This is a genomic window from Photobacterium sp. J15, assembly GCF_963870815.1.
Taxonomy (GTDB): domain Bacteria; phylum Pseudomonadota; class Gammaproteobacteria; order Enterobacterales; family Vibrionaceae; genus Photobacterium; species Photobacterium marinum.
The window spans coordinates 863,189-1,785,934 of record NZ_CAWMUI010000001.1 but is presented as its reverse complement, the minus strand read 5'-3'; the positions used below and the strand labels follow the sequence as shown (position 1 = coordinate 1,785,934).

Genomic DNA, 922,746 nt, shown 5'->3' with positions numbered 1-922,746 from the left:
ATTCATTACTTGCGTTCGATCTCATTTGCTCTCAGATTGAATAAATATTTACCGGAGGCTTTTCCGCAAACAGCTCGGATTATCACCAAAACCTCAGCACATACCGAACAAAAGCTAATACTGTACAAAAACTGGACGATCGACAGTGCTGATCTATACTGATTAATGGAAAGCGTATCTTTCTGCCAATAGGTCTTATGGAGATGAGGGGAAAGAGTAGCAACCACGTGAGTTTCTGGGCTTGCAGCGTGGTCAACGAGAGAGAAGCAGAACCCTGTAAGAGCTAACTCTCGACGCGCTTTTCAATCTCCAGTTTTCTTATCCGTAATTCTGAAACCCGCCTGTGTCGCGGGTTTCTTTCTGTCTAAAAACCGGTATTTGTCCAATCACCTACTTAGCAACTCTACACTTCCCAGTCGGTGCCGCCTTCTGTCGGCTTCATATTTTCCAGCTTTTCATCAACCCAACTGATAGCAGCCATCACACACGGAAAACCTAATGTACTGGTCAGCAAAAGCAAAGCATGGCGGATCTCATCGGCACTTGCGCCGGCTTCAAACGCCCTTCTGGCATGGCTGTGAACAGCACCTTCAGAACGAATCGCTGTTGCGGCTGCCAGCTGAATCAGTTGCGCTGTTTTTTCATCAACGGGCCCTTCTTGCCTCACGGCTTTACCGAGAGTTTCTACAGCATCAATAAAATCCGGGTGCTTCTGCTTCATCTTTAGATACTGTTTGGACGGCTTGGCAATCATAATTCACTCCTGATAACAAACATGTTTATGAGTATAGACAGGCAGAAAGCTATCTCTGTTTAATCCTTCCACCGAGCTTTAATAACGCTTGCAATAGCCTCTCCCCAGCACTGATAAACAGCTTCTCCGGGATGAAAACCATCAATCGCCATGTGGTGAGGTTCTAATTTATGATTAAGATCTATCAGATCACAGTCATGCTCTTTATTGACCCAATAAGTCAGTCGCTGGTTAAATGATTTTGCTTTATTGCCCATATACCAGCGTAAAGGGGACGGCAGAGCCGGAAACCTTTCTATCGGAGGAATTTTGGTAAGGATTATCTGTTTGCAGGAAAAGCGATGACGAAGCTGATTAACCAACATCTTCTGTTGTTCTACCCATTTCATCGAACTGATTGGCTGGGCAATATCATTCACTCCTAGTGATAACACAACAATGTCATAAGGCTCTCGTGGATGGTAGACAAGTTGCTGGCTCATAGCTCTGGTTGTCATTCCGGATTTAGCAACCAGATGCCATTTCAGCCGAAAGTAATCAGACAGCTCATTAGCTAAATGCCCGGATAGCGCCTGAGACTGGTACTGGACCCCGACACCCGCGGCAGCAGAGTCACCAAGCAGCAAGAGCCGCAATCTTTTTCCCTTTCCGCAAGTGCCGCTTCTGGGGCCCATGGCTTCTTCTAACTTAGGTGTACTCCGCTTTACGTACTCGCCCTGTGCAACAAATACCGGAGCCATCAAGAGCAAAGCCAACTGGTGAATCATACCTATCTCCTACCTTAAGCATTTCATTCAGGCAATAATGCAAAACTGCACAGACTGATTGCTTAAGCATAGGATCATATTCTGATGTGAGGTGTTTGATATTAAAGACTGTTTAATCAATTACCAAGCTGCCATCAGGGTTAAACTGCCAACAGTCTGCATAAGCGACCTCCCACAGATAGCCATCTGGATCTGAAAAATAGCCACTATAACCGCCCCAGAAAACATCCTGAGCTGGCTTTTCGATCACTCCTCCAGCAGTTTCAGCCCGACGAAGAATGTCATCAACCTCTTCTTTCTTCTTGGTGTTATGCGCCATTGTGATCCCGGTAAAACGACTTTTTGCCACAGGCATGTCGGGAGATACATCTTTCGCTAATTCTTCTAACGGATATAGCGCCAAACATACGCCGCTGGTTTGGAAAAAAATAATGCCGGACTCAGGCTTTCGCGTTGTCGGAAAACCCAAGGACTGGTAGAAGTGAAATGATCTTTCTAAGTCACTAACACCCAGAGTGATGATACTAATCCGTGGTTCCATTTTTATGCCCCTATAACTGGTTAGCTTCGGTTTCATACTAAATCAGGGTCAGTTTTGTGACGGCAACTGGTCTGTTTTGTTGTGATGCGAATGGCAAAATGTCGCGGCATAGCAACAAATTTGCTATTGTCGCGGCCTAAAAATATAACAACACAATCACAATAATAAACTAGAGAAAATAAATGGTTATTATCACACTTCTTCTTTTGCTCACCATTGCAACAGCATTTACTGCTATCAAATGGCGCCGTACAGGCATGAGCCTGTTTGCGCTTTCCGGGTTTATCTTCCTGGCAGCAGGCTGTGGTTTTGTCCCTGCCCACCTTTTGGATGATCTTCAATCTACTTATGACACTAAGCCTGTAATTCGATGGGGAGAAAACAATGCCATTGTGCTACTTGGCGCTGGCACAGAAAAGATTGCGAATACTAATGCAATTGAACCCGGCATGTTTTCCTTTGGCCGACTATTTGAATCAGCCATGTTATATAAAGACTGCAAGGAAACCGGAGCGAAGTGTAAAATCATCGTCAGTGGCGGTGATGCCCGACACAACGGCGAAGATGAAGCAACGGTTTATCTAAAAAGTCTGGTTCAACTTGGTATCAGTAAAGCTGATATTATCCCGGAAACGAACAGTATGAATACCTGGCAAAATGCACAATTCACCAGTGCCATTCTGAATGAAAAAGAAGCCGATCAGGTGGTACTAGTTTCTTCCGGCATCCACCTGCGCCGCAGCTTGATTTACTTCCGTCACTTTGGTGTAGTACCTGTTCCCATACGTGCCGATTACCTGGATGCCATTCCATCGACGCTGCCGCTTTCATACAACCTGGCTATTACGGATTTTGCACTACACGAATATATCGGTGTCGTCCGTTACCATGTGTACAATGCAATGGGCTGGAACCCGAAACGAACCAAACCGGGACAGGCATAAACAAAACAGGCTGAGTAATTGTAATTACTCAGCCTTGCTCCAGGTTCACCTGATTTCAGCTAAATTTTATGGATCTCATTAATAACTGGTTTAGCATTAATCAGTTCACTGATAGTGACCATAACCGCGTATTCTGTGCCCTCGCGATCAGCCACTTTAGCATTACATAAGAAGTGATAATTGACGCCAGCAACAATCTGAGTTGATACAGCGAAAGGTTCATAACTAACACCCAGCAAACCTTCCATCGCCTGATCGAATACATGCCGCATTTCGTCATCAATATGTGTAGAATATGGCGTCCAGCCACCAGCGATATTATTCATAATTATCATCCTTTGATCTGACATTAACTGCCAAAACCAATTGTAGTATGAATAATGCTACTAACTGTTCCTGAACAATAATTCGTTTAAATTTATCACCTCTGTTCCATTTAAAAACTGATAACCTCCCGTTTTCATAACGGTTCAGTGATCAAAGTGTAATTTTCTGAGTTTCTTAATCTGAAGCTACTGGTGACGCTTCTCATTTAATGCCTTGGAACTCCAGACATAAACGTAATGACCGCCACTGATAAAGGCCAGTAAAACCACCAGCCATAGCCCGGCTTGCATCACAAAATCCGGGAAAACCGGTGTCACCTGCTGAGTCAATACCATCAATGCGAACACTATCTGCAAACCGGTACTGCTCTTACCCCATATGCTAGGTTCCATTTCATAGCCCCCAACAACGAAGAAATAAGCAATGGCACCACTAACTATCACTAAGTCTCTGAGCACAATGATCCCGGCAACCCACCATGGGAGCAGGCCAACAATCGCAAGGCAGACATAAGTACCAACCAGCATGATTTTATCTGAGACCGGATCAGCCACGGCACCATATACACTCGGAGCATCAAGCTTTCGTGCCAGCCAACCATCAAGGCCGTCGCTGACCCCGGCGATAAAAGCAAGTATCAACACAATACCGTAGCTTTGTTCCAGAATTAACCAGCAGATAGGTATCGCCAGAAACATCCTCGATGTTGTCAGAATATTCGGGATCAGCTTAATACCAGTATTTGCCATGAGTTCACCCCATAACCAGTGACTAAGAGCACTTCATATCTACTTTGAGTGTAAACCCAAATGTCATTGATTACTTAGATTCTGTAAACCAAATACCGGTAAATAAGTTTTAATTTCAAACAGATATTTATAGCTAAAGTTAAAGCGTGAGTAAAAATCAAACAGAAGTTAGGAGGTTATAGAGTCAAAAAAAAACCATAGAATACGGGGTTCATTCATGTCAAAACGATGATTTAAATGGTGATGTTAATTACTGACAAGGAACAATTTCAACACTGTAAGTCTCACTTACCTGAGTCGGATCTATATAGCGAAGATAGCAGCTATTATTTACCAATTTTGGCGGTTCGCTGGTGTAATCAAGATTTGATGTATCCGTGATAACAAGTACATTGTCTTCACCTGTTATCTTAGTAATACCCCAATCTTTATCTTGTCGGTAATGTTTATTAATGCCATCAACCAGAGTGGTGATCGTATAAAAATTTGCTTCCGGATAACCGAAGCGAAAAATACACCTATCAGTCCCCTCTTTTTCACAGCCTGTAATCGGGATCATTTCCGCAACATACTTGTTATCGTCAGTGCTTTTATTCGTGATGTAAGGAACGCTATCTAAACCAGCCATGGTCATCTTGCCGTACCCCACTTCTAAGCCCGATATAACAGCACCTTTTAGTCCTTCCAATGCCGAATTTCGAGCGTCACTTTGCAGATTCAAAAATCGTGGCGCGGCAGTAACAGCCAGAATTCCCAACACAACAGTTACGACAACAAGCTCTATTAATGTAAATCCGTTCTTTTTCATCAGGCACTTTACTTAATCAAAAATCGAATTGAGTAATAACTCTAATAAGCGTCAATTTAATGGCGATTAATAGATGAGTCAACTGTGTTGGGCAAATAATCATCAAAGTGCGACTCAGCCCCCTCCTTCTTATAACCCCGATTACTTTGTAGTAATCTGGCATCCCCCCAGCGTTTATGAACTACAAAAAAAGCGCAGCCAATTGGCTGCGCTTTACTATTAGAAATGAACTCTCACTTGGCTCAAATCTTCTGAACCCCCATGTTATACAGTGTGAAGCTGTATATATCGGCATATTGCTCAATGATCTTACTTGTCGGAGTTCCTGCTCCGTGACCGGCATTCGTTTCAATACGTATCAAGGTCGGATTAATGCCAGCCTGCTTCGATTGCAGCTCTGCCACAAACTTGTAAGAGTGAGCTGGTACAACGCGGTCATCATGATCGCCAGTGGTTACCAGTGTTGCCGGATATTGAGTTCCTGCATGCACATTATGAACCGGAGAGTATCCTTTCAGGTAATCAAACATTTCCTTACTTTGGTTAGCTGTACCATAATCGTATGCCCAGCCGGCTCCGGCAGTGAAGGTATGGTAACGAAGCATGTCCAACACTCCGACTGAAGGGATAGCGACCTTAAATAAATCCGGCCGCTGCGTCATCGCCGCTCCCACCAGCAGGCCACCGTTAGAACCACCATTGATCGCCAGTTTCTCACTTGAGGTATAGCCTTCCGCAGTCAAATACTCAGCGGCGGCAATGAAGTCATCAAAAACATTCTGCTTATGTAGCTGAGTACCGGCTTTGTGCCATTCTTTACCGTATTCACCACCACCACGAATATTGGCAACTGCATAGATACCGCCCATTTCCAGCCATGCCGCCCGTGTCGGACTGAACCATGGTGTCAAACTGACATTAAAACCACCATAGCCATAAAGGATTGTCGGTGTAGTGCCGTCCAGATGCGTACCTTTCTTGTAGGTAATTGTCATCGGTACTTTCGTACCGTCTTTGGAGGTATAAAACACCTGCTGCGACTGGTAATCGTCAGCATTAAACGGCGCGGCTGACTTATGATAGACCTTGCTTTCACCACTATTTACATCAAAACTGTAAGTTGTTCCCGGAGTCTTGAAGTTAGTGAAGGTGTAGTAAATCTCTTTATCTTCTTTCTCACCATAAAAGCCACTGGCAGTACCCATATCCGGCAACTGAATCTCGCGGATCAGCTTACCGTCCATATCATACTGCTTCACTTTTGAAACGGCATCGACTTCATACAAAGCAAAGAAATAACCACCACCGGTAGAGACGTTCAACACACTATCGGACTCAGGGATAACATCCTTCCAGTTATCCGGCGTCGGATTAGAAGCATCAACACTGACAAGCCGTTTATAAGGCGCATCAAGGTTGGTAACCAAATACAGTTTTGAACCCTGATTTTCAACTACATAAGTATCAGATTTCGTGTCGTCCAACACAGTAATAAGTTCACTGTCCGGTTTAGTCAGATCTTTAAGATACAGCTTGTTACCGGAGGTCGAGACGCTGGCAGAAATTGCCAAATAGCGATCGTCGTCACTGGTGTAACCCTGAACATAACGGTGCTTCTGCTCATCAGTACCACCAAAGATCAAGCTATCTTCACTCTGCCGAGTACCTAGCTTGTGATAATAAAGCTTGTGTTGATCTGTCTTCGCAGATAACTCACTGCCCTGTGGTTTGTCATAGCTGGAGTAATAGAATCCTTCATTACCAAGCCAGGAAAGCTCACTGAATTTAACATCAACCAGCACTTCACCGACCTGCTTTTTCGTTTCAGTATCAAGCACAATGACTTTTCGCCAGTCACTACCACCTTCCGATATCTGATAAGCCATCAGAGAACCATCTTTAGAGAAACTGGTTCCGGCCAGTGATGTCGTCCCGTCTTCACTAAAAGTATTCGGGTCGAGGAAAACCTCCTCTCTACCATCACCAAGCTGACGATAGAGGACATACTGGTTTTGCAATCCATCATTCTTATAGAAATAAGTGTACTTACCTTCTTTAAATGGCTGACCAACCTTTTCATAATCCATCAGCTTAGTCAGACGCGCTTCAATCTGCTCGCGATAAGGAATGTGTGACAGATAATCAAAAGTTACTTTGTTTTGTGACTTCACCCATTTCGCTGTTTCCTGGCTCATGTCATCTTCAAGCCAACGATACGGATCCACAACTTTAGTACCGAAATACTCGTCAACGACATCCACTTTTCTAGTTTCCGGGTATTTAACAACCTGTTCAGTACTTTCCAGAACAGGTTGTTCCTGAACATTGCTATTTGTATTTTTAAGATCCGCAGGTGTATCACAACCTGCAAGTGCAACCATAACAGCCAACGTTAACGCCTTCTTATACATTTCATCCTTCTTATTTTTTCAATGAGCCTTTCTGTAGTACGGCTCAATCGTCCCAGTAAGATATTCAGAATCAATAACATAACATCTGAACAAGAAAAACAAAGCAACGTTTTGCTTCTTATTTTGGCTTTCTGTTTTACTTTTTATTTATGGGTATTCAGGAATCCTGAAGCCAGCCTTTTTTAACTGCTTCATCAATTTCCTGTTTCATCCATTCATAGAGTTCAGGCGCTATTTCTTCAATACAACGATTAATACCCAACACCTGGCTGCGGGCAATGCCCTGCTCCTGCCAGCGTTTACCTTCCGTTGCAATATTCAAAATGAAAGGCAGTAAGCGATCAACGACTTTAACCCACCGGCTTTCCTCTGTGAGCTGCTCTTCGTACTCATACCACATTGCAGACGCTTCTTTACCAAAGGTGTCGTGGCGCTCAGCAAAAGCCTGCATGAATTCAGCCTCTTCTTTTGCTTTCTCACCGCGCTTAGGATCATAAACAGAAATATCCCCGGCACCGATTTCACAAACATCATGCAGCAAGGCCATCTTAATTGCATGATCAATATCGACAGTCTCAGGGATAAGATCTCTCAATGCCATCAAGGCAACGGCAAGATGCCAGCTATGCTCTGCAGAATTTTCAGTACGGGAGATATCCGAAAGATAAGTCATCCGGTAAACCGACTTCAGCTTATCCAGCTCAACGAGCAAGCTTCTTATTTTTTGCATGGGAATTCTCGATTACGACAAATAAAAGATATCAGCAAAGTGTAATACGATCCTCCTCCTTATTCAGTGATATTTAAGCCAATTAATATCAATCAATAATGCCTCGAGAAAATAGCATGCAGACTTAATTAGTTACCATATCTTCAGCCAGTGAATGAGCAATTTGCCTGAAGGCAGCCACCGCATAATCCATACTTTCGTAGTTGTTTTCCATGAAACGACGATCGGCACTGTTTTTTACAATCACAACATCGGCTTTGCGATTGATATAGATATACTGGCCATAAATACCGATAGCCATGAACTCTTCATCGGCATTTTCAGGGATCCACCATTGATAGCCATAGCCAAAGTGAGTTTTCGCGCTGTCCCGCGGGCCGGGCATCAAATGAGGTTCATCCGGAGTTATGCTCGTCTCGATCCATTGTTCGGGAATAATCTGCTCTCCGTCCAGACGACCATTATCACGGTACAACTTACCCAGCCGCAGATAGTCACGAGTGATCAGATTCAGCCCACCCAGCACCATAGGTTCCCCCATACTGTCGGTAATAAAAATGGCGTCACCCTCGGTCTTCAGCTTTGACCATAATTTTTCATGAAAGTAGTCAATGAACTCACGTCCGGTTGCTGCCCGTAAAACCATTCCAAGTACATGCGTATCCATACTGACATAATGCATGTATGTCCCTTGATCCCGATATCGGGTCAGCGTTGAAGCAAACTCATCGAAGCTGCCACCAAGCGCAAGAATTCGTCCCATTCGATTAATGTCACTGAAGAAGTCACTATAATCTTCATTAAAATAGATACCACTCGACATCTGTAAGATGTTCTTAATACTGACACCCTCGTAGCCGGAGCCGACAAGATCCGGGACATAATCTGTAACAGGATCGTTAAGGTCTGCTATGAGCCCCTCCTCCACAGCAACCCCAAAAACCGCACTCAAAAAGGATTTTGCGACCGACCATGAAATCCGGTAATCAAATTCGCCCGTCCCCAAAAAGTATTCTTCATAACTGATATCGTTACCTTTTAGTACGATCATCGCCGTTGTGTTCGTCTCTTTCAGCCAGCGGTCTGTATCAACATATCTGTCGTTATAAGCAAAATAAGTCGGTAATAAACGTTGATGCTCACCAAACCGATAAACTTCACCTGAGCGCCTGACGATTTTAGTAGGAGCCATTTGCTTCATGTTAGAAAAATTACTAACAATCACATCTTCATCAAAAAGGCGCACGGTATGATAAAGTTGCGTCAGTTCCGTTTTGAACCATGCTCCACAACCTGTTACCAGAATGACAAGAAAAATCAGAACACGAGTAACTTGTTTCATTTTGGCCCCCTGAAAGCAACTATCTAAACTATAGCTTTTATTTTATTCAAAATAATAATAAACAAAGTTAAAACCATATATATCATTCTTGTCAGAGATCACGTATTTAAATACAATCGTGACCAACTGCTTTCATTTCATTAATAACAATAAAAATACCGGCCACGTTATTTCATAATGAAAACCGTTATATACCTTCCAGAAATATAGCCAGAAAATTAAACGTTTCTATAATGCTTTGAAATGGCTCGCAGAGATTCCCTTTAATTCTCAACTATCAAATCGGTTTTTCATTCTGGATTTATAAATTCAACGCCTTTGTTGAGAACTTAAAATCCAATAACTTTAAATTAATGGTTTTTTATTTTACCCAAAATACATATTACAGATAATTATCTATAAAAAATAACCATTGAGTCAGCCTTGACGGTCATTTTATATTCAATTTGCTGCGCTGGTTTTTGTTAGACAGTTTCGCTGACAACAATAGCTATTGTGCAAATACGGCGGTTTTTCCCGGTTCAGAAATCACAGACCAACAGGGATACGTCTTACTCCTTCGTATATCACTGCCTCTAGCGGCTTTCTCATGTTGGCATTGTACTGTCAAAGCGTGGGACATCTTAAGCCTGGCTTATTTGCCAGGTCCCTCAAAATTACAAGGAGTTTCTCACATGTTTAAGCTAGGAGTTCTGACAACACTGATAGGATGCACTTTAGCTGCCAACAGCTTTGCAATGAACCCTCAACCAGATCCTCAAAACCCAACCGGATACGTAGTTTTACGTGCCGATGTTGAAGCGGCTGAAAAAGCGAAAACCGCTGATCCTATGTACGCAATCTGGGCTAAAGCACTGGCAACCCAACCAAACACTGTTGTTGAAGCCATTGAACCAGGCCTTGCCAGCAATCCCGATAACGTTAAACGCGCAGAGCGTGTTTTCTCTCAGTCTGAATGGGACTTCCTGACCCAAATGGCTGCGCCCGAATACACCTATACCCGTTTCCTTCGTGCTATCGGTAAGTTCCCGGCATTTTGTGGCGAGTACACCGATGGTAGGGACTCTGATGCTATCTGTAAGAAATCCATCGTCACGGCATTTGCTCACTTCGCACAAGAAACCGGTGGTCATATTTCCAAAGATAATGTGTGGGATAACCCACTTGGACTTGAAGAGTGGCAACAAGCACTAGTACACGTACGTGAAATGGGCTGGTCTGAAGGTCAAGTCGGCTATACAACCGGTTGTGGTCAGAATGACTGGCAAAATAAGCGCTGGCCATGTGCGGCTGGTCAGGGTTATTTTGGTCGTGGAGCAAAACAGCTCTCCTATCACTTCAATTATGGACCTTTCTCTGAAGTGATGTTTAACGGCGATGCCTCTGTGTTACTAAATGATCCGGGCCGCGTTGCTGACTCATGGCTTAACCTTGCCTCTGCTATCTGGTTCTTCCTGACACCTCAGGCGCCGAAACCTGCCATGCTGCATGTCATTGACCGCACCTGGAAACCATCACAACGTGAAATTGATGCCGGTATTGGCTATGGCTTCGGTACTACTATCAACATCATTAACGGTGGTATCGAATGTGGTGAACATAATAAAAATAAAGGTCAGCCAGTTAACCGAATTCGTTACTGGGAAGGCTTAGCCGCTCACTACCAAATCCCTATTGAAGCTGACGAAAAGAACACTTGCTGGCAACAGACTCCATACGGCAGCCTGAACCTTGAAGGAGCCACTGATGTGCTCTATACCAACTGGGATGGAGACTGGAGCTATCACGCAGATCGCCCTGAAGGAAAGTCTTTCGAATGTAAACTGGTTGCCTACCAGACCGCCTACTCTGCCCTTGTACCGGGTGACTATGAAAAATGTATAACGAACGTGTACGAATCTCACCCAGGATGGCCTGAAGTTCGAGTTGTAGATAAAGTTGAACCAACACCTGGACCAAATCCCAATCCAAACCCAAATCCTGACCCAAACGGCTGGGATGCAAACACCCCCTACGATAAAGGTGATCGTGTTGTAGTAAACGGAGTGACCTATGAAGCAAAATACTGGACGAAGGGTGACGACCCTGAGAAATCCGGTGAATGGGGCCCATGGATGAAAGTCGCTTAATACTTACAAGCTAAAATTTAACCACGAAAGTAAAACCGCCTTCTACAAGGCGGTTTTTTTCCACTCATCCCTGCTAATTTTATACAGGCAGTGACGTTGTAACGGATGACCTTCAGGCACAGAAGGATGAAAAAACCTCGTGTTTGTATCAGTCATTCCTATTTTCTCCATTACCTTACGTGAGGGTGTATTTTGCAACGCAGTAAAAGCATAAACCTTTGGCAACCTAAGCACCTCAAATGCGAACTTCAAAGATGCCAGTGCAGCTTCAGTAGCGTAACCAGCTCCCCAGTGCTCAGAAGACAAACGCCAGCCAACTTCAACAAACGGCGCTTCAGGAATATCTTTGTCCTGATAGTGCAACCCGATGGTCCCTATAAATTCAGCCGTTTCTTTTAGCTCAACCGCCCAGAACCCCCAACCTTTTTGTTCCATCAGTGAATCAATTTTATTTGCCAGTTGATCACTTTCTTCTCTGGATAGAACAGATGGAAAGTACCTCATTACAGCCGGGTCTGCTGACATCTCGGCAAATAGTGCGTAATCAGGCTGTTTCCATCGCCTCAAGATCAGCCTTTCGGTTTTAAGCTCAGTGACCATAGCCAATTCCTTTATTAAGTATGTCATTAACTTCAAAGCATCCATTAATTAGCGAGTTATTATTTATGTACTAACTACAAGGAACACTTTTCAATAATCACTAATAACACATTGTAATAATAACAACATTGATAATAATTCCATGCCATTTGAAATCATAGAATTACATGCTTATTTCATTGTTTTTTTGAAGTGCTTTGCCTTTCGTGTTTTTAAGTATGAAAGTCAACATTAACATCTTGGAATCAATAACCTATATGCTTATTCTTATTAGTAACAACTGATTTCAAATGGACTTCTATTCGGGAGGATTTATGTTTGAAACTCTGACTTATTTACTGTCTGCGTATGCTGTTATTGGCATTTTTGTTACTTTATATGTTATTGCCCTCTATTTCATTACCGGAAAAACAATCTTCGAAAGTGATCAAAATGAGGTTATGCCATTTCGATATAAAGTCAGCTATGTTTTTATCATGTTTCTAATGTTCCCATACTTTTACATTGCATTCATTCAAGAAATAAAATCTCTTCGTGACAATCACAGGCTAAAAGAAAAATCCGCATAATAACGTCAGGATGATGGTATTCAGTTTTCTCACACTTCAATACCATCATCTTTTTTATTTCTTTATCTCAAAAGGTTCACATATCGTTCCCTGATGATACTTCATCTGCCATTGTTCCCCACTTAAAACCCAAACAGATGAACGTTTCGCAAAATAATCAAAAGTACCTGTACCATCAATAAATGCTGACTTTAGAGCAGCAGCATCACGTTATGTGATAGTTCGATACATTCATAATCCTGGGAGTGAATGCGCAGAGATGATGGTTTTTCCTCTTCCATCATCGCCATAATGCTCTTATGGTCAAAGCTCATTCCTGAGATACCGACTTCACGAAAATCCGGATGCAACAGCCTTTCAGCTTCAGTCTTGTTCGTTCTTACTTCATGCTGATGTAACGCGATTTCCTGCTCAATAAGTATTTCCACAAAACCTCCTTTTTAACCTTCGTGTATCACTTTCATGGTACTTACCAGCTTTTGAAAATTATCTGATTAACGTTTTCTTCGTCCTTTCAGATATTGAAAAGCAAAAGTAATGAAAGCAAAAAGCAACAAGAGCAAAAACAACGGAATTAAAGCAAAAGGCTCAACTAAGATGCCATTTTCATCAATGTAAGAACCAGTAATTTGAAATGCTACGTAGCACACCATGCTTAAAAACAGCAAGACAATGGATAAACGATATTTTTTCATACTCCTGCCCCAACAATCGCTTGATAACAACACACTTCACGTCTCACACCATCAATCAGATCAAAGCGGTTTTCAATATATGACAGCCCAAGGTTTTGTATCACAGAGCGAGACTGATCGTTCTCCACTAAATGCAATGCCGTCACTTTACTTATACCCAAATAAGATACGGCGAAATTAATTAAAGCAGTCGCGGCCTCTGGCATATAGCCATTACCCCAATATTCAACACCCAGCCAATAGCCAATCACGGCCTCATTATCATCCCATAACGGAAAGCTAACGGCACCGATAAGTTCATCACTTCTTTTATCCACAATGGCATAAACAAGCGCGATTCTTTCCTTGAATGCATCCTGGTGAAGACTAATCCACTCCACAGCCATCTGAGGCGAATACGGGTAAGGAATATTGGCCGTCATATCCGAGATACATTTTTCACGGAGCAACACGGCAACACGATCAGCATCGTTTAATTCAAAAGGTCGAAGTATTAGCCGCTCTGTTTCAATTCTTTCTTGCTTCATCACTTACACCATTGAAAAAGTAAAACAAACCTTGGGTCTCATATGCCAGACGACACCACTTTTAATGCAGTTTTAAAAGTACTGAACAAGTTATCACATTAATGTAATTGTAAATCAACAGGTTATTATAAGTGGATTAAGAAAGTGATATTTTACTGAGGTTACATGGAGGGGGAAGCGACTTCAGTCAGTCAAAAAGAACTAAAGTCGCATTTAAAGTTATTTAATCCGCTTTCTTTTTACGAAATAACTTTTTGAAAAAAGCACCGATACCCAACACAATAAACATCCCGAATTTCTTCAGAAATAGAATTGCTGCGGCAAGGAAGCCTGTCTTTGCTGCTACTTTACCAGCCACCAGCGCACCCAAACCATATGCAGCCATTTTATCTGTACTTGAATTGAAATCAGTATATTTATAACCCTGCTCAAATTCAGCCAGTGCCAAAACTGAATCAAGCTTTGACTCAATAAGATCTTTTTGATCCATATTAGCGATAAAGTTCAGCACCAACACGCCTTTGCGGCCCAGAACACGAATATTATAGTTCAAGGTGTTAATATCATCTTCACCAAATTTAAGCTCTTTCGCCCAATGTAACTTATGAGTTTTTACATCATAATATGGTGCAGCGGCCCAGCCAACCAACTCGATAGCCTCATACCCCTGACTGACACGATCCTTATTTTCCTCTTTGGTATCAGATTTCATCTGCTCCAAAAGCTCAGAATAATTAATATCGTTCGCGTCTTCGTCAGAAACATAGCCATCTTCTTCATATCTGATAGTTACTGCCCATGAATCACTATCAAAAGGCGTCATACCAGCAGGAAAGATCATACCCAAGGTGTTTTGACCCGGAGGATTTCCCCATACATCAACCAAAACGGTTTCTGCATCAGTAGATGAAAGGTAGTAGAAATCTTCCGGGATGTTCAGTGTCGCACTGGCAGCAGGCAACTTAATTTCACCGGTCTGACGCTCAAGAGAATTCCATACGCTTGTTGCCCACTCATAGTAATCATCAACTTCAGAGGTATCACTTGTCGACTCAGCCAAAACCAACTGTGGCAAGATCAAAAAGCATAATGACAATAGGAATGCCTTAAATTTCATTTTTACTCCATTTGTAACGAATGACGCAGTAACAACTAATTTTGTTGTAAGTTATTTTTATAAACGCAGCTGTATTGCATTAAGTCCAGAAGAAGAACGCTCAGTTACCGCCCCCTTCATCAGTTAAGCCCCAGATATCGAACTTTACGATTGTTGAACAAATGCGCCCACAATGATATCAACCCCATGAATAATAAAATGGATTGATATCAATTTTATTATTCATATCTAGCTGTTTTTTGTCACTGAAGTATTAAAGGCAAGGAAATGATACTTTCTCCGTCACAGCAGAGAGTTTTCTTGAAAGGTAAAAAACTGGGCTTAAAGCAGCCCTATCAAAACAGTAAAGTAAATGTCATCTTTCTAAGACTAAGAGCAATTCTCTGAACGACTCTTCTGGTGTTTTTCCGGCAGTATCAATTCGAACGATATCATCATTCCACGGGTGATATTCTCTGTTCTGAATCTGCTTCCAGGTAGGCAACGTTAAATTTGTCACGGTTGTATTGCGCTGCTCGGCACGGTTTTTATGCTCTTCTGAGTCCGAACAATAGATCTCAATATCAACATATCTGGCATTAGAAGACTTCGCAACATCACGCCACTCATCACGGGTGAGTGTTATCGGATTACAAGAGTCCGCAATGACACAATTACCAAGGTTCAGGTTATCAGCAGCTAAACGATAACTTAACCTATATCCTTCCCCTTCAACTTTAAAATCACATAAGTCCCTTAATGCCTGCTCTACTGTATCAATCCTCAGATAAACAGCACCTAGTTGTTGCGCCAGGGCTTGGCCTAATGTCGACTTCCCCGATGCAGGCAGGCCAGAGAAAATGTATAGCGTTGGTGTTGTCATTCTTGATGAGATTCCTGTTTCTATAGCGTTTTACTTGTAAACTTTCTCCGTAACAGAGGATCAAATTCATGCAAATAATATCCGCCAAGCATGGAGGTTGGAACTCGTATCTTCTTATTTTCAAGGATGATCACGTAGACTTTGCCATTATCGCCGCCATAGACCTTTTCTTTTACTGATAAAACATCAGAAAACTCACAACAATTAGGCTTTCTCAGTGCACTTATGATAACCAGTCGATGATCATTGAAGTACACTCTATAAGTTAGATGTTCTATAGCAATACTGAGAATAGCAGCGATCAACAGAAGAAAAAGAAAAGCGGAGTAAGTGGCTTCCGGCGGCGTAATTATCAGTTGGGAGAGTAAAATTGAACTCACCAAAACTGAAAACCACACAATGATCCGGCCAAAGTAGCTCAGCGATAAACACTTCATACCTGAGTACTGTTCATCAAACTCTTTTCGCTTACGATCAATAAATAAAAATGTTAAAAGTGCAATAAAAGGGACTAAAGCCCTTGAGTATTCAACCAATTCCATTATTCAATACGACTCAATTTCCCGACAGGTACACAAATTACTCGTTATGGCTCATAACTGGCAAAACTTCGGCAATGTCATTGTCAAGGTAGTCCAATACGCCTTCATAACCATATTTAGGTTGCCAGCCCAATTCATTCTGCGCCAGGGCAGAATCGTAAACGCGATCAAGTGACTGTGGTAATCGCCATCCCCTATTTGCGAACTCTTCAGCCAGTTCAGGAGCAAATTGCTGTATCGCTTCTTCTGCATTCTGATAAAGCTGCTCACAACAAGATTTATTGAAGGGTGTTCGTCCTGAAATGATGTAACGCTTAAATCCTGACGGACGTTTTTCAATTGCACAGGCATGAGCACTGGCAACATCTCGGGCATCTACGCCACGCGTTAAGCGATATACTGCCATCATATCTGCCGGCTCAGGAAAACAGCGTGACATTTGTAGTACAGTCACAGGCAGATTGAATAAATGAGAGATGCGCTCTAATGTTTTTTCTGCCTGTATTTTTGATCTGTGGTAAATCGTTTTCGGCTGCGGGGTAACAGTCTCATTGACCCAACCGGCAACCCCTTCAGGCGTAGAAGCATAACCATAAAGCGCTGTGGTGCTAGTCAGAACAAAATGTTTCACACCTTTTTTAAGCCCCTGTAAAGCCAGATGCTCGGTAGCTGTAACATTGATTTGCTCAAACTCATCATCAGAAAACAAGCCTACATGAGGAGCATGCAACGCTGCGGTATGAACAATAACCTCAACGCCTTCCAAGGCTTTGTCCAGTAACTCTGTATCACGAATATCACCAACATAATCCGCAGTCGAACATGGTGTTTTATCAATACCGACAACCTGGTGTTTTTTCATCAGGTTAATATAGATTGCACGCCCTACTCGCCCAGCTGTCCCTGTGACTAAAATTTTCAATATTAATTACCTACTTCTTAAACGGCTTTTACGACAAAGAGAAGCTCAACTTGCGTTTTAGTTGCTTTCATACGACGCATCATATCAGTAATTTAACTTGTAAGTGATATGACTCAGACCAGACTCGATAACTTTATATCTCAATTGTTTTTCCGGTTGGCAAATATTCAAGCTGTTCACCAAGAACACCCTTGAGAATTTCATAAGCCTTAAGGCCAGTACAATGACATGTATAAAACTTATCAACCGGGTAACACATCAGCCGTTTGCCAAGCTCTTCTATGTCTTCTTTGGTACCGCCTATTGTGTTGAACATTGGCAAACCCACAAGATGAAAGCCACCGACAACCGCTTTTATATGTGTATCAGGAAACTGTTCTGCCGCGGTATCAATCATATTTAGCACACCGTTATGTGCACAACCGGTAAAAATCACCAGGCCATCATCTTCTTTCACTATCATCATCAGTTCATGATCAAAAGAATCTAGCTGGTAGCCGGAAGCACCTTTAGTATACAGGTATTTATTACCCTGCGGCTGCGGATGCTTGCTCGCCAAATCTGTAACGATAAAGATGTTGGGATAAATCTCAGTCTGTTTTGAAACAAGCTCGACACGCTTCTCTGCCCCATCAAACATCTCGAAATTAATACCAACATCAAACTTCAGGCCTAAAAACTTAAACGCATAACCAACATTGTCAGCCTGACGCATATAAACTTTGGCTTTGCTGTTCTGCTTCAGGAAGTAGCCCATGCCGCCACCATGATCGTGATGCCAGTGAGAGACAACCGCCGCATCGACATCAGAAATGCTGACATCCAGTCGATCTGCATTATCACAGAACTTGTGATCATTACCGGCATCAAACAGTATTTGCCTGTCCATTGTGCTCACATGAAAAGACAAGCCTTTCTCAACAGCAAGATCAGGACGGCTTTTAAGCCGGGTATTTTCAACAAGAGCGGTAATTTTCATAGCATCCTCTTAATGACCTGATTTACCTTTTCCGAGAAATTTGATGATCTCAAGTTCTCCAAGAGTTGTCGAGATTACACTTCCTACTGCGTTCGTTATATCCACTGAAAGTCCTTAGCTTTATATTGCCTGATGAACGTAAGAATAACGGGCCATATTATCTGGATTTGAAATCACATCATGTGATTAAGCGAGAGGTATTGGTCAAAGGCCTAATTTGCTTTAATCAAACTCCGTATATTCAGGACATACCATGCGACCTTATTGAAGGCGCATGGTAACTGGCAGCAATGCCATGAGGAAAGTTGTGTTAGTCGTTAAAAACGCAATGAGACTTGCAAAGCGGTTAGTTTTTACTCTGGTCGTAACATGTAAATATAAGCTTCAGTCATATTACCATCGCTAAGCTTTACAGGAACAAGTACTCGCTCGTAGGCTTCACCTTCAAACTGATCAAGCTCTTCCCAGTGAGCAGACAGGTTCTCTGAGCTAAAAACAAAGCCATTAATCTCATCACCATTTTCGTCGAGATCGATACCCGGATAACCCATCTCTGCCCCCCAACCAGCTTCACGCAATTTTCCGTTAACTGTAGCGTCTGCCCATGTTCCACCTATCGCTTCCATCACATGCGCATTTGGGCGGCCAGGCCCCAGAGTTCCGTATACGAAGAGTTTTTCCATTGTCCTACCTCAACAAAATCAGCACTTATTTCGTTACAAATCACGCATAAGTGCAAAACATAACGTTTTACACCTTAACGGTTAGACGTTGTCGATGCCATATGAAGCATATTGATAGGACATGTCATGTTCAGAAAACCTCTATGACAAGGTCAAGATAATACAAAACAACAACCATACAAAAACTCTTATCAGGGCGTATTTTTCGTTGACTATAATGATCTAAGTATCATTAACCCAACAGTGGAAGGTGATGATTATATGGCAACTGAACTAGACGCGTTACTGCCTGAACTAAAAGAGTTTTCGATTCCGGACGTTCCGTTCAAAGTCGTAGACCCGGTAGAACTACCAAACCAGACACGTAAAGCCTTCGATGAGTTCATGACAGATGCATCAACTCCTGCGGCTTTTTGTGTATACAGCCACGACTATTCTCGTTTTTGCCACATGGTTCGCAATGGTGAGATCACAATAGAATAGATGTCACAAAGGCTGCCATAAATAAGCAAAAGGCCGCAATTGCGGCCTTTTTAATGAGAATTCATTTATACTTCTGAATAAATTTACAACATTAGATAGCAATACCCGGTTGATCCAGGCTTATACCACGAGCTTCTACACTATCAGCAAGCCCTTTGTTATAAGCGGCAAGGCGTTCTAGAGTCTTTTGCTCTTTCAGCTTTTGGGTTTCACGTTGCACAACTTTCATTAAGCTACTCGGGGATTGCTTGCCCGAATCATAGTAATGTTCAATAGCATTACCAACTGTGAAGTAATAAATCGAAACTTCTGTAAGTAGCTTTGGTTCAATCTCAAACATCGATTCTGAGTTTTTCGATGCCTGAAATACATAATCATTAAGCTTAATGCCGGCAAGATGTTCATTGTAGACATAACGTTCATTCTTCACGCGCTCAATGTATTTGTCCATATTGTGAACATTAAAATCCAGCTCTTTATACATTGATTCGGCGACAAAATAGGTGCTTCTGTCTGCTTTAACAAGATCAAGTTTCAATGCAGCGTCAAAGCCAACCACTGCTGCGTAATAAACACCGATAATAGTTGCAGCAATAGTAAAAAAGTGCCCGACCCAATATGCCGGCGAACGTAGTTCATCCATTAATAAATCTCTTAAATTACATCAAATATTCTGAATGTAGATGCTACCGATACTAAACCAAAGTAACGGTAGCAGTATGCTTTTACTGATTAAGACTTAAACTCGGCATCCAGCACATCCTGAGCAGGTTTACTGCCCTGTGCCGCTGCTTTTTCAAGCCATTTTTTAGACAGCTTAAGATTCTGTGATACACCTTGCTGCTGCAGATACATGATACCCAGCATGTATTGAGAATTCATGTGGTTATCTTTAGCCGCCTTTTCAAAGTGATTAAAGGCTCTGTAGTAATCTTTAGCTTTAAAGTACTCAACACCTTTGGCGTACAGCTCTCGGTTATCCAGGTTAGGAACATAGTAACGCGGAGCCTTCGCAAGACCTTCATCATAAAGGAACTGCAATTCAGTGGCAGCCTGCTCGCTACCGTTTGAATAAGCTTTTAGCAGCCACTGGTGTGCTTTTTTAATGTCCTGCTTAACCGCACCATTGCCATAACGATAATACAAACCAATCACGAACTGAGAGTTTGAGTCCGGTTTACGTCCACCTTGTGCTTTTACATATAGCTTAAAGAACTCTCTCAGTTCTTTTTTGCTTGCATCATCTTTTGCTGTATCAATCCACGGCGTAACATGGTTCAACTTACACTCAAAAGCGTTCGTAGCCAGTTGCTCAGCAGATTTTGCAGTATAGGTATTATAAGCTCGTACCTCGTTCAACTTACAATAAGCTTTGAAGTTACCTTGCTTATCTGCTTTTTTGTACCAATATTTCGCGGTAGTCGGATAACGAGATTCAAGACGATAAGCCAACTTAAACTGAGACTCAGCATCTCCTTTTTCAGCAGCGAGTTTACCGTCAATATCACGTTTATAGTTTCTCAGGTAACGAATAGCTGATTTATACCCTTTGTCAGAAAGCGCCTGGAGTACCTCATAAGCGTCAGAGTATTTATAAAATTCATTCTTAGGCTTATACAGTTGATCATCAGCATATTTCTCTGATTTAAATACAACAACAGCCCTATCGTACAATTCCTTATCTGTTCGCTCAGCTGCACTCGCAGAGAAACAGAAAAATAATAAAAAAAGTGATAAATATTTCATTATTAATGCTCAATTATTAATTCAAGAGAAGTTCAAGTTCTTCATCACCACATGAGTATTTATTGCTAAAGTCGATAGCATCACTACTGTACATATAGTTAATGGCTTTACTGTAAGAGTCTGTTTGCTTCAGCTCTTGGAACAACATTTTTGATGCCTCACAAACATCGCCAAAATCAACACGCTTCTTGTAAACGGCAAAACGTGCTTTCGGCTGTATCAGCAGATTGGCAACAAACGAAGATTCGTTCTCTGCAATTTTCTGATTAAGCTCATCAAGGGAATGAACGGACTTATCAATGTAGTAACTGTACAGTTCTTCTTCATTCATCGTGTTCTGTTTCGCCAATTTTAAGAAATCTTTGGCGACATCCCTCCCCTCATCTAGAAGAAGATAACCATGAATAAGAGCCATCAAGGAATAATTGGCATTTTCATCTGTTTTAGCACATGAATCCAACGCATAACCGACACCTCTCGGATCCTTGATCTTTTCGCCGGTAATACCAACCGTCTTATAAGGCGCATCAGCCGCACTCGTCATAACGATTTTCATCTGACCAGCATTTATATTACGTAAAGAAGGATCCAGGTTATACAAGCTAGTTTGATAGTCAGTAATCAAATCAAAAACATAACGAGGAAATTCACCATCACCACACTGGATATTGCTGTCATTGCGTCTTAACCTACCGTAAACAGCATCGCGGGCAGAAGAATAGTCATGCTGCATGTTGCTTCGCTCCATAGAGAAAAGACCCAAACGTATTTTCGCCAGCATGGTGTCTACAGAATCTGTAGGCATCTTCTCATCAATGTAACGTTGTAAGCGTTTAATGTAGGCTGCATCTTTTTTCTTGGCCGATTGTTGCTCAAGGCTTAGCACACCTTCAAATTTGAAATATGGTGATTCCATATTTTCAATAACGGCTTTCGCCATATCTCGCTGGCCAATAGAAACCAATGGAGAAATCAATTGTGTCGCGTAGTAATCACGCTGCCACTGACTAACATAACGACGAGCACTACTGGTACAGGAGCGATAAGCATCCATAGCCAACTCGCCGTATACAGAATCTTTCTCCTGACCGAGGAAAAGCTGAATAGCATTAAGAATAGAATCATGCCCCTGATTCAATTGAGGCACACTTCGCGCTGTTTCACACTGCTCAACGCCGGTTTTCAAGGAAACAAAGCCCAAACAAGATAGTGTTGGTGTGGTTTCACACACTTTATCGTAATACGAACTTAGCTCGTTAATATAATTCTTGCGAACTACCGCTGGATTAAAATTACCAATTGATTGATTTGATAATAACTTTATTGCATATTCGGAATCCGAATACTCTGCATAGATTTCATTTAAATTTTTAAAAATATCCTCGTATTTATCTAACCTCTGCTTCGTCGATAAATTGTCACCAATTTTATTAAAGTCTTGCAACATTTCAGACATCAACTCATCAGCACCGCTGGCCTGAGTCTGAGCTGAGCACAAAAATGTTCCGCACATAATTAATATTTTACATATTGTCTTATTCATTGCCTAAACCACTGCGTTAAATGGATGTGCATGCGGATATAATTCCACGCATGGAATATCTATAATCAATCAGTAAAATACCAACAAATTGAATAGAAACTTTGACATCAATTCAATTAAACGTGCAGTCAAACAGATATAAGTCAGCAAAAACCATTATTGTTGTATACTTTTCAAACAACAGTTTACTGGTGATAATTCCCTATAATATCAACCAGATCTAACCAAACATCACCGCTACTGATATAATCCATTCCCATGATTCTGTGAGCTTTTCTGTTTGATGACCCTTCACAATGCGGTTTCAATTCTCTATCTCGCAGACAGACATTTTACTCTGACCAAACGTATAATCTGAAAACAACAGGTACTGACTTATGAAAACAGCCGAAGAATTCATTGAGCTGCTGGAACTAGAACAGCATGTTGAAGGCGGCTACTACCGCTCGTCTTTTAAGTCTGAAAGTGATTTCGACGAAAAGCGCTCACTGTGGACCAGCATCTATTTTCTACTTAAAACAGGTGAAGTGTCGCACTTCCACCGTTTAACTGCTGATGAAATGTGGTACTTCCATGCAGGTGAATCGCTGACTATTTATATGATCTCTGAAGACGGTGAATTGACAACAGCGCAGCTCGGCCTTGATATTGCTAACGGCGAACGCCCTCAGGTTCTTGTACCTAAAGGCTGTATTTTCGGTTCTGCAATGAACAAACCGGGATACTCTCTGGTCGGTTGTATGGTATCACCGGGCTTTAATTTTGAAGACTTCGAATTGTTTAGTCAGGAAACGCTATTGGCTGACTACCCTCAGCACGAAGAAATCATTCGTCGCTTAAGCCGTAGTGAAAACAAATAAAGCGCGATATTAATTCAACAAAGCTGTATTAATTAAAAAACAGCTTCATGTTAAAGGACAGACACTGAGGTGAGGTTACCAAATAACTGTGCCTGTCCTTTCCTCATAGAATGCAATATTACTTAAGGTACCCCGCCACAAGCTCTGCAGTATTTTTAAATAACAAAAATTCTTCCGGTTTTCTTCCCCTTGCTATAGGAATCCACTGATCACCACTTTCATCTGTAGCTCTGATTTCGGCGCAAAGCTCGTATTTCTTCATGGTAAAAACAGCAATGAGAGCTCCAACCAGCATCAAAATCGGCCCTGTTATTGGCAGAATAATCCAACCAAACACTGACAAAGCCAGTGAAATAGACAATATCCGAATCAGTTGATCTTTCAGCCTTAGTTCTTTGGCTCGGATGTTAAGCATTCTTGAAAGCCTGTATTCTTCCTTATTAACAACCAGAACACTGCCTTTCAGGTACATATTCGATTTTTTATACATCGATTTCTCTCTTCATTAAATGACTTACAAAAACTTCAATTCAAACTAAATCAGTGCGATTTAACGAAGACAGACAAACAATACAACAAACAAGCCTATGATAACTATGACTTCTAGCTCAATTCATAACATTTATCATACTTATGATTCCCTACACACCAAAAAGCATCTGTGATTAAATACAACAAAGCGGTGCACCCCATTACAAGTTGCACCCCCTAATCTATAAAACGTTCTATTGAAGAGATGATTTCCAGCTCAGGACACCGTCATACTCTGTACAATTAAGCACAGCATCAGGTGCATTAATAATATAAACCTGTTGTTTTGCCGAAACAGGATATGTCAGATACTCAGAACATTTAGCACTCTGTCCGTTTCCAACTACAATTTTGGTGTCCGGCTTTAAGGTACAACTAACCATTTTGTCCAACGGCGACCACTGATAACAGATTTCGTAATCTTCTCGGTATTGTGCAACACTGCCATCTGGCTTATTGAACGCCCACCACTTTCCATACCGGCTATTGGGGTTAGTGCTATTCCATGCGCGATAGATTTTGACTTCTGAATCAGACTTACTGACATAAACCTTACCCTGACATAACATACCCTTCTCCGGCTCACCTAAAGCCTCATTGAGCAACTGTTCATCCTGCACTGGCTCAAACTGCACTGCAAGTACCGAAGGTAAATCTGAACTGCCTTCACAAACCTGACTGGTAACAAAATCACTTTCTTCCTGATAACTTGCACAACCCTGTAATAGAAGTAACAAACCGCCAAGCAAAATCCTTTTCATATCCTATTCCCTTCTCGTTTCAACAATTACTGCCAAACACTCAGGAATACCGCAAAACTTCCCTTAAGAACCTATGATTAAACTCTTCACTATCTCTGTCTTTCCTCAAGGCAACAAAATATAGAGGAACATAGTGATAATAAAACTGTACAAGAGTAGCGAAGAAAGCGACTCCGACTGGATCACAATGTATAAGCAAAATCGGGGTTCTATTTGAAAACGAGCACATAAAAAAAGAGCCCCTTATGAAAGAAGCTCTTTATTTAAAACAATACAATTATGACTTGGTATATTACGCGATAATCGCTTTAATCATTTCACTTAGATTTTTCGTAGGACGACCAATTAAACCGCTTAATTCGCTACTATCGTCAAATAATCCCCCTAGCGAAGCACCAGCATCAGAATTTGCAAGTAATGCCGCAAATGGCTCTGGTAGCCCAGCTCCTATAAGCGCCTCTTTAAATTCATTTTGAGGCAGATTCACATAAGGAATTTGCTTGCCTGTTTCACGGCTAATTACCGCAGCTAGATCTGCAAGTGTGTATGACTCATCACCAGCAAGCTCATAAACTTTGCCAGCTTGAGGCTCTTCCGATGTCAAAACCACAGCAGCCGCTTCTGCATAATCATTTCGAGATGCAGAGCTAATTTGACCTTCACCCGCACTACCAATAAATGCTCCATGCTCGATGGAAGGCGCAACACTTGCCAGGTAATTTTCCGTGTACCAACCATTACGAAGTAACACAAATGGTACTTTGTTTTCCTTCAAATACTTTTCTGTTTCAATGTGCTCTGTAGCTAATCCTAGAGGTGAAATATCTGCATGCAGTAAGCTCGTGTAGGCAATAAGAGATACACCTTCGTTTTTCGCTGCATCAATCACATTTCTATGTTGCTGTGTTCTTTGGCCTACCTCACTTGATGAGATCAACAGTACTTTTTCTGCACCTTCGAATGCCTTTTTTAGAGTTTCCGGCTTTGAATAGTCTGCTTCACGAACTTGTACTCCCAGGGCAGCTAAGTCACTTGCCTTTTCAGGCGTACGTACCGCCGCTACAATTTCTGAAGCATCTACTTTACTGATTAAGTGTTTGATAACCAGACGACCAAGTTGACCATTAGCACCTGTTACAACAATCATTTTCTAACTCCATACATGTCTTTTCTGTCTGGCGATAACTATATCGTTTCGAATTTGATTGATAATTACCATTCAAATAAACTAATAGTTAACTCTTACTAAACTATGTATAAGAAATGATTTCACTAGATGACATGATGGTGTTTACCCGGGTTGTCGAAACTCAATCTTTTACCAAAGCAGCCGATCAGTTAGGAATTGGTAAAGCGCGCGTTTCTCAAATAGTTACCAAGCTGGAAAAAGAATTAAACACTCGCCTGCTTCACCGGACAACACGCTCTCTGTCACTAACTGACACTGGATTAGGTTACTACGAAAAGTGTCAAATGATTCAAGAGCTGGCAACCCAAGCCAACACTGAAGCGCAGAAATTCAGTAGTGAGCCTAGTGGTCTGATACGAATTTCAACGCCGATAGGCAATGCAACTTACACCAATATCTTCAGTAAGTTTCTCAACCAATACCCACAGGTTCAGCTTGATTTGTTGGAAAGTGATAGTTATAGCGACTTAATCGAATCTCGCTGTGATATTGCAATCCGCGCTTCTTCAGCTCTTGAGGATTCCAGCCTGTATGCCACAAGAATTGGTGAATTTAATGATATTCTTTGTGCATCACCGGATTACATAAAGCGTTTTCATGAACTAAAGTCAGCACAAGACTTGCTAAAACTCGACTGGATTAGTCACCATATTGTCCACGGTGATAAGCAACTGCTCTTAAAATCGTCACAAGGCGAAGTCGTTAAACTGAACATGAAACCCAAAGTGCAGGTACGCACCACTAACACCTTGAAAGACTTCCTGATCAATCATATAGGATTTGGTGTTTTGCCAGACTTTGCGGTTAAAAAAGAACTGGCAAGTGGTGAACTAGTCAGAATCCTCCCAAACATTCACGATGTTACGATTCCTTTATATGCCGTCTATCAAAACAAAGCATTAATGCCGTTAAAAACACGCACCTTGATTGATTTTCTGAAAAAAGAAGGCGAAGCATTAAAAAAGGACGTGGTTCATAAACAATAGTGAAAAGTTAATAAGCTATCACCTACTCGTACAATGCAAATTGTTTGACTACAAGGGATAAGTAAGGACTCAATTTACAGCTTTAATTCAGCCCCAATACACGCACCGATATAAACACTGATGCATATATCACACTTCTCGCTAAAGTTGATGTTCTCTCGGAATTATTAACTAAAATTCTATGTGATTTTAGTTACCTATCCAAAGGAGAAACACGGATGTCATGTTCTAAAACTCATTCTCATCCCGAACATGTGCACGGACCTGATTGTGGGCACACCGCAATACGTCATGGTGGTCATGTTGACTACATAGTCGATGGCATATTGCATCACCCTCACGGAGATCACTGTGACGAGCACGTCATCGATGTCAGTGAAAGCAATCCCAATGAATGTAATTCCGCTTATTCTTGTGAAGAGCATATGCATGGGCCTGGATGTGGTCATGAAGCCGTCAAACATGGGGATCATATTGACTATATTGTTGATGGTCGCTTGCACCACCAACATGGTGATCATTGTGATGATCATGGGCCAGTAGAAATTGTTTCTGACCAAGCATAAGTATTAGTATTTCCAAATATCTCGCTACGATATTTCGATGAATAACTAATAATGCAGACAGAGTTCTCGTAGCTAAACTTAGTGTAAATTCTGCAAACAATACTGACTGGTAGTTTCTGCCAGTCAGCTTTTTTGTAACTCATTCACGAATTGGGGCATTTTCGGTTAAAGGATATTCGTAAAACACCACCAGCCCATCATCAGACTGCTCAACAAAACCGAGTTTCAACAACAAACTCGAAGAAGCTTTATTACTTTTATCGGCACCACCCACTAACTTAACCCACTTTTTCTCTTCGCTCGCCTTATTAATAAAGCCACTTAGAAGTTCACTCGCATACCCTTTCCCCCAATAAGACTCGCCGAGGAGGTAACCAATATGCGCATCGAGGTCGTGTTCAACATAAGCAAATAAGAAACCAATTATTGTGTCCAGACCATTGTGTTTTACCACGAATAACCGACTCTCAGATACCATTCGCTCAAACCATCGCTGAGCATCAGACGGTGAGGTAACACCATGAAAATAAGGTGGAAGGTTCTTCACTACTGATGGTGTAAGTAATTCCGTTACACGGTCGAAAAGCTCTGTTAGCTCAAGCTGAGCAATATCATCCGATATTTCAGATACCGTCAATCTGGATGTTGTATATTCCATAATCATTTTATTCGCCAAACTCAGTGATGATAATTACATTATGGTATCAACAAAGGACAGATGACTCTGATTGACAGGATAAATATAGCTACCATCATCAGCCAGACCATCGGTTAAATGAATACTGCCGCTTTTCGAAATAACGACAGCTTCAATATTATCCTGCTTATTTAAATAACAAATACTGTCTGTCACTGTTGATAGAAAACCTGCTGTACTCCATATTTCACCATCAACAGAGTGTGGTGAAACAATAGTAATGCTGGCTATATCCGTTGAAATCGGCATGCCTGTTTGGGAATCAAGAAGATGGTGATATAGCTGCCCGTTGGTATGGAAAAAACGTTCATTAATCCCGGACGTAACGATGGACGCACCTTTTAGTGATATAGCACGTATGATAGTGCCACGGTCTGCTAAAGGATTCTGGATACCAACTGTCCATGCCTGATGAGGGTTATCCGGTGAATGCCCGATGGTCAGCACATTGCCACCTAAATTGATAAAACCACTTTCAACCCCGTTGTTAATCAACCTTTTCTTGATTTCATCGGCAAAGTAACCTTTAGCAATAGCCCCTAAATCAATTTCCATTCCTGGCTGACTCAAGTAAACCGACTGCTTTTGATCATCTAATATGATGTTTTCAGGTTCAACCAAGGATAACTTTTTCGAAATATCTTCCTGAGCGGGGACCCTTGCATCTTTGAAACCGATGCGCCAGGTTTTCACCAGTGGGCCAATAGCGATATTGAACGGATTCACTCTATCTTCACTAATCGTTTTAGCCATTTTTATTAATTGAAAAAGATCATGCTCAACTGGCACTGGAGCAATGCCCGCGTTTTTGTTGACCGTCATCAGCTCAGATCCTGGCTGATTTACAGTGAAACGCTCGGAATATTTATTAAGCTGATGATAGGTATCTTTAATTAGCTTTTCACCATCACGATGGTAAATAAGTAAATCAATAAAGGTACCCATCATCTGAAATCTTGACTGAAACTTAACCATCTTAATTACACTTAATATACACGTTATAAATAGTAAAAAGGGAAGCAGAATGTATCTATGCTTCCCTTTTGGTTTTATTGATATTAAATCAAATCAGCGGCACTCTCTCCGGCAATTCGTCCATAAGTGAAGATATCAATCAGGGCATTACCTCCCAGGCGGTTCCCGGCATGTATCCCACCAGCAACTTCTCCTGCGGCGTATAAGCCAGGAATGATGTCACCTTGTTTATCGATAACTCGTGCACTGGTATCGATTTTTAATCCCCCCATCGTATGATGAACGGATGGCTTGCGTGGGGTTGCATAGAAAGGTGCCTGCTCTACTTTCAGGCCGAAAGCGCTTTTATGGAATTCCGGATCGCTTCCCTGGTCCACAAACTCATTGTATTTTTTAATTGTCTCTTGCAACTCGGCTGCCGGGACACCAATTTTTTCAGCCAAAGCTTCAAGCGTATCGGCCTGAAAGATAATTCCTTCTTCGATTTCTCTTTCGATAGTTTCATCAGAAGTATTCGCCGCTGTCTGACGAATCCGCTGATCGGCAATCATATAGATTAAACCGCCATTATCGAGAAATGCGTTAGACAAAACATCACGACTTTCACATTCGTCAATAAAGCGTTTGCCCTGCTTATTAACAAAAACGAAGTTCTCAGGCGGTACAATCAGTCCGGTCAGCAAGGCACCAGATTTGGGGTCACCAACAGGCATTAGCTGTGTGAATCCCATACCAACCAGCTCGGCGTTAACCTTTTCACCAATTTCAATACCATCCCCCACTAACGCCGGCGAGTTAGTGGTTTTAATATCATCAGCAATGTCATTCCAGTACGTATTGTACTTTTTAATCATCTTCGTATTAGCACCGAAACCACCAGAGGCAAGTACCACACCATGATTAACATTGAAGATTAACTTTTTGCCATCAGCCTGCTGAGCTTCAATACCTACGACTTTATTATTCTTGACGATCAGATCGGTCGCCCGCGTATCAACCATGATACGTCCGGATTTTTCTAAAACTCGTTTTTGCAGTTTATCGATAAACTCAACGCCTTTAGGACGCTTAGGTTTATGAGCTCGACGCCAGAGTGCACCAACAGGAATTTCAACCACACTGCGGTCAAAATCAATACCCGCTTCACTCAGCCAGTGTATGGATTCCATCGAACGATCGGTTAGTGTCTTGACCAAATCATAATCGCCATAAATGGTCTGACCGTTCAGATCCGTTCTTTTACCGCCGAGATAGCTCTGAATACGGTGCAACTCCACAGAATCGAAAAGGTAATGCTTTCCACTTTCTGTCGCTTTGAGATATTCAGCAATCTGCTGTTTCAATCTCTTAAAATCTGTAAGGTATTCGGCTGTGAATTCTGATTCCGGAGTTTTAGCAAGCGCAATCAGGTTTTCTTTCTCACCCGGTAGCGGCGGAAATTCACTCTGCCATTCTGGTTCAGCAGCATTCACCCACCCGCCGGTACGGACAGTATTGCCACCAATCGCAGGGAACTTCTCCAGCAAAATAACAGACTTGCCTTTATCGAGCGCAGACAGCGTAGCACTCAAACCTGCACCTCCACCACCGACAACAACGATATCAACTGTCTCTTCAACCACTTCTGAAGACCACTCAACCGCTGCTTGTGCCTTACAACGCAGTGCTTCTGAATTTCCTCCGGCCAGATCAACAGCATTGGCAACACCATCCAGTACCGCCTGGCTGCTGACCGTTGCGCCAGAAATAACATCAATATTCAGCGTTTGCCCGTTGATGATCTGCTGAGGTATACGTTCAAATGCAGGGTTCGCGATTCCATCAGACTCTTTTGAAGAATCAACAGAAATATTTAGGATTTCGTCTTCCGAAAACGAAACTGTAATCGGTAAATCACCGTTATGCCCACGACCATGCGCGGTATACTCGCCAGGATTAAAATGGATTTTGACGTTTTGTAATTCTTTGATACGTTGATGCTTCAGGGCTTCAGCTTTGCTATCAACGATCATGTAATCCATGATTTGCCATAAAGGGGTCGGGATTTTAAGCTCTTCCTGCTGTGCAATATCAGCAAATTGCGCACACTGTTCTGAGTTGAGAGCCTTCGTTGCCCATTCTGGTTCAACCAAATAACCTTTACCAACGCTAACCATATCGTAGCCCTGTGCGAGTGCTTTTTCTGCATCTTCTCGTTGAGCGATATTACCAACGCCAATCACCGGCACTTTAGCGACATTTTCTGACTGCAATTTACGGTATTTAGTAATTAGCAACTCTTTATCGTCAGGCTCTACAATGGAATTTCTAGCCCAGCTGCCCATAGAAAAGTGGAAATAATCCAGGCCATGAGCGGCTAATTTATCCAGGAGGTACATTGAATCGGAGAAGCGAATACCTGGCTCTTCAATTTCCTCTGGTGAAAAACGATAGCCGACAATGAATCCCTCTTTCTTATGCGATTTTACGATCTGCTTTGTCTTTTCCAGAATCGCTAAAGGGAACGTGGTTCGTTTTTCAATATTCCCGCCCCACATGTCGTTTCTACGATTTGAATGAGGAGAGAAAAATTGCTGAATAAGGTAGGTATTTGCACCATGGATTTCGACACCATCAAAATTGGCTAAGATGGCTCGGTTCACTGCATCACCAAATTTCTCAATCATTAATTCGATCTGTTCTTTGGTCATTTCCAGTGGTGTTTCTGCATTATCCCTAAGCGCGGCAACAGGACTGGCAGAAATAGGCTGATGTCCCCCATTATATTCAGGGTTAGCCATACGACCTGCATGATAAATCTGTAGGATAGCTTTTGAGCCTTTCGCTTTAATCGCTTCGGCTAGTTTTTTTAAACCCGGAATTTTGTCATCGCTATCAATACCTAGAGCGCCAGGAAACGCTCTACCGTAATTTTCAACAAATGCGCTTTCAACAATAACTGCGCCAGCGTCACCAGAGCGCATTGCATAATACTCGATCATTTCCTGAGTAACACTGCCATCAAAAAAAGCAGACTGAATCGTCATTGGTGCCATAACAATACGATTCTTTAGCTTTCCACCAGACTGAAATAACATTTCACCGACTAGCTGGTCCATTAATTCGCTCCATTCCTACAGATTGATCTTGACATGAAAGAGAGCATCTCCCTCACATCCTAATCCTGCGAATCTTATAGACTTATCATTATGAGTAAAATGAATGTTTGTCATATTTCAAATGACTTTTGCGCATTTATTATTTTTACGCCCAAGAATATGTGTAATTAAACAATTGGGAAAATAGCCATCTACGCCACCACTGATAGGGTCGAAAGCAATTACAAATGCAGCAATATTGGAGCTTTAATTCTTAGGCATATAGCCATCCGCTCAAGCTATGCAAAAGCGCTCTGGAATGTCACGCCATGCTATTCCCGAACACAATACCCAAAAGGTATCATTGAACATTTTTCGAATGCTCATCCCACCGCAGCCCTTGCATACCAATATTTTATCAACAGTGCGAAGTTGTTATTAAAGGAAGGTCCTAGACTAACAATGATTGTTAGGACAGTTCATAGGGAGTGAGTCATGAAGCCAATAGCGGCGATAGTAATAACATTATTTGTCTCATCAGGACTAATTGCTGGAGAACCTAAACCAGCAACCGAAACAACGATTACTGCGAACAATAAAGTTAAGCAAACTTTACCTTTTAACGACAAACAAGATTTTAAAGATGCACAGCGTGGTTTCATCGCCAAGCAAGACGTTGTCACCATAAAAAATGCCAATGGCGATATTGTTTGGGATCTAGAGGCTTATAAGAAATACATCACCTTAGAGACACCTTCGCCAGACAGTGTGAATCCAAGTTTATGGCGAAACGCCCAGTTAAACATGATTAACGGGCTATTTGAGGTGACTGATGGCATCTATCAAATTCGTGGTTATGACCTATCAAATATCACATTTGTAAAAGCCGATACTGGTTGGATTGTATTCGATCCTTTGATATCTCAAGAAACTGCTAAGGCCGCTCTAGCTTTTATAAACAGTGAGTTAGGAGAAAGGCCCGTCGTTGCCGTTATATACAGCCACAGCCACATCGACCATTTTGGTGGTGTACGTGGGATTGTCGATGAGAAAGATGTATTGGCCGGTAAAGTCGATATTATCGCTTCCTATGGTTTTACTGAGCATGCCGTATCAGAAAATGTAATTGCAGGTAATGCGATGGGTCGCCGCGCAGTTTATATGTACGGGGCATTATTGCCTCGAAATGTACAAGGGGGAGTCAATGGCGGTTTGGGACAAACAACATCCACAGGTCTGGCAACCCTTATAAAACCGACAGATATCATCAAGAAAACAGGTGAAGAGCGCACAATTGATGGCGTGAAAATGGTGTTTCAGTATACACCAGGCACAGAGGCTCCTACCGAAATCAATACTTACTTCCCTGACAAAAAAGCATTATGGATGGCTGAGAATTCTACCAATACGATGCACAACATTCTGACTTTACGCGGAGCTCAGGTACGTGATGCGCTTAAGTGGTCGAGCTATTTGCAGGAAACTATAGAAATGTGGGGGGATGAAGTTGAAGTGAAATTTCAAAGTCATCACTGGCCTATGTGGGGACAATCAAAGATTGTCGACTACTTTAAGAAACAGCGTGACATGTATAAATACACTCACGATCAAACTGTTCGTTTGATGAACCAAGGCTACATTGGTTCAGAAATTTCAGAAATCATTCAGTTTCCTGATGAGATAGAAAACAATTGGAGCACACGTGGTTACTATGGAACATTACGCCATAATAGCCGTGCGGTATATCAACGTTATATGGGATGGTACAGCGGTAATCCATCTGATCTTAACAACCTACCACCTACAGATGCTGCAGTTAACTATGTAGCGTATATGGGGGGAGAACAAGAGATCATCAAGAAAGCAAAAACGGATTATGAAGCGGGAAAATATCGCTGGGTAGCAGAAGTATTAAAACATGTTGTGTTTGCCAATCCGCAAAGTGAACAAGGTAAAAAGTTACTGGCTGATACATACGAGCAGTTGGGATATCAAGCTGAATCGGGCCCATGGCGCTCTGTATATTTACAAGGTGCTTATGAGCTTAGAAATGGCACCCCATCGGCAGGAGGAACAAACACCGCCTCTCCCGATATTATAAAGAATATGCCACCAGAGATGTTATTCGACTACCTTGCAGTGCGCATACTGCCAGATAAAGCCGCAGGTAAAAGCTTTGCAATCAATCTAAACTTCACCGATCTGGATGAGAAATACACGCTTTATATCGAAAACTCCGTATTAAACCATACAAAGAAGCAAGCAGATAAACCGGATGTAACATTGACATTAACAAAATTAGCATTGGATGATGTTCAACTGGGAAACGTTACATTAGAGCAAGCCATCGCCAATGGCGATATTGCGCTTGATGGCGATAAAGATGTCTTTAAAGACTTTGTCGGTATGCTTGATACGTTTAAATTCTGGTTTAATATCGTTACCCCATAAACGAGGAGTGCAGTATGAAGAAAAGCACGTTGTTGCTGTCTACTGCTCTTATCACATCAACAAGCCCACTTAGCTGGGCTTGTTCTTATGATGGGCAATTTAATAACCCTTTTTCTGAAAGTTATCCTGGCTCGTTAGATATTGCTATTGCTACTCAACAAGCGATAAGAACACAATCTATAGAACGCCCACAAAGCCTAGAAGGTCAGAAAGGGTTGCGTCGAGCCAGTTGGTGGCTGAATTTGATGGTTGACCTCTACCCTGAACTACCTTCAGATACCTACATTTATTTGGTCGATAGCAAGCTATGGTCGAAGTATCACTTAGACAAGAAATTGTCAGTACACGTTGATGCTCCCGATGCAGGAGCTCAGATATTACTAATATCTGAAGCAGCACTTCATAACTTGGTAATCAAAAAAATCACGTTCAATACAGCAATAGAGTTGGGATTGATTATTCAGTCTTAAACAACAAGACATTGTAGTTTACCGCTACAGTTATCAGGTAGCGGCACGAAGAGATAGCCAGTTAGCTCATTCTTATACTCAAGGTTAATCTGGGCGTTTAGCAATAAATTCAAAGCTGTATTGATTGAGTTTGAAGTAGTTCACGCTGTACTCGAAGATCGTTCCATCATCAAACTCCCCCACAGAGATCACTTTGAGTAGTGGAGAGCCATCTTCTACGCCTAGCTGCTTATTAATTTTTTTATCTGCGATTTCAGGCATTACCGTTTGCTTGCTTTGCGCTATTTTCATCCCTTTGGCTTCAATATATTCATACTTCGAACCCTGCATGGCATCTACGCTTAAGTCCGAAAATAATGATAAAGGCAGATATGTGCGTTCGAGCATTTCAGGCTCACCATCAATCAACCTTAATCGCTCGATATGGTAAACCTTATCGTGTTCATCAATCTCTAGCTTGGATGCAACCAAAGCATCCGGCTCAAGCACTTCAAAAGTAATGACTTCCGTTGTTGGCGTCTTACCCTGAGCCTTTACTTCTTGATAAAAGCCGCTGAGGAAAAAAGCATCATGAATAGCTGACTTTTGCTTCTTAACGAAAGTACCCCGCCCTTTTACCCGATAAAGCAAATCCTGCTCAACCAATAAAGCCAGAGCCTTTCTCATTGTCATACGACTGACGCCATACGTTTCTAGCAACAAATTTTCCGGCGGCAGCATGTCACCTTCACTGTAAGTGCCTGTTTTAATTTTATTTACTAGGTCATCGACAATTTTTAAATATACCGGCTTCATAACGTCTCAACACTTATATGTATACATAGAGTATACATTAACTAGACATTAATCGCCTCTCCCTTATTGACATGTATAGTATATGTATACATGATATATACATATGGTGTACATAACTACAGAAGAGGTTCCATTATGAAACGACAAAACTTAACCATTATTGGCGGTGGATCGACTTACACTTTGGGCATGATGATGAGTCTGATTGCCGAAAAAGAAAACCTGCCACTTAAAACCGTCCGTTTTTATGACATTGATGGCGAACGCCAAAAGCTCAATGCAGAAGCAACGAAAATCCTACTGAAAGAAAAATACCCAGAAGTTGAAGAGTTTGTTTACACAACGAATCGCGAAGAAGCGTTTAAAGATACAGACGTCTTCTTCATCCAAATTCGTACTGGCGGCCTTGCCATGCGTGAGCGCGATGAACAAATTTCTTTATCTCATGGCTGTGTAGGTCAAGAAACTTGCGGTGCCGGCGGCATGGCATATGGCCTTCGATCTATCGGTGATATGATCGACTTGATAAAAGATATTCGTAAATTCAGCCCTGATGCATGGGTACTTAACTATACAAACCCGGCAGCTATCGTTGCAGAAGCACTAAACCGCATTTACCCAGACGACAAAAAAATTCTCAATATCTGTGATATGCCATGTGTAATCATGGAAAGTTACGCAAAAATGCTGGGATGTGAGCTTTGGGACTTGGTACCAGAATACTACGGCCTGAATCATTATGGTTGGTTTACAAAGGTTCGTAACCGCCAGGGCGACGACCTGACACAAAAGATCAAAGACATCATCTTAGAAAAAGGATTGGAAGCCAGTGCGGTTGATATTGCCCATGATCAGTCATGGCAAGCAACCTTCAAAAACATGCAGATGATGTTATCTGATAATCCAGAGTATCTGCCAAGCACATACCTACAGTACTACCTGTATCCTGAGAAGATGGTAGCAAAAGAAGACATCAACAATACCCGTGCTCGTCAGGTAATTAATGGCCGAGAGAAAAATGTCTTTGCAATGTGCCGCCGGATTATTGAAAACCAAACCACCGAGCAAGAAAACATGCACGCAGACGTTCATGGTATCTACATGGTTCGTGTGGCAGCATCAGTGCTATTCAATAAAGGTGATAAGTACCTCGTTATTGTCCCTAACGAAGGCATTATCAGCAATCTGCAAGACGATGCGATGGTGGAAGTCCCAGCAGCATTGATGAATCATGGCGTAGAGCCATACGCTATTGGTGAAATCCCGACGTTCCAGAAAGCAATGATTGAAACTCAACTTGGTTTTGAAAAGCTCGTGGTTGATGCGTGGTTCACCGGTTCACGTCAGAAGCTAATTAATGCCCTGACACTTAACCGAACAGTAATAAACCTACCAACAGCGAAGAAACTCGTTGATGATATCTTGGCTGAAAACCAAACCTACCTTCCTCAATTCTTTAAATGATAAAGAGTAAATCAAGTAGCTAATGACAAAGGCCCTCCTCTTACAGGGCCTTTTTTTCACACATGCTCTTACCAAATCCAAGCTTGAAACAGCACTAGCTTTAAAACCATTTATACCTACCCTGGCTTACTACTTGGGTCTATTCGTTTCCACGATGATGGACTAAAGCACAGCTATCAAGCCCTCACCTTTTCAAAAATTGTGATTTATATCAATTAGTAATATCACTCTTCGTTTGTGATACATATTGTTTTATCAATTAGGTAGGCGTAGTCTTTTACGTTCAAAATTGGCACCAGATACATCTGCGGTGCTTTCCCCATGCTTCAGTTCCAACAAAAAGGTGATTTTATGCGACTCAAATCTGGTTTTCTCCGGTTGCTTGTTTGTGGCATGTGCTTTATTCCGGCTATCAGTCAGGCATCTGATCTAGACAATTTCAAGGGACTTTCTGGAACGCTCAATATCGCAGGGGGAACAGCACATATCCCGGTCATGAAACAAGCCGCCAAAGCTGTTATGAAATCCAATAGTGAAATTCGTATCACAATCGCGGGAGGTGGATCTGGTGTAGGTGCCCAACAAGTGGCCAAAGGCCTGGTTGAGATCGGAAACACTGGCCGACAATTAAAACCGGGTGAAGCAAAACACGGGCTGATCTCGTTCCCATTCGCTATCGACGGCGTAGCGGTCATCATCAATCCGTCAAACCCAGTTCAAGCATTAACCCAACAAGAAGTAGCCGATATCTTTGCAGGTAAGATAACCAACTGGCAGTCTCTAGGCGGAAATGATCGCCCTATCAACATTTTTACCCGAGATGAGGCCAGTGGAACCCGTGCCGTTTTTGTAAAAAAATTGCTTCACAACTCACCGATGGTCAATCACGCCAATGTTGTACCGTCTAATGGCGCAATGAAAACAGCCATCGCACGTGATCCTGGTGCCATAGGCTACAGTAGCGTCGGCTATATAGACAGCATGGTTAAAGCGCCAACTCTAGATAATGTCCAACCTACCAATGAAGCCTGTGCATCCGGCGAATACCCTATTGTGCGCAAACTATACATGAACACAAAAGGTGAACCTAAAGGACTGGTGCGAGAATTTATTAATTTTATCTACAGCCCACAGGGGGCTGAATATATTCGCGCGTCTGGATATATTCCAGTCAGCAATAAATAACCCATGACATCCCCTATCACGACAGAGCGAATACTGTTGGCACTTGTTACCACTGTATTTGTTCTGATGCTGTTGTTGTTCGGCTTTCTGTTCTGGTTTGCCCTGCCCGTTTTCATTAATACTGAAACACCGGTTTTATCGCTGATCTGGATGCCTGAGCAAGGGCAATATGGCATTTTATCTATGATCGTCGGTTCCGGACTGATCGGTTTAATCGCTCTAACACTGGCTTTTCCCATTGCCGTTGGCATCGCTGGTTTTTGCCTGTTGAATCGCTATCAAAAAATGGCCGTTTGGATCCGTCGAGTAATCCGGCTGATGGCTGGGATCCCGACGGTAGTTTATGGTATTGCCGCTGTTTTTTTACTAGTTCCTCTACTACGTGAAACCTTTCGGGGTGGTTCAGGTTTTTGCCTGCTCGCCGCTGCAGTGATGGTCGTACTATTGATTTTACCCGTTATGGTAATGATGTTAGACACTCACTGCCGACCACTGGCAAACCAGATCCGACTAGCATCTGCATCCATGGGGTTCACCGATACACAGACAGTTTTATACCTGGTCCTACCTAACGCGACCAAAGCGATGGCCTCTGCTGCGTTACTGGGCTTTAGCCGAGCTATTGGTGATACCCTTCTCCCACTAATGTTGGCCGGTAATGCCCCTCAGCTGGCCGACAGCGTATTTGACTCAGTTCGCACCTTAACAGCCCATATTGGCTTGGTTCTCGCAACTGAAAACGGCAGCGCAGCATATAACTCTCTGTTTGCTGCCGGCCTGTTGTTACTTGCGATAAGTGTGACTGTTACTTTGCTAATCAGAAAAATGGAACACGCACAGTGTGATGCACGCAAAGGTGACGCAGAATGAAGGCTCGATTATTTCACCTCTGGTGCCTGGGCTGCACGATCGGACTCTTGGTATGCCTAAGCTTTTTCATCGGTTTTATAATAAATCGTGGTGCGCCCGCTCTCAGTCTTTCGCTATTTTTCGGCGATACCGACCCCATCAAAGGATTACTTGGCCTCGAGCCCATTTGGGACGGAATATGGCCAGCCTGCGCCGGTACGATTACGGTTGTGGTCAGTGCCTTGTCTTTAGCCCTTTTACCTGGGCTGGCAACAGGGATATGGCTGGCAACCAGTGCGGACTCACGCTTCAAAACCATCCTTGCGCTAGGCATTGATATCCTTGCAGGTATCCCTTCAATTTTAATGGGGCTATTCGGATTTACCTTAATCCTATTTCTGCGCAACTGGTTACTCCCATCAGCCAATACGTGCTTACTTTTATCGGCGTTAAGCCTCGCAATGTTAATCATTCCCTATTTAGCCGTCGCAACCCGAACTGCCTTGCAAGCCTTGCCCCCTTCGCTTGAGATAACGGCGCTATCGCTCGGTATGACACACTGGCAAACTTTGCGTACGGTACTGCTACCACAAGCAGCTAAAGGAATTATCGGGGGTATTATGTTGGCGATGGGCAGAGCAGCCGAAGATACCGCAGTTATTATGTTGACGGGCGCAGTTGCCAACGCAGGCATGCCCAGCGGTGTATTTGAACGCTATGAAGCACTGCCATTTACTATTTTCTATTACAGTGCCCAGTACCAAAGTGATTCAGAGCTCCAAATGGCCTTTGGTGCTGCGCTAACCCTTCTGTGCCTCACTGCCGCTATTTTTTCTGTGGCCGGATTATTGCCACGAACACGACAGTCATGGAGAACCTAGTATGACATTCAAACGTCCGCCAGAATTTGCCGGTAAGGTTTCCAATCTCACGATTTCTTTTGGCTCCCAGAAGGTTGTATCTGACGTGAGTGTGGACTTTTATAAAAATCAAATCCACGTATTTACCGGCCTATCCGGCTCAGGCAAAACGACTTTTCTGCGAGCACTCAATCGCCTTAATGATTGTTTCGAGAACTGCCAAACACACGGAAAAATAGAGCTGTTACTTGACGGAACTATGCAGTCTGTTCACGCCATTAAAACCCAACAACTACCAGAATTACGCCGAAAGGTAGGCATGGTATTTCAACACCCACAATTGTTGCCCGGCACAATAAAAGAAAACTTACTCCTACCTCTTAAAGTTGTTCGTGGCCTGAAGGGTAAGGACGCACAACAAAAGCTTTATACCGCCTTCAATCAGGCCGCACTCTGGGATGAAGTCAAAGACCGCCTTAACATGCCAGCCCATTCTCTTTCTGGCGGGCAACAGCAGCGCCTTTGTCTGGCCCGAACACTGGCACTTGAACCTGAAATTTTGCTGCTTGATGAACCTACGGCTTCATTGGATCCTGAAACAACCGCTCAAATTGAAGAGCTTATTATCCAACTCGCTACACGGTATACCATAGTGATGGTTTCCCATTCAGATCAGCAAACAAGAAAGCTAGCTAATCACATCAGTTGTTTTGAGCATGGAAGGATTGTTTGATCAATATAAACACTCCCAACAAAATCTAAAAATTGCGCAATAAATTCTGACTAAATCAGTTCTTCTACTTATGTGAGAGGAGAGATGATATGGACAAAACACCTTCAATTTTGATGATTGGACTGGGAATGCTCGTGGTTTCAGGAGAAGCTTATTCTCAGGAAAGATTTAAAAACATTAGTTTCGTTGGAGCAGGAGTTACTGTCGGAGAGTCCGTGTTTTCTGACAACGGCACCCGATTAGGCGCTGAAGCGAATCTGTTCCATCATAGCAAATACGGCTTCATTGACGGCACCCTAGCAAACTATGCCCTTCTACCTTGGTTTGGAATATCTGGTAACTTACGTATTTCAGAAGTATCTGATGATTTTAATGACATTCCAAATGGTATACAAAATCGGGACAGCAATGGTGAGATCGGGGTTACCTTTGGTACTTTAGGTGCGCGACTAACTTACCTGCATGATGTCACCAACAAACATAATGGTTATGAAGTACAACTCCACTTGGGACGTGTTTTTGATACACCTTTCGAAAAAATGTCATTGTCCCCTTACGTTCAAATAAATTATCGCGATGACAAACTCTCTGACCACCTATACAGTATTTCTCAGAGTGAATCGAACGCATCAGGCTTGTTATCATTCAATGCTGATGACACTTGGGTTTATCAGAGCGGAATTATCACTTTGTACGATTTTAACGACAACATATTAGGTATATCCAAACTGGAAATTGAGCATCATGACACTGATAGTCCGTTGATTCAAAATGACTTAGGATGGAAATTTAGTATAGGTGCCGCTTATAAATTTTGACTTAATATTAAGTAGAAAGGTTTGAAAATTGATGGAGCGCGTTATCGATTTTAGCACTTTATTCATGTTAGAACTTAAAGTGAATAATTATGATACCCGCTCCGTCATGTTCTATATTACTCAACTTCTTTATGACTACTCACCGCCCTTGAACTGCGGAGGTTTATGGCGAGATTGCTAAACACCCCCCCTTCGATATCATTGAGTAATTAGAGAGCAATTTCAAATTATCAAATATTGCATTGATACTTTAAATCACAGTTTTCAGTCGTTAAATAAAATAGTTACTCGCACCTACACTCCTGCTAATAATATTGCTATGTGCAAACGCACCAGATAAAGAGATTGCCATAACCGCAGGTAAAACCTATTAAATATCACATATTTAGCCATTTAAATGAAAAAAGTAAGGTAAAGCTCAAATTGGAAAAAAACCAAACTTGACCACGATAAACCTGGGTGTAAGTTAATCAGGCAATCAGTATGCAATGTTGATAAATATCTGAGTTTTAGAACGCTTACTGATAGTCAATACAGATTATTTTTATAGGTAAAATCTGGTAGGCAAGAAAGCTTTTAAAGTCATATTCTATATGATGTCTTTAAAACATTTATGCAGCTTCTTTAATTTACATTCGAAAGCAAAAAGTGGTAAAAACATGAAGTTCAATAAAACAAGGCAGAAGTTATTTTTATCTGCAGCAATAATGATCACCTCATTAAATATTGTTGGGTGTTCCAATGAAAAAGCTGTAACAGAATCAAAAGAAAGTATTAAAAACAAATCCATTCATATACAAGAGGCATTAGTAACTAAAGAGTACATATATTCAAGCATAAAAAATGATAATTTTATTCTAATCGACACTAGGTCCGATGAGGAGTTCAATGGCTGGGCTATAGATAAAAACATAAAAGGGGGGCATATTCCAGGGGCAATTAATTTATCCTTTAATCTATTGAAAGGGTTAAATGAGGATGAGGTGAGAAAACTATTCATAAAAAATGGATTATCACCAGAAAAAAACATTGTAGTTTACTCTAACTACGGAAAAGAAAGTCTGAACCTTTATAATGTGTTAAAAAAAATCGGATATAAATATGTAGCCAACTACCAGGGTGGGATGGAAGAATGGAGTAAGGACAACTCCCTGAAGGTAGAAAAGTTAAAAAATTATGAAAAGTTGGTCTATCCTCAGTGGGTTAAAGATTTAACAGAAGGAAACGAGGTGAAAAACTATGATGGAAGGGAATACATCATAGTAAACGTAAACTATCAAAAAAAAGAAGAATATAAGAAACGACATATAAAAGGTGCTATCTATATCGATACAAACGATTTAGAAAGCCTTCCTCTTTGGAATGTAGTATCAGATGAAAAAGTAAAAAAACTATTGAATGACACAGGTATAACTAAGGATAAGATGGTCATAGTCTACAGTGATGAACCTATGGCATCAGGTAGATTAGCGCATATTCTTATGTATGCCGGGGTTGAAGATGTAAGAATAATAAATTCCAACATAAAAGGATTGATTGATGCTGGATTAACTCTGGAACAGGGTGAAAATAAATGGATTCCAAATGATGACTTTGGTGGGCAGATACCAATGCACCCGGAATATACTAAGAGTTTAGAACAAGCAAAAGAGCTAATTAAAGATCCTAATGGAAGACTAGTGGCGGTCGTTTCATGGGAAGAGTATGCAGGGGTAAACAACGGTGGATATTCTTACTTCACTGAAAAAGGCCGTATACCGGGATCTGTATTCGGACATGGCGGTTCAGATGGGTATCATTCGGAAGATTTTGTCGATTCTGATGGAACAATGAGGGATTACACCCAAATACAAAAAATGTGGAATGAATGGGACATCAAAGCTGAAAATGAATCTTCTTTTTTTTGTGCCACTGGTTGGAGAGGGGCATTAGCCTTTTTTGATGCATACTTGATGGGATGGGAAAATGTAAGTGTCTATGACGGAGGATTCTATGAATGGATACAGGATTCTACAAACCCTATCGCTACAGGAGATCCGAGAATAAATTAAAAAGACACTGATTATTACCACCGAACCTCAGCTAGCTTAAATAGGCGCTGAGGCATCGGTGCTGTTTGAATACTTCAATAGATCAATTGTTCAAGCATCTTTTCTAGATCAAACTCAAGTATTGCTCGAGCCGATCACATTGGCTAAGTCAATTAATCTGTGCAATGAGTACAGTAGTAATTTGACTAATTGAATGCACAAGCAATAGGATACGAAGCACGTGACAATAACGTTCTGTTTTACGCTGTCAACTAAACGAATACACCTTGATTAGTAAGAGTTATCCAAATGTCTAATGTAGTTCAATTTTCTATGTTCAGTGGTAGTAAGAAGGTCAACACTACCCCATCAAACAAACCACTTAGCCCTAAAGCTTTAAGAGAACAGGCAGCATTGAAACAAGACAGCCGCTGTTACTTTTGTGGTAAGCAAAAAGAACCGAAAGAGCTTAACTGGCTTGATAAGACTGGTTTTAAGGCAAAGACTCATGTTGTCTGCGGTACTTGCAGTTCTGTTGCTAAGTCACGTTCGATGGATGAACTACGGATAATCCTTGCACTGAAAGCCATGGATTTCAGAACGGTTAAGATTCAGCAGTACCTCGAGCTGAGAGAAAAAGGTGTCCAGATAGATGGTGTACGTGAATACAAGTTTTACTTCGAAACTGTTGAGTGATTAAAGCTATGAGTTAAATACAAGCCGATGAGTGAAACTAAATAGCTATCGACTTCATAGACACCAAAACAAATAGGCCAAATGGCGCTTAGTTCAGCTGATACTTCAATAATTCATAAGAAACTATGGGGCTAACCGTTCCAGCCCCACCAATTACCCTCCGCTAGATACAGTTGTTGTCCCATTCGGCGTCCGACATCCTCTACATACCAGGCCAATGTAGCCACATTGAAACCATCGAAACCAAGCCTTCCACTCAGTCTTGTCGCGTGAAGTAGTTCAAACTTCAAGGCTCTCATTTTCTGGTTGTATGAAGCGCAAAGTTGGACAACTCATTTCACCTAAAATCCCCACCACTCTTAAATTATCTTTATAAACAATGATATAGAACAAAACCAGAATCCCATTTAGCCGGACAAAATCCCAAATGAGACTAGAACTGACAGCCTCTCACAAGAGCGGATCAAAACATACTTCTACGTGACCGGCATTTTCGTTTTAATATGGTTTACGACGATACCGCTATGGCAGGGATTTATTCAGAACATGATGGGCATCAAAGACTATGAGAAGGTCTTCAACCTGGCATTGCTGATGCTCGGTTTCTATATCGTCTTTGCATTTAACAACATCATTGATAGCTACTTTTGGTATTGGGCGTACAGACCTGATGCTGTATCAATCACTCATTGTTAATACCTTTTACTATGGGGGAGCATTCATCCTGTATCAAAATGGCTGGTTTGTTCCTAACCTCAACTCGATAGCAGTAATGTTTGGTGTTGGTATTACTATCGATGCAGCTATCACCTTCCTTCTTTACAGCCTGCATAGAAAGAAGGAAAGACAGCCAGATATCCAGGAAACAACGCTTCTTCAGGCATAACAACTCATAACACTACTCAACGAGCCACTCTCTATGCGTGAGTAATAAAGAGTGGCTTTAAATCGAGCTAACTACATTGAGTAACGATCGCGTCAGGAAGCTTATACCGGTTAAAGTTTGGTCGACTTTTTACCTTATTGCACAAAGCAATAAGCATTGCTTCATCTTCTTTATCATTATCCCAAAAAAGACCACCAGCAGTTCGTACAGCGCCCCACATCATACTGGCCTTCAGATAATTAACACCATTATCACGTAACAGACGATAGAAGATATCATCCGACTGTTCTTGCTCAACCTGATGATTGTAATACAACCAATCATGAATCATGGAGGGAAGCATTACATCTGGGTGAAATGGTGAATATGTGGCTTGCCAGGCTAATGCGGGAATACTCGCGCCATCATATCGAAAGAACTTAGGTACAACGATTTCCACCCCTTCGACAAGGATTTCGTAGTCCCTAACTAACTCGTACTTATTCTCGTTTGCATGAGGCGTTAAACTTGGTTGTTTAAGCATACTGAACTCCTTATAAAGCAGTCTTAACCATACAAGGTCAAGAATAGTAGTCATTGGTGATAATAAAATCTGACATATTGGATTTTGCTTACCATCACTCAAATTTCATGAAGGCGTTTGATACTAAATGCTATAACGGAAAATACGATAGTGATGCCAATTTGTTGAACTGTGGGAAAGAAGGCATTAAGCCGGAAATGCACAAAGAAGACCGGAAGGACTTCTAGATGTCCACACAATCCCCAAAGGAAATAATGTATTTATAATCAGAAGCTTATGTAGATAAAAATCTGACAACTCATCAATATACCAAAAAGGCTTTTTCAAAATACGGCAATTTATACCGTGTGGATAACAATTGTTAAAAATGAGAGATATGGCATTGTTACGCGGTCACTAAGAGATGTGGCTTACAAACGCAAGACTGAACCATTGAACCAAAAACATTAACTCAGGGTCTGATAGTTGTCGTTAGCTCAGTTTTGGACAGAAGTTTGCCAGTGCTTTTTCTAAATTAGTAATTGATAAATTAGTGTAAGTATCGCAAAACCTAAACGACTACCGCTTCTAGTGATAGTCGCCTTGAACGGAAATGGAAAGTTCCGTGCAAGCCCTGTTTAGCTGCCAGAGCTTGCCTTGCGGTGAAATCAATCAGACAGGACTGCGCAGATGTCCGTTATTTTGCCGCTTTCTTTCACTAAGGTGAAAGTCCCGTCTACATCAACCGTAAACACTACACGCCCCACATACAACCGTGTCCATGGCCCCGGTGGTTCATCCGTAGGGAAGAAAATCAGCACATTGTGACCAGTAAGTGCAACAGTACTTGTGCCATCGGGATTAACTTTAGTGTGTGCGACTGAACCGTTAGCCATCAGCGATAACTCGGTACCGCTGTACATATTTGTGAACGTCAGGTCTGCGCCCTTGCCAGCTGAAAGCAAACGCACTACGTTTCCATTTTTATCTGTAAACTCTTTTTCGACACGGTGGTCGCTGGGGGTGATATCTATTCCTAGCCCGAAATCGGGACATGCTATCCCTGCTGGCAGCTCTATGTCAAATGTGCTTGCTTGAGCGGTAGCGCACAAGGAGAGTGCTACCAAGGAGGTGCTGAATACGGAATTTTTCATATTTTTATTCTCCTAACTTATCTCATAAAGGGAAAATCTCGGAGGTAATCTTCCTTTGTCATGAACGATTTATACAGATAACTGTATTTCGCTGTCAGACTTTCATGTACAACAAAGGCTATATGAAAATAGATTCTTTATGCGTATCAGTATTGTCTCTATATTGAGAAAAACCACATAAAGCTTATTGTCATTCAGACCAGCTTTACTTGTATGGAACTTCAATATTAAAGACTTTGGTTATTTCCGAGCACCACAGGTTAGCTTGTCGAGATGAGAATATGTATCGCAAACTCGGTGGCGTGATTTACCACTGAGCAATTACGTTAACTCGAAAAGGGGGCACAAACGTGCTAGCGGTGATCACGCTAGCACACCTCTAGACAACGTGTTAGAAACTTTGCTAAATTAGCAAAACATGGATTAATTCCGGTATTACAAAGCCTTCTAATCACGATATTTTACCTGTCACCTTGCCTTTAAAATCAGATATTGTCTTATGTATGTATCAATCAGCTTATTAAGTTCTGTGTTAGCGGCATCATGTTTTTGTGGGCTTCTTAATTTTGACAAGTGCTTAGTTATGTATTTTTCTGATAACTTTATTGCTACTTTTTTTCCATTGTTGAAGTATAGTTCTTGCGCCCAGTCAAGCTCTTTACCTTTTTGTAAATTATTATCATCGGATCTTGTAATGAAAAAACCAAGTCGACCATGGTCATTTACAAGATACGTGTTCATTTGTCGGTATTCATCTGCACTTAAATTATCATAGTTTTTAATTTCGAAAACAATTTGCCTTGCGCTATAATCCTCTAGTATTCGTTTCCAAACTGGATTTACAGCCATATTTGTTGCAATGATATCTCTTTGTTGTCTTCCATTTTTATTTGGATGTATTTCAATATTAGTTAAAGAACCAGCAAATATTACTCTTAAAGCTGTAACGCACCACTCTTCAAAATCTAAACATCCTGACCTTCCATGTTCTATAGATTTAATTTCCTCCATTAATTGACCTATTCTAGTTTTTCGTTGTTCATCGGTTATTGAGCTTATTTCTATGTCATACTCATCATAAATATCATCCGCCATATGCTTGTCTATATTTTTTTCATGAATATTTAACGCAAGCCAATAACATGGATGTACGAGAAAAGTAGAATTATCACTGGTTTCTTTTACAGGGTCTCTACCATCATGACAAAAAACATAAGATGAATTATTTGGATCTTTTATACCCAAAAAACCAATACCATATAACCTTTGTAAGACTTGGTCTGGGTTATCAAATATCGCAATATCTCTTTGTATGCTTATTTCATGGTCATCTCTGCTTATGATTGGTTTTATCAAGTTCCTAGCAGATTCAATTGAAATTTCAGCTGATATTGAAGAAAAAGAAGATGTAAACAACCTTAGTGCAGGAAATATTACATCATATTCTTTTATTAGATCTTGAAGTCTATTGTCTGAAATTGATTTGGCTGAAAGATCAATATCATCTGGTATTATTTCTTCTCTGCCTTGTGATAATGAATTAAGAAAAGCATTGTTTAACAGGACGAGTATATCTCTGGGTCTGTATAGTGTTAATCGTAGAGCTAGTCTAAAACCCTCTCTACCTTTAAGTTCTCTAGCTGTATATTTATTCCATAATTTAGTATTGTTTTCTAAGTTTGAACTCTTTGCTATTCTTATTCGATTGCATACCATATTGAATAAGCCATACTCATCCCAATGAAGACGTAACACTTGTCCTTCAATATTCCTTGTAAAGTCTGGATCTAATATCGAGATAGAACGATACATATTATCCCTGAGAAAAACTAGACCTCTGATATATTTTTTATACTTTGCATTCAAGTCGATGTTTGCTTGAACAAATCCATCTGATAAAGCCACGCCCAAGCTATCAGGAGTGTAGCCTTCATCTAACCTGTCAATTAAAAGTATTATTTCTGTATCTGATTTTTTAAGGACTTCAAATAGCTTTATTTCTATATCATCTAGTCCAAGGTTGAAAGATAAGTCAGCAATATTTTCTTCAGGACTTACTTCTTTGTCAATCACACTATTTAACCTAGCTCTTAGTTTTGTCGCTAAGTTTATGTTTTTATGTCCCCATTCATTAATTGCTTTATTTAACCCAGAGCTTTCTATATGCTTTCTTAATTTATAGTGATTATACATATGAGATGCAATTTCCATATAGAGAGCATAGCGCCAAGATATTTTTGATGCGGCTTTTAAATGAACAAAGTTATCTCCAAACTTACTAAACAGCGCTCTTAGCCCAATAATTTGGTCTTCTTCTGGAGCAAGACTTATAACAAATTTTCTTTTTTGTGATCTCCAGTAAGAACCTAGTTTATGTACTAATGCGCTTTTCCCTGTACCACGTCTGCCGACGATAACGCATCTATCGTTTGATTCCACAAGAGATTTATAGTCAGGCGTTTCATAAAATGCTTGGCTTAACATATCTTCATCGTGTTCAGCTACGATGTCACCCAAAATATTACTCTTCATTAGACTCTAAATCCTTGAATATACGCGTGAACTCAAACCACTTGGTCGTCAGTTTCTTCAATCATAATTATCAGATAACAATTCCATATTCAATTGGTTACTTAACAGTATTTGGAGGTACTAGGATTTTATTGGCGGTTTATGAGGCATTGATTATGCCTAATGTCATAGCCTGAAATATCAACGCACCAGAAATGTAAGTCATCGCTAACGCAGGGCTTAACTAAACTTGAAGCACTGCCATGATCAATTAGTTTTGTTAGGGGAAAAACTAAAGGTAAGGTTGGTAACTTCAGCACCTTATAACAAGGAATGGGGCACAAACTGCTAGCAGTGATCGTGCTGGCACGTCTCTGGACAAAACCTTGCCAGTGAATACGCTAATTTAGTAACGGATGAATTAGTTCAGGTACGGGAAAGTTACTTAACTTTGTTTTTTGTTCAGTTTTAGTAGTACAAAACAACGATCATTTCTGTTGTATTTGAGTCATTTTATTAACTAACTTTTTCCATAACAAAATTGGTTAATAGCAGCCCATTCACTTCCATTTGCTGCTCTTTAACTACGCGGAATCCATAGCGCTCATAGAATGGTCGAGCAGTTAGACTAACTACGGAGTAATAGCGTGATACACCATTTGATCTCCCAGTAGAGAATATATACTCCATCAATGCTCTACCAACGCCAATACCTTGGTAATCTGCATGACAGAAAAAGTGGTCAATATAGCCATCTTGTTGTAAATCGGCGAAACCGACGACTTGACCATTTATTTCGGCAATAAATGGCTTTATGTCATCGACCCGTTTTAGCCAAACATCCATATCAAAGTTAGCGGGAGCCCATGCTGCAACTTGTTCTGATGAGTAGTCACGGATGTTGATATTTCGAATGGTTTGAAACTTTAGATCCCATGTTACATGTGCATCTTTTCTTTCGTAGTTTCGTATTTTTATCATGGTGTTAGCTACTAGTTACCCCTTGAGAATAGCAATCTTACCCGTTAACCATATTAGTGTATAGCAACTTCATATTTAGCGTGTGTTTCTAGAATACCTATGCAATAAGAACATCAGCACCGACTAATTGTGACACACATACAATCAGGAGTTTCTGAGCACCGTAATTCAGTCGCTGATATTGGAAAATGTCTTGTAAAACTCATAACAATAATCTGCGCTGAGTATTTATATTAACTGATGTATGCAGCAAATTAGTGTGCCAGAGTATGCGTCTGGCACGAAGCTGGACAAAAGCTCCTTAGGGTAAATCATCCAGAATACAGCCATCAGATAACTTCTCGTATCCCAAACAACAGAGCGGTGCCACTTCATGGCGTGCCGTTTTTGCTAAGTTCTGGACAATATCTTTCATCAAGCAAGCGATCCAAATGATCGCTAAACTGCATAATAGCACTACTGGTAAGTATTATTATGTAAATTAACTTTAACAACGTATTGTGGTGCTTGACAGAAACAACCGACACTGTTTATATAAACAGTATTGAATAGCTTTTGGCATTTTCACCAGTGTATTTATTATGAAGCATTATTATATTGAAGAAATCGGGGCACGCCTTTGCTATCAAGACCTTTCTGGAGACAATACTCCAATTGTCTTTATTCATGGATTAGGGTGTGCTTCTTCATTTGATTACCCTGCTGTAGCGACTATCGGTCAACTGAACAACCATAGAAGGATATTGGTCGATCTCATCGGTTCAGGATTTAGCGATAAACCACGATCGTTCAGCTATGAAATAAGTGCACACGTAGAGTATTTGCAAGAATTCCTAACTAACCTAGGATTAGGTGAGTTCTATCTCTATGCCCACAGCATGGGAGGAGCTATTGCCCTAGAGCTTGCAAACTTTATGCAACCAGCTATTAAAGGGATAATCTTATCTGAATCAAATTTAGACAGTGGCGGCGGAATGTTTAGTCAAAAAATCGCAGCTATGACTGAAGATGATTATGTGAGTTTTGGACACAATAGCCTTATATCACAAAACAATGCAGAAAGTGGTACTTCAGAAATTTGTTGGGCATTGAGTTTGAATATAAGCCTTCCTCAAGCCATTTATCGTGAATCTGTTTCTTTAATCAATGGAAGTAATCCAAGTTGGCGAGAGATTTTATATTCACTCGATGTTCCAAAAACTTACCTTTTTGGGAGTGACTCCCTACCTGACAGTGATTTTGAAAAATTGCCTTGTAATGGAGTTCGAGTTGAAGTAGTTCCTCATGCTGGACATTCAATGGCATGGGAAAACCCCGAAGGGCTAGCATCTGCTATAGCTAGCGCTATAGATTCTCTGCAAGTGTTATGAGTACTAATGCTAACTTATGGGAAGTTTTGCTCATGGCTTCTATGTAACATGTCATGAGCAAAAATATAGCATTCCGAAATCTTAGTTCGTTTCTCTTCAATATGGCCCTGCCTTAATCAGCTAAGCGTTCAGCCAATACCTCCTTGACAACGAACATACCGTTTAACGCCGCGGGAAAACCTGCATAAACTGACATCTGAAGAACCACCTCTTTTATTTCCTCTTCGGTACAGCCAACATTAAGAGCGGCGTGAAGATGAACTTTTAGTTGTGGCTGGCAATTTCCCAAAGCGGTTAATGCGGCAACCGTTGCGATCTCTCTGGATTTCAAATCTAATCCATTTCGACTGTAGATATCACCAAATGGATATTCAATCGTGTATTTTGCCAGATCTGGGCAAACGTCTTTAAGACTATCAACTACCTTATGTCCAGCTTCCCCATCAATCTTACTCAGTTGCTCGAAACCAATTTCGTATCTTATATTGCTCATTTCCTAGCCCTCTGTATGGTTTAATAGCAGCAGGCTACTAGTTAGAGCTAACTCTAAGTCAAGAAGAAATTTTTTCTTCGTAGAAAGCAATTTTGCCGTCAAGAGCTTTAAGGTGCGCTAGTTGAAATTCGATGTCGGATTTCAATTTAGAACGGTGCTGCTCCAGAAGTTGTTTCCTTTGTTGCAAAGTACCATCACCTACCTCTCGTAAATCGGCATATTGCTTAATTCCCTCTAGCTCCATTCCTGTATCTTTTAGGCGAACAATAAACCTGACCCATTCAATATCACTCTGTGTATAGAACCTATGACCACTGGCGTCACGTTTAATATTTCTGAGTAGCCCGACTTTTTCGTAATAGCGGAGTGTATACGCCGACACTCCGACTAATTCAGAAAACCTTTTTATATTCATTGTCTATAACCTAGCAAGACTTGACTCACTTTCATTCTACAGACAAAAGAATCCAGCGTTTATCTATTTTGAACTGATATGCACTTTAAGACCTAACGTGAAACGTTGCGTCATGAAAGGTTCTGGGACGAAATCATCAAGGGGCAAGCAAGCCCTTGAAGAAGTGGTATATCATTATTGAAGCACTTTCTTGGTTATCGTCTGTGCCAGAGGTGAAATAAAGAAAGAGATTACTCCTGCTGCTGGCCACGCCAATAAAAAAGCATGCCCCCATAAATTTAAAAACTCTGATGTACTCCCTAAGTTTATGTACGTAACCCATAAAGTCATTAGTGACGATAAAAAGAAAGACATGATTACGGTAAACAAAATACGATGTTTCATATGCTAGCCTCTTAAGTTGCTTGACTGTTTACAAAAAACTATAGTGATAAGCATAAATGATTTCTATGGTTCAAAATGAGCCTTTAAAACCCAAATATGGTTCTTTAGTATGCATGACAATATCTCACTGTTTGTCGCGGTTATAGAAGCGGGAAGTTTCAAATCAGCAAGTAAACAACTTAATATCCCATCATCTACAATAGGCAGACGAATCAGAAACCTAGAAGATGAATTTAGTTGTAAGCTATTGAGCAGAAATAGCCACACTTTTGAAATGACCAGAGAAGGCAGAAAGCTATACGAGAACGCCCGTTTTCATGTTAACTCTCTCGACTCCATAGCAAATGAGCTGAGAGACGATGTTTCTGGTGATAAAGGTCATATCAAACTGTTAGCACCCACCAATTTGGTTGCAAGCTGTATACATGAACCCCTATCTAACTATCTGAAAGAAAATCCTAAAATTGAATTAGAGCTGGAATTAAGTAATGCGCTTACCAGTTTTTATTCGTCAAATGCTGATATGGCTATTCGTGTTGGAAAGCAGGAAGATTCCAATTTAACACAACTTAAAATTGGAACCATCAAAACGGTACTTGTGGCAAGTCCTGTCTATCTACAATCTGTTGATAAACTTGAAGAGCCAAAAGATCTTGAAAAGGTGAAAGTTATTGTTGTTGAACCCTTAACTACATGGGAGCTTTATCACAACTCCCACCTATCAGAGAATATCTGTTACAAACCTGTTTCTCGTCGTGTGCTGATCAATGATCTTAATGTTGCTAAGCAGTTTGCTGTTAATGGCCTCGGCATAACATTAATTCCTCTAACAGAAGTAAAAGATGAGCTTGAATCAGGCAAATTGATCAGAGTTCTACCTAATTGGCATGGCAAAAATCGTGATGTTTATGCCATCTGGTACAGGCGCCAACTTCTTAGTACAAGGGCTTCAAGACTCATAGATTACTTGAAGAACAATACCATCTTTTAAAGCATATCAAACTTAGCAAATATTCATCGATAAACAATATGTCATATCGTCCAAGTTAGTAAGGAATAAATTTGCAAATTTGAACTTCACGTAGCCCAAAATGAAAGGAATTGGGAGAAATCAAGCATATGTAATCTCTCAAAAGTCCTGACACTTACCTTGAATTAACGACAGCACGCTGACACAATGTAAGCTCGTTGTCATTATTGAGATGTACGTTATGAAAGATGTTGTTTACTTAGCTATATATGATGGTATCTCTGACTGGGAGTATGGATATGTTTTAGCCCATATAAACTCACCAGAATTTCAAATAACCCCTGAGAGATTTGAGGTAAAGACTGTAGGCCGAACCAAGGAATCAATCAAAACGAAAGGCGGATTAACCGTAGTACCAGATTTGACACTTCAGGAACTGAGCACCTCTGAAGGTAAAATGCTTATTCTTTGTGGCTCAGATAATGCTGCGACAGGAGGTATCGATGATTTTGTAGAAGCTGCTAAGTGCTTTATTGATAATCGTATCTGCGTAGCTGCTATATGCGGTGCTACCGCTGCACTGGCTCGGAGAGGTCTCCTTGATAAGGTGCTGCATACGAGTAACGCGAAAGAGTTTCTGAAAATGACGGGGTATGTAGGAAGCCAGAACTATGTTCAAAAGCCAGTTGTTTCGACAGACTATCTCATTACAGCAAGTGGTATTGAACCTATTGCTTTTGCAGCAGAAATATTTAAGAAGCTAGAGATCTATTCTAAAGATACGCTAAATTCTTGGGTAAAATTGTTTGAGCAGCGGGATATAACTGGATTTTACGATCTAATGGAGAAAGCCTCCAAATGAGTGACCCAAAGCAAGATCTTAGTACCTTAGCTCTGACGGTTTTTTCTTTAAATGGTCAGTTTTTGTCAATAGCTGAGAATATTGCTTCTCAGGCCGGTCTCACCGCAACTCGCTGGCAAGTGTTGGGCGCTCTTGTGAATAACCCTCTCACACAAGCTGAAGTCGCACGTCAAATGGGGATCACACGTCAAAGTGTTCAGAGAACCAGCAAACAGCTTATCGAAGAAGGTATGTTAGAAACATTAGCAAACCCATCTCATCAAAAGGCTATGCTACTTCGGCTAACACCTAAAGGTCATAATGCTCTGTCAAAAATCAGACCATTTCATACAGCATATGCGGAGCAACTAATTGATACGGTTGGGAAGGAAAAAGTAGCTGAAATGGTCAAAGCCATAACTGAACTATCAACCGCAATGAAAAGCCTTTAATCGGTATGAGCTATAGTCAACGGTCGGCTCAAGAATAACTATGCAATAGTTAGACTGACGAGTTTTTTTGCGCATCGCTCATTATTGGGAGTTTTCAATCACCGATACTGAGCCGCCAGTCATGAGAAAATGTACTGTGATTTCAGTGGCACTATTTGCCACTGAGTAATCACACTAATGCGGAATGGGGCAAAAACACGCTATGCTGGCTCAATGTAAAGCACCGAAAACCGTCAACTTCTCGAACTAGCTATCTCACTCAGCGAACTTTTGAAATGGCATACAGTAAGTGATGCGTTTTTTTGTCTTCATGCATCGGTAAAGACGATTTGACCATACGGTCACTTTGCAAAATACCAGCAAGCTCTTTCCATGTTTCAGACTCATTGTTCCAGTTTTCACTCTTACGCCACCAGTCCTCGTAGTCAGAGTTTTCCGTTATCGCTAACATTAAAACAAAATGCGGTAAACTGTCGTGTTTGTGGCAGTATTCAATAGACTGTGCTCGCGTATAATCTGAAATTATTTCTTTGCCCTTCTCCGAAGAATAAAATTTCTTCGATTCGACGGTTAGCATGAACTGCCCTGGACATATCACATGTAAGTCGACTCTGATCGGATTATGGGTATTGGTATTTTGCTTAATATTGCTGGTCTCAGGATAAACCAGCCAGCCATTTTTCAAACACTGGTGAGCAAACTGCAAGGTCAGATTCGCCTCTGGAACCCCATTCTTATCACGGTTCATTACAGGGTTGTAGATGCATAAATGCTTTTCTAAGAGGGATGCGGTATCAATAAGCGCCGTAATTATTGGTTTTATGTTATACATGGTAGTTATCGCCTTTCTATAGTCAGTTTGTTCAAGCGTTTTTTGTAGTTGCCATCATTCGCTCACTTATTAAGATGCTTCTCTTTCTGGGTTTAAGTGAACCATGGTAAGACCCCACGTCATTAAACACATTACAGGTATTAGGAAAGCTGGGCTTGGTTCATAAGGGGGCTCAATAGCAGCTAGCACGAAAAAGGGCAAAAGTCAGTTAGTACTTATTCATAGGTTACCGTTCCTCTTAAAGTATTTACATAATCAATACAAATACACCCGGTAAAGGTAATACTTGTAGGGATTTTCTACAGTCATTATTCACTTCCGAGTTCTAATGCACATCATTTGCAAATACCATCGGATATTGAACTAAACCGTTTGAGTCTTTAAGTGCACTTAACTGTTCAACCACAGTGCCTGGTGAAAAATGAAGTTGTGGGTTACACATAATACTCTGAAGCATTCGATCACCGTTTAAGCCCACAAAACCTTGAGCATAAGGCAACAGTACATATATTGAACCTGATGTCTGTGGCCATACGAAACAGCCATCATCTCTTTTAATCATTTCGTCCAGATTATCAGCTCCCGATGACATACGACATCGATCTTGAAGACCAATATTTCCGCGCCACGATACAAAAAGCCGATATGATACCTCCCCCTTTTGAGTGAGCCGTAATATAATCCAGGCATCAGGCTTATGACCCCTCGATTCAGGGTCTGGTGTAATAACGTTCATAGCTACCTACCTCATCTAAGATCTCAACAGGATTGGTAACCAATCCATCCTCGCTAATCCTCAATTTCAGCAAAGAAATCTCTATTCCAAGAGGCGCCATTTCAAAAGAATTTCTTGTCCGTTGGAGAATAACTGTTCCGTAAGCATTGTAACGCTGATACCCAGCTCGCTGAGGTGGTACGTAGAACCGCTCAACTGCTCTGATACAAACAAGCCGATGGTTGCATCATATATCAGATTAAAATCTTCAGTGCCAGATGAAAGGCGCCATTGAGATACCCGCCACTCCACGTACCCAACACTTTATAGGTATGAGCACCATTGTTGTTAATATGGAAGATCGTCCATCCATCTGGTGTGTAAACACGCCCGTCAGGTTTAATCATAATACGCCCCGCACCAATGCTTTCTAAGTAATAAAAACAGTACTCAGTTGGTACTCTTTTATATCTCCACCTTCTTTATACCCTCCAGGCATTTCACCTGCTTCAACAGCTCTATCCAAAAGTTATAGATTGTTTCTCGTGCATCATCGTCATCAACAAATGAATACGAAATCTGGACTCGAGAAGGCTGAAACCCACCACTGCAGGTCTGGTGTACACACAATTGAAATGAAAATTGAAGATCAAATAAATCAGATTGCTTGGGTAATGAGTACATAAACCTTCGAGTCTCGCCCTGTCGGGAAAAGGCTATTGTCAGAGCTAACAATCGAAAATCATACCAATTCGTTACGAGCTGACTTTGGCTGACGTAAAGGCCATATTCATGCAACACAAGTGTTAATTCAAAACCGCTAGGCACAGAGAGCGTATGTTCAAGATTCAACACATTTGGTATGTCCATACTGACTGCCTCCAATTGCGATTCTTCAATCTATGAACCTATGCTGTATATAAGCACAGTATAGAGTAAATTCTGAGGTTGCACAGAAATGGCTAGATATCACAACCTGAAAATCAAACTGACTCCTCGCTACATTGAAGCCCTCCATGAACTGATGGAAGCTGAGCTAGAAATGATGAAAGATCAAGATAAAGGGTATGCCGAATGTTGGTCTTGGGGAGTTTGTACGGTAAGAAATTTTTCCAAGCCGAATCATCTTCACTTTGAATTTGGTGATGAAGAGTCCAGGCCAAAGGGAATGAGCTGGAATACATGTGTCCGGGAAAAGTGTTAGCAACACTCGTCAATGGTGGATCTAGATCGTCCGGCTCCACACTTGTCCATAAAATTAATAAGTTAGCCATAATTAAGCGAGGCCCTCACATGAAACATATCGTTCTAAAGCGGAACACAACACCAGACAGCACAATTTTGATTAGCAGACATCGACACGACTATGTCACTCACATTAATGCAAACGGCGAAACCTACATGGTCGATGGAGGAACTGACTATCTACGACGCAACGTTAATACCGAACCATTTGAAGAGCAATCGATCTACACTGATGCACTGGTTTAACTCAGCCAGTGAGAAGAAGCTGTGGTGACGCAGGCGTGCCAGATCCAGCGTTCGACGACTTGCACACCTACTTCAGCCTTGGCTTTATCCTTGGGCTTATAAGGGCGAGCAGGCATGACGGCGATTTGGTAGTGTTCAGCAAGCTGCTGATAACTCGGGTTGAGTTCCGGATCATAACGACATGCCTTGCTGACGCCACTGCGCAGGTTGTCGGGGATCAACATCTCCGGTGTACCACCGAAGAACTCGAATGCCTGAACATGGCTTTGCAGCCAGTCCGGTAATGACTGGGACTCTGTGGCTTCCGCATAAGTATAGTTGGATGCGCCAAGAACCGCAACGAACACCTGGGCATGCCGGACTTCACCGGTGCTCTGGCAGATAATGGGAACCGTCTGGCCGCAGTAGTCGATAAAGCACTTTTCCCCGGCCTTATGCAGCTGTTTCATGGAGCGTCTTTGCTGCTTATTCCAATGAAGGTAACGGTCACAGAACTGCGAGTAGCTGTAACAGCGGTTGGGGTATTGCTGAGTATATTCTTCCCACAACAGTTGCTTGGTGATCCCCTTGCGTTTCAGCTCTTGATGGACAGCAGCCCAGTCGGGAACCTGATATCGGCTCGAGGCCCGCGTATCGGCTTCGGGGTAAAACAGTTGGGCCAGTTGCTCATCTGTCAGTGAATCAGGAAGCGCCAAGTCAAATTCAGTGCTTGTGCTTTCTGGAGCAGTTTCTGGATAGCACCAACGCTGACTTTTGTGCTTGCGCTGATTTGCCGAATCGACAACCTGGCATCCAGTTTCAGCCTGAGTACGTCTCGAATTTTACGCATTGCAATCCTCTTTGCTGGCATAGTCCTGCTCCAAATAGGAAACAGGTTACCAAATAAGTTGAAGATCAATACGTTGAAAGGGATTCCGGCGGAACGTGAACAGTGATTCCGGAAATGTGAGCAAAAGTGTTCACATTGAGTCCGGAATGGGTGTTCACGTTAAACCAGAATAGGTGTTCACATTGAACCGGAATGAGTGTTCAGCATGGGCCGGAATACGCAGTGGTACAACGAAGAACATCGCCACAGTCGAATAGGCTTCGTGACTCCAGGGCAACGTCATCGTAACGAGGATGCTGAAATCTTGGCAAAAAGAAAGACAGTCTTCGAGCAAGCGAAGACAAGAAACCCAGAGCGTTGGTCAGGTGAAATAAGGAAATGCGAACCTGCTGGGCCGGTTATGCTTAACCCGGAGAAACCAGATACCAACGAGCAGCTGGAACAAGCTGCTTAAACATGATTAGGCGACAACTACCTTGAAAAACGCCGAAACTATAGGTACAACAAGTTTACCTTTAATTAATCGCCTTTAATATTACAACAGAAGAATAATTACTGAAAAGGACTTAAGAAGGTGTTTTTCATAGCTGAAGTTAAAAAAGTCGGCGGACACAAAAGTTCACTTTCAGATTAGCTCTATGATCAATTAGGCGAAAATTTTGAAGTAACTAATGCTAAATTTTAAACTTGCATTTGAACAGCGTAGCATTACTGCTTTAACACACTAATTAGTATACTATTTATAAAGCAATGAATACTACTTTCACTGTAACTCTCTAATCAAACTTGATGCTTCAGCAATTTCATGCTGAGGCATCACTCTATCCACTCGACTAGCAGATAACAGCAAGCGATAGAATCAATTGCAGGTGCCACATAGAGTTAAATGATTTCGCCTAATTATCACGAAGTGATGAAAAATCAAAAATTTAGGCCGAATATAAAAGTCAGGTAGTTCAAAAAAGACTACAAATTATACTTTGTAAAAACCTCTTCACTTTTATCATCAACAAGAAACTTAAATTTCTGAAAATCGCTCTCCGTAAGATTTTCCATATCCAGATCCAAAACAGCTCCATTCAAAAACTTACGCATTTCTGCAACCATCTTTCCTGTAAAGCTACCAGCTATCTCTTGTAGATTTTGAATTGCATTTAAGCTAATGATTCTAATTTTTTCATCATTATAAAAGTACTTACCCATAACCTACCCTCATTCAAACCAACATTTAGTCTAATAAGAACCAATTTAACAAAAAGACTTGACATCAAAAAGAAAACTTAAATTCCTACACCTTTAATTCAAATGTTTTTTTGAAGATTTAGCGCGTGATAATAATCTTCCTTCGCACCTTGAAAATCTATTACTAATGAAGGCGTAATCGCCCCCCCCCTACACTTGGCATAGTTCTGAACTTTGTTATTGCTGCCCTATCAATGAACAAAGACGGTCACCCGATACAAATACGTTTTACCGCTGTTGATGGATTTAAGAAAGCAAAACTTACTCGTTGTGCTAAAGCTCACTTACTGTCTACATCACTAATTATTTCTGATGGGCTAGCCTGTTTTCGTGGTATCGGAGATGCAAAAAGCTTTCACCGTACAATTGTAACTGGCGGTGGAGCCGATTGCATAGAATCATCCGATTTCAAGTGGGTTAACACAATAATTAGCAATGTAAAAATCCACCCGCGAAGCGGGTGGCTTTGAAACTGCCCCTAAAAGGGGGCTACTGTTAATTTTCTAATCCTAGTTGCATCTGACGCTCGGCCTCTTCCTTTGCCACACGATCTTGGTGTCTTACATATCTTCGAATTATCGCTTCGTTCGCTCCGACCGAATCTGCAAAATAGTCTCTCTGCCAAAAGTGATTTCCCCATAACTTATTTTTTCTGAGGTATGGAAATTTCGCGAACAAGCGAATTGCAGTCCGACCTTTAACAAAGCCGACCAGTTCTGAAACGCTGATTGTGGGTGGTGTTCTAACTACTAAGTGAACATGGTCTATTTGAACATTTAACTCAACAACCTTACATTTTTTCATGCTGCAATAGACGTAGATTGACCTATAGACTTCCTTGGCTAAAAATCTTGAATCTATATTTTGGTGTCCAAACTATGTGATACTGACACCTGTAGAACGAATGCGAACTTGAATCATATCTGCTAATGTTATCTATCTCCTTGATTTGCTGGTTGCAAACTTGGATATTTTTAACATGAGCGCCTTAACGGCATAGCCCTAGGAACGATCACCACCTCCATAGGAGGTGGTTTTAGAATGCCAATAAAAACTCATTGCATGGAACTTATCATTCAATCAACAAAAAGCACTTTCCGCGTTATATTGCTGAGTTCTCCTTTAAGTTTAATCGCTAGTTTAATTTAGAGAATATGCTTGAACAGCTAATATACAAGCATTCAAACTGCACCGATGCCTCAGTGCCTTCTTAAGCTAGCTGAGGTTCGGTAGTAATCAAATAAGGTTAAGCAATTAATATTGAATATATATTCCAACCTAAAAAGTTTGTTGTTGCCAAAGTTTACCATAAACCCCTTTTTGGTTGACAAGCTCATGGTGTACCCCCGTCTCTATAACCCTTCCATCATCAACAACTAAAATCCTGTCTGCATTTTTTATAGTATTAAGTCTGTGCGCTATGCTTACCACCGTTCGTTGCTTAGTAATGTTATCTAAATTAGCCATGATCGCCGCTTCGGACTCGTAATCCAATGCACTCGTCGCTTCATCTAAAATTAGAATGCGAGGATTCACGATTAAAGCTCTGGCTAAAGCAATACGCTGCCTTTGACCACCTGAAAGCATTGACCCCTTTTCACCTACTAGTGTTGCAAAACCTTTAGGCAGGGCTTCGATAAAATCATAAGCTCCAGCTAAACGGGCGGCTTCCCATACTTCCTCATTAGTAGCACTTGGCTTACAAATGCGAATATTTTCTTCAACGGTTCCTGCAAACAACACACTTTCTTGTAATACAATACTCATGTTCTGTCTCAATGTCACCGGATCAGCAATAGCTAAGTCCATACCATCAATAAGTACTTGTCCATGTTGTGGAGTATGAAGCCGTTGTAATAGTCGTGTAATGGTGCTTTTACCTGAACCCGATGGGCCTGTAATACCAATAAATTCCCCAGCATTGGCTTTAAAAGAAAGATCAGATAACACTTCTGGAGTATCGGGAGAATAGCGGAAACGCACATGATTAAATTCGATACTCCCTGACAGTTCAGGGACAGAGGCTAAACCATCAGAGCTTTGCTCTTGAGGCTCATCCAAAATGTCACCAATTCGTCTCAATGCAATCAGGGTATGCTGAAAATCTTGCCACACCTGAGCAAGCCTTAAAATGGGTTGAGTCACATGACCCGACAGCATGTTAAACGCCACCAATCCTCCGATTGAAAGCTCACCTTTAAGAACGGCATGAACTCCAAACCATAAGATAATCGCTGCCGTAAGCTTTTGAACCAAAGATATACCTTGACTCGCCAATAGCCCCATTTTAGTGGCGGAAAATGATTTGGTAATCTGTGAGGCCAGTATTTTTTGCCAAGATTGAACTGATCTATTCTCTGTGGCTGTAGTCTTAATGGTTTCAATACCTGTTAACGCTTCAGTTAGAAAGCTGGTTGCGTCTGCATCAGCTTCGTACTGCTTGACCACTTTTGAGCGGATCATTGGGCCTACGGTCAACCAAAAGACAAAGTAAATCACCAAAGAGCCAATCACAATCCAAGTCAGTGTTGTGGCATAGTGAAACATCACGGCAAGAAACACCACAACAAAAATCAAATCGAGCACCAGCATAATGGCAGAGCCAGTTAAAAACTGCCGAATCTGCGCCATTTCCCGAACTCTAGCGATAATTTGCCCCGTTTGCCTTTGTTTAAAATAGTTTAAAGGTAAAGACGTTAAATGCTGATAAAGCTTTGAAGAGATTTCAGCATTCACTTTACTGGAAAGGTGCCCATAGGCACAGGCTCTAATGTAGGAGTAAAGTGGCTCTGCAATCGCAAGCCCAAACATAGCTAAGGCTAATACATGTAAGCTCGATATACCTCGGCTTACTAACACCTTATCAATTAAATTTGAAAATAGCATCGGGCTAACTAGGGCTATAAGCTGGATGACTACCGCAACCAAAAACACATCTCTAAGTTGGTGTTTATTTTTAACCACAGACGGAATAAACCACTTTAATCCGAATTTTACATCTGCCTTTATTACGCTATTTTCCACTAAAAATATAAAAGGTAATATTTCTAATTGACTTGCCTCTGGCAGGGGTTTAGTCACCGTTGAATCCGTCTGGGCATCATAAACTTTCCATTGGCCATCTTCTACAGTTTCTATGGTAAACCATCTACCTTTAATTTGAACCAAAGCTGGCAAAGGGACATAAGATATATCTCCGCCTGCACCAATGCGGTATTTTCCTTTTAAATTTAACTGACAAGCCGCTTGACGTATATGTAGCTCGGATAAACACAAGTCATCCACACCGAGCTGATGTTTCATTAGCTCTGGCGATGCACTTTGTCCATAGGATTTAGCAGCATAAATCAAAGACTCCAATGCATAGTTAGTCTGCGCATCAGACAGTACAGGAGAAAACGGAACAGTCATCCTCATTATTACTTCTCCCGCATCGCTTCAGATTGGTATTCACGAATGGGTGCAAGAATATAGTCAATGACTTGTCGCTTGCCTGTTTTTATTTCGGCAACCACAGACATCCCAGGCGATAACGTGACGTTTTTACCTCCGACTATAATATGGTTCTCTTTTAATTCAATGTACGCAGGAAATACCGACCCTAATCTTTCATCTTCCATGGAATCACGGGAAATATGTTTGACTTTTGCATCAATGGTGCCGTATCGAGTATAAGGATAAGAGTCCACTTTAATGGTGACATCTTGATTAGGCACAATAAAGCCCGAGTCTTTATTGAGCACTTTGACTTCAGCAAGCTGTACATTATCATCGGGAACAATCAGCATTAGCCCCTGAGCAGGCTGAACTACACCACCAATGGTATGAATCGCAAGTTGCTGTACTGTACCATCAAGCGGTGCGTAAATGGTTTTTAGTTCATCCCGATCCTGTGCTTTGAATAACTCCTGTCTCGTGGTTGCTAAAGCCATGTCGGCATCATTGTATTTATCAAACCATTCACGTTTCATTTGAGCTTTATAGGCGGTCAACTGTTCTTTTAAGGTCTGGTACTGACTTTGAAAAATCGCCAATTCTGATTGTCGCTGATTTAGCTCTCGTTCAGACGTCAGTTGCTCTTTCTGCTGCTCTAACAATTCAATAGAACCGATGACACTTTTTTTATACAGTTTATCCTTCGCATCGACACGTAATGAAATGTTTTTTATCATCTTTTTTAATTCTATGATGTCTTTCTCAATCCCCTTCTGATTGGTACGGTTAACCGCCATTTCATTCTTAATATTGCGAGTATAGGACTCATATTCCCATACTGCTATCTTAAGGTGTTCATATGTAAGCTGCTTTTGTGCCTCAGACATACCCTCCAGGTATTGGATGGAATCTAATGGGGTCGGACTTAGCAAAGCTTGATAACGAACTAACTCTCTTTGCTGATATAAGAGCTGGGTTTGCAAGCGTTGTACATCCTGCTCAACGCCAATGGTATTGAGAACCAGTAAAGGTTCTCCAGTATTAACCCATTGACCATCTTCAACGTAAATATTAACAACTCGGCCTTGCTCGTAGGCTTGAATAGTTTGAGTGCGACTCGATACAATCAGCTTTCCTATTGCTGTGGCATTAATATCCAATTCGCCAACATATGCCCAAATAAACGTAATAATTACTCCCAATGTAATAGTAATTGCTGTAATACGAGCGAAAGCAGAAGGTGGCCGCTCTTCTAACGCTAAATGCGCTGGAGCAAAATCATAATAGTCACGGTGCTTTTGTTTAGAGGAATAGCTTTTTTCCTTTCTTAAAAACTTCATACTGCTTCTTTCTTTAACTCTTGTTGTAATACCCATAAACGTGTGTACTGACCTTGCATTGTTAGTAACTGCTCATGAGTTCCTTGTTCTACGTTTTTTCCCTTGTTCATCACAATAATGCGGTCACAATTCCTGATAGTTGATAAACGGTGGGCAATGGTGATCACGGTTCTTCCCTTAGAAAGTTCCTTCATGTTTTCTTGGATCAAAGCTTGGGATTCGTCATCTAAGGCGCTAGTAGCTTCATCGAGGATCAATACATCTGGCTGAGTTAGTAACGTTCGAGCAATAGCGATACGTTGTTTTTGTCCACCTGACAACGATGCACCACCTTCTGCAAGTTCCGTGTCATACCCCATGGGAAGTTTTAAAATAAAATCATGCGCACCAGCCAACTTAGCAGCATGAACTACCTCTTCTAAGGATGCACTTGGCTTAGACTGGGCAATGTTTTCCTTTACGGTTTTGTTGAACAAAAAGCTCTCTTGTAAAACCACCCCCACCTTTTGCCTTAAATAATGAATATCAATAGCATTTAAGGGGTGTCGATTTAAGGTAATTTTGCCTTGCTCTGGCTGATATAGACGTAATAGAAGGCGTGCTAAAGTGCTTTTCCCTGAACCCGATGTACCAACAATACCCAAAGTTTGTCCCTGAGGGAGCACGAGGGTCAGATTTTCAATAATCGGGGCATGTTCAGCCTGATAACGAAAGGTCACATTGTGGAAAATAATATCTCCTCTTATCTCTGGTGTGGAGGCCCCTGATGCCTGCTCTACAGGTAAATTCAACATTTCACCTAGCTTTTCAACCCCAATACGAGCTTGGATATATTGTCTCCAAAGCTCCACAATTCGAGCCAAAGGCTGGGAAATATGATTCGCCATCATATTAAAGGCGATCAGCTGTCCGATAGTCATACGCAGATCTAACACATGCGTAGCCCCTATATATAGGATACCAATGCTGATTACCTTCTGAAAAAGCTGAACCAAATGACTCGATTTGTTGTTTAGTAATTGGGTTTGAAAGCTTGCCTCGACCATATCTTCTGTTTGGCTATCCCAACGTCTTTGTAGGCGAGACTCTACCGCTAAACTTTTAACTGTTTCTGCGCCAGATACAGATTCTGTAAGAAAAGAAGTATTAATAGCTGAGTAGGTAAATTGCTCCTCTACTCGTTTTTGTAAGCGTGGCGTTAACCACCAGGTTAAAACGACATAACAAGGAATAGATAGACAAAACACCCCCGTTAATGTAGGAGATAGAGTGTACATGACATATAAAAACACTCCCATAAACAGAACATCAACCAATAGTGTAAACATAGAGCCAGTCAGAAACTCACGAATAGTATTTAATTCGCGAACTCGCATGACAATAGCTCCAACTTGCCGACTTTTAAAATAGAGCAGAGGAAGTCCTAAGACATGCCGAACCAACTTAAGTCCTAACTGGATATCTATTCGATTTACAGTGTGAGCATAAAGATATTCTCTAAGCCCCTTTAATAACACCTCACAAATACCAGTCACCACTAAACCAAATACCAATACATCTAAGGTTTCCCATGCATGATGCACCAATACCTTATCCATAACCACTTGGAAGAAAAGCGGCGAGACTAGGGCTAGAATTTGCAAAGCAAAAGAGAAAGACAGAATTTCGCCGAGGATCCGTTTGTGTTCAAGAAACGCTGGAACAAACCAACGAATATTAAATCGATTTTGTTTTTTCTTTAAGATATAAACTTTGCCTTGATAAGAATTTTTTAATGTATCGAGAGATATCACTTCAGGCCGATTAGACGATGGCCGTTGTATTAGATAATCCTCTTTTTTTATACCTGCCAAGATAAAAGCTTCATCTTGAGATTCGATAATACAAGGTAGAGGTAATCTATCCAGTTGATGAAAGCCTACTTTCTTACTTTTTAATTTTACATCTTCGTGTTGTTTCAAATCACTGAGATATTCAGTGAAGGATTTATTTTTGAAATTAACAAGACTTCGTACACCATGGACTTTTAATAGCAACTGAGTCGCCAAAATTAACGACTGCTCTTTATTACTCATAATCACGTTCAATTTTATAAAGAAAAAAGCCACACCGCATCAACAGTGTGGCTTTATGAACTAGAAGTTATCTAACAATATCGCTACCAGCAACCAATAGCGGCGCTTCTTGCATATTGTTGGTTGGTGTATCTAACCCATTTGTTACGGTTTCAGAGACACCAAAGGTACTCATTGCTTGAATTAATGCTAGACCATCAATTTCCTGAGGTTCTGGTGTATATTCAGGAAGTGTTTTTGGATCGAAGCTGCTGCCATCTGCAAGCACGACCTCTTCAATGCGATAACGGCCATCCGTATACGCATTCTCTATCGTGATCGAGTCTCCTGAGTCCGCTCCACCTATCAACAGCACCATATGGTTGCCCTCTCGACGGATACCCAGCTCTTCTTTGCTAATGCCCTCACCCAGCACTATCTTGTCAGTCTTACCCCAGCCCGCGTTGCTGCTATAGACGTTATGGTCATAGTCATTAATCGTGTCTTGCCCGTCTCCCCGGTTAAACACATACGTTTCGGCACCTACACTGCCCTCCAAACGGTCATTGCCCGCTCCGCCTCTCAAGGTATTACTTGCATTACGTGCCACATCTCTCTGGTAGGAGTAGTTTGTACTGCGATTTACCTTCAGCGTGTCATCACCCGCACCACCTTCTAACGTGTTTGAGCCGCGACCATTCACCGTCAACGTGTCGTCGCCTTCTCCTCCGCGTAACGTGTCGTTGCCGTCTTGGCCATGCAGCACATCAGCCCCGAGGCCACCATCAACCACATCATTGCCTGAGCCAGCGTCAACCGTATCGTTGCCTGCGCCTGAGTCAATCACATCGTCTCCGCCCTCTGAACGGATTTTGTCATTACCTGAGCCGACGACTATCGTTTCCGCAAAACCACCACCTTGGATATCGTTATCACCTTCAACTGTATATAGCGGAACTTCATGTGTCGGGAAGCTGCTGCCATCTGCAAGCACGACCTCTTCAATGCGATAACGGCCATCCGTATACGCATTCTCTATCGTGATCGAGTCTCCTGAGTCCGCTCCGCCTATCAACAGCACCATATGGTTGCCCTCTCGACGGATACCCAGCTCTTCTTTGCTAATGCCCTCACCCAGCACTATCTTGTCAGTCTTACCCCAGCCCGCGTTGCTGCTATAGACGTTATGGTCATAGTCATTAATCGTGTCTTGCCCGTCTCCCCGGTTAAACACATACGTTTCGGCACCTACACTGCCCTCCAAACGGTCATTGCCCGCTCCGCCTCTCAAGGTATTACTTGCATTACGTGCCACATCTCTCTGGTAGGAGTAGTTTGTACTGCGATTTACCTTCAGCGTGTCATCACCCGCACCACCTTCTAACGTGTTTGAGCCACGACCATTCACCGTCAACGTGTCGTCGCCTTCTCCTCCGCGTAACGTGTCGTTGCCGTCTTGGCCATGCAGCACATCAGCCCCGAGGCCACCATCAACCACATCATTGCCTGAGCCAGCGTCAACCGTATCGTTGCCTGCGCCTGAGTCAATCACATCGTCTCCGCCCTCTGAACGGATTTTGTCATTACCTGAGCCGACGACTATCGTTTCCGCAAAACCACCACCTTGGATATCGTTATCACCTTCAACTGTATATAGCGGAACTTCATGTGTCGGGAGGCTGCTGCCATCTGCAAGCACGACCTCTTCAATGCGATAACGGCCATCCGTATACGCATTCTCTATCGTGATCGAGTCTCCTGAGTCCGCTCCACCTATCAACAGCACCATATGGTTGCCCTCTCGACGGATACCCAGCTCTTCTTTGCTAATGCCCTCACCCAGCACTATCTTGTCAGTCTTACCCCAGCCCGCGTTGCTGCTATAGACGTTATGGTCATAGTCATTAATCGTGTCTTGCCCGTCTCCCCGGTTAAACACATACGTTTCGGCACCTACACTGCCCTCCAAACGGTCATTGCCCGCTCCGCCTCTCAAGGTATTACTTGCATTACGTGCCACATCTCTCTGGTAGGAGTAGTTTGTACTGCGATTTACCTTCAGCGTGTCATCACCCGCACCACCTTCTAACGTGTTTGAGCCGCGACCATTCACCGTCAACGTGTCGTCGCCTTCTCCTCCGCGTAACGTGTCGTTGCCGTCTTGGCCATGCAGCACATCAGCCCCGAGGCCACCATCAACCACATCATTGCCTGAGCCAGCGTCAACCGTATCGTTGCCTGCGCCTGAGTCAATCACATCGTCTCCGCCCTCTGAACGGATTTTGTCATTACCTGAGCCGACGACTATCGTTTCCGCAAAACCACCACCTTGGATATCGTTATCACCTTCAACTGTATATAGCGGAACTTCATGTGTCGGGAAGCTGCTGCCATCTGCAAGCACGACCTCTTCAATGCGATAACGGCCATCCGTATACGCATTCTCTATCGTGATCGAGTCTCCTGAGTCCGCTCCGCCTATCAACAGCACCATATGGTTGCCCTCTCGACGGATACCCAGCTCTTCTTTGCTAATGCCCTCACCCAGCACTATCTTGTCAGTCTTACCCCAGCCCGCGTTGCTGCTATAGACGTTATGGTCATAGTCATTAATCGTGTCTTGCCCGTCTCCCCGGTTAAACACATACGTTTCGGCACCTACACTGCCCTCCAAACGGTCATTGCCCGCTCCGCCTCTCAAGGTATTACTTGCATTACGTGCCACATCTCTCTGGTAGGAGTAGTTTGTACTGCGATTTACCTTCAGCGTGTCATCACCCGCACCACCTTCTAACGTGTTTGAGCCACGACCATTCACCGTCAACGTGTCGTCGCCTTCTCCTCCGCGTAACGTGTCGTTGCCGTCTTGGCCATGCAGCACATCAGCCCCGAGGCCACCATCAACCACATCATTGCCTGAGCCAGCGTCAACCGTATCGTTGCCTGCGCCTGAGTCAATCACATCGTCTCCGCCCTCTGAACGGATTTTGTCATTACCTGAGCCGACGACTATCGTTTCCGCAAAACCACCACCTTGGATATCGTTATCACCTTCAACTGTATATAGCGGAACTTCATGTGTCGGGAGGCTGCTGCCATCTGCAAGCACGACCTCTTCAATGCGATAACGGCCATCCGTATACGCATTCTCTATCGTGATCGAGTCTCCTGAGTCCGCTCCGCCTATCAACAGCACCATATGGTTGCCCTCTCGACGGATACCCAGCTCTTCTTTGCTAATGCCCTCACCCAGCACTATCTTGTCAGTCTTACCCCAGCCCGCGTTGCTGCTATAGACGTTATGGTCATAGTCATTAATCGTGTCTTGCCCGTCTCCCCGGTTAAACACATACGTTTCGGCACCTACACTGCCCTCCAAACGGTCATTGCCCGCTCCGCCTCTCAAGGTATTACTTGCATTACGTGCCACATCTCTCTGGTAGGAGTAGTTTGTACTGCGATTTACCTTCAGCGTGTCATCACCCGCACCACCTTCTAACGTGTTTGAGCCACGACCATTCACCGTCAACGTGTCGTCGCCTTCTCCTCCGCGTAACGTGTCGTTGCCGTCTTGGCCATGCAGCACATCAGCCCCGAGGCCACCATCAACCACATCATTGCCTGAGCCAGCGTCAACCGTATCGTTGCCTGCGCCTGAGTCAATCACATCGTCTCCGCCCTCTGAACGGATTTTGTCATTACCTGAGCCGACGACTATCGTTTCCGCAAAACCACCACCTTGGATATCGTTATCACCTTCAACTGTATGTAGCGGAACTTCATGTGTCGGGAAGCTGCTGCCATCTGCAAGCACGACCTCTTCAATGCGATAACGGCCATCCGTATACGCATTCTCTATCGTGATCGAGTCTCCTGAGTCCGCTCCGCCTATCAACAGCACCATATGGTTGCCCTCTCGACGGATACCCAGCTCTTCTTTGCTAATGCCCTCACCCAGCACTATCTTGTCAGTCTTACCCCAGCCCGCGTTGCTGCTATAGACGTTATGGTCATAGTCATTAATCGTGTCTTGCCCGTCTCCCCGGTTAAACACATACGTTTCGGCACCTACACTGCCCTCCAAACGGTCATTGCCCGCTCCGCCTCTCAAGGTATTACTTGCATTACGTGCCACATCTCTCTGGTAGGAGTAGTTTGTACTGCGATTTACCTTCAGCGTGTCATCACCCGCACCACCTTCTAACGTGTTTGAGCCGCGACCATTCACCGTCAACGTGTCGTCGCCTTCTCCTCCGCGTAACGTGTCGTTGCCGTCTTGGCCATGCAGCACATCAGCCCCGAGGCCACCATCAACCACATCATTGCCTGAGCCAGCGTCAACCGTATCGTTGCCTGCGCCTGAGTCAATCACATCGTCTCCGCCCTCTGAACGGATTTTGTCATTACCTGAGCCGACGACTATCGTTTCCGCAAAACCACCACCTTGGATATCGTTATCACCTTCAACTGTATATAGCGGAACTTCATGTGTCGGGAAGCTGCTGCCATCTGCAAGCACGACCTCTTCAATGCGATAACGGCCATCCGTATACGCATTCTCTATCGTGATCGAGTCTCCTGAGTCCGCTCCACCTATCAACAGCACCATATGGTTGCCCTCTCGACGGATACCCAGCTCTTCTTTGCTAATGCCCTCACCCAGCACTATCTTGTCAGTCTTACCCCAGCCCGCGTTGCTGCTATAGACGTTATGGTCATAGTCATTAATCGTGTCTTGCCCGTCTCCCCGGTTAAACACATACGTTTCGGCACCTACACTGCCCTCCAAACGGTCATTGCCCGCTCCGCCTCTCAAGGTATTACTTGCATTACGTGCCACATCTCTCTGGTAGGAGTAGTTTGTACTGCGATTTACCTTCAGCGTGTCATCACCCGCACCACCTTCTAACGTGTTTGAGCCACGACCATTCACCGTCAACGTGTCGTCGCCTTCTCCTCCGCGTAACGTGTCGTTGCCGTCTTGGCCATGCAGCACATCAGCCCCGAGGCCACCATCAACCACATCATTGCCTGAGCCAGCGTCAACCGTATCGTTGCCTGCGCCTGAGTCAATCACATCGTCTCCGCCCTCTGAACGGATTTTGTCATTACCTGAGCCGACGACTATCGTTTCCGCAAAACCACCACCTTGGATATCGTTATCACCTTCAACTGTATATAGCGGAACTTCATGTGTCGGGAAGCTGCTGCCATCTGCAAGCACGACCTCTTCAATGCGATAACGGCCATCCGTATACGCATTCTCTATCGTGATCGAGTCTCCTGAGTCCGCTCCGCCTATCAACAGCACCATATGGTTGCCCTCTCGACGGATACCCAGCTCTTCTTTGCTAATGCCCTCACCCAGCACTATCTTGTCAGTCTTACCCCAGCCCGCGTTGCTGCTATAGACGTTATGGTCATAGTCATTAATCGTGTCTTGCCCGTCTCCCCGGTTAAACACATACGTTTCGGCACCTACACTGCCCTCCAAACGGTCATTGCCCGCTCCGCCTCTCAAGGTATTACTTGCATTACGTGCCACATCTCTCTGGTAGGAGTAGTTTGTACTGCGATTTACCTTCAGCGTGTCATCACCCGCACCACCTTCTAACGTGTTTGAGCCGCGACCATTCACCGTCAACGTGTCGTCGCCTTCTCCTCCGCGTAACGTGTCGTTGCCGTCTTGGCCATGCAGCACATCAGCCCCGAGGCCACCATCAACCACATCATTGCCTGAGCCAGCGTCAACCGTATCGTTGCCTGCGCCTGAGTCAATCACATCGTCTCCGCCCTCTGAACGGATTTTGTCATTACCTGAGCCGACGACTATCGTTTCCGCAAAACCACCACCTTGGATATCGTTATCACCTTCAACTGTATATAGCGGAACTTCATGTGTCGGGAAGCTGCTGCCATCTGCAAGCACGACCTCTTCAATGCGATAACGGCCATCCGTATACGCATTCTCTATCGTGATCGAGTCTCCTGAGTCCGCTCCACCTATCAACAGCACCATATGGTTGCCCTCTCGACGGATACCCAGCTCTTCTTTGCTAATGCCCTCACCCAGCACTATCTTGTCAGTCTTACCCCAGCCCGCGTTGCTGCTATAGACGTTATGGTCATAGTCATTAATCGTGTCTTGCCCGTCTCCCCGGTTAAACACATACGTTTCGGCACCTACACTGCCCTCCAAACGGTCATTGCCCGCTCCGCCTCTCAAGGTATTACTTGCATTACGTGCCACATCTCTCTGGTAGGAGTAGTTTGTACTGCGATTTACCTTCAGCGTGTCATCACCCGCACCACCTTCTAACGTGTTTGAGCCGCGACCATTCACCGTCAACGTGTCGTCGCCTTCTCCTCCGCGTAACGTGTCGTTGCCGTCTTGGCCATGCAGCACATCAGCCCCGAGGCCACCATCAACCACATCATTGCCTGAGCCAGCGTCAACCGTATCGTTGCCTGCGCCTGAGTCAATCACATCGTCTCCGCCCTCTGAACGGATTTTGTCATTACCTGAGCCGACGACTATCGTTTCCGCAAAACCACCACCTTGGATATCGTTATCACCTTCAACTGTATATAGCGGAACTTCATGTGTCGGGAGGCTGCTGCCATCTGCAAGCACGACCTCTTCAATGCGATAACGGCCATCCGTATACGCATTCTCTATCGTGATCGAGTCTCCTGAGTCCGCTCCGCCTATCAACAGCACCATATGGTTGCCCTCTCGACGGATACCCAGCTCTTCTTTGCTAATGCCCTCACCCAGCACTATCTTGTCAGTCTTACCCCAGCCCGCGTTGCTGCTATAGACGTTATGGTCATAGTCATTAATCGTGTCTTGCCCGTCTCCCCGGTTAAACACATACGTTTCGGCACCTACACTGCCCTCCAAACGGTCATTGCCCGCTCCGCCTCTCAAGGTATTACTTGCATTACGTGCCACATCTCTCTGGTAGGAGTAGTTTGTACTGCGATTTACCTTCAGCGTGTCATCACCCGCACCACCTTCTAACGTGTTTGAGCCGCGACCATTCACCGTCAACGTGTCGTCGCCTTCTCCTCCGCGTAACGTGTCATTGCCGTCTTGGCCATGCAGCACATCAGCCCCGAGGCCACCATAAATCACATCTATTGAATCTGTGCCAATAACTTTAGCCCCCTCATTCGACAGAAAAACTTTATTTATCGAAGGTGAGTAACTACTATCTACCTTGCTCAAATCGACTACATCATTAGAAAACACCCAATATTTATTACTGTTGCCAAGTGCTAACTTAAGCACGTCACTTTCAGCAAAGTAGTTAACTCCATCACCATCAAGTATTTCGTTTAATGTAGCTTCATCCGCTCCCGAAGCCTGATAAGACTTAATTTTATCTGAAACCAGATACGCTAAAGGGTAACCAAGTGCATGAAAGATAGTTGAACCATTCTTGAACAAGTCCAACAATTCTTCGATTGTTCCAGAAGGGTTATCCTCAAAGTTTTCATCAACTTCAGACACAAAGCCATCGAAAGAAATATCAGGTTTACCATCTATTTCTACAGTGGTTAGATGCTTTAAATATTTCTTAGCAACAGACTCAGAGTATATTTTATCAAAAGCCCTATTAATAAAATGTTCATAAGCATCATCAATCCCAGATTTGATCTGCTCTGAACTTACACCCTGATAGCTTCCTTTTAGAAACCAATCCCCACCCGATATCGTTTCCAATAAACGAACTTTATCTTTCATTTCTTCACTAAGTAACAACTCGGCGCCATTTACATTAAAATGATATTCTTTATTTAACACATCAGTATTAGACAATTCGACCAACTCATTAAAAATAAGCTTAAGCTTACCTTTAAATTCAGCCTTATCATTAGTAGCACTTAGTGATAACAATAACTGTTTAAAATCTTCACTTATTTGTGATGCACTATGAAAATCTCTAAGATAACCACTACCATAAAATTGGACTGCTCCATTTTTTATATCATCATCAATAACAACATCTTTATATTTCGTATTAACATTTGAAACGTCAAATATTAAGCTTTCAGTTTCTCTCTTTACATTATCAGTCCGTGTATATGTTGATTTTAAATTGTTTGAGTCAAGAGATATCTCTTTAACTTCAGATTGAGATAAAGTTAATAACTCATCCCTTTCAGTTTCACCACTTCCATTTTTATCAACCCAAACCTGCAATGAATTAAATATTTCATCTTGTTTGTTAATTACCCCATCATTATTGCTATCAAAATCTTTTAATGCATCAAAACCATCAGCAGCGACTTCCCCATTTAGCTTTTTTGTTTGATCGCCAAATAATTCATTACCATCATCAACCCTGCCATTATTGTTCTTATCAAGAACTAAGAAACCATCACTATTGTCTATCCAATCAGTTTTATTTTTTATTCCATCGCCATCAAAATCAAAGTAAGCCCACTCTTTTTTTACATTAATTCCATCCCCATTTAGGTCTAAAATGAGAGGGTCTCTTCTCGGTGGAGGGGCCTCAGCATTGCGTACTTTATCTAACGATTCTCCGCATATATCTTGTTCATAATCATTATTCCCAAGACCAGCTTTATTCAACATATCATTGAGGTCTTGATTATGTTCTATTGCTTTATCAACAAGACTCTTACTTTTATCAATTGCATCACCTGCTAATGCACCACGAACATCATCCAGTAGACCAGTTATTAACCCTGTAGAACCTAAACTATCTTTAGCAATGGATTTCTCTATATCTCTAATTCGTTTTGCATTTTCACTAGTAGGGTTGTCCTTATAAATTTCACATGCTTCTTTTAGGTCATCTGTACCTTGAATTGCGCTAATTAATGAACTTCCATCATCTATAATGCCAATTCCCGTATTAATATTATCATGTGTGTTTTTTATTTTAATTATATTATCGCTTATCATTACTACCTCCATTAAGTTCAATGTATTCAATAGCGTATATACTTCCAGCACTTGCAGCTTTTTCCATTAGCTTCCAGCCCAAGCGAGGGTTTTTATCTACAAATTTCCCTTCAATATAAAATACAGCTAGAACAGCCATTGATGCCACATCGCCACCTTCTGATGATAAATTCAAATAATGAAGTGCTTTATGAATGTCTTGATTAACAATAACACCATCAAAATAAATTCGTGACAATAATGCGAGAGAATTTAAATTACCCTTTACTGAAGCACCTTCTAGGTAATCAATCACCAAATAGTATTTACTGACATCTGCACTTTCCATTATTATTTTTGCTGCATTATACATTGATTTTGCGTGACCAGAATTAGCAGACCTAACAAACCAAAATAAAGCGGCATCAAGATCTTTTTTGAGTCCATATCCATTGAGATAACCAAGCCCAACAATAAATTGAGCTAGCACAACATTACCATTAGCTGCTTTTAGATAGTAATAATTTGCTTTATCTATATTTTTACTAACATAAATACCAAACTCAAACATCATTCCCAATTTAAAATTTGCAGTTTCATTTCCTAGTGTTGATTGGTTTAAAAGCTCTTCGAATAGCTGATTTTGTTGAGTTGAATTGAATAGTTCGTTACAAGGTTTATATCCTAGAAACCTTCCTGTACACTCAGCAAGTGAGTTATTACTATATAACCCAATAATAAATACACTAATGAGAAACAATCTACTGATTTTCATTTTTATTTTTTACATTCCTTATTACATTCAATATAGTTCAGTCAGAGTCATATTTTTATGCTGTTATTAATTTTAAATAAAGAGCCAACAGTACACATATCAAGGCATAAATGCCTAGTTTATAATGCGCCAACAATTATTACTCCAAAAAAATCACGCTGTCAACAATTTGACACAAGCATAAATTTACCGTGTGAGATCGCAAACGCCCCCTGTGTCAGGATAGTTGTCGCCTAATCTAAATCCGTAGATTAGGCAGGGGGGGGTAAGCAGAAAATATGTCCCGCTATCCAGAAGAACGAAAAAACGCCATCCTTAAGAAGTTGTTACCGCCGATGAGTATGTCAGTACCAAAACTGGCTAAACAAGAAGGCATTAGCGAAGCAACCCTGTACAATTGGCGCAATCAAATCAGAGAAACAGGAAGTCCAGTGCCTAACAGTGGTCAATCTCCGGAACAATGGTCACCGGAAGTCAAATTTGCCGTAGTGGTTGAAACCGCCAGCTTATCCGAAATCGAACTGGGTGAGTATTGTCGCTCTAAAGGCTTATATCCGGAACAAGTTGTCCAATGGCGTGAAGCCTGTATCAATGGTACTGCTTCTGCTAAATCCAGTGATAAGGAAGCGCAAGCTAAGTTAAAAGCTGAGCGTCGCAAGACCAAGCAGCTTGAGAAAGAACTTCGGCGGAAAGATAAAGCGTTAGCAGAGACCACTGCATTGCTGGTATTAAGAAAAAAGTTCGACGCCCTTTGGGAGGACGACGAGGTCGATTAACGCCTCTAACTGAGCGAAAACAAATAGCCACATGGGTCGAAGAAGCTGTAGCCTCAGGAGCACGCAAAACAATGGCTTGTAAGACCATTGAGCTGCCAATCCGTACGCTACAACGCTGGTTAAATAAAGGGATAGTCGGAGATGACAGACGGTTAACAGCAAAGCGTCCGATACCGGCAAATAAGCTGTCTGACGACGATGTGGCCCGGATCCTTGAGATCTGTAATCGTGAAGAATATGCCAGTCTTCCGCCATCTCAGATCGTTCCCAGGTTAGCAGATGACAACATATATCTGGCATCAGAGTCGACCTTTTATCGAGTACTGAAAGCGCATAACCAGCTTCATCATCGTGGCCGCTCACAAGCTCCGCGAAAAGTGAAAGCACCAACGAGTTATACAGCGGAGAAACCCAACCAAGTTTGGTCTTGGGACATTACCTATTTAAGCAGTATTGTTCGAGGACAGTACTTCTACCTTTATATGGTCGAAGACATTTACAGCCGTAAAATTGTCGGCTGGGAAGTCTATGAAAGCGAGTCCGGAGAGCAAGCTGCGGCGTTGATGCTCATTATGAGTCCATTGCGTCTGTTATTATTTCAACTACTATAGGTCTTAACACGGAAAACTGCATGTACATGCTCGTTCACAGCTTTGGTATGCTTTGACTAAGATTCTTTCTATCCAATTCGGCTCCAATCTTTATTAATGCATTAACTGCAATGATTCGGTTTAGTGTCAACGGCCCATCTATTAGGTATGATCAGTAAGCCTTTTTTGATACTCCATCCTCTCCAATCATCACTTAATGGTTCTAATTCAAGGCCTCATCATAAGATTAATCTAGTCAAATAAGCCTCTGTTTTTTTACAATCAAAAGCCCGCGCCCCATAACCCTCACAAAGTAGTTCATCAGGTAAGTACTCGTCATATTTTTCAATATGCTTTTCATCAACCATTTTAGCCAAACCTGCTTCTGTTGGTAATCCAGTTTGAAACGCACTTTTGAGGCATTGGACTACATCATCAATGGAAGCCTTCTCTACCTCAACAACGCCAGCAAATGCTCCTGCTTTGAAACCATTTTGCAAGAGAATTGCCGATATCGTATTGACAACCTTATCACCCATCCAGGTAAAAATATAAACGTATTGTCCCTGTTGAATAATTGATTTTGACTCTAGCTTACTATCCTTAAAGAAGCATACACCTTCCTTAAAAAGGCTCTTCGCTGCTGCGTCTATGTAATCTACCTTTCCATGACCAACTGGTATGCGGTAATCACCCTCGCAATAAATTTGGAACATCTCTTGACGAACAACATCATGAATAGACATTCCTTCTCCACCGAAAGAAGGAGGCTTGCCGCCTTTAGTAGCTTCAACATGAATAACTTTCTTATCACTATCTACATCGAGCACTTTCCAGCGGCGACCACCAAAAATAATGTGCTGTCCCTGGATGACAACCGAGTCTATTGGTAATGTACCAAGGTTTTTATTGCCGACCACGACACGAAACTCTTCTGGTGTTTTGAACACTGCGTAGAAAGTATATTGGTTTACTAACCGCTCTCCCTGAATACCAAGCACAAGTTCGCCACTCGATAGCTGAGTCAATAGTTCACAAGAGCCCATATGGGATAGCAACAGCTTAAAATGTTGGATCGTTGTCTTTTGGAAAGGGCCTTTCGTACAGAGTAATGTATAAAGCTGATCTGCTCGTATCCCTCCCCACTGGGCGGTTACTGCTAGCACTTGGTGCAATAACGTCGAAAAGTGCATTTGGCTTGTATCAGCAGGTTCAAACCATTTACTGGCAATCAGCAATCGAATCATAGCCAGCGATTGAACCAACTCCATTCGAAGTTTATCGATAATACTAGAGCTTTTAGTAAGTTCATCTTCAGAGATAAGCATGCGAAGAATTGCCGGAGAATTTCTTCTACCGGAACGCCCCATTCGTTGTCGAAGACTAGATACAGAATGAGGAGCAGTGACCTGAACAACCGAATTAACTTTACCTATATCGATACCTAATTCAAGCGTCATGGTACACACAGCAGTCGTTGGTAGCATTTCCTTTTGCAACCGAGCTTCCAGCTCTTCCCGAAGCTCTTTAGACAGCGAGCCGTGATGCGGAAAGAACTCATTGGGAACGATATTTTGCTCGCATAAATCACTCAGTTGAGCGGCAATACTTTCAGTTCGATTGCGACTATTTGCAAATACCAAATGAGAGCCACCACGACATAATCTATATAACTCCTCGCAAATCTGATCTTCAGCCGAAGATCGTAAATCGTCGGGTTGTAATTCCAAGGGCTCTATATAACCACGAACCTGAATTTTAAGTGTTGCTTGGCTTTTGCTACTAGTTATGGTTTCACATGACATGCTCTGATTCGGTCTCAACGATAAAGGAACTTTATCTAATTCACCGAGTGTTGCACTTAATGCGACTCGTGGAATCGGATCTGAGTACCTGTTCAGCAAATGCTCTAACCTATTCAATAATGAAAGCAAATGCTGGCCACGATCTGAACCAATAAATACATGAAACTCATCAATGACAATGTATTTAAGAAAACCAAAAGCTTGTTGCACCCAGCCAGCGTCTCTTACAAGTAACGACTCCAATGATTCAGGTGTTATAAGCAAAATACCAGAGGGGGCTTTCTTGGCCTTTTTCTTTTTCGACTGTGCACTATCACCGTGCCAAGGTATAACCGACATATCTAGCACTTCACAGAGACTTTCTAATCGACGGTACTGATCATTAATAAGCGCTTTAAGAGGGCTGATATAGAGAATGCCAAAACCTTCCTCTATATCAGCAATTGCACTACAGGCGGGAAGAAAGAATGCCTCAGTCTTACCCGCAGCAGTAGATGCACTAATCAACACATCTCGATCACCAGATAAAATCGGCTCAATGGCTCGCTTTTGGATTTCTCTTAAGTCAGGCCAACCTTGCTTAAACACCCACCGTTGAACTCGGGTGTCGAGAAGTTGATATTCATCCATCATAATTTGAAGTCTACTAACCCCTCAGAATCACAGTTTTCCTCCCCAATAACGTCAAGTTCAACATCACTAGGACGATCCACTTCAACAATTGATGCTTCAATCAGTTGTGACCATTCTACTGAAGGGTTTTGTTCTAATACTGCGAGCACATCCAAAAACGCCTTAATGGTATTCCTTGGCGTACGAAAGTACGCATCACCAATAGTTTTGTTACAGTGATGTAGAAATGATTTCAATGCCTCATCGGGAACTAAATACTTCGACGTATCTCCGCTTGCAAATACATGACGAAGATTCTTCAACAAAATGTAAAGTTCCTCTGGTGTAAGGCTAGCTAGATGCAATGCTGGCGATGAATAATCAATAACACCAGCTCTTTGGGCAAATCTATTTTCTGCTAATCGTGACTGCAAGGCTTCATAACTATATAACCCTTTTCTCGGGTCAAGTAAAAACTCGGGGGTTCCCCCCAACAAAAAGCCAAGGTGCTCTGTTGTACCTTGCAGGCAATCATTCAAAATTCTAAGAATCTGTTCATAGTTCGAAGTACGAGCCTGAGTGCTGTTTAACTTATACAGATTTACCATTTCATCAAGGTTAACCAAAAGGCCTTCGTAACCAGCCTGTCGAACAAATAAACTCATCAATTTCAAAGCATCATAAAATGAAGAGTCTGAAATTATTGTACGAACCCCCAAATCTTTCTTCGCGTCGGTTTTTGTTGAATATTCTGCACGTAACCAACGAATAGCATTTGCTCTCATGGTTTCATTATCTTGCTCATGTCCAATCCAATAAGATTCAATAACTTTTGCAAAATCGTAACCACCAACAAGTTCTGAGAGCGAAGCCAGTTTTTCGTGGATTACAGAAGACACATTGGCTTCTTTTGCCTCTGCTTCTTTTCTAGCCTCCGTCACAAACCGCTCAACAACACTGGTGAGAGCATTACCGTCAGGCTTATTCCGAGTTGCCAAATTGCGCATAAGCTCTGAATACAGATTACGTGCTTGACCTGATGATGCGTGAATACGTCTATCAGGTGCAAGATCAGCGTTTACAGTTACCAACTTCTTTTCTAATGCAATGGAACGAATAACACTTAAGAAGAATGTTTTACCTGAGCCGTATTCTCCAATTATGAGACGAAATGCGGAACCACCTTCAGTGATCCGTTCTATATCCTGATACAACGCTTTAAGCTCATTTGATCGACCAACCTGAATATGTTGGATACCTATCTTAGGAGTAACACCAGATTTTAAAGATTGAATAATCGCGTCTCGTTCTTTGAGACGAATACGTTTTTCTGCCATGCTTAACCTTCCAATTCTTCAACTACTTCTAAGTCGACATAGATGTCATCGTCATCATCCAGAACCGGGGCATCTACCATGTCAAAAGACCAATCGTTAATAGTTTCAATTGCACCATCTATCATCAAATCAAGCTTCTGACAGAGTTCAGCAACTTCTTTGCGTGCCCATTTTTCTTTCGAGATAAGACTCTGATAAAGCTCATGGTGCGAAGCTTCTAATCCACCAGCGCTTTGTCCCGATGAGGATTTCACTTGTTTCTCATTCTGCGGTTCAGGCTCTTCATCAACAAAGATGGCTCCTAGCATAGTTTGAACATCATTTGTCTCCGATTCATGTAGAGCCAAGATATTCTCATCCAATTCAAAGCTAGGCTTATCTTGATCCTGCACTGTGGACTTGACCGGAGAGGTTGATATTGGAGAGACTTGAGTGCTAGTTTTGCTAGAAGAGAACCTATGGATATCACTTGTTACTAGAGATTTATCAAGACCGAGTGCTGTGTAAAGTTTCTCAAGCTGTTTGATTTCTGTTGGATCAATTTTTCCATCGGCTAAGGAAACACCTATGAGGATATGACTGACTGCAGCTTTCTCCTTATCACCAAGCTTTTCCAACCGTGCTTTTAAGCCAATCATATTGGCAGGAGTATTTAATCGCCAAGTTAGATAAGCATTTAATGAACTCTTTTCAGTTGGTGAAAGCTTAGTATTGTGAGCTATTAACTGATGAAGCACATTTAATTCTGATTCATCAACGTCGGAGTCAATATTCGCAACCATAGATCCAAGTCGCAGCGCCATACCCACTTCATTGAATGCTTTTGATGGTTCAAAAAAGTCACCATGGCCTCCAATGAACAACACTACCTTTCCGTCTAAGGTAAGTTTTGCATTATGATATCGTGAGTCAGGTGCAATTCCGAAACCTGCTTTCTGAGCAAGACTTTGAATAAGCTCAGTTTCTTTCTTGTTGATTTTAGCAGGGAGAGGAGTTCCAGTATGTGCCCAAAAGTCGGCAACTGTTACTAACCCTTTGTTAGCAGAAATACTCTTGTCAGCCCAATCTTTAAATCCTCCAATAACAGATGATGATTCCGCATTGGCCAATTCATCAGGTAACAGCATCACTGCGGCAACGTCGTTTTTCGAAGTACCCTTCTTACCAAGATACCGACTATATGCATCAAGCTCACTTGTACAGCTGTCTGCTATCGTAATAAGCTTTTTCACTGGAGTCTTCAATACACTTGGATCAGGCAAGTCCTGCTGCTCAATCTTTACACCCCGGATTGAACTACTGGCTGGCCAGTATTCAAGCTTCAACCGAGTCTTATTAGGTTTGACGACTAAACCTTCTCCAAATGTTTCCGTGTATTTCGACTTAAATAGCTTCGCGAACTCGACATCACAGCGTCTTGCCGGAGTTCTGAGATTATATTCTGGATAGAACTTAACCCAAGCCAATGCCATTTCTGCGGGGATTGGTTCTTCGTCATGGACGGTTGTAGCCAAATGATACTTAAATAAGAGGGAATCACTGCCTGGTGAAAACTCATCCTCTTGAAGAGATACAATATCAGGCTGAGTAAGGCACATCAGTTCAAGTAAACGGGTTGAGTAGTTAAAGAAAGAACGATTATGCGAATATATCGCTCTCAGTCGCTGCAGCTCATCAAATAATGAAATGTATTCAAAGTCTTCAACATTTCCCTGAGCAGCATCAACAACTACACGTCTTTCTAGCCCATAAAAATAAATGAATATATAACCAATTGGCATGTCTGGCTTACTTCTATCACTCGCAAGCCAATCAAGGTAGACACCACGGCACCTAGCTGATAGTGATATATATTTAGGCCAGTACCCTAAGGAGTCATCCTCAAGTGTATGTGAGTCCAATGTTGATATACTTGATACCTGTAATGAGTCGTCAATGAGAGAGGCTTCAGTACCATATCCATCTAATGAGCTAAGCTGTCCCCCAAAATAGAAGTTACCATTAGTAATTTTTCGACCATGAACAACTACCGATTCACCAGGGCTTATCCAACGACCTAATGTTTTATTTTTGCTTACCTCCTCTTCATAGCCATAGGAGATAGTAAATGTTGCAAGATCATCATCTAGCTCTTCATTAGTACTTTGTTCATTTTGAGACCTGCTTCTCTGAGATGAAGCTTCAACCTTAAAATTACCCCACTCATCTTTCACTTTTTGTGGATAATTTGACATGGGTTTCGAGTTCTTTTGTTGTTTAAAAAACAAAACATAAACAATGTAACAGCCACCTAAAAATAGCAAAAATTCCATGACGTATTCCGAAGCGTAGTAAGCCCTTGATGATATTAAGGCAGTTTAGCCCCATATGAAACATTTAGATGTTACATCGATAGCACACTTATACCCCGTATACGGATTGATTTCAGATAAACACCCTAAATTCGTCTGTAAAGTAACTTCCGAGAAAGAGCTTCCCCCATAAAAGCTAGATTTAAGGCATCTCTATTAGGATTTCACGGCGGCTGATTGTACCCAATCAAAGTTCTGGGTGGCGTTATATCGTCACGCCCTAGTTCAGTACCGCGAAGGTTAACGACATTGAAATCTATGAGAGTAATAAGGCTGTACAGGAAGGAAAATTACGCTCTAACCACCAACAGTGGCAAATCCTCACGTAATACTGACCATTCACTATATACAGTCCACACAGCAGACGTGAAGTAACTCAAGTTTCTCAACACCCACTTTCCCGTGATTTCTATGCTTAACCGGAAAAGTGATTTTCATAAAATCACCGTTAAAACAAAATAACATTAACAAACAACAAGATAACATCTATCCTTCAGTCCCATTTGCCCGGAAAGAATTTCATATGAGACCGGAAAGGACAACAAAAAAAAGCTTGCAAACTGACCTTATCATCACTACTGTATAGACATACAGTATGTATATATAACCACTATTAAGGATGGCGAGCTATGGCAGTACTATTTGACAACCTACAATCTGTCTCTGTTTCTCAGGCATACAAATCTACTTTTGCTACTGATACTGCTTCGCCGTCTGTCCTTCAGCCTGTTAAATGTCCGATTGAGGTTTGCTTCTCTGATGAGCATCAGGCACAGCTGGCTTATTTCTTACGTATTCTTAAACAGGCCAGTGAACAGAACCGCTGGATTATGTTTATTGGTGAAGAAGCTCTGGTTGATAAGAAACTACTAGAAAGTGCCGGAATTGATATCAATAAAGTGCTTGTACTGAATAATAAGAAGCAGATTTCTGATCCACGTTTAATGGAGATGGCGCTGGAATCTGGCAATTGCAGTGCGGTGATTGCTTGTGGTGATATTGAGCATTTTACCAACGATAACATCCGCCAGGCCGCAGAATACGGGGCTTCGTACGCTTTCGTGATAAATCATGAAGCAAAGCGGAAAATTACTTTTCACTGATATCTGTTAACTGAGTAGCAAATTTCACTAAATCATTGCCATCAAAAAGAATTTTGGTGGCTTTTTTGATCACAACCACAGAACAGTTGATTTAACCACCTTTTCTTCATAATACCTCACATTTTCTATGCAATTTTGATTGCAACTACCATAAAATACCTCAGAACAAAGCATCACTAGATACAAAAACCGGAAAATGAACATGGAAAAGAAACTGGGATTAGGCTCGTTGACTGCACTAGTTATCGGTTCAATGATAGGTGCTGGTGTCTTCAGCCTTCCCCAAAATATGGCCTCGGTCGCCAGCCCAGCGGCCGTCATGATCGGTTGGACCATCACGGGCATCGGGATGATTTTTCTTGCTCTCGCCTTTCAGCATCTATCCCGACTAAAACCTGAAATCGAAAGTGGCGTTTTCGGTTACGCACAGGCAGGCTTCGGTGACTTTGTTGGATTCTGCTCCGCTTGGGGCTACTGGCTAAGCGCAATGCTGGCCAATGTTTCCTACCTTGTTATTGTGTTCAGTACATTAGGAATGTTTGTCGACCAGCCCGATATGATCATTTTCGGTGCCGGTAATACCTGGTATGCCATTGCCGGTGCATCTGTTCTCCTCTGGATGGTACACTCGCTGGTACGAAGAGGTGTTCAAACGGCTGCAGTAATCAATATGATCACCACCATCGCTAAACTCATTCCCCTCGTCCTCTTCATCCTCTGCTCTCTTATCGCTTTCCGCTGGGATACCTTTGTATTCGACTTCACCGGTTTACACTTCGGTGACGGCCATGATCTACTCTCTCAGGTTAAAAGCACCATGCTGATCACTGTGTGGGTGTTTATCGGTATCGAGGGTGCGGTCGTTGTTTCAGGACGAGCAAAGAGCCGCAAGGATATCGGTCGTGCAACCATTCTTGGCCTGCTGACTGCTCTGACTATTTATATCCTGGTAACCCTGCTTTCTATGGGTGTAGTAAGCACAGAAAAGCTGGCTACATTCCAGAACCCGTCTATGGCAAGAGTACTGACTGAAATTCTTGGCCCATGGGGTTCAGTGATCATCGGTGGTGGCCTGCTTATCTCTGTTTGCGGTGCATTCCTGAGCTGGACTGTACTGGCATCCGAAGCCCCTTATCTTGCAGCTAAAGATAAGATGTTCCCGGAAAGTTTTTCGAAGCAAAATGAAGCTGGCAGCCCGGTGAAAGCACTAACACTGACTAACATCTGTGTGCAGGTTTCTCTGGTATTCGTTGTGTTTGCAGGCAGTACGTATGACACACTACTGGCAATCGCATCTGAAATGATCCTGGTTCCTTACTTCCTGGTTGGCGCATATACGCTGAAGCTTGCTATTGACACTAAAAACCGCGGATCATTGCTGATGGTAGGTACAGGTGCAAGCTTATACGGCCTGTGGCTGTTGTATGCATCAGGATTGAATTACCTGCTGCTGTCTGCCCTGCTCTACCTTCCAGGCCTCTACTTCTATGTTCAGGCTAAGCGCGAGCAAAACACTCAGGCGTTTATCGGCAGTGAAAAAGCCGCAGCCAGTATGCTGACTGCAGCAGCATTTTTGGCAGCTGGAATGCTATGGAAAGGAATGCTCTAAGAGCCACTAAATAAACACAAAAAAGCCAGCAATGCTGGCTTTTTCTTTATCGTTCACGATCAATGCGGTTCAATCATATGAACTCTTAGGATTTCACCGCTCTCTTCCGCAAGCGTAATCCTGCATTCTGCTTTCTCTTCAATCTGCTCAAGTTGTTCATCATCCAATGAGTACGGCAAGGTGATGACCAACTCGGGAATACTCTCGGCCCGTGCAAGGCGAAGCAAACGAATCAGGTTACTGGAATCACTCACATTGGTCGAAAGTACTTTCAGTGCCTGCATCTGTAGTTTTTCAGATTCAGATAACCCTGCCGGTAATGAAGACGTCCATGAAACTTCAAAAGCAGGAAGCAGTGCTTTCAGCGCATCCAGAAACGTCCATCGGTGATGGCAAGACGCAGAAAGGAACGATGTGTAATCGAATACAACGTTACTGTTGTTAGTGCTATCAACTGATGTTTCCATAATCATCCTTAAAAGAAACATTACAACTGTTGGTTAGAAGCAGTATACCGATTGCATATACATCAAGTGTTCCCTCACTATACGATTAACTTGCCTCTGAGGAATTCTCAATTGTGCAAATTTTGCACTCGATCCTGCTTTTTGAGCCAAAAAACCAAAGTGAAAATATTGGGTACACATTTGATTAACATCAAAAGCACCTTAAAAATACAAGCGTTACTTTGTGGAAATATTGCACAATTTGATGTACTGAAACATTCAAAAAACCATTATGGATCATATGTTTCACAGATTAAAAACATAAGCGCCGCTTGCTTAGCGGCGCTTTGATAACGGACATCAACTATTAATTCATTAGCTATGGAATAAGTCTTACATTCCATATAAGCATGATGATAAATGAATTATTTATTTCAACGTTCAATTAAACTGATGTGATGATGAGATAACAACCACACCATTATCTGAAATATGAAAACGCTCAGCATCTTTCTTTTTATCAACGCCGATAACCGTTCCCGGTGGTATCTCGACATGTTTATCTACAACGCAGTTTTCAAGATGCGCCCCCTCCCCCAGCTTTACTCCTTCAAAAAGAATGCTGTTAATTACCACAGCAGCGTTCCCTATGGATACTCTCGGAAACAGAACTGAATTTTGAGCAGAGCCTCCGGCGATCACCACACCACTTGAAATGATTGAGTTGATGAAGATCCCTTCATTTCCTTGTGCCGATGACACCGTTCTTGCCGGTGGTAACTGAGGCTCATAAGTTCTTATCGGCCAGTCCTGTTGATATAAATCCACCGGGGATTCAGCTAAGAGCAAATCCATATTAGCCTGATAAAACGCATCTATGGTCCCGACATCACGCCAATAAGCATCCTGAGTTACCCGCCCGGCTTCACCACCAAACCGATATGCGTAAACATGTGCCCTGTCGATCATTGCCGGGATAATGTCTTTACCAAAATCATGGCTGGAGCCTTTATTTATCGCATCTTGCTGTAATACCTTTTCCAGTACATCGAGAGAAAAAATATAAATCCCCATTGATGCCAGGCAAACATCAGGGTTGTCTGGCAACGTAGCCGGATTTGCCGGCTTCTCCTCAAATGCAATAACACGATGGTCAACATCGGCCTGCATCACACCAAAGGCTGTCGCTTCTTTTTTTGTTACATTCATGCAGGCAACCGTCAGTTCCGCATCGGTTTCAATGTGCTGGCGAAGCATGGGCGCATAATCCATGCGGTAGATATGATCCCCGGAAAGGACAACAACATACTTTGCATTGCTGCGCTGGAGTAAATAAAGGTTCTGGTAAATGGCATCCGCAGTGCCCTGATACCAGCTGTCTCCGGTACGCATTTGAGGCGGCACGGCTGTGATATATTCTCCGAGCTCAGGATTGAAAATCGCCCAGCCATCCCTAAGGTGTTTTTGCAATGAGTGGGATTTGTACTGCGTAAGCACCAGAATTTTGCGTAACCCTGAATGAAGGCAGTTCGCAAGGGTGAAATCAATGATGCGATATTTACCGCCGAACGGCACAGCCGGTTTAGCACGATTATCCGTTAAAGGGGTAAGACGTTTTCCTTCTCCACCAGCCAAAATGACGGTTATGGTTTCATCAATCATCGGGCTTCCTCTGCTTAATAGTTGATAGCGGTTCAAGACATACTGTCAGCACACTTCTGTTGATTTATCTGTAACTATTTCCATTAACAAGCTTTTCAACTATCACTTAGCAACTATCAAGCCACCTGAACTAAGTATGTAGAACCAGCATATTTCGTCAATTGCCCCAAATTTTTTGCTCAGGATTCACCAAAATGAACACCTGACTGCCCTATATGAGTGAAGTCGTTAATGCGATGCACCAAAATGTAGCAGCACATCATTTCATGGTGAAACAAACATGGTGGTAATGAAACAAATATAGAAAAAGAAGCAATGGCCTAGACCATCGCTTCTTTGTAAGTTTTGACTGATTCAAATAACTACCTAATGTTCTTCAACATACATCAGGCTCTCATCATTTTGACTCTTGTGGGTCACAATCTGTTGCTGTTCCCATCTGGCATCTAACAATGCCAGTTCTTTTTTCATTTCTGATAATTCGCGTTCCATATAAGCAATGTTCCGTATTAGCATTTTTCTTTCCATGTTTTTATCCTTAAACACTAATCACACCAACTCAAAAAGATACTATCAGAACCACCCTTTCTAAAATGCCTCTTTCATTTCAAAATCTTTTTTTGCTTTTTATATTAATTTTCTGTTCAACCTGCGTTAAGGATTGACTTTTTTTGATGGCAAACTTTTACTTTAATCATTAGTCAATCAGGCTTGTATGAGATTTCTTCCATGTTTGTATTAAATAGTTTACTTATTCAATTTGCCACTCCAACCGGATAAATAAAGCCAAGATTAAGAAAAACAAGCCAATATAACCAAAATATGAAACAACACACACCAAGCGTTATCCAACCGCTTTAATTAAGCAAATTATTAAAAACAACGTTTGAGCTTTATTTACAAAAGAAATAAAATCGAAATAAATAATCGTCACACGAGTATTACTCTTCAGGTGACAAAATATGCAATACAGTGAACAAGAAAGAGATGCTCAAACTTCCAGACTCTAAGATACTGTTTATATTAGGTATTATTCTCTCTCCTAGCGCATGGTCAGCTCAGAAGAGTGAGTTATCGTATTGCATCGACCCCAACTGGTATCCTCTTAGTTATACCGACAATGGTACCCATAAAGGCCTTAGTGCCGACCTTATTAAAAGAATTCAAAATCATTCCGGCCTTAGTTTTGTATTACATAATACGAATTCATGGTCAGAATCATATTCAGAGATTCTTAACGGCGGCTGTGATGTTATTTTTGATATTCAATCGACAGAAAAGCGCAGAAAGCATTTAGTTTTTTCTGATGTTATCTATAAAAGCGAACTGGTTTTCGTCACCAATAAGCAGGAACGCTATATTACCGATCCCAAAGCTTTTGTAAGAAACAGTCGACTTGGTCTGGTTGATGAGTACGGACCTTCAGATTCACTGAATATACAAAGCGCCAGCTATTATCGTAGCCTCAAATCCGGCCTGATTGCTTTATTCAACAATGAAATTGATGCAATGGTCGACTCATCAGAAGTGATGCAATACATTCTGATGGAAGAGTTTCCCGGTTTTAGCATCAATTCTGGTACCGGCGTATATTGGGAGCTTCGTGCCGCAGTCAAAAAAGAAAATGCTAGTATTATCAAGAAAATAAATCCAGCTATCGCTGCAATCAGTACTGATGAGCTCAACCAGTTAAGGCAAAAATGGTTCTGGTATAAGGAACCCAAACCCGAATTTCAGTGGCTATACCAAATCTCTCCGGTATTGCTCTTACTGTGCTTTGCCATTTATTACTTCTATTCCCAAGGCGTAAGATTAAAAGCACTGTCCGTTAAAGATGAGCTGACTTCTCAGCTAAACAGACGAGGGATTAATAAAAGCTTAAGGCTGGCTTATTCCCTGTTCCTCAGAGCAAATATTAATTTCTCTATCATTATCATTGATATAGACCACTTTAAAGTCATCAATGACAAGCACGGCCACCTCGAAGGCGACAATGTTCTGAAATCACTATCGCAGCTTTTACAACATCAGTTACGTAACTCGGATACGTTAGGTCGCTGGGGTGGCGAAGAGTTCATGATCATCTGCTTTAACACCGAGCTAAATGATGCCGTGGCAATAGCAGAGCGATTAAGAGCCACCATTGAAAAAGATATGAAAGTTGATGGTAAAAGCCTTACAGCCAGTTTTGGTATTGCTGATATTGAAAGCTCACCCGGTGCCGGCATTGATAATCTGATCAGAGTGGCAGATGAGCGTCTTTATCAGGCAAAAATGTCCGGCAGGAACCGCTGTATTCCAGATCTCGCTTCCTGTGAGGCTTAACCTAAAACAATCCCCACCGAGTTGGTGGTATGTTCGAGATAAGAATAAAAAAGCTCACATCCTGCTTAAGACGCTGATGTGAGCTTTTTAGTCTGGAACGTTAACTACCTTCTGAAACTGTTACACTCTGAAACTGTTCATCGCCAATTGCAGCTCTTTATTATTACTATTCAGCTGCTGAGTTTCAGACACAGCGGCTGTCATCTGTGTGCCGGTTTCATCCGCCATCTCATTTACCCGATTCACGTTTCGTCCAATCTCCTGCACGACTTCTGTCTGCTCCGCTGTTGCACAGGCAATTTGCTCTGTCTGAGCCTGGATCTCGGAAATAGCATGCATGATCTTGTTTAACGCGTCACCGACATGGCTGGCTTCATCCATCGTCTGTTCGGCCTGTCGTCGGTTATTACCCATCACAGAAGTCACATTATGAGTATTCGATTGCAGCTGTTCGATAATCCGCTGAATGTTAACAGTTGATTCCTGTGTTTTACTGGCCAAGCTTCTGACTTCATCAGCTACCACGGCAAAACCTCGTCCGTATTCACCGGCCCGCGCCGCTTCAATCGCTGCGTTCAGAGCTAACAAATTGGTTTGTTCAGCAATATCACTTATCACTCCCAACACCTGACCGATCTGCTCAGCATCCTGACGAAGATTCAACACCAACTCTTCCGCACTGAAAATCTCATGTGTCAGTAACTCTACATTTTTGATAGCTGACTGCACGGTGTCATTACTGGTTGAAACCAGTGATTCAGCCTGCTGGGTCATCATTCGGGTCTGCTCTGCATTGGTCGATATTTCATTCACTGCATGACCCATTTCCGTTGCAGCAGTAGCAATTTGGTCCAGTTCGCCCTTCTGAACTTGTACGGCTTTATTAGTCGCAACGATTGTCTGCTCCATCCCCTGACTATTCACTTCAACCTTTCCGGCCAGTTTACGGCTTTGAATGATCAGCCCCTGAATTTTGCCGGCAAAGTCATTGAACGCCATTGCAACCTGGCCAATTTCATCTTTTCTGTCGAAGGTTAAACGCTGTGTCAGATCACCATCTCCATGAGCAATATCACGCATTGCTGCCGCGGCCTCATGAAGTGGCGCAAGTGCTTTCATACAGAAGAGGCCAAGAGCGGTCGCCATCACAACCGTTCCCAGTAAAGCCAGCAGCATCGCTCTGTGGCTGGCTTCTTCTACCGGCTTATCAACCATTGACATTGGCACCATCAGAGCCAGCTTCCAGTTAAGTTTCGGTGACTCCAGCACAATGTCATGCATTGCCACTAACTGGCTGTTGCCCTGCCAGGTTACTTCAGCAAATGAGATCTCGCCTTGCAAACTGGCTTTTCTCAGGTTGGCAAATCCTGGATTATTGTAATCGAGTTTATCCAGTGTTAAGCCGCTCATGTCATCAGGTGTCATACCTGAAAATAAAATCACTTCACCTTTATCGTTAAACAGAAAAGCCGTGCCTTCTCCCATATAACGGGTTTCGTCTAATAAGGCTTGCTGAAGTGCTGTTATTTTCACATCAGCCCCACCAATATATTCAAGCCTCCCTGCGTTATCATAAACAGGAATATATAAGGCGCCATTAAGATTGCCATTTCTTACATCGATGGCAGTTGTGAACCATGCTTTTCTTTCTGACAGTGTTGTTCTCCACCACGGACGTTGTTTCAAGTCTACTGACGAATCATAATAACGACCTGAAGCATCATAATATTCACCTGTATTTTCCAAGGCAAAAAATAAACTAAACAGATTTTCATCCGTTTTATTCATTCTGTGGATATAAGAAAGTACATTTTCATATCTTTCTTTTGGTATTTCGTCACTTAACTCACCTCGTTCTTCTACAAAGGAGCGAACATCTGAACTCATCAGAAAAGTTGTGGCAAGCGATTGATATTTAGAGACATAACCTTTTGCAAACTCGGCTTTCTCACTAACTTGTGTCGCCAGACCGCTTCTGACATTTGTAAGTGTTAAGTCAGAAATCCGTCTTACAGCAAGCCAGGTGCCGACAGAAGCAATAAGAAGAACTAAAAGTGAAACACCCGTAATTATCTTTTTTACGAGAGATACTTTTGCCATTACTAACCCCTAATATATGATTAATTATAATAACGATGAATGTTTAATAACATTTTCCACTATGGGTTAATGAATATTATTCATCGGCTGCACGACATTATGTAAATTCAATATTAATCACGAGAGTGATAACACTGAACAAGTCATTGGTTTTTACAATACATCGGGCGGTATCATATTATCAGCGATCGAAACCCATCCCAATTACGGTCATCTCTCTTATTTAAATAAATTCCATGTTTATTTTGATCTTTATCACGAGTCGGGAAATAACTTATTTCCAAGGGTTTTACATTGAAACTTCCAGTCCGGCTTAAGTTCAGACTGAGCATCAATCATCCATTCTGATTAACAGAATAAATTTTTTTCATTGGCATTCTTCTTCTATCAGCATTAAGATCAGGTTCGTTTGGGGAGTAGTCACTAATTGTTCGCCTGTCGTCATCCCGAAGCCTCATGCTTCCGGCAGTCGAGGATGGATTTGTCATCAACATCTCACATGACACCATTCTGACAAGACCAACGCCATTATTCATGCACTCCGGTGTAGTTGTAGTAATGCGTGGAAGGTCGTAGCACACCCTGTCTGTTCCTCCTTTCGCGTATCATAGAAAGGAGAAAATCATGAGCCTTTTGAGTTATGAAGGGTTCGCAGTTCTGACTGTTATCATGCTGGCGCTGGATTTATACCAAACCCGTGGCGGTGTTATCACGATAAAGAAAGCTGCGTTATGGAGTTTGTTCTGGGTATTCCTTGCCCTGCTCTTTAACGGATTTATTTATCTTTACTGGCAGCAGATGGCACCGGAGAGCAGTTATACAAATAGTGAAGCTGCAACGGCTTTTCTGACAGGTTACCTGTTGGAAAAATCATTAAGTGTCGACAACCTGTTTGTATTTGCGCTGATCTTCGGTCAGTTTGCCGTACCGGAATCATTACGCCCGCGCGTATTGATGCTCGGTGTAGTGGGAGCCCTGCTGCTGCGCGGCTTGATGATCGCCATTGGTGCTGAATTACTGACTCAGTTCCATTGGGTACTGTATGTGTTTGCAGCCTTCCTGCTTTATACCGGCTTTAAGCTGTGGCAGGAGGACGATGAACAACCAGAAGACTTTTCCAAATCATTGCCGGTCAGGCTGGTGAAGAAATGCTTCCGTGTTAGTGAATCTTACCAGGGACACAAGGTGCTATATAAAGACCGCATCGGCTGGATTGCAACACCGATGATGATTGTCATTGCTGTGATTGCACTTACTGACGTGATGTTTGCACTGGATTCAATCCCGGCAATCTTTGCCGTAACTAAAGAGCCATTCCTGGTATTCACCGCTAACGTGTTTGCCCTGCTCGGATTGCGCTCTTTGTACTTTGTTCTGGAAGGTATGCTGACCCGCTTCTGTTATCTGCGGCCGGCACTGGCATTCATTCTGAGTTTTATTGGCGTGAAAATGCTATTGATGGAAACCACTTGGGCAATTCCAACCCCAGTATCCCTGGCCGTGATTGTCGTGACTATTTCAACTGCAATCATCGGGTCTTTGTGGAAAACCAAAGCCGCAGCGGTATCTTCCTGAGTAAGTTGACTGTGAGCTAAACGAAAAAAAACCTAACCACTGCGGATGGCTGTGGTTAGGTTATTCACTCCACGATTTATTCAAGAGCACTTATTGCAAAAGCGCCTGTTTCAACCAACATCAATTTCTTAACGACCCACTTCAGAAGTACCAGCTTCAGTACCTGAAATCTTTAAGGGTCACAAATTCTGGGTCGACCGGATGAGAACCGGGCCTGTCATACCCATAAATGTCTTCTCGTAACTGCAGCCTGTCGTTTTCATCTAACCAGGCTGTCATATACATAAACTCAACATCAAGACGACGAGCCAGGCTGACGGTATCGGAGTCTTCATCCCTGACCATCTGAGCAAAAGGCGCGATTCCAGAGCGACGCTGATAATCAAGAATGAACTGTGCAAGCTCTTCTGCCTTTTCTACCCGTACACAACCTGAACTCAAATTTCGCTTGTTGCGATTAAACAAACTGCGAGCCGGTGTATCGTGAAGGAATATCGCATAGTCATTCGGCATCAGAAACTTAACGCGACCAAGCGCATTAGTCGGTCCGGGTCCTTGCTGAAACTCATAGGGGAATGTTTCCGGATCGACCATACTCCACTCAATCTGATCCGGCAGGATTTCACTGCGATCAATCCAGCTTTTCACGATTTTCATATTCTTATTCGTCAAATATTCTCGTGACTTCTTTACTTTGGGAATCACATCTTTTTGCTTAATCGTCATCGGGACATTCCAGGTCGGATTGACAACCATTGTATTCAGAGACGATGAAAACAGGTTTGTCGGCCTGCTGGCACGCCCGACAATCACCTTAGATTCAAATAACAACTGCTCCTGATTAGTAACCCTGAGGCTGTAATCCGGAATATTCACTTTAATTACCGGTCGCTTACTGCCATCTGCGCCAAAACGGCTGCGTTGCTGGTTCAGTGCAATCACCCTGGCTACTTCTTTATATGGCAGCGCAAGTTGTCGTTTGGTTGATGGACCTATAACCCCATCCACGGACAAACCATTTCGACGCTGAAAAGCCTTGATTGCATCATTTACCGGTCCGGCATTTTCAATCACAGGCTGCTGCCTGAGCCACTGATAATCAGAAAATGCAAGATCGCCGTAGCGATACAGCACTTCAAGCATCGCATGGCCGTTAATAATTTCCTGACCACGACGGATTACCCGAGGGCCCTTGTTTGCTACATAGTTATGCGAGGGCAATCGTATGAACTCTTCCGCAACCTCAATGGCATTTTCCAGCCGCTTCACATTCGGCTTTAGCTGCTGCAATTCTTCAGAAAGGTATTTGGGAGAAATTGAAAGGATCGTACCCAGATATGTTTGTCGCGGAATACGTAACTTATGCCCTTTGAATAAATATCGCGGTTTTTGCTGAACCTGCAGAACAATAGATTTATAAGCCAGTAATGTGTCGGTTGCTAATAAGTCAAAACCACGCAGGTCACTGTTTTCAGATAGCTTTTCAAGCTCCTTAAGTCGCAAGTCCATTCCGGGAACAAGTTCTGCGTACACAAGAGATTTTAACTGCAGTAATAATTCACTCTGGAATGACTCATCAAGCCACAAAGGATAGTAATTATTTTCCCTATATATTTTTTCTAATGCGTTTGTAAAACAAACTGTGTTATCACTGTCGGGGCAAAGTTGCTTCTGGCTGTCAAGCTGGTTGCCATCAAGGAACTGCCAGCCCAGCAGTTCCTGTCCATACGCAAACACAGGAAACACGAAGAGTAAAAAAAGTAATCTACAACAATATCTACATACAATCCGAACAGTATTAATCATTATCCAACGATCCTGAACTAAGGTTGGTTTTAGTTATTGCTGTCAATCCATGATTGCTTACTAATAGAAACAATTCAGCCTTTATCTTTACTGATCAGGCTCTTTTAATATGTAGTCAATAAATTAACATTATGACAAGCCAGTACAAAAAACAGTTTTCTACAATCTTTTTTAACTCAATGTTTCATGTACTTAATTACCGTCTGACATTAATCATTTATTGCTGTTTCTATCATTATTTAAAGAAATATGGATCTGACTAAAGCGGTTGGCAGAATAGCATTCAGCCTTCAAAATAAATATATTTCGAAAGATTAATTAAGTGAACCATCACCCAAGTTATGATGAAATTTTTATGTGAACGATGTGAATATTATTTCTTCAGTAGCTCTGAGTCATTGTGATGCGGAATGTCGGATTTCCATTTGAGAAAATGACACTTTCAACGATTTCACTTCTAGAAATACCGCATAAAGGATAAGGTTAAATCCACATAAGTTTAGCGGGTATTAAATCATGGCCTTGCAAGAAAAATTCCATCAAATCATTACTGATCCTACGCTTTCGCCAAAGCAAAAATCGAACTTCCTTGCATTGGAAGCGGATGCCAGTGTTCCCTACCTCACTGTTTCTGAAGCAGTAAAAGAAGCTATGGAGCACGGGATTATCTGCGACATGTTTGAAGGCAACGCACCATTCAAGCCACGTTATGTACTGCCTGATTACGGAAAATTCCTCAAGCAAGGTTCAGAGTACCTTGAGCTTGAACCCGCGCAGGATCTTGATGAAGCCATTAATGCCCTGACAATCCTCTATCACCATGTCCCTTCGGTTACCAATATTCCGGTTTACTTAGGTCAGCTTGATGAAATTATGCTGCCGTTTGCTGAAGGACTGGATGAAGACACAATTTACCGTAAGCTGAAACTATTCTGGATCATGCTGGATCGCACCCTGCCGGATGCTTTCATGCATGCCAATATCGGCCCGTCGGATAATATTATCTGCCGCAGCATTTTGCACATTGATGCAGAACTCAAGCAGGTAGCCCCTAACCTGACCTTTATGTATGACCCGGCTATTACACCTGATGACCTACTCCGTTTAGCAGCGAAAAACATCTGTGAAACCAGCAAGCCCCACATCGCCAACTATCCGCTCCATGCGAATGCTTTTGACAATAAAGGCTTTGGCATTGTCAGTTGCTACAACTCACTGCCACTGGCTGGAGGTGCCAACACCCTGGTTCGCATGAACCTTAAACAAGCTGCACTTAAAGCAGAAAACCGGGTAGATTTCCTCAATCATGTTCTGCCGCATTACAGCGACCTTATGTATGAACTGATTGAAGCGCGTTCTGCATTCCTTCATCAGGATTCGCATTTCTTCAACAGCTTCCTTGTTGAAGAAGGGTTAATCGATGAATCTCGCTTTGCGCCTATGTTCGGCATTTACGGTATGGCAGAAGCAGTCGATATTCTGCTGGAAAAAGAAGGGATTCAGGCTAATTATGGTCATGATGACGGTGCAAACCAGCTCGGTTATCAAATCTCAGCAGCACTGGACAGTATTGTTAAATCGACGCCTGTCACTTATGGCTACAATGGCCGTGCATTGCTTCATGCTCAGGGTGGTATCAGCCTGGATAAAGACGTAACACCAGGTGTGCGTATTCCATATGGCACAGAACCGGATCCGGTCAGCCATATTCAGGCACTGGCTGAGCACCACCAGTATTACACGTCCGGCATCAGTGACATCCTTACCATTGATGAAACGGTTAAAGGTAACCCTGAAGCTATGTACCAGCTTTGCAAAGGTGCACTGGCGCTGGGAATGCGTGAATTTACCGCCAATGTGGATTCAAATGACCTGATCCGTGTTACCGGCTACATGATCAAGCTGTCTGACATTGAAAAATTCAATCAAGAGGGTTCCCGTACCAATACCACATGGCTTGGCAATGAAGCTGCCGCCAACACTGGAATCCTGAACCGCAAGCCGAGAGTGATCAGTCATGAACAAACGCCTTATTACGGTAACAACAGTGGCAACGGTCAGTAAAATTCTCAACTTCTCTTGCGTCGACGGGCCTGGCAACAGGCTCGTCATTTTCCTGCAAGGATGCAACTACCGATGCAAGAACTGCCATAACCCGCACACAATCGGCGTTTGTGATCATTGCGGCGACTGCGTTAGCCACTGCCCTGCCAATGCGCTTTCAATAAGGCAAAACGGCTCAGGAAAATCTCAGGTTATCTGGGAACAGGCGCTATGTACGCACTGTGATACCTGTTTAAACGTTTGTCCGAAACAATCGAATCCGAAAACACAGCGCTATACGGTGGAGGAAATGCTTGCTGTTGTTAGAAAAAACAGTCTGTTTATTACCGGCGTGACAGTTACCGGCGGAGAAGCGACACTCCAGCTGAATTTCATCACAGAGCTGTTTACACAGATCAAAGCCGATCCTGCGCTCAATCACCTGACCTGTATGATCGACAGTAACGGCAGTCTGAACGAAACCGGATGGTTGAAAGTCATGCCTGTATTGGACGGCGCAATGATCGATCTGAAAGCCTGGCAGGAAGAAACGCACCTGTGGATCACCGGGCGCGACAATCACAGAGTATTTAAAACATTAAACTTATTAGCTGAACAGCAAAAATTACACGAAGTCCGTTTACTGCACATACCGTCTGTAACTGATTTTCAGGCTGAAATTGACGATTTGGCTGATTACCTGTCGCAACTGCCAATCAGTACTCAGGTAAGGCTGAATGCCTTCCAGCACCACGGGGTAACCGGAGAGGCATTAGAGTGGCCGGTATGTACGAAAGAAGAAATTGAAACCCTTGCACAACAACTGGAAAAACGAGGCGTGAAAAATGTTGTGCGCCCAGCAGTTGTGTTCAGTTAGGTTTTTCTGTCCTTTCTGTATTAAAGGAACAAATATCAGGAACCGAGACTTAAGCTTCTATACTCGGTTCTTGCAACTTCCCCTTCACTTCATCAACCAATTCTTCCCTGCACACTTCAACAATCTGCTCATAGAGCCAACGGTGAGCCGGATCATTCATACTCGGTTGGTGCCAAACTAGGCTGTAAGAGACTTCACCATAATTAAACGGTAACGGTTTGGTGATCAGCCCTTTTGCCTGCATAGCCGTCTGAGCCCACTTTTTCGAGCACGTGAAGAGCAAATCACTGTTATGACACATCAGTGCGGCACCACCGAAGTCGGCAACAGAAATTGCGATCCGTCGCTTGCGGTGCTGCTGAGCCAGCTCCATTTCAAAAAAAGGCACACTTAAATCCTGATCCATAATGCCAATATGGCCATAGCTCAGGTAGTCATCCAGTGCCAACTCCTTCTCAGCCAAAGGATGACCTGCATTCATCAGGCAGACCATTTCATCATCCAATAAGGTTTCCCAAACCAGATTATTCTGGCATGACGGCGGTTGGCTCCGGTCATGAGGAAGCAAGATAAAGTCCAGCTGACCTTTACTTAGGCCATCAAAGCCCATGCTGTCACGAGACCAGATTTCTAGCCTTAGGTGCGGAGCCTGCTCTAACACTCTTGCGCTCAGCTTGGTGGCTAACAGCTCGAAGGTGCTTTCCCGCATCGCCAGAGAGAACCGTCCTTCATAACTCGCCGGATCAAACGCTTCCTGAGTCAGCATCTGATTCATTTCATTGATCATCTGATGCACTGTCGGACCTAGGCGCCTTGCCAGCGGCGTTGCAACCAACTGGTTACCGTGACGGTAGAACAGCTCGTCATTCAGATTTTCACGCAACTGAGTCAGGGTTTTACTGACCGAAGACGGACTCTGACACAGACGCTCGGCACAGACTGTCACGCTGAGTGTATCCAGCATGACATGAAGCGTAACCAGGTGCTTCATACTGACCCGGGATAGTTTTATCAAATCCATAGATAACCCGTAAAAACAAAAAAGCCAGCTGGCGTAACCAACTAGCTTTTAAAGTCAATCACTTACAACAAACTACACCTGCGATTAGCGCAAGCCGTTTAAAAACTCCGCACGGGTAGCCGGGTTACGTTTGAAGATCCCGCCCAATGCTGTCGTCGTTGTAGAACTTGTCGCATCCATTACACCACGCGCTTTCACGCAGTAGTGAGTCGCATCCATCGTAATAGCGACATCTTCACTTTCAAGAAGCGTTTGCAGCGCAACTAGAATCTGCTGCGTCATACGTTCCTGCACCTGAGGACGCTGGGCAAAAAAGCGAACGATACGGTTAATTTTCGACAAACCGATAATCTTGCCACGCGGGATATATGCCACAGTTGCTTTACCATCAATGGTAACTAGGTGGTGTTCACAAGTACTGGTAAGCGTAATGTCTTTAACTCGAACCATCTCATCACAGTTCATTTTGTTTTCAATAACTGTGATTTTCGGGAAATTAGCATAATCAAGCCCGGAGAAAACTTCGTCCACATACATCTTCGCAATACGATGCGGCGTTTCTACCAGACTGTCATCGGTCAAATCCAATGAAAGCAGCTCAAGTACTTCACGCATGTGGTACTCGATTCGTTCTTTTTTCTCGTCACGACTCATCACCTTATCTGTCATCGGTGTTTCAAGGCCGCGTTCTTGCAGTGCGTTACGCACTTTTAATGCAGATTCACTTAATGCTGTCATTCTTTCCCTCCAACTGGCACGGGCGCAATGCGAAAATGCCCTATTTCACTCTGCCAGCGATAATGTAGACCGAAGGATACCTGTAATTGGCAAGAATACCAAATTGAATAGTTACAGCTCTCATTAACTAAGGCATTAGTTATAGCCTGATTTTTTTGTCATAATGATCTCTTATACCAATCATAATAAGCGAACGACTTGTAACGGATACCAATTATGGGATGTTGTGACGCACCGGGCCTGATGCCTGTAGAAACTGCTCTGGCCAAAATCCTGGCTGAAGTTAAGCCATTGGAAACAGTAAATACCGTTTCCCTGTCTGAAGCGATGGGACTGGTCATCGCCGAAGATGTTCTCTCTCCAATTAACGTACCGCCTTTTGCTAACTCAGCAATGGACGGTTATGCCCTTCGCCGCGAAGATCTGGTAAACACTGACACCCTAATCATGGCGGGTAAGTCTTTTGCCGGGATCCCATTCGACGGTCAATGTGAACAAGGCCAGTGTATCCGCATCATGACAGGTGCCCAGTTGCCGGAAGGTGCAGACACTATCGTTATGCAAGAAGAAACTGAAGCAGACGGTGACAACATCCGCTTCCTGACCAAACCACCAGCCGGTGACCACGTTCGCCCAATCGGCGATGATGTTCGCCTTGGTGATGTTGTGGTTGCCAAAGGCACGCGCATTACAGCCCGAGAAATGCCACTGCTGGCGTCACTGGGTGTGGCAACAGTGAAAACTTACCGTCGCCCTATCGTCGCATTTTTCTCTACCGGTGATGAACTGCGTTCTGTCGGTGAGCCACTTGAAGCCGGTCAGATCTATGACAGCAACCGCTACGGTATTCGCGCCCTGCTGGAAAAATTCGGCTGTGACGTTATGGATCTGGGTATTATCCCGGATAACCCGGAAAAACTGCGCAAGGCATTCGATGAAGCGACCAAAGCTGACGTTCTGATCACCTCTGGCGGTGTGAGCGTAGGTGAAGCCGACTACACCAAAGATATTCTTGATGAGCAAGGCGAGATTGGTTTCTGGAAAATCGCTATGAAACCAGGCAAACCTTTTGCGTTCGGCACCATCAAAAGCACTTGGTTCTGCGGCCTGCCGGGTAACCCGGTTTCTGCAATGCTGACCCTGTACCAGCTGGTACAGCCAATGCTGGCTAAACTGGCCGGTCACAGCCAGTACCAACCACCGCAGCGCGTGAAGGCAAAAGCTACGACTGTATTTAAGAAACGCCCTGGTCGTACTGACTTCCAGCGTGGTATCTACCAAATCAATGCCAACGGTCAGGTTGAAGTAGCGACTACCGGTAACCAAGGCTCCGGCGCATTCAGCTCTATGCACCAGGCTAACTGCTTTGTCGTACTGGAGAAAGATCGCGGTCGCGTCATGCCGGGCGAAGAAGTCACTATCGAACTGTTCAATCATACGCTGTACTGAGGATCCATTGTGGCAGAACTGACTGATGCAGAAATGCTGCGCTATAACCGTCAAATCATCCTGAAACAATTCGATTTTGACGGCCAGGAAGCGCTAAAAGATTCCTCAATGCTGATCCTTGGTGCCGGTGGTCTGGGTTGTGCCTCAACCCAGTATCTGGCAGCCGCTGGTGCTGGCAAACTGACGCTGATCGATGATGACAAAGTTGAAGTCTCCAACCTGCAGCGCCAGGTGCTTCACAATGACAGCACCGTCGGTATGCTGAAAGTAGAATCAGCAAAGCAAGCGCTGACAGCCATCAACCCAAACACCCAGGTTGACACTATCGCCAAGCGCCTGACTGACGAAGAGCTGTTACCTCTTATTGAGCAACACACTGTGGTGCTTGACTGCAGTGATAACGTCGACACCCGTAACCAGCTTAACCGTCTGTGCTACCAGACTAAAACTCCGCTGATTTCCGGTGCGGCTATTCGCATGGAAGGTCAAATCAGTGTTTACAGCTATCAGGATGATGAGCCTTGCTATCAGTGCCTGAGCGCACTGTTCGGCCAGCAAGCGCTAACCTGTGTGGAAGCCGGGATCATGTCCCCTGTTGTCGGCATTGTCGGTGCGGTTCAAGCGATGGAAGCAATCAAAGTTGTTGCCAATATGGGGCAGCCGCTGACTGGTAAAATCCTGATGCTTGATGCCATGAGTATGAGCTGGCGTGAAATGAAGCTCGGCAAGCAGCCATCCTGTACTGTTTGCGGTTAATTTCAAACATCCAAAAGAGAAGAAGGAAGCCGAAGCTTCCTTTTTCCCTTTCCCTCTACACGCCTTAACCCGTGAACAATTCAAAGTCTGGCGTAATACGAACTTCAATCCGGCGGTTTTCACGGCGTCCGGCAGCTGTATCGTTATCTGTTATTGGGATCATTTCACCAAATCCGAATGTCCCAATTCTTTCTGAATCAACGCCCTGTGAAATCATAAACTGCGAGACAGATAAAGCCCGCTTTTCAGACAACGATTTGTTATATTTCTCTGCTCCGACACTATCAGTATGCCCGGCAATAAATATCTTCGACTGCGGATGATCTTTCAGTAATGTAGATAAACGTCGAAGTACATAGTGAGTCTCTCTACGCACGATCGCACTGTCATGCTTGAAGCTCTGATCACCACGTAAAACCACTATCACCTGATCACCTATACGATTGACTGTACCGTCTTCAGAATCAATAAACTTCTGAGCCTCATCATAGGTATAGTTCAGAAATACATCGACTTTTTTTCTCGAGAAATTTTCGCCAGAAGAGTCAGAAGCACAGCCGAACAAAAGTGCCGACATCAACATTAAAATGGTAATTTTCGCCTTGTGCATAGAATTCGCCTTATTAACCTGTTTCGTCGATAACTCTATCAAATCAATAAGTTGCGTTGTGACCTGAAATAACTATTATGGAGATAGTTCGCAATAGTTATTTCCCGTTCACATCAGTTACATAAAAAACCAAATATCAGAGCAAAAAAAAGCCGAGTACGAATACTCAGCTCTATCATTGTGTTGCCTTTGGAAAAGGCCGCTACCAATAGCGCCCCCACCAATGCTAATTAATGTTTCTCGATATACAGATCTTTCGTAAAGCGCGCTTCTGCTGCATTGGTAACAGAGTAGCCGCCAACATACTTCTGCTTAAGCACAGAGCGAGTGTAGTGATAAAGAGGAATTGCTGGCATCTCTTGTGCAAACACCAACTCAGCCTGCTGGTAATAATGATTTCGCTTTGCATTATCCGCAGCCTTGATTGCGCTCTCCATTGCCTCATCATACGCAGCGTTGCTCCACTTCGAATAGTTCATCCCCGTCGTTTCAAAATAAGACAGGAAGGTGGACGCTTCATTGTAGTCGCCGTTCCAGGCATAACGGGCAACCGTAAAGTCCTTCTGGCTTAGCTTCTGCAGGAACGTCTTCCATTCCTGGTTCGCCAGTTCAACTTTAACCCCAAGGTTTTTCTTCCACATCGATGCCATCACAATCGCCAGCTTCTTGTGCGACTCCATGGTGTTATAAATCAGCTCAAACTCTAGCGGGTTTGATTTACTGTAACCGGCAGCTTCAAGTAATTCCTTCGCTTTGGCATTACGTTCTTTCTGGCTCATCTCCGCCCAGGCCAGTTCCGGTGCTTTAAAGCCAGATACTGATGGCGGAGTCACGCCGTAGGCAGGAAGCTGTCCCTGTCCCAGAATTACTTTAGTGACAACATCACGATCGATAGCATAAGCCAGTGCTTTACGTACACGAGCATCATCAAACGGCTTCTTATCAATGTTAAACAGGTAGTAATAAGTGCCGAGTGACGGCATCGTCAGCAACTCATCAGGACGCTGCTTCTTAATAGCGTTGTACTGCTCAAGCGGGAAAGATGAAGTGATATCAATTTCACCAGTACGGAAGCGGTTGTATTCAGAGGTCATATCCTGGATCGGTAAGTAAGTAACCTTGTTGATCACCGTTTTCGCGTCATCCCAGTAAGCCGGATTACGCTCCAGAACAATACGCTCGTTGATCACCCATTTAGATAACTTGTATGCACTGTTAGTAACAATGTGTTCCGGTTTCGTCCATGCGTCTCCGTATTTCTCGACCACTTTACGATAAACCGGGAACATGGAAGGATGTGCCAGCATCTTTTCAAAATATGGTACAGGCTTATCCAACATAATTTGCAGCGTCAGATCATCCAGTGCTTTTACACCCAGTTCATCTTTTGGCATCTTACTTTCACTGATCGAATCAGCATTCAGAATATGAGCCATTGTGTAATACCAGGCATAATTTGAACCTGTCGCCGGATCGATAACACGCTTGAAGCTGTATTCAAAATCATGGGCAGTTACCGGCTCACCATTTGACCATTTCGCCCCTTTACGGAGTGAAAAAGTATAGACTTTGGCATCGTCTGACTTTTTCCAGCCAGTAGCCAGAGCTGGAATGATATTCCCGTCACCATCCTGACTGACCAAACCTTCAAACATATCCTGAATTACACGAGAGCTTGAAGTATCAGAAGAGAAGGCAGGATCCAGCGTCGGGACTTCATCACCGTTACCGCGAACAATCTCCTGAATATCAGAAAGAGTTACGTTTGTCGGTACTTCCGCAGCCATAACCGGGGCTGCAACCATCAGAGCCACCAAAGCAGCCAGCTTTGATATTTTACTTCCTTGCATACAATTTCCTTGCTGTTTCCTTGATTAAGGGAATATTTTCGCAAGTAACATACACTTATATGCATAAAGTTGGTAGAGCTATGCTCACAAAAAAAGCCGATGAAAATCATCGGCTTCTTATTGAGTTTTAGCTTATTAGCTTAAAAAGGCACTGATTAGTTATCGTTCAGTCTGATACCTTCACGCTCAATCACAATCAGGCCTTTCTTATACAGGCCACCGATCGTTTTCTTAAACGTTGCTTTACTTGTTCGGAATTCTTTGAAGATCGCTTCCGGTGAAGACTTATCACTCAGTGGTACAAAACCGCCTTTACGTGCCAGCGTTGTCATGATTTTATCTGCCAGGTCATCAACTTTCGCGCGACCTGCTTTTTGCAGCGACAAAGTAATTTTACCGTCCGGACGAATTTCCTGAACGAATGCTTTCAGCTTCTTACCCGGGAACAGTTTACCGAATGCTTCAGTTTTAAAGATCAGGCCCCAGTGCGCTTCTTCAATCACCGCCTTGTAACCAAGTTCAGTAACTTCAGCAATCTGCACCTGTACTTCATCACCGATTTTATATTTCGCCGGAGTTTTATCCAGGAAGCGGTTAAATTTAGTTGTACCTACGATACGGCCTGATGCCTTATCGCTGTACACGCGAACCATAATGTCCTGGCCTTCTTCTAGGCGACGACGCTGCTCACTGAACGGGATAAGCAAGTCTTTATCCAGCCCCCAGTCAACAAACGCACCGACACCACAAATGCCGACAACGCGTAGCAAAGCGAAATCGCCAACCTGAGCCAGTGGCTCTTTAGTGGTTGCGATGATTTCATCTTGAGAATCAAAATATAGGAAGACTTCAATTTCATCTCCCAGCTTAGTGCCAGCCGGAACAGAGGATTTCGGCAACAGGATATTGCCAAAGTCTTCACCACCATCAAGGAATACGCCAAAATCAACCAGCTTGACGACCTCTAATGTGTTGTATTGTCCAATTTTAATCATTTACTTGACACTCTCTGGGTAAATAAAAACAACCACCGCACATCTGTCTTTTATAAGACCACAAACAAGGTACGAAAGTTGCCATCTTCTTATAGTTCAGGTCGCGCATTATACGTGATGTTAAGCTGATGCGCCTGACCTATATTCATTTATTTGGCTGTTTTTTATTCTTTTAATGCAGTCAGGAGCGATTCTGCCCTCTCATGGAAAATTCATTCAGTGAAATTCAGCATTCTTGCTAACATTTCTATTAAAAGTAAGTGATAATCACTGCTGTTATTTTTCTTAGCCAGTTCAATCATTTTCAAGCGAGGTTTAAAGACATAGTGATCACTGTTGAAAAGAAAGATGGGCATAAAATAAAGATATCCCATGTTATTCAGGAAACCACTAATCGACAGCTTGACCTCTATGTTTTCGTGCCCGGTGAATTAGGACTCAACCCCAATATCATTTCTGAAGACGAGTTCTACCATAACGCTATTCTAGGTAAGCGAACTTACTACAGTGACGTCATTCACCTGCCATTGGTGCACAGTCGTCTAGCCAGTCGCGGCGGTCTTTCTACTGAACAGTACCGACTGAGCTTGAGCCTTTATGCGTATCAATATTCTCTGGCGCTGGAAAAAACGACCCACCAGCTTCATGAGGGCAATGAGGAAAGAACAATTGAAGAAGTTGACGAGGTTGCTCAACTTGCCGTTCGCATCCTGAAAAGGTTACGCCGTAATGTGCCAACCGATAAAAAACTGCTGAAATACTACCAGAATATTGATAATTACCTGTCGTGGTATACCGAGCAGCGATTGTTGTCGCTGGTGGCACACCTACCACGTAATGCCGACTACCCGGAAATTAAAAGCCTGTTGCTTGAAATCTGCGAAAAAGAGTCACAGCATCGTCTCGACAACGACTATAACTCCACCAAAGCAATTCAAGATCCGACACGGATGTCAAATAAGATGCGCCTGTTGCGCCGTTTGATTGAATATCCGGTCACCATGAAGGAAAAAACAACTGCACTTGGTAAGAACACCAAAAAGTTTATCGCCGGTTTTGCGGCAGGCTTTGTGATGATTTTCGTCTCCATTCTGATGATTAAAGCGCGTGGTGTGCTGGGTGATATTACCGCGTCTTTCCTTCTGGTGTTGTCGTTTATCTATGCCGCCCGTGAAGTGTTCAAAGATGACTTGAAATCCATGATGTGGCGCTGGATGCGTAAAGGAAAGCCAAAGTGGCGCAAACAGTTTTTCGACGCCAACTCAAGTAAGCTAATTGGCCGTCAGCTTGAGTGGCTCGAATACATCAGCTATCGCAAAATTGATGGTGAAATCAAAAAGGTCCGTAAACACAAAGTATCACAGCGTGAAGAAACTATTCTTCACTACAAAAGCACAACTCGGATGTCACCGACCAAGTTCCTGACCGGTTATGAACAGACACTGGAATCTTTGACCCTTGATTTACGTGTATTGTCAAAGCTCATGGGGAAAGGTTCTCAACGTTTCTATCAGCTTAAAGACGGGCAGGTATCAAAAGAGTCGGTTGAAAAACGCCATCTGATCAACCTGATCACCCGAGAAACAGATGAAGATAAAACCGTGCGGATCCAACGCTGGAAAGTAATTATCAACCGTTCAAAAATCGTCGACATTGAACCTATTGCCTAAGTAACCACTTCCCCTGCCCCGAAAAATGAAATCCCGACACATGTCGGGATTTATTACCCCATCCTCATTAAATATCAAGCTCATACACACGGTATTTTTAGGAAGTACTGGGAGCTAATTCACGGTTCATAATATCGGCATAGTTTTATAGTCATGAAACTGATCCAGTCGACTTTACAAAGTCTGCCTCACTGATATTTTCGGCAGTATTTGTGTTTTGTGGTCATTTATTCTATGAAAAACAGCCGGATAACCAGTTTAGATCTGGGACGTTTCCTTGCCATTATCGCTGTGATCATCATTCATTGTGCCCCACTTCAGGTTGGACCGTTAATCGGAGACCAACCTTGGTTAGGCATGCTTCTTAATCAACTGTCACGATTCGCGGTCCCTCTTTTCTTTATTATCTCTGGCTATTTCCTGATGCCAAAACTGGTCGGCGAGCCTTTAGAAACGCTAAAAAAGTATAGCGCACCTTTACTTAAAATCTGGTTGGCATGGAGTGTGATTTATCTGGTTATCCCGTTTAATCTGGGAACCGTTGTTGAAGAAAGCTACCTGGCCGAGCGAATGGGATACTGGGATTATCTGCTGTCAGCTCCGCTCAACACATTGTTTGAAGGCGGCATGGTGCATCTGTGGTTCATTCCCGGTTTAATCTGCGGCACAGCCATCATTGCGATGCTCTGTCATTACAAACAAACACATATCGTTTTACCACTGGCCGTTATCCTTTATGTTTACGGATTAATGGCCGGAAGTTATCACCCTGTTTTTGGCCTTGAAGCACCGATATTCACTCGCAATGGTCCTTTCTTCAGCACATTGATGATCGCAATAGGCTTTGAGGTCAGATTTAGGAACATCAGTGTTTCGACAGCTAAAGCTGCGTATATGTTGCTAGCGGGTATGCTCTTTCACCTTTATGAAGCCTATTATCTTGTGAGTTACGACATGTTCTTTGTTGAACACGACTTTCTCGTCGGAACACCACTTTGGGCAACAGGTATCTTTTTCTTACTACTGAACAAGCCGCAACTGGGTAACACCCCGCGATTGACAAGGTTGAGCAAAGATATTTTAGGGATCTATCTCTGCCACCTAATGATCTTTATTTACCTCGCCAATATTTTTGCCATTTTGGAACTTGAAGGGATCCTCATTGACATCATATCCGTACCGCTGACTTTTATTATCTCGTTGTTGCTAACTCGACTTATAAACAAAACACCACTAAAACACGTACTGCTAAGGTAACGACGCACAAAAAGAAACCGGCATTGGTTGCCGGTTTCTTTATATTTGAACTTTCAATTTACTTACTGACTAACCACAGTTTTTATGCCCAAATCCTGCAACCACTTCTGTAGCTTAGGTGCCTGTCGGATATAGTGGCTGACGACATCACAAGGCTTGTTGCTGGCTTCAGCCGCACTCAGAGCCTGTTTGAGCAAAAGTTGTATTGCCTCATTCTGGTCATCATGCAAGTAGTTCAGCGTCGAATGATCCTGGTCCAGCCCCAATGCGAACTGGCCCAGTTGATCAATATCGATAACCATGCCGTCAAAATACGGCAGGAACTTCTCGGCTAACAGTGCATTGGCTGGTAATTCGCACAACAGATTGACCTTCAAACCATTCATACCACGACAAAGCCCCTGCTCAGCCAGCAAGTCTATAACGGTTGCCGCTTCACTGCAGGTACGGACAAACGGAACCACCAGCTCAATATTAGTCATACCTTCAGCATTACGAGCGCGCTTAATCACTTCACATTCAAGCTCAAAAGCTTTGCGGTGACTCCGATCTGCAAAACGGGAAACACCACGAAGACCAATTAACGGATTGACTTCATCTGCTTCCAGCTCACTTCCGAGTAAAGATTTTCGGCTGTATGAGTCAGCACCAGACAGTTTCACTTTCAACGGCTGCCCTTCGCACTTCTTCGCCGCCTTAATCAATAAGCCCGTTAGCGTTGTAACATACCATTCTGCAGGCGCATCCTGTTCTCCCACTCGCGCAATAACAGTTTCCTGCTTTGATTCGTCCAATTTTGCCGTTTCAGCAATCGCGTAAGGGTGAATACCAATCTCATGATGAATAAGATCATCCATTGATACTAAACCCACTTCAAAGTCCGGTGCTTCAAGTTGCTCAGCTTTCTTTAACATCCCCGTTATATGCAATCCGGCTTGCACTTTATTTGCCATACTTCCCTCAGTTTTTCGCTTTCAAATTGTTTTTTATTCGTAACGTTTGCTTATCAATACAGCAGCTATGCTTAACAAAGCATGGATTTCTACATAAAAACCTAAGACATATCACAAGTTTGGTTTATTCCTGCGGTCATTTGGGCTATCTTTACGCGTCGTAATTTTTTGATATACCGAGATAGGCAAACGTATTATGCCAATGAAAACAGATGAACTCCGCACAGTGAGCCTTGGGGCGATGCCAACGCCAGCAGATGTTGAAGCTGCTTACCCAATCACTGATGAAATTGCAGAGCATGTTGCAAACTCTCGCCGACAGGTTGAAGCGATTTTAACGGGACAAGACTCCCGGCTTCTGGTTATCGTTGGCCCTTGCTCGGTACATGATCCTGAAGCTGCACTTGATTATGCAAAGCGCATTCAAGAAATTCAGGACAAATACAAAGACCAACTTTGTATTGTTATGCGCACCTACTTCGAAAAGCCTCGTACCGTTGTTGGCTGGAAAGGTCTGGTTTCTGACCCTCACCTTGATGGCAGCCTTGATCTGGTTTCCGGCTTGCACACTGCCCGCAAACTTCTGGTTGATATCAACAAACTTGGAGTGGCGACAGCGACTGAGTTTCTGGATATGATCACTGGCCAATACCTGGCAGATCTGATTTCCTGGGGGGCTATCGGTGCCCGTACTACGGAATCACAAATTCACCGTGAAATGGCTTCAGCACTGTCCTGCCCTGTTGGCTTCAAAAACGGCACTGATGGCAATATTAAGATTGCTATCGATGCTATCCGCGCAACCCGTGAGCCTCATGTGTTCTGCTCTCCGTCTAAACACGGCGAAATGACCATCTACCGTACCTCGGGCAACCCTCACGGTCACATCATCCTGCGTGGCGGCAAAATGCCGAACTACCATCAGGAAGATATCGAAGCAGCATGCGATACTCTGAAGTCCTTCGAACTGCCTGAACGCCTGATTGTCGATTTCAGCCACGGCAACTGCCAGAAACAACACAAACTTCAGTTAGATGTTGCTGCTGATATCTGTCAGCAGATCAAAAATGGCAGCCATTTCATTGCCGGCATTATGGCCGAGAGCTTTATCGAGGAAGGTAACCAGAGCGTCGATGCAGCAAACCTTGCTCAGCTTACTTATGGCCAATCTATCACCGATCCGTGCATCAACTGGGGTGATACTGAAACCATGCTGACGATGCTGGCTGATGCGGTAAAAGCACGTAAATAAGCTATAAATAGAAACGCAGGTTTCTTAGGCAGCCAAACGAAATCTGACGGCGCAAAACTGTTCGCCGTCATGCTGATTTAAGCCACTTGCTAATGGAACAAACCAACTATTAGGATCTTGCAAATGCCATCTTTTGATATTGTTTCTGAAGTTGATAACGTTGAACTGAAGAACGCTGTAGACAACGCTAACCGCGAACTCGCAACACGTTTCGACTTCCGCGGTGTTGAAGCTAGCTTTGAACTGAACAAAGAAGTTGTGAAAGTCGTTGCCGAAGCTGATTTCCAAATCCAGCAGATGATGGATATTTTCCGCGGTAACCTGGCAAAGCGTGGCGTTGATGCAAGAGCGATGGAACTTAAGGACATTGTCCATTCAGGTAAAACCTTTTACCAGGAAGTCCTGTTCAAGCAAGGTATCGACAGCCTGACAGCAAAGAAAGTTGTTAAGGCAATTAAAGAATCTAAGATCAAAGTGCAGGCTTCTATTCAGGGCGAGAAAGTTCGTGTAACTGGTAAAAAACGCGATGACCTGCAAGCAACTATGACACTGGTTCGCGAAGCAGAATTAGGTCAGCCATTCCAGTTTGATAATTTCCGTGATTAATATTTATCTTATTTGATTTCAAATTAGTCATATTAATTTTAAAGGAAGGCATTATGCCTTCCTTTTTTATTACATCTATATATTCACCGCCCTGATAAAATAGCGCCATCAGATAATTTTATTGGTTATGCCTAAGCTGAATATTTAAAACCAAGTATTAACAAGTCACAATCTTTTGACGTAATTTTTCATAACTATCCTTTTGTGGTATTGATACATATGCCTGTTATTTGCACAAACAATCTCAATAAAAACCGAAATCATTAGTTGTGAAACAAATAATCCCCTATACTCCCTTCCGTCCTTTAGGGTTCCATTTGTATTTATAAGGTTTTATTTAATTAACGATTATAAAGCAGACATTTTATCAGCAGCTTAATGCCGCATGGATAGCACTTCAGACTCAGGACCCGTCTTATGAATTAATACCAGATATAATCTAGTATTAAATTCAACTCACCATTAGCTTCTTTCTCTGTTCAAATGAACATAAGTACTATTTAAGTACTGAGATCTGCTTATATTCCTTCGCTACTGAGCGAAGCACGGAAGGTATGCTACCAGAACCCTTTAAAGGCTATAACAATATACCTATAAAGGAGATGTCCATAATGGACACAACACAAAACAATACTGTTAATACTTCTTCAACCAACACAACCAAACTTGGTTGGAGCAAAAGCGATACGGTTTGGGTCCTTGGCCTTTACGGTACTGCTGTAGGTGCAGGTACACTATTCCTGCCAATTAACGCAGGTGTAGGTGGTCTTATCCCTCTATTGGTTATGGCCCTGCTGGCCCTGCCAATGACTTTCTTCGCACACCGCGGCATGACTCGTTTTGTTCTGTCCAGCTCTAATCCTGGTGCTGACATTACAGAAGTTGTTGAAGAACACTTCGGTGTAGGCATGGGTAAAGTTATCACCCTGCTGTACTTCTTCGCTATTTACCCAATCCTGCTTGTTTACAGTGTGGCACTGACTAACACTGTTGAAAGCTTCATGGAGCATCAGTTGGGCATCCAGCCACCAGAACGCGCTATTCTGGCACTGCTACTGATTGTTGCTCTTATGGCGATTGTACGTCTGGGCGAACAGCTGATCGTTAAAGCGATGAGCGTACTTGTATTCCCGTTTGTTGCTGTACTGCTGATGCTGGCACTGTACCTGGTTCCTTACTGGAACGGTACGATTTTCAACGAAATCGTTCCTGCAGACGGTGGGTTCAGCACAATTCTGATGGCAGTTTGGCTGATCCTTCCGGTTATGGTTTTCTCATTCAACCACTCTCCGGTGATCTCTTCTTTCGCTGTTGCCAAGCAGAAAGAATACGGCGCAAATGCAGAGAAACAGTGTTCTCGCATTCTGGCTCGCAGCCACATCATGATGGTTGTAACTGTAATGTTCTTCGTATTCAGCTGTGTTCTGAGCCTGTCTCCGGCTAACCTTGCCGAAGCGAAGGCACAAAACGTTTCTATCCTGACTTATCTGGCGAACCACTTTAATACGCCGGCGATCGCTTATGCAGCACCAATCGTTGCAATTATTGCGATTACTAAGTCTTTCCTTGGTCACTACCTAGGTGCAAGCGAAGGCCTTAATGGTATCGTAATCAAAATGGCACGCAGCCGTGGCAAACAAGTTGGTCCGAAAGCACTGAATACGTTCACTGCGCTATTCATGCTGGTAACAACTTGGGCAGTTGCAACTATTAACCCAAGTATTCTGGGTATGATTGAAAGCCTGGGTGGCCCGGTTATCGCAATGCTGCTATTTATCATGCCAATGTACGCAATTAAGAAAGTGCCATCAATGCGCCAATACTCTGGTGCTCTGAGTAACATTTTCATTGTTGTTATTGGCCTGGTTTCAATTTCGGCAATCTTCTATTCACTGGCTCAGTAATTAACCACCAGTAATAAAGAAAAATATCCACAAGGCCAATCATTCGATTGGCCTTTTTATTATTCCTTTAAGTTATATATTGATTGGTATTATTTTCTGCCTCTGCTAAAGTCTCTTTATATTTGAGATTTTTAGGAACCTCCTGCCAATGGAATTGGAGCGCTATTCAGAGTATGACAACCCGCTGATCTGGCCAATTATTTCGATATTGAAAGAAAAACCATCAGGCTGGATGATTCATACCCTTTCCGAAGCCCTGAAACAAAAAGACCTGCTAACAACTCTGGATGAGGATCCCGAAAAAGATCTTTTCAAACGCAATTTCCTATTAATGAATGCACTTTATCAACTGCAGGAAATGCTGTTACCGGATCAATGGCTACAAGCTCAGGCGATGGACATTTGCTTGTCTGATAACCTTTCCGGCGACCATAACCAGATCGATATTGATGATCCACTGAGAAGTTATTACCTCGACTGGCAGAACTACAACACAGACACGGATGTAATTAAGTCTCTGCTGTCTTCATTCTGGAAGCGCTACCAAAGTTATATCGGCACTGGCACTATTCAAAGCGTCACAGCTCAACCGGAAGATTATGCCTTGCTGGAGCTGTCGACAGACGCAAGCCCGGCTCAGGTACGTCGTCAATGGCGCAAACTGGCCCTGCGCTGGCATCCGGATCGTCCTAATGGTGATGCTGAACAATTCCGTAAGATCTGTGAAGCCTGGCAAAGATTGAATTCTCAAATCTAAGATGTCATGCCCTTCTCTGCCAAATCCAGTCATTCAATTTTTTCTAACAAGCCGGCCAACTTTGCCATCTGTTAACCAATACGTGCCGACTCTAAACTTATAACAAACAGGTTATTAAGTTTAGGGTCGAGGGGCTATTCGGAGGTCTTATGGCTATCAGACGCATTAAACAAATTATTCAATCTCATGCTTCTTCGGATGGTGACGGTGTTAAAATTCAACGCACTCACGGGTTCAACAATGCTCAGTTTTCACCGTTTCTGATGATAGATGAACTCAAATCAGAAAACCCGGACGACTACATTGGTGGTTTTCCACCGCACCCCCACCGCGGTATCGAAACACTGACTTACATGCTCAAAGGTCATTTTCAGCATAAAGACCATATGGGGAATATCGGAGAACTACGCGATGGCGGTGCACAATGGATGTCTGCCGGTCGCGGTGTGATCCACAGCGAAATGCCAATGGTGACTGACGGCAACCTGCACGGTTTCCAGATTTGGTTAAACCTGCCCGCTAGCAAGAAAATGTCAGAAGCTCAGTATCATGATTTTCAACCAGAAGTGATTACGGAAAAACTGTTATCCGATCATAGTCTGGTACGAGTGATCGCCGGCGATCTGACAATTAGAGGTGAAACTCTGACAGGACCGTTACAACAAACAGGAGTCCCGACCACCATCGCCGACTGGCAAGCAAGTAAGGGCGAACGTTTCTCCAGTTGCCTCAATCCGGATTATCAGGCCCTGTTGTATGTCTATCAGGGACATATAGAGATTGAAGGAGTTACAGCTAAAGCCGGACAACTTGTTATTCTGGATCAGGGAGAAGGTTTATCAATTTCTGCAAACGATGATTCAGGTGTCCTACTGCTGTCCGGCATCCCTATTGATGAACCAGTTGTTCATTACGGGCCGTTTGTCATGAATACAATGGAAGAGATTGAACTGGCCATCAGTGATTATCAAGAAGGCCGACTGGTTGACTAGGAAGCTTGCTTTTTATCATGCGAGATACAAAGACGACAAAAAAGGCAGCCATTCGGCTGCCTTAGCTTTATAAATGCTGTTTTATTCCTGATTAACTCTTTTCGGGTCAATCATTAGCATGCCATTATGCGGTGCTGGCCATTCAAAGAAATCTTTATTATCGGCCTGATGAATAATAACCGGTGAATAAAGATCGATAAGTTCTTTCTCTGCACCATTATTCAGCATGTAACTATACAAATCATCAAACTGATAGTAACCATCTTTAGGTTTATCATTGATAAACATCTTGAACGGTTCTCTAAATGAAGCGAACTCATGGCATGAATAAAGATAATTAGCCTGCATTACCTGATTCATCACCATATTTTGTCTTGAGTATTCATATGCCTTTCTCATGATATCAATACGGTTTTTTAATACTTCACTAAGTTCTTTATATTGACTGAAAAAGTTATGGTATTGATACTCTGGAGTTGTTTCTTGTGATTTTTCAAACGTCCAGTCATCAAACTGATATCCGCCATTATTCAGGTCTGATGCAATATAGTAACGTGCAAAGTCACAGAAATTATCTAGATCTGAAAAACCACCTTTAGTACATGGTCCCCCCATGTCGACAACGCCAAGTTTTCTTCCCAAAGAGTTAGTCCATGTCTTCAGGAAATCAGTCACATCCGAGTAATCAAGCAGCGCTTCAAACAAGCGTCCCCCCGGTGTTCCATGACCACTGTACATCAGGTGCTGATCAGAATCCGGGTATTTCCCTGCCAGATAAACAGCAAACTGGGAGAAAGCATTTTTAAGAAATTCACTCCGGCTCGTATACTCTTCAGCTGGTGGCATGTTGTTGAAAGTCATTACAGCGAACTGTTCACGGTAAGCGATTTTATCCTCGTCAGAGACACCAGGCTGCGAACCATAAAATGCGTCATAATCATTTGGGAACGCGTATAGATGGACAGAAGCCGTTTCTTCCCAAATCGCCACTTCGTAAAACTTCAGGTGTTCACTCTCTTTAACCCTGACCGCCTGCGTCCAGCCATCTAATGACGAAAATGGCATCCACTCTCTTGTCACCCTCACGGCCCGCATAATGACATTATGATTTTGGTCTTTGTTGGAGACATTAATCACAACAGTGTCATCACTCTTTTCACCGCTTTCATCCGTTACTGTCAGATGAAAAATGAAAGGCATACTTTCCATCACATCCGGGATCGTTACAGTGGCGCTGCTTGAGTCATAGCCAGTAATGGATACCATCGGAGTGCCATTTTCAACTTGTTGCCAACTATAGCTTGCAATATTCCCTTCAGATTTAACGGCAGATAAAGTCACAGTGGTCATATCATCAACCGACTTATCAACTCCGGCATTGGCTTTCAAAGGTAGATTTTGAGTCTGGGTCTGGGTCTGGGTCTGGGTCTGGGTCTGGGTCTGGGTCTGGGTCTGGGTCTGGGTCTGGGAAGAAGTATTACCGGTTACAGTCAAACTACCGTCACATGCAGCCAGAAGTGGAAACAAAGCACCTATTATTGACATGCGTTTTCGCCAATATAAACGGCTGCTCATCCGTATTCCAAAAAACATCTAATAATCCTTATAGTGAAAATCTTCTACACGTCGAAAATTAAACGCTTAATATTGAAAGCTATTGTTATTAAGAATATGAAGCCTTCATTGCGTCTTTAAAAATGAAAAATATAATTTATTTTTTTAGTTATAAGCCTCTTCTACGCGGCAATAACCAAACGCAGAAGATAATATCAAATCAGATACCAACAAAGATTATTTCGCATTATAAAAACATAATGGCATTTTATTGGTCTGATTGTGAATTTTTGTGATTAACTAAATAAGAAATAAAAAAGGCAGCCATTTGGCTGCCTCTGTGATGTTTATTGATTTCAACTTAGTACAGTGAAGGTTCGCCCTCAGGACGGGTTTTGAAGCGACGATGCAGCCACATATACTGCTCAGGCGCTTCCATAATTGAACGTTCAATGGCTTTGTTAATGTAAGCAGCCGCTGCATCCGGATTGTTATGCGGAAACTCTTCCAGTGGCGGGAAGATTTTCAAAGTATAACTTCCGGAATTAGTTTTCCGTACCATAGAAAACGGCACTACAGCACAGTCTGTCGCATCTACCAGCAAGCTTGTACCTGTTGTTGTACACGCTTTTTCAACTGCAAACAAAGGCGCAAAAGATGAACGACGCAATCCATAATCGTGATCGGGTGCATACCAAACACGCTCACCATTACGCAGGGCTTTCAACATTCCCTTCACGTCTTTGCGGTCAATCATGTATTTATTAGAACGTACGCGACCTTGGAACTGGAAAAAATCAAAGCAAGGATTTTTATTCGGACGATAAACACCAACACCTGGAGCTTTCAGGCCAAAAGCTCGCGCTCCAAGCTCAAGGTTCAGAGAATGGATAGCAATCAGCAATACCCCTTTACCCTCTTCTTCCAGCTTACGAACATGCTCAAGGCCTTCGATTTCAACATGGCGTTCAACCCGCAGATCCGGCCAGAACCAAGCCATGCAGGTTTCAAACAAAGCTAAGCCCGTATTATCAATATTCTTTTTAATCAGTTCCTGGCGTTCTTCTTCTGGCATATCCGGGAAACATAACTCAAGGTTTCGTTGAATCGTGTGACGGCGTTTTTTAATAAAACGCATTGCCAGTCGACCAATAAGCTGCCCTAGACGAAACTGGATAAAGTAAGGGAGCCAGCTCATCAGATACATAACGCCGATCATCAACAGCGTTGACCAATACCGAGGATGCAGAAACGCTTTTTTAAACGTCGGTACTGTAAATTTACTCATATTACATATGTTCCCATGGTTATTATTATGACTTCATCATGGTCAAAGAAAACAAAGCGCAGAAACGTTCAGAAAGCGCATTCTATTCCCGGGCAATTAGCCTTGCAAGAAAAGACCAACACCTTTTGTCCTTTCGTACAGGCCTGATTAAGTAAGCCGCGGAAGATCCATAGTCTTGAATCCAAACTGCTTTTATTCTAACACCTTATAAACGCTGATTACCAAGATCAGCCCCGAATGACAACAAAGCCCACGTCTGTGGGCTTAAATATACGTCACAATTTCCATTAAACAGATCGGAACACAAGGATTTAAGTCAGAATCCTTCTACTCCCTGCATGTCCGGCAATTTATGAGCAATGCCTTTATGGCAATCAATACAAGTGCGGCTACCATCAGCCAAAGCGGTGGAATGCTGTGCTGATGCTCTTAGTGATTGTTGAGTAAAATCCATATAGACAAACTCGTGACAATTCCTGCATTCAAGCGAATCATTTTTTTTCATTCGAGTCCACTCACGCTCAGCCATGTGTAATCGTCTGGCTTCAAATTTTTCAGGGGTTGATATAGCTCCTGTGATCCAGGCAAAAACTTCTTTAGATGCCTGCATCTTTCTCGCCATTTTATCGGTCCAGTCATGAGGTACATGACAATCGGAGCAAATCGCCCGGACTCCGGTCCGGTTCGTAAAATGGATGGTTCCCTGGATTTCCTGATAGACATTATCTTCATGACAGCTTACACAAAAGACTTCAGAATTCGTAAACTCCATCCCGGTATTGAAAGCTCCCCAGAAAATAATCCCGGCAATAAATCCTCCTAACGTCAGAAAACCAAGGCTGAAATGCTTAGGTGGCGTCCTGATCAGCTTCCACCACTTTTTTATCCAGTTCCACATCCCGGCTTCCTCCTCACTTCTCCTGACCAATTATGGAGTCAAGATCGGTGAAATTATTATCCACCAGCGGTTTGGCATCGGTCTGAACAACATGGCACTGCTGACAAAAATAACGTCGCGGAGACAGTTCTGCCAGGAAGTTACCATCACGATCCATATAGTGAGTCACGCTGATCATTCTTGCCTGAGTTTCCTCCACCCTACTACGGGCATGACAAGACATACATTTGTTCACTTTAAGATCGACCTGATAGTTATCTATCTTGTGAGGGATCAGCGGCGGCTGCATTGGATAGTTACGGCTTGGAATACGATCTGTATTGAGTGTTTTACTCATCATTGGCGGTTGAGGCTGCTCATCCAGTGCAAAATGACGCAATGTTGCCAAATCTTGATCACTGACGGGATTTGCAGCCCAAACAAAGAATGATAAAAACAAAGTTGTTAGTGTTATTAACCATTTCATTGTGCTGGCTCCTATGCTTTCACAAGTTTTACAGCACATTTCTTAAAGTCAGTCTGCTTTGACAGTGGATCGGTTGCATCCAATGTCACTTTATTTATCAGCTGACTTGCATCGAACCACGGAACAAAAATCAGACCTTTCGGCGGTCTGTTACGACCACGAGTTTCAACCCTGGTAATTATTTCCCCCCGACGCGATATGACTTTAACCGCATCACCCCGCCTTAGCCCTCTGGCTCTGGCGTCATCAGGATGAATGAATACCTGAGCATTTGGGTAGGATTTATAAAGTTCAGGAACCCGCTGTGTCATAGAGCCTGAATGCCAGTGCTCAAGCACCCGACCGGTAACCAACCACAAGTCGTATTCTTTATCCGGGCTCTCGGCCGGCGGCTCATATGGCAAGGCAAAAATAATCGCTCTGCCATCAGGTTTTCCGTAAAATTCAAATCCGGCCCCTTTTTTGACATAAGGATCCGAACCTTCCCGATAACGCCATAGCGTTTCTTTTCCATCTACAACAGGCCAACGCAGCCCACGGCTTTCGTGGTACATCTCAAATGGCGCCAGATCGTGACCATGCCCACGCCCGAACTCAGCGTATTCTTCAAACAGACCTTTCTGTACATAAAAACCGTAATCGGTTGATTCATCATTACTTTGACCTTCAGCCAAATCCGTTAACGGGAACTTATCTACCTGACCATTGAGGAAAAGCACATCAAACAAGGTTTTGTTTTTATAAACCGGATTTTTATCAAGCAACTCTTTCGGCCAAACGTCTTCAGTTTTAAAGCGTTTAGAAAACTCCATCAACTGCCAGAGATCAGATTTAGATTCTCCCGGCGCTTTCACCATTTGATGCCAGAGCTGTGTCCGCCTTTCAGCATTACCGTAAGCACCTTCTTTTTCCACCCACATTGCTGTAGGAAGAATAAGATCTGCAGCCTGCGCAGTAACCGTCGGATAAGCCTCTGATACAACGATAAAGTTATCTGGGTTACGATAGCCAGGTAGGGTTTCTTCATTGATATTAGCTGCAGCTTGCAGGTTATTGTTTACCTGAATCCAGTAAGCGTTGATCTTGCCGTCACGTAACAAACGATTTTGTAAAACCGCATGAGCACCGACTTTCCCAGGAATCGTACCGTCAGGTAACTTCCAGATTTTCTCAGCTGTTTTACGATGCTCCGGATTAGCTACTACCAAATCGGCAGGTAGACGATGGGCAAATGTCCCCACTTCTCTTGCTGTACCACAAGCAGATGGCTGCCCGGTTAATGAAAACGGACTGTTACCCGGAGTGGAGATTTTTCCCGTCAGCAGATGAATGTTATAAACCAGATTGTTACACCACACACCACGAGTATGCTGATTGAATCCCATTGTCCAGAAAGAGACAACTTTCGTGTCCGGGTTCGCATAAAGCTCAGCGAGTTCAATCAGTTTCTCCGGTTTAACACCGGACATCTCGCTGACTTTTTCAACGGTATAGTCAGAAACAAACGCTTTGAACTCATCAAATGTCATCGGGTCTGAACTACCGCTATCAGGATTCTTGGCCTTTTTCTGCAAAGGATGCTCTGGGCGCAAACCATAACCGATATCCGTCGCCCCACGTCGGAAGTTCACGTGCTTATTAACAAATTCATGGTTCACTTTGTCATTGGAGATAATGTAGTTAGCGATAAAATTGAGAATCGCTAAATCTGTCTGAGGTGTGAACACGATTGGAATATCAGCCAACTCGTAACAGCGGTGTTCAAAGGTAGAAAGAACCGACACTTTAACGTCTGTTTTGGACAACCGACGATCCGTTACCCTGGTCCACAAGATGGGATGCATTTCCGCCATATTTGAGCCCCAGAGGACAAAAGCATCAGCCGCTTCGATATCGTCATAGCACCCCATCGGCTCATCAATACCAAAGGTGCGAATAAAGCCGACAACTGCGGATGCCATACAATGGCGTGCATTCGGCTCAATATTATTGGAACGGAATCCGGCCTTCATCAATTTGGAAGCAGCATAACCTTCATACACAGTCCATTGACCGGAACCGAACATTCCGATAGCTTCCGGCCCTTTATCTGTCAGGGTTTTCTTCCATTTTTCGGCCATGATGTCAAATGCCTCATCCCAGGATATAGGGCTGAAATCACCATTCTTGTTATACTTCCCATCTTTCATCCTAAGCATTGGCTGAGTGAGGCGATCCTTGCCGTACATGATCTTCGAGAGGAAATAGCCTTTTACACAGTTAAGACCGCGGTTTACCGGTGATTTGATATCACCATGTGTTGCAACAACGGTATCGCCTTTAACACCCACGTTCACCGAACACCCAGTACCACAGAAACGACAAGGCGCTTTTTGCCATTTAAGTTTGGTTTGTGAAGCGTCGGTGATAACGTTACTGGCCTTAACCGGTATCGTCAGTCCAACAGCAGCCGCAGCTGACGCAGCAGCCTGGGCCTTTATAAATGCACGACGTGAAAACTTCATTGCGACCTCTCTACACACTCAGTTCGGTTAATTAACCGGTAAGCACCTGTAGAAACCACACCAGAAAACCATAACCGCCAACGACGGCAACAGCGAGGATCGGGAAAAGAATTATAGTGATAAAAAGAAACGCTTTGAGCTCAGCTTTACGCTGATTTTCACTATCCATTTGCCGACTCCAAAACAGGCAAGTTAACTATAAATCTAGCCAGCATCTGGAAAATTGATAACTCGATAGCCTCCCTCTTTAGTGTTACTCTGAAAACCTAAGGGGATAAATAGTTGAAGGATTAACTACGTATATGCCAATAAGCAAAACAAAAACAAGCTTTTATCGCAGGCTCTATATTGCCCACCTGATCGATCATGGCATCGCAACTGTGCCCGGTATTCTTGAATATACTGGTATGCCAAGGCGTACAGCCCAAGACACAATTAAGAGTCTGGCCGATCTCGATATTGTCTGTAATTTCATTCAGGCAAAAGGAAAGCGAAACAGAACTGGTCACTATGAAATCAGTGACTGGGGAGCAATTAATAAGAAGTGGATTGATGATAACCTAACAGAAATTAAGTCTGTGTTGGATTACCCATAATCAGACTGGTGGGAATCTGCTTTATAGTCCTTTATTTACAACCAGTATTTACGCTGGCCATGAAGTACAAACCTGACGTTATCGAAGAAAATAGAATAGAAAACATAAACAGTGGTTCCACACCTGAAAAAAGCTTAGAACCACTGCTATAGGTTTATTTATTTTTCTTATCCATCATCGCCTTTAAGTCGGCAAATGGATTAAAAGTCGCAGGCTCGTGATCGTCCTCACCGGCTTTTACAACACTGCCCATCTGCTGCTCATGTTCCGTATACTTTTCATGCTCATGGTCATGGCAGAAAAGACACAGCAATTCCCAGTTACTCCCATCTTCCGGGTTGTTTGTATGGTCATGATCAACATGATGAACGGTTAATTCACGCAGATTTGAGTAAACAAACTCGCGAGAACAACGCCCGCAAACCCATGGAAACAGTTTAAGAGCCTTCTCTCGGTAACCCTGTTCTTTGCGAGCATAAGCGGCACTGGTGCCGTAGTAATCTGATGACATAGTCTTGCCTGATATCTCTTCATTGCTAAGTATATTCCACCAATCCATTGCTCTCTTCCAGTAAAACAATGCAGTGGGGGCTCAAGCTTTCATAGCTTGTATTTTTGAGCTGTCAGTCTACCCAAAACCAACACCAATAACCTGATCAATCACACATTGTGCTTAATTGATAGAAATATCCTTTAGAAATTTTGAAACAAAATTTAGTCATTTTGTTTCAGTCAAAGGGGTAAAAACATGAACAAAGAGTGACAAGGTCGTGAAAAACAGACAAAAAATGGAAGGAAGCAATCAAAGTTTTCATAAAATACTTTATGGACGCAATAGAATATCACAGTGGCTGGACTACAATGACAGAGTTATGTCAAACCCTTGATTGGTTGCAAATTAATCTAAGGCACCAATTCTTAGCTGATTTAAGGCAAAAAAGCCCCCCGCCTTAGATGTATTGCAGCATGAGTATGTTAGTATTCAGCCCAAATTGTTCATAGTGAATGAGTTTTTCACTGTAAAGAGAAGACGGATATGGCTTTTGATTTTTCTAATATGACTGTGGATCTTTCGGCAGTGCCGACAACTATTGATATGGGTCATGCCTGGTTAGGCGGACTGGTATTGGTACTACTAGTTTTGTACATCGCTAAAAAAGGCAAACCGGTAGAAGTTGAAAAGGTTGTCGAAAAAGAAGTCGAAGTAGAGAAAATCGTCGAGGTTGAAAAACCAGTAGAGAAGATCGTAGAAGTTGAAAAGATTGTAGAAAAAATTGTTGAAGTAGAACCAAAGCTGAAAACCGCAACGCCAGACGCTGCGCTTCAGCTGCTTTCATTACTTCAGCAAGAAGCCCGCTTTATTGATTTCATGCAAGAAGACCTGAAAGGTTTTGCTGATGCTGAAATCGGTGCTGCTGCACGTGTTATCCACGAAGGCGGCCAAAAAGTACTAAACGAATACTTTAGCTTCGCGCCGGTTCGTACCGAAGAAGAAGAAACTCGCATTACCCTGCCACAAGGTTTCAATGCCTCTGAGGTGCGCCTGACAGGTAATGTGATTGGCGAAGCTCCTTTCACCGGAACCCTTGTCCACCGCGGCTGGAAAGTGACTGAAGTTAAACTGCCTAAACTGGCAGAAGGTCACGATGCACACATCGTTGCCGCCGCTGAGGTAGAACTGTAATGCAAGAAACACAAGAACAACGTTTTAGTGTAGGTATCGACCTGGGTACTACACACTGCGTATTATCCTATGTTGATCTGCATGACGAAGACGCATCAGTTAACGTTATGCCTATGGCTCAGCTTACCAACCCAGGTAATGTTGAAGAAAAAGATCAGCTGCCATCTTTCATGTACCAGGCTCACGAATCTGAGCTTGCTGAAGGCGACACAGCTCTTCCATGGAACGCTAAGCCGAATGCTATCGTAGGTAGCATGGCGCGCTCTCTGGGAAGCAAAACCCCTATCCGCCTGGTCGCCAGTGCAAAAAGCTGGTTGTGCCACGGTGGTGTAAACCGTCGTGATGCCTTTCTGCCGCTAAACAGCCCTGAAGAGGTTACTAAGGTTTCTCCACTTGAAGCGACCCGTAACTATCTTGAGCACATGGCTGAAGCCTGGAACAACAAACACCCTGAAACACCGCTGTTTGATCAGGATGTAACCATTACTGTTCCTGCATCATTTGATCCGGCAGCCCGTGACCTGACAGCAGAAGCGGCCCGCAGTGTCGGCTTCAAACACATGACGCTGCTGGAAGAGCCTCAGGCAGCAGTATACAGCTGGCTGAAGAACAATGATGAAAGCTGGCGTGACCAGGTTTCTGTCGGTGATGTGGTACTGGTTGTTGATATCGGTGGTGGTACTACCGACCTTTCACTGGTTGCTGTAACTGAAGAAGAAGGCAACCTGGTACTTAACCGCGTTGCGGTTGGTGACCACATCCTGCTGGGTGGTGACAACATGGACCTGGCTCTGGCCTACCGCCTGAAAATGAAACTGGCGCAGGAAGGCAAGCAGCTTCAACCATGGCAGATCCAGGCAATCACACATGCCTGCCGTGATGCAAAAGAAGCCCTGCTGAGCGACTCTGAGCTTCAGGCTGTGCCAATCGTAGTACCTAGCCGTGGCTCTAAGCTGCTGGGCGGAACTCTGCAAACGGAATTGACTCAGGAAGAAGTGCAGCAAACTCTGGTTGAAGGTTTCTTCCCTCGCAACAGCGTTGAAGAGCATCCGGTTGAAATGCAGCGCGGCGCTCTGACTCAAATGGGTCTGCCTTATGCTCAGGACGCAGCAGTGTCCCGTCATGTTGCCGGCTTCCTGAGCCGCCAGTCTTCTGCTGTTGACGAGCTGTTTGAAAAGTACGAGCAAGTTCATGACGGTTTCATCCGCCCGACAGCGATTCTGTTTAACGGTGGTGTACTGAAGTCTCAGCTGCTCTCTGAGCGTCTGCTGTCTATCATCAACAGCTGGCTGACTACAGCCGGTAGCCCTGAAGCTAAGCGACTAACAGGCGTTGACCTGGATCTTGCAGTCGCGAGCGGTGCGTCATATTACGGCTCAGTTCGTAAAGGTAAAGGCGTTCGTATCCGTGGTGGTATCGCAAGCAGCTACTACGTAGGTATCGAAAGCTCTATGCCTGCGATTCCAGGTATGGAACCGCCTCTGGAAGCCCTGTGTGTGGCACCATTCGGTATGGAAGAAGGCACACACGCCGACGTACCAAGCCGTGAGTTCGGCCTGATTATCGGTCAGCCGGTTCAATTCAAGTTCTTCGGCTCAACAGTTCGTCGTGATGACCCTGCTGGTACTCACCTCGACTGGTGGCAGCCAGAAGAGCTGGAAGAACTACCGGCGATTCAGGTAACTCTGCCTGTTTCTGAAGGCCGCACTGCCGGTGAAGTTGTCCCGGTTCGCCTTGCGTCCCGCGTGACTGAACTAGGAACGCTTTGCCTTGAAGCTATTCCTACAGATGGCGGCGAAAAATGGCAGGTTGAGTTCGACGTTCGCGAAAAATAACCCCTACCTCATTACGGCGCATCCACGATGCGCCGTAATTTTTTTGGAGTAACAGATGTCTTCCCCTCGTTATCTTGTCGGTATCGATCTAGGTACAACGCACACTGTTGTCGCATTCACACCAATTACCGACGATCTCGAATCAAGCCCTATTGAAATCTTTGAAATCGATCAGCTAATCGCACCGGGCGAAGTGGCAAGAAAACCGCTATTGCCTTCATTCCGTTATCATCCGACTGAAGGTGAAATCAATCCTTCTGAATTAGTACTACCTTGGGATGTCGAACCGGTTCCGGGTGATATCGATAATGCGATTATTGGTGAGTTCGCTCGTGAACTCGGCGCTAAAGTTGAAGGCCGCCAGGTTGTCAGTGCCAAAAGCTGGCTGTCTCACACCGGTGTAGACCGCAGTGAGCCTATCTTGCCATGGTCTTCAAATAGCAATGTAGCCAAAGTCTCGCCAGTTATCGCTAGTGCCAGTTACCTCTACCACGTTCGTCAGGCATGGGATTACCATCATCCGAATGCAAAGCTGAAACACCAGGAAGTGGTTATCACAGTTCCTGCCTCATTCGACGAATCAGCTCGAGCCTTAACTCTAGAAGCTGCCGCTATGGCTGGCTTACCAAATATCTTGCTGCTTGAAGAGCCTCAGGCCGTTTGCTACGACTGGTATGCCCAGAATAAAGCGGAAGCCGAAGAACTGCTTAAAGACATCCCTCTGCTGATGGTGTGCGATGTTGGCGGTGGTACAACAGATTTAAGCCTGATCAAAGTCGGGACAGAAGATGACAAGCTCACGCTGGATCGCATCGGTGTCGGCGATCACCTGATGCTTGGTGGTGATAACCTGGATCTTGCCCTGGCACATAAAGCAGAACAGCGCCTGCATAGCGGTTCTAAAAAACTCAGTGCAGCGGGTTTGTCCAAACTGATCCAGCAAACCCGGAAGGTAAAAGAACAGCTGCTGTCCGGTAACGCGCCGGAGACAGCCAAAGTCACCTTACTAGGCAGCGGCTCTAAACTGATTGGCGGTTCAAAAAGTATTGAGCTGACCCGAGAAGAAGTTCACAGCATCGCCTTGGACGGTTTTTTCCCGAAAACAGAATATAAAGATCAGCCGGGCCAGCGCCAGGCAGCAGTTGTTGAATTCGGCCTGCCCTATGCTGCGGATCCAGCTATCAGTAAACACCTTGCTCAGTTCATTGATTTGCATGACAAGGTATGTCGTGAAGCATTAACAGCCAATGACATTAGCATTGGTGACGACCAACCAGCCATTCCTGCGGCGGTACTGCTTAACGGCGGTGTATTCAACAGCCCGATTCTATCAAACCGTGTGCTGGATACTTTCTCGCACTGGCGAGGTGACACCGTCACAGAATTAAAAAACCCGCATCCGGACCTCTCTGTCGCCTACGGTGCAGTAGCCTATGCGAAAGCTCGCCACGGTGCTCAGCTAAAAATTGGTGGTGGTTCAGCCCGCTCTTTCTTCCTTGTCCTGGAAGGTAAGAAAAAAGCCAAACAAGGTATTTGTATACTGCCTAAAGGGATTGATGAAGGTACAGAGATCAGATTTAAAGATCGTAAGTTTGCCCTAACCCTTGGCGAGCCAGTTCGTTTCAACCTTGTTTCATCAACAGATGATGAATACATCCAGGCAGGCAAGTTATTTGACATCGATAACGAAAGTTTTGTGTCTTTACCGCCATTTATCGCAACATTAGACAGCGAACGGGACCGTGCTGAACTGGCTGCCAACCAGAAAGATCGTGAAGAAGTCACCCTCGCCTGCCAATTGACCGAAGTCGGAACCCTTCAGATCGAATGCGTCAATGTGAACGATGAAAGCAAACGCTGGAAAGTAGAGTTTGCCATTCGAAAAGATCTGGCAAAACTCCAGCGAGGCCATGAAGGTTCAACTCTGGCTGAGTCCGCATTGCCTGCCCGTATCGACGATGCCATCAGTGCTATCAAACAAGTCTATGGTGGCAGTACCAAAAACGTCGATAATAAAGCGATTAAAACGCTGCGTAACGACCTGGAAAAAATGCTGGGTAAACGCGATAACTGGGAGACACCAAGCCTGCGTGAACTGGCCAATGCCCTGCTCGACAGTAAAAAGCGCCGCCGCCGCTCTGACATTCACGAAAGAAACTGGCTGAAGCTTACAGGGTTTACGATGCGTCCGGGATTCGGGTATCCGTCTGACGAATGGCGCATGGATCAGTTATGGGCACTGTATCAGCATAGTGTTCAGTTCGACAGCAACACTCAAACCTGGAGCGACTGGTGGAACCTCTGGCGCCGGGTAGCTGGCGGACTGTCTCAGGAACAGCAATTGGTGATCTTTAAAGATATAGCCAAGTACATTAACCCAAGTGCCCTACGTAACGGCAAGCTCAGTAAGGAAATGAATGAGCGCAGCTACGAGGACATGGTTCGCTTGGCCGCATCACTGGAAAACTTACCGTTTGATAAAAAGCTGCAGCTTATCGAGTGGCTGTTTGGCCGCTTACAAAAAACTCAGCATGCACAGGCTCACTGGTGGGCAATCGGCCGTATAGCAACTCGTAGTCCGTTTTATGGCAGTGCGCATAACCTGCTAACACCACAGCACATCGCTTACTGTTTACCTGAGCTAATGGAGTTTGACTGGCGCAAAGAGCCTTATATCGCTTTTGCCGCGGTGATGATGTGCCGTATGACAGGTGACCGCGCGCTTGATGTTGATGAACAAAACCGTGCTGAAGTCATTGCTAAGCTTAAGAAAAGCAAAGCTCCAGAAAGTTGGATCAACATGATTTCGGAAGTGAAGGTACTGACAGAAGCAGAAACCAAGCGAGTATTCGGTGATGCATTACCTTCAGGATTACGCTTGCTCGATTAAGGTTCTGTTAGGGTTCGGGTGTTAATCTCAAAGCATAAAATTTCGTGTATTCCTTGCGCCGATATTCTTGCAGGGATTTTTATGTGTTTAGTGAGTATTAGCATGAACCGTTCCCAATATCAGATAATCGCTCAGCGTATTTTCAAATCCGAAAAACAGCGCGTTGCTGTTGAGGCAGTGGTCTTTGAGGGCTTATCCAGCTATGAAGCTGAGAAGCGTTTTGAGGTACCAAAAGGTACTCTCTCTCGTAACGTACGAAAGTACAAAAACGAAGTTGAATACCTTAAAACTGTCGTTGCTGCTTAATTCAATACAGCACTCACAAATAACAAAACGGAGAGCAAATGCTCTCCGTTTTTACAGGTTACTCATGAAGAAAATCACCGGCAGCTCTCAGTCTGCAACACATATAAAACATACCGCCACTCATAAAGATAAGCCCAGCCTGAGCAAGCCAGCCTAAACTTAGATACGCAACCAACGGTGAATCACTTTTCAGAATCATTAACGGCAACGAGTAAACACCAGTAATAAAATCTCCGATTACCGAACTGCCAAAAACGATATAAGTAGTCAGCTTAACAGCCAGTACCGCAACTATCGCAGTGATCAGCGGATGATTTGTCAACTGAGACAGCACAAGTAACACGCAGGCAATCGGTAACAAAGAAAGGCTGATAACAGCGAGACGCCCGACAAAACTGCTCCAGTGCCACACCATTGCCGGTAGAGTAATTGAAAAACTCGCACTCACCTGTTCTGTCAACAGCCAATGCGTCAACACCCAGACAATAACATCAGAAACTAATAGTAATAACGACGTAATCAAAGGAATAACTACCAGAGCAAAAATCAATTTAGCTCCAATCGCCATGTAATCTGAAACCGGCATAGAACGCCAGAACATCAGGCTACCTTCCTGACGCTCCTTACGTAATGTCTTCGGCACATACACCATAAAAAGAACAAGAAAGATTAATCCTGAGATCATCTCATTAAGCTTTCCTATCATCCCGGCAAATACCGTTGAGACAGAATCAAAACCAAAATCACCTAATCCGGACGAATGAAAAGAAAAGCTGAAATTGTCACTGCTAACCACCAGCACAAAATTAAAGACTGCAAATAATGCAATAATCAACGGCAACCGAAGCACTATACGATGCTCTGTCAGCTCTTTTTCAAGCAATGTAAGCAAAGTATTCATTCTCCAACCTCCAACTGCTTTGCAATAAAAATATCTGACAACCCTGTGTTGACAATCTGCCCTAAGGGGTGGAGTTGTTCTTCACTTACATCTTTGAACAACAGAATATGATCTTTATTTTGCGCTCTGTGATACACAGGTTTCAACGCCATAGCTTCATTCAAGTTATCTGATGTAGTACATAAAGTTGAAAAGCGATTTTTTAATTCCGCAATGCTGCCTTGTAATACCGCTTTTCCCTTTTTCAATACCAGAATATCGGTAAGCATATGTTCAATTTCAGCAACCTCATGACTTGCAATGATAAGAGCCCGCTCTCCTTTTCTGAACCAAGACATTAAACTCTGGTAAAACTTCTCGCGATACATTAAATCCAGCCCGAGTGTTGGCTCATCAAGGATCAATACTCGTACATCAGTAGCCATCACCAACGCTAGGTGTAGCTGCATCTTCATCCCTTTTGACAGCTGATGAACACATTTCCCAGGACGGATATCTGTTTCTTCAAGCAATTGATACGCTTTTTGTCGATCAAATGAAGGGTGAACACCTGACATGTATTTAATTAACTGCTCAACCTTCATCCAACCCGGCAAAACTGCAACATCAGAAATACATGCCAGATCTCTCATGATCTTTACGCGATCTTTATCAGGATGAAAACCAAATACAGATAACTCACCATCGAAACGCTGTGCGCCAAGAATAGACTTTATTAAAGTCGATTTACCAGCGCCATTATGTCCCAGCAAACCCAGTACCTGTCCTGTACTTAACTCAAAACTGACACTCGACAACACTTCATCATGTCGATGAGTCTTACCGAGTCGATCGGCTTTTATCAATAATTCCACAAGTTGTTTCTCTATTCTTAATATATCTGATACCAAGCTGATGTCTTCAGAACGAAATCATCTGGTTATCACGCTAAAGGGATAGTAACAAAGAGAAGAAGAATTAATAAGGGCTGATCATGATCAGCGCCTTATGCTGAAATTTCATAGAGATTGGCTAATCAAAGGATGACCAAATCGGAAGGAAAAATATTGAAGGATTATACCTCTATCAACACACCAAAGCTCACTGCAGCGATTAAACTCAGTGATTGGTTATAACCAAAGAATGACGAAAACAGCACAAATCCACGATTAAAGTCCTTCTGCCTGTAAGCTATCTTCAAATAGATATACATCAGGCATATACAACTTCAGAACCTTAGATGATGTTCTGTTATGAATACTATCTGGTCAGTTTACGTTGCGTCAGCTCAAATATAAAAGAAATATAAGCCCTATTGCCCTTAGAGCAACATATAAAATAGGAAGTTCTCTCGAATGAAGCTTAGAAGTCAGTGTCTAAAAAGAAACACAGCCCCCACCTGACGTAACATGAAATTTATGCATCAGGCGTAATAACAACTATATTAGTTATGCAATTACTCTTCGTTATCAACCAGATCTTCTGGGTGAACACCATCTTTTTCCATCATAGCCAGAATTTCAGTCATACGAACCTGGCGTGCTTCTTCTTTAAATTCATAAAGAACAGCAATCAAGTCATTGATTTTCTGTAATGGAATACGCTTGATAACAGCCTTTTGACGGCCTGGAACTTCATCAGCGAAATCAATTAGCATTTTACGGTAATCAGCACGTTCTTCTTTAATCGTACCAGTAGTTGCATCAACATTTTTCAACATTGCAGTCAGAGCTTTTTCTGCCGCAGCAAAAGTATCCATGAAATATACCTCTAGAATCATAAATCAGCGTGTTATTGCCAAGGTAATAAAAGGTTTAATGATTTTATTAAATGACCTTGAGGCAATAGCCACGCATTTGAAGCATTACGTTCAGCTTTGAAATAAAGACAGCCTCAATAAGAACTCGAAGCTGATGACGGTCTGTCAATTAACATTAGACTGAAATGATTTCTGCTCACACTCTAATTATAATGGAATATTGTGGCCACCATGCCACCAGACTGTCTAACGCGCCGATAATACCTCTAGACGACTATCTTGTGAACTCATATTTAGTGAATTTCATCAATTACACAAGCAAAATTGTGTTCGTTAAGACACTATTCAGACTTGTTATAAAATATTTTGGTTCAAATGAAACAGATTGGCAACACCCAACATAGCAAAAATTCACACTTTTTAGCCATGCTTCCATTAATTTCAGGACATCGTTCTCAATATGCCACACGGGCAAAGCTTTACTAATTTGTTAAATTAACCTCTAAAGCTTTCATGCACCACTCTCGCTTACATTCCCTTACCTGTGAAATCAGTACTCCCTGAGACAAACATCAGCTTCATCACTAATAGAAACTATTTTTACTATCCAATAAATAATTAAATCGGCCATATAATTCACACAAAAAATCAGATTTGATTAATTTTATGATCAAGAAAAGACTCATTTCCTCTCTTTGTGTCCGAGCAGTACAGCCATCTACTAAGATGCATGCCACTCTTTCAACATTCATTGCGATGATGATTTATAAAGCCCTGAGACCTTTTGTGATACATGCCTCGCAGTTAAAACTTTGATTTTGCCTCTGTTCAATATTGCTGTTAACCTTTTCATGTCAACAACTTAGTTACAACAGGCCTTATGGCGGACATTAGCGCAGTCTGGTAGCGCACTACTCTGGGGGAGTAGGGGTCGCTGGTTCGAATCCAGTATGTCCGACCATAAGGCCTTTTTTTTAGACATAACCTGTATACCACCTCTACTTAACATACCCCACCCGCTTCTTCACCCTTTTGTACAAAAGAAACAAAACACACCACATTCAGATAGTGCATTTAGTCGTATCAAACCGCATCTCACATTTAACGCCAACATTCACACAGGTTCCAACATTCTGTTTCATAACACATGAGATTAATTGAGACAGCATTAAGTCAAATAAGATACAGACGTTTTTAATTATGTTGTTTCTTACTAGCGCTAGTTGTAGGCAGTTTGGTGTTTTTTTCGTGTCAGAAGAAAATGTTTAAATCTGTATTTGTGGGCATATGTGTATAGACATTAGATTATTTTAGCTCTGTAAGCATATTGAAGCATTTTATAACAAGGTCCCTAAAAGTTTCGCCACCATTCCCCAACCTAGAATGACGAAGCTATTGTGAATAACTTTATTTCGATACCTTTGACTATTCACAAAACATATTACTAATGTAGTAAATCAGCACCACTTCGGGTTCTCACCAAGTGAGAAAGTGTTCAAATAACAATCACATGATAATTCCATGTGAATAAAAAACACCAATTCACCAGTTTAATTTTTGTTAATTTACGTAAAAACTAGGTTAAATCACTGATTTTTATTAAGTGAACGGTGTTCGCGATGTTAAGTAAATCCAACAGCGGACGATACACTAACACGCTGATATAAAAGGGATAATTTTACAGGACAATATACTCATTACATTTATTGCAGAAATTCCATAGCGTTAATGTGATCTTGATCACGCTGGGTTATTGGGATTTCGTGCTAACTTTCAACGCCTTAGATAGACGAAGCATCTGATTCTATGTTTCACAAATGTGAATGCAACCAGTATCTGATAGCGGTTCATTCATTCTTTCAAAAATAACAATACAAGAATCATCTTACGAACTGTCACATAAACGGACGTTCCGGTTCTCTCAGTCAGGTTCTCTTAATTAAGAGTGAACTGGCTGAGCTTCATTTACAGGAAAATTGTATGAGTGTATCAAACGAAACTTGGCTAACATCGCTGAATGACGGACTTATGTCTGCCATCGGCGCCGTTAATGGTTTGCTTTGGGGCCAACTGCTTGTTTACCTGCTCGTTGCAGTAGGTGTTTACTTCACTTTACGTCTCGGCTTCATTCAAATCCGCCAATTCAAACACGCTGTAACTGTGCTTAAAAGTGGTACAGATGTAGACAGCGGTATCAGTTCTTATCAGGTATTCTGTACCTCTATGGCAGCCCGTGTCGGCACAGGTAATATGGCCGGTGTTGCGGTTGCACTAAGTGTTGGTGGCCCTGGCGCTATCTTCTGGATGTGGGTTATTGCTGTCTTCGGTATGTCGACTGCTTTCATTGAATCTACGCTGGCTCAGATCTATAAAACCAAAGATGTTGATGGCCAGTACCGTGGTGGGCCGGCTTACTATATGGAAAAAGGCCTAGGTATGCGCTGGATGGGGACACTATTCTCTGTGTGCCTGATCATTGCATTCGGCCTGGTATTCAATGCTGTTCAAGCAAATACCATTACTGACGCACTGAACCACTCTTTCGGTATTGATGAAACCTTCATGGGTGTGCTGATTGTAGCCACCTCAGCATTTTTCATCATGGGTGGCCTGCGTAAGGTAGCATCAGCTTCTGCGCGTATCGTTCCTGTAATGGCTGTTGGCTACCTGGCAATTGCCCTTGTTATCGTAGTAATGAACATTTCTGAACTGCCTGCAGCAATCGCTCTGATTGTTAAGAGTGCTTTCGGCTGGCAGGAAGCTGCTGCCGGTGGTGTTGCTTACACAATCTCGCAGGCGATGCAAAGTGGTATTGCTCGTGGTCTGTTCTCGAACGAAGCCGGTATGGGTTCTGCCGCTAACGTAGCAGCAAGTGCAACGCCAAACCCTAACCACCCTGCTTCACAGGGCTTTGTTCAGATGCTGGGCGTTTTTGCTGATACTTTGGTTATCTGTACAGCATCAGCCGCAATGATTATGCTTTCAGGCGTAATGGATCAGCCTGACGCGGCTTCCGGTATTGGACTGCTACAACAGGCTCTGACTAGTGAGCTGGGTGGCTGGACAACTTACTTCATGGCTGCGGCTATCCTGTTGTTCTGCTTCTCATCCATTATCGCAAACTACACTTACGCTGAAACGAACATCATGTTCCTGAATGGCAACACCAAGAAAGGCCTGTTTGTTTTCCGTCTGATTGTTCTGGCAATGGTTATGTTTGGCTCTGTAGCTTCTCTGCCTGTTGTATGGAACCTTGCAGACGCATCAATGGGTCTGATGGCTCTGGTTAACATCGTAGCTCTTGTGATGCTGTCGAAGCTGGCAATCAAAGTTATCAAAGACTATGAAACTCAGCTTAAAGCCGGTAAAACACCTGAGTTTGACCGTTCTAAGTTCCCAGAACTGGACGAGCTGGACGGTGCATGGCATCCGGAAGGTACAGATCCTGTGGCGATCAGCAAATAACAGTGCTGACTCACTAAGACTCTGACGATAAAAAAACACCCCGCTACAACGCGGGGTGTTTTTACATCGGTTACAAAGAAACCACTATTCTCGCGAACCTAACAAGCTCTCTAAAGGCCTGAGCATTATCATTCGACAGGTTATATGGCCTTATGTTTACGCATCAAAAAAGCAGCCTGTAGGCTGCCTTTAGTCATACTCGAATCAATCTGTCGTCAGGCGATCAAACGCTCTGGCCACTAATTGCACTGTCAAACAAGTTCTTAACCAGCCCAATATAATCTTCAAGGAACGCAATCTGCTCATTTGTCGGGCAACGTTGCCATGCTCCGGCCAGAACTTCAGACAAATCTTCAACGACAGCATCAGCTTCCTGCATCAACTTAAAGCGAAAATCTGCATCCAGATCAGGATTCTGTGAAAAAACAGCCATCAGATTGGTTGCTATCATATCCGTAACAACATCTTCGACTGTTTCACTACCGCCATCTGTGCTCGCATTCTCAAACAGAGACAGATGCTCAGTGAAATATTCTATCAACGCATGATAGCCTTCAGACTCAACAACCATAAAAATTCTTTGGGTTAGTAATAATTTGTCTCAATTCTAAGAAGAATGAGCGGAATTACAATACTCTAAATCGATGTTCTTGCTCTTGATCAAAATGATAAAAAAACTGTCACATGCAAGTTGCTGTTAAATATTGACAGTTTTCAAAAACGAATTCTCATTCTTACATTCCTCACGCAAATAAATAGTGGTTTGATTACGACCATTTTTTTTGGAGCTGTACAACGCAGAATCAGAAAGTGACAACCACTGTTCGTAGTTTTTCATCCATGGAGCCCACTCACAAACACCAAGGCTAATTGTGACCCTGATATTCCTGACATCCACAGAAACCGTGGCTTCTTCTACCCTGTTGCGTAACCTTTCTGTAAAGTAAAGCCCATGCTCAGCCGTTGTGCCCGGTAAAATCACCCCAAACTCTTCTCCGCCATATCTCCCAGCTATATCGTTCTGGCGTTTGCTTCCTCGCAGTAAACTCGACACAGTGCGAATGACAGCATCACCAATGATATGTCCGAAGGTATCATTCACTCTTTTAAAATGATCGATATCCAACATGATCAGAGTCGACGGTAAACCGGTTTGCTGACAACGTTCAAATTCCTCGGCAAGACAAACTTCCCAGTGTCCACGGTTGTATAGCTGTGTTAGGCGATCAGTCATACTCAGGTGAGTCAGCTGCGCATTAGATTCACGCAGATGGGTTTTATTTCGGGCTATGTCCGATACATCTGTGATTGTCAGGCAGATATGGGATATCTCACCATCAAGGGACTTCAATGGTGTCAGCGTCATATTCTGGTACATAAACGATGAGCCACCGGTAACCGGACTGAAATTTGAAAAGTTAAAAATCCGGGGTCTGTCCTCCCAGCAGCTGAAAGAACGCATCCTGAGCTTAAGTGTCGACGCTATTTTATTCTTAAGCCATTCAACCGGCAGATCTTCCACAACCTCAAATAAGTTCTTCCGAAGAACCTGATCCGAGCCGATACCACTGTATGCCTCCATAAATGCATTCCAGGCATAAACGGTATAATTCTTATCGATAATCACAACACCGGCATCAATGTTGTCCATGACCTGCATCGTGAGATGAAAATCCGCAAGCGTTAACTGATTCAATGTAATGCCCCCATCATTTTCTTAATCACTTGCGTCGAGCTGTTATCCATCATCATAAGTACATCACATTCCAGATCCATGGATTCAGCCTGATAAGTGTATTCAACTGTGAAAAACTGGTGGTTCACACTCTCGTTATTATCCAGTGTCATGTAATCTTCAAGCACTATTGGCTGACGTACTGAAAACCTTACTTTTATCTGTTCAGATAGTGAAACGAGAAAAGATGACACCATGAGATTGGCGATATCAATGACAATCTCATTCTTATGCTCATCCATCTGGCTAAAGCCCATCTTCCTACCAAATGCCGCAATATCCTTACCGCGCAGACATACTAATGCTTCGCCGTGAATCCTGCCGCCGACAAAACGCTGTACAACCGCTACTGATTTATTCCGCATTCGAATATCATGGATAGCCATGGCCAATTCACCGGATGTCAACCGTGCTACATTTGGCAATGGCATCTTAATAAACTCACCAAAGTGATCCGAAATAATTGCAGCACCCCGCCCTAAAGCAATATTGGCAATATCTTTAAAAGCGAGGAAAGAATCATCATGATCCAAAAGCTGTGATTGTGTTTCAGGAAGAAAAAGCTTAACACCAACATTTCGCAGGAAGGATGCCAACTGTTCGGGTCTGAAAGGTTTTGGAAAAAAATGCGAGGCACCAAGCTCAATACAACGCTCCATTGCCTGCTTTTGGACATCAGCCGACAGTACAACTACCCTCGTATCATGCTTGCTCACAGGCAAAGATTTCAGAACCTCAAAACCGTCCATGACTGGCATACTTAAGTCCAGAAACATAATATCAATGTCATGACGTTGCAGGCACGACAGCGCTTCTTTGCCATTTTCAGCAAAAAAAAGCATGACGCCTTCCTGCCCAGATAAAACTCCGGATACAGCCCGATGCACAATTGGTGAATCATCACATACCAATATGCTCTGTATTTCCACCACGACAGTTATATTCCTTAAGTGAATTTATCACGGCTTTATAATAATCAATCCAGCCTAAATTTATATGCAATAACTATGATATTTATTGAATAAGTGAGCTGGATCGCCCTTCTCCTCTTTTACTTTGTGGTTATTAATTTTCAGCAGCTGTAATACAATCTCATATCCAAATGATAACGATAAGGACAAGTCTTCAATGAAAGTTATTCGATGGGTTCTCGGGCGAATTATTCTGCTGCTCAACAGTGCATTTTCACCAAAGTCACTGAAACGTAACGATGAAGAGCAGAACAAGATAGACGAAGCCATGCGTCAACTTCAGCTTTACCAATTTGATGCCTGCCCCTTCTGTGTCAAAGTTCGCCGAGCTGCAAAGCGTCTTAATCTTCCGCTGAAAACAAGGGATGCAAAACAATCGCAGTGGGAACAAGAGCTGATCAATGGCGGCGGCAAGCGGAAAGTGCCATGTCTACGCATAGAAAATAAGAATGGTGACATTGAATGGATGTATGAATCTGACGATATCATCCGCTATCTGGAGCAACGCTTCAGCTAAAAATCGCGCCTGTTTAGTGACGAATTTCTGACTTTATTGCCTGCATAAAAATGTCAGATTTTAGTAAATCAGTTTTCAGGACGCTATTAACTTTAATAGCTATTCATAAACAGTGAGCCACATCAATTAGCTTTCTGAATGATTGTGCATTTAATGGCATTTTCGCTTATTTAATGACACACTGCGTTAATTGCAATACAGACACCCGAGCATTCAATGAAGAAAACGAAAACCATCACTACTGACGACATTCTGCTAAAGCTTTGTCAGTCAATCGGTAACGTATTAACCACAGCAACGGATAGCCAAGTTGGTTACTCAGCTATGGTTCAGAAAATCAATAAAACCAGCCTGAAGCCAGATATTGGCTGCTTTGTTCTTTTTGACGGCGGTTTTACCGGCCTGGTTGTTACCAACTTCTCCCAACAGGCTGCACTAGAACTGTACCAGAACTACATGCTAAAAATGGGCATGTCTCAGGATGACCTTGCGATTCATCACACTGCGGATGAAGTAGCTGATGTTCTGGGTGAACTGATGAACCAGGTAGTTGGTGACTTTACCGGTAAGATCCGTCGCGAGCTTCGTATTTCCATCACTCAGAACCAGCCTAAAATGCTGGCGCTAAACAAGCAGGTTCTGCTTTCTGTTGATACTAACCTGGATCGTCCTCAGGCGCGCCGTGTGAGCTTCACAACAGAAAACAACAACATCTTCTACCTTGAACTGGCAATGGATAAAACTGAGTTTATTCAGCTTGAAGAATTTGAGCAGATGGACGAAGTAGATCCTGATGAAATCATTGAGAGTGCGAAGAAGGCTCAGTCTAAGAAGACACAAAATGACACTGTAGATGTTGACTTGGATCTGCTTGACGAACTTGGCATTTAATATCAAAACTACCAACTAATTCCTCTAACCTGGTCTGTATTCTCAGAGACCTCGCCAGTATCGCTATAGATCAGGTTAGTTATTACTTCTTTTACACTCTCCCTCTCAGTGCTTTGCTAGACTTTGAAGCGTCTTTGACGCAACAGGGTCTGATTTATGCTAAGTCTGCGTGACATCTTTTTTGCCGTCTCCGGTTTTACGTTTTGCTTTTTTACCCCCTATGCATCTGCAGCCAAAACAACTTATGCAGACTTGAAAAGCGGTGATGTTATTACTGTCACGCTCGATCAGTTGTTACCGACCCAGGCCGTACTGAGTTATGACCGTGAATATGCCAACCTTGCCCGTTATAGCGAAAACCTTAAACAGATGTATAACGACCTTTGCATAGCCAATGGCGGAAAAGGGGTAAAAAAGTGGAGTGATGATTCAAAGCCGACGGATCCGGAATCTTATCAGTGCCGCAATAAACCCGGCACACACACTGACGCTCTAAATACCGTTGTTGTCGGCCCTGAAGAAGGAATGCTATTTCTGACCCAAGGGCACCATGTTTTTTCAACCTTCTGGGATATGCCAAACGGGGGAACCAGTGTGCCTGTGACGGTAAAAGTCACACATAACCTGATAGGCTCGGCTGAAGATTTTTGGGCCGAGATGAATAATGATCGTGAAGTCTGGTTACGTAATTCAAAGGGGCAGAAAATTAAGGCGGATGACCTGCCCGAATATATAGGGCAAAAACAGCTCAAACATGACCGCTACCTTTCGCTGATTTTCCTGCTTGAGGGGATTAGTTATTCCCACCCGAAAACCAAAGACAAGAAAACAATTCCCTTCTTTGAGCTTAACTGGGCATTGGCATTAAGAAAGCATATGAAGATTTCAGAGTATGATCTCAATGTACCTGATGAATATGCGACCGCCCTGACTGAAGCTGCAACAATAATGGTGGACTTGTCTGACGATGAAGTCATTGGAAAATCTGAAAAAACAGCCAAAGAAATGGGAAAATTCAAGACGGTTGACAGTAAGGCACTTGAAAAGCTAATCACTGATAAAAAGTCTGATTTCAATTACGCGATGGCTTATCGAATGGCCAAGAAAGAGAAATCAACGCCTAAGCGGCTACTAGAACAAGAAGCCGCAGAGAAAGAAAAGAAGAAAAAGAGCAAAGAAGCTGAGCCGAACAACAAAGACGAAAAGTCAGAGTAGTTAAAACTTGCGCTTACTTACGAAAGTTCTTCGCCAGAAAGCTGTCCAGCTTGTTGGCAAAGTTCTGACGATCGGCTTGGCTCAACGGCGCAGGCCCTCCTGTCTGAATACCACTGCTACGCATCGTTTCCATAAAGTCACGCATTTGCAAACGCTGCTTAATGGTATCTTTGGTATACATCTCCCCTCTTGGGTTAAGTGCATGCCCCTCTTTGGTGATCACCTCATCAGCCAATGGAATGTCCGCAGTAATCACTAAATCTCGAGGTTCAACCATCTGAACGATATAGTTATCAGCAACATCGAAGCCGGATTCAACCTGCACCGATTTAATATGAGGTGACGGCGGAACACGAATAAACTGGTTAGCAACAAGAGTAACTGGTACTCCTACTCGGTCTGCGGCACGAAACAGAATGTCTTTGATGACATTCGGGCAAGCATCAGCATCAACCCAAATTTTCATAATTCTCTCTCTGATAAACGAAAGCCGCCCATAGGCGGCTTTCTCATAGTCAATTGGCGAAAATTAACCTTCAAGGCCTTTCTTCGCAAGGTATTCATCGTAAGTGCCGTGGAAATCTTCCACGCCATCCTTGGTAATTTCGATAATACGCGTTGCAATCGATGATACAAACTGACGGTCATGAGAAACAAACATCAGTGTGCCTTTGTAGTTTTCTAGAGCAAGGTTCAGCGACTCGATGGATTCCATATCCATGTGGTTAGTTGGTTCGTCCATAAGCAGGATGTTTGGTTTTTGCATAATCAGCTTACCAAACAGCATACGCCCCTGCTCACCACCAGAAATTACGCGTACAGACTTCTTGATGTCATTCTGCGAGAACAGCATACGTCCAAGAATACCGCGGACAACCTGATCGTCCTCACCTTCGTTCTTCCACTGGCTCATCCACTCCATCAGGTTCATGTCCGTATCAAAATCATCACTGTGATCCTGAGCATAGAAACCGATGTTGTTGTTTTCAGACCACTTGATCATACCGTCCATCGGTTCCATCGCACCGGCCAGAGTATTCAGGAAGGTAGACTTACCGATACCATTCTCACCGATAATCGCGATACGTTCACCCACTTCCACCAGCAGGTTTACACCGTTGATCAGGATATTGTTACCATAGCCCTGCTTCAGACCTTCCACTTCCAGCGCGTTACGGAACAGTTCTTTTTCCTGCTCAAAACGGATGAACGGGTTCTGACGGCTTGATGCTTTCACTTCTTCCAGCTGGATCTTGTCGATCTGCTTCAGGCGAGAAGTCGCCTGCTTCGCTTTCGATGCGTTTGCAGAGAAACGGCTAACGAAAGTATTCAGTTCAGCAATCTGAGCTTTCTTCTTAGCGTTGTCAGCCAGAAGGCGCTCACGAGCTTGTGTAGCTGCAACCATGTACTCATCGTAGTTACCAGGGAACAGGCGCAGATCACCGTAATCCAGATCAGCCATGTGCGTACAAACACTGTTCAGGAAATGACGGTCGTGCGAGATGATTATCATGGTGCAGTTACGCTCAAGAAGAACGCGTTCCAGCCATGAGATGGTGTGAATATCCAGGTTGTTCGTCGGTTCGTCAAGCAGCATGATATCTGGGTCAGCAAAAAGAACCTGAGCCAGTAGCACTCGAACTTTCAGGCCAGGCGCAACAGCACTCATCAGGCCAAAGTGCAGCTCCTCAGGAATACCAAGACCAAGCAGCAGTTCACCAGCACGAGCTTCAGCAGAGTAACCGTCCATTTCAGCGAACTGAACTTCCAGGTCGGCAACGCGCATACCATCTTCTTCTGACATTTCTGCCATAGAGTAAATGCGGTCACGCTCTGCTTTGACTTCCCAAAGCTCTTTGTGACCCATGATCACAGTATCAACAACTGTGTATTCTTCGAATGCAAACTGATCCTGACCCAACTTAGCCATACGCTCGTTAGGATCTTTTGAAACAGTACCCGCGGATTGCTCTAGTTCGCCACCCAGGATTTTCATGAAGGTTGACTTACCGCAACCGTTCGCCCCAATTAGGCCGTAACGGTTACCTTCACCAAACTTAACGGAAATATTCTCAAACAGCGGCTTATCGCCGAACTGCATTGTAATGTTAGCTGTTGAAATCAATGTACTGTTCCAATCGTGATTAGTCTGTCAGGCATGAAAAAAGTCGCCAGCATCGGCGACTTTTCTTTAACTTTTCTATAAATAGGCGGTGAGTATATCAGATTACGTGAGCCACATCACTCACCAGCTGTTCATTTAACAAATCTCGTAGATAATATTCAAAAGCATAAAAAAAGCGAGCTGATGAGCTCGCTTTTCATTCAGTTACCTATGAAGGTTGGATTATTCCCAGTCCAGAATAACCTTACCTGACATACCAGAACGCATTACATCAAAGCCTTTCTGGAAATCATCAATCTTATAGTGGTGAGTGATGATTGGGTTCAGGTTCAGACCAGATTGGATCAGGCTTGCCATCTTGTACCAGGTTTCAAACATCTCACGGCCGTAAATACCTTTGATGATCAAACCTTTGAAGATAACCTGATTCCAGTCGATACCCATATCTGACGGTGGAATACCCAGCAAGGCAATCTTACCGCCGTGGTTCATACTGGTAAGCATGCTGTTGAATGCAGATGGGTTACCGGACATTTCAAGACCCACATCGAAGCCTTCTGTCATGCCCAGTTCAGCCATTACATCTTCCAGCTTCTCGTTAGCAACGTTCACAGCACGGGTTACGCCCATTTCACGGGCAAGATCCAAACGGTAGTCGTTCACATCAGTGATAACAACGTGACGAGCACCTACGTGCTTAGCAACAGCTGCTGCCATGATACCGATTGGGCCAGCACCAGTGATCAGTACGTCTTCACCAACAAGGTCGAAAGACAATGCTGTGTGTACAGCGTTACCGAACGGGTCAAAAATTGAAGCCAAATCATCAGAAATGCCTTCAGGGATTTTGAATGCGTTGAAAGCAGGAATAACCAGATATTCTGCAAATGCACCTTCACGGTTTACACCAACACCGATCGTGTTGCGGCAAAGATGTGTACGACCGCCGCGACAGTTACGGCAGTGACCGCAAGTGATATGACCTTCACCAGAAACACGGTCACCAACCTTGAAGCCACGGACTTCCTGACCGATGCCGACCACTTCACCTACGTATTCGTGGCCGACAACCATTGGAACCGGAATGGTTTTCTGAGACCACTCATCCCAGTTATAGATGTGAACATCAGTACCGCAGATTGCCGTTTTCTTGATTCGGATAAGCAGATCGTTATGACCCAGCTCTGGCTTATCCACTTCTGTCATCCAAATGCCTTCTTCAGGCTTTAGTTTAGATAGAGCTTTAATTTTCATGGCTTTTATCTCAACAACTGTATTGCATTGAAGATATCAGGAACGAGCTACAACTCTTTTGATTGGTGTACATTCTTCCCGTCCCTGTCTTAAGAATGTTCATTCAAGCGTTGTCGCTTAAATGATGCCCATGTCTTTACCGACTTCGATGAAGGCATCAATTGCCTTGTCCAACTGCTCGCGGGTATGTGCAGCTGACATCTGAGTACGGATACGGGCCTGTCCTTTCGGCACTACAGGGAAAGAGAAGCCAATGACGTAGATACCTTTCGCCAACGAACGCTCTGCAAATTCCGCTGCTACCTTCGCATCACCCAGCATAATTGGAATGATGGCATGATCAGCACCAGCTAATGTGAAGCCAGCCTCTGTCATACGGCTGCGGAAGTGAGTCGCATTGTCCCATAGCTGATCACGCAGTGAATCACTAGCTTCAAGCAGGTCAAGTACACGCAGTGATGCAGAGACAATGCCCGGGGCTACTGAATTAGAGAACAGGTATGGACGTGAACGCTGACGCAACCAGTCAATCACTTCTTTTTTACCAGCAGTATAACCACCTGAAGCACCACCCATCGCTTTACCCAGCGTACCAGTGATGATGTCTACGCGATCCATCACATTGTGGTACTCATGTGTACCGCGACCATGCGCGCCCATGAAACCAACAGCGTGAGAATCATCCACCATTACCAGAGCGTCGTACTTCTCAGCCAGGTCACAGATAGCAGGTAGGTTGGCTACCACACCGTCCATCGAGAACACGCCGTCAGTCACAATCAGCTTGTGACGAACACCAGCTTCGTTAGCAGCGATTAGCTGCTCTTCAAGCTCTTGCATATTGTTGTTTGAGTAACGGAAGCGTTTCGCTTTACACAAACGAACACCATCAATGATTGATGCGTGGTTCAAAGCGTCAGAGATGATGGCATCTTCTGCGCCAAGAATGGTTTCAAACAAACCGGCATTAGCGTCAAAGCAAGATGTGTACAGGATGGTATCTTCCATACCAAGGAAGTTTGACAGCTTACGCTCAAGTTCCTTGTGGATGTCCTGCGTACCACAAATGAAGCGGACAGACGCCATACCGAAGCCATGTTTGTCCATGCCGTCTTTTGCCGCCTGAATCAGATCAGGGTGGTTAGCAAGGCCCAGGTAGTTATTGGCACAGAAGTTTAATACTTCTTCACCTGATTGAATAGCAACAGATGCTTTTTGTGCGGAAGTGATGACACGTTCGGATTTGTATAAACCTTCAGCTTTAACTTGTTCAAGTTGCTGATTGATTTGGTCGTAGAATGCAGCTGACATGATGTTCCTCTCAAGCATAACTTATGTTCATGCAACTTAAGGTCACATTCACAAAGTTAATTCCATATAGTCAGGTTAGGTTATTTGCCTGAAAAAATGTACATTTTTCAGGATCTTTGTTCTGAGTCCATTCTAATTCAAGCGTAATCAGACTATTATCCCCCCAACGGGAAAAGGACTCTTGAGCTACGGACACAAATGGACACAAATAAACTGATTGCCCTTATGCCAGAACTGGCTGTTTTTAAGATTGTGGTTGATGAAGGAAGCTTCACCGGTGCAGCCAGAAAGCTCGGAGTCACTCCTTCTGCGCTGAGCAAACAGATTTCCCACCTCGAACGCGAGCTATCTGCCAAACTACTCGAACGAACCACCCGTAAGCTGGTAATAACCGAGTCAGGAAAAGGCATTTACGAGCAGTGCAGCACCATACTGGAAGCCGCCAAGCAAGCTGTTGAGTACACCAGCTCGGAGCACACCACTCCTTCAGGTACGCTAACAGTTGCCGCGCCAAAAGCATTTCTTAGCATCATATTACAGCCGATGGTCACTCCTTTTCTGACCAAATACCCTGATATCGAACTGAAGCTAAAAGCGCGAGACGGTGAAATCGACCTGATTTCAGAAGGCATTGACGTAGTATTCCGTCTAACAGAAAAACCTTCTGAAGGGCTGGTGCTTAAACAGATGGGTAAAGTCAGTCTTTCCCTCTGCGCCAGCCCTGATTACCTTGAACGTCGCGGTATACCTGAACACCCTACTGAATTGCTTAACCATGACTGTATTTACCTTGGTGAAACAGCCACAGACCATATCTGGGATTTTGTAAAAGATGATGAGTTCCACAGCATCCCAGTGAAAGGACGCTACGCAGTAAACCACTCCCAAATGCGCCTAAAAGGGGTAACGGATGGTCTCGGGATTGGAATTTTTCCTGATTTCGTCATTAAAAATGCTCTGAAGGAAGGCAAGGTTAAGCAAGTACTTACTGACTGGACTCTGAAAGGCAACTATCAGGGTGATATTGCGCTGCAATTTGCCCAGACAAAATTCATGCCGGCCCGTTTGCGGGCATTCATAGACTATGTCTCTGAGCACCTATATCAGTACACTGCACACTGATTGTCGCTTAACTGAGACCAGCTCTCACTACAGCACAAAATCATCCTGATTTGGCAAATACGCAATAGACTATACTGATTCTTACAGACTCAGTTGGTATCAACGGCGACATATAAACAAAAGCTGATTGATCCTAATCGCTATGTTCGCCGTTTTTTACCAATAAGACCCTGTGGATTTGCAAAGCGCTCTCTTTTACAAATGTAGTTATCTCAAAGCTATCGTCCACCGGGTATGAAGGACTCATTTCAGGAGGACAGCAATGAAAGTATTACGTTGTTGTTTATACTCAATTCTTAGTCTTATTTTCAGCACCACAACCTTCTCCTACCCGATGGACTCCATCCACTGGAATCATCGCAGCATCGTGTTTTTTGCCCCAGAGAAAGATGAACACGTAAAAGCTTTCATGATGCAAACTCTGATGAATGATTGCCTGCTGCAAGAACGGGACATCAGAACTCTGGTAATCACTAAAGACGGCTTCAATAAACCGGCTAACCTGTTTAGCCCAGAAGATATCCGACATCTGAGGAAAAAATACAAAATCAAAGGCAACGATCACACCACTATTTTGATCGGCAAAGATGGCCTGGAAAAACACCGCTGGGGAGAGACTACTAACTGGATTTTCATTACAGAACTCATCGATAAAATGCCTTTACGAAAAGTGGAAATGACCTCTCGCCCAAGTCGCTGTTCAGCCTGATCTACGCCCAGGTGTCTACTCCGTCTAATTTTTCACCAGGGAGGATTTTATTTTGTGCCAGAAGACGTATCTTGATATCACAGAAAGATAACTAACTATTAATAAAAATGATGAAAGCACCTTACTTATATCACGGACAAGATCTGTTCTGGGCTACCCCAACCCAGGACACAATGAAGCTGACAATAGTCAGCGAGGCAAGTACATTAATATCAACGATTTTCATTCGCTGCGAACCCGATAATGAAGAAAAACTGGTAGATATGGAGCGAGGTGAAACTCGTGGGCGTCTCCAGTACTGGCATGGTGAAATACCTCTTAACGCCGACAAACCTGTCACACACTATTGCTTTAAAGTGATGCAAAACAGTCGTCAGTGGTGGCTGCACGGCAATGGCATCTCACCTCGTGTGCCTGGCAAAGAGGCGCACTTCAAATACAATCGGCAAGATCAGCCACCAGCATGGGTGAAAGAACAGGTTTTCTACCAGATTTTCCCCGATCGTTTCGCGAACGGCGATCCATCAATTAGCGTTCTGGATAACGAATACAGCCTTAATGGCGATGATCGCCCGGCTATAGCTAAAGAGTGGGGAGCCCCTGTCAGCAGCCATGGTGAAAATGGCCCCAATGAATTCTTCGGTGGTGACCTGAAAGGGATCCACGGTAAATTAGATTACCTGCAAAATCTTGGTATTACTGCACTGTATCTGAACCCGATCTTCTCAGCACCAAGCAACCACAAATACGATACAACTGATTATTTACGAATCGATCCACACCTGGGTACCAATGAGCAGTTTGCCGATATGGTCAGCGACCTGCACGCTCGTGGAATGAAAATCACCTTAGACGCCGTATTCAATCATACATCGACGGATCATCCGTGGTTTGATAAACACGGACGTAACCCTGATGAGCCCGGCGCTTACGGCAACCCAGATTCAAAATACCGTAACCACTACCAGTTTGACGGTAACAGTAACGACTATATCGGCTGGAATGGTATTTCAAGCCTGCCAAAACTCAACTTCTCCAACCCGGAAGTCCGTGATTATATTTACAGCGGTGAAGATGCGGTTATCAAACACTGGCTGCGACCTCCGTACAATATCGATGGCTGGCGATTTGACGTTATTCATATGCTGGGCGAAGGTGCCGGAGCCAAAAACAATCCACATTATGTGCGCCAATTCCGGGAAGCCGCCAAGTCAGTCAATAACGATTGTTACATCCTGGGCGAGCACTTTTTCGAGGCCAGCAATTGGCTTCAGGGGGATCAGGAAGACGGCGCCATGAACTACTATGGTTTCGCCCACCCTCTTCGCGCCTTTTTTGCACAAAAGGATATTGCCTATCACAACTGCCAGATTGATGCTGAAGAGCTAGTTGACTGGCTGAATGAATCCCGCAGTAAAATGCCGTGGCAAAACCAGTTAGCCCAGCTTAATCAGCTTGACAGCCATGACACCATGCGGTTCCTGACAATGCTGGAAAACGACGATGAAACTATGCAGCTGGCACTGCTGATGCTGTTTGCTTACGTGGGAGCACCATGTATTTACTACGGCACAGAAGTGGGTATGGAAGGCGGCCAGGATCCAGATAACCGGCGCTGTTTCCCATGGGACCGTGCCGAAGCTCAGCATCCGACATTTGATTATGTACAAAAGCTTATTGAGCTTCGCAAACAAGCAAAATGTCTGCAAGAAGGGAGCCTGCAATGGCTGATGGCCGAACATAAACAACTGGCATTTGCCCGAATGCTGGATGATGAAGCTTATGTCTGTCTAATCAATAACAGTGAAAATGCCAAGCTTGTCGAAGTACCTCTCTGGCAGCTAGGTATGGAACAAGCAGTCCTGAAAGACCTGCTGACTGAAGATGAGTGGCAAGTAAAAGACGGCATACTTTCGATGACACTCGCGGGTAAGGAAGGCCTCCTGCTTACCAAAGCGTGATCGGCTTTACACGTAAGTAATACCAATCAGATTCTTATTCAGTTTGGTTAAATGGCTGGCTCATTGCCGGCCATTTTCTTTTGGAGGCAACAAAGGCTTCACAGAAATTGCGTTGCCGGGAATCTAGCTAAGATGTACAGTGAATCACTCATACCAATCGGAATAATTAACTATTTGTTAATTACTTATGCTGATTGATTTTAGCCGGAGGAGAGACGATGAGCGCAGAACGTTACATAGGCATAATGTCAGGAACCAGTATGGACGGTGTCGATACTGTACTGGTCGAAATTGACGATAACCGCGTTAGCTTACTCTGTGAACACGCCTTCCCGATGGGGAAAAACCTTAAGCAATCCCTACTGGATATCTGTCTTGGCCAGCCAACAAGCCTGCAGGCTATAGGCGAACTAGATCACCGTCTGGGTCATCTGTTTGCAGATGCTGTGCTGGCTCTGCTGGAAAAAGCTAACATTGACTCCTCATCTGTAAAAGCAATTGGCAATCATGGTCAGACAGTATTTCACTCCCCGACTACCGAACATCCCTTTACCATGCAGTTAGGTGATGCCAATATTATTTCAGCAAAAACTGGTATTACTACCGTGGCTGATTTCAGGCGTAAAGACATGGCATTCGGTGGCCAGGGTGCACCTCTTGTACCTGCATTCCACCAGCAACTTTTCAGTCAGCCGGATCTGACCCGAGTTATTCTGAATATTGGCGGTATCGCTAACATCACCATTTTAGATCCTGCCAAACCTGTCACAGGCTTTGATACTGGCCCCGGCAACATGTTAATGGACGCCTGGATCACCAAACACCTCGGAAAACGCTTTGATGCTAATGCCGAGTGGGCTTTAACCGGTAACGTAAATAACGATCTGCTTAACAGCCTGATGTGTGACCCCTACTTTGCTCTACAACCACCAAAGAGTACGGGTCGAGAGCTCTTCAATCTCCACTGGCTTGAGAATCATCTGGAACAATCCACTCTGTCAGCAGAAGATGTTCAGCGTACATTAGCTGAATTTACCGCAGTTAGTATCAGTAACGATGTCACGAAAGAAACACCGGGAGAATTACTGGTGTGTGGCGGAGGCGCGCATAATCCGCTAATCATGCAACGCCTAACAGAACTCTTACCCCAATGGCAGGTAATGACAACGGCCGATCGCGGTGTAGACATAGATAATATGGAAGCCATGGCCTTTGCATGGCTTGCTTATCGTACTCTTCATAAGTTACCCGGTAACCTGCCAGAGGTAACAGGAGCCACACAGCTCACCCCTCTTGGCGCTATTTATCCTTAGATAGTATGAAATGACCAACCAACAGCCCGCTGATATACTCATCGGGCTGTATGTATTTAAAGGTTCTTTAAGAGTTCTATACTAGTTCTTCATTTTATAAGTATTCAAACTGCTGAAAGATACGCTTAAGACTAACGTATAATTTAGTGCGCTAATTCCCTAGAACCCAATAATAAATCCCCCTACCTTTCAGTAGGCAAGTTCTTTGCTGACCAATCCAGCCATGACCCATCATAATGAGCAACATCAAAGCCAGAACGCTTTAGCAAGTAATAACTTAAAGTTGATGCTTTACCTTTATTACAGTAGGTAATGTTCTTTTTACTCTTATCAAAGTCACTCAATACCAGTGCAATCTCTGATTGCGACTTCAACACTTTAACGCCACCTACAGAGGCCGTAAAAAAGTCACCTATAGAAAGATGACGCGCTCGGGGAATATGACCATATACGTGAGTAACTGATCTGTTACCTTCGTATTCAGGCAAGGTCCTGGAATCATATAATTGATAATCGGGACTATAAGTTGCCACTTTGGCAACCAGCGTACTGGCGTAGGCCGCTGAGTTAAAAATGGGAATATAACTTGTTTTATCAGGGAAGGTTATCTCTGTGCTAACAGGATACTCCTGAAGCCATAGGCTGTAGCCAGTTTCCAAAATTGCAAGGTTACGATGCCCGTATAGCTCCAAAACCCAAAACAGTCGCGATGAATCGAGATAATTACCGTTATCGTAAATAATGACGAGTTTGTTTTTGTCTAAACCTTTTTTCCTCAACAAAGGCGTTATATTTTCTTTGTTTTTCACATAATACACATCATTGTTAACATGATAGGTATCATTAACTGGAAAGCTGACTGCGCCCGGGATATGGCCATTAAGATATTCTCGTTCTGGCCTGGCATCGTAAATGATAACGTCATCACGCCCAAGACGTTCGATTAACCAATCAGCACTGACAAAGTATTTTGCTTCAGTAGCAGTTGCATTAGCCCCTAAAAATGACAATGCGACGATTAACAGAAGCCTTATCCAGGTTGCAACAAAACAATAGGTAAATTGCATAACACCTCCCTAGTCCAGCACCAATTGCTATTAATACATGATGGTTGCTATAGAGAAGCAAATTTCTTACCACTTCAATTTACGTCTATTTTTATATTTGTTGTCGTCCTTATCACAACGTAGGCGTCTTAAAACAAGCAGTTAAATCGAACAGTTTCATTCTACCCTACAAATCCCAAACCGTGTTTTTGCATCCTGCAACGCGAATTCATATATGGGTTATTGCTCACTAAACAACATTACCGCTCAAAAAGTTAATACCCCGTTAAAATTAAGTGCGAGTATTCTTCTTCCGATCACATTTCCATACATACAGAGCGTGACCCATATCACTAATTTCTTTCGACAAAGATCACACTAATAAGTTATTAATTTTACTAGGACAATAACGACGCAAACGTTACACTCCCCGCCATAAAAACTACAAAGTCTCACAGGAGAATATCCTGTTTTTCTTCCCCAACGTGAAAGGTCCTAAGTAAAGATGAGTCCGGAAAAATACCTTCTAGACTGGCAAACAAGCCAAACTAACGCAGAATCCATCTCACCACTTCTTGGCCAGCTATACCGACAGAAAGGCGTTGAAACCCTTCTGTTCGGACGCCAAATCGTCAATGCTTCTATTATTGATATCATCAAGGCACACCGTGTAGCCCGTCGTTACACGGGGTTTGAACTGTCTCCCGCACAAACCCTGCCATTGGTTCAGGCTCTTACCCGACTTGAACTATCACCTTGCAAAGTCGATGTCGGACAACTTGCCCATAAGTTCTGGAAAGATCATGATGATGAGGATGATCTCAACGACTTTTTGCAGACGGCGTTGACAGAGTCACTCAATAGCACCCAGTCCGTCGAGCCTCGCGATGTTGTATTGTATGGCTTTGGTCGTATCGGACGCCTACTCGCCCGTTTATTGATTGATAAAAGCGGCCCCGGCTACCCGTTGCGCCTTCGTGCTATTGTAGTTCGAGGCGGCAAACAGGGAGATTTAGAGAAGCGTGCCAGCCTGCTGCGACGCGACTCTGTCCATGGTCAGTTCAATGGCAGCATCACCATAGACGAAGAGCGCAAAGCCATTATTGCTAATGGCAACTACATTCAGATGATTTACGCAAACAGCCCGGCAGAAGTCGATTACAGTGTTTATGATATTGATAATGCGCTTATTGTTGATAACACGGGTATCTGGCGCGATACCGATGGGCTAAGCCAGCACCTGAACTGTACTGGAGCATCGAAAGTTCTGCTTACCGCACCGGGTAAAGGTGATATTAAAAATGTCGTATTTGGCGTTAACGAATCAGAAATTCAGGATGATGACTCAATCATCTCAGCGGCAAGTTGTACGACCAATGCCATTACGCCAATTCTGAAAGCAGTTAATGATAAATACGGCATTAAATCCGGTCATATCGAGACTGTTCACTCATTTACCAATGATCAGAACCTGATTGATAACTTCCACAAAGGAGAGCGTCGTGGACGTTCTGCCGCTCTGAACATGGTACTGACCTCAACAGGTGCAGCCAAAGCTGTTGCCAAAGCCTTGCCTGAACTAACAGGTAAACTGACAGGTAATGCCATCCGAGTTCCGACTCCGAACGTGTCGATGGCCATTGCCAACCTGAACCTTGGCTCTGAAGTCACTGCTGAAGCACTGAACGAATACCTGCGTCAAATGGCTTTGAATTCGCCACTATCCGGCCAGATCGATTTCACTCAATCGACTGAAATTGTCTCTACCGATATCGTCGGTTCACGCCATGCCGGTGTTGTAGATGGCGCAGCCACTATTGCCCAGGACAAGCGTTGCGTACTTTATATCTGGTATGACAATGAGTTCGGCTATAGCTGCCAGGTTGTTCACTGTATGGAGCAGATGATGGGTGTTCACTACAAGACCTACCCTGAAGCCAAGTAACTGAAAGACATCCTACTCCAAAATAATAACAACGATTTAGCCTCTTGCTCTTATTCGCCGCCCACTCCACCGGGCGGCTTTTTTGATTTAACGTTTCGACTCGAGGTTTTTGATAGGAAACTAAGTCGGAACCAGGGTTATAACAGCAAGTCTTTTACAAGCTCACAGCGCCCGCCATTCATGGCTTTATCCCAGTCATTTATAGTGCTGAATCCACGCCCGTCAATCATTACAGCGTTATCTAACCCAGGCAGCATTTCTTTATTTTCAAATGTTTGAGGATCAAACCACTTCCGAGACATTAAACTCATCAGTTCGCGATCACTCTTCGTCGGATAGATCTTTTGTGAAACGTAATCAACAGGCTTATTAAAGACAAACGGTAGCTCCGCGGCATGACAAGCTTTGGAGGTTCCGTCTTTATTCATGCAGCTTAACGACGTCAGTGGCGACACACTCATCGGCCAGAAATTAAAACCGGGATCATAATTGAAATGATACATTGCCGTCAGGTTTGAGCCGTTCGGGTTATCAATCTGATTTTGTATCACCTTTCTGGCTGCGCAAGTAAACAGCATATCATTGGCAAGCATTCGGAATTTAGCCACGTTGTTGCCCGAACCTTCAAGTGTGCTGTCATCTTCAGGGGCATAACTGTCCATTCCAAGCAACTTATTAGCCTTAAGCACCCCATTGAAACCATAGAAAGCACGAACAGACAAATCGTACATATTATTGTTTCTGGCAATTTCAGGTATTGCCGGATGATCAATAATGTAATTGCCATCTTTGTCCTCGATGTTTACAAAGAGCAGAGCTTCAAGCATAGAGGTGAAAATATTCGCTTCATCGGTGTTAAAGCCAATTACAGTTGGAACAATAAACTGAGTATCAACCGGCTGTTCAGTTAGATGATAGCCCTCAACAACTACCTGTCCCCATATGTTTTTCTTTTGTTCAATATAGGGAGCAAACGGCAGCATGCCTGATGTTGCAGGTGCCGACCCCAACAACGAATCAACAAGTACCAGCCCAGATTTGGCATAACCTTGCACCTTTTTAAGCTGTTCCAAATCAAGCTCTTCAAGAGATTGACCACCGAACTCCGGCGTTTCTGCAACATATTGCCTCAGTGTCTTTTGCAGCTTTTCTGCCGAGTCATAATTCTTGTACGCGATACCATAAGGGTTACTCTGCATAATGGCCCGCTGATAATATTTACCCGCAACGTTTTCCTCTTTGTTCGCGGTTTCTTGCTGAAGAATACCAATCGACATCGCCCCGGCACTTTCACCAAAAACCGTCACATTTTCAGGATCACCACCAAAATCAGCAATGTACTGATGAACCCATTCAAGCGCTCGCTTCTGATCACCGATTCCATAATTACCGCCTTTTAGATCATCAGTCCACATACTACCCAACAGACCTACACGGTAGTTTACGGAGACAGAAATAAACGGATTACCACTGTCAGCCCCTTGGGCAACAATTGTATCCCCGTGGTTAACCAGCGACGAACCCGAACCACTTTCAAATGATCCGCCATGAATAAAAACATAAACAGGTAAGTCGCCCCCAATATCTACGCCTTTGGGGCGCCAGATATTCAGATACAAACAATCCTCTGACTGAACTTCTTCAGTATTATTCAGCTGTGGACATATCGCTCCAAACTGTGTGGCGTCTAGATTCCCGTCAAGAGGCTTCAGTGTGCTATGTACAAACCGCTTGCTGCTGCCATATTGAATGCCTTTAAAGGATTCGACTTTTCCACCACTTTCAACCAAACCAGTCACTGTCGCACCATTATTAGCGTTAACAGTAACGAATTTCAGTTCACTTATTTTTCCATCACTTGTGCTTGTATCTTCGCCACAACCAATCAGAAAAAATGAAATTACGAGCCCAATGGCTTTTATTTTTTTATTTTTCATTGCTAATAATTAAATCCATTTTGTGTAGAAGGCAAATAGAATAATCAACCTAACTTTCCAATTAGTTTAATTATCTACCCATTGGTAAGAATCGATTAAAACAAAGGAAGTATATTAAAAGCCGAAGCAAAATAAACTCAATTCAATCTGGTCGGACGTTTTGGAAAAGAGCTAACAATGAAACAGACTTATTAAAAGCATTTACAACCAACATCCCTTAAAGGTAAGAATAAGAAAATAGAATGTTTCGCAATAAACAGCCGCAAGAAAACCAATAATTAAAAATGTAGTCAACCTCACTATATTCAACATTTCAAAATAGGTAAAAGCATAGATATATAACAAGAACCAATGCAAACCAAACACAACAAAAGCCTAATATATCATACACTTAATAACCACAACCAAATATCACAGTTAAGCCCCCAGAACTTAGAGAGTACAATCTAAAAATCCAATAGTGTTATCAAAAACTCATCACTTAAGTACAAAAAATAATTTCAACCATTGAAGAAACAAATTTAATTAACCAATTAAAAACACATTTAAAAAACTCGACTTCACACAAAACCCCAGCCATCTGGTCCGATTTGTCCAATTAAATTAAAACCCTAGACTCAATTCGGATAAACACCAACTAAATACATTTATATATAATCCTAATAAATAAGTTGATAACTATGTTCAAGAAGCGTCTGTTATACACTGCTGTTATTTCAGCTATTATATTTCCATCAGTCTCTACTCAAGCCGCAGGTTTTCAATTAAACAGCCAGTCAGCAACAGGTCTTGGTCGTGCTTTCGCAGGCGATGCAGTTATTGCCGATAATGCTTCAGTAGCAGCTCGTAATCCGGCAGCCATGGCTCTTTTCAAAGAAAACAGCCTTTCTCTTGGCTTTAATGTCATTTCAACTGACGTCAGTATTAAAGAAGGAACCTATAATCAACCACGGGTACTCACCAACGGTAGTGAAATACTTGCAATAGAAACCAACCAGTTTGATATTTCAGGCACCGATGATATCGGCGGTTCATCTTTTGTCCCTAACCTTCATGTGATCGTGCCACTGAATGAGCAATGGGCATGGGGTCTTTCAGCTTACTCAAACTTCGGCACAGAAACTGAGTTTGAAGATGATTTCCCAGCCTCCATCTTTGGTGGTAAAACCAGTGTAAAAAGCATGAACTTAGGTACCAGCCTTTCATACCGACTCAACCAGAACCTTAGCTTTGGTGCCGGTATCGACCTTATATACGGTGTTGGTAATCTGAAACGAGATTTTGACAGTGAAGCCTGTATGACAATAGGTGGAAAACCCGCTTTATGTCGTGACATTCAAATGAATGTTATTGATGTCGATGCATCGGGATTTGCTCTGGGCTGGAACACCGGCATCGTCTATGAAGTCAATGAGAATCACCGCTTTGGACTCAGTTACCGCTACAGCCCGACTGTAGAAGCAAAAGGTGATGTCAAAGCAGGTACCAATGAGGCAGACTCAATGGATCTCCCTCTTCCTGATATGGCTGAATTTTCCGGTTATCACCGCCTGACAAACCAGTTTGCTGTTCACTACAGTCTGCAATGGGTTGAATGGAGTGCCTTTGATACATTGCACATAGCCGGACTCGACAAAGAATATCAATGGAAAGATGCCGGCCATATTTCTGTCGGGGGAACTTATTATCTGAACAATGACTGGACCCTTCGCGCAGGCTATATGTATGACATCTCAGCCACAGACGAGTTGAAGTCTATTTCAATCCCCGATTCAAACCGCCACTGGTTCTCTACCGGATTCACCTATCATCTCAACAAAAAAGAAAATATCGATTTTGGCTTCACTTACCTGATGGGTGAAAGCGTTACCTTTGATGAACAACTTAACGAGAGCCTGCCCGTACCTTCAATTACAGGAGCCACGACAAGAGCTGATGCCATTCTTGTTGGCCTTCAATACAGCCGTACTTTCTAATCCATCACTGGATGTTCCTAAATAAAGAGGTTTACCTCTTACTCTTGTTTGCCGCCCACTCCACCGGGCGGCTTTTTTGAACTGGTTCCAAATTAGTAACCTAGATAACTGAATAACGAAAACAACCATCCAAAACAGTTCCCAATTAATAAAGTTTAAAACCAACTATCAATCCGACTTTCATAAACTAACGGCACCTCCTTACCAGCAATCATTCATACACAGGAAAACTATCGGTGCTGTTTGATAACCCTATTGACGAAGCTAAGTTCATGCGAACTCGGATCATAGATGCTACTGGTCGTTGTTTTATCGTTGTTCCCTCATACAAAGCGATCAACGGCGACAGGCTAAGTGCACTGATTCAATACCAAAATAGCGAATACTGGGCGAAATACCTGTTGCGCAGTCACTGCGACATGTGGGGCTATAATTTCGATTTCCTGACCTTATACCATCAACTGTGTCCTTCACCGTTAATGAGACACAAATCGTTGAACGAGATGATTGATGAAATAGGAAAAAAGATTTCCTGTGGAGAGTTTCTTGTTTATCAGGTGGACTGTTTTATTCCGCCGGCACCAGTCGAGAATGCAAACTAGCCGTTTTCTGACCATTAGGTGATAGCTCACCACAACTCAGATAAACGCCTAATAGATAACGTAAATGCCCGTAACCGAACAAAAAACAGACAAATTAAACATATAAAAGTGTGTCAACTATTAACTAGTTGATAAAAAACATGAACCAGCTTCAAAAAATGTTAAAAGGAAAAAGCTTATTAAGAGCGGTATTTATTCACTATTAGTATAATAACTCTACGATAACTCAATAGATATAATGTATGAAAATCAGTGACCTCAACCAACGATGTGTAGAGTTTGAGCTAAACCAATCGAAAGATATCATCCAGGGATTACTGGATGGTGAAGACATAAATCCAGAGTTATTAAAGTTTATCTTAAAGAAAATGGAATCCTTGCTCGCTCAAGTGGAAGACTGATCAGCCTGAGAAGCATATTGAAAATCAGCTCATGTTATTTTCAACAGAAGATTCTGTCATTCGCCTGCCCGCTTCAGATATCAATAACTCATAAAGCTTCCTTGCCGCAGGCCCGGTCTTTGGTCCCTTGGGTAATGTGATATGAACAGGGACCTGATAACGGTTAGCACCTTCAATAGAGAGCCGGACAAGATTATTGCTGTGCATCGCATCCAGCATATGTTCCGGCAGACGACAAAAACCCAGCCCGGCCCTGACCGCCCTCCATGCATGGTCAAAATTATCGACAGTTAATCGCTGCTGGGATTTCAGCCAACCAGCATTCGCTTCATCGTCGGTGACCTGTGAGCCTAAATCACGAATCACAATTTGAGTCTCTGAGATCAAGTCCGCCAAACATAAATTGTCTTTACCAGCTAATGGATGATGCTCTGCAACCACAGGAACCATAGTCACAACACCGAAAGCCTCTGCCGGATAGTTGGTGATGGGAAAATTAATAATTGCGATATCAGATTTTTCCGATAACACAGCATCAGTAGTACCAGAAAGAGACGTCTCGACAACCTGGACCGACGTGCTTTTATTCTCGCTAAAAAATTCAGCTAACGGACCATACACCCACTCGCGACAACATAAATGGTCTACCGATACGGTAATTTCTGATTCAATACCTTTTGATAACTGCGCACTCAACACTTCCAACTCCTGAGCCTGTTCCAGCATCGAACTGGCTCTGCGAAGCAACGACTTGCCGTCATCGGTCAGTACAGCTCTGCGTCCTTTTACCTCAACTAACGACACATCCAGCTGTTCTTCCAACTTCTTAATGGCATATATCAGTGTGGTATGGCTTTTGTTCAGCCGCGTTGCCGCTGCCTGAATACTCCCGGAGCGATCAACTTCTTGCAGTGTAAGCCATTGGTCCAGCGTTGTTCTCAGTCTCATTGGTCGATTTTTTCCACATTAAATCAATAAATATTGAACTTTTATGTTCATTTTTTACAGATATGATTATTACACATACCGCAGATGAGGAACCAGTCAGAAAACATTCCTTTGCAGTTTATGACGGTTTCAGGTTAGCGGGTATACAACCTCAAAAGTGGAGTAATCAAAATGCGTAAGTTATTACAGGTCGATTTTACCTACCAGGGTCCATTTGGTTCAGAAATGGCATCACAGCTGAAAGAGTTGGCAGAGTCTATTAACCATGAGCCCGGAATGATTTGGAAGATCTGGACCGAAAGTGCAAAAGACCAGTTGGGTGGCGGTATCTATCTTTTTGAAAATGAAGAAACTGCGCAGGCTTATCTGAAAATGCACAGCGAGCGTTTACAAAAAATGGGCATCACCAATATCCGTGGCATCGTATTTGATTTTAATGAAAGCCTGTCTTTGATTAATAAAGGTCCGGTTAACCAGTAACAGCATCCAAACAGTATTTACTAGGAACAACGATATGCAGAACAGAACTTTTTTAGTCGTCCACGGTGCAATCTACAGCGTGTTTGCCGTAGCACTGTTTTTTATTCCAAGTCTGATGTGGCCAATGTACGGCGTACAGGTTAATGATCAATACGCTTATTTCCTGTCCCAACATAACAGCATCTTCCTTGGAGGTATTGCGGCACTAAGCTTTCTGTTCCGCGATATCGAGAAAGGTGAGCTTTCAGCCAAGTTGTTTCAGGGTTTGATGATCACCAATATCCTTGGCTTGATTATCACTCTGTATGCTTGCTTCAAAGGTATTTTTGTTGGCTTCGGTTGGAGTGACCCAGCGTTTTTTGCCCTACTTACTGCTCTGAGCTTCATTCAGTACAAAAAGCAGCTTCAGAAATAACCATCTGAACAGCAAACAAAAAGCCCGCAACTGAAATCAGTGCGGGCTTTGCTTATCTTTCTTTAAACTCAATCAGCGATAGTATAGCCAGTATTGAACAGCATTAATTACTGCCTTTTGAGCCCAAATGCAACCAAGTTTCAACTACAGTGTCGGGGTTCAGAGATACAGAATCAATGCCCTGCTCCATCAGCCAGTCTGCAAGATCTTCATGATCTGAAGGTCCCTGACCACAAATGCCGACATACTTACCAGCCTTGTTGGCAGCCTTAATTGCCATCGACAACATCGCCTTAACCGCCGGGTTACGCTCATCAAACATGTGGGCGATATCACCGGAGTCACGGTCAAGCCCCAGAGTCAGCTGAGTCATATCGTTCGAACCGATTGAGAATCCATCGAAATACTTGAGGAATTCATCTGCCAATACTGCATTGGATGGTAGCTCACACATCATGATGACTTTCAGGCCATTCTCACCACGGCGAAGGTCGAACTTAGCCAGCAAGTCGATAACTGACGCCGCTTCACTGACGGTACGAACAAACGGGATCATGATTTCGACATTCTTCAGGCCCATACGCTCACGAACACGTTTAATTGCTTCACACTCGAGGGCGAAACAGTCCTGGAACTGAGGCGAGATATAACGGGATGCACCACGGAAACCAAGCATCGGGTTTTCTTCTGTCGGCTCGAAATGAACGCCGCCAATCAGATTACGGTATTCATTTGACTTAAAGTCTGACATACGAACGATGACACGCTTTGGCCAGAAAGCTGAAGCCAGCGTTGAAATCCCTTCAGTCAGTTTCTGAATGTAGAATTCCACTGGATCGTTATAGCCAATGATACGGGCATCAATTTCCGCTTTCAGCTCATCAGACTGCTCGCTGTAGTTTAGCAACGCCTTAGGGTGAATACCTATCATCTTGTTGATGATGAATTCCAGTCGGGCCAGACCCACACCTTCATTCGGAATGCAGGCAAAATCGAAAGCACGGTCCGGGTTACCCACGTTCATCATAACTTTCAACGGTAGAGTCGGTAGATCATTGACTGCTGAACGACGAACTTCAAAATCAAGTTCACCTTCATAGATATATCCGGTTTCGCCCTGAGCACAGGATACGGTTACTTGCTGGCCATCTTTCAACAACTCAGTGGCATGAGCACAACCGACTACCGCAGGAATACCCAGCTCACGGGCAATAATCGCAGCATGACAGGTACGGCCGCCACGATTGGTAACAATCGCTGCCGCTTTCTTCATAACAGGTTCCCAATCCGGGTCTGTCATATCAGCCACCAGCACATCACCCGGCTGAACCTGATCCATCTGGCTCAGATCTGTCACAACTCGAACCACGCCGGTACCTATACGCTGGCCGATTGCACGGCCTTCAATCAATGCCTTTCCTGCACCGCTCAAGTGAAAACGCTCCATCACCTGAGCATCATCGCGAGAGCGAACAGTTTCCGGACGTGCCTGAACAATGAATAGTTCGCCTGTGAAACCATCTTTGGCCCACTCGATATCCATCGGACGGCCATAGTGTTTTTCGATGATCATCGCCTGCTTCGCCAGCGATTCAGTTTCTTCATCAGTCAGAGAGAACTGTTTACGCTCTTCGGCTGTTGTATCAAGCACTTCTACCTGAGTACCCAGTTCCTTACCGTCGGCATACACCATCTTAATCAGCTTCGAACCAATGGTACGACGAACCACAGCCGGGTTTCCGGCTTCAAGCATTGGCTTGTGTACATAGAATTCATCCGGGTTCACAGCCCCCTGAACCACCATCTCACCAAGGCCCCAGGATGAAGTGATAAATACCACCTGATCAAAGCCGGATTCAGTGTCCAGGGTGAACATAACCCCTGAAGCTGCCTTGTCTGAACGAACCATGCGCTGAACACCAGCAGACAGAGCAACCCCTCGGTGATCAAAGCCCTGATGAACTCGATAGGAAATCGCACGGTCGTTAAACAGAGAAGCAAAAACATGCTTCACAGCTTCAATAACCGCGTCGATACCGCGTACGTTAAGGAAAGTTTCCTGCTGGCCTGCAAACGAGGCGTCAGGTAAGTCTTCCGCAGTTGCAGACGAGCGAACAGCGACAGAAAGCATCTCATCGCCTTCACCCAGTTGGCTATAGCATTCCCGGATATCCTTTTCCAGTTCGGCTGGAAGCGGCGCTTCATAAACCCAATTTCGGATAGTTTCTCCGGCCTGCTGCAACGCATTCACATCATCAACATCCAGTTCATCAAGCAGATCATGGATTCGATCATTCAGGCTGTTTGCTTCAAGAAACTGATTGAATGCATGGGCCGTTGTCGCATAACCATTAGGTACCTTTACGCCGGCATTAGCCAGGTTAGAAACCATTTCGCCCAGTGACGCATTCTTTCCTCCGACTTTATCAACATCGTTCATTGACAAGCCATCATACCAAACAACGTTCTGTTGCACGGCAATTCTCCTTTATTGGATTCAACAGTTTATGTGGACAACCTCTCAACGAAAACGATTGCGCTAGCAGTTAAAAAAAAGCTGAGCCACAATACGGTTTCGCTAAGCATTCCTTCATTACCTTGGGGGATGTAATAAAAGCATAGATGCCCTGTAAGGTTATTGTTATATCTATTAATGAGCTCTACGTTACAGGTATTTTTGAAGGATTCAACTTTTTATGCAGCGCAAATCCAATTTTCGTGATGTGTTTTACGTTTCTGATGGTACAGCTATTACATCGGAGACACTCGGTCATGCCGTCCTCGCACAATTTCCGGTTGAAATCCGGCAACATACCCGACCATTTATCGAATCGGTTGAGCGGGCTTTGAGTGTGCAGAAACAAATCAACCACACCTATGAACAAACCGGCGTAAAACCACTGGTTTTCTATTCCATCGTGCTTCCGGAAGTCAAAGAAATCATTGAACAAAGCCAGGCAAACCTCTATGACGTACTCAATGCTCTTGTCGAACCGCTTAAGCAGGATCTGCAACTGGAGCCAATGCCTAAACTGCAGCGTTCACACAGTATTGAACGGGATGCGGCGAGTTATAACGACCGTATCGCCGCTATTGAATATACCCTCGCACACGATGACGGTATTTCACTGAACAATCTCGAACAGGCCGATGTTATCCTGCTTGGTGTTTCACGTTGTGGTAAAACGCCAACCAGTCTGTATTTAGCGATGCAGTTTGGTATCCGAGCTGTCAACTACCCTTTCATCGCTGAAGATATGCAAAGCCTGAAACTACCTCAGGCAATCGAACCTTATCGTTATAAAACCTACGGTTTAACCATAGATACCGAGCGCCTGGTCGAGATCCGTAACGGCCGTTATGCCAACAGTGACTATTCAAGTCAGCGGCAATGTGAAAATGAAGTCCATAGAGTTGAGGCAATGTTCCGTCGAGAGGCCATTCCTTATCTGAACACCACCTCACTTTCTGTCGAGGAAATCTCAACCAGGTTACTTGATATCAGCGGCCTCAGGCGGCGTATGTGTTAAAGCACGCACCAGCGTTGAACATATTAATGTTTTAAAATTAACCCGATATCTCAGGCCCATTTTCCGGAAAGTGGGCCTTTCATTTTTATGTTAACTGTTTACCTGTTTTGCTCTTTATATAAAGCATTTTTACAGTTTTGATATTCACAATCTCTGATGTTGTGCTGTGACTCAAATAGGATAAATCACGCCTACAAGAACTGTTCCATCCTTCGTCTCAGCATAATTTCTCATTCTTGAGAGCTCTTTTTAGAGATATAAATCAGCTATTTATAAAATACTCAATTTTCTCCCTGCGATTCATCAAAAAATCACTACTTCTTGCAATATGCTTACTTTGAGCTTCATAAATAATTACAAATAAGGTTCGTCACATGATTAGGTCAGCGCTAACAATTTTGTTTTCATTTTGTGTTGCATCATGCGGTGGAGGAAGTTCATCTTCTGATACGGACACATCTCAGGATGCATCAACCCGTCAGGTCGATATTGAATTTATTAATACAGCGGGCAAGTCCATCGACTATTTTGTTGCCGATGCCAATGGCGAAGAGTTACTTTACGAAGAAAGCAATAAGGCCACATCCTGCAATAATACAGAGATCAATAAAAAGTCTTTCAGCTGGGATACACCAACACCATTAAGCCTTAAAGTAGGAGCTCGAGATACCAATACACAAACACAATCCAGCGATATTTCTGAGCTAATGCTAAACAATTCAGAGAATGCCTGGGCAATAGCCTGGATGGATAGTGATACGCTGATGCTCTCAACTGCAAACCAGCAATCTTCAGATTTACCCAACCATTATCGCATCCGGGTATTTAGTCATCAGGACACCAGAGTGCAGATCATTTCCAGTATGGTTTCATCCTATGAAGTTAAAAAAGGTCAGCTCAGTCCATATATGACTTTGGAAAATTGCAGCGGGGAACTTTTCTTTGCCACAGAGGCAATCAGCCTATGTGACTTAGACGCAGGGAAGTCGTACTTACTGATTACCAACGGGGAAGACCTCCTGGTAGCAGCAGAAGAAAAATAACAATATAAAAATAACTTGGGATAAAAACTATAAACAAAATAATAGTTGCGCTATTTCAGTGGAAACACTGCTTCAAATCGCAAGGAATGCCTACAGCTAATAACAGATGCGGTTGTAAAATTATAAGCTCTTGTTGCGCTTCAGTACCCTGTACGGGCGATGGGGATGAGCTAAGTCAGCACTCAGACTGACAACAATCGTAATGAATCCGTAGGCAGCGGTGGCAAAAGCCCCGGCATTATTTAATGCCGGGGCTTTCTTTTTTTTATCAGAAGCTAATTAATCCAAAGCTTCATCGCTTCCCTGTTACGGCTCACCATTACTATTTGGCTGTCGCTGTAACCAGTTGCTCTTGATCCGCTTTTTTCAGGAAGGCGTACGTCACACCAGTAACCAACGTACCGGCAGCAATGGCAACCAGGTACATCAGTACAGGCGTAATGGCATTCGGAATGAACAGCACAAACAGACCACCGTGAGGTGCCATCAGCTTCGCACCGAACAACATTGAAAGCGCACCAGTCAGAGCACCACCCGCCATACAACTTGGGATAACTCGCATTGGATCACGTGCCGCAAACGGAATTGCACCTTCAGAGATAAAACACAAACCGAGCACAAATGATGCCTTACCTGCTTCATTTTCACTTTCAGTGAACTTACGCTTGGCAAGGAATGTCGCCAGTCCCATACCCAGCGCAGGAACCATACCCGCCGCCATTACAGCAGCCATTGGCGCATAAGTCTGAGATGCCAGCAAACCAACACCAAAGGTATATGCCGCTTTGTTTACCGGACCACCCAGGTCGAAACACATCATGCTACCCAGAATCACACCCAGTAATACTGCATTGGCTGAACCCATGTTATTCAGGAACTCTGTCAGACCTGTCATTGCCGCAGATACCGGACCACCAACCACATAAATCATGATAAGACCGGTGATCAGGCTAGATGCCAGAGGAATAATCAGAATTGGCTTCAGCGCTTCCATGGACTGAGGTAACTTCACATTATCAGCAACCATTTTGGCACTGTAACCAGCCAGGAAGCCCGCCACGATACCACCTAGGAAACCGGCACCGGTTGAACTCGCCAGCATACCGCCGATCAGACCCGGAGCCAGACCAGGACGATCTGCAATCGAGAATGCAATAAAACCAGCCAGAACTGGTACCATCAAGGCAAATGCCGAACCACCACCGATTGTCATCAGCGCCGCAGCCAGTGTGCCCTCTTCTTTAAAGGCTTCGATACCGAAGACAAAAGACAGAGCAATTGCCAGACCACCCGCAACAACAAGCGGCAGCATGTGAGACACACCCGTCATCAGGTGCTTGTATGCACCAGTCTTTTCTTTCTTCTGATCTTCAGCACTAGAAGACGCACCTCCCTGATGCTGATAAACCGTTGCTGTTGCAAACGCTTTCTCCAGTTCCTGGCTTGTTTTCTTCAATGCCAAACCGGTGCTGGTTTTATACAGTTTCTTACCGTCAAAGCGAGATAAATCCACTTCAATATCAGCAGCAATCACAACCAGATCTGCCGCTGCAATTTCCTCAGCTGTCAGCTGGTTTTTCGCCCCTACAGATCCGCGGGTTTCAACCTTGATTTCATGTCCCTGACGCTTGCCTTCATCTTCTAGCGCTTCAGCAGCCATGAAAGTGTGAGCGACGCCGGTAGGACAGGCAGTAATAGCAACAATTTTCTTGGTGCCGGTAGCAGTTACAGAAGTGACTTCTTTAACTTCGCTCAACAGAGTCGCTTCAACAACAGCCTTTTCCAGAAATGCTCTCGGATCAGTCAGGCATGCATCAATCGACGACTGATAAACCATCTTTCCTTTAAAACGACTGGTGTCGACGTCAGTGTTTGCCGCAATAACGATGTAATCAGCATCGTTGATCTGAGCCGACGTCAGAGCCTTAACCGGCATTACCGTTGACTGGCACTCGATGTCTGCCGTCCATTTCAATTCCGCTGCGGCTTTTTCCATTAAGCCGGCAGCAATAACACTATTTGCAATACCGCTAGGGCAAGCTGTTACAACTGCGATTTTCATCTTGATACCCTCTGATCCGAGTTAACTCTTCACACTTTGATTTGAGATTAGGACACTTTCTTTTACGGTCAGTACTGCATCGATATCCTCAACGCCGACCCCCACCTGACTTACAGCTAACGCCGAAAGTGCAGTGGCAAAACTGAGTGTCTCTTGTTTGGTCCAGTTCTTGAGTTTCCCCCAGCACATCCCGGCAACCAAAGTGTCACCTGCACCAACGGTACTCACCACATTCATTTTTGGCGGGCGTGAACCCAGCCAGCCTTCACTGTCGAGCCACATCACACCTTCTGCGCCCAATGACACCACAACGTTCGCGATGCCTTTGTCGGCCAGCTGTTCCGCCGCTTCGATCAATTCCTGTTCTGTTTCTAACTTACGACCAGCCCAGTCTGACAATTCCTCATCATTCGGCTTAACCAGCCACGGCGCCGCATTCAGGCCTGCAGCCAATGCCGCCTTGCTGCTGTCAAAAAAGACAAACTTGCCTTGCTGCTGCAACCGCGCCACCCAGCCTGCGCACTGCTCAGGGGAGATCCCGGCAGGCAGGCTGCCTGCGATAACAAACACATCATGACTTTCTGCCAGTTCAAACAGAATCTGCTCAAAGTTAGCGACATCCTGCTCAGATACAGTCACACCTGGGAAGTTGATATCGCTGACCTGACCGCTGGCTTCCACCAGCTTGACATTAATTCGGCTGGCCCCACGCACACGAACAAATTTATCGGTTACACCAAGCTCTTCGAATAACTGGCAGAATGGCTCCTGATTATCTGCCCCCAGTAAACCAGTTACCGTTACATCTGCGCCAAGCTCTGCCAGTACCTTGGCAACATTCACCCCTTTACCGGCCGGGTGCAGGCTACCTTTTTCCACCAGGTTTACGGTGCCTGCTGTTAAGGCATTCAAGTTCCCGGTCAGATCCAGTGCCGGATTTAAGGTAACAGTGACAACTTTTGGCATTTCGTTTTTACTCATTACTTACCCTCACCCAAGCCATCTGCGATAGCCTGTCCGATGGCCTGTAGTGCCTGATCTGCATCCGCACCATTTGCTGTAAATTCCAGTTCGTGCCCCTGTTTAACACCCAAAGCAATCACCTTCATCAGGCTCTTGGCATTTACGGCTTTACCGTCACCGTTAAGATTGGCAACCAGAATGTTTGATTCGAACTTCTTAGCCACACTCACTAGCATTGCGCCCGGACGCGCATGAAGACCATGAGGGTTGCGGATTTTGAAGATTTCGGAATTACCCTCAACCAGCTCCTGGGTCAGCAAAGTCACAACCTTGTCAGCATCTGCCGCAAAGAGCTTGTCTGCCTGCTGCTTATACAACAGCTGAGTCAAGTAATTGATGTTGTTAATATGGGAGCCGTTACACGCTGCAACCATCAGCAAACCTTTTACCGGGTTGCCCTGTTCAACAAACGGCACTTGTGCGGTAACAAAAGAAAGGCTCGTCCTGGTTACATCTTTGTCGGTTTTTGCCAGCCATAGTCCCTGACCTAGATACGTAGCTCCGGATGCAATCGCATCAGCAACGCTAGCATTACCCGCAGCTTCACGGTTTTTGATCAGACCGGCTGCAACAGCAATCAGCTGAACCAAATCGGTTGCAGGAAAGTCCTGCTGAACCAGAGTCGGATCAAAATCTGCTTCTAGCTGTGATTCACCGTTCAGAATCTTAATCAGTTCATCAGCACTATTGCTCTGCTGAAGTTTCACTTCAACGCCGTCACTTGAAAGCACTTTGGTCAGCTGCTTGAGGATGCCAAGGTGCTCATCGGATTTAGCCGCAATACCGATTGCCAGATAAGCGGTTTTACCATCCCCCCAATCTACCCCTTGCGGAAAATGATGAACACGGACACCCGTCTGCTTTACCAGACCCCGGGTATCTGTCGTCCCGTGCGGAATGGCGATACCGTTACCCAGAAAAGTGGAATTCTGATTTTCACGAGCCAGCATTCCATTAACGTAGCCGGTCTCAACAAGCCCCTGCTGTTCCAACCCTGTCGCCAGAGCCTTAATCGCTTCTTGTTTGTCAGCTGCTGACTGCCTCAGCTGAATATCATTGGTTGATAGTGACAACATACCCACTCCAGTATCCGGTTGATGCGGCAAAAGCACTTTCGTTTTGTCTTTTACCTATCCCTACACATCTAAAATTAGTTTAAATCAGCCTTACTGAATCGATTCAGCAAAAACTGAAAATAAAAGCTCCAGCAAAACTCATTCGGTTTTATCTGCTTTGCTGAAACCTTTCAGCTGACATGCTGAATGGTTTCAGCTAACATTGCAATTGTTCCGTATCAGATCATTTGCCAATATATGATCCGCCGCACAATTCTGTTGGGATCGAGAAAAAACCAGAATGAAGTTAGATGAAATTGCAAAACTGGCCGGGGTGTCGAGAACGACCGCCAGCTACGTTATTAACGGCAAGGCCGCTAAATACCGAATCAGTGAAAAGACACAACAAAAAGTCATGGCTGTCGTTAATGAGTTTAACTTTCGGCCTGATCATGCCGCGACATCCCTTCGTGCAGGCAGCAGCCGTTCTTTCGGCCTGATCATTCCTGATCTCGAAAACAGCAGTTATGCCAAGCTGGCCAAGTTGCTGGAGCGGGATGCCCGCAAAGCTGGCTATCAGCTCATTATCTCCTGCTCGGACGATAATGCCGAAACCGAGATGAAAGTAGCTGATACTTTACTCAGCCGCCGAATTGATGCCCTGCTGGTTGCGAGTGCCCTGCCGCCGGATCACCCTTTTTACAAAAAGATCCAGGCTGGTGGCGTTCCCGTTATCGCTCTCGACCGTGCAATGGATGATGAGGTCTTTGCCAGTGTGATCAGTGAAGATTTGGATGGCGCTTTCGAACTGACCCAAAGCCTGATCAATAAAGGTATTAACAGCATCGGCCTGGTTGGTGCTGTACCTGAGCTGGGCGTATCAAAAGAACGAGAACAGGGATTCCTCGCCGCGATTCAGGCCAAACAGCCAGAGATCAGCACACTGGTGTCCTATGGTGAACACTTCAGTCAAGCCCAGGGACAAGAAATGGTTCAGCAATGGATTAACGAAGGCACGATGCCGGATGCTATTCTGGCAACATCCTATACCCTGTTTGAAGGCGTGCTGGATTGCTTGCTTGCCAACCCAGAACTAATGCAAAAAACGCAACTGGCAACCTTCGGTGACAACCGCCTGCTGGACTTTCTGCCAATCCGAATTCAGTCACTGCCACAGCAGTTTGAATTAATTGCCGAAAATGCTCTCGAACTGGCACTCAACGCAACAGCCGGACGCTACAGAACCGGTGTGGAAGTCGTTCCGCGGAAAATAAAACATCGCTAACACCAGATGCCCTGAGATGAATACGCTTTAATAGGATTGGTCAGGGCTCAATCTGTCAATTCCAAAAGCACGATGTAATCGTATCTGAAGGTTGCTCTAAGTCGCCTTTGCCCCAAAGCTTGTTACTGAGTCTTAATTGACTAGTTTACCAATTCATTATTTGACTTACTTTTCCTTATAACCGTTAAGTATGAAAGAGTTGAGTTAAAAACATAGCTTTTAGTAAAATCACAGGGCGCTGTTTGATAACGGTAGTAGTAATAAGTTAATGATAGAGATGGAAAATGCCGAAGATTGATTTCACTACAGGTAATCTTGACGCGAAGAAACAAGGCGAGCTGACAGCAGGTTTTGAATCCCATAGTCAGACACAAGCGGCTCCATCTTACGACAAGGAACGTTTAAATTGGATTGTTCAAGATGAACAAGGCAATCTCATTGCAACACTAACAGCCGATTTGTTGTGGGAATGGCTGTATATCGATGAGCTTTGGGTTGATGAAAGCTGTCGTGGGACAGGAATGGGCAAGCAACTAATTGAGAGAGCCGAAGAGTATGCAAAGACTCATGAACTGTCAGGTTTATGGTTGTGGACTCAGAGCTGGCAGGCACCGGTGTTTTATCAGCGTTTAGGCTTTGAGGAGTTTACTCGCTTTGAGAATTTTCCTACGGGACATAGTAGAATTGGTTTAAGAAAATCTCTCTCTAAAAACTAGAAGAAAGTCAGTTTCTATTTGGTTTGCGTATCCAGTAACATGATAATCCACCTTGTTTTGTCTCGTGGCGTATCAGCTCAACCTTGGCTGATACGAATCTGCCCCAAAATGAGTTGCGATTGACATCATAGTGAATAGTAGTGTTCTGATTTTAGAATACATTAACTAATGTAAGGCAAAAGGAAGGACAGCCCCCCTATAGTTCTTCTCCAGCTAATATTCTGTTTAGTTCATTATAGCTAACATCTTCGCGGCAATTAGCATAAGATACACGGCCTTTACCTAGCACTGAGCCACTCATCGTAATGACGGATAACACACAGCAAGTGACATTTGCCGATCTTGGTTTGATTCCAACCTTAGTCGAGCGACTAGAATCCTTGGAATATAGCCAACCGACTCCAATTCAATCTCATACCATTCCTCACGTACTTGAAGGGCGAGATATTGTTGGTGGTGCCAATACCGGTTCTGGTAAAACCGCTGCTTTTGCGTTGCCAATTCTGCAAAAGATCTACCAGCAAGATACATCACCTAATCGTCGTGGCAACTTCGTGTCTCATCTGATTTTGGTTCCAACTCGTGAGTTGGCATCACAGGTGGCTTACAACATTAAATCCTACTCGTACCATCTTAGAGATAAGATCAAAACGGTTGCGGTATTTGGTGGCGTATCGGTGAACCCTCAAATGCTGGCTCTTCGTGGTGGTAGTGACGTTATTGTCGCAACTCCGGGCCGCCTACTGGATCTAGTATCTAGTAACGCCATCAAGTTGGACCAAGTAAAAACACTCGTCCTCGATGAAGCCGACCGTATGTTGAGCCTCGGATTTACCGACGAACTCAATAAGATTCTTGCACTACTTCCTGAGAAGAAGCAGACACTGCTGTTTTCTGCCACCTTCCCTGAAAAAGTTACGAGCTTGGCTAAGGACTTGCTGCACGATCCCGTTGAAGTCCAATTACAGAGTGCGGAAGCCAGTACGTTGGTACAGCGTGTGTTTAGTGTCAACAAAGGTCAAAAGACCGCAGTACTTGCGCACCTAATCAAACACCACCAGTGGCGACAGATTTTGATTTTTGTTAATGCTAAGAATGCCTGCAACCACCTAGCTCAAAAACTGTCAAAACGCGGCATCACTGCGGAGGTCTTCCATGGTGACAAGGGGCAAGGTGCTCGTACTCGCGTGCTTGAAGGGTTTAAGTCTGGTGAGATTCAAGTACTTATTGCTACCGATATCGCGGCTCGTGGTCTTGATATAGAAAAACTACCCGTGGTTATTAACTTTGACCTTCCACGTAGCCCTGCTGATTATATGCATCGAATCGGGCGTAGTGGTCGTGCGGGCGAAGTCGGCCTTGGGTTATCACTTATTGATTACGATGACTATCACCACTTTAAAGTGATAGAGAAGAAAAATAAGTTCCAGCTTGAGCGTGAGCAGGTTGAGGGCTTTGAAGTGGAAGACGATCAAAGCGAAGCCTACTTTGCACCGATGAAACCACGTGCAAAGCCTGCAGGTTCGGGTAAAAAGAAGAAAAAGCGCAATCAGTAGAATGTAGTTGGTGGGAGAGAGAGCTAGCGAGTTTGCTTTCTCACTTTAATCGCGTCTTTTATAGTAGTGTAGAGCCTTACTTGAAACGTCAAGTAAGGCTCTTTTGTCTTTCAAGAGTCGATTACGCGCTATCGTACTACCGACGCGTCGAACATCCGCGAGATGAGCGTTTCTTAAATGCAGATGCCGCTTTAGCCTGCGACTTCAGAATAGAATCAACGGTGAGCGGCATCGGCTCTTTCGGTTCAAGACCATGAGGGAAAGTACGTGCTCTCGGTGGTAAGTTATATTCTTCCGCGCTCGCTCGTGGCATGCGCTTAAAGCGATACAGGTAAAAGTTCTCCAGCTTTTCTCTCGCCCATTCGGTTTTCTTTAAATACTTAACGCTACTCGCAATTGAGGGCTTGGTGTTAAAGCAGTTAAAGCGCATTGCGGTATCTAGAATGTCCCAGCCATAAAAATCCACCAACTCTTGCAACATAATTTCTAGCTTTAGCCCGTGCAGTGGGTTATTGCGTTGCAGTTCGATTCTTTCTTCGTCAGTCATCATTTTAGGGGTCTCACTCATTAAAGGGCGGAGTTTAGCAAAGTATGCAGTGCAGAGATATCTAAAGTCACGATGCGATGATTTGAAAAAGTATGGGGACAGGTTTTGTCTATTGCCTGTCTAGGTTTCCCATACTTCAGTTAATTTAGTTTTTGCTAATATTGTAAGGTCGATAGCAAACTTTTGTCCAAAATCGAGTTGGGTGGTATCGCAGAACTGTAAGATTAATTAATGCTTAAGCTGTTTATATCTCTTTCTGAAACTCTTTGAATGCGCGCTCGACCAACCGATATAACCTTGTGATCTGATCACCGATCGCTGCACTCTTATGCTCTATCCGACGACGGTTTAACTGCGTATTTGCCCCATCAGGATAGTTCTCCAGTAAAAATTCGACAATGTGTTCAATGTTGTAATCCGGTTGCCCTTCAAGCACGGCAACCGCCATGATCTCATCCGGAATTAATTGCTGACGGTTATATTCCAAAGCTGCGCGAATCACCTCTGCTTTAGCTGAATTCGGCTGAACGATATCATACGGCGGGGTCCACTCTTCTGTCGGTTTTAATCTGTCAACCTGGTTCACCAGAGCCAGAATCATCGGCCTTTTTAGCTTTATGTGTTTTTCATCCTGATAGAAAGCATCCAGCTGTTTTCGTAACTCAACATCCAGCTTTCTAGCTGGCTGGTTTGCTTTAACAACCCAAAAGATCAAATCACTGTTAGTCATTTGATCTATGAGTAACTCTGCGGTTTTCAGGTTTCCGTCAATGCCGGGCAAATCAACCAAATGTACCAGATCGATCCCATCAACTTCGCAACGATGCACTGTTACCTCATCAGTCGAAGGCAACACATGCACTTCTGCCACCATATTTCCCGAAATAGCGTTTATCAGTGATGACTTACCGGCACTGACCTGCCCTACCACCGCAATCCGCAGCGGCTCAATTTCAGCCGCAAACCTTGATTGATCATCAGCTGAAACCTGACTTTGACCGAGTTCACTCTCTCTTGCAGCAAAGCGTCCGCTGTAAAGATCGATAGCTACAGCCACCACTTCCTGTAGCAGTACCCGTTTTAGCTGCCCCTGAACCTCTTCACTTACATCCTCAAAAATCCGCCCGAGGATCTGGCCGCGGGCTTCAGCAATTAATCCGGCAGGCGTCATCGCTCTGAACACCCGATAGATATCGTAAGCCTGTTTCGCAACACCTATCTTGTCTTTTTGCTCATAGCCCTTAACCAGCGTCCGTAGCCGGACTTTCTCAGCGAAAGGCACATGATCTAACAGAAACTGACGGTAACGCTGGCTCACCTCTTCCACCATCAATAAAAATTCAGGAGCAGTAAAAGCCAGCTCTTTATCGGCTTTATCAGGAAAATAATAACCGGCGGCATCAGCAACAAGCTGAAAGGCATGGGGGCGCATCATCCCCCACTCAGAATTTAACGCCAGAAGAGTCTCAACACGCAGGTTCAGCTCGTCCCACACCTTGTTGTCGAAGTCACTCCATTGCCCTGATGGTTTCACCTGATAACCAGGCAAAGCTTCAAGTGCCAGCTTTTCTGCTTTTCTCTGCCTGACCAGATAAAAATAAGGAATGGCTACAATGAGTGAAGAGAGTGCCAACAGCAGCGCAAACCACAACCATCCACCCAGCTGCACTAAGGTCACCGCGCCTACAATTGCCAATATCAGAGTTGGTATCACCAGCAAAGCAAGAAACAAAGGTACAATGCCGCCGGACAGCTCAGTAAGAAAATTAATCCCGCCGCGTGCTTTTTTCATGTCGGTCCTTTGTATGAGTGAAAGCCTGCTCAAACGCCTGCCTGATATCCTGACTCGACACTGGCTCCCCTTTATTCAGGTGATACAAATACATACATGCAGCCCGACCAACTCCATAAGTTGAACCAAAACTGATGGCAACCGCTGAAGCACTTCCGATAGTCTGGCCATATACAGGAATGATCTTTACCAACTGTCGCAATCCCAGTTTAGAGACGTATTGAAAGGCAAAACTGGAACCGAGTAATCCGGCAAATTCACTGAAACGTTGCCAGTTCCATTCAATCCCGTAATGGCTTGCTAAGCTATGAAGCATCTTGCCCTGAATTGCAGGCACAGACACCAACCCGACAACCGGTATCGCATCCGAAGCTCCCGCGATACCTGCATACCAGATCACTTCCCGTTTCAACTTGCTAAAATTCGCTTCTTCGCGATTGTGATGCTCTTCTTCTTCCATCAGCAAAAACAAAATCGGCAGCATCTCCCCCAGCGATGATTTAAGAACATCCAATCCAGCCAGTTCCGGCGTATGAGCAAAATCAACCGCTACTGACGCCAACTCCCCTTTCCAGGCTCTCTCAACCTGAGACTGGTTGTAAGCAATGGCATTTTTCCTTTCATCAGCATTAGCAATCGACATCACACCGGTATGAACAACCAGTACCTGCTTTATCTGGCCTGTATCGCGAATTTGCTCCAGCGCCTTAATGATATCGATCTGCTCAGGCTCTTCGGCTTTCATAACAACCAATAAGGCATGACTTCGATTCTGACAGGCTGCAATATCTTCCCGGGGATCATAGTCAGCTTCAGAAAGTCCCCGGGTATCAAGGAAACAAAGCAAAGGGTTGGATTGAGGATAAATGTAGCTCATGGCGGTAGGAGTACAGGGCTGAAAACCATTACCGATTTCAATAGCCGTATTACCGGTTAACGACTGAATCAGTGATGATTTCCCCGCGCCGGTTTTCCCCAAGAGCCATAGCGTTGGCAAATTAGCCTGCCATTGAGAAACTGCAGGCTCAATATCCGGAATTTCCGGTGGACTGATGTACTGATATACCGTCTTGATAAATTGCTGCATTACCAGTGGCCCCTTTTGCTCCTGTGCACCAATATACCCGCAACTCTTTGAACCTCAGGTGAAGCAACTGACAATATCACTCTGAATATAAGAGCTGGAATATTAAAGCTGCTCCCTACCTGCTGGCCTTATCGCTAGTGATCAATTAAGTTCAAAGTTAACCGCTGTTGCCATCAGTTTAACCGTTCAGGAACAAATCACGCTGCAAGCTAGAACCCGGCTGACACGCATAATGAGAGAAATCCGTCATCCCCTGATGCTTTAGTACCTCTTCGTCAATAAAGAAGTTGCCGCTGCATTCTCTGGCGTCCCGGGTAATAATTTCATAACAGGCATCAGCCATGATTTCGGGGTGACGAGAATGATCTTTCAACCATTTCCCTTCTTTCATATTTAGGATCGCAGATGTCGCGATCGCAGTTTTCGGCCACAAGGCATTGGCAGCAATATTGTAAGTTTTAAACTCTTCCGAAAAGGTCAGCGCCAGCATCGACATGGCGTATTTTGACGTTGTATACGCCCCGTAGTTTTTGAACCACTCGGGTTTAAGGTTGATTGGCGGAGAAAGAGTAAGAATATGCGGATTATCGGACTTTCTCAGGTAAGGCAGACAAGCCTGGGTTAATAAGTAAGTACCACGCACATTAATAGAAAAAATCAGATCGAATTTTTTAGCCGGGGTATTTTCGGTGTTTTGCAAATTAATACAGCTGGCATTATTGATCACAACATCAATTCTTCCCGTCTGCTGACAGACTTCATCGACAGCTTGTTTTATCGCCTCCTCATCACGAATATCCAATACAACAGGAATTGCTTTGCCTTTGCCCATAGCATTAATTTCATCGGCTGCGGTATAAATAGTGCCGGGGAGCTTAGGATGAGGTTCTGTCGTTTTCGCCGCAATGATGACTGTTGCTCCCGCTTCAGCACAACGCTTGGCAATAGCAAAGCCGATCCCTCTGGAGCCTCCACTGATAAAAACGGTTTTGTTCTCAAGTACGCTGTGTTTATCCGTTAGCGGTGGGCTGTTATTCGGTTCATCCGGTTTTACTTTCGACAACTTAAACGTACCGGTGATCACTTCTAACCGATTAATCAACCTTCTTGCCTTATCAAAGATGGTTTCCATTGCGGCTTTACTCCCTTTGGCCTGAATATCCATTTTTGTAACGTCAGCCATTTAACGTCAATCACTTAACGTCACTCCTTCGATTCAGTATAGAGCAAATATTCAGATATCTATTATCCAAGCCAACTACCCGCACTAAGCGCACTAGCTAAGCGAATAACAAAAGCCAGCCGCAACAAAAAAGACCGGGCAATACCCGGCCTGATCTCTATTACGCCGAGTGTATTATTTCGATGAAACTTCAGTCTGAGCTTTATCTCCAGCAGGTACCTCTTCTGGTCCAAACTGTTCCAGCTTCAGCCAGGTATTAAACAGTTCATACCAAATCGCCAGAATGACAGCACCGAGGAACAAGCCAATAATTCCGGCGGTAATCATCCCACCAATTGCACCAAACAAAATCACAGGCATAGGTATTGAAACTCCCCGCCCCATCAACATAGGTTTCAGCACATTATCGGACAAACCAGCCACAAGTACCCATATGGTAAAAATGGTCGCCGGAGTCGTATCCTGAACAGAAAAAACATAAGCAATGACGGGTAATCCCACCAGAGTTGCCGGTAACTGAGCAATACCAAAGATAAACACAAGCAAGGTTAGCAACCCGGCGGCAGGCACTCCAAAAATAAAAAATGCAGAGCCGACAAGTAAAGACTGAATAAACGCCACACCCACTACCCCGAGCAAAACACTACGAACAGTGGCAGCAATTAAATTTGCCCACTCTTCACCATGCTTGCCAACAATACGGACTGATACATTCTGTACTGCCTTTGACATCGCTTCGGCATGAGCCATAAATCCGGCTGCAATTAATAGCGAAATAATGAACATCACCAGCGAAGCTAAGCTGCTACCCAGCAAGCCAGCAAAAGCACTGACAGCCCCTTTAATCTCAGGCAGATATTTCTGCATCGCACTTTCTAGATTCAACGAAAACAACGCCCAGACGTCATAGAGCTTGTCACCAATCAAAGGAATTTCAGCCACACGAGGAGTCGGCCCCGGAAGTTTGACATTGCCTTCCTGCAACACCTCTGTCATTCGTGCAACAGCCTCGTATATTGAGCCGGATACAATCACGAAGGGTGCCACCAGCAAAGTAATTCCCAGCAAAGCCAGAATGGTGGCCGCCAGCCCTCGCTTTCCATTAAGCGCCCGTTCCAGCTTCATCGTCAGCGGCATCAAAGCTACGGCAATAATTGCGCCCCACAGAACGGGAATAATAAATGGCTTGATAATGTCGTAAGTCCAGACAACCAACACAAACAATAAGCCAATCCGAATCGAGGATTCGACCATATTGTTAACAAAGATCTTGCTTTGATGCTTTTCAAGTTTGTTATCCATTGTCCTTATCCTGATTACTTTGGCTTGCGCCAACCAGACTGGCCACAACAATGGCCATATAGAACACACCCACGATGGCTTCTAAATACACAACCACCTGAGCAACCGGTGAAACAGGGCTGATGTCGCCATACCCTAATGTGGTCAGGGTGACAAAACTAAAATAGGCGGCATTGGAGAAATTGTCGCCCCAAGGCAACTGAGTCATGCCGGTAAAGGCGTCGGAGGAAAATTCAAGAATCAACAGGTAAAGGATCGCCCACATCAATCCGAGCAACAAAAACAGCGCCAGGGAGCCGATGACTTTATTGGTATCAATACTGCCCGTCATCAGAATTTGCCGGAAAATCGAAGCAAAAGTGCCAAGGAAAAAAGTAAAGGTAAGCAGCAGCATCACTACATCTATCTGCTTTATGCCCATCAGTTGCCTGCCTACGGCCACAACCAGCCAGCAGACAAACAAGGCAATCAGAAATCGATACCACTTTTTGTCAAATCGCAGACTCACCAGACAGACAATAAAATTCAGTACGGTGACAAACTGCAAAAGCAGATCGAGCAAACCGCTAGTCAGTACCTGCTGAAAAGAAGAACTGATCAGCAAAATGATCAATGCCAGGGTCAGGTAATAGAAGTTATTCTTTTCACTGATTTTATTGCCCATAATGCATCTTCAGCCTCACTCATGGTTCTGAGTCTCATCCGGCATCACCATAATGGATGCCGTCAGCCCAAATCTCAGATCAATGCCGTCCGGCAGATCTTTCAGTGATATCCGTACCGGGATCCGCTGCGCCAGTCGAATCCACTGAAAAACCGGATTCACGTTTGGCAGCAGGTTATAGCCAACCGTCCCATCTTTAGGTGCGATTCCCCAACCCAGTGAATCAACGACCGCCTCAATTGGCTGTTCCGGATAAGCCATCAGCGTTACCTTTGCCGCATCACCGATGCTGATGTTTTCCAACTGACTTTCACGAAAATAGCCAAACACCCAAAAACTGTTTACATCAACCAAAGCCAACAGAGGCTGATTCGCCACCGCCTGCGTGCCTTCTTTGATATCCAGATTTGAGACATATCCATCTACTGAGGCATAAACCCGTGTAAACGCCATATTTAGTTTTGCGGCATTCAACTGCTGCTCGGAAACTTTTATCTGAATCAGTGACTCTTCATACGCAATTTGCCGCCGGGTTAGATCTTTGAGCGACACTGCGCCTTTATCGCGTGCTCTGATATCCAGCAGCCGTTCATACTCAATTTTCTTTCCGCGGGAGCTAACGACGGCCCTTTCCAGTGAAGCTTCGGCCTGTGACAGTGCGACCTCGTATGTGCTGTCATCAATCTGAAACAGAAGGTCCCCTTTGCGCACAAACTGGTTGTCATTCACCGCCACATAAACCACTGGCCCGGAAACCCTTGGGGCAACCTTGATAACATTAGCCCTGACCTGTCCGTTTCGCGTCCATGGGTTATTGAAATACTCGTTGAATTTCTGATAACCCAGCCATACCGCCCCGCCAATAATCAGGACATTAAGCGCGATAACGAATAGCTTTTTTATCTTCTTCATCTTCACACCTAAAACCGCAGGAAAAAGGCATCAATAGCCACCACATAAAACATGGTGATGGCCAGAAACGTCAGCGACGGAAAGGCAATCAGTCGAGACAGCCGGATTTTATTCAGAATCACAACGGTCACCCAGGTCGCAATCACCGCATAAATCACCACCAGCAACAACGGCGAAAAATACACATCTCCTATGGCCAGCTCATGAGGCATATCCATCATGGTTCTCCCTGCTCAGCCGAAGGTTCTGATCCGTCATCCTTTTCCGCCTCTTCGGTCGAAGCTGCCTTAGGTTTGCCGAAAACCCATGGGGCTGTCTCGACGTTATTCGGAGACAATGACGGCAATACCGGATCATCCAGCATGTTTTCCCAGTCTGTTCTGGCTTTCATTTGCTCTGCGACATCTTCCCGTACAAACGGCTTCCCCGTGTTGGCTTCCCACCCACCGCCTAGGGACTTATAAAGTGCAATCACCTGATTGGCGACATTACCTTTAACCTGAGCGTAAGTATCTTCACTACGGGTCATCTTCTCGACCGAACTGAGCAAGCGTTCGAACGTGATTTGACCGTTTTCATACTGAGTCAGGGAGATGTTAAATGCCCGGACAGAAGCACTGACTGAGCTGAAAGCCAGCTCCTTTTGCAAACTGTTTAGCTGGTAAGCTTCAAGCGCATTGCTGACTTCCTGAACAGCAAGTAACACCCGTTTGTTATAGTTAGTCAGGGTTTCCTGGAAGCGGGCATCCTCAAAACGTACGTTGTTTTCAACCCGACCGTACTGAAACACATTCCAGGAAAAAGCGGGACCTAATGACAAAGTTAACGAATCACTAAAACTGAACTCACTACCAGCAGGCACCGTGCTGTTGATCCCTATGGCTCCGAACAGTGAAAACCGCGGGTAAAATTCTGCCTCAGCGATACCAATCTGCGCACTTTGAGCATGAGCCTGAAGTTCTGCCAGCTGTAAATCCGGCCTTCTTAATACCAGTGAGGCATCGACAGTAGTACTGACCAGTGGCGGGCGAGGAATAAGAGAGTGGCGCTCGTACACATCAAACAACTGCTTCACCTGATTACGATCATACTTCTGATCAAAGGCTTTGATTTTGGCATTAATCTGTGTTGAAGCCAGCATCGGCTCGATCTCGTCTGGCAAGGAGCCCAGAAGTACAGCCAGAGCATTTCTTGACTGCATCATCCCAATCCTCAAAGACGGAAGCGCAGATTTGGTGCTATAAAGCTGTGTTTTCGCCTGCTGCACATCCAGCTCGGTGACGTTTCCGGAAGCAAGTTGTGCTTCGGTGATCTCCACCACCCGCTCCTGAATTTCAATATTACGCTCAGATAGCAGCACTCTTTCCTGAAAAGTCCGGTAGTTCACATAATTTCTGGCCACTTCTGCCGTAATGCTCACCATAATGTCGTGATAAGACGCGATGGAGGCATAAAGACCGGCTTCAGCCGATTCAACACCACGAGCAAATTTTCCCCATGCATCCAGCTCCCACCCGGCATCAAAATTCAGCGTGGCATTGTCGAATGTATTTTCATTCTGATAGATTTTGGCCAAGTTTCCGGAGAAGGTTTGTGCCTGAGGATAATTAAATGAATCGGCAATACCTAAAGCTGCCCTCGCCTGCAAAATTCTCAGACCGGCAGATTCCAGATCCAGGTTTTGTTCCGAAGCCACCTCAACCAGACGGTTTAGAGCCGGGTCCTGAAACTGAAACCACCAGCGAGCGGTTTTCCAACTGGTGTCAGTTTCTGTGTCTTTATTCCAGCCATTCGGTAATTCGACAGGTTCCACACCCTCAAAATCAGGTCCCAGCACCGAGCATCCGGTCATCAAGAATAAAGAGAACAACGCAACAAAAGGCGACCTCACTTTTTGTACTGCTCCCCCTAAAAACGATTCTGACTCAATTGCTGCCAATAAATAGCTTCACTGGTAACTTTGCATTGAATCAGCGACTGAAAAATATTTTTTTTCAAGTTTAGGTAGATATAGAAACCGGCTATGTCTGATTTTGAATAATCCGACCATTCAATATGTTCAAAAAAACTATCCAGTTGATTTTCCAACAGACTATAACTATTTTTTTCGTCCGCTATATATTGCTCAACATCGTCGTTACTCGAATCTGAGACACGGTGATTAGTCAGCCCGAATGCGATTTCAGGAATGACTTTATCCTGATATTGTTCTCGGGCTGTGGAGACCAACCGGTTTTTACTCAAACGAGGCTCAGCCGCAGACAAAATAAATAAATGGTGGCTAAGTACTTCACACTGATGGCAAAAATCTTTGAGCTGCTGCGCAGTTACCGACTCACAATAGTCAACATTGACCTTGCCCGACCATAACGCCAGCTTTTTAACCGTCGCCTTCATTGTTATCAGGTGCCATCTTAATAGCCACTGTTGCCACCAGCTTTTTTCCCTAATTTGAAACCCGACAATGGATCGGTAAACATGTCGGAAATAACGCTCCTTCATTACCAGCAAAAGATGTTCCGGCCTTGAAGAAAAAGGAAAGTAGTAGGAGAAAATAACCATGAATACGGTAAGGTAAAATAACATCACTATGGTGAGGGTTATACCGAAGTGATAAACCATATTGTTATCGATTCCTAACGTAAACATGCCTATCAGAAAAAAAATGGTGATCGGCCCTTTTAATAAATAAAAGCCGACAAAGGTATAGGTAAAAATAAACACGGCCAGCTCTGAACCAAGTGTTAATTGTGGCAACAGAAAAACATAAGCTGGCACGGAAAAAATGAACCCGAGAGTAAACAATATAAACAGCATCACCGGGTGAAGCGGCATAAATGAAAGAATTGAAGCAAACAGAGTACTAAATACCACCAGGTTATAACCACCGGGCGGGTTAAATAAAATCCAGATCACTCCCGTCAGCCAATAGATAAAAAACGCTTTAACAGCAGATTGGGCGTTTTCGGCATCCCACCAGTTAAACCTGGCGTCTTTACCCGCCAACTCTTCGTGATACTGCATCCGACCAGTTACTGAATCAATGCAACAGACACTGCTGTAGAGTCGCTCCAGCTTTTCGCGGATATTTTCCAGCAAATATCCCATCGTAATAGCAGCACCCCGCTCCAGGTGTGTGGCCACTTCAAGTTTTGTCGTCGAGTACGCAACCGGAGGAACTTCTTGTTCACTATCTGGTGAGCTGCTCTCCCATCCCTGCGGTATCTGTTGATATAAGCGAGTTATTTCATCAACTTGTAGCTGATAGTTCTCTATAAACGCAGAAGATTGCTCAGCGAGTTGCCAATGTTCACGAGCAGCAAAAACCAACAACTCGGTCAGCTTTCGATAGTAGTGCAACACATGATCCCATTCTGTTTTATACGATGAGATATCGCTGCATTCAGCACTAATACTTTTGTAACGGGCTTCCAGTGCTTCCTGCGCGGCATACATTTTTCCAACCAGAGCTGGAATATCGGCTTTCGCATCTTTATCGCTTTCAGGTTCACTTTGAGCCGAAGTGCTTTCTTCCGATTGAGACGACTCATCTCCTTCCGATGATTCACTTTCCTGATCTGAAGCATCCGCACAAGGCCGCGTGATCTGTAAAAACAATTGACTCTGGATTTCGCCGAGGCTATCGGCAAGCTGGCGGAGGTTTTGTTCGACCTGTGGCGGGAAGATAAATATGCCGACAAGGGTATAAACCACCACGCCGAATACCGTCATATAAGTACGATCAAGACCATAAATGAAAGCCCCTTCCGGATCACCGCCGTTGAACATCATCAGGATCATCACCCCGGTGAGCATGAACAGGGTCGGATCTGCCAGGTAAGCATTACGGATATAGAAAACGGCAGTCACAGCCAGCGAGACTGCCAGCATGTAAAGCAATCGGTCCTGAGCAAAGGCCCCGACCAATACAAGACCGATAATCGCACCAACAATGGTTCCCATTACCCGGAGAGTCCCTTTAGCAAGGGACTCTCTGCGACTGCCCGTTGAAGCAATCAGCATCACTGTTGTGGCCGCAGTTGAAGCCTGCGGCCAACCTAAGGCCATAGGTATTAAAAAAGCCAGAGTTAAGCTAATAGCGACTCGGCAGGCAAACTTGAACTTTTCGCTCAGGCAAAACGGAACCAACCACTTTCCGGGATGAAGTGAAGAAAAGTCTCGTGCCAATTGCGGCAAAGACTGCGCTTTATTATCGGCCATTAGCTTCTCAGACTAACTACGAATTAAATAATTAGACTAGGTGAAGATATTGGGTAATAAGGTGAGAAAGTGTCTTAGTTGTAATGAAGCAAAGGGTTTTAAAAGAAAAAGCCTGTCGGAAGCATCAGATAAAATGCGCTCCGGCAGGCTTATTAGCGACTAATCAACGGTAATGATTAAACCACTATCTGTTAACGACATCTTCCTGTGGAATCGTCGAGTGAATCTGAGTGATCGCGTTAATGAACAGCTTTACAGCTGGCAGCATTCGGCTTTCATCAATATCAAAATCGCCGTTATGGTGACCAGCGGTCAGGTTAGAGCCAACCAGACAGTAAATTGCTTTACCGCCTTTCTGCTGTACCCTGTCGACAAGGTAACCGGCATCTTCACTGGCTCCGAAATCCTTCTCACGAAGTACATGAGAGAAACCACTGTGAAGACCGATGGTTTCGAGTAATTCGACCATCTCAAGATCGTTGTGCAAACCAATAGCTTCACCCTGTGCTTTGATCTCCACTTTCACTCCGTGAATAGCCGCTGAAGCCTCAGCTATACGTTCAACCTGCTGATACATATAGTCGTTAAGCTCACGGTTTTCGCCGCGGGTCTCCCCCATCAGCACAGCATTAGCCGGAATAACATTTCGGCCGTCACCGGCATGCATCTGACCGACGTTAATACGAGTCATCCCATCGCGATGGCGAGGAATAGCCAGCATCTGAGACACTGCGGTACAGGCAGCAGCCAGCGCATTACGTCCTGCATTCGGCTCAATACCGGCATGAGCTGGTTTGCCCGTAAAATGAAGATCGAACTTGGAACTGCACAGGAAATGCTGCGGATCACAAACCAGTGTGCCACTTGGTACATTCATGCCGATATGGGCTGCTAAGAAATAGTCGACATCATCAAGCCAGCCACTTTCAGCAATCGCTTTACCAGCCCGGCACCCCTCTTCTGCCGGCTGGAAGATCAGCTTAATCTTGCCACACAATGCATCTTTGTGTTCGGCAAGCACTTCCGCAATACCGAGGCCAATAGATGCATGTGCATCATGCCCGCAGGCATGGGCAACCCCCGGAGCCAGAGATGCAAATCCCAGAAAGCGCGGACGATGAGAATCCTCCTGGCTTTCCATTACATCAACGGCATCAATATCAAATCGCAATGCAATCACAGGACCGGGACGCCCCGTATCTAAAATTGCTCCGACGCCGGTAATACCGTCCATCTGAGCCAGAAATTCGAAATCAGCACCCCAACTGATTGCGCGCTCCTGAGCTTTGGCGACGCTTGATTCGTCGCGCCCCATTACGGTTTCTCGTGCAATAATCTCATCCGAGAAACAAAGCTCATACCCTAAGAGCTTAAGGTGTGCCGCAATACGGCTCGTCGTAAAAAATTCACACCACGCCGATTCAGGATAACGATGAAACTCTCGGCGATAATTCATTAATCGCTGGGAAAGTGCCTGTTCATCAATAGTTAAATAATTTACCAATTTACTCCGCCCTTTCGTTTTATGGCATTGCCGACCGCATTAAACCTAGTAGCCGGTTAGCTCCATAAATCCTTGTCCCGAGTGACTACCACTAACCTTAATCGGACCTTCCCAATAGGAAAATACGAACGGCAACCACTGCTCCTTGCGGACAACATCCACTTCTAGTTGTATCTGCTGTGTAGGTATATCAATTCGCCAGTTAATCGGAGTATCTTTGCCGCCTTGTGCCACATACGACACCGGCGTCAGTCTGATATCCTCTGGCTGTAATAGTATTGTTTTGCCATCAGGCCAGCTCAGCGAGCCAAAATAATACGGTTGAGACTCTTTTTCCCTGATCTGGTATACCATCAGGGCCCTTCCGTCGTCTAAATGAACAGAAAACCAGTCCCAACCCTCTTGCTTTTCGGTTAACCCTTCGCTGCTCCATTCACGATCGTACCAGCCGTCGCCTTTCACTCGATAGGATTTACCGTCAAGCATTAGTGTGCCGTTTAATTTCAGAAACGGCGCACTGTAATAGTATGAAGCAATATCTGCGGTAGGATGCTTCTTGCTGTAGCCATTGTCACCCTGAAATACCAAGGCGCCCGTATTTCGGATGGCTAAATCGGCCGCCATGTCATCGTCGGCAAATTGAAGACGTCCCGGAAACGGAGAATCGCCATAAGATCGCCATGACCAATTATCCAACCATGCGCGATAAGGATTCTGCGTAACGCCGGCCTGTCCGATCCCTCCTCGGGCAAACCGCTCGGCATGCCAGATTTTGTCTTTGGTGGTGACAACCGTATGAGCCATAAACATATGCGGGCTGTTCCAGCCGGTTCCTTCGCGGGCATCGTTAGCAAAGCGGAATAATGTCCACTGTACACCAAAAGTTTCCCCTTCTTCCGACTCAAGGTTGGCAGTCAGGTACCACCATTCGGTACGAAACTCAGGGTGGCTTAAATGGTCCTGCGGGAACTTCCACTCTTTTCCGGGAACCACCTGCGCAAACTGGTTCGCTTTGTCCTGACGCAGAATTTCAGCGGTATTCGCACTTTGATCGGCCTGCTCACAACCGGTCAGTGCCAACACACTCAAACCCGTCACGCCCAGGCACAAAGCTTTCAGTGCACAACGCACTTTAGCAGTTATCATCAGAATGCCTCCCGTAGCGACATAATGGCTGAGCGTTTAACCAGACGCCACACCGGCCATGCCCCTGCAACCAAAAGAACAACTAATGCCGACCCCAGTGAAATCAGGTATTCAAACGGGAAGTACTGAACAGGCATGGTCCAACCGAACGAGTATTTCAGTACAACATCAATCAGCAACTGAGCCAGAACCAGACCTAACGGCAAAGCGATAACCGCAGTCATCAAACCTATCAGCAATAACTGACCACCACCCAGCGCGGCTAGTTCACGTCCGGTCATCCCCATACAACGCAGCAAAGCAAACTGACGCTGACGCGAGACTTCCCCCGCTACAGTGGCAAAAAACAGTCCGCACACCGCAATAAATAAAGTCAGCCTGCCAAGTGTTGAGGTAACAACAAAGGTACGATCGAATACCCGCATTGCCTGCTCCATCAGCTCGACATTATTGCGCACCCGCTCCGGTGACAGACGGAATCGGTCACCCAGCCTGCTAATTAATGCCTGACCGTCAGCGCCGGGCTTAAGAAGAACGCCCAGACCAACCTGCCCTTTATAGAGCCAGAATTTCTGCCAGCGTTTCTGCGACAACATGATCTGACCGTAAGGGTTACCATAATCGTAATAGACCCCGGCAATCAGCCAGTTACTTCCCATAGGTGCAGGCAGGTCAATTTCCTGCCCCGGATACCAACCATTTTTCAGCGCCAGAGACTCACTGACTAACACTGCCCGCTTATGGTGGAAGCGCTGCCAGTATTCAGGTATTGCCACTTTAATAGAAAGCGCCTGCTGCTCGCCCTGACTGATACCTATGCTGACCACCTGCAAAGTACCGGTTTCTGTCGGCAACTCTTTACGTAGCTGCCACCAAACCTGACCCACTTCATCCTGACCTTCCAGCCAGTAAGCAATGCGCGGTGCAACATTGAGCGAAGGGCGAACATATATATCGGCCGCCAGACGCTGATCCAACCAGGTTTCGGTAGTATTCCGGAAGCTGCCTACCATAGTTTCCATACCAATGTTGGAAGCCAGGGCAAGCATGAAGGCCATCGCAGCAACGCCACGGTAACTCAGGCTGGCCGCGGCATCACTGAAGAACCATCTCAGACGAGCTGAACGGACAATCAGGCCAAGGACCTGGAACAGTTTCCACAACAGGAATGGCATACACAACGCACTGGCTATCAACACCAGTCCAATCAGAACAAAACCGGCTGTCTGTCCATGTGGCAACTGATATACCGCCACAGCGGCACCAATGAACATACAAGAGAACAGTGCCTGCCAGGCAAATTCACGACCACTGAAACGAACCAGTGACATATGTGTAGACAGGCGTGCAGGCTGAGTTCTGATCAGGCGAACCAGTGGCCAGCCACATGCCAGCAGGCTACCGCCAACAGCAATAGCCAGAGACGCCAGTCCCCACTGCCAGTGCCAACTGACAGACAGACTGACATTGGCACCGTAGAGATCACTCAACGTTTCTGCCACAGAAGGCAGCAATTGCTGAGCCAGTACCAAGCCAAGCAGGTTACCACCCACCATGCCCAGAGCAATCCATACCATTAACTCCACAATCAAAGCCCTGGCCAACTGGGGCGCAGACACCCCGGCCTGACGTAACAGACCGACCAAAGGCTGACGCTGAGAAAAAGACAGTGACATCGCCTGATAGAAAATGAACAAGCCAACAATGAACGCCAGCATACCCATCGCAAACAGATTTAAGTGGAACGCATCCGTCAGCGGCTCAAGTGTCGCACTCTGATGACGGTCCAGCTTCAATGCCGGAGGTAATTGTTCTTCCAGTGCCACCAGCTGATGCGGTGACATTTTCCCACACAGAATAGATGTCAGCCCGGATCCCGGATACAGATTTCGAACCACAGACATATCAGCAACCATTCGGGTTCCGCGGATACGCTCTTCCTGCACCACTTTCAGCGGGCCGATCTCTTTGCCGTTTTCAAGTTTAAGATACTGGCCGTCAGTAACGTCCATATAACGGGCCAGCTGCTCACCGAGTACAATCGGGAACGGCGGGCGCATCAGCTCCATCATCTGAGACTGCTGAGGCGTGGTTACTTTATTGCGGAAATTAGAAAACATCGCGATGGGATCAATCCCCACGATTTCAAAATCACGGCTGTCTTCGGTAACAATTCGGTGTTGATCCATCGGCACACACTGGTTAAAACCAGCGCGGCGAAGCTGAATGTAGAATCCCTGTGGTACTTTGATAGCAGGCTGGCTGTGGCGAATACGGTAAGGAAAAGGATTAGAAAAAAGTTGCTCACCCTGCCGATAGCTTTCCCGCGCCTGCTGGTTAACGCCCATTACACCAACCAGCAACGCAATACCAAGAGTCAGGCCTAACCATACCAATACAATCTGGAATGGGTGGCGCTTATAGTGCCCCCAGAGCGCTTTAGCTACGGGGTTTGACATGAAGCTGCCCTCCCTGAAGTCGAATACAGCCACTCATGTGTTCGGCAACTTTCTTACTGTGAGTCACCAACAGCAAAGTACAGTCTAGCTGGCTGGTCAGATTGACCAACAAACGAATTACCGCTCCGGCGTTACGCTCGTCCAGGCTTCCGGTCGGTTCATCCGCCAACAGAATATCCGGCTCCATATAAAGTGCACGGGCAATCGCTGCACGCTGTTGCTGACCGCCGGACATCTCTTCCGGATAACGTCCCAGCAACGGCATAAGATCAAGTGCAGAAATGATTTGTCGCCACAGTTTTGGCTTTTCCTCCAACCCTTTAAGCTGGCGGCAAAAGCGAATATTGTCGGCAGTAGTCAAAGTAGGCAGCAAGTTGAATTGCTGAAAGACGAGACCAATATTGTTACGACGAAACGCGGTACGTTCACGTTCAGAAATCGCATGAATTGGTGTATCTCCTAACCAAATCTCACCGGAGTCTGCTGTGTCCAGGCCTGCGATAAGGTTCAACAAGGTACTTTTCCCCGAGCCGCTTTCTCCCATTAAGGCCAGCTGCTCACCTTGTTTTAGCTCCAGCTCAGCTCCCTGCAGGACAGAGTGATATTCACCGCCGTCCTGGTAGCCTTTGCAGAGCCCTACCAGTCGTAACATCCTAATCCCCAAAAAATTCAAGGTATTTTCCGGGAGAGAAATTTACCGCAAACCCCGGATTCGAGAAAGTATTTTAAAACACTGACCGAGAAATAAAATGCAAAGGGATACAAACCATCCACAATTTGTACAAAACACATACAAGTAAACTGCAACTAACTGATATGTAAATATGGTTTCCCTTTGCTTTTTTATTGTTCAAATTGCTAATAATGCAGTAATAAAAAACAATTTATTCAGTCTGTTTGCGTATTGTATCAGTGTGTACCTGCGACCAGGTTATTCATCCAAGCGCGGGTCTTAATCCTGATTGTTGAGCCGACTACTTTCACCAACTCTTCCAGCATCAACATGGCATAAATCCACTCTAACGGTAATTTTAAAACAAGCGCGGCAAAAGCAGTAACCGGGATACCGATAAACCATTGCGCAGCAATATCCTGATAGAAACAGAACCGAATATCTCCCCCGGCCCTCAGCACCCCGACAATCATGGTCATCGGCAAACTTTTCACAATAATGGTGAGAGCAAACACCAAAAAGAAATGGCCAGCCAGTTCACGAGTATCTCCGGACAGAGCTGAGAACAAATCCAGAACCGTGTCTTTCATCAACAGCATGGTTAACGCAACCATCACGCCACAGAAAAGGTTGAAGAAAGAAACCGCCCAGGCCTGATAATACGCTTCTTCCATCCGGTTAGCACCAAGCTGGTTACCAATCATCACCGCAGAAGCATTGGAGATACCGATAATTAACGCCAGTGAGAATGACTCAATCGGCGTCATAACAGACAACGCGGCCAGCCCCTGAACACCTGCCTGACCAATAATTGCATGGTAAACAAAAATACCAGCCGACCATGCCAGATGGTTAAACGTGGTTGGCAGCGACAACGACAGGAACCGTTTGATTTTGACCCAGTCAAACACTTCCAGCAAAACACTGAATCCGAACGCCAACAGGTGTCGGCGTGAGTACAGGTAACTATAAAGCAAAGATACTTCGACCAGCCCACTGACCAAGGTCGCCACTGCCGCGCCGACGATGCCCATTGCAGGCGCACCAAACTGACCGAATATCAGCACCCAGTTCAGGAACATATTCAAACCGATACCGATAGCACTAAAGAAGGTACTGATCCCCGGCTGGTGCATCGCACGCAGGCCAACCGCCATACTGCTACCCCATGCCACCGCAAACAAACTCATTGAGGTGATTCTCAGGTAATCAGCACCCAGCTCAATCACCGCTTCCGATTGAGTTGCAAGGCCAATCACCTGCTCCGGGAAGAATAAGAAAATACCGCCGGCAATCATCGCAGTGATAGTAGTCATCACCACGGTCAGAGCAGTACTTTGTTTTACCCCCAGCTTGTTTTGAGCCCCCCAGTATTGCGCTGTCAGCAATGCCCCGCCAGTGGTCACCCCGAACAGCATAATAGTGGCAACAAACAGTGCTTTACCGGCGATACCAATCGCCGCCACATCCAGCTCACCCAGTTGCCCCAACATCAGAATATCGACAAGGCTACGGCTCGAAAACAGCATTGTCTGCAATGCGATAGGAAAAGCAATCAGCATCAGGCGACGGAAAAAGTCACCTTTGAAATGGAGCAGAACAGGATGAGACATGGAGGTATCCAAACATAATACAAGAAGACAGCTCGAATTTTATCCACTACATTTTTATTGACAACTCTTTTTACGGGGAAAAATCAATCGCCTATTCGATTTATCCTGAAAAGCGCATTACAGCAGGGAGCATGTAATCAATGATAAGGACAATTTTGGTTGTTGGTGCCTCCGGTTATGTAGGCAGCCATTTAGTTCCCGAGCTGGCTAACAGCGGCTACAAAGTCAAAGCCACAGGCCGAAACCTGAAGCTGTTAAAGAAAAGGGGCTGGGAAGAACTTCCCGATGTAGAACTGGTTGAACTGGATCTCAATCAGCCAGACAATCTCGATGATATTCTCTCTGACGTCGATGCCGTATTCTTTCTTGTTCATGGTATGAATCACGGCCATGATTTTATTGATTATGAGGTTAAGGCCGCCAGCAACTTCAGTCAGGCACTGAAAAAAAGCAACGTGCAACGCGTTATTTATCTGGGAGCTCTCCAACCGCTGCACGGTAATACAAAACATCTGGCAGCAAGAAAAGCGACCGGAGAAATTCTCCGCGACAGCGGTATCCCCATTACTGAACTACGCGCCGGGATCATCGTCGGCCCTGGCTCTGCTGCTTTTGAAGTGATGAGGGATTTCGTCTATCACCTACCCATTATCATTGCCCCCAAATGGGTGAAATCCCGCAACTCCCCTATTGCCCTTCGCAATTTGCTTCACTACCTGTTAGAGCTGTTGCATTTCACGCCTTGCCGCCACCAAATCCTTGATGTCGCAGGACCGGAAAACCTTAGTTACGCAGAGCAGATGCGTAAAATCGGCAACCATATTGGCAAAAAGGTTCGCATTCTGCCGATCCCATTTCTTACGCCCTCCTTTGCCGCGCTCTGGCTTAGGTTTATCACATCAGTACCCACCAATATTGCCCGTGCACTTGTTGGTGGACTCAGACACGATTTACCTGCTGACGGCAGCGCGATTCAGTCACTAATCCCGCAACACCTCCTCAATTATGATGAATCCGTTGAAGAATGCCTCAGCCATGAAAACGAAGTTGTTCGTAACGAAATCTGGGGCTATGACCCTGATGCTCTGGCACGATGGCAATCCGGTTATGGCTATTACCCAAAACAGGCGGGGTATACCCTTCGCACCGATGCCACCAGCGAGCAGCTATGGCAACAGGTACAACTGGTGGGAGGTAAAGAAGGTTACTTCTATGCCAATTACCTATGGCGAATACGCGAGTGGATGGATCACCTGATTGGCGGCGATGCCCTGACCCGTTACCGCCGTGATCCTGACAAACTGGAATTGGGCGATAAAGTCGATTCGTGGAAAGTTATCCATATCGAGCCAAACCGTTTCCTGTCGCTGTTGTTTGGAATGAAGGCTCCGGGATTGGGAAGACTGGAGTTCACCATTGAAGATAAAGGTGAGTACAGAGAAATCGACATTCGAGCCTGGTGGCACCCGGCTGGTTTTTCCGGCTTACTTTACTGGTTCGCCATGATGCCGGCGCATTTGTTCATTTTCAGAGGCATGACTCATGCTCTGGTCAAACGTTGTAAAGCCAAAGCTCAGGAAGGGAAATCGGTAACGGAATAGTAAGGTGCGAAAGTTGAGATGATATGTTTGAAGAAATCAGGTTCAGAAAAAGCTAAAAATAGAAAAGCGAGTTGCAAGGAACAAACCTCGCAACTCGCTTCTTAATTTAGCATTTATACTGTTGGCAGTTCCGGCAGGCACATACCTGCATTTACCGGATAAACCATGTATTCGCCGTGGTATTTCACAATCGACTTGTAGTCAGTAACTTTATACATCAGCAAACCTTGCTCGTATGCCGCATCCACAAATTCACGAACATCACCACGAATATAGAAAGACAATGGCTTAACCACTTCACCCTGCTCAGATACCGATTCTTTGTACTGTTTGGCACAAACAACCAGTGACGCCTGACCATCAGTATGATGCGTCACCTTACGGTTAACCTCATACTCAGTTGCCACAACCCAGTCTGCCTGCTCCAGTTTTTCGTACAGTGAATGAATCTGGGCAGCCGTAGTCGGTTTCGCTTCATCATTTTCTTCACGCGGAATACCGGCCAGTGTCTGGCGGATATGATCAAACTGCTGTTTCAGTTGGGCATTTTTACCCATACTGCGGGCCTGCTGCTGCCATCCCAGCAAGGTTTTAGCCACACAGTGATGATAACGCTGCTGTTTGATCACTTTCGTTACCCACAGGTTCAGAAAGTTAGTTTCACTTACCGGGTTGCCGGGCGTTTTACCGGACTGCACCGATTCCGCCAGTTCATTCAGTCCGTCCGAGACCAGTTTGTAGATTTCTTGATAAAAGTTAGCCATAGAATTCCTTACGCGTCACGGGACATAAACCAATAGAATCCCGCCGACAGTACTGCGCATGATGCCATAGTCAGAGCCATTGGCCACACTGTTGCATCCGGCATCATTGCCACCATACCACCGACAACGGTTCCCGTGCCAAAGCGCATTGTACCTGCCAGCGACGAAGCTGTCCCCGCCATATGAGGATACTTAGCCAGCAGGCAAGCCATTGTGTTACTGCCAATGATAGAAATGGTTCCGACGAAGAGCATGACAGGGATAACCACGCCCCACAAGCCAAGCTCAAACAACTGACCACAAACCAACCCGATACCGGCGATTAGCTGAACAGTCAGACCAAATCGCAACATCCAGTGTGAACCCATTTTCTTAACCATACGGCCATTAATACTGGTCATCAGGATAAGGCAGACAACATTCAGACCGAACAGCAAACCAAAGTGCTGTGTGCTGACATGGTAGTAATCAATGTATACAAATGAGCCAACAGTGAGGAAAGTAAACATACCGGCAAAAGAGAAGCCACTGCTGAAAATCAAACCAACCGCAACCGGCGTTGTCATCATTCTGGCGTAGTTTCTCAGTGTCGCCCCCAGGTGGAACGGAAGACGCTTCTCTTTCGGCAGGGTTTCCGGAATTTTGCCAAGAACAGCAACAATAATAATGACAGCGAACAGCGCCAGTACCCAGAAAATGGCACGCCAACCAAACCAGATTGACAGGTAACCACCAATCATTGGTGCTGCCAGTGGCGCAACTGTCATTACCAGCGTAATAAACGACATGGTTCGGGCAAACTCCTCACGCTCAAACATGTCCCGCACCAGTGCCTGGATAATCACAGCCGCAGCCGCTCCGGAAAAACCTTGTGCCGCACGAACCCAGGTCAACGCTTCAATACCCTGGCTCATGGCACTCACACAAGCGGCAAAGGCAAACAGAAAAACACCGATAATCAGAATCGGTTTACGACCATAACTGTCCGCTAACGGGCCATGCAAAAGCTGTCCGATGGCAAAGCCGGCGGTATAGGCTGTCAGCGTTGTCTGTACAGCACTTGGTGATACAGCCAAATCCCTTGCAATACTTGGCATGGCAGGAAGATACATATCAATTGCCAAAGGAGTCAGGGCGGCGATCGCGCCGAGGATCAGGATTAATTGCAAGCTTAATTTGGGGCTGTCTTGTGTGGTCATAGATTCTCTGTTACGTCGGTGTTTCGGAGGGAAAAGATTTTTATTGTACGATGAAAATATCAATATGATTCATTCCTGTCAGGAAATGATCTATTTCTACTTTAGGCAACTAATTTAGCCTGCAAATCAATGCAACAATACCTATTAATGCTGGCTTGCAACAATAAAAAAGGCGGTTGTAAAAACCGCCTTAGTCATAATCAATTGCTAATTTAATTTGTTGTTACTTCAGGAACGAAGCTATTTCTTCTTCGCTCAACGGACGGTATTCGCCCGGCTCCAGATCTTCATCCAGCTCTACGCTGCCAATTTGCTCACGATGAAGAGCAACAACCTTATTACCCACAGCCGCAAACATACGCTTAACCTGGTGGTACTTGCCTTCAGAGATCGTAATCAGCGCTTCGCGTTCACCCAAAATCTCCAGCTTCGCCGGACGAGTCAGATCTTTCTCACCACGCAGCTGTACACCTTCTGCAAAAGCAGTTGCGACATCTTCTGTCACAGGATCAGCAAGCTCAACGTAATATACTTTTTCACAAACATGACGCGGTGAGGTAATACGGTGTGACCACTGACCGTCATCAGTCAGCAGAACCAGACCGGTCGTATCGCCATCCAGGCGACCCGCAACGTGAAGTTTCTCCGGGCTAACCTCATCCAGCAACACGAAAACAGTCGGGTTGTAATCATCAACATGGGAACAAACAAAACCCTGTGGCTTGTTCAGCATAAAGTACCTTGGTCCCATAAAGCTCAGCGTGCGACCGTTAAATTCAACGTCACAATCATCTGTCACTTTCAGCGAACCATTTTTTACAATCTCACCGTTAACTTCAATTGCTTTATTTTTTAATAGCTTACCGGCTTCTTTTCGGGTAATCCCTAAAGTGGTACTTAAGAATTTATCAAGCCTCATTACTGGCTCCGCATGGTACAAAAACGCATATCATACCAAGTTTAGTGTTGAGTACCTAGAACCTGAGTCTGCGATAATATTTTTGTAACTGAATTCAACAACTGGGATAAAAATTGCAGCATTATCTACTGAGGAGAACTAAGCTCATTCCCATAGAACATTTCAGACTTTTTGCGGTCTCTAATAATAGACATTTTACAGATTGACTACGTATATACGTGTACAAGCATAGGGTTTCTTCATCCACAAGGATGAAGCTACTAACAACAAAGGTCGTACTATGAAAATCTCTCTTGTTGCGCCAAATTTGTCATCCGTTGACATGCTGCTCAAACTGGTTGAGGAGCTATTTGAATACGAAGTTCTACCCAAGAAAGTTGAACAGACCAACAGCGCTATCCAGCAGCTCATCAATAACCCGGAACTCGGCCAGGCCTGGCTGATTGAAGTAGAACAGGACGATGAAAAAATCATCGCCGGCCATATCATCATCAGTTACAGCTTCAGTCTTGAACATGGTGGCCGTATCGGCTTGATTGATCAGTTCTATCTCAAGCCAGAATGGCGCCAACAAGGTATCGGCACTGAACTGGTGCCTCAAATTGAGTACCAGGTTACCAAGGCAGGTGTCCGTGCCCTTTCGCTTGAAGTTAATATCGGCAACGCCGGAGCCAGAAACTTTTATGAAAAACACGGCTTCATCCCGCGCCGTCAGTTCTGCATGATGACTAAAACCATTCAACAGGAAGAAGTGCCGTTGAACATCGCATCCTGAACCACGACTTCCTGTCTCCACATACCGCTACTTTTGCATATAACTATTTTGCTACGGCCCGCAACCTGCGGGTCTGGCGGAATAACTCAAACAGCAGTACTCAGTGACGGCTATCGCCTTTCGCCGTCACTTTCGGTTAAACTCTTTCCCGGCTATTCACTCAACAGCGTCAATAAATCAATAACTCATGTATACCCTTCGCCCTTACCAGCAAGACAGCGTTAACGCGACCATTCATTATTTCCGCAAACACAGCACACCTGCTGTGCTCACCCTGCCAACTGGTGCCGGTAAAAGCCTGGTCATTGCTGAACTGGCAAGAATTGCCCGTGGCCGGGTTTTAGTGCTTACCCATGTCAAAGAGCTGGTGGAGCAAAACCATCAAAAGTATGAGAGCTATGGTTTAAAAGCATCGATATTTTCAGCCGGGCTGGGTCGTAAAGAAACCGATCAGAAAGTAGTCTTTGCTTCGGTACAATCAATGGTGAACAGCCTTGATCAATTTGCCAATGAGTTCTCACTCTTGGTTATTGATGAGTGCCACCGTGTACCTGATGATGAGAACAGCGCCTACCGCCGGGTGATCAAACATGTGCAGGAAGTGAATTCAGGGATCAAAATCCTTGGCCTGACAGCAACCCCATACCGACTGGGCATGGGCTGGATCTACAAATACCACACCCGCGGACAGGTAAGGACCGAGCAGGACCGTTTTTTCCGTGACTGCATCTTCGAGTTACCTATTCGTTACCTGCTGGATGAAAACTTCCTGACCGAACCCAAAATCATGGATATGGCGGTCATTGGCTATAACTTTTCCAGCCTGAAACCAGCCTCGAATGGCCGATACCGGGAAGCTGATTTAGACAGTGTGATAGAAAAATCCGGCCGTGCTACCCCTATGATCATCGACCAGGTTATTGACTATGCAAAAGATCGCCGGGGGGTAATGATCTTTGCATCGACCGTTAATCATGCTCAGGAAATAATGGGTTACCTTGAGGGAGAGAAAGCGGCTTTAGTCGTCGGCGATACCCCTCTGGATGAACGTGATCGCATCATTGAAGCTTTCAAACGACAAGAAATAAAATACCTGGTCAACGTTTCGGTGCTGACAACTGGCTTCGATGCCCCGCACGTTGATTTAATTGCGATTTTGCGCCCAACAGAATCCATCAGTCTGTATCAACAGATTGTCGGCCGCGGCCTGCGTCTGTATGACGACAAAGAAGACTGCCTGATTCTCGAGTATGCCGGAAACTGTTACGACCTGTACCAACCGGAAGTCGGCGATCCCAAACCCGACAGCGACAGTGAAGTCATCATGGTTCCCTGCCCTGCCTGCGGATTTAAAAACAGCTTCTGGGGCAAACTGGATCCCGCCGGATTCCTGATTGAACACTATGGTCGCCGCTGTCAGGGCTATTTTGAGGATGATGACGGCGAACGAGAAGAATGCGGCTATCGCTTCCGGGCTAAATACTGTGAAGAGTGTGGAGCCGATAATGACATTGCCGCCCGACGCTGCCACATCTGTGATGCCGTAATGGTGGATCCGGACAAAAAGCTACGTGATGCGTTGAAGCTCAAAGACGCAATGATCATGAAGTGTACCGACCTACGTCTGGAGCCGGGAAAAAACAAATTTGGCAAACCACAACTGAAAGTCATCTATATTAGTGATGAAGATTCGGAAATCAGCGAGATCTGGCCGCTATCCACCAAAACCCAGAAAGATAACTTCCTCAAAAAGTTTATTAACCCGCATCTAGTTGATCGCCACCGGCCATTTACAGATACAGCACCAACCAAAGTTGCTAACAATGAACATCGGCTACGTCCGCCAGAAATCATTATTGCCCGCAAGAGCGGTCGTTTCTGGGCTATCAGGGATAAACTGTTCGATCTTGAACAATACAAAAAAGATTGAGCCAACAGAGCAACAATTAAACAACAAGAGGAAATAACAGCTCAATTGCCGGGAATATAAGTACTTAAAGCATTTTGTTATGAATTTACCTTGCCGGAACAGTAATTGGGTGTTAGTATCCGCGCTCGATTTAAGACATTGAGTAAGGTCGCATTACTTAATGTCTCGTTAAACTAACTTAAAGAGTATTTAAGATGAAATTCGAAGCAGTAGTACGTACTGACCTAGGTAAAGGTGCGAGCCGCCGTCTACGTCACGCAAACAAGTTCCCAGCAATCATCTACGGTGGTGAAGAAGCTCCAGTAGCTATCGAACTAAACCACGATGACGTGATCAACCAGATGGACAAGCCTGAGTTCTACGAAGCAATCACTCTAGTGGTTGACGGTAAAGAAGTTAAGGTTAAGCCGCAAGACATCCAGCGTCACGCGTACAAGCCAAAAGTTGACCACATGGACTTCAAACGCATCTAATTGCGAGTTCATAGTCTTCAAAAAAGCGCCCTTGTGGCGCTTTTTTTATATCTGAACAAACTGCTTTCTAAATCCGACTATATCAATCAAAAAGTGACTGCTGACCTATCACATCCTGCTCGTCTTGTGCGGCTGACTGAGAGTCCTGTTGTGATCTCCGCTTCATCCTGAGATAACGCTGACGGCATAAACGGATAATATTTCTCTGTTGGTCTGGCGTCATCTTCTGCCAGTTAAAACGCTCTTCCCTGCTCCGCATACAGCCTTTACAGTAACCACGCTCATTAACCTGACAAACACCAACACACGGGCTCGGAATCGAGAAAAACTCAAGTTGTTCCATACACTCCTCCCGTTATGTTCTATTTAAATAATAATATCAAAGCTCCGGCAGATCCGGTTACGTAACCAAATATAGCGATTTAGTCACTGTTTACTTCTTCTAACTGTTTGATTAACAAACGATATCAATGATTGATTATTCAACCATCTTGCACATCAATGCAGATTTTGATACCGTTTTTCGGCTATCTGGAGTGATAGCTTGAATATTTATCTGCGTTTATTTCCATAAGTGCTTTAAGAAATAACGCTTCACAGGAGGGAACCATGGATTTTTTCGTCCCATCGGCATCAAGTTCTGCGCAAGCTGAATCTGTATTCTCATCAATTGCCAACCACGTCTCTGCTCCATCCCAGTGTCAACGTGTTTATAAACTAGAATGGCAACATGAAGGCCAGACTTGCTATTGCGAGGTGGGTAAAACACTACCAAGCGTTTTCCGCACCGATGAAACAGTGCTGGCAATCTTTGATTGTGGTGATGTCTATAAAGTCTGTACACCTAACCGCGGCGCTATTAAGTTTGATCCGATCCACGCGATCAAATCCGCAGTGACAAATGTCGAGTATTTCGACTGATCAGCATAGATCTCAGGGATCAAAAAAACGCGCACGATAATTTCGTGCGCGTTTTTATTTATCCGTTTCAATGCTAGTTACTAAAACAGCCCCAGCTGAGGAGCCGTGATTTCATCGAAATTTTTGCCGATGAAAGGCAAGATGCCATCAGCGACAGGCTTTAGCTGCTTATCAACATAATGTCCGTAATCAACAGGGCTCTGCAATGCTTCTTTTGGTTCAGGACCATTAAGTGTGATCAAATACTCTATCCAACCACCATTCTGATACTGCAGCGGCCTGCCCAACTTCTGATTTATTTCATCAGCCATTCGTGCGGCACGAACATGTGGCGGTACGTTCTTTTGATACTCAGATAAGTTACGACGTAACCTTTTGCGATAAACGAGTTTATCATCAAACTCACCGGCATTTGCTTTCTCGACATACTGGCGAACATACTCTTCCACATCCTGATCGTGAAAGACTTTATAATACAGCGTCTTCTGGAATTCCTGCGCCAATTGAGTCCAATCAGTTCGTACGGTCTCAAGGCCTTTAAACACGATCTCCTCATTGTCACCGCGTTTCACCAGCCCCGCATAACGCTTCTTACTGCCTGTCTCCTGCCCACGGATCGTCGGCATCAGGAACTTGTGATAGTGAGTTTCGTATTCAAGCTCAAGAGCTGATTCAAGGTTATATTCCTCTTTCAGGTGATCGGTCCACCATTGATTGATATAGGCAGCCAAATCCTGACCTATTTTATCGGCCTCTTTTGAAGAAAAAGCAGCATTCAATGATACAAATGTTGAGTCCGTATCACCGTATATCACCTCATACCCCTTGCTTTCTATCAACTCTCGAGTAGTTTTCATGATTTCATGTCCTCGCATCGTGATTGATGAAGCAAGACGATGATCGAAGAAACGGCAACCAGACGATCCAAGCACGCCATAAAACGAGTTCATGATGATCTTAATCGCCTGAGAGAAGGCTTTTTCACCGTCGCGTTTCGCCTGATCACGAGCAGCCCACAGTTCCTCGATCATTTGGGGTAGAAAATGCTTACTACGATGGAAACGACCGCCACGGAAACCGGCAATCGCCTCTCCATCACCCTTTCCTTCCTGTAGTAACAGCCCTTCCACCAGGCCCATAGGGTCAATACGAAATGAGCGAATAATCGAAGGGTAAAGCGACTTAAAATCCAGAACCAACACTGAGTCATACAAGCCGGGTTTCGAGTCCATGACGTAACCACCTGGACTGGCAATCCAATTTTCGCTGTCGAGGCTTGGGGCCACATAACCGGCACGATGAAGCTGAGGTAGATACAAATTAGTAAATGCGGCGACTGAGCCGCCAACGCGGTCAAGCTCTACCCCGGTCAAGCGACTGCGTTCAATGGCAAAATCAAGCAAGTGGGTGTGAGCAAAAATCCGGGTAACCAGTTTACAATCCTGCAGGTTATAGCGCGCTAGAGAAAGCTTGTCTTTGCGGAACATCTGGTTGATTTCGTCCATTCTGTCATGAACGTTATGGATTTCCTTGCCTTCTCCGAGTAACTCTTGCGATACCGATTCCAGCGACCAGGAACGAAAGTTATAAGTCGCAGTCTTCAGGGTATCAATACCATCAAGCACCACTCGGCCAGGAATGGATATGAAGCCCTGATTCGGATTCTGCGCAGACTGACGCCAGTGCGGCGTCTGCTTACCGCGCCCAATCCGTAATCCCAGCGAGTTCCATTCCGCACGCTTTAATAGCAGACGAAAATCGAAATCGATAACATTCCAGCCAATAATGATGTCAGGATCAAAGCTGATGAACCACGCCTCCAATGCCAGTAGCAAATCTTTTTCTGACGCCACCCACTGGATCCATGTTTCCTGCTCTTCTCCGGCTTTTGGCTCACCAACCATAATGACACGGCTGTCCATATCGCTGTGTAAGCCGACCGAATAAAGCACACCTTTTTCTGAGCACTCAATATCCAATGAGACCACGGACAGCTTAGGAAGGAATTCCGCAGATTTAGCTTTTACCTGTGTAAACTCGCTGTAACCCGCTTTTGGGTGAATGTTACCGTTAAAGGCAATCCCGCCGCGAATAAAGCGCTCCATTAAATAGCGGTCAGCAAGTCGGATATCCGCTTCAAACGCTTCAATCCCCTCTCCACGCAACAACGTTGTCAATTGCAAGCTGTCACGAACTGTCTGACAGTAACAGCCATACATTGGCTTATGTTGAAAATTTTTCAACGTCAGCTGACGCCAAGTAACCGGGATATTTGCTTGTTGCAAGATCTGCACTGCATTTGGGTAGTCACTTTCCGCAACAAAACATACAGGCTTATCTCCCTGCACAACTAAACGGCATGGTCCTTGTTCTGTTTTTACCCAAAGTACAATCTCGGTCTGGCCCCGGACATCCCGGCTTTGTCTGGTCAGGACAAATCCTGTTGACTGTGTCTGCAAAAAAACCTCTGCTTATGTTATCGAGACAAGGCAGCAAATAGCCGCCTAATTAAGTAGCTTAAAAAAGATTAACCAATCTTTCGGTCAATCCTCTCAAATTCAGACACAATCCAACCGCCAAACGACTCAATCATAAACAGAGAGGCTTTTTTCGGCACCTGAGTACGACTGACCAAAATGAACAAGCGCTCGATTTCCTGTTCCCTGTCCGGGTAATATTTCAGAAAGATATCTGCACACTCTTCAATAGACAGTGCCAGCGTCTGTTCACGGTGCATTACCAGTGAAAAACAGCTCCAGAGCATTTTCCTAGCAATATACTCACAGTAATCCAGGTAATTTTTCACCACCTTGGTAGCCATGATTTTCTTTTTGTAATCATCAAGCTCAGTCTTAATATCACCGTTCAGCGCTTTAGCGATATCCCAGCTGGCTTCAAAACAACCAAAGCGTGTTGAAAGGTCATCACCGAAAAGGCGCAGACAACAATGCTTAAGCCAAAAACCCCAGGTAAAAATCGACTCCAGCGACAAAACATCGTCAATCACAGCACTCTTGATTTCCACTGCCGTCACAAACGGGTACCGGGAACTAATGCGCCAACGAATCGAATTCAACACTGACTGCTCTGAGGTATTCAGCGGGCGGTTTAAAATAACGGTCAGATTCAGATCTGACTTACCAGGCTTTGCCTGCCTGCGGGCAACACTGCCTTGAACATAAATACTGTGCAATGTTTTACCCAGCCCGGCTCTGAGCTGCTTTACAGCGTCCAGCAATACGGGCAGGTAGTCTTGTTGAAAAGGCGTTCCACCATCAAGTACGGGCAATGCTCTCGCCACACGTTCTTCCTTCAACTGGTTGTTACATAATCTGTTAATGGCAGGAATTTCCTGCGTTGTCTATTCTAACAACCCTTCCATCACAGAGCTAACTTCATCAGTGATTCAATGAAATTGATTACACGAATCGGATGTTCAAATTTTAAAGACGAAATATATTAATTACTCACTTTTAAAGCCATTATTTCGTCACCCACAAAACAATTAACGCCAATAAAATGACTTGAAAGCTGTTTTATTATTATTTTTTAAATATTTATGTAAATACGGAACAAACTGATATATCCTCTGCACCTTATTTACTATAGCGGTCTTTTTTTGTTCATAATGAAGCATTCTCATACTGCAAAAATTCTACTATTTACTCTTATCCTTGGTCTCATCATCGATATTGCCTGGGTTAAACAAGTAGCCAATAAGAATACGGATAACTCCATCTCTTATTTGGTTGAAAGTATTGAATTCACGCTTGAACAAGTAGAGGCTCAATTAACGCAATTAGATCGTCACAGCTCGCCATGCAGTACTGAAAACAGGCAGAAGCTTGAAGATATTATCTTTAATTCCAGTGTTATTCAGGAAATTACCTATATTGAAAATGATCGCTTTATTTGTAGCGATAGAGACCGCAACAACCAGCAAGTAATTGATAATAAACACCTAAAATTCACTGACAACTCGAGTAATTACATCATTTACCGTGCTACTAGTGAACGCAGAAATGTAGAAGGTATCTTTTTCATGCTGCCTGCAAATAATGGCTGGTACCAAGTACTATTTAATGCTCGCTACATGGATTTCTGGATTGATGAATTAGCAGACCATCATCAGGTTTTTGCTTGTTTTAAAAGTAATAACGATAATACTTTATATAACTGCGATAATAAAAAAGCAGAACATATTGTTTATTCTGCTTCTAAACAATCAACAAAGTACCCTTTCCATGCAGTTGGCGGTTATACCAATCAAATATTCTTTAAAATATGGTTTGAGCAATTCCCATACGCCGCACTTATTATTATCAGCCTTTCATGTATCGTTACTTTAACCGTACATGCGTACTTTAATTGGCGTCATTCGCTTTTAAATGATATTCAGCGTGGAATAGATAGAAAAGAGTTTATTGCTTATTATCAGCCTATCGTCGATGCCAACACCAACCATTGGCATGGTGCAGAGCTGCTGGTCAGGTGGAATCATCCAAAATCGGGGATAATTACACCGGCAGAGTTTATTCCGGCAGCAGAACAGTCAGGTCAGATCAACCAAATCACACTGCAATTGTTAGAGCGTGCGGCTTATGAAAAATCGACGATCAATGAACTTGCGCCCAACAGCTATATTTCCGTCAATGTAACAGCCTCAATGATTACCAATACTGACTATGTGGCATCGTTGATAAACCTGATACAGCAATATCCGGTACTTCAGAATAATGTCGTTTTGGAGTTCACCGAGCGCGAAACCTTTGCCACTGCGGAACTGGGCTTACTGCTATCCGGCATGGAGAGGTTGAGGGAAGTTGGCGTCCGCTGGGCACTGGATGACTTCGGCACTGGCTATGCGGGGCTTTCAACCCTGCAAACCCTGAGTTTCGACATTTTGAAAATCGACCGAACCTTTGTCGCATCATCTGTCACCGATGCGATTACCCACTCGATTCTTGGCAACATCGCTGAAATGGGTCTTGAATTGAACTGTACACTGGTTGCGGAAGGTGTGGAAACAGCCGAAGAAGCTGAGCATGTTGCTCAATTAGGAATCCAGCGATGCCAGGGTTTCTACTACGCACAACCTATGCCCTACACGGATTACTTTGCTGCGTTAAAAAAACGTATAAAAACAAGCAATACCCGTTTATCAGAACTTAATGAAAATCTTGGTATTCCACTATAACCATGATAATTTCTCGTTTTCTTTTATTTCGAATAAGAGCGTGATTTATGCCTAAAGCAAGTGAGATTAAAAAAGGCGCAGCTGTCGAATACAACGGCAAGCTACTTCTTGTAAAAGATATTGACGTACAGAGCCCTAGCGCCCGTGGTGCATCAACGCTGTACAAAATGCGCTTTACTGACGTGGCAACCGGCCTGAAAGTTGAAGAACGCTTTAAAGGCGACGACATTCTGACCGCAGTTGACCTATCACGCCGCCCTTCTACTTTCTCTTATATTGATGGCGACGAATACATCTTCATGGACAGTGAAGATTACACTCAGTACAGCTTCAACAAGAGCGACATCGAAGATGAGCTGCTTTTCATTACTGAAGATATTCAGGGTTTACTTGTACTGACTGCTGACGAAAAAGCTATCGGCCTGGAACTTCCTGCTTCTGTTGAAATGGTTATCGAAGAAACTGATCCGTCAATCAAAGGTGCTTCAGCTTCTGCCCGTACCAAACCGGCTCGCTTTGCAACCGGCCTGACTGTTCAGGTACCTGAGTACATCTCAACCGGCGAAAAAGTGAAGATCAACGTTCAGGAACGCCGCTTTATGAGCCGCGCAGACTAATCGTCAGATTTGCCGAAGAAGGGATACATTTCTTTGTATCCCTTTTTAATATCCCCCATTAATTCCGTACCCCCCCCCCCCTCATTCCAATCATTACCAATTTTCCCCTTCGCTGGTTATAATACCCCTTCACTCAACATCAGAGATTTAAGCTATACATGGAAACATCAAACCTGATTTCTTACGATGACGTTATTGACGCGGCATACGACATTTTTCTGGAAATGGCACAAGACAGCCTGGAGCCTGCAGACGTCATTATTTTTACTGCACAATTTGAAGATCGCGGCGCAGCAGAAATTGTCGAGACAAAAGACGACTGGGCTGGTCATGTAGGTTTTGATGTAGACAAAGAAGTTTATGCCGAAGTACGCATCGGTCTTGTTAATGAAGAAAATGATGAACTGGATGATGTGTTTGCCCGCATGCTGGTGAGCCGCGATCCAGAACACAAATTCTGCCACATTCTGTGGAAGCGCGACTAAGCCCGCCCATATAAGTGGCTTTAAACGCAAAAAGGCGGAGCAAAATGCTCCGCCTTTCTGTATCCAGCTCTAACGCAATCTATACCAGAACCGGTGTATCCTGACGCTGGCTTCTGCGAACCCACAGCAGGCTCAATACAACCAGAATAGCCATTACTGTCATCACCACACCAAGACTGTACTGATCTTCTGCTCGCATCAGCGATGCTGCCAAAGTTGCCAGACCTGCACCTAGGTTCTGGAGACCACCAAGAACAGCTCCGGCAGTTCCTGCATGCTGCGGGAATGGTTGAATCGCAGCTGTTGTTGCCGCCGGGAATAGAATACCAGCACCAATGAAGTAGATAAAAGCACCGCCAATCAATGAGCTGACAGTCACTTCACCGGCTAACCCCGGGATAAAAATGGTCAGCGCACCTACAGTCAGAGCCAGTACACCCAGAAACAGCACACGACCATTACCCCACTGCTTAACCAGTGCTGAAGACAACCATGAACCCGCCAGATACCCCGGTAGCGGCAAAATAAACAACCAGCTTACGGTTGTAGGATCAAGTGCCAGAACACTGCCCAACAGCACGCCTGCGGCAGCTTCAAATACTGCAATTCCGGCAAATGTCGCAATCAGGCAAAGAACATATCCCTGAAAACGGCGGTTACCCAGCACATAGGCGTAACTTACCCATACGCGCTCATAGCGACGGCGCTCAACTGGCAGCGTTTCTGTAAACATCAGCATCATGGCGACAGTCACTAACGCTCCGAATACCAACAGGAACAGATAGCTTGCGTGCCAATTAAACGTAGCCGACAAGTATCCGCCCATTACAGGAGCAAGCAACGGTGAAAAAATCACGCCCATGCTGACCAAGCTGTTTGCACGGTGAAGTTCTGCACCATCATAGCAATCGCGTGTCACTGTTCGACACATAGCACCGCTGCAGCCTGTTCCCAGCCCCTGCACAAAACTGGCTACCAGAAACCACTCAAACGACGGTGCAAGTAAAGCAGCTACTGTACCCAGCAGGAAGATCACCATACCAATCATGATTACCGGACGACGACCAATGCGATCAGACACCGGGCCATAAACAAACTGTGATAATCCATACGGGATCAGGTAAGCCGCCATTACCGCCTGCAGGTAAGAAGACTTAACTGCAAAATACTCCGACATAACCGGAATTGATGGCACATACATCGTCTGCGTCATTTGCCCAACCGCAGCAAGAATGATTACTAAAAATAACAGCTTTGCCATACCAGCAGTAGAAGATTGCTTAATCACAACCTACTCCTTAATCACAGAATAAAATAATGAAAACTTACCATATATTGAGAATAAATACCCAGACACAGAACATTCCTCTAAGCCAGAGAGATGTCATGATGTTATGTAAGGGTATTATAAGAAAATCAGGTTCAACCACTATGTGGTGTGCGGAGATAGTAATCTTGAAGATATGCTTAAGCAAGAAATGAATGTGATTGTAAGCACGAATTTTTGTCATGATTTGCATTAGTTAATCTAATGCATTTTTGTTTATTATCAATTAACCGCAAGGCATACCAAATATGTCGTTAAGTCACCACTACAGACGGTGACGATAACCGGGATTCAATCGCCTCAATGCAAAGCCTGACCAGCAACGGCGTCGAATGATTAAAGGCATGTGTCGCATAAACAGGATTCGGTGACAAATAGCTCCCCGGAATGACTTCTGTTAAGGCCCCGGCTTCCTCCCGCTGGTGAAAGATGAATTCCGGAACTATCCCTAATCCAGCGCCAGTCTCAATCAAAGCCACTGTCGTTGGCAGTGAATCAGCAAAACGAGTCGGATGCAGCATAAGTGTTACCGGATCATTCTGAGTCGAATAATGGAGATGGTGGATAACATATTTCCCCTGCCAGGCATTCGCCACATAATCACAAACACTGAGATCTTCCGACAGATTTTCAGAAAAAGAAAACTCATCCTCAAATTGACTCAGGTATTCCGGTGCTGCACACAGCACATCCCTGAACTGCCCGATGCGTCGCTGCCGATAACTGCTGGATACAGAGTCACCGACACGAATCGCCAGGTCTATACCATGTTCAATAATGTCTAGCCGCCCATCTTCGGCAACAAGATGAGGAATGATCGCAGGATAAACAGAAACCAATTCGCCGATAGCCGGAGCAACAATACTGCCCATCAAAGCATGAGGGGCGGTAATGGTGACAGAACCGGTCGGTGTAAGCTGGCTTTCTCTCGCGCCTTCCCATGCTTCCTGAGCCAGCTGATTCATTTGCTGACATTTTTCATAAAATGCCGCTCCAGCCGGAGTCAGAGTTTGCCTCCTGGTTGTCCGGTTCAGAAGCATAATCCCCAGCTCCTGTTCAAGCACTTTCAAGTGTTGGCTGATCACAGACTTTGACAAGCTCAGTTCTTCTGCGGCAGCACTGATAGAGCCCTGCTCGACAACTTTAGCAAACACAGCCATATGACGGAGATAATTCATCGCATTGTTCGATTTTGTTAAACAGTATTTACATAATAATCTGTTTTTCACGACTAATGTGTTTTTTATCCTTACACCATCCCAAGCAATCGCATACTTCAAAAGGATGGATACAATGACAACTCAAATACCAGAATCATTCAAAAACGGCATCAACCAATGGAAAAAAGCCTTTAATCAACAGGATGCGGCTGGTTGCGCCGAACAATATAAAGAAAATGCAGTAATGCATGCACGGCCTTTTGGAACCTTTCGGGGAACAGAAGAAATCCGCGCATTCTGGCAGCAAATTATCGATTCAGGCTACCAGGACGTTGAATATCAAGATACAAGTTGGGAACAAATAGACGGGAACTGTTTTATTCTTCGCTCAGCATGGACGATGAACAAAGCATTTGGTGTCGTTCATGAAGAACACTGGGAACGTCAACCTGATGGCTCTGTAAAGTTAACTTATGATGACTTTGAAGTGCTGGGTGAACGTTAAATCTAATATTCATAAAAAACCCCGCGAATGCGGGGTCTTGTAATGATTGTTCGAAGATTAATCGAAGTTAAATCTGTGCTTACCGTGGCTAGCTTTGGTTCTCAGGTAACTTTCATTACCATCTTTGATATAAGCCTTAGTACCCACAACTTCAGCAATGGTGATCCCCAGAGCTTCCAGCTCATTGATCTTCTTCGGATTGTTCGTGATCAGGCGGATCTCTTTCAGGCCAAGTGCTTTTAGCATCAAAGCAGCTTCGGTGAAATCACGTAAATCGTCACCAAATCCAAGGTGATTATTGGCTTCATACGTATTCATGCCCTGGCTTTGCAGCTCATAAGCATCAATTTTATTGTACAGACCGATACCTCGCCCTTCCTGACGAAGGTAAAGCAAGACACCGCCCTGCGCGCCCATGCGGTTAATCGTCTCATCCAACTGCTCACCACAGTCGCAACGGGATGAATGGAATACATCCCCAGTCAGACACTCTGAATGCATTCGAACCAGTGGCGGCTCTGAATTTTTGTCTGCGCCTTTAAAAACCAGAGCGACATGCTCTTTGCCAGATTCAAGGCCGTTAAATGAAAGTAACTCGGCTGGTATATCGCTATTTAAGCCAACTTTAAAAGGCACTCTCGCCCTTACATTTACCATGATGTTCCTAAGTATTTCTTCATTACTCGTATGGGAGTCAATCAGCACTCTTACCTGGTTTCAAACCAGAGATTGTTCAGCTTTTCAGCCACATTCCCATAAAAGCAAATTTACTCCACATAACACCCAACCATCATAAGACTTTGATTTTAAAGAATTTGATTGAGAATTGAGCATTCCTCTTTTATTGCTTAGATGATATCTAAAATTATTACACTAAAACAGCACAACATCACTTAACACTGATTTTGAGTTCAACACTACAATGCAGATTCGTTTTAGCCAGCAATATAATTGTTATATTATAACAATTATACCTTTTTCACATTATGCACTCTGTCACATTATCTAAGTGACTGGTTTACCGAGTAATAACGTTCAAGTTTGGGGTGGAGAAAACAACAGGCAGACAGCAGGGTGAAAATAATAACACCGCCCATTATCAGAGCCATTCGCATCCAGTCATCCCCCATCATCAAGCGCATCTCCAACATCTGATATGTGATTTGCATCCAGGTGACGGCAATGACTCCCAAACAAAACTGAACGAACCGGACAATCAACAACCGACGTAACAACAGAATCGAAGGGGAAACAAGCAACAATAGGAAAACAGTCATATTGCCGAACCTCAGATAATGCGCCCCCAGCAACCAAAAGCTCAGCACCACCGGCAACAGCAAAACAAGGTTGGGTAAATATCCTTTGTCTGTATTCATATATCGCCCTGCTAAAGGTTATAAGTTGCACTATATATACAACTTATAAAGAACAAAAGCCAGAACAGGTTATCCCTGCACTGGCTTTTGAAAAGCTACCTGCCAGCAAGGTTAATGCTGACGCACTTGGTTTTCACTATATACGGAAGAAAGCAATAACTTTGTTCAGAGCTTCAGTCTGTTCCAGCTGATTATTAATCTGAGTCTGGATTTTGCTCAGGCCCGCAGCATTCTCATCAGCAATTGCCTTGATTTGAAGAATGTTCGTGTTGATGTTTTCAGCAACAACAGACTGCTCCTTGGCACCAACTGACACTTGAGTGTTCATATCAGTAATAACCGAAATCGCATCAACAATATTTTTGTAAGCATCGCCCGAACGGCGGGACAACACCTGAACTTTATCGCTTTGTTCTGTTGACGTGTTCACAACCTCTACGACATCAGAAGCACCTGCCTGAATGGCCTCGATAATGACAGTGATGTCTTCGATAGAATCCTGTGTTTTTTGTGCAAGGCTTCGTACTTCATCTGCAACAACCGCAAATCCACGTCCTTGCTCCCCAGCACGTGCCGCTTCAATCGCCGCATTCAACGCCAGCAAGTTGGTTTGATCAGCAATACCACGAATAACGCCAAGGATATTGCCAATATTATTGGTATCTTCATTCAGTTTATTAACGACATTTGAAGCCCTGAGCATGGCATCGGACAAGGCATTCATTGCATCACTGGTATTTTGAACAACTTCATTACCAGTGCTTGCTGCATCAGTTGCATGATCACTCTGCTCGGACGCCTGATCTGCATTAGCTGAAATTTGCGTTGCAGCTACAGTCATTTCATTAATTGCAGTAGCAATATTCTCTGTTTCAGTCTGCTGCAATTGCACCGACTGAGTTGACCCGGTTACGGAGCCCTCAATTGCATTGCTTGAATCAGCCAAAACAGCTGAAAGATTCTTAACCTGTCCAATAATGTCACGTAGTGAGTCTGATGACTGATTTAACGCCTGATTCAAAGTGGTAAATTCATCATTGCCTTTAAGATCAATATGATGTGTCAGATTGCCCTGAGCAATCTGCTGAGCAAAACCAACCGACTGAGACAATGGCTGCATGATTGAACGCACAAGCCAGATACTCAAACCAGCACTAAGCACTACAGAAAACATAATTGCAGCATAAGTCATCATTTCCAGACGAGACTGTACTGATTTTGCCACGCTCAGTTCATTTTTAACTAACGCGTAAACCTGTTCTGAGGCTCTGTTTGCATTATCCAGAATATGCTGGCTGGTTGCTTTTATCGTTGTTACATCATTCACCGTTGCAGAAAAGAGCATACGATATGTATCAAACTGACTATCAAGCACCTTTAAATATTGTTGTGTTTCAGCGGACAACATTATTTTCTGAAGTTCAAGAATATGCGACTGAAGGTTATCAATTTTATTATTTATTTCTTCAGCTTTTGTTTTTGTCGGATGTTCGTTATACATCCAAATATCAACACGAAGTTCATTAAACTTATCTTTTAATGACTTCGCTTCACGATACCGACCAAATTCCGCAAAATCACTCTGGTTAGCCGTATAATACGTTTCTATCGACAACAAAACATTATCAATCGTATTAGAGAAGTTTGTTGCCGCAATCAGGAAATCATTTCGAACCTTAATTGTATTGTCTTTTGCTTTTACAAAGTTGGTAAAACTATTATTAAACAATTGAATTGAATCAATAATACCATCTACCTTATGGCGATTTTCTTCAACCTCCATCATCTGCTTGGTTTCTTCAAGGGCTTCAAGCGCAGACTGAACCGAACGGCTTACATTGTCTCGAAACTCCAGCTTTTCCTGCACCATATAGTCAGCCTGAGCCAAACGAGCCAGAAACAGCTTAGTATCAGCCTCCTTCAACCCCAGAACAATGGTGGTTTGCAGTTCCTGTTTTTCCATATTCCGGTTCGAAATCAAACCAAGAAATAAAATGACCACGGCTAAAGAAATTAGCGCACCATATAACTTTTGTTTCACTGTAAAGTTGAGCATAAATAAATTTACTTTGCTTTATTAATGAATCCAACAACTCAATAAGCTAATGCAACTGTTTTAAAACAAATGAATTCAAACGCAAAATAGATAATAAAAGGTGGGTTCTGCACAGATAATCAGGCAGCGCGTTGATTCAAAGAAATATAAAACGACACACTCAAACAACTTGAGTCACATAAATCATATCCACATAATTGCAAGCAGCTATTTATAGAAAGGACATGTATAGGGGTAGTCTAACGACCTTAATAATGTTTCCTAAAGCATATCTACGCTTTTTTTCGCTAATAAATTAAAAAAGTCCTGAAATCGTAATTTATTATTAGTAATTAATAAGACTATTTCTTAGTTTTGGGTATTCGTACAGGTTTTGATAAATCATTAAGGGCGGCTTCTCGCCATCTAGTCGCTAATCTTTCTCGATCAGGCAAAAGTACAGGTTTCCCACCAATCTCCCCTAACGAGACAAGTCTTGCACGCTGAGTTAGCTTCCCAATGCCTATGTTCAACTCAGATAGCAACCAGATCGGGTGCGGATTTAAGCAACCACACCTTTTTTACTCAACTTCATTTGTTATTTCTAAAAAAAACTCTAAAATTGCACGGTTTACTATTTCTGGCCTGATCGTGAGCAAAGGTCTCAGGGCGGATTTTTTGATAAGTCATACAGCATAAATCGCTGTGGTTGGCAGTTAAAGGATACAAGATGATTCAAGTAGTAGGGCACAAAAACCCTGATAGTGATAGCATTTGCGCAGCACTTGTTTGTGCTGAACTTCTAAAAGCACGTGGCCTGGAAGCAAAGGCTGTACGTCAAGGTGAACTAAACCGTGAAACTCAGCACATCCTGGCTCAGGCTGATGTTGAACAACCAGAAATGTGCACTGGCGTTGCTGGTCAAAACATCTGGCTGGTAGATTTCTCTGATCTGGCTCAGGGTCCTGATGACATCGCTGATGCTGAAATCGCAGGTATTGTTGACCACCACCGTCTGGGTGACGTAACCACTACTAACCCGCTTGAAGCATGGATCTGGCCTGTAGGTTGTACTTGTACAATCCTGTTCAACCTGTTCAAGATGGAAAATGCAGAAATCACTCGCCCTCTTGCGATTCTGATGATGTCTGCAATCCTGAGTGACACTGTTGGTTTCGCATCACCAACTTGCACACAGAAAGATAAAGACGCAGTAGCAGAGCTGGCTAAGATTGCTGACGTTCAGGATCTGGATGCATTCATCAAAGATCTGCTGATCGCTAAAACTGACATCGCTGGCCTGAGCGCTTCTGAGCTGGTTGAAAAAGACCTAAAAGCATACCCATTCAACGACCGTAACGTTGTTGTTGGTCAGATCGAACTTGCTACTCTGGAGCAGGTTGACGGTATGATCGAAGATCTAAACGCTGATCTTCAACGTCGTTGTGACGAAGAAGGCCTGGCAATGGCTGCACTGATGCTAACTGACATCACAACAAGCACTACCCGCCTGCTTTACAAAGGTGAGTGGAACGCAACGCTTGATCAGCACGCAGACAACGGCGTACTGATGATGGAAAACACGCTAAGCCGTAAGAAACAAGGCTGGCCGTGGCTACAGAAGGTACTTGCGTAATTTATTCACGCTAAGTTACTCAAAAAAACGCCAGCTTCTTAGCTGGCGTTTTTTATATCTCCGACAATTCAAATTCTTCGTCGCAGTTGTTTCAGCGCGGTAATTTCATTCAATGTTTCAGAAAAATGCTCCACGAAATGTCGTCCCACCAGCTTACCTTCGCGATAATCAACCTCTAGGTCGTCCTTATCACTCAATAGCGCCCTACTCTTCAATGGTCGCTCCGGCGTTATCTGAATCACTTTGAGCCCTTCAGGCGGATCCAGCAGGAACTGGCTCATTTCATCGTAGGTTTTATAGTAACGATTGAGCATCTCAAGTATTTCAGCACTCTTACCTTTCCCAGCTATGGACAAGAAACGTTCAATATTATCAGCAGACAGTAAACGCCAGTTACTACCTCTAGACTGCTCAATAGTTTTGGCAATACTATCCGCCTTATCGTCCAGTGGTTCCGTTTTGACTTTCTGCTCCTGACGAACCAGCTTCCACTGTTCAAAACGCTGTGTTAAATCATCACGAATAGACTTCACCTTATCAAGCGACTGATTCAGGCTAAGCCGATCGATATAATCAGGAAGTGCCGTTTCTATTTTTTCACGCCAATCATTAAAAACGCTGCTTTCATCTGTCAGGCCAGTGACAGGCTCTGTTCTGACCACCACCACTAAATCAGCACCACGAAGCCAAGCCTCCCTGACCGGAACAGCTGCGCTCACACCACCGTCAACCCACTCAAGATCACGCAAATTAACCGGCTGGTTATAAATCACTGGAATAGCGCAAGATGCACGAAGTACATCACGCCAGTCACTTTGGTACATTGGCAGATAAATGTCCTGAAGGTTATCTTTTCGGGTTGCGCAGGCAAGCGCGGTTCTGTGCTGTAAAACTGTCTTTGCCGTAGAAATATCGAGAGGTAAGGAGCCACCGGACGCAACACATTCCAACGCCCAGTCAAGGTTCATTGGTTTCTGTTTGCTAAGGTACTTGTAGAGATTAAAAAACTCATTCTCTGTAGTGTAATTGACAATGAAGTTGTATCCGAACTGATGTTGCCGGCTAATAAAGGATGAGAGGTTCAGCGCACCGGCTGAAGTACCGATATAAAGTTCAAACGGGTCGAACCCCGCTTCAAGAAAAGCGTCGAAAACGCCAGCAGTAAATATCCCGCGCTGTCCCCCACCCTGTACAACCAAAGCGATCCTCAGCTTGTTTGCACCCAACAAACGTGTTGAGAATGCGTTAACATGCTGTAAATCCAATTCATTTAAACTAAACGGCAGATGATTCTGCATATTCTACTCGCAACAAAGAATCCGAAAATTCACTGTCGACAGCATACCATCCTTAGCCTGCACATATCAGAACGAAAACTGAATAAACATCAAAAAGCTTTTAATTTAATAACTTATGCTGTCACTGAAATAACAGCAAAGGTCATTATTACAGTCAAAGTTATAACGGCGGTAAATACAGCTAGTTTGAAATCACGATCCATGATGAAATCCCCCACTCACTATGTTGATTTAACATATTATTAACCTCTTTTTGTGGTCACATCAAGTTTCTAATTATTAAAAAAGCACTATATTCAGATAGCTGTCACAATTAAATTTATGTTGAATCAACGGAATAGAGGCCAGCAATGAAGCTACCATTAGTTGCAACACTCCTGTGCACTACCCTGACTGCCTTCGTTTCACCTCAAGTCCAGTCGGACAACACGCTTTACTTTACGCCTTATGTTGGATACACCTTTACCAGCAACATCACCGATGAAAACGGCAACGCGATACGCATCGAAGATGATCCTCATATTGCATTCAGCCTGGATACCGATATGGGAGGCGGGAGAGTCGGCCTGTTTGTCAGCCATCAACCGAATGAAGCCGAAAATATCCAAGGGGATGGTTCATTCACTTATTTCCAGTTCCAGAGCTCACTCCGTTTTGATATTAATCCATCATTTGACTCTTTTTTTGGTGCCAGTGTAGGTACAACAATCTCAGAGTCAGACTGGACCAGTAATGATCTGCTTTTCTCTGGCGGCTTCTTTGGCGGAGCAGAATACAAAATCAACAGTAATACTAAACTGGTTTTAGAAGCTCGCTGGTTAGCAAACCTTATAGATAGCAATACAAACGCAATCTGTACCCTTCCTACCGGGGATGAAACGTGTCGGATAAAAATTGAATCCGACTGGATCAGTCAGCTGCAAACTAATATCGGCATTAGCTTTTCGTTTTAAGTTATTACTCTAAAGGCCAGATTATCTGGCCTTTCTACTTTCGAGTAAGCAAAACAGCCATCTTTTGGCGTATTTTTAGCCTCTTTTACCCTCAAATAAAAATAAAATTTCCACCTATCAGTTCACATAAAACCAACATTTATATCTGGTTATACGATTTTACTGCTCACTTTTGTCTCATCGGAAAGGGAAAAATACAAAAGTTAACACCACAAAAGCAAAGCGTTAACAAAGTTACAGTCTATTGCTTTACATTTTTACTCTGGCTAATCTCAACTCATTAACGTGGCATTTCAATCCAGATCTCACGTTGCCGGAAGATTAAAAACAGAAGAAATAACTTAGAACTCTTTGTTTCATAGAGAATTGCAGTACATAAGGAGATGTTTATGAAACGCGAACAATGGGGCTCTCGCGCCGGGTTTATCCTGGCTGCCGTAGGGTCTGCGATTGGACTGGGAAATATTTGGCGTTTCCCGTATATGGCATATGAAAACGGCGGTGGCGCATTTTTTATTCCTTACCTTTTTGCCATGTTGACCGCCGGTATCCCATTTATGCTGATGGAATTCAGCTTGGGTCATAAGCTCCGTGGTGCTGCACCCCGTACCTTCTCTAAAATTGGTGTGAAGCTAGAATGGCTTGGCTGGTTCCAGGTGTTTATCGCTGCCATTATCGCTGTTTACTATGTTGCCGTTATCGGTTGGGCAATTTCTTATTTCAGCTATTCGTTTACGCAGTCCTGGGGCAGCGATACGAACGGCTTCTTCTTCAGCGAATACCTGAAGCTGGGTGAGAACTCCCCAACGAAGCTTGGCAGCTTACAGTTACATATTGCTATTCCAATGGTTCTGGCGTGGGGCATCACCTTTGCCGCAATCTTTGGTGGTGTTAAAGGCGGTATTGAACGAGCCAACAAAATCCTGATGCCACTGCTGTTTATTATGGTAATGGGTCTTATCACCCGTATCGTGTTCTTACCTGGTGCCCTTGACGGCCTTAATTACCTGTTCCAGCCTGATTTCAGCAAAATCATGGATGCAAAAGTCTGGTCTGCTGCATATGGTCAAATCTTCTTCACCCTGAGTGTCGGCTTTGCCATCATGATTGCGTACTCCAGCTATCTGCCTGAAAAATCAGATATCAACAACAATGCATTCATGACCGTTCTGATCAACTGTGGCTTCTCTATTACTGCCGGTGTGCTGATCTTCGGTGTGCTTGGTTACATGGCACAAGAGCAAGCCAAGCCAATAACAGAAGTGGTTTCTGCGGGTGTCGGTCTGGCATTTGTAACTATTCCGGCGGCAATTAACCTGTTACCTGCCCCATATATTCTGGGCCCACTGTTCTTCCTGGCACTGGTTGTTGCCGGTTTGAGCTCGCACATTTCCATCATTGAAGCGGTAACATCAGCTCTGATCGATAAAATGAACTGGTCGCGCAAAAAAGCAGCATCGATAGTGTGTGGTGTCGGTTTTATTGTGTCACTGGCATTTGCAACAAACGGTGGCTTACTACTGCTGGATCTGATCGACTACTTCATTAACAACGTTGCTTTGCTGACCAGCTGCCTGATTGAATTGCTGGTAATCGGCTGGCTGTTTAAAGCTGCGGATGTTCGCAGCTATGCGAACAACATTTCGGAATTCAGTGTCGGCAAGTGGTTTGAGATCTGTATTCGCTTCCTGAGCCCGATTATGTTGGCAGTGATTCTGAGCACTAACCTGATCAATACCTTCAAAGAAGGTTATGGCGGCTATGCCATGTCTGATCTGCTACTGCTTGGCTGGGGTCTGGTTGCAGCAATGTTTGTTGTGGCTGTGATTATCAACCTGGCATCTAAACCTCAAACTCATCAGGAGGCATAACTATGACATTCGGCGCAATTATCATGATGGTGTTTGGTTTCGGCATTACCTGGGGCGGCGCAGCATATTGCATCTCGCTGGCAATGAAACAACAAAACCGTTAAGCATAATAAGTTAACTATCACCAACAAGGGGCTCATAAGAGCCCTTTGTTTTTCCACTGTTATCAAAAACTTTGCTAGCCACCAACCATTCCTGCAAAGAATTGTTTTCCACTATGCAATCTCGCCATTACAATTGACCAATAAAACCTACAAGAATAACAACCAAGGAAAGTCAATGAAGTTACCTGTTATCTTACTCTCTCTGGCATTACTGCCAGCATCGGTATCAGCAGCCACCAACTGTCAGAGTGACAAATATCATCAGTATGTCGATGCATCACTTTCCTGGTATGAGAGCCTTGTCGAACTGGCTGTAGAAAAAGATGAAAATCTAAAAGATGTAGGCCAGTGGTTCCTTGACGGACGCAAACATCACTTCGAGCTGAACCGCTCGGCATTCGACTGGTATTTAGAAAACGATAAGGACAAACTGGATTTCTCTCAGCCCGTTGAATCATGGCTGAAGCTCAGCCAACAGGATGTCAAAGCCCTTTCTAAGCAAGACAGTGAACTGGGAAAGACTGCCAAAACCGTGTTTGATGATCGCCAACGCAAGCCCCACGCTAAAAACTATGAACTGCGTAGTGCCTTTGCTGATCTGCTTACACACCCAGGAAATATCGATAAACCGCTCAATGCTTACAATGAAAAAATGGCAGCCATTGCCGACATCGAATGTAAGTAATCAAGTCCCCCCCTATCCGGCCGGGGAAGCTCCTCTTTTCCGGCTGTTTTATTGACGTAAGTTACGTATAACCCACCTAACCATTTCATATGAATATAGGTTGATATTTTTACGATTTACTGACATTTTATTGCCCGTGATGGAATATAAATTTGCCTTCAAAAGCAATATTATACCTTTCACCCATATAGCTAGTGCCTAACTAAACAAAAACCTGGAGCAATAATGAAGCACTGTAAACTCTGCCTACTTACCGGCATTATTTCTACTTCTGCCCTGGCGGCCCCCGGCCCATCATGGCAGCCGGGTTTTGGCGCAGATCTCTCTTTCCTTACCGGCTATACCCGCGAGACATCCCAGTTCAATACCGATAATAAAGTCACCAACACTCTCGACAACAACGGTGATACTCAAAGCGATGCCCTGTTCGCCCCGCTTGGTACTATCAGTTACACCATGGAGTCGGCTGACAAGCAAGTATACTTTGGTACCAGCCGTTCAGATGTAGCATTGGGCCGATTTCATGTTGAATTAGGATACCGCCAGCATATTCCTGAAAATGGAATGGTAAGCATCAGTTATGTACCGGGACTGGTTGAAACATCAACCTGGGAAGACCCGTATATTACGGGTGAAGCTCGCAAAGAAACAGACAGCAAAATCCGGGGCTTTCGTCTTCAATATGATCGAATTCTGGGTTCGAACTTCTCGGCTGAGATCGCTGGCGGCAAGCAAGAATTAGATAGCGAAAAAAGCGGCCACCGCAGTTTAACCACGCCTGAGCAGGCTTTATTACAACGTGAAGCCGACATTCTCTTCACCCAACTGAGCTATTTCAAATCAGTTAACCAACGCTTGTTGCTCCGCGGTGCAGTAAATTACAGCCGTATCAATGCCGACGGTGATGCCATGGCCAATGATATCTACGGAGCAGAAATCGGTTTCATCCAGTTCCTGCCAAGCTCCAGCCTGGCGCTAACATTCAGCTATGATCGTGCAGAATTTGATGCAGCTAACCCGGTTTTCGACCAAAAACAAAAAGATAATCGTTGGGGTGTCTTCCTTGCCTATGAGTATCAAGAACCTTTCGGGTGGGAGAATTGGGGGGTAGTTTCACTGGCCGGTTATAATCAAAGTAACTCCAACATCAACTTCTATGATGAAGACTCGTTACTTCTGTCAGCTGGTCTGAATTACCGCTTCTAGTAGTGATAAAATCGACAATAATCAGTCATTTCTTTCATTTGTTGCAGTGTAAACTGTTAAATAGAACAGTGATCTGCAATCAATTTTTTCGGGACAAGCCGTTCAAATTGCATTAAATTAGCAACAATTTGCCAACTTTCATCAAAGTATCAACTAAATATGGCAGTCGATAATAGAAAAGCCGATGCTTCAGTTGACTCGCTGCATCGCATTTTTACGGTGCCGGAAGCACCCAATTCGACTTTGGGTCGGATTGAAAAAGAAATCTCAGAAAATCTTAACGCCTTTTTGCAAACGCACATTGCGGCAAGGGAAAAGCCACTGACTGAGATAGAGAAGGATTTTTCATCTGCTGATATTCCGGAAAATCCTTCATTTGTCTCCGATCACACTGCGTTCTTGCTGGATAAACTGGTTGCACAATCTGTGCACACCTCCGCGCCAAGCTTCATTGGCCATATGACGTCAGCACTACCGTACTTTTTGATGCCACTGTCAAAAATCATGATCGGCCTGAACCAGAATCTGGTAAAGATCGAGACGTCCAAAGCCTTTACCCCACTTGAACGTCAGGTTCTGGGTATGCTTCACAACCTTATTTTCCATGAGGACAAAGCGTTCTACGACCAGTGGATGCACAGTGCAGACCACTCTCTGGGAGCGTTTTGTTCGGGCGGTACTGTTGCCAATATTACTGCCCTTTGGGTTGCGCGAAACAACGCACTCAAGCCTGATGGAGAATTCCGCGGTGTCGCACAGGAAGGCCTGTTCCGGGCAATGAAACACTACGGTTATGATGATCTTGCCGTTCTGGTTTCTGAACGTGGTCACTACTCGCTGAAAAAAGCTGCCGATGTACTGGGTATCGGGCGTGATTGTCTTGTTCCAATTAAGACAGACGGCAATAACCGGGTATGCATTGATGATCTCAAATCAACGCTGTTCTCGCTGAAAGAACGCAACATCAAACCATTCGCCATTGTTGGCGTTGCCGGTACCACAGAAACCGGCAACATCGACCCACTGGAAGAGTTGGCAGATATTGCCGAAGAACACGATTGCCACTTCCACGTAGACGCAGCCTGGGGCGGCGCGACACTGATGTCGAACAAGTACCGTACCCTGCTCAAAGGTATTGAGCGGGCAGACTCTGTGACCATTGATGCCCACAAACAGCTTTATGTACCGATGGGCGCAGGTATGGTGATCTTCAAGAACCCAACGTCGGCTGCAGCTATCGAGCACCATGCTGAATACATACTACGTGAAGGTTCGAAAGACCTGGGCAGTCATACGCTGGAAGGTTCGCGAAGTGGTATGGCGATGCTACTGTTTGCCAGCCTGAACATTATCAGCCGACCAGGTTATGAGCTGCTCATCAACAGCAGTATTGAGAAAGCGCGATACTTTGCAGAACAGATCGATGCACATCCTGACTTTGAGCTGGTCAGTGAACCGGAGCTGTGTTTGTTGACCTATCGTTATGTACCTGAGGCAACTCAGCGAGCACTGGCTATTGCCACACCAGAACAAAAAGCTGAACTGCTTGCATCATTGAATGACCTTACACAATTCATTCAGAAGAGACAGCGTGAATCCGGTAAGTCGTTTGTATCCCGTACCCGAATCAACCCGGAAAAATGGGACCGTTACCTGACAACTGTTTTCCGAGTGGTACTGGCCAACCCGCTGACCACAAATCAAATCCTACAGGACGTTCTGTCGGAGCAGCAGCTATTAGCACTGCAAAGCGAGATAAGTTATCCGAAAATCATGGCGCTGACAGAAGAAATTCTCAGCCATTAATTGACGGTTCAACTCTGCTCTTACAGTTACAAGCTTCAGATAACAAAACAGCCAGTCTATAAAACTGGCTGTTTTTGTATTCAAATTAAGACAAATTCAATCACATTAAATGAGAATGAATATCAAACAATCCAAAATAAGAAAAACAAACGAATACTTTTTGAGCATGAAATTTAAATTAACTAAAAATAGTCACTAACCAGAATCCATTTATTGTGAAAATAAGCGAAAATTTGGTCTTATTTTCCACCTGAAACAGAAATATTTTTTTTAAAATATCCCGCCTCTTCATATTAGCATTGATGATATCGTTTAAATAATCATCAACCACAAAAATAGGAATGCTGTTTTATTCGCCTTTCGATTATTAATAGCAGTTAACATCATTTGATTCAGGACAATAAAACGTTGTTTTCGCCAGATACAAAAAAGCCGATATACTAAATATACCGGCTTATTTATTTCAAATTGTTTCAATCTGAATTATTTATTGTCAGGATTAATTATTCACTACTGAGTGCAAAATTAATCACCAGCAAACATATAACCTTCACCATGAACCGTTACAAAAATTTGCGGGTTCTTAGGATCTGCTTCCATCTTAGAACGCATGCGACGAATCAATACATCAATAGTACGATCGTTTGGTGCTTCTACACGATGGCTCAACATATTCAGAATACGCTCACGGCTCAAAACAACATTCGGGTGAGATGAAAACGCAACAAGCAGCTCATATTCAGCCTTTGTTAGTTTCACCGGCACACCATTATGAGTCAGCGCGCGTTTGTTGATATCAAACTGCCAGTCACCGAATCGAATGATGCTGTCTTCCTGCATTTCAACCATAGTTTCATCGCGAGCTTTTTCTACTAAAGTCATGCGCCACAACAGGTTTTTCACGCGTACAAGCAATTCACGCAACTCAAATGGTTTTGTTACGTAGTCGTCTGCGCCCATCTCCAAACCAACGATTCGGTCGATGCTGTCAGTACGTCCTGTAACCAAAATAATACCCACGTCAGAGCGGCTGCGAAGCTCACGAGTAAGCATCAAACCATCTTCGCCCGGCAAATTAATATCAAGCATAACCAGGTCGATTTTTTCACTAGCCATGATCTCACGCATTTGATCACCGCTATCGGCCTGGCTCACCTTATAACCTTCATTTTCAAAATACCCGACAAGCTTAGTTCGGGTAACAATCTCATCTTCTACAACAAGTACGTGATGACTCATGTTTATCTCTTTATTTGTTTCGGCTGTCTCTTAAAAACGGTAGCACACGAAGCGGTTATTCACAATTTGTCACAACGGCGACCAAGCTGTTAATTACCGCCCATATCCTTATTCACATCGTGGAATTAAGATTAAACCATAAAAAACCATACGTCACCGTGCTTTACGGAGACATTAAATCTTTAATGGAATCTTCCACTATGAAAAAACTTTGGCAAACGTTGACTAAGCCAAGTAGCAAGTATTCTATTCTTGCTCTTGTTTTGGTCGGTATTGTTATCACACTGGCAGGAACAGTTGTCGTTCACAAAAGTTTCGAATTCGCCTCTCGAACTGAGTTCTGTACTTCTTGCCACACCATGCAGCAGAACTACGAAGAATACAAACAACGCATTCACTACAAGAATGCTTCTGGTGTACGTGCAGAGTGTGTTGACTGTCACCAGCCAAAAGATCTTCCAGGCAAAGTTATGCGTAAGCTGGGTGCTTGGAAAGACGTATACAACCATTTCATCACCAAGAAAATTGACACTCCAGAGAAACTGGAAGAGCACCGTCTAGAGCTTGCTGAAATGGTTTGGGCGCGTATGAAGAGCCAGAATTCTAAGACGTGTAAGAGCTGTCACTCATACGATGCAATGGATCACTCTAAACAGTCTGCTAAAGCTGCGATGGAAATGAACAAAGCCGCTGCTGCTGACATGAACTGTATCGAGTGTCACAAAGGTATTGCCCACGAACTGCCAAACATGGCTGGTGGTTTCCAGAAAGATTTCCAAGAGCTGCAAGCAACTGCTAACGCTCAAGCCGCTGACGCTAAAGTACTTTACTCTCTTGGTGAAAAAGATCTGTTCGCATCTGCTGACGCAGGCGCTAAAGCTGAAGGTAAGCTGCTTCCTGCTTCTGAAGTAACTGTTCTTGAGCGTAAAGACAACATGCTGAAGATCAAAGTTGACGGCTGGCTGGAAAAAGCGGGTAAAGGTCGCGTAATGACTGAGTACATGGGTAAACGTGTATTCAAGGCAACTATCCGTGGTGACGTTAAAGCAACAGAACAGCTAATCGAAGAGAAGACTGACCCTGCAACTGACATCGTTTGGCAGCACGTTTCTGTTGAAGCTTGGATCACAGCTGAAGACATGATCGACAACATCCAGCCAATCTGGAACTACGCAGAAGGCATGTTCGGCGCTACTTGCAACGCATGTCATGCAGCACCAGACCCTGCGCATTTTACTGCAAACGGTTGGATCTCAGGCCTGAACGCGATGAGCGCGTACTACCGCCTGACCAAGACCGAAGAGCGTACTCTGCTGAAATACCTGCAGAACCACGGTAAAGACACTGGCGGCGCTGGTAAACACTAATTCCTGATCTGCGGTGGGCTATTTCCCCCCACCGCTCTTCAAAAAAGAATTTTAAAATTTAAGGATTTCTAAATGGCGACTCAAATTCTAAATAAAGGCGTTTCACGCCGTCGCTTCCTTTCAGGTATGGTTGCTGCGAGTGCAGCATCTGTAGTTGGTACCAGCCTGCTTGCTCCTCGCAAAGCGATGGCAGCATCACACGAAAAAGTAAACTTCACCGGTGAAGTACTTTCTGGTTCTCACTGGGGTGCTTTCCGTGCAAAAGTTGAAAACGGCGTTTGGGTAGACACGGTTCCTTTCGAGAAGGACAAGCACCCTACTTCAATGATCAACGGTGTACGTGAAGTTGTTTACAACCCTGCTCGTGTTAAGTACCCAATGGTACGTATCGACTGGCTGAAGCACGGCTACAAGTCTGATACAACTCAGCGTGGTGACAACCGTTTCGTACGTGTGCCATGGTCTCAGGCTCTGGACTTCTTCTACCACGAAATGGAGCGTATCCAGAACAACTTCGGCCCAAGTGCACTGTACGCTGGTCACACTGGCTGGCAGTCAGTAGGTAAACTGCACTCTGCAGGTACCATGATGATGCGTGCTATCGGCCTTCACGGTACTTTCCTTGCTAAAGCAGGTGACTACTCTACCGGTGCAGCTCAGGTTATCCTGCCTTACGTTGCCGGTGCGATGGAGGTTTACGAGCAGCAGACTTCATGGCCGCTGGTTCTTGAGCACTCTGACACTATCGTTGTTTGGGGTTCTGACCCAATCAAGAACCTTCAGGTTGGCTGGCTAGTACCAGACCACAGCCCATACGCTTACTACGAGCAGCTGGCTGAGAAAGTGAAGAACAAAGAGATCAAAGTACTCTACATCGATCCAGTTGTTTCAGATACTCAGAAGTTCGTTGGCGGCGAGCAGGTTCCGGTTAACCCGCAGACTGACGTGCCACTAATGCTGGCTATCGCTCACACACTGTACAAAGAAAACCTGTACAACAAAGACTTCATCGCTGACTACACTACAGGCTTCGACAAGTTCGTTCCTTACCTGACAGGTGAGAAAGACGGCGTTGAGAAAACCCCTGAGTGGGCTGAAAAGATCTGTGGCATCGAAGCTGACAAGATCCGTGAGCTGGCTCGTACTATGGCTTCTGGCCGTACTCAGATCATCGGCGGCTGGTGTCTACAGCGTATGCAGCACGGTGAGCAGTACGCGTGGATGCTGGTTGTTGTTGCAGCAATGCTTGGTCAGATCGGTCTGCCAGGTGGTGGTTTCGGCTTCGGCTGGCACTACAACGATGCAGGTTCTATCACCTCTAACGGCCCGCTAATGTCTGGCTTCAGTGGTGTAACTGGCGTTGACCCTATCCACAACGGTTCTTACAAAGGCTACTCAACTTACATTCCGGTAGCTCGTTTCGTTGATTGTATCGAAAACCCAGGTAAGAAAATCCAGTGGAACGGCCACGACATCACATTCCCAGAAATGAAGATGGCTGTGTTCTGTGGTAACAACCCGTTCAACCACCACCAGGATCGTAACAAGATGATCAAGGCGTGGCGTAAACTGGAAACGGTTGTAACTATCGAACACCAGTGGACTGCGACTTGTCGTTTCTCTGACATCGTTCTTCCTGCAACAACTACGCACGAACGTAACGATATCGAACAGTACGGTAACCACTCTAACGCGGGTATCATTGCCCTGCCGAAAGTTGTTGAGCCAATGTTCGAATCTCGCGATGACTTCGATATCTTCCGTGACCTGTGTCGCCGTTTCGACCGTGAAGAAGCATTCACAGGCGGTAAGACTCAGATGCAGTGGATCGAAGAAATCTACAACGGTGCACGTCTTCAGGGCCGTGGTCTGGGCGTACGTCTGCCTAACTTCAAGAAGTTCTGGGAAGGCGAAGGCTTCGTTGATTTCCCTGCTGGTAAAGAGTGGGTTCGTCACGAATCATTCCGTAAAGAACCGGATCTGGAGCCACTAGGTACAGCTACTGGTCTGATCGAGATCTACTGTAAGACAATCGCTGACATGGGTTACGACGACTGTCAGGGTCACCCAATGTGGTTCGAGAAGAAAGAACGTAGCCACGGTGGTCCTCGTTCTGATCGCTTCCCGATCAACCTGCAGAGTACGCACCCTAAACACCGTCTGCACTCACAGCTGTGTTCTTCAACTGAGCACCGCGCAACATACGCTGTAGCAGATCGTGAGCCGATCTACATCAGCACTGAAGATGCGAAAGCGCGTGGCATCAAGTCTGGTGACATCGTTCGCGTATTCAACGACCGTGGTGAACTTCTGGCTGGTGCTGTAGTTACTGACGACTACAAGCCAGGCGTATGTCGTATCCACGAAGGTGCATGGTACAGCCCGCTTGAAGGCGGTAAGCCAGGTACACTATGTACTTACGGTGATCCAAACGTTCTGACTCAGGACATCGGTTCATCTAAACTTGCTCAGGCGACTTCAGCTGCTTCAGCTGTTGTTCAGATTGAGAAGTACAAAGGTAAAGTACCAGCTGTAACTGGTTTCCACGGCCCAACAGAAGTGACTGACATCGATCCTCTGTTCCCGGCAATGGATCTGAAGTCTTCTTGTCGTTAATTGATAATGCCGGAGAGTCTCTCTCCGGCAACTCATGACACAAGAGTTGCGAATTAAAAAAAAGGTAATGGCCTGTTCCATTACCTTTTAAATGGTTTTATTACCGTCATAAAACCTATTCACATATAATCACGGAACAGTCGAGATTTTATCTGAATATGTTTTGTACAGTCCGGCAAGATAACAACTTAACAAGCTGAGACTGCTTTATACTGGAGTGCCCATGCAAGAGTTTATTGCTTTCAACGAACAACGTGCAGAAATTTACTGGTGGATGTCATCACTGATGGCCCGTGAGCTGACAGCAGAAGATCTGGAACAGTATCACGGTGGTGATATGTACACTTTCCTGTCCGGCCTGGGCATGACAGAAGAATTGAAACAGCCGGTTGAAAACTTCCGTGAAGCGATCAATCGTCTTAAAACTCGTGAAGACGCTCAACTGGAACTGGCAGCTGATTTCTGCGGCCTGTTCCTGAGCACACCAAAATCCGGTGCCCTTCCTTATGCATCTATGTATGTCGGCGACAGCGGTTTGCTTAACGACAAGCCAGCACAAGAAATGCATGACTGGATGGAAAAGTACGATATCGCCCAGCGCAAAGAATTCAACGAACCGGCAGATCACCTTGCTGTCGAGCTGGACTTCATGGGGAACCTGATCATCATGGCAAACCAGCAGCAAGACGAAGCGAAAGCTGAAGAAATCATGCAAGCTCAGCACTCATTCATTTCAACTATGCTGATGAACTGGCTGCCGGCCTTTGCCAAAGATTGTAACGAACGCGACAAGTTCGGCTTTTATGCCGCAGCCGTTAACCTGTTGCTGGCGTTCTGTAAATTAGATACCGCATTCCTTGCGGCTGAAGAACAATAACCCTATCGGTCAGTAAAGACTGAAATCACTATCTCTCGTTGCCGGCAGATGGATTGCCGGCCTTTTTCTATTTATCCCCCACTCCCTCGAATACAATCTCACCTACAAGCTCAATTTTGCCCTGTTCAGCCTACGCACAGGATTCATGACACATCGCTGACATTCGCTGTAACCCACTCTTATAGATTGAACTCTATCGCGATAAGTACGATTAAGACGATTACTAAGAGGTTTCAGCCATGAACAATATCAGTACTCAAACCCTGCATCAGTCAGCATCAAAGCACTGGTTTATCAAAATGTCTTTACCGCTGCTTTTCATCACCGCTATGGTACTAGCACCATTTGCCAATGCCAGCGCGATATCGGCAGATGCCAGCCGTGAGCAGCGGGATACCGTCAACCGAATCAACGCCATTCAGCGCGACCTGACCAGCATTCGTCAGCAAACATTGCAGGCAAACCCAGAACTGATCACCCAGTCAAAAGAGCTGGAAGCTAAGTTCGAACAAAAAGCCAAAGAAGTAGGCTATGAACCGGATGAGTTCATCAACAAAGCCCAGGAAATCCAGGAGCTGGTTAAGGACTCATCCCTGACAGAAAAAGAGCGTAGTGAGCTTATTAAAGAGTTTACAGCAGCCAAGCAAAAAATGGCGGAGCAACGTCAGGCCATTATTGCCGACAAAGAGCTGATGACCATGCAGGAACAACTGCAACAAGACATGATGATGGCAATGCAGGAACAGGATCCAAACACTGAAAAACTGGTTGATGAACTGAACAGACTCATCAGAACCATTCAGTAACTGTAAAGCCACCACAAGTTCATCTTGCGAACTCAAGCCATCCTAATCAATGTTATGATCGGTTGGCATAGAGTTGACAAAAAATAGCCACAATAGTGTGGCTATTTTGTTTTTATACCATCATCAACATTACGACTTTATCGCTAGCATAGCCCCAAACGAACATAGCCCTACTCCGCACATTTGATTCAGTTTTTTCTTCATTTTAAGCAAACGAGCCTGAAGCACTTCAGAGGTAAATAGTACTGCAACAATGCTAAACCAGACGCCATGTAGCACTATCATATAAACGCCATACATAAGAGCAGTATGGCTCTCACTTGTGTCAGGTGTAATGACTTGACTGAAAATGCTAAGGAAGAAAAGCATTGTTTTGGGGTTCAGAACATTACACAAGAACCCTTGTGCTAAATATTGAGAAACCTTTATGTGGTTTTCCGTGACTTTTTCTATTTCTGCGCAATTGTCAGCAGAAATGATCCCCTTAATACCCAAGTAGATCAAATATGCAGAACCAGCGTATCTTACTACATTGAACAACATCTGGTTTTGTGAGATTAAGTAACTTATTCCCAGCATCGAATAACCGATATGAACACATATTGCCAAACTGACACCTATCGCTGTCCAAATGCCAGCTTTTCTACCCTGGTTAATACTGTTTTTAAGGACTAAAACAAAATCAGCCCCCGGACTGATTACAATAAGCACTCCGAGAATCGCTAAACTTATAAGCTCCATATGCACTCCAAATATCATTTATGATGTCTTATGGGTCTTATTGTATGTACTTTTGAAGCTGACTATAATCGAAACAATCTCAATCATTATGTGAGAAAAAATCACACATGAGACATCTTAAAGCATTCCATGTTTTCCACACTGCGGCCACTTCCTCAAGTTACAGCGAAGCAGCAGCTAAGTTAAACATCACTCATGGTGCAGTGAGCAAACAGATTAAAGTTCTTGAAAATTACCTCTCCCACCCTTTGTTTTACAAACAGGGGAGAAATGTGCGCTTAACACAAGAGGGGGAATTGTTAAAAAGCTACACAGAACAAGCATTTCAAACACTAGAGGCTGGTGTTAGTAAACTATTTCAAGTGAAAAATCAGTGCTTAGAAGTCTCTTGTGAACCGACGCTAACGATGCGTTGGTTAATGCCGAGGCTATCTGATTTTCATCATAACTCTGGTGCAGATGTACGACTTTCGACAGCTGGCGGGCCTGTAACATTAGGCTCAAGTGGATTATCGCTGGCAATACGTCGCGATGATTTTGAATTGCTTCACGATTATAAAAAAACGAAGTTAGTTGACGAGTGGGTTGGGCCTGTTTTTTCGCCTGAATACTGGCATCAGATCAATAAAGATTTAAGCAAAGTTAAACTACTTCATAGCCAAACAAGGCCACAAGCATGGGAAGACTGGTCATCAAATTACGGTAATACGATTCTATCCGATAATACTCATCAAACATTTGCTCATTTTTACTTTTGCTTTCAAGCTGCTGTAGACGGTTTAGGTGCTGCAATAGGTTCTTATCCCCTTGTTGCTGATGATTTAAAAAGAGGTAACCTCATCGCACCATTCGGTTTTATCTTGTCGGGACATAGTTACATCTTACTCAGTCAGGAAAGAGCACCTGACGATCTTGAGCAGCAATTCACCGTTTGGTTACAACAAAGCTTATCGCAATGTGTACCAACACCGACTGAAAGAATCGCGTTTTTCAATCAGGAATAACACGTAACATAAATCAACGAATACTCTCACTGATCATCTTCATAATCGCTCAAGCTGATGCCCATCTCGTCAGCCAGTTCAGCCCAATAAGGCTCAGCTTCACAGACGCAGCAATCGCACCAAGGCGCGATACCCTCATGCATGCTCATGCCTTTACGCTTTTGAGAGCGCCCTAAGGGGGGCATATCCTGAGCTTTACATTCTTTCATTTGTTCGGCCCTGATACCGGGTTTCTCTCTTGCCATCGCCAGATTCTCCGGACAGTCACACACTCTGAGTGTAGATAGACAAACACAGGGCCGACATTAATTGTTAATAAAAGAAACGTAGCTGATGCTAATTAGCTTGCAACGGCTTCTTTTGCTTCATCCTTCGTTTTCGGCTCATCGAAAGACATATTGCGGGTAACATATACAGCCAGCAACAGAGCAGAAACACCACCGACCAACTTACCTGCTACAACCGCAGAAATCATATCGCTGTTCACAGCGGCGGTGAATCCGAGGTGGTCACCGAATACAAACGAACCACACACGGCAAACGCTACGTTAATAACCTTTCCGCGATTGTCCATATCTTTGAAAATATTAAACATCGCGATATTGTTAGCCATGGTTGCGACAAGACCGGCAGCAGCAGTCTCCCCCATACCTAAAGACCCGCCCAATTTAACCAGCGGCTTTTTAAGATGTTGAGTGATGAAGTGAACCATAGGGAATGCACCGGCCAACACAATCGCAATAGCACCGACAATTTCGATACCATCTGAGATTGGAGCCATACCCGGAATAATAACCAGGCCAGTCAGGGTTTCAACCACAATGGCAGCCAATGCCAAAGTGATAACTGCGATAACACCCTTACCGAAAACTTCAAAGCCACGGATCATAGCATCAGGTTTCAACCACAAACCGACTGCAATCAATGCTGCAACAATCACGATTGGTACCAAGTTACCCAAAATCATTGCCATATCGAAACCAGCAACCAAACCACCGACAAAACAACCGACAGGAATGGTTGTGAGGCCAATCAACACACCGCGCGCGAGGTATTGAGTGTCTTCTTTTTCAATAATGCCAAGAGCAACAGGAATGGTGAATACCAGTGTCGGCCCCATCATGGCACCAAGGATCAAACCAGAAAATACACCAGCGGCTTCAGTTTCAGCCATACTTTGCGCCAGCGGGTAACCACCCATATCATTAGCCAGCAAAGTACCGGCAAACATAGCAGGGTCAGCACCCAGCGCGGTATATACAGGAACAACAACCGGACTCAAAAGGTTTGCAAGCACAGGTGCCAGACTCACTACCCCGACCATTGCAAGCGCCAATGCACCCATTGCCATAAAGCCTTCTTCGAACTGCTCTCCGTAGCCCCAGCGGTTACCCAGCACCTTGTCTATCGCGCCGAGCACCATAAAGCCCACCATAATATAAAGAATAATGTCATTCATGATGTTTCTACCTTCCTGATAATTCATCAACAATCGCCAGTTCAGAGAAAAGTCCTTTTTTCAGAATGAACGAACCCTGCCCTGTGCGATCACACATGGCTTAACTCAACTTCAAAATCACACAAACTGTTGAACGCGGATCGTAATGATCCGTAATGTTTCTTGCCTTTCTTGATATGACGCCGGAAAGCAATGTCCTCCGGCAATAAATTCTTTTCTTCTTTTGACTACACCTTTCCTTCCAGGATCTCTTTTCTCGGCTGGGCTATAACAACCTTATCAACCAGAACACCTTTATCGCGGATACGCTCGGCCGCAGCATCAACCGCAGCCTGAACCGCCGCAACATCACCGGTCAGGGTAACGAACCCCTTACCACCGATGGCCATTGCCATATGCACTTCAAGCAGCTCAATATTGGCCGCCTTAACTGCCGCATCTGCCGCCTCAACAATGGCGGCCACGGAGAAGGTTTCAACAATCCCCAGTGCGGCGGTATGTTCGACAACACGGGTGCCCGCAATCGCCGGGAAAACATCAGGGTGAACATTGGCTATAATCAACTCATCAATAACTTCAGCGCCACCAATTCGCAGACCGGCTTCTACCGACGCATTCACTGCAGCCACATCACCACCGACCATCACCATAAACTTGCCCGGGCAAATCGTCCGGTTAAATAAAATCTCGACGCTCGCAGCTTTGAGCATGGCATCTGCCACCAAATAACCCCGGGCAATCGAATTCAGTTCAATACAACCAATTGCGTTTAACATTTTTTGCTCTTTATGATTCTATTCTTGATATTCAAATCGGTGATGATACGTTAAGCACTGCAGGTTGCTTTTCAATCACAATTTCGCTTCCGACAGCGACAACAACACCATTGATGCTGGCATGTACCGCAACACTTAATGCATCCGAAGCAGGCTGACCGATCATTTGCCCTTTCTTGACCTGCTCACCCACCTGAACGATGGCCTGAGCTGGCTTGCCGATATGTTGTGACAATGGAATGACTACCCGCTCAGTACGTATTTCATCATCTAGAAATGCTGCTTTCCGCATCGCATAGTCCGTCAGCTCAAGCCTTCTGATCAAACGTTTGGTCGGCACTCCCCGGTATTCACGTAGGGGATGAACATCGGTTGTACTGGCCTGAAGTTGAGCCGGTGTCTGCAAAAGCTGTTCGTCCCGTAATGCTCGCTTAGTGGTTGCGCATACCCGGCTCGGATCCAATCCCTCCGGACATGACCACATTGTGCACAAGTTACATTCGCAACAGGCCTGTGCAGCCAGCGCGTAACTAAGGTTATTCGAGCCGGATACCTGCAAGGAGCGCATAGCCAGATGCGGCTTAACGGGGTATCCCAACAAACCGCGCGGGCACATAGATGAGCATTGGCTACATTGATCACAAGATGCTTTGCCGATCCTGCGCACATCCTCATCACTGCGCGTTTTGATCCGCGCGATCCTTGAGCTGCGCGGCAATACCAGCAATCCACTGGAAACCTTGGTGATCGGCTTATCGAGATCATCAGTTACCGGCCCCATCATCGGACCACCTTCCACCACAATAAATTCAGCGCAAGTCGTTCCCCCGGCCAGTTCAATTGCCTCACGGTAGCTCATACCGATAGGTAACCATGCCGTATAAGGTTCGTGAACTTCACCATGAACACTCACCATGGTATCCGTTACTGGGATCCCCTGTGCAGCGCGAAAAACATTAATGAAGGACTCAACGTTATTGACCATCACACCAATGTCTTTCGGTAGCCCTCCTGCAGGAATACGCTTACCCGTCGCCTGAAATACAAGTTCAACTTCATCCCCGGCCGGGTAAACATCATTCATCAGCATCAGCTCAATACCCGGCGGTAACTGTTCCTGCAGGCAAGCGATGGTGTCAGTATTCTTTTTCTTAATACCAATGACACCACGGTGGGCACCGACCTGCTTCATGGCAATCAGCATCCCACCACAAAGCTCTCGGGCCCAGCGCTGCATCAAGACCTGATCCTTGTACAGCAAAGGCTCACATTCCGCACCATTAGCCAGAACCAGTTCGACCTGGCAGTCGAGCTTGACGTAGGTGGGGAACCCTGCCCCACCAGCACCAATCACACCGCCCTGCTGAACCTGTTGTAATAACGGATTCACAACAGTTCTCCCGGCTAATTAGCTAATGGATTGCGGGCAACATCCAGCACCGCCGCCTGGAACGCTTCACAAGCCGCTCGACATGCCGCTTGAGAACCTGTCAGGTGTCCACCACCGAAGTTAGTTTCTGACGGTGGCGCAAAAAGGTTCACCAATTTCACATCGGCAGCTTTCAATGCCGCGTCCAGTGCATACATGGCTTCCAATGGTGGTGCAATCAGATAAGCCAACGCTTCGCCCTGCTCAACTCCTGCTTCTTCGGAAAGATAAGTACCTGTTGATGAAACCAGGTGGGCGAAGAAAGCAATATCACCACTTTCATCTGCGCACTGGAATGCCGCTTCATCTTCAATAAACGCTTTTGCCCGATCCAGACCGGCAATAACATCCGCTGGACAGGCTCCGGCTAAAATACCGATCACCTCACCGGATGTCGGCCCGGATGAATGAGCTGCACCGGCGTAAAAAGAACGGGCGTAAACCACATCAACATTCGCCGCCTTAGTGGCTTCATCCAGCGCACAGTAAGTGACGTCATCACAATCAGCGGTGATCATGCCAACACTGTTATGATGAGGTTGCAGCCCCATTTTCTCTTTATAAACCGGATCGACAGAGGCAATCACTCGCGTCGCCAATACCGCTGGTTGGATTTTGTCTAAAATTGCCATGCTCACTTCCTATATCAGCGCTTTAAGTTGATACCACTGGCTTTCTGCGCCAGCATAGTTTTCGCCAGGTCAACAATCACTGCCGCGGCTTCGACCGGCGGTGTACCACCAGCATGAATGTTCGAAATTACAGTACGATCCGACTCTACGGTTTCTGTTGTCGGCTTATAAATTGCGTAACAGCTGAGTGACTCAGACTGGCCCAACCCCGGACGCTCACCGATCAGCAACAGGTTAACTTCAGCATTAAGCAACATACCGATTTCATCCTGAGCTTTAACTCGACCATAGCGAAGGAAGAATGGAGTACCGACATCCAGACCGGCATTCTTAAGGCCGTTCAACAAAGGTGGCAGAATCTCATCGTGGTTTACCGTTACCGCATCCAAACTCAAGCCATCGGACAACACCACCTGAACCTGTGGTGTCTGCTTACAGTTTTCCTGAATAAGCTTTTTCGCATCTTCATTGAGCTTGCGGCCCAAATCAGGACGGGTCAGGTATTCATCTTTATCAGATGCGCAAGACTGCACTTCCATCAGATTACGTTCCTGTAACCAGGACGATTCGACATTCTTAATAACGGTATCTTTTGAGCGGGAATGGTCAGCAAGGAAGCGCAGCAATGCCGTCGTGCGCGGGCGCGGGCCAGTTCGGCCAGTACCAACACGCGCATCCGTCTGCGACATCAGGTCTTCGACTACTTTGTTATCTGCCGCATTTTCAATACCGTTCCATTTCTTGAAACACTTCTCACCGAGATCCGGCAACGACTCACCGCTCACAACCTCTGAGCCACCTGTTGAAACTGCAGTATCAACAACCTTTGTCACTGCTGCCGGCGTAACGTTGGTCTCGCCAAGCTGGGCGAGTACTGTTGCGACGATGTCCTGAATTTTTTGCTCGTTCATCATTTCCACACCCTTACTTGAAGAAGATTGAAGGATCGCCGGCCTTGCGGGTCAGGCGTCCGTTTTCCATCAGTCCCATTGTTTCCATCCAAGCCTCAAATTCAGGGGCCGGACGAAGCTTCAGTAACTGACGAACAGTTGCAGTGTCGTGGAATGACGTAGTCTGGTAGTTCAGCATGATGTCATCACCCATAGGCATACCAATAACGAAGTTAACCCCCGCAGCTGCCAGCAAAGTGATCAGGTTTTCATTGGAGTTCTGATCGGTATCGGCGTGGTTGGTGTAACAAGCATCACAACCCATCGGCATACCGGAAAGTTTGCCCATAAAGTGGTCTTCCAGACCGGCACGAATAATTTGCTGATGGTTGTAGAGATATTCGGGACCGATAAAGCCAACAACGGTATTAACAATGTGCGGGTTATAACGTTGTGCCAGTGCATAACAACGAGCTTCCATTGTCATCTGATCCGCGCTGTGGTGGGCATCGGCAGAAAGCTCCGAGCCCTGACCGGTTTCAAAATACATCACGTTTTCACCAGCCAGGCTGCAGTACTGCTTACCGATTTCATAAGCCTCATCCAACATGTCGACACTGACACCGAATTCAGCCAGACCTTTCTCAGAACCGGCGATACTCTGGAATAACAGGCCGCCTGGTGCACCGCGACGTACTGCTTCCATCTGAGTTGAAATATGTGCCAACACACAAGGCTGGGTAGGAATATTCCACTTATCGATCACATCCTGAATCGCATTCAGCATCTGAGTCGTATTTTCGACACTGTCCGTTACCGGGTTAATCCCGATGACGGCATCACCACAGCCGTAAGTCAGCCCCTCATAAGTCTGGGCCAAGATTGAGTTCACATTATCTCGAGTATCATTTGGTTGCAGACGACAGCTAAAATGACCAGGCAAACCGACCGTTGCATTGGCTTTGGTGATGACAGGCATCTTGCTGGCGCCGTACATTAAATCAGAGTTTGAACACAGCTTACCGACAGCAGACACTATCTCAGCTGTCAGCCCCTTGCGCAGACGCTGCATGTCTTCGTTGCTCATGTCATCTGACATGACATATTCACGCAACTCGCTGACCGTCCAGTTCTGGATTTTTTCGAACATGGCACGATTCAGGCTGTCCTGATTAATCCGGGTAATAATGTCGTCTTCATAGCTGACAACCGGATTTTCACGCAGATCTTTCAGCGTCATTTCAGAAAGAACATGCTTGGCCGCAACCCGTTCCTGCGCTGTTTCCGCAGCAACTCCGGCCAGAATATCTCCGGAACGTAGATCAGAGGCTTTTGCCAATACTTCTTTTACATCCCTGAATTGGTATGTCTGACCAAACAGGTGGGTTTTCAACTTCATGTATAAACTCCTATTAAGACGGGAAGGCGAGTGATTTAACTGTCAGAGGGACGATCTCCCCGCCGAAGTAACTGTTGCCAATGTCGATGTAATCCCCTTCATGGGTGATCACTTCATCAATGACACTGACCGGCTGCGGATGCAGCCTTGGTTGAAGCTCCATACCAAGTGCTTTACCGATATCGTTATGAACAATGACAAATGCCGGATCCTGGTGGTTGCCGTGTTCGCAATAAAAGTCCGCCAGTTCACAAGCAACATGCTGAACGGCTGCATATTTCGCAGGCATCCCACCATCGATGGCAATGGCATAACGGTCACACCCAAGCACTAAATCCATTCGCTCTGCAGCAATAACGATTTCTTTGCAAATTGATGGCTTATCCAGCTGCCAGTCGACAGCCGGATGAACAACCGGAATATTTTTAAGAGGCAGTTCGTCAGAATTAAGCCAGATAGTTGAACCGGACAAGGTCAGTGAATACGCACCAGCTCCGATAACCGTGGCCCGCACCGTCTGATTCGGCTTTTTCACCGGCCGGCTGGCCATTTCTTTATGACGCAATAACGCATTGGCAAGGCGCGGGCCGATATCACCAAATTCGAGCTCTGCCTGCTGTGGCTGGTAATAACACTCACCAACACCACCGCTAAGGAAAACAGCATCGATATCTGAGACTGACGACAGAGCCGGTGTCTGTAACAGTTGAACGGCTAAAGAGGACAACTGACCTGTCATCACTTCAAGAATCAGTTCTGCCATACGATCAACAATACGATTCAGGTGATCTGTTGTGATCTGGCGCGGATTGGTATTGTCACCAAACAGTTCCTTCATCACAGCAATTGCTGGCTTATGGACATAGGCGATTTCACCCTGACCATTAAGCTCAACCAGACGCCCGCCAATGTTCAGACAAGCCGTCTCGACGACGCGACCACAATCAAACACCACATAGTTCGATGTTCCGCCGCCGATATCGATGTTCATCACCTTAAGGTGATTTTTCTGGGAAAGCTCTTGTGCACCGCTCCCCCGCCCAGCAATAACAGATTCAAGGTTCGGACCTGCGGTTGCCACCACGAAATCTCCCAGTTGCTGGGACAAATCCATAATGGCATCACGGGCGTTATGCGCTTTAGCGGTTTCACCGGTAATGATGATTGCACCTGTTTCGACACCTTGTGCCGCAAAACCGGCTTGCCCGATTTGTTGCTCAATAAACTGACGTAGCCTATCTGCATCAATCGTGCCCTGATGATTAATCGGCGTGAATGAAACCGGACTCTGGTAAGAAATCTCCCGGTCAACAAACTCGTAAACAGGCACCTGCGAAGCCGGTGCACGATTGACCACTGTGAGGTTAGAAAAAATCACCTGAGTAGTTGTCGTACCGATATCAATACCGACGCTATGGACGATTTTCCTTTCCATCAGCAATAGCCCTCCGGTAATTGCCCGCCCATCACCTGTTTCAGCAAGGCTATGATTTGCGACGACGTCACCTGACGCGGATTTCCCTGCAAACAGATATCCTTCATTGCCTGCTCTGCCAGTTGAGGAAAATCACTTTCGGTCATACCGACACCGGTAAGCGACGTCGGCAAACCCAGATCCATTACCAACTGACGTACAGCCAGAATTGCCGCCCGGCATTTTTCACGACTGGTCATTCCCTCGCGGGATACACCAAGGGCATTGGCAACTTCGGCATATCCTGCTTCACAGCTCAGAGCATTAAACGCCATGACATATGGCAACAAAATGGCATTAGCGACACCATGAGCTAGGTGATAACGGGCACCAACCTGATGAGCAATTGCATGGGTCAGTCCCAGTCCGGCGTTACTGAATGCCAGCCCGGCTTTATATGCCGCTACTGCCATGTCATAACGTTTATCCATATCATGGCCATAGCCAACCGCAATCGGCAGCGCTTTGATAAGAGTTTCGATCGAGTGATAGGCATAAGCCTTAGACAACGGATTCGACAGCCGGGAAACATAGGATTCAATGGCATGAGTTAACGTATCGATCCCGGTTGCAGCTGTGATCCCTGCCGGGACATTCAGCATCAAAGCAGGGTCAAGCAAAGCCAGGTCAGGAACCAGTGCCGGTCCTTTTACCGGCACCTTGATATCCAGTGTGATATCTTTGATCACCGTAATATCAGTCACTTCTGATCCTGTTCCGGCTGTTGTCGGGATAGCGCCCAAACCAACCCGGCGGCTGGCGATACCGCCAACCTTCAACTGGGTAAGCGGACCTCGATAATCACCGATCACCGCGATTGCTTTAGCTGCATCAAGCGCTGAACCACCACCGATACCCAGCACAAAATCTGCATTGCTTTGTTCAAGGCAAGTCTGCCCATGAGCAATTAATGTACTGTCCGGTTCACCGTCAACATCACTGAACACTGTCAGCCCAAGTCCGGCAAGAGTGATTGCCGTTTCGCAACCTTTTGTCAGACCCAACTGATGTACAACCTTGTCAGCGACCAGTAGAACATGAGTTGCACCCAGTTCATTAAGCACCTCACCCAACTGATTGACACAGTGCCCGCCTGTCACCGTGATTGACGGCGAGCGAAAGGTAAATCCACGATAAGGCTGGTATTGCTGCAAGGTTTGCTGAACAATGCTGGCAATTTCATTGCTTGATACAGTCATCCCCTACTCCTCGCCCCTGATAGCCAAGCCATAGCTGGCAATCGCCAACGGTGTCAGGTACAGCGCCCGTGAAAGTTCAACCACATCCAGCTCTGGAAAGGTCTTACGGAAGATCCCAGCAAACCCAGCGATCAATGTACCGCCACCGGTGAGGTAAATACTTCCCGGTTGATGGTCGGAAATATGCTCTGCCACAATATCTGACATTTTCTCAATCACTGGTTTTGCCATAGCCGCTACTAACGGGTCTTCGTGGCTACGGCGCTTCTGGATCTCCGCCTGTTCCAGTTCGATCGCCATACCTCCGGCAATAGCAAGAGACACATGTCGGCCTCCCGAGGGCTCATCCAATGATGTCACCAACTCACCGCTCTCGATAATGGCTGTACCTGTCGTACCACCACCGACATCAACCACGGCACCATTTTCGATATGAAGCAAGGCTGCGACACTGGATGGCTCGTCGATAACATGGCTGACAACAATCCCTGCCGATTCAACTACATTGATTGAGATCCGAGGATCTGTTCCCGGCGGATAAGAGGTAATGGCTTCTTCAACCTGAACACCAAGTTTATGCTGTACCTTTTCCAGATGATCCCGAACGATGCGGCAGGCACCAACATAGTCCACTACCACACCATCACGAACCACATCCGCCCAGTCGAGAAACGCCGCAATCGGCGTTCCGTTTCCGTCAATGACAACGGTTTGGATATCTGCCGTACCCAAGTCGATACCGACATACCAATCAGTCGGTGTATCAATCGCAGTCTCATCGTTGACTATCTCGTCGATAATCAACAAATTCCGATTAGCTTGTTCGAGATACTGATTCGTCATCGTTATACAATCCTGAAGGCATCAACCGCAGTACAACGACGCTTACGGGTAAAGGTCAGAGCGTTAGTTACCCCTTCGCCTGTCGGTGTCGAAATGGTCATTGTTGTCCAACCTTCACCACCAGCACCAATTGCGGCAATCGCCGGACCGTTTTTCGCCAGAAGGCTGCAGTCCATTTCAAATGCCATGCGCGTCAGCACATCAATATTCTTGGAGTGAATCGCTGCGGTATGACGGTTGCCTTTTTCCAGCTCAACAGCCCAATCAATAGCCTGATCAGCATTAGCTGCACGGATCAGTGGAATGATTGGCATCATCTGCTCGGTAACAGCAAAGACATGGGATTTATCAGCATCGAATACCAACAGGCGGGTTTCAGCCGGAACATCAATTCCGGCGGCAGCAGCAATTTTTGCTGCGTCACGACCGACCCACTGCGGATTAGCCGCAGGCTGATCTCCCGGATAGCCTTTCAGTACCACGCGTGCAATAGCCTCGGCTTGCTCCGGTGTCACTTCAAACGCGCCGTTTCGACACATACGTGCTTTCAGCTCGTCAGCAACCGAAGCCACTGCGATGATTTCTTTTTCCGTTGCGCAGACAATGTTGTTGTCATAAGACGCGCCCTGAACAATCGAAATGGCGGCACGTTCAAGGTCGGCCGTCTCATCGACAACAACAGGCGGGTTACCCGGCCCGGCTGCGATCAGACGCTTGTCAGTCACTTTACGGGCAGCATCAACTACCGCGTCACCACCGGTTACCACCAGTAAGCCAATCCCCGGATAAGTGAACAGCGCCTGAGCATTTTCAAGCGAAGGTGTAGCAACCGTAGTACAAATATTTGCCGGGCCACCGACACTATCCGAAGCTTTATTCACTAACTGAATTGCGTACTGAGAGACTTTTTTAGCCGCCGGATGCGGCGCAAAGACAACCGCATTGCCTGCAGCAATCATGCTGATGGCATTGTTAATCACAGTACAGGATGGATTGGTACTCGGAGTAACTGAGGCAATCACACCCCACGGCGCATTCTCCATCAGACTCATACCGGCGTCACCAGAGACCGCCTGTGGCGCCAGAATTTCAGTTCCCGGAGTGCGGTGAGCTATCAGTAAATGCTTAGCAATTTTGTCTTCAACCCGGCCAAAACCGGTTTCTTCCACTGCCATCTCCGACAGTTCGCGGGCATGCTTTTTAGCCATGCGGCGAATAGCCAGAATAATGTCGTCACGCAGGGCAATAGTGCGGATTCCGCGCTGGGCTTCTTCGGCGGCTGCCACCGCTCCGTCCAGCGACGGGTAAATTCCGTAATCCCCTTGCTCGCTCACAGAAGCCGTGCCTGCAGCGCTACCGTTCAGTTGCATGACGACACGTCTGACAATCTCTTCTATTTGCTGCTGATCCATAAGGAATCTTCTCCAGGCAACTAACCGTGCTTGTTGTACAACTGCTCGCTAGCTGCCGTTACTTCATCAATAATTCCGACCACACAAAGGTCAACCGGAGACTCGTCTCCTGCACTGCCATAAGCGGCACGAGCCGAACTGCCTGCCACAACCATCACCCATTCACCTTCACCAGCCCCAAGCTGATCCATTGCGATGTGAATGTCTCCCGTTGCCTCGCCGTGCCTGTCAACAAATTCAACCAGGCAAAGCTTGTCCATCCGCATGTTCTGACTACGTACTGTGGCAATTACATGACCTATCACGCGTGCAATTCGCATACGAGTTCCTACCTTTCAACACCCCCTGGTTTTAATGCCAAGGGAAAGCCTGATTATTTGGCTTTAATGGGAAATACTTTTTCCAGATCGCCGTGCGGACGAGGGATAACATGCACCGCCACCAATTCGCCAAGACGTTGGGCAACCACTGAGCCGGCATCGGTAGCAGCCTTGCAAGACGCCACGTCACCACGGATCAGTGCGGTCACGTAACCAGAACCAATCTGCTGATAACCAACAAGTTCGACACGAGCCGCCTTCACCATTGCGTCAGAGGCTTCGATCAGGGCTGTCAGCCCTTTTGTTTCAAGAATTCCTAATGCGTCCATTAACTTATCCTTATTCAGACTTATTTGGTTGTAGTGCGGGTTTTAGGAGCAGGTTTCGCTTCCTCTTCCTCCGCTGTAATTGGGAAGATTGCTTCCAGATCACCGTGTGGACGAGGGATAACGTGTACAGCAACCACTTCACCTAAACGTTGGGCAGCAGCAGCCCCTGCATCAGTTGCCGCTTTACATGCAGCCACATCGCCACGCACCATGGCAGAAACGATTCCTGAGCCGATTTGCTTGTAGCCAACCAGTTGAACACGGGCTGCTTTGACCATGGCATCAGATGCTTCAATCAGTGCCGTCAGTCCTTTTGTTTCAATAATGCCTAGCGCTTCCATTGTTAAATCCTCAAAACTAGCTGTTGGTTAAATGGGTTATTTACACAAGCTGGATGCCAACACTGAGATATCGACGATATCTGTCGCACTACAGCCGCGGGATAAATCGTGCACCGGTGCCGCCAAACCTTGCAGCATGGGACCCAGAGCTATGTATCCTCCCAGACGCTGAGCCACTTTATAGGCAATGTTGCCCGCATTCAGAGAGGGGAAAATAAAGACATTGGCCTGACCGCCAAGCGGACTGTCAGGCATTTTTTGGGCCGCCACCGCCGGAACAATCGCAGCATCGAACTGCACTTCACCGTCGATGATCAAATTCGGCTGGCGCTGGCGGACAAGTTCGGTGGCTTCCGATATCTTGCTCACAGTCGGGTGATCAGCACTTCCCTTGGTTGAAAAAGAAAGCATGGCCACACGTGGTTCATTGCCAGTGAGCATCTGGTAGTTATATGCAGTATCAATGGCAATATCAGCCAACTGCTGTGCCGTCGGAACGGGAATAACTCCGGCATCGGAAAAGGCATGAACCTGTTCACCGTCTGGTGACAACATCAGGAAGAAGCTGGAAACAGTTTTAGAGCCCGGCGCAACACCGATGCCACGGATAGCCGCGCGGATCACATCTCCGGTTGTAGATACGTTGCCGCCAATGCAAATATCTGCATAGCCCTGATCAACCATCATCATGGCAAAATCCAACGGACGCTTGAGCCTGGAAACGGCTTCTTCCTTCGTCACCGGCTTACGCTGCTTGGAGATATAGCTTGCCACCATCTCGTCAAAACAACCTGCCGATTCCGGAGAAAGCAAAGTAAGGCATGGAACAGCAATACCACTACGATGTGCCAGGTCCCGAAGCAGAAACGGATTGCCAAGCAAGATAGGCTCAGCCAACCCCGCCAGCTTCATTTCATTTGCGGCATGTAACAGACGAACATCATTAGCATCAGGAAAAACGATACGTTTAGGATGTTTAAAACACTGGCTACGGCACTGCTCAAGCAATTTCATTGCCCAGCCCTCCTAATAGCGCATGATTGCCATGCTGGCATTGCAGCACCAGAATCATCACAACGTATATCGCACTGGATAGCCGGTTCAGACCTGCCACAATATCGTTACGAGTCAGCTTCATGCTATGGTCCATATACACTTGGCTTGCCACTAGCTCCAGCTCACGTACCTGTGCTCGAAGGTAGTTAAGTTGCGCAACTAAAGCTCCGTAACTCACATCAGGCAGGATATGGTCATGACCCAAATAACGCAGCGGATTATGGGACCAGCGATGGACAATATCTGCGCTGAATTCGCCTAATTCAGGCTCAGGTAAGGACTGTTCAGTCACTTCACATTGCATCACCTGACCAAGATACGAACGGATGTCAGCCACAAAGCCCTGCAACATTTCCGGCATTGAATCCATTGCACACTGTACAGTCACACAATAACTGATACAGCTATCGAGCTTGCCTCTAAGCAAAATACGCGGATGGGTCTTAGGCACCAGCATCTGGTCATTGAGATGGGTCATTAACGCTGGTTTACTGGCAACATCAGAACCGCATAACATGCAGGCATTTTCCGGCCTGACATTATTATTTTTCAGCGGATGCACCTTTTCCAGCTGTGCGCCCTGCGTAGACGCACTTTCAACAAACACCTGCCCTTTTTCATCACGCCAGCGCACAGTGATCTGTTTGTCATTCAGTAACTGCTGTGCGGCCGGAGTGAAACGTGTACCCGGCGGCAGGTGAATTTCCCCGCCATGCCGCATACCGACATGCTGGCGCAGGTAATCTTCAGTGATAAACGAAGGTGTTGTTGTCTTGTCCATACCTACGCCCATTCAGCCGGATAGGTAATGTAGACATAGCGAACATGCGTCGGTGTACCAAACTCCACCGTGCTGCCCTTAGGAATGAAGATCACATCGCCAGGCTTTCCGATAGTTGTGCCGGAGGCTGTCTTAACATGAAACTCACCTTCCAGTACTACGTTGACTTCGTCGTAGCATAGAGTCCATGGGAAGAAGGCGTTCTCCCACCCCATGTAACCAACCCCCATGTTACTATTGTCCTGAGCACCGATAACGTCTGTCAGACCTATGTTCTTTCCTGGCGCTCCATCGAACTCACCAAGCTGAACCGCATTACCACGAACAAGTACAATACCGTCATCATTTATTTGACGAGCAGAAGCCGGAGCCTGTTGGTTAAAATCAGCCAATGCCTTAGCAACTAAAGCCTGGATTAATGCGCTCTTTTCACCGTCAACATCCGGCAGTTTTGATTCAATCTCAGCCTGAATTTCCCGAGCGACTGACAATTCAGCAGACGTTACCGGTTGTGAAATAGCAACAGGTTCTGCTATAGCTGTCGGCTGAGTGATCTGAGGCTGCGGGGCAACCGGAGCCTCTTCTAAAAGCTCAATTCCTTCCACACTGGCAACATCTCGCGCTTCCGGCGTCACAATAAAATCCTTCACAGGGACAACAAGGTACGGTCGTTTTTCTGACTTCGCCTTGCGAACATCCGCTGCAGAAATTAATTTCTTCATTACTGCAATCCTTGGTAGTTAGACACAGTTCAATCCAGCGCAACGGGCTGGAGCGAAAGTAAATGGTGGTAAAGCCGATCAACTGATGCCTGATCAAAAATTGAGGTTTCGAAATACGGCCCAGCTATTCCGTTTTGTTTCAGCAAAGCCGCAGCTCTCTCGCAATCAGCGCCCTCTGCGTCAATTTTGCTGATCACCCCAACAACATTTTTATTTGGATATACACGCAGCAGACCGCTTGGCGCTGTTATTCGTTTTGCCGTTGCCGGCTGCAAAATGACAATCGTTTTTACGGTAGAGATCGTGGAAAGTAATGCACCGTTCCATGAGCGGTTATCAACAAACTCTCCCGGAGTATCAATTACCCGACCTTTATAAAAAATGGGGGATTGGGTTTTACCAATATTGGCTTCCTGAACAATTAACTTATCGATCAACGCTGATTTACCAGCATCAACTTCACCAACAAAAGCGACATTGCCTATCTGATCCGTAGTCATAATTTACGTTCTTGTCATATCGCAAGTGTTATAAGACAAGGTATCGCTTAAAACACTTATTACGGTTTTTAAAGATTCTTCAACGGCAGAAACACTTCCGGTAATAACTAAAGCACCAGAAAAACGGTCCAGAAACCCAATACTGACATTGGCTGCCTTAGTCGCAATATCACCGGCAATAATTGAAGTTTCACCGGGGGTTAGAGTCAGAATACCAATAGCACCCAGGCTTTCTACGCCAACACGTTCACAAAGCTCTTCGGTTGGATTTGCAACAAGATGCGCAAGTGTAACCTGCTTACCTGGCACAAACTCCTGAATAATTCGTTCTTTTCCAGCATCAATATCTATCATCAGATCACTTAACAGGACAAAACATGCTCATATAATCTACACATGATTCTAGAGCTATTACTCAACCCAAGTCACAGTTCTTATGCAAATAGTAATCAAGTGTCATATTAATTACTTAATTTTTGAACCCAGTCACCATATTCCCCATAAGTATTTAAATGCTAGTTTTTTACAAAAAATATAATTTTCATTCAGGAATAAAATTTAAATCAGAGATGAAATTAAGCAGGAAAATAATTTAAAAAATGCGTATAACTATAAAAACCGAAGAAGATTAAATTGAAAGAATCAATAAATTAAATATAAAAAGTCATTGATTAATACATTTAACACCGTCTATAGAAGCTTTAAATTCACTCTAATTCAGGCATAAAAAAACCGAAGCCATAGGGCTTCGGTTATATATTAGTTATGATTCGCTTCGATTTTTACAACTCGATTGCCTTATTCTGGCTCAGTAGCTTCATACCTTTAATATGCTGGAAAAACCACTTCAGAATGGCAAGCGCTGCTATGATTAAACCTGCAACCGGAATTGCCTGCAACAACTTGTCCAGCAGCGAGCTGTGTACCCAGTAACCGGCACCGGCCACCATCCCACTCATGGTCGCGGCTGTTACGCCCAACACAACAAAGAAGGTAAAAAACAAAAAGAAAGTACGAATAATTGTGTAGTAGTGGCTGTAACTCAGCTCATCTGTACCTTTATTCATTTGGTACGCGGAATAAAGCACTGCAAAAATACCAGAAATCATTAACGTAAACGGGGTCAGGAAGCTGGCAACGTAGGCAAAACGTACACCTTTCGTATTCTTATTGGACATAAATTAAATCCGATATTGTTATCAATATGACAATTATCACACGAAATTTTCCCCCTTCAAGAAAGCCTTCTGCTTACGATGATCCGGATCAAGCGATTCCGCGATTGTCCGTTATAACGACCTAAACGAACAAAGGCCTGATATTCATTCAGGCCTTAAATCACTATTTACGTTGCAACTTACATTAAGATACGAACTGCTGTTACAGCTTTTCTGATGGTGTTGTCACTTCGCTTCCATCTACAATACGCTTATGTCCTTCCTGCAAATGAACAAAGTCCACCAGATCATCACCGCTAACCTGAAATGCCTGACCGAAACCTTTAACAAACAATCCCTGAATCGGCTCCAGGCGGAATAGAGAAAAATCAGCCAGACCGCTTAGCCCTTCAACAATTTCACCAAAACGCTCTTGCAATGCAGCAATACCTTCCTGCCAACGTTCGGTTTCACGATCAACCACAAAGACATTCGCTTCAAATGTCAGCCGTTTACGGGCATAAATCGTTTTCGACGTACCTTCATCTTCAATCATCATCAAAGACACTTGCGGATTCTCGAGCAAATTACGCGCATGTTTAGCAATCTGGCTGATCAGCACATAATAACCATCATCCAGCAAGGCAAAGGGCGCGTAACTCACGTTAGGTTTGCCTTCTGCATCAACAGTAGCGAGCTGAAGGGTCTGGCACGACTCTCGAAATTCGGCAATTTCAGGGCCAAGCCGGTTTTGAAGGCGTACCTGCTTTACCTGTTTCATTAACTTGTATTTCTCCGGGATATTGTTGTTTTCATGCTTTAAGACGGCATTAGTGAATAGACGTTTTTTCTAACCTCTACTCCCATTTTTACCCATATCAATATAATAGCCCCGGATTTCCGCTTCTCTTGAAGAGAGAGCAGTCAGGTATCCCACCTCATTCCGCATTGCCAAGACAGATGTCACAAAAGCACATGTTTTATAACCAAAAGTTATCAGCACTATCAAATAGCTCAAACAAATAACGCATCATATGCACCTTAACACCCTTAAAGTGCATTAACTTTGTTGATATCTATCAAGATTTAAGATCTTGGAATACAGAAACGTTGCACTGTGCGCTACACTCAGTAGAATGTGAACGCAAGCGATTAACAATGTAACGTCAGTTAAAGACGCGAGAAGCAAGGCCGCTCGTTGCAGCGGCTTTTTGGCGTTTTTGTACATGATGATTTGTTCATAAAACAGACAGTAACAAACAGCAAAATTGCCTGAACAACCAAATACAAAGACAATTTTGCTGTCTGTTACTATCAATTTAAATGAATATGAAACGGTCGGGACCTCTGACCTGAAATTATTAGAAGAATAAGTATGGCAACGATTAAAGATGTTGCACGTTTAGCTGGAGTCTCAACGACAACAGTCTCACACGTGATCAACAAAACCCGTTTTGTAGCAGAAGCTACACAAAAAAAGGTATTAGAGGCTGTTGAAGAACTGAACTACGCGCCAAGTGCCGTCGCGCGAAGCCTTAAGTGTAATACCACACGTACCATCGGAATGCTGGTAACCAAATCAACCAACCCGTTTTTTGCCGAAGTCGTTCACGGTGTTGAAGAGTACTGCTATAGCCAAGGGTACACACTGATTCTTTGTAACACAGAAGGTAATCTTTCCAAGCAACGAGATTACCTACGCATGTTGGCAGAAAAACGTGTCGATGGCCTGCTTGTCATGTGCTCAGATCTTGACGAAAAGCTACTTGAGCTTCTTGAACGTCAAAAAGATCTGCCAATGGTGATTATGGATTGGGGTCCGGAAAGCCCGCACACGGATAAAATTCAGGACAACGCAGAACTTGGCGGCTATGTTGCAACCAAGTACTTCATCGAACAAGGTCACACAAAGATTGGCTGTCTGAGCGGTCACACAGACAAACTCACATGTCAGGAACGTCTGAAAGGTTTCCACAAAGCCATGAAGGAAGCTGAGCTGGACGTAAATGAAGACTGGCTGCTTGAAGGGGACTTCGAATGTGAGTCTGCTGTTGTTGCGGCGAAGCGCTTTATTGAAATGAAAGATCGCCCTACCGCCATCTTCTGTTTTAACGACATCATGGCAATGGGCTTGATCAGTACGTTTGAACAGGCTGGTATCCGTGTTCCTGATGATATTTCTATCATCGGGTACGATAACATCGATTTGGCGCCTTACTTCTCGCCCCCTCTGACTACAATTCACCAGCCAAAGCGCAGATTGGGTCAAACGGCGATCGAGATCTTACTTGCACGTGTTAAAGACAAAAAACACGAGCATCAGATTTTTGAAATGGCACCTGAACTGGTGGTTCGCAATTCTGTTAAGAATCTTAATGCATAAATCGTAATTGCAATCTGCGTCGACATTGACACATAAAACCGGTGAGGCAACTCGCCGGTTTTTTTTTCATCCGTGAAAAAAATAGTATTCAATATGAACAATCGATATGAAAAATGCGTCGAGAGCCCAAAAAACGAACTAATTTATTGGACCAAGATCACACTTTTAAAAATGGGAGCAAGGTCAAAAATCATAACTTAAGATATATTAATAGCGTCACGAACAAGGCAAACCATTCGAAAGATTGGGACGCAAAGCTTCCGGCCTAAAAGTGTTTAGTTTTATGAACTATGTCACTTATGGTAGCGGGGTTGCCGATGGATGTAGCAAATGGCTATGTCAGACTTTAACTTATCGCTGACATAGTCTTTTTGTAAATTTTGCTATTCTGAATCCTCGCTCTTGTTTTAGGTGACTCGAAGATATTTCACAATATTTATCACCGAGAAGACGCATGGACAAACCAGTACTTAAAGAATCATTAAGATTATTTAATTGTTTCGAGAATATTAAATCTCGTTCAATGTTTGGCGGTTTTGGCATATTTTCAGGCGAAACAATGTTTGCGCTTGTAGTAAATGACAAATTGCATTTACGTGCTAATGCCGACAACGAAGAAGAATATAAGAAAGCAGGTCTGGAACCTTACGTTTATAAAAAACGTGGCTTCCCTGTTGTAACTAAGCAATATGCTATTCCTGAAGAATGGTGGAATGAGCCTCAAAGAATTGTCAGCAAAGCTGAACGAGCTCTGGAGGCGGCCAAACAGGATAAGGAAACCAAAAGCAAAAGCGGACCGAACCGTATTAAAGATCTGCCAAACCTTCGCCTTGCCAACGAGCGAATGCTTAAGAAAGCTGGCATAAGCACAGTTGAAGAACTGTATGAAGCGGGCTCCCTAAATGCTTACAGAGCATTGCAGGAGACACACAAAGATACAGTTAATATCGAGCTTCTGTGGGCATTAGAAGGTGCTGTAAGTGGTACGCACTGGTCTGTAATTCCACAACAGCGACGTACAGAGCTTCTGTCACAACTGAATTAAATTCAGATAAGCAAAATATAATAAGAGGTGCATGTCACCTCTTATTTTTTATGCTTATACCCAACCTGATTAATTAATACTTGTAGCATATAAAAATAATTGCTTAATTAAATTATTTAGTCGTTAATTGACAATTTTTTGTCAATACGAGTGAAAAATTGACACTTCTCACAAAGCTGTTCATAAAATCATCAACACTCTTTTTTTAACTCCTCCGATTAGTAAAATTGAACCGTCATATAAACCGGAGGTTGTTATGTACTATTCAAAGCCATTTCCCGGACAAGCTGAACAAATGTTTAAAGACAAGTTTTGTATATGGCCCAGGTTAATGCGTGGTCTTGTATTTGTCAGTTTACTTCCGTCTGCAATAGTGACACTTTTAGTACTTCAGCAACATGCCTCTCTTGAAGCTCTTGAGAGTGCACTAATTATTACTGCAGCCTTTAACCTACTGCTGCTTTGCTGGGGTGTCTTTTTAAAAGTTCGCTCAAAGAAATACTGGTATCGCAACTATCACATTGGCAAGACCATGGTGATTGCTTCACTACCTTTAGTTGCCTGCTTTTATCTCTTCGTCGCAAATCCTGATACAGCAGATATTGCCAAACAACAAAGGTCACAAGTAGTACAAATTTCAGTCAACTAAGCACTTTTATCAAAATTATCTTAATTTTCTGAAATTTAATTGCCCCATTAACGGTCTGTGTCTCACAACAATCTAGTAATATAGCCGACCATTAGTCCAACTAGATTGATATACTAAAAGTAGCATATTGCTACAGTGATACAGACATATAAGGGGCTCATGTGCGTATACCAGCCAAAAAACAGTATTCCATCTTCATTAAACCACTTCTTTGGCTTCAAAAACGCCATTACGGTAACGTTCTGAATCCTGCTCTTTTGTGGGGTCGACGCCCTGCTTTATTCTGGCTGGTGGCCGGTTTCTTTGGATACTTAGATCGTAAGTCCTCCCCTATCACCCCGGTTATTCGTTCACTTGTCTGCGTTCGTGTTTCTCAGCTTAATGATTGTGCTTTTTGCGTTGATGCCAACGGTATGAAACTGGCAGAGCGCTGCGATTGTGTTGAGAAAATCAAAGCCCTTGCTAACTGGCAGCACAGTGAGCACTTCGATGAGCAAGAGCGCGCGATTCTTACTTACGTAGAGGCAATGACCATCACCGGTCAAAAAGTTACTGAAACGATGCTCAGCGATATTCAGAAATGGTATGACGCTGATGCACTGGTTGAACTTACTGCTCTGGTTTCTTTCCAGAACCTGTCGGCGAAATTTAACACCGCACTTGATGTACCTGAACAAGGTTTTTGTTCAATTCCAATCCAGCCGGGTGATGAAGAAGCACCGACTGCGGAATCTTCAGATAAATGATTGAAAGGTGAAGTCATGGATAGAAAAAAACTGCTACTCCTCGGGACAATAATCAGCCTTATCGGTCTTTGGTTTGCACTGGATCTTGGCCAGTACTTCACTCTGGAGCAAGCCAAGGCTCAGCAAATTGCCCTGCAAGATACTATTGCAGCGAAGCCTTTTTTATCCAGCCTGATCTACTTTGTCATCTATGTGGTCGTCACAGCGTTGTCGCTGCCAGGCGCTGCCATCATGACATTGCTGGGTGCTGCACTGTTCGGATTCTGGTGGAGCCTGCTGCTGGTGTCTTTCGCCAGCACCATAGGAGCTACACTCGCGTTTCTGTTCAGCCGCTACATCCTGAGAGACTGGGTACAAAATAAATTCGGCAATCGTCTTGAACCAATTAATGCAGGAATCGCGAAAGACGGGCCGTTTTACCTCTTTACTCTGCGTCTGATTCCTATTTTCCCATTCTTTATCGTGAACCTGGTTATGGGCCTGACACCAATCAGTACCCGTATGTTCTACCTGGTGAGCCAGGTCGGGATGCTCGCCGGTACCATGGTATATATCAACGCCGGTACTCAGTTAGGTGAGATTGAATCCCTCAACGGCATCATTTCTGCTCCTGTTTTGATCTCTCTTGCCCTGCTAGGCCTGTTCCCGCTTATTGCGAAGATGGTAATGAACATCATCAACCAACGCCGTGTATACGGCGACTGGCAACGGCCGGAACACTTCGATCAGAACATGGTTGTGATCGGCGCCGGTGCCGGTGGCTTGGTCAGTTCTTATATTGCTGCGGCAGTGAAAGCCAAAGTAACTCTTATCGAGCGTCATAAAATGGGAGGAGATTGCCTTAACACCGGATGTGTACCGTCTAAAGCAATTATCCGGGCCGCTCACACCATGGCCGAAATTTCCCGTGCACAGGACTTCGGAATTACAACCGAGAAGCCTCAGGTCAATTTTGGGCAGGTGATGGCTCGCATCCATAAGGTGATAGAAAAAATAGAGCCTCACGACTCAGTAGAACGCTATACAAAGCTTGGTGTTAATTGTATTGAGGGCGATGCAAAAATCCTCTCTCCATGGGAAGTAGAAGTTAACGGTGAGCGCATTACAACCCGTAATATTGTTATCGCAACGGGAGCACGTCCTCTTGTACCAAATATTCCAGGGCTTGAAACTGTCAACTACCTGACCTCAGATTCAATCTGGTCACTGAAAGAACAACCCGAACGTCTGTTAGTGCTCGGTGGTGGCCCAATCGGATGTGAACTGGCACAAAGCTTCAGCCGTCTCGGCAGTAAAGTCACTTTGGTAGAAATGGCGGAACAACTGTTAATCCGCGAAGACAATGACGCATCTGAACTGGTGAGAAACGGGCTTGAAAAAGATAGCGTTGACATCAAACTCGGCCATAAAGCAGTGCGTTTTGAATCAACCATTGCTGAAGATGGCCGTCAGGTCCAGCGCGTTTATCTTCACCGTAACAACTTCGACCAAAACACTGATAACGAGGTAGTCGTTGAATTTGATGCGGTAATGCTGGCACTTGGTCGTGTAGCAAACGTTCAGGGCTTTGGCTTGGAGGAGCTTGGCATCACAACAACAGAGCGTGGCACTGTCGATGTGAATGAGTACCTGCAAACCAAGTACCCGAACATTTACGCAGTAGGCGATGTTGCTGGCCCGTTCCAGTTAACCCATGCAGCTGCTCACCAGGCATGGTATGCAGCAGTAAACGGACTTTTCGGACATTTCAAGAAATTCAAAGCCGATTACTCCGTATTACCGGCGGCAACCTATACTTCACCGGAAGTTGCTCGAGTGGGTATTAACGAAAAAGAAGCCCAAATGCAGGGTATCGACTTTGAAGTGGTCACTTATGGGATCGATGACCTTGACCGTGCGATTACAGATGGCGAAGATCACGGCTTCATTAAAGTAATTACTCCAAAAGGCAAAGATAAGATCCTTGGTGCCACTGTTGTCGGCAGTAATGCCGGTGAACTGTTAGCGGAGTTCACCCTCGCCATGAGACATGGGTTGGGGTTGAATAAGATCCTTGGCACTGTTCACCCCTACCCGACAATGAGCGAAGCTGCCAAATATACCGCCGGAGTCTGGAAGCAGGCCAACGCCCCTCAGGCTTTACTTGCCTGGGTCGAGCAATATCACCGTTGGATGCGTAAAGAGAATAATAAGCATGCGGGCAATAAAGCACCGTCAGAAACTGTATTGAATGAAAATAGGGATATTTAACTAAAATGAAGAAACTCTTTTTAGGATTAGCCATTTCACTTGCTGCTGGCCTGGGCCATGCTCAGGCGGCATCAAATTCCACAGCAACTTCTGCCGTCACACAGAATTGGGAGCAAACAGTAGAAAAAGCCCGCGGGCAGACTGTTTACTTTAATGCATGGGGTGGTAGCCAGGAAATCAATGATTACCTTCGCTGGGCAGGTCGTCAGCTACAGGCTGAGTATGGCGTTACTCTAAAGCATGTAAAAGTAGCCGACATAGCAGAAACCACTCAGCGCCTGCTGGCAGAAAAGACAGCCGGGAAAAACACCGGCGGCAGCGTCGATATGGTCTGGATTAACGGTGAAAACTTCCGTTCTATGAAGGACAGCAGTTTACTGTACGGACCAATAACCGAACAGCTGCCAAACTGGCGGTATGTGGATAAATCACTACCGGTTTACGAAGACTTTACCGAGCCGACTGAAGGGTTAGAAGCCCCATGGGGAGTTGGCCAGCTGGTGTTTATTCATGACAAAATGACACTGAACAACCCGCCGCAGAACTTCAGTGAATTATTAAGTCTGGCTAAGGCCTTCCCCGGCAAAGTCAGCTATCCGCAACCACCGGAATTTCATGGCAGCAGCTTCCTGAAAGCCGCGCTTATCGAGCTGACTAAAGAAAGGAACGCACTGTACCAGCCAATCGATATCAAAACGGACAAAAAGAAGTTCGAGCAAGTTACCGCGCCGCTGTGGCAATATCTGGATCAGCTTCATCCAGTCTCCTGGCAGCAAGGGAAACGCTTTCCGTCAGGTACCAGTGAAACTATCCAGTTATTAGACGATCAGCAGCTGTTGCTGGCGATTACTTTCAATCCGAATGCAGCCAATGTAGCTATCGAGCGTGGTAATCTGGTTGAAACAGCTCAGACTTATGCTTTCCAGCAGGGAGCACTTTCAAATATTCACTTCCTGGCCGTTCCTTGGAATGCCACCGCGAAGGAAGGGGCCCTGGTTGCCATTAACTTCCTGCTGAGTCCGGAAGCACAGGCACGCAAAGCCGACAGTACTATCTGGGGCGATCCATCAGTATTGAAAGCAGAAGCACTTGCCAAAGGCGGAACTCAGGGCTTTTCACTGTTCAAATCCATTCCTGAGCCTCATCCAAGCTGGCTGACAGCAATAGAGCTGGAATGGCAGAAGCGCTACGGTAGTTAATCTTATGTTCGGGCATTCATGCTTCTCTTGAATGCCCGTTAACCAGGCTTATTATGATTCATTTGTTGTTCCTGCTCACCCTACTACTTTGCGTCCTGCCGTTAATCCCCGGATTACTGGGAATTGTGATACCTGCTTTCTCATGGCTTCCCCAACTCGGATTATCAGAGCCAGGGGTATCCGCGTTCGTAGCTGTCGCCCAATGGCCAGGGCTGACCGAATCAATGCTGCTTACCCTGCTGAGTGCTTTCGGCAGTACATCACTGGCAACCCTGTTTTGCTTTCTGGTATTACGCCGATATTGGAACAAGCCCGGCTGGCAACGTATCGAGCACAGCTTATCCCCCATGCTGGCAATGCCACATGTTGCTTTTGCAATTGGCTTTGCTTTCACGTTTGCTCCTACCGGATGGTTCTTCCGAGTGTTGGAAAACATTGGGTTAAATACCAGTGGCTGGTTCAACCTGACACAGGATCAGTTTGGTATCGGCTTGCTTATGGCATTGGCGATAAAAGAAACGCCATTTATGTTGCTGATGAGTATTTCAGTACTTCAGCAAATCAAAGTCACGCGCTTGCAGGCCATTGCCAGCGGATTAGGTTACAGCGAAAAAGAAAGCTGGCTCAAAATCATTTTGCCGCAATGGCTGCCAAAAATGCGGTTACCTATTTTTGCCGTGCTAGCTTACGGTATTTCTGTGGTTGATGTTGCGTTGATCCTCGGCCCATCGCGCCCGCCAACACTCTCGGTTCTGGTTTGGCAATGGTTCAATGAACCGGAGCTTACCCTGTTACCCCGTGCCGCTGTCGGTGCGATTCTTTTACTGACCATTGCATTGCTGGCCCTCGGTTTTATCCGATTTGTGGAATGGTTCTCTTTGTCATATTGTCGCCAATGGCAGATCAGTGGTCCGAAATTGACTTCTGCTGAGACTTCTCTGCATACAAATAATAAACGCTGGCACTTTCCCGGCTATGCCACTTTCGTCGCAGTGCCTTTGATAGTGCTGCCGGTGCTGGGACTATGGTCTTTTGCTCACCGCTGGCGTTTTCCGGATCTGCTTCCGAGCCGCTACAGCTTGCGGTTCTGGCAACAGGAATCCTATTCACTGATTGAACTGACAACAAACAGTGTGACTCTGGCTCTAATCAGCAGTCTGCTGGCTTTGATTCTGGCTGTTGCCTGCCTTGAATACCGACAAAAATACCAGCGCAGCTTGCCCGGCTGGCTTATCGCAATTCCTATGGTATTGCCTCAACTGTCCATCTTGTTTGGTATTCAGATCAGCACCTATTTTGTGCCGGGGCAATGGTACTGGCTGTGGGTTGCCTGGAGCCACCTGTTCTTTGTCTTCCCGTATATGTACTTGTCATTAGACGGACCGTGGCGCAGCTATGACATCCGCTTGGATCAATCTGCCCGCAGCCTGGGCCTTAACGGCTGGCAAACCCTGTGGCGAGTAAAACGGCCGATTATGTTGTCGTCGGTTTGGCTGGCCCTTGCTGTCGGCATCAGTGTCAGCCTGGCGCAATACCTGCCAACCCAAATACTGGGCGCAGGCCGGATTTCAACCGTAACCACAGAAGCTGTCGCACTTGCCAGCGGACAAGATCGTCGAGTCAGTGCCGTTTATGGCCTGCTCCAAGGCATGCTGCCATTTATCTTTTTCATCCTGGCGTTAACGGCGAGCCGTTACTCATCCCGTTTTAACCGTCAGGAAAAGCAACAACGGAGACACAACACGGATGACATTATCTGTGGAAAACCTCACCTTAACTAACGATGAGAACGCATTATTTGAACCAATCAGTTTCAAGGTGAAGGCGGGCAATGTCCTCACTCTGATGGGACCGAGCGGTTGTGGTAAATCCACCCTGCTCAGCGCCATAGCCGGTCACCTGAGTCCGGCGTTTGAGCTGAGTGGTGAAATACGCCTGAATGAGATAGCCATGAACGGATTAGTACCAAATCAGCGCCGAATCGGGATTCTGTTTCAGGATGATCTGCTGTTTCCGCATCTGAATATTTGGGAAAACCTGGCTTTCGGATTACCTAAATCAGTCAACAAAAAAGTACGTAAAGAAACTGCGATGGCGACACTTTCCAAAATTGGATTAACCGAGCTTGCCAATAAAATGCCACCGGAGATCTCCGGCGGGCAACGCGCACGTATAAGCTTAATGCGAATGCTTCTGTCTGAACCTCACGCGGTTCTGCTGGATGAACCATTCAGTAAACTCGATAAAGCATTGCGCAGTGAATTTCGGACGTTTGTATTCCAGCAGATTCAGTCAAAAAGTATTCCCGCGCTAATGGTGACACACGATGAAGATGATATTCCGGCAGACGGAAGCGTTCTTCACTGGCCCTGGCAATCCAGCCTGAATAATCCAAGAGGTGTGTGATGTTAGATCAGTACGCAATTAAAGTTATCCGTAGGCCTTTAACCACCGCAGCAACCCTGCCTGATCGGTTCGGTATTACTGCTAACCAAATTACCCTTGCCGGCTTTGCTATCGGCTTACTGGCTCTGCCTGCGCTGGTTCTCCAGCAATATCAATTGGCACTCGGGTTTATCGTCTTGAACCGCATTTTCGATGGTCTCGACGGTGCTGTTGCACGACGACAGGGAATATCCGACTGCGGCGGCTTTTTGGATATTACCTTAGATTTCCTTTTCTACTCGCTGATACCCTTTGGTTTTGTTCTTGCCGACCCACAAACCAACGCTGTCGCAGGAGCATTCCTGATTTTTTCATTTATCGGCACCGGTTCCAGCTTTCTGGCTTTTGCTATCATGGCAAGCAAACGTAATATTGAAAGTCCTGTATACCAACACAAGTCGCTGTATTACATTGGCGGCCTGACTGAAGGCACTGAAACTATTGCCTGTTTCGTCTTGTTCTGCCTGTTACCTCAGCACTTCTCTGCCATTGCATGGATTTTCGGTAGCCTTTGCTGGATAACCACACTCTCGCGGATCTGGGCCGGGTATCACACCTTAAAAGCGGCATAACAAGCAAATTTTTAAACTTGTCATCGCCCGTATTACCGTTACAATCTGCGGCTGATTTATTCGAATGAACCAGAAAACCGGAACAAAATGAACCGTAAGAAAAAAGTAAAAGAAACGCTGCTGAAGAAGCATAAAAAGATGAATTCAAAAATTCACCGCAGCAACAAGCCTCGCTACATCTCCAAAGCTGAGCGAGCCAAGATGGAAGCAGAAGCGGCGGCAGAAAATCAGCAAGTACCTGAAGAGACTGCAACGAAAGAGCAGTCTGAGAATTCAGCAGAATCTGACGAGTAAATTCCTTCGGAATCCCTTTCAAAATGTGGGCACTTCCTGCCCACATTTTCGCTGCTTCTTAACACTGTCTCAGGCCATCTCAACTCTATCTCATCCATTCACGGTGCAGCTGTTCACTGTCCCCCAGATATTCCAGCAACCATTCAATCGCCGGATTCTGACTTTCCTTATTCCATGCCAGGCAACACGGACTCGCTGCAGGCTTGGTTGCTAGCTTTTTCTCCACCAACTCACCAGAATCAATTCTCGGTTGTGCCATATGCTCAGGAACAACACCAATCCCCAACCCAGCCTTAAGACACTGCAATGCACTGTGCCAGTTTGGCACCATAATCCGACGCTGGTTATCCATTAGCCAGGTCACCCGCTTAGGTAATACTCGCGAAGTATCTTCAATACAAATTGACGAATACTGCATCAGCTCTTCAGGCTCTAACGGATAGTCAGCATTAGCTAAAGGATGATCCGGTGCAACTACAAACTTCCAGTAAAGAGTCCCCATATCCCGGTAGTCAAAAGAACCGCTCACCGGAACTGCAGCTGTTGCCCCGATAGCAATATCTGCGCGACCGTCAGCCAATGCATCCCAAACCCCATTGAACACTTCCATAGACAAATGAAGTTCAACATCAGGAAACTGTCGGTAGAAATCACGGACCAGCGTATTCACCCTGCTCTCTCTCACCACCGTATCCAGGGCAACATAAACACTCTGTGACCAGCCATTAGCTACCCGCTGGGTCTGATATTTGATCTGATCCATTTGCTTAATCAGCTTTCTTGCTTCTTCAACAAAATATTCACCGGCAGGAGTCAACTTAACCTTACGGTGCAACCTGACAAATAAATCGACAGCTAATCGCTCTTCAATTAACCGAACCGTGTAACTTATTGCACTTGGAACCTTATGCAACTCTTCCGCCGCACCGGAAAAACTGCCCCTGCGGGCAACAACATCAATAACTTGCAGATCATTGTACGAAAACATATCAAATCAAATTTTTTGAAAGCAATGTTGAAATATTACCGTTTCACAGCATCGCGTTGCAACATTAAACTGGCCGCAAAAGTAATACAAAAAGATCCCTCTTTTATGAACAAACAACCTTCTAAAATCACTCTTCTTTGGTTTGCATGTCTAAGTATGCTTGGTTACCTTGCTACTGACATGTACTTGCCTGCTTTTGAATCAATGCGTTCAGATTTTGATACATCACAATCACTTATCGGATTGTCTCTAAGTATTTTTCTGTTAGGCATGGCATTGGGTCAGTTGATCTATGGTCCGCTGTCAGATCGTATCGGCCGTATCAAAGTTCTAATGGGCGGCATGCTGCTTTTCAGCATCGCATCTATTGGTTGTACCTTTGCACCGAACATCGAAATCATGCTTATTTCACGTTTAGCTCAGGCGTTAGGTGCTTGTAGTGCAACGGTTATTTGGCAAGCAGTAGTCGTTGATCGCTATGAAGGTAAGGTATCTGAGCGAGTATTTGCTACAATTATGCCATTGGTTGCTCTGTCACCGGCACTGGCCCCACTTGCTGGAGCCATGCTTGAAGGTCATTTCGGCTGGCGAAGCATCTTTGTAGCCCTTGTTGCTTTTGGTGCAGTTATGTCCGTTATGACGCTAAAAGAGCCTGAAAGCGCTAATTTAGGCAAAAAGCAAGAAAAGATCACAGTTCAGTTACGTCATGATTACAAGCAGATCCTAAGTTCAAAAAAATTCATTGGTAACATGATGATTTTTGCTGCCTGTTCTGCTGCTTTCTTCGCCTACTTGACTGGCTCACCATTTGTTATGTCAGCAATGGGTTACTCTGGTGCCGATATCGGTCTGAGCTATGCACCACAAACAGTGGCTTTCATCATCGGTGGTTACGGTTGCCGTACGCTGCTTGCGAAATATGACAGCCAGCGCATCCTGCCATGGATCCTGAAACTGTTCCTGACCAGCGTGACTGTAATGTTCCTGATTTCAATGAACACAGAACCTAAGACAATCTGGCCAATCCTGGTACCGTTCTGTCTGCTGGCTGTTGCGAACGGTGCAATCTATCCAATCATCATCAGCAAAGCACTGGAAGACTTCAAGAGCTGTAGTGCGACAGCTGCCGGCCTGCTTAACTTCCTGCAAACCATGGTATGTTTTGCCGCCAGCGGCATTGTATCTGCATTCGCAGCACATGGCCTGATGACAGTAACAATCGCGATGTTCTCAACCGGCTTTATCGCTTTGATCGGTTATTCACTGGTTGTTAAAGCGCACCGCCAGTCTATTGAGCACGCACAAACCGCGTAAAATTTTCGCCTCAGCGAATAATTAACAAAGGCTGCCTCTTGGCAGCTTTTTTATTGCCTCTTATACAATTCAAATTCTTCCCACTCAAAGTGACTAATTACCCACACCAGCTTTTCACTCTCTCAAACCAGACATTCATTTCTGCCAAGAATGCGCTGAAAACAAAAGCAATAAACAGCTAACCGACCTTCTAGTAGCACAAAAAACATTGCCTCAAGGATTATTTATACATTTATCTTGCATAAGAAATCACTTTGAGTAATATAGACCTCAGTGACGATTAATGCAGTATGTCAGCATGAGTATTCAGTTAAGCAATATCAATAAATTCTACGGTCCGGCACAGGTGCTCCATGATGTGAGCTTCAGCTGTAATAAAGGAGATACCCTTGTGCTTCTTGGCCCAAGTGGTGCAGGTAAGAGTTCCCTCCTAAGGGTTCTGAACCTGCTTGAAACCGCAAGCAACGGTCAACTGGCCATTGCCAATGAAAGTTTCGATTTCAGCAATTCTATTCAGGAGCAGGAAGGACTGCGCCTGCGCCGTAAAGTCGGAATGGTTTTTCAGCAATACAACTTATGGCCACACTTAACTGTCCTGGAAAATCTAATTGAAGCGCCAGTCAAAGTTGCAGGCAAAGACAAAACTGACGCTAAAAAAGAAGCGCTGGAGATCCTTGAAACTCTTCAGCTTGCAGATAAAGCCGATGCGTGGCCAATGCAACTCTCCGGTGGTCAGCAACAACGTGTCGCTATCGCCCGCGCGCTGATGATGAAGCCGGATGTATTACTGTTTGATGAGCCGACAGCCGCATTGGATCCGGAGATCACCAATCAGGTCGTCAAGATTATTAACCAACTGAGCGAAACCGGAATCACCCAGGTTGTTGTAACTCATGAAGTCGACTTCGCGAGAAAAATTGCCAGCCATGTTCTCTACCTTGAAAAAGGTCGAATCGTTGAGCACGGCACGCGAGACGCTTTTGTTAATCCGGCAACAGCTCAGTTCGCAGAATACCTGACGCACTAGTCAACAAATCACTTTCTTTCTATTTAAACCTATTAATCCTGCATCACGACATTATGGGATGCAGAGAACAGTTACGCATGGAGTATCGCAATGAAAAAGATCTTACTGGCTTCCCTTATTGGTTTGGTTTCAGCCCAGGCAGCCGCGCAGGACGAAATTAAATTTGCAATGGAAGCCACCTATGCCCCATTTGAATACATGGATCAAAATAACCAAATCCAAGGTTTCGATGTGGATTTGGCAAATGCGCTGTGTGAGGAGATCAATGCAAAATGTACTTTCCATAACCAACCTTTTGACAGCTTGATCCCTGCACTTAAATTCCGTCGTTACGATGCAGCTATTTCAGGTATTGATATTACCGAGCAACGTAAGCAGCAAGTGAACTTTACCAACGCGTACTACGACAATGCGGCAGCTTTTGTTGCAATTAGCGGGAAAGTGGCCAGCCAGGATGCGCTGAAAGGTAAGCGTATCGGTGTTCAGAACGGCTCGACTCACCAGAGCTACCTGATTGACCAAATGCCTGGTGTTACCGCTGTGCCATATGCCAGCTATCAGGATGCTTTCCTTGATATGCAGAATGGTCGTATTGATTCTGTATTCGGCGATACAGCTGTAGTTGCTGAATGGTTTAAGAAAAACGACAAACTGACTTATGTCGGAAAGCAAATCACCAACGCCCAATACTTCGGTAACGGCTTTGGTATTGCAGTAAATAAAAATAATCAGGAACTGGTCAACAAGCTAAACGCGGCACTGAAAACCGTAAAGGCTAACGGTGAGTACCAGGCAATTTTTGATAAATATTTCGGTAAGTAATATGGCGTTATCTGGTTATGCGCTAACTTTGGCTGAAGCTGGCTGCCTGACTTTGCAGCTGGCTTTTGCCAGCCTGTTAGCCGGATTGGTATTAGCAGTTGCATTCGCTGGCGGTGAAATGTCTCGCTACAAATTCATTGCCTGGCCGACCACGGCATTAGTCACCGTTCTGCGCGGCCTTCCTGAACTGCTGGTTGTACTGTTTATTTTCTTTGGCTCAACTCAGGTACTGTTTATTCTGACCGGCGATTTTGTGGAAGTCAGTCCATTCCTGTCCGGCGTTATTGCCCTGTCGCTGATTTTTGCAGCTTATGCTGCGCAGACGCTAAGAGGTGCGTTAAAAGCCGTACCCAATGGCCAGCGTGAAGCAGCCAGCGCACTGGGCATCAGCAAATCCTGGGCTTTCTTCCGTATTGTGCTGCCACAGGCGGTACGCCATGCCCTGCCGGGACTAACCAACCAATGGCTGGTTCTGCTTAAAGACACTGCGCTGGTATCTCTGATCGGTGTTACCGACCTGCTTAAGCAAGCGCAGCTGACAGCAGCAGCCACTCATGAAAGTTTTACCTGGTACGCCAGTGCTGCCCTGATTTATCTGGTTATCACTTTGATCACTCAAAAAGTAGTCAAACTGCTGGACCATAAATTTTCGGCACAAGGTTTTAATCAAACGCAAGGAGCCACCGCATGAACGAACAGCATATCTGGCAACTCCTTGAAGGCCTGACAACCAGTATTGAACTTACCATGGTTTCATTGCTGGTCGGCTGTACACTAGCATTGTGTATGACCGTCTCTCTGATCCTACGAACACCTGTCGTTCACTGGGTAAGTCGCGGCCTAATCACCCTCTTTACCGGTACTCCACTGCTAGTACAAATATTTTTGATTTACTACGGTCCGGGACAGTTTGAAGCCGTCCGTGACAGTATCTTATGGCAATGGTTAAGCCAGCCATGGTTTTGCGCCATGCTCGCTTTAGCTCTCAATACCGCAGCTTACAGTTCCCAACTTTTTCAGGGTGCATTTAAAGCCATTCCTTCCGGTCAATGGCAGGCTTGTCAAGCACTGGGAATGAATACCAAAACGACTTTGGGTGTATTACTCCCTTACGCAATTCGTCGTGCGATTCCGGCTTATTCCAATGAAGTCATCCTGGTTTTCAAAGGGACTTCACTTGCCAGCACGATTACTATCATGGACATCATGGGCTATGCGCAACGGATTAACGCTCAGACTTATGACACGCTCGTTGTATTCAGTGTTGCAGGTGCTTTTTACCTGGGAATTAACGGTTTTTTAACCTTGCTATTCAGAAATGTAGAAAAAAGAGCACTGGCATTCGAGTCGGCCCACTGAACACAACTCACCCACACTGCTTAAACCACCACCAATCCAAGCCAGTCATTTTGTGACTGGCTTTCTATTTCGTCGCATTTGCGTTCTCTTTAATGATAATGATTAAGCACTTCGATTAATATTTTTAAATGCCAACCGTTCTTATTTAAGCAAAAATGAACAAAAACATATGCACACCATCACCTATTAACAACCAGTCACATCCATTACCACTTTATGGTAATTGGCAATAAAAAAATACACTGTAATATCTGTTATGCATAATAAGAACATTATAAACAGTGTTCGCAAACCACTCACAGCAACACACCAGTCACAAGTCACTTACAAACAAAACAATTAAAACACATTCCAGCGGCTATTTTTCCCTCAAAACATCATTAACATTTATTAATATATAAATATAAAGAGTCACAATAATATTATTCCCATTCATCTTTCCGTTGAAGATCAAAAAACCCAACGATTAAAGAAATTAATAGCCTCAAGCTAATTGAATCGCTGCAAAAATATCTCTTATGATCTTTCTAAAAATAAAATTGTTAATTTTCTTTGTTGATATTTATTGAATCAAATTAGCGAATGCAGGTAGCACTATGAACAATGGGATTTCTACTACAAGCCAGGATAAGCGAAAGCTTGAATGGCGAACTTTCTTTTTAATTACTGTCGTGCTCTTTCCGGTTCTGAGCGTGATGTTTGTTGGCGGTTACGGCTTCATCGTATGGATGATGCAAGTGCTGTTCTTTGGGCCTCCTGGCCACTAAGACGTGTGCAGACCTCACAACAATAATCAAAATCAACAACAAGAGTACACAGTATGAAATCAAGTTTAATTAAGATCTGGCGAACGTTGTCTCGCCCGAGTGTTCATATCAGTTTGGGTGTTTTAACGCTTGGCGGTTTCCTTGCCGGTGTTATTTTCTGGGGTGGTTTTAATACCGCATTGGAAGCTACGAACACAGAAGAATTCTGTATTAGCTGCCATACCATGGAAAATAATGTTTATCAGGAGCTGCAAGAAACAGTTCACTGGAAAAATACTTCAGGTGTTCGTGCTACCTGTCCTGACTGTCACGTTCCGCATGACTGGACGGATAAAATTGCCCGTAAAATGCAAGCAAGCAAAGAAGTGTTCGCCCAACTTTTTGGTGATCTAGACACCCGTGAAAAATTCGAAGAACGCCGTATTGTCCTTGCTCAGCACGAATGGGATCGTTTCTCTGCAAACAAATCCCTGGAATGTAAAAACTGTCACGACTACGACAGCATGGATTTCGACAACATGCGCCCTACCGCTCGTATCCAGATGAAGCAAGCAGCCGAGCGTGATCAGAGCTGTCTTGACTGTCACAAGGGTATTGCCCACAACCTGCCTCATAACATGGACAGTACCGGTGGCATGATCAGCCAGCTGGAACAACTGGCATCTAACACCAAGTTCGAAGTTGGCAGCGAATACATCAGTGTCCGTCATCTACCTCTTTACGAAGAGAAAGCCCTGAGCACTGAAGCTGGTCTGCTGAACCCTGCCTCAGCAATTAAAGTTGTCGACCAGACTAAAGATGCTATCCAGGTTGAAGTATCTGGCTGGCGTAAAGACAAAGGCTTCGGCCGTGTAATCCAGGAAGACTTCGGTATGAACATCGCCGTTGCCTCCCTACTGAAAGAAGCATCAACCAACGATCAGCTTATTGAGAAGTTTGAGCGCAAGGAAGATGAGCTGACAGGTCTGCCATGGCAGCGTGTAACAGCGAAGCTGTGGATGAAGAAAGAAGCCCTGCTTGACGACGTTCAGCCAATCTGGGAACAGGCTAAACAGTCTTACCAGACTAACTGTTCAGTTTGTCACACCCAGCCTGACGAAGCTCACTTTGATGCCAACACCTGGCCTGGCATGTTCAACGGCATGATGGCATTCGTTAACTTCGATACCGACAGCAAGGCGCTGGTACTGAAGTATCTGCAGAAGCACTCATCAGATTTTTCTGAAGGCCACCACTAAGCGATTGATGGAGTAATTAAACAATGTCTGTTACCCGAAGAAGTTTTCTAAAAGGCCTTGCTACCACGAGTGCCGTATCCGTTATCGGTCCTGGCCTGCTGACCTCCACAAAAGCGCTGGCCGCTGAAACTACTGGCAGCTGGAAAGTATCAGGTTCACACTGGGGTGCGTTCCGTGCCCACGTATACGCTGGTAAAGTTCAGGAAATCAAACCACTGGAAATGGATAAATACCCGACTGATATGATCAATGGTATCAAGGGTATTATCTACAGCCCGTCGCGTGTCCGTTACCCTATGGTTCGCCTGGACTGGCTGAAAAAGCACAAGTACAGCGCAGATACCCGCGGCAATAACCGTTTCGTACGCGTAACCTGGGATGAAGCACTGGATCTGTTCTACCGTGAACTGGAACTAGTTCAGAAAGAATACGGTCCATGGGCTCTGCACGCAGGTCAAACTGGCTGGCGCCAGACTGGTCAGTTCCACAGCTGTACCAGCCACATGCAGCGTGCTGTAGGTATGCACGGTAACTTCATCACTAAAGTTGGTGACTACTCTACCGGTGCTGGCCAGACTATTCTTCCTTACGTTCTGGGCTCAACGGAAGTTTATGCTCAGGGTACTTCATGGTCTGAAATCCTGAAGAACAGTGACAACATCGTTCTGTGGGCGACTGACCCTGTGAAAAACCTGCAGGTTGGCTGGAACTGTGAAACTCACGAATCGTACGCATATCTTGAGCAACTGAAAGAGAAAGTTGCCAAGGGCGAAGTGAACGTTCTGTCTGTTGACCCGGTGAAAAACAAAACCCAGCGCTACCTGGGCAACGATCACCTGTACATCAACCCGCAGACCGACGTAGCCTTCATGCTAGCGGTAGCGCATACCCTGTACACTGAAGATCTGTACGACAAGAAATTCATCAGAACTTACTGTCTGGGCTTCGACGAGTTTGTTCCTTACCTGATGGGTAAGTCAAAAGACAACATCGAGAAAACCCCTGAGTGGGCAGCAGAGATCTGTGGTGTTGATGCTGACAAGATCCGCGAATTTGCCCGCATGCTGGTTAACGGCCGTACTCAGATCCTGTTCGGTTGGTGTATCCAGCGTCAGGAGCACGGTGAACAACCATACTGGATGGGTGCAGTTATCGCTGCAATGGTTGGTCAGATTGGTCTGCCTGGCGGTGGTGTTTCTTACGGCCACCACTACAGTTCAATCGGTGTACCTTCAACCGGTTTTGCGGCTCCGGGCGGTTTCCCGCGTAACCTTGACCAGGGCAAAAAGCCTAAGTGGGACAACAACGATTTCAACGGCTACAGCCGTACAATCCCGGTAGCCCGCTGGATTGACTGTCTGCTGGAACCTGGTAAGAAAATTAAGTACAACGGTTCAACCGTTACCCTGCCTGACTACAAGATGATGGTGATCAGCGGTAACAACCCGTGGCACCACCACCAGGATCGCAACCGTATGAAGAAGGCATTCCGCAAGCTTCAGACAGTTGTAACCGTAGACTTTGCATGGACGGCTACCTGTCGCTTCTCTGACATCGTACTGCCGGCCTGTACTCAGTTCGAACGTAACGATATCGACGTATACGGCTCATACAGTGGCCGCGGCCTGCTGGCGATGCACAAACTGGTTGACCCGCTGTACCAATCGAAAACTGACTTCGAAATCTTTACTGAGCTGACCCGTCGTTTCGGCCGCCACAAAGAATACACTCGTGGTATGGACGAGATGGAATGGGTTCGTCAACTGTACTCTGATTGCCGTGATGCAAACAAGGGTAAGTTTGACATGCCTGAGTTTGATGAGTTCTGGGAGAAAGGCGTACTGGACTTCGGTGAAGGTAAACCTTGGGTTCGTCATGCTGACTTCCGTGAAGATCCGGAAATCAATGCACTGGGTACCCCATCAGGCTTCATTGAAATCAGCAGCCGCAAGATTGGCCGCTTCGGTTACGAACACTGTCAAAGCCACCCTATGTGGTTCGAGAAGAGTGAACGTTCTCACGGTGGTCCGGGTTCTGAAAAGCACCCATTCTGGATGCAGTCATGTCACCCGGACAAACGTCTTCACTCACAGATGTGTGAATCTGAAGAGTTCCGTGCGACTTACGCTGTTAAAGGTCGTGAGCCGGTTTACATTAACCCTCAGGATGCCGCAGAGAAAGGCATTAAAGACGGCGACCTGGTGCGCGTTTTCAATGACCGTGGCCAGCTACTGGCCGGTGCAGTACTGACTGACAGCTATGCTCGTGGTGTTATCCGTATTGAGGAAGGTGCATGGTACGGCCCGCTTAACGAAAAAGACGGTGCTATCGATACCTACGGTGACCCGAACACCCTGACTCAGGATATTCCGTCATCAGAGCTTGCACAGGCGACCAGTGCGAACACTTGTCTGGTTAACTTCGAGAAGTTCACTGGCAAAGTACCACCAGTAACCTCATTCGGTGGTCCGATTGAAGTAAGCTAATCCGACAGGATACAAGCAGATAACAAAGCCCCGGCACAGAGCATTCTGGCCGGGGCTTTTCTGTTAACTGTGTAAATTGACCAGAATGATCGTGAAACTATCCTCAGGCTGTTTAAGAACCGCCCTAAAACAACGTCAGAAAACATTAATACATCCGAAACTCGACATCAGCAGGAGCCTACATTGGCTCACCACCGCGTAAATACTGATTAAAGAAACCGCTGCGAACCATCCCCCACTTCAAACTCCGTAACACCAACTTTATGCGGACCATCAGGTTGCGGCATTTCCGGCGGTGGAATGAGCATTAGCCCGACCATCAGCAATAACATTAAACATACGATTCCTATACCCGTCCTAACCACCTATTTCATCGCCTTTCCCTTATTTTTCAGTTAACTGCGGGCAGTTCACAATGGTCAATAAACAAGCACAAGTTTGCTGGTTGAGTTATTAAAAAATACATTCAGTTGCAGATAAAACTTCGTCTCACTTCACAGCACAAGTTCTCATCGATAACTGGAAGCATTACATCGAATACCGGACTATTTTTCTATTCACAGTGATTCTTACTACGCTTATGTCTGAGGTGTGTCCCTTTTACTGACAATATCCGGCGCGGAGGTATGTTAAACATGGCAAAGGCATTAATTGTAGTGACCAGCCACGCACGACTTGGCGACAGCAATCAAACCACTGGTCTTTGGTTCTCAGAGCTCACCCACCCTTACTATGCAATTGCCAAGCATGGAATCGATGTCGATATTGTCTCAATTCAAGGCGGTGAAATTCCCATTGATCCCAAAAGTTTTGATGAAGAAGACAGAAACAATGCCCTGTTTTTAGCAACGCCTGAACTGGCAGAAAATCTGAAAAACAGCCGCTCACTTGATGACATCAATGCCTCAGAATATCAGGCCATTATTTTCGCCGGAGGTCACGGCACTATGTGGGATTTTCCCGATGATCCCGACGTTCAGGACAAAGCAAACGAAATCTATGAAGAAGGTGGAATTGTGGCAGCCATCTGTCATGGTCCGGCAGCACTAATCAATATCCAGCTTTCTGATGATAGTTATTTGATTGACGATAAACGAGTTACCGGCTTCAGCAATACAGAAGAAAAAGCCGTTGAACTGGATAACGTTGTGCCCTTTTCTCTCCAGGACGAGCTGATGATCCGCGGTGCACACTTTGTCGAAAAGCCAGCATGGACCGCGAATGTTGTCATCGACGGACGACTGGTTACAGGCCAAAACCCCCAATCAGCAGTTGGTGTAGGTGAAGCCGTCAGCGATTTGCTACTGGAATGGTTTAACTAAAAGGAAAAAACAGAATGGAATATCTGCATACCATGGTTCGCGTCAGAGATCTGGATGAATCGCTGGACTTTTATTGTACCAAGCTCGGGCTACAGGAAATTCACCGTATCGATAATCACAAAGGGCGCTTCTCTCTGGTCTTCCTCGCTGCCCGTGATGATGTTACTCGTGCCGGAGCCCATAACACACCTTTGATTGAGCTGACTTATAACTGGGACCCGGAGATTTATACTGGTGGCCGGAACTTTGGTCACCTGGCTTTTCGTGTCGATAACATTTACGAACTCTGCTCTCACCTCCAGGAACAAGGCGTCACGATAAGCCGTCCTCCTCGTGATGGCCATATGGCATTTATCCGCTCACCTGACGGTATATCTATTGAGTTATTACAAAAAGGAGAACCACTGGCACCAAGAGAACCATGGGTATCAATGGATAATATTGGCGAGTGGTAATTTCAAAGGGCAATATAACTGAACAGTAACCATACAGATGTAAGTCAATTAGCTTATTAATTGCTTTACATCTGCCAATATTTCCCTCGTTAAATTCCTAACATATAAGAATATCGTGAATATTTCATTCATATTTATTCATCAATAAATAACATGTCGTATGGTAACTATAAATATATTACCTCGTTATTTAAGCTATCTCTTTTTATTACCCATAATAAATTTGAGACAATTTAATATCAGTTAAACTTTTTACCTCTCATTTTATTGACCTGCATTCAAAACCGGATTTTATAAATCCCTGACAACATTGACAGTGAATGTTGAAAATGACAGTATTTTTCAACACAGCAACGCAAAAACGCGCTTTCACTCTAGTTGCCTTTATTCACCCTTCCTAAAATAAAGCCGCAACACTTCTATACCCAGAATAAAGTGTGAATAAAGGAAAATACAATGAATAAATTACCGTGCGCGTTTATCGGCATGAGCTTTTTATTACCTTTCAGTTCATTAAACCATGCAGCCATCCTTAATCAGACAGATGTATTAGCAGATATAATCCAGTCTTCCACCCCTTACTTTCAGCAAGAATGTCATCTGTCTGGTAACGAACAAACCTTACCTCAAGATTGTAATTACTATGTACTGAACCTGACAGAGTTATCACCAGCACAAAGAAGCAGTTTTACCAACCATATCCTTGGCTTAGGTGTCAGCACTAACTATGTACTTATCACCAAGCCAAATAAGATCTCTGAAAGACAAATCTATTTATTAGATAGTCCGGATACTGAATACGTAGCGACAAACCTGACAAACGATTTAAACAAACGCAGCCGAACACGTCGCTCACTAAGCTCAAGCAGTAATCCTAAAGTCATGGAATTTGTTCTTCACCGTCGATTTAACGTAGAGCGTGAGAACAAAGGTAACGCAACACTAAAATATAAAGTTCGTTATTACAGAAAATCACCTTATTACTCCCGTTCCGGTGATAAAGATAAATTTGTTGAGATCGTCCTTGCAGAAGGAACAGGTATCGACATGGGAATGGAAAATGCGTGGTCTGATATTTACCGCCGCTGGCAGCATAACAGCAGCGTCAGTTATGTTTACAAGGAATACCTAGATTCAGTCAGCGTCGATGTGAAAGTAAATGACAAAGCCAAACTTGCAAATGGTGATATCTATCTCAACGATTTATATCCTCGTATGCAAGATCAAGTTGAGTCAAAAGTAGAGAAAGAAACCAGCTCAAGCATCAAAGTCGGCCTTGGTTTTTCACCTAAAATTCCGATTAAAGATATTGAATATAAATTTACTGACAAATATACCATCACCAACAAAAAAGAGTTTGGCCTTATTACCCAAACTAACCGCGACGGTTATCAAATTAAATACATCAACAACAAATATGGCTCCCAAATCAATCCGGAAAATGGTTTCTGTAACCTTGGTACGGCTGATGGTTGGTGCTGGGACTATGATGACTTCCGCGGCAACCCATGGAATTTCGACAAGATCCGCTCGAATAACCCACTGGCTCTGAGTGGCCTGCGTCCGGATTTCGTAGCCAAAATAGCGGCTAAAGAAGATGTCTCTGGCAGCTCAACCATTAATGTCACTACCAAGGTAAACAGCCTTGCTCTGTTTGGCCACAACCGCTGGATTATCGGCCGCCGTTACGCATCAGGCAGCCAGTTATGGACAGGAAAAACTGACTGGAACCGTAATTGGCAGGAAGACAGAAATTTTGAAAAGCTGACCTATACCGACAGCTTCCCAATCACCATTGACTGGAACAGCCCATGGTTCCTTGGAAGTGATGCTGTAACAATCAAATCAACCTACCTTAGTCAGGAAAAAGCACAGTGTCTGACGGTGGTTAATGGCCGTGAACTGACATTCAAGGATTGTGTTGAAGGCAGCAAATCTCAGTCGTTTATCTACGATCAGGAAAAACGCTACCGCAGTGTCGCTAATCTGAATCAATGTCTGGACTCAGAAGGCGGGAAACTCTCTCTGAGCACCCACTGTAATGATGACTACGCACCAAATACTCAGGTCTGGTCATGGCAGGAACCTAATCAGTTCTCAAATGATGTGCTGTTTACCACTAACTATGACAGAACCATCAATGCCATTGATGCATCAACAGCTGTACCTAGCATTTTGCGCATTGAAGATATTCAAGACAAGCCAGACAGCGTGCTTTATACCAGCCGCTTTACTGACTTCAGCACCGTAACCCCTTAATCACTCATCAGGAATGAGTGGTTCACTTTGTCGCTATGTTGGCGACTCAACAACAATAATTATTATTGGACTAAAAATGAAAAAAACATTACTTGCCATTTCAATATTGCTTCCTTTCTGCGGCGTTGCGTCTGCCACAGAAATGGTTCGCGCAGAAGATATCACAGCAGAAGCCGTTCGCAGCGTTCAGTCTGATACGACTTATACCTATGCCCGCTGCTGGTACCGTCCTCATCACAACCACAATGATCCGGCAACAGAGTGGGAATGGGCTCTAAATGATGACGGTAGTTACTACAAAGTCCACGGATACTGGTATTCATCCATTTCGTTCATGAACATGTTCTATACCGATACTCCGCAAGACGAGATCATGGAACGCTGCCAGAAGACACTGGGTGTAGATCATGAAACGGCTGACATCACTTACTTCGCTTCAGATAACCGTTTCTCTTACAACCACTCATTCTGGACAAATGAAAACAGCTACCAGCCAGAGAAGATCAATAAGATCATTGCCTTTGGTGACAGCATTTCAGATACCGGTAACCTGTTCAACGCATTCCAGTGGCGCTTCCCTAACCCGAACTCATGGTTCCTGGGTCACTTCAGCAATGGTTTTGTCTGGGTTGAATACATTGCCCAAGACAAGCACCTGCCACTATATAACTGGTCTGTAGGCGGTGCAGCCGGTGATACTCAATACCTGCTACTTTCCGGTATTCATGATCAGGTAGATTCCTACCTGACTTACATGAAAATGGCGAAGAACTACAACCCAGAAAACAGCCTGTTCACAATTGAATTTGGCCTGAACGACTTCGTCAACTACGACCGCTCAGTAAAAGACGTAAGTGACGACTTCGCCCGCGCCCTTAAGCGCCTGACAGATAACGGTGCGCAGAACATTCTGGCGCTGACTCTGCCAGACGCAACAATTGCGCCTCAGTTCAAATACTCTGAACCACAAAAAGCAGTAGAAGTTCGCCGCAAGATTGAAGAATTCAACGAATTCATCAAACAGGAAGTACTTAAATACCAGCTTCAGGGCGTGAATATCTCACTTTACGATACCAGTGGCCTGTTTAAGGATATTTCAACAAATCCTGCGAAATACGGTTTCCACAATGTGACAGATGCATGTCTGAACATTGACCGTAACTCAGCGAAAGACTACCTGATGAGCCACTCGCTAACTAACGAATGTGCCACATACGGTTCTGATAGCTATATGTTCTGGGGCGTTACACACCCAACAACCAAGACCCACAAAGTATTGGCAGAACAGATCAGCAAGTCAGCTCTTGATCAATTTAAGTTCTGATTAATCATATAGTTAATAACAACAAGACGGGGTAGCCACACTACCCCGTTTTTTTATTCTTTTTTCGCAACTTATCTTGTTGCTGATAGTGAACTGCCTAGCAAAACAAACAGCAACATTACAACTTTGTGTGCATTCTGCTTCCACCGTACTCTATACTAATTCTTGATAAGCATCAGATTGCATCATGGACGTGTTAATGAGAGCTGCGTTATTCCGATTCATCGCCTTATTATTTCCCCTTCTTGCCATTACAGCGGGAAGTGCTTTCTATATTTACCATCAGGATGTCAAACAGCTGGAACAACGCATCATGGAAAGAGAGCGTAACATCCAGCAATCCACACTGCATATCACGCGGTTACATTTTGCGCCTATCATTGATGACCTTCGTTACCTGACACAAAAAATTCAGGAAGTGAGCAATAACTTACACAACCCCGCCGAGAAAAAAGACATTGTCGCCAATGCCTTTAAAAGAATGATCCTTACACGTTCTTTCTACGATCAGGTAAGACTGATAAACGATCAGGGTAAAGAAGTTATCCGAATCAACATGACTGACGGAAAAGCCGTTCAAGTTGATGACAATATGCTTCAGGATAAAAGCCATCGTCCTTATGTAAGTAATGCGTTGAAAATTGAACCCGGCACTTTCTACACTTCCGAGTTTGATCTGAACATGGAGAACGGGCAAATAGAAGAGCCGGCAAAACCTATGCTTCGTTTTGTCAGTCATTTTGTTGTTAATGGGCGCAGTTGGTTAATTGCCCTTAACTACCTTGGCTATACCTATCTCGAAGAACTCAATAACCTCTATCAATGGACTCACGGACAAAACTGGTTGATAAATAAAGAAGGGCAATGGCTGTTAGGGCCAGAGGCTCACACTTCCTGGCAGTTTATGCCGGGACCTAATGGCAATCTCAACAATGATTTCTTTGATAACTACCCTGATCTATGGAACAAAATTCAAACCGAAGAAAGAGGCCAGATGATTGAGGGGGATTTTCTCTTCACTTATACCCGCTTCTTCTCCGGTGATAAATTTCAGGGAGACGAATTATTTACCCTCCCCTTCGATGGCAGCGACCTCCCCTGGACGGTGATATCAAAAATTGATATGAGTCAGGCAGTAATGGAGCTGGCCTTTACCCGGGAAAGGATAATAAGAGTCTCACTACTCGCTACTTTAGTTCTTTCCCTCTGCTCCGGTTGTGCTGTACTGTCGTGGCATCTACTGCACTTGCTTCGTCACGAACAAAAGCTCAAACAGGAAAATCAGGATGTCGCACTGCAATACTCAACAGTTCTAAAGCATGTGCCAGATGGTCTTCTGACGATTGACCGTGACATGACTATCAATACCATTAACAAAGCCGCTGGCCGAATCCTGAATATCAATGATGATTCCGCACCAGGTAAAAACCTGCTTAAACTCATATCAGGCGATAAGAATCGCCAGCAAATCAAAGAGCTCGTCGAGCAAGTTCACAATTCAGATATTGAAGCCAATGACAAACCTATAAAAGTCAGGATCAAGCTCAGCCAGCTCAAAACCCGGTACATTGAATTTATCGCGACAGAAACACACTACAGTAGCCGAAGTGAAATCCTGCTGAATTTCCGAGATGTCACTTACTGGATTGAACGCGAAGAAAAACTGAAAAGCATGAGCAGAGCCCTGGAGCAAAGTAATGACTCAATCATTATCACAAATAACCAGGGTATCGTTGAATATGTCAATCAGGCATTTGAAAAATTCAATGGCATCAAATCAAGAGATATCCTTGGAGCCCAATCTTCAGCATTACTAAAAGAAACTTTAGATAATGACAAAGAAGTTCGTGCGGTACAGGATGAATTGAAAGAAGGTAAAACAATCAACCGAGTGATTGCCCGCAGGCAGGCTGATGACTCCATCATTTATGAAGAGAGAACCATCTCGCCGATCCGGAACAACCGTGGCAGAATCAGTCATTATATTTCCACCGGTAAAGACATTACTGAACGGATCCTATTTGAAAACAAACTTCACAAACTGGCCCATTATGACCTGCTTACCGAATTGCCGAATCGAACCATGCTCCTTCAATACATCGAAAGTGCAATGATTCAGGCAAGGAAGGAATTCAAGAGCATTGCCTTACTAACCATAGATCTTGACCACTTTAAACAGATCAATGATTCATTCAGTCACGATATCGGCGATAAGGTTTTAACGGCTATAGCCCAGCGTATCGAACATACCCTTAGGGAGGGGGATTTACTTGCAAGACTCGGTGGGGATGAGTTTGCCATTGTCATTAAATCAGATATTTCACCAGAGAATATAGCCAACCTAGCAGACAGAATCATCAATCACATCCGCGAGCCTCTTTGTGTTGAGAATAAAGAGCTACTTATTACTGCCAGTATGGGGATCAGCCTGTTCCCTGATGACAGTAATAATGTCGACAGTTTGTTCAAAAATGCAGATATCGCCCTTTATCGCGCAAAGGAGAAAAATCGCAACCAATTCTGTTTCTTCACCCGACAGATGGGCCTCGACAATATTAAACGCATTCAACTTGAGTCAGAGCTAAGAAAAAGCATTGGTACGGACAGATATGAACTTTACTACCAGCCGAAGATTAATGCAGCGACTCGTAAAATCTGTGGTGTTGAAGCCCTACTACGTTGGAAAGATGAAAAAGGACAGATCCGCTCCCCTGTCGAATTCATTCCGGTGTTAGAAAATTCAGGCCTAATCATTGAAGTGGGTGAGTACCTGATCCACCAGGCTTGCCACCAGCTACAACAATGGCATCAGAAGGGATTTAACATCAGATTTGCTCTTAATATCTCAGCACGACAGTTACTCAACTCAAATCTTGTCAGAACTGTCCGGAGCGCTCTGAGCGAATCAGGATGTGACCCGCACTCACTTGAACTGGAAATCACTGAAAGTGTCATCATGTGTGATGTAACTACTGCACTGGATAAACTCGTAAATCTGGAAGAATTAGGTGTAAAGATCTCGATTGACGACTTCGGTACCGGTTACTCGTCTCTGGCTTATTTAAGTCGCTTCCCAATTCATATTCTGAAAATCGATCGTGAGTTCATTAAAGATCTACCCGAAAACAAAGACAATATATCCATTACGCGGTCCATCGTTGAACTGGCTCACAACCTGAAAATGCAAGTTGTCGCAGAAGGTGTTGAAACCAAAGCTCAACAGGAATTTCTGGACACCTTGGGTGTTGAAGAGTTTCAGGGCTTTTACTTCGGTTCACCTATGCCACTAAGTGAATTTGAGCGTCTTTATATTGAGGCCAATGAATCTGCAATAATTCAATAAGTACGGTGAAATAACGCGGCGATCAAGGAAAGCATTTGTCCCTTTGCATATTCAACCATATAATTTTCATCAAAGACCTGTCACTTAAACGCCCCTGAGGTACCGTTATGAGCTTTAGTGATTATTTAGATGACTTTATCAAGCAGCGAGATCAACAGTCTAAAACAGCTGCTCCAGGTAAGCGTACCTTTCAGCGCCAACCTGTAATTCAAGATGCAACCAGCCAGAGTGTAGCCCGTGAAGCGATTGCTAAAGCTCAGGAAGAAGCTTCTGAGCGAGCCAGCTTTGAAACCAAAGCGGCTCATACCCGAGTAAATGGCAGATGTGTCCTGGAAAGTGAGGCTCATAATGCAGATCAACTAAAGCCTCAGGCTAAACCTGCTGACCCGGACAGAGTTCGCTACATTCAACAACTCAGAAAAGATCTGAAATTAAAAAAGCGACAGTCCTAACAACCCCCTCCTCACCTGTTTGTTTTTCACTCAATCCAAGTTATTTCCTTTTATTGCTGGCTGGTTCTGGTTTTTAACGGACACCAGCCAACATAAAAAACATCATTTCTTTCGAGAAATGTGACTTCAAAGAAGTTTTATCTCTCCAGCTTCGTATAGAAAGCACGCTGTAAATTCTCAATGGATGGGAATTTTGTTCTGAATTAATAATTTTTTGAAATTATTTTTCTAAAAAAACAGAGCAAAAATAAACCATAATGGCGATTAATTACCCACACCCTGGCATTTGCTTGTTTTATAGACAAAACCAACGCGGCGCAACATTAGATTCACACAAATATATATGCCATAAATTCTATGAAAACCTTATCACCAGCAATGACAGCCAACATAAGTCACTGATTAAGAAGAGATTAGATATAAAGGGTTAACTATGGCATTTGTTAACTTTAAAGAAGACACACGAAATAGATAATTTTTTCGCCAAATACAAGGGAACTGAATTTATACATAATACAAATATTATGACCACAATTAGTTCTCGAAAAAGAACCTACGCTTAATTCCCGCTACATTTAACCCTTTTTATTTCCCTGCGCTCTACACCATTAGTTGGCATAAAGCAATATAGGCACAAGGGTTTTTAGTAGTTAAAATTGCCGTATGAAAAAAGTATGTAAGACAACATCATGAACTCAACAATTCAAATTAACGAGCTGGAATCCATGCTCATTGCGATTGTCGTGCTTTTTCTTGGCTACTTTATTAATAGCAAAGTAAAGGTTCTGCGAAAGTATAATATCCCAGAACCGATTGTCGGTGGCCTTATCGTAGCTGTTATCATTACAGTTCTTCACCAGCATGGCACAGACATCACATTTAAACTAAGCCTTAAGAACACGTTAATGCAGATGTTCTTTGCGACAGTCGGGTTAGCAGCAAGCTTCAAGTTGCTGGCTAAAGGTGGTTCACGCGTATTCCTTTTCCTTGGCGTAGCTACTTTATATATCGTGATCCAAAACGCAGTAGGTGTAAGCCTGAGTACTATGCTAGGCCTTGACCCTCTACTTGGACTGATCGTTGGCTCAATCACCCTTTCCGGTGGCCACGGTACAGGTGCAGCATGGTCACAAACTTTTGCAAGCGACTTCGGCCTTCAGACCCTTGAGCTTTCTATGGCGGCAGCCACATTTGGCTTGATCATGGGCGGTATCATTGGCGGTCCAGTCGCACAGCGCCTGATCAATAAGTTCGAATTAAAGTCGGAGTTTGGTGGTGGTGAGCATCATCACGCGTCACATCCGGATCTGGTTACGTACAGTGATCACGAAGAAGACCGAATCACAGCCAAAAACACCATTGAAGTACTCTTCATTTTGTTGGTCTGCGTTGCTGGTGCTTCTCACGTCAAAGAGCTTGTGGATAGCTTAGGTATCAACTGGCTGCGTATCCCAGACTTTGTCTATGCCTTATTCATTGGTGTATTCATCACTAATGTGTGTGAAACAACCAAAGTTTACAAAGTTAATACTGAAACAGTCGATGCACTGGGTACTATCTCTTTGTCCCTGTTCCTGGCTATGGCACTGATGAGCCTTCAATTATGGGAGCTAATGGAGTTGGCTTTGCCTATGCTGGTTATTCTGGCTGTGCAAACCATTACGCTGGCGATATTTGCTTACTTCGTAACTTTCCGCCTTATGGGTAAGAGCTATGATGCAGCAGTCATTTCAGGTGGCCACTGTGGATTCGGTATGGGCGCAACACCTACAGCTGTAATGAACATGGGATCACTAGTGTCTCGCAATGGTCCTTCACCACAGGCGTTCATGGTTGTACCGATTGTAGGCGCTTTCTTCATTGATATTGCGAACTTAGTCGTACTTCAGACATATATCAGCTTTATTCAATAAAGATTTTTGTGCTCAAAAAAGGGCTGAGTGACGTTGTCACTCAGCCCTTTTTTATTATTCACATACCTTCATTAACGTTTTTCGTTCTATTATTAATACAGATAAATGAAGCTCCGAACGACGAAAACGCAAAATAATACCAATATGATTCTTCTACTCTAAGGTTGCGTAATCGGATCTTATTCAATTCACCGACTCAGGTGAGCTGATTGTTATAAAAACGGCGATGAGAAAAAGCAGTGCATTATCATTAAAATCAAACGTATGGAGTATTAAGATGCTAGGTGAAAATCACGCACTCTTCCTTGAGTTCCCTGAAATGCAAGACAAAATTCAGGAGTTGAAAATGACTGATGAAAACTTCAAAACTTTATCAGACAGATACCATCAACTCGACCATACGATAAGAGGGTTAGAATCAAATAACGTTCCTACAGAAGATTCACATTTCACCCAGCTCAAACTAGAGCGGCTTCAACTTAAAGATAAAATTTTCAGCATTTTAACGAACTAAAATCGTTCTAACATGTTTACCATTCCCTCGACTTCTTAACCGATGCCAGGGGGAATGGTCAAACACCATAAGATATCCCCCCTCAATAATCACTGCCCTTCCCCCCCTTTTTTTCACAATTATTAACTACTATTCGCAATATCCTAACTTAATACGCTCGTTCTAATTTATTAAACACAATCTTAGTTCCCCAAAACACAATTATCCTCATGAGATTCTCACACTAACAAAATCATAATAATACTTTGTCTTATTTCATGCCCTGGCTCCAAAAATAATAATCGAAACTAACAATGAAAATAAAAACTGCATCAATTCATTAAATTGAAAAACGCCATACAAACAAAAAAATAAATCAATAATTATCAAATACTTAAGCGCTTTATATGCATTTACCATCATTGAGAAAATTATCGCTAGGCAATTTTGCTAAATTCAATCAGTCAATTCATCCCTACAGTTCGAAAGGAATATTTAAGGTGTGGTGTTAGCCACCGTCAGTAACCAGGAGTGAGTAATGAATAATGAATTAATAAGGAAAAAAGTGATAATGAATCCTTACAAGGCTGCCATCGGATTAACTTTATCTATTGGGTTTATTCCCTTCAGTGTAAGCGCAGCTGATAATAATCTAACGTACATAGAAGAAATGGGAAAGCGCCTATTCTTCGAAGAAATATCGTTGAACAATAACATGTCTTGTTCTTCTTGCCATTCAGGCGGAACAGGTGGTACTAACGGTGACTCAACAACAAACCTTGGTGAAGTTGCTGTCAGGGGATCAGATCCCAGCAAAGTTGGCACTCTTAAACCACCAACAAATAAATATGCGCAGTTTCTGGATGGCGAAGGAAAAGTTATCGGGATTAAAAACTTTGATCCTGCTTGCCAAGCATTTGGCGGAACGGCTCCATGTGGTGGTGCCTTCTGGAATGGCCGAGCTGAAGGTGACTTAATCGAATCTTTTCATCAGATTAATGTATTCGAGGGCTTGGGTAACGAATACAAAACTATATATGAAAAATATATAGGTACAGTTTCAGACCAAGCGCACGCAAGCCCATATACAAATCCTGTCGAGCAAGCATTGCCTGATAAAAAGTCAGTCTGTATTCAAGTTGATAGCACTGCCTGGGGTAAAGAGCTGTATAAATATGCCTGGGGAACAGAGCTTACCTGTAATGATGAAAACATCGACAAAGAGTTTGCAAGATTTGCCGTATCTCTATCAGCATGGCAAATGTCCAGTGACAATAACCGCTTTGATTCTAAGCGTGACGTAGCCTTAAGAGGTGATGCTGATGGAAAATTCCCGTTAGACCTGTTTACTGAGCAGGAAAATCACGGTCATGACTTATTCTATGGTGTTGGCCCTGGTACAGGTGCTCGATGCTTCTTCTGCCATCAGAGCGAAAACAATGAGGGTGTCGGAAAATTTGAAAGGTATACCAATGATCGCTATTTCAACCTTGGTGTACCGTATAATCATGAAATACCAAACGCAGCAGAGCCTAATAAAGGGCTATTTGATGTAACATCAAATGGCGCCCACCTCGGTCAACATAAAGTGCCGACATTACGTAATGTAGATAAACGTCCAGACCGCCGATTTATGAAAGCTTATACACATAACGGTTGGTTTAAATCCTTAGAACAACTCATTCATTTCTATAATACAGCGGCAGTTCCGACTACAGATGAAGAATTGGCCGAGTGTGCCGCAGCGACAACTGACGAAGAAAAACTTGCCGTTTCTACCGCTTGCTTCTTTGGCAAGACACGTTGTGAAGCAGGTGAATGGGAAATTGAAGCTGCAATGGAAGCGAATTGCTGGCCAGAGCCTGAAATAAAAGACAATGTTGCTATATCAACGTCAAACTTTGGACCTGTCGGTAACCTTAAAATGACCAAAGAAGATGAAGCAGCGGTCGTTGCGTATCTGAAGACATTAAGTGACAAAAGCAGTGCCACACCACCAAGATCATATGAGTCACGGCCATATGACGAACGACGCCTAAAATAAGATTTAAAAGTCTTAAAAACCACAAACGAAAAAGCCCTTGTCTTTCGTCGGGAACGCCGAGTTAAGGGCTTTAATCAGTGACGGAACGGCCGGGTGGCGCGCCACTGGGGTTGCACGACGGGCAGGCCACCCTGCGGGCCTCTTCGAGAACTCATTCGTCCAAAGGGCGAACACAAATTCAATGCATACAAAAAAGGCCTAGTCTTTCGACTAGGCCTTCAATGTAGTGGCGGAGCGGACGGGACTCGAACCCGCGACCCCCGGCGTGACAGGCCGGTATTCTAACCAACTGAACTACCGCTCCAATTCTGTGTGAAGCCCGACTTTCGCCCAACCTCTAGAATGTGGCGGAGAGATAGGGATTTGAACCCTAGATACGCTACAAACGTATGCCGGTTTTCAAGACCGGTGCTTTCAACCACTCAGCCATCTCTCCGTAAGTGCGGTGCATAATACGTTTTTCATTTTTTACTGTAAAGCACTTTTTGACAAAAAGATGACGACTGCACAAAGCAGCCTCAACCGGGTGTTTTATTAGTCTTTACATATATATAAGCGGTATGTGGAAACCATCAAACCTACCGTTTGACCATATGCCTCCAGGGTAATACTGATACTCAATAATTTTTGCGCGAGGCCTCAAATTCAACATAAATAATCATAGATTTATATACTTATGTTTGATGTTTCACTTTTTTGTGACACCTTTTATGTTCTGGTATACCAGCGTAAGCATTTTCACCGAGTTTAAAGCACAATGATCTGTCCAAAAAACAAACAGCGCCTTTGGGGTTTGCTATCTGTTATAGCAATGCTCAGCTCATCCAATGCCATTGCATCAGAGCAGTATACAGCACAGTGCCAGATTGAACGCACCGACTCGGGATGGCAGTTTCTCAATCCACAATGTGACATTGGTAAAGGCCTCTGGGGTAGAAAGCCAGATGAAAGAGAAAGCAGCTTTTGGCTTCAATGCAACTATAGTAAATCACTCCCGAGTAAAAACCTGACCAAAGCAATCAATCGGCTTTTCCCTCACAATAGTTATCTGGTTCCAGACGGTGATAAATATCGCTGCCTCATCGGCCCGTTCGACGATCAACGACTGGCAGAAGAAGCACAAAATCAGTTAACACGCTTCAATTTTGATAAGGCTTTTATCCGTCAAACAGCCAATAAAATTACTGTTACCGGAAAAGCAGGGCTGATTACACCACTACCGGCTAAAATCCTAAAACCTCGCCAACCAGAAGTTATTGCGAAAGCCGAGCCCAAAAAGCAAGCAGAACCGCCTATTCAAAAAACGCAACCTAAGGCAAACCCCACAGCTCAAACACCCAAACCTGTTAAACAGGAAGCCGAAACTGATAAGCGCAGTGTATTGGTGGAGAACAGAGTCATACTCAACTCATCAATCTACTCATTCACTTTCAACAACTTAAAATATCATCTCCCGATGACTATCAACTCGACTGAAGAAATGCCGCCGATGTTTGTTCGGGAACAAAACATCTACTGGTCAAAAGTTAACTTCACGACAGCCGAGAGTTGGTGCAAACGTTTCGGCCTGAGGTTACCGACCATTGCTGAGCTACAGTATCTCCACACCCATGGCCAGCACTACCTGCTGCGACATCGCTGGCCGATTAAAGCCAACTACTGGAGCAATACCCTGAACACGTATTCAGGTGAAATAAGGACCTTGAACATTCGCAGTGGCCGCCCCGATGACTATCGTCCGCTTGCCCTGCTCTATGCAACCTGTGTTGTCGAAGCAAGTTAAGCCATTAGCCTCTGAGTTACTCCAGAATCATAGCCGGCCTCATTCGAGTCCGGCTTTTATTTACCCAAGTTTTCACTCAAAGCACATCTCTCCTCATCTCGCCGATTACTAGAAGAATTCCGAACTATTCCTATACTGAATATTAATCAGAATTACAGACAGTTGTTGCAATCAATGCCCTACATGAGAGTTAAGCCTACACAGGTTTCTCTCCATAAATACAAAAATGACAGGACGTAACTATGAATCAAACGATCAGGTTTATTTTCGCTATTTCGACCATGGCATTTTTACTCTCCGGCTGTGACAACGGCGGTGCTGAAGACAAAGCCGTAATAAAATCCCTTGAAAGCAAAATTCAACAATTGGAGCAACAGCTGGAGCAATCAGAGCAGGCATCTGCAGAAGCAAGTAAAAGCTCAAGCACCAGTGCTGATAATATAAAAGCCCTTGAAAAGAAAATTGCCACCCTAGAAAAACAACTGGCAGAAGCTCCAAAAGTCGAAACCAAATCATCAACATCCGGTGGCACATTAGACAAAGTATTAAAGCAAGGTTATGTAAAATGTGGTGTAAGTAACGGGCTGCCAGGTTTTTCTAACCCAAATGACAAAGGTGAATGGGAAGGGCTCGATGTTGAATTTTGTCAGGCTGTTGCTGCGGCAACTTTAGGCGATAAAAGCAAGGTTAAATATATTCCGCTTACGACTAAAGAACGTTTCACCGCACTACAGTCCGGCGAAGTCGATCTGTTAGCCCGTAATACAACCTGGTCTCTTCACCGAGATTCTGCCCTCGGTGTAAATTTCGCGGGTGTGAACTATTACGACGGTCAGGGCTTTATGGTTAAGAAAAGCCTTGGGGTTTACAGTGCTACTGAGCTTGATGGAGCAAGTATTTGTGTTCAGGCTGGAACGACTACTGAACTGAATCTCGCCGACTATTTCCATTTCCGCGAAATGAAATACACACCGATTATTTTTGATACCGAAGCCAAAACGGTTAAAGGCTTTGAAGCCGGACGCTGTGACGTCATGACAACAGATCAGTCAGCGCTGTATGCCCTGCGCCTGAATTTGCCAGATCCGAAAAAAGTCATCGTCCTGCCGGAAATAATCTCTAAGGAACCATTAGGCCCTGTTGTCCGCCAGGGCGATTCTCAATGGTTCAACATTGTGAAGTGGACTCTGTATGCGATGCTCAACGCGGAAGAGCTGGGTATTTCATCAGTAAGCGTGGACGATATGAAAAACTCCAATGATCCCAACATCCGTCGCCTAATTGGCTTAGATGGTCCGAAAGGGAAAGGGCTAGGGCTTAAAGATGACTGGAGTTATCAGGTTATCAAACAAGTCGGGAATTACAGTGAAAGCTTTGAACGCACAGTTGGTATGAGCTCCCCTCTTGAAGTAAAGCGTGGCGTTAATGCTCTCTGGCGCGATGGCGGAATCATGTACGCTCCTCCATTCCGATAATTACATATTGTCACCGTTTGAATGCAAAAATGAACACGAGGAGTTTGCCGACCGGCGCTCCTCGTTTTGTTATTGGTAATTTATTCACCATATAAAAGCGCAACCAGCTGAAAAAAGTACGAATAGATTATTTTTTTGTGAGCCATACTCGAATTGAAACATTCATTTACAACTTTTAGATCTAAGCTAAGGATTTGTTAAGTATCATCTTTGTCAAATACTTAACCTGGGCATATGAGCGTACATTAATCACCCAAGTGCGTATTGGTGACTTGCATTTATATGTGAATACCCCAATATATGTCTTAACTGCAATTACCATAACTAACCCTGAGGGGAGAATTTATGAACGATCGTATTGTGAGTCGTAACACCGGTTACGAAAGCGTACTTTCAACCAATAAGAACCTGCGTAACGATTGACGCAAATTATAAGTACTTGTTATAATTGTAAAAAAACAACAATAACAGGTGATTGCATGACCGAAAGAAACATAGTTGTTCCATATGAACGATTCAGTTCAAAACAACAGGCTGAGGGCGATTCCTTACGTAGACAGTCGGATGCAATTAAAGGATTCATAGACAAAAACGGGTATATACTTGATGATCTGGGTTTCGTTGATAAAGGCTTATCAGGTTATACAGGGAAAAACATCAAAGGCGGCGCACTTGGTGAAATCCTTCAGATGCTCAAGGACGGTACGTTTCCAGCCCCTCACAAACGTATCTTGCTTGTTGAAAAATTCGACCGTTTAAGCCGCCTCCCAACAACAGATGCAATAACAGACATTATCAAGCCGATCCTGCGCACAGGTTTAGCTATTGCAACGGTAAAAGAAGGTAAAATCCTTACAAACGATAACATAGATGATATGGGTGTTTTTTTACCTATCATCCTTTTGCTGAATGAAGCAAATGCATATGTTGAAACGCTGACTTACCACGTTACAAAAGCCTATGACGACAAATTTGAGCGATTGGTGAACGAAGGTACGATCATGGGGCATGGTCTGCCAGCATGGTTAAAGTATAACCAAGACAAAACAGAGATCCTGCCCATTCCTAACAAAGTAAAACTTTTGCAAACTATGTTTAGCCTTGCAGCTGTTGGCTACTCAAGTAACAAAATTGCAAATTACCTTAAAGAACATCACGAAGATGAATTTCTTACAGAAAAACAAACTTCATGGAATGTTCAATCAGTACTTCGGTATATGAAAAACAGATCGGTAACAGGTCGCTATACATCAAAAACAAAGAATCGACCAACCGTTATCAGAGAAAATTACTTTCCAGTGGTTATTAGCACTCAAGATTTTGAAAAAGTTCAAGCAATTATAAATTCGCGAACTCAAAGTAAAATCAACAAAGGTCTAAAAACAACGGGTAAAGATGGAAAAACAAAAAACCTTTTTACTGGATTGCTAAAATGTAGTGAGTGCGGAATGGGATTAGGTTTTAGATCGTCGGGTGATGGTCGTGGGACTAAATCAAAATATTCACTTGCTTGTAATGGACGCTTAAACAAGACAGGTTGTAAACACGCTACTATTCAATACATGATGTTTGAACGTGCAATAATGGAACACATTAGGCAGATTAATTTACATGCTGTTTTGAATAATAAATCTAGTGTAAATATGATCGATACATATCGTTCAGAGTTAGCATTAAAAAAGCAACAACATGATATGATCATGAAACAGTTACAAGGTGCACTTGATGAGGATGATATGTTAGATTTCATGATTCTAAAGCGCACCTACAAAAAACAAATGAAAGAGATTGAACAAAAAATCCAAGAGGAAATGATTAAATGTGTTGCTGTTCCAAATTTTGAAAATGTGGAATTAGATTCATTCCTTATGGATTGCGAACTTGATGGTAACACACCAGATTGGAACCAACGTCAAAAGGTTCAGGCTAACCTTAGAATGATTATTAAAAAAATTGTTGTGGATGATGAGAAAATCAAAGGAGTGCCGCGAATGCACCAAATTCACTTTAAAAATGGTGCGGTTGAAATGGTCACAACAAGCAGAAATAAATCAGGTTCAATTTACATTGAAGACAAAAACAAGACTGAACTAAGTAACGACCAGTCAAAATCAGATTATGATTATCTTCATATGTTATAAAATCTATAAACGCGGATTACTCCCCGTCTACTACTCTATCGCATCAAGCTTAAAATTTAAGTCGATTTTTACAAAAATGACGAAAAGATGTAATTATTCTAATTAATAAAACGAAGTGACAGCTCAACATTTGAACCGTCACTTTAGTTAGTATGCTCTCATTCTGAGTGTTGAGGCTTTGATTTGAGAAGACTATTTTTGAGAGTCTGCTATCTGTTTCTGTAAATTTTGAATTAGCTGATTTTGTAAATCAATCACTGTCTGATTTGAGTTAACACGTTGTTCATATGATTCAATTACTGGTTTAAGTTGACTTAAAGCCACATTATAACCAAGTGCTTGTTGTTTATGATCTTGTTGAACTCTCCCACCAGCTAATTTGTCGCGATAACTCATTGCTGATGCACCAGCAATTTTGTTTCCAGTTTCGTGATGGTATATTGGTTTGGTATAGCCTGCTTCATATTCAGGTGATGGATTTTTCTTACTCACTGCACAGTCTCCTTTTGCACGGTTCCGAATTTTAAAGATAGCGGTGGTAAGCTGTAAGTGCCAATCGATTTGATAAACAAATAGGTTTGAGGCATGTCACATTAGTAATAAACGCAAACTATTCATGTTTGCGTGATGCAAAGTTGATGAAACACACTTTGGGGCAAGAGTGAATTTAAAAAAGATCAACCTATAAGAGTAACCTGTCAGTTCTGATGATGTCTTGATTTGATAACTGACAGATTAAGCCCTAACTAATCTATATAAAAAGGCGGTATATCCCCTTATTTTTGAATATGCCAATTTGGACTTTTAGCTGATTGATTACTTAAACCACTCTTAGACGCCCTCAGACGCTCTCTAATCGCACCTGTTTTTCGATCATGCGGAGATACTACCGCTGTACGGTACACCCGAAATACACCTACTACACCAGCAATAACCGTTAATAATACGACTATATTGAACAGCAGCAACGATTACGAAATGTATTCACGACTATTTTATTTGTACAATATTCCTATGTAAATGCACTTATCTGTGAAATGAAAAATTATACGCCATTTTTCAAATAGTGGTTTAAAATTACTTGTCATTTTGAATCTGATTTCATTTTCTCCTGATGTTAAATTCTTTACGGTTATGCGACTTTGTCGTGATGATTTCCAAAGTTTGCAAGTTTTTCTCCTCCTATTGTTTCTTTTTTTGCAAATTTACTTGTTCCATAATAATCTAACTTTACAGCTGTATATCTGATATCACTTTCAATAATTTTTCTAACTGCAGAATCAAGAATGTTATTCCGTACAGGGAACCATAGCTGCCGTTCTATTTCACGTTCAAGATAATCGCCTTTCCATGCGTATGACGGATTTATGACCACTTTAATCATTCCTTTTTGATGTAATCCGGTTGATTGATACCTTAGACAATTTTTATCTCTTAGTGCATTTAAAATACGAGTTAACTTAACCTGCTTATTAGAAAATCTCTTTTCAACTCTCTCTTTCTCCATAATGAAAACATTCTTGCGCTGTATCAATTCACAAAGTATTTTTAGATTTTTTGATTCTGTAGGCGTGATCGATTTATTTATACAGAGATCATCAATTAACTTTCTGCTTACTTCTATGTTTGAGCGATGATTATCAAAATTACCACTACATATTTTTTTCAGTTCTTCTTCGCTGGTTGATTCATCGTATTTTTTGAATTGTGTATTATGCGAATTTGCAAATTTCCTTTTTTTTTGTCTTGTTCTTTTTTTAAACTTATTGAAATCCAAGATTACATTACCTGTAGTTATATCAATTAGGCAATCATCATTAACCGCAAAACTTCTATCAAGATCATATTTCCATTCAGACAAATCAAATGGTTCGGTATATCGTATACCTTTTTTGTAATCAATGATTAATTCACCTGTACCTATATCAATTAGGCAATCATCAAAAAATTTGTAACGTTCATATAGCTCAATGAGAAGTTTGTCTTTGTGCAACTCCTTAGACCTTGCAGCAAAATGGGCTAAATTTATTGCATTGGTGAATTTATTGTATTTTTCTTTTTCAAAAATCGCACCCATAATAGTTCCTTTAACAATTTCAATTTCTGGTTCAAGCCGTTCACTTAAATATGCCAACTTACATTTTTGATGTGTAGCGACTCAATAAGAAACTTCGACAGTTTCATAAATGTGTTTATAATTTTGTGATTTTCAGTTAGTCGCTACGCTCCTAACAACGGCTTACGCCGTTAATTACTTTGTTTTTAATTCTGTTAGAAAACAATAATTCGCGAAGCAGTTACGAACGAAGTGAGTAACTAACATTTATCAATTTACCTATATTTCAGTTAGTCGCTACGCCCCTAACAACGGCTTACGCCGTTAATTACTTTGTTTTTCTCTTTTTAGTATTAATTCTATTAAATGTCTTTATTTAACAAGGAGATCAATAAAAACCATACAAATCAATCACTTAAAGACAAAAATGGGACAGCGTTGTCCAAAAAACGAAAGTAAGACAACTTCTAGTAATGAATGACATTAGACGCCCCTGAAATACATTCTTTCTCTTCATTTTGACAGTTGCTGTGAAATTGCTCCCTGTGCTACACCCCACATTTTTGCAATGTTATGTCATTGTATAGTAACCAGTCGCATACATTTCACGTAATAATTGTAAATTTGCATTATTTGTAAATAGAAGTTTGTAAAAAGTCTTACGGCTATAAAATGCGTTGTGCATTTCATCAAAAGCCTTCATTATCAACCTATTAAATTTAATTAGTTAATGGATAAACTAAAATATAAACCTGATGTTACAGAACAATGAAGAAATCGAAAGTAAGGCGTCTAGAATGGATAAGGAAAGGATATGTGTCAATCTGGCTAGTGTTATAGTCAAATGTGTTAAATGCGCGGAAAATGGCGCATATTTGCTATGCTGACTCCTTATTAGTGATGCTACATTTTCTGATTTAAATCCCACCATTAATTTTAATTGCAAGAATACAACAAATTCGATTACATGTTAGAGAATACACTCTCTCAAATTGTAAATTATTAATATTCACAAAACATGTAGCTATTATATTGACCATACAGTTATCAAGTCAACCTTACTTACCCATATTTATTCGCTTTTATTTTAATAGTGAAGAATATCTGATTTAGTTATTAAATGTTATAGGGGCAATAACTGAAAGTTGTAATTTTCAAAGTTTGCAAAAAATAAAACCTCGTTCGTACATTTACAAACGAGGCTCATTTATATCTGAATTTTGCAAATTATCACTTCAAATAAACAGACTCATATCTGATATTGGATGAACCACCAAAATCAAGCAACTTTAACCCAAAATGAGCTGTCATCTCTATCAAGTCTTTGGACAATTTTGAGTTGGAGTAATTTGCTTGACTTCACTCACTCGCACAAATAAATGTATCTCAAAGTCCCAACGATTGTTAGTTGCGCTGCAATTTTTCCGTGCCCCACTGGACTGCCCAGACTTTTCCTAACAGACACATAGTAAACCTATGATTAACAAGCCTATTTTGATAAATAGTGACGGGGAGAATGGGACGAGTATAGTCACTTGGAAATCAATGCCTTAAAGAACAAGCTAGATTAACCTCACACATATATTGACTATCTCAAAAAGACTACAGAGGATTCAATTTCAATGAAGTAGGAGCACCTCAGCACTCCTACTTCACAATCTTCTATGAAGTAGACAATCTACTATCTAATACCCACTTTTTAGGTTCACCGAAGTATAGACGCGGTTTACTTGCAGATTCTTCATCATTACACAAGTAACATACAATCAAGTTTTTGATTGCTCTTGAAAGGGAAACATAGAGTAGATTTCTTCTGCTTCGGTATTCTTCATTATCAGTGTCATCAAAGAATGCAGAAATGTAATCTGACTTTCTCTCAAACCGCTCTTCTAGAAAAACAACAACATTCTTATATTCTAGACCTTTTGAGTTATGACAAGTCATAAAGACCTCATTGCTTTTGATATCTTTATCTAAGTATTCATACCATTTTATAAACTCTTCTAAGTTTAAGCTGAGAACTTCAAGAATTATTTCATTTACTTCGTCAATATCCTTAAACAAGTACTCGGAAACTTCTTTCACAGAGTTATTAATGAATTGGTCTAAATTATACTCACCGTTACAGGTAGAAAACAAATCCTCAATATTCTCTTGTAATAATCTAGAGTAGGAGCTGTAGCTTGACAGGACATCGTTTATTACCTTTGACAAGCTTACATCTCGCTCTAGTTTTATGCTCCTAATTTCTTTGATATAGTTTAGACTTTCTTTAAGAGTAATATTTCTAGAAGTATTTCCCATAAAATATCTAAGTGACTTGTTTGTAATCTCACTTTTATATAAAAAGTTGATTATGTTATATACACATCTTACAAAATGGTCTAAGTTGTTAATATTGTTGCTAATTATAAGTTTAGATGCATCTTCATGATAAAAAAGTCTGCTAAAAGATCTATAAAGATTCGGAAATCCTACCAGTTCAGATATTGTGGAATTTTTTAATACTAAGCAACATATTTTATCATCTTCACCTAACTCTAGGTTATCTTTAATTTCAGGTAGAAATTCTTTAACTAAATCAGATGTCTTATCACCGGACTCTAATTTACAAGAGTAGTATTCGAATGAACCTCCTTCACAATCATCATAAATAGAGAATTGAGATAGATCATCTGTCCTGAATTTATCAAACACTTCTATTACTTCTTTGAAAGACCTTCGGTTGTGTCGCTTGTTTATAGTGTAAAGTCCGTTGTGAATGCCATGAACTTTACTACCAATTCCTTTTCTGTATATTGCCTGCATTGGATCACCAAAGTACCCAATACACATATCCCGTGTTCGCTCTTTGGCTCTAGTTGAAATCTTACTTAGAAGACTAATGACTGTCGGACTGGTATCTTGAAACTCATCAACGAATATGTATGGATACTTATCTATTATAATATCAAGCATAGAAGGATATTCATTGCAGATAGATAGCGAGTGCTCTAACAATGTATCGTGACTAAACTTCATCTTGTGTAGAGCGTCCCTATTGGTATTGGAGTCATACTTTACCAATATATTATTTTCTCTATCCAACTTATCCTTGGCACGTATTAGTTTTGAAATTTTATTAACGTAGTAAACAGTACTTTCAAACTTTCCTTGATTTTTATTGAATGTATAACCAAATGACTCAACTTCATCTTTGAACTCTTTTACTTTTTTTTCTCTTTTTCTTGAATAATACAAATCAAGAAAGTCTTTACTCAATATCTTCTGAATAAATTCCTTTCTGATCGAAACATTGTTTTGGCTTTTAAACCAAGAGTAAACCTTTCCGCCATCTTTTTTTAAAAAATCTTTCTCTGTAATAATTATTTCTCTAGAAATTTTATTTTTATGGACATTACGTAGAGCTTTCTTCTGATTACAAATAATACCCCAAAGAGCATCATGAATTGTTGAGATCTCAACTAAGTTAGTATTACCAAGTCTAGATTTTAATTCGTTAGAAGCCGCATTTGTATAGGTAATGCAAAGAACTTTTTTGTTATTTGCATTTAGTTGTTTTGACTTCGTAACTAGAATATATTTAATACTTTCTTTTAACGCATAAGTTTTACCAGATCCAGCTCCTGCTTCAAAGACAAAGTCACTCATAGCATCAATTTTTCTGTCTATAAGACTTTGACAAGCCTTTTCGTCTTCTACTTTTTCTAAATTCTCAATAGATAGTTCCATTACGTACTCCAATCAAGCATTTAGTTTAGACTTAAGCCAATTAATCCCACTATCAATGTATGATGGCATCTTAGGGAGTTCTGAGTCTGAAGAAAGCATGTGGTATATGAGCGTATTAGCAAAGTCGCTTTTACTACTGCTCAGTTTTTTCTGCCACTCATAGGAGCTGCTTTTATTTTTTTTATAATCAATTTCTCCCTCTTTACCTACTATACGATTATAAATATTTGGCTTTAGCTCTTTGAGAGTTTCATTTAAAATAAGATTATTATAGTTTGTGAGAATAAATGCTTCCTCAAAACTTGAAGGATAGTACGTTTCAATCTCATCTTTTTGATATACAAGCTTAAATCTACCATTCTCTGATTCATAATAATCTAAATCAGCAGGTAACTTAACAGGCTGTTTTTCTTCTTTACTTGAAGTTTTTCCACAAATATAAGTTTTTATGACTTCATTTGTAGTTTCTCTATCTACAAGAGAAGTAATTTGGGCGAAAGAACTGTTTTCACCTTCTCCTTTTTCTTCTGGCTTTCTTTTAATATCAATGTCAGTTATAACTAAGCATGGTATCTCTAATTTATCGATTAAAGGTTTGTATATGTGGGCAAAAGCTCCATTTATATTAAATATACATATATAGTGCTTGCTCAACTCTTTTATTTCGGAAATTAGCAAGTTTAATATTTGCTCTTCTGTTATTCCTTCAACTAGTATTACTGCATCAGCGAAGAATATATCTGAAACTTTGAACTTGATATGTTTTTTTAAAAAATTCAAGTCGTCTTTTTTTAGTGCGTTTTCTTTTCCCTCTGCCGTTGAGTTTCCAGTAATACTTGTATCACTTAATGGAATACTCTTTGTGTTACCATTGTTTGAACTAGTTAGATAGTTGATATTATCGAAGGTGTTCGATGTATGGATTTTGCTATTTAATATGTGGGATGAATGTGTAGTCAATATTAGTTGACTGTTGATTTCTTTTTTTGTCTTACTCAACAACAGATTAAGTGCATCGTCAATGTTCTTTATAAAAAGTTCTTGCATTTGAGGATGCATATAATTTTCTGGTTCTTCAACACAGATAATATTAACTTTATGGTGTATTTTTTCTAAGTCGTACTTTTCAATATAGTCTATCAACTGGCCAATGATCTTCATTAAGTTTTTGTAGCCTAAACCAAATTGATCTTCAGGGATATAATTTCCGTTCTCTTTAAATTCATAGTCTATGAGTTTACTAAACATCGATGCAAAATCTAGGTTAGATCTAAGGCTAACTTCCATATTACTCTTATCAGTTATTGAGCCAACTACATCGTTTACAGAACTATTATGCTCAGCTCCAACCATCTTGGTCATATCTTTATTAATTTTGACAATATTGTCTTCAATAATCTCACGATTACTCTTGCCTTTATCAGTATTTAACTTGTATTTTACAATTTTATTAAAGACATCTGATAATGTTCTACTATTGTCATCTAGATTGGCATTAATGATCTTTATATCAATTAACTCGTTTACTCTAAACTTACTATCTGAAACCTCGTTACCTTCTACATCATAGAATTTCTTTACGAACTTGACGTCATTGCTAATTAGTGCAATGAATTCTCTAAACTTCATATCATCAGATAAACTTTTATCCCTACTTTTACTCAGAAGACTATCTATTAAAGATATATACTCTAGTTCCTCTTTCACTTCATACTTTACTTTGACTGCAATAAGCTTATCTGAATCTTGTTTCTCAAAGTCATCTACATCGATAAAGTCGCTAATATTATTTATTGAAAATATATCAGGGTCTGCATCTAGTCCAATTGTCAACGTAAAGCTTATATAAGGTAAGGAAATTTTCTTATCTCTTATCGATTCCTCGTTATAAGATTCTAATAATGCCCTTAAGTAGTTGTAGTTGAACTTATTGCCTGACAATAATTCGTCGTTAACCACTTGCTTTAAAGCTGCTGTGATTGTCGTTTTACCTGCGTTATTTTTTCCGACGATAAGTGTTGTTGCATTTGATACTGATTTCGATTCAGCTTCGTGGTAAGGGGTGACAAACTCTATTAGGTTGTCCTCGGAACCAAACTTCCTGTAGTTTTCTATTTTAAGAGACTTTAGATACATGAATTATTTTACCTAACCGTAATGTGCAAAAAATATGGCTAAAAGTAACTCATTCAGAAGACTTAGTATGTGAAATAGTTCTCATAGAACTTTGTTTCTACGTTGTGGACTGCACCCGCTCTCCTAGACAATTTTCATCAATCTTTTGCTTCGATTCATAAGCTAGTTAGGATAACTTTTGGTAGGTCAAACTCGAATCAACCGAATGCGATCGAGTATACGCTCTAACGCGTATGGGGGCAGAGACTTGTCAGCTCGTTTTTGCAAGAGGCTCTTGCAAAATTGTGCAACAAACTGCTGCACAAATTGCGAAACAGCTTGTTTCGCGAATGAGTGATCCTGAATTTGGTCAACAACCTGTTGACCAAATTATTCTCATAGAGGTTTACTGCTATCTAAACACGTTTCGGGGCATTTTCATGTTAGAGCAATCTGTCAGATTTAATCACCCTGTGTTATGCAAACTGACAGATCACACCTAACTTATTTCACCTCAACGATTCTAGATAAGCCTTCCATTCTGCTTGACGTTCAGGCCGGTTTACATTTTGTTCAACTAAATAAGTTGCGGTGTAAATGAAAGCTTGTAATTCTTCTTCACTTTTCATTTGTTCTTTTGTTGGTCGTAAACCACGTTCAACCAACATTACATGTGCTTTGCGGTGTAGTGGGTTTGCAATAAGTGGTTCATACATAATTCACAACCCTTCAGACCATCAAACTATATAATCACTTCTATCATATAACTCATTGTTTATCATTAATAATAACTGTTGATACATGTGCTACTTATTCCAGTGACGTTTTACCGTAGCAATGCCAATTCCCAATGCTTGTGCAGTTTTGCTTTGTGAAAACCCTTGCGATTTACATACTTGAACACGTTCCGTTGTTGCAATTGCAGCAGGCCGTCCAAGCTTTTTGCCTTCAGCTCTCGTTCGTAATAGTCCAAGTTTAGTACGTTCCCTAATACGATTTCGCTCGAATTCGGCGAATGCACTGAACATCTGCAACATCAACTTTCCTTCAGCACTCGACAGGTCTGGAATAGGTAAATCAAGACAAACAACTTTGATCCCACGGTTTATTAGCAATTCAATTGTTTGTTGGCAATCTATCGAATCTCGACCCAAACGATCCAATTTCAAAACGACCAGCGTATCGCCTCTTTCAAGTTTATGTTCAACCATCATTTTGAACTGTTCACGTTTCATTGATTTAGTAGAACCGCTTACCGTTTCACTTATGACACGATGGTCTTCAATTTCAAAACCAGCTGCACGAATTGCAAGAATTTGGTTTTCTACAGTCTGTTCAGTAGTTGATACTCTACAATACGCATACCTACGTGCTGTCATGGTTCGTTCCCTAATTTGGTATCACTTAATGTGGTATCATAATACCACTGGTATCATTTATTACAAAAGACACTTTATGATACCAATATGGACTTTGTTTGCTTGGTATCACAAAACGAATGTATTTTGATACCAGCAATGTATTAATTTGAATTTATCAATACTTAACTTGTAAGTTTGTAAATTCAGGAATTTTACTTTGCGCATCTACAAATGTTCACTAACTAACACACTGTACAATTACACAGAAACAATTTTGTGAGACAACATCAATAACTGTTCTACAACCATCACAACAGACAGAAATGGTATTCACTGATACAAGTACAAATTCTGTTACAATCCGTGTGCTCCATTATGATGTGTTACATGCTATAAGGACACATAAGATAAATCCGTCTGTTAGAGGTGTCATGAGTTTTAAAGGTGTTGGATATGCTAGAGCTAACAACATTATGAAACATCTTGTAGAATCAGAACATCTGATTAAAACAGAATCAGGCAGATATCAATTAAACGAGGTCAATTAATGATTACTTCTACTTCATACGAAGCGCGTCAATCGTTATCCACTAATAAAGTTTTACGCAATACCTACTTCCTGCTGTCACTAACACTGGTATGGTCAGCTGTTGTCGCAGGGTTTGCTATGGCAATGAACCTTCCGCATCCTGGTCTACTTATCACGATCGTTGGTTTCTACGGCCTGATGTTCCTGACTGAGAAAAACCGTAACAGCAGCCTTGGCCTGGTATTCGCCTTTGCCTTCACCGGCTTCTTAGGTTATACCCTTGGCCCTATTCTGAACCTGTATATTGGTGCTGGTCTTGGTTATGCCATCATGCCGGCTCTTGGCGGTACCGCACTGACGTTCCTTGCATGTTCAGCTTATGCTCTAACTACCAAACGTGATCTGTCTTTCCTTGGCGGTATGTTGTTTGCTGGTTTCTTCGCAATCATTGTTGCTGTAATTGCTAATATCTTCCTGCAGCTACCTATGCTGTCTCTGGCTATCAGCGGTATGTTCGTACTGTTCTCGTCTGCTGCTATTTTGCTGACAACTCAGAGCATTATTCGCGGTGGTGAAACAAACTACATCTCAGCAACAATTACTCTGTATGTGTCTATCTACAACCTATTCCTGAGTCTGCTTCAGATTCTTGGTGTGATGGGCGGCGACGACTAATAAAAAGTTGTTACTCTTAATTACTAAAAAGCGCCTATCTGGCGCTTTTTTTGTATCTGAAATCGCTCAACCTACACTTTTACTTGCAGCTTCAATACTTAGTCTCTATTCTTGCTCGGTTACAAATATCGAGGCGTACCATGCTTGAATTTGAAGGTAAACAAATTGAAACCGATGCTCACGGCTATCTGAAGAATGTTGATGATTGGTCTGTAGAGCTGGTTCCCCTTCTCGCTGAAGAAGAAGGTATCGAGTTGAGCGAAGCGCATTGGGAAGTTGTCCACTTTGTACGTGATTTCTACAAAGAGTTTAATACTTCCCCTGCTATTCGCATGCTGGTTAAAGCGATGGCTAAGAAGTACGGCGAAGAAAAAGGTAACTCACGTTACCTGTACAAGCTGTTCCCTAAAGGCCCGGCTAAACAAGCAACAAAACTAGCCGGACTGCCAAAACCGGTAAAATGCATCTAATGCAAGTCAGAGCCCGGAACTGAGTTCCGGGTTCTACATAATTTCAAACCCGTCTACATGGCGCCATTCAACTTCTTCTGATTCGACGCTATCAACCCTCGATGTTCTTGGTCCGTCCTCAAGCCAACGGAGCAACTGATTTACTTTTTCTTCATGACCGCAGGCAAGTACTTCAACACTACCGTCCGGCAAATTTTTAGCGTAGCCCGTCAAACCAAACTTTAATCCTTGATGTGCGGTGTGAAATCGAAAACCGACGCCCTGCACCATTCCTTTTATCAAAGCTTTTACACAAATTTGTGACATCCATCACCTCAAGAAATCCGCAAATTATTCGATAATTCCCTTGTATCAGTTTCCTAAAAACGCCTGATACATGACTCATTTGCTACAGCATAGGATAATAAAATGAAAGAAGTTGCCTTTCGATGGATCGATAAGTATTTAATTAATATAACAATACAGGAAAAATTCTATCTTCTGTTCATACTCCCTATCATTGCTATGCTGAGCATCAGTGCAATTTTAGTTGATGCCGCGAATGAACAACGTATTGAAATTACGACCAGTCAATTAAATGCAACGTCAAATTTACTTTCCGAATACAAAATAAACCAATCTGATGCCGCATTCATGCTGGCAAAAACCGGATTCCAAATTGGCAGTGGTGAATTATCAGCCCCAGTGTCTGGAATGAACTATTCAATCGCTGCAACCGAGCTACCAGGCTTACTAAGCTACCTTTCACCACTACAAATCACTCTTGCCTCCATTGTACTGATTGTGGCTCTGGCGACTGTGTACTACATCATGTCCTTCATCGGCGGTGCGATGTTTACCACCAATAAAGCCCTGCAGGCACTTGCTGACGGTGATTTAACTAATCGCCTTAATTTCTTCAAGGTCAGGGACGAATTCAGCACACTGGCAATCACTATCGATAAAGTCAGTGAACGCGAACAAAAACTGGTTCTGGCGACCCAGGAAGCCATCGCCCTGATGCAGCAGCTTAGCAGTAACCTACGCCAGCGCAGCCATGAAAGCGAAAGCCTGTCTTCAGGTCAGCAGCAACACCTGGATTCACTGGCGAGCGCAACTGAAGAAATGGCAACGTCTATTCGTGAAGTAGCCGAGCATGCTCAGGAAACTTCCCTACAGACACAAGAGGCTCAGCGTGTATCTGAACAAGGGCGAGCTCAGGTTGAGCAAACACGTGGGGCTATCGCTCAACTGAGTAATGAAATCAGCCAGGCTGCTGATGCCGTTGCCGAACTCGACAGTAATGCAGCTAAAATTGACGATGTCGTAACTACCATCAACGGCATTTCCGAACAAACAAACCTGCTGGCATTAAACGCCGCAATTGAAGCGGCCCGTGCCGGTGAACAAGGCCGCGGATTCGCCGTTGTTGCCGATGAAGTGCGTACCCTTGCTGGCAGAACCCAGACAGCAACTGTCGAAATCCAGCAAATGATCGAAGCATTACAACAGAACAGCCAGACGCTGATGAGCGTAATGAAAGATACTGTTAACAATGCCCAGAACAGCGAACAGCAGATGGATTCGGTAGACAGCGAAATTAGCCAGATGACCGAACGCAACCAGCTGATTTCTGATCGAAGCACTGAAATTGCAGCCGCAGCTGAACAACAAGGAGCAGTGGCAGACAATATTGCATCAAGCGTAGAAGAAGTGCGCAGCCAGTCCAGCAAAATTAATGAAGCTATCAGTCAATCTGCCAATGAGATCGAGCGCCTGAACCAACAGTCTGAAGTCCTTGAGTCACTAATGAATGGCCTGAGAGCTTAAATTAATGAGCAACAGCTAAATCTAAAGGGTGTACCAACGCGTACACCCTTTTTTATATTCTTGCTCTGCGAGCAAGATATATTTGCTTTTCTGCTTTGCGGACAACATAATACGCGACCATTCTGAACTCCATACTGGGCATGTCATGACAGCTTCAATTTATCTGGTTAAAGGCCGTGAAAAATCACTTCGCCGCCGCCATCCTTGGGTATTTTCACGTGGTATTCAACGTATTGAAGGTAAACCATCTCTTGGTGAAACCGTAGATATTTTTGATCACAAAGGCGAATGGTTAGCACGCGGTGCATATTCTCCGCAATCGCAGATCCGTGTTCGCGTATGGACTTTCAACAAGAAAGAAGCCGTTGATGTTGATTTCTTTGTTAACCGCCTGAAAACAGCTCAGGGCCTGCGTGACATCCTGGCTGAACGTGACGGCCTAACAGGTTACCGTCTGATCGCCGCTGAATCTGATGGCCTACCGGGCATCACTATCGACCGCTACCAGAACTTCCTGGTGTGCCAACTTCTGAGTGCCGGTGCCGAAGCACAAAAAGACGCACTGGTTGAAGCCCTGAAGACCTGTTACCCGGAATGCAGCATCTACGAACGTTCTGATGTATCTGTTCGTAAGAAAGAAGGCCTTAAGCAGCGCACTGGTGTTCTGCATGGTGAAGAGCCGCCTAAATTCGTGACTATCGAAGAGAACGGCGTGAATATTAACGTTGATATCGTTGGTGGCCACAAAACCGGTTTCTACCTTGACCAGCGTGACAGCCGTCAGGGCTCCGTGAAATATGTCAATGGCAAGCGTGTACTGAACTGCTTCTGTTACACTGGTGGTTTTGGCCTATACGCGCTTAAAGGCGGAGCGAGTGAAGTTGTGAATGTTGACGTTTCACAGCCTGCACTGGACACAGCTCGCATGAACGCAGAAATGAACGGCCTGCCGGTTGAGAATGCGCAATTCCTTAATGCAGACGTATTCAAACTACTTCGCGACTACCGTGAGCGTGGCGAGAAGTTTGATGTTGTGATCATGGATCCACCAAAATTTGCAGAGTCGAAATCTCAGCTGGTTGGTGCCTGCCGTGGTTATAAAGATATCAACATGCTGGCAATGCAAATCCTTAATCCGGGCGGCACACTGCTGACTTACTCATGCTCTGGCCTGATGGACAATAACCTGTTCCAGAAGATCATTGCTGACGCAGCACTGGATGCTCACCGCGAAGTTCAGTTTATCGAACGCTTTAGCCAGGCGGCAGACCACCCGCTGGATAGTGCTTATCCGGAAGGTTTCTACCTGAAAGGTTTCGCCTGCTACGTTAAGTAACAGCTACAATACCAAAGTACACAAAGGAGCCTGGCAGTCGTCAGGCTCTTTTTATATCTGCATTAGTTACGGCTATAACTGCTGTGCTAATCACTTAACATAGCTGCGATACATCCACACAAAGTCATGATGAACAAAAACCACTTCAATGTTTCCGGTTTAGCTTTAATCGCCATTTTCACCGCAATGTGAGCCCCGAACATCGTACCTAACGCCAAAATCAGCCCGGGCAGCCAAAGTATTAATCCTTCTGCTGCAAACAGAATCACCGATGCCAGGGTAAAAACCAACGTACAAAGCATCTTCAACGCATTGGCTCTTACCAAGTCATACCTTAATGTACCCGCTAACGCCGCCAACAGCACAAAACCGACACCAGCCTGAACAAAACCACCGTAAAAGCCGGCTAAGCCAAGTCCCCACCATGACGCAGGAGTATTCTTAACTCTTCGGCATGGCGTTCCAGGCTCAGGGGCAACCACAGACGGCCGAATTAACATTACTAACGCCATTGCCAGCATAGTGCCAAGCAGTAGTGGTTTTATCCATACCGATGGCGCATAAGCCGCGGCGGCTGCCCCCAGCAAGCCCCCGATAATACTCGGTATCAGTATCGGCACCGTATCATCAGTCTCAAGCTTACCGTGTTTCTTAAATCCTCTAACTCCAACCAGATTCTGAAGCAACACCCCGACTCTGTTGGTCGCGTTGGCGACTTCAGCTGGCATTCCCATCACCATAAGTGCAGGTAACGTTAAATTCGAACCGCCACCAGCGAGAGTATTGATAATACCGGCTAAAAAACCGGTAACCATCAATAATCCGACCTGAAACAAGCTAATGTCCATATTCATTACAAAATCCCTGTAGCGACAATAGGTAGCTCTTACACTGTGTTGATGATTTTTAACGCAGAATAATTGTATTTTCAAATCTCGAAGTAGCTAAGAACCAATAAACTCTTTTTGAACAAGTAACTTGAGGTGACTCAGGTATATCAATTATTCTGTGCCCAATACGCTATAGCATTCAGGCTATATTCAGGCATTCAGCGCGAAACTGCCGTGATAACAGGAACATCAAGGAATCGACATGAAACTTAGAACAGCCATTCTCGCCCTTACCGCATGCGGTCTGAGCTTCCCTTCGCTTGCAGATATAAACCTGGAACTTCCTTACAGTGCCGAGCTTGTTCTGGTCAACGGTGTCAAAAAAGATGGCAACGAGCCGCTTGTCCTGAAAAATGGCGAAAACCAGATTGCTTTCCGATATCAGGACGGTTATCGCGAAAATGGTGAATACCAACTGTTCAAATCTGACGTAATTATTGTCAAATTCAATGGTCAAGATGCCAATTACCGCCTTGAAATGCCTAAATTACGAAATGAGATGGAAACATTCAAATTCAATAACAACCCATCTATTAAACTGACTGATACTAACGGCCAGGCTATCAATTTTGAACAAGACAAACTAATGAAGTCAGGTATTCAGTTCGGTCGCGATTATGAAGCAGAAATGGTGGCCTATAACCTGACAGATAACGCTGCAGCAATGAAATCAGCAGCTATTACCACACTACCGGCAAAAGTGGATCTGGATGGTAAGCAACAAGGGGAAAATGTTGCAGAAACAATGTTGAACTACTGGTATGAACAAGCCGATCCGGCAACACAAGCCCGCTTTAAAGCCCGCATCAACCAAGTTCAGTAACCCAAACAAAAAGCTCAGCATTGGCTGAGCTTTTTGTATTAATTCATCAAATAAGTGTCGGTTTGCATTTCTTCCAACATTTGTTGGTAAAGCTTAGGAACAGAATCAACCGACAACTTACAACGAGCACTTAGCTGATTAAGACGCTCCCAATCCGCGTCCTCATATGCAAGTACAATATCAACCACTTGCTTAAGATCACATTGCTTTCCAGTCAGCGCTTTTCTTATATCTTGATGAATCTGCAGCAATTCCAGTGCTTCTTCCATATCAAGGCCAAGGATATCCGGTAAACTGGAGAACAAACCGCTCAAAAATGCTCTGTCGATGACCGAACGTTTTTTTCCCATTTTTTTCGCAAGTAACTCACAGAAACGAGCCCTTCCTGCGGCCTTAAAATAAATATCTCCCGGCCTGGAGTCCGTCAGTTCCTGTGCTGTCAACAGAGAGATAAACTTGCGCATATTATTCTCCCCAATAAAACAGATAGCCTGCTTTATGGAGTAAATACCCGACTCTCTGCCATACATAGCTGAGTTCAAAAAAGCGATAAGCTTATGAGCCAATTGGGAATCAAGAGTAAGAATGTCAGTAAGCTTTTTATAGCAATAGTCTTCACGCATCACATGCTGAAAAACATTAAGTAGGGATCCTTCATTCAACTTATTTGTCCGGACTTCTGACAGATCTTGCTTAGCAAATAAGTCACCGATAAAGAAATCATTATTGAATGCACTTAGCTTTCTGAACTCATCATCAGATCGGATCTGATCAAAGATGATCTTCGTTTTATAGGCCTGCGCTTTTTCAACTTTCTTACGAATATATTCTGATGACTTATTTCGTACATCAAGTTTGATGTGGCTGGCACACTTTAAAAATTCTTCTTTCCCTTCATGAAGAGCGCGCTCATCCAAAATAATAAAGAACTGATTTCGCTTGCCGATCCGTAATAAATCCAGCAGTTCATCATCAAAAACTTCTTCTGATGACAGCTCAATACCTGCCGTCCTGGATGAGAAAAAATACCCCAGAACACTTTTAAGAGTTCGTCGCTCAAAAGGGATAATAACGGTTTTATTATCTGACAAATGTTCAAGACCTGCCTTGACCAGCACATCATTCAACTGTTTTGAATCAAACTTGCCACGAAAGACAGAAAGCGGGATACATTTGTTAGACAATTTATCCGGATTCATAAAACTCAGTTGAAAAGCTACTTTGTTCTTTTTGGCGTTATAAATCGGTTGTCGGACAGCAGATAGTTCCATTTGAGACAGACTCAGGCACCTGTAAATGTTTTGAAAACATCAAACCACAGCTATATCACAGCTGAATATTATGCCATGCAGTTATACAAGCGCACTATTAACAAGTCAAACAATAAGGTCAAACGCACGCTGTTTTAAAAATCACTTAATAACGTCTAATAAAAGCATATGCTGTTAAGTTACTCATTAATATAAATAAGCTTCCCAGAAAAAAATAACCGACCAGTACCGTTATAATTTTTATTATCGGTGCAAATTAAGTGCTTTGTAATTTCATAAAACAAACAGGTGATTGCGACGCGCTATGTAAAAATCAATAAATTATCCTGCTATTTTTGCTTCTTTTTCTATAGTTGTTTTACGGCGGATTTTAAGTGCAACAATGCCGTATATGATTTCTGACCAATAGATGAAACAGTTAGTTAAGGATGAACCAATGACTCAATCGAAACACGGAAAGATTATGAAAAATGCATTCAGGCTCAGTACTCTCACCATTTCCTGTCTGCTTGCTTTCAATGCACACGCAGCGATGGATTGCAGCGCAATAGATGCATGGGACAGCAGTAAAGCGTATACAAGTGGCTCCCAAGTCCAGGAAGGCAATAAAGTCTACAAAGCAAACTGGTGGAGCAAAGGAAACAACCCGGCCACGCATTCAGGTCCTCATCAGGAATGGACTTTTGTTGATGACTGCGGCACAGGCGGTTCTAACCTGCCACCAACGGTTGATCTCAATCTCTCTGTTTCAACTGTTGATATCGGTGGCACTGTTACTTTCACTTCAACTGCGGCTGATAAAGATGGCAAAGTCGCTAAAGTTGACTTCCTTGTGAACGGTGCTCTGGTCGGCACTGCAGCTTCAGCGCCTTACACTCTAACCTATACTGCCTCTCAGGGCGGTACATTGAAAGTGGTAGCGCGCGCAACAGATGATAAGGGTGCAACCACAAGTTCAACAGCAGCCCTACTTACTGTTAACGGCGGAACAGTTGTTAAAAACTGTCGGCCTGACGGCCTGTATCAGACTGAAGGTGTAAACGTACCTTATTGTACGATTTACGATGAAGACGGTCGCGAAATCATGGGCGCAGATCACCCTCGCCGGGTCATTGGTTATTTCACTAGCTGGCGTGCAGGAGATGACCCTCAAAGTTCTTATCTGGTCAGTGATATTCCATGGGAGCAGCTTACCCACATAAACTACGCCTTTGTCAGCATCGGCGCTGACGGTAAGGTAAATATCGGTAATATCAATGATCCTAAAAACCCGGCAGTCGGCATGGAATGGAACGGTGTCGAAATCGACCCGGCACTAGGCTTTAAAGGACACTTCGGTGCCCTCGCAACCGCCAAAGCAAAACATGGCGTTAAGACGCTAATCTCAATCGGTGGCTGGGCTGAAACAGGTGGCCACTTTGGCGCTGATGGTAATCGCGTCGCTGATGGTGGTTTCTACACCATGACAACTAACGCCGATGGCAGCATTAACCATGCAGGCATTCAGAAATTCGTCGATTCTGCCGTCGAAATGATGCGTAAGTACAAGTTCGATGGTCTGGATATCGACTACGAATATCCAACCAGTATGTCTGGTGCCGGCAACCCGGACGACAAAGCTTTTGCCGAACCTCGCCGCCCTCACCTGATGAAGTCTTATCATGAACTGATGCGCGTACTGCGTGAAAAGCTTGACCATGCCAGTGCTCAGGATGGCATTCACTACATGCTGACAATCGCGGCTCCATCCTCCGGTTATCTGCTTCGTGGCATGGAAACCATGGATGTCACTAAGTACCTCGACTACGTCAATATTATGTCTTACGACCTGCATGGTGCATGGAACGAACACGTCGGCCATAACGCTGCGTTGTATGACACAGGTAAAGACTCTGAACTGGCAATGTGGAATGTTTACGGAACCCCTCAATATGGCGGTATCGGTTACCTGAACACTGACTGGGCTTACCACTACTTCCGCGGCTCAATGCCAGCAGGCCGTATCAACATCGGTGTTCCGTACTATACACGCGGCTGGCAAGGCGTCAGCGGTGGTGAAAACGGGCTGTGGGGTAAAGCTCCGCTACCTAACCAGTCTCAGTGTCCTCCAGGAACAGGTGAAGGTCAGAAGAATAACTGCGGCTTTGGTGCGATGGGTATCGACAACCTGTGGCACGATAAGAACGCTGCCGGAGATGAGATGGGAGCTGGTTCTAACCCAATGTGGCATGCTATGAACCTCGCTCAGGGTATTTACGGTAGCTATACTGCGGCTTATGGCCTGGATCCCGCCAAAGATCCACTGACCGGCACGTATGCTCGCCATTATGACAGCGTGGCCGTTGCACCATGGTTGTGGAATGCCGAGAAGAAAGTCTTCCTGTCAACTGAAGACAAAGAGTCAATCAATACCAAAGCTAGCTATGTCATCGACAAAGAGATCGGCGGCATCATGTTCTGGGAGCTGGCGGGGGACTATAACTGTTATGTTATGGATGCCAACGGCAACCGTACCACTGTCGATTTAACGGAGAAAGCCTGTCAATCCGGTAATGGTGAATACCATATGGGTAATACTATGACGAAGGCTATCTACGACAAATTTAAGTCGGCAACACCATACGGAAATAAAATTGCGACTGCAGCACTTCCAACCGAAGCACTTGATATCAAAGTCGCTGTCAGTGGCTTCAAAGTCGGTGATCAAAACTATCCAATCAATCCAAAACTCACCTTTACCAATAACACAGGTCAGACACTGCCTGGCGGTACGGAATTCCAGTTCGACATTCCTGTTTCAACCCCGGACAATGCTAAAGACCAGTCTGGTGCGGGGTTGAAAGTGATTGCATCAGGACATACCAAAGCCAATAACATTGGTGGACTTGACGGTGTGATGCATCGGGTGGCATTTACACTGCCTAACTGGAAGTCACTACCAGCAGGCGGCACTTATGAATTGGATATGGTTTACTACCTTCCAATCTCTGGCCCGGCTAACTACACAGTGAACGTCAATGGCAGAGACTATGCGCTGAAATTTGAACAACCGGATCTACCATTGGGTAATCTGCAGCAATAAGCAAAGCAGTGCCGGATAATTGCATTCGGCCAGCTCAATGCCAGCCCTAACTCAATATGGCGGGGCTGGCCATTGCGAAGCCTGTTTCCAAATAACCTCTACTTCTTACACTGAACTTTTACGTCCAAATAACTTCAACATGACCCAACAGAGCTGAGCTTAATCAAAATACCTGATTATCTATATGGTCTAATTTTAACCTCCATCGCTTTATCACAAATTTGTAACACCAACAAATCCTAATCATAATCTCTTACTGAAGCATTTTGCATTTATTAACTGCATGATAATTAAGTTCTTAAGTACCTAAGTTCAATAACTTCTACCACAACAATCCATCGCAATAAGAAACAGGTTTTACTTTTTTGACTTAAACAAGTGTTTGAGAGTAAAAAAATGCGATACTGTGCTCATTTTTTATCCAAACAGCAAAAAGTTTATTTTTTCATCATTTACTACTATTTTCTGCATCTTTTATATTTGATATCAATAAATTATACATATATAAAAACAGACTATCTTATATATGATCCACTTGTCTCATCCTTAATAGTCAATGTCAGAAAAAAGTAAATTTACGAATTAACGCACTGTAATTGAAATAAATTAGCAACCTCATCCTTAATTAAACTTTATTTTATTTTGCACTCACTAATATCCCCTGCTGTTTTTTGACACTATAAATTCACAACGTTTGTGGTAAAGTCACGACCTCATACTAATAAACCCAACAATAGAGTGTTCTACGACAACAATGAAGAAGGCGATCTTTTTATTCATCTGCGCACTTTGCACGTTACCTTTAAAGGCTCAGGCAAGTGATAGTCATGAAAATTCATATACTAAAATTGAAGATCATGATGTTCTTATTGATTACGTATATAAAGAAGCAAACTTGAAAGGAGTCATTGACTATCAGGTATTTAAAAAAGGCTACAACGCTTACTTTAAAACCCAATCAAGGAAAAAACAGCTACTGACGATTATTGACTACAGTAAGCCTTCAACTGAAAAGCGATTTTTTGTCATTGATTTGAAGCGCAATAAATTAATTTACAACACTTATGTATCACATGGTGTAAACAGCGGCGGCCGAGTCGCGACTCGTTTCTCAAACACGGTCAACTCGCGACAAACCTCTTTAGGGACATTTCTTACCGATACAACTTACTACGGTGGAAATGGCTATTCTCTGAAGCTTGACGGACTGACTCACGGCAAGAATGACAATGCTCGTCGCCGCTACATTGTTGTTCACGGTGCAGACTATGCGTCAGAAGCATTCATCAAGCGTAATGGCTATCTGGGCCGAAGCTGGGGATGTCCTGCTCTGCCACGCAGCCTTGCACGCGATATCATCGATACAATCAAAGGTGGAAGCGTCATCTTCGCTTATGCATGATTTCAACAATTGGAGGGCATTTATATCAATTAAATGTCCTCTGGCTGTTTTGCTTAAACTTTCCATCTCAGGTCTCCCCTCTCTAACCAGACATAAACAAACCACAATTTGGTTCAAACTATGCCTGCGTTGCTTTCAATGAAATCATTTCTTTCCGGCTCATCATATATCCGCACATAAACCAGAAAACCAACAGCAGTGAAGTTGATATTAAAGTAGCTAATTCCAGCTTAATAAAAGCTTAAGGAGCGACCAGTTTAAAAGCATTAAATCCCTACATTTTAAAATAATACTTAAAAATCAACTGATAATATTTCTAATTTTTAGTGTCAGCAACACCTAAATCCATAATAGTAACAACCGACATAAAACAACTCTCATACATTCACCCTCAGAACAAAAGAAAAAACCACAAATAATTCAAACCAAAAAATTAAATTACTTTTTAAATATCATCAGTCTATGATGAACTTTAACCTTTTTGTTTTCACATAAACAAATAAGTACCACAAAAAAATATTATTTCCACATACCATCTAGTGGTTGAGTTGTTATATTCAGCCAAACAATAGATGCAGTCATTTCAAGCGTGTTGTAGCAAAGGGGCTGCTTGCATTGCCCACTTGCTTAAATTAGACATGTCCTACCACGTCCGAAAGTACATAATAAATCAACTGATAAATATCGATAAACTTGGAACTGGCTATACAACTAGTTACAGCACTGACTATAGGAAGAAAAACAGCAACAACAAATGTCCGAGCATCATTGGTGGGTATACCGCACAATAAAACAAAAAATCCCTGCATGAGCAGGGATTTTTAAATGAGAAAGATAATTAAGCCAGCGCCTCTTCCGCTGATACGTATGGTAAATCCAGAGCAGTAGAAACTTCTTCGCAGGTAATCTTACCGCGATAAACGTTCAGACCATTAAGCAAATGCTTATCTTCTTGCAGTGCAGCTTTATAGCCTTTATCTGCCAGCTTCAGGATGTAAGGGAGTGTGACATTATTCAGTGCAAACGTTGAGGTTCGAGCCACTGCGCCAGGCATATTAGCAACACAGTAGTGAACAACATCATCAACAATATAAGTCGGCTCACTATGCGTAGTTGCATGTGATGTCTCAACACAGCCGCCCTGGTCAATTGCCACATCGACAATTGCTGAACCCGGCTTCATTTTCTTAATCATTTCAGCAGTTACCAGCTTAGGTGCAGCCGCACCAGCCACCAGCACACCACCAATAACCAAATCCGCTTCCAGTACGTGCTTTTCAATCGCATCTTTAGTGGAGAATACACATTGAACATCACCAGCAAATTGCGCATCTAGCTTACGAAGAACATCAATGTTGCGGTCCAGCACAACGACATTGGCACGCAATCCTATGGCCATTTGTGCAGCGTTGGCTCCCACTACACCACCACCGATGACGACCACTTTAGCTGGCTCAACCCCAGGGACGCCAGCCAATAGCATTCCTCGACCACCTTTGGATTTTTCAAGGGCAAAAGCACCAGCCTGAACAGACATACGACCAGCAACTTCAGACATAGGTGCCAATAGAGGCAAGCGACCAAAATCATCAGTTACTGTTTCGTAAGCAATACAAACAGCTTTACTGTTGATCAAATCAATCGTTTGTTCCGGGTCCGGAGCAAGGTGAAGATAAGTAAACAAGATCTGGCCTTCCCGAAGCATTGCACGCTCAACAGCCTGCGGCTCCTTAACCTTTACGATCATTTCAGATTCAGCGAATACATCTTCCGCTGTTGGCAGAATTTGAGCACCTGCATCAATGTAGTCCTGATCACTGAAACCGATACCGGCCCCTGCTTGGGTCTCAACATAAACGCGATGGCCATGCGCTACAGCTTCACTGACAGAAGCAGGCACCATACCTACACGGTATTCATGAACTTTGATTTCCTTCGGTACACCAATAATCATCTTCGTATCCTTGCTGCCTTCGTTAAAAGATATGTAAACAATAAATAAAAAAGTCTGAAATGTGCCACTAAATTTTAACCAAATGACAACAAATGAGTCTGGTATTTTCTACTGCTACAGCACAATTAACCGTTTTTGACTCAGCTCACACAAGAAAAATTCGCAATAAGCAAGATAACCAGTCTGGTTATCCACCATTAGAGGCAAAACTAGACTTAAATAGCATTTTTCAATGACATATCAGCATTAACCGCTATGACATATCGGTTAAAAACAATGAGTTAAGGGGCGTTTTAAGTGTTCAAGGCAGGATAAACAAGATCTTTTTTACATTTAGCAGCAGAAAAGTCTATCTGACAGAGTAACTTTCTTTTTCATCAATGATAACAATCGATACATTAATCAAACATCCACCAACTTGATGCATACAACAATAGAAATATACGGCACAAAAAAAGCCGCTTTCGCGGCTTTATTGATTAATAAATAAGGAGGTTATCCCTCATACTCCCACGGCATATCTGGGAGAGCATCCAAGTTTTCACTATAGCGCTTAAGATTAAATGTACCTTCATTTTTCACGACATCGAAAACTTCAACCGACAGTGCACAAGCAATCATCTGAATCGCTTCTTCTCGTGGCGTACCTGTCATCATCAAGCGCATCAGCGTCTCTTTCACTTTCAGCGGATTGCCTTCTGCCAGCTGGTTTTCTACTGTTTCCACCAGCATTTCACCGGTCATAATCTCTTCGTTTTGCATAATTCTGCCTTTAAGTCTTGCCTCAACCCAATGTTATATTGGATGGAAAGTATTGTACTTAGTTCTGTTCAGGGTTCAGTAAACCAGCCACCACCGGACGGGCATCCTGAATTGTTGAAAAATGATAGTCAGGAGTGATACGCCAGTCATTCTGAATATCATTAACTAAAACGACCTTCAAACCAGCTGACGATGCTGACTGTAAGCCCGTCAGGCTGTCTTCAATAGCAATTACTCGTGAAGAACAATAGCCCAGTGTCTTACAAGCCAGTTCATAGATATCCGGCTCAGGCTTATTATTCTCAACATCTTCACCACAAAAAACGTGATCAAACAATTCGAGCCAGCCATGACGCTGCAAAATACCTTCAACATAATCACGCGGAGCACCGGTCACAACTGCCAGTGGCAAGTTGCCATGGAACTCACGTAGCATCTCATCAACACCAACTTTTGCAGGGATTGTTCCTTTCATCAGAGCATCATGGGTAATGGCAACCATTTGCTCTAGAATCTCTTCAATGTCAGGCTTGAGGAAAAAGCGGCTTTTCAGATCCTGCGCAACTTTAATCCAGGTCACACCAGCGTAATCACGCAAAAATACCTCTGATGACATATCAACTTCATGATCAGCCAAATAATCTGACCAATTCTGTGCGTGGAACACCTCGGAATCGACCAAAGTTCCGTCAAAATCAAAACAAATTGCCTGCATACAGCTCTTTTTCCCACCGTTACCAACTGATAGATCCCGTAATGATAACAAGCAGATGTATATAACGTCGAAGCAATTTTCTAACAAACGGCGGGAGTGTATAAAAATGAGAGGGAGCCTGTAATATTGGCTCCCTCAATATGAAGAGAACAGCCTTAGAAAACCGGTACTTCCGAGTGCCGATAAGACTGAGATAAATAAGTCAGGCACTGGTCAAACGGCAGTGGCTTACTGAAGTAAAAGCCCTGAACATACTTACATTGTAGTTTTTGTAATATATGCAGCTGAGCTTCGGTTTCTACCCCTTCAGCTATCACCTTAATCCCCAGCTTATGACTGAGATCGATAATCAAAGACACCAGTGTCAGGCTGTCTTGGCTACGACAAATTTCTTTTATAAATCCACGGTCAATCTTGATAATGTCCGGCCGTAAATCGACCACTGCACTTAATGACGAGTAGCCGGTCCCGAAATCATCAAGTGCGACCTGCATCTGACGTTTTTTGAAAAAACCCAATAAGCTTTGGATATCACTACTTTCTTTCGATGCTGTCGATTCAGTGATCTCGATAATAATGGACTTATCTGGCAGCCCGTATTGTTGGGTAATTTCCCAAATAGCCGGATCATCACTGTGATTAATGAACTCTTTTACCGAGCGGTTGATCGAAAAACTGACATTGGTATAACCAGCATCATGAAGCGCTTTAAGATCACGACAAGCCTGATGCAGAACGAATGAACCAACTGGCTTAATCAAACCATATTTTTCGGCAATTGGAATAAAACGACTCGGAGGAATGTCACCATAAACTGCATCTTTCCAGCGGACCAGGGCTTCAAACTTATTCACCAGCCCTGTCTGCGCATGGACAATCGGCTGATAGTAAACGGTCAGGGAACCTTCAGCGATAGCATTTTTAAGCCTGTCACGCAGCTTCAGTTTTTGGATGTATTCAGACTGAAGTTTACCGTCATACTCGCATACACCGTTACGTCCCTGCCCTTTCATATAGTACATTGCATAATCGGCATTCTTCAGCAAAGCATGGTGCGTCAAGCCACTCTCAGGGAAGGCGGAAATACCGATGCTTACCGTGGTATTAACCACAGCACCATCAATTTCCAAAGGCTGTGAAATAACAGAGACAATCTCCTGAGCTTTTTCTCGTGCATCAGCCGCGGTCAGGTTCGGCAAGAGAATACAGAATTCATCGCCACCATAGCGGCAAATATTATCTTTTTCCTCAAACAATGCTTTCAACCGATCGGCGATCTGAGTCAGTAACCTGTCACCAAAGTCGTGACCATACAGGTCGTTAACCGATTTAAAATCATCCATATCAATAAACAGCAAAGAGAAAACTGAATTTTTCTTCTGCACCATATTGATATGCTGTTCAACCCTGTGAACAAAGCTGCGACGGTTAACCAATCCGGTTAACGGATCATAGAAGGCAAAGAAGGTCAGCTGCTCTTCAACCTGCTTCCAGTGACTAATATCCCTGAATACAGCGACATAGTTGACGATTTCATCATTGCTGTCGCGGATGACATTGATCGACATCTCTTCCGGGTACATTTCGCCATTTTTTCGCTTGTTCCAGACTTCTCCTTTCCAGTGCCCTTTAGTCTCAAGGCTGTACCATAGCGAATTATAATATTCTTGATCATGGATACCGGAAGAAAGAACTTTCGGCGTCAGGCCCAGCAGCTCTTTTTCACGATAACCAGTGGTTTGCTCAAACGCCCGATTGACCGAAATAATGCGATTATGTTTGTCGGTAATAAGAATACATTCAGAGGTATTATCAAAAACCACTTGTGCGCGGTTAAGCTGACGTTTAGCCTCCACGCTGTTCGTTATGTCGCGCTGAATGCCAGCCACACGAGCTGGTTTTCCGTCAGCGTTCTTGGCAATAATATTACCCTTCAGCTTAAACCACCGCTCCTCTGGTTTTGCGTTACCGTTTTGCTGTTGCGGATTTAAACGAAATTCAAACTGGAATACCCGATTCTGGTTTTGCTCGATGAAGTTATGGAAAAAGTTCATTCCTTCAATACGATCTTCAGGATGAATACACTCTATCCAGTCTGAGAAGTCATTTCCCCGACAAGGCTTTTCCCGATCAAGAATGTTCCAGAATTTGGGTGAGGTGAAAAACTCTCCGGTCACCAAATCGTATTCCCAGATCCCTTCTTCGACAGAATTAAAGGTGGTGTTCAGCTTATTAGATGCTCGGGTCAACTTGGCTGAAATCTGGTAGACATCGGTAACATCATGGACAGTTCCCCGCATTTGAAGCGGTTTACCATTTTTATCACGGGTAACATCTGCCCGTTTCCGTAAGTATTTGACTGAGCCGTCTGACATCAATGCACGGTGGACAAGATTGTATGTCACGTCGTCAGATTCAATAGAACCATAGAGTGATGACAGAACCCAGTCTCTGTCTTCTGGATGGATCAGCTCAGATAGAAAGTCGATGGATGGAGTAATTGAAGCGTCATCAATACCATAAATTCGATAGACCTCCTGACTCCATGTAATAATGTCAGTCGTTAAATCCCAATACCAACTGCCTACCTTGGCGACCCGCTGCCCTTCTTCAAGCTCCCATAACAGCTTTTCTTGCTTAGACTTTAATGCAGAAAATTTCAGCTCAACGCCAAGTAAATGGCAGAGCTTGTCATACCATTGTTGCGCTTGTTGTGAATGCTCGTAAGGCTTGTCAAATAAACATGCAACGATACCAACAGGCTCTTCACCATGACCGAATACGGGTAAACCAACATACGCTTCTGCAGAGGTACTCTGTAGCGTTGCAGCATTAGGAAAAAGCGTTTTCACACCATGGGAAAAGAAACAAAACTGGCTTTTTTCTTTTATCAGCTCACATGGTGAACCTGATAACGGATAAGTAAAATTCTCTTTCTTTTCGCCATTTTCACGGTAAGACAAAGTGTGGGCATAGCGGGAAGATTCGTCAAAATAAGCGACAAAACATTGCGTCGCCGACAGGTACTCAGACAGGATATTAGTGATTTCATCAAACAACTGGGTTCCATGGAGGTTCTGTAATGCTCGTTCTATTGTTTTTTTCATCACTTCTTTGACAGCCCTCATAAACATTGCGCCAGAGAGCATTCTTCCTGTTTTTATATGCAAAGCGGTGTGGACTTTACAGCATGAAGATTGTCAAGAAAAGTTAACAAGCCTTATTGACTAAAGCGTGTTCTGAAAAGGTTGACAGAAATCACTAAAAAGTCACCCGCGGTGATAAATTATGCGTATATAGAATAATTTACAGGCCGATATGAAGTAAAGCAGTAATAACAGGGTGCTATTACTGCTTATCAATGAATCACTCAGCTTACAGCCTGAGCTTTAGAGTGGACAGGAAGACGAATAGAAATAATTGTGGTGATCAGAAGGAAAGCAAAAGAAACCCAAAGGCAAGCGGTCAATCCGGCGATTTGATAAATCCATCCCGAAAGAATTGTACCAATCAGACGTCCCATAGCATTCGCCATGTAATAAAAACCAACATCCAGTGATACGCCATCATCTTTTGCATAACTAACGATCAGATAAGAGTGCAGTGACGAATTCACCGCAAAAACGGCACCAAAAATCATTAAACCAACAACAATAGTAATTTCTGGCTGTATTTCACTTTGCACACCCAAAGCGACAAGTGCCGTAATTGCCGAAAGCAACCCAGCCCATGCCAGTGCAGCTCTGCCATCGGGAACCACGCCCTTCGCCTTACCGGTTATTCTTGGTGCAATCCCCTGAACAAAACCATATGCGATGACCCAAAGAGCTAAGAAGCCACCAACCCAGGTATGATCCCAACCAAAGACTTGGCCCAGATAGATTGGTAAGGCAACAACAAACCAGACATCACGGGCCCCGAACAAAAACATTCGGGCCGCCGATAATATATTGATACTGCCACTCTTCGAAAAAAGATGGGTAAACTTCACTTTCTTTTTCGCTTTTCCCATGCCCTTTTCAAGCCAGACTAAACTCATTACCAGAACAACAGTCAGCACTGTTGCCATAGCAATCACCGCTCCTTTAAAACCAATTGTTGCCAGCAGAAAGCCACCGACAAAGAACCCTGCCCCTTTCAAAGCATTTTTAGAGCCGGTCAAAATGGCGATCCATTTATAAAGTGCGCCTTGCTGGTCTCCGGGAACGAGGGTTTTAATGGCACTCTTGGCACTCATCTTATTCAGGTCTTTCGCAATACCGGATAATGCCTGTGCCAACATAACCCAGGGTACTGTCAGATATGCAGAAGGCACCGCCAACATTAGCAGCGCAAGTATCTGCATTCCCAGACCGAGATTCATTGTTCTGTTCAAACCAAGTTTTGCGCCCAGCCACCCACCAACCAAATTGGTAACGACACCGAAAAATTCATAGAACAAAAACAGTGATGCGATCTGCAGCGGAGAATAACCCAACTGGTGGAAATGCAATACCACCAGCATGCGCAGTGCACCATCTGTTACTGTGAAGTTCCAGTAGTTAAAGGTCACCAACATATATTGGCGAACATCTTTCGACAGTGCAGAAAAAGCGGCAATCATGTAAAACTCTCTTTAATCGTCGTATTTCTTGAATCTGTTAGTTTCGCCTGACAAACAACAACGTCAGTAAGCCAGACGAAACGCAACTCTAAGTGGTCTGGGTTATGCTGACCCAACTTTTCGGATAAGTTCTGCCGTACGGGTCGCGTAACCCATCTCATTGTCATACCAAGCATAAACTTTAACCATACGGTCATTCACCACCATAGTCGACATCGCATCGACCACAGTTGAACGCTGGTCGCCTTTGTAATCAATAGATACCAATGGTCGCTCTTCGTACCCCAGGACACCAGCCAACTCACCTTCAGCAGCTTCTTTTAGCAAAGCGTTAACTTCTTCAGCAGTCGTATCACGGCTGACATCGAAAATAATGTCGGTCAGCGAAGCATTCGCCAGAGGCACTCTAACAGCGTGGCCATTAATCTTACCTTTGAGTTCAGGGAAGATTTCAACAATAGCTGTTGCAGAACCTGTTGTGGTAGGAATCAGGCTCATACCACAGGCACGGGCACGGCGCAGATCTTTGTGTGGCGCATCCAGAATCGTCTGAGTGTTGGTGAGATCATGAATAGTAGTGAATGAAGACTGCTCAATACCCAGCTTTTCGTGAATCACTTTGACGACTGGAGCAATACAGTTAGTGGTACAAGAAGCCGCTGTCACAATGCGGTGTTTCTCGGCATCAAAGAGATTGTCGTTCACACCAACAACAACGTTCAACACACCTTCTTCTTTGACAGGAGCCGAAACGACAACACGCTTTACCCCCTGATCAAGATATTTTTGCAACAGTGCTGTTTTACGGTGAACGCCTGTCGCTTCAAGAACAACGTCACAACCGGACCAGTCAACAGCATCAATATCTCGTTCCTGAGTACATAGAATTTCACGGTCACCAATGCTAATCGTCTTTTCAGTCGATTTAACTTCGTGATGCCAGCGTCCCTGCACTGAATCAAATTCCAACAAATGAGCAAGAGTTCGGGCATCACCGGCAACATCATTTATCTGAACAAATTCAATTTCTGGCCAGTCATACGCAGCTCGTAATGCAAGACGACCAATACGACCAAAACCATTGATTCCAACTTTAACAGCCATCGTTACTTCCTTCTTCAACCTTACTACAAACACTATAGCCAATATATACGCAAAACCGTATATATGATTTACCATATATACTATCGAGTTCAAAAAACTGTTGCCACATCTTTCTGATATTTTTTGTTCAACTATTCATTTCTCAGTTTTCAGGTACAAAAAAACCCTCACACCAAAGCGTGAAGGTTTCAATGAATCGACAAAAGAAATTTTGATTAAGCCATTGAATCTAAATAGCGTTATCAAACTGGCGAATATAATTCACATGTACTTCGCGACTGAATGCGCCTGGTCGTAATTCTCTGATTTGTTCAATCGCAGAATCCAGCGGAACGCCACGGTCCAACATCAAACGTGCAGCAATCAAACCAGTACGACCCGAGCCCCCCATACAATGCACAACTAATGCGTCACCATTGTCCAACATCGCCTGAGCAGCTTTATTTGCTTCAGGCCAGTTAGTATCAAACACCTCACCCGGAGCACAATCATCTTCAATTGGCAGGTGGAACCACTTAAGACCTAATTCATCACACTTATCTGCCAATTTCTGCAAACCGTCATCAGGCAAATCACCTGGCTCAAGAGCAGTGAGCACAGCAGCAGCTCCGGCATCTTTTAGTTGCTGCAGTGATGCATGTAAATCAGCGTCTTTTGTTCCCGGACATGGCGTCAGCAGCAATTTAGCGCCACCATCAAGTGGCAGGGTCCAGAATGGATGCGGTTGCGTCATAGTCATTTTCCTGTGTATCAGATTAAAAATTACGTTTGGAGATCAAGGCTATTACACCAACACTTGATGTTGGCTAAAACCGGGTTTCTTCCTGTCAGTCAACTGGCTGATTTTCAGCTTTTCTTCATTAATCATTCCCGGGTTACCGTTTCTGACCGTAGCCAAGGTATGGCGAACCCAGACAGGCAAGGCATCGGACAAACGGTAAAAGACCCACAAACCTTCACGCTGATCCTGCAACACTCCACCATCACGCAGCAAAGCCAAATGACGTGAAACCTTGGGCTGACTAACTTCCAGGACTTTAGTTAAATCACCGACCGTGAGGGCTTTTTCATCCTCAATCAGCATTAGAATCCTCAACCTGAGCGGATCGCTCATAATCTTGAACAGCTCTACCGGGCCCAGAACATCAGACGGTTCTTCACCGTTTAACATAAGGAACAGGGCTATTCGTGATTTAAGTCCATCAAAAGTATCTCTGAAACCCTGAGCACCTTCGTGAGGCTTAGGGTCTTTAAAATCCCAGTGAATAAGGGCATCGGAGTCTGAAAACAACGCACATTCATTGCTGGCTTTATCACACAGCGTGATCACCACATCGAAATGCTGATTTTCGAGATCAAGCGCCGACTGGCTGTGCAGGTTATCTGAATTTATCCCATGTTCTTCCAACACCTGATAAACGCGAGGATCAACCTCTTCCGGCTTCATGCCCGCACTTTGAACGTCGAAGCTTTCTCCGGCCATATGTCGCATCAGAGCTTCAGCTAACTGCGAGCGGGCAGAGTTTCCCGTGCAAAGAAAAAGGATTCGTTTTTTTACGCTGTCCACGGAATCAACCTCAACAGTTAGTACATTCGTTTGTTCATATATATCAAAAATCAGATGTACATCAAGCAAAGATTGTTCACTAACCGTCGATTACTTTATCGTAGACATGAAAACGCCCCGAAAAACGGGGCGTTAAAAGATCTGACTATGAATTATAATCAGGCATTATCAACGGTGTTACTGAGCACCCATTGCTCCAAAATACCTGTTACCTGAGGATGAGTGAGCAAATCAAGGTGGTTAATACCAACCCCAACCCACTTGTTTTCTTCGGGATAATTCAAAGCTTGTTGCTCCTTGGTCGATTCTCCCAATGCACTGGATACCGGCACTAAACCGTCCCCTAACCTAAGGTTCTTATCGTCATTGAGATTATGGCCAAGACAACTGGCAATGGCATAACACATCACCCCATCAGGCAACATAGCTCTTTCCAACAGCTGTTCTTCGCTTTCTGACAGCGTATTCCAGTCATTATGGCGAATATATCCCTGACTGAGGTCTTTAGTGCCGCTACTGCGAATTTCAGATAGCTTGTTCAGCATTTTCAGATATGGCGCTTCCCCGACTCTGTTATCAATCCAGCAAGCAAGCTGCGCCAATGGAGCGCCGTTATGCGGAGTACCAAGAGTTACGAAGGTTCTCAGCACTGATAACCATTCATGTTGGTGCTGCTGCCCGAAATAACAAGCACTGCGAGTTACCAGCCCCCCCATACTGTGACCGATAATCACCAGCTCCCTTACCTCACACGGCCACGCAGATATCAGTTGCTCCAGCATCTGCGCAAATGATTCACCATTGTGCGAAATGTGCTGTCCGGTGTTATAACGAAGATAAATCGGGGTATAGCCGTATTTACCAAGACTGCGCCCGTGATCGTGTTCTTTCCATTTCCACTGGACATCGTTCATGCACCAGCCATGAACACAAAGAACAATCCTTTCTGTACACCGGGTTAACTGCTGGCTTAATATTTCAGGCTCCAGGTTCAACGTCTGCATTTGATCACGGAAAACCATCTCTTGCACAAAACGACTATTACGCTGTACCAGATAGTCCCCTATCAGGCCATTCAGTGTCGCGACCACTGCCTCACTCTGACCAGGCGGCAAACCATGTTCAATAAAATCACAGAGCTTTTCCTTCGCTACAACCCGATTTTCTGCCACCTTTGAAGACAACTCCCCCATAAGGGACTGGAACTTCTGACTTAGGTTATTCCTGGAAATCATACATCAACCTTATTTAAGCCATTTTCAATTTCCATCATTGATTAGCATGAAAATTAAATCAAGTGAATAAAGGTATGAGATGGAGGGATTTATTATTTTATGTGCGATAAAACAGAGTGAGTAATAAGAGGCTGGTAATGAGTTAATTAAAACAATAAGGAAAGCTTCGTAATTATGGCACTCAATTTTAGAAAATGCACTCTAACTTTTAATATATTATTAAAAACAATTCAGGCCGATAAATCAGCCTGAATCATTCATCACATATATTACGAAATACTTGCAGTTACTTCTTCACTCTTTACCGACTTTTTTAAATAATCTTCCAAGATCATATCTGAAGCTTTTTCAGCAATCATGATTGTCGGTGCATTGGTATTACCGCCAACCAGTGTCGGCATTATTGATGCGTCTACAACACGTAAACCAGTAACACCTCTAACTTTGAGGCGTGGATCCACAACAGCCTTTTCATCTATACCCATTTTACAGGTACCCACCGGATGATAAATGGATTCAGCCTTACGGCGAATAAAGGCTTCCAGCTGTTCATCAGTCTGAATATCCTCACCCGGATAAACTTCCTTCCCTCGGAAGCGGTCAAAAGCTTGTTGTTTCAGAATCTCACGCGACAACTTCACCGCTTTCACCATGACGTTGATATCTTCTTCACTTTCAAGGTAATTAGCTTTGATTATCGGCGGACTCACGGGATCACGGTCACGTAAAGTCAGCTGTCCTCGACTCTTAGGGCGAAGATTACAGGCATGAAGTGAATAGCCGTGACGAATTGTCTTCCACAGGTTAAGCCCGTGATTATCAAGAAAACATGGAGAAAAATGGAACTGTACGTCCGGTGCAGCCTGGTCCGGTGAGGTTTTTGCAAAACCACCAGCCTCTGCAATATTACTGGTAAAGTTGCCTTTGCGGAAAAGGATATAGTCGACAATCCCTTTCAGAGATCTGAGCAGTGCGACCGGTGAAAACCCAACCGAATAGAAGGTTCTTTCTCGTGTTACCGCCAACACATCAAGGTGGTCCTGCAAGTTTTCTCCAACCCCTGGCAGGTCACATAAAACAGGAATATCATGTTGATTGAGCTGTTCTTTTCCACCAATCCCCGAGAGCATCAAAAGCTGAGGACTATTGATTGCGCCACCACTGAGAAGCACTTCACTGCTACATTCTAATGTGTGCGTCTTTCCGCCTTTACGATATTCAATCCCCTTAGCTCTGGTGCCATCAAACAGAACCTTAGTAGTCAGAGCATCGGTAATCACAGTCAGGTTATCACGCTTCTCAGCAGGCCTGATAAAGGCCACAGCCGCACTACAGCGCTGTCCATTCTTCTGGGTAACCTGGTAGTAGCCTATACCCTCTTGCTCCTCACCATTGAAGTCCTGAACGTGTTTATGGCCTGCTTGTTTGCCCGCTTTGATGAAAGCTTCCGATAGCGGATTTCTTATCCTTAAATCAGAGACATGGAGAGGGCCATCACCGCCGTGGTAATCATCACCTCCTCTTTCCTGACACTGAGATTTCTTAAAGTAAGGCAAGACATCCTGATAGCTCCAGCCTTCATTCCCCAGCGCAGCCCATTCGTCATAATCACAAGCATGTCCGCGAATATAGCACATTGCATTAGATGCACTACTTCCCCCCAGTGTTTTACCCCGGGGCCAGAATAGTTTTCGGTTATTTAAATGGGGTTCTTTTTCAGTGTAATAACGCCAATTCATTTTTTTTGAATGCATCATGCCAATAATACCAAGTGGCACATGAATCATTACACTTGAATCTTTTGGTCCGGCTTCAACCAAACACACTTTAATTTCCGGATTTGAAGACAACCTGTTTGCAAGTACACATCCCGCTGAGCCTGCCCCCACAATTATGAAATCGTACATAACATCCTCTCATGTTAATTGTGTTTTTTGCCAGCCAACTTATTTACAACCCAGTCATTTAATTTATTTATATACACCCTTTCAAATAATAGATTATTTTTATCTAAATTAAATTTATTTCCCTGAAAATAATGAGGAATAGCGATTTAAATTAAATAAAAAGGTGATCTGGCTAATAATTTTCACTTTTAAATAAAGACAACAACTCTGACCAGTGTAACGTATATTGCCGTAAGGAATATGAAAATTGTTGTAGATACATTAAGGAGAGAGAATGGCGTACTTTTTGACTGGTGGTACGGGCTTTTTGGGCCGGAACCTTATCACCCGTTTGTTAAAACGTGAGGGCGAAATCTATGTGCTTTGTCACGATCAGATCGCACGTGATGCCCTGGCAGCCTATCAGGAAGAACACAATGTTCCGAAAGGCCGTTTAAACGTAATTCAGGGTAACCTGACGGAAGAACGTCTGGGGTTATCTGAATCAGATATTGCGACCCTGAGGGGTAAGATTTCTCACTTCTTCCATCTTGCAGCTATCTACGATTTGAAAGCTACAGCTGAGATTCAAGAAGCAGTAAACATCGCCGGTACACAAAATGCCGTTGATGCTGCTGCAGCTCTGGAGGCAGGCTGTCTGCACCACATCAGCTCAATTGCTTCGGCCGGTCTGTACGAAGGCCACTTCCGTGAAGATATGTTTGAAGAAGCAGAGCATCTGGAGCACCCGTACTTCTCAACCAAGCACCTGTCAGAAAAAGTCGTTCGGGAAAAATGTACCGTCCCATTCCGCATCTACCGCCCAGGTATGGTTGTTGGTGACTCTAAAACAGGTATCGCAGACCGTGTTGACGGCCCTTACTACTTCTTCAAACTTATTCAGCGCATTCGTGAAGTATTGCCTGCATGGGTACCAACTATCGGCCTTGAAGGCGGCTTCCTGAACATAGTACCGGTTGACTATGTGACTGACGCACTGGATCACATCGCTCACAAAGATGGTTTGGACAGCAACTGTTTCCACCTGACAGATCCTAAGCCATACCGTTCTGGTGAAGTACTGAATATTTTTGCCGAAGCTGGCCACGCTCCTCGCATGGCAGTCCGCTTCGATACCAAGTTATTTAGCTTTATTCCGAACCAGGTTCGCAATGCCATTCTTTCACTTCCTACCGTCAAGCAAATTGCAGACGTTACCTTGAAAGATCTTGGCATTCCGTCTTCTGCATTGCAGTTTTTCTCTTATCCGACAGAGTTTGACTGCCGTGAAACTCAGAAAGCGCTGAAAGGTTCTGGCATCGAATGTCCTCGTCTGACTTCTTATGCGCCAGCTATCTGGGACTACTGGGAACGTACACTAGACCCTCAGATCTCAGGTGATCGCAGCCTGAATGCTCGTATTAAAGACAAGATGATTCTGATCACAGGTGCAAGCTCCGGTATCGGCCAGGCAACAGCCTACAAGCTGGCAGAGAACAACGCTGAGTTGATTCTGGTTGCCCGTGACGAAGAAAAACTGGCGAACACCAAGCTGGAAGTTGAAAAGCGCGGCGGTATCGCTCACACTTACCAGTGTGACCTTTCTAACATCGAAGATATCGAGAAATTGTCAGCAGAAGTGCTGGAAAACCACGGTAAAGTCGACATTCTGATCAACAACGCTGGTCGCTCTATCCGCCGCTCTATCGCTAACTCGATTGACCGTTTCCACGACTTCCAGCGCACCATGCAGCTGAACTATTTCGGCGCACTGAAGCTGACTCTGAATCTGCTTCCATCTATGGAAGAAAACGGTGGTGGCCATGTCATTAACATCTCATCTATCGGTGTTTTGACCAACGCGCCACGTTTCTCAGCCTATGTTGCTTCAAAAGCAGCACTGGATGCATTTACCCGTTGTGCAGCATCTGAATACTCAGATGTGAACGTTAACTTTACTACCATCAATATGCCGCTGGTGAAAACGCCAATGATCGCACCGACTAAGATTTACCAGTCAGTGCCAACATTAACACCGGACGAAGCAGCGGATATGGTGGCAACCGCTATCATTGATAAGCCTAAGCGCATTGCAACTAACTTGGGTATCTTTGGCCAGTTAGTTCATGCCCTATTCCCTAAACTGGCTGAAATTATCATGAATAGCTCATTCCGAATGTTCCCGGATTCGAAGGAAAGCGAACAAGGGAAAGAAGCAAGAAGCAAAGAAAAAGCCTCTTCGGCAGAACTTATTGCTCTCTCTGCACTGCTGAAAGGCGTTCATTTATAAGAAAAACGAACACTTAAGTGTTTTAGGAAAATTAATTTAAGGAAAAAATCATGGCTGATCTAAAAGCAACTTTTGAACAAGCTCAAGTAGACGTTAAAAAACTGACTCAACGCCCTTCTAATGACGAATTGCTGGCTCTTTACTCTCTCTACAAGCAAGCGACTGAAGGTGATGTTCACGGTAAACGTCCTGGCATGTTTGATTTCAAAGGCGCTGCTAAGTACGAAGCATGGGAAGGCCTGAAAGGCATGGATGCAGAAACTGCAATGCAGAAGTATGTAGCTAAAGTTGAAGAACTGACTAAAGCTTACGCTTAATCAGTCAACTTCTGACTAGAAAGGCCGCATTTGCGGCCTTTTTTAGTAACTGGTAATTTTAAGTATCACACCAAATTAATACCTGCGCTAAAACAGATTCAGCCTTTACATACCATTCATCACCGTACTGCGAAATGCAGCCACATCGTCAATGCCGTCATAAGTTACACTATGCGCGTTCATTACATAATCAAATGCTGCATGGAACTTTGATTTCCCCGGCTCTGATTTACCTGCAATGTGATCCTCAATACTTCCTGAAATAATGACTCCATTCCATTGAGTTGCACCTGTGCTATACACATTTGCATAACCGGTACAAGACGTTGACTTTTCATCAATAGGGTTAACCATTTCATGGTTATCAATTGCTTTTTGATGATCGGTTTTACAGCTTTTTTCAATCAGCTTCATCGTTTTAAAGACTTCCCAAAAGTCCTGTACAGAAGCGCCCTGAGTTTGCAGGTAACGAAGCGCCATATTATAAGCTCCGTATTCAGTGCTCTTATCTGATAACCGCATCATTACACCTTCCTGCAACCCATCGTGCGTTACCTGAGTAGGTGTCATACCTGTTTGTGATATAAATGTATTCAGAGAAGCAGTATTAACTGTTTCGTTGGTTGAGAGAAAGGTAGCAACAGCTTCAGCAAACCAAACATGAGCATCATTTAACCCTGTTGGACCAATAAATCGCGCCTGATAAGTATGTTTTAGTTCATGCTTAACCAGTTTATCCAAATTCGAACCTGAACGGTCAGGGCCGATAACAAAGCCAAGTTCGTTGCCTGCACCATTAGCTCCTTCACTTGCAATAACACAGACTTCCAAAGGCTTAGAATAGCTGACACCAAGATCAGACCATGCATCCCAACTAAATTGGGCTAAATCATTTTCAAAAGTATTCTGGGCAACACGTGCTATTTCTTGCATCTTTGCATCACTGACAGAGCCTTTCGAGCCAATGATGAAATGATCAGTACGAAACTTAGAATTGGTGTTGTAACAGTGGCTGGCCGGATTCATTGCAGTGTTATCAGTTCGTACCGAAATATTCGGATAAAGATTACCAGGAGCGGATGTCCCGCTATTATTTCCACCACTCCCGCCACCACCACAGCCATACAGTTGAACAGAAGATAATAAGCACAAACATAAAACGGCTGTATTCGAGCGCATAATTTCCCTAATTAATAGAATATCAATAAGAAAAATGGATGCTAGAGGTTTAGACAAGTTCAAATTATGACTTGAATCAAAAATGCAACATTTATATTGGTTAAGTTCAAATATTAGAGTTTGAATAACTAGTAAATTTCTATCGAGGTTATTTTTTCAACCAAGGAGAAAGATAAAAATGGGGTTAATAAATGACAGTTACGTATATAACAAAAAAAGCCACACAACCTGCGTTGTGTGGCTTCTGTCTTATTGTATTTATTGTTTTTAATGAAGATTGACTGCTGCTTTCTCTTGACCTTCTAACTCATCCTGGTTCTGAGCAGAGAGTTGGGGATTTAACTCTACTGTCTCTGAAAGCATTTCCGTCAGTTTAGCCAACTGCTTTTCCAGTTCTTCCACTTTCTTTTGCTTTTCAGCAAATAGAGTTTCAAACTCTTCATCTTCCGGCGTCAGAGAACCATTAGCCGCTTCAACGGCAGTCTCTACCGCCAGAGAACTATCATCACGATACTCAAGCTGATCAGCCACTGCTGATGCCGCTGTAGCCATCACTTCACACTTAAGTTCATCCAGCGCTTCTTTCATATAATCAGCAATAACTTCAAAGCCTGGTAATGACTGACAACAAGCAACCAATGAATAGTACATGGTATCAGCGTTACTGAAGAAAGTGATGTTCAGCGTCTGCCCTGGCATTAACAGGGATACCGGATACTGCTCCTGAACTTTTGCGCCCATGAAATAGAGCTGCTCTTTCGCCCCGGGAACATTAGAAATCAGCAAATTACTAGCTGGCGGAATGAAATTATTCAGGCCAAACTTTCCGCTGATCAAAGAGACACCATTCACAATCATGGAATAATTCACATAAGCATCAGGTGAAATATTGATCGCTTCACGCTTCAAATCACTAGTGGCATGCTCGATAACTTCCAGTCGTTCAAGCGGTGTTAAATGCGGTCGGCCTAACTCCACATGCCCTACCGACATTTTATTGCCCTTGCTTGCCACATCGTCTTTCTTGCGAAGATTGATTGGCATCATTGCCACAAGCGGCTTGCGTAACGGAATAGCTCTGTCATTCAGATAGCGATTCAGCGCAATATCACTGACTGTAAACAGGACATCATTCATTGATGCGCCGGTGATATGGCTGATATGTTTCAGCTCAGAAATCGAGAATTGCCCCGTGCTGACAGCACGGCTCCGCTTAGGGCTTAAGTTAAACGGTGTCTTTGGTGCAGTGAAAGGAACCTTAAGATCGCAGTCCGCTAATTTAACTGCCTTCAGTGCCAACTTACTACCTAGCCTGACCATCGATGGAATCAACGAAATTTGCTTCGATGCTGCCATCACGGTTTTTGTCACCATATCTGTAAGGTGAGTTTCAGCGCGGCGCTGAGAAGCACTCTTACGCAAATCACATTGCCAGAATGGTTTGCCGAATGAATCTTCGATACTTGAGGAGCAAGAGCGGGTAAAGAGCGTTGCGGCACGTACGCCATCTGCCATTGAGTGGTGGATTTTCATTACCAAGGCAACGCGATTATTTTCAAGCCCACCGATTACCCACAGTTCCCACATCGGACGGCTACGATCCAGTACCTGGCTGTGTAGTCGGCCAACAACCTGCTGAAGCTGTTTTTCTGATCCCGGAGAAGGCAACATGGTGATCCGTAAGTGATCTTCGAGGTTGACTTTAGATACGCTATTCCAGCGAGGCTTACCGGTTAATGACCAGCTTAACTTCCAGTTAAAGGGGGCTACTGTATCTGTTTGCTGCAAAAAATGATCATAGATATCCTGAGCAAACGTATGTTCCTGTCCTTCGGGCGGATCCAAAATCACCAGCCCGGTCACATGCATTGGTGTTTTTGCTGTTTCAAAAACAATAAAACTGAAGTCAAGTAGAGACAAACTTGGCATATGATGTTCCTTTATCTAACTTGCTTTGGGCCAATCTGCCTCAGGCAATAATCAGTGGACCTAAAACAATCGTTGATATAATTACTTTTCCTTTTTAGCCAGTTCGTCGATGGCTTTTTGCAACTGATCAATTTTCGTTTCAAAGTTGCTCAATCGCTCACGATCAATGCCACAAGTTTTATTCAGCGCGTAATTAAACTGGTGGCCTGCGCGATCCATAATTACAGATTTAGTGTCATTTACACGCCGAAGAGTTTCAGCTTCAACTGCTTCCCCCCTTTCAACCAGACCATTTAAACGCTTAGTGACTAAATGCTGAGCCATGCCAAACTGTTCGATACCTGTACTATAGGCACCCAGACCAGCCAAGATAACAGTTCTGACTGATGATTCACCCATGTGAGTCACAGATTTAATATTTCCAATCATTTTTACCGGATTGATCATAACTAATTTCCTATTAACTTCTCTTTGTATGCCGGAATTAGACCTATAACGGACTCAAAGCCTAACAATTGGAATTAGATAATTCTTTCTAATCTTTTCTTTTTTGAACAACATCCATCACACGGTATACCAAACTAACAATCATCATTCATTTCAATGATTTATTTATCAGTAAAATTAACGCTTTCGCATTTTAGAATGCTCAACCTAATTAACAAATAATTATAAAAAAAGCACTTGATGTGACTAACTTCAATTTATTGAAATAAAACTTTAATCAGATTTAAAAAATAGAGTGAACGCTCTACTCTATAGGGGAAGAATATTACAAAAATAATAAGAATCTGCCTCCAATAATAAACATCGGACAAGGAATGCATAATGTCAGTATTAGAGTTAGTTGATACAAATCTTACTACCGCCCCTGCAAAGGAAGAATCTGCATCTCTGGCTAAAGCACCAGCAAAGGAATTTGCTGAAGCAGAAGAGCTAGTTGATCAGGTACTGAAAACAGTTGGCAATAACGTTGTTCTTGGGGCCCCACTTGCAATCGGTAAGTCTGTTACCTTCATTAATGCGCTTTATCAACGGGCTAAAACCGATCCAAGTATTAACCTTCGTATTGAAACCGGTATTTCACTTGAAAAACCGGTTGGTAGAAGCAAACTAGAGAAGAATTTCCTCGAACCATTTGTAGAACGTGAATTTGCCGGTGTACCGGATCTGGATTACATGATGGATCTCAGAAAAGGTGCGGTGCCAGATAATATTTCTGTTGGCGAGTTCTTCTTTAAAGCAGGCAGCTTCTTAAATAGCCCGCAACAACAGAAATACACCAGCACCAACTATACGCATGCAGCCCGCGACCTGTTTGACAAAGGGATCAACGTTATCACTCAGGTTGTAGCTAAGCGTACAATCGATGGCGTAACAACCTACAGTCTGTGCAGTAACTCAGACCTGGCGCTGGATATGATCCCGGAAGTTGACAGACTGAAAGCTCAGGGACGTCCTTTTGCGGTTGTCGGTGAGGTGAACAGCAACATGCCGTTCATGGAAAACCATGCGGAAATTCCGGCGAACATGTTTGATTTTGTACTGGATGGTAACCTCAAGCCAGACCACAAAGATTACGCCCTGTTTGCAGCTCCACAAGCCAGCATCTCTCCAGAAGATCATATGATTGGCTTCTACGCCAGCTCATTGCTGAAAGATGGCGGTACACTTCAGGTCGGTATCGGTTCACTAAGCAGCGCATTAATTTACAGTACTCTGCTTCGCCACCAACACAATGATACTTACAAACAGCTGCTTCAAGATCTTAAAGTCGAAGAAAAATTCCCTGTCACCAAAACCATAGGTGAAACCGGTACTTTCGATGAAGGTCTCTATGGCTGTAGTGAACTGATGGTTGATGGCTTTTACCATCTCTATGAAGCCGGCATTCTTAAGCGTGAAGTATTTGAAGATCTAACCATTCAGACACTGCTGAATAAGAAGAAGATCACTACTGATGTCTCTGTCTCAACATTACTTGCTCTTTTAGAAGTTAATGCCATTCAGAAACAATTAACAGAGCACGATGTTAACTATCTGAAACGCTTTGGTATCTTTAAGCCTGAGGTGAAACATACCGACGGTAAGCTGGTGACTGACGGTCAAACCATTTCTGGCGATCTGACAGACAAAGAAGCGTTAGACATGATCACTAAACACTGTCTGGGTGACAAACTGAAAGGCGGTATTGTGATGCATGGTGCCTTCTTCATCGGCCCTCGCGATTTCTATGAAGCGCTGAAGAATATGTCTCCGGAAGATCATAAGAAGTTCTGCATGACCAGCGTGAACTACGTGAACGATCTTTATGATCACTTCCTCGGCAGCCAGCAGTTGAAACAGGCGCAACGTAAGCATGCCCGCTTTATCAACTCCGCGATGATGGCTACCCTGAATGGTGCTGTTATTTCTGATGCACTGGAAAACGGTCAGGTTGTCAGTGGTGTTGGCGGCCAATACAACTTCGTCGCTCAGTCGCACCAGATGCGTGATTCACGCTCAATCATTACTTTACGCAGCTGTTCGTTCCGTAAAGGCAAGCTGGAATCAAATATCAAGTTTAACTACGGTCACACCACAGTGCCTCGCCAGCTAAGGGATATCGTGGTTACTGAATACGGTATTGCCGACCTGCGTGGTAAGCCAGATCATGTGGTCTACACAGAGTTAATCAAGATTTCTGACTCTCGCTTCCAACAGCAGCTTCTGGAGCAAGCCAAAGCAGCGGGTAAAGTGGCTAAGGACTACACCATTCCGGTTGAGTTCGGTAACAACACACCTGATGCAATTCGAGCAAAACACAAGCAATACCTGAAACAGGATATTTTCACTCCGTTCCCATTTGGCTGTAGCTTCACTGATGAAGAACTTCAGTTAGGGAAAGTGCTGAAATCGCTGAAAGTGAAAACTGCTACACCTGTTGGCAAACTAAAATCTGTCTTAAATGCTCTTAAAGCACCTAAGCCAGATCAACATACGGTGACGCTTCTGAAACGCATCGGCTTAGATAATCCTCAGAATCTTCAGGATAAAATAACTCAGCGTGTACTAATATCTGAGTTGTCAGGCAAGAAAAAATAACAGCCTGCAATGTGAGCAGCTAATGAGGAAAGCTAATGGCAAAAAAAAATAAGGAAATGGCATTGTGTCCCTACGCCGCTATTTGGGGTTGCCCGAAGTGCCCGGTAAGAAAGATTTGTCCGGGAAAAACCACTATCGGAGATCAGCCGCTAAAACCAAAGGTGGAACAAGCGCAACGCAAGTAAATCGCACCAGATAGTGCATTTGCCATCATGACAAGAAAGAAAGCCTCCGGCTTTCTTTCTTTTTTATATACGGGTGGAATTATTCTCATTTTGCACACAAAATGCGCCCATTAATCATACAAAATCATGTTAACAGCACTTCCAATAAGGAACAGCAACAAAACACACATCAAACCCATAAGAAACCTGTCTCATCAATTATTGTTACAGCATCGATCACAGCAAGTAACAAATACATCCCAAAACGATTGCGCAATCGCTATCCATCCCTTTATGGAATATTAAGCATTCACCATCACATTTCCGATTGTTATAGTTTCAACATAATTTATACATAGACCATTCGGGGCACGGAAACTCCCCTTTCTATCAATCACTCGATTGATAAAACGCTCATGATGAGTGACTGGCAAAACATGAGAAGAGGGTAACATTATGGATTTCAACATGGTTGAAATGGTGGGCTATGCGTCATCTCTGATGGTTGCAATATCTCTGATGATGAAAGACATCGTATGGCTTCGTATTTTAAACTTCATCGGTTGTGTACTGTTCACAACGTACGGTTTTATGATCGATGCTTGGCCAGTTGTGGTTACTAACGGTTTTATTGCCTGCGTAAATATTTATTTCCTTGCAAAAATGCAGCAGGAACGCAGCAGACAAAATACGATGGCGTGCGAATCTGCTTAATATGCCACAAGGCACAAATTAGAAAAGCCAGCATTCTATGCTGGCTTTTTCATTTCTACTTATCATCATTCCATTCAAAGACCATTAGAGACATAAATATACAATTTCTTACACAAGTCTCCGCCCGTTAATCTGCCAAGCTCATCAATATTAACCTCTTGTCTTCTAATAACAGAATCGTTATTCCTGCCACTTTTTGCCTAACAGATCTAGTCTTACCGATTTATACATTTCCGTACATTAAGCCCAACCTCAGGGGACACGCCCTTACAATGCACTGTTTTATTAGCAGCAAGAATTCGTTTTTAATAATTCCCTGACTGACAGAAGCAGAAATCAATTACCAAAGCATAAAAACGATTTCACTTTTTATCCACATGGCCTCATTTAGATTCCCCTGCTTGAAGGCTACGAGCAGTTACGGCCTTAATTAGTGTAGAGATTATTATGAAACCAGGAGCTACAGGATTAACCCGTGTCATTCATGCCACAGGCTATTCAATGAAAGGGTTAAATGCCGCATGGAAACATGAAGCCGCATTCCGCCAGGAAGTGGTCTTACTGATCTTACTATCTGCCATTACATTCACTTTCCCAATTACCCGACTAGAACAACTCGCTTTAATTGGCAGCTTAGTGCTTGTTGTCATTGTTGAGTTGATGAATTCGGCAGTAGAAGCCGTCGTCGACAGGATTGGCCCAGACTGGCACGAACTAAGTGGACGTGCAAAAGACATTGGCTCCGCAGCAGTTTTCGTCAGCTTAGCTTTTGCTGGCCTGACATGGTTTGTGATCCTGATTTAAAACACCGAATTCTTGTAAAAAAACCATTATGAATAAAATCAAACAATTTATTGCCTCGAAAGAGATTTCTCTCATCAGCTTTACATTTATGCTGGCAATATATTTCACATTTATTATTAACATCCCTATCCTGGCTGAGCTTAATTCTATTTTAAGTAAACTAGATAATGTAAAGATTGGGTTTATCATTTCACTACCTATTTTTTTTACAGCTGCATTTAACTTTTTGTTCAATCTTTTTAGCTGGCCATATATAGCCCGTCCTTTCTTTATCATGCTGGTTATTGTTTCAAGCATTGTCAGTTACGCCATGTATAATTATGGCGTTATTTTTGACTATGGAATGATTGAAAATATTTTTGAAACTGATACCAGCGAAGCAGGTTCGTACCTGAGTGCTTATTCAGTATTCTGGACACTTGCCATGGGTGTATTACCGGCAATGCTTATCGGGATGGTTAAGTTCAAACCAATATCCAGCCCGGTACGATTTGTTTTATCTAAAGCGCTGACAATGCTTACCTCTCTTGCTGCTATCGCACTTATTGCCCTGTTTCTTTACAAGGATTACAGCTCAGTCGGCCGTAATAACAGCTACCTGAAAAAGATGATTATTCCGACGCACTACATTTACAGTGCAGTGAAATACGTCAATAACACCTACTTTTCAGAACCGATTGAGTACCAACAAATTGGCCTTGATGCTCATCAAAGTGAAAAAGCACTAAAAGATGCGGAAGAAAAGCCAACTCTATTTGTATTTGTACTGGGTGAAACTGCCCGTTCTCATAACTATGAGGTGAATGGTTACAACCGCCCGACAAACCAGTACACCCGCGATTTGGGAATGATCTCATTTAAAGACGTCAGTTCCTGCGGCACAGCCACAGCAGTATCTGTACCTTGTATGTTCTCTGCCCTGCCAAAGAGTGACTACGATAAGCAGATTGCAACCAATCAGGATAACTTCCTCGATATTATGAAGCGTGCTGGCGTCTCACTAATGTGGAAAGAAAATGACGGTGGCGACAAAGGTGTAGCGCGACACATTCCGCTAAAAGAAATTGCCCGCAACGTCGAAAATCAATTCTGTAACGGCAGTACCTGCTATGACATGGCCTTGCTGGAAAACTTTGAACAGGATGTCGATAATATGCCGGGTAACCGAATGCTGACTATTCACCTGATCGGTAGTCACGGGCCTACATACTTCCAACGATACCCTGAAAGTAAGCGCTTCTTTACCCCGGACTGCCAACGCAGTGATATTGAAAACTGTACGACAGAACAAATCGTCAATACTTACGATAACACCATTCTGTATACTGACTATGTGCTCAGTGAAGCGGTCAGTAAACTGAAAAAGCTGGAGAGCCGCTATAACACTGCCCTGCTTTATATCTCTGACCACGGTGAGTCACTGGGTGAAAACGGTATGTATCTACATGGTGCACCCTATAGCCTGGCTCCAGAACACCAGACTAAAGTACCTATGATGGTTTGGGCTTCCGAAGGCTTCAAGAAAGCAAAAGGACTGAATACGACCTGCCTTGCACAGGCCGCAGAGAAGAACAGCTACTCCCAGGACAACATATTCCATTCGATGCTAGGCATCATGGATGTGGAGACCCAGATCTACAACGCAGATATGGACATTTTCAGTCAGTGTCGTCGTAGCTAATCAATTACTGACAGGCGGTTATTCCTCTACAGAGAAAGCCGCCTTATTAAGTTATTAAACGTCTTATCATACTTTACTGCCACATAACGCTTACCGTCATTAAACTGCATCAGATAATGACGCGGGTCTGCCAGTCTCCAGCAGTAATTTGTCTACAGCAACCACATCTGGTACAAACAAAAAACCGCTCAACTTATGAGCGGTCTTTTTCCTGTATCAGTTTTACTGAGCTTCAACTGTTATAACAGCAGATAGCTCCTGTACTGTTCCATCATCATCACGGACTCTGACCTTCAACGTATCATTAAGCACTTGTAATCCGGCAGTTGCTGTGTACTCCCCTTTCGGAGTAAAAGTAAACGAACAACTGTAGGTGTATCCCGGATCTATTGTTGTGCTGCTACAGTCGATATTCGCTACCGTGAATTGATCAAAGGAGCCACTGAACAAAGGCTCATCCAGCGTTGTTTCAGCTGCATTCGGATCCTCAGTCGCAACCATAACAATGACGTCAGACAGTGGTTCAAAACTAAGAACCTCTACATTGTCCGCATGAGCCGTCACAGACAATTTCACTGTTGCTGACATATCCAGCCCCAACGCAATGCTATTGCCAACCGGATTAAATTCCACCATTGCATCATCGGTATCAAATCCCTGTCCGATACTGCCACCAGCCTCTTGCTCACCATCCGAGACCAACACCCAAGCGATATTGTCGACACTATCGCTATCATCACCGGCAACTTTGAATGACATAGTGCAGGCGACCGACTCGTTAACAGCAACAGAAGAACCAATCAAACCAGAGCAGGTATCATCAACGGGTACAGTATCAGCGATATTGCTATCAAACACCTGAGCCGGAGGATTCAGCCCGAACGTTTCCGCCTGAGCAAAATCGACAAAATCCATAATCTCGAAATTTTCGAAGCTACTGTTACTAACTACAAATAAAAATGTCACCACAGGAGCCCGAGACAAATCTGTTAACTGATATTCATCGACACTGGTTGACATGTCATGATAACCAGCCGGATCCAGCGGATTCACTTCCGGTGCAAGCCCCGCCCTGACATACTTTTTCAGAGTAACAACAGGATTAACATTTTCAACACTGATACTGGCAGCCGCTGTTTTCAACTCCCCCGATGTCCCCTCTTCATCTGTCGGGATCACTTTGACCGTATTTTTATAAACATCACCGGCATTAATACTTGAATACAATGTCCCCATATTGACACCATAATCACAACCAGAACCCTGTGTATAAGTCAGCCCGTTAATCGCACAACCAGTATAGCCAACCGGCTTCGGCTCAGAAGTGGTGTTCATTTCCTGAACTAAATCAATGAAATCAGTATCTTTAACATGAATTTGATCCCAGCCTGATTCATTAGAGTAAGTCACATAATAGTGAACATAATCGAACCCTGTTGGGCCTGTTTCTGGAATTGATGTCGGTGAGGCCACTTTAGCTATCGAAATAATTGGCGGTACATCAGAAATGCTAACAGTTAATGAATTTGATGGTCCCATGTATGCTTCAGGGCTGTCATCGAATTTCCAGTGAACACCAAATTGGCTAACTTTATCTTCACGCACCCCCTCTATAGATGAATCAGTATCCACCAATATCAGGCTCTTCCATCTCAACGTCACCGTACAAATATATGTTGCTCCCGGAGCAATCGTTTCTGAACCTGAAGCCAGGCATCTGCCATCGTTGTCAACGGCATTAACCAGGACTACCTGATCCTCATTAAGCGCAACAGTAGACGATGATAAAGAGCCGGAAATAAGAAACTCTTCACCACCGAATTTTTCAACCAGTTCTGTAATAACCAATGAGGTATTACTATTGGGATTAGTTACCTTCAAATCGAAGCTGAAAGAATCATTCCCTGCAAAAATATCTGATTCTGGCCGCGTTGCATCACCATTTATGATTTTTTCCAGAAGCGGTTCACTGGGTAGCACTTTGACCGGAATTGTCACTGTTTCACAGTTACATTTAGACGGAGCGCCTGGTGTAGGTAATAATCCGGACTGAATTTCACCGCCGGAGCTACACAGGTTGTCATCATTCTGATCCCAAGTCGCGCAGTAATCTAAATCGACAAAACTGTCTCCGTCTGTATCCTGACAGAAGAAAGTAATCACTTCTTCCTGATACACAGCATCTTGTGATTTAGTCACATCTGCACATAAATCACCGTTCGCTGACTGAGAATTAGTTAGTCCTCCAGCGTCACCAACTTCCCCAACCCAGATAAGACACTCTTTACTGTTCCCCCCCGGTACTCCGTCAAGAGGGTTAGCTAAAGGGTTAGTCGTTGTATAAAACGAGAAGTTATAACGAATGTTTGCAGTTGATGTGACTTTAAAATTCAGCTTTTGACTAACCGTATCTCCGGCTTTACAGGTTGATGGCGCGCCCTGAGGTAAGGTAATTTCCGCCAAACTTACATCATTAGCAGAACAGGTCAGGCTGTTCAAACCAGCTCGGGAACGAACGCACTGCTCTCTGTTACCAGGCTCAACATCATAGTTGTCAGGGAAAATGCGTATACTCGAATACACATCTTCAACGACTCGCGGAGCTGCATTAACACTGCTGAAATTCCCAAAGAATACAATAAATACAAGAACATTAAGAAAAGCAGTTTCCTTTCTACATCTGAAATGACACCTTTTCATAACAGGTCCTCAAGGCCTGAGCCTCCTCATTTCTCAGCACCGGACATAAGCCCTTCGCTGTTAGAGTTTCAATCATCAAGCCCGGTTATAAATTAATGGAAAAACAAAACGACAAAGCGCAAATTTCTTTAGTCTTCCTAATCAAGCTTTTCATTAGCAGCCTATTTATAAACAACAATGCCATTGGGCATAACAAAACAGTGCAATTTGCAATTTTCCTATGACAAGAAAGTACAAGTAAGATAGTGCAATCAAGTTTGAATCAATTCTGATTATTGAGAATGGCGTTCTTATATTTGCTTTCAGAAAAACAAATATATGAGTAAAACAGTGGCATAAGCTTGGAAATATCGAAATAAATAAAATAGAAGAAGGTGTTATCCGAATCCGACAGGTTAATTTAGAACCAAAACGGATCCGGATTTTCCATCAGAGATAAATACAAATCTGATTACGCCCCTGACGCTTAGCCCGATAAAGAGCTTCGTCAGCGCGAGAAATGAAAGCATCCAGAGGCTCACCATGTTGCCGGTAAGCAATGCCAAAACTTGCCGTTACTGATGAAGCTGCCAAAACCCCGGTCCATTGCAGGCTTTCAATATGACTTCGGATTTTCTCAGCAACATGCCATGCATTATCACTATTATTTCGGGAAAAAATGACAAACTCTTCTCCACCGAGGCGGATTGGGATATCTGTGCTGCTACAATGCTCCTGCAATGAGGCCGCAATAGTCTGGAGTACGATGTCTCCCTGGTTATGCCCATATGTGTCATTGATACTTTTGAAGTAATCGACATCAATCATGATAGCAACAGTATCGGATACGTTATCTCTGTCCTGTTGATCCAGTAACTTCTGGACCACATCTTTCATGTATATGCGAGTGTATAAATTGGTCAACGGATCACGAACAGAACGCTGATAAATCTTTTCCCGTTCTTTTTCCATTTCACGGTAGATCATTTCCCGCTCAATTGATATTTGCAAAGGCAGGTACATTTGCTCGACAACACGCTCAATCTTTTCCCGATCGCTGTTAATATTTTCCAACTTCAGCATGATAACAGCCTGAGCTGTCCCCTTATCAGGAAGCAGCAATGGTATGAGCAGGCTCTCAAATAATGCACCATCTATGGTTTCTCGCTTAAGTTCATAACTTCCGCGATGATGATCGTTCTCTTCAACAGGACAAGATTGGAATGCTTTAGATACTGTTTCCGGAAGCTCAGTAATGATATTTCCGCGATAATGATTTTTTTCCGAAAAATACAGCATTTCGCCATCATTATCCTGGACATAAAAGTCGAGATCAGAAACAGCGATTTCATCACGGATCAACTTAAATAATGCGCTGGCTATCTCCCTGAAGTCACGGTAGATCGTCATAGTCTTAGTGATATTCTTCAGGGTTTCATTAAACTTCGCCAGTTTGGTGAAATCCGTTGTTCCACGCAGTAACAGATATAAACCGCAATCAAGAGACTTCAGGCCATCAATCATATACGGAATAAGCGGCTTTCTGATAATCGACCCGTGCTGCGGGGCTATCATCTGCATCGGATACTGCTCAATCTCACTCAATACATACTGCAAAATGTCATTGCTGGGAATATAGTGCTGATGGAAAGGCTTCATGGCTTCCAGATAGGATTCATCCTCCGCAAATAAAGCAAATTCATCTGTCAGCCCACCGAATAAATCACTGGAGAACATCACACCGGACAGAGGATCAAAAGTCGTAAAAGCACCAGGGAAGTGAGCATAAGGTGTAAAACAGAAGTTTAACGTTCTATCAGCAAGCGGTAATTGCCAGTCATGCTCTTCAATAAGCCAAAAAGGAATATCAAAACCATAGTGCTTCAGCAGCATTTTGGTACGCCAGTGAGTAACAATGACAGCATCTTTTCGGCAAAGCAGTTGCTCTATGAGGGGGATAGCACCTGTTATATCAGGGTCCTGGTGTTGGCAAATAAAATACTTTATTGATGTGAATGGTATAACTTCATTAATCTTACGAAGCGTATTAGCAAAAGTGAGCTTTGAGCCGGGATCGATTAAAACAGACTCGTCACCCTGCTCAATAAGATACACGTGACATTGAAAAGGGTCGTCATCCTGGACATGCCCTACCCACCAGACGCGGGGAGCTATTTCAATAGCATGGTTTGTATCATATTTTTCGATTTCTTTATCTAGCCCCTTCATCAGAAAGGCCTCAATTGTAACGGACTCAGGTCGGCATAATATTAATGATTCGACCTATCAATAAATTGATGTAAATCATCATAGCTTAATGTCCTGTCCCTATATGCCGGGTTGATTTTAGATAACAGAAAAGATAAGAGATGGTTTTTACAATACAGTTTCAAAAACACATTATTATTAACTACTTACAAGAATAGTAACACTTCGCTTTATATCTGTACTTCTTGCGGTTTATGACACTCATCAGCTACACGCCAGCAATTTCGACCATTACTCTTAGCTTCATAAAGTGCATTATCTGCCTGGCCTATCAGCTCTTCCAAAACACCAGGTAAAGGGTTACAACTAGTTGCCAATCCTAAGCTGACGGAACAGGTTATTTCATTTCCATCATGTGAAATGGTCAGTTGCTCTATACAGTTTCGAATTTTCTCCGCGACCTGTTTAACACCATGAAGATCGGTGTCGTACAAAAATAAAACAAACTCTTCGCCACCAAGGCGCGCTAAATAATCATTTTTACGAATTACCGACTTCACCGCAGTAGCAATCTCCACCAAGACGATATCACCGACCTGATGTCCGAAGCTGTCATTAACTTGTTTAAAGTGGTCTATATCAAAGATGATCACACTGACAATCGTATTTTCAGGAACAGGACCACTTAAAAGTGAATCCGCCCTCATAGTCAAAGCCCTACGATTTAACACACCTGTCAAAGGATCTGTCTCTGCAAGCCTGCTCATTAACTCACACTGCTTTTTATGAAACTTAACCCATTGCGAGCAACCAAACAGAAACAATAAAAAGCCAGCTGCTTTTAATATATCTTCAATAATATCCTTAGAATCAAGCACATTGGTCAATTCATCAGCAAAGTCCCAGAAATTAGCCACAAACATCATCGTCGAAGCAGCTAACAGGATGCGGTATATCTCACGAGACTCTTTTAGCTCTTCAATATTAAACATCAAATACAAGCAGCACAGCGCCATACCGCCATCGAAAAGCAGATCAGCCAGAATCAATGGCTCTGTTGTTGGATAGATGATTACTACAGCAACAAGCAAAGGCAAAAGAATGGCAAGACAACCTAACTGAAACTTGTATTTAAATAATTCAACCACTAAGCATTGGTTCCGAAATCAACTATTAATATTACCAAACGAATATAACATATATAATTATCAATAACATTGATGGGAATAACAGCTCTGTTCTTTAAGGACGAAACAAAAAACTGATCATTATAAAAATATTTACAATTCAAATTATTACATTACTAATAGCAGATAAATTTCAGACAAAAAATAAGGTCGCATGCACTTTAATTACGGCTATAAGCGTATTCGGATTATACATCTGCGTGATTGACACTTGCTGCTTATAACAACAAGACTGTTAAGTAATTGAATTTCGATATGGGCTTGCTAATAAATCGAAGGTTATAACTATCTTGCTTTAACAGTATTAGTTAAAAAAAGTCATATACCAACAGACAACCTACTATAGGAAAATTCTCTTTCTAAGATACAACCTATATTAGTTAGTATTCATATACAGCTTTTAATTTGCTTTAAAGTAACCAACTTAACTGCTCACTACATTAAAATTCAGACACAAAAAAACCAGCTTTCGCTGGTTATTTTGATAATGATGGAGGCGCGTCCCGGAGTCGAACCGAGGTCCACGGATTTGCAATCCGCTGCATAGCCACTCTGCCAACGCGCCTTAGATTGTTTGAGATGGTGCCCCGGGCCGGACTTGAACCGGCACAACGCGAACGTCGAGGGATTTTAAATCCCTTGTGTCTACCAATTCCACCACCAGGGCACGCAAATTCTTTTGCAATGCCATTAAACTGAAACAGTTAAACACCATCTTTGATACCGCTATAGAGCCATATCATTTATGTATGGAGGCGCGTCCCGGAGTCGAACCGAGGTCCACGGATTTGCAATCCGCTGCATAGCCACTCTGCCAACGCGCCTTTATGTTCACGAGCTTCCCCGTGAGAACGAGGCGTACTTTACTGGATTCTGAAAATGAGTCAACAATATTTTTTTGCATTTAACTCAAATGCTTAAAAACAGTTCACACCGATTAATTCCCCTTCGGGCAAACTTCATTTTTGTTCAAATTAAAAACCTTGAACTCAGAAAAAGCAACGAGTAATAACGGGAGTTAAAAAGGGAAATACACAAAACTGCAGATACAAAAAAACCAGCTTTCGCTGGTTTTTTGATAATGATGGAGGCGCGTCCCGGAGTCGAACCGAGGTCCACGGATTTGCAATCCGCTGCATAGCCACTCTGCCAACGCGCCAAATTTTGGAGCAACGCGGTCGACTACACGAGGTTCATCGTGTGCTTACCACATCACTTTAAAACTGGAGCGACACACGAGGTTCGAACTCGTGACCTCAACCTTGGCAAGGTTGCGCTCTACCAACTGAGCTAGTGTCGCATAGTTTGAGATGGTGCCCCGGGCCGGACTTGAACCGGCACAACGCGAACGTCGAGGGATTTTAAATCCCTTGTGTCTACCAATTCCACCACCAGGGCACGCAAATTCTTTTGCGATGCCATTAAACTGAAACAGTTAAACACCATCTTTGATACCGCTATAGAGCCATATCTTTTTAATTGGAGTGACGCGGCCAGCTTGGTACACGAGGTTCCTCGTATGTTTACCACATCACCTTTAAATTGGAGCGACACACGAGGTTCGAACTCGTGACCTCAACCTTGGCAAGGTTGCGCTCTACCAGCTGAGCTAGTGTCGCATTTCATTCTACAGAGAGAATGGAGGCGCGTCCCGGAGTCGAACCGAGGTCCACGGATTTGCAATCCGCTGCATAGCCACTCTGCCAACGCGCCTTAATTTTCAAACCACTTTGGAACACTCCGCTGTGGTACGAGGTGTAATTTACTGATTTTAAATAATGAGTCAATGAAAAATTGTTGTTTTTTCTTTAACTGGTCAAAAATCAGCACAGATTAATAAAAATAGCGCCAAAATCGATTAAATCAACACCGTCATTAAAAAACAAAGAAGGCCGCATTACACGGCCTTATTCACTCATCTGGTTCAAGCTTACCTGATTAACTCACACTCCACTGCGAAAGTGAACGCTTGAAATCTTCGTAGCCAAACTCATTGAGCTTCTCAATATCACCATTTTGACGCTGGCAGTATATCGAAGGCATCTTCAGGCCGTTAAACCAGTTCAGCTTCACCATAGTGTAACCAGCACTATCCAGAATATGCAGACGCTGACCAATCGCCAATGGCTGGTCAAATTGCGTCACACAAAACTGATCTCCGGCAAGGCATGAACAGCTTCCAATCACATAGGTATGTTCACCGTTCTCACTCGCTTCAGCAACAGAAGCGGGCTCATCATAAATCAGCGTATCGAGGCGATGAGCCTCTGTTGCGCTGTCTACAATCGCCGTTTTCATTTCGTTTTCTACGATATCAACAACTGTTACAACCAAATCAGTGGTCTTGGTAATGATCGCCTCTCCCGGCTCAAGGTAAAGCTGAACGCCATGTCTCTCGGAGAAGCTTTTCAGGGCAAGAGCCAGTTTCTCGATATCGTAACCCGGCCAAGTGAAGAATACGCCACCACCGAGGCTTACCCACTCCAGCTTATCCAGATGCTGACCAAAATTTTCTGAAATCGAGTCAAGTAATGCAATAAAGGCATCTACATCTTTGTTCTCACAATTCATGTGGAACATAGCACCATTCAGATTATCGAATATGGACGGATCAATATGATCCATCTGTACGCCCAACCGAGAGTATTGACGAGCAGGATTCGCCAGGTCCTGACCGGCATAGCTCACACCAGGGTTCAGGCGAAGGCCAAGCGAAGCCTTACCTTCCACAAGGTGACGATAGGCCGACAGCTGACTTTGCGAGTTGAAAATCATCTTATCGCAAATATCAGCTACTTCTCTGACGTCATCTTCGCTGTAACCCACGCTGTAAGCATGGGTTTCACCACCAAAAGTTTCATAACCCAGCTTTACTTCATAAGGACCACTGCTGGTTGTACCGTCCAGATACGGTTTGATGATGTCGAACACACCCCAGGTCGAAAAGCATTTCAGGGCCAGTACCAGCTTAACCCCGGACAGCTCTTTCAGGCGCTTCGCCTTCTCAAGGTTCGCAATCAGCTTTTCTTCATCAATCATGAAGAAAGGTGTTTTCAAATCTTGTTTCTGCATCTTAATTACCAATAAGCCGATGCCACAACTGACATCGGCTTGATATATTCACTAATTGACGAAAAGAAAGCTTCTCACACGCAGAAATTTCGGGTCAGGGCTAGGAGGAAGGGCGGAGTTTATATTCATAAATGAGCACTTCCGACAACGCCATGGCCCGAAATAGCAAGTGTGAAAACTTACTTGAGGATGTTGATTGCAGGCTGCCCAACTTCCAGCTCCTGAACATGCCAGTCCAAGCCGATCTCTGGCATTGTTTCCAGGAACGGATCCGGGTCCAGCTGTTCCATATTGTATACGCCTGCTTCAGCCCACTTACCACGGAAGTACTGTAGCGCTGCTGTAATTGCCGGTACACCTGTGGTGTAAGAAATAGCCTGATGTTCTACATCTTTGTAAGCGACCTGATGATCGGCGTTGTTGTAGATAAATACGCTGCGCTCTTTGCCGTCTTTCTTACCCTGAACCCAGGTACCGATGCAGGTTTTACCTGTGTAGCCCGGAGCCAGAGAAGTCGGGTCAGGCAGAAGTGCTTTCAGTACTTTCAGCGGTTCAACAACTGTACCATCCTGAAGCGTTACCGGATCCGGGCTTAGCAGACCGATATCACGCATGCAGTTAAAGTAGTTCAGGTAACGATCACCGAAGCCCATCCAAAATTCGATTCGCTTCGCAGGGATGAATTCTTTCATAGAACGAACTTCATCATGCGCCATTGAGTAAACTTTGTGGGAACCTACCAGCGGGAAATCGAACTCCATCATACGGGTGTGACACGGAACCTGCTTCCACTCACCTTCTTCCCAGTAGAATGAGTCGCCCTGGATTTCAAGCATGTTGGTTTCAGGGTCGAAGTTAGTAGCGAACTTCTTACCGTGATCTCCGGCGTTTACGTCCATGACATCAATCGTGTCAATTTCATCGAACAAGTGCTTAACAGCGTAAGCAGCAAATACACTCACTACGCCCGGATCGAAACCTGCGCCAAGAATAGCCGTGATACCCGCTTCTTTGAACTTCTCACGGTAACCCCACTGCCAGTCGTATGCTTGCGGTACCTGCTGGCCTTCTGAGCACAGATCAACAGCCACTGATGTATCAAGGTATGACACTTTAGCTTGGTAACAGGCTTCCATGATGGTCATGTTTACCCATGGAGGGCCAGCGTTGATAACCAGATCAGGCTGGACTTCTTTAATCAGTGCAACCAGTGCATCAACGTCATCAGCATTTACTGCGCGAGCTTCCAGTTTCTTAGATGGATCTTTCATATTTTCCATCTTCTTGATGGATTCAATGATACTCTCACACTTAGAAACAGTACGAGATGCAATGGTAATATCACCCAATACATCATTGTTCTGAGCTGCCTTATGCGCAATAACCCAGCCAACACCACCAGCACCGATTTGTAGAATAGCCATAGTTAAATTTCTTCCCTTAATAATCTGATTCTCGTGCTGTTTGGCCCGGATAATCGCAAGGCCGAACAGCACTAATTACATTACTTTTAGTTTGGTTACCGTTAGCTCGCCAATGAACGGGCAAGCTGATTAATTTGATTCAGCAGTGATTCAAAGTCTGCCATTGTCAGGCACGGATTCAGAATGGTGAACTTCAGTGCAACCTTACCGTCCACAACCGTTTCACCCAGAACCGCAACCCCTTTCACCAGCGCTTCCAAGCGAAGCTGTTTGTTCAGCTGATCAACATCTACCGGCTCACAACCGATATGACGGAACAAAACAGTCGACAGCGAAGGTGATGCCAGCAGCTCAAAATCAGCAGACTGGTTCACCAAATCCGCGACACTCTGAGTCTGACTTAACAGATGGTCATACATAGAACCCAGAGCCTGAGTGCCCACACACTGCATTGTCATCAGCACTTTCAGCGCATCAAATCGCTTAGTTGTCGCAATTGACTTATCAACCAAATTCGGCAGCAGATCGTCTTCACGGTTTAGGTAATCTGCATGGTGAAGCAGGTACTTAAAGTTGGTTTTGTCCTTCAGTAGTACTGCACCACAACTGATTGGCTGATAGAACAACTTATGGAAGTCCACACTCAGTGAATCTGCCCGCTCTATACCGTTCAGGCGTGTTTTATGACGGCTCAGGATCAAGGCACCACCGTATGCGCCATCGACATGAAGCCAAAGCTTGTGCTGCTTAGCGATATCAGCCAGCGCATTAAGATCGTCAATAGCACCGTGATCCGTCGTACCGGCCGTACCAACAAGGGCAAACGGCAACAGGCCTTCCTGCTTAAGGGATTCAACCGTTGAAATAAGTGATGGTAGCTTGATAGTGCCGTCCTGGTTGTTATCCACACAGACAACAGCATGCTCACCCAACCCCATCAGTGATGCAGTTTTCTGTACGGTGAAATGCGACTTCTTCGAACAAAGGATACGCAGCTTACCGGCATATTCAGGCAGACCGTTTTTCTGGATATTGTGACCGGACATCGTATCGGCCGCCCAATCACGCGCCAGCAAAAGCCCCATCTGGTTACTTTGCGTACCACCGCTGGTAAATATACCGTCAGATTGACTGCCAAGATTGTAAACACCGCACAACCAGTCAATTACTTTCTGCTCTACATAAGTTGCAGCACTTGCCTGATCCCATGAATCCATGGACTGGTTCAGGGAGCAGATGAAAGATTCAGCCGCGACTGCCGGAAGCAATGGCGGAGTATGCAAGTGTGCAATGCAGTTCGGGTGCTGAACCATAATTGAGTTCTTAGCAATCAGCTCACCTGCCTGCTCAATCACAGTCTCAAGCGGCAACTGTTGGTCATCAAGCTTGATTTCGTTAATGCGCTGCTTAAGCACTTCCGGCTCCAGGCCTGAATATGGCGCATCTGTTGTTTCAAAAACTTGCTTAAGAACCTGAGTCGATTTGTTCAGCGCAGCTTCGAAACTATCTGCACCACCTTCACCGGTGTGAATGAAGTATGAACGCCACTGTTCCTGTTCAGAACCGACTGTCGCTTCAGCCTCTTTTGCCATGCCAGCAGTCGCCAGAATTGCCTTGCTGATAGCATCGAGGGCAAAATCAATTTGCTCATAGCTAATTATCAATGGTGGAAGGAAGCGAATAACTGAACCCTGACGACCACCTTTTTCAACGATCAGGCCACGCTCCAGTGCGGCACGCTGAATGTTCAAGGTCAACTCAGGATCGGCTTCTGGTTCACCAAATTTGTTTTTCTTACCGCCAGGCTTAACAATTTCAACGCCAAGCATCAGGCCTTTACCGCGCACTTCGCCGATACAATCTGTGTATCCGGCAATACGCTCTAAACCTTCTCGCAGGTACTGACCTGCTTTACGAGCATGTTCAACCAGTCCATCACGACGAATAATTTCCAATGCTTTAGCACCGGTTGCCATCGCCAGCTGATTGCCACGGAATGTGCCTGTGTGCTCACCCGGACGCCAGGTATCAATTGATTTATCGAAAACAAGAATCGACATCGGCAAACCACCACCGACGGCTTTGGACAAACACAGAATATCCGGAGTTACACCTGATTCTTCAAATGCAAATCGATAACCGGTTTTACCGATACCACACTGAATTTCATCAAAAATCAGTAAAATGCCATGTTCTTTAGTGATTCGCCGCAACTCTCGTAGCCAAAATGCAGGGGCCGGAATTACACCGCCCTCACCCTGTACTGGTTCAACAATGATAGCTGCAGGTTTCTGAACACCACTTTCATCATCGCTCAGCATACGTTCGATATAACGAATACTCTGTTTAGCCCCTTCATCACCTTTCAAGCCAAACGGACAACGCAGTCTGTACGGGAAAGGCAAGAAATGGACATCCGCCATCAGCCCCTGACGACGGGCTTTTGTATTCAGATTACCCATCATGGCCATAGTGCCGTTAGTCATACCGTGATAAGCACCGTGGAACGCCGCCATGATATTACGGCCGGTTGTCTGCTTGGCCAGTTTTATTGCCGCTTCAACCGCATCGGCACCGGAAGGGCCACAGAACTGAATACGCGCATTAGCAGCGAATTCTTCAGGAAGGAAGTTCATCACTTCCTTGATAAATTTATCTTTGGCTGGCGTCGTCATATCCAGAGTCTGATACGGCAGCCCCTGATTAAGCTGATCGATAATCGCCTGGTTAATTTCAGGGTGGTTATAACCCAATGCCAAAGTCCCGGCACCAGCCAGGCAGTCCAGGAAAACCTGGCCGCGACTGTCTTCTACCAGTACGCCTGATGCTTTCTTGATTGCAAGAGGTAGCCTGCGAGGATAAGAACGCACTTCTGATTCATAATGTTCCTGGCTCAGAAGCAGTTCATCCGGGGTCAGGTCATACAGTTCATGTACAACCGGTACGTTAGAGGCCAGCTTGATATCCTCTAAATCAAACACGTTACTCATAGGTGTAATCCAAGATTTCCGCCATTTTGATGGCATAAAGCAAGGCTAACTTTCAACAAACCAATCCTTGCAATCAGCCAAACGTTTAACTGACAGGTTGCAAGCACTACACATTGAATTTGCTTGGGTTGTTAAATCCTTGACGATAAATACACAACATCATCAGCCATAAAACTGATAACAACAGGGATCCAGCATTTCGCCGAAATGACTTAGAAAGGGAAGATCAAGGCTCAGTAATGATACTGCAGTTAGGTAAGATAAAGCTGACTTGGGTTTTCTTTGATTGAATGTTCACTGTTGGGTTCCTTCAATATGCCGTCACCACTTTTTGGATTAACGACTCTATTAATGCCCTTCTACTAACGACTCTTTCGTTAGTACCTACGGCGCATTGCGATAACATCAGCCCGAATTTATCGCAACACATGTGCCTCAGAATAACACCCTCTGAGATTGCGCAGAAAAGTAACACATTGTTGGCTTTAATGACAACTGTAATTTTTAAGGCTAGCTCACTTTCCTTTTATTGGTCAAAACAAAGACTAAAACACTAAATTAAGTGCATATTTTTTTCTTTGTGAGCAAGATCCATTGATAGAAATCAGCTTTCATAAAGAACATGAAATAGTTCAAATAACATACAGATATGTTGTGTTAGCGTAAATAAAGTGAAACATAAATCATATTAGGACCAAGGTGTATATTATGAACAACCGCATCCTGCAATATGGTAAGTTCCCGACGTTAGCTGACTTCCGCCATCTGTGAGTCAATCGGCTCGCTGACGGTCTGTACAGCATCATCGCCCACTTACCTCCAACAAAACTTCGCACCCACCTGAACATTACGATTCCCGATCCCGGATCTCCACCTCGGCGTCTGCCAGCATCCATTCTTAGTCAACAGTTACTCTCATTATGGCGTCATCGGATATCGCCATCGTTAACCACGATAAGGAATTAATATGGAAATTATTCTGGGTATCGCTGCATTATTAGCAGCACTATGTTTGTTCTCGTTATTCAGTTTTAAAGCCCCCAATGGCAGCGCTGCTATGAGTGGCCTTGCTGATGCTGCAATCGCTACGTTTCTGGTTGAAGCCATTCATAAGTTCGTGATGGGTAACCTCTTTGGTATCGAATACCTTGCCGACTTCGGTAACATGGTCGGGGCTATGGGCGGTGTCGCAGCAGCAACACTGGTAATGCTAAGAATGGGGATTCAGCCAGTCTTTGCGATTGTTACCGGCCTGGCAATGGCCAAACTGGGTATCCTTGAGGGCTTCATTGTCGGCTACCTGTTCTCGTTTGCCGCGCCACTGTTTAAGAAATACCTCCCTGAAGGCGTTGACGTAATTGTCGGTGTACTGACTCTGGCACCGCTGGCTCGCCTTGTTGGTATATTCATCAGCCCGGCTCTGGATGTGCTGATGGGCACCCTGGCTAACATGATCACCGAAGCCACTATGTTCTCACCATTAGTCATGGGCTTCCTGCTTGGCGGCTTGATGAAAATGGTCTGTACTTCCCCGCTCAGTTCTATGGCATTAACAGCGATGCTGGGTCTGACCGGCCTGCCGATGGGGATCGCTGCGATAGCTTGTGTCGGTGGCTCATTTACCAACGGCTATATCTTCCATACACTCAAGCTAGGCAAATCAAGTAACACCATCAGTGTGATGCTGGAACCCCTGACTCAGGCTCATATCGTTACCCGTAACCCTGTACCAATCTTTATGTCGAATTTCATCGGCGGTGCACTGGCAGGTACTATTGCGGCTTACTTCGGTATCGTTAATGATGCACCGGGAAGCGCTGCCCCAATCCCTGGCCTGCTGGCTTCTATTGCCTTTAACGCACCTCAGACACTCTTTATGGCAACCATAGCTGCAGCATTCGCCGGTATCATCGGTGGTGTAATTGGTAACCAAATCTACAAACGCCTACTTGCCGAACGCATTCCACTACAGCAGTTTGCAAATGGCTAATCGTTAATTGCAACATGTCTTATACAAAGGCTTACCCTGGCTGGTAAGCCTTTTTTCTGTGACAAGAACAGCAAAACATCCTTATGGCACATAAAAGCCCTCACTTTTATCCGGCCTTTCTCTGTTTTATTTGCCATAATGACAACACTCCCTACAACTGTTGCAAAAAATATACTAATAATGCGAAATACTGATGACTTTCTGATTTTCTACCACCTCATTGAGCAGGGCTCTTTCAGTAAGGCTGCCGAACAGGTCGGGCTGACAAAATCAGTCGTAAGTAAACGAATTACTAGGCTGGAACAAGAGCTCGGAGTTCAACTACTCTATCGAACAACCCGAAAGCTGACCCTGACTGAAGCAGGCGAAATTTTTTATCGTCATGCGCGGGAGATATTTCTTTCTGTTCAGGAAGCAGAAGAAGAATTGAGCGGCTTAGGTGAAAGCCTTTCCGGCACCATTCGGCTTACAGTACCGACAATTTCAGGAGAACTGATTCTGCCGCAGGCCATCGCTGAGTTCAGCGAAAGGTACCCGGATATTAATATTCAAATGGATCTGGATAACCGTTTTGTCGACATCGTTGAAGAGGGCTACGACTTAGCGATCCGAACCGGCGTTTTACCTGACTCTAGTTACATAGCCCGTCGCCTGCTGGATGTCCACTGGGTGATTTGTGGGGCTCCGGCTTATTTCCAAAAACGCCCGGCTCCGAAAAGTTATAAAGATCTGGTAAATCACAATTGCCTTGCCTACAGCTACCAAGAAACCGGTGCTAATGAGTGGTTATTCAAAGGAAAATCAGAACCCTTTACTGTCAGGGTGGCAGGAAATTTCACTACGAATAACGCATCAGCCTTACGTAAGGCGGCTCTGTTTGGTCAGGGGCTGGTATATGTACCAAGAGTGTTAGTTGCTGACGATCTTAAGTCCGGGAACTTGGTTGAAGTACTGGAGGATCAGGTTGCCAAATGCCTGGGTATCTATGCAATTTACCCTTATACCCGCCACCAGCCGAAAAAGGTGCAGCTATTTATTGAGCATTTATACCAATGCTACCGAAGCAATGAAGATAAATTCTGAAACTAGAAACTAGAAACTAGAAAGAAAAATGAGCTACAAAACGTGGTCAACAATGACCACGTTTTTTATTTCAGATAAACAAGATCATTATCAGGCTGGTACCTGACTCACCTTATCCACCAAATACAGAATTGAGCGATACTCAATGCCGCTGTGCTCAGATAAACCAATCTCACAGGTTTTGCTATTTGAGTAGCCTTCCTTACAATTTTCAGGCACCTGTGCTTTCAGTGGCGCCAGCGCAGAAGCATTCAGTTCCGGCGTGGTAAAGCCCTTATCACCGGCAAAACCACAACACTGAATATCTTCAGGAATGATAACCTGTTTCGCACACGCCTCTGTTACTCGCTTCATCACATCAGCCAACCCTTTACGACGGGAGGTACACGTAATGTGAAGCATCACCGGCTCTTCCTGCGGCGTAATCGACAAACGCGGCATCACAAACTCAGCCACAAACTGGAATGGCTCATAGATTGTCAGATCCCGTTGCAGGTTATCCCGACTCAGGCTGGCACACGGACTGGTATCCATCAATACCGGTAATGAACCTTGTTCAGATGCCTGCCATAAAGCATCTTCCAACTGTTTTGCTTTATCTTCTGCGGTCTCTACAAAGCCCTTACTTTTATATGGCATACCACAGCACTGGTTATTCAGGTCGTCCGGCAACACAACCTCATATCCGGCTTTCTTCAACAGCGAAATAGTCACATCAGCAAGCGGGCGTGGATCCATTGCCTGTTTCTCGGTGCCCATATTGCGGGAAGCACAACTAGGGAAATAAACAATCTTTTCTTTACTGACCGAGCGGATTGTCAGGCTCTCTCTATTCAAGCTCTTTGCCGCCCTAGGCATGTGCGGTGTCCATAACGGGACTTTACGCGCTGTCAGATTATGCGCCACTTTTGTCAGGGTACGCATCTTCTTCGTACCCAGCATTGCGTGCATACCATTGGCAACACTTAGGCCAACACGAGTTGCGGCAGTTACGCCATCAAAGTGATTTGCTGTCCAGCGCGCAATACTCTTAGCTATATCAGAATGATCTTCTCGCAGCTTCCGCATTAAGTCACCGGTATTGATATCAACCGGACAGCGATCTGCACACAAACCTGTCGCCGCACAAGTAGCCACCCCCTGATAACGGAATGTCTTTTCCATTTCCGCCAAACGAGCCGGATCTTCATTGGTTCTGCGCAATCTGCTGATTTCCCGATAAACAGTATTACGTTGGCGCGGTGTCAAAGACAAATTCCGAGAAGGGCAAACTGGTTCACAGAATCCACACTCAATACATTTATCAATGAGAGTATCCGCAGCAGGCATCGCTTTAAGGTCTTTCACATGAGCCTGATGATCATTATTGAGAATCACCCCTGGATTCAGAATGCCTGTTCCATCAAAAATATGCTTGATCTGCTGCATCAAAGCATAACCTTCAGCACCCCACTCCAATTCCACAAAAGGAGCCATATTGCGCCCAGTACCATGCTCTGCTTTCAACGACCCCTGGTAATCCACTGCAACCAATTGAGCAACGGCATCCATAAAGGCACTGTAACGTGTCACTTCTTTTTCTGTATCAAAAGCTTGTGTGAAAACGAAATGCAGGTTCCCAGCCAGAGCATGACCAAAAATAATAGCTTCGTGATAGTCGTACTTTACAAACAACTCTTGCAGTTCACGAACTGCCGGAGCCAGTTGTTCAATCGGGAACGCCACATCCTCGATGATGACAGTCGTACCGGTTTCACGAACGGCACCAACCGCAGGGAAAAGGCCTTTACGAATGCCCCATAACTGAGCACAAACACCCGCATCACGACTGAAGGACACCTGCTCCATCGGAGTGAACTCATCAATCAATGCCATAATTGAATCAGCCTGGGCAGACAGGTCTGCTTCATTTTCGCCATGCAGCTCAATCAACAATGCCGCAGCTTCGGTATTACCTTCCTCACCCAGTCTGGCAATGAAATCCGGCATTCCCGGCTTATCGGCAACTGATGCCAGCGCCCTGCTATCCATCAGCTCAACAGCCGCGACTTGTGTTTTACTAAGCGCACTGACGGCAAGGCATGTTTTCTCGATATCAGTGAAAACAAATAACCCGGAAGCCTTGAAGGCATGATCAATCACTGTGTTATAGGTGATGTCAGCAATAAAACCGAGAGTACCTTCCGAGCCAATTAGCAGGTGCTGAAGGATTTCAATCGGATCGTCATAATCCACCAACGAGTTTAGGCTATAGCCGGTCGTGTTTTTCAGGCGGTACTTATGCCTGATCTTATCTGCTAGCTCCGGGTTATTACGACAACTTTCAGCCAACTTAGATAAGTCAGAAAGCAATAACGAATGACTCAGTTTGAATCGTCTGACGCTGTCGCGATCCAATGTATCCAGCACCGTACCGTCAGCAAGCACAACCGTCATTCCTGCCAGAGTCTTATAGCTGTTCTGTGCAGTACCGCAACACATCCCTGATGCATTGTTTGCTGCAATACCGCCAATCTTACAGGTATTGATGGAAGCCGGATCCGGGCCGATTTTACGTCCGTACGAGGAAAGGTATTTATTGGCGTCAGATCCAATCACTCCCGGCTGTAGCCAAATCTGTTCACCATTATTAAGAATTTTATGGTTACGCCAATTATCAGTCAGGGTGATTAATACAGAATCGGACAGAGCCTGCCCGGAGAGGCTGGTCCCGGCGGCACGGAATGTCACCGGAATGTTCGACGTATAACAGGCTTTAAGCGCAAATACGACTTCGTCCAGTGTATCCAGTTGAAGGATCAGTTTGGGAACCAGGCGGTAAAAACTCGCATCAGTGCCATACGCCAGGGTTAATGTAGGGTCAGTAATAATTCGCTTTTCATCGATCTGAGCTTTCAGCTGCTCAACCAATGCAATGTAGGGCTGCTGCATTGTGTCTCCGTGTAGGTCAGTATGCTCATCTTATTTCTTCCGGACCTGATAATTATAAATTTAGCCGGATAGTGTTATTCAGCTATTTTACCGAGCCACTTTTAGTGAATATATCACCAGCAATACACTTGTTTGTTGCAAAAGGTTTAACAATCTACCAAATACACCCACCGGCTAATCGCCAGACTAAAACAAGATAAAGAAACGACAAAAAAGAAAACAAAGACTTAAAAGCAGAGTTTTAAAAACAAGTGACATGAAGAGCACTTAGGAACAGCCCCAAAGATAATTGGCCACGAGAATTTCAAAGAAGAGATTTTGGCGGACGCCAGATACAAAAAAACCAGCATAAGCTGGCCTGTCGTATTCAGATTAGTTGAAACCTGAAAGAGATGGAGGCGCGTCCCGGAGTCGAACCGAGGTCCACGGATTTGCAATCCGCTGCATAGCCACTCTGCCAACGCGCCATCTTTTATTACTAACCGTTTGGGACAATGCCCTGTTCGGTATGGCGGCCATTTTACAGATACTCCCCACTGTGTCACGGAAAAAATGAAAAAAAACAATCGTTCGCTTTAAATTTCACCATCCACATCAAACATTAGCCAATAAGTACTTTTTATTCCCCAAGAAACTCATCACTTATGCCGATAGACAAAATAGAGTGAACAAAAAAAAGGCGGCTCATTGAGCCGCCTTTCGACATTTCTTTTACAAGAGATCAAATATCTTCTGAGTTCAGCAGATCATTTTTTGCTGCCTTCAGGTAGATATACATTGACCAGTATGTCAGCACCATCGCGACATAAAGAGCGACATAACCAGTCCATACAACCCACTCATTCGGGTGCCACAACAAAACCAGCAACGCAAACATCTGAGACGCAGTTTTAACTTTACCAACCCATGAAACAGCAACACTAGAGCGCTTACCTAGCTCTGCCATCCACTCACGAAGTGCTGAAATAATAATCTCACGGCTAATCATGGTAACAGCAGGGATTGTTACCCAAATTGAATGATAGTGCTCGACAACCAAAACCATCGCAGTTGCAACCATCACCTTGTCGGCAACCGGATCAATGAAAGCACCAAAACGGGTGGTCTGATTTAATTTACGAGCAAGGAAGCCATCGAACCAGTCTGTTACACCGGCACCAAAGAAGATCATCGCAGTTGCAAAAGGCGCCCACTCATAAGGCAGATAAAAAGTGATCACAAAAAATGGGATAAGCAACAGGCGGATGAAGCTGAGTATGTTAGGAATCGTTAAACGCATAATTCTTAGTTCTTATGATTGACTTCATTGGGGAGCCGCATTGCTAGCCATGCTGCAATGCGTCATAAATTTTATCTGCCAAAGACTTACTAATACCAGGAACTTTGGCAATTTCTTCTTTGCTGGCTCTTTTCAGTTCTTGTAATCCACCCATGTATTTCAGCAGAGCCTGACGACGTTTCGGGCCAATACCTTCCACATCTTCCAGAACGCTACGTTTTCTGACTTTCGCACGCTGAGCACGGTGACCACTAATTGCATGATTATGACTTTCGTCACGAATATGCTGGATCAAATGCAAAGCAGGCGAATCGGACGGCATCGAGAACTCCTCTCCGGTAACCAGAAGCAGGGTTTCCAGCCCGGGTTTTCGGGTTGTTCCTTTTGCCACACCGACCAACAGCGAACGTTTAGGCCACTCTTCCATCAGTGGACTTACTACATCATACGCTCTTGACAGCTGACCTCTACCCCCATCGATAAAAATAATGTCGGGAATCTTATCTGGATCCAACTGTTTATCGTATCTGCGAGTTAAAGCCTGAGCCATCGCAGCATAATCATCACCGCCGGTAATACCGGTGATATTGTAACGACGATATTCCTGCTTCAGCGGACCGTCCTGATTAAACACCACGCAGGAAGCAACCGTCTTCTCACCCATGGTATGACTGATATCAAAACACTCCATCCGCTCCAGGACACGAAGATTTAGCGCATTACTCAATTCAGAAAAGCGCTGCTGAATCGTCATTTTATGGTTGAGCTTACTTGTCAGTGCAGTGCTGGCATTAGTTTGTGCCAACTTGAGATAACGAGCCCGATTCCCCCGAGAATGGGTTTTGAGCACGATCTTACGGCCTGCCAGTTCTGTCAGTGTTTCTGCGATGATTTTTTTCTCTTCGCCCGGATCTGCGCCGAGCAAAATAACTGAAGGAATCACCCTTCCCTCAGCCTGATTCAGATAGAACTGACTGACAAAACTGGATAAGACTTCGGTAAGCTCCGCGTCAATTGGCATCTTCGGAAAATAACTGCGACTACCGAGGATCTTACCCTGCCGGATATACAGCGCATGGATACAAGCCATTCCCTGCTCATGAGCTATACCAATCACATCCATATCATCTTCGCTGTCATGGCTGACAAACTGCTGCTCCTGCACCCGGCGTAACGCCTGAATTTGATCTCGGTAAGTGGCTGCTTTCTCAAACGCTAACTGTTGGCTGGCTTGCTCCATTTTTTCGACAAGAGATGCAATAACCTGCCGATCTTTACCCTGTAGGAACAAACGCACGTAGTTAACCTGCTCTTTATATTCCTCTTCACTTACCAAGCCCTTCACACACGGGCCGAGGCAACGGCCAATCTGATACATCAGGCATGGCCGACTACGATTAGCATAAACAGAATCCTCACACTGGCGAACTGGGAAAATTTTCTGCAACAGGTGAAGGCTTTCGCGCACTGCGCCGGAATCAGGGTAAGGGCCAAAATATTCGCCTTTGCGCTTTTTGGTGCCGCGATGAATCGTTAAGCGAGGGTGTGCACTGGCACTGAGGAAGATATAAGGATAGGACTTATCGTCCCGAAGCAGCACGTTATATTTAGGCAGGTACTGCTTGATGTAGTTGTGCTCAAGGATCAGGGCTTCGGTTTCGGTATGGGTTACCGTGACATCCACTTTGCAAATGTTTTTAACCAAAGCCCGGGTTTTCTCTCCCGCTACATTCGCCCGAAAGTAGCTGGAAAGACGCTTTTTCAAATCCTTTGCTTTACCGACATAAATAACCTCACCAACCGCATCATACATTCTGTAGACGCCGGGTTGGTGAGTAACAGTTTTCAAAAAGGCTTTTGAATCAAATGGTTCGGACACTACAACGTCTCTGTGTCTAGCATTCCATGTCGTATTGCAAGGTGGGTCAGCTCTACATCGCCATTGATGTCCAGTTTATTGAACAGGCGGTAACGGTAACTGTTAACCGTTTTAGGGCTCAGATTCAGTTGCTCCGAAATCTCAGTCACTTTCTGCCCTTTGGTGATCATCATCATGATCTGCAATTCACGTTCAGAAAGGTCTTTAAAAGGATTTTCTGAATCCGGAACAAACTGGCTCAGGGCCATTTGCTGTGCAATTTCAGGCGAAATGTAACGTTGGCCGCTGTTAACCGTACGAATTGCATTCACCATTTCATCCGGCCCTGCACCTTTTGTCAGGTAACCGGCAGCACCCGCCTGCATAACTTTCGTCGGAAACGGATTCTCGGTATGAATGGTCAATACGATAATTTTAACATCGGGATTAAAGCGAAGAATCTTACGGGTAGCTTCCAGACCACCGATCCCAGGCATATTCATATCCATAAGAACGATGTCTGCATGATTGCTACGACACCATTTTACGGCTTCTTCACCACTGTCGGCTTCCCCTACCACTTTAATACCACGGACATCTTCAAGCAGACGTCGGATCCCTGTGCGAACCAGTTCGTGATCATCTACAAGGAATACATTAATCAAGCTGTATCTCCAATATGATTTGGCTCTGCACCCAGCCGGAATTGGCGGGATAGCTATAAATGATATTACCCAATTTTACCCCAACTTGAAATCTGAACCCATGCTGTTTCTGTGTATCAGCGCAAGTTTTCGCTTCAAGTTACAACTTGACAAAATTGGCCCTTCGTAAGTTTTTTGCAAGCTTCAATAGAAATCGTGCTGAGCAGCAGTATTTACCATATATGCAAAAAAATAAAGTATAAAATTCAATATATCCGGTTGCTTACAAACCAAGCAGAAACATTGCCTGAGAAAGATATCTATACATCAGGCTTGTGAGCTGTATTTTACATGCAAAGTTGGTGATTTAGCTACGTGGACTAAATTTATTGCTCTCAAACCTCAAAAACTCATGATTTCTCTATTCAAGTCAGCAGTTTATTTGTCATAAAAGATAAAGTTCTTGATTCTGTAAACTCATCATTAGTGACTACCAAACAATACAATGCTATCTGAAATGCTAGCCAATCAGTTCAAACCATCTCACCATTTCGGGTAAAAAAGCTCATTCTGTGTTGTTTATGCGACACCGGCACACATTCTTTCCTATATCTACACTTCTTCACCTCACTTTTTCTTACATAGAGATAATCACAAATCAGCCGTCATTTATTTTTCTCCATGACCCGATCTTCTGCAAAACGCTTATTCCTTAGACGTCTAGATGTAAAGCGTTCCTTTATGCTTTCGCTTCATGTATGATTGCCGCCGCTTATGTCTACCCACATAACCGCTCTTGCTCAAAAAAGGATATTTGCGCACAGGCCCATACACACCATTGGTGTGTTTTTTTGTTCCTGTAGATCAGGCAGTGCGGCAATAGCTTCAGGTTAAGCATCTCTGGTGGACATAAAAAAGCAAATACCCATAGAGAGTTAATTGAAGGTTATGTCATGAATCTTTCTGCCAAGACTGTGGTTCTTATTGCCATCGGCGCAGCCCTGTACGGCATAGGCGGCTTGCCTATGTTTGGTATCCCTGTCTTTGCTAACACCACCCTAAAGCCAGCTATGGCTGTTTTAGCATTGTTTGGCGTTCTTTTCGGCCCTCTTGTTGGCTTCCTTGTCGGCTTCATTGGCCACTGGGTTACTGACCTGTTTGCGGGCTGGGGTGTCTGGATTACCTGGGTTCTCGGCTCAGGCATTGTCGGCATGCTAATCGGCCTGTACCCCAAAATTACCAAAGGGCGTCTGGAGAAGGGCCTGTTCTCGAAACTGGACTTTACCCTGTTTGTACTTCTTGCCTTTATTGGCAACGTTGTGGGCTATGGCTGTTCCGCCTTCCTTGATGCCGTCCTTTATGCAGAACCTTTTACCAAGGTATTGGCTCAGCTCACCATCATTGCTGCAGGTAACACTGTGCTTATCGCCATTGTCGGCCACTTCATCCTAACCGCCGTTGCCAAGCGCAAGCAGCAAAGCTACAACCTGAAAGAGGCTTACTAAAGCATGACAATTAAGTTTTCTAATTTCTCGTTCAAGTATTGGGCGCTGGAAAAACCGACCCTGAAAAATATTGATCTGACGATCGAGAAAGGCGAAAAGGTTGTCATCGTTGGCCCGAGCGGTAGCGGTAAGTCCACCCTTGGCCAATGTTTGAACGGACTCATCCCATTTGCAGTCAAAGGTGATATCACCGGCAATCTGACTATCAATGGGCATGACACCCAAAAAATGGATCTCCACCAGTGTACGAATATGGTCGGAACTGTACTTCAGGATACAGACGGTCAGTTTGTAGGACTGAGCATCGGTGAAGATATCGCATTTGCCCTTGAGAACCAGATGATTCCTCAGGGAGAAATGCACGATATCGTCAAAAAAACAGCCGAGATGGTTGATCTTGACGAGATGCTGGAACTGTCTCCGTTTGATCTCAGCGGCGGCCAGAAACAACGTGTCTCACTGGCAGGTGTAATGGTCGATGATGTCGACATCCTGCTTTTTGATGAGCCATTGGCAAGCCTGGATCCGCAAACAGGCAAAGCAACCATCGAAATCATCGACCAACTACATAAAAACACTGGCAAAACAGTGATTATTATTGAGCACCGTCTGGAAGATGTGCTTCATCGCGATGTCGACCGTATCATCATGATGGAGCGCGGCGAAATTGTAGCCAACATGACACCGGATGAACTGCTGGCAAGCCAACTGCTTCAACAGCACGGCATCCGTGAGCCTCTTTATATTTCAGCAATGAAAGCAGCTGGCTGCACTATCACAGCTGAAGACAAACCTTCAAGCCTGTCATCAATGACAATTGACGACTTCAAGCCACAACTACTTGAGTGGTTTGAACAAGGTGACGTCGTCAGCGAGAGCCAAGGCACCACACCTTTACTGTCGGTTAAAAACCTGAGCTACTCCTACGATGATCAACGTAAGACGTTGGATAATTTAAGTTTCTCAGTCAATAAAGGTGAGTTCGTTTCGATTCTTGGTAAGAATGGTTCGGGCAAATCAACCATCACCCGCCTCATCATGGGTGTACTGGAACCGGACACCGGCAGCATCGAATTTAATGGCCGAAATCTGGCTGACTGCACCATTTTTGAACGCAGCCAGCATATCGGTATTGTACTGCAGAACCCGAATCATATGATTTCTCATCACATGATTTTCGATGAAGTGGCTTCTGGTCTGCGTAACCGTGGTATTGCCGAAGACATCGTCGATAAGAAAGTACATGAAGTTCTGGAACTGTGTGGCTTAGGTCGATACCGCCACTGGCCTATCGAAGCACTGAGCTATGGGCAGAAAAAGCGAGTTACTATTGCGACAATCCTGGTGCTTGAGCCTGAACTGCTGATTCTTGATGAACCGACGGCAGGTCAGGATTACCACCACTACACATCAATGATGGCCTTCATCCGTGAACTCAACGAAAAGCTGGGTATCACGATTGTGATCATCTCGCATGACATGCACCTGGTACTTGAATATACCGACCGTGCCATTGTTATTGCCGACAGTCACTTGCTGGCCGACCAGCCTGTTAATGCTATTTTCAGCCAGCCAGACCTGCTTGAAAAAGCAAACCTGACAGTAACCAGCCTCTATACCTTGGGTAAAGAGTTGGGCATCGAACGAATCGATAACTTTATTCGTTGCTTCATTAACCATGAGGCAAATAAAAACGCATGAAAACAAATAAAATTAAATTCGGTATCAGCTACGTTAATACCGGTTCACCTTTGCACGCGCTAAACGGTATTACCAAGTTCATCCTTTTTATGAGCTGGGTTACCATGGTTTTGATCACCTTTGATCTACGAGTAATTTGCGGACTGATTCTGGTCGGTTTCGCCCTGTTAAAACTCAGCCGGGTACCTTTCACTGTCTACAAATCTCTGATGATTGGTACAACAACCGTGCTGCTAATGAATGCCCTGTTCATGTTTCTTATTGCACCTCAGCAAGGAACTGAGTACATGGGAAGTGAGACAGTTCTGCTATCAATGGCAGGTAACTACTCCATCACCACAGAAACGCTGTTCTACCTGCTGACGGTAACCCTGAAATACTTCAGTATGTTCCCGATTGCTCTGGTCTTTGTGTTCACAACACACCCGACAGAATTCTCTGCCAGCCTGAACAAGCTCGGCATACCTTATCGTATTTCTTATGCTGTCAGCCTGACCCTGCGCTACCTGCCGGAAGTAACCAAAGATTTCATCAACATCATGCACGCCCAGCAGGCTCGTGGAGTAGATATATCAAAGAACGCGCCTGTACTGACTCGTATTAAGAACGTTGCCAAGATTCTCGGCCCTCTGATTTTCTCAAGCCTTGATCGTGCCGACGTCATTTCCAATGCAATGACACTGCGTGGCTTTGGTCGCAACAAAAAGCGTAGCTGGTATAGCCTGAAACCGATGACCAAAGCTGACTACGCTGTTCTGGCTGTTATCACCATTGTGCTGATACTTGGTTTTATCCGCCGAGCTCAGTCTGAGCAACTGTTCTGGTATCCGTTCTGATACCCTCATGAACGGCTCAAACGATTGAGAAAAGCCGCATCATGCGGCTTTTTTGTGTTGTGTGATTAAAAGCAAAACCGATTCCCCTTAGACTTTGGTTTGAAATATTAAAAAAGCCAGCAACCTCGCGGTGCTGGCTTTTCTTTATAACTAAAATCAGGACTTAATCGGTTTTAAACGCATGGTGGCGGAACAGCTGATCAACGATATCCCGTGATGATGCCCCGGAATCCAGTTCAAGACCGGAAAGTTCAACATTATCTAAAACGATGTTTTGTTCCTGGCCTGAATCCGTAGTCACGGTCAGATTCACCTTACCGTCATCATTAACATCAGCATTCAAGTGGCCAAGCAACGCATCCATATCAATATTATCTTCTTTGATATCAGGCAGAATTTCCGCCAAATCCAGTTGGTCTTCATCCAGCTTAAAATCAATGATAACGTCAGTCTGTGCAGTATCACCCAGTGATGTCAGATGCCACGCAAACACATCCGCGCCATCGCCGCCAACAAGAATATCATTACCCAGACCGCCAATCAGAGTATCTTCACCTGAACCGCCAACAAGAATATCATCACCGACTCCACCATCCAGGGTATCTCCACCACCCTGACCAAGCATAATATCTGAATCCGTTGTACCTGGCAGTATGTTCGCTTCATCGTCACCAGCTACTGCTGTTTGATCGACCTCTACCGGTTTAACTTCACTACTGCTGCCGCCCATCAGGGTCAGAGTGAATACGTTGTCACTTTCTGCACCTTTGGTATCCTGCACCTGGAACAGGAATTTCAAATCCACCTGTTGACCGTCAAGCAGTGGCGACGTTTCACTCTGAGTAAAGTGGTAACTACCGTTATTCGCCACCTCAAGAGTACCGAATACAGTCGTTAGGTGTAGCTTGCCTTCTACAAGCTCGCTGGACGTAACCAAAGGACCGTTGATCTCAGCCCCATGCAAATCGGCATCTAGTAATGAAAAGTCATTGCTATCCAGAGAGACCGTCAAAGCATCACCGTCTGCATCCTGAGTACCTTTCAGCAATTCACCTGCCACAGGCTCCGGTGAGAAATGGTTTAGGTAATTAGATAATTCAGTACCGGAATTCACATAAACTACATCCTCGGAGCTAATCTGTTGTAGGGCAGAATCAACTTTCTCGTTACCCTCAACGGCAATACCAATGCCATACACCTTGGCTTCCTGATCGGCGACATATTTCTCCCATTGAGAATACAGTTCTGGCGTAATCTCCGTTCCATTGGGCTCACCATCAGACATAAAGAAGATGGTATCAACACTCTCTACCGGAAGCTCCACAGGGTCCCAAATGTAGTCACCATTTTCATCATACTCATCCTGCCACGGATAGATGACTCTTGAGCCTAACACACCATTTTCAGGGCTATCATTCTCATCATCTGGCTGTATAACCCTTTCAAGTGCTTTAGCATAATCCGTTCCTGCAGCGTTCGATGTATGAGGAGCATAAGAGCCACCAGACCAACACCAGCGATTTATAAATTCATTCAATTCATTCCGGTAGCCTAGATCACTTGGGTCTCTGCCATTTAGCTCAGGAGGCGTTGTTTCCCAATATATGTCTTCTAGTGTTGACCACCCTGTCTTCTCTGCTTCAGCAGCAAATCTTACAATTCGGATATAGGTGTTAGAGTCACCACCTTCAGCAATCAACTTACCAACCATTTCATGTAATGCCACAGCAGCTTGATAGGCGCGGGACTCTAAACGTAGTTCAGGAGTGCTCGAGCTCGTTTTCGTTCCATCGAAAGTTTCGCGCATACTTTCAGACACATCGAATACAACAGTTATCTTATTAATAGGCTGCTCTTCAACAACTGCATAACCGTGAACAGGCTGGCTTTCCGGTGCATGGTTCTCGTTAACATTGACAGTCACATTTGCCAAATCACTATCCACACCATCGGTAACTTTCACAGTTAATTGATGCGATTGCTGAGTGTCATGATCTAATGCTTCTTTCAGCCAAATTTCACCGGTTGTCGGATTAATCTCAAACTTATTCGTGTCGCCATTTACCAACTCATAAGTTAGCGAAGCGTCTTCATCCGGATCAAAAGCATTAACTTTTCCTACTAACAAGCCTGATTCTTGCTCATCAACATTAAAGCTAAAGCTGTCATCCGTTCTATTGCCGTCAACATCCGTACCATGGTTCTGATTAACATCACTCGGGCTGATAAATTCCGGACCACGATCCAAAATATCAATGACAATCTGACTATCAACCAGATCACCATCAGCATCGCGAAGTACGACATCAAATGTATCTTGCTGATTACTTGTCACATTCTTCGCCTGGTAATCATATTTACCTGTTTCGAAGTTAATGACTAAACGGCCATTATCCGTTTGCAGTGACAATAATGACGATTCAGATACCTGTTGCTTGGTTCCATCACTATTAAATTTCAGAACAGCATCAGTCTCTGCATCATATTCATATTTGTCATCACCAATAGCGATACTGTCTACCCATGACATTTCACCACCAATGTCATTAGTCAACTCACCCGTCAATTGACCGGGAACTGATGATACGAGAACCTCGGTGAATTTCGCGTCATTTTCGACAAGAAGGGCCGTTCCTTTGTCTGTCGCCATCGAAGGAAGATATTTAATATCAGCATTTTGACCTATTCCCAGCGACCAAATATTGTCAAATGGCTGGTTATGCTCTTCAAACTCTTTCGACATAGAGCTCTCCAGCATCAACTTTTCCTCCTCCTCAGTTGGAGAAACCCAGCCATTAAGCAAATCATTGTAATGCGCCTGACCACCAACATCTTCAGGCTCAAGACCAGACATAAGAGTTGTCCGCATATCGTCATACATCTCTCGGCTATGATCTGTCCAATAACCAAAGTTTGTTGGCGTACCATCTGAGATGAAATAAAACTGATTGTTAGTGCCTGCCATCACCTGCTGACTTGCTGGATCATCGAGAATATCACCGACCTGATCGATCGCCTGATGATAAGGAGTCCATCCCATTGGCGTAATACTATTGAAGAAATCTTCTATCTCTTCGACTGAAGTAAGCCATGCCGAAACAGCGCCATCAGGATAGCCAGCATGTGCGGCAATCTTAAACTGGACATCACCCAAAGCATCATACTGTTCGAACATCTTAATGAGTGATTCTTTAGTTAAGTCCCAACGAGTAACACTTTCCCCATCAGCATTCTCAACGATATCTCGCGTCATTGAACCAGAAGCATCCAGCGCAATCACTACTGAGTTTGACTGTGGCTGAACATCAACGACTGTATGCATCTGAGGATCTGCCTGCGGTACAGTATCAGTGATATTCACATGTAAAACAGCGCTATCCGTCTGAGCTCCGGTAGTGACCGCAACCTTGAGATCTAAGGTTATCTCATCTTTCCCCTGCTCCGGATGGTCAACAGCTCTGAATAAATCAACCGTGTAATTACCTGTAGAGCCGTCAATATGGGCTTCGAAGACTTCAACACGCGCACCATCAACCATGCTATAACCTTTCAGGGTATAACCGTCACTGCTGACTTCATAATTGACTGGTTGACCATGACTTGTCAGGCCATCTGCAATTTGAATCGCTTCAAAGTGATAATCAGCTGAATCCGCGGAACCTAAATCTGCAACAAACTGCCCCTGGTAACTGTCACTGTTGTTCGTTCGCAAGTCGCCTTCATTTAGGTGTGCCTGAGCATCTTCTAACGAAATGGTTTCACCGATCAGAGTAACTTTTACTTTAGCTGTATCAGTTAAGCCATGTTCATCCTTTATGGTGTACTCAAATTCAACATTACGAACTTCACCGGCTTTAAGATCCTGTTGTTCAGCAGGTAGCTGCTTTAGGTATTCCTCAGCATCAAATACCAACTTGCCATCCTGAAGCGTGACATAACCATCTTTCGGATAATCAATAATGGTCAGAACATCATTTTCAGGATCAGTATCGTTAGCCAGAACATCAATGACCAATGAACCGGTCTCATGAGTTTGATAAGCTGTATCGAATGTTGTCAGCTCTGCGCTAACCTCTGTAACAAAGTACTCCGAACCTTTTGGATCAACGACACCATCTTTATAGCCAAGTGCTGACATCTCAATCGTATCGAAATACAGGCCTCCAGCATCGATAGGTACAATCTGACTACCACCTCTAGTACATTCAAAAGTACCGGTAGCAACTAAGGTTCCTTGATAAAAGGCTTTCCAGACCCCCTGCTCAATTCCTGGCTCCCAGCTACCATTTTTGGTATCTGTCCAAAGGTTTTTAACTTCTACTTCTGCATGATTTGATAACTGACCGTTGGCAAAAGTGAAACTCATTGCTTCACTCTTATTTTCACCATCGACATAACCAACCTGCCCTGCTTGAACCTGATCTGTCGTTGAATCGTAATCAGACTTCACACCGAATTTATGACCGCCATCTCCGGTGTAATCAGATTTTTCAGCATCAGCAACTTTTTCACCAGTCTTGGTATCTATGACGTAGTAGTCGACTTTAATATCAGCGTTGGTATCCCAGTTCGATTCATCAAGAACTTTTGTTGCAATAGTAATACCCTGATCCTGTACAGCATCAGGGCCTTCATTAATATCACCAACAACCACTTCAACTGTCGCGATATCCTTCAGGCCGTTGCCGTCACTCACTTCCACATCCAGGCTGTAGCTGTCTGCGGTTTCATGATCCAGTGCCACGCCGTCCTTTAGGCGAATTTCACCCGTTGAGGCGTTGATTTCAAACAGGTCGTTGTGGTTTTTCAGGGTATAGGTCGCGCTATCTCCCGCATCCGGATCATAGCAGGTTACCTGACCGACTGGCGCACCCGGCTGGTTTTCATCAACACTGAAGCGATAGCTGTCACTGTCTGCCTGACCGTTTTCAAGGCCGTAATTATCGTTCGAGCCGCTGATGAACTCCGGTGCTTCGTTGACATCACCGACAACCACTTCCACTGTCGCAATGTCCTTCAGGCCATCGCCATCACTCACTTCCACATCCAGGTTGTAGCTGTCTGCGGTTTCATGATCCAGTGCCACGCCATCCTTCAGACGAATTTCACCCGTTGAAGCGTTGATTTCAAACAGGTCGTTGTGGGTTTTCAGGGTATAGGTCGCGCTATCTCCCGCATCCGGATCATAGGAGGTTACCTGACCGACTGGCACACCCGGCTGGTTTTCATCAACACTGAAGCGATAGCTGTCGCTGTCTGCCTGGCCGTTTTCAAGGCCGTGATTATCGTTCGAGCCACTGATGAACTCCGGTGCTTCGTTGACATCACCGACAACCACTTCCACTGTGGCGGTATCTTTCAGGCCATCGCCGTCACTTACCTCCACATCCAGGCTGTAGCTGTCTGCGGTTTCATGATCCAGTGCCACGCCGTCTTTCAGGCGAATTTCACCGGTCGAGGCGTTAATTTCAAACAGGTCGTTGTGGTTTTTCAGGGTATAGGTCGCGCTATCTCCCGCATCCGGATCATAGGAGGTTGCCTGACCGACTGGCGCACCCGGCTGATTTTCATCAACACTGAAACGATAGCTGTCACTGTCTGCCTGACCGTTTTCAAGGCCGTGATTATCGTTCGAGCCGCTGATAAACTCCGGCGCTTCATTAACATCACCGACAACCACTTCCACCGTGGCGGTATCTTTCCGGCCGTCGCCGTCACTGACTTCCACATCCAGGCTGTAGCTGTCTGCGGTTTCATGATCCAGTGCCACGCCGTCCTTTAGGCGAATTTCACCCGTTGAGGCGTTGATTTCAAACAGGTCGTTGTGGTTTTTCAGGGTATAGGTCGCGTTATCTCCCGCATCCGGATCATAGGAGGTTACCTGACCGACTGGTGCACCCGGCTGGTTTTCATCAACACTGAAGCGATAGCTGTCACTGTCTGCCTGACCGTTTTCAAGGCCGTGATTATCGTTCGAGCCGCTGATGAACTCTGGACTATCACCAGTACCGTTAATAGTCACTGTTACTGTGTGCTCGGTGCCGTCGGCAGTAGTCACAGTGAAGTCACGCGTTAACGGTTCACTCTCCGCTGTCAGCGCCTGCACTTCTGGGGCATCGTTGTTCAGTTCATAAGTCCAATTACCGGCCGCATCGACTTTGAAGGTGCCGTAATTTCCATCGGTAACAGTGTCAGCATTAAACCGAGCTTCACCCACATCCGGATCAATAACATTCAGCTTACCAGCTGTGCTCAAGGTCATGTCTTCGGTGACTGAACCTTTATCGGCATCCGGCGTAACTGGAGTAACTTCAGCACCATCCTCAGTACCGACAACCGTAATTGTCAACGTCTGGGTATCTTCACCACCACGGCCGTCTGTCACTTTATAAATAACCTGTAGCTTTGCGGTCTCGCCTTCTTTAAGACTTTCATATACAGGATGGGTCGGGTCAAAAGAGTATGAACCGTCCTTATTGAATATCAGCCCATCAGGAATATTCTGGTCCACCAGCTGATAAGTGAGGGAGTCTCCATCAGGATCAGTAGCCGTTACACGGCCGGTAACCAGATCACCACCTTCAGTAGCAGAATCTGTTTTAGCCTGAGCAACAGGCACCTGGTTAGCAATTTGGGTAACGTTCAGGTTTGCAGGAGAATTTTGCGACTCATTATCATCAAGTGTTTGAACTTCATTAAACGCTGTATCAAACCCGGCTTCAGCCAATACGCTGTCGTAGTCGTAATCAATAACGACAAAGCCCTGATTTGATGAGCTTGAAACTGAACTACCGGCGGCTGTTGCTTCGAAAATTTTCGTTGGGTCGTCCCCTGACAGGATGGCATTTTGAATTGCAGTCAGGTCATCAGTTTCAAAACGAGTTTGCTCGATGACCTCTTGGTTAAAAGCAAGATGGCGCTCAAGAGATGCGACCCGGACATTATCTCCTTCTAATGCAATGCAGGTAGGGCATGGCTGCTCAACCACAACAGGCACGCCATTCTCCATAACAACGTAACGGACACCTGAATTGGCAACCATAACTTCATCTGATTGCATTTGATATTCAGCTTTAACCGCTACAACTTCCTTCCCCTCTTTTAGAACGAATGCTGTTCCGTTCGTTACAGTTACATCAGCCACTTTACTTTTATCCACTGTATTCATATGAGCCATCCCACAAGCATTCACCATGAAAATAAATTATCGCGATGAATATGAAACTTAATTTCTATTAATGATTATTTTTGTATGTAAATTACGCAATTAAGCACATCTCCATGAAATACATTGACCGCTCAAAATATGCCACAAAGGGATATTCAACTTGATTGTGAACCAGTTTCAGTTCACTCCTAAATACCAATAGCAATTCAAAGAAATAAAATAATGCTTTACGCCAATTTTTTGTCAGTTTATCATTTGTAATTATTTGACACAATTATCAGTTAGCCACAATAAAAATTTATAATTTGTCATATTTTTGCGTCCAGCATTATTAATAGAAAAATAATTAATGAAAAATAAAGCGCCCGAAGTTTCCGCTGCTCATCTTGATTTTGTCGATGACAAAACTGCTGCACTTTTACTTAATACCCCCCGTAGTGCCCGAGTCATACTTTGGGTAATCGTTTTATTTTTTGTATTTGCTGTGAGCTGGGCATCAATGGCGAAGCTTGATCAGGTAACCGTCGGCTCTGGTAAAGTCATACCTTCGTCACAACTTCAAGTCGTACAAAACCTTGAGGGCGGGATCGTTAAAACCGTGCTTGTTAAAGAGGGACAGCATGTTGATAAAGGCGAGAGACTACTACTGATTGATGACACCCAATTTCTTTCTGATTATCGCGAACAAAGCCTTGCCCTGGCTGGCTCCAAGGCAGATTCCGTACGTTTTCATGCCCTATTAAAAAGCGTCGCAGTTTACAAAAAGAACGCAAAGAGAAACTGGCGTGAAAGTGTGGCAGTAACCCGTCAGTCACTGGTGTTCGAGCCAAGCTTTTCAACTGAGTATTTTCAATTAGTTAAGCGCCAGAATGACCAGTATAAAGACAAGATGTCTGACATTGAAAACCAGCTATCAGTAATGGCTGAACAAATAAGTCAGAAAGAGCGCGAATTAATTGAAGCTCGAGCACGCCTTAATAATTTGCGTCGCAATTTAACAATTGCAAAAAAAGAAATTGATATCACTCAACCACTTGCGGATGAAGGAATTGTTCCACCAATCGAATTATTAAAACTTCAGCGTCAGTTTAATGACACCAACAGAGAATTAACATCAACAAAACTAAAAATACCGGTACTTGAAGCGGCCATTCAGGAAGTTATTTTTAAGCGCATTGATATTGCACTTAAATTCCGTTCAGAGGTTCAGACCGAATTAAACGAAACAAGCAATCGCTTATCCAGCTTAAAAGAATCGCAAATCGGATTAAAAGATAGAGTAAACAGAACAATTGTCGTTTCACCTGTAACAGGCACAATTCAAAAAATACATGTCAATACCATTGGCGGTGTTATTCAGCCAGGTATGTCATTAATTGAAATAGTTCCTACCGAAGACAACTTACTTATTGAAACAAAAATAGCACCTCAGGATATCGGCTTTTTAAGGCCGGGACTCAATGCTGTTATTAAGTTCAGTGCCTATGACTTCACTTTATATGGTGGGCTGTCTGGCGTACTGGAAAATATCAGCGCCGATACCATTCAAGATGAAGAAGGCAACAGTTTCTATCAGGTACGGATACGTACCAAAGATAACGACCTTAAAGGGCCAAATGGAGAACCACTGCCAATCATTCCGGGCATGACCGCGTCAGCAGATATCATCACAGGCAAAAGGACCGTCCTGCAATATCTGCTCAAGCCCGTATTGAAAGCCAGCCAGACCGCATTAAGAGAATAGAGAGAAAGAGAAAAACGATGCAATTGAGAAAGCTTGCGCTATTTACCGCGCTTACCTGGATAACCTCGCCGACATTTGCTCAACCGCTAGAGCAGGCTGTTGCACACACACTGGCAACAAATCCTGAGATCAAAAGTGCCTATAACGAGTACATGAGTCGCCATGAACAAATTGATGCTTCAACTGGTAAGTATCTACCTTCTCTCGATCTGGAAGCAGGTGTTGGTTACGAAGATTATGACAATGAACATGGAACCAAAGGCGACTTCAACCCTCGTGAAGTCAAATTGAGTTTTCGTCAGCTAATTTGGGACGGCTCTATCACCTACAACGATATTCAGCGCAATAAAGCTGAGACTGAGGCCCAGCGTTTCCAGCTTCTTTCCGATGCTCAGGACACTGCTCTTCTTGCTGCAGAAACCTACCTTGATGTGCTTCGGGCTCAGGAAGTTGTAAAGCTGTCAGAAGCGAATCTTGATGTGCATCAGCGAATCTTTCAGGACATAAAAAAACGAACAGTCTCTGGCATCGGCTCAACTGCAGATCTAGCACAAGTTGAAGGCCGTCTGGCCCGCTCCAATACCAACTTGCTGTCAGCTCACAGCAACTTGAACGATAAAATCGCAGCCTTTATTCGTGTAACCGGTGATTACCCGAAAGATCTGATTAAACCGGAAGTCGATATCAACTACATTGCCGGTTCACTGGAGGATGCAATGAAGCTGGCCCGCAAGAACAACCCGGTAGTCCAGGTTGCCTCAAACGATGTTGAGGCCGCACGGGTCCAATACGATCAGGCTAAAGGCGATTTCTACCCTACTTTCACTTTTGAAGCTTCTCAACAATGGGGAGAAGAAGTCAGTGGTACACCAGGTGATAACGATGAATTCCGCGCCATGCTGAAAATGCGTTACAACCTCTTTAACGGTAATTCAGATGCCGCAAATTCTCGCCGTGCGGCTTACCAGGTAAACAAGTCAAAAGCGATTCGTGACCGTGCACACCGCATGCTTGAAGAAAGTACCCGACTGGCATGGAGTGCAATGGAACTGGCTAACAACCAGACTCAGTACCTACAACAGCATGTCGACGCATCGGCCAAAACAGTCACCGCCTATGAAAAACAGTTCAAGATTGGTCAGCGTACCCTGCTGGACGTACTCAATACCGAGAACGAACTGTTTGAAGCGCGTAAGTCTTACCTTCAGGCACATTACAGCGGCATCTTAGCCAAGTACCGAGTTCTCAATGCAACCGGGCAGCTATTGTCTGAAATGCGTGTTGATCTGGCCGACAACTGGACGACATCAGTCAAATAAGGAAACAGGACCACATTATGAAAAACACTTTAATTACCCTGCTTTTTTTATCCCTGTTTGGCTGTGCTTCAACTCAGGTACCAGAGCCGGAAACCGTTACCCAGTCACGGGATCTGCGTGACTTCGACCAGGACGGTGTTATTAATGCGCGGGATATCTGTGCCGAAACACCGCAGCCTGCCATCGTTGATAACGATGGTTGCCCTGAGTACATCAAACGCAATGAAGAAAATGACATTCATATTCTGTTTGCCAATGACTCAAGCCGTATCCCCGACTCTTTCATGCGAGAAATCGAACGCACCAGTCAGTTCCTGAATAAATACCCGGAGACCGGAATCGAACTGAAAGGTTACGCCAGTAAAGTCGGCCGCAGTGAATACAACCAGAAGCTGTCTCTTCGCCGCGCTAAAGAGGTACGTAATGCCCTGGTGGAGAAAGGCATCGCCCCGGAACGAATTAACATTGTTGGCTACGGTGACACTGTACAGGTCGACGCAATGACGATTGAAGAATCTCATGCTCTGAGCCGCCGTGTTATCGCTAAAGTTGTCGGCGAGCAGCAATTTGTTGTCGAGGAATGGACAATTTTCAGGGTTCGCAGCAACTAATCCATAGTGTTGATTAATACCTTTTTTAAAAAGATTCACCTGTGGATCTTAATGATTTTATTGTCGGCCAGTGCCATTGCACTGACCGACAGTGAATTCATGCAAATCAGTAAGGTCCGTCACTATTACGGTGATCGGGCCGGACAACGAATGCAGGCATGGCGTGAAGTGATCAGAAGCCAGCACGGGAAAGACGAAAAAAGTAAGCTCGAAGCCATCAATCATTTTTTTAACCAGTTGAGGTTTGTTGATGATATCAAGCTCTGGGGAAAAGAAGACTACTGGGCAACCCCGCTGGAGTTTATTGGCGCAGCAGCAGGAGACTGTGAAGACTTCAGCATTGCCAAATATTTCTCTCTTCGCGAACTTGGCATCGACGACAGCAAGCTACGGCTTGTGTACGTAAAAGCCCTTGAGCTGAATCAGTTCCATATGGTGGTTGCCTATTACTCTTCACCATCAGCTGTACCAGTACTGCTTGATAACCTTGATAGCGACATCAAACCGGCAACTAAACGAAAAGATTTACTGCCTATTTACAGTTTTAACGGTAGCAAGCTATGGCTTATGAAGCAAAAAGGACAAGGACAACTGGCTGGCCAGGCTTCCCGACTGAGCGTTTGGAATGATTTACGCCAACGTTCAAGCCACATACAACTCCACCGACCGATTATTAACTTTGACGAGTGACCACAATGACACTGTACAGACAACTATTGATATGGATGCTGATTATATTTTTCACACTTATCACTTCAGTGTTCGTGATCCAGTTCAACACTACCCGTAACTTTCTGCGTGAACATCAAACAACTGAAATCGATAATGCGGTAAGTGCGGTCGGCATGGCCCTCGCTCCGTATCTGGAGACCGGTGATGATATCGCAATGGAGTCGGTTATCAATGCAACATTTGACGGCAGTTTTTACAATAAAGTCAGCCTGGAACTGTTTCAGGAAAACAAAAAGATAGAACGAGCTTATCCGGCCAAAATTACAGGCGTACCCGAGTGGTTCCGCAGTCGCATTGAAATCACCTCAATCACCCGCACTTCCACCCTGACCAGTGGCTGGATGCAGTTGGGCGAACTAACAGTCACCAGCAATCCTGCACATGCCTATCAAAAGCTATGGCATGCAACAATGCAGTTGGTTTTCGGTTTCTCTATTACCTTCCTGTTTGGTGGAGTGCTGCTTGTTTTCATTCTTTCCCGGGTTTTGCACCCACTCAAGGCAATTCAAAAAAGCGCCAAAGCCATGTCGAAAAATCAGTTTGGCAAACCACTTCAGGTACCACATACCCGTGAGCTAAGTGATGTGGTTAAGGCTTTCAACCATATGAGCGCACAGCTTAAGATGCATTTTGAACAGCAGGCTCAAGAAGCGGATCGCCTAAGGATTCGAGCTTTCCAGGATCCGGTTTCCGGTCTGGCTAACCGCAGTTACCTGATCACTCAGTTACAATCCTGGCTGAACGGTTCGTCCAAAGGTGGTGTTGTACTGTTAAGAGTTGATTTAATCAAAGACAGCTATGAAAAAAGCGGCTACGAGGCCGGGGACAAACTGGTTGAAAAGCTGGCGAACCGAATTAAAAGCCTGACTTCTGACAACTTCACTATTGCCAGACTGACACAGGCTGAGTTCATTTTGCTGGCACCGAACACCTCAACGTCCGAGCTTGTTTCACTGGGCAGGTCCATGCTTCATATGAGCGAAGAACTGCACAGCGATCCGCTTGATGTCAGCCCGGTACAAGCTGCCGTCGGTGTCGTTGTTCGTAACGAATCCGATACTATTTCGACCATTCTGGCGCAGGCAGATAACGCCCTGACACAAGCACGCCAGCAACCGAAAGAACCGCTGACTGTATTCGATAATGCCCAACAAGCTGCAACAATGGGTAAGCTGCAATGGAAGGCACTGGTTGACGAGGCAATTGCCAACAATCTGTTCCGGTTTAAGTTCCAGAAAGCCATTAATGACAACGGTGAAACGCTTCACAAAGAAGTTTTCGCCTACATCCAAAAAGGTGAAGAACGCTACACAGCCGGGCAATTTGTCGGTGCAGTTGAACAGCTCAATGCTGGCCCTCAGCTGGACATGCACATTATTGAGCAACTGTTCAAAAAACTCGAAGATGATCCTGAACTCGGTCCGATTGCCGTTAACATTACCCAAAGCAGCATCAGTGATACAGGCTTCATCCGCTGGCTTTGCAATAAAATGAAAGCAAACCAGGATCTGAGTGAACGCATCCTGTTTGAGCTACCAGAAATCAGCTTTATCAAACACAGTAACGATACCGATCTGCTGTGTGAAATGATCCATCAGAACAGTTTCGCTTTTGGTATAGATAACTTTGGTCATAACTTCAGCTCAGTCAGCTACCTCAGTAAAGTTCTTCCGGCTTATGTGAAGCTCGACTTTGCCTACACCACCCAGGTTGATAATGAAGTTAAGGCCGATCTGCTAACATCAATTACCCGTACAGCCAGCAACCTGTCAATTACAGCTATTGCCTCACGAGTTGAAACCACAAGGCAGATAAACAAACTGGCTGAGATGCAGGTCAAGGGCTTCCAGGGGTTTGTTGTAGATGAAATGAAACGCGAGGAAGCGGTATGAAAGATCCATTACTAAAATCGCTCATCTACGTCAGCCGTTACTATGGCCAGGCAAACTCACCAGATGCGTTGATTGCCGAATTACCACTGGCCGACGGTTTACTTACCCCTTTCCTGCTACCTCGTGCTGCAGAAAAAGCCGGCCTTCAAGCCAAAGCTAACAAGATGGCACTTGACGAGATCCCGCCTCTGCTATTTCCGGTTATCGCCCTGCTCAAAGGGGGTGACGCCTGCGTCATTCTTGGCATCGATAAAGAAAAAAATGAGGCTGAAGTCATTTTGTCCCATGACGACAGTTCACAACAATGGATTAGTGTTGATGAGCTCAACAAGCAGTACACCGGACAGCTTTTTCTGTTCAAAAAACGCTTTCGCTATGACGAACGTTCCCCGGAAATATTAAAAACCCGCGAAGGGCACTGGTTCTGGAGCACACTGTGGGAATCGCGATCCATTTACCGCGACGTGTTTATCGCTTCCATTCTAATTAATGTTTTTGCGATTTCTGCGCCGCTTTTTACCAGGCTGGTCTATGACAAAATCGTCCCTAACCTCGCCTTTGATTCACTCTGGGTGCTGGCTGTCGGTATCAGTATCATCTTTGTCTTTGATACTGTATTGAAGCTAATGCGGAGTTACTTCATTGATCTTGCTGGCAAAAAGTCTGATCTACTGATTTCCGCCAAGATCTTCGGCAGAGTGATGGGGATCAGGATGGAAGCCAGACCAGCTTCTGTCGGTGCGTTTGCCCGCCACATGCAGGAATTTGAATCCATCCGGGAGTTCTTTACATCAGCAACGATTTCATCGCTGATTGATCTGCCTTTTGCCCTGATGTTTCTGATTATCATCTGGTTTGTCGGCGGTCCACTGGCACTAGTGCCATTGATTGCCGTCGCTATCCTTGTGATCTACAGCATGTTCATTCAGAAGCCACTTCGCCGTACTATCGAAGAAGGATCTCGCCTGTCGTCCCAAAAACATGCCAACCTGATTGAAAGCCTGTCCGGACTGGAAACCATCAAGCTGTTTGGGGCGCAAAACCAGTTTCAATACCGTTGGGAAGAAGCCGTTGCTCACATGGCAAACTGGGGCATCAAATCCCGCAAACTGACTGATTCTGTACAGAATACGGCCGGTTTCCTCCAGCAATTTGTCTCTGTCGCCATGGTAGTGTTAGGTGTTTACCTGATTGCCGACGGACAGCTATCTATGGGCGGCCTTATTGCTTCAACCATGTTGAGTGGTCGCGCTGTCGGTCCTCTGGTTCAGCTGTCTTTACTGTCGACTCGCTACAACCAGGCGAAATCAGCAATGACTATCATTGAACAGCTGATGGAGATGCCAACGGAGCAAGAAGAGGGCAAACGCTATATTCATCGCCCGGTTGTTAAAGGAAAAATTGAATTTGACCGAGTAAGCTTCAGTTATCCGGACAGTTCCACTCCTGCCCTTAAAGATGTCAGTTTTACCATAAATCCAGGTGAAAAAGTGGCTATCATCGGGCGTATCGGTTCAGGTAAAACATCACTGGAACGCCTGATTATGGGGCTCTATCAGCCTACAGACGGTGCAGTTCGGATCGACGATACCGACATCAACCAACTCCACCATATTGATGTACGCCGCAACATTGGCTGTGTCCCGCAGGATGTTTCACTCTTTTTCGGTTCGATTAGGGACAACATTACACTTGGCCGCCCACTGGCTAGCGATAAAGATATCATGCTGGCGGCAGAACGTGCCGGAGTCACCAGCTTCACCCAGCAAGACAGCGCAGGCCTTGAAAAACAGGTCGGTGAAGGTGGGCGCGCATTATCCGGTGGGCAACGTCAGTCTGTTGCCATCGCCAGGGCACTACTTACCAAGCCACCTGTATTGTTAATGGATGAACCGACCAGCAGCATGGATAACCGCTCAGAGTTATTTATAAAACATCAGCTGGCAAATCTGACAGAAAAGGAAACCCTTATCCTAATCACCCACAAGACCAATATGCTGGATGTGGTCGACAGGATTATCGTAATGGAGCGGGGACACGTGCTTGCTGACGGCCCTAAAGCTCAGATATTGGAACAACTGCGCCAAGGCAGTATTAGTCGTGCCAATGCAGCTAACAACTAATCACAAAACGCTTTGTGCTTTAAAAACAATATCTGCAGAAAAGCCGCATGATGCGGCTTTTCTTTTATGTCCGAATAAACACCCAGCCCTCTCAAGCTGGCGAAGGATATCCATCAACAACGGCTTGCTCTCTTATCCGACGAAAACTATTCTCTATTTAAAGCCACTGAAAATAAAACAATTACCCTGACACTATTCGCCATCTACTGTCGACATCATGCTCGCCGCCAGGATAGGTTATGGAACTTTTTTTCATTCTGCTCACTCTCCTCGTAACTACCCGAATCTTTGGTGAAATTGCCGAACGTTTAGGACAACCGAGTCTGGTCGGCGAACTCATTGCCGGGATTACTCTTGGCGTAATTGCCGCACAATACACCGAGTTACTCCCATTCCTGCATGGCGTTGAACATGATCCGGTATTTCACGCCATCACAGATCTTGGCATGTTTTTCATTATGTTGCTGGCCGGACTGGAGCTTCAACCCAACAAACTGATCGAGTACTCCCGTGGAGCATTAATAGTTGCGATATTTGGTATGATTTTGCCGATGTTGCTGGGAGTCGGGCTGGGATGGCTGTTCCTGCCTCATTCAGATGTCTTTTTTGCTCAGTGTATTTTTCTTGGTACCGCCCTGTCGATTACTGCTGTCCCGGCGACTGTGCGAATTCTGATGGATCTTGGCAAACTTAATTCAGCTTCCGGACAAATAATCGTTTCTGCTGCTGTTTTTGATGATGTTCTAAGCCTGCTGTTGCTAACTTGGCTGACGGCATTAATCGCCACAGATCCTTCAGTCAGCAATGTCGAAATCATTCCTCTTGTGACTAAAATGGCCGCCTTTTTCATCATCACAATTTTTGTCGGGGTGTTCATTTTCCCGCTGGGTGGACGTTTCATAGGAGCAATTAAAGAGCGGGAATTTAAGTTTACCTCCCTGCTGGTCGGAGCGATGGCGTTTGCGGTGCTGGCGGAAGTTCTTGATTTACACTTTATCATCGGTGCCTTCATAGCCGGCCTGTTCTTCGACAGGAAAACCATCGACCCGGAAGCCTACGAAGAAGTTCGCAACAAAGTTTCTGCCATCACCTATGGTTTCCTGGCACCAATCTTTTTTGCTTCCGTCGGGCTTCATTTAGATATTACAGCCATTTTTGTTGTCCCTGTATTTGTCGGACTTCTTTTGCTAACGGCATTCTTAGGTAAGTTCCTGGCAGCCGGAGTTGCTGCAAAAATGATTGGGATGAGCTGGCAGGAAGCCACTGCGATTGGTGTCGGTATGAGTGCCCGTGGTGCTGTAGAGCTGGTCATCGCCGATATCGCCCTGAAAGCTGGATTATTTGATTCTCTGACAGTTAAACACCCGATAATTGACAACATATACTCTGCAGTCGTCATTATGGCCGTTGTGACAACGCTGCTAACCCCGATACTTTTGAAACTTATCTATGCGAGGCCCGAGAATACAGAGCCATGATTAAGCTAGGTTTAGCAGGGAGCACAACATATTTCACCTGAGGAATACACAGCATAAGGAATGGCAAAGTGATTTTCATTTTTATCGTCAACAGCGCCATAGCTGTCATTGCGGTCATTATCCATTACGAGTTTCTATATCACCTCACGACTCTCATTCCTAAAATGACCATATTTCATCGCTTCAGAATTGTTATTGGTGTTTTCGGCGCACTCATTGCACATACTGTGGAAGTCTGGATTTTTGCATTCGCCTATTATTGGATGCATCACCACGAAGGCTGGGGAAATTTATCCGGTAATTTTGACGGTAGCTTATTAGATTGCACTTATTTCTCTTTTACTACATTTACGACGCTGGGCTTCGGTGATATTGAACCGACCGGTAACCTGCGTTATCTCACTGGTATCGAATCATTAACAGGATTAGTTTTAATAACCTGGACAGCCTCTTTTCTTTATTTGGAAATGCGACGTTATTGGAACCTTGGAAAATAATTCATTTGTGTTACAAATAGTGATATTTGAGCTCATTTCATCATTATCAGAAATATTGCAAATACAAAAACTCACCTACATCAAATGTTTAATAATGTCTTGGAAAAGACATAAACCTCATACAATTCTCTACATAACCAGCAAAAAACGAAATATATCGCTATCAAAAATAACCACCTCAATGAGAAAAATTAAATTCAGATATAAAAAAAAGTAATGAATAAAGATGCGTTTTTGCGACTCAAAACAAAAGTCGGCAACCATTATTAATGGTAGCATCGGCATACATTTACAAAGTGTTACAAACACACTTTCCGATCATCCATTAACACAGAGAATGAGTTATGTGGAATAAATTAAATAAATCCATGATGATTTGCCAAATGATGTTTGGCCTGTCTTTTTACGGCGTAATGGTTATTTTGACCCGCTTCTTCTTAGAAGATCTCGGGTACAGTGAAGCCGATACCATGATGGTTGTTGGTGCGTTTTCATCTATTGGTCCTTTATTCGCAATTGCCGGTGGTTTTATTGCAGATAAATTCCTTGGAGCTTATCGCTCACTAACCTTCAGCTTCAGCGGTTTTGCTGTCGGTTACACCCTCTTGGTGCTAGGCGCATCGACCCTAAACGTACCAATGAGCCTGGTGGGTATTGCATTGGCAAGTTACTCCCGAGGTCTGATGTCACCTTCTTACCCAAGCCTTTATAAACGCACTTTTGCTACAGAAGAAGACTTTGAAAACGGCTATCCGGTAAACTACTCCGTTAACAACATCGGTGCTTTCCTTGGCCAGTACCTGTTCCCGATGTTTGTTCTTGTTCTGGGTTTCAACGGTAGCTTTGCCCTGTCTGCATCAATGGCATTCATTGCTTTCGTTATCCTGGCGATATTCCGCAAACAACTGAAGACCGTTGCCGCAGAAATCGATCAGAAGCCAGTCAGCGCTAAAAACTGGGCTGCATTTATCGCCGTCTCTATTTCAATGATTAGTCTGGTGTTCTTCATGTTTTCTAACATGGATATAGGTCAGAACATCGTATATGCGATCGGTGCAGCAGCGATCGGTTACTTCATCTCTCTGATGCTAAAAGCAGAAAAGTCAGACGCACTGAAGATGGGTACAATCCTGATCATGAGCGCGCTAACTACCGCATTCTTCGTTTACTACGGCCAAATAATGACTTCCATGACCATGGTAACCATTAATACCATGCGTGGTGATTTGTTCGGCTTTATTCCATTTGCACCAGAAGCTTCTATGGCGATGAACCCGCTGTGGTGTATCGTCGGTGGCCCAATCGTTGCGATAACTTTCTCGAACCTTGAAAAACGCAACATCAATTTCTCTACCGCAACAAAGGTTGGCTTTGCCTTTGTCCTGACTGCGATTGCGTTCGGTATCCTGACGATGGCAGTGATGTCTGTCGGCCCAGATGCGATTATCCGTCCTGAAGTATTCCTGGCCGTCCACTTCTTCCAGGCTCTGGCTGAAGTTATTGTTGGTAGCCTGGTGGTAGCCTTCATCCTGTCTGTGGCACCTAAACATATTGAAAACTTCTCAGTCAGCCTGTTCTCTGTTGCTATCGCACTGAGTGGTATCGTTGGTGCGGTATTCTCTACTTCTATCGCTCTGGAAAAAGGACAGGAAATCACTCAGGAAATCGTACAGACAGTTTACGGCGGCTACTTCAGCACACTAACCGTACTAGCTGTAGTGATGGTAGCAGTGGCTCTGATGGCGTCACGTGTCATCCGCGCAATGCTGAAGAGCAGCGAAGAAGCACAAGGGGTGGCGATGCCGGAGGCTGAAGGTTAATACCTCTTACCTTTTATTATTCATAACAATGGCCTCCCAAGGGAGGCCATTTTATTCCAGGAATCTGTTCAAGAACCTGTCTGCTGCTGAGCAATCGGCGATGCAACCTTTAATGATAAGGTCAGGTTGAAGCAGGCCACCGGTTCATTACCGTCTTTATCCGGGCACGTTACCGTTACTGACACTGGCTCATTAATTCGCTCACCGGTCATACAGCTTCTGTCCAACATCTCACGAATCATACTTCCCTGATAACAGCTAAAGACCACATCCGCTTCCGGGCGGCGGAAGAACTCACCCTGAACCGATTTGAATGCCAGTGAGACATCCATTCCCGAGTGACCAGCCATCTCCATCGCCAATAGTCCAGCTGCCACATCAGCGCCAATAGCCAGGGCTCCGAAGTACATGCTTTCCAGATGGTTTTTAGTTTTATCATTCAGCGGAATTTTCAGAGAAAGATGTTCATCACTAATTTCTAATATCTTGGGCTCGCAATAATCAATCAATTTGACCTTCTCTTGAGCGAACCTTTTCAACAGCTTATTTGCCTGAGCGACTCTGCTATCCATGGCCTTGCCTCTTTAAGCTAACTCATTAGACCAGTTAAGTCGCCAATATGAAAATTGTCAATTTTCTATACATCAATAGCTAAAAACTACAAATAAACCACCTGAAAAGAACAAAAACACCGCACAAAATGATGAATGACACAATAAATCGGATCTCGACAATTAAGATATTGATCAAAAGCGCAGACATATTACATAAAGCCTTGATAATCTTCCCATGAATTGCTTCCGGCCAAGATCAAAACCGGGAGCAACAACCCGACATTTCCGATTAACTAAAAATACGATTAAAGACCCTCTCCCCTGAAAAGGCTGAGATGGCTAAGGACTACTATGAATGGAAACCATTTGGCTTAAAAACCCATTAGCTATTTTCACCGGAACTGATGAAGATGCCCGCGGTGGTGTCGTTATACAAGGTGATAAGGTTATTGAGCTTGTCGGTTCAGGTAACGAACCGAGCCAGAAAATAGATGCTGTTGTCGATGCCAGCCAGCATGTTGTCACTCCCGGACTAATTAATGCCCACCACCATTTCTACCAGACTCTTACCCGTGCCTATCCTGACGCACTTAACAAAGAGTTATTCCACTGGCTGAAAACCCTCTACCCCATATGGGCAGGACTCGATGAAGAGATGATGAGCCTGGCTACCGAGTTGGCTTTGGTAGAACTCATGATGTCCGGCTGTACAACGGCTTCCGACCATCACTACCTCATCCCTACCGGGCTTGAACACGCAATTGATCTCCAGGTTGAAGCAGCAAAAAAACTGGGCGTACGTGCGATTTTCACCCGGGGCTCAATGAGCTTAGGTGAAGACGACGGCGGCTTGCCTCCCCGTCATACCATTCAGAACGAGCAAACTATCATAGACGACAGCCTGCGCCTGATCCGTGACTACCACCAGCGCGGTGACGGAGCCATGATCCAGCTGGCTCTTGCGCCCTGCTCTCCATTCTCTGTGACTACCTCACTAATGAGGGAAACCGCCCGGATCGCAAAAACTGAAAATATCATGGTTCACACCCATCTTTGTGAAACCATTGATGAAGAAGACTTCTGCCTGCAACAATTCGGATTAAGGCCGGTTGATTACCTCGAAGATGTCGGCTGGCTGAACCACAGAACCTGGCTGGCACATGGTATCCATTTTAACGACGAAGAAATTAAACGCTTAGGTGAAGCAAAAGTCGGGATCTGTCATTGCCCATCATCCAATATGATGCTGGCCTCAGGCATATGCCGAAACAAAGAGCTGGAAGCCGCTGGAGCAAATGTCGGCCTTGGCGTTGACGGCTCTGCATCCAACGACGGCTCCAATATGATCAATGAAGTTAGAATGGCGCTATACATCCAGCGACTGCGCTATGGCTCCGCTGATGTTACTCACTTCGACGCCCTGCGCTGGGCAACTTCAGGATCAGCCAAAGCGATGGGCCGCAGTGATATCGGCACTCTTGCCGTCGGTAAGCAGGCTGATATTGCGATGTTCCGCTTAGATGATATCCGCTTCTCCGGTGCCCATGACCCGCTAGCCGCGCTGATCCTGTGCGGTGCCCACCAAGCAGACCGTGTTATGGTTGCCGGTCAGTGGCGGGTTCACGATGGTCATGTTATCGGAGTTGATCTTGAGCAGTTGCTGCACAAACACTGTAATGCAGCCAAACGTCTGGCCATGAAAGCTCAGCAAGCCAGATAATTAGTTAAAATCTATTAAGATCTAAGCCGATCCAAATGATCGGCTTTATTCATGTTCCTCTAGCCCGCAACCTCTGAGCACTATACGAGTCAGAAATGCCGCTGCTTCAGTAAAGTCCTGATCATCAAGCTGTTCTTTTTCCATCACCTTACAAATCTGCCAGCTGAAGTCAGCATAGGTTTGTGTTGTTGCCCAGATAGTAAACATGAGATGCTGCGGCGATACATTGTCCATCGCACCCTGCTCAATCCAGTTTTCAAACTTGCTGATGATCATCTTCGACTGGCTTTGCAACTGGTCGGCAATGTCCTGAGGCAAATATTTAGCACCGGACATCATTTCATTCGCGAACACTTTCGAAGCATAAGAGTGATCGCGGGAAATCCTCAACTTGGCTTTGATATATTCACTCAAAGCTTCAGCCGGATCGTCAAGCAACTCAATGGGTTTTGAGGCTTGAAGCAAAGGCTGAGTCACACTCTCCAGCACAGCCCTGTACAACTGATCTTTCGACTTAAAGTAATAGTAAACATTCGGTTTCGGCACTCCGGCTGCTTTGGCAATGTCGGCGACTTTCGCAGCAGCATAACTCTGCTCGGCAAAATACTGGCAGGCGGCCTGAATGATCTGTTCCTGGTTTTTCTCTCTGATTCGCGACATTAAAGCCCCGTCTCCTACACTGTACTTATTCAGTACTTTGTTTTTACTGCGATAAATCATAATGGATCTGGTATGACATCGAAAGTGACATCAAAACATCCGTAACTCAATGCCAATGACATTAAACCCTTAGCAAGATTTGAGCGTATCTGATACCGAAAAGACCCAATATCATTAGCAAATAGTGCCTTGAACGGAGCCTGTAATGAACAAAACGGATGATCGGAATTTTGCTAAAGTCCCTAAAAGCCGCATAGCCAGAATGACCAAACTCGGCTCACTAGCCTCACGTATAGCAACAGGTATGCTCACCGAAGGTGTCAGACAACTGGCTAAAGGTAACCGACCCAAAACCAGTGATTTGCTGCTGACACCGGCTAATGCGATTCGCGTTGCTGATCAACTTGCTCAGCTTCGTGGTGCAGCAATGAAGGTCGGCCAACTACTTTCTATGGATGCAGGTGATCTGTTACCAAAAGAACTCGCTGAGCTGCTTTCACGCTTAAGGGCAGACGCCAGAGCGATGCCGATCAGCCAACTAAACCATGTTCTTGAAACAGAATGGAATCCGAATTGGCAGACTCAATTCAGTCAATTTTCATTTTACCCGGTGGCTGCGGCATCTATTGGTCAGGTCCATGCCGCCAGTACACATGACGGGCGCCATCTCGCACTGAAGATTCAATATCCGGGCATCAAGGAAAGTATCGACAGTGATGTTGATAATGTAGCAACTCTGCTGAATATAAGCGGCCTAATTCCCAAAGAGGTCGACTTTAAAGCTCTGCTGGAAGAGGCCAAACACCAACTTCATGCCGAAGCCGATTACCAGCTGGAAGCACGCTTATTACGCACCTACAAAAGCCTGCTAGCTGATGATGATTATTTGCTGCCAGAAGTATTCGACGACCTGACAACAAGTAATATTCTGGCAATGAGCTATGTTGAAGGTGAGCCCATTGAGTCACTGAGCAATCAGTCACAATTTATTCGTAACAGGGTAATGGAGCTGGCATTCAAGCTCCTTTTCCGTGAGATTTTCGAATTTCGACTAGTACAAACTGATCCTAATTTTGCCAACTTTCTCTACAACAAAAGCACGCACCAATTGGTTCTACTCGATTTTGGTGCCACCCGCCCCTATCCTGACTTTATTTCGGAAGGCTACCGTCAGTTAATGAGCGGTGCCGTTACCGATAACAGAAAAATGATGCAAGACGCGTTGTGCCAAATCGGCTTCTTCAGCCAACCGATAGAACCTCAGCAACAAGAAGCTGTGATTGATCTCTGCGTTCAGGCTTGCGAACCCCTCAAATTCAACGGTGAATACGATTTTGGTGTAACAGATTTGGCTACCCGAATACGTGATGCAGGTACGGCACTAAGTATGGAACAGGGTTACTGGCATACACCACCGGCTGATGCCATTTTCCTTCACCGGAAGCTTGGCGGCCTTTACCTGCTTGCAGCCCGGCTGAAAGCCAGAGTCAATGTCAGCCGGATCTTTATGCCCTATTCACTATAATTCGACTTCTTTGCGTCATTCACGGTGAGGCTGTTTTACGGTGGAGCCATACTCTTTAACACCTATACCCAGTCCCGGCTAAACCACCATCCCGCCGGGGCTAATCCATAGCCAACATAACGGAAATACCTGTGCAAAATTGTCTGTGATTAGTGTCACATATTTCTTGACCCAAAAGTCAAGTATTGATTAAATAGCCCCCATCAACATTCCCTCCCCTTTCCAACCGACAACGAGTAACGAGCCTATGACAACAAACCGTGTTGCGCATCTGAAGATGTTTATCTTTACAGCATTGATTAGTCTTTCTTTTCCGATTGGCAGCTTTATCACTGCGCAGCTGAATCCGTTGGTTGTCACCTGGGTACGTTATCTGCTTGCCAGCATTCTGTTTCTGGGATTATTGCTGGTACAGAGACAACTTCGACTGCCAAGTGCCAGAGATCTTGGTCGTTATACCTTGATCTGCCTGCCGGCGCTGACTTACTTTGTGGCTATGTTTATTGCCCTGCAAGATACCAGTGCGCTTGATACCAGTGCGTTATACACAACCGTACCCTTAATGAGCGCATTGCTGGCAGCAGTCATTTTCAGACGCAGAACACCAATGACTGTCATCATTGCCCTGCTCGGCGGTATGCTCGGCGCCGGACTGATTATTTTCCGTGGTGATCTTTCTGCCGCATCTTCAATTGCACTGACAACATCGAATAAGATTTACCTATTCGGCTGTTTCGCCATGGCGCTGAACCCTATTGTTGTGAAAAAACTCTATAGGGGTGAGTCGATTACTTACATGACATGCTGGACATTAGTCTGTGCAACCGGCCTTCTTACTCTTGGTGCAGGCTTAAAACTAGTCGCAACAGACTGGTCGTCAGTTTCGGTAGATATCTGGATGGGTATCGGCTATCTAGCGGTATTTGCCACAGCTCTTAGCTTCTTCCTGTTTCAGCAAGGAAGCGTAGCACTTGCCCCGGAACAGGTTTCGGCTTACACATACCTGATCCCGGTAATGGTATTGATCGTGAACCGTATGCAGGGGCATATTGAGCCATGGTCACACATCGGCTATGGCGTGGTCATTGTGATGATTTCCATGCTGGTGATGATAGGCAGCTCTTCATTCATTGCCGCCATACGCCGTCATCAACATCACTAACCATGGTTAACAATCAGGATTAACCCGGCGGCCATTTCATTTCGCGGCCGCCCAATAAATGCAGGTGGATATGGAAAACCGCCTGCCCGCCTTTCAGATTACAGTTCCATACCAGACGATACCCGTCATCCGCTATATCCAGCTCCCGCGCAATCTGGGTCGCCGTTAGCATCATATGGCTGATCAGCCCGCTGTGACTGTCATTGAACTCATTGATAGTCGAGATATGTTCTCTTGGAATGATGAGTATATGAGTCGGTGCCTGCGGATCATTATCCCTGAAAGCAACGACCTGATCATCCTCATAAACCAGACTCGTCGAGATCTCTTTGCTCGCAATTTTGCAGAAAATACAATCCATTAGATTCCTCGCTCAATCTTGGCAGCTTAACTATATTTAGATAGCCAGAATATCTTAAGCATAAGCGCTACATCAGGATTTCTCTAAGTGGAGTATGTCGTAGCACTGAGATCATTTTCGGGAAGGAGCCGCAGCAATGACGACAGCATTCATTACCCACGGAGATTACCTGCTGCATACAATGGGGGAGCAACACCCGGAGTGCCCCGAACGCCTAGGTGCCATCACTAGCTATCTGGCTTCTACTGAATTAGGAAACCAGGTCACATGGCTCTCTGCTGAGTCAGCAACAAACGAACAACTGGAAAGAGTCCACCCGGCTGACTACATCCGCAAGCTCGACAGTATGCAGCCGCAACACGGCCTGGTTTATGCGGATCCTGATACCGCCCTTAATCCCCATACCATGCATGCAGCACGGCTCGCCGCCGGGGCGGTTACCATGGCAACAGAGCTGGTACTTTCAGAAAAGATATCGAATGCATTTTGTGCTGTACGCCCGCCGGGACACCACGCAGAACACAACACTGCGATGGGTTTTTGCTTTTTTAATAATATTGCCGTGGGGGTCGAACAGGCACTGACTCATGATGAGATCGAACGGGTTGCCATCCTCGATTTCGACGTTCACCACTGTAACGGCACCGTAGATGCGTTCAAAAACAGACCGGAGGTGCTGGTATGCTCCACCTTCCAGCACCCTTTCTATCCCCTGCGCTATTACGATATCCAGCGGCCAAACATAGTGAACTCACCATTACGTGCAGGAACAACAGGTTATCAGTTCCGTAACGTCGTTGAACAAGACTGGCTTCCGGCCCTGCATTACCACCAGCCACAAATGATTTTTGTCTCAGCGGGTTTTGATGCCCACAAAGCGGACCCACTCGGGCAACTTCTGCTTGATGAAAGCGATTATCGTTGGGTGACAAAACTCATTGTTGATGCGGCAGCGTGTTACGCCGATAACCGAATAGTTTCGACGCTGGAAGGCGGCTATGACCTTGAAGCACTGGCCCACAGCGTTCATACCCATATTGATGTGCTGGCTAATGGTTAGAAAACAGAATCTACAACCTGATAAGAATGAATAACTGCCATACGTTGTTTTAAAAGCAAAATCTTCGACTACTCAGCAACCACCCCTGACAATGCTACAGTTTTGACTAATATTGTCAGAATACTAACTAGCGTCGGAGAGTAAGTCGCTATGAGTAACCACAAAGAACAACTCAGCAACAAAGTCCAGGGAAAAGTGATTGTCCCTGATGATCCCGACTATGAAGAATCCAGACAGATCTGGAACGCGATGATAGACAAACGTCCGGCAGCCATTGTTCAATGCTCGGACGCTTCGGATGTCCTGGAAGCCCTTAACTATGCCAAGGCTAATAACCTGGAGATATCGGTGCGAGGCGCCGGTCATAACATTGCCGGCAACTCCATTTGTGACAATGGCCTAATGATTGACCTGTCGACAATGAAGCGCGTTCAGGTTGATCCTGAAAAACAACGCGTACAAGTCGAACCCGGTGTCACTCTGGGTGATTTAGATGCCGCAGTTCAGGAACACGGACTTGCCACACCAGTAGGTATTAACTCTACCACCGGAATTTCAGGGCTCACTCTCGGCGGTGGTTTCGGCTGGCTGACCCGTAAATACGGCATGACCATCGACAACCTCATCTCTGCAAAGGTAATTACTGCTGATGGTCGTCAGTTAACTGCTTCTGAAGATGATAACGCAGATCTCTTCTGGGCCATTCGGGGTGGAGGCGGTAATTTTGGCATCATTACAGAGTTTGAATTCCAGCTCCATTCTGTCGGCCCGGAGATCCTTGCAGGATTAATGGTATTCCCATTCGAACAAGCCAAACAGATTCTGACTCAATATCGTGAGTTTGTCGAAACAGCACCGGAAGACTTAAACGTTTGGGTTGTATTGCGTAAGGCTCCTCCTCTTCCTTTTCTTCCTGAGGATGTCCATGACAAAGAAGTTGTTGTCCTGGCAATGTTTTACACTGGTGAGATAAAAGAAGGAGAACAGTTAATCGCACCGTTGCGCAGTTTTGGTGATGCTCATGGTGAGCACATCGGTGCCCAACCTTATACAGACTGGCAGCAGGCCTTCGATCCCCTTCTGACACCAGGACAACGTAACTACTGGAAATCGCATAACTTCACCGAATTAAGCGATGGAGCCATAGAGCAATTAATCTCTTACGCAGGCAAGCTGCCGACCTCTCAGTGTGAGATATTCATTGGATTGCTGGCCGGAGCACCAAACCGGATAGACAGCAATGCAATGGCCTACAGCAGCCGTGACGCAAAGTTTGTTCTCAATGTGCATGGCCGCTGGGAAGAAGAATCAGATGATGAAAAAGCGATAAGCTGGGCCAGGGAATTTTTCAAAGCCACTAAGCCATTTGCATCAGCCGGTGTCTATGTCAACTTCATGACTGCCGAGGAAGGTGAACGCGTATCAGACGCTTACAGCGTTAATTATCAGCGACTGGTAGAGATAAAAAGAAAATACGACCCGCAGAATATATTTCATTTAAATCAGAACATTAAGCCATAGGAGCTTCGTTCTCATCCTCGAACAGTTTATACACTTATCCGAGAAGCTTTAACTGGTTCGAGAAATGAAAAAGCCCCGACATTTCTGTCGGGGCTTTTTCTAAAATGGCGGAGTGCTCTGGGTATGGCGGATTTGCATCAAATCCCTACCCACGCAAACTAAGAACGAAAAAAAACCGCTGTTAGTACAGCGGTTTCTTCAAATATGGCGGGCTACATGGGACGAGTATGGGTACTGGTATCACAAAGGCAGTATTTAGTATTATCAGAGTCTTAATGGTAAAAGGTTTTTCAATCATATGAAAAACCTTTTCTTTTGTGGCAATTAACGATAATAGTGCAGTGTTAGATAATAACTAAACTCAAGTTCATGACATTACAAACCTGCCGAATGAGCCTACTTTATATTATCTGCGAATCAAACAACAAAATTAGATTCTGTATAAGACAATTCACCTTCCAATTTGACTCATTAATTTCATGTAACCATCTAGCTTCCCTATAGCATCAAGCATCCTAAATGAGTTGTTTCCAGCCGCATCTCATACCTGTAATTCAGTAAAAAAAATCAACAAAAGCACATCTCTTTCAAATAAAGGTTATGAACATCCTTACAGATATTAGACGTGAGAATGATTTTTTATCTTGAAAAAAGCGTCCCATTCGCTTGATTTTTATGTATGGTTGATGATGGCTTATTCGAATAAAAAGACTTAACAATCAATATCATACTCATCAGATGGCTTTAAACTCTATTTAATTTTATCCGATGGGAATTTAGGCCTAATATAATAGGAGTCACAATCTAGCAAAACAAAAAATATCATTACCATTAATATTTCAGTTTAACTTATTCTTATCTATAAACCTACATTCTTGCTCGTACTCCGTTATTCACATTTAATAAAGCATAATTCTACGAAGACAAATCATTTTAACTCAAAAGCATATCTAAGCTTCTTTATAACTGCAGACCTCTGAAGTACCTTTCTAAGGTTAGAATGTAGATGACTCTATAACTTACATCCTGAATAGGGTTTCCATCGAAGTGTTTTTAAAATATTTATAAATAAAATTCTAAAACAAAGAATGTATTATTAACATATTGTACCCACATGGGCGATAGGTTGAGTATTTTAAAAAGCATGTGGTGGGATTTCGAGGTAGACCGCTTACAATATCTTTCTAGATAAAAATACTCAGCTGGAGTATTCAAATCCATACCAAGAAATAACTCATAATGGTTATTATAAATTCATGGTAAAGAACACCTAACTCAAAAATAGTTTTGTTTATTAAATCTTAGTACTAAGACATCATGAGAAAAACTTTTATAGACTTTTGGATACTTTTTATAACCTACATACATGTAATTATGATACGATATTAAATTTGAAATAAAACACTTTCAAATTAATAATGATGAAAATAATGAAATATTTCTTTCCTTTGGAGTTAATGGGGCACTTGCAGCAACATACTCCCACTCAATTCTCAAAGTTTTCAGTTTTGCACGAAACTTTTCATCTCCATACTTATTAGGACAAGTTGACTGTAGAAACTCTAGCTGTCTGCGCAGCTTTCCATAGCGGCCAGCCGTTATACGATGCTCATTTGCACGCTCACCAAATCTACCAAATGTCACTATACCGGATAGAGCAGCAGCAAAAGCACTTGAGATACCGATAATTAACTTGACTTGTTGAGGATTAGTCATTGGCTCATAAAAAATAAAAGCAGTTACGCCAGTTGTAAGTAATATGAGCAAAATACCCAAACGTTGATTAACTTTGTTTAAGTATTCCGTTTCTTTATAGTGGCCAATCTGTGCATCTTCTAGTTTCTTTAGCCAATTAGAAACCAGCTCAGTAACCCTCTCAGGCTTAAGCGGTAATTCAGAAATAGTTTGTGTATTATTCATCATCATTTTTGTCTCTTTTCCATGAGGAAGAGTATTCCGCACTTTTTGATGTAGGTGTAATATCCGGCTTTTTCATTTTGACCGTCATTGGAAAAGGGAAATCAATACCTAATAGTAACGCTTCACCTTGGCTTAACGTTGGCAAAAAAGATGCTGAACGTTGGTCCATTGAGCCTACAGCTCTTTTTACGATTTCTTGATCATGGTGATTAGTTAATCTGTGAACTATTAGTGAGCCTATTTGACTAAGAACATCTTCTGGAATATCACGGGGTCTTTGAGTTGCAATAACTACATTTAATCCGTATTTCCGACCTTCTTTAGCGATATTACCAAAAGAATCCAGCTTAATCGTACTAGCCTCGTCCCCAACTGTTTTATTAAGAAATTGATGTGCTTCATCGATAAAGACTAACATCGGATTATCATGACTTATCCTTCGGCATCGAGCAAGCTCCATTAATTTCCTACCAATAGCATTTACCAAAATCTCACGACCATTCGATTCGAAAGGTACAGCAGATAAATCTAACCGCATAATTCCATGTTCATAATCTGATTTACAAAATTCATCTAGCAAAGAAGGTATCTCTGTACTTTCTTTAGGATCTATTAGCCATTTAAGATATGGATTCTCTGAATATGACTTGATTCTAGAAATTAAACTCATGCAATATCCAAGATCACCATCTGAGGGACCACCCCAAACTGATTCATCAACAACCTGATCTCTGCCATAACCTTTTTTCCCTGATGGCCAAATACATTCTTGTGCGATTTGATCTGCAAGGTGACGAAAGCACCATTTTTTAGATTGATGATCAGTCTCAATAAACTGTACTGCACTGTTAAAGGGCTCTTTCCTTTGACCAGACTTTACCAAAATATAATTATTATTAACTTTTAGTTCGCCATAGTTCTTCCAATAACGGCGAACAATTCTCTGGCTTGTGATAGCAGCACTTAGTTTTGGAACTTGGGTTTGAGTCGAAGGGCGTAAAAAAGCGAAAATATCAGATTCAGGTAATTCCCAATGTGGGAACGTAACAGTATTTGAAGGCGTTGCTTTTTCATGACTACCTACATAATAAGTTTTACAGTCTAAATCTGAATATTCACCAGTGGGGTCAAGCAATAATGCTTTACCACCATTTGAACTTACTTCTTGTATTAGCCTTGATATTGAATAACTTTTCCCTCCACCTGTTGCCCCCAAGACTGCACAATGCCTTGAAAACAACTTATCTGGTGTCACGGTCACACTAACTGAAGAATCATGTGGAAGTTCCGCAATTTCTAGTCTCAGCTGATTTTGAGTAACATCTCCTTCAGCAAGCAATGATATTAAACTTGGATGGGCTGAATAGACCTGAGTTCCAAGCCTAGGGTGGCATTTGATTCCACGATGAACCTTTCCAGTTGAAGGATCAAGGCTGACTAATAGCTGAATTATACCGATGGGATTATTATAACCATTAGGAGCAGAAATCACATCAACTGATAGTCTCTCAGCTCCTTCTAACCATATTTTAACCAATCGTCCTAAAATCGCAGTTTGACCACAATCTATAAAGATAAACTCATTAACCTCACCAGACGCTATACGATCTCCTAAAAACCATTTTGGCTCACCAGACCCCGCATCAGATAAGTTTGCAGTCACTTCAGTCGGGGAAATATTAATTACACTACCAACCCGACGGTTTGCATCAAAAGGAGTGAACCAATCATTAGAACGCATTTTCATCCTTACTATTTCCCGCAACATTTGCAGCTAAAGTTTCAAAGGTTTTAAATATTTTTTCTTCAGGAGTCTCTTTTCGACGCTCTTGTAAAAGATCTGAAAAAGTTGAAAATTCTCCATCAATAATCGCAATTCTTCTATCACCTTCCAATATTGCAGCGTGTAGTAAATCTCGAATGTCAGGGTTAAATGATCCTCTTGTATCAAAGGGCTCTTTAGTGGCAATAAGTAAATTAAACTCAGGGTTGGTTCTAAGAGCCATCGTTACAGCATTGTTTATATGTTTGTCATTGAAGCCAAAACCAAGACATATTAAAGCTGTTTTGGGTTGTTGAAGGGAATGAAGAAAAGCAGACATCATATCCAAGTAAGGAGAATCATAGGATGTTTGATACTTGGTACAACTTGGATAGATGAAAACAGGGTTTTCAATGTTCGCTTTATAATCAAGCTTTTTAACTCTACCATTATCACGAGTCCAGTTTACAGACCCATGCATTTTGTATAACTGAAGAACATTTGAAATATATGAACTCGAATTCTTTGAATTGTCACTTCTATCCACAATATCATATCGAAACCAAGATGGATTAAAATAGCTCGGAGACGAAAACTCAAAGCCATCAACAACAACAAAACCAGTGTTAGCTGCAGAGTGCTCAAAGGCTAAATCATAATTAGTTGTAAACAATTTAAGACGTTGTTGCTTTGTGCTTCTTCGACCCACAGAGCGTATAAATTTATCATGATACTTCCAGTCTGCTGGCTTGATTCTGTCAGTAAAGTTTGTAGCTGTTAAGATGATTTTTTTGGAACGCTCAAGAAAGCAACTAAGCTTCTTAGATTCATCAATTCCTAAATTATCTAACGCTAGATATTGGTCACACAAAGATAAAAGAAGTTCTATATCATTCGATGTCTGACCGTTTTCATCTCTGTTTAGTTGCTTTCTATCATATTGTACCGTATCTAAAACGGCATTAAATAAATCAGAGTCATCATCTCTACACCTATTCCACAATTCATCCATGCTTGGGGCAATTCCACTAAATGTTAATGATGTTCCTGAGCCTGCTAAAACCACTAAATTGTCAAAATCCAATGTATTGTTAATATAATTTAACAAGGTTAGGTAATCATCATTTTCACTTAAATTATCACTATCAAGATCAATTGGAACTGGTTTTTTAAGGCCATTTTTTCGCTTTACAAATGTGGATAAAAAGCTAATAGTTGTCATATATTAATGATATCCATTTACTTATTCTTGTTTAAATTTATGCAGCCAATTCTGATTTCGGCATTTTCAACATATGCTCTATTGCAGTTTTATACATGCCTTTATAATCACTATTCTGAACTTGTTCCATAATCACTTCAACACCAAAAGATTCTAGTAAGCCTTTTTTTTCATCATCGATATTATCTGTGTAAAAATATACTTTATTTTTAATCAATCCATCATTAGAAAAACGAGCCCTCTTATTTAACAACCACCATATATCCGTTTCACTGTAATCCAACGAAAAACCAATAATATGAACATGACTTGAAAAAAACAGGTCAATCCATGATGTATGACAATACAGCTCATTCTCTAGTTTTTTTACCATAGGTAATACTGCTTTAGTTTCACCTTTAACTTTATACTTGTAGTTACCTTTTACATAAGAATCGATCTTACTTACTGAACCACAATAATGATCAAGTCCGAGCATTATCGACTTAGGGTGATCTATCTCGCCATGAATATTCCACAATAACTTTATGCCATTGTTTGTTTTATAAGCTCTTTTACGACGAAGACTATATATATCTTCAGTACTTAAAATTTCAGGAGTACTATCAATTGCTTTTTCAAATGCGTAGTCATAATTTGTTGTTAGGTAGTTGTCGAAATCCATGTTCGCCAACAACTCAAATAACTCATTTGAACACTGTGATTTCATAGCGACTGCTATACTTTGTTTGATTTTTAACTCATCAACTTTTAAACTAGCTTTAGCATTATTCTTCTCCATGAAAATACGTTCATAAACCATCGTATTTGGGAGATTATCACACATAAAATAATCATCTGCTTTTATTTCATCCAGAAGTTCATTCCAACTTACAGAGTTCTCAGAAATTCTGTTTAAGCCATTACCAAAAAATACTGTGTTTTTCATAAATCATCTAAAAACATCTTGTTAAACGGTTAATTAATTAAAATTACAACATCAGTTACACTTTAGACATGATTATAAATGTAACTACATAATTTTGATTGATTATCATATGTTATGGAAATCATCTACTATATCTTCTGTAATTTCTTTTGCCAAGCCATCAAGATCTGGAAATACAAATGAAGCTGTGATACCTAATAATTTAAGTTCCTCTTTCATCTTCTTTACACATTGGTATGGTATATAGATCTTATATATAAGCTGATTTAATGCTGTATACCAGTCTAGTGGTTCAACTCTATTACCATGTAACGTAAACATACCACTTTGAGATCGAATCCTTTTGTCAATATGTGATGCAGAAATACAAATAGGAAAGTTTGACTTGAACTCACCAGACGGATGAAGATAATGCTTCCACTCATCACATTCCTCACTGATATCCAATATGCCAACAATGTTATTCGATGTTTTGTTGATCTCATGTGGATTCATAATATAGATAGCAGCACCATGTTTTGAGTATCCAGTTTTTTCAAAAGTGCAAATACCCTCTTCCATATCTATATCTTCATCTATATTAATGATTCCATTCAAGGCAAAATAAAGTGCAACAAGAGCACTTGTGCTCCAATCTAACAATCTAGTAGGAACACCATAATGTTGCATCAAAAACATCCATTCAAAATCATTTTGTGGTGTATAAGAAATAAATGGTTTTGATTTTCTTTTGAAAGAGTTCAAAGCATTCTTAAAAGATGGTGTTTTATAACGTATCTCTCGTTTATATGTTTGTAGTATTTCTTTTTTATATCTAAGAAGACTCGGTTCTAATTGATAATCTGCATTTGATTGACCGCGAAACCACAACTCCTGATGAGTTTCTGATATTTCACTAACGAACTTAATTACATCACTTACTGAATATGCTACAAATTTTTCCACTACCACCTCAATGAATATAACACCTGAAAGGAGATGTGCCTTATAAATTAACCAAGCATGCTAAAGATCATATTAGTATCGCATTGTCGAAAGCATCACCTTGCTGGTTTTAATATGTTCAATGTTGTAACTTCTATGTACAAGGCACCTGTAATATAGTGTAACCGCTAAGTCAGCAAAACACAGAGCTCCATATAAAAAGGCCAAATGCAATTGATAAGCTTAATTACCATGATAAAAACACTATCGAAGATCTGTCCACTCTGTAAAATCAATAACTGAGTCAAGTAAATGAACTTCAACATTGAATCCTATAAATTTACTGTTCCAAAAAAGTGATCTATCAAGAGGTGTACCAACTCCTGAATACTCGATAATATGAATTTTTTTTCCTATTGCATGTTCAGTTATTTTTCTATTAAGGTGAGTATCATTTCCAGAATAACCAAACAGTATAATAACTTCAGCTTCAGTAATCGCTCTAGGCAGTCTTTTCCAATATTCTCTTAATATATCCGATGAATCTATTATCATCGGCTTATGCTTAATATGAGTTAATACAATATGACTTTTTTCATTCCATTCAATATTATCTCTTTCATCTCTTAGTAACTTCCTATCACCTTGATATAAAGGTGAACCATGCAAATGCATGTACCATGCTTGATTACGTCTTGAGAATCGATTTAAATTATCTGATGTAAAACCACTAGTTCTTGTAAAACCATCAATTAGCAAATCGAAACCATTTAGTATGTTTTTATTTTTTAGTCCATCATATAAAAGATTATCATAATTTAAAGTCGCTACATGTGATTTTGATTCACGAATATAATCGGCTAATGGGTTAAGAAAAGTGTTTGGAAGAAACTCACCCGATTGATGAAAATAAAATGCAACTTCATGGATAAATTTATTATATGCTTGAGGTAAGTCAGAAGCATGTTCAGAAAGCCATCTTGGACCACCTTCTACTTCAAGTTTTTTTAAATAATCTGTTACAACAATTGCGATCTGCAATTTTTCTAATTGATGCTCTCCTTGAGGAGCATTATGCTCACCAAGACCATCAATGGAGCCAATTATTAACTGCTTTTTATAAGCATCAAAATGCTCTGTTCCTTCCCATATAGTTTCTAATGCATTTGTTAACGAGAAGTATCTATGGTCCAACGCCATCCCTAACCCATTACCAAAGACAATTAAACTTCTAGACAACTATATTCTCCTTAAAGTGTTTAGCTCCAGCTATATATTGAACCATGGTAAAACCCTCCAAGCACACCGATCTCCATACCGAGAATTGCCGTACGGCTTCGGCAAGTTAATGGCCTTATTAGCCAAGGTACAAAATATGTGCATCGTACAGAGGAACTGAGGAAACAATCATGCCTGATTTTGGTATATCTGAATTTTCATCTATCGCTGTTACGACAGGAGCACAAAAAGTCACTAAAATTCGACGTATTGCTAATCGCGGTGAATATCTGTTTTTTAGAGACTATTATCAGCCTTTACGTACTACAATAAAGAGCCTATTAACCCACAAGCGCCATATTTCTCATTTATACGAGGTCGCACGTAAACAAAAAAATAGTAGTCGAAAGAGTTGCTAATAATTTTAAAGAATTGCAATCCGGTAAAAATAATAACTTCATATACACCACCTCATGGCCATTACAACTATCTCCAGACAAGCATTAACTGTAATCCTGAACTAAATGTTATCGTTAATGGCAAACCAACACTTGAAAACTTCTTTTCAATGCAAGTGAAAAATTACTCAAGAACGAGCAAACATCATTTGCTACTTAGTGTCAGAAGTAATAAAGGATAATAACTCTAACTATTCAGTTTTAGAGCTAAGCTCTGGAAAAGAGTATTTTTTAACGGAAATAATGAAAAATTTCTTGCCGAATTCAAGACGAAATTAAAATTATTCAGCAGCATTGGGTATAGAACTCGAAGCACATTCTCAACGGCATGGATGCCATTTTTCAATTACTCACTAAAGACAACTAACACTTTATTATACGAATGTGACCCATCTACCCTGCCCAATCGAAAGATATTAACAAAGAAATTTATTAATGCTGATCATATATCTTACTTCAGGTACGCTACCGCCCTTAGGTCACGGTCCTAATGCCTAAAGTCCGGAATGAACAAAACCAGCCATGAATGTACAGATAACTAGGCATTGTACTCCTTGTAATTTGTAGTGCAAATGTCATTAGTGAATTAATGCAATACGCATAGAGCATGCGTTAATGGGAAAACCGAATGAAATCGAGTGTCATCAGCAGAGACTGCTAAGTAATGGAATATGTTAAAGCCAAGTAACTTGGCGTAGAACAGGAAACCAATAGCACCAAGTACTGATTACAAAGGCTAACTCATCTTTTCTGCTGATTAACATGTATCGATAATTAGAGATGCACCGAATGATCATCACGACTATCGAAGCTGTTGCCACATTGTCATTGATGCTATCAGACTCAAAGTCTAGCAAAGAAGAAGGGTAAACTTGTTGGCGCATATCGGGTGAAGCAAAAGACATCTAACTGTCAATGACAACTCCTATGAAATCCTCACTGAAAAAATTAATTTGTAATCAATCAGAGATCATGAACAAAATCATATCTGCTCATATAAGCAATCGTCTAAATTTGTGAGTAACATACGAAGTCATATTTATAATATGACCTCTATATCTACCCATAAAAAAACTTTAACCGCTTATAAAAAGTGAGTATTTCGTGGCAAAATAACAATTTTAATATATCAATATTTCATAAAAACATTAAACATTCAAATAAAACACGAATAACCATCGTTTCTAAGACTATAATATTGAAGAAAAATTGCTATATTACCACAGTTAAACCACTGAAAATAAAAACATAATTAACAGCAGGCACGAGAAATTAAATTATAATTGTATATATCAGGTTCTAATGTCCATCTTAAGAGGTATTCAGATGCAATATGAACAGGCAACATGCCATATCTTTACTCTAAGATTAAATAGAAATATTAATGAAGCACTAATAAAAATCCTTATAAAAATGGGGAGTGAAAAAATTAACAAAATCCTCTCTAATAAAAGTTCCAGTAAAAAGATTATTGACTTCTCGAATATTGAATAACATTTATACAGATATTATCTAACATGATAGGTGTGCTTTATTTTTCAATTATTATGTTTTACTAAGGAGTAAATCATGAAATTATATGGTTATATTAGGATACGCTATATAAATCAGGAGAAGCATTATAACCCCTTTAATAATAAAAAGAAACGCATCTGCAAACAGACTAATGAAAAAAAGCGTAAACTGATTAAGTTTTTTCTCCGAAGAAGGAGAAGCTAACTACAACATTTTAAACAGTTCGGATCTGTAACAATGCTTATTATGATTAATCAAACATTGTCAAATATACCTCCTTGATGGTCTAGTTGTATCTTTTCTTTCTGATATATCTAGAAATGATACTTATGTTACAACTTATCTGACAAACACAACACCTACGACTGAAACTAATTCCAAATTGATGATTTATTAATTTTATAATTTAAGCACCTTCTTAAAAACTTATCAGACAACTTTAAGACAAATAAGCGTCAGAGATAAGTAATTATTGAATAATCAAACAGACACTTAAGCTAAGTGATAATTTATTTATGAATATCTTTCAACATTAACTTAGAGGTAAACAATAATGAGATTTTACGCATACCTAAGGATCTCCTCATATGGCCAAGCAGAAAAAGGGGACTCAATTGATGGGCAAAAGCGATTTATCAAGAAATGGGCAAACGATAACGGCCATGAGATTGTCAGATGGTTTAAAGATCAATCAGTAAGTGCTTATAAAACAAGGCCTCGTAAAGAGTTTGATCGCATGATCAACATGATTGAAACGCGAGACTGTGAAGATGATGAAGTTGATGGAGTTGTCGTTTATAACCTCTCTCGCATTTTTAGAAATTTAACTATCCAATGTTCCGTAATGGATAAACTAGAGGCTTCAGGGCTACGATTGATCTCTGCAACTGAAGGGCTACCTGAAAATTATACTGATTCCCGATTATTAGCATCAGTGCTAGGAATTTTTAATGAACATCAAAGTGCTAGAAATGCAGAAACAGTCCGAGACCGCCTCTACGAAACTGCAGAAAAAGGATATTTCACTGGCGGGATTATCCCTTTTGGTTACAAAACCGTAGAGGTAGAGGGTCAAACATCCAAACGACGAAAACTGTTAGTTATTAACAAAGAAGAATCAATAATAGTTCAAATGATTTTTGAACTTGCATTTAGAGGTAAAAATGGAAAACCAATGGGCGTTAAGTCCATAGCCTTATATTTAAATGAAAGTAATTTACTAAAGAGAGGTCGAAAATGGACTAGGAATGCAATAAGCAATTTATTAAGAAATACTGTTTATATCGGAAAGCTAATTTTCGGAAAAAAAAGTAAAAAACGTAATCAAAGAGCCCCTGTTACAATCAAATGTCCAGCAATCATTTCTGATGAACTGTTTTACAACGTAAGAGATGGAGTTGAATCACGCAATTTAAGAAACAGAAAAAGTTCTTCAATTAGATCAAAGCATAAATTAACTGGAATTTTAAAATGTGGATTGTGTGGTTCTAATATGGTGATTATGAAAGGCAAAAGCGGTAAATACTCATATTATGATTGTGGAAAGAAAATACGATATGGCAAGGGAAGTTGTAATTGTATCCCAGTAAGAAAGGAGATCGTTGAAGATTATGTAATTAACTATCTCATAAATAACGTAATTACCGTGCAGTCCATCATGGAAAATTACCACGATATAAAAATGGTACTGAATAACATAAAACGCGTTTCAACACAAAAGATTACAGAACTATCAAAAGGTATTGAAGCAAATAAAGAGAAAATTAATCGGCTTTTGGAAAAAGTTGCAGATGGTACGCTAGAACCAACTGAAATGACAAACAAATTTATTAATACTACTTCTGAAATGATTAATAAATTTGAAATCGAGCTGGATACGTTAAGAAAAGCCTCAACACTACCTATTAAGCAATTTGGTCAGACACAAGCAGAATTATTGCAAATTGGACTTACTAATCTACTTCGTAATGGAGCTGACGAAGATGTAAAAGTAGCGTTGCTGGAATTGTTAAGTGAAGTGCGCGTATACCCCAAAAAAAAGATTCTTCTAAAAGGGAACAAGATCGCACCTATCTTCATGGCGTCAAAGACCGCGACTGGAACTGATTTCTCAGTTCCAGTCGCGGTATCAAAGTGGCGGAGAGATAGGGATTTGAACCCTAGATACGCTACAAACGTATGCCGGTTTTCAAGACCGGTGCTTTCAACCACTCAGCCATCTCTCCGTAAGTGCGGCGTATAATACATATCACTTTTTCAACTGTAAATACCCACGCAAACCAAGTGCTCAACATTCAGACAAAACAAACAGCCAACAGTTTATTTATCATCCAAACCTACCATTCTCACTACGAAATCGATGTTTTCTCAAGTACATGAAAGCAATTGCGCTATAGAACATATATAGCTAAAACTGATAAATATAACGAATAGCAAAAAGCACAAGGAGTGCGCATGGCTGTTTCTCGCCCATTGTTAATTTTGATCTCACTTAGTTACGTCACAATTGCCCAAGCTTCATCACCAGAGGCATGGGATGAATTTGAAGACAGACTCAAAGCTGCATGCAGCCGCCTGTTTGATAGCGAATATTCTCACTATCAGATTCATACCGATCCCTTTGGTTCCGAGCACTTTGGCTTCGCTATAGCCAATGGAAAATTACGTTTAAGCTCCGGTCTGCGAGCACCAAAATCACTGATGGTCTGTGTGTATGACAAACAATCTCATACAGCAGAACTGAGCCGAAGCTTCAAGACATCACAGTTCGGACAATAGCTAACTTATTCTGACTCAAAGCTACCCCACACTCTTCCAAAGATTTGTCAGCAAGTATCGAATAAATCGTCTTTACTTACGACAGAGTAATATCAAAGGTATTCCCCATGAAAACAAAGAATAAGCATTACTGGCTGGTCTCATTTATTCTTTTTTTGTTCGGGCTAAGTTTCTCTCTTGTCAGTAATGCCTCAACAGTCATTACAGGGATAAGTGACGGAATGAATTACCAGGTAAAACTGATAACCCGGAATCTAAGCATCCCATGGGGAATGACCCTCATCACAACAGATCAAATGCTTATCACCCAGCGCCAAGGAACCGCACTCCTGCTGGATTTAACAAACAACACCAGCAAGCCTGTCAAAGGACTGCCAAAAATTGCAGCCAGTGGACAGGGAGGCTTAATGGATGTGATTACTGAGCCAAATTACCAGTATCCGGACGGGTGGATTTACTTCACTTACAGCCAAGATACCAGCAAGGGAGACATTACGGTTCTTGCTCGTGCCAAACTCTCCAATGAAACCCTGACCGACTGGCAAGAACTGTTAGCCACTGACTCTGCCAGCGGGACATCACGTCACTTCGGTAGTCGAATTACGTTCGACGAACAAGGACACCTGTTCTTTTCAATCGGCGATCGCGGAGTCAGGCCAAATGGCCAGGATCTCACCAACCATGCAGGCAGTATTCTTCGCCTTAACCTTGATGGCACTATCCCGGCCGACAATCCGTTTACCAACCAGTCAGCAGCCCGTCCTGAAATCTGGAGCTACGGCCACCGTAACCCACAAGGTCTTGCCTATGATTATCAAGCCAATCGTTTATGGGCGATTGAACACGGGCCTCGGGGCGGTGATGAAATCAACCTAATCATTAAAGGGAAAAATTATGGGTGGCCAATAACGTCTCACGGCAAAGAATACTGGGGACCACTAGCCGTGGGGGAAGCCACTGAAAAAGAAGGGATTGAATCGCCGAAAAAAGTTTATATTCCGTCCATCGCACCAAGCAGCCTGCTGCTTTACACTGGTGAAGCGTTCCCGAATTGGCAGGGAGATTTATTTGCCGGCGCACTAAAGCTTCAACACATCAACCACCTTTCCCTTGATGAAGCAGGAAACATCATTAATGAAGAACGATTAATTACTGAACTGGAAGAACGTGTCCGTGCGCTGATTCAGAGCCCGGACGGCCTGCTCTATTTTTCTACGGACAACGGTAACTTGTACCAAATTTCACCAGTTCAACCATAACCGCTTTATTTAGCATCACAATGCGTAGAATGCATAATTTTTCTGATTTTTATTCATTTGCATCATAGAGAGCCTTCTTCTACCATCCCGCCTCTTTTTTCACACTAAGAGGCATTGATGTTTTCACAATCCCTTATTGCGCAACTGGCTCGGATGACCCTCTTGCTGATAATCACCCTTTTCGGTGTTCATCACTGCCAACCATTGTTGGACTCACTGGCTCATCAAGCCATGAATGGCGGCTGCCATCAACACAACAATATTGAACTTAACAATTAAGATCTTTAACCATGAGCATTTTTCGTTTTCCACTATTAGTATGGATGGGAATAGGGACACTCATCATCAGCCTAGGGATCAGGCAATCATTCGGTATCTTCATGATGCCTGTTTCGCACCATTTTGATACCGGGCGCGAGTTCTTCAGTCTGGCAATTGCACTACAAAACCTGCTGTTTGGTGTCTTTCAGCCTTTCGTTGGTATGGCTGCAGACCGCTGGGGTGCACGACGAGTGATATGGGTAGGTGCCGTCGCTTACGGTCTTGGCCTCTACCTGACTTCTATTGCTATTGAACCGAGCTGGCTGTACCTGACATTAGGTACATTGGTTGGTCTGGGACTCAGCTCCACCAGCTACGTAATCGTACTTGGTGCAGTAGCTCGTGTAGTTCCGCCTCAGCACACCGCGAAAGCTTTCGGCCTGACGACAGCAGCTGGATCATTCGGTATGTTTGCGGTTATCCCTGGAGCTCAAGCGCTGTTGAATCAGTTTGACTGGCAGGCAACACTACAGATCTTTGCCATGCTTTGTACTCTGATGCTGGCTTTTTCCTACTTCATGTGCACTGACTCGAAGAAAGACGCTGAATCTTCATCAGCTGAAGCTCAGCCGGAGCAAACACTGCGCGAAGCACTGAAAGAGGCATTCAGACACAAAGGCTACTGGCTGATCCACATGGGCTTCTTTGTCTGTGGTTTCCACGTAATGTTTATTGCCACTCACCTGCCAAGTTACCTTGCCGACAAAGGCCTGCCGGGTTCAACTGCAGCAATGGCACTGGCATATGTGGGTATCTTCAACATCTTCGGAACCTACTTCTGGGGACTGGTCGGCGATAAGTTCAATAAACGTTATGTAATGTCATCTCTGTACCTTATCCGTACTGTAGTCATCGCAGCATTTGTTGTCTTTCCGGTTACCGTTGAAACCGCAGCCTTCTTTGGCGGTGCTATCGGTTTTTGCTGGCTGGGAACCGTGCCGTTGACATCTGGCCTTGTTCGCCAGATTTTCGGGGCGCGCTACCTGTCAACGCTGTACGGACTGGTCTTCTTTACCCATCAGGTTGGCAGCTTCCTCGGAGCCTGGTTCGGAGGCCGTATTTACGACTACTACGGAAGCTATGAGCCTATCTGGTGGACTACTGTGGTAATGGCTTTCCTGGCTGCATTGATTCACCTTCCGGTTGATGATCGCCCAGTGCCTCGTCTTGCTGCGGCAAACTAAACACAACAAAAAAGCCTGTGCAAAAATACACAGGCTTTTCTATTTAATTTAGCGTCTTAACGTCAGTCGCTGTTACAGGTGCTCACCACGGCGAAGCGCATCAATACGCTTATCCAGAGCCGGGTGCGTCATAAACAGCTCAGAAAGCGACTTCTTACCGGTAATACCGAACGCCATCATTGAGCCTTCAAGCTGAGATTCCTGTCCCATCTTCAGGCGTTCCAGCGCAGCGATCATTTTCTCTTTACCCACTAAATGTGCAGAGCCAGCATCAGCTTTAAATTCACGGTGACGGCTGAACCACATCGTCAGGATGCTTGCCAGGAAGCCAAACAGAACTTCCATAATCGATGAAACAATGAAGTAAGTCATGAAGCTTCCGCCTTCACCGCCCTCTTCTTCATCATTCATTCCGCTTACCGCACCGGCAATCAGGCGTGAGATGAAAATAACAAAAGTGTTCACCACACCCTGCATCAGAGTCATGGTTACCATATCACCGTTGGAAATATGGCTCACTTCGTGTGCCAGTACCGCTTCTGCTTCATCACGGGTCATGCTGTGCAGCAAACCGGTAGAAACCGCAACCAGAGAATCATTACGCTTTGCACCGGTCGCAAATGCATTGATATCTGGTGAGTTATAGATAGCAACAGTCGGCATACCAATGCCTGCCTGCTGAGCCTGACGAGAAACAGTTTCCATCAGCCAATGCTCAGTTTCGTTACGAGGATGCTCAATGACCATACCGCCGACAGAGCGCAGTGCCATTGATTTCGACATAAACAGTGAAATCAGAGAACCACCAAAACCGAACAGCGCAGCCATTACCAATAAGCCATTCATGCTTCCTGGCTGCAGGCCGGTAAAGGCATAAATAATGTTCAGCACGACACTGAAGACAAGCATTACGGCAAGGTTAGTCGCCAAGAACAATGCAATTCGCTTCATCTTTATATTTTTCTCCAATAACAAGAAATCATTTTTATATAACTCAGACAGTTATGCTGCACATTACGCACGTTATCTGCCCGGTTGCAATTTATATTATGGTCGATCAAAGTAAATTCAAGGGAAAGAGTTAAATTGTTACGTTTCGTTAGTATGATTATCAATACCGAAGACTACCCAACTTTTCACTCTTCACCGACTTATTACTCAAATAAACCAGCAACATATATTACCAAAGATGTCATTCTCAGAGTGAATAATCTTTGCTGACCCGATGCTGAACAACCAATATTTAACACAAAATTGACGTCTTTAGACTTTGGTCTTATTGCATCAGAGGATGCATTCCACTATTGTCGGGTCTAAAGCGTTATATAGTGTGTTCACTTAATTCGGTTTATCAAGGAGGAATGATGGCTGATCACGAAAACTACCAGGTAGCAATTGACATTCTTCGCTGTCATCTTGGTATGTCTCTGGATGAGGCCCAAAAAGAGTTGGGGCTTGATGCAGTCAGTAAAAAGAAAAAGTTGTCAGATGCAAAAGAAGCCCTTATCGGACTAACCCGCGACAGCTAATCCCGCAAGACAAGGACTGGTTAAAACTAATTCTGAAAACCTCCTCACTATGAGGAGGTTTTTTCATTTCAAACATACATAATGATACCAAACAGGATAATGTGATTTTCATCACTAAATACAGCCTGCATTCAGTATCACAAGCACATAATTGTCGTACCTAAAATCATTAACAAGTAAGTCCCCGCTGGCTTCAAGCAAGAGCTAGACATCAAAAATATCAGGGACAACAAAAATACTGACAATTTATTATGCAACCTAGTTTAACTTCGCATGAAAGAACCTCTGATGAGGCACAACCATTACACCCCCTTTTTAAATCAGCCCTGACATTTTTGGGACTGGCCCTGTTACTTGCTGCTTCTGCCTTTGTTATCCGAATGGATGTCATCTATAACCAGAGCGGTATCGGTGAAAATTCATTAGTCGAGCACCTGCAAGAAACTTATATGTTTATCGTTGCTGTCTTGTTCGCCGGGGTCGGATTGAAGCAGCGTTATCAGCGAGGGTTCACCGTTCTGATCAGCGCTTTCTTCTCCATTGTGTTTATCCGTGAACTCGATTCAGTTTTCGACCAAATCAGCCATGGCTTGTGGAAGTATCCAGCTTGGTTAATCGCGACAGTGGCAATTATCTATGCCCTTTCACACAAAGAAACAACCTTCAAACCTCTGATCAACTACACGAAACACCGAAGCTTTGGCATGATGCTAGCGGGAATGGCAACCCTTCTGGTCTTTGCCCGAATCTACGGAATGGGTGATCTTTGGCAGTCGATCATGCAGGATGACTACATTCGCCCGGTAAAAAACCTGGCTGAAGAAGGTGTTGAGCTTTTGGCATATAGCTTGGTGCTTTTCGCTGCCGCATGGTACTGCCTGCCGGAGCTGGTTAAGAAGAAACAATAGCAACGCAAACAGCAAAGATTTGTTACGGAACAGAACAAAAAACGGCGCAGGTTGAATCCTGCGCCGTTTTTTATATTTAGAACGGAAATGACACTCGGGTTATACCGACTGCCGTATTAACTTAGAGTCCTGACCGCTTGCGGCTTCTGAGCATCATTCCGGCAAACAAAGCCAGCAAACCAAACAAGTTCACTGAACCACCGCTACCTCCACCATCTGAACCAGACGTTCCCTGAGGTTTAACCGGTGTCGCTACTTTAGGTGCAGCCGCAACTTTAAGTATCACCGGATACTTATATTCATTTCCATGGGTTGCAACCGTAAGATCAAATCCCAACTCTTCATCTTTCGTCCATGCAGGCAAATCCACATTCAATGTTCTTGCATGAGGCGCAGTAATTGTCACTTCAGGACCTTTTACCTGCTCCCAATTAAACTGATAATCAACACCAGCTTTTAAGGATGCAATCTCATCTGCAGCCAGCGAGAAGCGTGCTCCCGCAGTCTTCTGTTGCGGTTTTACTGGCATTGGAGCAGGCCCGAGATCAGCCACTCTCACTCGGATCACTTTACGGTTTTCTCTGTCTTGTTCTGTCACAGTCAGTTCAAGCTCGACATCGACTGGGGCATCTACCTCTGGCAGGTTTGTACTTAATTTAACACCTTTATATGGCAAACCAGATAAAGCAGGGCCACTAAGCTGTCTCCAGCTATAATTCAATGGCGCACGGCCTGTACCAGTTGAATTTGAGGCATCGATAACAAGCTGACTAAGTTCATTCATTTCAGCCGGAACCGAATTCTTAAACTTAATAACCGGAGATGGAATCACAAATTTAGTTACCTGCACCTGCCACTGTTTTTTACTGTGAGCAACACCATCGAAGGCATCAAGCTCAAAAACCAGTTTGCTATCCGATGCAGTCTCCGGGACCATAAATGTCAACTTAGTTCCAGTATGCTTCAACACAACTTTTGGCCCTGATACCTGTCTCCAGCTATGAGTCAATGCGGAAGGCCAGTTATCAGTATCTGTTACATTTCCAATCAAGGTAACCTGTTCACCAACATTAACCATAAGCGGGCCGTTAATTGACACCGTTGGCGATGAGTTTGTATAAGCACGCCACGTTAAAGTTCGGGTTGCAACTGAACTTGCCTCACCGTCATTGGCAGTAACATTAATCTGAGCGGAACCTGCCACTGCTGTTCTAGGCAGTGAAATCCGAATTTTCTCTTTGCTTAGTTTTTCAAAAGTCAGTGCTTTACCATTCACAGAACCCGTCACTTGCCAGTTCAGTGTTACTTGTTCAGGAGTTTCATCCTGAAGATTTGCCAGAATCTCAACACTTTGTCCAGACTGAACATTATCTCCCCCGGAAAGAGTTACAACCGGAGCTTTATTCGCAGGCTTAATTCGGATAACTCGACTTGAAGTTTTAGTTGCCTCACCATCACTGACTTCAGCGGTCAATGTAATTGATGATGCAGGCACAGTTGATGGAATCGTCCAGGACAAGGTTTTACCTTGAGGTAAAACAGGCGCATCAACACCTGATATCGTCCAACGTACAGATAACTTATCAGTCGCCGTTTCCTTATCATTCACCATCGCAGTAACACTCAGCAACTTACCGGCTTGTACTTCAGCAGGTGCATTTAAGCTGATAGTTGGTGCAGCATTGATATGCTTCAAACTCACTTGAGCTGTTTTAATCACGGCTTGTTGCGCAAGTTCTCGATTGTCCCGAACATGAACCGACACCGTTACCGTTTTATCAGTATCCGTTGCAGGAGCATGCCATTGAATAGAATTCCCCTGACCAACTTTCTGATTATCAACATACCACTCAACACTCAAATAGCCTTCACTGTCGGGATCAATCAATTGCTCAATGGAAAAAGTTGCAGTCTCGCCTTCATTAACTTCGGTCGGCGTTTTCAGTTCAAAAGTAGCAGGCTGATTAACAGCATCCACTACCAACTGATGGCGTACAGTTCGGGTATTACCGTCAAATGTAAATGATGCTTCAACGTCATAGCGTATGGGTTCCGCAAGGTTAGGGATATCAAGAATAAATGACTCACCGCTTGATTGCTGAGTACCGCCAGCGAGCTTCCATTTCACCGCAATCGGGTTGCCGTTCATCATAGCTTGCAGAGTAACACTTGAGTTTTCTGTCACATTCAACGGACCATCAATAGTAAATGCAGGTACACAATCAAGAGTCAGTAACTCAGCACTCTTATAGTCATGTGAAGTCATTAACTGCCACTTACCTACAGTTAGTTCAGAGTTGTGAGTAAGGGTTAACCACTGAGTATTTCCCGTGAGCGCTAACTGATTAAGAGTGAACGTTTCAGCCCCCAGATTAAGTTTAGGAGCAGAAGTGATTACGTTATCACTCTTTAATAGAAAGACATGATGAGTATTGTTACCGCTCCATGCTAACGTATCAGCGATATTCAGGAACCACTTGTTACCTTCTTTCTCAAACGCTTGAGAGTTAGATTGCAAACCGCCAATAAGAGTGAACGGATAAGCTTTATGTTGTAGCAACTGGCCGTCTTGTGTATGTTCCAAGGTTAGTGGCTGTGAACTTGCAACCCCACATGTCATCTGTGGTGTTGGCAAAGTAATGGCTCGCTGTCCATTAGCTGCCACCTCAATATTCTTCGTCATCTGTCCCGGAAATCCAACAGTTACACTATCTGCTTTATCTGCTGTACTGTGGTTCACCAAAGTCACTTTAGCCTCTGATGACATAACAGGAACCAGAGCAACACGTGATTCTGGTTCAACCTGACGAGGCAATAAGTTCGAGTTGGTTAAATTACGGCGGTAGATATCCTCAGCTTTACCAGCCGCATCAAGGCGACGAGCGGAGACCACAATAGCCTGAGCTAACTCTCGGTAATGAGCATCCACTGATAATCCAGCAAAAGTTTCCAGCACAATGTGATCGGCAAGTTTGCGACCATCATCCTGGCCATGAAGTTTAATTAACTCTTCCATTGATGCCAGCAGAGGTTGAGCCAGCATGGGTTCAAAAAAGACCTTTCCTTCCGGACCATTCACGCCACCGTGTGAACCATTAATCTGCAATTCCAACCCATCAAAATAGTCATATAACGGCTCAAGAATCTGCCTGTCTGCACCTTTGCTGGTACAAACATCATTGCGAAATTCAGCAAGAACACCGTTCCAGTTCTGATCCTGACGCAAAAATCCACCAGCCCAGTAATCTGCAAAACCTTCGTTCATTGCTGTATTCACCGAAGAACTACGCCCCAGAGCCTGCAATCGGACAAAAACAGAATGTCCCTGTTCATGAAGAACAGCTCCTGCATCGTACATCGACGCAGGACAACCATTATTGTTAATTTGGATAATATCAAAACCCGGCTTATAGACACTGCTCCATCCTGAACCAAGTTTTGATAAAACAAGCCCGGGTTTAGCCGGAAACAAGTTCGAATACCCCAAAACATTGGAGGCGTGGTTTACGCCTTTATCGGCATAATCGAGGTTGGTGAGAATAGTCGATAATGTATACTTTTCATCTACATCAGCCTTATCCCATTGTTCCTGAAACGAAGCAGATTCATAGCTCCATGGGAAAGCTTCACTATCCAGATACACAACATTTTTGGTCCGGAGATTACCATCACTATTGATTACTATACTTTGCAAACGAGGCGGTAAAATTTCCCAGAAATTCTGTTTATAATCAGCACTCAACGTTCTTTTCGGATGCTGGCCATAGCTTCGCCAGTTCCATGAAGACATGGCAGGAACAGCATCTTTATCTGTTCGCTTTGCATAAGGAAAACGCTGTGAACCCCCCGGTCCCGCATGAAGTGTTCCCCACCATAATTCTAAAGCCCCATCAGGGTTACGAGATGGCAGGTTCAACTGAAAACCAAGTTCAAGGCTGTTATCAGGCATCAAACGATATAATGGTTTTGAAGTAACCTCATCAGCAATAAAGCTCGGTTCAAGCAGAGAATGATCTACTTTATTGATTAGTTTTAACCTACTGGCCTGAATCTTCAGAGCGGTAATCAAAGTATTATCATCCTGCGACAGCAAGGCTTTCACTGCATTGACAGCATCATCTTTCGTCTTAATTTTGCTGACACTGTAATCACGTGCAGTTAATTCAGCATCAACAACTCGATACTGATAACGGAATAGCTGACACTTATCATCAACAGAAAGAATCAACTCCTGTTTGTCTACCGGAACATTCTCATGAAGAAGATTAAAAAGTAAGTGATGGCTTCCTACTCCATCGATCTTACTGATATAAGCAAAGTCATCAGATTTCCAGCGGCTACCGACGCGTTCCAATACATCAGGCAATAGTGCCCGCCCTTCGTCTTCGTCAACCTCACCAACGACAACGCAATTTAAATCATTTGGGAATGCCATTGCTTCTGATTCTTGCAATAACGCTGCATGTGCAGAACCAGCAAAAAGCAAAAGAAATGACCAATTCAACTTATTCATTTTGAATTAACCGTACACTGTTATTTTTATTAAATGCCACTTTAGAATAAATGAACGCAAATTATGAACACTATTCATTTGCGAGAAGTATAATTATAAAAAACATCGTTTTAAAGCATTTATTTCACACATTGAAACAAACGAACACAAATGCGACATAACAAGCAATAACAAGACATAAAAAAACCCTGCATCTCTGCAGGGTTCTTTGGGATTATTTAAGTTGGGTCTGTTAAGAATTAAAGGCCCAGTGGCGACAGATCAATGTATTTAGACAGGTCGCGTTTTTTAATACCCGGCATATATGGGATTTCACCCAATTTTTTACCTGGCAGGTTTTCTTCCAACATACGGATAATTTCCGCGTAGTTTTCCAATCCAGGATTAATGCGGTTCGCTACCCAGCCAACCATCTCAAGCCCATCATTTTTGATTGCTTCAGCGGTCAGAATTGCATGGCTCAAACAGCCCAGTTTCACGCCAACAACCAGAACCACAGGCAATTTTTCCTGCTTCACCCAGCTGGACAGAAAATCGTTGCGAGAAACCGGTACACGCCAGCCGCCTGCGCCTTCCACCAGAACAACATCTGATTTGGCTTTCAGATGCTCAAGGCCTTCTGTCAGTACATTAAAATCGATAACCCGATTCTCTTGCTCAGCAGCAAGGTGTGGAGACACCGCTGCTTCAAACGCATACGGGTTAACTTCGTTATAGTTCAGTTCCACAACGGAAGCGTCCTGAATATATAGTGCGTCTGAATTACGCATCCCCTCAGGCGTCGGCGCACTGCCTGACGCAACTGGCTTATAACCCGCCATCTTAATATTCGCGCTGCCAGCAGCGTGTAGGATTGCGCGAGAGGCTACAGTTTTACCAACTTCGGTATCTGTACCTGCTATAAAGAAAGCGTTAGTCATTAATAATTACTCCGAAACAGACTTGATATGTTGCCGGCAGTTGACCGTTCTCATCTCGAAACTCATCATAAGCGCGTTCTAATGCCTGAATCGTTTTACGACCGGCCAAGCCTGCTTTGCGCTCTTGCTGCAGATGTGTCGCCCCTATCCCTTTAAGGTCTTTCATGAGTTCAACTGCCGTATTGTATTGCATAATAACGGGCGTAAATTCTAGGGCATGATTCGGGCACCCCGCTTGCGCCAGCGCAAGTTTTATGGCCTTTGGCGAAAGAAACTCGTTCACATGTTGATATTGATCAACCTCACGCCATGCTTGTGAAAGCTCATGTAATGAGCCGTCAGAAAGGGTGGTAAACATAATTAGCCCACCCGGTTTTACCACCCGGCGCAGCTCTTTAAGCGGCAACGATAAATCACCACACCACTGCAGAGCCAGGCTGGTGAAAGCAATGTCAAACTGGTTATCGTCGATTGGCAGTGCTTCTGCGTCTGCTTCAAGATATGTCGCTGCGCTGCCACAGCGTAACTCGGCCTGAGCCAGCATTTCTACTGACAAATCGGCAGCACAAACCTGATAGCCACGCGCAATAAGCGCCTCGGTGAAATAGCCGGTTCCGCACCCTAAATCCAGCGCCCGACTACCCATCGGGGTCACGGCAGGCAATTTATCCAACAACCGATGCCCAACACGACGCTGGAATGCGGCGGCTTTATCATAGTGCTTTGCCGCTCGGCCAAAAGCGGCGGCAATCGCTTTTTTGTCAGTTAGCTCTGTCTCTTGCTGACCATGAGTGACTGCATTCATTCCGTTAGTCATGAATCACCTCATTAATCGCTGTTACCAGCTTGTCGATATCTGCCCGGGTATGAGCAGCAGTAAGGGTAATACGCAGACGGGCAGTATTTACCGGCACTGTTGGCGGCCGAATGGCGCTGACCCAAATCCCGCGTTGCTTCAATTGTTCTGAAACCGCCAGTGCTTTTTCGCTGCTGCCGATAAGCAAAGGCTTAATTGGCGTCGGCGTCTTAATCAGTTCAATATCGTCATTCACTTGTTCACTCAGCAACATGCTCAGTTCAAGAAGCTTGTCCCGTCGCCACTGATCTTCACGGATCAGCTGACAGGCTTTACTCAGGGCATGGGCTTGCGCCGGCGGCATTGCGGTCGAATAAATAAAATGACGGGCAAACTGAATCAGGTATTCCGCAGTATCGTCATCACACAGAATCGCTGAGCCCTGAAGACCGAAGGCTTTACCGAAAGTCACCACCAAGACATCAGGCTTGATACCTGCGTTGTCACAACTACCGCGCCCCTGCTCCCCCAGAACCCCGCAACCGTGAGCATCATCCACCACCAGCCAACTGTTGTGCTGTTCACAAAGCAGCTTCATTTCTGCAAGCGGTGACAGATCACCGTCCATGCTGAACACACCTTCTGTGACCACCATAGTGGCGGAGTCCGGTCGAACGACGGTATTCGGCTGATCGCTATATCGGGATAACGTTCGCTGCAAAGCTGCCAGATCGTTGTGAGCAAAACGACGCATGGTTGCCGGGGAAAGCATACCGGCTTCCATCAATGAGGCATGATTCAGTTTGTCCTGGATCAGTACATCGTCTTTCTCAAGCAAGGTGAACAGCAAAGCCTGATTAGCACTGAACCCACTGTTGAACAGCAAAGCTCGTTCATAACCGAGCCAGTCTGACAGTTGTGCTTCCAACTGATGGTGCGCGGTATGAAAACCTGTCACCAAAGGTGACGCTCCACTTCCAGTTCCGAATAATGCCAGACCTTCCTGCCAGGCTTTGACCAATTCAGGCTCCTGCGCCAGACCAAGGTAGTCATTACTGGAGAAATTAATAAACGCATCACCATGGTGCTCGACACGTTGTTGCTGACGGCTCAGACAAGCTCGACGGCGATACAGTCCCTGAGCCTTACGCTCACTCAGGGACTTTTCTATACGTTGCTTAAAGTGAGGCATCGTAGAACAGGTCATCTTCACCCGGACGTGCAGCAACGCGTTCTGCGACCTGCTCCAACAATTCCTGCTCCTGAATCTGATCAGGCTTGGAAGACTGCTGCTGGCTGTTAATACCCAGCTTGGCAAAAAGCTGCATATCTTTGTCTTCACCCGGATTCGGTGTAGTCAGCAATTTACAGCCGTAGAAAATAGAATTCGCGCCCGCCATAAAGCAAAGCGTCTGCATCTGATCATTCATGTCTTCACGACCGGCAGACAGACGAACAGCCGATTTCGGCATAATGATTCGGGCAACGGCAATAATACGGATGAAGTCAAACGGGTCGACATCCTCTGCAGTTTCCAACGGCGTGCCTTTAACTTTAACCAGCATATTAATTGGCACACTTTCAGGGTGAGTCGGCAGATTCGCCAGTTCAACCAACAGAGCAGCACGGTCACGGGAAGTTTCGCCCATACCAATAATACCGCCCGAACAAATCTTCATACCGGCCTCACGAACATGAGCCAGGGTATCGAGGCGATCCTGATAAGTGCGGGTTGTAATGATGCTGCCGTAATACTCCGGCGAGGTATCCAGATTATGGTTGTAATAATCAAGACCGGCATCAGCCAGCTCAGTGGCCTGATCACTGGTGATCATTCCCAGCGTCATACAGGTTTCGAGTCCCATTGATTTTACGCCACGTACCATATCCAACAGATATGGCATATCGCGCTCTTTCGGATTCTTCCATGCCGCTCCCATACAGAAACGGGTCGCCCCAGAGGCTTTTGCTTTCGTTGCCGCATCCAGTACCTGTTCAACTTCCATCAAGCGCTCACGCTCCACATCAGTACGGTAATGAGCACTTTGCGGGCAATATTTACAGTCTTCCGGGCAAGCACCGGTTTTAATTGAGAGTAGTGTGCTGACCTGAACTTTATTCGCCTCATGATGCTGACGGTGTACCTGTTGTGCTTCAAACAACAGGTCCATAAACGGCTTATCAAATAAGGCTTGAACTTCCGCGACTGTCCAGTCGTGACGTACTTCCACGTGCGTAACCTCTTCTTGTCTGTAACAGCCTGGCCATTGGTTTTGTAGTAGGGACCATGGCATTAACAGTGGCTATTTCTGGCTTGTTTTCATTCGAATCAGTGAATTAAAACTCAATTCAAATGGGTATCAATACTTGGCTAGTCTACTTCCAGTTAGTAGACTGTCAACTATCAACAATAAGCAAGGTTTACAACTGTGCAAGATTTACACAATAAAATCGATCTGGAATTTGACCAACAGCACGTCTGGCATCCTTACACATCGACCCTCAATCCCCTGCCTTGTTACCCGGTAGAAAGTGCTCAGGGGGTTTACCTCAAACTTGAAGACGGACGTGAACTGATCGACGGTATGTCATCCTGGTGGTCAACGATTCATGGCTACAACCACCCGGCACTGAACGAAGCTGCAACCAAACAGCTCGAAAAAATGTCTCACGTAATGTTTGGCGGGATCACCCACCAGCCAGCGGTTGAATTGTGCCGGAAGCTGGTCGATATGACACCGGAGCCGCTACAGCATGTATTTCTGGCTGATTCAGGATCGGTTGCAGTTGAAGTCTCGCTTAAGATGGCCCTGCAATACTGGCATGCAAGAGGCGAAAGAAGGCCGAAATTCCTTACCGTCAAACACGGCTATCACGGCGATACTTTCGCGGCAATGTCGGTGACAGATCCGGAAAATTCCATGCACAGTCTATATAAAGGATTTTTACCTGAACACATTTTTGCCCAATCTCCTGAATGCGGTTTTTATGATGAATGGCAGGAAGAAGACATTGAGGATTTCAAAGATAAACTGGCCGAGCACCAAAGCGAAGTCGCCGCTGTAATCATAGAGCCGATTGTACAGGGTGCGGGCGGCATGCGGATCTACCACCCGACCTTCCTGAAACGCGTCAGGGAGCTTTGCAATGAATACGGCATCCTGCTGATAGCAGATGAAATCGCGACAGGTTTTGGCCGTACCGGCAAGCTGTTTGCGTGTGAACATGCCGGAGTCAGCCCGGATATAATGTGTGTCGGGAAAGCACTGACCGGCGGCTATATGACGCTTTCAGCTACACTGACCACCAAGCATGTTGCTGACACCGTATGCGGCGGAGAAGCCGGATGTTTCATGCACGGGCCAACTTTTATGGGTAACCCGTTAGCCTGTGCTGTCGCCAATGCCAGCCTGACTGTGCTTCAACAAGGAGACTGGCAGCAGCAGGTAAGTAACATTGAAGCGCAACTGGCAGAGACACTGCCAGAAATCGGTAAGCTGGAAAAAGTGAAAGATGTCCGCTGGTTAGGCGCTATCGGCGTGGTTGAACTTTTTGAACCAGTGAACATGGCAGAGATACAGAAAGCTTTTGTAGACAGTGGTGTCTGGATTCGCCCATTTGGCACACTTGTCTACATAATGCCTCCATTTATCATTAAGCCACAAGAACTTAGCAAACTGACATCTGCAATATTGAGAACTCTTCAGTAGTATCGAAATGCAGACAGTTTCCAAAAATTGTCTGCTTATAATAATCACTAATATACCCAAGTAACCTCAACATGCATGATTCAGAGTGAGTCCAGCATGTTCAATTCAAGGAAAATGAGTGTAGGAATGACGAGTCCTTTCAAACTCATTTGACATAGAAGTGGGCATGCTGGCTCACTCCCATAGGGCGAGCTTTATTGGTTCTTATACTGTGTTGGTGATTTTCAACGTAGAGAAACTATGTTTTCGAATCACCGCCTTGTCTAAGAACCAATAAATTCTCGCTGAAAATGCATCTTGAGGCCACTTGGGTATATAACGCCATGCTGATTATAAGGCTTTTGTAAGTGATGAGTCCTCAGCATGGTTCCGCAACAGCGACATAACGTAAATAAGGCTATGAACTATGCAGTTACCCCTTTTTCCGTTACAGCTATATTTGTTGCCGGGCGGTATCAGTAAGCTGAGGATCTTTGAACCTCGGTATACTCGCCTGGTCAAATTAGCAATGGCGTCCGGTGATGGTTTTGGTCTTTGCATGAAAGATGAAGACTCCCTTTGCCATTTCGGAACTCGCGCCATCATTACAGACTTTGAACGCCTGTCCGACGGCCTGCTTGGCATCACAGTCAAAGGCGTTGAAAAATTCGTTATCAACGACCATTGGCAAGAAGATGATGGCTTAAGGTTCGGAGAAATAACCTTAATGAAAAACTGGACACCAACCAAAACCCGGTTTGCAGACAGAGGGATATCAAACAGTCTCAAAGCCCTTTTTGAAGAGTTTCCTGAGCATTCAGACAACTACCCGCTCCCCGACTTTGACGATATGACTTGGGTCTGCCAGCGCTGGCTTGAATTACTTCCTTTAGAAACCAACCAAAAACAATGGTTCATGAGCCGAAGTGATCACAGAGCTGCGCTGTCTTTTCTGCACAATATTATCGACGAGCAATACAAACAAGAAGCTGAGTAACACCTACTAATGTGCAGTTTAAAAGCACAGTAATAACCGTAACATCCAGTCAACTCAATTTATGTCGAGGATGTGCTGTTTCACAATGACATAATTGAGCGCAGGTAAAATCCAATAAACCTCAATATCACCCTCGCCCTTCACGAGCCAGTCGCTGATCTATATGTTGCCGATACCACTGAGATACCCAACGCTTTAACGGCGGAAACTGCAAAAACCATGTCACAGGCTTAAGCCACCACACTAACCTGAGCAAAATTATGTAGGCGTCAAGTTCACGATAGACAACACCGTTACAGTCCCGGACATGCAACTCACGTAATGCCAGTGCAGGATCAATATCTATACCCCGCAGCTCGTCATCCTTATCAGTTATGTCAAACCATTCAATTTGACCGCTTCGTTTTCCCAGCCATTGTTCAAACCTAAATCTGTCCCTGACACAGCTTTCACATGAACCATCATAAAAAACTGTTACACAATGTTTATTCATCAGCTTATACCACGAGTTTCCAGATTGTCTGCTCTTCACTTAATTTTAGAAAAAGAAGTACATAACAGGACGTAAACCGTGACTTTTGTTGTTAACTTACGACATTTTGCACAAACACAATTGATAACCATTTTTATTTACAAAAAACAGCTGGAAAATTAGCTATTTTCTCATCAATTGAATTGATGAATTATCGGGAAATGATTGTTTCCAATACTGAACCAATGAAAAGAAATCTCGTTTGCAAACAAAGATAAGCAACTGATTTTATTAAAATTGGTCAAGAATTCAATTTTAACATTTAAATACCTGTCACAAACAATTCATTTGTCACACTAAGTGTGAGGAAAAAACAGATAGCCAGATTTTTTTTCCCCCCTAGAATACTCCCCCCACAACGTCGGCAGGAATTACTTAACAAGACCGACACATAAAAATAAAAAAATAACACCAAAAATTAGACGTTCCGAACATCTACCAATAAAGTGGGATAAACAATGCTGAACCTTGCAATATCTGTAGTGCCGATTTTGCTGCTCATCTGGATGATGACCAAAAAAGATGCCCTACCATCACACATCGCGCTACCCGTTACCGCGTTAATCATTGGCTTACTTCAACTCTTTTACTTCGGCTCAGATCTGACCCTGATCTCTGCCAATATCATCGCCGGCGCCCTGTCTGCTATCACCCCAATTTCTATTATTGCCGGTGCAATCCTGCTTAACCGTGTTATCGCACTTTCTGGTGCAGAAAACGTAATCCGCCAGTGGCTGGAAGGTATCAGCCGCAACCAGGTAGCACAGTTGATGATCATCGGCTGGGCGTTTGCCTTTATGATCGAAGGTGCATCTGGCTTCGGTACTCCGGCTGCTATTGCCGCACCTATTCTGGTCGGCCTTGGCTTTAACCCACTGAAAGTTGCCATGCTGGCTCTAGTAATGAACTCTGTACCAGTCTCTTTCGGTGCAGTAGGTACACCAACCTGGTTCGGTTTTGCCAGCCTGGGACTGGATGAGAATACCGTACTTGAAACTGGCCGCCAGTCAGCGCTGCTGCACTCTATTGCTGCGTTCATCATTCCGGTAATCGCACTGAAGTTTGTGGTGAACTGGCAGGACATCCGCCGTAACATTCTGTTCATCCAACTGAGCAGCCTGTCTTGTACCGTACCTTACCTGCTGTTTGCCCAGTGGAACTACGAGTTCCCGTCACTGATCGGCGGCGCTATCGGTCTGACAATTTCAATCATGCTGGCACGCTTCAACGTTGGCCTGGAAACACGTGAAACATCAATCAAAGATAAAGTAGAAGCGATTCCGTTTGGTACGCTGCTTAAAGCAATGAGCCCAACTCTGCTACTGATTCTTATCCTGATTGTCACCCGTATCCAGCAACTGGGTATCAAAGGCATGCTGAACGACGCAACGCCGCTGTTCAACCTGAACCTTGGCTTTGCCGACCTGAGTGTCAGCCAAGCCCTGATCATTAAACTGAGCCACATTCTGGGCACAGATACAGCATGGGCATACAAGACACTGTATGTACCGGCACTTATCCCGTTCCTGCTGGTTGCTCTGATCTCTATCCCTGTACTGGGTATGAAAGGCGAAACAGCCAAGCAAGCATTTACTGAAACGGCAAGCCGCATCAAGATGCCATTCATCGCACTTGTTGGTGCACTAATCATGGTTAAGTTCATGATGATGGGCGGCGATAACTCACCAATCATGACCACAGGCCAGGCATTCTCTGACCTGATGGGTACAAACTGGCAGTGGGTTGCTTCCTACCTTGGTGCACTGGGTGCATTCTTCTCAGGTTCAGCAACTGTATCGAACCTGACTTTCGGTGGCATCCAGCAAACCATCGCTCAGACAGTTGCACTGCCTGAAACCACCATTCTTGCCCTGCAATCTGTTGGCGCTTCAATGGGTAACATGGTTTGTATCAACAACATCATTGCCGTTTCGACAATTCTAGGCATTGCCAACAAAGAAGGCTTCATCATCAAGCGTACCGTTGTTCCTATGGTGCTGTACGGTGTGATTGTCGGTCTGGCTAGTGCCTTTATCTAAAAATAAACAAAACTTACTTCTGTAACCCTGGTACAGCGTGATCACTTCACGCTGTACTCCGTAGAAAATTATAAGCAACGGTTTAACCGTCACTGGAGCAATATCATGAAGGTAAACTTTTTTGCCACCTGTCTGTGCGACACAGTCAAGGCCGAGGTTGCCAAAAAGACTGTCGAGCTACTGGAGCAGCTTGGCTGCGAAATCATCTTCCCTGATAAACAAGGATGTTGTGGCCAGCCTTCATTGAACAGCGGCTATATTGAAAGCAGCAAGCCAGCAATGAAACAGCTGATCACTGCTTTCGAAGAAAATGATCACCCGATCGTCTCTCCAGCCGGCTCTTGTGCCGCCTCTATCAAGCGCTACCCGGAATACCTGGCTGATGAGCCGGAGTGGGCAGAACGAGCACAGAAAGTTGCTGACCGCCTGTTCGAACTGACTCAGTTCATCGTTAACGAGCTGGGTGTAGAAAACGTCGGTGCCCGCTTGGAAGGCCGTGCAGTTTACCACCCTTCTTGCAGCCTGATCCGCAAGCTGGGTGTACGTGAAGAACCTCTTCGTCTGCTGGCGAATGTTGAAGGTCTGGAAATGCTGCCTATCAAGAACCAGGAAACCTGCTGCGGTTTCGGTGGTACTTTCTCTGTCAAGATGTCTGAAATCTCAGGCGAAATGGTGAAAGAAAAAGTCCACCACATCATGGATGTTGAACCTGATTACCTAATCGGTGCTGATATCAGCTGCCTGATGAACATCGGTGGCCGTATGAGCCGTGAAGGTCGTCCGGTAAAAGTTCTGCACATCGTTGATGTCTTGATGAGTCGCTAAGAGGACGTTGTTATGTCGATGAAAACCAGCAATATCAAATTTAAAGACCGTCTTGACGTTCAGATGAAAGACGACTTCATGCGTAAATCTGTAGCAAACGCTCAGGAGCGCATGTTTACCAACCGTGCCAAAGCTGCTGAAAAGCTGGGTAACTGGGAACAGTGGCGCGAAATGGGCATGGACATCCGTAACCACGTTCTGGAAAACCTGGATTACTACCTTCACCAACTGAGCGAAAACGTTCAGAAGAACGGTGGTCATGTATTCTTCGCCCGTACTGCGGAAGAAGCGACAGATTACGTAGAAAACATCGTTAAGCAGAAAAATGCCAAGAAGGTCGTTAAATCCAAGTCGATGGTGACTGAAGAAATCGGCCTTAACAAAATCATTGAGCGCAACGAGTGTGAAGTGGTTGAAACCGACCTTGGCGAATACATCCTGCAAGTGGATGACTGCGATCCACCATCGCACATCGTAGTACCGGCACTGCATAAGAACCGTATGCAAATCCGTGACGTGTTCAAAGATAAAATCGGCTACGACGGCTCTGATGATCCGGAAGAACTGACTCGCTACGTTCGTAACTACATCCGCCACGATTTCCTGGAAGCTGACATCGGTATTACCGGCTGTAACTTTGCCGTTGCTGAATCCGGCACGGTAACCCTGGTGACTAACGAAGGTAACGCCCGCCTGGCTACCAGCCTGCCGAAAACGCACATCGCCGTAATGGGTATGGAGCGTATCGTTCCGTCTTTCGAAGAGCTGGACATTGTTGTCAGCCTGCTGTGCCGCAGTGCTGTTGGTCTGCCTCTGACCGGTTACGTAACTGCCCTGACCGGCCCGCGTGAAGACGAACACTGTGACGGCCCGGAAGAATTCCACCTGGTTATTATCGATAACGGCCGCTCAGATATCCTGGGTTCAGAGTTCCGCGATATCCTGCGTTGTGTACGTTGCGCTGCATGTGTGAACACTTGTCCGGCATACCGTCATATCGGTGGTCAGTCTTACGGTTCGATCTACTCTGGCCCTATCGGTGCCGTACTGTCGCCACTGCTTGGCGGCTACGACGATTTCAAAGACCTGCCATACGCTTGTAGCCTGTGCCGTGCATGTCACGACGTATGTCCGGTTAAAATCCCGCTGTCTGACCTGTTGCTGAAGCATCGTCAGAAGATGGCGGAAAGCAAACAAACACCGCTGATGGAACGCGCAACTGTTGGCGCCTTCAACTTCATCAACGCACGCCCACTGCTGTGGGACACAACGGTGAAAGTTGGTGCAACAGTGGCCAGCGGCCTGATCCGCAACGGTAAACTGCCTGTGAATGTTGGTGTAAGCGCGTGGACTGAATCACGTGACCTGCCAGATCCTGATGGTCAGTCTTTCCGTAGCTGGTTCAAAAATCGCAAGGGATAAGGGGTAAATTATGGCTAACAACGACTCAGTACAAAATATGGATCAGCAAGCTGATCAGCGCATCTACAACCGCGACAGTTTCCTGAACAACATCGCAGAAAAACTAGGCCGCGAGCGCAAAACAACACCTGTTGAGCGCCCGGCTCTGAAGTACACTTGTCACCACGAAGTAATGGCAGACAAGAGTCAGGAAGAGCTGAAAGCCGAACTGATTCATTACACAGAAACAGCCCTCGGTGCCCGTGCGATTGAAACCACTAAAGCCGAACTGAATGCAACCCTGAAATCGGTTTGTCTGCACTACTGCAACAACGAAGAAGAAGGTGAAACCGACGGCGAAGGCGAAACCATTCTTTCGGCAGATGAACGTCTGCTGGCAATGCTGGATCCGTCTGAACTGGCGACAGAAAAACATACTGTGTATGTATGGAACCAGGCTGCCGGTTACGAGCCGAACATCGAGATTGCTGAGCGTGCAAAAGTCGGTGTGGTATTTGCCGAGCAGGCACTGGCTGAATCAGGCACTATGGTGCTGTACAGCAACCCGGCTCAAGGCCGTGCTGTCAGCCTGCTGCCTGAAGCATCTGTGTTTGTTGTTCCGCAAAGTGCGCTGGTTGCCCGTCTGACTCAAGCGACCGCAGCCCTGCATGAAAAAGCCAAGAATGGTGAGCGTATTCCTTCATGCGTTAACTTCATCTCTGGCCCGAGTTCAACGGCAGATATCGAACTGATCAAAGTTGTGGGTGTTCACGGCCCAGTGTACGCGACCTACATCATCATCAACGATATGTAATCCGTTCGTCCTGATTGTTAAAAGCAATCTCCACTGCCTTGCTTTTTATAAATTAAGGGACGGTGGCTCAGAAATGACACCGAAAGATGCAGCCGTAATGGCTGCATCTTTTTTATATTTCTGCCACCACTACATTCACCTATAATGCGGTGAGTTTCGAGGAGTATGCGTTGCTATGCCAAGCATTGATGATCTAGTTTTATTTACCCAGGTAATAGAGCACGGCTCGTTCAGTAAGGTGGCTGAACTCAATCAAATGACCAAATCCGTTATCAGTAAGCGTATCAGTAAACTGGAGACGGAACTTGGCGTTCAGTTAATCTACCGGACAACCCGTAAGCTCACCCTCACCGAGCCGGGTGAAATCCTGTATCACAGAGCGAAAGATATCCGCCCTGTTGCTCAGTCTGCTTTCGATGCGGTTACCGGATTCAGCGAAAGCCTGTCAGGCCATATCCGAATGTCAGTACCGACTATATCCGGTGAGCTTTTGCTGGCCGAAGCCGTATCTGACTTTTGCCAGAAACATCCCGGCATGACCGTCGATATGTCGTTGGATAACCATTTTGTCGACCTGCTGTCGGAAAATATCGACCTGGTGATCCGTACCGGATATCTCGAAGATTCCAGCCTGATTGCCCGCCATATTTTCAACTCGCGCTGGGTGATCTGCGCTTCTCCGGAATACCTAGAAAAGAACGGTACACCGACATCGCCGAAGTCCCTGCTTCATCACAACTGTCTGGGTTATAACCAGCAAAGTACCGGACCGTTTGACTGGCAGTTTATCCGCAACGGTGAGCTCTATACTCTCAAAGTGGCCGGAAACTTTACCTCCGACAATGCCGCCGCGCTGCGCAAGTCGACCCTTGCCGGTAACGGCCTGTCTTACCTGCCGACTTGCCTGATTTATGATGATTTGCAAAAAGGCGAACTGATTGAAGTGCTGCCGGATGACACCGGCAAAGTCGTTGGGATCTATGCGGTTTACCCTTACACCCGCAAACCGGCAAAACGTATCCAGGCGCTGATTGAGCACATCCGGGAAAGATATCTTGTGATTCAGGATCGCTTCTGATCAGATTGATCAGATGCCAAATGAAAATAAAGAGGCGGCTCCGCAAGGAGACGCCTCTTTCTGTTTTATAGCGAATAATTCAGAACCTGTAGTGCTTCTGTTAAGCCGCGCTGTGTGACATGGCTTTTTTATTTTCCTCGTCCACAATCTCAGTCAGGATCTGAGTGAAGATATCACGCAGGTTGCTCCAGTACTGGCTGAAGCGCATCTCATCACGCAGGAACGGCGTCATAATGGCTGCTCGCAGAATATAAACAGAACCTTCCTTCTGCCACTCTTCATCAGTAAAACCACGCAGGCTGGTGTACGCACACGGTGTATCGCCGTATTCGTCAACACTCAAAGACGTCGAAGAGGTCAGGAAATCTTTACTGTATGCACGACCTGAAGCATAAGAGCACAGCTCATAAATACGCTGGTTCAGGCTGTTATGATCCGCCAGGCTGTCATTGCCAATTTCCTTGATAGTGAAGTTAACCATGTGGAAATCCGGATGCATCAGCGGACGAACTTCAAAGCTGCGTCCCTGTATCACAAACGGTTCAGCAGTAGCCAGCTTGCTGGCAAACCAATCAGCAGTCACAATCCCGCGACCGATAACGTGACCATAGCCGGTAATGTTAAGCGGAACCAGACGGTGTGCAGCCCAGACCGCAGCAGCGGCTGCACCGGCTTTAGAACCTTCCATAATGGATGAGCCCAACATCACTGAATGCTCGTCACCGCTATCTTCTCCGGCTTCCTCAAACACATACGCCGCATGATAAGAAATCAAATCAACGATGCGTTTGTCTTTCATGGTGATGGCACCGGCAGAGTATTGGATATAGCCTACTTTATGCGGGTCCACGGTAATGGAATCCACTTCAGACATGGCTTTAAACGCATCGTAAACATCACGCTTCGGCCAGACCACACCTTCAGGAACGATCTCACTTTCACGATATGCCGCCACCAGCGCATCGTATTCCATGAACTGATCATTCTCATCCAGGAACATAGAGCGGACATAACCGCCATAAGCCGCATCAACATGGATGAAGAAGGAAGAACCGAATTTCTCCTCACACTCTTCGCGCAATTTCAGCACTTCATGAACAGCATCAACGGAGCCTTCTTCTGTAGTACCCACCACTGAAACCATACCCAGAATCGGTGTCCCCTCTTCCATCAATCTCAGCGTAGTTTCACGCATCTTCTGCACATCGGTACGGTAATTACCATCCACATCCAGCTGGACAATATTTTCCTGTCCGAGACCCAGCAGATCCATCGCTTTCAGCCATGAATAGTGCTTTGAACGCGGAACAAGCAATTTACCCAATTTGCCCGGCTCAACGCCGGCACCACGGACAGACAGCTCTCTTACTTCTTCGAAAATACCGCGCTTTTTCAACTCATCGGTCAAATCAAGCACATCGGTCGGCTTCATATTCAGCAGCTGGTGCTCAGTCATACCTGCCACCAAATCTTTTGCACCTTCGTGGCGTGCTATCGCCAATGGCATAGACTTCAAGTTACGGGCAACCCAAAGACCTTCATAGTTGGCAACCGTACCGCCGGAAGTAATATGGCCCCAGGATTTACTGACATCAAAGCCGAACATCCGGCATAAATCCTCACCGGCTTCCAGTTCTAAATCGGTGGTCACAGGCGAGGCTTCCACAGCACAGTTGTTCTGGTTGTATAGCATCGTCATTACGTACGCCAGGTGCGACACCATGAAAGTATCAGCATTCATATGGCCAAGGTAACGCGGTGAAAACCAGGGAACAGATTTATTCTTCAGGCGGGAAGACAGGTCACGAAGGATACCTTCGGTACGGTATAACGTATCGCGAAAATCGGGCTGATGCTGGGCTCGAGGCGTCACAAGCGCTGAATCTTCCGGATGGAAACCCGAACGCCAGTGCATGTGCTCGGTGATGGCGTACTCCATCATCTCTTTATAAAAAACCCGGTTTTCAGATTTCGGCCCCAGGAAAAGAGCATCAACATTCACTTCTTTGTTCATAATTAAACCCATACTGTGATCGTTTGGAAAACCAATGAAATAACTAATGAACCCGTACTCGAAGGCCCCTTTTCTCTACACTGCTTCTGATACAGATGAAAACACCGTACTAACGGCGAACATCCGAAAGTGACATGATCTGATCGTTTTTAATGTGTATTGGGAAATGTCTGCTGTCACAAATCTGCAAGCAGCGATGACAATGATCATGACCAATTAACTCATGGCTTTTATTAACTCAAAGCACTATAAAATCGATATTTTTCACCCTATTGAACAAAAATCGATTTTATAGCAATAATCGACATTTAGATATGCAACATAAATTATATTTCGCTATTGAAGCTGCTAAGAATGATTGAAATGTGTACCTGATCACTTATTTTGCAGATTAATCGACCAGATACTCACTGGCATAGAAAAATGCGATCAGGCGCTGATTGATAATGCGACTGACCTTATTGACATCAAAAGCCTGCAATATGATAGTTATCTGGTTGAAATATATTATTAAATAGAAGCAAACCAACATATCCGCAGCATCATGACCAGCTGAGTCCCGGTGACGGAATTGATGGAGCAAAGGAACAACGCAATGAGTGACATCAGCAAAGATAAATTTGCGACCTTGAGTGATCGGGTACAACATCAGATCCGCCACGATATTTTATGTGGTGAGTTTGAAGCCGGACAGAAACTGGTTCTCAATGAACTCAAGGAAAAATATCAGGTCGGTGGATCACCATTACGCGAAGCTATGGTTCAGCTCAGCTGGCAAAAATACGTAGTGATGAAGCCGCAAAAAGGCTTTTGGGTTGCGGATGTGTCGTTGAATGAACTGCGTGAAATCCTCAAGATCCGCCGGGCAATCAGTGGCGTAGCCCTGAAGAATGCCATTGAACATGGCGGTGAAGAATGGGAGTTATCGATTCTTACTGCTTACCATAAACTGAGTCGACTGGATCCATCCTCACCTGATTTTGACTACGACGAGTGGGAGCTTCGCCACAAAGAATTTCACTTGTCACTGATCCGCACACCGGGCACCGAATTTACCTCGGATCTGATGTACTACATTTATGATCAACAGGAACGTTATCGTCAGTTTCTGCTCAATGAGGCTTTTACTTCCGAACAGCAATATCATGATGATGGTGAGCACGAAGCCATAATGAAAGCAGTGCTTGACCGTGATGTTGAGCTAGCCCACCAGTTGCTAATCCAGCATACCGAGCGCCTTTACCACATTCTTGAAAAGCTGCTGGAAAACAAAGACTGAATGAAGCCAATCATTTCCTTTGACTAAACGATTGAGATAAGTACAAAACCGGCTATTTCCCGAAAGACTGAGGAAATAGCCGGTTATCATTTTTGCTTCAACGTTCTTCCCGTATACAAGCGCTGTATACGAGAAACATTCACCAGAGACGATTAAGGACGAATATTCTGGTAGTTCACGGCCACTTTGTACAACCCGCCAAAACCTTCTAATTGTTTACCTTCTTCGATTTTTGTTCGTTCACCGTGGAAATAATATGGCTGCAACTTACCGTTATAGTCGGAAGGCAAAGCATAGTACAAACGCGCCTGTTTATTGTAAGCCGCCTGCGAGCCTAAATAGCCAACCAGAGCATGCTCAAACTGGTGATAGCCATTGCCCCACTGGAACTGCTTGGTAGATTTAGGGTTCATCCCTACCCCGCCATACTGATGATCAACCCAGACATCGAAATACTGATTCAGCGTGTAATAAAGCTGTTTGTTTTTCGTACCCGGCTTAAGCATGTTCAGTGTATATGCGGCCTGATCCAGTTCCGCCCACTGCCATGAAGAGATATACCAGTTGTACTTACCGCTGCGCCAAGTTGGAATTTCCTGCAAGTCTTTCCATTGGCTATACAGGCCTTCTGATAATAATGATTTAGCCTGATCGTTCTGAATCCCGTAAGCCGCCCGCTCAAGGGTAATATTCATCCCTTCTTTACCCAGTTTTTCCCAATCTGGCTGATTGAGATAACGGCCGACCAGGTAAGTCATCCAGTAAGCTTTAATCGTATGTCCGTAGTCATTGTGGCGGGCATCCGGCATTTTTACCGCCGGATGGTGAATCGCACCAAAGAAGCGCTGTTCATCTTTTGAATGGAATTGCAGCACCATTTCACGAGTCAGCCAGGTAAGATCATCTCGCCATTTCTTCTGGTAAGGCTCTGGGAGCAAAGGTGTTACAAGTAACAGATACGCATTAATCTGATCCAACTGGGCAACCAGTTCCTGCTGCGTACGGTATTGCTCATCACCATCTTCTATCACCCATAACAACTGGTTGGTCGCCTTGTCGCGATACTTATCGAAAATAAACGCCTGCTGCTCAATCAACGCCTTTTCAACGTCAGGATCGCGGGTGAGGTAGTAATAGAAAGCCAGACCGACAATAGCATATGCCTGATCCTGAGAAGTGCGTTGCTGCCATTTCAGGCCGGCTTTACCATCCTGACGGAAGCTGATCATCCCACCGTGTTCGCGGTCTCTCAGCTCTGACAACAAATAATCCACCCCGGCCTTAGCCAGTTTCAGCGCTTCGGGATCACCCGTCATATGGTAAAGCACCCCGTAGGCATAAACCTGCCGTGATTTCATCCGGGTATAATCACGACCAAAATTACTGCGGATCCAGCCCTGATCCAGCTCTCGACACGGCTGTTTTACATTCGGCAGTGAACCGTCATCACAGCGAAACGTCGGGAAATTCCCGATCGGTGCCCCCTTAGCGGTATCCATCAACCAGTAAGGAGCCAGGCCCTGACTGGCATGCTCCAGCCATCTTTCTCCTGTTGGTAAAGGATAAGTCGCAGATGGCTGCTCAACAGAAACCTGTACGCCTGTTACCTGCTGTGCCATTACCGTTGCAGATCCCCCAATCCACAAGCTCAGTCCCAGCGCCAGCATCTGCCTAGGATAATTCACATTCATAGCCAACCTTTTTGATAACTCATTAAAAATATTAAATAAATATAATGATTTACGTTTGCACATACTGTTCCGGATATCACGGCTTATCTCAATCATGCTTGTGGCTGATATCTGGCACCTTCAATACCAAGAGCAGGAAAAATAGACATTTCCTGCCCGACTGAACTGCGCATTCCGGCTATTTTTACTTGTTTATCGTTCACAGTAATTTTAGGTAACCACCAGTTATGGCCACACTCATTCTTCTTCGTTACTTTTTATTTCGCTTGAATGATGACTTCAAAAGATGAGTAACAGACATAACAAGAGCAGTAACAGGGTTAGCTGCGCTATATTCTTCTAATGGGTAAATAAAGCCTGATAAGAACTTATCGATTGCTTCCTTGTCACTTTCTGCGTGAATATAATCTCCATCAACCTCAAAACCCTGATCAATTAACTGCTGTTTTTCCTTCAAAAACGTTTCTGAATCAGAGCGAAGAAATGTATACGCCTTACGATCAGTGTTCGGCTTAATAAAGAACTGATATTTCATAAACACTCCAGTCTATTTGACGTAACTTTTTAGAAAATGCAACTCAATGAATATATCCTTTAAAATATATTCGCTATACAAAGAAAGAGAGAATTTCTGGCAGGCTTCAAATAAAATCGCTTTGGTTTCAAAGCACTATAAAAAAACAAACCATGATATACAGGCACAAAAAAACCGGACCTACTGTCCGGCTTCATAGAACCTTTGATACGTACAATTTTCGCTACATTGCACGGAGCAGAGCCTAACCGTCTATCAGCTTCATCAGCAAATGACCGTCATACATTGCCTGCTTAACCAATGCAGCTCCCGGCATGGTGGCCTGGGTATAAAAACTGCTTTGTTCAATCACCAAGTCTTTATTATAAACAGGCAGCGACTGGGTACGGATACATTCCATAATAGCCGGGTAAAGGACACTTTGAGCACGGTTAAACTCACCACCAATCAAAATCTTTTCCGGATTAAACAGATTAACCATAATCGCTATGGCCTGACCAAGGTTATGGCCCAACTCGACAATAACCTGTCTTGCCAGCGTATCGCCTTCAACGGCGGCATCACAGATCTTCTCAATGGTTACCACTTTGCCATGCAGCACTGAAGGATGACCTTCACGCAGGCGCTGCTCTACCTGCTCCATCACCGCATTAAGGCTGGCAACCGTTTCCAGACAGCCGTGATTACCACAGTAACAACGTTTGCCGTAAGGCTTAATTTGAATATGACCTAACTCACCGATATTACCGATACGTCCCTGCAATACCACATTGTCGAGAATAATACCGGCACCAACACCATGATGAACCGAAATCAGGATCGAGTTTGCCACATCTCGCGAGTTACCGAATAACTTCTCAGCCAGTGCCCATGAACGGGTGTCATTACCGATAAAAACAGGTAAACCTGTCGCCTGATGAATTGCCGGGCCTAACTCCATGTTATGAACATCATAATGCGGCATCTGAATCACAACACCACTCTCAGTATTGATCAGCCCCGGCAGAGAAACTGCAATAGCGGTAATGCGATCCAATTCATCGACATGCCGAACAAAGAAAGCATCGATTTCAGTCAGAAGCTTATCCAGCACTTCATCCTGATTGAAAACATTCACATCCTGACGTTCTTCAACCAGGATATCGCCACCAAGTTCATGCAATGCAATCGTCAGGTAGCCCCGTCCCAATCGGGCAGACAGAAACTGCCAACCTTCATTTGCCGGAACCAAACCGATAGCCGGACGACCGCGACTAGTCGATTCCTGATACGGCATTTCCTTTATTAAATGCGCATCAATTAACTCACGGGTAATTTTGGTAATGCTGGCAGGTGCCAGCAGGCTACGCTTTGAAAGCTCAATGCGGGAGATCGGGCCATACTGATCAATCAGTTTATAGACGCTGCCGGCATTATTTCTTTTTATGTGATCAATGTGACCTGGCTGAGCGACGTACATGCCATTACTCCCGAGAAACTTAGTGAATTAATAATAGATCCGAAATGAATTTTTTTACTTTGCGAAGTAATTGTGAAGCCAATTGTATCAAGGACGTGATACTCATCACGAGTAATGAAACGAATAACATACTTTTTGTGCAGAAAACAACGTTTACTCCCCAATCAGCCCATGATTTTTTTATGAGCAAAATTTAAATATTGCGCCTATCTGATGACAAAATGTTGCCACAATCAGTAACTTCCTACTAATTCCATCATTACAGGCAATGTCCCGATTCTTTCAATTTTATCTAATTGAGGGCAAACCCACCAAAAGTGGTCCCTAGGGAGCCTCGTAGGCCTACAGAGCAGAAGACAATCGCTGATAGTTTTGACATAATGGCCTGCTGCAATTTTGCAGATGAGTTATCGCAAAATGATGTTTAATTCGCCACGAGGTTAGCGGTGTACAAAATTAACGAAGTCTTTGAAACCATCCAGGGTGAAGGTGTCTTTACCGGTGTTCCAGCCATTTTTGTCCGTTTGCAGGTTTGCCCTGTTGGTTGCGCATGGTGTGATACCAAACAAACCTGGACGGCAGAACCACAGGACTTTACTTCGCTGGAAGAAATTATGGCGAAAAAAGCAGATTCACCGCTATGGACCAAGCTGGATGCGCAAGGCATTGTTCAGCTTCTTAAAGATCAGGGTTATACCGCGAAGCATGTTGTGATCACGGGTGGTGAACCCTGTATTTATGATCTTGTTCCGCTTACCGAAGCACTTGAAGAAGCCGGTTTCCGCTGCCAGATCGAAACCAGTGGCACATCTGAAATCAATGCAACTACTGACACTTGGGTGACGGTGTCACCAAAAATCAACATGAAGGCTAAATTGGAAGTACTGCCTGTTGCTCTTGAACGTGCCGATGAAATCAAACATCCGGTCGGCACTGGCAAAGATATCGAACAACTGGATAACCTGCTGGAAGGCGTTAATCTAAAATCTGATGTGAGCATTGCGTTACAACCAATCAGCCAGAAACCAAGGGCGACAGAACTGTGCATTGAAACCTGTGTAAAACGCAACTGGCGCCTGTCTATCCAGACTCACAAATACCTGGCAATTGCTTAATACACGCTCGATGCTTCAATCACAACTGCGGCCACCCTATATCTAATCGGCCGCAGTGTCATCTCTTTCGCTCACGACTCACTTCCACTCCTTGCATCTCGCATCTCCAATACTCCCCCTGGAACAAATCTTCCCTCAAAATAATGCGTGATTGACAAAATTTTCTTAAATATTGGATCCCTGAACTATGTCCGAGACAACGCTCCTGCTTTAACACAGCCAATTCCCCGTCCCCCTATACTGACCGAAAACAGAATAATGATTGGGATCTAGGTTATGCGCGCTTATATAGGATGTTGCCTGATATTAATCAGTAGTTTACTTATAACTGCATGTGGTGGTGGCGGTAACGACGCCCCTCCAACCCCTCAAGGTGAAGCCGCTCCGGTCGAGAGTGAATTTCGAATCACAGTTGATACGCCGGAAGCCCTTCTTACTGCTCAACAAACTAGTTCCGGTATTATCAACAAAGCTTTCGCTCTAGCTCAGGCCAATCTAACAGAAGATAACTTTGCTGCTGTGTGGTTGGACGGTAAAGGGAAAATCCTGGAGCAAATCAATATCACCAGTTGGGAAAGTCAGGGGGATGGCACTTATATCCTGAAAGCCCAAACCAACATCAGGCTAAATGCAGTTCTTCTAATTGATCTCTTTGATACACCTGAATTCACAATCGGCGAATCACTGCCGACGGATGTTTATATCACACCGTTGGCTGATGAAAGGTTAACCGTTACACTCAAATCTACTCTTGCCTATTACGCCCTGACTCAACGTGTACAGCTTGATGAGAGCTGGGGAGTCTTTGATGAAGCAGTCAGAGAAGCGTCCCGAAGCAAAATTCTATTTGCGCTGGAAGACATCAACAGCATTGCTGATGATTTTGAAGCGACTCTCATTCCCAAACTAGGGCTTGTAAATGTGCGTCTGAGTGATTTGATGTCACTGTCGATTGTTCAGAGCATGACGAAAGGACGGATGGAACGTTTCGTTACAGAGCAAACAGCAGCCCGAGCTGACATTTCAGCCATCCTCAATAGTGGTTACTGGCGCCTTGGTTCCGCTGCCGACAATAATGGCAGTAGCATCATGGCTGACAAAATGGAATATGACGGTCAGGAAACCCAGAAAACCGAATACCGATGGAATAAAAACGGTGATGAAGATATCTCTTTAACCGAGTTCTTCACTTACCTGAGTGGCACAACCGCTTTCGGGACTGATGATGTGAAGCATCAGGTACTGACCAACAATGGCTGGGTCGGCCTGTTTGATTATCTTAAAGTCGAACTGGCGACCAATGAGACCATGGTTCTTACCGATGCGGCTCTTAATGCTGACGACAAAATGGGGATCACCCTGGAAGCCAGTTTCTACCCGTTAGCAAACAAACGCATGCACGACTTTTTATCCGGCAAAAATGATCATTTCTTAACGCGCTATATCAAATCTGATGAAATCTTTCAGGATGGTGCATTCGGCTTCTATTTTACCTGGCGACCAGAAAGTGAAACTTACCTGTTGTGTGATAACCGCAACGGTAGTACCGCCTGTCAGGTATCACCGGTCAATTTACCGGGTACCAGCTACGCAAGCCTCGAAGATGTGCTGACAGCAACGGATTCGGTAGCCCTGACGGTACAGGACGTCAACGGCTTCAAAATTGCCGATAACGTCATTGTTGAAATGATTAGTGACAACCTGTTCACTCTTCGCTATTGGGTGAATATCGCCGCTAACAACTGGTCAGTGCTAGAAGTCAGTTCCTGGGCTCCGGCTCAGTTTGCCGGTAAGTCTATGTTCCGGTTTGACGTTCCGGATGTGATTAAACAGCTGGCCGTTAATTATGATTTCGAACATAACAACCTGTTCCTTGTTGAAGACCGTGGTTTCATCAACATCGGCGAAACTCTGCTGGATAATAAAGAGTTCCACTATTCAGGTTTCGATAACAACGCCAAAAACCAAATTTTTGCTGTCGCCAGCAGAGATAACCTGCCTCCGTTCGGCGTTTGTAGTTTCGGCAACACTGAGCAGGCAAATGAAAGCTTATTCCTGAACGCTGTAACCGAATGTGGTGGTGATGAGCGATTTACTAATCAATCTGTTAATGCACTTACCGACCAGCATCTGGTACAGATATCAGAAGACGGGGAAATCTCGGCGATGATTCTGCGCAGCAACAACAGCTGGGAGCAATACAGAAACGGCCGCGCTGTTAACGGAAGTCGAAGCTGGACACTGACCAAAGAGGGGTACCTCAAACTCATCCCGGATACATCTAAACCGAATGATTTTGATTATTGGGCACTGACAAATATTGACTACAGCCGCAACATTCTTGCGGTTAAAGCCTACTCTTCCCGGGAAGAAAACAGTAATACCTCCGGCGATCTGATCTTCACCATTCTTACCAAAGAATATGCCCCGGATCAGCTGACAGCCTGTGAGGCTCTCGATTCAGGATGGGAGCAGACAACAACAACCCCGGTTACAAAACGCACGCTGGCAGAATACGAACAACAGGCGGCTGCATGTAAAGTCGTTTGGGAGCAACGAGTACCTCGCTTCACAGAAACCATGCTGATTGGCCAGAGCGGCGAGCTAAGCGATGACAAAGCCCTTCGCTTCTTCGGTGACAGCTCCCGATTCCTGAAACTGAGCGATAACTTCTCCGGCGAATTCTTCCTCGGTAAATACGTCGACTCAGACGGCTGCGGATTTAACTTCGACATTCTCTGGAAATTAGAAGAAGACGGTACTCTGTACTACGAAGCCGCTGACGGTTCTATGAATGAACGAATCACTGTGACAGACACTGACGGCTTGGGTTTTGCCATCAAAGCATTCAATCACCAGACCCGCTGGACAACAGATGAAACCTTACAATTTACCGGTGATGAAGGGGAAATCTGGAGTGACATCGTGACATTGATTGATGCCACAGCAGTGCCTGATGTTGTACCGATTGAAGCCCCGGATGGCCAGGAACAGCCCACTACGCCACCAGCAGGCACAATTCTTAATGACGGTCAGGCATGTGCGTTTCAGAACCAATCCGGCAGTTAACTTCTGAAAAAGGGCTGAACCCCAACAGCCTTTATTAACCAATTGATAACTTATAACAAAAGCCCGCATGTCGGGCTTTTGTCTTTCCAGACCAGAAAATCCGGCACTTTCGACAATCTGACAGCTTTGTGATCAAGCCAGCAAGTTTAAGCTCAGAACAACCACATCAACACTACTTTTTAACAATTACCGACATTACAATATTAGTAATTAATAAAATAACGATTGCGACAAAGCCCAGACAATGACGCTGGACTTTAGTCGTCGCCAACAAGTCAAGCCCTACACAAGAGATCACGGAAGATGCGTCTGACTATCGCTCATAAGCTCCTCTTCACCTTATTTACGGTATTCACCGTCGTACTTATCGCTTCACTGAGCTTCGAATCCCGACAGCAAAAACAACTGCTTGAATCAGTGATTAGCGAGCAGACACTCGATAAAGCAGGAAACTACTTTGACAGCCTGAACATGATGATGCTGACAGGCACCATGTCTCAGCGGGAAACCCTGCGGGAAAAAGTTCTCTCTCATAACGGCATAGAAAGTGTCCGTGTTATCCGTAGCCCGGCTATAACCAACATTTTCGGCCCGGGGCTTGATAATCAGGCTGCTATTGATGAATTTGACCGCCGCGCCCTTGAAGGCGAACAAATTTCAGAAACCATACATAACGGAAATACCCTGCTTGTCGCCCTGCCGATGAAAGCCAGTAAAGACTATCGCGGTACTAACTGCCTGCAATGCCACATAGTACCGGAAGGTGAAGTATTGGGTGTCGTCAGAATGGAATACAACCTCATCCCGATCTACCAGCGCATTCATGAACAGCTGCTCGCAGCCGGCGGTATTATGTCTGCCATTGCGGCTACCGGTTTTCTGTTTGCCCTATTCATGATCCGCCGGATTATCGTCCGTCCGCTGCGCCGGGTGTCGAACTACATGAAGCGCACCAGCATCAACAAGGATCTGAGCGGACGCCTCAATGAAAACCGTACCGATGAGATCGGTGAACTGTGCCAGAGTTATGATCAGTTGCTGGATAATTTCTCCTTGAGCTTAGAGCAGGTCCAGCAAACGTCTGAATCTCTCACCAGCCAGGCCAACAAGCTGATAAAAGTTTCGGCGGATACGTCTAATGCAGCAGACAGCCAGAAAAGTGAGACCTCGGAAATGCTGGTTTCAATTGACGACATGCAACACCACCAACATGAAGTCGAGCATCGCACAACCGAATCTTCCACACTCAGCAGTAAGGCTGCACAGTCAGCCATGCTCGGAACTAAACTGGCTGATGACGCAGGTAATGACATCAAACATCTCGTCAGTGACATTGAAAATGTAAAAGTACAAATCGACAGCCTTAACGAACAAAGCCAGCAAGTCGCCAGCATTCTCGATGTCATCCGTTCCATTGCCGAGCAAACCAACCTGCTGGCACTCAATGCCGCGATTGAGGCTGCCCGAGCCGGAGAACAAGGCCGAGGCTTTGCGGTCGTTGCTGACGAGGTCAGAAACTTAGCAACACGAACTCATCAGGCTACCGGTGATATCCAGTCAATTATCGAAGCACTGCATAATGACTGTGAAGCATCCGCCCACGCGGTAGAAACAACCTGCGAAACGGCTTACAGCAAAATGGCTACTATTGAACAGCTTTCTCAGGCATTAGCAGAAATCGGTTCAGAAATTCAGGTAGTTAATACTCATGCTACCGATATCCAGCAACAAACCAGTAATCAGGCAAATATGGCCGACTCTATTCGGTCAAAAGTCGAAATCATTACCAGTCATGCCGACGATACTTCCACCCATGCGCTACAATCTCGTGAGATTAGTGTAAATCTTGAGCAGTTAGTGGAGCAATTAGAGCGATTACTTCATCAATTTACCCTTTCAGGCAATAACAACACTTGATGCTTGACGTAAGACAGGTAATATTGCTGTTTTGGACTGTATCTTAAAGCACAGATCTATAAAGTGCCTTAACGGAGAATGATTTAAACATGACTTACGCGCCTGTAACAGACGTATTGAGCGGTAAGCTTGCAGTAGACACTGAAGTCACTGTACGCGGTTGGGTCCGTTCACGTCGCGATTCCAAAGCTGGAATCTCTTTCCTTGCCATTTATGACGGCTCTTGTTTCGACCCGATTCAGGCCGTGGTCCCTAATGAGTTAAATAATTACCAGGAAGAAGTTCTTAAGCTGACAACTGGTTGCTCTGTTGAGGTCACCGGTAAAATCGTTGAATCACCAGCAAAAGGCCAGGATTTCGAACTGGCAGCAACTGACGTTAAAGTTGTTGGTTGGGTTGAAGATGCTGAAACATACCCAATGGCAAAAACCCGTCACTCTATCGAGTACCTTCGTGAAGTTGCTCACCTGCGTCCTCGCACCAACGTAATCGGTGCGGTAGCACGTGTACGTAACTGCCTTTCTCAGGCAATCCACCGCTTCTACCACGAGCAGGGTTACTTCTGGGTATCAGCTCCGCTGATCACAGCTTCTGACTGTGAAGGTGCCGGTGAGATGTTCCGTGTATCTACTCTGGATATGGTGAACACTCCAATGACTGACGCTGGTGAAGTTGATTTCGATAAAGACTTCTTCGGTAAAGAGACCTTCCTGACAGTATCTGGTCAGCTGAACGCTGAAGCTTACGCTTGTGCCCTAAGCAAAGTGTACACATTCGGTCCTACTTTCCGTGCAGAAAACTCAAACACCAGCCGCCACCTGGCGGAATTCTGGATGGTTGAACCAGAAGTTGCATTTGCTGAACTGGATGACGTAGCTAAGCTGGCTGAAGACATGCTGAAGTATGTATTCAAAGCAGTTCTTGAAGAGCGCCGCGATGACCTTGAGTTCTTCGCTCAGCGTATCAACAAAGATGCGATCACTCGTCTGGAGCAGTTTGTTTCTTCTGACTTTGCACAGGTTGACTACACTGACGCAATCCAGATCCTGAAAGATTCTGGCCGTGACTTCGAATTCCCTGTTGAGTGGGGTATCGATATGTCTTCTGAGCATGAGCGTTACCTTGCTGAAGAACACTTTAAAGCTCCGGTAGTTGTTAAGAACTACCCGAAAGACATCAAAGCGTTCTACATGCGCATGAACGAAGACGGCAAGACAGTGGCGGCAATGGACGTACTGGCACCTGGCATCGGTGAAATCATCGGTGGTTCTCAGCGTGAAGAGCGTCTGGAACTACTGGACAAGCGCATGGTAGAGATGGGCATCGATCCTGAACACATGAGCTGGTACCGCGACCTGCGCCGCTACGGCACAGTTCCACACTCTGGCTTCGGTCTGGGCTTCGAACGTCTGGTAACTTACGTAACAGGTATGGCAAACATCCGTGATGTGATTCCATTCCCACGTGCACCACGTTCTGCTAACTTCTAAGACAGAAGTCAGCCAGATAAAAGGCAACCTATTTCGATAAGCTTATTTCGATAAACGGTATCCTTTCTCACAGGACGAGCCTTGCGCTCGTCCTGTTTGTTATCAGCCTTGCTCAAAACCAAGTGTTTCATAATCCGGTTTGGCTCTTTCCTACATCCCCTATTATTTGGGCTTATCACACGAAGCAAGGAGACGGCAAAGAACCACTCACGCAGTCCCTTCCCATACCTGACTAACCGATATACCAGCAAGTTAGGTGAAATATAGGACGGGAAGACTCTCGTAAATAGACTTGGTTGCAGGGTTAGAATAAGCTTATGCCTATCCGCTTATTTCGGTAAGCAGTAACGCTAAACCATATGAGTCTATTATGATCAGAGAAACTACCCTCGCGCCAGCAAGCCTATGGGCCAAACCCTTCGTTTCAGAAGTCGCTGAAATTATCAACCTGCTAAAAGAGTATGATTATGATTCAGCAACCCTCGCCCGTTTAACTGGCCTACAAGAGAAAAAACTCTCTGATTGGATGTCACGCTATAAGCGTGAACCTGAGAATATTTCTGATATTCCCTACCCTTGCTGGTGTTTTCTCGCAGCCCTCGCTGGCCGCCCGAACATTCAAAATAATGGTCAGCCTATTGATGTCGATGCCAGGAAAGTAATGCGCGCATTCAAGCCAACAGCATTTAAAAATAAAAGTGTTTTTGAAATGCCTAGCGAAAAAGAATTTAAGCGTATTATTGGCGACAACACCTTTACCGGCATAACGATCGAAAGTCTTTGTGACACCTTTCAGTGGAAACCAACTCAACTCTCTGAAAGCCTAGAAAAAGGAACGCTTCCTTTCTTAAATTGGTGTCTTATCCTCATGCTTTGCGGTTTCAACATCCAAAAAATGCTGTTGAGTCAGCATGAAGGAGAGATCACTCTAACAGAACAAGCCAGCTAGCTTATAGCAAGGCGGACTAGTCCGCCTATAACAAAGGCTACCCTTGGTTAGCCTTTGTTTGTCACGCAGGATCTGATCTTTACACTCACGGTAATGCTTGTTGTCCGGCTTTCTGATGAATGCGCTGAGTTCTGCGTTATTCTAACAGCGATAATTGCAAACGATGATTTAATCGCACTATTCAAGCTGGTATAGTGCCCCCCCAGATAGCACAAAAAAGCAGGCTACATGAACCATCAACCCAACAATCCACTTCACGGCATTACCCTGCAAAGGTTACTTGAAGAGCTCGTCGACCACTATGGCTGGGAAGAGCTTGGACGCATCGTCAATGTCCGCTGCTTCAACAACGAGCCAAGTATCAAATCTAGCCTGAAGTTCCTGCGACGTACTGAATGGGCAAGAAAAGAAGTTGAACAACTCTATCTCGATACCTTCTTTATTTAACGCCACAATGCGGTAAACACCCTACAGGCTGTTAACCGCATTAATAGCTTTGAGTAGCGGCGAGTGGCGGCCTTTCGCCACTAGTACTTTCCCAATACCAGATAACAAAGACGGTCTGGCCGCTACTGTACAGATTTGCATTGAAGCCCCAGCAAACTCTTTGTATTACTCGTCCGCAATAACCATGCAAGGCAGACCAAACAAAAGCAAACTGGAACTCGATGTCATCTTTCAGCACATAATTATGCTCCTAACACTTCAATAAAATCTTCCGCAACTGATCAGATGAAATTGAAATAATTGAACCGGCAAGCGAAGAAAAAACAACGGTTCAAACAATCTCCTCCTAACCTGAATCTAAAATTAGCGCTAAAGAAGTTAAGATAACCGATTTCAACGAAAGTGTGAGCTGTACCGTTTAACGACTAATTGGTCCTGATTATTGCTTATTTGAGTATTAAGTTAGCTCTGTCACTGGTCGCTTTTTCTAATAGATTGATTTAAATGAATTTATATACCCTGAGAGCATTTCATTATGAAAAAGCTGATAAGCCTTCTTTTCTTTACCGTCCTGTTAAGCGGCTGTAGCGGTGCAGACATTACTTCACACCTTCGGGAGCCGGGTACGAACACAAATATGATGACACGCTGCACCCAGTTTGAATCGGTTACTGACGGCAATATGAACAACAACCTTGAAGATTTTGACGGTTGGAAAATGATTTATGTTTCCGAATACACCACATCAAACAAAATGAACACATCTATGATTATGTGCTTTGAAAAAGAAAAGCCTGCAATGCCACCTCACATGAACAGTGTCTACCGATAAAGTTTTATCTCAATAGGCGAAAATGTAAATACCCGCACAAAGCCGTCGCAATCGACGGCTTTTCTATGCATTTCTAGCCATTTAGGCTCAAGCACCATCAAGCCGCCTACCTCGCATAAACGATTGTCTAACGCCATCAAACAACCATTAATTAAGAGATTACAACCAGACCTCTGAAAGTAAATATTGTAAATTCAGTTTAATTATTCACAGAAATGATAATTATTAGCAATCGCATCATATTGCTCTTAGATGTGGATAACAGAAAAAATCATGAAGAATTACAAGCTTTCACTTATTGCAGTTGCCTGTGCATCTGCACTTACACCTTTACATTCATTTGCTGAGACCGACGGACACTTCAAAGCAAACAACGACGTAGATACGATCACAGTAGTAGGCACACAACATCAACTGGTATTAGATTCTGGCTTGGCCACCAAATCAGACATGTCCCTGATGCAAACACCCGCCCCTGTTGTTGTTGTCAGCTCAGAGCTAATTAAAGAACAGGGAGCCGACGATTTGCAGGATATCCTGCGCAACATCAGCGGTGTCACTCAAGCCGGTAATAACTATGGTATCGGCGACAACCTAGCCATCCGCGGATTGGGCGTTAATTACACTTATGACGGCATGTATGGCGGTGCTGGACTGGGTAACGTATTCAACCCTACCCGCTCCCTCACTAACGTCGAATCTGTTGAAGTCCTAAAAGGCCCGGCAACAGGCCTGTACGGTATGGGCAGCGCAGGCGGCATCATCAACCTGATTGAGAAAAAACCACAATTCGCTCCGAGCCACTCTGTTGATGTTGAAATAGGCCAATGGAACACCCGCTCAATAGCAATAGATACTACCGCTGGCCTGACCGACGACCTTGCCTATCGATTGGTGGCAAAAACTGCCCGCAGCGACGGCTATCGCAATGTTGGTCAGGACAGAGATGAAGTCTATGGCTCACTAAAATATCAGCTGACAGAAGATCAAGATGTTCTGCTCTCAGCAGCCTATATCAAAGATGCCATTAAAGTAGACTCAATCGGCGATCCGGTTCGTATCTACAATGCCGCTTCAGCCAACGGAAAACCTGCCGGTGAAGCAACTGTCGCTGATCTGATGCCGGGAACAGCAAACCTGACAGAGGCCCAGCGACAACAGTTGATGGACACCATGAGCAACAGCGATGGCCTGACACCGCACAACATAGGCAATGCCAGCCTAGTTTCACCGATGGCGAAAGCCAATGAAGGTGAAGAGTTAAGACTAAAACTTACTCACAATATCAATTTCACTGATGATCTATTCCTAAACCAACAAGTTCAGTACCGTGATTATGAGTCCGGTTTTGTCCGCCAGACCGGTGCTTACAACTATGTTTACTACAAACAAAACAAGGCACCACGAGCTCCACTAGTTGAAAATGACGTTCTCTACCCATTTGCGGCCCGACGTCAGGAATACCGGAAAGTCGCAGCACATGAACAATCATGGCAGTACTTCGCCGATCTGCATTATCACTTTGACTTAGGTAGCATTAGTAACGAATTGCTGCTAAACGCCAACTTTGAAGACCGCAACGTTCGCCTGAAGCAATCATCCATCTATGACGCCGATAAAGTCATCAAAGACAAAGCTTCCGGGAAGGTGACCTACCAGGGCAGCCTGCCCTATATTTATGACATCAATAACCCTAACTGGGGCTCTGGCAACTTTGAAAACTACGATCCTCTGATTACTTCAAACTATGAAAAAGGGGTCCAGGCATGGGGCGTGGGCGTTCAGCATGTCGGGTATCTGGGTTACGGCTTTACCTCCCGCGTTGGTGTAGCCTTTAACGAAGTTTCCCAAACTTACCAGCATTTCGGCGTTGACCCGCGCTACCGTAAGAGTGCTGCCGAACCGACACCAGAGGCTGACACTAAAGATAACGGTATCACCTATAACCTTGGCCTAAGCTATATGCCAATGGATGATCTGTCGTTCTTTATCAACTATGCCAAAGGCCGGACAGCTTACAGCGTCACAGGCTCAATTAAAGGCAATGAAGATGACAGGAAGGACTCTGAATCAATCAGCTATGATTTGGGCATGCGTGTTAAAAGCTTTGACGATCAGATGCTGACATCCCTGGTACTCTTCGATACACGAAGAACTAACCTGAGATACAACAATCCGGACTATGAAGATGGTGTGTCAGGGCCGGAAGTAGAAAAGTATTTCTACGACGGTGAAGAAAGAACTCAGGGTGTCGAGTTAGACATGAATGCCTTCATCGGCGATAAATGGAAAGTAAATCTGAACGCCCTGTATCAGGAAGCCAGAGACAGAAAAGATCCGAACAGCAAGAGCTATGATACCCGTCAGAAAGGAATTCCACGCGTTACAGCTGGTGCTTGGGTAACGTATGGTGCGGACTGGTTCCCACTGCAAAACCCACTGAATATCAGCCTTGGCGGTCAATATGTCGGCGAGCGAAGTGTTGCAGCCAAACCATTCGGTATTCCGGATGCTTATCTGCCGAGTTATACCGTCGTTGATACCGGCCTGAGCTATGGCCAGGATAACTGGCAGCTTCAGCTGAACATCAACAACCTGTTCAACGAAAGGTACTACAGCAAAGCAATGTACGCAGGCGGGATGCCAGGAGAAGAGCGTAACGCTACACTAAACTTCAACTACAAGCTATAACCACGCAGATAGCCGTAGGTAAAAACGAATCTGGCGGCAGTGCTAACGTGTCGCCAGATTTATTCTCAAGGCCTGATTAGAGCAGCTCTTCGGGAATACGCTCCCGCTTAAATGCCTCTACCAGGTATTCAACTAATTTGAAGTAAGCGCAAACCGACGCAGTTCGTCCTGCGACATTTCATGCATCTCATCAAAAGCAGCAACGTTTAACGTGAAAAAATAAAAATCACGCCCAGTTTTTTTACCAAGCATCTCTTCGAAATAATCTAACTGGCTTCGGTGCGCAATATCATCCCTGGAGAGTTGGTCCCCAGTTTTACCCTTGGAACAACACCACGAATGGACACCAAGAACCCCGCCCTCTTCGACTAACCTTTTATTTCCTGAAACAAACAGGTCAACACCACCAGAATGCGCGAATCCATCATGGGGGATTTTCGTATTAAGTCCCGAATTTCTTAGTAAACGGCCGGTATGAACATTAATATCATCGTTCAGCGAACCATTTACTTTCTGAATCACAACAGTTTTAACATCAGGATTATTCTTGATTAGATCAGAAAACTGAAAATATGTTCTGGTACCTAACAGCCCGGTAAGAACTGCTTCATGGTGATCATTAATGACTAAACGACTTGTTCCAGCAGTGATCAGTGTGTCATTGATACTCATGCTGAATTTAACCTGATGCCCATCCTTATCAACAAGGTCTCCTGAAACAACTGTATTATCAGCCTGCTCACTCATTTTCAGATTAGCTGATTCATACTTTACTACCGAGCGGTCAAAGGAGGTTCTGGTAATATGGCTTAAATCGAAGTTGCCCTCATGAACAATGACATGATTTCCAAAATCACTGCCATCAAAGTCGAATGAGATAAGTGCAACACCTTTTTCGTACTTCGCAATGATGTAGTCAGGCACAAGCTTTACCGTTGAAAGAGCATATCTGCTACCTGAATAATCAAGCCATAACTCTTGATTTTTATTTTTAAATTCAGACAGATAATGTATAACGTTTTTTGCTGCCAAATAAGAACCTTCAGCAGCCTGAGCCTGAGCCTGAGCCTGAGCCTGAGCCTGAGCCTGAGCCTGAGCCTGAGCCTGAGCCTGAGCCTGAGCCTGAGCAAATGTTGGAGAACTCGTTAACATGAGTACCAACAAACAACATACAGCTATGACCGCCTTCATTTCCACCTCAAAAATCGGTATTTGACAGCCATCAGTATACCTTAGAGATATAATTATGAGACAAATGACATTAAAAAAGCTGGCAAGCACTCAGAAAATATAAATATCCAACAAACTTAACAATCTCTATTGAACACTCTTGGTATGTATATAAGAATACATTTATATAACTCATCGACACAATGATATTGATAGAAATGGAATTAACTGAAATTATACAAGCTAATTGGTTACCTTTTCCATTAGGGGTAATAATCATTATTGTTCTGTATAAGTACTATATTACAAAAATCCACAACTTACTTTATTTATCTCTTGTATTAATAGCCCTTCTTATATTTACCTTTGATATATCAGCAGGGAAATGTATTTTTTGCCTTCATTGGCTTCTTCTATAGCGTAATAAATAAAGTCTGGCCATTTGTATTTTAAATAAGTGTAGACACAATTCGCTTTACACTTGTTGTTTACCATTACACCAGCTATAAACAATTCATCAATAAGAAACATACAAACCAAGGCAAGTATAACTCAGCGACATCACTTTCATGTTTTAATAACATATTCAACGATACATTCCATGACAATGTATTTTTTAACGTACTTATTTCTGTGCATTAAGTCCCATTTTAAATTCCATTTCATATTAATCTTTATTTGAGTCAAATCACTTCAAAGGAATAATTATGAATATTATCAAACAAGCAATGGAAAATTTCTCTCTATCCGAACAAGATGCAGTTCATTTAGCTCAAAATCATTCCAAAATTTTAGCAAATGCAGTAAAGTCCCCTGCGCTTACTAGCGTTAGTTTGAATTTCATTGATAATCCCGTCATACCAAGTAACTGGAGTAATATTTTATCAGGGCCACTAAAGCCGAGTGAGGCGTTAAAAAATAAAGTACAACTATATTTCAGCCGTATGTGTTTCATTGTAAACACACCAGAATTCATAAAGTTATTTAATGAAAACTTACATTTACTACGTCCTGCTCAAAACAATCCATCAAATTTCAATGAATTCAAGGACTATCTCAGTCAAAAACTAAACCAGGACTATGATGCGGTGGTCAACATTTCCACATTTAGAAATGTAATAGGAGCAAATGCATATGGTTTAAGGCATAACGGCCTCAATATTTATCTTGACGAAGATCAAGTCTTAAGTGGAACTTCGTATAATAATCAAGGATTACTATTGCATGAGTTAATGCATACTGCCGGATATGAGCATATTGGTAACAATGATGGTTTTAATGATGTTCCTGAGTACGTTCAATTATTGCTGATGCCTGGTGCTTTAAATCGGAAAAAATTCCCAACTTTAACTGACCTTATAAAGCTAATGTCTAGAATGCAAACCTTAGTTCCTAATTCAGGTGATAATAAAGATATTATTTCTCATTACTTTGATTCGTAATATCTCTGTTTAATTAAGGATTAGATTTTCATCTGATTTACGAAATAAAATTAAGCCGCCCTACTTCGTAGGGCGGAATCGTATTGAGTGGCTCTTAGTGAGATGAACTTATTTAAGCGTTAAACAGTTGCTGGTTTTGCTGCACTCTGTGTGTCGTCCTGTTCAACTTTATTTGGTTCATCTTCATCACGTACAGTGCAAACCATCATACCGGCAAAAATCATAGAAACACCGCCCAGTACGATTGCCATCATAGTATTCCCTTCAAATGCCCAACGGGTGAAGAAACCAAGAATGCCAGCAGCCAGGATCTGAGGCAGTACGATGAAGAAGTTAAATACACCCATGTAGAAACCCATTTTCTTTACAGGCAGAGCCCCGGCCAGAATGGCGTAAGGCATACACAGGATACTCGCCCACGCAAGGCCAATGCCGACCATATTCAGCATTAGCATTGCCGGGTTATCGATAAGGGCAATCGAAGCAAGGCTAGCACCACCTATAACCAAGCTCAGACTATGCACAAATTTACGGCTGGTGCGCTGTGCCAACCATGGAAGCGCAAATGCAGCCAAGGCCGAAATACCGTTATACGCGGCAAAGCATAAGCCAACCCAATCGGCACCTTCGTTATAAAGTGCAGAGCTGGTATCTGATGTACCAAAGATGTAAGTGGTTACTGCTGATGTGGTGTAAATCCACATTGCGAAAAGAGCAAACCACGAGAAGAACTGGACTACAGCCAGCTGTACCATGGTTTTTGGCATCGCTTTAATGTCAGTGAAGATTTCACGTAAATCAGCTTTTTGTTCTTCCGGCTTAAATTGTTCGTTATGAAATTTAGCCAACTCTTGTGGGCTGTATTCTTTGGTGCGTAGCACTGTCCACACAATAGAACCGATAAATACGATAGCACCACAGATGAACGAAATTTTCACAGATGGTGGAACTTCACCGGCAGGCGCGGTATTCGCTACTTCAAACACGTTGCTTAGCAGGTAAGGCATGGCAGAAGCAACAACAGAGCCAACACCGATGAAAAATGTCTGAACAGCAAAACCTTGTGTACGCTGCTCGGAAGGCAGGTTATCTGCAACCAAGGCACGGAAAGGTTCCATTGAGATGTTAATCGAGGCATCAAGGATCCACAGCATCCCTGCAGCCACCCAAAGATATGGGGAGAACGGCATGATGATTAATGCCAGGGATGATGCAATGGCACCGAATAAGAAGTAAGGACGACGACGACCCAGAACAGTCCAGGTACGGTCACTGAAGTAGCCGATAATTGGCTGTACCAATAAACCGGTAAGCGGCGCAGCGATCCATAAGATAGGGATTTGATCGATACTTGCACCGAGTGTTTCAAAAATCCGACTCACATTAGCATTCTGCAGGCCGAAACCAAACTGAATACCCATAAAGCCGAAGCTCATATTCCATATTTGCCAAAACGTCAGACGTGGCTTTTCCATTGAGAATTCCCCGATAATCACCACGACAGCTGTTATTTTTATTCTGCCGCAGCCAGTTTCCAACCTTGGTCAAATATGATGGATAGAGAAATAATTATGATTTGGCATGTTTAACGCATGGAGACCGCTAAAGCAGGATTTTTATGTCCTTAAGGGTCAAAAACAGACCGTTTTCATCATATTTGACCAAATTCCTTCGGGTTGTAATCCTATGTGAAGGCTACCCCTACCATCCGTGATCAGTTTCACATCAATTAATTGATAAGCCAATAAATCTAGTAAATTTACCTCTTTACCTGAAATTCAAACAAAATCAAAGCCTAAAAGCTGGTTATATCGCCTAGATGAGTAACTTTTTGTCGTAAGTTTCTTGCAGAATAATGCTATTGTTTATAGGCAGATATGCCGGAGGTTACGCAAAAGCTATAACTATGAGCCACTCTGCAAAAATAATTAATGAAATTGTTGCAATATGTTGTCAATGTTTGCTGACAAGAGGTATAAATAGAGGTATGACCGTTTGTATTTAACTGCATGGATGACCACAATGTTTGAAAAAATTACCGCCGCACCTGCCGACCCCATTCTTGGCCTGACTGAAGAGTTCAAAAAAGATACCCGCGCTGAAAAAATCAACCTTGGTGTTGGTATCTATAAAGACGAGTCTGGCAATACTCCTGTTCTGGCAACGGTAAAGAAAGCAGAAGCAATCCTGCTGGAAAAAGAAACCACCAAATCTTACCTGGCGATCCCTGGTACGCCAGAGTATGGTCTGGCAGTTCAGCGCCTGCTGTTCGGTACTGATTCTTCAATTATTTCAGACAAGCGCGCTCAAACTGCACAGGCTCCGGGTGGTACAGGTGCCCTACGTCTGGCTGCGGAATTCATTAAGCGCCAGCTAGGTGATGTAAAGGTATGGCTGAGCAATCCGACCTGGGCTAACCACAAGGGTGTTTTCTCTGCTGCCGGTTTGGAAATTGCCGAGTACACCTACTATGATGCAGAAACCAAAGACATGGATTTCGATGCTGCAATGGCTGATCTGGCAAATGCTGCACCTGGCGATGTTGTTCTGCTGCACGGCTGCTGTCACAACCCTACCGGTATCGACCCAGATGCAGCACAGTGGCAAAAACTGGCAGAGCTTTGTGTTGAAAAACAGCTGCTGCCAATGTTTGACTTTGCTTACCAGGGTTTTGCAAACGGTGTTGAAGAAGACGCTCAGGGCCTGCGTATTTTTGCCGCTAAATGTGAAGAGCTGCTGATTGCAAGCTCGTTCTCAAAGAACTTTGGCCTGTATAACGAGCGTGTCGGTGCCTTTACTCTGGTTGCCAAAGATGCAGAGCAATCAACAACAGCATTCAGCCAGGTGAAATCCATTGCCCGCGTTATTTACTCAAATCCACCTGCACACGGTGCAGCAGTGGTTACTGAAATCCTGAACGACGACGCACTACGTACTGAATGGGAGCAGGAGCTGGCAGAGATGCGCGACCGTATCCAGGAAATGCGTGTTCTGTTCGTTCAAACCCTGAAAGAGCAAGGTGTTGAGGCAGACTTCAGCTTCATTGAACGTCAGAACGGTATGTTCTCTTTCTCTGGCCTGAACAAAGATCAGGTTAACCGCCTGAAAGAAGAATTCGGTATCTACATCGTAGGTTCTGGCCGTATCAGTGTTGCCGGTATGACAAAATCTAACATGCTGCCACTGTGTAAAGGTATCGCTGCGGTACTTTAAACTATCACTTTCCGTTTAAAGTAAGCAGAACAAAGGGCGCATAATGCGCCCTTTTTAATTCTTCTCCTACAGTCAGAACAAACACGTACTAACATCGCTTATTGATTCTGTCTGCTGGAAGACTATTTATCTCCGCCGTTCGGTTTATCCCTGACTCCATTGAATTTATCTTTATCAGATGCTTTTTCACGCTCACGGCTTTTCCTTACTTCCTCAGCCAGATTTATCGAGGGGTAAGACGTTACAAAAAAGCTCCCTCTCATATTGATCTTCTAACCTTTCCCGCCAGGACTTGTCAGAGATCGGTACCAGATAAAACATCTCTCTGGAGGTATCAGTTACAAATGCCATACCATGTTGCATCAACTCATAATGGATATCGTGGACAAAACCCAGCGTAAAGCTCTGTCTGCCTGTCAGCTGATTAATGTCTTCCCGGGTCAGGCAAACTCCTCGTTCTTCATCAGCGAAGCGATGTCGAAGCCAGTCTGCAAATTCCCTAGCACTTATCATCGTCATACCTACTGCCTCCGAGCTCGGGTCCCATGAGAAATTTTAGTGTCATAGCTAAGTTATAGCAGAGACCCGAAATAACGACAGTTGTCAGCAAAATGAAAGGGAGTCTAAACAATCAGACAAATTAGCCAATCCATCTCGTATTTAATACTTAATTAACGAAGAATTGTCGAAGCTGTTAGGCAAAGTGAACAAGCAGAGATTTTGAGTATCAAAAATGATAACGAGGATGAATTCGAAGATTCAGTAAGAATAACGAAGGGGCGGTAAAAGATAGCCAGAGGCTGAGAAGCCGGTAAAAAAAGGGAAGGGACACCCGTTCCTGTTGCCACAGGAACGGGCTCGGCAGTCATTAAAGTGCTTTGTAAAGAACTTTGTTACCTGCCAATTGGATGCGCTCAACCAGACCTTCTTCAGTCAGTTTTTTCAGCGCACCAGTTGCCCAAGAAGCTGCTTTTGACTCTTCCTGGCCAGCCTGAAGACCGATACCCTTAGGGTTGATGCCTTCAGCATTCTTAACCACGATATCAAGCACTGCCTGCTGTTTTGGAGTCAGAGACACTTGAGCCGCAACAGGTGCTGCCGCTTCAACTGGCTTTTTCTCTTCAACAGGTTTTGCCGCTGGAGCAGCTTTTACTGTTTCTGCAGTTGGTGCTTTTTTCACAGCATCTTTTTTAGCTGCTGCCGGTTTTGCTACCGCTACAGTTGCTTTGAAACGCTTTTGTAGCTTTAGCTGAACTTTACGTTTGTGAGAGATTCTCATTAAATTTCCTACTCCGTTGCACTACTTTCAGTCACCACCATATACCGCTCAAGAAATAACTCGAACAGGTATGTCCAGCGGGAAAAAGTAAGCGCGTGTTATACCAAGGATGTTAGAGAAATGCCAGCAAACGGTCATTTAACCCGCAACAAAACATGATTTTACTCAAAAACAGGTGGCAAGGTCTCATTTTTGACAAAAAGTAAAGACCCAAATTTATGTTTAATTACCCCTCATCATCAACAATCCAAAGGCAAACTGCATCAATCACAACGAAAATTGGCGACTTCAACCAAATCAGGCAACATGATGCGCATAAGTATTCATAGCAACATCACGCTTTCATCCATATTTTCTTCTTTGGCCCAATTATCTTTCCCGTCAAAAGATCCAATAGTGGCTCTTAACTATCATCAACCATAATAGAACTATGATAGAGAGCAAAAGCGACCATTTGAAAACCCTGTATATCAAGCCCCCGAATCCAAGATCCGGAACATGGCAGCTTGTGTTCTGCGCAATCGTACTTATGGTACTTTGCGCGGCGGTTTACTTTTATCCGGCAGCTAATGCAGCCGCTATCGCCATTATCTTTATCATGGCGCTGGCGATGTTGATTATCGCCTATAAGCAAAGCAGGGAGCCTTCACTGTCCTTTACTCTGACTTTCATGCATATCCAGTTTCACAGCCCTTATGGCGGCTGGCTAGCGCGCTGGAAAAACATTGCCGAAATTGGCCCGGCCACTATTTGTTACCAAGGCTGGTGCGAGCCGGTTCCCTGGGTTGGCGTTCGTCTCAAAAACTATGATGAGTTCCTGGAATCAATATGCCCTCGTACTGCCAGCAAAATCCTGCTGGAGCAGCGGATACTGCTGATACTTGCCTACAAACGCAGTGACGACCCGCCCCATGAAATTGAAGATATGCTGTTTGATGACACTCACTATGTCACCGGCAACGGTAAAATACTTAAGGGCCTACAGGCAATGCTGGCAAATAGAATGCGATACAACCGAGAATTACTCGGCTACGATTTTTTTATCTCGGAGGATTTGCTCGACCGCCCGACCGACGATTTTGTCGGCCTGGCAAGGCGTTACTTAGCTGCTTCATAAATCAAAAGCAGAGTGATGACAAGCCAGCTTAACAAGCCTTTCAGCGGCTCGGAGATACAACCGTCACACCTTCATCGATAGACTGCGCCTTAAGGAACGGCAGCAGCAAAAGACCGACAACCGCCGCGGCAGATGAAATAACGGTAAAGAAGCCCGCCCAGTGGTAATGCTCCATAATCACAGCTAACGGATAGCCAGCCAATGCTGCCCCCATATAGGCAAACAAGCCGACAAACCCGGTAGCCGCTCCGGCAGAATCTTTATGGGAGCATTCTGCCGCGGCCATTCCTATCAGCATCTGCGGACCAAAAACAAAGAAACCAATGGCAAAAAAGCAGCCAGCCTGCAGCACAAACCCAGTCATCGGCATTAGCCAGAGTGCCGCAACAGACAAGAAAATTCCGATTGAGAAAATCAAATTCATCGGGCCCCGGTTACCGCCGAACAATTTATCCGAGCCCCATCCCGCGACAAGCGATCCGATAAAACCACCGACTTCAAACAACGACAAGGCCGTATTGGCAGTAATAAGTCCGTAACCGTGCTGCTCAGTCAGGTACAAATTCCCCCAGTCATTAATCGCGGTTCGAACGATGTAAACCAGCACATAACTGAAAGCCAACAGCCAGATATACTTATTGCTCAGAACATATTTTCTCAGGATTTCACCATGGCTGAGACCCTGACCTTCCTGCTCCTGTGCTAGTTCAAGCTGATCATTACGCCAGCGACCGACAGTAGGGAGGCCTAGAGTGATCGGCTTGTCACGCAAACGCCAGCAAAGCACCAATCCCACCAGCACAGCGATAATGCCTGGTATAATGAAGCCATATCGCCAGCTGAAATGCAGGGTCAGATAACCGGCCAGTAAAGGGATCAACGCACCACCAACATTATGGGCAGTATTCCACAGCGACCACCACAGTCCACGCTCTGAACGCGAGTACCAGGTTGTCATCAGTTTCGAACAAGGCGGCCAGCCCCAGCCCTGGAACCAGGCATTGAGCACCCACAGGCCGCTTAGCACCAACAATGAGCTAGAGAAGCCAAACAGGATATTAACGATGCCGGTAGCAATCAGGCCGAGCCCCATGAAATACCGCGGATTAGAGCGGTCAGAAATAATCCCCGATAGGAACTTGGAACAACCGTAGGTAATGTAGAACAGGGTGCCCATCATCCCAATATCAGCTTTATCCAGCCCCAGATCAGCCAGCATGGCCGGCATGGCATAGTTGAAGTTTTTACGGGTCAGGTAGAAAACAGCATAGCCGAGATACATGGTCAGCATGATGTGAAACCGCCAGTAGCGGTAAAGCTGGTTGACCTGTTGCGGGTCGGTGACCGTCGCTGCCGGTTGCGGAGATTTAAACTCACCAAACATCAATCAATACTCTTCTTCGTCTTGAACCCGTTACAGTGCAGGCAGGATAACCCTGAGCACAGTGCCCTGATCTTCGCCTTCGGTACGGCTGCTCAGCAGGAAAGTTCCGCCCAGAGCCTGTACACGCTCCCGCATCCCTCGCAGGCCGAAACCCTGCAATGTCTGCTCCTGTTTAAAACCGACGCCGTTATCGCTAATCACCAGCTCAACATCATCCCGGATACAGAAACAAATACTCACTTCAGAAGCCGAGGCATACTTCACCACATTATTCAGCGCCTCCTGACAAATACGGTACAAGGTGACACTCATGGCATCACTCAGCTCTGTCACCTGCAACTCGTCCTGCTGCCAGTCAATACGAGTCACAATGCCCTGACTTTCACATTCCATTTCACGAACAAGCTGATGCACCGCCTCTTCCAAACCGAGATCATCAAGAGTTTTCGGTCTCAGTCTCGTCAGCAGTCCTTTGGTCGTGTCGTAAATATTCAGCGACAAAGATTCAATCATCGAAGCGCAATTCTGCCCCATCGGCGTATTTTCAACCCGCTGGATAATAGTTGCCTGGGTACGAATCGCGGTAATGTTCTGACCTATCTCGTCATGGAGTTCACGTGCCACTTCTCGGCGAACTGATTCTTCCGCCTTAACCAACTGACGAGAAAGATTGTGGTTACGTGCCAGCTCCTGACGCAGCTTATCGTTAAGTTCTCGCTGACGTTGGATGCCCATTCCCAGCAGAATACCTGTTAGGCTCTGAGCTGAAAGTGAAAGCAGTAAATCAGTAATTTCCAGGTTACTGCTGCCGGTTCGGGCTGCAATCAGTGCCACACTATTGAGCAAGGTGCCAAGCAAAGCGCCCTGCCAGCCGTAGCGAAATGCCAAAAGAATAATCGGAATAGCTAAACAGAAAGGGGCAAATCGACGCATCTCATCCGGCAGTCCCAACTGAATGGCAATACTGATAATAAACAGAGCCGCATAGAGGACGACATGACGGCTTCTCAGCTCCACCGGACGTGAAACCAGATTTACCGTCAACGGAATCCATGCCTTCTGGAACAGGTAACTCCAAATCAGATAACAACTCGGAACCAGCATCAGACCGCCGGTAATACTGACCAGCAGTACCATCATGCCATGACCACTGAGCAAACCGACCACCAGCATGTTTATCAGCGCCGTGGCTCCTATCACTGTTGCCATCACGCACAACTTGCGCCACTGGGAACCGAAATAAAGATCATGAGCCAGCCACAAAACAGGCAAGCTCAACAAACTAGCCGCCATCACTGAAACCCACTGCGGCTGATCAAGCAGCACTGCCAGCGATATCATCAACCACCATTCGGCACCATAAACCGCAGGCCAGTATGCTTTGGGGGAGTGAAGGGTTACGCCCAGACGCATCGCAAACGGGAAAAAGAGCACAGCAAGTTCGGGATCCAGCGTAAAGTACGAGGCAATGATCCACAAACAAAACCAGCAGCAGGAAAGCAGCAACCAACTACACAGCGAAGTCAGGACGTAATTGCGCATCAGAGCGTCTCAGAGGCAAAGCATTTGGCAAGTTCAACATTATTCTTTACACCGAGCTTATCCATGGCATTGGCACGATGAACATGCACGGTTTTCGGACTAAGGCCCAGCTCAGCCGCAACACTTTTAACATCCATACCCGATGCCAGCATTTCTCCGATTTGACGCTCGCGTTTGGTCAGTTGAGTTAATACCTTGGTACTGCGATCCGGTGATGCCAGCTTCAGCGCAATATCCGGGGTCAGATAACATCCTCCGGTAGCGGCAGTACGTACAGCGGCTACCAGTTCATCGGGGCTGCAACGCTTGCTCAGATAACCGCGGGCTCCAGCTTCCAACGCCTTCTCGACAATTGCAACCGAGTCATGAACACTAAGCATGATGCAGGCAATGCCGTCCGGCAAATCTTCCAGCAAAGACAAACCACTTTCATCCGGCATCGAAATATCAAGGATACAAACATTGGCTTGGCTGCCAGGCATCCCCTTTCGCGCTTCTTGTGCTGAACCGAATTCGCCGACAACCTCGATATCTTCTTCGAGGGATAACAGTTGGGCGAAGCCCGAACGAACAATGATGTGATCATCAACCAATACGACTTTGATCATCTTAAAATACCCAGCCAGAGCCAAAAGAAAGATAAACTACATTCATATTTCCGGTCAGGCAAGCGCGAAAAATAAATTACTCATATTCACTTTTCTGCATTTTTCCTACATCAGGGAATAAGTTCATCGTGTGGTAGATTCAGAGCAAAAAGTACTCTCTGCAACAGCTTGTTCTTGCTGCCTGAATAGCTTTTTGATTTAAATTCGCCCCCTTTAAAAAAAGAAAAGCCACCCAAACGGGTGGCCTTTTCATCAATTCAGGCTTAAGCCATTTCAACTTGCACTTCTTGCTCTTTCAGCAGGCGCTTCTCGCGGCGAATTTTTCTTTCTTCCGCAATCGCAACAAACAGTAGCAGACCAATACATATCGCAGCTGAAGTATCCAGTGCTGCGAAGGTACCTTTCCAGCCTGTCAGGCCGAAGATTGGCGTACCGTCGGCAATCATACCCAGACCCAATTTCGCAAAACTGTCACCAATAAGGTAAGCAAATGTACCTTTGATGCCATCAGCAACACTGATTGCTTTCTTAGGAACGAAGCCAACAGCTGCTACACCAATCAGAAGCTGAGGACCGAATACCAGGAAGCCAAGAATAAACAGCGAGCCAAGGTACATGAATTCTGTTGTCGCTGTCTGGTAGATTTCCAGAGAGAAGATAATCAGAGTCAGAGACACACAGGCAACCAGAGCACGGCGACCGTTTGCAAGGTCAGACAGGTAACCCCACATCAGCGTACCAACCAGTGCACCTACTTCGAACAGTGTGAAACCCTGAATAGCTGTTTCTTTCGAGAAGCCCAGTTCCTGGTAAGCGTATACAGTTGACCACTGATCGATACCGATACGTACGATATACAGGAAGATGTTTGCAAAGCAAAGCAGCCAAATGATCTTGTTCTTCAGCACGTATTCCATGAAGATTTCGCGCTTACTCATTTCATTCTCTTCAGCGTTAACGTCTTCTTCACTGACTTCTTCACCGAACAGTTCTTCAGCTTTACCCAGACCGTAAGCTTCTGGAGAATCACTACCGAAACGCAGACCGATGAAACCAACAACAAGTGCAATGATTGACGGGAAGACAAACATACCCGCTACGTGACCGTCGAACAGGAAGTTCGCACCAAACAGTGCAACACCTGCAGCACCGGCACCACCAACGTTGTGTGACATGTTCCAGAAGCCAAGGTAAGTACCGCGCTTCTTACGTGGCGTCCATTTAGTAATGGTTGAGTAACTTGAAGGACCACCGGTACTCTGGAAGAAACCGCTCAATGCATAGAAAGCGATCATAAAGAACAGGCTAACGCTGGTGCCGCCCATACTGGCACTGAAGCCCAGCATAGCAATCGCTGACAGGATCAACATGAAAGGAAGAAACTGTTTGGTATTTTTTCCGTCAGCGTAATAAGAAACAACGGTTTTACCGATACCGTAAGTAATCGAGAAACCAAGACCAATCATACCCAGTTGAGTCATCGACAGATCATAAGTCGTGATCATGTCGTTCTGAGCAACGTTGAAGTTTTTACGGATCAGGTACATGGTCAAGTAGCCGATAAATACAACCAGGTAAGATTGCATAAATGGCTTGAACCACATTTTACGACGCTCTTCTACAGGCAGATCCAGTGTTGGTTTTCTAACCTGTTCCAGTAGTTTAAACATGTGAAACCCTCAAGATAATCACTCTACAAAATCGACAGAGCACAGCCCTGCGCAATCACGCTGGCCACCATCAGGAGGCGTTGTTATCTATCTCAACTACAGAGAAGCGCGACATCCATATCAAAAACCAGGTCAGGAAAGCGCCGGAATACCCTGAAGTCAACGAATGATGATTGACCAGATACAGGAGCGATTTTAATGAGGCTATCAGTAAGAGGCTTGAGAAGGCGGCCTAAAACAATTAGGAAAGATTCTTAGTTTTGAGTCAGTGGCAGGAAAAGCGTGAAAGCAATCACAAAATAAATAAGGTTATTAATAAGGTTTGAGAAATAAACATAAAAAGCGTGAATTGTTAACTAGTTGCGGACAGACAGTAACAAATTCACGCTTTTTAAAGCTACTGACTTAAAAATAAGTCAGTCTGATTTTAGAGCGCCGGATTAATACAGCGGCATCTCATCAGCAACAAACGGGTTAGAGGCACGCTCATTACCGAAAGTTGACAATGGGCCATGACCCGGTACAAAAGTCACATCGTTACCCAGAGGCCATAATTTGTTCTTGATGGAATCAATCAGAGTCTGGTAATCGCCTTTCGGGAAATCAGTCCGGCCAATGCCACCGCGGAACAGCACGTCACCAACAAAAGCAATTTTCGCATCTTCATTGTGCAGAGTGATGTGGCCCGGTGTATGACCCGGTGTGTGCAGTACATTAAGCTTCTGATTACCGACAGTCACCACATCACCTTCTTCCAGCCACTGGTCCGGATCAAAAGCTTCTGTCAGCGGGAAACCAAACATCTCACTCTGACGAGGCAAGCCCTGAAGCCAGAAAGCATCTTCTTTGTGCGGACCGATAACCGGCACATTCAGCTCTGCCGCCAGTGGTGCTGTACCACCAACATGATCAAGATGACCATGAGTCAGAATCAGCTTAGTTACTGTCAGGCCTAACTGCTGGACTTTTTCTTTTAGCAGGTGAATGTCACCGCCCGGATCGACCATCGCCGCCTCCTTGGTTTCATCACACCAAATGATCGAGCAATTTTGCTGAAACGGAGTAACTGGAACAATTTCAAACTGAAGACTCATAGCCCTTTCCTAACTCAAAATAATCTTGGCAAAGGATAACATGGCCCTGTCGATTACAACAAAAGCCTGTCACAACCTTTTCCGGTAAAAAATAGTTGATACAGCAAGTATCACTCGGATGGATAACGGGAGACAGAAACAGCAAAGCCGGAAACCATCAAGAGAGGAGGACGGTAACCGGCTTTGTAATTATTCAGAGAAATGGTTGTTGTTTTTTATATTAAATTCAGAATGCTTACCAGCGACGAACCGGACCAGTATCAATATGGACGAAACCATCCTTCGGATAATAGCCCACACCACCTAAACGCAGTTCCAGAGCAGCATCCCTTACCCGCTTTAGCGAGACACCTTCAAGGTTAAAATCAATCGCCTGCCCTTTCATATGGTAGCTCTTTTTTGCAACCTTGCGGCTTTTGCTTTGCAGGGCTTTGTTAGTTTCAGGTGAACGGTAACCCGAAATAATGCGCACCTGGCCTTTATGGCCTAGGCCCGTTTGAATTTGTGCAATGGCATCGATCAGGCGGCGGTCCATGTTTGCAACTTCATTACGGCGGAAATCACGACAGATATGGTTTATGCGTTTCAGCTCTTGTTTTATATAGTCCTGACCATCGAAGTACAGGGTTTCAAGATCTTCATTAGTATGAATATTACACAGCGAAATTTTACGAGGATTAGAACCTTTAAACGGGCTGGAAAATGCCACTCCTGGCAATAAACATGCGCCTAGTGCAAAACCTCCAGCTACCAATAGTTGACGGCGCTTGTAATTAATTTCTGACATCCTGAACAAAACCACTTTCTTGCTAAACACGAAATATAAGCTAAACAACGAGCAGCAAGATAACGTTCAGTTTTTGTTCAGTCAAACATCGATATACTAATAAAACGACTCTTTTTTATGTTAAAATCGTCTAGTTATTGAGCTACAAGAGAATTATTCATTAAAATTATTTGTTAGTTTTTCTTCCTTTTGTGACATACGACCGAATTGGTCGTATCTGTAGATATCATCACGGAAATGCACTTCCCCCTGACCATCCACCCACGCTGTCTGATAAATTACATGCACCTTAACCCGGTTGCTAAGACCAACAGTCTTAGTATTCGCACGCGCTTTAAGCTGGTTAACCCTCTCTTCCGAAACCCCCGAGTGATTCAGCAGGATCATTGCCAGTTCATCAGCGTGCTCAACCCGGACACATCCGGAGCTGAACGCCCGGGTTTCTTTATTGAATAGACTTTTCGTCGGTGTGTCGTGAAGGTAGATGGAATTGTCATTAGGAATATTAAACTTAAATTTACCCAATGCATTCTTATTGCCCGGCTTCTGACGCAACCGGTACGGGAACGACTTGGAGTTTACAATGCGCCAGTCGATCGTATGAATAGGGATCTGCTCATTGCTGGTCCAGCTGCGGATCACCCTGAAATCATTTCGGTACAAATAGCCCCGGTCATATTGCGCTTTTGGCAAAATATCCTTGCGCATAATAGAGATAGGAACATTCCAGTAAGGGTTAAAAACCACAGATGAAATTGAGGAAGTCATCAAAGGCGTTCTTCGGCTTGGACGCCCTACAATCACTTTACTGTTCAGCACGTGCTCATTGTCCAGCCAAAGGCTCATGCCGAAATCAGGAATATTGACGACTAATAATGAAGGATGTTCAGCTGGCCACAATCTCATACGCTGGGCATTTAACGCCAAGACCCTAATTCGTTCTTTAGGTGCGGTTGACAACCAGTAACGAGTTTTCGGTCCAATCACCCCATCAACTTTAAGACCATGCCTTTCCTGGAAACTCTTCACCGCTTCAACAAGTTCGACATTGTACTTTTTCACCTGATCCGCTCTAAGTTGGTCGGCCTGATAAGATGGTAAATCCCCGAGGTTTTCCAGAATCGTAATCAAACGCTCAGGGTTCGCCAATCTGGCTCCATAACGGATAATGCCGGACTGATAAAAGCCCGGCCAGTACTGACTCGCAGCAGTCTGTTCCAGTTGAGTAATAGCCTCGGTAATTTGGTTATATCTTTCATCAGCAGGTTTTAGTGCGGCGACAAAAAAGTTCAGCCGATCAGTTTCAATCGCACTGTTCAAAAGTGATTGCTGCATCTCTGAAGGCAGCGGCAAATCCGGATCGACCCCAGCACCGAAAAACCATCCCCGACCGAACTCTGGCACTGTTTCTACATAGCTCATGTAAGCAAGAAGGGTATCTGTTGCCAACAAATCATACTGACGCCAGTCATTAGACAACTTGAAATGTTTAAGCAGTGAATAGCGACTGGAAAAGTCGGAGCTGACATTTGCATGAGACAGCACCATCAACTGACGCTCGAATTCATCAGCAGCCCGGGTGTCTTGCCATAACGGAGTGTAGCCAATATCACGATAAATCTGCGCCAGCTTATTTATGTAGCGAATCACAGAGATATCACCGGCAATCTCATTTACCCACATCTCTGCTTTTTGTTGCTGAACAGCATCTTCAACAAACTGCGATGACACAGTATTGAGGAGAGGCTGAGACGGAAGTGTTTCAGCCGTAACAATATGCGCCGGAGAAAGTAACCCGGCGATGACTAAGCTAAGTCCGAAAATTCGAGGCTTTGACGTTGCCATTTAGGCTCCTTCTCTTCCCGCTAACACAATACCAATCAGCATAAGTATTTAATCACTTACTCCCGGCTGGTATAACAAGTATGGCAAATTCCTGAGTCTGCTGATTTAAATTTAGTCACAGGGGAAAAGTCGGCCGTGTATCAAATTTTAAACACCTCCTGATTTGCGGTGTACGGGTAAGGCTTCAAACAGATAGCTATCCCGCCATCCATTACAGAGCAAACAAACAGCCCAGAATAAGCAACAAGCAGCACATAAAAAGTACTTTTCATACGGTTAACTAAAGACAGCAGATAAAACTATATTGCCGAATTGACTCCATATAACGATAATTTTCATTAAGATTCGAAGTTTTATCGTCTTTATTGAAACTAACCCTTTCATGATCGTTGATATTGATGTACCTTCGCGGCAACTAATTTGGGAGAGTTAAATGGACAAGCACGAAGAAGTCCTCATTGCCCTTCGACAAATTATTCGGGCGATTGATTTACATTCGAGAAAACTTAATAAAGTCGCAGGGTTAACGGGGCCTCAATTAGTTTTAATGCGCGCGATTCGTGACTCAGGTGAAGTCACAATCCGTCAGCTTTCTAACAACACAAACATGAGCCAGGCCACGGCTACAACTATCCTCGACCGTCTCGAAAAACGGGGACTGGTTATCCGCGAAAGAAGCAAGCTGGATAAGCGTAAAGTGCATGCCCACCTTACCGAGTCAGGTAGGGAAACACTGGAGAAAGCTCCGCTGCCGCTTCAGGAAGATTTCGTTGCCCGTTTCCAGGAACTGGAAGACTGGGAGCAAACCTTGCTTTTATCATCAGTTCAGCGCATTTCGTCCATGATGAATGCCGAACACCTTGATGTAGCTCCTGTACTGGAAGTCGGAAGCATCACCAAGCAGGAATAGCAATTCCTTTCTCTATAACCAAAGCTGCAACTGCGGCTTTGGTTTCCCCGTACCTCATCACCCTCTTTCCTGCTCGCTACTCGCCACTAGTTGAGTATAATCATTCCATTATTTCATCAATGGCTATAACACGTGTTACTTGAAGGATTAGAGACATTGCTGGTGCTGGCAAAAGAAGGCACCATGAGCAAGGCAGGCAGCCAGCTGTATATCAGCCAAAGTGCGGTGAGCAAGCGGATCGCCCGATTAGAAAAGCAGTTAGGAAAAAAGCTGATTGAACCATCCGGACGGCGTATCAAACTAACACCGGATGCACAGGCTCTGATTGATAATGTCGGCCCCGGCTACCGGGAACTCAAAGGGCTAATTTTCGATCAACGAAACTATCAGGACAAAACGGTAATAACCCTGGTCTGCTCAGAAACCCTGGTTGCTGGCTACCTCGGTGAACTGATGGGCAATTACATCACGCACGATCGCTACATTTCTATATCAACCCGTCACACTCCGGTCATTGTTGAACAGGTTCAGTCAGGGGATGCCTGTATTGGCTTTTGTGCCGGACACCTGCCTGCACAGCACGGTCTGACAGCCCGCCATCTTTTTGATGAGCCATTTACAGTTATCAGCCAGCAACCTCTGGCTGAACCACCGCCAGGCTTGCTGGTCAACGATTTAAAAAACCCGGCCAATATCAACCAAGCCAGTGTGCTGCAAAAAGCCGGGATTCAACCTTTAATGGAGATGGACTCTTACACCGCTGCCGCCCAGCTGGCACTAGGCGGTGTAGCATCAGCACTGGTGCCGGCATCAATCGTCAAAATCCTGAAAATCGATCCAGTTCACTGCCATCATTTTGATGTATTAAGTGAGCTGACCCGGCCGGTTCACCTATGTTACCGCCAAAGCAGTTACCAGTCTGAACGTATTCGACGACTTATTGAAGCCATTGCGGATTCTGTTCCAACAGCAGCTTGACTGCCATTATCATTGAGATAATCACAACCATCGGGCGGATCAGTTTTCGTCCTTTGGTGACCACCACTTTAGCCCCGAGACGTGCACCGAGAAAACCACCAACCGCCATTACTAAACCGATTTCCCAAACCGGCAATCCGGCAAAAATAAAAAACAGCAGCGCGGCAAAATTAGAAGTGAAGTTGAGCACTTTTGTTCTGGCTGTGGCTTCAACTAACCCAAGCTGAGCGACAGCAACGAAACAAATAGTAAATAACGAACCAGCCCCCGGACCAAAAAAGCCATCATAGAAACCAATACCAGTTCCTACACTCAGGGCAAACGCATTCTCCGATAGCTTTGGTTCACCTCCGCCTTTTCCTGCCTTGGGTGACAACAAAAAGTAAAATGAAATACCCAGCAATAACACCGGAATTAAATTGGTCAGCACACCGGCATCAATCCGTTGTACTAATTCAGCACCTAACGCAGCACCAATAAATGTACAGATGATCGCATTACGCATGGTTTTCAGGCTTACTAAACCGTTACGAACAAAATACAGCGAGGCCGAAAAGCTGCCGAATGACCCCTGCAGCTTGTTGGTTGCCAACGCTTGTGCCGGAGGCATACCAACAGCAAGTAACGCTGGCACTGTCAGCAACCCACCACCACCGGCAATAGCATCAATAAACCCGGCCAGACCGGCGACGAAGAAAAGCAGAGCAAGGATTTCGAACGACAACTCCATTCACTAAATACTCAATAAATCAACAGGGAAGGAAAAATTACCACTGTATTTTCACCACGAACAGCGAAAGATTGGACAACATTCTATTCCCGTTTGGAATTGGTCATAAGACGTAGAATATGCATCATTTACAAAACCAAATTCCTCAGAGCCTGCCAAACCTGTTCCCCTGCGGGATGCAGACGTGCCTGATAACGGTAAGCATAATAGGTAATTGGCAAACGCAAATGGGACTCCCCAATCACAGCCACTTCACCACTTGCCAGCTCATCGACGACCGCATAGTCCGGCAACCAGGCAACGCCCTGTCCCTGCAAAGCCAGTGTCTTGAGTAAATCTGTCATTGATGACAGAAACACGGCTTTGAGATTGACCTGATCCCGAACCGCTTCAACCTGACGTCCCATATAGGATGTCGGGCTGTAAGCAAGCCAGGGAACTTCCTGATCTTTATCGATGGAGTAAAGCGGATTCCCCTCACTATCACAGGCACAAACAGGCAACAGCTCTGCCTGCCCGATCTGCAGTGACTGATACGGTGGCAGACGCAGCTGGGCGTCATCAAAAGCCAGCAGCAAATCACAGCCCCCTTCCTGAAGCACTTCAATAGCCTGATCGACATCGACAGCTTCCACACTCAACAGCGGATTATGCTTTCCGGCAGAAAGCTGTGGTTGAATCGTCGGAACCAGGCTGGTTGCCAGTGAGTGCGCCGCCGCTACACGCACCATGTTTCCGCCAAGTTTTGACAAATCCGACAGCTGCCCGATCCCTTCCATCATCTGGTTCATCAAAGTACGCGCAGTGATCCGGAACATCCTGCCACTGGGTGTCAGTTCAACCGGCGTTTTACTGCGATCCACCAACTCAGCACCAACAGTCTGCTCTAAGGCTTTAATCCGACGACTGAATGCAGGCTGGGTCACATTCCGCATTTCTGCTGCAACAGAAAAATTTCGCACTTCGGCAAGTGCAAGAAAATCTTCCAGCCACTTACTTTCAATATTCATAGTGTTTCAAATGACAAAAAAGACAGTATAACTAATGACTTAGCAAATAACAGAGAAATCAAGAGACTTAAATCACAGATTTAAAACAGAGCAATGCCGATTATGCATGACATCGCCAGCAACGGCATTTCTCAAGTGATACCAGCCATCCTATAGTGATTGCAGTTGAAAATACTGTAGGAACAAGCACATGAGCAGAAAATTAGGAATTCTGGGCGGAATGGGCCCGTTGGCAACGGTTGAATTCATGCAGAAAATCATTGCCCGTACTCCTGCTCATAATGATCAGCAGCATATCCCTATGCTTGTTAGTAATAATCCACAGATCCCGGATCGCACTGCTTATATTCTGGGTGAAGGTCAGGATCCGTTTCCGGTGCTTAAACAAGGCATGGAACAACTGCAAAATGCCGGTGCTGAGTGCATTGTCATTCCCTGCAATACTGCTCACTACTGGTACCCGCGTCTGACTCGCTGCAGCAAGGTACATATGATCAGCATTATCGACAGTGTTGTTAACGAAGCCAGACAACGTCAATACCGCAAGGTTGGTGTAATGGCGACTTCTGCAACCATGATGACAAGAATGTATCAGACCAAACTAGCGCAAAAGCAAATTGATGCGATTGAGCCGGATGAATCTGCGCAACTTGCCGTTATGGAAGGCATTTACGCGGTGAAAGCCGGTGAGGTTGAGCGCGGCAAACAACTGATGCTGCCGGTTTTCCGAAACCTGCTGGAACAAGGCGCTGAAGCGGTAATTTTTGGCTGTACCGAAATTCCGGTCGCACTGGCAGAACAAGCGATTGAGCAACCTGAAGCCTGTCTGGATTCGCTTGATATCCTGGCTCAACAGTGTATTGAGTGGGCACAGGCTGATGCACCAGAAATGGTTGCCTGACAGTTCAGACAAGCCCCGCTAATCTTATTGTTGGAGAAACGAAAATTTCAGAAGATGGAGGCACAATATGATTCGCCATATTCTCCTCTTCATCCGGCGACATCACCGTGATTCTGACCGCATCCAATGTGGCCAGAAGCAAGACTACCAACGAGGACAACCTTTTGACTGGCAGGAATTGGTTGAGAAAGCCATCGAAGCTATCGATGAATTCTTCCGCCGCCAGTGGGATCGGATTCTGATATTCACCGGTAAACAAAAACCGGATAAAAGGCGCAGGTAACCTGAAACAATAAGATAAAAACTAATAAGGTGGAGCTAAGACTCCACCTTATTCATTTCTGCTGGCATCCATTTACATGCAACTCAGCTTTCGTAAATCGGCCCACCGAATGAGGTCACCGGCGGCACTTCTCCACGGAATTTTTCGATTTCCACCACCACGGTATTAGCACTGGTTGCCTGTGCCAGCTCTGAAGAGCCGACATCCATAGTCAAGGTGTTAGGATCACCGTAGGTATCAAGTGAACCAACCTTTTCATTCATCGGCCCATACCAGGCTCCCTCATGAATTCGTACAACACCGGACGGATAATTATCAGAAACTCTGGCACCGGCCAGCAACTGCCCCCGATCATTGAAGACTCGTACTATATCGCCATCCTTGATCCCCCGCTTCTTGGCATCTTCCGGACTGATATAAATCGGCTCTCGGCCCTGCACACTATAAGTCGCCCGATACTCTTCCGACTCACACATCTGTGAATGCAGGCGCTGATCCGGGTGACAGGATTGCAGCCAGAGCGGGTATTTATCTGACATCGGCCCACCATGGGAGCGCTCGGCTTTTTCGAACCACATCGGGTGCCCCTGACAGTGTTCATAGCCAAAGCGGTCAATCTTACGGCTGAAGATTTCAATAAAGCCGGAAGGTGTACCCAATGGATTAATTTCCGGATCCAGCCTGAAATCGGCATGGCGAACAAAGCTCTTACCTTCGCCGAAATCAATCACACCGTCAGCCCAAAACTGATCGAACTCCGGCATTTCGAAGTTAGCTTTATTGGCATCGCGGCAATCTTTGTACAGCATCCGCACCCATTCCATTTCATCCATGCCACGGGTAAATTCTTTATGGCGACCAAAGCGACGACAAAGCTCAGTAAATATCTCGAAGTCTGTTTTTGACTGATAAAGCGGATCCACCAGCTTATGCATAGCCAGAATGCCAGATGCAGAATATGCTCCGTACAAGTCGATATCATTACGTTCGAACTGAGTACAGGCAGGCAGAACAATATCTGAAAAACGGCAGGTCGCTGTCCAGGCAAAATCAATAGTGACAACAGTCTGTAGTTTTTGGAATGCTTTCTTCATCCTGTTGCGATCCTGATGGTGGTGCCACGGATTACACCCGCTAACCACCAGCATCTTGGTATCAGGAAGCTTCACTTTACTGCCGTTATAATTGATTTCCTTGCCGGGCTCTAAGATAGCATCAACCCAACGGGCTACCGGAATTGTCTTGCTGTAACCCTTGAAGTCATTGTTATCCCACTTCGGCTTTTTACCCTCGTCCACATTACGAGGAAAGCCACCCGGACCAGCGGCTCCTGTAGACGGAATCCCCACTCCACTGTAGTGATGAGCATAAGAAATCCCGCCACCTGGCAAACCTATCTGACCCAGCATCGCTGCCAGAACTGCGCCCATCCAATAAGGCTGTTCACCGTGCTGTTGCCGCTGGATCGCCCAGCCAAATATAAGCTGCGTTCTGTCCGCGGCCAGCAGACGGGCAAACTCACGAATCTGATCAGCCTTCACACCACAAATCGGCTCTGCCCATTCCGGTGTTTTTTCGACTTTATCTTTGGTTTTACCTAACAAGTAAGGTACAAACTCATCGAAGCCAAGGGCATAAGTTTCAAGGAACTTCTTGGCATAGAGTTCTTCTTTGTAGAGAGTATGCGCGATAGCCAGCATGAATGGTACATCGGTTTGTGGGTTCACGTACAGCTGCTCACAACCAAGGTAATTCTGAGTTTTCGACCGCACCGGATCGACAGAGATCACTTTGATCTGGCCCTTGGCAATTTTATCTTTCAATTGCTCATAGTAGGCATAAGAATCATGTGTCTCGCACTGCCAACCAACCTGGGTATTCTTCATCGGATCATTGGCCCACAGGATGATCGTCTTACTGTTGGATAAAATATCCGGCCAGGACGTCCCCTGAGCATACACTTCCGTTGAACCGAGAACGTAAGGCAAAATTGTCTGACCGGCACCGGTTGAATAATCCCCGACCTTGGTCATAAAATTCCCGTGCATCCCTACGGCTCGCTGCATATGGCTGGTACAGCTGTGGAACTGGCCAGTTGCCCTCCATCCGGTCATCCCGGCATGCAGAGCCCAGGGGCCATAATCTTTCTGGATCCGCTCTAACTCCTGATAAAACAGATCCAAGGCTTCATCCCAAGTGACCCGGACAAAGCGGTTATTACCCCGGGTATCACCGCTGAATTTATGTTTCTTCAACCAATTCAGGCGTACAACCGGGTAACGAACACGGGACGGATTGTAGATAATCCCTTTTATCCCTTTGATCATATCCGTCGGGTATTTATCTCGCTCCAGTGGCTTGATTTCGACCACTTTACCGTTATATATCCGGGCACGAAATGCGCCCCAGTGAGAGCCAGAAACCTTCCATACTCCGTCAGCGGAATAAGGCGAGCCTTCTTCCGCCGCTTTTGCAACCTGCATTAATAAACTTGGGCCAATCACAGACGCAGCAGAGGTCGTTGCGAGGCCTTTTAAGAATTTACGTCGACTTAATGACATAGTTATTCCCTCATTTGCACCTTAATGACTGCCTTCAGAAAAATCTGATGAGTGTTTTTGCAGGTACTTCAGCACCAACGCTTCACTGTCGGAATCCAGATTCACAAATGCTGACATACCGTTGAACATACCCGGCCAGGTATTGGCATCAAAATGGTCTTCTGCCGGTTGGGTATGACAGACACTACAGTTGGTCTTATAAGCCGGACCTGCCGCTGCCCAGATATCTTCAACATCATCCATCAGTGACTCTTTTGCCATCCAGAGCTTAACGGTAACCCGCTGCCAGCCAAGACCGGTCAGATCATCTTCTTTCTCTTCGAATTTTTCTACCAAGGCATCATTTAGCGCGACCTCTTTACTCAGCGCCGCTGTTGGAATGTTCAGGCCGAAATCTTCGTTAATCACCCGGCCAAAACCTTTAGTTTTACGCCAGCCTGCTATCTCAACCTGAATCGCGTTATCTTTAACCTGTACCACTGTAATTTCAGAAGCCGGATTGAGCTGACCACCGTCTTTAGTCAGAGCTTCATCTTCATACATAGGCAGGAAGCGAACACTGAAGTAGTTTTCACCCTCGCTGAAACTGGTGTTGTTGGCCTTCTGAACCAACTCGGACACCATACCGCCGGATGTATCCATATCTCCCGGTAGCTCATGAGCGATACCTTTGTGGCAATCAAGGCAACTTTGATCCCGCTCAGCCGCCTGCTTCATCTGGGTGCGAGCCAAATCCGACATCAGATCCCAGTTCATACTGTCGTAGTTATGACAGTTCTTACACTCCAACGAGCCATTTGCAGCAAAACGTTTCCATTCATGGCTGGCCAGTTCCAACCGCTTATCAAGAAATTTTTCGCGGGTATTGATGGTGCCGAAAATTGCCCCGAACACTTCCTTACTAGCCTGCATCTTACGGGCGATTTTATCGGTCCAGTTATGGGGCACGTGACAGTCAGGACAGGTTGCCCTGACACCGGAATGATTGGTCCAGTGAACCGTTCCCTGTAATTCTTCGTATACATTGTCACGCATCTCATGACAGCCGATGCAGAACTTTTCGGTATTGGTTAATTCAAGGGCGGTGTTAAAGCCCCCCCAGAACATAATACCGGCAATAAAACCGCCGAGGGTCAGTACCCCAAGGCTGATATGGACTGCCGGACGCCATAAGGTCGCCCACAGTTTCTTTAGCAGATTCATAATCAAACTTTCCTTTTATCTAATGAATGACAGGGACGACTTATCCATGGCCGGGAGGACCGATGAAAAACACCTGCATAGCCCAAACAAGGAAACCGTAGCCACCAACAAAGGCCACAGAGAGGATGGGGAAAAGAAAAATGATAATGAAGAGAAACAATTGCCACTCACGCTTGGCTCTGTCTTGATTATCAACAGGATCTGACTTATTCATTGCTCTTACCCTATTCGTTGTTATTACTTCCACCACTTACCAGCCCCGATTAATACTTAGTAAGTAGAAGATAATGATGAAAGTATAGTTAACGATGACAGGCACATACCTTCGAATGTGGCCGGCAAGGTGAAACGCGGATTTCAGGGAGCAAATTTAAAAGGAAAGAAGTGCTTTCCGAGAACATTCGGAAGCGACCTTTTTACTGTTTCAGGAGCAAGTAATCTATTCTACCAATTAATACAAATGGTAGAGTCACACAGGGTTTTGAATATAACGAAAAGGCCTACCGCAATGGCAGGCCTTTGACATAGATATTGTGTTTGTTGATTAGTGGATTACAGCGAAGCCATGTAAACAGTCTGGTTACGCTGGTACATCTTTAGTCGGTTTTCAAACTTGGCATATCGTTGAGTGTTATTCTCCTCCAGTTTTTCAATCGCTACTTCCTGTGCTTCAATTGCCTGGCGGAACTGTCCGCATGCTGCGTAAGCTGCTGCCAGGTTGTCATAATCGCCCGCATCCCCGGTGCCCTGACGGTGCAGAACCTGCTTCGCCAGTTTCAGTGCTCGCTGACCGTCACGAAGACGTGAGTCTTCACATGTTGCATACAGCCATACCAGGTTACGTTTTGAATCCAGCGAACCACCGTTTGATGCTTCGTTGAACCATTTAATCGCATTTTCACAATCCACTGAGCCAGTCGCACCTGATGCATAATAAGCACCCAGCTCAATCATTGCAGATACATCGCCCGCTTTTGCACCTTCTGTATACCAGTGGATTGCCAGGTCATAGTCGCGTGGAAGTAATTCACCCAGCTTATACAGGTCACCAATCATGGTTTTTACTTCTGGCATATCAACCGATGCCTTTTCCAGCCAGTACAGTCCTTTCATCGGATCTGCTCTCAGGCCATTTGTTCCTTCCAGGTAAGCTCGTCCCAGAAACAACTGCATGTTCTTGTCACCCTGCTCTGCTTCCAGTTCAACATAGTTCAGTGTTGATAGCAGGTGATTCTCCGGCGAGGTCGTTACAGAGGCATGTGCTGAAGCACCGTAGCCAATTACAGCAAGGCCAAACATTGCGCCAAAAACAACTTTTTTAAGGGTCATTACTGCAGGCATATCAAACTCTCTTTCAATCAGGCTTCGTCGTGTTGATTAGAAATTTATATAAGCACTGATTAAAAAACAATCAACACAATACAGGCATTGCTGCATAGTAATGCTGACATTTTACGGGGTTTCTGAATGGCATCAGAAAGTTAACGAAAGGAGCGAAAAGATCGCCTAATGTTGATAATGAGAGATGGATCCTGTTATACGTGTACAAATAGTAACAGGTAACCCTTAATCGAAACTGAATCAGAACAGAATATACTGCCGGGTTTTAGTTCCCGGAAGCGCTATCGGCCCCCGGGAAAACCATTGAAAGCTACATTGACAGGTATTTATCCTCATCATGACTGAGGTACTGATTGGTATATTTAGGTGCATCACCATCAAGATCGATATCCAGATCAATCAGGTTCGGCAGATCCAGCAGTCCTTCACAAACAAGGATTACATCATACTCACCTTCAGGTACATGAGGCATTGAATAGGTATTATTTTCTGTTACCTTAGCCGTCATCATAGGTTCGTGATCCGAGCCTAAATCACCATATTGCTCACTGTCAGACTCATACATATATACATAGGCATTATCCATAATCGGGCAAGAAGATGGATCAACATCCCCCCAAATACTACCGGACAATGCATTATCAATAAGTTTCAAGCCTTTACTTTTCAGATAGTAAACATTCTCAACCATCTGAATCATACTTCTGATATCAAATGTCATTGTGAAAGTCTTAGGCGCATCAATATTGATGTTAAGGCCTTCAAATTTAAGGTCCTCAACAATCTCCATCTTCTTCTTATCGACCAAACTTCCGACATAAGAATATGGTGTATCTAAGAAATCACCATAACTTCCCTGAAGTACAGACAAGCTCATGCTGACATACTCACCCACCGGCACCAGTTGTTCTGCAATCAGGCTAACCAAATCAACACCGGCAACATCATACAGATCGATCACAATGAACTGAGGATAACCATCACTATCTACCGGTATATCAGAATCAGCAGGAATACATTGTGGTGAACTGAGTTCTTCCGGATTATTCATACTCTGTGTTGTCAGCTCGACAATATCACCAGCCAAATCTGTCAGCTTCACTGAATTAATGGCAACACAAGCCTGCAGTTCATCACCATCTGTTGGTACTTCTGTTGGCGGTTTAGAAACATCGACTGAAATTGGCGTAGAGCCAGCGTCCGCATTTGGATCAACAACAGAAGCAGGATCATCATCTGAACCACCACAACCAGCCACCACAACCGTGGTGAGCATCGCTAAAATTATATTTCTCATGTCTTCACCCCTACGACAATGTGTGTATCGGCCGTTACCAAACCAACCTGCTGGCCGCTGCTTAGTTCGGCTATTTATACTTATGGCCTTATCTAACATTTCAAATTCTAGGAGCAATTAGCGGGGCAAAAAATTTATCGCCAGCGTTATTAAGTAATGAGAAAGGGATCTTACAAACAAGACACTTAGCCGTTTTTAACGTACTGAAGTGTTTGAAAAAAGGTAAAAAAATTACATAAAAAAGGCCGGTATTACCCGGCCTTTTCAGTCAAATTTTTACAAGCTTAGAAGTGGCTAAGCTAGGTCTAATTCAAGCATTTCAGGAACACCCGGCTGTGGCTTAGGCTCATTACCAAAACCACGCAGACCAACAACATGCACGTGCTCGCGATCTTTAAAGATCTTACGCACCAGCTTATAGGTCGTACCTTTTTCCGGACTGATATTTTCAGGAGCCGCAATCAGCAACTGCATATCCAGACGTTCACAAAGCTCGAACAGCGTCGCAATCGACTTAGCATCCAAACGGGCTGCCTCATCAAGGAACAACAGACGACAAGGAATGATATCTTTACCGCGCAGACGACGTGCTTCTTCTTCCCAGCTCTGAACAACCATCAGCAGAATCGCCTGACCAGTACCAATCGCTTCACCGGTTGACAGTGCACCGGATTCAGCCTGCAGCCAGCCGTCAGTACCACGGTTAACTTCAATGCTCAGCTCAAGGTAATTACGGTAATCAAGCAGTTCTTCACCCAGTACCTGTGGTGAACGCTGACCCATATCAATATGCGGGTTCAAACGCTGGAACAACTTGGCAATCGCTTCAGAGAACGACAGACGGTGGTTACCAAATAGATCCTGATGCTGATCCTGCTGCTCTGCCAGACCACTAAGCAGTGATTCGTGAGTATCACGCACCTTCACATTCAGACGCACACCTTTGACCTGACCGAAACCAATGTTCTGCAGCCCTTGGTTCAGCATCCGGATACGATTCTGCTCACGCTGGATAGTCTTGCGAATAATGTTGGCAACCGAGTCTGAGCTAATGGCCAGACGCTGTTCGCGCGCGGTCAGTTCTTCACTCAGGCGAGCCAGCTCAACTTCCATCTCTTCAATCGCTTCTACCGGATCATCAGTGCGGATAATATCCTGGCGGATACGCTCACGAAGATGCTGGTACACAGCGATATAGAACAGAACTTTACGCTCTGGACGGGAGACATCTTCCGACGCACGCAGTGCATCACGCAGCTCTTCATTATCAGCTACAGCCAGACGCAGCGCACCCAGTGATTTATCCGACAGTGAACGAAGTTCATCAGCAGACATGTAAGCCATTTCACGGCGGTGCAAACGGCGCTCAACATCACTTTCACGAGCCAGACGCAGAACTGCACACCAGCCCGCTTTCGCGGTTACCACCAGCTTGCGGATTTCATGGTAATCCTTAACCAATTTACGCAGGCGCTTCACTGTGCCCTTCATTTCCAGCTCAATCGACGTGATCGATTTTTCAAGCTGACTACGACGAGTACGGGAGCTGTGCAGACGTTCGTTAAGCTCATCACGACGCAGACGGGCACGCTCTTCCGCTTCAACATCAGCACGAACACCCAGCTCCTGAAGTTCACGTTCAAATTCCTGAACCGTTTCCAGTTTCGCCTGATGCGAACTCTTCAGAGACGCCAGCAGCTGGTTATATTGGTTAGACTGAGCACGAGCTTGTTTCAGTGCTTCACGACCTCGACCACGCTCACGCTCAGCAGCAACCAGTTTTGCTTTCAGCTGTTCATTCAGCTCTGAACTCTTGTTAAGCAACTCGACCGAATCGGCGTAACTAAAGTGGTGGCGACGCTCAACCAGATCAGCAATTGCAAAAATCTTGGTCTTCAGTGCCTGCAACATCTGATCAGCTTTTTCGTATTCAGCCTGCAGAGCTTCAAACTGTTCAGGGTCGGCGTCCAACGTAGAAACCAAATCTTCCAGTTCAGTGATGGCTTTACCGTGGCGATCCAGGTAGTGACGCGCTTCATCCAATTGAGCCAGCTGTTGTTCAACTTCTTCAAAGCGAGCCTGAAGCGTGTCATCTTCCAACAGGTTAACAAGTGGGTTCAGTTTACCCAACAGAGACAAACCTTCACGCGCAGCGGTCAACTGGCTACGCTGCTGCTGTTCCTGGTTGTCTGATTCAGACAAGCTGCGGGAAACCTGGTTACGCTTGTCACGGGCAACCTTCAGTGCCGCTTCCGGATCTTCATTGAAAGCAACGGCCATGTGCGTAGCCACAAAGCTGTTAAAGCTCTGGTACAAACGCTGTAGCTTCTGCGAATCAAACGATGCTTTCGCGTGATCTTCTACTACCTGCTCGCGCTCTTCACGCAGCTGCTCCAGACGTTGCTCACGCGCAGCACGGCCAAACAGCGGAACTTTCGGGAAGCGAGAGTAACGCAACTGGCGATCGTTCAGGTGAACGCAAACCGCATCTTCCAGTTCATCAACATCAAAACCGCTGTCGTCAAACGAATCAGCATCACCTTCAATGATGTACAGGTCATCAGGACAGTCATCCAGCGCGACCAGTTTTTCTTTGATACCTTTCAGATCCGGTACCACAATCGCGTGACGAGCAGGACCGTACATTGCACTGAAATACGGCGCATCAGCAATCGTGATGTCATCGTAAATTTCAGAAAGCAGGCTACCGCCAAGGGTATCAGCCAGTGCGCGAAGACGAGAATCATCACTACCGCCCGGCTGCGCCAGACGCTCGATATCCAGCTCAAGTTGCTGCTTGCGGGCTGCCAGCTGATCACGAGCCGCTGATGCTTCACGCTCTTTATCCAGCGTTGCCTGCATTGCGCTCATTACATCTTGGCTGTCACCCAGCTCGCGCTCAGATTGTTCTGCCAGTTTCTCCAGTGCTTCTGAAGCGGCAATCCAAGCCGGAGCCTGTGCTTCCAGCGATGAAATCTGTGCTGACAGTTGCTGTTCCTGACGACGCAACTCACTGCGCTGTTCAACCAGTACTTCCTGCTGCTGTTCCAGATTTTCCAGAGTCGCTTCGTGGCGAGCCTGCTCTTCAGCCAGCGTCAGTTCACTGTCGATAGCCGTCGCAAATCGCTTACTGTAGGCTTCTGCCAGTTCGGTAGCCTGGCGTTGGTTGCGCACACTGCGCTCCAAGTCGCGGTATTGTGCTTTCAGCTGCTCACTACGTTCTGTCACGCTACGCAACTGGCGTGCATGGGCAATCAGCTCACGAGCTTTCTCTCCGGCTGTTGCTCGATCAACAGCACCGGCAATCGTAGTTACGATCTGAAGACCTTTTTCGAACTGCTTCGCAGCCGCCGAAGACATGTCCAGTTTGTGTTTCAGTGCAAGCAGCGCTGTTGTCTGAACATCCTGCTCCTGCTTCAGTTGAGCAAGATAAGGAACCGCCTGATCGGCAAGCAGCTGATGGTCACCGGAAAGCTCGCGGGCTTTTTCCAACGCCTGAACAGCCTGCTGATATTGCAGAGCACGAGTCTGCTGCATATCCAGCGCCTGCTGGTAATCGGCAAGCTGAGTCTTCAGGCTATCTACTTCTTCTTCGCTTAGCAGTGCCTGCTCTTCTGCCATTGCAAGTTGTTCAGCGGCTTCTTCAACCACCATAACCTGCTCTTCCAGACGCTCAGTCAGCTCTTCAAGATCTTCACGGTAACGTTCGATCTTTTCCTGCTGACGCACAGCCGTCTGAACCAGTTGCAGGTGATCCGATGCTGCCTGATGATCCTGCTCCAGCGCACTCTCGCGCTCGGTCAGTTCATCCAGTTCTGCCGACATGTTTTTCAGCGAGGTCTGGTTATCTGCAAGAAACTTGCGCGAACCCATCATCTCACCGCGCAAGCTCAGAGTTTTCTCAAGCTTGTTGCGACGCTCATTCGCATGGCGCATGTAGTCTGCAGCTACATAGTTAGTCGCTTCTGTGATCAAGTGCTTAAACAGATCACGATCGCTCTGGGTCAGCTTAATTGCTTCCAGTGTCATGCGGTTTTCGCGCAATGCCGCTTCCATATCCTGGAAAGCCTTCTTAACACCGGTATTGTGAGGCAGAAGGTAGTCACGTAGTGAACGGGTAATTGCGCTGGAAATACCACCGTAAAGCGATGCTTCGATCAGACGATAGAACTTAGAGCGGTCGGTGCTGTTACGCAATTTCTTTGGTAGCACACCAAATTCAAACATCTGAACGTGGTAATCAGTAACTGAGTTGAATGCCTTGAACTGAACGCCTTCGTACTGAGAAACGATCTCTTTGACTTCGTTGATCTGGCGAACACGTGCCTGATTATCAGACAGTGATTCCACCAGCACTTCAGTCGGCTTCACGTCCGCAGGCAGGCCTTGGATAATGAATGGTTTGATATCCACCTTCTTATCACGGCCAGCAACCTGCTGTAGCTTAACGGCAAAAATAACGCGCTGATTTTTAGAGTTCACCACATCCAGCGCCGAGTAACAGGTACCCGGTTTCAGCTTACCGTGCAGACCTTTATCGCGGGATGCGTTTGAGCTGCCGGCCTCTGTGGTGTTACGGAAGTGCAGCAAGCTCTGATCCGGGATCAGTGTGGTAATAAACGCTGCCATAGTGGTAGATTTACCGGCACCGTTACCACCAGACAGAGTAGTGACTAGGTTGTCGATGTCAAAAGTACGGGCAAAGAAGCCGTTCCAGTTGACCATTGTGAGCGATTGATACTTACCGCGTTCCATCAGGCTTCACCCTCCTGTCCGGCATAATCTGTTTCTGTTGCTGATTCTTCAGCATTTTCTTGCTCGTCAAGCAGGCTTGACTGACTTGGCTCCTGCTGGTGAACAACAACGGCTTCACCATCACGGATCAGACGCAGCTGTGCTTCACGCACATCATCACCAGCACGCACGTCAGCACCGAAGCGGAATACCGCCTCGCTGATGCGGAATTTACCGTTTTCGCCAACCGGGATAATCATGCCGATACGGCGCAGACGACGCAGGGATGTTTTTACCTTGTCGTACAGTTTTTCACGGTCAAGATCTGAACCGCTGGCACGGTTAGTCACCAACTTCAGCAGTTTTTTCTCGTCCGCCAGAGCCACCAGCTCTTCAAACAGTTCCTGGTTGGTAAAAATCCCTTCGTGAGCAAGACGTTCCGGGCTCAGGTAAAGGAAACACAATACTTTACCGACCAGCATATCCAGTTCGGCCAATACTGAACGGTTAATCAGGGAGGTTGAACGCGGGCGCAGGTAGAAAAAACCTTCCGGCGCACGTACAAGTTCAGCGTTGTAGCGCTTGTAGAACATTGCCAGTTCCAGTTCGAACTCAATCAGCAATGCGTGATTATCCAAATCTTCGCTGGCGATATGACGGCCAGAACGCAGCGCATTATCCAGTGCCGGGAAAAGCGGGTTGGCAATCGCCTTGGCCAGCTTTTCAGGCATAAATTCTTCAATATTTATCGATGACATTAGCTTGTACCTTGGCTCCGTAGTCATTAATTGCTTCCCAATCAGGCTGAATCGCACTGAAATCGGCCTCGGAGTAACCGAGTCTGACAGCCTGATCAATCACAATACGCGACAAATCAAAGTGTTGCGCATGTGGATGCTGAGCCAGATAATCTTTAAGAAGCATACTCAGGTTAATTGCAGCACCCGTTTCTTTGTGGGCCTGCAGCATTACTGCAACTTGGTCAGCCAGCTGGTCGTTCACCAGGCTGAACTCTTCAAATTCCATCTCCTCCGGTACGATACCGGTAACTTCATCGTCACGCAGAACCAGAGCCTCATCACGCATATCGAGCAAACGCTCGGCATCAGCGTAAGTCAGGAGCCACGGGTCGTCGAAATAGTCGGCAACCGACTGGCGCAGACGCTGGCTGAATGCCCTGTTCTTATCCATATCGATCGCAGTACGGATAAACTTATGAACGTGACGGTCATAACCGATCCACAGGTCAATCGCCTGCTGGCCCCAGTTGATGATGCGGTCTAGTTTCGCCTGGAGAATAAATATCATCGCATCGACAAAATCCAGATCAGGGTTGCCCTGAATTTCTTCCTGGATTGTCAGTAGCTGACTCTGCAACTGATCACCAGCCGCCTGTAGCGTATCCTGCAGTTCACGCAGCGTGCTGGAGGTTTCGTTAAGCAGACTTTCACAATTAGTAATTGCAGCTCGCCAGTCCTGGTTCAGCAGCTCAGCAATATCTTGCTTCACCTGCTGTTGCTGCTCATCCATGGTGCGCTGGTTGAGGTCAATACGATCAAAAATTTCGGCAACTGAGTATTTCAGTACCGCGTATACTTGCTGACGCCAGTGCTTCTCATCACCGCCTTCTTTCGCCGCTTCAGCAGCCTTGTTAATTTCATCGGCTACCATCGCCAGCTGAATTGACAGCTTAAGCGATGAGTATTCACGGTGACGGGCATAATAATCGGTAATACCCAGCGCTAGCGGGCTGAGTCGATAGATACTTGCGCCATCTGTTACTTCACTGGTAAAGCGGGTAATCAAACGTTGGCGAACCAACTCGTTAATCGCGTTGTTGGCACGAAAAGCCAGCGTTTCCTGCGACTGGTCAAACATATCGCTGACAATGCGAAACACATCAACCAGCTCGCCTTCCCCTAATTCTTCATCAAAGCGATCGCCGCTCAGTACAGCAATCGCCAACAAGAACGCCAGCCGCTCCGTTGGCAGGTTAAGCGAAAACTCATGTTGCTTAACCCAACTGACCAACTCGGGAACGGTCTGGGAAACATCACTCATCCGTTGTCCTTATTGCTGTTATCAATGTCTGTCTCTTTACCACTCTTATCATCAGACGCCAGCGGCTTTTGAGCGTATACGTGAATATAACGCCCCAAGGACAAATACGGTTCCTGTCGACAAAGCTTCTGCTCCATCTCAAGAACTTGTTCAAATGTATAATCCCCTACCATGTTGCTTTGCATGTAATCATGGAAGGTACGAACCCCGGTTTTACCGAGGATGTTAAATCCTGCATCAGTCAACCAGCTATATACGTCTTCAGGCTTTATACCTTTTTGTGGCTGAAGCTTGAAGCGCTTACGATGCGGCATGCCTTGCTCAATGTGAGTCAAATTCCCGCAAATCAAGTTCTTAAATAGCAAGCCATTGTAGTTATAGAACATGACCGAAATAATTCCGCCTGGCTTTACCTGCTCTAGCAAACGCTCAAGCGCATCTTTCGGATCGGACAACCATTCCATTACCGCATGAAAAAGTACCAAATCAACAAGGCCATCTAAGTGTTCACCAACCTGCTGGACCGGGCTATGAACCAGACGATATTGCTCAAGAAGGCCATTTTTGGCAATTTCCTGCTCAGCCAATTTCAGCATTTCGCCAGAGAGATCACATAACGTGACATTGTGCCCCAGCTCAGCAATCTTTTGCGACAACTGGCCTAAACCGCCGCCAGCGTCCAGAATATGCAACGGCTTTGCCTGTTCCAGCATAGCAAGTACCTGCTCCAGATCCTGCCAGACAACAGTCTGCCTAATCTGGCCTTTTGCCGTGCCATATATGTTTTTCGCAAATTTTTGCGCTAGGTCGTCAAAATTTCGATCTTCGATCACGTCAGCTTTACGTTATGATAGCGGTTGAAAAAATGTGGCTTATTTTCTCACAAGCGTTATAGGAATAAAGGCTTGTGGTGCTTTTTCGAGCTCAATTGATGAATTTTCGGACTACATTGCATGTTTGAATTAAAAAAAATAGTTTCTGCATTACTGATGCCCTTGCCGACTCTGCTCATTTTAGGGTTCATCGGCTTGCTGATCCTCTGGTTCACACGTAGGAAGGGACTGGCCTCCACTTTCATTACCTTTTCTCTGCTGGGTATTTTCCTCGTGTCGTTCCAGCCAATTGCGACCAGCCTGCTGAGACCAATAGAACGTGAAAACGAACCATTTGTACCTAGCGGTGAAGCTATTCAGTATGTAATGGTGTTGGGTAGCGGCCATGTAATTGATCATGCGATGCCTATGACATCAGAACTTTCACGTACATCTTTGATGCGTCTTTCCGAAGGGATACGAATCCAGCGAATGTACCCTGAATCCAGATTGATCCTTTCCGGCTATGATGGCGGAACAGGTGTCAGCCACGCAAGAATGATGGCTAAAGTCGCACTGGCTCTGGGTGTAAACAAAAACAATATCCTGTTACTAGAGACGGCAAAAGATACCTGGGAAGAGGCATTTCAGGCAGCTTCTGTTGTCGGCAAACAAAAAATGGTTCTGGTTACCTCTGCAAGTCATATGACTCGTGCGTTGTATGAATTCGATCAGGCAGGCCTAGCACCGATACCGGCTCCGACCAACTTTCTGGCAAGCAATAAAATCAAGCAGCCATGGATTCGTTACAGTCCAAAGGCTCAGTATCTGGAGCAAACTGAACGCTACTGGTATGAAACTCTTGGCCGTTGGTGGCAACGACTGCGGGATGCTCTTGCAGGCTCTGAACCGGTAACTGAAGAGCCTGCAACATCTGACACTAACAATCAGATATCGCTTGAGCTCAATCAGCAAAAGGTGAGTAATCCAGTTTAAAAATCTCTTCAATTTATCTGTCTGGCTGGCCGACAACCGCTCGGCCTGTCACTTCACCTGTTTATAATCCCAGCATTCAGAAACGCATTCGACAACCATTCCAACCCGCAAACCATCTGCCAGCTATACCCGAAGCGTATAAAGCCTGAGTAAAACATCATCGCAATGAACACTCCTTAAGCCTTATTCTAAATCGTTTTATCATGTTCGATTTTTGTATAGTTGTCGGGAGTGAAAACCATTTCCATTCCATTTGTCTGACTTTATTATCAGCTACTCATAACCAAACACGTCAAAAACGGATTTTTCTGGCTGCAAAACATACAGTTATCGGTTGCTCAACATGATGTATCTAATAATAAATCTCGCGCTATTCGCCCTTCTTATCGGTTTTCTGTTCAAACAACAAAAAGCAGAACTCACACTATCCAAAAGAGTCTTTACCAGTCTTGGTTTAGGCGTCATCTTTGGTGCTGGCCTGCAATTTTTCTATGGTGGCGGAAGCAAGGCAATTGCTGACACCTTGGAATACGTCAACGTTGTTGGTGCAGGTTATGTCAGCCTGCTGAAAATGATCATAATGCCGCTGATTACCGTTTCGATCATAGGCGCCATAATTAAAGTGAAGGACTCCGGTTCACTGGGTAAAATTTCCGGTCTAAGCATTGGCATCCTGCTGGCCACAACTGCGGCATCAGCTCTGATTGGTATTCTAATCAGTAACCTGTTTGCCCTGTCTGCAGACGGCATCGTTCAGGGTGCCCGTGAAATCGCCCGTGGTGAAGTACTGGAGACTCGCCTTGTCAGTGTTGAAAGCCTTTCTTTTGCCGACATGATCATATCTTTCTTCCCTGGTAACCCGTTTGCTGATCTGGCTGGCAGCCGTCCGACATCCACTATTGCTGTTGTCATCTTCTCCGCATTTATCGGTGTGGCAGGCCTGACTGTTATCCGCACTCAGCCTGAGCTTGGCCAGAGTTTCGAGAAATTCATTACTGTTGCCCAAGAAGTCGTCCGTACCCTGGTACGCATGGTACTGAGCCTAACACCTTATGGTGTACTGGCACTGATGACTAAAGTAGTGGCAGGTTCCAATTATGACGACATCCTTGAGCTGATTAACTTTGTTGTCGCTTCTTATGTCGGCCTCGGCTTAATCCTGCTGATGCATCTGGTATTGGTAGCATTCGTTGGTGTTAACCCGTTGCGTTACCTGAACAAGATCCTGCCGGTACTAACATTTGCGTTCACCTCACGCTCTAGTGCAGGAACAATTCCGCTGAATATCGAAACTCAGGTGAAAAAACTGGGTAACGGTGAAGGGGTAGCCAACTTCTCTGCTTCCTTTGGTGCGACCATGGGTCAAAATGGTTGTGCCGGTTTATATCCGGCAATGCTTGCGGTAATGATCGCGCCGACCATCGGCATTAACCCTCTAGATCCGGGCTTCATGGCGACACTAATTGCTGTCGTTACTATCAGCTCATTCGGCATCGCTGGCGTCGGTGGCGGTGCAACCTTCGCAGCCCTGATTGTTCTGTCGGCACTGGATATGCCTGTTGCACTGGCTGGTTTGCTGATTTCTATCGAGCCATTGATTGATATGGGTCGTACCGCGATTAATGTCAGCGGCGCAATGACAGCCGGAACTATCACTTCCCGCCTGCTAGGCGAAGCTGATAAAGGTATCTTTGACTCTGAGAAGGATGTCGAAAGCAAAAACGCCAACGCATAACCAACATCAGTAGGCCGTTATAAAAACGAAAAGCCACCAAATCATCATGGTGGCTTTTTAGTTGACTCATTAAGCTTTTAACTAACAAAGGGGCTGATATCGCTATCAGCCCCTTTATGAATTTAATATCCGAAACTTAGCTTAGCCGATAAGTTCGCGAACTTTTTCCAGGTCTTCCGGCGTATCAACACCGGCAGGCGGTGCATCAATCGCAACTTCAACATGAATTTTCTCGCCATACCAAAGCACACGTAGCTGCTCCAGCGCTTCGATTTTCTCCAGCGCACTCGGTTCCCAATTAATATAGGTATTAATAAAACCGGCACGATAAGCATAAATACCGATATGGCGCATCAGGTTATGATGAATTTCCTGAGGTCGCTTAGCAAAGTTATCACGATCCCAAGGAATTGATGCACGACTGAAGTACAAGGCATAACCGTTTTTGTCGGTAACAACTTTTACGGCATTAGGGTTAAACACTTCATCAGCATGATCAATTTCAACCGCCAGTGTCGCCATCGGCGCATCATTATGAGCCAGGTTATCGGCAACCTGACGAATGATTGTATCAGGGATCAACGGCTCATCACCTTGAACGTTAACCACGATCTGATCGTCTGCTAACTGGTATTTCTCAACCACTTCAGCCAGGCGCTCTGTGCCCGACTCATGGTCATCACGGGTCATGCAGACTTCACCACCGAAACTCTTCACCGCGTCAGCAATGCGCTGGTCATCAGTCGCTACAATCACCTGCTCTGCACCAGCTTTACTCGCTTGTTCATAAACCCACTGAATCATCGGCTTGCCGCCGATATCCGCTAGTGGTTTACCCGGCAGGCGCGAAGACTGGTAGCGCGCAGGGATGATAACCGTAAATGACATTATTTCACCTCGTCACAACTTAGTGTGCGTGCTTCTGGTTCAAGCAAAACCGGAATGCCATCCTTGATCGGATAAGCCAGACGGTCAAATTTGCATACCAGTTCACCTTTGTCTTTATCGTAGTTCAGCTTGCCTTTACAAACCGGACAAGCCACGATTTCAAGCAGACGATGATCCATATTCTTCCTTTACCTCAATAATCCGATTAATAATGGCTTCAGCTTCAGGTTGTGGTAACACGGCATCAACCGGCAGATACCACCAGTCAGGCTGAGCGAAAGTGTGGCATTTCACCGCATCTTTCTCTGTCATTACTAAATGCTGCCCTTTAAGGGCCAATTGTTTTAGTTCTTGCTCGGAGAATGCCTGATGATCAGCAAACGACTGACAGACAACAGGTGTAACTCCCAACGATTCAAGAGTGTTGAAAAAGCGAGGCGGATGACCGATGCCGGCCATCGCGACAACATCTTTAAGTTCAGAGACCGCTTTACGTTCTCCGGTCACCAGATTAATAAGCGGTGACGGCTGAAGCTGCATTCGGGCTTCGCCCTTTTGAGCTTCGCCACCGTTACAGATCAGAAAATCCACGTCTAACAAACGATCACAGGATTCACGAAGCGGCCCCATTGGAATAAGCTGTTGGTTACCAAAACGGCGCTGACCGTCAATAACCACAATTTCAATATCGCGCTCAAGCGCGTAATGCTGCAAACCATCGTCGGTTATAATGACATCAACATCCTGCTCCAAAAGCAGCTTCACGGCTTCAGCCCGTTTCGGTGATACCGCAACGGGCGCACCAGTTCGTCGACGGATCAGCACTGGCTCATCACCGGCTTGAGCTGTTGAGGTATCGTTGTTAACCGGGAAAGGATAGTAAGGTGCCTTGCCACCATAACCACGGGATACCACCCCTGGCTTGAGCCCTTTTGCCTGCAACTGCTCTACAAGCCAGACCACAACCGGGGTCTTACCGTTACCGCCAGCCGTAATATTTCCGACAACAATAACCGGAACCGGTGCACGATAAGCTGCTTTCTTACCGCTTTGATATTGCTGACGACGGCGACGGCTGATCAAACCAAACAGCTTGCTCAGCGGCCACAAAACAGGATTCAGCACCACCCCGGCCGGGTGGCGCTCAAACCAGATTTTTTCAATAAGCGAAGCCATCATTCACCAATCTTATTCACCGAACTGAATGCGATGCAGCTGCGCATAGGCACCGTCAAGAGCCAACAGATCAGAATGAATACCACGCTCGATGATTTCACCTTCATCAACAACCAAAATCTGATCCGCGTTTTCAATCGTCGACAGACGGTGAGCGATCACCAACACGGTACGATCTTTTTGCAGTTCATCCAGCGCCGACTGAATCGCACGTTCTGATTCCGTATCCAGTGCAGATGTTGCCTCATCCAGAATCAGGATTGGCGCATCACGCAGCAGGGCTCGGGCGATAGCAATACGCTGTCGCTGACCACCGGACAGGCTGACACCGTTCTCACCGATCATAGTATCAAGACCATGTTCCATGTTTTCAACAAAGTCCATTGCATAGGCCAGTTCTGCCGCCTTTTCGATCTCGGCTCGGCTATATTTTTCACCGCTCGCATAAGCGATGTTGTTAGCAATGGTATCGTTAAACAAGTGAACGTTTTGCGAAACTACCGCCACCTGCTCACGCAGATTCGACAACTTGTAGTCATACAGGTCACGACCATCAATGGTGATATTCCCGGAATCAACGTCATAAAAACGGGTCAGCAGGCTGGCAATGGTACTTTTACCGGAACCAGAACGTCCGACGAGAGCCAGAGTCTTACCGGCAGGCAATGACAAACTAACGTTACGTAACGCAGGTGTATCTTTAGTCGGGTAGGTAAACGTCACATCTTTAACTTCGACATCACCTTTAACACGCTCAACAGCATGTGTACCGCGATCTTTTTCAGTTTCCAGTTCCATCAGGCCAAACAACGTCTGGCAGGCAGCCATACCACGCTGGAACTGTGATGTTACGTTGGTGAGAGCCTTCAGTGGACGCATCAGACCGAACATAGAACCGAAAATCAGAGCAAATGTACCCGGTGTCAGGTCACTGCGCAGAGTGTCAGTATTTGCCAACACCAACACCACAACCAATGCCAGTGAAGCAATAACCTGAATCACAGGGTTAGCAATGGCCTGCGCCGATACCAATTTCATGGTCTGCTGGCGCATACGGTTACTCACCTGATCAAAACGTTCTTTCTCGACTTGCTGGCCACCATAGCTCAGTACCACCTTATGGCCTTTTAGCATCTGCTCTGCGGAAGAAGTTACAGAGCCCATGGCATCTTGCATGTTTTTCGAGATTTTACGAAAACGCTTCGATACAACACGAATAGAAACCGCAACAACAGGCGCAATGATCAGCAAAATGGCAGACAGCTGCCAGCTGTTCCAGAACATAATGGCCATCAAAGCAATAATGCTGGCACCTTCTCGAACAAGACTTACCAGCGCACCACTGGTTGCTGATGCAACCTGCTCTGAATCATAGGTGATGCGAGACAGCAACTTACCTGATGATTCTTTATCAAAGAAGCTGACCGGCATTTTCATGAAGTGATTGAACATCTGGCGGCGCAATGTCATTACAACATTACCAGATACCCAAGACAGGCAGTAAGCAGATACAAAGCTACTGATGCCGCGTACGATCATCAGAATAAGCAAGTAAATTGGCATCATTGCCAAGAAATTGGATTCAAGCGCATCCAATCCCCCAAAACTTTCATCCATCAATGGCTTAATCATCGACAGCATGAGTGCGTCACTAGCGGCGTTAATGACAAGTGCCACTACTGCAACGCCAAGGCCAGCTTTATACAAGCTGATTGAAGGCCACAAGCGTTTAAACGTTTCCCAAGTGGATTGATCTGTAGGTTGTGTCATGGAAACCAGTTTTTCTGAAAGACAATTCTACACATTCTACTCGCATAGTGCCGATGCACCAAATAAGTTACCGCATCGATTTTTCGAGCAGCCTAATAATTAAGCAATTTCTCAGTTTTTCTGACTGAACAGCTCTCTGTACCAACTGTTTTTTATATCCTGACGATACCGTAACACCTCCAGCTTTCCCGGTTTAACATCAACCCTAACCTGCCCAGTATCTGACGTAGCCAGCCATATCGCCTGCTTATCAAGGTAGCGCTGACGAATATCCGGTGACGGCAAATGCCAAGGGTTATAACGCGCAACAGACACTAAGGCATAACGAGGGGACATCCCTTTAAGCCAGGTCGCTGTCGACGATGTTCGGCTGCCATGGTGAGGAACAAATAAAATATCGGGATTGAGATCAGGCTCCAGTTGAGCCAACAGTAGTTCAGAAATGGCATCAATATCGCCGGTAAGCAATGCGGACGTTGGAGCTGCCGGATTGATAAGTCTGTCACTGACTTCGATAACACAAGAATGAGGATTCGCAGCCCGCGAAACCAGTTTCGGAGGCCATAACACGCGAAAATCTAGTTGTTGCCATTGCCAGTGTTCACCTCTGATACAAGGCGCAAAACCATCACGACGATCACTGCTACGCTTCCACTCCGGACGCATTCTTTCAATGATATCCTGAGTACCTCCGGCATGGTCACTATCGGCATGACTGAGAATCAAACCATCAAGCCGAGTAATACCATAGCTCAACAAAACCGGTTCAATTACCGCGGTGGCAATGCTGCCCTGTTGCCAGCGGTTACCTGTATCGTAAAGTACGGCAGTCCCGTTACGCCGAACTACTACGGCAAGACCATGACCGACATCCAGCATTTCCAACTGCCAGCCCTCTTCACCTAAAAGCTTCTTCTGCTCCGAAACAGGCCCCCCTTGCCAGCACACTACAGTGAGTATCAAAACAAAGTGCAAAGCACAGAACCGACGCAATGGCAAAAACCACATTACAAACAAACATCCCACAACGCCTAAAAGGTAAGACCCCAACGTAGACGAAATATCCCACCACGCGCCCGAAGCCAGTTCAGCTAATAACATAACTGGTACAAGGGAATAATCCGCCAAAGTCCAGAAGAAAACAGAAACAGATGACAACCCTGATCCTGCTATTGCCGCTAAAACGAAGGGAACTGTCAGGATACTAACTAAAGGAACAGCAAAGTAATTAATCAACGGGGCCAATAACGAAACCCCGCCGAACCATTGCCACTGCAAAGGCAACATCATCACCAACAAGACTAACTGCACTTGTAGTAACAGACGTAATCTTGCCCTGCACAATTGCGACCATGTTTGCTCTGAGTGATGCAAAAGACGCATGCCACTAGCACCGGCGAAATAAAGAATGAAGACAGCAGAAAACGACAGCCAGAAACTGGCTGAATAGGAACCTAAGGGATTCACACAAAGGCAGACAACCAACGCCGTCAGCCAAATCTGCCAGCCGGGCCATTGCACCTTCATTCGTAACAGCCCCATCACTATTGTACTCATCAACAGCGCCCGCAGGGTCGGCAAGCTGAAACCCGCCAACCAGGCGTATCCCAGAGCGAACAACAAACCAAGCCACAATGGTAACCAATTAATCATGCACCATTCCGGCATCGTTCCACGGAGTATGCATCCCAGCCACCAGCCGCACAACAAGGCAAGTCCAATATGCAGTCCGGATATTGCCATTAGATGGGCAAGCCCGCTGTCACGAAGTCGAAGCCAGTCTTGGTTATCTAATCCGTCGCGATAACCAAATCCTAAAGCTAATAGATAAGACTGATACTGCAACCCGTCCGTTAACTGAACCGCCTGATCAAATATCTTCTGCCGGAAAGACGGTTGTGATCTATCATTCAACCTGACTCCGGATATCACAATGCCTTTGCCATGAATTCCGTTACCGACATAGTACTGCTCAGCATCAAAGCCCGCCTGATTAACCCTGCCATACGGACGTCGCAACCTTACACTCAATTGCCATGTTTCACCCTGTTTCATGACGGTAGCATCGGACCACTCAAGGCGTACTTTAATAGGAAGGCTGCGCGAAGAAGAACTGTGTTCAATTGACAACACATTAAAATTAAAAGAAGTCGTTGGAATGTCAGCATTTAATAGGCTGCTAACTTTACCAACTATGGTAATATTTCCGCGCTCATTTGGTATAGCCTGAACAGCATGGGTGTAACAGCTTGCTCCAATCTTCGCCACAAGGGTTCCTAAGACGACCCAGATCAAGACGTTGAAACGGAAAAAATACGAAACTACACCACCTATCATTAAGGCTGTAATGAACCAAATATAATCTGGAATAAACTGCCAGAAATGAAGCGATAAGATCCCTAATGCAATACCGGCTGCGACTCTGTTCATTGTCGCCATGCCTTTACATAAAAGAAACAACAATGCCAAGACATGTAATTAAACGCTTCCTGCCCAGTCATGAAGTCATCAAGCGCCAGAAAGCGCTGAAGATTTTCGGCAACGTGCTTTATAACCCCAACCTGTGGTGCCTTAACCGCCGTTCGGCTTCGGGCGCGTTCGCAGTGGGCCTTTTTATGGCATTTGTTCCGTTGCCCAGCCAGATGATTATGGCAGCTGGCCTTGCTATTTTGTTCAGCGTTAATCTGCCTTTGTCGGTTTGCCTGGTATGGGTGAGTAACCCGGTAACCATGCCGGTTCTGTTTTACGGCGCCTATAAAATCGGAGCCTGGCTGATGCATACTCCCCACCAACCTTTTCACTTTGAACTTTCCTGGGAGTTTTTGCTGCATCAGATGAGCCAAATCGGTCCTCCTTTCCTTCTTGGCTGTGCAGTATGTGCGGTAACTTGTGGCCTGGTTGGTTACTTCGGTATTCGCGGGCTCTGGCGATACTCAGTAGTAAGAAGCTGGAACAAAAGAAAATTCCGCTAAACAGGATCAAAAAAACCTCGCTTATGCGAGGTTTTTTATTGCCTTTCAACCAGCATATCAATCGTCAGAATAACTCTGAATCAAAGAGTGGAAGTCAGCTAACAAGCTAAAGATGGGATGTAGAACCAAAACTCCACTTAACTGGAAACCACATCACATCCCTAACAAAGCCGACACTGAACAGCAGCTTCATGCAACCACTACTTCCACATAACCTTCACTGGTTATCCCAGATTGATTATTTAGCACTGAGGACTTGAGCAGGTTGCAGAGCACTTGCCCGTCTTGCAGGATACCAGGTTGCCAACAGGCTCAACACAACCGCTGTTGCCGTCACGATTGCAACGTCATGAACAGCCAGCTCTGTCGGCAAAAAGTCCACGAAGTAAATATCGCCGGAAAGGAACTGGTGACCGATAAGGTTTTCCAGCCCTTTAATCAACCCCGTCAAGTTTATTGCCACTAACGAGCCTAATACTGAACCCAGAACGCTACCGACAACCCCGGACAAAATGCCGTGCCAGATGAAGATCGCTTTCACTAACCCATCACCGGCACCCATCGTACGTAAAATGGCGATATCAGCAGCACGGTCTTTTACCGCCATCATTAGCGTCGAGACGATGTTAAAACACGCCACGCCAATCACCAGCACCATCACCAAGTACATAATGGTTCGTACCATCTGGATATCACGGTAAAGGTAACCGTATTTCTGAGTCCAACTTTTCAGATAAACATAGACAGGAAGGGTAAAACCGACTTCTCTTACGATCGCCGGCGCTTCAAGGACATTATCAACATTAATTGAAATCCCGGATATACCTTGCCCCATCGACAGATACTGCTGCGCATCAGCCATCGGAATAAGAGCAAAGTTATGGTCAATCTGGCCACCCAGAGCCAGCAAACCGGCGACCTGCAGTCGAATACGGTGCGGAGCCTTTAGTTTCAGGCTCGGATCCGGATTAGGGATCATTGCCGTGATCCAATCACCTTCAGTAATACCCAGCTTGTCGGCCACACCTTGACCCAAAATAATTTGCTTACTTCCAGCAGAAAGCTGCTGCCAGGCATCACCCAGAATATAATCAGGCAAGGCACTGACTTTTCGCTCCTGTTCAGGGTTTACTCCTCGCACCTCAACGGCTTTCAGGTTGCTCCCCTTTTCCAACAGAGCAGTAAATCGAACATAAGGGGCCGCAGCTTTCACTCTAGGATGTAACTGTACAGTTTTCAGCACCGGCTCCCAGTCAGTAAACGGCGGTTTTACCGCTTCAAGTTCACCATGCGGGATCACCGACAATACCCGATTCTGCAACTCACGCTCAAAACCGTTCATGGCCGATAAACCGATAATGATCACCGCCACTCCGACGGCAATCCCCAGCGTTGATGAAATCGAGATAAACGACACCATCCGGTTGCGCTGTTTGGCCCGGCTGAAACGACTGCCGATAAACAGAGACAGAGGTCGGAACATCAGGCTACCTCCACCCGCTCAAGAATACCGTCCTGCATGTGCATACAACGATCCAGCTTACCCGCCAGTTCATTGTCATGAGTCACCACCAAAAATGCAGTTCCGGACTCACGGTTAAGCTTGCGCATCAAATCATAGATCTCATGTGCTGTTTTATGGTCCAGGTTACCTGTCGGCTCATCCGCCAACACCAGCGCTGGTTTGTTTACCAGTGCTCGGGCAATAGCAACACGCTGTCGTTCACCGCCACTCAGCTCTGACGGACGATGTTCGAAACGATGGCTCAGGCCCACCTGCTCAAGCATACTCTGCGCTTGTGAGCGAGCTTTATCCGTAGCCACGCCACCGATCAGCAACGGCATAGCCACATTTTCCACTGCACTGAAATCAGCCAGCAGGTGATGGAACTGGTATACAAAGCCGATATCCTTATTACGAATTTTGGCCTGCTTGTTAGCACTCATCGCATTCAGCTTCTGTCCTTTAAAGAACACTTCACCATCAGTCGGTGTATCCAGTGCGCCAAGCAAATGCAGCAAAGTACTCTTTCCGGAACCGGAAGCCCCAACAATGCCAACCAGCTCACCGTCATTAATACTGAAACCAACCTCTTTCAACACCTCTGTTTCAAGCTGAGCTTCGCGATATACCTTACGAAGACCATGACAAACTAATAACGAATTATTCATAACGAAGTGCCTCAGCAGGACGAACAGATGCCGCGCGATAAGAAGGAAAAACAGTTGCCAGCAAACTCAATAAAATTGCACCGGCAATAACAAAGAAAACTTGCAGAGGTTCAACAACCACAGGCAGTGAACCACCAATCATCAGCAGTTGCACTCCCAGCACTGACAGAATGGAATTAAGGTTAAAGGCGACAAGCGTACCCAGCAGACCGCCGGCTAATGCACCAATGACGCCACTGCTGGCCCCCTGGACCATAAAGACCATCAGCACCTGCCCTCGGGTCATTCCCTGAGTTTTTAAGATGGCCACTTCGGCCTGCTTCTCCATTACCACCATAATCAGGGCGGAAATGATATTAAAAGCAGCTACACCGATGATCAGCCCCAGCATCAACCCCATCATGTTCTTTTCCATTTTCACAGCCTGGAACAGTTCACCGCGTTGCTCTCGCCAGTCAGACCATACCCAACCACCATCAAGCGGCTGATTTGCCAGCTCAGTGACCACAAAAGGATCATCGACAAACAAGCGCCAACCGGTAATCTCGCCCGACTTGTAACGCAACAGTCTGCCTGCATCGGTAATATTAGTGAGGATCAATTGCTTATCGACATCCGAGCCGGTATTGAACATGCCTTCAACCACAAAATTACGCTGGCTCGGCATCCGTCCCAACGGAGTATACTGACTGGCACTGGTCACCATCAGTCGAATTTTATCGCCAACGTTAACTCCTAACTGAGCAGCTAACGACTGCCCTAAAATTACGCGATAGCTACCTGGAGTCAGATTAGCCAGTTCACCACGGGTAATGTGATAACCAACGGGCTCAAAACCGTCAGGATCAACACCTAACAACATACCCGCTGATAATGATGAGGCACTCTGTAATACCGTTTCACTGCGTGTTAATGGTGTTACCGCCAGCACATGTGGTAATTGAGTAAGAGAAGCGGGCGACTCAGATTCAAATGCCACCCGCCCTTCAGGCTGTGACACTACGGCCTGTGGCAATACGCCGAGAATCCGCTCCTTTAACTGCTGTTCAAAGCCGTTCATTACCGAAAGCACAGTCACTAACGACAGTACACCGATAGTGATACCCGCCGTAGACATATAAGAGACAAACCGACTGAAGCGATCCCCTGAGCGGCCCCGTAAATAGCGCAGACCGATAAAAAATGAGACTGGATGAAACATAAACGAGGTCGAAACCATCCTATTCAAAACTGCTCGCAAGAATACCCGTTGCCGCTCTTAATTACCATCCGATGGCGTAAAACTAATGTAAAAACAGAGGGTAAAATAAGCACAGTTTCCGTGCTGCGCTTGCTCGAAGGCGATGGGTAAGTGATAATCGAAGAATAGTTAATTTATGAAGAGTATGACATGGAACAGGATGAGTATTTTTCAGTCCAGTATGGGCTAACCATCAATGTGGAACTGCTCGGCAAAAATGAACAGCTACCTGATGACCTGGCGTTTAACCAGGAAATTCCGCCTCTGTTCCGTGTCGCCCGCGAGTGCTCCAGCCTGGATGATAGCGTTGATCAGTCGCTTAGCAAGCTAACTAAAGAAGAAAGCAAACCGCTGCTCAACTACCTGACGGCTCAGAACAATAAGATCAACTTATTGCTATCGTATGTGTTATCGCAACAGAATGACCCGACGAAACGTTACATTACCCGTACTTTTGGTGCCAGCCGTCTGAGCTTTTTGTCTAAAGCTGCTTTTCCGGTCGGCAGTATTGTCCGGGTTAAGCTATTTTTGGATAAGCCGTCAGCAGCCGTTTACTGTTATGCAGCCGTAACGGGTTGCCAGGTTCGGGGCAAATACTATGAAGTGGCACTCTCATACAAACGCCTGCTGGAAGATGACAGGGATCTGCTAATTCGTGCAGCCCTATATGTACAACAGAAATTACTGCGCCAACGCGCCCAGCAGCGAACTGATACTCAATAAATTCTCATGAAATCAAATCTTCTACTTTCTCTGCCATTACCGAATAAACAGGGAGAAAGCCGCTTTATCGGTAATGTGTCAGGCGCAGCCCTGGCCTTATCTGTCGCGGAGCTTTCACAATCCCACCAGGGCCCGGTACTTGCTGTTGTTCCCGACACCCAGACAGCACTTCGCCTGCAGCCGGAAATCACCCAGTTTACTGATGTCGAAGTTAATGTATTCCCGGATTGGGAAACCCTCCCTTACGACAGTTTTTCTCCGCACCAGGACATTATTTCTGAGCGACTGTCTCGACTTTACCGTCTTCCGACACAAAAAGACGGCATCATTCTGGTTCCGATTAGCACCCTGTTACAGCGTCTGACACCACGTGAGTTTATCCATCAACATGCACTGATTGTCTCCAACGGTGATCGCCTGTCACTGGACAAGCTGCGCCTACAGTTGGAAGCATCCGGTTATCGTCACGTGGATCAGGTAATGGAGCATGGTGAATACGCCAGCCGCGGCTCACTACTTGACCTGTTCCCTATGGGCAGCGACCAGCCATACCGTATTGATTTCTTTGATGATGAAGTAGATTCAATTCGCCAGTTTGAACCGGAAACCCAACGTTCAACCGGAGAGATTGACAACATCCACCTGCTGCCGGCTCATGAATTTCCGACAAATGAAATAGCAGTAGAAAGCTTCCGTATGCGCTGGCGCGAACGATTCGAGGCTCGTCGGGAACCGGAATCCATCTACCAGCAGGTCAGCAAACGAACCTGGCCGGCTGGTATCGAGTACTGGCAGCCGCTGTTTTTTGACCAGACAGAAACCCTGTTTGACTATCTGCCGGATACCAGCCTGCTGGTAACTATCGGCGAGTTGGAGCCTGCAGTTGATCACTTCCTGACCGATGCTGAATACCGCTATGACCAACGCCGGGTCGATCTGCTGCGCCCACTGCTCCCACCTCGGGATTTATGGCTGACTAAAGAAGAGATGTTTGCAGGCTTCAAGACCCTGCCACAGGTACGGATCCGCCGAGATGCTGAGCCAGAAAAAGCCGGTCGCTACAACCCTGAGCTTGAGCCGGTTCCGACTCTGGCCATCAATCATCAGCTAAAAGAACCTCTGGCTGAACTTCGCCGTTTTTCTGAACAGTTCAACGGCCAGATCATTTTCTCGGTTGCCTCTGAAGGCCGCCGTGAAGCAATGCTGGATTTGCTGGCTCGAATCAAGCTGCGCCCGATGGTCTGCGATAACCTTTATGAAGCTGCAAACAATCCGTCCAAATTTACGCTGGTAATCGGTGCAGCAGAACAGGGCTTCATTCTGAAAAATCCTGCTGTCGCCTTTATCTGTGAAAGCGATCTGTTAGGTGAGCGTATTGTTCAGCGCCGCCGTCGCAACGACAAGAAAACCGTCAATACCGACACCATCATTCGTAACCTGGCAGAGCTGCAAGTTGGCCAGCCAGTGGTACATATTGATCACGGTATCGGCCGTTATCAAGGGCTGCAAACGCTGGAAGCCGGCGGCATCAAAACAGAATATGTGACCCTTGAATATCAGAACGGCGCCAAACTATACGTACCGGTAGCCTCGCTACACCTGATCAGCCGCTATTCCGGCGGTGCCGAAGAAACTGCCCCAATCCATAAGCTTGGTGGTGAAGCCTGGGCTAAAACACGAAGAAAAGCGGCGGAGAAAGTCCGTGATGTCGCTGCTGAACTGCTGGATGTCTACGCTAAGCGCGAGATGAAACCGGGCCACAAATTTAAATTAGATCGTGAAGCCTATGCAGACTTCTGTACCAGCTTCCCGTTCGAAGAAACCCATGACCAGGCCCTGGCCATCAATGCTGTGCTATCTGATATGTGCCAAGCTAAAGCCATGGACCGACTGGTCTGTGGTGACGTTGGCTTCGGTAAAACAGAAGTGGCGATGCGCGCAGCCTTTGTGACCGTCGATAATAGCAAACAGGTGACTGTACTAGTTCCTACAACCCTGCTGGCACAACAGCACTTTGAGAACTTCCGTGATCGCTTTGCCAATACGCCAGTCCGGGTTGAAGTACTTTCCCGATTCAAGACCGCCAAAGAGCAAAAGCAGATCCTTGCTGATGTAGCCGAAGGTAAAATCGATATCCTTATCGGTACTCATAAGCTACTCAATGCTTCAGTCAATTACCATGATCTTGGCTTACTCATCGTCGACGAAGAACACCGCTTCGGTGTACGTCAGAAAGAGAAAATCAAAGCTATTCGTGCTGACGTCGATATCCTGACCCTGACCGCAACTCCTATCCCACGTACGTTGAATATGGCTATGAGCGGAATGCGCGATCTGTCGATTATTGCGACACCGCCAGCCCGCCGTCTGGCAATCAAAACTTTCGTCCGTGAAAAAGACGACATGCTGGTGCGCGAAGCTGCTCTGCGTGAAATCATGCGTGGCGGTCAGGTGTACTTCCTTCACAATGATGTCGAATCCATTGAGAAAACAGCTGAAGATTTAGCCAAACTGGTTCCGGAAGCCCGGGTCACCTTTGCCCACGGGCAAATGCGTGAGCGCGAGCTGGAAAAAATCATGGGTGATTTCTACCACCAGCGCTACAACCTGCTGGTGTGTACCACCATTATTGAAACCGGTATCGATGTTCCGACAGCCAACACCATTATCATCAACCGTGCCGATAACCTCGGCCTGGCCCAGCTGCACCAACTTCGTGGCCGGGTTGGCCGCTCACACCATCAGGCATATGCGTACCTGCTAACACCGCATCCTAAGCGAATGACAAAAGATGCAGTTAAGCGCCTTGAAGCTATTGCCTCACTCGAAGATCTGGGTGCAGGTTTCACTCTGGCGACCCACGACCTTGAGATCCGGGGCGCAGGTGAGCTGCTTGGTGATGAACAAAGTGGACAGATTCAGTCAGTTGGCTTTACCCTGTTTATGGAAATGCTTGAACAGGCTGTTGAAGCACTGAAAGAAGGCAAAGAACCGTCTCTGGATGATCTGCTGCGCCAGCAGACTGAAATAGAATTGCGAATGCCGGCATTGCTGCCAGATTCTTATATTCCAGATATCAGCACTCGCCTGTCACTTTATAAGCGCATTGCCAGCGCAAATAATGAAGATGCGCTTAATGAGCTGAAAGTCGAGCTTATTGACCGCTTCGGCCTGCTGCCGGAGGCAACAACCAATCTTCTGACAGTCAATAAACTAAAAATGAAAGCAGCCGGTCTAGGTATTCGCCGTATTGAAGCCGGCGAAAAAGGCGGTTATGTTGAATTTACACAGAACGCAGCAATCGACCCTGGTTTTCTGGTCAACCTGCTGCAAACACAACCGCAGCATTACCGGATGGATGGCCCGACCAAGCTGAAACTGATGGCACCAATGAGTGATCGCAAGCAGCGAGTTAAGTATGTTGACGGCCTTTTAACAAATCTGACAGAAAACGCTCTATAATTGATGGCACCAAAGTGCGGAGTATTATCTTGAAAAAACTGATTTATTTGCTGCTCTTAGCCATTAGCTGGCCAAGCCTGGCAGCACGACAATTCGATATCGAAGTGATCCTGTTCAAACGTAACATTGAACCTGCGCAGATCAGCGAGTCGTGGCCGGATCAACCCAAGCCTATCAATATGAAAGGCACGATTTCATTTGGCGACGAGCAAACACTGGCAGCAAAAGGGATCACACTGATGCCGCCTTCGCAGTACCAGTTAACGCCGCAATACAACAATCTGCGCAACCACGCCGGATTTACGCCGCTGGCGCATTTTGGCTGGCGACAGGGCGACTTGAGCAAAGCAATCGCACCTAAGTTTTACATTTCGGCGGGTAAGGACTTCTCTGCGCAATATTTGCCTGATGGCAGCTCTAAGGCGTCAATGATTCAAAGTCCAGCCTCTATTGAAGCTCCAGTATCTGAAGTAGCAGAAATGACAGAGGAAAGCGGCATTGTTGTTACCACTGACAACCAAACAGAAGCGCCAGCTGTTGCTGAAGAAACTCAGATTACACTGGAATCACCACTGTACGAGCTGGAAGGAAAGATTCGAGTTTATGTTCAGCACTACCTGTTTACCGAAGCTGAGCTGGATCTACGTGAACCAGGTCGTCGTGAGGTGATTGTTGGGGCTGAACCGCTTGATATGGAAACAGACCTGCTCACCGACAGCAGCAATGTTCAGATCGGTCATCTTCAGGAAGTGAAGAAAAAAGTTGAGGTTGAGGAATTCCTAAAATCTTACCGCCTTGATCAGAAACGTCGTATGCGCAGTGGCGAAACCCATTACTTCGATCACCCACTGATGGGCATGGTTGTCCAAATCCGACGTATCGACGGCTAATCACCGCTTTTATCGTTATGACAAAGGCTGCCACCCGGCAGCCTTTGTTTTATTTACCTGTGCCCCGTCACACACTCTCTTCACAAATGCATCAGACGCCTGTTGTTGACACATCGGTGACACACTAAGCTGTATGAGCCAGCTTCATCCAAATCGAAATAAGAGCAATCAGAATAAGTAAATTATGCTGATTGATATCAGACATATAACCCGGCAAACATTCAGGGATTGATATTACGCCGTATGAAATCTGACTTTAAATTTACTACCACCCGACTACTCTTTCGCCCCTTTAAGAGGGTTGACTTACATGCCCTCTACGAGGCAATTACCTCATCAGCCCCCGAACTCAGCCCATGGTTAGTCTGGTGTAAAGACAATTACCATCCCGATGATGCCTACGACTGGATCAACGCCAGCCGTCAAAACTGGTTAAACGACATAGGTTATGAACTAGCGATTTTTGACCGACATAACTTAGAGTTTATCGGGGCTATATCCCTAAACAACGTCTCACAACAGCTCAATTCAGCCGAACTGGGTTACTGGATAAAGACAAGCTGCCATCAACAGGGCTTTGCAACAGAAGCCTGCCGTGCCATGGCCGCCTTTGCCTTCAATGCTTTAGGATTGACTCGACTGGAAATTGTTGTACATACCGGCAACCTTGCCAGCCAGCGAACAGCCCTCGCCTGCCAGGCAAAATTCGAAGGTACTGCAAGAAACAGGATTTACGCTCAGGACAAAGCTTGTGACGGGCTGGTATTTTCACTGATCCCTAAAGACTTGGCTTCAGACTCCCTCTTTGACGAAAAAAGCGGAGAAGCAGTACAAGTTAATTCAGCTGACAGACTTCAAAGAAAACAATAGATCCAGTTACTTAACAATTGGTAGGAATGCAAAGCATCAGGTAGTATTAAAACCAATTTCAAAAACAAACAGGTATTTATCGTGTTTAAAATCATCATGGCCATTGTGATTATCGGCCTTGTCATCTTCTTTATGCAGCGCACATTTGTTAACAAACAGGCGGCTGAAGACAATATCAAAGTTGGCGCGGAATTCCTGGCTGAAAACCTGAAACAAGAAGGTGTCCAGGTGACTGATTCCGGCCTGCAATACCTAGTTCTGCAACCTGGAACAGGTACTGTTCATCCAAAGGCAACAGATAAGGTGACCGTTCACTATCACGGCACCCTGATTGACGGCACAGTATTTGACAGCTCAGTAGAACGAGGTGAGCCTATTCAGTTTGGTCTGAACCAGGTAATCAAAGGCTGGACTGAAGGCCTGCAACTGATGGTTGAAGGGGAGAAGACACGTTTGTTTATCCCATCTGAGCTAGCTTACGGCAACCGTGCGATTGGCTCAATCCCACCGGGATCCGTACTGATCTTTGATGTTGAGCTAATTAAGGTTAACTAAGCTTTCGAGCTAGTATAACGTTCAATTACATTGCTCCAGAATCGAAAAAACCGCCATCAGGCGGTTTTTTCTTTATCCAGATACCATTACATAATTAATGTAGTTTCAGGTTCGGACGCAACACTCGGTTAATACGACCAACCAACATCATCAGACCGGTCTTAAACAAGCCATGAAGGGCGATTTGGTGCATGCGGTAAAGCGAAATATACACCACACGTGCGATACGACCTTCAACCATCATCGAGCCTTTAGTCAGATTACCCATCAGGCTACCGACAGTAGAAAAACGGCTCAGGGATACCAAAGAACCATGATCATTATAGATATAAGGCTTCTGCTCACGACCAGTCATCTTAGCGACGATATTTGAAAAACAACGACTTGCCATCTGGTGTGCAGCCTGGGCACGTGGCGGTACGAAGCTACCGTCTTCCTGTACGCAAGATGCCAGATCACCGATAACATAAATATCATCATCTCGGGTTGTCTGTAGCGTTGGTTTCACAACCAACTGATTAATACGGTTCGTTTCCAGGCCGGCAATCTCTTTAATAAAATCAGGAGCCTTGATACCTGCAGCCCAAACCATGATCTGAGCCGGAATATGATCACCGTCTTTGGTTGTCAGGCCGGTTTCATCAGCCTGAGTTACCATAGTCGCCGTGCGAACATTGACACCCAGCTTAGTCAGCTCGCTGTGTGCTGCACTGGAAATACGTGGCGGCAATGCCGGAAGAATACGCTCACCGGCTTCAACCAGATTAACATTAAGACGAGAGCTATCCAGATCACCGAAACCGTAGTTGCGCAACTCTTTCACCGCATTGTGCAGCTCAGCCGACAGTTCAACACCGGTTGCCCCACCACCAACAATCGCGATATCGACAGTCTTCTGATCTTTATTCGCGTGTAGCTTGAGGAACTGGTTGTTCATTTCCGTACGGAAACGGTGCGCCTGCTCCGGGCTGTCCAGGAAGATACAGTGCTCACGAACACCCGGCGTATTAAAATCATTAGAGGTTGAACCGATCGCCATAACCAGAATGTCATACTCCAGTTCACGTTCAGGCATCAGCAGTTCATTTTGCTCGTCATAGATAGCAGCCAACTGAATAGTTTTACGTTCACGATCAATCGACTGCAGACTTCCCAGCTGGAAATCAAAATAATGGTTTTTGGCATGGGCACGGTAGCTGAGTGCATCCACACCGGCATCCATAGAACCTGTTGCCACTTCATGCAGCAGCGGCTTCCACAAGTGGCTCGACTTACGATCGACCAGGGTTACAGACGCGCGGCGCTTTCGCCCCAAGGTTCGACCTAGTTTTGTGGCAAGCTCCAAACCGCCTGCACCACCACCGACTACGATAATACGTGTCACGATAACTTCCTCTTACTTTCTAATTTTTTTGCTCAGGCTTTATATCGATTATTCATCCATAAATTACAGATAATAATGCTCTGGCAGACTGACTTAATACCAAACTGAACAATGCTCTGGGCACAAAAAACCGACTCAGAAGTCACTGTTCAATTTGGTATTTTTGCAGACGGATCTACTCCGTCTGCGGAGGGTATAGGAGGCTTTTTACATTGTTTCTTTAAAGGCTTTTATTGTTTGCAGATGCTGCGAGATCTTTTTAAATTTATGGGTTTGTGTCTCGTCCCAGATGATATCGTAATAATCATCCAAAGCATCCTTTGTGCTGCGATTATCTAACACTTCATCATGAGTTGAAAGTATGCAGAGACAATTCCCGGCATTTTTTTTACGAAAATCTGTTACACATTTTGTCGCAATGTCGAGATATTCCTCAGGCCGGTCAATTTTTCCTTCCATATTGGATTCAGGGTTCAGATTAGGGTTAAAAACAACCTGTTTCAAACCACACAAAAAGCCAATACGCTCTGACCAGTAACCGCCTAATCCCACCCCGCAGATAAGCGGATGAGGATCACTGGATTCAGCCTTCAGCTTATGAACTTCTTTGAGCAGATGCTGCATATCGTGCTTGGGATGCAGGGTACTGTAATTGACGAAACGAACATCAGAATCAATAAACTGCAACTGCATTACTTTTTCATGATTACCAGGGCTTGTTGAGTCAAAGCCATGTAAATAAATGATCATCGGTTTCCCCTATCATTTTTCTTATTCCGTTATGAATTTAATCTAACATGTTTTATAAGGTTTAAAAGGTGAAAACTATGACACTTTAGACAAAATTTATTGTGATTATGCTTACTGGTTAATCAAAACCGCGATGTTTTTCCTTATATCCATAATTTTATTTTCGAAGTGTTGCCGCTGGTCATTATGCATACTGTTATTAATACGCCGCAGTACATCAAACCGCCGATTAAGATAAAAATTCAACTCAGTTTGCACTTCCTCATTTTCGAACCGGACCATGCGTTGTAGCAACTGACTGAGCTTAGCTTCGAAGCCGGGTTTGGCTCGCTCTTCCATCAGAGCTTTCCAGTCATCCAGGAAATCATGCCAGAAAAAGAAAAATACTGACTCCATCTCAACCTGGTAACCCGCCATCTCCTTCAACATTTTTTTCTGTTTCGGTGACAATGAACCCAGCCAGAACAATGACATATCTTCGAGTGATTCTGTCCTTTTTTTGACTTTCTGCTTAGTCGTCATGATCGCGCGCTTCTGCCTACGATCTTCTATCTCATTGTTAATGGTATTGTTAAGACGATTTATCTGACTGTCATCAAGCTGGAGCAACATCGCAGCAAGAGGCTTTGCCAACAAAGCCACACTCCCCTCTCCAGCGGCAGTAAAGCGATAGTGATAGTCTTTGACTTGAGTAAAACTAAGCGGCTTATTCATATCTTGCTGCAAATCATCAAGGGCTCGGTGCAACTTGGGCAATTCCTGACGACGATGCACTGTCAATGCTTTTCGCAGCTCATTATCAAAAATCAGTTCCTGACGGGAATCCAGACTGACGAAATCAGACAGGTAGTAAGGGATCCAAAAATCCAGGGTGTTGTAAGCAAGGCGCATAGCGCACCCAGCCAAAAGAAGGAGGAAAATGGAAAAAGCAAACAGACGAGCCAGTTTTTGAGGAATGGTTCGAAGCAACATCAGGATCTCCGCACTATACCTGTCGCCGGTCAGACAACTTACTCAATCAACAAAGGTATAAATATTGTAGACCTGAGTCCGACGAGGATATTTCCTCTAATTTACGACTGATAACGGAAAAAAGCTCACTCCGAGAATGTTGCCAGCTTCTTTTGCAACGTCCGGGCCTCATCAAGGTAACTCGGTTCCGGCCATAGGCCAGCTCCGACGTAATACCAGAGCATTGCCAGATAGTCGCACCACGGCAGCCAGTACTGAACAGCCTGTTGCCAGCGTTGTACATCACTATAGCCCTGCCGCTGACAATAAGCAGATACAGCAAAGGAAACATCAAGTTCATTAGCACAGACAGTCAATGCTAAATCAAATGACGGATCACCAGCTGCGGCATATTCCCAGTCGATCACCCGTTTTATACCATCGGGTTGGCAAACGATGTTGTAGCGTCCCAGGTCATGATGACAACAAGTGTCAGTAAACCAAGAAACCTCTTTTTGTTGCTGAAAAGACTGGTGAATCTGCTCAAGCTGAAGCGATTTAAATTTTGATGGGATAAATTGCCAGTAATGTGCAGCCCGACTCTTAGCATCAAGCCGCCACGCAGGCACCGGAAGAGAATGAATCTCGGCCTGGATCTGAAGTAAATCGTTATCTGTGAGGGCATTATCTGTCGCCTCATCAACCACAGAACCTTCAATCCACTCAACAAGCAAACCTTGTTCAAGCAAAGCAATAGTACTGGGAGCAATTTGATCACAGTGAAGTTGTTGCAGAATATGATGTTCGTGCTGGCGAGAAATACCGAATGCCTGACTAGATTTGCTGACAGGACGCCAGACAGCCTTGATGATTCTGCCTTTAGCGTTATCTTGAAGTTTGAGCGCCCAGCAGCGGTTGCTTAAGCCACCAGTGAGTGGTTGCGCAGATAATATGCTGAACTGAGGCAAAGATGCCAGCAAAGTAGGATCAAATGTACTCACCGGCACCTCACTTCAGAATAACAACAGCTGATTACCAGCCAAGCAGCTTCTTCGCTTCCTGCTTGCGGATCTCTGTTTCATCAGCCCACTCAATCAGGCCTGTTTCCAGATCCATCAAGCGCATTGTCATCTTGTAGTAAACGTCTTTATCGCTACCAGCTTGTTTTACAATGCTCGCCAAGTTGCCGTACATCATATACTCAGCGCCAACCATCTTACCGAACTGAATAGCCGTGCTCTGGTTTACCAGCTCATCGTTGTTCTGAAAGTTCAGTTGCTTACGCACCGCTTCTACACGAGTCATATCAACAAAACGGAACTTACCAGAGTTCAGAAGACGAGTACTTACAGAGTCTGTAATTGATTCTGTATCAATATGTTCGCTGGTTTTGTTCTTAATGCTGTCAACAACGATAATTGGTCGGTTACCGTTAGCTGTGATGTAGGCAACAGAGCCGGAAGACAGCATGCTGTCAGTCATCTCTTCAGCAATTTTTTGCAGGTCTGTTGAACCAAATTCAATAGTGGTGGTTTCCGCTTCCTGCGCATCACCGTAACTCACCTGCTGCGCACAACCACCCAATAATGCGGCTACACCTAATACTGCAATTACGCTTTTTTTCATCTTGTTACCTTTCATTACTATCATCGTAATTTCGTTCAGAACACCAGGCTGAACGCAAACCTATTAATAATCCGCTTCCCGGATGTAGATACGGTATTGTGCTGCCTGCGGCTTTCTTGCCACCGCTTGTAGCATCATGGAGTCTTTACCGTGCAGGACAAACTGACGCCACGGACTATCACTACCTCCAACTTCCAGCCCTTGTGCGTCGTACCAGTAAAAACGGTATTGCAGCTTAAGGTCTGAGTGAACCTTACTGGTCACCGGCACACCGGCCTTAAGTAAACCGTTGACGCGCGATACTATAGCCTTCTCAATATCTAACTGACTTGCCAGCAATGAATTGCCTATCACTACACTCTGGTTACTGCTTTCAATGCTGATACCAGAAGTCGTCGTTGAACAGGCAGACAGCGTCAGCGCAAACAGCAAAGCAAAAAGTTGTTTCATTATCAGCTTCCTCCCAATAATACCGACCACCAGCTCTGCTGGTTGCCCTGTCGTGAAACCCAAACCATAGTTGTTCTTCCGGCAACAACTTCAACATCCAATTGTCTGCCGTTCCAGCTAACCTGATGAGTCCCGGCGTTCAGGTCTTCATGATACAGGCTGACAGACGACGGAAGCGACTGCCAACTCCGGGTATCCGGTTGTTCTGTCAGAGTATTGAAAACATTCGCCAGCAAGTTACCGACATCATTTCCACCTTTAGCTGCAGATTTTCTGACTTCATTTTTTGCCAGAATGCGCAGTGCCTGACGTACAGCGATGGCAGGCATAGCTTCACTGAGGCTAGTCTTGGCCATGTCATCAACACTCGCCAGCTTGCCACCACGTACCGACTGGTTATCCAGCTTAAGCGGACTTAAAGAGTGAGTCACTGTATTCGGGTAGTATGGCAACGCCATGTTATACATAACCCCATCCCCGCGACTGTCGGTCAGCCACAGAGGCAAACGCCAGCCATCACGGGCCTGAACCACACCCTGCTCATCAAAAATCACTAATCGACCTGTGCTACGAGCAGGCTTTTTGTATTTACCGTAACGTGCCTCAAGCTGACGTCGGTCCTGATTCATCTGCAAGCTATTTGCAAGACGTAAAACAGTGTTAGCAACATAAGTGTTACCCGGCGATACCGCCAAGGCCCGCTTATAGTCGACATAAGCGTTGTTCAAATCCCCGTCGGCTTCATAAAGCACACCCGACAGGTAAAATAAATATCCGTTCTGTACAGCAGAAAGCTCTTTCCCTGCATCGGGGTAGCGTGCCAGTACAGAACCAAGGCTCTGGCTAAGCCCCTTCTCTCTTGCTTCTTCAGCAGCGCGGTTCAACTCGGCTTCACGGTTCTTCTTTGCCATTTCCTGGACCATGTTGGCCCGACGAACCTCAACCAGCGCCCCTTCTAAATCATTTTGCTGAATATAATTAAGAGCAAGATACAGATGCATAAAGCCCAGCTCATAATCAGCAGGCTGATAAGTGATCATATTGTCGTTTGTCAGCAGAGCACCGGCCTGGTTAAAGCCTTCCGATATCTGAATCGTCGCTTGACGCTGCTGCTCTTTTACTGCCAGATCAGCCTGTTGCAAAGCAGTAAAACTTTCCGGATATTGCCCGGCAACAAAATTAACTCTTCCACGCTCCATGCCATCGAGAATATCTCCTGCAGGTGCTTCAGGCAGCGATTCCAGTGCCAGCGTATAATTCCCTTGCTGCAGCGCGCTGTGAGTCTCGGCATTTGCAGCACTGTAATGGCTGAAAAGACCCTGAGCCGACAAATTCGCACAGGCAGTCAGAGTTAAGGACAATGCCAGCACAGTGGCACGTTTTAGCATCGTATTAATAACCTAATTTCTAAACAAAAAGTCTGAGTGACCATGGTTCATCTCAACGGTTACAAGTTAACTGAAATCACCTGTAACCAGCTGAAAACATAACTCACTCAGACCCGACCAAACAGCGATAGTTCCCATCGGGAGAGCAAACCTGTTGGTTTATCCGATTAGCATCGGCCCCAGCGGACGGCCGCCGAGAAGATGCATGTGCAAGTGGTAAACTTCCTGCCCACCATGCGGGTTACAGTTAACAATCAGACGATAACCGTCTTCGGCAATTCCTTCTTTCTCAGCTAGTTTACGGGCAACAGTAAACAGGCGCCCCATCATTGCTTCATCCTCGGCTTCTACATCATTAACAGTAGGTAGCAGCTTGTTCGGAATGATCAAAATGTGGCTTGGCGCACGAGGATTGATATCGCGAAATGCGGTTACCAGGTCATCCTGGTACAGGATATCTGCAGGAATTTCTTTACGAATAATTTTACTGAAGATGGTTTCTTCTGCCATTTCATGCTCCATTGTGTTCTTGAATCCAGGGTGTATCCCTAAGTCAGGAGTATGCGCCACTCTGAATTACAGAGCAATATTGAACACCGTTTTAAACAACTTTTCCAGTGAAAATTTCATAAGTTAACCTTTTTTTTGATGCGGCCGTCAAAGTATGTGCGAATGGAGTTCATTTATTATCAAGCGCTATCACTCAGCGCCGATAACTATAAGCAAGGTGATAAGTGAGTCGAATTTGTCATTTTTTGTTGTACTTTTTGTATGCAAAAAAACATATGCTCACAATTTGTACGAAAGCAGAGAACATAATAATAGCTTCGTATTAATCTACTGCTGTGAGAATGCTGTCGCTCACATCTGGTGTTATTTAGGGATATTATGAAGACAACGAAACAAACCTCAGTTATACGACGAATGTACACTGGGTTTGCGGTAATGGTTTTACTTTTTGCCGCAACAATTTACCTGATGCTGGATGGGACGAGCCGCATCTATCGCCAGCTTGAGACGGTCACTGTCGACGCGCTTCCGTTGGTCTCTTTGTCTAACCAAACCAGTGTCCGGCTTCTGGCTGCTGATAAGATCTTCAAAGATTTTCTGACCAGCAAGAATCCGGATCGCATGACTGCCTACGAAGGAAACTTCAGTAAAGCACACGAAACATTTAATCAGGCCCTCAACCAACTTGTCGATGCAGCCGAAGGCAACCCGGCCCTAAGTTCAAACCTGAATAAACTCATTGCTTTGGAAGATCGTTACTTTAATGAAGCACGATCTGCAATGAGCAATTACCGCACCCAACTACTAGCCCAAGAAGAGAGATTGAAATCCGCCCGCCGTTTCCAGCAGCTTCACGGTGAGCTGGATATGCGGATGAAAGAGTATGTTGAAGATCAAACCAGCATCTCGATCAAAATGATGGCCAAGAATTACTTTGTCAAATTACGTCAAACTGAAACGATCACTTCTGACGCACTGGCAACAGATGATATCGCGGTTATCGAAAAAGCGGTCAAAGATAACAAACGCTTTGTAAACCACCTTAATAATGCCTACCGCTCATTGTCTTCAATGATCCCTGAGCTTAAGCCGACTTTCGATAAATCCATCGACCAATACACCCGTGATATCGGAAAATCCGGCGGTGTACTTGATGCTCATTTCCGCTATGTCGACTCCCGCAATAAGCTCTATGACAATATTGCCCGCCTGGCGGCAGAAATCGACCAAGCCACCAACCTGCTGGACACTTTCCGAACCCAGGCTAACAATCATATGGATGAAGCCATTGCCAACGCTGATAATGCTTACAGCAGTGGCCTGAGCAATGCCATTCTTATCGGTGTCATCGTTACTCTGTTTGCCGTCTTTATCGGTTGGTACCTGGCACAAAGTGTTCGCAAACCCTTGCAGTCAACACTGCTGACACTGGAAGCTCTGACCGACGGCGATATGACCAAACGCAGCGAGCTGAGCCAGTTCAGGGAATTTGATCGGTTAAACCGCCATATAAATACACTGGCAGATAACCTACAGGAAGTACTGGGTAAGCTGAGCCAGGCTTCAGGCGAACTGACCACTGTAGCGGAAGAAAACCAGTCCACCACATCACAGGCAAAACACCGCCTGAACGAACAACGTCATCAAACCGCGTCCGTTGCCACGGCGATGACAGAGATGGAACAGTCCGTCACCGATGTCTCGCACAGTGCACAAAATACGATGGAGCGGGTAAACGAAGTTGAGCAGGCATCCAATACCGGTCGTGAAGTCATGAGCCGAAATATCAACACGGCGCACCTATTATCCGAACGACTGGATGAATCTGTCCATGCAGTTTCAAACCTGCAAGAGATGAGCAGTAGTATTGGCTCCATCCTGGATGTGATCCGCAACATTGCCGACCAGACCAACCTACTGGCACTGAACGCAGCTATTGAAGCAGCTCGGGCCGGGAATCAAGGCCGTGGTTTTGCCGTCGTTGCCGATGAAGTTCGGGTACTGGCCAAGCGAACCACCGACTCCACCGCTGAAATTGAAAGCATGATCCAGCGCCTGCAATCCAGCTCCGGACAGGCAGTAACTGTGATTCAGGGCTGCGTCAGCGAAATGGAAAACAGCATTACTCAAGCATCGGATGCCAACAGTGCAATGGAAGAAATTCAGGCTATCATTCTTGAAATCAGCCAGATGAGCTCACAAATCGCTCAGGCAGCAGAAGAACAGCGCAGTACCACTGGGTCTATTGCCCGCAGCCTTGAAGACATCAGCCATATTGCCGACTCCAACTACAGCGCAATGGAAGAAGTTGCCGAAGCCAGCACTAAGCTCGACACCCTCGCCCACCAGCAGAATGATTTAGTTCTGCGTTTCAAACTGTAATAACAGGTAATTCCAATAGCCCTGAGCCTTATAGCTCAGGGCTATTTCATGACTCCCAACCTTATATTTCTCATATCTATAACTCGCCCAGAGAAAACAGCCTGACAGCAGCAAACGATTGCTCCTTTTCACATCAATCAGATACACTGTTTGAAAATCAGCCTTTACTTACGAAAAATATGCTTTTAGAATCGGGCAAATTTTTTGGGAGGGAACACTATGACGACGATTACAATCACACGCCCTGATGACTGGCACTCACATTTGCGTGATGGCGAAGTGTTAAAAGATACGGTTCGCGACATCAGTCAGTGTATGGGGCGAGCAATCATAATGCCGAACCTGGTTCCACCGGTTACCGATACTGAAGCTGCTCTTTCCTACCGCGATCGTATCCTTGCCGAAAAGCCTCAAGGCAATTTCTCTCCTTTAATGACTCTCTACCTCACCGACAACACCTCTCCTGAAGAAATTCGCAAAGCCAAAGCAACCGGACATATCTACGCTGCCAAGCTCTACCCTGCCGGTGCCACTACCAACTCTGATTCCGGCGTTACCTCTGTAGACAAAATTCTGCCAACCCTGGCAGCCATGGAAGAAGTCGGCATGCCTCTGCTGATCCACGGCGAAGTCACCACCCACGATGTAGACATCTTTGACCGTGAAAAAACCTTCCTGGATACAGTGTTGAGCCCAATCGTAGAGAAGATGCCCAACCTGAAAATTGTCGTAGAGCACATCACAACCAAAGAGGCGGTTGAGTTTGTTCGCAATGCCGGACCGAATGTGGCGGCCACCATTACAGCTCACCACCTGCTATTCAACCGCAACCACATGCTGGTCGGCGGCATCCGTCCTCACTTCTACTGTCTGCCAATCCTTAAGCGTAATACGCACCAACAGGCATTAATCGAAGCTGCAACAAGTGGTAGTACTAAATTCTTCCTGGGTACAGACTCAGCTCCACATGCCCAAGGCCGTAAAGAATCGGCCTGTGGCTGTGCCGGCTCTTACACAGCACATGCCGCTATCGAGCTGTATGCAGAAGTTTTCGAGCAAGCCAGCGCACTGGATAAACTGGAAGCTTTTGCCAGCTTCAACGGCCCTGACTTCTACGGCCTTCCGCGTAACACTGACACCATCACCCTAACCAAAGAAAGCTGGACCGTACCGGAAACCATGGCTTTCGGCAGCGACGTCGTAGTGCCAATTCGTGCCGGTGAGCAAATTCAGTGGAAAGTGATTAAATAAAACTGCCTCAGTTTCTTTAGTCATTAAAAAAGGGCTCCCGAAATGGAGCCCTTTTTAGTTGTAAGTTGCTTGTCAGCTTTAGCTTTCAGCAGGTAACGCCACGGAATGGAACAGGCGATACAACACTGGAACCACAATCAAAGTCAGGACGGTCGCGAAGCCCAGACCAAACATAATGGTTACCGCCATTGGCTTAAAGAACACATCCGGCAGCAGCGGGAGCATACCCAGGATTGTGGTCACCGCCGCCATACATACAGGACGAACACGGCTGACTGCCGCATCCACCACAGCACTGTATTTTTCCTTACCACTGCTGATTTCAATTTCAATCTGATCCAACAGTACGATACCGTTCTTAACCAGCATCCCTGACAGGCTGAGGAAACCAAGTAGGGCCATGAAGCCAAACGGAGTATTCAACAGCAGCAAGCCGGTTGTTACCCCGATCACTGCTAACGGCACTGTCGCCCAGACAATCAGCGCTTCCTTCACTTTATTGAACAAGAAGATGGTGATCAGGAACATGAACAGGTAACCCATTGGCATAGTCTGGAACAGAGAAGCCTTGGCATCAGCAGAAGATTCATACTCACCTCCCCACTCCAACGAGTATCCAGGAGGGAAGTCAATCGCTTCAATTTGAGACTGAATTCGTCCCTGTACCGTCGCAGCAGTCTCCTCACCCAACGGGTTTGGATCAGCCATGACAGTCAGCATCCGCTTACGGTTCTTACGTGCAATCAACGGGTCTTCCCACTGAATATTCACGCCCTGAAGTACCTGTTGCAACGGAACATAACCTGCAATTGCCGGACTCCAGATCTTCATGCCTTCCATAGTGGTAACATCAACACGTTCATCTTCAGGCAAACGTGCCACAATCGGCATCAGGTTAGTACCGTCACGATACAGTCCCACGGTTAGGCCGGAGAAAGACATCTGCAATAAATCATCCACATCTTTCTTGGTTATACCGTAACGACGGGCCTGGCTCTCATTGAAGATTGGCTCCAGCACTTTGTTTCTTTCACGCCAGTCGTGACGAATATTGAATGCACCGGGATCCGCATTCATGATATCGACAACCTGCTTAGCAAGGCTACGCAGTACAGTCGGATCCGGACCGACCAGGCGAGCTTCGATTTTGGCGCCGGATGACGGGCCAAGCATGATTTGCTTCAGTTTGTACTCAAGCTCTGGATGCTGTGTATCCAACATCTTACTGAGATCTGTCATGACAGGTATTACATCTTCAAACGATGTTACCCGGATGATCAATTCACCATACGAGGAGTAGCTCTTCTCCGGCGAATAGGTCAGCATAAAGCGTTGCGAACCTTTACCGGCACTGGAGCTGACATAGGTGACGCTCTCATTTTTGCTGATCACACCCTCAAGTTCACTCAGCGTGTCATTGGTCGCCCGAATATCCGTACCTTCCGGCAACCAGATATCCACCATAAACATTGGCGTAGTCGAAGCCGGGAAGAACGACTGCTTAAGTTGTGTAAAGCCAAACAGGCTGGCTCCCAACATGACAAGCAATACAATCACCGTCAGCCACGCCCGACGCATGCAAAATTCAAGAAATGCCTTATACATTACAAAAAGCTTGCCAGCATAAGGATCTGCGTCGGCATCACTGCCGCCAACTTTGGCTTTCTTGAAGAAAAGGTCGGCAAAAAACGGCGTTAGTGAAATCGCAGTGAACCAACTCAGCATCAGAGAAACCAGCAATACAGTAAACAGCGTTCGACAGTATTCACCGGTAGAGTCCTGAGAAAGACCAATCGGCGCAAAGGCCATTACGGCAATCACGGTTGCGCCAAGCAGGGGCCACTTGGTCTGAGTAACAATGTCAGATGCCGCCTGCATCCGGGTTCGCCCCTTTTGCATCCCTATCAGCACACCTTCGACAACCACGATGGCATTATCCACCAGCATGCCGAGGGCGATAACCAGTGCTCCGAGCGATATCCGCTGAAGATCTATCGCCAGCCATTGCATAAAGACGAAAGTACCCAACACGGTCAGTAGCAGAATCAGACCAATCAATACGCCTGAACGCAGACCCATGAAGAACAGTAGCACGATGATAACAATCGCTACCGCCTGTCCCAGGCTGACCACGAAACCGCTGACTGATTTATCTACTTCTGTCGGCTGACTGTAAACTGCGCCGATATCAATGCCGACCGGCTGTTGCTCTTTCAGCTCAGCTAAGCGGCGGTCAACACGCTTACCGACTTCTACAACGTTGACACCGGACACAAACGAAATACCGACATTCAGCGCACGCTTACCGTTATAGCTAACCAAATTAGACGGAATTTCTTTAAAGCCGCGCTTAATTTCAGCCACATCACGCAGGTAAATCAGGCCTTCGGCACCGCTTTCTGTAATAATCAGATTGCCCAGTTCATCAACGTCTTTGAATTCACCTGTCGGATGTACTCGAATGTATTCATTGCCGATTCGTACCGCACCGGCACTGGTCACCAGATTCTGGGTTTGCAAGGTGCTGTAGATGGTATCCGGTGAAATCCCCAAGGTGCTCAGGCGCTGCATAGAGATTTCAATAAACACCTGCTCCTGCTGAGTACCGGTTACCGAAACCTTACCGACACCGTCAACCAGTTCCAGTTCACGACGCAGATAGTCAACGTAGTCACTCAGTTCCCGGTAGCTATAACCGTCCCCGGTAATTGCCAACAAAACGCCAAACACATCACCGAAATCATCAATAACCTGGGGTTCCTGAACGCCCGGCGACAAACTTGGTTTGAGGTCATTAACCTTACGTCGTAATTCATCCCAAATCTGTGGCAAATCATCCGGACCGTAGTTATTCTTCATGGTCACGGTGATCTGAGATAAACCACGGCTGGAAATGGAATTAACCTCATCCACATAAGGCAACTGCTGAATTTCTTTCTCTATCGGGTACGTAACTTCCTCTTCCACCTGCAACGGCGTTGCACCTGGATAAGCCGTTACGACCATAGCATCTTTAATCGTAAATGCCGGATCTTCAAGACGCCCCAGACCAAAGAAAGCCATAGTGCCGCCGATCAGGAAGATCAGTGTGGTCATCCAGCTGATAACCTTATTCTTTATAAAGTAGGCCGCAATATCCTGTTTCATCCTATTCAGCCTCCTTCGTTATAACTCTCACCGTTTGTCCTTCACGCAGACGGTTACCACCTTCAGTCACAATCACTTCCCCTTCCTCAAGGCCGGAGAGTAACCTCACCCCGTTCGGCACCACTTTATCGGTCATGACTTTGCGCTTAGTTACTGTCTTATCATTTTTAAGAACCCATACGTATTTATCTTCCATTGACAGCGAATCACCGTCTTCGTTAAACACGGCACCGAATGGAATAATGAGCTCTCCAGAACGGTAAATTTTCAGTTTTTGCGCATCCGCTTTTACTTCCACGGCCATCCCGTCCAGAATGAACTGACGTCTCGGCATTGGCATAGTCAAAGTAACCAGGAATGAACCTAACTCAGGATCCGGTTCAGTTGTGTATTCCTTCAGGAATGCCCGATATTCGGCACCATCACTGAGAATAATTCTGGCCCCCGGTCTGGATTCCTGAATATCAGACGCCGTACTTTGCGAGTAGATCATATCCGGGGCCTGAATCAGAATATCGACCATGTCGGTACTATGGATGTTCATAATTCCCTGCCCAACCTGTACATTCTCAAACTGCTCAACCGGAACACGGGAGATGACACCGTTAATCGGTGCTTTCAACTCAGTAAACGTCAGCCGCAACTTAGCCAGCTTAAGTTCTGCAAGCGCAGTGCGGCGCTGGGCTTTCAACTCATCAAACTGTGACTGAGCCAGGAAGCCCTGCTCTACAAGCTTGGCCGAGCGGCGGTACTGGCTGTCTGTTACATTGAATTTTGCCTGAGCATCATCAACCTCAAGCTTGTAATCGGTCGGATCCAAACGAGCAAGTAACTGGCCTTTTTTCACTCTGTCGCTGGGGTTTACATAAATATTGGTCACTTCTCCGGGAATACGGAATGAGAGGCTCGACTTATCCGCAGCCGCAGCAACTGCAGGAAAGGTCAGTTTAGGTGCACTTTCAGCCATATCAACAGTTGCGACACTAACCGAAGCAATAATCTCCCTCGGCTCAACAGCCTTTTTTTCACAACCCTGAAGACTCAGCAACATCCCCAACAACACCGGAGCTATGTAGAATTTCTTCATCTTATAATCCCCGCTCCTTAACCCATGCCCGGACTTTTTGTCCTTCCTGAAGCTCACCGACTCCGGATGTCGCAATTGAATCCCCGTCATTCAGGCCTTCAACAACACGTCGGTTATCATCCAGAACAACTTTGACTTTATGGACATTACCCTGCTCATCGACACGCCAGACATAAGTATCTTCACCTTCACGAATAATGGCGCGTTCAGGCACACCACCGGAAGTTCCGCGAGGGATAGCGATACGAACCTGTCCGGCCATTCCGGGTAGCAGGTTATAACCTTCCGGACGAGCCATAGACAGAGTCACTTTATAGCTGGATGTTTTGGCGTCTGCTTCGGTATCAATTTCCTTAAACTGAGCATCAAAGCTTTTGTCAGCAATGGTGTCAAAACTGACTATCGGGCGAGGATCATATTTGCCCTGATAGCGGGCAAGAAGCTGCTCAGGCAACTGGAAGGTAACATTAATCAGTCCTTCACTCTGAATATGCATAACTGGCTCTTTTGCCGCGACATATTCATAATTTTCAACCAAAGAGAGAGAAAGGTTACCGTCATAAGGTGCTAGCAGAGTGGCATACCTTAGGTTGGCTTTCGCTTTATCCAGGGCCGCCTTAGCCTGATTCAGTGCCGCTTTAGACTGGTCATAATCCAGCTCAGAGACCACGTTGGTTTTGCGCAATTCGGTATTTCGCTTGAACTGAACATAAGCCAAAGAATAATTCGCCTGAGCCTGCTCAACCAGTAACTCAAGCTCATCCGTTTTCAGGCTGGCCAGTTTCTGTCCCTGTGTCACCCGCTGTCCCGGATTCACATCCACAGTTTCCAATAATCCAGAAACCCTAAATGCCAGTACTGCTTTATCTCCGGCTTCCACTGTCGCCGGAAAAGTACGAAAAGTATCATTATTTCCGACCGATACGGCCTGAAGTTTCACCGGTCTTGAATCCGGTTCCGGTATTGCTTTTTGCTTATCGCCACACCCTGACAGGAGCAAGCCGGCGATTGCCGTGGCTAATAGCGCTCGTCCCATACTAACCCTCAATTTATTATTCATTATGCTTTGGATTTGAAGCGCAAATTCCTCTTTGGCTTACCATCATCACCCGAAAGCAGGATATACCCATAAGGTAATAGTGTAGCCAATAAAATCGCACAAAAATCCAACAAACCACTAAAAAGAAAGAAAAACAAGTCATTGAAATTAAGCGCGCAACAATACCAACTCATCACATTTTTGACGAGAGAGCAGATTCAGGTTTCAGATAAAATCAGAAGGGAAAAGCTAAAGAGAGGTAAAAAGATCTAAAAAAGGAGCCTAAGGGCTCCTTTTTAATTATTTCAGGGAGAAAAAACGCTTAAACATCCATTTCCGCAATTTTGACTTTCCAGGTATCCGGGCCGGTCTGATGCGCGTTAGTACCTTCCGCATCAACCGCTACTGTTACCGGCATATCTTCAACTTCAAATTCGTAGATAGCTTCCATACCCAGGTCTTCAAATGCTGCCACACGCGCTTTCTTAATCGCCTTAGCAACCAGGTAAGCCGCACCACCGACAGCCATCAGATAAACAGCTTTGTGATTCTTGATTGACTCAATCGCTGCTGGACCACGCTCTGCTTTACCGATCATGCCCATCAGGCCTGCTTTATCCAGCATCATGTCGGTAAACTTATCCATACGGGTAGATGTAGTCGGGCCAGCAGGGCCAACCACCTCGTCACGTACCGCATCAACCGGGCCTACGTAGTAAATAAAGCGGTTTTTGAAATCAACCGGGAAGTCTTCGCCTTTAGCCAGCATATCCTGAATGCGCTTGTGCGCCGCATCACGACCAGTCAGGATTTTACCTGACAGCAGCAAAGTCTCGCCTGATTTCCACTGCTGAACGTCTTCTTTGGTCACTTCGTCAACATTGACACGACGTACACTGTCACCGACTTCCCAAGTCACTTCAGGCCAGTCTTCCAGCTTCGGTGGAGTCAGCTCAGCTGGACCATTACCGTCAAGAGTGAAGTGAACGTGACGGGTAGCAGCACAGTTTGGAATCAAGCAAACCGGTTTGGATGCTGCGTGAGTCGGCGCAGTCTTGATTTTAACATCCAGAACAGTGGTCATACCGCCAAGACCCTGAGCACCGATACCCAGCTTGTTTACACGGTTATAAATATCCAGACGCAGCTCTTCTTCAGCATTCTGAGCACCACGTTCCTGAAGCTCATGGATATCAACATGCTCCATCAGAGATTCTTTTGCCAGTACGGCCGCTTTTTCAGCTGTGCCGCCAATACCAATACCCAGCATACCCGGTGGACACCAGCCCGCGCCCATCAGAGGAACCGTCTTCTCAACCCATTCAGCCACATCGTCAGACGGGTTCAGCATCACCATCTTGGTTTTGTTCTCAGAACCACCACCCTTGGCAGCCACCTGAACTTCCACCTTATCGCCCGGTACCATTTCCACATGGACAACAGCAGGCGCATTGTCGCGAGTGTTCTTACGGCTACCTGCTGGGTCAGCAACAACAGATGCACGCAGCGGGTTATCCGGATTAGTGTATGCCTGGCGTACACCTTCATCAATCATTTCCTGTACAGTCAGATCACTGTCCCACTGCACATTCATACCAATCTTAACGAAACAGGTAACGATACCGGTATCCTGGCAGATTGGACGATGGCCTTCAGCCGACATGCGAGAGTTAATCAGGATTTGGGCGATGGCATCTTTCGCCGCTTTGCTCTGCTCTTTGTCATAGGCTTTTTTAAGGGCCTGGACAAAATCCAGCGGATGGTAATAAGAAATGTACTGTAGTGCGTCTGCAACACTACTTATGACATCTTGTTTGCGGATGACGGTCATAATTGCCCTCGTTGATTATTATCATTCCATGGCGCCCGTATTTTTTGCTTCCAAAAAGAACGTAATTCACATTTACTGTTAACTGCAGGTAGGGAACTATTCGCAGAATAAATGTAATTACACGGCCATGTTCCAAATGGCAGGTGTCCTCAGCGAACTATTGCTACTAAGCCGGAGCCAGCCGTCAATAAAGCACATCGGATCGTCCCTGGGCGTCGTATTAAATTCTGTGTTTATGATACTCTTGCGAACAATTTCGCGCTATGCGCCTGTCGAACAGCTGTCACAAAAAAGAAAATGATTTGTACATCACATCCTTTGTTGAATATTCAACAACTTGATTACACACAAGAAGCGACCCTGTCATGGTTTGAACCTTTGGCGGGCCAGCCATGGTCTATGATATTACGCTCGGCAGCCGAAGATCATCCAGATAATCGCTTTGATATTTTGGTTGCTGATCCTTTAGCCACTTTAGAGACCCACGGTGACATAACCCGTATTAATTATTCCTGTGGCGAGCAAAAAAACAGCAACGAAGATCCATTTAAACTATTGGAAAAAGTACAAAATACCCTGCTGCCAACGCTTGAGCCGCTGGACGACGTTCCGTTCATCGGCGGTGCTCTAGGTTACTTTTCCTACGATCTTGGTCGCCGGGTGGAGAAAATTCCTTCAATCGCCCACCATGATATTTCTACGGCTGATATGGCAGTCGGCATTTACGACTGGGCATTGATTGCCGATCACCACAACCACCAGTTATATCTCATCTCACCTAAAGATAGTGATCGTTTAGCCTGGCTGCAGGACAAAAAAGACAGCTTTGCTCAGAAGCACAAAAAACATGATGCACAACATAATCCTGCATTTGAATTAACAAGTGCGTGGCAGGCCAACATGACCCAATCGGCCTATTGTAGTAAATTTGGACAAGTTCAAGAGTACCTACTTTCCGGAGACTGCTACCAAATCAATCTGGCCCAGCGCTTTGAAGCCACCTATAAAGGGGATGAATGGAACGCTTACCTTAAGCTGGAAAAAACCAATGGCGCACCATTCTCCGGCTTTATTCGAACAGCTGAAAACACGGTACTTTCTGTATCGCCGGAACGCTTTCTGCAACACAATCAGGGCTATGTTGAAACAAAGCCAATTAAAGGCACTCGTCCACGTGGTACAAATGAGAAGCTTGATCGGCAATATGCTGATGAGTTACGTCATGCTGATAAAGACAGGTCAGAAAATCTGATGATTGTTGATCTGCTGCGCAATGATATCGGCCGCGTGGCCAAGCCTGGCTCTGTGAAGGTGCCGAAGCTGTTCGATATTGAGAGCTTTCCTGCAGTTCATCACCTGGTAAGTACGGTAACCGGAGAACTGGACAGCAGCTATTCACCACTCGACCTGCTACGCGCCTGTTTCCCTGGCGGCTCCATCACCGGCGCTCCGAAAATTCGGGCTATGGAAATCATTGAAGAACTCGAACCTCACCGACGCAGCGTTTACTGTGGCAGTATCGGCTATATCAGTCGCTGTGGGCGAATGGACACCAGCATTACAATCAGAACACTGGTTTCTCAACAAAATACCCTGTATGCATGGGCCGGCGGCGGGTTGGTAGCCGACAGTCAGGCAGACAACGAGTATCAGGAAACATTGGACAAACTGAGCAAAATTCTGCCAATCTTAGAGAAGTAGCAAACTTTTCCAACAGAAAAAGAAATCAACAATACTGTAGATACTCTGGATTTCGCCCTCGGAAAAGCCTCAAGGGTAATATCAAACAGCCGTTTTACATTTTTTTGTCATAAAAACGGCCTATAATGACAAGAGTATCCACAGTCACAACCATGGATGGTTTATGAATACCCAGCAGCAGTTGTTAGCACGGTTTCTGCTAGCCCCTCAAAAAAGCAATGACTCAGGCCTTGCGGCCAGAGTTAGGCTGTCTGCTGCTGGTTCCACCTCCCGCAAACTCAAGCAAGCGGCAGTTCTCATTCCACTTGTTCCTCGCAACAACAGCTACAATGTCGTTTTAACGAGACGAGCAGACCATCTGAAGCACCACCCCGGCCAAATAGCCTTTCCGGGAGGACGATATGAGTCAGAAGATGTTGATCTTATTGATACAGCCATACGAGAGACTAAAGAAGAAACTGGTATTTTATGCAATAGAGGGAGTATATTAGGCCACCTTCCTTCACTATCAACAATCAGTGGTTATATCGTCACCCCTTATGTGTCTACAATATCGGCAAACTACACGCCAACTCTGGACAAAAACGAGGTTGATGAGCTGTTTGAAGTACCCATCGAGTATCTGTTAAACCCGATGAATATACGCTCTTCCCAATTCGTCATCAACGGCTCAGAAGTGAATATCTATTCAATATCCTTTCATAACCACGCAATCTGGGGTGCTACTGCACAGATGGTAAAACTGCTGTCAAAACAGCTCTGGTATTAGAAAAACTAATCCTGGAAATAAATCTCGATAATTTTACTCCTCAAACACGTGTGATCGCGATCACTTTTAATTGTATTGCAATTTGCACCCATTACATAACGCGATCTTGATCAAAGTTTTCCTCCCGTAAATCATCAAAATGCGCGCCGTTCCTAATTTCCGTTCCGTAACAAAACTTTGGATATAAACCATGAATAAGACATTAAGCTCGACTTCAGCCACTAGCGCTGAAAAAGCAAGATGGACCTATAAAGATTTTACTTGGGCACTTTCTCTGTTCGGTACCGCTGTAGGTGCTGGCGTACTGTTCCTTCCGATTAAAGCGGGTGCTGGCGGTTTCTGGCCACTAGTTATCCTGGCCCTAATCGCAGCACCAATGACTTGGTTCGCTCACAAGAGCCTTGCTCGTTTCGTTCTTTCCGCTAAAAACCCTGAAGCAGATATCACTGATACTGTAGAAGAACACTTTGGTAAAGCTGGCGCGAACATCATCACTTTCGCTTACTTTTTCGCTATCTACCCAATCGTTCTGATCTACGGTGTTGGTATCACTAACACAGTTGATTCTTTCATGGTTAACCAGATGGGCATGGAATCTCTTCCACGCTGGATTCTTTCTGGTGGCCTGATTCTGGCGATGACTGCAGGTGTAGTTTTCGGTAAAGAACTGATGCTGAAAGCAACTTCAGCGATGGTTTACCCTCTGGTATTCATCCTGCTTGCTCTTTCTATCTACCTGATCCCTGGCTGGAACACTTCTATGATGGAAGTAGCACCAGACTGGAGCTCACTGCCTGCAGTTATCTGGCTGGCAATCCCAATCATCGTGTTCTCTTTCAACCACAGCCCAATCATCAGCCAGTTCTCTAAAGAACAGCGCCGCGTATACGGTGACGATGCTGCGAAGAAGACTGACATGATCACTGGCGGTGCAGCGATGATGCTTATGGGCTTCGTAATGTTCTTCGTGTTCTCTGTTGTACTGTCAATGTCTCCAGAGCAGCTGGCAACAGCTCAAGCACAAAACATCAGTGTTCTGTCTTACCTGGCTAACATCCACGAATCTGCGCTGATTTCTCTGCTTGGTCCACTAGTTGCCTTCGCAGCTATCACTTCAAGCTACTTCGGCCACTTCCTGGGTGCTCACGAAGGTCTGGTAGGTCTGGTTAAATCTCGCTCTGAAATGCCAGTAAGCAAGATTGAAAAAATCTCTCTAGGTTTCATCGTAATCACTACTTGGATCGTTGCAGTAATCAACCCAAGTATCCTGGGCATGATTGAAACTATGGGTGCACCGATGATCGCTGCAATCCTGTTCCTGATGCCAGTTTTTGCAATGTACAAAGTACCTGCAATGGCTAAGTACAGCACATCTGCACCAGCACGTATCTTCACAGCTCTATGTGGTATCGCTGCAATTACTTCAGTAGTTTACGGCGCATTCTAAAAGAACCACCACAAATGTTGTGAGAATTATCTGTTACAGCTAGTTATTCTAAGAATTTGTGCTGGAACGCATAGTCTTCTGAGACAATTAGCGTAGAATAGATGATACTTAAGAGCAGGGACGCGCACAGTACCTGCTCTTTTTTTACAAAATATCTCGCCAAGGAAGGGGCGAGAATAAATAAAACTAAACAGTCTTGGTTGGAAGCAAGATTGCTTCCCCTGGCTGAGGTAATAAGCATGATCAGTGTTTTTGATATCTACAAAATTGGTGTGGGTCCTTCCAGTTCGCACACTGTTGGTCCAATGAAAGCAGGTAAAGAATTTATCGATGACCTGCGAGCAATGGGCAAACTGCGTGACATAACTAAAATTACCGTTGACGTATATGGTTCGCTTTCTCTTACCGGTAAAGGTCACCACACAGATATCGCTATCATCATGGGTCTTGCGGGCAACAGCCCTGAGCACGTTGATATCGATAGCATTCCAGGCTTCATGGCACGTGTTGAAGAAACCGAGCGTCTTCCTGTCGGTATGCACTGTCACACTGTAGAATTTCCTCGCGAAGGCGGTATGAACTTCCATACTTCCAACCTTCCCCTACACGAAAACGGCATGACCATCCACGCGTGGATCGGTGATGACGAAGCTTACACTAAGACTTACTACTCTATCGGCGGTGGTTTCATCGTTGACGAAGAAAACTTCGGTAAAGAGGCAGAAAGCAGTGTAACTGTCCCTTACATGTACACAACAGCCGAAGAGCTGGTAAATCAGTGTAAGGAAAGTGGTCTGTCTGTTAGCTCGCTGGTTATGTGCAACGAGCGTGCAATGAATGCAGAAGAAGAGATCAGCCGCTACTTCGCCAGCATCTGGAAAACAATGCGCGAATGTATGGAACGTGGTATGACCGAAGAAGGCATTCTTCCTGGTCCACTACGTGTGCCTCGTCGTGCAGCTGCACTACGCCAACAGCTGATGACAACTGAGAAACTAAGCAATGACCCAATGACTGTTGTTGACTGGGTTAACATGTTTGCTTTCGCAGTTAACGAAGAAAACGCAGCCGGTGGTCGTGTTGTTACTGCACCAACTAACGGTGCCTGCGGTATCATTCCAGCGGTTCTGGCTTACTACGACAAGTTCATCCAGACTGTAGGTCCTAAAGAGTTCACTCGTTACTTCGCAGCTTCTGGCGCTATCGGTGGTCTTTACAAGCGTAACGCATCTATCTCTGGTGCTGAAGTTGGCTGTCAGGGTGAAGTTGGTGTTGCATGTTCTATGGCAGCAGCTGGTCTTGCAGAACTGATGGGCGGTAGCCCTGAACAGGTATGTATGGCTGCAGAAATCGCAATGGAACACAACCTGGGTCTGACTTGTGACCCTGTTGCTGGTCAGGTACAGGTTCCATGTATCGAACGTAACGGTATTGCTGCTGTTAAAGCAATCAACGCTTCTCGTATGGCACTTCGTCGCGCATCTGAGCCTCGCGTATCTCTGGATAAAGTTATCGAAACGATGCTTGAAACAGGTAAAGATATGAATGCCAAGTACCGTGAAACATCTCAGGGTGGCTTGGCAATCAAGGTTATCTGCTAATCTTCAGACCTTCTGAATAGAAAACCTCAAAGCTACCCTTCTAGGGTAGCTTTTTTTATATCTGAGATTTGCCTCACTTTTATATTGATTCAATTTTTTCACGTCAGTATCAGACCCGACTTTTTCAGCAGCGCCTCTATATCTTCAGCCAGCGCCTCTCCATCCTGCAACGTAGTGACCCAGGAAATCGGAATCCCCTTTTCGTCACCAAAGCCATAACAGGCCCCTGCCAGTGCACCGACCAAAATCCCTCTCCCGCAGGAATCCCCGGAAGCCAGAATATTCATCCGAATTGCCTCTGTGTAGCTTTCGCTGTTTTGCAGTATCCAGGCAGCTAACGGCAGGCTGTCTGCCAGGTGGCAGGCCTGATTGACGATCGTCAGCACATGGCTGAGCTCATTCTGCTCAACACTTAAGTTTCGAACCAACTCGATATTGTCCCGAATCGCTTCCGGAGACTTTATTTTCAGGACATTGAGCACCGGCTCCATCCGACGGGAGCGCAATGCTTCATTAAGAGCACTGGCAAAAGCTTTGGCACAAGCCAGAGCTGTTTCATTTTGATGGGTAATACCGACAATGCGCTCAATTTCAAGATCCAGCTGTTCAGAAGGTAACTTCAGCGATACAAGCGCCGGTATAGAACACAGAGCCGGATTCTGATCATCATCAGAACCGGAATCATCCGGCCATTCATCAGGCATAAGCGAAAAAAGAGTTAGCAGCAATGCTTTGGTCGGGCTGTCTATGTAACCAATAAACTCACCGCCGGGACCAAAGTAATCTAAGACCTGCTGCTGGATATTGCGGGTACTGATATCAGGCTGACTCAATAACCGTATGTATAAGGCAAGCCATTCCCCATAAGCCGTCAACTCTCCAGCAGTGAGTTTGTCATGGGCATAGTAGCCCTCAACCCCTTCATAATGGCTGGCATCAGGCTGAATAAAAGGAAAGTGAGGCAAATTGGAGAGCATACTCACCCGCTCTGGTGAATAGATCCAGTGAGTCCCCATACTGGCAGCATCAGCAACCAGGGCCCCCATCAAAGCAGCATAGCGTTGCGCCATATACCCGTCCCTTCAGCAGAGTAAATACTAAACATAAGCTTATACCAATTTCTGATACAGCCTGTCGCAACTCATGCCAAACAGTTCGAAATGCGCTGGATGCTAAATCCCAGGTACAAAAAAACCCCGCCAGAGCGGGGTTTTTTCAGGAATAAGTCAGATTAAGCAGCAGCTTTCATGCTTGCTTTTTCTTTCTTCTCACCGATTGGCAGAATAGTACGGCCAAATTCGTTGTTAATTACCTGAGCCATTGCAAAGTAAATTGCACTTGCGCCACAGATGATACCTTCGAAACCAGCGATAGTACCGATCAGTTCGCTACCAGTGAAGTCGCGAGCAGCCAGCAGGAAGAACAGAATTGTCAGTGAAGCAAATACGAACTGCTTAGCACGTGGGTAGCATAGAGAGCCGATGAACATGAAACCAGTGAAGATGCCCCACAGTAGTAGGTACCAACCCATGAAGCTTGCTGGGCTTGCTGGAAGACCCATCTTAGGCATAACGATCAGACCAACAAGAGTCAGCCAGAACAGACCGTAAGAAGTAAATGCAGTTGTACCGAAAGTATCGCCACGCTTGAAGCACATTGTGCCTACGATAACTTGGCTCAGGCCACCATAGAAAATACCCATTGCCAGAATCATGGAATCAATTGGGAAAAAGCCCGCATTGTGGATATTCAGAAGGATGGTAGTCATACCAAAACCCATTAGGCCAAGTGGCGCTGGGTTAGCAAGTTTCGTAGACATTTTGTTCCCCTACAGGAGTAATTCAAAAAAACTGATAAAGATTAAAAAATGGGTGCATCGTAATGCGCGGCGAATTCTAATGGATGCCCAGAAGCAAATCAATCCTAAATTAGACGAAAAAACACCCAAAGAAGAAAAAAGATCATTTGAGGCTGAAATTTCTCAAGATTTTTTGTGAATTCATCGCGAATTAATTGTTAGAAAAATCACAAAAAACTGTGGCACAGTATCACCATCTGGCGCCATTTTAAATTAAGCCATTGAATTTATTGCAATTTAAAAGAGACGATTCATTTAATTGCTTATTAAAAATGGAATAGACATAAAAAAAGCAGCTTAACGCTGCTTTTTATCTGAAACCTTAATACTTAACCAAGTTCGTAATGTCTTAAAACACAGACAACATCAATTGAACTACTGGATCTCCTGTTGAGTTTCAGTGGCATCTTCGACCGCAGGCACAGGCTTCACAGGCAATGCATCATGCGCCTGCACAGGAACAGATCCTGATGCAAGCTCAGCATTTAATCTGTACGGTGAGGCTTTCAAATCCCTCAACTGAGATTTAAGCTGAGCAATCTGTTTTTGCTGAACGGCAACCAAATCCCGAAGCGACTCTACCGCCCCGTCCTGTTTTGATGACTGTTCCAGCTCACGTCTCATCACCATATTATGTTTACGGTTAGCCATCACTTCCTGTGTGATCAACGAAGCCTGCTCTTTAAGCGGCTTATCCCTCAAGTCTTTGTCACTCAACGCCTGCGAGATATTCAACAGCTTGGTTTCAATATCAAGCATGAAGTTTTCATATTCATCCTTGCTGCGATCACGCAGTGCCTGCACTTCTAACGCGATATGTTCGGCATGAGCTAATTCAAAATTGGTCTCAATGACCTGCTGCTCGATTTTTGCAAAAGCCCGCGGAGAGCGTTCAATCAACATTTTTCCGCTGGCAATTTTTGATTCAACACGGGCATAGCTGAGCGGCGCGTAATATTTCACATCATTGCTTCTGAGCTTACGCAGTGCATTTTCAAGCGGCTCAATATAGGTTTTCTTGATAGTGCGGATTTCCAGGCTATGAGCACGTTCAAGAAACTCATCCTGCTCTTCAGTTGCATCACTCAGTTCATCTTCTTCTACCAAGCGAAAAAGTTTGGCATAAAAGCGCATCAACCTGACATGCTCACTACGATAGTAGTCTCGGGCATGGATTGAATTTAGATAAGCCATCTGTGTGATCGCCGGCTCAAGCACCTCATCCGCCAGCTTTTTCAGCTCTTCTAGTTCTCCAAGTGTTTTTTCCACTATCGCTACTTCTTCATAAAAGCGATCAATATAAGTGGATGAGGAAAACAGTGAGTAACTTTCAAATGCCTTTTCAGGAGTCTTGCTGAACTCCTGATAAATAGCATCGGCTTTTTGCCAGCTCGATTGAATCTGTGCATATTTATCAGGTGAATACACTTGCAGGTGATCAATTTCCTGAAGTTTCTTCTGCCAATCCCGGTATACCTTCAATGCACTCTGATAGACATTTTCCGTATTTATTTCAGATGAGATTCCTTCTTCACCTTCAGGTGTGCTCTGACAGGCACTCAGTAAAGCAGCAAGACAGACAATACAGGCCACTTTCCCTATTTGTTTCATATAAATTTCCGATGATATAAATACACGACGCAGAAGGAGGGAAACACCGAAGCGGCAAATTGCCCCTACTCTCATCAACTCATATGGCTACTTTCTTCCGCCCTGCAAGAAAAGCAGGCACGCCAAAGGCAATAAATCCGATCAGCTCTGAGCAAATACTCAAACTCGTTAGTTTATCTGACTCTATCAAAGTAAAAAAGTTCTACATTATTGTTATTTAAGACTAAAGCCTTTTTCATTAATAAAAGCTTTAATGAACGGTCTGGCTTCCTTATCCAAAGTGGCAGTAATTTGCTCTGACCATGACGTATTTTTATTGCCGCCAGTCCGGGTCTGGTAATACTCACGAACCTGATTGTCATATTCTGCAAGCAAGTTCCGATCCAAATCCTGCTGGTATTCGTCCTGATGAACTATCAGCTCTCGTGGCAGCCTGGGTTTTCGCTCCGGATCCTGAGCCGGGAAGCCAAGGCAAAGACCAAACAATGGAAACACATGATGGGGTAAAGACAACAGTTCTGACACTTCAGCCGGATTATTGCGGATACCACCGATGTAAACACCACCCAGCCCCATAGACTCAGCCGCTACCATGGCATTTTGTGCCATTAACGCAGCATCCACCGAGGCAATTAGTGTCTGCTCGGTAAAACCTAATTTAGCTTCAGGATGTATTTGTTTATGTCGGTGATAGTCGGCACAAAAAACCAAAAATTCAGCAGCAGTGGCGACATATGGCTGACCACCAGCATATTCGGCCAGTGACTCACGTTTATCCGATTCCGTTACCCTGATAATACTTACACACTGAATAAAACTTGATGAGGAAGCAGCAATCGCACTGTCAAGAATTGCCGACAACTGTTCTTCTGACAATGGCTGCTCTGTAAACTTACGAATTGAGCGGTGGCGGAGAATAGTTTCAATCGTCTGATTCATAGCGTTCCCTGTCACAAAGCCTTATTTTGTTGAAACTTTGCTCAATGTAACATAAATTCTCCACCACTCGCAGAAACGCAGCAAAAAACTGTCTTTACCTATTAGTAAATTAATTAAACAGCAGACTCCTGACTGACCAGACAATGCTGACAAACCTGCTGCAAGATACTGATCAATCTCTGCTTATTCAGTGGCAGCGGGTTTCCTTTAATTGCATTAGACATCATGGCATCTTCAGCCACTTCATCAAACATCACATCACAAAGCCCGTAATCAGCAACAGAAGGCAAGTTAAGGCGCTTCAGCGTACGTTTAGTCCAAAGGATACCATCAATAATTTCCGCATTTACCCGACCAGTAAGAATACACGCCAGCTGTCGATAACGATTCAGTACATCCGCTCTGCCGGCTTCCCTGGCTGCCAGCACATTCTCCTGCATGACAAAAGGTGCAAGCTGTGCGGTGATCAGCCCGTGAGGAGCATCCAACCGCCCCCCCAAAGCCGACGCGAGACCGTGCGCAGCACCTAATTTGGCATTAGCCAGCGCCATTCCGCCGAGCATGGCAGCAAATGACATATCGGAACGAGCCCGTGGTTCATCGTCCTCACTGGCTGCCAGAATAGCACCAGCCAAACGGCGTAAGCCTTCTTCACATACCATGTCGGTTAACGGGTTCGGTTCACCACAGACATAGGCTTCCATCAAATGACTGAATGCATCCATCCCGCAACATCCTGTTGTTACGGAATCCATTCCATAAGTGAGCGTCGGATCGACTATTGCCATATCCGGTAACATATCCGGGCTGCGCAGGCTTACTTTGACATTCTCCTGTGCTGATTTCAGTACCGCATTTTTACTGACTTCCGACCCTGTTCCAGCCGTTGTAGGCACAGCAATAAACGGAAGCGGCTTCGCTTGTAACGGTACATTGCGCCCTATCACCTCGACATAATCATAAACACTGCCCTGATTAGGAATCATCGCCGCCAGCGCCTTACCGGCATCCAGCACACTTCCTCCACCTATAGCCAATACCATATCTGGCCTGAACTTCCGCCCCATAGCCGCCATCTCTTCAATCATGGCGATCAGCGGTTCACCATGGACAGCAACCTGCTGATAACGCATGTTCTGCTGTTTCAGGTAGCGGATCACAGGTTCTGCCCGGGAGATATCTTTGCCGGTAACCAACAGCACGCTGTATCCAAACTGATTGAGAGAAGACAGTGAATTATTCAAGGCACCTTCACCGAAAATAATCCGGGTTGACGTCATAAACTGAAACATAGGTACTCCATTACACAACTGAATATTCTGATTATTATCATCGAGTGTGCATGCTAACGGGTTCCTGATTTTGATTCTGAACAACAAATTACCGAGATAAAGCTAACTACAGGCCAGAACTGGCCCCCCATCACACTTGGTTGAGAGCAAGCTTCGTTAACCTAATTAAACAATCGGTTTTATCTATCACAACAAGTGATAAAACCCGCTTTCTCCTCTCGCGCTGTCACGTTATAGTAATTCCATCAAAATTAAAGGAGAGAGATTATGTTCGTTGTTATTTTCGGTCGCCCAGGTTGCCCATTCTGTGTTCGAGCTAAAGAGCTGGCAGAAAAACTTAAAGAAGAGCGAGACGATTTCAACTTCCGTTATGTTGATATCCACGCCGAAGGTATCAGCAAAGCAGACCTGGAAAAAACAGTTGGTAAACCAGTAGAAACAGTACCACAAATCTTTATTGATCAAGAGCATATCGGTGGCTGTACTGAGTTCGAAGCCTACGCAAAAGAAAACCTTGGCCTATTCCAATAATTTCTTTACTAACAAAGATTTAATGAAGGCTGATTTGTCAGCCTTCTTTTATTTTTACCGTTTTTGGGAGCAACCAGGTAGATTGTAATTTTTTTATCTTGTTTGCTCATATTTCGGTATAACCCAAGATTAAAATCAGCTAAAATCCATCCAGTTTATTGCTACCACCCTTCTTCCGGAAATGTTGTTGTGAATATCGATGTCGCCGCCCTCCTTCATCAGAATGATATTCTGTTGCTTTTTGTTGTTCTTGCCGTTGGTTTGAGTATCGGAAAACTAAGAATTGCTAACCTCCAATTAGGTAATTCAATCGGTGTGCTCATCACCGCTCTGTTATTCGGTAATGCCGGTTTTACTTTTGATACCGAGGCCCTGAATATCGGCTTTATGCTGTTTATCTTCTGTGTCGGCATTGAAGCAGGCCCGAACTTTTTTGGTATTTTCTTTAAAGATGGTAAGCACTACCTGCTACTGACACTGGTGGTACTGCTTTCGTCCATTGTGATTACCCTGACCATGGCCCATAACCTCAACCTCGACCTTGGTCTGGCAACAGGTCTGATGGCAGGTTCCCTGACAGCAACACCAGTGCTGGTAGGTGCAAAAGATGCCCTGAACAGCGGCCTTTCTGGGATCAGCGACAGCTTTACCATCCAGCAAATGGTCGACAGCCTAAGCGTCGGTTATGCCATGTCGTATCTGGTTGGCCTTGTCAGCCTAATTCTGCTGGCGAAGCTGATGCCAAAGCTGCAAAAGCAAAACCTTGCCGAGTCCTCACAGCAAATTGCCCGTGAACGCGGCATCGGAGAAGTCGCTCAGCGTAAAGTGTACCTGCCGATTATCCGTGCCTACCGTGTCGGCCCTGAACTGATTAACTGGATTGACGGCCGCAACCTGCGTGAACTGGGTATTTACCGCCAGACTGGCTGTTACATCGAACGGGTTCGCCGTAACGGTATCCTTGCCAACCCGGACGGTGATGCCATTTTGCAGGAAGGGGATGAAATTGCGCTGGTTGGTTATCCAGACAGCCATGCCCGACTAGATCCGAGCTTCCGTAACGGTAAAGAAGTTTTCGACCGTGACCTGCTTGACCTTCGCGTGGTAGAAGAAGAAATCGTGGTAAAAAACGACAGCATTGCTGGCAAGCGCCTGTCAGATCTGAATCTGTCAGAATACGGCTGTTTCCTGAACCGCGTTGTTCGAGCTCAGATTGAAATGCCGATGGATCATAATATCCTGCTCAACAAAGGGGATATCCTGCAGGTCAGTGGCGAGAAAAGCCGGGTACTGGGCCTTGCTGAACGCATCGGTTTCATCTCGGTTCACAGTCAGATTGCCGACCTACTGGCATTCTGCTGTTTCTTCATCGTCGGCTTGCTAATTGGTGCGATTACCATGGCTTTCGGCCAGATTGCCTTCGGTCTGGGTAGCGCTGCCGGTCTGCTGCTGGCAGGTATCACCCTGGGCTTTTTGCGGGCAAACCACCCAACATTCGGTTACGTACCGCAAGGGGCACTGAACATGACCAAAGACCTCGGTTTGATGGTCTTTATGGTCGGGATCGGCCTGAGCGCTGGTTCGAACCTGTTCAGCTCTCTGGCCCAGGTCGGTATGGCCGTATTTGTCACCAGCCTGATGGTTAGCGTTATCCCGGTTGTGCTGGCTTACCTGTTCGGTGCTTACGTACTGAAAATGAACCGTGCACTGCTGTTCGGAGCCATCATCGGAGCACGAACCTGCGCCCCGGCAATGGACATGATTAACGAACATGCCCGCAGTACAATTCCGGCTCTGGGTTATGCCGGAACCTATGCGATTGCCAACGTGCTGCTGACCATTGCAGGTACTCTGCTGATCATTCTGAACTAAGTAAACCTATCATTTTTCGATGCTGACTCATCAATCCTCCCCCTGAGTCAGCATCTATTCAGTCCCTTCGCCTATAGTGATATCAGTACAAGCAATTTTAAGCGTGCTGATACCAAACTGAATAGCAACCTCGCCTTCGAAATTGTTTAGTTTGGTATAACACACATTTAAGTTGCTGAATATTCGCCACTCTCTTTACTATTCAGTATATTGAATAGAAACATTTATTATTGGTAATCAAAACTATGCGTATTCTTATCGTCGAAGATGACCCGATTCTGAGTCACCACCTCAAATCACAGCTGGGTGAGCTGGGTAACCAGGTACAGTGTGCCGGTACTGCTGAGGAAGGACTGTTCTTTGCCGAGAACTACCCTAATGATGTTGCTATTGTTGATATCGGCCTTCCGGACAGAGACGGCATAAGCCTGATCAAAGATATCCGCAACAAAGGCCTTCGCCTGCCAATCCTCATCCTGACTGCCCGCTCTAACTGGCAAGATAAAGTCACAGGTCTTGAGGCTGGCGCTGATGATTACCTTGTTAAGCCGTTCCAGAAGGAAGAGATGGTAGCCCGCCTGAGCGCATTGGTTCGCCGCAGTGCCGGTTTTGTAAAACCAGAAATGACAGCCGGTAATATTCGTGTTGATCTGCTGGCCAAGCAGGTGTTTATCAATGAGAACCAACTGGAACTGACCGCCTTTGAATACGATCTGCTGGAATACCTGATGCGTCACAGTCGCCAGGTTGTTTCTAAGCAGCGCCTGCTGGATGTCCTTTATGAAGATCAGGAAGGCGATCCGAATACCATTGAGGTGATGATCAGCCGTCTGCGCAAGAAATTTACCACTAATGGCCAGGATAACCCGATTTCAACTATCCGTGGTCAGGGCTATATCTTCGAGTTGCAAGCGCAATGAGTCAGTTGCTCAAGCCAAGACTACGCCGCCGGGTACTGGTTACCTCGGTGGCGATCATCGTTCTTATCACCTCCGCACTGGCCGGGGTTATCAACCAACTTTATAGCCAGAGCTATATGGCCGCCTACTCGTCAGAGCTGGTCGCACAGATGCCAATGGTGGTGGCGCAGCTCAACCGCGCCGGGCTGATCAAGGATGTCGACAAATGGATTGATTCTATCGATCCATCCGATACAGACTACATGTCTGTGGTCTGTGATATGACAGACCATACCATCTGGCTCTCTGACGAGGCCAAAGTTGCCAACCTCGGCAACATCTGTAGTGAGCTGCCCGATGACATTCCGGTACCCACCCTGATCAAAACGAGCAACGACCACAGCTATATTGCCTATAACATGAGCCGTGATCGTGAAGGCGGCAGAAGCTATCAGCTGGTCGTGTTGCGCTCTGGTGAATCTTATCAGTCCTCACTGAACCAACTACACAAACGTACCACTTTCTATCTGGGATTGTTTGTCCTGATTGCAATTGCTTTCCTGATGACGGCATTTCACTGGAGCTTCCAGCCATTGCGGAAACTGGCAACACAGTTGGATCAGATGACGGATGCCAAGCGTAATAAGCTGGATGATGACTTCCCGATGGAGCTGCAAGACGTCACTCTAGCACTCAACAGGCTTATTCAAATCAGCAACGACCAAAAATCCCGTTACCGCCACGCGATGGACGATCTGGCCCACAGCCTGAAAACGCGATTAGCTGCAACCAATGCTCTTTTGGATGACCGTGAGTTGTCACGTCCTGAACTGAATCAGCGGATCATGGAACAAATCAGCCAGATGGATGATTTAGTGCAGTACCAGCTAAAACGCGCCATGATGGGTCAACAGGGCCTGCAAAAAGATCAGACGGAGCTGAAACCGGCTATCGATAGTTTCAACCGGATGCTCAGCAAGGTTTACAACGATAAGAACGTGAAACTGGGATATCATTTCAGTAACCGCATCAAGCTGCCGATTAACCGCAACGATCTGATGGAGCTGCTGGGCAACCTGCTGGAAAATGCTTACCGCTTTTGTATCAGTGAAGTTCGGGTGTCAGTGAAAGAACTCAATGACAGCTTCATTATCCGTATTGAAGATGACGGTCCCGGTGTAAGCGAAGATATGCGTGAAGCTATTTTCCAGCGGGGCGTTCGTGCCGATCAGCTCAATCCCGGTCAGGGTATCGGCTTGTCGGTCTGCCATGAAATCGTCAAGAGTTATCAGGGCAGCATCCATGTAGAAAAAGCTTCTATCGAAGGCGCGGCTTTCGTGATTCATCTGCCGAAGCACTAATAATACAGACTGAAACAAAAAACCGCCTTTCGGCGGTTTTTTTATATTAATCACACTAAGAATCAGATGTTGTCTACATCAAATTCAACCAGTGGATTTACATCTGCATCATAGTCAACAGACTCGATACCGAAGCCGAACAGTTTCAGGAACTCGTCCTTGTACTGCTGGTAGTCCGCAACTTCGAACAGATTCTCGTTAGTCACGTTCGGCCACAGCTCACGACAGTGTTTCTGGATGTCATCACGTAGTTCCCAGTCATCCAGGCGCAGGCGGTTTTCTTCATCCACCTCAGCCGCAGAGCCATCAGCTTTGTACAGGCGCTGAGTGAACATACGATGAATCTGCTCCATACAGCCTTCATGCACGCCTTCTTCACGCATCTTCTTGAATACCATTGCAATATACAGAGGCATTACAGGAATTGCAGAGCTCGCCTGAGTAACTACACTCTTCAGAACAGCAACGTTTGCTGAACCGCCGTTTTCTGCAAGCTTAGCATCCAGTTCTTTCGCTGCACGATCCAGATCCATCTTCGCCTGACCCAGAGCACCGTGCCAGTAGATTGGCCAGGTAATTTCAGTACCGATGTAGCTGTAAGCCACAGTCTTACAACCGTCAGCCAGTACGCCGGCATCAGACAGAGCATTGATCCACAGCTCCCAGTCCTGACCGCCCATTACCTTAACGGTATCTTCGACTTCCTGCTCGTTTGCCGGCTCGATGCTAGCTTCAATCAGAACGTCTTTGTTGGTGTCTACAGCTGTCGCAGTGTAAGTCTCACCCATAGGCTTCAGGGTAGAACGGATAACTTCACCGGTTTCAGGCATCTTACGTACTGGTGACGCCAGAGAGTAAACCACCATATCAATCTGACCCAGGTCTTCCTTGATCAGATCAATTGTTTTTTGTTTTGCTTCGTTAGAGAAAGCATCACCATTCAGGCTTTTAGAGTAAAGGCCTTCCTCTTTGGCAAGCTTGTCAAATGCCGCTGAGTTATACCAACCTGCAGTACCCGGTTTTTTCTCTGTACCTGGCTTTTCAAAGAACACACCGATTGTCGCAGCACCGCCGCCAAATGCAGCAGCAATACGTGATGACAGGCCATAGCCACTTGAAGAACCAATTACCAGTACACGCTTAGGTGCATTTGCAATCGGGCCTTGGGCTTTAGTGTAAGCAATCTGCTCTTTTACGTTCTCTTCACAACCCACAGGGTGAGTTGTTGTACAAATAAATCCACGAATCTTAGGTTTGATGATCATTTTCAACTTCCCTTACATAATTGCCTGTAGGATAAAAGGTAAATGACAAATTCGCATTAAATTTATGAGCGAAAACGCTAAAAAGGCTAGTGGTTGGAGGTGTTGACGACCAATATACTGCCCAAATTGCCGTTTTTTACATCAATTCGTGCACGATGGCGCAAAATAAACAAGTGCCATCGCAATCCTACAGTACGGTTCTGAATCACTGAGATGACAATCAGTATAGCCGCCCTTCTTGGTGACTTACGCCTTGATAAAAGCCAGATAAAAAAAGTGCCACGCAATGCGTGGCACATGGGAGACACCAGGTTTATTTTCACCGGACTTACGCCCTTAGGCGGCTTTTCCCGGTTGTAAGCCACCTGCTTTAAACTGATCAGCAGCAAAGTGATCAACCTGAATCGCTTTCTGCCTTAACTGATCAGCATTGTGCATTTTTTCGACGTCGGCTTCTGTGACGATCCCCGCACTCAAAGCAATTTCCAGCTTCTCTTTGAGCGAAACTTTGCGAGGGATCTCACCTGCCTTCACCGCTTTCGCCAACTTGCGCTCAATATCCTTCACAGCGTGCATCGCAACAAAGGCCCGCTCCATAATGCCAACAGGATCTGATTCCTTATCACCGATATAACACAAGTGCGTCAGGCGCTCACGATGACTGCCTGGTTTCATCAACAGCTTAGCAATATCAACCGTGACTTTATCTTTCGGAGCCTGGTAACGAATACCTAACGGGAACAGCATGGTACGCAGCAATCGGCCAATGCCTTTACGCGGGAAATTGTCAAAGACTTCATTAAATGCGACTCCGCATTTGTGCAGACAGTGCTGAACCGCATAATGCACCATAGGCAAGTCCTGCTGCTGGCGTCCTTCATCTTCAAAACGCTTTAGCGTTGCCGATGCCAGATACAGATGGCTCAGCACATCACCAAGACGGGCTGACACCAACTCACGACGTTTGAGCTCGCCTCCCAAGCTAAGCATTGCAAAATCAGCTGATACCGCCAGAGCTTTACTCATGCGCGACAAGTGTCGGTAATAAGCTGCAGTTTCACCGCTGACCGGTGAGCGGTTGAAAGCTGAAGCACTAAAGGCATTCAGCATCGACTTCGCCACGTTCCCGACGGCAAAACTGATATGTTTTGCCAGCAATGAGTCGAAATCCTTAGCCCCTTGCTCAGTGTCCGGGTTCGCTGCCGCTTCCATTTCACTTAATACAAACGGATGGCATCGGGTTGCACCCTGACCAAAAATCATCAGGTTCCGGGTCAGAATATTCGCCCCTTCCACCGTAATAGCTACCGGCATACCAAAATAGTGGTGACCCAGATAATTCATTGGACCAAGCTGAATCGCCCGTCCGGCATGGACATCCATTGCATCGTTGAGGATGGTTCTGGCCATTTCAGTCATATGATATTTGGCGATAGCTGTAACGATACCCGGCTTCTCTTTCATATCCAGCGAAGTAGTTGTCAGTGTTCGGGCTGCTTCCAGCATATAAGTGAAGCCACCAATACGCCCCATCGCCTGAGCAACCCCTTCAAAGTTACCAATCGACATACCGAACTGTTTACGGACATATGAGTAAGCACCTGTTGTTCTGGCTGTCAGGTGACCAACAGCCGTACCCAGCGCCGGTAATGAAATACCACGGCCTGCCGACAGACATTCCACCAACATTCGCCAGCCCCTGCCGACAAATTCCTGACCGCCAATCACCCACTCCATAGGTATAAACACATCTTGTCCGCGGGTCGGGCCATTCATAAAGGCCAGGTTCAACGGGTCATGACGCTCGCCGATTTCAACCCCCGGATGATCTGCCGGGATTAGCGCGCAAGTAATACCTATATCTTTCTTATCACCAATCAGGCCATCAGGATCCTGAAGCTTAAAGGCCAATCCTAATACTGTCGCGACCGGGGCCAGAGTGATATAGCGCTTGTTCCAGCTAACACGAATACCCAGTACTTCTTTTCCCTGATATTCGCCGTAGCAAACTGTTCCTTGATCAGGAATACTACCGGCATCTGACCCTGCTTCCGGACCAGTCAAGGCAAAACACGGAATATCATCACCGTTTGCCAGACGCGGCAACCAGTAATCTTTCTGATCTTCGGTTCCGTAATGGCTTAGCAGTTCTCCTGGGCCCAACGAGTTAGGCACCATTACCGATACTGCTGCACTCAGGCTTCGGGTCGCAATACGCGTCACTATGGTTGAGTTGGCGTGGGCAGAAAAATCCAAACCGCCATATTTGCGGCTGATGATTAACGAGAAGAACTTTTCTTTTCGCAGGTATTCCCAGACTTCAGGAGGCAAATCCCTGTCTTCCTGAACAATCTGGTAGTCATCCAACATACCGAGCAATGTTTCCAGCTTAGTATCAATAAATTCCTGTTCCTGAGCAGAAAGCTTGGGCTTTGGATAATTCAACAGGGTATTCCAATCCGGTGAACCGCTGAACAGTTGCCCGTCCCACCAGACACTTCCTGCTTCCATAGCCTCTCGCTCAGTATCAGACAGCGGCGGCAATACTTTCTTGAACATCTTAAATGCCGGATCACTGAGATAGCGTTTTCGCAAATCAATTAACGTGCTCATGTTTCAGGTCCTTTTGTCTCATTTATCGTTATTGGTATTACGTTTTGCTTATCTTGTTCCTGTCGGATTTTCTCGCACTAATGACAGCGACTGCTCAATCGGTGCTGCAACTCCGGCAGCTAGATAAGGAACCAGTCGCTCGATCACATCTTCCGTAGTGACTTTGCGTGAAAAATCATTTTCGGCGATCTCGCAGAGGGCCGTTGACGACGCCATGGTGAAAACTGATGCTCCCAACGTGAAGTGCAGGCGCCAGAACAGGGTTTCAGGATCTAAAGAGGGGTTGGCACGGCATACAGCAGTGGTAAACAGTTTCAGCACATCATCATAGCGGTTATAGATAAACCAGCGCAGGTGCCCCTGTACATCGGTATAGCCCCTGCCGATCAACGACATAAAAATAGTCGCTCCCTTCGGACGATATTGATTCAGACCTAATAAAGGTTGCTTCACACAACGGAAAACATCTTCCATAGCAAAATCGTCACGGGTAAGCAGTACTTCCAGTTCAGATTTCAGTGCAGGCATAAACTCTTCGAGGTAGCGTGTAAGTACCGCCCTGACTAGGGTTTTCTTATCACCGTAATGGTAGTTAACCGAAGCCAGGTTTACGCCAGCCTTACTGGTAATGGTTCTTAGCGAGGTATCCTTGAAGCCATGTTCAGCAAACAGCAGCTCCGCTGCGTCAAGAATACGGCCTTTTGTTTCTCCCTTTCCCGCCATTTTCATTCACCTGTATTAAACACACGTTTAAACTTTACATCTCATTAATATTTTTAACAAGCCACAAACACCTCAAGTCAGGTGTTTTGGATAGCTTAATGAGATAAATCGATAAAGATGTGATACTGATCGAATATAACCATTGGTTTTTAGTTTTTTGAGAAACAGCACAAAATGTGCATAAGCCATTGATTAATAAGAGAGCAATAAAAAGGGGAAATTTGATGCTAAATCCGACATTCGGGGGTGTGACAAAAAATATTAAGAAAATTGCAATTTAGCGGGAACAAACAAAATGATTGCAGGTCATATATAGTGCCACTGCTTTTTCTTAGAAGACATTCTTCAGAGCCCGTCCCGACTTAGAGATGGGCTTCTTTATTTCCGTCGTCTGAAAATCTCCGCTCGGCTAATCTGCTACAGTAAATTATTCACCTTGTTCATGCTCATTCATAACCATATGCATACACCAACCAAAAATATTGTAGTGCTACTGTAACAACAAAATAAAAAAATCAAAGGCTTAAAATTTTTTCCTATTTTTTATCCTACTCTGCGGAACTAAGGTGAAAGCGCCCGGTCATAAATAATGACATCAAGATTAAAGACGCATTCTTTGTTTAGCTGGCCGCCAAACAAGCATTCATCCTTTAGTCGAATATGCCACTGCTGCTAAACTCCTAATTGTGTAAATAGAGCCTTTGCCCGCTGAACTTACAGCGGGCTTTTTTTATCTTCACTTCGGAAATCACTCAGGCAAATTCAGCAACTTAAAGCACACAAAACCTGAATCCAGACACATACATTACTCATTAAATAGCTGGTCATTGAAAAATAATCGGAAAAATAATGAACCTTCCACAAACTCATCGGTCCTATTAAGTGACATTCACATTAATGGAGATTTGTCGAATCATCTTCATTAATTACCAATGCCACTGCTGCTAAACTCCTAATTGTGTTTACCCCGCCTTTTTTAGGGCGGGATTTTTTTATCTGTCATTTTTCAATATTGATACCAGTTACCACATTTAATATAAATGTCACAAATCTAATCACCACAATATTGAAAGTAAGGAGCAATAACAGTCACTGACCAATAAAAGCAAGCACCACAAATGCACAACAACTCAATGCACACTAAGCATCCCGTTACTAAGAAAAAAATATGGCAATTTCTTTAATTTTTTTTGAACCTTTCTAATTCACTGAAGTCTCAATAAACAAGATTGATGTTATCTGCTCAACAAGGCTAATGAATCAGCCATGATTTGAGCGAATAACTTTAACTGCCACTGCTGCTTTAACTCCTTATTGTAAATGGAATCTTTGCGCTGAGATGTTCTCAGCGCTTTTTTTGCCTGCATCCTACTCCTTGGCTTTTTGCTTACTACTTGGTGATTACATCCAACTCCGGCTTTTCCTGCATCAAATCAACATGTTTTACTCTCATGCCTAATAACTGACAGGTATGACTTGCATCAATCTCTTTCCCTCCCCCCTTCACCGATACACTGAAATCCGGCTGCGGTAATCCGGCTTTTAACGCCATCGCAGTGTAGTAATCGCATCGGGTTGGATGGCTAGGTGCCGCAAGGTGCATTACCTGTTTATCGGGCCAAATAGCCGCAGTCTGCTTAATTGCCTCCAGACAATCATCCAGGTGCACCAGATTTACCGGATCTGATCCGTTCGTTATCCCCTCACGGCCAGCCAAAAAACGAACCGGATGTCGCCCCGGACCAATAAGCCCGGCAAGTCTAAGTACCCTGACATCATCTCCCCATTCTTTTGCCAGCCACTGCTCTAATTCAAAATGAGCAAACCCTGATGCAGTATCCGGCCTTGGATAACTTTCTTCCGTGACAACACCACTGACGCAACCATAAACCGATGTTGTACTGACAAAAATCAGCTTTCTACAACCCGCATGTTTCGCCGCACGAGAAAGGCTTTTTATTTTGGCTATGAACTCTTGTGCCGCACCATCCTGTCTGCCGGGCGGTACATTCACAACTAACAGATCTGCACTGAAAAAAGGGCTTAACGAGCTATCGGCGGTACATGACTCATTCAGTATCACCGGCAACTTAAAAATAAATGACCGAATACCTTCAGCTTCAAGCATTGCCGCTTTGTCATGATCACGGCTACTGCCACATACTGAATGCCCCTGACTAACAAAATATTTAGCTAACGGTAATCCGAGCCATCCACAACCACATATACTTATTTTCATTCTCTTTTCTTCCTCCCCTTTAAATGCAACTGACAACATATCGTATCAGTTCTAATTTATTTCAATCTGTAAATTAATTCCTTTCATTTGAAATTTAACAACAATAAAAAGGCATTATTTCGCTTATAAATGGCACTTTGCTAAAAAATATTTTCAGAACTGAAAGGAAAAAGTCGATCCCTGTCAAACTATAATAAAAAGAAAAAGGCATATTCATGGATTTGCTAGGAGCAGATTCATGAAAAGTAGTATAGTTTCATCAAATTGGCTTCGTGTAAGCATGAAGGCCGCTAATGAAATTCAGTAACGAAGTGCGGTAATCGCCATGAATACCCTAGAGAAAATTCAGAAAAATTTAGATAACTTCAGTAAGTCTGAACGTAAAGTCGCTGAAGTTATCATCGCATCGCCACAAACGGCGATTCATTCCAGTATTGCAACACTGGCCAAAATGGCTGATGTAAGTGAACCGACTGTTAACCGTTTTTGTCGTCGCCTAGATACTAAAGGGTTCCCGGATTTTAAACTGCACCTCGCGCAGAGCCTTGCTAATGGTACCCCTTACGTCAACCGCAACGTCGAAGAAGATGACGGCCCGGATGCTTATACCGCCAAGATTTTTGAATCCACGATGGCTTGTCTGGATGTGGCTAAAAACAGCCTGGATCCTATGCAGGTAAATCGCGCGGTTGACCTTCTGACCCAAGCCAAGAAGATTTCTTTCTTCGGCCTTGGCGCATCAGCTTCTGTTGCCCACGATGCACAGAACAAGTTCTTCCGTTTCAACATCCCTATTGTTTGTTTTGATGATATCGTCATGCAACGCATGAGTGTAATCAACTGCACCGACGGTGATGTTGTGGTGATGATCTCTCATACCGGCCGAACCAAGAGCCTGGTTGAAGTCGCCCGTATGGCCCGCGAAAACGGCGCTACTGTTATCGGTATTACAGCCAAAGGTTCCCCGCTGGATCATGAGTGTTCACTGTCTATCTGTCTGGATGTGCCGGAAGACACTGATATCTACATGCCAATGGCAAGCCGCGTTGTTCAGATGACGGTTATCGATGTACTGGCGACCGGTTTCACCCTGCGCCGTGGTGCCGGTTTCCGCGAAAACCTCAAACGCGTAAAAGAATCGCTTAAAGATTCACGCTTTTCTAAAGAAGGAATGCTGTAAACACTAAACGGCAATACATAAACTTCTTTATTCATCTATTTGAAAAGCATGGGTCTTTATCCATGCTTTTTCTTTTCTGCCTGCTTTACTCTGCCCTCGCCCCCACACTGTACACTGACGCACTACACTAATACCAACCTGAATAATTCCAAACCACGACTGGTTTTTTGCCTGATGTTTTCTAGCATTAACATTAAAGGCTTAATAAACAATGAAATACACATAAACTGGTTTTCATTATTAACATGGTGGTAGCCACTTTTCACGTCCAGCTACGTCTGAGAGGCTGTAGTAAAGTTCCACCATTTTCATTGACTTCAGTTTCTGTCAGATGATGATCACTTAAACACCTGACACCGAACAAACAGACGGAGTTTCCCATGTCAGAAAGGCTAAGAAGAACCAAGATTGTAACTACTTTGGGGCCGGCAACAGATCGCGATAATAATCTGGAAAAGATCATTGCCGCAGGAGCTAACGTCGTTCGTATGAATTTTTCCCACGGCAGCCCGGAAGATCACATCAAACGCACCAACACCGTAAGGGAATTAGCCGCTAAATTAGGTAGGCATGTTGCTATTCTGGGCGATCTCCAGGGGCCGAAAATTCGGATATCAACCTTCAAAAACGACAAAATAGAGCTGGCTATTGGTGATAAGTTCACCCTCGACAGTGATCTGCCCAAAGGCGACGGTGACCAACATGCCGTAGGCCTAGATTATAAAGAGCTGCCAAAGGACGTTGTACCGGGAGATGTCCTGCTACTTGATGACGGCCGTGTACAGCTCAAAGTCACCTCAGTCGAGGGCAACAAAGTCCATACTGAAGTGACAGTGGGTGGCCCGCTTTCCAACAATAAAGGTATTAACAAAAAAGGCGGCGGCCTGTCTGCTGAAGCTCTGACAGAAAAGGATAAAGCTGACATCATTACCGCCGCAGCAATGAAAGTAGATTATCTAGCCGTCTCCTTCCCTCGTAATGGCGAAGATATGAAATATGCCCGACGCCTGGCAACAGATGCAGGCCTGGATGCCAGGTTGGTCGCAAAAGTAGAGCGTGCAGAAGCTGTAGCCACAACAGAGGCAATGGATGACATTATCATGGCTTCTGATGCTGTTATGGTTGCCCGGGGTGACTTAGGGGTTGAGATTGGTGATCCTGAATTAGTCGGCGTACAGAAAAAGCTCATCCGCCGGGCACGCAGCCTGAACCGGACAGTTATTACAGCCACCCAGATGATGGAGTCGATGATCACCAGCCCGATGCCAACCCGTGCTGAAGTTATGGACGTGGCAAATGCCGTGCTGGACGGAACCGATGCAGTAATGCTCTCGGCAGAAACCGCTGCCGGCCAGTACCCAGAAGAAACCGTAAAAGCAATGGCCAGTGTCTGCCTTGGCGCTGAAAAAGAGCCTAGCATTAATGTTTCTACGCACCGGTTGGATAAAACCTTTACATCGACAGAAGAAACCATAGCCATGTCGACTATGTATGCAGCAAACCATATGGAGGGTGTTAAGGCAATGATAGCAATGACTGAATCGGGCCGTACGCCACTGATGATGTCGAGAATTTCTTCAGGGCTTCCTATCTTTGCCATGTCCCGCAATGAAGGAACACTCAACCGAGCTGCACTGTACCGCGGTGTTACACCGGTCTATTTTGACCGTGACAGTGACGCCGGGCTAGCCGCAGCCAAACATGCGATTGCTGTACTGAAAGAAGGTGGATTTCTGTCAGCAGGTGAGCTGGTCATCATTACTCAGGGCGATGAAATGGATATTATCGGCTCAACCAACAACATGCGAATACTGATAGTCGAATAGAAACGAGAAGCGAGAATTTTATCAAAGGGATCGTAATAAAATTCTCGCTTGCTGATTACCACATGGAAATTACAGCAATGGCTGGTTCCAGTGAGGGTTAATCCGCGCAGTCAGAATATGATCTTCCCAGCGACCATTAATCAGAAGATAGTCTTTTGCCGTCCCTTCTTTTTCAAAGCCGGCAGCTTTCAATACAGCTTCACTGCGTTTATTCCTTGGCATATACGCTGCCATCACACGATGAAAGTGCTGCTCTTCGAACATCCACTCCACCGCTGCATTCAACGCCCGACGCATAACACCTTTCCCCTGACAATTTTCATCAAGCGAATAGCCGACATGGCAGGCATAAAACGGATGCCTGACCAGGTTGCTGAAATTAATCACGCCGCAAATTTCATTCGAGCCTTTCCGGACAATCACAAAATAATAAGCCAGCTTATGCTTATGTAGCTCTGATAGCTGGTTTAAGCGCTTGCTCCAGCCAGCTTCACTAAAGAACGCTTCATCTCGCAGCGGTTCCCACGGTTGCAGGTAGGCCCTGTTTCTTTGGTAGTACGCTGTGATTTGATGAACATCTTTAGTCGTAATTAACCGAACTTTAAAGTCACCAACGACAATAGCCGGAGAGCGATTAATGATTGAATGAAACAACGCACCTCACCTTTCAAATATCAAGTTAGTAAAACGGCCTGCAAACAGAATACATCAATACTCTCGTAAACTCATGACTGGTATAACGTTTTACATCGTAAATTACCTGTTGCTGTAGCTTTTCTGGACTATGATTTAAATGCCCAAGTATCAATCCTCCGACAGGATAGTAATGACTATGTTTTACGACTACCTCGATACGATATTAGGAAAAATCTATCTACTTGCCGATAGCCAGGGACTCCGGCAACTAACAATCGGAAGTGGTGGATTCAGCCCCGACAGTAGTTGGGAACACAACCCGGACTTCATGAAGGAATATATCCACCAGCTTGAACAATATTTCCAGGGACAACGTAAAACCTTCACTCTCCCCCTCGCCCCTCAAGGCAGTCAGTTCCAACAACAAGTATGGAAAGCAATATCAGAGATCCCCTACGGCTCAACCGCCACTTACCCGCAACTAGCCGAAAAGATTCATCATCCCAATGCTATTCAGGCTATCGGCATGGTCAAAAACGTCAATCCGATACCTATCATAATCCCCAGCCACCGGGTTCAAAATGAAAATAACCAGTTAGTCGGCAGCCGCTATGGTAAACAGTTTGTCTTGCTATTGAGAGCTCTGGAAGCCGGAAAACTCGTATTACAACAGTCTGAAAAAGATTCCGCCTGATGCAAACAATGATACTGAAATACATAAAAAGGAGGCTAAGCCTCCTTTTTGTCATCAATTTATCTATCATTCACCTTATACAATCAGCGCTTATTGATACCATATTCCCGCAGTTTATTCGCCACGGCGGTATGAGAAACTCCCAGCCTTTTCGCCAACTTACGAGTTGACGGATAACTACGATAGAGATTGTTCAGAATACCGGACTCATAACGCTTCATGATTTCATCCAGTGTCCCGTCAAGCGTTTCCTCGCTAATAATGCCAGCCGATTCATTCTCCGGCAGTTGAACATCATCCACAGTGACTTCATTGCCTTCCACCTGAGTCATAGCTCGGAACAGTACATTACGTAACTGCCTGATATTACCCGGCCACGCATACTGACTCAGATACTGAGCAAGCTCATCTGAAATAATCGGTTTGGACTGTTGCAGTTCCTGGGCAAACTGCGCTAGGAAAAGATCAGCCAGCGGTACGATATCAGCCGTTCGCTCTCGCAACGGCGGAACAACCAGTGGCAGAACATTCAGGCGATAATACAAATCCTCACGGAAATCGCCAGAAGCAACCAGATCCGGCAACTTCTTCTGGGTTGAACAGATCACCCGGATATCAACCTTCATCTCTTTTTCTTCACCGACACGACGGAACGTGCCATCCTGAAGGAAGCGCAACAATTTAATCTGCAGATGCGTTGACATTTCCCCGACTTCATAAAGGAATACCGTTCCTCCGTCAGCCTGCTCGAAGATCCCTTTCTTGCCCGGTTCATTTGCATTGCCGGCATAACCGAACAACTCGGTTTCAGCGGCATTGTCCGGCATAGAAACACAGTTAACCAGCATGAACGGCTTATCGCGTCTCATAGAGCGCTGATGGCAGGCACGGGCCAGCATTTCTTTACCTGTACCGGTTTCCCCCTGAATCAACAATGGTGCATCAAGCAATGCCAGCTTTTTGGCCTGGGCCAGCATATGTTTAAAGCGGGATGACTGCCCTACCAAATGTTCAAAACCGTTATCACCGCTGAACTTGCGCATGGCAACCGGCATTTTGGCTTCAGAAAGGGATTTCAGCAGAATCATCGCACTGGCAAGTACCTGAGTTTCACTCTCATCGGCAACGTAAACCGGCATGATATCCATCATGTAATCAAGCCCGGCAATCACCATCATTTCGCTACGCGAAGCTGCTTCGTCTTTTTCCAGCCAGTGCTGGAAGTTAAAACCAAGCAGAGACTGAATATTCTCACCAACAATATCGCCGCGTTTTTTCCCCATCAGAGCTTCGGCGGCATCATTGGCAAGATCGACCTTACCCTGCAAATTGATCGAAAAGAAAGGGTCCGGCAAGGTCTCAAGCAGTGCCTTCAGCTCTTTATGTTCGCGCTCGCTTGGCATGAACTGAATTTTACGTACATCAGTCACCCCATCCAGCTGGCGGATCTGCGACATCAACTGACTGAACTGTTCAAACTCAATTTCCGGGCAGTTGAGGTAAATGATCCCAACACGGTCAATCTCAATGCCACGCAAATCAATTTGCTGGCTGGTCAGAATATCCAACAACTCACGGGTTATACCAAGTCGGTCTTCACAAAAGACTTGAAGCCTCATAACACACGCCTTCTAAAATTCTTTTCTCACAAAGTGTCAGGAATTGTTGACACAATGGAAGTTTGCGCCTGCTCTGTTTTCGAGTCAAGTCACTGTTGTGATACGTTGAGAGGTTCAGCACGCTGGTAGCGATGATTGACTACTTTATCATCAATAATGGTGTGATTTTCAGTGGTGTTTTCAAAGTATTATGGGAATGAAGCAAAAAGAGGATGAAAAAAGCCGACAGAATTATTTCCAATCGGCTTATTAATTTTAGGCTTGATATCAAGTGTCTTTTTGCTGCCCGGTCAGGCGTAACACCAGATCTTTACGGATTTCACTTAACTTCGGCTGCTGATCAGCCTGCCACGGCAAAGGACGCATCAGGCTGATTGCCTTCAGTCCAAGTCGTCCGGTTAGCAAACCGACACCTACTCCCTGAGCAACACGAGTGGACATTCGCCCGGCCAGATCCATAGACAACATATCCATCCCTGTATCAGCAATAACTTCAGTTGCACCGGCTACCGCCATGTTCGCCAGAACCAGCTTCACCAGCCGGATCCGCGACCAGTAGCCAAGCTCAACGCCGTAAACCGCAGCTACTTGCTCAATAAGTTTGAAATTACGCCATGCCACCAGCAACATATCAGCGACAGCCAACGGGCTGACGGCAACCATAACCGCAGCTTCACTGGAATATTTAGCAACCAGCCGACGTGCCAGCTTGTCCTGATGAACCAATACCATCTGGTTGTACAACTCCAAGACTTCGCGATCATTATGAGTAGCGGCTAGCGACTGAATCCAGCGATCATAGCCGGCATGATCTTCATGAATCGCACTTTGCCGGGCCAGCTTCATGCAGAATGCCTTACCTTGGCCGATACCATCAGCCTCAAGCAGTTGCTGTGCCTGTTCTCGCTCAGACTGACGCTGCTTAAGACGGCCAAGCTTCACTATTTCACGTCCCAGGGCGGTAACTCCGGTCGCGGCAACGGCAGCAACAATAGTGCTCCAGCCCAATGCCAGCCAGTCAGCACTCTGGTACGCCGTAACTACATAATCCAGAGTTTGCCAGCCGGTCATCACAGAGCCAGCAACCAGAATTCCCTTCAACCAGCGTCCGCTTCGCTTCGGTTTACTTGCCAGTGTTTGCGCCAGTTGCTCTTCAACATCCGGCTCTGTTACCGCTTCCGGCACAAATTTACTCTCACCGGTAAACTGTTGCTGAGCAGTCAGCTCTTGCTCCGGGTTCGACATCTGCTCTTTCTGCTCATCAAACAAAATTTTGGTCTTATAATGCTGGCTCATCGCAGTTTATCTCCCAACAGATAGTCCAGTACTTTATCCATACGGATATGCGGCATAGGCTCGTCGCTTTGAATTTCTAACGGACGGAAGTTTATAAAATCAAATCCGTGTTCCTGCCAGTATTCATCATTGGGCAATCGACGGGGAACTTCTCCCGGGAACAAAGTTTGCGCCTGCCCCGTCAAAGTATGTCCGCGCAATGCCGGCATCTGCTGTCCCTGATAAGAGACAAAACCAGGCTCCGTCGCCTGAATAGATGACAGGCTGATGCAATCCATCTTTATCCCTTCAAAAGAAGCTGTCTGCCAGGCATCGTTCACTATTTGCTGAAGCAGGCTCACCAGATTCGGGTGCTGCTCCGGCGTCACATGATCAGCCTTCGTTGCGGCAAACAGAACCTTGTCAATACGAGGGGACAACAAACGGCGCAGCAGTGAACTCCGGCCATACTTAAAGCTTTGCATCAACTGATCCAGCGCCTGCCGCATATCATTGAAGGATTCCGGACCGGCATTTAACGGCTGAAGACAATCAACAAGAATGATCTGACGGTCAAACTTAGAAAAGTGGTCGCGGTAGAAACCTTTAACAACATGCTGCTGATAATATTTATAACGACTTTTCAATACGCCGAAGTTGGTATGCTCATCGGCTTGCTGAAGCTGTTGCTCTGAATATTTGTTCGCCCAAACAAACGGGAAAAACTGCAACACTGGCGCCCCCGCCAGTTCGCCCGGCAAAACGAAACGCCCCGGCTGCACCCAGTGCAATCCACCTTCCGCCTTACATTTATATAAATATTCAGTAAATAACGCCGACAACTGCTCAAGCTGCTTTTCATCAGCAGGAGCCATCGGATCCAGCTGCTCAGCCATCATCAGCCATTCTCTCGCCAGCTCTTCTCGCCTGCCTTTCAGCAACTTTTTCTGCTGCTGCGACCAGGCTAGATAATCCATTTCCAGTAATGGCAAATCCAACAGCCACTCTCCCGGATAATCAACAATATCGAGATATAAAGTAGCGGTGTCCTGTAACAGCTTCATCGGTCCCTTTTGCGGCTTGTAACGCAGTGCCAGCCGGGTTTGACTGACATCCCGCGTCGGCTCCGGCCACTCCGGCGGCGAAGACAGCAATGAATTCATCCCCTCGTCATAACCGAATTTTGGTACATGCATATCGGCCTGAGGCACGCGTTTAGCGCCGAGAAGATGACCATCACGAACAGCTGAAAACAGAGGAAGTCGCGGGTTGGTACTGACATGAAGCAGCTGATTAACAAGTGAAGTAATAAAAGCCGTTTTACCCGCTCGCGACAAACCGGTAACGGCAAGGCGAACATGGCGATCAAGACTACGGTTGACTATTTTATTTAACTCGTTACCAATTCGATTCATACTGCTTCCTAACTTATTCTTCTGATTAAAGAATACCGTTCCTTACATTAACCACTGATGAATAATGCTGACAGGATATTGTGCGGGGGAGACAACAATAAAAGCAGGCGCGATGCCTGCTTTTAAATAAATAATGCGAACCTAGAGCTTATTGAACTCTCTCGAAACCCGGAATGCTGACGAAGTCACATAGGCTTCCATCTGACGCAGCTCGTCTTCCATATCATCCAGCTTATGCTCGACATTTGACAGAATCTGCTCGGAAGAAAGGCCCGTCTGCCAGGACTTCTGTTTAATGGTATGCTCGCGGTGAGCATCTTGCTCCTGCCTGCGCTCTTCCGGCATTTTATCCAGGATCAGACTGGCTGCGATGTAAACAACCAGAGTGATAAAACCAAAACCTAGCAGAAAAGAAGACACAGCGAGAATCCTGACAAGCCAAACCTCTACTCCAAAGTATTCGGCAATCCCGGCACAAACTCCACTAATCTTCCCGTTTTGCGGATCGCGGTACAGGGTTTTATTCATCGGCGCTGTCTCCATTGCGGAGCCTCCTCATCCAGAATCTGCTCCAGGGTTTTGATGCGATCCTGCATCTGCTCCGCACGCATCACAAGGGTCTGAAGCTTTTCCTGCTCCTCACCCGACAATCCCTTGCTAGCCTGACGCTGACTACGGTAATGCAGAATCAGCCACAATGGCGCCACGAAAATCAAAAACGCCATCAGCGGCCATACAATCCAACTCATAAATTACCTCCATCCTCGTGTCGTGCGGAACCTGATTAATGTCACTAGCTTACTCTTTTTCCTTGATATTTGCTTTCATTCGCTCAAGTTCTTTTTCAATTTCATCTTGAGCCTGCAAGTCAGCAAATTCCTGCTCCAGAGTCTTACCGCGACCCAGCTTGTAGCTGTCAGCTTCGGCTTCCATTTCATCAATACGACGTTCGTATTGTTCAAACTTAGACAGCGCCTCATCGACTTTGCCGGTATCCAGCTGACGGCGCACTTCACGACGGTTATCAGCAGCTTTATGACGCATCACCAATGCCTGCTGACGGGCACGAGTTTCCTGCAGCTTACGCTCCAGCTCTGCCACTTCATTACTCAGTTTGTTGATGGTTTCTTCCACCAATTTGTATTCTTCATTAAGAGTAAGCAGTACATCGCTGAGTTTCTGTTTTTCAATCAATGCAGCACGGGCCAAATCATCACGACCTTTTTGCAATGCCAAACCTGCTTTCTGCTGCCAGTCATCAATTTGTGACTGTAAAGAGTCGATACGGCGCTGCAGCTCTTTCTTATCAGCCAGAGCCCTTGCTGAAGACGTCCGTACTTCAACCAGAGTATCTTCCATCTCCTGGATGATAAGACGGATCATTTTTTGCGGGTCTTCAGCTTTATCAAGCAATGAGTTGACATTGGCATTCACGATATCTGCGAAACGAGAAAAGATACCCATAATTAATCTCCTTCAGTCGATTGGGGCCTGCACTTTCCGGGGAACAGGCTCTCGGTATATGTCACCATTCAGTTACTTATACATATCAATCTCTGTGCCAGATTTTATTTCTAATATATTTCATAAAGTTAGCTTTGATTGGTCAAATATTAGGTGCTATGGTGTGATTATATACGCCAACTGTTAGCGAGATTGACCATGCAGAAAACGGAAAACCTCATCGGTGAGTCGGAACCATTTCTGGCGGTTCTTGATCAAGCATCCCGCCTTGCCCCGCTTAACCGTCCAATCCTGATCCTGGGCGAGCGAGGAACCGGCAAAGAACTCATCGCCCAGCGTATCCACTATTTATCAAAACGATGGGATCAGCCACTGGTGACACTTAACTGCGCAGCACTGAGTGAAGGGGTTATTGATTCTGAACTGTTTGGTCATGAAGCTGGTTCTTTTACCGGCGCGAAAGGTCGCCATCAAGGACGGTTTGAGCGAGCAGAAGGCGGAACACTGTTCCTTGACGAACTGGCCACTGCGCCCCTTGGCGTTCAGGAAAAATTGCTGCGAGTCATTGAATACGGCGAGTATGAGCGAGTTGGTGGCAGCAAAACCTGCCAGGCTAATGTCAGGCTAATCTGTGCAACAAACGAAAACCTACCCCAACTGGCAGAAGAGCGAAAATTCCGTGCAGACCTGTTAGATCGCCTCGCTTTCGATATTATTCATCTGCCACCGCTTCGCGAGCGACGTGAAGATATTATGCCGCTGGCCGAATATTACGCAGTAAGAATGTGTCGCGAGCTGGGCTTTACCTATTTCGCCGGTTTTACCTCAGAAGCAGAGAAAGAACTGATGGCTTATCACTGGCCGGGCAATATCCGGGAGCTGAAAAACGTCATCGAACGTTCGGTTTTCCGTCACGGTGAAGAGAACGAGCCAGTCGATCACATCATTATCGATCCTTTCCGAGCTCCGTGGCATGACAATCCAGCCCCAAATGAAGCCGGTGAGGAACCGTCACCATCTTCCCCTGAAACTCAGTTCCCGATTGATTTCCGCCAATGGCAGCAGGAGCAGGAAATTGATGTAATCAACAAAGCGATGAATGAAGCTAAGTTTAACCAGCGAAAAGCCGCTGAATTGTTGGGATTAAGCTACCATCAACTCAGAGGTTTGCTGCGCAAGTATCAGCTTGTTGGCAATTCAGAATAAAAGATTCTGCAACAGAATATCACCCGCAGGTAACCATCGCTGACGGGTGTATATCACTAGGATATGAGCGGTTATTTTCGGAGAGACCTTGGTCACAGTGGTGGATAATGGTAAATTTAGCCTCTTGTATTCAAAAAACCTTTTTCTTTATGAGCGCCTATACTCGTCTACTGCTTGCGTGTTTCGGGCTATTTAGCCTGATTGGCTGTACCGAGCCACACCAAGACAGCAATATTCGCAGCCGCGGCTTCGTCTATTGCGGGCAGGATACGCCGACAACTTTTAACCCTCAGCTTACTGACGGCGGACTGACTGCCGATACTCTGGCATCGCAGATCTTCGATCGCCTGCTGGTTCTTGATCCTGTCAGCCACCAGCCACTGCCGTCACTGGCCCGTAGTTGGACTATCAGTGATGATGGGTTGGAATACACCTTTTCTTTGCGTAAAGGCATAGAATTCCAGTCAACCGAATGGTTCAAACCATCCCGTCAGCTTAACGCCCAGGATGTTGTCTTCAGTTTCAAACGTATCATCGAGCCGGAACATCCTTATCATAAGGTTTCTGGCGGACGTTATCCGTGGTTTGAAAGTCAGGGCTTTAACAAGCTGATTAAAGATATCACGCTCATCGATTCCCATACGGTTACATTCACCTTAACCCGACCGGACAATGCGTTTCTGTCAAACCTGGCTACCAGCTATGCCATTATTCTTTCACAGGAATATGCTCAGCAGTTGCTAAAAGCCGGAACACTAAACCAACTGGACATGAAACCAATCGGAACAGGACCATTCTACTTATCTCAGTATATTCCTAATGATCTGATCCGCCTGAAGCGACACTGGGGCTATTGGCAAGGTGCCGCGCCGATGGAACAGGTCGTATTTGATATCTCATCACGAGGAACAGGTACACTGGCAAAACTCCTGAGCCAAGAATGTGACGTTCTCTCTTCTCCGGTTGCCAGTCAGTTACCAGTCATCAGCGACAATGATGAGTTTGAGCTGCTTGCCCAAACAGGGATGAATGTAGCCTTTATCGCTCTCAATAATGACAGGCCTACCCTGAAAGATATTCGGGTACGAAAAGCGATTAACCTTGCGATTAATCGCGAAAACCTGCTGAATTCTGTTTACTACGGCACGGGAACCAAAGCGAAAAGTATTCTGCCACCAATGTCCTGGGCTTATAACCATGACAGTAAAGCCCTTGACTATGACCCGGCTAAAGCACTGGCGTTATTGAAAGAGGCTGGTTACGACAAAAGCCTGCATTTAAAGATGTGGGTATCACTTGAACCGAGACCATATAACCCGAGCCCGAGAAAAACCGCAGAATTAATCCAGGCAGATCTCAATGCTGTAGGCATTCAGCTTTCTATCTATAACCAGGAAGCCTTTCATCGCATGGACCAAAGTGACATTGCTGAGAGTGATTTACTGTTGACCGGCTGGATTGCTGATAACGGTGACCCGGACAACTTCCTTCGTCCGTTGCTGTCATGCAGTGCCCGACATGCCGGCCTGAATGTAGCCAACTGGTGTAACGTTGGTTTCGACAACCTTCTGGAACTTGCATCACGCACCAACAAGCTGGATCAGCGGGTGAACTACTATCACCTTGCGCAGGATATCCTGGATACCGAGGTTCCGATTATTCCACTGGCCCACGGTGTTCATTTCCAGGTTCATCATCAATCACTGGGTGGATTACAAATGAGTCCTTTCGGTACTCGCTCATTCTCAAGTGTCTACCGTAGCGAGTAATTAACAGCATGTTTATTTATACTATTCGTCGCCTCAACCTGTTTCTGATCACCATGGTTATCCTGACCCTGGTCGGATTCAGTCTGATGCGCCTCGATCAGAGTTCCATCTGGAGCAGCCAGCCATTCTGGAATGGCTGGGCAATTTACCTGCAAAACCTGATGGCTGGCAACCTTGGCCTAAGCCAGACCGGAGAACCGATCCTGAATGAAGTGCTGGTCGTTTTCCCTGCCACCCTGGAACTCTGTTTCTTTGCTTTCTCGCTGTCATTGATTGCAGGCATCCCATTAGGCACCCTGGCTGGTGTTAAGCGTGGGCGCTTTGTTGATACCGCGATTTCCTCTGTCACCCTGGTCGGCTATTCAATTCCGTTATTCTGGCTGGCTGTTCTGCTTATCATGCTGTTTTCTCAACAATTGGAGTGGTTGCCGGTTGCCGGTCGATACAGCCTGCTATATGAAATTGACCACGTCACTGGTGTCGGCCTGATTGATGTCATGCTCTCTGACAAGCCTTACCGCCCTGAAGCACTGATGGATACAATCCGGCACCTGATTCTGCCGACTTTAGTATTGGCCCTGGCACCGATGACAGAAGTTATCCGCCTGACCCGCACGTCTGTAGCAGAAGTGATGAACCAGAACTTTATCAAGGTAGCTCAAACTAAAGGCTTGTCGATGTTTGAAATCATCATGCGCCATGTGATGAAAAACGCGATTCCGCCGATTATTCCGAAACTGGGTATGCAATTCTCAACCATGATGACATTTGCCATGCTGACTGAATCAATTTTCAACTGGCCGGGAATCGGCCGCTGGTTGCTTAATGCCATTGCCGAGCAAAATTATGTCGCAATTCAGGCTGGTGTTATCACCGTCGGTAGCTTTATTCTGCTGGCAAACATTCTGTCAGATCTTACCGGTGCCTTTGTAAACCCGCTCGTAAGGAAGGAATGGTATGCTATCAAATAACATTTACCAGGAGCAGAAAATCCCAACCCAGTGGGAGCGAGCATGGCAGAACTTCCGCGCCAATTCACTGGCAATGTTCGGACTATGGTGTCTATTCTTCCTGCTACTGATCACCCTGTTTGCCCAATGGCTGGCTCCTTATACACCATTCCAGCAGGTCGGTGAGCTATTGATGCCACCATCGTGGGATCTCCACGGCCGCGTAGAATATTTCTTCGGTACCGATGATCTAGGCCGGGATATTCTGAGCCGCCTGATCCTAGGTTCACAGCTGACTTTCGGTTATGCCTTACTGATTGCCTTTGCTTCCAGTGTTATCGGCATTCTGATCGGTGTCACCGCTGGTATGACCCGCGGCTTTAAATCCAGTATCCTGAACCACTTGCTGGATACAGTAATGTCGATTCCATCGCTATTGCTCGCCATTATAGTGGTTGCCTATTTAGGCCCGGGCGAAACTAATATCCTGCTGGCAATCTGGCTGGCATTGATCCCACGTTTTATCCGTGCCATTTACACCGCGGTACACGCAGAAGTAGAAAAGGACTACATCATTGCGGCCCGTCTTGACGGCGCTAACAGTTTCTACCTACTGTACAACTCCATCCTGCCTAATATCCTGACCGTCATTACCAATGAGATGACCAGGGCGATCTCCATTGCCATCCTGGATATTACTGCGCTTGGCTTTCTCGGCCTTGGAGCCCAGGCTCCGTCACCGGAATGGGGCGCGATGCTGGGAGACTCCATCGAGCTGATCTATCTGGCTCCATGGACAGTTACCCTACCGGGACTCGCCATTACTTTCAGCGTATTGGTTATAAACTTAGTAGGTGAAGGACTCCGCCAGGCAATAAATGCGGGGATTGATTAATGCCATTATTAGATATTCGTAACCTGACCATCGAAATTGATACGCCACAAGGGATGGTTAAGGCTGTAGATCGCATGAGCCTTACCATCAATGAAGGCGAAATCCGAGGCCTGGTAGGTGAATCCGGTTCAGGTAAAAGCCTGGTTGCTAAAGCGATTGCCGGTGTAGAAAAAGACAACTGGCGAGTCAGCGCTGACCGTCTGCGACTGGGTGACGTTGATCTGTTGTCCCTTTCCCCTCGTGAACGACGCAAAATCGTCGGCCGTGAGATTGCGATGATTTTCCAAGAACCTTCGTCATGTCTTGATCCGTCTGAACGAGTCGGGGAGCAGCTGGAAGAAGCGATTCCTTCAGCATCATTCAGTGGCCACTGGTGGCAGCGATTCCAGTGGCGCCAGAAACAAGCTATTGCCCTGCTACACAAAGTCGGGATCAAGGAACACAAGCGGGTAATGAGAAGTTACCCGTATGAGCTGACTGACGGTGAATGCCAGAAGGTGATGATTGCAATGGCGATTGCCAACCGCCCTCGCCTGCTGATTGCCGATGAGCCAACCAATGACCTTGACCCTATCACTCAGGCACAAATCTTCCGACTACTGAGCCGGATGAACCAGCTCGGCAATACCACGATTATGCTAGTCAGCCACGACCTGACTACAGTCACTCAATGGGCAGACAGAATTACAGTTATGTATTGCGGCCAGTCAGTTGAGTCCGGCAGCCGCCAGCAACTTCTGGAATCACCGCACCATCCGTATACCGATGCCCTGCTGCGTGCTATGCCGGATTTCAATGTGGATGTTCTGCCTCATAAGTGCAAACTGGCAACGCTTCCCGGTTCTATACCTCCCCTTCAGCACCTACCAATTGGCTGCCGCCTGGGCCCGAGATGTCCATATGCCCAGCGCAAATGTGTTGAAGTACCGAAAAGACGCAAGATCAAAAACCATAAATTCAGCTGTCACTTTCCGCTGAATATGGAGGAGACGAAAAAGTGAGTGCACTACTTGAGGTAGAGAACCTTAAAAAAGACTATCACTACCGTTCAGGACTTTTCCGACGCCGGACGATTGAAGCGGTCAAACCAGTCTCCTTTTCGCTGGAAGCCGGTGAAACCATGGCATTCATTGGTGAAAACGGTTCTGGCAAATCAACCCTGGCCAAAATGCTCTCCGGCGTAGTTGAGCCAACCGAAGGTATCATCAGGGTTAATGGCGAGCCGCTGGAACCTAATGATTTTGAAACCCGCTGCAAGCTGATCCGCATGATCTTCCAGGATCCCAATACATCGCTCAATCCACGTATTCAGATAGGTAAGATTCTGGAAGGGCCGCTTAAGCGTAATACTAATATGACGCCACAGGCTCGTGAGCGCCGGATCATGATGACGCTAAAGCGTGTCGGTCTGCTGCCGGAACACGCTTACTTCTACCCACAGATGTTGGCAACCGGACAGAAACAGCGAGTATCGCTGGCCCGCGCACTAATCCTGCAACCTTGTATTATCGTCGCTGATGAAGCATTGAACGGTCTGGATATGTCAATGCGCTCGCAGATCATTAACCTGCTGCTGGAGCTGCAGGAAGAAATGGGGCTGTCTTATATCTACGTATCCCAGCATATGGGAGTGATTAAGCACTTCTCCGACAAAGTTATGGTTATGCAAAAAGGCGAAGTCGTTGAACAGGGAACCACTGAAGAGGTGTTTATGAACCCTCAACACTCACTGACGCAAAAACTGCTCGACAGCCATTTCACGGCACCGTCACACGACAGAACTAACCGCATCAGCAGCGGCACACCAAAAATCGAGTGCCCATAAAGGTATATAAACTAAAAAACGGGCTGTACGGCCCGTTTTCTTTTCAGGTATCCCCTTGGTTCATCAAGCATATGATAACCACACGCTGACCGCTCCAATGCATACCGAACCTGTAATTGGACCAATAACATAACGACGCATTTCACTGCCGCCGATAACACTTGCCATCACCATTTTCACCAAGCTGTTTATCGCTGAAGCTATAAAAATAGCTAGAAACGCAGTTGTTACCAGCACCCCATTATTGGCACTCTGCCTGCCAAGTGCCAGAGTAATCGCATCCACATCTGTAATGCCGGAAATGGCAGCCAGTGTCAGTGTACCGGCATTACCAAACCACTCCTGCAACGCACTTGAAAGTAACATAATCACCAACAATACTAAGCCGAAAAACATCGCAGAAGAAAGCGCCAGGGGATTCTGTTTAACTTCCGGAGCGGTTTCACCTTTAACCTCTACCCGATGCCAAATCCAAAATGCAGGTAAGTAAAAACCTATCATCATCAGAAGCATCGGCCACCACAGCAAATCAACCAGCGCGTAATTTATCACCGAGCAAACAAATAAAATCCGTGGAAACATGGTGCCGCAACTAATAAGAATCCCACAGGCAAGCAAGCCACTAAGCTGCTTTTGTTGCTTGGAAAGATTGGCAAATTGCAATGTCAGTGCAGTAGATGAACTCAACCCAGCAAACAAACAGGTAAATAGAATCCCTTTCTCTGTACCGCCTATTTTGATGGCAAAGTATCCAACAAAAGAAATGCTGGCGATCAAAACGACCATCCACCAAATCTCATAAGGATTAATTGCTTCCCATGGCCCCATCCCCTGATTGGGAAGTAGCGGCAGCATCACCACTGAAATCAACAGCAGTCGCAAGGCAGCATCAAGCTCATATTCCTGCAACTTCAATAAAGCCGAATGCAGCTCTTCTTTGTTATCTAAAATGATCGCGGTGATCACAGCGACCGATGCTGCAAGGACTGGATCACCCACTACGGTCAGACTGCCGAGCAAAAAAGTCACCAACATACCAATAAGTCCGGTAATACTAAGATTGGTTTTAACCTTTTGGCTCCGGATATACGCAATTACGATTAATAATGATAACCCTAAAAAGGAAAATGCCAGAATCAGCTCAGAATACAGTTCCGTTAACAGCCCGCATATTCCTCCCATCAGCCCGATAAGAGAGTAAGTCCTTATTCCGGCAATTCTTAACCCGGAAGCTTCCTTACGGTGAACCCATCCGCGCTGAGTACCAATCAGCGCCCCTAAGAGTAACGCAATCCCCAAACGCCAGAATGGAGAATCTATATCGATGGCCAAATCCATTTCGGCCCTCCCCGGCAAAACGCATCAATGGCACAAAAGATAAATATAAATAATTGTATGTAAATACTTACAGCAATTGCGGGCTATATGAGGAGTATTTGATTGTTTCGTGACGTCAGCACGATATTCGGGAAATAAAAAGCGCCCGATAAAATTCGGACGCTAGAAATATAGAAGTAAAGACTTACTTTATTTTGCCAGGGACTTATTGATTTCCGCCAGCACAGCCGCAGGGTCTGTAGCCTGAGTAATAGGACGACCGATTACCAAATAGTCTGAACCCGCCTGCACCGCTTCTACCGGAGTCATAACACGGCGCTGATCTCCTGCCGCGCTGCCAGCCGGACGAATGCCCGGTGTAACCAACTTGAATTCCTGACCAAGATTGCCCTTCAGCATCGTCGCTTCCTGAGCAGAACAGACAACGCCATCCAGGCCACTGTTCTTAGCTAATGTTGCCAAACTAAGTACATGCTCACGAGGCTCTCGCTGAATGCCAATACCGGCAAGATCAGACTCATCCATACTGGTCAGTACCGTTACGCCAATAAGCAGCGGACGATCTCTACCATACGGTTCAAGAATTTCACGCGACGCCGCCATCATCCGCTCACCGCCGCTGGCATGAACATTCACCATCCATACACCCAACTCAGCAGCTGCTGCAACCGCGCGGGAACAGGTGTTCGGAATATCGTGGAATTTTAAGTCAAGGAATACAGAATGGCCCCGATCATGCAGTTTACGCACAAAGTCGGGGCCATATAAAGTAAACATCTCTTTGCCAACTTTAAGTCGACAACTTCCCGGTTCAATCCGGTCAACAAAGGCTAAAGCCTCATCTTGACTTGGGTAGTCGAGAGCGACAATCACTTTTGGATCCAACATGGCATCTCCTGCTTAGTTATAGGTCAAACATGCCCAGCTTCCTGAGCGCGGTCAGGATTGTACAGTAAATTTGTATTTTTTCGAGTACTTATTGAAAATTTGTTCGTAACACTTAAAAATAACACTTTTCTTAACAAGCCAATCGTTTGTTCAAACGAGATTGTTTAAAGCCAGTTATCTGTTTTATTTTTACTTTCATTAGATAATAAAAAACCCGTTCGGATTACGAACGGGTTTTTCGATAATTCATTTTATTCGCCATCCAAGCCACGGATTGGTTTCACTGCTCCCCAGCCTTTACATGACGGGCATTGCCAATAGAGCGAATGAGTCGCAAACCCACACTTACGACAGCGGAAATGCGGTTTAATCTTCAACTGCTCACCAACCAGCTCTCGCAGAGTACCAAGACTATCTTTTGCCCGGCCTTCTTCTGCTTCATCCAGATGGTAGTCCATCAACTGATAAAATCCTTTCATGGTCGGGTTTTTCGTCAGCTGCCTGGTCATAAATGCCTGAGCAACGATCGAACCTTCATGCTTAGAAATTTCATCTGCCAGCATCAATTCAGCAGTAGCACCCGCCTTAAGGTCAACGCAATGACGAAGATACTTCAGCCAACCGGTCTCATTATTCATGGCTTCATAGCATTGCAACAGCATCGGCAATGTTTCGCTGACGTAATCAATATCCTGCTCAGCAACACGCTCCAGCTGTTTAGTCGCTGCCTTGTATTCTTCTGCACTGATCATGATTTTAGCCATCATGATAGATGCCCGAACACAAGTTTTATCCGCTGAAAGGGCTTTTTTGAGGAACTGTCGTGCTTTATCCGAATTCAGTGCGCTCATTTCCAACATCGCCATTTCACACCAGTAATGAGCTATGTCATGTTTGAGTTCAGGCTTACCCATCTTAACCAGTTGGGTCGCCATCTCAATAGCCTTTTCCCACTCGCGGGTTTGCTGATAAATAGTCAGCAACTGCTTCAATGCCCCTTTACGGTGGTCCGGCTCATCCAAAAGCTGCTCGAAGATTTTTTCAGCACGATCAAGGAAGCCTGCGACCATATAGTCCTTAGCTAACTGCTGCAACGCCAGATTACGTTGATCAATAGTCAGATTAGGACGGGCAATCAGGTTCTGGTGAATACGAATAGCGCGATCAACTTCACCCCGGCTTCGGAACAGATTACCCAAAGCAAGGTGAGTATCAATAGTTTCACTATCAACCTGGAGCAGCTCAATAAATACATCAACAGCCTTGTCTGACTGATCAGACAACAGCAAGTTCAAGCCAGTTACATACTGGCGTGACATGTGATGCGACTGCTCCTGTTGTTTGTTACTAGCGCTCCTGTTACCCATGTACCAGCCATAAGCGGCTGCAATTGGTAATAACAGGAACAACAGCTCTAGCATTAACGATTATTCCTTAACAGGCTCGGCACGAAGCTGATCCAGCTCTTTTTGTTGCTTTTGTACTTTCTTGCTAAGGCGATTTTTAGAAAAACGCGCCTTCAAGTAAAGCGTACCGCAAATCAACCAACCAATAGCAAAACCGGCACCAAATGTGATACCAAGTAGAGTAGATAATTGGAACTCACCTTGAGCTATCAGAAAATCAAAGTTGACCAGCTGTTGGTTTTGCGCACCAAGTGCCAATGTAACCAAAAAGCAGACAACTAATACAAGAATGCTAAGTATCTTCATCGTGAATCCTTATCACTTGATCAAAAGTTTGATTGGTTGATTATGCAAGATTTTCACTCGTCAGACCATGATCTATAGACATAAAAAAACGGCATACTATCAGCATGCCGTTTTTTTGTTCTATGTGTGGTTAGCCAGCAAAAGCTGTGTTAACCCGGTCACGTAATTCCTTACCTGGTTTGAAGTGAGGAACGTATTTACCGTCCAACTCAACCTTATCACCAGTTTTTGGGTTGCGACCCACACGTGGAGCACGGTAATGCAATGAGAAGCTACCAAAGCCACGGATCTCAATACGATCACCCTCTTCAAGAGTGGTCGCCATGTGCTCAAGGATTTCCTTGATTGCATCTTCTACCTGCTTGGCAGAAAGATGTGTTTGTTGACTACACAGCCTTTCAATCAATTCAGACTTTGTCATAAACACTCCGTCTTTTTAGTATGTTTCTCAATAGTATAACCGCTTAGGGGGAAAAATCCTCCCCCTATGCTCAATTATTCGCCTTTAGCAGCTTTGAAAGCGTCAGCCATAGCGTTACCGAATGCAGCATCATCTTGCTTGTTCAGTGCAGCCATTGCTTCTTGCTCTTCAGCAACGTCTTTAGCGCGTACAGATAGGTTGATTACGCGGTTCTTACGGTCAACGCCAGTGAACTTAGCTTCAACTGAATCGCCAACAGAAAGAACTAGAGTTGCGTCTTCAACACGGTCAACTGATGCTTCAGAAGCACGTAGGTAACCTTCAACACCTTCAGCTAGCTCGATAGTTGCGCCTTTAGCGTCAACTGCAGTAACAGTACCAGTTACTAGAGCACCTTTCTTGTTTACAGAAACGTAGCCGTTGAATGGGTCTTCTTCGATCTGCTTGATACCTAGAGAGATACGCTCACGCTCAGCGTCAACTGCTAGAACAACTGCAGAGATTTCGTCGCCTTTCTTGAAGTCGCGAACTGCTTCTTCACCTGCAACATTCCAAGAAATGTCAGATAGGTGAACAAGACCGTCGATGCCGCCTTCAAGACCGATGAAGATACCGAAGTCAGTGATAGACTTGATCTTACCAGTTACGCGGTCGCCCTTAGCTTGCATTTCTGCAAATGACTGCCATGGGTTAGCTTTACACTGCTTAAGACCTAGGCTGATACGACGACGTTCTTCGTCGATATCAAGAACCATAACTTCAACTTCGTCGCCCACGTTAACAACTTTAGATGGGTGGATGTTCTTGTTAGTCCAATCCATCTCAGAAACGTGTACAAGACCTTCAACGCCTTCTTCGATTTCAACGAAGCAGCCGTAGTCAGTTAGGTTAGTTACGCGGCCAGAAAGCTTAGTACCTTCTGGGTAACGCTTAGCGATAGCTACCCATGGATCTTCGCCTAGCTGCTTAAGACCTAGTGATACGCGAGTACGCTCACGGTCGAACTTAAGAACTTTAACGTTGATCTCGTCGCCAACATTAACGATTTCAGATGGGTGCTTAACGCGTTTCCAAGCCATGTCAGTGATGTGTAGAAGACCGTCAACACCACCAAGGTCAACGAACGCACCGTAGTCAGTAAGGTTCTTAACGATACCTTTAACTTCCATGCCTTCCTGTAGAGAAGCAAGAAGTTCATCACGCTCAACGCTGTTTTCAGATTCGATAACTGCGCGACGAGAAACAACTACGTTGTTACGCTTCTGGTCTAGCTTGATTACTTTGAACTCTAGCTCTTTGTTTTCTAGGTGAGCAGTGTCACGAACTGGACGTACGTCTACTAGAGAACCAGGTAGGAACGCACGGATGCCGTTAAGTTCAACAGTGAAACCACCTTTAACTTTACCGTTGATGATACCAACAACAGTTTCAGCATCTTCGTAAGCTTTTTCAAGCTGGATCCAAGCTTCGTGGCGCTTAGCTTTGTCACGAGAAAGTTTAGTCTCACCGAAGCCGTCTTCAACAGCGTCTAGAGCAACGTCAACTTCTGCGCCAACTTCGATTTCAAGTTCGCCAGCAGCGTTCTTGAATTCTTCAACTGGGATAGAAGACTCAGACTTAAGGCCTGCGTCAACCAGTACGTAACCGTTTTCGATAGCTACAACAGTACCTTTAACGATCGCGCCTGGACGTGTTTCTAGTTCGTTTAGAGACTCTTCAAAAAGTAGAGCAAAAGATTCAGTCATTATTTAATCTTCAACTTGATTAACAACCATGGGTATCCTACCGCATGGGGTTGGAAGTAAAGTCGATCATCATCCATGATACCGACGCCATCACGCTGATTACTCAGCCGATAATTTTGTTTCAATATAAGCCAATGCCTGGGCAGTTACCTGCTCTATTGACATCTCAGTAGAGTCTAGCACCAAAGCATCAGCCGCGGGACGCAACGGAGCGACCGCACGATTGCGATCTCGGTAGTCACGTTCCTGAATTTCTTTCAAAAGGTGGTCAAAGTTAACATCTAAGCCTTTCTGTTGCAACTGATTCATACGGCGATTCGCGCGCTCTTCAGCACTTGCATCGAGGAAAATCTTAACTTCAGCCTGAGGGAAGACCACTGTTCCCATATCTCGACCATCAGCAACCAGGCCCGGAGCCTCACTGAATGCGCGCTGACGACGAAGCAGTGCTTCTCGCACACGAGGCAAAGCCGCCACTTTTGATGCCGCCATGCCAGTTTCTTCCTTGCGCAGCTCAGAAGAAACATCTTCACCTTCAAGAACAACCTTTACCAGCTCGCCTTCAGCCACAAACTGAACATCCAGGTGTGCAGCTAAAGGAACCAGCGCGTCTTCAGACTCAAGATCAACACCGTGATGAATCGCAGCCAAAGCCAGAACACGATAAATAGCGCCGGAATCAAGTAAATTCAGGCCCAGTTTATCTGCCAATAGCATACACAGGGTGCCTTTACCGGCGCCGCTTGGTCCATCAACAGTGATCACTGGAGCATCTGTAGACATAGTTTTCTCCGAACTTGTTAAAACTTAAAGCGATATAATGAAATGCATTTGTTTTGCGTTGCATTATACCCTTCACAAACGGGGGCGGATTATACGGGAAAAATTGACGAAGTACTATTAAAACAAAGGAATTCACAGTTCGAGATTTAACCGTTACCACCCGAAAATTTGTAGGACAAAGAATAACTTGATTCTATTTCTGTACGACAAAACCCGCCAGAGGCGGGCTTGAATCAATGACTTACTAACCTTTCTACTTAGCTACTCAACTGAGCCAATTTGTCGAAATAATCAGGGAAGGTTTTAGACGTGCATTTAGGATCATTAATCGTCACCGGCGTATCACTCAGTGCCACCAGCGAGAAACACATTGCCATACGATGATCGTCATAAGTATCGATCGCAGCATGCGTTAATTTTGACGGTGGTGTAATCGTAATGTAGTCATAGCCCTCTTCAACTTCAGCGCCAACTTTGCGAAGTTCGGTGGCCATTGCTGCCAGTCGATCAGTCTCTTTAACCCGCCAGTTATACACATTACGAATAGAGGTCGTGCCTTCAGCAAACAGTGCCGTGGTCGCGATAGTCATCGCAGCATCCGGAATGTGGTTAAAATCCATGTCGACAGCTTTCAGCTCTCCGCGGCGGGCAATCACGTAATCATCCCCCCACTCGATTTCAGCCCCCATCGCGGCCAGTGCATCTGCAAACTGAACATCACCTTGGATGCTTTTCTTTCCAATACCGGTAACTTTCACTTCACCGCCACGAATCGCGGCGGCCGCCAAAAAGTAAGATGCTGACGACGCATCACCTTCAACCAGGAAGTCACCCGGTGCTATGTATGTCTGACCAGCAGGAACAACAAACTCTTTATAGTCACGATTTTCAACAGACACACCAAACTGCGACATAATCTGCAGCGTGATATCAATATAAGGTTTAGAAACTAGATCGCCTTTAATGCGAATGACGGTGTCGCTTTTCGCCATCGGTGCTGACATTAAAAACGCAGTCAGAAACTGACTGGAGATCGAACCATCAATTTCAACTTCGCCACCTTGCAGGCCAGTTCCATTGATCTTCAACGGTGGATAATTGTCCTGTTCAAGGTAAGTGATATCAGCCCCAGCCGTGCGAAGCGCTTCCACTAGGTGGCCAATCGGACGCTCCTTCATACGTGGTTCACCCGTCAGCACAAACTCACCACTTCCCAGACAAAGAGCTGCAGCTAACGGACGCATGGCAGTACCTGCATTCCCCAAAAACAACTCAAGAGCCTGAGACGGATGGAAGGCAGCCCCCAAGCCTTCAACTTCGCAGACGGTTTTATCGTCTGAAAGCTGATAGTTTACGCCCAGCTGTTTCAATGCATTCAGCATGTGGCGGATATCATCACTATCAAGCAAGTTAGTGAGGCGCGTGGTACCCTGTGCCAGCGCAGCTAACAATAGCGCACGATTAGAAACACTTTTCGACCCCGGCAGATTTACTTCGCCATTAATCTGATTTATCGGCTGTAACGTTAAACTTTCCATCTGTTTGTATTCGATCCTGTATTTTATGCGTTCCAGCAGATTAGCGAATAATGTCTCAGTCCGCTAGTACTGATTCAGTCAATTACTTCAGGCAGAAAATGGTATGCTTAGTCCCCAGGAGCCTCATTCAAAATAAGGAGCAATTGTGGCAGCAGAAACACCTATGGTAGGTATCGGTGTGATTATCGTAAACCGCAAAGGGGAAGTACTGGTTGGTAAGCGACAAAACAGCCATGCGCCCTATTATTCCATTCCCGGCGGCCACATGGAAATTGGAGAGACCTTCAGTCAATGCGCGGCTCGGGAAGTCGAAGAGGAAACCGGACTGCTAATTAAAAAACCACATGTTATCGCTGTTACCAATAACCTGGAAACTTACCACGAGTCAGGTAAGCACTATATCAGCATTGCTTTGCTTGTTACTGAATTCACTGGGGAGCCGGAGCTACGGGAGCCCGATAAGTGTGAAGGCTGGTTATGGGTCGATCCTGCCAACCTACCCCAACCTCATTTTGATGCCAGCGAACAATCCATCCGTTGCTACCTTGAACAACGATTCTGTCTGAATTGAGCAGCCCACGACTGAACGAAAAGTTATAGGCCCGCAGTTATCGCGAGCGCATTAAAAAACGGTGTCAGGAACACCGTTTTTTTAGATGAGACGTAGTTTGTTGTTAACATTCAAACTTAAGAAAAGTCCCTTCAACCCACTTATCCCCTAGCTCATCTTGAGACAAGGCAACAATTCGTTCCATTGCCGGTAATGAGGTCAAACCGCTATATATAATGCCGCAACTTTCGGTTACAAAAAGGCGTTTAATCAGCACAAGAACTAAAGAGGAATAACTCTGATGTTGCTTTTCGGAGTCGGTATCGAAAGGAACTACCAGATTATCAGCACCAGCAACCAGACAGAGCTTAACGATATCTTTCAGCTCATTCTCCGAGGCGATTCCCCACAAAGGCAGACGAATATTGAGAGTGTGGTATTCATGCTGTTCTTTCAATGCAAGCAACAGATTAAAAATCGTATGGCGATTAACTGCACGATATCGTGCCAGCGGGAAATCAACATCAATCTCTTCTACAGCAGAATCTGTCATTGGTGAATTAATAGAAATATGCTCACCGTCAGTAACACCTTCAAATGCTTTGACGTCAATACGATGCTTTCTTAATGAATAAAAGTGCGGAGCCTGTTGCTTAAACACCAGATAGCGAGTGACATCTTGTTGCTGATTCGCCTTGTTCTCATTGAACAGCGATGCCAGGTTCTTCATATCACAGCTAGCTAAGTTCAATAACTGAAAATCTGATGCTTTATTATTATGTACATCTGAGTTCATCATTATTCTGCCCATCCCTCGCAAATTTTTTGCAACATAATACTCGAAAAATGAGCAATTACTGTTTCTGTAGAGGGAAACTGTGTTTATCCTAGTGATTGATTTTCATACAATCTTTGTGATTTACATCTGATGTTAATTGCATAAATATATATAGAATGGTGCTGATTATTTCTGTCTCCTATCAATACAACTAGCATTCATATCAATACTTCTTCAGTGCTGGACAGATGCTCGAAGATTTACACTACGTACGTATAGAAACAGGCGTATCAAGTCAGTTACAAAGCAATAAATAAAGAAGCTATCTAATCACCTGTAAAAAGAGGTTGTAAGATGCGAAAAATCACCCGATATCTTGCTACTGTTATTTTGTTCGGAATGACAGGATGTACTGGCATGCCAGTACAGGTCACTCCGGTGAAACCATTTAGCATAGAAAGTTATCTTGGCACCTGGTACGAAATTGCCCGCCTAGACCACAGCTTTGAACGTGGCCTGTCACAGATCTCCGCTACTTATTCGCTTAATGATGATGGTTCAGTAAAAGTGATAAACAGAGGATTCAATGAAGAGGCTGGTGAATGGAAAGAAGCCGAAGGCAAAGCGAAATTTGTCGGATCACCAGATATCGCCCATCTCAAGGTCTCTTTTTTCGGCCCTTTCTACGGTAGTTATGTGGTGTTTTATCTTGAGCCTGACTACTCCACAGCTTTAGTCAGTGGGTATAACACGGATTATTTTTGGATCCTTTCTCGCAACAAATCTCTACCACAAGAAAAATTGCAATATTACTTAACTATCGCAAGACAAAAGGGCTTTGATACCAGCCAAATTATAATGCCTGCGCAACTTTGACATAAAAAAGCCTCTCAAAAGAGAGGCTTCATTATTATATTTCAGAAGGTTATGCGTGCTCTTGCTCGAACTTCGCCATAAAGTCGACTAATGCCTGCACGCCTTCAATCGGCATTGCATTATAAATTGATGCTCGCATACCACCTACTGCACGATGGCCTTTCAGTGCTTTCAGACCTGCCGCATCAGCCTGTTCAAGGAACAAAGCATCAAGTTCAGGGCTCTTTAACTGGAAAGGTACATTCATCAGGGAACGGTTGTCCGGGTGGATCTCGTTACGGTAGAAATCAGAGTGGTCAACGAAGTCATACAAAATCTTAGCTTTCGCTTCATTGCGTCGCTGCATCTCTTCAACACCACCAATCGCTTTCAGCCATTTGAATACCTCGCCAGCCAGATACCAGGCAAAAGTCGGTGGTGTGTTGAACATTGACTCTTTATCAACCAGCACGGTGTAATCCAGGATACTCGGCAAGATCTGCTTGGCCTTACCCAGCAAATCATCACGGACAATGACAATTGTCAGGCCGGCCGGACCCACATTTTTCTGCGCACCGGCATAAATCACACCGTACTTAGAAACATCAATCTTACGTGACAGAATTGTTGAAGACATATCGGCAACGATAGGCTTGTCCGTATCAGGCAGATCGCGGATTTCGATACCATCGATGGTTTCATTCGGACAGAAATGAACAAACGCCGCATCATCAGACAGCAGCCACTCAGAAGCAGGCAAAATAGCCCGCTTACCGTCACGCTCACAGGTAATATCAACAACATTCGGCTGACAGTACTTTTGCGCTTCATTTGCAGCGCTATGAGCCCAGTAACCACCATCCATGTAATCAGCCGTTTCTGCATCACCCAGCAGGTTCATCGGCACTGCGGCAAACTGACCACGTGCACCACCGTGGCAGAAAAGCACATGGTAGTTATCAGGAATAGCAAGCAGATCACGCAAGTCCTGTTCTGACTGCTGAGCCACCGCAATGAACTCTTTACTACGATGACTGATTTCCATCACGGATGTCCCTAAACCATTCCAGTTCACCAGCTCTTCCTGTGCTTTCTTCATAACGTCTGCTGGGATCATTGCCGGACCAGCACAAAAGTTATAGACCTTTTCCATGATGTAAGACTTGCTCCTGCTGTATAAAACATTGGTTTTAAATGGCATTATGATTTATCAACCGTAAATCACACGACCTATCTTTGACTCTGTCCGCCTCAATATGTGACGGGGATCAGGTCTTTGTTTTTACACCTTTATTGCATAAGAGAAAAGTCTTTCTTGATATCTTTCGCAGGAAAAGCAATTAAGTGGACAGGAAATAAATGCTGAAAACAAAAAAACGCAGCCCATAGGCTGCGTTTTTATCAGAACAAATGCCTAAAGCAATTATTCTTCGTCAGTTGATTCATCGGCTTCAGAATCGGCTGCCGGTTGTTCTGACGCTTCTGCAGTTTCACCTTCGGCTGTTACAGCCTCTTCGATGTCCTGCTCGTCTTCTTCCGGCTCATCGATACGCTGAAGACCAACAACCTGCTCGTCGTCAGCAGTACGGATCAGGGTAACACCCTGGGTGTTACGACCCACTCGGCTCACCTCGGCTACACGGGTACGAACCAGTGTACCGCCGTTGGTGATCATCATGAACTCGTCACCTTCCTCAACCTGTACCGCACCTACAACGCTACCGTTACGCTCAGAAACCTTGATAGACACAACGCCCTGAGTTGCACGGCTCTTGGTTGGGTATTCGCTCAGCTCAGTACGCTTACCGTAACCATTTTCAGTTACAGTCAGTACATCACCTTCATTCTGAGGAACAATCAGTGAAACAACCTGGTCGTTTTCAGCCAGCTTGATACCGCGTACACCAGCCGCTGTACGGCCCATGCCACGAACCTGATCTTCAGAGAAGCGAACAACTTTACCCGCAGAAGAGAACAGCATGATGTCATCAGAACCGTCTGTCAGGTCAACGCCGATCAGCGAGTCACCATCACGCAAGTTCACTGCGATAATACCGGCACTACGAGGACGACTGAAGTCAGTCAGCGGTGTCTTCTTAACTGTACCGTCTGCCGTTGCCATGAATACGAACTTGTCTTCTTCATATTCTTTCACAGGCAGGATAGCAGTAATACGTTCGTCTTCTTCCAGAGGAAGGATGTTAACAATCGGCTTACCACGTGCAGTACGGGTTGCATGTGGCAGCTGGTAAACTTTCAGCCAGTACATGCGACCACGGCTAGAGAAGCACAGAATTGTATCGTGCGTATTGGCAACCAGCAGACGTTCAATGAAGTCTTCATCCTTCATTCGCGTTGCCGCCTTACCTTTACCACCACGACGCTGAGCTTCGTAGTCGCTCAGTACCTGATACTTCACGTAACCTTCATGAGACAGGGTCACCACTACATCTTCCTGGTTGATCAGATCTTCCAGATCGATGTCATGGCTTGCAGCTGTAATTTCAGTGCGACGTGCATCGTTGAACTGCTCTTTAACCAGTTCAAGTTCTTCACGGATCACTTCCATCAGACGCTCAGAGCTAGACAGGATGTGCAGCAATTCTGCAATTTCTTCCAGCAGCGTCTTGTATTCGCCAAGAATCTTCTCGTGCTCAAGACCAGTCAGCTTGTGCAGACGAAGGTCAAGAATAGCCTGAGCCTGTTGCTCAGTTAGGTAGTATTTGTTGTCACGGATGCCGTATTGCTCTTCCAGCCATTCTGGACGAGCAGCATCTGTACCAGCACGCTCCAGCATCGCTGCAACGTTACCCAGATCCCAGCCACGAGCAACCAGGCCAGCTTTCGCTTCAGCCGGAGTCGGAGCATTCTTGATCAACTCGATGATTTCATCGATGTTCGCCAGTGCCAGTGCCAGACCTTCAAGGATATGAGCACGGTCACGAGCTTTACGCAGTTCAAAGATAGTACGACGAGTCACCACTTCACGACGGTGATCGACGAAGCACTTCAGCATCTCTTTCAGGTTGAACAGTTTTGGCTGACCATCAGCCAGTGCAACCATGTTGATACCGAATGTTGTTTGTAGCTGAGTCTGTGCATACAGGTTGTTCAGTACAACCTCACCTACAGCATCACGCTTACATTCAATAACAATACGCATACCGTCTTTATCAGACTCATCGCGCAGTGCACTGATACCTTCAACTTTCTTATCTTTAACCAGCTCAGCAATCTTTTCGATCAGACGAGCTTTGTTTACCTGATATGGAATCTCTGTAACAACAATGGTCTCTTTGCCATTCTTGTCAGCTTCGATATCAGCTTTTGAGCGCATGTAAATCTTACCGCGACCCGTTTTATAAGCGTCAACAATGCCTTTACGGCCACTAATCAATGCTGCGGTCGGGAAGTCCGGGCCCGGAATGTATTCCATCAGCTGATCAATGGTGATGTCTTCATCATTGATGTAAGCCAGACAGCCGTCGATAACTTCGCCCAGGTTGTGTGGCGGAATGTTCGTCGCCATACCAACGGCGATACCAGACGCACCGTTAACAAGAAGGTTCGGGATCTTTGTCGGCAATACTGCCGGGATCTGCTCAGTGCCATCGTAGTTAGGCACATAATCAACCGTCTCTTTTTCCAGGTCAGCCAGCAGCTCGTGGGCAATTTTTGCCATGCGCACTTCGGTATAACGCATTGCCGCCGCAGAGTCACCATCGATAGAACCGAAGTTACCCTGACCATCCACCAACATGTAGCGGAGAGAGAAAGGTTGCGCCATACGTACGATTGTGTCGTAAACCGCGCTATCACCATGCGGGTGATATTTACCGATTACGTCACCAACCACACGGGCTGATTTTTTGTATGCTTTATTCCAGTCATTGCCAAGCACATTCATCGCGAATAATACGCGGCGGTGTACAGGCTTAAGGCCATCACGCACATCCGGAAGAGCACGACCAACGATGACTGACATCGCATAGTCGAGGTATGAGCCTTTCAGCTCCTCTTCAATATTTACGGGCGTGATCTCTTTTGCAAGATCGCTCATGGAGCCAATATCCCTCAGGTAATTTCTGTCGTATATCTATACGTGCAAGGTGCGAGAATATAGCACAAATCGGCCCAGATAGGCACACCTTTCACTATTTATGTTGTGAGTAATTTAGCGGATTTACCAAAAATCAGACACAAACTTATGTCTCTCTTAAGCTCTTTCCGAGTCGAATGGTTATTTTTCAGGCAAAACACTTCCTTGTGATTCATAAACACTGAAGTGAAAGTCATCACACCAAAATATAAAGTGCTACCAATTGTAAAATTCCGACCCGGCATCCGTTTATGCAAATTAACACATTAAGCGCCATCATGCCGGGAAGAAGCCCGATCATGGTCACTTTTATCCTTTAACAGAAGCGTAGAATTGTCTTTGCACCCAGCCGTTTAGCTGTTCGAAACGGGCCTGCACTCTAATTTTTAACACACAAAAATAAGTGAGGTCGTTATGTTAGGAAAAGCAATCAATACTATCGGACTATGCATCATTGGCGGAAAATATATTCTGATACTCATTCTCGCTGCCATGACCTTATCTTCCGGCTCATTTGAACCTGAGTTTCTATCGTTTAGTCAGGAATAAAGCTCACTTGTCTATGCTGAACTGTCAACAGTACAACACAAGGGAACAAGTCAGGCAAAACCCGCTATCGAATCAAATATTTCAAGTCGCGACGGTTCCGCTATAATAGCGCCATCAATTGATGATGAATGGCAATAAGAATGACCAAACAGTTAAATGTCGATCCGGCTGAAATCAGTAAATTTGAAGAAATGGCATCCCGTTGGTGGGACATGGAGGGTGAGTTCAAACCCCTACACCAAATCAACCCACTACGCCTGAACTATGTGATTGATAATGCCGGTGGCCTGTTTGGCAAAAAAGTCCTCGATGTTGGCTGTGGCGGCGGCATCCTGGCTGAAAGCATGGCCGTTGAAGGTGCAGAAGTTACAGGCCTGGATATGGGCAAAGAGCCATTAACCGTAGCCCGCCTGCATGCTCTGGAAACTGGCACTAAACTGGAATATGTCCAGCGTACTGCAGAAGAGCACGCCGAACTGCACCCGGCAACCTATGACGTCGTCACCTGCATGGAAATGCTGGAACACGTTCCAGATCCGGCGTCTGTGATTGCTTCTTGCGCCAAAATGGTCAAGCCGGGCGGTCACGTCTTTTTCTCGACACTGAACCGCAACCTGAAATCCTACCTGTTTGCGATTGTCGGTGCAGAGCAACTGCTGAAACTGGTGCCAAAAGGCACCCATGATCACAATAAGTTTATTCGACCGTCTGAGCTGTTAGGCATGATTGACGAGACCCCACTTGAAGAGCGTCATATCACCGGCCTTCATTACAACCCACTAACGGACAATTACTGGTTGGGTAATAACGTGGACGTCAACTACATCATCCATACCGTTAAGCCAGAATAATTTTTCACGGCTAACGTTATCGTCCAAGATACGTATCAAAGAGACATAAAGAAGAGAGGATGCCAGCCAGCATCCTCTCTTTCTATCCCCCACCCACAATTTAACAAGCCAATCACTCTGTTACGAAGCTCAACCCGCCTGTTACTACAATAGTTAAGATGGTTCACAACACTGACGCTCCTGCTTGTTTTTTGTTCTGCAGCCATAAGCTAACCCCATAGATAAGGCGTATAGTAGATACCAATTGATTTAATCAGTCTCACAGATAAGGATATTCACGATGAGTTCACCGATCAGGGCTGTATTATTTGATCTCGACGGTACCTTACTGGATACCGCACCTGATATGGCAGATGCCGCTAACAAGGTACTTGCCGATTATGACTATGGTCCGCTAACTGAAGAACAAATCCAGGCTAACACCAGCTACGGTGCCAAAGGGCTGCTTACCGCCGGCTTCGGCACAGTTCCATCTCACTTGGATCACAGTCAGCTCAGACAACAATTCATCAACTATTATCAGCAGAACATTTGTGATGGTACCTCCATCTATAGCGGAATCACCTCGCTACTTACCTACCTAGAATTAGAAAAGATCCCGTGGGGGATCATGACCAATAAGCCCGGTTTCCTGACAGAGCAACTGCTTCCTTTTTTCCCGGAGCTGATGAAAGCACAAACTGTTGTCTGCGGCGATACCCTCAGCGTTGCCAAGCCCCACCCCGAACCATTGCTACATGCTTGTGAACTATTGGGAACCTCCCACCATCAATGTGCTTATATCGGTGACATTGAAAAAGACATGATCGCAGCCAGAGCCGCCAGTATGTCCGGATATGTTGCCGGTTGGGGCTATATAGGAGAACACCATGCGCCGGACAACTGGCAGGCTTCAGGTATTCTTGCCCAGCCGGAGTCACTGATTGATGTTATCGAACACCAAAAATCGCTCAGATAAGTCAATAATTAAGCAACCAAGTCACGGCTCTCAACGAGAGTATAAAATTGATAAAAATCAAGGAAAAAATTTTTTCTTGTGAATTTTTTTGCTGCGATTTTTTGTTGATTTTTTCTATTATATTGGCGTGCCTGCTTAAATCGGTTGGTAGGCACTAACTTATTTTTGCGAATCCCCATGTTATCCACAGCGGCTTAAAATTTACCACCTTGCAAAAATGCCGACACATCACTATCTTGTAACCAAATAAGCTCAACACCCCAATATATAGTGTTTTTGCCCTCAAGTGAGAAATGTAACAAAGATCACAATCTTTGCTAACGTTATCGTTAAAGTTGCAAAAAACGCTGTTATTAAAGAAATACTGGGAAAACTACAAAAAATGAATCAACAGCTAACTGTTACCAAGCGTGATGGACGCAAAGAAAGTATCGATTTAGATAAAATTCACCGAGTGATCGCATGGGCTGCGGAAGACCTGGAGAACGTCTCGGTTTCACAAGTCGAACTAAAATCCCACATTCAGTTCTATGACGGAATCAAAACTGAAGATATTCACGAAACCATCATTAAAGCAGCAGCAGACCTGATTTCAGAAGAAACCCCAGATTATCAATACCTTGCTGCACGTCTGGCGATCTTCCACCTACGTAAGAAAGCGTACGGCCAATTTGAACCGCCAACGTTGTACAACCATGTTTCTAACCTGGTAGAACAAGGCAAATACGACAAACATCTGCTTGAAGACTACACCAAAGAAGAATTCGAGCTGATGAACGATTTCATCGATCACTGGCGCGATATGAACTTCTCATACGCGGCAGTTAAGCAACTTGAAGGCAAATATCTGGTACAGAACCGTGTTTCAGGCGAAATCTACGAAAGTGCACAGTTCCTGTACATTATGATCGCAGCATGCCTGTTTGCGAAATATCCGAAAGAAACCCGTCTTGATTACATCAAGCGTTTTTACGATGCAGTATCAACATTCAAGATCTCACTGCCAACGCCAATTATGTCCGGTGTTCGTACTCCTACCCGTCAGTTCAGCTCATGCGTACTGATCGAGTGTGACGACAGCCTGGACTCAATCAACGCAACAGCAAGCTCAATCGTACGTTACGTTTCCCAGCGCGCCGGTATCGGTATCAACGCAGGTCGTATCCGTGCCCTTGGCTCTGAAATCCGCGGTGGTGAGGCATTCCATACGGGTTGTATCCCATTTTACAAATACTTCCAGACTGCTGTTAAATGCTGCTCTCAGGGCGGTGTTCGCGGTGGTGCGGCAACTGTGTTCTACCCTATCTGGCACGGTGAAGTTGAATCGCTGCTGGTATTGAAGAACAACCGTGGTGTTGAAGAAAACCGTGTCCGTCACATGGACTACGGCGTACAGATCAACAAACTGATGTACACCCGTCTGATCAAAGGCGAAAACATCAGCCTGTTCTCTCCTTCAGATGTTCCTGGCCTATATGATGCTTTCTTTGCCGATCAGGACGAATTTGAGCGTCTGTACGTAAAATATGAGCAGGACGAAAACATCAAGCGCAAGAGCATTAAAGCCATTGAGCTGTTCTCGCTGCTGATGCAGGAGCGTGCGTCAACCGGCCGTATCTACATTCAGAACGTTGACCACTGTAATACCCACAGCCCGTTTGATCCGTCTGTGGCTCCGATTCGTCAGTCTAACCTGTGTCTTGAAATTGCGCTGCCAACCAAGCCACTAAACAACGTTGAAGACGAAAACGGCGAGATTGCACTGTGTACCCTGTCTGCATTCAACCTGGGTGCAATTGATTCGCTGGATGATCTTGAAGAACTGGCAGACCTGACAGTCCGCGCACTTGACGCCCTGCTGGATTACCAGGATTACCCGCTACCGGCAGCTCGTCGTGCAACAATGAACCGCCGTACACTGGGTGTTGGTGTGATCAACTTTGCGTACTACCTGGCGAAACACGGTGTGCGTTACTCTGACGGCAGTGCAAACAACCTGACTCACCAGGCATTTGAAGCAATTCAGTACTACCTACTGAAAGCATCTCTGGGTCTGGCTAAAGAGCAAGGCGCGTGTCCGGCATTCAACGAAACAACCTATGCACAAGGTATCCTTCCTATCGATACCTACAAGAAGGACATCGATAAAATTTGCACGGCAGAACTGAACTACGACTGGGAAACACTGCGCGAAGAAATCAAAACGCATGGTCTGCGTAACTCAACCCTGTCAGCACTGATGCCATCCGAGACATCGTCTCAGATCTCGAACGCAACCAATGGTATTGAGCCACCTCGCGGCTTCGTATCAGTTAAGGCGTCTAAAGACGGCATCCTGAAACAGGTCGTGCCGGAATACAGCAAATATAAAGACAATTACGAGTTACTCTGGAACATTGGTAGCAATGACGGTTACCTGCAGCTTGTCGGTATCATGCAGAAGTTCATCGATCAGGCAATTTCAGCTAACACCAACTACGACCCGAGCACACAGCCGAGTGGTAAGGTGCCAATGAAGCTGCTGCTAAAAGATCTGCTGACCGCATACAAGCTTGGTGTGAAGACCCTGTATTACCACAATACACGTGACGGCGCCTCTGACGGCCAGAGCGATATGGGTGCAGACGACTGCACAAGCTGCAAGATTTAACGAATTACCGAATTAAATGGGAGCTTCGGCTCCCCTTTGATGCTGAGGATATAATGGCTTATAGCACTTTTTGTCAAACTAACAATGATCAGCTAAAAGAACCGATGTTCTTTGGCCAGCCTGTCAACGTTGCTCGCTACGACCAACAGAAATTTGAAATTTTCGAAAAACTGATCGAAAAACAACTGTCGTTTTTTTCGGGACAAAAGTAACCCCATAAGTGAGTGAGTGAGCGAGCCAGCCCACACCCACACTGGCTTCAATGGTTTTCAGAACTTATGTGCATCTCCCATAAATCATAAATTTAGCTCATAAGCACAGACTTATGTGCAAAACGAGAAAATAAAGAATATGAAATACTCAACCTTCAGCACTACAAAAAATGACCAACTAAAAGAACCTATGTTCTTTGGGCAGAACGTGAATGTCTCACGTTATGACCAAGAGAAATACAAGCCATTTAGTGCGACCACGGAAAAAAGCCTCTCGTTTTTCTGGCGTCCTGAAGAAGTTGACGTTAGTAAAGATCGCATTGACTACAACAACCTTCCAGATCATGAAAAGCACATCTTCATCAGCAACCTGAAGTACCAGACGCTTTTAGATTCTGTTCAGGGTCGAAGCCCCAACGTGGCGTTCTTGCCAATTGTAAGCATTCCTGAGCTGGAAACATGGATTGAGACATGGTCATTCTCTGAGACGATCCACTCACGTTCATACACACATATCATCCGCAATATCGTGAATGACCCTTCAGAGATCTTTGACGACATCGTTGAAAATGAGGAAATCAAGAAGCGAGCTATCAGCGTAAGTAAGTACTACGATGAGCTGATTGAAGCAATTGGCCAATATCAGCTTCTTGGGCTAGGTACGCACCAAGTTAACGGTAAAGAAGTCACCGTTAACATGCGTGACCTAAAGAAAAAGCTATACCTGTGCTTGATGTCAGTAAACATCTTAGAGGCAATTCGCTTCTATGTTAGCTTCGCTTGTTCATTCGCCTTCGCTGAGCGCGAATTGATGGAAGGTAATGCCAAAATTATCAAACTCATCGCCCGTGATGAGGCTCTCCATCTAACAAGCACTCAGCACATGATTAACATATTGCAGAGCGGTAAAGATGACCCTGAGTTCGTAGAAATCGCACTGGAGTGTAAAGACGAAGCACACCAGATGTTTAAAGATGCCGCACAACAAGAAAAAGATTGGGCTGACTACCTATTCAAAGATGGTTCAATGATCGGCCTGAACAAAGAAATCCTAAGCCAGTATGTGGAATACATTACAAATATTCGTATGCAGGCCATCGGTTTAGAGCCTGCATATCCAGAGCACAAATCTAATCCGATTCCTTGGATTAACGCTTGGCTTTCTTCTGACAATGTGCAAGTAGCACCACAAGAGAGCGAAATATCTTCTTACCTAGTAGGTCAGATTGACAGCGAAGTTAGCGTCGATGATCTAGGTGACTTTGAGCTATAACATGAAAGCAAGCATCACTATAGAAGACCAAACTATCGCTAATGTAGACACTAGCCTGAGTATTCTCGAATCTCTTGAGAAGAATGATGTTAAAGTCGAATTTCAATGCAGAGATGGTTATTGTGGCGCTTGCCGATGTAAATTAATTGATGGTGAAGTCAGTTACTTTAGAGACACAATTGCATTTGTTGGAGAGGGCGAAGTACTGACATGTAGTGCTACCCCCGCATCTGATATAACCATTGAAGTTTAGTCTGTCCAATAAAGACCTAACAAAGTTAGGTCTTTTTTATTATGTGGAGACAAACCAAATGGCATTCCCATCACCAGCGACTAATCATACACATACATAAAGTGTAGTAACTCATACTCGATCTTACACATCCGCTGGTTAGTCACGACTAGATCGTACAGTCGGCCTGCTGGTATCATAATTTACAATAGGACAAAACTTAGTCAGTTATATTACTAAATTAGAATGTTATTGATTAGGTTTGGTATGGAAAGGTAACGCCGCATTAAGTGGTAAACAACGCGACCGCCCAAGCCTAAACTGTAGTGACTCATACTCAATCTGACAGATTTGCTGGTGAGTCACAACCAATCCATACTCTGTGGCTTCTTCATATGTTGATGTTGCAACTGACCTTTGGACAAAATTACGTTAAAGTTTCTGCTTTAATTTGGGCTTTTCAGATAAAGGTATCTCAAATCACGGAATCTCTACCTTTACCACTTCATGCATCTCGTACGCCAATGCTCGCAAACAGGAAAGAACGAGCTTTCGTAAGCAAACACTTATCCAACCTTAGTGAAAATTGAAATGGCGGCTTAATTATTTAAAGCCGCCATTCTTGATTTCAACGTACAATATAATAACGGGCACTTTGCCCTTAACATCTCTTACTAATAATCTTAATCGAATTAGTAATCCTCTGATGAATGATAAAAATTATTTTGATAAGCAAGGCTGCCCCACAGCGCATTAGCCTTTGCCATTTTTACCATTGCCTCTGGCACCTTACGATCAATTAATTTGGTTGTTTCTTCATCGTAATGGAAGCCTTTAGCAGACTTATCTGGCTGAAAAATGACAACGTCATTATTATTATCCATCCAGGCAAAGTTCTTATAAAACTGCATCATAGCCCTCAGCTTTGATTCGTCAATGTCCTTGGTCATATCGTGTCCAATCATTGGGTTAACGCTATTAATTCCAATAAGAGACAGTAGCGTAGGAGCAAGATCGATCTGACTCACTAGACGAGGATCCTGTTTTGACGGAATGCCTTCTCCTACAATCACCGCCGGAATATGAAAATGGTCAATAGGAACCAACTGGTTTCCGTAAGCGCGAGAATCATGATCAGCAACTACAACAAAAATAGTGTCGTCCCAGTAAGAAGATGATTTTGCCTGCTTAAAAAACTCCCCTAAAGCATAATCTGAATACTTTGCCGCATTTTCCCGTGTTTGCTTTGGTGCATTATATGGCGTGATCCGGCCATCCGGATAATCAAACGGGCTATGGTTTGAAGAGGTAAAGACCAGACTGAAAAAAGGCTGATTATCAGCGTTTAGGTGAGAAAATTGCTCATGGGCCTTTTGGTATAAGTCCTCATCTGATGCTCCCCATGATCCAACAAACGCTGGATCTTTAAAGGTCGGGAAGTCTTGCATATCAACAAAGCCATTACCTAAGAAAAAGCTCTTCATATTGTCAAAGTGACTTTCTCCGCCATAAATAAACTGAGTATGATATCCCTTGCTTTTCAATAGGTCAGCAATAGTGAAGAAACCTGTTTGGCTTTTACCGAGCTTAACGACTGAACGGGCAGGTGTCGGCGAGAAGCCAGTAACCACCGCCTCAATTCCTCGGACTGATCGGGTACCCGTTGAATACATACGGGTAAAGTTCCAGCCCTCTGTCATTAATCCATCGAGGTTTGGTGTTAATGGTAAGCCACCCAAAGCACCCACATACCTCGCACCTAGACTTTCTTGCAAAAGAATAACCAGGTTTTTAGGTTTACCTTGATAAGTTGCGGCATGATAAGCCATTGTAGGGGCTGAATCAGAGACAAAGTCCTGACCACCTTTCCCAGTTGCCTCACGCACTAATTCAATGATTTCATTACTGTCCATCTTTCCATAATATTTGAAAGCATTATCTTCTGCCTCCATCTGTTTGGCCGCAAAAGCAAGGGAGTAAGAAGAATTAAGAACAAGATCATTAACTAATGGGTCGGTAGAGAAAGCTACCATCGCCGGATTGAGTGGCCTGTGACCAAATGTAGATCGCGCCCCCATGACTCCAAGTACCACCACAAGGAAAGCAAGCACTGGCCGCCAATACCAACGTGGAAATGTCAGGCCTGTCACCAAATGACGAGTGAATTTCCATCCCCAATATAATGTTGCCGTGCTAACAAGTGCGCCAATGAACAGTTCAGGCTTGTAGCCGCTCCATAACATCCCAAAAACTTCTTTAGGGTAAATCAGGTACTCAATAAATAGTCGATTAGGACGTACATCATATTCCAGGATAAACGAAGGTGTCGCGAGCTCCATGTACACCAGTAACCATAACCCGAAAACGATCCAAATTCTCAGAATAAATAACCAGCCTTTCCCTAACTTACCATTACTAGCCAGAACGCATGTCAACAGCGAAGGAAGCACCAACAGATAGCTCAAAGTAGAAATATCAACACGCAGGCCGTTAAGCAAAATGGCTGTCCACCCGTCAGCCTCATTAACACGATCGCCATGCCAGACACTTAATCCTATCCTGGATAACATGAGAATAAATAGGCAGACAAAAAGCGTTATAGCTAAAGGGAAAAGGAGCCCCAAACGTTTTTTTACAATATCTATCATTTATTAACTCCTGTCTTATAAAGACTATTTATCACATGGTTAAAATGGAGAACACGACATACCCCCAGGTAGATATCGCCATTAAAAGAGTTAGTAGAACAGCAGCAGATCCCATATCTTTTGCCTGACCTGATAACTCATGTCTTTCATGTCCAATCCGATCGACCACAGCTTCTATGGCCGAATTAAGTAATTCGACAACGATAACCGCGACCAATGAACCTATGAGCAATAACTTCTCCAAGCCGCCAACGGGAAAAGCAAGCGCCATAGGTGTTAATACACAAAAACACACCAATTCCTGTCTGAATGCGGCTTCGGAACGCCAGGCTGCTCGCAAACCAAACCATGAATACCTTGTGGCATAGATAAGCCGAACAAACCCTTTTTGATTAGGTTTCACTCTAAACCTTGTTTTCCTTAGTAGACCAGGATTGAATATTAATCATATTCAGAGTGAATAAAAAATGAAAAATTCCTCAATGTTCATTATGCGTTAGATATTAATCACGAAAAATGGCAACACGCATTCTGTACTTATTAATAAAATCAACCCTTTACAAGCAAAAGTATCCGCACAATTATTTTGTTAGTAATGCACAAATTTTGGTAGGCCACTTCGATTTTGTATGCAGACCTTTGAAGCGAATTCCGACAGAGTAATACATGAGGTAATAAATGATTAGCATAGAGCTCAATGCTCATTATGAGAAAAGAGAGCTATACTGATTCTTCGGAAACAATCGGTCTACATTCGTTCAGGTCTTAAAAATCAGGTAAACAGAATATGTATGAGTATTTACTCTATTAAGAAAAGGGGCAGAAGTGAATGAGCGGCCCTCGTAGGCTACGGTACGACCGAGTTAAACCTTATCCTCTGAAATGTCAGATCGAGTTTGAGTCACTACACATAAAGATAGACTGCACACAGAATAATAATCCATATTATTACATTACAAGGTTATGATTTTGACACCTAAATCATGTGCTTTTTTCATTTTACTTGTGATTTCATACTTTCCAGTATTCCCCATAAACAAAAATGATGTCCGGCTACTAACAGATCCCATTACCGTTGCACCTTTACTCTCTAGCAAAGACTTAACTTCTGCCCGTGGGAGTGGAAGTGTCCCTGTAACAGCCACCTTCAAGTCTACAATGTTAATTGTGCTTAAGACTTCATCTAAAGTTGCATACTCACGTTCAAAGTCCTCTAAACGAAGTTCCTTTTGAGCTCTTTCGTGCGCATCAAGCTGCTTTTGCTTACGAAAGTTCCACTCTTCTATTTTTTGCTTAACATAAGGAAAATCTTGTAACTCAGTGGTATCACCATCAGACATAAATACAGTCCATTCACCACTAACATAACGAATATCACCATAGCGACAATCAATAGCTCTAATGGATATACCATTTCGTGATAGTGCCAAAGGTACAACCTCACGCGGCCCATTATCAGACCAAGGGTTATCAACTGTAATAGCATCTCCGGGATTTATACCTAAAAGCTCAAAAACCGTCATAGAGTCCATCCCGCTTCATCCATTAATTAGCATCGAAAGAAAGTCTAATTGCGTTGCATGCTTGGTTTCAGACTGCCCGCTTTCAAAAAAAGACTCCTGATAAGTAACGCTCCCATAATACATATCGTTTTTAACTTCATCCCATCCCATTGGGTTAGCGTACTTAACCTGCACAGATCTTTGGCCACACCGAGAACGAATCAAATCACCTTCTTTAAAGGAAATTATAGCCCCCTGAGTCCATAGGTTAACTCTGCGTTTATTTCTCACTCGATCCATAAAGATCAGGTCAAGGGCTTCTCTAAATGCATATCCAACGTCAAAAAACCAATGCTCATTATTCAATGAACCAACTTGTTTAACCGAGTCCCAAGTGACTGCTGGCACAATGAATGGAACCTCTTTATCTTCATCTAACCGATCAAACTGTGCTTTACCCTTGTTCTTTCTCGTTTCAATGATGTGATGAATAGCCTCAACTCCAGCCTCATAACATTGTTTATCTTTACTTTTTAACGACATTCCACTTTCCAACAAAATTCCATCTTCCTTATCACCATATCAAATCGGCAAAATCGAGAATATGACACATATTGCAACTTGTGGAAGTCGCTCATACAAACAAAGCTCAAGACAAGAAAAGAGAGAGCGACACACTCCCTCCTTGCCCTCGCCAGTAAAGCAATTGAATTAGAACTCTTGAATGGGTGTTAAAGGTAGGGTAGGTAGGACTCTGCTACTTTTTCCCTTTTATCTACCAAGGCATGAAATCCTTTCATCGCAGATGAGAGTGGCATACTGAATAATCTTTTGAACATTTGCATTAGGGGCTTCATCAAATGGGTGACCTGTCAGTTCCACCGCAAATTTCCAGTATATGACACACATATCAAACGGCCAATTGGGACGATTTTTTCTGGGTTCGCGAAAATCATCGTTGTTATCTATTGGTGGTTCGCTATCCATATAATCTAGCCACAGAACCATTTGCATTTGAAGAGAGGCAGTCAGATCTATGGGGCGCTTATCCCAGCCTGGGAACTGAAAATGGAGTGTCCTGTCCGGAGCAAGAACTATATCGTAATGTCTATATCTATCCGGAATGAAGTCTTCAACTAGCCGGTAGTAGCCTAATGCGTACATACCATGGTGGAAGGCATATGAATCCTCGAAACATTCGATTTTAACTGTCCGGTATGCTTGGCCTTTCTCGTTCAATACAACACTACAAAATGTTCTGTCAGAACCAACTCGCACACGAAATTCTTCAGAAAAATGACTCGACTTAAGGCTTGATATAAGCCCCTTAACATCTTCATCCTTCAGTGACGGGCGCGTGCCATGGATAGTTGATGAATGTACTTTCCATTGGGTGAATATAAGACAGTCACTGGATAGTTGACGGCAGTATCACCCATGGACAGTTGATGGATGGCCTTGTGCCAACCTCCAGGCATACCATCTTTTTCCGCCATGATATCAAGAGCTTGGCTGGTACTCAGCTTGCTGCCTGAAGACAATGCTTCTTTCTTAAGTTTTTTTACGTCGTTACGGCAAGCTTTCACCGTTCTGCCGGATGGGAATACCAGATGATTGGTTTTACTCGATTGGGATTTAGACACAACTAACACCTTAACACAGAATAATGTGTAACCACCGACACGCCTGCATCACAAGTTAAGTTGCAAGAATAAGAGAGTTTGTTTGTCTACTGTTGGTCTGAAGCGACCTTCGCCATTGGGTGGCTAACTGGGACACATGAAGCCCCATACCCTGAAGCTAACATAATCATCCTTGTTTTGACAAGCGGTTAAGACTTGAAGGATGATAATTATATCATATTTAACAAAACCTTAGGGGTTAAGATGTTTTCAATTTATTGGTTAATTGAACCATCCTCTCATACTGTATTTTACATTGGGCGCACTGGACGTGAAGCAATGGTAAGGCCACAAGTGCATCTCAATGAGCCGCATACCTTCTCACTTAAGTTCGGTTTAATCGTCAAGTACCGGGAAATGCTGTTTTTCTCCTAAGCGGGCTTAGTTTTTAGTGCTCTGTGGTGTTAGTTACAGGTATTACTCGATAATCAGGATTCAGTAAATGCTCAACACAAGCTGCAAAAACATCAGATTGTTCATCGATTACTGCATCAATTGGCCTACCAATATAGCGCTCTGTTAGCTCTGCAGACTTTTTACCTAGCTCTAGCATCTCTTCAACAGATATATCCCTTAGCCTGGCGGCATTCGGCACAGCTCGCTTTAATGTGACGGATTGCTCGGCGAAGAGCCAGAAGCAAATATCCCACCCGCCGCGGTCAGATCCAAGAAGCCTAGGCAGGTGCTCCTGAAGGATTGAATAAACCTGGCCCGACTCGTCGAATTGGAACATTGGGAGCATTAGCCGCCCATCTATCATGACGGTGATAATTTGGTTAAGTTCTTCTCGTGAGAGCATAACCTCATCAGCGCTTTTAAATTCGTGTTCTGCGATAAATTTGCTCATTTTTTTCTGAAGCTTACGTCTTAATGCTTTTAAGTGGTTCATATGTGTCACCTTCATCGCGGACTTCTTACCTAAGCTTATTCTACTTCAGTTGGTCTTTAATAAAACATCGAACAACACCCACAAGCGTCATGACTTCAGTAACTTCTCCATATCGCTCATCTGTTACAGTAAAAACACTTGTCATGCGGCCTGCTATCAACGTCAAAGACTACAATACCACCCTGAACCAAATTCATTAGTACAAAATCGTAATCGAAAATACAGATCATCACCGCTGATGGCGCTTTTTAATAATGTGCTCATGCAAGCTGATGACGCCGTGCGTTAACAGCACTCATCCTGGGATTGAGCCACAAAGCGAACCGTCGATGCGCTAAAAGATTCATCACGACCAGAACCTGTACGGGCGGTTGTTGGATTACGTGAAAAAGTTTAGGCGCAGCAATATAACGAAACAGACTGAACACATAATCGGACAGGTTAAATCTAACTAACTTATGTCCCATTGTGGGTTACGCATCTAGGTCTGAGCAAAGGTGAAACAGTTAACTTTGACATACCAAAAGTAATAAGTGACAAAAGGCTAGACTTGTCGCCGTTAGTCCATGGATTGTCAGTCTATATTTGTAACCATTGCTCACTAACCTATTGACTAATATCGACTAAAATAGCTGTTGTTGATACACTGGGCTAAACTTAGATTGCTCGCTGGAGAACACATGAAAGACTATATGAATCAACTCGATAAAGAGACTAGGAAAGTAGATTTTGATTCATTTGATATCTCTGTTAAAGAGTTGATTTCTATGGCGAATGAATCAATTATCAACATTGCTCCAGAGTACCAAAGGCAGTTTCGTTGGCCTGAAGACAATCAGTCTAAACTTGTAGAATCAGTTTTATTGGGAATCCCTATTCCGAACCTGTTTATGGCTGCAAATAGAGATGGTTCTTGGGAGCTAATAGATGGTGTTCAAAGACTTAACTCATTAATTCATTTTTGTGGAACTCCAGAGCAAATAGAAAGTTTTGGCTTGGATAAGCCTCTAAAACTTAAAGGTTTGGATATCCTTTCTGAGTTTAATGGGGCAACATTTAATGATCTTCCTCATTCGCTTCGTTTGAAGTTCAGTTTACGTCCCCTTAAGGTAACAACACTAAGCGATAAGAGTGATCTAAAAGTACGATTCGACCTCTTCGAGAGATTGAATACTGGTGGAATCAAACTAACTCCTCAAGAAATTCGAGCTTGTGTATTTAGAGGGCAATTTAATGATTTTATCGTTGAGCTTGCACAGAACCATGACTTCAACAAAGTTGTTAATGTGTCATCAACTAAAGCGAAAGACGGTACTAGAGAAGAGCTTGTTCTAAAGTTTTTGGCTTACAAAACCAAACGAGGTGACTTTAAGCACAGTGTAGAGACATTTTTGAATGACTTTATGGCCGAATCGTCGGTACATTTTAACTACAAGAAGTACAGAGAGTTATTTGACAAAACATTCGAGTCATTGCGTGCTGTCTTGCCTGATGGAATTAAAAGAGGAAACAAAGGAAGTACACCACAAGTGCTTTTTGAAGCTATTGCTGTTGGAGCCGCCGATGCTATTGAGGAAGGAGCTGATATTACCAGTTCAGATGTGGCTAGCTGGATTGATGATGAAGAGTTACGTCGTTTGACGACAGGAGCAACTAACTCAGGGCCTCGCCTACGCGAAAGAATTGAGTATTGTCGCATTAGGTTTACAGCCGATGTTTGATGATATTGATTCTGGCGTTATGAATCGCTTGAGGCAACTCGATTCAATACTAGAGTTTTTATTAGATGAGACACTTCCAGAAGAGACTAAAAATTCAGATTTCTATCGAGCACAGAAAGGCTTGGTGTTTGTTGCAATGTATGCAGCACTTGAGTTTGCAATTACACAGTCAGTTACACGAGCATTAGAAATTATTGGGCGAGAGGAAGCTCCTGCCAATCGTTTTAAAAGTTCGGTATTGTGCTCGTTATTTGATTCTCATTTTAAGGCGCTTCGAGAGTGCGGGTCAGCCAAAGTGTGGGAACATCGATATAACCTTGTTCTTGCAGTCACAGGTGATACTGAAGTGACTAATGTTGACAGTTCTGTTTTCCCATCAGGTGGCTCAATGAACATATCTATCAAGCAGTTAGAGAACGTGTGGAAGTTCTTCGATTTAGATAGCACACCACTACCAGAAGGTGTTCAACACTTTGTATTAACGGAAATTAAGGAGCACCGTAACGCGATAGCTCATGGTAGAGAGACTGCGATTACGATAGGTCGTAGGTTTAACGTTACGCAGTTAAGTGATAGATCATCTAGTATAAAGCACTTATGTCTTCACATTACTTCTACTTTTGCCTCTTATTGTACTGACAAACGCTATTTTATTGCTGATACGGTGGCATAAATAGCAAGGATCCGTACTATCAATACTGGACATCGAGTGAAATGACGTTGCAAAAACTGCATTATTGATGCACTGCTAATATTCGAAATTTCGAAACTCGTTTTTGTCCAACTTCGTGCCAGCCACTTCATCTGGCACGATTATGCCCCATTCTGCGTTAGTACATTTGCTAATCTTTGGCCCCTTCAGCGAGACACAACAAGAAGTCAACCAATGGCTGACTCTGTTGTGGTGCATAGAACGGTCTATATGTTAAATAGCCAAGTTTGGGTGCCTTTTCAGAAATCTTAACCCAACATGGTATCCAAGTGGACAAAATAAATAATTAAGTAAGCACTATCGGCAGGAATTTAGCTAGATAAATAACTTACGTCTCCTAAGTTAAATCTCGATAAATGAAAGAATGTGAATTGGAGGAAGATTGACGATGGAGCCGATACTTTCACTGGTTTTGAAAGTCAGCTTGTGCTTTGCAGGGGGCGCATGCTGCGCACTAACACTACCAGTTAGATAGTTCAGCAGCTTCGCTGGGTCTCGGGCGGATTCACGTTCAGTGACCCCTTGACATTCTTTCCGCCCTTATATGCCGCTACGCGGCATCGAGTCCGGCACTACCTAATGACTTATGGATCAACTCTTGGAGGTAAGTTTGGCGTCTGTGGCCTTTGTTGCCACCCGTCACTGCTTGGATGAACTTGGCCTTGGTGCCAACAATATGAACTTCCACCTCTGCCCGGGTGATGGCTGTGTAAAGCCATGACCTGTCAATCAGGCCACTGTTATCCATGGCAACGATTACGACTGGGAACTGCGAACCTTGCGCCTTATGCAACGTGATACTGTAAGCCAACTGAAGTTCTGTGATGAGCTGTGGACTCAGTGATATACGCTCTTCTAACTCTGGGGGGTTCACCACACCATAGCCAGCTTCATCCCATTGAATGGAGCTTAGCTCGCCTAACAATCCATTCTGGATGCCTAACTTGATGTGGTTCTTCGTGAAAATTACCGGGTCAAACTGACGGAAGTTCGAATCAATGGTGCGGCCAAGATACTCATAGGTAAGCTTTGGTGAATATGCATTGAACATTGCCTGACAATTGGTGTTTAGCGCCCATGTGGTCTTCCTGGTTGCAGATATCATCTGGCTCCGACCACGATTGTGCTGGTATATCTCGATACACTTATCAACGATGTCAGCTTCTCGGCACTCATGAAAGTGGACATTTTTGAATGAAAGCTCCTCTGGAACCTTGCCACTCCTAATAACTCGCGAGTATTCAGGAATACCAGTACTTTCATCCTGGCGCTGAACTTGGTCAAGCTCCACACATGGTACAACGCCTGACTGAATAAGGTCATAAAGGATCTTACCAGCACCAATCGGTGCAAGTTGCTCATCATCACCGACAATCAAGAAGCGCACCTCTGGACAGGTATGGGTGACGATCCGGCTCATATTTAGCGTATCTACCATCGAAGACTCATCAATGACCACTAAGTGCTTCAGTGGATTACCTTCAGCATCTTCACTGCAAAGGTCAGAGTCACCCAAGAATCGTGTAATGGTCTTGGTCGGAATCCTGATGGACTCAAACAATCGTAATGCTGCTCGCCCAGACAATGCGATGCCATGGATTGTGTAACCTAACTCTTCAAAAGCCTTCAGGACTGTCCTAAGTACAGTTGTTTTACCAGTGCCCGCACCGCCTGAGATGATGGAAACCTCATTTTCCAAGGCAGAAAAGATAGCGTCAACCTGCTTTGGAGCAAGGCAGAAAGGCACCTCAGCCATGGCAGTATTAATCTTTACCGGGTGCTCATCAGTCCATTCCGACTTCCGCTTTAGGAGTGTACTGAATCGCTCTGCAATAATGCACTCCATCAGGTAAAGAGAGCCATGGTGGTATGTACCATTCTCGCCACGTCGGAAGTTCAGCATCTTCTCTGACTGAATCAGGGCTTGCTCAGCCAACTCTGTACTATTCAATACTTTTGCTACACGGGCAGATATTTGAGAATGGTAAGCAAAGGTATGCCCCCGTGGCACAACATCCTCTAAAAGCACTTGGTTTACTGCGGCAACCAAACGGTTTTTGTCATCCAAAGGCTTGTTGAAAGTTGATAGCGCCATTTTATCGATGTCAGCAAACTTCATCCCCAAGGTGATGAGCTGGTATGGATTATCAGTGATAACCTCCGGTGGGGGCGGCATCTTCACTTCCTTGATTTCCTCACCATCCTGAATCTCCATTACTGCCTTCATTTTGAAGAAACTGTGCTGAACCATTGGTGGGATGCGATGCTTAGCAAACCATGCTGCATACTTGAGGTTTTCATACTTCTTAAATCCCTCTACCAGCGTTTTAGCGTTTTCCTCTGACATCAAATCAACTGCGGTCAATTTCTCGATATCACCATCCAAGATAATTTGAAGAGCTTCATCGTTGTACTTATCCCAGATATTGAATATCCGTGACGCCCCAATCATTGGAAAGTCACCCGATTTAGAAACGAACTCTGACACCTCTTCTGGGGTATTGGGCATCATAAACTCAAGGCTTTGAGGCTGCTTATAGTGGAAGATGTGCTTAATCGAGTTATATTTCTCTTCGGTGTAATATTCAACCTGACCATAGGCTTGCCAGTATTCCCCCTTAGCTGGAACTGAAGGCAGACCAAAACAGGTGGTATTAACTTTTATTCTAGATATAGCAGTATATGCATTTCGCTTCTCACGCTTATTGACTGTCCCTCGCACATAGCACTTGTCATTTCGCTCATCATAATGGACGTAGGTGATCCGAAAATACATACGAACATTGCCAGTTACGAACGGGTTATCAGCCGAATACTGAATATTCTTCGGTATTTCGTTCATGAAAAGAATCCTTCTCGGTAGAGAACATCCTTGAACTCATCGAACCGCTTAAGCTGAATATCTTTCTGGTAAAGCTGCTGCTTCAGCTTACTGATTTCACCGTTAAGTCGAGCAATTTCAGCATCCCTAGGGTCAAGGAATTCAGGTTCATCATAGCCTGAACTATTACTTTGACCAGAACCAGAACTGGCACTTTTAGCAACCTCTGAGAGCCAACCAGCTTTGCGCCACTTCAATTCCATACGCCTCAACATCGTCGTTGCTTTTGGGTTTTGGCCAGTAACAGCTCGTGAGTTTACCCCAGACTGAGCTTTGAATTTTTGTCTGTTAATCTTCCCGTTGTTGTTAAGCTCAATGATGGTGTCGCGAGTCTGAGCTTGAATCCAATTACGAAGTTTTAACAGCGTTTTTTCGGCAGCAGTCAGCTTCTTATCTTGTTTATTCACTTGCTTTCCCTTGCTCATTTGCAATCCCTTATTCGCGTGAAATGATACCTTTAATTGCTTGAACATCTTTTGGAGATAAAAGAGGCTTTTTATTTAGCGAAGATATAACTCGTCGTTTGTCACCCTCACCAACAAATTCAAAATCATCAGTCATATCGATTAGGTAAAATAAGTTTGCGATTGCTTCGATCTGACTAGTGGTAAAATTCGAAACAGCTTTCGTTACAACCGTCCCTGATTGATCAACAGGCTGACCAAGCATAGCCTTAACACTTAAGGCTCCTTTCTCTTTAAAGTTCTCCTTAATTATATTGTTAAGGTGTCTAACCTTCTGCTCAAGCAACTTTATGTACACTTGTTCTTGGCTATTACCGCCCTTCTCGCTAGATTTTCTATCCTTCTCATTTTTTTTCACGCCAAAGTGAATATAAGCATCTACGACAGCCTGATATACACCTTTGTGATCATTCGTTACCGTCCTTCGTGCGGGTTTACCGTTATACTTAGCCTTATTTTCCTCAATAAAAGTTGCAGCAGTTTCAAGCGTTATTGGCATCTTCTTTTTAATGAGGTGTAAACAAGCGTCTTCAACGGCATTAATACCATGTTGAAGTCTTTTATCTTTGTGTTCTAAACGAAGTGCCTTAACCACATTTTTCGCCACTTCTAGATCATTATTATCAGCCATTTAGTGACCTCATCTCCTTAGCAGCATCAAAACTCCTGAACCCTTCAAGAATAAGTATTGCCTTCTCTGGGTTAGTAAAAATCAACCTCGGATCTTGAAACTCCTCATCAGTAATTGGAGAGCCAAGTAATTCTTTTGTATGCGCAGCAGTGTACAAGATCGCAGCACGCTTAACGTCATCGCTCGGGACATAAAGCAGAGGATTCTTTACATCTGTCTCATTGAAAACCTTATTAAGAAAACCATCTAGTTTATTTACATAAACCTGTGATTCATCAGTATCAAGCCCAAGCATTAATGCCTGCATGGATAACTCCATGTTTGAATCTAACAAATTTAGATCTTCCAATGATGGATAAACACTAGAACTCTCTCCAAATAAAATTGGTAAAGTTTCTGGCTCTAATTTCATTTGTGACAAAGATGCTTCGTACATTTTTTGACGACGTCTTAGCTCTGTCATTCGAGCAACTAATAATTCGGTTTTTCTATCTGCCTTTTCTGAAAGGCGCTTAATGATTAGGTCTGGGTTGCTATGCTGTTCATAAGCATCATTAATCTTTTGATATATTTCGACCCTTTCCAAGCTGAGTTTTCTAACATCTTCAGCGCAGTCATTCATATAGAATATTTGTTCAGCAATAAAACGAGGCCCAGATTTCCAGTATCGACAGTTTCCGCACCTCATGGCACCGCCCTCTACAGAAATAACCTCCGATTTCTTACTGCCCGTTGAAGAATAAGTAATACGAACCCCGCCAGTATTACAATCGAAACTCAAGCAAACGCCACCTTTTAAAAATCGTGGGCATCCACCCTGTGAAAAATCAGGCATTACATCCTTAAAGTCATCATCAAGTAATGAATTATCAATTAAGTCACCACCTCTGACACCAGATTTACCTAACTGATTCATTTCAGTTTCATAGGTCACTCCTGCTTTCTTCTTGGCTTCTAAAAGCAGTCTCTTGTACTCTTTCTCACCAAGTTTACGATAATATAAAGTCATAATACTTGTGTTGTGACCAACAAGCAGCTTGACAATTTCCTTATCCATGCCTTGATTAAGAAGATCTGTTATCCCGAAAACACGTAAACCATGTAAGTCAAAAAGGGCTTCACCGTCCTCATTAAATGCTACTATTTGATTCTTATAACTTGGGTACTTCTCTTTATACTTATCCTCACCAGATTTGAGTACTGTCCTAAATAGGTTACGTAAGATAGCTGCTGTAGGAGGGAAATACATAACTCCTGATAGTGGGTCGATAGCCGAGACTTTACGTTGTGAAACATCACGGAATAAAGGTGTAAACCTAGGCAACTGATCAAATATTGCCTCCGAGTATTTACCTTTATCTTCATCTACAGTCCTAACTGGGATCAGATCTTTTGGTGAGTATTTATCATTAAACTTCTTTTGTCGTTTAATAATTTGAATAACCTCATCAACATTCTCGATCCCAGAGTCAGCCACCCATGGAATGCTATAACCAGTATGCCCCTTCTTTTGTAAAGTGTATGACTTTGTTTTATTTGTACAAATGTAAAGTGACAGATTATCCAATCCACTTCTCTGTGATGACTGAATCACACTGGTCTTGCCAAACTTCTCTTCGTGAGTTTGACCGTCAGGATATTTATAATTCACTAGCGGTGATGTATTCGGAACATATCGGTTTGCCTCTAAGTCCCAAATCTCACTATCTGAAAGCCCCTCATCAAGCCATCTAGCTTGGTGCCCCCTTAACGGTAATAGCATCATAAGATGCATGATATGAGCAAGATTCGGCATGAAAACCGCCTCGTACTCATCCGTTAAGTAATTGTATAGTCTAGTTGTTTGGCTTGGAACTGCATCTTTTACCAATTGATAGTCATCTTCAGTCAGAGCCTCAAGACAACAGTTAAATAACTCGCTAGGCATTGAATCCCTAACTGTCACATTTTTATTTTTACTACCAGAACGTCCATAGACTACTGTAGCCTCTGGCATTGGGTTCATATTACTCCAGCCATCTACAACTTTCTGAGAGATAATACTTGCAAGAGTCTTCCTAACTTGAGACCAAACATTTCTCCTTGTAATTTCATTTCTTTCACTAGAAGCCATAAACTCCCTAAAGCAAAATACATCTTCAGAGAGTGGATGGTGAAAGTGCGTAATATTCAGATCTTGAATACTTCGGATTGGGCGATCAGTCCTTTTGTTAAATTCAATAAGGTAATCAAGAAAGACATTGAATTGCCTCATGGTTTGAGAGTTGGACTTAGTTAATGTGTATAACCTAAACTCATCCAATAAACCATCATCTAAAACACCTTCATATCTACGCAAAGTAGGGCTTGTACGAGTAAAGTCACCCTCGCTAATACGCTGTAGGTTCTTCTTGTCAAGTGCGGCAATGTTAAATGACTTATAATTGTCATTATTTAACCAGTCAGAATTTGACTCTAACGACTCAAGAATAGCCTTCAGTGCTTTACTTGGCTCTTCTGTTTTTTTAACATCATTCTTCATGTGTAACTTATAATCTACACATAAGAGTTCTGGCATATCAGCGATAGTATTAATATTCGAACTGCACCGCATTCCTTTCAAGAAACGTCGAATATTTGATTTTCTTGCCAAATCATTTGGTCGGTGTTTTATAGCAAGGTCAACCTCATTAAATAAGGTTGAATTATGACCATTGTGATACGCCACTGGGGCAGCTTCACCAATAAAAGTACCTGCCTTAGAGTAAGGTACAAATACACCATTTATAGTGGTTAAGTACTCTATGATCTCACAAAGAAGACTTCGTACTCTATAAACATACGATTGGAACATATGTGTGTCACCGTGGAAGTAAAACTGGTCAAAAAGTTCATTATAACCTCCACCTTTGTAGTGATATACATGCTTCCTTGAGCCAACGTCCAACTTAAAAACAAGGTTTGAATAAACTTTAAAGAAAGGTGAACTTCTAAACTCTTGCTCTGTAAAAATATAATCAGGAAACTTTCCTTTCACCTTACTTATTTTTCGAGGTGTTTTTGAATCAGAGACCGCTTCTAGAATTAGCTCAACAAATTCGGTATCCGTTACACCTAGACTGTCAATGGTTTTTTGGATATCAACGAGTGCGATAGGAATTTTTTTATCTGCCGTTTTGTAAGCATATAGAGAGTAATCAGATGAAATTATCTGACTCCCAGCAATATGCTCAGGTCTAAAGCAATTCGATACGATATCCGTCACCTCTGACAGGAAAACGTCATTTTCGAATTTACTAGCATCCTGCTCTACTGAGTAATGAAGCTCAAAGGGACGAATGGCATTCTCTAATTTAGAACCTATCAATCCACGGCAAAGATTCGCCTCGACTTCGTGTACGTACTGGTCGATAAAATACTGTTCAGCGCTCTTTGAAAACCCTGCAATTTTATCAGAGTCAATAACACATACATCAGGGTGTGAGTTGTATGTTATATCTCTACCGGAAATGTAACCTTCTCGGTGGCTTAAAACTGAAACATCAGTTTTGATTAACACATTACGCATCGTCGAATAGATCCTCAAACGTTAAATATTTAAACTCTGTATACTCTCTCCGACTAATTGCCGCCCTAAAGGCTGCATCTGTCTTTTGAGAGTACCGATCTGTTGATGTAATGCTGGCATGCCTCATATTAACTTTTATATCCTCTTGAGACATGCCGAGGGCGTTATTGCAATAAAAGCCATTGAAGTGCCGAAAGGAATGAGGCCCATATCTAACACCTAGCTCTCTTTCAGTTCTTCGATAGACATGCTTTCGATAAGCCTCTAGGTTCATTGGCATTCCATATTTATTACATATCAGCCAGGGGTGCCCACCTCTTCTGTCCTGCTTTAATAGTTTTGGTAATAGCTCAGAAAAGAAATATAAACGAGCATAGTCATTACACCATGACAAAACATATCCGTATTTCGGATGGCAGACTTGAAGCGTGACTCCTTTTTCTCCTAACACCGTCTTTTCGTTTGGATCATCAATCAAAATCCTCGGCTTCATATTTTCCAAAAACTCAATGTCACCATCACTGAGGTCTTTAGTCGAGTAATTAACTTGGTCGATATTTGCAATGAAATCTTTTCTTTTGACTAACTTGTTAGTTTTAGGATCTAGCGTTTTGCCATTAACTTGATCATCACTAAAAATGATATCACCTAGACCATCATCACTTGGCACAACGTCTGAGACTAAAATATGTAATGCCTCACTCCCTCTTAAAGCTGTGAAGGATTGCAACATATAAGTCGCAGCATAATTCACATCAAGCTGAGTTTTTATAAAGTGAGATAACTGATTAGGTGGGAAATATTTTGTGACTTTAGATTTTGTTGAAGAACTACCTTCCTCACCATAATTTGCAGGAGTTGTAGTCTTATACGAAGCAGCAGCAGCTTCTTCACCGCCACAGCCTCCTGATGCATCAAGGTGTGACAGTAAGCCATGATGTTTTGGATCAGCCTTTCTGCTGCCCTTCGCGCTACTCAGCATTTGTTCGTCAATACTAGTTAAAGGAGCTCCTAGATAGGTAGATGCGAACTTCTCAAACTTCACATAGTGGTTAATCATCCGCTTTATGACGTCAAACCGCTTAGGCCTCCAATAGAGTCCTCCCGCAATACATTTACCATTAACGATGGTTCCATTGAGCCTGGCCTCAAAACAGTCATACAACAATCTTGTTGGGTTATCTAACCATTCTGATTGACGGGCAGGCTGGAACTCAAAGAATGCCAGCACATCAGAGACCACCTCTATGACTGGTACAAGTGCTGTTCTTTTGCCGTGATTCAGTTGATATTCGTTCTTCGCGTAAACCAATAGAGAATAGTTAACACGACCACTAGGTGTAAAAACGACAGGGAACTTCCTATCTGGAAATTCCTCAGTTTTTACCCACTGTAAGTGAAATGAACCATAGAAACTAATCATATGTCCTCCCTGACTTATGGGTATTTTATACTGTCCCAGTTTCATATGTCAATTGAACAAAAAAAAGCTAACAACGTTAACTTATGGGAGTTATGTGCGTGAAATTCTTGTCCCTAAAATCTTTCTTCTGGCGCCCGGAAGAAGTTGACGTATCTGGTGACCGTATCGACTACAACGAGCTGCCGGATCACGAACGTCACATCTTCATCAGCAACCTGAAGTACCAGACACTGCTGGATTCCATTCAGGGCCGCAGCCCGAACGTTGCGCTGCTACCGATCGTTTCAATCCCTGAGCTGGAAACCTGGATCGAAACATGGTCTTTCTCAGAAACCATCCACTCACGCTCGTATACGCATATTATCCGTAACATCGTCACCGACCCATCGATCGTATTTGACGATATCGTGGATAACGAGCACATCATCAAACGTGCCGGCGATATTTCTAAGTACTATGATGATCTGATCACTGCGACCAACGACTACCACCGCCTGGGTGAGGGTTCGCATACAGTTAACGGCGAGACAATCACCGTCAACCTGCGTGACATCAAGAAAAAACTATACCTGTGCATGATGTCTGTTAATGCACTAGAAGCGATTCGCTTCTACGTCAGTTTCGCCTGCTCGTTCGCTTTTGCCGAGCGTGAACTGATGGAAGGTAACGCTAAGATCATCAAACTGATTGCCCGAGATGAAGCACTTCACCTGACAGGCACTCAGCACATTCTGAACCTGCTTCGCACCGGACAGGATGATCCTGAAATGGCAGAAATTGCCAAAGAGTGTGAACAAGAATGCTTCGACATTTTTAAAGATGCCGCAGAGCAGGAAAAGGACTGGGCTGAATACCTGTTCAAAGATGGCTCCATGATCGGTCTGAACAAAGACATCCTGTGCCAGTACGTTGAATACATCTCTAACCTTCGTATGGCTGCGGTTGGTTTGGATCACGCTTACCCTGGCGCAACCCAGAACCCGATCCCATGGATTAATTCATGGCTGTCTTCCGACAATGTTCAGGTAGCACCACAAGAAGCAGAGATCAGTTCTTACCTGGTTGGTCAGATTGACAACGACGTCAGCGCCGACGATCTGGGTGATTTCGAGCTATGAGTCAATTAACCATTAAGGTTAACGGACAAACGGTTCACGGCAACAGCCGTGAACCGTTGCTGCACCAGTTGGAGAAAGCCGGACTTCGACCTGAATTTCAGTGTCGTACCGGTATGTGCGGAGCTTGTCGGTGTAAGCTGAAAGCTGGGGCGATTGATCAAGGTGATGCGATGGCCTTCATCGCTCCAAATGAAGTACTGGCGTGCTGTTCGATACCAAAATCCGATGTTGATGTTGAATTCGACTATCAGTTGGCATCTTTGCCAGAAACTAAAAAGGCTGTCGGCACCAACTAATAGAAACAATTGCCATTAGCTAAAACGCCGTTCAGCCTCTTTATTTTATTCTCTCTTAATTTCTATTTTCTGACTTATTTAGCGAACACGAGTCAGAAATTCATACTGCCCTATAACCTGCTTTCCATCCAGATAACGTCTCAGCATATCCAGCATTACAGTTGCAATTACATTGCGATATGCTCGGTGCTCATAATGGCGTTTTGACTTAATTATCTGCGCCCACTCACCTTCAGGTGTAATCAAAGCGACCGGAATCCCTTCTTCATATTCAGCCCCGGAAACCAGAGCCAGCTGTGCTCCACTTTCTTTCATGATTGATTGAGCCTGCACCGTTACTGCAAGTAACGGATCTGCGACCTGATCATCGCTAACCAACGCCTTTTCCTGTACCACTTTTCCCTGTAAAAGCGCTTTCCGACTGTCAGGGTAATCCTGTAACCAGTTTGTCAGCCAACCTCCACTGAACTGTTCTTGTAACGCCAGATGCAGTTGCCTTTCCCTCAGAACATGACCGACATGGACCGGCAACTCACGCTCAACACTCACAACATTGTCGCCGAGCAACTCAATCATCTGATGTTGAAGCTGAGGAGCCATACCATCTCCTTTTGGCGAGAACAGCTTCACCTCGATAAAAGGCAGTGATGAACGATAACCGACTTCATACTCATCCGGCACATTCAAATCCTGCAACTGCTGACCAATACCAGATTCAGACAGTCCGAATGTATAGAAACGATGACAGTCTTTAGCATGGCTGTGCTCAAACCGCTCGCGTATCCGAGGCAGAATTTCATCCTGAACCATCATTTTGAATTCACGAGGTACACCCGGGGTAAAATACAACCAAGCCCGGTTCAGCTTCATTGCAAAACCACAAGCCGTACCTATCGGATTTTTCAGTAGCTCCGCACCTTCCGGCAGCATGGCTTGCTTAAGGTTGGTATGCGGCATTTCTCTGCCCAGAGCACGATACTTTTCCTGCATCTGCTCAACCCAATAATCCGATTGCTCCAAACCAGAACCCGCAGCGACAGCAGCAGCCTGAGCCGTGAGATCGTCAGTTGTCGGCCCTAGCCCGCCATTAACCACCACAACATCAGCGATCAGGCTACAGTGCTCAATTTCAGCCGCCAATGTTTCCAGGTGATCGCCAACTGTTGTTCGGCGTGATAGTGGAAAACCTTGCTGGAAAAAAATACGTGACAGCCAAGCTGCATTGGTATCGGTGATATCACCATGCAACACCTCTTCCCCGGTACTGATCATTGCTACGTGCAACTTGCTTCCCCTCTGGTTGCGATACTTATCTGCTTTCTATACACCTTATACCAATTTACATCAGCCGATACAGATTTATCGCACAGTAACAATAAAGCAATAAAACCAGGCAAGTATGAGTGGTTATAAAGGCAGAAAGATGCCAGGCACGCATCAATCGTAAAGATATATTTACACACAAAACACAATAGTTGACAGTCAGGAAAACTCCCTTTAAGGTAGCAGTCAGTCGCAATCATCACAGTATGATGAGATATTAGACATTACAGCTGAAGAAAAGGTAAACCACCGTGAAAAAGCACTACAGCCACACCTACTATCGATAGCCACAGTGGCTCGATCAGGTGTAAAGAAAAGTTACCACCCGTAACCCATTCATCTCGATTTCGCCATTGTGGCCATTTCCTCACCAGGGAGATAGACCACAGGTCGGCGTCCTTTCATATTATTGCCAACCTCTCCCACAACGCATAACGACAGCAGACAAAAATATTTGGGAGCAACAAATAAAATGAGTATGAACAAAACATTCGGCAGTACACTGATCATTGCCGGAACAACTATTGGTGCCGGTATGTTGGCACTCCCACTGGCTTCTGCCGGTTTAGGCTTTGCCACCGCAACACTGACTATGTTCGGGATCTGGGCGCTGATGAACTACACCGCCCTGCTAATGCTGGAAGTCCACCAGCACGCAGACAAGGACGCAACCCTGCATACCCTTGCCCATCAGCTATTAGGTAAAAAAGGCCAGCTGATTGCCAGCTTCGCGATGATGTTCCTTTTCTACTCTCTGTGTGCAGCGTACATCGCAGGTGGCGGCGCGCAGCTTAACGACAAACTGAATAACTGGATGGGGCTTAACGTCGGCCCGCAAACAGGCACCATTTTCTTTACCCTGATGATTGCCTCTGTGGTTTCAGTCGGTACCCATTCTGTCGATATGGTCAACCGTGTTCTGTTCGGTCTGAAAATTGTTGCGCTGACAGTTATGCTTTGCCTGTTAGTTCCACATGTGCAGAGCGTTCACCTGATCGAGATGCCTGTTGAAAAAGGCCTTCTGCTATCAGCACTACCAGTTATTTTCACCTCATTCGGCTTTCACGGCAGCATTCCTTCAATCGTTCGCTACGTCGGCCTGGACATGAAAGCACTGCGTAAAATCATGATTATTGGTTCAGCGACACCACTGATGATCTACGTACTGTGGCAGGTGGCAAGCCAAGGCGTACTAAGCCAACCGGATTTGATGGCCAGCACCACACTGGGCACATTTATCGGAACCCTGAACAATATGCTTCACAACCCAATGGTCAGCCAATCGGTTTCAATCTTTGCTGACCTGGCGCTGGCAACCTCATTCCTGGGTGTGAGTCTAGGCCTGTTTGACTTCCTGTCTGACACCCTGAAGCGTGACGATCAGGCAAAAGGACGTGTACAAACAGCATTGGTGACCTTTGTGCCGCCGCTTTGTTTTGCTCTGTTTTACCCACAAGGCTTCATTATGGCTCTTGGCTTCGCAGCAATCGCACTGGTTATCCTTGCTATTTTCCTACCAGTCGCAATGGTTAAGGCTCAACGTCGCCAACGTCCTGCTTACTGCAACGGCTACAAAGTTGGTGGTGGTACACCAGCACTGATCATCGCCAGCGGCCTGGGTATTATGATTATCGCTTCCCAGTTCCTACAGATGGCGGGGGTAATTCCTGCTGTGGGCTAAAGCTTGAATTCAAACAGTTAAGCTCTCTAATTACGAAAAGGCCTGCATATGCAGGCCTTTATTCCAATTAAGCCTAAGTGTCACGAAACAGAAGCGATATTTCGCTAAATTGCTTTTAAAATCGTGATTTTTGACAGGAACTTTTCATTTTCGATCTATGAATCAGGTGTTTTTTCAGTGATACTAAATTATTCCGTATCCTGTTCTGCTTTATATTTCGGAGCGTAACTTGCGCACTTGTGTTTTATCTTCCATTGCTCTGGGCTTTTCGCTTAGCGGATCTGCTATTGCCTGGAGCGATACCCAATCAACTTATAATACCTATACCCAAAACACATTTTTAAACAGCTATAGTGATCAGATCTATTATGCCGACACCGAGACTATGCCATTTGCTGTTGATGCTGATACACAGTCGGTCAATACAATTCCGATGCACCTTTCTGTTGCACCGGAAAAAGACTGGGATTATCTGCTCGGTCAGTCCTACACCATTTTAGGTCTCAGCCTCGCCACAGTCGGTTTGATGACCTTATTACCGGAAAGTGTCACTAACTGGGATGAAGAAGACCGCAACCTCAGCAACCTGGGACAAAAGTGGTGGGATAATGTCAGTGCCGGACCGGTGTGGGATGCTGACGATCATTACCTGAATTACATCATGCACCCTTACTTTGGCGGCGTTTACTATACGGCAGCCCGTCATGCCGGTTTTGATGAGTGGGAATCATTTTTGTACTCAGCAACCATGTCGACTTTTTTCTGGGAATATGGTGTTGAGGCTTTTGCTGAAGTCCCTTCAATTCAGGATGTCATTGTAACGCCGTTATTCGGCGCAGCTGTGGGTGAATGGATGTTTCAGACAGAAACTGAAATTACAGCTAACGGCGGTGAAGTAATGGGATCTAAAACTCTTGGTGATGTCAGCCTGTTCTTACTCAATCCAGTGGGTCATATCCATTACTGGGTCAGTGATTGGTGGGATGGCAAAACGGATGTCAGCCTGACTTACACCCCATGGTTCGGCAATGCTGAAGCTGCAAACTTCGCCCTTGATGCCGGTGCAAACTACGACCCTTTGTTTATTGGTTTGCAAATATCACTGCCACTGAACTAACATCACCATTTCACTGGGGCTGAATAAATGTTACCTTCGCAAATCTCTTCTCAGAGGTCATGGATTTCATTCAGCCCTTCTGCTTAAAAAGAGAAAAACTAGTCATTCTATTCCATACGAACCCAATTTGTATGACTTTCCTTTTATTTAGTGAAGCAAGCTCACGGATTTTTGCTTGTTTCATATTTATACATTGCTTTTTAAGCTAACCTGTTGATAACAAGTATCAAAATAATAAGCCCAACCAGGTAATGAACCATACCTTTTCACTTTTCAATCGACTTCAGTCTCCGGTGTGGGTCTATGATCTTCATCAGAAAAAAATCATCTGGGCCAACAGTGCCTCATTACCACTCTGGGAAGCTGACTCCGTAGAAGAACTAACCGCGAGAGATCTCGGTGCAGATATGTCCGAAGCTGTCAGTGCCATGCTTGATGACTACCAGCAAAGTTTCCGACAAGGAAAAGCCATCAAGACGTGGTGGTTCTTTTCTCCGAATAACACATTAAAAAAAGCACTTTGCCATTTTTCGGGTATCCCGCTATCAGATGGCCGGACAGCCATGCTGGTAGAAGTCGTCTCAGAAGAGTCCAGTCTGCGACGTGATCTGGCTTTCTCCGGCTGCTCAAATCTTGCTTTGCTCTTCTCGGCAGAAGGTGATTTGATCAGTGCGAATAATGCATTCAGCCACTCATTCGGAGCACACCTTAGCGATCTGGCCAGCTTTCTGGGTGATTTAAACCAGGCTCATAACTGGATTAACGAGGCTCGCCAACGCGGTACGCTCCATCACAAAAAACTGTGCTGGACTGGAAAAAGTCATTACTGGTTCGATATTGACGGTAAATGGCTTCAGGACAAAGAACAATTACTGCTAAACCTTGTTAATATCAGCCAGGAAAAAGAGCAGCTTCATACCGCTAAATACAATGCCGAGCATGATTTTCTGACCGGATTACTCAACCGCCGCGGCATCAGCAATGCCATCACAGAAAACCAGCATGAACAACAACACTACAGCCTGTTCTTCTTGGATATCGACGGGTTTAAGCTGGTTAATGATACATACGGACATGCCATCGGCGATAAACTGCTACGCGCAATTGCTATTCGTCTGCAGGAATGTGTGAAGTTCAAAGGCCTGTTGGCTCGTTTCGGTGGTGATGAATTTATTATTCAGATCGAACAGCGGAACATCGACGATCCGGCAGTCTTTGCTAAAGACATCATTGCTGCACTAAACAAGCCGTTCCACCTGAAGGAAGTGGGTGAACTCTCAATCGGCTGTAGTATCGGTATTTCCAGCTTCCCGGATGATGCCAAAGATATCGAAACCCTGATCACCCAGGCGGATATGGCAATGCACCGTGCGAAACTGCGTGGTCGTAACCGCAGCCATCGTTTCTCACCGGATATGGCCGATGCCCTGTACCGGAAGATGACCCTGCGTCACCATATGACAATGGCGTTGGAAGAGGATGCGTTTGAGCTGTATTACCAGCCAATCATAGATTTGAAGAAACGTAATCTGAAAGGTTTTGAGGCATTGATTCGCTGGCATAATGAAGAGCTGGGACATGTTTCCCCAGCTGAGTTTATTCCACTAGCAGAAGAGACAGGGCAAATCGTTCCGCTTGGCCACTGGATCATCAAGACCGCCTGCAAACAACTTGCAGAATGGCGCAAGAAATATGATCAAAATTTTGTCATGAGCATCAACCTGTCGCGGGCTCAGCTTCAATCAAGCCTTGCGCACAGTATTGAGCTGGTGATTCAGGAAAATGATATCGATCCTAAACAGCTGGCACTGGAACTGACCGAGTCCACCATGCTGCAGGAACATGATGAAGCCAAACAGTGCCTTAAAGATCTTGATGCACTGGGAATCGAGCTTTATCTGGATGATTTTGGCACCGGCTACTCTTCTCTTTCCCAGCTACAGGATTTGCCAATCAGTACGGTAAAACTGGACCGCAGCTTTGTTCAGGGTGAACACAAAGGCAGCCAGGCAATTATCGAAGCAACACAAGCAATATGTGAGAAGCTGGATTTGAAGGTTGTTGCCGAAGGGGTTGAAACCCTGAGCCAGTTACAATACCTGCAAGCCTGTAACTTCGATTTCTGTCAGGGCTTCTATCTTGGCAGACCACTTCCTAGCTATGAGCTGGAAGCAAGAAATTTCAGCCTGCTCAATGAAATCCCAGATACATCTGAAGAATAATAGTCAATTCTCCCTATCCAAAAGGCCTCGAATGAGGCCTTTTTTCTACAAACTCAACCCGCTAGGTTAAGTTGGGCATGAATCAGAATATTTCTTGGAGTCACCGGCTTATCACAGAACGTACCTACAGAAACCCGATAACCGGACTCTTCCATATAACTTGCCCGATCATAAACCAGCCACATCTCCAATGGTCGCCTGAACAACTGACGCACTAACTCCATCCGCTCAACAAAACGGAAACGTTGTTCCCCCTGCGACTGCCAGTGATCATAATCAATGCCATAAGGAAGACTAAGTCCCTTCTTGTCTGCGGCCCATTGGCAAAATGCTGCGAAACCATCATTTAACAATGCTTTCTGGACATTTGGAACCGGCATATAATCATTACTACCGCGAATACGCCGTTGAAGGCTGTCAAAGCCGAGGCGGAAACTCACTTCAACAAAGCGCTGACGGCGTACCCGTTCACCCGCTGTCACAGTTTCCTGAAGCGGCAGGCGAAGGTCATGCTTGCTCAGCACCAATTCACTTTGCTTTCCTGTTTGTGATAACGGCTGATACTGTTTATCGCGGATCAAATGGTAACAACAAGGAGAGATGGTTACTGCTTTGCCCTGCTTCGCCGCTACACGCTGCAACAACGAGACATGGAGATCGCCACAGGCATGAAGAGCTACAGCGTGTTGTTCAGCACAAATGTGCTGATCACTTTCAGGGGAAAAAGCATCACCATGAACAAAACGTATAGGTAAATTAAGCTGTCGTGCAGCAACGTCACCTTCATCACAAAGCGTCTTCTGCCATTCCAGACTAGTTACCGGCATCTGGTGACTGGCTGCCAGAACCCGGCCAAGGTGCCCCTTCCCGGCACACCACTCCAGCCATGGCAATTGCAACGCCGGAATAGCACCATTAAATGCAGTAATTTGCTGCCATTTTCTTCCGGGAATACCGACATCCAGCCCTTTAGGTAACACTTTATCTTCTATCGGGTAAGCTGTGACATGAGACAGCTCATAAAGCTCGACCGCATCAGGAATCCACCGAGCCAACTCATCTGCAAGAGCTTTGCCATCTTGGATATAACACTCGATAGCGTCATCACTTAATGACATCAGCCACTGACAAAGTTCAGGATAGTTCTGCTCCCATACCAATTGCTCAGAAGCAAACGGCATGAACTGCCAAAACGCGACATTCTTTGTTAATAGTTCATCTAGTCGCTCAAACTGCGGAAAACACCCGGACATGGCATCACTCTTCGAAATCGTTGTCGATAAAACAGCTGAGCATTCTATAACAGGGATAGCGACAGGCACAAAAAGAAAGGGCTGCATTAAGTAACCCTTAATGCAGCCCTTATCTGATAAAGCGGATTACCTGACCGGTAAATCCATGGTTGAGAACAGTGCCTCAATTTCAGTGCTACTCTTCAAAGAAACCGCCTGATCAACCACATTCCGAGTCAGGTGCGGTGCGAAACGTTCCATAAAGTCATACATGTATGAACGCAGGAATGTCCCTTTCTTAAAGCCAATTTTTGTCGTACTGGCATCAAAGATATGGCTGGCATCGATTGCAACCAGATCGCTGTCCGTCGCCGGATCCATTGCCATACTGGCAATAACACCCACACCAATCCCCAAGCGTACATAAGTCTTAATCACATCGGCGTCAGTTGCCGTAAAGACAATCCTTGGAGTCAGACCAGAGCGGTTAAATGCACTGTCCAGCTCTGAACGACCGGTAAAACCAAAGACGTAAGTAACCAAAGGATAGGCTGCCAGATCATGAATAGTAATTTCCGATTTCTTAGCCAGCGGATGATCGGCCTTAACCACAATTGAACGGTTCCAGTGGTAACAAGGCAACATAATCATGTCCTGGTAAAGATGCAGCGCTTCAGTTGCAATGGCGAAATCTGTTGTGCCTTTGGCAACCGCATCAGCAATCTGAGACGGTGTCCCCTGATGCATGTGCAGTGAAACTTTAGGGTAACGTGCCGTAAAGCCTTGTATCACTGAAGGCAGCGCATATCTTGCCTGAGTATGGGTTGTCGCGATGTTGAGCGTCCCCATTTCCGGGTGGGTGTGCTCGCCTGCAACGGATTTTATGCTCTCAACACGTGACAGAATATCACGGGAAATACGAACAATATCTTCCCCGGCTGGTGTTACTTTTGTCAGGTGCTTGCCGCTACGCTCAAAAATCTGAATACCCAGTTCATCTTCCAGCAGGCGTACCTGTTTACTGATGCCGGGTTGAGATGTATACAAACTCTCTGCTGTAGAAGAAACATTGAGGTTATGATTAACAACCTCAACAATATACCTTAACTGTTGTAATTTCATGGTACCGCCCAATTTATAGTCCGTTACATCATATCAGTCCAACCATGTATATCATCATGTTATATATTGAAACATGTTAATTTCATAGCATTTCTGCTTTATTTTGCCAGCCGTTAGCATCTTTTTTATTGTTAAAGCGTGATCCTGAGATAAGGATGCTGAAAACCTTGTAAGCAGATGTTTCTGATGCACAACAAGGCGCTTTACTCTTAATGCGTTTTATCGATAGAGATATCAAAATTTACTCTCCCGCTATGCCGCATTAGCCAGATAGTGTATCTTATAAGGCTCGACTAAACCCACGGAAGACAGACGCATCTTATGAGCATACCTTTAATCATTGGTCTCATAGCATTGTTGCTATTTCTGATCGTTGGCTACAACATCATTATCCAGTACCGCCAGCGCATCGAAAATACCAAACATCAGGAACTTGCCAAGTTCATCGCTATTATCGATGCTACAGAGGAGCTGATCGGTAACGCCCATCACCTACCTTACAGCAAAGAACTGTTAGTTTGTTTGAACCAGCGTGTACTTTATGCACTTGAAGGCATGAGAGAGGTTGATCCGTCGGATAAGTCACTGCCGGTCAGAATCAAAAACGTATCTGAACAGATGCGTCAGCTGAAAGAAACGTATTCAGACTCCGACATTACCCCGTTTAAAGTACCAAGCACGGATAAACAGGCTATTGGTATGCTTCAGCTTGTCAAACGGTTAAAAACCGTGATTAAAAGCGAGCACAGTAAGGGTAGGATGCCAACTCAGGCATTTGTGAACGAAAATGCACGTCTGGAAAATATCCAGCTGCGTATCAACATTGAAAATGTTGTTAAACGCGCCAACGATGCCCGTATCAAACGACAGCTAGGCACAGCCAAGCAGTTGCTGAAAAAAGGTATCGACGCTCTGGCGAGTAAAAATGATAACTACGCCAACCAGGCCCGAGAAAAGCTTCAGGCTATGCTGGAAGAGGTCGACAGCAGCCAAAGCCGAACTCAAGAGCAAGAGCGTCAGCAAATTATTGAGAAAGAGCAGGATGAGCTGGATGTACTGTTCCAGCCAAAACGTAAGTGGTAATTCACTACTCTTCTTAGTCGAATCAGAAAGGTCGCATATGCGGCCTTTTTTATTATCCCTCCCCACCAGCTCCCCCGCTTGTTTACTGGTATACTCCTTCACGATAAAAGGCTGGATGAGCAGCTCCTTAAAAAACAAGTCTCAACAAAAGTCAGTCCATGAACTATCAACAAAAACAGATAAACGAATTACTGGCTCCTGTACGGGCGTTCCTACAGTGCGAAACGCCTGACAGCTGGTTAGCTGAAGCTACGAAACCTGAAAACCTAAACGCCCTGCTGGTGGATCACTGTAACTGTGAACTTAAAGCCAGTCAGACGGCGATATTCCTGATCCGTAAATATGCTGTCGATGCTGAAAGCAGTATGGCATTGCTGGAATGGGCGAAACCGTATGAAGACTTTGTCTACGGTAAAGAACGTAACAACCACTTTTTCCACGGCAGAAAAAACGGCTTATCAGCGAGCCTGACACCTCGTGATAATTTTCCTTTTGGACAAGAACTTATCGACAAGATGGTTCGCCTAATCAAAGAAGAGTTCCATCACTTTGAACAAGTGCTGGAAATTATGGAGGCCCGGCAAATCCCCTATCAAAGCCTCCGGGCAGGTCGATATGCCAAAGGACTGATGAAAGTTGTCCGTACCCATGAACCGGGTACGCTGATAGATAAACTCATCATCGGTGCTTACATTGAAGCACGCTCCTGCGAACGTTTTGCCAAACTGGCTCCATTACTAGATGAGGAGCTTTGCAAATTCTATATTTCCCTGCTCCGTTCCGAGGCGCGCCACTACCAGGACTACCTTAAGCTGGCCGAGCACGTTGCCGGAGAAAATATCAGTGAGCGAATAAAGCAAGTAGGTATCAAAGAAGCGGAATTGATCACCAGCCCAGATGAGACATTCCGCTTTCACAGTGGTATTCCAGCTTTTACAGAAGCTTGATGTTATGCCCGATACCCATAAAAAAACCGCCTTTCGGCGGTTTTTTTATTATTTCTCGGCTTTTTCTTTCTTAGGCTTCTTGCGCTTGTCGGTAATTTCCCACTTACCGTCAATGAACAAACCTGTCCAGCCTGATGGCTTACCGTCGATTTCCGAACGAATGTAGTTCTCTTTGCTCTTACGGCTGAAGCGAACAACTGTCGGGCGACCATCCGGGTCTTCTGTCGGTGCGTCAGCCAGGTACTTGAACTTAGGTGACAGTCGCTCTTTGAAGCGAGCCAGCTCAGAAACCAGCGGTGCGCGTGTTTCACGAGATTTAGGGAAAGTGCTCGCCGCCATGAACAGACCAGATGCACCGTCACGCAATACAAAGTAAGCATCAGGATCCTGAGTACAAGGTAGTTCAGGCAGATGTACCGGATCTTCTTTCGGCGGTGCAATTTCACCGTTCTTCAGAATCTTGCGGGTGTTCTTACACTCTTCGTTAGTACAACCCATGTACTTACCGAAACGGCCGTTCTTCAGCTCCATGTCCGAGCCACATTTATCACATTCGATAACCGGACCGTCATAGCCTTTCAGCTTGAATTCGCCTTTTTCAACAATATAGCCGTCACAGCTCGGGTTGTTACCACAAACGTGCAGCTTGCGCTCCTGGTCAATCAGGTACGCATCCATTGCTGTATCACACTTAGGACAACGTTTCTTGGCACGCAGTGCCGCTGTTTCAACGTCTTCTTCCAGAACGTTGACAATACCTTCTTCGTCGCCAAGGTTGATAGTCGTCTTACAACGCTCTTTCGGTGGCAGAGCATAGCCTGAACAACCAAGGAACACGCCGGTAGAAGCTGTGCGGATACCCATTGGGCGACCACAAGTCGGACACTCAATATCGGTCAGCACTATGTTGTTAGGCTTCATGCCGCCTTCATTTTCATCAAGCTCGGCTTTTTCCAGCTCAACAGTGAAGTCGTTGAAGAACTTGTCCAGTACGCCCTTCCAGTTCGCTTCGCCTTCAGCAATCTTATCCAGGTTACCTTCCATGCGAGCGGTGAAGTCGTAGTCCATCAGATCAGAGAAGCTCTCATCCAGACGATCCGACACGATCTCACCCATTTTCTCAGCGTAGAATCGACGCTGATCAACGCGCACATACCCACGATCCTGAATAGTCGAAATGATTGACGCGTACGTCGAAGGACGACCGATGCCCTTCTTCTCAAGCTCTTTAACCAATGCAGCTTCTGTAAAGCGCGCTGGCGGCTTAGTGAAGTGCTGTTTAGGTTCCAGACCTTCCAGCGCCAAAGTATCGCCTACGTGTACCATAGGCAGCGTAGTGTCTTCGTTCTTACCAGACGGACGCTGAACATGAGTCCAACCTGCAAAGCGCAGGGTACGGCCTTTAGCTTTCAGAGTGAAATCACCGGCTTCAACGGTAATTGTGCTCGAATCATATTTCGCAGGCACCATCTGACAAGCCACAAACTGACGCCAGATCAAGTCATACAGCTTAACGGCATCTGCATCCATTCCTTCCAGGTTTTCAGCTTTCACATCAACACTGGACGGGCGGATCGCTTCGTGCGCTTCCTGGGCGTTTTCTTTGCTGCCGTAAGTGTTCGGCTTCGCCGGCAGATAGTTTTCACCGTACTCGTTTGTAATAAACTCACGAGCAGACTCAACAGCTTCTTTCGACAGGTTAGTCGAGTCAGTACGCATGTAGGTAATGTAACCGGCTTCATACAGGCGCTGTGCAAGGCCCATAGTACGCTTAACGCCGTAGCCCAAGCGTGTACTCGCCGCCTGCTGCAGCGTCGAGGTGATATACGGCGCTGACGGTTTACTGCTTGTAGGGCGGTCTTCGCGATCGATAACCTTGTATGCAGCATTTTCAAGTAGTGCTTTGGCAGCCATGGTCTCGGTTTCATTGACCGGGCGGAAAGCTTTACCTGCTTGTTGGGCAACCATCAGGCGCAACGCATCCTTACCCTGAGTCAGAGTATTAGCATGCATGTCCCAGTATTCTTCAGGCGTGAAAGCTTTGATTTCGCGTTCGCGCTCAACGATAAGTTTTACGGCAACCGACTGAACACGTCCGGCAGACAGGCCACGCGCAACTTTTTTCCAAAGCAGCGGTGATACCATAAAGCCAACAACGCGATCGAGGAAACGTCGAGCCTGCTGGGCATTAACCCCATTGATATTCAATTCGCCCGGCTGTTCAAAAGCCTGCTGAATTGCATTTTTGGTGATCTCGTTAAAAACCACTCGCTTATAGCGTTCATCATCGCCGCCGATGATCTCACGAAGGTGCCACGCAATAGCTTCCCCTTCGCGGTCCAAATCGGTTGCGAGGTAAACGCAGTCAGCGTCAGCCGCAAGTTTCTGTAGTTCGTTAACTACTTTTTCCTTGCCCGGTAGCACTTCGTAATGCGCATCCCAATCGTTATATGGGTCTACACCCATCTTGCCGATCAGCGCCTTACGTTCTTTCTCTTTTTTAATACGGGCTTTCTCTTCCGCGCTCAACCCTTTTGTCGAGGTCGCCGCAGCTTTCTTACCCGTACTACGTGCACCCGTCGGCAAATCACGTACGTGACCCACGCTCGACTTTACGATGAAATCCTTACCTAGGTACTTATTAATAGTTTTTGCCTTGGCTGGGGACTCCACAATAACGAGAGATTTACCCATAATGACTCTATTACGTCCTCGTGCTCGTAAAACTTTATAATAAAAACAGATAGTTGCTCGCTAAAACTCAAAATGGCACGGCAACGCTAGCTAGTAAACCAATCTGATTAAGTAACTAATCAAGAAGCGTTTTCTCAACCTAGCCAGATAGAACGCTGGATAAGCAGTTACTTAATGTAATTAGTATTTACATATTGGGCTACAATCCTAGAAGGTCAACTGCTTTTTAACAAAAACAAACTGTTTGCTCGTCCCTTCCCCACCTGCTAACAGCAAGTTAACAGCTGGATAAGAGCAGGTTAACGGCAAACATTTACTCCTGCGGATATTACCCGCCACTCTCTACTTTATATAGTCTTGCAGTGGCTGAGGGCGCTAATCATTACCACCTCCAACCCATTTTGACTATTAAAACCCATGAATTTTTGCCATCGCTCACATAATTTGGTCACATTAGCAGCGAAAGCATACACTCTTTAGTCGATTTGGCTACCAAGCCCTTATCCATAACAAGGGTTTGTTTTATCGCGCCAACTTCAATAAACTGACCGCCTTCATCGCTTCCGGATTTCAACCGCCAGCCATGAATTAATCGTTTTTAGTTCAAGAGATAACAGCATGAGCGACAAAAAACCTATTTCTGCAAGCGAATTACTGATGATCGCTAACCAACTGATCCAAGACCACGAAGCCTACATTGAAGGCATGCGAGCGACATCAGTTGAAGAAAAAGACGGTGTACTGGTATTTAAAGGCGAATACTTCCTGGATGAGAAAGGCCTGCCGACCGAAAAAACCACTGCTGTTTTCAATATGTTTAAATTCCTGGCGCACAAGCTTTCACCGGAATTTACGGTACAGAGCGAATTCTCGGCCTGATACAAATTGAAACGAAACAGCCCTGCAATTGCAGGGCTGTTTGTTTTAAGCGACCAAATGGGCGTCCAATTAAATATCAATCGTAATTGAATCTTTATCATTGCCTTGATCTTGTGATGGCGGTGTTGTTCCGCGCCCTTTCGGGTCTGGACCAAACTGGTTAGTCCCTCTAGTACCATCCAGAATGCCCAGCTCGACAATCACAAAAACCGGACCGATCACCGGTAAAAATGTCACGATCACCCACCAACCGCTTTTGTTCCGATCATGCAGGCGCTTAACGTTCAGAGCCAGTGAAGCCCAGAACACAAAACCCAGAATGACCAACGACAAAATATCCAGCAACGGATTTGCTGCCGTCGCTTCCGGTGTCGCATACAGAAATACCGGCAGGAAAACCAGCAGTACAGGCAGACTGTAAAGCCAGTAATCCCGGCGACGCATCCGTCCTTTAAGGGAGAACAGAGCCCATTTCTGATTCATCATAAAATTAAACAATCGGACGCTGACCGCGGCTAATCCATTTTAGCAGCAGGTTATCGGCAGCTTCGCTGGTCGCACCGGCTAGTTTCTCAGCCAGCTTCTTACGCTGAACATAACGAATATTCAGCACTTCACGCTCTTTACAGGCATTAGTGATGAAATCATCACTGGTACCAAGCTCATCAACAAGACCTAGCTCAAGAGCCTGCTTACCGAACCAGTGCTCACCGGTTGCCACTTTTTCCAGCTCCAGAGAAGGACGGTGAACCTCAATGAACTGCTTGAACAAGTCATGCGTTTCTTCAATCTCAGCCTGGAATTTCTCACGGGCCTTATCGGTATTTTCACCGAACATTGTCAGGGTTCGCTTGAACTCACCGGCAGTTATCTGCTCAAAATCAATATCGTTTTTCTTCAGCAACTTATTGAAGTTTGGCAACTGGGCAATAACACCGATAGAACCGACAACCGCAAACGGCGCCGAGATGATTTTATCTGCCACACAAGCCATCATATAGCCGCCGCTTGCCGCAACCTTATCGATGGAAATTGTCAGCTTAATACCAGCAGAACGCAAACGATCTAACTGAGATGAAGCCAGGCCGTAGCCATGCACCATACCGCCGCCAGTCTCAAGGCGAAGCAATACTTCATCACCTTCAATAGCAACAGCCAGAATCGCGCTGATCTCTTCACGCAGTGCTGTCACTTCACGTGCATCGATACTGCCGTGGAAGTCCAGAACAAACAAACGAGGTTCGCGGGTATGATCAAGATCGCCGGCTTTAGCCGCTTTCTTAATCTCACTCTGGCGAACCTTATCTTTTTCTTTATCAGCTTTTTTCTCTGCCTTGGCACGGGCCTTCAGCAAAGGCTTATCAAACAAATGAGATTCTAACTGGTGTACTGTGTCTTTGTACTGCTCAGTCAGATCAGTCACTTCCAGTTCACCTTTCTGTGAACCATGACGACCACTTAATCCCTTTGCTAAAACCAGAATGCTGACAATCGCGATGACAACTGTCGCGATTTTGGCCAGGAAAAGCCCGTAATCAAACAAAAAATCCAATGTTGAGTCCTCATTTTTGGAAATTGCCCCATTGTAACCAAGTTGTCACTGAGACTGCTATGGCAATACAATAGGAAGACTAAAAAAACCAATAAGGAAGTTACACGTGGAATATCAAATCGCTGCTGATTCTCTTAAAGATCGCGTCATTTTGGTAACTGGTGCCGGTGACGGTATCGGACGTCAGGCAGCTATCAGCTACGCAGCTCACGGTGCAACTGTTATCTTGCTGGGCCGGACGGTCTCCAAACTCGAAGCCGTTTATGACGAAATCGAGGCACAGGGTTACCCGCAACCGGCAATTATCCCTCTAGATCTTAGCGGAGCAACCAAACAAAACTACCTGGATATGGTTGAAACCATTGAAAGCCAGTTTGGCCGACTGGACGGCGTCTTGCACAATGCTGGCTTATTGGGTGTTCTGAGCCCGCTGGATCAGCTTGGCGAAGAAACTTTTGATGACGTCATGCAGGTGAATGTTAAAGCTCAGCTTCTAATGACCCAGGCGATTCTTCCGCTAATCAAAAAAGCAAAAGACGGCCGTATTGTCTTTACTTCGTCAACCGTTGGCCATGAAGGACGGGCTTTCTGGGGAGCATACTCAATTTCTAAGTTTGCTACTGAAGGGATGATGCAGGTACTGGCCGATGAGCTGAGCAATACGAATGTCCGCGTTAACGCAATTAATCCAGGCGGTACCCGAACAGGTATGCGCGCCCAGGCATTCCCAGCAGAAGATCCGGCTCAACTTAAAACACCGGCAGATATCATGCCACTATATCTTTACCTGATGGCACCAGAAGGCCGTGATGTACATGGTCAATGCATCGATGCCCAACCAAAACGTAAGCCAGGCGCTGCGTGTTAGGTAAAACAAGAGAGACAAAAAAAGCAGCCAATGGCTGCTTTTTTTCATCATCAAAACCTTTGCTCTGATTTCGCCCGTCAGTCTTACTTACGGGTACGAGGCTTAGCAGGTTTATTTTTCAGTGGATTACGACGATTAGCCGCATTTCCTGAAGGTTTACGACGACCACGAGATGAACCGTCTACATCTTGGTTACGCGAAGATGAACGGCGCTTATCCTGTCGACCACGACGACTACCGCGTGACGATTCCTCGTTCAGACGCTCTTCATGACGGCGAACCGCACGACGGATCTGACGAACACCACGCTTACGTTTCTGGCCTTCAACAGTCAGTGCTGTACGGGTTTCCGGCTCAAGTTCAACCATCTCACGCAGGTAGTTCACTTCCTTCAGCTCAAGTTCCATCCAACCGCCTCGCGGCAGATCTTTTGTCAGGAAGATATCACCGTAGCGAACACGCTTCAGACGGCTTACTGTTACGCCCTGAGAATCCCAAAGACGACGAACCTCACGGTTACGACCTTCGGTGATCACTACGTAGAAAGTATGGTTCATACCTTCACCGCCGGCGTATACTACGTCTTCGAAGCGAGCCATACCATCTTCAAGCTCAACACCGCGAACGACGTTACGAACCATTTGTTCGGTCACTTCACCGAATACTCGAACCATGTATTCACGCTGCACACAGCGGCTTGGGTGCATCAGGCGGTTAGCCAGCTCACCATCGGTTGTAAACAGCAAAAGACCTGCGGTATTGGCATCAAGACGACCAACAGAAACCCAGCGACCTTCATTCAGGCGCGGCAGACGGTCAAACACCGTGCGACGACCTTCAGGGTCATGACGAGTACATAACTCACCTTCCGGCTTGTTATAAGCCAGAACACGACACACTTCATCAGAAGGCGCAACCAAATCGATCTTATGACCATCGATGCGAACATTAACGTCAAGATCGTCCAGACGGTCACCCAATTTGGCGACATTGCCGTCGATACTTACACGTCCATGCTGGATCATCAATTCGATCTCACGACGTGAACCCTGGCCAGATCGGGCCAGCACCTTCTGTAATTTTTCACTCATCAGACAAACCTTTGTCGCCTTCACAGGCGTCGAAATATCATCAAAAAAACGCTTTAAGCCCTCTTAAAGCGGTCGTGAATTATGCCAAAAGCAAGCGCCGGATACCATCACAAATGACATATTAGACGATAATCATTAAGAATTTTGTAATGGTAATAAACCTAACTCTTACTTATCCCGATTGGTATTACTCAAACGGTTCAGGATCACCGGCACCAATACGGACAACTTCCATCTCATCATTGCTGAAATCAATCACGGTTGTCGGCTGCTCACCCAGGTAGCCACCATTAATAATCAAATCAACAGCGTGTTCCAGTTTATCGCGAATATCATCCGGATCTGACTCAGCAACATCATTGCCCGGCAGAATCAACGACGTAGACATCATCGGCTCGCCCAGCGCTTCCAACAGGGCCAAAGCAATTGCGTTATCCGGTACGCGAATACCTATGGTCTTTCGCTTAGGATTCATCAGGCGACGCGGTACTTCTTTGGTTCCCTTAAAGATAAAGGTATAAGCGCCCGGTGTATTGTTGCGCAGCAGGCGAAATGCAGTGTTATCGACACGGGCATACAAAGACAGTTCAGACAGGTCACGACACAACAAGGTAAAGTTATGTTTGTCGTTAAGGCGACGGATCTGGCAGATACGATCCAGGGCATGTTTATTTTCCAGCTGACAGCCCAGCGCATAGCCTGAGTCCGTCGGATAAACAATCACCCCGCCGTTACGAATGATAGCAACCGCCTGATTGATAAGGCGTGTCTGTGGCGTTTCCGGGTGAACATAGAAAAATTGGCTCATTATTCCTCCTGTGATGATTCCGTATACTGCGGAACCTCCTGTTCAACTCGCTTCTTTTCAACGTCCCAGTCCTGCCAGACCTCAGTCACACCCTTTGGCAACCACAGGTTGCGCCCAAGCTCGGTCCACGGAGAGGCATAATGAAAATCGGAACCCTGGGAAGCAAGCAATTTATAATCTATTGAATAGTCAGCGAGAGTCCTTCGCTCTTGCGGGGCCTGCTGCGGCTGCGACACTTCCATCGCATCACCGTTCGCCTCAACAAATGCGGTTAACAGACGCTTCAACCATTTCGCCGTCATATTGTACCGCCCCGGGTGGGCAAGTACGGCCTGACCGCCGGCAGCATGAATCGCTTCTACGGCGTCAGCAATCGAACACCAGTTCGGCGGGACATAGCCCGGATTGTTTCGGGTCAGGAATTTCTTAAATACCGCCTGCATATTTTTGGCATACCCCTGCGCCACCAGCCATTGGGCGAAGTGGGCACGAGTCAGAGTGGCATCACCGGCCAGCGCCTTTGCCCCTTCCAGAGCTCCCGGCATCCGGTTTTTTTCCAGCCGTTCAGCCATCAGCTCGGCACGGACCTTACGACGTTCGAGCTGTTCCTTAACAAGGTTTGTAATAGCCGGGTGTTCAATGTCGATATTCAAGCCGACAATGTGAATATCAAAATTTCGCCAAACTGTCGATATTTCAATGCCTTTGATGAGAGTTATTGGCAGGTTTTCTGCGTCAATAGCTTGTTGTGCCGGAACCAGCCCAGCCACCGTATCGTGATCTGTAATTGCAAGCACATCAACACGTCGTTCAACTGCTCTTTTCACCAGAGCTTCTGGAGTCAGACGACCATCCGATGCCGTAGTATGGCTATGAAGATCAAATAACATAAATTTATTTTCTTGACTTTATTTCTATGAACTAGTTTACTAGTACGCAGTTACCCAGTAATCGCTTCAATTACAGGATATTTACATGGTACAGCAAATTCATCGTCAACTCTGCGCTTTCTTTTCTTGGTGGTGGCACTTCCCTCTGCGGGTGGTGTGATTTGCTGTGCCTGACAGGCCAGACCGAACACAAGCCCGCTCTGTGCGGGCTTTTTTCTACCTGAAATTCACTGGTAAACCGAAATCAGCCCAATGCACCAGACGCACAAAACAAAATAAAGCATTGAATATAAAGGAATAACAAATGATTATCGTACTTAAGCCCAACGCCACTGAAGAACAGGCCAAAGAAATTCTCGGCCGTATTGAACAGGCTGGCCTGAAGCCACTTTACATGCCTGGCGTAGAGCGCATCGTACTCGGTGCCCTCGGTGATGAACGTATATTGCAGCAACTCCACCTTGACGCCTACCCGTGCGTAGAAAACGTTAAACCTATCCTGACCAAATACAAAATGGTCAGTCGTGAAGTACAGGCTCACGACACTGTGGTTCGCTTCGGCAATGCCGCTGTCGGCGGTGATAAGTTTGCCGTTATTGCCGGCCCTTGCTCGGTCGAGTCGGAAGAACAATTAATGTCTGTAGCCGAAGTAGTCAAAAAACACGGTGCGGTAGCCCTTCGCGGCGGAGCTTACAAACCTCGCACCAGCCCTTATGACTTCCAGGGTATGGGAGTGGACGGCCTGAAACTGCTGCACAAAGCCAAACAACAACTGGGTTTGCCAACGGTTTCCGAAGTGATGGAAGTCAGCCAGATGAATTCAATGTGTGAATACGTCGACTGTCTTCAGATTGGCGCGCGCAATATGCAGAACTACGCTTTGTTAAAAGCTGTGGGTGAAAGTAAAAAACCAGTCTTGCTCAAACGCGGACTTTCAGCCACTATCGAAGAGCTGTTACTGGCCGCGGAATACATCTATGACGCCGGAAACCCTAACATTATTCTGTGTGAACGTGGTATCCGCACCTATGAGACAGCGACAAGGAATACATTGGACCTCAATGCAGTCGCTTACCTGAAACAGCGAACCCACCTGCCGGTGGTTGTTGACCCGAGCCATGGTACTGGTGTCCGCGAGCTGGTGATCCCACTGTCGCGCGCCGCTGCCGCAGTCGGTGCCGACGGCATCATCGTCGAATCGCACCTTAATCCGTGCGAGGCACTGTCCGACGGTCATCAGGCCCTGACAGGTCCAATGTTTGAACAGTTGATGCAAGAGCTAAAACCGTTTGTAGAAGCGGCAGGGAGAAAGCTGTGAAAACAACCCCTTTAGGTTCAGGCGAGCTTGAGCTGCTCAGTCTGGACGTGCCTTATGTAGCGGATCCGACGGAGCTGTATTATACCGTCTGTGATGACCGCCCGCATAACCTGTTGCTGGAGTCGGCAGAAATCGACTCCAAACAGGATTTGAAAAGCCTGATGTTAATTGATGCAGCAGTACGCATTGTCTGCCGCGACAAAGAGGTTCGTCTTGAAGCGCTGACAGACAACGGGCTCAACGTCCTGCAAACTCTGGAGCAACAACTTACCGGCAACATCCGCGCCGAACGAGAAAGCCACTGCCTGATCCTGCTCTTTCCGGCCGCAGGACGTGATCTGGATGAAGACAGCCGACTAAGGCAGTTGTCGTCATTTGATGCCCTGCGAATGATCCAGCATGCTTTCGATACCTCTGACCATCCGCGCGAGGCTCTGTTCCTCGGCGGGCTGTTTGCCTATGACGTCGTCGCCGGCTTCGAGCCACTGCCAGATGTTGAGCAGGACAACCGCTGTCCGGATTACCTGTTCTATATTGCCGAAACCCTGCTGGTGATCGACCACCAGCGTCGCCGGGGCAAACTGCAAGCAACCCTATTCGGCGGTGATGAATACACCTCCAGCTATTTTGAACTCAGCCGCCGCCTACAGCACATCAAGGAAGCCTGCCTTGAACCAAAACCGCTGCCGGTTGCGGAATACTTAGATCAATGCGAACCGATTGCCAGCGTGAGCGACGAGGATTTCTGTGAGACAGTCGTTAATCTGAAGCAGCATGTAATTAACGGTGATGTGTTCCAGGTGGTGCCGTCAAGACAGTTCACCCTACCGTGTCCGTCACCATTGGTTGCCTACAAAGAACTGAAAATCGGCAACCCTAGCCCGTATATGTTCTACCTGCATGATGCCGAGTTCACCCTTTTCGGAGCATCGCCGGAAAGTGCCCTGAAGTACTGTACGGAGAGCAACCAGGTAGAAATTTACCCTATTGCCGGCACCCGCCTGCGCGGCAAAAACGCTGATGGTTCCATCAACCTTGATCTCGACGGCCGTATCGAACTTGAGCTGCGCTGCGACATGAAGGAAAACGCCGAGCACATGATGCTGGTAGATCTGGCGCGTAACGATGTTGCCCGGATCAGCAAGCCCGGCAGCCGCTATGTTGCCGACCTGCTAAAAGTTGACCGCTACAGCCATGTAATGCACTTGGTTTCCCGCGTTGTCGGCCAGCTACGCGGTGATCTTGATGCTCTGCACGCTTATCAGGCCTGCATGAACATGGGCACCCTGACCGGTGCACCGAAAATCCGCGCTATGCAGCTTATCCGCGAAGTCGAACAGCGCAGACGAGGCAGTTACGGTGGCGCCGTAGGTTATCTGACCGGGCACGGAGATATGGATACCTGCATTGTGATCCGCTCAGCCTATGTCGAAGACTGTATCGCTAGTGTTCAAGCTGGTGCCGGTGTCGTCTACGACTCAGTTCCTCAGGCTGAAGCCGATGAAACTCGTGGTAAAGCCCAGGCCGTCATTAATGCAATCCGCAAAGCACACAGTGCCCCGACTCAGGCGATATAAGGAGAACAGGCATGCACAAAAGCAAAACCACAAGCAACGCCCATATCGTCCTGCTGGATAACTTTGACTCCTTTACTTACAACCTGGTGGATCAATTCCGCTCATTGGGTTACCCGGTAACCATCTATCGCAACAGCCTGACAGTTGAGCAAATGGAACAGGCTCTGGCAGAGAAAGACAATCCGGTTCTGGTGCTGTCTCCGGGCCCGGGTGCACCGGCCGACGCAGGCTGTATGCCGGCTCTGATTAAAAAAGTCCGCGGCAAAGTCCCGATGATCGGTATCTGCCTGGGTCATCAGGCCATTGTTGAAGCCTACGGCGGCAAGGTTGAAGGTGCCGGCGACATCGTCCACGGCAAATCAGCCATGATGAAGCATAGCGGCCACACTGTGTTTGGCACCCTGCCGAGTCCGCTTTCTATCGCCCGCTACCATTCGTTGGTTGCCACCAATGTGCCGGAAGCGCTGGAAACAGTTGCTGACGTTGACGGCCTGGTCATGGCTGTCGTCAACAATGAGGATCGTGTCTGCGGTTACCAGTTCCACCCCGAGTCGATTCTGACTACTCAGGGCGCACAACTGCTGATCAGCACACTGAACTGGGTGACATCAAAACCGGGTCTGAGCGTATAAGAATTTAGGGAGCAAAAGATTATGGATGCAATCATTTACACCATCGCCAACAAACTTTATGACCAGCAGTCGCTGACCAGAGAAGAAAGCCAGATTCTGTTCGATGCCATCATCAAGGGCGAAGTCGATCCTATCCTGCTTTCTGCTGTACTGACAGCTCTGAAAATCAAAGGGGAGACACCAGACGAAATCGCCGGAGCCGCGAGTGCTCTGTTGGCTAATGCCAAACCCTTTCCGAGCCCGGATTACGATTTCGCCGATATCGTCGGTACCGGGGGTGACGGTGCCAACACCATCAATATTTCCACCACCGCTGCTTTTGTCGCTGCAGCCTGCGGCGTAAAAGTTGCCAAGCATGGTAACCGCGGCGTTTCGAGCAAATCCGGCTCTTCCGATCTGCTCGACAAATTCAGAATCGACCTGGCAATGACACCGGACAACGCCCGTGGCGCACTGGACGAGCTTGGCGTCTGCTTCTTGTTCGCACCGGAGTATCACGGCGGTGTACGCCACGCAATGCCGGTTCGCCAAACCCTGAAAACCCGTACCATCTTCAATGTACTTGGCCCGCTGATTAACCCAGCTCGCCCAAACATCGAACTGATGGGCGTTTATGACAAAGCACTGGTTCGCCCGATCGCCGAAACCATGGCGGCAATGGGCATGAAGCGGGCAGCCGTTGTACACGGCAGTGGCCTGGATGAAGTCGCAATCCACGGTGAAACCACCGTCGCTGAGATCATTGACGGCGAGATTAAGGAATACACCCTGACACCGACAGATTTCGGGCTGGACACTTATCCACTTGAAACCATCAAAGGTGGTGAGCCGGAAGAAAACCGCAGAATTATTACCAATATTCTGATCGGCAGAGGCACCGATGCCCAGCAGGCAGCTGTCGCAGTTAATGTCGCCCTGCTTCTTCGCTTGTTCGGTAAGGAAGATTTAAAAGCCAATACCCAAAAAGCCATTGACGTAATGCAATCAGGCAAAGCATTCGAGCTGGTTGAAAAACTGGCAGCACGAGGTTAAGCATGGAAACAGTACTAGCAAAAATCGTTGCCGATAAACGCATCTGGGTTGAAGCGCGTAAGCAACAACAGCCACTGGCTGAATTTAGAGATGCCCTGACACCCAGCGACCGCAGTTTTTATCAGGCACTTTCCGGCGAACAGACGGCTTTTATTCTGGAATGTAAAAAAGCCTCGCCGTCAAAAGGCCTTATCCGTGCCGACTTCAACCTGGACCATATTGCCAGTGTCTATAACGGCCATGCCAGCGCCATCTCTGTACTGACCGACGAGAAGTATTTTCAGGGAAACTTTGAATTCATTCCTCAAGTTCGCAATCAGGTTTCCCAACCGGTGCTGTGCAAAGACTTCATGATTGACACCTACCAGGTATACCTGGCACGTCATTATGGTGCCGATGCCATCCTCCTGATGCTGTCTGTACTTGATGATGCTCAGTATCGCGAGCTGGCCACTGTCGCAGAACAACTGGGTTTAGGCATCCTTACCGAAGTCAGTAATGAAGAGGAACTGGAACGCGCCATAACCCTGAAAGCAAAGGTGGTGGGTATCAATAACCGCAATCTGCGTGATTTGAGCATTGACCTCAGCCGAACCAAGCAGCTGGCCCCTCGTCTGTCGGAAGACACCATAGTGATTTCCGAATCAGGTATCTACAACAACCAGCAAGTACGGGAACTGTCTGCTTATGCCAACGGCTTTCTGATCGGCAGCTCGTTGATGGCAGAAGACGATCTGGAACTGGCAGTCAGGCGCGTACTGCTCGGCGAGAACAAAGTCTGTGGCCTGACCCACGCAGATGATGCCAGTGCCGCCTATCAAAGCGGCGCTGTCTATGGCGGCCTGATCTTTGTCCCAAGCTCACCACGTAATGTGGATATCGAGCAGGCCCGGATGGTCATGAGCGGCGCACCACTGAAATACGTCGGCGTATTCCGCAATGACAGCCCTGAAACCATAGCAGAAATAGCGAAAGCCCTGTCGTTATCAGCCGTACAACTTCACGGCGATGAGTCACCGGAATATGTCGAAGCGTTAAAAAAACAACTTCCAGTAGGCTGCCAAATATGGAAAGCACACGGCATTGAAAATGCAATTCCGAATTTTGCCCTCTGGGCCGCCGACCGACACCTGCTTGACAGCCGAAACGGCCAGCAATTTGGTGGCACAGGCAAAACCTTCAACTGGCAACTGCTAGGAGAGGCAGATAAAGAAAACATTCTGTTGGCCGGTGGTCTTACTCCCGAAAACGCCAGCGAAGCGGCCACCATCGGCTGCCGGGGACTGGATTTAAACTCTGGAGTGGAAAGTAAACCGGGCAAGAAAGATAAAGACAAATTGGATGCGGCATTTGCGGCAATCAGGAAGTATTAAGGAAAATTAAAACTATGAGCAAATTAGAAGCCTATTTCGGTGAATTTGGTGGTCAGTATGTACCACAGATTCTGGTACCGGCCCTTGACCAGCTGGAAGCTGCATTTGTCGAAGCACAGCAAGATCCAAGCTTTCAGGAAGAATTTATCACCCTTTTGAAAGAATACGCAGGCCGCCCGACCGCGCTGACCCTATGTAAAAACCTAACCAAAGGCACCAACGCCAAACTGTACCTGAAGCGAGAAGACCTGCTTCACGGCGGTGCCCATAAAACAAATCAAGTACTGGGTCAGGCACTACTTGCCAAACGCATGGGCAAAACAGAAATCATCGCCGAAACCGGTGCCGGACAGCACGGCGTGGCAACCGCCCTAGCCTGTGCCCTGTTGGGCCTCAAATGCCGTGTTTATATGGGAGCAAAAGACGTAGAACGCCAGAGCCCGAACGTCTTTCGTATGAAGCTGATGGGTGCCGAAGTCATCCCTGTTCACTCGGGCTCTGCCACACTCAAAGATGCCTGTAACGAAGCAATGCGTGACTGGTCTGCAACCTATGACAAAGCGCATTACCTGCTGGGGACAGCAGCCGGTCCGCACCCGTTCCCGACCATTGTTCGTGAGTTCCAGCATATCATCGGCGAAGAAACTAAGAGCCAGATTCTGGAAAAAGAAGGACGCCTGCCGGATGCAGTCATCGCCTGTGTCGGTGGCGGTTCCAACGCTATCGGTATGTTCTCTGATTTCATTGAAAACACGGAAGTTGGCCTGATTGGCGTCGAACCTGCCGGTAAAGGACTGGATACCAATATGCACGGCGCACCACTGAAGCACGGCAAACTGGGTATCTTCTTCGGCATGAAAGCGCCGCTGATGCAGGACGAACATGGTCAGGTAGAAGAATCATACTCAGTTTCTGCCGGACTGGATTTCCCATCTGTCGGCCCGCAGCACGCTCACCTGAATGCAACCGGACGTGCCGTTTACGAATCCGTAACTGATGACGAAGCGCTGGATGCCTTCCAGGCACTGGCACGTAGCGAAGGGATTATTCCGGCATTGGAATCTGCCCACGCACTGGCTCATGCACTGAAGATGATTCAGGCCGAGCCTGAAAAAGAACAACTACTTGTCGTTAACCTGTCCGGGCGCGGCGACAAAGATATTTTCACCGTACACGATATTTTGGAAGCAAAGGGAGCGCTGTAATGGATCGTTATCAAGCACAATTTGAACGTCTGGCAGAGAAAAACGAGGGGGCCTTTGTTCCCTTTGTCACTATCGGTGACCCTGACCCTGAGCTGTCTTTGAAAATTATCGATACCCTTATCGAGTCCGGCGCGGATGCCCTGGAGCTGGGAATCCCGTTCTCTGATCCACTGGCCGATGGCCCGACGATCCAGGGAGCAACAATTCGCGCCCTGGATGCGGGCACCACCCCTGCGATCTGCTTCGAACTACTGACAAAAGTTCGCCGCAAATACCCACAAGTGCCAATCGGCTTGCTGATGTACGCCAACCTGGTTTTCGCCTCCGGGATCGAGAATTTCTACCAAAAGTGTGCAGAAGCTGGTGTCGACTCAGTGCTGGTTGCCGATGTGCCAATCAAGGAGTCAGAAGAATTCCGCGCGGCTGCTGAAAAATACGGTATCCACCCGATTTTCATTGCTCCACCAAATGCTAACGAAGCAACGCTGAAAACCGTTTCAGATTACAGCGGCGGCTACACTTACCTACTTTCACGGGCTGGCGTTACCGGAACAGAAACTCAGGCGGGAATGCCGGTTACTCACCTGTTGGAAAGCCTGAAGACCCATAACGCGCCACCAGCATTGCTTGGTTTTGGAATCTCGGAACCACAACAGGTTAAAGACGCACTGGAAGCTGGCGCAGCAGGCGCAATTTCTGGCTCTGCGGTCGTTAAGATCATCGAAAAAAACCTCGGCGATGAGCAGATGATGCTTGGCGAACTTGGGCAGTTCATCTGTTCAATGAAAGCAGCAACCAGACGTAGCTGAATAAACCGCTAGATAAAAAGGGCTGTTAGGGAAAAATTCTTCATTAAACCTAAACGGCCCTTAAACTCTTATCAAAAATTCCACATCAGTGATGACTGAAACAACTTTTCAACCTGATGTTAAATCAACGCCGCACACCATGCGGCTTTTTCACACCCAAACACACCTAAGCGATCAAAGCTTAACCACCACTTCAGAACCAAGATCAAAGAATTCCATTAAGCCACGGAATACAGTAGCAAAGATGTTAAGTTTGCTTATTTGTCACATGGCATTCTCAGCAAGCATAAATTCAGAAGAAAATATTAAAAATAACAATTGTAAAATCGTTAAATTGCGTGTAAAAACACACCCGCAAAATATCAATGCAACATTTATAACAATAACAGTACTTGAGCCCATACAGGATTAACAAACACAACTGAGGTATCTAAAGTGTTAAATCAAAAAGGATTATTGGGCAATATCGGCGTGCAGGTCGTTATTGCAATGTTTCTCGGTACACTTGTCGGTGCGATGATGGGGCATTCTGCCAGCATGTTCGCTCCGCTTGGCAGCATTTTTATCCACCTGATCAAAATGCTGGTTATCCCACTAGTAGCCGTTGCTATCATTTCCGGTGCTGCCGGTCTTGGCGGCAGCCACTCCGCCGGTAAAGTCGGCTTCTCCACCCTTGGATTCTTCGCCCTTACCTCTGCCGTCGCTGTTGCACTGGCACTGTTTATGGGGCAGGTATTCGAGCCGGGCCATGGTATTGACCTTGCCGGTGTTGAAGGCATGTTCTCTGACGTCTATGCAGACAAAGGTGAACTGCCAAGCTTCTGGGCCACCGTTCTGGGTATGATCCCGACCAACGTTTTCCAATCTTTGAATGAAGCGAATATTCTGCAAATTCTGGTTTTCTGCCTTTTCTTTGGTATTGCTTTATCCAAACTGGAACAGGAACGTCGTGACCCGCTGTTAAACGGTGTAAATGCTATCGTTGATGCCATGGTATGGATGATCAACGTGGTAATGAAGATTGCTCCGCTAGGCGTATTCGGCCTGATGGCTGATGCTGTCGGTACTTTCGGTTTCGGTGCCCTGATGGTGGTATTCAAACTGTTTGTTGTTTACGTCGCAGCTATCCTGATTTACGGTTTTGTTTTCTACCCGCTACTAATCAAAACATTCAGCAAGACATCACCGTTTAAGTTCCTGTCGGTAATGAAAAAGCCTCAGGCTGTGGCACTTTCAACTGCTTCATCAATGGCAACACTGCCGGTTACCATGGAAGTTTGTGAAGAAGAACTGGGCGTAAAGAACTCTACCGCTTCCTTCGTTCTGCCACTGGGTGCAACCATCAACATGAGTGGTAACGCGATTTACTACGGTCTGGTTGCTATCTTCTTTGCCCAGCTGTTCAATATCGACCTTGGTATGGGCGCATACGTTGCGATTATCATAACCTCTACCCTGGGTGCAGTAGGCCAGGCAGGTGTTCCGGGTCCGTCATTCCTGGTTGTTGCCGTACTGCTTTCAGCCGGTATCCCGATTGAAGGTCTGCCACTGCTGTTCGCCCTTGACCGTATCTTCGATATGATTCGCACAGCACTGAACATTACAGGTGACGCAGCCTGTGCTGTAATTATCAATGATATGATTGGTGATGCGCCTGCTCAGGTAGCAGAAGACGAAGCACAAAACGCTTAAGCCCAAATACGGAACAAAATATCGTTCCGCTTGGTATAAACTCCAGCAGGCTGTCGGTAATCATCTACCGGCAGCCTGTTTGTTTTATATCCATACTTGGTTATAAATATGCAAAATCACTCATAACCATACTGGTAGACTCTGCATATTGGAACTGTTTGGGTATACTAGCGCCTTCGAGTACCAGATTCCGTCCGGCTCACCGACTTCGGACGACCATAAGGCTGTTAATTCATGAAACAACTGATCGATTTTATTCCGCTGATCATCTTCTTTGCCCTGTACAAGCTTCAGGACATCTACGCGGCAACCGGCGCACTGATAGTTGCAACGGCAATCCAGGTAGTCCTGACCTGGTTCTTGTATAAGAAAGTAGAGAAAATGCAGTTAATCACTTTTGTTATGGTTACAGTTTTTGGCGGACTGACACTCGTGTTCCATGATGATAACTTCATAAAATGGAAAGTGACGATCATCTACGCCCTGTTTGCGGGCGGACTGGCAGTCAGCCAGTACCTTGGCAAGCCACTAATTAAAGGAATGCTGAGTAACGAAATTCAATTGCCTGAACATGCCTGGAAGCGTATCAACGCTGCCTGGTTCCTGTTTTTCGTTATCTGTGCGTTAGCCAATATCTATATTGCTTTTTATCTGCCTCTTGATGTTTGGGTAAACTTTAAAGTCTTTGGCCTGTTGGGCCTGACTTTTGCGTTTACACTTGCGACCGGCGGATATATTTACCACCATATGCCCAAAGAAACCGATTCAAAGTAGTAGAAGAGTCAAAGCATGACCACTGAAAACAATGTTCCTCGCGGACAACTTTTGCTCCGCACATTAGCAATGCCTGCAGACACCAACGCCAACGGCGATATTTTTGGTGGCTGGATCATGTCACAGCTGGACTTGGCCGGTGCCATTCTGGCAAAAGAAATTTCTGGCGGACGGGTTGTTACCGTCTCCGTTGAAAGCATTACCTTCAAGGCGCCGGTTGGCGTTGGTGATGTTGTTTGCTGTTACGGCGAATGCAGCCGTATCGGCAATACTTCAATGAGTATTGCCCTGGAAGTCTGGGTTAAACCGGTTTCCCACGATGAAGTCGGTGATCGCTACCGCGTCTGTGAAGCGACATTTAATTACGTTGCAATTAACAGCGAAGGCCGCCCGCGACCAATCAAAAAGTCTTGAGTGCATGCCGCAAAAAAGCCCTGACCTCTGGTTAGGGCTTTTTTTATTGGTTAAGATACGAAAACTTAATCGCTTCTAATAGGGAGATACCTGCGAATGTGGTATGTGATTTTTTCTCAAGACGTTGAAAACAGCCTGGAGCGTCGCATGAGCGTGCGTGAAAAGCACCTGGCTCGCCTGAAAGATCTTCAGGGACAAGGTCGTTTGCTGGTTGCTGGTCCAATGCCGGCTATCGACAGCGAGAACCCTGGCGAAGCAGGCTTCACCGGATCCACAGTTATTGCCGAGTTTGATTCCCTGGATGATGCGAAAGCATGGGCTGATGCCGATCCTTATATTGAAGCCGGTGTTTATGAAAAAGTGATCGTGAAACCATTCAAGAAGGTTCTGCCATAAACAGCAGTTCACACCCTGCGACATAACGAGAACAACAATTCAATGTTTAAAAAAGTATGTGCATGCATCGCCCTGCTGACCCTGGCAGGCTGTGCATCAACTCAGGATGATGCAGCTATCGCCCTAGCGAAAAGCCGGGCAGCCGCTATCAATAACAAAGCGCCATATGACACGGTTGGCGAATACCGAATCATGAAGGCTAAAGCACGTGAAAATACTGTCGAGATCACCATCCTTTACGGTGGCGGTGGTAAAGTACCACCTTCAATTGCCGTGAAGAATGCAGCCGTCAACTACTGTGCGAGCAACGAACTAAGCCCGCTGGTCAATGAAGGGGTGAATTACAATATCGTGGTGATGGATATGCGAGGCCGAACTATGGCTGAGCAGCCAGTTTACGCCGACTATTGTACGAATCTGGAACAAGCCCAATAGATCACTAATCTGAACAGTAATCTCGCTGGAATTAATATACCGCCTGACTCACAATCAGGCGGTATTTTTTTATTTGTACTAACTGTTAATTCCGGTCAAAAACCAGCACCTTCAAGCCACCTTCCGGATCAATGTCTTTGAACTCCGGCGGATTATCCAGTCGCTCTGTAAACGTCAGTTCTGGTGCTTCGGCTGCCATTCCGTCAATCAAAAACTGAGCAGAAACCGAAGGATCATTCACACATGCCATAACCTGACCTTTCTCTGTCAGCAGCTCAGGCAAGCGACGTAAAATCTTCTGGTAGTCTTTCGTTAAGGCAAAACTACCCTTCTGGAAGGATGGCGGATCAATAATGATTAAGTCATAAGGGCCAGACTTGCGCACCTTACCCCATGATTTAAACAACTCATGGCCCAAAAAGCTGACCTTCTTCAGATCATGCTTATTGAGGTGATGGTTATCACGCCCCCGGCTCAGCGCAGCTTTTGACATATCCAGGTTAACGACGTGCTCTGCCCCGCCGGCAATTGCGGCAACAGAAAAGCCACAGGTGTACGCAAACAGGTTAAGTACTCGCTTTCCTTCTGAGTGGCGCATTACCCAATCACGGCCATAGCGCATATCAAGGAACAAACCGTTATTTTGCTTGCGACCCAAATCCAGCTTGAACGTCAGGCCATTTTCGACCACGTCCTGATATTCCCGCATCTCACCCCACAGCACTTCCGTCGGCGACCCCTGACGGTCACGGTGCTGCAGCAGCAATGACACTGCATTACTTTGCTGCCAGATTTCACTTTCAGTCAGTGTGATTAGCGTTTCGTTCAGCGCAATAAGAAATGACTCGGATGGTTCTTTAAACAGGGAAACCAGTACCTGGCCGCCAAGCCAGTCAACAGTGAGCTGTTCAAGACCCTGCCAGCAACGACCACGACCATGAAAAAGGCGACGCACCTCTGTAGGTGGTGAAGTCAGCTCATTAAGCAAATGTTGTTCTAAGGTTGGTAGCGCACTCGTTTCCATAAATCTTCAGTGTTTAATGAAATAAAGGCGCTATTCTAATACCAACCTCTCACACCGTGCCACACAATTATTCGAGCTTAGCAGTAATACCAAACTTAATAATGGAAAATGATCAGGCGACTAATTTGGTTGTTTCATCAGGGAGGCGATGACTGGCGAGAACGACATACTCTGCGGTGATACGAACATGTCTTTGACGTTTGGAGCGGGCTTTGAACTTGAGACGATTACGGCGGAATGTAGCCAACCCCCAAAAACGCGATTTAGTCTTTTTCTTCTTCAATCGCATCCGAAGCGACACAGAGCGGTTAAGTCGGCGCATTGTAATCCTCAGTCTAGGTAAATCCTAGACGGGCATTATATGCGAATTTTTATATTAATATAATTAAAAGTGGTCATTTAAACGCCACTTAGCACAACTTATTTTATAGTTTCAGCTAATTTGCACCGACAATGACCAGAAATTTCCATTTTCAACAGTTTTCGATATTTGTCATCAAGCCTTAATCGCCAGCTTCGGCCAACTCAGATCCCAAGGGGCGTTCCATTGCTCCATCGCTTCTTGCACTTCAGCACTATGCCAAAACGCCCCCTGCTCAGGCATACAGACAAACTGTTGCAGTTCCCCCTGATAAGGGAAACGCAACGCATACGCATGCAGGTAACCACGATCGGCACCTTCACAGCCGTAAATATCATCTCCGGTGATCCCGGAACCAACACTTCGAAGTGCTACCCGGATCTGATGTGTTTTACCCGTATGAGGCTTACACAGGAACAAGCGTCGTCCATTTCCGGCAGCAGCCGAGAAAAACTGGGTTATCGCTGGGTTTTCTTTACTACTTTCCAGCTTCCAGCTGCTTCGACGGGAACGTGTCATGTCACCAATCACTGCTCCCTGCTTCTTCTTAGGCTTTTTAGTGCCGATTGCCAGGTAATATTTTTCAACATTACGCTGAGCAAAATTAGCTGACAGCACTGAAGCCGCTTCCCGGTTACGCCCTAACAGCAATAGACCCGATGTCATCTTATCAAGACGGTGGATCAGATAAAGCTTTTCATCGCCGGTTTGTTTTGCCACTTCGGCCAGCAATGGCTGCTCATTATCGTCTTTGTGAACACTCACTCCCGGATGTTTATTAATAACCAGAAAATCAGGATGTTGATAAACCAGAGTGAACATAAGCCGATACCATCTCACGAAATAAAAAACGAAGTGCGGAGTATATACTCCCTATGCCGAGAAACCACTCCCCTCAACGTAAAAAGCCGCTCAGATGAGCGGCTTTCGTTCTGTTATACCGTGTTCAGCCTTATGCAAAGAAAACAAACAGCATCAGCAGCGGACAAACAACACGTACATACCAAGGCCAGATTTTCCAGAACAGGCCCTGCTCCAGCTCAGGGTAGCCTTGTTTGATTTCCTCTAGCACTTTGTCACGCTTCCATACCCAACCAACTAGCAGGGCAAACAACATCCCTAAAATCGGCTGCGCGTATTCAGTCGTCAGCGAAATCACCAGGCCAAACATATCGCCGAAATTGAAGACAATGATGCCTGAGAACAAGGTGATCAAACCACCAATCCACCATACTGCAATTTTTCGGTCCTGCTGTAACTCTTCGGTCGCACAGGCAACCGGCACCTCGAGCATAGAGATAGAGGAAGTCAGTGCTGCAATCACCATCAGAACGAAGAACAGCACACCGATAAACAGGCCGGCTGCTCCCATGGTGTCGAACATCGCAGGGAGAACACTAAAGACCAGCGTATCGGAGGACAGCAATGCACCGGTATCGCTGTAAATTTCAACACCATTATGCTGCGCCACAAACATCGCAGGAAGAATCAACAGGCCGGCAATGAAAGCAACTGAGGTATCCAACATCGCCACCTGAGCAGCAGTTTTTGGCAGGTTAACGTCTTTTTTGATGTATGAACCGTAAACCATCATCGAACACACGCCCAGCGACAAAGAGAAGAAAGCCTGCCCCATTGCACTGACGACAAGATCCGGGCTCATGTGTGAGAAATCTGGAACCAGATACATTTTCAGGCCATCGATGGCACCATCCTGAGTCAGGATATAGGCCACCATGACTACAAATAGTCCCAGTAATACCGGCATCAGACGGGTTGACCAACGCTCAATACCGTCAGCAACACCATTGCGGACAACTAAAATAGTCAGCACCATAAAAATGATCATCAGGGAAAGGTTACGACTGGCACTGAAAGACTCAAGCCACTCGGCGGCAGACACCATACCGATAGCTTCTAAAACCGGGCCGACCAGGAAACCGAACAGCCATCCGGCAACAATCGCATAAAAACTCAGGATCATTGATACCGCAATCATCCCTGCAACACCCAGTACTGCGGCAACTCCACGTTGCTGAGGCCATACAGCACGAAGCGACTTAATCGGGTTGGCGCTGCCATAACGACCGATCGTCAACTCAGCCACCAGTAATGGATATGCCAGAGCAAATACCATCAACAAATAAACAAGAAGGAAAACGGCACCACCGTTACTGGCAGCCTGAGTCGGGAATCCCCAAATATTTCCCAGGCCAACAGCGGAACCTGCCGCCGCCAAAATAAAACCTATCCTTGAGCTGAACTGCGCTCTTGATCCACTCGCCATATCAGAATCTCTTAATTAGTCGTTATGTATTGCTGTAATAATGTTGTGCTTTGCTTGGTGTAAAGTATTGTGTACATCCATTCAAATATCAATCACACCCTCTTCATTGGCAAGTAAAACAGTTTGGGAATAAAATGTGAAGCCCGCTTTTGTATTTTTTGATCAATCACCAGCATTCCGCCCAATTCCAGCCAGTTTTGCTTATAAAGCAATCAATAGTTAGTTTTATTGTTTTCTGTTTGTTAACTGAAACACTTATAAATAACTCTTTAACAAGATAACGCTGGTATTCCTTCAATTTCGATGCAAAATAATAGAAACAAAACTCTGTTGAATTAGATAACTCTCTCACATGGAACAGTTTTATCAGGTACTCGCCTGGGTAAGCGTCTTTTTCTACTGGCTGGTTATAGCCGGTGTGACAATGCGTGTCGTGTTCAAACGCCGTGTTGTCGGTGTCTCCCTTGCCTGGCTGATGATCATCTACATCATTCCGATTGGCGGTGTCTTTGCCTATTTATTGGTAGGAGAACTTAATCTAGGAAGAAAACGTGCCGAACGGGCAAAAGAGATGTTCCAACCATTTGCCGACTGGTTTCAGCGCCTCAACGACTGCCCCGGCCACCAGCCGCAACAAATGAGCCATCAGGCCCGCCCTATCAGTGACTTATGTGAAAACCGGCTTGGCCTTCCGGCTCTTTGTGGCAACAGCATGTCCCTTCAGGACACTCCACATGAGATCCTGCGTTCGATTATCGAAGACATTCGTAACGCTGAAGACAGCATTCACCTGGAATTTTATATCTGGCATCCGGGTGGACTGGCTGATGAACTCGCTTCAGCCCTGATCATTGCCGCCAAACGGGGAGTGTCAGTTAAACTTCTGCTGGATGCTGCCGGCAGCAACCGCTTTTTCCGCTCTTACTGGCCGAGACTGATGGCTCAGGCAGGTATCGAAATTGTTGAGGCACTGGCAGTATCACCGTTGAGGATGTTCTTGCGCCGACTGGATCTGCGCCAGCACCGCAAAATTGTGGTAATAGACAATAAGATTGCTTATACCGGCTCAATGAACCTGGTTGATCCTGAACACTTTAAAACTGATGCCGGTGTCGGCCAGTGGATTGATGTGATGGTCAGGCTGACCGGCCCTTGTGTCTCGGTGCTTAACTGTATTCAGGCCTGGGACTGGGAAGTGGAAACCGGTAAACGCTTCCTGCCGGAACTGCCGACAGAAGAAGTCAGCACAGCAACAGAAAAACATGAAATCATTCAGGTAATTCCGTCTGGTCCGGGCATGCCCGATGAACTTATCCATCAGGTATTGCTGCTGAGTATCTACCAGGCCAAAGAGAGTGTGGTGATCACCACCCCGTATTTTGTCCCGAGTGAGAACCTGCTCCATGCCCTTGAAAGTGCAGCCGAGCGCGGGGTCCGTGTCGACATAGTCATTCCAGACAAAAATGATTCGGTGATGGTTGAATGGGCCAGCCGTTCCTTCTTTACTGAATTGCTAAGTGCCGGAGTTAAAATCCACCGCTTCCATGGGGGGTTACTGCACACCAAGTCGGTGGTTATTGACAACAACCATTGCCTGATTGGTACCGTGAACCTTGATATGCGTAGCCTGTGGTTGAACTTCGAAGTCACCCTGGCGGTCGATAACCCTGAATTTACCCAGCAACTAAGCTGGCTACAGCAGGAATATATCGCTAACTCTACCCATATTTCTTTGAGTGAGTGGGAAAAACGCCCAGTCTACAAAAAGCTCGGCGAACAATTCTTCTATATGTTCAGCCCACTTTTGTAACTCATTCAATCGCTTTAACTCTGCAATCCATTAGTTTGCTGTCAGGTATCAGCAGGAACCTAAAAAAAGACAGGCATTTGCCTGTCTTTTTTATCTTTATCCGCCACCTCAACCAAGGCTTAAAGTCGCTTTTTCAGCAAATCCAGCACCAGGCGGTTATCAGCATCACGAATAGTCGGAAGCTGGAAACGCGCCTCACGGGTATCAGACAGTTTCACAACCGCTGAAATCAGCGCCTCTTCTGCACCAGCTTCGGCCAAACAGTTGCCGAACGCATCCATAATACGAGAACCGCCCCAGAATCGGCTGTTACCCTCAAGCGCACAGCTGTTTGCCATCAGCAACGGCACACCATAAGTCATTGAGATGAAATCTGTATTAGTCTTCCAGCCTTGCGGGTTAGAAAATTCATCTGAAACGATATCTGCAGCAGAGTTTACCGGAGCCAGCATCAGCGCAGGTTTGTCCAGCATTGCCAGGTGCGGTAGTGCCGGATTCCACAAGTCAGCACAAATCAAGGTGTGCGTCGGCCAGCCGGAAAACAGCTCGCATAATTCCAGGCCCTGACCTTTGCTATACCACTTGGCTTCTTCCAGACCACCATAATTTGGCAGGTTAAGTTTGCGGTGCAAGTGAATAAGCTGACCGTTTTTCACCATGCCCTGAGCATTGTAAAACTCACCGGCACTGGCTTCCTCAACAAAGCCAAAGCTGACTGCCATATCACCGGCCGCAGCTGCCAATTCATCCAGTACATCCGCAGATAGAGGCATCGCCACATCCAGCGTTTTCTCACGCAAGCTATAACCTGTCATTGACAGCTCAGGGAACAGCAGCAGCTCAATCCCTTCTTTTCTTGCTGCTTCAATATATTGCAGGTGCTTTTCAAGGTTCGCCGCAACATCACCCAATACAGGTGCGATCTGGGCAATACCGACTTTCAGTTCATTTTTCATTGTCATGTTTCACCAAGTGTTCAGCAAGGTAATAAAAAGGCCAGCACTCTGGGTCTACACTCAGGGAGCCGGCCTTTCCTCGCTTTCTTACTGCTACAGCAAGTTATTCTGTTGTAGGAAGTCGTGAGCAACGCGCTCGATTGAAATGCCGTCAACATCCACCTGAGCATTCAGGGAAGCCATTACGTCATCGTTCATCAGTGCCGCCAGCGCATTCAGCTGATCAGCTAGTAGCGGATTCGCATCCAACGAGTCCTGTCTCACAACCGGAGTCAGTGCATAGTTAGGGAAATGCTGACGATCGTCTTTCAGTACATAAAAGTTAAATGCCTTAACACGACCATCGGTTGCAAACACCATTGAAATATCTACAACTTCCTGTGAAAGTGCCTGGTAAACCAGACCTGAGTTCATTTTTTTCAGGTTGCGGCGCGGCAACTCAAACTCATAAGCCGCCAGCAAAGATTTAAGACCATCAGCACGGGCAGAAAACTCAATGTTACTGGCCAGCAGTGCATCTTCACCGTCTTCAGATTTCAGCCAGGCCATCATGTCACTGATGGTTTCCAGCCCTTTCTCTTTGGCAAAGTCTTTACGCATTGCTAGTGCATAAGTGTTATTTGCCTTAGAAGGGTTAAGCCAAATCAGGCCTTTCTTTGCATCCAGAGACTTAACACGCTTGTAAGTCTCTTCCGGGCTTAATTTGTCAGTCACCTTGTTATAGGTGATAAGGCCGGTGCCGGTATATTCCCAGTACAGGTCAATCTGACCGTTTTCCTGTGCTGTTCGCAGAACGGTCGACCCCATACCGTCACGCTGGTCTACTTCGTAACCCTTCGCCTGCAGGTACTGAGCAGTCATTGATGACATGATCAGCTGCTCGGTAAAGCCTTTACCGCCAACAACCAATTTGTTTGCAGCCACTGCTGTCTGGGACATAGCCAATACCACAACCGCAGCCATCATTCGTGAAATAAACGTCATATCTCAGATTCCTCAGTTACGGTTCGGGTTAACGCCTTTGCTGACAATTACAAACGTCAGCATACCCAGCAAGATATCGGCGATCAGCGCCAGAACAGCCGTCGGGATCGCACCCGCCAACATCATAGGCGTATCGTACAAATCAATACCAGCAAAAATCAGCTCACCCAAGCCGGTACCACCGATTTGGAATGCCAGAGGCACTGTGCCGATATTGATCGCAATTGCAGTACGAATACCCGCCATAATCACATAAAGCGCATTCGGCAGTTCTACTTTAACCAACTGCTGCCATGGCGTAAGACCAATACCGGTTGCCGCTTCTTTCAGGTGCGCAGGCACAGCAATCAGACCGGTATAGGTGTTGCGCAAAATAGGCAGAACCGATGCAATCGCCAGCGCGAAAATCGCCGGCTTATCACCAATACCCAGGAAGCTCATCGCCAAAGCCAGTACCGCCAGTGTCGGTACAGTGGTACCGATATTGAAGATTTGCATAAAGAAATCTGCATAACGTCGGCAATACGGGCGGCTCAGAATCACACCCAGCGGCACACCAATCAACACGGCAATCGCGCCGGAGATCAGGGTCAGCTTCATATGATGACCAGACAGGTACAGGATCTCATCCCAGTAAAAAATAAACTGGTCTACAAAGCCTGATGACTGCGCCCAGATCCCCACCATAAATACAACGAAGAACATCAGCGCATTGAAGTAAGGACTCAGATTAATCGACTTCATCGCTTACCCCTTGGTACGGAAACTGGCTCCCAGGTGGTGAGTAATACCACGCTGTGAAATTTCACCGCACAGGCGGCCCTGCTCATCAACCACGGCCAGCCAACTGATGTCGTGTGCAAACATCTTTGATACTACCGCACGCAGATCCTGTTCTTGCTTCATCAGGATTGGCAGACCGTCAAAGTGCTCACCACACAAACCACGCTCACTTGATGCAACACTCTTATTGATCACACCGACAGGCTGCTGCTGTTTGTTAACCATCACGATCATGCCGTGACCATAATCGTCCATCAGCTTCTTAGCTACGTCCAGATTATCATCCGGCGTTACAGTCGGAACATTGCGTTCCATGACCTCGCCCGCCGTCGACAGCTGAAGACGCTTAAGAGTACGGTCGGTGCCGACAAAGTCAGCCACAAAATCAGTTGCAGGATGAGCCAGAAGCTGGTCCGGGCTTGCGTACTGTTCAAGCTGACCATCGCGGAAAATTGCAACTTTGTTTGCCATTTTCACTGCTTCATCAATGTCGTGAGAAACGAACATGATGGTCTTTTGCAACTCTTTGTTCATCTTCAGGAATTCTTCCTGAATCACTTCGCGGTTGATTGGGTCGATAGCACCAAACGGTTCATCCATCAGCAGAACCGGTGCATCTGCCGCCAGGGCACGAACCACACCAACACGCTGCTGCTGACCACCGGACAGTTCATTCGGGTAACGCTTCATAAACGCATTCGGATCCAGCGCTACCATGTCCAGCAGATCTTTGGCGCGGTTAGTACAGCGCTTCGGATCCCAGCCCATCAGTTTAGGGATCAGGGCAATATTCTCTTCGATGGTCATATTCGGGAACAGACCGATCTGCTGGATAACATACCCGATGTTACGGCGCAGGGTTACGGTATCGATGTCAGTCGTATCTTCACCGTTAATGAAGACTTTACCGGATGTTGGCGTAACAAGGCGGTTAATCATCTTTAGTGTTGTTGTCTTACCACAACCGGAAGGACCCAGCAGAACACAGATCTCGCCAGTCGGAACTTCCATATTGATATGGTCGGCAGCCGTCACCACGCCCTGTGGGGTTTCGAAAATTTTTGTCAGGTTCTCAAGTTTGATCATGAAAACACCCTCTTAATTCTTAAATCTTTAGCCGTGAACGACGACGCCTTTCGGCGTGAATTTCTTCTGCACCATAGCCAGAATGGTGTCGGCAAAAATGGCCAGCAAACTCACAGCCACCGCCCCAACAATCAGCTGGCGCGGATCAGACTGGCTGATACCACGGGCAATAAAGGTTCCCAGGCCACCGGCACCGATATAGGTTGCAATCGCCATTACACCGATGTTCATCACAACGGCAGTACGAACACCAGCCATGATGACCGGAATCGCCAGTGGAATTTCAACCAAACGCAAACGCTGGATATTGGTAAGACCGATACCACGAGCAGCTTCTCGTAGTGCAGGATCTACATTGTTAATGGCGGTATAGGTGTTTCGGATAATAGGCAGCTGCGAATACAACAACACAGCAATTACCGCCGGCAAATAGCCGATACCCTGACCGATCATCGACAGTACAGGGATCATGATCCCGAACAGAGCAATCGACGGAATCGTAATAATAATGGACGCAACATACAGCACGATGTTCGCTGCACGCTGATTCTGGGTAATAGCAATCCCTACCGGTACACCCGTCAAAATCGCAAGGCCAACAGCAAGGCTGACCAGTGACAGGTGTTCAACAGTACGAGACGCAATGATTTCCCAGTTGTCCAGAATGAAATTGAAAATTTCCAATTTGCACCTCTGGATTAAAAAGGTTAAACACAGATTGTTTTCAGAATGCGCATCCAAGCGCTTGGATATAACCGACTGGTTATGTAGGCAGGGTTACCCCCTGACTGACATGGCTTAAAGCCATAAGCGTCATTCCACCAGCACGCTCGCTGGCGAGTGACAAAATGAGTTGGTGATTCTATTGAGTTGCTATGATGAGCTCAAGGAATTTCCGACTTTATTTTGAACTTTGTCATTAATGACGAACAAAAAACTAACAAAACGTACAAAAAAAAGGATTACATCGACGAAAAACAGCAAAAAACGTCAAAAAAATGTCGATAGTGATCACACAATATCCTTACGCAGGTTTCTTGTTTGCTGACTAGAATGTACAAAAAACCATGTAACGAATGATTTACCTCGCCAATGGAGTGGCGACTTATCATCACCGCCGCGAAGGCGATGTAAGATTTAAAGATAACCCAAATGAGGTTTCAGGATGTCCATCAGGTTGTCATTTTTTACTCTGCAGCTACTTATACTTTCTCTGGTTATTGCGCTGTCATCACCAGCGTTCGCTTACGAAACTAAACTGACCATAGCAGGTCACAATACATCTGGTGAATACATCACTGTCACCCTGACCAGAGAACAAATCGAACACCTTCCACAAAGTACACTTATAACCCACCTGCCGTGGATTCAGGGCAAAGCTGAATTCAAAGGTGTGAAGCTCACCACCCTGCTGCAAAACTACCAGTTGGAGCCAACTCAAATAAAAATGAGTGCACTCAACGACTACTCAGCCGAAGTCAGCAGAGAACATATTGAAAAATATCAGCCCATCGTTGCTATCAAAAAGGACGATCAGTACCTACGAATTCGGGATTACGGTCCTTATTGGCTGGTCTTCTCCATTGACCAGTATCCGGAATTAGGACAAACCAAAAATCTGGCAAAAATGGTCTGGCAACTTGAACACATTACAGCGAACTAGCCTATGGCAAGAAGTAAGCTACTTACCACACAGCAAAAATGGGTCAAACGAGGGTTATACATCATAATCTCTGTTTTACTGTGCAGCACAGTATTCGCGGTAACCCAGCTGAAAAATAATTCAGAGATCGTTTCTAAGAGTCAGAACGAAGCTATCTGGTTTGTACTGCAGTTAACGAAAGAATATTCAGAGTTTATCTTTCAGCTACAGAACTACCAGTTTGGCAATAGCGATCATAATGACATGATGATCCAGTATGAGATCTTATGGAGCCGCTTTAACACCATTATTAATAACAAGCAGGTGATGCACTTTGACCAGTTCAAAGGAGCTTATAATGTCGTGAACGAACACTTCACGAATATCAAACAGCTCGAACCGGCATTACTTGAACTTCCTAATACGCAGAATGTCCAGCCGCTCCTGGATACCTTCCGGGATGATTATGAAAACCTGATTATCTTTCTTAACCATAAATTCCGGTTATCCAGCGGTGATCTGGGCGATCGCATCCATGCTATCTCTGAAATAGAGAAAATCATCCACTATTTATTACTGACGATGTTGCTGATAGGTGTGCTGACCGCTTTCTTGATTCTTCGTGAATCCCACACCCATCACAAGCTGGCAATGAATGATTCGCTAACGGGGATCCGCAACCGACTATGGCTGAACCACAAACTCAAAGACCTTGAGCAACTTAACTATCCATTTAATTTTTACCTGATCGATTTGGATGGCTTCAAAACCATTAATGACACTCTGGGCCATCATGCCGGTGACGAATTGCTGATCGAATTAGGGCGCCGACTCTCTGAGCTTGATTGCGACAGTTATTATGCCGCACGTATGGGTGGTGATGAGTTTGCAATCATTGAGCTCCGCTCACCATCTGGTAAGCCATTACCAGGCAATAATCTGGGTCTAAAGCTGATTGAAGTACTTCGCCGTCCGGCACGAATCGGCGGTAAAAACCTGATTATTTCAGCCAGTATCGGTGTCAGCCATTTTCCCGGCAGGGCGAAAACTATTTCAGAAGTGTTCAGACAGGCCGATTTTGCGATGTACGAAGTGAAGCAAAAAGGTAAAGATGGCCTGAACCACTATCAACCGAATGAAGCCACCTGTTCAGGCGAAGAAGAAGTCATTTCCTGATAAGAGCGTCTTAATACAGAAGCTAAAGCAAGAAGGCAAAAAACAAGCATAAAAAAAGCGGCCAAACGGCCGCTTTTCTGCTTATTCAATCAACGAAGAATTACAGTGCTGCAGTGAAGATTGCAGAAATTTCTTCGTGAGTTGCTTGTTTAGGGTTTGTTAGACCACAAGCATCTTTCAGTGCGTTGTCAGCAAGAATAGAGATATCTTCTGCTTTTGCACCCAGCTCAGTCAGACCTGCAGGGATACCTACATCTTTAGATAGCTGCTGGATTGCTTCAAGAGCTGCATCTGCACCTTGCTCTGCAGTCATGCCTTCAACGTTAACACCCATCGCTTTAGCAACATCACGTAGACGCTCTGGACAAATCTGAGCATTGTAGCGCTGAACGTGTGGCAGAAGAACTGCGTTACATACACCGTGTGGCAGGTTGTAGAAACCACCCAGCTGGTGTGCCATTGCGTGAACGTAGCCCAGAGATGCGTTGTTGAACGCCATACCCGCCATGAACTGTGCGTAAGCCATTTGCTCACGAGCTTCCAGGTTCTGGCCTTCGTTTACTGCAGTACGCAGGTGCGCCTGAATCAGTTCGATCGCTTTGATAGCTACTGCGTCAGTGATAGGAGTCGCCGCAGTTGAAACGTAAGCTTCGATTGCGTGAGTTAGTGCATCCATACCAGTTGCAGCAGTCAGAGATGCTGGCTTAGCAAGCATCAGCTCAGGATCGTTAACAGACATCAGCGGAGTTGTGTTCTTGTCAACGATAGCCATCTTAATGTGACGCTCTTCATCAGTGATGATGCAGAAACGAGTCATTTCAGATGCAGTACCCGCAGTTGTGTTGATTGCAAACAGTGGCATCTGAGGCTTAGCTGAACGGTCAACACCTTCGTAGTCAGCAATTTCACCGCCATTTGCAGCTACCAGAGCGATACCTTTTGCACAGTCGTGTGGAGAACCGCCACCTAGAGAAATAACGAAGTCACACTCGTTCTCTTTTAGCAGTGCAAGACCTGCTTCAACGTTACCAATTGTAGGGTTTGGTTGTGTACCGTCAAAAACAACAGATTCAACTTCACGCTCAGCAAGAAGGTCTGCAACCTGCTTAACTACACCAATTTGATTTAGCACTTTATCAGTAACAATCAGCGCTTTTTTGAAGCCCTGTTCTTTTACTGCATTCGCTGCATCAGTAAGACAGCCAGCGCCCATCAGGTTTACTGTAGGGATAAAAAATGCACTACTCACAATAATTCTCCTTAATATTCAAATACTAATTACTTTAGCTGATTAATTAACCATTCCATTTCAACTCAAACAGCTACCTGTAATGAGTATCTTGTCACCCTTCTCGGGCTTGGTGTGCATATCTAACACTGTCGAAATGTGCAACAATTTGATCTCAAACAAATTATGAAATACCGATGTTTACTTCAGTTAAATTTTTTGAATTTCGTCACTTTTTCACTACATTTACTGACTTTATTGTTTATTGGAGTAAACATTATCTTTCTTCCGGTCACCGATTAATATGCATTAATGCGATTAACAGCACATTAAAAGGAATAGAAAAATGTCAGCCCTTTTCTGGTCACATCAGAAGGTAAATTTCAGGTTTAAAAAGTGGGAGTAGAAAGGAAGCAAAATCCCGACATTCGAAGTCAGTTGAAAATGAGTTTGAAGCGAAATTGTGGTGAAAAAATCAACGCATCAGGAAATAGGTTTCGACAATAACGATAATCAGCAATACCCAGGTAAAAACCTTCCACGCCAGCAAAGGGTTCTTTTCAAGTAGAGGTGCGCCCTTAAGCTCTTTTACTATCGCCGGATTCGGGGTCGATAAATCCTGAAGAAACTCAGACATTACCTGATAGCGACATTGAGGTAATGGATGACAAACCTTTTTCAGAACCAAATCCATCCATGCCGGAATGTCATTTCGGTAGGTCAAGGCCGGTACATAACTGAAATCCTGACGTTGAGTGACATCATAAACTGTGGAGCGTAATCGCTCATAGGGCTTTTGCCCTGTCAGCATTTCATAAATAATGATGCCGACTGAAAACAGATCAGAAAAAGGCGTTGCCTTCTTCCCAGCAAGATATTCTGGTGCCATATAATCAATATCCCCGACGGGTATCGACTCTTTGATGCCCCCAGCTATATCTTCAAGGCCCTCTACCTGGACCGTACCAAAATCGATGAATACAGCCCAGCCTTTATCAGTCAGAATAATATTCTCAGGTTTCAAATCCCGATGAACTATTCCCATTCGCTGCAAATAGCGTAACGACTTAACCAACTCACTGGCTATCACACGAACTTTTTCCAATGTCGGCTCAGGGTTATCAAGCATCCATTGCCTCAGCGTTGTGCCTTCAACATAGTCACAGACATGATAGAGAAAAGAAGACTGCATCGAGTAACGGTGAATTTTCATAACCGAAGGGTGATCGATTTGATTACCCAACCAACCTTCACGGATAAAGCCCTGAAGATAGAGCATATCGTCAGAAAAATTTTGCGAAGGCACTTTTAAGACATAGCTTTTACCGTCGAACTGACTAGCAGCGAGATAGACATGACTTCGGGAGCCACTGTGGATCACCCGGGTTATTTCATACTGATCGATCCGATTGCCTTCTTTCATTACCGGCGGGATCACCCTTTGGGTCAATCGCCTTTCCGCTTCCTGTAAATTCTCTTCAGGCAAAGCATCAACACTCAGCAGCAAGCAGGTCACATTATCCGTACTGCCATTTTCAATCGCTCGCTCGACAATAGTTCTGGCCCTGGCTTCCAGGGATTGCCCGTGCACCGATAACAAACCAGCCAATTCAGGTTCTGTCAGCCAATCATGGAGGCCATCTGTAGACAGCACAAAAATATCATCCGGTTCAAGTAACTCCCGGCGATAGTCAACATCAAGTCGATTATCCATCCCCAGCGCCCGGGTAAGAAAATGACTCTTTCCTCCCTGTTTACGACTGTGATCGCTTGTCAACTGAACCAATCGGTGTTGGCGATAACGGTAAATCCGGCTATCACCGATATGAAGAAGGTGTGCGGTATTCGATTTAAAAATAATGCTGCTGAAAGTCGTCACAAGACCGTTATGGCGCAAATCACTCTGACAGCCGTGAAAATACAACCAACTGTTAAGCGCTTTAAGCACCCTGGCTGCGGAATGCTTTGCCCCCCAACTGTCAGGAGTACTGTAATAATCATCAATGAATTGGGTAACGCTGGTGTGGCTGGCTTGCTGCCCGTTCTCACTACAACTGACGCCATCAGCAATACATGCAACTATTCCTTTGTACTTCTTCACGTTATCGCGATGCGGACAATGCGCCGCAAAAGCATCCTGATTGGCCTTCCTGCTCCCGGCTGTTGAATAGCCCCCCAGAGACACCTGAAGGTCATCAAGCGGTTGCGTTGTTACATCTTCAGCGACATCCATTCGTTCACCTCCCTGACGGATGGAATAGCTGCCACCGCAGGCAGCTATTCCATTATCACTATTATGTGTTTCTAACTGTTAGCAACATCAATCATAGTCACACTACCGTCTTCATTGATTTCAGCAATCTGCCCGGATGGTTCTTCCATCATCAGCAGAGTAACAAAACCAATAATTGCCGTTGCACCGATAACAAAGAAGAAGGTGCTGTAATCCACCAGCGACAAAATAGTAAGGTAACAAACAGCCCCGACATTACCGTAAGCGCCTGTCATTCCGGCAATCTGCCCGGTCATACGACGCTTGATAAGAGGAACCGTAGCAAAAACAGCCCCTTCACCGGACTGAACAAAGAAAGAGCAAGCCATAGCGGCTGCGACTGCCAGCCATACCGGCCAGCTACTATCAACCATGCCCATCAGGAAGTAACCGCCCGCCAGGCCTGCCGTTAAAATCAGTAAGGTCAGCTTGCGGCCAAACTTATCGGACAACCAGCCTCCGCCGGGACGGGACATCAGGTTCATAAACGCATAAGCCGACGCCACCATACCGGCAACCACAGGCGTCAGTTCAAAGGTTTCTGAAAAGAACAGCGGCAACATAGAAACGACAGCCAGCTCTGAGCCGAAGGTAGCAAAATAAAGCACATTCAAAATAGCGACTTGCTTGAATTTATACTGATGGATCTCCGGTACCGGCTCTTTAAAGATATGCTTATTGACTTTCCACACCTGACTCACTTCATAAAGGTATATAACGGCCAGCACCAGATAAATCGCGATTTCCATTGTCTCACTAAGCAAAGAAACACCGGCCGGTGACAACTTCCAAGCCAGCAATGCCAGTGCACCGTACATAGGAAGCTTCATCAGCAGCAGTAGGTAAAAGTCCCCTTTAGAAGTAACTTCCATCGCCCCTAAGTTCTTAGGTTTAAAATAGGTTGCGCCCTTTGGTGTATCGGAAACATTGATATAAAAGATATAAGAAAAGATCAGGCTCATTGCTCCGGTGATAGCCATGGCATAACGCCAGCCATCTTCCCCGCCAAACATCACAGCAATAGTCGGTAGGGTAAAAGCTGCTGCCGCTGAACCAAAGTTACCCCAGCCGCCGTAAATCCCTTCGGCTGTACCCAGCTCATTATGAGGAAACCACTCAGACACCAGCCTGATTCCAATCACGAAACCGGCACCGATAAGTCCCAGCGCAAAACGGGCTATTGCGGCCTGAACAAAATCATCGGCAAATGCGAACACAAAACAGGGAACGGCACAAACCGCCAGCAAAGCTGAATACACTAAACGAGGACCATACTTATCGGTCAGCATACCGATCAGCACCCGCGCCGGTATGGTAAAGGCAACGTTAAGAATAAGCAGTGTTTTGATTTCTGCCGTGGTCAACCCGAGCGACTCTTTCACGTACTGCAACAAAGGCGCAAAGTTGAACCACACTACAAAGGTGATGAAAAAAGCAAACCAGCTAAAGTGAAGGATTTTCATCTTCCCGGTCATCGAAAATATGTTGAACTTACCTGTATCTGTCATTGTCTCTTTCCTTTATTGACTGACTGATAAGCCAACTGCAGTAAACATGCCAATTTACATTCAAGTAAAAACAAAAGGTTAAATCAAAAAAATCAGATAAAATGAGAACTTAGAAATAAGGCTGCACCAAAGCGATCATTTCCGCACCAGATATAAACATAAAAGAACAATTAATTTCATATTTATGCAGTTCAGTTAATTTAAATATCAAAAATAAGAATTAGTTAGTTATATAGATATAAAAAATGGAGCCTTATGCTCCATCTTTATTTATAAACCCAGTTTCTTAACTCAATCTCAGCTGAACATCACCCTGTTTTAACCTCACCGCATAGGTTCTCAGCTGATACTCCGGCTGCTCAAGACATTGTCCTGTATTCAAGCTGAAGTGCTGCTTGTACAAAGGTGATGCAACAACCGCCTCCCCCTCAAGCGAGCCAATGAGCCCCCTTGAAATCACATTTGCCTCACCAATCGGATCGTAATTAGATAATGCATACAAGGCGCGGGTACGGCCGCAATAAAAAACCGCTATCTGCTCGTCACCAACCAATGCACACACCCCGGTGTTTCTGATTAAATCCTGTTGCTTACAAACCGTCTGCCACTGTTCCATCAACTGCTCCTACTCATTAACCTGAACGACATCAATTTGGCCTTGCTTGAGATACTCGTGAGCTAAAGCAGGGCGACGTTGCCCCCGTTCACTGATGTAACGTAACTGACTGTCCGGTTCTGGACTGTTCACAAAGTGCCTGAAACGCTTCAATTTCTCCGGTGATGCCAGGGTAGTTTTCCACTCACACTGATACTGACCCAGAGTGTTTTCCATTTCAGTTTCCAGCTCATCGCCAATACCAAGCTTATCTTCAATTACAACCTGTTTGAGGTAATCCAGGCCGCCTTCCAAATTTTCCAGCCAGACGGATGTCCGCTGTAAACGATCAGCGGTGCGAATATAGAACATTAAAATTCGATCGATATAGCTAACCAGAGTCTGGCTATCCAGATCCGAAGCAAATAAATCAGCATGGCGAGGACGCATCCCGCCATTACCACAAACATAAAGGTTCCAGCCGTTTTCGGTGGCGATCACCCCAATATCTTTCGACTGGGCTTCGGCGCATTCACGGGTACAACCTGAAACTGCAAACTTCAATTTATGAGGAGCACGTAAGCCTTTGTAGCGATTTTCCAAATCAACCGCAAAACCGACACTGTCCTTAACGCCATATCGGCACCAGGTGCTGCCGACACAGGACTTCACCGTTCTGACCGCCTTGCCGTACGCATGACCGGTTTCAAAACCGGCATCCACCAGTTTCTGCCAAATCAACGGCAGTTCATGAAGCCGGGCTCCAAACAAATCTACCCGCTGACCACCGGTGATCTTGGTATAAAGGTTAAACTCCTTAGCAACCATACCGAGGACAATCAGTTTTTCCGGTGTGATTTCCCCACCGGGGATCCGCGGAACCACAGAGTAAGTGCCGTCTTTTTGCATGTTACCGAGGAAGATATCATTGGTATCCTGCAGGCCGATATGCTGCTCATCAAGCACATAATCATTCCAGAAAGAAGCCAGAATCGACCCGACAGCCGGTTTACAGACATCACATCCCAGTCCCTGACCATAGTCATCCAGCAACTCATCAAAAGTTCTGATCTTCTTCACCCGGACAATATCAGCCAGCTCCTGACGGGAGTAAGCAAAGTGCTCGCACAAATGGTTATTCACTTCGTAGCCAAGAGTAGCCAGCTCATTGTCCAGGATCTGTTTAGCCAACGCCGAGCAACCACCGCACCCGGTTGAGGCTTTAGTCTCGGCCTTAAGGGTAGCCATATCACTACAACCTTCAGCCACGGCTTGTTTGATCTGAGCTTTGGTGACATCAAAACACGAACAAACCTGAGCATGGTCGGGCAAGGCATCAACACCCAACGCAGTAGCTCCGTCATCATCCACAGGGGGCAATAACAATACCGCCGGATTTTCCGGTAAAGGCATGTCATTTAGCTTCATCTGCAAAATCTGGTCATAGGCCTCAACATCGCCTACCAGCACGGCCCCGAGGATTTCGTCGCCGTCAGCGGAAACAATCAGTCGCTTATAGATCTGCTCGATATCATCACTGAAGGTATAAGACTGCGCTCCCGGAGTCTGGCCATGGGCATCACCGATACTGGCGACATCGACACCAAGCAGCTTGAGTTTGGTACTCATATCCGCGCCGGTGAAAAACTCATTAACACCACAGAGATGAGAAGCCGCGACTTTTGCCATCTTGTAACCCGGTGCCACCAGCCCGAAAACCTTCTGCTGCCACAGCGCACACTCACCCACTGCGTAAATATCCGGAACACTGGTCTGACAGTTGTCATTAATAACAATGCCGCCCCGTTCTCCCACTTCCAGACCACACTGGCGGGCAAGTTCATCCTGAGGGCGAATACCGGCTGAAAACACGATCATATCGGTTTCAAGAAAACTGCCATCAGAGAAGTTCATCCGGTAGCGGCATTTTTCTCCGGCAATGATTTCAGTGGTCGCTTTCTCTGTATGAACCTCGACTCCAAGCTGACTGATCTTATGGCTCAATAACTCGCCGCCACCTTCATCCAACTGGACGATCATCAGCCTGGGAGCAAACTCAACCACATGGGTTTCCAGCCCCATATTTTTTAATGCATTGGCGGCCTCCAGCCCTAACAAACCGCCTCCGACGACCACACCAACCTGGCTTTGTTTGCCGGAAGCTTCAATTGCCTCCAAATCTTCGATTGTCCGGTAAACATGGCAGTGTGATTGTTCATTTCCAGGAATCGGCGGCACAAAAGGATAAGACCCCGTTGCCAGCACCAATTTGTCATATGCTTCCGTTCTGCCGTTCACTGTCACAACCTGACGAGCCTCGACATCAATCTCTGCCACTTTTTCATTCAGAACATAGTTAATACCGTAGGACTGATAATAATCTTCATCAGTCAAAGCCAGATCCTGCGCCGACGCTCCGGAGAAATACTTACTGAGCTGAACCCTGTCATAGGCCAGTCTGGGCTCTTCAGAAAACGTAACAATCTCAAATTGTTCTTCTTCATTACGCTGCACCAATTCATCAATAAAGCGATGGCCTACCATACCGTTGCCGACCACAACTACACGCTGCCTGTCCATATAACATCCTCACTGTCATTTGTTTTTTAAGCCGACAACCTGCTGGCCTGCTGGTTTTCCGTGGCTGAAAACCACTGCAATTGCTCAGCTAAACCAACAACCTGGCCAACAACAATTAATGCCGGAGACTGAACCTGATGCTGAATAACCAAAGCTTCAAGCTGACACAACTCACCGCAGATCACCCGCTGTTGCGGACAACATCCTTTTTCAATCAAAGCAACCTGTGTATCCGCAGAAAGGCCGGCCTCACTTAACCCCTTACTGATTAATCCGGCTTTAGTAAGCCCCATATAAAACACCAGGGTATGATTGAGCTTTACCAGCGCGTCCCAACGAATCATGAGATCTTTTTCTGTATGGGCAGTCACAAAGGTGCAGCCCTGTGACAGGCCGCGATGAGTCAGAGGAATACCGGCATAAGCACTACACCCGGCAGCAGCTGTGATCCCCGGCACCACCTCAAACTCAATCCCAGCCTCACTGAGCGCAAGAATTTCCTCTCCCCCACGGCCAAATACAAACGCATCTCCGCCTTTAAGTCGGCAGACATTCATCCCCTCTCTGGCTTTAGCAACTAACAAGGCATTAATATCTGCCTGCGACAAGCTTTGCTTCCCTTTGGCCTTGCCGACATAATTTGTTGCTGTCGCCGCAGGAAACAAGGCACAAATTTCAGGGCTGACCAACCTGTCGAACACAATCAGATCAGCCTGCTCAATTACCCTCATCGCTTTCACCGTCAACAACTCAGGATCTCCGGGACCAGCCCCGACAAGGCTGACACACCCAGACTTACCTTCACACTTTGTCGTTGTGACAGTAAAGTCAGAAAAACCGGGTGACAGTATTTCATTCGCTATTGCTCTCTCTAACATCACTTTTCCTTACGTACACTCCATGTACGTTCCTTGCGACTTTACTTATTCAAACTTGCTGTCATGCTTTACTTGAAAAGAGCAAAGACAATGCCAGCTTCATCCCCCTTTAAGCTGCCAGCAATAAGCCATTGTTATTAAAAGAAAAACCTCTAAATTAAAGCCAATTCACCAGCTTTTATTCCCAAAACAGAAGCAGTCCGGCCATATTTAATCGCACTCATTTTGTGCACAGCACACCAGAATAATGCATGGCAAAAAGGCAAGAGTCCGCACAGCAAACCCAGCCAACTACCACTTTGTGGTTACATTCAGGACAATATTCCAACAAACCCCTGTTAATGACGTGTTTGACCTTTTACCCAGCTGCCTTAAGTGCCGATATCCGGATCTGGCTTAGTTATTGCTGCTGTTGATGCAAGGAAAGAGGGGGATATTAAAGATGCAAAGGAAGCAATCATGGATAAAAAGCACCTGCGCCTATTGTGGCGTTGGCTGCGGTATAGAAGCAAAGCATACCAATAGAGGGGGCCTGGAAATCCGGGGAGATAAAACCCACCCAGCCAATTTCGGCAAACTGTGTTCGAAAGGAATGGCGCTGGGAGAAACAGTGATCCATCAGGGACGACTGCTCAAACCCAGCATAGAAGGTAATAACTGCAACTGGGATCAGGCTCTGGATTACGTTGCCGATCAGTTCAGCGAAATCATCCGCGAACATGGCCCGCAGGCTGTAGCTTTTTATGTTTCGGGGCAATTGCTGACTGAAGACTACTATGTCGCGAACAAGCTGATGAAGGGGTTTATCGGCAGCAGTAATATCGACACCAACTCCCGACTCTGTATGTCATCCAGTGTGGCCGGACATAAACGCGCTTTTGGAGCCGACTGCGTTCCCGGATGCTATGAAGATCTGGAGCTGGCCGACTTAATTATTCTCACCGGTTCTAATCTGGCCTGGTGCCACCCGGTTCTTTACCAGCGGGTCAAAGCTGCTAAACAATCCCGTCCGCAACTAAAGATCATCGTCATCGATCCACGCACCACTGCCAGTTGTGAAATTGCCGATTTACACCTTGCTATCAAACCGGGCACTGATGTTGCTTTGTTCAACGGACTGCTTTGCTATATGGCTCAGCACGGAAAGCTCAACCAGGACTACATTGCATCCCATACAGAAGGCGTTAAACTCGCCTTGTCGAGCGCCCGAACGGATGCCGAAGAACTGTTAAAGCTAGCTCAGAAAACAGAACTCTCACCGCAACAACTGACAGCTTTTTTCCAACACTTCGCTGACACCGAAAATATCGTCACCGTTTATTCTCAAGGAGTCAACCAATCCACCCACGGTTGCGATAAAGTCAACAGCATTATCAACTGCCACCTTGCAACGGGACGGATCGGCAAACCCGGCTGCGGCCCTTTTTCTGTCACCGGGCAACCCAATGCCATGGGAGGTCGCGAAGTCGGCGGATTAGCCAATATGCTCGCCGCCCACATGGATTTCGGTAACGACAGTCACCATCAGCTGATCAGTGAGTTCTGGCAAACGGACAAACTTGCCAAAGCCCCCGGCCTTAAAGCCATAGAGATGTTTGATGCTATTGACCAAGGCAAAATAAAAGCCGTCTGGATCATGGCGACCAACCCGGCGGTCAGCCTGCCGGACAGTAAAAAAATCAACCGGGCTTTAACCAAGTGCCCCATAGTCGTCGTCTCCGACTGCATGGCTGATACAGATACGACCCGCCACGCCAGTGTCTTACTGCCGGTACAAGGCTGGAGCGAAAAATCCGGCACTGTCACTAACTCAGAACGCAGAATATCACGCCAGCGCCGATTGCTGCCGACACCGGGTGAAGGCAGGCCGGACTGGTGGATCATCAGCCAGGTCGCCAAACGAATGGGATTCACCCATGCTTTCAACTACCGTCACGAAGCGGAGATTTTCAGCGAATACTGCAAAATGACCGGATTGGGAAATCACGGCCAAAACAGGCGACAACTTAACCTTTCTGGATTCGCAAACCTGACAGCTAAAGAGTACCACCAGCTAACACCAGTCCAGTGGCCTGTTATCTCCAATCAGGATTTCACCACTAACGAAGAAACTCAGCACAACAAGCGGCTGTTTGCCGACGGAGTATTCTCAACACCTTCCGGCAAAGCTCAGTTCATCGCAGTTCACAGCCAGCCACCAGCTAGCCGAACAACAGTCGATTACCCTCTGCTTTTAAATACCGGACGAATTCGCGACCAATGGCACACCATGACAAGAAGCGGTCTTGCTCCCAGGCTGAGCGAACATTCCCCTGAACCATTTATCTCTGTGTCCCCAGAAGATGCCAGTGCCTATGGGCTCAGCCATCATCAACTGGCTCAAATCAGCAGCCCATTAGGCAGTGCCACTCTGCGCGTGAATATCACAAATGATGTTCGGCAGGGTGAGCTGTTCGCCCCTATCCACTGGAGCAATACCAATACCAGCGCCGCTAAAATTTGTACTCTGATCTATCCGCATACCGACACACTGTCAGGGCAGCCTGAGTTCAAATGCACTCCGGTAACCATTAAACGATTTAATTACCGCAGCGAAGCTGTTTTACTCTCAACCGACTCCTCTGAATTCGAACCTGAACTCCATAAATACGAATACTGGAGCAAACAAAGAGTAGCCAACGGTTACCTGTTCCGTATCGCCAGCCAACTACCACCAAAAGAGTTAATGCTTCAACTCCGTCATTACTGCTATCAACAAAACGGACGGCAACTCAACTTCAGTAATGAAGCCAAAGAACATTACCGCTTTGCGGCCATCAGTCATCATCAGGAACAACAACTGCTCAATTGTTATTTCTGGGTTGCAGGGAAATTACAACATCAGGAACTGGACTGGCTTCATGCCATTGTAGGCGAGAATGCTGATGACACTGTCGCCCTTTCGCTATTGTCAGGATCAGAAGGCAGGCTTCGTGCTGGAAAAACCGTATGTGCCTGCAAGAAAGTCGGAAAAAACACCATCTGCCAGGCAATCAGGGAGCATCAGTTAGACTCTGTTGAACAAATCAGCACCCATACTCAAGCAGGCACCGGATGTGGCAGCTGTATCGGAGAAATACAGCAGCTACTGTCAGAACAGCAGGCGAAAAGCCCCGCGCCATAGTCTTACATTCACACAAATATTCATGAGCCACATAAAACGAAAGCCAGGAGATGAATGAAACTGAGATAGCGACCCGCCGAAGATAAGGTCTATATTTTAACTATCAGATTTTTCAGGAATTAAGTAATACCTGTCGGTATTTTATCTTCGGAAGCGACTTTGAACGCGATTTCGAACGCGATAAGGAGCTGGCATGTTTCAGCAATACATCCATCAGAGCACACAAAAAGTCCATGAAATAATGCAGCTGGCAGTTAATGAACTGCTCAGCCTTCATCTCAATACTTTGACCTCAGACTTTATCCTGCTCGGCCTGCTACTTCAGGATAAATCTGAAGCCCTGGAAGTGTTGAACTCCCTGCTTCCTGATCACGCCGCCAAACGTAAGGCGATGATGGATCAAATATACCAACGTCACCCTCCCCAACCGACAGTCAATGTAGAGAAAGTCGCGACCTCACCGGATTCCGATAAAGTTATGGAAATTGCCAGCCAGGAAGCCAACCGAATAGGCGATACCTATATCGGCGCCGGCATTTTGCTGGTGGCACTCAGCAACGAACAGTCCGGCCCCGCAGCCGAAATACTGAAAACCACGGGCTTAAACCCGGAGCAGATCCGGGCTGAACTGCTAAAAAAACGGGAAGGTAATATCCTGGCCACCGCCGATGCCGAAAGCCGGGTTAACGTTCTCAAAGAGTACACCATCGACTTAACTGAAATGGCACTTCGGGGGGAGCTTGATCCTGTGATCGGCCGGGAGGATGAAATGCGCCGGGTGATCCAGACCTTGTCACGGCGCAAGAAAAACAACCCGGTACTGATCGGTGAAGCTGGTGTCGGAAAAACCGTAATTGTCGAAGGTATTGCTCAGCGTATTGCAGAGGCCGATGTGCCGGAAACCCTGCTCAACAAACGCATTCTCTCGCTCGATATGGCCCAAATTGTTGCCGGCTCAAATATGCGGGGAGAGTTCGAGCAGCGACTGGTTAGCGTCCGGGATGCTGTTGTTGAAGCCGAGGGAAAAATCATCCTGTTTATTGATGAACTGCATACCGTTGTCGGCACCGGTTCATCCCCCGGCGGCATCGACGCCCCTTCTCTGCTCAAAACCGCCCTCGCCAAAGGAAGCCTGCAAGTGATCGGCGCAGATACCACAGATGAATACCGCAAATATGTGGAATCCGACAAAGCCCTCGAACGCCGCTTCCAGCCGATACTGGTTCAGGAACCGACACTGGATGAAACCGTGCAAATTCTGGAAGGTCTGTGTCCCCGCTACGAAAAACATCATCAAATCACCTATGACAGTGACGCATTGCAAGCAGCCGCACGCCTTTCTGAACGCTATATTGCCGACCGTTTCCTGCCCGACAAGGCCGTCGATTTGCTGGACGAAGCCGGTGCGAGAAAACGGCTGGAGTTTATCGCCATGCCGACCAAGTTGCGCAAACTCGAGCGCAAACGCCAGCAACTACTAAGTAAAAAACAAGCCGCCTTCGATCAACAGGATTATGAAACGGCCGCCTCACACCAGGTTGAACTCAGCAAGTTAATGGAAGATCTGGAAAACGAACGGCAGGATTGGCAAAACGCCACAGCCCACGCCGAAAAAGTTGTTTATGCCGAAGACATCGCCAAAGTTGTCGCTAAATGGACCGGGATCCCGATAGCCAGAATGGTGGAATCTGAAGCCGACAAACTGTCAAACATGGAAGAAAACCTCCATAAGCGTATTGCCGGGCAGGATGATGCCATCAAAGCGATTTCTGATGCTATTCGCCGTAACCGGGCCGGGATTTCCGAATCCAAACGCCCGATTGGCTCGTTTTTATTCCTCGGCCCTACCGGTTCCGGTAAAACTGCCCTTGCCAAAGCTCTGACTGAGTTTCTGCTTGATGATGAAACACGAATTATCCAGCTCGATATGTCCGAATACATGGAGCGGCACGAAGTTTCCAAAATGATTGGTGCGCCTCCTGGCTATATCGGGTACGGCGAAGGCGGACAACTGACAGAGAAAGTACGGCGTAACCCTTATTCCGTTGTCCTACTGGATGAAATAGAAAAAGCACACCCGGATGTGTTCAACATGCTGCTGCAAATCCTCGAAGACGGCCACCTGACCGATGCCCAGGGACGACAAGTCTCTTTTCGTAACACCGTTATTATCGGCACCTCAAACCTGGGAGTAGAAACTCTTGGTCCGGATCGCAAGCAAATCGGCTTTATGTATTCAGTAACGCCGAGTTATGAAGAAGCCAAGCACAACGTCTTGCAGGAAGTAAAACGCTTCTTTAAACCGGAATTTCTCAACCGCCTCGATGACATCATCGTGTTCCATTTCCTTGAACGGAACCATGTCCTGCTTATTGCTCATATGATGATTGCCGAGCTGAAAAAACGGCTTGGAGAGAAAGAGATCCAACTGAATGTAAATGAAGAGGTAATTTCGAAGCTGGCAACCGACGGGTTCGATATCAACTATGGTGCCAGACCACTGCGCAGGGAAATAGAAAAACAGCTGGAAAACCCGCTGGCTTCTTACTTAATCAACCACGGCGGAAAAACACAATGCACTGTCGATGTTTTTCTGGAAAACCATCAAATTTGTTTCCAGGTTAACGGCGATAAAGTTGTAACTGGCAGCAACTGAAGCCGTGATCAGCCATCATAACTTGAGAAGCTTGTTACCATACCAAAAGAAAAGGCTGAGACTATCATCCGATAATCTCAGCCCTTGTATTTTAAGAGAGTTAATTAACTAATTCGGAAACGGCTCATCATTGATTGCAGGTTCGCCGCCAACTGACTCAGTTCAACACAAGCCTTGGCTGTTTGCTCAGCACCAACAGCAACTTCAGTCGATGACTGGTGAATGCTTTCCACATTGCGACCCAACTCTTCGGTTACCGAATCCTGCTCACTGCATGCACTGGCAATTTGCTGGCTCATGTCAGCAATCTGCGCCACCGTCTGTTCGATGTTCTGGATAGTTTCACCGGTATTCTGGCTTTGAGTCACACACTCCTGAATCATCACACAACTTTCACTTGTGGCATCCTTCGCGGCATTGGCGCTCTTCTGCAATTTCTCGATAATCGCGACAATCTCACCGGTTGAGTCCTGAGTCCGGCCAGCCAATGTTCTTACTTCATCAGCTACCACAGCAAAACCGCGGCCCTGCTCACCGGCACGAGCGGCCTCAATTGCGGCATTCAATGCCAGCAGGTTAGTCTGATCGGCAATACCTCGGATAACATCAACCACCATGCTGATATTGCCCGACTCCTGCTCAAGCTGCTGAACAAGCTCGCCCGCATTCTCAATTTTCTGAGAAACACGAGTAATAGAATCAATATTCTGCTGGACGTCATCACAGCCCTGTTTGGCTTCATCATTTGCCGAAGACGCCGAGATCGACGCCGTTTCAGTATTATTTGCCACATCAGCTACAGTCGCTTTCATCTGATCCATGGCTGTTGCCACCATGGTGATTTCACTTTGCTGTTGCTGCATGCCTGTTGATGACTGCTCAGATACTGCACTCACCTCTTCAACCGCCGCCCCCAGCTGAGTCACCGATGCAACGATTTCTTCTACCAGCTTACGCAGGTTATCCTGCATTTTGATCGACGAATCAGCCAACTGGCCTAATTCATCGTTACCGATCTCATCACGCTTAAGAAAATGAGTTAAATTACCCGAGGCTATTTCCGCCGACAGAGCCATCACTTGATTCAGCGGCAGACAAATCTGACGGGTCAGGAAGATATTCATCAGCACCATAATCGCCAACACAGCCAAGATACAAGAAAGTGTCAGTGTCGAGATCCGGCTAAGACTACCCAGCATTTTGGTGCGGTTATTCGCTACAAATTCCAGGTTCAATTCACGCAAATCATCAAGAGCAATCATCAGGTGGTTAAACTGATCAAAAGTATTAACCAACAGATCTTCAGCTTTCTCTGATTTACCCGTTTCTGCGGCGGCCTCATAACCACGAATACCACGCAGATAGGAATCCCAGGCTCGACTCACTGCATCAAATACTCTTTGCTCATGATCTGAAGCAACTGTCGCTTCATATTCCGACAGCATTTTCTCAATATCACTAATGTGACGCTTGGTTCTATCAAGCGTACTACGCATTGCCGCCGGATCGTCTTCAAAGGTCAGGACAAAAAACTGGGTTGTACGAACACTGGTGACTTCATATTTCAGCTCTTCAACCGACAGTACGCTCGGAATGGTAGAGTCAGTAAAGTTAATCGTCCCGCCGCGAACCAGTTTCAGTTCACTGACCAGGAACAAACCTAAAGCGATAAATACTGCAGCAATTGCAGCAAAGACAACCGCTATTTTTTTACCTATCGATAAATTTTTATACGTCATTGTTTATCAACCTATTGCCTTATCGGCAAAGTTTCATGGCTCAACTACACGCTGGATTAACCATATCCCTTCTGGTTGCAGCTCACACTGTCATAAACCCAACAGTAAAATTAATTAAACATGGCTTTAAACTACTCTTTCTCTCGCAATGTAATTGAATACAAAACTTACAAAAGTTATTAAAGCCACTATTTTTATTCGCTACTAATGAGTGCAATAAATCACAATCAAATATCGAGTCAATATTGACTCATCAATCAAATTCAAATAACTAAATCAATAAAGCAAATGCAGCATGAATCTTTTCTTGAGTGATTCCGAATAGCCTGCACTGCTTTATAAGAAACCAACGACAAAAAAGGCTGCCCGGCATACAGCCAAACACCCTTTCTCATTAAACTAATTGAATTCGCATGCGTTTCGCATCCTAAACCGAAACGCTAATCAGCAACTAGTGTTACTCACTATCTGATTGAAATCTACAGCATGATTCATAACAAGCGACATCCCTTTCTATTTTCTTAAGTACCACAACAATAAAAAACTGAATTTCTATTGGTAACCAATCAAAACATCACCAAAACTGATAACTAAACTGAGTTATATAAACCACATCTAAGCTAAACAACTTATTTGTAATTATTAAACCTCAGAAATAAATACAAATATAAATTAACAAAAGTAAATGCATTCAATGCAGGGAAAAGATAAATATTTCGATGAAAAAGAGAACAGAATATCGCTAATTGCTCAATCTGCGGCAGTAAGCAAGAGAAGAACTTTTCGAAATCCCAAAATAACAAAGCCCCGACATTTCTGTCGGGGCTTTTCTAATGTGGCGCAGCGCTCAGGGTATAGGGGACTTTCAAATCCCGAATAGCGTTAGCCTAAACGAAAAAAAGCCGCTGATTAATCAGCGGCTTTCTTAAATGTGGCGGAGAGATAGGGATTTACTTCGCCCTTCGGGCCGTTGCTTACAACGCCTTCGGCTAGCAACGTTGTCTCGCTTCGCTCGGCTGAACCCTCTCTAGGGTTCTTCACCCTATCTCTACATCATAAAATTTAAGCATAAAAAAACCGCTGATAGTTCAGCGGTTTCTTTAAATGTGGCGGAGAGATAGGGATTTGAACCCTAGATACGCTACAAACGTATGCCGGTTTTCAAGACCGGTGCTTTCAACCACTCAGCCATCTCTCCGGAATGTGGCGGTGAGGGAGGGATTCGAACCCTCGATACGTTGCCGTATACACACTTTCCAGGCGTGCTCCTTCAGCCACTCGGACACCTCACCAAATTGTTGTCGAGCCTTGCTCGTCTCAACGGCGGCTAATTTAATGGCTTAGAGAGTTAGGGTCAAGCGCTTTTCTCTAAATATTTATCGACTGCTGGCGAATAAAACAATTCGCTCTATTCTTGATCCAATCTGCTGTTTTTATTCACTGCTAAACTTCTAACAAAGTGCTCATTAATGAGCTCAATAAGAAAAATCAGTGGCAAAGGACATCTCTATGGGTCTGAAAGGGATATGCGTTTTTTTGATTTTATGGGTCACCGCAGTCTGGGGCACGGAATCATCAGAACAGACCGATCCCCGAGTGGCTCAGTTGGAAGAGCAAATCCGCCAACTCCAGAGACAAGAACAGACACCAGAAGTTACCAAAACACTTGATTCTCTCTCGCAAGCTAAAAGCCAATTAGAAAAAACCGCTGACTTTAATAAAGAAACCCAAAAGTACCGTAATCTTGTCGCTGAGTTTGACGAACGCAGTCAGGTAATCAAGGAACAAATAGCCAGTTTCACAACTACTAAGTTTCCTGATTTTAACGACTGGGATCAGGATCAGTTGACACTGGAAATTGCCGAACAAGATAACCATCTTGATCAGCTAGAGCTGAATCGTCAAAACAGTAAAAACGAATTACAAGCTATTGAGCGGGGTATTGATGAGTTTTCTTATCTATCCAAACAATTACAACAACACATCCAGGAAACAGAAAAACTGCTCAAGCACGAACAGCAACAGGCAACCAGCAAAATCACGCTGATAACGCTGGAAATCGCTCATCAGTTTTATGTTAGCCAGCTTTATGCCCTTGAAGCTAAACAGCTCAGTGCCGGCAACCGACGAACTCTGGCTAAACAGCAAATTCAGCTTTTTAATCAGGAAATTGAAGCTCGTCAGGCCTATCGCAACAATCTCCAACGCCGACTGAGCAGGCTGATGCGCGCCGAAGCCAGAGACTCGACAGAAGACAGTGAAGAACTCCAGCAGGAGCTATCCGATCAGCCACCTTCCCTGAAGCAACTGTTACAGAATAACCAGCGTTATACTTCAGAGCTGACTGTATTTGCCAACAGAACAGAGCAAATTCAACAACAACAGCAAAACGCATCTGATCAAATCGACCTAGTAAATAAAACCGCCGATGACCTCGAAACCATGACCGAATGGCTCAAACTCAGCCCGGCATTCAGCGAAAACCTTCGCACCCGGATGAAACGCCTGCCCAGCCCGCCGCCAATTGAATCTCTGGACAGGGATATAGCGCAAAGCCAAATCAAAAAATATGAATACCAGCAACGCTACGATGCCCTGACAGAAATGTCTCAGGGACCAAGAACTCAGTCGCTGACACCGGAGCAGCAACAAACAGAACAAAAACTGATAGAAACCAACCTGATTTTGTTAGATCGGCTGATCGATAATTCCGATATTCTGATTTATCAGCAAGCCACGTTAAAAGTCGCCTATGAAAAGCTCAACAGCAATCTGACAGAACTGAAAAACCTGGCCGCCAAGAGGCTTTTCTGGGCACCGGATACCAATCCACTCAATCTGACCGTACTCAGCAATACCTGGGACAAGTTGAAATGGTTCTTCTCCCCTGCTCAATGGCTAAACCTGGGCAAAGTTCCGGCGGCAGCTGAGTCATCCACCCTGTTATTTGTTCTCGGTTTTATTGCTTTCATTATTGCCACTCTTCGCTGGTTAAAAAAACACTGGCTGAACTTCCTGACCACCACCAGCCACATGATCGGCAAAGTCACTCTGGACAAATTCAGCTATAGCTCACTCAACGTTCTGATTTCTTTTCTACTGGCGTGGCCAATACCTATCATCATCACCTTAATCGGGTTCCTGTTGAGCTCGGCCTGGCAGTATCCCTTTATCCATCATCTCGGCCAGGCTTTGACGCTCCCTATCGCCCTGACCATCTTTCTTTTCATGCGGGAACTCGTCCGGGAAGATGGTCTGTTAATCCGTCATTTTGACTGGGAGCCGCATTATGTCCACGGTGCATTCACGTATTACCGCCAGTTGATCTGGCTGTACATACCTATGATGATCATTCAGGATTTTTCCCATCTTTACAGTGATATCGATGTTAATGCCACACTCGGACGACTGGCATTTATCATCAGCAACCTAGCCGTCAGTGTTTTCCTCTGGCAGCTGTATCGAATGAAGTTGCCGATGACTTACGGCGAGATGCCCAAGGGTAAAGCGCATATCGGCCACCATCTATTTTGGTCTACCTTGGTTGCTACTCCTCAGGTGCTCAACTATACGGCTTTGAAAGGTTATCTCACCTCATCTCAGGCCGTTATGGAAAAGCTGGAAATATCGGCTGTCGTCGGTGTCATCACTTTGCTGGTCTACTACCTGATCAAACGTCTGATGCTGCTGCAGAAACGACGCCTCGCCTTTGAAAGAGCCAAAGCGAAAAGGCAGGAAATCCTTGCTCAGCGACTGGCTGAAATGAAAGAAGATAAAGAAGAGAGTTTCAGCAGCAGTGAAATGCAAATCGAAGTTGAAGAGCCAGTAGTGGATCTAGATAAGATCAGTGCCCAGTCTTTGCGCCTGTTGCGTTCGGTTTTACTGCTGATTTACCTCTCCATCATTACCTTAGTTTGGTCAGATTTCTATCAGGCAATTACCTTCCTGGAAGATGTCACCCTATGGGATGTCAGCAGTAGCATCGACGGAATTGATGAAATCAGTGCAATATCACTGAAGAGTATTTTGCTGGCAGCACTGGCCTTCTGGCTTACCGCTATCCTTGCCAGAGATATGCCCGGTGCGATGGAGCTGTTAGTCCTTCAGCATATCGACTTATCACCGGGGACCGGATATGCCATCACCTCCCTGACCCGCTATCTGGTTATCTTTATGGGGATCATAATCGGATCGGCACTGATTGGCTTTGACTGGTCCAAGATGCAGTGGCTGGTCGCAGCTTTGGGGGTGGGTTTAGGCTTTGGCTTGCAAGAAATCTTCGCCAATTTCATCTCCGGCCTGATCATATTATTCGAACGGCCGATCCGCATCGGTGATACGGTCACAATCCGCCAACTAACCGGTGTGATCACTAAAATCCAGACCCGAGCGACAACCATCATTGATTGGGACAGAAAAGAAGTCATCATACCGAATAAAGCCTTCGTCACCGAGCAATTCGTCAACTGGTCGCTCTCGGATCCGATCACCCGGGTAACAATTTCCATCAGCGTCAAGTATCTTGCCGACAGCGACCTGGTTACCCGACTGCTGTTTGAAGCCGCTGAAGAATGTGAACTGGTGCTGGATAACCCGGCCCCGGAAGTCTTTTTCCTTACCCTGACAGCTGACAGTCAGAACTTTGAAGTACGCGCCTATGCTGCCGAAACCGCACACCGGCTCAGCCTGACCCATGACCTCCACAACCGGATCAAGAGCAAGTTTATTCAGCACAATATTGATATCGCCCATCCGCAACTGGAAGTGACCCTGAAAAAGCGACAAATGCATCCGCTCAGTCAATATAATTGATCCCTATGAACCAAAAACGCGAGAAACGGTAATTCCGCTTCTCGCGCATATTCTCTGCTCAGAGTATCAAAGCAAATTTAATTCTCAGCTATTAAGCCTGCTGATGTGTGTAGCCTGGAACACGGAACAGACGGCGGCACAGGTCAAGAAACTGACCGTAAACCACACCCAGCATGCTTGAAACCACAGCGTTACTGGTTACCGCTGTAATGATCTGGTCAACATCGGCACCAACAACCCACAGAATTCCGGCATAAACCGGAGACTGGAACAACACAAATGCCACCATGTCTGACAACCACTTCATCCAGTTGGTTGGTGACAGGCGATGTCCGTTACGCACTACAAAGTCACGGAATACGCCATATGGCCAGGCAATCGCAATGTTGACCGGAATCGACAGAGTTCGCGATGCTAAAGACTGTTCAAAGGTCATCCCCGACACAAATACCTCAATCAGCATGCCGGTGACGAAACTGAAGATCACCATAGCAAAAGTATCCGCCGCCGCGTTTCGAACATTGAATTGACCTTTAACAGACATACCGCAAACCTCCATAATTAGAAAATAAGGCCAAGAAAAACCATATATAAAGTTACTTACACTGGATAAAAAGCAAATAGCCAGTTGATTTGCGTATTAGAACAGGTTTTTAGCAAAATAACCCACCAAAGTTAATATTAGTTGGTTAATTTACGACTAATTTTCAGCCAATTAGTGGCAGATTCAACTACCCAGGCAGAACTGACGTGCTGCAATTCAAAATAACGCCTTAGTCAGACAATAAATCTAAATTAATTCTGTGATATCCGACCTAATATATGAAGTTAGCAACACAAAGTTAACCCTGAACACTAACTATCAATAATAACCTCGTTTTTATTCACAGCTTCAAACAAAAAACGTTAAGAAACAAAATTAAAAATCAAGCATAACACCTTGTTTTATAAGCACTTAATGGAATTACACAAAAGAAAAAACACAAATTAAAACACTTCATAAAAACACTTATTCAGGATAGTAAATCATCATTTATTCCACTTAAACTATCATCTTTTCATCTCATAAGTTTATCTAAAGCCAAACCTTAGAAAATCTCACCTTTACCTTGATAAGTTTAAATCAAACCTCTTGGCACTGATTAATTATCCGACCAATATCCTGTTATCTCCTGCAATAGAAGCATTTTCCACCGCTACTTAACTGACAGAACTGAAAGTGAGTTACATGTTTGTGTTTTTCTTAGAGAACGCCACCACTTTTTTGTCATACATACCGTTCCTGAATGAAAAAAAACACCTCTCTGACGAAATACGGCAACAAGCACTAATCAAAAAAAAGCCCCGACCAAATGGCCGGGGCTTTGCATAGCTACTCAGCTTATCTCTCTATTATTGCCAAATCTGAAGGAGCGACACGATGAGAACCAACAGAATAGCTGCCATTGGGGCTCAAACTGTAACCGACAAATGAAGCCGCTTCGACAGCCAGTTCCGTCGCAGCTCTGTCTACCGAGCCAAAGTCAGCATTTCCTTCAACCTCTGCACTTGTGAGGGTGCCGACGCCGATGTTATGGGTACCTGTCATCAATCGTGTATACGAGCGAGAAGTACTGTTCAGAGTATTTTCCAAACCGTATAGCACCTCCAGAGGCCCGGCTCCTGCCAACGGGAACTCAGTCGTATTCAATGCGTAATATGGTTTAAAAGAAGAACCATTAAAGCATCCCAAATCCTGTGATGCAGTGACACCCGCTCCCATACTGACCTTGTTACACACCTCATATGTTGTCTGACCATCCAATTCCACTCTAACCGGTACGGTCTGATCCGCAGTCGTGAAGTTATTGCCAGGAATATCCATCAGTCCGGGCTGTTCAGAAATACTGCCGGTGACAGAGAAAGCAAGCAGCGGCTTATCCTGCAAAGCATCCGCATAGTTCAGCGGATCAACCGTATCGACAACAGCCTGAATCAAATACTGGTACTCACTCAGAAACGCCGGTGATACCTGATCTGATTTTTCTTTGTAAGCCTGAGAGTTCTGAGCAGCATAATCGTGAACTGCACTCAGATCCTGTGGCAGCCCCAGCACGTCAGCCATTATCAGCTGATATTCAGGTAATGCCTTAATGGCAGGCGGCACTTCACTGTAACCCAGCCAGACAGAGTTCATCAGGATCCCGCTGATCCCTCCCCCCGGATTGGCCAGAATAGTACCGTTCAATGGCAAATCCGCCCCCGCTAAGACTCCGCTGAATGATGCCCCGGCAATAGCCCCCATTGAATGACCCATAACATACACATTATTACCATCCAGCTGCTCTGTGCTTTGTATTCCGGCATCCTGATAAGTCAGGCCATTGCCGACAGAAGCCCGCAGGTTTATCAAATCAGCAATACTTTGTCGCAGGTTATCCCTTGATGTCAGCAGTGCATCCGACTTAAGGAAGTTTTTCACGTCAGCCTGCTCATGGCCGGCAAACAAACCACGCAATGACTGGCTGACATTTATCTCATAACTGCCATCGTCGTCCATATCTACTGCACGGGTGTTGTGAAGCGGATGATCAATCGCCACCACGGCATAACCCTGATTAGCCAGCTGAGCCTGGACAAAATTATCAAGCAATAACATACCGCCGTTACCAAACTCTTTCGCAGCCGTAATACCATGGGAGAAAATCACCACCGGCCAGCCATCTTTTGGCATTGGTGTCCGACCCGGATTTGGCAGAACGACCTGCACATCGACAGAGTGAGTTCCGTTAATCACCGGCAGCAACGGCTTCAACAAGCCATTTCCCCGCTTTTCTAGTGACCAGGTACTGTAGAGAGCGCGACAGCTATCTTTGGTGTAACGATAGCTTTCAAAGTAGCTTTCCCCTTCGTCAACGTTAACGCCATCGATGCCGAACCAGAATTTCGCCTCGCTTTCATTAGCATAATCAGCCTGACAGTTTGCCGCGGTTATCGTCTTGCTATCATCCAGGTAGTATGGCAACTCAACCTTAGCCTGAAGTTTGCGAACACACTCAACAATCAGGCCATCCCCGAAAGGACCGGAGCAAAAGTTCGGGTCAATATCCGGTGTGCCGATAATGCCACCAGCTACTTTGCCAACAATGGTGTCCAGCACCTCCGGCGGCAAAGCCGCACCAACCAGATGCTTTTTAGGTATGGCATCTGATCGCAGACCGTTCGAATCCGCATCTGGCTTTTTAGCCAAGCTAGTCAGCACTTCGCCTATTTTCTGGGTTTTAAAGCCAGCAATATAAAGTGAGTTATCCGGTGTTACCGACTCATTATCCAGTGCTACAAACAGCCCTTCGACTTCACTTTTATAACGTGCCAGCCGCAGTTCATCTTGCTCTTGAGTCAACAACTGAGTGAAATCAGCGGGACGTTTCACCACCTCTCCAACTGTCGATTTAAGGCCATCAGAGATCACCAAAATATAATCGGTTGCTGCCGCCAAGGGCTTCAACGGCAATATTTGAAGATGATTAAAATCCGTCCCCCTTACCGTGAAGTCTTTGTCATATCGCAGCTGCGAATAAGCAGGTCCTGGCAGTAATGGCGAGCGCTTCTTAAAAATCCGGACATTAGCTGCAAAGGTTGACGGGTCAAGCTGGCTGACATCCCCACTCATCGGCAAAGTAAACGGCGCAGTAGTTGACCAGCCGCCAAGATCTTCCAATGAGCACTTCGTGCTGTTTTCTATCCGGTTTTCAGTTACGGCACCATCGTCGGTCTCACCGCAACCAAAGATAACTAGCTTTGAGCTTTTCTCACCATCACGACCAATGAAATACAAATCGTTCGGCATCGGAATGTTACTGCTGTCGGCTATATGTGAACTGTTTTCAAGGCCAAAAGAAAACTGCAAATTGGCCGGTTGCAGGCTCTTTCCTTCCGGATCGTCCGAAGAATTACAGGCGATAAGTGAAGTGGCCGAGAAGGCAATCACAATCATTTTTGCTATAGCGTTTAGTTTCATCATCATATCTCTTTTCACACTCTGCTCACCGGCAGAGCAAAGTATTACTTGAAGGTATAGGAGTACTGAATGGCGTAAATCATTGCGCTGCACTTGGTGGTCTTAAAGAAAAATCCTTCTTCTTCAAATACCTCTCCGGTTTCCCCTTCCAGGTAGGTCAAGCCGAAGTCCAGCGCATGCGGACCGTGTTGGTAAGACAGCCCGGCGGAGTACCAGATCCGATCTGAATCGGGAATACTGGCAGTAACATGTTTATCGGTCGGGCTTTCGTCGTAGGCAATACCGGAGCGGACGGTCCAGTTTTCATTGAACTGATAGGTTGCCCCCAACGCGTAACGATTCGAGTTTTTCCACTCTTCAGGTTTTTGCAGACAAACTCTGTCACTTTCTCCCTTGGTACTGCACTCATTACCTTTTGAGGTTGCGAGAATTTCCTCAAAAGAACTCCAGCCGATATGGACCCAGCTATAATGAACGGCAAACTGATTAGTCAGCTGGTGATAACCGGAAAACTCGATAATTGAAGGCAGGTTTAGTGTCAGCTCACCATCAACATTACGGACGTAATCCAAAACGGCATTGTCAGTATTTAGCTGAACACCACTGAAATCCCCTTCCATATCGATATCGGATGCCCCGGTATAGGCAAGCCCCCAGCGGTGGTTATCATTGAGCTTATACAGCATGCCCAGCTTATAACCGAAACCGATACCGGTTCCTTCCATACTGGCGAACAAATCGGTTTCTCCCCCGGTTGCCAGTTCCGCAATAGACGAATAACGGTTCAGTTCTGCCTGCGCGAGTAACAGGCTGGCACTCGCGCCCAATACAAGGTGATCATTAAGTTCATAAGCCAGGCTGGAATTAAGGTTGATAACCGTCACAGAGGTATCGCCGGCAATCAGACCGAACTCTTTGTTAACCTCATCACTGTATTCAGAAGACAAGCCGAAATCCGCATAGGATCCGAATCCCAAAGTGACCTTGTCATTAAGTGAATGGCTCAGGTAAAAGGTCGGGACAAAAGCAGGAGGCCCGGCTTCATCTTCAAACGCATCTACAAACTGCCCTTTGCTGAATTCGATCTGGATATCCGGATCGATATAGGAAACACCGGTGGAAATATTCGTCCCATCCAGCATGCTGATAGATGCAGGATTACGCGCCAGCGCTGAAGCGTTATCTGCGATCGCCGCCTCTCCGGCAAATGCCCTTCCCAGCCCGGCCCCCGAATGTTCAGCGATCTGAAATCCTGCCGCAGATGCATGGCTGCTCATCCCGCCCATACTCACGACAGCTGCCATGATTACAGTCAATTGCTTCTTGTTCATTTTGACACCATTTTTTCTTGTTAGATTTGGATTTGTCACACCACCGCAATAAGCCACTAATTGCACTTGATGTTTGGCGCAAAACTTACAGAACAACATTCCGTATATCAACTGTATTTGGATAAAATGTTAAGTGGACTATTCTAAATTAAACTCACAACACACCGTTTTTAAGTAATAAACAGAATGAGCAAAGACTCACTTTAAAGTATTTAATCTATCGCAAACGGATGATTTTTAAAGATATAAAGAATGATATCCCATTTTATTTGGAGGAATTTAAGATAAAGAAAATTAAGCAATAATGAGGAGAAAACATTTTGCTTTCGTGACAAAAATAACGGGGAAAAAGACGAGAGAATAGACTCAGAAAGCCCACACCAGAAGCTGGTTTTACACGACAGAGCGCGAATTACAGGCATAAAAAAACCGCCTAAAAGGCGGTTCTTTCGGAAGATGGCGGTGAGGGAGGGATTCGAACCCTCGATACGTTGCCGTATACACACTTTCCAGGCGTGCTCCTTCAGCCACTCGGACACCTCACCAAATTGTTGCTGAGTACTATCGTCTCAACGAGGCGTTACTATAGTGTTCTCGTTGTACAAGGTCAATAAAAACCAGGAAAAAGGCAATCAAACGCTCAATATTACAGCAGCATAACGTACAGACCCGACAAAAAAACATGTTAGCCTGTCCAGAGCGTGCCAGACTGATACAATACCCGCCCGGGGTAAGCCCCTCAATTTATGTCATCAATTTCTGTTGACGCTTTCGTTCCTGTACCGCGTTCACCGGAAATGAAAATAAATCAATTAACTGAGATTGTATTATGTCTTCACAACTGAGTGAGTTACTACAAAACCCACAACTGGCAGATCAGCTACTTTCCGAAGCTCAAACCCGTGGTTTTGTTACCGCGATGGCAGCAGCCCCTCACCTAATTGATCCGGCAGAGTGGCTGGCTTTCCTTTGGGGCGGAGAGGAAACGTCACCATTTGCCAGCCATGAAGAGCTGGAAACGTATGCCAATGCAATCGTCAACCTGTGGAACGAAACCCGTGAAGCTCTGCTGACCGGTAGCTGGCAGTGGCCCGAAGCCTGCCGCCTGGACGATAAAGAGCTGGTTACTCAGGAAACCCGCGAACTGGCTGAAGGTGTCCTTCAGGGTTGGCAGCTAGCCCGTGATGACTGGGAAACCATCATGCCGGAAGAAAGTGAAGACAACGCCCTGCTTGGCGGCGTACTGCTTTGCTTCAGCCTGCTTTACGATCCGGAAAATGCAATGGAAGCTCTGTCACAAGAAGGCGCTGACAGCCTGGCACAGTTTGAAGAGATCTTTAATTCTGTACCGACCATGATTTGTGGCCTGACACTACGAGCCCACGCCCTGGTTGAAGAGCAGTAATCGCCTGTAACAACAAATTGTAAAAATGGCAGCGAATCCCCTTCGCTGCCATTTTTTTACTATTACCTATTCGTTACCAGTTAAGCACTAACTAAACCTCGTCGCTGATTTAGATAAATCATTGCAAACGCAGGCAAGTTCATCAGGACACCATAAAGTAGAGGTGTCAGAGCCAGTTCCGGTCGCTGCAACTGAACTACAGCAACAAAAATCGCAGTCCCGGCATTTTGAATCCCGACTTCAATCGCCAGTGTTTTCACCAACGCTTTATCTCCACCAAGCAACTTTGCCGAGGCAAAACCCAATAGCATTCCCGCAATACACAAACCGACAGCCGCGATTGATGCAACGGAAAACAACTGATGGAAAACTGCGGTATTGGCCCCGACGGTCACAATAACGGTCACAAACAACGCAACCAATGAAGAACGTCCGGCAAGGCGAGAAAAACGCGCAAACCAGTCCCCCTTTGCCCGGTGCTTGATCAGCATGGCAAGCAAAACAGGCACCAAGGTCACTGCAGCCAGCTGTAAGATTGCTGTTTTCAACGGAAATACCAACTGAACGTCCGGCATCACCAGCGTCAACATGACAGGCAGGCTGACCGGTATTATCAAACTACTGATGGCTGTCATAGAGATCGATAACGCCGAATCCCCGCCACTCAGGTGAGTGATCGCATTGGATGATGCTCCGCCAGGTGCTAATGCCAGCAACCAGAGGCCAATAACGACCGGCTCTGGTAACGCGAATACTGAGATCATGATATATGCCAGCAAAGGCAAACCAATAAGCTGGGCACATAAGCCGGCTAAAACTCGCTGCGGATATAAAGCTACCCGTTTAAAATCAGCGACAGTCAGGGTTAAACCGACACAAAACATCATCCATGCCAGCGCCAATGGCAATACCACGGTCAACATTGTCTGACCCATTATTGTTATTCCTTATTATCAAAGAAAAATGGCGACCATTACGGTCGCCATCTGTATTTTCTGTCAGCACCGACGGCTTAAGCGTTACCTTTCACCTTCAGCTGTAACTGGGCGGCAAATTCCAGCATACGGTTCAGTGGAATCAGCGATTTCTCTCGTAAAGATTCATCAACAAATATCTCGTGCTTTTCACCGCCTTCAAGCAGCGCAAGCTCAATCGCTTTCAGGCCATTCATCGCCATCCACGGACAGTGTGCACAGCTACGGCAAGTTGCCCCTGCACCGGCAGTCGGTGCCTCAAACAACTCTTTTTCCGGCACCATCTGCTGCATTTTGAAGAAGATACCTTTATCAGTTGCAACAATAAGCTGTTTGTTCGGCAGCTCTTTCGCCGCTTTGATCAACTGGCTGGTTGAACCTACAGCATCTGCCAACGCAACCACACTGGCCGGAGATTCAGGGTGAACCAGAATAGCAGCATCCGGATACAGGTGTTTCATGTCACGAAGTGCTTTCGCAGAGAACTCATCATGAACAACACATTCACCCTGCCACAACAGCATGTCAGCGCCAGTCTGCTTTTGGATATAAGAGCCAAGGTGGCGATCCGGTCCCCAGATAATAGGTTTACCTTCACTGTCGAGGTGCTCAACAATTTCAAGGGCGATACTGGAAGTCACCACCCAGTCAGCACGTGCCTTCACGGCTGCTGAAGTGTTGGCATAAACAACTACGGTGTGATCCGGGTGGGCATCACAAAACTCGCTGAACTTATCCGCTGGACAGCTCAGATCTAGTGAACATTCCGCTTCCAGCGTCGGCATTAATACATGCTTTTCCGGGGTCAGAATTTTTGCTGATTCGCCCATAAAGCGAACACCACAAATAATCAGGGTCTTAGCCGGATGCTGGTTGCCGAAACGGGCCATTTCCAGTGAGTCGCCAACGAAACCGCCGGTCTCTTCTGCAAGGGCCTGAATTTCAGGATCGGTGTAGTAGTGGGCTATCAAAACCGCGTCTTTTTCCTTTAACAGGGTTTTGATGCTTGCCTTGTATGCCTGTTGCTGCTCTGCAGTCAAAGGCTCAGGCTTGGGAGGAAACGGGTAAACCATTTCAGAAGGATCAAATGTTAAGCTCATCACTCACTTGCTCTGTCAGCTAGTCCTTGTTATCCGGGTATTATACCGCAAACGTTGAAATGATCACCTTTCTGGTTTTTCTCATATCAATACGAACAAAGAAATTGCAGAACTATGCTGATATAGCAAATCATCACGATCAAAAAAGGCCAGTAAAAACCGGCCTTTCTTTCTATCAAGACAGTTCTCTGTCCAGCAGAGCTATCGGGATGATTACTTACCAAGCTTACTAAGATTACGCTCAGCCTGACGCGAACTGGTTGAATCAGGATAGGTAGAAATCACTTCCTGATAATGTTTCTTCGCTTCTTCTGGCTTTTTGCTGCGTTCAGCGATAACGCCTAACTTCAGCATGGCATCAGCACGCTTGTTTGAGTCTTTAAAGCTGGCGACAGCTTTAAACTGTTCCGAAGCTTCTGCCAGTTTATTTTGGGTAAAATACAACTGACCAAGCCAGTAATGAGCATTTGGCTTGTAGACCGATTCCGGATAAGTTGCTAGGAACCCATTGAATGCACTCACCGCCCCCTTGTAATCCTTTTCTTTAAGGATCAGGTTAACGGCCTTTTCGTACGCTTCGTTTTCACTTACGTTGCTGGTGTAAGTCTCGGAAGATTTTTCCTCAGTTTCAGGCGCTTCCTTAACTTCTTTTTGAGGCTGACGACTCAGCGCATCCACTTCACGATACAGCTCACGCTGACGCTCAAGCATCTGCTTCAGATCATAACTGTTTCGCTCAACGATACCGCGCAGTTCATCCATTTCAGAGGACAGCTGGTCAAGCTGACGCTGCATATCAATTTGAACCTGATTTCGGGCCTCAATCAACCGCTCCAGACGCTCAAGGCTGGTATTGCCATTAGCGTTGTTACCATTTAACTCAGTAACAGGAGCAGGCGCGGCGACCACCTGGGTCGCCGCGCCAACCAGCAACGTAAATGCGATATTTCGCATCATGTTACTGTTCATAATATGTTTACCTATGAATTAGTAAACCAGAACCGAACGACGGTTCTTCGCATAGTCAGCTTCTGTGTGGCCAAGAACCAGAGGTTTCTCTTCACCGTAGCTTACGATAGAGATCTGGCTTGCTGGTACACCCAGAGCCTGAAGGTATTTAGCAACCGCGTTAGCACGGCGTTCACCCAGTGCGATGTTGTACTCAGGAGTACCACGCTCATCAGCATGACCTTCAACAATCACGTTAACACCAGCGTTAGTGCGCAGGTATTCAGCGTGAGCATTCAGCATATCTTCGTACGCAGGCTGGATTTCAGCGTTGTCAAACTTGAAGTAAACAGTTTGTTCCTGACGAAGCTGCTGGCTGCGTAGTTCCTGCTCAGAAAGAGCTGCAGAACCTGATTCAACTGGTGTTGCAACTGTAGTTTGCTCGGTAGCTACTGTACCTGTACCAGTATTCGTTTCAGATGCCGCTGAGCTGTCAGTGCTTTCGCTAGAGCTACACGCCGCAAGAGTGATCATCGGCAGCGCAATTGCCAGCCCCTTTAAAACTTTATTCAGTTGCATTTTATTTTCCTTATTTTACTAATTACGGTGAACGTTATAAGAACGGCCCCCATGACGGAGCTCGCACTCTCCCGTTCGTCGCAGGTAATCGTGCTTTAAAACGCCCGTCAATCGACACTAACGATAGCTCATTAAACTTATTATTCACTGAGCTGTAAATCACCATACCACCATTTGGGGCAATACTTGGTGATTCATCCAAGAATGTCTTGGTTAAAATTTGAAGTGCGCCAGTTTTCAGGTCTTGCTTTGCAATGTTATACCCGGATTCTGAGCGATGCACCATTACCAGGAATCGTCCATCCGGTGTCAACTGACCACCCAGGTTCTGCCTTCCTTGCCACGTCAGGCGCTCGGTCGATCCGTCAGCTAAATCTACTCGATATATCTGTGGTTTACCACTTCTGTCCGAAGTAAATACCATCGACTTGCCGTCAGGATACCAAAATGCTTCGGTATTGTTGGCGCGACCACGTGTAATTTGTTTCATTTGCTTGGTTTCCAGATCCAGAATATAGATCTGAAGGCTGCCACTTTTCGACAAGACCATCGCCAGCTTTTTACCATCAGGAGAGAAGCGAGGTGAACCATTATGGCGCGGGAAAGAAGCCACCATCTCACGGGTACCTTTATAGATATCCATGATAAAAATCTGAGCCTGCTTGTTCTCAAAACTTACATACGCAAGCTTACTGCCGTCCGGAGACCAGGATGGTGACATCAGCGGCTGCTGAGATTTAAGCACCAGACGCTCGTTATAGCCATCATAGTCAGCAATACGTAATTGGTAAGGGTAGCGAGACTGGTCATCAATTACTACGTAGGAAATACGGGTCAGGAATGCACCCTTTTCGCCAGTAAGTTTTTCATAAACGATATCGGAAATTCGGTGTGCGTACTGACGTAAACGACTCTCCTTAACCACAGCCCTACCGCTGTAAAGCACATGATCCTTAGTCAGAATCAAATTTCCATCTTGCAAACCGCGACTTTCACCACTGGTCAGCTGCCCACGAACCACATCCACCAGCTGATAAAGGATTTCATAATTCCCTTCTGGCGTTTTGCTCACTTTGCCTGTTACCAGGGCATCAACTCCCAGTGATGTCCAGGCATTATAATCAACCTGCTCTTCACTGTATGGAGTCTGTGGCATCTTACTTGTCGCAACCGGGCTGAATTTGCCGCTTCGGCGCAAGTCTGAAGCAATAACAGCAGACAAGTCAGTAGGCAGTCTGCCCTCACCTTCCCATTGAAATGGTACCACCCCGATTGGACGCGCTGAATCGATCCCTTCAGTGATCACCAATTCCAACTCAGCTTGTGCAACCTGACTAAAGCTCAATAAAGCAAGACACAAGCCCATTAGCCAACGTTTCATAACAGCTCCTTCATCATTGTGGGCTTACCGTTAATCGAATACTACGCAGTTTCTCAACAACAGCCGGATCTTCCGGCATTGGGAACTGACTAACTTTAACTACTGCAGCTTTAGAAGCACGGCACAACGCACTGTCGCCACCGACTTCACTTGCATCCAGCACTAAGCCACTGGTAGAAAGACGCATACGAATGACACATTCCTTTCCAATAAAGCCCTGATCAACAAGCAGGTTTTGTTCAATCATCTGCTTAAAGATAGCACCATATCGGTCGATCTCATCTGCAATATACTGCCCTCTGGCACCGCCTCGCTGCTGTGTCTCAGCCTCAAGACCAGCGAACATATCAGTCAACGCAGCTTCCTGCTGGCGTTGAAGCTCACGAGCTTCAGCCGCTTTTCGCTCTGCTTCTTTGCGTTCAGCTTCAGCCTTTCGCTTAGCAGCCAACTCAGCCTTTCGTCGCTCCTCCGCTTTGCGCCGTTCTTCTTCTGCCTTGCGCTTAGCTGCTTCAGCTTTACGTTTCGCTTCCTCAGCTTCACGCTGCTTAGCCAGTTGGCGCTGACGTTCCTGCTCTGCCTTGCGAGCAGCTTCCTGTTTTGCTTTACGCTCAGCTTCAGCCTTCGCTGCCTTTTGGCGGGCAATACGCGCCGCTTCATCGGCACGGCGTTTTTCTTCTTCCGCCTTGCGCTTAGCTGCAGCCGCTTTTTCACGTTCAGCTGCTACACGCTTACGTTCTTGCTCTGCCTCACGCGCTGCTTTTTCTGCTTTAAGCTTTTCAGCTTTAAGTTGACGTAGTCTTCTCTCTTCAGCCTGACGCTGTTGCTCAAGCGCTTCTGCTTGCTGTTCCAGACGTTTCAGGCGCTCAAGTTCAGCCTGTTTAGCCGCATTTCGTTGCTGGCGTATACGCTGCGCCTGCTGATTAACAAGGGCCGGATCAACCACAACAGCCTTGATAGTACTGCCCTGAGGCTTAGGCTTACTCATGGAAAAATCCGTTCCCCACAGCAATGCCGCCAACAATAAACCATGAAGGATCAAGGAAATAATGATGGCAGCAGAGTAATTGCTTTTATTCATCCTGCTCGCCTGCCTACTGCTCCAGTGGTTCTGTCATCAACCCGACAGAACCGACACCGGCCTGGTTCAGGGCATCCAGAGTTTCAATAATGTACGCGTAAGGAGCACGACTATCGCCACCTACCAGTACAGCAGACTTAGGGTTAATTTGCAGTTCAGCCCTGACACGGGTGAGAAGATCGTTCATGCGCAGGCCGCGGATCATATCGCCATTATCAACACTCAGGCCCAGGTTTCCGTCCTGATCCACTTCGACAATAATCGGCGCACTGCTGTTATCTTCACCCACCAGCTCGACAGCAGACTTAGCTGTCTGTGTTGCAGGAAGCTCAACATCCACGCCTTGGGTGACAAAAGGTGCCGTTACCATAAAGATGATCAACAGCACCAGCATGACATCAATGTAAGGGACGACGTTTATCTCCGCCGTCATTTTTCGCTTTTTCGGTTGATAAGCCATGGCTTACTGCTCCTGAGAAGCGGCAAAGGCCTGGCGGTGAAGAATACTTGAAAATTCTTCCATGAAGGTTGCATAGGTGTGTTCCAGCTTCGATACCTGATTGGTCAGGCGATTGTAGAACATAACTGCCGGAATCGCGGCAAACAGACCCATCGCTGTTGCTACCAATGCTTCTGCAATACCCGGAGCAACCATAGACAATGTCGCTTGCTTTACAGCACCTAGCGCGATAAAGGCATGCATAATACCCCATACCGTACCGAACAGGCCGATATACGGGCTGATAGAACCTACTGTCGCCAAAAATGGCAGGTTGGTTTCCAGCTCATCGACTTCACGGGATAGTGCCACACGCATCGCACGGCCTGTACCTTCCATAACTGCTTCCGGTACCTTGCCGTTGCTACGGTGCAGACGGGCAAACTCTTTAAAACCGGCATGGAAAATTTGTTCGGAGCCAGTCAGGCTGTCTTTGCGGGCCTGAACTTCCTGAAACAACTGAGACAGGTCGATACCGGACCAGAAGCGGTCCTCAAAACGCTCAGCCTTAGATGCTGCGAGAGAAAGAACCTGCGAGCGCTTGATGATCATCGCCCACGAAATCACGGACATACCCAGCAGAACCAGCATTACCGCTTTAACAAGCAAACTAGCCTGTAGAAATAGATCTAAAATGGATAATTCAGCAGTCACTTAGATATCTCCGACTTAATAACTTCTGGGATCTTGATTGGTTTCATAGTTTTAGGGTGAACACAGGCTACCTGAACCATTGCTTTACACAAGGCTTGACCGGCATTGTTGACTAAAACCTGACAAAAATCGATAGAGGCACGGCGGATATTGGCCGGCCAGGTGCGAACAACAAGCTGATCATCAAGTTTTGCGCCGCTCAGGAAATCGATATCGATATGGCGAACAACAAAGCTGACATCCAGCTGGAAAAATTCTTGTAAACTGACACCGTGACTGCGGAAGAGTTCCGTTCTTGCCCGCTCAAAAAATTTCAGATAATTGGCATGATATACAATGCCACCTAAATCAGTATCTTCGTAATATATCGTGATTGGCCATTCAAAGGCATTTTCTTCTGTCATCTGTTTCCTATGCCATCACATAATCCGGTAATTGTACCGGGGCTCTTGCTATTAACCGCTTACTATACCTAACTTGAATAGCAGAATGAAACGCCTCATTTACCAGGGCTCACAAAACTTCAAACTTTTTGACTGTTTTATTCGGCCTTTTGCAATCATAACCGACAAATGCTGCACTTTTATTCACCTTCAAACAGATAGCAAACAGCCCGATGCATATTGCATCGGGCTGTTTTCATTAAACTTATCAGTCGGATACCCGACTAGGAAAACAAACGTAGCCACAGAATCCAGGTCAGTACCGGCATAGCAACGTACGGCGTGAAAAACACTTGCCAGTACCAATGGCGGGGCACAAAGCCCACACCAAAAACCATTGCAGTGCAGGTTGACCATATCAGGGCCGGAGAGATTATCGGTCCGAATCCCCCAATCGCCTGGGCAAAAAGTGTAGGATCCCACATCACCAGCCCGGTGGCAGCCAGTGCCATCGCTAGGGAAAACAAGCGTAACAGCCCGTAGTCCATACGCTGGTGAACACCCTTCACCCAGAGATCAAGATTACTCACCGTTTGCATCCATGTTTTCTGTCGCTTCAAGCCACAGGGCGTTAATGATGCCAAATGAGCAGGCTAGCAGAACACCCAGAATCCAAGCGAAATACCACATAGTCTGTCTCCTTAGTACAGTGAATTCTTGTTGTCTTCGATAAACTTGTTATCAAGACGGCCAAACATTTTGTAGTAACACCAAGTGGTGTAGCCAAGAATAATTGGCACCATCACAAACGCGACACCCGTCATGATGTTCAGCGTCAGCTCAGATGATGTCGCATCCCACATGGTCAGGCTGTGGTTTGGCGCTTCGCTTGAAGGCATTACGAACGGGAACAGCGCAAAGCCTGCAGTCAGGATCACACCGGCCATTGTCAGGCTTGATGAGATAAACGCCAGCGCACCGCGGTCAGCACGGGAAGCAACCACAGTCAACAGCGGCATAATCACAGCCAGAGCAGGAGCAATCCATAGCAGCGGGTACTTGTCAAAGTTGGCAAACAGCGCACCAGACTGACGAATAACTTCTTTCGTCAGAGGGTTAGAAGGCGCATTCGTCACGATTTCTGAAGTCACGATATAACCTTCAATGCTTTGAGCCCAGAAACCTGCGATAGCGAAACATACAGCGGTAGCAATTGATGTGATCATAGCTACGTTACGAGAACGAGTATGAAGTGCATCAGTTGTTTTCATCTGCAGGTAAGCCGCCCCCTGAGTTGTAATCATCAGGATACTGACGATACCGCATAGCAGTGCAAACGGGTTAAGCAGACCGAAGAAAGAACCTTTGTAAGTCGGGATCAGCAGATCGTCCAGCACAAATGGTACACCCTGAAGCAGGTTACCGAATGCAACACCGAAGATCACCGGCGGTACAAAGCTACCTACAAAGATCGCTTTGTCCCAAGCGTTACGCCATTTTGGTTCTTCAATCTTTGAACGGTAATCGAAACCAAGCGGGCGCAACCACAGCGCAGCCAGAGTGACGATCATCGCCAGGTAGAAACCAGAGAACGCAGTTGCGTAAACCAGAGGCCATGCCGCAAACAGTGCACCACCGGCTGTGATCAGCCATACCTGGTTACCGTCCCAGTGCGGGGCGATTGAGTTAATCATTACACGGCGTTCAGTGTCTGTCTTACCGATAATATTCGACAGCACACCCACACCCATATCAAAACCATCTGTGATTGCGAAACCGATGCAAAGCACACCGATCAGCACCCACCAGATAAATCGCAATACTTCATATTCAAACATTGCTTAATTCTCCCTGATTACGCTTCAACCTGACGCGATACCACGTTCTGTGGTGCATCGGTAGTTTCAAAGTGGTAGCGACCTGTCTTCAGGCTGCTTGGACCCAGACGAGCAAACTTGATCATCAGGTACATTTCAGCAATCAGGAACACAGTGTACAGGCCAAGAATTGCCAGCATTGAGGTAATAATGTCTGACGCGGCAAGGTTAGATGCAGCCATAGATACAGGCAGGATCTCACCAACGGCCCATGGCTGACGACCATATTCAGCAACGAACCAACCGGCTTCTACCGCAATCCATGGTAGTGGAATACCGTATAGCGCAGCCTTCAGAACCCACTGCTTCTCGGTGATCTTATGACGGCAAGACTGGATAAATGCAGCACCAATGATACCCAGCATCAGGAAGCCACAGGCAACCATGATACGGAAGCTCCAGAACAGTGGCCATACTGTAGGGATTGAGTCGTCAGCAGCTTTTGCGATATCTTCTTCAGAAGCGTCAACCACATTGTCTGCGTATGGCTTAACCAGTAGGCCATAACCCAGGTCATGTTTCACTTCATCAAACGCAGCCAGATTTTCAGGTGTCTTCTCACCAGCACGTAGTTTCTCCAGCAGACCGTAAGCAATCATACCGTTACGGATACGCTCTTCGTGTTCTACTTTCAAATCACGCAAACCGGTAACTTCTGTATCGAAAGAACGCGTCGCAATAATACCCATTACGTAAGGGATCTTAAGTGCGAAGTCTGTTTCCATCGTTTTCTGGTTCGGCAAACCAAACACAGTGAACGCAGCTGGCGCTTCTTCTGTGTGCCATTCCGCTTCAATTGCAGCCAGCTTAGTCTTCTGTACATCACCCAGCTCATAGCCAGATTCGTCACCCAGAACGATTACCGACAGGATTGACGCCATACCGAATGCAGAAGCAATGGCGAAAGAACGACGCGCAAACGGAATATCACGACCTTTCAGCAGGTAGTATGAGCTGATCCCCAGAATGAACATCGCACCAGTAACATAGCCTGAAGCCACTGTGTGTACGAATTTAACCTGAGCTACCGGGTTCAAAACAACTTCGGCAAAGCTAACCATTTCCATACGCATGGTTTCGAAGTTGAAATCAGCACCTACCGGGTTTTGCATCCAGCCGTTAGCAACCAGAATCCACAGAGCCGAAAAGTTTGAACCAAGAGCTACCAGCCAAGTGACAGTAAGGTGCTGACGCTTAGACAGGCGATCCCAGCCGAAGAAAAATAGGCCGACAAGGGTAGATTCAAGGAAGAAAGCGATCAGTGCTTCGATAGCCAGAGGGGCACCGAAAATGTCGCCTACATAGTGAGAGTAATACGCCCAGTTTGTACCAAACTGGAACTCCATGGTAAGGCCAGTAGCCACACCCAGAGCAAAGTTAATACCGAACAGCTTACCCCAGAACTTGGTCATGTCCTTGTAGATTTGCTTTCCGGTCATTACATAAACAGACTCCATGATGGCAAGCAGGAACGCCATCCCCAGAGTCAATGGGACGAACAAAAAGTGATACATCGCAGTTAATGCGAACTGTAACCGCGATAGTTCGACGATATCAGTGAACATTGAGAACTCCTTTTTTCGCCAGGCTGACTGACGACAGTACTACACAGTGTACCGATGGTTGGGCTTAGCAAATGCAACTTTATAACTGCAATTTAGGTACCTTCCTGGCCACCATCTTTTAATAATCAATGGCTTCCTTTTGTATGTTGCAGTTGTGTACTAAATTAGTTAATTTATTGTTAAGCTACAGCTAATAAAGTCATTGCTAATATTACTGTCATTCTTCTCGCCGCTCAATGGGTTTATCGCACATTTTGCTTTGATAAATATCAAAAAAAGCAGCTCATTTTTTAAACACCAAGCTCTTGATTGATTTAGATCAAGCTTTTTCAATACTCGATATTTTCAGGTTTGAACAGAAAAAAACACTATCTTTAATGCCAATGAATAGCGGTTAACACCCATTCATAACCTGTTTTTAAATCATCATACATCTTGCTTATCACGGTTAGAAAAAACAGGCCTTCTTGCTCTGATTAAGAGGAAGCATTACACCTCTAATATCATTAATTCCGTGACTAATACGTAATTTAGGGGCTCAACACCCCACTCATCACATAAAAAAATCTAATCCGAAACACAAATTTATATCGCTTTCTAGAGATGGGAAAATATCTATAATCAGCGTCAGAAACAGATGAAGCCGCCCAGACAGTAAAAATCGTCTTTTTGGCGGGTTATGCGCTGTTTCCCCAACAATGAATTTGATGATTGAGGAAGTAGTTATGGCTCGTTTTATTGAAAAAATTATTGCTCTTTACCAACCAAGCTTCACCGAGTTGTATAAGAACAATATCTAAAAAGTGGTCAATAATGACCCACTAATCGCCGTTGTGAGTACTTTGCTCCTTTATTTGCGCCTTTAATTACCGAAGTGATGTCAAAGTTATGTAAACGAAGCAGGATTTTTTTGAGCGATTAGTGTGCTCTGGGAATAGCAAAAACAAAAAAACGAGGCCTTGGGCCTCGTTTTTTACTTATCTTCCGAATCAGCTTTCCGGTATATCCAGACCAAAATGCAAATAGGCGCGATGAGTCGCAATTCGGCCTCTTGGCGTGCGCTGCAAGAAACCCTGCTGGATCAGGTAAGGCTCCAACACATCTTCAATCGTATCTTTTTCTTCACCGATCGCCGCCGCAAGGTTATCCAGACCTACAGGTCCCCCCATAAACTTGTCGATAATAGCCATCAGCAACTTGCGATCCATGTAATCAAAACCGCTGCTGTCTACATCCAGCATATCCAATGCTTTACCTGCAGTATTCGGGCAGATATGGCCATTGCCTTTTACTTCCGCATAATCTCGGACCCGTCGCAGCAGACGGTTAGCAATACGAGGTGTACCACGGGAACGCATCGCGACTTCTTTGGCCCCGGCTTCTTCCATCGACAATCCCAGGCAGTCAGCACTGCGCTGAACAATGCCACACAGATCCTCAACCTTGTAGTATTCCAGACGCTGGGTAATACCAAATCGGTCACGCAGAGGTGAAGTCAGAGAACCAGCCCGCGTTGTCGCACCAATCAGGGTAAACGGCGGCAGATCAATCTTAATTGAGCGAGCCGCTGGCCCTTCACCAATCATGATATCCAGCTGATAATCTTCCATCGCCGGATACAGCACTTCTTCAACCTGCGGGCTCAGACGGTGGATTTCATCAATAAACAGGACATCATTTTCTTCCAGGTTCGTCAGCAGAGCCGCCAGATCACCGGCTTTTTCAAGCACCGGACCGGAAGTAGTGCGAATACTCACCCCCATCTCATTGGCGACAATGTTAGCCAATGTGGTTTTACCCAAACCGGGAGGACCAAAAATCAACAGGTGATCAAGGGCTTCATCACGAAGCTTCGCGGCTTTGATGAAAATTTCCATCTGATCACGGACATGATCCTGCCCCTGATAATCCTGCAACAGTTTGGGACGGATCGCGCGATCTATCAGCTCTTCTTCACGAGTTGTAGGAAAATCACCGGCTACCAGTCGATCGGCTTCAATCATGAATAACTACACCTTAAACCATAGAACGTAGGGCATCGCGGATAATTTCTTCGCTGGTCATATCCGCTTTTGCTACCTGAGAAACTACTTTCGAAGCCTGCTGTGGCTTGTAGCCCAGCGCAATCAGCGCGCTGACAGCTTCATCTTCAGCCTTGGCTGCATTTGGCTCTTCAACCGGAGCATTAGACGCCGCAGAATCAAGTGCCGGAGTAAACAGATCACCTTCACCCCAGCCTTTCAGACGGTCTTTCATTTCAACAACCAGACGCTCAGCCGTCTTCTTACCAACACCAGGAATTTTCACCAGCGTAGTAATGTCTTCATTTTCGACACTCAGAACAAATTGGCTCGCCGTCATAGCAGACAGAATAGCCAGACCCAGCTTAGGACCGACACCGTTAGCCTTAATAACTTCACGGAAAAGCTCTCGTTCGCTCTTCTTATTGAAGCCATACAACAACTGAGCATCTTCGCGAACAATAAAGTGTGTTGAGATAACCGCTTCCTGCCCGACTTCCGGTAGTTCATAGAAACAACTCATCGGCATTTGTACTTCATAACCGATGCCACCCACCTCAATTAGTACTTCAGGCGGTTGTTTTTCTAAAATGGTTCCACGTAGTCGGCCAATCACAACAATATCTCTTTATTGATTCACAAAATTGGCTCTAGGATAGTAAAGAGCTGGATGTATATCCAGCTCTTTTTCATTAAATATGGTGGGATTAAAAGACTCAGTTTCTGGAGGAAACAACCGCATTAAGGCTGTCAGCCAGCCCTTTAAGGGTTTCAACCTGCTCTGCCAGCTGCGCACCCTGTGTCGCTACCGAGTCAGAAACATGGTTGGTTTCAACCACACTGTTTGCCACTTCACTACTGGCTGAATTAAGCTCTTTCAGGGCATCGACCTGATGGCCCATTATGTCCGCCAGACGGTTTACGTCCACGGAAATACTGCCAATTTGCTCAATAATGCCTGTCAGCTCGGTTGTCGTTGCTTCAATAACCGCTTGCCCGTGCTGAACTTCATTTCGGCTTTTTTCCAGCAAAGCCCGTATCTCGACGGCAGAATCATTACTTTTCGCCGACAGCTCCCGAACCTGATCGGCAACGACAGCAAAGCCCCTACCCTGTTCTCCGGCCCGTGCCGCTTCAATGGCGGCATTCAGTGCCAACAGGTTGGTCTGCTCTGCGACTGAAGTGATCAAATCCGCGACGGACATGATCTCGTCATTACTACTGAGGATTTGGGCGATCGCCTGTGTTGAAGCATTCAGTGAACCTGAGCTCTTCTCTGCTTGAGTACGGATTGTTTCGCTACGAGCTTTCAGTTCGCTTACGAAACGGTCTGATTCATCAATGCCTTCTGTCATCTGCACCAACTGCTGGCTCATCTGTTCAGCCGCACTGGCCTGAGATTCACAGTTAAGGTTCAGATCATTAACCTGCTGGTGCAAGCTCAGCGACTGCTGCTCTAACTGAGCTGCAACCTGTCCAAGCTGGCTGGCATTATCGCTGGCTTGCTCAAGCACCACTGATAGCTGCTGCTCACCCTGTTGGGCTTTATCAGCAATTGCCTGGCTACTTTGCTGTGCCTGCTCTGATGCTTCAATCGCATCATGGCGCTGCTTCACGGTATAAGCCTGAGCAATGCCAATCACCACCAGCGGCATAATCATCCCGGACCAGATTTCAACAGCAGCTGCAGAATCCGTCAGTTCAAGGTGCGGGAATACCGTCCCTGACAAATGCTGACTTATCATCCATGCGGAAACAACGACTACAAATACGCTCCAGAACGATGCCATCAATGGCTTTGCCGCCAGGAAGAAAGCAATGATCAGCAACGGCATCCAGAATGCCTGGGTCGAAACGACGATACCACCGCTTTGATAAACGATATTGATGGCATGGGCCACCATACCGAAGAAGCCGATATTAAGCGCAAATTCAGGTGTACGCAGCATACGTAAGACCACCCCAGCCATGAGTTCGCAACCTATCAGCAACAGTGATGTCATTATTAACAGCGAATGGTCATGATTGAACCATTTAAATAAGCTGTAACAACCGACAAAGAAAGATAGCAGAGTAAAAAAGAGAAGTGTTTCTACATAGCGGGCCTGTTCTCCTTGCCAGCTATGCGATGATGGCATAAACAAAATACGCCAAATCGCCAATGGGGTCATTGCCTACGTTCCTTATTCCTTATATGACCACTGGTTAATATAATTCATATAAGTTTGTGTTAACAAAAGAAAAAAGCAGCCAATGACTGCTTTTTTGATCAAGTTAACAACAGCTGCCAACAGCTATTGATAGAACGAATAATAACACGCACCGCCGTTAACGATAGCGTCCGCGCCTTGCCCCTCTTGCCTGACCTGCCATTGCAATCAGGGTCTTATGAGTGTGGGCATGACAGATTGCTACCGCCAGGGCATCCGCCGCATCGGCCTGAGGTTTACCCGGTAACTTCAGCACAGAACAAACCATATGCTGCACCTGAGCTTTATCGGCACCACCGGAGCCAACAACAGCCTGCTTGATAAGGCGGGCTGCATACTCGCTGACAGGCAGCCCTGCATTTACTGCCGCAACAATAGCACTGCCGCGCGCCTGGCCAAGTTTAAGGGCCGAACTGGCGTTCTTCCCCATAAACACTTCTTCAATAGCGAAAAAATCTGGCTGGAACTGAGTGATTACTTCTGAGACACCGGCATAAATCTGTTTTAGCCGGCCGGGGATATCCTCGGCAGAGGTGCGAATGCACCCACTGCCAAGATATTCAAGGTTGCGCCCTACCTGCCGAATCACACCATAACCGGTGATCCTCGAACCAGGGTCAATCCCTAAGATGACTGACATTCAGTCACGCTCCTATAACGGTATGCTTTACCTGCCAATTTGCGGATAAAACCACTGCACGTCAAGATTACAGCTGAGCTGCAACCTCATCAGAAATATCACCGTTATGGTAAACTTCCTGAACATCATCAAGATCTTCAAGCGCATCAATCAGGCGTAGCAGCTTAGGTGCAGTGTCTGCATCCAGCTCTGCTTTAGTAGATGGAACAAGAGTTACTTCTGCGTTTACCGCTTCAAAGCCTGCCGCATCCAGTGCATCTTTCACCGAACCGAAATCAGTCGGCGTAGTGTAAACGTCGATAGAACCATCATCATTGGTTTCAACGTCGTCAGCACCGCCTTCCAGTGCCGCTTCCATCACAGCGTCTTCATCAAGACCTGTCGCGTAAGAAATCACGCCTTTCTTGTCGAACAGGTAGTTTACGCTGCCGTCCGTGCCCAGGTTACCACCCGCTTTAGAGAACGCGTGACGAACACCGGATACAGTACGGTTGCGGTTATCAGTCATGGTTTCAACCATTACCGCAGTACCGCCAGGACCGTAACCTTCGTAAATCACGGTTTCCATGTTGTCGTCACCTTCACCACCAGCACCACGACTGATTGCACGGTTAACGGTATCACGGGTCATATTGTTTGACAGCGCCTTATCAACGGCCGCACGCAAACGAGGGTTATTGTCAGCTTCCGGGCCACCTTCTTTGGCTGCCACAACGATTTCACGGATCAGCTTAGTGAAGATTTTACCGCGCTTGGCATCCTGCGCCGCTTTACGGTGTTTGATATTGGCCCATTTACTATGACCTGCCATAACATACTCCGGATTCTGATTAGCCAACAAATGGCTAAAGTTTCACAAATGAATACCAATCTGATGAATACGTTTTAATACCAAGCCGATTTAATTCAGCAATGATTTTGATACAGACTGGCCTAAAAAAAGACTGGCCTTTCGGCCAGTCTAATAAAAGATGAAAGAAGCTTATTTCTGCTCTTCCGTTTCTTTCTGAGCAACCTGAACTGCAATTGCCAGTTCTTCCAGCGCTGCCGGGTTAGCAACACTTGGTGCGTCAGTCAGAAGACATGCTGCCGCCGTTGTTTTAGGGAAAGCAATCACGTCACGGATGTTTTCAGTACCGCACAGCAGCATAACCAGGCGGTCAAGACCGAATGCCAGGCCCGCGTGTGGTGGAGTACCGAATTTCAGAGCGTTCAGCAGGAAGCCGAACTTCAGTTGCTGTTCTTCTGCATTGATACCCAGGATATCAAATACTGTCGCCTGCATATCCGCATTGTGGATACGAACAGAACCGCCACCCACTTCGTAACCGTTGATAACCATATCGTAAGCGTTAGAGTTCGCTGCCGCAGGGTTCTCTTTTAGTTCTTCCGGACTAACGCCCAGTGGAGATGTGAATGGGTGGTGCATTGCGTGCAGGTTACCTTCGTCGTCTTCTTCGAACATTGGGAAGTCAACAACCCACAGCGGAGCCCATGCTTTAGTATCTGTCAGCTCAAGGTCTGTACCCAGTTTCAGACGAAGTGCGCCCATTGCTTCTTCAACAACACGCTTCTTGTCTGCACCGAACAGGATGATGTCGCCAGATTCAGCCTGAGTGCGATCAAGCAGCTGAGCAACAACGTCTTCGTTCAGGAACTTAGCAACCGGAGACTGGATACCTTCGAAGCCAGCTTCACGATCGTTAACCTTCATCCATGCCAGGCCTTTCGCACCGTAGATACCAACGAACTTAGTGTATTCGTCGATCTGCTTACGGCTCAGCTGAGCACCGCCCGGTACGCGAATAACAGCAACACGGCCTTTCGCATCGTTTGCAGGGCCAGAAAATACTTTGAAGTCAACGTCTTTCAGGATGTCCGCAACGTCAACCAGCTCAAGTGGGTTACGCAGGTCTGGCTTATCAGAACCGTAGCGACGCATTGCTTCTTCAAACTTCATTACAGGGAATGCGCCAAGATCTACGTTCAGCAGCTCTTTCCACATTTCATTGATCATGCGCTCAGTTACTTCACGCACCTGATCTGCGCTCATGAATGAAGTTTCGATATCGATCTGGGTGAATTCTGGCTGACGGTCAGCACGCAGGTCTTCGTCACGGAAACACTTAACGATCTGGTAGTAACGGTCGAAACCAGACATCATCAGTAGCTGCTTGAACAGCTGAGGTGACTGAGGCAGAGCGTAGAAGCTGCCTTTATGAACACGGCTTGGTACCAGGTAGTCACGAGCACCTTCAGGTGTCGCTTTAGTCAGTACCGGCGTCTCAATGTCCAGGAATGCATTGTCATCAAGGAAACGACGGACAAAGCTAGACGCTTTCGCACGCAGCTTAATACGGTCGCTCATTTCAGGACGACGTAGATCCAGGTAACGGTACTTCAGACGCTGTTCTTCAGTGTTAGTCTGGTTGAAGTCAAGCGGCAGAACGTCTGAACGGTTGATGATTTCAAGGCCGTTTGCCAGCACTTCAACTTCACCTGTTGCCATGTCTTTGTTTACCTGGCTTTCAGGACGAGTGCGAACTTCACCGGTCAGACGGATACAGAATTCGTTACGCAGTTGGTTAGCGACTTCGAATACGTCTTTCATATCCGGATCGACAACTACCTGAACAATACCTTCACGATCTCGCATATCGATGAAGATTAGACCGCCTAAATCGCGGCGACGATTAACCCAGCCGCATAACTCTACTGTTTGCCCTGCTAAGGACTTGTTCAGGTGACCACAATATTGGGTGCGCATATGAAATTCCCGATCTGTTTACTTACTTTCCTGTGAGCGAATTAGGTTTGCTAATCACTTATCATGCACAGGCTTAATCAATCCCGGCCGGAATCGCTCATTCCTTATCCGATTTCAAGGGGGTGGCTCTGGCCGAGAGGCAAAAATAACGAGGTATTATAAAGAAAAACTCTAATGTAGGAAAAGGTACAACCCGAGATCAAGTAAAAATCCCCGATTATTTTGACTAATTCCAAACAATCTAAGCACAATAGAGAAATAGTAGACTGATTATCGCGGATATTTTCCCCAAACCAGCAAAAACAGGCCTGAATATGTCCAGTTCGCAGACACCTCCACTTCGACTTGGTTTAGCCATGTGGTCCCACAGCCATTGGCAACAGAGCCTGTATGGTTCCGGCTGCAAATCCGGCGAGCGATTAGCACGTTATGCCCAAACTTTTAATACCGTTGAAGGTAACACAACCTTCTATGCCACCCCGGCTAGCACGACGGTCAAAAAGTGGAATGAAGCGACACCGGACAATTTCCATTTTACCTTTAAGCTGCCACAAACGATTACCCACCAAAACCAGTTGATGCATTGCGAGCAACTGGTGGCAGATTACCTGACGGTAATGGAGCCCCTGGCTGAAAAAACCGGATTATGGAAAATCCAGCTACCCGCCAACTTTGGCCCAAATGCCCTGTCAGCTTTGGATAAATTCCTGGCAAAGCTGCCATCTCACCTCAACTGCGGCGTCGAAGTTCGCCACCCGGCCTTCTTTGCCAAAGGTGAAGAAGAAAAAATACTGAACCGCCTGCTAATTGATCACGGAGCAAACCGCATCATCATGGACAGCAGGCCAGTCTTTGCGGCACCGCCAACCACAGAAGCAGTCATCGATGCCCACCAGAAGAAACCAAAAGTCCCGGTTCATGCCATTGCAACAGCAACCAACCCGATGATCCGTTTTATTGGTCACCCGGATGATCACAGTAATGATCCGTTTTTCGCCAACTGGCTTCAACGCATTCCCCAGTGGCTGGATGATGGTAAACAGCCCTACCTGTTCATCCACACCCCGGATAACAATCAAGCACCGGAACTGGCTACCCGTTTGTATCAGCAGCTTCAGCGACAACTTGGTGAAGCTAATACGCTGCCCGATATTCGTCTTCCTAATCTCAATGGTAAGAGTTCGCAAATCACGCTGCTTTAGCCAAACCGCACTAAAAACAGCTTAATTGCAGCTGATAACAAATTAACTATTCATAAATCACTAAAGACAAGCGGCCGCATTTTCACTACAATACGCGACCTTTCAAAGAGTGACGGAACACACTTTGTATCTTAGAAAGGATCAGGTTCTTTAACGTTTTAAGAGGTTCGTGAGAATGGCAGGCCACGACAATATTTTTGCTGCGCCAATCGAAAAGCTCGGTGATTTCACTTTTGATGAACGTGTAGCTGAAGTTTTTCCGGATATGATTCAACGCTCGGTACCGGGTTACAGCAACATCATATCTGCAATTGGTATGCTGGCTGAGCGCTTTGCCAAACCTTACTCAAAAGTTTACGACCTCGGTTGCTCACTGGGTGCCGCGACTTTATCTATGCGCCGCCACATCCAGCAGGAAGGCTGTCAAATTATCGCGGTTGACAACTCAGCTGCCATGGTTGAGCGTTGCCGCCTTCACATCAATGCCTACCGCTCAGATACGCCGGTTCAGGTGATTGAAGCTGATATCCGCGATATCGAAATCAAAGACGCCTCCGTCGTCGTTCTGAACTTCACCCTCCAGTTCCTGGCACCTGACGACCGCCAGATGCTGCTGGAAAGAATCTACGCCGGCCTGCGCCCTGGCGGTATTCTGATCCTGTCTGAAAAATACATTTTTGACGATGAGTGCTCACACGAGCTGCTGATCGACCTACACCATGACTTCAAACGTGCCAATGGCTACAGCGAGCTGGAAATCAGCCAGAAACGCAGTGCTATCGAGAACGTGATGCGTCCTGACAGCATTGACACCCACAAGCAGCGCCTGAGCAATATCGGCTTCAGCAGTACTGAAGTCTGGTTCCAGTGCTTCAACTTCGGCTCAATGTTCGCCATTAAATAAGGTATACCGCTCCACTATGTTTAGTTTTTCTGAGTTCTATCAGCTCATTGCCCAACACGAAACCCTGCGTCCGTGGCTGAATACCCTACCTAAGCAATTAAGCGACTGGGAAGAAGCCGAGCACGGCGACATGGGCCGCTGGATGCGTGCCCTTAAAAAATTCCCGACCGACAAGCCGGATATCATTGATATCAAAAATGAAGTTAGCGTTCGCTACGAAGACGGCGTTGCCGATGGTGAGAAAAAGCGCCTGGAAAGCTTACTTCGCCTGCTTCACCCATGGCGTAAAGGCCCGTACAACATGCACGGTATTCACATTGATACCGAGTGGCGTTCAGACTGGAAATGGGATCGCGTTCTGCCGCACATCTCTCCGCTGAAAGGCCGTAGCGTGCTTGATGTAGGCTGTGGTAACGGTTATCACATGTGGCGTATGCTGGGTGAAGGTGCGGAACTGACTGTCGGTATCGACCCGTCAAACCTGTTCCTGATCCAGTTTGAAGCAATTAAGCGCCTGATGGGGCAGGACAACCGTGCCTTCCTGCTGCCGCTGGGTATTGAACAACTGCCGGAACTGAAAGCATTCGACACAGTATTCAGTATGGGGGTGCTTTACCACCGCCGTTCTCCGCTGGATCACATTATTCAGCTTAAAAACCAGCTGCGCAAAGGTGGTGAAGTGATTCTGGAAACCCTGGTTATTGACGGCGATGAAAATGCCGTACTGGTTCCGACTCACCGTTATGCCCAGATGCACAATGTTTATTTCTTCCCTTCAGCCAAAGCGCTGAAAGTCTGGATGGAGAAATGCGGTTTTGTTGATGTCCGTATTGTTGACGAATGTGTTACCACTACCGATGAACAACGATCAACTGACTGGATGACCAATAATTCACTTCCTGAATATTTGGACCCGGAAGACCCTACCAAAACAATTGAAGGTTACCCGGCACCGAAGCGAGCCATACTGGTAGCCACAAATCCTGACTAAGACTTGACAAGGGATGCTATTCGCATCCCTTTTTGTACGCTAAACTATCGCCGCCTAAAGAAAAATTAGAAGTACTACCGGGAGATACGATGCTTCGCCGCAGTGTGCCACTTTTCACTTTTGCTTTACTTTCCGGCTGCACCATTACGCAGTCTGCAGACCACCAACAAACCATGACAGCCATCAACACCATGGAGCAGCGAGTTAACTTCCAGCTTGCCACCATGATCAAACAGATTGATGAGCAAAATACCTACATTGCTAATCTTGAGAAAGAACTGTCATCCATCTCCGAAGAACTGGCACAGCAGTCGCAGCAACTTAATGCTGCTACATTGCAACGACCGAGCGAAGACAAGGCAGCCCCTGCTCCCGTTGCCGCACCAGCCACAGATACTAAAGTGGCTCACGGCAAAGTCATTTTGGGTGAAGAAGAATGGGTTTGGCTAGACTCTATACAAACTTTCTTCAAAGCCAGGATTGATACCGGGGCTACAACTTCTTCCCTGAACGCTGTTGACCTACAGGTTTTCGAGCGTGACGGTAAAGAGTGGGTTCGTTTCAACCTTGACCACATTTCTGACGGCAACGACAAAAATACCGAAATTGTCGAAGCCCCTGTGGTGCGCTGGGTGAAAATCCGTCAGTCAACAACTGAGCAGGCGGAACGCCGTCCGGTCATCGAAGCATGGGTAAACCTTGGGCAACTTCACGAAAAGACCCAGTTCACTCTTGCAGATCGCTCTCATATGACCTACCCAGTATTGTTAGGTCGTGATTTCTTTAAAGATATTGCTCTTGTGGATGTCGGTAAAAAATATGTTCAGGGCATGAACGAACAAAAAATACAAAAAACTAAAATCTGATTGATGAGGATGCCATGACGTCAAGAATCCCGTTTTATTTTTTAATCACCTTGCTCGTTATTGCCGGTGCTGCTCTCAGCATGTACCGACATGACGTCTACGGCGTTCCATGGACTCCGGGTGAAGAGCGTGCTCTTTGGGAGCTAGAAGCCCGTATTGAGTTTGATGCTATCGGTGATCCGGTCAAAGTATCTATGGCCGCACCGGAAACCCAGCAGGGTTTCACCCTTATCGATGAAAGTACCTCTTCACCAGGTTATGGTGTGGCTCTAATTGACACAGACACAGGCCGTCGTGCTGAATGGTCTGTTCGTGAAGCCACTGGCAAACAAATCCTCTATTACAAAACCCAGATGCTGGTTGACGATCAGGCTAGCTACACTGTTGAGCCACCAAAAGGTGACACACCACCAGTCAGCCTCGACAACCCGCAACAAACGGCTGCAACGGCGCTTCTAGAACAGGCCCGTAAACTGTCTTCCGACAATATCACCCTGGCCCGTGAGCTAATCAAACAGTTCAATGACAAAAACAATCAGAATGCTTCATTGCTGCTCAACAACCTGAGTCGCGAAAAAGCCATTACCAGTCTGTTATCACTGGAAGGTATCCATTCACGTATTGTTGGCGGACTGCAGCTTGAAGATGGTCGCCGCCGCCAGAGCATTGAACCTATGGTTGAAGTCTGGGATAGCGAACACTGGCAGCTGTTCGATTTGTACTCCGGACGTGAAGGTAAACCAGACAATATTATGCTGTGGAACCAGGAAGGCCATTCCTTGCTGGATGTTATCGGTGGACGTAACTCTAATATCAGCTTCTCTATCATTGCCCAGGACATTACGCCACAGCAAGCAACAAGAGAAAAAGTACAGGCAGAAGATCTGCTGAACTTCTCAATCCACAGTCTGCCGGTCGAAGAGCAGGCAATGTTCAAGACCATCATGCTGGTACCTATCGGTGCCTTGATTGTGGTCTTCCTGCGGATCATCATTGGCCTGAAAACTTCCGGTACCTTCATGCCGGTACTGATTGCTGTAGCTTTTGTTCAAACCCAACTGCTCACAGGTATTCTCGGCTTCTTATTGATTGTCGGCACCGGTTTGATCATCCGTGGTTACCTGTCGCGGCTCAACCTGCTACTGGTTGCCAGGATATCGGCTGTAATTATCACAGTAATCATGATCATCTCGGTATTTACCGTGGTGGCCTTCAAGATCGGACTGGTTGAAGGGCTTTCCATCACCTTCTTCCCTATGATCATCCTGTCTTGGACCATCGAACGTATGTCGATCCTATGGGAAGAGGAAGGTGCGAAAGAAGTCATGATTCAGGGTGGCGGCTCACTACTGACAGCGGTACTGGTTTACCTGGCAATGACTAATGACCTGGTTCGCCATCTGACCTTTAACTTTATCGGTATGCAGCTGATTGTGCTGGCACTAATCCTGATGCTGGGTAACTACACCGGCTATCGCCTGAGCGAGCTACGTCGCTTCAAGCCGCTTGCGGAGGGCTAAGCCAATGTCACTGTTTTCACAGTTTACCTCACCCTTCAAGCTTCGTGAGCGCGGTATTATGGGGATGAACCAGCGTAACCACAGCTATATCGGCCGCTATAACGACCGTAGCCTGTACCCGCTGGTTGATGACAAGCTGAAAACGAAGATCATTGCCCAGCGTGCCGGGGCAACCGTGCCTGAGCTGATCGGTGTTATCGACAGCCAGGTATATGTCAAACGCATCCACGAAATGGTGAAAGACTGGCCGGGTTTTGTAATTAAACCGGCTCAGGGCTCTGGCGGTAAAGGCATCCTGGTTGTCACAAAACACAAAGATGGGATTTACACTAAGCCATCCGGTGCCGAAATGAACAAACAGGATGTTGAGCGCCATATTACCAACACCCTAGCCGGCCTGTTCTCCCTTGGCGGTAAAAACGATGTCGCCATGGTCGAAGACCTGATCCAGTTCGATGATGTCTTTGACGGCTTCAGCTACGAAGGTGTTCCTGATGTCCGGGTTATCGTTTTCCGAGGTTACCCGGTGATGGCAATGATGCGTTGTTCAACCGCAGCTTCTGACGGTAAAGCTAACCTTCACCAGGGCGCTGTTGGAGTCGGTATAGATATCGCCACAGGCAAGGCAATCCGTGCCGTTCAGTTTGACAAGCCTGTTGAACGCCACCCGGATACCGGTCGCCTGCTCAAAGAGCTGGCCGTGCCGAACTGGGAACGGCTCCTGACCCTGGCATCCAGTGCCTGGGAGATGACGGGCCTTGGCTATATGGGGACCGACATGGTTCTGGATAAATACAAAGGCCCGATGGTATTGGAGCTCAATGCCCGTCCGGGGCTGGCAATTCAGACCGCCAACGGAAGCGGTCTCCTGCCTCGCCTGCGGCATATCGAAAACCTCGGCAGTTCAGTAGAACACCCGACTCCGGCAGAAAGAGTTGCCTATGCCGCCAAACAGTTTGGTGTAAGAGCCAAGTTCTAAAGAACATTACTTAAGCCCTGATGTCTCCCGTCAGGGTTTTTTTAATGCAATTAAAACGACGGCCTAACAATCCGCCAACCAGATTCTGAACGGATTCAGTATGATGCAACCTTCAATAGAGACCCTCTTTGAACAAAACGTTGACCGCACGAACAGCAACAGCATCAAGTGGGATAAATACAAAGGCCGGGATATCCTCCCGATGTGGGTGGCCGACAGCGATTTCAGAGTACCCGATGCAATCACAGAAGCACTGCACCAACATGTTGATCATGGTGTGTTCGGTTATGGTTCCGCACCACAGCGGTTAACAGACCTGCTGGTTGAACGGATGAAACAACGCTATAACTGGCAAATTGAACCAGATTGGATAGTGTACCTTCCCGGCCTTGTCTGTGGCATCAACCTGTCGGTAAGAGCGCTTACTGAAAGCCATCAGGGCGTGATCAGCCCCAAACCTGTCTATCCGCCATTCATGTCAGCCGCCAAGCTTGCCAAACGGCCTCTGGATGTTTCTCCGGTCAGGCTACTTAACCACCGCTGGCTGATGGCTCTTGAGCAAACAGACATCTCCGCAAACGCCAAACTGCTGCTGTTCTGTAACCCTCTCAATCCCGGCGGTACGGTTTACTCACGAGAAGAACTTGAGTCTGTGCTGACTTTCGCTGAACAGCACGATCTCTTAGTCTGTTCAGATGAAATACATAGCGACTTAATTCTGGATGAAGAAAAGCAGCACATTCCATTTGCCAGCCTGAATAAGAGTGCTGAGCAACGCTCTGTGACCCTGATTGCTCCCAGCAAGACATTCAACATTGCCGGGTTAGGTGCATCCGTAGCAATTATTCCCAATCCTGCGTTGCGACGCCGGTTTATGAAAGCCAAAGCAGGCATAGTGCCCGAGGTTAATGTTCTGGCCTTTACCGCCGCTCAGGCAGCCTATGAACACTGTGAACCGTGGCTTGATTTACAATTGGCTTTTTTACGCCGGCACCGCGACACGCTGGAACAAGAAATCAATGCCATGCCCTATTTGACTCTTGAACATATTGAAGCCACCTACCTGGCATGGATTGATGCATCCTCACTGCCAGTTGCCAGCCCATTTAAATTTTTTGAACAAGCTGGTGTCGGTCTCTCACCCGGTGCCGATTTCGGTAATTCAGGCTTTGTTCGATTAAATTTTGCCTGTAACAGCAAAACACTGAGTGAGGCTCTGAGGCGCATGCGGTCAGCAATCGAGCAACTGCCTGCTACCAAGTGATTTTTTCCTAAAGTTCTGACAATTTGCTCCGATAAAAGGGAATCATTAGCGAAAAACCCTTTATCAGATGCAGATCCATACCTTAGACAAAGCACAGCTTATTAATGAAGTGCAGCTAGGTGGCCAGCTCAACCACGCGGTTGAAGGCGGTCGCCGAGCTGACTTTGCATTAATGCTGGCGATGTTGTCTCCGGATCATCTGGAAACGGTACCTGTTGACGCCCCTCCACCGAAGGGGAAAACTGAGGCAGAGCTGCGTGCTTATTTTGAGCTCCGCGATCCTCAACCTCTGACAACATCTGAACACTGCTATGAAAATGCGGCGGCACAGGCCAAAGCCTTTCACGAAAGCGGGCTCAATGGCGTTCGCCTGCTGCAAGAGCTTCAGCCAACCGCGCTGACCTTCCCTCCACAGGATACAAAAGGCCTGCCTGAAGAGGTTTATCACAACCTGTCGGGCCATGAACGCCGTATGTTGCCGCCGAAAGAAGAGGCAAAAATTAAGGCATCACCTCAGGATCTATACCTGTCGCTTATTCAAGCAAAACGCTTTTCCGAGATGTATCAGACTGCTTAAAAAACCTTACTGATCACACTCTTGGGCTTTTCGTGACCCCTATCATGACTTTGTTACTTTGCAGACGCACTTTGCTGACATTTCGCTAACATTAAAACGGACTAAATAATAATCTGAATCACTTTTCACAGTAAATTTAGCTGGTTAGATTCAGTATTTATGAGCGTCCAACTTTTCAGCCAACTATCGCCTGTATCAGGCAAAATGCTTCACAGCAAAGAACTATATTTAAATTTGCTTGAGTAGTAGCACTGCCAACAACCTGAGGCTCAATACACATGCCGGTAAGAACAGGGAGAACACAAGAGCTATGAAAATCGCACAATCTGTCATAGTGATCACTGCCGCCGGCAGCCCGATTGGCAAAGCCATATCACTCCATTTTGCATCGTTGGGTGCAAGCCTGGCTTTAATCGATATAGAACAGGAACGATTACAGGAAACCCATAAAGCCTGCCTAAAAACAGGCGGTAACTCTCAACCATTCTTCCTGGACAGCCAGAATGAAGCCGCAATTTCGCATATCATTCAGGATGTACATAACCATTATGGCGCAATAGATATTCTGATTAACTACTGGCTGGGTTCTGATTTACCAAGATTATTAAGTCCGGCTTCCGTTGATAAGTTCTACCGTTCAATGGCTGAAGGCGCGACCCCCTTCTTCACGTTTGGTAAACAGGCGGCAAACTATATGCGGGAACATAATCACACAGGGTTAATCATCAACCTTGCCGCTAATCAGGCTAATCCTCATCAATTTATCAATAACGGCGCCAAAGCCATGCTCGCAGGATTAACCAAAAGCTGGGCCAAAGAACTGGCTGAGTTCGGAATCCGGGTTGGCGGTATAGTCCCACTTGCCATTGATTATGATGATGACCAGGAATCTCACACCACGTTTAGCCAAACCTTACTCTATGAAATAGTCCGCAGCGCAGAATATATCATTAGCAATGATACCTTTAACGGGAGAATGATAGAGGCTGAAGTGGAATAGAACTTAGGTGTGATAATTGTGAATAGAATACGTACTAACTCGTGATAGAAATGAGTTCATACAAAGAAAAAGCCCGCCAAATTGGCGGGCTTAATAATTTACTTCGAAAGAAGTGCGCTAGCTATAACAATGATTATGCTTTAGCTGTTTCTTTCTTAGCTTTAGGCGCTTCTTTAGCAGCTACCTGGTCAGCTTTCTTCTTGATTACAGTAGTACCTTCGAAAGTTTCACCTTCAACGAAAGCTTTACCGTAGTAAGAAGCAATCAGAACTTCTTTCAGCTCAGAAATTAGCGGGTAGCGTGGGTTCGCACCAGTACACTGGTCATCGAACGCTTCTACAGACAGCTCATCAAGTTGAGCCATGAAGTCTGCTTCAGCAACACCTGCAGCCTGGATAGACATTGGGATATCAAGGTCTTTCTTCAGCTCATCCATCCATGCTAGAAGACGTTCAATCTTCTGAGCAGTACGGTCACCTGGCTGAGACAGCTCTAGGTGGTCAGCAACTTCAGCGTAACGACGACGAGCCTGTGGACGGTCGTACTGAGAGAATGCAGTCTGCTTAGTTGGGTTGTCGTTAGCGTTGTAACGAACAACGTTAGAGATTAGCAGTGCGTTCGCCAGGCCGTGTGGCAGGTGGAAAGCGTTACCAATCTTGTGCGCAATTGAGTGACACACACCCAGGAATGCGTTAGCAAATGCAACACCAGCGATAGTAGCTGCGTTGTGTACTTTCTCACGAGCGATTGGGTCGTTAGCACCATTTGCGTAGCTTGAAGGTAGGTATTCTTTCAGCATCTTAAGAGCTTGCAGAGCCTGACCGTCAGAGTATTCGTTCGCAAGAACAGATACGTAAGCTTCCAGTGCGTGAGTTACGGCGTCGTAACCACCGAATGCTGTCAGCGACTTAGGCATGTTCATAACCAGGTTCGCATCAACGATAGCCATGTTTGGCGTCAGCTCGTAGTCAGCTAGTGGGTATTTAGCGCCAGTAGTGTCGTCGGTAACAACCGCAAACGGAGTAACTTCAGAACCAGTACCAGAAGTAGTTGTGATACATACAAGCTCAGCTTTCTGACCCATTTTAGGGAACTTGTAGATACGCTTACGAATGTCCATAAAGCGCATAGCCAGCTCAGAGAATTCTGTTTCTGGGTGCTCGTACATAACCCACATAATCTTCGCAGCATCCATTGGTGAACCACCACCAAGAGCCAGGATTACGTCAGGCTGGAAGCTGTTCATTGCAGCCGCACCTTTCTCAACTACAGACAGTGTTGGGTCTGCTTCTACGTCGAAGAAAGTCTGAACTTCCATACCCTGCTCTTTCAGCAGACGAACAACATCATCAGCGTAACCGTTGTTGAATAGGAAACGGTCAGTTACAAGGAACGCACGCTTCTTACCTTCAAGGTCGCCAAGAGCAACTGGAAGGCTACCACGACGGAAGTAGATTGATTTAGGTAGTTTGTGCCACAACATATTTTCAGCTCGCTTCGCTACTGTCTTCTTGTTGATCAGGTGCTTAGGACCAACGTTCTCAGAGATAGAGTTACCACCCCAAGAACCACAACCAAGAGTCAGTGAAGGTGCTACGTTGAAGTTGTAAAGGTCACCGATACCACCGTGAGTAGTAGGGATGTTTACAAGAATACGAGCAGTCTTCAGTTTGTCACCAAAGTACTTGATACGGTCTTGGTTAACGTCCTGGTTTGTGTACAGACCAGATGTGTGGCCGATACCACCGATTTCAACCATGCGTACAGCCTGGTCTACAGCGTTTTCGAAAGAAGACGCACGGAACATACCAAGAGTTGGAGATAGTTTCTCATGAGCGAACTCATCATCGTAAGAAACTTCACCCAGACCTTCACCAACAAGGATCTTAGTATCAGCAGGAACTTTAACACCCGCCATTTCAGCGATAGCTGTAGCTGGCTGACCAACGATCTTCGCGTTCAGGTTGCCGTCGATAAGCAGTACTTTACGTACTTTATCTGCTTCAGCTTTGCTTAGTACGTAGCCTTTGTGAGAAGCAAAACGCTCTTTAACTTCGTCATAAACTTTGTCTACTACGATAACTGCCTGCTCAGAAGCACAAACTACACCGTTATCGAAAGTCTTAGACATCAGAACAGAAGCAACTGCACGCTTAACATCAGCAGTTTCATCGATAACTACAGGAACGTTACCTGCACCTACACCGATAGCTGGCTTACCAGAAGAGTATGCCGCTTTAACCATACCTGGACCACCAGTTGCAAGGATAAGAGCGATACCTTCGTGCTTCATCAGCGCGTTAGACAGTTCAACTGAAGGCTCATCGATCCAACCAATGATGTCTTTTGGCGCACCAGCTGCGATAGCTGCGTCAAGAACCAGTTTAGCTGCATCGTTAGTTGAGTTCTTCGCACGTGGGTGTGGCGAGAAGATGATACCGTTACGAGTCTTCAGAGAGATCAGAGATTTGAAGATTGCAGTAGAAGTTGGGTTAGTAGTTGGTACGATACCACAGATGATACCTACAGGTTCTGCGATAGTCATCGTACCCATGCTGTCATCTTCTTCCAAGATGCCGCAAGTCTGCTCATCTTTGTACTTGTTGTAGATGTACTCAGATGCGAAGTGGTTTTTGATTACCTTATCTTCCACAATGCCCATGCCAGATTCCGCTACCGCTTGCTGCGCTAGAGGGATACGAGCCTGGTTAGCTGCCAGAGATGCTGCTCGGAAAATTTTGTCTACTTGTTCCTGAGAAAAAGTAGCAAACTCTTCTTGTGCTTTCTTAACACGAGCAACCAGAGCATCCAGTTCAGCCAAATTAGTTACAGGCATAGTTAACTCCTAACTTAATATTGAAAACTTTTTAGTAAGAATATGTCTTCAATCCTTACTGTTACTGTTATTGAGCAATCCCACTCTTACATTCCAGTAACACACACACTTAGTAAATTGCTTTCAAAACTGATTATATTATTTCACAGCCTGAAAAAAATTGATTTAGATCACCTGTACCACTTTAGTAGTGTTTTTTGTCAATTTTAGATCTCTGACATGTAAAAACAAAAACTTACAAGCGTATTTTGTGACCAGAGCGATTGAATCAGCTCCACGAAACCAAGTTTTGTCATACTCAACGGCATTGAATTTTACGTAATAAACCTACACATTTAATCATATTAAACATCAAATGTGACAGTGATCACGAAAAATCTTTCGTCAATAATCGGTTTTGTTGCATATTATGAGGCACATTAATTACTCCTAAAGAGTAAACTAAAACCTGAGACCTTTACAGCAACATAACAAATGTTTAATGGATAACTAGAAATATCATTAGCGATAATATTTTTTAATTGGTGCATTCATCTTCTTTGGCTTAAAGTAACGCCGATTAACAAATAGTTATATTAAATCTGACGCTACCCTCCCCCCATGCAACCGCTGCCTGCGGCTGCGGACGCTGCTTATGCTCAGAAATGTCACTGCTGTTTGTTAACCCAAGGAGGAAGCCTGCTTCCAGTTGTTCACCTAATACTTAGATGACTCTGAAATGCCACCAATTGAATTTGCTATTTTCTTACAATTCTTTGTCGGTTTGATTGCGGCCGTCAACCCAATCGGCATCATGCCTATTTTCGTTTCACTCACCGGGCACATGACGATTGAGGAAAGGAATAAAACGGCTTATACCGCGGCCATTGCAGTCGCAGTTATACTGACAGTCTCGCTACTTGCCGGCCAGTTCTTGCTGGATATGTTCAGTATCTCACTGGATTCATTCCGTGTCGCAGGTGGCTTACTACTACTGACTATCGCCTTTTCAATGATGGGCGGTAAACTGGGTGAAGATAAACAGAACAAGCAGGAAGAGTCAGAATCCATCAGTCGTGAGCAAATCGGCGTTGTGCCACTGGCTATGCCGTTAATGGCGGGCCCAGGTGCGATAAGTTCCACTATTGTCTATGGCTCCCGTTACCCTGGCATGCACAGCACGTTGGGGATTGCCGCAACGATTGCTATCTTCGCCCTGTTTTGTTGGACGCTATTCCGCGTGGCGCCAATCATCGTGCGTTTTCTGGGCCAAACAGGTATCAACGTCATCACCCGTATCATGGGTCTGATCCTGGGTGCACTGGGTATCGAGTTCATTGCTAACGGCCTGAGAGTGCTGTTCCCGGGCCTTGCCTGATTCACTCCACCACATAATATTTTTGACGGGTAACACGCTTGTTACCCGTCAACTGGCATCACCATCCTTACTCCACTATCCTATCTGCCAAATTATCTATCATTGAATTCAGGACGTTATGGCCAAACTATCAACACGGCAACGGCTATATCAGGTTATATTCGGAACAGATACCAAAGCAGGGCAATATTTTGATATAGCCCTTATCATCACTATTCTTTGCTCCGAACTAGTTCTTATTATTTCTTCAATCAAGAGCTACGAACTTCAATACTCCCGTATATTCTTCTTGCTGGAATGGGGATTTACCCTACTCTTCACCGTTGAATACATTGTCAGGCTTTACTGTTCTCCCCGCCCCATGGCATACGCACGTAGCTTCTATGGAATAATCGACCTGATTGCTGTTTTACCCAGCTACATCTCTTTCCTATTTCCGGGAACTCAATACCTGCTTATCGTACGACTACTGCGAGTCATGCGTATCTTCCGGATCCTGAAACTGGCAAAATTTCTTAAAGACTCCAACATCCTGTTACGCTCACTACTGATGGCTCAAGGAAAAATCCTGGTATTTTTCAGCACGGTAGCCATTCTGGTTACCGTTCTTGGTTCTCTGCTATTTGTAATAGAAGGGCCGGACAACGGCTTTACCAGTATTCCGGCCAGCATCTACTGGGCAATCGTCACGATCACAACAGTGGGTTATGGCGATATCGTTCCCCAAACCGATCTCGGCAAAGCACTGGCAGCCTTTACCATGTTGCTGGGCTACTCAATTCTGGCAGTACCCACAGGCATTATTACTGCAGAGCTAAGCCGTGAAATGAAGACACAACGAGAACTGGTCCGCTGCCCGAACTGCTCTGCCAGCGGCCATGAAACCGATGCCAGTTACTGCAGAAAATGCGGCGCCGCCCTGCCTGAAAACCTGTGAGCCAAACTTTATTTTCTTCCTTGTGTCTCGCTAATTCTGTGTAAACCAGATTCTGTAAAGACAAACAAAAACGGCACCTGATCAGGTGCCGTCTTTATTAGCAGATAAGTTCTGGTTATTTCTTATTGTGCAAGAAATTTACTGCGCGATCCGGGAAGTCAGTGAAGACACCGTCGACATTCGCAGTGTTGTAGAAAATATCCAGCATGTCATTAAAGTCATTAGCATAAGCCGGAATACGGCCTGTATCAGCTCGGAATGTGTATGGATGAACCTGCATACCTTGCGCATGAGCAGCTTTTACCAGACCTGTCAGCTTGATATTACCTTTAGTTGATTCATCAGAAACCACCATAGGTTTCCATGGACCGATACCATCAGCATACTTCGCGACTTTTTCCATACCGCCCTTAGCAAACATCCAATCATAGCTGTATGGCTGAGCCTGTCCCTTACTGTCGTAAACCATAGTTTCGTTCCAGTCGGTATAAGCCATCAACTGAACCAGTTTCACATCCATGCTCATTGCCGGCATCAGCTCGTCATGAATGCGCTTCAACTCATTGAAGTCAAATGTCTGAAGGAAAACTTTGCTCGCCTTATCGGTATAACCATAGTTTTTCAGGACCTTAAGCACAGCTTTACTGATGTCCTTACCTTCATGGCGGTGGAACCAAGGTGCTTTAATCTCTGGGTAAATACCGATGTCATAACCTAAGGTTTTATTCATACCCTGGATCATTTCAATTTCTTCTTCGAAAGTAGGCACTTTGAAGTCAGACGTCCACATAGGATAACGCTCAGGGAATCCCTGAACCTGTTTACCATCTTTGATATTGAAACCTTCAGTGACGCTCAGCTGTTTGATTTCATCCAAGGTAAAGTCAATCGCATAGTAACGACCGTCTTTGCGCGCACGATCCGGGAACACTTCAGCGACATTGGTGACACGATCCAGATAATGGTCATGCAGAACCACCAGCTTATCATCCTTGGTCATCACCACATCCTGCTCAATAAAGTCAGGTCTCATGGCATAAGCCATCGCCTTGGCAGGTAAGGTATGTTCAGGAAGGTAAGCTGAAGCACCACGGTGGGCGACTACAATTTTACTGTTATCGGGAGCTGATTGCGCAAATGCAGAAGATGCTAGCAGTGTGCTACCAATGGCAGCGGCAAGCCATAGTTTTTTCATTATTATCATCCTTAACAATCAGTGCTTTAGTTTGGGGAACGAAGCACTGCTGGTTTATACATCAGGAAGCATAATAATCAGTATCTGTTACACATTTTTGATTAATTACTCTAAATGTGATCATTTTCGTTCGATATGGAAAATTTCATTTTCGAATAGTGACAGGCAGTCCATTTTTAATTTGCGGTAAAACATTCCGACAGATAACTTCAACAATAAAAAAACCGGAGCAATTGCTCCGGTTTCTCTGTAGTACAGGAAGTCTTACTTACGACGCCAGGTTGTACCCTGCGGGCCGTCTTCCAGAATGATGTCCATAGCCATCAGCTTATCACGAGCAGCATCAGCAGCAGCCCAATCTTTCGCGGCACGCGCATCCAGACGCTGCTGAATCAGTGCTTCAATTTCAGCCACATCATCAGCTTCACCGGCACCGCCCTGCAGGAAGGCTTCTGGCTCCTGAGCCAACAGGCCAAGAACATCAGCCAGTTCACGCATACGTGCACCCAGAGCTGAAGCTGTCTCCAGATCATCAGTTTTCAGACGGTTGATCTCACGCGCCATATCAAACAGTACTGAATATGCTTCCGGCGTATTAAAATCATCGTTCATCGCATCTTTGAAGCGAGTTGTGAACTCTTCGCCGCCTTCCGCTTTCGCTTCAACATTAAGACCACGTAGTGAAGTGTACAGGCGCTCAAGAGCAGAGCGAGCCTGCTTCAGGTTGTCTTCGCTGTAATTCAGCTGGCTACGGTAGTGACCAGACATCAGGAAGTAGCGAACTGTTTCGGCATCGTAATGCTCAAGTACGTCACGGATAGTAAAGAAGTTACCCAGAGACTTAGACATCTTCTCACGGTCAACCATCACCATACCGCTATGCATCCAAGTATTTACGTACTGGGAACCAGTTGCACAGCAAGACTGAGCGATTTCGTTTTCGTGGTGCGGGAACTGAAGATCCGAACCACCACCGTGAATATCAAAGTGGTCACCCAGAATCGCAGAGTTCATTGCAGAACATTCAATGTGCCAACCCGGACGGCCAGGACCCCATGGAGATTCCCAAGTCGGTTCGCCCGGCTTGGACATTTTCCACAGAACGAAATCCAATGGGCTGCGTTTTGCTGTTTCAATATCAACACGAGCACCGGCCTGAAGCTGCTCAAGGTCCTGCTTAGACAGCTTACCGTATTCATCGAATTTGCTAACTTCGAACATCACGTCGCCGTTGTCAGCAACATACGCAAAGCCGCGCTCAATCAAACGCTCACACATCGCGATAATTTCAGCAATGTAAGCTGTCGCACGAGGCTCGATGTCCGGACGCTTCATACCCAGCGCATCAAAGTCAGCGTACATTTCCTGAATCAGACGCTCAGTCAGCGCTTCACAGCTTTCGCCGTTTTCCGCAGCACGCTTGATAATTTTATCGTCGATGTCTGTGATGTTACGTACGAAAGTCAGGTCATAACCCAGGTAGCGCAGGTAACGAGAAACCACATCGAACGATACGAATGTACGACCGTGGCCAATGTGACATAAATCGTAGATGGTAACCCCACAGACGTACATGCCTACTTTACCAGGCTGGATGGGTTTGAATTCCTCTTTCTGTCTAGTGAGTGAGTTATAGATCTTTAACATGTCTCGTATTTACTCATTTTATGGGGTTACGTTTAAGAGGTTAATTACACCTCTTATGACTATTGAAGGCAAGGAAAAATACGTGATTTCACGGGTTCCGAAGCTCATCATCAGCATAATTCCCTGCTGACATAGTAAAAGCATCATCCCGTTAGTGCAGCCATTCCCTTTTCCTCCTCTATTAACCTATAGTTATACCTGACAGAACCGGTTAGGTTTAATGGCAAAACAGGCTAAATAACACGCTTATTCCAACTTAGGCTGATTATGACTGGGAATCATGTTGACGCCTTGCCTTAGTAAGATAAAATCCAACGTTTAAAGCAATATACATCCATTAAAGGACAAGCTCATGGTAACGCTTCACACAACTTTTGGTGATATCAAAATCCAACTAAACACAGAACAAGCGCCTGAAACATGTGCAAACTTCCTACAGTACTGCCGTGATGGTTTCTACAACGGCACTCTGTTCCACCGTGTTATCGACGGTTTCATGATCCAGGGCGGTGGCATGGCTTCCGGCATGGTTGAGAAAGAAACTCGCGCGCCAATCAAAAATGAAGCGAACAACGGCCTAAGCAATAAAGTAGGTACTCTTGCTATGGCTCGTACTATGGAACCGCACTCTGCAAGTTCTCAGTTCTTCATCAACGTTAACGACAACAAATTCCTGGACTTCAAATCAGAGACACCTGACGGCTGGGGTTACTGTGTATTCGCTGAAGTTGTTGAAGGCATGGACGTAGTTAATAAGATCAAAGGCGTTTCTACTGGTAACTGGGGTTACGTACACCAGGATGTGCCAGTTGAAGAAGTTGTGATCAACGACGTAACTATCGAAGAGTAATCACTACTCTTAAGGGTGGCCAACAAGCCACCCTTTCTTTTCTTTATGACAACACTTTTTATTTCTGACTTGCACCTGAGTGCCGACCGCCCGGATATCACCGACTGTTTTCTTACTTTTATGAAAGAGGACACCAAGGGGATTGATGCCCTTTATGTACTGGGTGATCTGTTTGAAATGTGGATTGGCGATGATGACGATTCCCCCTTCCATCAGCAAATCAAGACGGCCTTCCGGCAACTGACCGACTCGGGGATCCCCTGCTATTTCATTCACGGCAATCGCGACTTTTTAGTTGGCAAACGCTTCAGTGATGAAACTGGCGTCCAGTTATTGCCGGAACATACGGTCATCGATTTGTACGGCAAGCCTACTCTAATCCTGCATGGCGATACCCTTTGCACTCTCGATGAAGCCTACCAGCGTTATCGAAAAAAAGTGCATAACCGCTTTATTCAGTGGTTGTTCTTCCGCCTGCCGCTGGCCTGGCGCCAGAACATAGGTGAAAAGCTTCGCAGTAACAGCGGAATGGCTAACCAGGCTAAACGAGAAGATGTCATGGATGTCACCCCTGATGAAGTAGTGAAAATCATGGCACAGTTCGGGGTGAGAGCAATGATCCACGGTCATACTCATCGACCGGCTATTCACAACTTATCGGTGGAAAATCAACCGGCTGTCCGCACTGTTTTAGGCGACTGGTATGATCATGGTTCGGTACTGGTATGTAATCCTGATGGTAACCAATTGGAAACCAGGAACTTTGCCGAATCATACCGAACATAACATCCCATAAAAAAAGGTATGCCAAGGCATACCTTTTTCATCTCATCATTTATTGATGGACTATGGTGTCGCATTCACCAGCTCTAGCTCGCGTCGTTCACTGGCCCAGGAGCGATACATGGTTACGGATGTATAGAACACCACACCAATTACCAACCAAGCCAATAATTGCAGATCCAGAGACTTCACCAGATAAGCCGCAATCACAACACCAATCGGGCCGGTAATTGCCACTATCAATGCAGCACGGCTGTTAATACGGTTTTTACGGATAAAACTGCCTGCTGAAAAGAAGCTCAAAAATGCGCACGAGCACATCATGATAGGAAACGCCGCCAGCGGGTGCATACCCAGCAGATACACTAAAGTCATGCATGGGGCGTAAAGGCCAATACCAATCGTCATCAAAGCACCGAACAGGAAGTTACCGGCAATACCGGCCGCTAATTTCCAGCCGCTAAGACCCAGCTCTTCACCACCCAGCGGGAACAACTTCAACTGGCCTGCCAGCATCAATCCGGCCACCACCAGCAAAGCACCGCACATCACCAGACGAATCAACTGACGATCCCAACCGGAAACCAGACGCGCTCCAACTGTTGCACCAAAGCAAGCAGCCAGAACCATGCTTACCAAAGTCACCGGATCGACATCAACCGCTGTCAGGAAAATCAACGACTGGACAGCCGTAGACATCACCGCCTGACAGTTCAGGGTGCCGGGTAAGAGCTGGTCATCAATTAGTTTAAGTTGCTTATAGCCTGCAGTTTTAATTGCAAAGCTCCCTACACCAAGAGTGTCGCAGAAGTTGGCAAAGCCCCCGATAAGACCAATAGGTAAGATTTTTGTTTGCGCTTCCTGCGAGCGATTTTTACGCCATGAATTGAAAAGCATGGCAATAAATACGCCTCCACCTACAAGCAATCCGGCTTGTATGACTGTAAAGACCGTCATTCGTTACATAAAAATTTCATCAAAGGGGGACTATTGTCCACGAACTTAGAGAATGATTCTATCTTTTTGGCGATTGTCTAAATTTGCTATTACCATCACGTTGTGGAACCATATTTCTTTGTAATACTCGGCGTACGTCGCGCCATTGATAAAATAATCACTAATATAACTCGTACCTTATGGCGCACATTGTCGCCTTTTAATAATAATATCATTAGCTTACGTTAGAGCCCATGCAGTCATATCTTGCTCGACAACCTGTTTTAAACCAAGACAAGGCAACCGTTGGATACGAATTGCTATTTCGTGACGGTCCTGATAATTGCTTTCCTGACGTGGAAGATGAGCAGGCGACAAATCGCCTGCTTGCTGATAATTTCTTCACATCTAACGCGAACCACCTTACTTCCGGGAAAAAAGCCTTTGTCAATTTTCCCCATAACAGCCTGGTTCAACGAATTCCGCTGATGTTTTCCAAGCACAGTTTCGTTATTGAAATACTGGAAAGCTGCAAACCTGATGACGAACTGCTTGAAGCGGTTATTGAGCTGCACCAAAAAGGGTACACCCTGGCACTGGATGACTTTGTTCCTCATAAAGCCTGGAATCGCTTCCTGCCATATATCCATATTATTAAGTTTGATATTCGTGCTACACCAATAGCCAAAGCCAGCTTTTTTATTCGCCACCAAAAAACCAAATACAGCAAAATGCAGTTTCTGGCGGAAAAAGTCGAAAACCATGAAGAATTCATTGCAGCTCGCGAAGCCGGATTCGATTTATTTCAGGGCTTCTTCTTCAGCCGGCCGGAAATGATCCAAAACAAGGCGCTCACCCCTTCAGCCCTGACCACGCTAAGACTGTTTCAGGAAATCAGCCAGGAAGACGTCAATTTCAAGCAGGTTGAGAGCATTATCGCGACAGATGTATCTCTGTCTTATAAACTGCTGCGCCATGTCAACAACATGACCTCTTCCCGGTCCAAACCCATTACCTCATTTAAACAGGCTCTGGTGTATCTGGGGGAAGAACGCTTAAGACGCTTTATTACTTTCATTGCCACTTCCCATGCGATGGAAAAGAAACCGGCGGCACTCTATAGCTTGTCCCTTCAGCGAGCTCATTTATGTGAACGACTGGGTAAACTGGTTACGCCTAGAATCGCAGGCAACCAGGCATTTCTGACCGGCCTGTTCTCGTTACTCGATTCGATCCTCGACAAACCGATCGAAGAACTCATTGAACAGTTACCTCTCAGTGAAGAAATTAAGCTGGCACTGGTTAACCAGGAAGGAACTCTCGGGCAGATCCTTCGGTTGATGGAGGCTTATGACGCCGCAGAATGGGATAAAGTGAGCCAATTTTGCCAGGAACTGGTCATTAACGAATCCAACGTTGCAGATCTTTATCTGGAATCAGTAAAATGGGCCACTCTTTTTGAAAAACAGCAACAACAGAGTTATTAATGTCTACGCCAGCCCAATTATGCCCATGCGGCAGTAAAAAGATACTGACGGCCTGCTGCCAGCCGATCCATCAAGATCCATCACAAGCCGAGCAGCCGGAACAACTTATGCGCGCTCGCTACAGCGCTCACGTTCTAGGGCTGGTAGATTTTGTCGTTGATACTTACCATCCAAGCTGCGAGGCTGAACAACATCGTGAAGCCATTGCTGACTCAGTCAATACAGAATGGCTGGGGCTGGAAGTGATCAGCAATGAAATAGCCGCCAACGGTGAAGGTTTCGTTGAATTTAAAGCCTTCTACCGTGATGGTAAGGATGAATACTGTCTTCATGAAAAATCACGCTTTCTCCGCGAACTTCATGGTGAATCAACCCAGTGGTTCTACATTGACGGCATTTACCCGGATGCTATCGAAGAGCAGTCTGTTGAAGCAGCTGCGCCACAGCAACCGATAATCAACGATAAAGTCGGCCGCAATGATCCCTGCCCTTGCGGAAGCAGCAAAAAATTCAAAAAATGCTGCGGCTAAATCACAAGATTTGTCACAGTGATTATTTATAGCAATCACTAAATCGTGACTTAAGCTAATGCGGTAGTACAAACACAGGAGCCTTCCAGTAAAGCTCCTGTTTTTCATTAATTTCATCTTTTTTTCCTATCTAGATCTCACCTCGAAACAAAACCTTAAAACAGCGTACAAAAAACACTCAATAGCATCATTGCATTGTCGATAAATTAAGCAGGACTCAACTGTGTAGCGAGACAATGACATGATCAACCCAAACAACAATCTGCCGTTGACTGCTCAGAAACAGCTGAAGAAAGTCACACAGGCATCTCTTATCGATGAGCGTAAGCAAAAAGTCGAAGCCAAAACAAATGAGGAGAAAAAAGAACAACCAAGAAAACATGCAAAAAAGCGCCGTCGGAAAGGGCTGCTTGACGTGTATGTCTGAGCACTCAAATGGTTAATAAAAAGTTACCACAACTAAAGCACTTTCAAGTTTGAACCTTAAAAGTGCTTACTTCTCACCCCATTCCGCCCCACTTCGAATACTCTGCATTCTTAATTTTTTGTTAAGTTAATTTAAATTTAAATTTCCTGTTGCAAAATCAAATAAGCTTGGTTAGTGTGAATAACAAGCAATGTGTAAATAATGATTTCATTTGAGTAAATAATTATGCGTATCCTAATGGCAAATCTACATCACCATCATCATCCTGATTAGTCTTTCAGGAGGATACGCCTCACTCTGGAAGACGCAGAATCACTCTTCCAGCGGTCAATTGCAGTAACAGATCTCAGACCCTCGGAAGAGCTTTCTTCCGAGGGTTTTTTCGTTTTCAGGCATAAAATTTATCGAATACAGGGAACATACCGATGCAGACAGAACGACTAAGAATTGCCATTCAGAAAAAAGGACGCCTGAGCAAAGAGTGCCAGGACCTGTTAAAACGCTGCGGCGTTAAATTCAACATGATGGGTGAACGCCTGGTGGTTCATTCTGAAAATATGCCCATCGATCTGTTACTGGTTCGTGATGATGATATTCCCGGTCTGATCATGGATGGCGTAGTTGACCTTGGTGTAATCGGCGAAAACGAGCTGGAAGAAGTAGGCCTGGAGCGCGCCGCCCGTGGAGAACCATCAGAGTATGTCAAACTGCGCCGCCTTGACTTTGGTGGCTGCCGCCTTTCCATCGCCATCGACAAAGACGCCGACTACGCCGGCCCGCAGGATCTTCAGGGCAAACGTATTGCAACAACTTATCCTCAACTGGTTAAGCGCTACATGGATGAACAGGGGGTTCAATTCAGCACCTGTATGTTGAACGGCTCCGTTGAAGTTGCTCCCCGAGCAGGCCTTGCCGATGCCATTTGTGATCTGGTTTCAACAGGTGCCACTCTCGAAGCAAACGGTCTGAAAGAAGTCGAAGTTATCCTGCGTTCTAAAGCCGTTCTCATCCAGCGCACCGGCGATTTCAACCAAGACAAGACTGAACTGATTGAGCGCCTGCTGACCCGCATGCAAGGTGTCATCCAGGCCAAAGAGTCCAAGTACATCATGCTTCACGCCCCGACTGAATGCCTTGAGCAAATCAAAGCCCTGCTACCGGGAGCCGAAGACCCGACCATCATTCCATTAGCGACGGACAAAAGCCGTGTCGCTATTCACCTGGTCAGTTCCGAGAACCTGTTCTGGGAAACAATGGAAGAACTCAAAGGGCTGGGAGCCAGCTCAATCCTTGTCCTGCCAATTGAGAAAATGATGGAGTAAGGCAATGAAAACCGTTGTATGGCAATCATTAAGCGAAACCCAACAGGAATACGTTCTGCAGCGCCCGGCCATTACTGAAGGGGCGAACATCTCTGCCATCGTTTCCGAAGTGATCGATAGTGTCCGCCAACGTGGCGACGATGCTTTGCTGGAGCTGACCGAGAAATTCGACAAAGTTCGCCCGGAAAGTATCAAAGTCAGTACCGAAGAAGTAAACGCCGCTGCAGATCGCCTGAGCGAAAACATGAAGCAAGCACTTCAACAGGCTTATGACAATATCGCAATCTTCCACAAAGCACAGAAGCAAAAGCCTCTGCGGGTGGAAACGCAGCCGGGTGTCGTTTGCGAACAAGTGACACGACCAATAAACTCTGTCGGTTTATACATTCCCGGCGGTAGCGCCCCACTGCCATCTACCGTCCTGATGCTGGGTGTTCCCGCACAAATCGCTGGTTGCCGCCAGATTGTCCTGTGTTCACCGCCACCGATTGCCGATGAAATTCTCTATGTCGCCAAACTGTGTGGTATCGACAACATTTACAATGTCGGCGGCGCACAGGCTGTCGCCGCCATGGCCTACGGCACCGAATCTGTCATCAAAGTCGATAAAATTTTCGGACCGGGCAATGCATTCGTAACCGAAGCCAAGCGTCAGGTCAGTAACGACTACCGTGGCGCTGCCATCGACATGCCGGCAGGTCCGTCAGAAGTTCTGGTAATCGCCGATTCCACTGCCGAGCCGGGCTTTATCGCAGCCGATCTTCTCAGTCAGGCTGAACACGGCCCTGACTCTCAGGTTGTCCTGGTAACACCTGAACCGAGCCTTGCCGAGCGAGTAGCAGATGCAATCCAGAAACAACTTGCCGAACTGCCGCGTGCGGGTATTGCCCGTCAGGCACTGGGATCAAGCCTGATTGTCGTTGCCGATACCCTGACACAATGCATTTCAATATCCAACCACTACGGTCCGGAGCACCTGATTGTTCAGACCAGGGATCCGCGTAGCCTGGTTTCGCAGCTTGATAATGCCGGTTCAATTTTCCTTGGCAACTGGTCACCAGAGTCTGTCGGGGACTATGCTTCGGGTACGAACCATGTTCTGCCGACGTATGGCTATACCCGCACCTACTCTAGCCTGGGACTGGCGGATTTCACCAAACGGATGACAGTTCAGGAACTTAGTGCGGATGGTTTGCAACAGCTGGCTCCAACAGTCGTCACCATGGCCGAAGCCGAAGGGTTGGATGCCCACAAACGGGCCGTCACTATCCGCATTGAAAAACTACAGGCGCAACAAAACAGAGCTGTGGCCAACAAGGAGGTTCAATAATGACAATCGCTCAACTGGCCCGCAAAACAGTTCGCGAATTAACGCCCTACCAGTCAGCTAGGCGCATTGGCGGTAGCGGAGATATCTGGCTGAACGCCAACGAATCGCCGTTTGCCAACGAATACACCATCAAATGTGACCGCCTGAACCGCTACAGTTCCTGCCAACCGGAAGAACTGATCCAGGCCTATACCGACTACGCCGGTGTAAAAAAAGAACAGGTTCTCACCTCCCGAGGTGCCGATGAAGGAATCGAACTGCTGATACGGGCATTCTGTGAACCAAATCAGGACAGTATCCTTTACTGCCCGCCGACATATGGCATGTACGCGATAAGCGCTGAAACCTTCGATGTTCAAACCAAGACCGTTCCGCTGACAGCAGAATGGCAACTGAATTTACCCGAGATAGAAGCCAGTCTTGACGGAGTTAAACTGATCTTTGTCTGCAGCCCGAATAACCCGACCGGTAACTTAATCAATCGCCGGGACATTGAAGCATTGCTTGATATGACTGCAGGCAAGGCTCTGGTTGTTGTCGACGAGGCCTATATCGACTTTTGCCCTGAAGCCTCAACCGTTGATCTGCTTGATCAGTATCCAAACCTGGTGATCCTGCGAACCCTGTCAAAGGCCTTCGCCCTCGCCGGTTTGCGCTGCGGCTTTACCCTGGCAAATTCAGAGGTAATTGAACTGCTGCTCAAAGTGATCGCCCCTTATCCGGTTCCGGTGCCGGTTACCGACATCGCCGTACAAGCACTGTCTCCGTCAGGGCTGGCAAAGACCAAATTCCAGGTTCTCGACATTCACGCTAACCGCGCATATCTGCAAGCGGGCCTGGGTATGCTTCCGGATGTCACTGTCTTTGACGGTTACGGAAACTACTTATTAGTGAAATTCCCTAATGCCGATGCGCTGTTTAATGCTTTATGGGAGCACGGCATTATTCTTCGCCGCTCTCAGATTGAAAACTGCATCCGCATCAGTATCGGCAGCCGTGATGAGTGTGAGAAAACCCTGGCCTTCATCCGAGAACAACTTGAGCAGAAACCAGCATAAAGGATTGATATTGTGAGCAAGGAAAAGATTTTATTTATCGACCGGGACGGCACACTGATTGTTGAGCCACCCGTTGATTTTCAGGTCGACCGACTGGACAAACTCAAGCTTGAACCATTAGTGATCCCGTCGCTGTTAAAGCTGCAGGATGCCGGTTACAAACTGGTGATGGTCACCAATCAGGACGGACTCGGCACAGAGAGCTATCCACAAGAAGACTTTGATGCACCACATCAGATGATGATGGAAATCTTCGAATCCCAGGGTGTTAAGTTTGCTGATACCCTAATCTGCCCACACTTTGAAGAAGACAATTGTACCTGCCGCAAGCCTAAGCTGGGCATGGTAAAAGACTACCTGCGCGGAGGCCGCGTCGACTTCGAGCACTCAGTCGTGATCGGCGATCGTCCGACCGATCTCGAACTGGCAGAAAATATGGCTATCCGCGGCATTCGCTATAGTCCGCAGCCGAGCGATGACACCACGATGAACTGGCCACAGATCGTCAAAGATCTTACTTCGTCGCCAAGGATCGCAGAGGTGGTACGCACCACCAAAGAAACCAATATCCGGGTTAAGGTCAACCTGGACGAATCCGGCGGCAATATCATCAAAACCGGGCTGGGTTTCTTTGATCATATGCTGGATCAAATCGCCACCCACGGCGGGTTCCGCCTCGAACTCACCGTTGACGGCGACCTGCACATCGACGATCACCACAGTGTCGAAGATACCGCACTTGCACTGGGTGAAGCGTTGAAAAAAGCCCTTGGCGACAAACGCGGCATCGGCCGTTTCGGCTTCAGCCTGCCAATGGATGAGTGCCTGGCGCAGTGCGCACTGGATCTGTCCGGCCGTCCGTATCTGAAGTTTGATGCTAAATTTAGCCGAGATCAGGTCGGCGATCTTTCAACCGAGATGGTATCGCATTTCTTCCGCTCGCTGACCGATACCCTGGCCTGCACCCTGCACCTGTCATCAAGCGGTGACAACGACCACCATATTGTCGAGAGTCTGTTCAAGGCCTTTGGACGCACCCTGCGCCAGGCAATCCGGGTTGAAGGCAACGAGTTACCAAGCAGTAAAGGAGTACTGTAATGGCAAAAGAAAACCAGCAAGTCGTCATCATTGATACTGGCTGTGCGAATGTCTCATCAGTACGTTTTGCAATTGAGCGTGAAGGTTACAAAGTGACTGTCAGTAAAGAGCCAGGAGTCGTACTTACTGCCGACAAGCTGTTTCTACCCGGTGTCGGAACCGCCAGTGAAGCGATGAAAAACCTGCAGGAACGTAACCTGATTGAGCTGGTAAAAAAGGTCGATAAGCCGCTTCTCGGTATTTGCCTTGGCATGCAGCTGCTCGGTGAGCTATCAGAAGAACAGGGACAAAGCGGTACAGAGCAGGTTCCCTGCCTTAACCTTTGTGCAGCACCGGTAACAAAATTGGAGACCGGAGAGTTGCCTCTGCCGCACATGGGCTGGAACACCATCACCCCGCAGCAGGATCATCCGTTGTTTAAAGATATCCCGGCAGGCAGCTATTTTTATTTTGTTCACAGTTACGCGATGCCTGTTTTTGACAAAGCAGACGGTGGCAAAACCATTGCCAGTTGCGAATACGGAAATGCTTTTTCGGCGGCTGTTCAGAACGGAAACTATTTCGGTGTCCAGTTCCACCCAGAGCGTTCAGGCAAGGCCGGGGCACAACTAATCAGAAACTTTCTTGAAATGTAACGACGGCAAAAGGACTTGATATGATTATTCCCGCACTTGATTTAATTGACGGTCAGGTTGTTCGTCTTTTTCAGGGTGACTACGGTCAGGTAACCGAATATAAGGTTGATCCGGCCGAACAATTTGCCCTTTACAACCAAGCAGGTGCCGGCTGGCTGCACTTGGTTGATCTTACCGGAGCCAAAGATACTTCAGCCCGTCAACTTCAGCTTATCGGCAAACTGCTGGCCAGCACCCCGGCTAATATCCAAATCGGTGGCGGTGTCCGCAGCGAGCAAGATGTCAACGACTTGCTGGAAGCTGGGGCACAACGCGTGGTCGTCGGCTCCACCGCGGTAAAACAGCCAGAATTAGTGAAGGGCTGGATGGAGAAATACGGCCCGGAATGCATTGTGCTCGCCCTTGATGTCAACATTGATGACAACGGCAACCGAAAAGTCGCTATTTCCGGCTGGCAGGAAGACTCAGGAGTCAGCATTGAAGATCTGCTGGATGATTACCTGACTGTCGGCCTTTGCCACGTACTTTGTACCGATATTTCCCGCGACGGCACCTTAAGTGGCTCGAATGTAGAACTCTACCGGGATCTGTGCGCCAGTTACCCGCAAGTTCAGTTTCAGTCTTCGGGTGGCATTGGCTCCCTGGATGATATTGCGGCGCTGAAGGGTTCCGGTGTTGCCGGCGTGATTGTCGGCCGGGCCCTTCTCGACGGTAAATTCACCGCAGAAGAAGCATTTACCTGTTGGAACAGCTAACCGGACAAGGAGAAAAACATGTTAGCAAGACGAATTATCCCTTGTCTTGATGTCCGCGACGGACAAGTAGTCAAGGGCGTGCAGTTCCGTAACCACGAAATCATCGGTGATATCGTCCCGCTTGCCAAACGCTATGCCGAGGAAGGGGCTGATGAACTGGTGTTTTACGATATTACCGCTTCCAGTGATGGCCGCGTCGTCGACAAAAGCTGGGTTGCCAGGGTTGCGGAAGTGATTGATATCCCGTTCTGTGTTGCCGGCGGAATCAAGTCCGCTGAAGATGCCAGCCGCATCCTGCAATTTGGTGCCGATAAAGTGTCCATCAACTCACCGGCGTTAGCTAATCCGGCGCTGATCACCGAATTAGCGGATAAGTTCGGTGTGCAATGTATTGTGGTCGGCATCGACTCTTACTTTGATGCTGAAACCGAAAAATACCAGGTTTACCAATTCACCGGTGATGAAAGCCGCACCAAAGTCACCCAGTGGGAAACCCGGGACTGGGTTCAGGAAGTACAAAAACGCGGTGCCGGGGAAATCGTACTGAACATGATGAACCAGGATGGTGTCCGGCAAGGTTACGATCTCAAGCAACTGAATATGGTTCGCGAAGTCTGCCATGTTCCGCTGATTGCCTCGGGCGGAGCCGGAGAAATGCTCCATTTCGCCAATGCCTTTAATAAAGCCAATGTAGACGGCGCACTGGCAGCTTCTGTTTTCCATAAACGGATCATCAATATCGGCAAATTAAAGCAGTACCTGAAACAGCAAGATGTGGAGATAAGACTATGAGCCTGGCAGCAAATATTAACTGGGAAAAAGTAGACGGCCTGGTTCCGGCCATCGTGCAGGACAACACCAGCGGTCAGGTGCTGATGCTGGGCTATATGAATGAAGCCGCGCTGGACAAAACACTGGCGAGTAAAAAAGTCACCTTCTGGTCTCGCAGCAAGCAACGCCTTTGGACCAAGGGCGAAACCTCTGGCAATGTCCTGAATCTTAAGAGCATCAAACTCGATTGTGATCAGGATACCCTGCTGGTTAAAGTCGATCCTATCGGCCCGACCTGTCACCTCAATACCACAACCTGCTTTGACAGTAACACAGCCCAGGAAGGGCTGGTTGAACAACCGGCACTGGTGTTTCTTCATCAACTGGAACAGCTACTGGCTGAACGTAAAGATGCCGATCCAACCTCTTCCTACACCGCCAGTCTCTACGCCCGCGGTACCAAGCGTATTTCGCAAAAAGTGGGCGAAGAAGGCGTTGAAGTCGCGCTTGCGGCAACGTCGGGCGATAAGAAGGAGCTGATCTGTGAATCTGCCGATTTGCTCTACCACCTGATAGTTTTATTACAAGATCAGGGGCTTTCCCTGTCAGATGTCACAGAAAAACTTCAGGAACGTCATAATAAATAATTTGCTTAATAAGCAGAGCATCTATTTTAGAAACGAACTAAAAATAAAAGCCCGGGAATATCAACCCGGGCTTTCTTATTTTCAATTAAGCGCTGAATGCAATTAATTACTTACCCAGCGCTTCTTTATAATGTTTGCGGCAAACTGATACGTAACGATCATTACCGCCAATCACAACCTGATCACCGTCAGCAATTGCACGACCAGTTTCATCCATGCGGATCACCATATTTGCTTTGCGACCACAATGACAGATTGTTTTCAGCTCCACCAGCTTATCAGCCCAGGACAACAAATAACGACTGCCTTCAAAAAGTTCACCGCGGAAATCAGTACGCAAGCCGTAACACAAAACAGGAATGTGCATCTTGTCGACAATTTCCGTCAACTGATAAACCTGCTCTTTAGTCAGGAACTGGCATTCATCAATCAGCACACAATCAATTTTTGTGTTCGCTGACATATCCTGAAGCTTTTGATATAAATCGTCTTGCGCACCAAACAGCTCAGCTTCTTCCTGCAGACCAATACGCGAGCTCACCTTGCCGACACCGAAACGATCATCAATAGCCGCCGTAAAGATCACCGGCGTCATTCCGCGTTCACGATAGTTAAAAGATGACTGCAATAAGGTCGTCGACTTACCCGCATTCATTGCCGAGTAATAGAAATACATCTGGGCCATGTGGCTCCCCGTCAAAGCGCAAAAAAACTGCCGAAATGCTACAGAAAAGAGGTAGGAATTAAAAGCGCGTGACCGCACGAAAGCGCAAAATATCACGCATTATTTAATGATAAAAAAAGCCTGCAATTTAATTGCAGGCTTTCATTAATATCTAACAGTTTGATGCCTAATCAGCTTTTACATTTTAGCCGCAGCAACAGCCGGACGGCGAGCCATCCACATCAGTGCCACACAAACCAGAATGAAGCTAATTACTGCTGCCATAAAGGCTACCGGCATTGAACCTGTCATACCCAGTACTAGGAAGCCAATGGTTGAAACCAAAGCAACAGACAGAGCGTAAGGCAGCTGCGTTGATACGTGGTCAATGTGATGACAGCGCGCACCGGTTGAAGACAGAATCGTCGTATCTGAAATCGGAGAACAGTGGTCACCAAATACAGAACCAGCCAGAACCGCACCCAGCATTGGCAGCATCAGCGCAATATCAGAAGCTGCAGCCAGATCACCTGCGATTGGCAGCATGATACCGAACGTACCCCATGATGTACCTGTTGAGAACGCCATCAGGCCAGCCAACAGGAACAGAATTGCAGGTAGCAGTGCCGGGCTGATATTACCTTGAACCAGTGTTGACAGGTACTTACCGGTTTCCATATCACCGATCACGCTACCAATACTCCATGCAAACAGCAGGATAAGGATAGCGCCGAACATTGATTTCGCACCAATCCACAGTGTAGATGCCACATCAGACATTGGCAGACGCTGGCGAATTACCGGGATCATTGCAGCTACAAGACCAACCAGACCACCGTAAACCAGAGACATACCTACATCAGTATTCTCGAACGCACCCAGGATATTAAACGCAATACCATCAGCAGCCAGAGCCTGGTAACCGGTATAAATCATAAAGAAGAAAGTAGCGAAGATAAGAGCAACGATTGGCATTACCAAATCAGCCACACGACCATTTTCACTTTCTTCAATTTCCAGCTCGTCGTTCAGATCTTTTGCCTGGGAGTCGTCACCACCTTCATCAAAACCGTGACCATGGCTTGCCTGCATTTCATGCTTCTTCATTGCGCCGATATCCAGTTGGAACCAAGCAACAACAAATACCATTAATAAAGCAAACACCGCGTAAAAGTTCATTGGTGCAAGTTGAAGAAATGCGCTCAATGCAGAATATTCTGTCACACCGTGCGATACCAAAATACCACCGATAAGCGTGATAATATAAGCACCCCAGCTTGACGCAGGCATCAACACACACATTGGTGCAGCGGTTGAATCCAGAATGTAAGCCAGTTTTGCACGTGATACGTAAAAACGATCAGTAACAGGACGAGAAATAGAACCTACCGCCAGACTATTAAAATAGTCATCGACGAAAATAAATACCCCTAGAAAAGCAGCAAGCAGTTTTGCACCGCGCTTAGATTTAATTTTTGTCTGTGCCCATTCAGCAAAAGCACGAGTACCGCCAGAAAGGGTTAGCAGTGCTGTCATCATACCCAGCAAAATAAGGAAAGCGACAATACTCATGTTCCAGCTATTAATAGCACCATCATCGATGAACAAACCTTTAACTGTAGTACCCACATATTCTGCAGTCATACCCAGAGAAAAATCTGTCAGCAATAAAGCGCCAAGAACAATACCAACACCTAGAGAAACCAAAACGCGACGTGTCAGAATCGCAAGGCCCAACGCCACTAATGGCGGTAACAATGAAATGGATGAATGGGAAAAATCTACAATATTCATGATCTCAACTACAACCGATACTTGGTTGGAGATCTACTGCTGAGCACGACATAAGTCGTTAAAGAGAAGAGTATAAAGGAAAGCAAGTCCCCTATTCCGACCCCACAGTAGCGCTCCATAGTTAATGTAATTATATACTATGGCAGTGTTGCCCCTATTCGGTGACAACCCCAGCAAGCAGGCTTGATGACCTGGCTCACTTCGGCATCGGCTCCTTTCTCTGGCTATCATCGGAATCACCCTACTGCCAGTTACTTATAGACAATGCGCCTCTACCCTTAGTCAAGGAAGATTTCATTGTACGGAATCACGAACCATTTGCAACAACATAAGATGAAAAAATTAACACATATAGTGAATAATTTTTCCGCGACGATGAAAAAACGCACAATTGAAGCTTCAATGTAATCCTTAGCACTATTAAATCATATGAAATTACGGACATTCAATTTACTCAAAGTCTCGATTAATTTCACAATCAACATCACCCGAAAATATAAAAAATGAGATTTTCATCAGCTTAATTCAAAAAAAAATAAAACCAGACCAGATATTTTATTTGGCATCACAGGTTTAAACGTATTATTATTGCCAATATAGATTTGTGACTGCTATTATTTATTAAAACAGTTTAAAGCCAACAGGAAATATAAAATGTCTGATGCAATGAAAGCGCTGTTTAACCTTCGTAGCCTTCGTGCTCTTTCGCGTGAATATACTCTGGAACAACTTCAGGAAGCTCTGGAGAAACTACAAACAGTTGTTAGCGAGCGTGAAGAAGCAGAAGCAGAAGAACTAGCTAAAGAAAAAGAACGTAGCGAAAAACTTGCTCAATACCGTGAAATGCTTCTGGCTGACGGTATCGACCCTGAAGAATTACTAGCGAGCCTGAATAAAGCACCTAAAGCAAAACGTGCTGCTCGTCCTGCTAAATACCGTTTCATTGATGAAAATGGTGAAGAGAAAACCTGGACTGGCCAAGGCCGTACTCCAAGTGCACTGAAGAAAGCGCTTGATGAAGGCAAATCTCTAGAAGATTTCGAAATCTAATTAAAGCTGAATATAAGCTGAACAAAAGCCCGGAACTTCCGGGTTTTTTTATATTCATATTCCTGCTTATCCGCCCCAAAAAACAATCGAGATATTTAGTTCATTAACCTCATAATGTTCAGTTGTAAAATCACAACTAATTTGCATAACCGTAATACCATACACACTGTTATAATTAGAATTAATACTCTATAACTTAAGCTTTTCGTTGAAAGCTATCACTGAAACAAGCTTACAGTTCTTACTTTTTTCTATGCCAGCTTACTTTCCGAATCCGACAGCAAAGGCACGGAGAAAGCCTTCCCTCTTCATTCACAAACACCATCTATAGCTCTCAAGACTCTTTAATCCCTATTTGAAAAGCGCTGTTACAACCTCCTATAACAGTGTCATTCTGCTCGATTAATTTCATACAATTCATGAGGCGAATAAATAATTAGTGATACAAAACTGACACAAAAAAAGCCAGACATATATGTCTGGCTTTGTATCGTTGGGTAATTATCGAATCCTGTCGGCGAGATGGCTGACCGCTAATGCAAAATAATGAGAGCGATTCCACTTCAATAATGTCTGATAGTTTCCATATATTAAGTATGCCCTACCATGATTATCGTCGGGTTGAATAAGCCAAGCCTGAATATCAACTTTCGGCAACGCCTTACCATTGATTCGTCTTACTCCAAGCTTTTGCCATTCAGCCAGAGAACGACTTTTATCCTTCTCTACGCCAAACAGCTTATCATTTATACCCTCAGGTAATTTAACCTGACGCCCCCACGTATATTCATCATCCCAACCAGATTTTTTAAGATAATTAGCTGCCGATGCAAATACATCCGCTTCAGTTTGCCAAATATCAATCCGACCATCATTATTACCATCAACAGCAAAAGTTAAAAAGGATGTCGGCATGAACTGCGGCTGACCCATTGCTCCTGCCCATGAACCTTTCATATCTTTTGGTGCGATATGTCCTTCATCGAGGATTTGCAGCGCAGCCATTACCTGATTACGGAAAAAAGCCTCTCGGCGTCCTTCATAAGCCAGTGTAGAAAGCGCTTCAACAACATTATAATTCCCCATCAGGCGGCCAAAATTACTTTCTACGCCCCACAGAGCAACAATAAACCTTGGCTGCACGCCATATTGTCGCCCGATTTTATCCAATGTCTTTTTATGCTTGCGATAAAGCTCATTTGCCTGTTTAACTTTCCAGTCAGGTACAGCCCGAGGAAGATATTCATCCAGTGTCAATTTCTTCTCAGGCTGGTTCTTGTCAGCTTTAACCGCACGCTCAACAAATGTAATGCCTTCAAAAGCAGAGTTGATAATCGACTCTGAAATTCCTTTTTCACGGGCTTCAACCTTCAGCCCAAGTACATATTCGTCAAATCCTTTATCTGCAGCCACAGCTACAGACGAGAACCCTAATCCCAAGGCCACCAGGGCCGATATCAATCGCTTATGCATACTTACCCTTTATGAATTATTCTCGGCCATTGAAGCCTTATACTCATCAAGTAAATTAGTCACCGGTGGTGGTACCTGCAAATAAAAACCGTCTGTTGCCAATGCGTCTTTTACTTTTTCCACATCAGCCAGCGCTAATTTACGTCCGTTATCCAGTTTCAACACCATAACAAACTGCGGTGTACCAAAAGTGGCCTTCAGGCTTTCCGGTACCTGAGAAAAATCATCTTTGTTGTTGATATATAGATACGTGTTTTCTTTTTTAGGGCTTTTATAAATTGCACAAAACATCAAAAATAGCCTGTAAGTTGAATCTGTCACCTAATTCAGACCGCAATAATGCAGAATCATTCCCTCTGTGTACCATCAAATGGGCGTTCAGATGAGATGCTTGTCTGAATTTCCAACGCTAAAGCAAGGATAGCTTGCTGTCATACCCTTAGGAATATAACATGCAAGTACCTATGTGATAACGTACCTGAACGGCTAATTTAGCGACAGTCATTGAGTTGAGTATGGCAAATACAGCAGAACTTAAAGGGGGCTCATTTACGCTCTCAGCCCTGCACCTCGTAGACGGGGATATAAAAAAGGCAGCCGATTTCCTGCGAGAGAAAGTTGATCAGGCGCCAAACTTTTTTGCCTCTGCACCCGTTGTCATCGACATCAGTCAAACAGATGACCATATTGATTTCGCCCAGCTGAAAACGGCGGTGCAAGAAGCAGGGATGATCCCTGTCGGGATCAGTGGCTGTAAAAATGCCCAGTATCAGAGCCAGGCTAAAGAGGCCGGCTTTGCTATCATGAATGCAGCTCGACAGGCTAAGGCTGCAGAGCCAGTAATGGTTCCGACTAAAATCATCCGTACCCCAGTCCGTTCCGGACAACAAATCTATGCCAAAAACAGTGATCTGATTATCATGAACCAGGTTAGTGCCGGTGCAGAAGTCATTGCTGACGGTTGCATCCATATATATGGAACCATGCGTGGACGAGCTATTGCCGGGGCCAGCGGGCAACAGGAAGCCAGAATTTTTTGTCATAACTTGCAATCTGAACTAATTTCCATTGCAGGTAACTACTGGCTCAGTGATAAAATTCAGGAAGAATTCTGGGGTAAAGGTGTCGTTATCTCACTAGCTGAAAATAATTTAAACATAGAGCACCTGGCTCTATAACGTTTGATAAGGAATTAATTGATGGCACGTATTATCGTTGTTACCTCGGGCAAAGGTGGCGTTGGTAAAACAACTTCCAGTGCAGCTATCGCATCGGGCCTGGCGCTAAGCGGCAAAAAAACAGCAGTAATTGATTTTGATATCGGCCTGCGCAACCTTGACCTGATTATGGGTTGCGAACGCCGTGTCGTATATGATTTTGTTAATGTTATCAACGGTGAAGCAAATCTTAATCAGGCTTTGATTAAAGACAAGCGCGTTGATAACCTTTTTGTTCTTCCTGCTTCACAGACTCGTGACAAAGATGCACTGACTCGTGAGGGCGTTGAGCAAGTACTGAAAAATATGGATGAAATGGGCTTTGAGTTCATTATCTGTGACTCTCCGGCCGGCATTGAAACCGGTGCCCTGATGGCACTGTATTTTGCCGATGAAGCCATTGTTACAACAAACCCAGAAGTATCTTCAGTACGTGACTCTGACCGTATTCTTGGCATTTTAGATTCAAAGTCGCGTCGTGCAGAAGCCGGTGCCGATCCGGTCAAAACTCACCTGCTACTTACCCGTTATAACCCGGCGCGTGTAACGCTGGGCGAAATGCTGAGTGTGGTTGATGTTGAAGATATCCTGCACATTCCACTTCTGGGTGTGATTCCTGAAAGCCAGGCAGTATTGAATGCATCTAACAAAGGTGAACCTGTCATTTTCGATAAAGGTTCTGACGCAGGTATGGCTTACGAAGATACAGTAGGTCGTTTACTGGGCGAGGAGCGCCCATTCCGTTTCTTAGAGGAAGAGAAAAAAGGCTTCCTGAAACGTCTATTTGGAGGCTAATTCAACTATGGCTTTGCTAGAATTCTTCCGTCCCAAAAAACCAACATCTGCGAGTCTGGCAAAAGAAAGGCTTCAGATTATCGTTGCGGAAAGACGCTCCGCAGGCCAGGGTGAACCAAGCTACCTGCCACAACTTAAGCAGGATATCCTGGAAGTGATCCGCAAATATGTCGAAATCACTCCTGACCAGGTGAGCGTAAACCTGGACCAGAAAGAAGAAGATCTTTCTGTTCTGGAACTGAACGTTACCCTGCCTGAAGAAGAAGGCAGCCGCTAATCGGCTGATGCGATTAAAAAGCCCCGGCACTGCCGGGGCTTTATTATATAGAGCAAAAAGAATAGGAAACTAAAACGCTTTCTATCGCTTCAATAGTGGCATTACACGTTCTTCAAACAAGGCTTTACGCCAGGTTTTCATCATGTCCGGCAGGTCATCCGCTGGCATTTGTTTTTTCCATGCCCATGAGATCAACTGGTTAACCTGTTTTTTCGATGCCAGAAACTCAGGAGCCAAACCTGTTTCTGCTTCCACTTTCGTGACTTCATCTTTGATGCGCTTTACCAGTTGCTTGTAGCCAGGTAAATCAACAAGGCGGACAATCTTTTCTGGATAGTCCAATGGTGACATCTTGTCTACGTCGTAAACCATTTTAAGCAAACGACCGGCATGGCGCTGGATTTCCATACTATCAAAACCTTCCTTTGCCATTACCGCTTTGGATTTAATATTGAAACGCGCCAACTTCCACAAGTGCAGCTCTTTCACGATAAAGTTCAGTGCCAAGTCGCGCTTACGAGCTTCCAGCATTCGCCACTTAGCCGCTTTCTGCAAAATCGCCAACTGTTTCGGATCTAACTGCCAGGCATTTTTAATATCCAGGTAAGCTTTTTCCGGATCGGCCTGCTTCATACGCTTGAGCATCAAAGAAGAACATTCCTGCTTCAGTGCATCCAGCCAACCTTTAGCTTCAACCTGCTCATATAACTTTTCATATAGAGGTAAAAGGTAAAATACATCCGCTGCCGCATAATCAAGCTGCTTAGTGGTCAGGGGACGTGCCAACCAGTTAGTACGAGCTTCCCCCTTATCCAGCTCAATACCAAGAAAGTCATTAACCAGAGTTCCGAAACCAGCAGAAACACCGTAACCAAGGAAAGATGCCATCACCTGTGTATCCAGCATAGGTACCGGCAGACAACCGGCATAATGCTGGAACACTTCCAGGTCTTCACCGCAGGCATGAAGCACTTTGATGACCGACTGATCACGCAGCAGAGCCCATAAAGGTTCAAGATCGTCGATAGCCAACGGATCAATCAATACCAGGCTGTCACCATCAAACAACTGGATAAGTCCCAGTTTCGGGTACAGTGTCCTGGTACGGACAAATTCAGTATCAAGCATCACTGCCGATTTCGTTCGGGCATGCTCACATACGACATCCAGTCGCTCGGTTGTTGTTACGATTTCAAAATTCACAGCAAACCTTTTATTTGGACGACCTGACTGGTCGAAACAAAGTGCCGGCATAACGCCGGCACTCATTATTCACCACATTGTAACCTGATTTAACTGGTTATGCTTGTTGAGCCTTCTTATCTGACTCTTCACGCAACGCTCGGCGCAAAATTTTACCAACATTGGTCTTTGGTAACTCGTCACGGAACTCCACAACCTTTGGCACTTTATAGCCGGTCAAGTGTTCACGGCAATGCATGATCAGTTCTTCACGGGTCAGGCTCGGATCGCTCTTCACTACGCAAACCTTCACCACTTCACCGGAAACTTCATGAGGTTGACCGATAGCAGCAACTTCCAACACTTTGTTATGAAGAGCAACAACATCTTCGATCTCGTTCGGGTACACGTTGAAACCAGAAACCAGGATCATGTCTTTCTTACGATCGACAATATGCAGGAAGCCCTCATCATCGAAGCAAACAATATCGCCGGTTGACAGCCAGCCATCATCGGTCAGTACTTCTTTTGTCGCTTCCGGACGCTGCCAGTAGCCCTTCATAACCTGAGGACCGCGAACCTGAAGTTCACCAGTTTGATCATTTGCCAGCACGTTGCCTTCTTCATCAACGATGCGTACTTCTGTAGAAGGAACAGGCAGGCCGATAGAACCATTGTAATCCACCAGATCATACGGGTACGCCGCCACCAACGGCGAACATTCTGTCAGGCCGTAACCTTCCAGCAGGTAATTACCGGTAATTTGTTTCCACTTCTCAGCAACGGCACGCTGTACCGCCATACCACCACCAACAGATAGGTGCAGGTTGCTGAAATCCAGCTCGTGGAAATCTTCATTGTTCACCAGGGCATTGAAAAGGGTGTTTACCCCGGTCAGCGCGGTAAACGGGTAACGCTGCAGCTCTTTTACAAAAGTAGGGATATCACGCGGGTTGGTGATAAGCAGATTGCGACCACCCATTTCAATGAACAGCAGGCAGTTCACCGTCAGTGCAAACACGTGATACAGCGGCAATGCAGTCACAATCAGCTCACGACCTTCAGTCAGAACCGGACTATAAGCCCCTTTGGCCTGCATCACATTAGCCAGCATATTTCGATGAGTCAGCTCAGCACCTTTTGCCACACCTGTTGTACCACCGGTGTACTGCAGAAATGCCGTGTCATCACCGGCCATAAACGGTTTAACGTATTGCATCCGACGGCCTTTGCGCAGCGCTGAACGCATAGAGGTCGCGTGAGGAAGGTGGTACTTCGGCACCATCTTCTTAATATATTTGACAACAAAGTTAACCAGTGTGCCTTTCGGACGGGCAAGCTGATCACCCAGGCGTGTAAGAACAACATGCTCAACACAGGTATTCTTAACGATAGATTCCAGAGTATGGGCAAAGTTGGACACGATCACGATCGCTTTAGCGCCGGAGTCATTCAACTGATGTTCCAGTTCGCGCGGGGTATATAGCGGGTTAACGTTAACCACCACACAACCGGCACGAAGGATACCGAACAGAGCAATCGGGTATTGCAGCAGATTAGGCATCATCACTGCAACGCGGTCACCTTTCTGCAGCTTAAGCTCGTTTTGCAGATAAGCAGCAAATGCACGGCTACGCTCTTCCAGTTTGCGGAAGGTCATCACCTGCCCCATATTGATAAATGCTGTCTGATCTGCATATTTCTGAACAGATTGCTCGAACATTTCAACCAGCGACGGATATTGATCCGGGTTGATTTCTGCCGGTACATCTTCCGGATAGCGGTTAAGCCAAACCTTATCCACTTTGCACTCTCCTTCTTTTTCTGACCTGAGGTCAGTAATTACTGCTTTGGGGTACAACTAACGTTTGCCGCCGCCACTAAAGCACAGTTAACAAACATAAATAACGAATTTGAACCGTTATTTAAATTCAGAGCCGAACACAATAATGTGTTCGCACACAGCACTCGGGCTTTCAATATGGCAGTGATGGCCACCATCGACTTCAACCTGAGTGCTGTCATGCAACCAGAGACGCCCGGCCTCGGGTTGCTTAAGTTCTTTAAATCCGCGATTTCCCACTATCGATAACACCGGACACTGAATTTCAGTCATTAATGCCCTAGCATGATCATGAGCCATACGATAGAGAGAATCACAACGCAGCCTGTTATCATGACGCCAGTACCATTGCTGGCCATCCTGATAAGTCGCACGTTCAACCAGAGGCGTCAATTGCTCCGGTGATAAACGGTTAACAGCACAACGCAACTCCAGAGCTTCCTGAAAAGACTGCATATACCTTGCTGCCCGCAGCTCAGCACGCTGGCGATAACGCTGCCGGCTGCCTATACCATCACGCAATCTTTTAGCGACATTTTCCGGTGATTCATGAAGAGGTGCCAAACCTTCTATCATGACCAGCCCTTTAACCTTTTCCGGAAAAGCTGCAGCATAACTGCCGGCAACCAGAGCCCCTAGCGAGTGGCCGACAAGCAACACCTCATCGGCAGGAAGCATCGCAATAAACTGATTGAGGTCATCGACATAGTCAAAGAAGTAATAGTAATTATCTATTCCCCTCGGCTGAGAAAGACCATGGCCCGGCCAGTCAATCGCAATCAGGTGATAGTACTTAGCTAATAGCGGAAAAAGCCCGTCAAAGCTGGCCGCATTATCCTGCCAGCCATGCAGAAAGACTAAAAAAGGCTTGGTTGCTTGCAAATAAGACAAAGGCGCAGATGGCTTTACCACCCCGCCCTGATGCTGAAATGAACACAGACCAGCCAACTTTATTTCCACCAGCTGGAAATAGGTGTTGTACATTACGCCCGACACAGAACTCTCTCGCTCGATACAGAACTACAAGTTTATTTGGTTACCCGCTGGGTAACTTCTCCGCGAGTAAAGCCAATGCCGTAACTGCTTACCGGACAACGAAGACCGACACAGTTAAAGTTTCGTTCGAAATCATCGAGCCAGATTTCCTGCTTGATCTGCCAAAGCTGATCACCGGATACCTTAATAACCGGGAACTGGTATTTAAATTCACCGACAGTTCCCTGCTCACTACCACTTACCCGTCCAACCACAGTCAGCAAACGACCTGGCCGGTATTCCATCGGTTCAAGAAAACCGTCAATGTAACCGACAAAGCGTCCCTGTGGTTTCTTATCAAGAATCGGCCTGCCATCTTTGGTTAAAGGCAAACTGACAACCTCAATCCGGGTATGCTCTTCAAGGTTAGTAACAGCAGCAATAATGCCCCCAACCCGAACTTCCTGCCCCTGTACCTGTTTGGTCTCAGTTGCAATTTGTCGATAGTCGGTTATTGGATTTTCAGACTGGGTTTGCAGGCTTTCTGGCACGTTAGCGCAGCCTACCACAAAGACAGCAAACAGCCCAAGGAATAGCGTCCTAAACATCAGATACTCCTGAACAATTGCTCAATATACGCACAAAGGCTCAGCCAAAGTGAAGGTCAGAAAAGCAATCAGACGTAAACATCCACACCGACCAGAGAAGACAGTTCTTCCTTGCGGGCGTGGTGCATTACTCCCATGTAGGAATCGACAGCCTGGCGGCTTTTACCCTCAGGCTGGTCATATTGAATCCGAGAGTGGGCTTCTTTAATAACTTCCGGATCCCGGACAGTACTAGCCACAGCCTTTGCCACCACGGTCGGCTGCGGCGTAACCGGCGTCGCCTCTGGTTTTTGAACCCGAGGTTTCGGCGATGACGATTGTATCGATGAAGGTAAGCGCTGAATCGAAACCATACTCAAATACCTGTCAGGGCGAAAAACACCAACTCACTATTTATCAAAAACTAACTATCGTTCAAGAATAAGTTCTTAATAACCACTCTCTTATACCAAAGACTACTCACGGCCCGGCAGCTTTTTCCAGGTTACCGTATCGCGCAGGTAAACTGGACTAGCTTGTTCAGCCTCAACCATTTCACCACGAGCGAAAGCATACTTGGCCAAGTGAACCATATCCTGAGAATCCGGATACAAAACAGTCCCTTTTTCCATTTTGACCTTTAGCTGAGCTAGAGGTTCAGCATAACTTTCCCATCCTGTACCAGCAGTTAACCAAAGACCACTATCAGTAGCCTCAAACTGGCTGACCAGAGATTCTGGCTGAATCACCTGCTCACCACCGATAACCTGCCAGTCACCGTCAGCTTTGCGCTGGTATTGCCCCCAGTAAACTTCACCCATGCGAGCATCAATAGCAGTCAACACCTGTTCTGCCTGGTGGGTACGGTAAGTTCCCTGTGCCATAGCAGCCAAAGTTGACACGCCGAGCATTGGCAAATCAGCGCCAAACGCCAGCCCCTGCGCAATACCAATACCGATACGAACACCGGTAAAGCTGCCCGGACCACGGCCGAATGCCAATGCATCAAGCTGCTTCAGTTTCAGGCCGCCTTCTGCCAGAACGGTATCAACCATAGGCAAAATTTTAGTTGTGTGTTCACGCGGCGCGTACTCACAACGGGAAATCACTTCATCGCCTACCAATAAGGCAACAGAACAGTTCTCGGTTGCAGTATCAACTGCAAGAATTTTGGTGCTCATTCAAGCCTCTGAATGCTGGTCATCACTGTGAACCGGCTCTTGTTTGCCGTTCACCGCAGACAAAAACTGCCCGACACCAATTAAATCCCTTGTTCTCGGGATCGGTGGCAGGCTTCTTAAAAATACAGCGCCATAGTGGCGCGTAACCAAACGATTATCGCAAATTACCAGAACCCCTTTATCCTGCTTATCGCGGATCAGGCGGCCAACCCCCTGCTTCAGGGTGATCACCGCATCAGGTATCTGAACTTGCGAAAACGGATCGCCACCACGCAGGCGGCAATCTTCAATTCGTGCTTTTAGCAACGGATCATCCGGTGCAGTAAAAGGTAATTTATCGATAATAACACAGCTCAGTGCTTGTCCTCTAACATCAACGCCTTCCCAGAACGCACCTGTTGCAATAAGCAGCGCATTACCTCGTTCAAGGTATTCTGCCAGCAGCTTCTGTTTGGTGGTTTCCCCCTGCACCAGTACTGGTAAATCTAGTTTGGCCCGGAAGCCTTCAGCAAGATCACGCACCATCTGATGAGAAGTACACAGGAAGAAACAGCGGCCGTTGTTGCCTTCAATAACCGGTGCCAGCATATCAACCAGTCGGTCAGCCGTCCCGAAACTGTTTGGCTCAGGCAAAAAACGGGGAACACACAGCAAAGCCTGCTGCTGATAATCGAAAGGACTTTCCAGCGAGAACTGTCGCTTAGGCTCAAGCCCCAGGCGATTACTGAAGTGGCTGAAATCATCATCAACAGCCAGAGTCGCAGAGGTGAAAATCCAAGCTCCCTGCTGCTGTTGGATCTGCTCACGGAATTTCTCCGCCACGGAAAGAGGTGTTATATGCAAGCCGAAATGGCGTGGCGTACATTCATACCAGTATGAATAACCGGTGATCGACGTATCACACAGCCGTTCCAACCGGGCTCTGAGCAGCGTCGTTCGCTCAAAAGCGCTATCGAGTAACTGACTGCGACCAAGTGCCAGTTTAAGTACCTCATGCGCTAAATCGAAAGCATCATTGAGGCGGGTCAGTTCGCGCTCAATCGCCGGACTCTTGATGGCCTCCCGCCAGTTACCACGAAAACCGGGCTCACCCATTACAATCCGTAAATCAGAAGCAGCCTGGGATAACCTGTCGGCAGTTTTCTGAAGCTGACGCATATCCTTCGCTTCAGTGCGATAACCAATCTCGATATCTTTTGCCAATTCCTGGATCTGACGGCTGGTCAGGCTCTGTCCGAAATACTGACTGGCAATATCTGGCATCTGGTGGGCTTCATCGAAAACAAATACTTCAGCTTCCGGGATCAACTCCCCAAAACCAGTTTCCTTAATCGCTAAATCAGCCAGGAAAAGGTGATGGTTAACGACAACTACATCCGCTTCCATCGCTTTGCGACGGGCTTTGACAACAAAACAATCTTCGTATGACGGGCAATCTTTGCCCATACAGTTGTCGTTCGTTGAAGTGATCGTCGGGATCACCGGGCTGTCCTCAGCGATCTCATCACATTCACCGAGATCTCCGGTTCGGGTGGAAGAAGACCAGCTACGGATCTTCACTAGCTGGCTCAATAATGTCGGATCGACATGTGTACCATGACTTTCAGTGATCTGACGGCTCAGACGATCAAGGCAAAGGTAGTTGGCCCGTCCCTTCAGCAGAGCGACACGCCCGGTAAAACCCAGCGCATCCATCATCAACGGCAGATCCCGGTGATAGAGCTGCTCCTGCAAGTTTTTCGAACCAGTACTGATAATGGTCTTCTTGCCACTGACCAGCGCCGGCACCAAATAAGCAAATGTCTTACCGGTACCAGTGCCCGCCTCAACCACCAACTGGGTCTCCGTATTAATCGCATCAAAAACAGCCTCGGCCATTTCAATCTGCGGCTGTCGGGCCTGAAATCCGGGTATGGCTTTCTCAAGCGCGCCACCGGCGGCAAAAAACTTGGCTATCATCCGAAGGAACTATTGTTTATTTATACAGTAAAAGGCTGACTATTATGCCAAGTTTGCCCGGCGGCGACCACGATTAATTAATCATTCACCTGCACACCACGCATCTGAATTCGAAGTTTATTTACTTATCACGATATCAGCTTGGGTGCTGTCGACAATGTCCATCAGTTCCTGCTGTTCCTTACCCGGAATTTCGTATTTATCAAATACCCCTTTCAGCAACACAACCATCTGCTCCCATTCTTTCTGTGTAATATTCAGATGAGCATGCGCGGCTTTCATCGTGCGCCCATGATACTGGCAAGGACCACCTGTCGCCTGACAAACCATCGCTGTTACATGATATTTCAGGTATGGTGCCGGTACTACTTTACGGGCAGCGTCAATTGCCGGGTTTGCATTGAGTAACTCATCCACCACGATGACATCAATAAAGTCATTCACGACCATAGAAATGGGAGCCAAACCGCCAAGCCGACTGTACAAAGAGTTGGCATCATCAGCCTTTTCCTGAGCGGATGCATTGTTCAAGCCGACCAACCAAATCGCCGCCAACATTGCATATAAAAAAGATTTCAATTGTAGAGACCACATAAGCTTTCTCCTAAATTTCATTGATGAAACCAGCAGCTCATGACCACCTAAAAGAAATGATGGTTTTATAATTATGTTTTGACCCTGAAATAAATACGCGGTAAATAAAAGAGATTGGAATATAAGTGTAGTTCAAGGATGAGTATGGAAACTAAAACCCTCCTGACCGATTGCCCGGATGCAATGGGTCTGATTTCGAAAATCACCAACATTTGTTACAAGCATCAGCTCAACATTGTCCATAACAATGAGTTTGTTGATCACGCCCATGACCAGTTTTTCATGCGAACCGAACTTGAAGGGGTATTCAATGACGAAACCTTTCTGTTTGATCTCGACCGTGCGCTACCGAAAGGCAGTCACCGCCGATTAATCAGTTCGGAACGAAAACGCATCGTGATCATGGTGACCAAGGAAGCACATTGTCTGGGTGATATCCTGGTCAAAGCGTTCGACGGCACGCTGAATGTAGAGATTGCCGCAGTCGTGGGTAACTACGATGTACTGGCCGATCTGGTCGAAAAGTTCGGTATTCCATACCACCATATCAGCCATGAAGGCCTCAGCCGTGAAGAACATGAAGCTAAAATGATTGCCACGGTCGAACAGTATTCCCCTGATTATGTGGTGCTGGCCAAATATATGCGGATCCTGACGCCAGACTTTGTTGCCCGATTCGCAAACCAAATTATCAATATCCACCACAGCTTCCTGCCGGCCTTTATTGGTGCCAAACCTTATCACCAGGCTTTCGAGCGCGGGGTAAAAATTATTGGTGCAACGGCCCACTTTGTGACCAACGATTTGGATGAAGGCCCGATCATCACTCAGAACGTCATTCATGTTGACCACAATTTCAGTGCGGCCGACATGGCTCGTTCCGGCCGTGATGTTGAAAAATCGGCATTAAGTAAGGCGTTAGGTTTAGTGCTCGATGACAGGGTATTTGTTTATCAGAACAGAACCGTGATCCTGTAATATCTTATACCGGGCTGCGGGATATCCAATGTACCTCGCAGCCTATAATCATATTTCGTTATTCTTCTTCGCTCTCAATCACGGCTTTCAGCGAACAAGGATGCAACTTAATACAGACTCCGTCTTTTTTAAATGCATAAGTCGGATTCGGCAAACGCTCTTTTTCACCGGAAGGTAAACTGGCTTTCAGCTTAATTCCTTTCTCTGCTAATTCATCCCACGCCAGCTCTGGCAAAACCTCGTCCAGCACAACTTTTAGCTCATCGGTATTATTCGCCTCAGCCGGAATCACAAATTCTATATGTTCCCAGCCTTCCTGTGGGTAAGACTTCGCGCCCGGATAAGGCAGCTCCAGCGCTTCAACTGTCCAGTTACCCAACTTCAGAGGCTCATGAAAACCAATCACAATGATCGGACGACCATTGATTTCATTGTTTGACCACTCTTCACCATAAGCCAGCCAGGCCTGATGTAATGCTTCCGCCATCGTCCAATCATTAACTCTCAGAGCTATATGATCAGCCTGGTACGATTCAAGAGAGACGTTCATCTCCTTTGCCAATGCTTCAATGCGGGTTAGAAACGCCGGCAAACTTGCCAGCATTTGTTCAGGATGAAGACCGGCATCAGTCAGCTTCTGCATGTTTTTTCTCCAGTTATTTTTGCGACGGATAGCAAACGCATAATTATCCACAGTTTCGTGTTTTCCGTAACCCTGAAAAGTGTAACGACAAGCCTTGTTGCTCCTTGATTTGTGCATAATTTTCACGTTCTATCCAAACCGAAAAAAAAATCGCAAACAATGACGTTTTCGGGTTGCAAAAAGGCCTAATTTTGTGGGTATTATTAAGGCAATACAACGCACGTATTCGAGATAATCCCTCTTTTCTCTAGAGGATGCCCCGTCAAAAATACTCACGTAATCCTTTTCCGCGTTAATTTTACCTAAATTACCGCTGCCAATGTTCGTGATTATTTTTGACGGTTTTTGCTCCCAGCAACTGTTGAATACCGTGACGTTATTGCCTCGCTAGTGCGTCAAGCTCAAAGCGTAACAAATGATTTGAAGGATAAGCGTGTGAACATTCAAGCACTAATTAACGATAAAGTATCTCAGGCTCTAGAAGCCGCAGGCGCACCAGCAGGTAGTCCAGCAGCAGTTCGACAGTCTGCGAAAGCGCAGTTTGGTGACTACCAGGCTAACGGTGTTATGGGCGTTGCTAAGAAACTGGGCACCAATCCTCGCGAGTTCGCACAGAAAGTGATCGACGTTCTTGATCTGGACGGTATCGCGGAAAAAGTTGAAATCGCGGGCCCTGGTTTCATCAATATCTTCCTGAGCAAAACATGGCTGGCAGAGCGCGCTGAAGCAGCACTGGCTGACGAGCGTCTGGGCGTTGCTAAAGAAGAGCAGAAGACAATCGTTGTTGACTACTCTGCACCAAACGTAGCAAAAGAAATGCACGTAGGCCACCTGCGTTCAACTATTATCGGTGATGCTGTTGTTCGCACCCTTGAGCACCTAGGCCACAAAGTTGTTCGTGCTAACCACATCGGTGACTGGGGTACTCAGTTCGGTATGCTGATTGCCAACCTTGAGCGCGTTCAGAAAGAATCTGGCGAAGTTTCTATGGAGCTGTCAGATCTTGAAGCTTTCTACCGTGAATCTAAGAAACTTTACGACGAAGATGCAGAGTTCGCAGAACGTGCTCGTAACTACGTAGTTAAGCTGCAGGGCGGTGACGAATACTGCGCTGAAATGTGGAAGAAGCTGGTTGATGTCACTATGATCCAGAACCAGCGTAACTACGATCGCCTGAACGTATCACTGACACGTGATAACGTAATGGGTGAATCTATGTACAACGACATGCTGCCAGGCATCGTTGCTGACCTGAAAGAAAAAGGTCTGGCTGTAGAAGATGACGGCGCACAGGTTGTATTCCTGGACGAGTACAAGAACAAAGACGGCGAACCTATGGGTGTAATCATCCAGAAGCGTGACGGCGGCTTCCTGTACACCACCACTGACATCGCTTGTGCTAAGTACCGTTACGAAGAACTGGGCGCAGACCGCGTACTTTACTTCATCGACTCACGTCAGCACCAGCACCTGATGCAAGCATGGACTATCGTTCGCAAAGCGGGTTACGTGCCTGAAGAAGTAACTCTGGAACACCACGCATTTGGTATGATGCTGGGTAAAGACGGTCGTCCGTTCAAGACCCGTGCAGGTGGTACTGTTCGCCTTGCTGACCTGCTGGACGAAGCAGAAGAGCGCGCAGCTAAGCTGATCGAGCAGAAGAACCCTGAGCTAGATGCAGAAGAAAAAGCAAACATTGCGAAAACTGTAGCAATGGCTGCAGTTAAGTACGCTGACCTATCTAAGCACCGTACTACAGACTACATCTTCGACTGGGACAACATGCTGGCATTCGAAGGTAACACTGCACCATACATGCAGTACGCTTACACTCGTGTAGCTTCTATCTTCAAGCGTGCCGGCGTTGAGCAAGCAGACCTGACTCACCCAGTTGTAATCAACGAGGAGAAAGAACAAGCACTGCTTTCTACCCTGCTTCAGTTCGAAGAAGCGGTACAGACTGTTGCTCGCGAAGGTCACCCACACGTTATGTGTAGCTACCTATTCGAGCTGGCTGGTAAGTTCTCTAGCTTCTACGAAGCATGCCCAATCCTGAACGCAGAAGAAGAAGTGAAGCAAAGCCGTCTGAAACTGGCTCTGCTGACTGCGAAGACTATCAAACAAGGTCTTGATCTGCTGGGTATCGAAACACTTGAGCGTATGTAATTTTTATTTCATTTAATGAAATAAGCTAATTACGGGCTAATAATTTAAAGCCTTCTAGGGTATCCTTAGAAGGCTTTTTTATTCGCCATGATCTGTGAAGTCTGGTAGTAGATACCTGAGAACAAGCCAACCATTTCATCTAATCCTGCTGAAGATAACTGTTAATATGGCTTTATTCGCTCAATAACCAGCGCTTTGTCTGGTTGTTATTAATTTGCTTAGGTATTTGTGGCAATTAATGGAATACGACATATGAGCAAAGACAACTTTGTGGAATCAACGGAAACGTTGAAGAAAACCGTACCTTTGATGATTAAGCACAAAGTACCGACAACTCCTACTAATTATGCACTGTGGTATACCTACGCCACTCAGCAATACCCTGAACTCAATCTGGCTCTTGATAAACATATCGACGCCGTCGGGCACTGCACGCCAACCATGTGCGAGCAACTGTATCAGGAACACCTGGCCAGCCAGACAGATAAAGATATGACACAGCTCAAGCAAAGCCTGACCGCAATGATGCAGGAGTTGTCCCACTCAATGACAGATACGCTGTCTGAGACAGAAACCTTTCAGGGTGCGCTGGACAATACCTTTGCCAAGCTGGAATCGGCTGAAAAAGAAGGCCTGTCTATCACTGATACCATGGTGCTGGTTCGTGAACTGATCAAAGAATCCAGCCAGATCCGCCTGTCGACTGGTTCATTAAAAAATCAATTAACCAATGCACAGGATGAAATCATGGCTCTGCGCGAAGCCTTGAGCGAGAGCCAAAAAGCGGCCAATGAAGACGCAGTAACCAAACTACTTAATCGCCGCGCCTTCGAGCGGGATATCCTCGGTTATCAACGTAACAATATCCCTTATAGCCTGATTATCCTGGATATCGATAAGTTCAAGAATTTCAATGACACCTATGGCCACCTGCTCGGCGATCAGGTACTGAAAATTGTTGCTAACCGCCTCAATGCTTTTTGTCAGGACAATGCCCAGGCATACCGCTTCGGCGGCGAAGAATTTATTATTATCCTGCCAGGAAAAATGTTGGCATCAGCACGTCACCAGGCAGAGACACTGCGACGCAGCATTGAGAAAATTTCAGTTCTCGATAAAAAATCAGGTCAGCGAATCAACTCAGTCACCGCCTCATTCGGTGTTGCAGAACGGCAAGTCAAAGAGTCATATGAAGAAGTTATTGAACGAGCTGACAGCTACCTAAACAAAGCCAAGCAGTTAGGCCGCAACAGGGTTCTGCCTCTCAATTAAGTCCTGTGACCAGAAATATTAAAAGGTGTATGTGATAAACAACACCTAACCCCACAAAGCAGATCTAAAAAGCCACCATAAAAAATGTATAAGGTGGCTTTTCTTTTATAAGCTATTGGCAGCTAGTTATTCATTGCCCGAAACGTTCACCACCACTTTGCAACCAATCAAGCTCTTCTTTGGTCGACAACCGACCATGTACTGCATTGCGGTGAGGAAACCTACCGAAACGCTTCACCACGTTATGATGCCTGACCGCATACTGGTAAAATCCTTCAAAAATAATCGCATGAGCTGGCGATACAGACTGGCGCAGCTGATCAAAACGAAAGACACACTCTTCCTGATCCTCAACCGCTTCGGAATGCTCCAGTGGCAGATAGAAAAACACCCGCTCAATCGGGCTGAGTTTTTCATCCTGATTAGCGGCCAACCCTTTTTTGCAAATAGCCAGAGCTAATGAATCATAACGAAATGCCGCACTAAGCCCCCGATAAATATTACGGGTGAATTGATCGAGCAGAATAATCAATGCCAATGATCCCTTAGGTTCTTTTGCCCAATGGCTCAATTCACCTCGGCCAGCCTGGCTGACCAAAGCCTGAAAACGTTCAGCAATGAGTTTATCGGTCGCTTCGCCGCCCTGAAACCACAACACATTCCTGTCTGTAGTTGTCACCTCTTCACCAAGCTCGCCAAACCAAAAATCCAAAACTTCCTGATACTCTGCAACCATATCTTTCCCCCTCACACGCTTACCGCTGATCCAGCTTCCTCTCGATAATTCAACGCAACCGAATAATGAATGCCTGATAATCCGGCCCTGATGCTGTAATCTCTACTGGCCTTTATTGGAATTGGTATTACCATGACAGGATCCCAATGCTGATCCTACTGTGATAAGACCAGCATAACCCAGCCCTCACAGTTCATAACGGTCAATGTTCCAGCCTGTGAGCCGCACTATACATTTAAGGAATACAGCTATGCCGTTTACACTCCATCCGAGATTGGCAGCAGACACAACAGTACTCGGTGACCTGCCTCTATGCCGAGTACTGCTTTCCAAAGAAGCTCTGGGACCATGGTTAATTTTAGTCCCACGCAAAGATAACCTGACTGAAATCCACCACCTGCCGGAAGATGAGCAATTCCAGTTAATGCGAGAATCCAGTGCTGTTGCCACTCTGCTGGAAAACGACTACCAGGCTGACAAAATCAATGTCGGTGCACTGGGTAACCTTGTACCTCAACTTCATGTTCACCATATTGCAAGATTCAAAGATGATATCGCTTGGCCCGGACCGATCTGGGGCAACACGAACGGCACTCAGCGTGAAGAAGCGGTTCAGCAAGCACTGGCTGAAGAATTACGCGAAGAACTCAGCGACTTGAATGGTTTTGTGACTATCGAGTAAAAAGCTGACAACAAAACCGTCAGCAATAAACAAGCATAAAAAAAAGAGGCAGCCTTCCGGCTGCCCCTTTTATTCATTCTTCATCAGCGAATCACAGTAACTGATAGCTCATCGGTTTTTAACCAGCGATACCAGACTTCGTCTGCACTCTGGCAACAAGTCTCTTTACCGCAACCAACCAACTCTCTGCCCAGTGCTCCTTTTCGCACCCAGACATCCAGCATAGCGTCAACACCGTCTTCACTCATACCAAAGTGGTGAGCAAGACTTTTTCGGCTGACACGCCCTTGCTGCTCAATATACTGCTTTAGCTGCTGAAGAATCATAGTGCCAACACCTCTTGAGCTTGCTTCTTACCTTCGCGCTTAAAGGCAATAAACAGAGCGGCATTAATCAGAGCAAAGAAGCCAATCCACATCATGCTGGTTACCGGATGTGCAGTAAAGAATGCCACCTGATAAACCAGAGTTGCGAATGTGTAAGCAAGCAACATAGTCCAACCGGCAATAAACACAGAGAACTTCTGGCCAAACTCACGCACGTAAGCACCCATTGCCGCCGCACAAGGTGTGTACAGCAGAATAAATACAAGGTACGCCATCGCTGCTGCAGAACTTACAAAGTGCGCCTGGATATTACTGAATACAGATGTATCGACTTCCTGATCTTCAGCTACTGCATCAAGGTCAGTCAGCTCACCCACTTCGATACCAAGTGGATCTGAGTAGCTTAAATCAGCCAGGTTCGCAGGAATACTTTCCACCGCTTCCTGCAGGCTTGCCATCAGATCATATTCACCGCCATCTTCACCTTCAGAAGGTGCATACAGGCTGTTCAGCGTACCCACTACGGCTTCTTTCGCAAAGATACCAGTGATAATACCTACAGTCGCCGGCCAGTTATCTTCTTTCACACCGATAGGAGCCAGAACCGGGGTCACAACCTGAGCAGCTTTTGACAGAACAGAATTTTCAGTGTCTTCGTTACCGAATGAACCATCTGCACCCAGCGAGTTCAGGAAGCTCAGGCAGGCAACAACCACAACGATGGTTTTACCGGCACCCAGAACAAACTTCTTAAGCTTCTGCCATGTCTTGATACCAACATTGCGCATTGTCGGCAGTTCATAGTCAGGCATTTCCATGATGAAACTGTCGCTTGAACCCGGGTACAGGGTGTTGCGTAGAATAAGACCTGTCATAACCGCCGCGAAAATACCCAGCAGGTACAGAGCAAATACGACATTCTGGCCACTTTCAGGGAAAAACGCAGCTGCAAACAATGCGTATACAGGCAAACGAGCACCACAAGACATAAACGGCGCCATCGCTGCAGCCAACTTACGCTCACGCTCTTGTTCAAGAGTACGAGTCGCCATGATTGAAGGTACATTACAGCCAAAGCCAAGAACCAAAGGAACAAAAGCTTTACCTGGCAGACCCACTTTCTGCATCACTTTATCAAGAACAAAAGCGGCACGGGCCATATAGCCTGAGCTTTCCAGCATTGCCAGGAACAGGTACAGACAAGCAATAACAGGAATAAATGTCGCAACAGTCTGGATACCACCGCCGATACCATCAGCAATCACAGTCACCAGCCATACAGGCAGATGATCATCCAGCAGGTAATGACCACCGTCTACTAGCAGAGCGCCAACACTGATATCGAAAAAGTCGATGAATGCACTACCGATGTTAATGGAGAACATGAACATCAGGTACATAACGATGAAAAAGAACGGGATACCAAAAGCACGGTGTAGTAGTACACGGTCAATCTTGTCACTCAGGCTACGGCTTAGTTTGCCTTCCTGGCGACGCACTTTCTGACACAACTGATGCAGGAAGGTATAGCGAACATCGGCGACCTGAACATCAGGGTCAATATCAACCATCAGTTTATTGCGGATATTGCAGGCTTTGTTTTTATCACTCTCGTTCAGGCTATTGATAACCAGAGTGTCATTTTCCAGCACACGGATAGCCTGAGCACGAACATTCAGTGTTTCGCTGCTAAACATTGCCTGAAGCTCAGAGATGGCTGCTTCAAACTTATCACCGTAATTCAGCGTCAGATCTTTTACTGCTACACCCTGAGCAAGCATTTTATGAAGCTGAGACTTGAAATCCTGTACTTGCTTGATGTTATTTGCTGACAGCGTTACCACAGGGCAACCCAGAGCTTTTTCCAGTGCTTTCACATCCAGCACCTGGCGCTGACGCTGCAAGGCATCCATCTTGTTCAGAACAACAATCATCGGACGGCCTAGTTCGCGCAACTGAAGAGTCATATAAAGGCTACGCTCAAGGCAAGTAGCATCAACAACGTTGATGATTACATCCGCAGGCATAGTTAGAATGGCACGAGATGCAATTGTCTCATCAAGGCTGTTTGCGTCGTTTGCACTGTCAAGGTTGTAGATACCAGGTAAATCTGTCAGGGCAAAATTATCACCGGCACACTGGTAGTGACCCGTTTTCTTTTCAACTGTTACACCAGCCCAGTTACCAACTTGCTGTTTAGCGCCAGTCAGACCGTTAAATAGGGTTGTTTTACCGCTGTTAGGGTTACCAACAGTAAGAATGTTGTATTCCATTAACGTGTCTCCACTTCAATATTGGCAGCAATTTGTTTACGCAACGCGATATCAACACCACGCACTCGCACCTGAAGCGGGTCACCAAGAGGAGCAACACGAATAACGGTTACCTCAGTATTAGGTAACAATCCCATAACCATTAACTTCTTCCGTGTCGCTGACGGAAGGGCTGACATTTCGGTAACAATACCGTTGGCACCGCACGACAAATCAGACAATTTCATCTCAAATTGATACCTTAATAATAATAATTTGCATTCACGCTCGCAATCTTACACCTTGAAACACAATGGATCTTGCTTTAAATCAATTTTCACGTGCGTTTAATGAGCAAACGATCAATTTTTTCGTATCAATCTGTTAATCACCTGTTTGTTTTACCACCAGCCTAAATGACTGCAAGATGAAATCACCTCTCTCGATACATTCCCCCTATTGATTCCCAAGCAGCAAGAAATAAGTCAAAAGCAGCAACTGGTAATAAAACTCAGATATAAAAAAAGCGCACTTTCGTGCGCTTTTTCTTTACAGATATGTTAACCCGGCATAACCGCTAGCAATTTCTGTCTCTCATCTCTGGCCAGCTTAACAAACTTGCCTCGCTGAGAAGAGGAAACTGGCTCTGCCTGCGGCAACGGTACCTTCATCGCATTCACCGGGCGGTTTTTCTTAATCAGCTCATAGTGAAGGTGCGGCCCGGTCGAACGACCGGTATTACCACTCAGGGCAATACGCTGCCCCATCTTCACCTTATCACCCACCTTAACCAGTAGGCGATGCAAATGCAGGTAGCGGGTCATGTACTCACGACCATGCTTAATCACAATATAGTTACCCGCTAATCGGTGCTTACGAGCTTTCACCACAACCCCATCACCGGCAGCCAGTACCGACGTGCCGATTGGTGTCGCAAAGTCTGTACCATTGTGCGGCGAAATACGTTTAGTGATCGGGTGCTTACGATTTGGATTAAACGAAGAGCTGATACGATAGCGTTTCGCCAGAGGGATCCGGCGTAACGCACGGTTCAAACTTTTACCTTCGGCGTCATAAAACTGTCCATCTTCATTGCGCATCACAAACACTTCACGGTTACCGCTAATATAGTAAAGCGCTTTCACTTCGCCGCGATTGACGGCCTTACCATCAATAAACTCTCGTTCCACAGTAACAGCAAAGCGATCTCCCTTACGGGCTTCACGGCCGAAATCAAAACGCCATTGCAGTGCCTGAACCAGAGTTTGAATCTGATTTGGAGACAAACCAGCAGAACGAGCTGACTGATAGAAACTACCTGAAATACGCCCGGTTAGCATAACCGGTTTAATCTCGCCATTCTCTTCTTGAGCTTTATACTTATAGCCCTGTGGCGTTAGTGTATAAACGTCTGTTCTCTTTGCGCTACGCTTGATACTTAGCGATTCAACGTGCCCTTCATCATTTAACGCCCACTCCAGCATCTGGCCAACGCCAAGGTTCTGAATCGATTTATTCACATCAATCAGGCGATACATATCTGAAAGTGGAAGCGCATACTGAGAAAAGATTACCCCCAGCGTTTCACCAGAAGCAACCTTATGGCTGTGAGCTTCAGGAACAACATTTTCCAGTTGCTGTTCAAGCTCATCTTTCGGGGCAAGGAATTCAGGATCATGAGGGTCAAGAACAACCCCCATAGGCTCACTGTGCTGATCAGACAGCACTTCCAAATCATCTACAGCAATATCAACTTCAACCCGCCCGTCAGATGAAAACGATGAAGATTTATTGAACGGGGATGACGGCTGCCACATCACTGCAGCCGCCACAATTAATGAAGTTGAGACTAAAGCAATCCTGTGCTGTCGAGGAAGTTGTTTTAAAGATAAAACCGCAACCTTAAATTTTTTCATTATTGTTTAAGACACTTAATATAACTTTGTCCCAGTTCATGCAGGAATCGAATATAACCACCTTTCCCCTCAGCAATCTCCGTTGCCATAGGATCAAGGGTTCCTACATTAACATGAGTTCCACTTACTACACTTTTAACAACAGACGGAGAGAACTGCGGCTCACTGAATACACACTGTGCCTGCTTGTTCTGCAATGACCGTCGAATAGTCACCAGGGTTTTCGCGCCCGGACGGCGATCCGGATCGACAGTAAAATGCCCCAGGTTATTTAATTTAAACTGTTCTTCAAAATAGCCGTAAGCATCGTGGAAAACGTAATAGCCACGATCTGCTAACGGTTTGAGTTCCGCATTGAGTTCATCAACTGCTTTTTCCACATTTGAAGCGAACTGTGAAAGGTTATCTTTATATCGATTTTTATTCAATGGATCCAGCTGAATCAAGGCTTCCGTGATCACCTGCGCAACTTGGACCGATTGCTTTGGACCCAGCCAAAAGTGTGGATCAACGCCATCATGGCTGTGAGTATGGTCACCATGGTGGATCTCCGCACCATGCTCATAATGGCGGAAATCAATGGCGTGCTGCTTCGTTATAGCTAGACTGTTTTTCTTATTTTCCAGAATCTTAGTAAGGAACATTTCTAGCTCAGGGCCGCCCCAAACAACCAGATCTGCATCACGTAGCTTTTTGACATCTGACGGACGAAGCGCATAATCATGCGGAGATGTCCCTGGTGGCAACAAATATTCAGTCTGAGCGATACCGTCAGTCAGCTCCTGAACAATTAAATTCAGTGGTTTTACTGTTGTAACCACGTTTAACTCGCTGGCTGAAAGATAAGATGAAAAAAGTAAAGCTAAAGAGCTGCAACAAAGAAACAATCGGCGCATAATATTTTCCGAAATAATAATTAATTACAAAACCGGGCTGAGAATGTTATATTATAACATCTCAGTTTGGCAAATACCTTAAGCACTTTTTTATGACAACCCTAGTTGAACTACAAACTGTTACCGTTACCTTCGGGGAGCGTCACGTGCTCGATCAAGTATCAATAAAACTTGAACGAGGCCAAATCACGACTTTGATTGGTCCAAACGGCGCGGGTAAATCAACACTGGTAAAAGTAATTACCGGTCTTCGCAAACCAACATCAGGGAAGGTTATTCGCCAGAAAGGAGTCCGGATCGGTTATGTTCCGCAGAAGCTCCAGTTGAACTCAGCGTTACCGCTCACGGTTGATCGCTTCTTACGACTGGCTGGCCGTTATTCTGAAAGCGACAGAACTAACGCTTTAAATCTGGTAGGTGGCGCACACCTGCATCACAGCAACATGCACTCGCTGTCCGGCGGGGAAATGCAGCGTGTACTGCTGGCTCGGGCTCTGCTTCAATCTCCGGATGTGCTGGTGCTTGATGAGCCAGTTCAGGGTGTCGATGTGAATGGCCAGCTTGAACTCTACAGCCTGATCCAATCGCTTCGCGATAAGCTGAATTGCGCAATTTTGATGGTTTCACACGATCTGCACTTAGTCATGGCCAAAACCGATCATGTCATTTGCCTGCACCATCATGTTTGCTGCTCAGGCGAGCCGGAAGCAATTACCAGTCATCCGTCTTATGTCGCTCTATTTGGTCAACAACAAAGTGAGCAGCTGGCACTATATCACCACCATCATAATCACGAACACAACCTGGCCGGCAACCCGGTAGGTCCTTGCCAACACCACCAGGAAAAATAACAAATCATGCTTGAATTTATTCTTCCGGCCCTGATTGCCGGTATTGGTATTGCAGCGCTGGCAGGACCGCTTGGCTCTTTTATTGTCTGGCGAAAAATGGCGTATTTCGGCGATACCCTCTCCCATGCTTCTCTGCTGGGTATTGCGTTGGGCTTTCTGTTTAACATTAACCTGAACCTGGCCTTGATTATCTGCTGCCTGTCTATTGCCGTGATTCTGGTCAGCCTGCAAAAGCAAAAATACATCGCCACAGATACGCTGCTAGGCATACTGTCACATAGTGCCCTGTCACTGGGTATGGTTGCCGTCAGTTTTCTTGATAATGTACGTATCGATTTAATGGCCTATTTGTTCGGTGATCTGCTGGCTGTTACTACTCAAGACATCATGTGGATTTATGGCGGCGGGTTTATTGTTCTTGCGCTGCTGGTCGCTCTGTGGCGTCCGTTACTGTCGATGACAATCAATGAAGAACTGGCTCAAGTTGAGGGAGTGAACGTTGAATTTATGCGTTTGATCCTAATGCTGATGGTCGGCCTGGTGATTGCTGTCGCAATGAAGTTTGTCGGTGCCCTTATCATTACCTCACTGCTGATTATCCCGGCAGCGACAGCACGACGCTTCTCTCAAAGTCCGGAATTCATGGCAGGCCTTGCATCTGTCATTGGCGCAATTGCCGTTATGCTCGGCCTTGCAATGTCGTGGCATTACGACACCCCAGCAGGCCCTTCTGTGGTCGTTTCGGCAGCAGCTATCTTTATGCTCAGCCAGCTCAAGCGAGCTGAAAGCTAAATAATCACTGCACGGACAAACTAAGACACAAAAGAAAACCCGCCTTCATATAAAGTACATAAAGGCGGGTTTTTAATACTTAAATCAACCTTCTCAGGTCGGTATTACCAACCGGTCACTTCGCGCAAAGCTTTACCAATTTCAGCCAAGCTCTTGACGGTTCTCACACCTGCCGCTTCAAGAGCTGCAAACTTATCTTCTGCAGTACCTTTACCACCAGAGATAATAGCGCCGGCATGGCCCATGCGCTTACCCGGAGGAGCGGTAACACCGGCAATATAAGAAACCACAGGCTTAGTGACATGCTCTTTGATATAAGCGGCTGCTTCTTCTTCCGCCGTACCGCCAATCTCACCGATCATCACAATCGCTTCCGTAGCGGGATCATTTTCGAACATTGCCAGAACATCAATAAAGTTTGAACCAGGGATCGGGTCACCACCAATACCAACACAAGTTGACTGACCAAAGCCTTCATCCGTGGTCTGTTTCACCGCTTCATAAGTCAGCGTACCTGAACGGGAAACAATACCGACTTTACCCGGACGGTGAATATGACCTGGCATAATACCGATCTTACATTCATCTGGCGTGATCACCCCCGGACAGTTAGGGCCGATCATGCGAACACCGGTTTCATCTAGGCGGATTTTCACTTCCAGCATGTCCAGTGTCGGAATACCTTCGGTGATGGTGACGATGAGCTCAATACCTGCATCAATGGCTTCCAGGATGGCATCCTTACAAAAAGGTGCCGGAACATAGATCACAGTCGCTGTCGCACCAGTTGCTTCAACGGCTTCGCGAACGGTGTTAAACACAGGCAAACCAAGATGTGCCGTTCCGCCTTTACCCGGAGACACACCACCGACCATTTGTGTACCGTACTCAATGGCCTGCTCGGAATGGAAAGTACCCTGACCGCCAGTGAATCCCTGGCAAATGACTTTAGTATCTTTATTAATTAGAACAGACATTATTTACCCTCCGCTGCAGCAACCACTTTTTCCGCAGCTTCAGTCAGGGAAGTCGCAGCAATGATATTCAGACCACTCTTCGCCAGAGTTTCTGCCCCCAGCACTGCGTTGTTACCTTCGAGACGAACAACAACCGGCACTTCAACGCCAACTTCTTCAACCGCACCGATAATACCTTCAGCAATTAAATCACAACGCACGATACCGCCGAAAATATTGACCAGCACAGCTTTAACATTGCTATCTGACAGAATGATCTTAAATGCTTCGGTGACACGCTCTTTGGTTGCACCACCACCAACATCGAGGAAGTTAGCAGGCTGACCACCATAGAGATTAACGATGTCCATTGTGCCCATCGCTAAACCGGCACCGTTGACCATACAACCGATACTGCCGTCCAGCGCAACATAGTTAAGTTCCCACTGGGCAGCATGCGCTTCACGCTCATCTTCCTGTGAAGGGTCGTGCATTTCACGCAATTTCGGTTGGCGGTACAAGGCATTGGAGTCAATATTAATCTTACCGTCCAGGCACAGCAGGTTACCGTCACCCGTGATCACCAACGGATTGATTTCAAGCAAGGCAAGATCATAATCACTGAACATGGTGCCAAGCCCCAGGAATATTTTGGTGAACTGCTTGATCTGCTCGCCTTCCAGCCCCAGTTTAAAGGCCAGTTCACGCCCCTGATAAGGCTGAGGCCCCACCAGCGGATCAATCGCGGCTTTATGGATAAGCTCAGGTGTCTCTTCAGCCACCTTCTCAATTTCAACACCGCCTTCGGTTGAAGCCATGAAAACAATACGTCGGGATGCACGATCTACAACCGCACCCAAATAGAGTTCGTTGGCGATGTTTGACGCTTCTTCAACAAGAATTTTCGCAACAGGCTGACCGTTGGCATCAGTCTGATAAGTCACCAGGTTTTTACCCAGCCACTTCTGCGCAAATTCTTTGATTCCTTCCTTTGTATCATGCAGCTCAACACCACCCGCTTTACCACGGCCACCGGCGTGAACCTGACATTTTACAACCCACTTATCACTACCAATTTTCCCTGCGGCTTCAGCCGCTTCTTGTGGGGTATCACAAGCGTAGCCTTCCGGAACTGGCAAACCGTATTCAGCAAATAGCTGTTTTGCCTGATATTCGTGCAGATTCATTATGTTCCATCCGTTCTCATATCCCTTGGGGACTTGTTATATCCATCTGAAATACTATGGTATTTCCGCGTCAGTGAAAGTCGGAACCAATTTATGCCGGGCCGAGCCAGCCCGGCTTGGCCCGAAATTAAACGTCCAGTAACAGACGAGTAGGATCTTCAAGAAGTTCTTTGATGGTGACCAAGTAACCCACTGACTCACGACCATCAACCAAACGGTGGTCATAAGACAGGGCCAGGTACATCATCGGCAGGATTTCAACTTTACCATCAACCGCCATCGGACGGTCCTGGATCTTATGCATGCCCAGAATAGCCGACTGAGGCGGGTTGATGATTGGGGTAGACATCAGGGAGCCAAACACACCACCATTGGTAATGGTGAAGTTACCGCCGGTCAGCTCATCGACAGTCAGCTTGCCGTCACGTCCTTTAATCGCAAGATCCCGAATACCTTTCTCGATTTCAGCCAGGCTCAGCTTGTCGCAATCACGCAGAACCGGAGTAACCAGGCCGCGTGGTGTCGATACAGCAATACTGACATCGAAGAAGTTGTGGTAAACGATATCATCGCCATCAATTGACGCATTAACTTCAGGATAGCGTTTCAGCGCTTCAACCACAGCTTTAACATAAAAAGACATAAAGCCAAGGCGGATTCCGTGGCGCTCTTCAAAGATGTCTTTGTACTGCTTACGAAGATCCATGATTGGCTTCATGTTCACTTCGTTAAACGTTGTCAGCATAGCTGTGCTGTTTTTCGCTTCCAGCAGACGCTCAGCTACACGCTTACGCAGGCGGGTCATAGGAACACGCTTCTGGCTACGATGAGCAAGCGGCGCTTCAACTTTGGCTTCCGCAACAGGAGCAGGCGCTTCCGGTGCTTTTGTCTTCACTTCTTTCAAGTAAGCGTCAACGTCTTCACGTGTAATGCGACCACCAACACCCGTACCTTTCACATCTGAAGGGCTGATACTGTGCTCACCCAGCAGGCGACGTACAGCAGGACTCAGAGCCTCACTGGTCTCTTCACTTAGAGAAGCTGTTGTACGCTTAGTTGGCGATGCCTCTGCTTCAGCAGGCACGTCAGCTGTCGGCTCACCGGCAACAGCACCAGTCTTGATCTTACCAATAAGCTGCTTAGTTAAAACCGTTGTACCTTCATCCTCAAGGATAGACTCAAGAATGCCATCTTCTGGTGCAGGTACTTCCAGCACCACTTTGTCTGTTTCGATATCAACCAGAACTTCATCACGTGTAACGGTATCACCTGGCTGTTTGTGCCAAGTAGCCACTGTCGCATCAGCAACTGATTCAGGTAAATCGGGAACCAGAATTTCGATCGTCATATCGGCTTTGTCCTTTTTGTTCCAGTTCTTATTAATCTATTGTAAGCGCAGCATCGACAAGCGCTTTCTGTTGTTTCAAGTGAACCGACATGTAACCTACAGCCGGTGATGCAGATGCCGGACGACCCGCATAATTTAACTCAGCGCCTTTAGGCAACGCAGCACGGAAGTTGTGCTGGCTTGAATACCAGGCTCCTTGGTTTTGCGGTTCTTCCTGACACCAGACGAAATCAGAAACGTGCTGATAATTCGCTAATGCAGCTTCAACATCTTCTTTAGGGAATGGGTAAATCTGTTCAATACGAACAATGGCCACATCAACCTGCTCATTCTTACGGCGCTGCTCCAGCAAGTCGTAGTAGACTTTACCTGAACACAGCACAACGCGTTTAACCTGTTTCGGGTCAAGATCATCAATCTCACCGATAGCTGGCTGGAAGTTGCCGTCTGACAGTTCATCCATTGTTGATACACATAACGGATGGCGCAGCAGCGACTTCGGTGACATGACAATCAGCGGACGACGCATCGGACGCAGTACCTGACGACGCAGCATGTGATAAACCTGAGCCGGATTCGACGGGATCACCACCTGCATGTTCTGCTCGGCACAAAGCTGAAGATAACGCTCAAGGCGAGCTGATGAGTGCTCTGGTCCCTGACCTTCATAGCCATGTGGCAGCAGCATTGTCAGACCACACATACGGCCCCACTTCTGCTCACCAGAACTAATGAACTGGTCAATCACCACCTGGGCACCATTGGCAAAATCACCGAACTGGGCTTCCCAAACCGTCAGACCGCCCGGCTCTGCAGTTGCATAACCGTATTCAAAAGCCAGTACCGCTTCTTCAGATAGTACCGAGTCAAAGACCTGGAATGAGCCCTGCTTATCATGGATGTTCGCCAGCGGTACATAGGTGCTGGCATCGGCCTGATTATGCAGGACCGCATGACGGTGGAAGAAAGTACCACGGCCTGAATCCTGACCTGTAATTCGGATACGCTTGTTTTCATCAACCAATGTCGCGTAAGCCAGTATTTCGGCCATACCCCAGTCAACAGGCTTATTACCAACAATCATCGCCTGTCGATCGTTGTACAGCTTCTGAACACGACTTTGCAGTTTATGGCTGTCCGGATGCTGACAAACTCGCTGTGCCAGTTCAAGCAGACGAGGCCGCTCAATCGTGTTCGGCCACTCTTCATTCCAGTCGTGCCCCAAGTACGGAGCCCAGTCGACGGAGTGAAGCTTCATCGGACGCCACTCTTTGACCACACATTCACCATGATCCAAAGCATCACGGTATTCGTTGATCAGGCCTGTTGCGGTTTCCAGATCGACAGTACCTTCATCAGTCAAGGCATCAGCATACAGCTTACGCGGTGTCGGATGCTTCTTGATTTTCTGGTACATCAGAGGCTGAGTCGCATTCGGCTCATCCGCTTCGTTGTGCCCATGACGACGGTAACAAACCAGATCAATAACAACGTCGCGCTTAAATGTATTGCGGAAATCCATCGCAATGCGAGTAACGAAAGCAACTGCTTCCGGATCATCAGCATTAACATGGAAGATTGGGGCCTGAACCATTTTCGCGATATCAGTACAGTACTGAGTAGAACGGGTATCGTTCGGGTTAGATGTCGTGAAACCAATCTGGTTGTTCACCACAATGCGGACTGTACCTCCGACACGATAACCTCGCGCCTGCGACATGTTAAAGGTTTCTGCGACAACCCCCTGGCCTGCCACCGCCGAGTCACCATGAATGGTGATCGGTAATACCAGAGAACCGTCTTTATCTTCCAGACGGTCTTGGCGGGCGCGGACCGAGCCCATAACCACCGGGTTTACAATCTCAAGGTGTGATGGGTTGAATGCCAACGCCAAATGCACATCACCACCTGGTGTCGCAAAGTCTGCCGAGAAGCCCTGGTGATATTTCACGTCACCTGTACCCCAGGTTTCGTCATGCTTACCGGCGAACTCATCAAACAGATCCTGCGGTTTCTTGCCGAGCACGTTAACCAGCATATTCAGGCGACCGCGGTGTGCCATACCGACAACCACTTCACGGACACCGTTCGTACCGGCGTGACGTATCAACTCTTTAACCATCGGAATGAGCGCATCGCCGCCTTCGAGAGAGAAGCGCTTGGCACCGGGGAATTTTGCGCCAAGATAACGTTCAAGGCCTTCGGCCGCAGTTAGCTCATCAAGAAAGTTGATCTTTTCTTCTTTAGTAAACGTTCCTTTACCGACAACTGATTCAAGACGCTGCTGAATCCAACGCTTCTCATCAGTGTCAGTTATGTGCATATACTCCGCACCGATAGAACCACAGTAGGTTTTTTTCAGTGCATTGAAGATTTCAGAGAGCTTCATGGTTTCCTGGCCAATGGCAAAAGAACCCACATTGAAGTCCTGATCAAAATCATCTGCTGTCAGGTTATGGAACTCAGGATCGAGATCAGATACTCGATCCTGCTGCCACAACCCCAGCGGATCTAGATTTGCATGTTGATGACCACGGAAACGGTATGCGTTGATAAGCTGCAATACCTTAACCTGCTTGGCATCAACATCCGGATCGCTGACGGTAGCACTTAGATGGGTTGTTTCTTTTGCGAGCCGACGGAAATAGTCACGTACACGCGAGTGTGGCTGTTCAACAACAGCTTCACTCACGACAGGCAGGTCATCAAATACATGACGCCACTCTTCGTTAACTAATTCTGGGTCGCTAAGATACAACTCGTAGAGATCCTCTACATAAGTTGCATTGGCGCCAGCCAGGTGTGAAGACTCAAGCCATGCCTTCATAACGCCGTTCTGCATTGTTTTCCCTTAACCACTAGTTATCGCCATTTGCACCGGTCTTATGACCGGCCATTGAGGCTGACTCCGGTTGCGAGCCTGGAGTCAGCATATCGATAATTCTATTAATTATACTGCGCGCTTTAGCAACATAGACTTAATGTGACCAATCGCTTTTGTTGGATTTAACCCTTTAGGACAAACATTTACACAGTTCATGATGCCATGGCAACGAAAAACACTAAAAGCGTCGTCGAGATCGGACAATCGTTCATCGGTTGCAGTATCACGACTGTCAATTAGCCAACGATACGCAGCTAACAAGCCAGCCGGACCAATGAATTTATCCGGGTTCCACCAGAATGACGGGCAGGACGTTGAGCAGCAGGCACACATAATGCATTCGTACAGGCCATCCAAATGCGCTCGCTCTTCCGGCGACTGTAAGTTTTCACGCGCTGGCGGCTGAGCACCGTCATTAATCAGGAACGGTTTTACTTTGGCATAGTTGGTATAGAACTGTTCCATGTCGATGATCAAATCACGGATCACCGGCAGTCCGGGCAAAGGACGCAGTACAATGGTTTTCTCGCCGGTGAGGGCTGAAAGCGGTGTAATACACGCCAAACCATTTTTACCATTCATATTAATACCGTCTGAACCGCAAACACCTTCCCGGCATGAGCGGCGAAATGCCAGAGTCGGGTCCTGCTCTTTCAGCAAGATCAGGGCATCAAGTACCATCATGTCGGAACCATCAGGCACTTCAAGGGTGTAACCTTTCATGTGCGGCGCGTTATCTACATCAGGGTTGTAACGGTAAATCGAGAAATTCAGTTTCATAATCCCTTCCTCCCCTTAGTAAGTACGCGCTTTAGGCGGAAATGCCTCACGATAAATCGGCGCCATATTCACATCACGCTTCGACATTTCTTCTGTCTCTGGGTTGTAAATAGAGTGACACAGCCATTGTTCGTCATCGCGTTCAGGGAAGTCGAAACGGGCATGGGCACCACGGCTCTCTGTCCGGTAGTTTGCCGCCACTGCTGTGGCATAAGCCGTTTCCATCAGGTTATCCAGCTCCAAGCATTCGATACGCTGGGTATTAAACTCGGTCGACGTGTCGTCCAGTCGTGCTTCTTTCAAGCGCTCGCGGATGACCTTAAGCTCTTCAAGTCCTGTCGCCATAGCTTCGCCTTCACGGAATACTGAAAAGTTATTCTGCATACAGGTTTGCAGGTCTTTTCGAATTTGGACCGGGTCTTCACCCTTCTGGGTATTGTTCCAGCGGTTAAGACGGGCAAGCGATGCTTCTATGTCTAACTCTGTCGCCGGACGTGCTTCAGCCTGAGCCAGCAGCGTTTCGCCAAGATGCAAACCTGTCGCACGACCAAATACCACCAGATCAAGCAGCGAGTTACCGCCCAAACGGTTGGCACCGTGCACAGATACTGATGCAATTTCACCACAGGCGAACAGCCCCTGTACTTCGACATCCTGACCGGCTTCATTCTGTTTAATCGCCTGACCGGATACCTGAGTCGGTACACCGCCCATCATATAGTGGCAGGTAGGTATAACTGGGATAGGCTCTTTCACCGGATCAACATGGGCAAAGGTACGGGAAAGCTCACAAATACCCGGCAGGCGGGATTCAAGTACATCTTTACCAAGGTGATCCAACTTCAGTTTGATATGAGGTCCCCACGGGCCATCACAACCACGGCCTTCGCGGATTTCAACCATCATGGAACGGGCAACAACATCACGGCCAGCCAAATCCTTCGCATTCGGTGCATAACGCTCCATGAAGCGTTCACCATCTTTATTAAGCAGGTAACCACCTTCACCACGACAACCTTCTGTTACCAGTACCCCGGCTCCGGCAATACCTGTCGGGTGGAACTGCCACATTTCCATATCCTGCATCGGTACGCCGGCACGTAACGCCATTCCGACACCGTCACCGGTATTAATATGAGCATTGGTTGTCGAAGCATAAATACGACCTGCACCACCGGTTGCCAGAATCGTCGCTTTAGACTTGAAATAGCAAAGCTCACCGGTTTCCATACATATGGCGGTACAACCTAAAATTGCACCATCCTGGTTTTTCACCAGGTCCAAGGCATACCACTCAGAGAAAATCGTCGTCTGGTGCTTAATATTCTGCTGATACAAGGTGTGTAATAAGGCATGACCTGTACGGTCAGCAGCAGCGGCTGTACGAGCCGCCTGCTCGCCGCCAAACTCTTTAGACTGTCCACCAAAAGGGCGTTGATAAATAGAGCCATTATCAAAGCGCGAAAACGGCAGTCCCATTTTCTCCAGCTCAATAACTGACTTCGGCCCATTCTTACACATGTACTCGATAGCATTCTGATCACCGATATAGTCAGAACCTTTGACTGTATCGTACATATGCCACTGCCAGTTATCCGGATGGGAATTCCCCAGCGCAACTGTAATACCGCCCTGAGCCGATACGGTATGAGAACGGGTCGGGAAAACTTTAGACAGCAAGGCACACTTCAGGCCCTGCTCAGAAATTTGAAGTGCGGCACGCATGCCAGCACCACCAGCACCGATTACTACGGCATCAAATTCACGAACTGCAATGCTCACTTACGCACCCCACACAATAAAGAAACCAGAAAACAGGTAAACAAATAAAACGGTTACCACAGCAAACTGGATCAATGCCCTAATCGCCGCGGGTTTAATGTAATCGGTCAATACCTGCCATAAACCAATCCATGCGTGGATCAGCACCGAAAGCAGTGCCAGCATAGTAAACACTTTAGTGCTCAGCTTGCCGAAAAATGCCGTCCATGTTTCGTAGTTAAGGTCAGGGCCGAAAGTGAAAAATCCGACCATATAAATGGTGTAAAGGGTAAGAATTACTGCGGTTGCACGTACAAGAATGAAGTCATGAACACCATTACGGCCAACTGTTGATACGTTGTTTACCATACTAAGCCTCCAGCAAAGAGGGAAAGCACACCAACGATCACGAAACTAATTTTCGCACTCGCAATGCCGGTTTCCATTTCTTCGAAATATCCCATATCCATCAGTAAATGACGTATCCCCACCACAATGTGGTAGAAAAGAGCCGTCAGCACACCCCAGAGCACAAATTTCACGAAGAAGCTGTCAACAATGCTGGCAGCACTTGCGAAACCTTCCGGGGAAGACAGGGACAGGCCTAATAACCAAAGTAATATTGCAACAGAAATGAACGTAATGACGCCCGATACACGGTGTAGGATTGACGCTATCGCAGTCAAAGGAAAGCGAATCGTCTGCAGGTCGAGGTTGACAGGTCTTGGCTTATTTACTTTCACGGTATTTGCCCACTCAGCTCCATTGAAGCATTTATTCTTATTGATCTCTCCGGTTCCGTGCTAACCCTCGTCATCCAATTAAACAATTTTGCAACTTTTCGTTGCGATAATGTTTTTTTTGAGCCGTGAAACATTACCGCGGCTAAGTGCTTAATATTGTTAATAACTTAAACATTGGATTCTGGCAACGACAGAACCAGAGGCCTGTCGCGAGTATACGCCCCGTAACAACCAATTACAAACCTTGTAACATGACCTCTAACACGATTTGGGAACTTTTCAGATTTTCACACACTCTTATTAACAAGCGCACACATAACGGCACAAAAATTGACAAACGGGCCACCTAACGGTACAACATTTAAACATCCGTTTTTGGATCAGGACTATAAAAGCAAAGGAGATTGTTATGGCAGACAAGAAAGCGACTCTTCATCTTGAAGGGAAAGCGCCAGTCGAACTGCCGATTCTCGGGGGCACACAAGGTCCTGAAGTAATTGACGTGCGCAAACTTGGCGCCAACGGTTACTTCACATTCGACCCTGGATTTATGGCTACTGCATCATGTGAATCTCAAATTACTTACATTGATGGTGATAAAGGTATCCTGCTACACCGCGGTTATCCGATCGACCAGTTAGCCAATAATGCTGATTACTTGGAAGTCTGTTACATCCTTCTATACGGCGAAGTACCAACTCGTGAGCAATACGAGACATTCAGGACTACGGTCACCCGCCACACTATGGTCCATGAACAAATTGCCAGCTTCTTCCACGGCTTCCGCCGCGATGCTCACCCAATGGCAATTATGTGTGGTGTAGTTGGTGCACTGGCTGCTTTCTATCACGACTCTCTGGATATCAATAACGATACCCATCGTGAGATCACGGCATTCCGTCTGTTGTCAAAAATGCCGACACTGGCTGCGATGTGTTACAAATACTCAATCGGTCAGCCATTTATCTTCCCGCGCAATGACCTTGATTATGCAGAGAACTTCCTGCATATGATGTTTGCAACCCCGTGTGAAGAGTATGAGGTCAGCCCGGTTGTTGCCCGTGCAATGGATAAGATTTTTACTTTGCACGCCGATCACGAGCAGAATGCATCAACCTCGACAGTACGACTTGCAGGCTCTTCCGGTGCAAACCCGTTTGCCTGTATTGCAGCTGGTATTGCTTCACTTTGGGGGCCGGCACACGGTGGTGCCAACGAAGCATGCTTGAAGATGCTTGAAGAAATTGGTTCTGTAGACAAAATCCCAGAATTCATTGAACGAGCGAAAGACAAAGATGACCCATTCCGCCTGATGGGCTTCGGTCACCGTGTTTACAAGAACTATGACCCAAGAGCGACCGTGATGCGCGAAGCTTGCCATGACGTTCTGGAGGAGCTGAACATTCAGGATCCACTGCTGGATGTGGCAATGGAGCTTGAGCGTATTGCCCTTTCAGATGAGTACTTCATCGACAAGAAACTGTATCCGAATGTCGATTTCTACTCAGGTATCATCCTGAAAGCGATTGGTATTCCGGTATCTATGTTTACCGTGATCTTTGCCATGTCCCGTACTATTGGCTGGATTGCCCACTGGAACGAAATGCACAACGATCCGCATAACCGTATCGGTCGTCCTCGTCAGCTATACACTGGCTACAAGCAACGAGACTTCCAGCCAATTCACGAACGTGAGTAAAACTAACGTACCTTAAGCATTAAACCAAAAAGGTTGAGCTGCAATGCTCAACCTTTTTATTTCCAATCAGCAGTAACCGTTATACTGGATTATCAATATCGATGAAAGTGACGTCGAAATCGTGCTCCTGAGCCAGCCACTCACCTAACGATTTCACACCATAGCGTTCAGTAGCATGATGTCCGGCACTGAAGTAATGGATCCCCAACTCACGAGCAGTATGCACAGTACGCTCTGAAATCTCACCGGAGATAAATGCATCAAGGCCTTTTTGCGCAGCCAGCTCAATAAAATCCTGACCGCCACCTGTACACCAACCCACCGTTTTGATCTCTGCTGGCGCATTATCGCCGATATGCAGCGGCTCACGATGCAGCGCAATAGATAAACGGGATGCCAGCTCTTCACCTGTCAGCGGTTGCTCAAACTGACCATAGACAGAGACAGAATTTGGATTACCGGCTTCAAGACCACCCAATACTTCAATTTCCATCAGTTCAGCCAGCTTAGCGTTATTACCAAGGCGCGGATGAACATCCAATGGCAGGTGATAGGCGTACAAATTAATACCGTTTTCAATCAATGCCTTAATTCGACGAAATTTCATGCCGCGAATTTCCGCCGGCTCCCCTTTCCAGAAGAAACCATGATGAACAAGCAGCGCATCTGCCTTTTCTTCGATAGCGCGTTCTATCAAAGCCTGGCATGCCGTAACACCAGTAATAATTTTCTTAACTTCGGACTTACCTTCAACCTGCAAACCATTCGGGCAATAGTCTTTGATCAGGTGAGGACTCAGCAGCTCGTTGAGTACGGCTTCCAGTTTTAGGTTATTCATTTTCGCTTCCTTTTATACCATTCAGGGTATTACGGTTAGCGTTATTCTATACCAACTGACAGAATCAAACCGGAAATTATCACCATTAAACAAGACGATGACAGCAGTAAAACCCTTTAATTATTTGCACTGGGAGCCGTCAGGTTAACTCTTTGGTCCAGGATTCCGCCTGCTGTAACCAAACAGGCTTATCACTGATTTTTAGCCAATATCGATGCAGATAGCTATAAAATTTTGACCGTGTTGAAACGGGCAGGCATACCATGACGGGAAAGGCAAACACGCCGACAAGAATAGCCAAGCTACGACGTAGAATAATGCGAGGAACAGAGAATGGTGTATACATAAGACCTCCAAAACTGGTCTAACCTGCAAACACTCTAATTGATGACATCCTGTGTCTCTATACCATAAAGCTTGTTTTTCACCCAAGTTTGAACTACATAGCTAAATTAATATCCTTTGATTCCTTTTGTTTACATGACAGAAACAAAGCCCCAACAATATACAACTGATTTTATATCCATCCTCCACTGTCCCCTACTTTTTGACAGTGCTCCCTTTGCGGCAGATGACGACTGGTTAAGTCAATTTCGTCGCAGAGCTACCATCCCTGCCCCATCAGGTTATCAGGGCAACCGGAGGCTTGGCTTTTATTATCAGTGGCTCTGGAAACAGCTGATAAAGGCTCACCCGGACTATGAACTGGTTGCTGAAGAAATCCAGCTTCAATGGCAAAAACAAACAGTGGGAGCCATTGATTTTCTGGTCCGAAACCTAATGAGCGGAGAACTGGAACACTGGGAAGTTGCGATTAAGTTCTACCTTGCGTATCAACGGTCCTGGCCCGGTCCCAATGCCAAAGATAATCTGGATAAGAAAATTCAGCGCATGCTCGACCACCAGCTAAGGTTATGTGAACATCCAGCATACCAATCACAACTGGCGGAAAGATATGGTCAACCGACTAAAAAGCGACTGATCATGCAAGGGCGTCTTTTCTACCCGGTACATAACAATGCTTATGGTTCTAGCCCTGGTTCTGATATACAGCTAAACCCCAAGGCATTTACCGGATTATGGGGCTATCGTTCTGAGACCAAGGAACTGCCACTAAAATGCATTGGCAAAGAAAACTGGATCAGCCCGCCAGCCTATCATGCCCTGGAAATGACACAGCTCCCCGCCCCAATTAGTACGCCGGTTCAGGCAGTTGATCCTGATAACAGGATCTGGTTCATCATGCCAGATGACTGGCCACATAATCAAAGCAACTATAAATAACATCAAAAAACGCCCCGACTTGATATTATTCAAATCGGGGCGTTTTAATTAATTGATGCTTCAATCGATGGTAATTAAACCTTACAAGCCAGCATCCGAGAAGACTTTACTTACGATTTCCTGTGCTTCTTTTTCAATCAGAGCAAGGTGATCCTTACCCTTGAAGCTTTCACAGTAAATCTTATAGATTTCTTCAGTACCTGACGGACGAGCAGCAAACCAGCCATTTTCAGTGGTTACTTTCAGGCCACCAATTGCTGCACCGTTGCCCGGTGCATGGGTCAAACGGGCTGTGATTGGATCACCAGCCAGCGTTTCCGCAGCAACCATTTCAGGCGACAGCTTGCTAAGTACCGCTTTCTGCTCACCATTCGCAACAGCCTGAAGACGGTTGTACTCAGATGCACCGTGCTTAGCAGCCAACTCTTCGTAGTACTGCTGTGGGTTCTTACCCGTAACTGCAGTGATTTCGGCAGCAAGCAGACACAGCAAAATGCCGTCTTTGTCTGTTGACCATGGTGTGCCATCCATACGCAAGAAAGATGCACCGGCACTTTCTTCACCGCCAAAGCCCAGTTTGCCGGAGTAAAGGCCATCAACAAACCATTTGAAACCAACCGGTACTTCACACAGCTCACGACCAAGCTCAGCAACAACGCGATCGATCAAGGCGCTGGAAACCAGCGTTTTACCAACAGCAACGTCCTGACTCCAGTCAGGACGGTGACGGTAAAGATAATCAATGCACACTGCCAGGAAGTGGTTAGGATTCATCAGACCAGCCGGAGTAACAATGCCGTGGCGGTCGTAATCAGGGTCATTACCAAAGGCAAGATCGTACTTGTCTTTGTGAGCCAGCAGACCAGCCATTGCGTAAGGTGATGAACAGTCCATACGAACCACGCCGTCTTTATCAAGAGACATGAAACGGAAAGACGGATCAATAGACTCATCAACCAGAGTCAGATCCAGACCGTAATGGCTGGCAATTTGGCGCCAGTATTCGATACCAGAACCACCCAGCGGATCGACACCAATTTTCAGGTTGGCTTTCTGGATCGCTGCCATATCAATGACATTCACCAGATCATCAACATACGGTGCAACCAGATCATGCTCCTGTACCAGCTCGCTGGCAAAAGCATCCTGAATAGATACACGCTTAACATCTACCATACCGTTGGCAATGATTTCGTTCGCGCGTTTTTCGATAGCTGATGTCAGCTCACCTTCAGCCGGGCCACCATGTACTGGATTGTACTTGATACCACCATCCTGAGGCGGGTTGTGAGAAGGCGTGATTACAATACCGTCAGCCTTATCTTCATTGGCACAGTTGTAGCAAAGAATAGAGTGAGAAATACCCGGTGTCGGTGTATAACCACGATCTTTCTGAATAACAACTTTCACATTGTTCGCAACCAGCACTTCAAGTGTTGACGTGAATGCAGGCTCAGACAATGCGTGGGTATCTTTACCCAAGAATAGCGGACCTGTAACACCGTTAGCGGCACGAACTTCCGCAACAGCCTGAGCAATAGCCCAGATATGGTGCTGGTTAAATGTTCCCTTATCAGCCGTACCACGGTGACCAGAAGTACCAAAGGCAACTCGCTGCTGTGGTTCAGAAGCACTCGGCTCAATCAGGAAATAGTTCGCAACCAGTGCGGGAATGTTGTGCATATCTTCTTGCTGGGCACGCTGCCCAGCACGAGGATGGATCGCCATTAACTTATCCTTGTAAATTGTGAGGCATATAGCCGATTAAATTTCGCCGCAAACTTTTTCAACGATATCCGCACCGAAGCCCATCTTGGTCATCAGTTGCTCTACCATCTGGCGTTTGCGATCGGTATTCGTATTGGTGATCACCCAGAATGGGGTGTGAGGAATGGCTTTAGGCTTAGTCGTTTTACCACTTGCCAACAAGGTATCTTCATCCTTGGCAAAGTATACGCGTGTACGACCTTTAATTGCCGTGGCATCAGTAAAGCTTTCCGGATCGATACGATAGAGCGAGGACAGGATCAGCATAAATCGGCCGATCGCCTTTTCCTGAGCAGCAAACTCATCAGAAATCAGCACAGATCGCATTTCCTTAACACGATCCACTTTAACCACGTTACCCGCGTCTTTACTTACCACAACACCCTTTGGACGCACAGGCATCACAACTTCCGGCTGTGCTGAGGTTTGATCCGGCATCATAAGCAAGCGGCGCAAAATGTCAGATGCGCTCTCACCAATATGCTGGGTTTGGCTGGCGATATAACGATATAGCTCTTCGTCTACCTCAATACTCTTCATCGTAGTGTTCATTATCGTTCCGTTTGAAAATCACCGTGAGATTATAACGTGATCCGAGGTTATACTCTACGGTAAAGCGTTATCAACAAGAGAAAATAGTCAGTGAATCTTCATTATCAAGTGGAAGGACAAGGCGATGCGATCATTTTGATCCACGGCCTGTTCGGCAGCGCCGACAATTTAGGCCTTATCGCCAGAGCATTGAAAGATAAATACAAAGTCATCAGCATTGATCTTCGTAACCACGGACGATCCCCTCACACCGAAACCTTTACCTATCATGAAATGGCTTCTGATGTCGTCAAAGTGATCGATCAATGTGATATAGAACGCTTCTCACTGATTGGTCATTCTATGGGCGGAAAAGTGGCCATGGCGATGACACAGGTGGTTACAAACAGACTAAACCACCTGATAGTACTTGATATGGCGCCGGTACATTATCACGTTCACCGCCACCAAAATGTGTTCGCAGGGCTCCAGGAAGTCGCCAGGCAGAGCATCAACAACCGAAAAGAAGCCGAAAGCTATCTCGCCCAACATGTTGTTGAACCCGGCGTTCGCCAGTTCCTGCTCAAATCATTTGCGAAAACCGATACCGGCTATGACTGGCGTTTCAATGTTGAAGGCCTGATTGCCAATTACGACACTATTATGGGTTGGGAAGAAATCCCGGCATTTCACGGCAAAACCCTTTTTATCAAAGGCCAGAATTCAGAGTACATCCAGCCAGAACACCGCGAACCTATCGCCCGCCAATTCCCGGCCGCCAAGGCCCATATGGTAGCCAACACCGGCCACTGGCTTCATGCAGAAAAACCGGAAACCGTAAATCGTATTATTCTTAACTTCTTACAATCGGCCTAACCGTTAACAGTCGCCTGTTCTCTGTGTTATAGTGCGCGACTGGCTCGGTTTCGACCGCGGTAAGGAGGCTGAAATGCTATACGAGCATATGGAGTTGCTTGAATCGATTGGGCTGGACTTGCTGTTTGCTGCCATTTTTTTCTTTATTGGCATGGCCATTAAAGATGTTCTGAAGCAGGGCAATGTGCCACCTTTTGGCCGTAAAATCGTCTGGCTGGTTCTTTTTCTCGGCTGTGCCGGTTTTGTAGCCAAGGGTCTGATCCAACTCAGTTGGGAAGGAGCCGGGATCGGTTAACATGTCTTTCAGGCATCAGAAGTTAGCTTCAGCAGCCATTGAGCTTCATGTCAGTAATCACATGAAGAACATGATGCCTGAACACCGCGCAAAAACTTTGTGCACATTAAAAAACAGCACCAGGTTAAGCGCATTCGATCTCTCGCTTAGTTAAACTCGTAGATCGAATTAAATGTCATTGAAACTCAGGGTATTCCCCTGACAGGATTTTTGTATACCGTTACCAATAGAGGTGACGGTCAACAACTAAATACAGGTAATCTCTACTATGGCGAGTGTAGGACTCTTCTTTGGTAGCGACACTGGTAACACAGAAGCTGTCGCTAAAATGATTCAAAAACAACTGGGTAAACACCTGGTTGAAGTAAAAGATATCGCGAAAAGCAGCAAAGAAGATATCGACAATTTTGACCTGCTGATCCTGGGTATCCCAACCTGGTATTACGGTGAAGCACAGTGCGACTGGGATGACTTCTTCCCTGAACTGGAAAACATCGATTTCTCAACCAAGCTGGTAGCAATCTTCGGTTGTGGTGATCAGGAAGACTACGCAGAGTACTTCTGTGACGCAATGGGCACTCTACGCGAGATCGTAGAAGGTCGTGGCGCAACTATCATCGGTCACTTCTCGACTGAAGGCTTTGAGTTTGAAGCTTCTAAAGCACTAGTTGATGACAACCACTTTGTTGGCCTCTGTGTCGACGAAGACCGTCAGCCAGAACTGACTGAAGAACGCGTTGAAAAGTGGGTTAAGCAAGTCTACGAAGAAATGTGTCTGTCTGAGCTGGAAGACTAATCCTTCTCTTTTTCAGCATTTAAAAACGCGCCTCAGGGCGCGTTTTTATTTTGAATCATAATCGCCAATCTCATCAAACCATGCCTGCTGCCTGTGCTGAGGCTTCTTTCTCACATATAGCACTCTTCGAACTCTTGAAACGGCCTCTCCCCTGTCGTTCATCACATTAACAATAAACTCAGGCAAGTATTTCTCGCCATTGACGGTAGCCTGTTTGATTTCCTGTACAGTTTCGTCAGACAAGATAAAGTCAGCCGTCAGATCTGTATCACCCGGCTTAATAAAACTAATCTCAGCCTGTTTATCCCAAACATAATATTCATCCCCTAATATCCCCATAAGCATCAAGGTATAAATAGGATCTGTCAGAGAAAATATACTGCCACCGAATTGGGTTCGGTAAGGGTTCCTGTTCCACCACCTGAGTTTCAGACGCAACCTTACCCGTCGGTAGTCTTCAGAAATGCTCTCTACTTTAATACCGGCTCCCCAAAACGGCGGCCACATATTCAGGGCAAAACGGAGCAAACCCGGACGATAAAATTGGTTCTCCATAACCTCCCCTTGTTATGTTACAACACGCATACTGTACATTTTTATAACAAACCTGCAAAATAAAGAAAAGTTACAGATCAGGTAGATTCATCGTTTTTTAAGGTTTATTGTTACCTTGTGGTCACTTATAATGAAGTTATATGAGAAGACTACCGCATCATGTTGTTGCGGCTAGCCAATAGGAAACTCGGATGTCAGATAATAATCACGCACTTAAACAAGCAGGTTTAAAAGTTACACTTCCGCGCCTTAAGATTCTGGAAGTTCTTCAACAACCTGACTGCCAACACATTAGTGCTGAAGACTTGTATAAGAAATTAATCGATATTGGTGAAGAAATTGGCCTGGCGACAGTTTATCGTGTTCTGAACCAGTTCGATGATGCCGGTATTGTTACCCGTCACCACTTTGAGGGCGGTAAGTCTGTGTTTGAGTTGGCAACTCAGCATCATCACGATCATCTGGTTTGTCTTGATTGCGGCAAAGTAATTGAGTTTTCAGATGAAATTATCGAGCAGCGCCAGAAAGAAATTGCAGCTAACTTCAATGTTCGCCTGACAAACCACAGCCTGTATCTATACGGTCATTGCATGGAAGGTGACTGTACTGAAGACCCAAGTCTGCACGATAATAAATAATTAACTGACAACAGACCTTCAAATTAACGACTTATCACTTAGGTGCTCAACCCTAAGTAAAAAAACCAGCCAAATGGCTGGTTTTTTTGTTATACCAAACTGAAGAATAATCTTATCGAAAACAATCACGCATAAAAAAAGCCAGAATTAATCTGGCTTTTTTATCAGTCCGGTTTTGCTCACAATTTGTGATTAGTCGCCGATCTTAGCCCACGTATCACGCAGACCAACAGTGCGGTTAAATACCAGATTCTCTGCTGATGAATCTTTATTATCAGCACAGAAGTAACCGGTACGCTCGAACTGGAACGCCTTCTCAGCTTCTGCATATACCAATGACGGCTCAACAAAGCCTTTCTTCACAGTCAGGGACTCAGGGTTGATCACTGAAACAAAGTCTTCTGCTGCACCAGGGTTTGGTACTGTGAACAGGCGGTCGTACAGGCGGAACTCAGCGGAAACACCAGCATCAGCTGATACCCAGTGAATAACACCTTTAACTTTACGACCATCAGCCGGGTTCTTACCCAGTGTTTCGTTGTCGTAAGTACAGAAGATAGTAGTGATATTGCCAGCTTCATCTTTTTCGATGCGCTCAGCCTTAACCACGTATGCACCACGCAGGCGAACTTCTTTACCCAGAACCAGACGCTTGTACTTCTTATTTGCTTCTTCGCGGAAGTCTTCACGCTCAATGTAGATTTCACGGGTAAACGGAACCTGACGGGTACCCATCTCAGGCTTGTTCGGATGGTTAGCAACTTCCAGCATCTCAGCTTCGCCATCGAAATTTTCGATAACAATCTTAACCGGATCCATTACAGCCATCGCACGAGGTGCATTCTCGTTCAGGTCATCACGGATACAAGATTCCAGAGAGCCCATCTCGATGGTGTTTTCCTGCTTAGTAACACCGATACGCTTACAGAACTCACGAATAGATGCAGACGTGAAACCACGGCGACGCAGACCTGAAATAGTCGGCATACGAGGATCATCCCAGCCTGAAACCAGGTTATCTGTTACCAGCTGGTTCAGCTTACGCTTAGACATCACCGTGTATTCCAGGTTCAGACGGCTGAATTCATACTGACGAGGCTGGCAATCAATCGTAATGTTATCCAGAACCCAATCGTACAGACGACGGTTGTCCATGAATTCCAATGTACAGATAGAGTGCGTAATGCCTTCAAGTGCATCAGAAATACAGTGAGTAAAGTCGTACATTGGGTAGATGCACCACTTATCACCAGTCTGGTGGTGATGTGCAAAACGAACACGGTAAATTACCGGATCACGCATAACCATGAACGGTGACGCCATGTCGATTTTTGCTCGAAGACACATCTTGCCTTCTTCTACTTCGCCGTTCTTCATTTTATCGAACAGCTCTAAGTTTTCTTCTACGCTGCGATCGCGGTATGGGCTTGGCTTACCAGGCTCGGTAAGTGTACCGCGGTACTGACGCATTTGCTCTGGACTTAGCTCATCAACGTACGCTAAGCCTTTATTAATCAATTCAATAGCAAACCCGTATAGCTTGTCGAAGTAGTTTGATGAGTAACAAATCTCACCGCTCCACTCAAAGCCCAACCAGTTAACATCGCTCTTAATAGACTCAACGTATTCGATGTCTTCTTTCTCAGGGTTTGTATCATCAAAACGTAAGTTACATTGACCCTGATAGTCCTGAGCAATACCGAAGTTCAAACAAATTGATTTCGCATGGCCGATGTGCAGGTAGCCATTTGGCTCCGGCGGAAATCGGGTATGTACGCTTGTATGTTTGCCACTTGCTAAATCCGCATTGATAATTTGACGGATAAAGTTAGTTGGACGAGCTTCAGATTCACTCATCAATTATACCTCGTGTGCTGACAGGATTTTCGAACTCTCTATGATCCATAAATATGGGTCACGACTCAACAAATAGTGTGCATTGTTTGCCGATATGTATAAAAAAACCCCGCAATTGCGGGGTGAAATATAAGTATAGGTCTAAAAGCAGACCTAATAGACAACATTCCACTCAGGATTTCACAACGGAAAAAGAAAACCTGAAATATGAAACCGCCTCAGCAGCTTCTGATTGTACTCAGCATTAAGCACACTCAGAAACAACCATTCAAACAGTAACTTCATAAAACCTGCAATTATTTACCAAAGATAATCGCATCTAATTAAAGGATAAAGTTCGTATTAGTCTAGTGAGGGAGTTACCGGCCCTTATCAGGACCGGTAACAATCAGGATTACTTACTGCAATGAAGTAATTAAGGTAGTTTTACTGAAGATAGGTCTTCTGAAACCGGGATTTTCTTCATCTCACCAGCTACGATTTCAGCCAGTGGGCCAAGAATAACCTGAAGGTTGTTTGAGCCCAGTTTAACAACACCCATTGCACCCAGAGCTTTCAACGTTTTCTCATCAGCCAGGCTGCTGTCTTTAAGAGTAAGACGCAGACGGGTAATACATGCATCGATATTCTCAAGGTTACCGTGACCACCCAGTGCTTTCAGGTACTGCTTAGCCAGTTCACCTGTTTCAGCAGAGCCCGCAGCAACAGCACCTTCTTCTGCATCATCATCTTCACGGCCTGGCGTTTTCAGGTTGAACTTGATGATAACAGTACGGAAGATTGAGTAGTACAGACCAAAGAATACCAGCCCCTGTACAACCAGCATGTACCAGTTAGTTGCCAGTGGGTTACGTGTCTGCAGAACCATATCTACGAAACCTGCAGAGAAACCGAAGCCTGAAATCCACTGCATTGACGCTGCGATGTATACAGAGATACCTGTCAGCAATGCGTGAACAACATACAGGGCAGGAGCCAGGAACATGAACGCAAACTCAAGAGGCTCTGTAACACCAGTGAAGAATGATGCAAAGCCGGCAGCGATCATGATAGATGCAACTTTTTCTTTGTTCTGAGGCTTAGCTGTGTGGTACATAGCTAGTGCTGCACCAGGCAGACCAAACATCATGATTGGGAAGAAACCACCCATGTAAATACCAGTCACACCCGGAGTTGCAAGACCGGCATCAATAGAAGCCTGACCACCAAGGAAGTTTGGCAGATCATTTATACCTGCAACGTCAAACCAGAATACTGAGTTCAGGGCATGGTGTAGACCAACAGGAATCAGAAGACGGTTGAAGAATGCGTAAATACCGGCACCAACTTCACCCAAGCCCTGGATACCTTCACCGAAAGATACCAAACCGCCGTATACAGCAGGCCAGATATACATTAGAACGAAAGAAATCAGGATACCGGCAACAGACATCAGGATAGGAACCAGACGTTTACCAGAGAAGAAGGCCAACGCTTTGTGCAGCTCAACATGTGAATAACGGTTGTAAATTTCCGCTGCAACAATACCCACAAGAATACCAACAAACTGGTTGTTAATCTTCGCGAATGCAGCAGGAACGGCACTTAGTTCAATACCTTGAATGTGAGCCACTGTTGCAGGAGCAAGCAGTGTTGTAACTACCAGGAAGCCAACAAAACCAGACAATGCCGCTGCACCGTCTTTATCTTTGGACATACCGTAAGCAACACCTACGGCAAACAGTACCGACATATTATCAATGATGGCCGCTCCAGCCTTTATAAGGAAAGCCGCCAATGCACTGTTCGCACCCCAGCCGGTTGGATCGAGCCAGTAACCGACACCCATAAGAATAGCTGCGGCAGGCAACGTGGCGACTGGCACCATCAACGCCTTACCTACTTTTTGAAAGTATCCAAGAATGTTCACCCTTAGTTCCCCCTATGGTTTTATTATCTTAGATTCGAAACAGATAACTTATTTTAGCTACCCGATTAAGTAATATGCAGTTTAAGAGTTTAAATTCGCCCCGCAAATTAAACTCTCATCTTTTGTGATCATTATCACCCGGATGAACGATGACAGAGCGATTTTGCTAGCTCGATCATAAAACTTATTTTATTATCCAAAACAAGAGTCGTAATGCGCTATTATTCTATTGTTATTTTTTCTTGAAACGAGGTGTAACCGTGAGACTTATCCCACTGAATAATGCAAGAGATGTCGGTTTGTGGTCTGCTCGCTATATTGCTGATCGTATTAATAAATTTCAGCCGACAGCAGAGCGTCCTTTTGTCCTTGGTCTGCCAACTGGTGGTACTCCACTGGCAACATACAAACGCTTAATCGAACTTTATGAAGCAGGTGAAGTAAGTTTTAAACACGTTGTTACTTTCAACATGGATGAATACATCGGAATTCCATCCGATCACCCAGAATCCTACCGTAGTTTCATGTACAACAACTTCTTCAACCATATTGATATTCAAGAAGAAAATATCAATCTGCTCAATGGCAATACGCTAGATCACGAAGCAGAATGCCAGCGTTACGAAGAAAAGATTAAATCTTATGGCAAAATTAACCTATTCATGGGCGGCGTAGGGAACGATGGCCACATTGCCTTCAATGAACCAGCCTCATCTCTGGCATCTCGCACCCGTATTAAGACGCTGACAGAAGATACACGTATTGCTAATTCACGTTTTTTCGATAACGATATCAACCAAGTACCTAAATACGCACTGACAATTGGTGTAGGCACTCTGCTTGATTCTGAAGAGATCATGATTCTGGTTACCGGTCACAGCAAAGCGCTGGCACTAGAAGCTGCAGTAGAAGGTTCAGTCAACCACCTGTGGACGGTTTCCGCCCTGCAAATTCATCCTAAATCACTGATTGTCTGTGACGAGCCCGCGACTCAGGAATTGAAAGTAAAAACAGTTAAGTACTTCAAAGAGCTCGAAGCAGAAAATATTAAACATCTTTAACAAAGGACTTGTTCATGTACGCGCTTACCAACTGCCGCATATTCACCGGTAGCGATGTGCTGAATAACCACGCCGTTATTATTAACGGCGTGAACATTCACGCTGTTTGCCCCATCGCAGAGCTACCGCAAGACATTAAAACCCTGGATCTTGAAGGGGCTAACCTGACACCAGGCTTCATCGACCTGCAACTGAATGGCTGTGGCGGCGTTATGTTTAACGACCAAATTAACGCTGATAGCCTGCATACCATGCACAGGGCAAACCTTAAATCAGGTTGCACAAGCTTCCTGCCAACGCTGATCACCTCATCTGATAAGGATATGAAAGCAGCTATCACAGCAGAACGAGAGTATCAGAACCGTTACCAGAACCACACTCTTGGCCTGCACCTGGAAGGCCCTTACCTTAGTGTCATGAAAAAAGGTATTCACTGTGTGGATCACATCCGCCGTTCTGACGACGATATGATCCAATACATCTGTGATAATGCCGATGTAGTAACCAAGGTAACCATGGCACCTGAACAGAACCAGCATAAACATATTGAGCAGCTGGTTGATGCGGGTATTGTTGTCTCTGCCGGTCATACAAATGCTACTTATGCAGAAGCTCGTAAAGGCTTCGCTGCCGGTATGACCTTTGCTACCCACCTGTTCAACGCAATGACACCAATCGCAGGGCGTGAACCAGGCGTTGTCGGTGCAATCTACGACACACCGGAAGTTTACACCGGCGTCATTGCCGATGGTTTCCACGTCGATTATGCCAACATCCGCATCGCTCACCGCCTGAAGGACGATAAACTTATTTTAGTGACCGACGCAACTGCGCCAGCAGGAGCAGACATTGATCACTTTATTTTTGTCGGCAAGAAAGTATATTACCGTGATGGAAAGTGTGTTGATGAAAACGGCACACTCGGTGGTTCGGCGCTGACAATGATCGAAGCAGTTCAGAACAGCGTCGAACATGCAGGTATCGCCCTGGACGAAGCGATTCGTATGGCTACCCTATATCCCGCTCGAGCAATCAGTGTGGACAACAAACTGGGAGCTATCAAAAAAGGTATGGTTGCTAACCTGGCTATTTTTGATCGTGACTTCAACGTTCGGGCGACTGTTGTTAACGGTGAATACGAGCAGAACTAACTATGACAGGCGGACAAATTGGTAATGTCGATCTAGTAAAGCAGCTGAACAGTGCAGCTGTTTACAGACTCATTGACTTGCAAGGCCCTATATCACGCATTCAGGTTGCTGATGTCAGTCAGCTGGCCCCAGCAAGTGTTACTAAAATCACCCGCCAATTGCTTGAGCGCGGCCTGATCAAAGAGGTCGCGCAGCAAGCATCGACCGGTGGTCGACGTGCTATATCGCTGACCACAGAGTCAGCCCCATTCCACTCAATTGCGATCCGCCTTGGACGTGATTACATTGAGCTTTCTTTATTTGATCTGAGCGGCAAACACCTTGCCGGTACAGCACATAAATTTATCTATACCAATCAACAAGAGTTAACCGACGGATTACTTAACCACATTCGCCAGTTTATTGGTGAAAACCAGGGAGTCATGCGCGAACTGGTTGCATTTGGTATTACCCTGCCGGGCCTGATTGACCCTGAAAATGGCATTATCGAATACATGCCGCATATTTCAGTTGACCGATTCCCGCTTTCTGAAATCATCAGTGAGAAGTTTGGCGTTTCCTGCTTTGTCGGTAATGACATTCGTGGCTTAGCTTTGGCTGAACATTATTTTGGTGCCAGCCAGGACTGTGTTGACTCTATTCTGGTCAGTGTTCATCACGGTACCGGTGCTGGTATTATCGTTAACGGACAGGTATTCCTTGGCCATAACCGCAACGTCGGTGAAATTGGTCATATCCAAATCGATCCTTTGGGTGATAAATGCCAGTGTGGCAACTTCGGTTGTCTTGAAACTGTTGCTGCCAATCCGGCTATTATTACTCACGTTCAGAAGCTACTGGATCAAGGTTACCAAAGCAGCCTACAAGAACTTGAAGACGTAACAATGCCTGCTATTTGTGAAGCCGCAAACAAAGGTGATGAGCTTGCCAGCCAGGCATTGATCAAAGTCGGTAATCAACTTGGTAAAGCACTGGCAATGACCATCAATCTGTTTAACCCGCAAAAGATTGTAATTGCAGGCGATATCACCCAAGCCAAAGATGTCGTGTTCCCGGCTATTCGTCGCTGCATTGAGACTCAATCTCTGTCTACATTCAACAAAGATTTACCAATTGTTGAATCAGAACTTTATAACCAACCTACGATTGGCGCCTTCTCAATGATCAAACGTGCGATGCTTAACGGCGTTCTTCTACAACGTTTACTGGAAGATTAAGGTGTCAGACTGCACTCAGATGAAGATGGAAGAGATCGTCACGAATAGTTAATCAGGCTTACTCAGAATAGCGCCAAGGGGCATGTATCAGACAGATACATGCCCCTTGTGTTATATTGCAACAATAACTGCTGTACCAGCATCCCACCAAGACCATAAGAAAGGATTGCTAAGCTCATTATGGAACTTGTTTATATTATTGCCGCCTTTCTGGCAGGCTTCATTGCACTCAGGTGTAAGCTCCCACCACTAGTGGGATTTCTGATTGCCGGCTTTGCTCTCAATAGCGCAGGCTATCATTCCACAGAAGTCCTAACGTCACTGGCAGATTTAGGTGTCACCCTATTACTGTTTTCTATCGGACTGAAGCTCGATGTAAAAACCTTGCTCGCCAAAGAAATCTGGGGCGGTGCAACCTTGCACAATTTGCTTTCAACCGGTTTATTCACCCTGATACTGCTTGCGCTTAAACAACTGGGCATTGGTATGCTGGTTGAACTCGATATCATGCAGCTTGCTCTGCTGGCCTTTGCACTCTCCTTCTCCAGCACCGTATTTGCCATCAAAGCACTACAGGAGAAAGGTGAACTGAATGCCACCTACGGCACACTGGCAATCGGTATTCTGGTAATGCAGGATGTCTTTGCGGTAATTTTCCTGACGGTTTCTACCGGGAAAATTCCTGAAATTACCGCTCTGGGATTGTTTGCCCTGCCGTTGCTACGCCCTTCTCTGTTTAAGATCCTTGATCGAGCCGGTCACGGTGAAATGCTGGTATTGTACGGTATCTTCCTGGCGCTGGTCGCCGGAGCCGGTTTATTTGAAGCCGTTGGCATGAAAGCTGACCTGGGTGCTCTGATTATGGGGATGATGCTGGCAGCTCACCCGAAAGCTTCAGAGTTATCCAAATCTTTATTCAACCTGAAAGAACTACTGTTAGTTTGTTTTTTCCTCAACATCGGCTTGTCAGAAGAACCAACCGTTAACGGCTTCCTCATGGCCATGGTCTTTATTCTGCTGCTGCCGATCAAAGGCGTGCTCTACTACGTTATCTTCAACCTTTTCCGGTTCCGGGTCCGTACTTCACTACTGGGGACCCTGACTCTGTTCAACTACAGTGAATTCGGCCTGATTGTGAGCGGTTTGGCCTACAACATGGGGCTTCTGCCGGGCAGCTTCCTGGTTGCCATCGCTATTGCGGTTTCCATTTCCTTCCTGCTTGCTGCGCCGCTGAACAGTATCAGTCACCGCATCTATAAAGATGCCTCAAAATGGCTCAAAGAATATGAACCGGAAAAACTGAACGCAGGCGATCGTCTTATCGACCTTGGTGACAAGAAGATCATGATCCTCGGGATGGGACGTATCGGTACCGGAGCCTATGACGAACTGGTTCAACGCTATGGCCAACAAGTTATCGGTATTGAAACCCGTGAAGACTCAGTACAGGGCCATCGCGATGAAGGACGTAACGTGATTCATGGCGATGCAACTGACCCCGACTTTTGGGCTAGAGTCATCTCCCGCCACAATACCGAGCTCATTTTGCTGGCGATGCCACACAGCCAGGCCAATAGCTTCGCACTTGAACAAATCCGCGAACGCAATTACCAAGGTAAAATCGCAGCTATTGCGAAATACAGTGATGATGTGGATCTGCTGAATGAAATGGGGGTTGATGCCGCTTTCAACATCTACAATGAGGCCGGCAGCGGCTTTGCCCGTCATGTTTGCGAACATTTATCACCTCAAATAAAGCCTCTCTAGCGCATTATTCTGTTCTTTTCTTCCAACGGCAGCTTCGGCTGCCGTTCGTTTTTCTGCTCAAAACACCAACCGATATTAGATGAAATTCATTTAAATCCAATTTTATTAAATAAAATTCACCACAAAGCCTTTTCTTTAATTGAATTAAGGTTTCTGGTTGCATTTATTTGCTGAATACGCAATTTTAAAAATCAAGAACGGCGAGGCAAGGTTCTAAGCCCGAATAGTAAGTTCCTTACACATGGAACTTACTCGCCAAGAAATTCAGGGACAGCAACAAGCAATTTAAAGTTGGAGTGGGAAGTATGTGTTCAATTTTTGGTATCTTAGACATTAAAAGCGATGCGGCAGCATTGCGTGAAACCGCACTGGAAATGTCTAAAAAAATGCGCCATCGCGGCCCTGACTGGTCAGGCATCTATTCATCAGACAAAGCGATCCTAGTGCACGAACGCCTGGCTATCGTTGACCTGAACAGCGGTGAGCAGCCTCTGTATAACGCCGATAAAACACATGCCCTTGCAGTTAACGGTGAGATCTACAACCACAAAGAACTCGAAGCGGAATTCGCACCGGACTACCCTTTCCAGACCCAATCTGACTGCGAAATCATCCTGGCATTGTACAAAGAGAAAGGCCCTGAACTGCTGGATTACCTGAACGGTATTTTCGGTTTCATCCTGTACGATGAAGTAGAAGATGCTTACCTGATCGGCCGTGACCATATTGGTATCATCCCGCTTTACCACGGCTACGATGAGCACGGTAACTACTATGTTGCTTCTGAAATGAAAGCCCTGGTTCCGGTTTGTAAGAGCATCAGTGAATTCCCTCCAGGTCACTACCTGTGGAGCAAGAAAGGCGAGCCAGTTCGTTACTACAAACGTGACTGGATGGAATACGACAGCGTAGCCGAAGCGAAAACAGATAAAGTTGAACTGGCTGAAGCCCTGGAAGGCGCGGTTAAACGTCAGCTGATGACAGACGTACCTTACGGTGTACTGCTATCCGGTGGCCTGGATTCATCAGTTATCTCAGCGATTACTAAGAAATTTGCTGCTCGCCGAATCGAAGATGACGAGCAATCAGAAGCCTGGTGGCCAACCCTGCACTCTTTTGCTATCGGCCTTGAAGGTGCACCTGATCTTAAAGCAGCTAAAGAAGTTGCCGACCATATCGGTACCGTTCACCACGAGCTGACTTACACCATTCAGGAAGGTTTGGATGCAATCCGCGATGTGATTTACCACATCGAAACTTATGATGTGACAACTATCCGTGCATCAACACCGATGTACCTGATGTCACGTAAAATCCGCGCTATGGGTATCAAGATGGTACTTTCCGGCGAAGGTGCAGACGAAGTATTCGGTGGCTACCTGTACTTCCACAAAGCACCAAACGCGAAAGAGTTCCATGAAGAAACCGTTCGTAAGCTGCTTGCGCTGAACATGTTTGACTGTGCCCGTGCCAACAAGTCGATGGCTGCATGGGGTATCGAAGCACGCGTACCATTCCTGGATAAGGAATTCCTGGAAGTGGCAATGCGCCTGAACCCTGAAGACAAGATGTGCGGCGGCGGCAAAATGGAAAAACACATCATCCGTGAATGTTTCGGTCACTACCTGCCAGAATCAGTGGCATGGCGTCAGAAAGAACAGTTCTCTGATGGTGTAGGTTACAGCTGGATTGATACCCTGCGAGAAGTTGCAGAAGCTAAGATTACTGAGCAACAACTTGAAACAGCGAAGTTCCGCTTCCCGTACAACACGCCAACGACGAAAGAAGGCTACATGTACCGTGAGATCTTCGAAGAGCTGTTCCCGCTGGCTGATGCTGCGAAATGTGTTCCGGGCGGACCTTCAATCGCATGCTCAAGCGCTAAAGCAATTGAGTGGGATGAAAGCTTCAAGAACAGCGCCGATCCATCAGGCCGTGCCGTAGCAGCCGTTCACAACGAAGCGTACGACAAATAAGTATAAGTTTCTGAAACAAAACTTAAGCGGGAACCAATGGTTCCCGCTTTTTTATATTAAAAGTAGCGATAAGCGTTTATCTCTACTCAATTAATGACTGATGTACAAACATAAAAAAAACCGCCTTCCGGCGGTTTTTCTGTCTATTACGGCGAATCACTTGCTCAAAGCTATTTTGTTCAAGGACAAAGAGCAGGGAATTAACGTTCCCAGTATGCTTCTTCCAGGCTATCTTCACGCTCAGGCAGACAACGAGAAAGACGTGGAGAGTGCTGCGCCAGTACCTCGTAACTTACACGGTTAGAGTACAGACATACCTGAGAGAAAGAAGAATAAGTCAGGTAGTTATACTGATGCTTGCTCGACTTAGGCACATTCTCTTTGTGGTAACGATTTGCAGCCATATCATGCAGCAGTGCAGACAGTGCACCGTCACCAGCACCGTTAGTATTCTTGATTCGCTCTGGGCCACCCATGTATGGCGCGATATGCGAGAATACCTTGATCGGATCGCTACAATCTTTCTTGATCATCGGACGGCTGAATTCGTAGCGGTTGAATTCTGGGATTTCACCCGGTAGCAGTGGCAGGCTGGTTTCACGCTTAGCTGAATTTTCAGTGTAGCCAGCAGTGTACAGACCAACAGGACCGGCAGTACAAAGAACCAGGTCAACCCACTCCAGCGTTTTTTCAGAAGCCATCAGCGGATCCGCGATACCGGTCAGCGCTTCTGCTTCGTCTTCGTTCATCGCAACCACTGATACGTGATCACGCAGGAAGTCACGCCACCACTGTGGATCGTCTTCAATTACAAACTTAGTACCCAGTGTCAATACAACCGGAACATCATGCTTTTTCGCATATTCGATAGCACGCATGGTTGCCTCAGGCATCGGGTCACCATCTTTACAGCGAACCAGGTACGCAGTCAGAACCAGTGCAGATGCACGCTCAAACACTGACTCAGGAATGCTGTTCGGGCAAAGCTGGTTCATACGACCTTCGTTGATTGCAAAGGTACGCTCACCTTCTTTGGAAATAAGGGCAAAACAACGACCGATAGGACCTTCAACAGGCTGCAGGTGGTTCATATCCATGCGGCTGGATGTGTTGCAAAGATAGCGGTAAGCATAGCTGCCGATTTCAATATCTTTACTCATCACACCCAGAAGTACTGAACGGTCATCAGCCAGTACCGAGTAGTTGTGCAGGGTATTACCGATTGTACCACCGGCAAATTCATGGCTGATCAGATCATTTTCTTTCAGTTCCTGATACAGGGCTTCTGCTTTCTCGTCGGTAATAACCAGAGAGTGACCTTTACTCAGCTCATAACGATCCAGGAATTCATCATCGACACACGCTTCGATATCAACCAAAGTCTGATCGATCCCTACCACATGGGTACGCGTCAGACGTTTTTCTTGTTTGGTTTGACTCAGAAGAGGATCACGCGCATGTACTGGAAAATAATGCTTTGATTTTCTTTGACCTGGAAATTTCATGTTAATGAGCTGTCTGTTGGGAAATTTTGCGAATTCTATCACAGAATATAGAACAGAAAAGAAAAAGCTCTCACACTTTTTGAGAGCTTCAACTTTTTTTAAGGAAAGTTTTGAGTACAGCCTTTACAAGTCGTTACCAGCCCTGACAGTGTTGTTCCACCAGCGCTGCCATCATATCGATATGGGCCGGGTTATCGTTCAGGCAAGGGATCAGATTAAATTCTTTCCCTCCGGCTTCCAAGAAGATCTCTTTGCACTGTTCAGCGATTTCTTCCAGTGTTTCGAGACAATCAACAGAAAACGCCGGGCACATCACATCCAGACGCTTAACACCTTTTTTAGCCAGCTCTTCAATGGTCTTATCCGTATAAGGCTTTAGCCACTCTTCCCTGCCGAAAATTGACTGATAGCTCATACTCATTTTTTCGCGCGGCATATCCAGAGCGTCAGCCAGCAAAGCCGTTGTACCGTTACAGTGCTCCGGATAAGGATCACCGTTATCAGCATAACGTTTGGGAATACCATGGTAGGAACACAGCAGATAATCCGGCTTACCATGCTCATTCCAGAAATCTGTCACCGAGCCCGCCAGCGCCGAAATATAATCAGGATGGTCAAAGTACTGATTTACAAAACGCAACTCAGGAATTTCTGCGCGCTGTTTTAGTACTTTGGCAACTTTATCGAAAACCGCCGCCGTTGTGGTTCGTGAATACTGCGGATAAAGCGGCAATACCAACACCCTGTCGCAACCTTGCTGCTTAAGGCTGTCAAGACCGGAAAGAATACTCGGGTTACCGTAGGTCATTCCCAACTCAACCGGAATTTCAAGCTTAGCTCCAAGTTGCTCCTGCTGGCGGCGCGAATACACCATTAACGGTGAACCTTCATCCATCCAGACAGACTGGTACAATTTGGCAACTTTCGGTGAACGGACAGGCAGGATCACCCCGTGCAGGATTGGGCACCATAACCAGCGGGTAAGATCGACCACTCGCTGATCATGCAAAAATTCAGACAAAAAACGTTTCACAGCCGCCGGGGAGGCTTCATCAGGAGTGCCAAGATTAACCAGTAACACCCCATATTTATTGTTATTGCTTTTCTGGCTCATAGTATGCTTCGTTAAGTGCCGACATATCAAAACTTTAACAGCTTTAGGCTGAACTGAACACCCATAAAAAAACGGGTCGGCCTCAGGGCCAACCCGTCTGTCACTTTCGTTTAATCGCTGAACTATGCGATTAAGCCAGTGCTTTTTCCAGTTCTGCGCTAACAGCTTCAACAGTCTGAGTACCGTCGAATTTCAGGTAAGTTGTATTACCTGCTTCTGCTTCTTTGCCGTAGTAAGCAATCAGTGGTGCAGTTTGATCGTGGTATACACCCAGGCGAGCACGTACTGTTTCTTCTTTGTCGTCGTCACGAACAACAAGGTCTTCACCAGTTACGTCATCTTTGCCTTCAACTTTAGGCGGGTTGTAAACAACGTGGTATGTACGACCTGAAGGCAGGTGCGCACGACGGCCAGCCATACGCTCAACGATAACTTGGTCAGGAACGTCAAATTCGATAACGTAATCTACGTTTACGCCAATTTCTTTCAGGCCGTCAGCCTGAGGAATTGTGCGAGGGAAACCGTCCAGCAGGAAGCCATTTGCACAATCTTCTTCAGCGATGCGCTCTTTAACCAGACCCAGGATGATGTCATCAGATACTAGCTGACCAGCATCGATAACAGCTTTAGCTTGCTTGCCTAGTTCAGTACCCGCTTTAATTGCAGCACGTAGCATGTCACCAGTTGAAATTTGAGGAATACCAAATTTCTCCATGATGAATTGAGCCTGAGTACCTTTACCGGCACCTGGAGCGCCCAGAAGGATGATGCGCATTTTGATCCCCTTTTAATAAAATGGAGTTTTGCAAAAAAATGAAAAATACACTGATTAGCCTGATGTAGCAAGCCCGGCACACTGACCGGGCTGCAATTTCATGCTTTATCAGGATGGTATTTGATGCTGACAAAAACATCGATAAGACCCTTGGTCAAACCGATTTTCCAACCCTGTTATGCCAGCAGTTTGTTAACCGCAGACAGGAATTGAGACGGGTCTTCAACAGAGCCGCGTTCCGCCAACAGAGCCTGGCCCAGCAGCATTTCAACCCAAAGGCCAAATTGCTCTTCATCAGCTTCATCAGCCATCTTGTTAACCAGTTTGTGTTCAGGGTTCAGCTCCAGAATGTATTTCACTTCCGGAGCTTCGTGACCCGCTGCCGCCAGCAGCTTCGCCATTTGTGTACCCATTTCGTGTTCACCGGTCACAACAACAGCTGGCGTATCATGCAGCTTAAATGTCGCACGAACATCCTGAACACGCTCACCCAAGTATGATTTTGTGCGTTCAATCACAGACTGGAATGCTTCTTCCGTCTCTTTGTGCTTCTCTTTCTCTTCCTCGTCTTCAAACTTGGACAGATCCAGATCAGCCTTGGTAATCGCCTGGAACGCCTTACCGTCAAACTCCGGCAAGTGACCCATCAGCCACTCATCAATACGATCATGCATCAGCAGCACTTCCAGGCCTTTCGCTCGGAACTGCTCCAGGTGTGGGCTGTTTTTCGCTGCGGTGAAAGTATCTGCTGTCAGGTAGTAAATCTTATCCTGGCCTTCTTTCATACGCTCAACATAAGCAGCCAGAGATACGTTCTGCTCGGTGCTGTCAGTATGAGTTGAGCTAAAACGCAACAATTTGGCAATCTTGTCACGGTTAGCGAAATCTTCTGCCGGGCCTTCTTTCAGTACCTGACCGAATTCATCCCACAGTGTCTGGTATTTTTCAGCATCATTGTTCGCCAAACGTTCCATCATAGTCAGTGCACGCTTAGTACAAGCTTTGCGCAATGACTGAGTGACTTTGTTGTCCTGCAGGATTTCACGGGATACGTTCAATGGCAGATCATTCGAGTCAATCAAACCACGCATAAAGCGCAGGTAAGACGGCATAAACTGCTGCGCATCGTCCATAATGAACACGCGCTGCACATAAAGCTTCAAACCATGCTTACTATCGCGGTTGTACATATCCCACGGTGCTTTTGAAGGAATATACAACAGGCTGGTGTAATCCTGTTTACCTTCCACACGGTTGTGACTCCAGATCAGCGGTTCTGCAAAGTCATGGGAAACATGCTTATAGAATTCCTGATACTCCTCGTCGGTAATATCAGACTTATTGCGGGTCCACAGGGCTTGTGCCTTGTTGATCTGCTCCCACTTCTTATTGCCTGTTTCCTTGCCTTCCTCGTCACGCTCGACAGTCTGAATCTGTACTGGGATACCGATATGGTCTGAGTATTTACCGATGATATCGCGCAGGCGGTACTCGCTCAGAAACTCTTTTTCTTCTTCACGCAGATGCAGAATGATCTCGGTACCACGGCCTGCTTTCTCAATATCTTCAACCGAGTAATCACCTTCACCGGTAGAATGCCAGCGTACAGCCTGATCAGCAGGAGTTCCGGCAGCTCGAGTATTTACAGTTACTGCATCAGCAACAATAAATGCAGAATAGAAACCAACACCAAACTGACCGATCAGTTGCGAGTCTTTGGTCTCTTCTTCACTCAGCTTGGCAAAGAAATCTTTAGTGCCAGATTTAGCAATGGTACCAAGGTGTTCAATCACCTCGTCGCGGGTCATACCAATACCATTATCACTTACGGTAAGCGTACCCGCTTCTTCGTTGTATGACAGCTTAACGACAAGTTCAGCATCATTTTCATACAAATCAGATTGTGATAGCGCTCGGAAACGCAGTTTATCTGCGGCATCCGATGCGTTGGAAATCAACTCACGTAAAAAGATCTCTTTATTTGAATACAGTGAGTGGATCATCAGGTGCAGCAGCTGTTTTACTTCTGACTGAAAGCCGCGCGTTTCCTTGTTTTTGTGGGTAGTTTGTTCGCTCATTTCAACTCCGTAATAGTTGTATACCCAAGTCCCAACTGATTTTTTGCTTAACCAATATCAAGAAGTGTCCAGGTATATTACGCAATTTATAACAATTCATTACATAGATATGGTCACTATCGGTAATTTCAACCTAAAATACCGACTTTAGATTTTTTCAGCCAATTCTTATCATTATTTATATTCAGATCAGATTCAGGGAACTGATGATATATATGCTGCTCAACTGTACCATTGGTGCTTACAATGAATAACGCTTCTAATAAGTTTCTGATTGGGAATCGATTTATATTCGATCCATATGACAACAGCCTTATAGACCAATTTGAAAACGACGAACTAACCCGGCTTGGCAGTAATGAAAGCCGGGCTTTGAGCCTGCTCATCGAAGAGCCAGGGGCGATCATTCCCCGCAATCGCCTGCACGACTATGTCTGGCGTGAGCAAGGCTTTGAAGTTGATGATTCCAGCCTGACCCAGGCAATTTCAACCCTTCGCAAAGCCCTGAAAGACTCCACTAAGTCACCGGAATTTATTAAAACGGTGCCGAAACGTGGCTATCAAATGATTGCCGCTATTGAGCAATTCAGCGCAAATGTTGAAGCTGTCGTCGAGCCGAACTATAAGAAAAACCTCTCTGACTCAGCTGAACCTGAATCAGGCAGCTTGCAGCCAGCATCAGTGCCGCCTGTACAAAATGCGACAGATATTGCCAGGACTATCCCTGCTGCTAAAGCTAAACCGCTTAACACAAAAGCCAACCTGAACCTGCTCAGTGGCATCGCAATTCTTATCGCCTGCCTGTTACCTATCCTGGTGAATATGAGTGTGCCGCCAAAGTCTGCTGCTTTTGAACCGCTACTGGAAGTCGACGGTGTCCAGATACTGACGCCGAAAAATCACCCATCCGTTTCTCAGTGGAGCACGATGATCACCAGCTGTGTACAAAATTACCTTCAATACCATGAGAGCGGAGCTCGCCCGATAGAGGTCATAGCTACAGGCGGACAGAACAAACAGCTATGGCTCAACTACATTCACAGCCCGTCTGAGCCATCAGAAAACGTAACTCTGCGTTTACTAACAAGCCATGAGGACAATACTCAGCTATGTCAGTAATTAACAAACGTGAACTAATGCCATCTTTCATCAAACGGTACTGGGCATTCATCATCCTGGCGCTGTCAGCAATATTCAGCACCTGGCTATATTTCTCCAGCGATTACAAGCAGGAACAGCTTCTGATGTCACGTGAATGGTTATCTACTTCGGTCAGCCGAATCCAACCAACTCAGTTGGATGAACTTGGCATGTTGCGCCGGGTTGAACAAACCAGCCATGTGGTTTACCTGCCTAACCACTCCTACTCTCGGATTACCCAGCTCAGACTGTTCAGTGATAATGAGCAACCACTGACGCTTCACATTTCTGAGTCCGGTAACTGGGATGTCAGTGGTGGTTATCTGCTGACTGAACCACTTGAGTTTAAAGACATTACTTCCGGCAAGAATGAAGACTTCAAGAAGCATCACCTGGCTGTGATCAAGCAAGTTTTCCGTATGGATGCTCAGCAAAGCCGTCGAATTGATGTGATTAATGAAAAATCACTGTTGCTGACTAGCCTAACTTACGGTTCAAATATTCTTTACTCGCTGTAAAACAAAAAAGGGGGGAAGCATCCGCTTCCCCCAAGACAATGAACATTCCTATTATTTAAAACTAAGCTCTTTATTCAGATTGTTAGAAGTTCAGGAGCTTAGAAGTACACACGCATACCGATAGTAAACGCGCTGTCATCCTGGAAAGTCTCACCGTTTGAGCTCTGCTTATCGTAGCTCATATCTGCGTATTCCATGTAAGACACAACGCTGTCGTTCAACCAGTAATCAGCACCGATTGTGTACTGATCCAGCGTATTGTCATCAGTGTCATAATCAACATAATCGTAAATACCGTACAGACCAATACCTACCGGCAGGTCGTAGCGAGCCATGGCACCGATACCTGTCTGCTCATTACCGGCAAAGTCGTAATCAGAGTACATTGCAGCCAGAGACAGCTCCTGGATACGATAGGTGGCGTTCAAAGTCCATGATGTATCGTCATCACCGCCATACTTCACGTCCTGCTTAGTACGCTCAGAGTATGTGTAAGTACCGGACAGACCCAGACCGAACTCAGATTCCCATGCCACACCCAGAGCATATGCCTGATCGATACCCAGCTCACCGTTGTTCGGATTTGCATTACCGGAGGCATCAACACCTTCATCACCCGTGTGGTACTGAAGCATCATAGTCAGGCCGTAAGGTGCCATATCGTATTTGTACTGGAAGCCATTTGTCAGGCGATCAGTCGCATACGCGTCATCTTTGATGTTCGCCGTACCAGCGTACTCCCAAGAGATATCGTATTGGCCAGCCAATGTATCCTGAATCGCTGACATACGACCGATACGGAACTCACCGAAGTCACCGCCAAGGGCAATCGAGCCGAACTTCAGGAAGCTGTCATCATCATTACCGTCGCCGTCTTCAGGAATAATGTTCATCTCACTCAGAACATCACCGTTTACGTACAGGCCATCTTGCAGGAAGTAAGTCACACCCAGGCCAAGCTCTGTGCCCTCGCCAGTGAACGTGCTGTCCGCCCCCATTACACCGTTATCTGTAGTCTCATAACGGGCACGCAGGTTACCGTAGGCATTCACAGACAGTTCATCTGACTTATAGACTTCGGCAGCCATTGCCGATGCACTTGCGACCACTGAACCAATTACGGCTGCAACTACTGTTTTTTTCATGGTTACTCCTAATAATTCCACCCCTGCTTTACCCTCTGTTGGAGTAAGAAATGCAGGTCTGCTTTTGTATTTTTATCCTTTAAGCCGGATAACAGGCCTCTTCACCACATGAAGGAGACGGCCTATTTCCGACAGCTCAGATAGTTCCGAGATGAAATAATTAAATACGAAATAACAATGAGTTATGAAGAAAAACAGCCTGAAATATTATTTATATAGAACGAGTTAGAAATTAACCAGAGCTAAAAACTAAAAGCGTCTTTAAAGAACTAAAACAGCTAAAAGTTAAAATTTAAGCTATTGAAAGAATGGATTTAATTTCGAAAAGGCAAAAAAATACCAACCTCCAGATAATTCTGTCAGTTGGCATTTTTCAAAACAGTTTGAAGAGCAATCTGCAAACTTAATAGAGCTTGTGACGTCCCGCAAAAGAGTGAGACAGAGTAGTACCATCGACCAGTTCAAGTTCACCGCCGACAGGGACACCGTGAGCAATACGCGTTGCCGGAATACCATACTCACTACATAGCTCCGCAATATAGTGTGCTGTCGCTTCACCTTCCACAGTCGGGTTGGTAGCAAGAATCAGCTCGGCAATCTGCTCATTCTGCAAACGCTGCTCAAGCATATCCAGACCGATGTCTGAAGGACCAATGCCGTCCAGCGGAGACAAGTGCCCCATCAGGACAAAGTAACGCCCCGAAAACTGACCTGTCGCCTCAATGGCAACGATATCAGCCGGACTCTCAACTACGCAGATCTGGCCATTTTCCTGACGTCGCGGATTAGCACAAATCGCGCAGGTGTCTTCTTCAGTGAAAGTACGACAGCTCTGGCAATGGCCGATTTCCGTCATTGCCTTGTTCAGGGCATCTGCAAGCTGCAAACCGCCCTGACGATTGCGCTGTAGCAGACTGAAGGCCATACGCTGTGCTGACTTGGGACCAACCCCGGGCAAACAGCGTAAAGCCTCCATTAGCTGCTCCAGCAGAAGACTGGTACGCATTGATTAGAATGGCATCTTGAAGCCAGCTGGCAGGTTCATGCCACCTGTAACGCTAGCCATTTTCTCTTTCTGCGCTTCTTCAACACGACGAGCAGCATCATTGAAAGCTGCCGCAATCAGATCTTCCAGCATATCTTTGTCGTCTTCCATCAGGCTTTCATCCAGCTCAACACGACGCACACTGTGGCTACCAGTGATCGTTACTTTCACAAGGCCAGCACCAGACTCACCGGTTACTTCCATATTTGCGATTTCTTCCTGCATCTTCTGCATGCGCTCTTGCATCTGCTGCGCCTGCTTCATCATGTTAGCCATACCGCCTTTACCAAACATATTTTCTCTCTCTATTGGTCTGGTTAATCTATAAGGGTCTCACGCTATCTTCATCCAATACGGCTGCAAACCGCTGGCAGATGAAGTTCACGTTCGGATCACTGAGCAAACTCTGTTTTGCCTGATCCAGTTTCTGATGATAAATCGCCTCACGCCATTCCAGTGGCGAGCGGCCTTTATCACTTAATTCAATTGTCAGCTCTACCGGGCCTTCAAGAAGCTCGGACAACGCAGGTACCAGCTGCTCGCGCGCCTTAGGTGTATCCAGGTGCTTCTGCGAATGACGCAGGAACAGAGTCACGTTCCCGCCATTTTGTTCAAACGCCGAGTTTAATGCCAGCTGTTGAACCATACGCCCTACGTTTAGCTTAGTCACTAAATCTGACCAACTATCCTGATTTGCCGCTTCTTTGACAAGCTGTTTCGCCATCTCAGGCGTTTTTTCATGCTCCAGCGCCCGCTTTAAAGTCGCCGGATCCACTTCCGGCTTCTTCTCAGCAATTTCAGGACGAGCCTGAGGTTTCCATTGGTACTCTTCAACCGCAGTATTCGCCTGCATTACAGGTGCGTCCGGCGCTGGCATCGCTGGTGCTCCGGAAACCGGAACTGGCTGATCCTGATGCTTGCTGGCAATCCGATCTAGCACATTCGTTGCGACTTTTTTAGCTGGCGCCGATTCAGTCTTTTTTACTGAAGACTGTTCCCCGTTACCGCGCTTGGTCTGACTACGCAGTTTATTTCTTGCGGCCAACAAACCGGAAGCCGGAGACGAAGATCTGGCCTGAGTTTGTGGCGGTACATTTTGCTGAACCTGCGGAGCCGCTTCCTGGTGCGGAGCCATATGCGGAGGCATTTCAGGCGGCATCGACGGAGCAGGCTGCGAAACATTCGGTTGTGCCGGAGCTGATTGCGAATACTGTGCCGGTTGGTTAACAGGAGCCGAGGGCTGCTGTTGCAGTCCAGGCTGAGTTGTATGCTGAGGCTGAGCCGCCTGTTGTTGTGGCTGTGCACCCTGCATCTGCGCTTTGAGCGCCTGCACCCGCTGCATACCTTGCTGTCCCTGAGAAGCCTGATTCGGCGCATGAGACACAGGTTGAGTCGGTTGCATTGGAGCCTGAGGCTGTGTCGCAGGTACGGCAACAGGCTGAGGCATGATTCCCTGACCGGAAACCGGACGGAATGCCAGCATGCGCAGCAAAACCATTTCTAGGCCTGTGCGGCCGTCCGGCGCATAAACCAAATCCTGGCGTCCCTGCAAAGCGATCTGATAGCAAAGCTGCACATCCTGAGGTGACAGTTCTTTGCTAAGTGTGATTACACGATCGGCATCTGGTGCACTGTCATCCAGCGCTGCAGGCAGGGCCTGGTACATTGCCACACGATGAAGCTGGGCTGCAAGCTCACGCAGAAGACTATCCCACTCCACGCCAACACCAGCCAGTTCTTCAAGCGCAGCCATCGCAGGCTCAGCTTGTCCATTGGCCATCGCTTCCAGCAAATACAGCGCCTGGTCTGTATTCAGGGTTCCCAGCATGGCAGAAACTGAATCGGTGCTTATCTTGCCATTACCAAGCGCAATCGCCTGATCAGTCAGACTGAGCGCATCTCGCAAACTGCCTTCAGCAGCACGGGCCAGCAAACTCAGAGCGCGAGATTCAAATTCAACCTGTTCTTGGCCCAGAACATTCTCAAGCTGAGACTGGATTTGCGTATTATCAAGATGTTTGAGGTGGAACTGCAGACAACGCGACAGGATGGTCACCGGCAGCTTTTGCGGATCAGTCGTCGCCAGAATGAATTTCACATACTCAGGCGGCTCTTCCAGAGTCTTCAGCAAGGCATTGAAACTGTGACGGGACAACATGTGAACCTCGTCAATCAGGTACACCTTAAATCGGCCCCGTGCCGGCTTGTACTGGACGTTATCCAGTAGCTCGCGGGTATCTTCGACTTTTGTCCGTGACGCCGCATCGATCTCTAACAGATCGACAAAGCGGCCTTCATCTATTTCACGACAAGTCTCACACTGGCCGCATGGTTTATCTGTAATACCCTGCTCACAGTTAAGCCCTTTGGCAAAAATACGGGCTATCGTGGTTTTACCAACACCTCGGGTACCACTAAACAGATAAGCGTGATGAAGACGGTTGTGGGCAAGCGCATTAGACAGCGCTGTTAAGACGTGTGACTGTCCTACCACATCCTCAAAGTGATGCGGTCGCCACTTCCGTGCCAGAACCTGATAACTCATGTTAACTAACCTTACAAAATCAAGAGCTCAATGCTAGCACAGGGAGAATTTTTGAGCGAGAGGGCGCTACCATGAGCGCCCAATGATTCGCCAGAAAGACCGGCGGGGAGGAATTAGTGACCTTCGAAGTCACAAATGCTGAAGATGTTCAGGCCAATGCCTTCCAAACGTTTAGCGCCGCCCAGCTCAGGCAGGTTAATAACAAACGCCGCATCTTCAACAACACCACCAAGGCGACGAACCAATTTGGTTGTTGCTTCAATGGTACCGCCGGTTGCCAGCAAATCATCAACAAGCAGTACCTTGTCGCCTTCTTCAATGGCATCTACGTGAATTTCCAGCGTATCCTGACCATATTCCAGTTCATAGCTTTCGCCAATCACTTCACGTGGTAGTTTGCCAGGCTTACGAACAGGAACGAAACCTACACCCAGTTCCAGCGCAAGAGGTGCACCAAACAGAAAACCACGCGCTTCAGTTCCGATCACCTTGGTAATACCTTTATCGCGGAACTGTTCAAGCAACACTTTCATCGTCAGGCTATATGCCGTTGGGTTTTCCATCAGGCTTGTTACGTCGCGGAACAAAATGCCCGGCTTTGGATAGTCTGGGATTGATTTGATGCTGCTCTTGATCAAAGCGAGGTTTTCTTGAGTCATAATCATTTTCCGTGCACCTTTCAGGCAAGGGCTGTAGAGCTAATTAAAAAGCCTGCTGTGGTTACCCATTATCAGCAGGCAAATAAAATCCAAAAGCAAATATTATTGATTTTCCCCAGACGGAGCAACAAATATGCTTGTAACTTTACCACCAATCAGAGCTAAATTTGACACAGGTCGGATTACTTACTGATAACCTGCTGATGTAATGGTTTACTTTGATTTTCAATTACAGGCAGCCGGTTAAACCAAACCAGCAGAACCGTACCAATCACTACCAGCATGACTTTATGCCAAAGCAAAGGCACCAGAAGAATCGACAGCGAAAAGCTGGCAACAATGGTGATATTAGCCCGGCGCTTCACTGTTTTTGATATAGCCCGGTTTTCATGCCAGTTACGCAAAACAGGACCAAAATGAGGATGTTGATGTAGCCAGCGGCTCAGGTGGGGGGAACCGCGCATAAAGCAGGCACTGGCTAATAGCAGGAAAGGCGTTGTCGGCAACAATGGCAGAAATACACCAAGTACGCCTAAAACCACAGATAACCAACCGATACTGAGCAGTAAAACTCGCTTAACTAAGTCTTTCACATCCCCTCTCCTGCCGGGCAGAGAGCTGTTGGTATTATGAAGCCAACACACCCAGCCAGGTCAAACTTGCAGGCAATGTCGGCAATGCTAATGCCATCAGAAAACCGACAAAATACTTAAAATTATAAGGGTCTTTAAATCCTTGTTCCATGTTACGCTTCCTTTATTGAGGGTTATAACTAATACTTTTCCAGCCCTTCTTTGGGGCCAGTCCTAGAACCAGTTCTGGGTTCGTTCTTAAGCAAAATCAATATATCGGATTAGTTATGCGACAAAAACCGAACAAAATTAGGGTTATTAACCTGATTACCCTCTAAAGGTTTGATTCAAATCACAATCAATCGCGTCAGCAACCTTAGACTGAAAATATTACAAATTAAGACAATACAGAGATATGACAACGTCAGAGATTACTTACCAGCTTCTGCAAGAACAGCTGGCTCAGGAACATGGTGCTCTAGCCAACGAACTAAGGCACGAAATGCAGCTCAACACGCTGGTGCCGTCAGCAGAAGCGATTAAAAACGCCGACCTCAGTGAACTGATCACTATGGCGAAATCATCCTTTATTCCGAACCTCTTTGATATGGCCGTTAGAATGGAGAAAGTGGATGCCGCCGTATGCTCAATTAAACTAGGTATGTACGGGCTGTGTGTGGACTGTGAAGAGGAAATTGAAATGGAAGATCTGCAAGCTGATCCGGCACAACCACGCTGTCGCGCTTGCCGCATTCACAGCCGTTACCATCATGCCTGAACAAAACAAGCGGGACAAATCACCAATCAGATTCCAATACTAATATCCGAAAGTCAGATTGCCCCGCAAGATTCCGGTTGCTTTAACCCGGTAGAATTAATAACAATGAGCATTAAATCACAGTGCGTCCTGCTCTTTAGCCCACTGCTGGAACGCTGCTTTTTCTTCAGCATTCGCTTTGCTGTACCATAGCTTCAGCTGAGCAAGCGCATCACCGGTGATCTTCACTTCACCTGTTTCAGTGACTTCTACAGCCGCTTTTTTCAGGTCAACCGCATAGCCCTGCTCAAATGTAATGCCGTGCTGACGGTTATATTCAGCGACAACCGCTTCCATCTTACTGAAGGCTGCAAAACCTTTCCCTTGCAGTGCAACGTATTCCAAATCCTGCACTGAACCGTTTTTCAGCTCAAGCTGCCATTGTGGTCCGCGTCTGAAATGCTCTTTGGCCTGAGAGTATGTTGCCAAGCGAGGAAGAGTAATAACTGAGTCCTCTTCTGGCACATTCATTTCAAACAGGTATGGACGGCTGGTGAACATTTTACCTTTAGAGCCGTTCTTCAACTCTCCGTCAAAACGAATGACAACCTGATGTTTACCGGGAGTCAGCTCAATGCTTTCTGTCGGCGACCAGAATGAGGACTCCACTTTCTTACCATCAACAACCAATAACTTAATATCGTCACCGGTTGACAAAGTGGCAGCCTGAAGGCTTAGTGGTAATGTCATCAAACCAGCAATTAGAACTTTTTTCATCTTCATCCCTAATTCATGCTGTAAATACTGCGACATAAAATAACAAAAAAGCCGCCCAAAGGCGGCTTTTTCTTAATTCTCAGATTAAAGCAATCTTAGAATAGAACTTCCATACCAACTACGTAACCGAAGCCAGCATCAGTTTTCTTGTTGTTGTTAAGTACGTCTGTGAATTCTAGGTCAGTGTAACCAACTTCACCGTATACTTTAACATTGCTGTGAAGCTGCTGAGTAACGTTAGCGTAGAAAGAGTTAACGTCATCAGAGCCAGCAGAATCTACATCGTAGAAGTTGTAACCAGCTGCGAAAGTAGTCTTGTCCATAGTGTATGAACCAGCCAGCATGATTACGTCGATGTCAGTCTTAGCTTTCGCTGCTGTTTCGTCTTCGATTTGACCGTAAGAACCAGCAAAGCTCATTGCACCCATAGTGTACTCAGCTTCTAGGTTGAAGCCGTCACGAGAGCTACCAGCACCCTTCATATCTTCTGAAGTGTATAGGTAAACACGTGCATCAAGATCACCGAAGCGAGCACCTAGACGACCATCAATAACCTGACCTTCGTCAGAAGTTTTGTCTTTACCGTCAGAGTTTAGAAGAGCAGAAACGCCAGCGTAGAACTGACCGTTGTCAAATACGTATTTGAAAACCTGGTCACCTTCGGTTGTAACGAAGTCAATTGCTTCACCACCTAGCTCAACATCTTTACCGATACCTGAATCATCAGCAATTAGTAGCTGACGACCAAATGTCATAGTACCGAAGTCACCACCGATACCAACCCATAGTTCGTCGTTCTTAACTTCTTGATCTTCGAACTTGAATGCGATGCCAGCAACAGTGTTTAGCTGATCAGTTACAGCAACTGTAGTGTTCAGAGCTAGGTCACCGTCGTCTAGACGAATTTTACCGTCAGCTTCAGTCAGGCCATTGCCTTCTTCTTCAGCATAACCTTGGTAGTACTGAACTTCAGCTGCTGCTGATAGGTCAACAGTTACACCGTCTGCATCGTATAGGTTGATACCTGCGTTAGCAGTACCTGCTACTGCTAGAACTGATAGTGCAAGAAGAGTCTTTTTCATGATATCCACTGCCTTTTCTTATTTAGACTGGAATTCCTGTTTCCAGAATTCCTTTTCTTTATATCGCCTCTGGTTTTGATTCGTTCTTTACATGAAGAAAGATAAAAAAACCAAAGATGAGTAACTTGTGGGACTCATCCTGACAGAAATTTCATCTTGATGTCAAATAACCTAAAACACACATCAAAAAACCTCAAATGGAATAACTATCAACAACTTACCCCCCTTGCTGAGTGTTTATTGCACACCATTCACCACAAAACCACTAACTGAACGCTTATTTAATAAGCACAAATAACAAGATAAAAAACTACAAAAAGAATAAAAAAACACAAATAACAGAATAAACCCCTATAGAATGACAGTGTATATAGTTAATCCATTGTTTATAAAGAGCTCACCAGTTTTTCTAAAATAGGTTCAATCTTATTTCGTGACCAAAATCCCATTTTGCTCATGAAATTATCCAGAACACGCCGACGCTCACATTTATCGGTTCGTGGTATACTGCCCGCCCCTGTCCCGACAATGTTTCAGTTATGCTACACAGCCAGATAAAACGTGATATCAAACAATGCTATGAGAACCTGGGAAACCAGCTTGACAACTTCATTCCCAGACGAGCACAAAACTATCTTGTGGCAGAAATCGCCAAAACTTTAGCTGGTGAATATCACCCAAAACACCGGATGCTAGTTGCTGAAGCAGGGACTGGAATAGGTAAATCTCTTTCATATCTGTTGGGCGGCATTCCATTTGCTTTGTTCAACAATAAAAAAATCCTGATATCCACCGCCACGGTTGCGCTTCAGGAACAGCTCATCCATAAAGACCTTCCTATGTTCAACCGCATTTTTCCTAAAGAGTTCAGCTTTATTCTGGCTAAAGGAAGGCAGCGCTATTGCTGTAGTCACAAACTGGAAGCCAGCTGTAGTACAGAGGCCGACCAACAGGTTGCACTTTGGGAAGAAAAACCTAAAAAGTCCGATTTAGAACTTTTGAAGCGAATGCTGAAAGCAAAAGAGACACAGAAGTGGGACGGAGATCGTGACAGTTGGCCAACAACGATACCGGACCGAATCTGGCAGCAAATCGTTGCCGACAAACACAGCTGTCATGCCGGTTTGCCAAAGCACCGTAACTGCCCTTTTGCCAAAGCCCGTGAGCATTTGGAAAAAGCTGATGTGATCGTTGCGAACCATGCTCTGCTGATGGCAGATATTGAACTTGGCGGAGGCATTATTCTGCCTGAGCCTGAACAAACCATTTATGTGATTGACGAAGCTCATCACCTGCCTCAGGTTGCCCGTGATTTCTCTGCCGCAGCTGCGAGCTTGATCGGGGCTTCAAACTGGCTTGAAAAGCTGAATCAATCAACAGCCAAAATGGCGGAACTTGCTGACTATAAAAAGTCAGGCCGCTTCCAGACCACACTAAATGAAAACATCGCCCACCTTATCCCGGCGCTGCGGCAAATCGCTAAAAATATCGACCCAAGCCTATTTAATAAGGATGGCATCTATCGTTTTGAGCACGGCGAACTACCGACCTGGCTGACAGAAGAAGCCAAAAGTTGTAAAGAAGCCAGCAAAAAAGCACTGCAATCACTCGGTAAAATCCATGACTTAATTGCAGAACGCCTGAAAGACAATGAAATCATGGCTCGCCTAGGCGAACCTGCTCTGGCTGAATCCGGCTTTTATTTGCAACGTCTGGAGAACCTGGAAAAAGTCTGGGCATTAATGGCTCAACCAAATAAGGATAAAGGTGCTCCGCTTGCGCGCTGGATAGAAAAGAACCCGGATCGGGAAGGCGACTATATTATTGAAGTCTCGCCGCTTGAAGTCGGCTATCGCCTTGATCAGCAACTCTGGAGCCGAGCAGCTGGCTCAGTGCTGGTATCGGCAACCATTAGAGCACTGAACAAATTTGACTACTTCTGTAAGCAAGCAGGGATCTTTGAAACAGACGGAACCCGCTTTCTGGCGCTGGCTTCCCCTTTTGACTACCAAAATAACGCCAGATTAGTTATTCCGGCGATGTCGCTGGAACCGCAGGCAGAAAAATTCACTGACCTGCTGATCAAAACGCTGCCAGAATATCTGGAAGGTGAGAAATCGAGCCTGGTTCTGTTCTCTTCCTACTGGCAGATGAACAAAGTCGCCGAAGAACTCAAACCTTTAGCGAAGAAAAATAAGTGGGAACTACTGGTTCAGGGTGAAGAATCCCGAAATGAAACCCTAAAAAAACATAAAGAAAACTGTAAAAAAGGTAAAACCAGCATTTTATTCGGTACGGGCAGTTTTTCTGAAGGGCTCGACCTGCCGGGAGACTTGCTGACTAACCTTATTATTACAAAAATCCCATTTGCAGTACCGACCTCACCGGTCGAAGAAGCTCATGCCGAATATATTGAAAGCCGTGGCGGCAATCCTTTCCTGCAGATTTCAGTACCGGAAGCCAGTAAAAAGCTGATCCAATCTGCCGGACGCCTGCTGCGAAAAGAACAGGATTCTGGTAGAGTCGTGCTGCTTGACCGCAGGGTGATTAACCGCCGCTACGGCAAGGCATTGCTGGACTCTTTACCGCCATTTAAACGCGTCATCGAATATCCATAAGACTGATCAACCAAGATAACGATTAATGATAGAAATGATTGAACCAGGTGTGATGATCATACTTGGTCTGGTAGCTTTCGCTGCAGGATTTATTGATGCCGTTGCCGGTGGAGGCGGAATGCTGACTGTCCCGGCGCTACTGTCTCTCGGGCTACCGCCACATATCGCACTGGGAACCAATAAATTAGCCGCAACGTTTGCATCATCAACTGCAGCATGGACCTATTACCGGAAGCAACTGTTTTCTCCGGCGTTCTGGCGTGCATCATTCCTGGCCACCCTTTGCGGTGCCATTGGCGGTACTTTAGTTGTAGATCTCATCAGTACCGACTTGCTTGAAAAAGTACTACCTCTAATCATTTTGGCCGTTGCTATTTACACAGTCTGGCACCCGCACCCAAAAGGCAAAGAACACAAGCTCCCGGAAAAATGTCGCCAGCTAACAAAAAAACAGTGGCTGCAGGGAAGCACTCTCGGTTTTTATGATGGCCTCGCCGGCCCCGGAACCGGAGCATTTTGGACCGTTTCAAATATGGCACTCTACCGTCTGGATATCCTTATGGCATCTGGACTGGCAAAAGCCATGAACTTCACCAGTAATATGACTTCCCTCATTACCTTTGCGGTATTGGGACATATTAATTTCGCCCTCGGCCTGACCATGGGCTTATGCTTAATGCTGGGTGCTTACATTGGTGCCCACTCTGCCATTCGGTTCGGTGCCAAATTCATCCGTCCGGTATTTGTGACGGTCGTTATCGTATTAGCCATTAAACTAGCCTGGCAAGCCTGGTTCTGATTTACGGAAACTCTATGCCTGATTTAAAACGCCTGGAAAATATCCTTGACCAACTGGCACACGAAGCGGCTCAGACAGATCGCAAACGCGGTGAAGCACAACGCCCCCTGTTTGATGAGCAGCTTTTCCTGTGCAGGAGTAAGCTACTAACCCCCTGTGTCAATGAAGTCCGCAGCGAAATCAAAGCATTGAGGGATGAGCGTAGGGCTGGAAAGTTGAATACAACCCGTACTCAGCATATCTGTGAAAAGTTAGTCGCACAGATTCAGGCAATCCAGCGAGAACTGGCAACTAAGCAGATTCGTAAAAATGAACCTAAACGAAATCAAGGCTGGCGCCGCCCGATTCATGAACTCTATCAGGATCTGGCACAACACCAGGACTGGGAACGCAGACTGGCTGCCATGCAGCGAGACAAAGAAATGATGCTTACTCGCTGTACTACACTGGCAGAACAGCAGAAAATGCAAAAAGAAGTACTGGCGCTAGATGGACGCCTGAGCCGTTGCCGTGCATCACTCGCCAAAATTGAAAAAGAGATCAGCCAGAGAGAGCGAAAAGGATAATTCATGCTACCGCTTGTTTATCATCCGATTTATTCCCAGCTCGATCTGCCTGAGGGACACCGCTACCCGATAACCAAATATCGGCGGCTTTACGATTACCTCAATTGCGAGTTAAACATTACCAATCGTGCCGTTACTGCCTTTCATCAGCCAGTCCCCATCGAAGCACATGAACTGAAAAGCCTGCATTGCCCTGATTATATTGAGGCGCTGGTAAACAATTCCCTGCCTGCTGCAAAAATGCGCAGAATTGGCTTCCCATGGAGTCAACAACTGATTGATCGTACTTTGATATCTGCCGCCGGTACCCGGCTCACCGTTGATCTTGCATTTAAACATGGGATCGGGATCCACCTCAGCGGCGGTTATCACCATGCACATCATGATTTTGGCAGCGGCTTTTGCCTGATTAATGATCTGGCTTTTGCTGCCCGCCATGCCCTGACATTAGATGGAATTGAAAAAGTAATGATCATCGACTGCGATGTCCATCAAGGCGACGGCACCGCAACCTTGTTAGCCGATGAGCCAAACATCATTACGTTTTCTGTCCACTGTGACAAAAACTTCCCGGCTCGAAAGCCGGATTCGGATATCGATCTTGCCTTACCCAAATCGACAACAACCAACGAATACCTCGAGACCTTCAAAAGCATTCTTAACTTGGCCCTTGCCCAGCACCAGCCAGATTTCATCCTCTACGATGCCGGGGTTGATATTCATAAGAATGACGAGCTCGGTTATTTCGATATCAGCCTAAACGGAATATTCGAGCGAGACCGCCTTGTATTAAGCCACTGTCACAGAGACAGGATACCTGTCGCAGCTGTCGTTGGTGGCGGATACCGTAAAGATCATCAACAATTAGTTGAACTACATACTCAGTTAGTACATGCAGCTATCGCGGTTTACCAACCAGAACGAATGTTCAGGCCATAACACCAAACCATACAATGCTGGCAAGCCTGAAAAAATGTTAAGCTCGCTGATAAGTACTTAATGACAAATTTAGACAAAAAGCATTATGACAACGAACAAAACACAAACCCCGCTTGATGATGCTCCGGAAGAGATCAAGCTGGCTGTTGACCTTATCTACCTACTCGAAAGCAACGATATCTCACCGGAAGTTGCATTATCAGCCCTTGAGATTGTAACTCAGGACCTTAAAGCAAAATTGAATCAGAACAGCTGAACCTTTCCCCTGACATAAAATCTCTATCGCAGCGCAATAACAGAATAAAGTGAACTACCCGCCAGCAGCAGTTTTCAATAACTGCTGCACTCTCTTTCTGTGTATTTTTTCACCACTACGTTCTCCGTTGAAATAATTACGTCACTAACCTCCGACGCGTCAAAAAAGTGACCAGCAATTAATCAAACTGTCAATTAATCATCTATTTTATTTAGACATCAAAAATCACAATAATTAAGTTTCATCCGATTTAATTTCTGGTGAAATATATCTAAAATACGGGCAGCGTATATTATTACTACAGCGCTAATTGTTTTTATTTTTATTGTTTAATTCCACAATCAAGGAGTCCTCATGAAGAGGGAATTTAAAATTGCAGCACTAGCTGCCGCTGTTGCACTGTCAGGGTGTGCATCTGATTCAGCGTCCACATCATCGCTCCCATTGGAAACCAACCAGGCCCAGGAGCAAGTTTCAGTTCAAATCAATAAGGTTAAGCAATCTATTGATTCAGCTGAGAAAAAACTTCAAGAGGCGAAAGAAAACAAACTTGATTGGTTTGCAACACTTCAGGTTCGTGATGCGCAAAATGCCCTTGCCGAAGCTAAAGAATATTATGCCGAATATGAACTCGATCCTAGTGAAGCTAATAGCAGCAGTGGCTTCTTCAGCTCAACAACGAATATTCAGGCGACAGAAGAAAGCCTTGCTAAATTTAATGCACATTTAACTAAAGCAGAAGCTATTCGTGTTTCAGTGCAAACAGTATTAGAAGAAGCTCTTAGCTATCGCGATCAGTTGAATAAAATTAACGCTGTTAAATATTACCCTACCTCAGCAAAACAGTTAGAGAGAAAAATTAAAACGCTTGTCGACTATGTTGCTGATGAAAAAGCAGAAAGAGCAATCAGTGCCCAGCCAGAACTTGTTCGCAAGCAGCGCGCACTTGAAGTTCGCACGGTAACCCGCATCTACCTATACGATGCACAAACAGAGCTTAAGCGCTTAAAGCAAGCCCGTATCAGCATGCATGCGCCAGAAACACTGGCTCAGGGTGCAGCAGCAGTAAAAGCAGCTGAAGCTTTCATTGCAGCCGAACCTCGCGCTACAGCGCAAATCATCGACAAAGCCGACGAAGCTATGTTCTCACTGAAGCACGCTCAGCAAATCGCTAACGTGGTGAAAAAGCTAAAAGCGATGCCAGAAAAAGACTACGAGCGCCATGTCCTGAGCTTCGAGAAGATCCTACTGAATGTCTCGCTTGCACTTGGCTCAGAAGATGTTCGTGATCAACCTATCAGCAAGCAAGGCAAACACCTTGTCGACTTCATCAAAGCTAACCAGCAAGGTGAGCAAGAGTCTGCAATTGCCCAGCAAAAACTGCGTAGCGAACTAGGTGATGAAAAAGCCCGAGCTGCAATTCTTGAGAAAAAAGTAGCTGAATTGTCTGCCCAACTTCTTGCTGCACAGCAGGCACCTGTACTACCACTAACGGCACCAGTACAAGCAGTACCAGTAGCTCCAATTAAGACAGCTACAGTTGCACCGGCTCCGGCTTCAGCTCCTGCGGCAACACCTGCAGAAGCGGCAGAGATTCAGACACCAACTCCGGCCAAACCAGAGCAGCCAGTTCAGGTACCTTCCGAAGAAGCAGCCACCGCTAACCAGGGCTAAAAAGCTCCTCTTCATTGCTTCAATTTAAAAGCGCCTTCCTGTCATCAGGGAGGCGTTTTTTTATACCCAATCTACGCTATTTGATGAAGATCCTAACAAATAGGAAATTTACCTTGATCTTCAAACTATATGATGAAAATATACTTTGAAAATCAAATAATATAAATTTCAAACTAATTTACACGGAGCAACACAGTGCATTCACACTCAATCAGCCATTGGCAACATAAACATGACTTTGTATCCATAAACCCCAACGGTGAAAAACGAACTCTTTGGGTATTGTGGCTGACCCTGCTCACTATGGTTGCCGAAATTACAGCCGGCAGCGTCTTCGGCTCAATGGCCTTGCTGGCCGATGGCTGGCATATGGGTACTCATGCGGCCGCTTTTCTTATCACCATTTTTGCCTATCGCTATGCCCGAAAGCACACCAACAACAAAGCATTTTCATTCGGTACCGGTAAGGTAAGTGTTCTGGGCGGTTTCACCAGTGCCATCGCCCTCGGCCTAGTTGCATTGCTGATGATGGTTGAATCTGTTCTGCGTCTGTTCTCCCCAGAAGCGATCCGTTTCAACGAAGCGATCCTGGTTGCGTTCATCGGACTGACGGTTAACATAGTCAGTGTCTTCTTGCTCAAAGACGATCACCACCACGATCATGATCATGATCACCACAGTCATGAACATACTCACCACCATCATGACCATAACCTGAAAGCCGCCTATTTCCACGTCCTTGCTGATGCTTTAACCTCGTTGCTTGCAATCGTTGCCCTGTTATTTGGCAAGTACTACGGCTTCAACTGGCTTGATGCCATTATGGGGATCGTCGGTGCCGTTATTATTACCCGCTGGGCCTGGGGACTGATGAAACAAACCGGTCCTATCCTGCTCGACAGCAGTATTGAAGATGGCTATCAACAACAAATCATCAATACACTGGAAGAAGGCACTGATATCAGGATCTGTGATATGCATATCTGGAAAATTAGTGCCAACCACTATGCTGCGATGATTTCGCTAGTTACCCATGAACCGAAGCCGGTGCAGGTTTACAAGCAATTACTTGAGAAATTCGATAAAATCAGCCACCTGACCATAGAAGTAAACAGCTGTCAGGACGCACACTGACAACGGATTTTTGATGAACGAGATTGAACAGTTAAACCACACCATCATTGAGTTTTACGAGAAGCTTTCATCATGGGAGCAGTCTGTCGTCAGAGGTAAAGGCTTTACCCTGCCTCAGGTGCATATCGTAGAAATTCTCGGTGTTCACGGTGCCATGCGCATGAAGGAACTGGCAGATAAGATTGGTGTAACTACCGGCACCCTGACTGTTCAGGTCGACAAAATGGTTAATGCAGATCTGATACAACGCAGACCGCACGAATCTGACCGCCGTTCAATTCTGGTTGAGCTGACAGAGAAAGGGCAGGAAATGTACCAGGAGCACGATAACCTGCACCTGGCACTGACTCAGGACATTACCGCAAAGCTGGATGACACCGAGCGACAAAACCTGCTCAGCTATCTAAAGAAAATGAATAAGGAATTCTAATTAATTCCTCTTAGAATAAAAAACGCAGGCTGAAACCTGCGTTTTTTTACGTTTTATAAATGGCTTGAAGTGATTCAGCTTTGCTTATATTTCGACGGAAAGCGATGAGCAATGTCGGTAAAGACCCCGTCCACTCCCCAATTAAATAGCTGGTTGGCCCGAGCTAAATCATTAACGGTATACACATTTATCTTGCAACCTGCCGCCTTGAACGATTCCACCATTTCCCGGGTCAAACCTTCATCTTCAGGATGGATATAGTCTGCCTCACAGGCCTGCAATACTGACTGCCAATCATCCCCAAGTGTTGCACTTTCAAACAGACAGGCAACCTGAGTCTGTGGTCGGCGACGTTTAAATTCCGCTAATGCCAAGTGATTGAAACAAGAAACGATCAACTCTCGCTCTGAATCCAGTTTCTCTAGCCCAGAGATAACATTAGTCAGCAACTTATCCGTCATCTCCCAGCCGGCAGTACACGACTTAATCTCAACATTGATATTCAGCTGATGCTGATTAACCAGCTCAATCAACTGCTCAAATGTCGGGAGCGGTTCACCAATATAATCATCATGAAACCAACTTCCGGCATCTATTTCGGTCAAATCTGCCTGAGTCATATCATAAAGGCTGCCGCTGTGGTCGGTACAACGATCAAGCGTATCATCGTGGGAAACAACTACTGTTCCATCAGACAGGATATCGACATCACACTCAATCCACTTAATACCATGCTGGCGGCACAGCGAAAACGCAGCCAGCGTATTTTCTGGTGCAAGCGCCGACATACCGCGGTGAGCAAATACTTTTTTCATTCTATGGCCTGTTACTTTCAGATATGTCTTACATAAGCAATTTGAGGTTAACTTAAAAACCAGCGATAGCCCAACAAGTTCCAACCCTGCTAATTTCAAAAAAACGGTGCGAAGCATTCACTTCGCACCGTTCCGTTATTTTTTAGTTCTGTTTGATATTAATCTACAACACTGACCCGCATATCTTCTTCGACCTGCTGCATGGCTTCCAGTAGCTGCTCGACATTCACTTCAGCAGGAACATCCACCAGCAGCTCCGCAACAAACAGTGCCTTACCCAAATCCGGAACACCGATCCTATGGTTTTCGATATGAATAATATCAATACCGATATCATCCAGAACATTAGTTAGATCGTGTACCAGTCCAGAGCGATCATTAGATTCAACTTTAAGCTTAAGCTGCTCAAATTTACCCAGCGGAACCGGCTGAGTGACATCAATAACACGTGCATGTAATTCGGGAATTCGGGTGAACTCACCTTTCAGTAGCTGCGCATTATCTGCGGGAATATCAACTTTTATGATCCCCACGATCTGGTTATCAAGGCGATTAATTTTACTGATCAACCATTTGCCGCCCAGTTCATGAGTTTTCGCTGCAAGCTGATTAATTAATTGAGGGTGATCCTGACCCGCAATGGTAATCGTCAACTGAGTGTTCATAAGCTATCCCCCTCTGTAAATACATCAATGTATTAACGCATTGTAACCACAACAAAAATATTGGTTACCCTTTGAGACTAGCAAGCAAGCTGACTTTATGCAGTGATTCACCTCATACTAACCATGCATAAAAACATACTTTTTATATGCCAAGATTGCATAAATGCAGTTCTAAGCACCGAAATCCACAACCTTTTATTCATAAAAAAATGCCAGTCAGCTTGAGCAGACTGGCATTTGATTAATAAAACTAAACGGGGAGATTAACCGTTGACCTGGTTTACACCTACTGTCCGGTATTTTTCCAGAATATCACCCAGTGCTTGAGAAGCATCTGTTAATTCTTGCACGCCGGAAACCGACTGCTCTGTTGCCGAACGAATTACACTCGACTGATTACGGATATCATGCAACTCAGAAGCAATATCGTTCGCCACCGCCGTTTGCTGCTCAGCTGCGGCAGCGATCTGAGTACTCATATCCATCACCAGCTTGGCTGACTCAGCAATCTGGTTTACGTCATCGCCGATTTCGGTGATCATCTCGCGACTCTGATATGCCTGCTCCAGCGTTTCTTCAGTGATCCGAGAGATCCCGTTAGTTTCAGCCTGAAGCTTATCGATCATCGTCTGAATCTCAACCGTAGCCTGCTGGGTTCGTCCGGCTAGGGTACGAACTTCGTCAGCAACAACAGCAAAACCTCGGCCCTGTTCACCGGCACGTGCCGCTTCAATGGCTGCATTCAACGCTAGCAGGTTAGTCTGTTCTGAAATTGCATTGATGGTCGTAATCACTTCCGTGATTTCAGTTGCTTTTTCATTGAGGCTGTTAACTGTTGCCGAAGCAGCGTCTGTCTGTTCAGACAGCTTAGTGATCACCACAATGGCGTTCTGTACTTTCTCGTTGCTCTGGCCAACTTTGGTTGCATCCTGTTCGGACTGATCACAAGCCTGCACCGCAATACCTGCGATATCTTTTGCTGACGCAGTCATCTCTTCCATCGCAGTAGCGACCGAATCCAAAGAGGCATATTGCTGATTGATCTGCTGTTCTGAGTTCTGAGCTTCCTGACCGAATGTTGACGCTGTGCCATGCAAGGTGACCGAACTTTCCTTCACCGTTTCAACCAGTTCACTCAAGGTATCCATGGTACGGTCCAGCTCGAAACCGATGATACCGAATTCATCGCGGCCTACATGGAAACCAAGGCGAGAGGTTAAATCACCGTCGGCAATACGACGAGTCGCTTGATACATCACCCACAGCGCACCACCAAGGAAAGTGGCAAGCCAGTAGCAAAGCAGACCAACAGGCGGCAATACCAACAGAGAGTAAAGAAAATGAGAGCGGGCCTGCGATTTAGCGTCATCCTCGGCATTACCAATAGACTGAGTCAATACTGCTGTGCCTTGTCCTGGTACAGCAACAGCCGCCGTCAGCACATCCCCCTGACGAGATGACACTACATTACCTGACACAAGTCGGATATTTTGTCGCGCCAATGTTTGTGTCTGCACCTCAGAACTGAGTCCTGCTGACTGAATAGTATTCATTGTTGCAGTTACTCTGGCTTCTGCCTGCATCAAGGATGCCGCCTCAATCCGTGCCAAAGCAGAATAATAATGACTGCCCGAAATACCAATAACAACCGCAGCTATTGCAATGAACAATAACCAAAACTTGTCATTGATAGACATTTTGACAAACAGACGATCGACTGTCCTGAATTCAACTTCTCTCATTTTTTTTCCATGTAAAAAGTCAAAAAAAACATGTTAACAGCTATCCCCAGCGACTTGTGATGCATAACCGATGTTTTAGTGACATGAAAAACAATTATTTCAAGAAATATAGACTGTGATCACAATTACTTAGAGTCAGCTATGAATCACAGTTAATAGATTAATTTAAGAGTTCGTTAAGAATCGAGATGAGAGATGAGAGATGAGAGAACAGTATGCGACTTTAACAGCCGCATACAAATAACTATCAGTTCCGAACAGCAAGTATCTTATTGCTTGTTTACCGCTAAGTTATTCCAATCGATAGTGAAACGAACCTGCGCCTCTGTGTAATGCGTCTTAGTACCATAATCTGACCAGGTACAAGCACTGCGGCTGAATCCTTCTTCAACCTGCTTCATTCCGGCACGGACAATCATATCCGTTTGCGGCTCTGTTCCCTGCTCAAACTCCGGAGTAAACACGTACTGAAACTTAGGTTTGAAGCCATAAATCAGGCGAGGCAGGTTTTCTTCCGGTAACAGGTTTTCGTTGTAACAGTCGGTGTAGTGGTATACGCCGGCCCACTTACCGTAGTACTGGTAATCATTGGTATAAAGCTGGTTAAGAGAAGTACTCCACTTCACCCCTGTACCGCGCTTAATTGCTGCATGTGGCTTAACCGCAGTTACATAATCCTTGCTGGAATAACGCGACGTGTAAGCAACACCTAGCTGGCTGCTCAGTGAACCAGTAAAGTTAGGTGCAGCGCCTGGTGTAGCTGTCGCCGTCAGGCCAATCGATGGAGCAACTGTTGTAGTGGAAACTGAAATGTCATTGGTTTCATTCTGTGGTGAATAATCTTCACCGAAAATTGGCGTACCACCGGCCTGGTAAATGCTGTAATCAAAAGCAACAGGATAGTTCTGAGTAAAGCGAGCCAGCAATGGCGCATCATGGGTCAGATCCACACCCGGTTTACCCGGAATATAGCCGTTACCCAATGTGATAACACGGGCTGCTTTCTTGCCATTGGTTGAGTTGTGGAACAGTTCAACCAGCAGTTTCATCTGAACCCGGCTGCCTCGGAAAGCGTACGGGAAAAGCTCAGGTTCGCTTTGCAGCACCACCTCATAGCTCTTCTTGGTGTAACCGTTTAACGCGATATCGTCGACAAGCACACTCTCAACAACATCATTAGCAGAAACTGACGCAGCAGCGGAAAGGCCCATCATTAAGGGCAGCAATATTTTCTTATTCATTATTTTATCCATTGAATTGGAACTACCAAAAAACCTAACAGCATCATTTCATGGCATCAACAAACCCCAAAACTGGACAGACCTGAATAAAACACGCTGACAAAATAGTCAAAAAATAAAACCAAAAACAGCAAAAGGAATAAGAAAAACAACGACAATACCCTTTGCCAATGCAAATTCATTCAGTGAAGATAGGATTGTCAAATAGTCATAAAGAAACAAACAGAACGCCCGCCCCCAAATGAGAATTAATGTCAATTAAATTGATCTTAATCAGATAACCTCATCAATAAAAGCTCAAAAACCACCCTTTTCGCCTCATTTTTACACAAGCGGTAATCATTAAAGAACTAAGCGATAAGTGAACAAATAGCGCTAATATTGGAAAAATTGTTACCAGTCAACCATAAGAACAACATCCATCACACATTAATGGTAACGATTGCAACAATCCGAAATTATTGCCTCTTTACAATCAAAGATATGAGACTAGGCTCACTGAAGTTCACCAATTAAATCAAGACTATAATCATCGCCTCCGGGAGCCGGCGGCACTGTCTCGTTATACGGGAAAGGTATTCGATGTTGGATAAGAGATGTTGTAGCCATGATTTACCTTGATCACGCAGCCACCAGTAACCCCAAACCCGCTTCAGTTGTTGATGCGATGACCCATTTCATCAGCCAGGGCTGCGCCAACCCCGGACGCGCCAGCCATCCGCTGGCCAATGACGGTGCACGGCTGATCTTCGAGACACGAGAAAGATTACTTAATTTTTTCGGTGCCGAAGATTCTGCCCAAGCCGTTTTCACCGGTAACATCACTGAATCACTGAACCTTGCGCTCAAGGGCTTACTGAAAGCCGGAGACGACGTTATCGTCAGCAGCATGGAACACAACGCCATGATGCGCCCTCTGCGCCAACTGGAGCAGGATGGCATCACAGTTACGGTTATTCCCTGCAACTCTGAAACTGGGCTGATCGATATCGAAGATATTGCTGCCGCCATAACCCCGGCAACAAAACTGATAGCAATTAACCATGGCTCCAACACGTTTGGCACCTTACAGCCAATCGCAGATATCGGCAGACTCTGCCGAGAGCAAAACCGTTTGTTTCTGGTTGATACTGCCCAGACAGCCGGTTGCATTCCGATTGATATGACCAAAGCCAACATCGACTTTCTGGCTTTCACCGGTCACAAAGGACTACTCGGGCCAATGGGGATTGGTGGTCTGATATTAAATTTACGGGTGCAGGAAGCGGGCCTGACTCCGCTTATTTCCGGCGGCACCGGCAGTAATTCAGAGCTGGAAACCCAACCCGATTTTCTGCCCGACGCGCTTGAAAGCGGCACCCCTAACCTTCCCGGCATTGCCGGTTTAAATGCTGGTATCAGCTGGCTTGAAGAGCAGAGCGTGGAATCTGTCTTCCAACACGAACAACAACTGACAACACAGCTACTTGAAGGGCTTAATGCCATTCCCGGGGTGAAAGTGTTCGGCCCGACAACCGAAATGCCTCGCGTCGGTGTAGTTTCGCTGATTATCGAAGGCAAGGACAACGGAGAAGTCGACGAAATGCTGGCCTATGACCACGGAATTTACTGTCGTACCGGACTGCACTGCTCGCCAGCTTCACATAAAACTATGGGGACCTTCCCTGACGGCACAGTCCGTCTGAGTGTCGGCGCATTTACTACAGCCGATGACATTAACCGGGTTCTTACTGTGATCGAGCAAATCGCTTCACATTAATCCTTCTACCCATAATTTGGGACCAATGACGAGATTCAAAGTGCCGGGAATGTTTGGTGTCCGGCACAAACTTTCATTATTCATATAAGAAACAAAGGAATGCAATGATGGCAATGAGCAATACCACGGTTCAACCACCACACACTCAAAGCCCCGACACTTCAGCTCTCGACTATTTCAAAAGCGCAATTTCTGATGAAATCCGCTATGTTTCGGAGCAAAAGGCCGCTGGACGTGGCATTGTCGGCTTCTATTGTGAATTCACTCCACGCGATCTGATCCTCGCTGCCGATGCAGTGCCTATCTGTCTGTGTGGTACCAGCCAGAACACCATCAGTCACGCCGAAACTCTGTTACCAGCCAACCTGTGCCCGATGATCAAATCTTCTTTCGGCTATGCCCTGACTGGCGGCTGCCCATTGCTCAACGATTCTGATCTGCTGGTTGCGGAAACCACCTGCGACGGCAAAAAGAAAATGTATGAAGTGCTGTCGCGTGACAAAAACATGCATGTGCTTGAGCTGACACAAAAGCCGGATGAAGAGCGGGCATTCAAGCACTGGCTGGCAGAAGTGGAAGAGATGAAGGAAAAACTGGAGCAAACCTTCCAGCTAAAAATCACCGAACAGAAATTGCGTGATGCCATCAAGGCCATGAACGAAGAACGCCGCCTGATCCTTGCAATTCAGGAACTGGGTAAGCACAAACCTTCAATCGTATCCGGTTATGAAGTTGCCCAGACCCGCTACCGCGTAGCCGGGTTCCACCAGCATATGGAGCAAATGAAAAACTTCCTGGCTATGGCACAGGAAAGGATCGCTCAGGGTTATCAGGCCACGCCTGTTCATGCCCCACGTATCTTGTTAACCGGCTGCCCAACCGGCCATGGCACAGAGAAGCTGATTGAAATCATTGAAGAGTGCGGCGGTGTTGTCGTTGTGCAAGAGGCCTGCTCCGGTATTAAAGGCGTTTACGAAGAAGTGTCTGAACAGGGTGATCCGCTGGAAGCTATCGCTCGCAAACACTTCAACATCCCTTGCTCCTGCATGACGCCGAACAAAAAACGTGAAGAGATGCTGAAAACCTTAGCCCGGGATTATCAGGCTGACGCTGTTATCGACCTGGTCTGGCAAGCCTGCCACACCTATAACGTCGAATCTGTCCTGATCCATGACTTCGTTCGCAATGAACTGGGACTGCCATACATGAAAGTTGAAACCGATTATTCAAGCTCGGACCGAGAACAGCTCAAGGTCCGTGTTCAAACCCTGCTGGAGTTAACGCAATGATCACATGTGGTGTCGATATCGGCTCTCGGACCATCAAAGTCGTTCTCTTTGATGGCGAAAAAATTCTCGATTCCGCCGTTACCCTGAGTGGCTCAGCGCCGCAGGAAAATACCGAGCGAACGTACCTGGAAATGCTTGCGGCCAATCATATGACCCGCTCAGATGTCGCTATGACGGTCGCGACCGGCTATGGGCGCAACTATTTCGAACTGGCAGATAAAGCCTCATCGGAAATCATCTGCCATACCGCCGGAGTAGCCTTCCTGTGCCCGAACGTCAGAACCATTATTGATATCGGCGGGCAGGATTCCAAAGTCGTACAGGTTTCCGAGCAGGGTAAAGTGGCCGATTTTGTCATGAATGACCGCTGCGCCGCCGGAACCGGTAAATTTATTGAAATGGTAGCGCATACCTTAAACATGCCAGTTGAAGAAATTGGCCAGGCCGCTTTGTCATGCAATGAGACCTGTGAAATCTCATCCATGTGCGCCGTTTTTGCCGAATCCGAAGTCGTTGGCCTGCTGCACAGAGGGATTCCTGCCGAAGTGATCCTGCGCGGCGTTTTCCGTTCCGTTGCCAAGCGCGTTGTATCGCTCGGTCGCAAAGTCGGATTTCAGGGACAAATCGTCTTCACCGGTGGTGTTGCACAAAACCCCGGCGTACTGGAAGCCATCCGTGAACATGTCGGTGACCCAACTATTACTGCGCCGTGCAGCCCGCAGCTTACCGGCGCCCTGGGGGCTGCCATTATCGGCCACCAGACCGTATCGCAAAATCAGTAACAGGAAACATTATGACAGCGTCAGCAGTAACGACGATGGATTACATCGTCACCTTCACCTCCAGCCACTTTGCGCTGAAAGCTGAAAGTGCACTGAAAAAGTCAGGCATGGCCTCTCGTCTGATTTCAGCACCAAGGGCAATCAGTTCACAGTGCGGCTTTTGTCTTCTGCTGGAGAACTGCGAATGCCAGGAGCTGGCCGCAAAGCTGGAACAGCTGACCGTGACCTTCTCACATATCTACACAAGACAACTGATCGATGGAGTAAAACATTATGCACAACAAAATTGATGTTCGCGGTATCAACCAGGATCAAGCCCTTACTCTTCTCGAGCAGGCGTTAAAGGCACAGGAACTGGCTTCTCTGGAGATACTCAGCTCAGATCAGGAAAACACCACTGCGCTGATCAAAGCTCTTGCTCAGCACGGCGCGACCTGTGAAGTACTTCAGGCAGAAGAAGGGCAAACCATTATCGCCAGCTTTGCCGACGAACAAATCATGAAGCAAAAATCCTATGTTGTCGGCTCTGACACTTTAGGAAAAGGCGATGATGTAATTGGTCACAAGCTGATGAATGCATTTTTCAATGTCAGCTCCGATTATGAGCAGGTTCCGGCTTCAATTTTCTTCATGAACACCGCCGCTAAGCTGTGTGTTGAAGGTGCTGATGCCCTGGCCGCTCTGCAGAAGCTGGAAGAAAAAGGCACTGAAATTATCGTCTGCGGCACCTGCCTGGACTTCTTCGGTATCAAAGACAAGTTGGCTGTAGGCCGTGTTGGTACCATGCACGACCTGATCGGCATCTATCACAAACAAAAAGAAGTTATCAGTCTGTAAGACTCTATTAGCAGACAAAGCACAAGTGATAAAAAAGCCGCCTCCCAAAAGGGAAGCGGCTTTGATTTTATTTCGTCTTTAAACCTGATGTTAGTTACGTCTTAAGCTATCGCACCCTTGCCGTTAGTCACATCAGACCATGCCGTTGTCACGGCAACACGTGCCTTGCTGTCCAGGTTGTCGATGAAGCCATTGTCACCAGCCAGAGGTGCAAAGCTGCTCATCGCCTGTACCAAAGCATCGACAGCGTTATCAGACAGAGCAGTGTATTCACGCTCACCAGCTGCATCTTTCTCGCCCATGCCGATAACCAAATCTGCACGATTACCGTTGAAGTAATCAGCAAAGGTCACTGAGCCGACGCTTTCGAACTTAGCCTGATCCGTCTCAGCTTCCGGCTCACGCAGGACCGACAGCTTCAGATCATAACCGCTGCGTTCGAACCACAGGTTCTGCCAGTCAACACCGTTGAAGACGATATTGTCTTCACTGCGGATATCTTCAACCAGGTTGTCAATGACGTTACCGCTGACAATGAAACTGTCAACATCTTCGCCACCCTTGAAGGTGTTCTGGTAACCGCCCAGCACCATCAGATCACGGCCCTGGCCGCCATCAAACTGACTGAACTTAGATATCGCAGCCGCAATCAGGTGATCATCACCCTCACCGCCGTTCAATACCGCATGGTAGCCCATCAGCTTGATAACATCGTTGCCTGCACTGCCGTTGACACGGTTATAGTTACCGAAGACATTAGCAAAGTCGTTACCACCACCCAGTTCAACCTGGTTATTATTACCAATCGTCACTGAGTAGTCCTGATCTTCGCCGGTATCAACACGGTTGAAGTTACCGGATGTCACGACATAATCACGGCCAGTACCGGTGTTGATTTCACCGCCTTCCCCGAACACAAATGACTGGTCGTCGCCTGCGCCCATAAAGACGTGGTTGATACGTCCGGCAACCACCGCTGTATCATTACCGTCACCGCCGAACATCATGTTTTCACGGCCCATCAGCACACCCATGTCATTACCTTCACCACCGGTGAAGATATTAGATGTACCGGTAGCGTAATAAACATCATCACCGCGACCACCCCAGAAGTTGTTGTTATCCCCCAGGTACGCTCCCAGATCCTTGCCGTCACCACCCCAGTTGAAGTTGTAGTTACCCAACGAGACATTGATGTCGCCATCGCCTTGCAAGTGACCGCTGTTACGAAGGAAGTCAAATGTCTGCTCCTTCATATTCAGCAGATCTGCCGTCAGGTTGTCTTTCAGGTTTTCAACCAGTGACTTCATCTCCGTTTGCTTGTCCTGACTGAAGATGGTCGCAAACAGATTCGGCAGGTTCAGGGCATTAAAGCCGAATGCGCGTTCCTGTTTCGTACTGTCAGCAGAAGCAACCTTTTCACCAGCAACTTGTTCAACACCGGCATTTGCACCATTCACAGACACAGAAGATTTATCTTCTTCCTCTTCCGGTGCTTTTTCTTTCAGGCCATGGCTTTCTGCAAACGACTTAATGCCATCCGCACCCATGTCGATACCAGATTTCAGGCTGTCCAGCAGCTTAGTCGGATCAGTGAAGGCCTGAAGCTGATCGCCACTGAACTCGCCAATCACTTCCAGCATTTCCTTCAGGATCGCCACGCCGTCAACCGACTCACCATTTCGGGATACGATATGACCGCCAGCGGTGTAATCCACACCGAAGATATCACCCAGTGTGGTCTCAGCACCGACACCAGCCAGTTTACCCAGCAACTTGTTCTTCAGCTGACGAGGCAGATCCTGCGGGTTATAGGTAAAGGTTGTTTTCGCCTGACCGGTTGCCGAGAACTGCTGTGTCATCAGGCCGAAAAGCGAACCCAGGTTGGTGTCCAGAATCGACTGGATATTGTCACCGAACATGAAGTTCCAGTTACCCGTAGTTACCTGGATATCGGCACCCTGGCCACCAACAGCAAAGTTAAATGCCAGCTTCTCATTTGCCTGGCGGAACTTGTCTGCCCGGCTCATGGTGCTGGTATCCATGCTGTTGTCACTACCGCTAAGCCACTGGTTATACTGCTTGTTCAGCGTTGCCTCGGCGTCATGCTTCAGGCCACGACTACTGCGCTCATGCTGCGAGTCCAAATCAATCAGGCTGGTGTAATCCACGCTGCTGCTCTGATCCAGACCGGACATATCCTGCACAAACTTCTTCGCACCGGACAGTGTCCATTGCTGATCCTGAGCTGCCAACCAATCCTGACCTTCTCCGGAGCGGGCAATGCCCAGCAATACACCGGAGATACGTGATGCGCCATCAAACGGATTAACCAATGGCGGCGTCGGAATCGACTTGTCAGCCATCACGATAAGATCATTACTGCGGCCCATATTGAAGCTGACGTTGCGGTTACCGATGAACATCTGGGCACCTTCCAGAGCCTGATAACCGGCCATGTCGAAGCTGTGCTTGCTGTCACCGTTACCAACGTGAACCATCACATTGTTGTCACCGAATGCCAATGACTTAAAGCCACCGGTACCAACCTTGATACCCACATTCGATGTGCCCCAGTTAACAGCGGTAAATTCACCGTCGCCAACGTTGACCTGGATGTTGCCAGAGTAACTCAGCTGGCTATCTGAACCACCGGATGATGCTTCCGCTGTATTAGTGCGTTTTTCCGGCGCGGTAAAGACATCACCGTTATCACCGATTGCACCACGGGCTGGTGCTTCGCTATCGTTCTGGCCAACGCGGGCAAGGTCAACATCACCTTCGGCAATGCCGTTACGGATCGCCTCAATGTGAGTAACCACTTCACCCTGCTCGTTCCAGCTCAGCACGACTTTGTTCGCTGCCACTTTGTGAGCCCACTGTTCGTTAGCATCACGGGTATGCTTGCGACCTGTCGAATCAACAGCCACATCAGAACTGCGTGCAGAAACATCACTATGAATTCCGTTTTCTGCCATAGCAGTAATAAAGCTTTGAGCAAAACCTTTCTGCTTATCGTCACTCACCAGTGAACAACCAACAATACTTATGTGATCTGGTTTAGCGGTGATATTTTCCGCCTGACTGAAGTCCTGACTAAATTGAGCCAGCTTCGCCGCCAGTTCATCCGCGCTGTGGCCGCTCAAACTCGTGTTGTTGCTGACGGATTCATCTCGCCCGTGACCCACAACCTGCCAACGCAGCTTGCCGGACAACTGAGATGGATCGCCGTAAACCACATGGTATTTACCGTCAGCATCGAGCTGAACCACTACACTGCTATCAGGGTGTTTACCTGCCAAACGAGCTGCAGCTTTCGCTGCCACCGGATCGTTCTCCGCCTGGATGATGATCTGACCGTCAAAGCGGGTTTCACCGCCATCAGCTTTAGGTGTTACGGCTACGTGTTCCCAGTTTTCTACATTGCGATTCTGCGCCTTAGTTGCAGAACTCAGGCTCGCCTGGTGTAGATCCTTAAATAGCGTTTTAAGCTCATCAAAAGAACGATGAACTTCCACTTTTTTCTTCTTCGGATTGTAAAGGAAAGTTTTAATCTGGCTGTAGGCAAAATGCTGGCCAGTCCAAGGATCGATAATTTTCGCAGAATCTGATGTTCCACCAACTCGGACAAACACATGATCCCCTGAACCTTTCAGCTTCAGAAGCTCTACTTCACCTTGGAAATTGTACTTATCCATGATGAGATGAGCAGCATATAGCGCACGATCACCACAGTTACCCACTTTGTAGCTCTTCAGTGCTTCAAAGTAACGTGCCATGTCATGTGGGAAATACATGTTTCTAATATTATTAATATTAGTCAGCGTCTGCTTCCACTCGGCTTTTACACGCGCACTGTCTGACTCAAACTTCTTAGGATCATAGAAGTTTGTCTCACTCATAACAGTAGAGGACTTATTCAAGTCTCGAATAACTTGATCCAATATCTCCGAAGGTTGCAAAGTGTCAATGGTATGTACAACTTTACTGCCTTGTTCACCGCCTAGCTCTTCAAGTTGACTATTAGCACCACCATTAAGTTTCTTAGCCAATTCATCCCTTGCATCCAGGAAGGCATGTGACAGTTTCTCTTCTTTGGTAAACAAAGGCTTATCTAAGCCAGCATTCCACTTGTCATTGAGTGATGCTCGGTAACTCGCATTAATCGCCACCTGCTGGAAGTTAGAAAATTCCTGCGGGTTACGGATAACGACGGCACCCTGCTCATTCACATTGAAGTAAGTCTGGATTGAACCCTTACCTTCACCCAAACCATCTTCTTCGAAGAAGCTCTTCGGTACAAAGAAGGTCGCCGGGAAGTTATCCGCCATTACAGCATAAGGATTTGCATCATCAGCACCGTGGTGAACCATTTCCAAGCCGTTTGTTCTGCCCAGACCAGTATTGATCACATCCTTAAGCTCTTTCAGGCGATCACTCACAATGCCAAGGCTCGCCCCGTCCTTCTTGTTGTAAAGCGCTTCATTGTCATAAAGCTCTTTGTACTTAGGCGTTAAGTCTTCGTAGGTAACTGACTCTTTCCACTGCTCCCATGTTAATGGCTGCTTAACCTTATCCTGTGGCCCTAAATCACCGTAAGGATGCATCACGGTCAGCAGGTCATAGTCCGCAGTCATCGGCTGCTTCGATACCGGATCACCAATTACTTTGAACGGTGCCAGCTCGCCATCCTTCATGTAATGAACCTGCCACAGCTCTTTACCGTCAACAGTCACTTTATTGAGGAAGAAAGGTACGGTTTGATCACCATTGGTCGCAGTTGTTTTATACATACCGCTCTCAGCATCCAGCTCAGGTGTCGTCAATGAATGATATTTTGATATCAGGTCATCAACCCGACGTTGATTTAGATACAGATCCGCACTTACCGCATTACCGGACTGAATAGATTGCTCGGCATAACCGTTAAACTTCTCAAGGTCTCTTCTTGCCGATGCTTTCGCAAACGACTGATCAACTGGAATGAAGCCGGACATTGGCCCCCAATCAGAACTTTTCGCCTTAACGAACAGGCCTTTACTGCTGTACATTTTAGAGGCAATCAGTGACTTGGACTTCTCATCAACAGGGCGAACACCAATAATCACATTTTCACGCTCTGCGATATCCGCCAGCACTTTTTGGTCAACCTCAGGCATACCCAGTTCAATGGATTCCGATTGCTTGATTGGCTCAAGTACTAAATCACGTGATTGGTAGTTTTTCTGAGTTTTATCTGTTGCAGGTGATGCGGAATGAGCATGCTCTTTGTAGAACTCGAGTGTTTTCTCAAAGGCATTGTCCAGCGCAGTGCGAACAGCATCCTTGGAATCATCACCGGCCAGTTCTACCAGATCCTGATAGTTGGCAGTATAGCTTTCCAATACGGCTTTGCGATCATCGCCTGATTCCTGAAGAGCCTTGTATACAGCCAGGCTCTCGTTGACCGAGTGACCGCCATCAAAGACCAAGAAAGCCAGGGTGTTCAGATACGCTTGATCAACAGAGAATCCTGGATTCTTGCTCGCAAGGTGCTGATTCAGGTGCATCATGATGTTGGTTGAGCCTGATGCGCCCGTCACTACCGACAGACCTTTGTTCAAAGCATTACTTTCAAAGGTTGTCTCTTTACCCGGAGTCAGGATCCGACCATCGGCCACACTGCGGCCTTCCTGAAAGTCCCCGTAGGCATCACCTTTCGGCTGGTAGTGAAGCGCTGTACCGTAATCACTGGTTTTCTTTTCAACTAAGTTAACCGGGTTTTCACCATCAAGACCTGCTGATATCACCGCACTGGTTGAGCGCGCCTTGGTGATCACATTCTGATAGAAGCGATCCCCTTCGGCTTTCCACGGTGCCATTTCCATACCCAATCCAGGGGTAATCGCCATTTTCACCGCAAGGAAAGGAACTTTGATCACCCCGAAACCATCATCGACTTGCGTCATCATGGTCTTGAAGTTCTCATAGTTCGGAGTTTCCAGGAACTGGGTTAAGGTCGGCACACGACTGAACCATGGACGAGCATCCTTGTTGATCGCTTTAGCGAATGCTTCCATTTTTTTCTGAATGCGCTCATCACGCAGAGCGTCATCTGCCGCATCCGGTAGCAGGGTATGCATCCACTCATCGAAATCGTTAACCAGGTTGGTACCGATCTGAGCCGAAGTATTAATAGCCTGCCCTGTCGGTGTTTTCACAAGCTCATGGGCAATTTCAGAATCAAAACGACGGCCAAACAAGTTATCGAGATACTGACCGGTTGCTTTTTCTTTCTGTGCATCAGACAGCAACTTACCTGCCAGCGTTTGCAGCTCTGGGTGAGCCGCCAGCTTGTCATGAGCCTCGCTAAACAGCGCAACCGCACTCTCTTGAGTAACATTACCATTCATCCATAGTGCCTTGGCCTGATCTGCCAACTGGCTGATTTCGCTGGCATCAGCTTCAGCAACATCGACCTGGCCTAGCTTATAAACGAACTCAACAATGCTCTCGCTCTCAGTTTTCGCCGCTTCACGTTCCGACGTTGAATTTGTCTGGGTCAGTGAAACCACTTCAAGCGATTGCAAGCGGCTGATCTCGTCTGCTGCCAGCGGTTCAATCAAGCCGGCTACACGGCCAATACCGTCAAATACCACCTTGGATTCAAACGCTTCGGCAGCTTTCGGATCGATTGCAATACCAAAGACATCGGCGTCCTTCGCGCGATTTGCCTGAATATGGCTTTGCAGCGACGTAATCTCAAATTGCAGTGGCTTAACCAACTCACTACGCTGAGCGAACTCTTTCGGATTCTTTTGCTGCCACTGCTGAATCACCTGCTCCAATGCAGCAAGGTTATCTTCAGAAGGCATACGCTGAACATACTGAATGTTACGACGTACCGCTCTCAGCTCCTTGCTCGGTAAATCCGTTGAAAGCTTGCCAAGGTGGCGCTTAGTCGAGTCGATAAAGCTGGCATCATCAGTACCAAGCAGTGAGAATTCAAAACCGTCAACGGATTTCATTACCGCTGCAGAAGCTTCAGCAACCTCACCTAACCCTTCTAGGCTCACATCTGAAATTTGGATTTCTTTGCGGCGGACGTCATGTGACTCTATCGGCCCCGGAACCACAATACTGCTAGGGTTGGTTTCGGTGAACATCTCCGTAACAGCTGAACCTGTATTCTTCGCTCGAACACCGGCATTGATCTGCAAGCGGTTTACAGCCTGATTTGCACCTTCCAGTTCATCCTGCTCTTGATCGGTTAGCCCCTCACTGAAACGTCCATCAGCCTGGGAGTGCCCATCAACATCGACATGACTACCCGCATCACCGGCTCCGTTTACATCAAACGCCTCACCAGACAAACCGCTACCAACCGCACCCTGACGATCAGGGCGGTCACCTTCGTTCTGTTTCGAGCCCTTAGCATCAGCCTGTGCCTGAGTAGCCTTATTCTCTGCAGCCATAGTGTCCCGGTCGCCACGAGATTGACCATCACGAGCAGCACTATGTGCATCACTTTCAGCTTGTTTAGCATTGTTTTTCTGAGACAGCGCTTCTGCTTTACGAGCCTCTGCGTCTGCTTTGGCATCAACAATATCCTGCTCAACACCAGCACGATTTTGCTCACCTTTAGCAACTCCCACCTCAGACTTGGCTACTGCCTCTTTTACATCTTGCTGCTTATCAGCAAACGTCTGCCGAGCAGTTGCAATATGTTCACCAGAAATATCTTTGGCTTTGTCTACCTGGCCCTGTACACCATCTAGAATGCCTCCGGCGAAGTGCTGACGCCAACTGTCACCAGATTCACCTTTATAGTCGGCATGCCCGTCAAGGACATCAAGCCCCTGAGCCATAGCAGTCAGGTCTTCAGTCACTGCATCAGATTCTTCCTTAACCGCATCACGCTGTACCTGGCCATTACTTTCAAGCGCTTCCTGATCTGTTGATTCCAACTGAGATTGCGAACCAGACAGAGCAGCGAGTTGTTTTTCTTTTTCCTGCTCAAGACGCTGACGATCGGCTTCGGCTCGCTCTTTGTCCGACATTGCATTTTGTGCGGCTTTATTCTGTTTGGCATTTTCGCTGACAGCATTGGCTTGCTGTGAAATCTCAGATTTTGCAACTACATTATCTAAGACATAGCCCAGCCCATCATTGTGGCCTGTGCCTTTAAATTCGATTCGGTTACTGCCGGCCTTCGCCGTCAGCTCCAATGTTTTCTGCTGCCAAGCAGTCTCATCGCCAGAGGTTGAGAATACAACGTTACCGTTCCAAAGAACCTCTATGCCTTCGTTGTTTGAAATGCCTGCACGCTTTGCAAAATCAAAGCTCAAAGAAATGACTTCACCTTCAGACAGATTGGTCAGGTCTTGATAAAGGCTGGTATTAGTGTAGGTATCCAGCTCGCTGACACGAGAGCCATGACCTTCGCCGTTTACCCCATAAGCACCAGCAGAATAGGACGCTTCAATCCCATTGGTTGCCCCCCAACCATGACCACCTTGTTCAAAATCACCGTTAACGATCAAGTTCGGGTTTTGCTCTTTGCCAGGTGATTGCTCAACATCGAGCTCGCCTTGCATCTTATCCAGATCCGGCGTTTCAACACCTGTGACCCCGCCACTTAGGCTATCACCCAGATCAGTACCAACCTCTTCGATTTCATCCATCTGGAATCCATCAAGCTTAGTAATTTCTGGCGTAGCAATAGCACCACGACCTTTACGTGTACCTGACGATGAAGCGTCATCGCCTTGTACCAGGTAATTAATTGCCTGGCTGCCGCCAACTCCCAGAACTGTTTGCTTTATGTTGTCAAACAGTGCCGACAGCTTATTGCTCTTTGTGTTGCTAGATGCCACCGCCAAGCTGTAGAAATCGCCGTTACCTACCTTTATGGCAACGTTGTTCCGTGCATAAGAGGCATTGATACCCAAACCGTCACCGACGTGAATATTGACATTCGCCTTGCCTTTCATCACTGCAACATTGAGGCCATCACCCACTTTGGTGTTGACGTTGTACTTACCCCAAGCCACGTTAACTGAAATGCCGTCACCCACCTTGGTATTGATATTGGCATCACCGTAAGCTGCTGTCACACTCAGGCCGTTACCAACAGTGGTGGTGATATTAGCCTTACCTTTAGCGGCCGTAACCTGCATACCATCACCGACCTTGGTCACGATGTTGCCTTTACTCCACAACGCATTGAAGCTATCTCCCTTACCAACTTGGGTAACAATGTTAGCCTCACCTTTAGCCAACACCACGTTACGACCATCGCCAACTTTGGTGATCACATTGGCTTTGCCCCAAGCACCGGTATAGTCATCACCATCACCCACATGAGTAATAATATTGGCTTTACCGTGTACAACGGACACTTCCTGACCGTCACCGACCTTAGTAATAACGTTAGCTTCACCCTTGGCAAAGTTATAGCGATCGCCATCACCAACATGAGTAAATACGTTAGCCTTACCCCAGGCGGCATTAATACCCAATCCATCACCGACTTTAGTGATAATATTTGCCTTACCTTTGGCAAAACCGATTGTAGAACCGCCACCGACATGGGTCATCACATTACCGACATCTGAAATCAGCAAACCGACAGTTGTACCTTCCCCCACCTTAGTCAGAATATTGCCTTTACCGGCTAATACAGCCGCCGTTGTCGAGTTACCGACATGAGTAACCACGTTGGCTTTAGCTGCTGCGACAACGCCCATGAAGTCATCACCGACCTTAGTCACAATATTCGCTTCACCCAGCGCCAGTACACCAGTCAGACCATCACCAACATGAGTCATAATGTTGGCTTTACCGAACATTGCCGCCAGCGTTGTACCATCACCGACCTTAGTCATCACATTCAGCTCACCAGCAAACATACCGATGCTGGTACCATCTCCGACATGGGTGTAGATGTTAGCCTTACCAACCATTAGCGCAGCTGTCAGTTCATCACCGACCTTGGTCATGATGTTAGCCTGGCCAATCATAGCGGCAAACGAGGTACCGTTACCGACATGAGTGAAGATGTTGGCATTACCAACCATTGCCGCCAATGTCATACCATTACCGACCTTAGTCGCAATGTTGCCTTTAGCCAGCATCAATGCCACAGACATACCGTCACCGACATGTGTGAAGACATTAGCCTCTGCAACCATCAGCGCCAGCGCATTGCCGTTGCCAACCTTGGTAAAGACATTCCCCAAACCGCCCATCAGTGCCCATGCATCACCTTTACCGACATGAGTAAAAATATTGCCTGCACCAATCATGGCTGCTATTGATGTACCGTCACCGACTTTGGTGAAGACGTTACCGGCGGCTCCCATTACACCCAGAGTCCGACCATTACCAACATGGGTCAGCACGTTACCGATACCCAACATAACACCAGTCGTGTCGCCATTACCGACTTTGGTCAGAATATTCGCGCCACCAACCATCAAACCAGTTGTGGTTCCGTCACCAACATGCGTCAGTACGTTGGCACCGCCTCCCATAACAGCCAATGTATTACCCTTACCTTTTTTGGTCAGGATATTGGCACCGCCAAGCGCAACCGCTACTGTGTCTGATGACTCGCTGTCACTAGTAATATGAGTAATGATATTTGCACCACCAATCATGCCGGAGGTCAAATCACCATCACCGACTTTGGTTAGCACATTAGCACCACCGGCAAGTACAGAAGCGACATCTCCTTTACCCACCTGAGTCATAACATTGAAACCACCAGCAGCTAACCACAAACCATTGCCTGAACCTACTTGGGTGTGAGTGTTGTAACCACCTAGCATCACAACTCGGCTGTCTCCATTGCCTTTGTGTACAGAGATATTGCCGTAAGCAAGCAGATGCGCGAGGTATTTTCCATCGCCGATGCGAACCAGCACATTGACTGCTCCGCCAGCGTAAACGTCCATCTTGCCTTGTTTGCTTTGGTGAACAAGGACATTCGCTAAGCCTGCTCCACGGAACGTTAAATCCCCTTCTTGGCCGCTTTTCACAATCACGTTTGCCGCACCTGCACCATTAAATTCAGTATTACCGAACTTGGAGCTGTGCAGAATTACGTTTGCAACACCACCACCATTGAAGTACACATTACCGCGTGTCACATTCGACTTAATGACATTACCACCACCGGCACCGTTGAAGCGTACATCACCGGAGCTCTCGCCACTGTCCGTTGCTGGTTTAATTAATGCCTGCTCGCTGTATTCGTCAATATCAGCAACTCGCTCAGACGTACTGCGAACAGCATTAACGCTATAATGCAAATCACTTAGCGAATACCCACCAGTCCCCATGGAGTGATATCCATTGGCTAACGAGATATCTTCATTTGCCAGGTTTGCTGTATGATCACCAGTCTTATACCAAGATCTAGCCTGATATTTTAATGCTCCGGTTTCTGAATCATTAGCCAACTCAACCACAACAATCTTGGTGTAAGGACCCAGCACCTTAGCGTAAATATAGGTATTCGACCTACGATTGGACTTAACAGCCTGAACATCAACAGTAGAGCCATCAGTCGAGATTGCATGGCCCCCCATTTTCGCATCAGCCAGCGTAACATCTGCAGCATCAATAAGTGCACCATCTGCATAGGTTACCCACTTATATTCCGTAAGGTCTTTCTCAACAGCATGAACCGTTACAGACTGCTGGTGTTCAACAGTCAAATTAGAAAGCGTATAAGCTCCATTGATATTGACCGCATTGAAGCCGCCATGAGATGAAATATCTTGGTTAGCTAGATTATTGAGGTGATTGCCGTGTTTGTACCAAGCTGTGGAGTAATATTTTAGCTGGCCTGTTTGAGGATCGTTACGAAGCTGAACTTTATTGATTTTGGTGTAAGTACTATCTGCAAACGCAAACAAATAAGTATTCGGCTCTCGTGCCGATTTAACACCTGTCACATGACGAGAATCACCGATCCAGGAGCCACCCATGATCGCATTAGTCAATACAATGTCATCAGCGTTGGCATTTTCCAGCCCCTCGCCTTCAAAATCATTGCCAGCCCCTTTACGGGTTATCTTGTTGTAGGCACCACCGCCTGAGAAGTGAATATTACCGTGCGCAACATCAGAGTAGAGGCTGTTGTATCCACCAACACCTTCAAACCTGATATCACCCCGTGTTTCTGTATAGGTATCTTCTACCTGACGAGTTCGTTCGATGCGGTTTGAAGCTCCCGCCCCTTGCAAAGTAATATTACCAACCTTACCTTTACGAACTAGGTGGTTATCGGCACCTGCACCTCTAAAAGTAATATTACCGGTTTCAACCCTTGAGCTGATGCTGTTAGCTGCTCCAGCTCCGTTAAAGGTTACATCACCATGTGAACCCTGATAACGATTGAACCATGTACGGTCTAGCTTATTACCAGCTCCGGCTCCGGCAAAATACAAATTGCCTTGGTTGGTCTCATGCCAAAGACTGTTGTAACCACCAGCCCCTTCAAAGGTAACATTACCGGTCAGACCTTTACGGGTAAGACCATTATATGCAGCCACACCACCATATTTCACATCACCGTGATTACCAGTATGGTCAATTGACACCCCACCGGCAGCTCCGGCAAAAGAAACATTTCCATCACCGGATTTATTTATATCCGCGTAACCCGCAGCGCCTTTTACACTAAGGTTACCACTTGAGTCCTCAACCCTTAGATACGCAGAACCTCCAACTACTGTGTCGTTGCCACTACCGGTATAAACCGTGGCGCCAATTGAACCCACAGTGACATGATCATCGCCACCATAGGCATGTATTTCACCACCAAACCCGATAGCAACAATGTCATTATTGCCATCATCGGCGGAATAGTTCCCCGTGAAGAAGTATTCAACACTTCTCCAAAATGGTTTTCCCATAAGCCAAACTCTTTTTAGGTATTAAATAGAAAACCACTGTACTTGTCTGATACAGCGATCGTTTTGAGCATCTACCTTTCCGCGGACAGTGCAGACTTTCTGACCTTTCCACGGTAAGAACACACGCCGACGTAAATCGTTGACGACTTCACGGCCATGTCCGAAAGGAGCTATCATTTCAGGAATGAAAATATGCTGGCCGGAACGCCAGTCGGAAGGAGTTATTTCCCTTTCCCCGGAGAGCAACTCATCTCGGTTATGCTCAGACAAAAACGCCCAATTACAAAAAGCAACTGGGCGTCCATGTTCATCTTCGTAATAGCAAAACTGATTTAACTCAAAAGCAGGCATAATACGTTGCTGCCATTCAGCCAGCACATACTTACGATGAAGTGGCGAATATTGACTAAGCAACATCACACCACCAATCATATGTTGTATTTGCGCTAAAGTGAGTTTTGCTGGTTGATGCTTAATAGACATATGCCCTATCAACCATAGTTAGTTATTTTTTTGCGCGGGAAGTACGTTTCTTAGGTAGCACTTTTTCTTCAGCTTTTGCTTCTTCTGCAACCTCTTCAGCTTCATTTTCAGCCTCAGGTCCGGTAGGTAAGAAACCAGCAGCTACCAACTTGTCAAATTCAGCTTCCATGCGAGGATCTTCCAGCATGTTTTTAATCATCGATACCATATACATGAAACCAGAAGCTGGCATATGGACAACTTGTTTCAGTTCAAGATCATTATCGCTTTCGGCCATTACACCGTTAGCCATACTGTTTTGATCCTGGCCGACAAAATAAAGAGAGAAAACACCTTTATTGTAATTTACGCTAGATACCGTTTGAACAAACTTTTCTGTCATGGAACTTCCCAACTTACTTTTTATTATAGACACAATAAAATTGACCATTTCTAATTAGAAACAGAGTCAAAGACAACCGAAGTCAATGAGATATTTTATTGATTTTTAATTTATGCAACACGTCGCAATTAAATTCTTTATAAATCTTACAACGTAAAAATATAACGTTCAATAAATTAAATAACAAATAATAGAGTATTTATTCTATTATCAACTATTTCATATATCTGATTACATACAACACAGCATCCCTAGCCTATCAATACCAAATACTCCCCACCCAAGAAAGGAGTCAATAATAACCCAAACAGTTAGAGCAAAAGCATTATTGACCCATATAAAAAGCAGTGATAGCATTCTCCGCCCCCAAGAAAGTAAAAATAATTCATTGCCTAACTAAATCAATTATGACAAAAAATGAAGGGTTAACGCTTTCATGCATACAGCTTTATTTGACAATCATTAACGGTGGTAAAAAGGACATAAAAGATACCGTTAATTTAACGAAAACTAATAATTACAAATCAGAAGTAAATAAGCTTGAAAGAGAAAATAAATTTAAAATATTAACAAAACGATCCCCCCTAAAAAAACTCGAAAAAATAAAAACGCCAGCAATCCTTTTTGATAGCCAGGGCACACCTTTCATTTTAGCTAAAACTAATAAAGAAAAATGTTTAATACAAAAAGCTAATAAAGAAAAACCTGAAGTTTTGCCGTACGATGAACTATCTTCCAACTGGAACGGAAAATGGCTTGATATAAAACAGCCACAATCCCGGTTTGATATTCGCTGGTTTATTCCTGAGTTTCTGAAACATAGAAAATTATTAGGTGAAATCTTTTTATTTTCCTTTGTATTACAGATCCTGGCACTGATTTCACCGCTGTTTTTCCAGGTAGTCATGGATAAGGTGCTGGTTCACCAGGCGTGGTCAACCCTGGATGTATTAGTGTTCGGCTTGATTGTCACCGGCATTATCGAAGTACTGCTTCGCGGCCTTCGTGAATACCAGTATGCCCACACCGCGAACCGGATTGATATCCAGCTCGGCCTGAAACTGGTCAAACACCTGTTCGGCCTGCCGCTACTGTTTTTCAAATCCCGCCAGGTCGGGGCCATCGTTACCCGTGTACGCGAACTCGATACGGTGCGGGAATTTCTGACCGGCTCAATGTTCACCCTGACGGTCGAACTGCTGTTCATGTTCGTTTTCGTCTACGTAATGAGCCTGTTGTCAGGCACGCTGACCTGGCTGTTTGTGGCAACAGTGCCGCTTTATGCCCTGCTGGCCTGGTGGCTGACACCGCGTATGCAGGCGGCCGTCGAAAAACAGTTTACCCATGCCGCCGCCAATACCTCATTTTTGACCGAAACCGTTGCCGGCAGTGAGACCGTCAAAAGCCTGGCTGTCGAGCCGAGGTTTGTCCGCCGCTGGGATGAGCAAACCGAGAAAATGGTCACGACCGGATACGCAGTCCAGCAACTGAATAACCGCTCAAGCCATATTGTCCAGCTACTGCAGAAAGTCACCAGTGTCGCCATCCTATGGCTGGGCGCAACAGAAGTGCTGTCATTACAGATGACCATCGGCCAGCTGATTGCGTTCAATATGATGACCAACCATATTGCGCAGCCCCTATCACGAATGGTTGAGCTGTGGGGCCAGTTTATCCAGACCCGGGTCGCGGTTGAAAAGCTCGGTGACATGCTCAATCTGCCGCCGGAACAACATACCGGCAGCGATAAGGTCACGCTGCATGGGGCGATTTCATTTAAAGACATCGTGTTCCGCTATCAGCCGGACATCCCGCCGACCATCAACGGCCTGTCTCTGGATATCCGCGCCGGGGAAACCCTGGGGGTAGTCGGCACCTCCGGCTCAGGCAAAAGTACCCTGGCCAGATTGCTGCTGCGGCTCTACAGCCCGGAGCAGGGGCAAGTGACCGTCGACGGTATCCCGCTGAATCAAATCAGCGTCCACCAACTCAGGCAACAGATCGGTGTCGTGCTGCAGGAAAATTTCCTGTTCAACAAAACCGTCAGCGAAAACATCGCCCAGTCTCGCCCACAAGCCAGCCTGGAAGAGATCATTGAAGCCGCAAAGCTTTCTGGTGCACATGAGTTCATTCTCAAACTGCCGATGGGTTATGACACCGTACTGGCCGAAGGCGGTCAGTCGCTGTCCGGTGGCCAACGGCAGCGACTGGCGATTGCCCGTACCCTGCTTTCCGATCCAAGGGTGCTGATCCTCGATGAAGCCACCAGTGCGCTGGATGATGAATCCCAGGCGCTGATCCAATCCAATATGGCCGACATAGCCAAAGGGCGCACCGTGATCACCATTGCCCACCGGCTCTCTACCGTCCGGGACTGCGATCGGATCATCGTGCTTCATCAGGGCAATATCATCGAACAGGGCAGCCATCAGCAGCTGCTGGAACATGGCAAACAGTACAAACAGTTATGGCAGCTACAGCAGGAACTGAAACAGGAGGAACCCACGGCATGATCCAAACAATCAAGCGCCTTACGGGCAAATTCAAAAAAGGCAAAACCACTGAGCCGCATTACGAGTTCCTGCCGTCACATCTGGCGTTGTCGCAACGTCCCCCTTCACCATTTGCCCGCATCACGGCAATATCACTCAGCCTTGGGGTCATTGCAGCCCTGGTTTGGGCTTACTGGGGCAAACTGGATGTCCAGGCCACCGCCACCGGCCGCCTGGTGGTTTCCGGCCGATCTCAAGTGATTCAGTCCTATGAACAAAGCCGGGTTATCGGCATCCATGTTAAAGACGGTCAGCGGGTAGAAAAAGGGATGCCGTTGCTGACCCTTGATACTCTGGGTGTTAACCAGGATATCTCACGCCTGATCACCCAGTCCGAGTTCCAGACAAACGAACTGCTTCGTTACCGGGCACTGTTAAGCGACCAGCCACTGGCGGAAGATACCATGTTCACCGCCTTGCCGGGGCAACAACAGGCGCTGATCCGCGAAAACTACCTCAGCGAAAAGCGCGAGTTTGAAGCAACCCTTGCCAGCATCAGTGCTGAAATGCAGGTCAACCGAACCTCGCAGGCCGCACGCCAGAGTGACATCAATGCCCTGACCGGCCTGACTGAAAACATCAGCCAGCGACTGACAGCCCGCAAGACCCTAAACCAAGTCAAAGTCATTGGTAAGGTGGAATACCTTGAGCAGGAGAAAGAGCTGCTGGAAGCACAACGGCAGGTTGCGCAGCAGCAGGCTGAGCTGAACGTCCTGAAATCCCAGTACCACAGCCTAGAGGAACGACTGTCCGGGTTCAGGATACAGAAACAACGGGAATGGCTGGAAAAACGCAGGCAGGCCAAGCTGCAACTAACCGCCCTGAGCCAGGAGCTGTCGAAAGTCCGTGAACGCGAACAACTGGAAATCATCCGTTCACCGGTTGACGGCACGGTTCAACAGCTTAGCGTCTACACCCTGGGTGCCGTCCTGCAGCCGGCGCAAAACCTGATGATCATCGTCCCGGAAAATGCGGTGCAGCAAGCCGAGGTGCAAATCCTCAACAAGGATGTCGGCTTTATCTACCCGGGCCAGCAGGTCACTATCAAGGTTGATGCCTTCCCGTACACCCGCTACGGCACCATTGACGCCGAGCTGCTCAGCGTCTCCCGCGATTCCACCACCGATGAACGCCTGGGGTTGGTATTCCCGGCACAAGTTCAGCTCAAAACCAACAACATCCTGGTTGACGGTCAGGCTGTCGAACTGACTCCGGGCATGTCGGTTGTCGCTGAGATCAAAACCGACAAGCGGCGGGTTATCGACTACCTGCTGAGCCCGATCCGCGAATACCAGGCTGAAGCGCTGAGGGAGAAGTAACCGTGGACATGATCTTACCAACAGGCGCACCGGCAAATGGGGATGAAGCCGCCGTGCAACAGGACAATCACGCCATTGATGCTGTGGTTTATGCCGGGCAGCACTTTCATAAGAAATCGACCAACTCTCAGCTCAGGCACGCCCTGGGGGTTAACCACCCCGGCCTGAGTGATGCGGAGCTGAGGGAAGCAGCGGATTTCATCGGACTGAAAAGCCAAATCACGACGGTCAGTGCCTTCGATATCATTACGCTGCCCCTGCCCGCCCTGGTGGAAACCGGCAAGGGCTGGAAGGTGATCACCGATGTCAGCGACAAGGGCTGGACGTTATATGATCCAACCAGCCAAGCCAAACAAGCACAGCCTCTGGCTACAGATAACCGCCACCTGAGTTACAAAGTCGTACTACTGGCGGATGAAGAAATCGACAGCAAAGAAGTCAAATTCGGCCTGAGCTGGTTTGCGCCATCCATTCTGCGCCAGAAAAGCCAGCTTCGGGATGTTTTCCTGTATGCCATCGCCCTGCAGGTGTTTGCGCTGGTCAGCCCGATGCTGTTTGAAAATGTCATCGACAAGGTACTGGTCGGCCGCAGCCTGTCGAGCCTGCATGTCCTTGCACTGGCCATGCTGGCACTGGCAGTTGCTGAGCCCGCGTACAGCTACCTGCGCAATACTGTCTTCGGTCACCTCGCCAGCCAGGTCAATGCCGAACTGTCCGGCCGCTTATACCGTCACCTGGTCGGCCTGCCGCTGACTTACTTCAAGCAGCGCCAGACTGGGCAGATCATCGCCCGGGTTCGCGAAATGGCCCAGATCCGCCAGTTCCTGACCGGCTCAACCCTGATGCTGTTGCTCGATCTGATCTTCGTCACTGTCTTTCTTGCCGTGATGTTCCACTACGCCCGTTCACTGACCTGGCTGGTACTCGGATCCCTGATGATCTACTTTGTGCTCTGGCTGATCGCCGGACCGGTTATCCGCAAGAAAGTCGAATCCGAATATGAGACCGATGCCAATGCCACCAGCTTCCTGACCGAAGCGGTGACCGGGATCGAAACAATCAAGACCACCGCTACCGAGCACCGTTTTTTACAGCAGTGGCAGCGCATCCTGAGCCAGCAGCTAAACCGCAGTTTCGATGCTCAGAAATCCGGCCTGATCGCCGGCCAGGGCATTGCGCTGATCCAGAAACTCACTGCCGCCCTGCTGCTTTGGTGGGGCGTCAGCGAAGTGCTTAACGGCGAGCTGTCACCGGGCCAGCTGGTTGCCTTCAATATGCTGGCCGGCCACGTTACCCAGCCGGTACTGCGCCTGGCCCAGATCTGGCAGGATTTTCAGCATACGCTGATTGCCCTGCGCCGGGTCGGCGATATTCTTGATGAGCCAAGAGAAAACAGCAAACAGGGGCTGGCATCAGTGCCGGAACTTCAGGGCGGCATTGAATTCAGCAACATCCGCTTCCGCTACCACGAAGATGCGCCGGAAGTATTAGCCAACCTGTCACTGACCATTGAACCGGGGCAGTTTATCGGGATCACCGGACCGTCAGGCTCTGGCAAAAGTACCCTGACCCGTCTGTTGCAACGCTTGTACGTTCCCCAACACGGACAGGTACTGGTTGACGGGATGGATCTCGCCATCGCCGATCCGGTTTCCCTGCGCCGGAACATGAGTGTGGTCTTGCAGGAAAGTATCCTGTTTTCCGGCAGCGTGGCGGATAACATCCGCCTTTGCAAACCACAAGCCTCGGATGATGAAGTCCGTCATGCCGCCGAACTGGCTGGCGCACTGGAATTCATTGAAGGGCTTGCCCACGGCTTCAACCATCCGGTCGGGGAAAAAGGTGCCGCCCTGTCCGGCGGACAGCGTCAGCGCATTGCCCTGGCCCGTGCACTGCTGGTAAACCCGAGGATTTTGCTGCTTGATGAAGCCACCTCAGCACTCGATTACAGTTCAGAGGCGGCGATTATGGCCAACATGGATGAAATCTGCCGCGAGCGAACCGTCATCAGTATCGCCCATCGCCTCAATACAATTCGTCACGCTGATAAAATCATTGTCCTTGATAAAGGTCAGGTCAGCGAAAGTGGTAGCCATGAAGAGCTGCTGGAAAAAGACGGACTGTACGCCAAGCTCTGGCACCAACAGGTTGGTGATTAAATTGATAATCTAATAATCCAATAAGACCAGCAGGTTGGAATAAATATCCGCTGCTGGCTCCTTTTATTCAGGTTTATGTCGCTTACTTCAGATTTATAACAATCTCTCCAATTGTGATACAGCTCAACTCTTTCAACGTTTTTTGACTTCTTTTTCATTCATAATATCGACCAACTTAACAAGTTGCGCAGCTTGCCAGCAGTAGGAAATACTAATGAAAGAAATTGCATTCCGTTGGATAGATAAATATCTGATTAATGTGACACTTAAAGAGAACTTTTTAATTCTGTTTTTTGCCCCTATCCTTGCCATTATCATCGTCAGCACAACCTTGATTGATGCCGCTCAAACCCAACAAAACCTGTTACTGCAAAAAGAAGTAGAAACTGTTGCAGCTCTCATCGAACAATCGGATCTCGAGCAGAATCAAATCCAACAAATCCTTGCCGGTAGCAGCCTTCAACTCGGCACTCATGGTGAACACTCGGCACAAGTCGCTAACGCCGGATACAGCCTGACAACCAAAGAACAACCTCACCTGTTGTCCGGGCTGACGTTCAGCCATCTGGCGTTTGTCGGAGCCGCGTGCATTTTAATTATTCTCAGCCTGTACTACATCATGACCTTTATGGGCGGAGCTCTGTATAACATCTATGATGCCGTTACCCGACTTGCTGATGGCGACCTGACCTACCGCATCGGTCATGCCCCGGCCCGCAACGACTTCAACCTGATAGCCAGAACCGTCGATCGCGTTTCCGAACGCGAACACAAACTGGTAAAAACAACCCAGGAAGCCATTGCGTTAATCCAGCAAATCAGCTCCGAGCTACGCCAGCGCAGCAATGAAAATGAGCACCTCACCCTACAACAACAAGAGCGTATTGATTCTCTTGCCAGCGCCACAGAGCAAATGGCAAGTTCAGTACGTGAAGTCGCCAGCCATGCACAGGACACTTCAAGCCAGACGAACGATGCTACCCAGGTAACAGCACAAGGCCTGGCTCAGGTTACGAAAACACTCTCGGCCATTAACCAGTTGGGCAGCGAAATTAACTCAGCCGCAGAAGCGGTATCGGAGCTCGATAGCAATGCAGCCCAGATTGATGATGTGGTCACCACCATCAACGCCATCTCAGAACAAACGAACCTGCTTGCCCTAAACGCTGCAATTGAAGCGGCCCGAGCCGGTGAACAGGGACGCGGTTTTGCTGTTGTTGCCGATGAAGTTCGTACCCTGGCGGGCCGGACTCAAAACGCCACTGTCGAAATACAAAAAATGATTGAAGCACTGCAAACCAACAGCCAAGGCTTAATGAGCGTTATGCGCCAGACAGTAAGCAATGCTGAAGAAAGTGAGCAATTGATGGATTCCGTCAGTAAGGATATTGGTGATATTTCAGAGAAGAACCAATACATTGCCGGTCGTAGTATTGAGATTGCTGCAGCCGCAGAGGAGCAAGGTGCGGTAGCTGATAATATTGCCTCAGACGTTGAACAGGTTCGGGTACAGTCACGCAAAGTGGCTGACATGGTGACCCAATCCAACAACGAGATCCAACACCTCAACCAGCAAGCCGATGTACTGGAAAGCCTGATGACAGATCTGAAGGTTTAAACCCACCTATGATTAAAAATACTTGCCGGGTACAGCCTCTTGTACTCGGCAAGCGTTATCATCTACCTACTGAAAACTATCCGCCTCTCAGTCAGAGTGGCAAAAACATCCATCAGAACAAACCGGAAGCAATAATTTAGAGAATGAACACCCTAATTTCGGGCATAAAACCCCATATAGCAGGGAACGATTTCCAATAATGTGACATCAAACCGCATCTTCAACATATTTGGATCACGTAATCATTCATAATGCGAACTTACTCAACAGGCAAAATACCTGCCCGCTCTGACTGGCCAACAATAACAACGAGGCCAATTGCATCCCCCTGATTGCGATGTTCTGAGAGGTTTGAGTAATGACAACCTACTACCTTCTAATGTAACTCTTACCGGGTTCTGCCTTTTCACCCGGTAAGAGTTCTCTTTTTTACTGAGTTATCTGCCTGCAAGCCATTCACAACGTTCTTAATTCACCACAAATCATCAATTAAGCGGATATTCGAGGAAGACCCGAACAAAAGTATCCCTATCCCAGGGTAATATTGATAACTTCTGAGGATCATTGTACGAGTCGAGATTATATTCAGTATGAATAATATTGATAACAAAAAGGCTATCAGCTATCCAATCTGCAACATCATAGTTCAACTTCAAATGGTACTGATTCTCAAGCCAATCATCTCCGTCATGCCACTGCTGAGCCGAAAGATTCACTCCGGCTTTTTCGCTAAACGCAACGGTTGCATACAACTGTAATGATAATGCTGATGTGCTGTTTCTTAAGTCTCCACGGCTGTAACCTCGTGACTTGGGTACATCATCATCAATCTCAAGCGCGTAATATCCGGCTGAAGCTTTTGTTCCAACCTTATAACGCTGCACATTAAAGCTGAAATCAAAGCCAGGCATGAGCTTTTGCTGCTGCTCAACAGAGCTGACCGTATTCCGCTTGTCAAACGCCTCAACGAACCATGAGATTGAAGCCGTCTCTGTTAGCCGAACCAACTCCCCTTCAGCCACAAAATCAGACTGGAACCAAATAGGAATATGGTCCGGGTCCAGCTCATCAATATCAAAATCAAAATAGGTATTAAAACGCCCGAACAGTGAAATATCAGACTCTGTTGTATCGGCAAAACTAATACCGATGCCAGACCCCAAAGTGTGAGAGTTCGCCTGGTCAACGATGAAATCGTGCCCGCCAACCATCATCCGCCATTGTGCCGCTTGCGCGGATGAAGGCAAAAAGAGAGAAGATAGAATAATAAAGAGATGCGGTAATACATTGAGATGACAGCGATGCATATACTCACCGATTTATCTGTTTTTACAAACAAAACTAGGCAAGCCCTGTCACTTATGCAAAATGTATCACTTGTTTTAGATAAGTCGGTTAAAAAAAAGCTGCGTGACAAGTCAACGCAGCTTCTTAGTTGATGGATTCACTGGCAGAGTCTGATCAAACGAGGTGAGCAAACTGTGTCACCCTGCCAGTCAAAAACCACAAGCTATCAGCGATTAAATACCCGCACGCTTCAACAGACCGGTCATCAGAGCCGAGCTTGCTTTCACCTGCTTGGATTTGTTCTTAAACTCACGAGCCAGATTTGCATCATTGATTGCATTAGCAATGAAAATCATTGACTGGTACATATCGCGAGCGGTTTTGATACGGGATGTATCGTTCAGCGGGCTGATGATCTTCACAACATCAGAACCCTTCTGGTTGTTCTGGATGGCATATTCCTGAACAGAATCCAGTAGCTTATCCAGATCCACAATAAACTCAGAATTCTCTACACCCAGCTTCTTAATCTCTTTCTGGTTTCTTCTTCTTACCTGATTGATGATAAATGTCGGCGTATTGATTTTCTTATACGCGAAGAAACCTGCCAGAACCAGTAAAGCAACACCACCTGCTACATAACCCCAAATTGAACCTGAAGATTCAGCAACCGGCTGAATCACTTCGGCTGCGGTTGTTGTAACAGATACTGGCACATCAGACATATTTGTAACCTTTAACTTAATCTAATAACGGAACGTCGAAAACATTATGCTTTTAACTACCAGAGGACTATGCGCTTTATCAATGTCTGAGTCAAATTGAGTGACGGACTTCAAAAGATTACTCATCCGGCACTTCCCAGCCAAACAAAAAAGCAGCAATTGCCTGAAATAAAAACGGTATCAACCAGTAGTATTTCCAGTCTCTGTGGATGTGGAATGAAAGGGAATGATCTCAAACATGAACTATGAGATTGAATTGCAATAACTTTAAGAAAAGTTGAAAAATGAGAAGCCAATCGAACAAACAGCGAGTTCAATCAGCTTTAACAAACTAGCTGATTATTGTAGCTAACCTCACCGTAAGGCTAGATATGCTGAATAGTAATCCGGTTGCCGGGCCAGTTCCCTGATCAGCTCACTGTGAATCACCTGCCCTTGCTCATCAAGACAGATCACTGCTCTGGCGGTAAATCCGGCAAGTTCAGAGCCCGTCAGCTGAACACCAAAGTCTGATGGAAAGCTGGCAGACCGAAAACAGGAAGCTACAGTGATATAGTCCAGACCTTCCCTTTCGCAAAAGCGCTGCAGGGCAAAAGGTGTATCGACTGAAACACAAAGAACTTCCGTATTATCCAGCTTGCGGGCCATCCGGTTAAACTCACGGACAGTATCGGCGCACACGGCCACATCCACCGAAAGGAAAATACACAGCAGGCACTTTTTCCCTCTGATATCCGTATCAGTAAGCACATCGAGGTTATGCTTCACCAAGCTGAATTCCTTTACCGGCTCCCCGGCACAAGGGAATGTCCCCGCTACCTGAACCGGCTTTATTAAATAATCTGACAGGTTCATATCGAATTCCAAAATGAAAACTTACCAGCTAACACGTTTTCTTTGTCGTTCTGGTTCAGGCAACAACCAGTTCTCCGCCACAGACCCTAAAGTTAATGACGGTACTGTTTACCAACTTCATGCAGTAACCCACAACTTCATCATAAAACTGCCCGTTACAGTCAAAACATTCTGTGTGCGGTTCAAAACTCACAACTCGGTGAGCCTGTATACCGTCATCAAACATCAGGTGAACTGAACTGTCTTCAGCCTTTGCCAATAATACCGGGAGCAATGTTTTTACAGCATCAAAATTAAATACGATCATAACAACCTCAAAAAACAGGGCTGGCAAAGCCAACCCTGTAAGCAAAAAAGCACTAATGATGATTAGAAGAAGCCCAGAGGGTTTTCGCTGTAGCTTACCAGCAGGTTCTTCGTATTCTGGTAGTGATCCAGCATCATCTTGTGTGTTTCACGGCCGATGCCAGATTTCTTATAACCACCGAACGCAGCGTGTGCAGGGTATGCGTGGTAGCAGTTCACCCATACACGGCCAGCTTCGATAGCACGCCCCATGCGGTACACTTTGTTTGTGTCACGCGTCCACACACCCGCACCCAGGCCGTACTCTGTGTCATTCGCGATTTCCAGCGCTTCCGCTTCATCCTTGAAGGTTGTTACTGCGATAACCGGACCAAAGATCTCTTCCTGGAAGATCCGCATCTTGTTGTGGCCTTTCAGGATTGTCGGCTTGATGAAGTAGCCTTCACCTTCGTTCAGAGCTTCACCACCAGCCAGTACTTCAGCACCTTCAGCTTTACCGATTTCAATGTAGCTCAGGATCTTGTCGAACTGCTCTTTAGATACCTGTGAACCTACCTGAGTATTCACGTCCAGCGGGTTACCCTGTTTAACTGTTTTCAGGCGCTCAATAATGCGTTCCATGAACTTGTCGTAAACAGATTCCTGGATCAGCAGACGAGAAGGACAGGTACACACTTCACCCTGGTTGAAGAAAGCAAGCAGAACCGCTTCCACACACTTATCCAGGTAGCTATCTTCAAAATCAAAGATATCTTCAAAGAAGATGTTCGGAGACTTACCACCCAGCTCAACTGTCGACGGGATCAGGTTATCTGCAGCACATTTCAGGATGTGGTTACCCACTTCAGTTGAACCTGTGAAAGCCAGCTTAGCAATGCGCTTGCTGGTTGCCAGTGCATTACCCGCTTCTTTACCGTAACCGTTAACAACGTTCACAACACCAGCTGGCAGCAGGTCATTAATCACTTCCATCAGCAACAGAATTGATGTCGGAGTCTGCTCAGCAGGCTTCAACACTACACAACAACCGGCAGCCAGCGCAGGGGCCAGCTTCCATGCCGCCATCAGCAGTGGGAAGTTCCATGGAATGATCTGACCAACAACGCCAACTGGTTCAGGGAAGTGGTAAGAAGCCGTTGTCGCGTCAAGCTCAGCCGCAGTACCTTCCTGAGCACGGATACAACCGGCAAAGTAGCGGAAGTGATCAACCGTTAGCGGTAAATCTGCCGCCAGTGTTTCACGAACCGGCTTACCATTTTCCCAGCTTTCAGCAATTGCCAGGTATTCGCTGTGTTCTTCAATACGATCTGCAATTTTCAGCAGCAGGTTAGAACGCTCTGTTACGCTGGTTTTTGCCCATGCATCTTTTGCTGCATGTGCTGCATCCAAAGCAAGTTCAATATCAGCTTCGTCAGAACGAGCTACTTCACAAATTAGCTGGCCGTTAACCGGTGAATGGTTTTCAAAATATTGACCGTTAACAGGAGCAACCCATTGACCATTAATGTAGTTGTTATATTTTTCTTTATATTGAACTGTTGATTGTTCTGTACCTGGAATTGGGTATTCCATGTTAAACCTCTTCAAATTTAAATTTATAGCACTCGAATTGAATTTATTAGCGAGATTAAAATCAAAGGCTGTCGAGACCATCCAAATTTAAAAGTCTCTAAAGAAATAAAGACTTGCCAAAATAAGCACTCACCCAACAAACGAGAAACATAATGAGCCAGTCAATCACATGGCTTAAAAAACCATTCAAAATTAACGAGGAAAACAGATTAACTCTAATGAAGAGTTTTGAAATAAAATAGACTTTTAAAACATAGCACTAAGATAGAGTAATTACTCAGTTGTGAGTATTTTGATGATGCTTTTTTACACTCCCCCTAAGCGATAAGAAACACTTTGAGTATAGAGAAATGTTAATCTGTATTTTAGTTATGAATGATGCAGCATATTAAAAATGTTATTTTGCATTTAAACGTTAACTAACAATGTTTAAATTGATAAACGCACAATGTTTTACATGACACTTTTATGCTTCATATGTATAATTGTTGCGCTTTATGAATAGCCAAAAATAAAACACCCATACGTGGAATAATGAATGTGGTTGCTCAACCCAAATAATAGAACACAGCTTTACGATACTCTTAGTGGCAAATATAAAAGGCTAAAGACGGCTGATTGCTTGCTTCTACAATTGCTTGTAGAAAATGAAGGAAAAACATTATCGAAAGAAAACATTGTCAATCATGTATGGCAAGGGCGCGTTGTATCTGAATCCAGCTTAACTCAAGCCGTTGCCCAACTAAGGTTGACACTTGGTGACAGCGGTAAACAACAGCGAGTCATTAAAACTATCCCTCGTCAGGGCTACATGCTGGTTCCAGGCATTGTCGAGCTTGATAAAACCAACATAGAAATTGAACCTGAACAGTCAAAACTGATCTCTGTTATTGAAAAAGAAAAATCAGAGCAACCAGGAAAAAATAGTAATAAAAGCTTTAAGTTAGACACATTACTTAGTCGTTACCTGAATCGATATAAAGAAAATCTTTTCCATCTGTTTATATCATTACTGTTAGTGGTAGCCACGCTCATATACCTATGGAGCTTCAACTATTACAAACAGCGTAACATTGAAAAAGAAACCTGGCAGCTAATACAAACAGAGCAAACTCAGGTTCATATCGATCAGGACCCTGGTAGCATTATCTTATACGAAGCGTTAGCTGGAGATATTAACCAACAGATTAAACACCTGTTTATCTCGAAAAATCCTGAGCGGTTTTATCTTTCCTGCATCTACTTGTCTGACCGCCTGAAAGAAGAACGCGTACTGAACATGACTTTCACCGTCGATCTGCCATTTTCTGAAATCAGAGATAGTCTTAATGAAGCGTGCAATTAAACTTTTTATAATCAGTTATATCACCATTGCTTTCATTTTATTATGTACTATTCGTCACTTTAACAACCACTACTCAGAAGCGATTTTAGGTGACAACGTTAACCGCACGATTTATAGCAAAAAATATGTCTATCACCCAAATGGGGTTGACCGCTATAAATACATGTCGACCCTGTCTGAAATGTTTCTCGGGCTCTATGATGTAGAATCATCACTTTCTGGCACTTCATTTAGCGGAGTATCCCATAAAACCTCATCACTACTATTTTTGAACAAAGATATTTTTTCGACGAAGAGCAAACAGCAGGATCACTTAGGGCTGGATGATAATGAGCATGACTTCAGCGAAGCTCATGCTTCAAACCATATTCATGAGGAATTTTACCAAATCGTCTATAACCAAGGCGATATACTATGCAGCTCCAGCATAACAACTGACTCAATCCAGTGTTTTAAGTTTATTAATTAGACTGATACGGATTTATTTAAAAGGAAATTAATATGGTTCAACCAATCAATGCATACAGATTAGATTTTCGACCGCCAACAGCCATTCTTAAAAATGGGTTTAATGGCAGTAATAATGACTGGATGAACCAAGTTTATGGCAACAACACTGTCTATTGTGCCAAATCATTACGAGGTGTATCTCGCTTTTTTCTTGAATCTGTATTAAATGAAAAAGCAGATGGTTCAAAACAGAAAGGTCCGCTATCTGACAATATGGGAACCATCTACAAGCAACCCGATTATGTTTATGTATACATGATTAATGTTACCGGCCTTGAGTTCATTGACGTTGCTAACGATCTCACACCACTTACGCCCCTTAGTTACAAAGGCGTTAACCCAAACTCTAAACTGTTGAAATTTCAGGAAGATAAAAAGCTTGCTCGTGGAGAGCTGGATTTTGATGAGGACTACTGGAATACTAAACTATATTATTACCTTCAAGACTGTGCCACACACACGGAAGAGCTAATCGTCAAAGGTCCCATTGCACCAAAGCGAATCAAACTTTACCAAAGCCTGCCTATGAAGAAGATGTTCTAATATCAATTAGATATTGGTTATTTAAACAATAAAAACGAAGCCAAGGAATTAACCTTGGCCTTATCGACTTATAAATCATTACTATTATGAATCATAATTACTATTCGAATCTTGGTTCGTCTACTGATATATCGAGAGACATAACGCGAGTAATTACAGACAGTTCTTTATGATGTTTAGCCTTATCATTAGTATGTAATAGGCCACTGAAACGCATGACTCTACCGGACGAGTCTACCTTTCTAGCGGCTAAGATGTTACTGGCAGGAATATTTTTATAAGCAATTTCCATCTGAGTCATTGCATTTTTGACGGCACCGGGGTCTTTGCGTTTTTTTACAAAATAATCTAATAAATCAACACCATCAACGCCCTTAATCGCATAAACATAACCGCCATAACAAGCAGCATAGTTCATTGCAATAGAAAGCTCTTTTGAAGTGGAAACTCCACCAATCATCTGCCCACCCGGTTGAATTCTTAAAGCCTGTTACAAATATTTCTGTAGGCGAGCGAGTGTCTGCTCGATAAGATATTTTTCCTTTATGCATAACCTATCCTTGTTGATATTTATATATAAATCTAGCTTAATAAAATACTTAAGCGCTAAACCTAAATTAAAGTCCATTTATTTCATATTGGTTTTATCAGGCTATAGGATAATCAAAACATTATTAAAAATGCTTTAACATGTTATTAACAACGTATTCATCCCCCAAGCATGTCCTATTTATGTATAGCTATTTTTTAACGCCAATGTTTAAACCCTACTAAAATCTTACGGTATAATTTGGCTATTCGTTCATTACCTTTCAGAGTGAGTGATTAATTAAATGCAGTTCATCATGAGTCAGATACAAAGTAGAATGTTCAATAAACAAAATCACGCCATCTTTTAGTGCCTGCATCTCCTTCCCGGCTAAGAGGTCCCCATTGGTAAAAAACGATTAAATAAGATTACATTCTCTTCAGGTATACAAATGAATCAATCCAGTGTTTTAAATTCATTAATTCCAGTGGTAACTCAGCTCCAGACCAAGAGCATAGTGATCCACATACTCACCCGCAATCCGCCCTCGCACAGGATCGTCTCCGGTATCAATCGGCGCATTTCCGGTATCAAATATATTGAGGTTTACATCCACGATATCCCCGCTCTGCCGCTCATACTGAATACCGGCACCCAAACCATATATTCGATCGAGAGCAAAGGAAAAGCTGCGATTTTCGTCTTTGATTGCTGACTGTGCATAAAGCGCTCCGACTCTGCCGGTCATTCCTGCTGATAACGGAAAGGAGAGTCCAGCCGAAAAAGCCCAGAAGTCCTCATATAAATCATCCGGAGCCTGGATTTCGTTATCAACGATACTAATTTCTGTCACACCAAACTCAGAAAAGTTCATCCAGATGCTGTCAAAGGTCAGCTCCCAGTCATTATCCAGTCTGTGATAAATACCGAACTGAAAATGAGCCGGAATTTTACTTGCGATCTCAAGATCACTAATAGCAACTTCAAGCCGCTCGATAGCCTCGGAAGATGCTCCCAGTCCACTGATTTTGACATCCGGCTCACTGTCGGCTTCAGATTCAGTGTGATAGTTCAACCCTATCCGTGTTGTCGGCGATAATTCAATAAGAGAGCTCAACACCACAGCAACACTCAGCCCATCCGACTCAACTTCCAGCTTACCATCAGAAAAATCAGGATCACTATTGGCAATGGCTGTGGTGATGTCAGAAGTGGTGTAGTTGATATTCAGTCCGCCGCCCAGAGACAACCATTCATTGACCCTGTAAGCAACGCCCGGACTGGTACTGATCAGAATAAGAGAAGACTCTGTACTATAGTAACGACCAGCCCAGCTTCCCCCGCTGCTTGAGCCGAATCCGGTAGGAATATTCAGGGAAATACCGGCACGCCAGTCATCATTAACGACATGAACATAATACAAAGAAGGAACAAGAATTGGGTCTCCAGAATCTGGCGCACCACCTGATATGGTGGTCACACTCTCATCAATATCAAACTCCCCCATGTATTTGATCAGAATACCTGAAAGTGTGAATGCATTCGCATCAAGGCGGGTCATACCGGCTGGCGTGTGATACACAGTTTCAGCGCTGTCAGCCACTGCATATAAGCGACTGAAAGCCGGAGCCGCGGCATTGACCTCTACACAAAGGAGCAACAACATCGATAAGAAAAGTGTTCTCATAATGAACCTTAACTTTCACGTGGATATTGGCTAAACGATAAGTCCATAAAATACCAACGATTAACAGAGATCACCGATACTTGGCACTATCCGTCATATACCTGCGTATCCGGATACCAGTGTGACCATACCATCCAGAACACACCATTGTGCATTGGCAACTGAACCAATTGGCCGTTTTCAGTCACTCCTCTGAAGTCGACCGACTCAAAATCAACCAGCTGACCATCAATAGACCCATCAAACAGATTTACAATGTCATGCTCCTCATCGTAAACCATCACCAGGGACTGCCCCTCCAAGCTAAACCTGAATAAAGGATTTTGCTTGGCAAAAGAACGAGTAAAAGCTACCTGAACATTGCCGGCATCAAAGCCCCATACCTGCTCTTTGGGAAGCAAGCGATTGTCAGTCATCGCAAGGGTTGGAAATATCGGACCATGCTCATTGCTAAATTGCTTCTCCATCGGGCCTTCAAACAAAGCGAGCAATAACGAGTCAACGACACGATTAAACTCATAAATAAATATCTTGGCATCAGGATAGAGTTCCTTAAAGCTTCGCCATGTTGTCATCGTATTGGGATGAGACACAATTTCACTGTCAGAAAACTCTGTTTGGCGAGTGATCTGCTGGATCAACTCACCGGACTGACGATCAACCATTACCAGGTTATTATGCGTCTGGATCAGAATTCCAAGATCAGATTTACCAAAACCAATATCCTGCTCAATAACAACAGGTAAATTACTGAGCGCACAAAATGTCATTACGACATCTTTGCCACCGATGTTGTCACCAGCAATATGCGGTACTTCCAGATGCTTTCGAGGGAACCCCCGTACTTCTCCATTTATTTCAACAGCATAAATAACTTCATTATCATCTAAAATGCCGTCAGCTTCTTCAATAGATACATAATTTGCACCGTATTGATAAGACGGGAAAAAAGCGGTTAAGAGAAAATTAGCAGCAATAATACAGACAACCACACCAACAGTAGCCAGGCTCATCCAAAACCTTGTCCATATTTTTAGGCTAAGGTGTAAATACCAGAGATAGATAAGCAAAGCCACATTCAGGCCAATAAACAGCCATCGGTAGTGATAATAAGCCACCACCCAACTACGAGGTAAGTTCAGGCTTTGCCCCGGCTCAGTCATCAACACTGCGGCGAAGATTGAATATACTGCGGTAACAACAGCCACCACCACAAACAGCATCTTTTGATTTTTCGTTGCTTCAATCATTGAGCGATACCTTTTACTGGAAAGCTAATGAACTAATAACCAACAAAAACAGGAGCTTATTTAAAAAATCAAACAACAGGCATACAGAGAAACCATCAAAGTGTTTAAGCGTAGCATGCATTTCAAGTTTTAAATGTGCGAAACTCAGATCAACAATGACAATACACAAACAGGAGGTAAGACACTGATTCTATCGCCCCACTACTTTTACTTAGCAGAGTGATTGATTAAATGCAGTTCATCATGAGTCAGATACAAAGCAGAACGATCAAGAAACAAAATCACACCATCTTTTAGCGCCAGCATCTCCATATCCTTCCCGGCAAAAGTCTCTCCATTGGTAAAAAAATGATCAAATAAAGTCACATTTTCCTCAGGCATAATTCGATCATGCTTTTCACTGTACAAAGACAACTTACCATCGCTGAACTCATAATATCCGGAGATTGAGACTCCAAGCTGGCGCTGAGGATAAGCGACGTACATATAAAAGTCGTTGCCCTCTCGCAACTCGACTCCCAGATTCAGATCCATCAGGAACCCTTTATCTTTTGCCACAGGCATATAGACAGAAGTATTGCTGTAGAGCTGTTCAGAAAACGACTGAGGGAGCACAATATGGGTGAGAGCTCCAATGGCAGTACCAATAAAAATGACAATACATACTTTGACCAACTTATTCACAGACAACCTCCTTCACAGATGCCGGGTAACTAAAAGACCGGCCATCTTCAGTAATTAAGATCCGTCCATCATCAAGCTGATAAACCGTGGCATTCAAAAAATCTCTTTTCTCTTTGCCGTCAGGAGAGGTAAAGGTGCACTGGCTGTAAGATCCCACTAAATACTCACTCGCATCTTGTACTGGCTGATAGCGCAGAGTGAAAAAGCTAATTATTGCAAAGGTTATGATAATCGCCATATATGGTAACCATTGACTAATAAAACCATATTTATATTCAGGTGTTATTTCATTATTGATTTTAATGCTGTCAACCTGAGCAACAAAACGATAACCGACACCTCTTTCGGTACGTATCACCTCCCCTTTTTTATCTTCAAACGCTTTTCTGCATATCGAGACGGAATTCATTAAACTGCTGTCTTCAACCACCATCCCTTTCGATGTCCATATTTCATCCAGCAGTTTCTGACGAGAAAGAGTTACTCCAGGGTGTTCCAGAAAATATCGTAGCAATGCAATTTCATTACTTCCCAATACAGTTCTTAAACCGGTCAATTGGCTTTGAACAGCTTGCTCATCGAAATCAACCATATAACTATTATTTATGAGAAGTTGCTCACTCATAGATATTCCCACCGCCAGTCATCATTATTATTAAGCCATTTTTATATGCCTATCACTTTATACTATTACCCTGACCCCAGCTATCTTCGATAGCGAATGAATCCTCCCCTTGTTAACACCTTCTCATTATTTTTCAGTAAACGTTGAGTAAAATCACACTCCTTATCACTTCATTTATGGCGCCGACTGAACGAATCGCCCTCATCATCAATAACCTAAAAATCAATCAGTTAAAACCTAAAAATACATAAATCAAGCTAACTGAGCATGAATTAGGTTGAATTATTTAAGCAACTTATTGAACACCTTTATAACAGCAAGCGGCTAAAAGCCAATAACAGCGTCTGGCAATAAAACTACTAACAGCCTCAATATGATAAGGAGCTTGCTACAACATGAAGACAAAACGAAATCCGAATACATTTCCCCTCAAATATATTGCGTATTCCATGGCTGCATTACTGTTATCAGGCTGTCAATCTGATGAAGAAACAGCAGAAAAAGTGGCTGTCGAAGTCCCTTTTTCTGTTAAAGCACTGCCCATGCCTAACGACGGTTACGGCTATGATGAAGATGGAACAATTTCCCTTCCTGATGAACCTGCATTTTTCTCAACAAAAAGCAGTGATATCTCCTATTACCAAAATTTCGAAACCAGTTTTGCTGGTATCGACGGATGGGGCCTGTGCGTAGAACCTCTTGAAATCCCCTTAAAGAGTATTAATTCAGGACAAAAATACCCTCTTGATGATGCATCATTAACAAATAATGTTGTCGTCATTAAATCTGATACATCAGAAGTCGTCGCAACCCAAAAAAGTAACGATGGTTCCAATATCTATATTGAATGCCACAGTGCTTTAGAAAGCGCAGAAACTTACCATATTATTGTAACCTCCGGTGTAAAGACACAATTTGGAGAACCACTACAATCATCTTCTGAATTTAAAGAATTACTGACAGCTACTCCATCCTCTCTTAATGAAGATGAAATTCGGGTTAAAGGCTCAATTGATAACGCTTTAAATGCTTATTCCAATATAGGCGGCGATACAAATTCAGTGGTCTATGCCTCAACATTTACCACCCAAGATAGCTACGCCATTATGGATGCCATTGTTAAAAATAACGAAGAGGCAAAATTAAAGTTTGATAACTCATCTCCTTATCCTGTTACGGCATTAAGATCTGAAGGTGATGGTGATTTTCAATCTGGTATCGGTGATGTTTTTATAAAATACGAATTATATAAGGGAACACTCGAGTCTAATTATTACTTACCGTTCAGCAAAGATGATTCAGAAAATTGTCTTCTGGATAAATATGATCCCGTATCTAATTGCCCGGATATGTATCGCTGGATGACCAACGAAGACGGTTCTCACCTGACACCCGAGAATGCTTCACCGCAATTCACTACCGAGAATATTCCTGTTGACCTGTATTTGCCGGAAGGAGAATACGAAGGCCAGAGTTTTGAAAAATTCCAAAACGGTGAGTTGCCAGTCGTAATGTTCATTCACGGGATCACCGCCGATAAAAGTGCTGCCGCACTGATGATGAAAGACTTTGTCAAAAACCAATGGTTAAAGCGTGAATTTGCCGTTGTGGCAATCGATATGCCTTACCACGGTGAACGCATTATTCACGATAAAACCGGTAAGCCAATCAGTGCCAAAGAAGACAAATCCTATTTCATTAATATTACGTCCCCACTGACATTAAGAGGAAACCTGCATCAGGCCATCAGTGACTTTATCAGCCTGCGCTATGCACTGAATAATTTCATCGGTGGAACACCAGAAGTTCACCTGGTCGGACACTCTTTAGGTGGCATTGTCTCAGTAATGTTCTCCGAGATGACCCAAAACACACAAGAGCTGGCACTGACCACAGCAAACTACGTTGTCCCGGGGCAAGGTCTGGTTAACATCACTCTGGAGTCACTGACTCTCGGCATTGAAATGGAAACCGCGGTGAAGAGTTCACCAGATATCCAGCGAGCGATTGCTGAAACCGTTATCCCGAATCAATGCTACGAAGGCGTCTCAAACCAAGATTGTATTCAGGCATTACAGTCATTTGTCGAAGATCCCGATAACAAAGCCTCGGTTGAAATGCTTGAAAATGAAATTTATCAGGCCATATTGCCGCTGCTGAAAAAAGGGGTTCAGCGCACGATAGACAGCGCCGATCCGGCCAGCAAAACCTCCCGTCAGGTGAAGAATGCCCAACCGACATTGCTGATTGAAGCCAAAGGCAACTGTGGTGAGATTTGCGAGGTTGGTGAATATATGCCGGATGTCGTCGTTCCCAACTCGGCTGAAAATAACCTGCAAACCGGAACTGAACCACTGATTCGTGCGTTGCAACTGGAAGACATCCGCGAAGATACCGTTGCCAGTGAAAAACCTCTTCGAGGCGTCATTCGGGCAACTGTCGGCGGCCACGGTACTTACCTGTTCCCTTATGAAGGCCCGATGGATGAATCCGGCATGCCATCGACGGAAAACCTCGGGGATGTGTACAGCTCAACCAACACCCAACAAGAAGCCGTTCATCAAATGATTGAAAGCCAGGGAATATCAATCACCTTCGATGAAGATGACATGCAAAACATTGAATCTGAAATTGTTACAGAGAAAGTTATTACTGAGGAGGCGGTACAATGAAAAAGTTCACCTTATCTATTGTAGCTATAGCCTGCCTCAGCTCATTCCAGGTTCAGTCCGCAGGCTTTCAGCTGAACTCACAATCAGCAACGGGATTAGGCCGGGCTTTCTCCGGTGATGCCATCATCGCCGATAATGCAGCCGTAATCGCTAAAAATGCTGCAGCAATGAGTCTGCTCGACAGCCCGACAGTCTCTGTAGGAGTCATCGGAATAGACAGTCAGGTTGAGTTAACCGACACACTCTATACGTCGTCATCATCGACAACACAGCCGCTGGACGATACAGAGCTCGACAACCTGACCATAGTCCCGAACTTTCATTACGTGCATCCGATTGAAAATTCCCGTTGGACACTCGGAGCAACAATCCATTCCAACTTCGGGACAGATGTCGAGTTTGAGCAGGATTTTGCTGCCCCTGAGTTCGGCGGAAAAACGAGCCTGACCAGTGTCAATTTCGGTGCATCTGCCGCTTATCAAGCCACTGACGCCTTATCGATCGGGCTGGGTATCGATATCATTTACGGCAAGGGGGAAATCTCACGACCCAACCTACTGAATATCGATGCTGACGGTACAGCCGTCGGATTTAATGTCGGCATGGCTTATGTCATTAATGAGGATAACCGGTTAGGCCTGTCCTACCGCTATGCCCCGTCACTGGAAGCATCCGGAACGGTTGATCAGTTAACTGGCCAGGCGACCGATTTGGACGTTCCGTTACCGGATATGATTGAGTTTTCAGGCTATCACAAACTCCATAACCGTTTTGCTGTCCACTATAGCCTGCAATACATCACCTGGTCTGAATTCGATGCGCTCACGTCACCGTCTTTCGATGATCCGATCAAGGAATACCAATGGAAAGATGCCGGGCATCTGTCTTTGGGAATGACTTATTACGCCCAGGAAAACACAGAGCTAAGAGCCGGATACATGTATGACCTGTCGCCTGTCGATGAGATCAACTCGCTCTCGATCCCCGACTCAGACCGACACTGGTTTACCGTAGGAGCAACTCACTACTTCACCAAAGATCTCAGTGTTGATTTTGCATTAGGCTATTTATTTGGGGAGGAGACAAAAATAGACGAGTCGATGACAATTATCGGCACCAGCAACATCACCGCGTTAACCAATAACAGCGCATGGCTGGGTGGCCTGCAGGTAAACTATCGCTTCTGACAGGCCAGACGAAATTTGTTTATCCTGCACTACCTGTTTGTTTGAAACTAACAACAACACTTACCGACCCGGCGCAAACACCTTAGTGCCGGGTCATTAACTTCATACTACCCACCAATAGCTCAAATCATCTCCCCTGTTTCTGATGGTATTAACGATTGGCGCGACCAGAACAACGCCTTATTACTCAATCTAAAAATGCCAACAAAAGGTCAGTGACATTAGAAAAAGCTAATTGATGAAATAAAGTCTTAATTGAGGAAATGGTATAACTTAGCGGAAGTATCGAGTGGAGATGACTTATAGATTTGTTGTCATGCCAACCTCGTGTAATACACACAAAGTGGATCACCTAGACAAAGCGAAAAGTGAGAAACTTGATAAGAGTCTGATTTGATTTGGCAAACGCCAGATGGGTGGAAGCCCCACCAGCCACATCCCGGCACACACGTCGCTCGCTGCGGCTGCTCCCTTCCGGGCCTGACCGGGTTCACAAGTTAGTGTTGCGGGAGGACCAATGGGGCCTCCATAGATTCGTTGTCTCATTTCGAGAACGAGGCTGATTATCCGCTAATGGCAGAAACTTTGCAAGGGCTCAATCAGCAATTGCTGCCAAGTGCTGTTTTATTGCTCAAGGCAGCAGAATAACGCGTTGAATTCACTCTAAGAATCCAAAATCACACCTCTTCTTCAGCCTCTTCCAGCAAGAACTCCCCGAGCAATGCGCCACCCAAAACCAACAGCCAGGCAACCAGCACCGGGCTCGGCACTTCAAAGTATGGCGTTAGCACTAAAGTAGCGAAACCGACCGCAGGCAGTATCCAGGCCATTCGCGGAACCCACTCGCGCATTTTGCTCTTCATCATTTCCTGCATAGCCGCAATCAAACCGGTTACACATAAGGCAACCAAGGCAGCATGTTCCAGCCCCCCAACCCAAAGCGGGACAACAAGAAACAGCGGCCACCAGGTATTCCCTTCGACAGGACGCCAGCTACGCCCGACATACCAAATCAAGGTAACGGCCAATATCTGGATAATGGTTGACGAAGCATGACCCGGCAACTTGCCTTCCCCTTGCAGAGCCATCAGGCCGACATCCATCGCCAGCACAACGGAAATAAGCAAAGCAGCAAGCTGCCAGCCACTCTTGGGAGAAAAGCTGACGGCAAAAACGGGCAGCATCATAAAAATACTGATAGACAGGGCCAATGGTTGATCCGGCAGCACAATTCCGTAAGCACCGAGGCCAAGCAGCAACAACCAGGCTCGGATGCCGCCTTGTGGCAACAACCACAAGGCCGGAATAGCTAATGCCAGTGCGGGAAGCTCTCCCTGACTATGTCCCAGAGCACTGACACCGACAACGGTCAACACAATACTGACCACAACAAGTAACGCGGCATACAACATGGCAGCACCTCCTTGCGTTATCCGACAGCGCAAAGGTAAAGCTGAAAAAGTGGCTTCTGTCGGTATGTTTGTGATACTAAACTAAATTGTTATCTGACCCCCGTTGATTGACTCAGATTAATGTTCAGTTTGGTATTAGTACTGGTATAAATATGGACGATTTTGCGAACCAAATCTACACCCTTGTTCACCAAATTCCGTACGGAAAAGTGGCAACTTACGGCGATATTGCTAAATTTGCTGGCTATCCGGGCTATGCCAGGCAAGTTGGTCGGCTGATAGCAACCCTGCCAGAAGGCAGTAAACTACCGTGGCACCGGGTAATTAACGCAAAAGGAATGATTTCGCTGACAGGCGACAACTTACAGCGTCAGCGCAAAAAATTACTGGAAGAAGGGATTACGGTTACGGAAGCAGGAAAGATAAAACTGTCAAATTACCGCTGGGACGGTAGCTGGTATAATTAGCCTCCCCTGCGCAGACTAAATCCTCAGCACAGGGATCCTGACTATGAAGAAGTTTTTAATTCACTTTTATCAGCACCAAATCTAGCTTGGTGGTTTTCGCTGAGTCAGTGATCACCGGATTCACGGTATCTGTGATAAACATCAGCTTATTATTAACTTCAATACGGGCACTGACAGCATAGGTATGGCCCGGCTTGATTTCACTTTTAATGAAATTCAGTTTGTAGTCAAACGGCACCTGATTGCCATCAGCCATAAAGGATTGACTGCTAATCACTTCAGCCGGCGCATCCATCAGAGAGACATCCGATAATGTAACGGTAACGCGAGCATCATGCGGCAAAGCAATACGCTCTCGATAAGTTAAAGATCCTTCCACTTGTGCCAGATCGGCATCCTGGTTGTCGATCAAATTTGTACATGCAGAAACAACCAGTACCACAGCCAAAGCTGCGATAAGTGCAAACATCTTTCTCATCTATCTCCCCTTACTACCTGAACACAAGCTGACAAGACCTTGATTTCCTGTGAGCTACACTTGCTTTGTAGCAAGCGGTCCATAAAAATCGCCTAATATTAACACAGAAAACGGAGCTCCGATGAGCAAAGAACTGAATGAACTTCTCACTCTTTTACAATTAGAACAATTAGAGCAAGGTTTATTTCGGGGACAAAGTGAACACCTCGGCCTGCCGCAAGTTTACGGAGGACAGGTGATCGGCCAGTCTCTTTCTGCTGCCAAGGAGACAGTTGAGGAAGATCGTCAGGTTCACTCCTTCCACAGCTATTTCCTCCGTGCCGGTGATCCGCAAAAACCGATTATCTACGATGTCGAAAACCTGCGCGATGGACGAAGCTTCAGCACCCGCCGGGTTAAAGCGATTCAGAACGGACGCCCGATTTTCTACCTGACCGCTTCTTATCAGGTTGAGGAAGAAGGTTTTAGTCATCAGTCTTCAATGCCGAACGTACCACAACCGGAAAATCTCAAATCAGAACAAGCGTTGATCGAGTCCATTGCTGAGCATCTGCCAAAACCTGTGGTTGCTGCGTTTGGCCGGGAGCGCCCTATCGAGGTTCGTCCGGTTACAGTGGTGAACCCTCTCAACCCAAAACCAGCGGAAGCAAAACAGTACCTGTGGATCAAAGCTAACGGCGAAATGCCGGATGATCCGCGAATCCATCAATATGTTCTGGCTTACGCTGCCGACTGGGGATTTTTGGTCACGGCCCTGCAACCACACGGGGTTACTTTAATGACGCCGAAACTAAAAGTGGCAACGATCGACCACTCTATGTGGTATCACCGCCCGTTCCGTATGGATGAATGGCTGCTGTATGCCATCGACAGCCCGTCAGCCAGCGGTGCGCGAGGACTGGTTCGCGGGGAGATCTACAATCAGAAAGGTGAACTGGTTGCTTCAGCAGTCCAGGAAGGTCTGATGCGCCAGTCATGATATAAAGACTTACCTGATATAAAGAGTAATAAAACGAAAACAGAGGAGCTCGGCTCCTCTGTTTTCATTTTCGGAATTTATAGCGACATTTATACAGGCAGAGCGGTCGTATATTTCAGTGGCTCCATTGCAAACGTCGACGTGACATTTGTCAGCCCTTCAATGCTATTCACCAGCTTCTTATAGAACAGGTCAAACGCAGCCATGTCGGCAACCTGCACCTTCATCATGTAATCGTACTCACCGGCCATACGGTAGAACTCCATCACTTCAGGAAAATCCGATACCGTTTCAACAAAGCTGTGATACCACTCTTTGGAGTGATTACTGGTTTTGATCTGGACGAAGGCTGTAAATGAAAGCCCCAGCTTCACCGGATCTAAAAGTGCGACCCGCTGGCGCAATATCCCACTCTCTTCCAGTCGTTTAAGTCGCTTCCAGCAGGGTGTGGTGGTCAGGTTTACCGCTTCAGCCAGCTCAGCCAAAGCCAGCGTACCGTCTTGTTGCAGCATGCGCAGTAATGTTCTGTCTGTGCAATCCAGATCAGCCATGATGTTATCCCTTATGATTTATAGGTAGAATTATTTTCTCCATTTTAACGAATTGATAGTAAACAAAGCAAAGCTTTTTCCTCTGGTTGCCGTACCATGCTGACTATAAATGAAACGCAGTCACCAATGATGTGGCCGTCAGCCAGTACAACGATGAGAGAGGAAGAACCATGAAGCATGACTCACAGTGGATTAGCAATGCGATCCGAAAGATCGAAGCCGATTACCAGCGCTCTGCCGACACCCACCTGATCAAGCTGGATCTTCCTTGCCTTGACGGTATCGACATCTACCTGAAAGATGAAAGCACTCACCCGACCGGCAGCCTGAAACATCGTCTGGCACGTTCCCTGTTCCTGTACGCCCTGTGTAATGGCTGGATTGATCAGGATACAACCATCATTGAATCCTCATCTGGCAGTACTGCTGTTTCCGAAGCTTACTTTGCCCGCCTGCTCGGCCTGCCATTTATTGCTGTGGTGCCGCGCAAAACGGCCTGCAAGAAAATCGAACAGATTGAATTCTACGGCGGTAAAGCCCACTTCGTTGATAATCCGGCTGAAATTTATGACGAATCCCGCCGTCTTGCTAAAGAGCTTAACGGCCATTACATGGATCAGTTCACTTATGCCGAAAGAGCAACAGACTGGCGCGGTAACAACAATATTGCCAACAGTATTTTTGAACAAATGCAGCTGGAAGAGCATCCGATCCCGAACTGGATAGTGATGAGTCCGGGCACCGGTGGTACATCTGCCACTATCGGCCGTTATATCCGCTATCAAAAGCACGACACTAAGCTGTGCGTGGTCGACCCGGAAAACTCTGTTTTCCACGACTACTTCAAAACCCGTGACACTAGCCTGACCAGCCAAACCGGCAGCCGTATAGAAGGCATTGGTCGTCCGCGTGTTGAACCGAGCTTTATCCCGGATGTGGTTGATGAAATGCGCAGAATTCCGGATGCAGCTAGCATTGCAACCATCCACTGGTTAGAGAAACTACTGGGGCGTAAAGCCGGCGCGTCAACCGGCACCAACCTATTCGGTGTGCTCCAGCTTGCCAGCGAAATGAAAGCCCACGGAGAGAAAGGCTCTATTGTCACCCTACTCTGCGACAGCGGTGAACGTTACCTGGATACTTATTTTGATTCCCAGTGGGTTGCCGACAATATCGGTGATATTTCCGGGTATCTCGATAAGCTCGCAGCTTTTGAGCATACAGGCTCACTCTGAATCCTATTCCTGACTTCTTCTATATTTTGCTACTCATATTGCTATCTTCTTTTGCCGCAGCCAGCCTGCGGCTTTTTTCATTTGGCTAACCTTCTGAAACTTTTCTCCGGCGCAGCTCTGCGGTAGCATTGCCTTACCAATAGAGAACTTGCTATTGGCCTATCTCGATTCCATACCAAATATTTATCTGGCGGAACAGATAGTCCCTACCGACTGTTTTTCGGTATGAACACAACACAGGACAACACAAATATGCGTAAAGCCGTAGTCGTTTTCAGTGGCGGCCAAGACTCCACTACCTGCCTGATCCAGGCAATTGCCAACTATGATGAAGTGCACTGCATCACTTTTGATTATGGTCAACGTCACAAGCTGGAAATCGAAGTGGCAGAATCCATCGCCAAAGAACTGGGCGTTGCTGCACACAAAGTAATGGATGTCGGCCTACTTAACGAACTGGCTATCAGCTCACTGACCCGCGACAACATTCCGGTTTCCCACGAGTTGCAGGACAATGGCCTGCCAAACTCTTTCGTTCCTGGCCGTAATATTCTGTTCCTGACTCTGGCCGGTATCTACGCCTACCAGATCGGTGCAGAAAGCGTAATCACCGGTGTCTGCGAAACAGATTTTTCCGGCTACCCGGACTGCCGTGACGAGTTCGTGAAATCAATCAACCAGTCGCTGGTACTGGGAATGGATCGTCCGCTGAACATTGAAACGCCACTGATGTGGCTGAACAAAGCAGAAACCTGGGCTCTGGCAGATCAATACAGCAAACTGAATTTTGTTCGCGAGAGAACCCTGACCTGCTATAACGGTGTAATTGGTGACGGCTGTGGTGACTGCCCGTCTTGCGATCTGCGCCGCGCGGGCCTTGAAGATTACCTGAATCATCAGGAAACAGTAATGGCGGCACTAAAAGCCAAGCAAGCTGAAGGTAATGCCTGATTCGCCAAATTGAAGGCAATATCAGCACTGCTGTCATGAATTTAAGAGCATGAATACAAAAAAACCGGAGTTCAAACTCCGGTTTTTTTTATGACTTTCAGTCTGTAGAAGACTTAGTCGCGGTACAGTGCGAAATCTTCCGCGCACTCAAGCAGCTGCTCACGAGTCAGCATGAATACACCGTGACCGCCGTTTTCAAATTCGATCCAGGTAAACGGAATATGCGGGTACTGCTCTTCCATATGGATCATTGAGTTGCCAACCTCACAAATAAGCACACCATCTTCTTTCAGATAATCCGGTGCATTAGCAAGGATGCGACGAACCAGCTTCAGACCATCAGTACCAGCAGCCAAACCCAGCTCAGGCTCATGACGGAACTCATCCGGCAGGCTGTCCATGTCTTCCTGGTCAACATACGGTGGGTTTGTCACGATCAGGTCGTACTTATCTTTCGGTACATCACGCAACAAATCAGAGCGAAGCGGGATCACCTGCTGTTCCAAACCGTGATCCTGAATATTCTGCTCTGCAACTTCCAGTGCATCTGTTGAAATATCAACAACATCCACTTCAGCTTCTGGGAAAGCATGAGCACAGGCAATACCGATACAACCACTACCTGTACACAGGTCCATAATGCGGGTCGGACGCTCTTTCAGGAAAGGTTCAAAGTTGTTTTCGATCAGCTCGCCAACCGGAGAACGCGGCACCAGCACACGCTCATCAACAAAGAACTCCATTCCACAGAACCAGGCCTTGTTTGTCAGGTATGCGACTGGCGTACGTTCGTTGATTCGGCGAATTACGCGCTCAACAATACGCAGGCGCTCGCTGCTTGTCAGGCGAGAAAAACGCACTTCTGACGGAATATCCAAAGGAAGATAAAGCGTTGGCAACACCAACTGTACCGCTTCGTCCCACGCATTATCAGTACCGTGACCGTAAAAAAGACCTGCGGCATTGAAACGGCTTACCGTCCAACGTAGCATGTCCTGCAATGTATGAAGTTCGTTGACGGCTTCGTCGACAAAAATCTTATCCAAAATAGCCTCCGAATGACGCTACAATACCGCTATAGAGTTGTTGGAATTTCATTGTTATGAATAAAAAAAATTATTCCCTGGAAGAGGACGACCTGGCACTCTTTCAGGATGCGGTTAAGGGCGTAAAAAAGTTGTCGCATGATACCATAATCACGCCGCGTCAACAGAGCTCAAAGCCGAATAAGCCAAAAGTATCGGAAAAAGAAACACAAAATCACGAGTTTTACTTCTCGGACGAATTTGAGCCCCACCTGAATGAGCAAGGGCCAATGCAATATGCTCGGACAGGAGTGTCAAAATACGAAGTGAAAAAATTGCGTCGCGGCGTTTATGTGCCGGATATGTACTTGGACATGCATGGCATGACGCAAAAGGAAGCAAAGCGCGAACTGGCAGCCATGATTGCAGCCTGCATCAAAGAAAATGTTTCATGTGCCTGTGTGATGCACGGGATCGGCAAACACATTCTGAAGCAAAAAGCGCCGCTTTGGCTGGCTCAACACCCAGATGTACTGGCTTTTCATCAAGCCCCGCTGGAGTTTGGCGGCGATGGTGCTTTGCTGGTATTGATCGAGATTCCCGAGAGATAGAAGGGCGACTTGGCTTCGACAATGTCAGCACCGAGAGACGAGAAATATTAACGAATAATCTCGTCTCTGCGGACTCTCACCCTTCAACAGTATTAGTATGTGTACTTAGCTAGCGAGCCAACGTTCACAACCTGGCCTTCAACAATCAGCCTAACCTCACCACCATCACAGATTTGCATACGGGTTTTAACAGCACCTTCACTGTAGTAGTGCTCACAGCTTCCGTTACGGGCACTGTCGATGCGGGAAAAGATAGTGATACCACCACCGGATGCAAACAGCCCTTGCGGAGCAGCAAAAGTCAGGGTACCGCCAGACTCAGAGATATGCATTTCTTCACTGAAGCCGTTTGCCCACTTAATCGCACCATTAGCATTAATACTTGGTGAACGTGGTCCCTGAACACACCCGGCCAGTAGAACAGCACAGAAGATAGCAATTAATTTACCTTTCATAGCAGTAACTTATTTATTCTTAATGGATGAATGATACTAAACCTTGCAGCAGGCAAAACCACTAAAGGCGAAAACTGAGCCCTGCTTCCAGAGCTCAAAACCTTTATCGGCCACTTTGGCAAATACCTTAACAACTTATTGAAAATTATCCTTCCGGATTGGCCTGCCACAAAAACTCGGCCTGTTCGCTGTCCGGGCAATAGTCAATCGCCGCAATCGCAGAGGTACGGAACATCGGAGCTTGAAGGCCGGGAACCAGTTCAGCCGTCAGATAGCCGACCAGAGGAAGATGAGAGACAAGCAATACATTTTCAGGGCGTTCAACCGCAATCATCGCTTTCAAATAAGCCGCGACGTCTTCGGCATCACCATAAGGAGTAATTTCATCAATAGTCATCAGACGCTTTGGCTGCGGCAGCTTATCGGCCATAACTGACCACGTCTGCTGTGCACGCAGATACGGGCTGATCCACACCAAATCGATGCCGTCATCCAGCTGACTGGCCAACTGTGAAGCCATTTGCTCAGAATGCACTTCCCCACAAGTCGTCAGAGGTCGCTCCTCATCACTGGGAGCGAAATGCTGCGCCTCACCGTGACGCATAATATATATTCGCATATTGCCTATCCAATAATACCGGCCCCCTGGTTATTTATACGGACCGAAGAACACCAAAAGATCTTGCTTAAGGTATGCATTTACTATCACATATGTTTTCGAATCAGGACCAGAATGAACATCAGGTATCGCGATATGCTAGCAAGTCCTGCCGACAGTAGGTAGCAATTCCGCCGATTCAATCACCGAACCGTGACCGGTGATACCTATTAAAAGCAGCAGGAACGGACAACTGTATCGCTACAAAATCAGGCACCCAATATCCGCTCTACTAAAATTTACTGTGGACCATATAATTTGCCACCCTCACTATTGAGCGTCATAATTAGCATAATTTCCTTAGAAAATAGGCCCTTCCCGTGCATAAAAGTCCGAATGACCCGAAAGAGTACCGCTACCTGACTTTGGAAAACGAACTCAAAGTTCTGCTGGTACATGATGCCGAGGCCCCCCGCTCTGCCGCTGCATTATCTGTGAATGTTGGCCATTTCGATGATCCTGAAGAACGCCAGGGAATGGCCCATTTTCTAGAACACATGCTTTTCCTTGGAACAGAAAAATATCCGAAGGTCGGTGAATTTCAAACTTTTATCAACCGTAGCGGTGGCAGTAACAATGCATGGACCGGCACAGAAAATACCACCTTCTTTTTTGAAGTAAGCCCACACGCATTTAATGAAGGTCTGGACCGTTTCGGCCAGTTCTTTACCGCGCCGCTGTTCAATGAAGAAGCCGTTGATAAAGAGCGCCAGGCTGTAGATTCAGAATACAAACTAAAAGTAAAAGACGATGTCCGCCGTCTTTATCAGGTGCACAAGGAAACCATTAATCAGGCTCACCCATTTTCTAAGTTTTCTGTCGGAGATTTGACAACCCTGGATGATCGCGACGACAAGTCTGTACGCGAAGAACTGCTTGAGTTTTATCAAACCCACTATTCAGCCAACCTGATGGCAACAGTGCTGCTCGGACCGCAGTCACTTGACGAACTGGAAGCCTTTGCCCGCACTTACTTCAACCATATTCCAAACCACGGTATCCCTAAAAAGGCCATTCCCGTACCTTTAGTGACTGAAGACGAAAAAGCGAAATTCATCACTATCGAGCCTATTAAAGAAGTGCGAAAGCTGACCCTTTCGTTTGCCCTGCCATCAGTTGAAAAATATTATCGTCAGAAACCGCTTTCTTATATTGCTCACTTATTGGGTAACGAAGGCAGCGGCAGTCTGATGTCAATGCTCAAGCGTAAAGGCTGGATCAATACCCTGGCAGCCGGTGGCGGCGTTAACGGCAGCAACTTCCGTGAATTTACCGTTGGCCTGAACCTGACACCAAAAGGCTTAGATCATATCGACGATATTGTGACTGCGGTATTCCAGTACATTGAACTGATCAAAAAACATGGGCTGAATGAGTGGCGTTACCAGGAGAAAAAATCCGTCCTGGAAATGGCCTTCCGCTATCAGGAAAAAAGCCGTCCACTTGATACTGTTAGCTACCTGGTCATGAACCTGTTCCACTATGATCCGGAAGATATCATTTACGGCGATTACATGATGGCCGGATATGATGAAGCACTGATCTGCGAACTACTTGATCACCTTACGCCGGATAACATGCGTCTTGTGCTGGTTGCGCAAGGTCTGGAATACGATCGCACAGCTCACTGGTATCACACCCCGTATTCAGTCACACCTATGTCTGATGCTCAGTTGAAACGCTGGCATCAACCGGGAGAAGAGACGGAACTTCAGCTACCCGAGGAAAACCCGTATATCTGTGAACGACTGGATCCTCATCCTCTGGCAACAAATGCCGATCAACCACCGCAACTGATCCAGGATCTGCCGGGATTTCGCCTCTGGTATAAGCAGGAAGAAGAGTTCCGTGTGCCCAAGGGCGTTGTTTATGTTGCTATCGATAGCCCGCATGCTGTTGATACACCAAGAAATATCGTCAAGACTCGCCTGTGTGTCGAAATGCTGCTGGACGCTATTAATGAGTCAGCCTACCCCGCAGAAATTGCCGGTATGTCTTACAACCTTTATGCCCATCAGGGCGGTGTTACTCTGCAGCTTTCAGGCTTCAGTGAAAAACAACCACTGTTGCTGAAAATGCTGCTGGAACGATTCGCTAACCGTACATTTAGCCTGGAGCGATTCCAGAATATCAAAGCACAAATGCTGCGAAACTGGCGCAATGCTGCCGAAGACAAACCAATATCTCAACTATTCAATCACCTGACTGGCTTGTTGCAGCCGAATAACCCGTCTTATCCAGTACTGATTGAAGCACTGGAGTCACTGGAAGTTGATGAGCTCCCAGCATTTGTTGAAGCCATGTTTGCCGAGTTACACATCGACACCTTTGTTTACGGCAACTGGCTGAAAGAAGAAGCACTGGAGTTGGCAGAAATCCTAAAAGATGCCTTCCGAGTTACGGATCAACTGTATGGTGAGTCTCAACGCCCATTGGTACGACTGGGTCAATCCGGAACCCGCAACTATGAAGTCAACTGTAACCATGCTGACTCAGCGATCCTGATGTATTACCAGTCCCGGCAGGCAACACCCCGTAAGATTGCGATCTACACCCTGGCTAATCACCTGATGTCGACCACATTTTTCCATGAACTTCGCACCCGTCAGCAGCTGGGTTATATGGTCGGAACGGCCAACCTGCCGCTCAATCGTCACCCGGGCCTGATCCTGTACATTCAGTCTCCGGTTGCCGCACCAGCGCAACTATCCGAAGCCATTGACGATTTCACCAATGCTTTTGCGCTGGTACTGCTGGAACTTAATGAAGAACAATGGCAAGCCAGTAAGCAAGGACTGATTGCCCAAATTTCCGAGCCAGATACCAACCTTCGCACCCGAGCCCAGCGATTCTGGGTCAGCATCGGTAACAAGGACACCGAGTTCAACCAGCGCCAGAAAGTGGTTGAAGAGCTGAGAAACCTCAGCCGTGCAGATATGGTGCGATTCCTGGTTGACGTCATCAAACCACGAACCTCAAACCGCCTGGTCATGCACTGCAAAGGACAAGCGCATGATAATTTGGAGTCTCTTGATATCGGAGACGAAATCGAGTCAATCATCGACTTCCAGAAAGATGCCCGCTAAGCAATTGAAATCACGTTAATAAAAAAAAGGCCTGCAATTGCAGGCCTTTGTTATTTCTATTGTTGCAAAGTTATAGCGGATAGAAACACTGGTTTTCTTTCGCCATCGCCACCAGCTTCTCACATGGCTTGAAGCGCTCGCCGTATTTATCAGCATGCTCATTAAGCAGCTCAACCACTTTGTTAACACCCAGCTGATCCATATAGCGGAAAGGACCGCCCAAGAACGGCGGGAAACCGATACCGAAAATAGCACCAATATCACCATCACGGGCTGACTTAACGACACCTTCATCCAGACAACGAGCAGCCTCGTTCAGCATCATCAGCGTACAACGCATCGCCAAATCCAAGCCTTCCGCTTTTTTCTCCGGCTCAATATTCAGCAATTTGTAAACGCTCTTATCAACCGTCTTCTTCTTGGTGTTGTAAAGGTAGAAACCTTTACCGCTCTTTCGCCCTTTGCGACCATCATTGAGCAGAGTCTCAAACACGTCCGGGCCTTTGAAGCGATCACCCAGCTCCCTGACCATGATAGGCATGATCTTGGCTCCGATATCCACCCCGACTTCATCCAACAAAGTGATCGGACCGACCGGGAAACCAAAATCAAGCAGCGCGTTATCCAGATGCTCAATAGGTTCACCGCTGAGTAAAGCCGACGCCGCCTCATTCATATAGGGAGCCAAGATACGGTTAACGTAGAAACCGGCCTTGTCCCCGACCACGATCGCCGTTTTACCCTGTTTCTTGGCCAATGACACCACAGTCGCCACCGTCTCAGGTGATGTGCGTTCGTGAGGGATAACCTCCACCAGCGGCATTTTTTCAACTGGGCTGAAGTAGTGCAGACCAACCACATTTTCCGGACGCTCCGCCGCTTCAGCTATCTGATGAATCGGCAGCGAAGAAGTATTAGTTGCGAAGATTGTTTCCGGCTTAGTATTATTTTCAATCTCCTTCACCATCTGATGCTTAAGCTTCAGATCCTCAAATACCGCTTCTATCACCACATCAACAGATTTGAAGCCGGTGTAATCAATCCCACCTGTAATTCGCATCATCTGCTTCTGCAGCTGAGCTTTACTGATAATGCGACGCTTGCGCTTCTTATCCAGTAACTTGAAGTTATAAGCCATTGCGTTCAGCAAGCCGTCATTGCTGATATCCTTAACTCTTACCGGATAGCCTGCTTTGGTTGCAGTCACATTGCTGATACCTCCGCCCATCAAGCCGCCGCCAAGCACGCCGACGCTATGGACAGACTTAGGCTCTGCATCCGATCCAGTCTCTTTCTTCATTGCAGTGGTGGCAAAGAAAATACTGCGCAATGCTGCAGACTCAGGTGTCATTACCAGCTCACCGAAACGCTTGGCTTCCACTTTCAAGCCTTTTTTCATACCGTTTTGCAGGCCATATTTTATAACCTCCAGAATGGCATCAGCCGCTGGATAATTACCGCGGGTTTTCTCACGGGTTTTCTTCGCAGCCTGATCGAATACCAGTGAACGCCCCAGCGAATTACCACCTAACGCCCATTCTTGGAAACTGTGCTTGCGCTTCGGCTTTGGTTTCAGCGCCTGCTCCTCGGCAATATCCAATAGGATACTCTGTGGAACAACCTCATCAGCCACGCCAAGTTTTTTCGCTTTCTTCGCACGCAGCTGTTTGCCGGTCAGAATCATATCCAGAGCATTCGCCAGCCCAATCAAACGAGGCAAACGCTGAGTACCACCGGAGCCTGGCAACAGACCTAATTGAACCTCAGGTAAACCCAGACGGGTTTTATCATCATCGGAGCACACGCGACTGTGGCAGGCTAGTGCCAATTCCATACCACCGCCCAAACAAGGTCCGTGAATCGCAGCAACAACATGAAATGGCAACGCTTCAAGCTCAGCAAACAACTCCTGCCCTTTCGCTGCCAGCTGCTCAGCTTCTTCCGCCGAGTTGCAGGCCGCCAGCATTCGAATATCAGCACCGGCAATAAAATTGTCCGGCTTACCGGAATAAACCACCATGCCTTTGATATCAGACTGCTTCTTCAGCTCTGCCAGTACATCTGTCACCTGCTCAGCAAAAGCTGACTGCAGGGTATTCATTTTCTCGTCCGGCACATCGATCTTCAGCCAGGCAACGCCGTTATCACCATAAGATAAGGTAAATGCGGATACTTGTTCGCTCATTATTCTGCCTCCAGGATCATTGCTGCGCCTAAACCACCGGCTGCACAGGCGGTGTTCAATGCAAATCCGCCACCACGACGCTGCAACTCACGCAACGTCTGAGTGATCATCCGGGCACCGGTTGCGGCAAACGGGTGCCCGTAAGCAATCGAGCCCCCCAATACGTTAAACTTGTCCATATCAATTTCACCGATTGGCTGGCTACGTCCCAACTTTTCTTCAGCGAACTTCTTCGAACCAAACATTTTCACATTCGCCAGCGTCTGTGCAGCAAATGCTTCATGCATGTCGATCAATGTCATATCAGATAAGTTCAAACCGGCTCGTTCAAGTGCAATTGGTGTGGCATAAGACGGCCCCATCAGCATATCTTTTTCTACACCGATAGCTGCAAATGCGTAGGAACGGATATAACCCAATGGTTTGAGCCCCAAGGCTTTTGCCCGCCCTTCCCGCATCAGTAATAGCGCGGCAGCACCATCAGTCAACGGTGTTGAGTTAGCCGCCGTAACTGAACCGAACTTGCGGTCAAAGGCCGGGCGCAATTTAGCGTAAGACTCCAGAGTAGAATCTTCACGGATGTTGTTATCTTTATCGATCCACTGACGGTATGGTTCGGGGAACGCAGTGATGACTTCATCTTGAATAAGACCATCACGCCACGCCTGAGCAGCAAGAGTGTGGGAACGGTGAGCCAGTTCATCCTGCTGCTGACGGGTAATGCCGTGGCTTTTTGCCATCTGCTCTGCCGTCTGCCCCATGCTTAGGCCAGTCGAGTATTCAGCTACAGCGGGCGGCACTGGCATCAAATCTTTCACACTGAGCTTGCTGAGCAGTTTTAAACGCTTCCCCATGGTTTTCGCTTTGCTCAGTTCCAGCAGTGTAGCAGCAAGCTTTTTCGATACACCGATTGGCAATACAGATGATGAGTCAGCACCACCGGCAATGCCAATATCAATGGTGCCGGAAATGATACTTTCAGCCACGTTGGCGGCCGCCTGGAAACTGGTCGCACACGCTCGGGTAACGCTGTAAGCGTCAGTGCCGATATTCATCCCGGTACCCAATACAATTTCGCGGGCGATATTCGGCGCTTCCGGCATCTGTACAACCTGACCAAATACCACCTGATCAATGATTTGCGGATCAAAGTCGATCTGCTGCATCATTTCATTGACCACCATTTTCCCCATATCCAGCGCAGGAACACCATTGAAGGCGGTCGCCTGACGTGCAAAAGGGGTACGTAATCCACTTACAACTGCGATGCGCTCACCCTGATTTGTGGTGAGGTTCTGGAGACGTGTCATCGCTACTCCTTATCATGATTTGCAGGGCACCTAAGGTGCGAGTTTAGAGGTCTGACCACAACAATTGTAATTAAGTTGTTATTAATTTCAAACAATTGTTTTAAGTATGTGACTTCGCAAGCTTCAAGACGAAGACCAAAGAAAAGCGCAAATAATTAATAAGAATAGATATGCAACGGAGGACTTAATAGTGAAATTTAGGCAAAAAAAAACCATACCGATATGGTATGGTTATAATTTACGCGGAATTACATCCACGTAAGGTATAAGTCAATTAACATAAAGCCAATTGCAAATCAGGTAAAACCTGATAGGAGAAAGTAAAGTCAGCCTTCAAAAGGAAGTTGTCATCTTGCTCAACAGATAGTAATCAAAAAAACAGACCTGATCCTCAGAACCGAATTGATGCTTACCATCAGATGACGGTAACTACTATAGCTTCCTCACGAAGACAAAATTTGAACCAGATCAATTTTAGTGCTGATAATCCTCTTATTCATGCAATCGCTGAATAAAACAAACGCAAATAAACAAAGCGATTTCTAATTTGATAGGCAACTATATGATTAAGCAATTTTTTCGTAAGAAAAAGCCAGATGCCTCGGTCTCTGTAGACATGAATAAACAAAGACGTTATGAAGCCCTCGTCCGGGCTTGGCATCGGGACTTGTATCGCTATGCCTACTGGTTATGTCATGATCCTCATATTGCGGAGGATCTGGTGCAAGAAACCTGTTTACGAGCGTGGCGCTCTCTCGACAGCCTTCAGGACGACAACGCCGCCAAATCCTGGCTGATTACTATTTTGCGCAGGGAAAATGCGCGTCGATTTGAACGTAAGCAACTGGATTTGGTTGATATTGATGACTATGCCGTCTCTGATACCAGCCACCAGGGTTCAGAAATGGACTTGGAACAGCAGATTTTGCACAAGCAGATAATGAAGCTGTCACCTGAATACCGAGAGCCCTTAGTGTTGCAAGTGATGGCTGGATTCAGCGGAGAAGAAATCGCTGAAATTCTTGGCCTGAATCGCAATACAGTAATGACACGCTTGTTCCGTGCCAGAAATCAATTAAAAGAGCAGATAGAGAAACAATCCGATCGGAGGGGCCAACACAATGGACGATCTTGAATTCCGTCGTCGTATCCTGGCAGATCCAAATGACAACAGCCAGGAAATGCTTGAAGCGAGAAATGAATCGATCGCTAATCGCAAGCTGGCAGATGAACTGTTACAGCTCGATGCAAAGCTCGAAAAAGTATTGAAAGTCAATGTACCGGACGATCTGGCCGATCGCATTTTATTCCATCAATCCGGTCAGCCAGAACAAAAACGGAACAAAACCCGATTTCATCTTGCTATTGCCGCTTCTGTTGCCTTTGTTTTCGGCTTGCTCGTCGGCCAAGTTAACTTCCTGCCAGCCCCAGTTCAGACCAGCAGTGACGTAGCTCATGTAGCACTAGAACACATTTATGCAGAAGCGCCTTTTATCGACAGTATTGATGAAGCGGTCAGTCTGCAGCAGGTCAATGCAAAACTGAATCCTTTTGGTTCTGAGTTCAACAACCTGCCCGGTCATATTTACTATGTGAACCATTGTGGCTTCGGAAACAAGAATGCACTACACATGGTAATGGCAACCGACTCCGGAAAAGTCACCGTCTTTGTTGTACCGGAAAAAAGTCCGAATATGACCTCATTCAATGACAATAAAATGCAGGGTGTTGTGATGCCTCTTCAAAATGCCAGCCTGATTGTTGTCGGCGATAAAGGACAAAATATCGCCCCTGTCGCTAAGCGTTTGGAATCTGAGCTAAATTGGGAAATTTAACAAGCTTACATAAAAATCCGGCGATCATTGGTAAAACCAATACCAATGTTCGCTTTGATTTGCCATAAAAATAAATCAATTCAAGTTGTTACTCACGTTGCATAACACGCTTTTTATTACCTCTTCTAACGCTATTCCTTCATTAGACTGCCAATTAAGTTATTAACTTAGCGATTACAAGCAATAAGTTAGTAACTGGTCTGATTTGATACGTCAGGCTGCACCAATACAATCTGCTTCCTCTGCAAAAAAGCAGAAGATTAATACCTATTTTAGGAATAACAATAAATATGAATAAGAAGCGTCTGTTTACACAATCAGTGGTTGCTGTAGCAATCACCATGGCATCTCAGCAAGCACTGGCTGCTGGCTTCCAACTTAACGCACAATCTGCAACAGGCCTTGGCCGTGCATTTGCGGGTGATGCAGTTATCGCTGACAACGCATCAGCAATGGCACGTAACGCAGCGGCAATGGCACTGTTTGACGCGCCTGCAATTTCACTGGGTATCAATGCTATTGACACAGATATCAAAGTTAAAAATGCAGAATACTCAACACCGGATCTGACAAATATCCCTAACTATCAAACACACTCTCTGGATGATCAGCAAATTGGTGATGTCTCATATGCACCAAACATTTACTACATCCACCCAGTGAACGATAAGTGGGCTGTTGGTGCTGGTATCTACTCGAACTTTGGTACTAAAACAGAATTCAGCGACAGCTACCCGGCGAATGAATACGGCGGTCTGACTGACGTTAAAAGTGTTAACTTCGCTCTGAGCACTTCTTATCGTATCAACGAAGAATGGAGCGTTGGTGGTGGCCTGGATGTGATCTACGGCAAAGGCAAGCTTCAACGTTCTAACGAGAACTTCGGTGGCAAACTTGTTGATGTTGATGCAGATGGCATCGGCTTCGGCTGGAACGTTGGCACTGTGTATGAGTACAACGAAAACAACCGCTTTGGCCTGTCTTACCGCTACAGCCCAGAAATTGAAGTTGAGGGCGATATGCTCTTTGCTGGTTCTAAAACTGGCAACCCAAATATCAGCAACGATAAGCTAAAAATGCCTCTGCCTGATATGGCCGAATTCTCAGGCTTCCATAAGCTTAATGAAAAGTTTGCTGTTCACTACAGTGTTCAGTGGATTGGCTGGAGTGCTTTTGACAAACTGGAAACAACTGGTGGCGATGTCCTGAACACTTACGAGTGGCAAGACGGCTGGCACTACGCAATTGGTGGTACTTACTACCTAAACAACGACTGGACTCTACGTACCGGTTACATGTACGACACCAGCGCACAGGATCAGAAGACTTCTATCTCAGTGCCTGACTCAGATCGTCAGTGGTTCTCTGCAGGCTTCACGTACCACATTGACTCTAAATCTAATATCGATTTTGGTCTAACTTACCTACTGGGTAAAGAAGTAAACGTAACGGAATCAACACCGAATCCGAATCCGGCAACAAGCTCAATTTACCCTGACGCATCGCGCATCAAAGCAACAACTCAAGCTAATGCGCTGCTATACGGTATCCAGTACAGCCGCTCGTTCTAATTCAGCGAATACAGAACATTTATCACACAAAAGGGAGCCACTTGGCTCCCTTTTTTATATTTATTATATTTCAATAACTTAAGTTGATTTAGGTAAGTTTGCATCCTATTAACAGCTAATTTCAGTGAACACTCCGTCGCTGAAAGTGCCATATCAGTACACAAGTGTACGCTGAAATCTCATCCGACCAGATTGCATTGTTTGTTTTTTACCAGATATACAACCAAAATTAAGAGCCAAAGCAAAATTATCAACTTAATCATTCGTCTGAATAAAGATTTACTTAAAGCTTTTACTCTAAGGCGTATGATTCGCAGCATTAAATTTCAGCGAACATTAAGACTGATGAACAAGAACAAAATTACTCTTTCACTGGCTGCAGCAGTAACTCTGGGCCTGAGCACTAACGCAATGGCAGCAGGTTTCCAACTTGCTGAGTACTCTGCAACAGGCCTTGGCCGCGCATTTGCCGGTGAAGCAGCAATGGCTGACAATGCCAGTGCACAGTTCCGCAACCCGGCGATGATGACTTACCTTGAAGGTACCCAGATCTCTACCGGTGCAATCTACGTTGATCCTAACATTGACGTTAAAGGCCAGACTAAATTCGGTCCAATGTCTTACCAGACTGAAAGCAAAGATATTGCAAACTCAGCTGTGATCCCAAACTTCTACCTGTCTCATCAAATCAATGATCAATGGGTTGCAGGTCTGGCAATTGCAACCAACTTTGGTATGGAAACCGATCTGGGCACGGATTTTTACGGTTCACAGTTTGGTAATCAGGCTATGGTTAAGTCTGTCGAGATTAACCCTAACTTGGCTTACAAAATTAATGACGAGTTTAGCATTGGTGGTGGTGTTCGCTATGTAATGGGCGAAGGCCACTTCGGCGCATCTATGCCAAACTCACTACCAGCAGAAATTGAACCTGCTCTTGGAGCACTGGCTAATTTTAAAGGTAAAGACCTGAAATACATGGAAGGTGACGATGAAGCTTGGGGTTGGCAGCTGGGTGCCGCTTGGCAAATCAACCCGGACCACCGTGTTGGTGTGAACTACCGCTCAGAAGTTAACTTTAACCTTGAAGGTCAAGCCTCAGGACTATCATACACTGGCGCTTCTGGTGTTATGACAGGCAAAACTTTACCCGGCAGCATGAAGCTAACACTGCCAGCTACAGCTGAAATCGCCAGCTACCACCAGCTGACAGAAAAACTAGCTATGCACGCAAGCTTCAACTGGACTGACTGGAGCAGCTTTGAAAAGCTGGTTGCTGTTATTCCTGGTCACCCAAGCAGCCCAGATACCATCAAGGTAGAAAACTGGAAAGATAATTACCGCCTGGCTGTAGGTACAACTTACCAGCTAAATAACAAACTGGCACTGCGCTCAGGTGTAGCTTACGATACTTCAGCGGTTGATGATCAGTACCGTACACAAACTATCCCTGAAACCGATCGCCTATGGCTGAGCTTGGGTGCAGGTTATGCGTGGTCTGAAAACCTGACTTTCGATGCTGGCTTCACTTACATCTTTGCTAAAGATGCTTCAATGAAAGAAGAACTAGATCTGAATCATGATAAGAAAGCTGACACAACTTTCTCAGGTGAAACAACAGGTAATGTTTGGCTGGTTGGTGTTCAGGCGAGCTACCGTTTCTAAACCGGTATAGAATATTTAGCATGCTAAAGCGCTGAGTTTTAGCAACTAAATTAAGAGGGAGTGCATTGCTATGCACTCCCTTTTTTATATGCCCTTATACATGAGCTGAATTCATCTATAACGAAAAACTTTTCATTCGACGCTGCATACTCTGCTACTTAAAATCGCAGCCTCTCTTGCATTCTTTAGTATTTCATCAAGTTATCTCATGCTTTTAACAACACTTTATATTATCGGCATTACTGCCGAAGCGATGACCGGTGCTCTGGCTGCAGGCAAGCGTCATATGGATTGGTTTGGCGTGATGCTGGTTGCCAGTGCAACTGCTATTGGCGGCGGTACGGTACGCGATATCCTGTTAGGCCATTACCCTCTGGGCTGGGTCGCACACCCGCAATACCTGGTAATTACCTGCCTGGCAGGCTTATTTACCACAATTGTGGCACCGATGGTGGTCCGTTTCCATAAAGTGTTTGTCCTACTTGATTCACTAGGATTAATTGTTTTCAGTATTATCGGTTGCCGGGTCGCTATGGATATGAACCTACCGGTTCTGATCTGTATTGTTGCAGCCGTTGTGACAGGTGTTTTTGGTGGCCTGCTTCGCGATCTGATCTGTCGTCGCCCGCCAATGGTGCTGCATAAAGAATTGTATGCATCAGTTGCATTCATGGCTGGCGGTATGTACTACGGCATGCTTTACCTGAGCATTCCAGAAACAATCACCACCATTACAACACTGGTAGTTGGCTTTTTCGTCCGTGTTGCCGCGGTGCAATATGGCTGGAGCCTACCGGTATTCCGGTTCGATGAAATCGAAAACAACGAACCGAAAAAAGCAGAGTCGAATTCATAACAAAAAAGCGAGGGCCAAAAGGCTCTCGCTTTTTTTCATCTCATTACTTAACTAAAAAATAACTATCTCTTTGTTATTTCCTACATCAAATTTTTGGGGTTTCCGTTATCACATCAGCATTTTGTCCGCGATGACGAAGCAAGTGATCCATCAGAGTAATCGCTAACATTGCTTCTGCTATCGGCACGGCACGGATACCCACGCAAGGGTCGTGACGCCCTTTCGTAATCACCTCTGCACTTTCTCCCTGACGAGTGATTGTCTCTCCGGGAACGGTAATACTGGAGGTTGGCTTAAGCGCAATATGCGCCACAATATCCTGACCGGAAGAAATCCCGCCTAAAATGCCACCGGCATGGTTCGATTTGAAACCTTCTGGCGTCATCTCATCGCGGTGCTGGCTGCCACGCTGATTAACTACGTCAAAACCGTCACCAATTTCAACTCCTTTCACCGCATTGATACTCATCAGCGAGTGAGCAATATCAGCATCAAGGCGATCAAATACTGGCTCACCCAGTCCGACAGGGACATTACGAGCAACGACTGTCAGCTTCGCACCAATAGAATCGCCGTCTTTCTTCAACTGACGGATCAGCTCATCAAAAGCCTCGACTTTATCAGCATCAGGACAAAAAAACGCATTCTGTTCAATCTGATCCCAGTCGACCTTATCAACCGTCACACCTCCCATCTGGGAAAGGTAAGCGCGCACTTCAATACCGTGAACCTGCTGGAGGTATTTCTTGGCTACCGCACCGGCTGCGACTCGCATGGCAGTCTCACGGGCTGATGAACGACCACCGCCCCGGTAATCACGGATACCATACTTCTGATGATAGGTATAATCGGCATGGCCCGGACGGAAGAGCTCTTTGATATTAGAATAATCTTTAGAACGCTGATCGGTGTTCTCAATCAGCAAACCAATTGAAGTCCCGGTAGTTTTACCTTCAAACACCCCAGACAGAATTTTCACCTCATCCGGTTCACGACGTTGGGTTGTGTATTTGGATGTTCCCGGACGTCGACGGTCCAGATCATGCTGCATGTCCGTTTCTGTCAGTTCTAATCCCGGCGGGCATCCGTCAATAATGCAACCAAGAGCCAGCCCATGACTTTCACCAAATGTCGTGACGCGAAACAGTTGTCCAATCGTATTGCCTGCCATTACTTCCCCTGTGCTTTCTGAAATCTGTTTAACCCGCCATTACTTTCGGCTTGATCTAGTTGATGAATACATAGTGCAAATTCGTCGCTACGAATGCAAGCAAGGAATAGGTAATAGCAAAACATGAGAGAAACAACATAAAAAAACACCCATTACCGTTCATTCGGCAATGGGTGTCTTAGTAACCGGTAATGCGGGCTATGCTAAAACAGAAACGAAAGACGAATTATGACTCTTTCTTCGATTTCCACTTCTTAATGCCGCTAGAACTGCCTGAGCGAGAACCATCTGACTTAGGACCACGAGAGAATTCATTCTCCTGACCCGGCTTGCGATGGCTCGACTTATAACCACGGTTCGGACGAGAGCCTCGACGGTCATCAGAACGTGAATCATCACGGCTGTCCGAACGACGTTTACGGTTAAACTCGCCCTTACCTTTATAAGTCTTGTATTTAACGTTTCCGTTATCACGATCTTCTTTATCGCTCTGGCGGCTGTCATACAGCTTGGCATCGGTTGCTTTCTTGATGGCACGGCCAGTACCGTCAACGCGCGAAGCATCCTCATCATTACTTGATTCAGCTACCAGGCTTTGAATTTCAGCAATCTCAGCATCGGTCAGGTAACGCCATTTGCCATTCGGCAGACCGTCGATGCTGATGTTCATGATACGTACACGACGCAGTTTGAATACATCATAGCCCAGTGCTTCACACATACGGCGAATCTGACGGTTCAGGCCCTGAGTCAGCACGATACGGAACGAATAGTTCGTTTCCTTCGTCACCTTACAAGGCAAGGTAACAGTATCCAGAATTTCAACACCGGAAGCCATTTTATCCAGGAATTCCTGGGTAATTTGCTTATCAACACGTACCACGTATTCCTTCTCGTGCGAGTTACCTGCACGCAGGATCTTGTTAACGATGTCTCCGTCATTGGTCAGGAAAATCAAACCGTCAGAAGGTTTATCCAAGCGACCAATCGGGAAAATACGCTTGCGGTGACCGATAAAGTCAACAATGTTATCTTTAACGTGACGCTCTGTGGTACAGGTAATACCGGTTGGTTTATTCAAGGCGATATAAATCGGCTTTTCCTTGGCACGCAGCGGCTTATCGTCCACCAGCACTTCGTCATCCGGCTGAACTTTCACCCCCATTTCCGGTAGTTGACCGTTAATGGTGACTCGTCCCTGCTCAATAAGCTTGTCTGCTTCACGTCGTGAGCAGTAGCCGGTATCACTGATAAATTTATTTAGTCGAACTGCTTTAGACTGATTTTGGTCAGCAGCATTCTGAGGCTGGTTCTGAGACATGGTTCTCTTCTTTAAATAGGCGTTTCGCAACGCATCCAAGGACATGAAAATTTCAATAGCGGTCAATTCTACCAATCCCGGTGACAACAAGAAAATAAATATTGCGTGCTACTGTGGCGGAAAAAGAAAATCAATAAAAAAGCCGCCCAACTGGACGGCTTTGTTTCAAACATGAGCAATACCTATCAGCTTTCTACGACAGGAACCGGTTCATCTTTATCAAGTGAGCTTTTGTGCTCATGCCTTAGCGCTTTTTCCAGTTGCTCTGCGACATAACCCGGTGATACGGTCTTCGCTGATACAAGTCGGTACATTGCAGGAATAACCAGCAAGGTAACGAAAGTGGCAAACGCCATACCGAAGAACACAACTGTCCCCACCGCAATCCGACTTTCTGAACCAGCCCCGGTTGAAAATATCAGCGGAACCGAGCCAAACAGCGTGGTAAATGCCGTCATCAGGATCGGGCGCAAACGTCGCTCTGAAGCTTCGATAATTGCCTGTTCAAAGGCAACGCCTTTATCCCTTAGCTGGTTAGCAAACTCGACAATCAGGATCCCGTTTTTGGTTACCATTCCTATCAGCATGATCATTCCGATTTGACTGAAGATATTCAGGCTCTGATTCAGGATCAGCAAACCAGCCAGACCGCCAAATACCCCCATTGGCACTGTCAGCATAACAACCATCGGGTTAATGAAACTCTCAAACTGCGCTGCCAGCACCAGGTAAGCAACCAGCAAAGCAAGACCAAACACCAACAGAATGCTGCTCTGGTTTTCCCGAAAGTCTTTCGACTCTCCGGCATAATCAATAACGATATCGCTCGGCAGCATTTCCAACGCTTGGGCATCCAGGAAGTCCAAAGCCTCACCTAAGGTATAACCGGGAACCAGGTTCGCTTTCAGCTTGATCGATTTCTGTTTCTGGTTGTGGCTCAGTTTCTGCGCTGAGGCGATTTCTTCGACATCAGCAACAGATTCAAGGGGGATCAGTTGACCGGACTTTGTCCGAACATAGATCTGGCTCAGATCAGTCGCATTGTTGAAGCTGTTTTCATCACCGCGCAGATAAACATCATATTCTTCACCGCGATCAACAAAGGTTGTCTCACTGCGCCCACCCAGCATGATCTCCAGTGTTTCAGCAATATCGGCCACCGGAATACCCAGCTCTGCCGCACGCTGGCGGTTTACGGTTACCACCAGCTCAGGTGTCGTTTCGGCATAATCAAGATCCGCGCCCTCCATCATAGGACTGTCTTCAGCAATCTCTTTCAGCCTTGTTGCCCACTGGAACAGCTCATCATAATCCGCACCGTTCAGTACGAACTGAATCGGCTCGGATGAACCTCCGCGAAAGCCCGGCATAAACGGCCATACCTTGATATCAGGGATCCCTTGCAGCGCCTTGCGCACCATACCCAATGCGTCAGCTGCACTGACATCCCGGTCTTCCCAGTTTTCCAGCTGCATGATCACAAATCCGGTCTGGTCACCGGCTCGGCCACCGAAAGCAGGCGTTTCGATAGAAACCGACTTAATCACACCTTTACCGACCATTGGCAACAAACGGCTTTCAACCTCTTCAATATTGCCAACCATCCGATTATAACTGGTTCCCTCGGCACCTTTTACAAATGCAAAGATCACCCCGCGATCTTCCTGCGGTGCCAACTGAGAAGGAACTGTTTTCATCAACACGGCACTCAAACCGATAAAGGCCACAATAATCAAAGGAGCAACATAGCGGTATCGCACCGAATACATCACCAGCTTACGATAGTGGGCTTCTAGTCCGGCAAACATGCAATCTACCCACTGGTTGAAGCGCCCCGGCTTGACGTTGGCTTTAAGCAACTTACTTCCCAGCACCGGACTTAATGTCAGCGCTACAATGGATGAAAAGATCACCGATACTGCCAGCAAAACAGAAAACTCAGTAAACAGCGGGCCAACCATACCGTCCATAAAGGAGATCGGCAGGAAGACCATGACCAGCACAACAGTTGTTGCTACAACGGCAAAGCCGACTTCACGGGTTCCTTTATAAGCAGCTAGCAATGGTGATTCACCACGCTCGATATGATGGTAGATGTTTTCCACCACCACGATGGCATCATCGACTACCAGCCCGATAGCCAGAATCAGTGCCATCAGGGTCAGCAAGTTAATGGAAAAACCTAAGAAGTAGGCCACCATAAATGCCGAGATCAAAGAAACAGGAACAGTTACCGCCGGGATCAGAGTTGCCCGGGCCTGACCGATAAAGATATACAGCACCAGAACAACCAGCAGGCCGGTAATAAACAACGTGCTGTAGACCTCGCTGATCGAACGATCGATAAACACCGTCGAGTCATAATCCACGTAAAGTGATGTCCCTTCAGGAATAAACCGCTGCATTCGCTCAACTTCGGCATAAACCTCCTGCGCCACATTCAGCGGGTTGGCATCTGTCATGGTTACAATGCCAAGACTCAGATTTGAGATACCATTGTTTTTAAAGGTCGCATTCTCGTTCTGCGCCCCGATAGCAACATCCGCAACATCTTTCAGGTAGATAGGCGAACCGTCAGCCGCAGTGCGGATCACCAGATAAGCAAAGTCATCGGCTGTACGATACAAGCGCGCGGTACGTACGGACATTGTCGTCGTATCATTACGTACTTCACCACCCGGCAGTTCGACGTTCTCATCACGCAGGGCATCAACAATGTCTTTGGTCGTTACACCTCGTCCGGCCATCTGCTCCGGCTTCAGCTTCACATACATTACCTTATACAAGGCACCGTTAAGCTGAACCGAACTGACACCGCTGATCAAACTGAACCTGTCCATCAGCACCCGCTCGGCGTAATCAGTCAGCTGGGTACGGTCCATGGTGCTGGAAGCAAGGTTGACATAAACCGCCGGTTCACCGGAGCCATTGTCTTTGGATACCACCGGCTCATCCGCTTCATCCGGCAAACGGCGCTGCGCCCTAGCCACTGCATCACGGATATCACTGACCCCCTCGGTCAGGTTCCACCCCATCTCAAATTCAACGGTGATCCGCGACATTCCGTTACGGGTCACCGAAGTAATACTGTCGATACCACTGATTCCGGACAGCTCATCTTCAAGCAAAGTGGTGATCCGGCTTTCCATAATGGTGGCCGACGCCCCTTCATACGTTGTCATTACGGTCACCACCGGATTTTCTACATCCGGCATTTCCCGCACCGTCAACTTAGTAAAGGAAACCAGGCCAAACACACACAGCAGCAGACTGAGAACAATTGCGACAACCGGGCGTTTAACTGAAACATCAGATAACCACATCAGGCTCTGCCTCCAGCAATCTGTCTCTGACTGACCGTGACGTCACTGACTTTAACGCCGTCACGCATATTCACCAGTCCCTGGACAACAATTCGATCACCAATACTGATCCCTGACTCAATCACCACTTCATTCTCAACCCGAGCACCCAATTTCACTTCAGTACGATGGGCTACCCCTTGTTCATCAACTAAGTAAACAAATCGCTTAGTACCGGAATATTCCAGCGCCTGAACCGGAATAAGGGCAGAATTTTGCGGCTGGAAGGCAATATTGGCCGCCATCAGCATGCCCGGCTTGAGTTTTCCATCTCCATTCTGGAAATTCACCCGAACTTTAATGTTTAGGGAGTCCGCCTGGACACGTGAGTCTATCGCCTGAATTTCACCGTTGAATGCCTGCCCCGGCCAGGCTTTGCTGGTCGCAGATACCGCCATCCCCTCTTTTAAGTAAGAGATATATTGCTCCGGAACCTGAATATCCAGACGCATAGATGAAAGATCATCGAGGGAAAACAGTTCATTACCGACTGTCAGCATCTGGCCTTTGCTAAAATCAATCAGTCCGACAGTACCGGCAAAAGGCGCAGAAATAGCATGATCATCCAGTTCGGCTTTCGCCGCTTTCAGGCGCGCTTCTGCAATATTGACACTGGCCAGCTGGGCATCAATTTCCGTCTGGGTAATCGCACCACGACCAGCCAGGCGTTGATATTCGGTATATTTACGTTTCTCATCATTCAGATAAGCCTGCGCTTCTTCGAACGCAGCACGTGCTTTGGCATCATCCAACTGAACCAGCAACTCACCACCGTCGACCTTGCTGTTGACACCGACAACCACCTTGTCAACTTTGGCCGCGACCTGTGTCGCTATCATTACCGAACGCTGAGCTTCTAGTTTTCCGACCAAAGATAGGGAACGAGCAATAGGATGAGAGGCCACTTCACCAGTTGTCACCGGGATCTGACGCCCCATTCCCGATGGCATTTTCGCTTCCGCAGCCTGGGAGGAACCCTGAAAATAGAAAAATCCGCCGCCGGATAAGGCAGCAGTCACCAAAACTGCAACAAGGATTTTTTTCATGATTAAAACCGCTTAAGAAATACTGCGTAGATCATATCGAAAGCAAAGTGGAAACGGCGTAAAGAAGTGTAAAGTTAAGCAAGATTCCGTTTATAACCTCTATTTACGTCCGGAAATAGAATAAGAAGTGAGAAATTTCGAAAATCTAAGTCAAGAATATAAAGGGAAAAATTCATTGTTTATGCCCTGAGCAACGGCAATATGACGAAAATAGCAGCACACAAACAAGTTTTAGCAGGAAAAGGGTTTACAGACCCACAATGTTTGCTATTATCCGCACCGCACTTGTGGAGGGGTTCCCGAGTGGCCAAAGGGAGCAGACTGTAAATCTGCCGGCTCCGCCTTCGATGGTTCGAATCCGTCCCCCTCCACCATTATTCTTGAAAGATGTTCCTGATTTGTTGTATCGTACGTCTTTCCTGCTAAAACGATGTAAGCTTTTAGCAAACAAAATTTGTGGAGGGGTTCCCGAGTGGCCAAAGGGAGCAGACTGTAAATCTGCCGGCTCCGCCTTCGATGGTTCGAATCCGTCCCCCTCCACCATCATTCTAAAGAAATGCCCCGGCGTTTCTGAGGCTGAAAAAGCCAAGACAATTAGCAAAACCCCGTGGAGGGGTTCCCGAGTGGCCAAAGGGAGCAGACTGTAAATCTGCCGGCTCCGCCTTCGATGGTTCGAATCCGTCCCCCTCCACCATCATTCTTAAAGAAATGCCCCGGTGTTTCTGTGGCTGAAAAGCCAAGACAATTAGCAAAACCCCGTGGAGGGGTTCCCGAGTGGCCAAAGGGAGCAGACTGTAAATCTGCCGGCTCCGCCTTCGATGGTTCGAATCCGTCCCCCTCCACCATCATTCTTGAAGAAATGCCCCGGTGTTTCTGAGGCTGAAAAGCCAAGACAATTAGCAAAACCCCGTGGAGGGGTTCCCGAGTGGCCAAAGGGAGCAGACTGTAAATCTGCCGGCTCCGCCTTCGATGGTTCGAATCCGTCCCCCTCCACCATCATTCTTGAAGAAATGCCCCGGTGTTTCTGAGGCTGAAAAGCCAAGACAATTAGCAAAACCCCGTGGAGGGGTTCCCGAGTGGCCAAAGGGAGCAGACTGTAAATCTGCCGGCTCCGCCTTCGATGGTTCGAATCCGTCCCCCTCCACCATCATTCTTAAAGAAATGCCCCGGTGTTTCTGAGGCTGAAAAGCCAAGACAATTAGCAAAACCCCGTGGAGGGGTTCCCGAGTGGCCAAAGGGAGCAGACTGTAAATCTGCCGGCTCCGCCTTCGATGGTTCGAATCCGTCCCCCTCCACCATTATTCTTGAAGAAATGCCCCGGTGTTTCTGAGGCTGAAAAGCCAAGACAATTAGCAAAACCCCGTGGAGGGGTTCCCGAGTGGCCAAAGGGAGCAGACTGTAAATCTGCCGGCTCCGCCTTCGATGGTTCGAATCCGTCCCCCTCCACCATCATTCAAGCCAGTTGCGAAAGCAGCTGGCTTTTTTCATGCCTGATTTCTCTCTTCAACATATCTTCAGTATTTATACCTTTATTCCAAATAGTTAACTTTCGTCTCTAAAATGAGATTTCGTCTCATGATAAAAAAAACTACAATAAAACCAGATGCATATTATTTGTAAATACAAGGATGTTGAATGTCTCTTTCTTCTAATGAACAACAGGAAAATGCTGATATAAATTTCAGCAAACTCAGGTTGTTAATCGTTGATGACCAACGTTCTGCTGCCCTGATGTTATATGGCATGCTACAAAAAATCGGTCTGAAAGATATCGACATCGCACTTAGCTATCAGGATGCCATTGAGCGCAGTAAAATTAAGCATTACGACTTCCTGCTGGTTGACTACCACCTTGATAACACACTGAATGGTTTTGAGCTGCTTTGTTTGCTCCGTCGCCGTAAATATATTTCGGCAAGTTGTGGAGTGATTATGATCTCCGGCGATTCATCAACCGAAGTTATTCTGACGTCTATGGCTGTAGAGCCCGACAGCTTTATCACAAAACCTGTCACTACATCGATATTGGAGAAAAAGCTCTCAGAGTCCCGAACCGCAGGTCTGCAAAGAGAGCCGATTTATAACGCTCTTAATTATCAAGGGATTCAACCTGCTATTGAGCTTTGCAAAAAGCGGCTTATCAAACTCGGTCATGAACACCGTATTGAAGGATTATTGCTTGATTTGCTGATTGAGAACGGTGATTGGGCACAAGCAGAAAAATTCGTCAAAATCTTGAAGAAAGAAAACCCCACCCACAAAGTCAGCCTGATTGAAGCACGCATTGCCCATCATAACGGAAAAACCAATGAAGCAATTGCGATGCTTGAACAACTACTTCAGCGCTCGCCGCTCAATATTGATGCTTACGATTACCTGGCTGTTTTTTTAGATCAGAATAAGCAACATTACGACGCGCTGGCAGCCGCAGAAACAGCATTACAATTTACCCCCAGCATCAGCCACCGGGCTTTGAAAGTCGCACAACTTGCCGCCAATATTGATAAAAGTGATAACGTGATTACGGCAGGAAAAACACTTGCTGCCAGGCTACCAATCATTGATATTACCTGGCTGATCCGGTTTGCAGAATTTACCGCCATCTTCGAGCAGGTCTATTTTATTCAGTCCTACCCCAGCAGACGGAGAAAGCTTCGCCATGAACTTAGGGCTATCCATCAGCGGGCTCATTCAAGACTGTTACCACACCAAAAACCGTTCCTCGACAGTTTTGGCCACATAACAATGGCCCGCCTTTATCTTGCCGAAGATCAACCGCTCAAAGCCAAACGCCGCTTGATGCTTGGGCTGTCGCCATACTTTGCAGAAATTAACAAGCTGCCTTCTGTACTGCTGGCAGACCTCCTCCCGACTCTTATCTGCCTTGGCGAAACCAAAATCATTGGTGAGATCAACCGCGCTTTACAATTCAGAGACAGCTTTGATGGTCACAGCCAGAACCGACTTGATGAGGTAAAGCAAAATGAAGCTATGATCCAGTCTGTCAGAAATCTGGAAACAACCTTAGGGCATAGCTATACCCTTTTAAACGAAGCTCCTCAGGATGCGCTGACACTCTACGAGCAAGTACTGATCGACTACCCATATTGTACAGAAGCTAATCTTGGCCGACTTCAGTGTCTGATCCAACTGCATATTTTCGACCACAACCTAACCCGGCTGAGTCTTCAAGCCATCTCTTCAATGCCGCTACCGGAAGACTTGGCCCAGTGGCGTGATCAGCTGTTTTCTGCGATGGCAACATCGAAGACCTCTTCACCACAGCAAGCCAAAATGGCACGCTTGTATCAGCGTAAAACGACCCGATACCTGCAAATTGGTAATAACCAGGCCGCCTGACGTTGGCTGTGATCATAGTTATCAGCGATATCAGATACCGCAGCTATTAATCTCCGCGACCATGAGCAGACATCAGATCCAACTTCGGACCGATCGGTACAACTCCGGTCGGATTAATCATCTTATGACTGAAGTAATAGTGCCGTTTGATATGATCTAAATCGACAGTATCAGCAATCGACGGATGCTGATAAAGCTCTTTCAGGTACCCCTGTATGTTCGGGTAATCTTCAATACGCTTGAGGTTACATTTGAAATGGCCGACATAGACGGCATCAAAACGGATCAGAGTGGTAAACAGCCGCCAATCGGCTTCTGTGAGGGTATCTCCGGTCAGATAACGGCTCTCAGCTAGGTGAGCATCGAGTTTATCTAACGCGGCAAACAATTGATTAAAGGCTGTCTCATATGCCTCCTGGCTTGTCGCGAAGCCACAACGGTAGACGCCGTTATTAATATTCGGATAAATGAATTCATTCCACGCGTCTATGTCGTTTCGTAAAGCCTCCGGGTAATAGTCATCATGATTGCCAGTCAGCTCATTGAAAGCCTCATTAAACATCCGAATGATCTCAGAAGATTCATTGCTAACGATGGTATGGGTCTTTTTATCCCAAAGGACAGGAACGGTCACCCGACCACTGTAATCCGATTTAGCTTTCGTATATAGCTGATGCATAAAGCTAAAACCATAATTTGGTTCTGGCTCAGAAAACGCCCAGCCATTCTCTAACATATCCGGACTGACAATAGTGACACCAATATGAGGCTCCAAGCCTTTCAACTGCCGGAAAATAAGCGTACGGTGAGCCCACGGGCAAGCCAAGGATATATAAAGATGATATCGACCAGATTCAGCCTTAAAGCCTTGCTGCCCCTGCGGGCCGCTGCTGCCATCAGCAGTCAGCCAATGGCGAAAGCCTGCATCTTCGCGAACAAACTCACCATTACTTGAGCCTGTTTCATACCAAACATCATGCCAAACACCATTAACCAGCTTCCCCATAACAACCTCTCGATTAATCTCAAACTTTCCATGAGTATATGAAAGGAAAACCGAGAGGTCGGCACCATGACTTTGATGGTGTTATTCAAAGTTTCTGAATGAGCAGGCCATAACTACACCCTGCCCTTTCGAGCTCAGGAGGAAAAGTAATACTGCTTGGCAACCGCTTCACTGCCGAGGCATTGCAACACACCACTGTAAGACAGATAGAAGCTCATCGCATCTCCTTCCTGGTAGCGGCGGTCAGCATCGGTGATATCAAGGATCAGAGCATTTTGAGTCGCGCCAATAATGATAACGCCATCATCAACTGGAGTAAGCTGGCTTACATCAAGGTGTTGTTTACCAATTGCGCACAACGCCCTTAACCGCACGCCACGATTGTTGAAGTTAAGCTCATCATTACAGTGTTCCGAATTGATTGAATAAACAAAAATCGATGATTTTTCTTTTATCTCAACCACTTCAGATTTCAGTTTCATCGCTGACTGAGGCATACCGGGAATCGATGTATCATTCAGACCGATCCCCATGATCAGTGAACGCCCCAAACGCAACTGGTTCAGACGTGGCTCATCTTTTCTCGGCATCATCAGCACTATGCCCGCAATACCGGTACCGGAAATCGCTTCAAGCTTGTGGTAGCTGGCCCACTCGTCATAGTCTTCATCAATGGAGGATTGTGTTTCCACGTCACCGTAACAGGCCAGGTGGCTACCAATGCCGACAAAAGTCAGCCCTGGCAAACTTAACACCAGCTCAGCCAGGGTTTCAGTATGAGAGCTGTCGAAGCCCTCTTCTTCGCCACCATCCAAATCATGCATGATGATAACTTCATGACGTTTATTAGCTTTAACAGCAGCTTGTGACAGCGCCATCAATACTTCCCGATTTGAGTGAAGGGAAATATCAGCATGATGAACAACATCATCAACTTCTGAAAGCAAAGGACGTCGCAGCAACATTTTCCTGATTGGCAAATCTTTTAACTTCATCAGGTTTCTTACCTGAGTATCACCAATCGTCGTAATACCGCCAATCATCATCGCCCGGGCAATCGGCTCTGAGCCTTCCACCAATCGGGAGATCCCAACCGGAATAACCCCTTTATTATTACAAAGACGAACCAGCTTACGAGTATTCTCTTCGATCACTCCAAGGTTAATTGACAGGCAAGGTTGCTGCATATGAACTAAGACCACTAAAACACCACAAGATTGGCGCGTATTTATATAGGATTAGTATCATATTTAAATAGCTATTTTATGATATCCACTTGGCTGTTTGGTTATGTATTACATAACTATCAACACATGTATGGCGTTCAATGATTGCTTTTTACGCACAGCGTACCATTTTCACTGATTCTTTATTCAGTTACACAGCAAATTTAAGCTTCTAACTTTCTATCAATTTCTCTAGCTCTGAAACATTATTTACACCGTGAGCATCAGTAATTGCCGTAACTAATGCCTTTGCCGCACATGACAGATCGCATTTATCATTAATCGTCAGATAAAAGTTCGGCTTGTACTCCAGGCCATCGACAGTGTTGATCTTCACCATTTCACCACGTTCAACCCAAATCCGAGCGTAGTGCTCGGGCAAATAACCGATGAAGTAGCCGGAAAGGATCATGTGTGCCGTCGCTTCCATACTGGTGGTTTTCGACTTATACAAGTCATCGCTGGCATTACTTAGTGGCGTCACATTGTGAGCCAGTCCGCGATCCACGACCGGATGGCTAAGGATATCGTCAACAGTAGCTTTATTTTTTAGTGATAAAACAGGATGAGATGATGAACAATATAAAAATTGTTGCTCATCAAATAAATAAAAGTATTTCAGCCCGCTTTTAAAAAATTCAGGTGAGGTCACACCAATATCAATATTATTCTGTAATAAGTTTTTCTCTATTAAAGAAGTATCATATATTTTTGTATTAATATTAACTTTGGAATAAGTCCGACAAAAGGAACTGATTGCATTCTGAATATGACAATTCTTATTTGTTGCCAAATTATCAGTTAATCCTAAATTAATACTGCCACTTGAAACTGAGCGAATATCATTTATTTGATCTTGGAACTCATGAATATGGTGGAATAACTCTTTACTTATTTCATATACTTTTAAACCATCACTTGTCAGGCTGAATCCAGCTCTTCCACGTTGGCATAAAGTCATTCCTAAACGGGTTTCCAAATCACTCATTTTTTTACTAATGCTTGATTGGTGCATATTTAATTGGTACTGCGCAGCAGAAAAGCCACCGCTATCCGCAATCACCAAAAAAAGTCTTAACAGACGGATGTCAATATCATCTATTGGCTTCATTGTTATACAATTTTGGGGATGGATACAAGCCAAATTATCACATATAGGAATAGCTATAAAGCGTGATCTAGATCTCAAATGCAGTAGTAATTAATGTAACCATTTAAAACATAAGCCTATCTTATTCTCTGCCAACGAAACCCATTTAATATGATAAAATCGCTCTTCCCAGTTAACAGCCTGATAATCTTGGAATTAATATAATGAAAGTCATCTCCTTCAATATAAATGGCCTTCGCGCCCGCCTTCACCAGCTACAGGCACTAATCGACAAACATCAACCAGATGTCATCGGTCTACAGGAAATAAAAGTCCACGATGAAGCTTTTCCTCTCGAAGATATCGAGGCTATGGGTTACAAAGTCTATCACCATGGTCAAAAAGCACACTATGGTGTGGCTATGCTTTGTAAACATGAACCTATTGAAGTTCGAAAAGGCTTCCCGACCGATGAGGAAGATGCTCAGCGCCGTATGATCATGGCAACATTCGAGCAAGAGAACGGTAAAAAAGTAACAGTCCTGAACGGCTACTTCCCACAGGGCGAAAACATCAACCATGAAACCAAGTTTCCGGCCAAAGAAAAATTCTATGCTGATCTGATGGCTTACCTAGATGATCACCACAATAATGAAGAAGAAGTTATTGTGATGGGTGATATCAACATCAGCCCAATTGATCTGGATATCGGTATCGGTCCGGCTAATGCAAAGCGCTGGCTGAAAACAGGCAAATGCTCGTTCCAGCCAATTGAGCGCGAATGGCTAAGTACTCTAATGAACTGGGGCTTTATCGATACCTTCCGTCAGCTTCACCCGGAAGTTGACGACAAGTATTCATGGTTTGACTACCGCTCTAAAGGTTTTGTTGATAACCGCGGTCTTCGCATTGACGTTATCCTGGCAACACCATCACTGGCTGAACGCTGTGTAGAAGCCGGTATTGACTACGAACTGCGCGGTATTGAAAAGCCGTCCGATCATGCGCCGATCTGGTCAGTGTTCAAGTAATTCAAAGTAAAACGCCGGGGCAACACTGCTCCGGCGTTTTCTTTTACCTGTTGGAGTTACATCAACTCAATGGTCTTAAATGCCTCATCCAGTGCCCTTCCAGCTTCCTGAATCCCCACAAAATAATAAACGTCAGTGCCATATAACAAAGTCCGGCAAACAGGAATGATTCAAATGGCGCGTAATAGCGCGAATTCACGATACGGGCGGCTCCGGTTAAATCAACAATGGTCACAATCCCGGCTACTGCTGACCCGTGCAGCATGAAAATGACTTCATTACTATATGCCGGTAACGCCCGGCGAAGTGAGCTTGGCAGAATAACCCGCCGGAAAGCCTGCGCGTTGCTCATACCATAAGCCTTCGCTGCTTCAATTTCTCCTTTCGGCATACTGTTAATTGAGCCACGGATAATCTCTGCGGTATAAGCTGCCGTATTAAGCACAAATGCCACCAAAGCACAGAACCAGGCATCTTCCCACAATGTCCCTTGTACGGATATCAACTGACTCAGGCCGTAATAAATCAGGTACAGCTGAATCAGTAGCGGCGTTCCGCGAAAGAAGTAAATAAACGCCCAGGCTGGGCCATAAACAAAAACAAATTGACTGTTTCTGGCAATACCAATTGGAATCGCAATCACCAGGCCAACAATCAGAGCAACAAATACCATCCATACCGTGGTATAGAAGCCTTGCAGATAAATCGTCCAGCTTTCGCCGAGAATACTAAAATCCATGATCTACCTCGTATGAATACTGAATTTGCGCTCTGCCCACTTCAACGCTGACGTCGAGAGAGAGGTAAACAGAAGAAAAATGACAGCAATCGTCATATAAAAAGTGAATGGCATCTGAGTGGTGCCGGCAGCCAGCGCGCCCTTACGCACCATGTCATCCAGGCCGATAATGGAAACCAAAGCCGTTGTTTTCAATAAAACAAGCCAGTTATTACCAAACCCCGGCAGCGCGTGACGGATCATTTGTGGCAACAAAATACGACGAAAGGAGAGAAAGCTACTCATGCCGTAAGCTTTGCCGGCTTCCAGTTCACCTTTATCGACAGCCATAATGGCACCACGGAAAGTTTCAGCCATATAGGCGCCAAAGATAAAGCCAATGGTAATAATCCCGGCAATAAAAGGACTGATTTCCACATAGTCCGGCAGATAAGAAGTCCACTCGTGATTTGGATCGGAAGAAGTAAAATATTCGTTGAGCCACTCATTGAGCCGATACAGGCTGTCATTAAGCAGCATCTGGCCACCGAAGAAAATCAGCATCATCAGAACCAGATCCGGAATACCCCGAATTACTGTGGTGTAGAGGGTAGCAACTGCCCTTGCCCAACGGTAAGGAGACAACTTAGCCAATGCCCCCAGCATCCCCAGGATCACAGCCAGTAAAAGAGACAACAAAGCAACCTGGAGGGTCACCCATGCCCCTTCAATCAGTGACCACTCGTATCCTTTCAAATCTATCAAGGGAAGACTCCTTTAAACTTCTCAGGTCAGAGCCGCCCCGGACACTAAGCTCTCAGGCTTATTGTCATATACTTTCCGAGTCCGGCTCTCATTTTCCCGGGGCCAACACAGACTGCAGGCCCCAACCCTTTAATACAAAAGGGCGTTACTCACCATAAACATCGTAGGCAAAGTAGCGGGAAGCAATCTCCTGATAGACTCCCTTCTCACGAAGAGATTTAATCGCGTCATCCAGCTTTTTGGTCAGGTCTTTATCCTGCTTGCGGACAGCAATACCGAAACCGTCACCGAACCACTGAGGGTCCGTCAGTGAAGGGCCGATAAACTCATAACCGTTACCGCCTTCTTTATTTAGCAAACCTTCTTCCAGTGCCGATGCATCACCAAGAATGGTGGCAATACGCCCGGCCTTAAGATCAAGGTAGGCATCATCGAACGAGCCGTAACGAACAATGGAAACAGAATCACCGTAATTATCAGTCAGGTACTTATCATGAGTTGTCGCACGCTGTACGCCGACTTTCACCCCTTTAAGCCCTTCCTTAGTGAACTCAATCTTGGTGCCTTTCTTTGCAACAAACTTATTTGGGATCAACGCATACTTACCAGTGAAATCGACCTTTTTCTTACGCTCATCAGTGATCGACATCGCAGCAATAATCGCATCGTATTTTCGTGCCAGCAGGGAAGGAATAATGCCATCCCAGTCCTGAGCCACAATCTTGCACTTAACCTGCAGCTCTTTACACAGGGCATTGGCCATATCGACATCAAAACCTTTCAGCTCACCGCTTGGCTCTGTCCAGCTGAACGGAGGATAGGCACCTTCAATGCCGAAACGAACGACTTTCCACTCTTTAGCCTGAACCGATGTTGCTGCCAGACTTGATACGACAGCCGCGGCCAAAATCCATTTTTTCATTGTCTACTCCTGTTGTGTTTGCTGCTGCGCCTGCCTGTCCCCAAACGTTGGCCTGCGCAGTGATTGAAAACCTGATAACTGAGTTTAGTAAATAGATGAGATAAATTGCTGCAACCTTTCTGATTCAGGGTTGGTGAACAGTTTGCCAGGACATCCCTGCTCCTCTACCAATCCCTGATGCAAGAACATCACCTGGTTTGAAACATCACGAGCAAAAGCCATTTCATGAGTAACCACCAGCATGGTTCGGCCTTCCTGTGCCAGCTCCTGCATTACCCCTAACACTTCCCCGACCAACTCAGGGTCAAGCGCGGATGTCGGTTCATCGAACAGCATCACTTCCGGATCAACCGCAAGCGCACGGGCAATTGCAGCACGCTGTTGCTGTCCACCGGAAAGGTGACCCGGATAGTAATTACGACGTTCATACAGGCCTACTTTATTTAACAGCTCTTCAGCTTTTTCTATTGCCTCTGCCCGAGGAACGCCCAGTACATGGATCGGCGCTTCAATCACATTACCCAGCACCGTCATGTGTGACCAGAGATTGAACCCCTGAAAAACCATTGCCAACCGTGAGCGAATACGTTGAACCTGCTTCTCATCAACAGGCAGGTATTCACCACGACGGTTATTCTTCATCTTGATCAATTCACCATTAACCCAAATCTCCCCTTGGGTTGGCGTTTCCAATAAATTGATGCAACGTAGAAAGGTACTTTTACCAGAACCGGAAGAGCCGATAATTGAAATGACATCACCACGATGAGCTGTCAGCGAAATCCCCTTAAGGACTTCGTTCTGACCAAAAGATTTGTGCAGATCCTTTACATCAAGCGCCACTTGTTCTGCCATGCGCGCTAACTCCTGTTGCTCCGTGAATTCAAAATTACGCCCGTCGACAATGCATGCTGAGCCATTATTCCTGCCAGCCTGAACACTCAAATGAAGAATAGCCAGATTGTCTGCATTCCGAGCACTTTACCGAAAATATCACCACCAATAACAATTGGCAACATTTCATTAACCTAAAGCAATGTAACAATATTAGCTAAAATACACGAATAGTTATTCACTTAGCAACAACATCACCCTTCCTGACTGCAAAAAAGAACGCCCTGCTTTGATAGTAAAAAAAGCCTTTATAGCTTTTCCTTCTTTAAAAGCGGGATAATAGTGAACCTGATATCATTAACTACCACACAAACACAGATATAAATGTTGTTTTTCCTACAAATTCGCTCCCTATTTCAAACTAAAAAAACAGCAAACAAACCAGTTATAACAACTCACAATGAGGAAAAAGAGCAATTTTACATCAAATTTCAATCATCATAGCTCTGGCTAACGGCGAGCAAAGAAAAAAGAAACAAAAGCAGCCTGAGTGTAATAAGAAACTATAGTAGACAAGCCAATAAACACTCACCAAAGAATAAGCAATACTCTAAAATGTATTGATGTAATCAGAGGTAAAACCAACGAGCCCGACCTGAAAAAATATTCATTAAACAAAAATGAGCTTATCGTTTTTCCAGCTAGGCAAATGGCCAGAACATGACAAGCCAAGCATAAAATACGAACCAAAAGCAGGGATATGAAGAAATGAAAAGAGGTGAACAAACACTAATCCTGACCGCTATAAGCAGCCAGAAATAGAAAGAGCGAGCAGGTTACCCCACTCGCTCTTTTTACTGTAACAAGAAAGGAGAACCAGGCCCCTTCTCTGATGATTACATCATTGCAGCTCCGGCAAACAGAATAATGACAGTTGCAACCAATACCATGATGACAAAAGGCATTACCCATTTCAGGAAGCGCTCATAAGGGATCTTAGCCAGCGCCAGACCCGCAACCAGGTGACCGGCAGTTGGCGCAAAGATATTGATCCAGCCACTAGCAGACTGGTAAGCGGTAATGATCAAGTCACGACCGATGCCAGAGAAGTCAGCCAACGGTGCCATTAGCGGCATAGAAACTGTTGCCAGGCCGGATGTAGATGGAATGAAGAAACTCAGCACAATGTGTACAAAGTAAGTCACCACCACAAAGACACCAGATGACAGACCGGTAACCACACCTTCAGCCCAGTTCAGGATAGTATCGATAATCACACCGTTATCCATCACCACGTAGATACCACGGGCAACCGCAACAACTAGGGCAACGCCGATAAGATCTTTGGCACCTTCCATGAAGGTTTTAATGAAATCCCCCTCAGACATCCGGTTGATCACAGCAATAACAATCGCAGCGGTCAGGAATAAGGTAGACAGTTCATCAAACCACCACCACAAGGTTGGAATAGCCGTAATGCCCATGTCTTCCCAAGGAATAACACCGTAGATCATCACCAGGAAAGCACCGAAGAAGACGGTCATGGTCAGCTTCTGCTTACCGGTAAATTCACCGTCATCTTCCTTAACATGAGAGAACTCATCATTAAACTCGATATCAGCCAGCACAGAATGTGATTTATCCGCTTTCACTTTCGATGCATAACGCATAACGAACCATGAAGCCATCACAACCAGAACTGCAAGCTGAATCACACGCAAGCCGATTCCTTCACCGATAGGCAGCCCGGCAAAACCGGAAGCAATACCTGTCGCAAACGGGTTAACGGTAGATGCCAGAACACCGACACCGGAACCCAAAAGGATAATCCCCGCCGCAACCATACGGTCATAGCCGGCAGCAGCCATTACCGGCAGAATCACCGCCCAGAAGGCAACGGTTTCTTCCGCCATCCCGTAAGTAGAACCACCTAATGCAAACAAGGTGATAAGTACCGGGATCATCATCTGCTCACGACCATGGAACTTACGAACAATCGCCGCAACCCCGGAGTCCATCGCGCCGGTGCGCATAGTTACAGCAAGGAAACCACCGATCACCAGCACAAACAGCGCCACATCAACCGCTTTGTGGAAGCCTTTGATTGGTGCCATCAGCACATCAATCACACCCTGTGGCGAAGATTCCAGTTCCTGATACGAGCCAGGAATCGGCAACAGGCGCTCACCACCAGAATAATCCAACACTTCAGCAGCCGGGATCACCTGATCCGTACCGTTAACGATGTAGTCATATTTACCAGCCGGCATAATCCACGTCAGCAATGCCACCAGGGCAATGATGATAAACAGGATGGTATAAACCGTTGGCATCTTGAATGATTTTTTCATTTTGCCAGCCTCTGTTGCTGTCGTCATAGCTCTACTCCCTGCAATTGGTAGATCGCATTTGCATACACGTTCATTGCTTTGAGCATGTCATCAATGATCAAATACTCGTTGGGCATGTGCTCAACTTTCTCACGGCCAGGGAAAATCGCCCCGTAAGCAACACAGTTAGGGATTGCACGAGCATAAGTCGCGCCTCCCGAGGTCATAGGCTGACTTTCCATATCACCGCTTACTTCCTGATATGCGGCCATTAATGTCTGAATAACCGGGCTTTCTGCCGGCATATACAGAGATGGCAACACATCAAACTCTTCATACCTGAGGTCATACTGCTCGCAAACCGCCAGGATATCGTTATCAAAATCTTCTTTACTGAAAGTTACCGGCACCCGGATATCGATACCGAGCTTACTGCTCTGCTCATTAATATTGAGCTGGGCAACGTTAAATGTCAGGCGACCGCTGACATCTTCTACCGGGCCGAAAATCTCTCTGGCATTGGCATCTTCACCAACCTGCTCAGCAACAAAGTGAACCGCAGGATGGGTAACACCAAGCTCACTCAGAGCAATACACAAGCGAGAAATAGCATTAACGCCCTTGATGTCCGCAGCCGCAGAGTGTGCCGCCTTACCGAAAACAGTTACCTCGGCATCTTCAGCAGTAAAATCAAAACCAAGTTCATCAAGTTTGGCAACCAGCTCTTCCCATAGCGGACCTTCATACTTCGCCAGTTCAGGCACAGCGTTTAATGCACCGCCACAATCCAACTGCACTTCTGCGTCACCCGGTCCGTGAACCCAGGACTGGATCAGCATTTTTTCTGCGTGGATTAACGGGAAAGAAGCATCTGGTGTGAAACCGCACTGAGGTACTTCTTCTTTTTCCAGATAGCGATCGATACAGCGCCACAGGGTTTCTTCGTCTGTACCGAAGATAAAACGAATTCGCTTGTTCAGGGTAACGCCGCTGTCAATCAGGGCTTTAACCGCAAAGATAGCGGCCAGTGTCGGGCCTTTATCATCCTGAGTACCACGACCATATAATTTTCCGTCGCGGATCTCTGGTACAAATGGTTCAGAATCCCAGGCTGAAAGTTCACCTGTTGGTACAACATCCAAATGGCCAAGCACACCAATCATCTGCTCGCCATCACCAATTTCGGCGTAACCATAATAACCGTCACTGTCTTTAAATACGGAAAAACCCATTTCCTGACAAAGGTTCAGTGTTTCCATCAGACAATCATCAATCGGCAGTCCAAACGGCCTGTCGGTATCGTCTTCCTGGTAAACACTTGGTATCGCCACTAAACGCTTCACTGCGGCAATATAGTCATCACGCATTGCGTTTATCTTTGATGCTATTGTTGCTTTCATCGTATCCCTCTTATCACCATCCGGCTCAGCCTGATTTTTATTACTAATTCAGGCCAAACTGATGAATAGTTATGAACTGACAGAATAAACACCTGGCGGTATCTTATCCGACCAATTCATTCTGCTATAACGCAACAATTTTAACTGTGACTACTTTCACTTGGTGTTATATCAAGGTGGGATGGCGGTCAAAAACTCAATAATAATTATCAAGTTGTCACCAAACCTTAATCTTTGCACAAGTGGCATATAGCCAAATCATATAACGCAAAGAGAAGTAAAAAAGCGCAATGGAAATTACTTTAGTTAAATTAGGAATATTTCCTGGATTTAAGGTGAGAATTAAAATCAGTCAATAATAAAGTTCAATAACTATGAAACAGATTAAATAAAGAAAAAGAGAAGAAGAAAATAAAATAAAAGCATAAAGATTTTAGTTGTTTTTAATTATGAAAAAGTATTTTAACTTATTTCCAAAATAAACATCTTTTTCATTTTATTTTTCTCTTTAAAAAAGAAATAGCCCGCCAACACTCTATTAAGTTTTATTGATTGAACATATAATACCCACCACGAACAGATTATGTGTGTTGATCATATCCAATATATGCAATCACACTGATTACTATAAAAAGCCACCTTCGTTCTTGCGCCATAAATAACGTTAAAAGTCATGCTAAATACAATTAAGAATCTACCACTACGAATATTACTTTCGTTATCATCAGCTTTTGCTGTGCTGTGTTTCATTATTACGATTGTCATCAGCCAGAACCTGATTTCAGAGGTTGAAGATAATACCGACGTAGTTAATGATTTCATTGAATTTAACAGTGTAATGAAACTATTCCAGGACTTGCAGGATGTAAGCCGGATGAAATCTATTTATGCACTGGGTTTTTATGACCGTATGGACGAAATGGTCAGCATCAATAAAGATAATCTGGCAAATATCCAGCGCAGCTTTGACAAGTTGATGCATTCTGATAATTACGCAGTGACTCCGGAAGTAAAGCGATCTCTGGAAACATTTGTCAGTAATTACAAGCAATACGTAAAAGCCTCTGAAAAGATGCGCAGTCAGCGCCAACAAATCCGAACGATTTATGATGCCACCAGCTGGATCACTACCGATCTGAAAAATGCTGATTTGCAGGTGACAGAAAACCGCAGCGAAGAAGAAAGAGAGCCGTGGAATAAAGAAATTGCACAAATGGCTGATACTACCGGCCTGATGCTTTACCACATTGCGGTTGGTGTAAAAGGTCAAAGCCAGGAAGATACCAAAATCACCCTGGAACACACCCAGTCCCTGCTTAAGCAGCTAGCTCCTTTTACCAACTGGCCAGAAAGTAAAGAACTGGTGCAAAACTCACGCATGTGGGAGCAGCAAATCAAACAAATTATTGAGCTGCAAAACGAAAAAAGCCAGACAGTTAAACACATGATTGATCTAGGTAATATCAATACCAAAATCATCACTAAGCTATCACAGGCTTCAAATAGCAAAACGGCTGAACTGTCTGAGACAACCACAGATCTACTTGAATCTGTTAACAGCACTCAGCTAATCGCGACTCTGATTGCAACTGTATTGGCATTGTCTATCAGTATCCTGCTCTCCAATGCGATCAGCGATATCATGAACACCTTATACCAGACCGTTAAAAATATGGCGGAAGGTAAACTTGATGTTCGCTCAAACATCAAAGGCAATAATGAAATTGGCCTGCTTGGCTCAAGTCTTGATGAAGCCATTGAAGAGCTGGGACAAACCATTCGCGCTCTTCGTGGTGTCGGTGATGAAGTGGCCGCATCGTCAACAGAGCTGGCGGCGGTGATGACCCAGAGTGAAGTCAATGGACGTGAACAGCAACAACAGGTGGAACTGATCACCACAGCAGTCACTGAGCTCTCTGCAGCCGCCAGTCAGGTTGACGGTTATGCAAAAGCGGCTGACGAAAATGCTCAACAGGCACTGGCAATGGGCGCTGAAAGCACTACGATTGCCCAGCACTCACGTCAGCTAACCCAAGAACTAGCCGAGCAGCTGAATGAAACATCGAGCCAGGTAATTGACCTGAACGAGCAAAGCATCAAGATAAGTGAAGTCATCACTGTAATTGACAGCATTTCAGAACAAACAAACCTGCTGGCGCTGAATGCGGCGATTGAAGCAGCACGTGCAGGGGAAAGCGGACGCGGCTTTGCAGTTGTTGCAGATGAAGTTCGCGTACTGGCAGCCAAAACTCAGGATTCAACTCAGCAGATCCAGACGATCATTGAGCAGCTACAGCAGAAATCTTCAGCCGTGGTTGATGCAGTAAACAACAGCCTTGAGAAAGTAAACAGCAACAGCGAGATTGCAGAGCAAACCACTGTCCAGATCGAGTCTATTTCTCAGGCGCTGGAGCAAATCAGTCAGGTTAATGGCGATGTTACCGCTTCAGTGGAAGAACAGAGCCGAGCCATCGTTGATATCACTCAGAACATCAACAATATCAACGATATTATCAGCCAGAATGTTGCTGGTATCAGTCAAAGTGCCGAGGCTAGCAGCCACCTATCACAGCTGGCTGAAGATCAGAAAAATCGCCTTGGCGAGTTTGAAGTCGGCCACTAACCCTCGACATAGTTAATAAGGAAGTAGCAGCAATGCTACTTCCTTTTCTTATACCCTCATCAAATACCTCAATTCCGACGGACCTTTCACCAATTTCTGCCATTTCGGCCGGGACACCATCTAACTGCTGAATAATTCATCACACAAATGCAAGTTGATGTATTTACAAAGCATATTTATGGCAATACACTATCGCCTCTTCTAAAGAATATAAAACACAACACATTACAATCAGTTCAATATTCCTCTGTCGGATTTTTAATGCCTCTCCGGTATTTCCGTGTTTTCACACAAAATTAAGCTACGACATTCATGTTAAATACAATCAAAAATATACCATTACGCATCCTGCTCTCGCTTTCCTCTGCCTTTGCCATTTTGTGCTTCATCATCACAATCTTCATCAGTCAGAATCTGCTTAATGAAGTAGAAAGTAATACTCAGGAAGTGAATGACTACATCGTTTTCAACAGCCAGATAAACAGCTTCCAGAACCTGTTCGATGCCAGCCGCATGAAAGGCATTTATGCACTGGGCTTCTACCAGCATCTGGATTCCATGGTACAAACCAATAACAACAACCTGGCCACAATAAAAAACGAATTCAGCCAGCTACGTACCAGCGGCAACCAAGCACTGACGCCCGAGCTTTCCCGTTCACTTGAGCAGTTCATTGAGAACTTCCAGCAATACACCGCTGATTCAGAACAGTTACGTCAGCAGCGCCGTGAAATTCGTAAAATCTACGATGAAACCAGCTGGATTTCGACAGTACTGAACGAAGCCGATGTCCGGGTTACACGTAACAGAAGTGCAGAAGATCTTGCTAAGTGGAATAAAGACATTGCCCAAATGTCTGATATCGCTGGCCTGATGTTGTATAACATTGCCGAAGGGGTTAAAGATCAGAATAAAGAATCAACCCAAAATGCTCTGAAGCATACCCGCGATATGCTTAAGCTGGTAAAACCATTCGCACAATGGCCGGAAACCAAAGTGCTGTACACCGATGTACAAATTTGGGAACAGCAACTGCTGACTATCATTCGTCTTCAGCATGAAAAAGACAATACCGTCAAACACATGATCGATCTGGCAAATAAAAACACCAGACTGATCAATTCACTGGCCGAGCAATCCCGCGTTGCCACAGAAGATCTGTCAGAAACATCTGCATCTCTGCTTAGCTCAGTGACCACTAGTCAGATGACAGCCAGTGCCATTGCTATTGTCCTGTCGATCACCATCAGCCTATTGCTGGCCAATGCTATTAATCAAATCCTGCGTACCCTTTACCTTGCAGTACGTGACCTTGCTGATGGCAAAATGGATAAAACAACCGGCATCAGTGGTAACAATGAAATCGGTATGCTGGGTGCCAGCCTGGATAATGCCATCAGCCAATTGGGCCACACTATCCGCGCCCTGCGTGGTGTCAGTGATGAGGTCGCCGCATCCTCTACTGAGCTGGCAGCAGTTATGACCCAAAGCGAAATCAACGGTCGGGATCAGCAACAACAGGTTGAGCAGATTGCCACTGCGGTTACTCAGTTGTCTTCGGCTGCAAACCAGGTTGATGGTTATGCCAAAACAGCGGATGAAAGTGCTCAGCAGGCACTGGCACTGGGTGCTGAAAGTACCGCTATTGCCCAGCAGGCACGCGTACTAACACAAGAACTGACCGAGCAACTGAACGATACCTCCGGCCAGGTGACTGAGCTTAATGAACAGAGCATCCAGATTAGTGAAGTTATCACTGTTATCGACAGCATCTCAGAGCAAACCAACCTGCTCGCTCTGAATGCCGCCATCGAAGCGGCACGTGCCGGTGCCAGCGGACGCGGTTTTGCCGTAGTTGCAGATGAAGTCCGTGTTCTGGCAGCCAAAACTCAGGATTCAACCCAGCAAATCCAGTCCATTATCGAGCAGCTGCAGCAAAAATCAGCAGCTGTCGTTGATTCGGTCAACAACAGTCTGGATAAGGTCAACAGTAATAATGAGATCACTGAGCAGACAAACCGTCAGATAGAGTCAATCAGCCAGGCACTGGAACAGATCAGCCACGTTAACGGCGATGTCACTACCTCTGTCGACGAACAGAGCCGTGCTATTGTTGAGATCACTGAGAGCATCAACAATATCAATGACATTATTAACCAAAACGTAGCAGGCATCAGCCAGACAGCCGAAGCCAGTAATCACCTGTCGCGACTGGCAGAAGATCAGAAAAAACGCCTGGGCGAATTCCAGGTTGCAAAGCACTCGTAATATAAAAGAGGGAGTGGTACAAACCACTCCCTTTCTTTCATCAGTTCACTCTCTCCACCTTGCTATCCTTTAACAAAGTTCAATAGCAAATCCTTACTTTAGACACACTTGGGTTTCAGTAAACGAATTAGGTATACTGCGCGCCACTCAATACTCCTGACGAGATCGCTAATGAAAACATTTATTCCTGGTAAAGACGCCACACTTGAGGAAAGTATCGAGCGTTTCCAGACTCAGCTGAAACAACTGGGCTTTAATATTGAAGAAATATTATGGCTGAACCCGGTTCCTAATGTCTGGTCTGTGCTTATCCGTGATGTCGATGCACCGATGAACTTCACCAAGGGAACAGGCGCAAGCAAAGAAGCTGCGCTGGCTTCGGCACTGGGTAAATTCATTACGCGTCTATCGACCAACGACTTCTATACCGACTACTACCTAGGTAAAGAGATTGCTGAAAGCAAATTCGTTCACTACCCGAATGAAAAATGGTTCCCTTTAAGTCTTGAAGAAAATCTTCCACCGGAAGAGATCCTTGATGAACGTCTGACTCAATTCTACGATCCAACAATGGAATTGCTGGGTACCGATCTTATCGAGCTGCAATCAAGTAATATGGAACGCGGTATTTGCTGCCTGCCGTTCGAACGTCAGAGTGACAAAGAAACAGTTTACGTACCAATGAACATCATTGGTAACCTGTACATATCCAATGGTATGGCAACGGGTAATACGAAAACCGAAGCCCGCACCCAAGGATTGTCCGAAGTTTTCGAGTTAGCGCTCAAAAACCGTGTTATCTCAGAACGCATCAGCCTGCCTGCGATCCCTGAGCAAGTTCTGAACCGTTTTCCGGGTATTCAGGAGTCAATCAACACACTGGAAGCTGAAGGTTTCCCTATTTGCTGTTACGACGCTTCACTTGGTGGTCAATATCCAGTGATATGCGTAGTGCTATTCAACCAACAAGACAACACCTACTCAGCTTCATTCGGTGCTCACCCGCGCTTTGAACTTGCACTGGAACGCGCTGTAGCCGAAATACTTCAGGGCCACGGCCTGAAAGATTTGGATGTGTTCCCCGAAGCACTATTTGATAATGAAGTGACCGACTATGAATTTGTCGACTGGAACTTCAGTGGTACATCAGAAGAAGAATTCAACTGGCTGATGGCTATCTTTGAGCAGGCAGGTGCCGACGTTTACATTACCGATTATGACTTTCTCGGTGTCGACTGCTGCCGCATCATTGTACCGGGCTGGTCTGAAATCTATCCGGTCGAAAAACTGATCGAAGCCAACAATAACGTTGCGCTGGAGCTGCGTGAAACCCTGCTGGCACTTCCGACTGTTGAGTGGGACAGCGAGATGTACGCTGAAATGTACACCATCCTGGAAGAAGAAGTCCTTGATGACAGAAGTTACCTTTCCGAAATCATCGGCCTAGCTCCGCAAACAGATAGTGCCTGGCAAACTCTTTGTATCGGCGAGCTAAAGTGTCTACTGGCACTGGCTGGCGGTGATATTGAGCTGGCACAGGAATATGCTAACTGGTGTATCGAGTATAACGCTTCATCATACAGTCCGGAGCGTACCCAATTTTTCCACTGTCTGATCGCCAGCCTGGAACTGGCTCTTGATGAAGAACGCGATCCGGCTCAGTACAAAGCTGAATTTGAACGCCTTTACGGCAAAGAGATCGTTGCTGCAGCATGGGGGTCAATCGAAGGTACGGTCCGTTTCTACGGCCTGACCAGCGGCGATCTAACCATGACACAGTTCCCTGCACACCAGCAACTACTGGCTTCCTACCAAAAACTGCAGAAAGCCAAAGCAGCGAGTCAAATGTAGGTTTTTTACAACTTTTGGCTATATAAACTGGTGCCGGTAGTTTTCTATCGGCATTTTTATTCATCTATGCTCATAATGAATTGTTTAAAAATAAAACAACCAGTGACGACAGTACCGCTTCATCTCTTGTAAACCATGAAACGCACGCTACAATAGTAAAATTCATTATAAAATAACAACTTAAATAAAAATCAATCTATTCAGAGGGTATTCACAAGTATCGCTCTGTTATGAAATTTACGACATTTTTCATAATTTTTAGTCTTTCCACTCAATTTTTGTTGGTTTTTTTCTTATAATATTTTAGTCGTAGTGATCGAGATCAATTCCATTTTAGTATTCTGACGGTACACTTCGGATAAAATTTGGTGAAATTTAATTACACTCATCGGCACGCAATTCAGATTGTCCAATTTTTGAGTGGCAAGCTACATTACAGAAACCAAAGACAAGAATTATTTTAAACGTAGAACGAGGCAATTATGTCATCTGAAGAAAGAAGTTATCAGGAGCTGCACCGCCCTGCATCTGACTTCTCAACGCGATCGGAATATCTCGATCATGAACTGAAAATTATGAAGCCACGCCGCTTCGGCCTTAATCTGCCTGGCCGTGACTTCCGTTTCGAGCTTGAAGACCTTGTACCAGCACTGGCGGGTACTATCGGTATTATCGCAATGTACTCTGCGGTAATGATGTCTTGGGCTGACGGCCTGACTCAAGCTTGGGATCACATCAATCTTGGTAAAGAATTCGCAATCGAAGTTGCACGTGTTGAAATGCTACTTCCTGCGCTTCTTTTCTGTGTATTAGCATCCGGATTCATCAATCCTCGCGCCAACCTGGCTGGTAACCACGGTCCAATGATTCCATTGATCGGTTCTATCGCCCTGGCCGGTGCCCACCCTCTTGCTCTAGCCATCCTTCTTGGTGTATTCGGTCTTCTGCTAAGTTACTTCAAAGGCGGTTCTAAACTGGTGAACCTGACCTCTGAAGGTACAGCCGGTGGTCTGCTTATCTTCCTGGGCTTTACTGGTACCATGAGCCAGATCGGTTCAATCCAGTCTTGGGCTACAGGTCTTCAGTCTGCTGATGTTGCTGCTGGCAGCATGGGTTACGTTGGTCTGATCGTACTGGCTGTAAACATTATTCTTTATGCTTACCTGGCTCGCATCAACAAGCGCTGGCTGGCGATTCCTGCTTGTGCTATCACAGGCCTGATCGTTGCTCTGGTTCTAGGCGCCGGTTTCGACCTTAAGTTCGAAACAGAAATGGGTCTGCCTAACCTGAACCCAGTTTACTGGTGGGGCAGCACAGAAGAAGGTTGGATGCTTGGTCTGCCTAACCTGCAGCACTTCATCGCATCTCTACCTTTCGCAATCCTGGCTGTAGCAATGTGGTCTCCAGACTTCCTTGGTCACCGTATCTTCCAGGAACTGAACTACCCTAAAGGCACTGATAAAGTACTGATGGACGTTGATGACACTATGACTATGTGTTCTATCCGTCAGATGGTAGGTACTGCTCTGGGTGGTGGTAACATCACTTCATCTTGGGGTACTTACATGATCCCTGCAGCTATCGCGAAGCGTCCAATTCCTGCTGGCGCGATCGTTCTTGGCTGTCTGGTAATGTTCATTGCTATCCTTGGCTTCCCAATGGACGTAGCAGTATGGCCACCAGTAATGCGTATTGCTCTGCTGGTTGGTGTATTCCTGCCACTTCTGGAAGCTGGTGTTCAGATGGTTAAAGACACTAAAGATTCACAGTCTGCGGGTATCTGTATCTTCGCATCTGCTGTTGTTAACCCGGTTCTGGCATGGGCTCTGACTATGCTACTGGACAACAACGGTCTGATCGGTGACAAAGAGCGCGCAACTAAGCTGTCTTTCGCTGACAAGGTAATCATCCCTGGTGGTGTACTGATTATCTGTCTGATTGCGATGCTGGCAGTTGGTATGCTTGAAGGCCAATACGGCATTCCAGCGTTACTATAATCAAAGCTGGGGCAGTAGATGATGCTGCCCCAACTTAGTATTAGTGCAAGTTTCTAGCACTAATACGAATAATGAAATCATAAACAATCTGAAACCTATGATTTGATTATCCGTATTATTGTTAATAAAAGTGTACTGTCCATCACCCTCCGGTGGTGAAGAACTGTCAAAGTTCAACAGTACGTGTTTTTTCTACTAAAAAGGTAGGTATGTCATGGCAGAGCAATTTGCTAAAGCTTGGGAAGGTTTTGCGGCAGGTGACTGGCAAAACGAAGTTAACGTACGCGACTTCATCCAGAAGAACTACGCTCCGTATGAAGGCGACGAATCTTTCCTAGTATCTGAAGGTACTGAAGCGACTAAATCGCTATGGGCTCAGGTAATGGAAGGTATCAAGCAGGAAAACAGCACTCACGCTCCTGTAGATTTCGATACTTCTGTTATCTCTACCATCACTGCGCATGATGCAGGCTACATCAACAAAGATCTAGAGACTATCGTTGGTCTTCAGACTGAAAAACCACTTAAGCGTGCGATCATCCCTAACGGTGGTATCCGCATGGTTGAGGGTTCTTGCAAAGCGTACGATCGCGAACTAGATCCTCAAGTTAAGAAAATCTTCACTGAATACCGTAAGACTCACAACCAAGGCGTTTTCGATATCTACACTCCAGATATCATGAAGTGTCGTAAGTCTGGTGTTCTGACTGGTCTTCCAGATGCATACGGCCGTGGTCGTATCATTGGTGACTACCGTCGTGTTGCTCTGTACGGTATCGACTACCTGATGAAGGACAAGTTCGCTCAGTTCACTTCTCTTCAAGAAAAATTCGAGAACGGCGAAGACCTACAGGCTACTATGCAGCTACGCGAAGAAATCGCTGAGCAGCACCGTGCTCTAGGCCAGATCAAAGAGATGGCTGCTAAGTACGGTTGTGACATCTCTCGTCCAGCTGAAACTGCACAAGAAGCAATCCAGTGGACTTACTTCGGCTACCTAGCTGCTGTTAAGTCTCAGAACGGTGCTGCTATGTCTCTAGGTCGTACTTCTACGTTCCTAGACGTATACATCCAGCGTGATATCGAAGCAGGTAAGATCACTGAAGAACAAGCTCAGGAAATGATCGACCACTTCGTAATGAAACTACGTATGGTTCGCTTCCTACGTACTCCTGAGTACGATGAGCTGTTCTCTGGCGACCCAATCTGGGCAACAGAATCTATGGGTGGTATGGGTCTTGACGGTCGTACGCTGGTAACACGTACTAACTTCCGTTTCCTAAACAGCCTGTACACTATGGGTCCTTCTCCAGAGCCGAACATCACTGTTCTATGGTCTGAGCAGCTACCTGAAGGCTTCAAGAAGTTCTGTGCGAAAGTATCTATCGATACTTCTTCTATCCAGTACGAAAACGACGACCTAATGCGTCCAGACATGGAGTCTGATGACTACGCAATCGCATGTTGTGTATCTCCAATGGTTGTTGGTAAGCAAATGCAGTTCTTCGGTGCTCGTGCTAACCTAGCTAAAACAATGCTTTACACCATCAACGGTGGTGTGGATGAGAAGCTGAAGATCCAGGTTGGTCCAGAAATGGACAAGATGACTGACGAAGTTCTGAACTATGACGACCTAATGGATCGCATGGATCACTTCATGGATTGGCTTGCTAAGCAGTACGTTACTGCACTGAACAGCATCCACTTCATGCACGACAAGTACAGCTACGAAGCATCTCTAATGGCTCTTCACGACCGTGATGTTAAGCGTACAATGGCTTGTGGTATTGCTGGTCTGTCTGTTGCTGCTGACTCACTGTCTGCAATCAAATACGCAACTGTTAAACCAGTTCGTGACGAAGACGGCATCGCGATCGATTTCGAAATCGAAGGCGATTACCCTAAATTCGGTAACAACGACCCACGCGTTGATGACATCGCTTGTGAACTTGTTACTACGTTCATGAACAAGATCCGTAAGCTTAACACTTACCGTGATGCAATCCCTACTCAGTCTATCCTGACTATCACTTCTAACGTGGTATACGGTAAGAAGACTGGTACTACTCCAGACGGCCGTAAAGCTGGTGCTCCATTTGCTCCAGGTGCTAACCCAATGCACGGTCGTGACGAGAAGGGTGCGGTAGCATCTCTGACTTCTGTAGGTAAACTACCATTCGCTGACGCGAAAGACGGTATCTCTTACACTTTCTCTATCGTTCCTAACGCGCTAGGTAAAGAAGTTGAGACTCAGAAAGCTAACCTTGCTGGCCTGATGGATGGTTACTTCCACCACGAAGCTGGCATCGAAGGCGGTCAGCACCTGAACGTTAACGTTCTTAACCGCGAAACTCTAGAAGACGCAGTTAAGCACCCAGAGAACTACCCACAGCTAACTATCCGTGTATCTGGTTACGCTGTACGCTTCAACTCTCTGACTCCAGAGCAGCAGCGTGACGTAATTTCTCGTACTTTCACTGCTTCTCTATAATTGAGACTTCAGTGTAAGTAAGCTAGCCGCTAGCGATAGTAACTAGCTGACAAACAGAAAAAGCCGGTCTCTGACCGGCTTTTTTATTATCCCCAAATGAGTCTTCTGATAGCTATAAATTCATAGCTACTATTACATCCCCAGACACAAGCTTACAATGTAACTGATAGCACTTACCCCTTTAAAATCAATGGTTTAATATCAAACTAAAAACCTTATCTAAACTAAGCTAAAGATTAGTTTTGAACATTGTTGTATTATTTTTAATGCAAGCGTAATATATCTCGCAATTTTGTAATACAAACAGCTAAGAATAGTCATGCCCAGCACCTCCTCGATCCTAAACCTCGCTAAAATAACCTACCCAGATGGACTACAAACCAAATCAAAAGCTCTCTGGAAATATCGACTCAGGTTTATCCTTCGTGCAGCAATAATGCGTACCTCAGTAAAAAAATTACAATCTGGCATCAAGCCTGAAATGCTGGATACGCTGCTAAAACAGCATCACAATTTTTTTGAAAAACCGATGAAGCCTTACATTACTGTTAAAGGTTCACCAGATGAGCGCGCCGACTTTGTAGTGAGTCACTACAATTTTGTAGAAAAATGCCTGCCCGAAGAAACAACTCATGCCATTTATCAGCAACAAAACGGTTTAGAGTTAGCTCACTTTGAAGTAAAAGATGAAGAATTTCGCCTTGCACTAATGTATGACTCCCGATACCAAAAAGAAGGAGACATGACCCTGAAACTGTTGGATAACCAAAATTTAGCTTTCTACGCAGTCTCATTTTCTATTCGTGAAGGGTCAAATGGTCGAGAACTGGCTATAGGTGGTATTCAAGGTCCGGAAAGCAGCCCAGAAAATAAAGTAAGAATTAAAGCGCTGACAAAAACCTTGCATGGCCTTCGCCCTAAAGATTTGATGATCAAAATGCTGACTATCATCGCCAACGTATGGCAGGTTGATCATCTTCTTGCCGTTAAAAACAGCGCTCATATCTATCGCGCTCGTCGTTACCATAAAGGAAAAGTCAAAGCTGATTACGATGCTCATTGGAAAGCATTAAATGCAACAGACTATAATCGCGACTTTGTCGAACTCAGCAAAACTGAAGTTCGAAAAACACCAGAAGAAATATCTCGCCCTAAACGAGCGATGTACCGTCGTCGCTATGAGTGGCTGGATTTAATGACGGAAAAACTGTCACAAGAGCTTTGCTTAACCACTCAAACACAGCAATAAAAGACACATCAGTGGCATATCATTTTTATGCCACTGTCTCTTTTCGATCCCGCCTTCTGTTTCCCCGGTAACCAGAGAATAATTTAAGCCAGTCACTCTTATCGTACGTCTAACTACCGCTCCATTACTTAACTATCAAAAATCATTTCGAAGACTGTCAGTAGCCTGATTTTCAGATTGAACAGCAAACCTAGCAGCTATAATCATGGAAAGTAACAGAGCAAAAAGAGACAGGCTGAGACGCAAACGCTTCCACATAAAAAATGTAGAACTATTACAGTTTTGACTCTTTTTCCGCTATTTTAGCCAGACATTTTGTAATAAAATAACAATATAAAACACGCCCCACGCGGAGAAGTAAAGCAATGTCTGTAAAAGGCCGTATTCACTCTTTTGAATCCTGCGGTACCGTGGATGGACCCGGCATCCGTTTCATCGTTTTTTTGCAAGGCTGCCTGATGCGTTGTCAGTACTGTCACAACCGTGATACCTGGGACCTGCATGATGGACGAGAAATCACCGTTGATGAACTGATCAAAGAAGCCGGTGCCTATCGTCATTTTATGAACGCCTCCGGTGGTGGTGTTACTGCATCTGGCGGTGAAGCCATGCTACAGCCTGAATTTGTCCGCGACTTCTTCCGCGCGGCACAGGCGCAAGGAATCCATACCTGTCTTGATACCAATGGCTACATTCGCAAACATACGGATGTTGTTGATGAAGTGCTAGACAGCACTGATCTGGTCATGCTGGACCTGAAACAGCTTGATGATTCTGTTCACCAACAATTGGTTGGTGTACCTAACAAGCGCGTTCTGGACTTTGCCCGCTACCTTCACCAACGTGGCCAGAAGACCTGGATCCGTTATGTTATCGTTCCGGGTTTCACTGACGATGAAAAATCTGCTCATCTATTGGGTGATTTCATCAAGGACATGGACAACATTGAAAAAGTTGAGCTGCTGCCCTACCACCAGCTTGGCGAACACAAGTGGGAAGCCATGGGCTATGATTACCCTCTTACCGGCGTAAAACCACCACCAAAAGAAACCATGGAAAAAATCAAAGGCATTATCAGCGAATACACTTCTGCTAAAGTAATGTATTAATTCCAGATCAAATCGATTCATTTTAAAAAGGAGAGCTCATCGCTCTCCTTTTTGTTTTTCTTCAGATTTACCTGACAATTTTGCTATCCGGCTTTTCACCACTAGGTTTTCTGGGCGACCTCAATTCAAATATGGGTGCAAATGCATATAAAGTTTATTGCACTGGTGAATAAGTAATACTGATAGTTAAACCCACTTTATTCAAAGTTTCCTATATCGCAAAAACGCCTTCAAAGCGCCTTCAAAGCGCCTTCACAACAAGCATTCAGCATAAATAAAAACCGGCCAGTATCAATTCTTCTATTTTTAATAAGAGAGTTTGATTATTTGTCTAAATAACCGACAAAAAGCGCCTAATCAACCACGATCAATGCACACACTTACATATCAATTTCACTAAAAATAGTTATCATGAAAACTGATGCAAATTAGCATTCGGTTCAGCATAAGAAATCATGTTATTTTTTCCTTTACGGAAAAACAAACAACTAAATATGTGTTCTGGGTCATCATTAAGATCAATTTTAAGCCTTTATGGCTTCATGAGATCACATTTTATAAGTAAGAACCGATCATTATGCTCTTTGTTTTATATTTATATAGTTTGTAATGCACATCAATTTTTCTGATGCAGATTACATTTCCATCTTACGGTCTTTAATCATCCTGACAGCTTCACGGCGGATACACTCACGCAACGGGTTCTCTATCGAGTCAGCACGCCAGATAAAAGAAAGTGTTCGCTTCATATTCAGCTCAGGTACATTCAAGGCTACCAACTCTCCGCGCTCGATATGTTTAGCCACGTCCAGGTAAGGCAGACAGCTCAAATAAGGACCATGAGTAACCAAAGATTTAAGGACGGAAATCTGTTCATACTCTCGCCAGACATCTAAGTCTTCAATGACCCCGTGCAAAGCGCTCTCAAAGCTTTTTCGGGTACCGGCCCCCTGCTCGCGAAGCACCCATTTTGCCTGTTCCAACTGAGCAAAACTGACTTTTTCGAAATTGGCAAAAGGATGGTACTTGGAGGCGATAATTACCAGATGGTCATGACACCAGACTTCCTGCTCCAGCCGACTGTCATCACAACGTCCTTCGATAATCCCTAGCTCACATTCATAGTTCCTAACCTGATCAATCACTTTCTGAGCATTCTTTACACTCAGCTGAATGCGCAGTTCAGGGAAGTCTTTATCAATGATACTGATTAGTTCAGGTAACAGGTGTTCCGCTGCGGTCTGGCTGGCAGCCAGGCTAATTTCACCGCTGACAATATGCTGATCATAAAAACCCAACTCTATCTGCTGGGCATCAAACAACAGTTTCTTAGCCCGTGGTCGCAACCAGGCCCCCCAATATGTCAGTGCCATTTGCTTTCCCTGACGTTCAAACAGGGGCCGCCCCAGCAGCTTTTCCAGTTGGGAGAGTGCCATACTGGCCGCAGACTGGGTTAATGCCAGATTTTCAGCGGCTTTACTCACACTTCGCGTACTTGCCACCTCTTCAAAAACAGCAAGCTGCTTCAGTGAATAACGCATTCAAAACTCCTATTACCAATGCAAATCGTTCCTTATCGCCAAGAATATCAATTTTTGTGATTGGGGTTAAAGAAATTATCAATTTTACTCAAGACTTTGCTCCCACTTATTCTGACGCTCAGTAATTCACGTCACACAGAGGAGGAAAAGTGACATTACTAACCAAAGCGCAAACACGCATCCCGCACCGGAGTGTCAGTAAACTTAAAGGAGAATTTTGACATGGCTGCGTCAACAGCAACCAATAATAACCATAACTTCACTCCGAAGGAGATGATGAAACAGGCAGAAGTGTACGCGGTTGGCAAAGCTTCTAAACCAACCCGCACCACGATCTCACTGGCGATTACCGCCGGTGTCTTCATCGGCCTGGCTTTCGTGTTCTACATCACTGTAACCACAGGCAGCAACCTGGGCTGGGGCCTGAACCGTCTGTTCGGTGGCCTGGCATTCAGTATGGGCCTGATCCTGGTCGTAATTTGCGGCGGTGAACTGTTCACCAGTACAGTTCTGTCTTCCATCGCCCGTGCCAATAAACACATAACCACCGGCCGTATGCTGGCAACCTGGGGCAAAGTTTACTTCGGTAACTTCCTGGGGGCGATGCTGCTGCTAAGCCTGGTAACCATGGGGAGCCTTTACCAACTGGACGGCGGCCAGTGGGGTCTTAACGCCCTGCACGTTGCCCAGCACAAACTTCACCACCAGCCACTGGAAGCTTTCTCTCTGGGTGTGTTGTGTAACCTGTTGGTTTGTCTTGCCATCTGGATGACCTTCTGCTCAAACAACATGATGACCAAAATGGCCATGATGATCCTGCCGGTTGCAATGTTTGTCAGCACCGGTTTTGAGCACAGCGTCGCAAACATGTTCATGATCCCGCTGGGTATTACTATTCAGAACATTGCCCCGGAATCATTCTGGCTGAACCTGGGAGTTTCGCCTGAACAGTTTGCCGACCTCAATATCCATAACTTCATTTTTGCCAACCTGATCCCAGTCACCCTGGGCAACATTGTTGGCGGCGGCGTGCTTGTCGGCCTGAGCTACTGGTCTATCTTCAGCTCAAATAAGACGCACCAAGCCACTGCAACCATCATCACCCCGGATTTTTCTAACTCCACTGTTTTAAACAAGGACAACGCTATGCTTCAGGAAAACCTATTAGTGAACGATTACATGCGTCCAGCAACTACGACTCTGCAACCAGGTATGCCTGTTGCACAAGCGCTGGATATTCTGATGAAAGAAGAACAGTCAGGTGCGCCGGTTCTGTCCAGCGACAACCGCCTTGTTGGCTTCTTCTCTGTTCATGATGCGCTGGTTGACCTGTGGTGTAACGACTACATGCCAGATGCAGAATGCAAAGTGCAGGATCTGATGAAGCATGAAATCCAGACAGTAAGCCCAGACAACTCAATTCTGGAAATTGCTGAGTACATGAGTATCGACAAGAACATCCTGTACCCGGTAAGCAGCAGCGGTATCGCAACTCAAATGACTACCCAGTCACTGACTGAACGTGCCCGCACTATGGTTGTAAGCCGTCCGCAAAGCTTCCCGGTTGTCAAAGACGAGCAACTGGTTGGTATGATCAGCCGCCACGATATCATCAAGGCCCTACGCCCGGTATACGGCAGCCTGGTTTCTGTTTCTGAGTTAGACCAAGCTCAGGCTAAAACTGAAACAGCTTAATCGCTGAACCACCTGCCGGTATATCCGGCAGGTTTTCTTTTTTCCTCCTCATTACGCCTCCACATCCGGCAAGGATTTAATTAAGAACAAATAAACCACACTAACATCGGATTTTTTCTACATATACGTGATAAAATTATGGTATAAACCAAACGCAAACGATTGCGTGACCTGCAAAAGCAGTTCGATGCAATATCTCTATTGCTACCAATGCGAGGTTATGGCCGCCCATGAAAAGTGATATTCAAATCTGTCGTGACACCACACTGACCCCAATTGAGCAAATCGCAGAACAAGCAGGAATTCTACCGGACGACTTATCTCCCCAGGGCAGCCTGAAAGCGAAAGTAAAGCCCTCTATCCTCAATCGTCTGAGTGACCAAAAAGAAGGCAAATTAGTACTGGTTACCGCCATTACCCCGACTCCGCTAGGCGAAGGCAAAACCGTAACCACCATCGGACTGGCTCAAGGGCTGGCCAAAATCAACCAAAGCGTTATGGCGTGCATCCGCCAGCCATCAATGGGGCCGGTTTTTGGCGTCAAAGGTGGCGCAGCCGGTGGAGGCTACAGTCAGGTAGCTCCAATGGAAAAGCTGAACCTGCACCTGACCGGCGATATCCACGCGGTCAGCGCAGCCCACAACCTCGCAGCAGCAGCACTGGATGCCCGGATTTACCATGAACAGCGCCATGGTTACGATGCATTTGAAGAAAAGACCGGTCTAAAGGCACTGCGCATTGATATCAACCGTATCAGCTGGAAGCGCGTAATGGATCACAACGATCGCGCCCTGCGTATGATCACGGTCGGCAACAATGAGCCGGGCAAAACCATCAATGGCATTGCCCGTGAAGACGGCTTTGATATCTCGGCGGCTTCTGAGCTGATGGCTATCCTTGCCCTGTCAAAAGATCTCAAGGACATGCGCCAACGTATCGGCCGCACCGTTATGGCTTATAACCTTGATGGTGAACCGGTAACTGCTGAAGACCTCAAAGTTGCCGGAGCCATGGCTGTCACTATGTGTGAAGCCATTGAGCCAACCCTGATGCAAACCCTGGAAGGTGTTCCAACATTAATCCATGCAGGCCCATTCGCCAATATTGCCCACGGCAACTCATCTGTCATTGCTGATCGAATTGCCCTGAAGCTGAGCGACTTCACCATTACCGAAGGCGGCTTCGGTTCAGACATGGGTTTCGAGAAAGCCTGTAACATCAAAGCGCAGCAAGCTGATCGCGGACCGGATTGTGCGGTTGTCGTTGCAACACTGCGAGGCCTTAAAGCCAACTCTGGCTTGTATGATCTGCGCCCGGGCCAGGCATTGCCTGAAGCAATTTTTGCTCCGGATGAACAGGCACTGCAGGCTGGTTTTGCCAACCTGAAATGGCATATCCGTAACGCAGCCAAATACGGGATCCCGGTGGTAGTAGCAATCAACCGCTTCCCACAGGACACTGATGCTGAACTTACCCAGCTAAAAGCCATGGTTGAAGCCGAAGAGTTTGGCTGCCATGTCGATGTAGCAATCAGCGAAGCATTCGGTAAAGGTGGCGAAGGAGCGATTGAGCTAGCCAACGCGGTCGTAAAAGCTTGTGAAACACAGGCTCAATTCAAGCCGCTGTACAACCTTGAACAGACTCTGGAAGAGAAATTGATGACTGTGGCAGAAGTCGGTTACGGCGGCCGAGGCATTGAACTTTCCGATCTAGCTAAAAAGCAACTGGCTGAACTTAAAGCTCAGGGTCACGACAATCTGGCAGTTTGCATGGCAAAAACCCCGCTATCTATCAGCCATGATCCGAGTCTCAAAGGTGCTCCGACTGATTTCACCATTCCGATCCGTGAGCTGAAGCTTTGCGCCGGTGCCGGTTTTATCTATGCACTGTGCGGCAATGTTATGACCATGCCGGGCCTACCTGAAAAGCCGGCCTTCATGGAAATGGATATTGATGAAGACGGTAACATCACTGGTTTGAGCTGATCTTCAACTCACTTCCACCCTATCTATTCATCCCGATCACGGGATGAATAGATATAGTCTCTGTCCGCAAACGTCCTCACCCACTCCGGCTTATACACCACCAGCAACGTCATCGCCATCCCGTTGAGTAGTGCTTCAGGAAATAACAGCAAAGGCAGTAATGCCAGATAATTTTCAACAATGTAGTGCCATGAATACAGGTTGCTGAAAAATACCCAACCGCTGGTCAGCAACAAATGAACCGCCATTGTCAGTGCGCCGTTGAAGAAAGCCCCGACAAAGAGGTAAACAAACAAATGCCTGGGCAGGAAACGGTAGGTAAAGAGGAAAAAGCCGTAACTAAAGGTTATCGGCAACACAACTCCCGTCATGGCATACAGCCCGACATCCGGCCAGGCAACCATCCCAAACAAGCTCAACCCCACAACAGGCAAAGAGCCAATCAAAACAGCTATCTTCCAGCCGTGACAGAGAATCAGCACAGTCAGTGCCAGGAAATGCACCTGAAGCCCCTCTGCGATCCCGGCTCTCAGGCTCCAGAGCAGAAACAACACCAATACACTTGCCATGACCAAATGCTGGTAGTCTCTTTCCGCTCTGAACTTAGACCAGAACTCCCGTGGGTACCTCAACACTAAAACCGCCAGCCAGAACAGGAGTCCGCACCACTGAAACACCGTCATCCCTATCACTTTCCTTTAAGGTTGATAAGCTAAAATTAAAAGAATAATCCAACAATAACCATGTAATGAATAAGGGTAAATATTGTTAAAACATCAGCTTCAAGCCTGATTGGACAAGCTTTAGCCAAACATGATTTTTTAACAAGAAATCGTCCGCAAAGATGTCGTCAGATCAATTTTTTTTGCAATTAACCTGATAATCTCAAAGCCTGCTCAATAAATAATTAAAGGCCTATCATTATGGAAATGACTAACGCACAACGTCTGATTCTTTCTAACCAGTACTACCTGATGGCTCAGCTGAACCCTGAGAACGCCGAAAAATACCGTCGCCTGAAAACCATTGTAGAACGTGGTTACGGCCTGCAGATGCGTGAACTTAATAAAGATTTTGGCTGCCTTGAAGAAGAAGAATGTCGCACCATCATTGATTTCATGGAAATGCATCATGCCATGCAGGAATCATACAAAATGCTGAGTGAAGAAAACCAGAAACAAGTAGACCAACGCCGTCTGCAGTTCCTTGGCTTTGATGCGGCAACAGAATCTCAGCTTGTGCACTATGTTCGCTTCCTGACCGAAGAAGAAGGTCTTTACCCTCAGTTTGATAAAGCAGAACACCATTTCAACAGCCAGGTTCCGATGCTGGAAAAATACCAACGCATGCTGCAAACCTGGCGTAACTGCCCGCGTCAGTACCACCTGTCTGCGACAGAAATCCAACAGATCCAGAACGCTTAATTTCCTGCGATTTTTCCAGAAGAAAACCGGAGCCAGACTCCGGTTTTCTTTTATGGGCGGTTTATATTTATATATAGCTAATCGTTCTATTCAGCCCAATTCATTGATAGCAAAAAAGAACACCGGCAGACATCTTATTAACACCTCGGTTTCATCTGCTCCAATACCAGAAAAATGTGACATTGAGCAGTATTTAATGTCATGATGTGTCACCCCTGACTCATTACAAATAGTTACAAATACAAAATCGATAGCACTATTAGAAAATCCTAACCCACCTGACTTAATTCACTACAAACCAATCAAATAACCTTGTATATAGAGACTGTCAATGCAAGGTAAGTTATTAATTCATGAACCGTTTACTTATTATTTGTCTGTTTTTTTCTTCAGTCTGCCTTGCTAAATCAACAAATAATTTAATTATCTTAACAACTTTTTCCGAGTCCTCTATTGAACCCGTGATCCAGCAATTTAAACAACAACATCCCGAAACCTCGGTTAAGGTGCTCCATCGTCGTGGAGAGGCCGGGCTTCGCCTGCTGGAAAAACAAGCTCATGATATTGATATAGTCATTTCATCATCACGACTGGCGTTTATGCCTGTCATTGAAAAAAACGAGTTCCTGCCGCTGGGTGACATTCAACTGACTCCGTCGGCAAAAAGACAGACACAACTCCATCAGTTACCAGACAATGTCACTGTCTTTGCCTGTTCTGGCTATGGCCTGATGTGGAACACAAAATATTTACAAAAGCACCAGCTTGATATTCCGGACTCATTAGAGAGCCTGGCTCAACCTCAGTATTATCATCATGTCATTATGAGCAGTCCGGCGCGTTCTGGTTTTACTCATCTGGTCATTGAAAACATCTTGCAACACTACGGTTGGGAACAAGGCTGGAAACTGCTACTTCAAATTGGCGGAAACCTTGCCTCAGTATCAGCCAGAAGCTTTGGCGTCAACGATGCCGTATCTCGTGGTCTGGCCGGTATTGGCATTGTTCTCGACAACTTTGCCTCACAAAGCAGCCGACAATTCCCATTCATCGGTTTCCGCTATCAGGAAAACAGCCCGCACCTGCCAAGCTATATTGCAGCGCTGAAGAACACCCATCAAGCCAAAAACACACTCGCATTTATCGAGTTTATGTTGTCTGAGCCCGTCCAGAGCAACATGTTGGAAGGCTCTGTACACAAACATAACCTTACCCAGGCGGAAGACATGCCTTTCGCGGTAAAAGCACTGGATCATCAACTAATTGCACAACGAGACGTGCTGGTAATGCAGCTATTTGAGCAGGTGATCAGCCACCAGTTGGTCAGCCTGAATCAGGCCTGGCAGTTACTCCATAAAATCAGCCAGCTTGACTCGCTGACCGAAGCCCAGCGCCAACAATATAAGCAGGCTCAACAACTGGCCTCTACGCCACCGATTTCTGAAGAACAGGCAGAAAGCAGCAATTACTTCAATCAGCTGACTATGTCACCATCAGATGTTTTTACCGCCAGACAGACCAATGACTGGCGTACAGCGATGGCTAAACAGCTAGAACAATCTATCCGAATCTCAGAGCTGATCCTTGCCAGCGCACAAAAGGAGCGCTGATGCCATTTCGCAATACCATAGGTAAAAACCTGATCCTGGCTATCAGCTTTATGGCAACCCTGACTATCAGTGTGAGTATGATTGCGGCTGTTACTTGGGAAACGCTGGACGATCAAATTAACTCCATCGTCGAGAAAAATATCCCGACCCTGAAAACCAGCTACCAGCTGGAACGGAACACTGCCGGTCTGCAGGCGGCGCTGAACCAGCTTGGTAATAATCACGATCCGTTACTGCATGGTGAACTGAAGCAAAAAGTTGACGAGAAACTGGCAAGAATTACCAATACCGTCAACCACACTTCGTTGATCGAGCTTCATCCGAGTATCAAGGCCGAACATGAAGCATTGCTGACCGATACCGCGGTTTACGCCAACCTGCTCTACCGGCACAACATGCAGCATGCATCCCTGGCACAAACTGAAAACAACATTAAATGGCTTCACCAGGATCTGGTTGATGAGCTGACGCCGATCCGTCAGGAAGTCGAGTGGCAGCTGACCCGGATGCTCCCTAATGCCATCAACATCGAGGCTGTTGCCGATGTAATGACTGAGTTTTCCCTGATCCAGTCAATCACTGTGCATGAAAGCGAGTTGTATCAGCTGGTACAGGAAATCATTCAGCAACGTCAGAGCCGGGATCTTGGCAATGCTTTCTACTTTATCGGTTATAAAACCGATGAAGTCAGCAAGATGAGCCAAGCACTTAACCATTACCCGTCAACCGTTTCATACCGACAGTTGCTGCAAGAGCTGATCACCATAGTAGAACCCAACGGCATCCTGGAACAACAACTGAGACTGGATGTTGAACTGCATAACGCCATCGATAAATTTGAGAGGCAGATCCAGGCTCGCCTAAAACATCAGGAAGAGGTCATCCAGGCGATAGTAGAAAAAGAGAATACATCACTTCGCGAACTCAATGAGCAGACCCGCGAGGCTGTTCAGCTCAGCAACCTGATCTTGTTTGTTGTGGTTATCCTGTCGATTTTCCTGTCTGTTATTCTGTCGATTTACTTGGTCGGCCGCGGTATTGTCAAACGCCTGAACCTGCTGTCACAGGATCTGGCGGCGGTGGCTAACGATCACCTGAATGCCCAAATTCAGATCTCTGGTAATGATGAAATCGGCAAACTTGGCGACAACCTGCGCCATTTCTGCCAACAGATGCAGGAAATGCAGCGAAGTAATGCCCTTAACCTGATAAATAATACCCAAGCCAGTATTATTACCTGCGATCTCAACGGCCAGGTTGAATCAGTTAACCCAAGCGCGCAGACACTGTTTCGCTATGACACCTTCCCACAAGACAAAACTGTCTGGTCGCTATTTGACAACAAAATGCAACCTCGCCTGCAGTCGCTGTTTGATGAAAACAGTCCCTTGTTATTAAACAGCGCATGTCAGCTGACCCTAAAGCACACCCAAGAGTCAGAGAATAACCTCTATCTACGGCTGGATTTCCGCCTTTTCCAACAGGGCAGCTTCGAGAAGGTAATCGTCACCATGACAGATATTACCGAGCAAGAAAATGCCGCCCGCTGGCTGGAAAAAATGGTTCGGGAAAAAACCCAGTCCCTGACCAACCGTAACCGCCAGCTCAAAGCAGAGATCGAAGATCGTAAACGGGTTGAAGCCGATCTGCGCTCCACTCAGGACGAATTGATCCAAGCCGCCAAAATGGCTGTCGTCGGTCAGACAATGACCTCGCTGGCTCACGAACTCAATCAGCCTTTATCGGCGATTTCGACCCATGTCTTCGCGACAAAAATGGCAATCGAAAGAGAAAATTATACCAAGCTGCCAAACAGTCTGGAGAAGATAGACAATCTGACTTCCCGTATGGGACGGATTGTTGCCAGCTTACGCAGCTTCTCAAAAAAGCAATCGGCCAGCAGCCCGCTCATTCCGGTTGACGTTCCTTCCTGCTTCCAGCAGGCAATGCTGATCGTCGAGAGTCGAGCCAAAGTACAAAAAACCAGAATCACCAGCGACATTAACTATCCGCTGAGGGTTCAGGCCGATCAAGTACAACTGGAACAGGTATTGGTTAACCTGCTGGTTAACAGTTGCGACAGCGTCGCAAGCTGTGAACTGCGCGAAATTACCGTCAGTGAGCTAGCCTGCGAAAATAACCGTATCCGCATTGCAGTCTGCGATAGCGGTAAAGGCTTTGACGCAGGAATAATAAAAAAACTTTTCATTCCATTTACCACAACAAAAGAGGTCGGCCTTGGCCTCGGTTTAAGTATTTGCCGCTCTATCATGAACCGCTTTGATGGCGATATTTTTCTTGCCTCAAACCTTCAAGGTGGCGCTATGGTCGTACTGGAGTTAAATAAATATGATGATAAATAATGATATAGAAGTACTGATCATCGACGATGACCAGGATGTTGTCGAAGCTTATCAACATTTGCTTGAAGTATCCGGGTACAAAGCCCTGACTGCCACGGATCCGACAGTAGCAATCAACATGCTCCACAAAGACTGGCCAGGCGTGGTCGTTACTGACATGTACATGCCGGGTCTGAGTGGTATGGAACTGCTTGAAAAAGTTCGGGAGCTGGATCCTGAGCTTCCGGTGATTATGATCACCGGTCATGGTGATATTCCGATGGCAGTCGATGCCCTGAAGAAAGGCGCACTCGATTTTCTGCAAAAACCTCTGCAACCGGCAGAACTGCTGGCCTTGCTTGAAAAACATCTGCCGGAGAGAAAACGTAAAATTGAGCAACGCAATACCCTGACTCATTCCGCATCAGAAGTGTTGCTGGGCGACAGCCCGCTGATCATCAAAATCCGTGAACAAATTGCTGATATTGCCCTGACAACCAAAGATGTACTGATTGAAGGTGACAGTGGCACTGGTCGCCATACTGTTGCCAAGCTGCTACACCAGAACAGCGAAATCAGTGAAGGCCCTTACGTATCAGCCTTAGGCCAGGAAATCAGCTGCACCGCTGATTTACAACGTAAGATGATTTCAGCCCGCAGCGGTAGCCTGTGCCTGAAAAACCCACAGGTAATGCCAACTGAAACCCAGCAATGGCTCTGCCGATTCCTGCTGGAACAGGATCGTCAGGGTAAAAAAGAAGTGCGCCTTCTGGCTATTGTTGACGGTTCACCGGAAAATCAGGTTGAGCAGGAAAAACTGCTGCCGGAACTGTTCTACTTCCTGAGCCAGGTTCGCTTCAGCCTGCCGACACTTATACAGCGCGGCTGTGATATTACTCCGCTGTTCCGTCACTTCCTGAAACAAAGCTGTCTTAAGCTGAACAAATCAGTTCCAGCCGTCGATAAAGCTTATATCAATACCCTTAACCGCCATGAGTGGCCGGGGAACGTACTGGAGCTAAAAAATGTCGCTGAGCTTTATGCCATCGGCATCGTTAAGCTGGCAGGGCAAGAACGCACCAAACCTCTGGAGCAAATGAGCAGCCCGCTGGATGATCTGGTCGATGGTTACGAGAAACAGGTGATTGAAGATGCCCTGTACCTGTTTGCAGGGCGCATTAATGATGTTTCCAACTACTTGCAGATCCCGCGCAAAAAGCTTTACCTGCGTATGAAAAAACATAACCTGGACAAAGCAGAATATAAGGTTCGCGCTTCAAGTTAATTCAAATCAACCACCGCATTTTGCGGTGGTTTATTTCTATAAGCCCCCAACAACAGATGGATTCCAGAGCCCATTACCCTCCCTTTTCATCTTTTTCTCAATCAGAGAGATAAACCTCACCTTGTCGCCCCGATAACGGATGTTTACAATACGCGCTGATTTTCTCACCGTCCGGTTTTCACCATGTCTTATCAATGCCCACTATGTCATTCAGCCCTTGTACTCCAGAGCAATACCTGGCGCTGTGAAAATAATCATCAGTTCGATCAGGCCAAAGAAGGCTATGTCAACCTGATGCCAGCCCATCACAAAAGCTCTAAAAATCCTGGTGACAACAAGGAAATGATGCAGGCGCGCCGTCTGTTCCTGAATACGGAACATTACCAGCCGCTAAGGGAGGCTGTGATAAAACAGCTTGCCGAGCACCTACCGGCACAGTCTCGACACCTGCTGGATATCGGCTGTGGTGAGGGTTATTACACCTCAGATTTTACCCAGCTCAACCAAGCGCACCCAAAACTGTCTGTCTACGGTCTTGATATCTCAAAAGTTGCTGTTCGCTATGCGGCTAAGCGCTACCCGGACTGCCACTTCTGTGTTGGTTCAAGCCATCGCCTGCCATTTGCCGACGGTCTGCTAGATGGCGTTGTGCGAATCTATGCGCCGTGCAAAGACTCCGAACTCAGACGAGCCATCAAGAACGATGGTATTCTGGTAACCGTGACTCCGGCCGCTCGCCATCTGTACCAACTGAAAGAGCTTATCTATGATGGTGTCCGCCTGCACGACATGACAGCGGAAGAAATTGACGGCTTTGAGCTAATTGCAGACCAGCAACTTCACTACAACATGACGCTGTCCGGTGAAGAAGCAACGGCACTGATGCAAATGACCCCGTTTGCGTGGAAAACATCACAAGAAGTATGGCAACAGCTAGCACATACTTCCGACTTCCTGTGCGAAGCCGACTTCTCTGTTCGTGTCTACCGCAGAAGCTGATACAAAAATACCTGCACGGCCCGGATAGACAATCCGGGCTGACAGCCTGCCTATCACCACTAAGCAACTTCTCTTTTATTATTTCGCACCGTCTACAGTTATATCAGTGCCTGTATTCACTGGCGGCTTATCCTGATCCGCATTTATGATCTGCAAGGCTCGTCCATAAGCAAATCAACTTTTAGGTGAAAATAATGAAGAAATGGTTTGTCCTGGGAATGACCGGGCTATTAATGGGATGCGCAACCCAACCATCATCCCCAAAAAACGAAGTACAAACTACTCCCCTCCCTCAAACGTTCTACGATTACTCTATTACCTCACCGCAAGGAAAAGCGATGAGTATAGAGGAACTGGCTTTTGCGCTGCGTGATGCCGATATTGTCCTGGTCGGGGAATGGCATGGTCACCCCGGCACCCACCTTATGCAGGCTCAGCTCTTTGCCCGGCTATATCGGCAAAACCCGGATATGGCTTTGTCGATGGAGCAATTCACCAGAGACAAACAGCATGTAATCAATCAGTATCTGGCCAATGAAATCGGTGAAAAAACGCTGAAAAAGGAAGCGAAAGCCTGGTCTAATTACGACAGCGACTACCGCCCTCTGGTTGAGTTTGCCAAACAGAATCAGCTTGATGTGATTGCTGCCAATGCACCAAAATCGATTGTGCGCTGCGTCGGTAAATACGGAGCCGATTATCTTAACCGCCTGCCGAGCGTTGAGCGTCAATGGGCAGCCAACACATTGACACTGAGTGATGATGCCTACCATCAGAAGTTCAACGCTTCTATGCACCATGGCGATGAAGCCACGACCGAACGTCAATTTGCCGCACAGACCACCTGGGATGACACCATGGCGGAAAGCATGGTCAATTATCTTGCTCTTCATCCGGGAAAACAGCTCATCCACATTGCGGGTCGCTTTCATGTCGCTGAGGGATTGGGAATCGCCTCACGAATCGAGTCACGTAATCCCAGCCTGAAAGTTATGATGGTTACACCAGTGTCTGAACCATCTGAGCTGTCAGATTCCGCCCCGGACTACCGCGTGCAGGTTATGCCATTACCAAAAGGGTATATAAGCAAAGAGAAAATGATGACTGCAATGAAGAGAATCCACAGTAGAAAGCGCACATTGAAATGTTACGAATAATATCGGAATGAAGAAAGAAACCAGAAAGGAACGAACCCCACCGGCGGCCAAGCTTGTGGGGTTCGTAGGGGGAAACAGCTAGTATTTCCTTAAGCAAATTCATTATGCTCAATAGAGCTTTATCCCGGCTGAACAAAACCGCCACAAAATGTTTCATTAGTTATGACATGACTATTCTTTCCCCATTACGGATGTCGCTTGAAACTTGATATTCGCGACATCCGCAGATTTAAAGTAATATACACGTCGTGCCCGGCATGTTCCGGGCCTATGAATATTTAGGAAAACGATGAAAAAAACATTTGCTTTAACTCACCCCAAAAAAGCGGTTCCTCGCGTTGTTGAAGCCGTCAAGTATGAAGTAAAAAAATACCTGAGAAGGGAGCGTAACAAAGCGCTGCCAGCAGGCGCGGATTTTTGGGATTTCGACTGTCGATATGGCCACACCGAGCAGGAAGCAAAGGTAATTCACGTCAAAGAAATCAATAAGTGTATTGATGAAGCGGAATCGCTGGCTCTGACTTCGTTCTATCTGGAAATCCTGGCCAAGCCAGCTGTTCGCCAGAAGAAAGTCGATGCTGAAGAAGAATAAGCTGATCGCATCTCACAAAAAAGTAGCCAACCGGCTACTTTTTTTATGTCTGCTTTTCAGCCCGAAACACATCAAAATTAAAACCACCGCTCCAATGATGCCTTATCCAGCTGCTTAAATGCACGGTTAAGCACTTGTGCCAGCTCGAGGTAACGCGGGCGCGATTTCAACGGATGCATCGCATGCCCTTCACTGAGAATTTTATCGTGGATTTCACGATACCAGGTTGCCAGTGACGGCGGTAAGTCTGTACGGCTTCGCTTACCAAGCCACCATAAACCTTG

744 protein-coding genes, 24 tRNA genes, 2 other RNA genes, 15 pseudogenes, 2 riboswitches and 2 other annotated features (1 of these 789 running past the window's edge) are annotated in these 922,746 nt (G+C 45.6%); of the genes and pseudogenes, 355 read left to right on the top strand and 430 right to left on the bottom strand.

The genetic code is table 11. The features are described 5' to 3' along the window. Nucleotides 1-403: 403 nt before the first annotated feature. The 3 genes from AACQ93_RS08270 to AACQ93_RS08260 form a co-directional block, all read right to left on the bottom strand. Nucleotides 404-754, bottom strand: a complete 351-nt coding sequence (locus AACQ93_RS08270) for a carboxymuconolactone decarboxylase family protein (protein ID WP_064603836.1) — start codon at nucleotides 752-754, stop codon at nucleotides 404-406. A 59-nt stretch (nucleotides 755-813) separates the two neighbouring features. Further along, entirely contained in the window at nucleotides 814-1,521 is a 708-nt protein-coding gene (locus AACQ93_RS08265; RefSeq protein WP_064603834.1) for an SGNH/GDSL hydrolase family protein, read from the bottom strand. Between the two features lie 112 nt (nucleotides 1,522-1,633). Further along, nucleotides 1,634-2,062: a VOC family protein gene (locus tag AACQ93_RS08260; protein WP_064603831.1), complete on the bottom strand. Its 429-nt coding sequence runs from the start codon at nucleotides 2,060-2,062 to the stop codon at nucleotides 1,634-1,636. 182 nt (nucleotides 2,063-2,244) lie between these two features. Here AACQ93_RS08260 and AACQ93_RS08255 point away from each other — a divergent pair, with 182 nt between their 5' ends. Beyond that, nucleotides 2,245-3,006: a YdcF family protein gene (locus AACQ93_RS08255; protein ID WP_064603829.1), complete on the top strand. Its 762-nt coding sequence runs from the start codon at nucleotides 2,245-2,247 to the stop codon at nucleotides 3,004-3,006. Nucleotides 3,007-3,065: 59 nt separating this feature from the next. Here the strand turns inward: AACQ93_RS08255 and AACQ93_RS08250 are convergent, their stop codons facing one another. The 6 genes from AACQ93_RS08250 to AACQ93_RS08225 all read right to left on the bottom strand — a co-directional run bounded on the left by AACQ93_RS08250 (nucleotide 3,066) and on the right by AACQ93_RS08225 (nucleotide 9,373). Continuing rightward, entirely contained in the window at nucleotides 3,066-3,332 is a 267-nt protein-coding gene (locus AACQ93_RS08250; protein WP_007461483.1) for a hypothetical protein, read from the bottom strand. Between the two features lie 186 nt (nucleotides 3,333-3,518). Next, nucleotides 3,519-4,082, bottom strand: a complete 564-nt coding sequence (locus AACQ93_RS08245; protein ID WP_064603826.1) for a CDP-alcohol phosphatidyltransferase family protein — start codon at nucleotides 4,080-4,082, stop codon at nucleotides 3,519-3,521. 250 nt (nucleotides 4,083-4,332) lie between these two features. Then, nucleotides 4,333-4,890 carry a prepilin-type N-terminal cleavage/methylation domain-containing protein gene (locus AACQ93_RS08240; RefSeq protein ID WP_064603822.1) on the bottom strand — a complete coding sequence of 186 codons (558 nt, stop codon included), beginning with the start codon at nucleotides 4,888-4,890 and terminating at the stop codon, nucleotides 4,333-4,335. A 242-nt stretch (nucleotides 4,891-5,132) separates the two neighbouring features. Continuing rightward, on the bottom strand, nucleotides 5,133-7,301 hold the full coding sequence (locus AACQ93_RS08235; protein ID WP_064603817.1) for a prolyl oligopeptidase family serine peptidase: 2,169 nt from the start codon (nucleotides 7,299-7,301) through the stop codon (nucleotides 5,133-5,135). 157 nt (nucleotides 7,302-7,458) lie between these two features. Next, on the bottom strand, nucleotides 7,459-8,031 hold the full coding sequence (locus AACQ93_RS08230) for an HD domain-containing protein (RefSeq protein ID WP_064603813.1): 573 nt from the start codon (nucleotides 8,029-8,031) through the stop codon (nucleotides 7,459-7,461). Nucleotides 8,032-8,155: 124 nt separating this feature from the next. Beyond that, entirely contained in the window at nucleotides 8,156-9,373 is a 1,218-nt protein-coding gene (locus AACQ93_RS08225) for a serine hydrolase domain-containing protein (RefSeq protein WP_064603809.1), read from the bottom strand. A 674-nt stretch (nucleotides 9,374-10,047) separates the two neighbouring features. On the opposite strand from AACQ93_RS08225, the gene AACQ93_RS08220 reads away from it, so the two are divergent. Then, nucleotides 10,048-11,502, top strand: a complete 1,455-nt coding sequence (locus AACQ93_RS08220) for a chitinase (protein WP_064603807.1) — start codon at nucleotides 10,048-10,050, stop codon at nucleotides 11,500-11,502. A gap of 42 nt (nucleotides 11,503-11,544) precedes the next feature. On the opposite strand, the gene AACQ93_RS08215 is transcribed toward AACQ93_RS08220, so the two are convergent. Further along, nucleotides 11,545-12,147, bottom strand: a complete 603-nt coding sequence (locus AACQ93_RS08215) for a GNAT family N-acetyltransferase (protein ID WP_232323297.1) — start codon at nucleotides 12,145-12,147, stop codon at nucleotides 11,545-11,547. A 269-nt stretch (nucleotides 12,148-12,416) separates the two neighbouring features. On the opposite strand from AACQ93_RS08215, the gene AACQ93_RS08210 reads away from it, so the two are divergent. After that, nucleotides 12,417-12,671, top strand: a complete 255-nt coding sequence (locus tag AACQ93_RS08210) for a hypothetical protein (RefSeq protein ID WP_064603801.1) — start codon at nucleotides 12,417-12,419, stop codon at nucleotides 12,669-12,671. Nucleotides 12,672-12,725: 54 nt separating this feature from the next. Here the strand turns inward: AACQ93_RS08210 and AACQ93_RS08205 are convergent. The 9 genes and pseudogenes from AACQ93_RS08205 to AACQ93_RS08165 all read right to left on the bottom strand — a co-directional run bounded on the left by AACQ93_RS08205 (nucleotide 12,726) and on the right by AACQ93_RS08165 (nucleotide 18,998). Continuing rightward, nucleotides 12,726-13,099: pseudogene (locus AACQ93_RS08205) on the bottom strand (nuclear transport factor 2 family protein). Nucleotides 13,100-13,165: 66 nt separating this feature from the next. Beyond that, nucleotides 13,166-13,366: a DUF3955 domain-containing protein gene (locus tag AACQ93_RS08200; protein WP_064603797.1), complete on the bottom strand. Its 201-nt coding sequence runs from the start codon at nucleotides 13,364-13,366 to the stop codon at nucleotides 13,166-13,168. Next, on the bottom strand, nucleotides 13,363-13,893 hold the full coding sequence (locus tag AACQ93_RS08195) for a GNAT family N-acetyltransferase (protein WP_064603794.1): 531 nt from the start codon (nucleotides 13,891-13,893) through the stop codon (nucleotides 13,363-13,365). Before AACQ93_RS08195 ends, AACQ93_RS08200 begins: the two co-directional genes overlap by 4 nt. Before the next feature lie 223 nt (nucleotides 13,894-14,116). Beyond that, a complete protein-coding gene (locus AACQ93_RS08190) occupies nucleotides 14,117-15,010 on the bottom strand; it encodes a DUF2167 domain-containing protein (protein WP_064603791.1) in 894 nt (297 codons plus the stop codon). A gap of 355 nt (nucleotides 15,011-15,365) precedes the next feature. Then, on the bottom strand, nucleotides 15,366-15,872 hold the full coding sequence (locus AACQ93_RS08185; RefSeq protein WP_064603789.1) for an AAA family ATPase: 507 nt from the start codon (nucleotides 15,870-15,872) through the stop codon (nucleotides 15,366-15,368). A 20-nt stretch (nucleotides 15,873-15,892) separates the two neighbouring features. Beyond that, nucleotides 15,893-16,414: a hypothetical protein gene (locus tag AACQ93_RS08180; RefSeq protein ID WP_064603786.1), complete on the bottom strand. Its 522-nt coding sequence runs from the start codon at nucleotides 16,412-16,414 to the stop codon at nucleotides 15,893-15,895. 37 nt (nucleotides 16,415-16,451) lie between these two features. Continuing rightward, the gene (locus tag AACQ93_RS08175; protein ID WP_064603785.1) at nucleotides 16,452-17,336 is read right to left on the bottom strand and encodes an NAD-dependent epimerase/dehydratase family protein; all 885 of its coding nucleotides are present in this window, start codon (nucleotides 17,334-17,336) and stop codon (nucleotides 16,452-16,454) included. A 133-nt stretch (nucleotides 17,337-17,469) separates the two neighbouring features. Next, nucleotides 17,470-18,315 carry an MBL fold metallo-hydrolase gene (locus tag AACQ93_RS08170; protein WP_064603783.1) on the bottom strand — a complete coding sequence of 282 codons (846 nt, stop codon included), beginning with the start codon at nucleotides 18,313-18,315 and terminating at the stop codon, nucleotides 17,470-17,472. 353 nt (nucleotides 18,316-18,668) lie between these two features. Next, nucleotides 18,669-18,998 (bottom strand): gamma-glutamylcyclotransferase family protein, encoded by a 330-nt coding sequence (locus AACQ93_RS08165; protein ID WP_064603781.1) that lies wholly within the window; start codon nucleotides 18,996-18,998, stop codon nucleotides 18,669-18,671. Nucleotides 18,999-19,259: 261 nt separating this feature from the next. Here AACQ93_RS08165 and AACQ93_RS08160 point away from each other — a divergent pair, with 261 nt between their 5' ends. After that, nucleotides 19,260-19,481 (top strand): hypothetical protein, encoded by a 222-nt coding sequence (locus tag AACQ93_RS08160; protein WP_064603778.1) that lies wholly within the window; start codon nucleotides 19,260-19,262, stop codon nucleotides 19,479-19,481. Between the two features lie 91 nt (nucleotides 19,482-19,572). Here the strand turns inward: AACQ93_RS08160 and AACQ93_RS08155 are convergent, their stop codons facing one another. The 3 genes from AACQ93_RS08155 to AACQ93_RS08145 all read right to left on the bottom strand — a co-directional run bounded on the left by AACQ93_RS08155 (nucleotide 19,573) and on the right by AACQ93_RS08145 (nucleotide 22,770). After that, entirely contained in the window at nucleotides 19,573-20,124 is a 552-nt protein-coding gene (locus AACQ93_RS08155) for a hypothetical protein (RefSeq protein WP_064603776.1), read from the bottom strand. An 89-nt stretch (nucleotides 20,125-20,213) separates the two neighbouring features. After that, nucleotides 20,214-21,155 (bottom strand): tetratricopeptide repeat protein, encoded by a 942-nt coding sequence (locus tag AACQ93_RS08150; RefSeq protein ID WP_198160108.1) that lies wholly within the window; start codon nucleotides 21,153-21,155, stop codon nucleotides 20,214-20,216. 88 nt (nucleotides 21,156-21,243) lie between these two features. Then, nucleotides 21,244-22,770 (bottom strand): hypothetical protein, encoded by a 1,527-nt coding sequence (locus tag AACQ93_RS08145; RefSeq protein WP_157097531.1) that lies wholly within the window; start codon nucleotides 22,768-22,770, stop codon nucleotides 21,244-21,246. Between the two features lie 377 nt (nucleotides 22,771-23,147). Here AACQ93_RS08145 and AACQ93_RS08140 point away from each other — a divergent pair, with 377 nt between their 5' ends. Next, a complete protein-coding gene (locus tag AACQ93_RS08140; RefSeq protein ID WP_064603767.1) occupies nucleotides 23,148-23,630 on the top strand; it encodes a cupin domain-containing protein in 483 nt (160 codons plus the stop codon). 118 nt (nucleotides 23,631-23,748) lie between these two features. Here the strand turns inward: AACQ93_RS08140 and AACQ93_RS08135 are convergent, their stop codons facing one another. The 3 genes from AACQ93_RS08135 to AACQ93_RS08125 form a co-directional block, all read right to left on the bottom strand. Further along, entirely contained in the window at nucleotides 23,749-24,120 is a 372-nt protein-coding gene (locus tag AACQ93_RS08135) for a hypothetical protein (protein WP_064603764.1), read from the bottom strand. A 235-nt stretch (nucleotides 24,121-24,355) separates the two neighbouring features. Next, complete coding sequence (locus AACQ93_RS08130; protein WP_064603760.1) at nucleotides 24,356-24,922, bottom strand: hypothetical protein; 567 nt, start codon at nucleotides 24,920-24,922, stop codon at nucleotides 24,356-24,358. Nucleotides 24,923-25,214: 292 nt separating this feature from the next. Further along, entirely contained in the window at nucleotides 25,215-26,069 is an 855-nt protein-coding gene (locus AACQ93_RS08125; RefSeq protein ID WP_064603757.1) for an SDR family oxidoreductase, read from the bottom strand. Nucleotides 26,070-26,185: 116 nt separating this feature from the next. On the opposite strand from AACQ93_RS08125, the gene AACQ93_RS08120 reads away from it, so the two are divergent. Both AACQ93_RS08120 and AACQ93_RS08115 read left to right on the top strand, forming a co-directional pair. Beyond that, nucleotides 26,186-27,097 (top strand): LysR family transcriptional regulator, encoded by a 912-nt coding sequence (locus tag AACQ93_RS08120; RefSeq protein WP_064603754.1) that lies wholly within the window; start codon nucleotides 26,186-26,188, stop codon nucleotides 27,095-27,097. Nucleotides 27,098-27,315: 218 nt separating this feature from the next. Beyond that, nucleotides 27,316-27,663, top strand: coding sequence for a hypothetical protein (locus AACQ93_RS08115; protein ID WP_084419063.1), 348 nt, complete (start codon nucleotides 27,316-27,318; stop codon nucleotides 27,661-27,663). Between the two features lie 139 nt (nucleotides 27,664-27,802). Here the strand turns inward: AACQ93_RS08115 and AACQ93_RS08110 are convergent, their stop codons facing one another. The 3 genes from AACQ93_RS08110 to AACQ93_RS08100 all read right to left on the bottom strand — a co-directional run bounded on the left by AACQ93_RS08110 (nucleotide 27,803) and on the right by AACQ93_RS08100 (nucleotide 32,433). After that, complete coding sequence (locus AACQ93_RS08110) at nucleotides 27,803-28,327, bottom strand: GNAT family N-acetyltransferase (RefSeq protein WP_064603748.1); 525 nt, start codon at nucleotides 28,325-28,327, stop codon at nucleotides 27,803-27,805. A gap of 27 nt (nucleotides 28,328-28,354) precedes the next feature. After that, nucleotides 28,355-29,341: an FAD:protein FMN transferase gene (locus tag AACQ93_RS08105; RefSeq protein ID WP_304441021.1), complete on the bottom strand. Its 987-nt coding sequence runs from the start codon at nucleotides 29,339-29,341 to the stop codon at nucleotides 28,355-28,357. 77 nt (nucleotides 29,342-29,418) lie between these two features. Further along, on the bottom strand, nucleotides 29,419-32,433 hold the full coding sequence (locus AACQ93_RS08100) for a flavocytochrome c (protein WP_064603743.1): 3,015 nt from the start codon (nucleotides 32,431-32,433) through the stop codon (nucleotides 29,419-29,421). A gap of 474 nt (nucleotides 32,434-32,907) precedes the next feature. Between AACQ93_RS08100 and AACQ93_RS08095 the strand changes: the two genes are divergently transcribed. Then, nucleotides 32,908-34,863 (top strand): alkyl/aryl-sulfatase, encoded by a 1,956-nt coding sequence (locus AACQ93_RS08095; RefSeq protein ID WP_064603740.1) that lies wholly within the window; start codon nucleotides 32,908-32,910, stop codon nucleotides 34,861-34,863. Nucleotides 34,864-34,877: 14 nt separating this feature from the next. Continuing rightward, entirely contained in the window at nucleotides 34,878-35,333 is a 456-nt protein-coding gene (locus AACQ93_RS08090; protein ID WP_064603737.1) for a hypothetical protein, read from the top strand. An 84-nt stretch (nucleotides 35,334-35,417) separates the two neighbouring features. Here AACQ93_RS08090 and AACQ93_RS08085 read toward each other — a convergent pair whose 3' ends face one another. Beyond that, on the bottom strand, nucleotides 35,418-36,128 hold the full coding sequence (locus AACQ93_RS08085) for a GntR family transcriptional regulator (RefSeq protein ID WP_064603734.1): 711 nt from the start codon (nucleotides 36,126-36,128) through the stop codon (nucleotides 35,418-35,420). A 135-nt stretch (nucleotides 36,129-36,263) separates the two neighbouring features. Between AACQ93_RS08085 and AACQ93_RS08080 the strand changes: the two genes are divergently transcribed. The 7 genes from AACQ93_RS08080 (at nucleotide 36,264) to AACQ93_RS08050 (ending at nucleotide 44,088) form a co-directional block, all read left to right on the top strand. After that, nucleotides 36,264-37,592 (top strand): family 4 glycosyl hydrolase, encoded by a 1,329-nt coding sequence (locus tag AACQ93_RS08080; protein WP_064603733.1) that lies wholly within the window; start codon nucleotides 36,264-36,266, stop codon nucleotides 37,590-37,592. 321 nt (nucleotides 37,593-37,913) lie between these two features. Beyond that, the gene (locus AACQ93_RS08075; RefSeq protein ID WP_232323296.1) at nucleotides 37,914-38,777 is read left to right on the top strand and encodes a phosphate ABC transporter substrate-binding protein; all 864 of its coding nucleotides are present in this window, start codon (nucleotides 37,914-37,916) and stop codon (nucleotides 38,775-38,777) included. Nucleotides 38,778-38,780: 3 nt separating this feature from the next. Next, nucleotides 38,781-39,647, top strand: coding sequence for a PstC family ABC transporter permease (locus AACQ93_RS08070; protein ID WP_064603730.1), 867 nt, complete (start codon nucleotides 38,781-38,783; stop codon nucleotides 39,645-39,647). Beyond that, the gene (locus AACQ93_RS08065) at nucleotides 39,644-40,507 is read left to right on the top strand and encodes a PstA family ABC transporter permease (protein ID WP_064603727.1); all 864 of its coding nucleotides are present in this window, start codon (nucleotides 39,644-39,646) and stop codon (nucleotides 40,505-40,507) included. The genes AACQ93_RS08070 and AACQ93_RS08065 overlap by 4 nt, the downstream gene beginning before the upstream one ends. 1 nt (nucleotide 40,508) lies before the next feature. Then, complete coding sequence (locus tag AACQ93_RS08060) at nucleotides 40,509-41,219, top strand: phosphate ABC transporter ATP-binding protein (protein WP_064603724.1); 711 nt, start codon at nucleotides 40,509-40,511, stop codon at nucleotides 41,217-41,219. 89 nt (nucleotides 41,220-41,308) lie between these two features. Continuing rightward, nucleotides 41,309-42,037 carry a MipA/OmpV family protein gene (locus tag AACQ93_RS08055; protein ID WP_064603721.1) on the top strand — a complete coding sequence of 243 codons (729 nt, stop codon included), beginning with the start codon at nucleotides 41,309-41,311 and terminating at the stop codon, nucleotides 42,035-42,037. 659 nt (nucleotides 42,038-42,696) lie between these two features. Continuing rightward, the gene (locus tag AACQ93_RS08050; protein WP_064603718.1) at nucleotides 42,697-44,088 is read left to right on the top strand and encodes a sulfurtransferase; all 1,392 of its coding nucleotides are present in this window, start codon (nucleotides 42,697-42,699) and stop codon (nucleotides 44,086-44,088) included. Nucleotides 44,089-44,102: 14 nt separating this feature from the next. Here AACQ93_RS08050 and AACQ93_RS08045 read toward each other — a convergent pair. Next, a pseudogene (locus AACQ93_RS08045) lies at nucleotides 44,103-44,201 on the bottom strand (IS1595 family transposase); the annotation flags it as partial. A gap of 175 nt (nucleotides 44,202-44,376) precedes the next feature. On the opposite strand from AACQ93_RS08045, the gene AACQ93_RS08040 reads away from it, so the two are divergent. Further along, nucleotides 44,377-44,763, top strand: a complete 387-nt coding sequence (locus AACQ93_RS08040) for a hypothetical protein (protein ID WP_064603715.1) — start codon at nucleotides 44,377-44,379, stop codon at nucleotides 44,761-44,763. 131 nt (nucleotides 44,764-44,894) lie between these two features. Here AACQ93_RS08040 and AACQ93_RS08035 read toward each other — a convergent pair whose 3' ends face one another. Continuing rightward, complete coding sequence (locus AACQ93_RS08035; protein ID WP_157097530.1) at nucleotides 44,895-45,053, bottom strand: hypothetical protein; 159 nt, start codon at nucleotides 45,051-45,053, stop codon at nucleotides 44,895-44,897. 256 nt (nucleotides 45,054-45,309) lie between these two features. Between AACQ93_RS08035 and AACQ93_RS08030 the strand changes: the two genes are divergently transcribed. Further along, complete coding sequence (locus AACQ93_RS08030) at nucleotides 45,310-45,459, top strand: hypothetical protein (RefSeq protein WP_198160107.1); 150 nt, start codon at nucleotides 45,310-45,312, stop codon at nucleotides 45,457-45,459. Beyond that, nucleotides 45,434-45,649, top strand: coding sequence for a hypothetical protein (locus AACQ93_RS08025; RefSeq protein WP_157097529.1), 216 nt, complete (start codon nucleotides 45,434-45,436; stop codon nucleotides 45,647-45,649). The genes AACQ93_RS08030 and AACQ93_RS08025 overlap by 26 nt, the downstream gene beginning before the upstream one ends. Before the next feature lie 67 nt (nucleotides 45,650-45,716). Here AACQ93_RS08025 and AACQ93_RS08020 read toward each other — a convergent pair whose 3' ends face one another. The 4 genes from AACQ93_RS08020 to AACQ93_RS08005 form a co-directional block, all read right to left on the bottom strand. Further along, nucleotides 45,717-46,172 (bottom strand): DUF1353 domain-containing protein, encoded by a 456-nt coding sequence (locus AACQ93_RS08020; RefSeq protein WP_064603712.1) that lies wholly within the window; start codon nucleotides 46,170-46,172, stop codon nucleotides 45,717-45,719. Nucleotides 46,173-46,819: 647 nt separating this feature from the next. Continuing rightward, nucleotides 46,820-47,305 (bottom strand): hypothetical protein, encoded by a 486-nt coding sequence (locus AACQ93_RS08015; protein WP_064603709.1) that lies wholly within the window; start codon nucleotides 47,303-47,305, stop codon nucleotides 46,820-46,822. A 468-nt stretch (nucleotides 47,306-47,773) separates the two neighbouring features. Then, nucleotides 47,774-49,837, bottom strand: coding sequence for a P-loop ATPase, Sll1717 family (locus tag AACQ93_RS08010; protein ID WP_064603706.1), 2,064 nt, complete (start codon nucleotides 49,835-49,837; stop codon nucleotides 47,774-47,776). A 495-nt stretch (nucleotides 49,838-50,332) separates the two neighbouring features. Next, the gene (locus AACQ93_RS08005; protein ID WP_064603703.1) at nucleotides 50,333-50,797 is read right to left on the bottom strand and encodes a GNAT family N-acetyltransferase; all 465 of its coding nucleotides are present in this window, start codon (nucleotides 50,795-50,797) and stop codon (nucleotides 50,333-50,335) included. A 581-nt stretch (nucleotides 50,798-51,378) separates the two neighbouring features. On the opposite strand from AACQ93_RS08005, the gene AACQ93_RS08000 reads away from it, so the two are divergent. Beyond that, a complete protein-coding gene (locus tag AACQ93_RS08000; protein ID WP_064603700.1) occupies nucleotides 51,379-52,167 on the top strand; it encodes an alpha/beta fold hydrolase in 789 nt (262 codons plus the stop codon). Between the two features lie 112 nt (nucleotides 52,168-52,279). On the opposite strand, the gene AACQ93_RS07995 is transcribed toward AACQ93_RS08000, so the two are convergent. The 3 genes from AACQ93_RS07995 to AACQ93_RS07985 form a co-directional block, all read right to left on the bottom strand. Further along, on the bottom strand, nucleotides 52,280-52,660 hold the full coding sequence (locus AACQ93_RS07995; RefSeq protein ID WP_064603697.1) for a carboxymuconolactone decarboxylase family protein: 381 nt from the start codon (nucleotides 52,658-52,660) through the stop codon (nucleotides 52,280-52,282). 58 nt (nucleotides 52,661-52,718) lie between these two features. Then, the gene (locus AACQ93_RS07990) at nucleotides 52,719-53,075 is read right to left on the bottom strand and encodes a MerR family transcriptional regulator (RefSeq protein WP_064603694.1); all 357 of its coding nucleotides are present in this window, start codon (nucleotides 53,073-53,075) and stop codon (nucleotides 52,719-52,721) included. A 174-nt stretch (nucleotides 53,076-53,249) separates the two neighbouring features. After that, nucleotides 53,250-53,429 carry a DUF2798 domain-containing protein gene (locus AACQ93_RS07985; protein ID WP_255377251.1) on the bottom strand — a complete coding sequence of 60 codons (180 nt, stop codon included), beginning with the start codon at nucleotides 53,427-53,429 and terminating at the stop codon, nucleotides 53,250-53,252. Between the two features lie 139 nt (nucleotides 53,430-53,568). On the opposite strand from AACQ93_RS07985, the gene AACQ93_RS07980 reads away from it, so the two are divergent. The 3 genes from AACQ93_RS07980 (at nucleotide 53,569) to AACQ93_RS07970 (ending at nucleotide 55,722) form a co-directional block, all read left to right on the top strand. Further along, nucleotides 53,569-54,450: a LysR family transcriptional regulator gene (locus AACQ93_RS07980; RefSeq protein WP_064603691.1), complete on the top strand. Its 882-nt coding sequence runs from the start codon at nucleotides 53,569-53,571 to the stop codon at nucleotides 54,448-54,450. 220 nt (nucleotides 54,451-54,670) lie between these two features. Then, nucleotides 54,671-55,291 (top strand): DJ-1/PfpI family protein, encoded by a 621-nt coding sequence (locus tag AACQ93_RS07975; RefSeq protein WP_064603688.1) that lies wholly within the window; start codon nucleotides 54,671-54,673, stop codon nucleotides 55,289-55,291. After that, the gene (locus AACQ93_RS07970; RefSeq protein WP_064603685.1) at nucleotides 55,288-55,722 is read left to right on the top strand and encodes a MarR family winged helix-turn-helix transcriptional regulator; all 435 of its coding nucleotides are present in this window, start codon (nucleotides 55,288-55,290) and stop codon (nucleotides 55,720-55,722) included. The genes AACQ93_RS07975 and AACQ93_RS07970 overlap by 4 nt, the downstream gene beginning before the upstream one ends. Before the next feature lie 259 nt (nucleotides 55,723-55,981). Here AACQ93_RS07970 and AACQ93_RS07965 read toward each other — a convergent pair whose 3' ends face one another. The 3 genes from AACQ93_RS07965 to AACQ93_RS07955 all read right to left on the bottom strand — a co-directional run bounded on the left by AACQ93_RS07965 (nucleotide 55,982) and on the right by AACQ93_RS07955 (nucleotide 57,676). Then, the gene (locus AACQ93_RS07965) at nucleotides 55,982-56,554 is read right to left on the bottom strand and encodes a hypothetical protein (protein WP_064603681.1); all 573 of its coding nucleotides are present in this window, start codon (nucleotides 56,552-56,554) and stop codon (nucleotides 55,982-55,984) included. Nucleotides 56,555-56,879: 325 nt separating this feature from the next. Then, the gene (locus tag AACQ93_RS07960; protein ID WP_157097528.1) at nucleotides 56,880-57,290 is read right to left on the bottom strand and encodes a hypothetical protein; all 411 of its coding nucleotides are present in this window, start codon (nucleotides 57,288-57,290) and stop codon (nucleotides 56,880-56,882) included. A gap of 233 nt (nucleotides 57,291-57,523) precedes the next feature. Beyond that, nucleotides 57,524-57,676 (bottom strand): hypothetical protein, encoded by a 153-nt coding sequence (locus AACQ93_RS07955; RefSeq protein WP_198160106.1) that lies wholly within the window; start codon nucleotides 57,674-57,676, stop codon nucleotides 57,524-57,526. 551 nt (nucleotides 57,677-58,227) lie between these two features. Here AACQ93_RS07955 and AACQ93_RS07950 point away from each other — a divergent pair. Both AACQ93_RS07950 and AACQ93_RS07945 read left to right on the top strand, forming a co-directional pair. Further along, on the top strand, nucleotides 58,228-58,473 hold the full coding sequence (locus tag AACQ93_RS07950) for a hypothetical protein (RefSeq protein WP_064603671.1): 246 nt from the start codon (nucleotides 58,228-58,230) through the stop codon (nucleotides 58,471-58,473). A gap of 89 nt (nucleotides 58,474-58,562) precedes the next feature. Further along, a complete protein-coding gene (locus tag AACQ93_RS07945) occupies nucleotides 58,563-58,760 on the top strand; it encodes a hypothetical protein (protein ID WP_198160174.1) in 198 nt (65 codons plus the stop codon). On the opposite strand, the pseudogene istA reads toward AACQ93_RS07945, so the two are convergent. Beyond that, nucleotides 58,746-59,610, bottom strand: a pseudogene (gene istA, locus AACQ93_RS07940) (IS21 family transposase); the annotation flags it as partial. The gene AACQ93_RS07945 and the pseudogene istA sit on opposite strands and share 15 nt — an antisense overlap. A 199-nt stretch (nucleotides 59,611-59,809) precedes the next feature. On the opposite strand from istA, the pseudogene AACQ93_RS07935 reads away from it, so the two are divergent. After that, a pseudogene (locus AACQ93_RS07935) lies at nucleotides 59,810-60,043 on the top strand (IS3 family transposase); the annotation flags it as partial. Nucleotides 60,044-60,555: 512 nt separating this feature from the next. On the opposite strand, the gene AACQ93_RS07930 reads toward AACQ93_RS07935, so the two are convergent. Continuing rightward, nucleotides 60,556-60,792 (bottom strand): hypothetical protein, encoded by a 237-nt coding sequence (locus AACQ93_RS07930; RefSeq protein WP_064603665.1) that lies wholly within the window; start codon nucleotides 60,790-60,792, stop codon nucleotides 60,556-60,558. Between the two features lie 218 nt (nucleotides 60,793-61,010). Between AACQ93_RS07930 and AACQ93_RS07925 the strand changes: the two are divergent. After that, a pseudogene (locus AACQ93_RS07925) lies at nucleotides 61,011-61,274 on the top strand (transposase); the annotation flags it as partial. Between the two features lie 52 nt (nucleotides 61,275-61,326). Here AACQ93_RS07925 and tnpA read toward each other — a convergent pair. Next, nucleotides 61,327-61,762 (bottom strand): annotated as a pseudogene (tnpA, locus tag AACQ93_RS07920) (IS200/IS605 family transposase). Nucleotides 61,763-61,880: 118 nt separating this feature from the next. Here tnpA and AACQ93_RS07915 point away from each other — a divergent pair. Then, nucleotides 61,881-62,064: pseudogene (locus AACQ93_RS07915) on the top strand (transposase); the annotation flags it as partial. 45 nt (nucleotides 62,065-62,109) lie between these two features. Here the strand turns inward: AACQ93_RS07915 and AACQ93_RS07910 are convergent. The 5 genes from AACQ93_RS07910 to AACQ93_RS07890 form a co-directional block, all read right to left on the bottom strand. After that, complete coding sequence (locus tag AACQ93_RS07910; protein ID WP_064603662.1) at nucleotides 62,110-64,248, bottom strand: type I secretion system permease/ATPase; 2,139 nt, start codon at nucleotides 64,246-64,248, stop codon at nucleotides 62,110-62,112. A gap of 2 nt (nucleotides 64,249-64,250) precedes the next feature. Beyond that, nucleotides 64,251-65,606 (bottom strand): HlyD family type I secretion periplasmic adaptor subunit, encoded by a 1,356-nt coding sequence (locus AACQ93_RS07905; protein ID WP_064603659.1) that lies wholly within the window; start codon nucleotides 65,604-65,606, stop codon nucleotides 64,251-64,253. Beyond that, nucleotides 65,603-67,681 carry a peptidase domain-containing ABC transporter gene (locus tag AACQ93_RS07900; protein WP_064603655.1) on the bottom strand — a complete coding sequence of 693 codons (2,079 nt, stop codon included), beginning with the start codon at nucleotides 67,679-67,681 and terminating at the stop codon, nucleotides 65,603-65,605. Before AACQ93_RS07900 ends, AACQ93_RS07905 begins: the two co-directional genes overlap by 4 nt. A gap of 67 nt (nucleotides 67,682-67,748) precedes the next feature. Then, nucleotides 67,749-75,410: a calcium-binding protein gene (locus AACQ93_RS07895; protein ID WP_198160105.1), complete on the bottom strand. Its 7,662-nt coding sequence runs from the start codon at nucleotides 75,408-75,410 to the stop codon at nucleotides 67,749-67,751. Between the two features lie 1,174 nt (nucleotides 75,411-76,584). Then, nucleotides 76,585-77,352, bottom strand: coding sequence for a tetratricopeptide repeat protein (locus AACQ93_RS07890; RefSeq protein ID WP_064603650.1), 768 nt, complete (start codon nucleotides 77,350-77,352; stop codon nucleotides 76,585-76,587). 278 nt (nucleotides 77,353-77,630) lie between these two features. Here AACQ93_RS07890 and AACQ93_RS07885 point away from each other — a divergent pair. Then, nucleotides 77,631-78,694: pseudogene (locus AACQ93_RS07885) on the top strand (transposase); the annotation flags it as partial. 263 nt (nucleotides 78,695-78,957) lie between these two features. Here AACQ93_RS07885 and AACQ93_RS07880 read toward each other — a convergent pair. Genes AACQ93_RS07880 through AACQ93_RS07870 form a run of 3 tightly spaced genes read right to left on the bottom strand, consistent with a single transcriptional unit; the run spans nucleotide 78,958 to nucleotide 84,784 of the window. Next, nucleotides 78,958-81,156, bottom strand: coding sequence for a DEAD/DEAH box helicase (locus AACQ93_RS07880; RefSeq protein ID WP_064603642.1), 2,199 nt, complete (start codon nucleotides 81,154-81,156; stop codon nucleotides 78,958-78,960). Next, nucleotides 81,153-82,472, bottom strand: coding sequence for an ATP-binding protein (locus AACQ93_RS07875; RefSeq protein WP_064603639.1), 1,320 nt, complete (start codon nucleotides 82,470-82,472; stop codon nucleotides 81,153-81,155). Before AACQ93_RS07875 ends, AACQ93_RS07880 begins: the two co-directional genes overlap by 4 nt. A gap of 2 nt (nucleotides 82,473-82,474) precedes the next feature. Then, nucleotides 82,475-84,784, bottom strand: coding sequence for a tellurite resistance TerB family protein (locus AACQ93_RS07870; RefSeq protein WP_064603636.1), 2,310 nt, complete (start codon nucleotides 84,782-84,784; stop codon nucleotides 82,475-82,477). A 668-nt stretch (nucleotides 84,785-85,452) separates the two neighbouring features. On the opposite strand from AACQ93_RS07870, the gene AACQ93_RS07865 reads away from it, so the two are divergent. Then, nucleotides 85,453-85,926 (top strand): cell division inhibitor SulA, encoded by a 474-nt coding sequence (locus tag AACQ93_RS07865; protein ID WP_064603633.1) that lies wholly within the window; start codon nucleotides 85,453-85,455, stop codon nucleotides 85,924-85,926. Between the two features lie 202 nt (nucleotides 85,927-86,128). Beyond that, nucleotides 86,129-87,535, top strand: coding sequence for a basic amino acid/polyamine antiporter (locus tag AACQ93_RS07860; protein ID WP_064603630.1), 1,407 nt, complete (start codon nucleotides 86,129-86,131; stop codon nucleotides 87,533-87,535). A 59-nt stretch (nucleotides 87,536-87,594) separates the two neighbouring features. On the opposite strand, the gene AACQ93_RS07855 is transcribed toward AACQ93_RS07860, so the two are convergent. From AACQ93_RS07855 to AACQ93_RS07845, 3 genes are all read right to left on the bottom strand, one after another. Then, nucleotides 87,595-88,002 (bottom strand): hypothetical protein, encoded by a 408-nt coding sequence (locus tag AACQ93_RS07855; RefSeq protein WP_007461407.1) that lies wholly within the window; start codon nucleotides 88,000-88,002, stop codon nucleotides 87,595-87,597. A gap of 420 nt (nucleotides 88,003-88,422) precedes the next feature. Next, on the bottom strand, nucleotides 88,423-89,640 hold the full coding sequence (glgC, locus tag AACQ93_RS07850; RefSeq protein WP_064606585.1) for a glucose-1-phosphate adenylyltransferase: 1,218 nt from the start codon (nucleotides 89,638-89,640) through the stop codon (nucleotides 88,423-88,425). Between the two features lie 369 nt (nucleotides 89,641-90,009). Continuing rightward, complete coding sequence (locus AACQ93_RS07845; RefSeq protein ID WP_157097527.1) at nucleotides 90,010-90,171, bottom strand: hypothetical protein; 162 nt, start codon at nucleotides 90,169-90,171, stop codon at nucleotides 90,010-90,012. A 459-nt stretch (nucleotides 90,172-90,630) separates the two neighbouring features. Here AACQ93_RS07845 and AACQ93_RS07840 point away from each other — a divergent pair, with 459 nt between their 5' ends. After that, the gene (locus AACQ93_RS07840; RefSeq protein ID WP_064603627.1) at nucleotides 90,631-91,968 is read left to right on the top strand and encodes a transporter substrate-binding domain-containing diguanylate cyclase; all 1,338 of its coding nucleotides are present in this window, start codon (nucleotides 90,631-90,633) and stop codon (nucleotides 91,966-91,968) included. Nucleotides 91,969-92,088: 120 nt separating this feature from the next. Here AACQ93_RS07840 and AACQ93_RS07835 read toward each other — a convergent pair whose 3' ends face one another. After that, complete coding sequence (locus AACQ93_RS07835) at nucleotides 92,089-94,068, bottom strand: methyl-accepting chemotaxis protein (protein ID WP_064603614.1); 1,980 nt, start codon at nucleotides 94,066-94,068, stop codon at nucleotides 92,089-92,091. Nucleotides 94,069-94,692: 624 nt separating this feature from the next. Between AACQ93_RS07835 and AACQ93_RS07830 the strand changes: the two genes are divergently transcribed. Then, complete coding sequence (locus AACQ93_RS07830; protein WP_064603611.1) at nucleotides 94,693-95,643, top strand: TerC family protein; 951 nt, start codon at nucleotides 94,693-94,695, stop codon at nucleotides 95,641-95,643. A 156-nt stretch (nucleotides 95,644-95,799) separates the two neighbouring features. Here AACQ93_RS07830 and AACQ93_RS07825 read toward each other — a convergent pair whose 3' ends face one another. Next, nucleotides 95,800-97,380, bottom strand: coding sequence for a L,D-transpeptidase family protein (locus AACQ93_RS07825; protein ID WP_198160104.1), 1,581 nt, complete (start codon nucleotides 97,378-97,380; stop codon nucleotides 95,800-95,802). Between the two features lie 585 nt (nucleotides 97,381-97,965). On the opposite strand from AACQ93_RS07825, the gene AACQ93_RS07820 reads away from it, so the two are divergent. Together AACQ93_RS07820 and AACQ93_RS07815 are read left to right on the top strand one after the other, a co-directional pair. Then, on the top strand, nucleotides 97,966-99,513 hold the full coding sequence (locus AACQ93_RS07820; RefSeq protein WP_064603604.1) for a YjjI family glycine radical enzyme: 1,548 nt from the start codon (nucleotides 97,966-97,968) through the stop codon (nucleotides 99,511-99,513). Further along, a complete protein-coding gene (locus tag AACQ93_RS07815; RefSeq protein WP_064603599.1) occupies nucleotides 99,467-100,369 on the top strand; it encodes a YjjW family glycine radical enzyme activase in 903 nt (300 codons plus the stop codon). Before AACQ93_RS07820 ends, AACQ93_RS07815 begins: the two co-directional genes overlap by 47 nt. A gap of 49 nt (nucleotides 100,370-100,418) precedes the next feature. Here the strand turns inward: AACQ93_RS07815 and AACQ93_RS07810 are convergent, their stop codons facing one another. Both AACQ93_RS07810 and folE read right to left on the bottom strand, forming a co-directional pair. Further along, the gene (locus AACQ93_RS07810) at nucleotides 100,419-101,390 is read right to left on the bottom strand and encodes a LysR family transcriptional regulator (protein WP_007461388.1); all 972 of its coding nucleotides are present in this window, start codon (nucleotides 101,388-101,390) and stop codon (nucleotides 100,419-100,421) included. 84 nt (nucleotides 101,391-101,474) lie between these two features. Then, nucleotides 101,475-102,128, bottom strand: a complete 654-nt coding sequence (folE, locus tag AACQ93_RS07805; RefSeq protein WP_007461386.1) for a GTP cyclohydrolase I FolE — start codon at nucleotides 102,126-102,128, stop codon at nucleotides 101,475-101,477. A 216-nt stretch (nucleotides 102,129-102,344) separates the two neighbouring features. Between folE and moeA the strand changes: the two genes are divergently transcribed. Together moeA and moeB are read left to right on the top strand one after the other, a co-directional pair. Next, nucleotides 102,345-103,577 (top strand): molybdopterin molybdotransferase MoeA, encoded by a 1,233-nt coding sequence (moeA, locus tag AACQ93_RS07800; protein WP_064603596.1) that lies wholly within the window; start codon nucleotides 102,345-102,347, stop codon nucleotides 103,575-103,577. Nucleotides 103,578-103,586: 9 nt separating this feature from the next. Continuing rightward, nucleotides 103,587-104,333, top strand: coding sequence for a molybdopterin-synthase adenylyltransferase MoeB (gene moeB / locus AACQ93_RS07795; RefSeq protein ID WP_084419047.1), 747 nt, complete (start codon nucleotides 103,587-103,589; stop codon nucleotides 104,331-104,333). A 64-nt stretch (nucleotides 104,334-104,397) separates the two neighbouring features. On the opposite strand, the gene AACQ93_RS07790 is transcribed toward moeB, so the two are convergent. The 3 genes from AACQ93_RS07790 to AACQ93_RS07780 all read right to left on the bottom strand — a co-directional run bounded on the left by AACQ93_RS07790 (nucleotide 104,398) and on the right by AACQ93_RS07780 (nucleotide 107,788). Next, nucleotides 104,398-104,943: an OmpA family protein gene (locus tag AACQ93_RS07790; protein WP_064603593.1), complete on the bottom strand. Its 546-nt coding sequence runs from the start codon at nucleotides 104,941-104,943 to the stop codon at nucleotides 104,398-104,400. Between the two features lie 230 nt (nucleotides 104,944-105,173). Beyond that, nucleotides 105,174-106,793 (bottom strand): peptide ABC transporter substrate-binding protein, encoded by a 1,620-nt coding sequence (locus tag AACQ93_RS07785; protein ID WP_064603590.1) that lies wholly within the window; start codon nucleotides 106,791-106,793, stop codon nucleotides 105,174-105,176. 155 nt (nucleotides 106,794-106,948) lie between these two features. Beyond that, nucleotides 106,949-107,788, bottom strand: coding sequence for a CvfB family protein (locus AACQ93_RS07780; protein WP_064603587.1), 840 nt, complete (start codon nucleotides 107,786-107,788; stop codon nucleotides 106,949-106,951). Between the two features lie 326 nt (nucleotides 107,789-108,114). Between AACQ93_RS07780 and AACQ93_RS07775 the strand changes: the two genes are divergently transcribed. Then, nucleotides 108,115-109,458 carry a hypothetical protein gene (locus AACQ93_RS07775; RefSeq protein WP_064603584.1) on the top strand — a complete coding sequence of 448 codons (1,344 nt, stop codon included), beginning with the start codon at nucleotides 108,115-108,117 and terminating at the stop codon, nucleotides 109,456-109,458. A gap of 234 nt (nucleotides 109,459-109,692) precedes the next feature. Continuing rightward, entirely contained in the window at nucleotides 109,693-110,715 is a 1,023-nt protein-coding gene (locus AACQ93_RS07770; protein WP_064603579.1) for an acyltransferase, read from the top strand. A gap of 62 nt (nucleotides 110,716-110,777) precedes the next feature. Here AACQ93_RS07770 and AACQ93_RS07765 read toward each other — a convergent pair whose 3' ends face one another. Further along, nucleotides 110,778-111,668 carry a putative PEP-binding protein gene (locus tag AACQ93_RS07765; protein WP_064603576.1) on the bottom strand — a complete coding sequence of 297 codons (891 nt, stop codon included), beginning with the start codon at nucleotides 111,666-111,668 and terminating at the stop codon, nucleotides 110,778-110,780. Between the two features lie 196 nt (nucleotides 111,669-111,864). On the opposite strand from AACQ93_RS07765, the gene AACQ93_RS07760 reads away from it, so the two are divergent. The 5 genes from AACQ93_RS07760 (at nucleotide 111,865) to AACQ93_RS07740 (ending at nucleotide 117,179) form a co-directional block, all read left to right on the top strand. After that, nucleotides 111,865-112,920, top strand: a complete 1,056-nt coding sequence (locus AACQ93_RS07760; RefSeq protein ID WP_007461365.1) for a 3-deoxy-7-phosphoheptulonate synthase — start codon at nucleotides 111,865-111,867, stop codon at nucleotides 112,918-112,920. Between the two features lie 123 nt (nucleotides 112,921-113,043). Then, nucleotides 113,044-113,526: a YajQ family cyclic di-GMP-binding protein gene (locus tag AACQ93_RS07755; protein ID WP_064603573.1), complete on the top strand. Its 483-nt coding sequence runs from the start codon at nucleotides 113,044-113,046 to the stop codon at nucleotides 113,524-113,526. A 611-nt stretch (nucleotides 113,527-114,137) separates the two neighbouring features. Continuing rightward, nucleotides 114,138-115,430 carry a serine/threonine transporter gene (locus AACQ93_RS07750; protein WP_007461360.1) on the top strand — a complete coding sequence of 431 codons (1,293 nt, stop codon included), beginning with the start codon at nucleotides 114,138-114,140 and terminating at the stop codon, nucleotides 115,428-115,430. Nucleotides 115,431-115,578: 148 nt separating this feature from the next. Continuing rightward, a complete protein-coding gene (locus AACQ93_RS07745; protein ID WP_064603570.1) occupies nucleotides 115,579-116,187 on the top strand; it encodes a DNA-J related domain-containing protein in 609 nt (202 codons plus the stop codon). Between the two features lie 149 nt (nucleotides 116,188-116,336). After that, on the top strand, nucleotides 116,337-117,179 hold the full coding sequence (locus tag AACQ93_RS07740; RefSeq protein WP_064603568.1) for a pirin family protein: 843 nt from the start codon (nucleotides 116,337-116,339) through the stop codon (nucleotides 117,177-117,179). A gap of 81 nt (nucleotides 117,180-117,260) precedes the next feature. Here AACQ93_RS07740 and AACQ93_RS07735 read toward each other — a convergent pair whose 3' ends face one another. The 6 genes from AACQ93_RS07735 to AACQ93_RS07710 all read right to left on the bottom strand — a co-directional run bounded on the left by AACQ93_RS07735 (nucleotide 117,261) and on the right by AACQ93_RS07710 (nucleotide 124,058). Beyond that, a complete protein-coding gene (locus tag AACQ93_RS07735) occupies nucleotides 117,261-118,724 on the bottom strand; it encodes a PKD domain-containing protein (protein ID WP_157097526.1) in 1,464 nt (487 codons plus the stop codon). Nucleotides 118,725-119,094: 370 nt separating this feature from the next. After that, nucleotides 119,095-120,021, bottom strand: a complete 927-nt coding sequence (lpxL, locus tag AACQ93_RS07730; protein ID WP_064603561.1) for an LpxL/LpxP family Kdo(2)-lipid IV(A) lauroyl/palmitoleoyl acyltransferase — start codon at nucleotides 120,019-120,021, stop codon at nucleotides 119,095-119,097. Nucleotides 120,022-120,337: 316 nt separating this feature from the next. Continuing rightward, nucleotides 120,338-120,919: a NapC/NirT family cytochrome c gene (locus AACQ93_RS07725; RefSeq protein WP_064603558.1), complete on the bottom strand. Its 582-nt coding sequence runs from the start codon at nucleotides 120,917-120,919 to the stop codon at nucleotides 120,338-120,340. 13 nt (nucleotides 120,920-120,932) lie between these two features. Next, nucleotides 120,933-121,385, bottom strand: a complete 453-nt coding sequence (locus AACQ93_RS07720; protein WP_064603555.1) for a nitrate reductase cytochrome c-type subunit — start codon at nucleotides 121,383-121,385, stop codon at nucleotides 120,933-120,935. A gap of 11 nt (nucleotides 121,386-121,396) precedes the next feature. Beyond that, a complete protein-coding gene (napA, locus tag AACQ93_RS07715; RefSeq protein WP_064603552.1) occupies nucleotides 121,397-123,889 on the bottom strand; it encodes a nitrate reductase catalytic subunit NapA in 2,493 nt (830 codons plus the stop codon). Between the two features lie 31 nt (nucleotides 123,890-123,920). Continuing rightward, entirely contained in the window at nucleotides 123,921-124,058 is a 138-nt protein-coding gene (locus tag AACQ93_RS07710; protein ID WP_007461346.1) for a periplasmic nitrate reductase, NapE protein, read from the bottom strand. Nucleotides 124,059-124,191: 133 nt separating this feature from the next. Here AACQ93_RS07710 and AACQ93_RS07705 point away from each other — a divergent pair, with 133 nt between their 5' ends. Beyond that, nucleotides 124,192-124,485: a winged helix-turn-helix domain-containing protein gene (locus AACQ93_RS07705; RefSeq protein WP_036798177.1), complete on the top strand. Its 294-nt coding sequence runs from the start codon at nucleotides 124,192-124,194 to the stop codon at nucleotides 124,483-124,485. Nucleotides 124,486-124,639: 154 nt separating this feature from the next. Here the strand turns inward: AACQ93_RS07705 and AACQ93_RS07700 are convergent, their stop codons facing one another. Next, nucleotides 124,640-124,996, bottom strand: a complete 357-nt coding sequence (locus AACQ93_RS07700) for a YajD family HNH nuclease (protein ID WP_036798175.1) — start codon at nucleotides 124,994-124,996, stop codon at nucleotides 124,640-124,642. 546 nt (nucleotides 124,997-125,542) lie between these two features. Between AACQ93_RS07700 and AACQ93_RS07695 the strand changes: the two genes are divergently transcribed. From AACQ93_RS07695 to AACQ93_RS07680, 4 genes are all read left to right on the top strand, one after another. Next, nucleotides 125,543-126,169, top strand: coding sequence for a DUF2760 domain-containing protein (locus AACQ93_RS07695; RefSeq protein WP_064606582.1), 627 nt, complete (start codon nucleotides 125,543-125,545; stop codon nucleotides 126,167-126,169). Continuing rightward, nucleotides 126,169-128,004 carry an Hsp70 family protein gene (locus AACQ93_RS07690; protein ID WP_007461337.1) on the top strand — a complete coding sequence of 612 codons (1,836 nt, stop codon included), beginning with the start codon at nucleotides 126,169-126,171 and terminating at the stop codon, nucleotides 128,002-128,004. The genes AACQ93_RS07695 and AACQ93_RS07690 overlap by 1 nt, the downstream gene beginning before the upstream one ends. A gap of 55 nt (nucleotides 128,005-128,059) precedes the next feature. Next, a complete protein-coding gene (locus AACQ93_RS07685) occupies nucleotides 128,060-130,894 on the top strand; it encodes an Hsp70 family protein (protein WP_064603548.1) in 2,835 nt (944 codons plus the stop codon). A 102-nt stretch (nucleotides 130,895-130,996) separates the two neighbouring features. Next, nucleotides 130,997-131,200 (top strand): helix-turn-helix domain-containing protein, encoded by a 204-nt coding sequence (locus tag AACQ93_RS07680; RefSeq protein WP_007461334.1) that lies wholly within the window; start codon nucleotides 130,997-130,999, stop codon nucleotides 131,198-131,200. A 58-nt stretch (nucleotides 131,201-131,258) separates the two neighbouring features. Here the strand turns inward: AACQ93_RS07680 and AACQ93_RS07675 are convergent, their stop codons facing one another. The 3 genes from AACQ93_RS07675 to AACQ93_RS07665 form a co-directional block, all read right to left on the bottom strand. Then, the gene (locus tag AACQ93_RS07675; RefSeq protein ID WP_064603544.1) at nucleotides 131,259-132,101 is read right to left on the bottom strand and encodes a hypothetical protein; all 843 of its coding nucleotides are present in this window, start codon (nucleotides 132,099-132,101) and stop codon (nucleotides 131,259-131,261) included. Continuing rightward, a complete protein-coding gene (locus AACQ93_RS07670; RefSeq protein WP_064603542.1) occupies nucleotides 132,098-132,955 on the bottom strand; it encodes an ABC transporter ATP-binding protein in 858 nt (285 codons plus the stop codon). Before AACQ93_RS07670 ends, AACQ93_RS07675 begins: the two co-directional genes overlap by 4 nt. A 581-nt stretch (nucleotides 132,956-133,536) precedes the next feature. Continuing rightward, nucleotides 133,537-133,839: a hypothetical protein gene (locus AACQ93_RS07665; RefSeq protein ID WP_064603539.1), complete on the bottom strand. Its 303-nt coding sequence runs from the start codon at nucleotides 133,837-133,839 to the stop codon at nucleotides 133,537-133,539. A gap of 884 nt (nucleotides 133,840-134,723) precedes the next feature. Here AACQ93_RS07665 and AACQ93_RS07660 point away from each other — a divergent pair. Beyond that, nucleotides 134,724-134,800: transfer RNA gene (locus AACQ93_RS07660), tRNA-Pro, on the top strand. Between the two features lie 1,019 nt (nucleotides 134,801-135,819). Next, complete coding sequence (locus AACQ93_RS07655; RefSeq protein ID WP_064603536.1) at nucleotides 135,820-137,304, top strand: alanine/glycine:cation symporter family protein; 1,485 nt, start codon at nucleotides 135,820-135,822, stop codon at nucleotides 137,302-137,304. Between the two features lie 223 nt (nucleotides 137,305-137,527). Here the strand turns inward: AACQ93_RS07655 and AACQ93_RS07650 are convergent, their stop codons facing one another. The 3 genes from AACQ93_RS07650 to AACQ93_RS07640 form a co-directional block, all read right to left on the bottom strand. Beyond that, entirely contained in the window at nucleotides 137,528-137,875 is a 348-nt protein-coding gene (locus tag AACQ93_RS07650; RefSeq protein WP_064603534.1) for a DUF3802 family protein, read from the bottom strand. 126 nt (nucleotides 137,876-138,001) lie between these two features. Continuing rightward, entirely contained in the window at nucleotides 138,002-139,000 is a 999-nt protein-coding gene (locus tag AACQ93_RS07645; protein WP_064603531.1) for a GGDEF domain-containing protein, read from the bottom strand. Further along, nucleotides 138,997-139,971: a response regulator gene (locus AACQ93_RS07640; RefSeq protein ID WP_084419041.1), complete on the bottom strand. Its 975-nt coding sequence runs from the start codon at nucleotides 139,969-139,971 to the stop codon at nucleotides 138,997-138,999. Before AACQ93_RS07640 ends, AACQ93_RS07645 begins: the two co-directional genes overlap by 4 nt. Nucleotides 139,972-140,167: 196 nt before the next feature. On the opposite strand from AACQ93_RS07640, the gene AACQ93_RS07635 reads away from it, so the two are divergent. The 3 genes from AACQ93_RS07635 (at nucleotide 140,168) to AACQ93_RS07625 (ending at nucleotide 142,633) form a co-directional block, all read left to right on the top strand. Then, a complete protein-coding gene (locus AACQ93_RS07635; protein ID WP_064603528.1) occupies nucleotides 140,168-140,527 on the top strand; it encodes a glutathione S-transferase N-terminal domain-containing protein in 360 nt (119 codons plus the stop codon). A gap of 216 nt (nucleotides 140,528-140,743) precedes the next feature. After that, complete coding sequence (locus tag AACQ93_RS07630) at nucleotides 140,744-141,418, top strand: DUF3334 family protein (protein WP_064603525.1); 675 nt, start codon at nucleotides 140,744-140,746, stop codon at nucleotides 141,416-141,418. 156 nt (nucleotides 141,419-141,574) lie between these two features. Then, nucleotides 141,575-142,633 (top strand): ParB/Srx family N-terminal domain-containing protein, encoded by a 1,059-nt coding sequence (locus AACQ93_RS07625; RefSeq protein WP_064603521.1) that lies wholly within the window; start codon nucleotides 141,575-141,577, stop codon nucleotides 142,631-142,633. Between the two features lie 13 nt (nucleotides 142,634-142,646). On the opposite strand, the gene AACQ93_RS07620 is transcribed toward AACQ93_RS07625, so the two are convergent. The 4 genes from AACQ93_RS07620 to AACQ93_RS07605 all read right to left on the bottom strand — a co-directional run bounded on the left by AACQ93_RS07620 (nucleotide 142,647) and on the right by AACQ93_RS07605 (nucleotide 147,323). After that, entirely contained in the window at nucleotides 142,647-143,099 is a 453-nt protein-coding gene (locus tag AACQ93_RS07620) for a YaiI/YqxD family protein (RefSeq protein ID WP_007461316.1), read from the bottom strand. A gap of 63 nt (nucleotides 143,100-143,162) precedes the next feature. Continuing rightward, nucleotides 143,163-144,758, bottom strand: a complete 1,596-nt coding sequence (locus AACQ93_RS07615; RefSeq protein WP_064603518.1) for an ABC-F family ATPase — start codon at nucleotides 144,756-144,758, stop codon at nucleotides 143,163-143,165. A 222-nt stretch (nucleotides 144,759-144,980) separates the two neighbouring features. Beyond that, nucleotides 144,981-146,012 carry an L-threonine 3-dehydrogenase gene (tdh, locus tag AACQ93_RS07610; protein WP_007461312.1) on the bottom strand — a complete coding sequence of 344 codons (1,032 nt, stop codon included), beginning with the start codon at nucleotides 146,010-146,012 and terminating at the stop codon, nucleotides 144,981-144,983. Between the two features lie 117 nt (nucleotides 146,013-146,129). Beyond that, nucleotides 146,130-147,323 carry a glycine C-acetyltransferase gene (locus AACQ93_RS07605; RefSeq protein ID WP_007461310.1) on the bottom strand — a complete coding sequence of 398 codons (1,194 nt, stop codon included), beginning with the start codon at nucleotides 147,321-147,323 and terminating at the stop codon, nucleotides 146,130-146,132. Nucleotides 147,324-147,521: 198 nt separating this feature from the next. Here AACQ93_RS07605 and AACQ93_RS07600 point away from each other — a divergent pair, with 198 nt between their 5' ends. From AACQ93_RS07600 to AACQ93_RS07585, 4 genes are all read left to right on the top strand, one after another. Beyond that, nucleotides 147,522-148,445 (top strand): LysR family transcriptional regulator, encoded by a 924-nt coding sequence (locus AACQ93_RS07600; RefSeq protein ID WP_007461308.1) that lies wholly within the window; start codon nucleotides 147,522-147,524, stop codon nucleotides 148,443-148,445. 262 nt (nucleotides 148,446-148,707) lie between these two features. Then, complete coding sequence (locus AACQ93_RS07595; protein ID WP_064603515.1) at nucleotides 148,708-149,154, top strand: DUF4174 domain-containing protein; 447 nt, start codon at nucleotides 148,708-148,710, stop codon at nucleotides 149,152-149,154. A gap of 110 nt (nucleotides 149,155-149,264) precedes the next feature. Beyond that, entirely contained in the window at nucleotides 149,265-151,115 is a 1,851-nt protein-coding gene (gene malZ / locus AACQ93_RS07590) for a maltodextrin glucosidase (RefSeq protein ID WP_064606578.1), read from the top strand. Between the two features lie 218 nt (nucleotides 151,116-151,333). Continuing rightward, on the top strand, nucleotides 151,334-152,428 hold the full coding sequence (locus AACQ93_RS07585; RefSeq protein WP_064603512.1) for an anhydro-N-acetylmuramic acid kinase: 1,095 nt from the start codon (nucleotides 151,334-151,336) through the stop codon (nucleotides 152,426-152,428). Nucleotides 152,429-152,610: 182 nt separating this feature from the next. Here AACQ93_RS07585 and AACQ93_RS07580 read toward each other — a convergent pair whose 3' ends face one another. Further along, entirely contained in the window at nucleotides 152,611-153,495 is an 885-nt protein-coding gene (locus AACQ93_RS07580; protein WP_064603509.1) for a sulfurtransferase, read from the bottom strand. 484 nt (nucleotides 153,496-153,979) lie between these two features. Here AACQ93_RS07580 and AACQ93_RS07575 point away from each other — a divergent pair, with 484 nt between their 5' ends. Then, on the top strand, nucleotides 153,980-155,419 hold the full coding sequence (locus AACQ93_RS07575) for a glyceraldehyde-3-phosphate dehydrogenase (protein WP_064603506.1): 1,440 nt from the start codon (nucleotides 153,980-153,982) through the stop codon (nucleotides 155,417-155,419). A 137-nt stretch (nucleotides 155,420-155,556) separates the two neighbouring features. Here the strand turns inward: AACQ93_RS07575 and AACQ93_RS07570 are convergent, their stop codons facing one another. Further along, the gene (locus tag AACQ93_RS07570) at nucleotides 155,557-157,356 is read right to left on the bottom strand and encodes a carboxylesterase family protein (RefSeq protein WP_064603499.1); all 1,800 of its coding nucleotides are present in this window, start codon (nucleotides 157,354-157,356) and stop codon (nucleotides 155,557-155,559) included. 680 nt (nucleotides 157,357-158,036) lie between these two features. Between AACQ93_RS07570 and AACQ93_RS07565 the strand changes: the two genes are divergently transcribed. Together AACQ93_RS07565 and AACQ93_RS07560 are read left to right on the top strand one after the other, a co-directional pair. Further along, on the top strand, nucleotides 158,037-159,332 hold the full coding sequence (locus AACQ93_RS07565) for an outer membrane protein transport protein (RefSeq protein WP_084419038.1): 1,296 nt from the start codon (nucleotides 158,037-158,039) through the stop codon (nucleotides 159,330-159,332). 236 nt (nucleotides 159,333-159,568) lie between these two features. After that, on the top strand, nucleotides 159,569-159,934 hold the full coding sequence (locus AACQ93_RS07560; RefSeq protein ID WP_064603493.1) for a hypothetical protein: 366 nt from the start codon (nucleotides 159,569-159,571) through the stop codon (nucleotides 159,932-159,934). A 425-nt stretch (nucleotides 159,935-160,359) separates the two neighbouring features. Here the strand turns inward: AACQ93_RS07560 and AACQ93_RS07555 are convergent, their stop codons facing one another. Next, nucleotides 160,360-161,283, bottom strand: coding sequence for a LysR family transcriptional regulator (locus AACQ93_RS07555; protein ID WP_064603490.1), 924 nt, complete (start codon nucleotides 161,281-161,283; stop codon nucleotides 160,360-160,362). Between the two features lie 171 nt (nucleotides 161,284-161,454). Between AACQ93_RS07555 and AACQ93_RS07550 the strand changes: the two genes are divergently transcribed. Together AACQ93_RS07550 and AACQ93_RS07545 are read left to right on the top strand one after the other, a co-directional pair. After that, nucleotides 161,455-161,763: a monooxygenase gene (locus tag AACQ93_RS07550; protein WP_064603487.1), complete on the top strand. Its 309-nt coding sequence runs from the start codon at nucleotides 161,455-161,457 to the stop codon at nucleotides 161,761-161,763. Nucleotides 161,764-161,797: 34 nt separating this feature from the next. Then, nucleotides 161,798-162,178, top strand: a complete 381-nt coding sequence (locus AACQ93_RS07545; RefSeq protein WP_064603484.1) for a hypothetical protein — start codon at nucleotides 161,798-161,800, stop codon at nucleotides 162,176-162,178. A 103-nt stretch (nucleotides 162,179-162,281) separates the two neighbouring features. Here the strand turns inward: AACQ93_RS07545 and ppsA are convergent, their stop codons facing one another. Next, the gene (gene ppsA, locus AACQ93_RS07540; RefSeq protein ID WP_064603481.1) at nucleotides 162,282-164,654 is read right to left on the bottom strand and encodes a phosphoenolpyruvate synthase; all 2,373 of its coding nucleotides are present in this window, start codon (nucleotides 164,652-164,654) and stop codon (nucleotides 162,282-162,284) included. Between the two features lie 220 nt (nucleotides 164,655-164,874). Here ppsA and ppsR point away from each other — a divergent pair, with 220 nt between their 5' ends. Further along, a complete protein-coding gene (gene ppsR / locus AACQ93_RS07535) occupies nucleotides 164,875-165,708 on the top strand; it encodes a posphoenolpyruvate synthetase regulatory kinase/phosphorylase PpsR (RefSeq protein ID WP_007461271.1) in 834 nt (277 codons plus the stop codon). Between the two features lie 374 nt (nucleotides 165,709-166,082). After that, nucleotides 166,083-166,751, top strand: a complete 669-nt coding sequence (locus AACQ93_RS07530; RefSeq protein WP_064603479.1) for a hypothetical protein — start codon at nucleotides 166,083-166,085, stop codon at nucleotides 166,749-166,751. A 322-nt stretch (nucleotides 166,752-167,073) separates the two neighbouring features. Here the strand turns inward: AACQ93_RS07530 and fruA are convergent, their stop codons facing one another. The 3 genes from fruA to fruB are packed head-to-tail and all read right to left on the bottom strand — an operon-like array spanning nucleotide 167,074 to nucleotide 170,912. Then, nucleotides 167,074-168,813: a PTS fructose transporter subunit IIBC gene (gene fruA / locus AACQ93_RS07525; RefSeq protein WP_064603476.1), complete on the bottom strand. Its 1,740-nt coding sequence runs from the start codon at nucleotides 168,811-168,813 to the stop codon at nucleotides 167,074-167,076. A gap of 21 nt (nucleotides 168,814-168,834) precedes the next feature. Then, entirely contained in the window at nucleotides 168,835-169,794 is a 960-nt protein-coding gene (gene pfkB / locus AACQ93_RS07520; protein WP_064603473.1) for a 1-phosphofructokinase, read from the bottom strand. Further along, nucleotides 169,794-170,912 (bottom strand): fused PTS fructose transporter subunit IIA/HPr protein, encoded by a 1,119-nt coding sequence (gene fruB, locus AACQ93_RS07515; RefSeq protein ID WP_064603470.1) that lies wholly within the window; start codon nucleotides 170,910-170,912, stop codon nucleotides 169,794-169,796. Before fruB ends, pfkB begins: the two co-directional genes overlap by 1 nt. 280 nt (nucleotides 170,913-171,192) lie before the next feature. Between fruB and cra the strand changes: the two genes are divergently transcribed. From cra to AACQ93_RS07500, 3 genes are all read left to right on the top strand, one after another. Continuing rightward, nucleotides 171,193-172,176, top strand: a complete 984-nt coding sequence (cra, locus tag AACQ93_RS07510; RefSeq protein ID WP_064603462.1) for a catabolite repressor/activator — start codon at nucleotides 171,193-171,195, stop codon at nucleotides 172,174-172,176. 284 nt (nucleotides 172,177-172,460) lie between these two features. Further along, the gene (locus tag AACQ93_RS07505; protein ID WP_064603459.1) at nucleotides 172,461-172,892 is read left to right on the top strand and encodes a GNAT family N-acetyltransferase; all 432 of its coding nucleotides are present in this window, start codon (nucleotides 172,461-172,463) and stop codon (nucleotides 172,890-172,892) included. A 305-nt stretch (nucleotides 172,893-173,197) separates the two neighbouring features. After that, nucleotides 173,198-174,448 (top strand): DEAD/DEAH box helicase, encoded by a 1,251-nt coding sequence (locus AACQ93_RS07500; RefSeq protein WP_064603456.1) that lies wholly within the window; start codon nucleotides 173,198-173,200, stop codon nucleotides 174,446-174,448. 136 nt (nucleotides 174,449-174,584) lie between these two features. On the opposite strand, the gene AACQ93_RS07495 is transcribed toward AACQ93_RS07500, so the two are convergent. The 15 genes from AACQ93_RS07495 to AACQ93_RS07425 all read right to left on the bottom strand — a co-directional run bounded on the left by AACQ93_RS07495 (nucleotide 174,585) and on the right by AACQ93_RS07425 (nucleotide 193,551). Further along, nucleotides 174,585-174,998: a VF530 family protein gene (locus AACQ93_RS07495; RefSeq protein ID WP_064603453.1), complete on the bottom strand. Its 414-nt coding sequence runs from the start codon at nucleotides 174,996-174,998 to the stop codon at nucleotides 174,585-174,587. Nucleotides 174,999-175,239: 241 nt separating this feature from the next. Further along, nucleotides 175,240-176,787 (bottom strand): GTPase family protein, encoded by a 1,548-nt coding sequence (locus tag AACQ93_RS07490; RefSeq protein WP_064603450.1) that lies wholly within the window; start codon nucleotides 176,785-176,787, stop codon nucleotides 175,240-175,242. Beyond that, a complete protein-coding gene (locus AACQ93_RS07485) occupies nucleotides 176,762-177,874 on the bottom strand; it encodes a YcjF family protein (protein ID WP_064603448.1) in 1,113 nt (370 codons plus the stop codon). The genes AACQ93_RS07490 and AACQ93_RS07485 overlap by 26 nt, the downstream gene beginning before the upstream one ends. A gap of 178 nt (nucleotides 177,875-178,052) precedes the next feature. Next, nucleotides 178,053-179,057: an SDR family oxidoreductase gene (locus tag AACQ93_RS07480; protein WP_084419035.1), complete on the bottom strand. Its 1,005-nt coding sequence runs from the start codon at nucleotides 179,055-179,057 to the stop codon at nucleotides 178,053-178,055. A gap of 174 nt (nucleotides 179,058-179,231) precedes the next feature. Further along, a complete protein-coding gene (locus tag AACQ93_RS07475) occupies nucleotides 179,232-180,359 on the bottom strand; it encodes an AI-2E family transporter (protein WP_064603445.1) in 1,128 nt (375 codons plus the stop codon). Beyond that, on the bottom strand, nucleotides 180,352-181,023 hold the full coding sequence (locus AACQ93_RS07470; RefSeq protein ID WP_007461246.1) for a potassium channel family protein: 672 nt from the start codon (nucleotides 181,021-181,023) through the stop codon (nucleotides 180,352-180,354). Before AACQ93_RS07470 ends, AACQ93_RS07475 begins: the two co-directional genes overlap by 8 nt. A gap of 15 nt (nucleotides 181,024-181,038) precedes the next feature. Next, a complete protein-coding gene (locus AACQ93_RS07465) occupies nucleotides 181,039-181,926 on the bottom strand; it encodes an HlyD family secretion protein (protein WP_064606574.1) in 888 nt (295 codons plus the stop codon). Nucleotides 181,927-181,943: 17 nt separating this feature from the next. Beyond that, nucleotides 181,944-182,147, bottom strand: a complete 204-nt coding sequence (locus AACQ93_RS07460) for a DUF1656 domain-containing protein (protein WP_086004382.1) — start codon at nucleotides 182,145-182,147, stop codon at nucleotides 181,944-181,946. Nucleotides 182,148-182,152: 5 nt separating this feature from the next. Further along, nucleotides 182,153-183,787 carry a TolC family protein gene (locus AACQ93_RS07455; protein ID WP_232323335.1) on the bottom strand — a complete coding sequence of 545 codons (1,635 nt, stop codon included), beginning with the start codon at nucleotides 183,785-183,787 and terminating at the stop codon, nucleotides 182,153-182,155. Nucleotides 183,788-183,843: 56 nt separating this feature from the next. Then, the gene (locus AACQ93_RS07450; RefSeq protein ID WP_064606572.1) at nucleotides 183,844-186,069 is read right to left on the bottom strand and encodes an FUSC family protein; all 2,226 of its coding nucleotides are present in this window, start codon (nucleotides 186,067-186,069) and stop codon (nucleotides 183,844-183,846) included. Nucleotides 186,070-186,340: 271 nt separating this feature from the next. After that, nucleotides 186,341-187,660 carry an amidohydrolase gene (locus AACQ93_RS07445; protein WP_007461236.1) on the bottom strand — a complete coding sequence of 440 codons (1,320 nt, stop codon included), beginning with the start codon at nucleotides 187,658-187,660 and terminating at the stop codon, nucleotides 186,341-186,343. A 45-nt stretch (nucleotides 187,661-187,705) separates the two neighbouring features. Then, on the bottom strand, nucleotides 187,706-188,806 hold the full coding sequence (locus AACQ93_RS07440) for a lipocalin-like domain-containing protein (RefSeq protein ID WP_064603439.1): 1,101 nt from the start codon (nucleotides 188,804-188,806) through the stop codon (nucleotides 187,706-187,708). Then, the gene (locus AACQ93_RS07435; protein ID WP_064603436.1) at nucleotides 188,806-191,265 is read right to left on the bottom strand and encodes an ABC transporter permease; all 2,460 of its coding nucleotides are present in this window, start codon (nucleotides 191,263-191,265) and stop codon (nucleotides 188,806-188,808) included. Before AACQ93_RS07435 ends, AACQ93_RS07440 begins: the two co-directional genes overlap by 1 nt. Then, a complete protein-coding gene (locus tag AACQ93_RS07430) occupies nucleotides 191,246-191,917 on the bottom strand; it encodes an ABC transporter ATP-binding protein (RefSeq protein ID WP_007461229.1) in 672 nt (223 codons plus the stop codon). Before AACQ93_RS07430 ends, AACQ93_RS07435 begins: the two co-directional genes overlap by 20 nt. Nucleotides 191,918-192,174: 257 nt before the next feature. Beyond that, complete coding sequence (locus AACQ93_RS07425) at nucleotides 192,175-193,551, bottom strand: MATE family efflux transporter (protein ID WP_064603433.1); 1,377 nt, start codon at nucleotides 193,549-193,551, stop codon at nucleotides 192,175-192,177. Between the two features lie 140 nt (nucleotides 193,552-193,691). On the opposite strand from AACQ93_RS07425, the gene AACQ93_RS07420 reads away from it, so the two are divergent. Continuing rightward, a complete protein-coding gene (locus AACQ93_RS07420; protein WP_064603430.1) occupies nucleotides 193,692-195,152 on the top strand; it encodes a DUF2867 domain-containing protein in 1,461 nt (486 codons plus the stop codon). 113 nt (nucleotides 195,153-195,265) lie between these two features. Here the strand turns inward: AACQ93_RS07420 and AACQ93_RS07415 are convergent, their stop codons facing one another. From AACQ93_RS07415 to rsuA, 3 genes are all read right to left on the bottom strand, one after another. After that, nucleotides 195,266-195,916 carry a DUF2913 family protein gene (locus AACQ93_RS07415; RefSeq protein ID WP_064603428.1) on the bottom strand — a complete coding sequence of 217 codons (651 nt, stop codon included), beginning with the start codon at nucleotides 195,914-195,916 and terminating at the stop codon, nucleotides 195,266-195,268. Between the two features lie 8 nt (nucleotides 195,917-195,924). Continuing rightward, complete coding sequence (locus tag AACQ93_RS07410; RefSeq protein WP_007461220.1) at nucleotides 195,925-197,115, bottom strand: Bcr/CflA family multidrug efflux MFS transporter; 1,191 nt, start codon at nucleotides 197,113-197,115, stop codon at nucleotides 195,925-195,927. A gap of 223 nt (nucleotides 197,116-197,338) precedes the next feature. Beyond that, entirely contained in the window at nucleotides 197,339-198,034 is a 696-nt protein-coding gene (gene rsuA / locus AACQ93_RS07405) for a 16S rRNA pseudouridine(516) synthase RsuA (protein WP_064603425.1), read from the bottom strand. A 280-nt stretch (nucleotides 198,035-198,314) separates the two neighbouring features. Between rsuA and AACQ93_RS07400 the strand changes: the two genes are divergently transcribed. The 3 genes from AACQ93_RS07400 to rplY all read left to right on the top strand — a co-directional run bounded on the left by AACQ93_RS07400 (nucleotide 198,315) and on the right by rplY (nucleotide 201,212). Then, nucleotides 198,315-198,809, top strand: coding sequence for a GNAT family N-acetyltransferase (locus tag AACQ93_RS07400; RefSeq protein WP_064603422.1), 495 nt, complete (start codon nucleotides 198,315-198,317; stop codon nucleotides 198,807-198,809). A 187-nt stretch (nucleotides 198,810-198,996) separates the two neighbouring features. Beyond that, on the top strand, nucleotides 198,997-200,739 hold the full coding sequence (locus AACQ93_RS07395) for a DEAD/DEAH box helicase (RefSeq protein ID WP_064603419.1): 1,743 nt from the start codon (nucleotides 198,997-198,999) through the stop codon (nucleotides 200,737-200,739). A gap of 194 nt (nucleotides 200,740-200,933) precedes the next feature. After that, nucleotides 200,934-201,212 (top strand): 50S ribosomal protein L25, encoded by a 279-nt coding sequence (rplY, locus tag AACQ93_RS07390; protein ID WP_064603416.1) that lies wholly within the window; start codon nucleotides 200,934-200,936, stop codon nucleotides 201,210-201,212. Nucleotides 201,213-201,294: 82 nt separating this feature from the next. Here rplY and AACQ93_RS07385 read toward each other — a convergent pair whose 3' ends face one another. Further along, nucleotides 201,295-201,555, bottom strand: a complete 261-nt coding sequence (locus tag AACQ93_RS07385) for a DUF1289 domain-containing protein (RefSeq protein ID WP_064603413.1) — start codon at nucleotides 201,553-201,555, stop codon at nucleotides 201,295-201,297. A 266-nt stretch (nucleotides 201,556-201,821) separates the two neighbouring features. Between AACQ93_RS07385 and AACQ93_RS07380 the strand changes: the two genes are divergently transcribed. After that, nucleotides 201,822-202,133, top strand: a complete 312-nt coding sequence (locus tag AACQ93_RS07380; RefSeq protein ID WP_064603410.1) for a hypothetical protein — start codon at nucleotides 201,822-201,824, stop codon at nucleotides 202,131-202,133. An 80-nt stretch (nucleotides 202,134-202,213) separates the two neighbouring features. Here AACQ93_RS07380 and AACQ93_RS07375 read toward each other — a convergent pair whose 3' ends face one another. Continuing rightward, nucleotides 202,214-204,592 carry a DNA polymerase II gene (locus AACQ93_RS07375; RefSeq protein WP_064603398.1) on the bottom strand — a complete coding sequence of 793 codons (2,379 nt, stop codon included), beginning with the start codon at nucleotides 204,590-204,592 and terminating at the stop codon, nucleotides 202,214-202,216. A gap of 68 nt (nucleotides 204,593-204,660) precedes the next feature. After that, nucleotides 204,661-205,434 carry a hypothetical protein gene (locus AACQ93_RS07370; protein ID WP_064603388.1) on the bottom strand — a complete coding sequence of 258 codons (774 nt, stop codon included), beginning with the start codon at nucleotides 205,432-205,434 and terminating at the stop codon, nucleotides 204,661-204,663. Nucleotides 205,435-205,761: 327 nt separating this feature from the next. Between AACQ93_RS07370 and AACQ93_RS07365 the strand changes: the two genes are divergently transcribed. The 3 genes from AACQ93_RS07365 (at nucleotide 205,762) to AACQ93_RS07355 (ending at nucleotide 208,432) form a co-directional block, all read left to right on the top strand. Next, a complete protein-coding gene (locus tag AACQ93_RS07365) occupies nucleotides 205,762-207,330 on the top strand; it encodes an EAL domain-containing protein (protein ID WP_064603385.1) in 1,569 nt (522 codons plus the stop codon). Between the two features lie 47 nt (nucleotides 207,331-207,377). Beyond that, nucleotides 207,378-207,947, top strand: a complete 570-nt coding sequence (gene efpL / locus AACQ93_RS07360) for an elongation factor P-like protein EfpL (protein ID WP_007461200.1) — start codon at nucleotides 207,378-207,380, stop codon at nucleotides 207,945-207,947. A 158-nt stretch (nucleotides 207,948-208,105) separates the two neighbouring features. Further along, nucleotides 208,106-208,432 (top strand): HI1450 family dsDNA-mimic protein, encoded by a 327-nt coding sequence (locus AACQ93_RS07355; protein ID WP_007461199.1) that lies wholly within the window; start codon nucleotides 208,106-208,108, stop codon nucleotides 208,430-208,432. Nucleotides 208,433-208,511: 79 nt separating this feature from the next. Here the strand turns inward: AACQ93_RS07355 and emrD are convergent, their stop codons facing one another. Then, entirely contained in the window at nucleotides 208,512-209,720 is a 1,209-nt protein-coding gene (gene emrD, locus AACQ93_RS07350) for a multidrug efflux MFS transporter EmrD (protein WP_084419029.1), read from the bottom strand. Between the two features lie 293 nt (nucleotides 209,721-210,013). Continuing rightward, nucleotides 210,014-210,937 carry a LysR family transcriptional regulator gene (locus AACQ93_RS07345; protein ID WP_064603383.1) on the bottom strand — a complete coding sequence of 308 codons (924 nt, stop codon included), beginning with the start codon at nucleotides 210,935-210,937 and terminating at the stop codon, nucleotides 210,014-210,016. Nucleotides 210,938-211,052: 115 nt separating this feature from the next. Between AACQ93_RS07345 and AACQ93_RS07340 the strand changes: the two genes are divergently transcribed. After that, nucleotides 211,053-211,424 (top strand): YybH family protein, encoded by a 372-nt coding sequence (locus tag AACQ93_RS07340; protein ID WP_064603380.1) that lies wholly within the window; start codon nucleotides 211,053-211,055, stop codon nucleotides 211,422-211,424. Nucleotides 211,425-211,481: 57 nt separating this feature from the next. On the opposite strand, the gene AACQ93_RS07335 is transcribed toward AACQ93_RS07340, so the two are convergent. The 3 genes from AACQ93_RS07335 to AACQ93_RS07325 form a co-directional block, all read right to left on the bottom strand. After that, nucleotides 211,482-212,081 carry a GTP cyclohydrolase II gene (locus tag AACQ93_RS07335; RefSeq protein WP_007461191.1) on the bottom strand — a complete coding sequence of 200 codons (600 nt, stop codon included), beginning with the start codon at nucleotides 212,079-212,081 and terminating at the stop codon, nucleotides 211,482-211,484. A 344-nt stretch (nucleotides 212,082-212,425) separates the two neighbouring features. Continuing rightward, on the bottom strand, nucleotides 212,426-212,800 hold the full coding sequence (locus AACQ93_RS07330) for a hypothetical protein (protein WP_064603378.1): 375 nt from the start codon (nucleotides 212,798-212,800) through the stop codon (nucleotides 212,426-212,428). A gap of 136 nt (nucleotides 212,801-212,936) precedes the next feature. Beyond that, nucleotides 212,937-214,763, bottom strand: coding sequence for a methyl-accepting chemotaxis protein (locus AACQ93_RS07325; RefSeq protein WP_198160103.1), 1,827 nt, complete (start codon nucleotides 214,761-214,763; stop codon nucleotides 212,937-212,939). Between the two features lie 802 nt (nucleotides 214,764-215,565). On the opposite strand from AACQ93_RS07325, the gene AACQ93_RS07320 reads away from it, so the two are divergent. Continuing rightward, nucleotides 215,566-216,471, top strand: coding sequence for a manganese-dependent inorganic pyrophosphatase (locus AACQ93_RS07320; protein WP_064603372.1), 906 nt, complete (start codon nucleotides 215,566-215,568; stop codon nucleotides 216,469-216,471). Between the two features lie 68 nt (nucleotides 216,472-216,539). Here AACQ93_RS07320 and AACQ93_RS07315 read toward each other — a convergent pair whose 3' ends face one another. Both AACQ93_RS07315 and cydH read right to left on the bottom strand, forming a co-directional pair. Then, on the bottom strand, nucleotides 216,540-217,769 hold the full coding sequence (locus tag AACQ93_RS07315; protein ID WP_064603369.1) for a patatin-like phospholipase family protein: 1,230 nt from the start codon (nucleotides 217,767-217,769) through the stop codon (nucleotides 216,540-216,542). Between the two features lie 113 nt (nucleotides 217,770-217,882). Further along, nucleotides 217,883-217,972 (bottom strand): cytochrome bd-I oxidase subunit CydH, encoded by a 90-nt coding sequence (gene cydH, locus AACQ93_RS25445; protein ID WP_157097525.1) that lies wholly within the window; start codon nucleotides 217,970-217,972, stop codon nucleotides 217,883-217,885. A gap of 147 nt (nucleotides 217,973-218,119) precedes the next feature. On the opposite strand from cydH, the gene AACQ93_RS07310 reads away from it, so the two are divergent. The 6 genes from AACQ93_RS07310 to panP all read left to right on the top strand — a co-directional run bounded on the left by AACQ93_RS07310 (nucleotide 218,120) and on the right by panP (nucleotide 224,394). Then, nucleotides 218,120-218,722, top strand: a complete 603-nt coding sequence (locus tag AACQ93_RS07310; RefSeq protein ID WP_064603356.1) for an outer membrane beta-barrel protein — start codon at nucleotides 218,120-218,122, stop codon at nucleotides 218,720-218,722. Between the two features lie 389 nt (nucleotides 218,723-219,111). Beyond that, the gene (locus AACQ93_RS07305) at nucleotides 219,112-220,593 is read left to right on the top strand and encodes a sodium-dependent transporter (RefSeq protein WP_064603353.1); all 1,482 of its coding nucleotides are present in this window, start codon (nucleotides 219,112-219,114) and stop codon (nucleotides 220,591-220,593) included. A 2-nt stretch (nucleotides 220,594-220,595) separates the two neighbouring features. Continuing rightward, nucleotides 220,596-220,697 (top strand): MetS family NSS transporter small subunit, encoded by a 102-nt coding sequence (locus AACQ93_RS07300; protein WP_157097524.1) that lies wholly within the window; start codon nucleotides 220,596-220,598, stop codon nucleotides 220,695-220,697. A gap of 175 nt (nucleotides 220,698-220,872) precedes the next feature. Next, nucleotides 220,873-221,382 (top strand): hypothetical protein, encoded by a 510-nt coding sequence (locus AACQ93_RS07295; RefSeq protein ID WP_064603350.1) that lies wholly within the window; start codon nucleotides 220,873-220,875, stop codon nucleotides 221,380-221,382. Nucleotides 221,383-221,607: 225 nt separating this feature from the next. Further along, nucleotides 221,608-222,588: a DUF2860 domain-containing protein gene (locus tag AACQ93_RS07290; protein WP_064603347.1), complete on the top strand. Its 981-nt coding sequence runs from the start codon at nucleotides 221,608-221,610 to the stop codon at nucleotides 222,586-222,588. 159 nt (nucleotides 222,589-222,747) lie between these two features. Beyond that, complete coding sequence (gene panP / locus AACQ93_RS07285; RefSeq protein WP_064603343.1) at nucleotides 222,748-224,394, top strand: pyridoxal-dependent aspartate 1-decarboxylase PanP; 1,647 nt, start codon at nucleotides 222,748-222,750, stop codon at nucleotides 224,392-224,394. A gap of 525 nt (nucleotides 224,395-224,919) precedes the next feature. Here panP and torR read toward each other — a convergent pair. Then, on the bottom strand, nucleotides 224,920-225,633 hold the full coding sequence (gene torR, locus AACQ93_RS07280) for a two-component system response regulator TorR (RefSeq protein ID WP_007461173.1): 714 nt from the start codon (nucleotides 225,631-225,633) through the stop codon (nucleotides 224,920-224,922). A gap of 200 nt (nucleotides 225,634-225,833) precedes the next feature. On the opposite strand from torR, the gene torC (AACQ93_RS07275) reads away from it, so the two are divergent. From torC (AACQ93_RS07275) to AACQ93_RS07260, 4 genes are all read left to right on the top strand, one after another. Continuing rightward, nucleotides 225,834-227,000 carry a pentaheme c-type cytochrome TorC gene (torC, locus tag AACQ93_RS07275; RefSeq protein WP_007461171.1) on the top strand — a complete coding sequence of 389 codons (1,167 nt, stop codon included), beginning with the start codon at nucleotides 225,834-225,836 and terminating at the stop codon, nucleotides 226,998-227,000. Between the two features lie 72 nt (nucleotides 227,001-227,072). Further along, nucleotides 227,073-229,616, top strand: a complete 2,544-nt coding sequence (gene torA / locus AACQ93_RS07270) for a trimethylamine-N-oxide reductase TorA (RefSeq protein ID WP_064603340.1) — start codon at nucleotides 227,073-227,075, stop codon at nucleotides 229,614-229,616. Nucleotides 229,617-229,839: 223 nt separating this feature from the next. Beyond that, the gene (torD, locus tag AACQ93_RS07265) at nucleotides 229,840-230,493 is read left to right on the top strand and encodes a molecular chaperone TorD (RefSeq protein WP_064603337.1); all 654 of its coding nucleotides are present in this window, start codon (nucleotides 229,840-229,842) and stop codon (nucleotides 230,491-230,493) included. A gap of 239 nt (nucleotides 230,494-230,732) precedes the next feature. Further along, the gene (locus AACQ93_RS07260) at nucleotides 230,733-231,299 is read left to right on the top strand and encodes a hypothetical protein (protein ID WP_064603334.1); all 567 of its coding nucleotides are present in this window, start codon (nucleotides 230,733-230,735) and stop codon (nucleotides 231,297-231,299) included. 129 nt (nucleotides 231,300-231,428) lie between these two features. On the opposite strand, the gene AACQ93_RS07255 is transcribed toward AACQ93_RS07260, so the two are convergent. Continuing rightward, the gene (locus AACQ93_RS07255; RefSeq protein ID WP_064603331.1) at nucleotides 231,429-232,040 is read right to left on the bottom strand and encodes a LysE family translocator; all 612 of its coding nucleotides are present in this window, start codon (nucleotides 232,038-232,040) and stop codon (nucleotides 231,429-231,431) included. Nucleotides 232,041-232,147: 107 nt separating this feature from the next. On the opposite strand from AACQ93_RS07255, the gene AACQ93_RS07250 reads away from it, so the two are divergent. Next, the gene (locus tag AACQ93_RS07250) at nucleotides 232,148-233,044 is read left to right on the top strand and encodes a LysR family transcriptional regulator (protein WP_064603328.1); all 897 of its coding nucleotides are present in this window, start codon (nucleotides 232,148-232,150) and stop codon (nucleotides 233,042-233,044) included. Between the two features lie 26 nt (nucleotides 233,045-233,070). Here AACQ93_RS07250 and AACQ93_RS07245 read toward each other — a convergent pair whose 3' ends face one another. The 21 genes from AACQ93_RS07245 to hutZ form a co-directional block, all read right to left on the bottom strand. After that, on the bottom strand, nucleotides 233,071-233,289 hold the full coding sequence (locus tag AACQ93_RS07245; RefSeq protein ID WP_064603325.1) for a hypothetical protein: 219 nt from the start codon (nucleotides 233,287-233,289) through the stop codon (nucleotides 233,071-233,073). 95 nt (nucleotides 233,290-233,384) lie between these two features. Continuing rightward, nucleotides 233,385-234,503: an ethanolamine utilization protein EutH gene (gene eutH, locus AACQ93_RS07240; RefSeq protein ID WP_064603321.1), complete on the bottom strand. Its 1,119-nt coding sequence runs from the start codon at nucleotides 234,501-234,503 to the stop codon at nucleotides 233,385-233,387. A 227-nt stretch (nucleotides 234,504-234,730) separates the two neighbouring features. Continuing rightward, nucleotides 234,731-235,279: a BMC domain-containing protein gene (locus tag AACQ93_RS07235; protein WP_007461155.1), complete on the bottom strand. Its 549-nt coding sequence runs from the start codon at nucleotides 235,277-235,279 to the stop codon at nucleotides 234,731-234,733. Between the two features lie 31 nt (nucleotides 235,280-235,310). Further along, the gene (locus tag AACQ93_RS07230; RefSeq protein ID WP_064603318.1) at nucleotides 235,311-236,669 is read right to left on the bottom strand and encodes a 4Fe-4S dicluster domain-containing protein; all 1,359 of its coding nucleotides are present in this window, start codon (nucleotides 236,667-236,669) and stop codon (nucleotides 235,311-235,313) included. Between the two features lie 14 nt (nucleotides 236,670-236,683). Continuing rightward, nucleotides 236,684-237,340 carry an ethanolamine utilization microcompartment protein EutL gene (eutL, locus tag AACQ93_RS07225; protein ID WP_064603315.1) on the bottom strand — a complete coding sequence of 219 codons (657 nt, stop codon included), beginning with the start codon at nucleotides 237,338-237,340 and terminating at the stop codon, nucleotides 236,684-236,686. Nucleotides 237,341-237,354: 14 nt separating this feature from the next. After that, entirely contained in the window at nucleotides 237,355-238,254 is a 900-nt protein-coding gene (eutC, locus tag AACQ93_RS07220; protein ID WP_007461150.1) for an ethanolamine ammonia-lyase subunit EutC, read from the bottom strand. 10 nt (nucleotides 238,255-238,264) lie between these two features. Continuing rightward, the gene (locus tag AACQ93_RS07215; RefSeq protein WP_064603312.1) at nucleotides 238,265-239,629 is read right to left on the bottom strand and encodes an ethanolamine ammonia-lyase subunit EutB; all 1,365 of its coding nucleotides are present in this window, start codon (nucleotides 239,627-239,629) and stop codon (nucleotides 238,265-238,267) included. 13 nt (nucleotides 239,630-239,642) lie between these two features. Further along, the gene (locus AACQ93_RS07210; protein ID WP_064603309.1) at nucleotides 239,643-241,064 is read right to left on the bottom strand and encodes an ethanolamine ammonia-lyase reactivating factor EutA; all 1,422 of its coding nucleotides are present in this window, start codon (nucleotides 241,062-241,064) and stop codon (nucleotides 239,643-239,645) included. Beyond that, on the bottom strand, nucleotides 241,064-242,302 hold the full coding sequence (locus AACQ93_RS07205) for an iron-containing alcohol dehydrogenase (RefSeq protein WP_064603306.1): 1,239 nt from the start codon (nucleotides 242,300-242,302) through the stop codon (nucleotides 241,064-241,066). Before AACQ93_RS07205 ends, AACQ93_RS07210 begins: the two co-directional genes overlap by 1 nt. A 3-nt stretch (nucleotides 242,303-242,305) precedes the next feature. Next, complete coding sequence (gene eutJ, locus AACQ93_RS07200) at nucleotides 242,306-243,145, bottom strand: ethanolamine utilization protein EutJ (protein WP_064603303.1); 840 nt, start codon at nucleotides 243,143-243,145, stop codon at nucleotides 242,306-242,308. Between the two features lie 2 nt (nucleotides 243,146-243,147). Next, on the bottom strand, nucleotides 243,148-244,557 hold the full coding sequence (locus tag AACQ93_RS07195) for an aldehyde dehydrogenase family protein (protein WP_064603300.1): 1,410 nt from the start codon (nucleotides 244,555-244,557) through the stop codon (nucleotides 243,148-243,150). A 20-nt stretch (nucleotides 244,558-244,577) separates the two neighbouring features. Further along, nucleotides 244,578-244,877, bottom strand: a complete 300-nt coding sequence (locus AACQ93_RS07190; RefSeq protein ID WP_007461138.1) for a EutN/CcmL family microcompartment protein — start codon at nucleotides 244,875-244,877, stop codon at nucleotides 244,578-244,580. Nucleotides 244,878-244,930: 53 nt separating this feature from the next. Then, nucleotides 244,931-245,206 (bottom strand): ethanolamine utilization microcompartment protein EutM, encoded by a 276-nt coding sequence (eutM, locus tag AACQ93_RS07185; RefSeq protein WP_007461136.1) that lies wholly within the window; start codon nucleotides 245,204-245,206, stop codon nucleotides 244,931-244,933. A gap of 20 nt (nucleotides 245,207-245,226) precedes the next feature. Next, nucleotides 245,227-245,547 (bottom strand): ethanolamine utilization microcompartment protein EutM, encoded by a 321-nt coding sequence (gene eutM, locus AACQ93_RS07180; protein ID WP_064603297.1) that lies wholly within the window; start codon nucleotides 245,545-245,547, stop codon nucleotides 245,227-245,229. Nucleotides 245,548-245,583: 36 nt separating this feature from the next. Further along, on the bottom strand, nucleotides 245,584-246,561 hold the full coding sequence (gene pta, locus AACQ93_RS07175; protein WP_064603294.1) for a phosphate acetyltransferase: 978 nt from the start codon (nucleotides 246,559-246,561) through the stop codon (nucleotides 245,584-245,586). After that, on the bottom strand, nucleotides 246,548-247,384 hold the full coding sequence (eutT, locus tag AACQ93_RS07170; RefSeq protein WP_007461131.1) for an ethanolamine utilization cob(I)yrinic acid a,c-diamide adenosyltransferase EutT: 837 nt from the start codon (nucleotides 247,382-247,384) through the stop codon (nucleotides 246,548-246,550). The genes pta and eutT overlap by 14 nt, the downstream gene beginning before the upstream one ends. A gap of 2 nt (nucleotides 247,385-247,386) precedes the next feature. Then, the gene (eutQ, locus tag AACQ93_RS07165) at nucleotides 247,387-248,106 is read right to left on the bottom strand and encodes an ethanolamine utilization acetate kinase EutQ (RefSeq protein WP_064603291.1); all 720 of its coding nucleotides are present in this window, start codon (nucleotides 248,104-248,106) and stop codon (nucleotides 247,387-247,389) included. A gap of 29 nt (nucleotides 248,107-248,135) precedes the next feature. After that, nucleotides 248,136-248,606 carry a EutP/PduV family microcompartment system protein gene (locus AACQ93_RS07160; protein ID WP_064603282.1) on the bottom strand — a complete coding sequence of 157 codons (471 nt, stop codon included), beginning with the start codon at nucleotides 248,604-248,606 and terminating at the stop codon, nucleotides 248,136-248,138. 3 nt (nucleotides 248,607-248,609) lie between these two features. Beyond that, the gene (eutS, locus tag AACQ93_RS07155; RefSeq protein WP_064603277.1) at nucleotides 248,610-248,960 is read right to left on the bottom strand and encodes an ethanolamine utilization microcompartment protein EutS; all 351 of its coding nucleotides are present in this window, start codon (nucleotides 248,958-248,960) and stop codon (nucleotides 248,610-248,612) included. Nucleotides 248,961-249,388: 428 nt separating this feature from the next. Further along, nucleotides 249,389-249,784 (bottom strand): hypothetical protein, encoded by a 396-nt coding sequence (locus AACQ93_RS07150; RefSeq protein ID WP_064603274.1) that lies wholly within the window; start codon nucleotides 249,782-249,784, stop codon nucleotides 249,389-249,391. 202 nt (nucleotides 249,785-249,986) lie between these two features. Further along, complete coding sequence (hutZ, locus tag AACQ93_RS07145) at nucleotides 249,987-250,544, bottom strand: heme utilization protein HutZ (RefSeq protein WP_064603271.1); 558 nt, start codon at nucleotides 250,542-250,544, stop codon at nucleotides 249,987-249,989. Between the two features lie 594 nt (nucleotides 250,545-251,138). Between hutZ and purR the strand changes: the two genes are divergently transcribed. The 10 genes from purR (at nucleotide 251,139) to AACQ93_RS07095 (ending at nucleotide 261,346) form a co-directional block, all read left to right on the top strand. Next, a complete protein-coding gene (gene purR / locus AACQ93_RS07140; RefSeq protein ID WP_064603266.1) occupies nucleotides 251,139-252,146 on the top strand; it encodes an HTH-type transcriptional repressor PurR in 1,008 nt (335 codons plus the stop codon). Between the two features lie 216 nt (nucleotides 252,147-252,362). After that, nucleotides 252,363-252,465, top strand: a riboswitch (cyclic di-GMP riboswitch). A 135-nt stretch (nucleotides 252,466-252,600) separates the two neighbouring features. Next, nucleotides 252,601-253,191 (top strand): TfoX/Sxy family DNA transformation protein, encoded by a 591-nt coding sequence (locus AACQ93_RS07135; protein WP_064603263.1) that lies wholly within the window; start codon nucleotides 252,601-252,603, stop codon nucleotides 253,189-253,191. A gap of 256 nt (nucleotides 253,192-253,447) precedes the next feature. Beyond that, a complete protein-coding gene (locus AACQ93_RS07130) occupies nucleotides 253,448-253,840 on the top strand; it encodes a hypothetical protein (protein ID WP_232323294.1) in 393 nt (130 codons plus the stop codon). A gap of 161 nt (nucleotides 253,841-254,001) precedes the next feature. Further along, the gene (locus AACQ93_RS07125; RefSeq protein ID WP_064603261.1) at nucleotides 254,002-254,586 is read left to right on the top strand and encodes a carboxymuconolactone decarboxylase family protein; all 585 of its coding nucleotides are present in this window, start codon (nucleotides 254,002-254,004) and stop codon (nucleotides 254,584-254,586) included. Nucleotides 254,587-254,601: 15 nt separating this feature from the next. After that, on the top strand, nucleotides 254,602-256,836 hold the full coding sequence (locus AACQ93_RS07120) for an FAD-dependent oxidoreductase (RefSeq protein WP_064603258.1): 2,235 nt from the start codon (nucleotides 254,602-254,604) through the stop codon (nucleotides 256,834-256,836). A 5-nt stretch (nucleotides 256,837-256,841) separates the two neighbouring features. After that, on the top strand, nucleotides 256,842-258,035 hold the full coding sequence (locus tag AACQ93_RS07115; RefSeq protein WP_064603255.1) for an ABC transporter substrate-binding protein: 1,194 nt from the start codon (nucleotides 256,842-256,844) through the stop codon (nucleotides 258,033-258,035). Nucleotides 258,036-258,088: 53 nt separating this feature from the next. Continuing rightward, complete coding sequence (locus AACQ93_RS07110; RefSeq protein ID WP_064603246.1) at nucleotides 258,089-259,816, top strand: ABC transporter permease; 1,728 nt, start codon at nucleotides 258,089-258,091, stop codon at nucleotides 259,814-259,816. Next, nucleotides 259,782-260,441, top strand: coding sequence for an ATP-binding cassette domain-containing protein (locus AACQ93_RS07105; RefSeq protein WP_064603243.1), 660 nt, complete (start codon nucleotides 259,782-259,784; stop codon nucleotides 260,439-260,441). Before AACQ93_RS07110 ends, AACQ93_RS07105 begins: the two co-directional genes overlap by 35 nt. Continuing rightward, entirely contained in the window at nucleotides 260,441-261,052 is a 612-nt protein-coding gene (locus AACQ93_RS07100; RefSeq protein WP_064603240.1) for a CDP-alcohol phosphatidyltransferase family protein, read from the top strand. Before AACQ93_RS07105 ends, AACQ93_RS07100 begins: the two co-directional genes overlap by 1 nt. A gap of 87 nt (nucleotides 261,053-261,139) precedes the next feature. Further along, nucleotides 261,140-261,346 (top strand): DUF2986 domain-containing protein, encoded by a 207-nt coding sequence (locus tag AACQ93_RS07095; RefSeq protein ID WP_064603237.1) that lies wholly within the window; start codon nucleotides 261,140-261,142, stop codon nucleotides 261,344-261,346. Nucleotides 261,347-261,431: 85 nt separating this feature from the next. On the opposite strand, the gene punR is transcribed toward AACQ93_RS07095, so the two are convergent. Beyond that, a complete protein-coding gene (punR, locus tag AACQ93_RS07090) occupies nucleotides 261,432-262,334 on the bottom strand; it encodes a DNA-binding transcriptional activator PunR (protein WP_007461081.1) in 903 nt (300 codons plus the stop codon). Nucleotides 262,335-262,439: 105 nt separating this feature from the next. Between punR and punC the strand changes: the two genes are divergently transcribed. The 17 genes from punC (at nucleotide 262,440) to AACQ93_RS07005 (ending at nucleotide 284,952) form a co-directional block, all read left to right on the top strand. Continuing rightward, nucleotides 262,440-263,648, top strand: coding sequence for a purine nucleoside transporter PunC (punC, locus tag AACQ93_RS07085; protein ID WP_064606566.1), 1,209 nt, complete (start codon nucleotides 262,440-262,442; stop codon nucleotides 263,646-263,648). 298 nt (nucleotides 263,649-263,946) lie between these two features. After that, a complete protein-coding gene (gene artP / locus AACQ93_RS07080; RefSeq protein WP_064603234.1) occupies nucleotides 263,947-264,675 on the top strand; it encodes an arginine ABC transporter ATP-binding protein ArtP in 729 nt (242 codons plus the stop codon). A 90-nt stretch (nucleotides 264,676-264,765) separates the two neighbouring features. After that, nucleotides 264,766-265,497, top strand: a complete 732-nt coding sequence (locus AACQ93_RS07075) for a lysine/arginine/ornithine ABC transporter substrate-binding protein (RefSeq protein WP_064603231.1) — start codon at nucleotides 264,766-264,768, stop codon at nucleotides 265,495-265,497. Between the two features lies 1 nt (nucleotide 265,498). Beyond that, entirely contained in the window at nucleotides 265,499-266,188 is a 690-nt protein-coding gene (gene artQ / locus AACQ93_RS07070; protein WP_064603228.1) for an arginine ABC transporter permease ArtQ, read from the top strand. Further along, a complete protein-coding gene (artM, locus tag AACQ93_RS07065) occupies nucleotides 266,185-266,856 on the top strand; it encodes an arginine ABC transporter permease ArtM (protein WP_064603225.1) in 672 nt (223 codons plus the stop codon). The genes artQ and artM overlap by 4 nt, the downstream gene beginning before the upstream one ends. Before the next feature lie 596 nt (nucleotides 266,857-267,452). Further along, nucleotides 267,453-267,623 carry a trimethylamine N-oxide reductase system protein TorE gene (torE, locus tag AACQ93_RS07060; protein WP_064603221.1) on the top strand — a complete coding sequence of 57 codons (171 nt, stop codon included), beginning with the start codon at nucleotides 267,453-267,455 and terminating at the stop codon, nucleotides 267,621-267,623. A gap of 53 nt (nucleotides 267,624-267,676) precedes the next feature. After that, nucleotides 267,677-268,861, top strand: coding sequence for a pentaheme c-type cytochrome TorC (gene torC, locus AACQ93_RS07055; RefSeq protein WP_007461068.1), 1,185 nt, complete (start codon nucleotides 267,677-267,679; stop codon nucleotides 268,859-268,861). A 23-nt stretch (nucleotides 268,862-268,884) separates the two neighbouring features. After that, nucleotides 268,885-271,347 carry a trimethylamine-N-oxide reductase TorA gene (gene torA, locus AACQ93_RS07050; protein WP_064603218.1) on the top strand — a complete coding sequence of 821 codons (2,463 nt, stop codon included), beginning with the start codon at nucleotides 268,885-268,887 and terminating at the stop codon, nucleotides 271,345-271,347. Between the two features lie 635 nt (nucleotides 271,348-271,982). Beyond that, a complete protein-coding gene (locus tag AACQ93_RS07045) occupies nucleotides 271,983-272,669 on the top strand; it encodes a type 1 glutamine amidotransferase domain-containing protein (RefSeq protein ID WP_157097523.1) in 687 nt (228 codons plus the stop codon). 14 nt (nucleotides 272,670-272,683) lie between these two features. Beyond that, nucleotides 272,684-273,124, top strand: a complete 441-nt coding sequence (locus AACQ93_RS07040) for a VOC family protein (protein WP_007461058.1) — start codon at nucleotides 272,684-272,686, stop codon at nucleotides 273,122-273,124. A 456-nt stretch (nucleotides 273,125-273,580) separates the two neighbouring features. Beyond that, entirely contained in the window at nucleotides 273,581-275,383 is a 1,803-nt protein-coding gene (locus AACQ93_RS07035) for an RICIN domain-containing protein (RefSeq protein ID WP_064603215.1), read from the top strand. 76 nt (nucleotides 275,384-275,459) lie between these two features. Beyond that, nucleotides 275,460-276,707, top strand: coding sequence for an SGNH/GDSL hydrolase family protein (locus tag AACQ93_RS07030; RefSeq protein WP_007461054.1), 1,248 nt, complete (start codon nucleotides 275,460-275,462; stop codon nucleotides 276,705-276,707). A gap of 199 nt (nucleotides 276,708-276,906) precedes the next feature. Continuing rightward, on the top strand, nucleotides 276,907-280,050 hold the full coding sequence (locus tag AACQ93_RS07025) for a bifunctional diguanylate cyclase/phosphodiesterase (protein ID WP_064603209.1): 3,144 nt from the start codon (nucleotides 276,907-276,909) through the stop codon (nucleotides 280,048-280,050). A gap of 107 nt (nucleotides 280,051-280,157) precedes the next feature. Continuing rightward, nucleotides 280,158-280,502: a hypothetical protein gene (locus AACQ93_RS07020; RefSeq protein WP_007461050.1), complete on the top strand. Its 345-nt coding sequence runs from the start codon at nucleotides 280,158-280,160 to the stop codon at nucleotides 280,500-280,502. 689 nt (nucleotides 280,503-281,191) lie between these two features. After that, entirely contained in the window at nucleotides 281,192-282,415 is a 1,224-nt protein-coding gene (gene gltS / locus AACQ93_RS07015; RefSeq protein ID WP_064603207.1) for a sodium/glutamate symporter, read from the top strand. A 277-nt stretch (nucleotides 282,416-282,692) separates the two neighbouring features. Then, on the top strand, nucleotides 282,693-282,929 hold the full coding sequence (locus AACQ93_RS07010; protein ID WP_036798142.1) for a YdcH family protein: 237 nt from the start codon (nucleotides 282,693-282,695) through the stop codon (nucleotides 282,927-282,929). Between the two features lie 517 nt (nucleotides 282,930-283,446). Continuing rightward, nucleotides 283,447-284,952, top strand: a complete 1,506-nt coding sequence (locus tag AACQ93_RS07005) for a cytochrome-c peroxidase (RefSeq protein ID WP_064603204.1) — start codon at nucleotides 283,447-283,449, stop codon at nucleotides 284,950-284,952. A gap of 227 nt (nucleotides 284,953-285,179) precedes the next feature. Here the strand turns inward: AACQ93_RS07005 and AACQ93_RS07000 are convergent. Both AACQ93_RS07000 and AACQ93_RS06995 read right to left on the bottom strand, forming a co-directional pair. Beyond that, nucleotides 285,180-285,256 (bottom strand) — tRNA-Asp (locus tag AACQ93_RS07000). Nucleotides 285,257-285,297: 41 nt separating this feature from the next. After that, nucleotides 285,298-285,388: transfer RNA gene (locus AACQ93_RS06995), tRNA-Ser, on the bottom strand. A 321-nt stretch (nucleotides 285,389-285,709) separates the two neighbouring features. On the opposite strand from AACQ93_RS06995, the gene AACQ93_RS06990 reads away from it, so the two are divergent. The 3 genes from AACQ93_RS06990 to AACQ93_RS06980 all read left to right on the top strand — a co-directional run bounded on the left by AACQ93_RS06990 (nucleotide 285,710) and on the right by AACQ93_RS06980 (nucleotide 290,351). Beyond that, complete coding sequence (locus tag AACQ93_RS06990) at nucleotides 285,710-286,735, top strand: SPOR domain-containing protein (RefSeq protein WP_232323293.1); 1,026 nt, start codon at nucleotides 285,710-285,712, stop codon at nucleotides 286,733-286,735. Nucleotides 286,736-286,977: 242 nt separating this feature from the next. Next, nucleotides 286,978-288,210: an amino acid ABC transporter substrate-binding protein gene (locus AACQ93_RS06985; protein ID WP_157097522.1), complete on the top strand. Its 1,233-nt coding sequence runs from the start codon at nucleotides 286,978-286,980 to the stop codon at nucleotides 288,208-288,210. A 479-nt stretch (nucleotides 288,211-288,689) separates the two neighbouring features. Next, nucleotides 288,690-290,351, top strand: a complete 1,662-nt coding sequence (locus AACQ93_RS06980; RefSeq protein WP_064603201.1) for a recombinase family protein — start codon at nucleotides 288,690-288,692, stop codon at nucleotides 290,349-290,351. Between the two features lie 192 nt (nucleotides 290,352-290,543). Here the strand turns inward: AACQ93_RS06980 and AACQ93_RS06975 are convergent, their stop codons facing one another. The 6 genes from AACQ93_RS06975 to AACQ93_RS06950 form a co-directional block, all read right to left on the bottom strand. Further along, nucleotides 290,544-290,843, bottom strand: coding sequence for a hypothetical protein (locus tag AACQ93_RS06975; protein WP_064603199.1), 300 nt, complete (start codon nucleotides 290,841-290,843; stop codon nucleotides 290,544-290,546). A 640-nt stretch (nucleotides 290,844-291,483) separates the two neighbouring features. Continuing rightward, nucleotides 291,484-292,428, bottom strand: a complete 945-nt coding sequence (locus AACQ93_RS06970) for a hypothetical protein (RefSeq protein WP_064603196.1) — start codon at nucleotides 292,426-292,428, stop codon at nucleotides 291,484-291,486. Between the two features lie 1,641 nt (nucleotides 292,429-294,069). After that, nucleotides 294,070-296,139: a UvrD-helicase domain-containing protein gene (locus tag AACQ93_RS06965; protein ID WP_064603193.1), complete on the bottom strand. Its 2,070-nt coding sequence runs from the start codon at nucleotides 296,137-296,139 to the stop codon at nucleotides 294,070-294,072. A gap of 12 nt (nucleotides 296,140-296,151) precedes the next feature. After that, nucleotides 296,152-298,275 (bottom strand): ATP-dependent nuclease, encoded by a 2,124-nt coding sequence (locus tag AACQ93_RS06960; RefSeq protein ID WP_064603190.1) that lies wholly within the window; start codon nucleotides 298,273-298,275, stop codon nucleotides 296,152-296,154. Nucleotides 298,276-298,763: 488 nt separating this feature from the next. After that, nucleotides 298,764-298,970 carry a hypothetical protein gene (locus AACQ93_RS06955; RefSeq protein ID WP_064603184.1) on the bottom strand — a complete coding sequence of 69 codons (207 nt, stop codon included), beginning with the start codon at nucleotides 298,968-298,970 and terminating at the stop codon, nucleotides 298,764-298,766. A 90-nt stretch (nucleotides 298,971-299,060) separates the two neighbouring features. Then, nucleotides 299,061-299,633: a recombinase family protein gene (locus AACQ93_RS06950; protein WP_064603181.1), complete on the bottom strand. Its 573-nt coding sequence runs from the start codon at nucleotides 299,631-299,633 to the stop codon at nucleotides 299,061-299,063. Nucleotides 299,634-300,162: 529 nt separating this feature from the next. On the opposite strand from AACQ93_RS06950, the gene AACQ93_RS06945 reads away from it, so the two are divergent. Together AACQ93_RS06945 and tusE are read left to right on the top strand one after the other, a co-directional pair. Continuing rightward, entirely contained in the window at nucleotides 300,163-300,819 is a 657-nt protein-coding gene (locus AACQ93_RS06945) for a Bax inhibitor-1/YccA family protein (protein ID WP_064603175.1), read from the top strand. A 140-nt stretch (nucleotides 300,820-300,959) separates the two neighbouring features. Further along, the gene (gene tusE / locus AACQ93_RS06940) at nucleotides 300,960-301,289 is read left to right on the top strand and encodes a sulfurtransferase TusE (RefSeq protein ID WP_007462412.1); all 330 of its coding nucleotides are present in this window, start codon (nucleotides 300,960-300,962) and stop codon (nucleotides 301,287-301,289) included. A gap of 33 nt (nucleotides 301,290-301,322) precedes the next feature. On the opposite strand, the gene yccX is transcribed toward tusE, so the two are convergent. Next, nucleotides 301,323-301,595 (bottom strand): acylphosphatase, encoded by a 273-nt coding sequence (gene yccX / locus AACQ93_RS06935; RefSeq protein ID WP_007462410.1) that lies wholly within the window; start codon nucleotides 301,593-301,595, stop codon nucleotides 301,323-301,325. A gap of 102 nt (nucleotides 301,596-301,697) precedes the next feature. On the opposite strand from yccX, the gene AACQ93_RS06930 reads away from it, so the two are divergent. Together AACQ93_RS06930 and AACQ93_RS06925 are read left to right on the top strand one after the other, a co-directional pair. Further along, the gene (locus AACQ93_RS06930) at nucleotides 301,698-303,098 is read left to right on the top strand and encodes a methyl-accepting chemotaxis protein (protein ID WP_064603172.1); all 1,401 of its coding nucleotides are present in this window, start codon (nucleotides 301,698-301,700) and stop codon (nucleotides 303,096-303,098) included. A gap of 145 nt (nucleotides 303,099-303,243) precedes the next feature. Then, nucleotides 303,244-304,434: a class I SAM-dependent methyltransferase gene (locus tag AACQ93_RS06925; protein WP_064603168.1), complete on the top strand. Its 1,191-nt coding sequence runs from the start codon at nucleotides 303,244-303,246 to the stop codon at nucleotides 304,432-304,434. Nucleotides 304,435-304,520: 86 nt separating this feature from the next. On the opposite strand, the gene AACQ93_RS06920 is transcribed toward AACQ93_RS06925, so the two are convergent. Beyond that, nucleotides 304,521-305,282, bottom strand: coding sequence for a sulfite exporter TauE/SafE family protein (locus tag AACQ93_RS06920; protein WP_064606553.1), 762 nt, complete (start codon nucleotides 305,280-305,282; stop codon nucleotides 304,521-304,523). Between the two features lie 244 nt (nucleotides 305,283-305,526). Between AACQ93_RS06920 and AACQ93_RS06915 the strand changes: the two genes are divergently transcribed. Further along, entirely contained in the window at nucleotides 305,527-306,147 is a 621-nt protein-coding gene (locus AACQ93_RS06915; RefSeq protein ID WP_064603165.1) for a YccT family protein, read from the top strand. A 38-nt stretch (nucleotides 306,148-306,185) separates the two neighbouring features. Here AACQ93_RS06915 and AACQ93_RS06910 read toward each other — a convergent pair whose 3' ends face one another. Continuing rightward, nucleotides 306,186-307,346, bottom strand: a complete 1,161-nt coding sequence (locus AACQ93_RS06910; protein ID WP_198160101.1) for an EAL and HDOD domain-containing protein — start codon at nucleotides 307,344-307,346, stop codon at nucleotides 306,186-306,188. A gap of 508 nt (nucleotides 307,347-307,854) precedes the next feature. Here AACQ93_RS06910 and AACQ93_RS06905 point away from each other — a divergent pair. Together AACQ93_RS06905 and AACQ93_RS06900 are read left to right on the top strand one after the other, a co-directional pair. Further along, nucleotides 307,855-310,491: pseudogene (locus AACQ93_RS06905) on the top strand (chitinase C-terminal domain-containing protein); the annotation flags it as partial. A gap of 763 nt (nucleotides 310,492-311,254) precedes the next feature. Beyond that, a complete protein-coding gene (locus tag AACQ93_RS06900) occupies nucleotides 311,255-311,902 on the top strand; it encodes a murein L,D-transpeptidase catalytic domain family protein (RefSeq protein WP_007462395.1) in 648 nt (215 codons plus the stop codon). 838 nt (nucleotides 311,903-312,740) lie between these two features. Here the strand turns inward: AACQ93_RS06900 and ald are convergent. The 10 genes from ald to AACQ93_RS06850 all read right to left on the bottom strand — a co-directional run bounded on the left by ald (nucleotide 312,741) and on the right by AACQ93_RS06850 (nucleotide 325,749). Further along, complete coding sequence (ald, locus tag AACQ93_RS06895; RefSeq protein ID WP_064603159.1) at nucleotides 312,741-313,856, bottom strand: alanine dehydrogenase; 1,116 nt, start codon at nucleotides 313,854-313,856, stop codon at nucleotides 312,741-312,743. 495 nt (nucleotides 313,857-314,351) lie between these two features. Next, nucleotides 314,352-314,618, bottom strand: a complete 267-nt coding sequence (locus AACQ93_RS06890) for a hypothetical protein (RefSeq protein WP_064603156.1) — start codon at nucleotides 314,616-314,618, stop codon at nucleotides 314,352-314,354. A 58-nt stretch (nucleotides 314,619-314,676) separates the two neighbouring features. Next, entirely contained in the window at nucleotides 314,677-315,333 is a 657-nt protein-coding gene (locus AACQ93_RS06885) for an HAD family hydrolase (RefSeq protein WP_064603153.1), read from the bottom strand. A 155-nt stretch (nucleotides 315,334-315,488) separates the two neighbouring features. After that, entirely contained in the window at nucleotides 315,489-318,440 is a 2,952-nt protein-coding gene (locus tag AACQ93_RS06880; RefSeq protein ID WP_198160100.1) for a bifunctional diguanylate cyclase/phosphodiesterase, read from the bottom strand. A 263-nt stretch (nucleotides 318,441-318,703) separates the two neighbouring features. Beyond that, entirely contained in the window at nucleotides 318,704-319,936 is a 1,233-nt protein-coding gene (gene arsJ, locus AACQ93_RS06875) for an organoarsenical effux MFS transporter ArsJ (RefSeq protein WP_064603147.1), read from the bottom strand. A gap of 102 nt (nucleotides 319,937-320,038) precedes the next feature. Beyond that, nucleotides 320,039-321,040, bottom strand: a complete 1,002-nt coding sequence (locus tag AACQ93_RS06870) for an ArsJ-associated glyceraldehyde-3-phosphate dehydrogenase (protein ID WP_064603144.1) — start codon at nucleotides 321,038-321,040, stop codon at nucleotides 320,039-320,041. Between the two features lie 229 nt (nucleotides 321,041-321,269). Beyond that, the gene (locus AACQ93_RS06865; protein WP_064603142.1) at nucleotides 321,270-321,773 is read right to left on the bottom strand and encodes a phosphatase domain-containing putative toxin; all 504 of its coding nucleotides are present in this window, start codon (nucleotides 321,771-321,773) and stop codon (nucleotides 321,270-321,272) included. Between the two features lie 51 nt (nucleotides 321,774-321,824). Continuing rightward, entirely contained in the window at nucleotides 321,825-322,607 is a 783-nt protein-coding gene (locus tag AACQ93_RS06860; protein WP_064606551.1) for a metalloregulator ArsR/SmtB family transcription factor, read from the bottom strand. A gap of 158 nt (nucleotides 322,608-322,765) precedes the next feature. Continuing rightward, nucleotides 322,766-323,842: a PGAP1-like alpha/beta domain-containing protein gene (locus AACQ93_RS06855; protein ID WP_064603139.1), complete on the bottom strand. Its 1,077-nt coding sequence runs from the start codon at nucleotides 323,840-323,842 to the stop codon at nucleotides 322,766-322,768. Between the two features lie 269 nt (nucleotides 323,843-324,111). Further along, complete coding sequence (locus AACQ93_RS06850; RefSeq protein ID WP_064603130.1) at nucleotides 324,112-325,749, bottom strand: GMC family oxidoreductase; 1,638 nt, start codon at nucleotides 325,747-325,749, stop codon at nucleotides 324,112-324,114. A gap of 274 nt (nucleotides 325,750-326,023) precedes the next feature. Between AACQ93_RS06850 and AACQ93_RS06845 the strand changes: the two genes are divergently transcribed. Both AACQ93_RS06845 and AACQ93_RS06840 read left to right on the top strand, forming a co-directional pair. Next, complete coding sequence (locus AACQ93_RS06845) at nucleotides 326,024-328,018, top strand: SDR family oxidoreductase (protein ID WP_064603127.1); 1,995 nt, start codon at nucleotides 326,024-326,026, stop codon at nucleotides 328,016-328,018. A 50-nt stretch (nucleotides 328,019-328,068) separates the two neighbouring features. Next, nucleotides 328,069-328,335 (top strand): acyl-CoA-binding protein, encoded by a 267-nt coding sequence (locus AACQ93_RS06840; RefSeq protein ID WP_007462369.1) that lies wholly within the window; start codon nucleotides 328,069-328,071, stop codon nucleotides 328,333-328,335. Between the two features lie 105 nt (nucleotides 328,336-328,440). Here AACQ93_RS06840 and AACQ93_RS06835 read toward each other — a convergent pair whose 3' ends face one another. The 3 genes from AACQ93_RS06835 to AACQ93_RS06825 all read right to left on the bottom strand — a co-directional run bounded on the left by AACQ93_RS06835 (nucleotide 328,441) and on the right by AACQ93_RS06825 (nucleotide 331,890). Further along, complete coding sequence (locus tag AACQ93_RS06835) at nucleotides 328,441-329,571, bottom strand: hypothetical protein (RefSeq protein WP_157097521.1); 1,131 nt, start codon at nucleotides 329,569-329,571, stop codon at nucleotides 328,441-328,443. 210 nt (nucleotides 329,572-329,781) lie between these two features. Further along, complete coding sequence (locus tag AACQ93_RS06830) at nucleotides 329,782-331,443, bottom strand: wax ester/triacylglycerol synthase family O-acyltransferase (RefSeq protein WP_064603122.1); 1,662 nt, start codon at nucleotides 331,441-331,443, stop codon at nucleotides 329,782-329,784. Between the two features lie 81 nt (nucleotides 331,444-331,524). Next, nucleotides 331,525-331,890, bottom strand: coding sequence for a phasin-related domain-containing protein (locus AACQ93_RS06825; protein WP_064603120.1), 366 nt, complete (start codon nucleotides 331,888-331,890; stop codon nucleotides 331,525-331,527). A 381-nt stretch (nucleotides 331,891-332,271) separates the two neighbouring features. On the opposite strand from AACQ93_RS06825, the gene AACQ93_RS06820 reads away from it, so the two are divergent. From AACQ93_RS06820 to AACQ93_RS06800, 5 genes are all read left to right on the top strand, one after another. Then, nucleotides 332,272-334,527: an acetyl-CoA hydrolase/transferase C-terminal domain-containing protein gene (locus AACQ93_RS06820; protein ID WP_064603117.1), complete on the top strand. Its 2,256-nt coding sequence runs from the start codon at nucleotides 332,272-332,274 to the stop codon at nucleotides 334,525-334,527. Between the two features lie 35 nt (nucleotides 334,528-334,562). Then, the gene (locus AACQ93_RS06815) at nucleotides 334,563-334,712 is read left to right on the top strand and encodes a hypothetical protein (RefSeq protein WP_198160098.1); all 150 of its coding nucleotides are present in this window, start codon (nucleotides 334,563-334,565) and stop codon (nucleotides 334,710-334,712) included. A 435-nt stretch (nucleotides 334,713-335,147) separates the two neighbouring features. Further along, complete coding sequence (locus AACQ93_RS06810; RefSeq protein WP_064603115.1) at nucleotides 335,148-335,405, top strand: YgjV family protein; 258 nt, start codon at nucleotides 335,148-335,150, stop codon at nucleotides 335,403-335,405. 447 nt (nucleotides 335,406-335,852) lie between these two features. Further along, the gene (locus AACQ93_RS06805; protein ID WP_064603112.1) at nucleotides 335,853-336,209 is read left to right on the top strand and encodes a diacylglycerol kinase; all 357 of its coding nucleotides are present in this window, start codon (nucleotides 335,853-335,855) and stop codon (nucleotides 336,207-336,209) included. A gap of 28 nt (nucleotides 336,210-336,237) precedes the next feature. Then, nucleotides 336,238-337,890 carry a phosphoethanolamine transferase gene (locus tag AACQ93_RS06800; RefSeq protein WP_064603109.1) on the top strand — a complete coding sequence of 551 codons (1,653 nt, stop codon included), beginning with the start codon at nucleotides 336,238-336,240 and terminating at the stop codon, nucleotides 337,888-337,890. 222 nt (nucleotides 337,891-338,112) lie between these two features. Here AACQ93_RS06800 and AACQ93_RS06795 read toward each other — a convergent pair whose 3' ends face one another. The 14 genes from AACQ93_RS06795 to AACQ93_RS06730 form a co-directional block, all read right to left on the bottom strand. Then, nucleotides 338,113-340,473, bottom strand: coding sequence for a hypothetical protein (locus AACQ93_RS06795; protein ID WP_157097520.1), 2,361 nt, complete (start codon nucleotides 340,471-340,473; stop codon nucleotides 338,113-338,115). A 546-nt stretch (nucleotides 340,474-341,019) separates the two neighbouring features. After that, nucleotides 341,020-342,798, bottom strand: a complete 1,779-nt coding sequence (locus AACQ93_RS06790) for a diguanylate cyclase (protein ID WP_064603105.1) — start codon at nucleotides 342,796-342,798, stop codon at nucleotides 341,020-341,022. A gap of 209 nt (nucleotides 342,799-343,007) precedes the next feature. Then, on the bottom strand, nucleotides 343,008-343,925 hold the full coding sequence (locus AACQ93_RS06785) for a GGDEF domain-containing protein (RefSeq protein WP_064603102.1): 918 nt from the start codon (nucleotides 343,923-343,925) through the stop codon (nucleotides 343,008-343,010). A 530-nt stretch (nucleotides 343,926-344,455) separates the two neighbouring features. Next, nucleotides 344,456-344,529 (bottom strand) — tRNA-Cys (locus AACQ93_RS06780). 15 nt (nucleotides 344,530-344,544) lie between these two features. Beyond that, nucleotides 344,545-344,631: transfer RNA gene (locus tag AACQ93_RS06775), tRNA-Leu, on the bottom strand. 83 nt (nucleotides 344,632-344,714) lie between these two features. Beyond that, a tRNA-Cys gene (locus AACQ93_RS06770) sits at nucleotides 344,715-344,788 on the bottom strand. A gap of 261 nt (nucleotides 344,789-345,049) precedes the next feature. Continuing rightward, nucleotides 345,050-345,123: transfer RNA gene (locus AACQ93_RS06765), tRNA-Cys, on the bottom strand. Nucleotides 345,124-345,188: 65 nt separating this feature from the next. Continuing rightward, nucleotides 345,189-345,264 (bottom strand) — tRNA-Gly (locus tag AACQ93_RS06760). Between the two features lie 11 nt (nucleotides 345,265-345,275). Next, a tRNA-Leu gene (locus AACQ93_RS06755) sits at nucleotides 345,276-345,362 on the bottom strand. Between the two features lie 145 nt (nucleotides 345,363-345,507). After that, a tRNA-Gly gene (locus AACQ93_RS06750) sits at nucleotides 345,508-345,583 on the bottom strand. A 20-nt stretch (nucleotides 345,584-345,603) separates the two neighbouring features. Next, nucleotides 345,604-345,677 (bottom strand) — tRNA-Cys (locus tag AACQ93_RS06745). A 225-nt stretch (nucleotides 345,678-345,902) separates the two neighbouring features. Beyond that, on the bottom strand, nucleotides 345,903-347,036 hold the full coding sequence (gene nspC, locus AACQ93_RS06740) for a carboxynorspermidine decarboxylase (RefSeq protein ID WP_064603099.1): 1,134 nt from the start codon (nucleotides 347,034-347,036) through the stop codon (nucleotides 345,903-345,905). Between the two features lie 179 nt (nucleotides 347,037-347,215). After that, complete coding sequence (locus AACQ93_RS06735; protein WP_064606549.1) at nucleotides 347,216-348,460, bottom strand: carboxynorspermidine synthase; 1,245 nt, start codon at nucleotides 348,458-348,460, stop codon at nucleotides 347,216-347,218. A 101-nt stretch (nucleotides 348,461-348,561) separates the two neighbouring features. Beyond that, complete coding sequence (locus tag AACQ93_RS06730) at nucleotides 348,562-351,450, bottom strand: pyridoxal phosphate-dependent class III aminotransferase (protein ID WP_064603096.1); 2,889 nt, start codon at nucleotides 351,448-351,450, stop codon at nucleotides 348,562-348,564. A gap of 967 nt (nucleotides 351,451-352,417) precedes the next feature. On the opposite strand from AACQ93_RS06730, the gene AACQ93_RS06725 reads away from it, so the two are divergent. Continuing rightward, entirely contained in the window at nucleotides 352,418-353,440 is a 1,023-nt protein-coding gene (locus AACQ93_RS06725) for a PTS sugar transporter subunit IIC (protein ID WP_064603093.1), read from the top strand. A gap of 180 nt (nucleotides 353,441-353,620) precedes the next feature. Further along, nucleotides 353,621-354,523 (top strand): LysR family transcriptional regulator, encoded by a 903-nt coding sequence (locus AACQ93_RS06720; protein WP_064603091.1) that lies wholly within the window; start codon nucleotides 353,621-353,623, stop codon nucleotides 354,521-354,523. Nucleotides 354,524-354,613: 90 nt separating this feature from the next. Here AACQ93_RS06720 and AACQ93_RS06715 read toward each other — a convergent pair whose 3' ends face one another. The 5 genes from AACQ93_RS06715 to uvrY all read right to left on the bottom strand — a co-directional run bounded on the left by AACQ93_RS06715 (nucleotide 354,614) and on the right by uvrY (nucleotide 361,256). Beyond that, entirely contained in the window at nucleotides 354,614-357,454 is a 2,841-nt protein-coding gene (locus tag AACQ93_RS06715; protein ID WP_064603088.1) for an FAD-binding and (Fe-S)-binding domain-containing protein, read from the bottom strand. Between the two features lie 393 nt (nucleotides 357,455-357,847). Next, a tRNA-Cys gene (locus tag AACQ93_RS06710) sits at nucleotides 357,848-357,921 on the bottom strand. A gap of 254 nt (nucleotides 357,922-358,175) precedes the next feature. Then, complete coding sequence (pgsA, locus tag AACQ93_RS06705; RefSeq protein ID WP_064603085.1) at nucleotides 358,176-358,733, bottom strand: CDP-diacylglycerol--glycerol-3-phosphate 3-phosphatidyltransferase; 558 nt, start codon at nucleotides 358,731-358,733, stop codon at nucleotides 358,176-358,178. A gap of 43 nt (nucleotides 358,734-358,776) precedes the next feature. After that, nucleotides 358,777-360,612, bottom strand: coding sequence for an excinuclease ABC subunit UvrC (gene uvrC / locus AACQ93_RS06700; protein WP_084419016.1), 1,836 nt, complete (start codon nucleotides 360,610-360,612; stop codon nucleotides 358,777-358,779). Further along, nucleotides 360,612-361,256 carry a UvrY/SirA/GacA family response regulator transcription factor gene (gene uvrY, locus AACQ93_RS06695; RefSeq protein WP_007462322.1) on the bottom strand — a complete coding sequence of 215 codons (645 nt, stop codon included), beginning with the start codon at nucleotides 361,254-361,256 and terminating at the stop codon, nucleotides 360,612-360,614. Before uvrY ends, uvrC begins: the two co-directional genes overlap by 1 nt. Nucleotides 361,257-362,188: 932 nt before the next feature. Between uvrY and AACQ93_RS06690 the strand changes: the two genes are divergently transcribed. The 3 genes from AACQ93_RS06690 to AACQ93_RS06680 are packed head-to-tail and all read left to right on the top strand — an operon-like array spanning nucleotide 362,189 to nucleotide 365,277. Further along, nucleotides 362,189-362,740, top strand: a complete 552-nt coding sequence (locus AACQ93_RS06690) for an ECF-type riboflavin transporter substrate-binding protein (RefSeq protein ID WP_064603082.1) — start codon at nucleotides 362,189-362,191, stop codon at nucleotides 362,738-362,740. A gap of 3 nt (nucleotides 362,741-362,743) precedes the next feature. Continuing rightward, nucleotides 362,744-364,441, top strand: coding sequence for an ABC transporter ATP-binding protein (locus tag AACQ93_RS06685; protein WP_064603079.1), 1,698 nt, complete (start codon nucleotides 362,744-362,746; stop codon nucleotides 364,439-364,441). Further along, complete coding sequence (locus tag AACQ93_RS06680; protein WP_064603076.1) at nucleotides 364,438-365,277, top strand: energy-coupling factor transporter transmembrane component T family protein; 840 nt, start codon at nucleotides 364,438-364,440, stop codon at nucleotides 365,275-365,277. Before AACQ93_RS06685 ends, AACQ93_RS06680 begins: the two co-directional genes overlap by 4 nt. Nucleotides 365,278-365,440: 163 nt before the next feature. On the opposite strand, the gene AACQ93_RS06675 is transcribed toward AACQ93_RS06680, so the two are convergent. After that, nucleotides 365,441-372,445: a retention module-containing protein gene (locus AACQ93_RS06675; protein ID WP_198160097.1), complete on the bottom strand. Its 7,005-nt coding sequence runs from the start codon at nucleotides 372,443-372,445 to the stop codon at nucleotides 365,441-365,443. 349 nt (nucleotides 372,446-372,794) lie between these two features. On the opposite strand from AACQ93_RS06675, the gene AACQ93_RS06670 reads away from it, so the two are divergent. The 9 genes from AACQ93_RS06670 (at nucleotide 372,795) to AACQ93_RS06630 (ending at nucleotide 384,661) form a co-directional block, all read left to right on the top strand. Continuing rightward, on the top strand, nucleotides 372,795-374,189 hold the full coding sequence (locus AACQ93_RS06670) for an HlyD family type I secretion periplasmic adaptor subunit (protein ID WP_064603072.1): 1,395 nt from the start codon (nucleotides 372,795-372,797) through the stop codon (nucleotides 374,187-374,189). 17 nt (nucleotides 374,190-374,206) lie between these two features. Continuing rightward, nucleotides 374,207-375,508, top strand: a complete 1,302-nt coding sequence (locus AACQ93_RS06665) for a TolC family outer membrane protein (RefSeq protein WP_064603069.1) — start codon at nucleotides 374,207-374,209, stop codon at nucleotides 375,506-375,508. Between the two features lie 17 nt (nucleotides 375,509-375,525). Further along, complete coding sequence (locus AACQ93_RS06660; protein WP_064603066.1) at nucleotides 375,526-376,119, top strand: OmpA family protein; 594 nt, start codon at nucleotides 375,526-375,528, stop codon at nucleotides 376,117-376,119. A 51-nt stretch (nucleotides 376,120-376,170) separates the two neighbouring features. Further along, a complete protein-coding gene (locus AACQ93_RS06655) occupies nucleotides 376,171-376,809 on the top strand; it encodes a transglutaminase-like cysteine peptidase (protein WP_064606543.1) in 639 nt (212 codons plus the stop codon). Between the two features lie 35 nt (nucleotides 376,810-376,844). Beyond that, nucleotides 376,845-378,743: an EAL domain-containing protein gene (locus AACQ93_RS06650; protein WP_232323292.1), complete on the top strand. Its 1,899-nt coding sequence runs from the start codon at nucleotides 376,845-376,847 to the stop codon at nucleotides 378,741-378,743. Next, the gene (locus AACQ93_RS06645; protein ID WP_064603060.1) at nucleotides 378,740-380,866 is read left to right on the top strand and encodes a type I secretion system permease/ATPase; all 2,127 of its coding nucleotides are present in this window, start codon (nucleotides 378,740-378,742) and stop codon (nucleotides 380,864-380,866) included. Before AACQ93_RS06650 ends, AACQ93_RS06645 begins: the two co-directional genes overlap by 4 nt. Nucleotides 380,867-381,105: 239 nt before the next feature. Continuing rightward, nucleotides 381,106-382,344: a cation:proton antiporter gene (locus tag AACQ93_RS06640; RefSeq protein ID WP_007462314.1), complete on the top strand. Its 1,239-nt coding sequence runs from the start codon at nucleotides 381,106-381,108 to the stop codon at nucleotides 382,342-382,344. 68 nt (nucleotides 382,345-382,412) lie between these two features. Next, on the top strand, nucleotides 382,413-382,841 hold the full coding sequence (locus AACQ93_RS06635; RefSeq protein ID WP_064603059.1) for an ion channel: 429 nt from the start codon (nucleotides 382,413-382,415) through the stop codon (nucleotides 382,839-382,841). 344 nt (nucleotides 382,842-383,185) lie between these two features. Next, entirely contained in the window at nucleotides 383,186-384,661 is a 1,476-nt protein-coding gene (locus tag AACQ93_RS06630) for a peptide MFS transporter (RefSeq protein WP_064603052.1), read from the top strand. Nucleotides 384,662-384,729: 68 nt separating this feature from the next. On the opposite strand, the gene AACQ93_RS06625 is transcribed toward AACQ93_RS06630, so the two are convergent. After that, nucleotides 384,730-385,233 (bottom strand): DUF4442 domain-containing protein, encoded by a 504-nt coding sequence (locus AACQ93_RS06625; protein WP_064603049.1) that lies wholly within the window; start codon nucleotides 385,231-385,233, stop codon nucleotides 384,730-384,732. 337 nt (nucleotides 385,234-385,570) lie between these two features. Between AACQ93_RS06625 and AACQ93_RS06620 the strand changes: the two genes are divergently transcribed. Then, a complete protein-coding gene (locus AACQ93_RS06620) occupies nucleotides 385,571-386,935 on the top strand; it encodes an 8-oxoguanine deaminase (RefSeq protein ID WP_064603042.1) in 1,365 nt (454 codons plus the stop codon). Between the two features lie 45 nt (nucleotides 386,936-386,980). On the opposite strand, the gene AACQ93_RS06615 is transcribed toward AACQ93_RS06620, so the two are convergent. Further along, nucleotides 386,981-387,595 carry a TetR/AcrR family transcriptional regulator gene (locus AACQ93_RS06615; protein ID WP_064606540.1) on the bottom strand — a complete coding sequence of 205 codons (615 nt, stop codon included), beginning with the start codon at nucleotides 387,593-387,595 and terminating at the stop codon, nucleotides 386,981-386,983. A gap of 205 nt (nucleotides 387,596-387,800) precedes the next feature. Here AACQ93_RS06615 and AACQ93_RS06610 point away from each other — a divergent pair, with 205 nt between their 5' ends. Together AACQ93_RS06610 and AACQ93_RS06605 are read left to right on the top strand one after the other, a co-directional pair. Further along, nucleotides 387,801-389,120, top strand: a complete 1,320-nt coding sequence (locus tag AACQ93_RS06610; RefSeq protein ID WP_064603040.1) for an ABC1 kinase family protein — start codon at nucleotides 387,801-387,803, stop codon at nucleotides 389,118-389,120. Between the two features lie 247 nt (nucleotides 389,121-389,367). Further along, nucleotides 389,368-390,282, top strand: coding sequence for a DMT family transporter (locus tag AACQ93_RS06605; RefSeq protein WP_084419010.1), 915 nt, complete (start codon nucleotides 389,368-389,370; stop codon nucleotides 390,280-390,282). Between the two features lie 19 nt (nucleotides 390,283-390,301). On the opposite strand, the gene AACQ93_RS06600 is transcribed toward AACQ93_RS06605, so the two are convergent. Continuing rightward, a complete protein-coding gene (locus AACQ93_RS06600; RefSeq protein WP_007462295.1) occupies nucleotides 390,302-390,643 on the bottom strand; it encodes a histidine triad nucleotide-binding protein in 342 nt (113 codons plus the stop codon). A gap of 136 nt (nucleotides 390,644-390,779) precedes the next feature. On the opposite strand from AACQ93_RS06600, the gene AACQ93_RS06595 reads away from it, so the two are divergent. Then, nucleotides 390,780-391,703 carry a histone deacetylase family protein gene (locus tag AACQ93_RS06595; protein WP_064603038.1) on the top strand — a complete coding sequence of 308 codons (924 nt, stop codon included), beginning with the start codon at nucleotides 390,780-390,782 and terminating at the stop codon, nucleotides 391,701-391,703. Between the two features lie 150 nt (nucleotides 391,704-391,853). Continuing rightward, nucleotides 391,854-393,224, top strand: a complete 1,371-nt coding sequence (locus tag AACQ93_RS06590) for an FAD-binding oxidoreductase (RefSeq protein WP_064603037.1) — start codon at nucleotides 391,854-391,856, stop codon at nucleotides 393,222-393,224. Nucleotides 393,225-394,631: 1,407 nt separating this feature from the next. Here the strand turns inward: AACQ93_RS06590 and AACQ93_RS06585 are convergent. The 6 genes from AACQ93_RS06585 to AACQ93_RS06560 all read right to left on the bottom strand — a co-directional run bounded on the left by AACQ93_RS06585 (nucleotide 394,632) and on the right by AACQ93_RS06560 (nucleotide 401,219). After that, the gene (locus tag AACQ93_RS06585) at nucleotides 394,632-395,150 is read right to left on the bottom strand and encodes an SLATT domain-containing protein (protein ID WP_157097519.1); all 519 of its coding nucleotides are present in this window, start codon (nucleotides 395,148-395,150) and stop codon (nucleotides 394,632-394,634) included. Next, complete coding sequence (locus AACQ93_RS06580) at nucleotides 395,137-396,891, bottom strand: ATP-binding protein (RefSeq protein ID WP_232323291.1); 1,755 nt, start codon at nucleotides 396,889-396,891, stop codon at nucleotides 395,137-395,139. The genes AACQ93_RS06585 and AACQ93_RS06580 overlap by 14 nt, the downstream gene beginning before the upstream one ends. After that, complete coding sequence (locus tag AACQ93_RS06575; protein ID WP_064603033.1) at nucleotides 396,875-398,128, bottom strand: SIR2 family protein; 1,254 nt, start codon at nucleotides 398,126-398,128, stop codon at nucleotides 396,875-396,877. The genes AACQ93_RS06580 and AACQ93_RS06575 overlap by 17 nt, the downstream gene beginning before the upstream one ends. Nucleotides 398,129-398,165: 37 nt before the next feature. Continuing rightward, nucleotides 398,166-399,056, bottom strand: coding sequence for an SIR2 family protein (locus AACQ93_RS06570; RefSeq protein WP_064603031.1), 891 nt, complete (start codon nucleotides 399,054-399,056; stop codon nucleotides 398,166-398,168). 105 nt (nucleotides 399,057-399,161) lie between these two features. Next, entirely contained in the window at nucleotides 399,162-400,001 is an 840-nt protein-coding gene (locus AACQ93_RS06565) for an FRG domain-containing protein (RefSeq protein WP_064603030.1), read from the bottom strand. Nucleotides 400,002-400,244: 243 nt separating this feature from the next. Continuing rightward, nucleotides 400,245-401,219 (bottom strand): SIR2 family protein, encoded by a 975-nt coding sequence (locus AACQ93_RS06560; protein WP_064603027.1) that lies wholly within the window; start codon nucleotides 401,217-401,219, stop codon nucleotides 400,245-400,247. Between the two features lie 170 nt (nucleotides 401,220-401,389). Here AACQ93_RS06560 and AACQ93_RS06555 point away from each other — a divergent pair, with 170 nt between their 5' ends. Together AACQ93_RS06555 and AACQ93_RS25440 are read left to right on the top strand one after the other, a co-directional pair. Beyond that, entirely contained in the window at nucleotides 401,390-401,617 is a 228-nt protein-coding gene (locus tag AACQ93_RS06555; RefSeq protein ID WP_157097518.1) for a hypothetical protein, read from the top strand. A 2,107-nt stretch (nucleotides 401,618-403,724) separates the two neighbouring features. Further along, nucleotides 403,725-404,786: pseudogene (locus AACQ93_RS25440) on the top strand (recombinase family protein); the annotation flags it as partial. A 519-nt stretch (nucleotides 404,787-405,305) separates the two neighbouring features. On the opposite strand, the gene AACQ93_RS06550 reads toward AACQ93_RS25440, so the two are convergent. Further along, nucleotides 405,306-405,396 (bottom strand) — tRNA-Ser (locus AACQ93_RS06550). A 229-nt stretch (nucleotides 405,397-405,625) separates the two neighbouring features. Here AACQ93_RS06550 and AACQ93_RS06545 point away from each other — a divergent pair. The 4 genes from AACQ93_RS06545 (at nucleotide 405,626) to AACQ93_RS06530 (ending at nucleotide 408,713) form a co-directional block, all read left to right on the top strand. Beyond that, nucleotides 405,626-405,949, top strand: a complete 324-nt coding sequence (locus AACQ93_RS06545; protein WP_064603025.1) for a hypothetical protein — start codon at nucleotides 405,626-405,628, stop codon at nucleotides 405,947-405,949. A gap of 107 nt (nucleotides 405,950-406,056) precedes the next feature. Then, nucleotides 406,057-407,208: a PQQ-dependent sugar dehydrogenase gene (locus AACQ93_RS06540; RefSeq protein WP_064603023.1), complete on the top strand. Its 1,152-nt coding sequence runs from the start codon at nucleotides 406,057-406,059 to the stop codon at nucleotides 407,206-407,208. 117 nt (nucleotides 407,209-407,325) lie between these two features. Beyond that, nucleotides 407,326-407,487: a hypothetical protein gene (locus AACQ93_RS06535; RefSeq protein ID WP_007462284.1), complete on the top strand. Its 162-nt coding sequence runs from the start codon at nucleotides 407,326-407,328 to the stop codon at nucleotides 407,485-407,487. Nucleotides 407,488-407,498: 11 nt separating this feature from the next. Then, on the top strand, nucleotides 407,499-408,713 hold the full coding sequence (locus tag AACQ93_RS06530) for an MFS transporter (RefSeq protein ID WP_064603021.1): 1,215 nt from the start codon (nucleotides 407,499-407,501) through the stop codon (nucleotides 408,711-408,713). A 72-nt stretch (nucleotides 408,714-408,785) separates the two neighbouring features. Here AACQ93_RS06530 and htpX read toward each other — a convergent pair whose 3' ends face one another. Beyond that, nucleotides 408,786-409,664: a protease HtpX gene (htpX, locus tag AACQ93_RS06525; protein ID WP_064603019.1), complete on the bottom strand. Its 879-nt coding sequence runs from the start codon at nucleotides 409,662-409,664 to the stop codon at nucleotides 408,786-408,788. Between the two features lie 413 nt (nucleotides 409,665-410,077). On the opposite strand from htpX, the gene AACQ93_RS06520 reads away from it, so the two are divergent. Continuing rightward, a complete protein-coding gene (locus tag AACQ93_RS06520) occupies nucleotides 410,078-410,242 on the top strand; it encodes a hypothetical protein (RefSeq protein ID WP_198160096.1) in 165 nt (54 codons plus the stop codon). Nucleotides 410,243-410,493: 251 nt separating this feature from the next. After that, entirely contained in the window at nucleotides 410,494-411,150 is a 657-nt protein-coding gene (locus AACQ93_RS06515) for a hypothetical protein (protein ID WP_084419004.1), read from the top strand. A 121-nt stretch (nucleotides 411,151-411,271) separates the two neighbouring features. Here the strand turns inward: AACQ93_RS06515 and AACQ93_RS06510 are convergent, their stop codons facing one another. From AACQ93_RS06510 to bioB, 5 genes are all read right to left on the bottom strand, one after another. Further along, entirely contained in the window at nucleotides 411,272-415,663 is a 4,392-nt protein-coding gene (locus AACQ93_RS06510; RefSeq protein WP_064603017.1) for a hypothetical protein, read from the bottom strand. 239 nt (nucleotides 415,664-415,902) lie between these two features. Next, nucleotides 415,903-416,583 carry a dethiobiotin synthase gene (bioD, locus tag AACQ93_RS06505; protein WP_007462272.1) on the bottom strand — a complete coding sequence of 227 codons (681 nt, stop codon included), beginning with the start codon at nucleotides 416,581-416,583 and terminating at the stop codon, nucleotides 415,903-415,905. Further along, a complete protein-coding gene (gene bioC, locus AACQ93_RS06500; RefSeq protein ID WP_064603015.1) occupies nucleotides 416,576-417,400 on the bottom strand; it encodes a malonyl-ACP O-methyltransferase BioC in 825 nt (274 codons plus the stop codon). The genes bioD and bioC overlap by 8 nt, the downstream gene beginning before the upstream one ends. Beyond that, nucleotides 417,393-418,571, bottom strand: coding sequence for an 8-amino-7-oxononanoate synthase (gene bioF / locus AACQ93_RS06495; protein ID WP_064603013.1), 1,179 nt, complete (start codon nucleotides 418,569-418,571; stop codon nucleotides 417,393-417,395). Before bioF ends, bioC begins: the two co-directional genes overlap by 8 nt. Continuing rightward, nucleotides 418,558-419,610, bottom strand: a complete 1,053-nt coding sequence (gene bioB, locus AACQ93_RS06490) for a biotin synthase BioB (protein WP_064603011.1) — start codon at nucleotides 419,608-419,610, stop codon at nucleotides 418,558-418,560. Before bioB ends, bioF begins: the two co-directional genes overlap by 14 nt. A 219-nt stretch (nucleotides 419,611-419,829) precedes the next feature. Here bioB and bioA point away from each other — a divergent pair, with 219 nt between their 5' ends. Continuing rightward, nucleotides 419,830-421,089, top strand: coding sequence for an adenosylmethionine--8-amino-7-oxononanoate transaminase (gene bioA / locus AACQ93_RS06485; RefSeq protein WP_064606531.1), 1,260 nt, complete (start codon nucleotides 419,830-419,832; stop codon nucleotides 421,087-421,089). Between the two features lie 406 nt (nucleotides 421,090-421,495). Beyond that, on the top strand, nucleotides 421,496-422,065 hold the full coding sequence (locus tag AACQ93_RS06480; protein ID WP_007462262.1) for an LON peptidase substrate-binding domain-containing protein: 570 nt from the start codon (nucleotides 421,496-421,498) through the stop codon (nucleotides 422,063-422,065). Nucleotides 422,066-422,192: 127 nt separating this feature from the next. Here AACQ93_RS06480 and AACQ93_RS06475 read toward each other — a convergent pair whose 3' ends face one another. Beyond that, nucleotides 422,193-422,558: a thiol-disulfide oxidoreductase DCC family protein gene (locus tag AACQ93_RS06475; RefSeq protein WP_064603008.1), complete on the bottom strand. Its 366-nt coding sequence runs from the start codon at nucleotides 422,556-422,558 to the stop codon at nucleotides 422,193-422,195. Between the two features lie 497 nt (nucleotides 422,559-423,055). Between AACQ93_RS06475 and AACQ93_RS06470 the strand changes: the two genes are divergently transcribed. The 5 genes from AACQ93_RS06470 to AACQ93_RS06450 all read left to right on the top strand — a co-directional run bounded on the left by AACQ93_RS06470 (nucleotide 423,056) and on the right by AACQ93_RS06450 (nucleotide 428,754). Beyond that, entirely contained in the window at nucleotides 423,056-424,636 is a 1,581-nt protein-coding gene (locus AACQ93_RS06470; protein WP_064603006.1) for an L-lactate permease, read from the top strand. A gap of 105 nt (nucleotides 424,637-424,741) precedes the next feature. Next, nucleotides 424,742-425,461 (top strand): (Fe-S)-binding protein, encoded by a 720-nt coding sequence (locus tag AACQ93_RS06465; protein ID WP_064603004.1) that lies wholly within the window; start codon nucleotides 424,742-424,744, stop codon nucleotides 425,459-425,461. 12 nt (nucleotides 425,462-425,473) lie between these two features. Next, nucleotides 425,474-426,883 carry a LutB/LldF family L-lactate oxidation iron-sulfur protein gene (locus tag AACQ93_RS06460; protein ID WP_007462254.1) on the top strand — a complete coding sequence of 470 codons (1,410 nt, stop codon included), beginning with the start codon at nucleotides 425,474-425,476 and terminating at the stop codon, nucleotides 426,881-426,883. Nucleotides 426,884-426,920: 37 nt separating this feature from the next. Further along, the gene (locus AACQ93_RS06455; protein WP_064606528.1) at nucleotides 426,921-427,676 is read left to right on the top strand and encodes a LutC/YkgG family protein; all 756 of its coding nucleotides are present in this window, start codon (nucleotides 426,921-426,923) and stop codon (nucleotides 427,674-427,676) included. 175 nt (nucleotides 427,677-427,851) lie between these two features. After that, on the top strand, nucleotides 427,852-428,754 hold the full coding sequence (locus AACQ93_RS06450) for a LysR family transcriptional regulator (protein ID WP_064603002.1): 903 nt from the start codon (nucleotides 427,852-427,854) through the stop codon (nucleotides 428,752-428,754). Nucleotides 428,755-428,854: 100 nt separating this feature from the next. Here the strand turns inward: AACQ93_RS06450 and AACQ93_RS06445 are convergent, their stop codons facing one another. Then, nucleotides 428,855-430,768, bottom strand: coding sequence for a pyridoxal phosphate-dependent decarboxylase family protein (locus AACQ93_RS06445; RefSeq protein ID WP_157097517.1), 1,914 nt, complete (start codon nucleotides 430,766-430,768; stop codon nucleotides 428,855-428,857). A 595-nt stretch (nucleotides 430,769-431,363) separates the two neighbouring features. Here AACQ93_RS06445 and AACQ93_RS06440 point away from each other — a divergent pair. Further along, the gene (locus tag AACQ93_RS06440) at nucleotides 431,364-432,047 is read left to right on the top strand and encodes a GntR family transcriptional regulator (RefSeq protein ID WP_007462243.1); all 684 of its coding nucleotides are present in this window, start codon (nucleotides 431,364-431,366) and stop codon (nucleotides 432,045-432,047) included. A gap of 152 nt (nucleotides 432,048-432,199) precedes the next feature. Here AACQ93_RS06440 and AACQ93_RS06435 read toward each other — a convergent pair whose 3' ends face one another. The 3 genes from AACQ93_RS06435 to mlc all read right to left on the bottom strand — a co-directional run bounded on the left by AACQ93_RS06435 (nucleotide 432,200) and on the right by mlc (nucleotide 435,732). Continuing rightward, nucleotides 432,200-433,714, bottom strand: a complete 1,515-nt coding sequence (locus AACQ93_RS06435) for an AGE family epimerase/isomerase (protein ID WP_369808738.1) — start codon at nucleotides 433,712-433,714, stop codon at nucleotides 432,200-432,202. A gap of 274 nt (nucleotides 433,715-433,988) precedes the next feature. Continuing rightward, nucleotides 433,989-434,273, bottom strand: coding sequence for a hypothetical protein (locus tag AACQ93_RS06430; RefSeq protein ID WP_064602998.1), 285 nt, complete (start codon nucleotides 434,271-434,273; stop codon nucleotides 433,989-433,991). Between the two features lie 244 nt (nucleotides 434,274-434,517). Further along, a complete protein-coding gene (gene mlc, locus AACQ93_RS06425; protein WP_064602997.1) occupies nucleotides 434,518-435,732 on the bottom strand; it encodes a sugar metabolism global transcriptional regulator Mlc in 1,215 nt (404 codons plus the stop codon). Nucleotides 435,733-436,178: 446 nt separating this feature from the next. Here mlc and queE point away from each other — a divergent pair, with 446 nt between their 5' ends. The 5 genes from queE to AACQ93_RS06400 all read left to right on the top strand — a co-directional run bounded on the left by queE (nucleotide 436,179) and on the right by AACQ93_RS06400 (nucleotide 444,272). After that, entirely contained in the window at nucleotides 436,179-436,847 is a 669-nt protein-coding gene (gene queE, locus AACQ93_RS06420) for a 7-carboxy-7-deazaguanine synthase QueE (RefSeq protein WP_064602994.1), read from the top strand. Between the two features lie 276 nt (nucleotides 436,848-437,123). Next, nucleotides 437,124-439,916, top strand: coding sequence for a hypothetical protein (locus AACQ93_RS06415; protein ID WP_064602992.1), 2,793 nt, complete (start codon nucleotides 437,124-437,126; stop codon nucleotides 439,914-439,916). Nucleotides 439,917-440,219: 303 nt separating this feature from the next. Beyond that, the gene (locus AACQ93_RS06410; protein ID WP_064602990.1) at nucleotides 440,220-441,833 is read left to right on the top strand and encodes a methyl-accepting chemotaxis protein; all 1,614 of its coding nucleotides are present in this window, start codon (nucleotides 440,220-440,222) and stop codon (nucleotides 441,831-441,833) included. A gap of 89 nt (nucleotides 441,834-441,922) precedes the next feature. Beyond that, nucleotides 441,923-443,323, top strand: coding sequence for an asparagine--tRNA ligase (gene asnS / locus AACQ93_RS06405; RefSeq protein WP_007462225.1), 1,401 nt, complete (start codon nucleotides 441,923-441,925; stop codon nucleotides 443,321-443,323). Nucleotides 443,324-443,693: 370 nt separating this feature from the next. Beyond that, entirely contained in the window at nucleotides 443,694-444,272 is a 579-nt protein-coding gene (locus tag AACQ93_RS06400; protein ID WP_064602988.1) for a hypothetical protein, read from the top strand. On the opposite strand, the pseudogene AACQ93_RS06395 reads toward AACQ93_RS06400, so the two are convergent. Next, nucleotides 444,252-444,404 (bottom strand): annotated as a pseudogene (locus tag AACQ93_RS06395) (hypothetical protein); the annotation flags it as partial. The gene AACQ93_RS06400 and the pseudogene AACQ93_RS06395 sit on opposite strands and share 21 nt — an antisense overlap. A 96-nt stretch (nucleotides 444,405-444,500) precedes the next feature. On the opposite strand from AACQ93_RS06395, the gene AACQ93_RS06390 reads away from it, so the two are divergent. From AACQ93_RS06390 to AACQ93_RS06380, 3 genes are all read left to right on the top strand, one after another. Continuing rightward, entirely contained in the window at nucleotides 444,501-444,719 is a 219-nt protein-coding gene (locus AACQ93_RS06390; protein WP_064602986.1) for a VF530 family protein, read from the top strand. 535 nt (nucleotides 444,720-445,254) lie between these two features. Then, nucleotides 445,255-445,551, top strand: a complete 297-nt coding sequence (locus tag AACQ93_RS06385) for a lipoprotein (RefSeq protein WP_064602984.1) — start codon at nucleotides 445,255-445,257, stop codon at nucleotides 445,549-445,551. Nucleotides 445,552-445,824: 273 nt separating this feature from the next. Further along, the gene (locus tag AACQ93_RS06380; RefSeq protein ID WP_064602983.1) at nucleotides 445,825-448,242 is read left to right on the top strand and encodes a TonB-dependent receptor; all 2,418 of its coding nucleotides are present in this window, start codon (nucleotides 445,825-445,827) and stop codon (nucleotides 448,240-448,242) included. Nucleotides 448,243-448,374: 132 nt separating this feature from the next. Here AACQ93_RS06380 and AACQ93_RS06375 read toward each other — a convergent pair whose 3' ends face one another. After that, nucleotides 448,375-449,439, bottom strand: a complete 1,065-nt coding sequence (locus AACQ93_RS06375) for a hypothetical protein (RefSeq protein ID WP_198160095.1) — start codon at nucleotides 449,437-449,439, stop codon at nucleotides 448,375-448,377. 680 nt (nucleotides 449,440-450,119) lie between these two features. Between AACQ93_RS06375 and AACQ93_RS06370 the strand changes: the two genes are divergently transcribed. Next, nucleotides 450,120-450,854, top strand: coding sequence for a hypothetical protein (locus AACQ93_RS06370; RefSeq protein WP_064602979.1), 735 nt, complete (start codon nucleotides 450,120-450,122; stop codon nucleotides 450,852-450,854). Between the two features lie 119 nt (nucleotides 450,855-450,973). Here the strand turns inward: AACQ93_RS06370 and AACQ93_RS06365 are convergent, their stop codons facing one another. Further along, nucleotides 450,974-452,329 carry an MFS transporter gene (locus tag AACQ93_RS06365; RefSeq protein ID WP_064602977.1) on the bottom strand — a complete coding sequence of 452 codons (1,356 nt, stop codon included), beginning with the start codon at nucleotides 452,327-452,329 and terminating at the stop codon, nucleotides 450,974-450,976. Nucleotides 452,330-452,876: 547 nt separating this feature from the next. Between AACQ93_RS06365 and AACQ93_RS06360 the strand changes: the two genes are divergently transcribed. Then, the gene (locus tag AACQ93_RS06360; RefSeq protein ID WP_064602975.1) at nucleotides 452,877-454,067 is read left to right on the top strand and encodes an amino acid aminotransferase; all 1,191 of its coding nucleotides are present in this window, start codon (nucleotides 452,877-452,879) and stop codon (nucleotides 454,065-454,067) included. A gap of 213 nt (nucleotides 454,068-454,280) precedes the next feature. On the opposite strand, the gene AACQ93_RS06355 is transcribed toward AACQ93_RS06360, so the two are convergent. Together AACQ93_RS06355 and AACQ93_RS06350 are read right to left on the bottom strand one after the other, a co-directional pair. Then, the gene (locus AACQ93_RS06355) at nucleotides 454,281-454,586 is read right to left on the bottom strand and encodes a hypothetical protein (RefSeq protein WP_036798425.1); all 306 of its coding nucleotides are present in this window, start codon (nucleotides 454,584-454,586) and stop codon (nucleotides 454,281-454,283) included. Between the two features lie 349 nt (nucleotides 454,587-454,935). Then, nucleotides 454,936-455,346 (bottom strand): hypothetical protein, encoded by a 411-nt coding sequence (locus tag AACQ93_RS06350; RefSeq protein ID WP_064602973.1) that lies wholly within the window; start codon nucleotides 455,344-455,346, stop codon nucleotides 454,936-454,938. A 529-nt stretch (nucleotides 455,347-455,875) separates the two neighbouring features. On the opposite strand from AACQ93_RS06350, the gene AACQ93_RS06345 reads away from it, so the two are divergent. Further along, the gene (locus AACQ93_RS06345; protein WP_232323290.1) at nucleotides 455,876-456,463 is read left to right on the top strand and encodes a DUF2982 domain-containing protein; all 588 of its coding nucleotides are present in this window, start codon (nucleotides 455,876-455,878) and stop codon (nucleotides 456,461-456,463) included. A 40-nt stretch (nucleotides 456,464-456,503) separates the two neighbouring features. Here the strand turns inward: AACQ93_RS06345 and AACQ93_RS06340 are convergent, their stop codons facing one another. The 7 genes from AACQ93_RS06340 to AACQ93_RS06310 form a co-directional block, all read right to left on the bottom strand. Continuing rightward, complete coding sequence (locus tag AACQ93_RS06340; protein ID WP_064602969.1) at nucleotides 456,504-457,847, bottom strand: MFS transporter; 1,344 nt, start codon at nucleotides 457,845-457,847, stop codon at nucleotides 456,504-456,506. A gap of 30 nt (nucleotides 457,848-457,877) precedes the next feature. Then, nucleotides 457,878-459,389 carry a signal transduction histidine-protein kinase/phosphatase UhpB gene (uhpB, locus tag AACQ93_RS06335; protein WP_064602967.1) on the bottom strand — a complete coding sequence of 504 codons (1,512 nt, stop codon included), beginning with the start codon at nucleotides 459,387-459,389 and terminating at the stop codon, nucleotides 457,878-457,880. After that, nucleotides 459,389-459,997: a transcriptional regulator UhpA gene (uhpA, locus tag AACQ93_RS06330; protein ID WP_064602963.1), complete on the bottom strand. Its 609-nt coding sequence runs from the start codon at nucleotides 459,995-459,997 to the stop codon at nucleotides 459,389-459,391. Before uhpA ends, uhpB begins: the two co-directional genes overlap by 1 nt. A 263-nt stretch (nucleotides 459,998-460,260) precedes the next feature. Beyond that, nucleotides 460,261-461,667 carry a hexose-6-phosphate:phosphate antiporter gene (gene uhpT, locus AACQ93_RS06325; RefSeq protein ID WP_064602961.1) on the bottom strand — a complete coding sequence of 469 codons (1,407 nt, stop codon included), beginning with the start codon at nucleotides 461,665-461,667 and terminating at the stop codon, nucleotides 460,261-460,263. 440 nt (nucleotides 461,668-462,107) lie between these two features. Then, nucleotides 462,108-462,761, bottom strand: coding sequence for an MBL fold metallo-hydrolase (locus AACQ93_RS06320; protein ID WP_064602959.1), 654 nt, complete (start codon nucleotides 462,759-462,761; stop codon nucleotides 462,108-462,110). 235 nt (nucleotides 462,762-462,996) lie between these two features. After that, entirely contained in the window at nucleotides 462,997-463,548 is a 552-nt protein-coding gene (locus AACQ93_RS06315; RefSeq protein WP_064602957.1) for a YcbK family protein, read from the bottom strand. A gap of 153 nt (nucleotides 463,549-463,701) precedes the next feature. Further along, a complete protein-coding gene (locus AACQ93_RS06310; protein ID WP_064602955.1) occupies nucleotides 463,702-465,393 on the bottom strand; it encodes a L,D-transpeptidase family protein in 1,692 nt (563 codons plus the stop codon). 433 nt (nucleotides 465,394-465,826) lie between these two features. Here AACQ93_RS06310 and AACQ93_RS06305 point away from each other — a divergent pair, with 433 nt between their 5' ends. Both AACQ93_RS06305 and AACQ93_RS06300 read left to right on the top strand, forming a co-directional pair. Further along, nucleotides 465,827-466,303: a MarR family winged helix-turn-helix transcriptional regulator gene (locus tag AACQ93_RS06305; protein ID WP_007462184.1), complete on the top strand. Its 477-nt coding sequence runs from the start codon at nucleotides 465,827-465,829 to the stop codon at nucleotides 466,301-466,303. Between the two features lie 132 nt (nucleotides 466,304-466,435). After that, nucleotides 466,436-467,281 carry a LysR family transcriptional regulator gene (locus AACQ93_RS06300; protein WP_064602953.1) on the top strand — a complete coding sequence of 282 codons (846 nt, stop codon included), beginning with the start codon at nucleotides 466,436-466,438 and terminating at the stop codon, nucleotides 467,279-467,281. Here AACQ93_RS06300 and AACQ93_RS06295 read toward each other — a convergent pair. Both AACQ93_RS06295 and AACQ93_RS06290 read right to left on the bottom strand, forming a co-directional pair. After that, on the bottom strand, nucleotides 467,241-468,011 hold the full coding sequence (locus tag AACQ93_RS06295; RefSeq protein WP_064602951.1) for a TSUP family transporter: 771 nt from the start codon (nucleotides 468,009-468,011) through the stop codon (nucleotides 467,241-467,243). The genes AACQ93_RS06300 and AACQ93_RS06295 overlap by 41 nt on opposite strands. Before the next feature lie 128 nt (nucleotides 468,012-468,139). Continuing rightward, nucleotides 468,140-469,021, bottom strand: a complete 882-nt coding sequence (locus tag AACQ93_RS06290; RefSeq protein ID WP_064602949.1) for a LysR substrate-binding domain-containing protein — start codon at nucleotides 469,019-469,021, stop codon at nucleotides 468,140-468,142. A gap of 190 nt (nucleotides 469,022-469,211) precedes the next feature. Between AACQ93_RS06290 and AACQ93_RS06285 the strand changes: the two genes are divergently transcribed. Next, complete coding sequence (locus tag AACQ93_RS06285) at nucleotides 469,212-469,922, top strand: aspartate/glutamate racemase family protein (RefSeq protein WP_064602947.1); 711 nt, start codon at nucleotides 469,212-469,214, stop codon at nucleotides 469,920-469,922. 67 nt (nucleotides 469,923-469,989) lie between these two features. Continuing rightward, nucleotides 469,990-470,205, top strand: a complete 216-nt coding sequence (locus tag AACQ93_RS06280) for a hypothetical protein (RefSeq protein WP_064602940.1) — start codon at nucleotides 469,990-469,992, stop codon at nucleotides 470,203-470,205. A gap of 83 nt (nucleotides 470,206-470,288) precedes the next feature. On the opposite strand, the gene torA (AACQ93_RS06275) is transcribed toward AACQ93_RS06280, so the two are convergent. The 9 genes from torA (AACQ93_RS06275) to cmoM all read right to left on the bottom strand — a co-directional run bounded on the left by torA (AACQ93_RS06275) (nucleotide 470,289) and on the right by cmoM (nucleotide 484,235). Beyond that, nucleotides 470,289-472,766: a trimethylamine-N-oxide reductase TorA gene (gene torA, locus AACQ93_RS06275; protein WP_007462169.1), complete on the bottom strand. Its 2,478-nt coding sequence runs from the start codon at nucleotides 472,764-472,766 to the stop codon at nucleotides 470,289-470,291. Between the two features lie 21 nt (nucleotides 472,767-472,787). Further along, nucleotides 472,788-473,972 carry a pentaheme c-type cytochrome TorC gene (gene torC, locus AACQ93_RS06270; protein ID WP_064606525.1) on the bottom strand — a complete coding sequence of 395 codons (1,185 nt, stop codon included), beginning with the start codon at nucleotides 473,970-473,972 and terminating at the stop codon, nucleotides 472,788-472,790. Nucleotides 473,973-474,009: 37 nt separating this feature from the next. Beyond that, nucleotides 474,010-474,183 carry a periplasmic nitrate reductase, NapE protein gene (locus AACQ93_RS06265; RefSeq protein ID WP_007462166.1) on the bottom strand — a complete coding sequence of 58 codons (174 nt, stop codon included), beginning with the start codon at nucleotides 474,181-474,183 and terminating at the stop codon, nucleotides 474,010-474,012. A 338-nt stretch (nucleotides 474,184-474,521) separates the two neighbouring features. Continuing rightward, entirely contained in the window at nucleotides 474,522-475,310 is a 789-nt protein-coding gene (locus AACQ93_RS06260; RefSeq protein ID WP_036798412.1) for a tetratricopeptide repeat protein, read from the bottom strand. A gap of 310 nt (nucleotides 475,311-475,620) precedes the next feature. Continuing rightward, complete coding sequence (locus tag AACQ93_RS06255) at nucleotides 475,621-476,607, bottom strand: hypothetical protein (protein ID WP_064602936.1); 987 nt, start codon at nucleotides 476,605-476,607, stop codon at nucleotides 475,621-475,623. A gap of 294 nt (nucleotides 476,608-476,901) precedes the next feature. After that, entirely contained in the window at nucleotides 476,902-481,362 is a 4,461-nt protein-coding gene (gene mukB, locus AACQ93_RS06250; RefSeq protein WP_064602934.1) for a chromosome partition protein MukB, read from the bottom strand. Further along, entirely contained in the window at nucleotides 481,362-482,099 is a 738-nt protein-coding gene (gene mukE, locus AACQ93_RS06245) for a chromosome partition protein MukE (protein WP_007462159.1), read from the bottom strand. Before mukE ends, mukB begins: the two co-directional genes overlap by 1 nt. Continuing rightward, nucleotides 482,080-483,402: a chromosome partition protein MukF gene (gene mukF, locus AACQ93_RS06240; protein ID WP_064602932.1), complete on the bottom strand. Its 1,323-nt coding sequence runs from the start codon at nucleotides 483,400-483,402 to the stop codon at nucleotides 482,080-482,082. The genes mukE and mukF overlap by 20 nt, the downstream gene beginning before the upstream one ends. Beyond that, the gene (cmoM, locus tag AACQ93_RS06235; RefSeq protein WP_064602930.1) at nucleotides 483,399-484,235 is read right to left on the bottom strand and encodes a tRNA uridine 5-oxyacetic acid(34) methyltransferase CmoM; all 837 of its coding nucleotides are present in this window, start codon (nucleotides 484,233-484,235) and stop codon (nucleotides 483,399-483,401) included. Before cmoM ends, mukF begins: the two co-directional genes overlap by 4 nt. 120 nt (nucleotides 484,236-484,355) lie before the next feature. On the opposite strand from cmoM, the gene elyC reads away from it, so the two are divergent. Together elyC and AACQ93_RS06225 are read left to right on the top strand one after the other, a co-directional pair. After that, nucleotides 484,356-485,210, top strand: a complete 855-nt coding sequence (elyC, locus tag AACQ93_RS06230) for an envelope biogenesis factor ElyC (protein WP_064602928.1) — start codon at nucleotides 484,356-484,358, stop codon at nucleotides 485,208-485,210. 343 nt (nucleotides 485,211-485,553) lie between these two features. Then, on the top strand, nucleotides 485,554-486,945 hold the full coding sequence (locus tag AACQ93_RS06225) for an L-cystine transporter (RefSeq protein ID WP_064602926.1): 1,392 nt from the start codon (nucleotides 485,554-485,556) through the stop codon (nucleotides 486,943-486,945). Between the two features lie 141 nt (nucleotides 486,946-487,086). On the opposite strand, the gene kdsB is transcribed toward AACQ93_RS06225, so the two are convergent. From kdsB to AACQ93_RS06200, 5 genes are all read right to left on the bottom strand, one after another. Then, a complete protein-coding gene (gene kdsB, locus AACQ93_RS06220; RefSeq protein ID WP_007462148.1) occupies nucleotides 487,087-487,833 on the bottom strand; it encodes a 3-deoxy-manno-octulosonate cytidylyltransferase in 747 nt (248 codons plus the stop codon). Further along, entirely contained in the window at nucleotides 487,833-488,012 is a 180-nt protein-coding gene (locus tag AACQ93_RS06215) for a Trm112 family protein (protein WP_007462146.1), read from the bottom strand. The genes kdsB and AACQ93_RS06215 overlap by 1 nt, the downstream gene beginning before the upstream one ends. After that, nucleotides 487,993-489,009, bottom strand: coding sequence for a tetraacyldisaccharide 4'-kinase (gene lpxK / locus AACQ93_RS06210; RefSeq protein ID WP_064606523.1), 1,017 nt, complete (start codon nucleotides 489,007-489,009; stop codon nucleotides 487,993-487,995). The genes AACQ93_RS06215 and lpxK overlap by 20 nt, the downstream gene beginning before the upstream one ends. A gap of 12 nt (nucleotides 489,010-489,021) precedes the next feature. Then, entirely contained in the window at nucleotides 489,022-490,779 is a 1,758-nt protein-coding gene (msbA, locus tag AACQ93_RS06205; protein ID WP_064602924.1) for a lipid A ABC transporter ATP-binding protein/permease MsbA, read from the bottom strand. Nucleotides 490,780-490,890: 111 nt separating this feature from the next. Continuing rightward, the gene (locus AACQ93_RS06200) at nucleotides 490,891-493,209 is read right to left on the bottom strand and encodes a DNA internalization-related competence protein ComEC/Rec2 (protein WP_064602922.1); all 2,319 of its coding nucleotides are present in this window, start codon (nucleotides 493,207-493,209) and stop codon (nucleotides 490,891-490,893) included. A gap of 32 nt (nucleotides 493,210-493,241) precedes the next feature. Here AACQ93_RS06200 and AACQ93_RS06195 point away from each other — a divergent pair, with 32 nt between their 5' ends. Further along, nucleotides 493,242-493,751 (top strand): DUF2062 domain-containing protein, encoded by a 510-nt coding sequence (locus AACQ93_RS06195; RefSeq protein ID WP_007462137.1) that lies wholly within the window; start codon nucleotides 493,242-493,244, stop codon nucleotides 493,749-493,751. 238 nt (nucleotides 493,752-493,989) lie between these two features. Here the strand turns inward: AACQ93_RS06195 and lolE are convergent, their stop codons facing one another. Genes lolE through lolC form a run of 3 tightly spaced genes read right to left on the bottom strand, consistent with a single transcriptional unit; the run spans nucleotide 493,990 to nucleotide 497,124 of the window. Next, complete coding sequence (gene lolE, locus AACQ93_RS06190) at nucleotides 493,990-495,234, bottom strand: lipoprotein-releasing ABC transporter permease subunit LolE (RefSeq protein WP_064602920.1); 1,245 nt, start codon at nucleotides 495,232-495,234, stop codon at nucleotides 493,990-493,992. Further along, complete coding sequence (gene lolD, locus AACQ93_RS06185; protein WP_064602918.1) at nucleotides 495,234-495,923, bottom strand: lipoprotein-releasing ABC transporter ATP-binding protein LolD; 690 nt, start codon at nucleotides 495,921-495,923, stop codon at nucleotides 495,234-495,236. The genes lolE and lolD overlap by 1 nt, the downstream gene beginning before the upstream one ends. After that, nucleotides 495,916-497,124, bottom strand: coding sequence for a lipoprotein-releasing ABC transporter permease subunit LolC (lolC, locus tag AACQ93_RS06180; RefSeq protein ID WP_064602915.1), 1,209 nt, complete (start codon nucleotides 497,122-497,124; stop codon nucleotides 495,916-495,918). The genes lolD and lolC overlap by 8 nt, the downstream gene beginning before the upstream one ends. A 189-nt stretch (nucleotides 497,125-497,313) precedes the next feature. Between lolC and AACQ93_RS06175 the strand changes: the two genes are divergently transcribed. From AACQ93_RS06175 to AACQ93_RS06155, 5 genes are all read left to right on the top strand, one after another. Further along, complete coding sequence (locus AACQ93_RS06175) at nucleotides 497,314-497,886, top strand: hypothetical protein (RefSeq protein ID WP_064602913.1); 573 nt, start codon at nucleotides 497,314-497,316, stop codon at nucleotides 497,884-497,886. A gap of 6 nt (nucleotides 497,887-497,892) precedes the next feature. Then, a complete protein-coding gene (gene mfd / locus AACQ93_RS06170; RefSeq protein WP_064602911.1) occupies nucleotides 497,893-501,348 on the top strand; it encodes a transcription-repair coupling factor in 3,456 nt (1,151 codons plus the stop codon). A gap of 29 nt (nucleotides 501,349-501,377) precedes the next feature. Continuing rightward, on the top strand, nucleotides 501,378-502,238 hold the full coding sequence (locus AACQ93_RS06165; RefSeq protein ID WP_064602909.1) for a peptidoglycan binding protein CsiV: 861 nt from the start codon (nucleotides 501,378-501,380) through the stop codon (nucleotides 502,236-502,238). A 243-nt stretch (nucleotides 502,239-502,481) separates the two neighbouring features. Beyond that, nucleotides 502,482-503,108, top strand: coding sequence for a GNAT family N-acetyltransferase (locus AACQ93_RS06160; RefSeq protein ID WP_064602907.1), 627 nt, complete (start codon nucleotides 502,482-502,484; stop codon nucleotides 503,106-503,108). An 81-nt stretch (nucleotides 503,109-503,189) separates the two neighbouring features. Beyond that, nucleotides 503,190-503,663, top strand: a complete 474-nt coding sequence (locus tag AACQ93_RS06155) for an FKBP-type peptidyl-prolyl cis-trans isomerase (RefSeq protein ID WP_007462114.1) — start codon at nucleotides 503,190-503,192, stop codon at nucleotides 503,661-503,663. Nucleotides 503,664-503,757: 94 nt separating this feature from the next. Here the strand turns inward: AACQ93_RS06155 and AACQ93_RS06150 are convergent, their stop codons facing one another. The 8 genes from AACQ93_RS06150 to hinT form a co-directional block, all read right to left on the bottom strand. After that, on the bottom strand, nucleotides 503,758-505,047 hold the full coding sequence (locus AACQ93_RS06150; RefSeq protein WP_064602905.1) for an NAD(P)/FAD-dependent oxidoreductase: 1,290 nt from the start codon (nucleotides 505,045-505,047) through the stop codon (nucleotides 503,758-503,760). 207 nt (nucleotides 505,048-505,254) lie between these two features. Continuing rightward, nucleotides 505,255-505,797: an alpha/beta hydrolase YcfP gene (gene ycfP / locus AACQ93_RS06145; RefSeq protein ID WP_064602903.1), complete on the bottom strand. Its 543-nt coding sequence runs from the start codon at nucleotides 505,795-505,797 to the stop codon at nucleotides 505,255-505,257. Between the two features lie 111 nt (nucleotides 505,798-505,908). Continuing rightward, nucleotides 505,909-506,769, bottom strand: a complete 861-nt coding sequence (locus AACQ93_RS06140) for a DUF6279 family lipoprotein (protein WP_064602897.1) — start codon at nucleotides 506,767-506,769, stop codon at nucleotides 505,909-505,911. A 125-nt stretch (nucleotides 506,770-506,894) separates the two neighbouring features. Next, nucleotides 506,895-507,749: a phosphotransferase gene (locus AACQ93_RS06135; RefSeq protein WP_064602895.1), complete on the bottom strand. Its 855-nt coding sequence runs from the start codon at nucleotides 507,747-507,749 to the stop codon at nucleotides 506,895-506,897. Between the two features lie 31 nt (nucleotides 507,750-507,780). Continuing rightward, nucleotides 507,781-508,374, bottom strand: a complete 594-nt coding sequence (lpoB, locus tag AACQ93_RS06130) for a penicillin-binding protein activator LpoB (RefSeq protein ID WP_036798405.1) — start codon at nucleotides 508,372-508,374, stop codon at nucleotides 507,781-507,783. Nucleotides 508,375-508,437: 63 nt separating this feature from the next. Continuing rightward, entirely contained in the window at nucleotides 508,438-508,824 is a 387-nt protein-coding gene (locus AACQ93_RS06125; RefSeq protein ID WP_007462107.1) for a YcfL family protein, read from the bottom strand. A gap of 2 nt (nucleotides 508,825-508,826) precedes the next feature. Beyond that, the gene (locus AACQ93_RS06120; protein WP_064602893.1) at nucleotides 508,827-510,212 is read right to left on the bottom strand and encodes a COG3014 family protein; all 1,386 of its coding nucleotides are present in this window, start codon (nucleotides 510,210-510,212) and stop codon (nucleotides 508,827-508,829) included. 159 nt (nucleotides 510,213-510,371) lie between these two features. Further along, nucleotides 510,372-510,722, bottom strand: coding sequence for a purine nucleoside phosphoramidase (gene hinT / locus AACQ93_RS06115; RefSeq protein ID WP_036798496.1), 351 nt, complete (start codon nucleotides 510,720-510,722; stop codon nucleotides 510,372-510,374). A 378-nt stretch (nucleotides 510,723-511,100) separates the two neighbouring features. Between hinT and AACQ93_RS06110 the strand changes: the two genes are divergently transcribed. After that, complete coding sequence (locus AACQ93_RS06110) at nucleotides 511,101-513,104, top strand: methyl-accepting chemotaxis protein (RefSeq protein ID WP_064602891.1); 2,004 nt, start codon at nucleotides 511,101-511,103, stop codon at nucleotides 513,102-513,104. A gap of 219 nt (nucleotides 513,105-513,323) precedes the next feature. Next, a complete protein-coding gene (pyrC, locus tag AACQ93_RS06105; RefSeq protein WP_064602889.1) occupies nucleotides 513,324-514,355 on the top strand; it encodes a dihydroorotase in 1,032 nt (343 codons plus the stop codon). Between the two features lie 78 nt (nucleotides 514,356-514,433). Here pyrC and AACQ93_RS06100 read toward each other — a convergent pair whose 3' ends face one another. From AACQ93_RS06100 to AACQ93_RS06085, 4 genes are all read right to left on the bottom strand, one after another. Next, nucleotides 514,434-517,502, bottom strand: coding sequence for an efflux RND transporter permease subunit (locus AACQ93_RS06100; RefSeq protein WP_064602888.1), 3,069 nt, complete (start codon nucleotides 517,500-517,502; stop codon nucleotides 514,434-514,436). A gap of 1 nt (nucleotide 517,503) precedes the next feature. Then, entirely contained in the window at nucleotides 517,504-518,589 is a 1,086-nt protein-coding gene (locus AACQ93_RS06095) for an efflux RND transporter periplasmic adaptor subunit (RefSeq protein ID WP_064602886.1), read from the bottom strand. A gap of 1 nt (nucleotide 518,590) precedes the next feature. Continuing rightward, nucleotides 518,591-519,625: an efflux RND transporter periplasmic adaptor subunit gene (locus tag AACQ93_RS06090; protein ID WP_007462095.1), complete on the bottom strand. Its 1,035-nt coding sequence runs from the start codon at nucleotides 519,623-519,625 to the stop codon at nucleotides 518,591-518,593. A 325-nt stretch (nucleotides 519,626-519,950) separates the two neighbouring features. Continuing rightward, nucleotides 519,951-521,459, bottom strand: a complete 1,509-nt coding sequence (locus tag AACQ93_RS06085; protein ID WP_007462093.1) for a fumarate hydratase — start codon at nucleotides 521,457-521,459, stop codon at nucleotides 519,951-519,953. 297 nt (nucleotides 521,460-521,756) lie between these two features. Here AACQ93_RS06085 and pabB point away from each other — a divergent pair, with 297 nt between their 5' ends. The 4 genes from pabB (at nucleotide 521,757) to AACQ93_RS06065 (ending at nucleotide 526,977) form a co-directional block, all read left to right on the top strand. Next, nucleotides 521,757-523,160 carry an aminodeoxychorismate synthase component I gene (gene pabB, locus AACQ93_RS06080; RefSeq protein WP_064602884.1) on the top strand — a complete coding sequence of 468 codons (1,404 nt, stop codon included), beginning with the start codon at nucleotides 521,757-521,759 and terminating at the stop codon, nucleotides 523,158-523,160. 163 nt (nucleotides 523,161-523,323) lie between these two features. After that, complete coding sequence (locus AACQ93_RS06075) at nucleotides 523,324-523,929, top strand: CoA pyrophosphatase (protein ID WP_064602882.1); 606 nt, start codon at nucleotides 523,324-523,326, stop codon at nucleotides 523,927-523,929. A 190-nt stretch (nucleotides 523,930-524,119) separates the two neighbouring features. Further along, the gene (locus AACQ93_RS06070; protein ID WP_007462088.1) at nucleotides 524,120-525,376 is read left to right on the top strand and encodes an aromatic amino acid transport family protein; all 1,257 of its coding nucleotides are present in this window, start codon (nucleotides 524,120-524,122) and stop codon (nucleotides 525,374-525,376) included. A gap of 239 nt (nucleotides 525,377-525,615) precedes the next feature. Further along, complete coding sequence (locus tag AACQ93_RS06065; RefSeq protein ID WP_007462087.1) at nucleotides 525,616-526,977, top strand: L-serine ammonia-lyase; 1,362 nt, start codon at nucleotides 525,616-525,618, stop codon at nucleotides 526,975-526,977. Between the two features lie 98 nt (nucleotides 526,978-527,075). Here the strand turns inward: AACQ93_RS06065 and AACQ93_RS06060 are convergent, their stop codons facing one another. The 5 genes from AACQ93_RS06060 to AACQ93_RS06040 form a co-directional block, all read right to left on the bottom strand. Next, the gene (locus AACQ93_RS06060; protein ID WP_064602880.1) at nucleotides 527,076-528,047 is read right to left on the bottom strand and encodes an ADP-ribosylglycohydrolase family protein; all 972 of its coding nucleotides are present in this window, start codon (nucleotides 528,045-528,047) and stop codon (nucleotides 527,076-527,078) included. Between the two features lie 161 nt (nucleotides 528,048-528,208). Next, nucleotides 528,209-528,796: an acetate uptake transporter gene (locus tag AACQ93_RS06055; RefSeq protein ID WP_007462085.1), complete on the bottom strand. Its 588-nt coding sequence runs from the start codon at nucleotides 528,794-528,796 to the stop codon at nucleotides 528,209-528,211. A 414-nt stretch (nucleotides 528,797-529,210) separates the two neighbouring features. After that, nucleotides 529,211-530,446, bottom strand: coding sequence for a hypothetical protein (locus tag AACQ93_RS06050; protein ID WP_064602878.1), 1,236 nt, complete (start codon nucleotides 530,444-530,446; stop codon nucleotides 529,211-529,213). Nucleotides 530,447-530,659: 213 nt separating this feature from the next. Further along, the gene (nfsA, locus tag AACQ93_RS06045) at nucleotides 530,660-531,385 is read right to left on the bottom strand and encodes an oxygen-insensitive NADPH nitroreductase (RefSeq protein ID WP_064602877.1); all 726 of its coding nucleotides are present in this window, start codon (nucleotides 531,383-531,385) and stop codon (nucleotides 530,660-530,662) included. A gap of 113 nt (nucleotides 531,386-531,498) precedes the next feature. Next, complete coding sequence (locus tag AACQ93_RS06040) at nucleotides 531,499-532,677, bottom strand: iron-containing alcohol dehydrogenase (protein ID WP_064602875.1); 1,179 nt, start codon at nucleotides 532,675-532,677, stop codon at nucleotides 531,499-531,501. A gap of 267 nt (nucleotides 532,678-532,944) precedes the next feature. Here AACQ93_RS06040 and AACQ93_RS06035 point away from each other — a divergent pair, with 267 nt between their 5' ends. The 4 genes from AACQ93_RS06035 (at nucleotide 532,945) to AACQ93_RS06020 (ending at nucleotide 537,340) form a co-directional block, all read left to right on the top strand. Beyond that, complete coding sequence (locus AACQ93_RS06035; protein ID WP_007462077.1) at nucleotides 532,945-533,208, top strand: GrxA family glutaredoxin; 264 nt, start codon at nucleotides 532,945-532,947, stop codon at nucleotides 533,206-533,208. A gap of 189 nt (nucleotides 533,209-533,397) precedes the next feature. After that, complete coding sequence (locus AACQ93_RS06030; RefSeq protein ID WP_007462076.1) at nucleotides 533,398-535,080, top strand: aspartate:alanine antiporter; 1,683 nt, start codon at nucleotides 533,398-533,400, stop codon at nucleotides 535,078-535,080. A 245-nt stretch (nucleotides 535,081-535,325) separates the two neighbouring features. Continuing rightward, the gene (locus AACQ93_RS06025; RefSeq protein ID WP_007462075.1) at nucleotides 535,326-536,000 is read left to right on the top strand and encodes a response regulator; all 675 of its coding nucleotides are present in this window, start codon (nucleotides 535,326-535,328) and stop codon (nucleotides 535,998-536,000) included. Further along, entirely contained in the window at nucleotides 535,997-537,340 is a 1,344-nt protein-coding gene (locus tag AACQ93_RS06020) for an ATP-binding protein (protein WP_007462074.1), read from the top strand. The genes AACQ93_RS06025 and AACQ93_RS06020 overlap by 4 nt, the downstream gene beginning before the upstream one ends. Before the next feature lie 62 nt (nucleotides 537,341-537,402). Here AACQ93_RS06020 and fabV read toward each other — a convergent pair whose 3' ends face one another. The 5 genes from fabV to AACQ93_RS05995 form a co-directional block, all read right to left on the bottom strand. Beyond that, the gene (gene fabV / locus AACQ93_RS06015; protein WP_064602873.1) at nucleotides 537,403-538,605 is read right to left on the bottom strand and encodes an enoyl-ACP reductase FabV; all 1,203 of its coding nucleotides are present in this window, start codon (nucleotides 538,603-538,605) and stop codon (nucleotides 537,403-537,405) included. 336 nt (nucleotides 538,606-538,941) lie between these two features. Then, a complete protein-coding gene (locus AACQ93_RS06010) occupies nucleotides 538,942-541,218 on the bottom strand; it encodes an acyl-CoA dehydrogenase (protein WP_064602871.1) in 2,277 nt (758 codons plus the stop codon). A 48-nt stretch (nucleotides 541,219-541,266) separates the two neighbouring features. Beyond that, the gene (locus tag AACQ93_RS06005) at nucleotides 541,267-541,941 is read right to left on the bottom strand and encodes a TetR/AcrR family transcriptional regulator (RefSeq protein ID WP_007462070.1); all 675 of its coding nucleotides are present in this window, start codon (nucleotides 541,939-541,941) and stop codon (nucleotides 541,267-541,269) included. A gap of 1,235 nt (nucleotides 541,942-543,176) precedes the next feature. Next, a complete protein-coding gene (locus AACQ93_RS06000; protein ID WP_255377050.1) occupies nucleotides 543,177-543,308 on the bottom strand; it encodes a hypothetical protein in 132 nt (43 codons plus the stop codon). A 23-nt stretch (nucleotides 543,309-543,331) separates the two neighbouring features. Then, nucleotides 543,332-544,180 (bottom strand): NAD-dependent epimerase/dehydratase family protein, encoded by an 849-nt coding sequence (locus AACQ93_RS05995; RefSeq protein ID WP_064602869.1) that lies wholly within the window; start codon nucleotides 544,178-544,180, stop codon nucleotides 543,332-543,334. Nucleotides 544,181-544,505: 325 nt separating this feature from the next. On the opposite strand from AACQ93_RS05995, the gene AACQ93_RS05990 reads away from it, so the two are divergent. Together AACQ93_RS05990 and pyk are read left to right on the top strand one after the other, a co-directional pair. Then, nucleotides 544,506-545,360, top strand: a complete 855-nt coding sequence (locus AACQ93_RS05990; RefSeq protein ID WP_007462068.1) for a MurR/RpiR family transcriptional regulator — start codon at nucleotides 544,506-544,508, stop codon at nucleotides 545,358-545,360. A gap of 380 nt (nucleotides 545,361-545,740) precedes the next feature. After that, nucleotides 545,741-547,186 (top strand): pyruvate kinase, encoded by a 1,446-nt coding sequence (gene pyk / locus AACQ93_RS05985; RefSeq protein WP_064602867.1) that lies wholly within the window; start codon nucleotides 545,741-545,743, stop codon nucleotides 547,184-547,186. Nucleotides 547,187-547,255: 69 nt separating this feature from the next. Here the strand turns inward: pyk and rimJ are convergent, their stop codons facing one another. Then, nucleotides 547,256-547,840, bottom strand: coding sequence for a ribosomal protein S5-alanine N-acetyltransferase (gene rimJ, locus AACQ93_RS05980; protein WP_064602865.1), 585 nt, complete (start codon nucleotides 547,838-547,840; stop codon nucleotides 547,256-547,258). 178 nt (nucleotides 547,841-548,018) lie between these two features. Between rimJ and AACQ93_RS05975 the strand changes: the two genes are divergently transcribed. Then, complete coding sequence (locus AACQ93_RS05975) at nucleotides 548,019-548,516, top strand: methylated-DNA--[protein]-cysteine S-methyltransferase (RefSeq protein WP_064606521.1); 498 nt, start codon at nucleotides 548,019-548,021, stop codon at nucleotides 548,514-548,516. An 83-nt stretch (nucleotides 548,517-548,599) separates the two neighbouring features. On the opposite strand, the gene tyrR is transcribed toward AACQ93_RS05975, so the two are convergent. From tyrR to pspA, 6 genes are all read right to left on the bottom strand, one after another. Continuing rightward, nucleotides 548,600-550,135 (bottom strand): transcriptional regulator TyrR, encoded by a 1,536-nt coding sequence (gene tyrR / locus AACQ93_RS05970; protein ID WP_007462060.1) that lies wholly within the window; start codon nucleotides 550,133-550,135, stop codon nucleotides 548,600-548,602. A 267-nt stretch (nucleotides 550,136-550,402) separates the two neighbouring features. Next, on the bottom strand, nucleotides 550,403-551,431 hold the full coding sequence (locus tag AACQ93_RS05965; protein ID WP_064602863.1) for a YcjF family protein: 1,029 nt from the start codon (nucleotides 551,429-551,431) through the stop codon (nucleotides 550,403-550,405). Then, a complete protein-coding gene (locus AACQ93_RS05960; RefSeq protein ID WP_064602861.1) occupies nucleotides 551,428-552,825 on the bottom strand; it encodes a YcjX family GTP-binding protein in 1,398 nt (465 codons plus the stop codon). Before AACQ93_RS05960 ends, AACQ93_RS05965 begins: the two co-directional genes overlap by 4 nt. A gap of 141 nt (nucleotides 552,826-552,966) precedes the next feature. After that, entirely contained in the window at nucleotides 552,967-553,353 is a 387-nt protein-coding gene (gene pspC / locus AACQ93_RS05955) for an envelope stress response membrane protein PspC (RefSeq protein WP_036798397.1), read from the bottom strand. Further along, nucleotides 553,350-553,574, bottom strand: a complete 225-nt coding sequence (gene pspB / locus AACQ93_RS05950) for an envelope stress response membrane protein PspB (RefSeq protein WP_007462054.1) — start codon at nucleotides 553,572-553,574, stop codon at nucleotides 553,350-553,352. Before pspB ends, pspC begins: the two co-directional genes overlap by 4 nt. 49 nt (nucleotides 553,575-553,623) lie before the next feature. Continuing rightward, nucleotides 553,624-554,289, bottom strand: coding sequence for a phage shock protein PspA (pspA, locus tag AACQ93_RS05945; RefSeq protein WP_007462053.1), 666 nt, complete (start codon nucleotides 554,287-554,289; stop codon nucleotides 553,624-553,626). 198 nt (nucleotides 554,290-554,487) lie between these two features. Here pspA and pspF point away from each other — a divergent pair, with 198 nt between their 5' ends. From pspF to AACQ93_RS05915, 6 genes are all read left to right on the top strand, one after another. After that, nucleotides 554,488-555,495, top strand: a complete 1,008-nt coding sequence (gene pspF / locus AACQ93_RS05940) for a phage shock protein operon transcriptional activator (RefSeq protein ID WP_064602859.1) — start codon at nucleotides 554,488-554,490, stop codon at nucleotides 555,493-555,495. Between the two features lie 149 nt (nucleotides 555,496-555,644). Beyond that, on the top strand, nucleotides 555,645-557,264 hold the full coding sequence (gene sapA / locus AACQ93_RS05935; RefSeq protein WP_064606519.1) for an ABC transporter substrate-binding protein SapA: 1,620 nt from the start codon (nucleotides 555,645-555,647) through the stop codon (nucleotides 557,262-557,264). An 8-nt stretch (nucleotides 557,265-557,272) separates the two neighbouring features. Continuing rightward, on the top strand, nucleotides 557,273-558,235 hold the full coding sequence (locus AACQ93_RS05930) for an ABC transporter permease (protein ID WP_007462049.1): 963 nt from the start codon (nucleotides 557,273-557,275) through the stop codon (nucleotides 558,233-558,235). Next, on the top strand, nucleotides 558,222-559,109 hold the full coding sequence (sapC, locus tag AACQ93_RS05925; protein WP_064602857.1) for a putrescine export ABC transporter permease SapC: 888 nt from the start codon (nucleotides 558,222-558,224) through the stop codon (nucleotides 559,107-559,109). The genes AACQ93_RS05930 and sapC overlap by 14 nt, the downstream gene beginning before the upstream one ends. Further along, complete coding sequence (locus AACQ93_RS05920) at nucleotides 559,109-560,110, top strand: peptide ABC transporter ATP-binding protein (protein ID WP_007462037.1); 1,002 nt, start codon at nucleotides 559,109-559,111, stop codon at nucleotides 560,108-560,110. The genes sapC and AACQ93_RS05920 overlap by 1 nt, the downstream gene beginning before the upstream one ends. Continuing rightward, the gene (locus AACQ93_RS05915; protein WP_007462035.1) at nucleotides 560,107-560,934 is read left to right on the top strand and encodes a peptide ABC transporter ATP-binding protein; all 828 of its coding nucleotides are present in this window, start codon (nucleotides 560,107-560,109) and stop codon (nucleotides 560,932-560,934) included. Before AACQ93_RS05920 ends, AACQ93_RS05915 begins: the two co-directional genes overlap by 4 nt. A 63-nt stretch (nucleotides 560,935-560,997) precedes the next feature. Here the strand turns inward: AACQ93_RS05915 and AACQ93_RS05910 are convergent, their stop codons facing one another. From AACQ93_RS05910 to aroA, 8 genes are all read right to left on the bottom strand, one after another. Then, a complete protein-coding gene (locus tag AACQ93_RS05910) occupies nucleotides 560,998-562,272 on the bottom strand; it encodes an MgtC/SapB family protein (RefSeq protein ID WP_007462034.1) in 1,275 nt (424 codons plus the stop codon). Nucleotides 562,273-562,461: 189 nt separating this feature from the next. Beyond that, on the bottom strand, nucleotides 562,462-563,160 hold the full coding sequence (gene pyrF, locus AACQ93_RS05905; RefSeq protein ID WP_064602855.1) for an orotidine-5'-phosphate decarboxylase: 699 nt from the start codon (nucleotides 563,158-563,160) through the stop codon (nucleotides 562,462-562,464). A gap of 251 nt (nucleotides 563,161-563,411) precedes the next feature. After that, on the bottom strand, nucleotides 563,412-564,581 hold the full coding sequence (gene lapB, locus AACQ93_RS05900; RefSeq protein WP_007462032.1) for a lipopolysaccharide assembly protein LapB: 1,170 nt from the start codon (nucleotides 564,579-564,581) through the stop codon (nucleotides 563,412-563,414). Between the two features lie 6 nt (nucleotides 564,582-564,587). Continuing rightward, entirely contained in the window at nucleotides 564,588-564,872 is a 285-nt protein-coding gene (locus AACQ93_RS05895) for a LapA family protein (RefSeq protein WP_064602853.1), read from the bottom strand. 130 nt (nucleotides 564,873-565,002) lie between these two features. Next, nucleotides 565,003-565,293 carry an integration host factor subunit beta gene (gene ihfB, locus AACQ93_RS05890; RefSeq protein ID WP_007462030.1) on the bottom strand — a complete coding sequence of 97 codons (291 nt, stop codon included), beginning with the start codon at nucleotides 565,291-565,293 and terminating at the stop codon, nucleotides 565,003-565,005. Nucleotides 565,294-565,367: 74 nt separating this feature from the next. Continuing rightward, complete coding sequence (gene rpsA, locus AACQ93_RS05885) at nucleotides 565,368-567,038, bottom strand: 30S ribosomal protein S1 (RefSeq protein ID WP_007462029.1); 1,671 nt, start codon at nucleotides 567,036-567,038, stop codon at nucleotides 565,368-565,370. 99 nt (nucleotides 567,039-567,137) lie between these two features. Next, nucleotides 567,138-567,821, bottom strand: a complete 684-nt coding sequence (gene cmk, locus AACQ93_RS05880) for a (d)CMP kinase (protein ID WP_064602850.1) — start codon at nucleotides 567,819-567,821, stop codon at nucleotides 567,138-567,140. Between the two features lie 257 nt (nucleotides 567,822-568,078). Continuing rightward, the gene (gene aroA / locus AACQ93_RS05875; RefSeq protein WP_064602848.1) at nucleotides 568,079-569,359 is read right to left on the bottom strand and encodes a 3-phosphoshikimate 1-carboxyvinyltransferase; all 1,281 of its coding nucleotides are present in this window, start codon (nucleotides 569,357-569,359) and stop codon (nucleotides 568,079-568,081) included. A 145-nt stretch (nucleotides 569,360-569,504) separates the two neighbouring features. Here aroA and AACQ93_RS05870 point away from each other — a divergent pair, with 145 nt between their 5' ends. Beyond that, entirely contained in the window at nucleotides 569,505-569,930 is a 426-nt protein-coding gene (locus AACQ93_RS05870) for a nucleotide triphosphate diphosphatase NUDT15 (protein ID WP_064602846.1), read from the top strand. A 103-nt stretch (nucleotides 569,931-570,033) separates the two neighbouring features. On the opposite strand, the gene AACQ93_RS05865 is transcribed toward AACQ93_RS05870, so the two are convergent. Beyond that, nucleotides 570,034-570,708: a hypothetical protein gene (locus tag AACQ93_RS05865; protein WP_064602843.1), complete on the bottom strand. Its 675-nt coding sequence runs from the start codon at nucleotides 570,706-570,708 to the stop codon at nucleotides 570,034-570,036. A gap of 333 nt (nucleotides 570,709-571,041) precedes the next feature. Between AACQ93_RS05865 and AACQ93_RS05860 the strand changes: the two genes are divergently transcribed. Next, nucleotides 571,042-571,563, top strand: coding sequence for a lipocalin family protein (locus AACQ93_RS05860; protein ID WP_064602841.1), 522 nt, complete (start codon nucleotides 571,042-571,044; stop codon nucleotides 571,561-571,563). A 49-nt stretch (nucleotides 571,564-571,612) separates the two neighbouring features. On the opposite strand, the gene serC is transcribed toward AACQ93_RS05860, so the two are convergent. Together serC and gyrA are read right to left on the bottom strand one after the other, a co-directional pair. After that, nucleotides 571,613-572,695, bottom strand: a complete 1,083-nt coding sequence (serC, locus tag AACQ93_RS05855) for a 3-phosphoserine/phosphohydroxythreonine transaminase (RefSeq protein ID WP_064602840.1) — start codon at nucleotides 572,693-572,695, stop codon at nucleotides 571,613-571,615. Between the two features lie 270 nt (nucleotides 572,696-572,965). Beyond that, nucleotides 572,966-575,602, bottom strand: coding sequence for a DNA topoisomerase (ATP-hydrolyzing) subunit A (gene gyrA, locus AACQ93_RS05850; protein ID WP_064602837.1), 2,637 nt, complete (start codon nucleotides 575,600-575,602; stop codon nucleotides 572,966-572,968). 728 nt (nucleotides 575,603-576,330) lie between these two features. On the opposite strand from gyrA, the gene ubiG reads away from it, so the two are divergent. The 6 genes and pseudogenes from ubiG (at nucleotide 576,331) to yfaE (ending at nucleotide 582,387) form a co-directional block, all read left to right on the top strand. Next, a complete protein-coding gene (gene ubiG, locus AACQ93_RS05845) occupies nucleotides 576,331-577,041 on the top strand; it encodes a bifunctional 2-polyprenyl-6-hydroxyphenol methylase/3-demethylubiquinol 3-O-methyltransferase UbiG (protein ID WP_007462014.1) in 711 nt (236 codons plus the stop codon). 280 nt (nucleotides 577,042-577,321) lie between these two features. Further along, a complete protein-coding gene (locus tag AACQ93_RS05840) occupies nucleotides 577,322-577,999 on the top strand; it encodes an HAD family hydrolase (RefSeq protein WP_064602835.1) in 678 nt (225 codons plus the stop codon). A gap of 382 nt (nucleotides 578,000-578,381) precedes the next feature. Further along, nucleotides 578,382-580,649 (top strand): class 1a ribonucleoside-diphosphate reductase subunit alpha, encoded by a 2,268-nt coding sequence (nrdA, locus tag AACQ93_RS05835; RefSeq protein ID WP_064606517.1) that lies wholly within the window; start codon nucleotides 578,382-578,384, stop codon nucleotides 580,647-580,649. Nucleotides 580,650-580,702: 53 nt separating this feature from the next. Beyond that, nucleotides 580,703-580,846, top strand: a pseudogene (locus tag AACQ93_RS05830) (class Ia ribonucleoside-diphosphate reductase subunit beta); the annotation flags it as partial. A 154-nt stretch (nucleotides 580,847-581,000) separates the two neighbouring features. Next, a complete protein-coding gene (gene nrdB, locus AACQ93_RS05825; protein WP_064602834.1) occupies nucleotides 581,001-582,134 on the top strand; it encodes a class Ia ribonucleoside-diphosphate reductase subunit beta in 1,134 nt (377 codons plus the stop codon). Between the two features lies 1 nt (nucleotide 582,135). Further along, entirely contained in the window at nucleotides 582,136-582,387 is a 252-nt protein-coding gene (gene yfaE / locus AACQ93_RS05820; RefSeq protein WP_064602828.1) for a class I ribonucleotide reductase maintenance protein YfaE, read from the top strand. Between the two features lie 671 nt (nucleotides 582,388-583,058). On the opposite strand, the gene AACQ93_RS05815 is transcribed toward yfaE, so the two are convergent. The 7 genes from AACQ93_RS05815 to AACQ93_RS05785 all read right to left on the bottom strand — a co-directional run bounded on the left by AACQ93_RS05815 (nucleotide 583,059) and on the right by AACQ93_RS05785 (nucleotide 589,087). Further along, a complete protein-coding gene (locus AACQ93_RS05815; RefSeq protein ID WP_064602826.1) occupies nucleotides 583,059-585,014 on the bottom strand; it encodes an LTA synthase family protein in 1,956 nt (651 codons plus the stop codon). 31 nt (nucleotides 585,015-585,045) lie between these two features. Next, on the bottom strand, nucleotides 585,046-585,417 hold the full coding sequence (locus AACQ93_RS05810; RefSeq protein ID WP_064602824.1) for a diacylglycerol kinase: 372 nt from the start codon (nucleotides 585,415-585,417) through the stop codon (nucleotides 585,046-585,048). Nucleotides 585,418-585,967: 550 nt separating this feature from the next. Then, complete coding sequence (gapS2, locus tag AACQ93_RS05805; protein WP_232323289.1) at nucleotides 585,968-586,537, bottom strand: anti-phage protein GapS2; 570 nt, start codon at nucleotides 586,535-586,537, stop codon at nucleotides 585,968-585,970. 15 nt (nucleotides 586,538-586,552) lie between these two features. Further along, nucleotides 586,553-587,059 carry a hypothetical protein gene (locus AACQ93_RS05800; RefSeq protein WP_064602820.1) on the bottom strand — a complete coding sequence of 169 codons (507 nt, stop codon included), beginning with the start codon at nucleotides 587,057-587,059 and terminating at the stop codon, nucleotides 586,553-586,555. A gap of 228 nt (nucleotides 587,060-587,287) precedes the next feature. Next, on the bottom strand, nucleotides 587,288-587,794 hold the full coding sequence (locus tag AACQ93_RS05795; RefSeq protein WP_064602818.1) for a hypothetical protein: 507 nt from the start codon (nucleotides 587,792-587,794) through the stop codon (nucleotides 587,288-587,290). Nucleotides 587,795-587,859: 65 nt separating this feature from the next. Beyond that, nucleotides 587,860-588,159: a hypothetical protein gene (locus AACQ93_RS05790; protein ID WP_064602816.1), complete on the bottom strand. Its 300-nt coding sequence runs from the start codon at nucleotides 588,157-588,159 to the stop codon at nucleotides 587,860-587,862. Between the two features lie 427 nt (nucleotides 588,160-588,586). Beyond that, on the bottom strand, nucleotides 588,587-589,087 hold the full coding sequence (locus tag AACQ93_RS05785; protein ID WP_064602814.1) for a hypothetical protein: 501 nt from the start codon (nucleotides 589,085-589,087) through the stop codon (nucleotides 588,587-588,589). A gap of 680 nt (nucleotides 589,088-589,767) precedes the next feature. Here AACQ93_RS05785 and AACQ93_RS05780 point away from each other — a divergent pair. Together AACQ93_RS05780 and AACQ93_RS05775 are read left to right on the top strand one after the other, a co-directional pair. Next, nucleotides 589,768-590,808, top strand: coding sequence for a DUF262 domain-containing protein (locus AACQ93_RS05780; RefSeq protein ID WP_064602812.1), 1,041 nt, complete (start codon nucleotides 589,768-589,770; stop codon nucleotides 590,806-590,808). Further along, a complete protein-coding gene (locus AACQ93_RS05775; protein WP_064602810.1) occupies nucleotides 590,801-591,481 on the top strand; it encodes an MAE_28990/MAE_18760 family HEPN-like nuclease in 681 nt (226 codons plus the stop codon). Before AACQ93_RS05780 ends, AACQ93_RS05775 begins: the two co-directional genes overlap by 8 nt. 589 nt (nucleotides 591,482-592,070) lie before the next feature. Here the strand turns inward: AACQ93_RS05775 and AACQ93_RS05770 are convergent. The 5 genes from AACQ93_RS05770 to AACQ93_RS05750 are packed head-to-tail and all read right to left on the bottom strand — an operon-like array spanning nucleotide 592,071 to nucleotide 600,466. Further along, nucleotides 592,071-594,362, bottom strand: a complete 2,292-nt coding sequence (locus AACQ93_RS05770) for an AAA family ATPase (protein WP_064602808.1) — start codon at nucleotides 594,360-594,362, stop codon at nucleotides 592,071-592,073. Next, nucleotides 594,359-594,826 carry a hypothetical protein gene (locus tag AACQ93_RS05765; protein WP_064602805.1) on the bottom strand — a complete coding sequence of 156 codons (468 nt, stop codon included), beginning with the start codon at nucleotides 594,824-594,826 and terminating at the stop codon, nucleotides 594,359-594,361. The genes AACQ93_RS05770 and AACQ93_RS05765 overlap by 4 nt, the downstream gene beginning before the upstream one ends. 10 nt (nucleotides 594,827-594,836) lie before the next feature. Then, the gene (locus tag AACQ93_RS05760; protein ID WP_064602804.1) at nucleotides 594,837-595,496 is read right to left on the bottom strand and encodes a hypothetical protein; all 660 of its coding nucleotides are present in this window, start codon (nucleotides 595,494-595,496) and stop codon (nucleotides 594,837-594,839) included. Next, a complete protein-coding gene (locus tag AACQ93_RS05755; RefSeq protein WP_064602802.1) occupies nucleotides 595,489-599,043 on the bottom strand; it encodes a VPA1269 family protein in 3,555 nt (1,184 codons plus the stop codon). Before AACQ93_RS05755 ends, AACQ93_RS05760 begins: the two co-directional genes overlap by 8 nt. Continuing rightward, complete coding sequence (locus AACQ93_RS05750) at nucleotides 599,036-600,466, bottom strand: site-specific integrase (protein WP_064602800.1); 1,431 nt, start codon at nucleotides 600,464-600,466, stop codon at nucleotides 599,036-599,038. Before AACQ93_RS05750 ends, AACQ93_RS05755 begins: the two co-directional genes overlap by 8 nt. A 119-nt stretch (nucleotides 600,467-600,585) precedes the next feature. On the opposite strand from AACQ93_RS05750, the pseudogene nrdB (AACQ93_RS05745) reads away from it, so the two are divergent. Then, nucleotides 600,586-601,584 (top strand): annotated as a pseudogene (nrdB, locus tag AACQ93_RS05745) (class Ia ribonucleoside-diphosphate reductase subunit beta); the annotation flags it as partial. Beyond that, nucleotides 601,581-601,880 carry a 2Fe-2S iron-sulfur cluster-binding protein gene (locus AACQ93_RS05740; RefSeq protein ID WP_007462008.1) on the top strand — a complete coding sequence of 100 codons (300 nt, stop codon included), beginning with the start codon at nucleotides 601,581-601,583 and terminating at the stop codon, nucleotides 601,878-601,880. The pseudogene nrdB (AACQ93_RS05745) and the gene AACQ93_RS05740, both read left to right, overlap by 4 nt. A 78-nt stretch (nucleotides 601,881-601,958) precedes the next feature. Here AACQ93_RS05740 and AACQ93_RS05735 read toward each other — a convergent pair whose 3' ends face one another. Further along, entirely contained in the window at nucleotides 601,959-603,164 is a 1,206-nt protein-coding gene (locus AACQ93_RS05735) for a CinA family nicotinamide mononucleotide deamidase-related protein (protein WP_255377049.1), read from the bottom strand. Between the two features lie 511 nt (nucleotides 603,165-603,675). Between AACQ93_RS05735 and tyrP the strand changes: the two genes are divergently transcribed. The 3 genes from tyrP to AACQ93_RS05720 all read left to right on the top strand — a co-directional run bounded on the left by tyrP (nucleotide 603,676) and on the right by AACQ93_RS05720 (nucleotide 608,223). Then, nucleotides 603,676-604,884: a tyrosine transporter TyrP gene (tyrP, locus tag AACQ93_RS05730; protein WP_064602795.1), complete on the top strand. Its 1,209-nt coding sequence runs from the start codon at nucleotides 603,676-603,678 to the stop codon at nucleotides 604,882-604,884. Nucleotides 604,885-605,113: 229 nt separating this feature from the next. Further along, complete coding sequence (locus AACQ93_RS05725) at nucleotides 605,114-606,001, top strand: DUF3943 domain-containing protein (protein ID WP_064602793.1); 888 nt, start codon at nucleotides 605,114-605,116, stop codon at nucleotides 605,999-606,001. A 251-nt stretch (nucleotides 606,002-606,252) separates the two neighbouring features. After that, a complete protein-coding gene (locus AACQ93_RS05720; protein ID WP_064602791.1) occupies nucleotides 606,253-608,223 on the top strand; it encodes a putative bifunctional diguanylate cyclase/phosphodiesterase in 1,971 nt (656 codons plus the stop codon). Nucleotides 608,224-608,276: 53 nt separating this feature from the next. On the opposite strand, the gene AACQ93_RS05715 is transcribed toward AACQ93_RS05720, so the two are convergent. Beyond that, nucleotides 608,277-609,476, bottom strand: a complete 1,200-nt coding sequence (locus tag AACQ93_RS05715; RefSeq protein ID WP_064602789.1) for a methyltransferase — start codon at nucleotides 609,474-609,476, stop codon at nucleotides 608,277-608,279. Between the two features lie 126 nt (nucleotides 609,477-609,602). Further along, nucleotides 609,603-610,577, bottom strand: a complete 975-nt coding sequence (cysB, locus tag AACQ93_RS05710) for an HTH-type transcriptional regulator CysB (protein WP_064602787.1) — start codon at nucleotides 610,575-610,577, stop codon at nucleotides 609,603-609,605. Between the two features lie 321 nt (nucleotides 610,578-610,898). Here cysB and AACQ93_RS05705 point away from each other — a divergent pair, with 321 nt between their 5' ends. Continuing rightward, nucleotides 610,899-611,660 (top strand): hypothetical protein, encoded by a 762-nt coding sequence (locus AACQ93_RS05705; RefSeq protein WP_064602785.1) that lies wholly within the window; start codon nucleotides 610,899-610,901, stop codon nucleotides 611,658-611,660. Nucleotides 611,661-611,818: 158 nt separating this feature from the next. Then, entirely contained in the window at nucleotides 611,819-612,607 is a 789-nt protein-coding gene (gene miaE / locus AACQ93_RS05700; RefSeq protein ID WP_064602783.1) for a tRNA isopentenyl-2-thiomethyl-A-37 hydroxylase MiaE, read from the top strand. A gap of 48 nt (nucleotides 612,608-612,655) precedes the next feature. Here the strand turns inward: miaE and topA are convergent, their stop codons facing one another. Further along, on the bottom strand, nucleotides 612,656-615,301 hold the full coding sequence (gene topA, locus AACQ93_RS05695) for a type I DNA topoisomerase (RefSeq protein ID WP_064602781.1): 2,646 nt from the start codon (nucleotides 615,299-615,301) through the stop codon (nucleotides 612,656-612,658). 618 nt (nucleotides 615,302-615,919) lie between these two features. Between topA and AACQ93_RS05690 the strand changes: the two genes are divergently transcribed. Further along, nucleotides 615,920-616,180 (top strand): YciN family protein, encoded by a 261-nt coding sequence (locus AACQ93_RS05690; protein ID WP_064602779.1) that lies wholly within the window; start codon nucleotides 615,920-615,922, stop codon nucleotides 616,178-616,180. Between the two features lie 69 nt (nucleotides 616,181-616,249). On the opposite strand, the gene AACQ93_RS05685 is transcribed toward AACQ93_RS05690, so the two are convergent. Then, on the bottom strand, nucleotides 616,250-616,663 hold the full coding sequence (locus AACQ93_RS05685) for a DUF805 domain-containing protein (RefSeq protein WP_064606515.1): 414 nt from the start codon (nucleotides 616,661-616,663) through the stop codon (nucleotides 616,250-616,252). Nucleotides 616,664-616,670: 7 nt separating this feature from the next. Beyond that, nucleotides 616,671-617,732, bottom strand: a complete 1,062-nt coding sequence (sohB, locus tag AACQ93_RS05680) for a protease SohB (RefSeq protein WP_064602777.1) — start codon at nucleotides 617,730-617,732, stop codon at nucleotides 616,671-616,673. A gap of 106 nt (nucleotides 617,733-617,838) precedes the next feature. Between sohB and AACQ93_RS05675 the strand changes: the two genes are divergently transcribed. Further along, nucleotides 617,839-618,600: a YciK family oxidoreductase gene (locus tag AACQ93_RS05675; RefSeq protein WP_064602774.1), complete on the top strand. Its 762-nt coding sequence runs from the start codon at nucleotides 617,839-617,841 to the stop codon at nucleotides 618,598-618,600. Between the two features lie 83 nt (nucleotides 618,601-618,683). Here AACQ93_RS05675 and rluB read toward each other — a convergent pair whose 3' ends face one another. The 3 genes from rluB to rnm form a co-directional block, all read right to left on the bottom strand. Continuing rightward, nucleotides 618,684-619,691 (bottom strand): 23S rRNA pseudouridine(2605) synthase RluB, encoded by a 1,008-nt coding sequence (gene rluB / locus AACQ93_RS05670; protein WP_007461974.1) that lies wholly within the window; start codon nucleotides 619,689-619,691, stop codon nucleotides 618,684-618,686. A gap of 187 nt (nucleotides 619,692-619,878) precedes the next feature. Beyond that, nucleotides 619,879-620,499 carry an L-threonylcarbamoyladenylate synthase gene (locus AACQ93_RS05665; protein WP_007461972.1) on the bottom strand — a complete coding sequence of 207 codons (621 nt, stop codon included), beginning with the start codon at nucleotides 620,497-620,499 and terminating at the stop codon, nucleotides 619,879-619,881. Continuing rightward, nucleotides 620,499-621,389, bottom strand: a complete 891-nt coding sequence (gene rnm, locus AACQ93_RS05660; RefSeq protein ID WP_064602772.1) for an RNase RNM — start codon at nucleotides 621,387-621,389, stop codon at nucleotides 620,499-620,501. Before rnm ends, AACQ93_RS05665 begins: the two co-directional genes overlap by 1 nt. Nucleotides 621,390-621,510: 121 nt before the next feature. Further along, nucleotides 621,511-621,607 (top strand) — a sequence feature (Trp leader region). 86 nt (nucleotides 621,608-621,693) lie between these two features. Between rnm and AACQ93_RS05655 the strand changes: the two genes are divergently transcribed. The 12 genes from AACQ93_RS05655 (at nucleotide 621,694) to AACQ93_RS05600 (ending at nucleotide 633,046) form a co-directional block, all read left to right on the top strand. Further along, nucleotides 621,694-622,707 carry a 3-deoxy-7-phosphoheptulonate synthase gene (locus AACQ93_RS05655; RefSeq protein ID WP_064602770.1) on the top strand — a complete coding sequence of 338 codons (1,014 nt, stop codon included), beginning with the start codon at nucleotides 621,694-621,696 and terminating at the stop codon, nucleotides 622,705-622,707. Then, nucleotides 622,704-624,284, top strand: a complete 1,581-nt coding sequence (locus AACQ93_RS05650) for an anthranilate synthase component 1 (protein WP_064602768.1) — start codon at nucleotides 622,704-622,706, stop codon at nucleotides 624,282-624,284. Before AACQ93_RS05655 ends, AACQ93_RS05650 begins: the two co-directional genes overlap by 4 nt. Nucleotides 624,285-624,295: 11 nt before the next feature. Beyond that, on the top strand, nucleotides 624,296-624,916 hold the full coding sequence (locus AACQ93_RS05645; protein WP_064602767.1) for an aminodeoxychorismate/anthranilate synthase component II: 621 nt from the start codon (nucleotides 624,296-624,298) through the stop codon (nucleotides 624,914-624,916). Between the two features lie 21 nt (nucleotides 624,917-624,937). Continuing rightward, entirely contained in the window at nucleotides 624,938-625,948 is a 1,011-nt protein-coding gene (gene trpD / locus AACQ93_RS05640) for an anthranilate phosphoribosyltransferase (RefSeq protein WP_064602765.1), read from the top strand. Between the two features lie 2 nt (nucleotides 625,949-625,950). Further along, nucleotides 625,951-627,321, top strand: coding sequence for a bifunctional indole-3-glycerol-phosphate synthase TrpC/phosphoribosylanthranilate isomerase TrpF (gene trpCF, locus AACQ93_RS05635; RefSeq protein ID WP_064602763.1), 1,371 nt, complete (start codon nucleotides 625,951-625,953; stop codon nucleotides 627,319-627,321). 14 nt (nucleotides 627,322-627,335) lie between these two features. Further along, nucleotides 627,336-628,526, top strand: a complete 1,191-nt coding sequence (trpB, locus tag AACQ93_RS05630; protein ID WP_064602761.1) for a tryptophan synthase subunit beta — start codon at nucleotides 627,336-627,338, stop codon at nucleotides 628,524-628,526. Then, nucleotides 628,526-629,335 (top strand): tryptophan synthase subunit alpha, encoded by an 810-nt coding sequence (gene trpA / locus AACQ93_RS05625; RefSeq protein WP_064602759.1) that lies wholly within the window; start codon nucleotides 628,526-628,528, stop codon nucleotides 629,333-629,335. The genes trpB and trpA overlap by 1 nt, the downstream gene beginning before the upstream one ends. Before the next feature lie 435 nt (nucleotides 629,336-629,770). After that, nucleotides 629,771-631,027, top strand: coding sequence for a dicarboxylate/amino acid:cation symporter (locus tag AACQ93_RS05620; protein ID WP_007461944.1), 1,257 nt, complete (start codon nucleotides 629,771-629,773; stop codon nucleotides 631,025-631,027). A 234-nt stretch (nucleotides 631,028-631,261) separates the two neighbouring features. Then, on the top strand, nucleotides 631,262-631,801 hold the full coding sequence (locus AACQ93_RS05615; RefSeq protein WP_064602757.1) for a septation protein A: 540 nt from the start codon (nucleotides 631,262-631,264) through the stop codon (nucleotides 631,799-631,801). Nucleotides 631,802-631,816: 15 nt separating this feature from the next. Further along, on the top strand, nucleotides 631,817-632,215 hold the full coding sequence (yciA, locus tag AACQ93_RS05610) for an acyl-CoA thioester hydrolase YciA (RefSeq protein WP_007461934.1): 399 nt from the start codon (nucleotides 631,817-631,819) through the stop codon (nucleotides 632,213-632,215). Nucleotides 632,216-632,311: 96 nt separating this feature from the next. Further along, the gene (locus AACQ93_RS05605; protein ID WP_064602755.1) at nucleotides 632,312-632,611 is read left to right on the top strand and encodes a YciI family protein; all 300 of its coding nucleotides are present in this window, start codon (nucleotides 632,312-632,314) and stop codon (nucleotides 632,609-632,611) included. Between the two features lie 42 nt (nucleotides 632,612-632,653). Further along, a complete protein-coding gene (locus AACQ93_RS05600; RefSeq protein ID WP_007461932.1) occupies nucleotides 632,654-633,046 on the top strand; it encodes a GspS/AspS pilotin family protein in 393 nt (130 codons plus the stop codon). Between the two features lie 85 nt (nucleotides 633,047-633,131). Here AACQ93_RS05600 and AACQ93_RS05595 read toward each other — a convergent pair whose 3' ends face one another. From AACQ93_RS05595 to AACQ93_RS05585, 3 genes are all read right to left on the bottom strand, one after another. Next, on the bottom strand, nucleotides 633,132-634,070 hold the full coding sequence (locus tag AACQ93_RS05595) for a class I SAM-dependent methyltransferase (RefSeq protein WP_007461931.1): 939 nt from the start codon (nucleotides 634,068-634,070) through the stop codon (nucleotides 633,132-633,134). A gap of 496 nt (nucleotides 634,071-634,566) precedes the next feature. Then, nucleotides 634,567-635,253 (bottom strand): TIGR01621 family pseudouridine synthase, encoded by a 687-nt coding sequence (locus AACQ93_RS05590; RefSeq protein WP_064602753.1) that lies wholly within the window; start codon nucleotides 635,251-635,253, stop codon nucleotides 634,567-634,569. A gap of 130 nt (nucleotides 635,254-635,383) precedes the next feature. Continuing rightward, complete coding sequence (locus AACQ93_RS05585; RefSeq protein ID WP_064602751.1) at nucleotides 635,384-636,718, bottom strand: sodium-dependent transporter; 1,335 nt, start codon at nucleotides 636,716-636,718, stop codon at nucleotides 635,384-635,386. A 352-nt stretch (nucleotides 636,719-637,070) separates the two neighbouring features. Here AACQ93_RS05585 and cls point away from each other — a divergent pair, with 352 nt between their 5' ends. Further along, nucleotides 637,071-638,528, top strand: coding sequence for a cardiolipin synthase (gene cls / locus AACQ93_RS05580; RefSeq protein WP_064602749.1), 1,458 nt, complete (start codon nucleotides 637,071-637,073; stop codon nucleotides 638,526-638,528). 119 nt (nucleotides 638,529-638,647) lie between these two features. Here the strand turns inward: cls and AACQ93_RS05575 are convergent, their stop codons facing one another. The 5 genes from AACQ93_RS05575 to AACQ93_RS05555 form a co-directional block, all read right to left on the bottom strand. After that, complete coding sequence (locus tag AACQ93_RS05575) at nucleotides 638,648-639,490, bottom strand: nitrilase-related carbon-nitrogen hydrolase (RefSeq protein WP_064602747.1); 843 nt, start codon at nucleotides 639,488-639,490, stop codon at nucleotides 638,648-638,650. A gap of 87 nt (nucleotides 639,491-639,577) precedes the next feature. Next, nucleotides 639,578-640,468, bottom strand: coding sequence for a glycine betaine ABC transporter substrate-binding protein (locus tag AACQ93_RS05570; protein WP_064602745.1), 891 nt, complete (start codon nucleotides 640,466-640,468; stop codon nucleotides 639,578-639,580). Between the two features lie 12 nt (nucleotides 640,469-640,480). After that, complete coding sequence (locus AACQ93_RS05565; protein WP_007461921.1) at nucleotides 640,481-641,212, bottom strand: ABC transporter permease; 732 nt, start codon at nucleotides 641,210-641,212, stop codon at nucleotides 640,481-640,483. A gap of 3 nt (nucleotides 641,213-641,215) precedes the next feature. Beyond that, nucleotides 641,216-642,337, bottom strand: a complete 1,122-nt coding sequence (locus AACQ93_RS05560) for an ABC transporter ATP-binding protein (protein ID WP_064602743.1) — start codon at nucleotides 642,335-642,337, stop codon at nucleotides 641,216-641,218. A gap of 27 nt (nucleotides 642,338-642,364) precedes the next feature. Next, nucleotides 642,365-643,021, bottom strand: coding sequence for an ABC transporter permease (locus AACQ93_RS05555; protein ID WP_007461919.1), 657 nt, complete (start codon nucleotides 643,019-643,021; stop codon nucleotides 642,365-642,367). Between the two features lie 481 nt (nucleotides 643,022-643,502). Between AACQ93_RS05555 and AACQ93_RS05550 the strand changes: the two genes are divergently transcribed. Both AACQ93_RS05550 and AACQ93_RS05545 read left to right on the top strand, forming a co-directional pair. Continuing rightward, a complete protein-coding gene (locus tag AACQ93_RS05550) occupies nucleotides 643,503-644,000 on the top strand; it encodes a hypothetical protein (RefSeq protein ID WP_007461918.1) in 498 nt (165 codons plus the stop codon). 3 nt (nucleotides 644,001-644,003) lie between these two features. Next, a complete protein-coding gene (locus AACQ93_RS05545) occupies nucleotides 644,004-645,155 on the top strand; it encodes a diguanylate cyclase domain-containing protein (protein ID WP_007461916.1) in 1,152 nt (383 codons plus the stop codon). A gap of 100 nt (nucleotides 645,156-645,255) precedes the next feature. On the opposite strand, the gene yiaY is transcribed toward AACQ93_RS05545, so the two are convergent. The 6 genes from yiaY to cobA all read right to left on the bottom strand — a co-directional run bounded on the left by yiaY (nucleotide 645,256) and on the right by cobA (nucleotide 654,216). After that, entirely contained in the window at nucleotides 645,256-646,404 is a 1,149-nt protein-coding gene (gene yiaY, locus AACQ93_RS05540; protein ID WP_064602741.1) for an L-threonine dehydrogenase, read from the bottom strand. Nucleotides 646,405-646,858: 454 nt separating this feature from the next. Continuing rightward, the gene (locus tag AACQ93_RS05535) at nucleotides 646,859-648,616 is read right to left on the bottom strand and encodes a bifunctional protein-serine/threonine kinase/phosphatase (RefSeq protein WP_084418991.1); all 1,758 of its coding nucleotides are present in this window, start codon (nucleotides 648,614-648,616) and stop codon (nucleotides 646,859-646,861) included. 71 nt (nucleotides 648,617-648,687) lie between these two features. Beyond that, nucleotides 648,688-650,163 carry a NarK family nitrate/nitrite MFS transporter gene (locus tag AACQ93_RS05530; RefSeq protein ID WP_064602738.1) on the bottom strand — a complete coding sequence of 492 codons (1,476 nt, stop codon included), beginning with the start codon at nucleotides 650,161-650,163 and terminating at the stop codon, nucleotides 648,688-648,690. A gap of 286 nt (nucleotides 650,164-650,449) precedes the next feature. Continuing rightward, the gene (gene nirD / locus AACQ93_RS05525) at nucleotides 650,450-650,779 is read right to left on the bottom strand and encodes a nitrite reductase small subunit NirD (RefSeq protein ID WP_064602737.1); all 330 of its coding nucleotides are present in this window, start codon (nucleotides 650,777-650,779) and stop codon (nucleotides 650,450-650,452) included. Nucleotides 650,780-650,788: 9 nt separating this feature from the next. Continuing rightward, nucleotides 650,789-653,338: a nitrite reductase large subunit NirB gene (nirB, locus tag AACQ93_RS05520; protein ID WP_064602736.1), complete on the bottom strand. Its 2,550-nt coding sequence runs from the start codon at nucleotides 653,336-653,338 to the stop codon at nucleotides 650,789-650,791. Between the two features lie 26 nt (nucleotides 653,339-653,364). Continuing rightward, nucleotides 653,365-654,216, bottom strand: a complete 852-nt coding sequence (gene cobA / locus AACQ93_RS05515; RefSeq protein ID WP_084418988.1) for a uroporphyrinogen-III C-methyltransferase — start codon at nucleotides 654,214-654,216, stop codon at nucleotides 653,365-653,367. A 442-nt stretch (nucleotides 654,217-654,658) separates the two neighbouring features. Here cobA and AACQ93_RS05510 point away from each other — a divergent pair, with 442 nt between their 5' ends. Both AACQ93_RS05510 and AACQ93_RS05505 read left to right on the top strand, forming a co-directional pair. Beyond that, the gene (locus AACQ93_RS05510) at nucleotides 654,659-657,379 is read left to right on the top strand and encodes a nitrate reductase (protein WP_064602734.1); all 2,721 of its coding nucleotides are present in this window, start codon (nucleotides 654,659-654,661) and stop codon (nucleotides 657,377-657,379) included. Nucleotides 657,380-657,572: 193 nt separating this feature from the next. After that, nucleotides 657,573-660,035: an ATP-dependent Clp protease ATP-binding subunit gene (locus tag AACQ93_RS05505; protein WP_064602732.1), complete on the top strand. Its 2,463-nt coding sequence runs from the start codon at nucleotides 657,573-657,575 to the stop codon at nucleotides 660,033-660,035. Between the two features lie 104 nt (nucleotides 660,036-660,139). Here the strand turns inward: AACQ93_RS05505 and AACQ93_RS05500 are convergent, their stop codons facing one another. From AACQ93_RS05500 to AACQ93_RS05485, 4 genes are all read right to left on the bottom strand, one after another. After that, complete coding sequence (locus tag AACQ93_RS05500) at nucleotides 660,140-661,774, bottom strand: HAMP domain-containing methyl-accepting chemotaxis protein (RefSeq protein ID WP_064602730.1); 1,635 nt, start codon at nucleotides 661,772-661,774, stop codon at nucleotides 660,140-660,142. A 932-nt stretch (nucleotides 661,775-662,706) separates the two neighbouring features. Then, nucleotides 662,707-662,835: non-coding RNA, RtT sRNA (locus AACQ93_RS05495), on the bottom strand. 46 nt (nucleotides 662,836-662,881) lie between these two features. Next, nucleotides 662,882-662,972, bottom strand: a tRNA-Ser gene (locus AACQ93_RS05490). Between the two features lie 6 nt (nucleotides 662,973-662,978). After that, nucleotides 662,979-663,066: transfer RNA gene (locus AACQ93_RS05485), tRNA-Ser, on the bottom strand. Between the two features lie 199 nt (nucleotides 663,067-663,265). Here AACQ93_RS05485 and mscM point away from each other — a divergent pair. Beyond that, a complete protein-coding gene (mscM, locus tag AACQ93_RS05480; protein ID WP_232323288.1) occupies nucleotides 663,266-666,586 on the top strand; it encodes a miniconductance mechanosensitive channel MscM in 3,321 nt (1,106 codons plus the stop codon). Between the two features lie 91 nt (nucleotides 666,587-666,677). Here the strand turns inward: mscM and AACQ93_RS05475 are convergent, their stop codons facing one another. The 4 genes from AACQ93_RS05475 to AACQ93_RS05460 form a co-directional block, all read right to left on the bottom strand. Next, nucleotides 666,678-667,130, bottom strand: a complete 453-nt coding sequence (locus tag AACQ93_RS05475) for an L-alanine exporter AlaE (protein ID WP_007461884.1) — start codon at nucleotides 667,128-667,130, stop codon at nucleotides 666,678-666,680. A gap of 837 nt (nucleotides 667,131-667,967) precedes the next feature. Beyond that, nucleotides 667,968-670,589: a hypothetical protein gene (locus AACQ93_RS05470; RefSeq protein ID WP_064602726.1), complete on the bottom strand. Its 2,622-nt coding sequence runs from the start codon at nucleotides 670,587-670,589 to the stop codon at nucleotides 667,968-667,970. 41 nt (nucleotides 670,590-670,630) lie between these two features. Then, entirely contained in the window at nucleotides 670,631-671,917 is a 1,287-nt protein-coding gene (locus AACQ93_RS05465; RefSeq protein WP_064602724.1) for an OmpP1/FadL family transporter, read from the bottom strand. 457 nt (nucleotides 671,918-672,374) lie between these two features. Then, nucleotides 672,375-672,462, bottom strand: a tRNA-Ser gene (locus AACQ93_RS05460). Between the two features lie 284 nt (nucleotides 672,463-672,746). Here AACQ93_RS05460 and AACQ93_RS05455 point away from each other — a divergent pair. Continuing rightward, complete coding sequence (locus AACQ93_RS05455) at nucleotides 672,747-673,322, top strand: UPF0149 family protein (RefSeq protein WP_007461880.1); 576 nt, start codon at nucleotides 672,747-672,749, stop codon at nucleotides 673,320-673,322. 80 nt (nucleotides 673,323-673,402) lie between these two features. On the opposite strand, the gene AACQ93_RS05450 is transcribed toward AACQ93_RS05455, so the two are convergent. The 19 genes from AACQ93_RS05450 to aspS all read right to left on the bottom strand — a co-directional run bounded on the left by AACQ93_RS05450 (nucleotide 673,403) and on the right by aspS (nucleotide 691,998). Then, on the bottom strand, nucleotides 673,403-674,257 hold the full coding sequence (locus AACQ93_RS05450; RefSeq protein ID WP_064602722.1) for a bile acid:sodium symporter family protein: 855 nt from the start codon (nucleotides 674,255-674,257) through the stop codon (nucleotides 673,403-673,405). A gap of 77 nt (nucleotides 674,258-674,334) precedes the next feature. Next, nucleotides 674,335-675,396, bottom strand: coding sequence for a quinolinate synthase NadA (gene nadA, locus AACQ93_RS05445; RefSeq protein WP_064602720.1), 1,062 nt, complete (start codon nucleotides 675,394-675,396; stop codon nucleotides 674,335-674,337). A gap of 213 nt (nucleotides 675,397-675,609) precedes the next feature. Further along, nucleotides 675,610-676,365, bottom strand: coding sequence for a tol-pal system protein YbgF (gene ybgF, locus AACQ93_RS05440; RefSeq protein ID WP_064602718.1), 756 nt, complete (start codon nucleotides 676,363-676,365; stop codon nucleotides 675,610-675,612). A gap of 18 nt (nucleotides 676,366-676,383) precedes the next feature. Further along, entirely contained in the window at nucleotides 676,384-676,923 is a 540-nt protein-coding gene (gene pal, locus AACQ93_RS05435) for a peptidoglycan-associated lipoprotein Pal (protein ID WP_064602716.1), read from the bottom strand. Nucleotides 676,924-676,957: 34 nt separating this feature from the next. Then, a complete protein-coding gene (gene tolB / locus AACQ93_RS05430) occupies nucleotides 676,958-678,304 on the bottom strand; it encodes a Tol-Pal system beta propeller repeat protein TolB (RefSeq protein ID WP_064602713.1) in 1,347 nt (448 codons plus the stop codon). Nucleotides 678,305-678,317: 13 nt separating this feature from the next. Then, a complete protein-coding gene (gene tolA / locus AACQ93_RS05425) occupies nucleotides 678,318-679,382 on the bottom strand; it encodes a cell envelope integrity protein TolA (RefSeq protein WP_064602711.1) in 1,065 nt (354 codons plus the stop codon). Nucleotides 679,383-679,395: 13 nt separating this feature from the next. Then, entirely contained in the window at nucleotides 679,396-679,842 is a 447-nt protein-coding gene (gene tolR / locus AACQ93_RS05420; RefSeq protein ID WP_007461872.1) for a protein TolR, read from the bottom strand. A 3-nt stretch (nucleotides 679,843-679,845) separates the two neighbouring features. Then, entirely contained in the window at nucleotides 679,846-680,535 is a 690-nt protein-coding gene (tolQ, locus tag AACQ93_RS05415) for a protein TolQ (RefSeq protein ID WP_064602709.1), read from the bottom strand. Next, the gene (gene ybgC, locus AACQ93_RS05410) at nucleotides 680,532-680,939 is read right to left on the bottom strand and encodes a tol-pal system-associated acyl-CoA thioesterase (protein WP_007461870.1); all 408 of its coding nucleotides are present in this window, start codon (nucleotides 680,937-680,939) and stop codon (nucleotides 680,532-680,534) included. Before ybgC ends, tolQ begins: the two co-directional genes overlap by 4 nt. Before the next feature lie 263 nt (nucleotides 680,940-681,202). Beyond that, nucleotides 681,203-681,517 carry a cyd operon protein YbgE gene (ybgE, locus tag AACQ93_RS05405; protein ID WP_255377048.1) on the bottom strand — a complete coding sequence of 105 codons (315 nt, stop codon included), beginning with the start codon at nucleotides 681,515-681,517 and terminating at the stop codon, nucleotides 681,203-681,205. After that, the gene (gene cydX / locus AACQ93_RS05400; protein WP_036798371.1) at nucleotides 681,501-681,608 is read right to left on the bottom strand and encodes a cytochrome bd-I oxidase subunit CydX; all 108 of its coding nucleotides are present in this window, start codon (nucleotides 681,606-681,608) and stop codon (nucleotides 681,501-681,503) included. The genes ybgE and cydX overlap by 17 nt, the downstream gene beginning before the upstream one ends. Nucleotides 681,609-681,619: 11 nt before the next feature. Next, a complete protein-coding gene (gene cydB, locus AACQ93_RS05395; RefSeq protein ID WP_007461867.1) occupies nucleotides 681,620-682,756 on the bottom strand; it encodes a cytochrome d ubiquinol oxidase subunit II in 1,137 nt (378 codons plus the stop codon). 17 nt (nucleotides 682,757-682,773) lie between these two features. Next, complete coding sequence (gene cydA / locus AACQ93_RS05390) at nucleotides 682,774-684,360, bottom strand: cytochrome ubiquinol oxidase subunit I (protein ID WP_064602708.1); 1,587 nt, start codon at nucleotides 684,358-684,360, stop codon at nucleotides 682,774-682,776. Nucleotides 684,361-685,349: 989 nt separating this feature from the next. Next, nucleotides 685,350-686,363, bottom strand: coding sequence for a Holliday junction branch migration DNA helicase RuvB (gene ruvB / locus AACQ93_RS05385; protein ID WP_064602707.1), 1,014 nt, complete (start codon nucleotides 686,361-686,363; stop codon nucleotides 685,350-685,352). Nucleotides 686,364-686,376: 13 nt separating this feature from the next. Next, nucleotides 686,377-686,997 carry a Holliday junction branch migration protein RuvA gene (gene ruvA, locus AACQ93_RS05380; RefSeq protein ID WP_036798369.1) on the bottom strand — a complete coding sequence of 207 codons (621 nt, stop codon included), beginning with the start codon at nucleotides 686,995-686,997 and terminating at the stop codon, nucleotides 686,377-686,379. A 100-nt stretch (nucleotides 686,998-687,097) separates the two neighbouring features. After that, a complete protein-coding gene (locus AACQ93_RS05375; protein WP_064602706.1) occupies nucleotides 687,098-688,552 on the bottom strand; it encodes a methyl-accepting chemotaxis protein in 1,455 nt (484 codons plus the stop codon). A gap of 157 nt (nucleotides 688,553-688,709) precedes the next feature. Further along, nucleotides 688,710-689,231 (bottom strand): crossover junction endodeoxyribonuclease RuvC, encoded by a 522-nt coding sequence (gene ruvC, locus AACQ93_RS05370; RefSeq protein ID WP_007461861.1) that lies wholly within the window; start codon nucleotides 689,229-689,231, stop codon nucleotides 688,710-688,712. Between the two features lie 67 nt (nucleotides 689,232-689,298). Next, a complete protein-coding gene (locus AACQ93_RS05365; RefSeq protein WP_007461859.1) occupies nucleotides 689,299-690,042 on the bottom strand; it encodes a YebC/PmpR family DNA-binding transcriptional regulator in 744 nt (247 codons plus the stop codon). Nucleotides 690,043-690,213: 171 nt separating this feature from the next. Beyond that, nucleotides 690,214-691,998 (bottom strand): aspartate--tRNA ligase, encoded by a 1,785-nt coding sequence (aspS, locus tag AACQ93_RS05360; protein WP_007461858.1) that lies wholly within the window; start codon nucleotides 691,996-691,998, stop codon nucleotides 690,214-690,216. A gap of 314 nt (nucleotides 691,999-692,312) precedes the next feature. Here aspS and AACQ93_RS05355 point away from each other — a divergent pair, with 314 nt between their 5' ends. The 9 genes from AACQ93_RS05355 (at nucleotide 692,313) to AACQ93_RS05315 (ending at nucleotide 701,301) form a co-directional block, all read left to right on the top strand. Beyond that, on the top strand, nucleotides 692,313-693,200 hold the full coding sequence (locus AACQ93_RS05355; protein ID WP_064602704.1) for a DUF72 domain-containing protein: 888 nt from the start codon (nucleotides 692,313-692,315) through the stop codon (nucleotides 693,198-693,200). 175 nt (nucleotides 693,201-693,375) lie between these two features. Next, on the top strand, nucleotides 693,376-694,104 hold the full coding sequence (cmoA, locus tag AACQ93_RS05350; RefSeq protein WP_007461855.1) for a carboxy-S-adenosyl-L-methionine synthase CmoA: 729 nt from the start codon (nucleotides 693,376-693,378) through the stop codon (nucleotides 694,102-694,104). A 16-nt stretch (nucleotides 694,105-694,120) separates the two neighbouring features. After that, complete coding sequence (gene cmoB, locus AACQ93_RS05345; protein WP_064602702.1) at nucleotides 694,121-695,095, top strand: tRNA 5-methoxyuridine(34)/uridine 5-oxyacetic acid(34) synthase CmoB; 975 nt, start codon at nucleotides 694,121-694,123, stop codon at nucleotides 695,093-695,095. Between the two features lie 89 nt (nucleotides 695,096-695,184). Then, on the top strand, nucleotides 695,185-695,961 hold the full coding sequence (locus AACQ93_RS05340; protein ID WP_064602700.1) for an ATP-dependent zinc protease family protein: 777 nt from the start codon (nucleotides 695,185-695,187) through the stop codon (nucleotides 695,959-695,961). 14 nt (nucleotides 695,962-695,975) lie between these two features. Further along, nucleotides 695,976-697,481, top strand: a complete 1,506-nt coding sequence (locus AACQ93_RS05335) for an inactive transglutaminase family protein (protein WP_007461850.1) — start codon at nucleotides 695,976-695,978, stop codon at nucleotides 697,479-697,481. Nucleotides 697,482-697,485: 4 nt separating this feature from the next. Continuing rightward, nucleotides 697,486-698,460, top strand: coding sequence for an alpha-L-glutamate ligase-like protein (locus AACQ93_RS05330; RefSeq protein WP_007461848.1), 975 nt, complete (start codon nucleotides 697,486-697,488; stop codon nucleotides 698,458-698,460). A gap of 103 nt (nucleotides 698,461-698,563) precedes the next feature. Next, nucleotides 698,564-699,724 (top strand): PatB family C-S lyase, encoded by a 1,161-nt coding sequence (locus AACQ93_RS05325; protein WP_064606509.1) that lies wholly within the window; start codon nucleotides 698,564-698,566, stop codon nucleotides 699,722-699,724. A 67-nt stretch (nucleotides 699,725-699,791) separates the two neighbouring features. Further along, the gene (locus AACQ93_RS05320) at nucleotides 699,792-700,301 is read left to right on the top strand and encodes a VC2046/SO_2500 family protein (protein WP_064602699.1); all 510 of its coding nucleotides are present in this window, start codon (nucleotides 699,792-699,794) and stop codon (nucleotides 700,299-700,301) included. Nucleotides 700,302-700,611: 310 nt separating this feature from the next. Beyond that, complete coding sequence (locus AACQ93_RS05315; protein ID WP_007461842.1) at nucleotides 700,612-701,301, top strand: SDR family oxidoreductase; 690 nt, start codon at nucleotides 700,612-700,614, stop codon at nucleotides 701,299-701,301. 133 nt (nucleotides 701,302-701,434) lie between these two features. Here AACQ93_RS05315 and adhE read toward each other — a convergent pair whose 3' ends face one another. Beyond that, nucleotides 701,435-704,137, bottom strand: coding sequence for a bifunctional acetaldehyde-CoA/alcohol dehydrogenase (adhE, locus tag AACQ93_RS05310; protein WP_064602697.1), 2,703 nt, complete (start codon nucleotides 704,135-704,137; stop codon nucleotides 701,435-701,437). Between the two features lie 718 nt (nucleotides 704,138-704,855). On the opposite strand from adhE, the gene AACQ93_RS05305 reads away from it, so the two are divergent. Both AACQ93_RS05305 and AACQ93_RS05300 read left to right on the top strand, forming a co-directional pair. Beyond that, on the top strand, nucleotides 704,856-705,494 hold the full coding sequence (locus AACQ93_RS05305; protein WP_007461840.1) for a YchE family NAAT transporter: 639 nt from the start codon (nucleotides 704,856-704,858) through the stop codon (nucleotides 705,492-705,494). 118 nt (nucleotides 705,495-705,612) lie between these two features. Continuing rightward, nucleotides 705,613-706,431: an ion transporter gene (locus AACQ93_RS05300; RefSeq protein ID WP_007461838.1), complete on the top strand. Its 819-nt coding sequence runs from the start codon at nucleotides 705,613-705,615 to the stop codon at nucleotides 706,429-706,431. A gap of 115 nt (nucleotides 706,432-706,546) precedes the next feature. Here the strand turns inward: AACQ93_RS05300 and glpQ are convergent, their stop codons facing one another. Beyond that, nucleotides 706,547-707,626: a glycerophosphodiester phosphodiesterase gene (gene glpQ, locus AACQ93_RS05295; protein ID WP_084418979.1), complete on the bottom strand. Its 1,080-nt coding sequence runs from the start codon at nucleotides 707,624-707,626 to the stop codon at nucleotides 706,547-706,549. A 264-nt stretch (nucleotides 707,627-707,890) separates the two neighbouring features. Continuing rightward, nucleotides 707,891-709,273, bottom strand: a complete 1,383-nt coding sequence (cysS, locus tag AACQ93_RS05290; RefSeq protein WP_064602688.1) for a cysteine--tRNA ligase — start codon at nucleotides 709,271-709,273, stop codon at nucleotides 707,891-707,893. 352 nt (nucleotides 709,274-709,625) lie between these two features. Between cysS and AACQ93_RS05285 the strand changes: the two genes are divergently transcribed. Together AACQ93_RS05285 and lpxH are read left to right on the top strand one after the other, a co-directional pair. Then, nucleotides 709,626-710,123, top strand: coding sequence for a peptidylprolyl isomerase (locus tag AACQ93_RS05285; RefSeq protein WP_007461830.1), 498 nt, complete (start codon nucleotides 709,626-709,628; stop codon nucleotides 710,121-710,123). Nucleotides 710,124-710,168: 45 nt separating this feature from the next. After that, nucleotides 710,169-710,909 (top strand): UDP-2,3-diacylglucosamine diphosphatase, encoded by a 741-nt coding sequence (gene lpxH, locus AACQ93_RS05280; RefSeq protein WP_064602685.1) that lies wholly within the window; start codon nucleotides 710,169-710,171, stop codon nucleotides 710,907-710,909. Between the two features lie 60 nt (nucleotides 710,910-710,969). Here the strand turns inward: lpxH and AACQ93_RS05275 are convergent, their stop codons facing one another. Beyond that, a complete protein-coding gene (locus AACQ93_RS05275) occupies nucleotides 710,970-711,863 on the bottom strand; it encodes a sulfite exporter TauE/SafE family protein (protein ID WP_064602684.1) in 894 nt (297 codons plus the stop codon). 233 nt (nucleotides 711,864-712,096) lie between these two features. Here AACQ93_RS05275 and AACQ93_RS05270 point away from each other — a divergent pair, with 233 nt between their 5' ends. The 11 genes from AACQ93_RS05270 to hisIE all read left to right on the top strand — a co-directional run bounded on the left by AACQ93_RS05270 (nucleotide 712,097) and on the right by hisIE (nucleotide 721,902). Then, nucleotides 712,097-713,329, top strand: coding sequence for an EAL and HDOD domain-containing protein (locus AACQ93_RS05270; protein ID WP_064602682.1), 1,233 nt, complete (start codon nucleotides 712,097-712,099; stop codon nucleotides 713,327-713,329). Next, entirely contained in the window at nucleotides 713,329-713,859 is a 531-nt protein-coding gene (locus AACQ93_RS05265) for a YchJ family metal-binding protein (protein WP_064602680.1), read from the top strand. The genes AACQ93_RS05270 and AACQ93_RS05265 overlap by 1 nt, the downstream gene beginning before the upstream one ends. 241 nt (nucleotides 713,860-714,100) lie before the next feature. After that, on the top strand, nucleotides 714,101-714,286 hold the full coding sequence (locus AACQ93_RS05260; RefSeq protein ID WP_007461822.1) for a hypothetical protein: 186 nt from the start codon (nucleotides 714,101-714,103) through the stop codon (nucleotides 714,284-714,286). Nucleotides 714,287-714,534: 248 nt separating this feature from the next. Further along, nucleotides 714,535-714,672: a sequence feature (His leader region), on the top strand. A 39-nt stretch (nucleotides 714,673-714,711) separates the two neighbouring features. After that, entirely contained in the window at nucleotides 714,712-715,608 is an 897-nt protein-coding gene (hisG, locus tag AACQ93_RS05255; protein ID WP_007461820.1) for an ATP phosphoribosyltransferase, read from the top strand. Between the two features lie 4 nt (nucleotides 715,609-715,612). Continuing rightward, nucleotides 715,613-716,938 (top strand): histidinol dehydrogenase, encoded by a 1,326-nt coding sequence (hisD, locus tag AACQ93_RS05250; RefSeq protein WP_064602678.1) that lies wholly within the window; start codon nucleotides 715,613-715,615, stop codon nucleotides 716,936-716,938. A gap of 5 nt (nucleotides 716,939-716,943) precedes the next feature. Next, the gene (hisC, locus tag AACQ93_RS05245; protein ID WP_198160147.1) at nucleotides 716,944-717,996 is read left to right on the top strand and encodes a histidinol-phosphate transaminase; all 1,053 of its coding nucleotides are present in this window, start codon (nucleotides 716,944-716,946) and stop codon (nucleotides 717,994-717,996) included. Between the two features lie 12 nt (nucleotides 717,997-718,008). Further along, nucleotides 718,009-719,094, top strand: a complete 1,086-nt coding sequence (hisB, locus tag AACQ93_RS05240; RefSeq protein WP_369808736.1) for a bifunctional histidinol-phosphatase/imidazoleglycerol-phosphate dehydratase HisB — start codon at nucleotides 718,009-718,011, stop codon at nucleotides 719,092-719,094. Continuing rightward, nucleotides 719,094-719,729: an imidazole glycerol phosphate synthase subunit HisH gene (hisH, locus tag AACQ93_RS05235; RefSeq protein ID WP_007461810.1), complete on the top strand. Its 636-nt coding sequence runs from the start codon at nucleotides 719,094-719,096 to the stop codon at nucleotides 719,727-719,729. Before hisB ends, hisH begins: the two co-directional genes overlap by 1 nt. A gap of 20 nt (nucleotides 719,730-719,749) precedes the next feature. Further along, complete coding sequence (gene hisA, locus AACQ93_RS05230; protein WP_064602672.1) at nucleotides 719,750-720,484, top strand: 1-(5-phosphoribosyl)-5-[(5-phosphoribosylamino)methylideneamino]imidazole-4-carboxamide isomerase; 735 nt, start codon at nucleotides 719,750-719,752, stop codon at nucleotides 720,482-720,484. An 18-nt stretch (nucleotides 720,485-720,502) separates the two neighbouring features. Beyond that, nucleotides 720,503-721,276, top strand: a complete 774-nt coding sequence (gene hisF, locus AACQ93_RS05225; protein ID WP_007461805.1) for an imidazole glycerol phosphate synthase subunit HisF — start codon at nucleotides 720,503-720,505, stop codon at nucleotides 721,274-721,276. Then, nucleotides 721,273-721,902, top strand: a complete 630-nt coding sequence (gene hisIE / locus AACQ93_RS05220) for a bifunctional phosphoribosyl-AMP cyclohydrolase/phosphoribosyl-ATP diphosphatase HisIE (RefSeq protein ID WP_064602670.1) — start codon at nucleotides 721,273-721,275, stop codon at nucleotides 721,900-721,902. Before hisF ends, hisIE begins: the two co-directional genes overlap by 4 nt. Nucleotides 721,903-722,008: 106 nt before the next feature. Here hisIE and AACQ93_RS05215 read toward each other — a convergent pair whose 3' ends face one another. Beyond that, entirely contained in the window at nucleotides 722,009-722,587 is a 579-nt protein-coding gene (locus tag AACQ93_RS05215) for a thymidine kinase (protein WP_007461801.1), read from the bottom strand. Nucleotides 722,588-722,764: 177 nt separating this feature from the next. Then, nucleotides 722,765-724,360 (bottom strand): Na+/H+ antiporter NhaC family protein, encoded by a 1,596-nt coding sequence (locus AACQ93_RS05210; RefSeq protein WP_064602668.1) that lies wholly within the window; start codon nucleotides 724,358-724,360, stop codon nucleotides 722,765-722,767. 100 nt (nucleotides 724,361-724,460) lie between these two features. Beyond that, nucleotides 724,461-724,643: riboswitch (Lysine riboswitch) on the bottom strand. Nucleotides 724,644-725,014: 371 nt separating this feature from the next. Here AACQ93_RS05210 and AACQ93_RS05205 point away from each other — a divergent pair. Next, nucleotides 725,015-725,410 (top strand): H-NS family histone-like protein, encoded by a 396-nt coding sequence (locus AACQ93_RS05205; RefSeq protein ID WP_064602666.1) that lies wholly within the window; start codon nucleotides 725,015-725,017, stop codon nucleotides 725,408-725,410. A gap of 501 nt (nucleotides 725,411-725,911) precedes the next feature. Here AACQ93_RS05205 and AACQ93_RS05200 read toward each other — a convergent pair. Both AACQ93_RS05200 and AACQ93_RS05195 read right to left on the bottom strand, forming a co-directional pair. Then, the gene (locus AACQ93_RS05200) at nucleotides 725,912-726,883 is read right to left on the bottom strand and encodes a lytic murein transglycosylase (protein ID WP_064602664.1); all 972 of its coding nucleotides are present in this window, start codon (nucleotides 726,881-726,883) and stop codon (nucleotides 725,912-725,914) included. Between the two features lie 9 nt (nucleotides 726,884-726,892). After that, nucleotides 726,893-727,174 carry a YcgL domain-containing protein gene (locus AACQ93_RS05195; protein WP_064602662.1) on the bottom strand — a complete coding sequence of 94 codons (282 nt, stop codon included), beginning with the start codon at nucleotides 727,172-727,174 and terminating at the stop codon, nucleotides 726,893-726,895. A 224-nt stretch (nucleotides 727,175-727,398) separates the two neighbouring features. On the opposite strand from AACQ93_RS05195, the gene minC reads away from it, so the two are divergent. Genes minC through minE form a run of 3 tightly spaced genes read left to right on the top strand, consistent with a single transcriptional unit; the run spans nucleotide 727,399 to nucleotide 729,172 of the window. Continuing rightward, on the top strand, nucleotides 727,399-728,061 hold the full coding sequence (minC, locus tag AACQ93_RS05190; protein ID WP_064602660.1) for a septum site-determining protein MinC: 663 nt from the start codon (nucleotides 727,399-727,401) through the stop codon (nucleotides 728,059-728,061). Nucleotides 728,062-728,082: 21 nt separating this feature from the next. Then, nucleotides 728,083-728,895 carry a septum site-determining protein MinD gene (gene minD / locus AACQ93_RS05185; protein ID WP_064602659.1) on the top strand — a complete coding sequence of 271 codons (813 nt, stop codon included), beginning with the start codon at nucleotides 728,083-728,085 and terminating at the stop codon, nucleotides 728,893-728,895. 7 nt (nucleotides 728,896-728,902) lie between these two features. Beyond that, nucleotides 728,903-729,172: a cell division topological specificity factor MinE gene (gene minE, locus AACQ93_RS05180; RefSeq protein ID WP_007461788.1), complete on the top strand. Its 270-nt coding sequence runs from the start codon at nucleotides 728,903-728,905 to the stop codon at nucleotides 729,170-729,172. 81 nt (nucleotides 729,173-729,253) lie between these two features. On the opposite strand, the gene rnd is transcribed toward minE, so the two are convergent. The 8 genes from rnd to AACQ93_RS05140 form a co-directional block, all read right to left on the bottom strand. Beyond that, complete coding sequence (rnd, locus tag AACQ93_RS05175; protein WP_036798473.1) at nucleotides 729,254-730,375, bottom strand: ribonuclease D; 1,122 nt, start codon at nucleotides 730,373-730,375, stop codon at nucleotides 729,254-729,256. Nucleotides 730,376-730,472: 97 nt separating this feature from the next. After that, nucleotides 730,473-732,158, bottom strand: coding sequence for a long-chain-fatty-acid--CoA ligase FadD (gene fadD / locus AACQ93_RS05170; RefSeq protein WP_064602656.1), 1,686 nt, complete (start codon nucleotides 732,156-732,158; stop codon nucleotides 730,473-730,475). 117 nt (nucleotides 732,159-732,275) lie between these two features. Further along, a complete protein-coding gene (locus AACQ93_RS05165; protein ID WP_232323285.1) occupies nucleotides 732,276-733,193 on the bottom strand; it encodes an alpha/beta hydrolase in 918 nt (305 codons plus the stop codon). A gap of 32 nt (nucleotides 733,194-733,225) precedes the next feature. Beyond that, nucleotides 733,226-733,780 carry a Slp family lipoprotein gene (locus tag AACQ93_RS05160; RefSeq protein WP_064602653.1) on the bottom strand — a complete coding sequence of 185 codons (555 nt, stop codon included), beginning with the start codon at nucleotides 733,778-733,780 and terminating at the stop codon, nucleotides 733,226-733,228. Nucleotides 733,781-733,848: 68 nt separating this feature from the next. Next, nucleotides 733,849-734,133, bottom strand: a complete 285-nt coding sequence (locus AACQ93_RS05155) for a hypothetical protein (RefSeq protein ID WP_064602651.1) — start codon at nucleotides 734,131-734,133, stop codon at nucleotides 733,849-733,851. 102 nt (nucleotides 734,134-734,235) lie between these two features. Next, on the bottom strand, nucleotides 734,236-734,940 hold the full coding sequence (gene tsaB / locus AACQ93_RS05150) for a tRNA (adenosine(37)-N6)-threonylcarbamoyltransferase complex dimerization subunit type 1 TsaB (RefSeq protein WP_064602649.1): 705 nt from the start codon (nucleotides 734,938-734,940) through the stop codon (nucleotides 734,236-734,238). Beyond that, the gene (locus AACQ93_RS05145; RefSeq protein WP_064602647.1) at nucleotides 734,941-736,899 is read right to left on the bottom strand and encodes an ATP-dependent DNA helicase; all 1,959 of its coding nucleotides are present in this window, start codon (nucleotides 736,897-736,899) and stop codon (nucleotides 734,941-734,943) included. A gap of 117 nt (nucleotides 736,900-737,016) precedes the next feature. Next, nucleotides 737,017-737,493 (bottom strand): group I truncated hemoglobin, encoded by a 477-nt coding sequence (locus AACQ93_RS05140; protein ID WP_064602645.1) that lies wholly within the window; start codon nucleotides 737,491-737,493, stop codon nucleotides 737,017-737,019. Between the two features lie 138 nt (nucleotides 737,494-737,631). Between AACQ93_RS05140 and purU the strand changes: the two genes are divergently transcribed. Beyond that, nucleotides 737,632-738,471 (top strand): formyltetrahydrofolate deformylase, encoded by an 840-nt coding sequence (gene purU / locus AACQ93_RS05135; RefSeq protein ID WP_198160094.1) that lies wholly within the window; start codon nucleotides 737,632-737,634, stop codon nucleotides 738,469-738,471. A 58-nt stretch (nucleotides 738,472-738,529) separates the two neighbouring features. Here purU and AACQ93_RS05130 read toward each other — a convergent pair whose 3' ends face one another. Beyond that, complete coding sequence (locus AACQ93_RS05130; protein ID WP_064606506.1) at nucleotides 738,530-739,114, bottom strand: VOC family protein; 585 nt, start codon at nucleotides 739,112-739,114, stop codon at nucleotides 738,530-738,532. Nucleotides 739,115-739,549: 435 nt separating this feature from the next. Here AACQ93_RS05130 and argS point away from each other — a divergent pair, with 435 nt between their 5' ends. Together argS and AACQ93_RS05120 are read left to right on the top strand one after the other, a co-directional pair. Then, nucleotides 739,550-741,280 carry an arginine--tRNA ligase gene (gene argS, locus AACQ93_RS05125; protein ID WP_064602643.1) on the top strand — a complete coding sequence of 577 codons (1,731 nt, stop codon included), beginning with the start codon at nucleotides 739,550-739,552 and terminating at the stop codon, nucleotides 741,278-741,280. Nucleotides 741,281-741,532: 252 nt separating this feature from the next. Next, on the top strand, nucleotides 741,533-742,552 hold the full coding sequence (locus AACQ93_RS05120) for a GGDEF domain-containing protein (protein WP_064602641.1): 1,020 nt from the start codon (nucleotides 741,533-741,535) through the stop codon (nucleotides 742,550-742,552). A 130-nt stretch (nucleotides 742,553-742,682) separates the two neighbouring features. Here AACQ93_RS05120 and AACQ93_RS05115 read toward each other — a convergent pair whose 3' ends face one another. Beyond that, the gene (locus AACQ93_RS05115) at nucleotides 742,683-743,288 is read right to left on the bottom strand and encodes a DUF924 family protein (RefSeq protein ID WP_064602639.1); all 606 of its coding nucleotides are present in this window, start codon (nucleotides 743,286-743,288) and stop codon (nucleotides 742,683-742,685) included. Nucleotides 743,289-743,538: 250 nt separating this feature from the next. On the opposite strand from AACQ93_RS05115, the gene AACQ93_RS05110 reads away from it, so the two are divergent. Further along, nucleotides 743,539-743,970: an HIT domain-containing protein gene (locus AACQ93_RS05110; protein ID WP_064602637.1), complete on the top strand. Its 432-nt coding sequence runs from the start codon at nucleotides 743,539-743,541 to the stop codon at nucleotides 743,968-743,970. 83 nt (nucleotides 743,971-744,053) lie between these two features. On the opposite strand, the gene AACQ93_RS05105 is transcribed toward AACQ93_RS05110, so the two are convergent. From AACQ93_RS05105 to znuA, 5 genes are all read right to left on the bottom strand, one after another. After that, nucleotides 744,054-744,296, bottom strand: a complete 243-nt coding sequence (locus AACQ93_RS05105; protein ID WP_064602636.1) for a FeoC-like transcriptional regulator — start codon at nucleotides 744,294-744,296, stop codon at nucleotides 744,054-744,056. Beyond that, entirely contained in the window at nucleotides 744,293-746,569 is a 2,277-nt protein-coding gene (gene feoB, locus AACQ93_RS05100) for a Fe(2+) transporter permease subunit FeoB (RefSeq protein WP_064602630.1), read from the bottom strand. Before feoB ends, AACQ93_RS05105 begins: the two co-directional genes overlap by 4 nt. Further along, entirely contained in the window at nucleotides 746,569-746,796 is a 228-nt protein-coding gene (locus AACQ93_RS05095) for a FeoA family protein (RefSeq protein WP_007461754.1), read from the bottom strand. Before AACQ93_RS05095 ends, feoB begins: the two co-directional genes overlap by 1 nt. Nucleotides 746,797-747,108: 312 nt before the next feature. Beyond that, a complete protein-coding gene (gene mepM / locus AACQ93_RS05090; protein ID WP_064602628.1) occupies nucleotides 747,109-748,464 on the bottom strand; it encodes a murein DD-endopeptidase MepM in 1,356 nt (451 codons plus the stop codon). Then, a complete protein-coding gene (gene znuA, locus AACQ93_RS05085) occupies nucleotides 748,464-749,360 on the bottom strand; it encodes a zinc ABC transporter substrate-binding protein ZnuA (RefSeq protein ID WP_007461750.1) in 897 nt (298 codons plus the stop codon). Before znuA ends, mepM begins: the two co-directional genes overlap by 1 nt. A gap of 92 nt (nucleotides 749,361-749,452) precedes the next feature. On the opposite strand from znuA, the gene znuC reads away from it, so the two are divergent. Together znuC and znuB are read left to right on the top strand one after the other, a co-directional pair. Next, on the top strand, nucleotides 749,453-750,211 hold the full coding sequence (znuC, locus tag AACQ93_RS05080) for a zinc ABC transporter ATP-binding protein ZnuC (protein WP_064602626.1): 759 nt from the start codon (nucleotides 749,453-749,455) through the stop codon (nucleotides 750,209-750,211). Between the two features lie 6 nt (nucleotides 750,212-750,217). After that, nucleotides 750,218-751,003 (top strand): zinc ABC transporter permease subunit ZnuB, encoded by a 786-nt coding sequence (gene znuB, locus AACQ93_RS05075; RefSeq protein ID WP_007461746.1) that lies wholly within the window; start codon nucleotides 750,218-750,220, stop codon nucleotides 751,001-751,003. 104 nt (nucleotides 751,004-751,107) lie between these two features. Here znuB and sucD read toward each other — a convergent pair whose 3' ends face one another. From sucD to sdhC, 8 genes are all read right to left on the bottom strand, one after another. After that, on the bottom strand, nucleotides 751,108-751,980 hold the full coding sequence (gene sucD, locus AACQ93_RS05070) for a succinate--CoA ligase subunit alpha (protein ID WP_064602624.1): 873 nt from the start codon (nucleotides 751,978-751,980) through the stop codon (nucleotides 751,108-751,110). After that, nucleotides 751,980-753,146, bottom strand: a complete 1,167-nt coding sequence (sucC, locus tag AACQ93_RS05065; RefSeq protein WP_007461742.1) for an ADP-forming succinate--CoA ligase subunit beta — start codon at nucleotides 753,144-753,146, stop codon at nucleotides 751,980-751,982. Before sucC ends, sucD begins: the two co-directional genes overlap by 1 nt. Nucleotides 753,147-753,273: 127 nt before the next feature. After that, nucleotides 753,274-754,494 (bottom strand): 2-oxoglutarate dehydrogenase complex dihydrolipoyllysine-residue succinyltransferase, encoded by a 1,221-nt coding sequence (gene odhB / locus AACQ93_RS05060; RefSeq protein WP_064602622.1) that lies wholly within the window; start codon nucleotides 754,492-754,494, stop codon nucleotides 753,274-753,276. Between the two features lie 31 nt (nucleotides 754,495-754,525). Next, the gene (gene sucA / locus AACQ93_RS05055) at nucleotides 754,526-757,336 is read right to left on the bottom strand and encodes a 2-oxoglutarate dehydrogenase E1 component (protein ID WP_064602620.1); all 2,811 of its coding nucleotides are present in this window, start codon (nucleotides 757,334-757,336) and stop codon (nucleotides 754,526-754,528) included. Between the two features lie 108 nt (nucleotides 757,337-757,444). Further along, complete coding sequence (locus AACQ93_RS05050) at nucleotides 757,445-758,158, bottom strand: succinate dehydrogenase iron-sulfur subunit (protein ID WP_064602619.1); 714 nt, start codon at nucleotides 758,156-758,158, stop codon at nucleotides 757,445-757,447. Between the two features lie 15 nt (nucleotides 758,159-758,173). Further along, entirely contained in the window at nucleotides 758,174-759,940 is a 1,767-nt protein-coding gene (gene sdhA, locus AACQ93_RS05045) for a succinate dehydrogenase flavoprotein subunit (RefSeq protein ID WP_064602617.1), read from the bottom strand. Beyond that, nucleotides 759,941-760,288: a succinate dehydrogenase, hydrophobic membrane anchor protein gene (gene sdhD / locus AACQ93_RS05040; protein ID WP_064602615.1), complete on the bottom strand. Its 348-nt coding sequence runs from the start codon at nucleotides 760,286-760,288 to the stop codon at nucleotides 759,941-759,943. Next, nucleotides 760,282-760,662: a succinate dehydrogenase cytochrome b556 subunit gene (gene sdhC, locus AACQ93_RS05035; RefSeq protein WP_036798341.1), complete on the bottom strand. Its 381-nt coding sequence runs from the start codon at nucleotides 760,660-760,662 to the stop codon at nucleotides 760,282-760,284. The genes sdhD and sdhC overlap by 7 nt, the downstream gene beginning before the upstream one ends. Nucleotides 760,663-761,071: 409 nt before the next feature. On the opposite strand from sdhC, the gene AACQ93_RS05030 reads away from it, so the two are divergent. Continuing rightward, nucleotides 761,072-762,361, top strand: a complete 1,290-nt coding sequence (locus AACQ93_RS05030) for a citrate synthase (protein WP_064602613.1) — start codon at nucleotides 761,072-761,074, stop codon at nucleotides 762,359-762,361. Between the two features lie 79 nt (nucleotides 762,362-762,440). On the opposite strand, the gene AACQ93_RS05025 is transcribed toward AACQ93_RS05030, so the two are convergent. Then, a complete protein-coding gene (locus AACQ93_RS05025) occupies nucleotides 762,441-763,199 on the bottom strand; it encodes a Nif3-like dinuclear metal center hexameric protein (protein ID WP_064602611.1) in 759 nt (252 codons plus the stop codon). Nucleotides 763,200-763,338: 139 nt separating this feature from the next. Continuing rightward, a complete protein-coding gene (locus AACQ93_RS05020; protein WP_084418975.1) occupies nucleotides 763,339-763,545 on the bottom strand; it encodes a DUF2517 family protein in 207 nt (68 codons plus the stop codon). A 116-nt stretch (nucleotides 763,546-763,661) separates the two neighbouring features. Between AACQ93_RS05020 and AACQ93_RS05015 the strand changes: the two genes are divergently transcribed. Then, nucleotides 763,662-764,483: a DUF1853 family protein gene (locus AACQ93_RS05015; RefSeq protein WP_339367438.1), complete on the top strand. Its 822-nt coding sequence runs from the start codon at nucleotides 763,662-763,664 to the stop codon at nucleotides 764,481-764,483. Nucleotides 764,484-764,564: 81 nt separating this feature from the next. Here AACQ93_RS05015 and pgm read toward each other — a convergent pair whose 3' ends face one another. Beyond that, nucleotides 764,565-766,211, bottom strand: coding sequence for a phosphoglucomutase (alpha-D-glucose-1,6-bisphosphate-dependent) (gene pgm, locus AACQ93_RS05010; protein WP_064602607.1), 1,647 nt, complete (start codon nucleotides 766,209-766,211; stop codon nucleotides 764,565-764,567). Between the two features lie 36 nt (nucleotides 766,212-766,247). Continuing rightward, nucleotides 766,248-766,790 (bottom strand): replication initiation negative regulator SeqA, encoded by a 543-nt coding sequence (seqA, locus tag AACQ93_RS05005; RefSeq protein ID WP_064606504.1) that lies wholly within the window; start codon nucleotides 766,788-766,790, stop codon nucleotides 766,248-766,250. 102 nt (nucleotides 766,791-766,892) lie between these two features. Between seqA and AACQ93_RS05000 the strand changes: the two genes are divergently transcribed. The 3 genes from AACQ93_RS05000 to fldA all read left to right on the top strand — a co-directional run bounded on the left by AACQ93_RS05000 (nucleotide 766,893) and on the right by fldA (nucleotide 768,748). Beyond that, nucleotides 766,893-767,657: an alpha/beta fold hydrolase gene (locus AACQ93_RS05000; protein ID WP_064602605.1), complete on the top strand. Its 765-nt coding sequence runs from the start codon at nucleotides 766,893-766,895 to the stop codon at nucleotides 767,655-767,657. A 73-nt stretch (nucleotides 767,658-767,730) separates the two neighbouring features. Beyond that, nucleotides 767,731-767,952, top strand: a complete 222-nt coding sequence (locus AACQ93_RS04995) for a DUF2788 domain-containing protein (protein WP_007461717.1) — start codon at nucleotides 767,731-767,733, stop codon at nucleotides 767,950-767,952. Nucleotides 767,953-768,220: 268 nt separating this feature from the next. Then, nucleotides 768,221-768,748 (top strand): flavodoxin FldA, encoded by a 528-nt coding sequence (gene fldA / locus AACQ93_RS04990; protein ID WP_007461715.1) that lies wholly within the window; start codon nucleotides 768,221-768,223, stop codon nucleotides 768,746-768,748. A 45-nt stretch (nucleotides 768,749-768,793) separates the two neighbouring features. Here the strand turns inward: fldA and AACQ93_RS04985 are convergent, their stop codons facing one another. Continuing rightward, on the bottom strand, nucleotides 768,794-769,303 hold the full coding sequence (locus AACQ93_RS04985; protein WP_007461714.1) for a DUF4442 domain-containing protein: 510 nt from the start codon (nucleotides 769,301-769,303) through the stop codon (nucleotides 768,794-768,796). A 191-nt stretch (nucleotides 769,304-769,494) separates the two neighbouring features. On the opposite strand from AACQ93_RS04985, the gene fur reads away from it, so the two are divergent. Next, the gene (gene fur / locus AACQ93_RS04980) at nucleotides 769,495-769,941 is read left to right on the top strand and encodes a ferric iron uptake transcriptional regulator (protein ID WP_007461712.1); all 447 of its coding nucleotides are present in this window, start codon (nucleotides 769,495-769,497) and stop codon (nucleotides 769,939-769,941) included. 192 nt (nucleotides 769,942-770,133) lie between these two features. Here fur and glnS read toward each other — a convergent pair whose 3' ends face one another. Both glnS and nagE read right to left on the bottom strand, forming a co-directional pair. Further along, on the bottom strand, nucleotides 770,134-771,798 hold the full coding sequence (gene glnS / locus AACQ93_RS04975; protein ID WP_064602603.1) for a glutamine--tRNA ligase: 1,665 nt from the start codon (nucleotides 771,796-771,798) through the stop codon (nucleotides 770,134-770,136). Between the two features lie 415 nt (nucleotides 771,799-772,213). Further along, nucleotides 772,214-773,707 carry an N-acetylglucosamine-specific PTS transporter subunit IIBC gene (gene nagE / locus AACQ93_RS04970; protein ID WP_064602601.1) on the bottom strand — a complete coding sequence of 498 codons (1,494 nt, stop codon included), beginning with the start codon at nucleotides 773,705-773,707 and terminating at the stop codon, nucleotides 772,214-772,216. Nucleotides 773,708-773,967: 260 nt separating this feature from the next. Here nagE and nagB point away from each other — a divergent pair, with 260 nt between their 5' ends. The 5 genes from nagB (at nucleotide 773,968) to asnB (ending at nucleotide 780,879) form a co-directional block, all read left to right on the top strand. After that, entirely contained in the window at nucleotides 773,968-774,768 is an 801-nt protein-coding gene (gene nagB / locus AACQ93_RS04965) for a glucosamine-6-phosphate deaminase (protein WP_064602599.1), read from the top strand. A gap of 14 nt (nucleotides 774,769-774,782) precedes the next feature. Further along, nucleotides 774,783-775,919: an N-acetylglucosamine-6-phosphate deacetylase gene (gene nagA / locus AACQ93_RS04960; protein WP_064602590.1), complete on the top strand. Its 1,137-nt coding sequence runs from the start codon at nucleotides 774,783-774,785 to the stop codon at nucleotides 775,917-775,919. A 2-nt stretch (nucleotides 775,920-775,921) separates the two neighbouring features. After that, complete coding sequence (gene nagC / locus AACQ93_RS04955) at nucleotides 775,922-777,136, top strand: DNA-binding transcriptional regulator NagC (protein WP_064602588.1); 1,215 nt, start codon at nucleotides 775,922-775,924, stop codon at nucleotides 777,134-777,136. A 180-nt stretch (nucleotides 777,137-777,316) separates the two neighbouring features. Next, on the top strand, nucleotides 777,317-778,903 hold the full coding sequence (locus AACQ93_RS04950) for a cation:proton antiporter family protein (RefSeq protein ID WP_007461699.1): 1,587 nt from the start codon (nucleotides 777,317-777,319) through the stop codon (nucleotides 778,901-778,903). A 305-nt stretch (nucleotides 778,904-779,208) separates the two neighbouring features. Then, complete coding sequence (asnB, locus tag AACQ93_RS04945) at nucleotides 779,209-780,879, top strand: asparagine synthase B (protein WP_007461697.1); 1,671 nt, start codon at nucleotides 779,209-779,211, stop codon at nucleotides 780,877-780,879. Between the two features lie 200 nt (nucleotides 780,880-781,079). Here asnB and AACQ93_RS04940 read toward each other — a convergent pair whose 3' ends face one another. The 4 genes from AACQ93_RS04940 to htpG form a co-directional block, all read right to left on the bottom strand. Beyond that, on the bottom strand, nucleotides 781,080-782,384 hold the full coding sequence (locus tag AACQ93_RS04940; protein WP_007461695.1) for an inosine/guanosine kinase: 1,305 nt from the start codon (nucleotides 782,382-782,384) through the stop codon (nucleotides 781,080-781,082). Between the two features lie 133 nt (nucleotides 782,385-782,517). Further along, nucleotides 782,518-783,498, bottom strand: a complete 981-nt coding sequence (hemH, locus tag AACQ93_RS04935) for a ferrochelatase (protein WP_064602585.1) — start codon at nucleotides 783,496-783,498, stop codon at nucleotides 782,518-782,520. A 130-nt stretch (nucleotides 783,499-783,628) separates the two neighbouring features. Further along, a complete protein-coding gene (gene adk / locus AACQ93_RS04930; protein WP_007461690.1) occupies nucleotides 783,629-784,273 on the bottom strand; it encodes an adenylate kinase in 645 nt (214 codons plus the stop codon). A 176-nt stretch (nucleotides 784,274-784,449) separates the two neighbouring features. After that, nucleotides 784,450-786,351: a molecular chaperone HtpG gene (gene htpG, locus AACQ93_RS04925; protein ID WP_064602583.1), complete on the bottom strand. Its 1,902-nt coding sequence runs from the start codon at nucleotides 786,349-786,351 to the stop codon at nucleotides 784,450-784,452. Between the two features lie 246 nt (nucleotides 786,352-786,597). Between htpG and AACQ93_RS04920 the strand changes: the two genes are divergently transcribed. Both AACQ93_RS04920 and AACQ93_RS04915 read left to right on the top strand, forming a co-directional pair. Then, on the top strand, nucleotides 786,598-787,470 hold the full coding sequence (locus AACQ93_RS04920) for a winged helix-turn-helix domain-containing protein (RefSeq protein ID WP_064602581.1): 873 nt from the start codon (nucleotides 786,598-786,600) through the stop codon (nucleotides 787,468-787,470). Continuing rightward, a complete protein-coding gene (locus tag AACQ93_RS04915; RefSeq protein WP_064602580.1) occupies nucleotides 787,461-788,009 on the top strand; it encodes a regulatory protein ToxS in 549 nt (182 codons plus the stop codon). Before AACQ93_RS04920 ends, AACQ93_RS04915 begins: the two co-directional genes overlap by 10 nt. A gap of 98 nt (nucleotides 788,010-788,107) precedes the next feature. Here AACQ93_RS04915 and AACQ93_RS04910 read toward each other — a convergent pair whose 3' ends face one another. The 6 genes from AACQ93_RS04910 to AACQ93_RS04885 form a co-directional block, all read right to left on the bottom strand. Continuing rightward, nucleotides 788,108-789,154 (bottom strand): porin, encoded by a 1,047-nt coding sequence (locus AACQ93_RS04910; protein ID WP_064602578.1) that lies wholly within the window; start codon nucleotides 789,152-789,154, stop codon nucleotides 788,108-788,110. Between the two features lie 403 nt (nucleotides 789,155-789,557). Then, entirely contained in the window at nucleotides 789,558-790,160 is a 603-nt protein-coding gene (recR, locus tag AACQ93_RS04905) for a recombination mediator RecR (protein ID WP_007461679.1), read from the bottom strand. A gap of 3 nt (nucleotides 790,161-790,163) precedes the next feature. Beyond that, nucleotides 790,164-790,493, bottom strand: coding sequence for a YbaB/EbfC family nucleoid-associated protein (locus AACQ93_RS04900; RefSeq protein ID WP_007461677.1), 330 nt, complete (start codon nucleotides 790,491-790,493; stop codon nucleotides 790,164-790,166). A 28-nt stretch (nucleotides 790,494-790,521) separates the two neighbouring features. Continuing rightward, nucleotides 790,522-792,744, bottom strand: a complete 2,223-nt coding sequence (gene dnaX / locus AACQ93_RS04895) for a DNA polymerase III subunit gamma/tau (RefSeq protein WP_064602576.1) — start codon at nucleotides 792,742-792,744, stop codon at nucleotides 790,522-790,524. 113 nt (nucleotides 792,745-792,857) lie between these two features. Then, nucleotides 792,858-793,403 carry an adenine phosphoribosyltransferase gene (apt, locus tag AACQ93_RS04890; protein WP_064606502.1) on the bottom strand — a complete coding sequence of 182 codons (546 nt, stop codon included), beginning with the start codon at nucleotides 793,401-793,403 and terminating at the stop codon, nucleotides 792,858-792,860. Nucleotides 793,404-793,585: 182 nt separating this feature from the next. Further along, complete coding sequence (locus AACQ93_RS04885) at nucleotides 793,586-793,996, bottom strand: YbaN family protein (protein WP_064602574.1); 411 nt, start codon at nucleotides 793,994-793,996, stop codon at nucleotides 793,586-793,588. Between the two features lie 394 nt (nucleotides 793,997-794,390). Between AACQ93_RS04885 and AACQ93_RS04880 the strand changes: the two genes are divergently transcribed. Continuing rightward, complete coding sequence (locus AACQ93_RS04880) at nucleotides 794,391-794,753, top strand: TraR/DksA C4-type zinc finger protein (protein WP_064602572.1); 363 nt, start codon at nucleotides 794,391-794,393, stop codon at nucleotides 794,751-794,753. A gap of 117 nt (nucleotides 794,754-794,870) precedes the next feature. Here AACQ93_RS04880 and AACQ93_RS04875 read toward each other — a convergent pair whose 3' ends face one another. Continuing rightward, nucleotides 794,871-795,509 (bottom strand): YccT family protein, encoded by a 639-nt coding sequence (locus tag AACQ93_RS04875; protein ID WP_064606500.1) that lies wholly within the window; start codon nucleotides 795,507-795,509, stop codon nucleotides 794,871-794,873. Between the two features lie 95 nt (nucleotides 795,510-795,604). Beyond that, a complete protein-coding gene (locus tag AACQ93_RS04870; RefSeq protein ID WP_064602570.1) occupies nucleotides 795,605-796,591 on the bottom strand; it encodes a porin in 987 nt (328 codons plus the stop codon). 539 nt (nucleotides 796,592-797,130) lie between these two features. Between AACQ93_RS04870 and dinG the strand changes: the two genes are divergently transcribed. The 8 genes from dinG (at nucleotide 797,131) to AACQ93_RS04830 (ending at nucleotide 805,007) form a co-directional block, all read left to right on the top strand. Beyond that, nucleotides 797,131-799,209: an ATP-dependent DNA helicase DinG gene (gene dinG / locus AACQ93_RS04865; RefSeq protein ID WP_064602568.1), complete on the top strand. Its 2,079-nt coding sequence runs from the start codon at nucleotides 797,131-797,133 to the stop codon at nucleotides 799,207-799,209. Between the two features lie 25 nt (nucleotides 799,210-799,234). Then, complete coding sequence (locus AACQ93_RS04860) at nucleotides 799,235-800,008, top strand: sulfite exporter TauE/SafE family protein (RefSeq protein ID WP_064602566.1); 774 nt, start codon at nucleotides 799,235-799,237, stop codon at nucleotides 800,006-800,008. 14 nt (nucleotides 800,009-800,022) lie between these two features. Further along, a complete protein-coding gene (gene priC / locus AACQ93_RS04855; protein WP_007461656.1) occupies nucleotides 800,023-800,574 on the top strand; it encodes a primosomal replication protein PriC in 552 nt (183 codons plus the stop codon). A 3-nt stretch (nucleotides 800,575-800,577) separates the two neighbouring features. Next, entirely contained in the window at nucleotides 800,578-801,513 is a 936-nt protein-coding gene (locus AACQ93_RS04850) for a histone deacetylase family protein (protein ID WP_064602564.1), read from the top strand. Nucleotides 801,514-801,598: 85 nt separating this feature from the next. Further along, on the top strand, nucleotides 801,599-801,769 hold the full coding sequence (rsmS, locus tag AACQ93_RS04845) for a pleiotropic regulatory protein RsmS (protein ID WP_084418971.1): 171 nt from the start codon (nucleotides 801,599-801,601) through the stop codon (nucleotides 801,767-801,769). Nucleotides 801,770-802,123: 354 nt separating this feature from the next. Continuing rightward, on the top strand, nucleotides 802,124-803,443 hold the full coding sequence (locus AACQ93_RS04840; protein ID WP_064602562.1) for a hypothetical protein: 1,320 nt from the start codon (nucleotides 802,124-802,126) through the stop codon (nucleotides 803,441-803,443). 195 nt (nucleotides 803,444-803,638) lie between these two features. Further along, nucleotides 803,639-804,577, top strand: coding sequence for a CDF family Co(II)/Ni(II) efflux transporter DmeF (dmeF, locus tag AACQ93_RS04835; RefSeq protein WP_369808735.1), 939 nt, complete (start codon nucleotides 803,639-803,641; stop codon nucleotides 804,575-804,577). A 13-nt stretch (nucleotides 804,578-804,590) separates the two neighbouring features. Beyond that, on the top strand, nucleotides 804,591-805,007 hold the full coding sequence (locus tag AACQ93_RS04830; RefSeq protein ID WP_064602556.1) for a MarR family winged helix-turn-helix transcriptional regulator: 417 nt from the start codon (nucleotides 804,591-804,593) through the stop codon (nucleotides 805,005-805,007). 74 nt (nucleotides 805,008-805,081) lie between these two features. Here the strand turns inward: AACQ93_RS04830 and AACQ93_RS04825 are convergent, their stop codons facing one another. From AACQ93_RS04825 to AACQ93_RS04810, 4 genes are all read right to left on the bottom strand, one after another. After that, on the bottom strand, nucleotides 805,082-805,822 hold the full coding sequence (locus AACQ93_RS04825) for a glycerophosphoryl diester phosphodiesterase (protein WP_064606496.1): 741 nt from the start codon (nucleotides 805,820-805,822) through the stop codon (nucleotides 805,082-805,084). A gap of 158 nt (nucleotides 805,823-805,980) precedes the next feature. After that, complete coding sequence (locus AACQ93_RS04820) at nucleotides 805,981-806,487, bottom strand: glycine cleavage system protein R (protein WP_007461637.1); 507 nt, start codon at nucleotides 806,485-806,487, stop codon at nucleotides 805,981-805,983. Between the two features lie 263 nt (nucleotides 806,488-806,750). Continuing rightward, a complete protein-coding gene (locus tag AACQ93_RS04815; protein WP_064602554.1) occupies nucleotides 806,751-808,229 on the bottom strand; it encodes a methyl-accepting chemotaxis protein in 1,479 nt (492 codons plus the stop codon). Nucleotides 808,230-808,498: 269 nt separating this feature from the next. Next, the gene (locus AACQ93_RS04810; RefSeq protein ID WP_007461633.1) at nucleotides 808,499-809,470 is read right to left on the bottom strand and encodes a leukocidin family pore-forming toxin; all 972 of its coding nucleotides are present in this window, start codon (nucleotides 809,468-809,470) and stop codon (nucleotides 808,499-808,501) included. Between the two features lie 607 nt (nucleotides 809,471-810,077). Here AACQ93_RS04810 and AACQ93_RS04805 point away from each other — a divergent pair. From AACQ93_RS04805 to yedF, 5 genes are all read left to right on the top strand, one after another. Beyond that, nucleotides 810,078-811,229, top strand: a complete 1,152-nt coding sequence (locus AACQ93_RS04805; protein ID WP_064602552.1) for an aminotransferase class V-fold PLP-dependent enzyme — start codon at nucleotides 810,078-810,080, stop codon at nucleotides 811,227-811,229. Nucleotides 811,230-811,336: 107 nt separating this feature from the next. Beyond that, nucleotides 811,337-812,518, top strand: a complete 1,182-nt coding sequence (locus AACQ93_RS04800; protein WP_198160093.1) for a double-cubane-cluster-containing anaerobic reductase — start codon at nucleotides 811,337-811,339, stop codon at nucleotides 812,516-812,518. Next, nucleotides 812,515-813,300, top strand: a complete 786-nt coding sequence (locus AACQ93_RS04795; RefSeq protein ID WP_007461622.1) for an acyl-CoA dehydratase activase — start codon at nucleotides 812,515-812,517, stop codon at nucleotides 813,298-813,300. Before AACQ93_RS04800 ends, AACQ93_RS04795 begins: the two co-directional genes overlap by 4 nt. An 11-nt stretch (nucleotides 813,301-813,311) precedes the next feature. Continuing rightward, complete coding sequence (locus AACQ93_RS04790) at nucleotides 813,312-813,590, top strand: DUF3343 domain-containing protein (RefSeq protein WP_007461620.1); 279 nt, start codon at nucleotides 813,312-813,314, stop codon at nucleotides 813,588-813,590. Then, complete coding sequence (gene yedF, locus AACQ93_RS04785) at nucleotides 813,574-814,137, top strand: sulfurtransferase-like selenium metabolism protein YedF (RefSeq protein ID WP_007461618.1); 564 nt, start codon at nucleotides 813,574-813,576, stop codon at nucleotides 814,135-814,137. Before AACQ93_RS04790 ends, yedF begins: the two co-directional genes overlap by 17 nt. A gap of 101 nt (nucleotides 814,138-814,238) precedes the next feature. On the opposite strand, the pseudogene AACQ93_RS25435 reads toward yedF, so the two are convergent. The 4 genes and pseudogenes from AACQ93_RS25435 to rtxH all read right to left on the bottom strand — a co-directional run. After that, nucleotides 814,239-819,362 (bottom strand): annotated as a pseudogene (locus AACQ93_RS25435) (C80 family cysteine peptidase); the annotation flags it as partial. Between the two features lie 2,010 nt (nucleotides 819,363-821,372). Further along, nucleotides 821,373-827,042, bottom strand: a pseudogene (gene rtxA / locus AACQ93_RS25430) (MARTX multifunctional-autoprocessing repeats-in-toxin holotoxin RtxA); the annotation flags it as partial. A 21-nt stretch (nucleotides 827,043-827,063) separates the two neighbouring features. Beyond that, on the bottom strand, nucleotides 827,064-827,525 hold the full coding sequence (rtxC, locus tag AACQ93_RS04775) for an RTX toxin-activating lysine-acyltransferase RtxC (RefSeq protein ID WP_064602550.1): 462 nt from the start codon (nucleotides 827,523-827,525) through the stop codon (nucleotides 827,064-827,066). 22 nt (nucleotides 827,526-827,547) lie between these two features. After that, complete coding sequence (rtxH, locus tag AACQ93_RS04770; protein ID WP_064602548.1) at nucleotides 827,548-827,907, bottom strand: protein RtxH; 360 nt, start codon at nucleotides 827,905-827,907, stop codon at nucleotides 827,548-827,550. A 407-nt stretch (nucleotides 827,908-828,314) separates the two neighbouring features. Between rtxH and AACQ93_RS04765 the strand changes: the two genes are divergently transcribed. The 4 genes from AACQ93_RS04765 (at nucleotide 828,315) to AACQ93_RS04750 (ending at nucleotide 835,555) form a co-directional block, all read left to right on the top strand. After that, nucleotides 828,315-830,420, top strand: coding sequence for a peptidase domain-containing ABC transporter (locus AACQ93_RS04765; RefSeq protein WP_064602546.1), 2,106 nt, complete (start codon nucleotides 828,315-828,317; stop codon nucleotides 830,418-830,420). Then, nucleotides 830,417-831,778: an HlyD family type I secretion periplasmic adaptor subunit gene (locus tag AACQ93_RS04760; RefSeq protein ID WP_064602544.1), complete on the top strand. Its 1,362-nt coding sequence runs from the start codon at nucleotides 830,417-830,419 to the stop codon at nucleotides 831,776-831,778. The genes AACQ93_RS04765 and AACQ93_RS04760 overlap by 4 nt, the downstream gene beginning before the upstream one ends. A gap of 8 nt (nucleotides 831,779-831,786) precedes the next feature. After that, the gene (locus tag AACQ93_RS04755; RefSeq protein WP_064606491.1) at nucleotides 831,787-833,937 is read left to right on the top strand and encodes a type I secretion system permease/ATPase; all 2,151 of its coding nucleotides are present in this window, start codon (nucleotides 831,787-831,789) and stop codon (nucleotides 833,935-833,937) included. 214 nt (nucleotides 833,938-834,151) lie between these two features. Then, entirely contained in the window at nucleotides 834,152-835,555 is a 1,404-nt protein-coding gene (locus tag AACQ93_RS04750; protein ID WP_064602542.1) for a methyl-accepting chemotaxis protein, read from the top strand. A gap of 485 nt (nucleotides 835,556-836,040) precedes the next feature. Here AACQ93_RS04750 and AACQ93_RS04745 read toward each other — a convergent pair whose 3' ends face one another. From AACQ93_RS04745 to exaC, 5 genes are all read right to left on the bottom strand, one after another. Continuing rightward, nucleotides 836,041-836,862, bottom strand: coding sequence for a hypothetical protein (locus AACQ93_RS04745; protein WP_064602540.1), 822 nt, complete (start codon nucleotides 836,860-836,862; stop codon nucleotides 836,041-836,043). 213 nt (nucleotides 836,863-837,075) lie between these two features. Further along, on the bottom strand, nucleotides 837,076-837,567 hold the full coding sequence (locus AACQ93_RS04740; RefSeq protein WP_064602539.1) for a hypothetical protein: 492 nt from the start codon (nucleotides 837,565-837,567) through the stop codon (nucleotides 837,076-837,078). Nucleotides 837,568-837,921: 354 nt separating this feature from the next. Further along, a complete protein-coding gene (gene tpx, locus AACQ93_RS04735; RefSeq protein WP_064602536.1) occupies nucleotides 837,922-838,422 on the bottom strand; it encodes a thiol peroxidase in 501 nt (166 codons plus the stop codon). A 55-nt stretch (nucleotides 838,423-838,477) separates the two neighbouring features. Beyond that, complete coding sequence (locus AACQ93_RS04730) at nucleotides 838,478-838,729, bottom strand: hypothetical protein (RefSeq protein ID WP_157097513.1); 252 nt, start codon at nucleotides 838,727-838,729, stop codon at nucleotides 838,478-838,480. A 62-nt stretch (nucleotides 838,730-838,791) separates the two neighbouring features. Further along, a complete protein-coding gene (gene exaC, locus AACQ93_RS04725; protein ID WP_064602532.1) occupies nucleotides 838,792-840,300 on the bottom strand; it encodes an acetaldehyde dehydrogenase ExaC in 1,509 nt (502 codons plus the stop codon). Nucleotides 840,301-840,838: 538 nt separating this feature from the next. Between exaC and AACQ93_RS04720 the strand changes: the two genes are divergently transcribed. Genes AACQ93_RS04720 through AACQ93_RS04710 form a run of 3 tightly spaced genes read left to right on the top strand, consistent with a single transcriptional unit; the run spans nucleotide 840,839 to nucleotide 842,698 of the window. Further along, nucleotides 840,839-841,645: a winged helix-turn-helix domain-containing protein gene (locus AACQ93_RS04720; protein ID WP_064602530.1), complete on the top strand. Its 807-nt coding sequence runs from the start codon at nucleotides 840,839-840,841 to the stop codon at nucleotides 841,643-841,645. Next, nucleotides 841,629-842,114 (top strand): hypothetical protein, encoded by a 486-nt coding sequence (locus AACQ93_RS04715; protein WP_064602529.1) that lies wholly within the window; start codon nucleotides 841,629-841,631, stop codon nucleotides 842,112-842,114. Before AACQ93_RS04720 ends, AACQ93_RS04715 begins: the two co-directional genes overlap by 17 nt. 32 nt (nucleotides 842,115-842,146) lie before the next feature. Further along, nucleotides 842,147-842,698 (top strand): hypothetical protein, encoded by a 552-nt coding sequence (locus tag AACQ93_RS04710; protein WP_064602527.1) that lies wholly within the window; start codon nucleotides 842,147-842,149, stop codon nucleotides 842,696-842,698. Between the two features lie 100 nt (nucleotides 842,699-842,798). Here the strand turns inward: AACQ93_RS04710 and AACQ93_RS04705 are convergent, their stop codons facing one another. The 5 genes from AACQ93_RS04705 to AACQ93_RS04685 all read right to left on the bottom strand — a co-directional run bounded on the left by AACQ93_RS04705 (nucleotide 842,799) and on the right by AACQ93_RS04685 (nucleotide 847,473). Then, complete coding sequence (locus AACQ93_RS04705; RefSeq protein ID WP_064602525.1) at nucleotides 842,799-843,158, bottom strand: hypothetical protein; 360 nt, start codon at nucleotides 843,156-843,158, stop codon at nucleotides 842,799-842,801. A gap of 547 nt (nucleotides 843,159-843,705) precedes the next feature. After that, complete coding sequence (locus tag AACQ93_RS04700) at nucleotides 843,706-844,914, bottom strand: OmpP1/FadL family transporter (protein ID WP_084418962.1); 1,209 nt, start codon at nucleotides 844,912-844,914, stop codon at nucleotides 843,706-843,708. 86 nt (nucleotides 844,915-845,000) lie between these two features. Next, complete coding sequence (locus AACQ93_RS04695) at nucleotides 845,001-846,164, bottom strand: DUF3179 domain-containing (seleno)protein (RefSeq protein WP_064602521.1); 1,164 nt, start codon at nucleotides 846,162-846,164, stop codon at nucleotides 845,001-845,003. A gap of 207 nt (nucleotides 846,165-846,371) precedes the next feature. Beyond that, on the bottom strand, nucleotides 846,372-846,848 hold the full coding sequence (locus AACQ93_RS04690; protein WP_064602519.1) for a hypothetical protein: 477 nt from the start codon (nucleotides 846,846-846,848) through the stop codon (nucleotides 846,372-846,374). Continuing rightward, nucleotides 846,841-847,473 carry a winged helix-turn-helix domain-containing protein gene (locus AACQ93_RS04685; protein ID WP_084418959.1) on the bottom strand — a complete coding sequence of 211 codons (633 nt, stop codon included), beginning with the start codon at nucleotides 847,471-847,473 and terminating at the stop codon, nucleotides 846,841-846,843. Before AACQ93_RS04685 ends, AACQ93_RS04690 begins: the two co-directional genes overlap by 8 nt. 395 nt (nucleotides 847,474-847,868) lie before the next feature. On the opposite strand from AACQ93_RS04685, the gene AACQ93_RS04680 reads away from it, so the two are divergent. Together AACQ93_RS04680 and AACQ93_RS04675 are read left to right on the top strand one after the other, a co-directional pair. Further along, nucleotides 847,869-850,145 (top strand): alpha/beta fold hydrolase, encoded by a 2,277-nt coding sequence (locus AACQ93_RS04680; RefSeq protein WP_198160092.1) that lies wholly within the window; start codon nucleotides 847,869-847,871, stop codon nucleotides 850,143-850,145. After that, entirely contained in the window at nucleotides 850,142-851,332 is a 1,191-nt protein-coding gene (locus AACQ93_RS04675; protein WP_064602516.1) for an outer membrane protein transport protein, read from the top strand. The genes AACQ93_RS04680 and AACQ93_RS04675 overlap by 4 nt, the downstream gene beginning before the upstream one ends. 423 nt (nucleotides 851,333-851,755) lie before the next feature. Here the strand turns inward: AACQ93_RS04675 and ffs are convergent. Together ffs and AACQ93_RS04665 are read right to left on the bottom strand one after the other, a co-directional pair. Next, nucleotides 851,756-851,852, bottom strand: an RNA gene (ffs, locus tag AACQ93_RS04670) — signal recognition particle sRNA small type. 157 nt (nucleotides 851,853-852,009) lie between these two features. Then, nucleotides 852,010-852,744, bottom strand: a complete 735-nt coding sequence (locus AACQ93_RS04665) for a hypothetical protein (RefSeq protein ID WP_007468271.1) — start codon at nucleotides 852,742-852,744, stop codon at nucleotides 852,010-852,012. Nucleotides 852,745-852,896: 152 nt separating this feature from the next. On the opposite strand from AACQ93_RS04665, the gene AACQ93_RS04660 reads away from it, so the two are divergent. Beyond that, complete coding sequence (locus tag AACQ93_RS04660) at nucleotides 852,897-853,211, top strand: MGMT family protein (RefSeq protein ID WP_064602514.1); 315 nt, start codon at nucleotides 852,897-852,899, stop codon at nucleotides 853,209-853,211. Between the two features lie 55 nt (nucleotides 853,212-853,266). Here the strand turns inward: AACQ93_RS04660 and AACQ93_RS04655 are convergent, their stop codons facing one another. Next, the gene (locus AACQ93_RS04655; RefSeq protein ID WP_064602512.1) at nucleotides 853,267-853,689 is read right to left on the bottom strand and encodes a YbaY family lipoprotein; all 423 of its coding nucleotides are present in this window, start codon (nucleotides 853,687-853,689) and stop codon (nucleotides 853,267-853,269) included. A gap of 121 nt (nucleotides 853,690-853,810) precedes the next feature. On the opposite strand from AACQ93_RS04655, the gene tesB reads away from it, so the two are divergent. Further along, nucleotides 853,811-854,668: an acyl-CoA thioesterase II gene (gene tesB, locus AACQ93_RS04650; RefSeq protein WP_007468264.1), complete on the top strand. Its 858-nt coding sequence runs from the start codon at nucleotides 853,811-853,813 to the stop codon at nucleotides 854,666-854,668. A gap of 89 nt (nucleotides 854,669-854,757) precedes the next feature. On the opposite strand, the gene AACQ93_RS04645 is transcribed toward tesB, so the two are convergent. After that, nucleotides 854,758-855,219, bottom strand: a complete 462-nt coding sequence (locus tag AACQ93_RS04645) for an Lrp/AsnC family transcriptional regulator (protein WP_007468262.1) — start codon at nucleotides 855,217-855,219, stop codon at nucleotides 854,758-854,760. Nucleotides 855,220-855,389: 170 nt separating this feature from the next. Between AACQ93_RS04645 and AACQ93_RS04640 the strand changes: the two genes are divergently transcribed. Next, a complete protein-coding gene (locus AACQ93_RS04640; protein ID WP_064602511.1) occupies nucleotides 855,390-856,454 on the top strand; it encodes a PLP-dependent cysteine synthase family protein in 1,065 nt (354 codons plus the stop codon). A 252-nt stretch (nucleotides 856,455-856,706) separates the two neighbouring features. Then, the gene (queC, locus tag AACQ93_RS04635; RefSeq protein WP_064602509.1) at nucleotides 856,707-857,405 is read left to right on the top strand and encodes a 7-cyano-7-deazaguanine synthase QueC; all 699 of its coding nucleotides are present in this window, start codon (nucleotides 856,707-856,709) and stop codon (nucleotides 857,403-857,405) included. A 113-nt stretch (nucleotides 857,406-857,518) separates the two neighbouring features. Here the strand turns inward: queC and prmB are convergent, their stop codons facing one another. Continuing rightward, complete coding sequence (prmB, locus tag AACQ93_RS04630; protein ID WP_007468257.1) at nucleotides 857,519-858,451, bottom strand: 50S ribosomal protein L3 N(5)-glutamine methyltransferase; 933 nt, start codon at nucleotides 858,449-858,451, stop codon at nucleotides 857,519-857,521. A gap of 56 nt (nucleotides 858,452-858,507) precedes the next feature. Here prmB and smrB point away from each other — a divergent pair, with 56 nt between their 5' ends. Then, entirely contained in the window at nucleotides 858,508-859,041 is a 534-nt protein-coding gene (gene smrB / locus AACQ93_RS04625; RefSeq protein WP_007468255.1) for an endonuclease SmrB, read from the top strand. 92 nt (nucleotides 859,042-859,133) lie between these two features. On the opposite strand, the gene AACQ93_RS04620 is transcribed toward smrB, so the two are convergent. Together AACQ93_RS04620 and sixA are read right to left on the bottom strand one after the other, a co-directional pair. Beyond that, the gene (locus tag AACQ93_RS04620) at nucleotides 859,134-859,496 is read right to left on the bottom strand and encodes a hypothetical protein (protein ID WP_084418955.1); all 363 of its coding nucleotides are present in this window, start codon (nucleotides 859,494-859,496) and stop codon (nucleotides 859,134-859,136) included. Nucleotides 859,497-859,641: 145 nt separating this feature from the next. Beyond that, nucleotides 859,642-860,115 carry a phosphohistidine phosphatase SixA gene (sixA, locus tag AACQ93_RS04615; protein ID WP_064602507.1) on the bottom strand — a complete coding sequence of 158 codons (474 nt, stop codon included), beginning with the start codon at nucleotides 860,113-860,115 and terminating at the stop codon, nucleotides 859,642-859,644. Nucleotides 860,116-860,474: 359 nt separating this feature from the next. Between sixA and AACQ93_RS04610 the strand changes: the two genes are divergently transcribed. Beyond that, complete coding sequence (locus AACQ93_RS04610; RefSeq protein WP_064602505.1) at nucleotides 860,475-863,240, top strand: insulinase family protein; 2,766 nt, start codon at nucleotides 860,475-860,477, stop codon at nucleotides 863,238-863,240. A gap of 70 nt (nucleotides 863,241-863,310) precedes the next feature. Here AACQ93_RS04610 and fadJ read toward each other — a convergent pair whose 3' ends face one another. Together fadJ and fadI are read right to left on the bottom strand one after the other, a co-directional pair. Further along, complete coding sequence (fadJ, locus tag AACQ93_RS04605; RefSeq protein WP_064602503.1) at nucleotides 863,311-865,425, bottom strand: fatty acid oxidation complex subunit alpha FadJ; 2,115 nt, start codon at nucleotides 865,423-865,425, stop codon at nucleotides 863,311-863,313. Then, nucleotides 865,425-866,735 carry an acetyl-CoA C-acyltransferase FadI gene (gene fadI, locus AACQ93_RS04600; RefSeq protein WP_064602502.1) on the bottom strand — a complete coding sequence of 437 codons (1,311 nt, stop codon included), beginning with the start codon at nucleotides 866,733-866,735 and terminating at the stop codon, nucleotides 865,425-865,427. Before fadI ends, fadJ begins: the two co-directional genes overlap by 1 nt. Nucleotides 866,736-867,297: 562 nt before the next feature. Here fadI and AACQ93_RS04595 point away from each other — a divergent pair. The 5 genes from AACQ93_RS04595 to AACQ93_RS04575 all read left to right on the top strand — a co-directional run bounded on the left by AACQ93_RS04595 (nucleotide 867,298) and on the right by AACQ93_RS04575 (nucleotide 872,662). Further along, a complete protein-coding gene (locus tag AACQ93_RS04595) occupies nucleotides 867,298-867,870 on the top strand; it encodes a sigma-70 family RNA polymerase sigma factor (protein WP_064602500.1) in 573 nt (190 codons plus the stop codon). Next, nucleotides 867,857-868,570: a DUF3379 domain-containing protein gene (locus AACQ93_RS04590; protein ID WP_064602499.1), complete on the top strand. Its 714-nt coding sequence runs from the start codon at nucleotides 867,857-867,859 to the stop codon at nucleotides 868,568-868,570. Before AACQ93_RS04595 ends, AACQ93_RS04590 begins: the two co-directional genes overlap by 14 nt. Nucleotides 868,571-868,860: 290 nt before the next feature. Then, nucleotides 868,861-870,141, top strand: a complete 1,281-nt coding sequence (locus AACQ93_RS04585) for an outer membrane protein transport protein (RefSeq protein ID WP_064602498.1) — start codon at nucleotides 868,861-868,863, stop codon at nucleotides 870,139-870,141. A gap of 345 nt (nucleotides 870,142-870,486) precedes the next feature. Then, nucleotides 870,487-871,806, top strand: a complete 1,320-nt coding sequence (locus AACQ93_RS04580) for an outer membrane protein transport protein (RefSeq protein ID WP_064606485.1) — start codon at nucleotides 870,487-870,489, stop codon at nucleotides 871,804-871,806. Nucleotides 871,807-872,014: 208 nt separating this feature from the next. Then, nucleotides 872,015-872,662 carry a trimeric intracellular cation channel family protein gene (locus tag AACQ93_RS04575; RefSeq protein ID WP_007468236.1) on the top strand — a complete coding sequence of 216 codons (648 nt, stop codon included), beginning with the start codon at nucleotides 872,015-872,017 and terminating at the stop codon, nucleotides 872,660-872,662. 85 nt (nucleotides 872,663-872,747) lie between these two features. Here the strand turns inward: AACQ93_RS04575 and aroC are convergent, their stop codons facing one another. The 4 genes from aroC to AACQ93_RS04555 all read right to left on the bottom strand — a co-directional run bounded on the left by aroC (nucleotide 872,748) and on the right by AACQ93_RS04555 (nucleotide 879,562). Further along, nucleotides 872,748-873,833 (bottom strand): chorismate synthase, encoded by a 1,086-nt coding sequence (gene aroC, locus AACQ93_RS04570; protein WP_064602496.1) that lies wholly within the window; start codon nucleotides 873,831-873,833, stop codon nucleotides 872,748-872,750. Nucleotides 873,834-874,059: 226 nt separating this feature from the next. After that, nucleotides 874,060-875,154: a 23S rRNA pseudouridine(2604) synthase RluF gene (gene rluF, locus AACQ93_RS04565; RefSeq protein ID WP_064602493.1), complete on the bottom strand. Its 1,095-nt coding sequence runs from the start codon at nucleotides 875,152-875,154 to the stop codon at nucleotides 874,060-874,062. Nucleotides 875,155-875,339: 185 nt separating this feature from the next. After that, the gene (locus tag AACQ93_RS04560; RefSeq protein WP_064602488.1) at nucleotides 875,340-878,477 is read right to left on the bottom strand and encodes a multidrug efflux RND transporter permease subunit; all 3,138 of its coding nucleotides are present in this window, start codon (nucleotides 878,475-878,477) and stop codon (nucleotides 875,340-875,342) included. Further along, on the bottom strand, nucleotides 878,477-879,562 hold the full coding sequence (locus AACQ93_RS04555) for an efflux RND transporter periplasmic adaptor subunit (protein ID WP_064602486.1): 1,086 nt from the start codon (nucleotides 879,560-879,562) through the stop codon (nucleotides 878,477-878,479). The genes AACQ93_RS04560 and AACQ93_RS04555 overlap by 1 nt, the downstream gene beginning before the upstream one ends. A 289-nt stretch (nucleotides 879,563-879,851) precedes the next feature. Here AACQ93_RS04555 and AACQ93_RS04550 point away from each other — a divergent pair. The 9 genes from AACQ93_RS04550 (at nucleotide 879,852) to AACQ93_RS04510 (ending at nucleotide 882,922) form a co-directional block, all read left to right on the top strand. Beyond that, nucleotides 879,852-879,936, top strand: a tRNA-Tyr gene (locus tag AACQ93_RS04550). 84 nt (nucleotides 879,937-880,020) lie between these two features. After that, nucleotides 880,021-880,105 (top strand) — tRNA-Tyr (locus AACQ93_RS04545). 66 nt (nucleotides 880,106-880,171) lie between these two features. Further along, nucleotides 880,172-880,256, top strand: a tRNA-Tyr gene (locus AACQ93_RS04540). 66 nt (nucleotides 880,257-880,322) lie between these two features. Continuing rightward, a tRNA-Tyr gene (locus AACQ93_RS04535) sits at nucleotides 880,323-880,407 on the top strand. 66 nt (nucleotides 880,408-880,473) lie between these two features. Beyond that, nucleotides 880,474-880,558: transfer RNA gene (locus AACQ93_RS04530), tRNA-Tyr, on the top strand. A 66-nt stretch (nucleotides 880,559-880,624) separates the two neighbouring features. Then, a tRNA-Tyr gene (locus tag AACQ93_RS04525) sits at nucleotides 880,625-880,709 on the top strand. Between the two features lie 66 nt (nucleotides 880,710-880,775). Further along, a tRNA-Tyr gene (locus tag AACQ93_RS04520) sits at nucleotides 880,776-880,860 on the top strand. Nucleotides 880,861-880,926: 66 nt separating this feature from the next. Further along, nucleotides 880,927-881,011, top strand: a tRNA-Tyr gene (locus AACQ93_RS04515). Nucleotides 881,012-881,197: 186 nt separating this feature from the next. Continuing rightward, a complete protein-coding gene (locus AACQ93_RS04510) occupies nucleotides 881,198-882,922 on the top strand; it encodes a response regulator (RefSeq protein WP_064602484.1) in 1,725 nt (574 codons plus the stop codon). A gap of 46 nt (nucleotides 882,923-882,968) precedes the next feature. Here AACQ93_RS04510 and AACQ93_RS04505 read toward each other — a convergent pair whose 3' ends face one another. The 3 genes from AACQ93_RS04505 to AACQ93_RS04495 form a co-directional block, all read right to left on the bottom strand. Beyond that, nucleotides 882,969-883,928 (bottom strand): glutathione S-transferase family protein, encoded by a 960-nt coding sequence (locus tag AACQ93_RS04505; RefSeq protein ID WP_064602482.1) that lies wholly within the window; start codon nucleotides 883,926-883,928, stop codon nucleotides 882,969-882,971. 134 nt (nucleotides 883,929-884,062) lie between these two features. Then, nucleotides 884,063-885,130, bottom strand: coding sequence for an alanine racemase (locus AACQ93_RS04500; RefSeq protein ID WP_232323284.1), 1,068 nt, complete (start codon nucleotides 885,128-885,130; stop codon nucleotides 884,063-884,065). Nucleotides 885,131-885,326: 196 nt separating this feature from the next. Beyond that, nucleotides 885,327-886,265, bottom strand: a complete 939-nt coding sequence (locus tag AACQ93_RS04495) for a LysR family transcriptional regulator (protein ID WP_064602479.1) — start codon at nucleotides 886,263-886,265, stop codon at nucleotides 885,327-885,329. 203 nt (nucleotides 886,266-886,468) lie between these two features. Between AACQ93_RS04495 and xthA the strand changes: the two genes are divergently transcribed. Further along, a complete protein-coding gene (xthA, locus tag AACQ93_RS04490) occupies nucleotides 886,469-887,275 on the top strand; it encodes an exodeoxyribonuclease III (RefSeq protein ID WP_064602476.1) in 807 nt (268 codons plus the stop codon). 61 nt (nucleotides 887,276-887,336) lie between these two features. On the opposite strand, the gene AACQ93_RS04485 is transcribed toward xthA, so the two are convergent. The 6 genes from AACQ93_RS04485 to AACQ93_RS04460 form a co-directional block, all read right to left on the bottom strand. After that, on the bottom strand, nucleotides 887,337-888,014 hold the full coding sequence (locus AACQ93_RS04485) for an ABC transporter permease (RefSeq protein ID WP_064602475.1): 678 nt from the start codon (nucleotides 888,012-888,014) through the stop codon (nucleotides 887,337-887,339). A gap of 3 nt (nucleotides 888,015-888,017) precedes the next feature. Then, entirely contained in the window at nucleotides 888,018-888,758 is a 741-nt protein-coding gene (locus tag AACQ93_RS04480) for an ABC transporter permease (RefSeq protein ID WP_064602473.1), read from the bottom strand. A gap of 145 nt (nucleotides 888,759-888,903) precedes the next feature. Continuing rightward, nucleotides 888,904-889,680: an ABC transporter substrate-binding protein gene (locus AACQ93_RS04475; protein WP_064602471.1), complete on the bottom strand. Its 777-nt coding sequence runs from the start codon at nucleotides 889,678-889,680 to the stop codon at nucleotides 888,904-888,906. Between the two features lie 84 nt (nucleotides 889,681-889,764). Beyond that, nucleotides 889,765-890,535, bottom strand: coding sequence for an ABC transporter ATP-binding protein (locus AACQ93_RS04470; protein WP_007467472.1), 771 nt, complete (start codon nucleotides 890,533-890,535; stop codon nucleotides 889,765-889,767). Between the two features lie 875 nt (nucleotides 890,536-891,410). Continuing rightward, nucleotides 891,411-892,892 (bottom strand): YfcC family protein, encoded by a 1,482-nt coding sequence (locus tag AACQ93_RS04465; RefSeq protein ID WP_007467470.1) that lies wholly within the window; start codon nucleotides 892,890-892,892, stop codon nucleotides 891,411-891,413. Then, entirely contained in the window at nucleotides 892,889-894,244 is a 1,356-nt protein-coding gene (locus AACQ93_RS04460) for a M20 family metallopeptidase (RefSeq protein WP_064602469.1), read from the bottom strand. The genes AACQ93_RS04465 and AACQ93_RS04460 overlap by 4 nt, the downstream gene beginning before the upstream one ends. A gap of 673 nt (nucleotides 894,245-894,917) precedes the next feature. Here AACQ93_RS04460 and AACQ93_RS04455 point away from each other — a divergent pair. The 7 genes from AACQ93_RS04455 to pflA all read left to right on the top strand — a co-directional run bounded on the left by AACQ93_RS04455 (nucleotide 894,918) and on the right by pflA (nucleotide 907,832). Further along, nucleotides 894,918-896,867 (top strand): methyl-accepting chemotaxis protein, encoded by a 1,950-nt coding sequence (locus AACQ93_RS04455; RefSeq protein ID WP_084418951.1) that lies wholly within the window; start codon nucleotides 894,918-894,920, stop codon nucleotides 896,865-896,867. 312 nt (nucleotides 896,868-897,179) lie between these two features. After that, a complete protein-coding gene (locus AACQ93_RS04450; RefSeq protein ID WP_084418949.1) occupies nucleotides 897,180-899,135 on the top strand; it encodes a methyl-accepting chemotaxis protein in 1,956 nt (651 codons plus the stop codon). Nucleotides 899,136-899,306: 171 nt separating this feature from the next. Then, nucleotides 899,307-900,986 carry a 30S ribosomal protein S12 methylthiotransferase accessory factor YcaO gene (locus AACQ93_RS04445; protein WP_064602462.1) on the top strand — a complete coding sequence of 560 codons (1,680 nt, stop codon included), beginning with the start codon at nucleotides 899,307-899,309 and terminating at the stop codon, nucleotides 900,984-900,986. A 482-nt stretch (nucleotides 900,987-901,468) separates the two neighbouring features. Beyond that, complete coding sequence (locus tag AACQ93_RS04440; RefSeq protein WP_007467461.1) at nucleotides 901,469-902,983, top strand: DUF3360 family protein; 1,515 nt, start codon at nucleotides 901,469-901,471, stop codon at nucleotides 902,981-902,983. Between the two features lie 214 nt (nucleotides 902,984-903,197). Continuing rightward, on the top strand, nucleotides 903,198-905,474 hold the full coding sequence (gene pflB / locus AACQ93_RS04435) for a formate C-acetyltransferase (RefSeq protein WP_064602461.1): 2,277 nt from the start codon (nucleotides 903,198-903,200) through the stop codon (nucleotides 905,472-905,474). Between the two features lie 319 nt (nucleotides 905,475-905,793). Beyond that, nucleotides 905,794-906,723 carry a VirK/YbjX family protein gene (locus tag AACQ93_RS04430; RefSeq protein WP_064602459.1) on the top strand — a complete coding sequence of 310 codons (930 nt, stop codon included), beginning with the start codon at nucleotides 905,794-905,796 and terminating at the stop codon, nucleotides 906,721-906,723. A 365-nt stretch (nucleotides 906,724-907,088) separates the two neighbouring features. Then, entirely contained in the window at nucleotides 907,089-907,832 is a 744-nt protein-coding gene (gene pflA, locus AACQ93_RS04425; RefSeq protein WP_064602457.1) for a pyruvate formate lyase 1-activating protein, read from the top strand. A gap of 635 nt (nucleotides 907,833-908,467) precedes the next feature. On the opposite strand, the gene AACQ93_RS04420 is transcribed toward pflA, so the two are convergent. Continuing rightward, nucleotides 908,468-909,373 carry a LysR substrate-binding domain-containing protein gene (locus AACQ93_RS04420; RefSeq protein WP_007467458.1) on the bottom strand — a complete coding sequence of 302 codons (906 nt, stop codon included), beginning with the start codon at nucleotides 909,371-909,373 and terminating at the stop codon, nucleotides 908,468-908,470. Between the two features lie 222 nt (nucleotides 909,374-909,595). Here AACQ93_RS04420 and focA point away from each other — a divergent pair, with 222 nt between their 5' ends. Beyond that, on the top strand, nucleotides 909,596-911,068 hold the full coding sequence (focA, locus tag AACQ93_RS04415) for a formate transporter FocA (RefSeq protein WP_064602454.1): 1,473 nt from the start codon (nucleotides 909,596-909,598) through the stop codon (nucleotides 911,066-911,068). 230 nt (nucleotides 911,069-911,298) lie between these two features. Then, the gene (locus AACQ93_RS04410) at nucleotides 911,299-913,053 is read left to right on the top strand and encodes a formate--tetrahydrofolate ligase (protein ID WP_064602453.1); all 1,755 of its coding nucleotides are present in this window, start codon (nucleotides 911,299-911,301) and stop codon (nucleotides 913,051-913,053) included. A 23-nt stretch (nucleotides 913,054-913,076) separates the two neighbouring features. Here the strand turns inward: AACQ93_RS04410 and AACQ93_RS04405 are convergent, their stop codons facing one another. Further along, nucleotides 913,077-913,736, bottom strand: coding sequence for an energy-coupling factor ABC transporter permease (locus AACQ93_RS04405; protein WP_064602449.1), 660 nt, complete (start codon nucleotides 913,734-913,736; stop codon nucleotides 913,077-913,079). A gap of 240 nt (nucleotides 913,737-913,976) precedes the next feature. Between AACQ93_RS04405 and AACQ93_RS04400 the strand changes: the two genes are divergently transcribed. The 7 genes from AACQ93_RS04400 (at nucleotide 913,977) to AACQ93_RS04370 (ending at nucleotide 922,462) form a co-directional block, all read left to right on the top strand. Continuing rightward, nucleotides 913,977-914,477 (top strand): YfbU family protein, encoded by a 501-nt coding sequence (locus AACQ93_RS04400; protein WP_064602447.1) that lies wholly within the window; start codon nucleotides 913,977-913,979, stop codon nucleotides 914,475-914,477. Between the two features lie 353 nt (nucleotides 914,478-914,830). Continuing rightward, nucleotides 914,831-916,087: an ABC transporter substrate-binding protein gene (locus AACQ93_RS04395; protein ID WP_064602445.1), complete on the top strand. Its 1,257-nt coding sequence runs from the start codon at nucleotides 914,831-914,833 to the stop codon at nucleotides 916,085-916,087. Further along, nucleotides 916,087-918,450, top strand: coding sequence for an ATP-binding protein (locus AACQ93_RS04390; RefSeq protein ID WP_064602443.1), 2,364 nt, complete (start codon nucleotides 916,087-916,089; stop codon nucleotides 918,448-918,450). Before AACQ93_RS04395 ends, AACQ93_RS04390 begins: the two co-directional genes overlap by 1 nt. Continuing rightward, entirely contained in the window at nucleotides 918,437-919,714 is a 1,278-nt protein-coding gene (locus AACQ93_RS04385) for a sigma-54-dependent transcriptional regulator (protein WP_064602441.1), read from the top strand. The genes AACQ93_RS04390 and AACQ93_RS04385 overlap by 14 nt, the downstream gene beginning before the upstream one ends. 183 nt (nucleotides 919,715-919,897) lie before the next feature. Next, nucleotides 919,898-920,713 (top strand): 23S rRNA (guanine(745)-N(1))-methyltransferase, encoded by an 816-nt coding sequence (gene rlmA / locus AACQ93_RS04380; protein WP_064602439.1) that lies wholly within the window; start codon nucleotides 919,898-919,900, stop codon nucleotides 920,711-920,713. 194 nt (nucleotides 920,714-920,907) lie between these two features. Then, nucleotides 920,908-921,870, top strand: coding sequence for a ChaN family lipoprotein (locus tag AACQ93_RS04375; RefSeq protein WP_064602437.1), 963 nt, complete (start codon nucleotides 920,908-920,910; stop codon nucleotides 921,868-921,870). Between the two features lie 289 nt (nucleotides 921,871-922,159). Next, nucleotides 922,160-922,462 (top strand): DUF6172 family protein, encoded by a 303-nt coding sequence (locus AACQ93_RS04370; protein WP_007467440.1) that lies wholly within the window; start codon nucleotides 922,160-922,162, stop codon nucleotides 922,460-922,462. 77 nt (nucleotides 922,463-922,539) lie between these two features. Here the strand turns inward: AACQ93_RS04370 and yfbV are convergent, their stop codons facing one another. Further along, nucleotides 922,540-922,746: the 3' end of a terminus macrodomain insulation protein YfbV gene (gene yfbV, locus AACQ93_RS04365; RefSeq protein WP_036800521.1), read on the bottom strand. It continues 246 nt past the right edge of the window; only the last 207 of its 453 coding nucleotides appear in the window; the start codon falls outside the window, past its right edge; it ends in the stop codon at nucleotides 922,540-922,542.

What these genes read in the sequence shown, in the direction of transcription:
- AACQ93_RS08270 (WP_064603836.1), bottom strand. Translation starts at nt 754, where the DNA reads ATGATTGCCAAGCCGTCCAAACAGTATCTAAAGATGAAGCAGAAGCAC.
- AACQ93_RS08265 (WP_064603834.1), bottom strand. Translation starts at nt 1,521, where the DNA reads ATGATTCACCAGTTGGCTTTGCTCTTGATGGCTCCGGTATTTGTTGCA.
- AACQ93_RS08260 (WP_064603831.1), bottom strand. Translation starts at nt 2,062, where the DNA reads ATGGAACCACGGATTAGTATCATCACTCTGGGTGTTAGTGACTTAGAA.
- AACQ93_RS08255 (WP_064603829.1), top strand. Translation starts at nt 2,245, where the DNA reads ATGGTTATTATCACACTTCTTCTTTTGCTCACCATTGCAACAGCATTT.
- AACQ93_RS08250 (WP_007461483.1), bottom strand. Translation starts at nt 3,332, where the DNA reads ATGAATAATATCGCTGGTGGCTGGACGCCATATTCTACACATATTGAT.
- AACQ93_RS08245 (WP_064603826.1), bottom strand. Translation starts at nt 4,082, where the DNA reads ATGGCAAATACTGGTATTAAGCTGATCCCGAATATTCTGACAACATCG.
- AACQ93_RS08240 (WP_064603822.1), bottom strand. Translation starts at nt 4,890, where the DNA reads ATGAAAAAGAACGGATTTACATTAATAGAGCTTGTTGTCGTAACTGTT.
- AACQ93_RS08235 (WP_064603817.1), bottom strand. Translation starts at nt 7,301, where the DNA reads ATGTATAAGAAGGCGTTAACGTTGGCTGTTATGGTTGCACTTGCAGGT.
- AACQ93_RS08230 (WP_064603813.1), bottom strand. Translation starts at nt 8,031, where the DNA reads ATGCAAAAAATAAGAAGCTTGCTCGTTGAGCTGGATAAGCTGAAGTCG.
- AACQ93_RS08225 (WP_064603809.1), bottom strand. Translation starts at nt 9,373, where the DNA reads ATGAAACAAGTTACTCGTGTTCTGATTTTTCTTGTCATTCTGGTAACA.
- AACQ93_RS08220 (WP_064603807.1), top strand. Translation starts at nt 10,048, where the DNA reads ATGTTTAAGCTAGGAGTTCTGACAACACTGATAGGATGCACTTTAGCT.
- AACQ93_RS08215 (WP_232323297.1), bottom strand. Translation starts at nt 12,147, where the DNA reads ATGGATGCTTTGAAGTTAATGACATACTTAATAAAGGAATTGGCTATG.
- AACQ93_RS08210 (WP_064603801.1), top strand. Translation starts at nt 12,417, where the DNA reads ATGTTTGAAACTCTGACTTATTTACTGTCTGCGTATGCTGTTATTGGC.
- AACQ93_RS08200 (WP_064603797.1), bottom strand. Translation starts at nt 13,366, where the DNA reads ATGAAAAAATATCGTTTATCCATTGTCTTGCTGTTTTTAAGCATGGTG.
- AACQ93_RS08195 (WP_064603794.1), bottom strand. Translation starts at nt 13,893, where the DNA reads ATGAAGCAAGAAAGAATTGAAACAGAGCGGCTAATACTTCGACCTTTT.
- AACQ93_RS08190 (WP_064603791.1), bottom strand. Translation starts at nt 15,010, where the DNA reads ATGAAATTTAAGGCATTCCTATTGTCATTATGCTTTTTGATCTTGCCA.
- AACQ93_RS08185 (WP_064603789.1), bottom strand. Translation starts at nt 15,872, where the DNA reads ATGACAACACCAACGCTATACATTTTCTCTGGCCTGCCTGCATCGGGG.
- AACQ93_RS08180 (WP_064603786.1), bottom strand. Translation starts at nt 16,414, where the DNA reads ATGGAATTGGTTGAATACTCAAGGGCTTTAGTCCCTTTTATTGCACTT.
- AACQ93_RS08170 (WP_064603783.1), bottom strand. Translation starts at nt 18,315, where the DNA reads ATGAAAATTACCGCTCTTGTTGAAAATACCCGGCTTAAAAGCCGTCCT.
- AACQ93_RS08165 (WP_064603781.1), bottom strand. Translation starts at nt 18,998, where the DNA reads ATGGAAAAACTCTTCGTATACGGAACTCTGGGGCCTGGCCGCCCAAAT.
- AACQ93_RS08160 (WP_064603778.1), top strand. Translation starts at nt 19,260, where the DNA reads ATGGCAACTGAACTAGACGCGTTACTGCCTGAACTAAAAGAGTTTTCG.
- AACQ93_RS08155 (WP_064603776.1), bottom strand. Translation starts at nt 20,124, where the DNA reads ATGGATGAACTACGTTCGCCGGCATATTGGGTCGGGCACTTTTTTACT.
- AACQ93_RS08145 (WP_157097531.1), bottom strand. Translation starts at nt 22,770, where the DNA reads ATGAATAAGACAATATGTAAAATATTAATTATGTGCGGAACATTTTTG.
- AACQ93_RS08140 (WP_064603767.1), top strand. Translation starts at nt 23,148, where the DNA reads ATGAAAACAGCCGAAGAATTCATTGAGCTGCTGGAACTAGAACAGCAT.
- AACQ93_RS08135 (WP_064603764.1), bottom strand. Translation starts at nt 24,120, where the DNA reads ATGTATAAAAAATCGAATATGTACCTGAAAGGCAGTGTTCTGGTTGTT.
- AACQ93_RS08130 (WP_064603760.1), bottom strand. Translation starts at nt 24,922, where the DNA reads ATGAAAAGGATTTTGCTTGGCGGTTTGTTACTTCTATTACAGGGTTGT.
- AACQ93_RS08125 (WP_064603757.1), bottom strand. Translation starts at nt 26,069, where the DNA reads ATGATTGTTGTAACAGGTGCTAATGGTCAACTTGGTCGTCTGGTTATC.
- AACQ93_RS08120 (WP_064603754.1), top strand. Translation starts at nt 26,186, where the DNA reads ATGATTTCACTAGATGACATGATGGTGTTTACCCGGGTTGTCGAAACT.
- AACQ93_RS08115 (WP_084419063.1), top strand. Translation starts at nt 27,316, where the DNA reads ATGTCATGTTCTAAAACTCATTCTCATCCCGAACATGTGCACGGACCT.
- AACQ93_RS08110 (WP_064603748.1), bottom strand. Translation starts at nt 28,327, where the DNA reads ATGATTATGGAATATACAACATCCAGATTGACGGTATCTGAAATATCG.
- AACQ93_RS08100 (WP_064603743.1), bottom strand. Translation starts at nt 32,433, where the DNA reads ATGGACCAGCTAGTCGGTGAAATGTTATTTCAGTCTGGTGGAAAGCTA.
- AACQ93_RS08095 (WP_064603740.1), top strand. Translation starts at nt 32,908, where the DNA reads ATGAAGCCAATAGCGGCGATAGTAATAACATTATTTGTCTCATCAGGA.
- AACQ93_RS08090 (WP_064603737.1), top strand. Translation starts at nt 34,878, where the DNA reads ATGAAGAAAAGCACGTTGTTGCTGTCTACTGCTCTTATCACATCAACA.
- AACQ93_RS08085 (WP_064603734.1), bottom strand. Translation starts at nt 36,128, where the DNA reads ATGAAGCCGGTATATTTAAAAATTGTCGATGACCTAGTAAATAAAATT.
- AACQ93_RS08080 (WP_064603733.1), top strand. Translation starts at nt 36,264, where the DNA reads ATGAAACGACAAAACTTAACCATTATTGGCGGTGGATCGACTTACACT.
- AACQ93_RS08075 (WP_232323296.1), top strand. Translation starts at nt 37,914, where the DNA reads ATGCTTCAGTTCCAACAAAAAGGTGATTTTATGCGACTCAAATCTGGT.
- AACQ93_RS08070 (WP_064603730.1), top strand. Translation starts at nt 38,781, where the DNA reads ATGACATCCCCTATCACGACAGAGCGAATACTGTTGGCACTTGTTACC.
- AACQ93_RS08065 (WP_064603727.1), top strand. Translation starts at nt 39,644, where the DNA reads ATGAAGGCTCGATTATTTCACCTCTGGTGCCTGGGCTGCACGATCGGA.
- AACQ93_RS08060 (WP_064603724.1), top strand. Translation starts at nt 40,509, where the DNA reads ATGACATTCAAACGTCCGCCAGAATTTGCCGGTAAGGTTTCCAATCTC.
- AACQ93_RS08055 (WP_064603721.1), top strand. Translation starts at nt 41,309, where the DNA reads ATGGACAAAACACCTTCAATTTTGATGATTGGACTGGGAATGCTCGTG.
- AACQ93_RS08050 (WP_064603718.1), top strand. Translation starts at nt 42,697, where the DNA reads ATGAAGTTCAATAAAACAAGGCAGAAGTTATTTTTATCTGCAGCAATA.
- AACQ93_RS08040 (WP_064603715.1), top strand. Translation starts at nt 44,377, where the DNA reads ATGTCTAATGTAGTTCAATTTTCTATGTTCAGTGGTAGTAAGAAGGTC.
- AACQ93_RS08030 (WP_198160107.1), top strand. Translation starts at nt 45,310, where the DNA reads ATGATGGGCATCAAAGACTATGAGAAGGTCTTCAACCTGGCATTGCTG.
- AACQ93_RS08025 (WP_157097529.1), top strand. Translation starts at nt 45,434, where the DNA reads ATGCTGTATCAATCACTCATTGTTAATACCTTTTACTATGGGGGAGCA.
- AACQ93_RS08020 (WP_064603712.1), bottom strand. Translation starts at nt 46,172, where the DNA reads ATGCTTAAACAACCAAGTTTAACGCCTCATGCAAACGAGAATAAGTAC.
- AACQ93_RS08015 (WP_064603709.1), bottom strand. Translation starts at nt 47,305, where the DNA reads ATGAAAAATTCCGTATTCAGCACCTCCTTGGTAGCACTCTCCTTGTGC.
- AACQ93_RS08010 (WP_064603706.1), bottom strand. Translation starts at nt 49,837, where the DNA reads ATGAAGAGTAATATTTTGGGTGACATCGTAGCTGAACACGATGAAGAT.
- AACQ93_RS08005 (WP_064603703.1), bottom strand. Translation starts at nt 50,797, where the DNA reads ATGATAAAAATACGAAACTACGAAAGAAAAGATGCACATGTAACATGG.
- AACQ93_RS08000 (WP_064603700.1), top strand. Translation starts at nt 51,379, where the DNA reads ATGAAGCATTATTATATTGAAGAAATCGGGGCACGCCTTTGCTATCAA.
- AACQ93_RS07995 (WP_064603697.1), bottom strand. Translation starts at nt 52,660, where the DNA reads ATGAGCAATATAAGATACGAAATTGGTTTCGAGCAACTGAGTAAGATT.
- AACQ93_RS07990 (WP_064603694.1), bottom strand. Translation starts at nt 53,075, where the DNA reads ATGAATATAAAAAGGTTTTCTGAATTAGTCGGAGTGTCGGCGTATACA.
- AACQ93_RS07985 (WP_255377251.1), bottom strand. Translation starts at nt 53,429, where the DNA reads ATGTCTTTCTTTTTATCGTCACTAATGACTTTATGGGTTACGTACATA.
- AACQ93_RS07980 (WP_064603691.1), top strand. Translation starts at nt 53,569, where the DNA reads ATGCATGACAATATCTCACTGTTTGTCGCGGTTATAGAAGCGGGAAGT.
- AACQ93_RS07975 (WP_064603688.1), top strand. Translation starts at nt 54,671, where the DNA reads ATGAAAGATGTTGTTTACTTAGCTATATATGATGGTATCTCTGACTGG.
- AACQ93_RS07970 (WP_064603685.1), top strand. Translation starts at nt 55,288, where the DNA reads ATGAGTGACCCAAAGCAAGATCTTAGTACCTTAGCTCTGACGGTTTTT.
- AACQ93_RS07965 (WP_064603681.1), bottom strand. Translation starts at nt 56,554, where the DNA reads ATGTATAACATAAAACCAATAATTACGGCGCTTATTGATACCGCATCC.
- AACQ93_RS07960 (WP_157097528.1), bottom strand. Translation starts at nt 57,290, where the DNA reads ATGAACGTTATTACACCAGACCCTGAATCGAGGGGTCATAAGCCTGAT.
- AACQ93_RS07955 (WP_198160106.1), bottom strand. Translation starts at nt 57,676, where the DNA reads ATGATTAAACCTGACGGGCGTGTTTACACACCAGATGGATGGACGATC.
- AACQ93_RS07950 (WP_064603671.1), top strand. Translation starts at nt 58,228, where the DNA reads ATGGCTAGATATCACAACCTGAAAATCAAACTGACTCCTCGCTACATT.
- AACQ93_RS07945 (WP_198160174.1), top strand. Translation starts at nt 58,563, where the DNA reads ATGAAACATATCGTTCTAAAGCGGAACACAACACCAGACAGCACAATT.
- AACQ93_RS07930 (WP_064603665.1), bottom strand. Translation starts at nt 60,792, where the DNA reads ATGGGTAAGTACTTTTATAATGATGAAAAAATTAGAATCATTAGCTTA.
- AACQ93_RS07910 (WP_064603662.1), bottom strand. Translation starts at nt 64,248, where the DNA reads ATGAGGATGACTGTTCCGTTTTCTCCTGTACTGTCTGATGCGCAGACT.
- AACQ93_RS07905 (WP_064603659.1), bottom strand. Translation starts at nt 65,606, where the DNA reads ATGAAGTTTTTAAGAAAGGAAAAAAGCTATTCCTCTAAACAAAAGCAC.
- AACQ93_RS07900 (WP_064603655.1), bottom strand. Translation starts at nt 67,681, where the DNA reads ATGAGTAATAAAGAGCAGTCGTTAATTTTGGCGACTCAGTTGCTATTA.
- AACQ93_RS07895 (WP_198160105.1), bottom strand. Translation starts at nt 75,410, where the DNA reads ATGAAAGATAAAGTTCGTTTATTGGAAACGATATCGGGTGGGGATTGG.
- AACQ93_RS07890 (WP_064603650.1), bottom strand. Translation starts at nt 77,352, where the DNA reads ATGAAAATCAGTAGATTGTTTCTCATTAGTGTATTTATTATTGGGTTA.
- AACQ93_RS07880 (WP_064603642.1), bottom strand. Translation starts at nt 81,156, where the DNA reads ATGATGGATGAATATCAACTTCTCGACACCCGAGTTCAACGGTGGGTG.
- AACQ93_RS07875 (WP_064603639.1), bottom strand. Translation starts at nt 82,472, where the DNA reads ATGGCAGAAAAACGTATTCGTCTCAAAGAACGAGACGCGATTATTCAA.
- AACQ93_RS07870 (WP_064603636.1), bottom strand. Translation starts at nt 84,784, where the DNA reads ATGGAATTTTTGCTATTTTTAGGTGGCTGTTACATTGTTTATGTTTTG.
- AACQ93_RS07865 (WP_064603633.1), top strand. Translation starts at nt 85,453, where the DNA reads ATGGCAGTACTATTTGACAACCTACAATCTGTCTCTGTTTCTCAGGCA.
- AACQ93_RS07860 (WP_064603630.1), top strand. Translation starts at nt 86,129, where the DNA reads ATGGAAAAGAAACTGGGATTAGGCTCGTTGACTGCACTAGTTATCGGT.
- AACQ93_RS07855 (WP_007461407.1), bottom strand. Translation starts at nt 88,002, where the DNA reads ATGGAAACATCAGTTGATAGCACTAACAACAGTAACGTTGTATTCGAT.
- AACQ93_RS07845 (WP_157097527.1), bottom strand. Translation starts at nt 90,171, where the DNA reads ATGGAAAGAAAAATGCTAATACGGAACATTGCTTATATGGAACGCGAA.
- AACQ93_RS07840 (WP_064603627.1), top strand. Translation starts at nt 90,631, where the DNA reads ATGCTCAAACTTCCAGACTCTAAGATACTGTTTATATTAGGTATTATT.
- AACQ93_RS07835 (WP_064603614.1), bottom strand. Translation starts at nt 94,068, where the DNA reads ATGGCAAAAGTATCTCTCGTAAAAAAGATAATTACGGGTGTTTCACTT.
- AACQ93_RS07830 (WP_064603611.1), top strand. Translation starts at nt 94,693, where the DNA reads ATGAGCCTTTTGAGTTATGAAGGGTTCGCAGTTCTGACTGTTATCATG.
- AACQ93_RS07820 (WP_064603604.1), top strand. Translation starts at nt 97,966, where the DNA reads ATGGCCTTGCAAGAAAAATTCCATCAAATCATTACTGATCCTACGCTT.
- AACQ93_RS07815 (WP_064603599.1), top strand. Translation starts at nt 99,467, where the DNA reads ATGAACAAACGCCTTATTACGGTAACAACAGTGGCAACGGTCAGTAAA.
- AACQ93_RS07810 (WP_007461388.1), bottom strand. Translation starts at nt 101,390, where the DNA reads ATGGATTTGATAAAACTATCCCGGGTCAGTATGAAGCACCTGGTTACG.
- folE (WP_007461386.1), bottom strand. Translation starts at nt 102,128, where the DNA reads ATGACAGCATTAAGTGAATCTGCATTAAAAGTGCGTAACGCACTGCAA.
- moeA (WP_064603596.1), top strand. Translation starts at nt 102,345, where the DNA reads ATGGGATGTTGTGACGCACCGGGCCTGATGCCTGTAGAAACTGCTCTG.
- AACQ93_RS07790 (WP_064603593.1), bottom strand. Translation starts at nt 104,943, where the DNA reads ATGCACAAGGCGAAAATTACCATTTTAATGTTGATGTCGGCACTTTTG.
- AACQ93_RS07785 (WP_064603590.1), bottom strand. Translation starts at nt 106,793, where the DNA reads ATGCAAGGAAGTAAAATATCAAAGCTGGCTGCTTTGGTGGCTCTGATG.
- AACQ93_RS07780 (WP_064603587.1), bottom strand. Translation starts at nt 107,788, where the DNA reads ATGATTAAAATTGGACAATACAACACATTAGAGGTCGTCAAGCTGGTT.
- AACQ93_RS07770 (WP_064603579.1), top strand. Translation starts at nt 109,693, where the DNA reads ATGAAAAACAGCCGGATAACCAGTTTAGATCTGGGACGTTTCCTTGCC.
- AACQ93_RS07765 (WP_064603576.1), bottom strand. Translation starts at nt 111,668, where the DNA reads ATGGCAAATAAAGTGCAAGCCGGATTGCATATAACGGGGATGTTAAAG.
- AACQ93_RS07760 (WP_007461365.1), top strand. Translation starts at nt 111,865, where the DNA reads ATGCCAATGAAAACAGATGAACTCCGCACAGTGAGCCTTGGGGCGATG.
- AACQ93_RS07755 (WP_064603573.1), top strand. Translation starts at nt 113,044, where the DNA reads ATGCCATCTTTTGATATTGTTTCTGAAGTTGATAACGTTGAACTGAAG.
- AACQ93_RS07750 (WP_007461360.1), top strand. Translation starts at nt 114,138, where the DNA reads ATGGACACAACACAAAACAATACTGTTAATACTTCTTCAACCAACACA.
- AACQ93_RS07745 (WP_064603570.1), top strand. Translation starts at nt 115,579, where the DNA reads ATGGAATTGGAGCGCTATTCAGAGTATGACAACCCGCTGATCTGGCCA.
- AACQ93_RS07740 (WP_064603568.1), top strand. Translation starts at nt 116,337, where the DNA reads ATGGCTATCAGACGCATTAAACAAATTATTCAATCTCATGCTTCTTCG.
- AACQ93_RS07735 (WP_157097526.1), bottom strand. Translation starts at nt 118,724, where the DNA reads ATGTCAATAATAGGTGCTTTGTTTCCACTTCTGGCTGCATGTGACGGT.
- lpxL (WP_064603561.1), bottom strand. Translation starts at nt 120,021, where the DNA reads ATGAGTAAATTTACAGTACCGACGTTTAAAAAAGCGTTTCTGCATCCT.
- AACQ93_RS07725 (WP_064603558.1), bottom strand. Translation starts at nt 120,919, where the DNA reads ATGTGGAACTGGATAAAAAAGTGGTGGAAGCTGATCAGGACGCCACCT.
- AACQ93_RS07720 (WP_064603555.1), bottom strand. Translation starts at nt 121,385, where the DNA reads ATGAAATGGTTAATAACACTAACAACTTTGTTTTTATCATTCTTTGTT.
- napA (WP_064603552.1), bottom strand. Translation starts at nt 123,889, where the DNA reads ATGAAGTTTTCACGTCGTGCATTTATAAAGGCCCAGGCTGCTGCGTCA.
- AACQ93_RS07710 (WP_007461346.1), bottom strand. Translation starts at nt 124,058, where the DNA reads ATGGATAGTGAAAATCAGCGTAAAGCTGAGCTCAAAGCGTTTCTTTTT.
- AACQ93_RS07705 (WP_036798177.1), top strand. Translation starts at nt 124,192, where the DNA reads ATGCCAATAAGCAAAACAAAAACAAGCTTTTATCGCAGGCTCTATATT.
- AACQ93_RS07700 (WP_036798175.1), bottom strand. Translation starts at nt 124,996, where the DNA reads ATGTCATCAGATTACTACGGCACCAGTGCCGCTTATGCTCGCAAAGAA.
- AACQ93_RS07695 (WP_064606582.1), top strand. Translation starts at nt 125,543, where the DNA reads ATGACTGTGGATCTTTCGGCAGTGCCGACAACTATTGATATGGGTCAT.
- AACQ93_RS07690 (WP_007461337.1), top strand. Translation starts at nt 126,169, where the DNA reads ATGCAAGAAACACAAGAACAACGTTTTAGTGTAGGTATCGACCTGGGT.
- AACQ93_RS07685 (WP_064603548.1), top strand. Translation starts at nt 128,060, where the DNA reads ATGTCTTCCCCTCGTTATCTTGTCGGTATCGATCTAGGTACAACGCAC.
- AACQ93_RS07680 (WP_007461334.1), top strand. Translation starts at nt 130,997, where the DNA reads ATGAACCGTTCCCAATATCAGATAATCGCTCAGCGTATTTTCAAATCC.
- AACQ93_RS07675 (WP_064603544.1), bottom strand. Translation starts at nt 132,101, where the DNA reads ATGAATACTTTGCTTACATTGCTTGAAAAAGAGCTGACAGAGCATCGT.
- AACQ93_RS07665 (WP_064603539.1), bottom strand. Translation starts at nt 133,839, where the DNA reads ATGGATACTTTTGCTGCGGCAGAAAAAGCTCTGACTGCAATGTTGAAA.
- AACQ93_RS07655 (WP_064603536.1), top strand. Translation starts at nt 135,820, where the DNA reads ATGAGTGTATCAAACGAAACTTGGCTAACATCGCTGAATGACGGACTT.
- AACQ93_RS07650 (WP_064603534.1), bottom strand. Translation starts at nt 137,875, where the DNA reads ATGGTTGTTGAGTCTGAAGGCTATCATGCGTTGATAGAATATTTCACT.
- AACQ93_RS07635 (WP_064603528.1), top strand. Translation starts at nt 140,168, where the DNA reads ATGAAAGTTATTCGATGGGTTCTCGGGCGAATTATTCTGCTGCTCAAC.
- AACQ93_RS07630 (WP_064603525.1), top strand. Translation starts at nt 140,744, where the DNA reads ATGAAGAAAACGAAAACCATCACTACTGACGACATTCTGCTAAAGCTT.
- AACQ93_RS07625 (WP_064603521.1), top strand. Translation starts at nt 141,575, where the DNA reads ATGCTAAGTCTGCGTGACATCTTTTTTGCCGTCTCCGGTTTTACGTTT.
- AACQ93_RS07620 (WP_007461316.1), bottom strand. Translation starts at nt 143,099, where the DNA reads ATGAAAATTTGGGTTGATGCTGATGCTTGCCCGAATGTCATCAAAGAC.
- tdh (WP_007461312.1), bottom strand. Translation starts at nt 146,012, where the DNA reads ATGAAAATTAAAGCTCTATCTAAACTAAAGCCTGAAGAAGGCATTTGG.
- AACQ93_RS07605 (WP_007461310.1), bottom strand. Translation starts at nt 147,323, where the DNA reads ATGTCAGCTGCATTCTACGACCAAATCAATCAGCAACTTGAACAAGTT.
- AACQ93_RS07600 (WP_007461308.1), top strand. Translation starts at nt 147,522, where the DNA reads ATGGACACAAATAAACTGATTGCCCTTATGCCAGAACTGGCTGTTTTT.
- AACQ93_RS07595 (WP_064603515.1), top strand. Translation starts at nt 148,708, where the DNA reads ATGAAAGTATTACGTTGTTGTTTATACTCAATTCTTAGTCTTATTTTC.
- malZ (WP_064606578.1), top strand. Translation starts at nt 149,265, where the DNA reads ATGAAAGCACCTTACTTATATCACGGACAAGATCTGTTCTGGGCTACC.
- AACQ93_RS07585 (WP_064603512.1), top strand. Translation starts at nt 151,334, where the DNA reads ATGAGCGCAGAACGTTACATAGGCATAATGTCAGGAACCAGTATGGAC.
- AACQ93_RS07580 (WP_064603509.1), bottom strand. Translation starts at nt 153,495, where the DNA reads ATGCAATTTACCTATTGTTTTGTTGCAACCTGGATAAGGCTTCTGTTA.
- AACQ93_RS07575 (WP_064603506.1), top strand. Translation starts at nt 153,980, where the DNA reads ATGAGTCCGGAAAAATACCTTCTAGACTGGCAAACAAGCCAAACTAAC.
- AACQ93_RS07570 (WP_064603499.1), bottom strand. Translation starts at nt 157,356, where the DNA reads ATGAAAAATAAAAAAATAAAAGCCATTGGGCTCGTAATTTCATTTTTT.
- AACQ93_RS07565 (WP_084419038.1), top strand. Translation starts at nt 158,037, where the DNA reads ATGTTCAAGAAGCGTCTGTTATACACTGCTGTTATTTCAGCTATTATA.
- AACQ93_RS07555 (WP_064603490.1), bottom strand. Translation starts at nt 161,283, where the DNA reads ATGAGACTGAGAACAACGCTGGACCAATGGCTTACACTGCAAGAAGTT.
- AACQ93_RS07550 (WP_064603487.1), top strand. Translation starts at nt 161,455, where the DNA reads ATGCGTAAGTTATTACAGGTCGATTTTACCTACCAGGGTCCATTTGGT.
- AACQ93_RS07545 (WP_064603484.1), top strand. Translation starts at nt 161,798, where the DNA reads ATGCAGAACAGAACTTTTTTAGTCGTCCACGGTGCAATCTACAGCGTG.
- ppsR (WP_007461271.1), top strand. Translation starts at nt 164,875, where the DNA reads ATGCAGCGCAAATCCAATTTTCGTGATGTGTTTTACGTTTCTGATGGT.
- AACQ93_RS07530 (WP_064603479.1), top strand. Translation starts at nt 166,083, where the DNA reads ATGATTAGGTCAGCGCTAACAATTTTGTTTTCATTTTGTGTTGCATCA.
- fruA (WP_064603476.1), bottom strand. Translation starts at nt 168,813, where the DNA reads ATGAAAATCGCAGTTGTAACAGCTTGCCCTAGCGGTATTGCAAATAGT.
- pfkB (WP_064603473.1), bottom strand. Translation starts at nt 169,794, where the DNA reads ATGAGTAAAAACGAAATGCCAAAAGTTGTCACTGTTACCTTAAATCCG.
- fruB (WP_064603470.1), bottom strand. Translation starts at nt 170,912, where the DNA reads ATGTTGTCACTATCAACCAATGATATTCAGCTGAGGCAGTCAGCAGCT.
- cra (WP_064603462.1), top strand. Translation starts at nt 171,193, where the DNA reads ATGAAGTTAGATGAAATTGCAAAACTGGCCGGGGTGTCGAGAACGACC.
- AACQ93_RS07505 (WP_064603459.1), top strand. Translation starts at nt 172,461, where the DNA reads ATGCCGAAGATTGATTTCACTACAGGTAATCTTGACGCGAAGAAACAA.
- AACQ93_RS07500 (WP_064603456.1), top strand. Translation starts at nt 173,198, where the DNA reads ATGACGGATAACACACAGCAAGTGACATTTGCCGATCTTGGTTTGATT.
- AACQ93_RS07495 (WP_064603453.1), bottom strand. Translation starts at nt 174,998, where the DNA reads ATGATGACTGACGAAGAAAGAATCGAACTGCAACGCAATAACCCACTG.
- AACQ93_RS07490 (WP_064603450.1), bottom strand. Translation starts at nt 176,787, where the DNA reads ATGAAAAAAGCACGCGGCGGGATTAATTTTCTTACTGAGCTGTCCGGC.
- AACQ93_RS07485 (WP_064603448.1), bottom strand. Translation starts at nt 177,874, where the DNA reads ATGCAGCAATTTATCAAGACGGTATATCAGTACATCAGTCCACCGGAA.
- AACQ93_RS07480 (WP_084419035.1), bottom strand. Translation starts at nt 179,057, where the DNA reads ATGGCTGACGTTACAAAAATGGATATTCAGGCCAAAGGGAGTAAAGCC.
- AACQ93_RS07475 (WP_064603445.1), bottom strand. Translation starts at nt 180,359, where the DNA reads ATGGATAACAAACTTGAAAAGCATCAAAGCAAGATCTTTGTTAACAAT.
- AACQ93_RS07470 (WP_007461246.1), bottom strand. Translation starts at nt 181,023, where the DNA reads ATGGGCAATAAAATCAGTGAAAAGAATAACTTCTATTACCTGACCCTG.
- AACQ93_RS07460 (WP_086004382.1), bottom strand. Translation starts at nt 182,147, where the DNA reads ATGCCTCATGAGCTGGCCATAGGAGATGTGTATTTTTCGCCGTTGTTG.
- AACQ93_RS07455 (WP_232323335.1), bottom strand. Translation starts at nt 183,787, where the DNA reads ATGACCGGATGCTCGGTGCTGGGACCTGATTTTGAGGGTGTGGAACCT.
- AACQ93_RS07440 (WP_064603439.1), bottom strand. Translation starts at nt 188,806, where the DNA reads ATGATAACTGCTAAAGTGCGTTGTGCACTGAAAGCTTTGTGCCTGGGC.
- AACQ93_RS07435 (WP_064603436.1), bottom strand. Translation starts at nt 191,265, where the DNA reads ATGTCAAACCCCGTAGCTAAAGCGCTCTGGGGGCACTATAAGCGCCAC.
- AACQ93_RS07430 (WP_007461229.1), bottom strand. Translation starts at nt 191,917, where the DNA reads ATGTTACGACTGGTAGGGCTCTGCAAAGGCTACCAGGACGGCGGTGAA.
- AACQ93_RS07425 (WP_064603433.1), bottom strand. Translation starts at nt 193,551, where the DNA reads ATGTCTCATCCTGTTCTGCTCCATTTCAAAGGTGACTTTTTCCGTCGC.
- AACQ93_RS07420 (WP_064603430.1), top strand. Translation starts at nt 193,692, where the DNA reads ATGATAAGGACAATTTTGGTTGTTGGTGCCTCCGGTTATGTAGGCAGC.
- AACQ93_RS07415 (WP_064603428.1), bottom strand. Translation starts at nt 195,916, where the DNA reads ATGGCTAACTTTTATCAAGAAATCTACAAACTGGTCTCGGACGGACTG.
- AACQ93_RS07410 (WP_007461220.1), bottom strand. Translation starts at nt 197,115, where the DNA reads ATGACCACACAAGACAGCCCCAAATTAAGCTTGCAATTAATCCTGATC.
- rsuA (WP_064603425.1), bottom strand. Translation starts at nt 198,034, where the DNA reads ATGAGGCTTGATAAATTCTTAAGTACCACTTTAGGGATTACCCGAAAA.
- AACQ93_RS07400 (WP_064603422.1), top strand. Translation starts at nt 198,315, where the DNA reads ATGAAAATCTCTCTTGTTGCGCCAAATTTGTCATCCGTTGACATGCTG.
- AACQ93_RS07395 (WP_064603419.1), top strand. Translation starts at nt 198,997, where the DNA reads ATGTATACCCTTCGCCCTTACCAGCAAGACAGCGTTAACGCGACCATT.
- rplY (WP_064603416.1), top strand. Translation starts at nt 200,934, where the DNA reads ATGAAATTCGAAGCAGTAGTACGTACTGACCTAGGTAAAGGTGCGAGC.
- AACQ93_RS07385 (WP_064603413.1), bottom strand. Translation starts at nt 201,555, where the DNA reads ATGGAACAACTTGAGTTTTTCTCGATTCCGAGCCCGTGTGTTGGTGTT.
- AACQ93_RS07380 (WP_064603410.1), top strand. Translation starts at nt 201,822, where the DNA reads ATGGATTTTTTCGTCCCATCGGCATCAAGTTCTGCGCAAGCTGAATCT.
- AACQ93_RS07365 (WP_064603385.1), top strand. Translation starts at nt 205,762, where the DNA reads ATGAAGCATTCTCATACTGCAAAAATTCTACTATTTACTCTTATCCTT.
- efpL (WP_007461200.1), top strand. Translation starts at nt 207,378, where the DNA reads ATGCCTAAAGCAAGTGAGATTAAAAAAGGCGCAGCTGTCGAATACAAC.
- AACQ93_RS07355 (WP_007461199.1), top strand. Translation starts at nt 208,106, where the DNA reads ATGGAAACATCAAACCTGATTTCTTACGATGACGTTATTGACGCGGCA.
- AACQ93_RS07345 (WP_064603383.1), bottom strand. Translation starts at nt 210,937, where the DNA reads ATGAATTATCTCCGTCATATGGCTGTGTTTGCTAAAGTTGTCGAGCAG.
- AACQ93_RS07340 (WP_064603380.1), top strand. Translation starts at nt 211,053, where the DNA reads ATGACAACTCAAATACCAGAATCATTCAAAAACGGCATCAACCAATGG.
- AACQ93_RS07335 (WP_007461191.1), bottom strand. Translation starts at nt 212,081, where the DNA reads ATGGTAAATGTAAGGGCGAGAGTGCCTTTTAAAGTTGGCTTAAATAGC.
- AACQ93_RS07330 (WP_064603378.1), bottom strand. Translation starts at nt 212,800, where the DNA reads ATGAATACAGACAAAGGATATTTACCCAACCTTGTTTTGCTGTTGCCG.
- AACQ93_RS07325 (WP_198160103.1), bottom strand. Translation starts at nt 214,763, where the DNA reads ATGGAAAAACAGGAACTGCAAACCACCATTGTTCTGGGGTTGAAGGAG.
- AACQ93_RS07320 (WP_064603372.1), top strand. Translation starts at nt 215,566, where the DNA reads ATGATTCAAGTAGTAGGGCACAAAAACCCTGATAGTGATAGCATTTGC.
- AACQ93_RS07315 (WP_064603369.1), bottom strand. Translation starts at nt 217,769, where the DNA reads ATGCAGAATCATCTGCCGTTTAGTTTAAATGAATTGGATTTACAGCAT.
- cydH (WP_157097525.1), bottom strand. Translation starts at nt 217,972, where the DNA reads ATGGATCGTGATTTCAAACTAGCTGTATTTACCGCCGTTATAACTTTG.
- AACQ93_RS07310 (WP_064603356.1), top strand. Translation starts at nt 218,120, where the DNA reads ATGAAGCTACCATTAGTTGCAACACTCCTGTGCACTACCCTGACTGCC.
- AACQ93_RS07305 (WP_064603353.1), top strand. Translation starts at nt 219,112, where the DNA reads ATGAAACGCGAACAATGGGGCTCTCGCGCCGGGTTTATCCTGGCTGCC.
- AACQ93_RS07300 (WP_157097524.1), top strand. Translation starts at nt 220,596, where the DNA reads ATGACATTCGGCGCAATTATCATGATGGTGTTTGGTTTCGGCATTACC.
- AACQ93_RS07295 (WP_064603350.1), top strand. Translation starts at nt 220,873, where the DNA reads ATGAAGTTACCTGTTATCTTACTCTCTCTGGCATTACTGCCAGCATCG.
- AACQ93_RS07290 (WP_064603347.1), top strand. Translation starts at nt 221,608, where the DNA reads ATGAAGCACTGTAAACTCTGCCTACTTACCGGCATTATTTCTACTTCT.
- panP (WP_064603343.1), top strand. Translation starts at nt 222,748, where the DNA reads ATGGCAGTCGATAATAGAAAAGCCGATGCTTCAGTTGACTCGCTGCAT.
- torR (WP_007461173.1), bottom strand. Translation starts at nt 225,633, where the DNA reads ATGAGTCATCACGTACTTGTTGTAGAAGATGAGATTGTTACCCGAACT.
- torC (WP_007461171.1), top strand. Translation starts at nt 225,834, where the DNA reads ATGAAAAAACTTTGGCAAACGTTGACTAAGCCAAGTAGCAAGTATTCT.
- torA (WP_064603340.1), top strand. Translation starts at nt 227,073, where the DNA reads ATGGCGACTCAAATTCTAAATAAAGGCGTTTCACGCCGTCGCTTCCTT.
- torD (WP_064603337.1), top strand. Translation starts at nt 229,840, where the DNA reads ATGCAAGAGTTTATTGCTTTCAACGAACAACGTGCAGAAATTTACTGG.
- AACQ93_RS07260 (WP_064603334.1), top strand. Translation starts at nt 230,733, where the DNA reads ATGAACAATATCAGTACTCAAACCCTGCATCAGTCAGCATCAAAGCAC.
- AACQ93_RS07255 (WP_064603331.1), bottom strand. Translation starts at nt 232,040, where the DNA reads ATGGAGCTTATAAGTTTAGCGATTCTCGGAGTGCTTATTGTAATCAGT.
- AACQ93_RS07250 (WP_064603328.1), top strand. Translation starts at nt 232,148, where the DNA reads ATGAGACATCTTAAAGCATTCCATGTTTTCCACACTGCGGCCACTTCC.
- AACQ93_RS07245 (WP_064603325.1), bottom strand. Translation starts at nt 233,289, where the DNA reads ATGGCAAGAGAGAAACCCGGTATCAGGGCCGAACAAATGAAAGAATGT.
- eutH (WP_064603321.1), bottom strand. Translation starts at nt 234,503, where the DNA reads ATGAATGACATTATTCTTTATATTATGGTGGGCTTTATGGTGCTCGGC.
- AACQ93_RS07235 (WP_007461155.1), bottom strand. Translation starts at nt 235,279, where the DNA reads ATGTTAAACGCAATTGGTTGTATTGAACTGAATTCGATTGCCCGGGGT.
- eutL (WP_064603315.1), bottom strand. Translation starts at nt 237,340, where the DNA reads ATGGCAATTTTAGACAAAATCCAACCAGCGGTATTGGCGACGCGAGTG.
- eutC (WP_007461150.1), bottom strand. Translation starts at nt 238,254, where the DNA reads ATGATGAACGAGCAAAAAATTCAGGACATCGTCGCAACAGTACTCGCC.
- AACQ93_RS07215 (WP_064603312.1), bottom strand. Translation starts at nt 239,629, where the DNA reads ATGAAGTTGAAAACCCACCTGTTTGGTCAGACATACCAATTCAGGGAT.
- AACQ93_RS07210 (WP_064603309.1), bottom strand. Translation starts at nt 241,064, where the DNA reads ATGGAAAGGAAAATCGTCCATAGCGTCGGTATTGATATCGGTACGACA.
- AACQ93_RS07205 (WP_064603306.1), bottom strand. Translation starts at nt 242,302, where the DNA reads ATGACTGTATCAAGCAATGAAATTGCCAGCATTGTTCAGCAAACCTTG.
- eutJ (WP_064603303.1), bottom strand. Translation starts at nt 243,145, where the DNA reads ATGACGAATCAGTATCTCGAACAAGCTAATCGGAATTTGTTGATTATC.
- AACQ93_RS07195 (WP_064603300.1), bottom strand. Translation starts at nt 244,557, where the DNA reads ATGGATCAGCAGCAAATAGAAGAGATTGTCAGACGTGTCGTCATGCAA.
- AACQ93_RS07190 (WP_007461138.1), bottom strand. Translation starts at nt 244,877, where the DNA reads ATGCGAATTGCACGCGTGATAGGTCATGTAATTGCCACAGTACGTAGT.
- eutM (WP_007461136.1), bottom strand. Translation starts at nt 245,206, where the DNA reads ATGGACGCATTAGGAATTCTTGAAACAAAAGGGCTGACAGCCCTGATC.
- eutM (WP_064603297.1), bottom strand. Translation starts at nt 245,547, where the DNA reads ATGGAAGCGCTAGGCATTATTGAAACAAAAGGACTGACGGCACTGATT.
- pta (WP_064603294.1), bottom strand. Translation starts at nt 246,561, where the DNA reads ATGAAATTGCTTGAGCAGTGCCGTAGCCAGTGTTTTAAACATCCTAAA.
- eutT (WP_007461131.1), bottom strand. Translation starts at nt 247,384, where the DNA reads ATGGACAAGACAACAACACCTTCGTTTATCACTGAAGATTACCTGCGC.
- eutQ (WP_064603291.1), bottom strand. Translation starts at nt 248,106, where the DNA reads ATGAAGAAATTAATTTCTGCAGCGGATGTTCGCAAGGCGAAGTCAGAA.
- AACQ93_RS07160 (WP_064603282.1), bottom strand. Translation starts at nt 248,606, where the DNA reads ATGACTACGGATCAGATAGGCAATGTCGCTTTTGTTGGTGAAGTTGAT.
- eutS (WP_064603277.1), bottom strand. Translation starts at nt 248,960, where the DNA reads ATGATAGATATTGATGCTGGAAAAGAACGAATTATTCAGGAGTTTGTG.
- AACQ93_RS07150 (WP_064603274.1), bottom strand. Translation starts at nt 249,784, where the DNA reads ATGTCCAATAAGAATACGAAAGGTGTACGTTTTGCCTACGTTGCCAGC.
- hutZ (WP_064603271.1), bottom strand. Translation starts at nt 250,544, where the DNA reads ATGAAACAGGTAAAGCAGGTACGCCTTCAAAACCGGCTTGGCCCTGAA.
- purR (WP_064603266.1), top strand. Translation starts at nt 251,139, where the DNA reads ATGGCAACGATTAAAGATGTTGCACGTTTAGCTGGAGTCTCAACGACA.
- AACQ93_RS07135 (WP_064603263.1), top strand. Translation starts at nt 252,601, where the DNA reads ATGGACAAACCAGTACTTAAAGAATCATTAAGATTATTTAATTGTTTC.
- AACQ93_RS07130 (WP_232323294.1), top strand. Translation starts at nt 253,448, where the DNA reads ATGTACTATTCAAAGCCATTTCCCGGACAAGCTGAACAAATGTTTAAA.
- AACQ93_RS07120 (WP_064603258.1), top strand. Translation starts at nt 254,602, where the DNA reads ATGGATAGAAAAAAACTGCTACTCCTCGGGACAATAATCAGCCTTATC.
- AACQ93_RS07115 (WP_064603255.1), top strand. Translation starts at nt 256,842, where the DNA reads ATGAAGAAACTCTTTTTAGGATTAGCCATTTCACTTGCTGCTGGCCTG.
- AACQ93_RS07110 (WP_064603246.1), top strand. Translation starts at nt 258,089, where the DNA reads ATGATTCATTTGTTGTTCCTGCTCACCCTACTACTTTGCGTCCTGCCG.
- AACQ93_RS07105 (WP_064603243.1), top strand. Translation starts at nt 259,782, where the DNA reads ATGACATTATCTGTGGAAAACCTCACCTTAACTAACGATGAGAACGCA.
- AACQ93_RS07100 (WP_064603240.1), top strand. Translation starts at nt 260,441, where the DNA reads ATGTTAGATCAGTACGCAATTAAAGTTATCCGTAGGCCTTTAACCACC.
- AACQ93_RS07095 (WP_064603237.1), top strand. Translation starts at nt 261,140, where the DNA reads ATGAACCGTAAGAAAAAAGTAAAAGAAACGCTGCTGAAGAAGCATAAA.
- punR (WP_007461081.1), bottom strand. Translation starts at nt 262,334, where the DNA reads ATGTTTTCGTACAATGATCTGCAAGTTATTGATGTTGTTGCCCGCAGG.
- punC (WP_064606566.1), top strand. Translation starts at nt 262,440, where the DNA reads ATGAACAAACAACCTTCTAAAATCACTCTTCTTTGGTTTGCATGTCTA.
- artP (WP_064603234.1), top strand. Translation starts at nt 263,947, where the DNA reads ATGAGTATTCAGTTAAGCAATATCAATAAATTCTACGGTCCGGCACAG.
- AACQ93_RS07075 (WP_064603231.1), top strand. Translation starts at nt 264,766, where the DNA reads ATGAAAAAGATCTTACTGGCTTCCCTTATTGGTTTGGTTTCAGCCCAG.
- artQ (WP_064603228.1), top strand. Translation starts at nt 265,499, where the DNA reads ATGGCGTTATCTGGTTATGCGCTAACTTTGGCTGAAGCTGGCTGCCTG.
- artM (WP_064603225.1), top strand. Translation starts at nt 266,185, where the DNA reads ATGAACGAACAGCATATCTGGCAACTCCTTGAAGGCCTGACAACCAGT.
- torE (WP_064603221.1), top strand. Translation starts at nt 267,453, where the DNA reads ATGAACAATGGGATTTCTACTACAAGCCAGGATAAGCGAAAGCTTGAA.
- torC (WP_007461068.1), top strand. Translation starts at nt 267,677, where the DNA reads ATGAAATCAAGTTTAATTAAGATCTGGCGAACGTTGTCTCGCCCGAGT.
- torA (WP_064603218.1), top strand. Translation starts at nt 268,885, where the DNA reads ATGTCTGTTACCCGAAGAAGTTTTCTAAAAGGCCTTGCTACCACGAGT.
- AACQ93_RS07045 (WP_157097523.1), top strand. Translation starts at nt 271,983, where the DNA reads ATGGCAAAGGCATTAATTGTAGTGACCAGCCACGCACGACTTGGCGAC.
- AACQ93_RS07040 (WP_007461058.1), top strand. Translation starts at nt 272,684, where the DNA reads ATGGAATATCTGCATACCATGGTTCGCGTCAGAGATCTGGATGAATCG.
- AACQ93_RS07035 (WP_064603215.1), top strand. Translation starts at nt 273,581, where the DNA reads ATGAATAAATTACCGTGCGCGTTTATCGGCATGAGCTTTTTATTACCT.
- AACQ93_RS07030 (WP_007461054.1), top strand. Translation starts at nt 275,460, where the DNA reads ATGAAAAAAACATTACTTGCCATTTCAATATTGCTTCCTTTCTGCGGC.
- AACQ93_RS07025 (WP_064603209.1), top strand. Translation starts at nt 276,907, where the DNA reads ATGAGAGCTGCGTTATTCCGATTCATCGCCTTATTATTTCCCCTTCTT.
- AACQ93_RS07020 (WP_007461050.1), top strand. Translation starts at nt 280,158, where the DNA reads ATGAGCTTTAGTGATTATTTAGATGACTTTATCAAGCAGCGAGATCAA.
- gltS (WP_064603207.1), top strand. Translation starts at nt 281,192, where the DNA reads ATGAACTCAACAATTCAAATTAACGAGCTGGAATCCATGCTCATTGCG.
- AACQ93_RS07010 (WP_036798142.1), top strand. Translation starts at nt 282,693, where the DNA reads ATGCTAGGTGAAAATCACGCACTCTTCCTTGAGTTCCCTGAAATGCAA.
- AACQ93_RS07005 (WP_064603204.1), top strand. Translation starts at nt 283,447, where the DNA reads ATGAATAATGAATTAATAAGGAAAAAAGTGATAATGAATCCTTACAAG.
- AACQ93_RS06990 (WP_232323293.1), top strand. Translation starts at nt 285,710, where the DNA reads ATGATCTGTCCAAAAAACAAACAGCGCCTTTGGGGTTTGCTATCTGTT.
- AACQ93_RS06985 (WP_157097522.1), top strand. Translation starts at nt 286,978, where the DNA reads ATGAATCAAACGATCAGGTTTATTTTCGCTATTTCGACCATGGCATTT.
- AACQ93_RS06980 (WP_064603201.1), top strand. Translation starts at nt 288,690, where the DNA reads ATGACCGAAAGAAACATAGTTGTTCCATATGAACGATTCAGTTCAAAA.
- AACQ93_RS06970 (WP_064603196.1), bottom strand. Translation starts at nt 292,428, where the DNA reads ATGGGTGCGATTTTTGAAAAAGAAAAATACAATAAATTCACCAATGCA.
- AACQ93_RS06965 (WP_064603193.1), bottom strand. Translation starts at nt 296,139, where the DNA reads ATGGAACTATCTATTGAGAATTTAGAAAAAGTAGAAGACGAAAAGGCT.
- AACQ93_RS06960 (WP_064603190.1), bottom strand. Translation starts at nt 298,275, where the DNA reads ATGTATCTAAAGTCTCTTAAAATAGAAAACTACAGGAAGTTTGGTTCC.
- AACQ93_RS06955 (WP_064603184.1), bottom strand. Translation starts at nt 298,970, where the DNA reads ATGTATGAACCACTTATTGCAAACCCACTACACCGCAAAGCACATGTA.
- AACQ93_RS06950 (WP_064603181.1), bottom strand. Translation starts at nt 299,633, where the DNA reads ATGACAGCACGTAGGTATGCGTATTGTAGAGTATCAACTACTGAACAG.
- AACQ93_RS06945 (WP_064603175.1), top strand. Translation starts at nt 300,163, where the DNA reads ATGATTACTTCTACTTCATACGAAGCGCGTCAATCGTTATCCACTAAT.
- tusE (WP_007462412.1), top strand. Translation starts at nt 300,960, where the DNA reads ATGCTTGAATTTGAAGGTAAACAAATTGAAACCGATGCTCACGGCTAT.
- yccX (WP_007462410.1), bottom strand. Translation starts at nt 301,595, where the DNA reads ATGTCACAAATTTGTGTAAAAGCTTTGATAAAAGGAATGGTGCAGGGC.
- AACQ93_RS06930 (WP_064603172.1), top strand. Translation starts at nt 301,698, where the DNA reads ATGAAAGAAGTTGCCTTTCGATGGATCGATAAGTATTTAATTAATATA.
- AACQ93_RS06925 (WP_064603168.1), top strand. Translation starts at nt 303,244, where the DNA reads ATGACAGCTTCAATTTATCTGGTTAAAGGCCGTGAAAAATCACTTCGC.
- AACQ93_RS06920 (WP_064606553.1), bottom strand. Translation starts at nt 305,282, where the DNA reads ATGGACATTAGCTTGTTTCAGGTCGGATTATTGATGGTTACCGGTTTT.
- AACQ93_RS06915 (WP_064603165.1), top strand. Translation starts at nt 305,527, where the DNA reads ATGAAACTTAGAACAGCCATTCTCGCCCTTACCGCATGCGGTCTGAGC.
- AACQ93_RS06910 (WP_198160101.1), bottom strand. Translation starts at nt 307,346, where the DNA reads ATGAATCCGGATAAATTGTCTAACAAATGTATCCCGCTTTCTGTCTTT.
- AACQ93_RS06900 (WP_007462395.1), top strand. Translation starts at nt 311,255, where the DNA reads ATGAAGAAGGCGATCTTTTTATTCATCTGCGCACTTTGCACGTTACCT.
- ald (WP_064603159.1), bottom strand. Translation starts at nt 313,856, where the DNA reads ATGATTATTGGTGTACCGAAGGAAATCAAAGTTCATGAATACCGTGTA.
- AACQ93_RS06890 (WP_064603156.1), bottom strand. Translation starts at nt 314,618, where the DNA reads ATGCAAAACGAAGAGATTATGACCGGTGAAATGCTGGTGGAAACAGTA.
- AACQ93_RS06885 (WP_064603153.1), bottom strand. Translation starts at nt 315,333, where the DNA reads ATGCAGGCAATTTGTTTTGATTTTGACGGAACTTTGGTCGATTCCGAG.
- AACQ93_RS06880 (WP_198160100.1), bottom strand. Translation starts at nt 318,440, where the DNA reads ATGAAAAAAACAATAGAACGAGCATTACAGAACCTCCATGGAACCCAG.
- arsJ (WP_064603147.1), bottom strand. Translation starts at nt 319,936, where the DNA reads ATGATTGCCGCTTTTTCTGCACTGTCGAAAGATGTTCGCCAATATATG.
- AACQ93_RS06870 (WP_064603144.1), bottom strand. Translation starts at nt 321,040, where the DNA reads ATGGCTGTTAAAGTTGGAATCAATGGTTTTGGTCGTATTGGTCGTCTT.
- AACQ93_RS06865 (WP_064603142.1), bottom strand. Translation starts at nt 321,773, where the DNA reads ATGACGCAACCGCATCCATTCTGGACCCTGCCACTTGATGGTGGCGCT.
- AACQ93_RS06855 (WP_064603139.1), bottom strand. Translation starts at nt 323,842, where the DNA reads ATGATTTCCAGGAATAACCTAAGTCAGAAGTTCCAGTCCCTTATGGGG.
- AACQ93_RS06850 (WP_064603130.1), bottom strand. Translation starts at nt 325,749, where the DNA reads ATGTACGATTTCATAATTGTGGGGGCAGGCTCAGCGGGATGTGTACTT.
- AACQ93_RS06845 (WP_064603127.1), top strand. Translation starts at nt 326,024, where the DNA reads ATGGCGTACTTTTTGACTGGTGGTACGGGCTTTTTGGGCCGGAACCTT.
- AACQ93_RS06840 (WP_007462369.1), top strand. Translation starts at nt 328,069, where the DNA reads ATGGCTGATCTAAAAGCAACTTTTGAACAAGCTCAAGTAGACGTTAAA.
- AACQ93_RS06830 (WP_064603122.1), bottom strand. Translation starts at nt 331,443, where the DNA reads ATGCCAAGTTTGTCTCTACTTGACTTCAGTTTTATTGTTTTTGAAACA.
- AACQ93_RS06825 (WP_064603120.1), bottom strand. Translation starts at nt 331,890, where the DNA reads ATGATCAATCCGGTAAAAATGATTGGAAATATTAAATCTGTGACTCAC.
- AACQ93_RS06820 (WP_064603117.1), top strand. Translation starts at nt 332,272, where the DNA reads ATGTCAGTATTAGAGTTAGTTGATACAAATCTTACTACCGCCCCTGCA.
- AACQ93_RS06815 (WP_198160098.1), top strand. Translation starts at nt 334,563, where the DNA reads ATGGCAAAAAAAAATAAGGAAATGGCATTGTGTCCCTACGCCGCTATT.
- AACQ93_RS06810 (WP_064603115.1), top strand. Translation starts at nt 335,148, where the DNA reads ATGGATTTCAACATGGTTGAAATGGTGGGCTATGCGTCATCTCTGATG.
- AACQ93_RS06805 (WP_064603112.1), top strand. Translation starts at nt 335,853, where the DNA reads ATGAAACCAGGAGCTACAGGATTAACCCGTGTCATTCATGCCACAGGC.
- AACQ93_RS06800 (WP_064603109.1), top strand. Translation starts at nt 336,238, where the DNA reads ATGAATAAAATCAAACAATTTATTGCCTCGAAAGAGATTTCTCTCATC.
- AACQ93_RS06790 (WP_064603105.1), bottom strand. Translation starts at nt 342,798, where the DNA reads ATGAAGGGGCTAGATAAAGAAATCGAAAAATATGATACAAACCATGCT.
- nspC (WP_064603099.1), bottom strand. Translation starts at nt 347,036, where the DNA reads ATGCAGAAACAAGATTTGAAAACACCTTTCTTCATGATTGATGAAGAA.
- AACQ93_RS06735 (WP_064606549.1), bottom strand. Translation starts at nt 348,460, where the DNA reads ATGGCTATTCTACAAATCGGTGCTGGTGGTGTTGGCTGGGTTATTGCG.
- AACQ93_RS06730 (WP_064603096.1), bottom strand. Translation starts at nt 351,450, where the DNA reads ATGAGTAACGTGTTTGATTTAGAGGATATCAAGCTGGCCTCTAACGTA.
- AACQ93_RS06725 (WP_064603093.1), top strand. Translation starts at nt 352,418, where the DNA reads ATGGAAATTATTCTGGGTATCGCTGCATTATTAGCAGCACTATGTTTG.
- AACQ93_RS06720 (WP_064603091.1), top strand. Translation starts at nt 353,621, where the DNA reads ATGCGAAATACTGATGACTTTCTGATTTTCTACCACCTCATTGAGCAG.
- AACQ93_RS06715 (WP_064603088.1), bottom strand. Translation starts at nt 357,454, where the DNA reads ATGCAGCAGCCCTACATTGCATTGGTTGAGCAGCTGAAAGCTCAGATC.
- pgsA (WP_064603085.1), bottom strand. Translation starts at nt 358,733, where the DNA reads ATGCGTTTAACGATTCCTAACATACTCAGCTTCATCCGCCTGTTGCTT.
- AACQ93_RS06690 (WP_064603082.1), top strand. Translation starts at nt 362,189, where the DNA reads ATGAATCTTTCTGCCAAGACTGTGGTTCTTATTGCCATCGGCGCAGCC.
- AACQ93_RS06685 (WP_064603079.1), top strand. Translation starts at nt 362,744, where the DNA reads ATGACAATTAAGTTTTCTAATTTCTCGTTCAAGTATTGGGCGCTGGAA.
- AACQ93_RS06680 (WP_064603076.1), top strand. Translation starts at nt 364,438, where the DNA reads ATGAAAACAAATAAAATTAAATTCGGTATCAGCTACGTTAATACCGGT.
- AACQ93_RS06675 (WP_198160097.1), bottom strand. Translation starts at nt 372,445, where the DNA reads ATGAATACAGTGGATAAAAGTAAAGTGGCTGATGTAACTGTAACGAAC.
- AACQ93_RS06670 (WP_064603072.1), top strand. Translation starts at nt 372,795, where the DNA reads ATGAAAAATAAAGCGCCCGAAGTTTCCGCTGCTCATCTTGATTTTGTC.
- AACQ93_RS06665 (WP_064603069.1), top strand. Translation starts at nt 374,207, where the DNA reads ATGCAATTGAGAAAGCTTGCGCTATTTACCGCGCTTACCTGGATAACC.
- AACQ93_RS06660 (WP_064603066.1), top strand. Translation starts at nt 375,526, where the DNA reads ATGAAAAACACTTTAATTACCCTGCTTTTTTTATCCCTGTTTGGCTGT.
- AACQ93_RS06655 (WP_064606543.1), top strand. Translation starts at nt 376,171, where the DNA reads ATGATTTTATTGTCGGCCAGTGCCATTGCACTGACCGACAGTGAATTC.
- AACQ93_RS06650 (WP_232323292.1), top strand. Translation starts at nt 376,845, where the DNA reads ATGCTGATTATATTTTTCACACTTATCACTTCAGTGTTCGTGATCCAG.
- AACQ93_RS06645 (WP_064603060.1), top strand. Translation starts at nt 378,740, where the DNA reads ATGAAAGATCCATTACTAAAATCGCTCATCTACGTCAGCCGTTACTAT.
- AACQ93_RS06640 (WP_007462314.1), top strand. Translation starts at nt 381,106, where the DNA reads ATGGAACTTTTTTTCATTCTGCTCACTCTCCTCGTAACTACCCGAATC.
- AACQ93_RS06630 (WP_064603052.1), top strand. Translation starts at nt 383,186, where the DNA reads ATGTGGAATAAATTAAATAAATCCATGATGATTTGCCAAATGATGTTT.
- AACQ93_RS06625 (WP_064603049.1), bottom strand. Translation starts at nt 385,233, where the DNA reads ATGGATAGCAGAGTCGCTCAGGCAAATAAGCTGTTGAAAAGGTTCGCT.
- AACQ93_RS06620 (WP_064603042.1), top strand. Translation starts at nt 385,571, where the DNA reads ATGGAAACCATTTGGCTTAAAAACCCATTAGCTATTTTCACCGGAACT.
- AACQ93_RS06615 (WP_064606540.1), bottom strand. Translation starts at nt 387,595, where the DNA reads ATGTCGCGAATCAGAGAGAAAAACCAGGAACAGATCATTCAGGCCGCC.
- AACQ93_RS06610 (WP_064603040.1), top strand. Translation starts at nt 387,801, where the DNA reads ATGAACAAAACGGATGATCGGAATTTTGCTAAAGTCCCTAAAAGCCGC.
- AACQ93_RS06605 (WP_084419010.1), top strand. Translation starts at nt 389,368, where the DNA reads ATGACAACAAACCGTGTTGCGCATCTGAAGATGTTTATCTTTACAGCA.
- AACQ93_RS06600 (WP_007462295.1), bottom strand. Translation starts at nt 390,643, where the DNA reads ATGGATTGTATTTTCTGCAAAATTGCGAGCAAAGAGATCTCGACGAGT.
- AACQ93_RS06595 (WP_064603038.1), top strand. Translation starts at nt 390,780, where the DNA reads ATGACGACAGCATTCATTACCCACGGAGATTACCTGCTGCATACAATG.
- AACQ93_RS06590 (WP_064603037.1), top strand. Translation starts at nt 391,854, where the DNA reads ATGAGTAACCACAAAGAACAACTCAGCAACAAAGTCCAGGGAAAAGTG.
- AACQ93_RS06585 (WP_157097519.1), bottom strand. Translation starts at nt 395,150, where the DNA reads ATGATGATGAATAATACACAAACTATTTCTGAATTACCGCTTAAGCCT.
- AACQ93_RS06580 (WP_232323291.1), bottom strand. Translation starts at nt 396,891, where the DNA reads ATGAAAATGCGTTCTAATGATTGGTTCACTCCTTTTGATGCAAACCGT.
- AACQ93_RS06575 (WP_064603033.1), bottom strand. Translation starts at nt 398,128, where the DNA reads ATGACAACTATTAGCTTTTTATCCACATTTGTAAAGCGAAAAAATGGC.
- AACQ93_RS06570 (WP_064603031.1), bottom strand. Translation starts at nt 399,056, where the DNA reads ATGAAAAACACAGTATTTTTTGGTAATGGCTTAAACAGAATTTCTGAG.
- AACQ93_RS06555 (WP_157097518.1), top strand. Translation starts at nt 401,390, where the DNA reads ATGCCTGATTTTGGTATATCTGAATTTTCATCTATCGCTGTTACGACA.
- AACQ93_RS06545 (WP_064603025.1), top strand. Translation starts at nt 405,626, where the DNA reads ATGGCTGTTTCTCGCCCATTGTTAATTTTGATCTCACTTAGTTACGTC.
- AACQ93_RS06540 (WP_064603023.1), top strand. Translation starts at nt 406,057, where the DNA reads ATGAAAACAAAGAATAAGCATTACTGGCTGGTCTCATTTATTCTTTTT.
- AACQ93_RS06535 (WP_007462284.1), top strand. Translation starts at nt 407,326, where the DNA reads ATGTTTTCACAATCCCTTATTGCGCAACTGGCTCGGATGACCCTCTTG.
- AACQ93_RS06530 (WP_064603021.1), top strand. Translation starts at nt 407,499, where the DNA reads ATGAGCATTTTTCGTTTTCCACTATTAGTATGGATGGGAATAGGGACA.
- htpX (WP_064603019.1), bottom strand. Translation starts at nt 409,664, where the DNA reads ATGAAGCGAATTGCATTGTTCTTGGCGACTAACCTTGCCGTAATGCTT.
- AACQ93_RS06520 (WP_198160096.1), top strand. Translation starts at nt 410,078, where the DNA reads ATGGCTGATCACGAAAACTACCAGGTAGCAATTGACATTCTTCGCTGT.
- AACQ93_RS06515 (WP_084419004.1), top strand. Translation starts at nt 410,494, where the DNA reads ATGCAACCTAGTTTAACTTCGCATGAAAGAACCTCTGATGAGGCACAA.
- AACQ93_RS06510 (WP_064603017.1), bottom strand. Translation starts at nt 415,663, where the DNA reads ATGAATAAGTTGAATTGGTCATTTCTTTTGCTTTTTGCTGGTTCTGCA.
- bioD (WP_007462272.1), bottom strand. Translation starts at nt 416,583, where the DNA reads ATGACTAACGCTTTCTTTATAGCAGGTACAGATACCGAAGTTGGTAAA.
- bioC (WP_064603015.1), bottom strand. Translation starts at nt 417,400, where the DNA reads ATGACTAACGGAATGAATGCAGTCACTCATGGTCAGCAAGAGACAGAG.
- bioF (WP_064603013.1), bottom strand. Translation starts at nt 418,571, where the DNA reads ATGCCTCACTTTAAGCAACGTATAGAAAAGTCCCTGAGTGAGCGTAAG.
- AACQ93_RS06480 (WP_007462262.1), top strand. Translation starts at nt 421,496, where the DNA reads ATGCAGTTACCCCTTTTTCCGTTACAGCTATATTTGTTGCCGGGCGGT.
- AACQ93_RS06475 (WP_064603008.1), bottom strand. Translation starts at nt 422,558, where the DNA reads ATGAATAAACATTGTGTAACAGTTTTTTATGATGGTTCATGTGAAAGC.
- AACQ93_RS06470 (WP_064603006.1), top strand. Translation starts at nt 423,056, where the DNA reads ATGCTGAACCTTGCAATATCTGTAGTGCCGATTTTGCTGCTCATCTGG.
- AACQ93_RS06465 (WP_064603004.1), top strand. Translation starts at nt 424,742, where the DNA reads ATGAAGGTAAACTTTTTTGCCACCTGTCTGTGCGACACAGTCAAGGCC.
- AACQ93_RS06460 (WP_007462254.1), top strand. Translation starts at nt 425,474, where the DNA reads ATGTCGATGAAAACCAGCAATATCAAATTTAAAGACCGTCTTGACGTT.
- AACQ93_RS06455 (WP_064606528.1), top strand. Translation starts at nt 426,921, where the DNA reads ATGGATCAGCAAGCTGATCAGCGCATCTACAACCGCGACAGTTTCCTG.
- AACQ93_RS06450 (WP_064603002.1), top strand. Translation starts at nt 427,852, where the DNA reads ATGCCAAGCATTGATGATCTAGTTTTATTTACCCAGGTAATAGAGCAC.
- AACQ93_RS06445 (WP_157097517.1), bottom strand. Translation starts at nt 430,768, where the DNA reads ATGAACAAAGAAGTGAATGTTGATGCTCTTTTCCTGGGGCCGAAATCT.
- AACQ93_RS06440 (WP_007462243.1), top strand. Translation starts at nt 431,364, where the DNA reads ATGAGTGACATCAGCAAAGATAAATTTGCGACCTTGAGTGATCGGGTA.
- AACQ93_RS06435 (WP_369808738.1), bottom strand. Translation starts at nt 433,714, where the DNA reads ATGCTGGCGCTGGGACTGAGCTTGTGGATTGGGGGATCTGCAACGGTA.
- AACQ93_RS06430 (WP_064602998.1), bottom strand. Translation starts at nt 434,273, where the DNA reads ATGAAATATCAGTTCTTTATTAAGCCGAACACTGATCGTAAGGCGTAT.
- mlc (WP_064602997.1), bottom strand. Translation starts at nt 435,732, where the DNA reads ATGTACGTCGCTCAGCCAGGTCACATTGATCACATAAAAAGAAATAAT.
- AACQ93_RS06415 (WP_064602992.1), top strand. Translation starts at nt 437,124, where the DNA reads ATGCGCGCTTATATAGGATGTTGCCTGATATTAATCAGTAGTTTACTT.
- AACQ93_RS06410 (WP_064602990.1), top strand. Translation starts at nt 440,220, where the DNA reads ATGCGTCTGACTATCGCTCATAAGCTCCTCTTCACCTTATTTACGGTA.
- asnS (WP_007462225.1), top strand. Translation starts at nt 441,923, where the DNA reads ATGACTTACGCGCCTGTAACAGACGTATTGAGCGGTAAGCTTGCAGTA.
- AACQ93_RS06400 (WP_064602988.1), top strand. Translation starts at nt 443,694, where the DNA reads ATGATCAGAGAAACTACCCTCGCGCCAGCAAGCCTATGGGCCAAACCC.
- AACQ93_RS06390 (WP_064602986.1), top strand. Translation starts at nt 444,501, where the DNA reads ATGAACCATCAACCCAACAATCCACTTCACGGCATTACCCTGCAAAGG.
- AACQ93_RS06385 (WP_064602984.1), top strand. Translation starts at nt 445,255, where the DNA reads ATGAAAAAGCTGATAAGCCTTCTTTTCTTTACCGTCCTGTTAAGCGGC.
- AACQ93_RS06380 (WP_064602983.1), top strand. Translation starts at nt 445,825, where the DNA reads ATGAAGAATTACAAGCTTTCACTTATTGCAGTTGCCTGTGCATCTGCA.
- AACQ93_RS06370 (WP_064602979.1), top strand. Translation starts at nt 450,120, where the DNA reads ATGAATATTATCAAACAAGCAATGGAAAATTTCTCTCTATCCGAACAA.
- AACQ93_RS06365 (WP_064602977.1), bottom strand. Translation starts at nt 452,329, where the DNA reads ATGGAAAAGCCACGTCTGACGTTTTGGCAAATATGGAATATGAGCTTC.
- AACQ93_RS06360 (WP_064602975.1), top strand. Translation starts at nt 452,877, where the DNA reads ATGTTTGAAAAAATTACCGCCGCACCTGCCGACCCCATTCTTGGCCTG.
- AACQ93_RS06355 (WP_036798425.1), bottom strand. Translation starts at nt 454,586, where the DNA reads ATGACGATGATAAGTGCTAGGGAATTTGCAGACTGGCTTCGACATCGC.
- AACQ93_RS06350 (WP_064602973.1), bottom strand. Translation starts at nt 455,346, where the DNA reads ATGAGAATCTCTCACAAACGTAAAGTTCAGCTAAAGCTACAAAAGCGT.
- AACQ93_RS06345 (WP_232323290.1), top strand. Translation starts at nt 455,876, where the DNA reads ATGGTACTTTGCGCGGCGGTTTACTTTTATCCGGCAGCTAATGCAGCC.
- AACQ93_RS06340 (WP_064602969.1), bottom strand. Translation starts at nt 457,847, where the DNA reads ATGTTTGGTGAGTTTAAATCTCCGCAACCGGCAGCGACGGTCACCGAC.
- uhpB (WP_064602967.1), bottom strand. Translation starts at nt 459,389, where the DNA reads ATGCGCAATTACGTCCTGACTTCGCTGTGTAGTTGGTTGCTGCTTTCC.
- uhpA (WP_064602963.1), bottom strand. Translation starts at nt 459,997, where the DNA reads ATGATCAAAGTCGTATTGGTTGATGATCACATCATTGTTCGTTCGGGC.
- uhpT (WP_064602961.1), bottom strand. Translation starts at nt 461,667, where the DNA reads ATGTTTAAACTACTGGAACAGGTTAGAAAACCAACACTGGATCTGCCT.
- AACQ93_RS06320 (WP_064602959.1), bottom strand. Translation starts at nt 462,761, where the DNA reads ATGAGTCTTCAGTTTGAAATTGTTCCAGTTACTCCGTTTCAGCAAAAT.
- AACQ93_RS06315 (WP_064602957.1), bottom strand. Translation starts at nt 463,548, where the DNA reads ATGTCAGAAATTAATTACAAGCGCCGTCAACTATTGGTAGCTGGAGGT.
- AACQ93_RS06310 (WP_064602955.1), bottom strand. Translation starts at nt 465,393, where the DNA reads ATGGCAACGTCAAAGCCTCGAATTTTCGGACTTAGCTTAGTCATCGCC.
- AACQ93_RS06305 (WP_007462184.1), top strand. Translation starts at nt 465,827, where the DNA reads ATGGACAAGCACGAAGAAGTCCTCATTGCCCTTCGACAAATTATTCGG.
- AACQ93_RS06295 (WP_064602951.1), bottom strand. Translation starts at nt 468,011, where the DNA reads ATGGAGTTGTCGTTCGAAATCCTTGCTCTGCTTTTCTTCGTCGCCGGT.
- AACQ93_RS06290 (WP_064602949.1), bottom strand. Translation starts at nt 469,021, where the DNA reads ATGAATATTGAAAGTAAGTGGCTGGAAGATTTTCTTGCACTTGCCGAA.
- AACQ93_RS06285 (WP_064602947.1), top strand. Translation starts at nt 469,212, where the DNA reads ATGAGCAGAAAATTAGGAATTCTGGGCGGAATGGGCCCGTTGGCAACG.
- AACQ93_RS06280 (WP_064602940.1), top strand. Translation starts at nt 469,990, where the DNA reads ATGATTCGCCATATTCTCCTCTTCATCCGGCGACATCACCGTGATTCT.
- torA (WP_007462169.1), bottom strand. Translation starts at nt 472,766, where the DNA reads ATGTCATTAAGTCGACGTAAATTCTTAAAAGGCCTCGCAACGACCTCT.
- AACQ93_RS06265 (WP_007462166.1), bottom strand. Translation starts at nt 474,183, where the DNA reads ATGAATAAGTCAGATCCTGTTGATAATCAAGACAGAGCCAAGCGTGAG.
- AACQ93_RS06260 (WP_036798412.1), bottom strand. Translation starts at nt 475,310, where the DNA reads ATGCCTGCAGTAATGACCCTTAAAAAAGTTGTTTTTGGCGCAATGTTT.
- AACQ93_RS06255 (WP_064602936.1), bottom strand. Translation starts at nt 476,607, where the DNA reads ATGAGAAATATAATTTTAGCGATGCTCACCACGGTTGTGGTGGCTGGT.
- mukB (WP_064602934.1), bottom strand. Translation starts at nt 481,362, where the DNA reads ATGGAACGCGGTAAGTATCAATCGCTCACAATGGTCAACTGGAACGGC.
- mukE (WP_007462159.1), bottom strand. Translation starts at nt 482,099, where the DNA reads ATGTCATCGATAAATATTGAAGAATTTATGCCTGAAAAGCTGGCCAAG.
- mukF (WP_064602932.1), bottom strand. Translation starts at nt 483,402, where the DNA reads ATGAGTGATGTTTCCCAGACCGTTCCCGAGTTGGTCAGTTGGGTTAAG.
- elyC (WP_064602928.1), top strand. Translation starts at nt 484,356, where the DNA reads ATGTTTGAATTAAAAAAAATAGTTTCTGCATTACTGATGCCCTTGCCG.
- AACQ93_RS06225 (WP_064602926.1), top strand. Translation starts at nt 485,554, where the DNA reads ATGATGTATCTAATAATAAATCTCGCGCTATTCGCCCTTCTTATCGGT.
- kdsB (WP_007462148.1), bottom strand. Translation starts at nt 487,833, where the DNA reads ATGTCATTTACGGTTATCATCCCTGCGCGCTACCAGTCTTCGCGCCTG.
- AACQ93_RS06215 (WP_007462146.1), bottom strand. Translation starts at nt 488,012, where the DNA reads ATGGATCATCGTCTGCTTGAAATCGTGGCTTGTCCGGTTTGTAAAGGC.
- lpxK (WP_064606523.1), bottom strand. Translation starts at nt 489,009, where the DNA reads ATGGCTTCGCTTATTGAAAAAATCTGGTTTGAGCGCCACCCGGCCGGG.
- msbA (WP_064602924.1), bottom strand. Translation starts at nt 490,779, where the DNA reads ATGACACAACCTACAGATCAATCCACTTGGGAAACGTTTAAACGCTTG.
- AACQ93_RS06200 (WP_064602922.1), bottom strand. Translation starts at nt 493,209, where the DNA reads ATGAACAGAGTCGCAGCCGGTATTGCATTAGGGATCTTATCGCTTCAT.
- AACQ93_RS06195 (WP_007462137.1), top strand. Translation starts at nt 493,242, where the DNA reads ATGCCAAGACATGTAATTAAACGCTTCCTGCCCAGTCATGAAGTCATC.
- lolE (WP_064602920.1), bottom strand. Translation starts at nt 495,234, where the DNA reads ATGTTCCGACCTCTGTCTCTGTTTATCGGCAGTCGTTTCAGCCGGGCC.
- lolD (WP_064602918.1), bottom strand. Translation starts at nt 495,923, where the DNA reads ATGAATAATTCGTTATTAGTTTGTCATGGTCTTCGTAAGGTATATCGC.
- lolC (WP_064602915.1), bottom strand. Translation starts at nt 497,124, where the DNA reads ATGTTTCATCCAGTCTCATTTTTTATCGGTCTGCGCTATTTACGGGGC.
- AACQ93_RS06175 (WP_064602913.1), top strand. Translation starts at nt 497,314, where the DNA reads ATGGAACAGGATGAGTATTTTTCAGTCCAGTATGGGCTAACCATCAAT.
- mfd (WP_064602911.1), top strand. Translation starts at nt 497,893, where the DNA reads ATGAAATCAAATCTTCTACTTTCTCTGCCATTACCGAATAAACAGGGA.
- AACQ93_RS06160 (WP_064602907.1), top strand. Translation starts at nt 502,482, where the DNA reads ATGAAATCTGACTTTAAATTTACTACCACCCGACTACTCTTTCGCCCC.
- ycfP (WP_064602903.1), bottom strand. Translation starts at nt 505,797, where the DNA reads ATGATCATTTATTTACATGGCTTTGACTCAACAAGCCCTGGTAATCAT.
- AACQ93_RS06140 (WP_064602897.1), bottom strand. Translation starts at nt 506,769, where the DNA reads ATGTTGCTTCGAACCATTCCTCAAAAACTGGCTCGTCTGTTTGCTTTT.
- lpoB (WP_036798405.1), bottom strand. Translation starts at nt 508,374, where the DNA reads ATGAAAAAAAGCGTAATTGCAGTATTAGGTGTAGCCGCATTATTGGGT.
- AACQ93_RS06125 (WP_007462107.1), bottom strand. Translation starts at nt 508,824, where the DNA reads ATGAAACAACTTTTTGCTTTGCTGTTTGCGCTGACGCTGTCTGCCTGT.
- AACQ93_RS06120 (WP_064602893.1), bottom strand. Translation starts at nt 510,212, where the DNA reads ATGCTAAAACGTGCCACTGTGCTGGCATTGTCCTTAACTCTGACTGCC.
- hinT (WP_036798496.1), bottom strand. Translation starts at nt 510,722, where the DNA reads ATGGCAGAAGAAACCATCTTCAGTAAAATTATTCGTAAAGAAATTCCT.
- AACQ93_RS06110 (WP_064602891.1), top strand. Translation starts at nt 511,101, where the DNA reads ATGAAGACAACGAAACAAACCTCAGTTATACGACGAATGTACACTGGG.
- pyrC (WP_064602889.1), top strand. Translation starts at nt 513,324, where the DNA reads ATGACGACGATTACAATCACACGCCCTGATGACTGGCACTCACATTTG.
- AACQ93_RS06100 (WP_064602888.1), bottom strand. Translation starts at nt 517,502, where the DNA reads ATGAAACAGGATATTGCGGCCTACTTTATAAAGAATAAGGTTATCAGC.
- AACQ93_RS06095 (WP_064602886.1), bottom strand. Translation starts at nt 518,589, where the DNA reads ATGAAGAAATTCTACATAGCTCCGGTGTTGTTGGGGATGTTGCTGAGT.
- AACQ93_RS06090 (WP_007462095.1), bottom strand. Translation starts at nt 519,625, where the DNA reads ATGGGACGAGCGCTATTAGCCACGGCAATCGCCGGCTTGCTCCTGTCA.
- AACQ93_RS06085 (WP_007462093.1), bottom strand. Translation starts at nt 521,459, where the DNA reads ATGACCGTCATCCGCAAACAAGATGTCATAAGTAGTGTTGCAGACGCA.
- pabB (WP_064602884.1), top strand. Translation starts at nt 521,757, where the DNA reads ATGATTTGTACATCACATCCTTTGTTGAATATTCAACAACTTGATTAC.
- AACQ93_RS06075 (WP_064602882.1), top strand. Translation starts at nt 523,324, where the DNA reads ATGAATACCCAGCAGCAGTTGTTAGCACGGTTTCTGCTAGCCCCTCAA.
- AACQ93_RS06070 (WP_007462088.1), top strand. Translation starts at nt 524,120, where the DNA reads ATGAATAAGACATTAAGCTCGACTTCAGCCACTAGCGCTGAAAAAGCA.
- AACQ93_RS06065 (WP_007462087.1), top strand. Translation starts at nt 525,616, where the DNA reads ATGATCAGTGTTTTTGATATCTACAAAATTGGTGTGGGTCCTTCCAGT.
- AACQ93_RS06060 (WP_064602880.1), bottom strand. Translation starts at nt 528,047, where the DNA reads ATGGCGCAACGCTATGCTGCTTTGATGGGGGCCCTGGTTGCTGATGCT.
- AACQ93_RS06055 (WP_007462085.1), bottom strand. Translation starts at nt 528,796, where the DNA reads ATGTCTACGAAACTTGCTAACCCAGCGCCACTTGGCCTAATGGGTTTT.
- AACQ93_RS06050 (WP_064602878.1), bottom strand. Translation starts at nt 530,446, where the DNA reads ATGAAACAAATAGGGAAAGTGGCCTGTATTGTCTGTCTTGCTGCTTTA.
- nfsA (WP_064602877.1), bottom strand. Translation starts at nt 531,385, where the DNA reads ATGAATCAGACGATTGAAACTATTCTCCGCCACCGCTCAATTCGTAAG.
- AACQ93_RS06040 (WP_064602875.1), bottom strand. Translation starts at nt 532,677, where the DNA reads ATGTTTCAGTTTATGACGTCAACCCGGATTATTTTCGGTGAAGGTGCC.
- AACQ93_RS06035 (WP_007462077.1), top strand. Translation starts at nt 532,945, where the DNA reads ATGTTCGTTGTTATTTTCGGTCGCCCAGGTTGCCCATTCTGTGTTCGA.
- AACQ93_RS06025 (WP_007462075.1), top strand. Translation starts at nt 535,326, where the DNA reads ATGCGTATTCTTATCGTCGAAGATGACCCGATTCTGAGTCACCACCTC.
- AACQ93_RS06020 (WP_007462074.1), top strand. Translation starts at nt 535,997, where the DNA reads ATGAGTCAGTTGCTCAAGCCAAGACTACGCCGCCGGGTACTGGTTACC.
- fabV (WP_064602873.1), bottom strand. Translation starts at nt 538,605, where the DNA reads ATGATCATCAAACCTAAGATTCGTGGATTTATTTGTACAACAACTCAC.
- AACQ93_RS06010 (WP_064602871.1), bottom strand. Translation starts at nt 541,218, where the DNA reads ATGAGCACGTTAATTGATTTGCGAAAACGCTATCTCAGTGATCCGGCA.
- AACQ93_RS06005 (WP_007462070.1), bottom strand. Translation starts at nt 541,941, where the DNA reads ATGGCGGGAAAGGGAGAAACAAAAGGCCGTATTCTTGACGCAGCGGAG.
- AACQ93_RS06000 (WP_255377050.1), bottom strand. Translation starts at nt 543,308, where the DNA reads ATGCAGGCAAAAAAAGCGCTGAGAACATCTCAGCGCAAAGATTCCATT.
- AACQ93_RS05995 (WP_064602869.1), bottom strand. Translation starts at nt 544,180, where the DNA reads ATGAAAATAAGTATATGTGGTTGTGGATGGCTCGGATTACCGTTAGCT.
- AACQ93_RS05990 (WP_007462068.1), top strand. Translation starts at nt 544,506, where the DNA reads ATGAATACCCTAGAGAAAATTCAGAAAAATTTAGATAACTTCAGTAAG.
- pyk (WP_064602867.1), top strand. Translation starts at nt 545,741, where the DNA reads ATGTCAGAAAGGCTAAGAAGAACCAAGATTGTAACTACTTTGGGGCCG.
- AACQ93_RS05975 (WP_064606521.1), top strand. Translation starts at nt 548,019, where the DNA reads ATGTTTTACGACTACCTCGATACGATATTAGGAAAAATCTATCTACTT.
- tyrR (WP_007462060.1), bottom strand. Translation starts at nt 550,135, where the DNA reads ATGAGGCTTCAAGTCTTTTGTGAAGACCGACTTGGTATAACCCGTGAG.
- AACQ93_RS05965 (WP_064602863.1), bottom strand. Translation starts at nt 551,431, where the DNA reads ATGAGCCAGCATTATAAGACCAAAATTTTGTTTGATGAGCAGAAAGAG.
- AACQ93_RS05960 (WP_064602861.1), bottom strand. Translation starts at nt 552,825, where the DNA reads ATGAATCGAATTGGTAACGAGTTAAATAAAATAGTCAACCGTAGTCTT.
- pspC (WP_036798397.1), bottom strand. Translation starts at nt 553,353, where the DNA reads ATGAATAAAACCCTGTACCGCGATCCGCAAAACGGGAAGATTAGTGGA.
- pspB (WP_007462054.1), bottom strand. Translation starts at nt 553,574, where the DNA reads ATGAGTTGGATTGTATGGCCGCTGATGGCGTTTTTGATTTTCGTGGCG.
- pspA (WP_007462053.1), bottom strand. Translation starts at nt 554,289, where the DNA reads ATGGGTATCTTTTCTCGTTTCGCAGATATCGTGAATGCCAATGTCAAC.
- pspF (WP_064602859.1), top strand. Translation starts at nt 554,488, where the DNA reads ATGCAGAAAACGGAAAACCTCATCGGTGAGTCGGAACCATTTCTGGCG.
- sapA (WP_064606519.1), top strand. Translation starts at nt 555,645, where the DNA reads ATGAGCGCCTATACTCGTCTACTGCTTGCGTGTTTCGGGCTATTTAGC.
- AACQ93_RS05930 (WP_007462049.1), top strand. Translation starts at nt 557,273, where the DNA reads ATGTTTATTTATACTATTCGTCGCCTCAACCTGTTTCTGATCACCATG.
- sapC (WP_064602857.1), top strand. Translation starts at nt 558,222, where the DNA reads ATGCTATCAAATAACATTTACCAGGAGCAGAAAATCCCAACCCAGTGG.
- AACQ93_RS05920 (WP_007462037.1), top strand. Translation starts at nt 559,109, where the DNA reads ATGCCATTATTAGATATTCGTAACCTGACCATCGAAATTGATACGCCA.
- AACQ93_RS05910 (WP_007462034.1), bottom strand. Translation starts at nt 562,272, where the DNA reads ATGGATTTGGCCATCGATATAGATTCTCCATTCTGGCGTTTGGGGATT.
- pyrF (WP_064602855.1), bottom strand. Translation starts at nt 563,160, where the DNA reads ATGTTGGATCCAAAAGTGATTGTCGCTCTCGACTACCCAAGTCAAGAT.
- lapB (WP_007462032.1), bottom strand. Translation starts at nt 564,581, where the DNA reads ATGCTAGAGCTGTTGTTCCTGTTATTACCAATTGCAGCCGCTTATGGC.
- AACQ93_RS05895 (WP_064602853.1), bottom strand. Translation starts at nt 564,872, where the DNA reads ATGAAGATACTTAGCATTCTTGTATTAGTTGTCTGCTTTTTGGTTACA.
- ihfB (WP_007462030.1), bottom strand. Translation starts at nt 565,293, where the DNA reads ATGACAAAGTCTGAATTGATTGAAAGGCTGTGTAGTCAACAAACACAT.
- rpsA (WP_007462029.1), bottom strand. Translation starts at nt 567,038, where the DNA reads ATGACTGAATCTTTTGCTCTACTTTTTGAAGAGTCTCTAAACGAACTA.
- cmk (WP_064602850.1), bottom strand. Translation starts at nt 567,821, where the DNA reads ATGTCTACAGATGCTCCAGTGATCACTGTTGATGGACCAAGCGGCGCC.
- aroA (WP_064602848.1), bottom strand. Translation starts at nt 569,359, where the DNA reads ATGGAAAGTTTAACGTTACAGCCGATAAATCAGATTAATGGCGAAGTA.
- AACQ93_RS05865 (WP_064602843.1), bottom strand. Translation starts at nt 570,708, where the DNA reads ATGATGAACTCAGATGTACATAATAATAAAGCATCAGATTTTCAGTTA.
- AACQ93_RS05860 (WP_064602841.1), top strand. Translation starts at nt 571,042, where the DNA reads ATGCGAAAAATCACCCGATATCTTGCTACTGTTATTTTGTTCGGAATG.
- serC (WP_064602840.1), bottom strand. Translation starts at nt 572,695, where the DNA reads ATGGAAAAGGTCTATAACTTTTGTGCTGGTCCGGCAATGATCCCAGCA.
- gyrA (WP_064602837.1), bottom strand. Translation starts at nt 575,602, where the DNA reads ATGAGCGATCTTGCAAAAGAGATCACGCCCGTAAATATTGAAGAGGAG.
- ubiG (WP_007462014.1), top strand. Translation starts at nt 576,331, where the DNA reads ATGACCAAACAGTTAAATGTCGATCCGGCTGAAATCAGTAAATTTGAA.
- AACQ93_RS05840 (WP_064602835.1), top strand. Translation starts at nt 577,322, where the DNA reads ATGAGTTCACCGATCAGGGCTGTATTATTTGATCTCGACGGTACCTTA.
- nrdA (WP_064606517.1), top strand. Translation starts at nt 578,382, where the DNA reads ATGAATCAACAGCTAACTGTTACCAAGCGTGATGGACGCAAAGAAAGT.
- nrdB (WP_064602834.1), top strand. Translation starts at nt 581,001, where the DNA reads ATGAAATACTCAACCTTCAGCACTACAAAAAATGACCAACTAAAAGAA.
- yfaE (WP_064602828.1), top strand. Translation starts at nt 582,136, where the DNA reads ATGAAAGCAAGCATCACTATAGAAGACCAAACTATCGCTAATGTAGAC.
- AACQ93_RS05815 (WP_064602826.1), bottom strand. Translation starts at nt 585,014, where the DNA reads ATGATAGATATTGTAAAAAAACGTTTGGGGCTCCTTTTCCCTTTAGCT.
- gapS2 (WP_232323289.1), bottom strand. Translation starts at nt 586,537, where the DNA reads ATGACGGTTTTTGAGCTTTTAGGTATAAATCCCGGAGATGCTATTACA.
- AACQ93_RS05800 (WP_064602820.1), bottom strand. Translation starts at nt 587,059, where the DNA reads ATGTCGTTAAAAAGTAAAGATAAACAATGTTATGAGGCTGGAGTTGAG.
- AACQ93_RS05785 (WP_064602814.1), bottom strand. Translation starts at nt 589,087, where the DNA reads ATGAACCACTTAAAAGCATTAAGACGTAAGCTTCAGAAAAAAATGAGC.
- AACQ93_RS05780 (WP_064602812.1), top strand. Translation starts at nt 589,768, where the DNA reads ATGAAAGACTATATGAATCAACTCGATAAAGAGACTAGGAAAGTAGAT.
- AACQ93_RS05775 (WP_064602810.1), top strand. Translation starts at nt 590,801, where the DNA reads ATGTTTGATGATATTGATTCTGGCGTTATGAATCGCTTGAGGCAACTC.
- AACQ93_RS05770 (WP_064602808.1), bottom strand. Translation starts at nt 594,362, where the DNA reads ATGAACGAAATACCGAAGAATATTCAGTATTCGGCTGATAACCCGTTC.
- AACQ93_RS05765 (WP_064602805.1), bottom strand. Translation starts at nt 594,826, where the DNA reads ATGAGCAAGGGAAAGCAAGTGAATAAACAAGATAAGAAGCTGACTGCT.
- AACQ93_RS05760 (WP_064602804.1), bottom strand. Translation starts at nt 595,496, where the DNA reads ATGGCTGATAATAATGATCTAGAAGTGGCGAAAAATGTGGTTAAGGCA.
- AACQ93_RS05755 (WP_064602802.1), bottom strand. Translation starts at nt 599,043, where the DNA reads ATGCGTAATGTGTTAATCAAAACTGATGTTTCAGTTTTAAGCCACCGA.
- AACQ93_RS05750 (WP_064602800.1), bottom strand. Translation starts at nt 600,466, where the DNA reads ATGATTAGTTTCTATGGTTCATTTCACTTACAGTGGGTAAAAACTGAG.
- AACQ93_RS05740 (WP_007462008.1), top strand. Translation starts at nt 601,581, where the DNA reads ATGAGTCAATTAACCATTAAGGTTAACGGACAAACGGTTCACGGCAAC.
- tyrP (WP_064602795.1), top strand. Translation starts at nt 603,676, where the DNA reads ATGAGTATGAACAAAACATTCGGCAGTACACTGATCATTGCCGGAACA.
- AACQ93_RS05720 (WP_064602791.1), top strand. Translation starts at nt 606,253, where the DNA reads ATGAACCATACCTTTTCACTTTTCAATCGACTTCAGTCTCCGGTGTGG.
- AACQ93_RS05715 (WP_064602789.1), bottom strand. Translation starts at nt 609,476, where the DNA reads ATGTCCGGGTGTTTTCCGCAGTTTGAGCGACTAGATGAACTATTAACA.
- cysB (WP_064602787.1), bottom strand. Translation starts at nt 610,577, where the DNA reads ATGAAATTACAACAGTTAAGGTATATTGTTGAGGTTGTTAATCATAAC.
- AACQ93_RS05705 (WP_064602785.1), top strand. Translation starts at nt 610,899, where the DNA reads ATGAGCATACCTTTAATCATTGGTCTCATAGCATTGTTGCTATTTCTG.
- miaE (WP_064602783.1), top strand. Translation starts at nt 611,819, where the DNA reads ATGAACTATCAACAAAAACAGATAAACGAATTACTGGCTCCTGTACGG.
- topA (WP_064602781.1), bottom strand. Translation starts at nt 615,301, where the DNA reads ATGGGTAAATCTCTCGTTATTGTGGAGTCCCCAGCCAAGGCAAAAACT.
- AACQ93_RS05690 (WP_064602779.1), top strand. Translation starts at nt 615,920, where the DNA reads ATGAGCGACAAAAAACCTATTTCTGCAAGCGAATTACTGATGATCGCT.
- AACQ93_RS05685 (WP_064606515.1), bottom strand. Translation starts at nt 616,663, where the DNA reads ATGAATCAGAAATGGGCTCTGTTCTCCCTTAAAGGACGGATGCGTCGC.
- rluB (WP_007461974.1), bottom strand. Translation starts at nt 619,691, where the DNA reads ATGAGTGAAAAATTACAGAAGGTGCTGGCCCGATCTGGCCAGGGTTCA.
- AACQ93_RS05665 (WP_007461972.1), bottom strand. Translation starts at nt 620,499, where the DNA reads ATGAGCCAATTTTTCTATGTTCACCCGGAAACGCCACAGACACGCCTT.
- rnm (WP_064602772.1), bottom strand. Translation starts at nt 621,389, where the DNA reads ATGTTATTTGATCTTCATAGCCATACTACGGCATCGGATGGTCGTCTG.
- AACQ93_RS05655 (WP_064602770.1), top strand. Translation starts at nt 621,694, where the DNA reads ATGATTATCGTACTTAAGCCCAACGCCACTGAAGAACAGGCCAAAGAA.
- AACQ93_RS05645 (WP_064602767.1), top strand. Translation starts at nt 624,296, where the DNA reads ATGCACAAAAGCAAAACCACAAGCAACGCCCATATCGTCCTGCTGGAT.
- trpD (WP_064602765.1), top strand. Translation starts at nt 624,938, where the DNA reads ATGGATGCAATCATTTACACCATCGCCAACAAACTTTATGACCAGCAG.
- trpCF (WP_064602763.1), top strand. Translation starts at nt 625,951, where the DNA reads ATGGAAACAGTACTAGCAAAAATCGTTGCCGATAAACGCATCTGGGTT.
- trpB (WP_064602761.1), top strand. Translation starts at nt 627,336, where the DNA reads ATGAGCAAATTAGAAGCCTATTTCGGTGAATTTGGTGGTCAGTATGTA.
- trpA (WP_064602759.1), top strand. Translation starts at nt 628,526, where the DNA reads ATGGATCGTTATCAAGCACAATTTGAACGTCTGGCAGAGAAAAACGAG.
- AACQ93_RS05615 (WP_064602757.1), top strand. Translation starts at nt 631,262, where the DNA reads ATGAAACAACTGATCGATTTTATTCCGCTGATCATCTTCTTTGCCCTG.
- yciA (WP_007461934.1), top strand. Translation starts at nt 631,817, where the DNA reads ATGACCACTGAAAACAATGTTCCTCGCGGACAACTTTTGCTCCGCACA.
- AACQ93_RS05605 (WP_064602755.1), top strand. Translation starts at nt 632,312, where the DNA reads ATGTGGTATGTGATTTTTTCTCAAGACGTTGAAAACAGCCTGGAGCGT.
- AACQ93_RS05600 (WP_007461932.1), top strand. Translation starts at nt 632,654, where the DNA reads ATGTTTAAAAAAGTATGTGCATGCATCGCCCTGCTGACCCTGGCAGGC.
- AACQ93_RS05595 (WP_007461931.1), bottom strand. Translation starts at nt 634,070, where the DNA reads ATGGAAACGAGTGCGCTACCAACCTTAGAACAACATTTGCTTAATGAG.
- AACQ93_RS05590 (WP_064602753.1), bottom strand. Translation starts at nt 635,253, where the DNA reads ATGTTCACTCTGGTTTATCAACATCCTGATTTTCTGGTTATTAATAAA.
- AACQ93_RS05585 (WP_064602751.1), bottom strand. Translation starts at nt 636,718, where the DNA reads ATGGCGAGTGGATCAAGAGCGCAGTTCAGCTCAAGGATAGGTTTTATT.
- cls (WP_064602749.1), top strand. Translation starts at nt 637,071, where the DNA reads ATGGAACAGTTTTATCAGGTACTCGCCTGGGTAAGCGTCTTTTTCTAC.
- AACQ93_RS05575 (WP_064602747.1), bottom strand. Translation starts at nt 639,490, where the DNA reads ATGACAATGAAAAATGAACTGAAAGTCGGTATTGCCCAGATCGCACCT.
- AACQ93_RS05570 (WP_064602745.1), bottom strand. Translation starts at nt 640,468, where the DNA reads ATGACGTTTATTTCACGAATGATGGCTGCGGTTGTGGTATTGGCTATG.
- AACQ93_RS05565 (WP_007461921.1), bottom strand. Translation starts at nt 641,212, where the DNA reads ATGAAGTCGATTAATCTGAGTCCTTACTTCAATGCGCTGATGTTCTTC.
- AACQ93_RS05560 (WP_064602743.1), bottom strand. Translation starts at nt 642,337, where the DNA reads ATGATCAAACTTGAGAACCTGACAAAAATTTTCGAAACCCCACAGGGC.
- AACQ93_RS05550 (WP_007461918.1), top strand. Translation starts at nt 643,503, where the DNA reads ATGTCCATCAGGTTGTCATTTTTTACTCTGCAGCTACTTATACTTTCT.
- AACQ93_RS05545 (WP_007461916.1), top strand. Translation starts at nt 644,004, where the DNA reads ATGGCAAGAAGTAAGCTACTTACCACACAGCAAAAATGGGTCAAACGA.
- AACQ93_RS05535 (WP_084418991.1), bottom strand. Translation starts at nt 648,616, where the DNA reads ATGGATGTCGCTGAAGATGTAACAACGCAACCGCTTGATGACCTTCAG.
- AACQ93_RS05530 (WP_064602738.1), bottom strand. Translation starts at nt 650,163, where the DNA reads ATGACAGATACAGGTAAGTTCAACATATTTTCGATGACCGGGAAGATG.
- nirD (WP_064602737.1), bottom strand. Translation starts at nt 650,779, where the DNA reads ATGGAACAGTGGCAGACGGTTTGTAAGCAACAGGATTTAATCAGAAAC.
- nirB (WP_064602736.1), bottom strand. Translation starts at nt 653,338, where the DNA reads ATGGACAGGCAGCGTGTAGTTGTGGTCGGCAACGGTATGGTAGGCCAT.
- cobA (WP_084418988.1), bottom strand. Translation starts at nt 654,216, where the DNA reads ATGTTAGAGAGAGCAATAGCGAATGAAATACTGTCACCCGGTTTTTCT.
- AACQ93_RS05510 (WP_064602734.1), top strand. Translation starts at nt 654,659, where the DNA reads ATGCAAAGGAAGCAATCATGGATAAAAAGCACCTGCGCCTATTGTGGC.
- AACQ93_RS05505 (WP_064602732.1), top strand. Translation starts at nt 657,573, where the DNA reads ATGTTTCAGCAATACATCCATCAGAGCACACAAAAAGTCCATGAAATA.
- AACQ93_RS05500 (WP_064602730.1), bottom strand. Translation starts at nt 661,774, where the DNA reads ATGACGTATAAAAATTTATCGATAGGTAAAAAAATAGCGGTTGTCTTT.
- AACQ93_RS05475 (WP_007461884.1), bottom strand. Translation starts at nt 667,130, where the DNA reads ATGTCTGTTAAAGGTCAATTCAATGTTCGAAACGCGGCGGCGGATACT.
- AACQ93_RS05470 (WP_064602726.1), bottom strand. Translation starts at nt 670,589, where the DNA reads ATGATGAAACTAAACGCTATAGCAAAAATGATTGTGATTGCCTTCTCG.
- AACQ93_RS05465 (WP_064602724.1), bottom strand. Translation starts at nt 671,917, where the DNA reads ATGAACAAGAAGCAATTGACTGTAATCATGGCAGCTGTCGTGAGTATG.
- AACQ93_RS05455 (WP_007461880.1), top strand. Translation starts at nt 672,747, where the DNA reads ATGTCTTCACAACTGAGTGAGTTACTACAAAACCCACAACTGGCAGAT.
- AACQ93_RS05450 (WP_064602722.1), bottom strand. Translation starts at nt 674,257, where the DNA reads ATGGGTCAGACAATGTTGACCGTGGTATTGCCATTGGCGCTGGCATGG.
- nadA (WP_064602720.1), bottom strand. Translation starts at nt 675,396, where the DNA reads ATGAGCTTAACATTTGATCCTTCTGAAATGGTTTACCCGTTTCCTCCC.
- ybgF (WP_064602718.1), bottom strand. Translation starts at nt 676,365, where the DNA reads ATGAACAGTAACATGATGCGAAATATCGCATTTACGTTGCTGGTTGGC.
- pal (WP_064602716.1), bottom strand. Translation starts at nt 676,923, where the DNA reads ATGCAACTGAATAAAGTTTTAAAGGGGCTGGCAATTGCGCTGCCGATG.
- tolB (WP_064602713.1), bottom strand. Translation starts at nt 678,304, where the DNA reads ATGAAACGTTGGCTAATGGGCTTGTGTCTTGCTTTATTGAGCTTTAGT.
- tolA (WP_064602711.1), bottom strand. Translation starts at nt 679,382, where the DNA reads ATGAATAAAAGCAATTACTCTGCTGCCATCATTATTTCCTTGATCCTT.
- tolR (WP_007461872.1), bottom strand. Translation starts at nt 679,842, where the DNA reads ATGGCTTATCAACCGAAAAAGCGAAAAATGACGGCGGAGATAAACGTC.
- ybgC (WP_007461870.1), bottom strand. Translation starts at nt 680,939, where the DNA reads ATGACAGAAGAAAATGCCTTTGAATGGCCAATCACGATATATTACGAA.
- ybgE (WP_255377048.1), bottom strand. Translation starts at nt 681,517, where the DNA reads ATGCAAACGGTGAGTAATCTTGATCTCTGGGTGAAGGGTGTTCACCAG.
- cydX (WP_036798371.1), bottom strand. Translation starts at nt 681,608, where the DNA reads ATGTGGTATTTCGCTTGGATTCTGGGTGTTCTGCTAGCCTGCTCATTT.
- cydB (WP_007461867.1), bottom strand. Translation starts at nt 682,756, where the DNA reads ATGTTTGAATATGAAGTATTGCGATTTATCTGGTGGGTGCTGATCGGT.
- cydA (WP_064602708.1), bottom strand. Translation starts at nt 684,360, where the DNA reads ATGTTCACTGATATCGTCGAACTATCGCGGTTACAGTTCGCATTAACT.
- ruvB (WP_064602707.1), bottom strand. Translation starts at nt 686,363, where the DNA reads ATGATTGAAGCCGATCGACTGGTAGCCGGTGATTTTCCTACAACTCGT.
- AACQ93_RS05375 (WP_064602706.1), bottom strand. Translation starts at nt 688,552, where the DNA reads ATGACCCCATTGGCGATTTGGCGTATTTTGTTTATGCCATCATCGCAT.
- ruvC (WP_007461861.1), bottom strand. Translation starts at nt 689,231, where the DNA reads ATGTCAGTCATCTTAGGGATTGACCCTGGTTCGAGGATCACCGGTTAT.
- AACQ93_RS05365 (WP_007461859.1), bottom strand. Translation starts at nt 690,042, where the DNA reads ATGGCAGGTCATAGTAAATGGGCCAATATCAAACACCGTAAAGCGGCG.
- aspS (WP_007461858.1), bottom strand. Translation starts at nt 691,998, where the DNA reads ATGCGCACCCAATATTGTGGTCACCTGAACAAGTCCTTAGCAGGGCAA.
- AACQ93_RS05355 (WP_064602704.1), top strand. Translation starts at nt 692,313, where the DNA reads ATGTCCAGTTCGCAGACACCTCCACTTCGACTTGGTTTAGCCATGTGG.
- cmoA (WP_007461855.1), top strand. Translation starts at nt 693,376, where the DNA reads ATGGCAGGCCACGACAATATTTTTGCTGCGCCAATCGAAAAGCTCGGT.
- cmoB (WP_064602702.1), top strand. Translation starts at nt 694,121, where the DNA reads ATGTTTAGTTTTTCTGAGTTCTATCAGCTCATTGCCCAACACGAAACC.
- AACQ93_RS05340 (WP_064602700.1), top strand. Translation starts at nt 695,185, where the DNA reads ATGCTTCGCCGCAGTGTGCCACTTTTCACTTTTGCTTTACTTTCCGGC.
- AACQ93_RS05335 (WP_007461850.1), top strand. Translation starts at nt 695,976, where the DNA reads ATGACGTCAAGAATCCCGTTTTATTTTTTAATCACCTTGCTCGTTATT.
- AACQ93_RS05330 (WP_007461848.1), top strand. Translation starts at nt 697,486, where the DNA reads ATGTCACTGTTTTCACAGTTTACCTCACCCTTCAAGCTTCGTGAGCGC.
- AACQ93_RS05325 (WP_064606509.1), top strand. Translation starts at nt 698,564, where the DNA reads ATGCAACCTTCAATAGAGACCCTCTTTGAACAAAACGTTGACCGCACG.
- AACQ93_RS05320 (WP_064602699.1), top strand. Translation starts at nt 699,792, where the DNA reads ATGCAGATCCATACCTTAGACAAAGCACAGCTTATTAATGAAGTGCAG.
- AACQ93_RS05315 (WP_007461842.1), top strand. Translation starts at nt 700,612, where the DNA reads ATGAAAATCGCACAATCTGTCATAGTGATCACTGCCGCCGGCAGCCCG.
- adhE (WP_064602697.1), bottom strand. Translation starts at nt 704,137, where the DNA reads ATGCCTGTAACTAATTTGGCTGAACTGGATGCTCTGGTTGCTCGTGTT.
- AACQ93_RS05305 (WP_007461840.1), top strand. Translation starts at nt 704,856, where the DNA reads ATGCCACCAATTGAATTTGCTATTTTCTTACAATTCTTTGTCGGTTTG.
- AACQ93_RS05300 (WP_007461838.1), top strand. Translation starts at nt 705,613, where the DNA reads ATGGCCAAACTATCAACACGGCAACGGCTATATCAGGTTATATTCGGA.
- glpQ (WP_084418979.1), bottom strand. Translation starts at nt 707,626, where the DNA reads ATGAAAAAACTATGGCTTGCCGCTGCCATTGGTAGCACACTGCTAGCA.
- cysS (WP_064602688.1), bottom strand. Translation starts at nt 709,273, where the DNA reads ATGTTAAAGATCTATAACTCACTCACTAGACAGAAAGAGGAATTCAAA.
- AACQ93_RS05285 (WP_007461830.1), top strand. Translation starts at nt 709,626, where the DNA reads ATGGTAACGCTTCACACAACTTTTGGTGATATCAAAATCCAACTAAAC.
- lpxH (WP_064602685.1), top strand. Translation starts at nt 710,169, where the DNA reads ATGACAACACTTTTTATTTCTGACTTGCACCTGAGTGCCGACCGCCCG.
- AACQ93_RS05275 (WP_064602684.1), bottom strand. Translation starts at nt 711,863, where the DNA reads ATGACGGTCTTTACAGTCATACAAGCCGGATTGCTTGTAGGTGGAGGC.
- AACQ93_RS05270 (WP_064602682.1), top strand. Translation starts at nt 712,097, where the DNA reads ATGCAGTCATATCTTGCTCGACAACCTGTTTTAAACCAAGACAAGGCA.
- AACQ93_RS05265 (WP_064602680.1), top strand. Translation starts at nt 713,329, where the DNA reads ATGTCTACGCCAGCCCAATTATGCCCATGCGGCAGTAAAAAGATACTG.
- AACQ93_RS05260 (WP_007461822.1), top strand. Translation starts at nt 714,101, where the DNA reads ATGATCAACCCAAACAACAATCTGCCGTTGACTGCTCAGAAACAGCTG.
- hisG (WP_007461820.1), top strand. Translation starts at nt 714,712, where the DNA reads ATGCAGACAGAACGACTAAGAATTGCCATTCAGAAAAAAGGACGCCTG.
- hisD (WP_064602678.1), top strand. Translation starts at nt 715,613, where the DNA reads ATGAAAACCGTTGTATGGCAATCATTAAGCGAAACCCAACAGGAATAC.
- hisH (WP_007461810.1), top strand. Translation starts at nt 719,094, where the DNA reads ATGGCAAAAGAAAACCAGCAAGTCGTCATCATTGATACTGGCTGTGCG.
- hisA (WP_064602672.1), top strand. Translation starts at nt 719,750, where the DNA reads ATGATTATTCCCGCACTTGATTTAATTGACGGTCAGGTTGTTCGTCTT.
- hisF (WP_007461805.1), top strand. Translation starts at nt 720,503, where the DNA reads ATGTTAGCAAGACGAATTATCCCTTGTCTTGATGTCCGCGACGGACAA.
- hisIE (WP_064602670.1), top strand. Translation starts at nt 721,273, where the DNA reads ATGAGCCTGGCAGCAAATATTAACTGGGAAAAAGTAGACGGCCTGGTT.
- AACQ93_RS05215 (WP_007461801.1), bottom strand. Translation starts at nt 722,587, where the DNA reads ATGGCCCAGATGTATTTCTATTACTCGGCAATGAATGCGGGTAAGTCG.
- AACQ93_RS05210 (WP_064602668.1), bottom strand. Translation starts at nt 724,360, where the DNA reads ATGAATATTGTAGATTTTTCCCATTCATCCATTTCATTGTTACCGCCA.
- AACQ93_RS05205 (WP_064602666.1), top strand. Translation starts at nt 725,015, where the DNA reads ATGTCTGATGCAATGAAAGCGCTGTTTAACCTTCGTAGCCTTCGTGCT.
- AACQ93_RS05200 (WP_064602664.1), bottom strand. Translation starts at nt 726,883, where the DNA reads ATGCATAAGCGATTGATATCGGCCCTGGTGGCCTTGGGATTAGGGTTC.
- AACQ93_RS05195 (WP_064602662.1), bottom strand. Translation starts at nt 727,174, where the DNA reads ATGTTTTGTGCAATTTATAAAAGCCCTAAAAAAGAAAACACGTATCTA.
- minC (WP_064602660.1), top strand. Translation starts at nt 727,399, where the DNA reads ATGGCAAATACAGCAGAACTTAAAGGGGGCTCATTTACGCTCTCAGCC.
- minD (WP_064602659.1), top strand. Translation starts at nt 728,083, where the DNA reads ATGGCACGTATTATCGTTGTTACCTCGGGCAAAGGTGGCGTTGGTAAA.
- minE (WP_007461788.1), top strand. Translation starts at nt 728,903, where the DNA reads ATGGCTTTGCTAGAATTCTTCCGTCCCAAAAAACCAACATCTGCGAGT.
- AACQ93_RS05160 (WP_064602653.1), bottom strand. Translation starts at nt 733,780, where the DNA reads ATGTTTAGGACGCTATTCCTTGGGCTGTTTGCTGTCTTTGTGGTAGGC.
- AACQ93_RS05155 (WP_064602651.1), bottom strand. Translation starts at nt 734,133, where the DNA reads ATGGTTTCGATTCAGCGCTTACCTTCATCGATACAATCGTCATCGCCG.
- tsaB (WP_064602649.1), bottom strand. Translation starts at nt 734,940, where the DNA reads ATGAGCACCAAAATTCTTGCAGTTGATACTGCAACCGAGAACTGTTCT.
- AACQ93_RS05145 (WP_064602647.1), bottom strand. Translation starts at nt 736,899, where the DNA reads ATGATAGCCAAGTTTTTTGCCGCCGGTGGCGCGCTTGAGAAAGCCATA.
- AACQ93_RS05140 (WP_064602645.1), bottom strand. Translation starts at nt 737,493, where the DNA reads ATGTGGTCTCTACAATTGAAATCTTTTTTATATGCAATGTTGGCGGCG.
- purU (WP_198160094.1), top strand. Translation starts at nt 737,632, where the DNA reads ATGAGTATGGAAACTAAAACCCTCCTGACCGATTGCCCGGATGCAATG.
- AACQ93_RS05130 (WP_064606506.1), bottom strand. Translation starts at nt 739,114, where the DNA reads ATGCAGAAGCTGACTGATGCCGGTCTTCATCCTGAACAAATGCTGGCA.
- AACQ93_RS05120 (WP_064602641.1), top strand. Translation starts at nt 741,533, where the DNA reads ATGAGCAAAGACAACTTTGTGGAATCAACGGAAACGTTGAAGAAAACC.
- AACQ93_RS05115 (WP_064602639.1), bottom strand. Translation starts at nt 743,288, where the DNA reads ATGGTTGCAGAGTATCAGGAAGTTTTGGATTTTTGGTTTGGCGAGCTT.
- AACQ93_RS05110 (WP_064602637.1), top strand. Translation starts at nt 743,539, where the DNA reads ATGCCGTTTACACTCCATCCGAGATTGGCAGCAGACACAACAGTACTC.
- AACQ93_RS05105 (WP_064602636.1), bottom strand. Translation starts at nt 744,296, where the DNA reads ATGATTCTTCAGCAGCTAAAGCAGTATATTGAGCAGCAAGGGCGTGTC.
- feoB (WP_064602630.1), bottom strand. Translation starts at nt 746,569, where the DNA reads ATGGAATACAACATTCTTACTGTTGGTAACCCTAACAGCGGTAAAACA.
- AACQ93_RS05095 (WP_007461754.1), bottom strand. Translation starts at nt 746,796, where the DNA reads ATGAAATTGTCTGATTTGTCGTGCGGTGCCAACGGTATTGTTACCGAA.
- mepM (WP_064602628.1), bottom strand. Translation starts at nt 748,464, where the DNA reads ATGAAAAAATTTAAGGTTGCGGTTTTATCTTTAAAACAACTTCCTCGA.
- znuA (WP_007461750.1), bottom strand. Translation starts at nt 749,360, where the DNA reads ATGCGCCGATTGTTTCTTTGTTGCAGCTCTTTAGCTTTACTTTTTTCA.
- znuC (WP_064602626.1), top strand. Translation starts at nt 749,453, where the DNA reads ATGACAACCCTAGTTGAACTACAAACTGTTACCGTTACCTTCGGGGAG.
- znuB (WP_007461746.1), top strand. Translation starts at nt 750,218, where the DNA reads ATGCTTGAATTTATTCTTCCGGCCCTGATTGCCGGTATTGGTATTGCA.
- sucD (WP_064602624.1), bottom strand. Translation starts at nt 751,980, where the DNA reads ATGTCTGTTCTAATTAATAAAGATACTAAAGTCATTTGCCAGGGATTC.
- sucC (WP_007461742.1), bottom strand. Translation starts at nt 753,146, where the DNA reads ATGAATCTGCACGAATATCAGGCAAAACAGCTATTTGCTGAATACGGT.
- odhB (WP_064602622.1), bottom strand. Translation starts at nt 754,494, where the DNA reads ATGACGATCGAAATTCTGGTTCCCGATTTACCTGAATCAGTTGCTGAT.
- sucA (WP_064602620.1), bottom strand. Translation starts at nt 757,336, where the DNA reads ATGCAGAACGGCGTTATGAAGGCATGGCTTGAGTCTTCACACCTGGCT.
- AACQ93_RS05050 (WP_064602619.1), bottom strand. Translation starts at nt 758,158, where the DNA reads ATGAAACTGAATTTCTCGATTTACCGTTACAACCCTGATGTAGATAAC.
- sdhD (WP_064602615.1), bottom strand. Translation starts at nt 760,288, where the DNA reads ATGGTAAACAACGTATCAACAGTTGGCCGTAATGGTGTTCATGACTTC.
- AACQ93_RS05030 (WP_064602613.1), top strand. Translation starts at nt 761,072, where the DNA reads ATGGCAGACAAGAAAGCGACTCTTCATCTTGAAGGGAAAGCGCCAGTC.
- AACQ93_RS05025 (WP_064602611.1), bottom strand. Translation starts at nt 763,199, where the DNA reads ATGAATAACCTAAAACTGGAAGCCGTACTCAACGAGCTGCTGAGTCCT.
- AACQ93_RS05020 (WP_084418975.1), bottom strand. Translation starts at nt 763,545, where the DNA reads ATGTATACACCATTCTCTGTTCCTCGCATTATTCTACGTCGTAGCTTG.
- pgm (WP_064602607.1), bottom strand. Translation starts at nt 766,211, where the DNA reads ATGGCGATCCATCCTCGTGCTGGGCAGCGTGCCCAGCAAGAAGATATG.
- seqA (WP_064606504.1), bottom strand. Translation starts at nt 766,790, where the DNA reads ATGAAGAGTATTGAGGTAGACGAAGAGCTATATCGTTATATCGCCAGC.
- AACQ93_RS04995 (WP_007461717.1), top strand. Translation starts at nt 767,731, where the DNA reads ATGCTATACGAGCATATGGAGTTGCTTGAATCGATTGGGCTGGACTTG.
- fldA (WP_007461715.1), top strand. Translation starts at nt 768,221, where the DNA reads ATGGCGAGTGTAGGACTCTTCTTTGGTAGCGACACTGGTAACACAGAA.
- AACQ93_RS04985 (WP_007461714.1), bottom strand. Translation starts at nt 769,303, where the DNA reads ATGGAGAACCAATTTTATCGTCCGGGTTTGCTCCGTTTTGCCCTGAAT.
- fur (WP_007461712.1), top strand. Translation starts at nt 769,495, where the DNA reads ATGTCAGATAATAATCACGCACTTAAACAAGCAGGTTTAAAAGTTACA.
- glnS (WP_064602603.1), bottom strand. Translation starts at nt 771,798, where the DNA reads ATGAGTGAATCTGAAGCTCGTCCAACTAACTTTATCCGTCAAATTATC.
- nagA (WP_064602590.1), top strand. Translation starts at nt 774,783, where the DNA reads ATGTACGCGCTTACCAACTGCCGCATATTCACCGGTAGCGATGTGCTG.
- nagC (WP_064602588.1), top strand. Translation starts at nt 775,922, where the DNA reads ATGACAGGCGGACAAATTGGTAATGTCGATCTAGTAAAGCAGCTGAAC.
- AACQ93_RS04950 (WP_007461699.1), top strand. Translation starts at nt 777,317, where the DNA reads ATGGAACTTGTTTATATTATTGCCGCCTTTCTGGCAGGCTTCATTGCA.
- asnB (WP_007461697.1), top strand. Translation starts at nt 779,209, where the DNA reads ATGTGTTCAATTTTTGGTATCTTAGACATTAAAAGCGATGCGGCAGCA.
- AACQ93_RS04940 (WP_007461695.1), bottom strand. Translation starts at nt 782,384, where the DNA reads ATGAAATTTCCAGGTCAAAGAAAATCAAAGCATTATTTTCCAGTACAT.
- hemH (WP_064602585.1), bottom strand. Translation starts at nt 783,498, where the DNA reads ATGAGCCAGAAAAGCAATAACAATAAATATGGGGTGTTACTGGTTAAT.
- adk (WP_007461690.1), bottom strand. Translation starts at nt 784,273, where the DNA reads ATGCGCATCATCCTTCTGGGCGCTCCAGGTGCCGGTAAAGGTACTCAG.
- htpG (WP_064602583.1), bottom strand. Translation starts at nt 786,351, where the DNA reads ATGAGCGAACAAACTACCCACAAAAACAAGGAAACGCGCGGCTTTCAG.
- AACQ93_RS04920 (WP_064602581.1), top strand. Translation starts at nt 786,598, where the DNA reads ATGAATAACGCTTCTAATAAGTTTCTGATTGGGAATCGATTTATATTC.
- AACQ93_RS04915 (WP_064602580.1), top strand. Translation starts at nt 787,461, where the DNA reads ATGTCAGTAATTAACAAACGTGAACTAATGCCATCTTTCATCAAACGG.
- AACQ93_RS04910 (WP_064602578.1), bottom strand. Translation starts at nt 789,154, where the DNA reads ATGAAAAAAACAGTAGTTGCAGCCGTAATTGGTTCAGTGGTCGCAAGT.
- recR (WP_007461679.1), bottom strand. Translation starts at nt 790,160, where the DNA reads ATGCGTACCAGTCTTCTGCTGGAGCAGCTAATGGAGGCTTTACGCTGT.
- AACQ93_RS04900 (WP_007461677.1), bottom strand. Translation starts at nt 790,493, where the DNA reads ATGTTTGGTAAAGGCGGTATGGCTAACATGATGAAGCAGGCGCAGCAG.
- dnaX (WP_064602576.1), bottom strand. Translation starts at nt 792,744, where the DNA reads ATGAGTTATCAGGTTCTGGCACGGAAGTGGCGACCGCATCACTTTGAG.
- apt (WP_064606502.1), bottom strand. Translation starts at nt 793,403, where the DNA reads ATGACTCAAGAAAACCTCGCTTTGATCAAGAGCAGCATCAAATCAATC.
- AACQ93_RS04880 (WP_064602572.1), top strand. Translation starts at nt 794,391, where the DNA reads ATGACAACGTCAGAGATTACTTACCAGCTTCTGCAAGAACAGCTGGCT.
- AACQ93_RS04875 (WP_064606500.1), bottom strand. Translation starts at nt 795,509, where the DNA reads ATGAAAAAAGTTCTAATTGCTGGTTTGATGACATTACCACTAAGCCTT.
- AACQ93_RS04870 (WP_064602570.1), bottom strand. Translation starts at nt 796,591, where the DNA reads ATGAAAAAGACTCTTCTTGCACTATCAGTTCTAGCAGTAGCAGGTACT.
- dinG (WP_064602568.1), top strand. Translation starts at nt 797,131, where the DNA reads ATGCTACACAGCCAGATAAAACGTGATATCAAACAATGCTATGAGAAC.
- AACQ93_RS04860 (WP_064602566.1), top strand. Translation starts at nt 799,235, where the DNA reads ATGATAGAAATGATTGAACCAGGTGTGATGATCATACTTGGTCTGGTA.
- priC (WP_007461656.1), top strand. Translation starts at nt 800,023, where the DNA reads ATGCCTGATTTAAAACGCCTGGAAAATATCCTTGACCAACTGGCACAC.
- AACQ93_RS04850 (WP_064602564.1), top strand. Translation starts at nt 800,578, where the DNA reads ATGCTACCGCTTGTTTATCATCCGATTTATTCCCAGCTCGATCTGCCT.
- rsmS (WP_084418971.1), top strand. Translation starts at nt 801,599, where the DNA reads ATGACAACGAACAAAACACAAACCCCGCTTGATGATGCTCCGGAAGAG.
- AACQ93_RS04840 (WP_064602562.1), top strand. Translation starts at nt 802,124, where the DNA reads ATGAAGAGGGAATTTAAAATTGCAGCACTAGCTGCCGCTGTTGCACTG.
- AACQ93_RS04830 (WP_064602556.1), top strand. Translation starts at nt 804,591, where the DNA reads ATGAACGAGATTGAACAGTTAAACCACACCATCATTGAGTTTTACGAG.
- AACQ93_RS04825 (WP_064606496.1), bottom strand. Translation starts at nt 805,822, where the DNA reads ATGAAAAAAGTATTTGCTCACCGCGGTATGTCGGCGCTTGCACCAGAA.
- AACQ93_RS04820 (WP_007461637.1), bottom strand. Translation starts at nt 806,487, where the DNA reads ATGAACACTCAGTTGACGATTACCATTGCGGGTCAGGATCACCCTCAA.
- AACQ93_RS04815 (WP_064602554.1), bottom strand. Translation starts at nt 808,229, where the DNA reads ATGAGAGAAGTTGAATTCAGGACAGTCGATCGTCTGTTTGTCAAAATG.
- AACQ93_RS04810 (WP_007461633.1), bottom strand. Translation starts at nt 809,470, where the DNA reads ATGAATAAGAAAATATTGCTGCCCTTAATGATGGGCCTTTCCGCTGCT.
- AACQ93_RS04805 (WP_064602552.1), top strand. Translation starts at nt 810,078, where the DNA reads ATGATTTACCTTGATCACGCAGCCACCAGTAACCCCAAACCCGCTTCA.
- AACQ93_RS04800 (WP_198160093.1), top strand. Translation starts at nt 811,337, where the DNA reads ATGGCAATGAGCAATACCACGGTTCAACCACCACACACTCAAAGCCCC.
- AACQ93_RS04795 (WP_007461622.1), top strand. Translation starts at nt 812,515, where the DNA reads ATGATCACATGTGGTGTCGATATCGGCTCTCGGACCATCAAAGTCGTT.
- AACQ93_RS04790 (WP_007461620.1), top strand. Translation starts at nt 813,312, where the DNA reads ATGACAGCGTCAGCAGTAACGACGATGGATTACATCGTCACCTTCACC.
- yedF (WP_007461618.1), top strand. Translation starts at nt 813,574, where the DNA reads ATGCACAACAAAATTGATGTTCGCGGTATCAACCAGGATCAAGCCCTT.
- rtxC (WP_064602550.1), bottom strand. Translation starts at nt 827,525, where the DNA reads ATGTCTATTAAGCATCAACCAGCAAAACTCACTTTAGCGCAAATACAA.
- rtxH (WP_064602548.1), bottom strand. Translation starts at nt 827,907, where the DNA reads ATGACAGAAAAGTTTGTTCAAACGGTATCTAGCGTAAATTACAATAAA.
- AACQ93_RS04765 (WP_064602546.1), top strand. Translation starts at nt 828,315, where the DNA reads ATGACAAAAAATGAAGGGTTAACGCTTTCATGCATACAGCTTTATTTG.
- AACQ93_RS04760 (WP_064602544.1), top strand. Translation starts at nt 830,417, where the DNA reads ATGATCCAAACAATCAAGCGCCTTACGGGCAAATTCAAAAAAGGCAAA.
- AACQ93_RS04755 (WP_064606491.1), top strand. Translation starts at nt 831,787, where the DNA reads ATGATCTTACCAACAGGCGCACCGGCAAATGGGGATGAAGCCGCCGTG.
- AACQ93_RS04750 (WP_064602542.1), top strand. Translation starts at nt 834,152, where the DNA reads ATGAAAGAAATTGCATTCCGTTGGATAGATAAATATCTGATTAATGTG.
- AACQ93_RS04745 (WP_064602540.1), bottom strand. Translation starts at nt 836,862, where the DNA reads ATGCATCGCTGTCATCTCAATGTATTACCGCATCTCTTTATTATTCTA.
- AACQ93_RS04740 (WP_064602539.1), bottom strand. Translation starts at nt 837,567, where the DNA reads ATGTCTGATGTGCCAGTATCTGTTACAACAACCGCAGCCGAAGTGATT.
- tpx (WP_064602536.1), bottom strand. Translation starts at nt 838,422, where the DNA reads ATGAACCTGTCAGATTATTTAATAAAGCCGGTTCAGGTAGCGGGGACA.
- AACQ93_RS04730 (WP_157097513.1), bottom strand. Translation starts at nt 838,729, where the DNA reads ATGATCGTATTTAATTTTGATGCTGTAAAAACATTGCTCCCGGTATTA.
- exaC (WP_064602532.1), bottom strand. Translation starts at nt 840,300, where the DNA reads ATGGAATACCCAATTCCAGGTACAGAACAATCAACAGTTCAATATAAA.
- AACQ93_RS04720 (WP_064602530.1), top strand. Translation starts at nt 840,839, where the DNA reads ATGTGGTTGCTCAACCCAAATAATAGAACACAGCTTTACGATACTCTT.
- AACQ93_RS04715 (WP_064602529.1), top strand. Translation starts at nt 841,629, where the DNA reads ATGAAGCGTGCAATTAAACTTTTTATAATCAGTTATATCACCATTGCT.
- AACQ93_RS04710 (WP_064602527.1), top strand. Translation starts at nt 842,147, where the DNA reads ATGGTTCAACCAATCAATGCATACAGATTAGATTTTCGACCGCCAACA.
- AACQ93_RS04705 (WP_064602525.1), bottom strand. Translation starts at nt 843,158, where the DNA reads ATGATTGGTGGAGTTTCCACTTCAAAAGAGCTTTCTATTGCAATGAAC.
- AACQ93_RS04700 (WP_084418962.1), bottom strand. Translation starts at nt 844,914, where the DNA reads ATGAGAACACTTTTCTTATCGATGTTGTTGCTCCTTTGTGTAGAGGTC.
- AACQ93_RS04695 (WP_064602521.1), bottom strand. Translation starts at nt 846,164, where the DNA reads ATGATTGAAGCAACGAAAAATCAAAAGATGCTGTTTGTGGTGGTGGCT.
- AACQ93_RS04685 (WP_084418959.1), bottom strand. Translation starts at nt 847,473, where the DNA reads ATGAGTGAGCAACTTCTCATAAATAATAGTTATATGGTTGATTTCGAT.
- AACQ93_RS04680 (WP_198160092.1), top strand. Translation starts at nt 847,869, where the DNA reads ATGAAGACAAAACGAAATCCGAATACATTTCCCCTCAAATATATTGCG.
- AACQ93_RS04675 (WP_064602516.1), top strand. Translation starts at nt 850,142, where the DNA reads ATGAAAAAGTTCACCTTATCTATTGTAGCTATAGCCTGCCTCAGCTCA.
- AACQ93_RS04665 (WP_007468271.1), bottom strand. Translation starts at nt 852,744, where the DNA reads ATGTTGTATGCCGCGTTACTTGTTGTGGTCAGTATTGTGTTGACCGTT.
- AACQ93_RS04660 (WP_064602514.1), top strand. Translation starts at nt 852,897, where the DNA reads ATGGACGATTTTGCGAACCAAATCTACACCCTTGTTCACCAAATTCCG.
- AACQ93_RS04655 (WP_064602512.1), bottom strand. Translation starts at nt 853,689, where the DNA reads ATGAGAAAGATGTTTGCACTTATCGCAGCTTTGGCTGTGGTACTGGTT.
- tesB (WP_007468264.1), top strand. Translation starts at nt 853,811, where the DNA reads ATGAGCAAAGAACTGAATGAACTTCTCACTCTTTTACAATTAGAACAA.
- AACQ93_RS04645 (WP_007468262.1), bottom strand. Translation starts at nt 855,219, where the DNA reads ATGGCTGATCTGGATTGCACAGACAGAACATTACTGCGCATGCTGCAA.
- AACQ93_RS04640 (WP_064602511.1), top strand. Translation starts at nt 855,390, where the DNA reads ATGAAGCATGACTCACAGTGGATTAGCAATGCGATCCGAAAGATCGAA.
- queC (WP_064602509.1), top strand. Translation starts at nt 856,707, where the DNA reads ATGCGTAAAGCCGTAGTCGTTTTCAGTGGCGGCCAAGACTCCACTACC.
- smrB (WP_007468255.1), top strand. Translation starts at nt 858,508, where the DNA reads ATGAATAAAAAAAATTATTCCCTGGAAGAGGACGACCTGGCACTCTTT.
- AACQ93_RS04620 (WP_084418955.1), bottom strand. Translation starts at nt 859,496, where the DNA reads ATGAAAGGTAAATTAATTGCTATCTTCTGTGCTGTTCTACTGGCCGGG.
- sixA (WP_064602507.1), bottom strand. Translation starts at nt 860,115, where the DNA reads ATGCGAATATATATTATGCGTCACGGTGAGGCGCAGCATTTCGCTCCC.
- fadJ (WP_064602503.1), bottom strand. Translation starts at nt 865,425, where the DNA reads ATGAGCGAACAAGTATCCGCATTTACCTTATCTTATGGTGATAACGGC.
- fadI (WP_064602502.1), bottom strand. Translation starts at nt 866,735, where the DNA reads ATGACACGTCTCCAGAACCTCACCACAAATCAGGGTGAGCGCATCGCA.
- AACQ93_RS04595 (WP_064602500.1), top strand. Translation starts at nt 867,298, where the DNA reads ATGATTAAGCAATTTTTTCGTAAGAAAAAGCCAGATGCCTCGGTCTCT.
- AACQ93_RS04590 (WP_064602499.1), top strand. Translation starts at nt 867,857, where the DNA reads ATGGACGATCTTGAATTCCGTCGTCGTATCCTGGCAGATCCAAATGAC.
- AACQ93_RS04585 (WP_064602498.1), top strand. Translation starts at nt 868,861, where the DNA reads ATGAATAAGAAGCGTCTGTTTACACAATCAGTGGTTGCTGTAGCAATC.
- AACQ93_RS04580 (WP_064606485.1), top strand. Translation starts at nt 870,487, where the DNA reads ATGAACAAGAACAAAATTACTCTTTCACTGGCTGCAGCAGTAACTCTG.
- AACQ93_RS04575 (WP_007468236.1), top strand. Translation starts at nt 872,015, where the DNA reads ATGCTTTTAACAACACTTTATATTATCGGCATTACTGCCGAAGCGATG.
- aroC (WP_064602496.1), bottom strand. Translation starts at nt 873,833, where the DNA reads ATGGCAGGCAATACGATTGGACAACTGTTTCGCGTCACGACATTTGGT.
- rluF (WP_064602493.1), bottom strand. Translation starts at nt 875,154, where the DNA reads ATGTCTCAGAACCAGCCTCAGAATGCTGCTGACCAAAATCAGTCTAAA.
- AACQ93_RS04560 (WP_064602488.1), bottom strand. Translation starts at nt 878,477, where the DNA reads ATGTGGTTATCTGATGTTTCAGTTAAACGCCCGGTTGTCGCAATTGTT.
- AACQ93_RS04555 (WP_064602486.1), bottom strand. Translation starts at nt 879,562, where the DNA reads ATGAAAAAAATCCTTGTTGCAGTTTTGGTGACTGCTGCCTTATCCGGC.
- AACQ93_RS04510 (WP_064602484.1), top strand. Translation starts at nt 881,198, where the DNA reads ATGTCTCTTTCTTCTAATGAACAACAGGAAAATGCTGATATAAATTTC.
- AACQ93_RS04505 (WP_064602482.1), bottom strand. Translation starts at nt 883,928, where the DNA reads ATGGGGAAGCTGGTTAATGGTGTTTGGCATGATGTTTGGTATGAAACA.
- AACQ93_RS04495 (WP_064602479.1), bottom strand. Translation starts at nt 886,265, where the DNA reads ATGAAGCCAATAGATGATATTGACATCCGTCTGTTAAGACTTTTTTTG.
- xthA (WP_064602476.1), top strand. Translation starts at nt 886,469, where the DNA reads ATGAAAGTCATCTCCTTCAATATAAATGGCCTTCGCGCCCGCCTTCAC.
- AACQ93_RS04485 (WP_064602475.1), bottom strand. Translation starts at nt 888,014, where the DNA reads ATGGATTTTAGTATTCTCGGCGAAAGCTGGACGATTTATCTGCAAGGC.
- AACQ93_RS04475 (WP_064602471.1), bottom strand. Translation starts at nt 889,680, where the DNA reads ATGAAAAAATGGATTTTGGCCGCGGCTGTCGTATCAAGTCTGGCAGCA.
- AACQ93_RS04470 (WP_007467472.1), bottom strand. Translation starts at nt 890,535, where the DNA reads ATGGCAGAACAAGTGGCGCTTGATGTAAAGGATCTGCACAAATCTTTT.
- AACQ93_RS04465 (WP_007467470.1), bottom strand. Translation starts at nt 892,892, where the DNA reads ATGACGACAGCAACAGAGGCTGGCAAAATGAAAAAATCATTCAAGATG.
- AACQ93_RS04460 (WP_064602469.1), bottom strand. Translation starts at nt 894,244, where the DNA reads ATGAAAGCAACAATAGCATCAAAGATAAACGCAATGCGTGATGACTAT.
- AACQ93_RS04455 (WP_084418951.1), top strand. Translation starts at nt 894,918, where the DNA reads ATGCTAAATACAATTAAGAATCTACCACTACGAATATTACTTTCGTTA.
- AACQ93_RS04450 (WP_084418949.1), top strand. Translation starts at nt 897,180, where the DNA reads ATGTTAAATACAATCAAAAATATACCATTACGCATCCTGCTCTCGCTT.
- AACQ93_RS04445 (WP_064602462.1), top strand. Translation starts at nt 899,307, where the DNA reads ATGAAAACATTTATTCCTGGTAAAGACGCCACACTTGAGGAAAGTATC.
- AACQ93_RS04440 (WP_007467461.1), top strand. Translation starts at nt 901,469, where the DNA reads ATGTCATCTGAAGAAAGAAGTTATCAGGAGCTGCACCGCCCTGCATCT.
- pflB (WP_064602461.1), top strand. Translation starts at nt 903,198, where the DNA reads ATGGCAGAGCAATTTGCTAAAGCTTGGGAAGGTTTTGCGGCAGGTGAC.
- AACQ93_RS04430 (WP_064602459.1), top strand. Translation starts at nt 905,794, where the DNA reads ATGCCCAGCACCTCCTCGATCCTAAACCTCGCTAAAATAACCTACCCA.
- pflA (WP_064602457.1), top strand. Translation starts at nt 907,089, where the DNA reads ATGTCTGTAAAAGGCCGTATTCACTCTTTTGAATCCTGCGGTACCGTG.
- AACQ93_RS04420 (WP_007467458.1), bottom strand. Translation starts at nt 909,373, where the DNA reads ATGCGTTATTCACTGAAGCAGCTTGCTGTTTTTGAAGAGGTGGCAAGT.
- focA (WP_064602454.1), top strand. Translation starts at nt 909,596, where the DNA reads ATGGCTGCGTCAACAGCAACCAATAATAACCATAACTTCACTCCGAAG.
- AACQ93_RS04410 (WP_064602453.1), top strand. Translation starts at nt 911,299, where the DNA reads ATGAAAAGTGATATTCAAATCTGTCGTGACACCACACTGACCCCAATT.
- AACQ93_RS04405 (WP_064602449.1), bottom strand. Translation starts at nt 913,736, where the DNA reads ATGACGGTGTTTCAGTGGTGCGGACTCCTGTTCTGGCTGGCGGTTTTA.
- AACQ93_RS04400 (WP_064602447.1), top strand. Translation starts at nt 913,977, where the DNA reads ATGGAAATGACTAACGCACAACGTCTGATTCTTTCTAACCAGTACTAC.
- AACQ93_RS04395 (WP_064602445.1), top strand. Translation starts at nt 914,831, where the DNA reads ATGAACCGTTTACTTATTATTTGTCTGTTTTTTTCTTCAGTCTGCCTT.
- AACQ93_RS04390 (WP_064602443.1), top strand. Translation starts at nt 916,087, where the DNA reads ATGCCATTTCGCAATACCATAGGTAAAAACCTGATCCTGGCTATCAGC.
- AACQ93_RS04385 (WP_064602441.1), top strand. Translation starts at nt 918,437, where the DNA reads ATGATGATAAATAATGATATAGAAGTACTGATCATCGACGATGACCAG.
- rlmA (WP_064602439.1), top strand. Translation starts at nt 919,898, where the DNA reads ATGTCTTATCAATGCCCACTATGTCATTCAGCCCTTGTACTCCAGAGC.
- AACQ93_RS04375 (WP_064602437.1), top strand. Translation starts at nt 920,908, where the DNA reads ATGAAGAAATGGTTTGTCCTGGGAATGACCGGGCTATTAATGGGATGC.
- AACQ93_RS04370 (WP_007467440.1), top strand. Translation starts at nt 922,160, where the DNA reads ATGAAAAAAACATTTGCTTTAACTCACCCCAAAAAAGCGGTTCCTCGC.